The organism is Enterobacter sp. C4G1 (assembly GCF_052886895.1).
On the sequence record NZ_JBQVVV010000001.1, the window covers coordinates 1322115 to 2244860 of the forward strand.

The 922746-nt window shown below is 53.5% G+C and carries 851 protein-coding genes, 18 tRNA genes, 6 rRNA genes, 1 other RNA gene, 8 pseudogenes, 2 riboswitches and 2 other annotated features (1 of these 888 cut by a window edge); of the genes and pseudogenes, 505 read left to right on the forward strand and 379 right to left on the reverse strand.

Annotation, left to right across the window (positions count from 1 at the left end):
• Both dppD and dppF read left to right on the forward strand, forming a co-directional pair.
• Positions 1-196, forward strand: the final stretch of a protein-coding gene (dppD, locus tag ACT9TW_RS06335; protein WP_182063244.1) for a dipeptide ABC transporter ATP-binding protein. The gene continues 788 nt to the left of window position 1, outside the view; the window shows 196 of its 984 coding nt (coding positions 789-984); its start codon lies off the left edge, out of view; the stop codon is at positions 194-196.
• Positions 193-1206, forward strand: coding sequence for a dipeptide ABC transporter ATP-binding subunit DppF (gene dppF, locus ACT9TW_RS06340; protein WP_446491913.1), 1014 nt, complete (start codon positions 193-195; stop codon positions 1204-1206). Before dppD ends, dppF begins: the two co-directional genes overlap by 4 nt.
• Before the next feature lie 54 nt (positions 1207-1260).
• On the opposite strand, the gene coaA is transcribed toward dppF, so the two are convergent.
• Complete coding sequence (gene coaA / locus ACT9TW_RS06345) at positions 1261-2211, reverse strand: type I pantothenate kinase (RefSeq protein ID WP_220458428.1); 951 nt, start codon at positions 2209-2211, stop codon at positions 1261-1263.
• 319 nt (positions 2212-2530) lie between these two features.
• Between coaA and ACT9TW_RS06350 the strand changes: the two genes are divergently transcribed.
• The 13 genes and pseudogenes from ACT9TW_RS06350 to rpoC all read left to right on the forward strand — a co-directional run bounded on the left by ACT9TW_RS06350 (position 2531) and on the right by rpoC (position 16597).
• Positions 2531-2606, forward strand: a tRNA-Thr gene (locus ACT9TW_RS06350).
• An 8-nt stretch (positions 2607-2614) separates the two neighbouring features.
• A tRNA-Tyr gene (locus tag ACT9TW_RS06355) sits at positions 2615-2699 on the forward strand.
• 117 nt (positions 2700-2816) lie between these two features.
• Positions 2817-2891: transfer RNA gene (locus tag ACT9TW_RS06360), tRNA-Gly, on the forward strand.
• A gap of 6 nt (positions 2892-2897) precedes the next feature.
• Positions 2898-2973: transfer RNA gene (locus ACT9TW_RS06365), tRNA-Thr, on the forward strand.
• A 117-nt stretch (positions 2974-3090) separates the two neighbouring features.
• A complete protein-coding gene (tuf, locus tag ACT9TW_RS06370) occupies positions 3091-4275 on the forward strand; it encodes an elongation factor Tu (RefSeq protein WP_182062765.1) in 1185 nt (394 codons plus the stop codon).
• Positions 4276-4504: 229 nt separating this feature from the next.
• A complete protein-coding gene (gene secE / locus ACT9TW_RS06375; RefSeq protein ID WP_014068449.1) occupies positions 4505-4888 on the forward strand; it encodes a preprotein translocase subunit SecE in 384 nt (127 codons plus the stop codon).
• A 1-nt stretch (position 4889) separates the two neighbouring features.
• Complete coding sequence (gene nusG, locus ACT9TW_RS06380) at positions 4890-5435, forward strand: transcription termination/antitermination protein NusG (RefSeq protein WP_002438628.1); 546 nt, start codon at positions 4890-4892, stop codon at positions 5433-5435.
• Between the two features lie 156 nt (positions 5436-5591).
• Positions 5592-6020 (forward strand): 50S ribosomal protein L11, encoded by a 429-nt coding sequence (rplK, locus tag ACT9TW_RS06385; RefSeq protein ID WP_008503452.1) that lies wholly within the window; start codon positions 5592-5594, stop codon positions 6018-6020.
• Between the two features lie 3 nt (positions 6021-6023).
• The gene (gene rplA, locus ACT9TW_RS06390; RefSeq protein ID WP_446491914.1) at positions 6024-6728 is read left to right on the forward strand and encodes a 50S ribosomal protein L1; all 705 of its coding nucleotides are present in this window, start codon (positions 6024-6026) and stop codon (positions 6726-6728) included.
• Between the two features lie 291 nt (positions 6729-7019).
• On the forward strand, positions 7020-7517 hold the full coding sequence (gene rplJ, locus ACT9TW_RS06395; RefSeq protein ID WP_005132895.1) for a 50S ribosomal protein L10: 498 nt from the start codon (positions 7020-7022) through the stop codon (positions 7515-7517).
• Between the two features lie 66 nt (positions 7518-7583).
• Positions 7584-7949, forward strand: a complete 366-nt coding sequence (rplL, locus tag ACT9TW_RS06400; RefSeq protein ID WP_000028879.1) for a 50S ribosomal protein L7/L12 — start codon at positions 7584-7586, stop codon at positions 7947-7949.
• A gap of 320 nt (positions 7950-8269) precedes the next feature.
• Positions 8270-12298 carry a DNA-directed RNA polymerase subunit beta gene (gene rpoB, locus ACT9TW_RS06405; protein ID WP_182063249.1) on the forward strand — a complete coding sequence of 1343 codons (4029 nt, stop codon included), beginning with the start codon at positions 8270-8272 and terminating at the stop codon, positions 12296-12298.
• Between the two features lie 76 nt (positions 12299-12374).
• Positions 12375-16597, forward strand: a pseudogene (gene rpoC / locus ACT9TW_RS06410) (DNA-directed RNA polymerase subunit beta').
• A 114-nt stretch (positions 16598-16711) separates the two neighbouring features.
• Here rpoC and ACT9TW_RS06415 read toward each other — a convergent pair.
• From ACT9TW_RS06415 to rsd, 10 genes are all read right to left on the reverse strand, one after another.
• Positions 16712-17029 (reverse strand): PTS lactose/cellobiose transporter subunit IIA, encoded by a 318-nt coding sequence (locus ACT9TW_RS06415; protein WP_061706801.1) that lies wholly within the window; start codon positions 17027-17029, stop codon positions 16712-16714.
• 3 nt (positions 17030-17032) lie between these two features.
• Positions 17033-17338: a PTS sugar transporter subunit IIB gene (locus tag ACT9TW_RS06420; RefSeq protein WP_182063251.1), complete on the reverse strand. Its 306-nt coding sequence runs from the start codon at positions 17336-17338 to the stop codon at positions 17033-17035.
• Positions 17339-17518: 180 nt separating this feature from the next.
• The gene (locus ACT9TW_RS06425; RefSeq protein WP_446491915.1) at positions 17519-19060 is read right to left on the reverse strand and encodes a sensor domain-containing diguanylate cyclase; all 1542 of its coding nucleotides are present in this window, start codon (positions 19058-19060) and stop codon (positions 17519-17521) included.
• A 338-nt stretch (positions 19061-19398) separates the two neighbouring features.
• On the reverse strand, positions 19399-20532 hold the full coding sequence (gene thiH / locus ACT9TW_RS06430) for a 2-iminoacetate synthase ThiH (RefSeq protein ID WP_446491916.1): 1134 nt from the start codon (positions 20530-20532) through the stop codon (positions 19399-19401).
• Complete coding sequence (gene thiG, locus ACT9TW_RS06435) at positions 20532-21299, reverse strand: thiazole synthase (RefSeq protein WP_446491917.1); 768 nt, start codon at positions 21297-21299, stop codon at positions 20532-20534. The genes thiH and thiG overlap by 1 nt, the downstream gene beginning before the upstream one ends.
• 1 nt (position 21300) lies before the next feature.
• Positions 21301-21501: a sulfur carrier protein ThiS gene (gene thiS / locus ACT9TW_RS06440; RefSeq protein WP_182063255.1), complete on the reverse strand. Its 201-nt coding sequence runs from the start codon at positions 21499-21501 to the stop codon at positions 21301-21303.
• Positions 21485-22240: a HesA/MoeB/ThiF family protein gene (locus ACT9TW_RS06445; protein ID WP_446491918.1), complete on the reverse strand. Its 756-nt coding sequence runs from the start codon at positions 22238-22240 to the stop codon at positions 21485-21487. The genes thiS and ACT9TW_RS06445 overlap by 17 nt, the downstream gene beginning before the upstream one ends.
• Positions 22233-22868 (reverse strand): thiamine phosphate synthase, encoded by a 636-nt coding sequence (gene thiE / locus ACT9TW_RS06450; RefSeq protein WP_446491919.1) that lies wholly within the window; start codon positions 22866-22868, stop codon positions 22233-22235. Before thiE ends, ACT9TW_RS06445 begins: the two co-directional genes overlap by 8 nt.
• Positions 22868-24763, reverse strand: coding sequence for a phosphomethylpyrimidine synthase ThiC (thiC, locus tag ACT9TW_RS06455; RefSeq protein ID WP_446491920.1), 1896 nt, complete (start codon positions 24761-24763; stop codon positions 22868-22870). Before thiC ends, thiE begins: the two co-directional genes overlap by 1 nt.
• Before the next feature lie 78 nt (positions 24764-24841).
• Positions 24842-24955, reverse strand: a riboswitch (TPP riboswitch).
• Between the two features lie 54 nt (positions 24956-25009).
• Entirely contained in the window at positions 25010-25507 is a 498-nt protein-coding gene (gene rsd / locus ACT9TW_RS06460) for a sigma D regulator (RefSeq protein ID WP_182063259.1), read from the reverse strand.
• A gap of 95 nt (positions 25508-25602) precedes the next feature.
• Between rsd and nudC the strand changes: the two genes are divergently transcribed.
• From nudC to ACT9TW_RS06490, 6 genes are all read left to right on the forward strand, one after another.
• Positions 25603-26376 carry an NAD(+) diphosphatase gene (gene nudC, locus ACT9TW_RS06465; RefSeq protein ID WP_446491921.1) on the forward strand — a complete coding sequence of 258 codons (774 nt, stop codon included), beginning with the start codon at positions 25603-25605 and terminating at the stop codon, positions 26374-26376.
• Between the two features lie 40 nt (positions 26377-26416).
• Positions 26417-27481 carry a uroporphyrinogen decarboxylase gene (hemE, locus tag ACT9TW_RS06470; protein ID WP_446491922.1) on the forward strand — a complete coding sequence of 355 codons (1065 nt, stop codon included), beginning with the start codon at positions 26417-26419 and terminating at the stop codon, positions 27479-27481.
• A gap of 9 nt (positions 27482-27490) precedes the next feature.
• On the forward strand, positions 27491-28162 hold the full coding sequence (gene nfi / locus ACT9TW_RS06475; RefSeq protein WP_446491923.1) for a deoxyribonuclease V: 672 nt from the start codon (positions 27491-27493) through the stop codon (positions 28160-28162).
• A 41-nt stretch (positions 28163-28203) separates the two neighbouring features.
• Complete coding sequence (locus tag ACT9TW_RS06480) at positions 28204-28794, forward strand: YjaG family protein (RefSeq protein WP_014068465.1); 591 nt, start codon at positions 28204-28206, stop codon at positions 28792-28794.
• A gap of 186 nt (positions 28795-28980) precedes the next feature.
• Positions 28981-29253 carry a nucleoid-associated protein HU-alpha gene (hupA, locus tag ACT9TW_RS06485; protein ID WP_002445246.1) on the forward strand — a complete coding sequence of 91 codons (273 nt, stop codon included), beginning with the start codon at positions 28981-28983 and terminating at the stop codon, positions 29251-29253.
• An 11-nt stretch (positions 29254-29264) separates the two neighbouring features.
• The gene (locus ACT9TW_RS06490) at positions 29265-29957 is read left to right on the forward strand and encodes a DUF1481 domain-containing protein (protein ID WP_446492690.1); all 693 of its coding nucleotides are present in this window, start codon (positions 29265-29267) and stop codon (positions 29955-29957) included.
• Positions 29958-30002: 45 nt separating this feature from the next.
• Here ACT9TW_RS06490 and purD read toward each other — a convergent pair whose 3' ends face one another.
• Positions 30003-31295 (reverse strand): phosphoribosylamine--glycine ligase, encoded by a 1293-nt coding sequence (gene purD, locus ACT9TW_RS06495; protein ID WP_446491924.1) that lies wholly within the window; start codon positions 31293-31295, stop codon positions 30003-30005.
• A gap of 15 nt (positions 31296-31310) precedes the next feature.
• Complete coding sequence (gene purH / locus ACT9TW_RS06500) at positions 31311-32900, reverse strand: bifunctional phosphoribosylaminoimidazolecarboxamide formyltransferase/IMP cyclohydrolase (protein ID WP_182063265.1); 1590 nt, start codon at positions 32898-32900, stop codon at positions 31311-31313.
• Positions 32901-33462: 562 nt separating this feature from the next.
• Here purH and ACT9TW_RS06505 point away from each other — a divergent pair.
• The 8 genes from ACT9TW_RS06505 to aceK all read left to right on the forward strand — a co-directional run bounded on the left by ACT9TW_RS06505 (position 33463) and on the right by aceK (position 44642).
• Positions 33463-35002 (forward strand): 16S ribosomal RNA (locus ACT9TW_RS06505).
• Positions 35003-35088: 86 nt separating this feature from the next.
• A tRNA-Glu gene (locus tag ACT9TW_RS06510) sits at positions 35089-35164 on the forward strand.
• Positions 35165-35357: 193 nt separating this feature from the next.
• Positions 35358-38263, forward strand: a 23S ribosomal RNA gene (locus ACT9TW_RS06515).
• A gap of 71 nt (positions 38264-38334) precedes the next feature.
• Positions 38335-38450 (forward strand): 5S ribosomal RNA (rrf, locus tag ACT9TW_RS06520).
• Together the 16S, 23S and 5S rRNA genes with 1 tRNA gene alongside form the textbook arrangement of a ribosomal RNA operon.
• A gap of 263 nt (positions 38451-38713) precedes the next feature.
• Positions 38714-39643, forward strand: a complete 930-nt coding sequence (gene metA / locus ACT9TW_RS06525) for a homoserine O-acetyltransferase MetA (RefSeq protein WP_014068469.1) — start codon at positions 38714-38716, stop codon at positions 39641-39643.
• A gap of 270 nt (positions 39644-39913) precedes the next feature.
• Positions 39914-41515 (forward strand): malate synthase A, encoded by a 1602-nt coding sequence (gene aceB, locus ACT9TW_RS06530; protein WP_182063506.1) that lies wholly within the window; start codon positions 39914-39916, stop codon positions 41513-41515.
• Between the two features lie 31 nt (positions 41516-41546).
• Positions 41547-42851 carry an isocitrate lyase gene (aceA, locus tag ACT9TW_RS06535; protein WP_168714508.1) on the forward strand — a complete coding sequence of 435 codons (1305 nt, stop codon included), beginning with the start codon at positions 41547-41549 and terminating at the stop codon, positions 42849-42851.
• Between the two features lie 51 nt (positions 42852-42902).
• Positions 42903-44642, forward strand: a complete 1740-nt coding sequence (gene aceK, locus ACT9TW_RS06540; protein ID WP_446491925.1) for a bifunctional isocitrate dehydrogenase kinase/phosphatase — start codon at positions 42903-42905, stop codon at positions 44640-44642.
• Positions 44643-44710: 68 nt separating this feature from the next.
• Here aceK and iclR read toward each other — a convergent pair whose 3' ends face one another.
• Entirely contained in the window at positions 44711-45538 is an 828-nt protein-coding gene (gene iclR, locus ACT9TW_RS06545; RefSeq protein WP_182063269.1) for a glyoxylate bypass operon transcriptional repressor IclR, read from the reverse strand.
• A gap of 194 nt (positions 45539-45732) precedes the next feature.
• Here iclR and metH point away from each other — a divergent pair, with 194 nt between their 5' ends.
• From metH to rluF, 5 genes are all read left to right on the forward strand, one after another.
• Positions 45733-49416: a methionine synthase gene (gene metH, locus ACT9TW_RS06550; protein ID WP_446491926.1), complete on the forward strand. Its 3684-nt coding sequence runs from the start codon at positions 45733-45735 to the stop codon at positions 49414-49416.
• 176 nt (positions 49417-49592) lie between these two features.
• A complete protein-coding gene (locus tag ACT9TW_RS06555) occupies positions 49593-51224 on the forward strand; it encodes a Na/Pi cotransporter family protein (RefSeq protein WP_446491927.1) in 1632 nt (543 codons plus the stop codon).
• A 144-nt stretch (positions 51225-51368) separates the two neighbouring features.
• Positions 51369-51725, forward strand: coding sequence for a type II toxin-antitoxin system RelE/ParE family toxin (locus tag ACT9TW_RS06560; protein WP_182063272.1), 357 nt, complete (start codon positions 51369-51371; stop codon positions 51723-51725).
• Positions 51722-52060 (forward strand): helix-turn-helix domain-containing protein, encoded by a 339-nt coding sequence (locus ACT9TW_RS06565; protein ID WP_446491928.1) that lies wholly within the window; start codon positions 51722-51724, stop codon positions 52058-52060. The genes ACT9TW_RS06560 and ACT9TW_RS06565 overlap by 4 nt, the downstream gene beginning before the upstream one ends.
• Positions 52061-52111: 51 nt before the next feature.
• The gene (gene rluF / locus ACT9TW_RS06570; protein ID WP_436353914.1) at positions 52112-52984 is read left to right on the forward strand and encodes a 23S rRNA pseudouridine(2604) synthase RluF; all 873 of its coding nucleotides are present in this window, start codon (positions 52112-52114) and stop codon (positions 52982-52984) included.
• Here the strand turns inward: rluF and ACT9TW_RS06575 are convergent, their stop codons facing one another.
• From ACT9TW_RS06575 to lysC, 3 genes are all read right to left on the reverse strand, one after another.
• The gene (locus ACT9TW_RS06575; RefSeq protein ID WP_315687565.1) at positions 52985-53257 is read right to left on the reverse strand and encodes a DUF3811 domain-containing protein; all 273 of its coding nucleotides are present in this window, start codon (positions 53255-53257) and stop codon (positions 52985-52987) included.
• Between the two features lie 50 nt (positions 53258-53307).
• Complete coding sequence (gene panS, locus ACT9TW_RS06580) at positions 53308-54252, reverse strand: ketopantoate/pantoate/pantothenate transporter PanS (RefSeq protein ID WP_182063276.1); 945 nt, start codon at positions 54250-54252, stop codon at positions 53308-53310.
• 93 nt (positions 54253-54345) lie between these two features.
• Positions 54346-55695, reverse strand: a complete 1350-nt coding sequence (lysC, locus tag ACT9TW_RS06585) for a lysine-sensitive aspartokinase 3 (protein ID WP_182063277.1) — start codon at positions 55693-55695, stop codon at positions 54346-54348.
• A 374-nt stretch (positions 55696-56069) separates the two neighbouring features.
• Between lysC and pgi the strand changes: the two genes are divergently transcribed.
• The 6 genes from pgi to psiE all read left to right on the forward strand — a co-directional run bounded on the left by pgi (position 56070) and on the right by psiE (position 62450).
• Complete coding sequence (pgi, locus tag ACT9TW_RS06590) at positions 56070-57719, forward strand: glucose-6-phosphate isomerase (protein ID WP_446491929.1); 1650 nt, start codon at positions 56070-56072, stop codon at positions 57717-57719.
• A 366-nt stretch (positions 57720-58085) separates the two neighbouring features.
• Positions 58086-58328, forward strand: a complete 243-nt coding sequence (yjbE, locus tag ACT9TW_RS06595; RefSeq protein ID WP_446491930.1) for an exopolysaccharide production protein YjbE — start codon at positions 58086-58088, stop codon at positions 58326-58328.
• A gap of 63 nt (positions 58329-58391) precedes the next feature.
• Complete coding sequence (locus ACT9TW_RS06600) at positions 58392-59030, forward strand: YjbF family lipoprotein (RefSeq protein ID WP_446491931.1); 639 nt, start codon at positions 58392-58394, stop codon at positions 59028-59030.
• The gene (locus ACT9TW_RS06605; RefSeq protein ID WP_446491932.1) at positions 59027-59764 is read left to right on the forward strand and encodes a capsule biosynthesis GfcC D2 domain-containing protein; all 738 of its coding nucleotides are present in this window, start codon (positions 59027-59029) and stop codon (positions 59762-59764) included. The genes ACT9TW_RS06600 and ACT9TW_RS06605 overlap by 4 nt, the downstream gene beginning before the upstream one ends.
• Positions 59764-61860: a YjbH domain-containing protein gene (locus tag ACT9TW_RS06610; RefSeq protein ID WP_446491933.1), complete on the forward strand. Its 2097-nt coding sequence runs from the start codon at positions 59764-59766 to the stop codon at positions 61858-61860. Before ACT9TW_RS06605 ends, ACT9TW_RS06610 begins: the two co-directional genes overlap by 1 nt.
• 179 nt (positions 61861-62039) lie before the next feature.
• Positions 62040-62450 carry a phosphate-starvation-inducible protein PsiE gene (gene psiE / locus ACT9TW_RS06615; protein WP_000202963.1) on the forward strand — a complete coding sequence of 137 codons (411 nt, stop codon included), beginning with the start codon at positions 62040-62042 and terminating at the stop codon, positions 62448-62450.
• Between the two features lie 96 nt (positions 62451-62546).
• Here the strand turns inward: psiE and malG are convergent, their stop codons facing one another.
• From malG to malE, 3 genes are all read right to left on the reverse strand, one after another.
• Positions 62547-63437: a maltose ABC transporter permease MalG gene (malG, locus tag ACT9TW_RS06620; RefSeq protein ID WP_182063282.1), complete on the reverse strand. Its 891-nt coding sequence runs from the start codon at positions 63435-63437 to the stop codon at positions 62547-62549.
• Positions 63438-63451: 14 nt separating this feature from the next.
• A complete protein-coding gene (malF, locus tag ACT9TW_RS06625) occupies positions 63452-64993 on the reverse strand; it encodes a maltose ABC transporter permease MalF (protein WP_446491934.1) in 1542 nt (513 codons plus the stop codon).
• 121 nt (positions 64994-65114) lie between these two features.
• Positions 65115-66305 carry a maltose/maltodextrin ABC transporter substrate-binding protein MalE gene (gene malE / locus ACT9TW_RS06630; protein WP_182063284.1) on the reverse strand — a complete coding sequence of 397 codons (1191 nt, stop codon included), beginning with the start codon at positions 66303-66305 and terminating at the stop codon, positions 65115-65117.
• 371 nt (positions 66306-66676) lie between these two features.
• Between malE and malK the strand changes: the two genes are divergently transcribed.
• The 5 genes from malK (at position 66677) to ubiA (ending at position 71797) form a co-directional block, all read left to right on the forward strand.
• Positions 66677-67786, forward strand: a complete 1110-nt coding sequence (gene malK, locus ACT9TW_RS06635; RefSeq protein WP_446491935.1) for a maltose/maltodextrin ABC transporter ATP-binding protein MalK — start codon at positions 66677-66679, stop codon at positions 67784-67786.
• A gap of 71 nt (positions 67787-67857) precedes the next feature.
• The gene (locus ACT9TW_RS06640; RefSeq protein ID WP_182063286.1) at positions 67858-69171 is read left to right on the forward strand and encodes a maltoporin; all 1314 of its coding nucleotides are present in this window, start codon (positions 67858-67860) and stop codon (positions 69169-69171) included.
• Positions 69172-69285: 114 nt separating this feature from the next.
• Positions 69286-70239 carry a maltose operon protein MalM gene (malM, locus tag ACT9TW_RS06645; RefSeq protein WP_182063287.1) on the forward strand — a complete coding sequence of 318 codons (954 nt, stop codon included), beginning with the start codon at positions 69286-69288 and terminating at the stop codon, positions 70237-70239.
• Between the two features lie 178 nt (positions 70240-70417).
• Positions 70418-70915, forward strand: coding sequence for a chorismate lyase (gene ubiC, locus ACT9TW_RS06650; protein WP_182063288.1), 498 nt, complete (start codon positions 70418-70420; stop codon positions 70913-70915).
• 12 nt (positions 70916-70927) lie between these two features.
• Positions 70928-71797, forward strand: a complete 870-nt coding sequence (gene ubiA / locus ACT9TW_RS06655; RefSeq protein WP_446491936.1) for a 4-hydroxybenzoate octaprenyltransferase — start codon at positions 70928-70930, stop codon at positions 71795-71797.
• A 94-nt stretch (positions 71798-71891) separates the two neighbouring features.
• Here ubiA and plsB read toward each other — a convergent pair whose 3' ends face one another.
• Positions 71892-74312 (reverse strand): glycerol-3-phosphate 1-O-acyltransferase PlsB, encoded by a 2421-nt coding sequence (plsB, locus tag ACT9TW_RS06660; RefSeq protein ID WP_446491937.1) that lies wholly within the window; start codon positions 74310-74312, stop codon positions 71892-71894.
• 153 nt (positions 74313-74465) lie between these two features.
• Between plsB and ACT9TW_RS06665 the strand changes: the two genes are divergently transcribed.
• The 4 genes from ACT9TW_RS06665 (at position 74466) to ACT9TW_RS06680 (ending at position 77282) form a co-directional block, all read left to right on the forward strand.
• Entirely contained in the window at positions 74466-74834 is a 369-nt protein-coding gene (locus tag ACT9TW_RS06665) for a diacylglycerol kinase (RefSeq protein WP_014068500.1), read from the forward strand.
• A gap of 108 nt (positions 74835-74942) precedes the next feature.
• Positions 74943-75551 carry a transcriptional repressor LexA gene (lexA, locus tag ACT9TW_RS06670; RefSeq protein ID WP_446491938.1) on the forward strand — a complete coding sequence of 203 codons (609 nt, stop codon included), beginning with the start codon at positions 74943-74945 and terminating at the stop codon, positions 75549-75551.
• A gap of 63 nt (positions 75552-75614) precedes the next feature.
• Entirely contained in the window at positions 75615-76952 is a 1338-nt protein-coding gene (gene dinF / locus ACT9TW_RS06675; RefSeq protein ID WP_446491939.1) for an MATE family efflux transporter DinF, read from the forward strand.
• 120 nt (positions 76953-77072) lie between these two features.
• Positions 77073-77282 carry a CsbD family protein gene (locus tag ACT9TW_RS06680; protein WP_028017939.1) on the forward strand — a complete coding sequence of 70 codons (210 nt, stop codon included), beginning with the start codon at positions 77073-77075 and terminating at the stop codon, positions 77280-77282.
• 69 nt (positions 77283-77351) lie between these two features.
• Here ACT9TW_RS06680 and zur read toward each other — a convergent pair whose 3' ends face one another.
• On the reverse strand, positions 77352-77864 hold the full coding sequence (gene zur / locus ACT9TW_RS06685; protein WP_182063293.1) for a zinc uptake transcriptional repressor Zur: 513 nt from the start codon (positions 77862-77864) through the stop codon (positions 77352-77354).
• A gap of 116 nt (positions 77865-77980) precedes the next feature.
• On the opposite strand from zur, the gene ACT9TW_RS06690 reads away from it, so the two are divergent.
• The 4 genes from ACT9TW_RS06690 to pspG all read left to right on the forward strand — a co-directional run bounded on the left by ACT9TW_RS06690 (position 77981) and on the right by pspG (position 81346).
• On the forward strand, positions 77981-78469 hold the full coding sequence (locus ACT9TW_RS06690) for a cupin domain-containing protein (protein ID WP_446491940.1): 489 nt from the start codon (positions 77981-77983) through the stop codon (positions 78467-78469).
• Between the two features lie 170 nt (positions 78470-78639).
• The gene (gene traF / locus ACT9TW_RS06695) at positions 78640-79887 is read left to right on the forward strand and encodes a conjugal transfer protein TraF (protein ID WP_315687580.1); all 1248 of its coding nucleotides are present in this window, start codon (positions 78640-78642) and stop codon (positions 79885-79887) included.
• An 83-nt stretch (positions 79888-79970) separates the two neighbouring features.
• Positions 79971-80966 (forward strand): tRNA dihydrouridine(20/20a) synthase DusA, encoded by a 996-nt coding sequence (gene dusA / locus ACT9TW_RS06700; protein WP_182063295.1) that lies wholly within the window; start codon positions 79971-79973, stop codon positions 80964-80966.
• Between the two features lie 137 nt (positions 80967-81103).
• Positions 81104-81346: an envelope stress response protein PspG gene (gene pspG, locus ACT9TW_RS06705; protein WP_446491941.1), complete on the forward strand. Its 243-nt coding sequence runs from the start codon at positions 81104-81106 to the stop codon at positions 81344-81346.
• A 186-nt stretch (positions 81347-81532) separates the two neighbouring features.
• On the opposite strand, the gene ACT9TW_RS06710 is transcribed toward pspG, so the two are convergent.
• Positions 81533-82516, reverse strand: coding sequence for a quinone oxidoreductase (locus ACT9TW_RS06710; protein WP_182063297.1), 984 nt, complete (start codon positions 82514-82516; stop codon positions 81533-81535).
• 65 nt (positions 82517-82581) lie between these two features.
• Between ACT9TW_RS06710 and dnaB the strand changes: the two genes are divergently transcribed.
• Positions 82582-83994 carry a replicative DNA helicase gene (gene dnaB / locus ACT9TW_RS06715; protein WP_182063298.1) on the forward strand — a complete coding sequence of 471 codons (1413 nt, stop codon included), beginning with the start codon at positions 82582-82584 and terminating at the stop codon, positions 83992-83994.
• A 16-nt stretch (positions 83995-84010) separates the two neighbouring features.
• Complete coding sequence (gene alr / locus ACT9TW_RS06720) at positions 84011-85090, forward strand: alanine racemase (protein ID WP_446491942.1); 1080 nt, start codon at positions 84011-84013, stop codon at positions 85088-85090.
• A 59-nt stretch (positions 85091-85149) separates the two neighbouring features.
• On the opposite strand, the gene ACT9TW_RS06725 is transcribed toward alr, so the two are convergent.
• Complete coding sequence (locus ACT9TW_RS06725; protein WP_446491943.1) at positions 85150-86280, reverse strand: hypothetical protein; 1131 nt, start codon at positions 86278-86280, stop codon at positions 85150-85152.
• A gap of 318 nt (positions 86281-86598) precedes the next feature.
• On the opposite strand from ACT9TW_RS06725, the gene ACT9TW_RS06730 reads away from it, so the two are divergent.
• Positions 86599-87192 carry a LuxR C-terminal-related transcriptional regulator gene (locus tag ACT9TW_RS06730; protein WP_446491944.1) on the forward strand — a complete coding sequence of 198 codons (594 nt, stop codon included), beginning with the start codon at positions 86599-86601 and terminating at the stop codon, positions 87190-87192.
• Positions 87193-87275: 83 nt separating this feature from the next.
• On the opposite strand, the gene ACT9TW_RS06735 is transcribed toward ACT9TW_RS06730, so the two are convergent.
• The 6 genes from ACT9TW_RS06735 to ACT9TW_RS06760 all read right to left on the reverse strand — a co-directional run bounded on the left by ACT9TW_RS06735 (position 87276) and on the right by ACT9TW_RS06760 (position 90223).
• Entirely contained in the window at positions 87276-87566 is a 291-nt protein-coding gene (locus ACT9TW_RS06735) for a hypothetical protein (protein WP_315687584.1), read from the reverse strand.
• A 1-nt stretch (position 87567) separates the two neighbouring features.
• Positions 87568-87975, reverse strand: coding sequence for a hypothetical protein (locus tag ACT9TW_RS06740; RefSeq protein ID WP_446491945.1), 408 nt, complete (start codon positions 87973-87975; stop codon positions 87568-87570).
• 64 nt (positions 87976-88039) lie between these two features.
• The gene (locus ACT9TW_RS06745) at positions 88040-88522 is read right to left on the reverse strand and encodes a ribonuclease (RefSeq protein ID WP_446491946.1); all 483 of its coding nucleotides are present in this window, start codon (positions 88520-88522) and stop codon (positions 88040-88042) included.
• A 17-nt stretch (positions 88523-88539) separates the two neighbouring features.
• Entirely contained in the window at positions 88540-88989 is a 450-nt protein-coding gene (locus tag ACT9TW_RS06750; protein ID WP_446492691.1) for a lysozyme, read from the reverse strand.
• Entirely contained in the window at positions 88989-89591 is a 603-nt protein-coding gene (locus tag ACT9TW_RS06755) for a DUF2589 domain-containing protein (RefSeq protein WP_446491947.1), read from the reverse strand. The genes ACT9TW_RS06750 and ACT9TW_RS06755 overlap by 1 nt, the downstream gene beginning before the upstream one ends.
• Positions 89592-89665: 74 nt before the next feature.
• Positions 89666-90223: a DUF2589 domain-containing protein gene (locus tag ACT9TW_RS06760; RefSeq protein WP_182063305.1), complete on the reverse strand. Its 558-nt coding sequence runs from the start codon at positions 90221-90223 to the stop codon at positions 89666-89668.
• Positions 90224-90429: 206 nt separating this feature from the next.
• Between ACT9TW_RS06760 and tyrB the strand changes: the two genes are divergently transcribed.
• From tyrB to ACT9TW_RS06775, 3 genes are all read left to right on the forward strand, one after another.
• Positions 90430-91623: an aromatic amino acid transaminase gene (tyrB, locus tag ACT9TW_RS06765; protein WP_446491948.1), complete on the forward strand. Its 1194-nt coding sequence runs from the start codon at positions 90430-90432 to the stop codon at positions 91621-91623.
• Between the two features lie 260 nt (positions 91624-91883).
• On the forward strand, positions 91884-92597 hold the full coding sequence (gene aphA / locus ACT9TW_RS06770) for an acid phosphatase AphA (protein WP_166718272.1): 714 nt from the start codon (positions 91884-91886) through the stop codon (positions 92595-92597).
• Between the two features lie 116 nt (positions 92598-92713).
• A complete protein-coding gene (locus tag ACT9TW_RS06775) occupies positions 92714-93067 on the forward strand; it encodes an MmcQ/YjbR family DNA-binding protein (RefSeq protein ID WP_446491949.1) in 354 nt (117 codons plus the stop codon).
• A 3-nt stretch (positions 93068-93070) separates the two neighbouring features.
• Here the strand turns inward: ACT9TW_RS06775 and uvrA are convergent, their stop codons facing one another.
• Positions 93071-95893 (reverse strand): excinuclease ABC subunit UvrA, encoded by a 2823-nt coding sequence (gene uvrA / locus ACT9TW_RS06780; protein ID WP_182063308.1) that lies wholly within the window; start codon positions 95891-95893, stop codon positions 93071-93073.
• A gap of 251 nt (positions 95894-96144) precedes the next feature.
• Here uvrA and ssb1 point away from each other — a divergent pair, with 251 nt between their 5' ends.
• Positions 96145-96669 (forward strand): single-stranded DNA-binding protein SSB1, encoded by a 525-nt coding sequence (ssb1, locus tag ACT9TW_RS06785; RefSeq protein WP_014068526.1) that lies wholly within the window; start codon positions 96145-96147, stop codon positions 96667-96669.
• Positions 96670-96746: 77 nt separating this feature from the next.
• Here ssb1 and ACT9TW_RS06790 read toward each other — a convergent pair whose 3' ends face one another.
• The gene (locus ACT9TW_RS06790) at positions 96747-97028 is read right to left on the reverse strand and encodes a YjcB family protein (protein ID WP_014068527.1); all 282 of its coding nucleotides are present in this window, start codon (positions 97026-97028) and stop codon (positions 96747-96749) included.
• A 480-nt stretch (positions 97029-97508) separates the two neighbouring features.
• Here ACT9TW_RS06790 and ACT9TW_RS06795 point away from each other — a divergent pair, with 480 nt between their 5' ends.
• Both ACT9TW_RS06795 and ACT9TW_RS06800 read left to right on the forward strand, forming a co-directional pair.
• Entirely contained in the window at positions 97509-98912 is a 1404-nt protein-coding gene (locus tag ACT9TW_RS06795; RefSeq protein WP_446492692.1) for a diguanylate cyclase, read from the forward strand.
• A gap of 339 nt (positions 98913-99251) precedes the next feature.
• Positions 99252-100820: an EAL domain-containing protein gene (locus ACT9TW_RS06800; RefSeq protein WP_446492693.1), complete on the forward strand. Its 1569-nt coding sequence runs from the start codon at positions 99252-99254 to the stop codon at positions 100818-100820.
• A gap of 5 nt (positions 100821-100825) precedes the next feature.
• On the opposite strand, the gene soxS is transcribed toward ACT9TW_RS06800, so the two are convergent.
• Positions 100826-101152: a superoxide response transcriptional regulator SoxS gene (soxS, locus tag ACT9TW_RS06805; RefSeq protein WP_003860277.1), complete on the reverse strand. Its 327-nt coding sequence runs from the start codon at positions 101150-101152 to the stop codon at positions 100826-100828.
• 98 nt (positions 101153-101250) lie between these two features.
• On the opposite strand from soxS, the gene soxR reads away from it, so the two are divergent.
• The 5 genes from soxR (at position 101251) to ACT9TW_RS06830 (ending at position 107465) form a co-directional block, all read left to right on the forward strand.
• Entirely contained in the window at positions 101251-101709 is a 459-nt protein-coding gene (gene soxR, locus ACT9TW_RS06810) for a redox-sensitive transcriptional activator SoxR (RefSeq protein ID WP_014068530.1), read from the forward strand.
• 331 nt (positions 101710-102040) lie between these two features.
• Positions 102041-102712 (forward strand): glutathione S-transferase family protein, encoded by a 672-nt coding sequence (locus ACT9TW_RS06815; RefSeq protein WP_182063511.1) that lies wholly within the window; start codon positions 102041-102043, stop codon positions 102710-102712.
• 298 nt (positions 102713-103010) lie between these two features.
• A complete protein-coding gene (gene ghxP, locus ACT9TW_RS06820) occupies positions 103011-104360 on the forward strand; it encodes a guanine/hypoxanthine transporter GhxP (protein ID WP_446491950.1) in 1350 nt (449 codons plus the stop codon).
• 149 nt (positions 104361-104509) lie between these two features.
• The gene (locus tag ACT9TW_RS06825; protein ID WP_182063311.1) at positions 104510-106156 is read left to right on the forward strand and encodes a Na+/H+ antiporter; all 1647 of its coding nucleotides are present in this window, start codon (positions 104510-104512) and stop codon (positions 106154-106156) included.
• A 151-nt stretch (positions 106157-106307) separates the two neighbouring features.
• Entirely contained in the window at positions 106308-107465 is a 1158-nt protein-coding gene (locus ACT9TW_RS06830; protein WP_315685889.1) for a DDE-type integrase/transposase/recombinase, read from the forward strand.
• 69 nt (positions 107466-107534) lie between these two features.
• Here ACT9TW_RS06830 and ACT9TW_RS06835 read toward each other — a convergent pair whose 3' ends face one another.
• Entirely contained in the window at positions 107535-108422 is an 888-nt protein-coding gene (locus ACT9TW_RS06835; RefSeq protein WP_182063312.1) for a LysR family transcriptional regulator, read from the reverse strand.
• 102 nt (positions 108423-108524) lie between these two features.
• On the opposite strand from ACT9TW_RS06835, the gene ACT9TW_RS06840 reads away from it, so the two are divergent.
• A complete protein-coding gene (locus ACT9TW_RS06840; protein WP_446491951.1) occupies positions 108525-108935 on the forward strand; it encodes a CidA/LrgA family protein in 411 nt (136 codons plus the stop codon).
• Positions 108928-109617, forward strand: a complete 690-nt coding sequence (locus tag ACT9TW_RS06845; RefSeq protein ID WP_014830302.1) for an LrgB family protein — start codon at positions 108928-108930, stop codon at positions 109615-109617. Before ACT9TW_RS06840 ends, ACT9TW_RS06845 begins: the two co-directional genes overlap by 8 nt.
• Before the next feature lie 34 nt (positions 109618-109651).
• On the opposite strand, the gene actP is transcribed toward ACT9TW_RS06845, so the two are convergent.
• From actP to acs, 3 genes are all read right to left on the reverse strand, one after another.
• Positions 109652-111301, reverse strand: coding sequence for a cation/acetate symporter ActP (gene actP / locus ACT9TW_RS06850; protein ID WP_446491952.1), 1650 nt, complete (start codon positions 111299-111301; stop codon positions 109652-109654).
• On the reverse strand, positions 111298-111612 hold the full coding sequence (locus ACT9TW_RS06855; protein ID WP_182063315.1) for a DUF485 domain-containing protein: 315 nt from the start codon (positions 111610-111612) through the stop codon (positions 111298-111300). The genes actP and ACT9TW_RS06855 overlap by 4 nt, the downstream gene beginning before the upstream one ends.
• A gap of 141 nt (positions 111613-111753) precedes the next feature.
• Positions 111754-113712 carry an acetate--CoA ligase gene (acs, locus tag ACT9TW_RS06860; protein WP_182063316.1) on the reverse strand — a complete coding sequence of 653 codons (1959 nt, stop codon included), beginning with the start codon at positions 113710-113712 and terminating at the stop codon, positions 111754-111756.
• A 423-nt stretch (positions 113713-114135) separates the two neighbouring features.
• On the opposite strand from acs, the gene gltP reads away from it, so the two are divergent.
• Positions 114136-115449 (forward strand): glutamate/aspartate:proton symporter GltP, encoded by a 1314-nt coding sequence (gltP, locus tag ACT9TW_RS06865; RefSeq protein WP_446491953.1) that lies wholly within the window; start codon positions 114136-114138, stop codon positions 115447-115449.
• A 53-nt stretch (positions 115450-115502) separates the two neighbouring features.
• Here the strand turns inward: gltP and ACT9TW_RS06870 are convergent, their stop codons facing one another.
• The 3 genes from ACT9TW_RS06870 to fdhF all read right to left on the reverse strand — a co-directional run bounded on the left by ACT9TW_RS06870 (position 115503) and on the right by fdhF (position 118920).
• The gene (locus ACT9TW_RS06870) at positions 115503-116177 is read right to left on the reverse strand and encodes a tetratricopeptide repeat protein (RefSeq protein ID WP_446491954.1); all 675 of its coding nucleotides are present in this window, start codon (positions 116175-116177) and stop codon (positions 115503-115505) included.
• A 121-nt stretch (positions 116178-116298) separates the two neighbouring features.
• Positions 116299-116451, reverse strand: a complete 153-nt coding sequence (locus ACT9TW_RS06875; RefSeq protein ID WP_446491955.1) for a Hok/Gef family protein — start codon at positions 116449-116451, stop codon at positions 116299-116301.
• A 321-nt stretch (positions 116452-116772) separates the two neighbouring features.
• The gene (gene fdhF, locus ACT9TW_RS06880) at positions 116773-118920 is read right to left on the reverse strand and encodes a formate dehydrogenase subunit alpha (protein ID WP_446491956.1); all 2148 of its coding nucleotides are present in this window, start codon (positions 118918-118920) and stop codon (positions 116773-116775) included.
• A gap of 257 nt (positions 118921-119177) precedes the next feature.
• Here fdhF and ACT9TW_RS06885 point away from each other — a divergent pair, with 257 nt between their 5' ends.
• Positions 119178-119909, forward strand: a complete 732-nt coding sequence (locus tag ACT9TW_RS06885) for a response regulator (protein WP_182063321.1) — start codon at positions 119178-119180, stop codon at positions 119907-119909.
• Here ACT9TW_RS06885 and ACT9TW_RS06890 read toward each other — a convergent pair.
• The 6 genes from ACT9TW_RS06890 to ACT9TW_RS06915 form a co-directional block, all read right to left on the reverse strand.
• A complete protein-coding gene (locus ACT9TW_RS06890) occupies positions 119906-120910 on the reverse strand; it encodes a carbohydrate kinase family protein (protein ID WP_446491957.1) in 1005 nt (334 codons plus the stop codon). The two genes, ACT9TW_RS06885 and ACT9TW_RS06890, sit on opposite strands and share 4 nt — an antisense overlap.
• A complete protein-coding gene (locus ACT9TW_RS06895) occupies positions 120910-121770 on the reverse strand; it encodes a ketose 1,6-bisphosphate aldolase (protein ID WP_182063513.1) in 861 nt (286 codons plus the stop codon). The genes ACT9TW_RS06890 and ACT9TW_RS06895 overlap by 1 nt, the downstream gene beginning before the upstream one ends.
• 10 nt (positions 121771-121780) lie before the next feature.
• Positions 121781-122467, reverse strand: coding sequence for a D-lyxose/D-mannose isomerase (locus ACT9TW_RS06900; protein ID WP_259833976.1), 687 nt, complete (start codon positions 122465-122467; stop codon positions 121781-121783).
• 72 nt (positions 122468-122539) lie between these two features.
• Positions 122540-123481, reverse strand: coding sequence for an ABC transporter substrate-binding protein (locus ACT9TW_RS06905; protein WP_446491958.1), 942 nt, complete (start codon positions 123479-123481; stop codon positions 122540-122542).
• A gap of 30 nt (positions 123482-123511) precedes the next feature.
• Positions 123512-124507, reverse strand: a complete 996-nt coding sequence (locus ACT9TW_RS06910; protein WP_182063323.1) for an ABC transporter permease subunit — start codon at positions 124505-124507, stop codon at positions 123512-123514.
• A gap of 2 nt (positions 124508-124509) precedes the next feature.
• On the reverse strand, positions 124510-126024 hold the full coding sequence (locus tag ACT9TW_RS06915) for a sugar ABC transporter ATP-binding protein (protein WP_446491959.1): 1515 nt from the start codon (positions 126022-126024) through the stop codon (positions 124510-124512).
• A gap of 181 nt (positions 126025-126205) precedes the next feature.
• On the opposite strand from ACT9TW_RS06915, the gene ACT9TW_RS06920 reads away from it, so the two are divergent.
• Both ACT9TW_RS06920 and yjdP read left to right on the forward strand, forming a co-directional pair.
• Positions 126206-128485 (forward strand): ATP-binding protein, encoded by a 2280-nt coding sequence (locus tag ACT9TW_RS06920; RefSeq protein ID WP_446491960.1) that lies wholly within the window; start codon positions 126206-126208, stop codon positions 128483-128485.
• A gap of 83 nt (positions 128486-128568) precedes the next feature.
• Positions 128569-128901 (forward strand): DDRRRQL repeat protein YjdP, encoded by a 333-nt coding sequence (yjdP, locus tag ACT9TW_RS06925; RefSeq protein WP_446491961.1) that lies wholly within the window; start codon positions 128569-128571, stop codon positions 128899-128901.
• A gap of 52 nt (positions 128902-128953) precedes the next feature.
• Here yjdP and phnP read toward each other — a convergent pair whose 3' ends face one another.
• From phnP to ACT9TW_RS07005, 16 genes are all read right to left on the reverse strand, one after another.
• Entirely contained in the window at positions 128954-129712 is a 759-nt protein-coding gene (gene phnP, locus ACT9TW_RS06930; RefSeq protein ID WP_446491962.1) for a phosphonate metabolism protein PhnP, read from the reverse strand.
• A gap of 9 nt (positions 129713-129721) precedes the next feature.
• Positions 129722-130156 carry an aminoalkylphosphonate N-acetyltransferase gene (gene phnO, locus ACT9TW_RS06935; RefSeq protein WP_446491963.1) on the reverse strand — a complete coding sequence of 145 codons (435 nt, stop codon included), beginning with the start codon at positions 130154-130156 and terminating at the stop codon, positions 129722-129724.
• Positions 130149-130700: a ribose 1,5-bisphosphokinase gene (gene phnN, locus ACT9TW_RS06940; RefSeq protein WP_446492694.1), complete on the reverse strand. Its 552-nt coding sequence runs from the start codon at positions 130698-130700 to the stop codon at positions 130149-130151. The genes phnO and phnN overlap by 8 nt, the downstream gene beginning before the upstream one ends.
• Positions 130697-131833 carry an alpha-D-ribose 1-methylphosphonate 5-triphosphate diphosphatase gene (gene phnM / locus ACT9TW_RS06945; RefSeq protein ID WP_446491964.1) on the reverse strand — a complete coding sequence of 379 codons (1137 nt, stop codon included), beginning with the start codon at positions 131831-131833 and terminating at the stop codon, positions 130697-130699. Before phnM ends, phnN begins: the two co-directional genes overlap by 4 nt.
• The gene (phnL, locus tag ACT9TW_RS06950) at positions 131830-132510 is read right to left on the reverse strand and encodes a phosphonate C-P lyase system protein PhnL (RefSeq protein WP_446491965.1); all 681 of its coding nucleotides are present in this window, start codon (positions 132508-132510) and stop codon (positions 131830-131832) included. Before phnL ends, phnM begins: the two co-directional genes overlap by 4 nt.
• Positions 132511-132617: 107 nt before the next feature.
• A complete protein-coding gene (gene phnK / locus ACT9TW_RS06955) occupies positions 132618-133373 on the reverse strand; it encodes a phosphonate C-P lyase system protein PhnK (protein ID WP_446491966.1) in 756 nt (251 codons plus the stop codon).
• Positions 133370-134215 (reverse strand): alpha-D-ribose 1-methylphosphonate 5-phosphate C-P-lyase PhnJ, encoded by an 846-nt coding sequence (gene phnJ, locus ACT9TW_RS06960; RefSeq protein ID WP_182063331.1) that lies wholly within the window; start codon positions 134213-134215, stop codon positions 133370-133372. The genes phnK and phnJ overlap by 4 nt, the downstream gene beginning before the upstream one ends.
• Entirely contained in the window at positions 134208-135272 is a 1065-nt protein-coding gene (locus tag ACT9TW_RS06965; RefSeq protein ID WP_446491967.1) for a carbon-phosphorus lyase complex subunit PhnI, read from the reverse strand. The genes phnJ and ACT9TW_RS06965 overlap by 8 nt, the downstream gene beginning before the upstream one ends.
• A complete protein-coding gene (gene phnH, locus ACT9TW_RS06970) occupies positions 135272-135856 on the reverse strand; it encodes a phosphonate C-P lyase system protein PhnH (RefSeq protein ID WP_182063333.1) in 585 nt (194 codons plus the stop codon). Before phnH ends, ACT9TW_RS06965 begins: the two co-directional genes overlap by 1 nt.
• Positions 135853-136305, reverse strand: a complete 453-nt coding sequence (phnG, locus tag ACT9TW_RS06975) for a phosphonate C-P lyase system protein PhnG (RefSeq protein ID WP_446491968.1) — start codon at positions 136303-136305, stop codon at positions 135853-135855. Before phnG ends, phnH begins: the two co-directional genes overlap by 4 nt.
• Positions 136306-137031 (reverse strand): phosphonate metabolism transcriptional regulator PhnF, encoded by a 726-nt coding sequence (gene phnF / locus ACT9TW_RS06980; RefSeq protein WP_315687615.1) that lies wholly within the window; start codon positions 137029-137031, stop codon positions 136306-136308.
• Between the two features lie 20 nt (positions 137032-137051).
• On the reverse strand, positions 137052-137831 hold the full coding sequence (gene phnE, locus ACT9TW_RS06985) for a phosphonate ABC transporter, permease protein PhnE (protein ID WP_182063336.1): 780 nt from the start codon (positions 137829-137831) through the stop codon (positions 137052-137054).
• A 115-nt stretch (positions 137832-137946) separates the two neighbouring features.
• Positions 137947-138963: a phosphonate ABC transporter substrate-binding protein gene (gene phnD, locus ACT9TW_RS06990; RefSeq protein WP_446491969.1), complete on the reverse strand. Its 1017-nt coding sequence runs from the start codon at positions 138961-138963 to the stop codon at positions 137947-137949.
• A 24-nt stretch (positions 138964-138987) separates the two neighbouring features.
• Positions 138988-139776, reverse strand: coding sequence for a phosphonate ABC transporter ATP-binding protein (phnC, locus tag ACT9TW_RS06995; RefSeq protein ID WP_014068573.1), 789 nt, complete (start codon positions 139774-139776; stop codon positions 138988-138990).
• Between the two features lie 171 nt (positions 139777-139947).
• Positions 139948-140391, reverse strand: coding sequence for a VOC family metalloprotein YjdN (gene yjdN / locus ACT9TW_RS07000; protein WP_446491970.1), 444 nt, complete (start codon positions 140389-140391; stop codon positions 139948-139950).
• A 135-nt stretch (positions 140392-140526) separates the two neighbouring features.
• On the reverse strand, positions 140527-140862 hold the full coding sequence (locus tag ACT9TW_RS07005) for a zinc ribbon domain-containing protein YjdM (RefSeq protein WP_182063339.1): 336 nt from the start codon (positions 140860-140862) through the stop codon (positions 140527-140529).
• Positions 140863-141460: 598 nt separating this feature from the next.
• Between ACT9TW_RS07005 and crfC the strand changes: the two genes are divergently transcribed.
• Positions 141461-143815, forward strand: coding sequence for a clamp-binding protein CrfC (gene crfC, locus ACT9TW_RS07010; RefSeq protein ID WP_446491971.1), 2355 nt, complete (start codon positions 141461-141463; stop codon positions 143813-143815).
• On the forward strand, positions 143812-144687 hold the full coding sequence (locus ACT9TW_RS07015) for a diguanylate cyclase regulator RdcB family protein (RefSeq protein WP_446491972.1): 876 nt from the start codon (positions 143812-143814) through the stop codon (positions 144685-144687). The genes crfC and ACT9TW_RS07015 overlap by 4 nt, the downstream gene beginning before the upstream one ends.
• Before the next feature lie 55 nt (positions 144688-144742).
• Here ACT9TW_RS07015 and kdgT read toward each other — a convergent pair whose 3' ends face one another.
• Positions 144743-145735 (reverse strand): 2-keto-3-deoxygluconate transporter, encoded by a 993-nt coding sequence (gene kdgT / locus ACT9TW_RS07020; RefSeq protein ID WP_182063342.1) that lies wholly within the window; start codon positions 145733-145735, stop codon positions 144743-144745.
• Positions 145736-146384: 649 nt separating this feature from the next.
• Between kdgT and proP the strand changes: the two genes are divergently transcribed.
• Entirely contained in the window at positions 146385-147887 is a 1503-nt protein-coding gene (proP, locus tag ACT9TW_RS07025; RefSeq protein ID WP_182063343.1) for a glycine betaine/L-proline transporter ProP, read from the forward strand.
• A gap of 39 nt (positions 147888-147926) precedes the next feature.
• Here proP and ACT9TW_RS07030 read toward each other — a convergent pair whose 3' ends face one another.
• The 6 genes from ACT9TW_RS07030 to ACT9TW_RS07055 form a co-directional block, all read right to left on the reverse strand.
• Positions 147927-148880: a nickel/cobalt transporter gene (locus ACT9TW_RS07030; protein ID WP_446491973.1), complete on the reverse strand. Its 954-nt coding sequence runs from the start codon at positions 148878-148880 to the stop codon at positions 147927-147929.
• A gap of 284 nt (positions 148881-149164) precedes the next feature.
• Positions 149165-149818 carry a hypothetical protein gene (locus ACT9TW_RS07035; RefSeq protein ID WP_446491974.1) on the reverse strand — a complete coding sequence of 218 codons (654 nt, stop codon included), beginning with the start codon at positions 149816-149818 and terminating at the stop codon, positions 149165-149167.
• A 7-nt stretch (positions 149819-149825) separates the two neighbouring features.
• Positions 149826-150392, reverse strand: coding sequence for a recombinase family protein (locus ACT9TW_RS07040; RefSeq protein WP_033144446.1), 567 nt, complete (start codon positions 150390-150392; stop codon positions 149826-149828).
• A gap of 678 nt (positions 150393-151070) precedes the next feature.
• The gene (locus ACT9TW_RS07045; protein ID WP_446491975.1) at positions 151071-152003 is read right to left on the reverse strand and encodes a hypothetical protein; all 933 of its coding nucleotides are present in this window, start codon (positions 152001-152003) and stop codon (positions 151071-151073) included.
• Between the two features lie 44 nt (positions 152004-152047).
• Entirely contained in the window at positions 152048-153703 is a 1656-nt protein-coding gene (locus ACT9TW_RS07050; protein ID WP_033146625.1) for a DUF6538 domain-containing protein, read from the reverse strand.
• 129 nt (positions 153704-153832) lie between these two features.
• Positions 153833-153908 (reverse strand) — tRNA-Phe (locus ACT9TW_RS07055).
• Positions 153909-154077: 169 nt separating this feature from the next.
• Between ACT9TW_RS07055 and ACT9TW_RS07060 the strand changes: the two genes are divergently transcribed.
• Both ACT9TW_RS07060 and ACT9TW_RS07065 read left to right on the forward strand, forming a co-directional pair.
• Positions 154078-154923 (forward strand): AraC family transcriptional regulator, encoded by an 846-nt coding sequence (locus tag ACT9TW_RS07060; protein ID WP_395675441.1) that lies wholly within the window; start codon positions 154078-154080, stop codon positions 154921-154923.
• A 36-nt stretch (positions 154924-154959) separates the two neighbouring features.
• On the forward strand, positions 154960-155550 hold the full coding sequence (locus tag ACT9TW_RS07065; protein WP_182063347.1) for a LysE family translocator: 591 nt from the start codon (positions 154960-154962) through the stop codon (positions 155548-155550).
• On the opposite strand, the gene ACT9TW_RS07070 is transcribed toward ACT9TW_RS07065, so the two are convergent.
• The 5 genes from ACT9TW_RS07070 to aspA all read right to left on the reverse strand — a co-directional run bounded on the left by ACT9TW_RS07070 (position 155547) and on the right by aspA (position 161137).
• Positions 155547-156122, reverse strand: coding sequence for a transcriptional regulator (locus ACT9TW_RS07070; RefSeq protein WP_014068583.1), 576 nt, complete (start codon positions 156120-156122; stop codon positions 155547-155549). The two genes, ACT9TW_RS07065 and ACT9TW_RS07070, sit on opposite strands and share 4 nt — an antisense overlap.
• 49 nt (positions 156123-156171) lie before the next feature.
• Entirely contained in the window at positions 156172-157869 is a 1698-nt protein-coding gene (locus tag ACT9TW_RS07075) for a protein-disulfide reductase DsbD (RefSeq protein WP_446491976.1), read from the reverse strand.
• Entirely contained in the window at positions 157845-158168 is a 324-nt protein-coding gene (cutA, locus tag ACT9TW_RS07080) for a divalent cation tolerance protein CutA (RefSeq protein WP_014068585.1), read from the reverse strand. The genes ACT9TW_RS07075 and cutA overlap by 25 nt, the downstream gene beginning before the upstream one ends.
• A gap of 113 nt (positions 158169-158281) precedes the next feature.
• A complete protein-coding gene (locus ACT9TW_RS07085; RefSeq protein ID WP_446491977.1) occupies positions 158282-159583 on the reverse strand; it encodes an anaerobic C4-dicarboxylate transporter in 1302 nt (433 codons plus the stop codon).
• A gap of 117 nt (positions 159584-159700) precedes the next feature.
• Complete coding sequence (gene aspA, locus ACT9TW_RS07090) at positions 159701-161137, reverse strand: aspartate ammonia-lyase (protein WP_182063351.1); 1437 nt, start codon at positions 161135-161137, stop codon at positions 159701-159703.
• A 334-nt stretch (positions 161138-161471) separates the two neighbouring features.
• Here aspA and ACT9TW_RS07095 point away from each other — a divergent pair, with 334 nt between their 5' ends.
• The gene (locus ACT9TW_RS07095; RefSeq protein ID WP_182063352.1) at positions 161472-161936 is read left to right on the forward strand and encodes an FxsA family protein; all 465 of its coding nucleotides are present in this window, start codon (positions 161472-161474) and stop codon (positions 161934-161936) included.
• A gap of 37 nt (positions 161937-161973) precedes the next feature.
• On the opposite strand, the gene yjeH is transcribed toward ACT9TW_RS07095, so the two are convergent.
• Entirely contained in the window at positions 161974-163212 is a 1239-nt protein-coding gene (gene yjeH / locus ACT9TW_RS07100; protein ID WP_395675437.1) for an L-methionine/branched-chain amino acid transporter, read from the reverse strand.
• Positions 163213-163390: 178 nt separating this feature from the next.
• Between yjeH and ACT9TW_RS07105 the strand changes: the two genes are divergently transcribed.
• The 3 genes from ACT9TW_RS07105 to ACT9TW_RS07115 all read left to right on the forward strand — a co-directional run bounded on the left by ACT9TW_RS07105 (position 163391) and on the right by ACT9TW_RS07115 (position 165846).
• A complete protein-coding gene (locus tag ACT9TW_RS07105; RefSeq protein WP_003855929.1) occupies positions 163391-163684 on the forward strand; it encodes a co-chaperone GroES in 294 nt (97 codons plus the stop codon).
• Between the two features lie 30 nt (positions 163685-163714).
• The gene (groL, locus tag ACT9TW_RS07110) at positions 163715-165358 is read left to right on the forward strand and encodes a chaperonin GroEL (protein ID WP_446491978.1); all 1644 of its coding nucleotides are present in this window, start codon (positions 163715-163717) and stop codon (positions 165356-165358) included.
• Positions 165359-165492: 134 nt separating this feature from the next.
• A complete protein-coding gene (locus ACT9TW_RS07115; protein ID WP_182063355.1) occupies positions 165493-165846 on the forward strand; it encodes a DUF4156 domain-containing protein in 354 nt (117 codons plus the stop codon).
• 66 nt (positions 165847-165912) lie between these two features.
• Here the strand turns inward: ACT9TW_RS07115 and epmB are convergent, their stop codons facing one another.
• A complete protein-coding gene (gene epmB / locus ACT9TW_RS07120; protein ID WP_446491979.1) occupies positions 165913-166941 on the reverse strand; it encodes an EF-P beta-lysylation protein EpmB in 1029 nt (342 codons plus the stop codon).
• 40 nt (positions 166942-166981) lie between these two features.
• Between epmB and efp the strand changes: the two genes are divergently transcribed.
• The 3 genes from efp (at position 166982) to ecnB (ending at position 167995) form a co-directional block, all read left to right on the forward strand.
• Entirely contained in the window at positions 166982-167548 is a 567-nt protein-coding gene (gene efp / locus ACT9TW_RS07125) for an elongation factor P (RefSeq protein ID WP_182063357.1), read from the forward strand.
• A gap of 60 nt (positions 167549-167608) precedes the next feature.
• Complete coding sequence (locus ACT9TW_RS07130) at positions 167609-167740, forward strand: entericidin A/B family lipoprotein (protein WP_041161986.1); 132 nt, start codon at positions 167609-167611, stop codon at positions 167738-167740.
• 108 nt (positions 167741-167848) lie between these two features.
• Positions 167849-167995, forward strand: coding sequence for a lipoprotein toxin entericidin B (gene ecnB, locus ACT9TW_RS07135; RefSeq protein ID WP_014068593.1), 147 nt, complete (start codon positions 167849-167851; stop codon positions 167993-167995).
• 40 nt (positions 167996-168035) lie between these two features.
• Here ecnB and ACT9TW_RS07140 read toward each other — a convergent pair whose 3' ends face one another.
• Positions 168036-168635 (reverse strand): LuxR C-terminal-related transcriptional regulator, encoded by a 600-nt coding sequence (locus ACT9TW_RS07140; RefSeq protein ID WP_182063358.1) that lies wholly within the window; start codon positions 168633-168635, stop codon positions 168036-168038.
• 263 nt (positions 168636-168898) lie between these two features.
• Between ACT9TW_RS07140 and sugE the strand changes: the two genes are divergently transcribed.
• Positions 168899-169216 carry a quaternary ammonium compound efflux SMR transporter SugE gene (sugE, locus tag ACT9TW_RS07145; RefSeq protein WP_014068595.1) on the forward strand — a complete coding sequence of 106 codons (318 nt, stop codon included), beginning with the start codon at positions 168899-168901 and terminating at the stop codon, positions 169214-169216.
• Here the strand turns inward: sugE and ACT9TW_RS07150 are convergent.
• The 3 genes from ACT9TW_RS07150 to ampC form a co-directional block, all read right to left on the reverse strand.
• Positions 169213-169743, reverse strand: a complete 531-nt coding sequence (locus ACT9TW_RS07150; protein ID WP_446491980.1) for a lipocalin family protein — start codon at positions 169741-169743, stop codon at positions 169213-169215. The two genes, sugE and ACT9TW_RS07150, sit on opposite strands and share 4 nt — an antisense overlap.
• 142 nt (positions 169744-169885) lie before the next feature.
• Entirely contained in the window at positions 169886-171043 is a 1158-nt protein-coding gene (locus tag ACT9TW_RS07155) for a DDE-type integrase/transposase/recombinase (protein WP_315685889.1), read from the reverse strand.
• Between the two features lie 103 nt (positions 171044-171146).
• Entirely contained in the window at positions 171147-172289 is a 1143-nt protein-coding gene (gene ampC / locus ACT9TW_RS07160; RefSeq protein WP_446491981.1) for a CMY2/MIR/ACT/EC family class C beta-lactamase, read from the reverse strand.
• Between the two features lie 132 nt (positions 172290-172421).
• Here ampC and ampR point away from each other — a divergent pair, with 132 nt between their 5' ends.
• Complete coding sequence (ampR, locus tag ACT9TW_RS07165) at positions 172422-173297, forward strand: LysR family transcriptional regulator AmpR (protein ID WP_446492695.1); 876 nt, start codon at positions 172422-172424, stop codon at positions 173295-173297.
• Positions 173298-173970: 673 nt separating this feature from the next.
• Here the strand turns inward: ampR and frdD are convergent.
• The 4 genes from frdD to frdA are packed head-to-tail and all read right to left on the reverse strand — an operon-like array spanning position 173971 to position 177264.
• On the reverse strand, positions 173971-174330 hold the full coding sequence (frdD, locus tag ACT9TW_RS07170) for a fumarate reductase subunit FrdD (RefSeq protein WP_182063362.1): 360 nt from the start codon (positions 174328-174330) through the stop codon (positions 173971-173973).
• 10 nt (positions 174331-174340) lie between these two features.
• Positions 174341-174736 (reverse strand): fumarate reductase subunit FrdC, encoded by a 396-nt coding sequence (gene frdC, locus ACT9TW_RS07175; RefSeq protein ID WP_446492696.1) that lies wholly within the window; start codon positions 174734-174736, stop codon positions 174341-174343.
• A 10-nt stretch (positions 174737-174746) separates the two neighbouring features.
• Positions 174747-175481 carry a succinate dehydrogenase/fumarate reductase iron-sulfur subunit gene (locus ACT9TW_RS07180; RefSeq protein WP_182063364.1) on the reverse strand — a complete coding sequence of 245 codons (735 nt, stop codon included), beginning with the start codon at positions 175479-175481 and terminating at the stop codon, positions 174747-174749.
• On the reverse strand, positions 175474-177264 hold the full coding sequence (frdA, locus tag ACT9TW_RS07185; RefSeq protein WP_182063365.1) for a fumarate reductase (quinol) flavoprotein subunit: 1791 nt from the start codon (positions 177262-177264) through the stop codon (positions 175474-175476). The genes ACT9TW_RS07180 and frdA overlap by 8 nt, the downstream gene beginning before the upstream one ends.
• Positions 177265-177574: 310 nt before the next feature.
• Here frdA and epmA point away from each other — a divergent pair, with 310 nt between their 5' ends.
• A complete protein-coding gene (gene epmA / locus ACT9TW_RS07190) occupies positions 177575-178552 on the forward strand; it encodes an elongation factor P--(R)-beta-lysine ligase (protein WP_182063366.1) in 978 nt (325 codons plus the stop codon).
• 44 nt (positions 178553-178596) lie between these two features.
• On the opposite strand, the gene mscM is transcribed toward epmA, so the two are convergent.
• The 3 genes from mscM to rsgA form a co-directional block, all read right to left on the reverse strand.
• The gene (gene mscM / locus ACT9TW_RS07195) at positions 178597-181920 is read right to left on the reverse strand and encodes a miniconductance mechanosensitive channel MscM (protein ID WP_446491982.1); all 3324 of its coding nucleotides are present in this window, start codon (positions 181918-181920) and stop codon (positions 178597-178599) included.
• 19 nt (positions 181921-181939) lie between these two features.
• Positions 181940-182908, reverse strand: coding sequence for an archaetidylserine decarboxylase (gene asd / locus ACT9TW_RS07200; RefSeq protein WP_182063368.1), 969 nt, complete (start codon positions 182906-182908; stop codon positions 181940-181942).
• 97 nt (positions 182909-183005) lie between these two features.
• The gene (gene rsgA, locus ACT9TW_RS07205) at positions 183006-184058 is read right to left on the reverse strand and encodes a small ribosomal subunit biogenesis GTPase RsgA (RefSeq protein WP_182063369.1); all 1053 of its coding nucleotides are present in this window, start codon (positions 184056-184058) and stop codon (positions 183006-183008) included.
• 107 nt (positions 184059-184165) lie between these two features.
• Between rsgA and orn the strand changes: the two genes are divergently transcribed.
• The 4 genes from orn to ACT9TW_RS07225 all read left to right on the forward strand — a co-directional run bounded on the left by orn (position 184166) and on the right by ACT9TW_RS07225 (position 185226).
• Positions 184166-184711: an oligoribonuclease gene (gene orn / locus ACT9TW_RS07210; RefSeq protein ID WP_182063370.1), complete on the forward strand. Its 546-nt coding sequence runs from the start codon at positions 184166-184168 to the stop codon at positions 184709-184711.
• Positions 184712-184909: 198 nt separating this feature from the next.
• Positions 184910-184985, forward strand: a tRNA-Gly gene (locus ACT9TW_RS07215).
• Positions 184986-185029: 44 nt separating this feature from the next.
• A tRNA-Gly gene (locus ACT9TW_RS07220) sits at positions 185030-185105 on the forward strand.
• A gap of 45 nt (positions 185106-185150) precedes the next feature.
• A tRNA-Gly gene (locus ACT9TW_RS07225) sits at positions 185151-185226 on the forward strand.
• Between the two features lie 270 nt (positions 185227-185496).
• On the opposite strand, the gene queG is transcribed toward ACT9TW_RS07225, so the two are convergent.
• Positions 185497-186636 carry a tRNA epoxyqueuosine(34) reductase QueG gene (gene queG, locus ACT9TW_RS07230; RefSeq protein WP_446491983.1) on the reverse strand — a complete coding sequence of 380 codons (1140 nt, stop codon included), beginning with the start codon at positions 186634-186636 and terminating at the stop codon, positions 185497-185499.
• Here queG and nnr point away from each other — a divergent pair.
• The 14 genes from nnr (at position 186635) to rlmB (ending at position 202413) form a co-directional block, all read left to right on the forward strand.
• A complete protein-coding gene (gene nnr, locus ACT9TW_RS07235; RefSeq protein WP_446491984.1) occupies positions 186635-188158 on the forward strand; it encodes a bifunctional ADP-dependent NAD(P)H-hydrate dehydratase/NAD(P)H-hydrate epimerase in 1524 nt (507 codons plus the stop codon). The genes queG and nnr overlap by 2 nt on opposite strands.
• Complete coding sequence (gene tsaE, locus ACT9TW_RS07240; protein WP_014068611.1) at positions 188151-188612, forward strand: tRNA (adenosine(37)-N6)-threonylcarbamoyltransferase complex ATPase subunit type 1 TsaE; 462 nt, start codon at positions 188151-188153, stop codon at positions 188610-188612. Before nnr ends, tsaE begins: the two co-directional genes overlap by 8 nt.
• Before the next feature lie 16 nt (positions 188613-188628).
• Positions 188629-189963, forward strand: a complete 1335-nt coding sequence (gene amiB, locus ACT9TW_RS07245; protein WP_446491985.1) for an N-acetylmuramoyl-L-alanine amidase AmiB — start codon at positions 188629-188631, stop codon at positions 189961-189963.
• 9 nt (positions 189964-189972) lie between these two features.
• The gene (mutL, locus tag ACT9TW_RS07250; RefSeq protein ID WP_182063374.1) at positions 189973-191817 is read left to right on the forward strand and encodes a DNA mismatch repair endonuclease MutL; all 1845 of its coding nucleotides are present in this window, start codon (positions 189973-189975) and stop codon (positions 191815-191817) included.
• The gene (miaA, locus tag ACT9TW_RS07255; RefSeq protein ID WP_446491986.1) at positions 191810-192760 is read left to right on the forward strand and encodes a tRNA (adenosine(37)-N6)-dimethylallyltransferase MiaA; all 951 of its coding nucleotides are present in this window, start codon (positions 191810-191812) and stop codon (positions 192758-192760) included. Before mutL ends, miaA begins: the two co-directional genes overlap by 8 nt.
• A gap of 85 nt (positions 192761-192845) precedes the next feature.
• Positions 192846-193157: an RNA chaperone Hfq gene (gene hfq / locus ACT9TW_RS07260; RefSeq protein WP_003855990.1), complete on the forward strand. Its 312-nt coding sequence runs from the start codon at positions 192846-192848 to the stop codon at positions 193155-193157.
• A gap of 73 nt (positions 193158-193230) precedes the next feature.
• Positions 193231-194511 (forward strand): ribosome rescue GTPase HflX, encoded by a 1281-nt coding sequence (gene hflX / locus ACT9TW_RS07265; RefSeq protein WP_023310136.1) that lies wholly within the window; start codon positions 193231-193233, stop codon positions 194509-194511.
• Positions 194512-194567: 56 nt separating this feature from the next.
• Positions 194568-195833: an FtsH protease activity modulator HflK gene (hflK, locus tag ACT9TW_RS07270; RefSeq protein WP_014068617.1), complete on the forward strand. Its 1266-nt coding sequence runs from the start codon at positions 194568-194570 to the stop codon at positions 195831-195833.
• A gap of 2 nt (positions 195834-195835) precedes the next feature.
• Positions 195836-196840: a protease modulator HflC gene (gene hflC, locus ACT9TW_RS07275; protein WP_182063376.1), complete on the forward strand. Its 1005-nt coding sequence runs from the start codon at positions 195836-195838 to the stop codon at positions 196838-196840.
• A gap of 71 nt (positions 196841-196911) precedes the next feature.
• Positions 196912-197109 carry a DUF2065 domain-containing protein gene (locus ACT9TW_RS07280; RefSeq protein ID WP_003855996.1) on the forward strand — a complete coding sequence of 66 codons (198 nt, stop codon included), beginning with the start codon at positions 196912-196914 and terminating at the stop codon, positions 197107-197109.
• Between the two features lie 103 nt (positions 197110-197212).
• Positions 197213-198511, forward strand: a complete 1299-nt coding sequence (locus ACT9TW_RS07285; protein WP_182063377.1) for an adenylosuccinate synthase — start codon at positions 197213-197215, stop codon at positions 198509-198511.
• A gap of 193 nt (positions 198512-198704) precedes the next feature.
• The gene (gene nsrR / locus ACT9TW_RS07290) at positions 198705-199130 is read left to right on the forward strand and encodes a nitric oxide-sensing transcriptional repressor NsrR (RefSeq protein ID WP_182063378.1); all 426 of its coding nucleotides are present in this window, start codon (positions 198705-198707) and stop codon (positions 199128-199130) included.
• Between the two features lie 38 nt (positions 199131-199168).
• A complete protein-coding gene (gene rnr / locus ACT9TW_RS07295) occupies positions 199169-201610 on the forward strand; it encodes a ribonuclease R (protein ID WP_315687648.1) in 2442 nt (813 codons plus the stop codon).
• Positions 201611-201678: 68 nt separating this feature from the next.
• Positions 201679-202413: a 23S rRNA (guanosine(2251)-2'-O)-methyltransferase RlmB gene (rlmB, locus tag ACT9TW_RS07300; protein ID WP_010427468.1), complete on the forward strand. Its 735-nt coding sequence runs from the start codon at positions 201679-201681 to the stop codon at positions 202411-202413.
• 90 nt (positions 202414-202503) lie between these two features.
• Here the strand turns inward: rlmB and ACT9TW_RS07305 are convergent, their stop codons facing one another.
• Positions 202504-203793 carry an MFS transporter gene (locus ACT9TW_RS07305; protein ID WP_446491987.1) on the reverse strand — a complete coding sequence of 430 codons (1290 nt, stop codon included), beginning with the start codon at positions 203791-203793 and terminating at the stop codon, positions 202504-202506.
• Positions 203794-203985: 192 nt separating this feature from the next.
• Here ACT9TW_RS07305 and ACT9TW_RS07310 point away from each other — a divergent pair, with 192 nt between their 5' ends.
• Entirely contained in the window at positions 203986-205608 is a 1623-nt protein-coding gene (locus tag ACT9TW_RS07310; protein WP_182063381.1) for an isovaleryl-CoA dehydrogenase, read from the forward strand.
• Here the strand turns inward: ACT9TW_RS07310 and ACT9TW_RS07315 are convergent.
• From ACT9TW_RS07315 to bsmA, 3 genes are all read right to left on the reverse strand, one after another.
• Positions 205605-207536 (reverse strand): methyl-accepting chemotaxis protein, encoded by a 1932-nt coding sequence (locus ACT9TW_RS07315; protein ID WP_446491988.1) that lies wholly within the window; start codon positions 207534-207536, stop codon positions 205605-205607. The two genes, ACT9TW_RS07310 and ACT9TW_RS07315, sit on opposite strands and share 4 nt — an antisense overlap.
• 170 nt (positions 207537-207706) lie before the next feature.
• Positions 207707-207994: a DUF1471 family protease activator YjfN gene (gene yjfN / locus ACT9TW_RS07320; protein ID WP_014068625.1), complete on the reverse strand. Its 288-nt coding sequence runs from the start codon at positions 207992-207994 to the stop codon at positions 207707-207709.
• Between the two features lie 136 nt (positions 207995-208130).
• Positions 208131-208460 (reverse strand): biofilm peroxide resistance protein BsmA, encoded by a 330-nt coding sequence (gene bsmA / locus ACT9TW_RS07325; RefSeq protein WP_182063383.1) that lies wholly within the window; start codon positions 208458-208460, stop codon positions 208131-208133.
• A 137-nt stretch (positions 208461-208597) separates the two neighbouring features.
• Between bsmA and yjfP the strand changes: the two genes are divergently transcribed.
• The gene (gene yjfP, locus ACT9TW_RS07330) at positions 208598-209329 is read left to right on the forward strand and encodes an esterase (protein WP_446491989.1); all 732 of its coding nucleotides are present in this window, start codon (positions 208598-208600) and stop codon (positions 209327-209329) included.
• On the opposite strand, the gene ulaR is transcribed toward yjfP, so the two are convergent.
• Together ulaR and ulaG are read right to left on the reverse strand one after the other, a co-directional pair.
• The gene (gene ulaR / locus ACT9TW_RS07335) at positions 209326-210081 is read right to left on the reverse strand and encodes an HTH-type transcriptional regulator UlaR (RefSeq protein WP_182063385.1); all 756 of its coding nucleotides are present in this window, start codon (positions 210079-210081) and stop codon (positions 209326-209328) included. The genes yjfP and ulaR overlap by 4 nt on opposite strands.
• Before the next feature lie 111 nt (positions 210082-210192).
• A complete protein-coding gene (ulaG, locus tag ACT9TW_RS07340; RefSeq protein WP_182063386.1) occupies positions 210193-211257 on the reverse strand; it encodes an L-ascorbate 6-phosphate lactonase in 1065 nt (354 codons plus the stop codon).
• Positions 211258-211615: 358 nt separating this feature from the next.
• Here ulaG and ulaA point away from each other — a divergent pair, with 358 nt between their 5' ends.
• From ulaA to ACT9TW_RS07370, 6 genes are read left to right on the forward strand one after another with little or no spacing between them, the layout of a single operon-like run.
• Entirely contained in the window at positions 211616-213016 is a 1401-nt protein-coding gene (ulaA, locus tag ACT9TW_RS07345) for a PTS ascorbate transporter subunit IIC (RefSeq protein ID WP_182063387.1), read from the forward strand.
• Between the two features lie 12 nt (positions 213017-213028).
• On the forward strand, positions 213029-213334 hold the full coding sequence (gene ulaB, locus ACT9TW_RS07350) for a PTS ascorbate transporter subunit IIB (protein ID WP_182063388.1): 306 nt from the start codon (positions 213029-213031) through the stop codon (positions 213332-213334).
• A 9-nt stretch (positions 213335-213343) separates the two neighbouring features.
• Positions 213344-213811, forward strand: a complete 468-nt coding sequence (gene ulaC, locus ACT9TW_RS07355; RefSeq protein ID WP_436354191.1) for a PTS ascorbate transporter subunit IIA — start codon at positions 213344-213346, stop codon at positions 213809-213811.
• A gap of 12 nt (positions 213812-213823) precedes the next feature.
• Positions 213824-214474 carry a 3-keto-L-gulonate-6-phosphate decarboxylase UlaD gene (ulaD, locus tag ACT9TW_RS07360; protein WP_008502901.1) on the forward strand — a complete coding sequence of 217 codons (651 nt, stop codon included), beginning with the start codon at positions 213824-213826 and terminating at the stop codon, positions 214472-214474.
• Between the two features lie 9 nt (positions 214475-214483).
• On the forward strand, positions 214484-215350 hold the full coding sequence (locus tag ACT9TW_RS07365; RefSeq protein ID WP_446491990.1) for an L-ribulose-5-phosphate 3-epimerase: 867 nt from the start codon (positions 214484-214486) through the stop codon (positions 215348-215350).
• Positions 215337-216023 carry an L-ribulose-5-phosphate 4-epimerase gene (locus ACT9TW_RS07370; RefSeq protein WP_446491991.1) on the forward strand — a complete coding sequence of 229 codons (687 nt, stop codon included), beginning with the start codon at positions 215337-215339 and terminating at the stop codon, positions 216021-216023. Before ACT9TW_RS07365 ends, ACT9TW_RS07370 begins: the two co-directional genes overlap by 14 nt.
• 139 nt (positions 216024-216162) lie before the next feature.
• Here the strand turns inward: ACT9TW_RS07370 and yjfY are convergent, their stop codons facing one another.
• On the reverse strand, positions 216163-216438 hold the full coding sequence (gene yjfY / locus ACT9TW_RS07375; RefSeq protein ID WP_182063392.1) for a DUF1471 family protein YjfY: 276 nt from the start codon (positions 216436-216438) through the stop codon (positions 216163-216165).
• Positions 216439-216781: 343 nt separating this feature from the next.
• On the opposite strand from yjfY, the pseudogene rpsF reads away from it, so the two are divergent.
• The 5 genes and pseudogenes from rpsF to ACT9TW_RS07400 all read left to right on the forward strand — a co-directional run bounded on the left by rpsF (position 216782) and on the right by ACT9TW_RS07400 (position 219301).
• Positions 216782-217176 (forward strand): annotated as a pseudogene (rpsF, locus tag ACT9TW_RS07380) (30S ribosomal protein S6).
• A 6-nt stretch (positions 217177-217182) separates the two neighbouring features.
• Positions 217183-217497: a primosomal replication protein N gene (gene priB / locus ACT9TW_RS07385; RefSeq protein ID WP_014068638.1), complete on the forward strand. Its 315-nt coding sequence runs from the start codon at positions 217183-217185 to the stop codon at positions 217495-217497.
• A gap of 4 nt (positions 217498-217501) precedes the next feature.
• Positions 217502-217729: a 30S ribosomal protein S18 gene (rpsR, locus tag ACT9TW_RS07390; protein ID WP_000135199.1), complete on the forward strand. Its 228-nt coding sequence runs from the start codon at positions 217502-217504 to the stop codon at positions 217727-217729.
• 41 nt (positions 217730-217770) lie between these two features.
• Positions 217771-218220, forward strand: coding sequence for a 50S ribosomal protein L9 (gene rplI, locus ACT9TW_RS07395; protein ID WP_182063394.1), 450 nt, complete (start codon positions 217771-217773; stop codon positions 218218-218220).
• Positions 218221-218371: 151 nt separating this feature from the next.
• Positions 218372-219301, forward strand: a complete 930-nt coding sequence (locus tag ACT9TW_RS07400; RefSeq protein WP_182063395.1) for a DMT family transporter — start codon at positions 218372-218374, stop codon at positions 219299-219301.
• A 44-nt stretch (positions 219302-219345) separates the two neighbouring features.
• On the opposite strand, the gene ACT9TW_RS07405 is transcribed toward ACT9TW_RS07400, so the two are convergent.
• The gene (locus tag ACT9TW_RS07405; RefSeq protein WP_182063396.1) at positions 219346-219996 is read right to left on the reverse strand and encodes an OapA family protein; all 651 of its coding nucleotides are present in this window, start codon (positions 219994-219996) and stop codon (positions 219346-219348) included.
• A 233-nt stretch (positions 219997-220229) separates the two neighbouring features.
• Here ACT9TW_RS07405 and fklB point away from each other — a divergent pair, with 233 nt between their 5' ends.
• Together fklB and cycA are read left to right on the forward strand one after the other, a co-directional pair.
• Complete coding sequence (gene fklB, locus ACT9TW_RS07410) at positions 220230-220850, forward strand: FKBP-type peptidyl-prolyl cis-trans isomerase (protein ID WP_182063397.1); 621 nt, start codon at positions 220230-220232, stop codon at positions 220848-220850.
• Positions 220851-221162: 312 nt separating this feature from the next.
• On the forward strand, positions 221163-222572 hold the full coding sequence (gene cycA / locus ACT9TW_RS07415) for a D-serine/D-alanine/glycine transporter (RefSeq protein ID WP_182063398.1): 1410 nt from the start codon (positions 221163-221165) through the stop codon (positions 222570-222572).
• Between the two features lie 96 nt (positions 222573-222668).
• Here the strand turns inward: cycA and ytfE are convergent, their stop codons facing one another.
• Positions 222669-223331, reverse strand: a complete 663-nt coding sequence (gene ytfE / locus ACT9TW_RS07420; protein ID WP_446491992.1) for an iron-sulfur cluster repair protein YtfE — start codon at positions 223329-223331, stop codon at positions 222669-222671.
• A gap of 248 nt (positions 223332-223579) precedes the next feature.
• On the opposite strand from ytfE, the gene ACT9TW_RS07425 reads away from it, so the two are divergent.
• Complete coding sequence (locus tag ACT9TW_RS07425) at positions 223580-225229, forward strand: methyl-accepting chemotaxis protein (protein ID WP_446491993.1); 1650 nt, start codon at positions 223580-223582, stop codon at positions 225227-225229.
• Positions 225230-225275: 46 nt separating this feature from the next.
• On the opposite strand, the gene ACT9TW_RS07430 is transcribed toward ACT9TW_RS07425, so the two are convergent.
• The 3 genes from ACT9TW_RS07430 to ACT9TW_RS07440 all read right to left on the reverse strand — a co-directional run bounded on the left by ACT9TW_RS07430 (position 225276) and on the right by ACT9TW_RS07440 (position 228071).
• Positions 225276-226241, reverse strand: a complete 966-nt coding sequence (locus ACT9TW_RS07430) for a DMT family transporter (protein ID WP_182063516.1) — start codon at positions 226239-226241, stop codon at positions 225276-225278.
• Positions 226242-226316: 75 nt separating this feature from the next.
• A complete protein-coding gene (locus ACT9TW_RS07435; RefSeq protein WP_446491994.1) occupies positions 226317-227141 on the reverse strand; it encodes an AraC family ligand binding domain-containing protein in 825 nt (274 codons plus the stop codon).
• Positions 227142-227222: 81 nt separating this feature from the next.
• Entirely contained in the window at positions 227223-228071 is an 849-nt protein-coding gene (locus tag ACT9TW_RS07440) for an SDR family oxidoreductase (RefSeq protein ID WP_446491995.1), read from the reverse strand.
• 84 nt (positions 228072-228155) lie between these two features.
• Between ACT9TW_RS07440 and ACT9TW_RS07445 the strand changes: the two genes are divergently transcribed.
• Positions 228156-228539: a winged helix-turn-helix transcriptional regulator gene (locus ACT9TW_RS07445; protein WP_446491996.1), complete on the forward strand. Its 384-nt coding sequence runs from the start codon at positions 228156-228158 to the stop codon at positions 228537-228539.
• 62 nt (positions 228540-228601) lie between these two features.
• On the opposite strand, the gene ACT9TW_RS07450 is transcribed toward ACT9TW_RS07445, so the two are convergent.
• Positions 228602-230545 carry a bifunctional 2',3'-cyclic-nucleotide 2'-phosphodiesterase/3'-nucleotidase gene (locus ACT9TW_RS07450; protein WP_446491997.1) on the reverse strand — a complete coding sequence of 648 codons (1944 nt, stop codon included), beginning with the start codon at positions 230543-230545 and terminating at the stop codon, positions 228602-228604.
• A 190-nt stretch (positions 230546-230735) separates the two neighbouring features.
• Between ACT9TW_RS07450 and cysQ the strand changes: the two genes are divergently transcribed.
• A complete protein-coding gene (gene cysQ, locus ACT9TW_RS07455; RefSeq protein ID WP_182063405.1) occupies positions 230736-231476 on the forward strand; it encodes a 3'(2'),5'-bisphosphate nucleotidase CysQ in 741 nt (246 codons plus the stop codon).
• On the opposite strand, the gene ACT9TW_RS07460 is transcribed toward cysQ, so the two are convergent.
• Positions 231470-232027, reverse strand: coding sequence for a YtfJ family protein (locus ACT9TW_RS07460; protein WP_182063406.1), 558 nt, complete (start codon positions 232025-232027; stop codon positions 231470-231472). The genes cysQ and ACT9TW_RS07460 overlap by 7 nt on opposite strands.
• A gap of 324 nt (positions 232028-232351) precedes the next feature.
• On the opposite strand from ACT9TW_RS07460, the gene ACT9TW_RS07465 reads away from it, so the two are divergent.
• Positions 232352-232558 (forward strand): DUF1107 domain-containing protein, encoded by a 207-nt coding sequence (locus ACT9TW_RS07465; protein WP_182063407.1) that lies wholly within the window; start codon positions 232352-232354, stop codon positions 232556-232558.
• A gap of 77 nt (positions 232559-232635) precedes the next feature.
• Here the strand turns inward: ACT9TW_RS07465 and ACT9TW_RS07470 are convergent, their stop codons facing one another.
• The 3 genes from ACT9TW_RS07470 to ACT9TW_RS07480 all read right to left on the reverse strand — a co-directional run bounded on the left by ACT9TW_RS07470 (position 232636) and on the right by ACT9TW_RS07480 (position 236845).
• Entirely contained in the window at positions 232636-233643 is a 1008-nt protein-coding gene (locus tag ACT9TW_RS07470; RefSeq protein WP_446491998.1) for a hypothetical protein, read from the reverse strand.
• 196 nt (positions 233644-233839) lie between these two features.
• Complete coding sequence (locus tag ACT9TW_RS07475; protein WP_182063408.1) at positions 233840-235177, reverse strand: hemolysin family protein; 1338 nt, start codon at positions 235175-235177, stop codon at positions 233840-233842.
• Between the two features lie 559 nt (positions 235178-235736).
• A protein-coding gene (locus ACT9TW_RS07480) for an IS3 family transposase (protein ID WP_446491999.1) occupies positions 235737-236845 on the reverse strand; the annotation gives its coding sequence in 2 pieces (ribosomal slippage) (positions 235737-236584 and positions 236584-236845; 1110 coding nt in all).
• 453 nt (positions 236846-237298) lie between these two features.
• Between ACT9TW_RS07480 and ACT9TW_RS07485 the strand changes: the two genes are divergently transcribed.
• The 5 genes from ACT9TW_RS07485 to ACT9TW_RS07505 all read left to right on the forward strand — a co-directional run bounded on the left by ACT9TW_RS07485 (position 237299) and on the right by ACT9TW_RS07505 (position 241127).
• Complete coding sequence (locus ACT9TW_RS07485; RefSeq protein WP_446492000.1) at positions 237299-238078, forward strand: hypothetical protein; 780 nt, start codon at positions 237299-237301, stop codon at positions 238076-238078.
• 11 nt (positions 238079-238089) lie between these two features.
• Positions 238090-238446 (forward strand): hypothetical protein, encoded by a 357-nt coding sequence (locus ACT9TW_RS07490; RefSeq protein WP_446492001.1) that lies wholly within the window; start codon positions 238090-238092, stop codon positions 238444-238446.
• Positions 238447-238577: 131 nt separating this feature from the next.
• Positions 238578-239303, forward strand: a complete 726-nt coding sequence (locus ACT9TW_RS07495; protein WP_446492002.1) for an HNH endonuclease — start codon at positions 238578-238580, stop codon at positions 239301-239303.
• Between the two features lie 2 nt (positions 239304-239305).
• A complete protein-coding gene (locus ACT9TW_RS07500; RefSeq protein WP_446492003.1) occupies positions 239306-240097 on the forward strand; it encodes a DUF6998 domain-containing protein in 792 nt (263 codons plus the stop codon).
• Positions 240098-240560: 463 nt separating this feature from the next.
• Positions 240561-241127 (forward strand): recombinase family protein, encoded by a 567-nt coding sequence (locus tag ACT9TW_RS07505; RefSeq protein WP_446492004.1) that lies wholly within the window; start codon positions 240561-240563, stop codon positions 241125-241127.
• Between the two features lie 1358 nt (positions 241128-242485).
• Here the strand turns inward: ACT9TW_RS07505 and ACT9TW_RS07510 are convergent.
• The 6 genes from ACT9TW_RS07510 to ACT9TW_RS07535 all read right to left on the reverse strand — a co-directional run bounded on the left by ACT9TW_RS07510 (position 242486) and on the right by ACT9TW_RS07535 (position 249646).
• Positions 242486-243553, reverse strand: coding sequence for a 1,4-beta-xylanase (locus tag ACT9TW_RS07510; protein WP_446492005.1), 1068 nt, complete (start codon positions 243551-243553; stop codon positions 242486-242488).
• Positions 243554-243562: 9 nt separating this feature from the next.
• A complete protein-coding gene (locus ACT9TW_RS07515) occupies positions 243563-245110 on the reverse strand; it encodes an MFS transporter (RefSeq protein WP_315687675.1) in 1548 nt (515 codons plus the stop codon).
• An 81-nt stretch (positions 245111-245191) separates the two neighbouring features.
• On the reverse strand, positions 245192-246214 hold the full coding sequence (locus ACT9TW_RS07520) for a Gfo/Idh/MocA family protein (RefSeq protein ID WP_446492006.1): 1023 nt from the start codon (positions 246212-246214) through the stop codon (positions 245192-245194).
• Positions 246215-246226: 12 nt separating this feature from the next.
• On the reverse strand, positions 246227-247294 hold the full coding sequence (locus ACT9TW_RS07525; RefSeq protein WP_446492007.1) for a Gfo/Idh/MocA family protein: 1068 nt from the start codon (positions 247292-247294) through the stop codon (positions 246227-246229).
• A gap of 2 nt (positions 247295-247296) precedes the next feature.
• Positions 247297-248475: a Gfo/Idh/MocA family protein gene (locus ACT9TW_RS07530; protein WP_446492008.1), complete on the reverse strand. Its 1179-nt coding sequence runs from the start codon at positions 248473-248475 to the stop codon at positions 247297-247299.
• Positions 248476-248491: 16 nt separating this feature from the next.
• Positions 248492-249646 (reverse strand): Gfo/Idh/MocA family protein, encoded by a 1155-nt coding sequence (locus ACT9TW_RS07535; RefSeq protein ID WP_446492009.1) that lies wholly within the window; start codon positions 249644-249646, stop codon positions 248492-248494.
• 192 nt (positions 249647-249838) lie between these two features.
• On the opposite strand from ACT9TW_RS07535, the gene ACT9TW_RS07540 reads away from it, so the two are divergent.
• On the forward strand, positions 249839-250897 hold the full coding sequence (locus ACT9TW_RS07540; protein WP_315687678.1) for a LacI family DNA-binding transcriptional regulator: 1059 nt from the start codon (positions 249839-249841) through the stop codon (positions 250895-250897).
• Here ACT9TW_RS07540 and msrA read toward each other — a convergent pair whose 3' ends face one another.
• Positions 250898-251539, reverse strand: a complete 642-nt coding sequence (gene msrA, locus ACT9TW_RS07545) for a peptide-methionine (S)-S-oxide reductase MsrA (RefSeq protein WP_315687679.1) — start codon at positions 251537-251539, stop codon at positions 250898-250900.
• A gap of 224 nt (positions 251540-251763) precedes the next feature.
• Here msrA and tamA point away from each other — a divergent pair, with 224 nt between their 5' ends.
• The 5 genes from tamA (at position 251764) to ACT9TW_RS07570 (ending at position 258420) form a co-directional block, all read left to right on the forward strand.
• Positions 251764-253497, forward strand: a complete 1734-nt coding sequence (gene tamA / locus ACT9TW_RS07550) for an autotransporter assembly complex protein TamA (RefSeq protein WP_446492010.1) — start codon at positions 251764-251766, stop codon at positions 253495-253497.
• Positions 253494-257270, forward strand: a complete 3777-nt coding sequence (gene tamB / locus ACT9TW_RS07555; RefSeq protein WP_446492011.1) for an autotransporter assembly complex protein TamB — start codon at positions 253494-253496, stop codon at positions 257268-257270. The genes tamA and tamB overlap by 4 nt, the downstream gene beginning before the upstream one ends.
• A 2-nt stretch (positions 257271-257272) precedes the next feature.
• A complete protein-coding gene (locus ACT9TW_RS07560) occupies positions 257273-257617 on the forward strand; it encodes a gamma-glutamylcyclotransferase family protein (protein WP_119935791.1) in 345 nt (114 codons plus the stop codon).
• A 207-nt stretch (positions 257618-257824) separates the two neighbouring features.
• Positions 257825-258076, forward strand: coding sequence for an AbrB/MazE/SpoVT family DNA-binding domain-containing protein (locus ACT9TW_RS07565; RefSeq protein ID WP_182063419.1), 252 nt, complete (start codon positions 257825-257827; stop codon positions 258074-258076).
• Positions 258070-258420 (forward strand): type II toxin-antitoxin system ChpB family toxin, encoded by a 351-nt coding sequence (locus tag ACT9TW_RS07570; protein ID WP_446492012.1) that lies wholly within the window; start codon positions 258070-258072, stop codon positions 258418-258420. The genes ACT9TW_RS07565 and ACT9TW_RS07570 overlap by 7 nt, the downstream gene beginning before the upstream one ends.
• A gap of 61 nt (positions 258421-258481) precedes the next feature.
• Here ACT9TW_RS07570 and ppa read toward each other — a convergent pair whose 3' ends face one another.
• The gene (gene ppa, locus ACT9TW_RS07575; RefSeq protein ID WP_010427397.1) at positions 258482-259012 is read right to left on the reverse strand and encodes an inorganic diphosphatase; all 531 of its coding nucleotides are present in this window, start codon (positions 259010-259012) and stop codon (positions 258482-258484) included.
• Positions 259013-259321: 309 nt separating this feature from the next.
• Here ppa and ytfQ point away from each other — a divergent pair, with 309 nt between their 5' ends.
• The 5 genes from ytfQ (at position 259322) to ACT9TW_RS07600 (ending at position 265572) form a co-directional block, all read left to right on the forward strand.
• Positions 259322-260278, forward strand: a complete 957-nt coding sequence (gene ytfQ, locus ACT9TW_RS07580) for a galactofuranose ABC transporter substrate-binding protein YtfQ (protein ID WP_182063421.1) — start codon at positions 259322-259324, stop codon at positions 260276-260278.
• A gap of 102 nt (positions 260279-260380) precedes the next feature.
• Positions 260381-261883: a galactofuranose ABC transporter, ATP-binding protein YtfR gene (gene ytfR / locus ACT9TW_RS07585; RefSeq protein WP_259834176.1), complete on the forward strand. Its 1503-nt coding sequence runs from the start codon at positions 260381-260383 to the stop codon at positions 261881-261883.
• Positions 261884-261893: 10 nt separating this feature from the next.
• Entirely contained in the window at positions 261894-262919 is a 1026-nt protein-coding gene (ytfT, locus tag ACT9TW_RS07590) for a galactofuranose ABC transporter, ATP-binding protein YtfT (RefSeq protein WP_446492013.1), read from the forward strand.
• Positions 262906-263904, forward strand: a complete 999-nt coding sequence (yjfF, locus tag ACT9TW_RS07595; RefSeq protein WP_182063424.1) for a galactofuranose ABC transporter, permease protein YjfF — start codon at positions 262906-262908, stop codon at positions 263902-263904. The genes ytfT and yjfF overlap by 14 nt, the downstream gene beginning before the upstream one ends.
• 96 nt (positions 263905-264000) lie before the next feature.
• Entirely contained in the window at positions 264001-265572 is a 1572-nt protein-coding gene (locus ACT9TW_RS07600) for a methyl-accepting chemotaxis protein (protein ID WP_446492014.1), read from the forward strand.
• On the opposite strand, the gene ACT9TW_RS07605 is transcribed toward ACT9TW_RS07600, so the two are convergent.
• Positions 265544-265897 carry a helix-turn-helix domain-containing protein gene (locus ACT9TW_RS07605; RefSeq protein ID WP_446492015.1) on the reverse strand — a complete coding sequence of 118 codons (354 nt, stop codon included), beginning with the start codon at positions 265895-265897 and terminating at the stop codon, positions 265544-265546. The genes ACT9TW_RS07600 and ACT9TW_RS07605 overlap by 29 nt on opposite strands.
• Positions 265898-266047: 150 nt before the next feature.
• The gene (fbp, locus tag ACT9TW_RS07610; protein WP_182063427.1) at positions 266048-267046 is read right to left on the reverse strand and encodes a class 1 fructose-bisphosphatase; all 999 of its coding nucleotides are present in this window, start codon (positions 267044-267046) and stop codon (positions 266048-266050) included.
• Between the two features lie 198 nt (positions 267047-267244).
• Between fbp and mpl the strand changes: the two genes are divergently transcribed.
• The gene (mpl, locus tag ACT9TW_RS07615; RefSeq protein ID WP_446492016.1) at positions 267245-268618 is read left to right on the forward strand and encodes a UDP-N-acetylmuramate:L-alanyl-gamma-D-glutamyl-meso-diaminopimelate ligase; all 1374 of its coding nucleotides are present in this window, start codon (positions 267245-267247) and stop codon (positions 268616-268618) included.
• Positions 268619-268696: 78 nt separating this feature from the next.
• On the opposite strand, the gene yjgA is transcribed toward mpl, so the two are convergent.
• Positions 268697-269248 (reverse strand): ribosome biogenesis factor YjgA, encoded by a 552-nt coding sequence (gene yjgA, locus ACT9TW_RS07620; protein WP_023334300.1) that lies wholly within the window; start codon positions 269246-269248, stop codon positions 268697-268699.
• A 95-nt stretch (positions 269249-269343) separates the two neighbouring features.
• Between yjgA and pmbA the strand changes: the two genes are divergently transcribed.
• From pmbA to ACT9TW_RS07685, 13 genes are all read left to right on the forward strand, one after another.
• A complete protein-coding gene (pmbA, locus tag ACT9TW_RS07625; protein ID WP_182059376.1) occupies positions 269344-270696 on the forward strand; it encodes a metalloprotease PmbA in 1353 nt (450 codons plus the stop codon).
• A gap of 41 nt (positions 270697-270737) precedes the next feature.
• Complete coding sequence (gene cybC, locus ACT9TW_RS07630) at positions 270738-271124, forward strand: cytochrome b562 (protein WP_182059377.1); 387 nt, start codon at positions 270738-270740, stop codon at positions 271122-271124.
• A gap of 320 nt (positions 271125-271444) precedes the next feature.
• Entirely contained in the window at positions 271445-271783 is a 339-nt protein-coding gene (locus ACT9TW_RS07635) for a glycine dehydrogenase (protein WP_182059378.1), read from the forward strand.
• 10 nt (positions 271784-271793) lie between these two features.
• A complete protein-coding gene (locus ACT9TW_RS07640; protein ID WP_014068671.1) occupies positions 271794-272156 on the forward strand; it encodes an SFCGS family glycine-rich protein in 363 nt (120 codons plus the stop codon).
• A gap of 2 nt (positions 272157-272158) precedes the next feature.
• A complete protein-coding gene (locus tag ACT9TW_RS07645; RefSeq protein ID WP_205919462.1) occupies positions 272159-272458 on the forward strand; it encodes a DUF4312 family protein in 300 nt (99 codons plus the stop codon).
• 22 nt (positions 272459-272480) lie between these two features.
• Positions 272481-273257 (forward strand): DUF4311 domain-containing protein, encoded by a 777-nt coding sequence (locus ACT9TW_RS07650; protein WP_182059379.1) that lies wholly within the window; start codon positions 272481-272483, stop codon positions 273255-273257.
• 13 nt (positions 273258-273270) lie between these two features.
• Positions 273271-273912 carry a DUF4310 family protein gene (locus ACT9TW_RS07655; RefSeq protein WP_182273539.1) on the forward strand — a complete coding sequence of 214 codons (642 nt, stop codon included), beginning with the start codon at positions 273271-273273 and terminating at the stop codon, positions 273910-273912.
• A gap of 42 nt (positions 273913-273954) precedes the next feature.
• Complete coding sequence (locus tag ACT9TW_RS07660) at positions 273955-275088, forward strand: amidohydrolase/deacetylase family metallohydrolase (protein WP_446492017.1); 1134 nt, start codon at positions 273955-273957, stop codon at positions 275086-275088.
• On the forward strand, positions 275072-276190 hold the full coding sequence (locus ACT9TW_RS07665) for a DgaE family pyridoxal phosphate-dependent ammonia lyase (protein WP_446492018.1): 1119 nt from the start codon (positions 275072-275074) through the stop codon (positions 276188-276190). Before ACT9TW_RS07660 ends, ACT9TW_RS07665 begins: the two co-directional genes overlap by 17 nt.
• Complete coding sequence (gene dagF, locus ACT9TW_RS07670) at positions 276187-276927, forward strand: 2-dehydro-3-deoxy-phosphogluconate aldolase (protein WP_166717730.1); 741 nt, start codon at positions 276187-276189, stop codon at positions 276925-276927. The genes ACT9TW_RS07665 and dagF overlap by 4 nt, the downstream gene beginning before the upstream one ends.
• Before the next feature lie 92 nt (positions 276928-277019).
• Positions 277020-278162: a lactonase family protein gene (locus tag ACT9TW_RS07675; protein ID WP_446492019.1), complete on the forward strand. Its 1143-nt coding sequence runs from the start codon at positions 277020-277022 to the stop codon at positions 278160-278162.
• Between the two features lie 19 nt (positions 278163-278181).
• Positions 278182-280092 (forward strand): BglG family transcription antiterminator, encoded by a 1911-nt coding sequence (locus ACT9TW_RS07680; protein WP_446492020.1) that lies wholly within the window; start codon positions 278182-278184, stop codon positions 280090-280092.
• Between the two features lie 66 nt (positions 280093-280158).
• Positions 280159-280401: a type II toxin-antitoxin system RelB/DinJ family antitoxin gene (locus tag ACT9TW_RS07685; protein ID WP_203452261.1), complete on the forward strand. Its 243-nt coding sequence runs from the start codon at positions 280159-280161 to the stop codon at positions 280399-280401.
• Positions 280402-280433: 32 nt separating this feature from the next.
• Here ACT9TW_RS07685 and nrdG read toward each other — a convergent pair whose 3' ends face one another.
• From nrdG to treB, 4 genes are all read right to left on the reverse strand, one after another.
• A complete protein-coding gene (gene nrdG / locus ACT9TW_RS07690) occupies positions 280434-280898 on the reverse strand; it encodes an anaerobic ribonucleoside-triphosphate reductase-activating protein (RefSeq protein ID WP_446492021.1) in 465 nt (154 codons plus the stop codon).
• A gap of 135 nt (positions 280899-281033) precedes the next feature.
• Entirely contained in the window at positions 281034-283172 is a 2139-nt protein-coding gene (gene nrdD, locus ACT9TW_RS07695; RefSeq protein ID WP_446492022.1) for an anaerobic ribonucleoside-triphosphate reductase, read from the reverse strand.
• A gap of 374 nt (positions 283173-283546) precedes the next feature.
• Positions 283547-285205: an alpha,alpha-phosphotrehalase gene (gene treC / locus ACT9TW_RS07700; protein ID WP_446492023.1), complete on the reverse strand. Its 1659-nt coding sequence runs from the start codon at positions 285203-285205 to the stop codon at positions 283547-283549.
• 51 nt (positions 285206-285256) lie between these two features.
• The gene (gene treB / locus ACT9TW_RS07705) at positions 285257-286675 is read right to left on the reverse strand and encodes a PTS trehalose transporter subunit IIBC (protein ID WP_182063517.1); all 1419 of its coding nucleotides are present in this window, start codon (positions 286673-286675) and stop codon (positions 285257-285259) included.
• A gap of 349 nt (positions 286676-287024) precedes the next feature.
• Here treB and ACT9TW_RS07710 point away from each other — a divergent pair, with 349 nt between their 5' ends.
• On the forward strand, positions 287025-287717 hold the full coding sequence (locus ACT9TW_RS07710) for a hypothetical protein (protein WP_446492024.1): 693 nt from the start codon (positions 287025-287027) through the stop codon (positions 287715-287717).
• 228 nt (positions 287718-287945) lie between these two features.
• Positions 287946-288425 (forward strand): Hcp family type VI secretion system effector, encoded by a 480-nt coding sequence (locus ACT9TW_RS07715; RefSeq protein WP_446492025.1) that lies wholly within the window; start codon positions 287946-287948, stop codon positions 288423-288425.
• Between the two features lie 79 nt (positions 288426-288504).
• Here ACT9TW_RS07715 and treR read toward each other — a convergent pair whose 3' ends face one another.
• Complete coding sequence (treR, locus tag ACT9TW_RS07720) at positions 288505-289452, reverse strand: trehalose operon repressor TreR (RefSeq protein WP_446492026.1); 948 nt, start codon at positions 289450-289452, stop codon at positions 288505-288507.
• Positions 289453-289842: 390 nt separating this feature from the next.
• Here treR and mgtA point away from each other — a divergent pair, with 390 nt between their 5' ends.
• On the forward strand, positions 289843-292551 hold the full coding sequence (mgtA, locus tag ACT9TW_RS07725; protein WP_446492027.1) for a magnesium-translocating P-type ATPase: 2709 nt from the start codon (positions 289843-289845) through the stop codon (positions 292549-292551).
• 199 nt (positions 292552-292750) lie between these two features.
• Positions 292751-295135, forward strand: coding sequence for a beta-N-acetylhexosaminidase (locus ACT9TW_RS07730; protein WP_446492028.1), 2385 nt, complete (start codon positions 292751-292753; stop codon positions 295133-295135).
• 82 nt (positions 295136-295217) lie between these two features.
• Here the strand turns inward: ACT9TW_RS07730 and gbpA are convergent, their stop codons facing one another.
• The 5 genes from gbpA to ACT9TW_RS07755 form a co-directional block, all read right to left on the reverse strand.
• Positions 295218-296669, reverse strand: a complete 1452-nt coding sequence (gbpA, locus tag ACT9TW_RS07735; protein WP_446492029.1) for an N-acetylglucosamine-binding protein GbpA — start codon at positions 296667-296669, stop codon at positions 295218-295220.
• Between the two features lie 129 nt (positions 296670-296798).
• Entirely contained in the window at positions 296799-297185 is a 387-nt protein-coding gene (gene ridA / locus ACT9TW_RS07740; protein ID WP_014068687.1) for a 2-iminobutanoate/2-iminopropanoate deaminase, read from the reverse strand.
• 73 nt (positions 297186-297258) lie between these two features.
• Positions 297259-297720 (reverse strand): aspartate carbamoyltransferase regulatory subunit, encoded by a 462-nt coding sequence (pyrI, locus tag ACT9TW_RS07745; protein ID WP_221551556.1) that lies wholly within the window; start codon positions 297718-297720, stop codon positions 297259-297261.
• A 12-nt stretch (positions 297721-297732) separates the two neighbouring features.
• Complete coding sequence (pyrB, locus tag ACT9TW_RS07750) at positions 297733-298665, reverse strand: aspartate carbamoyltransferase (RefSeq protein WP_315687709.1); 933 nt, start codon at positions 298663-298665, stop codon at positions 297733-297735.
• Positions 298666-298699: 34 nt separating this feature from the next.
• Complete coding sequence (locus ACT9TW_RS07755; protein WP_022646880.1) at positions 298700-298804, reverse strand: pyrBI operon leader peptide; 105 nt, start codon at positions 298802-298804, stop codon at positions 298700-298702.
• Here ACT9TW_RS07755 and ACT9TW_RS07760 point away from each other — a divergent pair.
• Positions 298784-298901: pseudogene (locus ACT9TW_RS07760) on the forward strand (hypothetical protein). The gene ACT9TW_RS07755 and the pseudogene ACT9TW_RS07760 sit on opposite strands and share 21 nt — an antisense overlap.
• 3 nt (positions 298902-298904) lie before the next feature.
• On the opposite strand, the gene ACT9TW_RS07765 reads toward ACT9TW_RS07760, so the two are convergent.
• The 5 genes from ACT9TW_RS07765 to arcA (ACT9TW_RS07785) all read right to left on the reverse strand — a co-directional run bounded on the left by ACT9TW_RS07765 (position 298905) and on the right by arcA (ACT9TW_RS07785) (position 304181).
• Positions 298905-299384 carry an arginine repressor gene (locus tag ACT9TW_RS07765; RefSeq protein ID WP_014068690.1) on the reverse strand — a complete coding sequence of 160 codons (480 nt, stop codon included), beginning with the start codon at positions 299382-299384 and terminating at the stop codon, positions 298905-298907.
• Between the two features lie 75 nt (positions 299385-299459).
• Positions 299460-300863, reverse strand: a complete 1404-nt coding sequence (locus tag ACT9TW_RS07770; RefSeq protein WP_182059393.1) for a YfcC family protein — start codon at positions 300861-300863, stop codon at positions 299460-299462.
• 47 nt (positions 300864-300910) lie between these two features.
• Positions 300911-301915: an ornithine carbamoyltransferase gene (gene argF, locus ACT9TW_RS07775; protein WP_182059394.1), complete on the reverse strand. Its 1005-nt coding sequence runs from the start codon at positions 301913-301915 to the stop codon at positions 300911-300913.
• A 123-nt stretch (positions 301916-302038) separates the two neighbouring features.
• Positions 302039-302950 (reverse strand): carbamate kinase, encoded by a 912-nt coding sequence (locus ACT9TW_RS07780; protein ID WP_182059395.1) that lies wholly within the window; start codon positions 302948-302950, stop codon positions 302039-302041.
• A gap of 10 nt (positions 302951-302960) precedes the next feature.
• Positions 302961-304181, reverse strand: coding sequence for an arginine deiminase (arcA, locus tag ACT9TW_RS07785; protein ID WP_446492030.1), 1221 nt, complete (start codon positions 304179-304181; stop codon positions 302961-302963).
• 669 nt (positions 304182-304850) lie between these two features.
• On the opposite strand from arcA (ACT9TW_RS07785), the gene ACT9TW_RS07790 reads away from it, so the two are divergent.
• Positions 304851-305303, forward strand: coding sequence for a YhcH/YjgK/YiaL family protein (locus ACT9TW_RS07790; RefSeq protein WP_315687713.1), 453 nt, complete (start codon positions 304851-304853; stop codon positions 305301-305303).
• A gap of 182 nt (positions 305304-305485) precedes the next feature.
• On the opposite strand, the gene ACT9TW_RS07795 is transcribed toward ACT9TW_RS07790, so the two are convergent.
• The 4 genes from ACT9TW_RS07795 to argL all read right to left on the reverse strand — a co-directional run bounded on the left by ACT9TW_RS07795 (position 305486) and on the right by argL (position 307640).
• Positions 305486-305920: a DUF3828 domain-containing protein gene (locus tag ACT9TW_RS07795; protein WP_315687714.1), complete on the reverse strand. Its 435-nt coding sequence runs from the start codon at positions 305918-305920 to the stop codon at positions 305486-305488.
• Between the two features lies 1 nt (position 305921).
• Positions 305922-306284 carry a CHAP domain-containing protein gene (locus ACT9TW_RS07800; RefSeq protein ID WP_315687715.1) on the reverse strand — a complete coding sequence of 121 codons (363 nt, stop codon included), beginning with the start codon at positions 306282-306284 and terminating at the stop codon, positions 305922-305924.
• 286 nt (positions 306285-306570) lie between these two features.
• Complete coding sequence (argF, locus tag ACT9TW_RS07805) at positions 306571-307575, reverse strand: ornithine carbamoyltransferase (RefSeq protein WP_315687716.1); 1005 nt, start codon at positions 307573-307575, stop codon at positions 306571-306573.
• Positions 307545-307640 (reverse strand): putative translational regulatory protein ArgL, encoded by a 96-nt coding sequence (argL, locus tag ACT9TW_RS07810; RefSeq protein ID WP_446492031.1) that lies wholly within the window; start codon positions 307638-307640, stop codon positions 307545-307547. The genes argF (ACT9TW_RS07805) and argL overlap by 31 nt, the downstream gene beginning before the upstream one ends.
• Before the next feature lie 99 nt (positions 307641-307739).
• On the opposite strand from argL, the gene rraB reads away from it, so the two are divergent.
• The 4 genes from rraB to ACT9TW_RS07830 all read left to right on the forward strand — a co-directional run bounded on the left by rraB (position 307740) and on the right by ACT9TW_RS07830 (position 309915).
• The gene (gene rraB, locus ACT9TW_RS07815) at positions 307740-308162 is read left to right on the forward strand and encodes a ribonuclease E inhibitor RraB (RefSeq protein WP_182059399.1); all 423 of its coding nucleotides are present in this window, start codon (positions 307740-307742) and stop codon (positions 308160-308162) included.
• A 42-nt stretch (positions 308163-308204) separates the two neighbouring features.
• Entirely contained in the window at positions 308205-308963 is a 759-nt protein-coding gene (gene miaE / locus ACT9TW_RS07820; protein WP_446492032.1) for a tRNA isopentenyl-2-thiomethyl-A-37 hydroxylase MiaE, read from the forward strand.
• Positions 308964-308993: 30 nt separating this feature from the next.
• Positions 308994-309725: a topoisomerase II gene (locus tag ACT9TW_RS07825; RefSeq protein ID WP_446492033.1), complete on the forward strand. Its 732-nt coding sequence runs from the start codon at positions 308994-308996 to the stop codon at positions 309723-309725.
• Positions 309726-309830: 105 nt separating this feature from the next.
• Positions 309831-309915, forward strand: a tRNA-Leu gene (locus ACT9TW_RS07830).
• A 172-nt stretch (positions 309916-310087) separates the two neighbouring features.
• Here the strand turns inward: ACT9TW_RS07830 and ACT9TW_RS07835 are convergent.
• Together ACT9TW_RS07835 and ACT9TW_RS07840 are read right to left on the reverse strand one after the other, a co-directional pair.
• Positions 310088-310984: a hypothetical protein gene (locus tag ACT9TW_RS07835; RefSeq protein ID WP_446492034.1), complete on the reverse strand. Its 897-nt coding sequence runs from the start codon at positions 310982-310984 to the stop codon at positions 310088-310090.
• Positions 310974-311216 carry a helix-turn-helix domain-containing protein gene (locus ACT9TW_RS07840; protein ID WP_446492035.1) on the reverse strand — a complete coding sequence of 81 codons (243 nt, stop codon included), beginning with the start codon at positions 311214-311216 and terminating at the stop codon, positions 310974-310976. Before ACT9TW_RS07840 ends, ACT9TW_RS07835 begins: the two co-directional genes overlap by 11 nt.
• A 129-nt stretch (positions 311217-311345) precedes the next feature.
• On the opposite strand from ACT9TW_RS07840, the gene ACT9TW_RS07845 reads away from it, so the two are divergent.
• Entirely contained in the window at positions 311346-312596 is a 1251-nt protein-coding gene (locus tag ACT9TW_RS07845) for a DNA-methyltransferase (RefSeq protein WP_446492036.1), read from the forward strand.
• Positions 312597-313511: 915 nt separating this feature from the next.
• On the opposite strand, the gene ACT9TW_RS07850 is transcribed toward ACT9TW_RS07845, so the two are convergent.
• The gene (locus tag ACT9TW_RS07850) at positions 313512-314381 is read right to left on the reverse strand and encodes a phosphorothioated DNA-binding restriction endonuclease (protein ID WP_446492037.1); all 870 of its coding nucleotides are present in this window, start codon (positions 314379-314381) and stop codon (positions 313512-313514) included.
• A 312-nt stretch (positions 314382-314693) separates the two neighbouring features.
• Between ACT9TW_RS07850 and ACT9TW_RS07855 the strand changes: the two genes are divergently transcribed.
• From ACT9TW_RS07855 to ACT9TW_RS07870, 4 genes are all read left to right on the forward strand, one after another.
• Positions 314694-315161 carry a SymE family type I addiction module toxin gene (locus tag ACT9TW_RS07855; protein WP_446492038.1) on the forward strand — a complete coding sequence of 156 codons (468 nt, stop codon included), beginning with the start codon at positions 314694-314696 and terminating at the stop codon, positions 315159-315161.
• A gap of 215 nt (positions 315162-315376) precedes the next feature.
• A complete protein-coding gene (locus tag ACT9TW_RS07860; protein WP_446492039.1) occupies positions 315377-315835 on the forward strand; it encodes an STM2901 family protein in 459 nt (152 codons plus the stop codon).
• On the forward strand, positions 315829-316161 hold the full coding sequence (locus ACT9TW_RS07865) for a DUF1493 family protein (RefSeq protein WP_446492040.1): 333 nt from the start codon (positions 315829-315831) through the stop codon (positions 316159-316161). The genes ACT9TW_RS07860 and ACT9TW_RS07865 overlap by 7 nt, the downstream gene beginning before the upstream one ends.
• Positions 316162-316180: 19 nt before the next feature.
• Complete coding sequence (locus ACT9TW_RS07870) at positions 316181-316678, forward strand: Hcp family type VI secretion system effector (RefSeq protein WP_025912048.1); 498 nt, start codon at positions 316181-316183, stop codon at positions 316676-316678.
• A gap of 573 nt (positions 316679-317251) precedes the next feature.
• On the opposite strand, the gene trpS is transcribed toward ACT9TW_RS07870, so the two are convergent.
• The gene (gene trpS, locus ACT9TW_RS07875) at positions 317252-318253 is read right to left on the reverse strand and encodes a tryptophan--tRNA ligase (protein ID WP_446492041.1); all 1002 of its coding nucleotides are present in this window, start codon (positions 318251-318253) and stop codon (positions 317252-317254) included.
• A 199-nt stretch (positions 318254-318452) separates the two neighbouring features.
• Between trpS and fosA the strand changes: the two genes are divergently transcribed.
• Positions 318453-318875 (forward strand): FosA/FosA2 family fosfomycin resistance glutathione transferase, encoded by a 423-nt coding sequence (gene fosA / locus ACT9TW_RS07880; RefSeq protein ID WP_446492042.1) that lies wholly within the window; start codon positions 318453-318455, stop codon positions 318873-318875.
• Here the strand turns inward: fosA and ACT9TW_RS07885 are convergent.
• The 5 genes and pseudogenes from ACT9TW_RS07885 to ACT9TW_RS07905 all read right to left on the reverse strand — a co-directional run bounded on the left by ACT9TW_RS07885 (position 318872) and on the right by ACT9TW_RS07905 (position 321955).
• On the reverse strand, positions 318872-319681 hold the full coding sequence (locus ACT9TW_RS07885) for a GNAT family N-acetyltransferase (RefSeq protein ID WP_446492043.1): 810 nt from the start codon (positions 319679-319681) through the stop codon (positions 318872-318874). The two genes, fosA and ACT9TW_RS07885, sit on opposite strands and share 4 nt — an antisense overlap.
• Before the next feature lie 58 nt (positions 319682-319739).
• The gene (locus tag ACT9TW_RS07890; RefSeq protein ID WP_446492044.1) at positions 319740-320609 is read right to left on the reverse strand and encodes a hypothetical protein; all 870 of its coding nucleotides are present in this window, start codon (positions 320607-320609) and stop codon (positions 319740-319742) included.
• A 57-nt stretch (positions 320610-320666) separates the two neighbouring features.
• Positions 320667-321503: a hypothetical protein gene (locus ACT9TW_RS07895; RefSeq protein ID WP_446492045.1), complete on the reverse strand. Its 837-nt coding sequence runs from the start codon at positions 321501-321503 to the stop codon at positions 320667-320669.
• Between the two features lie 99 nt (positions 321504-321602).
• Positions 321603-321770, reverse strand: a pseudogene (locus tag ACT9TW_RS07900) (VOC family protein); the annotation flags it as partial.
• Between the two features lie 5 nt (positions 321771-321775).
• Entirely contained in the window at positions 321776-321955 is a 180-nt protein-coding gene (locus ACT9TW_RS07905; RefSeq protein WP_446492046.1) for a hypothetical protein, read from the reverse strand.
• 96 nt (positions 321956-322051) lie between these two features.
• Here ACT9TW_RS07905 and ACT9TW_RS07910 point away from each other — a divergent pair, with 96 nt between their 5' ends.
• Positions 322052-322822 (forward strand): DeoR/GlpR family DNA-binding transcription regulator, encoded by a 771-nt coding sequence (locus ACT9TW_RS07910; protein ID WP_446492047.1) that lies wholly within the window; start codon positions 322052-322054, stop codon positions 322820-322822.
• A gap of 63 nt (positions 322823-322885) precedes the next feature.
• Positions 322886-323491 carry an ATP-dependent Clp protease proteolytic subunit gene (locus ACT9TW_RS07915; protein WP_182059419.1) on the forward strand — a complete coding sequence of 202 codons (606 nt, stop codon included), beginning with the start codon at positions 322886-322888 and terminating at the stop codon, positions 323489-323491.
• 27 nt (positions 323492-323518) lie between these two features.
• On the opposite strand, the gene ACT9TW_RS07920 is transcribed toward ACT9TW_RS07915, so the two are convergent.
• The gene (locus tag ACT9TW_RS07920) at positions 323519-323815 is read right to left on the reverse strand and encodes an SH3 domain-containing protein (protein ID WP_446492048.1); all 297 of its coding nucleotides are present in this window, start codon (positions 323813-323815) and stop codon (positions 323519-323521) included.
• A gap of 203 nt (positions 323816-324018) precedes the next feature.
• Between ACT9TW_RS07920 and ACT9TW_RS07925 the strand changes: the two genes are divergently transcribed.
• Positions 324019-325140 (forward strand): ribosomal protein uL16 3-hydroxylase, encoded by a 1122-nt coding sequence (locus ACT9TW_RS07925; protein ID WP_315687746.1) that lies wholly within the window; start codon positions 324019-324021, stop codon positions 325138-325140.
• A 149-nt stretch (positions 325141-325289) separates the two neighbouring features.
• On the opposite strand, the gene ACT9TW_RS07930 is transcribed toward ACT9TW_RS07925, so the two are convergent.
• The gene (locus ACT9TW_RS07930; RefSeq protein ID WP_446492049.1) at positions 325290-326207 is read right to left on the reverse strand and encodes a LysR family transcriptional regulator; all 918 of its coding nucleotides are present in this window, start codon (positions 326205-326207) and stop codon (positions 325290-325292) included.
• Between the two features lie 246 nt (positions 326208-326453).
• On the opposite strand from ACT9TW_RS07930, the gene ACT9TW_RS07935 reads away from it, so the two are divergent.
• From ACT9TW_RS07935 to ACT9TW_RS07955, 5 genes are all read left to right on the forward strand, one after another.
• Positions 326454-327617, forward strand: a complete 1164-nt coding sequence (locus tag ACT9TW_RS07935; RefSeq protein WP_446492050.1) for an MFS transporter — start codon at positions 326454-326456, stop codon at positions 327615-327617.
• A gap of 236 nt (positions 327618-327853) precedes the next feature.
• Positions 327854-328402: a hypothetical protein gene (locus ACT9TW_RS07940; protein WP_446492051.1), complete on the forward strand. Its 549-nt coding sequence runs from the start codon at positions 327854-327856 to the stop codon at positions 328400-328402.
• A 121-nt stretch (positions 328403-328523) separates the two neighbouring features.
• On the forward strand, positions 328524-330920 hold the full coding sequence (locus tag ACT9TW_RS07945; RefSeq protein WP_446492052.1) for a hypothetical protein: 2397 nt from the start codon (positions 328524-328526) through the stop codon (positions 330918-330920).
• A gap of 68 nt (positions 330921-330988) precedes the next feature.
• The gene (locus ACT9TW_RS07950; protein WP_446492053.1) at positions 330989-331525 is read left to right on the forward strand and encodes a hypothetical protein; all 537 of its coding nucleotides are present in this window, start codon (positions 330989-330991) and stop codon (positions 331523-331525) included.
• Between the two features lies 1 nt (position 331526).
• Positions 331527-333011: a hypothetical protein gene (locus ACT9TW_RS07955; protein WP_446492054.1), complete on the forward strand. Its 1485-nt coding sequence runs from the start codon at positions 331527-331529 to the stop codon at positions 333009-333011.
• 257 nt (positions 333012-333268) lie between these two features.
• On the opposite strand, the gene ACT9TW_RS07960 is transcribed toward ACT9TW_RS07955, so the two are convergent.
• Positions 333269-334684, reverse strand: a complete 1416-nt coding sequence (locus ACT9TW_RS07960; protein WP_446492055.1) for an aminotransferase-like domain-containing protein — start codon at positions 334682-334684, stop codon at positions 333269-333271.
• Between the two features lie 176 nt (positions 334685-334860).
• On the opposite strand from ACT9TW_RS07960, the gene ACT9TW_RS07965 reads away from it, so the two are divergent.
• The gene (locus tag ACT9TW_RS07965) at positions 334861-335022 is read left to right on the forward strand and encodes a DUF1127 domain-containing protein (protein WP_315687757.1); all 162 of its coding nucleotides are present in this window, start codon (positions 334861-334863) and stop codon (positions 335020-335022) included.
• 40 nt (positions 335023-335062) lie between these two features.
• Here the strand turns inward: ACT9TW_RS07965 and pdxR (ACT9TW_RS07970) are convergent, their stop codons facing one another.
• Positions 335063-336451 (reverse strand): MocR-like pyridoxine biosynthesis transcription factor PdxR, encoded by a 1389-nt coding sequence (gene pdxR / locus ACT9TW_RS07970; RefSeq protein WP_446492056.1) that lies wholly within the window; start codon positions 336449-336451, stop codon positions 335063-335065.
• Positions 336452-336553: 102 nt separating this feature from the next.
• Between pdxR (ACT9TW_RS07970) and ACT9TW_RS07975 the strand changes: the two genes are divergently transcribed.
• Positions 336554-337033: a carboxymuconolactone decarboxylase family protein gene (locus ACT9TW_RS07975; protein WP_182059425.1), complete on the forward strand. Its 480-nt coding sequence runs from the start codon at positions 336554-336556 to the stop codon at positions 337031-337033.
• Here ACT9TW_RS07975 and ACT9TW_RS07980 read toward each other — a convergent pair.
• Positions 337020-337922, reverse strand: coding sequence for a LysR family transcriptional regulator (locus tag ACT9TW_RS07980; protein ID WP_446492057.1), 903 nt, complete (start codon positions 337920-337922; stop codon positions 337020-337022). The two genes, ACT9TW_RS07975 and ACT9TW_RS07980, sit on opposite strands and share 14 nt — an antisense overlap.
• A 99-nt stretch (positions 337923-338021) precedes the next feature.
• Between ACT9TW_RS07980 and ACT9TW_RS07985 the strand changes: the two genes are divergently transcribed.
• From ACT9TW_RS07985 to ACT9TW_RS08020, 8 genes are all read left to right on the forward strand, one after another.
• Positions 338022-339437, forward strand: coding sequence for an aldehyde dehydrogenase family protein (locus ACT9TW_RS07985; protein ID WP_446492058.1), 1416 nt, complete (start codon positions 338022-338024; stop codon positions 339435-339437).
• Between the two features lie 132 nt (positions 339438-339569).
• Complete coding sequence (locus tag ACT9TW_RS07990) at positions 339570-339893, forward strand: antibiotic biosynthesis monooxygenase family protein (RefSeq protein ID WP_446492059.1); 324 nt, start codon at positions 339570-339572, stop codon at positions 339891-339893.
• Positions 339886-340284 (forward strand): amino acid-binding protein, encoded by a 399-nt coding sequence (locus ACT9TW_RS07995; protein ID WP_446492060.1) that lies wholly within the window; start codon positions 339886-339888, stop codon positions 340282-340284. Before ACT9TW_RS07990 ends, ACT9TW_RS07995 begins: the two co-directional genes overlap by 8 nt.
• Positions 340256-340951, forward strand: a complete 696-nt coding sequence (locus ACT9TW_RS08000; RefSeq protein ID WP_446492061.1) for an ArsR/SmtB family transcription factor — start codon at positions 340256-340258, stop codon at positions 340949-340951. The genes ACT9TW_RS07995 and ACT9TW_RS08000 overlap by 29 nt, the downstream gene beginning before the upstream one ends.
• A gap of 425 nt (positions 340952-341376) precedes the next feature.
• A complete protein-coding gene (locus tag ACT9TW_RS08005) occupies positions 341377-341661 on the forward strand; it encodes a hypothetical protein (protein ID WP_446492062.1) in 285 nt (94 codons plus the stop codon).
• A 157-nt stretch (positions 341662-341818) separates the two neighbouring features.
• The gene (locus ACT9TW_RS08010; protein WP_446492063.1) at positions 341819-342511 is read left to right on the forward strand and encodes a hypothetical protein; all 693 of its coding nucleotides are present in this window, start codon (positions 341819-341821) and stop codon (positions 342509-342511) included.
• 7 nt (positions 342512-342518) lie between these two features.
• Positions 342519-344060 carry a PAAR domain-containing protein gene (locus ACT9TW_RS08015; protein ID WP_446492064.1) on the forward strand — a complete coding sequence of 514 codons (1542 nt, stop codon included), beginning with the start codon at positions 342519-342521 and terminating at the stop codon, positions 344058-344060.
• Positions 344041-344457, forward strand: a complete 417-nt coding sequence (locus ACT9TW_RS08020) for a hypothetical protein (RefSeq protein WP_446492065.1) — start codon at positions 344041-344043, stop codon at positions 344455-344457. The genes ACT9TW_RS08015 and ACT9TW_RS08020 overlap by 20 nt, the downstream gene beginning before the upstream one ends.
• A gap of 59 nt (positions 344458-344516) precedes the next feature.
• Here ACT9TW_RS08020 and pbp4b read toward each other — a convergent pair.
• Positions 344517-345256 (reverse strand): annotated as a pseudogene (gene pbp4b, locus ACT9TW_RS08025) (penicillin binding protein PBP4B); the annotation flags it as partial.
• 450 nt (positions 345257-345706) lie between these two features.
• Here pbp4b and ACT9TW_RS08030 point away from each other — a divergent pair.
• The 6 genes from ACT9TW_RS08030 (at position 345707) to bglB (ending at position 352374) form a co-directional block, all read left to right on the forward strand.
• Positions 345707-346174, forward strand: a complete 468-nt coding sequence (locus ACT9TW_RS08030) for a MarR family winged helix-turn-helix transcriptional regulator (RefSeq protein WP_182059434.1) — start codon at positions 345707-345709, stop codon at positions 346172-346174.
• Between the two features lie 2 nt (positions 346175-346176).
• Positions 346177-347241, forward strand: coding sequence for an HlyD family secretion protein (locus ACT9TW_RS08035; protein WP_446492066.1), 1065 nt, complete (start codon positions 346177-346179; stop codon positions 347239-347241).
• Positions 347231-348298: a DUF2955 domain-containing protein gene (locus tag ACT9TW_RS08040; RefSeq protein WP_446492067.1), complete on the forward strand. Its 1068-nt coding sequence runs from the start codon at positions 347231-347233 to the stop codon at positions 348296-348298. The genes ACT9TW_RS08035 and ACT9TW_RS08040 overlap by 11 nt, the downstream gene beginning before the upstream one ends.
• Before the next feature lie 69 nt (positions 348299-348367).
• Positions 348368-350041, forward strand: coding sequence for a hypothetical protein (locus ACT9TW_RS08045; protein WP_446492068.1), 1674 nt, complete (start codon positions 348368-348370; stop codon positions 350039-350041).
• Positions 350042-350278: 237 nt separating this feature from the next.
• The gene (locus tag ACT9TW_RS08050) at positions 350279-351289 is read left to right on the forward strand and encodes a hypothetical protein (RefSeq protein WP_446492069.1); all 1011 of its coding nucleotides are present in this window, start codon (positions 350279-350281) and stop codon (positions 351287-351289) included.
• Positions 351286-352374 (forward strand): beta-galactosidase BglB, encoded by a 1089-nt coding sequence (gene bglB, locus ACT9TW_RS08055; protein WP_446492070.1) that lies wholly within the window; start codon positions 351286-351288, stop codon positions 352372-352374. The genes ACT9TW_RS08050 and bglB overlap by 4 nt, the downstream gene beginning before the upstream one ends.
• A 10-nt stretch (positions 352375-352384) precedes the next feature.
• Here bglB and ACT9TW_RS08060 read toward each other — a convergent pair whose 3' ends face one another.
• A complete protein-coding gene (locus ACT9TW_RS08060) occupies positions 352385-353656 on the reverse strand; it encodes a DUF445 domain-containing protein (RefSeq protein ID WP_315687767.1) in 1272 nt (423 codons plus the stop codon).
• 171 nt (positions 353657-353827) lie between these two features.
• Between ACT9TW_RS08060 and ACT9TW_RS08065 the strand changes: the two genes are divergently transcribed.
• Together ACT9TW_RS08065 and ACT9TW_RS08070 are read left to right on the forward strand one after the other, a co-directional pair.
• Positions 353828-354115, forward strand: coding sequence for a BrnT family toxin (locus tag ACT9TW_RS08065; protein ID WP_166717774.1), 288 nt, complete (start codon positions 353828-353830; stop codon positions 354113-354115).
• The gene (locus ACT9TW_RS08070; RefSeq protein WP_166717775.1) at positions 354102-354404 is read left to right on the forward strand and encodes a BrnA antitoxin family protein; all 303 of its coding nucleotides are present in this window, start codon (positions 354102-354104) and stop codon (positions 354402-354404) included. The genes ACT9TW_RS08065 and ACT9TW_RS08070 overlap by 14 nt, the downstream gene beginning before the upstream one ends.
• A 35-nt stretch (positions 354405-354439) precedes the next feature.
• On the opposite strand, the gene ACT9TW_RS08075 is transcribed toward ACT9TW_RS08070, so the two are convergent.
• The 3 genes from ACT9TW_RS08075 to ACT9TW_RS08085 all read right to left on the reverse strand — a co-directional run bounded on the left by ACT9TW_RS08075 (position 354440) and on the right by ACT9TW_RS08085 (position 356595).
• Positions 354440-355078, reverse strand: coding sequence for a LysE family translocator (locus ACT9TW_RS08075; protein WP_446492071.1), 639 nt, complete (start codon positions 355076-355078; stop codon positions 354440-354442).
• A gap of 47 nt (positions 355079-355125) precedes the next feature.
• Positions 355126-355869, reverse strand: a complete 744-nt coding sequence (locus tag ACT9TW_RS08080) for a helix-turn-helix domain-containing protein (RefSeq protein WP_446492072.1) — start codon at positions 355867-355869, stop codon at positions 355126-355128.
• A gap of 180 nt (positions 355870-356049) precedes the next feature.
• Positions 356050-356595 (reverse strand): YfaZ family protein, encoded by a 546-nt coding sequence (locus tag ACT9TW_RS08085; RefSeq protein WP_259834332.1) that lies wholly within the window; start codon positions 356593-356595, stop codon positions 356050-356052.
• A 561-nt stretch (positions 356596-357156) separates the two neighbouring features.
• Here ACT9TW_RS08085 and ACT9TW_RS08090 point away from each other — a divergent pair.
• Positions 357157-357849, forward strand: coding sequence for a hypothetical protein (locus ACT9TW_RS08090; protein ID WP_446492073.1), 693 nt, complete (start codon positions 357157-357159; stop codon positions 357847-357849).
• Positions 357850-358083: 234 nt separating this feature from the next.
• Positions 358084-358563: an Hcp family type VI secretion system effector gene (locus ACT9TW_RS08095; RefSeq protein ID WP_446492074.1), complete on the forward strand. Its 480-nt coding sequence runs from the start codon at positions 358084-358086 to the stop codon at positions 358561-358563.
• Between the two features lie 41 nt (positions 358564-358604).
• Here the strand turns inward: ACT9TW_RS08095 and yjiA are convergent, their stop codons facing one another.
• The 14 genes from yjiA to hpaG form a co-directional block, all read right to left on the reverse strand.
• Positions 358605-359558 (reverse strand): GTPase, encoded by a 954-nt coding sequence (yjiA, locus tag ACT9TW_RS08100; RefSeq protein ID WP_446492075.1) that lies wholly within the window; start codon positions 359556-359558, stop codon positions 358605-358607.
• Between the two features lie 10 nt (positions 359559-359568).
• Entirely contained in the window at positions 359569-359772 is a 204-nt protein-coding gene (locus tag ACT9TW_RS08105; RefSeq protein ID WP_003856610.1) for a YbdD/YjiX family protein, read from the reverse strand.
• Positions 359773-359870: 98 nt separating this feature from the next.
• A complete protein-coding gene (locus tag ACT9TW_RS08110; RefSeq protein WP_395675829.1) occupies positions 359871-362024 on the reverse strand; it encodes a carbon starvation CstA family protein in 2154 nt (717 codons plus the stop codon).
• A gap of 207 nt (positions 362025-362231) precedes the next feature.
• Positions 362232-363131, reverse strand: a complete 900-nt coding sequence (locus tag ACT9TW_RS08115; protein ID WP_446492076.1) for a helix-turn-helix transcriptional regulator — start codon at positions 363129-363131, stop codon at positions 362232-362234.
• A 181-nt stretch (positions 363132-363312) separates the two neighbouring features.
• On the reverse strand, positions 363313-363825 hold the full coding sequence (locus ACT9TW_RS08120) for a 4-hydroxyphenylacetate 3-monooxygenase reductase subunit (RefSeq protein ID WP_446492077.1): 513 nt from the start codon (positions 363823-363825) through the stop codon (positions 363313-363315).
• A gap of 17 nt (positions 363826-363842) precedes the next feature.
• Positions 363843-365405: a 4-hydroxyphenylacetate 3-monooxygenase, oxygenase component gene (gene hpaB / locus ACT9TW_RS08125; RefSeq protein ID WP_446492078.1), complete on the reverse strand. Its 1563-nt coding sequence runs from the start codon at positions 365403-365405 to the stop codon at positions 363843-363845.
• A gap of 196 nt (positions 365406-365601) precedes the next feature.
• Positions 365602-366492 carry a 4-hydroxyphenylacetate catabolism regulatory protein HpaA gene (gene hpaA / locus ACT9TW_RS08130; protein WP_446492079.1) on the reverse strand — a complete coding sequence of 297 codons (891 nt, stop codon included), beginning with the start codon at positions 366490-366492 and terminating at the stop codon, positions 365602-365604.
• 9 nt (positions 366493-366501) lie between these two features.
• A complete protein-coding gene (hpaX, locus tag ACT9TW_RS08135) occupies positions 366502-367848 on the reverse strand; it encodes a 4-hydroxyphenylacetate permease (protein WP_446492080.1) in 1347 nt (448 codons plus the stop codon).
• A 21-nt stretch (positions 367849-367869) separates the two neighbouring features.
• Positions 367870-368667 carry a 4-hydroxy-2-oxoheptanedioate aldolase gene (hpaI, locus tag ACT9TW_RS08140; protein WP_446492081.1) on the reverse strand — a complete coding sequence of 266 codons (798 nt, stop codon included), beginning with the start codon at positions 368665-368667 and terminating at the stop codon, positions 367870-367872.
• A gap of 9 nt (positions 368668-368676) precedes the next feature.
• The gene (hpaH, locus tag ACT9TW_RS08145) at positions 368677-369480 is read right to left on the reverse strand and encodes a 2-oxo-hept-4-ene-1,7-dioate hydratase (RefSeq protein ID WP_108089514.1); all 804 of its coding nucleotides are present in this window, start codon (positions 369478-369480) and stop codon (positions 368677-368679) included.
• Positions 369481-369488: 8 nt separating this feature from the next.
• Positions 369489-369869 carry a 5-carboxymethyl-2-hydroxymuconate Delta-isomerase gene (locus tag ACT9TW_RS08150; RefSeq protein ID WP_446492082.1) on the reverse strand — a complete coding sequence of 127 codons (381 nt, stop codon included), beginning with the start codon at positions 369867-369869 and terminating at the stop codon, positions 369489-369491.
• Between the two features lie 9 nt (positions 369870-369878).
• On the reverse strand, positions 369879-370730 hold the full coding sequence (gene hpaD / locus ACT9TW_RS08155) for a 3,4-dihydroxyphenylacetate 2,3-dioxygenase (protein ID WP_446492083.1): 852 nt from the start codon (positions 370728-370730) through the stop codon (positions 369879-369881).
• 1 nt (position 370731) lies between these two features.
• A complete protein-coding gene (gene hpaE, locus ACT9TW_RS08160; RefSeq protein ID WP_182059454.1) occupies positions 370732-372198 on the reverse strand; it encodes a 5-carboxymethyl-2-hydroxymuconate semialdehyde dehydrogenase in 1467 nt (488 codons plus the stop codon).
• Entirely contained in the window at positions 372195-373472 is a 1278-nt protein-coding gene (hpaG, locus tag ACT9TW_RS08165) for a 4-hydroxyphenylacetate degradation bifunctional isomerase/decarboxylase (RefSeq protein WP_446492084.1), read from the reverse strand. Before hpaG ends, hpaE begins: the two co-directional genes overlap by 4 nt.
• A gap of 268 nt (positions 373473-373740) precedes the next feature.
• On the opposite strand from hpaG, the gene hpaR reads away from it, so the two are divergent.
• Positions 373741-374184, forward strand: coding sequence for a homoprotocatechuate degradation operon regulator HpaR (hpaR, locus tag ACT9TW_RS08170; protein WP_446492085.1), 444 nt, complete (start codon positions 373741-373743; stop codon positions 374182-374184).
• A 1-nt stretch (position 374185) separates the two neighbouring features.
• Here hpaR and ACT9TW_RS08175 read toward each other — a convergent pair whose 3' ends face one another.
• From ACT9TW_RS08175 to ACT9TW_RS08190, 4 genes are read right to left on the reverse strand one after another with little or no spacing between them, the layout of a single operon-like run.
• On the reverse strand, positions 374186-375442 hold the full coding sequence (locus tag ACT9TW_RS08175) for an FAD-dependent oxidoreductase (protein WP_446492086.1): 1257 nt from the start codon (positions 375440-375442) through the stop codon (positions 374186-374188).
• The gene (locus ACT9TW_RS08180) at positions 375429-375683 is read right to left on the reverse strand and encodes a (2Fe-2S)-binding protein (protein WP_446492087.1); all 255 of its coding nucleotides are present in this window, start codon (positions 375681-375683) and stop codon (positions 375429-375431) included. Before ACT9TW_RS08180 ends, ACT9TW_RS08175 begins: the two co-directional genes overlap by 14 nt.
• Positions 375680-376783, reverse strand: coding sequence for an NAD(P)/FAD-dependent oxidoreductase (locus ACT9TW_RS08185; protein WP_446492088.1), 1104 nt, complete (start codon positions 376781-376783; stop codon positions 375680-375682). Before ACT9TW_RS08185 ends, ACT9TW_RS08180 begins: the two co-directional genes overlap by 4 nt.
• Positions 376780-377721: a 4-hydroxyproline epimerase gene (locus tag ACT9TW_RS08190; protein ID WP_446492089.1), complete on the reverse strand. Its 942-nt coding sequence runs from the start codon at positions 377719-377721 to the stop codon at positions 376780-376782. The genes ACT9TW_RS08185 and ACT9TW_RS08190 overlap by 4 nt, the downstream gene beginning before the upstream one ends.
• A 308-nt stretch (positions 377722-378029) precedes the next feature.
• Here ACT9TW_RS08190 and ACT9TW_RS08195 point away from each other — a divergent pair, with 308 nt between their 5' ends.
• The 6 genes from ACT9TW_RS08195 (at position 378030) to tsr (ending at position 385943) form a co-directional block, all read left to right on the forward strand.
• Entirely contained in the window at positions 378030-378845 is an 816-nt protein-coding gene (locus ACT9TW_RS08195; RefSeq protein ID WP_446492090.1) for a helix-turn-helix domain-containing protein, read from the forward strand.
• Positions 378846-378983: 138 nt separating this feature from the next.
• Positions 378984-379904, forward strand: coding sequence for a dihydrodipicolinate synthase family protein (locus ACT9TW_RS08200; RefSeq protein ID WP_446492091.1), 921 nt, complete (start codon positions 378984-378986; stop codon positions 379902-379904).
• Positions 379905-379918: 14 nt separating this feature from the next.
• Positions 379919-381526, forward strand: coding sequence for an aldehyde dehydrogenase (NADP(+)) (locus tag ACT9TW_RS08205; RefSeq protein WP_446492092.1), 1608 nt, complete (start codon positions 379919-379921; stop codon positions 381524-381526).
• Between the two features lie 11 nt (positions 381527-381537).
• A complete protein-coding gene (locus tag ACT9TW_RS08210; RefSeq protein WP_446492093.1) occupies positions 381538-383139 on the forward strand; it encodes an APC family permease in 1602 nt (533 codons plus the stop codon).
• An 11-nt stretch (positions 383140-383150) separates the two neighbouring features.
• The gene (locus ACT9TW_RS08215; RefSeq protein ID WP_446492094.1) at positions 383151-384161 is read left to right on the forward strand and encodes an Ldh family oxidoreductase; all 1011 of its coding nucleotides are present in this window, start codon (positions 383151-383153) and stop codon (positions 384159-384161) included.
• Positions 384162-384278: 117 nt separating this feature from the next.
• Positions 384279-385943 carry a methyl-accepting chemotaxis protein gene (tsr, locus tag ACT9TW_RS08220; protein WP_446492095.1) on the forward strand — a complete coding sequence of 555 codons (1665 nt, stop codon included), beginning with the start codon at positions 384279-384281 and terminating at the stop codon, positions 385941-385943.
• Positions 385944-386009: 66 nt separating this feature from the next.
• Here the strand turns inward: tsr and ACT9TW_RS08225 are convergent, their stop codons facing one another.
• The 3 genes from ACT9TW_RS08225 to ACT9TW_RS08235 all read right to left on the reverse strand — a co-directional run bounded on the left by ACT9TW_RS08225 (position 386010) and on the right by ACT9TW_RS08235 (position 389043).
• Positions 386010-386519, reverse strand: a complete 510-nt coding sequence (locus ACT9TW_RS08225) for a GNAT family N-acetyltransferase (RefSeq protein ID WP_446492096.1) — start codon at positions 386517-386519, stop codon at positions 386010-386012.
• A 30-nt stretch (positions 386520-386549) separates the two neighbouring features.
• Positions 386550-387911, reverse strand: coding sequence for an MFS transporter (locus ACT9TW_RS08230; protein WP_315687799.1), 1362 nt, complete (start codon positions 387909-387911; stop codon positions 386550-386552).
• 217 nt (positions 387912-388128) lie between these two features.
• Entirely contained in the window at positions 388129-389043 is a 915-nt protein-coding gene (locus tag ACT9TW_RS08235) for a GntR family transcriptional regulator (RefSeq protein WP_446492097.1), read from the reverse strand.
• 140 nt (positions 389044-389183) lie between these two features.
• On the opposite strand from ACT9TW_RS08235, the gene ACT9TW_RS08240 reads away from it, so the two are divergent.
• The gene (locus ACT9TW_RS08240) at positions 389184-390206 is read left to right on the forward strand and encodes a zinc-binding alcohol dehydrogenase family protein (RefSeq protein ID WP_446492098.1); all 1023 of its coding nucleotides are present in this window, start codon (positions 389184-389186) and stop codon (positions 390204-390206) included.
• 63 nt (positions 390207-390269) lie between these two features.
• Here ACT9TW_RS08240 and ACT9TW_RS08245 read toward each other — a convergent pair whose 3' ends face one another.
• From ACT9TW_RS08245 to ACT9TW_RS08310, 14 genes and pseudogenes are all read right to left on the reverse strand, one after another.
• Complete coding sequence (locus tag ACT9TW_RS08245; RefSeq protein WP_446492099.1) at positions 390270-390743, reverse strand: hypothetical protein; 474 nt, start codon at positions 390741-390743, stop codon at positions 390270-390272.
• 2 nt (positions 390744-390745) lie between these two features.
• Positions 390746-391486 carry a winged helix-turn-helix domain-containing protein gene (locus tag ACT9TW_RS08250; RefSeq protein ID WP_446492100.1) on the reverse strand — a complete coding sequence of 247 codons (741 nt, stop codon included), beginning with the start codon at positions 391484-391486 and terminating at the stop codon, positions 390746-390748.
• Positions 391487-391617: 131 nt separating this feature from the next.
• Positions 391618-392016, reverse strand: a pseudogene (locus tag ACT9TW_RS08255) (spore coat protein U domain-containing protein).
• Between the two features lie 12 nt (positions 392017-392028).
• The gene (locus tag ACT9TW_RS08260; RefSeq protein ID WP_446492101.1) at positions 392029-392580 is read right to left on the reverse strand and encodes a helix-turn-helix transcriptional regulator; all 552 of its coding nucleotides are present in this window, start codon (positions 392578-392580) and stop codon (positions 392029-392031) included.
• On the reverse strand, positions 392581-393216 hold the full coding sequence (locus tag ACT9TW_RS08265) for an EAL domain-containing protein (protein ID WP_446492102.1): 636 nt from the start codon (positions 393214-393216) through the stop codon (positions 392581-392583).
• A 183-nt stretch (positions 393217-393399) separates the two neighbouring features.
• The gene (opgB, locus tag ACT9TW_RS08270) at positions 393400-395691 is read right to left on the reverse strand and encodes a phosphatidylglycerol--membrane-oligosaccharide glycerophosphotransferase (protein ID WP_446492103.1); all 2292 of its coding nucleotides are present in this window, start codon (positions 395689-395691) and stop codon (positions 393400-393402) included.
• 269 nt (positions 395692-395960) lie between these two features.
• Positions 395961-396443: a DUF2501 domain-containing protein gene (locus ACT9TW_RS08275; protein ID WP_182059475.1), complete on the reverse strand. Its 483-nt coding sequence runs from the start codon at positions 396441-396443 to the stop codon at positions 395961-395963.
• Positions 396444-396529: 86 nt separating this feature from the next.
• The gene (gene dnaC, locus ACT9TW_RS08280; protein WP_446492104.1) at positions 396530-397267 is read right to left on the reverse strand and encodes a DNA replication protein DnaC; all 738 of its coding nucleotides are present in this window, start codon (positions 397265-397267) and stop codon (positions 396530-396532) included.
• Positions 397264-397809, reverse strand: coding sequence for a primosomal protein DnaT (gene dnaT, locus ACT9TW_RS08285; protein WP_446492105.1), 546 nt, complete (start codon positions 397807-397809; stop codon positions 397264-397266). The genes dnaC and dnaT overlap by 4 nt, the downstream gene beginning before the upstream one ends.
• 123 nt (positions 397810-397932) lie before the next feature.
• Positions 397933-398361 (reverse strand): organic hydroperoxide resistance protein, encoded by a 429-nt coding sequence (locus ACT9TW_RS08290; protein ID WP_014068780.1) that lies wholly within the window; start codon positions 398359-398361, stop codon positions 397933-397935.
• An 84-nt stretch (positions 398362-398445) separates the two neighbouring features.
• A complete protein-coding gene (locus tag ACT9TW_RS08295) occupies positions 398446-398898 on the reverse strand; it encodes a MarR family winged helix-turn-helix transcriptional regulator (RefSeq protein WP_315687810.1) in 453 nt (150 codons plus the stop codon).
• Positions 398899-398939: 41 nt separating this feature from the next.
• Positions 398940-399578 (reverse strand): TetR family transcriptional regulator, encoded by a 639-nt coding sequence (locus ACT9TW_RS08300; RefSeq protein WP_182059478.1) that lies wholly within the window; start codon positions 399576-399578, stop codon positions 398940-398942.
• Positions 399579-399643: 65 nt separating this feature from the next.
• Positions 399644-400117: a threonine/serine exporter gene (locus ACT9TW_RS08305; RefSeq protein ID WP_182059479.1), complete on the reverse strand. Its 474-nt coding sequence runs from the start codon at positions 400115-400117 to the stop codon at positions 399644-399646.
• On the reverse strand, positions 400108-400884 hold the full coding sequence (locus ACT9TW_RS08310; RefSeq protein ID WP_446492106.1) for a threonine/serine ThrE exporter family protein: 777 nt from the start codon (positions 400882-400884) through the stop codon (positions 400108-400110). The genes ACT9TW_RS08305 and ACT9TW_RS08310 overlap by 10 nt, the downstream gene beginning before the upstream one ends.
• Positions 400885-401292: 408 nt before the next feature.
• Here ACT9TW_RS08310 and ACT9TW_RS08315 point away from each other — a divergent pair, with 408 nt between their 5' ends.
• Entirely contained in the window at positions 401293-402030 is a 738-nt protein-coding gene (locus ACT9TW_RS08315; protein WP_182059481.1) for a LuxR C-terminal-related transcriptional regulator, read from the forward strand.
• Positions 402027-402662, forward strand: coding sequence for a DNA-binding transcriptional activator BglJ (gene bglJ, locus ACT9TW_RS08320; protein ID WP_182063520.1), 636 nt, complete (start codon positions 402027-402029; stop codon positions 402660-402662). Before ACT9TW_RS08315 ends, bglJ begins: the two co-directional genes overlap by 4 nt.
• A gap of 37 nt (positions 402663-402699) precedes the next feature.
• Here bglJ and ACT9TW_RS08325 read toward each other — a convergent pair whose 3' ends face one another.
• On the reverse strand, positions 402700-403158 hold the full coding sequence (locus ACT9TW_RS08325) for a YbaK/EbsC family protein (RefSeq protein WP_182059482.1): 459 nt from the start codon (positions 403156-403158) through the stop codon (positions 402700-402702).
• A gap of 328 nt (positions 403159-403486) precedes the next feature.
• On the opposite strand from ACT9TW_RS08325, the gene ACT9TW_RS08330 reads away from it, so the two are divergent.
• Positions 403487-404833, forward strand: coding sequence for a PTS sugar transporter subunit IIC (locus ACT9TW_RS08330; RefSeq protein ID WP_182059483.1), 1347 nt, complete (start codon positions 403487-403489; stop codon positions 404831-404833).
• 111 nt (positions 404834-404944) lie between these two features.
• On the opposite strand, the gene fhuF is transcribed toward ACT9TW_RS08330, so the two are convergent.
• Both fhuF and ACT9TW_RS08340 read right to left on the reverse strand, forming a co-directional pair.
• Positions 404945-405733: a siderophore-iron reductase FhuF gene (gene fhuF / locus ACT9TW_RS08335; protein ID WP_446492107.1), complete on the reverse strand. Its 789-nt coding sequence runs from the start codon at positions 405731-405733 to the stop codon at positions 404945-404947.
• Positions 405734-405828: 95 nt separating this feature from the next.
• Positions 405829-406893, reverse strand: a complete 1065-nt coding sequence (locus tag ACT9TW_RS08340) for a GGDEF domain-containing protein (protein WP_446492108.1) — start codon at positions 406891-406893, stop codon at positions 405829-405831.
• 215 nt (positions 406894-407108) lie between these two features.
• Between ACT9TW_RS08340 and ACT9TW_RS08345 the strand changes: the two genes are divergently transcribed.
• The gene (locus tag ACT9TW_RS08345) at positions 407109-407378 is read left to right on the forward strand and encodes a DUF1435 domain-containing protein (RefSeq protein WP_446492109.1); all 270 of its coding nucleotides are present in this window, start codon (positions 407109-407111) and stop codon (positions 407376-407378) included.
• Between the two features lie 37 nt (positions 407379-407415).
• Here the strand turns inward: ACT9TW_RS08345 and ACT9TW_RS08350 are convergent.
• The 4 genes from ACT9TW_RS08350 to rsmC all read right to left on the reverse strand — a co-directional run bounded on the left by ACT9TW_RS08350 (position 407416) and on the right by rsmC (position 408933).
• A tRNA-Leu gene (locus ACT9TW_RS08350) sits at positions 407416-407500 on the reverse strand.
• Between the two features lie 34 nt (positions 407501-407534).
• Positions 407535-407619, reverse strand: a tRNA-Leu gene (locus ACT9TW_RS08355).
• A 28-nt stretch (positions 407620-407647) separates the two neighbouring features.
• Positions 407648-407732 (reverse strand) — tRNA-Leu (locus ACT9TW_RS08360).
• 172 nt (positions 407733-407904) lie between these two features.
• Positions 407905-408933, reverse strand: coding sequence for a 16S rRNA (guanine(1207)-N(2))-methyltransferase RsmC (gene rsmC / locus ACT9TW_RS08365; RefSeq protein ID WP_182059488.1), 1029 nt, complete (start codon positions 408931-408933; stop codon positions 407905-407907).
• Between the two features lie 102 nt (positions 408934-409035).
• Between rsmC and ACT9TW_RS08370 the strand changes: the two genes are divergently transcribed.
• From ACT9TW_RS08370 to ACT9TW_RS08405, 8 genes are all read left to right on the forward strand, one after another.
• Positions 409036-409449, forward strand: coding sequence for a DNA polymerase III subunit psi (locus ACT9TW_RS08370; protein WP_446492110.1), 414 nt, complete (start codon positions 409036-409038; stop codon positions 409447-409449).
• The gene (rimI, locus tag ACT9TW_RS08375; protein WP_014068794.1) at positions 409418-409861 is read left to right on the forward strand and encodes a ribosomal protein S18-alanine N-acetyltransferase; all 444 of its coding nucleotides are present in this window, start codon (positions 409418-409420) and stop codon (positions 409859-409861) included. Before ACT9TW_RS08370 ends, rimI begins: the two co-directional genes overlap by 32 nt.
• A gap of 19 nt (positions 409862-409880) precedes the next feature.
• Positions 409881-410558 carry a pyrimidine 5'-nucleotidase gene (gene yjjG / locus ACT9TW_RS08380; RefSeq protein WP_182059489.1) on the forward strand — a complete coding sequence of 226 codons (678 nt, stop codon included), beginning with the start codon at positions 409881-409883 and terminating at the stop codon, positions 410556-410558.
• 91 nt (positions 410559-410649) lie between these two features.
• On the forward strand, positions 410650-412239 hold the full coding sequence (gene prfC, locus ACT9TW_RS08385; RefSeq protein WP_182059490.1) for a peptide chain release factor 3: 1590 nt from the start codon (positions 410650-410652) through the stop codon (positions 412237-412239).
• A gap of 304 nt (positions 412240-412543) precedes the next feature.
• Positions 412544-413161, forward strand: a complete 618-nt coding sequence (gene osmY / locus ACT9TW_RS08390; RefSeq protein WP_446492111.1) for a molecular chaperone OsmY — start codon at positions 412544-412546, stop codon at positions 413159-413161.
• A gap of 120 nt (positions 413162-413281) precedes the next feature.
• Positions 413282-413443: a DUF1328 domain-containing protein gene (locus tag ACT9TW_RS08395; RefSeq protein WP_002887716.1), complete on the forward strand. Its 162-nt coding sequence runs from the start codon at positions 413282-413284 to the stop codon at positions 413441-413443.
• Positions 413444-413563: 120 nt separating this feature from the next.
• The gene (locus ACT9TW_RS08400) at positions 413564-414616 is read left to right on the forward strand and encodes a patatin-like phospholipase family protein (RefSeq protein WP_182059492.1); all 1053 of its coding nucleotides are present in this window, start codon (positions 413564-413566) and stop codon (positions 414614-414616) included.
• Complete coding sequence (locus ACT9TW_RS08405; RefSeq protein ID WP_446492112.1) at positions 414613-415395, forward strand: TatD family hydrolase; 783 nt, start codon at positions 414613-414615, stop codon at positions 415393-415395. Before ACT9TW_RS08400 ends, ACT9TW_RS08405 begins: the two co-directional genes overlap by 4 nt.
• Here the strand turns inward: ACT9TW_RS08405 and ACT9TW_RS08410 are convergent.
• Positions 415390-416250: a YjjW family glycine radical enzyme activase gene (locus ACT9TW_RS08410; protein ID WP_446492113.1), complete on the reverse strand. Its 861-nt coding sequence runs from the start codon at positions 416248-416250 to the stop codon at positions 415390-415392. The two genes, ACT9TW_RS08405 and ACT9TW_RS08410, sit on opposite strands and share 6 nt — an antisense overlap.
• A complete protein-coding gene (locus ACT9TW_RS08415; protein WP_446492114.1) occupies positions 416225-417772 on the reverse strand; it encodes a YjjI family glycine radical enzyme in 1548 nt (515 codons plus the stop codon). The genes ACT9TW_RS08410 and ACT9TW_RS08415 overlap by 26 nt, the downstream gene beginning before the upstream one ends.
• A gap of 263 nt (positions 417773-418035) precedes the next feature.
• On the opposite strand from ACT9TW_RS08415, the gene deoC reads away from it, so the two are divergent.
• From deoC to deoD, 4 genes are all read left to right on the forward strand, one after another.
• The gene (gene deoC, locus ACT9TW_RS08420) at positions 418036-418815 is read left to right on the forward strand and encodes a deoxyribose-phosphate aldolase (RefSeq protein WP_446492115.1); all 780 of its coding nucleotides are present in this window, start codon (positions 418036-418038) and stop codon (positions 418813-418815) included.
• A gap of 54 nt (positions 418816-418869) precedes the next feature.
• Positions 418870-420192 (forward strand): thymidine phosphorylase, encoded by a 1323-nt coding sequence (deoA, locus tag ACT9TW_RS08425; protein ID WP_446492116.1) that lies wholly within the window; start codon positions 418870-418872, stop codon positions 420190-420192.
• A 53-nt stretch (positions 420193-420245) separates the two neighbouring features.
• On the forward strand, positions 420246-421469 hold the full coding sequence (deoB, locus tag ACT9TW_RS08430) for a phosphopentomutase (RefSeq protein WP_446492117.1): 1224 nt from the start codon (positions 420246-420248) through the stop codon (positions 421467-421469).
• Between the two features lie 83 nt (positions 421470-421552).
• Entirely contained in the window at positions 421553-422275 is a 723-nt protein-coding gene (gene deoD, locus ACT9TW_RS08435) for a purine-nucleoside phosphorylase (protein WP_014068806.1), read from the forward strand.
• Between the two features lie 83 nt (positions 422276-422358).
• On the opposite strand, the gene lplA is transcribed toward deoD, so the two are convergent.
• Both lplA and ACT9TW_RS08445 read right to left on the reverse strand, forming a co-directional pair.
• Complete coding sequence (lplA, locus tag ACT9TW_RS08440; RefSeq protein ID WP_446492118.1) at positions 422359-423375, reverse strand: lipoate--protein ligase LplA; 1017 nt, start codon at positions 423373-423375, stop codon at positions 422359-422361.
• 39 nt (positions 423376-423414) lie between these two features.
• The gene (locus tag ACT9TW_RS08445) at positions 423415-424059 is read right to left on the reverse strand and encodes a YtjB family periplasmic protein (protein ID WP_182059500.1); all 645 of its coding nucleotides are present in this window, start codon (positions 424057-424059) and stop codon (positions 423415-423417) included.
• 117 nt (positions 424060-424176) lie between these two features.
• Here ACT9TW_RS08445 and serB point away from each other — a divergent pair, with 117 nt between their 5' ends.
• The 3 genes from serB (at position 424177) to nadR (ending at position 427935) form a co-directional block, all read left to right on the forward strand.
• Positions 424177-425145 (forward strand): phosphoserine phosphatase, encoded by a 969-nt coding sequence (gene serB, locus ACT9TW_RS08450; RefSeq protein ID WP_446492119.1) that lies wholly within the window; start codon positions 424177-424179, stop codon positions 425143-425145.
• A gap of 11 nt (positions 425146-425156) precedes the next feature.
• Entirely contained in the window at positions 425157-426542 is a 1386-nt protein-coding gene (gene radA, locus ACT9TW_RS08455; RefSeq protein ID WP_182059502.1) for a DNA repair protein RadA, read from the forward strand.
• A 160-nt stretch (positions 426543-426702) separates the two neighbouring features.
• Positions 426703-427935, forward strand: a complete 1233-nt coding sequence (gene nadR, locus ACT9TW_RS08460) for a multifunctional transcriptional regulator/nicotinamide-nucleotide adenylyltransferase/ribosylnicotinamide kinase NadR (RefSeq protein ID WP_182059503.1) — start codon at positions 426703-426705, stop codon at positions 427933-427935.
• Positions 427936-428017: 82 nt separating this feature from the next.
• Here the strand turns inward: nadR and ACT9TW_RS08465 are convergent, their stop codons facing one another.
• Positions 428018-429019: a zinc-binding alcohol dehydrogenase family protein gene (locus ACT9TW_RS08465; RefSeq protein ID WP_446492120.1), complete on the reverse strand. Its 1002-nt coding sequence runs from the start codon at positions 429017-429019 to the stop codon at positions 428018-428020.
• A gap of 108 nt (positions 429020-429127) precedes the next feature.
• On the opposite strand from ACT9TW_RS08465, the gene ACT9TW_RS08470 reads away from it, so the two are divergent.
• The gene (locus ACT9TW_RS08470) at positions 429128-430027 is read left to right on the forward strand and encodes a LysR family transcriptional regulator (protein WP_446492121.1); all 900 of its coding nucleotides are present in this window, start codon (positions 429128-429130) and stop codon (positions 430025-430027) included.
• A gap of 91 nt (positions 430028-430118) precedes the next feature.
• Here the strand turns inward: ACT9TW_RS08470 and ettA are convergent, their stop codons facing one another.
• Positions 430119-431786 carry an energy-dependent translational throttle protein EttA gene (gene ettA / locus ACT9TW_RS08475; protein WP_014068814.1) on the reverse strand — a complete coding sequence of 556 codons (1668 nt, stop codon included), beginning with the start codon at positions 431784-431786 and terminating at the stop codon, positions 430119-430121.
• A 227-nt stretch (positions 431787-432013) separates the two neighbouring features.
• Between ettA and sltY the strand changes: the two genes are divergently transcribed.
• Positions 432014-433951 carry a murein transglycosylase gene (sltY, locus tag ACT9TW_RS08480; protein ID WP_446492122.1) on the forward strand — a complete coding sequence of 646 codons (1938 nt, stop codon included), beginning with the start codon at positions 432014-432016 and terminating at the stop codon, positions 433949-433951.
• 55 nt (positions 433952-434006) lie between these two features.
• Positions 434007-434336 carry a trp operon repressor gene (trpR, locus tag ACT9TW_RS08485; protein ID WP_182059507.1) on the forward strand — a complete coding sequence of 110 codons (330 nt, stop codon included), beginning with the start codon at positions 434007-434009 and terminating at the stop codon, positions 434334-434336.
• A 25-nt stretch (positions 434337-434361) separates the two neighbouring features.
• Here the strand turns inward: trpR and yjjX are convergent, their stop codons facing one another.
• Positions 434362-434877, reverse strand: coding sequence for an inosine/xanthosine triphosphatase (yjjX, locus tag ACT9TW_RS08490; RefSeq protein ID WP_446492123.1), 516 nt, complete (start codon positions 434875-434877; stop codon positions 434362-434364).
• A 49-nt stretch (positions 434878-434926) separates the two neighbouring features.
• Here yjjX and gpmB point away from each other — a divergent pair, with 49 nt between their 5' ends.
• Complete coding sequence (gene gpmB / locus ACT9TW_RS08495) at positions 434927-435574, forward strand: 2,3-diphosphoglycerate-dependent phosphoglycerate mutase GpmB (RefSeq protein WP_446492124.1); 648 nt, start codon at positions 434927-434929, stop codon at positions 435572-435574.
• Here gpmB and robA read toward each other — a convergent pair.
• Positions 435571-436440, reverse strand: coding sequence for an MDR efflux pump AcrAB transcriptional activator RobA (robA, locus tag ACT9TW_RS08500; protein ID WP_182059510.1), 870 nt, complete (start codon positions 436438-436440; stop codon positions 435571-435573). The two genes, gpmB and robA, sit on opposite strands and share 4 nt — an antisense overlap.
• Before the next feature lie 211 nt (positions 436441-436651).
• On the opposite strand from robA, the gene creA reads away from it, so the two are divergent.
• From creA to creD, 4 genes are read left to right on the forward strand one after another with little or no spacing between them, the layout of a single operon-like run.
• Positions 436652-437122: a protein CreA gene (gene creA, locus ACT9TW_RS08505; protein ID WP_014068820.1), complete on the forward strand. Its 471-nt coding sequence runs from the start codon at positions 436652-436654 to the stop codon at positions 437120-437122.
• 14 nt (positions 437123-437136) lie between these two features.
• The gene (creB, locus tag ACT9TW_RS08510; RefSeq protein ID WP_446492125.1) at positions 437137-437826 is read left to right on the forward strand and encodes a two-component system response regulator CreB; all 690 of its coding nucleotides are present in this window, start codon (positions 437137-437139) and stop codon (positions 437824-437826) included.
• Positions 437826-439250, forward strand: a complete 1425-nt coding sequence (gene creC, locus ACT9TW_RS08515) for a two-component system sensor histidine kinase CreC (protein ID WP_446492126.1) — start codon at positions 437826-437828, stop codon at positions 439248-439250. The genes creB and creC overlap by 1 nt, the downstream gene beginning before the upstream one ends.
• Before the next feature lie 56 nt (positions 439251-439306).
• The gene (creD, locus tag ACT9TW_RS08520) at positions 439307-440659 is read left to right on the forward strand and encodes a cell envelope integrity protein CreD (protein ID WP_446492127.1); all 1353 of its coding nucleotides are present in this window, start codon (positions 439307-439309) and stop codon (positions 440657-440659) included.
• A 47-nt stretch (positions 440660-440706) separates the two neighbouring features.
• Here the strand turns inward: creD and arcA (ACT9TW_RS08525) are convergent, their stop codons facing one another.
• A complete protein-coding gene (gene arcA, locus ACT9TW_RS08525) occupies positions 440707-441423 on the reverse strand; it encodes a two-component system response regulator ArcA (protein ID WP_003856501.1) in 717 nt (238 codons plus the stop codon).
• A gap of 95 nt (positions 441424-441518) precedes the next feature.
• Here arcA (ACT9TW_RS08525) and yjjY point away from each other — a divergent pair, with 95 nt between their 5' ends.
• The 7 genes from yjjY (at position 441519) to ACT9TW_RS08560 (ending at position 448397) form a co-directional block, all read left to right on the forward strand.
• Positions 441519-441659 carry a YjjY family protein gene (yjjY, locus tag ACT9TW_RS08530; RefSeq protein ID WP_001541509.1) on the forward strand — a complete coding sequence of 47 codons (141 nt, stop codon included), beginning with the start codon at positions 441519-441521 and terminating at the stop codon, positions 441657-441659.
• Positions 441660-442058: 399 nt separating this feature from the next.
• Complete coding sequence (locus ACT9TW_RS08535; protein ID WP_436354258.1) at positions 442059-442745, forward strand: tRNA/rRNA methyltransferase; 687 nt, start codon at positions 442059-442061, stop codon at positions 442743-442745.
• Positions 442746-442956: 211 nt separating this feature from the next.
• Positions 442957-443025, forward strand: coding sequence for a thr operon leader peptide (gene thrL, locus ACT9TW_RS08540; protein WP_015572623.1), 69 nt, complete (start codon positions 442957-442959; stop codon positions 443023-443025).
• Positions 442964-443081, forward strand: a sequence feature (Thr leader region). Its footprint overlaps the gene before it by 62 nt.
• Positions 443082-443105: 24 nt before the next feature.
• A complete protein-coding gene (thrA, locus tag ACT9TW_RS08545; protein ID WP_446492128.1) occupies positions 443106-445568 on the forward strand; it encodes a bifunctional aspartate kinase/homoserine dehydrogenase I in 2463 nt (820 codons plus the stop codon).
• A 1-nt stretch (position 445569) separates the two neighbouring features.
• Complete coding sequence (gene thrB / locus ACT9TW_RS08550) at positions 445570-446499, forward strand: homoserine kinase (protein WP_182059516.1); 930 nt, start codon at positions 445570-445572, stop codon at positions 446497-446499.
• A 3-nt stretch (positions 446500-446502) separates the two neighbouring features.
• The gene (thrC, locus tag ACT9TW_RS08555; RefSeq protein ID WP_446492129.1) at positions 446503-447789 is read left to right on the forward strand and encodes a threonine synthase; all 1287 of its coding nucleotides are present in this window, start codon (positions 446503-446505) and stop codon (positions 447787-447789) included.
• A gap of 293 nt (positions 447790-448082) precedes the next feature.
• On the forward strand, positions 448083-448397 hold the full coding sequence (locus tag ACT9TW_RS08560; RefSeq protein WP_182059518.1) for a DUF2502 domain-containing protein: 315 nt from the start codon (positions 448083-448085) through the stop codon (positions 448395-448397).
• Positions 448398-448430: 33 nt separating this feature from the next.
• Here the strand turns inward: ACT9TW_RS08560 and yaaA are convergent, their stop codons facing one another.
• Complete coding sequence (gene yaaA, locus ACT9TW_RS08565; RefSeq protein ID WP_446492130.1) at positions 448431-449204, reverse strand: peroxide stress protein YaaA; 774 nt, start codon at positions 449202-449204, stop codon at positions 448431-448433.
• A 66-nt stretch (positions 449205-449270) separates the two neighbouring features.
• Positions 449271-450701 carry an alanine/glycine:cation symporter family protein gene (locus ACT9TW_RS08570; RefSeq protein WP_446492131.1) on the reverse strand — a complete coding sequence of 477 codons (1431 nt, stop codon included), beginning with the start codon at positions 450699-450701 and terminating at the stop codon, positions 449271-449273.
• Positions 450702-450964: 263 nt separating this feature from the next.
• Here ACT9TW_RS08570 and tal point away from each other — a divergent pair, with 263 nt between their 5' ends.
• The 3 genes from tal (at position 450965) to ACT9TW_RS08585 (ending at position 454028) form a co-directional block, all read left to right on the forward strand.
• Positions 450965-451918 (forward strand): transaldolase, encoded by a 954-nt coding sequence (tal, locus tag ACT9TW_RS08575; protein ID WP_182059521.1) that lies wholly within the window; start codon positions 450965-450967, stop codon positions 451916-451918.
• A 110-nt stretch (positions 451919-452028) separates the two neighbouring features.
• Positions 452029-452616 carry a molybdopterin adenylyltransferase gene (mog, locus tag ACT9TW_RS08580; protein ID WP_436354264.1) on the forward strand — a complete coding sequence of 196 codons (588 nt, stop codon included), beginning with the start codon at positions 452029-452031 and terminating at the stop codon, positions 452614-452616.
• A 122-nt stretch (positions 452617-452738) separates the two neighbouring features.
• On the forward strand, positions 452739-454028 hold the full coding sequence (locus tag ACT9TW_RS08585; protein WP_446492132.1) for an MFS transporter: 1290 nt from the start codon (positions 452739-452741) through the stop codon (positions 454026-454028).
• Here the strand turns inward: ACT9TW_RS08585 and ACT9TW_RS08590 are convergent.
• The 7 genes from ACT9TW_RS08590 to satP all read right to left on the reverse strand — a co-directional run bounded on the left by ACT9TW_RS08590 (position 454025) and on the right by satP (position 460983).
• Positions 454025-454756 (reverse strand): molybdate ABC transporter permease subunit, encoded by a 732-nt coding sequence (locus tag ACT9TW_RS08590; RefSeq protein ID WP_446492133.1) that lies wholly within the window; start codon positions 454754-454756, stop codon positions 454025-454027. The two genes, ACT9TW_RS08585 and ACT9TW_RS08590, sit on opposite strands and share 4 nt — an antisense overlap.
• 41 nt (positions 454757-454797) lie before the next feature.
• Positions 454798-455712 (reverse strand): extracellular solute-binding protein, encoded by a 915-nt coding sequence (locus ACT9TW_RS08595; RefSeq protein ID WP_446492697.1) that lies wholly within the window; start codon positions 455710-455712, stop codon positions 454798-454800.
• Positions 455713-455859: 147 nt separating this feature from the next.
• Positions 455860-456996: an ABC transporter substrate-binding protein gene (locus ACT9TW_RS08600; RefSeq protein WP_446492134.1), complete on the reverse strand. Its 1137-nt coding sequence runs from the start codon at positions 456994-456996 to the stop codon at positions 455860-455862.
• Between the two features lie 22 nt (positions 456997-457018).
• Positions 457019-457795 carry an ABC transporter ATP-binding protein gene (locus ACT9TW_RS08605; protein ID WP_446492135.1) on the reverse strand — a complete coding sequence of 259 codons (777 nt, stop codon included), beginning with the start codon at positions 457793-457795 and terminating at the stop codon, positions 457019-457021.
• The gene (locus ACT9TW_RS08610) at positions 457792-458865 is read right to left on the reverse strand and encodes a FecCD family ABC transporter permease (RefSeq protein ID WP_446492136.1); all 1074 of its coding nucleotides are present in this window, start codon (positions 458863-458865) and stop codon (positions 457792-457794) included. Before ACT9TW_RS08610 ends, ACT9TW_RS08605 begins: the two co-directional genes overlap by 4 nt.
• A gap of 182 nt (positions 458866-459047) precedes the next feature.
• The gene (locus ACT9TW_RS08615) at positions 459048-460307 is read right to left on the reverse strand and encodes a chloride channel protein (protein ID WP_446492137.1); all 1260 of its coding nucleotides are present in this window, start codon (positions 460305-460307) and stop codon (positions 459048-459050) included.
• Positions 460308-460416: 109 nt separating this feature from the next.
• Entirely contained in the window at positions 460417-460983 is a 567-nt protein-coding gene (gene satP / locus ACT9TW_RS08620; protein ID WP_166717845.1) for an acetate uptake transporter, read from the reverse strand.
• A gap of 296 nt (positions 460984-461279) precedes the next feature.
• Here satP and dnaK point away from each other — a divergent pair, with 296 nt between their 5' ends.
• The 4 genes from dnaK to nhaR all read left to right on the forward strand — a co-directional run bounded on the left by dnaK (position 461280) and on the right by nhaR (position 466732).
• The gene (gene dnaK / locus ACT9TW_RS08625) at positions 461280-463193 is read left to right on the forward strand and encodes a molecular chaperone DnaK (RefSeq protein ID WP_182059528.1); all 1914 of its coding nucleotides are present in this window, start codon (positions 461280-461282) and stop codon (positions 463191-463193) included.
• 85 nt (positions 463194-463278) lie between these two features.
• Entirely contained in the window at positions 463279-464424 is a 1146-nt protein-coding gene (dnaJ, locus tag ACT9TW_RS08630; RefSeq protein WP_014068842.1) for a molecular chaperone DnaJ, read from the forward strand.
• 174 nt (positions 464425-464598) lie between these two features.
• Positions 464599-465774: a Na+/H+ antiporter NhaA gene (gene nhaA / locus ACT9TW_RS08635; protein ID WP_446492138.1), complete on the forward strand. Its 1176-nt coding sequence runs from the start codon at positions 464599-464601 to the stop codon at positions 465772-465774.
• A gap of 58 nt (positions 465775-465832) precedes the next feature.
• Positions 465833-466732 carry a transcriptional activator NhaR gene (gene nhaR / locus ACT9TW_RS08640; RefSeq protein WP_446492139.1) on the forward strand — a complete coding sequence of 300 codons (900 nt, stop codon included), beginning with the start codon at positions 465833-465835 and terminating at the stop codon, positions 466730-466732.
• 57 nt (positions 466733-466789) lie between these two features.
• Here the strand turns inward: nhaR and rpsT are convergent, their stop codons facing one another.
• Positions 466790-467053 (reverse strand): 30S ribosomal protein S20, encoded by a 264-nt coding sequence (rpsT, locus tag ACT9TW_RS08645; protein ID WP_003856458.1) that lies wholly within the window; start codon positions 467051-467053, stop codon positions 466790-466792.
• A 101-nt stretch (positions 467054-467154) separates the two neighbouring features.
• On the opposite strand from rpsT, the pseudogene ACT9TW_RS08650 reads away from it, so the two are divergent.
• The 10 genes and pseudogenes from ACT9TW_RS08650 (at position 467155) to ACT9TW_RS08695 (ending at position 479420) form a co-directional block, all read left to right on the forward strand.
• A pseudogene (locus ACT9TW_RS08650) lies at positions 467155-467373 on the forward strand (DUF2575 domain-containing protein).
• A 7-nt stretch (positions 467374-467380) separates the two neighbouring features.
• Complete coding sequence (ribF, locus tag ACT9TW_RS08655) at positions 467381-468307, forward strand: bifunctional riboflavin kinase/FAD synthetase (protein WP_446492140.1); 927 nt, start codon at positions 467381-467383, stop codon at positions 468305-468307.
• 45 nt (positions 468308-468352) lie between these two features.
• The gene (ileS, locus tag ACT9TW_RS08660) at positions 468353-471169 is read left to right on the forward strand and encodes an isoleucine--tRNA ligase (RefSeq protein ID WP_446492141.1); all 2817 of its coding nucleotides are present in this window, start codon (positions 468353-468355) and stop codon (positions 471167-471169) included.
• Positions 471169-471669: a signal peptidase II gene (gene lspA, locus ACT9TW_RS08665; protein WP_446492142.1), complete on the forward strand. Its 501-nt coding sequence runs from the start codon at positions 471169-471171 to the stop codon at positions 471667-471669. Before ileS ends, lspA begins: the two co-directional genes overlap by 1 nt.
• A gap of 103 nt (positions 471670-471772) precedes the next feature.
• Positions 471773-472222: an FKBP-type peptidyl-prolyl cis-trans isomerase gene (gene fkpB / locus ACT9TW_RS08670; protein WP_014068848.1), complete on the forward strand. Its 450-nt coding sequence runs from the start codon at positions 471773-471775 to the stop codon at positions 472220-472222.
• 1 nt (position 472223) lies between these two features.
• Positions 472224-473174 (forward strand): 4-hydroxy-3-methylbut-2-enyl diphosphate reductase, encoded by a 951-nt coding sequence (ispH, locus tag ACT9TW_RS08675; RefSeq protein ID WP_182059534.1) that lies wholly within the window; start codon positions 472224-472226, stop codon positions 473172-473174.
• A gap of 205 nt (positions 473175-473379) precedes the next feature.
• The gene (dapB, locus tag ACT9TW_RS08680; protein ID WP_446492143.1) at positions 473380-474201 is read left to right on the forward strand and encodes a 4-hydroxy-tetrahydrodipicolinate reductase; all 822 of its coding nucleotides are present in this window, start codon (positions 473380-473382) and stop codon (positions 474199-474201) included.
• Between the two features lie 454 nt (positions 474202-474655).
• A complete protein-coding gene (gene carA, locus ACT9TW_RS08685) occupies positions 474656-475804 on the forward strand; it encodes a glutamine-hydrolyzing carbamoyl-phosphate synthase small subunit (protein WP_446492144.1) in 1149 nt (382 codons plus the stop codon).
• Positions 475805-475822: 18 nt separating this feature from the next.
• Positions 475823-479047 (forward strand): carbamoyl-phosphate synthase large subunit, encoded by a 3225-nt coding sequence (carB, locus tag ACT9TW_RS08690; protein ID WP_182059536.1) that lies wholly within the window; start codon positions 475823-475825, stop codon positions 479045-479047.
• A 139-nt stretch (positions 479048-479186) separates the two neighbouring features.
• Positions 479187-479420, forward strand: coding sequence for a YgdI/YgdR family lipoprotein (locus ACT9TW_RS08695; protein ID WP_182059537.1), 234 nt, complete (start codon positions 479187-479189; stop codon positions 479418-479420).
• 36 nt (positions 479421-479456) lie between these two features.
• Here ACT9TW_RS08695 and ACT9TW_RS08700 read toward each other — a convergent pair whose 3' ends face one another.
• From ACT9TW_RS08700 to idnO, 3 genes are read right to left on the reverse strand one after another with little or no spacing between them, the layout of a single operon-like run.
• On the reverse strand, positions 479457-479924 hold the full coding sequence (locus ACT9TW_RS08700) for a YhcH/YjgK/YiaL family protein (RefSeq protein ID WP_446492145.1): 468 nt from the start codon (positions 479922-479924) through the stop codon (positions 479457-479459).
• The gene (locus ACT9TW_RS08705; protein WP_446492146.1) at positions 479921-480451 is read right to left on the reverse strand and encodes a gluconokinase; all 531 of its coding nucleotides are present in this window, start codon (positions 480449-480451) and stop codon (positions 479921-479923) included. Before ACT9TW_RS08705 ends, ACT9TW_RS08700 begins: the two co-directional genes overlap by 4 nt.
• 13 nt (positions 480452-480464) lie before the next feature.
• Entirely contained in the window at positions 480465-481229 is a 765-nt protein-coding gene (idnO, locus tag ACT9TW_RS08710; protein WP_446492147.1) for a gluconate 5-dehydrogenase, read from the reverse strand.
• A gap of 244 nt (positions 481230-481473) precedes the next feature.
• Here idnO and ACT9TW_RS08715 point away from each other — a divergent pair, with 244 nt between their 5' ends.
• The 6 genes from ACT9TW_RS08715 to folA all read left to right on the forward strand — a co-directional run bounded on the left by ACT9TW_RS08715 (position 481474) and on the right by folA (position 488004).
• The gene (locus ACT9TW_RS08715; RefSeq protein ID WP_436354274.1) at positions 481474-482466 is read left to right on the forward strand and encodes a LacI family DNA-binding transcriptional regulator; all 993 of its coding nucleotides are present in this window, start codon (positions 481474-481476) and stop codon (positions 482464-482466) included.
• 133 nt (positions 482467-482599) lie between these two features.
• The gene (locus ACT9TW_RS08720) at positions 482600-483547 is read left to right on the forward strand and encodes a 2-hydroxyacid dehydrogenase (RefSeq protein ID WP_446492148.1); all 948 of its coding nucleotides are present in this window, start codon (positions 482600-482602) and stop codon (positions 483545-483547) included.
• 73 nt (positions 483548-483620) lie between these two features.
• Complete coding sequence (locus ACT9TW_RS08725) at positions 483621-484925, forward strand: MFS transporter (RefSeq protein WP_446492149.1); 1305 nt, start codon at positions 483621-483623, stop codon at positions 484923-484925.
• Between the two features lie 96 nt (positions 484926-485021).
• Complete coding sequence (kefF, locus tag ACT9TW_RS08730; protein WP_014068860.1) at positions 485022-485552, forward strand: glutathione-regulated potassium-efflux system oxidoreductase KefF; 531 nt, start codon at positions 485022-485024, stop codon at positions 485550-485552.
• A complete protein-coding gene (kefC, locus tag ACT9TW_RS08735) occupies positions 485545-487410 on the forward strand; it encodes a glutathione-regulated potassium-efflux system protein KefC (protein WP_446492150.1) in 1866 nt (621 codons plus the stop codon). Before kefF ends, kefC begins: the two co-directional genes overlap by 8 nt.
• 114 nt (positions 487411-487524) lie before the next feature.
• Entirely contained in the window at positions 487525-488004 is a 480-nt protein-coding gene (gene folA / locus ACT9TW_RS08740; RefSeq protein WP_008502023.1) for a type 3 dihydrofolate reductase, read from the forward strand.
• A gap of 37 nt (positions 488005-488041) precedes the next feature.
• Here folA and apaH read toward each other — a convergent pair whose 3' ends face one another.
• From apaH to lptD, 6 genes are read right to left on the reverse strand one after another with little or no spacing between them, the layout of a single operon-like run.
• Positions 488042-488890, reverse strand: a complete 849-nt coding sequence (apaH, locus tag ACT9TW_RS08745) for a bis(5'-nucleosyl)-tetraphosphatase (symmetrical) ApaH (RefSeq protein ID WP_446492151.1) — start codon at positions 488888-488890, stop codon at positions 488042-488044.
• A gap of 4 nt (positions 488891-488894) precedes the next feature.
• Positions 488895-489272: a Co2+/Mg2+ efflux protein ApaG gene (gene apaG / locus ACT9TW_RS08750; RefSeq protein ID WP_446492152.1), complete on the reverse strand. Its 378-nt coding sequence runs from the start codon at positions 489270-489272 to the stop codon at positions 488895-488897.
• 3 nt (positions 489273-489275) lie between these two features.
• On the reverse strand, positions 489276-490097 hold the full coding sequence (gene rsmA / locus ACT9TW_RS08755; RefSeq protein ID WP_166717860.1) for a 16S rRNA (adenine(1518)-N(6)/adenine(1519)-N(6))-dimethyltransferase RsmA: 822 nt from the start codon (positions 490095-490097) through the stop codon (positions 489276-489278).
• A complete protein-coding gene (pdxA, locus tag ACT9TW_RS08760) occupies positions 490094-491080 on the reverse strand; it encodes a 4-hydroxythreonine-4-phosphate dehydrogenase PdxA (RefSeq protein WP_446492153.1) in 987 nt (328 codons plus the stop codon). The genes rsmA and pdxA overlap by 4 nt, the downstream gene beginning before the upstream one ends.
• A complete protein-coding gene (surA, locus tag ACT9TW_RS08765) occupies positions 491080-492366 on the reverse strand; it encodes a peptidylprolyl isomerase SurA (RefSeq protein ID WP_446492154.1) in 1287 nt (428 codons plus the stop codon). Before surA ends, pdxA begins: the two co-directional genes overlap by 1 nt.
• A gap of 53 nt (positions 492367-492419) precedes the next feature.
• Positions 492420-494795 (reverse strand): LPS assembly protein LptD, encoded by a 2376-nt coding sequence (lptD, locus tag ACT9TW_RS08770; protein WP_446492155.1) that lies wholly within the window; start codon positions 494793-494795, stop codon positions 492420-492422.
• 239 nt (positions 494796-495034) lie between these two features.
• On the opposite strand from lptD, the gene djlA reads away from it, so the two are divergent.
• The gene (djlA, locus tag ACT9TW_RS08775) at positions 495035-495856 is read left to right on the forward strand and encodes a co-chaperone DjlA (RefSeq protein WP_182059551.1); all 822 of its coding nucleotides are present in this window, start codon (positions 495035-495037) and stop codon (positions 495854-495856) included.
• A gap of 30 nt (positions 495857-495886) precedes the next feature.
• Here djlA and rluA read toward each other — a convergent pair whose 3' ends face one another.
• The 6 genes from rluA to araB all read right to left on the reverse strand — a co-directional run bounded on the left by rluA (position 495887) and on the right by araB (position 505995).
• Entirely contained in the window at positions 495887-496546 is a 660-nt protein-coding gene (rluA, locus tag ACT9TW_RS08780) for a bifunctional tRNA pseudouridine(32) synthase/23S rRNA pseudouridine(746) synthase RluA (protein ID WP_446492156.1), read from the reverse strand.
• Between the two features lie 12 nt (positions 496547-496558).
• Complete coding sequence (gene rapA / locus ACT9TW_RS08785; RefSeq protein WP_315687903.1) at positions 496559-499465, reverse strand: RNA polymerase-associated protein RapA; 2907 nt, start codon at positions 499463-499465, stop codon at positions 496559-496561.
• A gap of 127 nt (positions 499466-499592) precedes the next feature.
• Positions 499593-501950 carry a DNA polymerase II gene (polB, locus tag ACT9TW_RS08790; protein ID WP_446492157.1) on the reverse strand — a complete coding sequence of 786 codons (2358 nt, stop codon included), beginning with the start codon at positions 501948-501950 and terminating at the stop codon, positions 499593-499595.
• Positions 501951-502024: 74 nt separating this feature from the next.
• Positions 502025-502720, reverse strand: a complete 696-nt coding sequence (gene araD / locus ACT9TW_RS08795; RefSeq protein WP_446492158.1) for an L-ribulose-5-phosphate 4-epimerase — start codon at positions 502718-502720, stop codon at positions 502025-502027.
• Between the two features lie 52 nt (positions 502721-502772).
• Positions 502773-504275 carry an L-arabinose isomerase gene (gene araA / locus ACT9TW_RS08800; RefSeq protein WP_446492159.1) on the reverse strand — a complete coding sequence of 501 codons (1503 nt, stop codon included), beginning with the start codon at positions 504273-504275 and terminating at the stop codon, positions 502773-502775.
• 10 nt (positions 504276-504285) lie between these two features.
• Positions 504286-505995, reverse strand: coding sequence for a ribulokinase (gene araB, locus ACT9TW_RS08805; RefSeq protein WP_446492160.1), 1710 nt, complete (start codon positions 505993-505995; stop codon positions 504286-504288).
• 335 nt (positions 505996-506330) lie between these two features.
• On the opposite strand from araB, the gene araC reads away from it, so the two are divergent.
• Both araC and ACT9TW_RS08815 read left to right on the forward strand, forming a co-directional pair.
• A complete protein-coding gene (gene araC / locus ACT9TW_RS08810; protein ID WP_446492161.1) occupies positions 506331-507176 on the forward strand; it encodes an arabinose operon transcriptional regulator AraC in 846 nt (281 codons plus the stop codon).
• A 128-nt stretch (positions 507177-507304) separates the two neighbouring features.
• The gene (locus ACT9TW_RS08815; RefSeq protein WP_446492162.1) at positions 507305-508072 is read left to right on the forward strand and encodes a DedA family protein; all 768 of its coding nucleotides are present in this window, start codon (positions 507305-507307) and stop codon (positions 508070-508072) included.
• 28 nt (positions 508073-508100) lie between these two features.
• Here the strand turns inward: ACT9TW_RS08815 and thiQ are convergent, their stop codons facing one another.
• The 4 genes from thiQ to sgrR form a co-directional block, all read right to left on the reverse strand.
• A complete protein-coding gene (gene thiQ, locus ACT9TW_RS08820; RefSeq protein WP_446492163.1) occupies positions 508101-508799 on the reverse strand; it encodes a thiamine ABC transporter ATP-binding protein ThiQ in 699 nt (232 codons plus the stop codon).
• Positions 508783-510393, reverse strand: a complete 1611-nt coding sequence (gene thiP / locus ACT9TW_RS08825) for a thiamine/thiamine pyrophosphate ABC transporter permease ThiP (RefSeq protein ID WP_446492164.1) — start codon at positions 510391-510393, stop codon at positions 508783-508785. The genes thiQ and thiP overlap by 17 nt, the downstream gene beginning before the upstream one ends.
• Positions 510369-511352, reverse strand: coding sequence for a thiamine ABC transporter substrate binding subunit (gene thiB / locus ACT9TW_RS08830; protein WP_446492165.1), 984 nt, complete (start codon positions 511350-511352; stop codon positions 510369-510371). The genes thiP and thiB overlap by 25 nt, the downstream gene beginning before the upstream one ends.
• Positions 511353-511383: 31 nt before the next feature.
• A riboswitch (TPP riboswitch) is annotated at positions 511384-511484 on the reverse strand.
• Positions 511485-511520: 36 nt separating this feature from the next.
• The gene (gene sgrR, locus ACT9TW_RS08835; protein WP_446492166.1) at positions 511521-513176 is read right to left on the reverse strand and encodes an HTH-type transcriptional regulator SgrR; all 1656 of its coding nucleotides are present in this window, start codon (positions 513174-513176) and stop codon (positions 511521-511523) included.
• A gap of 88 nt (positions 513177-513264) precedes the next feature.
• Here sgrR and sgrT point away from each other — a divergent pair, with 88 nt between their 5' ends.
• The 3 genes from sgrT to ACT9TW_RS08850 all read left to right on the forward strand — a co-directional run bounded on the left by sgrT (position 513265) and on the right by ACT9TW_RS08850 (position 515086).
• Positions 513265-513417: a glucose uptake inhibitor SgrT gene (gene sgrT, locus ACT9TW_RS08840; RefSeq protein WP_014068881.1), complete on the forward strand. Its 153-nt coding sequence runs from the start codon at positions 513265-513267 to the stop codon at positions 513415-513417.
• Between the two features lie 120 nt (positions 513418-513537).
• Positions 513538-514716 carry a sugar efflux transporter gene (locus tag ACT9TW_RS08845; RefSeq protein WP_446492167.1) on the forward strand — a complete coding sequence of 393 codons (1179 nt, stop codon included), beginning with the start codon at positions 513538-513540 and terminating at the stop codon, positions 514714-514716.
• 217 nt (positions 514717-514933) lie between these two features.
• On the forward strand, positions 514934-515086 hold the full coding sequence (locus ACT9TW_RS08850) for a Hok/Gef family protein (RefSeq protein ID WP_182059564.1): 153 nt from the start codon (positions 514934-514936) through the stop codon (positions 515084-515086).
• 91 nt (positions 515087-515177) lie between these two features.
• Here ACT9TW_RS08850 and leuD read toward each other — a convergent pair whose 3' ends face one another.
• The 5 genes from leuD to leuL all read right to left on the reverse strand — a co-directional run bounded on the left by leuD (position 515178) and on the right by leuL (position 520037).
• Positions 515178-515783: a 3-isopropylmalate dehydratase small subunit gene (gene leuD / locus ACT9TW_RS08855; protein ID WP_182059565.1), complete on the reverse strand. Its 606-nt coding sequence runs from the start codon at positions 515781-515783 to the stop codon at positions 515178-515180.
• A gap of 10 nt (positions 515784-515793) precedes the next feature.
• Positions 515794-517194 (reverse strand): 3-isopropylmalate dehydratase large subunit, encoded by a 1401-nt coding sequence (leuC, locus tag ACT9TW_RS08860; protein WP_182059566.1) that lies wholly within the window; start codon positions 517192-517194, stop codon positions 515794-515796.
• A gap of 2 nt (positions 517195-517196) precedes the next feature.
• On the reverse strand, positions 517197-518288 hold the full coding sequence (gene leuB, locus ACT9TW_RS08865) for a 3-isopropylmalate dehydrogenase (RefSeq protein WP_182059567.1): 1092 nt from the start codon (positions 518286-518288) through the stop codon (positions 517197-517199).
• Complete coding sequence (gene leuA, locus ACT9TW_RS08870) at positions 518288-519859, reverse strand: 2-isopropylmalate synthase (RefSeq protein WP_182059568.1); 1572 nt, start codon at positions 519857-519859, stop codon at positions 518288-518290. The genes leuB and leuA overlap by 1 nt, the downstream gene beginning before the upstream one ends.
• Positions 519860-519950: 91 nt before the next feature.
• Positions 519951-520037, reverse strand: a complete 87-nt coding sequence (leuL, locus tag ACT9TW_RS08875; protein ID WP_071530973.1) for a leu operon leader peptide — start codon at positions 520035-520037, stop codon at positions 519951-519953.
• Between the two features lie 671 nt (positions 520038-520708).
• Between leuL and leuO the strand changes: the two genes are divergently transcribed.
• The 23 genes from leuO (at position 520709) to mutT (ending at position 547844) form a co-directional block, all read left to right on the forward strand.
• Positions 520709-521611: a transcriptional regulator LeuO gene (gene leuO, locus ACT9TW_RS08880; protein ID WP_446492698.1), complete on the forward strand. Its 903-nt coding sequence runs from the start codon at positions 520709-520711 to the stop codon at positions 521609-521611.
• Between the two features lie 377 nt (positions 521612-521988).
• Positions 521989-523713 (forward strand): acetolactate synthase 3 large subunit, encoded by a 1725-nt coding sequence (gene ilvI, locus ACT9TW_RS08885; RefSeq protein WP_446492168.1) that lies wholly within the window; start codon positions 521989-521991, stop codon positions 523711-523713.
• 1 nt (position 523714) lies between these two features.
• Positions 523715-524206, forward strand: a complete 492-nt coding sequence (gene ilvN, locus ACT9TW_RS08890) for an acetolactate synthase small subunit (RefSeq protein WP_003856371.1) — start codon at positions 523715-523717, stop codon at positions 524204-524206.
• A gap of 179 nt (positions 524207-524385) precedes the next feature.
• Positions 524386-525390 carry a catabolite repressor/activator gene (gene cra, locus ACT9TW_RS08895; protein ID WP_182059570.1) on the forward strand — a complete coding sequence of 335 codons (1005 nt, stop codon included), beginning with the start codon at positions 524386-524388 and terminating at the stop codon, positions 525388-525390.
• Positions 525391-525991: 601 nt separating this feature from the next.
• Positions 525992-526450, forward strand: coding sequence for a division/cell wall cluster transcriptional repressor MraZ (gene mraZ, locus ACT9TW_RS08900; RefSeq protein WP_181622243.1), 459 nt, complete (start codon positions 525992-525994; stop codon positions 526448-526450).
• 2 nt (positions 526451-526452) lie between these two features.
• Positions 526453-527394: a 16S rRNA (cytosine(1402)-N(4))-methyltransferase RsmH gene (rsmH, locus tag ACT9TW_RS08905; protein ID WP_446492169.1), complete on the forward strand. Its 942-nt coding sequence runs from the start codon at positions 526453-526455 to the stop codon at positions 527392-527394.
• Positions 527391-527756 (forward strand): cell division protein FtsL, encoded by a 366-nt coding sequence (gene ftsL / locus ACT9TW_RS08910; RefSeq protein WP_182059573.1) that lies wholly within the window; start codon positions 527391-527393, stop codon positions 527754-527756. Before rsmH ends, ftsL begins: the two co-directional genes overlap by 4 nt.
• Positions 527757-527771: 15 nt before the next feature.
• Complete coding sequence (locus tag ACT9TW_RS08915; protein WP_182059574.1) at positions 527772-529538, forward strand: peptidoglycan glycosyltransferase FtsI; 1767 nt, start codon at positions 527772-527774, stop codon at positions 529536-529538.
• Positions 529525-531012: a UDP-N-acetylmuramoyl-L-alanyl-D-glutamate--2,6-diaminopimelate ligase gene (murE, locus tag ACT9TW_RS08920; protein ID WP_182059575.1), complete on the forward strand. Its 1488-nt coding sequence runs from the start codon at positions 529525-529527 to the stop codon at positions 531010-531012. Before ACT9TW_RS08915 ends, murE begins: the two co-directional genes overlap by 14 nt.
• A complete protein-coding gene (gene murF, locus ACT9TW_RS08925) occupies positions 531009-532367 on the forward strand; it encodes a UDP-N-acetylmuramoyl-tripeptide--D-alanyl-D-alanine ligase (RefSeq protein WP_446492170.1) in 1359 nt (452 codons plus the stop codon). The genes murE and murF overlap by 4 nt, the downstream gene beginning before the upstream one ends.
• A complete protein-coding gene (gene mraY / locus ACT9TW_RS08930; RefSeq protein ID WP_008501985.1) occupies positions 532361-533443 on the forward strand; it encodes a phospho-N-acetylmuramoyl-pentapeptide-transferase in 1083 nt (360 codons plus the stop codon). The genes murF and mraY overlap by 7 nt, the downstream gene beginning before the upstream one ends.
• Positions 533444-533445: 2 nt before the next feature.
• Positions 533446-534762, forward strand: a complete 1317-nt coding sequence (gene murD, locus ACT9TW_RS08935) for a UDP-N-acetylmuramoyl-L-alanine--D-glutamate ligase (protein WP_446492171.1) — start codon at positions 533446-533448, stop codon at positions 534760-534762.
• The gene (ftsW, locus tag ACT9TW_RS08940) at positions 534762-536006 is read left to right on the forward strand and encodes a cell division protein FtsW (protein ID WP_446492172.1); all 1245 of its coding nucleotides are present in this window, start codon (positions 534762-534764) and stop codon (positions 536004-536006) included. Before murD ends, ftsW begins: the two co-directional genes overlap by 1 nt.
• Positions 536003-537067: an undecaprenyldiphospho-muramoylpentapeptide beta-N-acetylglucosaminyltransferase gene (gene murG, locus ACT9TW_RS08945; RefSeq protein WP_446492173.1), complete on the forward strand. Its 1065-nt coding sequence runs from the start codon at positions 536003-536005 to the stop codon at positions 537065-537067. The genes ftsW and murG overlap by 4 nt, the downstream gene beginning before the upstream one ends.
• A gap of 59 nt (positions 537068-537126) precedes the next feature.
• Complete coding sequence (gene murC / locus ACT9TW_RS08950; RefSeq protein WP_315687915.1) at positions 537127-538602, forward strand: UDP-N-acetylmuramate--L-alanine ligase; 1476 nt, start codon at positions 537127-537129, stop codon at positions 538600-538602.
• Complete coding sequence (locus ACT9TW_RS08955) at positions 538595-539515, forward strand: D-alanine--D-alanine ligase (protein WP_446492174.1); 921 nt, start codon at positions 538595-538597, stop codon at positions 539513-539515. The genes murC and ACT9TW_RS08955 overlap by 8 nt, the downstream gene beginning before the upstream one ends.
• 1 nt (position 539516) lies before the next feature.
• Entirely contained in the window at positions 539517-540359 is an 843-nt protein-coding gene (gene ftsQ / locus ACT9TW_RS08960; protein WP_182059581.1) for a cell division protein FtsQ, read from the forward strand.
• A complete protein-coding gene (gene ftsA / locus ACT9TW_RS08965) occupies positions 540356-541612 on the forward strand; it encodes a cell division protein FtsA (protein ID WP_010426970.1) in 1257 nt (418 codons plus the stop codon). Before ftsQ ends, ftsA begins: the two co-directional genes overlap by 4 nt.
• A 63-nt stretch (positions 541613-541675) precedes the next feature.
• Positions 541676-542827 carry a cell division protein FtsZ gene (gene ftsZ / locus ACT9TW_RS08970; RefSeq protein WP_166717881.1) on the forward strand — a complete coding sequence of 384 codons (1152 nt, stop codon included), beginning with the start codon at positions 541676-541678 and terminating at the stop codon, positions 542825-542827.
• A 101-nt stretch (positions 542828-542928) separates the two neighbouring features.
• Positions 542929-543846 carry a UDP-3-O-acyl-N-acetylglucosamine deacetylase gene (gene lpxC / locus ACT9TW_RS08975; RefSeq protein WP_182059582.1) on the forward strand — a complete coding sequence of 306 codons (918 nt, stop codon included), beginning with the start codon at positions 542929-542931 and terminating at the stop codon, positions 543844-543846.
• A 277-nt stretch (positions 543847-544123) separates the two neighbouring features.
• On the forward strand, positions 544124-544627 hold the full coding sequence (secM, locus tag ACT9TW_RS08980; protein WP_446492175.1) for a secA translation cis-regulator SecM: 504 nt from the start codon (positions 544124-544126) through the stop codon (positions 544625-544627).
• A gap of 60 nt (positions 544628-544687) precedes the next feature.
• Positions 544688-547393, forward strand: coding sequence for a preprotein translocase subunit SecA (gene secA, locus ACT9TW_RS08985; protein WP_446492176.1), 2706 nt, complete (start codon positions 544688-544690; stop codon positions 547391-547393).
• A 58-nt stretch (positions 547394-547451) separates the two neighbouring features.
• Complete coding sequence (mutT, locus tag ACT9TW_RS08990; RefSeq protein ID WP_182059585.1) at positions 547452-547844, forward strand: 8-oxo-dGTP diphosphatase MutT; 393 nt, start codon at positions 547452-547454, stop codon at positions 547842-547844.
• 34 nt (positions 547845-547878) lie between these two features.
• Here mutT and yacG read toward each other — a convergent pair whose 3' ends face one another.
• The 3 genes from yacG to coaE are packed head-to-tail and all read right to left on the reverse strand — an operon-like array spanning position 547879 to position 549446.
• Complete coding sequence (yacG, locus tag ACT9TW_RS08995; protein ID WP_006810106.1) at positions 547879-548073, reverse strand: DNA gyrase inhibitor YacG; 195 nt, start codon at positions 548071-548073, stop codon at positions 547879-547881.
• A 9-nt stretch (positions 548074-548082) separates the two neighbouring features.
• The gene (zapD, locus tag ACT9TW_RS09000; RefSeq protein ID WP_182059586.1) at positions 548083-548826 is read right to left on the reverse strand and encodes a cell division protein ZapD; all 744 of its coding nucleotides are present in this window, start codon (positions 548824-548826) and stop codon (positions 548083-548085) included.
• Positions 548826-549446, reverse strand: coding sequence for a dephospho-CoA kinase (coaE, locus tag ACT9TW_RS09005; RefSeq protein ID WP_182059587.1), 621 nt, complete (start codon positions 549444-549446; stop codon positions 548826-548828). Before coaE ends, zapD begins: the two co-directional genes overlap by 1 nt.
• A 228-nt stretch (positions 549447-549674) precedes the next feature.
• On the opposite strand from coaE, the gene ACT9TW_RS09010 reads away from it, so the two are divergent.
• Complete coding sequence (locus tag ACT9TW_RS09010; RefSeq protein ID WP_446492177.1) at positions 549675-550718, forward strand: GMP reductase; 1044 nt, start codon at positions 549675-549677, stop codon at positions 550716-550718.
• Positions 550719-550751: 33 nt separating this feature from the next.
• Here the strand turns inward: ACT9TW_RS09010 and hofC are convergent, their stop codons facing one another.
• From hofC to nadC, 4 genes are all read right to left on the reverse strand, one after another.
• Positions 550752-551948, reverse strand: a complete 1197-nt coding sequence (gene hofC / locus ACT9TW_RS09015; RefSeq protein ID WP_446492178.1) for a protein transport protein HofC — start codon at positions 551946-551948, stop codon at positions 550752-550754.
• Complete coding sequence (gene gspE, locus ACT9TW_RS09020; protein ID WP_446492179.1) at positions 551938-553320, reverse strand: type II secretion system protein GspE; 1383 nt, start codon at positions 553318-553320, stop codon at positions 551938-551940. Before gspE ends, hofC begins: the two co-directional genes overlap by 11 nt.
• Positions 553321-553332: 12 nt before the next feature.
• Positions 553333-553770, reverse strand: a complete 438-nt coding sequence (gene ppdD / locus ACT9TW_RS09025; RefSeq protein ID WP_446492180.1) for a prepilin peptidase-dependent pilin — start codon at positions 553768-553770, stop codon at positions 553333-553335.
• Between the two features lie 176 nt (positions 553771-553946).
• Positions 553947-554840, reverse strand: a complete 894-nt coding sequence (gene nadC / locus ACT9TW_RS09030) for a carboxylating nicotinate-nucleotide diphosphorylase (RefSeq protein WP_446492181.1) — start codon at positions 554838-554840, stop codon at positions 553947-553949.
• 87 nt (positions 554841-554927) lie between these two features.
• On the opposite strand from nadC, the gene ampD reads away from it, so the two are divergent.
• A complete protein-coding gene (ampD, locus tag ACT9TW_RS09035; RefSeq protein WP_315687923.1) occupies positions 554928-555491 on the forward strand; it encodes a 1,6-anhydro-N-acetylmuramyl-L-alanine amidase AmpD in 564 nt (187 codons plus the stop codon).
• Entirely contained in the window at positions 555488-556342 is an 855-nt protein-coding gene (gene ampE / locus ACT9TW_RS09040; RefSeq protein ID WP_446492182.1) for a beta-lactamase regulator AmpE, read from the forward strand. The genes ampD and ampE overlap by 4 nt, the downstream gene beginning before the upstream one ends.
• A 21-nt stretch (positions 556343-556363) precedes the next feature.
• On the opposite strand, the gene ACT9TW_RS09045 is transcribed toward ampE, so the two are convergent.
• From ACT9TW_RS09045 to aroP, 3 genes are all read right to left on the reverse strand, one after another.
• The gene (locus tag ACT9TW_RS09045) at positions 556364-557314 is read right to left on the reverse strand and encodes a glycoside hydrolase family 43 protein (RefSeq protein WP_446492183.1); all 951 of its coding nucleotides are present in this window, start codon (positions 557312-557314) and stop codon (positions 556364-556366) included.
• Between the two features lie 123 nt (positions 557315-557437).
• Positions 557438-558847 (reverse strand): glycoside-pentoside-hexuronide (GPH):cation symporter, encoded by a 1410-nt coding sequence (locus ACT9TW_RS09050; protein WP_446492184.1) that lies wholly within the window; start codon positions 558845-558847, stop codon positions 557438-557440.
• Between the two features lie 167 nt (positions 558848-559014).
• Entirely contained in the window at positions 559015-560385 is a 1371-nt protein-coding gene (gene aroP / locus ACT9TW_RS09055) for an aromatic amino acid transporter AroP (protein WP_446492185.1), read from the reverse strand.
• 537 nt (positions 560386-560922) lie between these two features.
• On the opposite strand from aroP, the gene pdhR reads away from it, so the two are divergent.
• The 4 genes from pdhR to lpdA all read left to right on the forward strand — a co-directional run bounded on the left by pdhR (position 560923) and on the right by lpdA (position 567969).
• Complete coding sequence (gene pdhR, locus ACT9TW_RS09060; RefSeq protein ID WP_014068921.1) at positions 560923-561687, forward strand: pyruvate dehydrogenase complex transcriptional repressor PdhR; 765 nt, start codon at positions 560923-560925, stop codon at positions 561685-561687.
• Between the two features lie 123 nt (positions 561688-561810).
• Positions 561811-564474: a pyruvate dehydrogenase (acetyl-transferring), homodimeric type gene (aceE, locus tag ACT9TW_RS09065; protein WP_446492186.1), complete on the forward strand. Its 2664-nt coding sequence runs from the start codon at positions 561811-561813 to the stop codon at positions 564472-564474.
• A gap of 14 nt (positions 564475-564488) precedes the next feature.
• Positions 564489-566369 carry a pyruvate dehydrogenase complex dihydrolipoyllysine-residue acetyltransferase gene (gene aceF, locus ACT9TW_RS09070; RefSeq protein WP_446492187.1) on the forward strand — a complete coding sequence of 627 codons (1881 nt, stop codon included), beginning with the start codon at positions 564489-564491 and terminating at the stop codon, positions 566367-566369.
• A gap of 175 nt (positions 566370-566544) precedes the next feature.
• Positions 566545-567969: a dihydrolipoyl dehydrogenase gene (gene lpdA, locus ACT9TW_RS09075; RefSeq protein WP_014068924.1), complete on the forward strand. Its 1425-nt coding sequence runs from the start codon at positions 566545-566547 to the stop codon at positions 567967-567969.
• A 54-nt stretch (positions 567970-568023) separates the two neighbouring features.
• On the opposite strand, the gene ACT9TW_RS09080 is transcribed toward lpdA, so the two are convergent.
• The 3 genes from ACT9TW_RS09080 to ACT9TW_RS09090 all read right to left on the reverse strand — a co-directional run bounded on the left by ACT9TW_RS09080 (position 568024) and on the right by ACT9TW_RS09090 (position 570754).
• Positions 568024-568818 (reverse strand): DUF2950 family protein, encoded by a 795-nt coding sequence (locus tag ACT9TW_RS09080; protein ID WP_446492188.1) that lies wholly within the window; start codon positions 568816-568818, stop codon positions 568024-568026.
• A 10-nt stretch (positions 568819-568828) separates the two neighbouring features.
• The gene (locus ACT9TW_RS09085) at positions 568829-570415 is read right to left on the reverse strand and encodes a DUF3300 domain-containing protein (protein WP_446492189.1); all 1587 of its coding nucleotides are present in this window, start codon (positions 570413-570415) and stop codon (positions 568829-568831) included.
• A 207-nt stretch (positions 570416-570622) separates the two neighbouring features.
• Entirely contained in the window at positions 570623-570754 is a 132-nt protein-coding gene (locus ACT9TW_RS09090; protein ID WP_259349628.1) for a hypothetical protein, read from the reverse strand.
• Positions 570755-571331: 577 nt separating this feature from the next.
• Between ACT9TW_RS09090 and acnB the strand changes: the two genes are divergently transcribed.
• A complete protein-coding gene (gene acnB, locus ACT9TW_RS09095) occupies positions 571332-573929 on the forward strand; it encodes a bifunctional aconitate hydratase 2/2-methylisocitrate dehydratase (protein ID WP_315687929.1) in 2598 nt (865 codons plus the stop codon).
• A gap of 206 nt (positions 573930-574135) precedes the next feature.
• Positions 574136-574498: a protein YacL gene (gene yacL, locus ACT9TW_RS09100; protein WP_446492190.1), complete on the forward strand. Its 363-nt coding sequence runs from the start codon at positions 574136-574138 to the stop codon at positions 574496-574498.
• A 31-nt stretch (positions 574499-574529) separates the two neighbouring features.
• Here yacL and speD read toward each other — a convergent pair whose 3' ends face one another.
• From speD to ACT9TW_RS09115, 3 genes are all read right to left on the reverse strand, one after another.
• A complete protein-coding gene (gene speD, locus ACT9TW_RS09105) occupies positions 574530-575324 on the reverse strand; it encodes an adenosylmethionine decarboxylase (protein WP_446492191.1) in 795 nt (264 codons plus the stop codon).
• A complete protein-coding gene (speE, locus tag ACT9TW_RS09110; protein WP_446492192.1) occupies positions 575325-576194 on the reverse strand; it encodes a polyamine aminopropyltransferase in 870 nt (289 codons plus the stop codon).
• A 114-nt stretch (positions 576195-576308) separates the two neighbouring features.
• Positions 576309-576656, reverse strand: a complete 348-nt coding sequence (locus ACT9TW_RS09115) for a YacC family pilotin-like protein (RefSeq protein ID WP_014882582.1) — start codon at positions 576654-576656, stop codon at positions 576309-576311.
• Between the two features lie 145 nt (positions 576657-576801).
• Here ACT9TW_RS09115 and cueO point away from each other — a divergent pair, with 145 nt between their 5' ends.
• Positions 576802-578370 carry a multicopper oxidase CueO gene (gene cueO, locus ACT9TW_RS09120; protein WP_446492193.1) on the forward strand — a complete coding sequence of 523 codons (1569 nt, stop codon included), beginning with the start codon at positions 576802-576804 and terminating at the stop codon, positions 578368-578370.
• 126 nt (positions 578371-578496) lie between these two features.
• On the opposite strand, the gene ACT9TW_RS09125 is transcribed toward cueO, so the two are convergent.
• The gene (locus ACT9TW_RS09125) at positions 578497-580884 is read right to left on the reverse strand and encodes a glucose/quinate/shikimate family membrane-bound PQQ-dependent dehydrogenase (RefSeq protein WP_446492194.1); all 2388 of its coding nucleotides are present in this window, start codon (positions 580882-580884) and stop codon (positions 578497-578499) included.
• Positions 580885-581090: 206 nt separating this feature from the next.
• Here ACT9TW_RS09125 and hpt point away from each other — a divergent pair, with 206 nt between their 5' ends.
• Positions 581091-581627: a hypoxanthine phosphoribosyltransferase gene (gene hpt, locus ACT9TW_RS09130; protein ID WP_014068935.1), complete on the forward strand. Its 537-nt coding sequence runs from the start codon at positions 581091-581093 to the stop codon at positions 581625-581627.
• Positions 581628-581698: 71 nt separating this feature from the next.
• Here the strand turns inward: hpt and can are convergent, their stop codons facing one another.
• Positions 581699-582361 carry a carbonate dehydratase gene (gene can, locus ACT9TW_RS09135; protein WP_020882596.1) on the reverse strand — a complete coding sequence of 221 codons (663 nt, stop codon included), beginning with the start codon at positions 582359-582361 and terminating at the stop codon, positions 581699-581701.
• Positions 582362-582468: 107 nt separating this feature from the next.
• Here can and ACT9TW_RS09140 point away from each other — a divergent pair, with 107 nt between their 5' ends.
• From ACT9TW_RS09140 to ACT9TW_RS09155, 4 genes are all read left to right on the forward strand, one after another.
• The gene (locus tag ACT9TW_RS09140) at positions 582469-583395 is read left to right on the forward strand and encodes an ABC transporter ATP-binding protein (protein ID WP_014068937.1); all 927 of its coding nucleotides are present in this window, start codon (positions 582469-582471) and stop codon (positions 583393-583395) included.
• On the forward strand, positions 583392-584162 hold the full coding sequence (locus ACT9TW_RS09145) for an ABC transporter permease (RefSeq protein ID WP_182059609.1): 771 nt from the start codon (positions 583392-583394) through the stop codon (positions 584160-584162). The genes ACT9TW_RS09140 and ACT9TW_RS09145 overlap by 4 nt, the downstream gene beginning before the upstream one ends.
• Before the next feature lie 104 nt (positions 584163-584266).
• Positions 584267-584707: a PTS sugar transporter subunit IIA gene (locus tag ACT9TW_RS09150; protein ID WP_182059610.1), complete on the forward strand. Its 441-nt coding sequence runs from the start codon at positions 584267-584269 to the stop codon at positions 584705-584707.
• Positions 584708-584770: 63 nt separating this feature from the next.
• Positions 584771-586018 (forward strand): polysaccharide deacetylase family protein, encoded by a 1248-nt coding sequence (locus ACT9TW_RS09155; protein WP_446492195.1) that lies wholly within the window; start codon positions 584771-584773, stop codon positions 586016-586018.
• Positions 586019-586024: 6 nt separating this feature from the next.
• Here the strand turns inward: ACT9TW_RS09155 and panD are convergent, their stop codons facing one another.
• From panD to thpR, 9 genes are all read right to left on the reverse strand, one after another.
• Positions 586025-586405, reverse strand: a complete 381-nt coding sequence (gene panD, locus ACT9TW_RS09160; RefSeq protein WP_006810068.1) for an aspartate 1-decarboxylase — start codon at positions 586403-586405, stop codon at positions 586025-586027.
• A 116-nt stretch (positions 586406-586521) separates the two neighbouring features.
• Positions 586522-587373, reverse strand: coding sequence for a pantoate--beta-alanine ligase (panC, locus tag ACT9TW_RS09165; protein ID WP_446492196.1), 852 nt, complete (start codon positions 587371-587373; stop codon positions 586522-586524).
• Between the two features lie 11 nt (positions 587374-587384).
• Positions 587385-588176 (reverse strand): 3-methyl-2-oxobutanoate hydroxymethyltransferase, encoded by a 792-nt coding sequence (gene panB / locus ACT9TW_RS09170; RefSeq protein WP_446492197.1) that lies wholly within the window; start codon positions 588174-588176, stop codon positions 587385-587387.
• Between the two features lie 121 nt (positions 588177-588297).
• Complete coding sequence (folK, locus tag ACT9TW_RS09175) at positions 588298-588777, reverse strand: 2-amino-4-hydroxy-6-hydroxymethyldihydropteridine diphosphokinase (protein ID WP_446492198.1); 480 nt, start codon at positions 588775-588777, stop codon at positions 588298-588300.
• Entirely contained in the window at positions 588774-590171 is a 1398-nt protein-coding gene (gene pcnB / locus ACT9TW_RS09180) for a polynucleotide adenylyltransferase PcnB (RefSeq protein ID WP_182063523.1), read from the reverse strand. Before pcnB ends, folK begins: the two co-directional genes overlap by 4 nt.
• A 42-nt stretch (positions 590172-590213) precedes the next feature.
• On the reverse strand, positions 590214-591104 hold the full coding sequence (gluQRS, locus tag ACT9TW_RS09185; RefSeq protein ID WP_446492199.1) for a tRNA glutamyl-Q(34) synthetase GluQRS: 891 nt from the start codon (positions 591102-591104) through the stop codon (positions 590214-590216).
• A 57-nt stretch (positions 591105-591161) separates the two neighbouring features.
• The gene (dksA, locus tag ACT9TW_RS09190; protein ID WP_001155232.1) at positions 591162-591617 is read right to left on the reverse strand and encodes an RNA polymerase-binding protein DksA; all 456 of its coding nucleotides are present in this window, start codon (positions 591615-591617) and stop codon (positions 591162-591164) included.
• 177 nt (positions 591618-591794) lie between these two features.
• Positions 591795-592499, reverse strand: coding sequence for a DNA/RNA nuclease SfsA (sfsA, locus tag ACT9TW_RS09195; RefSeq protein ID WP_446492200.1), 705 nt, complete (start codon positions 592497-592499; stop codon positions 591795-591797).
• Positions 592489-593043 (reverse strand): RNA 2',3'-cyclic phosphodiesterase, encoded by a 555-nt coding sequence (gene thpR, locus ACT9TW_RS09200; protein WP_446492201.1) that lies wholly within the window; start codon positions 593041-593043, stop codon positions 592489-592491. Before thpR ends, sfsA begins: the two co-directional genes overlap by 11 nt.
• A gap of 73 nt (positions 593044-593116) precedes the next feature.
• Here thpR and hrpB point away from each other — a divergent pair, with 73 nt between their 5' ends.
• The 6 genes from hrpB (at position 593117) to fhuB (ending at position 604389) form a co-directional block, all read left to right on the forward strand.
• On the forward strand, positions 593117-595546 hold the full coding sequence (hrpB, locus tag ACT9TW_RS09205) for an ATP-dependent helicase HrpB (RefSeq protein WP_446492202.1): 2430 nt from the start codon (positions 593117-593119) through the stop codon (positions 595544-595546).
• Between the two features lie 149 nt (positions 595547-595695).
• On the forward strand, positions 595696-598227 hold the full coding sequence (gene mrcB / locus ACT9TW_RS09210; protein WP_446492203.1) for a bifunctional glycosyl transferase/transpeptidase: 2532 nt from the start codon (positions 595696-595698) through the stop codon (positions 598225-598227).
• Between the two features lie 237 nt (positions 598228-598464).
• The gene (gene fhuA, locus ACT9TW_RS09215; protein WP_446492204.1) at positions 598465-600675 is read left to right on the forward strand and encodes a ferrichrome porin FhuA; all 2211 of its coding nucleotides are present in this window, start codon (positions 598465-598467) and stop codon (positions 600673-600675) included.
• A gap of 50 nt (positions 600676-600725) precedes the next feature.
• Complete coding sequence (gene fhuC / locus ACT9TW_RS09220; RefSeq protein WP_446492205.1) at positions 600726-601523, forward strand: Fe3+-hydroxamate ABC transporter ATP-binding protein FhuC; 798 nt, start codon at positions 600726-600728, stop codon at positions 601521-601523.
• A complete protein-coding gene (gene fhuD / locus ACT9TW_RS09225) occupies positions 601523-602410 on the forward strand; it encodes a Fe(3+)-hydroxamate ABC transporter substrate-binding protein FhuD (protein WP_446492206.1) in 888 nt (295 codons plus the stop codon). The genes fhuC and fhuD overlap by 1 nt, the downstream gene beginning before the upstream one ends.
• Positions 602407-604389 (forward strand): Fe(3+)-hydroxamate ABC transporter permease FhuB, encoded by a 1983-nt coding sequence (gene fhuB, locus ACT9TW_RS09230; RefSeq protein WP_446492207.1) that lies wholly within the window; start codon positions 602407-602409, stop codon positions 604387-604389. Before fhuD ends, fhuB begins: the two co-directional genes overlap by 4 nt.
• A 49-nt stretch (positions 604390-604438) precedes the next feature.
• On the opposite strand, the gene hemL is transcribed toward fhuB, so the two are convergent.
• The gene (gene hemL / locus ACT9TW_RS09235) at positions 604439-605719 is read right to left on the reverse strand and encodes a glutamate-1-semialdehyde 2,1-aminomutase (RefSeq protein WP_259834749.1); all 1281 of its coding nucleotides are present in this window, start codon (positions 605717-605719) and stop codon (positions 604439-604441) included.
• Positions 605720-605896: 177 nt separating this feature from the next.
• Here hemL and clcA point away from each other — a divergent pair, with 177 nt between their 5' ends.
• Both clcA and erpA read left to right on the forward strand, forming a co-directional pair.
• On the forward strand, positions 605897-607297 hold the full coding sequence (clcA, locus tag ACT9TW_RS09240; RefSeq protein WP_446492208.1) for a H(+)/Cl(-) exchange transporter ClcA: 1401 nt from the start codon (positions 605897-605899) through the stop codon (positions 607295-607297).
• Positions 607298-607383: 86 nt separating this feature from the next.
• Positions 607384-607731 carry an iron-sulfur cluster insertion protein ErpA gene (gene erpA / locus ACT9TW_RS09245; RefSeq protein ID WP_014068960.1) on the forward strand — a complete coding sequence of 116 codons (348 nt, stop codon included), beginning with the start codon at positions 607384-607386 and terminating at the stop codon, positions 607729-607731.
• A gap of 37 nt (positions 607732-607768) precedes the next feature.
• Here the strand turns inward: erpA and ACT9TW_RS09250 are convergent, their stop codons facing one another.
• The 3 genes from ACT9TW_RS09250 to mtnN are packed head-to-tail and all read right to left on the reverse strand — an operon-like array spanning position 607769 to position 609920.
• Positions 607769-608392, reverse strand: coding sequence for a TRIC cation channel family protein (locus ACT9TW_RS09250; protein ID WP_446492209.1), 624 nt, complete (start codon positions 608390-608392; stop codon positions 607769-607771).
• 36 nt (positions 608393-608428) lie between these two features.
• A complete protein-coding gene (gene btuF, locus ACT9TW_RS09255; RefSeq protein WP_446492210.1) occupies positions 608429-609229 on the reverse strand; it encodes a vitamin B12 ABC transporter substrate-binding protein BtuF in 801 nt (266 codons plus the stop codon).
• Positions 609222-609920 (reverse strand): 5'-methylthioadenosine/S-adenosylhomocysteine nucleosidase, encoded by a 699-nt coding sequence (gene mtnN / locus ACT9TW_RS09260; protein ID WP_166717914.1) that lies wholly within the window; start codon positions 609918-609920, stop codon positions 609222-609224. The genes btuF and mtnN overlap by 8 nt, the downstream gene beginning before the upstream one ends.
• Positions 609921-610003: 83 nt before the next feature.
• On the opposite strand from mtnN, the gene dgt reads away from it, so the two are divergent.
• The 4 genes from dgt to ACT9TW_RS09280 all read left to right on the forward strand — a co-directional run bounded on the left by dgt (position 610004) and on the right by ACT9TW_RS09280 (position 615662).
• Positions 610004-611518 carry a dGTPase gene (dgt, locus tag ACT9TW_RS09265; RefSeq protein WP_446492211.1) on the forward strand — a complete coding sequence of 505 codons (1515 nt, stop codon included), beginning with the start codon at positions 610004-610006 and terminating at the stop codon, positions 611516-611518.
• Between the two features lie 131 nt (positions 611519-611649).
• The gene (gene degP, locus ACT9TW_RS09270) at positions 611650-613095 is read left to right on the forward strand and encodes a serine endoprotease DegP (protein ID WP_182059629.1); all 1446 of its coding nucleotides are present in this window, start codon (positions 611650-611652) and stop codon (positions 613093-613095) included.
• Positions 613096-613249: 154 nt separating this feature from the next.
• A complete protein-coding gene (gene cdaR / locus ACT9TW_RS09275; RefSeq protein ID WP_014068966.1) occupies positions 613250-614407 on the forward strand; it encodes a DNA-binding transcriptional regulator CdaR in 1158 nt (385 codons plus the stop codon).
• A 112-nt stretch (positions 614408-614519) separates the two neighbouring features.
• Positions 614520-615662: an IS481 family transposase gene (locus ACT9TW_RS09280; RefSeq protein WP_446492699.1), complete on the forward strand. Its 1143-nt coding sequence runs from the start codon at positions 614520-614522 to the stop codon at positions 615660-615662.
• Positions 615663-615756: 94 nt separating this feature from the next.
• On the opposite strand, the gene ACT9TW_RS09285 is transcribed toward ACT9TW_RS09280, so the two are convergent.
• The 4 genes from ACT9TW_RS09285 to map form a co-directional block, all read right to left on the reverse strand.
• A complete protein-coding gene (locus ACT9TW_RS09285; RefSeq protein ID WP_010426739.1) occupies positions 615757-616146 on the reverse strand; it encodes a DUF3461 family protein in 390 nt (129 codons plus the stop codon).
• Between the two features lie 111 nt (positions 616147-616257).
• A complete protein-coding gene (gene dapD / locus ACT9TW_RS09290; RefSeq protein WP_014068967.1) occupies positions 616258-617082 on the reverse strand; it encodes a 2,3,4,5-tetrahydropyridine-2,6-dicarboxylate N-succinyltransferase in 825 nt (274 codons plus the stop codon).
• A 32-nt stretch (positions 617083-617114) separates the two neighbouring features.
• Complete coding sequence (gene glnD, locus ACT9TW_RS09295) at positions 617115-619790, reverse strand: bifunctional uridylyltransferase/uridylyl-removing protein GlnD (protein ID WP_182059630.1); 2676 nt, start codon at positions 619788-619790, stop codon at positions 617115-617117.
• A 62-nt stretch (positions 619791-619852) separates the two neighbouring features.
• On the reverse strand, positions 619853-620647 hold the full coding sequence (map, locus tag ACT9TW_RS09300; RefSeq protein WP_182059631.1) for a type I methionyl aminopeptidase: 795 nt from the start codon (positions 620645-620647) through the stop codon (positions 619853-619855).
• Between the two features lie 321 nt (positions 620648-620968).
• On the opposite strand from map, the gene rpsB reads away from it, so the two are divergent.
• The 20 genes from rpsB to tilS all read left to right on the forward strand — a co-directional run bounded on the left by rpsB (position 620969) and on the right by tilS (position 644450).
• Positions 620969-621694: a 30S ribosomal protein S2 gene (gene rpsB / locus ACT9TW_RS09305; RefSeq protein ID WP_003856207.1), complete on the forward strand. Its 726-nt coding sequence runs from the start codon at positions 620969-620971 to the stop codon at positions 621692-621694.
• A gap of 117 nt (positions 621695-621811) precedes the next feature.
• Positions 621812-622663 carry a translation elongation factor Ts gene (gene tsf / locus ACT9TW_RS09310; protein WP_006173611.1) on the forward strand — a complete coding sequence of 284 codons (852 nt, stop codon included), beginning with the start codon at positions 621812-621814 and terminating at the stop codon, positions 622661-622663.
• Between the two features lie 149 nt (positions 622664-622812).
• Complete coding sequence (gene pyrH, locus ACT9TW_RS09315; RefSeq protein ID WP_006173609.1) at positions 622813-623538, forward strand: UMP kinase; 726 nt, start codon at positions 622813-622815, stop codon at positions 623536-623538.
• 168 nt (positions 623539-623706) lie between these two features.
• Positions 623707-624264 (forward strand): ribosome recycling factor, encoded by a 558-nt coding sequence (gene frr, locus ACT9TW_RS09320; protein ID WP_182059632.1) that lies wholly within the window; start codon positions 623707-623709, stop codon positions 624262-624264.
• 96 nt (positions 624265-624360) lie between these two features.
• On the forward strand, positions 624361-625560 hold the full coding sequence (gene ispC, locus ACT9TW_RS09325) for a 1-deoxy-D-xylulose-5-phosphate reductoisomerase (RefSeq protein ID WP_014068971.1): 1200 nt from the start codon (positions 624361-624363) through the stop codon (positions 625558-625560).
• Positions 625561-625746: 186 nt separating this feature from the next.
• A complete protein-coding gene (gene ispU / locus ACT9TW_RS09330) occupies positions 625747-626505 on the forward strand; it encodes a (2E,6E)-farnesyl-diphosphate-specific ditrans,polycis-undecaprenyl-diphosphate synthase (protein WP_182059634.1) in 759 nt (252 codons plus the stop codon).
• 12 nt (positions 626506-626517) lie between these two features.
• A complete protein-coding gene (cdsA, locus tag ACT9TW_RS09335; RefSeq protein WP_182059635.1) occupies positions 626518-627375 on the forward strand; it encodes a phosphatidate cytidylyltransferase in 858 nt (285 codons plus the stop codon).
• Positions 627376-627386: 11 nt separating this feature from the next.
• Complete coding sequence (rseP, locus tag ACT9TW_RS09340; protein WP_182059636.1) at positions 627387-628739, forward strand: sigma E protease regulator RseP; 1353 nt, start codon at positions 627387-627389, stop codon at positions 628737-628739.
• Between the two features lie 29 nt (positions 628740-628768).
• A complete protein-coding gene (gene bamA / locus ACT9TW_RS09345) occupies positions 628769-631186 on the forward strand; it encodes an outer membrane protein assembly factor BamA (protein ID WP_182059637.1) in 2418 nt (805 codons plus the stop codon).
• 121 nt (positions 631187-631307) lie between these two features.
• Positions 631308-631802, forward strand: a complete 495-nt coding sequence (gene skp, locus ACT9TW_RS09350; protein WP_182059638.1) for a molecular chaperone Skp — start codon at positions 631308-631310, stop codon at positions 631800-631802.
• Between the two features lie 3 nt (positions 631803-631805).
• Positions 631806-632831: a UDP-3-O-(3-hydroxymyristoyl)glucosamine N-acyltransferase gene (gene lpxD / locus ACT9TW_RS09355; RefSeq protein ID WP_315687946.1), complete on the forward strand. Its 1026-nt coding sequence runs from the start codon at positions 631806-631808 to the stop codon at positions 632829-632831.
• 104 nt (positions 632832-632935) lie between these two features.
• Positions 632936-633391 carry a 3-hydroxyacyl-ACP dehydratase FabZ gene (gene fabZ / locus ACT9TW_RS09360; RefSeq protein ID WP_007373234.1) on the forward strand — a complete coding sequence of 152 codons (456 nt, stop codon included), beginning with the start codon at positions 632936-632938 and terminating at the stop codon, positions 633389-633391.
• 3 nt (positions 633392-633394) lie between these two features.
• A complete protein-coding gene (lpxA, locus tag ACT9TW_RS09365; protein WP_182059642.1) occupies positions 633395-634183 on the forward strand; it encodes an acyl-ACP--UDP-N-acetylglucosamine O-acyltransferase in 789 nt (262 codons plus the stop codon).
• Positions 634183-635331, forward strand: a complete 1149-nt coding sequence (gene lpxB / locus ACT9TW_RS09370) for a lipid-A-disaccharide synthase (RefSeq protein ID WP_446492212.1) — start codon at positions 634183-634185, stop codon at positions 635329-635331. Before lpxA ends, lpxB begins: the two co-directional genes overlap by 1 nt.
• Positions 635328-635924, forward strand: a complete 597-nt coding sequence (rnhB, locus tag ACT9TW_RS09375; RefSeq protein WP_014068980.1) for a ribonuclease HII — start codon at positions 635328-635330, stop codon at positions 635922-635924. Before lpxB ends, rnhB begins: the two co-directional genes overlap by 4 nt.
• 38 nt (positions 635925-635962) lie before the next feature.
• Positions 635963-639445, forward strand: a complete 3483-nt coding sequence (gene dnaE, locus ACT9TW_RS09380; protein ID WP_446492213.1) for a DNA polymerase III subunit alpha — start codon at positions 635963-635965, stop codon at positions 639443-639445.
• Between the two features lie 12 nt (positions 639446-639457).
• The gene (accA, locus tag ACT9TW_RS09385; protein WP_182059649.1) at positions 639458-640417 is read left to right on the forward strand and encodes an acetyl-CoA carboxylase carboxyl transferase subunit alpha; all 960 of its coding nucleotides are present in this window, start codon (positions 639458-639460) and stop codon (positions 640415-640417) included.
• Positions 640418-640517: 100 nt separating this feature from the next.
• Positions 640518-642650, forward strand: coding sequence for a lysine decarboxylase LdcC (locus ACT9TW_RS09390; RefSeq protein WP_446492214.1), 2133 nt, complete (start codon positions 640518-640520; stop codon positions 642648-642650).
• A gap of 65 nt (positions 642651-642715) precedes the next feature.
• Positions 642716-643105, forward strand: a complete 390-nt coding sequence (locus tag ACT9TW_RS09395; protein ID WP_446492215.1) for a VOC family protein — start codon at positions 642716-642718, stop codon at positions 643103-643105.
• A 58-nt stretch (positions 643106-643163) separates the two neighbouring features.
• Positions 643164-644450, forward strand: a complete 1287-nt coding sequence (tilS, locus tag ACT9TW_RS09400) for a tRNA lysidine(34) synthetase TilS (RefSeq protein ID WP_446492216.1) — start codon at positions 643164-643166, stop codon at positions 644448-644450.
• Positions 644451-644479: 29 nt separating this feature from the next.
• On the opposite strand, the gene rof is transcribed toward tilS, so the two are convergent.
• Together rof and ACT9TW_RS09410 are read right to left on the reverse strand one after the other, a co-directional pair.
• On the reverse strand, positions 644480-644740 hold the full coding sequence (gene rof / locus ACT9TW_RS09405; protein WP_010426685.1) for a Rho-binding antiterminator: 261 nt from the start codon (positions 644738-644740) through the stop codon (positions 644480-644482).
• The gene (locus ACT9TW_RS09410) at positions 644727-644927 is read right to left on the reverse strand and encodes a YaeP family protein (protein ID WP_006173580.1); all 201 of its coding nucleotides are present in this window, start codon (positions 644925-644927) and stop codon (positions 644727-644729) included. The genes rof and ACT9TW_RS09410 overlap by 14 nt, the downstream gene beginning before the upstream one ends.
• Before the next feature lie 196 nt (positions 644928-645123).
• On the opposite strand from ACT9TW_RS09410, the gene ACT9TW_RS09415 reads away from it, so the two are divergent.
• The 3 genes from ACT9TW_RS09415 to nlpE are packed head-to-tail and all read left to right on the forward strand — an operon-like array spanning position 645124 to position 646822.
• Positions 645124-645669 (forward strand): YaeQ family protein, encoded by a 546-nt coding sequence (locus tag ACT9TW_RS09415; RefSeq protein ID WP_182059657.1) that lies wholly within the window; start codon positions 645124-645126, stop codon positions 645667-645669.
• A complete protein-coding gene (gene arfB / locus ACT9TW_RS09420; protein ID WP_182059659.1) occupies positions 645666-646088 on the forward strand; it encodes an alternative ribosome rescue aminoacyl-tRNA hydrolase ArfB in 423 nt (140 codons plus the stop codon). Before ACT9TW_RS09415 ends, arfB begins: the two co-directional genes overlap by 4 nt.
• Positions 646089-646123: 35 nt before the next feature.
• A complete protein-coding gene (nlpE, locus tag ACT9TW_RS09425) occupies positions 646124-646822 on the forward strand; it encodes an envelope stress response activation lipoprotein NlpE (RefSeq protein WP_182059662.1) in 699 nt (232 codons plus the stop codon).
• Between the two features lie 49 nt (positions 646823-646871).
• Here nlpE and proS read toward each other — a convergent pair whose 3' ends face one another.
• The 6 genes from proS to metN all read right to left on the reverse strand — a co-directional run bounded on the left by proS (position 646872) and on the right by metN (position 652451).
• Positions 646872-648590, reverse strand: coding sequence for a proline--tRNA ligase (proS, locus tag ACT9TW_RS09430; RefSeq protein ID WP_182059664.1), 1719 nt, complete (start codon positions 648588-648590; stop codon positions 646872-646874).
• 112 nt (positions 648591-648702) lie between these two features.
• The gene (gene tsaA / locus ACT9TW_RS09435; RefSeq protein WP_182059667.1) at positions 648703-649410 is read right to left on the reverse strand and encodes a tRNA (N6-threonylcarbamoyladenosine(37)-N6)-methyltransferase TrmO; all 708 of its coding nucleotides are present in this window, start codon (positions 649408-649410) and stop codon (positions 648703-648705) included.
• Positions 649407-649811 (reverse strand): Rcs stress response system protein RcsF, encoded by a 405-nt coding sequence (gene rcsF / locus ACT9TW_RS09440; RefSeq protein ID WP_014068991.1) that lies wholly within the window; start codon positions 649809-649811, stop codon positions 649407-649409. The genes tsaA and rcsF overlap by 4 nt, the downstream gene beginning before the upstream one ends.
• A 106-nt stretch (positions 649812-649917) precedes the next feature.
• Positions 649918-650733: a methionine ABC transporter substrate-binding lipoprotein MetQ gene (gene metQ, locus ACT9TW_RS09445; RefSeq protein ID WP_446492217.1), complete on the reverse strand. Its 816-nt coding sequence runs from the start codon at positions 650731-650733 to the stop codon at positions 649918-649920.
• A gap of 40 nt (positions 650734-650773) precedes the next feature.
• Positions 650774-651427, reverse strand: a complete 654-nt coding sequence (locus tag ACT9TW_RS09450) for a methionine ABC transporter permease MetI (protein WP_003856130.1) — start codon at positions 651425-651427, stop codon at positions 650774-650776.
• Positions 651420-652451 carry a methionine ABC transporter ATP-binding protein MetN gene (metN, locus tag ACT9TW_RS09455; protein ID WP_315687948.1) on the reverse strand — a complete coding sequence of 344 codons (1032 nt, stop codon included), beginning with the start codon at positions 652449-652451 and terminating at the stop codon, positions 651420-651422. Before metN ends, ACT9TW_RS09450 begins: the two co-directional genes overlap by 8 nt.
• Before the next feature lie 188 nt (positions 652452-652639).
• Between metN and gmhB the strand changes: the two genes are divergently transcribed.
• The 8 genes from gmhB to dkgB all read left to right on the forward strand — a co-directional run bounded on the left by gmhB (position 652640) and on the right by dkgB (position 659756).
• Positions 652640-653206 (forward strand): D-glycero-beta-D-manno-heptose 1,7-bisphosphate 7-phosphatase, encoded by a 567-nt coding sequence (gene gmhB, locus ACT9TW_RS09460; protein WP_182059675.1) that lies wholly within the window; start codon positions 652640-652642, stop codon positions 653204-653206.
• Positions 653207-653575: 369 nt separating this feature from the next.
• A 16S ribosomal RNA gene (locus ACT9TW_RS09465) occupies positions 653576-655115 on the forward strand.
• A 69-nt stretch (positions 655116-655184) separates the two neighbouring features.
• Positions 655185-655261 (forward strand) — tRNA-Ile (locus tag ACT9TW_RS09470).
• A gap of 48 nt (positions 655262-655309) precedes the next feature.
• Positions 655310-655385 (forward strand) — tRNA-Ala (locus ACT9TW_RS09475).
• A 180-nt stretch (positions 655386-655565) separates the two neighbouring features.
• Positions 655566-658471: ribosomal RNA gene (locus tag ACT9TW_RS09480) — 23S ribosomal RNA — on the forward strand.
• A gap of 71 nt (positions 658472-658542) precedes the next feature.
• Positions 658543-658658: ribosomal RNA gene (rrf, locus tag ACT9TW_RS09485) — 5S ribosomal RNA — on the forward strand.
• A 54-nt stretch (positions 658659-658712) separates the two neighbouring features.
• Positions 658713-658789 (forward strand) — tRNA-Asp (locus ACT9TW_RS09490).
• Positions 658790-658952: 163 nt separating this feature from the next.
• Positions 658953-659756 carry a 2,5-didehydrogluconate reductase DkgB gene (gene dkgB, locus ACT9TW_RS09495; RefSeq protein ID WP_182059677.1) on the forward strand — a complete coding sequence of 268 codons (804 nt, stop codon included), beginning with the start codon at positions 658953-658955 and terminating at the stop codon, positions 659754-659756.
• A gap of 29 nt (positions 659757-659785) precedes the next feature.
• Here dkgB and yafC read toward each other — a convergent pair whose 3' ends face one another.
• Positions 659786-660691 (reverse strand): DNA-binding transcriptional regulator YafC, encoded by a 906-nt coding sequence (gene yafC, locus ACT9TW_RS09500; RefSeq protein ID WP_182059678.1) that lies wholly within the window; start codon positions 660689-660691, stop codon positions 659786-659788.
• Between the two features lie 104 nt (positions 660692-660795).
• Here yafC and ACT9TW_RS09505 point away from each other — a divergent pair, with 104 nt between their 5' ends.
• From ACT9TW_RS09505 to ACT9TW_RS09515, 3 genes are all read left to right on the forward strand, one after another.
• Entirely contained in the window at positions 660796-661971 is a 1176-nt protein-coding gene (locus ACT9TW_RS09505; protein ID WP_446492218.1) for an MFS transporter, read from the forward strand.
• A gap of 136 nt (positions 661972-662107) precedes the next feature.
• The gene (locus ACT9TW_RS09510; RefSeq protein ID WP_014068998.1) at positions 662108-662908 is read left to right on the forward strand and encodes an endonuclease/exonuclease/phosphatase family protein; all 801 of its coding nucleotides are present in this window, start codon (positions 662108-662110) and stop codon (positions 662906-662908) included.
• A gap of 79 nt (positions 662909-662987) precedes the next feature.
• Positions 662988-663758, forward strand: coding sequence for a class I SAM-dependent methyltransferase (locus ACT9TW_RS09515; RefSeq protein ID WP_315687950.1), 771 nt, complete (start codon positions 662988-662990; stop codon positions 663756-663758).
• 53 nt (positions 663759-663811) lie between these two features.
• On the opposite strand, the gene mltD is transcribed toward ACT9TW_RS09515, so the two are convergent.
• Positions 663812-665176: a murein transglycosylase D gene (gene mltD, locus ACT9TW_RS09520; protein ID WP_182059682.1), complete on the reverse strand. Its 1365-nt coding sequence runs from the start codon at positions 665174-665176 to the stop codon at positions 663812-663814.
• 68 nt (positions 665177-665244) lie between these two features.
• Complete coding sequence (gene gloB / locus ACT9TW_RS09525; protein ID WP_315687951.1) at positions 665245-666003, reverse strand: hydroxyacylglutathione hydrolase; 759 nt, start codon at positions 666001-666003, stop codon at positions 665245-665247.
• Positions 666004-666035: 32 nt separating this feature from the next.
• Here gloB and ACT9TW_RS09530 point away from each other — a divergent pair, with 32 nt between their 5' ends.
• Positions 666036-666752: a class I SAM-dependent methyltransferase gene (locus ACT9TW_RS09530; RefSeq protein ID WP_182059686.1), complete on the forward strand. Its 717-nt coding sequence runs from the start codon at positions 666036-666038 to the stop codon at positions 666750-666752.
• Here the strand turns inward: ACT9TW_RS09530 and rnhA are convergent, their stop codons facing one another.
• Complete coding sequence (gene rnhA / locus ACT9TW_RS09535; RefSeq protein WP_446492219.1) at positions 666753-667220, reverse strand: ribonuclease HI; 468 nt, start codon at positions 667218-667220, stop codon at positions 666753-666755.
• A gap of 64 nt (positions 667221-667284) precedes the next feature.
• On the opposite strand from rnhA, the gene dnaQ reads away from it, so the two are divergent.
• The 9 genes from dnaQ to ACT9TW_RS09580 all read left to right on the forward strand — a co-directional run bounded on the left by dnaQ (position 667285) and on the right by ACT9TW_RS09580 (position 676384).
• On the forward strand, positions 667285-668016 hold the full coding sequence (gene dnaQ / locus ACT9TW_RS09540; RefSeq protein ID WP_446492220.1) for a DNA polymerase III subunit epsilon: 732 nt from the start codon (positions 667285-667287) through the stop codon (positions 668014-668016).
• 131 nt (positions 668017-668147) lie between these two features.
• Positions 668148-668224, forward strand: a tRNA-Asp gene (locus tag ACT9TW_RS09545).
• A gap of 383 nt (positions 668225-668607) precedes the next feature.
• Positions 668608-669327: a FadR/GntR family transcriptional regulator gene (locus ACT9TW_RS09550; RefSeq protein ID WP_166717170.1), complete on the forward strand. Its 720-nt coding sequence runs from the start codon at positions 668608-668610 to the stop codon at positions 669325-669327.
• Positions 669324-670337, forward strand: a complete 1014-nt coding sequence (locus tag ACT9TW_RS09555; RefSeq protein ID WP_446492221.1) for an ABC transporter ATP-binding protein — start codon at positions 669324-669326, stop codon at positions 670335-670337. Before ACT9TW_RS09550 ends, ACT9TW_RS09555 begins: the two co-directional genes overlap by 4 nt.
• Entirely contained in the window at positions 670334-671416 is a 1083-nt protein-coding gene (locus ACT9TW_RS09560; RefSeq protein ID WP_446492222.1) for an ABC transporter ATP-binding protein, read from the forward strand. Before ACT9TW_RS09555 ends, ACT9TW_RS09560 begins: the two co-directional genes overlap by 4 nt.
• A 2-nt stretch (positions 671417-671418) precedes the next feature.
• A complete protein-coding gene (locus ACT9TW_RS09565; protein ID WP_446492223.1) occupies positions 671419-672933 on the forward strand; it encodes an ABC transporter substrate-binding protein in 1515 nt (504 codons plus the stop codon).
• 19 nt (positions 672934-672952) lie between these two features.
• Positions 672953-673894: an ABC transporter permease gene (locus ACT9TW_RS09570; RefSeq protein WP_166717172.1), complete on the forward strand. Its 942-nt coding sequence runs from the start codon at positions 672953-672955 to the stop codon at positions 673892-673894.
• A 3-nt stretch (positions 673895-673897) separates the two neighbouring features.
• Entirely contained in the window at positions 673898-674773 is an 876-nt protein-coding gene (locus tag ACT9TW_RS09575) for an ABC transporter permease (RefSeq protein WP_014069009.1), read from the forward strand.
• A 9-nt stretch (positions 674774-674782) separates the two neighbouring features.
• Positions 674783-676384, forward strand: coding sequence for a gamma-glutamyltransferase family protein (locus ACT9TW_RS09580; protein ID WP_446492700.1), 1602 nt, complete (start codon positions 674783-674785; stop codon positions 676382-676384).
• A 50-nt stretch (positions 676385-676434) separates the two neighbouring features.
• Here the strand turns inward: ACT9TW_RS09580 and ACT9TW_RS09585 are convergent, their stop codons facing one another.
• Both ACT9TW_RS09585 and fadE read right to left on the reverse strand, forming a co-directional pair.
• Positions 676435-677205 carry an amidohydrolase gene (locus ACT9TW_RS09585; protein ID WP_446492224.1) on the reverse strand — a complete coding sequence of 257 codons (771 nt, stop codon included), beginning with the start codon at positions 677203-677205 and terminating at the stop codon, positions 676435-676437.
• 108 nt (positions 677206-677313) lie between these two features.
• Positions 677314-679758, reverse strand: coding sequence for an acyl-CoA dehydrogenase FadE (gene fadE / locus ACT9TW_RS09590; protein WP_446492225.1), 2445 nt, complete (start codon positions 679756-679758; stop codon positions 677314-677316).
• Positions 679759-679997: 239 nt separating this feature from the next.
• Here fadE and lpcA point away from each other — a divergent pair, with 239 nt between their 5' ends.
• Both lpcA and ACT9TW_RS09600 read left to right on the forward strand, forming a co-directional pair.
• Positions 679998-680576: a D-sedoheptulose 7-phosphate isomerase gene (gene lpcA / locus ACT9TW_RS09595; RefSeq protein ID WP_182059709.1), complete on the forward strand. Its 579-nt coding sequence runs from the start codon at positions 679998-680000 to the stop codon at positions 680574-680576.
• 46 nt (positions 680577-680622) lie between these two features.
• Positions 680623-681390, forward strand: a complete 768-nt coding sequence (locus ACT9TW_RS09600) for a class II glutamine amidotransferase (RefSeq protein WP_182059711.1) — start codon at positions 680623-680625, stop codon at positions 681388-681390.
• On the opposite strand, the gene dpaA is transcribed toward ACT9TW_RS09600, so the two are convergent.
• Positions 681361-682101, reverse strand: a complete 741-nt coding sequence (gene dpaA, locus ACT9TW_RS09605; RefSeq protein ID WP_446492226.1) for a peptidoglycan meso-diaminopimelic acid protein amidase — start codon at positions 682099-682101, stop codon at positions 681361-681363. The two genes, ACT9TW_RS09600 and dpaA, sit on opposite strands and share 30 nt — an antisense overlap.
• 299 nt (positions 682102-682400) lie before the next feature.
• On the opposite strand from dpaA, the gene ACT9TW_RS09610 reads away from it, so the two are divergent.
• The 8 genes from ACT9TW_RS09610 to dinB all read left to right on the forward strand — a co-directional run bounded on the left by ACT9TW_RS09610 (position 682401) and on the right by dinB (position 689612).
• Positions 682401-683744, forward strand: coding sequence for a Na(+)-translocating NADH-quinone reductase subunit A (locus ACT9TW_RS09610; RefSeq protein ID WP_446492227.1), 1344 nt, complete (start codon positions 682401-682403; stop codon positions 683742-683744).
• A gap of 3 nt (positions 683745-683747) precedes the next feature.
• Positions 683748-684986, forward strand: coding sequence for an NADH:ubiquinone reductase (Na(+)-transporting) subunit B (locus tag ACT9TW_RS09615; RefSeq protein WP_182059718.1), 1239 nt, complete (start codon positions 683748-683750; stop codon positions 684984-684986).
• Complete coding sequence (locus ACT9TW_RS09620) at positions 684979-685773, forward strand: Na(+)-translocating NADH-quinone reductase subunit C (protein ID WP_446492228.1); 795 nt, start codon at positions 684979-684981, stop codon at positions 685771-685773. Before ACT9TW_RS09615 ends, ACT9TW_RS09620 begins: the two co-directional genes overlap by 8 nt.
• The gene (locus tag ACT9TW_RS09625) at positions 685766-686404 is read left to right on the forward strand and encodes an NADH:ubiquinone reductase (Na(+)-transporting) subunit D (protein ID WP_182059722.1); all 639 of its coding nucleotides are present in this window, start codon (positions 685766-685768) and stop codon (positions 686402-686404) included. Before ACT9TW_RS09620 ends, ACT9TW_RS09625 begins: the two co-directional genes overlap by 8 nt.
• 6 nt (positions 686405-686410) lie before the next feature.
• On the forward strand, positions 686411-687007 hold the full coding sequence (nqrE, locus tag ACT9TW_RS09630; protein ID WP_182059724.1) for an NADH:ubiquinone reductase (Na(+)-transporting) subunit E: 597 nt from the start codon (positions 686411-686413) through the stop codon (positions 687005-687007).
• Positions 687008-687017: 10 nt separating this feature from the next.
• On the forward strand, positions 687018-688241 hold the full coding sequence (gene nqrF / locus ACT9TW_RS09635; RefSeq protein ID WP_446492229.1) for an NADH:ubiquinone reductase (Na(+)-transporting) subunit F: 1224 nt from the start codon (positions 687018-687020) through the stop codon (positions 688239-688241).
• Positions 688241-688444 carry a (Na+)-NQR maturation NqrM gene (nqrM, locus tag ACT9TW_RS09640; RefSeq protein WP_446492230.1) on the forward strand — a complete coding sequence of 68 codons (204 nt, stop codon included), beginning with the start codon at positions 688241-688243 and terminating at the stop codon, positions 688442-688444. Before nqrF ends, nqrM begins: the two co-directional genes overlap by 1 nt.
• 109 nt (positions 688445-688553) lie before the next feature.
• Positions 688554-689612, forward strand: a complete 1059-nt coding sequence (gene dinB, locus ACT9TW_RS09645; protein ID WP_182059736.1) for a DNA polymerase IV — start codon at positions 688554-688556, stop codon at positions 689610-689612.
• 78 nt (positions 689613-689690) lie between these two features.
• Here the strand turns inward: dinB and pepD are convergent, their stop codons facing one another.
• On the reverse strand, positions 689691-691148 hold the full coding sequence (gene pepD, locus ACT9TW_RS09650; RefSeq protein WP_446492231.1) for a cytosol nonspecific dipeptidase: 1458 nt from the start codon (positions 691146-691148) through the stop codon (positions 689691-689693).
• Positions 691149-691408: 260 nt separating this feature from the next.
• On the opposite strand from pepD, the gene gpt reads away from it, so the two are divergent.
• From gpt to crl, 3 genes are all read left to right on the forward strand, one after another.
• Positions 691409-691867 carry a xanthine phosphoribosyltransferase gene (gene gpt / locus ACT9TW_RS09655; RefSeq protein WP_010427903.1) on the forward strand — a complete coding sequence of 153 codons (459 nt, stop codon included), beginning with the start codon at positions 691409-691411 and terminating at the stop codon, positions 691865-691867.
• Positions 691868-691973: 106 nt separating this feature from the next.
• Positions 691974-693218, forward strand: coding sequence for an esterase FrsA (gene frsA, locus ACT9TW_RS09660; protein WP_446492232.1), 1245 nt, complete (start codon positions 691974-691976; stop codon positions 693216-693218).
• Positions 693219-693275: 57 nt separating this feature from the next.
• Positions 693276-693677, forward strand: coding sequence for a sigma factor-binding protein Crl (crl, locus tag ACT9TW_RS09665; protein ID WP_182059741.1), 402 nt, complete (start codon positions 693276-693278; stop codon positions 693675-693677).
• 82 nt (positions 693678-693759) lie between these two features.
• Here crl and phoE read toward each other — a convergent pair whose 3' ends face one another.
• Positions 693760-694812: a phosphoporin PhoE gene (phoE, locus tag ACT9TW_RS09670; protein WP_182059742.1), complete on the reverse strand. Its 1053-nt coding sequence runs from the start codon at positions 694810-694812 to the stop codon at positions 693760-693762.
• 303 nt (positions 694813-695115) lie between these two features.
• Between phoE and proB the strand changes: the two genes are divergently transcribed.
• From proB to ACT9TW_RS09760, 18 genes and pseudogenes are all read left to right on the forward strand, one after another.
• Positions 695116-696219 carry a glutamate 5-kinase gene (proB, locus tag ACT9TW_RS09675; protein WP_182059743.1) on the forward strand — a complete coding sequence of 368 codons (1104 nt, stop codon included), beginning with the start codon at positions 695116-695118 and terminating at the stop codon, positions 696217-696219.
• Between the two features lie 11 nt (positions 696220-696230).
• Positions 696231-697484 carry a glutamate-5-semialdehyde dehydrogenase gene (gene proA, locus ACT9TW_RS09680; protein ID WP_257272846.1) on the forward strand — a complete coding sequence of 418 codons (1254 nt, stop codon included), beginning with the start codon at positions 696231-696233 and terminating at the stop codon, positions 697482-697484.
• 111 nt (positions 697485-697595) lie between these two features.
• Positions 697596-697671: transfer RNA gene (locus ACT9TW_RS09685), tRNA-Thr, on the forward strand.
• 165 nt (positions 697672-697836) lie between these two features.
• On the forward strand, positions 697837-699051 hold the full coding sequence (locus tag ACT9TW_RS09690) for a tyrosine-type recombinase/integrase (RefSeq protein WP_446492233.1): 1215 nt from the start codon (positions 697837-697839) through the stop codon (positions 699049-699051).
• A 143-nt stretch (positions 699052-699194) separates the two neighbouring features.
• Complete coding sequence (locus ACT9TW_RS09695) at positions 699195-699512, forward strand: hypothetical protein (RefSeq protein WP_126288662.1); 318 nt, start codon at positions 699195-699197, stop codon at positions 699510-699512.
• Positions 699513-699529: 17 nt separating this feature from the next.
• A complete protein-coding gene (locus ACT9TW_RS09700) occupies positions 699530-699988 on the forward strand; it encodes a hypothetical protein (protein ID WP_446492234.1) in 459 nt (152 codons plus the stop codon).
• Positions 699989-700236: 248 nt separating this feature from the next.
• Positions 700237-700434, forward strand: coding sequence for a helix-turn-helix transcriptional regulator (locus ACT9TW_RS09705; protein ID WP_048241341.1), 198 nt, complete (start codon positions 700237-700239; stop codon positions 700432-700434).
• Complete coding sequence (locus ACT9TW_RS09710) at positions 700434-700868, forward strand: hypothetical protein (RefSeq protein ID WP_045620578.1); 435 nt, start codon at positions 700434-700436, stop codon at positions 700866-700868. Before ACT9TW_RS09705 ends, ACT9TW_RS09710 begins: the two co-directional genes overlap by 1 nt.
• Before the next feature lie 13 nt (positions 700869-700881).
• Positions 700882-701469 carry a BRO-N domain-containing protein gene (locus ACT9TW_RS09715; protein WP_446492235.1) on the forward strand — a complete coding sequence of 196 codons (588 nt, stop codon included), beginning with the start codon at positions 700882-700884 and terminating at the stop codon, positions 701467-701469.
• On the forward strand, positions 701430-702164 hold the full coding sequence (locus ACT9TW_RS09720; protein WP_446492236.1) for a host cell division inhibitor Icd-like protein: 735 nt from the start codon (positions 701430-701432) through the stop codon (positions 702162-702164). Before ACT9TW_RS09715 ends, ACT9TW_RS09720 begins: the two co-directional genes overlap by 40 nt.
• Positions 702161-702373, forward strand: a complete 213-nt coding sequence (locus tag ACT9TW_RS09725; RefSeq protein WP_446492237.1) for a hypothetical protein — start codon at positions 702161-702163, stop codon at positions 702371-702373. Before ACT9TW_RS09720 ends, ACT9TW_RS09725 begins: the two co-directional genes overlap by 4 nt.
• Positions 702370-702996: a hypothetical protein gene (locus tag ACT9TW_RS09730; protein ID WP_446492238.1), complete on the forward strand. Its 627-nt coding sequence runs from the start codon at positions 702370-702372 to the stop codon at positions 702994-702996. The genes ACT9TW_RS09725 and ACT9TW_RS09730 overlap by 4 nt, the downstream gene beginning before the upstream one ends.
• Positions 702997-703007: 11 nt before the next feature.
• Complete coding sequence (locus ACT9TW_RS09735; RefSeq protein ID WP_446492239.1) at positions 703008-703349, forward strand: hypothetical protein; 342 nt, start codon at positions 703008-703010, stop codon at positions 703347-703349.
• Entirely contained in the window at positions 703342-706080 is a 2739-nt protein-coding gene (locus ACT9TW_RS09740) for a DUF927 domain-containing protein (RefSeq protein WP_446492240.1), read from the forward strand. The genes ACT9TW_RS09735 and ACT9TW_RS09740 overlap by 8 nt, the downstream gene beginning before the upstream one ends.
• A gap of 327 nt (positions 706081-706407) precedes the next feature.
• A complete protein-coding gene (locus ACT9TW_RS09745; protein ID WP_087855318.1) occupies positions 706408-706731 on the forward strand; it encodes a hypothetical protein in 324 nt (107 codons plus the stop codon).
• A gap of 40 nt (positions 706732-706771) precedes the next feature.
• Positions 706772-706843: pseudogene (locus tag ACT9TW_RS09750) on the forward strand (single-stranded DNA-binding protein); the annotation flags it as partial.
• 798 nt (positions 706844-707641) lie between these two features.
• Positions 707642-708211, forward strand: a complete 570-nt coding sequence (locus ACT9TW_RS09755) for a hypothetical protein (protein WP_446492241.1) — start codon at positions 707642-707644, stop codon at positions 708209-708211.
• 375 nt (positions 708212-708586) lie between these two features.
• Entirely contained in the window at positions 708587-709597 is a 1011-nt protein-coding gene (locus ACT9TW_RS09760; protein WP_446492242.1) for an Abi family protein, read from the forward strand.
• A gap of 546 nt (positions 709598-710143) precedes the next feature.
• On the opposite strand, the gene manA is transcribed toward ACT9TW_RS09760, so the two are convergent.
• The 5 genes from manA to ACT9TW_RS09785 form a co-directional block, all read right to left on the reverse strand.
• Entirely contained in the window at positions 710144-711325 is a 1182-nt protein-coding gene (gene manA, locus ACT9TW_RS09765) for a mannose-6-phosphate isomerase, class I (protein ID WP_182059745.1), read from the reverse strand.
• A complete protein-coding gene (locus ACT9TW_RS09770; protein WP_182059746.1) occupies positions 711322-712731 on the reverse strand; it encodes a glycoside hydrolase family 1 protein in 1410 nt (469 codons plus the stop codon). The genes manA and ACT9TW_RS09770 overlap by 4 nt, the downstream gene beginning before the upstream one ends.
• A 51-nt stretch (positions 712732-712782) precedes the next feature.
• Positions 712783-714978 (reverse strand): CBM35 domain-containing protein, encoded by a 2196-nt coding sequence (locus ACT9TW_RS09775; RefSeq protein WP_446492243.1) that lies wholly within the window; start codon positions 714976-714978, stop codon positions 712783-712785.
• A gap of 12 nt (positions 714979-714990) precedes the next feature.
• A complete protein-coding gene (locus tag ACT9TW_RS09780) occupies positions 714991-716325 on the reverse strand; it encodes a carbohydrate porin (RefSeq protein WP_446492244.1) in 1335 nt (444 codons plus the stop codon).
• Between the two features lie 240 nt (positions 716326-716565).
• The gene (locus ACT9TW_RS09785) at positions 716566-717840 is read right to left on the reverse strand and encodes a PTS sugar transporter subunit IIC (protein ID WP_446492701.1); all 1275 of its coding nucleotides are present in this window, start codon (positions 717838-717840) and stop codon (positions 716566-716568) included.
• A 178-nt stretch (positions 717841-718018) separates the two neighbouring features.
• Between ACT9TW_RS09785 and ACT9TW_RS09790 the strand changes: the two genes are divergently transcribed.
• From ACT9TW_RS09790 to galE, 7 genes are all read left to right on the forward strand, one after another.
• Positions 718019-718333, forward strand: coding sequence for a PTS sugar transporter subunit IIB (locus ACT9TW_RS09790; protein ID WP_182059748.1), 315 nt, complete (start codon positions 718019-718021; stop codon positions 718331-718333).
• An 11-nt stretch (positions 718334-718344) separates the two neighbouring features.
• Positions 718345-719670: a PTS sugar transporter subunit IIC gene (locus tag ACT9TW_RS09795; RefSeq protein ID WP_446492245.1), complete on the forward strand. Its 1326-nt coding sequence runs from the start codon at positions 718345-718347 to the stop codon at positions 719668-719670.
• Positions 719671-719693: 23 nt separating this feature from the next.
• Positions 719694-719999 (forward strand): PTS lactose/cellobiose transporter subunit IIA, encoded by a 306-nt coding sequence (locus ACT9TW_RS09800; RefSeq protein WP_182059750.1) that lies wholly within the window; start codon positions 719694-719696, stop codon positions 719997-719999.
• Positions 720000-720054: 55 nt separating this feature from the next.
• Positions 720055-720978, forward strand: coding sequence for an ROK family protein (locus tag ACT9TW_RS09805; protein WP_182059751.1), 924 nt, complete (start codon positions 720055-720057; stop codon positions 720976-720978).
• 58 nt (positions 720979-721036) lie between these two features.
• Positions 721037-722002: a LacI family DNA-binding transcriptional regulator gene (locus tag ACT9TW_RS09810; RefSeq protein WP_182059752.1), complete on the forward strand. Its 966-nt coding sequence runs from the start codon at positions 721037-721039 to the stop codon at positions 722000-722002.
• A 252-nt stretch (positions 722003-722254) separates the two neighbouring features.
• A complete protein-coding gene (locus ACT9TW_RS09815; protein WP_182059753.1) occupies positions 722255-723190 on the forward strand; it encodes a glucosamine inositolphosphorylceramide transferase family protein in 936 nt (311 codons plus the stop codon).
• Positions 723191-723260: 70 nt separating this feature from the next.
• A complete protein-coding gene (gene galE / locus ACT9TW_RS09820) occupies positions 723261-724277 on the forward strand; it encodes a UDP-glucose 4-epimerase GalE (protein WP_182059754.1) in 1017 nt (338 codons plus the stop codon).
• A 74-nt stretch (positions 724278-724351) separates the two neighbouring features.
• Here the strand turns inward: galE and ACT9TW_RS09825 are convergent, their stop codons facing one another.
• The 7 genes from ACT9TW_RS09825 to ACT9TW_RS09855 form a co-directional block, all read right to left on the reverse strand.
• A complete protein-coding gene (locus ACT9TW_RS09825) occupies positions 724352-725623 on the reverse strand; it encodes a glycosyltransferase family 4 protein (protein ID WP_446492246.1) in 1272 nt (423 codons plus the stop codon).
• A gap of 715 nt (positions 725624-726338) precedes the next feature.
• Positions 726339-727781: a hypothetical protein gene (locus ACT9TW_RS09830; protein ID WP_446492247.1), complete on the reverse strand. Its 1443-nt coding sequence runs from the start codon at positions 727779-727781 to the stop codon at positions 726339-726341.
• Positions 727782-727789: 8 nt separating this feature from the next.
• Positions 727790-728635: a hypothetical protein gene (locus ACT9TW_RS09835; RefSeq protein WP_166717185.1), complete on the reverse strand. Its 846-nt coding sequence runs from the start codon at positions 728633-728635 to the stop codon at positions 727790-727792.
• A gap of 3 nt (positions 728636-728638) precedes the next feature.
• Positions 728639-729547, reverse strand: a complete 909-nt coding sequence (locus ACT9TW_RS09840) for a helix-turn-helix transcriptional regulator (RefSeq protein ID WP_182059758.1) — start codon at positions 729545-729547, stop codon at positions 728639-728641.
• A gap of 222 nt (positions 729548-729769) precedes the next feature.
• Positions 729770-730675 carry an alpha/beta hydrolase gene (locus ACT9TW_RS09845; protein ID WP_446492248.1) on the reverse strand — a complete coding sequence of 302 codons (906 nt, stop codon included), beginning with the start codon at positions 730673-730675 and terminating at the stop codon, positions 729770-729772.
• A 21-nt stretch (positions 730676-730696) separates the two neighbouring features.
• A complete protein-coding gene (locus ACT9TW_RS09850; RefSeq protein ID WP_446492249.1) occupies positions 730697-732481 on the reverse strand; it encodes a diguanylate cyclase in 1785 nt (594 codons plus the stop codon).
• A 121-nt stretch (positions 732482-732602) separates the two neighbouring features.
• Positions 732603-733712, reverse strand: coding sequence for an AI-2E family transporter (locus ACT9TW_RS09855; RefSeq protein ID WP_446492250.1), 1110 nt, complete (start codon positions 733710-733712; stop codon positions 732603-732605).
• 87 nt (positions 733713-733799) lie between these two features.
• Here ACT9TW_RS09855 and ACT9TW_RS09860 point away from each other — a divergent pair, with 87 nt between their 5' ends.
• Positions 733800-734864 (forward strand): quinone oxidoreductase family protein, encoded by a 1065-nt coding sequence (locus ACT9TW_RS09860; RefSeq protein WP_446492251.1) that lies wholly within the window; start codon positions 733800-733802, stop codon positions 734862-734864.
• A gap of 29 nt (positions 734865-734893) precedes the next feature.
• Here ACT9TW_RS09860 and ACT9TW_RS09865 read toward each other — a convergent pair whose 3' ends face one another.
• On the reverse strand, positions 734894-735757 hold the full coding sequence (locus tag ACT9TW_RS09865; RefSeq protein WP_446492252.1) for an arginase family protein: 864 nt from the start codon (positions 735755-735757) through the stop codon (positions 734894-734896).
• Positions 735758-735876: 119 nt separating this feature from the next.
• Between ACT9TW_RS09865 and ACT9TW_RS09870 the strand changes: the two genes are divergently transcribed.
• Together ACT9TW_RS09870 and ACT9TW_RS09875 are read left to right on the forward strand one after the other, a co-directional pair.
• Entirely contained in the window at positions 735877-736782 is a 906-nt protein-coding gene (locus tag ACT9TW_RS09870) for a LysR family transcriptional regulator (protein WP_259349630.1), read from the forward strand.
• Between the two features lie 130 nt (positions 736783-736912).
• Positions 736913-738076: a multidrug effflux MFS transporter gene (locus tag ACT9TW_RS09875; RefSeq protein ID WP_446492253.1), complete on the forward strand. Its 1164-nt coding sequence runs from the start codon at positions 736913-736915 to the stop codon at positions 738074-738076.
• Here the strand turns inward: ACT9TW_RS09875 and ACT9TW_RS09880 are convergent, their stop codons facing one another.
• Entirely contained in the window at positions 738077-739258 is a 1182-nt protein-coding gene (locus tag ACT9TW_RS09880; protein WP_446492254.1) for an amidohydrolase, read from the reverse strand.
• 11 nt (positions 739259-739269) lie between these two features.
• A complete protein-coding gene (locus tag ACT9TW_RS09885) occupies positions 739270-740457 on the reverse strand; it encodes an MFS transporter (RefSeq protein WP_446492255.1) in 1188 nt (395 codons plus the stop codon).
• Positions 740458-740584: 127 nt separating this feature from the next.
• Here ACT9TW_RS09885 and ACT9TW_RS09890 point away from each other — a divergent pair, with 127 nt between their 5' ends.
• From ACT9TW_RS09890 to tauD, 7 genes are all read left to right on the forward strand, one after another.
• Complete coding sequence (locus ACT9TW_RS09890) at positions 740585-741493, forward strand: LysR substrate-binding domain-containing protein (RefSeq protein ID WP_182059766.1); 909 nt, start codon at positions 740585-740587, stop codon at positions 741491-741493.
• A gap of 240 nt (positions 741494-741733) precedes the next feature.
• Complete coding sequence (gene mmuP, locus ACT9TW_RS09895) at positions 741734-743134, forward strand: S-methylmethionine permease (RefSeq protein WP_446492256.1); 1401 nt, start codon at positions 741734-741736, stop codon at positions 743132-743134.
• A complete protein-coding gene (mmuM, locus tag ACT9TW_RS09900) occupies positions 743121-744053 on the forward strand; it encodes a homocysteine S-methyltransferase (protein WP_182059768.1) in 933 nt (310 codons plus the stop codon). Before mmuP ends, mmuM begins: the two co-directional genes overlap by 14 nt.
• A gap of 175 nt (positions 744054-744228) precedes the next feature.
• Positions 744229-745191, forward strand: a complete 963-nt coding sequence (tauA, locus tag ACT9TW_RS09905; protein WP_182059769.1) for a taurine ABC transporter substrate-binding protein — start codon at positions 744229-744231, stop codon at positions 745189-745191.
• Between the two features lie 10 nt (positions 745192-745201).
• Complete coding sequence (gene tauB, locus ACT9TW_RS09910; protein WP_446492257.1) at positions 745202-745969, forward strand: taurine ABC transporter ATP-binding subunit; 768 nt, start codon at positions 745202-745204, stop codon at positions 745967-745969.
• The gene (gene tauC, locus ACT9TW_RS09915) at positions 745966-746793 is read left to right on the forward strand and encodes a taurine ABC transporter permease TauC (protein WP_446492258.1); all 828 of its coding nucleotides are present in this window, start codon (positions 745966-745968) and stop codon (positions 746791-746793) included. The genes tauB and tauC overlap by 4 nt, the downstream gene beginning before the upstream one ends.
• Positions 746790-747641, forward strand: coding sequence for a taurine dioxygenase (gene tauD / locus ACT9TW_RS09920; protein ID WP_446492259.1), 852 nt, complete (start codon positions 746790-746792; stop codon positions 747639-747641). The genes tauC and tauD overlap by 4 nt, the downstream gene beginning before the upstream one ends.
• A 69-nt stretch (positions 747642-747710) precedes the next feature.
• Here tauD and ACT9TW_RS09925 read toward each other — a convergent pair whose 3' ends face one another.
• Complete coding sequence (locus ACT9TW_RS09925; RefSeq protein ID WP_446492260.1) at positions 747711-749435, reverse strand: lysophospholipid acyltransferase family protein; 1725 nt, start codon at positions 749433-749435, stop codon at positions 747711-747713.
• A gap of 118 nt (positions 749436-749553) precedes the next feature.
• On the reverse strand, positions 749554-750528 hold the full coding sequence (gene hemB / locus ACT9TW_RS09930) for a porphobilinogen synthase (protein WP_182059774.1): 975 nt from the start codon (positions 750526-750528) through the stop codon (positions 749554-749556).
• A 551-nt stretch (positions 750529-751079) separates the two neighbouring features.
• Between hemB and ACT9TW_RS09935 the strand changes: the two genes are divergently transcribed.
• Both ACT9TW_RS09935 and ACT9TW_RS09940 read left to right on the forward strand, forming a co-directional pair.
• Positions 751080-753854, forward strand: coding sequence for an autotransporter outer membrane beta-barrel domain-containing protein (locus ACT9TW_RS09935; protein ID WP_446492261.1), 2775 nt, complete (start codon positions 751080-751082; stop codon positions 753852-753854).
• A 93-nt stretch (positions 753855-753947) separates the two neighbouring features.
• Positions 753948-754574 (forward strand): helix-turn-helix domain-containing protein, encoded by a 627-nt coding sequence (locus ACT9TW_RS09940; protein ID WP_182059776.1) that lies wholly within the window; start codon positions 753948-753950, stop codon positions 754572-754574.
• Positions 754575-754579: 5 nt separating this feature from the next.
• Here the strand turns inward: ACT9TW_RS09940 and ampH are convergent, their stop codons facing one another.
• The gene (gene ampH / locus ACT9TW_RS09945) at positions 754580-755737 is read right to left on the reverse strand and encodes a D-alanyl-D-alanine-carboxypeptidase/endopeptidase AmpH (protein WP_446492262.1); all 1158 of its coding nucleotides are present in this window, start codon (positions 755735-755737) and stop codon (positions 754580-754582) included.
• Positions 755738-755941: 204 nt separating this feature from the next.
• On the opposite strand from ampH, the gene ACT9TW_RS09950 reads away from it, so the two are divergent.
• From ACT9TW_RS09950 to ACT9TW_RS09960, 3 genes are all read left to right on the forward strand, one after another.
• Entirely contained in the window at positions 755942-756475 is a 534-nt protein-coding gene (locus tag ACT9TW_RS09950) for an isochorismatase family protein (protein WP_446492263.1), read from the forward strand.
• Between the two features lie 116 nt (positions 756476-756591).
• Entirely contained in the window at positions 756592-757812 is a 1221-nt protein-coding gene (sbmA, locus tag ACT9TW_RS09955; RefSeq protein ID WP_446492264.1) for a peptide antibiotic transporter SbmA, read from the forward strand.
• A gap of 14 nt (positions 757813-757826) precedes the next feature.
• The gene (locus ACT9TW_RS09960) at positions 757827-758924 is read left to right on the forward strand and encodes a DUF1615 domain-containing protein (protein WP_446492265.1); all 1098 of its coding nucleotides are present in this window, start codon (positions 757827-757829) and stop codon (positions 758922-758924) included.
• Here the strand turns inward: ACT9TW_RS09960 and ACT9TW_RS09965 are convergent.
• Entirely contained in the window at positions 758921-759226 is a 306-nt protein-coding gene (locus ACT9TW_RS09965) for a YaiY family protein (protein ID WP_182059781.1), read from the reverse strand. The genes ACT9TW_RS09960 and ACT9TW_RS09965 overlap by 4 nt on opposite strands.
• Positions 759227-759475: 249 nt before the next feature.
• Between ACT9TW_RS09965 and ACT9TW_RS09970 the strand changes: the two genes are divergently transcribed.
• Positions 759476-759712 carry a DUF2754 domain-containing protein gene (locus tag ACT9TW_RS09970; protein ID WP_259834929.1) on the forward strand — a complete coding sequence of 79 codons (237 nt, stop codon included), beginning with the start codon at positions 759476-759478 and terminating at the stop codon, positions 759710-759712.
• Here the strand turns inward: ACT9TW_RS09970 and ddlA are convergent.
• The gene (gene ddlA, locus ACT9TW_RS09975; protein ID WP_446492266.1) at positions 759709-760809 is read right to left on the reverse strand and encodes a D-alanine--D-alanine ligase; all 1101 of its coding nucleotides are present in this window, start codon (positions 760807-760809) and stop codon (positions 759709-759711) included. The two genes, ACT9TW_RS09970 and ddlA, sit on opposite strands and share 4 nt — an antisense overlap.
• Before the next feature lie 267 nt (positions 760810-761076).
• On the opposite strand from ddlA, the gene ACT9TW_RS09980 reads away from it, so the two are divergent.
• The 5 genes from ACT9TW_RS09980 (at position 761077) to adrA (ending at position 765933) form a co-directional block, all read left to right on the forward strand.
• Entirely contained in the window at positions 761077-762291 is a 1215-nt protein-coding gene (locus ACT9TW_RS09980; RefSeq protein ID WP_436354090.1) for a multidrug efflux MFS transporter, read from the forward strand.
• 247 nt (positions 762292-762538) lie between these two features.
• Positions 762539-762799 carry an anti-adapter protein IraP gene (iraP, locus tag ACT9TW_RS09985; protein WP_446492267.1) on the forward strand — a complete coding sequence of 87 codons (261 nt, stop codon included), beginning with the start codon at positions 762539-762541 and terminating at the stop codon, positions 762797-762799.
• Between the two features lie 99 nt (positions 762800-762898).
• Positions 762899-764314, forward strand: a complete 1416-nt coding sequence (phoA, locus tag ACT9TW_RS09990; RefSeq protein WP_446492268.1) for an alkaline phosphatase — start codon at positions 762899-762901, stop codon at positions 764312-764314.
• Positions 764315-764405: 91 nt separating this feature from the next.
• Complete coding sequence (gene psiF / locus ACT9TW_RS09995) at positions 764406-764726, forward strand: phosphate starvation-inducible protein PsiF (RefSeq protein WP_182059787.1); 321 nt, start codon at positions 764406-764408, stop codon at positions 764724-764726.
• A gap of 103 nt (positions 764727-764829) precedes the next feature.
• Entirely contained in the window at positions 764830-765933 is a 1104-nt protein-coding gene (adrA, locus tag ACT9TW_RS10000) for a diguanylate cyclase AdrA (protein WP_446492269.1), read from the forward strand.
• A gap of 16 nt (positions 765934-765949) precedes the next feature.
• Here adrA and proC read toward each other — a convergent pair whose 3' ends face one another.
• Positions 765950-766759: a pyrroline-5-carboxylate reductase gene (gene proC / locus ACT9TW_RS10005; protein WP_446492702.1), complete on the reverse strand. Its 810-nt coding sequence runs from the start codon at positions 766757-766759 to the stop codon at positions 765950-765952.
• A gap of 110 nt (positions 766760-766869) precedes the next feature.
• On the opposite strand from proC, the gene ACT9TW_RS10010 reads away from it, so the two are divergent.
• The 5 genes from ACT9TW_RS10010 (at position 766870) to ppnP (ending at position 769509) form a co-directional block, all read left to right on the forward strand.
• Positions 766870-767328, forward strand: a complete 459-nt coding sequence (locus ACT9TW_RS10010; protein ID WP_182059789.1) for a YaiI/YqxD family protein — start codon at positions 766870-766872, stop codon at positions 767326-767328.
• Between the two features lie 144 nt (positions 767329-767472).
• The gene (aroL, locus tag ACT9TW_RS10015; protein WP_182059790.1) at positions 767473-767997 is read left to right on the forward strand and encodes a shikimate kinase AroL; all 525 of its coding nucleotides are present in this window, start codon (positions 767473-767475) and stop codon (positions 767995-767997) included.
• Positions 767998-768043: 46 nt separating this feature from the next.
• Complete coding sequence (locus tag ACT9TW_RS10020) at positions 768044-768235, forward strand: YaiA family protein (protein ID WP_182059791.1); 192 nt, start codon at positions 768044-768046, stop codon at positions 768233-768235.
• Positions 768236-768472: 237 nt separating this feature from the next.
• A complete protein-coding gene (locus tag ACT9TW_RS10025) occupies positions 768473-769150 on the forward strand; it encodes an AroM family protein (RefSeq protein ID WP_446492270.1) in 678 nt (225 codons plus the stop codon).
• 71 nt (positions 769151-769221) lie between these two features.
• The gene (gene ppnP / locus ACT9TW_RS10030) at positions 769222-769509 is read left to right on the forward strand and encodes a pyrimidine/purine nucleoside phosphorylase (protein ID WP_006176849.1); all 288 of its coding nucleotides are present in this window, start codon (positions 769222-769224) and stop codon (positions 769507-769509) included.
• 49 nt (positions 769510-769558) lie between these two features.
• Here ppnP and rdgC read toward each other — a convergent pair whose 3' ends face one another.
• Positions 769559-770473, reverse strand: a complete 915-nt coding sequence (gene rdgC / locus ACT9TW_RS10035) for a recombination-associated protein RdgC (RefSeq protein WP_446492271.1) — start codon at positions 770471-770473, stop codon at positions 769559-769561.
• 123 nt (positions 770474-770596) lie between these two features.
• Here rdgC and mak point away from each other — a divergent pair, with 123 nt between their 5' ends.
• Positions 770597-771502, forward strand: a complete 906-nt coding sequence (mak, locus tag ACT9TW_RS10040) for a fructokinase (protein WP_182059794.1) — start codon at positions 770597-770599, stop codon at positions 771500-771502.
• Between the two features lie 102 nt (positions 771503-771604).
• On the opposite strand, the gene sbcC is transcribed toward mak, so the two are convergent.
• On the reverse strand, positions 771605-774736 hold the full coding sequence (gene sbcC, locus ACT9TW_RS10045) for an exonuclease subunit SbcC (protein WP_446492272.1): 3132 nt from the start codon (positions 774734-774736) through the stop codon (positions 771605-771607).
• Positions 774733-775938, reverse strand: a complete 1206-nt coding sequence (gene sbcD, locus ACT9TW_RS10050) for an exonuclease subunit SbcD (protein WP_446492273.1) — start codon at positions 775936-775938, stop codon at positions 774733-774735. The genes sbcC and sbcD overlap by 4 nt, the downstream gene beginning before the upstream one ends.
• Before the next feature lie 187 nt (positions 775939-776125).
• Between sbcD and phoB the strand changes: the two genes are divergently transcribed.
• From phoB to ACT9TW_RS10095, 9 genes are all read left to right on the forward strand, one after another.
• Positions 776126-776815: a phosphate response regulator transcription factor PhoB gene (gene phoB / locus ACT9TW_RS10055; protein ID WP_003859122.1), complete on the forward strand. Its 690-nt coding sequence runs from the start codon at positions 776126-776128 to the stop codon at positions 776813-776815.
• A 21-nt stretch (positions 776816-776836) separates the two neighbouring features.
• The gene (gene phoR / locus ACT9TW_RS10060) at positions 776837-778132 is read left to right on the forward strand and encodes a phosphate regulon sensor histidine kinase PhoR (protein ID WP_446492274.1); all 1296 of its coding nucleotides are present in this window, start codon (positions 776837-776839) and stop codon (positions 778130-778132) included.
• Between the two features lie 409 nt (positions 778133-778541).
• Positions 778542-779861, forward strand: coding sequence for a branched-chain amino acid transporter carrier protein BrnQ (gene brnQ / locus ACT9TW_RS10065; protein ID WP_182059799.1), 1320 nt, complete (start codon positions 778542-778544; stop codon positions 779859-779861).
• A gap of 81 nt (positions 779862-779942) precedes the next feature.
• Complete coding sequence (proY, locus tag ACT9TW_RS10070) at positions 779943-781316, forward strand: proline-specific permease ProY (RefSeq protein ID WP_446492275.1); 1374 nt, start codon at positions 779943-779945, stop codon at positions 781314-781316.
• Positions 781317-781485: 169 nt separating this feature from the next.
• The gene (locus ACT9TW_RS10075) at positions 781486-782628 is read left to right on the forward strand and encodes an IS481 family transposase (RefSeq protein WP_446492699.1); all 1143 of its coding nucleotides are present in this window, start codon (positions 781486-781488) and stop codon (positions 782626-782628) included.
• 568 nt (positions 782629-783196) lie between these two features.
• The gene (malZ, locus tag ACT9TW_RS10080) at positions 783197-785014 is read left to right on the forward strand and encodes a maltodextrin glucosidase (RefSeq protein ID WP_446492276.1); all 1818 of its coding nucleotides are present in this window, start codon (positions 783197-783199) and stop codon (positions 785012-785014) included.
• A gap of 201 nt (positions 785015-785215) precedes the next feature.
• Positions 785216-785857, forward strand: a complete 642-nt coding sequence (locus tag ACT9TW_RS10085; protein WP_014069092.1) for a hydrolase — start codon at positions 785216-785218, stop codon at positions 785855-785857.
• 48 nt (positions 785858-785905) lie between these two features.
• Positions 785906-786451, forward strand: coding sequence for an antibiotic biosynthesis monooxygenase (locus ACT9TW_RS10090; protein WP_182059804.1), 546 nt, complete (start codon positions 785906-785908; stop codon positions 786449-786451).
• Positions 786452-786472: 21 nt separating this feature from the next.
• The gene (locus tag ACT9TW_RS10095; protein ID WP_446492277.1) at positions 786473-788341 is read left to right on the forward strand and encodes an amidohydrolase; all 1869 of its coding nucleotides are present in this window, start codon (positions 786473-786475) and stop codon (positions 788339-788341) included.
• A gap of 47 nt (positions 788342-788388) precedes the next feature.
• Here the strand turns inward: ACT9TW_RS10095 and ACT9TW_RS10100 are convergent, their stop codons facing one another.
• Both ACT9TW_RS10100 and acpH read right to left on the reverse strand, forming a co-directional pair.
• Complete coding sequence (locus tag ACT9TW_RS10100; RefSeq protein WP_182059806.1) at positions 788389-788991, reverse strand: peroxiredoxin C; 603 nt, start codon at positions 788989-788991, stop codon at positions 788389-788391.
• Between the two features lie 127 nt (positions 788992-789118).
• Positions 789119-789700, reverse strand: coding sequence for an ACP phosphodiesterase (gene acpH, locus ACT9TW_RS10105; protein WP_315688007.1), 582 nt, complete (start codon positions 789698-789700; stop codon positions 789119-789121).
• A gap of 92 nt (positions 789701-789792) precedes the next feature.
• Between acpH and queA the strand changes: the two genes are divergently transcribed.
• The 7 genes from queA (at position 789793) to ACT9TW_RS10140 (ending at position 796461) form a co-directional block, all read left to right on the forward strand.
• A complete protein-coding gene (gene queA / locus ACT9TW_RS10110) occupies positions 789793-790863 on the forward strand; it encodes a tRNA preQ1(34) S-adenosylmethionine ribosyltransferase-isomerase QueA (protein WP_446492278.1) in 1071 nt (356 codons plus the stop codon).
• Between the two features lie 55 nt (positions 790864-790918).
• Positions 790919-792046 (forward strand): tRNA guanosine(34) transglycosylase Tgt, encoded by a 1128-nt coding sequence (gene tgt, locus ACT9TW_RS10115; RefSeq protein ID WP_182059809.1) that lies wholly within the window; start codon positions 790919-790921, stop codon positions 792044-792046.
• A 22-nt stretch (positions 792047-792068) separates the two neighbouring features.
• A complete protein-coding gene (gene yajC / locus ACT9TW_RS10120) occupies positions 792069-792401 on the forward strand; it encodes a preprotein translocase subunit YajC (RefSeq protein ID WP_042320789.1) in 333 nt (110 codons plus the stop codon).
• Between the two features lie 27 nt (positions 792402-792428).
• Positions 792429-794276 (forward strand): protein translocase subunit SecD, encoded by a 1848-nt coding sequence (gene secD / locus ACT9TW_RS10125; RefSeq protein WP_446492279.1) that lies wholly within the window; start codon positions 792429-792431, stop codon positions 794274-794276.
• A 10-nt stretch (positions 794277-794286) separates the two neighbouring features.
• Positions 794287-795258 (forward strand): protein translocase subunit SecF, encoded by a 972-nt coding sequence (gene secF / locus ACT9TW_RS10130; RefSeq protein ID WP_182059811.1) that lies wholly within the window; start codon positions 794287-794289, stop codon positions 795256-795258.
• A 142-nt stretch (positions 795259-795400) separates the two neighbouring features.
• Positions 795401-795766 (forward strand): VOC family protein, encoded by a 366-nt coding sequence (locus ACT9TW_RS10135; RefSeq protein ID WP_182059812.1) that lies wholly within the window; start codon positions 795401-795403, stop codon positions 795764-795766.
• Between the two features lie 14 nt (positions 795767-795780).
• A complete protein-coding gene (locus tag ACT9TW_RS10140; protein ID WP_182059813.1) occupies positions 795781-796461 on the forward strand; it encodes a helix-turn-helix transcriptional regulator in 681 nt (226 codons plus the stop codon).
• A gap of 119 nt (positions 796462-796580) precedes the next feature.
• Here ACT9TW_RS10140 and ACT9TW_RS10145 read toward each other — a convergent pair whose 3' ends face one another.
• Both ACT9TW_RS10145 and ACT9TW_RS10150 read right to left on the reverse strand, forming a co-directional pair.
• Complete coding sequence (locus ACT9TW_RS10145; protein ID WP_446492280.1) at positions 796581-797465, reverse strand: nucleoside-specific channel-forming protein Tsx; 885 nt, start codon at positions 797463-797465, stop codon at positions 796581-796583.
• 268 nt (positions 797466-797733) lie between these two features.
• On the reverse strand, positions 797734-798273 hold the full coding sequence (locus ACT9TW_RS10150; protein ID WP_014069104.1) for a DUF3251 domain-containing protein: 540 nt from the start codon (positions 798271-798273) through the stop codon (positions 797734-797736).
• Positions 798274-798425: 152 nt separating this feature from the next.
• On the opposite strand from ACT9TW_RS10150, the gene nrdR reads away from it, so the two are divergent.
• The 5 genes from nrdR to thiL all read left to right on the forward strand — a co-directional run bounded on the left by nrdR (position 798426) and on the right by thiL (position 802031).
• The gene (gene nrdR, locus ACT9TW_RS10155; RefSeq protein ID WP_014069105.1) at positions 798426-798875 is read left to right on the forward strand and encodes a transcriptional regulator NrdR; all 450 of its coding nucleotides are present in this window, start codon (positions 798426-798428) and stop codon (positions 798873-798875) included.
• A 4-nt stretch (positions 798876-798879) separates the two neighbouring features.
• The gene (ribD, locus tag ACT9TW_RS10160; RefSeq protein WP_446492281.1) at positions 798880-799983 is read left to right on the forward strand and encodes a bifunctional diaminohydroxyphosphoribosylaminopyrimidine deaminase/5-amino-6-(5-phosphoribosylamino)uracil reductase RibD; all 1104 of its coding nucleotides are present in this window, start codon (positions 798880-798882) and stop codon (positions 799981-799983) included.
• Positions 799984-800070: 87 nt separating this feature from the next.
• Complete coding sequence (ribH, locus tag ACT9TW_RS10165) at positions 800071-800541, forward strand: 6,7-dimethyl-8-ribityllumazine synthase (RefSeq protein WP_006176874.1); 471 nt, start codon at positions 800071-800073, stop codon at positions 800539-800541.
• 21 nt (positions 800542-800562) lie between these two features.
• Entirely contained in the window at positions 800563-800982 is a 420-nt protein-coding gene (gene nusB / locus ACT9TW_RS10170; protein ID WP_014069107.1) for a transcription antitermination factor NusB, read from the forward strand.
• A gap of 77 nt (positions 800983-801059) precedes the next feature.
• Complete coding sequence (thiL, locus tag ACT9TW_RS10175; RefSeq protein WP_446492282.1) at positions 801060-802031, forward strand: thiamine-phosphate kinase; 972 nt, start codon at positions 801060-801062, stop codon at positions 802029-802031.
• Between the two features lie 41 nt (positions 802032-802072).
• Here the strand turns inward: thiL and ACT9TW_RS10180 are convergent, their stop codons facing one another.
• From ACT9TW_RS10180 to xseB, 4 genes are all read right to left on the reverse strand, one after another.
• A complete protein-coding gene (locus tag ACT9TW_RS10180; protein WP_446492283.1) occupies positions 802073-803047 on the reverse strand; it encodes an aldo/keto reductase in 975 nt (324 codons plus the stop codon).
• 66 nt (positions 803048-803113) lie between these two features.
• Positions 803114-804976, reverse strand: coding sequence for a 1-deoxy-D-xylulose-5-phosphate synthase (gene dxs, locus ACT9TW_RS10185; protein ID WP_446492284.1), 1863 nt, complete (start codon positions 804974-804976; stop codon positions 803114-803116).
• 24 nt (positions 804977-805000) lie between these two features.
• Positions 805001-805900, reverse strand: coding sequence for a (2E,6E)-farnesyl diphosphate synthase (gene ispA / locus ACT9TW_RS10190; protein WP_446492285.1), 900 nt, complete (start codon positions 805898-805900; stop codon positions 805001-805003).
• Entirely contained in the window at positions 805901-806143 is a 243-nt protein-coding gene (gene xseB, locus ACT9TW_RS10195) for an exodeoxyribonuclease VII small subunit (protein ID WP_014069112.1), read from the reverse strand.
• A gap of 194 nt (positions 806144-806337) precedes the next feature.
• Between xseB and thiI the strand changes: the two genes are divergently transcribed.
• A complete protein-coding gene (gene thiI, locus ACT9TW_RS10200) occupies positions 806338-807786 on the forward strand; it encodes a tRNA uracil 4-sulfurtransferase ThiI (RefSeq protein ID WP_182059820.1) in 1449 nt (482 codons plus the stop codon).
• A 120-nt stretch (positions 807787-807906) separates the two neighbouring features.
• Here thiI and yajL read toward each other — a convergent pair whose 3' ends face one another.
• Together yajL and panE are read right to left on the reverse strand one after the other, a co-directional pair.
• A complete protein-coding gene (yajL, locus tag ACT9TW_RS10205) occupies positions 807907-808500 on the reverse strand; it encodes a protein deglycase YajL (protein ID WP_182059821.1) in 594 nt (197 codons plus the stop codon).
• Entirely contained in the window at positions 808463-809374 is a 912-nt protein-coding gene (gene panE / locus ACT9TW_RS10210) for a 2-dehydropantoate 2-reductase (RefSeq protein WP_182059822.1), read from the reverse strand. Before panE ends, yajL begins: the two co-directional genes overlap by 38 nt.
• Before the next feature lie 124 nt (positions 809375-809498).
• Between panE and ACT9TW_RS10215 the strand changes: the two genes are divergently transcribed.
• Positions 809499-809990: a YajQ family cyclic di-GMP-binding protein gene (locus tag ACT9TW_RS10215; protein WP_182059823.1), complete on the forward strand. Its 492-nt coding sequence runs from the start codon at positions 809499-809501 to the stop codon at positions 809988-809990.
• 49 nt (positions 809991-810039) lie between these two features.
• Here ACT9TW_RS10215 and ACT9TW_RS10220 read toward each other — a convergent pair whose 3' ends face one another.
• The 8 genes from ACT9TW_RS10220 to ACT9TW_RS10255 all read right to left on the reverse strand — a co-directional run bounded on the left by ACT9TW_RS10220 (position 810040) and on the right by ACT9TW_RS10255 (position 818915).
• Positions 810040-811401, reverse strand: a complete 1362-nt coding sequence (locus tag ACT9TW_RS10220) for an MFS transporter (RefSeq protein ID WP_446492286.1) — start codon at positions 811399-811401, stop codon at positions 810040-810042.
• Positions 811402-811550: 149 nt separating this feature from the next.
• A complete protein-coding gene (gene cyoE / locus ACT9TW_RS10225) occupies positions 811551-812438 on the reverse strand; it encodes a heme o synthase (protein ID WP_182059825.1) in 888 nt (295 codons plus the stop codon).
• 11 nt (positions 812439-812449) lie between these two features.
• A complete protein-coding gene (locus ACT9TW_RS10230; RefSeq protein ID WP_446492287.1) occupies positions 812450-812776 on the reverse strand; it encodes a cytochrome o ubiquinol oxidase subunit IV in 327 nt (108 codons plus the stop codon).
• Entirely contained in the window at positions 812776-813390 is a 615-nt protein-coding gene (locus ACT9TW_RS10235; protein ID WP_014069119.1) for a cytochrome o ubiquinol oxidase subunit III, read from the reverse strand. The genes ACT9TW_RS10230 and ACT9TW_RS10235 overlap by 1 nt, the downstream gene beginning before the upstream one ends.
• A complete protein-coding gene (gene cyoB, locus ACT9TW_RS10240; protein WP_182059827.1) occupies positions 813380-815371 on the reverse strand; it encodes a cytochrome o ubiquinol oxidase subunit I in 1992 nt (663 codons plus the stop codon). The genes ACT9TW_RS10235 and cyoB overlap by 11 nt, the downstream gene beginning before the upstream one ends.
• Positions 815372-815387: 16 nt before the next feature.
• Complete coding sequence (gene cyoA, locus ACT9TW_RS10245) at positions 815388-816335, reverse strand: cytochrome o ubiquinol oxidase subunit II (protein ID WP_182059828.1); 948 nt, start codon at positions 816333-816335, stop codon at positions 815388-815390.
• A 479-nt stretch (positions 816336-816814) separates the two neighbouring features.
• Positions 816815-818290 (reverse strand): muropeptide MFS transporter AmpG, encoded by a 1476-nt coding sequence (ampG, locus tag ACT9TW_RS10250; RefSeq protein ID WP_182059829.1) that lies wholly within the window; start codon positions 818288-818290, stop codon positions 816815-816817.
• Positions 818291-818336: 46 nt separating this feature from the next.
• The gene (locus ACT9TW_RS10255) at positions 818337-818915 is read right to left on the reverse strand and encodes a lipoprotein (protein ID WP_182059830.1); all 579 of its coding nucleotides are present in this window, start codon (positions 818913-818915) and stop codon (positions 818337-818339) included.
• A gap of 305 nt (positions 818916-819220) precedes the next feature.
• Here ACT9TW_RS10255 and bolA point away from each other — a divergent pair, with 305 nt between their 5' ends.
• The 11 genes from bolA (at position 819221) to ACT9TW_RS10310 (ending at position 830307) form a co-directional block, all read left to right on the forward strand.
• The gene (bolA, locus tag ACT9TW_RS10260) at positions 819221-819538 is read left to right on the forward strand and encodes a transcriptional regulator BolA (RefSeq protein WP_041162004.1); all 318 of its coding nucleotides are present in this window, start codon (positions 819221-819223) and stop codon (positions 819536-819538) included.
• Between the two features lie 332 nt (positions 819539-819870).
• The gene (tig, locus tag ACT9TW_RS10265; RefSeq protein ID WP_446492288.1) at positions 819871-821169 is read left to right on the forward strand and encodes a trigger factor; all 1299 of its coding nucleotides are present in this window, start codon (positions 819871-819873) and stop codon (positions 821167-821169) included.
• Between the two features lie 260 nt (positions 821170-821429).
• Positions 821430-822053: an ATP-dependent Clp endopeptidase proteolytic subunit ClpP gene (gene clpP, locus ACT9TW_RS10270; RefSeq protein WP_014069126.1), complete on the forward strand. Its 624-nt coding sequence runs from the start codon at positions 821430-821432 to the stop codon at positions 822051-822053.
• A gap of 127 nt (positions 822054-822180) precedes the next feature.
• Entirely contained in the window at positions 822181-823455 is a 1275-nt protein-coding gene (gene clpX, locus ACT9TW_RS10275; RefSeq protein ID WP_010428107.1) for an ATP-dependent protease ATP-binding subunit ClpX, read from the forward strand.
• Positions 823456-823638: 183 nt separating this feature from the next.
• Complete coding sequence (lon, locus tag ACT9TW_RS10280) at positions 823639-825993, forward strand: endopeptidase La (RefSeq protein WP_014069127.1); 2355 nt, start codon at positions 823639-823641, stop codon at positions 825991-825993.
• Positions 825994-826203: 210 nt separating this feature from the next.
• A complete protein-coding gene (gene hupB / locus ACT9TW_RS10285; RefSeq protein WP_002444653.1) occupies positions 826204-826476 on the forward strand; it encodes a nucleoid-associated protein HU-beta in 273 nt (90 codons plus the stop codon).
• A gap of 212 nt (positions 826477-826688) precedes the next feature.
• A complete protein-coding gene (gene ppiD, locus ACT9TW_RS10290; RefSeq protein WP_446492289.1) occupies positions 826689-828560 on the forward strand; it encodes a peptidylprolyl isomerase in 1872 nt (623 codons plus the stop codon).
• Positions 828561-828708: 148 nt separating this feature from the next.
• Positions 828709-829095: a helix-hairpin-helix domain-containing protein gene (locus tag ACT9TW_RS10295; RefSeq protein WP_182059834.1), complete on the forward strand. Its 387-nt coding sequence runs from the start codon at positions 828709-828711 to the stop codon at positions 829093-829095.
• Positions 829096-829194: 99 nt separating this feature from the next.
• Complete coding sequence (locus ACT9TW_RS10300) at positions 829195-829593, forward strand: YbgC/FadM family acyl-CoA thioesterase (RefSeq protein ID WP_014069130.1); 399 nt, start codon at positions 829195-829197, stop codon at positions 829591-829593.
• 47 nt (positions 829594-829640) lie between these two features.
• Positions 829641-829991: a type II toxin-antitoxin system RelE/ParE family toxin gene (locus tag ACT9TW_RS10305; RefSeq protein WP_446492290.1), complete on the forward strand. Its 351-nt coding sequence runs from the start codon at positions 829641-829643 to the stop codon at positions 829989-829991.
• Complete coding sequence (locus ACT9TW_RS10310; protein ID WP_446492291.1) at positions 829978-830307, forward strand: helix-turn-helix domain-containing transcriptional regulator; 330 nt, start codon at positions 829978-829980, stop codon at positions 830305-830307. Before ACT9TW_RS10305 ends, ACT9TW_RS10310 begins: the two co-directional genes overlap by 14 nt.
• Position 830308: 1 nt before the next feature.
• On the opposite strand, the gene queC is transcribed toward ACT9TW_RS10310, so the two are convergent.
• Both queC and ACT9TW_RS10320 read right to left on the reverse strand, forming a co-directional pair.
• Positions 830309-831004 (reverse strand): 7-cyano-7-deazaguanine synthase QueC, encoded by a 696-nt coding sequence (gene queC / locus ACT9TW_RS10315; RefSeq protein WP_182059836.1) that lies wholly within the window; start codon positions 831002-831004, stop codon positions 830309-830311.
• A gap of 66 nt (positions 831005-831070) precedes the next feature.
• Positions 831071-832771 (reverse strand): SgrR family transcriptional regulator, encoded by a 1701-nt coding sequence (locus ACT9TW_RS10320; RefSeq protein WP_446492292.1) that lies wholly within the window; start codon positions 832769-832771, stop codon positions 831071-831073.
• 102 nt (positions 832772-832873) lie between these two features.
• Between ACT9TW_RS10320 and cof the strand changes: the two genes are divergently transcribed.
• Positions 832874-833692 (forward strand): HMP-PP phosphatase, encoded by an 819-nt coding sequence (cof, locus tag ACT9TW_RS10325; protein WP_446492293.1) that lies wholly within the window; start codon positions 832874-832876, stop codon positions 833690-833692.
• Positions 833693-833732: 40 nt separating this feature from the next.
• Here cof and ACT9TW_RS10330 read toward each other — a convergent pair whose 3' ends face one another.
• A complete protein-coding gene (locus ACT9TW_RS10330) occupies positions 833733-834779 on the reverse strand; it encodes a PLP-dependent cysteine synthase family protein (protein ID WP_446492294.1) in 1047 nt (348 codons plus the stop codon).
• A gap of 115 nt (positions 834780-834894) precedes the next feature.
• Here ACT9TW_RS10330 and ACT9TW_RS10335 point away from each other — a divergent pair, with 115 nt between their 5' ends.
• The 5 genes from ACT9TW_RS10335 to amtB all read left to right on the forward strand — a co-directional run bounded on the left by ACT9TW_RS10335 (position 834895) and on the right by amtB (position 840834).
• Positions 834895-835353: an Lrp/AsnC family transcriptional regulator gene (locus ACT9TW_RS10335; RefSeq protein ID WP_446492295.1), complete on the forward strand. Its 459-nt coding sequence runs from the start codon at positions 834895-834897 to the stop codon at positions 835351-835353.
• A 51-nt stretch (positions 835354-835404) separates the two neighbouring features.
• Positions 835405-837177: a SmdA family multidrug ABC transporter permease/ATP-binding protein gene (locus tag ACT9TW_RS10340; RefSeq protein WP_446492296.1), complete on the forward strand. Its 1773-nt coding sequence runs from the start codon at positions 835405-835407 to the stop codon at positions 837175-837177.
• Positions 837170-838951 carry a SmdB family multidrug efflux ABC transporter permease/ATP-binding protein gene (locus ACT9TW_RS10345; protein WP_446492297.1) on the forward strand — a complete coding sequence of 594 codons (1782 nt, stop codon included), beginning with the start codon at positions 837170-837172 and terminating at the stop codon, positions 838949-838951. The genes ACT9TW_RS10340 and ACT9TW_RS10345 overlap by 8 nt, the downstream gene beginning before the upstream one ends.
• 222 nt (positions 838952-839173) lie before the next feature.
• Positions 839174-839512 (forward strand): P-II family nitrogen regulator, encoded by a 339-nt coding sequence (gene glnK, locus ACT9TW_RS10350; protein ID WP_008503304.1) that lies wholly within the window; start codon positions 839174-839176, stop codon positions 839510-839512.
• A gap of 35 nt (positions 839513-839547) precedes the next feature.
• Positions 839548-840834 (forward strand): ammonium transporter AmtB, encoded by a 1287-nt coding sequence (amtB, locus tag ACT9TW_RS10355; protein WP_182059843.1) that lies wholly within the window; start codon positions 839548-839550, stop codon positions 840832-840834.
• A 525-nt stretch (positions 840835-841359) separates the two neighbouring features.
• Here amtB and tesB read toward each other — a convergent pair.
• Positions 841360-842220, reverse strand: coding sequence for an acyl-CoA thioesterase II (tesB, locus tag ACT9TW_RS10360; protein ID WP_182059844.1), 861 nt, complete (start codon positions 842218-842220; stop codon positions 841360-841362).
• Positions 842221-842424: 204 nt separating this feature from the next.
• On the opposite strand from tesB, the gene ACT9TW_RS10365 reads away from it, so the two are divergent.
• Positions 842425-842952 carry a YbaY family lipoprotein gene (locus ACT9TW_RS10365; RefSeq protein WP_446492298.1) on the forward strand — a complete coding sequence of 176 codons (528 nt, stop codon included), beginning with the start codon at positions 842425-842427 and terminating at the stop codon, positions 842950-842952.
• Positions 842953-842990: 38 nt separating this feature from the next.
• Here ACT9TW_RS10365 and ACT9TW_RS10370 read toward each other — a convergent pair whose 3' ends face one another.
• Together ACT9TW_RS10370 and ACT9TW_RS10375 are read right to left on the reverse strand one after the other, a co-directional pair.
• Positions 842991-843326, reverse strand: coding sequence for an MGMT family protein (locus tag ACT9TW_RS10370; protein WP_446492299.1), 336 nt, complete (start codon positions 843324-843326; stop codon positions 842991-842993).
• A 72-nt stretch (positions 843327-843398) separates the two neighbouring features.
• Positions 843399-843806, reverse strand: a complete 408-nt coding sequence (locus ACT9TW_RS10375) for a dTDP-glucose pyrophosphorylase (protein WP_446492300.1) — start codon at positions 843804-843806, stop codon at positions 843399-843401.
• 233 nt (positions 843807-844039) lie between these two features.
• Between ACT9TW_RS10375 and ffs the strand changes: the two genes are divergently transcribed.
• From ffs to ACT9TW_RS10390, 3 genes are all read left to right on the forward strand, one after another.
• Positions 844040-844136, forward strand: an RNA gene (gene ffs / locus ACT9TW_RS10380) — signal recognition particle sRNA small type.
• 278 nt (positions 844137-844414) lie between these two features.
• Positions 844415-844666 carry a hypothetical protein gene (locus ACT9TW_RS10385; protein WP_014069143.1) on the forward strand — a complete coding sequence of 84 codons (252 nt, stop codon included), beginning with the start codon at positions 844415-844417 and terminating at the stop codon, positions 844664-844666.
• Positions 844663-844878 (forward strand): hypothetical protein, encoded by a 216-nt coding sequence (locus ACT9TW_RS10390; RefSeq protein WP_014069144.1) that lies wholly within the window; start codon positions 844663-844665, stop codon positions 844876-844878. The genes ACT9TW_RS10385 and ACT9TW_RS10390 overlap by 4 nt, the downstream gene beginning before the upstream one ends.
• 145 nt (positions 844879-845023) lie before the next feature.
• Here the strand turns inward: ACT9TW_RS10390 and yczR are convergent, their stop codons facing one another.
• Positions 845024-846448 (reverse strand): MocR-like transcription factor YczR, encoded by a 1425-nt coding sequence (yczR, locus tag ACT9TW_RS10395; RefSeq protein ID WP_446492301.1) that lies wholly within the window; start codon positions 846446-846448, stop codon positions 845024-845026.
• 86 nt (positions 846449-846534) lie between these two features.
• Here yczR and yczE point away from each other — a divergent pair, with 86 nt between their 5' ends.
• The 3 genes from yczE to ACT9TW_RS10410 all read left to right on the forward strand — a co-directional run bounded on the left by yczE (position 846535) and on the right by ACT9TW_RS10410 (position 851490).
• Positions 846535-847146, forward strand: a complete 612-nt coding sequence (yczE, locus tag ACT9TW_RS10400; RefSeq protein WP_446492302.1) for a membrane protein YczE — start codon at positions 846535-846537, stop codon at positions 847144-847146.
• Positions 847147-847223: 77 nt separating this feature from the next.
• Entirely contained in the window at positions 847224-848294 is a 1071-nt protein-coding gene (locus ACT9TW_RS10405) for a LacI family DNA-binding transcriptional regulator (protein WP_446492303.1), read from the forward strand.
• A gap of 103 nt (positions 848295-848397) precedes the next feature.
• Positions 848398-851490: a beta-galactosidase gene (locus ACT9TW_RS10410; RefSeq protein ID WP_446492304.1), complete on the forward strand. Its 3093-nt coding sequence runs from the start codon at positions 848398-848400 to the stop codon at positions 851488-851490.
• A 36-nt stretch (positions 851491-851526) separates the two neighbouring features.
• Here the strand turns inward: ACT9TW_RS10410 and ACT9TW_RS10415 are convergent, their stop codons facing one another.
• On the reverse strand, positions 851527-852369 hold the full coding sequence (locus ACT9TW_RS10415; protein WP_446492305.1) for a nickel/cobalt efflux protein RcnA: 843 nt from the start codon (positions 852367-852369) through the stop codon (positions 851527-851529).
• Positions 852370-852502: 133 nt separating this feature from the next.
• On the opposite strand from ACT9TW_RS10415, the gene ACT9TW_RS10420 reads away from it, so the two are divergent.
• The gene (locus tag ACT9TW_RS10420; protein ID WP_446492306.1) at positions 852503-852775 is read left to right on the forward strand and encodes a metal/formaldehyde-sensitive transcriptional repressor; all 273 of its coding nucleotides are present in this window, start codon (positions 852503-852505) and stop codon (positions 852773-852775) included.
• An 8-nt stretch (positions 852776-852783) separates the two neighbouring features.
• Here the strand turns inward: ACT9TW_RS10420 and ACT9TW_RS10425 are convergent, their stop codons facing one another.
• The gene (locus tag ACT9TW_RS10425; protein WP_446492307.1) at positions 852784-854343 is read right to left on the reverse strand and encodes an EAL domain-containing protein; all 1560 of its coding nucleotides are present in this window, start codon (positions 854341-854343) and stop codon (positions 852784-852786) included.
• Positions 854344-854578: 235 nt separating this feature from the next.
• On the opposite strand from ACT9TW_RS10425, the gene ACT9TW_RS10430 reads away from it, so the two are divergent.
• Positions 854579-854839, forward strand: a complete 261-nt coding sequence (locus tag ACT9TW_RS10430) for a type B 50S ribosomal protein L31 (protein ID WP_182059855.1) — start codon at positions 854579-854581, stop codon at positions 854837-854839.
• A 2-nt stretch (positions 854840-854841) separates the two neighbouring features.
• Complete coding sequence (gene ykgO, locus ACT9TW_RS10435; RefSeq protein ID WP_006818844.1) at positions 854842-854982, forward strand: type B 50S ribosomal protein L36; 141 nt, start codon at positions 854842-854844, stop codon at positions 854980-854982.
• On the opposite strand, the gene ACT9TW_RS10440 is transcribed toward ykgO, so the two are convergent.
• A complete protein-coding gene (locus ACT9TW_RS10440) occupies positions 854979-855689 on the reverse strand; it encodes a GNAT family N-acetyltransferase (protein ID WP_446492308.1) in 711 nt (236 codons plus the stop codon). The two genes, ykgO and ACT9TW_RS10440, sit on opposite strands and share 4 nt — an antisense overlap.
• 99 nt (positions 855690-855788) lie before the next feature.
• Here ACT9TW_RS10440 and pdxR (ACT9TW_RS10445) point away from each other — a divergent pair, with 99 nt between their 5' ends.
• A complete protein-coding gene (gene pdxR / locus ACT9TW_RS10445) occupies positions 855789-857249 on the forward strand; it encodes a MocR-like pyridoxine biosynthesis transcription factor PdxR (RefSeq protein ID WP_446492309.1) in 1461 nt (486 codons plus the stop codon).
• Here the strand turns inward: pdxR (ACT9TW_RS10445) and ACT9TW_RS10450 are convergent.
• The 6 genes from ACT9TW_RS10450 to acrA form a co-directional block, all read right to left on the reverse strand.
• Positions 857221-857688, reverse strand: a complete 468-nt coding sequence (locus ACT9TW_RS10450; protein ID WP_182059858.1) for a YlaC family protein — start codon at positions 857686-857688, stop codon at positions 857221-857223. The genes pdxR (ACT9TW_RS10445) and ACT9TW_RS10450 overlap by 29 nt on opposite strands.
• Positions 857689-857804: 116 nt before the next feature.
• Positions 857805-858356, reverse strand: coding sequence for a maltose O-acetyltransferase (gene maa, locus ACT9TW_RS10455; RefSeq protein WP_446492310.1), 552 nt, complete (start codon positions 858354-858356; stop codon positions 857805-857807).
• A gap of 212 nt (positions 858357-858568) precedes the next feature.
• Positions 858569-858787, reverse strand: a complete 219-nt coding sequence (locus ACT9TW_RS10460; protein WP_182059860.1) for an HHA domain-containing protein — start codon at positions 858785-858787, stop codon at positions 858569-858571.
• A 27-nt stretch (positions 858788-858814) separates the two neighbouring features.
• Positions 858815-859189: an Hha toxicity modulator TomB gene (gene tomB, locus ACT9TW_RS10465; protein WP_008499288.1), complete on the reverse strand. Its 375-nt coding sequence runs from the start codon at positions 859187-859189 to the stop codon at positions 858815-858817.
• A gap of 513 nt (positions 859190-859702) precedes the next feature.
• Positions 859703-862849, reverse strand: a complete 3147-nt coding sequence (gene acrB / locus ACT9TW_RS10470) for a multidrug efflux RND transporter permease subunit AcrB (protein WP_446492311.1) — start codon at positions 862847-862849, stop codon at positions 859703-859705.
• Positions 862850-862871: 22 nt separating this feature from the next.
• The gene (gene acrA, locus ACT9TW_RS10475; RefSeq protein WP_259835034.1) at positions 862872-864065 is read right to left on the reverse strand and encodes a multidrug efflux RND transporter periplasmic adaptor subunit AcrA; all 1194 of its coding nucleotides are present in this window, start codon (positions 864063-864065) and stop codon (positions 862872-862874) included.
• Positions 864066-864206: 141 nt separating this feature from the next.
• Between acrA and acrR the strand changes: the two genes are divergently transcribed.
• Positions 864207-864860, forward strand: coding sequence for a multidrug efflux transporter transcriptional repressor AcrR (gene acrR, locus ACT9TW_RS10480; protein ID WP_182059863.1), 654 nt, complete (start codon positions 864207-864209; stop codon positions 864858-864860).
• A gap of 114 nt (positions 864861-864974) precedes the next feature.
• Positions 864975-868322, forward strand: coding sequence for a mechanosensitive channel MscK (gene mscK, locus ACT9TW_RS10485; protein ID WP_446492703.1), 3348 nt, complete (start codon positions 864975-864977; stop codon positions 868320-868322).
• Positions 868323-868767: 445 nt separating this feature from the next.
• On the opposite strand, the gene rsmS is transcribed toward mscK, so the two are convergent.
• On the reverse strand, positions 868768-868944 hold the full coding sequence (gene rsmS, locus ACT9TW_RS10490) for a pleiotropic regulatory protein RsmS (RefSeq protein WP_446492312.1): 177 nt from the start codon (positions 868942-868944) through the stop codon (positions 868768-868770).
• A gap of 12 nt (positions 868945-868956) precedes the next feature.
• On the reverse strand, positions 868957-869484 hold the full coding sequence (gene priC, locus ACT9TW_RS10495) for a primosomal replication protein N'' (protein WP_446492313.1): 528 nt from the start codon (positions 869482-869484) through the stop codon (positions 868957-868959).
• A 50-nt stretch (positions 869485-869534) separates the two neighbouring features.
• On the opposite strand from priC, the gene ACT9TW_RS10500 reads away from it, so the two are divergent.
• The 9 genes from ACT9TW_RS10500 (at position 869535) to ACT9TW_RS10540 (ending at position 878938) form a co-directional block, all read left to right on the forward strand.
• Positions 869535-869912: a DUF454 family protein gene (locus ACT9TW_RS10500; RefSeq protein WP_014069164.1), complete on the forward strand. Its 378-nt coding sequence runs from the start codon at positions 869535-869537 to the stop codon at positions 869910-869912.
• Between the two features lie 153 nt (positions 869913-870065).
• Positions 870066-870617, forward strand: coding sequence for an adenine phosphoribosyltransferase (gene apt, locus ACT9TW_RS10505; protein ID WP_446492314.1), 552 nt, complete (start codon positions 870066-870068; stop codon positions 870615-870617).
• A gap of 88 nt (positions 870618-870705) precedes the next feature.
• The gene (gene dnaX, locus ACT9TW_RS10510; RefSeq protein WP_182059867.1) at positions 870706-872634 is read left to right on the forward strand and encodes a DNA polymerase III subunit gamma/tau; all 1929 of its coding nucleotides are present in this window, start codon (positions 870706-870708) and stop codon (positions 872632-872634) included.
• Positions 871964-872028: a sequence feature (DnaX frameshifting element), on the forward strand. (Overlaps the previous gene by 65 nt.)
• Before the next feature lie 54 nt (positions 872635-872688).
• Positions 872689-873021, forward strand: coding sequence for a YbaB/EbfC family nucleoid-associated protein (locus ACT9TW_RS10515; RefSeq protein ID WP_010428194.1), 333 nt, complete (start codon positions 872689-872691; stop codon positions 873019-873021).
• Positions 873021-873626, forward strand: coding sequence for a recombination mediator RecR (recR, locus tag ACT9TW_RS10520; protein ID WP_315688033.1), 606 nt, complete (start codon positions 873021-873023; stop codon positions 873624-873626). Before ACT9TW_RS10515 ends, recR begins: the two co-directional genes overlap by 1 nt.
• A gap of 110 nt (positions 873627-873736) precedes the next feature.
• Positions 873737-875611, forward strand: coding sequence for a molecular chaperone HtpG (gene htpG, locus ACT9TW_RS10525; protein WP_182059869.1), 1875 nt, complete (start codon positions 873737-873739; stop codon positions 875609-875611).
• Between the two features lie 228 nt (positions 875612-875839).
• Positions 875840-876484, forward strand: coding sequence for an adenylate kinase (gene adk / locus ACT9TW_RS10530; RefSeq protein WP_182059870.1), 645 nt, complete (start codon positions 875840-875842; stop codon positions 876482-876484).
• 124 nt (positions 876485-876608) lie between these two features.
• Positions 876609-877571: a ferrochelatase gene (gene hemH, locus ACT9TW_RS10535; RefSeq protein WP_446492315.1), complete on the forward strand. Its 963-nt coding sequence runs from the start codon at positions 876609-876611 to the stop codon at positions 877569-877571.
• Positions 877572-877633: 62 nt separating this feature from the next.
• Positions 877634-878938 (forward strand): inosine/guanosine kinase, encoded by a 1305-nt coding sequence (locus tag ACT9TW_RS10540; protein ID WP_446492316.1) that lies wholly within the window; start codon positions 877634-877636, stop codon positions 878936-878938.
• Positions 878939-878988: 50 nt separating this feature from the next.
• Here ACT9TW_RS10540 and ybaL read toward each other — a convergent pair whose 3' ends face one another.
• Positions 878989-880665 (reverse strand): YbaL family putative K(+) efflux transporter, encoded by a 1677-nt coding sequence (gene ybaL / locus ACT9TW_RS10545; RefSeq protein ID WP_446492317.1) that lies wholly within the window; start codon positions 880663-880665, stop codon positions 878989-878991.
• 232 nt (positions 880666-880897) lie between these two features.
• The gene (locus ACT9TW_RS10550; protein WP_446492318.1) at positions 880898-882118 is read right to left on the reverse strand and encodes an MFS transporter; all 1221 of its coding nucleotides are present in this window, start codon (positions 882116-882118) and stop codon (positions 880898-880900) included.
• Between the two features lie 169 nt (positions 882119-882287).
• On the opposite strand from ACT9TW_RS10550, the gene ushA reads away from it, so the two are divergent.
• Positions 882288-883940 (forward strand): bifunctional UDP-sugar hydrolase/5'-nucleotidase UshA, encoded by a 1653-nt coding sequence (gene ushA, locus ACT9TW_RS10555; protein WP_182059876.1) that lies wholly within the window; start codon positions 882288-882290, stop codon positions 883938-883940.
• A 93-nt stretch (positions 883941-884033) separates the two neighbouring features.
• Here the strand turns inward: ushA and ybaK are convergent, their stop codons facing one another.
• The 3 genes from ybaK to copA all read right to left on the reverse strand — a co-directional run bounded on the left by ybaK (position 884034) and on the right by copA (position 888056).
• The gene (gene ybaK / locus ACT9TW_RS10560; protein ID WP_446492319.1) at positions 884034-884513 is read right to left on the reverse strand and encodes a Cys-tRNA(Pro)/Cys-tRNA(Cys) deacylase YbaK; all 480 of its coding nucleotides are present in this window, start codon (positions 884511-884513) and stop codon (positions 884034-884036) included.
• Between the two features lie 199 nt (positions 884514-884712).
• Positions 884713-885507, reverse strand: a complete 795-nt coding sequence (locus ACT9TW_RS10565; RefSeq protein WP_446492320.1) for a TraB/GumN family protein — start codon at positions 885505-885507, stop codon at positions 884713-884715.
• A 50-nt stretch (positions 885508-885557) separates the two neighbouring features.
• Positions 885558-888056 carry a copper-exporting P-type ATPase CopA gene (gene copA / locus ACT9TW_RS10570; protein WP_446492321.1) on the reverse strand — a complete coding sequence of 833 codons (2499 nt, stop codon included), beginning with the start codon at positions 888054-888056 and terminating at the stop codon, positions 885558-885560.
• Positions 888057-888164: 108 nt separating this feature from the next.
• Here copA and cueR point away from each other — a divergent pair, with 108 nt between their 5' ends.
• Positions 888165-888575 (forward strand): Cu(I)-responsive transcriptional regulator, encoded by a 411-nt coding sequence (cueR, locus tag ACT9TW_RS10575; protein WP_182059880.1) that lies wholly within the window; start codon positions 888165-888167, stop codon positions 888573-888575.
• Here the strand turns inward: cueR and ACT9TW_RS10580 are convergent.
• The 5 genes from ACT9TW_RS10580 to ACT9TW_RS10600 form a co-directional block, all read right to left on the reverse strand.
• Positions 888572-889024 carry an NfeD family protein gene (locus tag ACT9TW_RS10580; RefSeq protein WP_182059881.1) on the reverse strand — a complete coding sequence of 151 codons (453 nt, stop codon included), beginning with the start codon at positions 889022-889024 and terminating at the stop codon, positions 888572-888574. The two genes, cueR and ACT9TW_RS10580, sit on opposite strands and share 4 nt — an antisense overlap.
• A complete protein-coding gene (locus tag ACT9TW_RS10585; RefSeq protein ID WP_182059882.1) occupies positions 889021-889935 on the reverse strand; it encodes an SPFH domain-containing protein in 915 nt (304 codons plus the stop codon). The genes ACT9TW_RS10580 and ACT9TW_RS10585 overlap by 4 nt, the downstream gene beginning before the upstream one ends.
• 152 nt (positions 889936-890087) lie before the next feature.
• Positions 890088-890942, reverse strand: a complete 855-nt coding sequence (locus ACT9TW_RS10590; RefSeq protein WP_182059883.1) for a hypothetical protein — start codon at positions 890940-890942, stop codon at positions 890088-890090.
• A 312-nt stretch (positions 890943-891254) separates the two neighbouring features.
• On the reverse strand, positions 891255-891620 hold the full coding sequence (locus tag ACT9TW_RS10595) for a hypothetical protein (protein ID WP_446492322.1): 366 nt from the start codon (positions 891618-891620) through the stop codon (positions 891255-891257).
• Positions 891621-891695: 75 nt separating this feature from the next.
• Positions 891696-893543, reverse strand: a complete 1848-nt coding sequence (locus ACT9TW_RS10600; protein WP_446492323.1) for a hypothetical protein — start codon at positions 893541-893543, stop codon at positions 891696-891698.
• Between the two features lie 421 nt (positions 893544-893964).
• Between ACT9TW_RS10600 and fetA the strand changes: the two genes are divergently transcribed.
• On the forward strand, positions 893965-894636 hold the full coding sequence (gene fetA, locus ACT9TW_RS10605) for an iron efflux ABC transporter ATP-binding subunit FetA (protein WP_182059886.1): 672 nt from the start codon (positions 893965-893967) through the stop codon (positions 894634-894636).
• On the forward strand, positions 894629-895411 hold the full coding sequence (fetB, locus tag ACT9TW_RS10610) for an iron efflux ABC transporter permease subunit FetB (RefSeq protein ID WP_315688042.1): 783 nt from the start codon (positions 894629-894631) through the stop codon (positions 895409-895411). The genes fetA and fetB overlap by 8 nt, the downstream gene beginning before the upstream one ends.
• Positions 895412-895461: 50 nt before the next feature.
• Here fetB and ACT9TW_RS10615 read toward each other — a convergent pair whose 3' ends face one another.
• Genes ACT9TW_RS10615 through tesA form a run of 3 tightly spaced genes read right to left on the reverse strand, consistent with a single transcriptional unit; the run spans position 895462 to position 897798 of the window.
• Positions 895462-896316, reverse strand: coding sequence for a co-chaperone YbbN (locus ACT9TW_RS10615; RefSeq protein WP_182059888.1), 855 nt, complete (start codon positions 896314-896316; stop codon positions 895462-895464).
• 59 nt (positions 896317-896375) lie between these two features.
• On the reverse strand, positions 896376-897185 hold the full coding sequence (locus ACT9TW_RS10620) for an SDR family oxidoreductase (protein ID WP_182059889.1): 810 nt from the start codon (positions 897183-897185) through the stop codon (positions 896376-896378).
• Positions 897166-897798 carry a multifunctional acyl-CoA thioesterase I/protease I/lysophospholipase L1 gene (gene tesA, locus ACT9TW_RS10625; RefSeq protein ID WP_446492324.1) on the reverse strand — a complete coding sequence of 211 codons (633 nt, stop codon included), beginning with the start codon at positions 897796-897798 and terminating at the stop codon, positions 897166-897168. Before tesA ends, ACT9TW_RS10620 begins: the two co-directional genes overlap by 20 nt.
• Between tesA and ybbA the strand changes: the two genes are divergently transcribed.
• From ybbA to ACT9TW_RS10640, 3 genes are all read left to right on the forward strand, one after another.
• Positions 897769-898455: a putative ABC transporter ATP-binding protein YbbA gene (gene ybbA / locus ACT9TW_RS10630; protein WP_014069187.1), complete on the forward strand. Its 687-nt coding sequence runs from the start codon at positions 897769-897771 to the stop codon at positions 898453-898455. The genes tesA and ybbA overlap by 30 nt on opposite strands.
• Positions 898452-900866 (forward strand): putative ABC transporter permease subunit YbbP, encoded by a 2415-nt coding sequence (ybbP, locus tag ACT9TW_RS10635; protein ID WP_446492325.1) that lies wholly within the window; start codon positions 898452-898454, stop codon positions 900864-900866. The genes ybbA and ybbP overlap by 4 nt, the downstream gene beginning before the upstream one ends.
• Positions 900867-901048: 182 nt before the next feature.
• Positions 901049-902194 (forward strand): porin, encoded by a 1146-nt coding sequence (locus ACT9TW_RS10640; RefSeq protein WP_182059893.1) that lies wholly within the window; start codon positions 901049-901051, stop codon positions 902192-902194.
• A 122-nt stretch (positions 902195-902316) separates the two neighbouring features.
• Here ACT9TW_RS10640 and mnmH read toward each other — a convergent pair whose 3' ends face one another.
• From mnmH to ppiB, 7 genes are all read right to left on the reverse strand, one after another.
• Positions 902317-903387, reverse strand: coding sequence for a tRNA 2-selenouridine(34) synthase MnmH (gene mnmH / locus ACT9TW_RS10645; RefSeq protein WP_446492326.1), 1071 nt, complete (start codon positions 903385-903387; stop codon positions 902317-902319).
• Positions 903388-903475: 88 nt separating this feature from the next.
• The gene (gene purK / locus ACT9TW_RS10650; protein WP_446492327.1) at positions 903476-904543 is read right to left on the reverse strand and encodes a 5-(carboxyamino)imidazole ribonucleotide synthase; all 1068 of its coding nucleotides are present in this window, start codon (positions 904541-904543) and stop codon (positions 903476-903478) included.
• Positions 904540-905049: a 5-(carboxyamino)imidazole ribonucleotide mutase gene (gene purE / locus ACT9TW_RS10655; RefSeq protein WP_182059896.1), complete on the reverse strand. Its 510-nt coding sequence runs from the start codon at positions 905047-905049 to the stop codon at positions 904540-904542. Before purE ends, purK begins: the two co-directional genes overlap by 4 nt.
• Before the next feature lie 174 nt (positions 905050-905223).
• Complete coding sequence (locus tag ACT9TW_RS10660; RefSeq protein WP_446492328.1) at positions 905224-905409, reverse strand: hypothetical protein; 186 nt, start codon at positions 905407-905409, stop codon at positions 905224-905226.
• Positions 905410-905479: 70 nt separating this feature from the next.
• Complete coding sequence (locus tag ACT9TW_RS10665) at positions 905480-905689, reverse strand: YdgH/BhsA/McbA-like domain containing protein (protein ID WP_014069194.1); 210 nt, start codon at positions 905687-905689, stop codon at positions 905480-905482.
• Positions 905690-905840: 151 nt separating this feature from the next.
• Positions 905841-906563: a UDP-2,3-diacylglucosamine diphosphatase gene (gene lpxH, locus ACT9TW_RS10670; RefSeq protein WP_446492329.1), complete on the reverse strand. Its 723-nt coding sequence runs from the start codon at positions 906561-906563 to the stop codon at positions 905841-905843.
• A gap of 3 nt (positions 906564-906566) precedes the next feature.
• Positions 906567-907061, reverse strand: a complete 495-nt coding sequence (ppiB, locus tag ACT9TW_RS10675) for a peptidylprolyl isomerase B (RefSeq protein WP_014069196.1) — start codon at positions 907059-907061, stop codon at positions 906567-906569.
• Positions 907062-907235: 174 nt separating this feature from the next.
• Here ppiB and cysS point away from each other — a divergent pair, with 174 nt between their 5' ends.
• Positions 907236-908621 carry a cysteine--tRNA ligase gene (gene cysS, locus ACT9TW_RS10680; protein ID WP_014069197.1) on the forward strand — a complete coding sequence of 462 codons (1386 nt, stop codon included), beginning with the start codon at positions 907236-907238 and terminating at the stop codon, positions 908619-908621.
• Positions 908622-908713: 92 nt separating this feature from the next.
• Here the strand turns inward: cysS and ACT9TW_RS10685 are convergent, their stop codons facing one another.
• The 5 genes from ACT9TW_RS10685 to folD all read right to left on the reverse strand — a co-directional run bounded on the left by ACT9TW_RS10685 (position 908714) and on the right by folD (position 913227).
• Positions 908714-909235 (reverse strand): metal-dependent hydrolase, encoded by a 522-nt coding sequence (locus ACT9TW_RS10685; protein WP_446492330.1) that lies wholly within the window; start codon positions 909233-909235, stop codon positions 908714-908716.
• A 73-nt stretch (positions 909236-909308) separates the two neighbouring features.
• Positions 909309-910325: a Mal regulon transcriptional regulator MalI gene (gene malI, locus ACT9TW_RS10690; protein WP_182059899.1), complete on the reverse strand. Its 1017-nt coding sequence runs from the start codon at positions 910323-910325 to the stop codon at positions 909309-909311.
• 86 nt (positions 910326-910411) lie between these two features.
• On the reverse strand, positions 910412-911911 hold the full coding sequence (locus ACT9TW_RS10695; protein WP_446492331.1) for a PTS transporter subunit EIIC: 1500 nt from the start codon (positions 911909-911911) through the stop codon (positions 910412-910414).
• A gap of 235 nt (positions 911912-912146) precedes the next feature.
• The gene (gene ybcJ, locus ACT9TW_RS10700) at positions 912147-912359 is read right to left on the reverse strand and encodes a ribosome-associated protein YbcJ (RefSeq protein WP_182059901.1); all 213 of its coding nucleotides are present in this window, start codon (positions 912357-912359) and stop codon (positions 912147-912149) included.
• 1 nt (position 912360) lies between these two features.
• Positions 912361-913227 (reverse strand): bifunctional methylenetetrahydrofolate dehydrogenase/methenyltetrahydrofolate cyclohydrolase FolD, encoded by an 867-nt coding sequence (gene folD / locus ACT9TW_RS10705; protein WP_182059902.1) that lies wholly within the window; start codon positions 913225-913227, stop codon positions 912361-912363.
• Between the two features lie 308 nt (positions 913228-913535).
• Between folD and fimA the strand changes: the two genes are divergently transcribed.
• The 6 genes from fimA (at position 913536) to sfmF (ending at position 919577) form a co-directional block, all read left to right on the forward strand.
• A complete protein-coding gene (gene fimA / locus ACT9TW_RS10710; RefSeq protein ID WP_446492332.1) occupies positions 913536-914099 on the forward strand; it encodes a type 1 fimbrial major subunit FimA in 564 nt (187 codons plus the stop codon).
• Positions 914100-914168: 69 nt separating this feature from the next.
• Positions 914169-914714, forward strand: coding sequence for a type 1 fimbrial protein subunit FimI (fimI, locus tag ACT9TW_RS10715; RefSeq protein ID WP_446492333.1), 546 nt, complete (start codon positions 914169-914171; stop codon positions 914712-914714).
• Between the two features lie 42 nt (positions 914715-914756).
• On the forward strand, positions 914757-915449 hold the full coding sequence (gene fimC / locus ACT9TW_RS10720; protein ID WP_446492334.1) for a type 1 fimbria chaperone FimC: 693 nt from the start codon (positions 914757-914759) through the stop codon (positions 915447-915449).
• Positions 915450-915463: 14 nt separating this feature from the next.
• On the forward strand, positions 915464-918031 hold the full coding sequence (locus tag ACT9TW_RS10725) for a fimbrial biogenesis usher protein (protein WP_446492335.1): 2568 nt from the start codon (positions 915464-915466) through the stop codon (positions 918029-918031).
• Between the two features lie 10 nt (positions 918032-918041).
• Complete coding sequence (gene fimH, locus ACT9TW_RS10730; RefSeq protein ID WP_446492336.1) at positions 918042-919049, forward strand: type 1 fimbria D-mannose specific adhesin FimH; 1008 nt, start codon at positions 918042-918044, stop codon at positions 919047-919049.
• 9 nt (positions 919050-919058) lie between these two features.
• Positions 919059-919577, forward strand: a complete 519-nt coding sequence (gene sfmF, locus ACT9TW_RS10735) for a fimbria assembly protein (RefSeq protein WP_446492337.1) — start codon at positions 919059-919061, stop codon at positions 919575-919577.
• Positions 919578-919628: 51 nt separating this feature from the next.
• Here sfmF and fimZ read toward each other — a convergent pair whose 3' ends face one another.
• The 3 genes from fimZ to ACT9TW_RS10750 all read right to left on the reverse strand — a co-directional run bounded on the left by fimZ (position 919629) and on the right by ACT9TW_RS10750 (position 922527).
• Entirely contained in the window at positions 919629-920261 is a 633-nt protein-coding gene (gene fimZ, locus ACT9TW_RS10740) for a fimbria biosynthesis transcriptional regulator FimZ (protein ID WP_182059909.1), read from the reverse strand.
• 808 nt (positions 920262-921069) lie between these two features.
• Positions 921070-921786 carry a helix-turn-helix transcriptional regulator gene (locus ACT9TW_RS10745; protein WP_446492338.1) on the reverse strand — a complete coding sequence of 239 codons (717 nt, stop codon included), beginning with the start codon at positions 921784-921786 and terminating at the stop codon, positions 921070-921072.
• A gap of 24 nt (positions 921787-921810) precedes the next feature.
• Complete coding sequence (locus ACT9TW_RS10750; RefSeq protein ID WP_446492339.1) at positions 921811-922527, reverse strand: EAL domain-containing protein; 717 nt, start codon at positions 922525-922527, stop codon at positions 921811-921813.
• Positions 922528-922746 lie beyond the last annotated feature (219 nt).

Here is a 922746-nt window from a genome sequence, read left to right on the forward strand (position 1 = left end):
CAAAGCGCGTCTGGCGTCATTGCCGGGTGTCGTTCCGGGTAAATATGACCGTCCGCAGGGCTGCTTGTTGAACCCACGTTGCCCGTATGCGACGGACAAATGCCGTGCAGAAGAGCCAGAACTGAACCGGCTTGCTGACGGTCGCCAGTCGAAATGCCATTACCCACTCGATGATGCCGGGAGGCCAACACTATGAGTACGCAACAGGCCGCCACGCAACAACTGCTGTTGCAGGCCATCGACCTGAAAAAACACTACCCGGTGAAGAAGGGGATGTTCGCGCCTGAGCGCCTGGTAAAAGCGCTTGATGGCGTATCGTTCACCCTGGAGCGTGGTAAAACGCTGGCGGTGGTGGGTGAGTCCGGCTGTGGGAAATCTACGCTGGGCCGTCTGCTGACGATGATCGAAACACCTACCGGCGGTGAGCTTTACTATCAGGGCCAGGATCTGCTCAAGCACGATCCGCAGGCGCAAAAGCTGCGTCGTCAAAAAATCCAGATTGTGTTCCAGAACCCCTACGGTTCACTGAACCCGCGTAAGAAAGTGGGGCAGATCCTGGAAGAGCCGCTGCAGATTAATACCAGCCTGAGCAAAGAACAGCGTCGTGAAAAAGCGCTGGCGATGATGGCGAAAGTCGGGCTTAAAACCGAGCACTATGACCGTTACCCGCATATGTTCTCTGGCGGTCAACGTCAGCGTATCGCTATCGCCCGTGGTCTGATGCTTGATCCGGATGTGGTGATTGCCGATGAACCTGTGTCGGCCCTTGACGTTTCCGTTCGTGCCCAGGTGCTTAACCTGATGATGGACTTGCAGCAGGAACTGGGGCTGTCGTACGTGTTTATTTCACACGACCTGTCCGTTGTTGAGCATATTGCGGATGAAGTGATGGTGATGTACCTGGGGCGGTGTGTCGAGAAGGGGACGAAAGATCAGATCTTTAATAATCCTCGTCATCCGTATACTCAGGCACTGTTGTCTGCCACACCGCGTCTGAACCCGGACGACCGCCGCGAGCGTATTAAGCTGACCGGTGAGCTGCCAAGCCCGCTGAACCCGCCTCCGGGATGTGCGTTCAATGCCCGTTGCCGCCGTCGCTTCGGCCCTTGCACCCAGTTGCAGCCGCAGCTGAAAGACTACGGTGGTCAACTGGTGGCGTGCTTTGCCGTCGACCAGGATGAAAACGGCGAAAAGCCGCACGCGTAATGCAAAAACAAAAAACCGGCGCTTATCGCCGGTTTTTTTATGTCTACTTAATGCTTATTTCCGCAGGCGGATTTGGTCGACCGCGTGCTTCTCGCTCTTGGTAAGGATAAGGCTCGCGCGCTCGCGGGTTGGCAGAATATTCTCTTTCAGGTTCACATAGTTGATCTCATTCCAAAGCCCCGTCGCCACATTAATGGCCTCTTCTTCAGAGAGTTGCGCGTAGTTATGGAAGTAGGAGTCAGGATCGGTGAATGCCCCTTCGCGGAATTTCAGGAATCGGTTGATATACCAGCTTTGCAGCAAATCTTCCGGCGCATCGACATAAATAGAGAAATCGACAAAGTCGGAGACAAACACGTGGTGGGGATCGTGCGGATAGTCCATGCCGCTTTGCAGCACGTTTAATCCTTCCAGAATCAGGATATCCGGCTGAACCACCGTTTTGTCGCCATCCGGGATGCGGTCATAAATCAGGTGCGAGTAAACCGGTGCGGTCACATTGGGTGCACCTGATTTCAGATCGGAGACGAATTTAACCAGTCGGTGCATATCATAAGAAAGAGGGAAGCCCTTCTTCTTCATCAGACCGCGTTCTTTTAACACTTCATTTGGGTGCAAAAAGCCGTCTGTGGTGATCAGCTCTACGCTGCGATGCTCCGGCCAGCGGCTCAGCAGTGCCTGCAATACGCGCGCGGTGGTACTTTTACCAACGGCAACACTACCCGCAATACTGATGATATAAGGAATACGCTGCCCATTCGTCCCAAGAAATTGCTCCAGTACTGCCTGGCGTCGTAAGTTGGAACTGATATAGAAGTTAAGCAAGCGAGATAATGGTAAATAGATTTCTGCCACCTCTTCCAGCGACAGGTCTTCATTTATCCCTTTTAACCGCGCTATCTCACCTTCCGTCAACGTCATAGGGACGGAATCGCGCAGGGCAGCCCACTGGCTGCGGTTAAAGTGAAGATAAGGCGTCATTAACGTTTGCTCTTTTTTGCTCATAAGCATGTTTCAGTGAACCAGCGACAAAACAGCCGGGTCGTGGTTCTTCACATAGTTAATTTTGGACAATGGGCAGGAGGTTAACACCAGATGACAGGAATAATAAGAAAAAATATAGGGAAGCGCTGCTTTACGCGGGAGCCATCACGGTACGCTATATACGGTGTAAATCATGTATTCATGCTGGATTTTTAACCGCGAGTGGGTGAATTTACAGCGTTTAGACCTTCTTTCGAATAAAATGTGAGCGAAAGAACGTTTTATGCAATTTTTTAGTTGCATGACTGCTCATGTCTCCATAGAATGCGCGCTACTTGATGCCGACTTAGCTCAGTAGGTAGAGCAACTGACTTGTAATCAGTAGGTCACCAGTTCGATTCCGGTAGTCGGCACCATCAAGTCCGGTGGGGTTCCCGAGCGGCCAAAGGGAGCAGACTGTAAATCTGCCGTCACAGACTTCGAAGGTTCGAATCCTTCCCCCACCACCACTTTCTGGCAGCGTAAATGCCGCCGGAGCTGGTTAGAAAAATTAATCAGCTCAAACATGAAAAGAGAGAAATCTCTTTTTTTGTTACAGAAAGAACTGGGTAGCCGAGTTTCAGGATGCGGGCATCGTATAATGGCTATTACCTCAGCCTTCCAAGCTGATGATGCGGGTTCGATTCCCGCTGCCCGCTCCAATACGTGCTGATATGGCTCAGTTGGTAGAGCGCACCCTTGGTAAGGGTGAGGTCCCCAGTTCGACTCTGGGTATCAGCACCACTTCACTTCTCCTCCCGTTTCTCTCTGTTTCAATTTAAATGTATTCAACAGTTCAGGCATTTCGCCTGGTTGATGTGGTGATATCACCGATTTATCCGTGTCTTAGAGGGACAATCGATGTCTAAAGAAAAGTTTGAACGTACAAAACCGCACGTTAACGTCGGTACTATCGGCCACGTTGACCATGGTAAAACAACGCTGACCGCTGCAATCACTACCGTTCTGGCAAAAACCTACGGTGGTTCTGCTCGTGCATTCGACCAGATCGATAACGCACCAGAAGAAAAAGCTCGTGGTATCACCATCAACACTTCCCACGTTGAATACGACACCCCGACTCGCCACTACGCACACGTAGACTGCCCAGGCCACGCCGACTATGTTAAAAACATGATCACCGGTGCTGCGCAGATGGACGGCGCGATCCTGGTAGTTGCTGCGACTGACGGCCCAATGCCTCAGACTCGTGAGCACATCCTGCTGGGTCGTCAGGTAGGCGTTCCTTTCATCATCGTGTTCCTGAACAAATGCGACATGGTTGATGACGAAGAGCTGCTGGAACTGGTAGAAATGGAAGTTCGTGAACTTCTGTCTCAGTACGATTTCCCAGGCGACGATACCCCAATCGTTCGTGGTTCAGCTCTGAAAGCGCTGGAAGGCGAAGCAGAGTGGGAAGCAAAAATCATCGAACTGGCTGGCTTCCTGGATTCTTACATCCCAGAACCAGAGCGTGCGATTGATAAGCCATTCCTGCTGCCAATCGAAGACGTATTCTCCATCTCCGGTCGTGGTACCGTTGTTACCGGTCGTGTAGAGCGCGGTATCGTTAAAGTTGGTGAAGAAGTTGAAATCGTTGGTATCAAAGAGACTGCGAAGTCTACCTGTACTGGCGTTGAAATGTTCCGCAAACTGCTGGACGAAGGCCGTGCTGGTGAGAACGTAGGTGTTCTGCTGCGTGGTATCAAACGTGAAGAAATCGAACGTGGTCAGGTACTGGCGAAGCCAGGCTCAATCAAGCCACACACCAAGTTCGAATCTGAAGTGTACATTCTGTCCAAAGACGAAGGCGGCCGTCATACTCCGTTCTTCAAAGGCTACCGTCCACAGTTCTACTTCCGTACAACTGACGTGACCGGTACCATCGAACTGCCAGAAGGCGTTGAGATGGTAATGCCAGGCGACAACATCAAGATGGTTGTGACTCTGATCCACCCAATCGCGATGGATGACGGTCTGCGTTTCGCAATCCGTGAAGGCGGCCGCACCGTTGGCGCGGGCGTTGTTGCTAAAGTTCTCGGCTAATCGCTGATAACATTTGACGCAATGCGCATGAAAAGGGCATCATTTGATGCCCTTTTTGCACGCTTTCACATCAGAACCTGGCTCATCAGTGATTATTTTTGTCATAATCATTGCTGAGACAGGCTCTGCAGAGAGCGTATAATCCCTAAAGGGATTAAGCGTTTCGATTTGGCTCGCCTCGCAATCGCGGGGTGTAATTATTTGTAGAATTCTTCTTACAGGTTGGTTTATGAGTGCGAATACCGAAGCTCAAGGGAGCGGGCGCGGCCTGGAAGCGATGAAGTGGGTCGCTGTTGCCGTGCTGCTGATTGTGGCAATCGTTGGCAACTATCTTTATCGTGACATGATGCTGCCGCTGCGTGCGCTGGCAGTGGTGATTCTGATTGCTGCAGCGGGCGGTGTCGCGCTGTTAACGACTAAAGGTAAAGCAACCGTTGCTTTCGCGCGCGAAGCACGTACCGAAGTCCGCAAGGTAATTTGGCCAACCCGCCAGGAAACATTGCATACCACGCTGATTGTGGCTGCAGTGACTGCGGTAATGTCACTGATCCTGTGGGGACTGGATGGTATTCTGGTTCGCCTGGTATCCTTTATCACTGGCCTGAGGTTCTAAGATGTCTGAAGCCCCTAAAAAGCGTTGGTACGTCGTTCAGGCGTTTTCCGGTTTTGAAGGCCGCGTAGCTACGTCGCTGCGTGAGCATATCAAATTACACAATATGGAAGAGTTGTTTGGCGAAGTAATGGTTCCGACCGAAGAAGTGGTCGAGATCCGTGGCGGCCAGCGTCGCAAAAGCGAACGTAAATTCTTCCCGGGTTACGTGCTGGTTCAGATGGTTATGAACGACGCGAGCTGGCACCTGGTGCGCAGCGTACCGCGCGTGATGGGCTTTATCGGCGGCACGTCTGACCGTCCGGCGCCAATCAGCGACAAAGAAGTTGATGCGATTATGAACCGCCTGCAACAGGTTGGTGATAAGCCGCGTCCTAAAACGCTGTTTGAACCGGGTGAGATGGTTCGTGTTAGCGACGGTCCGTTTGCTGACTTCAACGGTGTGGTTGAAGAAGTGGACTACGAGAAGTCCCGCCTGAAAGTTTCTGTTTCTATCTTCGGTCGTGCGACCCCAGTAGAACTGGACTTTGCCCAGGTAGAAAAAGCCTAAGCAGCGATCAAAAAAGCGGCGATTTAATCGTTGCATAGGGCGCGAGATTGGAATACAATTTCGCGCCTTTTGTTTTTATGGGCTAAGCCCGTAAAACGATTTTTACATCACGGGGAGCTTCTCTGAAGCGCTATCACCCAATTTGAGGATTTTAGAATGGCTAAGAAAGTACAAGCCTACGTCAAGCTGCAGGTTGCAGCTGGTATGGCGAACCCAAGTCCACCAGTTGGTCCAGCTCTGGGTCAGCAGGGTGTTAACATCATGGAATTCTGTAAAGCGTTCAACGCCAAAACCGAATCCCTGGAAAAAGGTCTGCCAATTCCAGTCGTAATCACTGTTTACGCTGACCGTTCTTTCACTTTCGTTACCAAAACCCCTCCAGCAGCAGTTCTGCTGAAGAAAGCGGCTGGTATCAAGTCTGGTTCCGGTAAACCGAACAAAGACAAAGTGGGTAAAATTTCCCGCGCTCAGCTGCAGGAAATCGCGCAGACCAAAGCTGCCGACATGACTGGTGCCGACATTGAAGCGATGACTCGCTCAATCGAAGGTACTGCACGTTCCATGGGCCTGGTAGTGGAGGACTAAGAAATGGCTAAACTGACCAAGCGCATGTCCGTGATCCGTGACAAAGTTGATGCGACCAAACAGTACGACATCAACGAAGCTATCGCTCTGCTGAAAGAACTGGCTACTGCTAAGTTCGTTGAAAGCGTTGATGTTGCTGTTAACCTGGGCATCGATGCTCGTAAATCTGATCAGAACGTTCGTGGTGCAACTGTACTGCCACACGGTACTGGCCGTTCCGTTCGCGTAGCCGTATTTGCTCAGGGTGCCAACGCAGAAGCTGCTAAAGCTGCTGGCGCTGAACTGGTAGGTATGGAAGATCTGGCTGACCAGATCAAGAAAGGCGAAATGAACTTTGACGTTGTTATTGCATCTCCAGATGCAATGCGCGTTGTTGGCCAGCTGGGCCAGGTTCTGGGTCCACGCGGCCTGATGCCAAACCCGAAAGTGGGTACTGTAACTCCTAACGTTGCTGAAGCGGTTAAGAACGCTAAAGCAGGTCAGGTTCGTTATCGTAACGACAAAAACGGCATCATCCACACCACCATCGGTAAAGTGGACTTTGACGCTGACAAACTGAAAGAAAACCTGGAATCTCTGCTGGTTGCGCTGAAAAAAGCTAAACCAACTCAGGCTAAAGGCGTGTACATCAAGAAAGTTAGCCTCTCCACCACCATGGGTGCAGGTGTTGCAGTTGATCAGGCTGGCCTGAGCGCTGCTGCAAACTAATGCCTTTACGTGGGCGGTGATTTTGTCTACAATCTTACCCCCACGTTTGCTAACGAAAGTTAGCGGCTAAAAGATTTGTTCGTTGGAGCCTGGCCTAATCCAGGCCTCCGTCGAAGACCGCAGGTGTTTCGCAAGAGACTTAATCCCCTGCGTAGACGGTGACAGAACGCTAAGATTATTTTTTGATACTCTGGCTTGTTTCTGCTCACCGTATTAAGACGCTCTTTCCGTTGGAATGAGTGAAGTGAGTTCCGGAACATGAGTTCCGGCAAACATCCAGGAGCAAAGCTAATGGCTTTAAATCTTCAAGACAAACAAGCGATTGTTGCTGAAGTCAGCGAAGTAGCCAAAGGCGCGCTGTCTGCAGTAGTTGCGGATTCCCGTGGCGTTACTGTAGACAAAATGACTGAACTGCGTAAAGCAGGTCGTGAAGCTGGCGTATACATGCGTGTTGTTCGTAACACCCTGCTGCGTCGCGTAGTTGAAGGTACTCAGTTCGAGTGCCTGAAAGACACGTTTGTTGGTCCGACCCTGATTGCATACTCTATGGAACACCCGGGCGCTGCTGCTCGTCTGTTCAAAGAGTTCGCGAAAGCGAATGCAAAATTTGAGGTCAAAGCTGCAGCCTTTGAAGGTGAGTTGATCACGGCATCGAACATCGATCGCCTGGCAACCCTGCCGACCTACGAAGAAGCAATTGCACGCCTGATGGCAACCATGAAAGAAGCTTCGGCTGGCAAACTGGTTCGCACTCTGGCTGCTGTTCGCGATGCGAAAGAAGCTGCTTAATAGCAGTTATCTTTATAAAGCATTTGCTTACGTATAAACTTATTCTGATTTTCAGGAACAATTTAAATGTCTATCACTAAAGATCAAATCATTGAAGCAGTTGCAGCTATGTCCGTAATGGACGTTGTAGAACTGATCTCTGCAATGGAAGAAAAATTCGGTGTTTCCGCTGCTGCTGCTGTAGCTGTAGCTGCTGGCCCGGTTGAAGCTGCTGAAGAAAAAACTGAATTCGACGTAATTCTGAAAGCTGCTGGCGCTAACAAAGTTGCTGTTATCAAAGCAGTACGTGGCGCAACTGGCCTGGGTCTGAAAGAAGCTAAAGACCTGGTAGAATCTGCTCCAGCTGCGCTGAAAGAAGGCGTGAGCAAAGACGACGCAGAAGCACTGAAAAAATCTCTGGAAGAAGCTGGCGCTGAAGTTGAAGTTAAATAAGCCAACTTTTCTGGTTGCAGCCTAAGTAATTAGGCTGATGGCTGGTGACTTTTTAGTCACCAGCCTTTTTGCGCTGTAAGGCATCAGTAGCATTTCACACTGTTTGACTGCTGATTGTCCTGACAATGCTTGTTTCTATCGACGCCTTAATATACTGCGACAGGGTGCTCGCTCTGTGTAAATCGCAACGAAATGGTTTAAGCGTGATAGCAACAGGTATTGCGGAAAGTATTCAATTTTCCGATCAACAAAATGGTGTTGCACAAACTGTCCCTTCGTCGGACAGATGGGTCGACTTGTCAGCGAGCTGAGGAACCCTAATGGTTTACTCCTATACCGAGAAAAAACGTATTCGTAAGGATTTTGGTAAACGTCCACAAGTTCTGGATATACCTTATCTCCTTTCTATCCAGCTTGACTCGTTCCAGAAGTTTATCGAGCAAGATCCTGAAGGGCAGTATGGTCTGGAAGCAGCTTTCCGTTCCGTATTCCCGATTAAAAGCTATAGCGGTAATTCTGAGCTGCAATACGTCAGCTACCGCCTTGGCGAACCGGTGTTTGACGTTCAGGAATGTCAAATTCGTGGCGTGACCTATTCCGCACCGCTGCGCGTAAAACTGCGTCTGGTGATCTACGAGCGCGAAGCGCCGGAAGGCACCGTTAAGGACATTAAAGAACAAGAAGTCTACATGGGTGAAATTCCACTCATGACAGACAACGGTACTTTCGTTATCAACGGTACTGAGCGTGTTATCGTTTCCCAGCTGCATCGTAGCCCGGGCGTCTTCTTCGACAGCGATAAAGGTAAAACACACTCTTCCGGTAAAGTACTGTATAACGCGCGCATCATTCCTTACCGTGGTTCCTGGCTGGACTTCGAGTTCGATCCAAAAGACAACCTGTTTGTCCGTATCGACCGTCGTCGTAAACTGCCAGCGACCATCATTTTGCGTGCGCTGCAATACACCACTGAACAGATCCTGGACCTGTTCTTCGAGAAAGTGATCTTTGAAATCCGCGACAACAAGCTGCAAATGGAGCTGGTGCCGGAACGTCTGCGTGGTGAGACCGCGTCGTTCGACATCGAAGCCGACGGCAAAGTGTATGTGGAAAAAGGTCGCCGTATCACTGCGCGCCATATCCGTCAGCTGGAAAAAGATGATATCAAACACATCGAAGTTCCGGTTGAATACATTGCTGGAAAAGTGGTCGCGAAAGATTACGTTGACGAGTCAACGGGTGAGCTGATCTGCGCAGCGAACATGGAGCTGAGCCTGGATCTGCTGGCTAAGCTGAGCCAGTCTGGCCACAAACGTATCGAAACGCTGTTCACCAACGATCTGGACCACGGCGCGTATATGTCTGAGACTATTCGCGTCGACCCAACCACCGATCGTCTGAGCGCGCTGGTAGAAATCTACCGTATGATGCGTCCTGGTGAGCCACCAACTCGCGAAGCGGCTGAAAGCCTGTTCGAGAACTTGTTCTTCTCCGAAGACCGCTATGACCTGTCTGCGGTTGGTCGTATGAAGTTCAACCGTTCTCTGCTGCGCGACGAAATCGAAGGTTCCGGTATCCTGAGCAAAGACGACATCATCGAAGTGATGAAGAAGCTCATCGATATCCGTAACGGCAAAGGCGAAGTGGACGATATCGACCACCTCGGCAACCGTCGTATCCGTTCCGTAGGCGAAATGGCGGAAAACCAGTTCCGTGTTGGCCTGGTACGTGTAGAGCGTGCGGTGAAAGAGCGTCTGTCTCTGGGCGATCTGGATACCCTGATGCCTCAGGATATGATCAACGCCAAACCGATTTCCGCAGCAGTGAAAGAGTTCTTCGGCTCCAGCCAGCTGTCTCAGTTTATGGACCAGAACAACCCGCTGTCTGAGATTACGCACAAACGTCGTATCTCTGCACTCGGCCCAGGCGGTCTGACCCGTGAGCGTGCAGGCTTTGAAGTTCGAGACGTACACCCGACTCACTACGGTCGCGTATGTCCAATCGAAACGCCTGAAGGTCCAAACATCGGTCTGATCAACTCCCTGTCCGTGTACGCACAGACTAACGAATACGGCTTCCTCGAGACTCCGTACCGTAAAGTGACTGACGGTGTTGTAACCGACGAAATTCACTACCTGTCTGCTATCGAAGAAGGCAACTACGTTATCGCTCAGGCGAACTCCAACCTGGATGACGAAGGTCACTTTGAAGAAGATCTGGTTACCTGCCGTAGCAAAGGCGAATCCAGCTTGTTCAGCCGCGACCAGGTTGACTACATGGACGTATCCACCCAGCAGGTGGTATCCGTCGGTGCGTCCCTGATCCCGTTCCTGGAACACGATGACGCCAACCGTGCATTGATGGGTGCGAACATGCAACGTCAGGCCGTTCCAACTCTGCGCGCTGATAAGCCGCTGGTTGGTACCGGTATGGAACGTGCTGTTGCCGTTGACTCCGGTGTTACTGCGGTTGCTAAACGTGGCGGTACTGTTCAGTACGTGGATGCTTCCCGTATCGTTATCAAAGTTAACGAAGACGAGATGTACCCAGGTGAAGCAGGTATCGACATCTATAACCTGACCAAGTACACCCGTTCTAACCAGAACACCTGTATCAACCAGATGCCATGTGTGTCTCTGGGTGAGCCAATTGAGCGCGGCGACGTGCTGGCTGACGGCCCGTCTACCGACCTCGGTGAACTGGCGCTCGGTCAGAACATGCGCGTAGCGTTCATGCCGTGGAACGGTTACAACTTCGAAGACTCCATCCTTGTCTCCGAGCGTGTTGTTCAGGAAGATCGTTTCACCACCATCCACATTCAGGAACTGGCATGTGTGTCCCGTGACACCAAGCTGGGGCCAGAAGAGATCACCGCTGACATCCCTAACGTGGGTGAAGCTGCGCTCTCCAAACTGGATGAATCCGGTATTGTTTACATCGGTGCGGAAGTGACCGGCGGCGATATTCTGGTTGGTAAGGTAACACCGAAAGGTGAAACCCAGCTGACGCCAGAAGAGAAACTGCTGCGTGCTATCTTCGGTGAGAAAGCGTCTGACGTTAAAGACTCTTCTCTGCGCGTACCAAACGGTGTTTCCGGTACTGTTATCGACGTTCAGGTCTTCACCCGTGATGGCGTAGAGAAAGACAAACGCGCGCTCGAAATCGAAGAAATGCAGCTCAAACAGGCTAAGAAAGACCTGTCTGAAGAACTGCAAATCCTCGAAGCGGGTCTGTTCAGCCGTATTTATGCGGTGCTGGTTGCCGGTGGTGTTGAAGCTGAGAAGCTCGACAAACTGCCTCGCGATCGCTGGCTGGAACTGGGCCTGACCGACGAAGAGAAACAAAATCAGCTGGAACAGCTGGCTGAGCAGTATGACGAACTGAAACACGAGTTCGAGAAAAAACTCGAAGCGAAACGCCGTAAAATCACTCAGGGCGACGATCTGGCACCAGGCGTGCTGAAGATTGTTAAGGTGTATCTGGCTGTTAAACGTCAGATCCAGCCTGGTGATAAGATGGCAGGTCGTCACGGTAACAAGGGTGTTATCTCCAAGATCAACCCGATCGAAGATATGCCACACGATGCTAACGGTACGCCGGTAGATATCGTACTGAACCCGCTGGGCGTACCATCTCGTATGAACATCGGTCAGATCCTCGAAACCCACCTGGGTATGGCTGCGAAAGGTATCGGCGAGAAAATCAACGCCATGCTGAAACAGCAGCAAGAAGTCGCGAAACTGCGCGAGTTCATCCAGCGTGCGTACGATCTGGGTACTGACGTTCGTCAGAAAGTCGACCTGAACACCTTCAGCGATGATGAAGTTCTGCGTCTGGCGGAAAACCTGCGTAAGGGTATGCCGATCGCAACGCCAGTATTCGACGGTGCAAAAGAGTCTGAAATCAAGGAACTGTTACAGCTGGGTGGCCTGCCGACTTCCGGTCAGATCACACTGTTCGACGGTCGTACCGGTGAGCAATTCGAACGCCAGGTTACCGTTGGCTACATGTACATGCTGAAACTGAACCACCTGGTTGATGACAAAATGCACGCGCGTTCTACCGGTTCTTACAGCCTGGTTACTCAGCAGCCGCTGGGTGGTAAGGCTCAGTTCGGTGGTCAGCGCTTCGGTGAGATGGAAGTGTGGGCGCTGGAAGCATATGGCGCAGCATACACCCTGCAAGAAATGCTTACCGTTAAGTCTGATGACGTGAACGGCCGTACGAAGATGTATAAAAACATCGTGGACGGCAACCATCAGATGGAACCAGGTATGCCGGAATCCTTCAACGTACTGTTGAAAGAGATCCGTTCTCTGGGTATCAACATCGAGCTGGAAGACGAGTAACTCTCGCTCAAACAGGTCACTGGTGCCGGGTTAACCCCCGGCACCAGATTGTGCTAACTCCGACGGGAGCAAATCCGTGAAAGACTTATTAAAGTTTCTGAAAGCGCAAACTAAAACCGAAGAGTTTGATGCGATCAAAATTGCTCTGGCCTCGCCAGACATGATCCGTTCATGGTCTTTTGGTGAAGTTAAAAAGCCAGAAACCATCAACTACCGTACGTTCAAACCTGAGCGTGACGGCCTTTTCTGTGCGCGTATTTTCGGGCCAGTAAAAGATTACGAGTGCCTGTGCGGTAAGTACAAGCGCCTGAAACACCGTGGTGTTATCTGTGAGAAGTGCGGCGTTGAAGTGACCCAGACTAAAGTGCGTCGTGAGCGCATGGGCCACATCGAGCTGGCGTCTCCGACTGCCCACATCTGGTTCCTGAAATCTCTGCCGTCCCGTATCGGTTTGCTGCTGGATATGCCGCTGCGTGATATCGAACGTGTTCTGTACTTCGAATCTTATGTTGTTATCGAAGGCGGTATGACGAATCTGGAACGTAACCAGATTCTGACCGAAGAACAGTATCTGGACGCGCTGGAAGAGTTCGGTGACGAATTCGATGCGAAGATGGGTGCGGAAGCTATCCAGGCCCTGCTGAAGAGCATGGATCTGGAGCAAGAGTGCGAGCAGCTGCGTGAAGAGCTGAACGAAACCAACTCCGAAACCAAGCGTAAAAAGCTGACCAAGCGTATTAAGCTGCTGGAAGCGTTCGTTCAGTCTGGTAACAAACCAGAGTGGATGATCCTGACCGTTCTGCCGGTTCTGCCGCCAGATCTGCGTCCGCTGGTTCCACTGGATGGTGGTCGTTTCGCAACGTCCGATCTGAACGATCTGTACCGTCGCGTCATCAACCGTAACAACCGTCTGAAGCGCCTGCTGGATCTGGCTGCGCCAGATATCATCGTACGCAACGAAAAACGTATGCTGCAGGAAGCGGTAGATGCCCTGCTGGATAACGGTCGTCGCGGTCGTGCGATCACTGGTTCTAACAAACGTCCTCTGAAATCTTTGGCCGATATGATCAAAGGTAAACAGGGTCGTTTCCGTCAGAACCTGCTCGGTAAGCGTGTTGACTACTCCGGTCGTTCTGTAATCACCGTAGGTCCATACCTGCGTCTGCATCAGTGCGGTCTGCCGAAGAAAATGGCACTGGAGCTGTTCAAACCGTTCATCTACGGCAAGCTGGAACTGCGTGGCCTGGCCACCACCATCAAAGCCGCTAAGAAAATGGTTGAGCGTGAAGAAGCTGTCGTTTGGGATATCCTGGACGAAGTTATCCGCGAACACCCGGTACTGCTGAACCGTGCACCAACACTGCACCGTCTGGGTATCCAGGCATTTGAGCCAGTACTGATCGAAGGTAAAGCTATCCAGCTGCACCCGCTGGTTTGTGCGGCCTATAACGCCGACTTCGATGGTGACCAGATGGCTGTTCACGTACCGCTGACGCTGGAAGCCCAGCTCGAAGCGCGTGCGCTGATGATGTCTACCAACAACATCCTGTCTCCAGCGAACGGTGAACCAATCATCGTTCCTTCTCAGGACGTTGTATTGGGTCTGTACTACATGACCCGTGACTGTGTTAACGCCAAAGGCGAAGGCATGGTGCTGACTGGCCCTAAAGAAGCTGAGCGTATTTACCGCGCTGGCCTGGCCTCTCTGCATGCGCGCGTTAAAGTGCGTATCACCGAATTTGAAAAAGATGAAAACGGCGAGTTCGTCGCGAAAACCAGCATTAAGGACACGACCGTTGGCCGTGCCATTCTGTGGATGATCGTGCCGAAAGGTCTGCCTTTCTCCATCGTCAACCAGGCGCTGGGCAAGAAAGCAATCTCCAAAATGCTGAACACCTGTTACCGCATTCTGGGCCTGAAGCCTACCGTTATCTTCGCTGACCAGACAATGTACACCGGCTTTGCTTATGCAGCGCGTTCAGGTGCATCTGTTGGTATTGATGACATGGTCATCCCAGAGAAGAAACACGAAATTATCTCTGAAGCGGAAGCTGAAGTTGCTGAGATCCAGGAGCAGTTCCAGTCTGGTCTGGTAACCGCGGGCGAACGCTATAACAAAGTTATCGATATCTGGGCTGCGGCGAACGATCGTGTATCCAAAGCGATGATGGATAACCTGCAAACCGAAACCGTTATTAACCGTGACGGTGTAGAAGAGCAGCAGGTTTCCTTCAACAGCATCTACATGATGGCCGACTCCGGTGCGCGTGGTTCTGCAGCACAGATTCGTCAGCTGGCAGGTATGCGTGGTCTGATGGCGAAGCCAGATGGCTCCATCATCGAAACGCCAATCACCGCGAACTTCCGTGAAGGTCTGAACGTACTCCAGTACTTCATCTCTACTCACGGTGCTCGTAAAGGTCTGGCGGATACCGCACTGAAAACCGCGAACTCCGGTTATCTGACGCGTCGTCTGGTTGACGTTGCGCAGGATCTGGTTGTTACCGAAGACGATTGTGGCACCCTCGAAGGTATCACCATGACCCCGGTTATCGAGGGTGGTGATGTTAAAGAGCCACTGCGCGATCGCGTTCTGGGTCGTGTAGCCGCGGAAGATATCCTGAAGCCGGGTACCGCAGACATTCTGGTTCCACGCAACACGCTGCTGCACGAGCACTGGTGTGATCTGCTGGAAGCCAACTCTGTTGACTCAGTGAAAGTGCGTTCCGTTGTATCCTGTGACACCGACTTTGGTGTTTGTGCGCACTGCTATGGTCGTGACCTGGCGCGTGGCCACATCATCAACAAAGGTGAAGCAATCGGCGTTATCGCGGCACAGTCAATCGGTGAGCCGGGTACACAGCTGACGATGCGTACGTTCCACATCGGTGGTGCGGCATCTCGTGCGGCTGCTGAATCCAGCATCCAGGTGAAAAACAAAGGTAGCATCAAGCTCAGCAACGCGAAGTCTGTTGTTAACTCCGCAGGCAAGCTGGTTGTGACCTCTCGTAACACCGAGCTGAAGCTGATCGACGAATTCGGTCGTACCAAAGAGAGCTATAAAGTGCCTTACGGTGCTGTTATGGCGAAAGGTGATGGCGAGCAGGTTGCTGGCGGCGAAACCGTAGCGAACTGGGATCCACATACCATGCCGGTTATCACCGAAGTAAGTGGTTTCATCCGCTTCACTGACATGATCGACGGCCAGACCATTACTCGTCAGACTGACGAGCTGACCGGTCTGTCTTCTCTGGTGGTTCTGGATTCTGCTGAACGTACTGCCGGTGGTAAAGATCTGCGTCCTGCACTGAAAATCGTTGATGCTCAGGGTAACGACGTTCTGATCCCAGGCACCGACATGCCTGCGCAGTACTTCCTGCCAGGTAAAGCGATCGTTCAGTTGGAAGATGGCATTCAGATCGGTGCGGGTGATGCTCTGGCGCGTATTCCTCAGGAATCCAGCGGTACCAAGGACATCACCGGTGGTCTGCCACGCGTTGCGGATCTGTTCGAAGCACGTCGTCCGAAAGAGCCTGCAATCCTGGCTGAAATCAGCGGTATCATTTCCTTCGGTAAAGAGACCAAGGGAAACGCCGTCTGGTTATCACTCCAGTAGATGGTAGCGAGCCGTACGAAGAGATGATTCCTAAGTGGCGTCAGCTCAACGTGTTCGAAGGTGAACGTGTAGAACGTGGTGACGTGGTTTCCGATGGTCCAGAAGCGCCGCACGACATTCTGCGTCTTCGTGGCGTACACGCGGTAACGCGTTACATCACCAACGAAGTACAGGACGTTTACCGTCTGCAAGGCGTTAAGATTAACGATAAGCACATCGAAGTTATCGTTCGTCAGATGCTGCGTAAAGCAACCATCGAAAACGCTGGCAGCTCCGACTTCCTGGAAGGCGAGCAGGTTGAATACTCTCGCGTTAAGATCGCTAACCGCGATCTGGAAGCGAACGGCAAAATCGGTGCGACCTTTGCACGTGATCTGCTGGGTATCACCAAAGCGTCTCTGGCAACCGAGTCCTTCATCTCCGCAGCATCGTTCCAGGAGACTACACGTGTCCTGACCGAAGCAGCTGTTGCGGGTAAACGTGATGAACTGCGCGGTCTGAAAGAGAACGTTATCGTGGGTCGTCTGATCCCGGCTGGTACCGGTTATGCGTACCATCAGGATCGTATGCGTCGTCGTGCAGCGGGCGAACTGCCAGCCGCACCGCAGGTCACTGCTGAAGATGCATCCGCGAGCCTGGCAGAACTGCTGAACGCAGGTCTGGGTGGTTCCGACAACGATTAATCGTTGATGCCCGGTGGTGAAAATTGCCGGGCATAGGATCGTAGGTCGGGTAAGCATAGCGCCACCCGACAATAAAAAACCCGCTTCGGCGGGTTTTTTTACATCTGCATGTTTTCAGTTTACCAACGGGATCCGTCGATAAAGCTCAATCATGTCGCCCGCCAGATCCTGGATAACCATCGCGTTCATCAGGTGATCCTGAGAATGAACAGTGATCAGGTTGACCGGAAGCTTCCCGGTGCCTTCATCAAGACCAATCAGCTGCGTCTGGATCGTGTGCGCATGTTTCACATATTCGCGCGACTCTTCCATCGCTTTTTCGGCTTCGGCAAAGTCACCTTTACGAGCCATCTGCAATGCAGTCAGGGCTGCACTGCGCGCTGCGCCCGCATTGACCAGTAATTCCATGATCGTTGTTTCTAAATCTTCCACAGGTCACTCCAGCAGTTTGAGGGCTTTTTCCAGTACGACATCGCCTTTCATCATGCCGTAATCCATCATGTCGATAACCGCGACCTTTTTACCCAGCGGGTCTGCCTGCGCCTGAAGTTTTGCCAGCTCGTATTTTACCTGTGGCCCCAGTAATACGATGTCGGCGGCAGCAATGTTGTCTTTAAACTCCGCAACCGGGACGGCTTTAATGGTTACTTCAACCCCTTTTTTCTGCGCGGCATCTTTCATTCGTTGAACCAGCATACTGGTCGACATTCCCGCTGCACAGCATAAAACGATGTTCTTCATAGTCAGCCTCGATGTACATGTGTTTATTGATAATTATCCCGTGCAGACCGCTTCAACAACCGCTTTACCGCGATTGTGTGTTTGGCATCACAAAGAAATCGGCAATTTTCTGAAACCGGTTACAATTTTACATCTGCAGGCAATATGCCCGTTGAAACGGGCACAGAGAAAGGAGAGGGGTTAGTTATCGGAGGTTTGCAAAATGCGATTTTTACCCTGCTGTTTGGCTTTATAAAGTGCACCATCTACGGTACCAATAAATTGCTCAAGCGGCTCGAAATGCCATTCGCCCAGCCCGGCGCTGAATGTCACGTGCAGATTCTCTTCACGCCATGCGCGCTTCTCCACCGCGATACGCCATGTATCCAGTAACTCGTGAGACAGCGCGAACAGCTCCGAGCGGAAGATAACCGCAAACTCCTCACCGCCGTAGCGATAAACAGAGACGTTATGTGGCTGCATAACCTGAAGCCCTTCACGCGCGACGTTGCGCAGAACGATATCGCCGCTCAAATGTCCCCAGGTGTCATTGATGGATTTGAAGTTATCAATGTCGACCAGCGCCAGGGCAAATGGCTGATGGTTATTGAGCAGCTCAGCAATGTCGTTGTCGAAAGCACGGCGGTTTTTACAGCCTGTCAGCGCATCGTGGGTCGCCTGGCGCACATAGGCAAGTTCCCGTTCTTTGTTTGACTGAATGGTATGGCTGAGCATCGCTTCAAGGCGAGGCGCCGTGCTGACATCCCCGGTTTTGATCGCGTTAATGATGTTCATCAGAACGGTGCGTGAGGCATGACGCAGGTATAAACCAAACAGGATGATAACGAGGCCTGCTAGCGCAAATCCCCAGACGACGATGGATGTCTCATGCTGGGTGATCCCGGTGAGTGTAGAATCAGCCACCCGGTAGATAACAAACCAGTCGGGGTTGGTAAACGAGTAGTAGTAAAACCAGGTTTTGCTTTCCGGGTCATAAAGATGGCCCTCACCGCTGGTCATTTTATCCATCAGCGCTTCGCTGACGTACGGCTTAAAAAGCGCCCCGGTATCAGGGTGCAGCACGACAGTACCATCCCGCTCCACGATAAAAAACTCGCCTTGTACGGGGGCGACCATCTGCCGCAGTGTAAATCCCATTGACGTCAGGTCGAGGTGAAATGCGAGCGTCCCTTTCAGGCGCCCCTCTGGCGAAATAACGGGTTTAAAGAGTGTGACCGTAGGATGTCCGGTGAAGTAATCCATATAAGGATGGGTATAGCGGCTGAAAGTACTGGCTTCTGCCTGGCCGATAAACCACGGGCGGGTGCGGGCATCAAATGTTTTGCTCTTGTCCGTGGGCAGAACTTCCGGGGCGCGCAGATAATGCCCTTGTGTGTCGGCCAGCGAGATGGAAGAGACGGTCGGCATCAGATTCTGAAGATGCATCAATACCTGCAATCCTTCACCTGGATTGGTGTTTATTGTTTGATTCAGCCTGTCGTTACGTGCGAAGAAGGTGGCTGCTCGTCCAAGAATATAGTCATTTTCATGCAGGATGGATTCGGTGTAGATCACCGCAAGGTTGTGGGTGAAGTTTCCGTTAATCTTATGATAATCATTAAGAAAATTACTGCGCTGGGACAGGGTGATAAACACAGCGACCAGAATAAAACTGAGCAGGATCCCCGTGAAACTGACCATAATCGGCCTGGTGAAAGATAGTTTTCTGCTATGAAGTGCCATGAGTTGTAAATCAGTCCAGATGATGTGAGGCGTGAGAGCAATGAGTATCCTCTGAGCATAGTCGCTACCCGGATGTTGGCGGTTAATTATACGCGTAAGGTTTCAATGCAAGATGATTTACCTTAAGAAACGATAATAAATTTCGTATTTATTTGATGAATTAAAATTTTGTTGTAGTGATCAAGAGAAGGCAGGGCGAATCGAGGAAGAAGCTATTCGCCCTGGTCAGCGTCCGTTGCTGACGAAGAGAGCATAAAAAAACCGGGTGATGACTGACAACCACCCGGTTATAACGCTACGAAGCTTCTCGGCAACTTTCTGCACCGTTGCACGGTGTTTCATCGTAATTGCGAAGCGCGCCCAAGCCAGCTGTCCCAGTCTTTCCATACCGGCTGTAACCCTTGTGCTGCAAGCGCATCTGCCACGGCTTCAGGGCGTCGGCCATCGTGGGGCGCAAACTGTTCCAGCTCGGGATGGTCATCGGCATAACCCCCTGGCTGGGTTTTGGAAAAGGCACTGACATTGTTGATAGCCAGCGGGATAACACGGTCGCGAAACGCCGGTGATTCGCGTGTGGAGAGTGACAGTTCCACCTCCGGCGCGAACAGGCGAAATGCACAGATGGTCTGAACAAGCTGGCGTTCATCCATCAGCGAAGCCGGTTCTATTCCCCCTGCGCACGGACGCAAACGTGGGAAAGAGATCGAGTAGCGGCTTTGCCAGTAGTGTTGCTGTAACCACAGCAGGTGCTCCGCCACCATATAGCAATCTACCCGCCAGCTATCAGAAAGCCCAATCAACGCACCCAGCCCGATTTTGTCGATCCCGGCACGTCCAAGCCTGTCTGGCGTCTCCAGCCTGAAGAAAAAATCCTGTTTTTTCCCTTTCAGGTGATGCTGCGCGTACATCGCCTCGTGATAGGTTTCCTGGTAGACCATTACGCCATCAAGCCCCAGGCCTTTAAGCTCGGCGTATTCGTCCTCAGAAAGGGGCTGAACTTCCATCTGTAACGATGAAAACTCGCGGCGAATGGCAGGAAGATGCTGGCGAAAATAGTCCATCCCGACTTTCCCCTGATGCTCTCCGGTTACCAGTAGCAGATGTTCGAATCCCATCTCGCGTATGGCGGCACACTCGCGGGCGATCTCCTGTTCATCCAGCGTTTTGCGTTTGATACGGTTGCTCATGGAAAAACCGCAGTAGGTGCAGTCATTGGCGCACAGGTTAGAGAGATAAAGCGGCACGTAAAAGCTGACCGTGTTGCCAAAACGCTGCCGGGTAAGACGCTGCGCGCGTTGGGCCATCGGCTCCAGATAAGCGCTGGCCGCAGGGGAGAGCAGGGCCATCAGATCCTCACGGGTCAGATGACGGGCATTTAACGCCCGCTCCACATCTGCTGACGTTTTACTGTTGATGCGCAGGCGAATATCGTCCCAGTTGAGCTGCTGCCAGCGGTCGGTAAAAGTGGTCATCAGAGCGCCTCCAGAAAGCCGGTCAGCGGGCTGGTGGCTCGCGCAAGAGGGCTACGTGACCCGGGGCCAGACTGACGTGCCAGCATGCCCGCTTCCACCGCCAGACGAAACGCGCGCGCCATCATCACGGGATCGTCTGCCACGGCAATTGCGGTGTTGACCAGTACGGCATCGGCCCCCATTTCCAGCGCCTGCGCGGCATGGCTCGGAACACCAATACCAGCATCAACTACTACTGGTACGGTTGCCTGTTCAATAATTATCTCCAGCATGGCGCGGGTTTCCAGCCCCTGATTGGAACCAATAGGCGCGCCCAGCGGCATCACGGCGGCACAGCCCACTTCTTCCAGCCGTTTGCACAGTACCGGATCGGCCCCGCAATAGGGCAGAACGGTAAAACCAAGCTGGACCAGTTTTTCGGCGGCTTTCAGGGTTTCGATTGGGTCGGGCAGCAGCCAGCGGGCATCAGGATGAATTTCAAGTTTCAGCCAGGGCGTCCCCAGCGCTTCTCGTGCCAACTGGGCGGCAAAAATCGCCTCTTCTGCGGTTTTTGCTCCGGAGGTGTTTGGCAGCAAGGTCACGCCAGCCGCCAGCAGTGGCCCGAGTATGGCATCGCTGTGATTGCGCAGATCAACGCGCTTCATAGCGAGCGTTACCAGCTGGCTACCACTTTCCTGAATGGCATCGACCATTAGCCGCGGTGACGCGAATTTTCCGGTTCCGGTAAAGAGATGTGAATCAAAGGTTTTGTCGGCAATACGTAACATATCAACCCCCTGCGATAACCTGAAACAGCAGGATGTTGTCGCCTTCGCGCACCTGCTGATGCTCCCACTGCTCACGCGGCAGGATCTGTTGATTAAGTGCCAGAGCTGTTCCCGGCTTCAGTTGGCGCAATTTGTCGAGCAGTATGGCGATGGTGAGCCCATCGTCGCACTTCAGCGGTTCGTCATTAAACAGAATGCGCATTCTGGCCTCCACACACTGGACATTGGCTTGCGCGGTGTAACGCCAGGTGTCGCCAGCCGCCAGAGCGGGCATCAAACAGCCGCAGCGTATTGCGATCCGTCGCCATATCGCTGAGTAACTTAATGGCCTCCAGTGCCTGCAATGCCCCCATTACACCCACCACAGGCCCAAGAATGCCCGCGGTGCGGCAGTTGCGTTCCGGCTCGGCATCGTCTGGCCACAGGCAGCGATAGCACCCCTGCGCCCAGGGCGGCGTGAGCACCATCATTTGCCCACCGAAACCGACCGCACTGGCGGTGATAAGCGGCGTGTTATGTGTTACGCAGGCGGCGTTGATGGCCTGGCGGGTTGCCATATTGTCGGTGCAATCCAGCACAACATCCGCAAGCGCCACTTCGCGTAGCAGGTCTTCACCCGCCAGACGCTCTTGCAGGGCGATAAGTTCGATATCAGGGTTGAGCTGGTTTAGCCGCTGCCGGGTGATACGCGCTTTGGGCTGGTTAATATCGTCGGTGGTAAAAAGGATCTGGCGTTGCAGGTTGCTGAGATGCACGTCGTCGTCGTCCGCCAGCACCAGCGTACCCACGCCCGCTCCAGCCAGATACAGCGCGGCGGGCGTCCCTAATCCTCCCAGCCCGACAACTAACACCCGGCTTTCAAGAAGTTTTTTCTGGCCGTCGATAGCGATATCTTCCAGCAGTATCTGCCGGCTGTAGCGCATAAAGTCGCGATCATTCATCACCTGCTCCTGCCAGCTGTAACAGTTGTTCGGTGGCGGACTGCCAGTCTGCGGCCTGGGTGATGGCGCTGACGACGGCAATACTGCCAACGCCCGTCTCCAGCACAGCCGGAGCCCGTTCAAGGCTAATGCCGCCGATAGCGACGGTGGGATAATCGGTCAGTCGCTGAATATGGACGGCCAACTGCCCAAGACCCTGGGGTGCTGAAGGCATCTGTTTGGTCTGTGTCGGGAAGACGTGGCCAAGTGCGATATACGAAGGGCGAGCGGCCAGTGCAATATCGATCTCCATGTCGTCATGGGTCGAGACGCCAAGACGCAGTCCCGCTTCACGAATGGCCCGGAGATCGGTTTTCTCCAGGTCTTCCTGACCCAGGTGCACGCCGTAAGCCTGGTGCTTAATGGCCAGTCGCCAGTAGTCGTTGATAAACAGGCGGGCGTCATAACGACGCCCCAGTTCAATGGCGGCGACCACATCGGCCTCCACCTCTTCATCACGTTTATCTTTGATACGCAGCTGGATGGTGCGAACGCCTGCCTCCAGCAGGCGCGCAATCCACTCAACGCTATCCACTACCGGGTAAAGCCCTAGCCGAAAGGGAACCGGTGGGAAATCAGGCTGATACATTACGCCTCCTCTTTTTTGAGGTAGATTTCGCCGCCTTTTGCGCGGAAGTTATCTGACATGTCCGCCATGCCCACTTCAATAGCCTGTGCCGCTGCGTAATCACGCACTTCCTGGGTGATTTTCATGGAGCAGAACTTTGGCCCGCACATGGAGCAGAAGTGCGCCACTTTACCGGATTCCTGTGGCAGGGTTTCGTCGTGGTAGGCGCGGGCGGTGAACGGGTCGAGCGCCAGGTTGAACTGATCTTCCCAGCGGAATTCGAAGCGTGCTTTCGACATCGCGTTATCACGGATTTGCGCGCCCGGATGGCCTTTCGCCAGATCCGCTGCGTGGGCGGCAATTTTGTAGGTGATCAGACCCTGTTTGACATCTTCTTTGTTCGGCAGACCGAGGTGCTCTTTCGGCGTTACGTAGCAGAGCATGGCGCAGCCGAACCAGCCGATCATCGCCGCGCCAATCCCGGAGGTGAAGTGGTCGTAGCCTGGCGCGATATCTGTGGTCAATGGCCCCAGAGTATAGAACGGCGCTTCGTGGCAGTGCTCCAGCTCTTCGGTCATGTTGCGGCGGATCATCTGCATAGGGACATGTCCCGGTCCTTCAATCATCACCTGCACGTCATACTCCCAGGCGATTTTGGTCAGTTCGCCCAGCGTATGCAGTTCGGCAAACTGCGCTTCGTCGTTGGCATCCTGAATCGAGCCTGGACGCAGGCCATCGCCCAGTGAGAGCGAAACGTCGTAGGCCGCGCAGATTTCGCAAATCTCGCGGAAGTGCTGGTACAGGAAGTTTTCCTGATGGTGCGACAGGCACCATTTGGCCATGATTGAGCCGCCGCGCGAGACAATCCCGGTCAGGCGTTTAGCGGTCATCGGCACATAACGCAGCAGCACACCGGCGTGGATGGTGAAATAGTCCACACCCTGTTCAGCCTGCTCCAGCAGCGTATCGCGGAAGGCTTCCCAGGTGAGGTTTTCGGCGATGCCGTTCACTTTTTCCAGCGCCTGATAAATGGGCACAGTACCAATCGGTACCGGGCTGTTACGCAGGATCCACTCGCGGGTTTCGTGGATGTAACGCCCGGTAGAGAGGTCCATCACCGTGTCTGCACCCCAGCGGGTAGACCAGACCAGTTTTTCCACCTCTTCTTCAATGGAGGAGGTCACCGCCGAGTTACCAATGTTGGCGTTGACCTTCACCAGGAAGTTACGCCCGATGATCATCGGCTCTGATTCTGGGTGGTTGATGTTCGCTGGGATAATGGCGCGCCCGGCGGCCACTTCGTCACGCACAAATTCCGGGGTGATATTTCCCGGCAGACGCGCGCCGAAACCTTCTCCTGGATGCTGGTGGCGCAGCACTTCACCGCGAATACGTTCACGTCCCATATTTTCGCGGATGGCGATGAACTCCATTTCCGGCGTGACGATACCCTGGCGCGCATAGTGTAGCTGGGTTACGCATTTGCCTGCTGAGGCGCGTTTCGGGGTCAGCAGGCCGGTGAAGCGCAGCTCGTCCAGACCGTCGTCGGCCAGGCGCTCTTTGGTATATGCGGAGCTTTGCTCGTTGAGTTCTTCGCTGTCATTACGGGCGTCAATCCACGGCTGGCGCAGCTTTGCCAGACCCTGCTGAACGTTGATCGCAATCTCAGGATCGCCATACGGGCCAGAGGTGTCATACACCGGGATCGCTTCGTTATCTTCAAACTGCGGATCCTCTTTGCTGCCGCCAATGAGCGTTGGGCTAAGCTGGATTTCACGCATCGGGACGCGGATATCCGCCTGAGAGCCGGTAATATAAATGCGGTTTGAGTTCGGGAAAGCGGTGCCTTCCAGGGTGTCGATGAAGTGTTGTGCTTGTGCGCGTTGTTCGCGACGGGTCAGTTTAGTGGTAGACATAGCTCATTCCAAAAGTGAAGGACATGGCTTGTCAGACGACGGATGAAGCAAGAGGAGATCGCCCAGGGGCGATACAACAGCAGTGTGACTCTTGTTCCCTTCGCAGGTATTAGCCTGATCAGGTTCCGCGGATCCCGAATTAACGGTCTCAGCCCGCGTTTTTGCAAACGCTGGGCACTCCGACAAGAAAAATCCCCCTCGTGAGAGGGGCGAATGTTTGTAAATTACTCGTTAACGATTAAGAACTCAAGCAGGCCGCGCGATGTTCTCTTCGTTACTGATGTTCAAATCGTTGTCCAGCGCGAGGGCGATCAGTTTATCTTCCAGCGTAAATCGCTCTTCCAGGGCTTCGCCAAGATCGGACAGCGCCTGCTGGAACTCAAGATAGTTATCGTGATCAATAGCGTTCTCAAGCGTGGAGTCGTAGTAGTCCATAATCTGCTGAGTGTTGGCTTCCAGCAGCGGATAGAGTTTGCTGGCCGCTAAATACGGCGTTGTCCCTTCCATTTCGCGGATAATACGTTCATAAATATTGAAATGGCCGTCGGACAAGTAGTCGACCAGGCTCTGACAAAAATCATCCAGCGCTTTTTCGTTCAGGCGCATGTAGGATTCTTTGCCAGGCTTAATACCGACCAGATTGTAATAAGCCACGAGCAGATGCTTGCGTACATGTAGCCAGCGATCCACCAGTTTGTTACTTCCTCCAACGCGCTCTGTCAGGCTTTCCAGCTGGTTTAACATGTTCGACTCCGCAAGGTTTAGAATTGAATCTGCTTACCCAAAATTTAACCACGATGCTAACAACATGTCAGTGAAGCGAAGGTAGTGCAATAGATATGGATCGTATTATTGAAAAATCAGATCTCGGTTGGTGGTTAGTCAGTCACGAACAAAAATTATGGTTGCCCGCAGGGGAAATACCCTATGGCGCGGCAGAAAAATTCGATCTTGTGGGCCAACCTGCGCTGAGGATCGGCGAGTGGCAGGGCGATCCTGTGTGGATGATCCAGCAGGCCCGCCGTCAGGATATGGGATCGGTTCGTCAGGTACTCGATCTTGATGTCGGGCTGTTCCAGCTGGCTGGCCGCGGTGTGCAGCTGGCGGAGTTTTACCGTTCGCATAAATACTGCGGCTATTGCGGCCATACCATGCATCCGAGCAAAACCGAATGGGCGATGCTGTGCAGCCATTGCCGGGAACGTTACTACCCGCAAATTGCGCCGTGCATCATTGTCGCTATCCGCCGGGAAGATTCGATCCTGCTGGCGCAACACACCCGCCATCGCAACGGCGTACATACCGTGTTAGCCGGATTCGTTGAAGTGGGTGAGACGCTGGAGCAGGCAGTAGCACGCGAAGTCATGGAAGAGAGCGGGATTACGGTGAAAAACCTGCGCTATGTCACCTCACAGCCGTGGCCGTTCCCGCAATCACTGATGACCGCGTTTATGGCCGAATACGACAGCGGCGAGATCGTTATCGACCAGAAAGAGCTGCTGGAGGCGAACTGGTATCGTTACGACGATTTACCGCTGTTACCGCCACCGGGCACCGTGGCGCGCCGGCTTATTGAAGATACCGTAGCAATGTGTCGGGCTGATGCTGAGTGACATGTTACACTGAGGCCATGACGCTTAAGGAACTGCAAAAATGACCGAACTGAAGAACGATCGTTATCTGCGTGCGCTGCTGCGCCAGCCCGTTGATGTCACTCCGGTGTGGATGATGCGCCAGGCTGGCCGCTATCTCCCGGAGTACAAAGCCACCCGTGCCCAGGCGGGGGATTTTATGTCGCTGTGCAAAAACGCGGAACTGGCTTGCGAAGTGACGCTCCAGCCGCTGCGACGTTATCCACTGGACGCGGCGATCCTCTTTTCGGACATTCTGACTATCCCTGATGCCATGGGTCTTGGCTTGTATTTCGAAACCGGCGAAGGCCCGCGTTTCACTTCCCCGATTAAGAGCAAAGCGGATGTCGATAAGCTGCCTGTTCCCGATCCTGAAGGTGAACTGGGCTACGTGATGAATGCGGTACGCACTATCCGCCGCGAGCTGAAAGGCGAAGTGCCGCTGATTGGCTTCTCCGGCAGCCCGTGGACGCTGGCGACTTACATGGTTGAAGGCGGCAGCAGCAAAGCCTTTACCGTGATCAAAAAGATGATGTATGCCGAGCCACTGGCGCTGCACGCGCTGCTCGACAAGCTGGCGAAGAGCGTCACGCTGTATCTGAATGCTCAAATTAAAGCGGGTGCGCAGTCAGTGATGATTTTCGATACCTGGGGTGGTGTGCTGACCGGGCGCGATTATCAGCAATTCTCGCTCTATTACATGCACAAAATTGTTGATGGTCTGCTGCGCGAAAATGAAGGCCGCCGCGTGCCGGTAACGCTGTTCACCAAAGGTGGCGGTCAGTGGCTCGAAGCGATGGCAGCAACAGGCTGTGACGCGCTTGGGCTGGACTGGACGACCGATATCGCCGATGCACGTCGCCGCGTGGGCGACAAAGTGGCGCTGCAAGGCAATATGGACCCATCCATGCTGTATGCACCGCCTGCACGTATCGAAGAAGAGGTCGCAACTATTCTGGCGGGCTTTGGTCAGGGTGAAGGCCACGTCTTTAACCTCGGTCACGGTATTCATCAGGATGTGCCGCCAGAGCACGCGGGTGCGTTTGTGGAGGCGGTACACCGGTTGTCTGCGCAGTACCACAAGTAAGGGATAGCTATGGATCTCGCGTCATTACGCGCTCATCAGTTGGAACTGGCATCATCGGTGATCCGCGAAGATCAACTCGATAAGAACCCGCCGCAGTATATTGGCGGTGCCGATGTGGGGTTTGAGCAGGGCGGGGAGGTGACGCGAGCCGCGATGGTGGTACTGAAGTACCCTTCGCTGGAGCTGGTGGAATACAAGGTAGCGCGTATCGCTACCACCATGCCTTACATTCCAGGTTTTCTCTCCTTTCGTGAATATCCCGCGCTGCTGGTCGCGTGGGAGCTCCTCTCGCAAAAACCTGACCTGTTGTTCGTTGACGGGCACGGTATTTCTCATCCGCGCCGGTTGGGTGTTGCCAGCCATTTTGGCCTGCTGGTGGATGTGCCAACGATAGGTGTCGCCAAAAAGCGCCTGTACGGTGCGTTTGAGCCTCTTTCTGCCGAAGCGGGCGCCCTCGGCCCCCTGATGGATAAAGGCGAGCAGCTGGCATGGGTCTGGCGCAGTAAAGCGCGCTGTAATCCGCTGTTTATCGCCACCGGGCACCGGGTCAGTATGGACAGTGCGCTAACGTGGGTGCAGCGTTGCACAAGAGGATATCGTTTACCGGAGCCAACACGCTGGGCGGATGCCGTTGCATCACAGCGACCGGCTTTTATTCGCTGGCAGGAAATTCAGCGATGATTCAGGTAAACTGCCGCTAATTTCCGATTCGAGACATCATCATGTTACAAAACCCGATTCATCTGCGCCTTGAGAAGCTGGAAAGCTGGCAGCACGTCACTTTTATGGCTTGCCTGTGCGAGCGCATGTATCCCAACTACGCCGCGTTCTGCAAGCAGACGGAATTTGGTGATGGCCATATCTATCGCCGTATTCTGGATCTCATCTGGGAAACGCTGACCGTCAAAGACGCGAAGGTGAACTTCGACTCTCAGCTTGAAAAGCTGGAAGAGGCCATTCCGGTAGCGGATGATTTCGACTTGTACGGTGTCTATCCGGCAATTGATGCCTGCGTGGCATTAAGTGAACTGATTCACTCCCGTCTGAGTGGCGAAACCCTGGAGCACGCCATTGAAGTCAGTAAGGCATCGATTACTACCGTTGCGATGCTGGAAATGACCCAGGAAGGTCGCGAAATGACCGATGAAGAACTGCGAGCGAACCCCGCAGTTGAGCAGGAATGGGATATTCAGTGGGAGATTTTCCGATTACTGGCAGAGTGCGAAGAACGCGATATTGAGCTGATCAAAGGGCTTCGTGCGGACTTACGTGAGGCCGCCGAGAGCAATATTGGTATAATTTTTAACCAATGAGTCAACAAAACGTGATTTAACGCCTGTTTTGTCACTCCTCGACTCTTCCCTTTCGCCCCCCGTCTGGTCTACATTTGGGGGGCGAAAAAAAGTGGCTATCGGTGCGTGTATGCAGGAGAGTGCTTTTTTGGCATTTTCGTCGCACTCGATGCTTAGCAAGCGATAAACACATTGAAAGGATAACTTATGAACAAGACTCAACTGATTGATGTAATTGCGGACAAGGCTGATCTGTCTAAAGTGCAGGCTAAAGCTGCTCTGGAATCTACCCTGGCTGCTATTACTGAGTCTCTGAAAGAAGGCGATGCTGTACAACTGGTTGGTTTCGGTACCTTCAAAGTGAACCACCGCGCTGAGCGTACTGGCCGCAACCCGCAGACCGGTAAAGAAATCAAAATCGCCGCAGCTAACGTGCCGGCATTTGTTTCTGGTAAAGCACTGAAAGACGCTGTTAAGTAAGACGCGTGGCAGTGAACAGTTTTAACGAAGGGGCGGTAACGCCCCTTTTGTCTGTCTGGCGTGGTGCACTCGCGCTGGCCGGCGTGCTGTTGCTGTCAGCCTGTAGCCATGACTCCTCTCTGCCACCGTTTACCGGCAGCGGCTACGCTGACAACCAGGGAGCAGTCAGGATATGGCGCAAAGATTCTGGCGGGGAAGTTCATCTTCTCTCTGCCTTCAGCCCGTGGCATAGCGGCGATACCTCAACCGCTGAGTACCGCTGGCAAGACGACACCCTGTCGCTTATCGAGCTGAATATCTACAGTAAGACTCCCGAACATGTCCGTGTGCGTTTCGACGACCATGGCGAGCTGAGTTTTATGCAGCGTGAAGTGAGTGGGCAAAAGCAGCAACTTTCCAGCGATCAAATCGCCCTCTATAAATACCGTGCTGAACAAATTCGTCAGACCAGCGATGCGCTGCGTCAGGGACGTGTCGTGCTGCGTCAGGGACGCTGGCATGTGGATGGTACGGTCACCACCTGCGAAGGGCAGACGGTGAAGCCTGAACTTGAAACCTGGGCCATACAACATATTCAACGTCGACAGCAAAAGTCGTCGGTTGAAGTGAGTGTATCCTGGCTGGAAGCACCGGAAGGATCTCAGCTGCTGCTGGTGGCGAACGAAGATTTCTGCACCTGGCAGCCGATGGAGAAGAGTTTCTGACGTAATTTCCCTCTCCCGGTGGGAGAGGGTTAGGGTGAGGGGGTATTACTCGCCCTGCTCACGTGCTATCGCGCGATAACCAATATCCCGGCGGCTGAAGCTACCGTTCCAGTGAATATCTGCCATCAACGCATACGCACGCTTTTGAGCCTCTGCGACGGTATTGCCAAGCGCAGTCGCGCACAGCACGCGGCCACCGTTGGTCAGCACGCGATCGTCATCAGACAGTTTCGTCCCCGCATGGAATACCTTACCGCCTTCAGTCTCTTCCAGCGGCAGACCGTGGATTTCGTCACCGGTGTTGTAGTTACCCGGATAACCGCCTGCAGCAATCACCACGCCCAGAGAAGCACGTTCGTCCCACTCGGAGTTTTTCTCGTCCAGCTTGCCTTCGCAGGCCGCCAGACACAGATCAACCAGATCGGATTTCATGCGCAGCATGATCGGCTGAGTTTCAGGATCGCCAAAGCGACAGTTGAACTCGATAACCTTCGGATTACCCTGCTTGTCGATCATCAGGCCCGCATAGAGGAAACCGGTGTAGGTGTTACCTTCGGCCGCCATGCCTTTTACGGTTGGCCAGATAATGCGATCCATCGTGCGCTGATGCACGTCATCAGTCACGACCGGAGCCGGGGAGTACGCGCCCATACCGCCAGTATTCGGGCCGGTATCCGCATCGCCAACACGTTTGTGATCCTGGCTGGTGGCCATTGGCAGTACGTGCTCGCCGTCGACCATCACGATAAAGCTCGCCTCTTCACCGTCGAGGAACTCCTCGATAACAATACGGTGGCCAGCGTCACCAAACGCGTTGCCTGCCAGCATATCCTGGACTGCAGCTTCTGCTTCTTCGAGGGTCATCGCCACGATAACACCTTTACCGGCAGCCAGGCCGTCGGCTTTAATAACAATCGGCGCGCCTTTTTCACGCAGATAAGCCAGGGCTGGCTCAACTTCCGTGAAGTTCTGGTATTCCGCAGTGGGAATATTGTGGCGAGCGAGGAAATCTTTGGTGAACGCTTTGGAGCCTTCGAGCTGCGCGGCGCCTTCGGTTGGACCGAAGATTTTCAGGCCCGCAGCGCGGAATGCATCAACCACGCCAATCACCAGCGGAGCTTCCGGGCCAACGATAGTCAGGTCGATCTTTTCGTTCTGGGCAAAGCTCAGCAGCGCCGGGATATCGGTTACGCCGATAGCCACGTTTTGCAGCGCAGGCTCCAGCGCCGTACCGGCGTTGCCTGGCGCGACAAAGACGGTTTTCACCAGCGGGGATTGTGTTGCTTTCCACGCCAGAGCGTGCTCGCGCCCGCCGTTACCAATCACTAATACTTTCATTGTCTGCTCCGTGGATTAATGGCGGAAGTGGCGCATGTCGGTGAAGATCATCGCAATGCCGTGTTCATCGGCTGCGGCAATCACTTCGTCGTCACGAATGGAACCGCCAGGCTGGATCACACAGGTGATACCTACAGCTGCGGCAGCATCGATACCGTCACGGAACGGGAAGAAGGCGTCAGACGCCATGGCGGAGCCTTTCACTTCCAGACCTTCGTCACCTGCTTTGATGCCGGCGATTTTGGCAGAATAAACGCGGCTCATCTGGCCTGCGCCTATTCCGATGGTCATGTTCTCTTTTGCATAAACAATGGCGTTGGATTTCACGAACTTCGCCACTTTCCAGCAGAACAGCGCATCACGCAGTTCCTGCTCGGTTGGCTGGCGCTTAGTTACAACGCGCAGATCACCCGCCGTGACCATACCCAGATCGCGATCCTGAACCAGCAGGCCGCCGTTCACGCGTTTGAAGTCCAGGCCTGATACGCGCTCAGCCCACTGACCGCAAACCAGCACGCGCACGTTCTGTTTTGCGGCGGTGATTTTCAGGGCTTCTTCCGTGGCAGATGGCGCGATGATCACTTCAACAAACTGACGGGAGATGATGGCCTGTGCGGTTTCAGCATCCAGTTCGCGGTTGAAAGCAATAATGCCGCCGAATGCAGAGGTCGGGTCAGTTTTATAAGCGCGATCGTAGGCATCCAGAATAGAGGTGCTTACCGCCACGCCGCATGGGTTTGCGTGCTTCACAATAACGCAGGCTGGCTCGCTGAACTCTTTCACACATTCCAGCGCGGCATCGGTGTCGGCAATGTTGTTATAAGAGAGCGCTTTGCCCTGAACCTGTTGTGCAGTCGCCACAGATGCTTCTTTTACTTCTTCTTCTATATAGAAGGCAGCCTGCTGGTGGCTGTTCTCACCGTAACGCATATCCTGCTTCTTAATGAAGTTCAGGTTCAGGGTACGTGGGAAGCGACCAGACGGCTCACGGCTTTCGCCATGATAAGCCGGCACCAGGCTACCGAAGTAGTTGGCGATCATGCTGTCGTAAGCGGCGGTGTGTTCGAAAGCTTTAATGGCGAGGTCGAAACGCGTATCCAGAGTCAGGGAGCCTTCGTTGGCATCCATCTCATTAATAATGGCAGCGTAGTCGTTGCTCTTAACCACGATGGCAACATCTTTATGGTTCTTGGCAGCGGAGCGCACCATGGTTGGGCCACCGATATCAATATTCTCTACTGCATCTTCCAGAGAGCAGCCTTCGCGGGCAACGGTCTGGGCAAATGGGTAGAGGTTAACAACAACCATGTCGATCGGCGCAATATCATGTTGTTCCATAATACCGTCATCCTGGCCGCGACGGCCAAGGATACCGCCATGCACTTTCGGGTGCAGAGTTTTCACGCGTCCATCCATCATTTCCGGGAAACCGGTGTAATCGGACACTTCGGTAACCGGCAAGCCTTTATCTGCTAACAGGCGAGCAGTTCCGCCAGTAGAAAGCAGCTCTACACCACGTGCAGAAAGTGCCTGAGCGAATTCGACGATACCGGCTTTATCAGAAACACTGAGCAGAGCGCGGCGGATTGGACGACGTTGTTGCATGGTAAATCCCCTGGATTTCACGATTACAGTGAGCGTTAGATGAATTTTCCACAAAAAAACTCAGCTAACACCCCTAACGGGACATCCTTGTCAGGCGCGAGCATTTTAACGAAAACGTTTGCGCAACGCTCGCGAATTTTCACTTTTTCGTAGTATTGTGGATAAGTCTGTGTGTAAAAAGGTATAAGGCGGGGTTTTGCTGTGGAATGCAGCAGTCAGTCATTTTTCTGCAATTTTTCTATTGCGGCCTGCGGAGAACTCCCTATAATGCGCCTCCATCGACACGGCGGATGTGAATCACTTCACAAACAACCCGGTCGGTTGAAGAGAAAAAATCCTGAAATAACGGGTTGACTCTGAAAGAGGAAAGCGTAATATACGCCACCTCGCAACGGTGAGCTGAAAGCCACGTTGCAACTGCTCTTTAACAATTTATCAGACAATCTGTGTGGGCACTCAAAGTGACATGGATTCTTAACGTCGCAAGACGATAAATGAATACCAAGTCTCTGAGTGAACATACGTAATTCATTACGAAGTTTAATTCACGAGCATCAAACTTAAATTGAAGAGTTTGATCATGGCTCAGATTGAACGCTGGCGGCAGGCCTAACACATGCAAGTCGAGCGGTAACACAGGGAGCTTGCTCCTGGGTGACGAGCGGCGGACGGGTGAGTAATGTCTGGGAAACTGCCTGATGGAGGGGGATAACTACTGGAAACGGTAGCTAATACCGCATAACGTCGCAAGACCAAAGAGGGGGACCTTCGGGCCTCTTGCCATCAGATGTGCCCAGATGGGATTAGCTAGTAGGTGGGGTAATGGCTCACCTAGGCGACGATCCCTAGCTGGTCTGAGAGGATGACCAGCCACACTGGAACTGAGACACGGTCCAGACTCCTACGGGAGGCAGCAGTGGGGAATATTGCACAATGGGCGCAAGCCTGATGCAGCCATGCCGCGTGTATGAAGAAGGCCTTCGGGTTGTAAAGTACTTTCAGCGAGGAGGAAGGCATTAAGGTTAATAACCTTGGTGATTGACGTTACTCGCAGAAGAAGCACCGGCTAACTCCGTGCCAGCAGCCGCGGTAATACGGAGGGTGCAAGCGTTAATCGGAATTACTGGGCGTAAAGCGCACGCAGGCGGTCTGTCAAGTCGGATGTGAAATCCCCGGGCTCAACCTGGGAACTGCATTCGAAACTGGCAGGCTAGAGTCTTGTAGAGGGGGGTAGAATTCCAGGTGTAGCGGTGAAATGCGTAGAGATCTGGAGGAATACCGGTGGCGAAGGCGGCCCCCTGGACAAAGACTGACGCTCAGGTGCGAAAGCGTGGGGAGCAAACAGGATTAGATACCCTGGTAGTCCACGCCGTAAACGATGTCGACTTGGAGGTTGTTCCCTTGAGGAGTGGCTTCCGGAGCTAACGCGTTAAGTCGACCGCCTGGGGAGTACGGCCGCAAGGTTAAAACTCAAATGAATTGACGGGGGCCCGCACAAGCGGTGGAGCATGTGGTTTAATTCGATGCAACGCGAAGAACCTTACCTACTCTTGACATCCAGAGAACTTAGCAGAGATGCTTTGGTGCCTTCGGGAACTCTGAGACAGGTGCTGCATGGCTGTCGTCAGCTCGTGTTGTGAAATGTTGGGTTAAGTCCCGCAACGAGCGCAACCCTTATCCTTTGTTGCCAGCGGTTCGGCCGGGAACTCAAAGGAGACTGCCAGTGATAAACTGGAGGAAGGTGGGGATGACGTCAAGTCATCATGGCCCTTACGAGTAGGGCTACACACGTGCTACAATGGCATATACAAAGAGAAGCGACCTCGCGAGAGCAAGCGGACCTCATAAAGTATGTCGTAGTCCGGATTGGAGTCTGCAACTCGACTCCATGAAGTCGGAATCGCTAGTAATCGTAGATCAGAATGCTACGGTGAATACGTTCCCGGGCCTTGTACACACCGCCCGTCACACCATGGGAGTGGGTTGCAAAAGAAGTAGGTAGCTTAACCTTCGGGAGGGCGCTTACCACTTTGTGATTCATGACTGGGGTGAAGTCGTAACAAGGTAACCGTAGGGGAACCTGCGGTTGGATCACCTCCTTACCTTAAAGAACCTGCCTTTGTAGTGCTCACACAGATTGTCTGATGAAAAGTAAATAGCAAGGCGTCTTGCCGAAGCAGACTTCAGTGTCCCCTTCGTCTAGAGGCCCAGGACACCGCCCTTTCACGGCGGTAACAGGGGTTCGAATCCCCTAGGGGACGCCACTTGCTGGTTTGTGAGTGAAAGTCGCCGACCCCCGTATCTCAAAACTGACTCAGTGAGTCATGTTTGAGATATTTGCTCTTTAAAAATCTGGATCAAGCTGAAAATTGAAACGACACACCTTAATGGTGTGTTCGAGTCTCTCAAATTTTCGCAATTTGATGATGAATCGAAAGAAACATCTTCGGGTTGTGAGGTTAAGCGACTAAGCGTACACGGTGGATGCCCTGGCAGTCAGAGGCGATGAAGGACGTGCTAATCTGCGATAAGCGCCGGCGAGGTGATATGAACCTTTGACCCGGCGATTTCCGAATGGGGAAACCCAGTGTGTTCCGACACACTATCGTTAAGTGAATACATAGCTTAACGAAGCGAACCGGGGGAACTGAAACATCTAAGTACCCCGAGGAAAAGAAATCAACCGAGATTCCCCCAGTAGCGGCGAGCGAACGGGGAGCAGCCCAGAGTCTGAATCAGCTTGTGTGTTAGTGGAACGGTCTGGAAAGTCCGGCGATACAGGGTGATAGCCCCGTACACGAAAGCACACAGGTTGTGAACTCGAAGAGTAGGGCGGGACACGTGGTATCCTGTCTGAATATGGGGGGACCATCCTCCAAGGCTAAATACTCCTGACTGACCGATAGTGAACCAGTACCGTGAGGGAAAGGCGAAAAGAACCCCGGCGAGGGGAGTGAAAAAGAACCTGAAACCGTGTACGTACAAGCAGTGGGAGCACCTTCGTGGTGTGACTGCGTACCTTTTGTATAATGGGTCAGCGACTTATATTCTGTAGCAAGGTTAACCGTATAGGGGAGCCGAAGGGAAACCGAGTCTTAACTGGGCGTTAAGTTGCAGGGTATAGACCCGAAACCCGGTGATCTAGCCATGGGCAGGTTGAAGGTTGGGTAACACTAACTGGAGGACCGAACCGACTAATGTTGAAAAATTAGCGGATGACTTGTGGCTGGGGGTGAAAGGCCAATCAAACCGGGAGATAGCTGGTTCTCCCCGAAAGCTATTTAGGTAGCGCCTCGTGAATTCATCTTCGGGGGTAGAGCACTGTTTCGGCTAGGGGGCCATCCCGGCTTACCAACCCGATGCAAACTACGAATACCGAAGAATGTTATCACGGGAGACACACGGCGGGTGCTAACGTCCGTCGTGAAGAGGGAAACAACCCAGACCGCCAGCTAAGGTCCCAAAGTCATGGTTAAGTGGGAAACGATGTGGGAAGGCACAGACAGCCAGGATGTTGGCTTAGAAGCAGCCATCATTTAAAGAAAGCGTAATAGCTCACTGGTCGAGTCGGCCTGCGCGGAAGATGTAACGGGGCTAAACCATGCACCGAAGCTGCGGCAGCGACGCTTATGCGTTGTTGGGTAGGGGAGCGTTCTGTAAGCCGTTGAAGGTGTCCTGTGAGGGGTGCTGGAGGTATCAGAAGTGCGAATGCTGACATAAGTAACGATAATGCGGGTGAAAAGCCCGCACGCCGGAAGACCAAGGGTTCCTGTCCAACGTTAATCGGGGCAGGGTGAGTCGACCCCTAAGGCGAGGCCGAAAGGCGTAGTCGATGGGAAACAGGTTAATATTCCTGTACTTGGTGTTACTGCGAAGGGGGGACGGAGAAGGCTATGTTAGCCGGGCGACGGTTGTCCCGGTTTAAGCATGTAGGCGGAGAGTTTAGGTAAATCCGGACTCTTTTTAACGCTGAGGTGTGATGACGAGGTACTACGGTACTGAAGTAACAAATGCCCTGCTTCCAGGAAAAGCCTCTAAGCATCAGGTAACATCAAATCGTACCCCAAACCGACACAGGTGGTCAGGTAGAGAATACCAAGGCGCTTGAGAGAACTCGGGTGAAGGAACTAGGCAAAATGGTGCCGTAACTTCGGGAGAAGGCACGCTGATGTGTAGGTGAAGCCCCTGCGGGTGGAGCTGAAATCAGTCGAAGATACCAGCTGGCTGCAACTGTTTATTAAAAACACAGCACTGTGCAAACACGAAAGTGGACGTATACGGTGTGACGCCTGCCCGGTGCCGGAAGGTTAATTGATGGGGTTAGCGGCAACGCGAAGCTCTTGATCGAAGCCCCGGTAAACGGCGGCCGTAACTATAACGGTCCTAAGGTAGCGAAATTCCTTGTCGGGTAAGTTCCGACCTGCACGAATGGCGTAATGATGGCCAGGCTGTCTCCACCCGAGACTCAGTGAAATTGAACTCGCTGTGAAGATGCAGTGTACCCGCGGCAAGACGGAAAGACCCCGTGAACCTTTACTATAGCTTGACACTGAACACTGGTCCTTGATGTGTAGGATAGGTGGGAGGCTTTGAAGCGTGGACGCCAGTCTGCGTGGAGCCGACCTTGAAATACCACCCTTTAATGGCTGGTGTTCTAACGTAGACCCGTAATCCGGGTTGCGGACAGTGTCTGGTGGGTAGTTTGACTGGGGCGGTCTCCTCCCAAAGAGTAACGGAGGAGCACGAAGGTTAGCTAATCCTGGTCGGACATCAGGAGGTTAGTGCAATGGCATAAGCTAGCTTGACTGCGAGAGTGACGGCTCGAGCAGGTGCGAAAGCAGGTCATAGTGATCCGGTGGTTCTGAATGGAAGGGCCATCGCTCAACGGATAAAAGGTACTCCGGGGATAACAGGCTGATACCGCCCAAGAGTTCATATCGACGGCGGTGTTTGGCACCTCGATGTCGGCTCATCACATCCTGGGGCTGAAGTAGGTCCCAAGGGTACGGCTGTTCGCCGTTTAAAGTGGTACGCGAGCTGGGTTTAGAACGTCGTGAGACAGTTCGGTCCCTATCTGCCGTGGGCGCTGGAGAATTGAGGGGGGCTGCTCCTAGTACGAGAGGACCGGAGTGGACGCATCACTGGTGTTCGGGTTGTCATGCCAATGGCATTGCCCGGTAGCTAAATGCGGAAAAGATAAGTGCTGAAAGCATCTAAGCACGAAACTTGCCCCGAGATGAGTTCTCCCTGACTCCCTGAGAGTCCTGAAGGAACGTTGAAGACTACGACGTTGATAGGTCGGGTGTGTAAGCGTAGCGATACGTTGAGCTAACCGATACTAATGAACCGTGAGGCTTAACCTTACAACGCCGAAGCTGTTTCGGCGGTTGAGAGACAGAATATTTTCAGCTTTGATACAGATTAACAGAATTTGCCTGGCGGCTTTAGCGCGGTGGTCCCACCTGACCCCATGCCGAACTCAGAAGTGAAACGCCGTAGCGCCGATGGTAGTGTGGGGTCTCCCCATGTGAGAGTAGGGAACTGCCAGGCATCAATTAGAAGAACCCCGTACCGAAAGGTGCGGGGTTTTTTGCTTTTGTGCGAAAAAAATGCCCGGTGGCGCTACGCTTACCGGAGCTGCAAAACCGTAGGCCGGGTAAGGCGAAGCCGCCACCCGGCAATGTCGACCGCACGATCCCTCCTTGAAACTTTCTCACCTTTCACTTGCAGGCTCGACATTCAGGCCATTTCTGCGTATCGTTAGCTATCTGGATGTCTAAACGTTTATACGTATGCTGTGAGGATATAAGGTTATGCCGATTCGGGTGCAGGACGAGCTACCAGCCGTCAATTTCTTACGTGAAGAAAATGTCTTCGTAATGACAGCTTCACGTGCAACAGGTCAGGAAATTCGCCCGCTGAAGGTGCTTATTCTCAATCTGATGCCGAAAAAGATCGAAACAGAGAATCAGTTCCTGCGTCTGCTGTCGAACTCGCCGCTTCAGGTGGATATCCAGCTGCTGCGTATCGATGCCCGTGAATCGCGCAACACCCCTTCTGAGCATCTGAACAACTTCTACTGTAACTTCGACGATATCCGCGACGAAAACTTCGATGGCTTGATCGTGACTGGCGCACCGCTGGGTCTGGTAGAGTTTAATGATGTTGCCTACTGGCCGCAGATCAAACAGGTGCTGGAGTGGGCAAAAGATCACGTCACCTCCACACTCTTTGTCTGTTGGGCGGTACAAGCCGCACTGAATATTCTGTATGGCATCCCCAAACAAACCCGCACTGAAAAGCTCTCTGGCGTATACGAACACCACATTCTTCATCCTCATGCGCTGCTGACGCGTGGTTTCGATGACTCCTTCCTCGCCCCGCATTCCCGCTATGCCGATTTCCCGGCGCAGCTGATCCGTGATTACACCGATCTCGAGATCCTGGCGGAAACGGAAGACGGAGATGCCTACCTGTTTGCCAGCAAAGACAAGCGTATCGCGTTTGTGACCGGGCATCCTGAGTACGATCCAAACACACTCGCGGCGGAGTTTTTCCGTGATGTTGAAGCCGGTTTGAGCCCGGAAGTTCCTTATAACTATTTCCCAAAAGACGACCCACAAAACAAACCACGGGCCACCTGGCGCAGCCATGGAAATCTGCTCTTCACCAACTGGCTCAACTATTACGTCTATCAAATCACGCCATACGATCTGCGCCACATGAATCCGACGCTGGAGTAATCCACTGCTCCGGACGATCCTAAAGCGTTTCAGCTATTCAGATCAGGCACCTTCGGGTGCCTTTTTTATTTCCGAAATGCCACTCAACATTGTAAAAAACTTTAACTCAATATTAATCAATAAGTTGCATTCAATTAATAATTAAAATGGAAATTGTTTTTGATTTTGGAAAAATTATAGATAATCTTAATTCTGCTGAGCGAAAACCACACAACGATCTTTCGCTCGCATTGGGGGAGTGTTTTTGGATCTTTGATGAGGAGCAGAATGATGACTCAACAGGCAACCACGGCCGACGAACTGGCCTTTAACCAGCCACATGGCGAACAAGAGCAGCAAATCTTAACGCCAGAGGCTGTCGAATTCCTGACCGAACTGGTGACCCGCTTTACGCCAAAGCGCAATAAGCTGCTGGCGGCACGCATCCATCAACAGCAGGAAATTGACGATGGCAAGTTGCCTGGATTTATTTCGGAAACCGCTTCCATTCGTCGTAGTGACTGGACAATCCGCGGTATTCCTGAAGACTTACAGGATCGTCGCGTCGAGATCACCGGCCCGGTGGAGCGCAAAATGGTGATCAACGCCATGAACGCCAACGTTAAAGTCTTTATGGCCGATTTTGAAGACTCTCTGGCTCCGGATTGGCGCAAAGTCATCGATGGGCAAATCAACCTGCGTGATGCCGTGAACGGCACCATCAGCTATACCAACGAAGCCGGGAAAATCTACCAGCTCAAGCCGAACCCGGCAGTGCTGATTTGCCGTGTACGTGGTCTGCATCTGCCTGAAAAGCATGTCACCTGGCGCGGTGAAGCCATTCCTGGCAGCCTGTTCGATTTTGCCCTCTATTTCTTCCACAACTACAAAAGCTTGCTGGCTAAAGGCAGCGGCCCGTACTTCTACCTGCCAAAAACCCAGTCCTGGCAAGAAGCGGCCTGGTGGAGTGAAGTCTTTAGCTATGCAGAAGATCGTTTCAACCTGTCGCGGGGCACCATTAAAGCCACGCTGTTAATTGAAACGCTGCCGGCGGTATTCCAGATGAATGAAATCCTGCACGCTCTGCGTGACCACATTGTTGGCCTGAACTGCGGACGCTGGGATTACATCTTTAGCTACATCAAAACCCTGAAAAATCACGCTGACCGCGTGCTGCCGGATCGTCAGGTTGTCACCATGGACAAACCATTCCTCAGCGCCTATTCGCGTCTGCTGATTAAGACCTGCCACAAGCGCGGTGCGTTTGCGATGGGCGGTATGGCGGCATTTATTCCAAGCAAAGACACCGAGCGAAACAACCAGGTGCTCAACAAGGTGAAAGCCGACAAAGAGCTGGAAGCACGTAACGGCCATGACGGCACGTGGATTGCGCACCCGGGCCTTGCCGATACGGCGATGGACGTATTCAACCGCGTACTGGGCGACAACAAAAACCAGCTGTTTGTCACGCGCGAAGAGGATGCGCCAACCGCAGAAGAGCAGCTGCTGGCACCGTGTACGGGCGAACGCACTGAAGAAGGAATGCGCGCCAATATTCGTGTTGCCGTGCAGTACATCGAAGCGTGGATCTCCGGTAACGGCTGCGTGCCAATCTACGGTCTGATGGAAGATGCCGCCACGGCGGAGATCTCCCGTACCTCTATCTGGCAGTGGATCCATCACCAAAAAACGCTCAGTAACGGTAAGCCGGTAACCAAATCCTTGTTCCGTCAGATGCTGGCCGAAGAGATGCTGGTTATCCAGGACGAACTGGGCGAGCACCGCTTCAGCAGCGGGCGTTTTGACGACGCTGCGCGCCTGATGGAGCAAATCACCACATCAGATGACTTAATCGACTTCCTCACCCTGCCAGGCTACCGCCTGCTTGCGTAATCCACCACATAACAATATGGAGCATCTGCACATGAAAACACGTACCCAACAGATCGAAGAATTACAAAAAGAGTGGACACAGCCGCGCTGGGAAGGCATTCGTCGCCCGTACAGTGCCGAGGAAGTGGTGAAATTACGTGGCTCGGTCAACCCGGAGTGCACGCTGGCGCAGCTGGGTGCGGCCAAAATGTGGCGTCTGCTGCATGGCGGCTCGAAAAAAGGCTACATCAACAGCCTGGGAGCGCTGACGGGTGGTCAGGCGCTGCAACAGGCGAAGGCGGGTATTGAGGCGGTTTACCTGTCGGGCTGGCAGGTGGCGGCGGACGCCAACCTCGCCTCCAGCATGTATCCGGATCAATCGCTCTATCCGGCAAACTCTGTGCCGTCGGTAGTGGATCGGATCAACAACACCTTCCGTCGTGCGGATCAGATCCAGTGGTCTGCGGGCATTGAGCCAAACGATCCGCGTTTTGTGGATTACTTCCTGCCGATTGTCGCCGATGCAGAAGCTGGTTTCGGTGGCGTGCTGAATGCGTTTGAGCTGATGAAATCAATGATTGAGGCCGGTGCAGCGGCCGTACACTTCGAAGATCAGCTGGCATCGGTGAAGAAGTGCGGACATATGGGCGGTAAGGTATTGGTTCCGACTCAGGAAGCGATTCAGAAACTGGTTGCAGCGCGTCTGGCTGCGGATGTTCTGGGTGTTCCGACGCTGGTGATTGCCCGTACCGATGCCGACGCGGCTGACCTGATCACCTCTGACTGCGACCCGTATGATAGCGAGTTTATTACCGGTGAGCGTACTAGCGAAGGCTTCTACCGCACTCATGCTGGCATTGAACAGGCTATCAGCCGCGGTCTGGCCTATGCCCCGTATGCAGACCTGGTGTGGTGTGAAACCTCGACACCGGATCTGGCGCTGGCAAAACGCTTTGCCGACGCTATTCATGCGAAATATCCGGGCAAACTGCTGGCCTATAACTGTTCGCCATCCTTCAACTGGCAGAAGAATCTGGACGACAAAACGATCGCCAGCTTCCAGCAGCAGCTGTCTGATATGGGCTACAAATATCAGTTCATCACCCTGGCGGGTATCCACAGCATGTGGTTCAACATGTTCGACCTGGCCCACGCTTATGCGCAGGGTGAGGGTATGAAGCACTATGTTGAGAAAGTACAACAGCCAGAGTTCGAGGCCGGTAAAGAAGGTTATACCTTCGTTTCTCACCAGCAGGAGGTGGGAACAGGCTACTTCGATAAAGTCACCACCATCATTCAGGGGGGTGCCTCCTCCGTGACGGCCTTAACGGGATCGACGGAAGAAGCACAGTTCTGATGTTTTCCCCCTCTCCCCGCTGGGGAGAGGGTTGGGGTGAGGGGGAATAAGATGTCGCGTGGCCTGGAATTATTGATTGCACAAACCATCCTGCAAGGCTTTGACGCGCAGTATGGTCGTTTTCTGGAAGTGACGTCCGGCGCACAGCAACGTTTTGAACACGCCGACTGGCACGCCGTTCAGCAGGCCATGAAGCAGCGTATTCACCTTTACGACCACCATGTGGGTCTGGTGGTGGAACAGCTGCGCTGTATTACCGATGGCAAAAACCCTGATGCCGCATTTTTGCTACGCGTTAAAGAGCACTACACCCATTTATTACCCGATTACCCGCGCTTCGAAATTGCGGAGAGCTTTTTTAACTCTGTCTATTGCCGGTTATTTGACCACCGCTCGTTATCTCCCGAGCGGTTATTTATTTTCAGCTCCCAGCCTGAGCGCCGTTTTCGCACCATCCCGCGGCCGCTGGCGAAAGACTTCTTTCCCGATAACGGCTGGGAATCTCTGCTAAACCGTGTGTTAACCGATTTACCGCTGCGCTTGCCCTGGCAGAACAAAACCAGAGACATCGGTTTTATCATCGCGCATCTCAGTGAGACGTTTGGTGAAGAGGTGCTTACTCACAGCCATCTGCACGTTGCGAATGAGCTTTTTTACCGTAATAAGGCTGCCTGGCTGGTCGGCAAACTGATTATACCCACCGCTACCGTGCCGTTCCTGCTGCCCATTCACCGCAGCGATGAGGGCGAGCTGTTTGTTGATACCTGCCTGACAACCAGCGCCGAGGCCAGCATTGTTTTTGGTTTTGCCCGTTCTTATTTCATGGTGTACGCCCCGCTACCTGCGGCTCTGGTGGAGTGGCTGCGTGAGATCCTGCCGGGGAAAACCACCGCCGAGCTGTATATGGCGATTGGCTGTCAGAAGCACGCCAAAACCGAAAGCTACCGGGAATATCTGCACTACATCTCAACGGCTGATGAGCAGTTTATCGAAGCTCCCGGCATTCGCGGGATGGTGATGCTGGTGTTCACCCTGCCAGGTTTCGATCGGGTGTTTAAGGTTATCAAAGACAAGTTCGCGCCACAGAAAGAGATGACCGCCGCCCATGTCCGGGCCTGCTATCAGCTGGTGAAAGAACACGACCGCGTCGGGCGTATGGCGGATACCCAGGAGTTCGAAAATTTTGTGCTGGATAAGCAGCAGATTGACCCGGTGCTAATGGCGCTTTTGCTCCAGGAAGCTCCGGCAAAGATAACCGACCTGGGCGATAAAATTGTCATCAGCCACCTCTACATAGAGCGCCGCATGGTGCCGCTGAATATCTGGCTGGAGCAGTCGGAAGGGCAAGGATTACGGGATGCCATTGAAGAGTACGGCAATGCTATCCGCCAGCTTGCCGCCGCCAATATCTTCCCGGGCGACATGTTGTTTAAAAACTTCGGCGTCACCCGTCACGGGCGTGTGGTGTTCTACGATTACGATGAAATTTGCTATATGACCGAAGTGAATTTCCGCGATATACCGCCCCCACGCTACCCGGAAGACGAAATGTCCAGCGAGCCGTGGTATAGCGTCTCGCCGGGGGATGTTTTCCCGGAGGAGTTTCGTCACTGGCTATGTGCCGACCCGCGCATCGGGCCGTTATTTGAAGAGATGCACGACGACCTGTTCCACGCCAGCTACTGGCGCGGGCTGCAAACGCGGATTAAAAACGGGCACGTGGAAGATGTGTACGCCTACCGGCGTAAGCAGCGGTTTAGCATCAGATTTTCTCCCTCTCCCGCAGGGTGAGGTCATCATGTTTTCTCCCTCTCCCTGTGGGAGAGGGCCGGGGTGAGGGCATCTGGCCGCACTCAATTCTAACGGATCCCGCCGTACGCCAGCGTCACCTCTTTTGCCGCCTTAATCACCAGCGCACCCAGCTCGGTTACCCGGTCATCGGTCATGCGGGAGATTGGCCCGGAGATGGAAATGGCTGCAAACGGCTCGCGGTGCTCGTCAAAAATACAGGCCGCGAGGCAGCGCAGACCCAGCGCATGTTCCTCATCATCGAACGAATAGCCGCGCTTGCGGGTCAATGCCAAATCTTCTTTCAGATGCACTGGCGAAACCAATGTGGCGTGGGTATAGGCGTGTAGCCCTTTACGATGCAGCAACCCCGTCACCTGTTCCTCGCTAAGCTGCGAGAGAAACGCTTTGCCCGCCCCGGAGGCGTGCATTGGCAGCTTGCCGCCAATGGGAGCAGACATACGCATCAGCTGTGTACATTGCACCTGGTCGATGATGATCGCCTGATGGTCACTCTGGTCCAGAACGGCCAGGTTCACTGTTTCACCGGAATCTTCCATCAGCTTGCGCAGAATAGGGTGCACAATGGCCAGCAGGTTGCGGCTTTGCAGGAAGCTACTGCCGACGATAAACGCATGTGCGCCCACCGCCCAGTGCCCCAGCTCGCCCACCTGACGCACAAAGCCCAGCTGTTGCATGGTGGTGAGCAGACGGTGAGTGGTGGAGTTCGGCAGTCCGGCCTGTTGAGCCAGCTCCGTCAGGGCCACGCTGCTGTGCGACTCGGCTATCCATTCCAGCAGCTTCAGACCGCGAGTCAGCGATTGAACCTGTCCTCCCTGTGGTGCAGCGGTGGTGGCAGCAGGTTTTCTGCCGCGTTTAGCGGGAACGGTCGCGACCATGACGATCTCCTTTTTCTGTATCGTGGAAATCATTTTCGTTTTATTTGCTGTTTTTGCAACCGTTATCCTGACTGATCGGATGAGTGATGGTGAACATGTCTCATGTTACCGCTGTGTGACTTTTCCACTCTGTCAGATTATGCCAGTATGGACTGCTGGCCTTTTGGCCTGGTTGAGCGTTGTCGGGAGCAAGTGTGAGCAGCAAAGTAGAGCAACTGCGTGCGCAGTTAAATGAACGAATTCTGGTGCTGGACGGCGGCATGGGCACCATGATCCAGGGCTATCGTCTGAGTGAAGACGATTTCCGCGGCGAGCGTTTTGCCGACTGGCCATGTGACCTGAAAGGGAACAACGACCTGCTGGTGTTAAGCAAGCCGCAAGTGATTGCGGATATCCACAATGCCTATTTCGAAGCAGGCGCGGATATCGTTGAAACCAACACCTTTAACTCGACAACTATCGCCATGGCGGATTACCAGATGGAATCCCTGTCGGCGGAAATCAACTATGAAGCCGCGAAGCTGGCGCGCGCTTGTGCAGACGAATGGACGGCCCGCACGCCGGATAAACCGCGCTACGTTGCCGGGGTACTTGGCCCGACAAACCGCACGGCGTCGATTTCACCTGACGTGAACGACCCGGCGTTTCGTAACATTAGCTTCGACCAGCTGGTGGCCGCGTACCGCGAATCCACAAAAGCGCTGGTGGAAGGCGGTTCCGATCTGATCCTGATTGAAACGGTATTCGATACCCTCAATGCCAAAGCCGCGATTTTCGCGGTGAAAGAGGAATTCGAAGCACTGGGCGTTGACCTGCCGATCATGATTTCCGGCACCATTACCGACGCCTCCGGCCGTACGTTATCCGGCCAGACAACTGAAGCCTTTTATAACTCGTTACGCCATGCCGAAGCGCTCTCCTTCGGGCTGAACTGCGCCCTGGGGCCAGACGAACTGCGCCAGTACGTGCAGGAGCTCTCGCGTATCGCGGAATGCTACGTCACCGCCCACCCGAATGCCGGTCTGCCAAATGCCTTTGGTGAATACGATCTGGATGCCGACACCATGGCGGCGCAAATCCGCGAGTGGGCTGAATCGGGCTTCCTGAATATCGTGGGTGGTTGTTGCGGTACGACGCCAGAGCATATTGCCGCAATGAGCAATGCGGTGGCCGGGCTGCCGCCGCGTAAATTACCTGAGCTTCCCGTTGCCTGCCGTCTTGCCGGCCTTGAGCCGTTAACCATCGGCGACGATAGCCTGTTTGTGAACGTCGGTGAACGTACTAACGTCACCGGCTCCGCGAAATTCAAACGCCTGATCAAAGAAGAGAAGTACAGCGAAGCGCTGGACGTTGCCCGCCAGCAGGTGGAAAGCGGCGCACAGATTATCGATATCAACATGGATGAGGGGATGCTTGACGCCGAAGCGGCGATGGTGCGTTTCCTCAACCTGATCGCCGGTGAGCCAGACATCGCCCGCGTGCCGATTATGATTGACTCCTCAAAGTGGGAGGTCATCGAAAAAGGGCTGAAATGCATTCAGGGTAAAGGCATCGTTAACTCCATCTCGATGAAAGAGGGGATCGATATCTTTATCCACCACGCGAAGCTGGTACGCCGTTATGGCGCAGCTGTGGTGGTCATGGCATTTGATGAAGTCGGTCAGGCCGACACCCGCGAGCGCAAGATTCAGATTTGCCGTCGCGCGTATAAAATTCTGACCGAAGAGGTAGGTTTCCCACCGGAAGACATTATCTTCGACCCGAACATCTTCGCGGTGGCAACCGGGATTGAAGAACATAACAACTACGCCCAGGACTTTATCGGCGCGTGTGAAGACATCAAACGCGAGCTGCCACATGCGCTTATTTCTGGCGGTGTGTCGAACGTGTCGTTCTCATTCCGTGGTAACGACCCGGTGCGTGAGGCTATCCACGCCGTATTCCTTTACTACGCTATCCGTAACGGAATGGATATGGGGATCGTGAACGCTGGGCAACTGGCGATTTACGACGACCTGCCGGCAGAGCTGCGTGATGCGGTGGAAGACGTTATCCTCAACCGTCGTGACGATGCCACCGAGCGAATGCTGGATCTGGCAGAAAAATACCGTGGCAGTAAATCGGATGAAGCCGTCAACGTTCAGCAGGCTGAGTGGCGCTCCTGGGATGTGAAAAAACGGCTGGAATATTCGCTGGTTAAAGGTATCACCGAGTTTATCGAACTGGATACCGAAGAAGCGCGTCTTCAGTCCGCACGTCCGATTGAAGTGATCGAAGGGCCGCTGATGGACGGCATGAACGTGGTCGGTGACCTGTTCGGCGAGGGCAAAATGTTCCTGCCACAGGTGGTGAAATCCGCCCGCGTGATGAAGCAGGCGGTGGCCTACCTCGAGCCGTATATTGAAGCCAGCAAAGAGAAAGGCTCCAGTAACGGGAAAATGGTTATCGCCACCGTGAAAGGCGATGTTCACGACATCGGCAAGAATATCGTCGGCGTGGTGTTGCAGTGTAATAACTACGAAATTATCGATCTTGGCGTGATGGTGCCTGCGGATAAAATCCTCAAAACCGCACGTGAAGTGAATGCTGACCTGATTGGCCTTTCCGGGCTGATCACCCCGTCACTGGACGAGATGGTCAACGTGGCGAAAGAGATGGAGCGTCAGGGCTTTACCATTCCGCTGCTGATTGGCGGTGCGACCACCTCTAAAGCGCATACCGCAGTGAAAATCGAGCAGAATTACAGTGGCCCGACGGTCTACGTGCAAAACGCCTCGCGTACCGTGGGGGTCGTCTCTGCGTTGCTTTCAGCCACGCAGCACGATGACTTTGTGGCACGCACCCGCAAAGAGTACGAAACCGTCCGTATTCAGCATGCGCGTAAAAAACCACGTACGCCGCCAGTTACGCTACAGGCCGCGCGCGATAACGATCTGGCGTTTGACTGGTCCAGCTATACGCCGCCGGTTGCGCACCGTCTGGGCGTGCAGGATGTGACTGCCAGCATTGAAACGCTGCGTAACTACATCGACTGGACACCGTTCTTTATGACCTGGTCGCTGGCGGGGAAATATCCGCGCATCCTCGAAGACGACGTGGTCGGTGAAGAAGCACAGCGCCTGTTCAAAGACGCGAACGAGATGCTCGACACGCTGAGTGCAGAGAAAACCCTTAACCCGCGCGGCGTTGTCGGGTTGTTCCCGGCAAACCGCGTGGGCGATGACATCGAAATTTATCGCGACGAAACCCGTACCCACGTACTGACGGTGAGCCATCACCTGCGCCAGCAAACCGAGAAAGTGGGTTTCGCGAACTACTGTCTGGCCGATTTCGTGGCACCGAAGCTTTCCGGGAAAGCCGATTACATCGGCGCATTTGCCGTAACCGGTGGTCTGGAAGAAGATGCGCTGGCAGATGCATTCGAAGCGCAGCACGATGATTACAACAAAATCATGGTCAAAGCGATTGCCGACCGCCTGGCGGAGGCCTTCGCCGAGTACCTGCACGAACGCGTGCGTAAGGTGCACTGGGGTTATGCGGCGAACGAAAACCTCAGTAATGAGGAGCTGATCCGCGAAAACTACCAGGGCATTCGCCCGGCACCGGGCTACCCGGCCTGCCCGGAACACACCGAGAAGGGCACCATCTGGGAGCTGCTGGATGTGGAAACACACACAGGCATGAAGCTGACCGAATCCTTCGCCATGTGGCCCGGGGCGTCGGTTTCTGGCTGGTACTTCAGTCACCCGGACAGCAAGTACTTTGCTGTGGCACAGCTTCAGCGCGATCAGATAGAAGATTATGCGCAGCGTAAAGGGATGAGCGTTCCAGAAGTGGAGCGCTGGCTGGCGCCGAATTTAGGCTACGACGCGGACTAAGGTCACTTTTCCTTACAACAAACAGGGCGCTCATTGGGCGCCCTGTCTCTTTCTTACGCTTAAACCCTTATACTTGAGAAAAGCTCAGGTTAATCGTAGGCCGGATAAGCGAAGCGCCATCCGGCTTGTATAACATGGGCTTAAGGAACCTATAACGATAAGGAGAACCCCCTTCTGTGCTGACTCTGTTACACCTGCTCTCCGCAGTGGCATTGCTGGTATGGGGCACGCATATTGTCCGTACCGGTGTGATGCGCGTATTCGGTGCGCGCCTACGAACCGTTCTCAGCAGCAGCGTTGAGAAGAAGCCGCTCGCCTTCTGTGCGGGCATCGGCGTGACGGCGCTGGTGCAAAGCAGTAACGCCACCACCATGCTTGTCACTTCGTTTGTGGCGCAGGATCTGGTGGCGCTAACGCCTGCGCTGGTGATTGTGCTGGGTGCCGATGTGGGGACCGCGCTGATGGCGCGTATCCTGACGTTCGATCTGTCGTGGTTGTCGCCGCTGCTGATTTTCATCGGCGTTATCTTCTTCCTGGGTCGTAAGCAGACCCGTGCCGGGCAGCTCGGGCGAGTGGGCATTGGCCTGGGGCTGATCCTGCTGGCACTGGAGCTGATTGTGCAGGCGGTGACACCCATTACTCAGGCCAACGGCGTGCAGGTGATTTTCGCCTCGTTGACGGGCGATATCATGCTGGATGCGCTGATCGGCGCCGTCTTTGCCATCGTCAGTTATTCAAGCCTGGCCGCCGTGCTGTTGACCGCTACGCTGGCGAGTGCCGGGGTTATCTCGTTCCCGGTGGCGCTGTGTCTGGTGATTGGCGCGAACCTCGGCTCTGGCCTGCTGGCGATGCTCAACAACAGCGCCGCCAATGCTGCTGCCCGTCGCGTTGCGCTCGGCAGCCTGTTGTTTAAGCTGGTGGGAAGCCTGATTATTCTGCCGTTTGTGCACCTGCTGGCTGGGATCATGCAAAAGCTGCCTTTGTCGGACGCCGAGCTGGTTATCTATTTCCATGTGTTCTACAACCTTGTCCGCTGCCTGGCGATGGTTCCCTTCGCCGCGCCAATGGCCCGTTTCTGCGAACGTCTTATCCGCGATGAACCTGAGCTGGACGCCCGGCTGAAACCGAAGCATCTGGACACCTCTGCACTGGACACGCCAGCTCTGGGCCTGGCCAATGCTGCCCGCGAGACGCTGCGCATGGGTGATGCGATGGAAACGATGCTGGAAGGGCTGCAAAAGGTCATGCACGGCGAGCCTCGGGAAGAAAAAGAGCTGCGCAGGCTGGCAGATGATATCAACGTGCTTTATACCGCCATCAAGCTCTATCTGGCGCGGATGCCGCAGGACGAGCTGGCGGAAGAGGAGTCGCGCAGGTGGGCGGAAATCATCGAAATGTCCCTCAACCTGGAGCAGGCCTCTGACATCGTCGAACGTATGGGCAGTGAAATAGCCGATAAATCTCTGGCTGCGCGCCGTGCGTTCTCGGTTGAAGGTCTGAAAGAGCTGGAAGCCCTGCACGAACAGCTGGTGAGTAATCTCAAGCTGGCGATGTTGGTCTTTTTCTCAAGCGATGTGCCAGGTGCACGCCGTTTACGCCGCAACAAACACCGTTTCCGTATTCTTAACCGCCGCTACTCTCATGCGCACGTTGAACGCCTGCATCAGCAAAACGTGCAAAGCATTGAAACCAGTTCCCTGCACCTGGGGCTGCTGGGCGATATGAAACGTCTTAACTCGTTATTCTGTTCCGTGGCCTACAGCGTGATGGAACAGCCGGATGAAGACGACGAACGGGACGAGTATTAATCTCTGAAAGCGCCTCGCAGTTTCCCGCTGTGGGGCGTGACTCAATCTCACTGAAAATTTAACGTTATCCCATTGGACATGTGCATACGCATGAAGGAATGTGTTATGCCTGTGTTTGTATAAAATTTTATACAGGGATGTGTTATGCTTTCAGAAAGGCCAGCGATGCGACCCATCGCATGGATAGGGAGTGCATTTGACGATTTACTCAGCTTTCCTGAGGTCATCCGCAAAGATGCAGGTTTTCAGTTACACCGCCTGCAAGCCGGGTTAGAGGCCGCTGACTGGAAACCGATGCCGGAAATCGGTAAAGGCGTTGCTGAAATACGGCTTAGAAGCCATACGGGCGCTTATCGAATTCTCTATTTGGCCCGTTTTGAAGATGCGGTATATGTGCTGCATTGCTTTATGAAGAAAACACAGCGGACTTCCGGACAGGATAAGCACATCGCTAAAGCCCGTTTGCAGGCAGTGATTGATGCGAGGAATAATCGAAAATGAGTAAAGGTGTTGATACTAAAATTCGCCATGTTACGGCGGCAGAAACCAACATTTTTTCCGAGCTGGGCTTTGAAGCGAGTGAAGCAAAACGGCTGCAAAAGGATGCTGAGAGAGAAGTTGAACAACTGCTGGCCATCAAGCGACAACTGATGCAGGAGATCTCCGCATGGATTGCTGATAATAAGCTCCGTCAGGCTGATGCTGCAGCCATGCTCAATGTCTCTCGTCCACGTGTTTCGGATGTGGTTAACCTCAAAACCAGCAAGTTCACGCTCGATACTCTGGTCATGATGCTAAGTAAACTTGGAAAACCTGTCTCAGTTACCATCGGCTAATCTTTTTACCAGCCCAAACCTAAGGTATATTTCGCCTCTACAGGAGAAACTATGCTGCCAACTCAATCAACCCGATTAAACAAATACATTAGCGAGAGCGGGATCTGCTCACGTCGCGAGGCTGACCGTTACATTGAACAGGGTAACGTGTTCCTCAACGGCAAACGCGCCACCATCGGCGACCAGGTGGTACCTGGCGATGTGGTCAAAGTGAATGGTCAGGTCATCGAACCCCGCGATGCCGAAGACCTGGTGTTTATCGCGTTGAATAAACCGGTTGGTATCGTCAGTACCACGGAAGATGGCGAGCGGGACAACATTGTTGATTTCGTTAACCACAGCAGCCGTGTCTTCCCGATTGGCCGACTGGATAAAGACTCTCAGGGGCTGATTTTTCTCACCAACCACGGCGACCTGGTAAACAAAATTCTGCGTGCCGGAAACGACCACGAAAAAGAGTACATCGTCACGGTGAATAAACCGGTCACTGACGAGTTTATCCGTGGAATGGGCGCTGGCGTGCCGATTCTGGGCACCGTTACCAAAAAGTGTAAGGTGAAGAAAGAAGCCCCGTTCGCGTTTCGCATTACGCTGGTACAGGGCTTAAACCGCCAGATCCGCCGGATGTGCGAGCACTTCGGTTATGACGTGACGAAGCTGGAACGCACCCGAATCATGAACGTCAGCCTGTCCGGTATTCCATTGGGCGAGTGGCGTGATTTAACCGGTGACGAGCTGATTGAGCTGTTCAAGCTGATTGAGGATTCATCTTCTGAAGCGAAACCAAAAGCGAAAGCCAAACCGAAAACCCAGGCGGTTAAACGCCCGGTGGTGAAAGCCCCGCAGGCAGAAGATAAAGGGCGAGGTAAACCGGCTAACGGAAAACGCTTTACCCAGCCTGGGCGCAAAAAGAAAGGGCGCTAATCAGCGCCGTCCCCGGGTAGAGGTGTTTGCCGACCAGGAAAAAGTCGTCTCTGCATCGGGTTTATAAGCCTGCTGTTTCTTCAACTTGCGGGCTTTTTTTGCCTCTGCTTCACGCTGTTCCATCAGCTTGTCGATGTACTCTTTTTTTACCTGATTGGTTTCGCCGTTAGTCAGTGTGCGGCCATGGGCGATACGGGCGCGGTCGAGAAGCGTCTTGAGTTCACGCTGCTCGGCTTCTGTCATATCTTGCTGGGTCAATCGTTGTGTCGCCATCGCTGAAGCCTCATGTGGAAGAGGCTTCAGTGTAAAACAAGTGGCGGAAATTAACCTTGTTTCACCACATCTTTTTTCGGTTGTTCTTCAATGGGTTTACCAGACCAGTAACCTGCCAGCAGGGAGCCTGAAAGGTTATGCCAGACGGAGAACAACGCGCCAGGCAGGGCGGCCAGCGGCGAGAAGTAGATTTTACCGAGTGCCGCGGCCAGGCCAGAGTTTTGCATTCCCACTTCAATCGCCAGCGTGCGGCAGGTAGATTCGTCAAAGCCGAACAGTTTGCCGCCCCAGTAGCCGCCCAGCAGGCCAATGGTGTTATGCAGTACCACAGCAATGATCACCACAAAGCCGACAGACGCAATGTGCGAGGCGGAGCCTGCTACCACGGCGCTGATGATTGCCAGAATACAGACCATCGAAAACGCCGGCAGACAGGGTTCGACCGCCTTCACCAGGCGCGGGAACAGATGGTGGATAACCAGCCCCAGTGCAATCGGGATCACCACAATTTGCAGAATGCTGAGCAACATCCCCATTACGTCTACCTGAATATGTGCATCGACATACAGGCGGGTTAACAGCGGTGTGGCAATCACGCCCACGAGAGTAGACGCGGACGAGATGGTCACGGAGAGCGCAACATCGCCTTTCGCCAGATAGATCATCACGTTGGATGCCGTACCGCTTGCCACGCTGCCCACCAGCACCATCCCGGCGGATAAATCTGGCGGCATCTTAAAGGCCATTGCCAGCAGCCAGGCCGCGAGCGGCATCACCAGATAGTGCAGGAAAATACCCGCCGCGACAGGTGCAGGGCGCGACAGCACGCGTTTAAAGTCGTCAATTTTCAGGTGCACGCCCATGCCGAACATAATCAGCATCAGCAGCGTGGTGACCCAGGGGCCGATGCCCGTGAAGCTGGTGGGGGTGTAATACGCGAGTACAGAGAGCAGCAGTGCCCATAACGGGAACAGCCGGGTGATGGCGGATAACATAGTTAATTCCTTGCAGTATTGTCGTGTTGTTTAGTTATGAAAAAGCCGGGTCTGTGCCCGGCTTATAGATATTGTTTATCGTGCTAACGAATTTTATTCAAACAAATTCTGATGAAGTTTTTGCACGACAAGCTCTGCCTGATCGGCCGGCACCAGGAAGCAAAGGTTGTAGCTGGATGCACCGTAGCAAATCATGCGGATGTTGAACGGGTCGAGCACGCCGAAGACCTCTTTACCCACGCCACAGGCGCGTGACAGCTTGTTACCGATGATGGCAACCAGCGCCAGGTTTTCTTCGACTTCCACACGGCACAGCTCCGACAGCTCAATCAACAGCGATTGCGTCAGCAAGGTATCGCCAGTAGAAGTTGAACCGGTGGTATCCAGCGTCAACGCGATGCTCACTTCGGAGGTGGTGATCAGATCCACGGAGATATTATGGCGTGCCAGAATGCTAAACACTTCCGCCAGGAAACCGCGGGAATGCAGCATATTGTGGCTATGGAGCGTCACCAGCGTCTGGCGGCGACGCAGGGCCAGCGCGCGGAACAGCGGTGGGTTTTCCGTTTTTTTACAGACCAGCGTACCACCCGCTTTCGGATCTTTACTGGAGCCGACGAACACCGGAATATCGCTGCGCACGGCTGGCAGCAGCGTTGCAGGGTGCAGCACTTTCGCGCCGAAGGTGGCCATTTCCGCCGCTTCTTCAAATGCGATCACATCAATTCGTTTCGCTGCGGAAACGACGCGCGGGTCGGTGGTGTAAATGCCCGGAACGTCAGTCCAGATATCCACACGGGTAGCGTGCAGTGCTTCACCCAGCAGTGCGGCGGTGTAGTCGCTGCCACCACGGCCAAGCGTTGTAGTACGGCCTTTCGCTTCGCTACCGATAAAGCCCTGGGTGATAACGATACCCTCTGCCAGACGTGGTGCCAGCTGCTGAGTAGTCAGCTCGGCCAGCGCTTCAACGTCCGGTTCGGCGCGGCCAAAGCGATCGCTGGTACGCATCACTTTACGCACGTCAAACCACTGCGCCTGAATGTTACGTTCGCGCATGATTTCCACAAACAGCAGAGTGGACATCAGTTCACCATGGCTGACCAGTTCGTCGGTCAGGGCGGTGGAGGTTGCCAGAGAGGCGGCTTCTGCCAGGGTGGTGATGTTTTCCAGCAGACGTTCCACTTCCTCGCGGATGACGTTCGGGTTCTGCAGGCGTTCAAGGATGTCGAACTGAATTTTGCGCAGTGCATCCAGCTTAACGAAACGTTCTGTCGCTTCCAGTCCTTCAGACAGAGAAACCAGCAGGTTCGTCACGCCAGCGGATGCAGAAAGCACCACCAGGCGGGCATTCGGATCGGCTAGCACCACATCGGCGCTGCGGTTCATGGCATCGTAATCAGCCACACTGGTGCCGCCAAACTTAGCGACCACAAAACTCGTCATAACAACCTCGTGTCAGGGAATGAATAAAGCGACCTTGGCACAAGAATGAAACGAAAACAGGTGCAGGCGCAAATACGGCCCTATAAATAAAATGTGGGGGAGGTCCTGTCAATGCTGGGATTATGCGGATTTTTCATGGGGGGGCACCCCTCAGTAACAGGACTTATAACAAGCCGCTATTTTATTCTGCAAATCAGGACGTTCTGAACGACATTCAACCCCCTCGGGGGCAGGTTTTAGCAGCTATACTTTTCGGGTCTTTTCACCTGCGTTTGATGCAGGCCAGGGCAATGGCATAAAAACCATCACAATTTTTATTTGCAGGCGCTACAATCGACCGCAGTCACAATTCTCAAATCAGAAGAGTATTGCTAATGAAAAACATCAACCCAACGCAGACCGCTGCCTGGCAGGCACTACAGAAACATTTTGATGAAATGAAAGACGTCACTATCGCGGATCTGTTCGCGAAAGATGCCGATCGTTTCAACAAGTTCTCCGCGACCTTCGACGACCTGATGCTGGTGGACTTCTCCAAAAACCGCATTACCGAAGAGACACTGGCAAAATTGCAGGATCTGGCGAAAGAAACCGCGCTCAGCGATGCCATTAAATCCATGTTCTCTGGTGAGAAGATCAACCGCACCGAAGACCGCGCTGTGCTGCACGTTGCACTGCGTAACCGTAGCAATACTCCAATCATCGTCGATGGCAAAGATGTGATGCCGGAAGTGAACGCGGTGCTGGAGAAGATGAAAGCCTTCTCTGAAGCGATCATCTCTGGTAGCTGGAAAGGCTACACCGGTAAAGCCATCACTGACGTGGTGAACATCGGTATCGGCGGTTCAGACCTCGGTCCATTCATGGTGACCGAAGCGCTGCGCCCGTACAAAAACCACCTCAACATGCACTTCGTTTCTAACGTTGATGGTACACACATCGCTGAAGTGCTGAAGAACGTGAACCCGGAAACCACCCTGTTCCTGGTGGCGTCTAAAACCTTCACCACGCAGGAAACCATGACCAACGCCCATAGCGCGCGTGACTGGTTCCTGGAAACCGCAGGTGACAACAAGCACGTTGCGAAACACTTCGCCGCGCTGTCTACCAACGGTAAAGCGGTTGGCGAGTTCGGTATCGACACGGCAAACATGTTCGAGTTCTGGGACTGGGTTGGTGGCCGTTACTCTCTGTGGTCTGCAATCGGTTTGTCCATCATCCTGTCTGTTGGCTTTGACAACTTCGTTGAGCTGCTTTCCGGCGCACATGCGATGGATAAACACTTCGCGTCCACCGCGCCTGAGAAAAACCTGCCAGTGCTGCTGGCGCTGATTGGTATCTGGTACAACAACTTCTTCGGCGCTGAAACCGAAGCCATCCTGCCATACGACCAGTACATGCACCGCTTTGCTGCCTACTTCCAGCAGGGCAACATGGAATCCAACGGTAAATACGTTGACCGTAACGGCAATGCCGTGGACTACCAGACTGGCCCAATCATCTGGGGCGAGCCAGGCACCAACGGCCAACATGCGTTCTACCAGTTGATCCACCAGGGCACCAAGATGGTACCGTGCGATTTCATCGCGCCTGCTATTACTCATAACCCGCTGTCGGATCACCATCCGAAACTGCTGTCTAACTTCTTCGCTCAGACTGAAGCGCTGGCGTTCGGCAAGTCCCGCGACGTGGTTGAACAGGAATACCGCGACCAGGGTAAAGATCCGGCGACCCTGGATCACGTTGTGCCGTTCAAAGTGTTCGAAGGCAACCGCCCAACCAACTCTATCCTGCTGCGCGAAATCACCCCGTTCAGCCTGGGTGCGCTGATTGCCCTGTATGAGCACAAAATCTTTACTCAGGGCGCGATCCTGAACATCTTCACCTTTGACCAGTGGGGCGTTGAGCTGGGCAAACAGTTGGCAAACCGCATTCTGCCTGAGCTGGGTGACGACAAAGCGATTAACAGCCACGACAGTTCTACAAATGGTTTGATTAACCGTTATAAAGCATGGCGTTCATAATTAATATGTCATGAAAAATGCCGGCGAAATGCCGGCATTTTTTTATCGGATAATTCCTGATGTCTGTTATTTAACTCAAATTCCCGTGATGAGTTTAATCTGAAAAAGGCCGTTGACCTGTTAATCACTGCGGTTTATTTTAGGAATATACGGAGAATGAAACTGGCTGGTTTCTATTATAACTTGCTGAATAAAGATGATTTTGTATTATTTTAATTATTCTTTTGCATCGCAAATATCCAATATTCTGAAAACTCCCTCTCTATTTACCTGCACGGCAATCCCTCTGCTTTAGTTGTGTATACTCGATTCCGCTCGAAATTCTTTTTGGGCACATCTCCATTCATTCAATGAAGGGAAATTGTTATGAAGAAAGTACTGTATGGCATTTTTGCCATATCTGCGCTTGCGGCGACATCTGTATATGCGGCTCCGGTTCAGGTCGGGGAAGCGGCAGGGTTGGCAGCGACGTCTGCGTCTGCGGGGAGTTCTACCGCAGCCAGCACCAGCACCGTAAGTTCAGCCGTGGGTGTCGCGCTGGCGGCAACCGGTGGCGGTGATGGCTCCAATACCGGAACCACGACCACCACGACGACCAGCACCCAGTAATACCGGGTGTTTTAATCATAACCACACTTCGGTGTGGTTATTTCGCCCCTTCGGAGAAGAGTCGTGAAGCGACCTGCAATCATCATGATTTGCCTGCTTTTACAGGCGTGTTCAGCCACCACTAAAGGGCTGGGAAACTCGCTGTGGGACAGCCTGTTTGGTACGCCTGGCGTGCATCTTACCGATGACGATATCCAGAACATGCCCTATGCCAGCCAGTACATGCAGTTAAACGATGGCCCGCAGCTGTTTGTGGTGCTCGCTTTCGATGAAAACGGGCAGCAGAAATGGGTGACGCAGGATCAGGCCACCATCGTGACGCAGCATGGTCGCATCGTAAAAACGCTGCTCGGCGGCGACAACCTGCTTGAGGTCAACAACCTTGCGGCCGACCCGCTCATCAAGCCGAATCAGGTAACCGACGGCGCAAGCTGGACGCGCACGATGGGCTGGACGGAACACAAACAGGTGCGCTACGCCACGGCACACTCTGTATTCCGCTGGGACGGTACGGACAGCGTAAGGGTCGGCAGTGATGAAACCCAGGTTCGCGTGCTGGATGAAGCGGTCACGACCGACCAGGCAAGCTGGCATAACCGCTACTGGGTGGATGAAGAAGGGCAGATACGCCAGTCACTACAGTATCTCGGCGCTAATTTCTTCCCGGTAAAAACCACTCTGATCAAGGTGGCGAAACCATGAAAATCCGCACTAGCATGGCGCTGATCCTGTGCCTTGCCGCGCCGCTGGCCTGGTCTGCGGGCACGGTGAAGGTTTACACGCCTGACAGCACACAACCCAAAACCTTAACCAATGCCGGGCATCTGCTTGATCTTGTCGGCCAGCCAAGGCTTGCAAACAGCTGGTGGCCCGGTGCTGTTATCAGCGAGCGTCAGGCAACGGTGCTGGCAGAACAAAAACAGCGCGCGTTGCTCGCAAGGCTTACCGGCCTTGCAGAACAGGAAGATGGCGATGACGCGGCGGCAATCAACAGCGTTCGCCAGCAGATGCAGACGCTGAAGATAACCGGCCGCCAGCAGATCAATCTCGACCCGGATGCGGTGAGAGTGGCAGAGAACGGCAACCCAACGCTCGAAGGGGAGTACACGCTCTGGCTCCCGGCTCAGCCTTCAACCATCACCGTGATGGGGCTTGTCAGCAGTCCGGGTAAAAAGCCTTTCACGCCAGGGCGCGATGTGGCGAGTTACCTTGATGAGCAGAGCGCGTTGAGCGGTGCGGATAACAGCTACGCCTGGGTGGTTTATCCCGACGGGCGCAGGCAAAAAGTCCCCGTGGCCTACTGGAACAAACGCCATATCGAACCCATGCCCGGCAGCGTGATTTTTGTCGGCTTTGCCGACCACTTCTGGACGAAGGCATATGACGGACTCAACGCCGATATCCTTCACACCCTGATGCAGCGGATACCGGATTAATGAAAAGAACTTATCTCTACAGCATGTTGGCGCTGTGCGTAAGCGCTGCCTGCCATGCAGAAACGTATCCGGCGCCTGTTGGTCCATCGCAATCGGACTTCGGCGGTGTCGGGTTAATGCAAACGCCCACGGCACGCATGGCGCGTGAAGGGGAACTGAGCCTTAACTATCGCGATAACGATCAGTACCGTTATTACTCTGCTTCTGTGCAGCTGTTTCCATGGCTTGAAACCACTCTGCGTTATACCGATGTGCGCACCAAAAAATACAGCAGCGTAGAGGCATTCTCCGGCGACCAGACCTACAAAGATAAAGCCTTCGACGTCAAACTGCGCTTGTGGGAAGAGAGCTACTGGATGCCGCAAGTGTCCGTGGGGGCGCGGGATATCGGTGGTACGGGCTTGTTTGATGCGGAGTATATTGTTGCCAGCAAAGCCTGGGGCCCGTTTGATTTCTCGCTGGGTATGGGCTGGGGGTATCTCGGCACCAGCGGTAACGTGAAAAACCCGTTCTGTTCCTACAGCGACAAATATTGTTATCGCGACAACAGCTACCAGAAAGCCGGCTCCATCAACGGCGACCAGATGTTCCATGGCCCGGCCTCACTGTTTGGCGGCGTAGAATACCAGACGCCGTGGCAGCCATTACGCCTCAAGCTGGAGTACGAAGGGAATAACTACAGCGACGATTTCGCCGGGAAGATTGAGCAGAAGAGCAAGTTTAACGTCGGCGCCATTTACCGCGTCACCGATTGGGCCGACGTTAACCTCAGCTATGAGCGCGGTAACACCGTGATGTTTGGTTTCACCCTGCGCACCAACTTCAATGATATGCGGCCGCATTACAACGACAACGCACGGCCTGCATATCGGCCGGAGCCGCAGGACGCCATTATTCAGCACTCCGTGGTGGCCAACCAGCTTACGCTGCTGAAATACAACGCGGGCCTGGCGGATCCGAAAATTCAGGTGAAAGGCGACACGCTTTACGTCACCGGCGAGCAGGTGAAATACCGTGACTCGCGTGAAGGGATCGAGCGCGCCAACCGGATAATCATGAACGATCTGCCGGACGGGATCCGCACGATCCGCGTCACGGAAAACCGCCTTAATTTACCGCAGGTGACCACGGAAACGGATGTGGCCAGCCTGAAACGCCATCTGGAAGGTGAACCGTTGGGCCATGAAACCGAGCTGGTGCAAAAACGCATTGAGCCCGTTGTGCCTGATACCACCGAGCAGGGCTGGTATATCGATAAATCGCGCTTTGATTTCCATATCGATCCGGTGCTGAACCAGTCCGTCGGCGGGCCGGAAAATTTCTACATGTATCAGCTGGGCGTAATGGCCACGGCGGATCTGTGGGTTACTGACCATCTGCTGACCACCGGTAGTCTGTTTGGCAACATCGCCAACAACTACGACAAATTCAACTACACCAACCCGCCAAACGACTCGAAGTTGCCGCGCGTGCGTACACGCGTGCGTGAGTACGTGCAGAATAATGCCTATGTGAATAACCTCCAGGCGAACTATTTCCAGTACTTCGGCAACGGTTTCTACGGCCAGGTGTACGGTGGCTATCTGGAAACTATGTACGGCGGCGCGGGGGCAGAGGTGCTTTACCGTCCTGTTGACAGCAACTGGGCGTTTGGAGTGGATGCCAACTACGTGAAACAGCGTGACTGGCGCAGTGCGCAGGACATGATGAAGTTCACCGATTACAGCGTCAAAACAGGCCATCTGACGGCCTACTGGACGCCATCGTTCGCACCGGATGTGCTGGTCAAAGCCAGCGTCGGGCAGTATCTGGCGGGGGATAAAGGCGGTACGCTGGATATCTCTAAACACTTCGACAGCGGTGTTGTGGTGGGCGGTTATGCCACTATCACCAACGTGTCACCGGATGAATACGGGGAAGGGGACTTCACCAAAGGGGTGTATGTATCGATTCCGCTGGATCTGTTCTCCACCGGTGCGACGCGCAGCCGCGCGGCAATCGGCTGGACGCCACTCACGCGTGACGGTGGCCAGCAACTTGGGCGTAAGTTCCAGCTGTACGACATGACCAGCGATAAGAACATTAACTTCCGCTGATGTTTGTTTGCCCGGTGGCGCTGCGCTTACCGGGCCTACGATAGTGTTTTTTGTAGGCCGGGCAAACGCAGTGCCGCCCGGCAAGAATGCTCATGCGGACAAAACATAAACAAAAAATATAGATCTCCGTCACATTTTTGCGTTATACAGGAACCTCGCCCTGGAGAATGAGGTGCTGTATGACATCCTTGACTCGTCCGCGCGTTGAGTTTATCTCAACAATCCTCCAGACCGTGCTGAATCTCGGTCTGCTGAGCCTTGGTCTGATACTGGTCGTCTTTCTGGGAAAAGAAACGGTGCATCTGGCGGATGTGCTGTTCGCCCCTGAACAAACCAGCAAATATGCGCTGGTAGAAGGACTGGTGGTCTACTTTCTCTACTTTGAATTTATCGCCCTGATTGTGAAGTATTTTCAGTCAGGCTTTCACTTCCCGCTACGCTATTTTGTCTACATTGGGATCACGGCGATAGTGCGGCTGATCATCGTCGATCATAAATCTCCCCTGGATGTGCTGATCTACTCGGCGGCGATCCTGCTTTTGGTTATCACCCTCTGGCTGTGCAACTCTAAACGGCTGAAACGAGAATAAAAAAAGGGCGCTCCGAAGAGCGCCTAACAACAGTCACAAGTTGGGTCAATACAATACGTCAAAGTTGAGGGTTGCAGTGGCATAACACAATGAAACTTAACCTTTTACACCGCCCGCCGTCAGGCCGTTAACCAGCCAGCGCTGCGCCAGCAGGAACACCACGGTAATCGGGATGGCAGAGAGTACAGCTGCCGCAGCAAAGTCGCCCCACAGGTAGTTTTGCGGGTTGAGGTATTGCTGCATCCCTACCGCCAGGGTGTAGCTGTTCACATCGCGCAGTAACAGAGACGCGACCGGTACTTCGGTGATAGCGGCGATAAACGACAGGATAAACACCACCGCCAGGATAGGCACCGACAGTGGCAGCAATACCAGACGGAACGCCTGCCATGGGGTTGCGCCATCCAGCGCCGCCGCTTCTTCCAGCGAGTTGTCGATGGTTTCGAAATACCCTTTGATGGTCCACACATGCAGTGCGATACCGCCAAGATAGGCGAAGATCACGCCGCCGTGCGTGTTCAGGCCGATAAACGGCACATACTGCCCAAGGCGGTCAAACAAGGCATACAAGGCGACCAGAGACAGTACCGCCGGGAACATCTGGAAAATCAACATCCCTTTCAGCAGTGTAGCTTTGCCCGGGAAGCGCATACGGGCGAAAGCATACGCACAGGTGGTTGAGAGCGTGACGATACCAATCGCGGTGATCCCGGCGATTTTTATCGAGTTCCACAGCCACAGCAGCACCGGGAACGGTGGCGGCGTGACGCGGCCATCCGCATGTTCCACGCTAAAGCCAAGCGCTAACTTCCAGTGTTCCCAGGAGATTTCATCCGGGATCAGGCTACCTGTCGCAAAGTTACCCGAGCGCAGGGAGATGGCGATGACCATCAGCAGCGGGAACATAATTGCCGCGATAAAAATCAGCAGGCCTAAATGCGTCGCGAAGAGGCGCAGCTTCTGAGATTTGGGTTGAACCATAGACATAGTCAGTGCCCTCCTTAGTCAAATTTCATTCGTGTAGCTTTCAGGTTCACAATCGCCAGAGCACCTACCAGCAGGAAGATCAGGGTGGCAATCGCCGCCGCCAGACCGAAGTCCTGACCCCCGCCGCCTTCGAAGGCGATACGGTAGGTGTAGCTCACGAGCAGGTCGGTATAGCCTGCAGGCGTTGTGGTGCCAAGACGGTCAGGGCCGCCGTTGGTCAACAGCTGAATCAGTACGAAGTTGTTAAAGTTAAATGCAAAGCTGGCAATCATCAGCGGCGTCAGCGGCTTAATAAGCAGTGGCAGCGTGATTTTAAAGAAGTTCTGGAACGGGCCAGCGCCATCCATTGCCGAGGCTTCGTACAGGTCGTCCGGGATAGCTTTCAGCAGGCCCATGCACAGGATCATCATGTACGGATAACCCAGCCAGGTGTTCACGATGATAATCATCGAACGGGCCGTCGTCGGGTCGCTGAACCAGGCCGGTTTGATACCGAACAGTGCGCTCAGCATCATGTTGATTTCACCAAAGCTCTGGTTAAACAGCCCTTTGAAAATCAGAATCGAGATAAACGATGGTACGGCATACGGCAGGATAAGCAGCACGCGGTATATCGCTTTGCCTTTCAGGGATTCCCACTGCACGAGACACGCCAGCACCATGCCCACGGCAACGGTCAGGATCACGGTCAGCACCGAGAAGACGACCGTCCAGACAAAGATGGCGAAGAAGGGTTTTTGAATGCCTTCATCGGTAAAGACGCGGGCAAAGTTGTCCCAGCCGATGGTCACGGTATAGCCCGGGCTGAGTTTGTCATCACCCCATTTGCCATCGGCAGTGATGGACTGATAGAAACCAATGTCGTTGTTCGGGCGATATTTCACGCCGCTCTGGCTGTTAGTCAGCGTGCCGTCATTGGCCAGTGTGTAAAGCGGCTGAGTGCCGGAGAACTGGCGCAGTGAGCTCATGGTCACTTTGCTTTCATCGGGCAGCATGGCAGTCAACTGGGTCAGTGCCAGGCGGTTCTGGGTAATGATTCGCAGGTTGGCGCGTTCACCTTCCGGCAGGGCTGCCTCTTTTAAGGCCAGCTTCTGTTCGCCGCCGAATTTGAACGTGTCGGAAACAAAGCTTTTACCGCTCTCTTCGTCAGTGAGTGCTAACTTCCACTCATCGCCCGCAGGATACAGGCCGAAGTTGAAGGTTTTACCCGCCTGGTATGAGCGGTCCATAAGCACCTGCGTTGCGCGTTCTTGCGCCAGCTGGTTGGTGCTGCTGTAGTTGGTGAAGGCGATAGCAATGGTACAAATCAGCGGGAACAGGACGAACAGCCCCATCCCGGCGACACCCGGATAAACGTAACGCCATGCATAGGCTTTACGATTAGCGAAAATATACAGGCCAGCAGAGCTTAAAATCAGCGTCACGATGGCGAACAGGTACTCCCCCTGTACGTACATTAAAACAATCAAGTAGCCCACCAGCAGGCATAACAGACCAATCACTGACCATTTCAGTGTGTCACTTTGCCACCAGTGTTTCTTTTTAATGACATCCATGGGGTTCTTCCTCTACAACGGTGAAAACTTATTGTCAGGTGGCGCTACGCTTACCTGACCTACGGATCGTGCCGTAGTCGTAGGGCGGGTAAGCGCAAGCGCCACCCGCCGTTTTTCTGACTTACTTGGTGATACGACCCTGAGCATCTTTCAGCGCAGCATCGACAGTCTGACGACCGCTTGCGGCGTTGATAACCGCAGTACGGGTGGCATACCAGAATGCGGCCATCTGTGGGATGTTCGGCATGATTTCGCCTTTCTGGGCGTTATCCATGGTCGCCGCGATACGTGGGTCTTTTGCTAAATGATCCTGGAAGGATTTCAGCGCAACAGCACCCAGCGGTTTGTCCTTGTTCACTTCATCCAGACCCTGATCGGTCAGCAGGTAGTTTTCCAGGAACTCTTTCGCCAGCTCTTTGTTCGGGCTGGCGGCGTTGATACCTGCGCTCAGCACGCCAACGAACGGTTTAGACGGCTTGCCTTTGAAGGTTGGCAGCAGCGTTACGCCGTAGTTGATTTTGCTCTTGTCGATGTTGGTCCAGGCCCACGGACCGTTGATGGTCATCGCGGTTTCGCCTTTGTTGAACGCAGCTTCCGCGATGGAGTAATCGGTATCGGCGTTCATGTGTTTGTTCTTGATAAGGTCAACCAGGAAGGTCAGACCTGCTTTCGCGCCAGCGCTGTCCACGCCCACGTCTTTCACGTCATACTTGCCGTTTGCAAATTTGAACGCGTAACCACCGTCGGCGGCAATCAGCGGCCAGGTGAAGTACGGTTCTTGCAGGTTGAACATCAGCGCAGATTTACCTTTCGCCTTCAGCGCTTTATCCAGAGCAGGGATCTCTTCCCAGGTTTTCGGTGGGTTTGGCACTAGGTCTTTGTTGTAGATCAGAGAGAGGGCTTCAACTGCGATTGGGTAGGCGATCAGCTTGCCGTTATAGCGAACGGCATCCCAGGTGAACGGGAACAGTTTGTCCTGGAACGCTTTGTCTGGCGTAACTTCAGCCAGCAGGCCAGATTGTGCGTAACCGCCGAAACGGTCATGCGCCCAGAAGATGATGTCCGGACCATCGCCCGTTGCAGCAACCTGTGGGAATTTCTCTTCCAGTTTATCCGGGTGTTCAATGGTGACTTTGATACCCGTGTCTTTCTCGAATTTTTTACCCACTTCGGCCAGGCCGTTATAGCCTTTATCGCCGTTAATCCAGATAACCAGCTTACCTTCTTCAATTTTGGCGAGAGCCGGTGCGGAAATCATCATTGCTGCCAGGGCGGACAATGCGAAAACGCGTGCGCCAGTCTTGATCTTCATATCTGCCATCCTTTTTTGGTGATGTGCTCGTGGATACACTGAGGTGGTTCAACGTGACTCAGTCTCCTTATTTGACATCCTCTTTCCATCCTCCTGAGCCCTACGCCCCACCCCCTGTTTGTGTGATCTCTGTTGCATAAATTTAAGTTATGAGTGCTGGCGCACATAAAAACACACTGAATTTTGCAGGCCGCTTCACGATTTTAGTATCAGCGCCCCAGACGCGGTCGCAGAGCCTGCTCTCTCATCCTCCCGTCTCCTCCCCCATAAAAAAGCCGGGGGTGGAGGATTCACGAAAGTTATGGATACCCCATAGTGAACTTATCTTGAATGTTTCTGTCGGTGACAGGTTGTAACGAAGGGAGAAGGGCATGGCGAGCGTACAGCTGCGTAATGTAACGAAAGCCTGGGGCGACGTAGTGGTGTCGAAAGACATCAATCTGGACATCACCGAAGGTGAGTTTGTGGTGTTTGTTGGCCCATCAGGCTGCGGTAAATCTACTCTGCTGCGTATGATTGCCGGTCTTGAAACGATCACCAGTGGCGATTTGTTCATTGGTGAAACCCGTATGAACGACATCCCGCCTGCCGAACGTGGTGTAGGCATGGTGTTCCAGTCTTATGCACTTTATCCGCACCTGTCCGTTGCCGAAAACATGTCATTTGGCCTGAAGCTGGCAGGGGCGAAAAAAGAGGTGATTAACCAGCGTGTGACTCAGGTCGCCGAAGTTTTACAGCTGGCGCACCTGCTGGAGCGTAAACCGAAAGCGCTCTCCGGTGGTCAGCGTCAGCGTGTGGCAATTGGCCGTACGCTGGTGGCAGAACCACGTGTGTTCCTGCTTGATGAACCTCTTTCTAACCTGGATGCCGCACTGCGCGTCCAGATGCGTATCGAAATCTCCCGTCTGCACAAGCGCCTTGGCCGCACCATGGTTTATGTCACCCACGATCAGGTCGAAGCGATGACCCTGGCCGACAAGATTGTGGTGCTGGACGCCGGTCGCGTGGCGCAGGTGGGCAAACCGCTGGAGCTTTATCACTACCCGGCAGACCGCTTTGTTGCGGGCTTTATTGGCTCGCCAAAGATGAACTTCCTGCCGGTCAAAGTGACAGCCACCGCGATTGAACAGGTACAGGTGGAGCTGCCAAACCGCCAGCAAGTCTGGCTGCCCGTTGACAGCGCCAACGTACAGGTAGGGGCGAATATGTCCCTCGGAATTCGCCCTGAACATTTACTGCCGAGCCACATCGCTGATGTGACGCTGGAAGGTGAAGTTCAGGTTGTAGAACAGCTTGGTCACGAAACACAGATTCATATCCAGATCCCCGCCATCCGTCAGAACCTGGTTTACCGCCAGAATGACGTGGTGTTGGTAGAAGAGGGTGCCACATTCGCTATCGGCTTGCCGCCAGAGCGTTGCCATCTGTTCCGTGAGGATGGCACTGCATGTCGTCGGCTGCACAAAGAGCCAGGCGTTTAAGCAATCCCAATAAAAGACACGAAACCATCAGGTGAAGTGTTCAAAGAAAAGCAATGATCTCAGGAGATAGAATGATGATTACTCTGCGCAAACAAGTCCCTCTGGCGATCGCCATTGCGGCAGGCATCCTGTCTGCCCAGGCAGGAGCCGTAGACTTTAAAGGTTATGCTCGTTCCGGCATTGGCTGGACCGGGAGTGGCGGTGAACAACAATGTTTCCAGGCAACAGGTGCTCAAAGTAAATACCGTCTTGGTAACGAATGTGAAACGTATGCCGAGTTAAAACTGGGCCAGGAAGTATGGAAAGAAGGCGATAAGAGCTTCTATTTCGATACTAACGTAGCGTATTCCGTTTCTCAGCAGAACGACTGGGAATCCACCAGCCCGGCTTTCCGTGAAGCTAACGTGCAGGGTAAAAACCTCATCGACGCACTGCCAGGTTCTACCATCTGGGCAGGTAAGCGTTTCTATCAACGTCATGACGTCCACATGATCGACTTCTACTACTGGGATATTTCTGGTCCTGGTGCGGGTATCGAAAACATCGATCTGGGCTTCGGTAAACTCTCTCTGGCAGCGACCCGTTCTTCTGAATCGGGCGGTTCTGCGACCTTCGCTGACCGTGATGCACTGGGTAACCGTATTTATGACAACCTGGTACCGAACGATGTCTTCGACGTCCGTTTAGCACAGATGCAGGTCAACGAAGGCGGTACGCTGGAGTTCGGTGTTGACTACGGTCATACCAACATTCCAGACGACTACTACCTGCAACCTGGCGCGTCTAAAGACGGCTGGATGTTCACCGCTGAACATACCCAAAGTATGCTGAAGGGCTTCAACAAGTTCGTTCTGCAATACGCAACTGACTCTATGACCTCCAACGGTAAAGGCCGTCCTGAAGGTGGTAGCATCAACAACAACGGTGACATGTGGCGCGTGCTGGACCACGGTGCGATCTCTCTGGGCGACTCCTGGGACCTGATGTACGTGGGCATGTACCAGGACATCAACCTGGATAACAACAACGGCACCAAATGGTGGACCGTCGGTGTTCGTCCTATGTACAAATGGACGCCAATCATGAGCACCTTGCTGGAAGTTGGCTACGACAACGTCAAATCTCAGAAAACTGACGATACCAACAGCCAGTACAAAATCACCCTGGCACAACAATGGCAGGCAGGCGACAGCATCTGGTCCCGTCCGGCTATCCGTGTCTTCGCAACCTACGCGAAGTGGGATGAGAAATGGGGCTACGCGAACAGCGACTCCGGTACTGGTTATGATTCTGGCGTAGCGTACAGCGACACTTCCGCGAAAACCTTCAGCCGTGGCGACTCTGATGAGTGGACCTTCGGTGCCCAGATGGAAATCTGGTGGTAATACGTAAGACCTGACGTAATGACCTAAAAAGAGGGGCGAAAGCCCCTCTATCCTTAGGGTGCTGCGCGCTATTGCCTGGCCACCGCAGTGCTCACGCTATCAGAGGTAATAACAATGAAAATGAAGAAAAGTCTCGTCGCGCTGTGCCTCTCTGCGGGGCTGCTGGCAAGTGTACCGGCTATCACCTTTGCAGATGTGAATTTCGTTCCTCAGAATACCAGTGCTGCGCCAGCAATTCCGGCGGCGGCGCTCCAGCAACTCGCCTGGACCCCGGTTGATCAATCTAAAGTCCAGTCAACGCAGCTCTCTGCGGGCGGCCAACAGCTGAATGTTCCCGGCATTACTGGCCCGGTTGCCGCCTTTAGCGTACCGGCAAATATCGGTGAACTGACGCTGACCCTGACCAGTGAAGTGAGCAATCAAACCAGCGTATTTGCGCCTAACGTGCTGATCCTTGATCAGAATATGACGCCATCTGCCTTCTTCCCAAGCGAGTACTTTGGCTACCAGGAACCTGGCGTGATGAGCGCTGATCGCCTGGAAGGGAAAATGCGCCTGACGCCTGCGCTGGGTCAGCAGAAGATCTATGTGCTGGTCTTCACCACCGAGAAAGACTTGCAGCAGACCACCAAGCTTATCGACCCGGCTAAAGCCTATGCCAAAGGCACAGGTAACTCGGTACCGGATATCCCGGACCCGTTGGCGCGCCATGTAACCGATGGCCTGCTGAAGCTGAAAGTTTCAACAAACAATGCATCCAGCGTCCTGGTTGGCCCACTGTTTGGCTCCTCCGGCACCGGCCCTGTGACCGTGGGTAACACCGCCGCACCTGTTTATGCTGCTCCAGCCGCAGCGGCAGCTGCACCGGTTGCCGCTGCATCTCAGGCTCCGGCAAAACCATCCGAACCGGTGCTCAACGATACCGAATCTTACTTTAACAACGCCATTAAGCAGGCTGTTAAGAAAGGCGATGTCGATAAAGCACTGAAGCTGCTTGATGAAGCTGAGCGTTTAGGTTCAACCACTGCCCGTTCCACCTTTATCAGCAGTGTAAAAGGCAAGGGGTAACCGTTTCCCCACAGTGCTGATTTGTTAGTTTTAGTGCGCCTGAGTGGGCGCACTTTTTTTTGTGTCGCCCGCGCTGTTGCGCTGTTGTTGCGATAGTGATCGCTAAATAACGTTTGGCCGCCCTCAATCCGTTTTTCTGCGATACAATGCCATTACGTTATGTATCGGAGAGTCTGGCATGTCACACCCTGCGCTAACGCAACTGCGTGCGCTGCGCTATTTCGACCAAATACCTGCGCTTGACCCGGAGCAGCTTGACTGGTTGCTGCTGGAAGATTCCATGACTAAACGTTTTGAGCAACAGGGCAAAACGGTCACCGTGACGCTGATTCAGGAAGGGTTTGTCACCCCTGAGGCGATTGCCAGTGAGTTGCCGCTGCTGCCAAAAGAAGAACGCTACTGGTTACGTGAGATTTTACTTTGTGCAGATGGCGAGCCGTGGCTTGCCGGGCGGACGGTTGTGCCTGAATCCACCTTGTCCGGGCCGGAATTAGCGCTGCAACAACTGGGGAAAACGCCGCTGGGGCGGTATCTTTTCACCTCCTCCGAACTTACCCGTGATTTTATTGAGATTGGCCGCGATGCCGATCTGTGGGGGCGCCGTTCCCGCCTTCGCCTGAGCGGTAAACCGTTAATGCTGACGGAGCTTTTTTTACCGGCATCGCCGTTGTACTGAGAGGAAGAAAAAATGGAGTGGAGTCTGAAGCAGAACAAGCTGCTGGCCTATCACCGCTTAATGCGTACTGATAAACCCATCGGCGCGTTGCTGCTGCTGTGGCCTACCCTGTGGGCGCTGTGGGTTGCGACCCCCGGTTTGCCGCCACTGTGGATCCTGGCGGTGTTTGTCGCTGGAGTCTGGCTGATGCGTGCGGCAGGCTGCGTGGTAAACGACTACGCGGACCGTAAATTCGACGGCCACGTGAAACGTACCGCCAACCGCCCGCTACCAAGCGGTCAGGTCACGGAAAAAGAAGCGCGCACGTTGTTTATCGTGCTGGTGGTGCTCTCCTTTTTACTGGTGTTAACCCTCAACACCATGACCATCCTGCTTTCTGTCGCGGCACTGGCGCTGGCCTGGGTGTATCCGTTTATGAAGCGCTATACCCATCTGCCGCAGGTGGTGTTGGGTGCTGCGTTTGGCTGGTCGATTCCGATGGCGTTTGCAGCGGTCAGCGAAACCGTACCGCTCAGCTGTTGGCTGATGTTCCTGGCTAATATCCTGTGGGCCGTGGCGTACGATACCCAGTATGCAATGGTCGACCGCGACGATGACCTGAAAATTGGGATCAAATCGACGGCGATCCTGTTTGGCCGCCAGGACAAGCTGATTATCGGGATTTTGCAGGTAGCGGTGCTGGCACTGATGGTGGCGATTGGACGCCTGAACGAGCTGAACTGGGAATTTTACTGGTCAGTGCTGATTGCCGGGATGCTGTTTGTGTATCAGCAAAAGCTGATTGCGAAGCGCGAGCGTGAAGCCTGCTTTAAAGCGTTTCTGAACAATAACTACGTGGGCCTGGTGCTGTTTTTAGGGCTGGCGATGAGTTATTTTGCCTGAAAAAAAGCCCGGTGGCGCTGACGCTTACCGGGCCTACATGTTGTGCTGGATCGTAGGCCGGGTAAGGCGAAGCCGCCACCCGGCTTTTTTTACATCATTCGTCCTGCGTCGCGCTCTCAATCGTTAAACGCACATCAGACGTAATCAGATCAGCCAGCATCTGGTAAACCTTCAGCGTCTCTTCTGGCTCGGCATCGCCGGTATCACTGATAAACCCTTCATCACGCAGCGTCAGCACTAAAGAGCTGAATACCGCCTTGTCGAAGAATTCTGGCGCGTTAATGCCGTGCAGTACCGACAGGCGCTGTGCCAGCGTGCGGCTCTCTTTCTCAAGCGTGCCGCGGTTGATGGATGGGTTAGCACTCAACAACCAGAACGTAATGGCATAGCGTTGCAGGGTTTCACGCGCGCCAGCCGCCAGCAGTTGCAGGGTGCGGGAGCGAGATGGGTTGATATGCAGCCCGTCATTATTGACGGTGATAAGCCCCTGACGACGCAGCTCTTCGGTCAATTTATCCAGCTCTGCCGCCAGCTCGATTTTACTCCAGCGCAGGAACAGCTCGGCTTTCAACATCGGATACAGCGCGTCGACATGACGCAGCAGGTCCTGACGAGAAATACGACGATGCTGGGTAATAATGGCGGCCATCAGCGAAGGCAGCATCAGCATATGCGCGATGTTGTTACGATAGTAAGTCATCAGCACCGCCTGCTCGCGCGGCAGAATGATGATGTCGCCAATCGTATCTTTCTCAACTTCGAACTTATTCATCTGCAAGGCATGATCGATAAGCTCGCTGGCGGTAGCGGCAGGCGCCGTCGAGTCCACTGAGTACGGAACATTACGCATAATGTCCAGATAGCAATCGAGCTGCTCGGTAAGCTGTTCACGGGTCAGTGAACGCTGACGCGATGCCAGCAGCGCAGTACAGCACAGGTTCATGGCGTTGGCCGCACCTGCGTTGTTAATACGCACCATCAGCTCAGCGGCAATGCCGTTCACCGTTGGCGTCAGCCAGGCAGGGCGTATCGCTTCGATAGGGTCGATAGACTCGCGCCATTCCGGGACATGGTGGTTAAGGTAGTTCATCAGCGGCATTGGCTCGCCGAAGTTCACGTAGCCCTGACCCAGATTACGCAGCTTGCTCAGACCACGCAGCATCTGTGGCAGGCTCTCTTTCTCTTTGGTCGCACCGCGCAGCTCTTTGGCGTACGTTCCCACTTCCATAACGTGCTCGTAGCCGATGTAAATCGGTACCAGCGTAATTGGGCGGGTACCGCCGCGCAACATGGCCTGGATAGTCATCGACAGCGTGCCGGTTTTCGGATCAAGCAGGCGGCCAGTACGGGAACGCCCGCCTTCTACGAAATACTCAACGGAATAACCGCGGCTGAACAGCTCGCCCAGATATTCGCGGAATACGGTGGAATAGAGCTTGTTACCTTTGAAGGTACGACGAATAAAGAAGGCACCAAGGCGGCGGAAAATCGGACCTGCTGGCCAGAAGTTCAGGTTAATACCGGCCGCGATGTGCGGTGGCACTAGGCCCTGATGATAAAGCACGTAGGAAAGCAGCAGGTAGTCCATGTGGCTGCGGTGGCAGGGCACATAGACAATTTCGTGGCCGTCATGTGCCAGCTGGCGCACGCGCTCGGCGTTGTGAACGTTGATCCCCTGATAGAGGCGGTTCCACGTAAAGCTCAGAATACGATCGGACAGGCGAATCATCTCGTAGGAGAAGTTCGCAGCGATCTCTTCCATCAATGCGATGGCGTTCTGCTGTGCTTTCTCATGCGAAATCTTCTTGCTGCGCGCTTCGTCTTCCACGGCGCGGGCAATGGCTTTAGACGCCAGCAATTTATTGAACAGGTCCTGACGCGCCGGGAGGCGCGGCCCTACGGCTGCAAGACGCTGGCGCGCAAAGTGCATACGTGCCACGCGAGCCAGTTTTTGCGCGATGATTTTATCCGTACCGTGTTCATCTGCCATGCGGCGCAGCGACACAGAAGGAGAGAAACGCACGAAGCTATCGCGACCAAGCCAGGACACCGCGAAGAATTTCTGGATACCGTTGAGCATCCGCAGCGGTGGGTTTTCTTCCCCTTTTTCGCGACCTGGGCGACGACCAAACATCACCGATACCGGCACCATCTGCACATCCAAATCAGGATTGCTGCGGTGTAGATCGAGGTAGTCGTGGAACAGCTTGATGGACTCTTCTTTTGGCGTGTAATAGGTAAACACACGCGGCCCGCCGTGAATGAACACGTAGCGCGGCAGCAGAGTACCGTCGATCTCCAGTGGTTCAAGCGGATCGGGTAAATCATGCGCCAGACACTGGGCGCGGAGCGTGAGCAAGTCTGCCTTCGAGTTGTAAGGCAAAACATACATTATAGGGCGAGAGGTATCGAGCCCTAATTCCAGCGCGGGTTCTGCTGGGATAGACTTGCTTTTTACCAGAACGGTTAATGGTAAATTAAGTAATTTGTAGTAAATTCGTGGCCAGCCAGACATAAACGATGTAAAGCCTCTGGTTAATAATGCAATTGCGGCGCAAGGATAACAGAAAGCGCGCAAAATTTCTGTTGTTACCCGTCATACTTCGGGCGGCAGTAAACGCACTGCGTCTATAGTTACTGACGCTATTTCTAATAAAAGGTTCTTTTAATGGCCAATAATACCACTGGGTTAACCCGAATCATCAAAGCTGCCGGCTATTCATGGAAAGGTTTCCGTGCCGCGTGGATCAATGAAGCCGCTTTTCGTCAGGAAGGCGTTGCCGCTATCGTGGCGGTAATCATTGCCTGTTTCCTCGATGTTGATGCCATAACGCGCGTTCTTCTTATTGGTTCTGTGCTTCTGGTGATGATAGTGGAAATTCTCAATAGCGCTATTGAGGCGGTAGTTGATCGTATTGGCTCTGATTTCCATGAGCTCTCTGGTCGTGCAAAAGATATGGGGTCTGCCGCCGTGTTGCTGGCGATTATTACTGCGGTGATCACCTGGGTCACGCTGCTTTGGTCGCATTTCCGATGAGCCTCGAGGAATAATTAAGTCCCTGGTTTTTTGTGCAGTTTTTGGTTCCAAAATCACCTTTGACTGTATATACTCACAGCATAACTGTATATACACCCAGGGGGCGGAATGAAAGCGTTAACGACCAGGCAGCAAGAGGTGTTTGATCTCATCCGGGATCATATCAGCCAGACGGGAATGCCACCTACGCGTGCGGAAATCGCGCAGCGCCTGGGTTTCCGTTCTCCAAATGCTGCCGAGGAACACCTTAAAGCTCTGGCGCGTAAAGGCGTAATTGAGATTGTTTCTGGTGCTTCACGCGGCATCCGTCTGCTGGTAGAAGAAGAGACGGGCATTCCGCTGGTTGGCCGTGTCGCGGCAGGTGAGCCTTTGCTCGCACAGCAGCATATTGAAGGTCACTATCAGGTCGATCCTGGCATGTTCAAACCGAGCGCGGATTTTCTGCTGCGCGTCAGCGGCATGTCCATGAAAGACATCGGTATTCTCGATGGCGATCTGCTGGCGGTTCATAAGACTCAGGATGTGCGCAACGGTCAGGTGGTGGTGGCGCGTATTGATGACGAAGTTACCGTTAAGCGCCTGAAAAAACAGGGCAATACTGTGCAACTGCTGCCGGAAAACAGCGAATTCTCCCCAATCGTGGTGGATCTTCGCGAACATAACTTCTCCATTGAAGGTCTGGCGGTTGGCGTCATCCGCAACGGAGAATGGCTGTAATCTCCCCCTGACAGGCTACGGAGCCTCCGTAGCCTGATTCATTTCCCACTCCCGGTATTTTTCATGTCACTGCTGACTGCTTCCGATAAGGCATTGTGGCGTCTTGCACTGCCGATGATTTTTTCCAATATCACCGTTCCGCTGTTGGGGCTGGTCGATACGGCGGTTATTGGTCATCTGGATTCACCGGTGTATCTGGGTGGCGTGGCGATTGGCGCAACGGCAACCAGCTTCCTCTTTATGCTGTTGCTTTTTTTACGCATGAGCACCACCGGGCTGACGGCACAGGCGTTTGGCGCAAAAGATCCCCTGCGTCTGGCACGTGCGCTGGTACAGCCGTTAATTCTGGCGCTGGGTGCGGGTGTACTTATCGTTCTGCTGCGTACACCACTGATTGAGCTGGCATTACACATTGTAGGTGGCAGTGAAGCGGTGTTGGAGCAGGCACGGCGTTTCCTTGATATTCGCTGGCTAAGCGCACCGGCATCTCTGGCGAATCTGGTTCTGCTGGGCTGGTTACTGGGCGTTCAGTATGCCCGCGCTCCCGTTATCCTGCTGGTTGTCGGGAACGTCCTGAACATAGTGCTCGACCTCTGGCTGGTTATGGGGTTGCACATGAATGTGCAGGGCGCGGCGCTGGCAACAGCTATTGCCGAGTACGGCACGCTGATTATCGGGCTGTGGATGGTCTGGCGTGTGCTGGTGATGCGGGGCATAACACCTGCGCTGCTAAAGGCCGCCTGGCGCGGCAATATCCGCAAGCTGCTGGCGCTTAACCGCGACATCATGCTGCGCTCGCTGTTATTGCAACTGTGCTTTGGTGCACTGACGGTCTTTGGCGCGCGGCTTGGCCCGGAAATCGTTGCTGTCAACGCGGTGCTGATGACGCTGCTGACCTTTACCGCCTATGCCCTCGATGGCTTTGCCTACGCGGTAGAAGCCCATTCCGGGCAAGCGTATGGCGCGCGCGAAAGCGGGCAATTACATGATGTCTGGCGTGCTGCATGTCGTCAGGCTGGGCTGGTGGCGCTGGCATTTGCACTCATCTACACCTGCTTTGGTGAGTATATTGTTGCGCTGCTCACGTCATTACCTGCACTGCGTGAGCTGGCAAGCCACTACATCATCTGGCAGGTGATCTTACCGGTTGTGGGCGTCTGGTGTTATTTACTCGACGGGATGTTCATTGGCGCAACGCGTGGCGCGGAAATGCGTAACAGCATGGCGGTCGCGGCGGGTGGGTTTGGTTTAACGCTGCTCACGGTGCCGTATCTGGGGAATCATGGGTTATGGCTGGCCCTCGCGGTCTTTCTTCTTCTGCGTGGCCTCTCGCTGGCGTTTATCTGGCGTCGTCACTGGAAAAATAATACCTGGCTTTCATCCCGTCACGATCTCTCATGATGGTAAAAGATTCTGAATAAATTCCTGAGTGCCAGATGCTCAACTAAAATTATTATCACGTCCAGCATGAAATGAAGGTTTCGGGCGGCCCTTTCACTCTTTAACGATGAGGACCTGATGATGAATAAAGACGAAATCAGCGGCAACTGGAAACAGTTCAAAGGTAAAGCGAAAGAGCAATGGGGTAAGCTGACAGATGACGATATGACGGTCATCGAAGGAAAGCGCGATCAGCTTGTCGGTAAAATTCAGGAACGCTATGGCTACGCCAAAGATCAGGCGGAGAAAGAAGTCGGCGACTGGGAAAAGCGTAACGACTATCGCTGGTAGACCGGTAATACCTGCAAGTACAAGGATGTACACCCTGAGGGCGGCCCTGAGCCGCCTTATCTTTTGCCGTTAGCGCGGTTTTTTCTTTACCAGAATGGAGTGGTCATGCTGGCACGCATCCTGATGGCTGCATGATTCGACCTCCACGCACGCAGAGCATAATCCGTGTGCTTCAATCACATTATGGCGCAGGGCGAAGCCCATTTTGGCTGCCAGCGTATGCATAATGTCTTCAACACCTTCCGCGCACTCTTCTTTCACCACGCCGCAGCGGTCGCAGATAAACATGGCCGAGGTGTGGGTAGGCTGATCAAATAAATGGCACAGCACATAGCTGTTTGTTGATTCGACCTTGTGCACAAAGCCCTGTTCCAGCAGGAAATCCAGCGCGCGATAGACGGTAGGCGGCTTGGCCTGCGGCTCGCTTGCGCGCAGCAGGTCGAGTAAATCATACGCACTGATGGCGCCCTGTTGCAGGCTCATCAGACGCAATACTTCAAGGCGCTGTGGGGTCAGGCGCACATTGCGTTGCGCACAGAGCTTTTCAGCTTGCGCCAGCAGCTCTTTTGTGGACTTATCCATTTAGCACCTCGGCTGTCTATGGGATGGAAAACCCTCACTTTATCATGTTCTGTTAAAAACACCGAGAGCCGCCAGGTGTGCTATACCTGACGCATTGCAATCCGGGGAAACACCTAATGAAAAGACCTGACTGTATTCGACACTGGCGCGATGTGGAAGGCGCAGATGATTCTACTTATCCCGACAGCACTGAGCGTTTTTCCATTGGCGCGCCGCTGGCCCGTAAACTTGGCCTGGGGCGGATTGGTGTCCATCACGAGCGCCTGCCGCCAGGGCGGCGTACGTCTTATCCCCATGCGGAAAGTGACGAAGAGGAGTTTATCTATGTACTGGAAGGCTACCCGGAAGCCTGGATAAATGGCTATCTGTGGAAGCTGGAGCCGGGTGATAGCGTGGGGTTTCCGGCCGGAACCGGGGTATGCCATACCTTTATCAACAATACGGATGAAGAGGTCCGGCTGCTGGTCGTTGGCGAGGCCAACAAAAAACACAATCGCATCTATTATCCGCTGAATCCGGTTTATGCCGCCACGCGGGAAGACCGGTGGGTAGACCATCCGCCGCAGTTTTTTGGCCCGCACGATGGAAAACCTGGGCGAAAATAATATCCTCTTCTATAAATATTGAGGGCCATCACAAAATACAACAGGCCCGATGGTGATTTAACTTAGGGAAATAGCGGGTCTTTTTGTACTTATTCACAGCAATAGTTCGTTCCTGTTTGGGTGATAACAGACAGGGGTTATTTCATAACAGACTATAAGACGAGCATACTGTGAAGAAACATTTTAAATTTTCGGTGGTTAGCATCGCTGTCTCCTTGTTTATGGCAAATCAGGCGGGAGCAGCCAATACCTGGACAGAAGCGCGTAGTGACGCGATGGGTGGCACGGGCGTAGCGGCAGGCAGCTATGGCAGCGGGGTGTTAATTAACCCGGCATTGCTGGCAAAGGCGAAACCTGACGATGACGTCACCCTTATTTTACCCTCCATTGGCGCGCAGATTTCTGATAAAGACAATCTGCGGGATAAGATTGATGACATCAGCGATGACGTGAACCGTTATCGCAGCACGCTGGATAGCATCAATCTTATCGACCTGTTAAATCCTCTTAGTCCTGCATCGCGGGAAGTTTCTTCTGCGGCAGGCGACCTGGCCGATCAGCTGGATTCACTGAAAGGAAAAACTGCCAGCGGTAAAGCGGGGGGTGGGATCGCTGTAAGCATTCCTAATGATGTGCTCTCGGTGGCATTTGTGGCAAAAGCCAACGCGCGTGCACGCGTGAGTTCTTACATCGATCAGGGCGATATCGACAAACTACGGGCAGTGGAAGCTGCACCATCTGCTGTGTTTGGCGTTGATCCGAACGATCTGAAATCGAAAGGTTTTGGCCGTGCGGCAATTGTTTCAGACTACGGCGTGGCGGTGGCGCGTCAGTTTGATATCAGCGGTGTGCCAGTGTCTGTGGGGATCACCCCGAAGCTGCAACAAACCTGGCTGTATAACTACACGGTGTCTATCTACAACTTCAACAGCGATGACATCAACAGCAGCCGTTACCGTAACGATGACACCGGGTTTAACGTCGATGCGGGTATTGCCGCTGACTTTGGTGATAACTGGACGGTCGGTCTGACCGGGCATAACCTCTTCTCGCGCGATATCGACACCAAAGAGGTGGACGGTGTGCGCGATACCTACCAGATAAGCCCAGTGGTTACCGCGGGCGCAGCATGGCATACCGATCTTCTGACCCTGACCGCGGATGGCGATCTGACGGAAACCAAAGGCTTTAAAAGCGAAGAGAACTCTCAGTATGTGGGCGTAGGTGCAGAAGTTACTCCGCTGAGCTGGCTGGCTGTTCGCGCCGGTTACCGGGCTGACGTCAAGAATAACGACAGCAACGTCTTTACGGCGGGTGTCGGGTTCGCGCCGCTGAACACGGTTCATGTCGACCTGATGGGCCTGTACGGTGAAGACGAAACCTGGGGGGCAGGAGCACAGTTGAGTCTGACATTCTAAAGTGCACCGGAGGCGCTGCGCCTCCGGCTTTTCTTTGTGCTATAGTAGCGCCCCTTTATCCACCAGATGCTTAAAACTTCGCCATGTCGTCAGAATCACAGACTGTTTTTCCTGCACACCGTTTCTCCATTGCGCCGATGCTCGACTGGACGGACAGACACTGCCGCTACTTCCTGCGTCAGCTCTCCCGCCACACGTTGCTGTACACCGAAATGGTGACAACCGGCGCGATCATTCACGGAAAGGGCGACTATCTGGCGTACAGCGAAGAAGAGCATCCGGTTGCGTTGCAGCTTGGCGGGAGCGATCCGGCAGCGCTGGCGCAGTGCGCGAAGCTTGCTGAGGAGCGGGGTTACGACGAGATTAACCTCAACGTCGGCTGCCCGTCCGATCGCGTGCAGAACGGCATGTTTGGCGCGTGCCTGATGGGCAATGCGCAGCTGGTCGCAGACTGCATCAAGGCGATGCGTGATGTGGTCTCCATACCGGTAACGGTCAAAACCCGTATCGGTATCGACGATCAGGACAGCTACGAATTCCTGTGTGAATTCATCAATACCGTTGCCGGAAAAGGCGAGTGCGAGATGTTTATCATCCATGCACGTAAAGCCTGGCTTTCAGGCCTCAGCCCGAAAGAGAACCGCGAAATCCCACCGCTGGACTACCCGCGCGTCTATCAGCTGAAGCGTGATTTCCCGCAGCTGACGATGTCGATTAACGGCGGAATTAAATCGCTGGAAGAAGCCAAAGTGCATCTTGACCATATGGATGGTGTGATGGTTGGCCGCGAGGCATACCAGAACCCGGGTATCCTGGCGACGGTTGACCGTGAAATCTTTGGCGTGGAAGGTGCTGATACTGACCCTGTCTCCGTGGTGCGAGCCATGTATCCGTACATTGAACGCGAGCTGAGCAATGGCACCTATCTTGGCCACATTACCCGCCACATGCTTGGCCTGTTCCAGGGGATCCCGGGGGCGCGTCAGTGGCGTCGTTACCTCAGCGAGAACGCGCATAAAGCCGGTGCAGACATCGAGGTGCTGGAGCACGCGCTGCGTCTGGTCGCCGATAAGCGATAAATTTCACTAAAAGATAGTTAATTTCACCACGCCCAGCACATTGTTGCGGGGCGTTTTGTTTTGATAACAATGAGTTAAGTTTGGCACGTTTCTTGTAATGCTCAATGCATCATTGGGGCATTACCTGGGAGAGAACCATGCTCGAACTACTTTTTGTGATTGGCTTTTTTGTCATGCTGCTGGTGACCGGCGTATCGTTGCTCGGCATCCTGGCGGCGATGGTGGTGGCTACGGTCGTCATGTTTATTGGTGGGTTATTTGCCCTGACGATCAAACTGTTACCGTGGTTACTGCTGGTAATTGCTGTTGTGTGGGTGATTCGGGCGAGTAGATCACCAAAAGTCCAAAATTATCAGCGCAATAACCGCTTTCGTTACTAAGGTATTGAGGGGTTCGTCACATACCTGCAACTTTTCCGGCAGCATTGCATAGAACGGAATAGGATTTAGTTATCTATTCTGTCACTATGACTGCCGCTAAAGAATTCATCGAGCTGTACCCTACATACAGCCGAACTAAAAAAAGAAAGGGCTTCCTGAAAAGGAAGCCCAATTTCTTTTCAGGGATCAGGGAATTAACAGACTCGACCCCTGCGTCACCCGACTCTCCAGCACCTCATGCGCGCGCTGCGCATCAGCCAGCGGATATTTCTGCGCATCTGCCACATCCACTTTAATCACCCCGCTGGCGATCAGTGAAAACAGCTCGTTGCTGGCTTCCTCCAGCTCTTCCCGGTTAGTGATGTAACCCTGAAGAGAAGGGCGCGTGACATACAGCGAGCCTTTTTGGTTCAGAATGCCCAGGTTAACACCGGTCACGGCACCTGACGAATTACCAAAGCTCACCATGAGGCCGCGGCGTTGCAGGCAGTCCAGCGAGGCTTCCCAGGTGTCTTTGCCCACCGAGTCATACACCACGCGCACTTTTTTGCCGTTGGTTATCTCTTTTAACCGCTCAACAATGCTCTCTTCACGGTAGTTAATCACCTGCCATGCGCCAGCCTTCAATGCGCGCTGTGCTTTTTGCGCATTGCCTACGGTACCGATAAGTTTCGCACCTAATGCTTTTGCCCACTGGCAGGCGATGAGGCCCACACCACCGGCGGCGGCATGGAACAGGAATTGTTCGTCGGGTTTGATCTCGTAGGTTTTGCGCAGCAGATAGTAAACGGTTAGCCCTTTCAGGAAAGAGGCCGCCGCTTGTTCAAACGAAATGGCGTTAGGTAAAAGGGCGGCTTTATCGGCCGGCACGTTGTGTACGGAGCTGTAGGCTCCCAGCGCCGATTGCGCATAAACCACGCGGTCACCTTCTTTAAGGTGCTTAACGGCGCTGCCCACTTTAATCACCACACCTGCCGCTTCGGTTCCCAGCCCGCTTGGCAGAGACGGTGGTGGATAGAGCCCACCGCGAATATAGGTGTCGATGTAATTAATGCCGATGGCTTTGTTTTCAACCTGAACGTCGTTTTCACCCGGTGCGGCGGGGGTAAACTCCACGGCGTTGAGTACCTCAGGGCCACCATGCTTGTGAAATTCAATACGCGTTGCCATGCTTCCTCCATAAGAAAATGTGGTAATCTTTCGACCCACTCTTTATCTCGGTAACTCCATTCACTATGGCAGGAAACAAACCCTTCAACAAACAGACTGAACCCCGTGAACGTGATTATCAGGTCGCCGGGTTAAAAGTCCCGCCGCACTCGATTGAAGCGGAACAGTCGGTGTTGGGCGGTTTAATGCTGGACAACGAACGCTGGGACGATGTCGCCGAGCGCGTCGTGTCCGACGACTTCTATACCCGTCCGCACCGCCATATTTTTACCGAAATGGCGCGCCTGCAAGAATCGGGCAGTCCGATTGACCTGATTACGCTCGCGGAATCGCTGGAGCGACAGGGGCAACTGGACAGCGTCGGCGGGTTTGCCTATCTGGCAGAGTTATCGAAAAACACGCCAAGTGCGGCGAACATCAGTGCCTACGCCGACATCGTGCGTGAACGTGCCGTTGTCCGCGAAATGATTTCGGTGGCCAATGAAATCGCCGAAGCAGGCTTTGACCCACAGGGGCGCAACAGCGAAGATCTGCTCGACCTGGCTGAATCACGCGTGTTTAAAATTGCCGAAAGCCGAGCGAATAAAGACGAAGGCCCCAAAAATATAGCCGATGTGCTCGACGCCACCGTCGCGCGTATCGAACAACTTTTCCAGCAACCGCACGACGGTGTAACCGGCGTCAATACCGGCTACGACGACCTCAACAAGAAAACCGCAGGCCTACAGCCGTCGGACTTGATTATCGTCGCTGCGCGTCCTTCGATGGGTAAAACGACATTTGCGATGAACCTCGTCGAAAATGCGGCGATGTTGCAGGATAAACCGGTTCTGATTTTCAGTCTTGAGATGCCATCAGAACAGATCATGATGCGTTCTCTGGCATCGCTGTCACGTGTGGATCAGACCCGAATTCGTACCGGTCAGCTTGATGACGAGGACTGGGCGCGTATCTCCGGCACCATGGGGATCTTGCTGGAAAAACGTAACATCTATATCGATGATTCCTCTGGCCTGACGCCAACGGAAGTGCGTTCCCGTGCGCGCCGTATTGCCCGCGAACACGGCGGCATCGGCCTTATCATGATCGACTACCTCCAGCTGATGCGCGTGCCGTCACTTTCGGACAACCGTACGCTGGAAATCGCAGAAATTTCCCGCTCACTCAAAGCGTTAGCTAAAGAACTACAGGTTCCTGTTGTGGCCCTGTCACAGCTTAACCGCTCCCTGGAACAACGTGCGGATAAACGCCCGGTCAACTCCGACCTGCGTGAATCTGGCTCCATTGAGCAGGATGCGGACTTAATCATGTTTATCTACCGTGATGAGGTTTATCACGAGAACAGCGACCTGAAAGGGATCGCGGAAATCATTATCGGTAAGCAACGTAACGGCCCAATCGGTACGGTACGTCTGACCTTTAACGGACAGTGGTCGCGTTTCGACAACTATGCCGGTCCTCAATATGATGATGAGTAATTTCTAAGGAATTCAAATGCAAGCGGCAACAGTTGTTATTAACCGCCGCGCTCTGCGACACAACCTGCAACGTCTGCGTGAACTGGCACCTGCCAGCAAGCTCGTTGCAGTCGTGAAAGCGAACGCTTACGGACACGGTCTTCTTGAGACCGCGCGAACGCTCCCCGATGCCGACGCTTTTGGCGTCGCCCGTCTTGAAGAAGCTCTGCGCCTGCGTGCAGGCGGAATTACCCAGCCCATTCTGCTGCTCGAAGGCTTCTTTGAAGCCACAGATCTCACCACGATTGCCGACCAGCATCTGCATACCGCGATCCATAACGAAGAGCAGCTTGCTGCACTGGAAACCGCTGAGCTCAGCGAGCCGGTGACCGTGTGGATGAAGCTCGACACCGGGATGCACCGTCTGGGTGTGCGCCCGGAGAAGGCTGATGCGTTTTACCAGCGCCTGTGTCAGTGCAAAAACGTGCGCCAGCCGGTCAATATTGTCAGCCATTTTGCCCGTGCCGATGAGCCAGAATGTGGCGCCACTGAGCAACAGCTCGATATCTTCAACACTTTCTGTGAAGGCAAACCGGGCATGCGCTCTATTGCCGCGTCCGGCGGCATTTTGCTCTGGCCGCAGTCCCATTTCGACTGGGCGCGTCCTGGCATCATTCTCTATGGCGTTTCGCCGCTGGACAACAAGCCCTGGGGGCCGGATTTTGGCTTCCAGCCAGTGATGTCGCTGGTGTCTAACTTGATTGCCGTGCGTGAGCACAAAGCGGGTGAGCCTGTGGGCTACGGGGGAACCTGGGTCAGCGAGCGCGATACGCGGCTTGGCGTGGTGGCGATGGGGTATGGCGATGGTTATCCACGTGCTGCGCCGTCTGGTACACCAGTGCTGGTCAATGGCCGCGAAGTGACGATTGTTGGCCGCGTGGCGATGGACATGATTTGCGTCGACCTGGGGCCGGAAGCCCAGGACAAAGCGGGTGACGATGTGGTGATGTGGGGCGAAGGATTACCCGTAGAACGCATTGCTGAAATAACGAAAGTGAGTGCTTACGAACTTATTACGCGCCTGACGTCAAGGGTGGCGATGAAGTACGTCGATTAAGTTAAGGCGTTCGCGTCCAACCGCCTCGGGTGCCGTTGGACGCGATCCCGCCACCAGACTTATTTCAACACGTTGTAGATGGCCTGGTTGGTTAAGTAATCCGATGCCAGCCCCGATACTGGGCTAAAGCGAGTACCCTGCACGGACGAGAACGGTTTTCCGGTACTGCCCAGAGAAACGTAACGCTCCCCCTGATCGTTCTCAGAAACCGTATATACCGTTTTTTGCATCTGTGCGAATTGCCCCGCATTACGCTGGTTTGCCTGATGCAGTTCCAGCAGCTGTAATCCGCTCAGATTCAGCGTTTTATCCAGGCTTACTCCCCATCTTTGCAGGCACACTTCAGCGAAATGCCGCACGATCGTTCCCGGTTCATGCAGCACTTTTTCGCCACTGTCGCCATTTGCGGAAGCATTGCCTACCAGCGTCGCATGTCGCCCTGACATCGGGTAAATATGCACCGCCGTCGCGTTGTCGGTATCCGGGACCACGCACGAGAAACCTTTCGAGCGCTCGTCTCTGGCGTAGAAGGCCACATACTCTTTGACATTGCGGCCAAGCGTGACCTTCTCCGTTTGGAAGTTCCCCATGCCCGGCACCGGATCGATGGCAAAAATGTTCACCGGAATAGTGGCCAAAAGCGGATCGGCCAACATTGCATTGGCGAGCATATGGCAGCTAATTCCCCCGCGGCTCCAGCCTACCAGGTTAACCTGAGTTGGCAGGATTTGCCCTTTGCGGAAGGTCTTGATGATCTGCTGCTGAAGCGCCTGCTGCGTCACTTTGCGATCACCATAGTCATATTTACGCCACCAGAAAGAGCCAGTCACTTCGACATCCTGGATGGGGACTCCCGCTTTTTTTAGCTGTTCATAATTCTCCTGGGTCAGCTTTTCGCGCTGCCAGTCAACGTGGCCTTTAATAATATTGATGGCATGTTGCACGTTTTCCTTCCAGCCACTGCCCACAAGCTGTCCGCGAAGTTGCGAATAATCGCCGCTTTTTACCCACAGCTCATCGCTTTGCAAATTGCCGCTTCCTGGCCCATCAAGAATGACCCATTCGGCAAACTCTTTGCCTTTGTTGTTCGCGGCCAGTGCGGAAATTAATTCGCCATTCCAGTAATTAGCATGAGAATCATCGAATTTATTAGATCCGGTACCACAAAAAAATACTGTTAATGTCGTCATAAATAACCTCGTTAAAATATTACTGTATAGGTGGATGACACAGTTGCCTTTTAATAATAAGTGTCAGGGTTATATTTAAAATATGCCGATAAGCCTGGGCTTTTTCTGATAGAAATGGTTTTTCGGGTTGTATTTTATTAAGGCTGTATTTTTCGTTAAGCGCTGCTTAACTTCTTGATCAGGGAATATGACATTCGCCTTATGCCGAATGCTGTTTTTACAGTTCGGGAATAGCACTCATACTCATTTTCGGAAAAGGTTGATTGAATAATTCAAGGAATGGAAATCACACGAGGTTACGCTGCGATGAATATATTGATGATCGATGAATTGCCGATCTACATTCACGGTATGAAGACTGAGCTGAAAAGAGTCATGCCGGAATGTACCGTTTTTGCTACAAACAGCTTTGAAGATGCACAGACTATTCTGGCGTCAATGCCGGTAAACATTATTTTGCTCGACGGTGAAATGAAATGCAGTGATTTCATCAATAGCCTGACGTCCAATTGGCCCACATTACCGATTGTGGTGATGTTAAGAAAAGCGACAGACAGGATATTTAATTTTTACATTCGACAAAATGTAAAAGGCATTTTCACCAAAGAGATTCCGGTAGAGAAAATCAGTCAGATATTAAGCATGGTTGCTTCCGGGGTGGTCTGCTTCCCCGAGCAGGCGGTGGTTCACCGGGAACAGCCCGTTAGCGCATTACCGATCCACTCTCTGAGCCGTCGGCAGCAGGAAGTTCTCAAACTTCTGGCCAACGGAGGAACAAATAAGCAAATCAGCAGACAACTCAACATCAGTGCGGGTACGGTCAAAGTGCACCTCGAGTCAATCTTTCATCGGCTTCAGGTAAACAACCGCACCCAGGCCGCAATGCTCTATTTTAAATATATTGCTAATTAGACAACACGCCGTAAATTTTTGCACTATGATTGTCATGTTAAATAAAAGCGCAACAAGTGGGCCTTGTTGCGCTTTTATCGTGTTTAGTGAGATTGCGATTTGAAATAATAGATAACAACAATTAAGGTTCCGAAATCTTGTAATAACCAAAAAGGGAAGCTGTCGCTCAAAATGTCAGCGCCTGTCAAAATGAATTTAACGTTTAAGCTGCTTTCGCCAAAAAAGCCAAACGCCAGTGCTGCCAAACCGACTTTACAGAGTGTCGGCAAAGCGTGTACGCGTCGGCTGTAGGCCGCAAATAATATCAATAGCGACGTCACCAGATCGACAACAATAATAAAAGGCAGAACCCATCCATTCATTATGTTAAGCATCTTATTCTCCATCAGGTTTGTTGTTATTTAAATCAGGCTGAGGGAGTGACTCATTTCTGACTTTGCTTTTGATGACGCTGGCAACATCAAAAATATCGCGCTGTTCATGACGGCGAAAGAAGTTAGCCAGCCAAACAATCAGTCCATTGCTCATGGCGCCCAATATGTACCCTAAACCCAGCGTAATATCGGCCTGGTTAAGATCTATTTTCAGCCAGCGGGCTGCTAACCCTCCTAACGCCACCGCGGCCCCCATACTGATACCACCAAAAATGATGCCCGCCATAAACCGGCTGTGCTGGTGCAACCGCTGTGGTTGCCAGAAAAAAGAGATACTTACACCGCCAAATAAACCTGAAAAAGCCAGTAATGCTTCACTGATAAGCGTAGGGAGATAGTTGTCAGACATGACGTTATCCTCAACAAAGATAAAACCCCGGTAAATGGGGTTTTATCACCGTGACAGGGGCGGATTATTGGCAAGGTTCCAGCTCAGCCAAATGCTGATACTTATCGGTTGTGATAAACCGCTGTTGCCCGGAAAGGCTGTAAATCAGGTGCTTAGGGCTGCGATAGCCCTTCTGGACGTCGATGTCTGCGCTGAGCCACTGTTGTTTTGCGGGCAAAGCCGGGTTTGCGTAGCTATCGCCGCCAATCCATTTTTTGTTGGTGGGTTTTACCCCCCAGAGTGTCTCCATTTCACTGCCGGACCAGCCAAGACGTTTTGCTTCGTGGGTCGTGATATAGCGATCGGGCAGGCGGCCAAAGTTCTTGATATTGCGCAGCGTGGTCGCAAGGTCAGTCACGTCGTTAACTGGCGCGACGCCTTGCTCAGATAAAAACGTATTGGTCTCTTTAATTTCATCTTCGCAGGTTTTCAGGGCGGCGCTGGCCTGCATCGCAGCAGAAAGGGTGACGGCCAGAACAGCGACGTTTATGAAAGTACATGTTTTCATCGTATTTTCCTGTTTAATTAACTGAGAAATAACTTCATTTCCGCCTCACGGCGTCGGGTAAGGCCAGTCAACACTTTGCCGCCCGCTTTGTTCCAGCTTTTGAACTGGAGCGCTGCGCCGTCGATATCCCCGGCGTTAAATTTCTTCAGCAGGGTCGATTTCTTTAAATTGCCGACGCCAAGGTTGAAGGCAAACGACACCAGTGCATCGAACTGGCTTTGGCTTGCGCTGTGGATCAGCAGCTTTTTAACGCCATCCTCTGTGCGCTTCAGGTCTTTGCGCAGCAGGGTTTTGGCTTCGCCAGTGGTGATTTTGATGAGTTTTTCCATCTCCTCTTTGAGGATCAAATGGCCGTAGCCGATGGTCCACAAACCTACGGCGTCGCGATAACGCTCCAGCTTCAGTCCTTCAAAATGGCAAATCAGCTCGACGCCTTTATCGCCGGTGCTATCAGGTTGTTTTTGCATCATGGAGTCTCCTCTGCTCTGGGACGGGGAATGACTTTGTTGGTGTATTCGTCGATCAAACGCATCACGCTTTCCGGCGGGGGTAATGCGGTAAATTGCATCTCCACATCGACGTGGCGGCTATCGCGCCCACCTTTGCTGTCGCTTGAGGGCGAAAGGCTGACGTGGAAGCGACCAAACTCGTTTTCACCCTCCTGCTGCGACGGGGTTTGCATCCCTTCGGTGCGGATCGTGAGGTTGACCTTCATTTTTTCCAGCATCAGCCCGCGCGGGGTGGAGAGCGCGACCAGCGGCAGGTCGAAATAGTGCTTTTCATCCAGCGCCAGCTGAACGGTGCGGGGGATCAGCGAGCCGTCGTCCGCCGGTTCAAAAAAAGGGTCCAGCGCCTTCATATACTGCTGGGCGATCATTTCATTGGCTGCCGTCGCCGCGTATTGCATTCCCCGGGTAATATCTTCAAGCGTGACGGGTACGCCCGGAATATCTGCGGGAGGCGGTGGATTATTTCCCTTTACCGGAGGCGGCGTTCCCTCAGCCTCTTTCTCCGTCTTATTCTCTGGCTCCTCATCCTTGTTGCCGCGTAGCCATGTTTTAAAAGACATAATTCACTCCTGAAGTGAGGCCGCCGACGGCAGCCTCATGCGTTAGGGAAAAGCAATACTCTGCTGGCGAGCCGTTACTGCGCCGCGACAGGCTTGGTTTTGGCGTTGGTGAGGTAATCAATAACGCGTTGCAGCGCTTCAGGCGGTTCCTGACGTTTGATCTGCGTGTGAATGGAATACTTGGCGCGGGTGTCGGTGGAGCGAGTTTGCTCCGATTTATGCGATACCTTGCCGGTCATTTTGGCTTTGAACACGCCCCAGCCGATGGACGCTTCAACGGAGGCTTCCGCTTCAGTGCTGCTGGAGCTGGCTTCGCTCTGGCTCACTTCCAGCTCGAAGTCGATGGTGCCGTCTTCAATGCAAATGATTGGGTGAGTGATGGCCGCCAGCAGCGGGATGCTCATTTTGCGGGTGACGCTGCCTTTGCTAACGCCTTGCTCGTCCACCACCGTTTCGTCGTAATCGAACTCAATGGCGACGGCTTTACCGTCTTTAATACAGACGGAAAGCAGGAAATCGGTATACGACTTGCTGGCCTGAACCTGCGCTTTGATCATTGCCTGCAGCGGGCCGCCGATCATATGTTCCAGCGGCAGGGCGTTAATGACTGAACCAATAAATTGTGAATCCATAATGTGAACTCCTTGAATCAGTGAATGCGCGGATGCGCAGGGTTCACATTACGGCAGGGCGAGAGCGTGAAATATTGGGCAAATGACACGGGGCGAGAGTGCAAAAAACCTATGCCGATCGCAGGATGCGGGGAAAGGGTGGTTTTACGGGAGGTTCCGGTTTATTGTTGAATTCCCTGCCTGATAATAATCTGGAGAACCATCGCGTGTTTCAGAAAGTTGACGCCTACGCCGGCGACCCCATTCTCTCCTTAATGGAGCGTTTCAAAGAAGATCCTCGCAGCGACAAAGTGAACCTGAGCATTGGTCTGTATTACAACGAGGATGCCATTATTCCTCAGTTGCAGGCTGTTGCAGAAGCCGAAGCGCGTCTTAATGCTGTACCACATGGCGCATCGCTTTATCTGCCGATGGAAGGGTTAAATGCCTACCGTAACACCATCGCGCCGCTGCTGTTTGGTGCCGATCATCCGGTGCTTGCGCAAAAACGCGTCGCCACCATCCAGACGCTGGGCGGCTCGGGTGCGCTGAAAGTCGGCGCAGACTTCCTGAAAAAATATTTCCCTGATTCCGGCGTGTGGGTCAGTGATCCTACGTGGGAAAACCACATTGCTATCTTCGAAGGTGCGGGTTTTAAGGTCGCGACTTATCCGTGGTTCGACAATGAAACCAACGGTGTGCGTGTAGAGTCACTGCTGGAAAAACTGAATACCCTGCCAGAGCGCAGTATTGTGCTGCTGCACCCTTGCTGTCATAACCCAACGGGCGCAGACCTCACCAATGCTCAATGGGATGCGGTGATTGAGGTACTGAAAGCGCGCAACCTGATCCCGTTCCTCGATATTGCCTATCAGGGTTTTGGCGCAGGTATGGATGAAGATGCCTACGCGATTCGCGCCGTTGCCAGCGCCGGATTACCTGCACTGGTCAGCAACTCGTTCTCGAAAATCTTCTCCCTGTATGGCGAGCGCGTAGGCGGCCTGTCTGTGATCTGTGAAGATGCTGAAGCCGCAGGGCGCGTGCTGGGTCAGCTGAAAGCGACCGTGCGTCGTATCTACTCCAGCCCACCAAACTTTGGTGCGCAGGTTGTGGCGACCGTTCTCGGTGACGAACAGCTGAAAGCGTCCTGGCTTGCCGAAGTGGAGGCCATGCGCAAACGTATTCTGACGATGCGTCAGGAACTGGTTAACGTGCTGAAAGAGGCCGTACCGGGACACAATTTTGACTATCTGCTTAAACAGCGCGGGATGTTCAGCTACACCGGTCTGAGTGCGGCACAGGTTGACCGTCTGCGTGATGAGTTCGGCGTTTACCTGATTGCCAGCGGCCGTATGTGCGTAGCCGGCCTGAATGCCAGTAACGTACAGCGCGTGGCACAGGCATTTTCTGCTGTAATGTAAGTACTCACTCACTGAGCTATGTAGGCCGGGTAAGGCGTAGCCGCCACCCGGCTTTTTTTGTACCCGTGTAAAAGATTGCCCGGTGGCGCGGCGCTTACCCGGCCTGCGTCTCTCATCCACGCTTTGTGATCTTCTTCTTTTTATTCAGATCCATAAGCAAAAACTCCTTTCATTCGACTCCCCCAGGGGTTATGGTCGGGTAGTTTTTTGACCATTCGCTCAAAATAAAACGATAACAAACTGAATATTCAGGGGAAAATATGCGCAAGATCACACTGGCGCTCAGCGCCGCCTGCTTATTGTTCTCGCTTAATAGTGCAGTCGTTGCGCGAGCTTCCGCGCCCACACCGGTTTACACCGGAACCACCGCCGCCATTCTTGCTGAGCAAGCACCGATCCACTGGGTTTCTGTGGCACAGATTGAAAACAGCCTGATGGGCCGCCCGCCGATGGCCGTGGGTTTTGATATCGACGACACCGTCTTGTTCTCAAGCCCGGGTTTCTGGCGCGGTAAAAAAATGTACTCACCGGACAGCGAAGCCTATCTGAAAAACCCGGAATTCTGGGAAAAAATGAATAATGGCTGGGATGAGTTCAGCATTCCGAAAGAAGTGGCTCGCTCACTGATTGCCATGCACGTTAAGCGTGGCGACAGCATTTTCTTTGTGACCGGACGCAGCCAGACCAAAACCGAAACGGTATCCAAAACCTTGCAGGACGATTTTCTGATCCCTGCCGCCAATATGAACCCGGTTATTTTTGCGGGTGATAAACCTGGCCAGAACACCAAAACGCAGTGGCTGGAGCAGAAAAATATCAAAGTGTTTTATGGTGATTCTGACAACGATATCACCGCTGCTCGTGATGTAGGTGCCAGAGGGATTAGGGTGTTACGCGCCTCTAATTCGACCTATCGACCACTGCCGATGGCGGGGAGTTTTGGCGAAGAGGTGATTGTGAATTCTGAATACTGAGGTATGCTGATTTTTTGAACAAATCAGGCCTGCCGGGTTTACCTTTTGTCGTCTTGCTGCACACTTAAAGAGGCAGGTACTCAGGTCGTGTTCAACCCATTTACAGGTGAGCAAAGATGACAATCTCGGAGATACTTCAATATTGCATGAATAAGCCCGGCGCAGAGCAAAGCGTCCACAGTGACTGGAAAGCCACGCAGATAAAGGTTGGCGATGTGCTGTTTGCCATGGTGAAAGAGGTTGAAGGTCGCCCGGCGGCATCGCTGAAAACCAGCCCGGAGCTGGCTGAACTGCTACGCGAGCAGCACCATGATGTCCGGCCAAGCAAGCATCTCAATAAAGCCCACTGGAGCACCGTCTATCTTGATGGCTCGCTGCCTGGCTCGCAAATTTACTATCTGGTGGATGCGTCTTATCAGCAGGCCGTTGAACTGTTGCCGGACACGACCCGACAACAGCTCTCCGTGTGACGATTACAGCAAAGGCTTGAGGAAACGTGCGGTGTGCGAAGCTTCGCACTCTGCAACGGTTTCTGGCGTACCGGACACGAGAATTTCACCGCCGCCGCTACCGCCTTCCGGGCCGAGATCCACAATCCAGTCTGCAGTTTTAATCACATCGAGATTGTGCTCAATCACCACAATGGTATTGCCCTGATCGCGCAACTGATGCAGTACGTCGAGCAACTGCTGGATATCCGCAAAGTGCAGGCCTGTGGTCGGTTCATCCAGAATGTACAGCGTCTGACCGGTGCCGCGCTTGGACAGTTCGCGCGCCAGCTTCACGCGCTGCGCTTCACCGCCGGAAAGCGTGGTCGCTGACTGCCCCAGACGGATATAGGTCAGCCCCACATCCATCAGCGTTTGCAGTTTACGCGCCAGCGCAGGAACGGCATCAAAGAACTCGCGCGCCTCTTCAATGGTCATATCCAGCACTTCGTGGATGGTCTTGCCTTTGTATTTAATCTCCAGCGTTTCGCGGTTATAGCGCTTACCTTTGCACTGGTCGCACGGCACGTAGATATCTGGAAGGAAGTGCATCTCTACCTTGATAACACCGTCGCCCTGACAGGCTTCACAACGACCGCCGCGTACGTTAAAGCTGAAACGTCCTGGCGTATACCCGCGCGAACGGGATTCCGGCACACCGGCGAAGAGTTCACGTACAGGCGTGAACACACCGGTATAGGTTGCCGGGTTGGAACGCGGCGTGCGGCCAATCGGGCTCTGATCGATATCGATAACCTTATCGAAATGCTCCAGCCCCTGAATATCGCGGTACGGTGCTGGTTCTGCGAGCGTTGCGCCATTAAGCTGGGTCTGCGCAATCGGGAACAGCGTATCGTTGATAAGCGTCGATTTACCGGAACCGGACACGCCGGTAATACAGGTGAACAGGCCGACTGGCAGCGTCAGGGTTACGTCTTTCAGGTTGTTGCCGCGCGCCCCAGTCAGCTTCAGTACTTTTTCCGGGTTCGCCGCCACGCGTTGTTTCGGTACCTCAATTTTGCGCTTGCCGCTCATGTACTGGCCGGTCAGCGATTCCGGCACCGCCATAATATCCTTGAGCGTCCCTTCCGCCACGACCTGGCCGCCGTGCACGCCTGCGCCCGGGCCGATGTCGATAACGTGGTCGGCGGCGCGAATGGCATCTTCATCGTGCTCGACCACAATCACCGTGTTGCCGAGGTTACGCAGGTGGATAAGCGTACCGAGCAGGCGTTCGTTATCGCGCTGATGCAGGCCGATAGACGGCTCATCCAGCACGTACATCACGCCCACTAAGCCCGCACCAATCTGGCTTGCCAGGCGGATACGCTGTGCTTCACCACCGGAGAGCGTTTCAGCCGATCGGGAAAGCGTCAGGTAGTTCAGACCCACGTTCACCAGGAATTTCAGGCGATCGCCAATCTCTTTCAGCACTTTTTCGGCAATTTTCGCGCGCTGTCCGGAAAGCTTCAGGTTAGTGAAAAAGTCCATCGCGTGGCCGATGCTCATATCTGAGATGGTCGGCAGCGCCGTGTTTTCGACAAACACATGACGCGCTTCGCGACGCAGGCGCGTGCCGTCGCAGGTGGCGCAGGAGCGGTTGCTGATAAACTTCGCCAGCTCTTCACGTACTGCGCTGGATTCCGTCTCTTTGTAGCGGCGCTCCATGTTGTGCAGCACGCCTTCAAACGGGTGACGGCGCACGGAGGTATCGCCACGATCGTTCATGTATTTGAATTCGATGTTCTCTTTACCGGAACCGTACAGCACCACTTTGTGTACCGTCGGGTTCAGGCTGCCCCATGGGGCTTCAACATCGAATTTATAGTGCTCTGCTAACGACTTGAGCATCTGGAAATAGTAGAAGTTACGCTTATCCCATCCGCGAATAGCGCCCCCAGCCAGCGACAGCTCCGGGTTCTGAATCACGCGGTCTGGATCGAAATACTGCTGAACGCCCAGCCCGTCGCATGTTGGACATGCACCCGCCGGGTTGTTGAACGAGAACAGGCGTGGTTCAAGCTCGCGCATACTGTAGCCGCAAATTGGGCAGGCAAAGTTAGCAGAGAAGAGCAGCTCTTCGGCTTTTGGGTCGTCCATGTCGGACACCACGGCGGTGCCGCCTGAGAGTTCGAGCGCCGTTTCAAACGATTCGGCCAGACGTGTTGCCAGATCCTCGCGCACTTTGAAGCGGTCAATCACCACTTCGATGGTGTGTTTCTTCTGTAATTCCAGCTTCGGTGGATCAGACAGGTCACACACTTCTCCGTCGATACGGGCGCGGATGTAGCCCTGGCTTGCCAGGTTTTCCAGCGTTTTGGTGTGCTCGCCTTTACGCTCTTTAATGATAGGGGCGAGCAGCATCAGGCGTTTACCTTCCGGCTGCGCCAGCACGTTATCGACCATCTGGCTCACGGTTTGCGCGGCCAGCGGTACATCGTGGTCCGGGCAGCGCGGCTCACCAACGCGTGCAAACAGCAGGCGCAGGTAGTCATGAATTTCGGTAATCGTACCCACCGTTGAACGCGGGTTATGTGAAGTCGATTTCTGCTCGATAGAGATAGCAGGTGACAACCCTTCAATGTGGTCAACGTCCGGCTTTTCCATTAACGACAGGAACTGCCGGGCATAGGCGGAGAGCGATTCAACGTAACGACGCTGTCCTTCGGCGTATAAAGTGTCGAAAGCCAGTGAGGATTTGCCAGACCCCGAAAGCCCGGTCACGACGATGAGTTTGTCGCGAGGGATAATGAGGTTGATATTCTTGAGATTGTGGGTGCGGGCGCCCCGAACTTCGATCTTATCCATTCACCTTTCCCGGTAGGAACACTGTTTGCCTGGTTTGTTTGAAGGACAACCGGCTGTCAGAAACGGCTAATTATGACACAAATTGACCTGTTTGAATATACAGTATTGGAATGCATTTTCTGATTCGCTGTGTAACAATGTTCAGTTCGCGAGAGAAGTCTGGAACATGCTACGCAACTATCAAAGTGGCGTATGGAAATGGTACACTCGCGCGTTTACACTATTAAGAAACGTATTCAGGAGACACGAACATGGCCAGCAGAGGCGTAAACAAGGTGATTCTCGTCGGTAATCTGGGCCAGGACCCGGAAGTACGCTATATGCCGAGTGGTGGCGCAGTTGCCAACATTACGCTTGCTACTTCCGAATCCTGGCGTGATAAAGCGACCGGCGAAATGAAAGAGCAGACCGAATGGCACCGTGTTGTGCTGTTCGGCAAACTGGCTGAAGTGGCGGGTGAGTACCTGCGTAAAGGTTCTCAGGTTTACATCGAAGGCCAGCTGCGTACCCGTAAATGGACCGATCAGTCCGGCGCTGAAAAATACACGACCGAAATCGTGGTAAACGTCGGCGGCACCATGCAGATGCTGGGTGGCCGTCAGGGCGGTGGCGCACCAGCAGGTGGCGGCCAGCAGCAGGGCGGTTGGGGTCAGCCTCAGCAGCCACAGGGCGGCAACCAGTTCAGCGGCGGTGCACAGTCTCGTCCACAGCAGCAGTCTGCTCCGGCGCCATCTAATGAACCGCCAATGGACTTCGACGACGATATCCCGTTCTGATTTCTGTCAGGCATAAAAAAACCTCGCAAATGCGAGGTTTTTTATTGTGCTCATCAGTACCTGCAGGAATGACTCTGTCAGGTAATCACCATCGGCCAGTCCGGCGGGGTGTGGCTCATTGCTTCAACCATGACGACTTTCACGTTTTCCCAGATGGTTGCGATATCCAGCAGGGTGATGCCAAGCAAGCCCGTTGCAAACCAACATGCCGCGCCCAGTCCCAGCACGGTGCTGATCACTGCAAGGCCAGCGTAGTCAGATTTACGAAATTGAATGTTCAGCGTGCTGGCTAAAAACATCAATACCGCACTGAACAACGGCCAGCGCAGGAGAACCATGCTGGTGGTAATGGTTGCCATAAACCTATCCTCGAAAAGCAGACGAACGACTGAAACAATGTTTTGAGTTACATGATATGTGTGAACTATATCACACTTGGTGTTTTATTCGCCAGTATCAGGAAGATGAAAAGAGGGGCAGGTATAGACACGAGATATGCTTTTGAACGTAAAGTGAAAATATATCTTTGCAGGCTAATGGTGGGCTTTCCTCACTCTTTGTAATGAATTCATTGGGATAGCGAAACCTCTGCAATATTTCAAAAGTTGTATAACGTTTACAGCATAAAACCTATAGATTATGCTTGAGTGGACAAATAAATGTACTCGTAGCTAATAATTCAGGTTTTTGAATTTTTTGGTTTTTTTCTGTTGCGTATCATTTTCATTACACACAGAGTGTTATTTAATTATTCTGAATTTTTATTCAGTAATTAACGGTTTTTTGAATCTGAATATATGTTGCGGTCGATCTATCATTTAATGACCTGCGAACAAATGATGAAAGAAAAACGACGCGATATTGTTAACGACAGTATGCAGGCGCTGCACGCACTGGCAAAGCTTATGCCACTGCTTAATTCTCAGTGCTCTTTATCGGAAATGCTGGACACCATTAACCGGGTTTTAGGTTCAACACTTGCCTGGGTCAGCGTTGATGACGATGATGGATTGCAACGGGTGGTGTGTGCAGGTGACGTCACCTGTCACTCTTTTGAAGTGATTGATTTTCTTGCCAGTACCTCGCTGCAACGCCATCACCGATCGTGGCGGGTGGTTTACTGGAAAGAGCATATCGGACGCGCGCTTTTTCCTCCTCAACACCCGGGCTACACGCAGTTGCAAAGCGGTGTTTTATGCAAACTCTCTTCACACGACTGGCACTGTAGCGGTTATTTCTTTTTAGCGTTTGATGAACGACTCAATTCTCTCCCTATCCTCAAAAATATCGTGGTGGTGCTGGTTGAGAAGCTAAAAGACTATTTTGAAGAGATTATTGCGCGAGAAAAGACAGCGCAAGAAATGCAGCGGGTTGTCACGCAGTATAAAACCTTGTTCGAGAGAGCTCCGGTGCTAATGAACTCCTTCGACAAACACAACCGTTGTGTGTTGTGGAATGCGGAATGCGAAAAAGTGTTTGGCTGGAGTATGGCAGAGGTCGCCGCACATTCCGATCCGTTGGTACTTTTCTATCCTGATCCTGAAGAGCGCCGACGGGTGCGGGAGTCTGTGCATGTTTCCCCCCTTAAAGACATGTATGAATGGCACCCCCTGCGCAGAGACGGGATGCAGCTGACTATTCTGTGGTCTAACATTCTGTTACCCGACAACTCGATTCTGAATATTGGTCTGGACATTACCGAGCGGAAAAAAGCAGAGCAGCAGCTGGCGGTTAAGGCAACTACTGACGATCTCACCGGCTGTTTTAACCGCTCAGCAATTTTGCAAAAGCTTAAATCGGCGCTGGCGGCGATTTCGCGACAGGATGCAGACAGCCACTTTTGTGTGCTGATGTTCGACCTGGATTATTTTAAGCAAATCAACGACGAGTGGGGACATTTGGTTGGCGATGCCGCACTGATCCATTTTTGCGACCGGCTACGGGAGTTAAGTCCGACAGGTTCTGCACTTGGGCGAGTGGGTGGCGAAGAATTTTTACTTTTGCTGGCGCGAACTGACGGCGATGCCGCAACACGACTCTCCAACCAGTTACGTCACATATTGAAGACAAAACCCCTGATGGTCGGCGACAGAAAACTGGAGCTCGCGTTTAGCGCGGGTGTTGTGGAGGTGGGGCAGGGTCAGCGTGATACCTCGACATTACTCACGCGAGCAGATAAAGCATTATATGATGCGAAGCGTGCAGGAAGAGGAAAAACAGTGCTGGCTTCTGATTATTTATAAATCGAATCAGGGATGGCTTACCACCAAATAGGATAAAATTTCATGCTCAACATGTTCTTTTTTCATGCTGCCAATAGTTTAGCTTAATCACCGATCCTCTGTTGTGTTATCTTAAAACCTCCCGCTCAGACTGGATAATTATTTTCCTTAATAGAAACGGAACGAATACTTTCAGTTTGGCTTACGGGAGAATATTATCGGCATAACGAAAATTAAGATTTTTAATACTAAAAGTCAGTTGCTAACTTCGCATGATTCATGCAACGTAATCACCTGTTTATCAAAGCATCCGGCCTTCATTACTACAGGCGTACAAAATGCAGGGATATAGGGCGGGAAATGAATCGTAGCGCACGGCGCAAGATGCTAAGGGTGGTAGGGATCATCATGGTAGTTCTGCTACCGGTGATGCTTGCGCTATGGTTTGCCCAGCTAAGAGCCGTAACAGAAACAAGTGCCCAATTACGAACATTTGCCGAGCTGGCGTTAGATAAAACAGAGCTTGTAATTCAGCAGGTTGACCTGGCGCGTGATGACGCTGAAAAATATCGGGGTAAATTGTGTACGCCTACACATCGTCAATATATGTTGAACGTTGTGCGTGGTCGCTTGTTCGTCGCTGATTTAATTTATGCCGAAGGTCAGAATTTTCTTTGCTCGACAGTTCTTACGCCTGAACAACCTTACTTAATATCCTCCGCCAATTACAAACGCAAACCTGATGTTGCTATCTATTATTATCGTGATACGCCATTTTTTACCGGTTATAAAATGACGTATATGCAGCGCGGGAATTATGTCGTCGTGGTTAATCCACTTTCTTACAGCGAGGTGATGTCGGCCGATCATTCGCTGGCGTGGGGAGTATATGACACCGTTACCAATGCATTTTTTTCAGTCAGTGCGCAGGCCAACGTTTCATTATTAAATTCGATGATTCGACATAAGGAATCGACATTTCAAAAAGATGAGCGTTTTTACACGATTGTAAATTCCGAAAAACGCCCTATTGCCGCCATCGTCTCGACATCGAATAAACGTTTTTATGAAACGCTCTATCACCAGGCAACCCTGACGCTGCCGCTGGGGATGATTTGCAGCGTTATTATACTGCTGGTGTGGTCACGTACGCATCGTGAGCTCAATTCACCTGGACGATTGTTGCACCGGGCGCTGAATAAGCGCCAGTTGTGCGTTCATTATCAACCCATCATTGATATTAAAAATAACCGCTGTGTGGGTGCGGAAGCCCTGCTGAGATGGCCTGGATTTAACGGTCAGATAGTGATGAGCCCTGCGGATTTTATTCCGCTGGCCGAAAAAGAAGGGATGATTGAACGCATTACCGATTATGTCGTTGAAGAGGTCTTCAGCGATCTGGGTAATTTCCTTGCCGCAAATCCCCATCTTTATATTTCGATTAACTTATCGGCTGCGGATTTCCACTCCTCGCGCCTGATCGCCCTGATCTCGGATAAGGCCCGCTTCCACTCGGTTCGTGCACAGCAGATCAAAATCGAAGTAACAGAACGTGGTTTTATCGATGTCCCTAAAACGACACCGGTTATCCAGGCGTTCCGCCAGGCGGGTTATGAAGTGGCTATCGATGACTTCGGTACAGGCTACTCGAACCTGCATAACCTCTATTCCCTGAACGTCGATATCCTCAAGATTGATAAATCTTTCGTCGACACGCTGACAACTAACAGCACCAGCCACCTGATTGCAGAGCACATTATCGAAATGGCGCAAAGCCTGCGCTTAAAAACCATCGCGGAAGGGGTGGAAACGGCAGAGCAGGTGAGTTGGCTGTTAAAGCGTGGCGTGCAATATTGTCAGGGATGGCACTTCGCGAAAGCGATGCCGCCGCAGGAATTTATGACCTGGCAGCAGCAACCTTTGCACTAAACGCATTAATTCAACTGATGGCGATAATCGCTCGGCGTGCGGTCGAACTCGCGACGGAACACGCGGGAAAAGGTCTGTTGCGACACATAACCCAGATCCATGGCGATATCAAAGATAGGCCGTTGCGTAGAGCGCAATGCCTGCGCTGCCAGCAGTAGCCTGCGCTGACGTATGTAATCGCCCAGCGTTTGATGCATGACTGTGCGGAACATTCTCTGTAAATACCATTTCGAATAGCCCGACTTCTTAGCGACCACATCAATGTTCAACGGTTGGTCGATATGTTCATCAATCCATTCAATAAGTGTCTGAATAATTTGCTGATGCGACATAAGGTTGCCCCTCTGTAGATACAACTATCTCTGTTGATTCGTCGTTTTCTCTGCGGGGGAGTATAATTCCTCAAGTTAACTTGAGGTAAAGAGGTTTTATGGAAAAGAGATTACCGCGCATCAAAGCGCTCTTAACCCCTGGAGAAGTGGCAAAACGAAGCGGTGTGGCGGTATCGGCGCTCCACTTCTATGAAAGCAAAGGGTTAATTAAAAGTATTCGTAATGGCGGGAACCAGCGTCGTTACACCCGCGATGTGCTCCGTTACGTGGCCATTATCAAAATTGCGCAACGAATCGGAATTCCCCTGGCCACCATCGGCGATGCGTTTGGCGTTCTGCCGGAAGGACACACACTGAGCGCAAAAGAGTGGAAGGAGCTTTCCTCCCAGTGGCGTGACGAACTGGACAGGCGCATTCATACCCTGGTGGCATTGCGCGATGAACTGGACGGCTGCATTGGCTGCGGATGTTTATCACGCAGTGATTGTCCGTTGCGTAACCCGGGAGACAAACTCGGCGAGCAGGGGACAGGGGCGCGCTTACTGGAAGAGGATTGAGGAGATGCGCAGCCGGTTTGCCGGGTAAGGCGTAGCCGTCGCCCGGCAAAAACACCGCACCCTATAAAGAACTAAAGCGCCACATAAAGGGCGCTTTAGTTTTTCCCGGTCTTTGTCTTTCACTCTATCCCGCTGGTTCACGGGAGGGTTTCCCCCGACATCAGCACCCCTCATGTCGAGCTAGTTGGGGAGGTTCCGGATTGTGCTGACACTTTAATTCTATGCAAGGAGCTGATTTTCGCCAGCGATTGAGTTCACTTTTTAGCCAAATTATTTTCGCGGTGTTATTCAATTTTCTATAGTTAAACAGTGTGAATCACAGGAGAACATGATGCTCACCGTACACCATCTTAATCAGTCGCGTTCGCAGCGTGTGATTTGGGCGCTGGAGGAACTCTCTCTGCCTTATCAGATAGTTCGCTATCAGCGTGAAAAAAACATGCTGGCACCTGCTGCGCTTCGGAAAGTGCATCCGCTGGGTAAATCCCCGGTGATTGAAGATAACGGACTGATTCTGGCAGAGTCGGGAGCCATTCTGGAATATCTCCAGGAAACCTATGACGCAGAATTTCAGTTTAAACCGCGGGATCCTGCGCATAAGGTGCAATACCGTTTCTGGCTGCACTACGCAGAAGGTTCTCTTATGCCGCTGCTGTTGATGAAGCTCGTTTTTGCAAGCCTTGGAAAACCGCCTATCCCGTTTGGCCTACGGGCCCTGGGTAAGGTACTGGGGCAAGGTGTACAAAAGGCCTGGCTCAATCGACAGCTGGAAACACACGCGCGCTATATCGAATCTTATCTTAGCGAAAATAGCTGGTTTGCCGGTGAGCACTTCAGCATGGCCGATATTCAGATGAGTTTTCCGATTTTTGCGCTGCTGGCGCGAGGTGGCGTTGAAAACCTGCCGCATATTCATGCCTGGAAGAAAAGGGTGGAAATGCGCCCGGGATGGCAGCGTACACTCGAACAAGGCGGGCCGTTCGATATTCCAGGTGAAGGCTGAAATGTTACTAAATTGCGCATAGACGATAACGTTTGCGCATCCTCTGGTTAATTCTTCAGCGTCATAAGGTAATTTTAGTGAAAAACGAGAAAGTTAAGTTGAAAAGGGCGGTGATTAGGCTAGATAATCGTTTGCCTTAATTTGACCACCCGTTTTGTAAGCGCGGAGCTAAACGTTTGCTTTTTTTGTGACGCCCCTATTCGTCACAAACGTAGCACAAGGATTTGACGTTTTGCTGGCAGTGGAGTCTCCACCACGTTTACGGACTTTCTATAAAAACTCTCAGGGGATGTTTTCTATGTCTACGCCATCTGCGCGTACTGGCGGTTCACTTGACGCCATGTTTAAAATTTCTGCACGCGGCAGCACCGTGCGCCAGGAAATCGTTGCCGGTCTGACAACGTTTCTGGCGATGGTTTATTCCGTCATCGTTGTGCCGGGGATGCTCGGTAAAGCGGGCTTCCCGCCTGCGGCTGTTTTTGTTGCCACCTGCCTCGTGGCCGGTGTGGGCTCCATCGTGATGGGCCTGTGGGCGAACCTGCCACTGGCCATCGGCTGTGCCATCTCTCTGACCGCATTTACCGCATTCAGCCTGGTTCTGGGTCAACACATCAGCGTACCTGTTGCGCTCGGCGCCGTGTTCCTGATGGGTGTCCTGTTTACGGTGATTTCCGCAACCGGCATTCGTAGCTGGATTTTGCGCAACCTGCCGCACGGTGTGGCACACGGTACGGGTATCGGTATCGGCCTGTTCCTGCTGCTGATCGCGGCTAACGGTGTTGGTCTGGTTATCAAAAACCCACTGGACGGCCTGCCGGTTGCCCTGGGTCACTTCGCCAGCTTCCCGGTTATCATGTCTCTGATTGGCCTTGCGGTGATTATCGGTCTGGAAAAACTGAAAGTCCCGGGCGGTATCCTGCTGACCATTATCGGTGTTTCCGTTGTTGGCCTGATTTTCGATCCGAGCGTTCATTTCTCCGGTATCTTCGCTATGCCATCCCTGAGCGATGACAAAGGCAACTCCCTGATTGGCAGCCTGGATATCGTTGGTGCGCTGAACCCGGTGATCCTGCCAAGTGTACTGGCGCTGGTGATGACAGCGGTGTTTGATGCCACCGGTACCATCCGTGCGGTAGCAGGCCAGGCGAATCTGCTGGACAAAGACGGCCAGATTATCGATGGCGGCAAAGCGCTGACCACCGACTCCCTGAGCAGCGTCTTCTCAGGCCTGGTGGGTGCCGCGCCGGCAGCTGTGTACATTGAGTCCGCAGCAGGCACGGCGGCAGGCGGTAAAACCGGCCTGACAGCCATCACTGTTGGTGTGCTGTTCCTGTTTATCCTGTTCCTCTCCCCACTTTCCTACCTGGTGCCTGCGTATGCAACGGCACCGGCGCTGATGTATGTCGGCCTGCTGATGCTGAGCAACGTGGCTAAAATCGACTTTGCTGATTTCGTCGATGCCATGTCAGGCCTGATTACGGCGGTGTTCATCGTGCTGACCTGTAACATCGTTACCGGCATCATGATCGGTTTCGCATCGCTGGTGATTGGCCGCCTGGTGTCCGGTGAGTGGCGTAAGCTGAACATCGGTACTGTGGTCATCGCCATTGCACTGGTCGCGTTCTACGCGGGTGGCTGGGCGATTTAAGTTGTCGATATATGCGAAAACGGGTGGCTTTGGCCGCCCGTTTTTATTTTCGGAACACACATCGTTGCCAATTGCGTTACTCTCTGGAAGATAGAATAGAGGCACGACGCCTTCCGTAGTACACAAGAATCATCGCAAACAGGGAACGCATGGAAATCTTTTTCACAATACTCATCATGACCCTTTTGGTCTCGCTATCCGGGGTGGTCACCCGCGTACTGCCCTTTCAGTTACCCCTGCCATTAATGCAAATTGCTATCGGTGCGCTGCTGGCATGGCCGACCTTTGGTTTACACGTCGAGTTCGACCCGGAGTTGTTCCTCGTGCTGTTTATCCCGCCGCTGCTGTTTGCTGATGGCTGGAAAACCCCGACGCGCGAATTCCTGGAGCACGGGCGAGAGATCTTCGGCCTGGCGCTGGCGCTGGTGGTGGTGACGGTGGTGGGGATAGGGTTCCTGATTTACTGGGCGGTGCCGGGTATCCCGCTGATTCCGGCCTTTGCGCTGGCGGCGGTGCTGTCGCCAACCGATGCCGTGGCGCTGTCCGGCATTGTAGGTGAAGGCCGTATTCCGAAGAAAATCATGGGCATTTTGCAGGGTGAGGCGCTGATGAACGACGCCTCCGGTCTGGTCGCCCTGAAATTTGCCGTGGCCGTTGCGATGGGCACGATGGTCTTTACCGTCGGCGGCGCGACCCTGGAGTTCTTTAAGGTGGCCATTGGCGGTATCCTGGCAGGCTTTGTGGTGAGCTGGCTGTATGGCCGTTCACTGGGCTTTCTCAGCCGCTGGGGCGGTGATGAACCTGCTACGCAGATTGTTCTGCTGTTCCTGCTGCCGTTCGCCTCCTATCTGATTGCTGAACATATTGGCGTGTCGGGCATCCTCGCGGCGGTTGCGGCAGGGATGACCATCACCCGCGCGGGCGTAATGCGCCGTGCGCCGCTGGCGATGCGTCTGCGTGCGAACAGTACCTGGGCGATGCTGGAGTTCGTGTTTAACGGCATGGTATTCCTGTTGTTAGGCCTGCAACTGCCGGGCATTCTGGAGTCTTCACTGGTGGCGGCAGAAGCCGATCCCAACGTCGAAACCTGGATGCTGTTCACTGATATCGTGCTTATCTACCTTGCGCTGATGCTGGTCCGTTTTGGCTGGCTATGGACGATGAAGAAATTCAGCGTGCGCTTCCTGACGAAAAAACCGATGGAGTTCGGGTCGTGGACCACGCGTGAGCTGCTGATTGCCTCATTCGCCGGGGTGCGCGGGGCGATAACCCTTGCTGGTGTGCTCTCCATTCCGCTGTTGTTGCCGACTGGCGATGTCTTCCCGGCCCGTTACGAGCTGGTGTTCCTGTCGGCGGGCGTGATCCTGTTCTCGCTGTTTGTCGGTGTGGTCATGCTACCTATCCTGCTCCAGCATATCGACACGGGGGATTCGACTCAGCAGCATAAAGAGGAGCGTATTGCCCGCGCAGCAACGGCAGAAGTGGCGATTGTCGCGATCCAGAAAATGGAAGAACGACTGGCATCAGATGCCGAAGAGAACATCGACAACCAGCTGCTGACGGAAGTGAGTTCACGCGTTATCGGGAACCTGCGCCGCCGTGCCGACGGACGAAATGATGTGGAAAGCTCGCTACAGGAAGAGAACCTGGAGCGCCGCTTCCGCCTGGCGGCGTTGCGTTCAGAGCGTGCCGAGCTGTATCACCTGCGCGCCACGCGTCAGATCAGTAATGAGACGCTGCAAAAACTGCTGCACGATCTGGATCTGCTGGAAGCGCTGTTGATAGAGAATCAGTAGCGCTGTTTTGCCGGGTGGCGGCTTCGCCTTACCCGGCCTACGGTTCGAACGTAGGCCCGGTAAGCGCAGGGTATGAACCGGAAACATGGGTAACACTTTAGACCGGATACATGGGTAACAGTTATAACTGGCATAGAAGAGGAGACTCGCTATGCCCTGGACTGAGACCCAACCTATGCAACGCCTTGATTTTATCCGTGCCTGCCATGCAGGTACGGCCTCCTTCTCCGCTCTTTGCCGTCTTTTTGGTATCAGCCGTAAAACCGGCTACAAATGGCTTGAACGTTTTGACCCTTCTGACCTGTCATCCCTCTCTGACCAGTCGCGCGCTCCGCATTCCCACTCCCGGACAGTTCCTGATGATATCGTCGGGCATCTGACTGCCCTGCGTCAGAAACACCCTGACTGGGGGCCGAAAAAACTGCGGATGTGGTTGCTCAATCACCATGTCGATTTTGCCGTACCTGCCGCCAGTACTATCGGCGATATCCTCAAGCGTGAAGGGCTGGTTCCGGATAAAAAGAGAAAACGCAGAACACCGGGTAATCGCCAGCCGCTGACCACCATCAGTGAGAACAATCAGGTCTGGAGTGCTGATTTTAAAGGCAAATTCAGGTTGCTGAGCGGGGAGTACTGCCATCCCTTCACTCTGACCGACAATCACAGCCGGTATCTGCTGTGCTGCCGGGGAACACACCGGGAGAGTGAGCCCTTTGTCAGAGCGTGCCTGACTGATGCATTCCTGGAATATGGTCTGCCGGAAGTGCTCAGAACCGATAACGGTCAACCTTTCGCGGGAACAGGCATAGCCGGATTAAGCCGTCTTGCAGTCTGGCTAATCAAGCTGGGCATCAGGCCGGAACGTATCAGAAAGGGACACCCGGAAGAGAATGGCCGCCATGAACGAATGCACCGCTCCCTGAAAAGTGCGGTGAAATATGGCAACACCTTCATGACGATGGAAGAACAACAGCGGTGGTTCAGTGACTACCGGGAAGAGTTTAACCACGAGAGGCCGCATGAAGCCCTGGCAGGTGCAACGCCCGGAACGGTGTGGCAACCCTCGGGCCGACACTGGGATGGCAGAGTGCCTGAATATGTTTATCCGACAGGGGGCATGGTCTACAGGGTGAAATCGAGGGGAACACTGTATATGGGAAAAAAGGGGACCGTGTTCCTGAGTGAAGCACTGACTGGTGAGTACATAATGCTGAAAGAACAAGATGATGGCCTGGAAGCCATCATCTTTAATGGAATAACACTTGCGTACTACGACAGTAAAACCCAGAGTGTGCTCCGGATAGACTAAAAGTGTTACCTATGTTCCCGGTCTGATCTGTCACCTATGTATCCGGTCATACAGCAGCGCCACCGGGCACTATTCAGACCGCACCCAAAACCCCTCACAACACTTCAGCCACGCCTGCGCGCTGTGCGACAAATAGACCCCTTCGCGCCAAATCATTCCTAGCTGCCAGTGCAAATCGCTCTCCAGCGGGATCCAGCGTAGGGTGTTTTTATCCAGCCGCTCGCAGATAGGCTGCGGCAAAATCGCAATCCCCACGCCTGCCTGAACCATTGCTGCCAGAAAGTCCCACTGACCGCTACGCACAGCAATACGCGGTTTCACATTGTGCTGGTTAAACAGCGCCATCAGCTGACGGCTTAGGGCAAAATCTTCGTTGTAAATAAGCAGCGGGTGCTCGCCCAACAGTTCGGGTTTTACCGAGTCTATCTTCAGCCAGTCGCCGGAGCGCGGCACCAGCACGCACAGTGGGTGGCTAAAGAGCGGCAGGGTTGCCAGCCCGCTCTCTTCTTCGACGGGAAGCGCGGTCATCGCCACGTCCAGTTCACCGTTGGTGACGGCCTGCTGCACGGTTAAACCGCCGAATTCGGAAATTTTCAGCTCCACGCCCGGGTAGCGCTGGCGGAACAGGCTGATCGGCCCGGCCATCATCATCCCCACCATGGGCGGGATGCCCAGACGCAGCAGCCCGCTCGTCAGATGGTTGATATCACCAAGCTCCGCTTCCAGTTGGCGAAACTCCGCCAGGATAGCCAGACCGCGCTCAAACACCACGCGCCCGGTATCGGTCAGCAGCAGCTTGCGGCCGTCGCGAATAAGCAGCGTACAATTCAGTTCATCTTCGAGGTTTTTCAGCATCTTGCTGATGGTAGGTTGGGTGACAAATAACTTCTCCGCTGCGCGGGTAAAACTTTGCTGACGAACCACTTCGACAAAATAGCGCAGCGTTCTTATGTCCATGATTATTCCTCGAAACTATACATTTGATGATTTTAATTCATTTCAGTCCATTACGTGTGGTCACTATACTGGCGCTTCATCTCATTTTTGAGGAAATCACCCATGGCCGTGGCGTTAAGTCGTGTTACGCCTGCCGTTGTGCAACGACTTCAGGTACCGGTTCAGGTACTGCTCTATGCCGCACTGTTTGTTTTCGCGGAATATCTTGTCGGCTGGCTGCATCTGCCGCTGCCTGCCAATCTGGTCGGTATGGTGCTGATGCTGACGCTCATTGTTTGCCGCGTTGTTCCCCTTAACTGGGTCCGCGCTGGCGCACGCTGGCTGCTGGCGGAAATGCTGCTGTTCTTTGTCCCGGCGGTGGTGGCGGTGGTGAACTACGCGCAACTGCTGATGGTTGACGGCTGGCGTATTTTTGCTGTTATCGCCCTGAGCACGTTGATGGTGCTGGGTGCGACGGCCTGGGTAGTGGATAAAGTCTATCGGTTTGAAATCAGCAGGCAGAAGCATGACTAACTTTCAGATAAGCGTGCTGTGCCTGATTGCCACCCTGGTTATCTACTTTGCCAACAAGCGTCTGTATCGGCGTTTTCACGCCCTGCCGCTGATGCCACTGGTGTTCACGCCGATCCTGCTGGTGCTCATGCTGGTGTTCGGGCACATCTCCTGGCAGAACTACATTGGTGAATCCCACTGGCTGCTGTGGCTGCTCGGCCCGGCGACTATCGCTTTTGCGGTGCCGGTGTACGACAACCTGGCGATCATCAAACGCCACTGGATGTCGCTGAGTGCGGGTGTGATTACCGCCACGGTGGTGGCAGTGTGCAGTTCGGTCTGGCTGGCGCGACTATTTACCCTGCCGGATGAAATTCAGCGCAGCCTGGCCGTGCGTTCGGTAACCACACCGTTTGCGCTGGCGGCGGCCAAACCGCTCGGTGGGCAGCCGGATCTGGTGGCGTTGTTTGTCGTCGTCACCGGGGTCTTCGGCATGGCGGTAGGCGATATGCTGTTTCTGCGCTTGTCTATCCGCGAAGGGATGGCAAAAGGGGCCGGGTTTGGCGCGGCTTCGCACGGTGCGGGAACGGCGCGTTCTTACGAACTCGGTCAGCAGGAGGGCGTGGTCGCAAGCCTGGTGATGATGCTTTCGGGCGTAGTGATGGTGCTGATTGCGCCGCTGGTGGCATGGGTGATGTTCTGACATCCCCGGCCAGATGGCCGGGGAAGAGAGCAGGTTAGTGCGCGCGGCCTTGTTCGACGCCCAGGCCGGTTTGGGAACGGATAAACTGGGCGCGGAATTTCTCTCGCTCCAGGTTGCCTTCCGGTGAATTATCGGTTGCGGAGAAGGCCCAGATACCGATAAACGCCACGGCGATAGAGAACAACGCCGGGTACTCATACGGGAAGATAGCTTTCTCGTGACCGAGGATCTGCACCCAAATCGTCGGGCCGAGGATCATCAGGATCACCGCCGTCAGCAGGCCCAGCCAGCCGCCAATCATCGCTCCACGGGTAGTCAGTTTTGACCAGTACATAGAGAGCAGGATAATTGGGAAGTTGCAGCTTGCCGCAATCGAGAAGGCCAGCCCCACCATAAAGGCAATGTTCTGTTTCTCGAACAGAATGCCCAGCAGGATAGCCACCACACCCAGCACCAGCACGGTGATTTTGGAGACTTTCAGTTCATCTCGCTCACTGGCCCCTCTACGGAACACGTTGGCATACAGGTCATGCGATACCGCCGAAGCACCTGCCAGCGTCAGCCCTGCAACTACCGCGAGGATGGTGGCAAAGGCCACGGCTGAGATAAAGCCGAGGAACAGGTTACCGCCTACCGCATCCGCCAGATGTACCGCTGCCATGTTGTTACCACCAATCAGCGCGCCCGCAGCATCTTTAAACGCCGGATTTGCCCCCACCAGCATGATGGCGCCAAAACCAATGATAAAGGTCAGAATGTAGAAGTAACCCATAAAACCGGTGGCATAGAAGACGCTCTTACGCGCTTCACGCGCATCTGACACGGTGAAGAAACGCATCAGGATATGCGGTAAACCCGCGGTACCGAACATCAGACCCAGACCGAGAGAGAGTGCCGATATCGGGTCTTTCACCAGCCCACCCGGGCTCATGATCGCTTCCCCTTTCGGGTGTACCGCCATCGCTTCTTTAAACAGGTTATTGAAGCTGAAACCGACGTGCTTCATGACCATAAAGGCCATAAAGCTTGCGCCGAACAGTAACAACACGGCTTTGATGATTTGTACCCAGGTGGTCGCGAGCATTCCGCCGAACAGCACATACATCACCATCAGCACGCCGACCAGCACCACCGCAACGTGGTAGTTCAGGCCGAACAACAGTTCGATAAGCTTGCCTGCACCCACCATCTGGGCAATCAGATACAGCGCTACAACCACAAGCGATCCGCAGGCAGAGAGGATACGAATCGGGCCTTGTTTCAGGCGATACGATGCCACATCAGCAAAGGTGAAACGTCCGAGGTTACGCAAGCGTTCGGCAATCAGGAACAGAATGATTGGCCAGCCCACGAGGAAGCCGAGGGAATAAATCAGGCCGTCATAACCAGAGGTGTAAACCAGCGCCGAGATCCCAAGGAACGATGCGGCAGACATAAAGTCCCCGGCAATCGCCAGCCCGTTCTGGAAGCCGGTAATGTTGCCGCCCGCGGTGTAGTAATCATTACGGGAGCGTACGCGTTTTGACGCCCAGTAAGTGATATAGAGCGTCAACAGCACGAAAATCAGGAACATGATGATCGCCTGCCAGTTGGTTGGCTGGCGTTGTACTTCGCCGGTAATGGCATCGGCTGCGTTTGCCGCAAAGGGAAGTGTGGCGGCAAGCGCTGTCAGGACTCGCTTCATGATGCTTTTACCTCACGCAGTACTGCTTTATTAAGACGATCAAACTCGCCGTTCGCGCGCCAGACGTACACGCCGGTCAGCACAAACGAAATCACAATCACGCCAATGCCAATAGGGATCCCGCGCGTGACGCTGGTACCCTCATGTAGCGGGGTGCCGAGCCAGTGGGGGGCAAAGGCGATAAGCAGAATAAAGCCGACGTAAATAATCAGCATGATGAGGGAAAGAAAGAAGGCAAACCGTTGCCGTTTATCGACGAGCTCCCTGTAGTGCGCACTATTCTCTATCTGCTGACAAATATCGTTATTCATCACAGAGTCTCCAGAGTTTTGTAGGGTAGGTGTTTGTAGTTATTCCCTCTCCCTTGAGGGAGAGGGTTAGGGTGAGGGGGTAAGGTGCGGTCTGATGCCCTCACCCCGGCCCTCTCCCACAGGGAGAGGGAGAAAACAGCATTACGATGGCATTGCGATGGCCTGCTTCTCTTCGAGCAGTTTTTCCACCACGCCTGGATCGGCGAGCGTTGAAGTATCACCGAGGTTACTGGTGTCACCTGCCGCGATTTTACGCAGAATACGGCGCATAATTTTGCCGGAGCGGGTTTTCGGCAGCGAGTCCGTCCAGTGCAGTACATCCGGTGTGGCAAGCGGGCCAATCTCTTTACGTACCCAGTTTCGCACCTCGGCATACAGCTCTGGCGACGGCTCTTCACCGTGGTTCAGCGTAACGTACGCGTAAATCGCCTGACCTTTAATGTTATGTGGGATACCCACCACGGCGGCTTCGGCAATCTTCGGATGTGACACCAGCGCAGATTCAATCTCCGCCGTACCCAGACGGTGGCCGGAAACGTTCAGCACATCGTCCACGCGTCCGGTTATCCAGTAGTAACCGTCTTCATCACGACGTGCGCCGTCGCCGCTGAAATACATGTTTTTAAAGGTGGAGAAATAGGTCTGCTCGAAGCGCTCGTGATCGCCGAACAAGGTACGTGCCTGACCAGGCCAGGAGTCGGTGATGACCAGGTTACCTTCGGTTGCTCCTTCAAGCGGATGACCTTCGTTATCCACCAGCGCAGGTTGTACGCCGAAGAATGGGTTGGTTGCCGAACCCGCTTTCAGCTGGGTCGCACCCGGCATCGGGGTGATCATGAAGCCGCCCGTTTCGGTCTGCCACCAGGTGTCCATCACCGGGCATTTCTCGTTACCGATTTTCTTCCAGTACCACTCCCAGGCTTCCGGGTTGATGGGCTCACCCACGGAACCGAGAATGCGCAGGGAAGAGCGGTCAGTGCCTTCGATGGCTTTGTCGCCTTCCGCCATCAGCGCGCGGATCGCCGTTGGCGCGGTATAGAGGATGTTGACCTTGTGTTTGTCGACCACCTGACACATACGCGCCGGGGTTGGCCAGTTCGGCACGCCTTCAAACATCAGGGTCGTGGCGCCGCAGGCCAGCGGGCCGTACAGCAGGTAGCTGTGCCCGGTGACCCAGCCTACATCAGCGGTACACCAGTAAATGTCACCCGGGTGGTAGTCGAACACATATTTGAAGGTGGTTGCTGCATAAACCAGATAGCCGCCAGTGGTATGCAGCACGCCTTTTGGTTTACCGGTAGAGCCAGAGGTATAAAGGATAAACAGCGGGTCTTCCGCGTTCATCTCTTCTGGCTGGTGCTGGTCGCTCGCGTTTTCAATCAGATCGCTCCACCACAGGTCGCGACCCTCTTTCCAGTCGATCTTACCGCCGGTACGCTTAAGCACCACAACGTTGCTGACGCTTTTCACGTTAGGGTTTTTCAGCGCTTCGTCGACGTTTTTCTTCAGCGGAATACTGCGACCGGCGCGCACGCCTTCATCGGCAGTGATCACCAGTTTAGAATTTGAATCGACAATGCGACCGGCAACCGCTTCTGGCGAGAAGCCGCCGAAGATCACGGAGTGAATGGCACCGATGCGCGCACATGCCAGCATGGCCACCGCCGCTTCCGGTACCATTGGCATATAAATAGCCACGACGTCGCCTTTTTTAATGCCCTGCTCCAGCAGCACGTTGGCAAAGCGGCACACGTCGCGGTGCAGCTCTTTATAGGTAATGTGTTTGCTCTGAGAGGCGTCGTCGCCTTCCCAGATGATAGCCGTTTCGTTCCCACGTTCGGCCAGGTGGCGATCCAGGCAGTTCGCCGCCAGGTTCAGCGTGCCATCTTCATACCATTTAATTGAGACGTTACCTGGCGCAAAGGAGGTGTTTTTCACCTTCTGATAAGGTTTGATCCAGTCAAGGATATGACCCTGTTCACCCCAGAAGAGATCAGGGCTGGAGACGGATTGCTGATACTTCTCGTGGTACTGCTCCGGGGTGATCAGGCATCGGTCCGCAATGTTTGCGGGAATGTCGTGTTTATGTATTTGGCTCATGGCTTTTTTTCTCCTTGTAAGATGTTAATAATATGTCTCAAAAACGTTAATTGTAGGGGCTTTACAAGCTTTGTTTATTATTTGGGCGGCAGATCACGCATTGTTTGAATAGTGTGAAAAATGAGCGAATGAAACTTTGAAGGGAAATAATTTAGTTGAAGGATTATTCACATTTGTGCAGAAAAAAGCGTTTTTATAACAAAAGGTTATTTATAGGAATTATTACAAATTAGCGTCATAGCCCTTTTTTGTAGTGAAAAGCCTCGTTCTTTAAGGCTTGCGCAGGATGCCGTACAAATGATACTCATACGCCGCGTTAAAAAATCCCATAAACCAACGCAACACAATTCATACCCTTTCAGTATGTCTCCATATTCATGCAGTTTTGGTGAACTGGATGCTTCATTGAGGAAGTCTGTTTCTATGAAAAACGTTAAAGTCAGCCTGGCCTGGCAAATCTTGCTAGCCCTTGTGCTGGGTATCCTGCTGGGTAGTTACCTCCATTATCATAGCGACAGCCGCGAGTGGCTGATTGCGAACCTGCTCTCTCCGGCAGGTGATATTTTTATTCATCTGATCAAGATGATTGTTGTACCTATTGTTATCTCTACGCTGGTAGTTGGCATTGCGGGCGTGGGCGATGCAAAACAGTTAGGCCGCATCGGCGCGAAAACCATCCTTTATTTCGAAGTGATCACGACGATAGCCATTATCCTGGGTATCACCATGGCGAATGTCTTCCAGCCGGGCTCCGGGATCGACATGTCGCAACTGGCGACCGTGGATATTTCGAAATACCAAAGTACGACCGCGGATGTGCAAAGCCATGCCCACGGGCTGATGGGGACTATCCTGTCGCTGGTGCCGACCAACATTGTGGCATCGATGGCGAAAGGTGAAATGCTGCCGATCATCTTCTTCTCTGTGCTGTTTGGGCTGGGGCTCTCTTCCCTGCCAGCGACGCACCGTGAACCGCTAGTGACGGTATTCCGCTCTATCTCTGAAACCATGTTCAAAGTCACCCACATGGTGATGCGCTATGCGCCGGTAGGGGTATTCGCTCTCATCGCCGTCACGGTAGCGAACTTCGGTTTTGCGTCACTGTGGCCGCTGGCGAAGCTGGTTATCCTGGTACACTTCGCGATCCTGTTCTTCGCGCTGGTGGTGCTCGGGATTGTGGCGCGTATCTGCGGGCTGAGTATCTGGATCCTGATCCGTATTCTGAAGGATGAGCTGATTCTGGCATACTCCACCGCCAGCTCTGAAAGCGTGCTGCCGCGTATTATCGAGAAGATGGAGGCTTACGGTGCGCCAGCTTCTATTACCAGCTTCGTGGTGCCGACCGGTTACTCCTTTAACCTGGATGGCTCAACGCTGTACCAGAGTATTGCCGCCATCTTTATTGCACAGCTGTACGGTATCGATCTCTCGCTGTGGCAGGAAATCGTACTGGTGCTGACCCTGATGGTGACCTCAAAAGGTATCGCAGGCGTGCCGGGTGTTTCATTTGTGGTGCTGCTGGCAACGCTGGGGAGCGTTGGTATTCCGCTGGAAGGCCTGGCGTTTATCGCCGGTGTTGACCGTATCCTCGACATGGCGCGTACGGCGCTGAATGTGGTGGGTAACGCGCTGGCGGTACTGGTTATTGCCAAGTGGGAACACAAATTCGACCGCAAAAAAGCGCTGGCGTATGAACGCGAGGTGCTGGGTCGTTTTGATAAGACGGCTGACCAGTAATGTAACGTATTCTTCCCTCTCCCCTTTGGGGAGAGGGTTAGGGTGAGGGGATTTTACTCCCCGCTCAACGCGTCAAACTCTTCACACCCCGTATCAAACCCTTCGGAACAACTCAGGTTTAACCAGTAAAGCGCCTTCTGTTTATTCGGTGTGATAAAGCCTTTTTCGCCCTGCTGGAACAGCATTCCCGCCCAGTATTCGGCATAACCGGTGCGCGACAATGATGAACTGCGTTTGAACCAGGAGGCCGCTTTTACATCGTCCTGAGCCACTTCAACGCCGTTGGCATAAATCAGCCCCAGCAGCAGTTGGGCGTCGACTGCGGAGTCGTTATCAATATCTTCGGTGGCTGTTTGCAGCAATTTGATGGCCTGTGGGTAATCGGTTTTGCCCGCCTGGGTGTTCACCAGCACGCGCGCCAGCATAATTGCACCGCGCTTACTGCCCGCAATGGTGGCCTGCTGGGCCAGCGCTTTGGCATGAGCGTAATCGCCCTGGGTAAACTGGATTTGGGACAGTAACGCCATCGCATCGATATCCCCGCCTTTTGCCGCTTTCTCTGCCCAGAACGTGGCCTGCTTGCTATCGCCAGAACTGAAGTAAGTATCGGCCAGATAATACTGGGCATGGGCATCACCGGCCTCGGCTTGCTCTTTGTATTGGCTGCCAATTTCATCTGCGTAAGCGAATGACGTAATAAGGAACAACAACAGAAAAAGTGGTTTCATGGATCGTTATCATCTGGGTACATGCCGCGCAGTATAATCGTGCGCACAAAATAAAAAAACGGGTGCATTAAGACCTCAGCATCCAACAAGCCGGGCGGAACAGATGTTCCGCCCGATGAGGTTAGCCTGCAAGGCAGGCTAATTTCGCCGCCACCTCCTGATGTTCACTCTTTATTGTCAGCTCGCACAACCTGCCGCGATTAATAAAGGTAAAAATCACTATGGTCGGGCAGATAATAAAGACAATGCCTAACACAGTTTTTAATGGCGTCATGCCTTTTACTCCTTGTGTAAAAAAGAATAAGAGGCTACTCTCAACCTGTTGGTTGTTGAGGGGTAGCCTCGGGTGAATGAAAATTTCCCGGGGCTTTCCACTTTCTGTCCCTCAACAATGCTCAAGACAGAAAGTCTTAAGCACCCGCCGCACATCTTATCTCTCTGAATCAAAATGCAAAGATGTAATTCTTTTTCGCGGAAATTACATTATTTCTGCGAAACGTATTCCGTAATGAATATTGATAAAATAAATATTTCTATTTGAAATAAAAAAGGGGTGAATAGATCACCCCTTTTATTCACCGATTAATTAACGGCTTCACCCCATTGCACTTTCACGCAGACGGGCTTTCAGCTTGTTATATTCATCGATGACATACTGTTCGGCAGCATGTTGATCGACAATCGGCTCTACGCGCACGGCGCAGTATTTATACTCCGGCGTTTTGGTTATCGGGCTTAAGTTTTCCGTCACCAGTTCGTTACAGGCACCGATCCACCACTGGTAGGTCATATAGACCGCCCCTTTGTTGGGTCGATCGCTGACCTGCGCGCGGGTGATGATGCGGCCTTTGCGTGAGTTCACCCACACCAGCGCTTCATCCTGAATGCCAAGACGTTCAGCGTCGGCGGTGTTGATCTGCGCATAGCCAGGTTCATCCGCCAGGGCGGCCAGAGCAGCACAGTTGCCGGTCATCGAACGACAGGAGTAGTGGCCCACTTCACGCACGGTGGAGAGCACCATCGGATACTCATCAGTGAGTTTATCGATTGGCGCCACCCAGTCGCAGGTGAAGAACTGTGCCAGCCCGTTCGGGGTATCGAATTTCTCCTGGAAGAGATACGACGTACCCTGATCGGCTTCTGACTCATCGCGGCATGGCCACTGGATATACCCCAGTTCACCCATTTTTTCATAGGTGGCCCCGTAGAAGTCCGGGCACAGATGACGCAACTCGTCCCAGATTTCCTGGGTGTTGTTGTAGTGCATCGGATATCCCATACGGGTGGCGATTTCGCTGATAATCTGCCAGTCGGTTTTCAGGTCCCACTTCGGCTCTACCGCTTTAAAGAAGCGCTGGAAGCCACGGTCTGCCGCCGTATAGACACCTTCATGCTCGCCCCACGACGTAGACGGTAAAATCACATCCGCCGCTGCCGCGGTTTTGGTCATAAAGATATCCTGGACAATCACCAGCTCCAGATCCTCAAATCCTTTACGTACCGCAGACAGCTCGGCATCGGTCTGGAGTGGATCTTCACCCATGATGTAGGCCGCATGTACTTCGCCATGCGCCGCGCGGTGCGGCAGCTCGCTGATGCGATAGCCAGTGTGCTCAGGCAAGCTTTCCACACCCCAGGCCTTCGCAAACTTGGCGCGGTTTTCCGGGAACTTCACGTACTGATATCCCGGATAGGTATCCGGCAGCGCGCCCATATCACACGCACCCTGCACGTTATTCTGGCCACGCACCGGGTTCACGCCGACATGCGGCTTGCCAAGGTTGCCGGTCAGCATGGCGAGGCTCGTCAGGGAGCGCACGGTTTCCACGCCCTGATAGAACTGGGTCACGCCCATTCCCCACAGAATGGCGGCGGTTTTTGCTGCCGCGTACATCCGTGCTGCCTGGCGGATCTCCTGCGCGCTGACGCCGGTTATCGCTTCGACCGACTCTGGCGTATAGCCTTCGACAATTTTACGATACTCTTCAAAGCCTTCCGTACGGGTGGCGACAAATGCCTTGTCGTACAGATTCTCCTCAATAATGACGTGGCCCATCGCATTCAACAGCGCGATATTCGAGCCGTTTTTCAGTGCGATGTGCATATCCGCAATGCGCGCAGTTTCAATTTTGCGCGGATCGCAGACGATGATTTTCGCCCCGTTGCGTTTCGCGTTAATCACGTGGTTCGCGACGATAGGGTGAGAATCCGCCGGGTTGTAGCCAAAAATAAACACCAGATCGGTGTTATCTATCTCGTTAATCGCATTACTCATTGCGCCGTTACCGACCGACTGGTGCAGACCTGCAACCGATGGGCCGTGTCAGACGCGAGCGCAGCAGTCGACGTTATTGGTACCAATAACGGCGCGCGCGAATTTTTGCATTACATAGTTGGTTTCATTACCGGTCCCGCGTGATGAGCCGGTAGTCTGAATCGCATCCGGGCCATACTTGGCTTTGATGGCGCTCAGGCGCGTGGCGACGTAATCCAGCGCTTCGCTCCAGGAGACGGATTCCAGCTTGCCACCGCGTTCGCGGCGGATCATCGGGGTTTTCAGGCGCGGGGTCAGGATCTGGGTATCGTTAATAAAATCCCAGCCGTAGTAGCCTTTCAGGCACAGCGTGCCCTGGTTGGTTTTCCCCTGTGCCGCCTCCGCCCGTACGATTTTACCGTTATCGACCACCAGGTGGATCTTGCAACCTGAGGCACAATAAGGGCAAACCGTGACGACTTTTTTCATCGCTTTTGCTCCAGTTAAACAGTTCTTTTGCACCTATTATGCAGCTTCTATGCCATGTTTTTATTGTGGGTATCCCCAGACTTTACGGCCTATTTCTGGACAAAACGCTGACGAAAAACAGGCAATCGTCAAAATTGACGTGTCGAAGTGGCGGGGGATGTGACCTGGATTGAAATTCCATCACGAAAAAATAGATTTGGCTGGAGCCGATTGCAGAATGGATCAGACTTAACTCTACACCTCTGATGGATGATGCGATGAAACCGGCGATTCTGGTGGTTGATGACGATACCGCAGTGTGCGAACTGCTACAGGACGTGCTTAACGAGCACGTCTTTACGGTGTTGGTTTGTCATAACGGCCAGGACGCCCTGAGCCTGGCGCAGCTTGAACCCAACATTGCGCTGGTATTGCTGGATATGATGTTGCCGGATATCAACGGCTTGCAGGTGTTATTGCAGCTACAGAAATTGCGCCCGGAGCTACCCGTCATCATGCTGACGGGGCTTGGCAGTGAATCCGATGTCGTGGTTGGCCTGGAGATGGGCGCTGACGATTACATCGGTAAGCCGTTTAATCCACGTGTGGTGGTTGCGCGCGTTAAAGCCGTGCTGCGCCGTACTGGCGTGTTGGCAACCGAAGCCGCCGCCCCGCGCGCGCCGGGGATTGCCTTTAATGGCTGGACGCTGGATACCACCCGTTGTGAGCTGAGCGATCCGCAGCGCAATACCGTGTCGTTAACGCAGGGTGAGTATGGTCTGCTGCTGGCGCTGACGCAAAACGCCCGCCGGGTACTGAGCCGCGAACAACTTCTTGAGCTTACCCACAGCGAAAGTGCCGAGGTGTTTGACCGCACTATCGATGTGTTGATTATGCGTCTGCGGCGCAAAATCGAGGCCAACCCGCACCAGCCTGCGCTGATTAAAACTATTCGCGGGCTGGGCTATGTCTTTGCCACCGATGTTTCTCACAACGAAAAAGCCGCTTAACGGTTCTCTTTAATAAACACCTGCAACTCTGTCAGCGTCTTTGCGCCATCAATGGCGTTGGCGGCCAGCAGGCTTGCCCGCGCGCAGGCGTGGGCCAGATAAATACTCTCAGCCAGCGGCAGTGATTCATGGCAGCCGTATAAAAAGCCCGCGCAAAACGCATCGCCTGCGCCCACGCTGCCAATAATCTCCTCTTGTTCCAGCATCCATGACGGGATCCAGCGACCCGCTTCACCCGGTACTTCTCCCCAGGCGCCTTCCGGGCAGTGGATCACCACGCGCTGCCTGACGCCAGCCGCCAGTAATTGCGCAGCCGCTTCGGCGATGTGGGCGATATTCGGGGCATCGTTGCTGTCGCGCATCTCCAGGCCACTAAACTCGCCGGCTTCCAGTTCGTTAATCACCAGATAGTCGAGATGGTGCAGGGCAGGGAGCACCAGCGGCTGATAGCGAGGGTCGCCCTTACGGGAGACGAGATCGAGCGAGGTTTCATATCCCTGGTCGCGCATCTGTGCCAGCAGGCGTGCGCTGCGCGTGCCAAATTCATCGTCCGGCATATCCAGGCTGTCGAGCAGCAGCAGATACCCCAGATGGAAGATTTTCATCGTGCCATCAAGCCGGTCGAAAGCGGGGAGATCCAACAGACGGTTTGCCCCTGGCGAGTGAAAGAAGGTGCGCTGCCCGCTGGGGTCGGTCATCACCTGCGACATCGAGGTGGGGGCAAAAGTGGTGCGTTGTACGCGCTGGCGGTTGACATGATACTGGTCGAGCATCGCCAGAATATAATCCCCGTCGCCATCTTCGCCAATCAACCCCACCGCCTGTAAAGGCAGGCCGACATGCATTTTCGCCAGCGTCAGTAGAACGTTCAGCGGCGCGCCGCCGGTTGAGCGCTCGCTGTGGGTGATTTCCGCCAGCCAGCCGCGCTCCGGCCATTGCACTATCTGGTGAACATGATCCACCAGCATATTACCTGCGGCGATGATCCCTTTGCGTTCCATTATGCCTGCCCCGCGCTGCCGAAGATGCGCATCTGTTCGGCCACCGTGTCGGTTATCGCCTCTTCAATGCCCAGCAGCAGCTCGGCAAACTCGTCATACAGCGGCTGACGGTGCGACATCCGGTGTTCCACCGACGCCAGTGCTGCCTGCGACATGCCGGTATAGAAATTGATTTTGTGGATCCCCAGTTCGATGGCGCGGCGGAAGTCGGCATCGCTAATGCCAGAGCCGCCGTGCAATACCAGCGGCAGACCGGTTTGCTGGCGAATGGCATCCAGACGGGGGAAATCGAGTTTGGGCTCGCCTTTGTATTTGCCGTGCGCATTGCCAATAGCCACCGCCAGCGCGTCGATGCCGGTCAAATCGACAAATTCGCGCGCCAGGTGCGGATCGGTAAAGAAGGCTTCATCCGCATGGCCATACAAAGCTCCGCCTTCATCGCCCCCCACGGCACCCAGCTCCGCTTCAACGGAGACCCCCACCGCATGACACATCTTCACCACTTCCCGGGTCTGGCGGATGTTTTCTTCGTAGCTCAGCGTGGAGCCATCGAACATCACCGAGCTGAATCCTAAGCGCAGCGCACGCACTACTGCCTCATAATGCAGCCCGTGATCGAGGTTAAGCACCACGGGGATATCGTGTCTGGCGGCCTCGAATTTGACCGCTTCAACAAGCGAATCCAAAGACACATATTTAAAATGCACTTCCGCGATGTTGATGATAAAAGGCGACCGCTCCTGTTTTGCTGCGGCAAACAGCGCGCGCAGGAAGTGGGAGTCGAGAACGTTAAACGCACCCAGCGCGTAATGGTGTTCCCTGGCGTGCTCAAGACCGTCGGCAAGAGAAATTAATGGCATCATTCACTCCTTAAATCCGAAACAGGTTGTATTCGTTGCACAGCACCAGCACTGCCGGTTCGTCTTCTTCGATATTGTTGTAGCGGGCGACTGGCTGTAAAAAGTGATTGTCGTGTTCATCGTCATTGACCGACGACACTTCGCCGACCAGCACATCACCAAAGCCGCGCTCGCCCCAGAAACTGTGGTACAGGCCGGGCGTCAGGCAGATGCTCTCCCCTGGTGCCAGGCGCAGCTGGCTGCCGGGTGCGTGGGTCTGAAGGCAGCCATCGATTGTCACGGTAACGTCGGTGTTTTCCGTTTCTTCATGCGCCCCGGCATTCCATAACTCAATAATCAGATTGCCACCGCCGCGATTAATGATGTCCTCGCGTTTACGCCAGTGAAAATGCATGGGAGTGACCTGGCCGTCGCGCACGTGCATGATTTTTTCGGCATAGCATTTTTCATACGGCACGCCGTTGGGGGAGCCGTTGCGCAGAGTAAACAGCGTTAACCCCTGAGCGGCAAAGTTGTTACCGCCAAACGCGGTGACGTCCCAGCCGAGCTTGAGGTCGAACACTTCACGCCATGCGCCCTGGTCGAGCTGTTGCCATTGCGTTGGCGGGAAGCTGGCAAAGGGTGGCAGGTGAACATCGTGCATGGAAAAGAACTGCCGCGTATGGCCGAGGATTTCGTTGATTTCGGAGCGTTTCATGAGGACTCCTTGAAAGCAGTTCCCTCTCCCGGTGGGAGAGGGTTAGGGTGAGGGCATCAGGCCGCACAACCGTTACTTAACCGTCCATCCCTTATACGTACCGACGTTCTTTTTATCGATCATCGTCACCGGGATCAGCACAGGCTCTTTCGGCGCAGCTTTGCCCTGTAGAATGTCATAGCCGATTTCTACCGCTTTTGCCGCCATCACCTGTGGATCTTGTGCCGGGGTCGCCACAAACAGGGAATTTTCCCGTTTCAGCGCCTCTTCACCATCCGGCGATCCGTCAACGCCGACGATAAAGAACTCACTGCGTTGCGCCTGTTTCGCCGCCAGATCGGCACCGATCGCCGTAGGATCGTTAATTGCGAACACGCCGTCGATCTTCGGATTGGCGGCCAGCAGGGAAGTCATTACCTCCAGCCCGCCTTCACGGCTGCCTTTGGCGTTCTGGTTATCCGACAGCACTTTGATATCCGGGTGGCGCTTAAACTCGGTCTGGCAGCCTTCCACACGGTTTTGTACCGCAGAAACCGGTGGTCCGTTGATGATAACCACATTGCCTTTGCCTTTGAGGCGATCGGTAATGTACTTACAGGCCATTTCCCCCGCCTGGGTGTTATCGGAGGTGATCGTTGCATCTGCCCCTTCCGCCGCCACGTCAACCGCCACCACGACGATCCCGGCATCTTTCGCGCGTTTTACCGCCGGGCCGATCCCTTTAGAATCCGCCGCGTTGAGGATGATCATGTCGACTTTTGCAGCGATAAAGTTATCAATCTGCGCCACCTGCTGACCCAGATCGTAACCGCTGGAAACCAGCGTCACTTTCACGTTATCACCTGCCAGTTTGCGCGCTTCCAGCTCGGCACCTTTGGTTATCTGCACGAAGAACGGGTTAGCCAGGTCACCCACCGTTACGCCGATGGATTTCAGGTCTTTTGCCTGCGCAAATGGAGCTGCGGCAAGCAGTGCGCCAGCACAGAGCGCGGTCACTAAGGGCTTCAATCTCATGCTGTATTCCTCACTCGTAGGGTTTTGTTGTTATGCACTTTGATGGTGTCGGGTACGGTATTTGTCGATCAGCACCGCAATGATGATCACCGCCCCTTTGATCACCAGTTGCCAGAAATAGGAGACGCCCATCAGCGTCATGCCGTTGTTAAGCGTCGCGATGATCAATGCACCCACCAGCGTGCCGGTGATCGTGCCGATCCCGCCGACAAAACTGGTGCCGCCGAGGATCACCGCGGCAATCGCGTCCAGCTCATAGCCCATGCCTAAGTTGCCGTTGGCGCTGTAGAGTCGCGATGCGCTCATCACCCCGCCTAAGCCCGAAAGCAGCCCGCTCATGCCATACACAAACAGCAGCACCATCCACACCTTGATACCGGTTAAGCGTGCCGCCTGCATGTTGCCGCCCACCGCGTAGATATGAACGCCCAGCGTGGTCCGGCGCAGGATGAACCAGCAAATCGCGATGACAGCCAGCGCGATCACCACCAGCCACGGCACGGGGCCGAGATAGTTATTGCCGATCCACTCAAAGCTGATGTTCGAGTTGATAACCGTTGTACCGTCTGCCAGCAGATAGGCTGCGCCGCGCAGGGCCGTGTAGGTTCCTAGAGTGACGATAAACGGCGGTAGCCCGGCAAAGGCCACCAGCGCACCGTTGAATAACCCAAGCACCATACCCAGCATCAGCGCCGCCGGAATCGACAGCATCGCGAACTCAGGGATAAGCGACACCACCATGGCCGCCACCGCCGTGGTGCCCAGAATCGACCCCACGGAGAGGTCAATCCCGCCGGTTAAAATGATGAAAGTCATCCCCGCCGCCAGCACAATGTTGATAGACGCCTGACGGGTAATGTTGAGCAGGTTACTTTCGGTGAAGAAGTTAGGCGCGATAACGCCAAATACCGCCACAATCAGAATTAATATCGGCAAAATACCGATCGTTTGCATCAGATCGCTCATCAGCATTTTTTTGGCGGAGGCGGATTTCGCCACCTGTTGCGGATTGGTTGAGTTGGTCATGATTACACCGCCTGATGATGAGAGTCGTTCACGCCGGTAGCCAGCGTCATAATATTTTCCTGGGTGATGTCGTGCCCGTGAAGCTCGCCTGCAATGCTGCCTTCGCGCATCACATAGACCCGGTCACTCATGCCCACCACTTCCGGCAGCTCGCTGGAGATCATCAAAATGGCCACCCCCTTGCGCGCCATCTGGTTCATGATGCGGTAGATTTCGCTTTTAGCGCCCACGTCCACGCCGCGCGTTGGCTCATCCAGAATCAGAATGCGTGGGCCAATCGCCACCCAGCGCGAGATCAGCAGCTTTTGCTGATTCCCGCCGGACAACCCTCCCGCCCGCACCTGGGAGTGGGGAACGCGAATATTGAGCAGGGCAATGGCGTCATCGGAGATGGACTGGGCTTTTTTACGATTCAACATGCCGAAGGTGGCGTCGCGTTCAAGCGTCGCCATGGTGATGTTCTCTTGCGCTGCCAGCTCCAGGAACAGCCCTTGCTCCTTGCGGTTTTCGGTCAGAAAACCGATGCCGTTTTCAATAGCGGCGCGCGGGGAGTGGATCACCACCGGTTCTCCGTCCACTTCTATCATCCCGCCTGTGGCTTTGCGTACGCCAAAAATCAGCTGTGCCAGCTCGGAACGCCCGGCACCCACCAACCCGGCCAGGCCGACAATTTCGCCGGAACGGACCTGCACGCTACAGGGCTGCACTTTTTTGCCGTCGGTCAGGTGGTGCACGTTAAGGCGCGGGCTGCCGAGCGGGATGTCGCGTTCTTTGTTGAACAGATCGCTTAACGGGCGGCCGACCATCATCCTGACCAGCTCAGAGGCGTTGAGTTTGTCGCGCGTCAGGCTGCCGACGTACTGCCCGTCACGCAGAACGCTGACGCGGTCAGAGAGTTCGTACACTTCCGCCATCCGGTGACTGATATAGATAATCGCCATCCCTTCATCACGCAGGCGCAAAATCAGCTCAAACAGACGATGGGTTTCGCGCGAGGAGAGGGCAGCGGTGGGTTCATCCATCACCAGAATGCGGCTTTTACGGTGCAGCGCGCGGGCGATCTCCACCTGCTGCTGTTCGGCGATGGTGAGTCTCATCACCAGGTCAGTCGCTTTAAAGTGCGCACCCAGGCGGTCAATGACGGCCTGAGCCTGGGCGGCCATCTCTTTACGCTGCACCAGCCCGCCGCGCGATAGCTCGCTGCCAAGGAAGATGTTTTCGGCAACGGTCAGGTTGGGAGCAAGCTGCATCTCCTGATAAATCAGGGTAATGCCTGCGGCCAGCGCATCTTTTGGGCCTTTGATATGGAACGGCTGGCCGTCGATCAGGATCTCGCCGCTGGTGGCGGTATAAGCCCCGGCGAGGATCTTCATCAGTGTGCTTTTACCGGCGCCGTTTTCACCCATTAACGCGTGGATCTCACCGGGGAAAACCGTCAAATCCACACCCTTGAGCGCGTGGAAATTGCCAAACGTCTTGGCAATATTGCGCATCTCTAATACCGGGGTTCTGCTCATGGCGGATCTCCTGCAAATGTCGATATCCGCACTTCATCACAGGTTCGTAAATGCAAAATGTCAGAAGCTGTTCATATTTGTCATAGTTATGAATAGCTAATCGCCGTCACATTTTTCTTTTCCCTCTCCCCGTGGGAGAGGGCCAGGGTGAGGGCATCAGACCGCAAAGGAGCCTAAACAGATGCCATCACGCCGTCCTCCGTTCTTCGCCAGTGCCCGCGGACGCCTGCTGATTTTTAATCTGCTGGTGGTGGCGGTGACGTTAATGGTCAGCGGGGTGGCGGTGCTTGGCTTCCGTCATGCCAGCCAGATCCAGGAGCAGGTGCAGCAGCAAACGCTGGATGACATGACCGGCAGCATGAACCTTGCGCGCGATACGGCGAATGTGGCCACGGCGGCGGTGCGGCTCTCTCAGGTGGTGGGGGCGCTGGAATACAAAGGGGAAGCTGACAGGCTGAAGCAAACGCAAATGGCGTTGCGTCATTCGCTGGAGCAACTTGCCGATGCGCCACTGGCCCAGCAGGAGCCAGCGCTGGTGGCGCGAATTATTCGCCGGAGTAATGAATTACAGCAGAGCGTGACGGGGATGCTGGAGCGTGGGCAGCGCCGACATCTTGAGCGTAACGCGCTGCTTAGCTCGCTCTACCAGAGCCAAAGTTATCTGCGCCATTTGCAGGACATTAACCGCCGCTTCGGCAGCAATGTGCCGGATGCGCAGCAGCTTACGGAAATGGACCGGCTTATCATCGCCGCCATCGACACGCCTTCGCCCCGCGCCACGGTTCAACAGCTGGATGCGGTGACGGCAACCTTGCCCCGCAGCGCCACGCAGTCGGTGGTGAACATGGTGCTGCCCGACTTTGACAACGAACTGCGCAAGCTCGCCCCGCTATCTAACCAGCTGGAAGAGAGCGATTTGTCTATCAGCTGGTATATGTTTCATATCAAGGCGCTGGTGGCTATTTTAAACAGCGACATCAATCAGTACGTTGAGCAGGTCGCGCAAGCCTCTACCCTGCGTACTGCCCAGAGCCATCAGGAGCTGCGCTCCATCAGCGTCTTTATCAGCGTGTTTGCCCTGCTGGCGCTGATTATCACCGGCTGCGCCTGCTGGTATATCTACCGCAATCTCGGGACTAACCTGACGGCGATTTCCAGAGCGATGTCGCGCCTTGCCCACGGGGAGCAGGATGTCTCGGTTCCCGCACTGCAACGGCGCGATGAGCTGGGTGAGCTGGCGCGCGCGTTTAACGTTTTTGCCCGCAACACCGCGTCGCTTGAGCACACTACCCGGCTGCTGAAACAAAAAACCTCGCAGATGGAGATAGACCGCATAGAGCGTCAGGGGCTGGAAGAGGCGCTGCTGCACAGCCAGAAGATGAAGGCTGTCGGGCAACTGACGGGCGGGCTGGCGCATGACTTTAACAACCTGCTGGCGGTGATTATCGGCAGCCTGGAATTAACCGACCCCGCCTCGCCGGATGCGCTGCGCATCAACCGGGCGCGCAAGGCGGCCGAGCGCGGGGCGTTGCTGACCCAGCGTCTGCTGGCGTTTTCCCGCAAACAGTCCCTGAATCCACACGCGGTAGAGATGAAACCGCTGCTGGAAAACCTCGGCGAACTGATGTGCCACTCGCTGCCCGCCACCATCACGCTGGACATCGAAGCGCAGTCCCCGGCCTGGCCGGCGTGGATTGACGTCAGCCAGCTGGAAAACGCCATTATCAACCTGGTGATGAACGCCCGTGATGCCATGGAAGGGCAAACTGGGGTGATTAAGGTCCGCACCTGGAACCAGCGGGTCACCCGCAGTGACGGGCGCAGGCAGGACATGGTGGCGCTGGAGGTGATTGATCATGGCAGCGGGATGTCGCAGGAGGTGAAATCCCAGGTCTTCGAGCCGTTTTTCACCACCAAACAGACCGGCAGCGGCAGCGGACTGGGGCTGTCGATGGTTTACGGATTTGTGCGCCAGTCCGGGGGGCGCGTGGAGATAGAAAGCGCGCCAGGGCAGGGAACCACGGTGCGGCTACAGCTTCCGCGTTCAACGCTTGCGCCCGTTCCCCGGGATGAAACGCTGGCTGCTACCACCGCAGCAGACAGCGATCGGCTGGTGCTGGTGCTGGAAGATGAGAGTGATGTTCGCCAGACCCTGTGCGAGCAACTTCACCAGCTAGGTTACCTGACGCTTGAAGCCGAAAGCGGCGAGCAGGCGCTGAAAATGCTGAATGCTTCGCCAGATATTGGATTGTTTATCAGTGACTTAATGTTACCGGGTGGCTTAAGTGGCGCAGAGGTGATTAACCAGGTGCGAACCCAGTTCCCGCAGCTACCGGTGTTGCTGATGAGCGGTCAGGATCTCCGTCCGGCGCATAACCCACAGCTGCCGGACGTGGCGTTATTACGCAAACCTTTTACCCGTGTACAGCTGGCGCAGGCGTTACGTAAGGTGACGGCATGAGCTACAAAATTTGAGATTCCTCCGCTACCTCATGTCCCGGCCGTTCAATACAGTAAAGCCAGCCCCCCTGCGAGACTGGCTTTATGAAACGTTACTCTACCGCTTTGTTATTGGGTTTGCTGTCCCTGACCAGCCAAATGGCACATGCCGATATCGTTGATGATGCCATTGGCAACATTCAGAAGGCGATTAATGACGCCTATAACCCCAGCAGCAGTAGCAGCGATCGCAGCAGTGATGACGACGATCGTTATGACACCAGTCGTTCCACGGACAGCCGTCAGTATGACGACCGTCGCAGGCAGCTCGAGGACCGACGTCGCCGTCTGGATGAACGTCAGCGCCAGCTTGATGATGACAGGCGTCGTCTGGAAGATGATGAGCGGCGGTTAGAGGAAGATTACGATCGCGGATAAGTGCGGTCTGTTGCCCTCACCTTAACCCTCTCCCACGGGAGAGGGAGAAAGCCTAATCCAGCACCAAAACCATTCCGTCATACCCCGCTTCAATCCCCTCCGGCAGCGGGTTATCCATCATCCACACGTCAAACTGGTGGCTGATATGCGTCAGTATCACCTGCGGGCAGCCAATGACCTCGTTCAGGGCAATCACTGCGTTTAAATCGCTGTGATTACGTGGCGTCTCTTCACGCGGCGCGTGGCTACAGTCGATGATGATGACCTGCGGCTGGTTGTTGAGCAGAAACTTCACCGTTTTATCCGGCAACCCGGCGGTATCCGACAGCCACGCCACGCGGCTGTGCGCGCTTTCCAGCAGATAGCCGAAGGTCAGTTTTGAGTGATTGAGCGGCAGCGGCGTAACCCGTAATCCCTGAAGCTCAAACACCACGAACGGTGCCACGGTGTGACTAAAATCGAGCAGTCCGGGGTGTTTGAAAAGATCGTCGCATCCTTCTTCATCCGGCGGGCCATACACCGGAATGGTGGCTCCCACCCCCCAGCGCAGCGGGAACAAGCCCTGGACGTGATCCATATGATAGTGAGTGAGTAAAAACTGCTGGAAGCTACCTGCCGGCCAGTTGTCCATCAGGTGCGGTATCCCCGCATCCAGCAGCGTTACCGCATCATTGAATTTGACCACCGCGCTACAGGGGCGGCGGCGGTGTTCATCCTGCAAACGCGCCCGGCGACAGGCCGCGCAGTCACAACCAAACACCGGCACCAGCTGTGCCCCACCTGTTCCCGTCAGCGTGATCGTCAGACTCATAACGCACCTCTACAGCGGTTTAGTGAACCGGAAATGGCTCTGGGTATACCCTTCACGAACGTAAAAGCGGTGCGCACTGGTGCGCTTCACGCTGGTGGACAACTCGGTTAACTCGGCACCCGCGTGGCGAGCATAATCTTCCGCCCACGCCAGCAGCTGGCTGCCTATCCCCAGGCTTCGCGCCTGTGGCATCACCACCAGCTCCTGGATCTCACCAATCCATCTGGCGTGGTGCAGATGAAACTGCATATGCAGCCCAATCATGCCGATAATTGTTCCGTCGAGCACTGCCAGCTGATAGTGCATATTGCGGTCCCGAAGATTGGCGAGAAACCCGGCGTGAAACGCCTGATGATCGAACTCGCTTTGTTTCAGCTCGCAAATCAGGCCATAAACGGCGGAAGCATCATCAGGCGTGGCAGGGCGAAGCTGGCAGTCAGGCATGTTGTTTTTCCTTTTGGCGGATAAGTGAGAGGAAATTATTCACTGACTGTAACAAACTTCCATCGTTGTTGAGGATATGACATTGCGAAGGGGTATACCGTGCCGCACGCTCCAGCCGCAGGTCTATCTCCCGCGCGTTTTCACGCCCACGGCTTTGCAGCCTGCTTCGCAGAATATCTGGCGATACCTGTAAGCATACCGGAAGCAGCGCGGATTCGTATCTGACGCGGGCCTGGGTCAGATGTGCGCGTGAACCGTTCACCAGCACGTCAAACCCCGCGTGAAGCCACAAATCTATCTCCACACCAACGCCATAGTAAAAGCCGTTAGCGTGCCAGCTCAGCGCCAGCAAATTCTGCCCGGCGCGGGTAAAAAACTCCTGCTCGCTCAGTGAGATATGATTCTCACTTCCGGCGTTTGCCGCGCGGGTAATGTAACGATGCGCGACCAGCAGTTGTGAATGCTCCCGCTGGCGTAACGCCGACAGCAGGCTGTCTTTACCGGAGCCCGAAGGCCCCATTAACCAGATTAATCTTCCCATCAGAACACCCGTTTTCCCTGACGCCATACATGGTCGATATGGATGTGCTCGCCCTTACGATGTGCCAGCACCAGATCCGCTCGTTTACCTTCACCAATCACACCACGATCCTGAAGGTGCAGCGCGTCGGCCGGGTTTTTCGTCACCAGACGGATCGCCTGCGGCAGGGTGAAGGTGTTGCTTTCGTCATCCGCCACCCGGAACGCCGCATCCAGCAGGCTGGCGGGGTAGTAATCAGAAGAGAGGATATCCAGCAGCCCGAGCGAAGCCAGTTTACTGGCGGCTACGTTGCCGGAGTGGGAGCCGCCGCGCACGATGTTTGGCGCGCCCATCAACACGTTCATGCCGTGCCTGCGCGAGGCCTCTGCGGCATCGAATGTGGTCGGGAATTCGGCGATCACGCTACCAAGCTGATGAGACTCAGCCACATGCTCATGCGTGGCGTCGTCGTGGCTGGCAAGCGCGATATTACGGTCACGGCACATGGCCGCGATGGAGAGGCGGTTAGGCTGCGACCAGCGGGCAGCCAGGGCGAGTTGCTCTTCCTCGTAGCGCGCCATCTCGTCATTAGTAAGGGAGTATTTTCCCTGGTAGTACTCGCGATATTTTTCGATATTGGCAAACTGGCGCTGCCCCGGCGAGTGATCCATCAGCGACACCAGGGTGACGGGCTCGCGCCCGACCAGCTTCTCAAACAGCGGCAGCGTGGTGTGATGCGGCAGCTCGCAGCGCAGATGCAGACGATGCTCGGCACGGTTGAGGCCGCGTTTTTGCGTCTCTTCTACGGCGTTGATCATCTTTTCCAGATTCTCAAGGCGATCGCCGCCGTCGCGCACGTCACCAATTGCCACCGCATCCAGTACGGTCGTGATCCCGCTGGCCACCATCAGCGCATCGTGGCTGCTCATCGCCGAATGGGCGGGCCAGTCGACCTTTGGCCGTGGGGTAAAGAATTTATCCAGATTATCGGTATGCAGTTCGATAAGCCCCGGCAGCAGCCAACCGCCTTCGCCGTCCATCGCTTCAGGCGCGCGGCTTTGGGTTTCGGCAAACGCGCGGATCACCCCGTCCTGGATCTCAATCGAGCCGCCAACCACTTCATTTTCCAGCACCAGCTTTACGTTATTAACGATCATGCGTGGGTCCCCATCGGGTGCAATCTGTCAGCCACGCGCGAACGCACGGTTTCGTCGTGGAAGATCCCCACGACCGCCGCGCCGCGTGCTTTGGCCTGTTCGATCAGTTCAACCACGGCTGTACAGTTTTTGCTGTCCAGCGAGGCGGTAGGTTCATCGAGCAGTAAAATCGGGTAATCGACGATAAACCCCCGCGCAATGTTCACGCGCTGCTGTTCACCACCAGAAAACGTGGAAGGGGCGAGATGCCACAGGCGTTCCGGCACGTTGAGGCGCGTCAGCAGGCCTGCGGCTTTGGCGGCGCAGGTTTCACGCGGCACGCCCAGATCCAGCAGCGGCTGCATCACCACGTCCAGCGCGGAGATCCTGGGGATCACCCGCAAAAACTGGCTCACCCAGCCGATCGTTGACCGGCGGACTTCCAGCACCTTGCGTGCCGGGGCCTGCACCAGATCCACCCACTCGTCATTGTGGCGGATGTGAATGTGGCCTTCGTCCGGAAGATAGTTGGCATAAAGCGAGCGCAGGAGGGTGGATTTACCGCTGCCGGAATGGCCATGCAGCACCACACATTCGCCCTTGCTGACCTCAAGCGAGGCATTTTGCAGCACCGGCAGGCGCACGCTGTTTTGCTGGTGGAGCACAAAAGTCTTACTGACATTTTCAACGTGGATCATTTTGGCCTCGTGGCGTTTTCTTGCCGGGTGGCGGCTTCGCCTTACCCGGCCTACAGGTGCGGTGTTCGTAGGCCGGGTAAGCGCAGCGCCACCCGGCAACAGCAACATCAGTTCTGCAAAACAGACGACACCAGCAGCTGAGTGTACGGATGGTGCGGATCGTCCAGCACGCGGTCGGTTAAACCACTTTCCACCACCTGGCCCTGCTTCATCACCAACAGGCGGTCGGCCAGCAGGCGCGCAACACCCAGATCGTGGGTGACAATCACCACGGCAAGGTTCAGCTCTACCACCAGGCCGCGCAACAGGTCGAGCAGGCGAGCCTGTACAGAAACGTCCAGCCCCCCGGTTGGCTCATCCATAAACACCAGCTTCGGGCGCGTGACCAGGTTGCGGGCGATTTGCAGACGTTGTTGCATCCCGCCGGAAAATGTCGTTGGCAGGTCGTCGATACGCGAGGCCGGGATTTCAACCTCTTCCAGCCAGTGTTGCGCAGTGGCGCGGATATGGCCGTAGTGGCGTGCACCGGTCGCCATCAGCCGCTCGCCAATATTTCCACCCGCCGATACCTGGCGGCGCAGGCCGTCCATCGGGTGTTGATGCACCACGCCCCATTCGGTGCGCAGCAGGCGACGGCGTTCGGCTTCGCTCATCCCGTACAGCGATTGGCCTTCATATAAAATGTCGCCATTTTGCGGCGTCAGGCGCGCAGAGATGGACTTCAGCAGAGTGGTTTTGCCCGAGCCGGACTCGCCGACAATCCCGAGCACTTCCCCCGGCCATAGCTCAAAGGAGACATCGCTGAAGCCTTTGCCAGGCGCATAAAGGTGGGTCAGATTGTTGACCGAAAGCAGCGGTTTCATTGGCCTTTCGCCTCGCTCTGTTGGCGGCAGAAATCGGTGTCGGAACAGACAAACATCCGTTTGCCGGTGTCATCCAGCACCACTTCATCCAGGTAGCTGTGTTTCGAGCCGCAGATGGCACATGGCTCATCCCATTCCTGCACCGTAAATGGGTGATCGTCGAAATCGAGGCTTTCCACACGGGTGTAAGGCGGCACAGCGTAAATACGCTTCTCGCGCCCTGCGCCGAACAGCTGGAGCGCAGGCATCATGTCCATTTTCGGGTTATCGAATTTTGGGATGGGCGACGGGTCCATCACGTAGCGCCCGTTGACCTTCACCGGGTAGGCGTAGGTGGTGGCAATATGGCCGAAGCGGGCGATATCTTCATACAGTTTCACCTGCATGATGCCGTACTCTTCCAGAGCGTGCATGGTGCGGGTTTCCGTTTCGCGCGGCTCGATAAAGCGCAGCGGCTCCGGGATAGGGACCTGGAAAATCAGGATCTGATCTTCAGTGAGCGGTGTTTCGGGAATGCGGTGGCGGGTCTGGATAAGCGTTGCGTCTTCCGTGCGCTCGGTGGTGTTTACGCCCGTTACGCGCTTAAAGAAGTTGCGAATCGACACGGCGTTGGTGGTGTCGTCCGCGCCCTGGTCGATGACTTTCAGCACGTCGGCTTCACCGATCACGCTGGCCGTGAGCTGAATCCCGCCAGTGCCCCAGCCATAGGGCATCGGCATTTCCCGGCCGCCGAACGGCACCTGATACCCCGGGATCGCCACGGCTTTTAAAATGGCGCGGCGGATCATGCGTTTGGTTTGCTCATCCAGATAAGCGAAGTTGTAGCCGTTTAAGTTAGCCATGTGATCGCTCCCGTTGCAGGCGTTTCAGCAGTTCCAGTTCGGCCTGGAAATCAACGTAGTGCGGCAGCTTGAGGTGCGAGACAAAGCCTGCTGCTTCCACGTTATCGGCATGAGCCAGCACAAACTCCTCGTCCTGTGCCGGGCCGGAGATATGTTCACCGTAGTCGGGTGCCTGCAACGCGCGGTCGACCAGCGCCATGGCCATTGCCTTGCGTTCGCTCATGCCATACGCCAGGCCGTAGCCGCGCGTGAAGTGCGGCTCTTCGTCTTCCGGCGCCACAAAACCGTTGACCATTTCACACTCGGTCATCAGCAGTTCGCCGACGTTAACCGCAAAACCCAGCTCTTCTGGCACAATTTCCACATCGATATAGCCGCTGCGGATCTCTGCGGCGAACGGGTGGTTACGCCCGTAACCGCGCTGCGTAGAGTAGGCGAGCGCCAGCAGATAACCTTCGTCGCCGCGCATCAGCTGTTGCAGGCGCGATGAGCGTGAGCAAGGGTAAACCGGGGGCGTGCGGGTGATGTCGTCCGGCGTGCTGCCGGTGTCTTCTTCGGCTTTTGCCAGCCCCTGATGCGCCAGCAGGCTAAACACGTGCGGGGAGGTATCTTGCTGCGGCTCGGCCGTACTCAGGGAGGGCGTTTCGCCGTTTGCCAGCAGCGTGAAATCCAGCAGACGGTGGGTGTAATCGTAGGTCGGGCCAAGCAGCTGGCCGCCGGGGATATCTTTGTACACCGCCGATATTCGGCGCTCTAAGCGCATCTCGGCTGAATTAATCGGCTCGCTTACCGCCAGTCTGGCAAGGGTGGTGCGGTAGGCGCGCAGCAGGAAGATGGCTTCGATGTTATCACCGCTGGCCTGCTTGAGTGCCAGCGCGGCCAGCTCGCGATCGGCAATGCCGCCTTCGGTCATCACCCGGTCGACGGCCAGATTCAGCTGTTGTTCTATCTGGGCAACGCTCAGCTCGGGAAGCTGCTCATCACCCCGTCGTCTGTGCTCCTGTAACGAATGGGCGGCGGCAATCGCCTTTTCGCCCCCTTTAACGGCGACGTACATCAGCACACCTCCACATGAGTGGTTCGCGGTATCGCCAGCAGGCGTTCGCCGCAGGTCAGGATCAGGTCGATACCCAGCGGGAACGGGTGCGGGCGCTCGGTGAGTTCATGGATGATGCATTCCGGCAGCTGTGGCGCGATCATGCGTTCGTCGGCGATCCCCGCCCCGGTGAGGCGTAACATGCGCCCGCCACTCAGGCTGGATACCTGCAAAATCAGCGTGGCGCTGGTTTCCGGGGCCACGGCGCTGCCTTCGCTCAGGGCGTTGAGCTGCTCGTGGCTTATCTGCTCATCCGCCACCGCAAATATCGCCTGATGTGGCTGCTCTACCAGCGGGGCATTGGTGTGAAAACGCAGGTTCTGGCAGGCGATGTCGTTCGACATCCGGCCAGAAAGCCACACCGGGGTGTCGTTATCGGCAAGGGTCAGTAGCACGCTGGTGGTAGCCAGGTTTAGTGGCAGCCAGCCTTGTGAAAGCTGATGCAGCGATACAATAACGCCCGGTTCGCTCATGGCTTTCAGCAGGCGACGAAAACTGTGTTGGGCATCCTGGACGGCCAGGGTAAAAGCGGGTTGAAGCGTCATGCGTTGTCTCCGCGAACGAGCGTAAAGAAGTCGACCCGGCTGGTGTTTACTTCGGCCTGACGCGCGGCAAGGCGTGCGGCGCGGCCAGCTTCCAGCGGGGCAATGAGGGTTTCCATTAATGACTGGAAATGAGGTTGTTCCTGCAACAGGGCGTCGATGACCGCGCAGCGCTCAGCGTGCGCTTTATCGCGCCCTATCACGTAGCTATAGCCAAGCGTGCCGCTGTTCAGGCGAATGACGGCGCGGGTGAGCGTGGCATCTCCGGCAAAGAAGCGCTCGCCGGTTCCGCCCATGCGCGCCTGGATCTGCACCAGGCCAATCTCCGGCGTACGGATGGCTTCGTAATCTGGCGTCAGGCTGAGCGCATTCATGCGGCCACGCAGCGCGGCAGGCTGGCTATGAGCGAGCACACGCATCCAGCGCTGGCGGGTGGAGGTATCAAAGTGCATTCAATGCTCCATTGTGAATTCAATCATGTCGGCGCGGGTCAGGCTGACGGAGTATTCCGTTGCGTTGATCTCACCGTCACGGTGGTTAAGGGTGCGCACGCAGAGCAGAGGAGCCATGTTGGGGATCTCCAGCACTTTGCTCTCTTTGGCCTGCGCGCGGCGGGCGCTGATACGGGTCTGGGTGCGTTTGAGCGCAATACCTGTGGCATCACGCATGAAGTCGTGCAGCGACCCGCTGGAAAAGTTTTGCAGTACCGGCCAGAGGCCCAGGTCTGCGAAGTAGTGGTCTATCTGGCAGACCGCCACACCGTTGACCCGGCGCAGCGTGCGCAGGTGCACCACGTTATCGCCCTCCTGAATGCCCAGCGCGTCAGCCACGTGGCTGGAGGCCGGACGCAGCACCGACAGCAGCTTCTCGCTGGTGGGGTGGCTACCCTGATCGAGCAGATTCTGGCTAAAGCGGGCCTGCGCGTTGAGCGGGTAGTCGAACGGGCGCATCAGCACCAGCACGCCCACGCCCTGACGACGCTGTACCCATCCGCGCTCGACCAGCTGATCGATGGCGCGGCGCAAGGTATGACGATTCACTTCATAACGGTCGGCAAGCTGTTGTTCGGCAGGCAGGTAGTCTCCGCAGCGGTAGTGCGTGCGCAGTTCCACTTCAAGCTTTGCCGCGATCTCTTGCCAGCGGGTAGGGTAACTGGTCGGATGTCTGGATAAGTGCATATAAATCAAAGCCTCGCTTCTCAGATGAAGTGCTTACGCAAACGTTGAGAGAGGAAATCCAGCAGGCTGACGGTGATGATGATAAGCACCATCAGGGCGCAGGTTTGCTGGAACTGGAAACCGCGAATGGCTTCCCATAGCGTCACACCAATGCCGCCTGCACCCACCATGCCGACCACGGTGGCGGAACGGACGTTGGACTCGAAGCGGTACAGGGAGTAGGAGATGAGCAGCGGCATCACCTGCGGCAGCACGCCGTACAGAATTTCTTCGATTTTATTGGCACCGGTCGCGCGGATGCCTTCAACCGGGCCGGGCTCAATGGCTTCAACCGCTTCCGAAAGCAGCTTGGAGAGCACGCCGGTGGTGTGAATGAACAGCGCCATTACCCCGGCAAACGGGCCAAGTCCCACGGCGACCACAAACAGCATCGCGAAGACCATTTCGTTGATGGCGCGGCAGGCGTCCATCAGGCGACGCATCGGCTGGTACACCCACCACGGCACGATGTTTTCGGCGCTCATCAGGCCAAACGGAATGGAGAGAATGACGGCAAGGGCGGTACCCCAGACGGCGATTTGCAGGGTGGTGGCCATCTCGCCGAGGTAATCCTGCCACTGGCTGAAGTCCGGCGGGAAGAAGTCGGCGGCGAAGGTTGCCATGTTGCCGGAGTCTTTAAAGAGCAGCAGCGGATCCATTTCCGCGCCCTTCCAGGAGATAACAAGCACCGCCAGCAGAATGGCCCAGCTAAATAGCGAGAACCAGCTGCGCTTTGGTGGCGGGACGGTGATGGTTTGCATGTGTTCTCCTTTATCTGTTCTCCCTCTCCCTGTGGGAGAGGGCCGGGGTGAGGGCATCAGCGTGCGCATTTCCCCCTCACCCTAACCCTCTCCCTCAAGGGAGAGGGGACTTGAGTTACTGAACCACTTTATTCACGCTGGTCATTGCGCTCAGCGCCGCAGTCAGGCGGTCGAGATCTTCAAGCTGTGCCTGAATCTCAGAGACTTTGCTGGTCTTCTCTTCATCCTTCAGACCTTTGTTGTCCTTCACGCCCTGCATCTGTTTAAACAGCGCCAGCTGGCGAATCGGCACCAGTTGCAGGTCGCTTGAGGCGCGGAACGGCGCCCAGCCCAGACGTTCCAGCACGGCTTTCTCTTCCGGCGTTTTGCCGTAGTTCATGAAGAAGTCGTACACCTTGTCCTTGGTGCTTTCGGAGAGGTTTTTGCGCCACACGATTGGGTCACCCGGGATCAACGGGGACTTCCAGATAACCTTCAGCTCTTTCAGCTTGTCCGGCGCGGAGGTCTTCAACTTGTCGAGGTTTTCGGTGTTGTTGGTGGCAACATCTACCTGCTTGTTCGCCACGGCCAGCGCGTTGGTTTCGTGGCTGGCGTTGACGGTGCGCTTAAAGTCACTGGCAGACGCATTGTTCTTGGCGAAGACGTAGTAGCCTGGGACCAGGAAGCCAGAGGTAGAGTTCGGGTCGCCGTTACCAAAGGTCAGATCTTTGCGTTTGGCGAGCATGTCGTTGAGGTTATTGATTGGGCTGTCTTTATTGACGATCAACACGCTCCAGTAACCCGGGGAGCCATCTGCCGCAACGGTCTGGGCAAAGACCTGGCCGTTCGCGCGATCGACCGCTTCCATCGCAGAGAGGTTGCCGTACCAGGCGATGTCCACTTTGTTAAAGCGCATTCCCTGGATGATGCCCGCGTAATCCGGAGCGAAGAAGGCGTTCACTTTGATCCCCAGTTTGGTTTCCATATCTTTCAGGAACGGTTCCCACTGAGGTTTGAGATTCTGCTGTGATTCCGTCGAAATAATGCCGAAGTTCAGTGCTTTTTCCTGCTCTTCCGCGTACGCAGGGCTTAACAGGGTGCTGATGCTGAACATGCTGGTGAAGGCCAGCGCGGCAACGGCTTTGTAGCTCATGTACTTTCCTCGGATCGGGTTGAGTTATGCAGCCTGCGCGTTCTCATCGACGCGATTAATGCTGCGGTAGAGATGGTCAAAACGGTCGTTATCAAACTGATGGCTTGCGCCATCGAAGAACACGTGCCCCTGACGCAGCGCGACAATGCGTTCGCAGTAGCGCAGGGCGTAATCCACCTGATGCAGCGTCACCACAACGGTGATGCCGTCGTTCTGGTTAATGTCGCGCAGGGTTTCCATCACGATGCGGGCAGATTCCGGGTCGAGCGAGGCAATCGGCTCATCGGCCAGGATTACTTTGGCTTTTTGCATCAGCGCACGGGCAATCGCCACGCGCTGCTGCTGGCCACCGGACAGGGTGGACACGCGCTGGTGAGCAAAATGGGCCATGCCGACGCGGGTCAGCGCCTGCAACGCTTGTTGTTTCTGTGAAGGGGAGAACCAACGCAGGCAGGTACGCCAGAACGGGGTGCTGCCGAGTGCGCCAATCAGAACGTTCTCCAGCACCGTCAGGCGATTCACCAGGTTGAACTGCTGGAAGATGTAGCCTGTTTGCGCGCGGCTTTTGCGGATATCACGCGCCAGACGGCCCGCGCGCTGCACGGTGTTACCCAATAGCTCAACGTGGCTTTCGGGCGTTTTATCGCAGGTGATAAGCCCGCTCAAATGACGCAGAAGGGTGGATTTACCTGAACCGGAGGGGCCCAGCAGTGCCACCATTTCGCCCTGCTGGACGGTCAGATCAACGGCATGAAGAGCCTTATTGTGATGAAAGGTCTTGCTCAGTTTCTCGACGCGGATGACAGTTTGCATGTGCACAGGCCTCAGAATAAATGTGGCCTCATGCTGGCGCATCAATGTGACATTTGGGTTAAGTCCTGGTTGCGGGAATTTGAAGAGTTGAGGGGAAAACGATGACAATCACGGCAGGCTCGCCAACAGCGCCCGGTGGCACTGTTGGCGGATGCGTTGCGCTTATCCGGCCTACGACGTTTGTTGCTGTTTAACGACGTTAATCATCCACGGCACACCGTATTTGTCGGTGACTTTACCGAAACCATGCGCCCAGAAGGTCTCCTGCCAGGCCATTTCAATGCTGCCGCCAGCGGCCAGATTATCGAACCAGCGTTTACCTTCCGCCACGTCCTGGGTGTCGAGGACCAGGGTAAACCCGGCGTACTGTGCTTTGGTGCCGGGCGGTAACCCATCGCTCATCATGATATCGCTGCCCGCGATGCGGACATTCGAGTGAGCAATAGCGGAATCCGGGAATTTCATACCTGACGGACAGCCTTCTTCACTGTTGTCATCTTTTGGCATTTCGCCGAAGGTGATTTTGTAGAGAACGTCTGCGCCGACGGCCTGCTGGTAGAAGGCGCTGGCCTCTGCACAGTTGCCGGCGAAAGAGATGTAGGGACTTAATGGCATAATTTTTACCTCAGGTAAAAGAAGCCCAATAAGTGTAGTTCTGTTTTTGTAGGCTGGATAAGCGCAGCGCATCCGGTAAAAGCGCCTGGCGGCGCTTCGTTTACCGGGCCTGCATGAGAGATAAAGGCAGGTAAATCAGTTCTTTTTCACGAATTCAGATTTCAGCTTCATTGGGCCAAAACCGTCAATTTTGCAGTCAATATTATGGTCGCCTTCAACCAGACGGATATTCTTCACTTTGGTGCCAATCTTCAGCATTGAAGAGCTGCCTTTCACTTTCAGATCTTTAACGACGGTAACACTGTCGCCATCGGCCAGCAGATTACCGTTAGCATCTTTAACGATCAGGGTATCGCTATCCGCAGAAGGTTCTGCATTGTTCCATTCATGGGCGCATTCCGGGCAGATGAACATGCCATTATCTTCGTAAGTGTATTCAGAATTGCATTTCGGGCAGTGTGGGAGTTGCATGTCGGTATCCTCAAAAAAATGCTTAACGGGCTGGAAAGTGCCAGCTAAATGACGGCATGGTGCCGAAAAAGGCGGCAAGTATAGCGCAAATCCACAATCTTGTCGGTGATATTACATAATAAAAAAAGTGCAAAATTTCTGTCGGGAATGACACTTCCTGTCAGTCAGATAAGCGATTCTTACAGCATTAAGACCGTGGAAAACGTTGATGTTAAATATATCGATTATTTTATTACATCAAATTGCTACGCCCCTTCATTTCGGATAAGGTTAAGCAGTAAGTTGTTATTTATCCATAGTCTCTACCGCCATGCAGCAAATGGCGGCGGTGAATTACCTCTCTTTTTAGGTGGGTAAATAATGATGATATATCCTGAAATTTCCTAAAAATGCGCTACGCTTTTTATCTTTTGGTTATCTGACCAAGGGGGGAGTTTTACACGCAATACAATGATAAGAATATAATTCTGATTATCATCAATCAGTTATATTTAAGTGACCATGTTTTCCACACGTGATCATATAAGCCAAAACAGCATAATTAAAACGAAGTGGCTTAATAAAAGTAATAAATTTGCGTTAAGGAAAGGCTTTTATCATGCACACACAGACCATTTTTGAATTAAGCCAGGAAGCGGAACGCTTGCTCCAGCTTGCTTTGCAGAATCTTGATACGTTGAAATCAATGCCAGTTGCGATGCTGGATAGTACGACTGCCGCTATATCTGGTGAAAATAACAACGTTTTACCTTTGCATTTCAGCGCGCGCGGCGTCGAAGCACAGCAAGCGATGCTGAATAATGAATTACGGAAAATAACCCGTCTTGAAATGGTATTGGCAATTGTTGGAACCATGAAAGCGGGTAAATCGACAACCATTAATGCAATTGTGGGCACGGAGGTCTTACCGAACCGCAATCGCCCAATGACAGCACTGCCCACGCTTATCCGCCATACCCCTGGTCAGAAAGAGCCTGTGCTGCATTTCTCACATGTTTCGCCTATTGATGCCTTGATCCAGCAGCTTCAGCAAAAGCTATGTAACACTGACCGCGGCAAACTAACGCGTCGTCTTGAAATTGATAAAGATATGAATGCGCTACTGGAGCGTATCGAAAAAGGCGAAGCATTTGAAAAACACCATCTTGGTGCACAACCTATATTTAATTGTTTGAAAAACCTGAACGATCTGGTGAGGTTATCCCAGGCGCTGGGTGTTGATTTCCCGTTTACAGAATATGTGTCCATTGAACATATTCCGGTAATTGAAGTGGAGTTTGTGCATCTTGCCGGAATGGATGCCCATCTTGGGCAATTGACCCTGCTGGACACCCCAGGGCCGAATGAGGCCGGGCAGCCGCATCTGCAAAAAATGCTCAGTGAGCAACTGGCGCGCGCATCGGCGGTGCTGGCGGTGATGGATTACACCCAGCTTAAATCGATTTCCGATCAGGAGGTGCGCCAGGCGATTTCAGCTGTTGGGAAATCGGTGCCACTGTACGCCCTGGTTAATAAGTTCGATCAGAAAGACCGCAATAGTGACGATGAAGAACAAGTCAGGGCAATGATTTCCGGCACACTGATGAAAGGGAATATTTCGCCGGGGCAGATTTACCCGGTTTCTTCAATGTGGGCCTACCTTGCAAACCGTGCGCGTTTTGAGATGACAGTAAACGGCTGCCTGCCTAATCATCAGGAGCAGCGTTGGGTGCAGGATTTTGCCGAAGCAGCGCTTGGGCGGCGCTGGCGTACGGCTGATTTGGACAATGTTGAACATCTTCGCCATGCGGCGGATCTGTTGTGGGAAGACTCGTTGTTTGAGCAGCCTATCCGTAAGCTGATTTATGCCGCTTATGCTAACGCTTCACTCTTTGCCCTGCGCTCGGCCTCACATAAGTTGCTGAACTATGCGCAAAACGCCAGGGAGTACCTCGAGTTTCGCTATCAGGGTTTGACGGTTGCTTTTGAGGCGCTTGAGCTTAACATTGCGCGCCTCGAAGAGGATATGGCGTTACTACAGACCCGCCAGAATGCGGTCAGCGATGAAGTGGAACATGAGGTGGCACAAGCGCTGAGTACCACAGATTACGTTATTGCCCAGCAAAAACTCTGGCTGCAATCGTCGATTGAACATGTCTTTAGTAACGGCAATATTCTTGATTTGGCAGGGATTGATTCGCGGGATTTGCGCCACAACGCCCTGGAAGGGCTGCAACAGTTAGTGCTGGAAGATGAAGGCCAGGCTCAGATTGTCCTGAGTAAGATCCGCTCTTCCTGTGAACTGATTATGCTGGATGCGCAGAGTAAAATCAGCCGGGAGCTGGCGCTGCGCTTTGATCAGCTGGAGGTCACGCTGGCGCGTTCGCTCAATGAGGCGATGCGCCCTATCGAAACACGCATTAAAGAACAGCTGAGCCACGCCGGGTTCCGCGCGCGGATCAGCTTCCCGGCGTTTCAGGCAAACCAGCTGAATTTCAATACCCGCGCACTGTTTAACGATGCGATCGCGATGGATGACCGCCCTGCGGGGCAGCCGTCAGGCGCGGGGAGCGTGCGTGAAACGGTTTCCCGCTGGCTGAACAATCCGGGTTGGGGCTGGGAAGATTACGTCGAGACACGCACGCGATATGTTATTGATGTTGGCCAGCTTCATGACAAGTTTAAGCAACATATTGATCAGTTTTGTGAACAAATCCGTAAAGCTTTGGCCGCGCAGGTCGATGTCTCTGTTACGGCGGGTATGGCAACCTTCTTTGCAGAATTTTCGTTATGTCTGACCGGGTTACAGGAAAGCTTGCGTGATAGCCTCGCAGTACGGCAGCAAAATGAGCATTCGACCCGAGCGCTCAGTCAGCTGTTGAAGCAAAGTATCACTACTGCGACGTGGATTCAGGAAGATACCCGACTGTTACGCGATGATATTCAAACTCTATTCGCGGCAGAGCAACCATGACAACACAACTACTGGACGGTCCCGGGCGGACGCTGGAGTGTATTCATCCTAAATTTATGGTCGATCTGGTTCAGGGGGTGGACGCTGTGCGTCATTCCCCTTTGGGGCCGCAACAGCTGCAATTTCGTGAGCGTTTGACTCAAGAGATCATGACGCACACCCGGCTGCGGCCCTGGGCAATGGCGGGAATGCTCAACGAAAATGCGGCATTGCGTCTGGGCCTGGCCGAGAAACTGGCGGGGATGCTCGACCCGGGACACCTGGCGTTGACGCGGATGACGGAAAAACTGACCGCACTGCGCCAGCAGGCTAACCCGCGCGCGCCGCAGTCGCCGGCGCTAATGCAGCAATACGACGAACTTTCATCCCATTTTCAGCAGCGCGCAAACTATAAAGAAAAAGCGTTAACACAACGTGGCCTGACGGTGCAGGCGGGCGAGCACAGCGAACAGATTTTTACCCGCTGGCGGGCCGGGCATTACGACGGCTGGTCACTCGCCGGTCGGTGCTACATCGTGCTGGAGGAGCTGCGCTGGGGGCCGTTTGGCGATGCATGTCGTCTGGCAAATGAAGATGTGGCGGAGATGCTCAAAGATAACCTGCGTAGCATGGCAGCGAATTATCTTGCGCAGGGAATCAATGCTTCCCCCGCGACCCGGCATTTTTATCATCAATGGCTGACGACGCCTGCTTCTCCGGGGCTGGTTGATCACAAAGATATGCTGGGCTGGCTTGGCGACTGGTGTCAGGCAGATAAACACCCGGTGAGCTGGTCGGTAACACAGAACTGGCAAACCGTCGCCTTAGGGATGCCGAGACTCTGTTCAGCGAAACGGCTGGTGGATGCCATGGTAGAAGAGATTTTTGGCTGAAGTTCTTGTTACGAACCCTCCCCACACAAGGAGAGGGCATCGTTAGCACGGCGTATTAGTGATGCAACTCTACCGCTTTTTGTTCCACTTTCTGAGCCGCTACACTCCCGAAGCGTTTGGCGTACAGCGCGGTGATGATCGGCACCAGAATGGCCGTCACAATCACGCTGGCTGCAACCAGCGCAGTCGCTGAGGCGGCAACAGGTTCGAAGGCCGGGTTAATCTGGGCAATAATGACCGGGTTTGCCACGGCGGCCCCCGCGGCTGACGAGGCGGCAACACCTGCGGTTCCGTTTCCTCCCCCAATCACACGGTCGGCAATAATCAGCGGGATCCCGGTGATGATGATAACCGCCACACCCAGCACAATACCCAGCAGGCCAGTATCAAGGATAACGTTCAGGTTAATGGTATTCCCGAGTGCAAAACCAAAGAACGGGATCAGCACCGGTGTCGCTTTGCTGAAGAAATCACGCAGATCGTGGTCCAGGTTACCCAGCGCAAACCCGATCAGGAAGGGCAGGACTGCGCCAACAAAGTGATGCGGTTCAAACGTTGCCAGACCCGCAGAGCCGAGGATCAGCATGGTCATGAGTGGGCCGGATTCCAGAGACATCAGGACGAAGGCGCCGGATTCTTCTTTTGTGCCGTACTGGTTCATCAGGCTGGCATATAACCCGCCGTTGGTCATATCCATCGCCGAGACAATAGCCAGAACGGATAATCCGGCAAAGAAACCGGTCTGTACGCCATTCTCAGGAATAAACAGGGCGCAGACCATTGCGACTACCCAGGCTACAGCGATTTTGGTGATAACCAGCGTCCCGGATTTACGCAATACCGTTCCTGTCGCGCGTAAATTAATAGAGGCACCAATACAAAAGAACCATACCGCCAGAATCGGGACTGTACCGGTGATCATCCCTTTTGTGAAACCGCCAAAATAAGCCCCGGTATTCGGTGCCAGAGTATTCAGGATCGCACCAAGCACTAGCGGGACCAGCATCATACCGCCAGGAATGCGTTCTATCGTGGCTTTAATTTTCATGTTTAACCCTCACATCTCACCCCGCGTGGTTGGCGAAAAAGGCGAAAAAAATAATTCAATTAATTCAACGAATTGATGGTTTGTGACAGCCGTTAATTCGTTATCCATGCAATAAATTTAAATAAGTGACTTCCGCTTAACGTTCGAATGAAACACTCGAAGTGTGGTGTTCGGATTTATGATGCGATCATCGGAATGATGATTCAATGAAAATAAAACAGTGTTTTAGTTATCTAAATCACATATTTCGTGTAAACATTCGCATTGCCGGTTGATAATTAAAAATTCTGTAAATTTGATGTGAAGAAATGTGGATTGTTTTTTTTAGGGGAAAAATAATAACGCCCGCAAGGATATTTATGGGGAGCCACTCTGAAAGAGTACGGAGGAGGGATAATTGACAAATCCTGAAGGCAGCTGACGGACAGGGCAAATATGTGTGAAGTTGATCACAAATATAAACGCTGGTAGGGTAAAGAAGTCATTAACTGCCCAGACAGGCGTCAACAGGTTCGGTTGTATAGGCGTAAAACGTCAATGTAAGTAAACCTGCTACGCTTGAAGAGGACATGCGCAAGAGGCGCTTACCTGGTCCACAGACCGCAGGAATTTCTGTGGTGCGGACAGGGCCAACTCTACGAGGATAGCAATGCTTAAAAGGAAAAAGGTAAAACCCATCACCCTTCGCGATGTCACCATTATTGATGACGCGAAACTGCGTAAAGCGATCACTGCCGCCTCGCTCGGTAATGCGATGGAATGGTTCGATTTCGGTGTCTACGGCTTTGTCGCCTATGCGTTAGGCAAAGTGTTCTTCCCGGGGGCCGACCCCAGCTTACAGATGATAGCCGCGCTGGGTACGTTCTCCGTTCCCTTCCTGATCCGCCCACTTGGCGGCCTGTTCTTCGGGATGCTCGGCGATAAATACGGGCGCCAGAAGATACTCGCTATCACCATTGTGATTATGTCGATCAGTACGTTCTGTATCGGCTTGATACCGTCTTACGCCTCCATCGGCATCTGGGCACCAGTGCTGCTGCTGCTCTGTAAGATGGCGCAGGGTTTCTCTGTGGGCGGTGAATACACCGGTGCGTCAATCTTCGTTGCGGAGTACTCCCCGGACAGAAAACGCGGTTTTATGGGAAGCTGGCTGGATTTCGGCTCGATTGCCGGTTTTGTGATGGGGGCGGGGGTTGTTGTTCTGATCTCTACCGTCGTGGGCGAAGATAACTTCCTGGACTGGGGCTGGCGTATTCCTTTCTTCCTGGCGCTGCCTCTGGGGATTATCGGTCTGTACCTGCGTCATGCTCTTGAAGAGACGCCAGCGTTCCAGCAGCACGTCGAAAAGCTGGAACAGGGCGATCGTGAAAGCCTTCAGGAAGGCCCGAAAGTCTCGTTCAAAGAGATTGCGACCAAACACTGGCGCAGCCTGCTGGTCTGTATCGGAATGGTGATTTCCACCAACGTTACTTACTACATGCTGCTGACCTACATGCCGAGTTACCTGTCGCATAACCTGCACTACTCGGAAGATCACGGTGTACTGATTATCATCGCCATCATGGTGGGGATGCTGTTTGTTCAGCCGATTATGGGGCTGATGAGCGACCGTTTTGGCCGTCGACCTTTTATCATTTTGGGCAGTATTGCGCTGTTCCTGCTGGCGATCCCGGCCTTTATCCTGATTAACAGCGATGTGCTGGGGCTGATTTTTGCCGGGCTGCTGATGCTGGCCGTGATCCTCAACTGTTTCATCGGGGTGATGGCCTCTACGTTGCCTGCTATGTTTCCGACGCATATTCGCTACAGTGCTTTGGCCGCTGCGTTTAACATTTCGGTGCTGATTGCCGGTCTGACGCCAACGCTTGCCGCTTCTCTGGTGGAAAGCACGCAGAACCTGATGATGCCCGCTTATTATCTGATGGTTATTGCGGTAATCGGCCTGATTACCGGCTTAACAATGAAAGAAACGGCGAATCTGCCGCTGAAAGGGGCTACGCCTGCGGCGTCTGACCTCCAGGAAGCGAAAGAGATCCTGCGCGAGCATCACGATAATATCGAGCAGAAGATTGAAGATATCGATGCCGAGATTGAGGCATTGCAGGCGAAGCGTTCGCGCCTGGTGGATCAGCATCCACGCATCAACGAGTAGGACAAAAAACCCGCCGATGGCGGGTTTCTCTTTATGGAGTTAGCATCCCGCTGCGATGTAATCGCCGTTGGCGCTGATGGGGATAACCGTCAGGAACAGAACCGTTGCAAACAGGATCAGTACAACCCCGCCGGTAATTTTAACCACCGGAACCAGCCAGCTCAGAGACGAACTCCCGCCAAAGTACGCGACCGTGCGCTCACGCGCATAACGCACCGCCAGTGACAGACCCATGATCGACAGTGCAGTGCCTAGCGCCATGGTCATTACCGCTGCAATTCCCCAGGTCACAATCCCCAGCGCATTAGAGAACATTAAAATCATAATGGCCCCGCTGCACGGGCGCGCGCCAATCGCCAGAATCACACCCAGGCGCGTTTTCCAGTCGCCCTGAGTCAGGTCTGCGCCTACACCGTGGTGGCCGCAGCCGCAATGTTCATCGTGCTGGTGCAGGGGCTTGAAGGCATTGATGGTCATTTTTCGCGGACGCAGGCTTTTCAGCGCCTGGTAAATGACAAAGGCGCCGAATGCGCCAATCAGCACCGCGCTGATTTTCTCCACATACCAGCGGCTGGTACTGAGATCGCCGGACGCCAGGTTAAACCCGACGGCGAGAATAAAGACAAACAGGATTGCGCTAACGCCCTGCATCAGGCTGCCGAGGAAGGGCACTATCCGTGCGGCAAGCTGGCTCTCTTTGTTGGTGCTGAGATAGGTAGTGACGATAAATTTGCCGTGCCCCGGACCAATCGCGTGCAGCACGCCGTAAAAAAACGCCCCTGTGAGCAGCCATAACCCACCGCTGTACTGGTGGTTATTGAGTTGCAGCAGATACATAACAAGGTAGCGATGCAGCGTGATTTGTGTGGCGAGACACCACTGAATAAAGGCATTCCAGTGGGAATGCAGGGTAAAACCTGCTATCAGGAGAGCCAGCAACATCAACCCTGCGGTCGGGATGCGCCAGTCGTAGCTAAGGCGTTGAGTGGTCATGAGTTGGCCTGCAACGGGAGTGGATTCTGCGGGAAGTATAGCAAGTCAGGCGTGGGCGATCTCTGATGGAAGGTATCTGGGGTAGCGATTGCCAGAATTCCAAAAGCAAAAACCCGCCTTTTGGGCGGGTTCTTTAAATAGTGGTGCCCGGACTCGGAATCGAACCAAGGATTCATTGACACGACAATGAAATCACCGAATAACAGTAAGTTACCTTTACGCTTCGATTCCGAATGTACCACTATTTTGTACCAGTTATCAATTGATTCGCTGCGGTAATTCAGTCAGTAATAGGACTCCCTAATATTCCTAAGGACTGAATACATCTCATTAAACTCATCATTGTAGGAACCCTCCTTATCGATAGGTAAGTAGCCTTGATAGAAGAGTTTTTCTACATGAGTAGCCGCAGATGCCCTGTCCCTCACTCGACTTGGGTCTTCGCCAGGAGGTGTCATACAAGCAGCAGAAAGATCTTTTTTGCGGAGGTTTTCTCTGAATTGCTGATTTATCGCAATGTATTGATTTAAGTTAAGATAATTATCCTCTTTCGCTTTCTCAAAGATCGCATCTACATCCGCAGGGGTGGCTGTATATCGCCCAAATTTCTCATAAAGCTTGTTCTCGTAGTAGTACAACTGCGGTAGTACGTTATGAGCTATTGTCATTGATTGTTCTGTAGTTCCTTGAACTATCCCCCAATACGTCATGTATGAACTCATCTTGTAGTAATTGAAATCAGGATGTTCACGGCGATAGAGATCAAGATAGGATCTACAGATTTCGGCTTTAGATTGAAGTGGAAGAGCATATTTCAAGTTTTGTTCCGTACCCTTCTTCAATTTTTCCAGTAATGCTATTTCATTTGCTGTTGGTTGATATACTGCCAGAGCAGGGAAGGCAGCAAGGCTGCACACCGCGAATAGCCATTTCATCATTTATTCCTTATTGTTTGTCTAAGAGGTCTGGACGCTCATCTCGGATAATTCGATAGATACTGGTGATACCGATTTTCAGCTGATGGGAAATCTCTGCTTTACTGGCACCATTTTCGACTAATTCTATGACTTCTTTAGCTTTGCTGCGAGCTGTTGGTTTACGGCCTTTATACTTGCCCTTGAGTTTTGCCAGTGCAATTCCCTCGGCCTGCCGCTCCAGCATCATTTCTCGCTCGAACGTGGCGATTGCACCAATCATGGTTAGCATTAGTTTTCCGGTCGGTGTTGCCGTATTGATGCCAATATTGAGGATATTTAACGCCACGCCTTTCCTCTGAAGGTATTCCGACACCTCCAGCAGATGGCGAGTATTGCGGGCGAGACGGTCCAGCTTTGTTACATGTACGGTGTCGCCTTCCCGGACCCACTCCAGCATTGCCTGAAGCTCTGGGCGGTCGTCTTTTGCTCCGCTGATTTTTTCCTGAAAAATTTTCTCACAGTCAGATAACGCTGCCAGTTGTGAATCAAGGTGTTGCCCAGATGTCGATACCCGGGCGTAGCCGATAGAAGCCATGTGAACTCCTTAGTCTGCCAATAGAACATGCTATTCTGCCAAAACGCAGAAACAACCCTGTGGCATAACCTGAGCGGGCATTCCTTCGTCATACTGGCGGAAATGTTTAGGGCATGGTTATTGGCAGGGGAACAATAAGTTAGGGTGAAGGGATTATGCCGTTTCTGCTGGTGGGAAACTTGATGATAATGCTTTCAGGATTGCAGCAAGAAAGGCAGCCAGTGCTGCCCGAGCGGCTTGCCATAGGATACGCTTCAGATTCATTCTACGGCCCTCCAGTATAGAGTGCAGGGCGAAATACAGAGTCTCTCATGAGGCTTCTGAGGACGTTTTACGGGGGTATGTTTCATTAAGGAACTCCTGTGTGGTTATAGACAACTTTCTTATACCTACGCAGGGAGATTTCATTGAGTTAAGGGCGATACCAGCTTTGATGATGGGTGGAAAGATTGCAGTTTTTTATGACATCTTTCAGTTCTTGATTTAGTTATTGCCTTAAGGAATATCTACCTATAATCTACCGAGGAGTAAGATGAATTTGAGTAGTAAATTTTAATAAAACTATAGAGTCCTATATAAGTGTGTGTTGGGGGCGGTTTCAAAGGTTACAACGTTTGAACAGCTCGAAAGCCCCGTCCTGTGAGGCTTTCTTTGTAACTTTTACTGTAATTTTTCTATCTAAATCCCGTATCCTCTGAGATGTGTCCGCTGGAAGTTGATATCACGCCGCTTTTCATAAGGAATACCAAGCCGTAGAAGCAATGTTCCCATTTCCCTGAGAGGCTGAGCAGGGCGTTTAAGCAGAAAAGCACATGCGTTCTGCCTTGCATCGTAGGCGTTTCGGGCTGAATCGCTATTTATTCGCATTCCCGGACCCGGACCACCAGTACAAGCTAATCGTAAACAGTGGACGTAGCCATCTTCCAGGCGGATAAGCTGGTTTAAGCGTCGGATACATTCTAACCAAATATCCTGTTCTTCATGCCTCACACGGATAAGCTTAGTTTCGGGATGATGTTTACGAAACCAGCAATCCCTCCGTTTATCGTGTTCCTTGTATCGCTTTAGCTTGTGGGCTGCTTCGTCAAATTCAACAATGCTGTGGCGTCTAACCGTCGAACCATCAGCGGCACTGAGCTTTTGTGTGATAAAGAAATCAACGCGATAGTTGCCGATTATCTTCTGCTTCTCGATTTCGTAGTAAGTCATAAAAGGTGAGCGCTTCTCTAGATAGCTCAGAGCATCACGTAACTGCTCACCAAACTGGCCTTCAAGTTTGCTCTCAAAAGCTGGAACAGAGAGCTTTAACTCGGCACGATGTTCTATCGCCTCAATTAGCGGCACATTTTCGCTGTTATGGATGCTGTAAGTAAGCAGGGCAAGGGCATCACCAGCGGAAAGCCAGCCGTTTTTGTCGGGAATTTCACCGTGGATTAACCCGGATGTGCAGCACGACAGTACATTTTCGGGAGCCTTAAGCAATTTGGCATGTGTCCGCTGTACCCATTGAGTAAATCTGGCTGCCTGAGGCGTCATTTTCCGCAAGAAAGCAACGGAAAGCTGGGGGGCCCCATCAACGATCCGCCAGTCTGAGTCAGGAATTCTTAACATTTTGATAATCTCCAGTAAGTTACTGTGCCTTATACCGCTGAAAATCAGTTTTCCAGTCGCTTTAGCTTCAGTCTGGGGATTTGTTCAATGGCACGACGCTGGGCCTCCACGGACTTCTCTCCGTAGCCGTGGCTGGCCTTCGCTCTGTCAGATGAGTTTTCGTTGTGCCCGAGGATGCTGTCCTGAATTTCTTCACGGATGTCCAGATCACGGAACAGGGTAACGAGAGAGTGGCGGAAGCTGTGGGTGGGCTTGATACCGTTCCTCGTCAGGCCGTGTTCACGAATGTAATTGCCCCACCAACGCCCATAGTTATAGGAATATGAGCCATTTACTTCCGATTTTTCGGCAAAGAGCTGGTAGGTGCAGGACTGAACGAAATCAAGGAAGCCCAGTTCGAGCAGGTGGCTGTGTATCGGGAACTGACGCGTATTACCCATCTTGATCGACTGGCCTTCACCCATCGTCAGCCTGAAGCAGGGGGTACCGTCCACTTCCACGATGTCACCTTTACGGAGCTGGGCGATTTCTTCAACGCGGGCACCACAGTAGTACAGGATTATCGGTATCCAGTACGCCATTGCCCCGTGCGGTGTATCTTCACCGTGGAAGACGGGCAGGGAGAAGATGCGGCGGATTTCATCGCGACTGTAAGAGCGGATGATTGCCGGGCCAGCGATGGCTTTGCGTTTCTTCAGTTTGCTGAGCGGGTTATCTGTGAGCTTGCCGTCTTCTACCGCGACGCGGAAGACCGACGATAACTCCTTCATGATATTCTCGACGCGGACTGGGCTGATTTTTTCACCTTCAGCTTCCACCTGTTTATGCAGGGGGAGCAATCGCACAGCCTTTGACGGGCGGGATGGCAGTTTTTCGAGCAGGTTACGGAAGTCAGCGAGATCAGTAACGGTGATGTCTTCGGCGGCCTTCAGACCGATAAACTCGATGAAGCGGTTTGCCGATGTCGTGTAGGCGATAATCCGTTTTTCCGCCCGCAGTGGCTCATGATGTTTGACGTGCTCTTTATAACGTTCAAAGAGGTCTGCGAAGGTGAGCGTCTTCGTTTTTTCAACGGGCAGTGAATCCAGCCCTCTGCTTTTGGCGTAGAGACGTGGACGGAGATTCAGTAGATAGACGTTGGTCAGATCGCTACGGCGTTCAGCAAGCCTCCAAGCCAGACGTTTCCTCCAGAGAGGGGTAAGGACTACGGGCGTGTATTCGAGCGCCTCATCCAGCTCTACGGCCATCAGTTTGCAGATGGATTCGTCACGTTCTGCCTGCCATGTTTCTGATTTGTACAGGGGCTTGCGTTCGCGGTCTTCCAGCCAGTCGTGAATGATGTCGTTTTCCGGCGAGTGGAACATTCCTGTTTTACCATTGAGAACATCTTCAACGACGTATCGCTCCCGGATTAGCTCGTCATTCTGCATGGTACTTGAAGCCCATACATCAGCGATCATCTCGATATCGGCATCAGTTAAGGACTCTTCCGCTTCAAGCTGCTTTTCTGCCAGCCTGAGCATCATGTCGATCTGAATGATTTTTGCGGGTGCACGTTCTCTGGCCTCCCTCACGTCTTTGGTATCAAGGGTGAACTTGATCTCACGTTTATTGAGGATGCCTTGCAGGTGTCTGGGGACGGCCTTACGGACGAGGTAAACGCCGAAACGGTTCTTTGTTGGTTGTATCATAATGCTCATTTTGTACCACCTTTTTGTACCACCGGGAAGCGGGGCCGGAGGAAAGTAAAAAGAGGTAACTACTGATAAACCAACAAGTTGTTGACTCAGAAAGCAAAAACCCCCGCCGAAGCGAGGGTTATAAATGAGTGGTGCCCGGACTCGGAATCGAACCAAGGACACGGGGATTTTCAATCCCCTGCTCTACCGACTGAGCTATCCGGGCAACGGGGCGCATTAAACCGCAATCACGCACACGCGTCAACACTATTTCGGGAAAAGCTGTTCAACTGCTTAACTTTGCGGCAATCTGTCGGTTTGCGCGGCGAAATTGCACAAATCTTCCAGACAGGTTTGGCGCAGTGTGACAATGCTGATGAGAAGAGGAGGGCAGTATGGCGAACGACTGGCTTGAGCTGCGTCAGCATTCAGACACGGGCATTGAAACGATTAAAGCGCACTTTGAAGGTCATGCGTTTGATCCGCACTGGCACGATAGCTACCTGGTTGGAATTACCCTTGCCGGTACTCAGCAGTTTCACTGCCGACGAGAGCGCCATCGTAGCCGTCCCGGCGATGCATTTTTACTGGAGCCAGGTGAGATCCACGACGGCGATGCGCCGGTAGAAGGCGGGTTTACCTATCTGACGTTTTATCTGGACGAACAGTGGCTGACGAACACGCTGCATGGGCTGTATGACACCGTACCTGGCAGCTATTCGCTGCACTTTGCTCAAACGCTGACGCGAGAGCCGCAGCTGGTGCGTTCGATTGGCGAGACGTTTACCGCGCTTCACAGCGATGAGATGAAAATTGTTCAACAGAGCACGATGGACGGTTTGCTGGCGCAAATTACCTCGCACTGCCACTGGCGTAAAAGATTGCCCTCGCAGCTACAGAGCGCGGCGGTGGCCCATCGTGCACGCGACTACCTGTACGCCCATATTGGCGATAACATCGGGCTGTCCGACCTTGCGCGTGAAACCGGGACGGACAGGTTTACCCTGACGCGCTGTTTTAAACGCGAATTTCACCTTGCCCCGCACGCCTGGCTTATCCAGCTGCGGCTGGCAAAAGCACGACAGTGTCTGGCGCGCGGAGAACAGCCAGTCGACGTTGCCGCGGCTCTGGGTTTCGCGGACCAAAGCCACCTGGGGCGCTGGTTCCAGCGGGCATACCGTATTTCGCCAGCCCATTACCGTCGGTTGTGCACAAACCTTCCAGACGTTTCCAGAAAATAGCGTCACATTCATGGCTCTTATAATAAGGAGCCACCTGTGAGTCTGATCCCCTTCCTGCTGTTTGCTTTTGTTGCCTCGATAACGCCGGGGCCAACCAATATTCTGGTGCTGACCAACAGCCAGCATTTTGGTGTGAAAAATACTGTGCCTGCCATTCTGGGCGGCTGTATTGCCGCGAGTGCCATTGTGTTGATTTCAGGGGCGGGCGCAGGGGAAGTGTTGCGTCAGTATCCGTTGATCCGTCAGGTAATGAGCTGGGCGGGTGTGCTGTGGTTAAGCTGGATGAGCTGGCAGTTGTTTAGCGCGCCCGCGGCGAATCTGTCGTCGAAAAGCCCTAACCGCTTTACCGCCCAGGCAGCGGCGCTGTTGCAGGTTGTTAACCCGAAAACCTGGATGATGGCGCTGGCGGTTGTCAGCCTGTTTTCCCCGGCAAGCGATAATGCACTGCGGGATATTGCTCTGATGGCGCTGTGGTTTTTGATTATCTCGATTGCGTGTCTGTTGTGCTGGGCATGGCTTGGCAAGGCGGTGAACAGAATTTTTCGCACCACCGTGGCGATGGTGCGTTTTCAGCGGCTGATGGCGGTGTGCCTGTTTGTTTCCGCCTGGGCCGGGATACTGGCTTAGGTTAACGCACCACCTGAGCGGCACTGCGCAAAACGCAGAATATCTTCTGCAAGACGGTGCGCTGTATCCACGTCGGCCTGGCTACGGTTCACCAGCATTCGGCTCAGACACCCTTCGAGTACCAGCTCCATCTGCCTGGCGACCATGGCAGGATCGTCCACTTCAAGCGTGGTGAGCAGCTCGTGGGTAAAGTCATGCGCCGCCCGTTTCTGCTGATTAGCCAGCTGGTGAATCGGATGCTCAGGGTCGGGGTAGAAGGTACAGGCCGCGATAAACAGGCAGCCAGGGTAACGGTTGTTGCTCACGCATTCGGTCAGTGCGGTATAGCGCGCCAGCAGTTTTTGCTCGGCCGTCAGCTCTTCATTTAGCATGAGTTGCCTGCGCCAGATGTCGACCTGCTGGCTCAGATAGCGCAGGGCGTCATAATGCAGCGCCTCTTTATCGGGCCAGAAACGCTTCAGTTCATCCAGAGGGTAATCGATACGGTCGGCTACCATCTCAAGCGTGGTGCTGGCTATCCCTTGAATCTCAAGCAATTGCAGGGCTTGTCCCAGTACGTCTTCGCGTTGCACGGTGTTCTCCTCCGTTTTTCCCAACGGTTTGTTCCGTCTAAAGTGTCGTTTACGGTTGGCGATCATGCAAATGCGCGCTAAATGCCGCGGCATCCATAAACCCGGTCACGCGTGCCGCGGGCTGCTCCTCGCCCTGTTTATTGAAAAACAGGATGGTGGGCAGGCCGAGCACGTTGAGCTGTTTCAGTAATGCCTTATCCTGCGCGTTGTTCGCCGTGACATTCGCCTGAAGCAGCACGGTCTCTTTCAGTGCGCTTTGCACCTGCGGATCGCTAAAGGTGTATTTCTCGAACTCTTTGCAGGCTACACACCAGTCGGCATACAGATCAAGCATAACGGGCCGGCCATTCGCCTGAGCCAGGGCCGTGTTCAGCTCGTCAACGTTCTTAATCTGCGTGAAGTTCAGGTGCGCCTGCGTTTGCGCGGCGGGCGCGCCAAACGCCCAGTCCTGCAATGGGCGTACGCTTATCAGTGCGGCGGCCAGCAACAGGATTTGCACCAGGCGCATCCACGGTTTTTTCGCGCCCAGGCTGGTAATAAATGCCCAGCCAAAGAACGCTACGCCCAGTATTGCCCACAGGCGTAAGCCCCAGATGTCACCGATGATGCGTTCCAGCAGGAACACCGGCAGCGCCAGGATCACGAACCCAAACGCTGTTTTCACGGTTTCCATCCACGGGCCGCTCTTCGGCAGCAGACGGTTGCCGAACACCGTCACCAGGATCAACGGTAAGCCCATGCCGAGTGCGTACAGGTAAAGCGTGCCGCCGCCCAGCCACATATTGCCGCTCTGTGCGATGTACAGCAGGATCGCGCTCAGCGGTGCCGTGGTGCACGGAGAACAAATCAGCCCGGCAATCGCCCCCATCGCAAACACGCCGCCTGCGGAGCCGCCCTGCTGACGGTTGCTCATCAGCGTTAAGCGGGTTTGCAGCGATGACGGCAGTTGCAGTGTAAACAGGCCAAACATCGACAGCGCCAGCAGGGTAAAGACAACCGCCAAGCCGATAAGCACATACGGATGTTGCAGCGCCGCCTGGAACTGGAGCCCGGCGGCGGCGACCACAAGGCCGAGCGCGGTGTAGGTGAGCGCCATCCCCTGCACGTAGATAAAGGCCAGCAGCAGCGCCCGGGCGGTGGACAGACGTTGTTTACCGCCCAGTACAATGCCGGAAATCAGCGGGTACATCGGCAGCACGCACGGTGTGAAGGCAATGCCGATGCCAATCAGCAAGGCCCAGAGTGCGGAGAACGGAAGCGCTGACCCCGGTTCACTCCCGACGCTCTTCCCGGAAGGTTGAGGGAGAGTGTCGGCGGCCATTTTAACTTCGCTCAGCGGCACGACTTTTGTTTCCGGCGGATAGCAGAAACCGGCGTCCGCACAGCCCTGATAAGTGACCGTCAGCGTGGTGCCTTTATCGGCCTGATTCACCGTCACCGGCACACTCAGGCGCTGGCGATAGATTTCACTTTTACCGTAGAACTCGTCTTCGTGCCACTCGCCTTTGGGTAACTGAAGCGGGCCAATGTTCGCCTGGGCAGGGGTAATGCTGACCTGCTTGCGATAGAGGTAATAACCGTCTTTAACCTGCCAGGTCAGATTCAGGTCATGCTGGTTTTGCTGGAAATCGAAGACGAACGCCTGATCGGCGGGAATAAAGTTAGAGCGGCCGGGTGCATCGAATAACCCGGCAAAAGCTGATGTGCTGCACAGCAGCAGGATCAGCGTAAGGAAGCGTTGAGCCATGAGAGATAATCGTTATCGCCGTGGACCACCGGGAGTACCAGCAGTTCCGGGGTTTGGTAAGGATGATGAGACTTGAGACAATCGAGGAGCGCCTGCTGATTCACCGTGTTGGTTTTCAGCAGCATTTGTACTTCGTACTCCTGTTCCAGTTTACCTTCCCAGTAATACAGGGAGGTGGCGCCGGGGAGGAGGGTGACGCAGGCTGCCAGTTTTTCTGCCAGCACTTTGGCGGCAAGATCCTGGGCAGAAGCTTCATCTGGAGCGGTACAAAGCACAACAACAGCGTCTGGTGTATTCACAGGTCGACCTCGTTATCGCGAAAAAAAACACTATACCATGCGAGGGCGCTGCTCATTAATGAATCGGGCCGCATAGCGACCCGATTTTAACTATTTTTACAACCATAATGGGTTTACAGCACGATGCCGCCGATGATAAAGCCGAGGATGACGCAAAGCGAAATCGCGACTACGCCCGGGATCAGGAACGCGTGGTTAAACACATATTTACCGATACGGGTGGAGCCGGTGTCGTCCATTTCAACCGCCGCCAGCAGGGTTGGGTAAGTCGGCAGTACGAACAGCGCAGACACCGCCGCAAAAGAGGCAATTGCCGTCAGCGGGGTTACGCCAAGCATCAGTGCCGCCGGCATCAGCGCTTTGGTAGTCGCCGCCTGGGAGTAAAGCAGCGTTGCAGCGAAGAACAGCACCACAGCCAGCAGCCACGGGTAGTTATGCAGCAGGTCACCGGCAACGGTCTGGATATCCGCGATATGCGCTTTCACGAAAGTATCACCAAGCCAGGCGACGCCCAGTACGCACACACAGGCGCTCATACCGGACTTAAAGGTGCTGGCGTTCAGCACTTCGCTAGTGTCGATTTTACAGGTGATGCTAATCAGTGCGGCGATGGTCAACATGAACACCACAATCGCTTCGTTACGTGGCAGAACTGGGTTTTGAATCAGCCCTACGGTATCGCTGATGGCGGTAGCGTAGAACATGACTGCCACAATGCCGATCAGGAACAGCAGCACAGAGCGTTTCGCGTGGGGTTTCAGCTCGAAGACCTGGCTGCCGCGCAGTTTCACTTCTCCTTTTGCCAGACGCTCCTGGTAGACCGGATCGTCTTTCAGGTCAGCACCGAGGAAGTTACACAGCACGGCGGTGATCATCACCGCAATCAGCGTGACCGGAATACAGATCCCCAGCAGTGTCAGGTAGCTCACGCCCATTGGCTCCAGGATGCCCGCAAAGAAGACCACGGCAGCGGAAATCGGTGAAGCGGTGATGGCAATCTGGGACGCCACCACGGCGATGGAGAGCGGACGAGACGGGCGAATGCCTTGCTCTTTCGCCACTTCAGTAATGACCGGCAGCGTGGAGAACGCCGTGTGGCCAGTCCCGGCGAGAATGGTCATAAACCATGTCACCAGTGGTGCAAGGAAGGTAATGTATTTTGGATGGCGGCGCAGCATACGCTCCGCCAGGCTCACCAGGTAGTCCATACCACCCGCCACCTGCATGGCAGCGATAGCGGCAATAACGGCCATGATGATTTCGATAACGTCAAAAGGGATTGCGCCGGGTTTGATCTGAAAGATAAGGGTAAGAACGAGCACCCCGAGACCACCGGCAAAACCGATGCCGATACCCCCGAGTCGTGCGCCCAAATAAATCGCCAACAAGACGATAACGAGTTCTGCTCCAAACATAAGTGCCTTCCTTGTTTATTAACAAGTTGATATTAAATTGTTGTGTAATTGGTAACGCTTAAAAAGAAAAAAGGCACGTCACAAGTGACGTGCCTTTCGCAAGCTTAGCCTGAACTGCTACTGTTCGCTTTCATCGGTATAACGTTTCGCTTTATACGCTGGGTGCATCAGGTTTTGCGCAGAGAAAATGTCGTCCAGCTCCGCTTCGGTCAACAGACCGCGCTCCAGCACAACTTCACGCACGCTCTTACCGGTTTCAGCACAAATCTTACCGACGATGTCGCCGTTATGGTGGCCGATGAACGGGTTGAGGTAGGTGACGATGCCGATGGAGTTATACACATAGCCTTCACACACTTCTTTATTCGCGGTGATACCGTTAATGCATTTTTCCAGCAGGTTGTAGCATGCGTTGGTCAGGATGTGGATGGATTCAAACATCGCTTGGCCAATCACCGGCTCCATCACGTTCAGCTGCAACTGACCCGCTTCAGAGGCCATGGTCACGGTGGTGTCGTTACCAATGACTTTGAAGCAGACCTGGTTCACCACTTCTGGCACCACCGGGTTGACTTTGGCTGGCATGATAGAGGAACCCGCCTGGAGTTCCGGCAGGTTGATTTCATTCAGGCCAGCGCGCGGGCCGGAAGAGAGCAGGCGCAGGTCGTTACAGATTTTGGACAGTTTCACTGCCAGACGTTTCAGCGCGCTGTGTACCATCACATATGCGCCGCAGTCGGAGGTGGCTTCAATCAGGTCTTCAGCCGGGACAACCGGCAGGTTAGATACTTCGGCCAGTTTCTGCACCGCCAGCTGCTGATAGCCGTCCGGGGTGTTCAGACGTGTACCGATGGCGGTTGCGCCCAGGTTCACTTCCAGCAGCAGTTCAGAGGTGCGCAGCAGGTTTTTGGTTTCTTCATTCAGCAGCACGTTAAACGCGTGGAATTCCTGACCGAGGGTCATTGGAACCGCGTCCTGCAACTGGGTACGCCCCATTTTCAGGATGTCCTGGAACTCAACGGCTTTACGCTGGAAGCCATCGCCCAACTGGTTGATAGCGTCGACCAGTTTCACCACGGAGGCATACACTGCGATGCGGAAACCGGTAGGGTAGGCATCGTTGGTGGACTGGCATTTATTCACGTGGTCGTTAGGGTTGAGGTACTGGTATTCACCTTTTTGATGACCCATCAGCTCCAGGGCGATGTTTGCCAGCACTTCGTTGGTATTCATGTTGACGGAGGTACCCGCGCCGCCCTGATAGACGTCAACCGGGAACTGATCCATGCATTTGCCGTTGTTCAGCACTTCATCGCACGCGGCGATAATCGCATTTGCAGCGCTTTTCGGAATGGTTTGCAGCTCTTTGTTTGCCAGCGCTGCGGCTTTCTTTACCATCACCATGCCACGCACAAACTCAGGGATGTCGCTGATTTTGCTGTTGCTGATGTAGAAGTTTTCAATCGCTCTCAGAGTGTGAACACCGTAGTAGGCATCCGCTGGAACTTCCCTGGTACCCAACAAATCTTCTTCGATACGAATGTTGTTTAACATGTGAACCTTCTTTTCAAGCTGCCGATGGATTGTACTAAACACACAGTATTTATGTGGTTTTGAATATTTTATGACCGACGATTATTCCCTCAATCGGCCACATGCTCGAGATCATATGCTGATAATAGCGAATTGCCGTAATCTGGATCACTTATTATCGACCCGATAACATGATAATTATTAATCTGTGAAATGAGTCACCGCTTTAATATTTCCAAAAAAAATATCCGTGCAAACTGATTGAATTTTGGCTAACCGCCTCCATCTGTTCTACACGCGAGTTGCGAACACATTCAGACAGAGGCCAGGCGCCTCTGCCACACAGGAGATGCCAGTGCGCTGGATACCGTTTATTGCTTTTTTTCTCTATGTTTACATTGAGATTTCGATTTTTATTCAGGTCGCCCATGTGCTTGGCGTCCTGCTGACGTTGATCCTGGTTATCTTCACGTCAGTAATTGGGATGTCGCTGGTGCGTAATCAGGGTTTCAAAAATTTCCTGTTAATGCAGCAGAAGATGGCCGCAGGTGAAAGCCCGGCCGCTGAGATGATCAAAAGCGTGTCGCTGATTATTGCGGGCTTGATGCTGATCCTGCCGGGTTTCTTTACCGACTTCCTGGGACTGTTGTTGCTGTTACCGCCGGTGCAAAAGCACCTGACCATGAAGTTAATGCCCCACCTGAGCTTCGGCCGAATGCCGGGCGGTGGTTTCAGTGCCGGACCTGGCAATACGTTTGATGGCGAATACCAGCGTAAAGACGAGCAGCACGACCGGTTAGATAATAAAGACGATCGTTGATTTCATGCCCGGTGGTTTAGCGCCACCGGGCGTTATTTTAGAGGGAACTTCGCGTCGGCAAAAACAGCCAAAGCCCCGCCAGCATCACAATGGCGTACAAACTCTTCCAGCCCACCATCGCCAGCAGCAGTAAACAGAGCACCCCACCGATGATGGCTAGTGCTTTAAAGCGGCCTTTCAGCAGCCGGCAACCCGCCAGCATACACAGCAGATAGATCATGATGAAAATGCCGTTGGCATAGACGATCAATGCATCAAGATTGATATTCAGCCAGTAAATACCCAGGGTACTCAGCACGCAGCAACCCAGTACCGTGTTCAGCGCATTCAGTGGAAGCTGGCGTTTTGACAGCTGCGCGAGGCGGCTTTCCGGCTTGTACAGCGCTTGCGACCACACCAGACGGGCGAAGCTCTGTATGTAAATATTGAGGCTAGCGAAGCAGGCGAGATAACCAATCACGCAGGCCACCCACAGGGCTTTGACGCCGAAAAGGGTCACCACAATGCCTGGCAGCGACGCCGCTGCGGCTTTATCTTCGCCAAAGGCATTAAAGTGCAGTACCAGCACGGTACAGGCCCAGTAGACCGTGCCTGCCAGCAGCAGGCCAATCATCAGCGCGCGCGGGAAATCGCGCTCGGGTTGTTTAAATTCCGATGCCAGATGCGCGAACGCCTCAAGACCCACAAAACACCAGAACATCACCGAAAGCGCTGCGAAAAGCTGTGAATGGTCGACATCGCTCACCGCCGGGAAGGGGATTTCCGCCACGGTGATGTTGCCTGCCCACCAGATAGCGGCAATCAGGGCGACAATAAGCACTGCGACCAGCGTTTGCAGATTGGCGCTGGAGCTGGCCCCACGCGAACCGACCCACCAGACAATCGCCAGCGTTCCCAGCTCGGCAAACAGCAGTTGTTCGTCATGCCAGCCAAACAGCGCCTGCCCGAAGCCCGTTGCGATATGCAGTGCGGCAGGTAGCCCAACAGGAATAACCGAAAGGAAAAGCCAGCCAGTCACGCGCTCCAGGCGCGGGCCAAAGGCCATACCGACAAAGTGAGCGACACCGCCTGCGCTGGGAAAGTGCCGCCCGAGTACAGCAAAGACAATCGCTACCGGAAAAACCAGCACAATCAATACCGGCCACGCCCACAGGCTGTTATTCCCGGCGACCAGCGCCGCGAGCGCGGGAACAGCGAAAACCCCCGTGCCTAACAAGGAAGTTGAGAGTAAGCCCACGCCCTGCGCGAGTCCCAACTCCTGTTTCAGTCCACTCATTTACATCGTCCTGCCACCATCCAAAGAGAGGCGATGGTAACACTTTCGCAAATTTTTTTTCGACTACCCCTTGAAGGGGTAAAAAGCTATCCCCATCTCTCAGGGCACTAGCCGGAAAACCTTGTACGGACCGGCGTCATCCATAACTGATAATGACTTTCTCAAAGGAGAGCTATCAATGAGTATTCGTCCGTTACATGATCGTGTGATCGTCAAACGTAAAGAAGTTGAAACCAAATCTGCTGGCGGCATCGTTCTGACCGGTTCCGCAGCGGCAAAATCAACGCGTGGCGAAATCATCGCTGTCGGTAAGGGCCGCATCCTGGAAAACGGAACTGTGCAGCCACTGGACGTTAAAGTTGGTGACATCGTAATTTTCAACGATGGCTACGGCGTGAAATCCGAGAAGATCGACAATGAAGAAGTGTTGATCATGTCCGAAAGCGACATTCTGGCAATTGTTGAAGCGTAATTACGCACGAGAATTTGAGGAACTAAGAACATGGCAGCTAAAGACGTAAAATTCGGTAATGACGCTCGTGTAAAAATGCTGCGCGGCGTGAACGTACTGGCAGATGCAGTTAAAGTGACCCTGGGCCCGAAAGGCCGTAACGTAGTGCTGGACAAATCCTTCGGCGCACCAACCATCACTAAAGATGGTGTTTCTGTAGCACGTGAAATCGAGCTGGAAGACAAGTTCGAAAACATGGGTGCGCAGATGGTGAAAGAAGTTGCCTCTAAAGCGAACGACGCAGCAGGCGACGGTACTACCACTGCAACCGTACTGGCACAGGCAATCATCGCAGAAGGCCTGAAAGCCGTTGCTGCGGGCATGAACCCAATGGATCTGAAACGTGGTATCGACAAAGCTGTCACTGCTGCCGTTGAAGAGCTGAAAGCGCTGTCCGTACCTTGCTCTGACTCTAAAGCCATTGCTCAGGTTGGTACTATCTCCGCTAACTCCGACGAAACCGTAGGTAAACTGATCGCTGAAGCGATGGATAAAGTCGGTAAAGAAGGCGTGATTACCGTTGAAGACGGTACCGGTCTGGAAGACGAACTGGACGTGGTTGAAGGTATGCAGTTCGACCGCGGTTACCTGTCCCCATACTTCATCAACAAACCAGAAACGGGTGCTGTTGAGCTGGAAAGCCCATTCATTCTGCTGGCTGACAAAAAAATCTCCAACATCCGCGAAATGCTGCCAGTTCTGGAAGCCGTTGCGAAAGCAGGCAAACCACTGGTTATCATCGCTGAAGATGTTGAAGGCGAAGCGCTGGCGACTCTGGTGGTTAACACCATGCGTGGCATCGTGAAAGTGGCTGCGGTTAAAGCACCTGGCTTCGGCGATCGTCGTAAAGCTATGTTGCAGGACATCGCAACCCTGACTGGCGGTACTGTTATCTCTGAAGAGATCGGTATGGAGCTGGAAAAAGCGACCCTGGAAGACCTGGGCCAGGCTAAACGCGTTGTGATCAACAAAGACACCACCACCATCATCGATGGCGTGGGCGACGAAGCTGCTATTCAGGGCCGCGTTGGTCAGATCCGTAAGCAAATTGAAGAAGCAACTTCCGATTACGACCGTGAAAAACTGCAGGAGCGCGTAGCGAAACTGGCAGGCGGCGTGGCAGTTATCAAAGTTGGTGCTGCAACTGAAGTTGAAATGAAAGAGAAAAAAGCACGCGTTGACGACGCTCTGCACGCGACCCGTGCAGCAGTTGAAGAAGGCGTGGTTGCGGGTGGTGGTGTTGCGCTGGTGCGCGTTGCCGCTAAACTGGTTAACCTGACTGCGCAGAACGAAGATCAGAACGTGGGTATCAAAGTTGCGCTGCGCGCAATGGAAGCCCCACTGCGTCAGATCGTGTCCAACGCCGGTGAAGAACCATCTGTTGTGGCAAACAACGTGAAAGCGGGCGAAGGTAACTACGGTTACAACGCAGCCACTGAAGAATACGGCAACATGATCGACTTCGGTATCCTCGACCCAACTAAAGTGACCCGTTCTGCATTGCAGTACGCGGCATCTGTTGCTGGCCTGATGATCACCACCGAGTGCATGGTGACCGATATGCCTAAAGGCGATGCACCTGATTTAGGTGCTGCTGGTATGGGCGGCATGGGCGGTATGGGCGGCATGATGTAATCGTGCGCTATACAGCTTAGATTGTGAAAAACCCCCGGGCAGAAATGCTCGGGGGTTTTTCTTTTGGTCATCTTTTTAGTATAAGGTTTAGACACGGACAACTACTGTCCAGCTTATTGAAAACGAGGAATAACATGCGCGTAAAAGTCTGTGCAGGGATCGTGGGAGCAGCATTGCTGCTGGCAGGTTGTAGTTCCAGCAATGAGCTGTCAGCAGCGGGCCAGGGTGTTCGCTTTGTGGAAGATAAGCCGGGTAGCGAGTGCCAGTTATTAGGTACGGCAAGCGGTGAGCAAAGCAACTGGATGTCGGGCCAGCACGGTGAAGAAGGCGGCTCTATGCGTGGTGCGGCGAATGCCCTGCGTAACCAGGCTGCGGCTATGGGCGGTAACGTGATTTATGGCGTGAGCAGCCCGTCGCAGGGGATGTTGTCGAGCTTTGTGCCGACAGCCAGCCAGATGAATGGCCAGGTTTATAAGTGCCCGAACTGAGTTAGCTTGCGGATAGCGCTACGCCCGGCCCCCGTAGGGCTGGTAAGCGTAGCGCCACCTGCCTTTTTACTTCTGCTTTAGCTGCAAATCCAGTGGCGTCTTGCTTGGTTCGCCGCCAATCTCACGCGCCAGCTTAGGTACCATATAGCCTGATACCAGTGTCAGCAATTCACGCATAATCGCTCTTGCTTCCTCATCTGACACCATGAAATGTGCAGCGCCCTGGACTTTATCCAGCACGTGAATGTAGTAAGGCATTACCCCTGCATCAAATAGCGCATTGCTCAGATTCGCCAGCGCGCGGGCATTATCGTTTACTCCACGCAGTAGCACGCTCTGGTTCAGCAACGTTACGCCAGCCTTGCGCAATCTCGCCATCGCCATACGAAAATCCTGATCTATTTCGTTGGCATGGTTAATGTGATTCACCAGCAGAATTTGCAGGGAAGAGCGCTCAAACCGGGCGGCCAGTTCGTCCGTAATGCGGGTCGGGATAACAATCGGCAAACGGCTATGGATCCGCAGACGTTTGATATGAGGAATACTCTCGAGCTGGGTTATCAGCCAGTCCAGCTCATGATCTTTTGCCATCAGCGGATCGCCACCGGAAAAGATAATCTCATCCAGCTCAGGATGCGCGGCAATGTAGTCCAGCGCGACCTGCCAGTTACGCTTGTTCCCTTGATTTTCGGCATACGGGAAGTGTCGGCGGAAGCAATAGCGACAATTTACGGCGCAGCCGCCTTTTACCAGCAGCAATGCGCGGTTCAAATACTTATGCAGTAAACCGGGCACAACGCTGTTCTGTTCCTCCAGTGGATCGGTGCTGAAGCCTGGCGCAGTCACAAACTCATCCTGAACAGTAAGCGTTTGTTTTAGCAGTGGATCGTCAGGGTTGCCTTTCTCCATGCGCGCCACAAATGCGCGAGGAACACGCAGGGGAAATAGGCGTTTGGCCTCACGGCCGGCGAGCAAGTTCTCATGGGTTTCCAGGTCTAAAAGACGCAGTAATTCATCAGGACTGGTGATTACATCGGCAAGTTGCGATAACCAATCTTCTCTGGACGGGGTGTTTAGGGTTACAATATGCGCCATTTTGTGGCTTAGCTACCAGTTAACAAATTTAGAGGGCCTTATGGCAACGTACTATAGCAACGATTTTCGTGCTGGTCTTAAAATCATGATGGACGGCGAACCGTATGCGGTTGAAGCCAGCGAATTCGTTAAACCAGGTAAAGGCCAGGCATTCGCGCGTGTTAAGCTGCGTCGCCTGCTGACCGGTACCCGTGTAGAAAAAACCTTCAAGTCTACTGACTCTGCTGAAGGTGCCGATGTTGTCGATATGAACCTGACTTACCTCTACAACGACGGTGAGTTCTATCACTTCATGAACAACTCTACTTTCGAACAGCTGTCTGCTGACGAGAAAGCAGTAGGTGACAGCGCTAAATGGCTGCTGGATCAGGCTGAGTGTATCGTGACCCTGTGGAACGGCCAGCCTATCTCTGTGACCCCACCAAACTTCGTAGAGCTGGAAATCGTTGAAACCGATCCAGGTCTGAAGGGTGACACCGCAGGTACTGGCGGCAAGCCAGCTAAACTGTCTACCGGTGCAGTGGTTAAAGTTCCACTGTTCGTACAGACTGGCGAAGTGATCAAAGTGGATACCCGCTCCGGCGAATACGTATCCCGCGTGAAGTAATTCATGTAAATGATTAATGGCGCAGCGCCCGCTGCGCCTGTTTTTTTGCAGGCAGGGATGATGAAACGTACCGTTAAAATTCTGCTTCTGTTGGCGCTGTCCGGCGCGTTCCTTTCCGGGTGTAATACCGCACGCGGTGTCGGCGAAGATATCAAAGATCTTGGCCATGTGATTTCTCACGCAGCCAGCTAATTTCGTCTAATTCTCCTAAAATCGCTTCCTGAACCGTCAAATGACGGGATTTTGTCTATCCTTAAGTTGCTATCAACACAATAACTTTGGCTATAAAAGGAAGATATTATGGTTAAGAAGACAATTGCAGCGATCTTTTCTGTCCTGGTACTTTCTTCAGTTTTAACCGCCTGTAATACCACGCGTGGCGTCGGTCAGGATATTTCTGAAGGTGGTAGCGCAATTTCTGGTGCAGCAACAAAAGCGCAGAACTAATGATATTAAGACGGTACGTCGTGTAGATCTCCTCGTACCGTCAATTCTCCACTTCTTGCAGGGATAAAAACGGCGAAAAACGTGTATCCATATGCAGTTTCATACGGATGTTGCGTTTGTAGGTATAAACCGTTTTCCCGTTGATGCTCAAATGGCTGGCAATCTTCTGATTGCTTGCGCCATCCATCCACAGTGTGAGCACTTTCTCTTCCTGGCGGGTTAATAGCGGTGCTGCGATTTGCGGTATTTCAATGCTGGCGCAGGATGTCAGCGCATCGTTAATCACCGTGGCCAGCTGTTCGAGCCCGGCATTTTTCAACAGACAGGACCAGACCGGGAACTGCTCCAGGTAATTTGCCATCTCTTGTTCTTCGCCCGACTGCAACAAAATAAAGGGCAGCGTTTCGCAGGATTTCAGTAAAGAAGAGAGCTGCTGGAAATGGTGAATATCCTGTTTGAAGCCGTGTAAATCAGCAATCACCAACGTTGGCTTCCACTGTAGGATGTGCTCCCGGGCCAGGAAAAGATTATTCAAACCGGTCACAACATAGTTGCCCGGGAACAGGCCAGAATGATTGAGCCATGCTTCAAACCCAGCGCGGGTGAAGTGACAACGGTCAATCAAAAGAATTTTGAACATATTTTTTTCGCAGTCGGCTAGTGGTTTGGCTTCCTGCCATCAGAAAGCACATCATCATAGAGAAGTCGGATGAGTGATAAATGCCTGAACTACGCGCCATACTGCGGCTATTTCTTGCCTTAACAACTTCAGCATAAATGGATTGAAAAAAAATCGGTCGTTAACCAAAATATGCCACCTAATCTCTGCCTTGCGGGACGACCCGTAAGCGCATCTGTTCATCGGGGACGGCCCCAACTTGCATTTAAGTTAAGGAGCCAGATATGTCCTGGATTATTCTTGTCATTGCCGGTTTGCTTGAGGTTGTTTGGGCAATCGGTCTGAAGTACACCCACGGCTTTACCCGTCTGATGCCCAGCCTGATTACCGTTACTGCGATGGTTGTCAGTATTGCGCTGCTGTCGTGGGCGATGCGCACGCTGCCGGTAGGCACGGCTTATGCCGTCTGGACGGGGATTGGCGCTGTCGGGGCGGCAATTACGGGGATTTTGCTGCTGGGTGAATCGGCGAGTCTGGCACGTATCGCCAGCCTCGCCTTGATTGTCGCCGGAATTATTGGTTTAAAACTCAGCGCACATTAATGGGGTTGTTCCACCCAGATTAATTTCGTCACATCAAACCCCTGCCGGGTCGCGACGTCCAGCATCTGCTGTTTCATTTCACTGGAGATGGTTGGTGTGCGGGAGAGTATCCAGAGGTAGTCGCGATCCGGCCCGCAGACCAGCGCATGACGGTATTCTCTGTCCAGGGCTATCACGTTATACCCGCCATAGAAGGGACCAAAGAAAGAGACTTTAAGCGCCGCCCGATTGGGGCTGCCGGTAAAGTAGGCTTGTCCAATCGCCTGTTGCCACATGCCGCGGTCAGGGTTATAGCCGCGATTAATCACCTGAATCCCGCCATCATCCATCGAGCTATAGTTCGCGGTGACTTTCTGCAAACCCCGCTCAAAACGGTGATCAAAACGGGCAATTTCATACCACGTTCCGAGGAATCGCTGTGCATCGAAATTGTTGACGACGGTGATACCCGCTGGTGGGGTCGGAGAGCTACAGGCAACCACTAAAAACGCGGCTGTCACTGCGGCGATAACAGGCAGAATGCGCATAGGTGTTTCCTTACCGGTTTTTTGTTAAGTGTAGATGAGGGCAAGGAAAATGTGGGTTTACCGCGATGTGTTTTGCCGGGTAGCGCTAATGTATGACCGGATACATAGGTGACAGATCAGACCGGGAACATAGGTAACACTTTTAGTCTATCCGGAGCACACTCTGGGTTTTACTGTCGTAGTACGCAAGTGTTATTCCATTAAAGATGATGGCTTCCAGGCCATCATCTTGTTCTTTCAGCATTATGTACTCACCAGTCAGTGCTTCACTCAGGAACACGGTCCCCTTTTTTCCCATATACAGTGTTCCCCTCGATTTCACCCTGTAGACCATGCCCCCTGTCGGATAAACATATTCAGGCACTCTGCCATCCCAGTGTCGGCCCGAGGGTTGCCACACCGTTCCGGGCGTTGCACCTGCCAGGGCTTCATGCGGCCTCTCGTGGTTAAACTCTTCCCGGTAGTCACTGAACCACCGCTGTTGTTCTTCCATCGTCATGAAGGTGTTGCCATATTTCACCGCACTTTTCAGGGAGCGGTGCATTCGTTCATGGCGGCCATTCTCTTCCGGGTGTCCCTTTCTGATACGTTCCGGCCTGATGCCCAGCTTGATTAGCCAGACTGCAAGACGGCTTAATCCGGCTATGCCTGTTCCCGCGAAAGGTTGACCGTTATCGGTTCTGAGCACTTCCGGCAGACCATATTCCAGGAATGCATCAGTCAGGCACGCTCTGACAAAGGGCTCACTCTCCCGGTGTGTTCCCCGGCAGCACAGCAGATACCGGCTGTGATTGTCGGTCAGAGTGAAGGGATGGCAGTACTCCCCGCTCAGCAACCTGAATTTGCCTTTAAAATCAGCACTCCAGACCTGATTGTTCTCACTGATGGTGGTCAGCGGCTGGCGATTACCCGGTGTTCTGCGTTTTCTCTTTTTATCCGGAACCAGCCCTTCACGCTTGAGGATATCGCCGATAGTACTGGCGGCAGGTACGGCAAAATCGACATGGTGATTGAGCAACCACATCCGCAGTTTTTTCGGCCCCCAGTCAGGGTGTTTCTGACGCAGGGCAGTCAGATGCCCGACGATATCATCAGGAACTGTCCGGGAGTGGGAATGCGGAGCGCGCGACTGGTCAGAGAGGGATGACAGGTCAGAAGGGTCAAAACGTTCAAGCCATTTGTAGCCGGTTTTACGGCTGATACCAAAAAGACGGCAAAGAGCGGAGAAGGAGGCCGTACCTGCATGGCAGGCACGGATAAAATCAAGGCGTTGCATAGGTTGGGTCTCAGTCCAGGGCATAGCGAGTCTCCTCTTCTATGCCAGTTATAACTGTTACCCATGTATCCGGTCTAAAGTGTTACCCATGTTTCCGGTTCATACCCTAACGCCACCCGGCACTGTTTTACTGTAGCGCGCTCAAAATACGGTACGCTGTCTCTACCCTTGCCGGATTCGGATAGCTTTTGTTCGCCAGCATCACGATGCCGAGCTGCTGTTCAGGAATAAACGCAACGTAACCGCCAAAACCACCGGTTGACCCCGTTTTATGCACCCATGAGGCTTTTACCGGTGGCGCAGGCGGAGTGACTTCTGCCGCAGGTAAGGGTGCCAGTGCAATCTTGTTATCACTGCCATCCACTACCGTTTTAGCGTCCACGGGCCAGTTCAGCATTTCCCAGCCCAGTCCCTGATACATTGAGCCAACCCGCCAGTAGCGAGACTGCGCAAGGGCAATACCTTGCTTAAGAGACGCGTCTGCGACGGTATCTGGTGCCATGTTGGCCATCACCCAGCGGGACATATCCTGGATATTCGTCTTCACGCCATAGGCTTGCGCATCCAGCATTCCAGGCGAAACATGAACCGGTTTGCCGTCACGATAGCCCCAGGCGTAATGTTTCTCTTCCGATTTCGGAACCGTAATCCAGGTATGTGCCAGCTTCAGCGGCTGAAACACACGCGTGGTCATGGCCTGCTCAAAACTCATACCGGAAGGTTTAACCGCCAGCGCGCCGAAAAGGCCAATACTGGCGTTCGCATAAAGGCGCGTTGTCCCGGGTTTCCACTGGGGCTGCCAGTGCTGGTAGAAATTCAGCAGCGAAGCGTTGTCAGTGACCTCATCCGGAACTTGTAAGGGCAGGCCACCGGCGGTGTAGGTTGCCAGATCCAGCAGACGGATCCCCTGCCACTGTTTGCCTGTCAGTTCAGGCCAGTATTGTGTTGCCGGGTCGCTCAGTGAAATTTCATGGCGGGCAACGGCATCGCCTCCCAGTACGCCGGTGAAGGTTTTACTGATGGAGCCCAGCTCGAATAACGTCTGTTGTGTGACGGGCACGCGAGCCGCGACATCGGCTTCCCCGAAGGTGAAATAGTGCGGTTTGCCCTGATAAATAACCGCTACCGCCATACCGGGGATGGCCTGCGCTTTCATCAGGGGAGTCACGGTGCGTTCAACCACATCAGCTAACTGTTTTTCTGACATCGTCCCGGCAAGGGCTGAACAGGAGGCGGTGAGCAGCAGAGCGCAGCAAAGTGATTTTTTCATGAGATATCTTCCGTAATAGCGAGTCAAGGGAATGTCCGGGCCCATCAGACGAGCGTAGTCTGTTGGATTTGACTGTGCATGACAAACGGTTAAATTTAGCAGGAGATGTTAATTTTTCTAACGGGCAAGACCATGACGCGCAGCTATATTCCCCTTAATTCGCTTCGTGCATTCGAAGCCGCCGCCAGGCACCTCAGCTTTACTCATGCGGCGATTGAGCTGAATGTCACCCATTCCGCCATTAGCCAGCAGGTGAAAGCACTGGAGCAGCACCTTAACTGCCAGCTGTTCGTGCGCGTCTCTCGTGGCCTGATGTTGACTACGGAAGGTGAGAATTTATTGCCGGTGCTGAACGACTCTTTTGATCGCATTGCCGGAATGCTGGACCGCTTTAGCCGTCATCGGGCGCAGGAAAAACTCAAAATTGGCGTTGTCGGGACCTTCGCTACCGGCTGTTTATTTCCGCTGCTTGAGGATTTTCGCCGCAGTTACCCGCATATTGACCTCCAGCTTTCCACGCATAACAACCGGGTCGATCCGGCCGCCGAAGGGCTGGATTACGCGATCCGCTACGGTGGAGGTGCATGGCATGGCACTGAGGCCATTTTTCTTTGCGCAGCGCCGCTGGCTCCTCTTTGCTCGCCGGAGTTCGCCGACAGGCTGCACGCGCCCGCTGATATTCTGAAATTTACCCTTCTGCGTTCCTATCGACGTGATGAATGGTCGGCATGGATGCAGGCCGCAGGCGAACCACCACCTTCACCGACACATCGGGTTATGGTGTTTGATTCATCCGTTACCATGCTGGAAGCCGCGCAGGCGGGCGTGGGGATTGCCATCGCACCGGTCGACATGTTTGCCCATCTGCTGAATAGCGAGCGTATCGTGCAGCCGTTTGCCACGCAGATCGATCTGGGCAGTTACTGGCTAACGCGATTGCAGTCACGGACTGAAACACCGGCAATGCACGAGTTTGCGCAGTGGCTGGTGGGGAAGATGCAGAAATAAAAAGGCCCGCCGGATGGCGGTAATGCCAGTCAGTTAAGCGATATTAAACCACTCTGCTATTTGAGTGGCATCGTTCCGTTCACTTAGGCTTTCCTGCTACCTGCATAATCCGCTGCGGTGAACGTGCTAAGGGGGCTGCCGCCGCCCCCTTAGCAATCCCGGCTCCCGGCAAAGAAACTCGCCGCTTCGCGGTACCCTCAGCTTATTCCTTCCGGCTTATCGGGGACGGGCGGAGGTAACGTCCCTGTAAATCCGCCCTCGCCGCGCATCCCTGCGCGTCGCCCCGGCCTTCAGGAAACGCTTCGGCGATTTTCAGCCGGACTCACGAACCTTCAACCTTCTCTGCGGCCTGAAAATGGCACGGATGTTGAGTCCCGCAGAAATCGGCGAACCGGAGAACGGATGACAAGGGCTGGACGCCATGGATGGCGGCCAGAGGCGAAATGAGACAGGATGTCGAGTCGAGCCGACCGCAGGCAGAGGGTCGTGAGGTGAGCGCAGTGCGAAGCACCGATTTCTTTGCGGGCCGCGGGGATTGATAAGGGGGCCGCGGCGGCCCCCTTATCCCGTTCACGTGTTCTGAACGAATTATTTTCTGCGAGTATTAAGGTGAACGGAACCCTGCACCGTGCTTAACTGACAAGCATTACCGCCGGATGGCGGGCCTTTTTATTCAGATGGTGACCACGGCAATCAGCGTGACCACGGTCAGAATGGTTGCCAGACCGTAGAAGACCCATTTGCCGCTCGGGACATGGATTTTCAGGTCATGCATCGCATGGTGAATACGATGCAGACCACACCACAGCGGCAGGACAATCATCAGGAAGATGAATACGCGGCCAATAAAGCTGCCCGCAAACGCCAGCACGCGATCGTAGCCAAGCGCATCGCCCGGGAACAGCCCCAGCGGCAGCATAATGCCAACCAGCAGGATGATAACCGGCGCGATGATGGCGCTCCACATGCCGCCTGCGCCAAACAGACCCCAGAAGACCGGCTCGTCTGAACGTTTTGGATTTGGATTGATCACAGTAGTCTCCTTACCGGAACAGTGCGACAAACAGAATGACCACAGTGACTATCGCCGTCACTGCCCACAGCCCTTTAATGACCGGCTCTGGCCCCATTTTCTCGCCTTTTACGATGATATTCGCCGCTTTTGGTGCCAGTTCAAACCAGGTTTTAGTATGAAGCAGCGCCGCTGCAAGCACGAGAAGGTTCAGGATCACCACAATCGGGTTTTGCAGGAAGCCCACAAAATTCGCCCAGGTTTCCGGGCCATGTTTGAGGGCAAACACTCCGTACATCAGTTCAATGCTAAACCAGACCGCCGGTACAGCCGTGCCTTCACGCAGCATATAGAAGCGATAAAACGGCAGATTTTTCCACCAGGTGGACGGCATTGGCCGCACGTAGGCTTTGCGTTTAGTCGTCATCATGCACTCCTTAGCGTGGTTTCAGGGTAGCGATAAGAAAGTCTTTCGAGCTTTCAACTTTACCCTGCTGAATGGCGGCGGCCGGATCGACATGCTTCGGACAGACTTCGGAGCAGTAACCGACAAAAGTACAGCTCCAGACGCCGTTCTGGCTGTTAAGTTGCGCCATACGTTCTTTTTTACCGTGGTCGCGGCTGTCTTCGTTATAGCGATGCGCCAGGGTAATGGCCGCCGGGCCGATGAACTCTTTATTCAGACCGAACTGCGGACAGGCGGCATAGCACAGGCCGCAGTTGATGCAGCCGGAGAACTGATGGTATTTCGCCATCTGCGCCGGGGTCTGGGTGTTTGGCCCCTGATCCGGTGTGCGCGGGTTGCCGATGATGTACGGCTTAATTGCTTCCAGGCTTTCGATAAAGTGGGTCATATCGACCACCAGATCGCGCTCGATCGGGAAGTTGCCCAGCGCTTCAACCTTGATACCTTTGGTGTATTCCCGCAGGAAGGTCTTACAGGCCAGCTTTGGCACCTTGTTGACCATCATGCCGCAGGAGCCGCAAATTGCCATACGGCAGGACCAGCGGTAGCTCAGGTCTGGTGCCAGGTTGTCTTTAATGTAGCCGAGCGCATCCAGCAGGGAGGTTTGCTCGTCGTAAGGCACTTCGTAGAAAGCGCTGTGCGGGGCGGAGTCCACTTCCGGGTTGTAGCGCACCACTTCAACTTTCAGTTTTTGCATCTCAGCCATTCGCCTTCTCCTTCTTCTCGGCGGCTTCTGCTTCTGCACCGTAAACGCGTTTCGCCGGCGGCAATGTGGTGATCTTCACGTCGCTGTAGTCCAGACGCGTGGTCCCATCCGCATCGCGCCAGGCGAGAGTGTGTTTCAGGAAGTTGACATCGTCACGTTCGGTGCAGCCTTCATCCAGACGCTGATGGGCGCCGCGTGACTCTTTACGGGCCAGCGCAGAGTGCGCCATACATTCGGCCACGTTCAGGCCGTGTCCCAGTTCAATGGTGTACAGCAGGTCGGTGTTGAACACGCTGGAGGTATCGGTGATACGCACACGCTTGAAGCGCTCCTGCAACTCCGCCAGCTTATCGACGGTTTTTTGCATCAGCTCTGGCGTACGGTAAATACCGCAGCCTTCTTCCATCGACAGGCCCATTTCATCGCGGATTTTCGACCAGTTTTCGTTACCTTCCTGGTTGACGAGGTCTTTCAGGCGTTTTTCAACGTCTGCAACCTGTGCATCCAGGGCGGCGCTGTTGGCTTCGCCCGCTGTGGCGGCACGCTCCATCGCGCGCTCGCCCGCCATGCGACCAAAGACGACCAGCTCTGCCAGTGAGTTCGATCCCAGACGGTTGGCGCCATGCAGGCCCACGGAGGAACACTCGCCCACGGCGAACAGGCCTTTGATACGGGTTTCACACTGCTGATCGGTTTCGATGCCGCCCATGGTGTAGTGCGCGGTTGGACGCACCGGAATCGGCTCTTTCACCGGATCGACGCCCACATAGGCTTTTGACAGTTCACAGATGAACGGCAGACGTTCCAGTAATTTCTTCTCGCCCAGGTGACGCAAGTCGAGGTAGACCACATCGCCGCGTGGGGTAGGGATGGTGTTGCCTTTACGCCACTCGTGCCAGAAAGCCTGGGACACTTTGTCGCGTGGGCCAAGCTCCATATATTTGTTCTTCGGCTCGCCGAGCGGGGTTTCCGGGCCCATGCCGTAATCCTGCAAATAGCGGTAGCCGTTTTTGTTGACCAGAATCCCGCCTTCACCACGGCAACCTTCCGTCATCAGAATGCCAGAACCCGGCAGGCCAGTCGGGTGATACTGGACAAACTCCATATCACGCAGTGGTACGCCGTGGCTGAGCGCCATACCCATCCCGTCGCCGGTGACGATCCCGCCGTTGGTGTTGTAGCGGTAAACACGGCCAGCGCCGCCGGTTGCCATCACCACGGCTTTCGCGCGGATTTGTACCAGTGTGCCTTCCATCATGTTCATCGCCACCAGACCGCGCGCTTCACCGTCATCCACGAGGATGTCGAGAACGAAATGTTCATCAAAGCGCTGAATTTGTGGGAACTGAAGGGAGGTCTGGAACAGGGTATGTAGCATGTGGAAGCCGGTTTTATCGGCGGCAAACCAGGTGCGTTCGATTTTCATCCCGCCGAAGCGGCGAACGTTCACGCTGCCATCCGGGCGGCGACTCCACGGGCATCCCCACTGTTCGAGCTGGGTCATTTCCGTTGGACAATGGTGCACGAAGTAGTCAACGACATCCTGTTCGCAAAGCCAGTCGCCCCCTGCAACCGTGTCGTGGAAATGGTATTCGAAGCTATCATGATCCTGCGCGACGGCGGCGGAACCCCCTTCAGCGGCAACCGTGTGGCTGCGCATAGGGTAGACTTTTGAAATCAGTGCGATTTTAGCGTTTGGATTAGCCTGAGCGGCTGCAATTGCAGCACGTAATCCAGCACCGCCAGCGCCTATAACGGCAAGATCGGCTTGAAAAGTTTGCACGACATTCCTCCAGGTTTTTGTTATTTCGCAATGCGATGAACTAAAGGTAGCTCACCTGCCCGGACGGGCTATCGCGAAAGCGTTTCCACTGCTCCTTTATGGGTAAAACAGTATAACCGCGTGGATGTGAGGGAAATTTGACGTGTTCGATTTTTTTGCTGTTATGTGCAGTGATTTATCATTGTGATTGATGAATTGCGTCACGAAATAATCGCCTTAAATGAAATCCGCTAATTTACTGCGCAAAATTTGTCTCTGTCTCCGCTAACGAGTAGACTTCGTGCCCTTGTGTGAAATCGGAGAAGAACTCATGAGCGAAACGGCCACCTGGCAGCCGAGCGCGTCCATCCCTAATTTGTTAAAACGCGCAGCAATTATGGCGGAGATCCGCCGTTTCTTTGCCGATCGCGGTGTACTTGAGGTGGAAACGCCGTGCATGAGTCAGGCAACGGTTACCGATATTCATTTGGTCCCGTTCGAAACCCGTTTTGTTGGTCCTGGCCATTCACAGGGCATGAATCTGTATCTGATGACCAGCCCGGAATACCACATGAAGCGCCTGCTGGCTGCGGGCTGTGGCCCGGTGTATCAGCTGTGCCGCAGCTTCCGCAATGAAGAGATGGGACGTCACCATAACCCGGAATTCACCATGCTGGAGTGGTATCGCCCGCATTATGATATGTACCGCCTGATGAATGAGGTGGACGATCTGCTGCAACAGGTACTGGATTGCGCGGAAGCCGAAACGCTCTCCTATCAACAGGCGTTCCAGCGCTATCTGGAAATTGATCCGCTGTCAGCCGACAAAACGCAGTTGCGTGAAGTGGCGGCTAAGCTTGATTTAAGCAACGTGGCGGATACTGAAGAAGACCGCGATACGCTGCTGCAACTGCTGTTCACCTTTGGCGTTGAGCCGCAGATTGGCAAAGACCGGCCTGCTTTTGTTTACCACTTCCCGGCAAGCCAGGCTTCTCTGGCGCAGATCAGCACCGAAGATCACCGCGTGGCGGAACGCTTTGAGGTTTACTACAAAGGCATTGAGCTGGCGAACGGGTTCCACGAACTGACCGATGCTCGCGAACAGCAGCAGCGCTTTGAGCAGGACAACCGCAAGCGTAATGCGCGTGGCCTGCCGCAGCAGCCGATTGATACCAATCTGCTGGAGGCCCTGAAAGCCGGTCTGCCAGATTGCTCCGGCGTGGCGCTGGGTGTTGACCGTCTGGTGATGCTGGCGCTGGGGGCCGAGCAGTTGGGTGATGTGATTGCCTTTACGGTTGATCGCGCCTGATAGTACTTCACGGTGTGCGGTCAACAGGCCGCACACCGCTTACACTACAAACTTCCCGCCGGGCGCTTACGCGCCGCTGATGTCACCGTTCTTGCCGTCTTACGACCATCCAGACTTTCCAGACGCATCTGGAATGGAGGGAACGGCATATCGATACCGTGTTCGCGGAAGCCTGCCAGAATCAGCTGGTGGATCTCATGGCGCAGCGGCATTCGATGCCCCATTTCAGCCGCATAAATTCGCAGCTCGAAAATCTGGATCCCCTGCTGTAAATCGACCAGGAAAACTTCCGGTGCCGGGTTGTCTATCACCAGCGAGCAGCGCTCTGCGGCGGTGTACAGGATCTGCGTCACCTCTTCGCTGTTTGCATCGGATGGCGCAGGCACAGTCAGCACCACACGCGTAACGGAGTCTGACAGCGACCAGTTGATAAACTGCTCGGTGATAAACGCCTTATTTGGCACGATGATCTCTTTACGATCCCAGTCGCTGATCGTTGTCGCACGGGTGTTGATCCTGGTGACGCTGCCGGTTAAATCGCGGATCGTCACCGTATCGCCAATGCGGATCGGTTTTTCAAACAGGATGATCAGGCCGGAAACAAAGTTGGCAAAAATCTCCTGCAAGCCAAAGCCCAGGCCAACGGTCAGTGCGGCAACCAGCCACTGTAGCTTCGACCACTCAATACCAATCATCGAGAAGCCAACCAGCCCACCAAACAGCATGATCAGATATTTGGTGATGGTGGTAATGGCATAGCCCGTACCTGGCGCTAAATCCAGGTGTTGCAGCAGCGCCAGCTCCAGCAGAGCAGGGAAGTTACGGATAAGCTGCGTGGTGATGATCAGCACCAGAATCGCAATCAGCACCGCGCCCAGGGTGATAGGTTCGAGGCTTTCGACGCCCTGCACCGTCGAGGTGACATCCCACAGCGAAATGTTTTCGAGGAAACCAAACGCAGAGTGGATCTCAGACCACAGGAAAATCACCGAGAGCAGGGCAATCAGCATCAGGATCGAGCGTACCAGTCGCAGGGACTGGGTACTGATAGCATCAAGATCCAGCTCAACATCATCCGCGTCGGTGTTTCCTTCCGTGCTGTTGGTATGGTGCGATTCCTCTTCACCCCGCGCACGCTGCGCGAGGATCTCCGCGCGGCGGTGCTTGGCACGATCGAACGCCAGCCTGCGGCGCTGGATAAGCATCCATCGGCGGATGACGTGGTAGACCACCAGGAGCAGGAACCAGATGGCGACCGACGTTTCCAGTCGCGCCAGCAGCGCCTGCGCCGTGGCCAGATACCCGACAGCAGCCGCCAGGATCGCCGCCAGCGGGGCGCTGAGCAGCAGGTTCCACAGCAGGCGGTTAAACATGTTTTCGCCGCTGCCGGTTTTGTCGAGATACAGCGGAATACCAGCACGCTTAAGGCTTAACGTCACCATCGCCAGCGCGCCACAAATCAACATGAAGCACAGGCGGCCCAGCGAGCCGGAGAATTCGCGGTCATTGAGATTATCGAACATGATAAGCGCCATGATCAGTGGCACGATAAGCCCGATGCTCATCAGGTAGTAACGCATGGCTCGCGCCACGCGATTACGTGGCCAGCCAAAGTGGGCAATGAACAGACCGTTCGGACGGGCGAATGTGGCGCAAATCATCACTACCCACAGCAGCGGAACAGTGGCGGTCACACCATCACCAATGGCCACCGCCAGCGGATAAGGCCAGGCTTCCCGCAGGCCGTAACCGAGCGTCATCCACAGCACAGGCAGCGGCGAGGCAACGAGAATCGACCAGAATACCGTGCGTAGCGTTAGCCAGAAGTGATCCTGCGTCACCTTACCGACGCGCGCGCTGGAGCGTTCCAGGAAGCGAGTGAAGTGCCTGCGCGAGTAAATACTGCAACCCACCAGAATCAATGCTCCCAGCAGCGGGAAGATAGTCTCTTTGCTGGTGAGCATCATCACGCTGGCCTGGCCCAGTTGGCTGAAGGTATCCATCGAGATGAGGCGGCGCAGATCCTGCACGATTTCAATCGGCCAGGAGAAGGTCATTGGGCGGACGTCAGAGGTCCAGAACAGGTAGCGGTGCGTTGCCTCGTTCACTTCTTTCAGCGCATCTTCAAGCTGGCTGTTAGAGACTTTCAGCTTGGTGAGTTCGAGGATAAGCGTATCGCCACCCTGAAGCAGTGAATTCAGCAGCTCGCGCTGGGTGCGCATTTGCGCGTCCAGAATTCGGTTTTGCTCACTGGTCAGCGGCTGCCCATCGGCCTGACGGATCTGGCGGATTTGCGGCTGTTTGTTAAGGAGATCTTCAAAATGCAGGCGCTGGACGCGCAGTTGCGCCATTTCAGTATCAAGCTGTTGTGGTTTTGGCATTTCCGGCAAGCGGGCAACCTGCGCACGTAGCGCTTCGCCCAGCAGGTTTGAGGAGCCGAGCCACTGGGATTGCTCGCGCAGGGTATTCAGCGCCTGGCGTACCTGCAAGGTTTGGTTAGTGGCCTGACGCTGTTGCGATGCCACCAGATCCATACGCTGTGCTTGCTGGTTCAGGGCGGCCGAAAGCTCGCGGTTGACCTTAAACTGATCGACAATCCCGACGGGCAGGTTATCGCTGTTTTCGGCAAGTAATTCAGTGCTTTCCAGCGCCCGTTCGGCTTCGCGCTGGCGCTGGCTGTTTAACTGGTTACGCAAGGCCTGTAACCAGGCATCCAGTTGCTGGCTCTGTTTTTGCGCCAGCTCAGAACGCATCCGCGACAGCTCCTGGCGGTTGTTGGCAGAAAGCTGCGCCAGCTCCAGCTCATCCACCAGGGCTTTGAGTCTGGCGGATTCAGCCTGAATCCCCAGATTCTGCGCCTGGTTTAGCGGGGTATTACCGGTCTGTGTCCCGACACGTCGCTCGACTTCACTGAGCTGGCGGCGGGCATCGGTTTGCTGTTGTGGGAGCTGGCTGAGCGAGTCGGCAATTTCACGTGCACGCTCCTGCTCCTGCTGAGCCATGCGACTCTTTTCCAGAAGCTGGCTGCTGACTTGCAGGATCTCCTGGTTAAGCGCGTCGGAGGTCATGCCATCGGGCACCACGCGTGGTTCATCGCGCAGATTATTAAGCTGCGAGCGCAGCGTTTGCGAAAGTTTGGGGAAGTTATCGATAACCTGCTGATATTGCTGAGCGCGCTCAAGGGAACCTTTGCGTTCCTCAAGCGCGTTCAGCGCGGCCTGGAGGGCTTCGACGGTTTCAGGCTGCGCGGGTTTTGCCGCTTTTGCCTGCTCCAGCTCCTGGGTTATCTGTTTGGCGTCGGGGGCTGTCGCTGCGTACGCCCCCATGCTGAGGCACCAGGCCATCAGTAGTACGATAATCGGGCGCACGTCAGCGGTCCTTCTGTTGTTAGCCTTCGTCTTTTTTGTCGTCAACCAGTGGGCTGGCGTCGTGCTCTGCTGTTACCTCTTCTTCTGCCAGCGGAGCAGGCTCTGCGTCCGGCGTGGCGAAGGTTTCAGTAGAAACGGCCAGCGGCTGACCCAGTTTCGTTACTGACAGGCTTTCCAGCTGCTCTGCCAGGTTAACTTTACCCGGTGCAAACAGGTTAATAACCGTAGAGCCCAGCTTGAAGCGGCCCATTTCCTGGCCTTTCAGCAGTGCCACGGAGCCTTCGGCTTCGCCCGCAGGCCATGTCCAGCGCTTGATAACACCTTCGCGTGGCGGGGTGATGGTGCCCGCCCATACGGTTTCAATGCTGCCTACAATGGTAGCACCCACCAGAATCTGCGCCATTGGGCCAAATTCAGTATCAAACAGGCAGATGACGCGTTCGTTACGGGCGAACAGGTTCGGGACGTTCTGCGCGGTCAGGTGGTTCACAGAGAACAGGTCACCTGGCACATAGATCATTTCACGCAGGATGCCGTTGCATGGCATATGCACGCGGTGATAGTCGCGCGGCGAAAGATAGGTGGTGGCGAATGACCCATTGCGGAACAGGTCAGCCATCAGGTAATTACCCGCCAGCAGCGCTTCCAGGCTGTAGTTGTGGCCTTTCGCCTGTAAAATTTTGTCGTCTTCGATTTTACCGAGCTGGCTGATGACGCCGTCAGCAGGCATGACCAGCACGTTAGGATCGGTGTTTACCGGGCGAACGTCTTCGCGCAAGGGACGGACGAAGAACTCGTTGAAAGTGCGGTAGCTGGCTGTGTCCGGCTTCTGCGCCTCTTTCATATCGACCTTGTAGTATTTCACGAACAGGTCGATGACCAGTTTGGTCAGCCAGCCAGCTCGTTTGCTCGCGCCCCAGCCCGCCAGGCGAGTGAGCCACAGTTTTGGCAGAATGTATTGAAGCGAAAGTTTAAATGAGTTTAACAAGGTAGCCTCCAGGCCATTGTTTTGTCGTTCCTGATCCGGCATTACGCTGCCGGAACCTGAAAAAAGGGGACGATTTTAGCGATGCTTAGCTTAGTTGTCAGTTATCAGAATCAGAAAAGTTTTTACGCGTTTTTACGTCTTCCATGCTCTCAAGAATGCGGTGATAGTTTTCAAAGCGGGTTTCCGCAATTTCACCGTTCTCTACCGCTTCGCGGATAGCGCAACCCGGATCGTTATCGTGTTTGCAGTCGCGATATTTGCAAGCGCCTAAATAATCATGGAATTCGACAAAACCGTTGAAGATTTGTTCCGGCTCGAGGTGCCAGAGGCCGAATTCACGCACGCCCGGGGAGTCGATCACGTCGCCGCCATGGGGGAAGTGATACAGCCGCGAGGCGGTGGTGGTGTGCTGGCCCAGACCCGAGACATTGGACACATCGTTAGTCAGGATCTCTTGCTGGAGGCCAAGCAGGTTATTCAGCAGGCTGGATTTACCCACGCCGGATTGACCTGCAAAGATGCTGATCCGATCGGTCAGCGCTTCTTCTAACGGTTTCAGCCCATCTTTGGTGTGGCTGGAGACCATCAGCACGCGATAACCAATCTTGCGGTAGATATCCATCTGCTCGTTAACAAAGGCCATGCCGTCGTCATCCAGCAGATCGATTTTGTTCAACACGATGATCGGTTCAACCTGAAGCGTTTCGCAAGCAACGAGGTAGCGGTCGATGATATTGAGCGAAAGCTCCGGCAAAATCGCCGAAACGATGACGATCTGGTCAATGTTGGCAGCAATCGGTTTTACGCCATCATAGAAATCAGGGCGGGTCAGTACCGACGTGCGTTCATGCACGGCTTCAACGATACCTTTCACCGTCACGCCTTCCGCGGCTTCTTTGCCTGGACGCCAGACCACGCGGTCACCGGTAACCAGTGAACGGATGGTGCGACGGATATTACAACGGTGGATATCCCCGCCGGCGGATTCGACATCGGCATGCATACCAAAACGGCTAATCACGACACCTTCTGTCGCTTCGCCAAACAGGTTGTCGTCGTAATCCGGCTTCTCCGAAGTGGTTTTAAGACGGCGCTGGTGATTGGCGTTGACGCGGCGCTGCTGCCCTTTGGAGAGTTTATTTTTACTCAATCGCACTGGCTCCTGGTCGCCCGTGATGGGCAAAACCTCTATGATACACTCTAATTAATACTAGTTAACCTGCTACTGCCGGTTATGCGAGAAGGGTGGAAAATAACATGAGCGCAGATGAAAACAACCTGATTTGGATTGATCTTGAAATGACAGGGCTGGATCCCGAGCGCGATCGCATTATTGAGATTGCCACGCTGGTCACCGATGCAAACCTCAATATTCTGGCCGAAGGGCCAACCATTGCCGTTCACCAGTCTGATGAACAACTTGCGCTGATGGATGACTGGAACGTGCGTACCCACACCGGCAGCGGGCTGGTGGAACGCGTGAAAGCCAGTACGCAGGGCGATCGTGAGGCGGAACTGGCGACAATTGAGTTTCTGAAACAGTGGGTTCCGGAAGGGAAATCGCCTATCTGCGGTAACAGCATTGGCCAGGATCGCCGTTTCCTGTTTAAGTACATGCCGGAACTGGAAGCTTACTTCCACTACCGTTACCTGGATGTCAGTACCCTGAAAGAGCTGGCGCGTCGCTGGAAACCTGAAATCCTGGACGGCTTTAAAAAACAGGGCACCCATCAGGCGATGGACGATATCCGTGAGTCTGTAGCGGAACTGGCTTACTACCGCGAGAATTTCATTAAGCTGTGATTTTTGAGGCCCGGCACCCTTGCGCTGCCGGGTTTTTGTCGCTAAATTGTGCAGCTTGCTGATTAATTAATCATTTGAACAAGATTTCGAAAAAATCGCGTTCAGGGGGGTTGCAGCTAAAAGGATTTCTCGTATAATGCGCCTCCCGTAACGACAGAGAATTACACGTTACGACAGCAACAAAAGCAGTACAGATTTGCGGGAATAGCTCAGTTGGTAGAGCACGACCTTGCCAAGGTCGGGGTCGCGAGTTCGAGTCTCGTTTCCCGCTCCAAAATTTGAAAGTATCGCAAGATACGCCAGCACCAGAACACCCAAGCGGGAATAGCTCAGTTGGTAGAGCACGACCTTGCCAAGGTCGGGGTCGCGAGTTCGAGTCTCGTTTCCCGCTCCAAAATTTGAAAGTATCGCAAGATACGCACAGCACCAGAACACCCAAGCGGGAATAGCTCAGTTGGTAGAGCACGACCTTGCCAAGGTCGGGGTCGCGAGTTCGAGTCTCGTTTCCCGCTCCAAATTCTTCTTCTTCTCTAAAAAATCCACAGCGGAATAGTTCGTTGGGGACGTTTTCTATTGCATCTGAAATACTACTATAAACAGAGTTATCCACAGATCCTGTCGTTTACCTCACTGGGGTAAAAACTTCGCAGGGTGAATAGTATCGTTTTAATGTGTTGAATTTTATTAAGAAAATTTGATTTCAAAATGTTAAAGAGATCACTTGACCTGTTTGCAAAGCCCGATGGCGCCTGAGTTCTTATTTTTATACACAGGCTGTGAATAGTTCAGGCGTCCCGTGTAAGCCCTTTTTCAATCACCCTCACCAGGCGCTGTTTTTGCGGTAACTGCACTTCGACCAGGCAGGCATTTCGCTTCTCGATTTGCTGCGCAATCGCCCACTCTATGTGCTCGTCGAGAAGTGGGTGCTCACCTCTACGACTTTCCAGTGCCTGAATGTTGGCTTCATCCCAGGGAGCATTGCCCAGGGCAACAGCCACATTTCGGAGCCAGCGTAAATGTCCGATACGGCGGATAGCTGAACCTTCAGTGACTTTCAGGAACCAGGACTCGGTCCAGGCGAACAGCTCAATAAGCGGCGGAGCGTGCAGTGCCTTGCGCGGGCTAAAGTCTTCTTCATCGGTAAGCTGTGAATAGCGGTTCCACGGGCAAATTAGCTGGCAGTCGTCGCAACCGTAAATCCGGTTGCCAATGAGCGGACGGAACTCTTCCGGGATGGCGCCTTCCAGCTCGATAGTGAGATAAGATATGCAGCGGCGAGCGTCAACGGTGTAGGGCTCAACGATAGCACCCGTCGGGCAGATGGTCATACAGGCCACACACCGCCCGCAACCTTCTTCCACCGGCCCGTCTACCGGCAGCGGCAAATCAATGAGTAGCTCGCCCAGAAAGAAGAATGACCCGGCATCACGGCTAAGGATAAGTGAGTGCTTACCTGTCCAGCCAAGCCCGGCTTTTTCGGCGATTGGACGCTCAAGAATAGGCGCAGAATCGACAAAGGGTCTAAAATTCAGCGAAACACAGTGTTGCTGAATAGTTTCCCCGAGTTTTTTTAAGCGGTTACGCAGAAGCTTATGGTAATCACGCCCCAGGGCGTAACGGCTGACGTAACCCAATGAGGGATTTTTTAGCGTGCGGGCAAACGCCGCGTTGGCCGGCAGATAGTTCATACGCACGCTAATGACACGTAACGTGCCCGGCAAAAGCTCGTGTGGACGCGCACGCATCATGCCATGACGCGCCATCCACTCCATCTCGCCGTGGTATTGTTTGTCCAGCCAGGCCTGAAGTTTAGGCTCGCTGGCGGAAAGGTCTGTATCCGTAATACCGACCTTCTGGAAGCCAAGCTCAGCGCCCCACTGTTTAATTTTTTGCGCTAACTGATTGAGATCGAGGGGCTGTGACATGACGGACCATACGGTGAAGAAAAACCCCGCAAGTATACCACATTCCATCTGGGATGCGGATGCCCTGCGCCGCGCTGAAAAAGAGGCGGCAGACAGTCTCGGCCTCACCCTTTATGAACTTATGCAACGCGCAGGCGAGGCGGCATTTACCGTTTCCCGCACCCTTTATCCTCAGTCGACACACTGGCTCATTTTATGCGGACACGGCAATAACGGCGGGGATGGCTATGTGGTTGCCCGGCTGGCCGTGGCAGCGGGCATTCGTGTGACATTACTGGCGCTGGAGAGCAATAAACCGCTGCCGGAAGAAGCCAGCGCGGCGCGTGAAGCCTGGCTGAACGCGGGTGGTGTTATTCATGCGTCTGATATCGTCTGGCCGGATGATATCGAGGTGATAATTGATGGTCTGCTGGGCACCGGGTTGCGCAGTGCGCCGCGCGAAGGTGCCGCGGCATTGATAGAGCAAGCTAATGCCCACTCTGCACCAGTGGTTGCGCTGGACATTCCATCCGGGTTAATCGCGCAAACCGGGGCTACACCCGGCGCGGTTATCAAAGCTTGCCACACGGTGACGTTTATCGCCCTCAAACCCGGTTTGCTGACCGGCAAAGCGCGTGATGTGGTGGGTGTATTGCACCATAAGGCGCTGGGGCTGGATAACTGGCTTGCCGGGCAGGAAACACATATCGCCCGCTTTGATGCCTCAAAACTTGCGCAGTGGTTGCCACCGCGACGCCCGACATCCCATAAGGGCGATCATGGCAGGTTGGTGATTATTGGCGGGGATTATGGAACCGCAGGTGCCATTCGCATGGCCGGTGAGGCCGCAGTGCGCAGTGGTGCGGGATTAGTGCGAGTACTTACTCGCATCGAAAATATCGCCCCCATTATAACCGCACGCCCGGAACTGATGGTGCATGAGCTTACGCCTCAGACACTGGAAGAGAGCCTGGAATGGGCGGATGTCGTGGTCATTGGCCCTGGGCTTGGACAGCAAACCTGGGGTAAGCAGGCGCTACAAAAAACCGAGAATTTTCGTAAACCGATGCTGTGGGATGCCGACGCGCTGAACCTTCTGGCAATCAATCCTGATAAGCGTCACAATCGCATCCTGACACCACACCCCGGTGAAGCCGCGCGATTACTCAATTGCAGCGTTGCAGAAATTGAAAACGATCGCTTACTTTCTGCACAGCGTCTGGTAAAACGTTACGGGGGTGTTGCCGTTTTAAAAGGGGCGGGAACCGTCGTGGCCTGTGACGATGCGCAGGGCATTATCGATGCCGGTAACGCGGGAATGGCGAGCGGCGGTATGGGCGATGTGCTCTCTGGCATCATAGGTGCGTTGCTCGGACAGAAACTTCCCCTATATGATGCAGCCTGTGCGGGCTGCGTGGCACACGGTGCAGCCGCAGACAAGCTTGCGGCGCAATATGGTACACGCGGAATGCTGGCCACCGATCTTTTTTGCACGCTAAGGCGTGTTGTTAACCCGGATGTGATTGACGTAGAAAATGACTAATCGAGCGATTCCTTTACCTGACGAACAGGCAACTTTAGATCTCGGCAAGCGTGTGGCGCAGGCCTGTCAGGGTGCAACCGTCATTTATCTGTATGGTGATTTAGGCGCGGGTAAAACAACCTTCAGCCGTGGCTTTTTACAGGCGTTAGGCCATAACGGAAATGTGAAAAGCCCAACGTATACGCTGGTCGAGCCTTATACGCTTGAAAACCTGATGGTGTATCACTTCGACTTATACCGTCTTGCGGACCCAGAGGAGCTGGAGTTTATGGGGATCCGCGATTACTTTGCCAACGATGCCATCTGCCTGGTGGAGTGGCCGCAACAAGGTGCGGGTGTGTTACCTGACCCGGATGTCGAAATTCACTTAGATTACCAGGCACAAGGGCGTGAGGCACGCATCAGTGCTGTTTCCTCATCAGGTAATTCCTTACTGGCTCGTTTAGCCGGTTGAGCTTAGGGATAACGGGATGATTAATCGCGTTAAAGGTTGGTTGTTGGCTGCAACGGTGCTGCTGTGCGCACACGCCGGGGCGGCCAGTCTCTCGGATATTCAGGTATCGAATGGTGAAAGCCAGGCTCGGATTACGTTCAGCTTTATGGGCGATCCTGAGTATGCGTTTTCCCAAATCGATAGTCACAGCGTGGCGCTGGATATCAAGCAAACGGGTGTGGTCCAGGGGTTGCCGCTGCAATTTAGCGGAAATAACCTGGTAAAACGTATTCGTTCTGGCACGCCAAAAGACGATCAGTCGTTACGGCTGGTGGTCGATTTGACCGAAAAGGGCAAAACACAGGCGGTGAAGCAGCAAAATGGCGCGACCTATACGGTGGTCTTTACCATCAATGCTGACGCGCCACCACCGCCACCACCACCGCCAGTGGTCGTAAAACGCGTGGAAGAACCGGTATATACGCCGCGGACATCCACGCCGGCGCGTAATCCGTTTAAAACTGACAATGACCGTATCACTAGCGTGACCAGCAGCAATACGGTGACACGCCCTGCGGCCAGCGCGCGTGCGGTGAGCGGCGATAAAGTGATTATCGCTATCGATGCCGGGCATGGCGGGCAAGACCCAGGCGCCATCGGGCCTGGCGGCACGCAGGAAAAAAATGTCACTATCGCGATTGCCCGTAAGTTACGTGCGTTGCTCAATGATGACCCGATGTTTAAAGGCGTGCTGACCCGTGACGGCGATTACTTTATCTCCGTGATGGGGCGTTCGGATGTGGCGCGTAAGCAGAATGCGAACTTCCTGGTGTCGATTCATGCGGACGCCGCGCCAAATCGTGATGCTACCGGGGCGTCTGTCTGGGTGCTTTCCAACCGTCGTGCTAACAGCGAAATGGCAGGCTGGCTGGAACAACATGAGAAGCAGTCCGAACTGTTAGGCGGCGCGGGAGATGTGCTGGCAAACAGCCAGTCTGATCCGTACCTCAGCCAGGCGGTCCTGGATTTACAATTCGGCCATTCGCAGCGCGTCGGGTATGATGTGGCGACTAACGTATTGAGCCAGTTGCAAAGTGTGGGTGTGTTGCATAAACGTCGCCCGGAACATGCAAGCCTGGGCGTGTTACGTTCGCCAGATATTCCATCCATCCTCGTCGAGACGGGTTTCATCAGCAATAACGGTGAAGAGCGCTTGCTGGGGAGCGATAGCTATCAGCAGCAGATCGCGGATGCTATTTATAATGGTCTGCGTAAGTACTTTGATGCGCATCCGTTGCAGTCCGCACCACAGGGTGGTGCAGGGCAGACGGCCAGTGCGGCTTTGCCAGGTGAGATGACCGCCACAAATTAAGGAGCATTCATGCCGATTCAGGTTCTACCGCCGCAGCTTGCGAACCAAATCGCCGCCGGTGAGGTGGTGGAACGACCTGCGTCGGTAGTGAAAGAGCTGGTGGAAAACAGCCTTGATGCGGGGGCAACCCGCATTGATATTGATATCGAGCGCGGCGGTGCAAAGCTTATCCGCATTCGTGACAACGGCTGTGGCATCAAAAAAGACGAGCTGGCGCTGGCGCTGGCGCGTCATGCCACCAGTAAAATTGCCTCGCTTGACGATCTGGAAGCCATTATTAGCCTCGGCTTTCGCGGCGAGGCGCTGGCCAGTATCAGCTCCGTTTCCCGTCTGACACTCACCTCCCGCACGGCCGAACAGCAAGAAGCCTGGCAAGCCTACGCCGAAGGGCGCGACATGGATGTGACGGTCAAGCCTGCTGCTCATCCTGTCGGGACCACGCTGGAAGTGTTAGATCTGTTCTACAACACGCCTGCCCGGCGCAAATTCATGCGCACCGAAAAGACCGAATTTGGCCATATTGACGAAATTATCCGTCGTATCGCGCTGGCACGATTTGACGTCACCATTAACCTCAGCCATAACGGCAAGGTGATGCGCCAGTACCGTGCCGTGGCGGAAGGGGGACAGAAAGAGCGCCGCCTGGGTGCCATTTGCGGGACGCCTTTTCTGGAGCAGGCGCTGGCGATCGAATGGCAGCATGGCGATCTGGCCCTGCACGGTTGGGTGGCTGATCCTAAGACATCCAGCGCGGCATTCGCGGAGATTCAGTATTGCTATGTGAATGGCCGTATGATGCGCGACCGCCTGATTAACCACGCCATTCGCCAGGCGTGTGAAGACAAACTCGGGGCCGATCAGCAGCCCGCGTTTGTGCTGTATCTGGAGATTGACCCGCATCAGGTCGACGTGAACGTGCATCCTGCCAAGCATGAAGTGCGTTTCCACCAGTCGCGTCTGGTACATGATTTTATCTACCAGGGCGTGCTGAGCGTGTTGCAGCAACAGGCCGAACCCGCGCTACCGCTGCAAAATGAAGAACCTGTACCGCGCTCTCTGCCGGAAAACCGTGTGGCCGCGGGGCGCAACCATTTTGCAGAACCTGCGGTTGCGCGTGAACCAGCGGCGCCGCGTTTCTCGTCAGCGGGGAACACTTCGCGCCCGACCGGCGCTAACTATCCAAACGCACAGCCCGGCTACCAAAAGCAGCAGGGGGCGTTGTACCGTAAATTGCTCGACACCCCAGCCGTGGAACGTAAAGAGCACATTGAGGTACCGGCGCCTTCACTGGAAGGGCATAGCCAGAGCTTTGGCCGGGTACTGACGATTATCACCCCGGATATGGCGTTGCTTGAGCGTGAGGGCAAGCTGGCGCTACTGGCGCTGCCGGTTGCTGAGCGTTGGCTTAAGCAAGCGCAACTGACGCCTGGGGCGAACGCAGCGTGCGCTCAACCACTGTTGATCCCGGTGCGTTTAAAGATATCCCCACAAGAGCTGGCGGTATTACAGCGTGCGACAGAGCAACTTGCAGAGATGGGCATTGAATTTGTGTTAGAAGCACAGCATGTGACAATTCGTGCAGTGCCTTTACCCTTACGCCAACAAAATTTACAAAACTTGATTCCTGAACTGATAGGCTACCTGGCGCAGCAAACAACGTTTGTTGCCGCCAATACCGCGCAGTGGATAGCCCGCCATCTGGCGAGTGAACACAATCCGTGGAGTATGGCGCAGGCGATTACCGTGCTGGCAGAGGTTGAGCGCCTTTGTCCGCAGCTAGTGAAAACGCCGCCGGGTGGTTTATTGCAACCTGTTGATTTAAAAACGGCGATGACCGCCCTGAAACATGATTGATGTAAGCAAGGCGAGCCTGCCTAAGGCACTATTTTTGATGGGGCCAACGGCCTCCGGCAAAACGGCATTAGCTATTGAGTTACGTAAAGTTTTGCCCGTAGAGTTGATTAGCGTTGATTCTGCCCTCATCTATCGAGGGATGGATATCGGCACGGCAAAGCCGAACGCAGATGAACTGCGCGCGGCACCGCACCGGTTACTGGATATTCTCGACCCGTCGCAGGCGTATTCCGCAGCAGATTTTCGCCGGGATGCGCTGGAGCAGATGGCCGAGATAACCGCTGCGGGACGAATCCCGCTGTTGGTTGGCGGGACTATGCTCTACTTTAAGGCGCTGCTGGAAGGGTTATCTCCTTTGCCATCAGCGGATCCTGAGGTAAGAGCGAAGATTGAGCAGCAGGCGGCAGAGCAAGGATGGGACGTTTTGCATAAGCAACTGGAGGAGATTGACCCGGTTGCCGCAGCACGGATTCATCCAAATGATCCGCAAAGGCTTTCCCGGGCACTGGAAGTTTTTTTCATTTCGGGTAAAACTTTAACGGAACTGACGCAAACGTCAGGAGAAGCTCTGCCGTATCAGGTGCATCAGTTCGCCATCGCCCCGGCGAGCCGTGAACTGCTCCATCAGCGAATTGAGCAGCGTTTTCATCAGATGTTAGCTTCAGATTTTGAAGCAGAAGTGCGGGCGCTCTTTGCCCGTGGAGATTTGCATACGGATATGCCTTCCATTCGTTGTGTGGGATACCGCCAGATGTGGTCGTATCTTGAAGGTGAGATTTCATACGATGAAATGGTTTATAGAGGTGTTTGCGCCACGAGGCAGTTAGCGAAGCGCCAGATAACCTGGTTACGCGGTTGGGAGGGTGTTCACTGGTTAGACAGTGAAAAACCACAACAAGCGCTAAACGAGGTGATTGAGGTTGTTGGTGATATCGCTCACTGAATGTGTACAATTGAGACGTATCGTGCGCAATTTTTCAGAATCGCAAGGTTCTAAGTACAAAACAAGCATATAAGGAAAAGATAGAATGGCTAAGGGGCAATCTTTACAAGATCCGTTCCTGAACGCATTGCGTCGGGAACGTGTTCCAGTTTCTATTTATTTGGTGAATGGTATTAAGCTGCAAGGTCAGATTGAGTCTTTCGATCAGTTCGTGATCCTGTTGAAAAACACGGTCAGTCAGATGGTCTACAAGCACGCTATCTCTACTGTTGTTCCGTCCCGTCCGGTCTCCCATCACAGCAATAACGCTGGCGGCGGCACAGGCAGTAACTACCATCATGGCAGCAACGCGCAGGGTTCTTCAACGCCTGCGCAGGACAGCGAAGAGACCGAGTAAGGTTTCTGCTGTTATCCACACGGGGAGCCAGCGATCCTGCGTTCCCCGCTGATCTTTTTAGAGGGTTATACGCTTGTTTGACCGTTATGATGCCGGTGAGCAGGCGGTGCTGGTACACATCTATTTTTCGCAAGACAAAGATATGGAAGACCTCCAGGAGTTTGAATCTCTGGTCTCTTCCGCCGGTGTCGAAGCAATGCAGGTGATTACCGGTAGCCGTAAAGCGCCGCACCCAAAGTATTTTGTTGGTGAAGGTAAAGCAGTTGAAATTGCGGATGCCGTAAAAGCAACCGGCGCCTCAGTCGTGTTGTTTGATCATGCGCTGTCTCCAGCCCAGGAACGCAACCTGGAAGCCCTTTGCGAATGCCGTGTTATCGATCGCACGGGTTTGATTTTAGATATTTTTGCTCAGCGTGCGCGTACCCACGAAGGTAAGTTGCAGGTTGAGCTGGCGCAGCTGCGCCATCTGGCAACGCGACTTGTGCGTGGCTGGACCCACCTTGAAAGACAAAAAGGCGGGATTGGTTTGCGCGGTCCGGGGGAAACCCAGCTCGAAACCGACCGCCGTCTGTTGCGTGGCCGTATTACCCAGATCCTCTCGCGGCTGGAAAGAGTTGAGAAGCAGCGTGAGCAGGGGCGTCGGGCGCGAACAAAAGCCGACATCCCGACGGTGTCGCTGGTGGGGTATACCAACGCCGGTAAATCCACCCTGTTTAACCAGATTACTGAGGCCCAGGTTTATGCCGCAGACCAACTGTTTGCGACCCTGGACCCTACGCTGCGCCGTATTGACGTGGCAGACGTAGGTGAAACAGTTCTGGCGGATACCGTTGGGTTTATCCGCCATCTGCCGCATGACCTGGTGGCGGCATTTAAGGCCACATTGCAGGAAACGCGACAGGCGACTCTGCTGTTGCACGTCATTGACGCAGCAGACGTTCGTGTGCAGGAAAATATTGATGCAGTTAACGTGGTGCTGGAAGAAATTGACGCCCACGAAATCCCAACGCTGTTGGTGATGAACAAGATCGATATGCTGGACGATTTTGAACCGCGTATTGATCGAGATGAAGAGAACAAACCGATTCGGGTCTGGCTTTCCGCTCAGACCGGTATTGGTGTGCCACTGCTTTTCCAGGCTTTGACAGAACGTCTTTCCGGTGAGGTAGCACAGCACACGCTGCGATTGCCGCCACAGGAAGGCAGGCTGCGCAGCCGGTTTTATCAGCTTCAGGCGATAGAAAAAGAGTGGATGGAGGATGACGGCAGCGTGGGGATGCAGGTGCGTATGCCGATCGTTGACTGGCGTCGCCTCTGTAAACAAGAACCTGCGCTGGTCGACTATATCGTCTGACCAGAAAGGGGATGCCTGAATAATTCGCCCTTGCATAACAAATATGGAGCATATACATGGCGTGGAATCAGCCCGGTAATAACGGACAAGACCGCGACCCGTGGGGAAGCAGCAATAATCAAGGCGGCAACTCTGGGGGAAATGGCAACAAAGGTGGTCGCGAGCAGGGGCCGCCGGATCTGGATGATATCTTCCGCAAACTAAGCAAGAAGCTTGGTGGTCTTGGCGGAGGTAAAGGTTCTGGCTCGGGTGGAAATGCTCCACAGGGGCCGCGCCCGCAAATGGGTGGCCGCATAGTGGGCATTGCTGCCGCTGCTGTGGTGATCATCTGGGCTGCCAGCGGATTCTACACCATTAAAGAAGCAGAACGCGGCGTAGTCACCCGTTTCGGTAAGTTCAGCCATCTGGTTGAACCGGGCCTGAACTGGAAGCCAACGTTCATTGACGACGTGACCGCGGTAAACGTGGAGTCCGTGCGTGAACTGGCTGCATCTGGCGTGATGCTGACGTCTGACGAAAACGTAGTGCGCGTTGAGATGAACGTGCAGTACCGCGTGACCGATCCTGAACGTTATCTGTTTAGCGTGACCAGTGCTGATGACAGCCTGCGTCAGGCCACTGACAGCGCGCTGCGTGGTGTTATCGGTAAATACACCATGGATCGCATCCTGACCGAAGGTCGTACCGTTATTCGTAGCGATACCCAGCGTGAGCTGGAAGAGACCATTCGCCCGTACAACATGGGTATCACCCTGCTGGACGTTAACTTCCAGGCTGCTCGTCCGCCGGAAGAGGTGAAAGCGGCGTTTGACGATGCAATTGCTGCACGTGAAAACGAACAGCAGTACATCCGTGAAGCGGAAGCCTACACCAACGAAGTTCAGCCGCGTGCTAACGGTCAGGCGCAGCGTATTCTTGAAGAAGCGCGTGCGTACAAGACTCAGACCATCCTGGAAGCTCAGGGTGAAGTGGCTCGTTTCGCGAAGATCCTGCCTGAATATAAAGCGGCTCCGGAAATTACCCGTGAACGTCTGTATATCGAGACCATGGAAAAAGTGCTGAGCCATACGCGTAAAGTGCTGGTTAACGACAGTAAAGGTGGAAACCTGATGGTTCTGCCGTTGGATCAGATGCTGAAAGGCGGTTCTGCGCCTGCGGCGAAGTCGTCAGACAACAGCGGTGCTAACAACCTGCTGCGTCTGCCGCCAGCCTCATCAGGCAGCTCCAGTGCGACCACGACGCCTTCTTCGAACGATGGTGACATCATGGACCAACGCCGTGCTAACGCGCAGCGTAACGACTACCAGCGTCAGGGGGAATAAGGATGCGTAAGTCAGTTATTGCGATCATCATCATCGTACTGGTCGTGCTTTATACCTCTATTTTCGTTGTGAAAGAGGGCGAACGTGGGATCACCCTGCGTTTTGGTAAAGTTCTGCGTGACAGCGAGAACAAACCTCTGGTTTATGCACCAGGCCTGCATTTTAAAATTCCAATGATTGAATCGGTGAAAACGCTCGACGCCCGTATCCAGACTATGGATAACCAGGCCGATCGTTTCGTGACCAAAGAGAAGAAAGACCTGATCGTTGATTCGTACATCAAATGGCGTATCAGTGATTTCAGCCGCTACTACCTGGCAACGGGCGGTGGTGACGTTTCTCAGGCAGAAGTGCTGCTGAAACGTAAGTTCTCTGACCGTCTGCGTTCTGAGATTGGCCGTCTGGATGTGAAAGACATCGTGACCGATTCCCGCGGTCGTCTGACGCTGGAAGTACGCGATGCGCTGAACTCCGGTTCTGCGGGTACAGAAGACGAAGTCTCTACCCCGGCCGCGGATGACGCGATTGCCAAAGCGGCTGAGCGCGTTCAGGCTGAAACCAATGGCAAAGTGCCGGTGATCAACCCGAACAGTATGGCTGCACTGGGTATCGAAGTGGTTGACGTGCGAATCAAGCAGATCAACCTGCCTGCGGAAGTGTCCGATGCGATCTACAACCGTATGCGCGCCGAGCGTGAAGCGGTAGCCCGTCGTCACCGTTCACAGGGTCAGGAAGAGGCTGAGAAGCTGCGTGCAGCCGCGGACTACGAAGTGACCAAGACGCTTGCTGAGTCTGAACGTCAGGGGCGTATCTTGCGAGGTGAAGGTGATGCCGAAGCGGCGAAACTGTTCGCTGATGCATTCAGCCAGGATCCAGACTTCTATGCCTTTATCCGTAGCTTGCGTGCTTACGAGAATAGCTTCCAGAGCAACCAGGATGTGATGGTGCTCAGCCCGGACAGCGATTTCTTCCGTTATATGAAGACGCCAGCTAACGCGACGCGATAAACTCAGGCTCGTTTGAGTTTTCAAACCACCGCTCTTAATGGAGCGGTGGTTTTCTTTTATAAGGAACCAAAATGAATTCAACGATCTGGCTGGCGCTGGCGCTTGTTTTAGTCCTGGAAGGGTTGGGCCCAATGCTTTATCCGCGTGCCTGGCGTCGTATGATCGCCACAATGAGCCAGCTTCCGGATAATATTTTGCGCCGATTTGGCGGTGGTCTTGTGGTTGCTGGCATCGTTATCTACTACATGTTGAGGAAAACGATTGGCTGATCAAAAAGTGGTCGGATTTGGCATCTTTGGGGGTCAAAAAGTGCTGTATATCTGAAAAAGCGATGGTAGAATCCATTTTTAAGCAAACGGTGATTTTGAAAAAATGGGTAACAACGTCGTCGTACTGGGCACCCAATGGGGTGACGAAGGTAAAGGGAAGATTGTTGATCTTCTGACTGAACGGGCTAAATATGTTGTACGCTACCAGGGCGGTCACAACGCAGGCCATACTCTCGTAATCAACGGTGAAAAAACCGTCCTCCATCTTATTCCATCAGGTATTCTTCGCGAAAACGTCACCAGCATCATCGGTAACGGCGTTGTGCTGTCTCCAGCTGCGCTGATGAAAGAGATGAAAGGTCTGGAAGACCGTGGTATCCCTGTTCGTGAGCGTCTGCTGCTCTCTGAAGCGTGCCCGCTGATCCTGGATTATCATGTGGCGCTGGACGTAGCGCGTGAAAAAGCGCGTGGCGCGAAAGCTATCGGCACTACTGGCCGTGGTATTGGGCCGGCTTACGAAGACAAAGTTGCACGTCGCGGTCTGCGCGTAGGCGACCTCTTCGACAAAGCAACCTTCGCTGACAAACTGAAAGAAGTGATGGAATATCACAACTTCCAGCTGGTGAACTTCTACAAAACTGACGCTGTTGACTACCAGAAAGTGCTGGATGACGTCATGGCGATTGCTGACATCCTGACCGGTATGGTTGTTGATGTGTCCGATCTGCTGGACCAGGCGCGCAAGCGTGGCGATTTCGTCATGTTCGAAGGTGCGCAGGGTACGCTGCTGGATATCGACCACGGTACCTATCCGTACGTAACCTCCTCTAACACCACTGCAGGTGGCGTGGCGACGGGTTCTGGCCTGGGTCCACGTTATGTGGATTACGTACTGGGCATCATCAAAGCATACTCCACTCGCGTGGGTGCAGGTCCATTCCCGACTGAGCTGTTTGATGATATCGGCGAGTTCCTGTGCAAGCAGGGTAACGAGTTTGGCGCCACTACTGGCCGTCGTCGTCGTACCGGCTGGCTGGATGCGGTTGCAGTGCGTCGCGCAGTACAGATCAACTCCCTGTCTGGCTTCTGCCTGACTAAGCTGGACGTTCTGGACGGCCTGAAAGAAGTGAAAATCTGTGTGGGCTACCGGATGCCAGATGGCCGCGAAGTGACTACCACTCCGCTGGCAGCTGACGACTGGGAAGGCATCGAGCCAATCTACGAAACCATGCCGGGCTGGTCTGAAACCACCTTCGGTGTGAAAGAGCGTAGTGGCCTGCCACAGGCAGCGCTGGATTACATCAAGCGTATTGAAGAACTGACCGAAGTGCCGATTGATATTATTTCTACCGGCCCGGATCGTACTGAAACGATGATTCTGCGCGACCCGTTCGACGCATAATCTTTGTTGCTGCTGGCCTGCGGGGAAACCCGTAGGTCAGATAAAGCGTAGCGCCATCCGGCTAACGCTCTTAGATCCCCGCTTTTTCGCCCCGTCTGTCAAATAAATTAGCCGCCAACTATCTGGCTGGTTTATCATCATTAATGAATATCTCTGCGGTTTGACCGCGTTTTCCCTTTTTCCTGAGGTTGATGTGCAGTTAACAAGTTTCACCGATTACGGCTTACGCGCGCTGATTTACATGGCGTCGTTACCCGATGGGAAAATGACCAGTATCTCTGAAGTGACAGAGGTCTACGGTGTGTCCCGTAATCATATGGTCAAAATAATCAATCAACTTAGTCGTGCCGGATATGTTGCTGCCGTCCGCGGGAAGAATGGCGGGATCCGCCTTGGGAAACCGGCGCAGAGTATCCGGGTTGGGGATGTGGTACGTGAACTGGAGCCATTGTCTCTGGTGAATTGCAGCAGCGAGTTCTGCCACATTACGCCCGCTTGCCGTCTGAAACAGGCACTTTCTAAGGCCGTGCAAAGTTTTCTCAAGGAACTGGATGACTACACGCTGGCCGATTTGGTTGAAGAGAATCAACCGCTTTATAAATTATTGCTGGTGGAATGAAGAAAATGTCCACCGGAGCTGACAACGGAGGAACCGATATGTCACATGATCCTTTCCAGGAACGCGAAGCCGAAAAATACGCGAATCCAATCCCAAGCCGCGAGTTCATCATTGAACACTTAACAAAACGCGAAAAACCCGCCAATCGTGAAGAACTTGCCGCTGAATTAAACATTGAAGGTGAAGAGCAAATTGAAGCCCTTCGCCGCCGCCTGCGCGCCATGGAGCGCGATGGGCAGTTGGTCTTTACCCGCCGCCAGTGCTACGCCCTGCCGGAACGCCTTGATCTACTGAAAGGGATCGTCATTGGTCACCGTGATGGCTACGGCTTCCTGCGCGTGGAAGGACGTAAAGATGACCTGTACCTGTCATCCGAACAGATGAAAATGTGTATTCATGGCGATCAAATCCTTGCTCAGCCGCTGGGTGCCGACCGTAAAGGCCGTCGCGAAGCGCGCGTTGTGCGCATTCTTGTGCCGAAGACCAGCCAGATTGTTGGCCGCTATTTTACCGATGCAGGCGTTGGTTTTGTGGTGCCGGATGATAGCCGCCTCAGTTTCGATATCCTGATCCCACCGGAAGAGGTAATGGGCGCGCGGATGGGCTTTGTGGTGGTGGTCGAACTGACCCAGCGCCCGACTCGTCGCACCAAAGCGGTCGGTAAAATTGTTGAAGTACTTGGCGATAACATGGGTACGGGCATGGCGGTCGATATGGCGCTGCGCACCCATGAAATCCCGTACGTTTGGCCAAAAGCCGTTGAAGAGCAGATTGTCGGCCTGAAAGAAGTTGTGCCGGAAGAGTCAAAAGCAGGCCGAGTGGACCTGCGCTCCCTGCCGCTGGTCACGATTGATGGCGAAGATGCGCGTGACTTCGATGATGCCGTGTACTGCGAGAAAAAACGCGGTGGCGGCTGGCGCTTGTGGGTGGCTATCGCCGACGTAAGCTATTACGTTCGCCCGCATACCCCGCTGGATAATGAAGCCCGCAGCCGTGGTACATCGGTTTACTTCCCGTCTCAGGTTGTTCCGATGCTGCCGGAAGTGCTGTCTAACGGTCTGTGCTCCCTGAACCCGCAGGTTGATCGTCTGTGTATGGTGTGTGAGATGACCATCTCCACCAAAGGCCGCTTAACGGGTTATAAGTTCTACGAAGCGGTGATGAGCTCTCATGCGCGTCTGACCTATACCAAGGTCTGGCATATGCTTCAGGGCGATCAGGATCTGCGTGAACAATACGCACCGCTGGTTAAACATATCGAAGAGCTGCACAACCTGTATAAAACACTGGATCAGGCGCGTGAAGAGCGCGGCGGGATCTCGTTCGAAAGCGAAGAGGCGAAGTTTATCTTCAACGCTGAACGCCGTATCGAGCGTATTGAGCAGACGCAGCGTAACGATGCGCACAAGCTGATTGAAGAGTGCATGATTCTGGCGAACATCTCTGCGGCGCGTTTCGTTGAAAAAGCCAAAGAGCCGGCACTGTTCCGTATCCACGATAAACCAAGCACCGAAGCGATTACCGCATTCCGTACTGTTCTGGCCGAGTTAGGTCTTGAACTGCCGGGCGGCAACAAACCGGAGCCGCGTGATTACGCTGAACTGCTGGAGTCCATCGGCGATCGCCCGGACCATGAAATGCTGCAAACCATGCTGCTGCGTTCCATGAAGCAGGCAATTTACGATCCAGAAAACCGGGGTCACTTTGGTCTGGCGTTGCAGTCTTATGCGCACTTTACGTCGCCTATCCGTCGTTACCCGGATCTCTCCTTGCACCGTGCGATTAAGTATCTGCTGGCGCAAGAGCAAGGACATAAGGGCAACACCACGGAAACGGGTGGTTATCACTACTCGATGGAAGAGATGTTGCAACTGGGTCAGCACTGCTCCATGACCGAACGCCGCGCTGATGAAGCCACGCGTGAAGTTTCAGACTGGCTGAAGTGCGACTTTATGCTGGATCAGGTCGGTAATGTCTTCAAGGGCGTGATTGCCAGCGTGACAGGCTTTGGTTTCTTTGTTCGTCTCGACGATCTGTTTATCGATGGTCTGGTGCATGTGTCCAGTCTGGATAACGACTACTACCGCTTTGACCAGGTCGGCCAGCGTCTGATTGGCGAGTCTGGTGGCCAGACTTATCGCCTGGGCGATCGCGTGGAAGTGAAAGTCGAAGCCGTTAACATGGACGAGCGTAAAATCGACTTCAGCCTGATTTCCAGCGAGCGTGGCCCACGTAATGTTGGCAAAACCGTGCGTGAGAAAGCAAAAAAAGGCGGAAACGGTAACCCGAACGGCAAGCGCCGTCAGGCCGGTAAAAAGGTAAACTTTGAGCCGGACAGCGCCTTCCGTGGCGAGAAGAAACAGAAGCCGAAGGCAGCGAAGAAAGAAGCTCGTTCAGCGAAAAAACCTTCCGCTAAGACCCAGAAAATTGCCGCCGCCGCCAAAGCGAAGCGCGCGGCGAAGAAAAAGCAGGCGGAGTAATTCCGCCCCTCACCCTGACCCTCTCCCCACGGGGAGAGGGAAAAGTATCGTCATAATGAGAACCATCAATGAGTGAAATGATTTACGGCATCCACGCGGTGCAAGCCCTGCTGGAGCGCGCGCCGGAGCGTTTTCAGGAAGTTTTTATTCTGAAAGGGCGTGAAGATAAACGTCTGATGCCGCTTATCCACGCGCTTGAAGCTCAGGGCGTGGTGATCCAGCTGGCGAACCGTCAGTTCCTGGATGAGAAAAGCGAAGGCGCGGTTCACCAGGGTATTATTGCGCGCGTGAAGCCGGGCCGTCAGTACCAGGAAAACGATCTGCCGGATCTGATTGCCGAACTGGATAACCCTTTCTTCCTGATCCTGGACGGCGTTACCGATCCGCACAACCTGGGCGCGTGTCTGCGTAGTGCTGATGCTGCCGGTGTGCACGCGGTTATCGTGCCAAAAGATCGCTCAGCACAGCTGAACGCCACGGCCAAGAAAGTGGCCTGCGGCGCGGCAGAGAACGTTCCGCTGATCCGTGTTACCAACCTGGCACGCACCATGCGTCTGCTTCAGGAAGAGAACATCTGGATCGTGGGTACCGCGGGTGAAGCCGACCATACTCTGTATCAGAGCAAAATGACCGGTCGTCTGGCACTGGTGATGGGTGCAGAAGGTGAAGGGATGCGTCGCCTGACGCGCGAACACTGTGATGAGCTGATCAGCATCCCGATGGCGGGCAGCGTATCGTCTCTGAACGTGTCTGTGGCAACAGGTATTTGCCTGTTTGAAGCGGTGCGTCAGCGCGGAGAATAAACAGCTAGGCCGTCCGGTGGACGGCCTATTGTGTTTTCTCCCTCTCCCGGTGGGAGAGGGCCGGGGTGAGGGCACCAGACGGTGACAATATTACTCCTCTAAAGACCGCAAATGGTCATCCTTCCTGAGCGTCATCAGTGCCACAATACTCACCACTGCCGTTGCCATGACGTAATACGCCGGAATATCCAGGTTACCTGTCTCTTTAATCAGCCCGGTGATAATCAAACCCGCGCAGCCAGAGAAAATTGCGTTCGACAGTGAATAGGCCAGCCCAAGCCCGGTATAACGCACACGGGTCGGGAACATCTCTGAGAGCATGGCAGGCCCTGGCCCTGCCAGCATTCCCACCAGGCCGCCCGCAACCAGCACCACTATTGCTTTTATTGCCAGCGTGCTGGACTCCGCCTGGAGGATTTTAAGCAGCGGCAAGGCGAGGATAAGAAGCAACCCGGTGGCAATGAGCATCACGGTACGTCGGCCGATCCGGTCGCTCAGGATCCCCGATGGAATGATGGTCAGCGCAAAGCCGATATTGGAAATCACCGCAATCAACAGTGCCTGATTAAACCCGGTATGCAGCGCCGATTGTAAATAGGTGGGCATAATCACCAGGTAGGTATATCCCGCCGCCGACCACACCATTACCCGGCCAATCCCCATCACGATGGCTTTCAGCGTCGCCGCCGTGTGAGCCTGAGCGACAACCGGCTTTTCTTGCTGCTGGACGAAGCTTGGCGTCTCTTCCATGCTGACGCGCAGCCAGAGGGCAACCACGCCCATTGGCAGGGCCAGGAAGAACGGAATGCGCCAGCCCCAGTCGTGTAGTGCTTCCGGGGTAAGCAGCGCAGAGAGGAGGGCGACAATACCCGCGCCCGCCAGCAGCCCCAGCGCCACGGTGAAAGATTGCCATGCGCCGTACAGGCCACGCTTGCCGCGTGGCGCAAACTCGGTCATTAGAGAGACAGCGCCACCGTATTCACCGCCGGCGAACAACCCCTGCAATATGCGAAGCAACGTAATCATCAGCGGTGCGGCAATCCCGATGCTCGCATACACCGGCACAATGCCAATCGCGGCGGTGGCGAGCGTCATCAGCACCAGGACAATAATCAGCGTGGGTTTGCGGCCAATCCGGTCACCCATCCGGCCAAACACAACCGCCCCCAGCGGGCGAAAGAAGAAGGCGATAGCAAACGAGGCGTAGGTGAGGATCAGGCTAGTCAGCCCCGCATCCCCTTCCAGTTGGAAGAAATTCTTCGCAATCACGGTCGCCAGAAAACCGTAGACCGCAAATTCATACCATTCGATGAAATTACCAATAGAGCCGGCAATTAACGCGCGCTTGTGCGCATCCGGCGCAAAGTGTGAAGGTTGCATAAGGAGCCTCACTGGAAAGGTAGGAATAAATTATTCAACAAATAATCGGTCATGAAATAGTTTATTCTTATGTTATGTGAGCTATTTCACGAATGATTTCAGTGGGATTGCCAGCCTGTGACCCCACTCCCATGCAGCGTTAGCCCAGGATGTCCATACTTACCTTCATTGCCACTGAAGGAGGGACACAACATGACCTGGCAAACGCACACGGTTTTTAATCAGCCTGCGCCGCTTTCCAACAGCAATCTTTTCCTCTCGGATTGCGCATTGCGTGAAGCGGTAAACCGCGAAGGGGCTGAGTGGGACATAGACCTCCTCGCTAGTATCGGCCAACAGTTGGGTACGGCGGAATCCCTGGAACTTGGCAGGCTGGCGAACGTCAATCCGCCGGAACTTCTGCGCTATGACGCCACGGGCGAACGGCTGGATGATGTGCGTTTTCACCCTGCCTGGCATTTACTGATGCAGGGGCTATGTGCCAACCGGGTTCATAACCTGGCGTGGGAAGAGGACGCGCGCAAAGGCTCGTTCGTTGCCAGGGCGGCACGCTTTATCCTCCATGCGCAGGTTGAAGCGGGCACGCTATGCCCCGTGACCATGACCTTCGCCGCCACGCCGTTGCTTCAGCAGGCACTGCCCAAAATTTTTCGTGACTGGCTCACGCCTTTGCACAGCGATCGCTATGACCCGCATCTCGCGCCCGGTGGACAAAAGCGTGGGGTGTTGATTGGTATGGGGATGACCGAAAAACAGGGCGGTTCGGATGTGCTCAGCAACACCACCAAAGCGGAAAAAAGCAGTGACGGGAGCTACCGGCTGGTGGGCCACAAATGGTTTTTCTCGGTGCCACAAAGTGACGCGCACCTGGTGCTGGCTCAGGCGAAAGGGGGACTATCCTGCTTTTTTGTTCCGCGCTTTTTACCTGACGGGCAGCGCAACGCCGTACGTCTGGAGCGGCTGAAAGATAAGCTGGGCAACCGTTCCAACGCCAGCTGCGAAGTAGAGTTTCTTGACGCCGCTGGCTGGCTTTTGGGTGAGGAGGGCGAAGGAATTCGACAAATCCTCAGAATGGGCGGTATGACGCGCCTCGACTGTGCGCTTGGCAGCCATGGCCTGATGCGTCGGGCGTTATCTGTGGCGCTATACCATGCCCATCAGCGACAGACATTTGGTAAGAATCTTATCGATCAGCCTTTAATGCGCGATGTACTGAGCCGGATGGCGCTGGTGCTTGAGGGGCAAACCGCGTTGCTTCTTCGCCTTGCACGTGCCTGGGATTTGCGGGAAGACGTACAGGAGGCCGCCTGGGCACGGCTTTTCACCCCAGCGGCAAAATATGGCGTGTGCAAAGCCGGTATCCCGTTTGTCGCAGAGGCGATGGAAGCGCTGGGCGGTATTGGCTATTGCGAAGAGAGTGAACTCCCACGCCTGTACCGGGAAATGCCGGTGAACAGCATCTGGGAAGGCTCGGGCAATATCATGTGCCTGGATGTTCTGCGCGTACTGACAAAGCAGCCCGGCATACTCGAGCTGCTCACCGATGATTTTGCTCAGGTAAAAGGGCAGGATCGGCATTTTGATCGTAGCTGGCGTCAGCTCCAGCAAAAACTGCGTAAACCTCAGGAGGCGCAGGGCAGGGAGATCACGCAACAGCTCTTTTGGCTGGGGGCCGGAAGTCAGATGTTGCGGCACGCATCGCCGCCGGTCGCGCAGGCGTGGTGCCGCATGATGCTCGATACCCGTGGCGGGTCACTTCTGAGCGAACAGGTACAAAATGACCTGCTGCTGCGCGCCACGGGCAGGGTAGGTTAATCTTTTAACTGGAACAGACTGACCAGTTGGGTGAGGTGTGAGCCTTTCTCACGCAGAGTTTGTGCGGTTTGCTCGCTGCGTGAAACGCGGTCGGCGTTGATATGCGAGGCCTCGCCAATGTGCGTCATGGCAAGGTTAACCTGACGTATCCCCGCCGATTGCTCGTGGGAAGCGTGGTTAATCTCCGTGACCAGCTGGCTGATGTTATCGATATGAACGATGATGGCATCCATCGCCAGACGCGTCTGTTCAGACAGCGCATGGCCTTCGCTCACTTTATTCAGCGTGTCGCCAATCAGCTGCTCAATCTCTTTCACCGCATTGGCGCTACGTGCCGCCAGGGCGCGAACTTCTTGCGCCACCACGGCGAAACCTTTGCCATGTTCCCCAGCGCGAGCCGCCTCAACAGCCGCATTGAGTGCCAGAATATTGGTCTGAAATGCAATTGACTCAATCACACGCGTGATGTCTTCGATACGTTTCGATGCGTCGCGAATATCATCCATGGTGGCTACCGCGTGGGTGACCGTCTTGCCGCCCTGATGCACGGCCTGTGAGGTTTCGCCCACCAGTTGCTGTGTTTGCTCCATGTTGGCGGCATTTTGCTGCACGGTAGCGGCCAGTTGCTCCATGCTGGCAGAAGTCTCTTCCACGCTGCTGGCCTGTTTGTTGATCTGCTCTGAGATCTCCCCGCTATCAGATGCCAGTGCGTTAGTACCCACGTGGATCTCGCCAGCGGCTTCACGAACCTGAAGGACGATTTTTTGTAATCCAGCGCCGATCCCGTTAATGGCGGTGATCAACTGGCCCACTTCATCACGACGGGTGACGGGCAGATTGGCGCGGAGGTCACCGGCGGCATATTGACGCGCCAGGTGGATAACGTCACGCAGAGGCCTCGTCAGCAACCTGCGAATGATAAGTACAAACAGACCCGCGAAGAGCGCGGATAGCACCACGCCCGCCACCAGGAAGCGGTCACGTAACGTGGTAACGCTTGCGAGAAGTACCGATTTATCCACTTCGCCCACAATAGTCCAGTTCCAGCCAGGCATCGGCGTCCAGGCCATTTTTAAGGTGCGACCATCATCGCTTTCGCGCTCCAGCGTGCCGGATTTATCGCTCATCAACTGCTGCTGGATTGCGTTGCTCCACTTAGGTAACTGGCCCTCTTCGCTGGAATGGAACAGGAATTGCCCGTGCGTTTTTCCGCTGCTGCGATCCAGAACAAAGAAATGGCCGCTCTCACCCAGACGGCGGTTGAGGATTTTCTCGCGCATCACGTTCCAGGAGTGGGTGATATCCACGCCGACGAACATGATGGCAATCACCTGGCCATCGCTGTTTTTAACGGGTTGATATTGGGTGATGTAACGTTTGCCAAACAACAATGCCAGGCCGCGATACACTTCCCCCTTGCTGACGGCGGCAAAGGCCGGGCTTGCCGTATCCAGTACGGTGCCAATGGCCCGATCGCCGTTCTCCTTGCGCAGTGAGGTGGCTACGCGGACAAAGTCGTTACCGCTGCGTACAAACAGGGTTGAGATAGCGCCTGTACGGCTCAGGAAGTCGTCAGAAAGGCTATTATTTTCATGAAGCTCTGTTTCGCCACCTTTCAACAGGGGGACGTTCATCCCATTGATTGTGCGACTCTGGCTGTTATCAATATTGAGGGGCTGAGGTAAAAAGGTGCTGAACAGCCGGGTATAGTTTTCGACCTCTTCGCTCAGGCTGGTGTTAAACATCTGAACCATATCAACCATGCCGGTGGACTGGTTGTGCAGGTCTTCGACTGCAAGGGCTTCAAGCTGCTGGCTGGTTTTATGGCTAAGCAGAAAAGTGAAAAACAGGAAAAGAATAGCGACACTCACGCCCGTAAGCAGCGATAGCTTAGTGCCCAGACCCGCACGGCGGAAAAAACTGATCATAAATTGCTCATTATTGAAAAGGTATGGCTCTTCAACGGCAGGGTAGAGATAACATTTATCTTCTTAATGTAACAAAATGTTATTTAATTGTTTTTGAATGGTTTATTAAATGATAAAAGATTTGCAAAAACGAAAAGCCACTAAAAATAAGTGGCTTTTATCTGGAGGTATTACACGTAGAGAATGGCCTGTACCCGCCACTGATCGACATGGTTATCTTCCTGCATCTGGATGATGCGATACCAGGAAGCACCCTGTTCATCTGCTTTTAATGCAACTACACGTTCAACGTCTTGCGGGCTCCCCGAAATGTTATTCACGGAGATCTGGCCAATTTCATTGAGGCCAGTAACACAATCAGCACTGGCGAATTCAGCTGACTGCGCAGTCGTGCTCACAAGGCCTGCTGAGAGCAACAGAGAGGTCAAAGCAAGAGTTCGTTTCATCGTCAGCTCCATTTCACATGTCTCCGGTATCCGCCGGGCAATCCTTCGCGAATAAACTCACTTCCATTGTTGCGGGCATGGAGTTTATTGTGGACAGGAAAATGTCTATGGACGAAAAGCAGTGTAAATGTCGTTCAAATGAAGCCCATTATTTACGGTACAAAATCGCCTGTGAGTACCACTGTCCCGTAATGATGGTTTCATCAACCATGATGATGACGTAATAATCTGCTTTTGCAGCGACGGCCTGTGCTTTTATTGCGGCTTGCGCATCATCCGGGGAGCCGCGAACAAGCGCGGAAACAGTACCCATTCGTTGTAATCCTTCCGTCTGATTACGACGAATTTCCTGCGGGTGATCGGCAACCGGGGGAGCGGGTTGTGGCGTGCCTTGCAGCGCGCTACAGCCACTGAGCAGTGACACCAGCAATAAAGCAGCTAACCTGCGCATAACCATATCTCGTTTCCTGATAGCCATAGTGTAGTTGTCTGTAAATTTAGTTTTGGGGGAATGTTCCCGAAGTGTTATCTGGGGCGTAAATTTCGAATGAAAATGTCGTGAAAGCGTAACCCAGTTCTCAACATTATGAATCATTCAATTGCAAAGGATCGACAATGATAGAACTTGAAACACAACGACTCGGTGACCACGAAATTCTACATGCTTTTCCGGCTGGGAAAGGTCAGCAACCGTTGCCCGTTGTGGTTTTTTATCATGGGTTTACTTCATCTAAGCTCGTTTACAGCTACTTTGCAGTCGCGCTGGCACAGGCGGGTTTTCGTGTGGTAATGGCGGATGCCCCCGATCACGGCGCACGTTATACGGGTGATGAACAGGCCCGTCTTGGGCAGTTCTGGCAAATCCTTCACGGCAGCCTTACCGAGTTCGCCGCGCTGCGCGATGCATTGCACCAGGCGGGGCTGGTGGCGGATAACCGCCTGGCGGTGGCAGGGGCATCAATGGGGGGAATGACGGCTCTTGGGATCATGACCCGTCATCCAGAGGTGAAATCTGTGGCCTGCCTGATGGGATCCGGATATTTCACTTCCCTCTCGCAGACGCTGTTTCCACCACGACAGCAGGATGATGTTGAGGCTGTGATGGCGCCACTGGCGAAATGGGAGGTAACCCATGCATTGCCACAACTGGCTAACAGGCCGTTATTCTTGTGGCACGGCGAAGCAGACGACATTGTGCCTGCCGTTGAAACCTTCCGCTTGCAGCAGGCACTCAACAGTGAAGCGCTGGACGGGAATTTAACCTGTCAGTGGGAAGCCGGTGTGCGGCACCGCATCACACCAGCCGCGCTGGATGCCACCGTCGCGTTTTTCCGTAAACACCTTTAAACGCGCAGGATTGTGACGCCCTGATCTTCCAGCTTCTGGAGGATCACGGGATCGGCATTTTTCCCGGTGATCACCATGTCTATCTGCTCTGCCCGGCTGAACAGCATTCCGGCGCGCTCACCTACTTTGCTGCTGTCGACCAGCACAACAAGCTTGCCCACCACGTTAAGCATGTTTTGTTCGGCCATCGCCGTCAGCATATCGGTTTTATACAGGCCTTCAGCGGTAAGGCCCTTGCCGCTGGTAAACATCCAGTGTCCGGCGTAGAGGCTGTTTTCGCTGTCCTGCGGGCTTAGCGTAATGGACTGGCTCTTGTTGTACTGACCGCCCATGATCACCACGCTCTCGTGCTCCTGGTCGATAAGATAGTTGGCCAGAGGCAGATAATTAGTAATGATCTGCACCGGTTTTCCACACATCTCCCGCCCCAGCAGAAACGCCGTCGAGCCACAGTTGATCACCACGCTCTCGCCGGGATTCACCAGCTGCGAAGCCGCTCTGGCGATGCGCACTTTTTCATCGTGGTTCAGCGCCTGATGGATGTTCATCGGCGTCCAGCGCGGGCGCTGCTGACTAATGGCTTCCGCACCGTTGCGGACTTTTTTCAGCTTGCCGTTTTCATCGAGCTTGTTGATATCGCGGCGTGCGGTGGCCGGAGAAATGCCCAGGCGTTCAATCACTTGTTCTACGGTGACAAAACCTGTCTGCGCCAATAGTTCCAGTAAAATTTGATGCCGTTGCGCTTCCGTCATGAGCTATTCCGATAAGAATTGATTTTAAAAGATAATATTTGAAATAGCCTGAAATTACTAAGCAAAATATAACATCGCCAGACACAGAGGTCTGGCGATGGGGCGCCACAATTACAGGAACGACTTAAACGGCAGGTCTGGCTCAATGGTGAAGCAATCATCAAAGCCACGCGGATAGTGGTATTCAAGATTGTCTTTATCCAGTGGCCAGGTGAACTTGCCACCGACCTGCCAGATGAACGGTTTGAAGCCGTATTTCAGCCGGTCTTTTTTCATCTCCCACAGTACGCGGATTTCCTGGGGATCGGCCTGGAAGTTTGACCAGATATCGTGGTGGAACGGGATCACCACTTTGGTGTTCAGCGCTTCCGCCATGCGTAGCATATCGGCGCTGGTCATTTTGTCGGTGATACCGCGCGGGTTTTCACCGTAGGAACCCAGCGCGACATCGATGTGGTGCTCGTTGCCGTGCTTCGCGTAGTAGTTGGAGTAGTGGGAGTCGCCGCTGTGATAGAGGGAACCGCCAGGGGTTTTAAACAGGTAGTTCACCGCGCGTTCGTCCATGCCATCCGGCAGCACACCCGCTGCTTTTTGATCGGCTGGCAGCGTAATTAACGCGGTACGATCAAAGGCATCCAGCGCATGAATTTCAACGTCTTTGATTTTTACCACATCGCCTGGTTTCATCACGATGCAGCGCTCTTTCGGCACACCCCAGCCCACCCATAAATCAACGCAGGTTTGCGGGCCAATGAACGGGACATCATCGGCACAGTTTTGCATCACCGCTGCCGCCACGTTGACGTCGATATGATCGTTGTGATCGTGGGTAGACAGAACCGCATCAATCTGACGAATAGCGAACGGATCGAGCACAAAAGGTGTGGTACGCAGGTTTGGCTGAAGCTTTTCTACCCCTGCCATACGCTGCATCTGATGGCCTTTTTTCATCAGCGGATTGCCGTGACTCTGTTTGCCTGTTCCGCACCAGAAATCCACGCAAATATTCGCACCACCCTCTGATTTCAGCCAGATCCCGGTACAGCCAAGCCACCACATCGCAAAGGTACCCGGTGCAACCTGCTCTTGCTCAATCTCTTCGTTCAGCCAACTGCCCCACTCCGGGAAGGTGCTCAGAATCCATGATTCGCGGGTGATGGTGTTCACTTTACTCATCGTTATGCTCCCTATTTAAATCAAATTTAATCACATTATGATTGGTTGTGATTTATGTTGTCACCATTAAATCAGCATTGCAATGCCATTTTTTCACTTTTACGCCGCTGGAAGGGGCGGGTAAGTTTTAAGGTGTTACGGTAAATAGAATGTCTTAAAGTGATTAATTGTATGAATTTTAATGATTATTTAATGATTTTAATATCGTAATGAAAATCAATATTAAGTATATGGAAATAATTTGCGTGATGGCTCACAAATAATCAGATTCAATCTTGTGGTGATTATTTGTGATTAATAGAGTGTTGGCACCAACCGCATGAGGGTGACCTCGTGCTCCAACTTTCTGGAGAGTGTTATGGAAATCCTCTACAGCGTCTTTACCGTTTTCTTTAACCAGGTAATGACCAATGCTCCGCTCTTGCTGGGGATCGTGACGTGTCTGGGCTATATCCTGTTACGCAAAAGCGTGAGCGTCATTATCAAAGGCACCATTAAAACCATTATCGGTTTTATGTTGTTACAGGCGGGGTCTGGCATTTTAACGGGCACTTTTAAGCCCGTGGTCGCCAAAATGTCGGAAGTGTATGGCATCAATGGCGCCATCTCTGACACTTACGCGTCAATGATGGCAACGATCGATCGTATGGGCGATGCGTATAGCTGGGTAGGGTACGCCGTCCTGCTCGCGCTGGCGCTGAACATTATCTACGTTCTGCTGCGGCGTATAACCGGTATCCGCACCATCATGCTGACCGGCCATATCATGTTCCAGCAGGCCGGGCTGATTGCCGTATCCCTTTATATCTTCGGTTATCCGATGTGGACAACGATCATCTGCACAGCGGTTCTGGTTTCGCTGTATTGGGGGATCACCTCCAATATGATGTACAAGCCAACGCAAGAAGTGACCGATGGGTGTGGTTTCTCAATTGGTCACCAGCAGCAGTTCGCGTCGTGGATTGCCTACAAAGTCGCGCCATTCCTGGGGAAAAAAGAAGAGAGCGTTGAAGACCTTAAGCTGCCTGGTTGGCTGAATATTTTCCATGACAACATCGTCTCTACCGCGATTGTGATGACCATTTTCTTCGGCGCGATCCTGCTCTCTTTCGGCATCGACGTCGTCCAGGCGATGGCGGGCAAAACGCACTGGACGGTCTACATCCTGCAAACCGGTTTCTCGTTCGCGGTGGCGATTTTCATCATCACCCAGGGCGTGCGTATGTTCGTGGCTGAACTATCAGAAGCCTTCAACGGTATCTCCCAACGCCTGATCCCTGGTGCTGTACTGGCGATTGACTGCGCCGCTATCTATAGCTTCGCGCCAAATGCCGTCGTCTGGGGCTTTATGTGGGGCACCATCGGTCAGCTGATTGCCGTCGGCATTCTGGTGGGCTGCGGTTCTTCTATTCTCATCATTCCTGGCTTTATCCCGATGTTCTTCTCCAACGCCACTATCGGCGTCTTTGCTAACCACTTTGGCGGCTGGCGCGCGGCGCTCAAGATTTGTCTGGTGATGGGCATGATCGAAATCTTCGGCTGCGTGTGGGCGGTCAAACTCACGGGGATGAGTGCCTGGATGGGCATGGCGGACTGGTCAATTCTGGCACCGCCGATGATGCAAGGCTTCGCCTCTGTCGGGCTGGTATTTATGGCCGTCATCATCCTGATCGCCCTTGCTTATATGTTCTTTGCTGGCCGTTCGCTACGGGCGGAAGAAGATGCGGAAAAACAAACAGCAGAAGTTTCTGCTCACTAAGGAGTTTCGATTATGACCGTACGTATCCTGGCTGTGTGTGGCAATGGGCAAGGTAGCTCCATGATCATGAAGATGAAAGTGGACCAGTTTTTAACCCAGTCAAACATCGACCACACGGTAAACAGCTGCGCGGTGGGGGAATACAAAAGTGAACTGAACGGCGCGGACATCATCATCGCCTCTACCCATATTGCCGGGGAGATTACTGTTTCAGGCAATAAACATGTGGTGGGTGTGCGCAATATGCTGTCTCCCGCAGATTTTGGTCCAAAGCTGCTGGAAGTGATCAACGCGCACTTTCCGCAAGACGTGAAGTAAGGACGCCACATGAAACTACGTGATTCGCTGGCAGACAATAACTCCATCCTTTTACAGGCAGAGGCCAGTACCTGGCAGGAAGCGGTAAAGCTGAGTGTGGATCTGCTGGTTAAGGCCGACGTTGTCGAGCCGCGGTATTACCAGGCCATTCTTGATGGCGTGGCGCAGCACGGCCCGTATTTCGTCATTGCACCAGGGCTGGCGATGCCGCACGGCCGCCCGGAAGAGGGCGTCAAAAAAACAGGTTTCGCGCTGGTGACATTAAAAGAGCCGCTGGTGTTCAACCATGAAGATAACGACCCGGTCGACATTCTGATCACCATGGCGGCCGTTGATGCCAACACCCATCAGGAAGTCGGCATCATGCAGATCGTCAATCTGTTTGATGATGAAGCCAATTTTGACCGTTTACGCGCCTGCCGCACCGCGCAGGACGTGCTGGATTTAATTGATAACGCCACTGCGGCGGCTGTTTAAGAGGGATTTGAAATGTCATTACCAATGTTGCAGGTTGCGCTGGATAACCAGACGTTGTCTCACGCTTATGAAACCACCCGCCTGATTGCGGAAGAGGTGGATATCATCGAAGTCGGCACTATTCTGTGCGTGGGTGAAGGCGTTCGCGCGGTTCGAGACCTGAAAGCACTCTATCCGCATAAAATCGTACTGGCGGACGCGAAAATCGCCGATGCGGGAAAAATCCTCTCCCGCATGTGTTTTGAAGCCAACGCAGACTGGGTCACCGTTATCTGCTGTGCGGATATCAACACCGCCAAAGGTGCGCTGGACGTCGCAAAAGAGTTTAACGGCGACGTGCAGATTGAACTGACCGGCTTCTGGACCTGGGAGCAGGCGCAGGAGTGGCGCGATGCGGGCATTCAGCAGGTGGTGTATCACCGCAGCCGTGATGCGCAGGCGGCGGGTGTGGCCTGGGGCGAAGCGGATATCAGTGCCATCAAGCGTCTGGCGGATATGGGCTTCAAAGTCACCGTGACCGGTGGCCTGGCGCTGGAAGATTTGCCGCTGTTTAAAGGCATTCCAATCCATGTCTTTATTGCCGGTCGTAGCATTCGCGATGCGGCCTCTCCGGTGGAAGCCGCACGTCAATTCAAGCGCTCAATTGCTCAGCTGTGGGGCTAAGGAGTGGGTATGTTGTCAAAACAGGTCCCGCTTGGCATTTATGAAAAGGCGCTCCCCGCGGGGGAGTGCTGGTCAGAACGGTTGCAGCTTGCAAAGCAGTTGGGATTCGATTTTGTCGAAATGTCAGTAGATGAAACAGACGTGCGTCTCTCCCGGCTGGACTGGAGCCGCGAGCAGCGTCTGGCGCTGGTGAATGCAGTGGCTGAAACCGGCGTGCGTGTACCCTCTATGTGCCTGAGCGCTCACCGTCGTTTTCCACTGGGAAGTGAAGACGATGCGGTGCGTGCTCAAGGCCTGGACATCATGCGTAAAGCTATTCAGTTTGCCCAGGATGTGGGGATCCGCGTTATCCAGCTCGCCGGATACGATGTCTATTATCAGCAAGCCAACGATGAAACGCGCCGCCGTTTCCGCGACGGGTTGAAAGAGAGCGTCGAAATGGCCAGCCGTGCGCAGGTGACGCTGGCGATGGAAATCATGGACTATCCGCTGATGAACTCCATCAGCAAGGCTCTGGGCTACGCACACTACCTGAATAACCCCTGGTTCCAGCTTTATCCCGATATCGGCAACTTGTCGGCGTGGGATAACGATGTACAGATGGAGTTGCAGGCGGGGATGGGGCATATCGTGGCGGTACATGTCAAAGATACACGTCCGGGTGTGTTCAAAAATGTTCCGTTCGGCACCGGGGGGGTGGATTTCGAACGGTGCTTCCAGACCCTCAAGCAGACTGGCTATTGCGGACCCTATCTGATTGAGATGTGGAGTGAAACATCGGACGATCCGGCTGGTGAAGTGGCAAAAGCCCGAGACTGGGTGCGCGAGCGTATGGTGCGGGCAGGATTACTGGAGGCCGGGCATGAAGCAGCTTAAACAGCAGGTCTTTGAAGCCAATATGGATCTCCCGCGTTATGGCCTGGTGACGTTCACCTGGGGTAACGTCAGCGCTATCGATCGTGAGCAGGGGCTTGTGGTGATTAAGCCAAGCGGTGTGGCGTATGACACCATGAAAGCTGACGATATGGTGGTCGTTGATCTCGAAGGGAATGTCGTCGAGGGCAGATGGCGACCGTCATCGGATACCGCTACCCATCTGGCGCTTTATCAGCGATATCCGTCGCTGGGTGGTATCGTGCATACCCACTCAACACATGCTACCGCCTGGGCACAAGCAGGGTTGGCCATTCCGGCGCTGGGCACCACCCATGCAGACTATTTCTTCGGCGATATTCCTTGCACGCGCGCGCTTACTCAGGCGGAAGTGGAAGGGCAGTATGAGCTCAGCACCGGGCAGGTGATCATTGAAACGCTCGGTGAGCGCGAACCATTGCATACGCCTGGCATTGTGGTCTATCAGCACGGCCCATTTGCCTGGGGAAAAGATGGCCATGATGCTGTTCATAACGCGGTTGTGATGGAAGAAGTGGCGCGAATGGCGTGGATTGCCCGCGGTATTAACCCACAGCTTCAGGCCGTTGATGATTATCTGATGAACAAGCACTACATGCGTAAGCATGGCCCGGATGCCTATTACGGGCAGAAGTAAACATGCGCTCTGGAATACCAAAATCGTTGTAACCGGTGGTATTTCAGAGCCATCTGCAAAAAAAAGCCCCCGGGCAGGGGGCAAGTCAAACTATGGCTATCTTGTCTTTGTTGGCTTTCCTGGTGCTAGCGTTAAAGCGTTATCGGTAAATATCTGCACTTGCGTGCATGTTGCCGTTGCTGCCGGGCTCACGCATCAGAATGACGTGATAGTATTTTGCGCCCTGGGCATCGGTTTCTTCATTAATTGCCTGATCTGCTTCACTTTCAGTGGCGAAATTATGATTGATGTAGATTACGCCTAAGCTTTGCACATCATCCATGTTTCTGGCCTGCCGGCCGTCTATCTTGATGGCTGCCATCGCGTTTGCACTAAGCAAAAGCGCAGCCAGTACGGCGATTGCGATTTTTTTCATGATATGCGCTCCACGACTGCGTGCTGTGTGACGGTTTAAACATCTCCTTCTGCCTTTGGATGAACTCTGATTAAAGTGTAATCGCTTCTCTGGAGGGGATTGGTGACCATTTCTGATGCTGTTGTTCAAAAAAACAACGCTTCCAGATGTGATTAATTTTAAATCATCCACTTAGTCTGACTTTGCGCTTTGTGCGAATTTTTTGCGCAATCAGCTTGAGTTTTTGGGAGCTCGCAAGTATTATGACGCGTCAATTTTTCAGCCGACCTTTAACACGTTCCTTGCCTCCCCGGGCCTCGGCTGACCCAGACAGGAGGCTGAATAATCCGTAAGGAGCAATTCGATGCGTCATTACGAAATCGTTTTTATGGTCCATCCTGACCAGAGCGAACAGGTTCCGGGTATGATCGAGCGTTACTCTGCTGCCATCACTGGTGCAGAAGGTCGATCCACCGTCTGGAAGACTGGGGCCGCCGTCAGCTGGCTTACCCGATCAACAAACTGCACAAAGCACACTACGTTCTGCTGAACGTTGAAGCTCCGCAGGAAGTGATCGATGAGCTGGAAACTACCTTCCGCTTCAACGATGCCGTTATCCGCAGCATGGTTATGCGTACCAAAAACGCAGTTACCGAAGCATCTCCGATGGTTAAAGCGAAAGACGAGCGCCGTGAGCGTCGCGATGATTTCGCAAACGAAACCGCAGATGATTCTGATGCTGGGGATTCTGAAGAGTAATTTCTGATGACCAACCGTCTGGTGTTGTCAGGCACTGTGTGCAGGACCCCCCTTCGAAAGGTCAGTCCATCAGGAATTCCGCATTGCCAGTTCGTGCTTGAGCATCGTTCTGTGCAAGAGGAAGCCGGGTTTCACCGGCAGGCGTGGTGCCAAATGCCCGTTATTATTAGCGGACACGAAAACCAGGCCATTACTCACAGTATAACGGTCGGTAGTGCAGTAATCGTTCAGGGGTTCATTTCTTGCCACAAGGCAAAGAACGGTCTGAGCAAAATGGTTCTGCATGCCGAGCAGATTGATTTGATAGATTCTGGAGACTAGCCATATGGCACGTTATTTCCGTCGTCGCAAGTTCTGCCGTTTCACCGCGGAAGGCGTTCAAGAGATCGACTATAAAGATATCGCAACGCTGAAAAACTACATCACCGAAAGCGGTAAGATTGTCCCAAGCCGTATCACCGGTACTCGTGCAAAATACCAGCGCCAGCTGGCTCGCGCAATCAAACGCGCTCGCTACCTGTCCCTGCTGCCGTACACTGATCGTCATCAGTAATCGGGCACGGTCCATTAATACGACTTTAAGAGGATAAGGTAATGCAAGTTATTCTGCTTGATAAAGTAGCAAACCTGGGCAGCCTGGGTGATCAGGTAAACGTTAAAGCGGGCTACGCTCGTAACTTCCTGGTTCCACAGGGTAAAGCTGTTCCAGCTACCAAGAAAAACGTAGAGTTTTTCGAAGCACGTCGCGCTGAACTGGAAGCCAAACTGGCTGACGTTCTGGCGGCTGCTAACGCTCGCGCTGAGTCAATCAACGCACTGGGCACCGTTACCATCGCTTCCAAATCTGGCGACGAAGGTAAACTGTTCGGTTCCATCGGTACCCGCGATATCGCTGATGCAGTAACTGCTGCTGGCGTTAAAGTGGCTAAGAGCGAAGTTCGTCTGCCGAACGGCGTTCTGCGTACCACTGGTGAGCACGAAGTTGACTTCCAGGTTCATAGCGAAGTGTTCGCTAAACTGGTTGTTAGCGTTGTAGCTGAGTAATTTTTTACTCTGCTCACGTTGAAGCGCCGGCCTTGTGCCGGCGTTTTGCGTTTTAGGCTTCCAGAAATCTTCTTTTCTTCTTGTATGGTAGTTATTCCTGTCGCATTCTCAGATAATAAAATGAAACGCAATTTTATCTTTGGGATTTGCTATGGACACCCCCTTATCCGTACCGATTTTCGCCCGTAAAAATGTCGCTTATGCCTGTGCCACCCTGTGCTGTTTGCTCTGGGGAAGCTCTTACCCGGCAATAAAAAGTGGTTATGAACTCTTTAGTATCGCGACTGATGATGTTCCGTCAAAAGTCGTCTTTGCCGGATACCGTTTTCTTTTCGCGGGGCTGATCCTGTTGCTGTTCGCACTGGCTCAGCGCAAGCCTATCGCCCGGCTGACAACAAAACAGTTCGGCCAGCTCACCCTCCTTGGGCTGACCCAGACATCGATTCAGTACACCTTCTTCTATATAGGGCTGGCCTACACGACTGGCGTCAACGGCTCGATCATGAATGCCACTGGCACTTTCTTTAGCGTGTTGCTGGCGCATTTCATCTATCACAACGACAAGCTCAGCTATAACAAGACATTGGGCTGTATTTTGGGGTTTGCCGGGGTCATGCTCGTGAACTTCCACAGTGGGTTAAGTGAATTCCGCTTTGTCTGGAATGGCGACGGCTTCGTGGTGCTGGCGGCCTTTATTCTCTCTGCCGCTACGCTATACGGGAAACGCATCTCCCAGACGGTCGATCCTACAGTAATGACGGGCTGGCAGCTTGCTATCGGTGGCGCGGTACTGGTGGCTGGCGGCTACGCAACGGGCGGTACGCTGGAAGTGCATAGCCTGAAGGCGTTAGCGGTGCTCGGCTATCTGACGTTGCTTTCCTCGGTGGCCTTCGCGCTGTGGAGCGTGTTATTGAAGGTGAACCGCGTCAGTATGATCGCACCGTTCAACTTTGTTGTGCCGGTGGCTGGGACGGTGCTTTCCGCGATTTTCCTTGGTGAGAATATCCTGGATATCAAATACGCGGTGGCGCTGGTGCTGGTTTGCTCAGGGATTTGGTGGGTGAATAAGCGCAGTGCCTGAGACGAACATGGCCGGGTGCGGTTTCGCCTTACCCGGCCTGTGAATTAACGTGCTCTGATAAAACTGCCATCGGGCTGGCGCGTAAACAGCACCTGCTGACCATTCCCGGTATCAATCGTTAACCCGGTCACGACCCCGCTGGCATTCTGGCGGATCTGCACCATCTGGCCATTCTGCAAATTGCTGAGCGGTTTACCCGCCCCTTCAACCTGTGCCATGGCATAGACATCTGTTGGCGGCAGGTTATGGTCACGGAACAGCTGTGCAAGCGTTTTACCCGGCTCTACACGATACGAACGCCATTGTTGCTCAATACCTGTCGGCTGCTGAGTCTGGGCTTGGGGTTGCTCAGGAGCAGATGCCTGATCCTGCGGTTGTTCGTCCTGTACTGGCTCTGGCTCAACGGGAGCAACCTGGCCCGGATCGTTAGAGGGGGTGACCAGCTGAGTCTGCATTGGCTGAGGATCGGGCTGCGGCCGCGCCTGAGACTGGATATCCAGCTGAGCATTGCGGGCGGCTGGCGCGGTATCGCTGTTATCGCCACCAGAAGGTAGCAGGAAGCCCAGAATGACCAGCAGCGCCCCAATGATGATGCCTTTGCGATGCAAAGACGGCAGCGGGTCCATGATGCGAAAATTATCTGGTGCTTGCCAGATTTTCGCCAGGGTAGGTTTCAGTTCAAATCGCCCGGGCATGGCTTTCCTCCTGCTCCGCGTCTTTTTTATCCTGTCCTGAGAAGTGTAGTTTGCTAACTGCCTGACGGGCGTAACAAAGTCGGCTTCCGTGACACATATTTAGGAAATATCCTGACGGGCTCTATTGTTTCTGTTTCCCCGCAATTTGTCATCTTAACTTAAGACAAAGTTTTACCCGATGGGGTGTGACTGTTATGCTGCCCGCTACTTTAAATGTGATGGAAGGAAAACCCATGACCACCCCGACTTTTGACACTATCGAAGCGCAGGCAAGCTACGGTATCGGCTTGCAGGTAGGACAGCAACTGAGCGAATCCGGCCTGGAAGGACTGTTACCGGAAGCGCTGGTGGCGGGTATCGCTGACGCGCTGGAAGGCAAACATCCTGCTGTTCCTGTAGATGTTGTGCACCGTGCGCTGCGCGAAATCCACGAACGTGCTGACGCCGTACGTCGCTCGCGTTTCGAAGAGATGGCAGCAGAAGGTGTTAAATTCCTGGAAGAGAACCGCGAGCGTGAAGGCGTGAACAGCACCGAATCTGGCCTCCAGTTCCGTGTGATCAACCAGGGCGATGGCGTAATCCCGGCTCGCACTGACCACGTCCGTGTGCATTACACCGGTAAGCTTATCGACGGTACTGTGTTTGACAGCTCTGTTGCCCGCGGCGAACCGGCTGAGTTCCCGGTAAATGGCGTAATCGCTGGCTGGATTGAAGCTCTGACCCTGATGCCAGTTGGTTCCAAATGGGAACTGACTATCCCGCAAAACCTGGCCTACGGCGAGCGTGGCGCTGGCGCGTCCATCCCACCATTCAGCACCCTGGTGTTTGAAGTCGAGCTGCTGGAAATCCTGTAATCGGCTTTGCTTATTTCCTCTCTCCGCCTGGGGAGAGGAAAATAGTGATAAAACCTATAGTTACGACGGAATCAACATTTTATCTTGCAAATGAAACTGTTGCGTGTATTTTTGTGAGCTGTTTCGCGCTGTATGAGTGATATGACACTCACTTTCAACATATTATTAACATAATATCCAATTCATAGTATTCATCCCGCCGATTCTTACCTAATATCGATTAGCCCTTACATAGGGAACGTCATTTTTTGACGTATTTAAAGGCCAGAAGAGCCTTAACAACACAGACAGGCATAAACAGGAAAATATCACATGGTAGATCAGGTCAAAGTCGTCGCTGAAGAAGAAGCGCCGTCTGAACAGTCGCTACGGCGCAATCTCACAAACCGTCATATTCAGCTTATTGCCATCGGGGGTGCCATCGGTACCGGGCTGTTTATGGGGTCGGGCAAAACCATCAGTCTTGCCGGGCCGTCGATCATCTTCGTTTATATGATCATCGGTTTTATGCTCTTTTTCGTGATGCGCGCAATGGGTGAATTGCTGCTCTCGAATCTCGAATACAAATCCTTTAGCGACTTCGCATCCGACCTGTTAGGGCCGTGGGCAGGTTATTTTACAGGCTGGACGTACTGGTTCTGCTGGGTTGTCACAGGGATGGCCGACGTAGTTGCCATTACTGCATACGCCCAGTTCTGGTTCCCCGGCCTTTCTGACTGGGTGGCATCGCTGGCGGTTATTGTCCTGCTGCTGAGCCTCAACCTGGCTACCGTGAAAATGTTCGGTGAAATGGAGTTCTGGTTTGCGATGATCAAAATCGTCGCCATCGTGGGACTGATTATTGTGGGGCTGGTCATGGTGCTCACGCACTTCCAGTCGCCAACGGGTGTTCAGGCTTCCTTTACCCACCTGTGGAATGACGGTGGCTGGTTCCCGAAAGGGCTGAGCGGGTTCTTTGCCGGCTTCCAGATTGCGGTGTTTGCGTTTGTGGGTATTGAGCTGGTGGGCACCACCGCCGCGGAAACTAAAGATCCGGAGAAATCCCTGCCACGCGCCATCAACTCCATTCCGGTGCGTATCATTATGTTCTACGTGTTTGCACTGGTCATCATCATGTCGGTCACGCCGTGGAGCTCTGTTGTGCCAACCAAGAGCCCATTCGTGGAGCTGTTTGTGCTGGTGGGGCTGCCGGCTGCGGCAAGCCTGATTAACTTCGTGGTGCTGACTTCTGCGGCTTCTTCGGCAAACAGCGGCGTGTTCTCTACCAGCCGTATGCTGTTTGGCCTGGCGCAGGAAGGCGTTGCGCCGAGCGCATTCGCGAAATTGTCTAAGCGTGCGGTACCGGCGAAAGGGCTGACCTTCTCCTGTATGTGTCTGCTGGGCGGTGTGGTTATGCTCTACATTAACCCAAGCGTGATTGGCGCGTTCACCATGATCACCACGGTGTCTGCGATCCTGTTCATGTTTGTCTGGACCATCATCCTGTGTTCATACCTGGTGTACCGCAAACAGCGTCCGCACCTGCATGAAAAATCGATCTACAAGATGCCGCTGGGCAAGGTGATGTGCTGGGTGTGCATGGCGTTCTTCGCGTTCGTTATCGTGCTGCTGACGCTGGAAGATGATACCCGTCAGGCGCTGATTGTTACGCCGCTGTGGTTCATCGCACTGGGGCTGGGCTGGTTGTTTATCGGTAAGAAACGAATGGCGGGTGTAAGGTAAAAGCAAAACGGCAACTTCGGTTGCCGTTTTTGGTTTTTGCACCCTCTCCCTGTGGGAGAGGGTTGGGGTGAGGGCATCAGGCCTCAGCGGCCTTTTTTATTCACCCGCTAATGCACGCGGGAACAGAACGTTATTTTCAAGACTGATGTGCTCCATCAGGTCGTCGATCATTTCGTTAATGCCGTTGTACATCGCTTTCCAGGTGGTACAGGCTTCTGGAGGCGGTGTGACGTTGTTGGTGGTGTGTTTGATCACTTCCAGCAGTTCGCCTGCATCGTCGTGCTCGCTTTCCATCACACTGATTGGCCCCATCGCCTGGCTGCCCATTCCCTGTTTAATCATCGGGAAGAGGATCTGCTCTTCTTTCATCATGTGGCTGGAAAGTTCTTCATGCAGCAGGGTCAGGTATTTCGCCAGGCCGCGCGGAACAGAAGGTTTGTCGGCATGAACACGTTCAACTTTGGTTGCCTGTAAAATCAGTTCAGGCAGCTGTTCACGGTGACGGTCGTGGTAACGCACGATAATGTGGTCGATGATCGCTGCAAGCTCAACCGTGCGCCAGTCTTTCTCGACAGGCTGCTCGGCCAGTTTTGCCAGCTCCGCTTCGATAACCTCTACATCCAGCTCTTTGCGCGAAGCCGCGCGCGCCAGCGTTTGCTTACCGCCGCAGCAGTAATCCATGTCGTATTTACGAAACAGCGCAGAAGCGCGGGGGATGGAGAGCGCTAGCTCGCCGAGTGGTTGGTCGCGGAAGGCCATAGCAGTTACCTCATCATCAATAATATAAGATGCATTTTAAATGCATCTTTAAAGCGATGCTATAACCCTTTAGTGGCACGCGAGAAAATGTGAGAAGGGTCACAAAAATTTCTTATGTTTTAAGCTTCTGAATGAATTAAAAAAATTCCAGACAAGGGGGTTTTGAAACTGAAGAAACATTAAACAACACGGCCCGCCTGCCGATAGTTACACGTCAGACAATATCCTGCATATAAAAAAGGCGACGAATGTTTAAACGTATAAAAGTGATTACCCTCCTGGTCTCGGTGCTGCTTGTGCTCGGCATTATGCAACTGATCTCCGCTGGCATTTTTATTAATGCGCTAAATAACGACAAAGATAACTTCACCGTCTCTCAGGTGGCGAGCCAAAACGTCGCGGAGTTCACCGATGCGTGGATCAGCCTCAACCAGGCGCGTGTCACCCTGAACCGCGGGATGTTGCGCCTGCAAAGCAGCGTGGCGACCCAGATTAACGGCGGTCAGTTGAATGAGCTGGTAGAGACGGCAAAAAATCTGCTGGCTGATGCACAGGCGCATTTCGATAAATACTACGCGCTGCCAAATACCCCGGGGCTGGGTGAAGAGTTACCAAAGCAGCTGGAAGAGCAGTACCGTATTTACTCTGCCACGTTGACGCAAATGAACGTACTGCTGGCGCAGGGCAATCTGGATGACATGTTCAAGCAGAATGCCGAGCAGAAGCAGAACGCGATGCAGAAAGTCTATCATGAGTGGCGTACTGTCCAGGCAAAGCTCACCAGCAAAGGGATCAAGGATAATGAAAGTGACTATAAGCGCATCCTGTGGGCGCTCTCGGTCATTATGCTGATCGTTGTGGGTGTGATTATCGCCAGCTGGATTGCAATGCGTCGTGTTCTGCTGTTGCCGTTGCAGGATGTCATCGGCCATATCCGTGCCATTGCCGCCGGTGATTTGACTCAGCCAGTCGAAGCCAGTGGTAAAAATGAGATGGCCCTGCTGGCGCACAACGTCCAGCAGATGCAAAAAGCGCTGGCCAATACGGTCGGTGTGGTGCGCCAGGGCGCAGATACCATCTACACCGGAGCCGGTGAAATTTCCGCGGGCAGCAATGATCTTTCTTCCCGTACCGAACAGCAGGCCGCTTCTCTGGAAGAAACCGCAGCCAGTATGGAACAGTTGACGGCGACCGTTAAGCAAAACGCCGACAATGCACGTCAGGCTTCTCGCCTGGCGCTGGATGCCTCTTCAACCGCAAAGAAAGGCGGCAGCGTAGTGGAAGGTGTGGTACGTACCATGGACGAAATCGCCACCAGCTCCAGCAAAATTGCTCAGATCACAAACGTTATCGACGGTATCGCTTTCCAGACCAACATCCTGGCGTTGAACGCGGCGGTTGAAGCGGCGCGTGCAGGTGAGCAGGGGCGTGGATTTGCGGTGGTTGCGGGTGAAGTCCGTACCCTGGCACAACGCAGCGCCCAGGCAGCGAAAGAGATCAAAGCGCTGATCGATGATTCCGGCGAACGTGTTAACGCAGGCTCTCAGCTGGTGAACGAAGCGGGTGCCACGATGGCGGAAATCGTTAATGCCGTGACCCGTGTAACGGACATTATGGGTGAGATCGCCTCTGCGTCTGACGAGCAGAGCCGTGGTATCGACCAGGTCGGTCAGGCTGTTGCAGAGATGGATCGCGTGACTCAGCAAAACGCCTCGCTGGTGGAAGAGTCTGCAGCGGCGGCGGCGGCGCTGGAAGATCAGGCTGCACGTCTGAACGAAGCGGTTGCGGTGTTTAAAATTGCGCACGGCCAGGCAGTGAAAGCGGCTCCTGTAAAAACCTATGTGCCAAAAGCGCAGCCAGTAGCGGCGGCGACGGAAGCTAACTGGGAAACCTTCTAAAACCACGCCTCGTAGGCCGGGTAAGCGTCAGCGCCACCCGGCAAAATCACATCTCTGAAGCCGGAACCACCATGGGTTTTTCCGGCTTTGCCCTCACCGCAATCACCACGCCAACCACCAGCAGTGCTATTCCACAGGCTGTCAGCAGCGGCGGCATGCTCTGGCGCATCAGGAAGGTGTAAAGCAGCCCGGCAAGGGTTTCAAAGACAATCAGCGGCCCTAAGATCACCGTTGGTAACTTCTGGCTGGCGATGTTCCAGCAAAGCGCGCCGACCCAGGAGCAGAGCACTGCGATAGCGACCATTAACCCGACAAACACCCACGGACGTGGCCCGAAGGGCAGGGCGAATTCAGGCTGTTGCACACCTAACCACGCGCAGGCTCCCACGTAGCCCACCAGCGAGAGGGGCAGCGTAACCAGCGCCTGCGCCGTGGCCCACATCATCGGATGTTTGTCCGGGTTCTCCCGCAGCCAGCGCGCGTTGCGCAGGGCATACCACGCCCAACACACCACGGAAATAAAGGCCAGCATGATGCCGGAACCGTAACGCAACAGGTCGACGTCATCCAGCCCGTGGCTCAGCTCGGCAACGTTCACACACACTAACCCGGCGGTGATGCAGACCAGTGCAGGCACCATTTTTGACCACGCCAGCTTGCCATCGCGATGGCTGTATAGCAGGTTGGCAAAAACCGGGATCACCACCGGCAGCGTGCCGATAATCATGGTGGAAACCGGCGCGCCCGTGCGCTGAATGGCACTGGCGAGACACACGTAATAGATGAGGTTCCCCATCATGGTTAATGCCAGCGCGGTTCCCCAGTCCTTGCGGCTAAGCTGGCGTAACCGCCCGCGACCGAACCAGGCCAGAGGAAGGGCAATCAGCCCAAGCGCCAGATAGCGTCCGGTGGACTGCAAAATTGCCGGGTATTCCGGCACGATCACCGGGCCTACAAAAATCAGCCCCCACATTAAACCTGCAAGCAGGGCATACAACACGCCGCTAATCATTTTTCCATCCACATTCATTCATTCTGTCATCAGTGTAGAAAGGGAAATTACCGCCGTATTGTATGAGATTGCGCTTTAGCGCTTAACGACCTGCTTCTGGTAGCGTACCGGCGTAATGCCGTAGCGACGGGTAAACGCGCGGGTTAAATGTGACTGATCGGTCAGGCCGGTAGCGGCTGCGACTTCAGCTGCAGGCATCCCGTGAGTCAGAAACGTTTTGGCGCGCCAGAGACGGATAGCCATCAGCATCTGATGCGGGGTGACGTGGAAATGGGCTTTGAACTGGCGCTGAAAATGGTACGGGCTTAGCGACACCACGTTCGCCAGCTCATCTAATGTGAGCGGGTGCATATAGTTGTCGTGCAGATATTCACGCACGCGCTCGAAGCGGTGTGCGCCTTCCTGAATTATGGGGGCGTGGCGGGCGAGCGGCTGGAATGTGTCAATCAGCTCCAGCAACATCCCTTTTTGCGCCAGCGGATCGTCCGTGTGCCACAGGCCGTATATCAGCTGGCCGATGTGCTGTGAGCGAAGGGGATCGTGGCGTGTCACATCGCTAAACCACCAGTGGCGAATGCCGGTTACCTCTTCGAGAAGCTGGGGTTCAAGATAGACCATCCGATAGCGCCAGCCATCGTCCGTGGCGGACTCGCCAGTGTGGATCTCGTCCGGGTTCATGGTGACAACAGATTGCGCAGGGGCAAGATACTGAGTCCCGCGATAGCGAAAGCGCTCGGCACCGGTTTCTATGGTGCCGATACCAAAGGCTTCGTGGGTGTGAGGCTCAAAGGCGTAGTCTGAAATATGTGCATGATACAGTTCGATGCCCGGAACCTGCGCCAGATGGCGAAAGCGCGCGCTGTCTCTCTCATCAGTGAACTGTTCTGGTACGCCTTGCACGGTGAACCTCCTCATGGGTCATCACTTCATTATCAGAGATGACCCGAGGGGATGCCACAAAAAATAACCAGTTTGTAACAATTACAGGATGTCTTTGACGCTCTCAGCCAGTGGCGTCGTTGGGCGGCCAATCAGCTTGCTCAGAGTATGGCTGTCGTCAAACAGCCCACCTTTAGACGCGCCGGTGTCGGAGTCGGCAAGCATATCGGCCAGCCCGGCAGGCAAACCAACGCCTTTCAGCGCGGCGGCAAAATCAGCTTCGCTCAGGTTCTGATACGCCACATTTTTACCGCTCTGTTTGCTCAGCTCCGCAGCCAGTTCGCTCAGCGTCCAGGCGTTGTCGCCCGCCAGTTCATACACCTTACCTGCGTGACCATCCTGGGAGATAACCGTTGCGGCGGCGGCGGCATAGTCTGCGCGGGTCGCGGAGGCAATTTTGCCCTCACCGGCGGCACCAATGAATACGCCGTGCTCCAGCGCAGGCGGCGCGCTCGCCAGATAGTTTTCGGTGTACCAGCCGTTGCGCAGCAGGGCGTAAGGTACGCCAGATTCTGCCAGCGCTTTCTCGGTGGCGACGTGCTCAACGTGCAGCCCCAGCGGGGATGTATCGGCGTGCAGCAGGCTGGTGTAAGCGATGAATTTCACACCCGCAGCTTTAGCGGCGTTAATGACGTTCTGATGCTGCGTGGCGCGTTGGCCCACTTCGCTGGAAGAGATCAACAGGAGTTTATCCACGCCGTTCAGCGCCGTGGTGAACGCCGCCTGGTCGGTATAATCCGCCTGACGCACAACAATACCTTGCTGGCTCAGTGCCCCGGCTTTTGCCGGATTACGCACAATGGCCACAATCTGACTGGCCGGAACAGTTTTCAACAGGTGTTCAATAACGAGTTGGCCAAGCTGGCCGGTAGCGCCGGTAATTGCGATCATGAGGGAACTCCTTCGTGTTTGTCTTGTGTTGTGGCACACTATCACCATCACTAACTTTTAGTAAGTACGCACAAAAAGGTAAGTATGAAAACGACGCCAACGCTCAGTGAACAATTACGAGACGGAAACCTGTTTGCCGAACAGTGCCCATCGCGTGAAGTGTTAAAGCATGTCACCAGCCGCTGGGGTGTACTGATCCTGGTGGCGTTACGTGATGGCACGCATCGCTTTAGCGATCTGCGCCGCAAAATGGGCGGTGTGAGCGAGAAGATGCTGGCCCAGTCGCTTCAGGCGCTAGAGCAGGACGGGTTTATCGATCGCGTTTCATATCCAGTCGTGCCGCCGCACGTAGAGTATAGTCTGACGCCGTTAGGGAAAGAGGTCAGCGAGAAAGTGGCCGCACTGGCGGACTGGATTGAAGTGAATACGCCGAAGGTGATGGCTAATCGGGACGATCGTGCGGCCTGATGCCCTCACCCTGGCCCTCTCCCTGTGGGAGAGGGAACAGATGCAGCGTTGCCGTTTGGCTTTTACTTGCTCAAATCTACCTGATAAACCGCAAACCCGATATCGTCTGTCCCGACCTTATTCATCGGGTACTGCGCCTTATCCTTAATGAATGTAGCCGCCTTATCAGATGGTGACGTTTCAATGCGGATATCCAGTTTCGTGTCACTGTGAACAGGTGCCAGACGCCAGTTGTTATCCACCGCCGGATGAATTTCACCCGCCTTTTTCGACTCTGCGCTGATCCAGGCCGCCAGCACGGAGCGATTCTCGTCTGGTGAGGCAAAGGCGATGTGGCTATCACCCGTTCCGGCAAACTTACCGCCGTAGGCCCGGTAGTTATTGGTCACGACCAGGAAGGTCGCACCCGGATCAAGTGGTTTGCCGTTGAAGGTCAGGTGTTTGATACGTTCTGCCTGCGGATTGATTGTCTGACACTCACCGTCATATTTTGCAGGCTGGGTAACATCAATCTGATAATCCACACCGTCGATCACGTCGAAATTATAGGTACGGAACCCGTCCCAGTTAATCAGCGACTGCGGTTTACTGCTGTTCGGATCGATCTGATTAAACTGCCCGGCAGAGCACTCAAGCCAGTCTTTCACCTCTTTTCCCGTTGCTTTTACTACCACCAGCGTGTTTGGGTAGAGATAGAGATCGGCGGCATTACGGAAGGTAAGCTGGCCCTTTTCAACTTCAACATAGCTTGCCGGATCATTCTTACGCCCGCCCACTTTGAACGGTGCAGCGGCAGAAAGCACCGGCAGTTTTGCCAGGTCCGGGTCGCCCTGAATAAAGTGTTCCGCGTAGGCTTTCTGCGCCATGTTGACGACCTGTACCGTCGGGTCATCCTGTACAAGTGCCAGGAAGCTGTACATGTTGTCGGCGGATTTACCGATCGGTTTGCTAACGAATTCGCGTGTAGCGTCATGGTCGTGCTTCAGCACGTCGACCAGCTTTTTATCTTCAGTGGCCAGTGATTTTTTGGCGGCGGCATCATAAATCGGGCGCGCTTCGGCTTTCGACTGGGTAACCTTCCAGCTGCCGCTGTCGTTATTCAGCACCAGATCCACCACCCCAAGATGATCGCCCCACATGCCAGGCATCACTGACGGCACGCCGTTCAGCGTCCCTTTTTCAACATCTGCACCTTTGATGCTGGCGAAATCTTTACCCGGGAAGACGGCATGAGCGTGGCCAAACAGAATGGCATCCACCCCCGGCACTTCACTCAGATAGTAAACCGAGTTTTCCGCCATCACCTGATATGGGTCGGCTGAAAGCCCCGAATGGGCGACCACCACCACCAGGTCTGCCCCTTTCTCACGCATCTCCGGCACATATTTGCGGGCGGTTTCGGTGATGTCGTTAACGGTGACTTTGCCGCTGAGGTTGGCTTTATCCCACGTCATTATCTGTGGCGGTACAAAGCCGATATAACCGATTTTCAGCGACTGCTTTTTACCGTCTTTATCGACGACCTCAGTCTCTTTAATCAGGTAAGGGGTAAATAAGGGTTTTTGGGTCTTAACGTCGATGATATTGGCGTTAACGTACGGGAACTTTGCGCCAGCCAGCGCATCGTGAAGGTACTTCAGGCCGTAGTTAAACTCGTGGTTGCCCAGGTTGCCAACGGTATAATCCAGGGTGTTCAACGCCTTATACACCGGATGGATCTCGCCTTTTTTCAGTCCCTTCGCGGCCATATAGTCGCCCAGTGGACTACCCTGAATAAGATCCCCGTTATCGACCAGCACGCTGTTTTTCACTTCACTGCGGGCAGCGTTGATCAAACTTGCCGTGCGTACCAGCCCGAATTTTTCCGTTGGCGTGTCTTTGTAGTAATCGAAGTCCATCATGTTGCTGTGCAGATCGGTGGTTTCCAGAATGCGGAGATCCACCGTTGCCGCCTGTACACTTGCTGCGATCAGCGTTGCCAGGAGCGTTGCGCTAAACTTAATCATCAGAGGAGTCCTTTTTTCGATCCAGGCCACAAAAGAATATGTATGTATATTTTGTTGCTTACAGAATTGTGAATCCTGCCAGAAAAAAGCATTTTGAAATCAGTATTGCCTCACAGATAGCGGAATTGTTCACATTACGATATAAATAAAACAACGAGTTAAGCCTACTGCGTTAACGAAGAGGTGGAGAATGTTAGATAAGATTTGTCAGCTCGCACGGGATGCGGGTGATGCCATTATGCAAGTGTATGATGGTGCAAAACCGATGGACGTTGTGAGTAAAGCGGATGATTCCCCGGTCACCGCGGCAGATATCGCGGCGCACGACGTGATCCTGAAAGGGTTACAGGCGCTGACGCCTGATATTCCCGTACTCTCAGAAGAAGCGCCGCAAGGCTGGGACGAACGCAAGCACTGGCAGCGCTACTGGCTGGTCGACCCACTGGATGGCACCAAAGAATTCATTAAGCGTAACGGTGAGTTCACCGTCAATATCGCGTTGATTGAAAAGGGGAAAGCGATACTTGGCGTAGTGTACGCGCCGGTCATGAAGGTGATGTACAGCGCTGCGGAAGGTAAAGCCTGGAAAGAAGAGTGCGGTGTGCGTAAGCAGATTCTGGTGCGCGATGCGCGTCCGCCGCTGGTGGTGATCAGCCGTTCGCACAGCGACAACGAACTGAAAGAGTACCTGCAACAGCTGGGCGAGCACCAGACAACGTCGATTGGCTCATCGCTAAAATTCTGCCTGGTGGCAGAGGGTCATGCGCAGCTTTATCCTCGTTTCGGGCCAACCAACGTCTGGGATACGGCCGCAGGACATGCCGTGGCCGTCGCAGCCGGCGCGCATGTTCATGACTGGCAGGGTAAGCCGCTTGACTACACCCCGCGCGAGTCGTTTTTAAACCCAGGCTTCCGGGTATCTATCTACTGAGCCAGCAGTTTGTGCAGCAGGGCAACCACCTGCTGCACCTCTTCCTGCGTCAGAGCGCCGTCTTTGGCCCACTGTACGCGGCCCTCTTTATCCAGCACCACAATCGCAGAACTCTCTTCTTCCAGCTGCCAGGCTTTACGCGTCACACCGTTACTGTCGACAATAAACTGCGACCACGGGTAGAGCTTTTTATTGCTCTCCAGGCTTGAACGCACGAACATCCCGGAGCCCGGGATGGCATCGTCGGTGTTAACAATAGTGGAAGTCTGGTAGCGGTCATGAGGGAATTTTGCGGCCTTGATCGCTTCTACCAGGGCGGCGTTTTTTTCTTTTGCAGATGTACGACCGGCAATATGTTGTACAACTCTCACTTTGCCCGCGAGCTGCGCGCTATTCCAGGGTTTGTAGCTAAACTTATCATTGTCGAGAATCAATTCTCCCCGGTCAGCAATACCGACTGGCGGCACACGTTGTCCGTTTTCAAAGTTGTGTGCGCAGGCCCACAGCGGCAGAAGCAGAAATGCTGCTGCCAGGATGTTACGTAGGGTCATGGTGTTTCCTTATTTTTAGCAGGTGATCCGACCACTTGGTCATACGCTTTTAAGCATAAGTGCGATCAAGAGGGTTTTCCCGCAATCCCAATGCCAGATTGCGGGCGAACGCACATATCCGCGAAAAAACGACGGCTTATACTGCCCTTAGTCACAGTTTGCAAAGAATATTCTGATTAATTGTAATCAAACGGTAAATAAACTTATGCACACTGGGTATCAACGGTAGTTCTGGTCTATAGTCATTGGGCAATAAATTTGCGCTCAGGACAGTCGGGCCGATTGTGGCACCGCAAGAGCGTATGATTCGCAGGAGATACAAGAATGAAAATTTTCCAACGCTACAACCCGCTTCAGGTGGCGAAGTACGTGAAGATCCTGTTCCGTGGACGGTTGTATATCAAGGATGTTGGCGCTTTCGAGTTCGATAAGGGCAAGATCCTTATCCCGAAAGTGAAGGATAAGCAGCACTGGTCTGTGATGTCCGAAGTCAACCGTCAGGTTATGCGTCTGCAAACTGAGATGGCTTAATCAACGTGCTATGCAGTAGTTAAAAAAACGGCTCCCGCGGGAGCCGTTGATGTTTGTGGCCGTAACAAACCCGCGTTTCATGATGTAGGGATTTTCTTTTCCAGCTCTTTACTGACTCTGTCCAGCACATCCGGAACGAAACGTTCTGAGAATCCGCTAGCGATGGATAACAGGATAAACTCAGCGAGATCTTTAAAAGTTGAAAACCGTAACCCGTAGAGAATCGACATGGCAGTTCCCTCCTGGTCCGGGGCGTTTGCCGTACACTGCGACAAATGGAAGCAGAGCTGGGGCAGGAACATGATATCGTGATCCCCGGATTTTACAGACAGTCCCTGAAGAGTGATGATTAATATGAGCAATACAAACGGGGAGAGGGTTCCCAGAACAATGGATAAAAAAATCCCCCATTTACCATTCGTCAGTTTAAGCAAAAGTTCTTCTCTGTTAATGCCATCCACACTTTTTTCAGCAATACCCTGAATTCGTCTCACAATGCTGATTACAGCGCCAAAATATCCGGCGCAAATCATCAAAATAATGAGTAGCGCCAAATCGATGATGAGATGTGTGACCGTTGAATTCATCGCTGACTGCGCAAGGATGGATAAGAGAAACGATAATCCAGAGATGACAAATATTATCAGAAGAAGCAATCCAAACAACAGCTTATATTGCGAAATGACTTTTTCTTTGTTTTCAAGGAAATGATAGTACTTGTGAAGCAATATTGAGATGTAAAACGTTTCTACCTTAAGATTAAAACCATTCTCGCCATTATTTTCATTTTTTGTGATATACATTTCTGCTTCTTTTGGTAAAACCTCTTTATAACGAGATGTTATTTGCGCGTAATATTTTATCAGGCAACTTTCAGGTGCGATCCCGATGAGCTCTTTTTCTACATAGCAGAGCTCCTCAAGCGTTTCGTCGTTATGTTGAAAACGCAGTTTTATATTTTTTACTTTATCCAGATATACGGAGTCGCCACTTTCCCGGGCATAAATTTCAACCGTTTGTAAGAGCTGGCCCACCTTAAATTTAAACTCATCGACAATCACATTTTTATGAGTGAAAAGCGCCATGATTATTTTCTCCAGAACGGCAAGTTCTGTGATTTTTGACATGGACGTGAGTGTGGTCACTACTCAATTATTCGTATTTTAATCATATGAAATATTAATGAATGGATATATCGTTTTGCATTCATGGTATTGCTGACTGGAGGGTAATAAATGTCGGTGAGAAAGCAAAGGGCAGCCAACCGCTGCCCTTTCTTATTTAAGCAGAAACCTGCTCCTCCGCGTCTGGCAGCTTCGGCACCAGCACGGTTGGTTTGTTGTCGATACGCGTCACCAGCAGCTGATCGATGCGGTAGTTATCAATATCCACCACTTCAAACTTATAGCCAGAGAACTTCACCGAGTCGGTACGTTTCGGGATTTTACGCAGCATAAACATCATAAAGCCGCCGATCGTCTCATAGTTGCCGGACTGCGGGAATTCGTCGATATCCAGCACGCGCATCACGTCTTCAATCGGCGTGCCGCCATCAATCAGCCATGAGTTCTCATCACGCTGAACAATTTGCTCTTCCATGCCCTGGCCAACCAGGTCGCCCATCAGCGTGGTCATCACGTCATTCAGTGTGATAATACCCACCACCAGCGCGTATTCGTTCATGATAACTGCGAAGTCTTCACCGGCGGTTTTGAAACTTTCCAGCGCTTCAGAGAGTGTCAGGGTGTCTGGCACAATCAGCGTGTTACGGATCTGTACGCCGCTGTTCAGCGCCAGGCTCTGATTCGCCAGCACGCGGTTCAGCAGGTCTTTGGAGTCCACATAACCGATGATGTGGTCGATATCTTCGTTACAGACCAGGAACTTAGAGTGCGGATGTTCCGCAACTTTGTTCTTCAGGCTCTGTTCGTCTTCGCGCAAATCGAACCAGATAACACTTTCACGGCCCGTCATTGACGACGGCACGGTACGGGATTCCAGTTCAAAAACGTTCTCGATTAACTCATGCTCTTGTTTACGCAGAACACCGGCCAGCGCGCCGGCTTCCACCACCGCATAAATATCGTCGGAGGTGATGTCATCTTTACGCACCATTGGCAGCTTAAAGACGCGGAAAATCATGTTCGCCAGGCCATTGAAGAACCACACCAGCGGGCGGAACACGAACAGGCAGAAGCGCATCGGGTTGATGATACGCAAAGCCACAGCTTCTGGCGCAATCATACCGATGCGTTTCGGGGTCAGGTCGGCGATCAGAATGAACAGACCTGTCACCAGCGAGAAAGAGAGAATAAAGCTCAGTTGCTCGGCAAGCTCTGCGGACATGTACTGAATAAAGAGGCTGTGGAACGCCGGAGAAAACGCCGCATCGCCCACGATACCGCCCAGAATGGCGACCGCGTTCAGGCCAATTTGCACCACGGTGAAAAACATTCCCGGGTTTTCCTGCATTTTCAGGATGCGTGCTGCGTTGATGTTGCCTTCGTCGGCAAGCAGCTTAAGTTTTATTTTTCGGGACGCAGCCAGCGAGATCTCAGAGATTGAGAAAAACGCACTGACGGCAATAAGACAAAGTATTACTAAAATACTGTTTAACATAGTTTATCCGGCTTCTCGCCAGATCCTCGGAAGGGAAGTTAGTCACGTTTGTGTGAAAACACTATTGAACACCAGCTCGTAGCGTTGAGCCGATTATTTCAGCGGGTAGTATAGCGTAAAGGAGTGTAAACCTGCCAGAGGTCACATTTTGACGCTTAAGTACCGCTTAGTGTTGAGCTTGGAAATTGATGGGAATTATTCTCATTTAAAGAGAGTTTTCATGCAATCTTTACCGGATCTTTATCCAATCTTTATACAGCAAAATGTTCGTTTTTTAGACAGGCAGCTTTCTCTGAACGCTCTTATATGTGGCAGTGTCGATTAGCTGGGAAACTTCTCCGGGTTAGTCTACGGACGCAGGACAAAACTGTTGCTCAGTACCATGCCATAAAGCTCACAGAAGCCTTTATAAGGCTCTCTCAATTAATGGGGGATACAAACTCACGATCGATTCGTGAAACTGACCCTGACCCCGAATATGCTCCAGTCATAATCAGGAATAACCGGCTTCTGACCCTGACCCCGAATATGCTCCAGTCATAATCAGGAATAACCGGCTTCATGTTGGTTGCATATTCTGGCAACCGGTAGATTTTTCTGCAAATTCGGACGGGGTCATCCATCCCAGAGCAGAATGGGGACGCTTCTGGTTATAGTGTATGCGCCAGGCCTCGATTTTGCACCGTGCATCCTCCAGGGACATGAACCAGTTTTCGTTCAGGCACTCCTGTCGCAGCCTGCCGTTGAACGACTCCACCGTGGCATTGTCCGTCGGTGTTCCCGGCCGTGAGAAGTCTATTCGGATCCCTCGCTCATACACCCATTTGTCCAGCATTTTCCCTGCAAATTCAGAGCCGTTATCGGTTTTCAGTAACTCTGGTAAGGGGCGTCTGAGCGCAATGGTGTTCAACATCTCTGCGACCTCCGTTGAGCGCAGATTCTGGCCTACGCAAATCCCCAGACATTCGCGCGTGTAGAGATCAATGACTGTCAGCAGACGTAACCGACGCCCGTCAAATAAGGCGTCAGAGACAAAATCCATGCCCCAGACATGATTCGGATACAACCCCTGAGGCTGCGGTTGTCGCCGCTGCGCCGATTTGTTCCGGCGTGGGCGTTTGAGACGCAGGGACAGACCCTGCTCGCTGTAGAGCCGGTAAATGCGTTTGTGATTATCCCGCCAGCCCTCCCGCCTGAGCATGACGTGAACTCTGCGGTAGCCATAATGGATCCGGGTTTCGGTGATTTCCCTGATTCGCAGGCGGAGTGCACTGTCGTCTGCCGCCACAGAGCGGTAGCGGAAAGAGCTGCGGCTGACCTGCAGTGCAAAACAGACCTGCCGCTCGCTGGCTCCGTAGCGTGCCTGCAGGTCCCGGCCCCATTCGCGCAGGCGCGCCAGCGTCAGTTCTTTTTTGCCAGCACATCCTGCAGCATGGCCTTGTCGAGGCTCAGATCGGCAACCAGCTTCTTCAGCCTGAGATTCTCTTCCTCAAGCTGCCGCATGTGCTTCAGCTCAGAGGGCGAAATGCCACCGTATTTCTTGCGCCACGTATAGAACGTGGCATCGGAAATACCCAGTTTGCGACAGACGTCCGGCACGGACGTCCCCAGTTCAGCCTGTTTCAGGGCAAAAACAATCTGTTCTTCGGTGAATCGTGACTTTTTCATCGGCACAACCTCCGCTCAGGGGAGTGGTCATCATGCCGGAATTCTGTTTCTGAATGGAGCAGGATTTTGGGTCAGGGTCAAGTACTCTCCGTATTGAAATCAGACACATAGCCTCTTTCATGTTCTACGAATCCCCCTGATCGTTTTTACCTATTGATTCGTATTGAATTAATAGATGTTGATAGATTAAAGCGATCAATTATTTTATTATTAATCGTTAATATCAATCAATATTGGATGTACGTGTTACTCTTGTGAGCTTGAAAACGGATGGTTTCAGTCCGTACTTTTGGCCTGAAAGAAGCTAACGGGAGTGATAAAGCAGTGAGAGTTGTACAACTGATAATTGGGGGATTTCTTTTTGAGAGAGATACCTAAAGGCAAACGAATTATTGCCGATTATATAAATGGAATGAACCATCTGACTTGGAAAATTTTTAAAGGACAATTACAGTGAATAAGTTTTTAAAAATAGGAATCTATGGCATTTGGGGAGTATTTTTATTCCTTGCGTCAATGGAGAAATTTGGTGATTTCTTCGCTGCTGGTAATGGTTTCTGGTCGGTCATCATGCTTTTCGTCGCAGGATTGTGCCAGCTATTGGCAAGTACTGCCGCGATTGGTTGGGCTGTTTTGGGTTCTGGTACGCTTAAAGCGAAGTACTTACCTTATAAATTCGTCAATAATTATACGGTTCCTGTACTGATCATCGGACTTGCTATCGCGGCAAGTGCAGCCCGTTCCTCAAGTGATGAAGCGAGAGCACATAAACTCGGGTTTAAGGACGGTAGAGAGTTTTCTCACGCCCGTGAAAATAACATTACCAATACTACCGATTACGCAAAGTACCAGGCAGAACAGAAATCTAAAGCTGAAGCAAAAGCCGCTCAGGATGCTGCTCTTGCAGCAGAGAGGGAACAAAAGGCAAAAGAGGAAGAAATTGAATGCATGCGTAGTGATAATCCCGAATGCTATATATCGAAACATGAACGAGGGGATTATATATGTGAAAAAGCTGTCGAAGATTCTGCAAAGTACGATTTTAAATGGACTAATGGGTTTACTGAACCAAAATTCTCAAACCTTAGCTGGTACGATAAAAACAGGAAATTAGTGACTCTTTATGGTCACAGGGCTCAGGCTCAAAACGGGTTTGGTGCGTTTAAAAATATTCAGTACTCCTGTACCTATAATGCTGATACTGGTGAAGTATTAAGTACTAACCTTCAATAATGAATATTAAAATGAAAAAATCTTCTATCGCAGTACTATTATTTTGTTGCTCTGGCGTGTCAGTTGCGGCTGTACCAGATGGAAAAATAGAGAAACCATTTACATTTAATAATAAAGTTGTTTGCTTAAAGGAAATTCAGGAACAAATGACGCCTTATCTAAAGTCATTTGAAGAAGAAAGCGGGGTTAAATACAAATACGTTGTTAAATCAGGTCTGTCCTACAAAGATACTGTAGGGCTACGGTTACAGATCAACCGTGTGGATTCGGGGTTGAATGACAGGGTTGCCGATCTTGATTACTACTGGCTACAGGAGCGGGGAAGTATGTGCCAGCCAGCGTATATGGTACTTGATCGTTCTCAGTGAATACGGTGTTAAACAAGGCCGTGAAAGCGGCCTTTCAGCACAAGAAATGCTCGCGGTATTACAGAAAAAGACTCATACTTCTCCAATAACATAAGATATTTTATATCAGCGATATGCACGAAGGATTAGATATGAACCGGAAGCAATTCATCCAGTCACTCGGGGCTACTTGCAATAACTGGACTTGGAGTTGGTCGTTTGTTAATCATGAAAAGAAAATGGTCATTTTTGGGTCATGGGATGTTGAGAGTGATCAAGAGAGGTCTGTTATTCTCCGGGAGCGTTGGGAGTACAACTCAAATAACAAAAGGCAACCGGGCTATACACAGGCATTGGAGCACATCCGCTTAGCTCATGAAGGCTATGAATTGTTCACCTTCAACATGGTTTTCTCTGAACATCCAGATAACCCTGAAGTAGCAGTAATCAAAGATTTTGAGCGAAAATTGAACAAACGTTATCTACGAAAAGAAGGGGAAATATGGTACGCAGATTTTATGCCCAATCCATTCCCTGATGAAATCCCTTCAGGAGAGTGTTTTGTTGAAGGTGCGAAAACGCAGGTAACAGTCAACTACTACGAGCGTGATCCCAAAGCTCGCCATGCTTGCATCCAGCATCACGGCACAACCTGTAAATGTTGTGGGTTTGACTTTGAGAAGGTCTATGGTGAACATGGTCGTGGGTTCATTCATGTGCACCACATAAAGCCCTTGCATACGATTGGTGAAAATTACGTTGTCGATCCAGTGACTGACATGATTCCCCTTTGCCCAAACTGCCACGCAATGATTCATCGTGGTAGTAAAACACTGAAAGTTGAAGAACTGAAAAAGAAAATGAGATTCTGGAGTTAGTAATGGATTTATCGCAATTGAGTTGCGTTGAGTTGATGCAGCTAAATCAACTGACACTTGACGAGCTGGAACGAAGAGATGTGATCAGAACTCGTAACAATCCTGTCAGTGAGTACACCGAATGGCTGGTTGCTGAGAAAATGCAGATGGAGTTAGCTCCTCCGAGCACTAAAGGGTACGATGCAACAACTTCAGAAGGTCGAAAAATACAGATTAAATCCAGGAAAAATAACCTCAGGAATAAATCATTAGTACTTGGAATTATCAGGAATTATGAACTTAATCAGTTCGATGAACTCATTGCCGTAATATACAATCATGATTTCTCAATTCGTTACGCTATTTCCATACCACATGAATTAGTGGAGGGATATGGATTTTATAATAGACATCAAAATGGCTATACTTTAAGAATAAGCAATTTATTACTAAAAGACCCACGCGTAACAGACCTCATTGAGTTTTTTGAACCAGACACAGAACGTTCAAGTAAAGAGAACACGGTAAAACTAGATTCAAACATTATCCGTGATGTACAAACAATAGGAATGCAGACTTTTATTGAATACTATCAATGTGTTGAAAGTGGAATGGACGCAACTAATCTTGTTACGAAAATGGTGGCTGAACATCCAGAATGGAAGGAAAGTACTGCAAGAACAAAGGCATCTTCAATGCGACGAGTATTCAAAAATGACAGTAACATTGAAGCACTTAAAATCATCTATGAATCAAATCACTCAGCAATTACTGATGAGATTAGGAGTAAACTGAGTACACTTTGGAGTGAATGAACAAAATTTAGCTTATATTTTGACATAACAAGTGAATAGAACTGGATTTCCATGACGGATTCGTAACGCACGTCAATCGCTTTTTCGTCCTCGCTAAAAGTACTGGCTTTTAGGTCGCAAAATAATTAAAAGCTAGGCCTCCCGATTTTTAGCAAAAAATCTAAAGGGATCGTTTACTCAGATAAAAGTACAGTCTGTTTTTTTCCGCCTGATTTAAAATCTCGTTCGTCTGATCAGGTTCAACCCCGCCGACAAAATTCCGCATACTCAGATCTCAGTACTGAACTTTTCACTAACCCGGTCTCGCCTAAAATTTGAACGATTGAAAATCTCTTTTGGGTAGTCCCTTGTGATACTCCGCTTTTGCGTATCGTTTCGTATCATTTAGACGTTGAATTGATTTTAATGATGCTGTGTCATTCAGTTAATTCAAATGATACTAATCAGCAGTGAGGGCAGGAAAATGATTTTTGGTTATGCGAGAGTCTCAACGAAGGATCAGAATCTTGAGCGTCAGTTGGCACTACTGGAACCTGTTTGTGACGAAATTGTTACAAAGAAAGAATCAGGTAAGTCCACCAGCGAAAGACCTGAATTGTTGAACCTGCTTTCACATCTCCGCGAAGGTGATACCCTCATTACTCATTCAATCGATCGCCTTGCACGTAATACCCGCGATTTGCTGGAAATGATCGATAACCTCGTTGAACTCGGGATCACAGTTCAATTCCTTGCTAACTCAATGAGTTTTGATAACTCCACACAATCCCGCCTGATCTTAAACATGACGGGGGCTGTTGCCGAGTTTGAGCGGGGTATGATTGCATCCCGTCGCAATGAGGGGATCGCTATAGCTAAAGAGGCTAAGAAGTACAAAGGCAAGCAAAAGAAAAAAGAATTACACAGCAAAATCATAGGGATGCTTCAAGCCGGGAAAAACACACCAGACGAGATCGCAAAGCTGTGTGATTACGGTAGGGCTACAGTGTTTCGCGTCAAGAAAGAAGTGTTTGCCAGTACTGAGAACTGATTTACTGGAAGGGAGTCAAGAAAGGGGAGTTACAATTTACTAATACTTGAATCCCCTCTACATCTCCGTTGTACTTTAATGAAGAGTCAACAACACTTTTTAACCATATGTACAACAAACGCAAACATATTCCGAAAGGGATTTTTATTAAATTTAAATGTATTAATGGTTTATCATTTAGAATTGTCTTCCTTACAGCTTAGAATCACTTTAAGTTTATTAAGATAAAATAACTTGATGAAAGTTAAATTGTTGTCAATCCATTTTATATATACTTTTCGTTCAGCACCCTCATCGACATAAATACTTTCTCCGTTTTCTCCAGTTCCATGGCGATAAAGTATAGTGTCATTTATCTGTAGGTACAGAGCAGTGCCAGTAGTACTGTTTACTATTTCCATTCTTTGATAATCATTAGGATCATAACACGTGAATGTACTGGCAAATACATGTGTGTTAAGTGTCAAAAATGTAATTATTATAATAAAAAACCTTCTCATCATTCTCCCTCTTATGTATTTTTCTAAATTAATTAGTGGCAGCCACCATATTCATCATAATCATTTTCACCACCAACATATACTTTAGGCCAGTGATGGTAGGTTACATGGGTAAAATCATTATTAACTTTCATTGTAACCATTCCATTTTTTTATCCTTTGCTGCGTATGATACGAATGAGAAATCCTCTATCGAATTCACATGTACTCTAGGCATCTTAATCCCTTCCCATATAATGTATGTTCCGTCCTGTGCCATTGTGATCTGGTGAGTGACATTATCAGTACTGGTACATACACCCAATGATTCCTTTGGTTTAGTTGTACATCCAGCCAACAGCACTACAATCAGAAGTATTATTTTTTTCATAATTCACATCCTTTTTTATGATTAATGGTCATCCACCAGTACAGAACCAATAATTATTTAAACTCTATTATCCCATTTATAATTCGATGATTCCGATAGGTTAACCATAGTTTGCTTGTTGTGTTTACATAATCTTGTCAGGAATGTGGTGTATTAAACACAAAAACTTGATCTTTACTGTAAGTTACCATAGGGTTTAAGTTTCTTAAAATACCATCAAACCTGCACCAACACTGACATTCTGCCCCCGAAAAGTGGCTTCAAAATGGCTGTTTAACATAGTTTATCCGGCTTCTCGCCAGATCCTCGGAAGGGAAGTTAGTCACGTTTGTGTGAAAACACTATTGAACACCAGCTCGTAGCGTTGAGCCGATTATTTCAGCGGGTAGTATAGCGTAAAGGAGTGTAAACCTGCCAGAGGTCACATTTTGAGTAGTTTTATGCAGGAAATGTCCGGGTAAACAGACCGCTTACCCGGTGTGAAAGGCTTACTCTTTGCTGAGCGTTTGCACCAGTGCCATCTCCTCCCGGTGATAAGCCCGCCCATCAGCCATTAGCACATCGTGAAACCACAGCCCGGAACTTTTCGTGTGATGCGGAAGGTCCGGCCACGGCAGCCAGGTCTGGGTTTTTCCCTGCACCAGTCCCCAGTGGTAGCAAGAAACATTCTGTTCTTTAAAAAGAGGGAGCGTATCGGCCATGTTGCTCCCGATATGGCGCGCCAGCCACTCGGTACAAAGCAGCGGGCGCTGGAAGGCCGCCAGCCGGGATAAAATTTGCCGCTGTTCCTGGGCATCCACATAGGCGTGAAAACTTGTTACATCCGACAAATGCAATGCGGCGACATCAACCGGGTGTGTGAAGGCTCCCCGGCAGTCACTGCGGTCGGGAACATGCCATGCGGCCACTGTCAGCGGCTGCTCGGGTGAGACTTCCCGTGCCCATGTAAATACGTTCACCATCAACGACAACGCATAAAACTCAAGCCGGGTGTCGTACGCCATCCCTTTTGGGGCCCCGACAAACACGCCGCTGTTACCCGGTTCGTTGTACAAATCCCATATCTGGATCCGCGGGTCGTGACGAAAATGGCCAACGATATCTTTCACATAAGCTTCAATTTGCGGCCAGCATTCAGGGCTGAGCACTTTCGCCCGACCCGGGCTTCCAGCGCCCTGGCTGTTATGTACGCCCGGTACGGGGGGCTTCTGCTGGCCGATAAACGGCTCATCGCCCGAAAACGCGCAGTCATCAAGCAGGGTGAGCATCACCGCCAGCCCATTGCTGCTGGCAATCGACAGGAAATGGTCGATACGGTTTATCAGGCCGTCTCGATCGTGTTCCCAGACCGTAAACGGCAGGTTGGTACGCAGGGCGTTGTAGCCATATTCTTGCGCCCATTTCAGCTCTTGCTGAAGGGTGGTGCTATCGAATGTCTCTTCCTGCCACATCTCCAGCCAGTTGACTGCCGTTCGGGGCAGGTAGTTAAATCCGCAGCCCCATTTCTGCTGCATCCACCAGCTTTGCGCGCGCTCGGGTGTCCATTGTTGATACATATGCGCTCCTTATTCAGCACCCGACAGGCTGACGTTAGCCCCGGAGTGCGGCGTTGCATTGCCGCCCCAGACCTGGTCGTACTCGTAGCCCGTCAGCTGCTTGATGACGATGCGGGTGCTTTCGTCACAGTCGCGATAGTCCCCACCCAGCTTGCGGCGGGCTATCTCTTTCAGCAGCAGTTTGTGTGTCTCGCGGGTGAGTTTGAATTTGTAAGTGGTAAAGAAACTCACCGCCAGCAGCGCCGCCGTGGCGAACACCATCAGGCCGATAATGGCATGAAGGGCGTTTTCAGGCTGCGCGCCACTGCCTTTCACAAAGCCAGATCCTTGCAGAACGAGGCCGATAATCATGATGGCAATCGCCACTGTGCTTTTACGGGTTAACACCATGACACCGGCAAAGATGCCTTCGCGGCGCTGCCGGGTGACGATTTCATCAATATCAGGAATAAAGCTGTAGATATTCCAGGGAATGTAATACAGGCCAGAGCGCGCCGCCCCAAGCAAAATGAAGACCGCAGAGAACAGCACCGCGGGAACCTGCGTCCGGGTGATATAGATGCTGAACAGGAAGGCGAGTACGCAGAAAATACAGCCGTAAGAGAGACGCAGCGCGGCAGACGGTGTGACATTTAAGCGATTTAACAACAGCATAAATCCGTAAGTGCCTGGCACCGAAGCAAAAGCGGCAAGACTCAGCCAGCCGGAAACGGCCGCAGCATCCTGGCTCAGACAATAGACAACGTAGTAGGTAAAGACCGAGCCGAAAACATCCATCGCCGTAAACGAGAAGATATAAATAATAATGTGTAAGCGGAAAGCCCGGATCCGAAATGAAGAGAACAGATCCAGCACCAGATATTTCAGATGATTGAGTATTCCGCCGCTGCGTTGATTCTCCAGTTTGAAATCCGATTCCTGATGAACATCTTTGGCTTCCCAGGTGCAACGCCAGGTAATAAAAACGGCGATGCAAAAGACACAAGAAAAAAGTAATCCGGTCAGGGTGTAGGTAAACGGATTATCTTTTCCGGTGAACTGCATAATGACACCAGGAACAGAGACCGCAAGAAATCCGCCCAGCTGGGAGCAAATCATGCGCACGCCCGACAGGCGGCTGCGCTCCTCATAACGGTTGGTCATCTCTGCCGCCAGCGTTTCCCACGGCACCAGTACCATCGCTGACAACAGCTCAATAGAGAGGTAAGTGCCCAGGTAATACCAGTAGCCCATATCAGTCAGCCACAGCAGGGCATACAGGAACATTAACGGTGAGCTGATTAATAAGAAGAAGCGGCGGCGTCCAAATTTACGCCCAAGCCAGGTATTGCCAAAGTTGTCGGTGATATACCCCATTATTGGGCTTAATAACGCATCAATAATACGCGCCACCGCAAAGATAGAACCGGCTTCCAGCACGGTTAGCCCGCAGTAGGTGGTGTAAAAAAATAAAAGCCAGGTGCCGATAATCGCAAATGCGCCACCGCCAAACAGGTCGGTTATGCCGTAGCCAAGCGCCACGCCATAACCAACTCTACGTTCAGTTGGTTTGACCATAATATTTTCTTCCAGGTGTAGGGTAGCTATTAACCCGTTTTCGGGTCGTTTTTTATTTACTGCTGGAATACAAATTACGTTCTAATTACTTATATCAATCCATTGCCGTATCTGAGATGAACGATAAATAGCCTCCACAAGGTTGAGTGATTTTCCGGCGGTGCGGATATCAATGTAATCCGCATTTTCCGGGTGATGAATGGCATGATAAAAGCGGCGGATAGCCTGCTGGTGGCCCACTCCCCAGTAACTTTTGCTGGAGCCATCCGGCGAGGCATCGTTCGCCAGCGCTATCCGTTCCCCCTGGCTTAGGCGCCAGAGCGTATTGTCGTTAAGCTGTAGCGTGCCGTGTTCGCAGTGGATCTCCAGCAGCAGCGGGGAATCAGTGGTATGGCAATTGCTGGCATAAAACAGGCCGCGAGCGCCATTGGCAAAATGTAGCGTCGCCATGGCGCTGTCTTCACCTTCCGTGACGTTGGCCAGTTCGCCTCTGTCTACGACTCCTTTCAGCCGCGTGACTCCGCCTCCGAACCACTGCATCAAATCGAGCGTATGGATCGCCTGATTGATCAGCAGGCTGCCCCCTTCTGTTGCCAGCCGGCCGCGCCACGGGCTTTCGGTGTAGTAACGCCCTGAACGCGACCAGGTGAGCACCGCTTTAATGCTGAGCATCCTGCCGAGCGAGCCTTCCGCCAGCGTCTCAATAATGGACTGGCTGGTGGGGTTTAGCCGGTTCTGGTAGCAGACGCCGAGCAACCCCGGCGCATGGTCAACTGCCTGTGTTATCTCGCGGATTTCTCTGCCGTTCACGGCGACCGGTTTTTCGCAGAACACATGTTTTCCGGCGGCAAGCGCCGCCAGAATCATCTCCTTATGTTCGAAGTGGGGCGTGCAGATGTGCACCACGTCGATGTGTTCATCCAGCAGCATTTCCCGGTGATCCTGATAAAAGCGGCACTGATAATCCTTTGCCAGTTTCAACCCTTTTACACTGTCAGTATCGACTAACGCCCGCAGCGTCACGTCGGGGATTTGGCGCAGCGCATTCACATGGCAACCGTGGATAGCGCCGCCGCCGATAATGGCCGAGTTCAGGACTTTCATCTGCGTCTCCCGTTATCCCGCCGCGTTAGCCAGCATTTGCGCCTTCACGCACAGCTCGGCCGCTTTAAAGGCGTGGGCCTGGCTCATGGCGTTTTCAGTGCGATGCAGGCAGTCGAGGATCAGCTCACCAAAGAACGGGAAGCCGACCAGGCCTGCCACCGGATAGCGGAACTCGCCCTCTTTATTGACGAGGTACACCACATCCTGCTCGCCGTGGGTTAAATCGACATACTTGCGGATCTCAATGTAGCCCTCGGTGCCCAGCAGCGTGAGGCGGCCATCACCCCAGGTGGAAAGCCCATCTGGCGTGAACCAGTCGCAGCGGAAGTAGCCACTGGCCCCGTTTTCCCCTTTGAGCATCGCGTCGCCGAAATCTTCAAACGCGGGATACTGCGGATGGCTGGTGTTACGTGCCTGGCTGGCGATCACGGTTGCATTGTGGTTTCCGGTGTAAAACAGGAATTGTTCAATCTGGTGGCTACCGATGTCACACAGAATTCCGCCGAAGTAACGACGATCGTAAAACCAGTCGGGTCTGCCTTGTCCTTCCCGGTGCGGGCCGGTGCCGAGCGTGTGGATAACGCGGCCAATCGCACCCTGTTGCACCAACTGCCCGGCAAACACCGCGCTTTCAACGTGCAGACGCTCGCTGTAGTAAACCGCGTATTTCTTGCCGGTCTTCCCGACCATTGCTTTGGCATCGGCCAGTTGTTCAAGGGTGGTGAGTGGCGCTTTGTCGGTGAAATAGTCCTTACCTGCGGCCATCGTTTTCAGCCCCAGCGCGCAGCGCTCAGAGGGGATGGCGGCACCTGCGACAAGATGCACTGTACTATCGGCAAGGATCACCTCCAGCGAGTCCGCGACCTGAACCTGCGGGTACTGCTGCACAAATTTATCCACTTTCGCTGGGTCCGGGTCGTAAACCCATTTCAGCGTTGCACCTGCTTCAATAAGCCCGTTGCACATCCCGTAAATATGGCCATGGTCGAGCGCGGCGGCGGCAAAGACGAATTCGCCATGCCGGACAACAGGTTGAGGTTTGCCAACCGGTGCGTAGTTCATTCCGTCATTCTTGTTCATGTTCAGATTCCTCGATCCAGATCTTTGCCCAGAGGGATCGCGCCTACTTCGTTGAAGTTGGCAACGCTTGCGGATTTTTCATAAAAACGGGGGGCGAGGGTGTTTGTCCCGCCAGTACGGTAAAACGGGTCATCCTGGTGAATGGGCAGTGACACCACTGCCCGGGTGATCGCGGATTTATAAATTGCGGTAATCAGCTCCAGCGAGCGCTTACCCTGCTGGCCATCGACGAGCGGGGCAGCACCTTTTTCGATGCTCTGGAGCAGGTCGTGGATCTGCCCGGTGTGCAGCGTCCACCTGAGCGGCGGAGTGTCCTGAAAAACGGCGTTGAGCTGTGCTTCGCGCTGCGTGTCAGGGGTATCCTGGGGGAAGCCGTTATCAGCACTCACGCTGGCTATGGCCTGCCAGGGTGCAGAGATGCGGGCTTTTTCCCCCTGGATGATGATTTTCTGATCCTCACCGTGATGCACTACCGAAGCGGTAAGCTGGGTAAGCGCGCCGTTGGGGTATTTGAAGATAGCGGCACTCAGGTCTTCCACTTCGGCGTTGTCATGTGCCACGTTGGTCATCATCGCCACCACGTCCGATGGGAAGCCGAGCATCCACTGAATAGCGTCGATGTGATGTACTGCGTGGTTGAGCGTACAGCCCCCGCCCTCTTTTTCCCATGTACCGCGCCACCACAGGTCGTAGTAGCAGTGTCCACGCCACCAGAAGGAGTCCACCTGCGCGTGGCAAATCTTACCCGCGAGGCCAGAATCAATCGCCGCCTTTAAGCGCCAGAAGGCATCGGTAAAACGGTTTTGCGCAATCACAGAGAGGGTTTTACCGCTCGCTTGCTGGGCGGCGATCATTGCATCGCACTCTTCAAGCGACGCAGCCATCGGCTTTTCGCACAGCACGTGGCAACCGGCATTGAGCGCATCAATACTGATTTGCGCATGAACGTAAGGTGGCGTACAGACATCGACGATATCGAGATGGGGCTCGCACGCCAGCATCTGCTCGTGGCTTTCGTACACGCGGGTATCCGTCAGGCCGTAGCGTGTTTTTTTCTCTTGTGCTTTTTCCGGGTAGATATCCACCAGCGCGACAATCCGGCAGCGCTGACCAAACTGCAAATAGCCCTGAATATGGTTATGCGAGATATTCCCTGTTCCCACGATGGCGACATTTAACATCGTTTTTTCTCCGGTGTTACCAGCTTCCTGATGCGTCCAGCGTTCGGCTGACGTTCTCTTTTTCTACCGAGGTGGTGATGCGCTGCTGAAGCAAACGCAGATACTGTTTTTCGTTCAGCGGCAGATCGACCCAGTCATCAGTCCAGGTGGAGAGGTGCATGGCGTTGGAGAGCGTCAGCCCGCGAATACCTTCAAGACCCGGGGCAATCAGCGGCTCGCCGCGCAGGACGGCCGCACAGAAGTTGGCGGTGATGACATGATGCTCGCTGCACTCAGGCGCAACCGGGAGTGTGACTTCCCAGCATTCAGGCTCACCAAAGCCGTTCTGCCAGCGGGCATTAAATGCGGTTTCTGATTCGCGCAGTCGCCAGTAGCGCAGTGTGCCGTCCTCAACCACCACTTTGCCGCGATCGCCGGTGATTTCCAGGCGGTTGGTGCCAGGCGTTTCCGCCACGGTGGTGATGAAGACGCCGGTCGCGCCATTGGCGTATTCCGCATAGGCGGTCACCTCATCTTCAACCTCGATGTCACGATGTTTGCCAAACTGGCAAAACGCCCGCAGGCGCACCGGCATTCCCGCCAGCCACTGCCAGAGGTCGAGCTGATGCGGGTCCTGATTGAGCAGGACGCCACCGCCTTCGCCTTTCCAGGTGGCGCGCCAGCCGCCAGAGTTGTAATAGCTCTGAGAGCGATACCAGTTGGTGATAATCCAGTTGGAGCGGCGGATCTCGCCCAGCTCGCCGCTGTCGATGAGATCTTTCACTTTCTGATAGAGCGGGTTGGGGCGCTGGTTATACATGATGCCGAACACCACCTCACACTCACGTGCGCAGTCGTTCATCTCCTGCACCTGCGCGGTATACACACCCGCCGGTTTCTCACACAATGTGTGGATGCCGTTACGCATGGCCAGGATGGACAGGCGAGGGTGATCGTAGTGCGGTGTCGCCACAATCACGGCGTCGATAAGGCCACTCTGGAGCATCTCTTGTGCGTCACTGAACAGTGGGACGCCATCACCCATCAGCTGGCGGATAGCAGGATGTTTTTCCGCCGCATTGTCGCAAACAGCCGTCAGACACGCGTCTTTAACGGTCCCGGCCAGTAAATAGCGCGCGTGAACCGTACCGATATTACCTATACCAATAATGCCAAAACGTACCTTCTCCATGTCGCACCTTAATTTCAGTCGAAAAGAGTGATGACCGGAAAATAGGAAAGGCGAACCGCGGCGACAACGTTATTTTGTGAGAATACTCGCAAGGTGTTTAAGTAAACCCCAACGCTTTTGAAATTTGGTTTTAAAATCAACAAGCTGTTTCTGCAAATATTTGCAAAAACTGATTGAGAGCGAGGTCACACTATGCCGGGCAGGTTAAAAATGGAGGAGATCGCGTCCCTGACAGGCTATTCCGTCAGCACGGTGTCCAGGGTCTTAAGCGGCAAATCCTATACCAGCGACAAGGCCCGGGATGCCATTGTACGGACCGCGCGGGAATTGGGTGTGCTTGAGTCCATGGCGAGTGGGCGGCTGCTGATTAATGGCATTGCGGTATTTGCGCCTGAAAGAACCTTTCAGGGACGTGGTGACATTTTTTATCTGGAAGTGACCAAAGGTATCGCAGAAGCCAGCGCCCCGCATAATGTGTGGATCACTTACAGTGGATTAGAAGAACAACATGCCGATGTAAAATTATTCCTCGAAAAAGCCAGCCATAAGAACATCAATGCGATCATTATTATCGGCACGGACGATGCCACCATATTTAAGCTTGCCAGCACCCTCAATAAGCCCTGTGTATTAATCAATTCAGTCGACAGGGATAACGTTCTCGATTCTGTTTCGCCCGATCATCGCGCCATTGGTTTTACCACGATGCGTTACCTCTTTGAGCAGGGGCATCGCCGGGTGCTTACGCTCACCTGCCTGCGGCGGGAGACGCTCTATGCGCGCCTGGATGGCATTAAAGAGGCGTACCGGCATTTTCATGTCGCTTTTGAGCCTCAGCGGGATTTGCTGGTGACGGAGTGGTTTACCGCTGATGAAGCCGAGCGTGCCCTTGATGAGTGGCTGTTAAGCCACGACAGGCAGCAGTGGCCCGAGGTTATTTTCCCTAACAGCACCAGCATGACGGAAGGGGTGTTCAGGGCGCTGCGACGACACGGGCTGCGTGTTCCTGAGGATATCTCCATCATCACCACCGATTTTGCCTGGAATTTAGCAAATCGACTGGAAAAACCGGTCACAGGGATCACCGTGCCCTGTCGCGATCTTGGCATTGAGGCAGTACATTTGCTGCAAACGCGGCTGAACAGACCGCAGGCACCGGTGTATAACCTGCTGTTGCAGGGGAAGGTGGTGGATTACGGCTCGGTAAGTAATGCAACGCGCCACGCGGCTCGCGTGGCGCTATACAAGTGATCAGGCCAGCTGTGGCGGCAGGCACACGCCGATGCCACCAATGCCGCAGTAGCCATACGGATTTTTATGCAGGTACTGCTGGTGATCGTCTTCGGCATAGTAGAACGGTTTTGCGGAAGCGATTTCCGTCGTGACCTGGCGGTCATCCCCGGCATCACGCATGGCACTCTGGAAGCGTTCCAGGCTGGCGTGCGCGGCGGTATCCTGCTCAGGGGTCAGCGGGTAGATGGCAGAACGGTACTGAGTGCCGTGGTCATTGCCCTGACGCATCCCCTGGGCCGGATCATGGTTTTCCCAGAACACCTGGAGCAGTTGCTCGTAGCTAATAACGGCCGGGTCATAGACCACACGAACCGCTTCGGCGTGTCCGGTTTCGCCTGAGCACACTTCGCGGTAGGTTGGGTTCGGTGTGTAACCGCCGGTATAACCGGCTGCGGTACTGTAAACACCAGGCAGTTGCCAGAACAAGCGTTCCACACCCCAGAAGCAGCCCATGGCGAACAGGGCGATTTCCATGCCTTCCGGGACGTGAGTCATTGAATGATCGTTTACGGCGTGTAAAGTCGCTACAGGCATTGGGGTGTTCCGTCCCGGTAATGCATCTGATTGAGAAACAAGATGCTTTTTGTCGAATAAACTCACGGTTGGGCCTCCCGGGCAGCGATGTTTCGGTTAAGGTTGTCATGAAGCGTTTAATTGAACACAATAAATACGCTGAATGAGTCTAGATTTAATCATAAGAAATATTTGGGTGTTTAACCCTTTTTCAACCCGAGAATTGGGTTTTGGGCTGTAAAGCCGTATGGAGCCGCGGAGCGGCACTTCATTTGCTTCCAGGGTGGAAACAAGGATATTCAGGAGAGAACGTGCCAAAGATCCGCCAGTTATGTTTGGTCAGTGTATTGCTGACAAGCGGAGTCGCCAGCGCGGCGAATGTCCGTTTGCAGGTTGAGGGGTTGTCCGGGGCGCTGGAAAAGAACGTGCGTGCACAGTTGTCTACGATTCAGGGAGACGAAGTGACGCCGGACCGGCGTTTTCGCGCACGTGTTGATGACGCGATCCGCGAAGGATTAAAAGCGCTCGGCTATTACGAGCCGACCATCGATTTCGATTTACGTCCGCCACCGGCCAAAGGCCGGCAGGTATTGATCGCCCGCGTATCGCCGGGCGAGCCGGTACTGATTGGCGGCACGGATGTGGTACTGCGCGGCGGAGCGCGTACCGACAGGGATTATCTGGATCTGCTCGGCACGCGTCCGAAAATCGGTACGGTGCTGGATCATAGCGATTACGACCATTTCAAAAAAGAACTCACCTCGGTTTCGCTGCGCAAGGGCTATTTCGACAGCCAGTTCAATAAAAGCCAGCTGGGGATCTCGCTGGAAAGACGCCAGGCTTTCTGGGATATCGACTTTGACAGCGGCGAACGCTACCGCTTCGGCGATGTGACCTTTGAAGGCTCGCAAATCCGCGAAGAGTATCTGCAAAACCTGATCCCGTTTAAGAAGGGTGATTACTATCAGTCGAGGGATCTGGCGGAGTTAAACCGTCGTCTGTCGGCGACCGGATGGTTTAACTCGGTTGTTGTCGCCCCTGAGTTTGATAAATCCCGCAAGACCAAGGTGTTGCCGCTGCATGGCGTTGTGTCGCCGCGCACCGAGAACACCATTGAGACGGGGTTAGGCTATTCGACGGACGTGGGCCCGCGCGTGAAAGCCACATGGAAAAAACCGTGGATGAACTCCTACGGCCACAGCCTGACGACCAGCGCCAGTATCTCTTCGCCAGAGCAACAGCTGGATTTCAGCTATAAAATGCCGCTGCTGAAAAACCCGCTGGAGCAGTACTACCTGGTGCAGGGCGGTTTTAAGCGAACCGACCTGAACGATACCGAATCAGATTCCACCACGCTTGCGCTGTCGCGCTTCTGGGATCTTTCGAGCGGCTGGCAGCGCGCCATTAACCTGCGCTGGAGCCTCGACCACTTTACCCAGGCGAATGTGACGAACACCACCATGCTGCTTTATCCCGGCGTGATGATAAGCCGTACCCGTTCCCGTGGTGGCCTGATGCCTGACTGGGGCGATTCCCAGCGTTACTCCATCGATTACTCCAATACGCTGTGGGGCTCTGACGTCGACTTCACAGTGGTTCAGGCGCAAAACGTCTGGATCCGCACCCTGTACGACAAACACCGCTTCGTGATGCGCGGTAATCTTGGCTGGATTGAAACCGGCGACTTCGACAAAGTCCCGCCCGACCTGCGTTTCTTCGCCGGTGGCGATCGCAGTATTCGTGGGTATAAGTACAAATCCATCGCGCCAAAAGATGACAGCGGCAAGCTGATTGGTGCGTCCAAGCTGGCGACGGGCTCGCTGGAATACCAGTACAACGTCAGCGGAAAATGGTGGGGTGCCATGTTTGTGGATAGCGGTGAAGCCGTGAGTGATATTCGCCGCAGCGATTTCAAAACCGGCGCGGGCGTGGGCGTGCGCTGGCAGTCTCCCGTTGGGCCTATCAAGCTCGATTTTGCCGTGCCTGTGGGTGACAAAGACGAACACGGTTTACAGTTTTACATCGGTCTGGGGCCTGAATTATGAGTTTATGGAAGAAGATAAGCCTCGGGGTGCTGATTTTTATCGTGCTGTTGCTCGGTACGGTTGCGTTCCTGGTGGGGACCACCACCGGCCTGCATCTGCTGTTTAACGCCGCTAACCGCTGGGTCCCGGGGCTGGAGATTGGCCAGGTGACGGGCGGCTGGCGCGATCTGCATCTGAAGAATATTCGCTATCAACAGCCCGGCGTCGCGGTTAACGCGGGCGAATTCCATCTGGCGGTCAAGCTCGGTTGTTTACGCGACAGCAAACTGTGCGTGAACGATCTGTCGCTAAAAGATGTGAACGTGGCGATAGATTCGAAAAAAATGCCGAAGTCTGCGCCTGTAGAAGAACAGGACACCGGCCCGCTTAATCTCTCCACGCCGTATCCCATTGCGCTCTACCGGGTGGCGCTGAATAACGTCAATATCAAAATCGACGACACCACCGTGTCGGTGATGGACTTCACTTCTGGCCTGCGCTGGCAGGAAAAAAATCTCACCCTGACGCCAACCTCACTGCAAGGGCTGCTGATTGCCCTGCCGAAAGTGGCAAAAGTGGCGCAGGAAGAGATAGTTGAACCGAAGATCCAGAACCCGCAGCCGGAAGAGAAACCGCTTGGTGAAACGCTGACCGCGCTCTTCGCAAAACCTGTGCTGCCGGAAATGACCGACGTGCACTTGCCGTTGAACCTCAATATTGAAGAGTTCAAAGGCGCACAGCTGCGTCTGACGGGTGACACCGACCTGACGGTCTACAACATGTTGCTTAAAGTCAGCAGTATCGACGGCACTATGAAGCTCGATACGATGGATATCGACACGAATCAGGGATCGGTAAATGCAAGCGGGAATGCGCTGCTGCGCGACAACTGGCCGGTGGATATCACGCTTAACAGCGCGCTGAACATTGATCCGCTCAAAGGCGAGAAGGTGAAGCTGAAAATAGGTGGGGCGCTACGCGAGAAACTGGAGTTTGGCGTTAACCTGTCTGGCCCGGTGGATATGGTTCTGCGCGGGCAAACACAGCTGGCAGAAGCGGGTTTACCGCTGAATCTGGAGATTGTCAGCCAGCAGCTTTACTGGCCGTTTACCGGCGAAAAACAGTTCCAGGCCGATGATCTGAAGCTCAAGCTCAGCGGCAAAATGACCGATTACACGCTGTCGTTCCGCACCGATGTGAAGGGGCAAGGTGTACCGCCAGCCGGCATTACGCTGGATGCAAAGGGTAACGAACGGCAGGTTAATCTCGACAAGCTGACCGTCGCGGCGCTGGAAGGGAAAACAGAGCTGACGGCGCTACTCGACTGGCAGCAGGCGATCAGCTGGCGCGGTGAACTCAAGCTGACGGGCATCAATACGGCCAAAGAAGTGCCGGACTGGCCGTCAAAACTGGATGGCTTAATCAAAACGCGTGGCAGCCTTTATGGCGGCAGCTGGCAGATGGACGTGCCGGAAATCAAACTCACCGGCAATGTGAAGCAAAACAAGGTTAACGTTGACGGTTCGGTGAAGGGCAACAGCTATCTGCAATGGGTGATCCCGGGGTTGCATGTGGCGCTGGGGCGTAATACGGCGGACATCAAAGGTGAACTTGGCGTTAAAGATCTCAATCTGGATGCCACCATCGATGCGCCGAATCTGGATAACGCCCTGCCGGGTCTTGGCGGTACGGCGAAAGGTCTTGTTAAGGTTCGCGGCACGGTGGATGCACCGCAGCTGCTGGCCGATATCACCGCGAACGCCCTGCGCTGGCAGGAACTAACCATTGCCCGGGTACGTGTGGAAGGGGATGTAAAATCCACCGACCAGATTGGCGGGAACCTGAACCTGCGCGTCGAGCGTATTACCCAGCCGGATGTGAACATCAATCTGGTGACGCTGGCCGCGAAAGGCAACGAGAAACAGCATGACCTCCAGCTGAACGTGCAGGGTGAGCCGGTTTCCGGGCAACTGCACCTGACGGGCAGTTTCGACCGCAAGGAAGAACGCTGGAAGGGAACGCTTGATAACACCCGTTTCAACACGCCGGTTGGCCCTCTGGCGTTGTCACGCTCCATCGCGCTGGATTACCGCAATACCGAACAAAAAATCAGTATTGGACCGCACTGCTGGATCAACCCGAATGCTGAACTCTGTGTGCCACAGACCATTGATGCAGGCGCGGAAGGGCGCGCGCAAATAAACCTTAACCGGTTTGATCTGGCGATGCTGAAACCCTTTATGCCCGACACCACCCAGGCGAGCGGTGTCTTTAGCGGCAAAGCGGATGTGGCGTGGGACACCACCAAAGAGGGGTTGCCGCAGGGAAGTGTGACCCTGTCCGGGCGCAACGTGAAGGTGACGCAGGAGGTGAATGATGCGCCGCTGCCGGTAGCATTCGACACCCTTAACCTGAGCGCCGATCTGCATAACAACCGTGCTGAGCTGGGGTGGCTTATCCGCCTGACCAACAACGGCCAGTTCGACGGGCAAGTGCAGATAACCGATCCGCAAGGGCGGCGTAATCTGGGCGGTAACGTCAATATCCGCAACTTCAACCTGGCAATGGCGAACGCTATTTTCTCGCGCGGTGAAAAAGCCACGGGGATGCTGAATGCCAATCTGCGGCTGGCGGGGACGGCGCAAAGCCCGCAACTGTTCGGGCAGATGCAGCTGAACGGTGTGGATATCGACGGTAACTTTATGCCGTTTGATATGCAGCCGAGCCAGATTGCGATGAACTTTAACGGCATGAGCTCCACGCTTGCCGGGGTGGTTCGCACTCAACAAGGGCAAATCAACCTGAGCGGTGATGCAGACTGGAGCCAGCTTGATAACTGGCGTGCACGCATTGCGGCAAAAGGCAGCAAAGTGCGCATTACTGTACCGCCGATGGTACGTCTGGATGTGTCGCCGGATGTAGTGTTTGAAGCCACGCCGAGCCTCTTTACTCTGGATGGCCGCGTGGACGTGCCGTGGGCGCGTATCGTGGTTCACGACGTGCCGGAAAGCGCGGTTGGGGTATCCAGTGATGAAGTGATGCTCGATAAAAATCTGAAACCGGTGGAACAGAAGAGCGCTGGCATCCCGATCAACAGTAATCTTATTGTTCACGTCGGGAACAACGTGCGCCTCGAAGCGTTTGGTCTGAAAGCGAGGCTGACGGGCGACCTGAAAGTGGCCCAGGATAAGCAAGGGCTTGGCCTGAACGGGCAAATCAACATTCCTGACGGGCGTTTCCATGCTTATGGCCAGGATCTGATTGTGCGTAAAGGTGAGCTGTTGTTCTCGGGGCCACCTGATCAGCCGCTTCTGAATATCGAAGCCATTCGTAACCCGGAAGCCACCGAAAACGACGTGATTGCTGGCGTGCGCGTAACGGGTACGGCCGATGAGCCAAAAGCGGAAATCTTCTCGGACCCGGCAATGTCGCAGCAAGAAGCGCTCTCTTATCTGCTGCGCGGGCAGGGCCTGGAAAGCGGCCAAAGCGATAGTGCAGCAATGACGTCAATGTTAGTGGGCCTGGGGGTTGCACAAAGTGGGCAGGTTGTGGGTAAAATCGGCGAGACGTTCGGCGTAAGCAATCTGGCACTGGACACCCAGGGCGTTGGTGACTCTTCGCAGGTGGTGGTCAGCGGCTATGTACTGCCGGGTCTACAGGTAAAATATGGTGTCGGGATCTTTGACTCACTCGCTACACTCACGTTACGCTATCGTCTGATGCCAAAGCTATATCTGGAAGCAGTGTCCGGCGTAGATCAGGCACTGGATTTGCTCTATCAGTTTGAGTTCTAGCAATGCGAATATTTGTCTACGGTAGTTTACGAACTAAGCAGGGCAACAGTCACTGGATGACGAACGCCCAGTTGATGGGTAATTACAATATTGAGAACTACCAGCTGTACAGCCTGGGCCACTATCCAGGCGCGGTTCCTGGTGAAGGAACGGTACAGGGTGAGGTTTATCGTATTGATAATGCCACGCTTGCCGAACTGGATGCCTTGCGCACCAGGGGCGGTGAGTACGCTCGCCAGTTGATCCAGACGCCATACGGGAGTGCATGGATGTATGTGTACCAGCGTTCGGTCGAAGGGTTAACGCGGATTGAAAGCGGTAACTGGTTAGACAGAGACCAGTACTGATAAACAACAACGCCACCGTAAGGTGGCGTTGTTTTTTGTGCAGTTGCTCGCAGTCTGGTATGCAATTTCTCCCTTCATGACTTTTTCCTTCGAGCCTTTTTCCTGATTTGTTCATCGTGCCCATATCCCGCTCGCATTTGCATGTGTCGAGGTGTACAACAACATCACACTGCATGAGTTATACTATGTATAACTCTGGAGGTGTCGATGCGTATAACCATTAAGAAATGGGGAAACAGTGCCGGTATGGTCATTCCTGGTGTGGTAATGAAAGAGCTCGGCCTGAAACCGGGTCAGAGTATGGAGGCTCATGTGACGAATAATCAGTTAGTGCTCACACCTGTGAGTAAACAGTATTCTCTTGAAGCGTTGCTGGCTCAGTGCGATATGTCTGCACCTGAAATCAGCGAGCAGGAGGTCTGGGGCTCATCTAAACCGGCGGGCGATGAAGTATGGTAAAGCGGCCTTGTTTTGAACGAGGCGACATTGTTCTGGTTGGTTTCGATCCTGCCAGCGGGCATGAACAAAAGGGCGCTGGCAGACCAGCCCTGGTGCTTTCCGTTAGCGTCTTTAACCAACTGGGTATGACGCTTGTTGCACCTGTGACACAGGGTGGGAATTTTGCCCGTTACGCCGGTTTTAGCGTGCCACTGTTGAGCGAAGAAGGGGATATTCAGGGTGTTATTCTGGTGAACCAGGTCCGTATGATGGATTTAGGCGCACGCCAGGCAACGCGAATTGGCGTGGCGTCGGATGAAACCGTTGAGGATGCGCTGCTCCGGCTACAGGCGGTCGTGAGTTAACCTCCGAGAGACAGGCACAAAAAAGCCCCGACATTGCGGGGCTTAGCATCAGCGATAAGAATTACTTCTTAGCAGCGCGTTCGAAAGAGGCGATGATTTCAGCTTTTGCCGCTTCTGCGTTGTCCCAGCCGTCAACTTTAACCCACTTGCCTTTTTCGAGGTCTTTGTAGTGCTCGAAGAAGTGAGTGATCTGCGCTTTCAGCAGTTCTGGCAGGTCGTTCACATCTTTAATGTGATCGTACTCTTTGCTCAGTTTGGTGTGCGGTACTGCAACCAGTTTCGCATCTTCACCAGATTCGTCGGTCATTTTCAGCACGCCAACTGGACGACAGCGGATGACTGAGCCTGGCTCCAGTGGGTATGGCGTTGGGACCAGCACGTCAACCGGGTCACCGTCCAGAGACAGGGTGTGGTTGATGTAACCGTAGTTGCATGGGTAGAACATTGCGGTAGACATGAAACGGTCAACGAACAGTGCGCCGCTCTCTTTGTCCACTTCGTATTTGATAGGATCTGCGTTAGCCGGGATTTCGATAACAACGTAGATGTCTTCTGGCAGTTCTTTACCCGCAGGGACGTTGAGTAAGCTCATGTCTGTATCCTTTAAAATGTATGGTAAACAAGTGGCGAGTATTATAGCCAACTGGCGCTGAATGTCTTCGCTTGTTTTCGCCATCTCCCGCCGTTGTTTGCCATTTTCAGACCTCTTCCATGACAGAAAAATCCATAAACTCAGCCGCATTTTTCATGACGAAATGAAAGCGATTACAAACTTGTGATTAACGTTTTATTCACTTTTCTGAAGTGTGATGTAACGCAATTCGTTACATATTTCATGGGCTATAGTCATTCCGCAGAACATCTTTTAACCAACAATAACTCACCCTACGAGGACGTTCATATGTGGAAGCGCTTACTCCTGGTCACAGCAGTTTCGGCAGCCATGTCGTCTATGGCGATGGCTGCACCCTTAACCGTAGGATTTTCGCAAGTCGGCTCTGAATCTGGCTGGCGTGCGGCAGAAACCAACGTTGCGAAAAGTGAGGCCCAGAAACGCGGTATCACGCTGAAAATCGCCGATGGTCAGCAAAAGCAAGAAAACCAGATCAAAGCCGTTCGTTCTTTTATTGCGCAGGGCGTTGACGCCATCTTCATTGCCCCTGTAGTTGCAACGGGTTGGGAGCCGGTTCTGAAAGAAGCGAAAGACGCGAATATTCCGGTCTTCCTGCTCGACCGTTCCATTGATGTAAAAGACAAATCTCTCTATATGACTACCGTTACCGCCAACAACATTCTTGAAGGTCAGCTGATCGGTGACTGGCTGGTTAAACAGGTAGATGGCAAGCCATGTAACGTGGTTGAACTGCAAGGCACAGTGGGTGCGAGCGTGGCAATCGACCGTAAGAAAGGTTTTGCTGAAGCCATCGCCAAAGCGCCAAACATCAAGATTATCCGTTCTCAGTCCGGCGACTTTACCCGCAGCAAGGGGAAAGAAGTTATGGAAAGCTTTATCAAGGCTGAAAACAACGGCAAGAACATCTGCATGGTTTACGCCCATAACGATGACATGGTGATCGGTGCCATCCAGGCCATTAAAGAAGCGGGCCTGAAACCGGGCAAAGATATCCTCACCGGCTCTATCGACGGCGTACCTGATATCTACAAAGCGATGATGGACGGCGAGGCCAACGCCAGTGTTGAGCTGACGCCAAACATGGCTGGCCCGGCGTTTGACGCGCTGGAGAAATTCAAGAAAGACGGCACCATGCCTGAGAAGCTGACCATCACCAAATCTACTCTCTACCTGCCTGACACCGCGAAAGAAGAGTTAGAGAAGAAGAAAAATATGGGCTACTGATCCAATGAAATTGCCGGGTGGCGCTGCGCTTGCCCGGCCTACGATACGCTCTTTTGTAGGCCGGGTAAGCGTAGCGTCATCCGGCTTGATGCAGGGGGAACCATGACCACTGAACAACACCAGGAAATCCTCCGCACAGAAGGATTAAGCAAATTCTTCCCCGGCGTAAAAGCGCTGGATAACGTCGACTTCAGCCTGCGTCGCGGCGAGATAATGGCGTTACTGGGGGAAAACGGCGCAGGAAAATCGACGCTGATCAAAGCCCTGACCGGTGTATACCATGCCGATCGCGGCACCATCTGGCTGGAAGGCAATGCCATTTCGCCAAAAAACACCGCTCATGCCCAACAGCTGGGGATCGGGACGGTCTATCAGGAAGTGAACCTGCTGCCGAATATGTCGGTGGCAGACAACCTGTTTATTGGTCGTGAGCCAAAACGCTTTGGTCTGTTGCGCCGCAAGGAGATGGAAGCGCGGGCGACAAAGCTGATGGAGTCTTACGGCTTCTCCCTCGATGTGCGTGAACCGCTGAACCGCTTTTCCGTGGCGATGCAGCAAATTGTGGCTATCTGTCGGGCAATTGATCTCTCGGCGAAAGTGTTGATCCTCGATGAACCCACCGCCAGTCTCGACACCCAGGAAGTTGAAATGCTCTTTACTCTGATGCGCCAGTTGCGCGATCAGGGGGTGAGCCTGATCTTCGTGACCCACTTCCTCGATCAGGTGTATGAGGTGAGCGATCGCATTACGGTGCTGCGCAACGGCAGTTTTGTTGGCTGCCGCGAAACCCGCGAGCTCCCGCAGATTGAGCTGGTCAAAATGATGCTCGGGCGCGAGCTGGACACGCACGCGCTACAGCGTGCCGGGCGCACGTTGCTGAGTGATAAGCCGGTCGCCGCTTTCAGTGATTTCGGCAAAAAAGGCACGATTTCGCCTTTCAATCTTGAGGTTCGCCCCGGTGAAATTGTCGGGCTGGCGGGGTTGTTAGGATCCGGGCGTACAGAAACCGCCGAAGTGATCTTCGGGATCAAACCGGCCGACAGCGGTACTGCGCTTATCAAAGGCAAACCACAGACGTTGCGATCGCCGCATCAGGCATCCTGCCTGGGCGTAGGGTTCTGCCCGGAAGACCGGAAAACGGACGGAATTATTGCTGCGGCATCGGTGCGGGAAAACATCATTCTGGCGTTGCAGGCGCAGCGTGGGTGGTTACGCCCGATCCCGCGTAAGGAACAGAATGCCATTGCCGAACGTTTTATCCGCCAGTTGGGTATCCGTACCCCGAGCGCGGAACAGCCCATTGAATTTCTTTCCGGGGGGAACCAGCAGAAGGTGCTGCTTTCGCGCTGGCTACTGACCAAACCCCAGTTCTTGATCCTCGATGAGCCGACACGCGGTATTGACGTGGGGGCGCACGCCGAAATTATCCGGCTTATCGAAACCCTCTGTGCAGACGGACTAGCGCTGTTGGTTATTTCATCTGAACTGGAGGAACTGGTGGGGTATGCCGATCGCGTCATCATCATGCGCGATCGCAAGCAGGTGGCAGAGATCCCGCTGGATAAACTGTCTGTTCCGGCGATCATGAATGCCATTGCGGCATAAGGAGTTAACCGTGATGCCTCGTTCTCTTTCGCAAACCGGGGAGTCGAAGCGCCGCTTCAACTGGCCAACTGGCACGCCGCAAATCATCGCGTTGTTGCTAGTGCTGGTGGTTGATAGCCTGGTCGCTCCGCACTTCTTCCAGATTATCGTTCAGGATGGCCGCCTGTTTGGCAGCCCGATTGATATTTTGAACCGCGCCGCACCGGTGGCGCTGCTGGCGATTGGTATGACGCTGGTCATTGCCACGGGTGGGATAGATCTTTCCGTCGGCGCGGTGATGGCGATTGCCGGTGCCACGGCCGCCTCCATGACCGTCGCCGGGCACAGCCTGCCCGTGGTGCTGCTTGCCGCCTTAGGCACTGGCGTCCTCGCCGGGCTGTGGAACGGCATTCTGGTGGCGATACTCAAAATCCAGCCATTTGTTGCCACCCTGATTTTAATGGTCGCCGGGCGTGGCGTGGCGCAGCTTATCACCTCCGGGCAGATAGTGACCTTCGATTCGCCGAGCCTGGCGTGGATCGGCAGCGGCAAGCTGCTGTTCTTCCCGACGCCGGTCATCATTGCGCTGGTGACATTAATCGTGTTCTGGCTTTTCACCCGTAAAACAGCGCTCGGTATGTTTATTGAAGCAGTGGGGATTAACATTCGCGCGGCGAGAAATGCCGGGGTGGACACCCGGCTGATGGTGATGTTGACCTATGTGCTGAGCGGCGTGTGTGCCGCCATTGCGGGGGTGATTGTCACAGCGGATATCCGTGGGGCAGATGCCAACAACGCCGGGCTGTGGCTGGAGCTGGATGCCATTCTGGCCGTGGTGATTGGTGGCGGCTCGCTGATGGGCGGGCGCTTTAACCTGCTGCTGTCGGTGATTGGTGCGCTTATTATTCAGGGGATGAATACCGGCATTTTGCTGTCGGGCTTCCAGCCGGAGCTGAATCAGGTGGTTAAAGCGGTGGTGGTGCTCTGTGTGCTCGTCGTTCAGTCACCGCGCTTTATCAGTCTCATTAAGGGGATCCGCGGTCATGATAAAACGTAATTTGCCATTAATGATCACGCTGGGCGTATTCGTGCTGGGCTACCTCTACTGTCTGACGCAGTTTCCTGGCTTCGCCTCTACGCGCGTGATTTGCAACATTCTGACGGATAACGCCTTTTTAGGCATTATCGCCGTGGGAATGACCTTTGTGATCCTCTCCGGCGGGATCGACCTCTCTGTGGGCTCAGTGATCGCCTTTACCGGGGTCTTCCTGGCGAAAGCGATCGGCTTCTGGGGCATTTCACCGCTGCTGGCCTTCCCGCTGGTGCTGGTGATGGGTTGTGCGTTTGGCGCCTTTATGGGGCTGCTTATCGACGCGCTGAAAATCCCGGCGTTTATCATTACCCTCGCGGGGATGTTTTTCCTGCGCGGCGTGAGTTATCTGGTTTCGGAAGAGTCGATTCCGATTAACCACCCGGTGTATGACACGCTCTCAAGCCTGGCGTGGAAAATCCCCGGCGGGGGGCGTCTGAGCGCGATGGGCTTGCTGATGCTCGGCGTGGTGGTGATAGGTATCTTCCTGGCCCACCGCACCCGGTTTGGGAATCAGGTGTACGCTATTGGCGGCAGCGCGACCTCGGCAAACCTGATGGGGATCTCGACCCGCAGCACCACAGTTCGCATTTATATGCTCTCTACCGGGCTTGCCACACTTGCGGGCATTGTGTTCTCGATTTATACCCAGGCGGGCTACGCGCTGGCGGGCGTCGGGGTGGAACTGGATGCGATCGCGTCGGTGGTGATTGGCGGCACGCTGCTTAGCGGGGGCGTCGGAACGGTGCTCGGCACGCTGTTTGGTGTGGCAATTCAGGGACTCATTCAGACGTATATTAACTTCGACGGCACACTCAGCTCCTGGTGGACGAAAATCGCCATCGGTATTCTGTTGTTCATCTTTATTGCGCTCCAGCGCGGCCTGACGGTGCTGTGGGAAAACCGCCAGAGCTCGCCTGTTACCCGAGTGAGTCCATCAGCAACAAAGTGATAACACACTGAATTTGCTTAAAGTCTAAACATTTTCCGGTAGCGGCCGATACTCTTTTTTTATGCCCAGAAATATCTCGCTACCGGAAATAACATCATGCTTAAAACGCTATCGATTCGTACCGGCTTGCTTTCGTTACTGGCCGTTATGACCCTTCTACTGCTGATTGTCAGCGGTATTGGCATTTATGCCCTCACACAGAGTTCGACATCTCTCCAGCGCATCAACCACCTTCAGGGTGAGCAGATGGTGCAGCTTAATTCTGGCTATACGCTGATTTTACGTGCGCGCAACGAAGCCGGTCAGGCCGTCCGCATGATGGAGATCGGGATGCTGGACGATGCGGCGAAATCGGTGAAAACCATTAACCAGGAAGTCGCCCAGGCGCAAAAAACGCTGAAAGGCGTGATTGACGGCGGCGTGGCGGATAAACAGGGGCAGCAGCTTCTGGATAAGGTCGCAGCCAGCCTTGACGCCTATAACCAGCAGGGGCTCACCCCGATGCTGAAAGCCCTGAACGAACAAAGCGCCGACAGCTATTATGATCTGCTGGAGAACAAGCTCATCCCGGTGGCGAAGCAGTTTGATAACGACATGCGGGCGTTCCAGGTATGGAGCGAAGCGCGCGGTAAGGCGGAAGTCAGCACTGTGCAGTCGAGCAAAAACCGGGTGCTGGTCCTGATTATCGTCGCGGCGCTGCTGACGGCGGGCATTATTGTGCTGGCATGGCTGGCACTGCGCCATATGCTGCTCAAGCCGCTCTCAGACTCTATTGCCCAGCTTGAAAACGTGGCATCGGGCGATTTAACGCACAACCTGAATGCATCCGCGAGCCAGGAATTTAACCGCCTTAACGCCGCCATTGAAGAGATGCGCCAGTCGCTGATGGGCTCGGTTCTGCGCGTGCGTGACGCCAGCTCGCAAATTGACACCGGCAGCCGCGAGTTAACGGCGGGTAACATGAACCTTGCCCAGCGCACCGAATCTACCGCAACGTCGCTTGAGCAGACGGCCGCCAGTATGGAAGAGATCACCGCCACGGTGAAACAAAACGCCGATAACGCCGAACAGGCGCATCAGATGGCGAAGTCGGTGTCTGATACCGCCGATCATGGCAGCGAAATGGTCTGCTATGTGATTGAGAAAATGCGCGATATCTCAGGCAGTTCAGCCCGAATTGCGGATATTCTGAGTGTGATCGATGGCATTGCGTTCCAGACCAATATCCTGGCGCTGAACGCTTCCGTTGAAGCGGCACGCGCTGGCGAACAGGGACGTGGCTTTGCGGTAGTGGCCGGTGAAGTACGCAACCTCGCCAGCCGCAGTGCTGACGCAGCAAAAGAGATCCGCACGCTTATCAGCGATTCGCAGACGCATGTGCACGAGGGAAGCGAACTGGCGCAGCAGGCAGGCGAAACCATGGATGAGATCGCAACAGAAGTGCTACGCATGACCAAACTGATGCGCGAGATTGCTAATGCCTCCCTGGAGCAGAGCCGTGGCATTGAGCAGGTTAATATCGCGGTGAATCAGATGGACGAAACCGCGCAGCAAAATGCGGCGCTGGTACAGCAATCATCCGCGGCGACGCGCTCGCTGGAAGAGCAGTCGCGCGAACTGATGGAAGCGATGTCATCATTCAAACTGACGACTCAGCCTGCGGCATAATAATATCCTGCCCTGGTGCATTCTGTGCCAGGGTTTTATTTGATACATTTATTGCAGCAATATTATCGTGAATATCAGCCATTAATATTTCCAGTGAGCTGGTTAAGGCTAATGCTTTTTCGGTGGGTTCCAGATATAAACCTTTACGGAAAAATAATGGCTCATTAAAGAGTTGATTAAAACGCTTCAATGCCAGGCTCACCGCCGGGCGAGACATATCAAGACGTATAGACGCTTTCGCCATGCTGCCACAACGAACAATTTCAATAAAAACAGGAATAAGATTTAAATCAATGCCGGTATTGGCACGAGAAAAGTTTTTCATCTTAATTATGCTCCAGGGAATATTTGTCAAACTGTTATGGAAATAATGCAGGAGCAGCGCTGAATATTAAAGCGTCATTTTTATATTCATTTATACGGTAAAATATATAAATGAGAAGGGGAGCCTGACTGGCTCCCCTGGAGAGAGGTGTTACGCGTCCGGGAATTCGCGGATGAAGCGTTCTACGTCTTCCACCATGTGGTTGTTGCCGACGAAGAACGAACGGCGCTGGTGCAGGCTTTCTGGCACGATATCCAGAATACGCTCTTTACCATCGCTCGCTTTGCCGCCGGCCTGTTCGGCCAGGAACGCCATTGGGTTGCATTCGTACAGCAGACGCAGCTTCCCGTCCGGGTGGCTGGCGGTGCTTGGGTAAAGATAAATGCCGCCTTTCAGCAGGTTGCGGTGGAAGTCCGCCACCAGTGAGCCGATATAACGAGAGGTATATGGGCGCTGGGTGTTCTGATCCTCTTCCTGGCAGAATTTGATGTACTTCTTCACGCCAGTCGGGAATCGGATGTAGTTGCCTTCGTTAATGGAGTAGGTGTTGCCTTTCTCCGGGAAGCGCATACGCTCCTGGCTCAGGCAGAACACACCCAGCGACGGATCGTAGGTGAAGGCGTGAACACCGCAGCCGGTGGTGTACACCAGCATGGTGGATGAACCGTAGACAACGTACCCCGCCGCAACCTGGTTGCTGCCCGGTTGCAGGAAGTCTTCTTCAGTCACCGGCGTGCCAACAGGCGTGACGCGGCGATAAATGGAGAAAATAGTGCCGACAGAAACGTTAACGTCGATGTTAGAGGAGCCGTCCAGCGGATCCATCAGTACAACGTATTTTGCGTGTTCACACCCTTCGAAAACGACAATTTCATCTTCTTCTTCAGAGGCGATACCCGCAACGATGTCGCGCGCGCGCAGTGCAGCTTTCAGTTTTTCATTCGCGAACAGGTCAAGTTTCTGCTGAACCTCGCCCTGCACGTTTTCGGCACCGCTGGCACCCAGGATATCGACCAGACCGGCCTTGTTGATATCACGGTGGATGATCTTAGCGCCAAGCTTTATCGCCGACAGCAAAGCAGTGAGTTCACCCGTAGCATGAGAAAACTCGTGCTGCTTTTCGACAATAAATTCACCTAACGTTTTCATAACACTTTCCCTGCATCTTATGTGAGTAGAGCGATTGTATGTTCACTAAAACGACTAAAGCCCAACAATCTTAACAAACATTCAAATATTAGCGCAGAGGTGAATCGCGCCAGCAGGATACGGATTTTCCTGAAATGCATTTCACAGCCGCTGACATGTGAGTAAAATGTGCTCCACATTGAAGAGGGATAGTGACGTATGCGCATTCATATATTGGGGATTTGTGGCACTTTCATGGGCGGGCTGGCAATGCTGGCACGCTCGCTGGGCCATGAAGTAACAGGTTCGGACGCCAATGTGTATCCGCCGATGAGCACGCTTCTGGAGAATCAGGGCATCGACCTCATTCAGGGTTACGATGCCAGCCAGCTAGACCCGCAGCCGGATCTGGTCATCATTGGCAATGCCATGACCCGTGGCAATCCGTGTGTTGAAGCGGTGCTGGAACGCAATATTCCATACATGTCTGGCCCGCAGTGGCTGCACGATTTCGTTCTGCGCGATCGCTGGGTTGTGGCCGTTGCCGGTACGCACGGTAAAACCACGACTGCCGGGATGGCGACCTGGATCCTCGAAGCCTGTGGTTACAAGCCAGGTTTTGTGATCGGCGGCGTGCCGGGCAACTTCGACGTCTCTGCGCGTCTGGGTGAAAGCCCGTTCTTTGTGATTGAGGCCGATGAGTACGACTGTGCGTTCTTCGATAAACGTTCCAAGTTCGTACACTACTGCCCGCGCACGCTGATCCTCAATAACCTTGAGTTCGATCACGCGGACATCTTTGACGATCTGAAAGCTATCCAGAAACAGTTCCACCATCTGGTGCGTATCGTCCCGGGCCAGGGTCGTATCATCCTGCCGGAAAACGACGTCAACCTGAAACAGACGATGGCGATGGGCTGCTGGAGCGAGCAGGAGCTGGTGGGCGAGCAAGGCCACTGGCAGGCGAAAAAACTCAATGCCGATGCCTCTGAGTGGGAAGTGTTGCTCGATGGCGAAAAAGTGGGTGAGGTGAAGTGGGGCCTGGTGGGCGAGCACAACATGCACAACGGTCTGATGGCGATTGCTGCGGCACGTCATGTGGGCGTTCTGCCTGTGGACGCGGCCAATGCGCTGGGTTCATTCGTGAATGCCCGTCGTCGCCTGGAGCTGCGCGGTGAAGCCCACGGCGTAACGGTGTATGACGACTTTGCACATCACCCAACCGCCATTCTGGCGACGCTTGCTGCCCTGCGCGGTAAAGTCGGCGGAACGGCACGTATCCTGGCTGTGCTGGAACCCCGTTCAAACACCATGAAGATGGGCGTCTGTAAAGACGATCTGGCGCCGTCTTTAGGACGTGCGGATGAAGTGTTCCTGCTGCAACCTCAGCATATTCCATGGCAGGTGGCGGAAGTTGCTGAAGCTTGCGTGCAGCCCGCACACTGGAGTGCAGATGTGGATACCCTGGCGGATATGGTGGTGAAAACCGCCCAGCCTGGCGATCACATTCTGGTAATGAGCAACGGCGGGTTTGGCGGCATCCATCAGAAACTGCTGGATGGTCTGGCGAAAAAGGCTGAAGCCGCAGTGTAAAAAAAAGCCCGGTGGCGCTAGCGCTTACCGGGCCTACTCTTCTGTATTTCCTCTCTCTCCGTTTTGGGGGGGAGGGGATTATTCTTCGTTCTCAGACAGCTCGCGCAGATACTGGAAAATCAGGCGCGCAGACTTCGGCGGCTTATTCCCTTCTTTCTCTTTCTTCGCATTGCGGATCAAAGAACGCAGTTGCTGGCGATCGGCGTCTGGCCACAGATTTAAGACTTCCGGTACCGCGTCATCGCCCTGTTCAATCAGGCGGTCGCGGATCTGCTCAAGCTTATGGAAAAACGCAACCTGCTGGTTATGGCGGTTCTTGAGCTTGTCCAGAGCCTGGCGAATCGGATCAACGTCGCGCTGACGCAACATTTTACCGATAAGCTGAAGCTGGCGGCGACGGCCTTCTTTTTTGATTTTCTGTGCCAGTTCAATGGCATCGCGCAGATCCTGGTCGAGCGGGATCTTATCCAGCGCGTTTTTACCCAGTTCTACCATTTCCGCGCCAAGCTGTTTTAACTCTTCGGCGTCGCGTTTAATTTCACTTTTACTGACCCAGATGATCTCATCATCTTCGTCTTCGATGTCATCACCGGGAACGTCGTCGAGCCAGTCTTCGGGCTGCTTAGTCATGTCAGGCTCCTTAAAAAAAGAGGCTAATGTTACCAGTTAAGACGCGCACTGAAAAACGGTTCTCTGATAGACTTCACTTAACTCTCTCTTACAGTATGGCATTTGCGATGAAAGTAACCTCACAAGTTGAAGCGCAGCGTAAGATTCTGGAAGAAGCAGTCTCCACAGCGCTGGCGCTGGCTTCAGGTAAATCAGATGGCGCCGAAGTGGCGGTAAGCAAAACCACCGGCATTAGCGTAAGTACTCGCTATGGCGAAGTGGAAAATGTTGAATTTAACAGCGATGGCGCACTGGGGATCACGGTTTATCACCAGAATCGCAAAGGTAGCGCGTCATCGACCGACCTCAGCCCGGATGCCATTGCCCGTACGGTGCAGGCCGCGCTGGACATTGCGCGTTATACCTCACCCGATCCTTATGCAGGCGTTGCTGATAAAGAGCTGCTGGCGTTCGACGCACCGGATCTGGACCTGTTCCACCCGGCGGAAGTCACCCCGGATGAGGCTATCGAACTGGCTGCACGTGCAGAACAGGCGTCTCTGCAAGCAGATAAACGCATCACTAATACCGAAGGCGGCAGCTTTAACAGCCACTACGGCATCAAAGTTTTCGGCAACAGCCACGGCATGTTGCAGGGCTATTGCTCAACCCGCCATTCGCTCTCAAGCTGCGTCATTGCCGAAGAGAACGGCGATATGGAGCGTGATTACGCCTACACCATTGGCCGCGCGCTCGGTGATTTACAGTCTCCTGAGTGGGTCGGTGCCGAGTGTGCGCAGCGTACTTTGTCGCGTCTGTCTCCGCGTAAACTCTCCACCATGAAAGCGCCGGTTATTTTTGCCAACGAAGTGGCTACCGGTCTGTTTGGTCACCTGGTGGGGGCAATTGCGGGCGGTTCGGTTTACCGTAAGTCCACGTTCCTGCTGGATTCACTCGGCAAACAGATCCTGCCGGAATGGCTGACCATTGAAGAGCATCCGCATCTGCTGAAAGGACTGGCCTCCACGCCGTTCGACAGCGAAGGTGTGCGCACTGAACGCCGCGATATCATCAAAGACGGTGTTCTGACCCAGTGGCTGCTGACCAACTACTCTGCGCGCAAGCTGGGGCTGAAAAGCACCGGTCACGCGGGCGGCATCCACAACTGGCGCATTGCTGGACAGGGCCTGAACTTTGAGCAGATGCTGAAAGAGATGGGTACAGGTCTGGTGGTCACCGAGCTGATGGGGCAGGGCGTGAGCGGCATCACCGGGGATTACTCTCGCGGTGCGGCAGGCTTCTGGGTTGAAAACGGTGAAATTCAGTATCCGGTGAGCGAAATTACCATCGCCGGCAACCTGAAGGATATGTGGCGCAATATTGTTACTGTCGGTAACGATATTGAAACACGTAGCAATATACAGTGTGGTTCAGTGCTACTGCCGGAAATGAAAATCGCCGGTCAGTAATACCCGTAAAGGCGTTTTAATAATAAAAAAGGAAGTGAGCAATGCGTAAACATCTGTTGGCGATCGTCGCGGCTTCAACGTTGGTTCTTGGCTCAACTGCGTTTGCTGCCGATCTTGAAGAAGATATGGGCATCCTCGGTACCAATCTGAAAGTGGTGCAGAAAACCGATAATGCGTCTGAAATGAAAGATGCATTAACCAAAATGCGTGAAGCGGCTCTGGATGCGCAGAAAGCGACGCCAGCGAAGCTGGAAAGCAAAGCGGCAGACAGCGCAGAAATGAAAGATTACCGCCACGGTTTTGATATCCTGGTCGGCCAGATTGACGGTGCGCTGAAACTGGCAAACGAAGGTAAAGTGAAAGAGGCGAAGGCGGCGGCTGAGCAGTTCGTGACGACCCGCAACACTTATCACAAAAAATACCGCTAACAGACTCAGCATCTGACGCAACAGCAAGGCGAGGGCGTACTGCTCTCGCTTTTTTTATGCATCGTAATAAGTAAACCCTATCTCTGTCACATTTCTGCGACTCCCCCACCCGTTGTTTTCATGTTCTGCCCTGCCGTTTTGTTGATTGGTTATGTGATGTTCCTCACGTAAAACCAGTGAATTGTCATCATTCAGCGCATTTTTGTGGCACAGATCACTGCCGCCGCCCGCCTTTCCACTTCGAAGTGGAAAACAACTCGCTACAAACAATTAACGGCCAACGTTAGTTTTATCTCAGAGACATTAACGGGGTAAGACGAGTGATTAACGGAGCGGTAATGAACGACGTTGGAGACCAGGCGGTACAAACAGAGCAGCTCGCGACCACCATGCTTGAGCAGGTTTATGCCCTGTTGGCCCGGCACAACATCATCCCCAATGCAGTACAGGAACAGATGCTGACTTCACACGTTCGCGCCATGGCGCACCGGTCTGTGACCGGCGAGCCGCTGCCGGAAGTCGAAGCGGAATTGTTCGACGAAATTTCACCCGATTCAATGCGACTTGCCCGCGAAGTGGTGGCGCAGTTTGGCAACCTTCCTGATGAAGAAGCCTGGCTGCTCTCCGTTCACTTTGAAGTCGCAAAAGACAACCTTTAAGGAGCAACACATGGAACAAATTACAGTCGTGATTGGCGATCGCCTGGGTAAAGGTCAGAAAGTAGCGGCCGGTATCGAAAAAGCAGGTGGACGCGCGGTGGTTGTGCCGGGTATGGCAGCGGATATGAAGCTGGGTGACGTGATGAAAGCGGAAAACGCCACCTTCGGTATCTCCTTCTGCGGCAGCGGTGGCGCGGGCGCAATTACCGCCCAAACCAAATATGGCTACAAAGCCAAATACGGTATGCGTTCAGTGGAAGAGGGCGTAACCGCCATCAATGAAGGCTGCAATGTACTCGGCTTTGGCTTTATGGATAAAGAAGAGCTGGGCGAGCGTCTGGTACAGGCGTGGCAGAAGAAGCACGGCGCGTAAGCATGAAAGAACAATTCACAACCACGGTGAGAGTGAAGGGAAAAGGCGACGCCAAAGCGCGCGCCTTTGCCGATGCACTCAACCACGTTCAGGCCGCGGTGATGAAAGCCTCACCGCATATCTTACTGCGTATTGAGCCACAGGATGTGCAGGTCGTTCAGGCGCAAGAAGTGGTGCGAAAAGAGGCATTTCTGTTCTTCTTTTTGCGCCGGGAAAGACGCACCTACAGCGTGGAGCTGGATGTGACTGTCAACGTGACCGCCATCAATCTCGACCAGGTGGATTTCGTCACGCAACGCTGATTATTCATAAAAGGGCAGACTGATGTTCTTAATTATATTAATAAAATCGCTCATTATTGGCGGCCTGGTTGGCGTCGGTGTGGGGGCCGGGGCTGCACGCATGTTTCATGCGCCTACCACTCAGGGTATGGGCGCGTTTCGTACGTTGGGGGAACTGAACTCCTGTGAAGGGGATCCGGCTTCTCACTTCTCCTTTGGGTTAGGCTTCTTCTTTAACGCCTGGGCCTCTTCCGTGGCCGCAGGTGCATTCACTCAGGACGTTGACCACCGCATTATCCCGAACTGGGGCGCGGCGGCGCTGATGATCAAGAACCGTAATGTCGGTGAAACACTCCACGACCCACGCAAAATGGCGATTGCCTGCGGCGTGATCGGCATGATCGTCGTGACCTTCCTTAACCTTACCGCCTCTTCCGTTCCGGCTGCGCTCCAGGTGACCGCCGTTAAGGTGCTGGTACCGGCAGCCAACCTGCTGGTGAACACCGTGATGCCGGTGATTTTCTGGCTGGCGGCTATCGACGCGGGCAAAAAATCTGGCTTCTGGGCTACCGTGTTTGGCGGCGCAGCGCAGCTGATTATGGGGAACGCCGTACCGGGTCTGGTGCTGGGTATCCTGATTGGTAAAGGCGTTGAAGAGAGCGGCTGGAACCACGTCACCAAAGTGATGATGGTCGCCATCGTGGCGCTGTTTGTCCTGAGCGGCTTCTTCCGCGGCTTCGACATGAAGATGATCGAATCCTTCCATCTGACCGTGCCGAACTGGCTCGACATGATCCACAACTCGCTCAGCGGTAAATAACAGGAGCCTCTACATGGAACAGAATAAAGGTTTTTGGTATGCCGACTGGTCGTTCCCGATCTTCGTTGGCCTGCTCTCTTCCGGCGTGTTCGCCGGGACGCACATGTACTACCTGTATGGCATTGGCGCGTTTAACGAAGTGGCCTTCGTGGCGATGCTGAAAGCGGGTATCGATACCGGCGTGTACGGCGCGGTGGCGGCGTTTGGCGCAAGCTTCCTGTTCGCGCGCATCATCGAAGGGTCTCTGGTCGGTATTCTCGATATCGGCGGTGCCATCCAGACCGGCGTGGGCCTTGGTGTGCCCGCGCTGCTGCTGGGGGCGGGCATTATGTTCCCGGTGACCAACTTCATTGCCGCGCTGATTACCGGCCTGGTGATTGGTCTGGCGATTGGTTACGTCATCATCCTGGCGCGTAAATTCACCATCAATCAGAGCAACTCCACCTACGGGGCTGACGTGATGATGGGCGCGGGTAACGCTTCCGGCCGCTTCCTCGGCCCGTTGATTATCCTCAGCGCCATGACCGCTTCGATCCCTATCGGTATCGGTTCACTGGCCGGTGCGCTGCTGTTCTACCTCTGGCAGAAGCCGATTACCGGTGGCGCTATCCTCGGTGCGATGATCTTAGGCTGGCTGTTCCCGGTCGCCCTTTAATACCTGCGGGCGCTCCGGCGCCCGTCTTATCAGGAGAACCCCATGTTTGATTTACTCCTGCGCCGTGCGCGCCTCACCGACGATACCCTGACCGATATCGCCATTCAGGACGGGAAAATCGCGGCGCTTGGCGAGATTGACGCCCCCGCCCGTAAAACGGTTGAGCTTAATGGTGAAGTGTTCGTCAGCGCAGGCTGGATTGACTCCCACGTTCACTGCTACCCGAATTCCCCGATTTACCACGACGAACCGGACAGCGTCGGCATCGCTACCGGCGTGACCTCCGTGGTGGATGCAGGCAGCACTGGCGCGGATGACGTGGACGATTTTTACGCCATCACCCGCAAAGCCTCAACTGAAGTCTTTGCCCTGCTGAATATCTCGCGCGTGGGGCTGATTGCCCAGAACGAATTGGCCAATATGGCCAATATTGACGCGGATGCCGTGAAGCAGGCCGTTAAACGCCACCCTGACTTTATCGTCGGCCTGAAAGCGCGCATGAGCAGCAGCGTGGTCGGCGAAAATGGCATTACGCCGCTGGAGCGTGCCAAAGCCATCCAGAAAGAGAACGGCGACCTGCCGTTGATGGTGCACATTGGCAACAACCCGCCAAATCTCGACGAAATTGCCGGGCTGCTGAGTTCCGGCGACATCATTACCCACTGCTACAACGGCAAACCGAACCGCATTCTGACCCCATCCGGCGAGCTGCGCGCGTCCATCACCAGCGCCCTGAAACGCGGCGTGCGTCTGGACGTGGGCCACGGCACGGCGAGCTTTAGCTTTGAGGTGGCGAAACGCGCCATCGCGATGGGCATTCTGCCGCACACCATCAGCTCGGATATTTACTGCCGCAACCGCATTAATGGCCCGGTCGGGTCGCTGGCGAGCGTGATGTCGAAATTCCTCGCCATCGGTATGTCGTTGCCGCAGGTGATTGAGTGCGTGACCGCAAATGCCGCTGACGGCCTGCGCCTGACGCGCAAAGGGCGCATCCAGCCTGGGCTCGACGCTGACCTGACGCTGTTCACCATTAAGCGCCAGCCAACGGTATTAACCGATGCCGAAAACGACAGCCTTCAGGCTGAACACATTCTGGTGCCGCTTGCCGCGATCCGCGCGGGCAAGGGCTACATGACCGAACAAGGGAGCACGGAACATGCCTTCGATTTATGAGAAGTACAATTTAAAACAGGTCATCAACACCTCTGGCCGCATGACGGCGCTGGGTGTTTCAACGCCACGCCCGGAAGTGGTGCAGGCGGCGATGGACGGGATGAACCAGTACTTCGAAATGAAAGATCTGGTGAACAAAACCGGTGAATACATTGCGGATCTGCTGGATGTGGAAGGGGCGACCGTTGTCTCTTGCGCTTCAGCGGGCATTGCCCAGTCCGTGGCGGCGGTGCTGGTGAAAGACAGCGACTGGCTGCTGGAAAACCTGCACGTCACCCCGATTGAGAACAACGAAATCGTGCTGCCGAAAGGCCACAACGTTAACTTTGGCGCGCCGGTCGGCACCATGGTGGCGCTGGGCGGCGGCAAGCTGGTGGAAGCGGGTTATGCCAACGAATGTTCTGCCGATCAGCTGGCGGCAGCCATCACTCCGCGCACGGCGGCGATCCTGTACATCAAGTCTCACCACTGCGTGCAGAAAAGTATGCTCAGCGTAGAGCAGGCGGCAGTGGTGGCGCGTAAACACGGCCTGCCGCTGATTGTGGATGCGGCAGCGGAAGAAGATCTGCACGTTTACTACCGTTCCGGCGCGGATCTGGTTATTTACAGCGGTGCGAAGGCGATCGAAGGGCCAACGAGCGGTCTGGTGATCGGCAAAACACAGTATGTTGAGTGGGTGAAACGACAGACGGCGGGTATTGGCCGTGCGATGAAGGTGGGTAAAGAGGGTATTCTTGGCCTGACCTGCGCCATCGAACACTACCTGACCGCGACCAAAGAGAGCGGTGCCGAGATGGTGGCCAAGATGACGCCGTTTATCGACGCGCTGAACACCCTTAACGGCGTCACCGCTCGCGTGGTCTGGGACAGCGCCGGTCGCGATATCGCGCGCGCTGAAATCAAGTTTGACGAAGCCACCACCGGCATGGGCACCGGCGAGCTGGTTAACCGCCTGAAGCAGGGCGAATATGCGATTTATTTCCGTGGCTACAAAGCCAACGAAGGGATTATCGAAGCGGACGTGCGCAGCGTGAACGCAGAGCAGCTAAACATTGTGTACCGCCGCATTGGCGAAGTATTAGGACAGGAGAAACACGCATGAAACTGACCCCCAACTTTTACCGTGACCGTGTCTGCCTGAACGTGCTGGCGGGTTCAAAAGCTAATGCCAGCGCCATTTACGAAGCGGCAGAAGGCCATGTGCTGGTGGGCGTGCTCTCCAAAAATTACCCGGACGTGGCAAGCGCGGTGGCCGATATGCGTGAATACGCGCAACTGATTGATAACGCGCTCTCTGTTGGCCTGGGCGCGGGCGATCCGAACCAGTCGGCGATGGTGAGTGAAATCTCCCGTCAGGTACAACCGCAGCACGTGAACCAGGTCTTTACCGGCGTGGCGACCAGCCGCGCGCTGCTGGGGCAAAATGAATCTGTGGTCAACGGTCTTGTATCGCCAACCGGCACTGTCGGCATGGTCAAAATCTCCACCGGCCCGCTGAGCAGCGCGGCACCGGACGGTATCGTGCCGGTAGAAACGGCGATTGCCCTGCTGAAAGATTTTGGCGGCAGCTCCATTAAGTATTTCCCGATGGGCGGCCTGAAGTGCCGTGATGAGTACAAAGCGGTAGCGGAAGCCTGCGCCCGCCACGACTTCTGGCTGGAGCCAACCGGCGGTATCGATCTGGAAAATTATGAGGAGATTTTGCAGATTGCGCTGGACGCGGGCGTGAGCAAAATCATCCCGCATATCTACAGCTCTATTATCGACAAAGCCAGCGGCGACACGCGCCCGGAAGATGTGCGTACGCTGCTTGAGATGACGAAAAAACTGGTTAAGTAATCCCAGCCCCTCCCCCAACGTTTTACTCCCTCTCCCTTTGGGAGAGGGCTGGGGTGAGGGGAAACACACCATACAAACCCGAAGGAGCCACCATGCACACCCGTAGCCTGCTTGTCGCTTCACTCTCAATGCTCACCACCGCCGCCATCGCCCAGCCGCAATACGCCTGGGTGGGAACCTACAACCCGAACGGCGAAGGGCTATACCGCTTTACCGTTGACCCGCAAACCGGGGCGCTCGCCAGCAAAACGCTGGTCAGCAAACTGCCCAATGCCGCACAGCTCACTGTTTCGCACGATGGCAAAACGCTTTATGTAGCAAGCGAAGTGGAGCAGGGCGTGGTGCAGGCATTACGCGTGGGTGATAACGGCGCGGTGAGTGAATTAAATCAGGTGGCTTCCGGTGGGGCTGGCCCGGTTTATCTCTCTTTAACGCCCAATGGCCGTCATCTGCTGGTGGCAAACTATGTGAGTGGCTCCATTGCCGTGTTGCCCGTGAAGGCGGACGGCAGCCTGGATGACGCATCGGACACCCATCAGGACCAGGGTGAGCCGGGTGCGGCAAAACCGGAAGCTGCTGCGGAAGGGAGTTTTGCGGTAAGCGATCATAATGGCCCACATGCGCACATGATCGCCGCCGATCCTCGCGGGAAGTATGTCTTTTCCACCGATCTGGGGCTGGATCGTATCTACCAGTACCGTTTTGACGATCAAAGCGGAAAACTGACGCCGAACGATCCGCCGTTTATCAGTGCCTCCTCAAAAGGTGCCGGGCCGCGCCACTTCGTCTTTACGCCAAAAGGTGATGCCCTGTGGCTGATTAACGAAGAGGCGTCTACGCTGACCCATTATGTCGTGAATGCAAATGGCACCCTGAAAGAGGGCAAAACGCTTTCGGCGTTGCCCGCAGGCTATAAAGGCACCAGTTTTGCTGCCGGGCTGGTGTTAAGCGCAGACGGTAAACAGCTGTATGTGGCTAACCGTTTGCATAACAGCATCGGGCACTTTACCGTAACAGCTGATGGCACGCTGACGCATCAGGACGATGTCTGGACGCGTGGTGATTACCCGCGCTCGCTGACGCTGGATAAACAAGGGCGCTGGCTATACGTCATGAACCAGCGCAGCGACAACATCACCCGATACCGCGTAGCGGAAGACGGCAAACTCAGCTTCGAACCGGACTATACGCCGGTTGGCAGCCCATCCCAGATGGTTATTTCACCTTCTCCCTGAGCCGTAAGAGGACAACGACGTGCGATTCCCGAACCAACGTTTAGCGCAACTTTTCGAACTGTTGCAAAACGAAACGCTGCCACAGGACGAGCTGGCGCAGCGGCTGTCGGTGTCCACGCGTACCGTCCGTGCTGATATCACAGCCCTGAATGCGCTGCTGGCGAGCCACGGCGCACAGTTTATTCTGAGCCGGGGTAATGGTTACCAGCTCAAAATAGACGATGCGGCGCGCTATCAGCAGCTACAGGATTCTCATCCGCGTGCGCTGCGTATTCCCCGTACGGGGCCGGAGCGGGTGCACTATCTGGTGGTGCGTTTTCTGACGTCGGCCTTTTCGCTCAAGCTTGAAGATCTGGCAGACGAGTGGTTTGTCAGCCGCGCCACACTGCAAAGCGACATGGTGGAAGTGCGCGAGTGGTTCCACCGCTACAACCTGACCCTGGAAACCCGCCCGCGCCATGGCATGAAGCTGTTTGGCAGCGAGATGGCGACCCGCGCCTGTCTGACCGACCTGCTCTGGGAGCTGGCACAGCAGGACAGCCTGAACCCGCTGGTCACCGAAGTGGCGCTGAATGCGGGCGTTCCTGAACAGATGGTCACGGTGCTGCATGATGTGCTAACCCGCCACCACATCCGCCTGACGGACGAAGGCGAACTGTTCCTGCGCCTGTACTGCGCGGTGTCGGTTCGCCGTATCAGTGAAGGCTATCCACTGCCTGAATTCCACGCGGAAGATGTGGAAGAGAACGTGCGTGAAGCAGCGAAAGACATCGCGGTGACCATTCAACAGCTGGCGGGTAAGGCGCTTGCCCCCTCGGAAGAGAGCTGGCTTTGCGTGCACATTGCCGCGCGCCAGATCCAGGAGATCGCCCCAAGTGCCATCAACGCCGACGATGATGAAGCGCTGGTCAATTACATCCTGCGCTACATCAACACCCACTATAACTACAACCTGCTCAGTGATGAGCAGCTGCACGCAGACTTACTCACGCACATTAAAACCATGATCACCCGCGTGCGGTATCAAATTATGATCCCCAATCCGCTGCTGGATAACATCAAACAGCACTACCCGATGGCCTGGGACATGACCCTGGCGGCGGTATCAAGCTGGGGCAAATACACGCCGTATGTGATCAGCGAAAACGAGATTGGCTTCCTGGTGCTGCATATCGGCGTGGGGCTTGAGCGCCACTACAACATTGGCTACCAGCGCCAGCCCCGTGTGCTGCTGGTGTGCGATGCGGGCAACGCGATGGTGAGAATGATTGAGGCGGTGCTCCAGCGTAAATATCCGCAGATTGAGGTGACGCGCACCCTCACACTGCGCGAGTACGAGCAGGCAGAAAGCCTCAGCGAAGATTTTGTTATCTCCACCGCCCGTATCAGCGAAAAGGCGAAACCGGTGGTGATGATCGCCCCGTTCCCGACTGACTACCAGCTGGAGCAAATCGGCAAGCTGGTGCTGGTGGACCGCACTCGCCCGTGGATGCTGGATAAATACTTCGACGCCGCTCATTTCCGCATTATCGATAAACCCATCGACCAGCAGACGCTGTTCCGTGAACTGTGTGAGCAGCTTGAAAGCGAAGGCTTTGTTGGCGCGGAGTTTCTCGATTCCGTTGTCGAGCGTGAGGCTATTGTCAGCACCATGCTCGGCGAAGGAATTGCGTTGCCGCACTCCCTGGGCCTGCTGGCGCAGAAAACCGTGGTCTATACGGTGCTGGCGCCGCACGGCATCCCGTGGGGCGATGAAACCGCGCATGTGATTTTCCTGCTCGCTATAAGCAAAAGCGAGTATGAAGAGGCAATGGCGATCTACGATATTTTTGTCACCTTCCTGCGCGAACGGGCAATGACGCGGCTTTGCGGCTGTAAGGATTTCGCCGGGTTTAAGGCGGTGGCGATGGAGAGTTTGAGCCGGTTTTGAGAAGCGTTATCCAGAATTCGGTGTAATGCTAAACTGCATTACACATCCCATTTTACCGGAGGCATAATGGCCACGCTTAACGTCCGTCTGGATGACAAACTCAAAAACGAGGCTTATGCCGTGCTGGAAAAACTCAATATCACTCCGACAGAAGCGGTGCGCTTGCTGTTTCAGTATGTCGCTGAAACGGGGCGGATGCCGGTGAAAACCGTCACGATCAGCGACAGTGAAGATGCATTGATTCAGACCGTCCGGGAGAGACTGGCCAGTCCGCAAAAGGGAATTAAGGTCAGTCTGGATGACTTATGAGCTATCGCGATGCTAACAAACGGCTTTAGCGATTACCGCAAGTGATGCACAACCTGGTTACTGCTGCCGCGCCAGATAAGCGCCGGGTCTTTTAAATCCTGCACGAATTTGCCATCGACCAGCACGTTAATCAGATCCACCACCTCCATTTGGGCGGTGTTCAGTTCATCCAGCTTATAGCCCGTCCATACCCAGATATCTTTTCCCGCGCACTCGCGGCGAATGCGTTTAACCAGCTTCAGGATCTCCGGTACGTTTTGCGGGTGCAGCGGATCGCCTCCCGACAGCGAAATGCCCTGGCGGTGAATGCGCGTGTCTTTCAGGTCGTTGATGATCCTGTCTTCCATCTCCTGGGTGAATGGCATCCCAGAATTTACACGCCAGGTGCTTTTGTTGTAGCAGCCCGGGCATTCGTGAACGCAACCTGAAACGAACAGGGTGCAGCGGGTACCGGGGCCGTTGACGATGTCGACGGGGTAGTACTGGTGATAGTTCATAACGTTAACCTGATGTCCTCACCCCGGCCCTCTCCCACAGGGAGAAAACCGGAGTCAGGCTCAACAATGTACTCGATCGGTTCCCTCTCCCTTGAGGGAGAGGGTTAGGGTGAGGGGGAAAATCCGGCGAAAAACTTAACCTAACTGCCCATTCCCTAAATGTTTCACGCGACGTTTCACCTCTTCCTGCTTACCGGCGTTAAACGGACGCGCATCCGGGCTGCCAAGATAACCGCACACGCGGCGGGTGACGGAAACGCGTGCCGCATCGTGGTTACCGCATTTCGGACAGGTGAAGCCTTTGCTGGTGCACTCAAACTCACCCGTGAAGCCGCACTCGTAGCACTCGTCGATTGGCGTGTTCGTGCCGTAATAGGGCACGTGCTGGTAGCTGTAATCCCACACGTCTTCCAGCGCTTTCAGATTGTGCTGGATGTTCGGGTACTCGCCATAACAGATGAAACCACCGCTGGCGATTGGCGGGTAAGCCGCTTCGAAGTCGATCTTGTCGTACGGGTTAACCTTTTTCTCAACGTCCAGGTGGAAGCTGTTGGTGTAGTAACCTTTGTCGGTTACCCCTTCCACAATGCCGAACTCCGCGGTGTCGAGGCGGCAGAAACGGTCGCACAGGTTTTCACTTGGTGTGCTGTACAGACTGAAACCGTAGCCCGTCTCATCTTTCCACTGGTCAACCGCATCGCGCAGACGCTGGACGATAGCGACGCCTTTCTCACGCAGGGCTTCGCTGTCGTACATATGCGTGTCGCCACACAGCGCGTTGATTGTCTCGTGAATGCCGATGTAACCCAGAGAAATAGACGCACGGCCGTTTTTGAAGATTTCTGATACGTCATCGTCCGCTTTCAGACGCACGCCGCAGGCCCCTTCCATATAGAGAATGGGCGCGACGCGGGCTTTCACCCCTTCCAGGCGCGCAATACGGGTCATCAGCGCTTTACGGGCCAGTTGCAGACGCTCATCCAGCAGTGTCCAGAAAGCGGCTTCATGGCCTTTGGCTTCCAGCGCGATACGCGGCAGGTTAAGGCTGATCACGCCCAGGTTGTTACGCCCGTCGTGGATCTGCTCGCCGTTTTCATCTTCATACACGCCGAGGAAGCTGCGGCAGCCCATTGGCGTTTTGAACGAACCCGTGACTTTCACCACCTGGTCATAGTTCAGGATGTCCGGGTACATACGCTTGCTCGCGCATTCCAGCGCCAGCTGTTTGATGTCGTAGTTCGGATCGCCAAACTTATGATTCAGACCGTCGCGGATAGCGAACACCAGTTTCGGGAACACGGCGGTTTTGCGGTTTTTGCCGAGGCCAGAAATACGGTTGCGCAGAATGGACTGCTGGATCAGGCGCGATTCCCAGCTGGTACCCAGGCCAAAGCCAAAGGTCACAAACGGGGTCTGGCCGTTTGCGGTATGCAGCGTATTCACTTCATATTCGAGCGACTGGAATGCGTCGTAGCACTCTTTTTCAGTGCGTGAATGCGCATAGCCGTCCGCGTCCGGGATCTGCCACTCTTCGGCGGTTTTACGGTGTTTGTTGAAGCTCGCCGTAACGAACGGGGCCAGCACTTCATCAATACGGTTAATGGTGGTGCCGCCGTAAATGTGGCTGGCAACCTGCGCGATAATCTGGGCGGTCACCGCCGTGGCAGTGGAGATCGATTTTGGCGGTTCAATCTCTGCGTTACCCATTTTAAAGCCGTGGGTCAGCATGCCTTTCAGATCGATCAACATACAGTTGAACATCGGGAAGAACGGCGAATAGTCGAGATCGTGGTAGTGGATCTCACCGCGTTCGTGCGCGGAAACCACATCGCGCGGCAGCAGGTGCTGGCGCGCATAGTGTTTGGCAACAATACCGGCCAGCAGATCGCGCTGGGTAGGAATGACTTTACTGTCTTTGTTGGCGTTTTCGTTGAGCAGCGCAGAGTTGGTTTGCTCCACCAGGCCGCGAATATCCTGGTTCAGTCGGCCACGTTTTTCGCGCTGGACGTCACGGTCGTGACGGTATTCGATGTAAGCGCGGGCCAGCTGCTTGTATGGGCCCGCCATCAGCTGGTTCTCAACAGCAGTCTGGATCTCGCTGATATCCACCTGGCTACGTTCGTTCATCTGGCTGCTAACGACTTCTGCGACGGTGGCGCAGTAATCTGCGTCATCGACTCCCGCTGCTTTAGCTGCACGCAGAATGGCTTCTTTGATGCGCTCTGATTTAAACGGCACTTTACAGCCATCACGTTTCATCACATGCGGTGTCATGATCACTCCATTTTAAAAACAGGTTATCCACAGAGGTGGAGAAGACTGCACCGGGCTGATGTATTGATAGCCCAGTCACTTCCCTCGTTCCCGACAGTTGTTATCCACAATTCCGGAGAGCTGAGTCGCCGTCTTGTTGTTGGAATAGTAGACGATAAATACAAGATGTTGGGTCGGCGTGCATTTTAAGTGCTACATATAGTGATTTGCATCAAACATGTTTGCGATTTATTTGATTCAGAACAAAGTAAAAAGACGAGAGTACAAATGACGGGCGCTACAGCGTTTGTAAATTGTGGCAGGAAAAATCTGATTAATAATTCAACAAAAACAGTAAGGTAAACCGGGCATATTGCTATGCCCGGCGATAAGAATTATGGCTGAAGCCACCAGACTGCTTCAAACGGACGCAGGGTCATGGCCTGCGGTGCGTTGGCTGCTTCTGCAAAATTGCTCATGACTACCTGCCATTCGCCGCTCTGTGCGTCTGGCTGCCATTGCTGGCATGCATTGCTGAGGTTTGCCGCCACGATCAGGGTTTGTCCCTGCCACTGACGACGGTAGCACCACAGGGCTGGGTGCTCAGGCAGCAGATCCTGATAATCCCCCCACGTCAGTACCGGCAGTGTTTTACGCAGCGCAATCAATGACTGATAGGTATAGAACACCGAATCCGGGTCGCTCAGTGCCGCGCTGGCGTTAATGCTCTGGTAGTTATCGCAGACCGCAATCCACGGTTCACCCGCCGTAAAACCGGCGTTTGGTGAGGCATCCCATTGCATTGGCGTCCGGCCATTATCACGGGATTTACTGGCGAGGATCTCCAGCAGCTCATCCGCTTCACGGCCCGCGGCGCGCAGCTCGGTGAACATATTCAGGCTTTCCACATCGCGATAATCCGTGATCTGGCGGAAGTGCGGGTTGGTCATGCCCAGCTCTTCACCCTGGTAGATATACGGCGTGCCCTGCATTCCATGCAGCACCATCGCCAGCATTTTCGCGGCAGGGACGCGATGCTCGCCCTCATCGCCAAAACGCGACGCGATGCGCGGTTGATCGTGGTTACACCAGAAGAGGGCGTTCCAGGCCACGTTGTGCATTCCCTGCTGCCAGTGGCTGAACAGGGTTTTCAGCGCCACGTAATCGGGCTGCGCTTTCGTCCATTTTTCACCGTCAGGGTAGTCCACTTTCAGGTGATGGAAGTTAAAGGTCATCGACAGTTCGCGCCCGTCCAGGGAGGCGTACTGCTGGCAGTTTTCTAACGAGGTGGAAGACATCTCGCCCACCGTCATCAGGTTGCGCGGGGCGAAGACGTCGCGGCTCATCTCCTGCAAATATTCATGAACGCGCGGCCCGTCGGTGTAAAAGCGGCGGCCATCGCCGTGCTCGTCATTCGGGAATGCCTGATCTTTGGAGATAAGGTTAATGACGTCGAGACGTAAACCGTCCACGCCGCGATCGGCCCAGAATTCGCATACTTTTTTCAGCTCGGTACGCACTGCCGGGTTTTCCCAGTTCAGATCCGCCTGTTCCGGGGCAAACAGGTGCAGATAGTACTGTTCGCTGCCCGCGTGCCAGCGCCAGGCATTACCGCCAAATTTAGAGCGCCAGTTATTCGGCAGCAGGCCATCCGGCGTGCCGTCGCGCCAGATATAGAACTGGCGATACGGGCTCTCTTTGTTCAATGATTCGCGAAACCACGCGTGCTGGGTCGAGGTGTGATTAAGCACCATATCAAGCACAATGCGGATGCCGCGGGAATGGGCCTGCGCGACCAGCTCGTCAAAGTCATCCAGCGTGCCGTATGCCGGGTCGATAGCGGTATAATTCGCCACGTCATAGCCGTTATCAATCTGCGGAGAGATATAGAACGGGGTCAGCCAGATGGCATCAATACCGAGATTTTTCAGGTAGTCGAGGCGCTGCGTTACGCCGCGTAAATCCCCGGTACCGCATCCGGTTGTGTCCTGAAAACTCTTTGGGTAAATCTGATAGATGACACCGTTTTGCCACCACTGAGGAAGGGTATTCATAGTTCGTTCCTGCAAATGCGAAGGGGCGCAATTGCGCCCCGAAAGATGAAGTTAAACAATCTGCAACGTGCCCTGGCGGTACTTACGTTGATAAACAAAGGTGGTCAGTGCCAGCGGGACAATAATCGCGATAGCCATGGCCAGCGCAAACACTTGCCAGAAGGCTGGCTGAATGGAGAGGATGCCCGGCAGGCCACCCACGCCAATCCCGTTTGCCATCACGCCGTTCAGGCCGCACACCAGGCCCGCCAGGCCAGAGCCAATCATGGCGCACAGCATTGGGAAGCGGTATTTCAGGTTGATCCCGTACATCGCCGGTTCGGTCACACCGAGGTAGGCAGAGATAGCCGCCGGAACGGAAATCTCACGTTCGTTATGCTTACGGCTGACGATGATTATGCCAGTAACCGCAGACGCCTGAGCAATGTTAGACAGTGCAATGATTGGCCAGACTGGCGTGCCGCCCATGCTCTGAATCATCTGCATATCAATGGCAAGCGTGGTCTGGTGCACACCGGTAATAACCAGCGGCGCATACAGGAAGCCAAACAGCGCAGCACCAATCGGCGCGAAGCTGCCGGTCATCAGATGGCGTACTGCAAAGGCCACACCGTCGCCGATCATGCGGCCAAACGGGCCGATAAAGGCGTGGGCAAGGAACACGGCGATAATCAGGGAACAGACCGGCACCACCACCAGATACAGGTAATCCGGGACGATACGTTTTAAGCGAGTCTCAATAAAGCCCAGCGCCAGACCTGCCAGTAACGCCGGGATAACCTGCGCCTGATAGCCCACTTTCGCGATAGTGAACAGACCGAAGTTCCAGACTTCCGGCACCTGCTGACCCAGTAAGTAAGCGTTCATTAACTGCGGAGACACCAGCGTGACGCCAAGGACAATCCCCAGGATTGGCGTGCCGCCCATCTTACGCACCGCCGACCAGCAAATCCCGACAGGCAGATAGAAGAAGATGGCTTCGCCAATCAGCCACAGGAAGTCATAAACGGTCTTCAGTGACGGGTAGATTTGCGCCAGGGTTTTGCCGTCGCTCATCGGTACATCGCCGATCACGTTACGGAAACCTAAGATCAAGCCCCCGCTGATCAGCGCCGGCAGCAGCGGGAAGAAGATCTCCGCAAAGTGCGAGATCAGCTGCTCGTGCCATTTCATATTTTGACGCGCGGCCTGCTTCGCCTGCTCTTTATCAGCAGATGAGTGGCCAGTGGTGGCCAGCAGAGCCTGATAGTAATCGCCCACTTCTGTGCCGATAACCACCTGGAACTGCCCGGCGTTGGTAAAGCAGCCTTTCACCATCGAAAGCTCTTCAATCGCTTTCGGATTGGCTTTGGCCGGATCGTTCAGCACAAAGCGCAGGCGGGTAATGCAATGGCTGACGGTTGCGATGTTATCGCGACCGCCAACCAGGACGATCAACTGGTCGATATCAGCTTGTTTGACTTTGCTCATCATGAAACCTCATGACAGATGGATAAGGGTGTAATGACCTGAAAGCAAGCCTACTCGTTAAGCGTTCCGGGGAAAATGGGAACGTTCCCGAAATCAGGCGAAGATCACAATAATCCGTTGCTCGGGGGTTATCTGGTTACCTTTCTTAATGCGCGAATGTGCCTGATAGGGGAGCGATACAAAAATCTCTGGAACTTTCGTGAGTGAAAAACTAAAAGTGGTATTAAAAATACCGGGTCATTGTCTTAAAAAGACAGTTACAGGTCTTAAATGCGATCCAGGTTGTAAATCAGGACTGGCATCGGGCATAAGCTCGCCATCAATTTCCTAAAATAAGCATGGGGCGATAATGTACGGAAATGAAGAGATAATCAGTTATTTACAGGCTAATAAAATACTTGCGCTTAAACTCGAACATGCTGTAACTGCCGTCGGCCAGCAGGTCAAAAATCAGGTAGATACAATAGGTAAAGGAGCGACTCGCTTGTTGTATTACACCTCATGTTTTACAGATGAATATAATGATATTTGTCAAAGGCTAAAGGCCGAAGATCTACGTTTCAGGGATGCCGTTTATAAGGTGATAAGCGATGTTGATGTGGTTTGTAACATGCTTGATATCTATTTCGAAGAAATTTTTAAATATAAAACATCAGGCCAGTTAGAGTATATCAAACAGCGTTTGATGGCCGTAAATGTTCATGTTGCAGCTGTTACTCTCACCGGTGCCGGATTTACGTTAGCTGTCGCCGCCTACGTTCGTCTTGGGTTAAATCTCAGCCTCGAATTAAGTGCTATTTCAGGTGTCTGGGCTTCCCGCGGTATTGCCCTTGTTGGCCTTTATGGCGTAGTGCAGAAAGCCGCGGATAGTGCTCACCGCCTACAAATTGAATTCCCTGCCTATTATTCTGCACTTTATGCTCAAGGGCTCGAAATGCTTTACTTTCTTATCGAGCCGGTATTTCAGAAGGCGGGTGCAATGAAGGCTCAATGGGCGTCAAATGATGATGTTGCGGATATTATTAGCAGGATGAACCAATAGCTATGATGAGTTACATCAAACGATTTTTACGGTGGCAGGGTCGAATACTCTTCTCGGTCTATGGACCGACTGCGTTAACAATCATATTTGCCCTGGTACAGGCCCATTTTTTTCCTGGCAGCCCTGTCTGGCCAATCGGTATTTTCTTCATTGTCGTAATGATTATTTTTGGTCGTTATGTAAAACACTGAGTCTCCCATTATTGATATCCATTAATAAGGAAATGATATGTCTACTCCCGCACATTTATGGCTTGAGGATGAGAACGGATCGCCGGTTGTAGGCAGTTGTATAATGCCTCTTCGCCTGGGTTCTATTGAGTTAAAATCGTTTTCCCACGGAGTAACCATTCCGGTTGATCCAAGCTGGGGAAAACTCACTGGGACTCGCGTTCACCGCCCAATCACTATAGTTAAAGAATTTGATCAGACAACCCCCCTTCTTTACCGTGCCGTATGCGAAGGGCGAACCATGAAGAAAGCAACAATTAAAATGTACCGTATTCTGGAGGCAGGTATTGAAGCCGAGTACTTCAATATTATTCTGGAAAATGTCAAATTCACAACAGTAGCGCCATACTTGTCACCCAACAGCATAAGCAGTACTCACCTCGAAACGCTTGAATTGCGTTATGAGGCGATCACATGGAAGTATACGGAAGGCAATATCCTATACCGTGATTCATGGAACGATCGCTGCTGTGCATAATATCGAAAGGAATAGCGCAGGAGATGTTGATACGCTCATTGATCTTTATTGCCATACGCTTATTTCTAACGGCTATCCGCTATGAAAGGTGGGCGGGAATAACGATCTGACGCGGTTCAGCACGGCCGTTGATCTGCTCGATCAACTGGCTCGCCGCCTGGCGTCCTGCTTCGGCGTAGCCGGGGTCGACGGTGACTATTTCGGGGTGCAAAAACTTCATCAGCGGCGTGCTGCCAACACTTGCGAGTTGCAGATTATCGATCCGTTGTTCTTGCAGATATTTGCTGGCACCCAGCGCCAGGGTATCGGTGGCGCACACCAGCGCAGTGGTTTGCGGCGTCAGGACGTCTGCCACTTTTTCGTAGCCCTGCTTCATGGCCAGACCCGGCAGGGCAGCCACGGCAGGAAGTGCGTATTTTTTGCAGAATGCCAGATAGGCTTCATGACGGCGTTTACCGGTGGTCACGTCCGCATGGGGCACGCCGAGGAAGCTGATATGGCGATGGCCTTGATCGTATAAGCGCTGCATCAACGTGTAGATAGCGCCTTCATCGTCATAACAGACAGAGGCAAAACCACTGGCATCGCGCGCCAGCAGCACCAGCGATGGCTGCCAGGGTTTAAGCATCTCTTCTTTAATGCCGGTAAAGCCAAACAGCACCACGCCATCGATGTTGCGGCGTTGCAGCATTCCCAGGTGCTCTTCCACCAGCTGTGGCGAAAACTGGCTTTCCATCATAATCGGGTCGTAACCCTGTTCGTAGAAGGCAGGCAGCATGGTCTGAACGGCCAGGTTTTCAGACAGGGAATCGAGGCGCGACACAATAATAGCGACCACTTTGTCACTTTGCCCGCGCATGGCGCGCGCGGAGCGGGAAGGGGAAAAACCGTGCTGATTCATGACCGCCTCGACGCGCTCGCGCGTGCGCTCGCTGACACCACTTTCGTTGTTCAGCACCCGCGACACGGTGGATTTCCCCACGCCGCTTAAACGCGCGATGTCTTTAATGGTAAGGCGGTTTTGCATCCTTTATTCCCTGTAACAGCGACGGCGGTCGTCAATTGAGCGTAATGGTATAGCGTGATTTTGCTATGGGCAAAGTCTGGTTTACGTACGGTTTACTTGCGCGGGGTTATAATACCGCCCGAATCGTCACAAACGGTACGGTTAATTCCTTATACTGCGCGGCGAAATTCTGATTTTACTTACCGGAGGTTACATGGATCCCGATCCCACGCCTCTCCTGAACGGGAGAGCGCTTTCTTTCCGGTAAGCCAGCCTTTTGCTGTCTCACCGGTGATGTGAGGCAGCAACGTCCCCAACGTTTCTGCTAATAATTAAAGTGCCGCCAGGTACGGATTTACCGTGTCTGCCAGCAAAACTGCGTTCGCCGCTGCGCGCGCAGGAGAGCTTATTATGCTGAAAAATATCACCCGGCAGCTGCTTGATCAGCTGAGCCGCCACCTGCCACGCCGTCTTATCCAGCGTGACCCGATGCCAAACGCCAAAAATCTGGCGGGCGCGGTTATTCCTTCTTCCCTGACCGAGCGCTGCCTGAACGTGGCGGCGATGGACGAAAACGAAGTCTGGCGCGCCTTTGGCGGGCACCCGGAAGGGCTGAATGCAATCGAAGTCGATAAAACCCGCGCCGAGCATGGCGACAACCAAATCCCGGCGCAAAAACCTTCGCCCTGGTGGGTGCACCTGTGGGTTTGCTACCGCAACCCGTTCAATCTGCTGCTGACGGTACTTGGTATTATCTCGTATGCCACCGAAGACCTGTTTGCCGCAGGCGTTATCGCCCTGATGGTGGGGATTTCCACGCTGCTGAACTTTATTCAGGAAGCCCGCTCCACCAAAGCGGCCGATGCCCTGAAAGCGATGGTCAGCAACACCGCCACCGTCTCGCGCGTGATTAATGAACTGGGTGAAAACGCCTGGCTTGAACTGTCTATCGATCAGCTGGTTCCGGGCGACCTGGTGAAGCTTGCGGCCGGCGATATGATCCCGGCTGATTTACGCATCATTCAGGCGCGCGATCTGTTTGTCGCTCAGGCGTCGTTGACCGGCGAATCACTGCCGGTGGAGAAAGTGGCGCGTACCCGCGATCCGCAGCAGATGAACCCGCTGGAATGCGACACCCTGTGCTTTATGGGCACCACGGTGGTCAGTGGAACCGCGCAGGCCATTGTGACCGCAACGGGCGGTAACACCTGGTTTGGCCAGCTTGCCGGGCGTGTAACAGAGCAGGAAAGCGAACCTAACGCCTTCCAGAAGGGGATTGGCCGCGTCAGTATGCTGCTGATCCGCTTTATGATGGTGATGACGCCGATTGTGTTGCTGATTAACGGCTATACCAAAGGCGACTGGTGGGAAGCGGCGCTGTTTGCGCTCTCTGTTGCCGTGGGCTTAACGCCAGAAATGCTGCCGATGATTGTCACCTCCACGCTGGCGCGCGGGGCGGTAAAACTCTCTAAGCAAAAAGTCATTGTTAAACACCTCGACGCTATCCAGAACTTTGGCGCGATGGACATCCTCTGCACCGATAAAACCGGGACGCTGACCCAGGATAAAATCGTGCTGGAGAACCATACCGATATCTCAGGCAAGACCAGCGAACGCGTGCTGCACAGCGCCTGGCTTAACAGCCACTACCAGACCGGGCTGAAAAACCTGCTCGACGTTGCGGTGCTGGAAGGCGTGGGTGAAGAGTCTGCCCGCGCGCTGTCTGGCCGCTGGCAGAAAGTGGATGAGATCCCGTTTGATTTTGAGCGCCGCCGTATGTCGGTGGTGGTGAGTGAACAGCAGGATGTGCATCAGCTGATCTGCAAAGGGGCGTTGCAGGAGATCCTTAATGTGTGCACCCAGGTACGGCACAACGGTGATATCGTCCCATTGGACGACATCATGCTGCGCCGTATCAAACGCGTGACCGACAACCTGAACCGTCAGGGGCTGCGCGTGGTGGCGGTGGCCAGCAAATTCCTGCCAGCGCGCGTTGGGGATTATCAGCGCATTGATGAATCAGACCTGATCCTTGAAGGCTACATCGCGTTTCTCGATCCGCCAAAAGAGACGACGGCTCCGGCGCTGAAAGCCCTGAAAGCGAGCGGTATCACCGTGAAAATCCTCACCGGCGACAGCGAGCTGGTGGCGGCAAAAGTGTGTCACGAAGTGGGGCTGGATGCCGGCGACGTGGTGGTGGGAAGCGAGATAGAACATCTTTCTGACGATGAGCTGGCCCGGCTTGCCCAGCGCACCACGCTGTTTGCCCGACTGACGCCGATGCACAAAGAGCGCATTGTTACGCTGCTGCGCCGCGAAGGGCATGTGGTGGGCTTTATGGGCGATGGCATCAACGATGCTCCGGCGCTGCGTGCGGCAGATATTGGTATTTCTGTTGACGGTGCCGTGGATATTGCCCGTGAAGCGGCGGATATCATTTTGCTGGAAAAAAGCCTGATGGTGCTGGAAGAGGGGGTTATCGAAGGCCGCCGTACCTTTGCCAACATGCTGAAGTACATCAAAATGACCGCCAGCTCGAACTTCGGTAACGTCTTCAGCGTGCTGGTGGCGAGTGCGTTTTTGCCGTTCCTGCCAATGCTGCCGCTGCACCTGCTGATCCAGAACCTGATGTACGATGTCTCTCAGGTGGCGATCCCGTTTGATAACGTGGACGATGAGCAGATCCAGAAGCCACAGCGCTGGAACCCGTCCGATCTTGGCCGCTTTATGCTGTTCTTTGGGCCGATCAGCTCCATTTTTGACATTCTGACCTTCTGCCTGATGTGGTTTGTGTTCCATGCCAACACGCCTGAACATCAGACCCTGTTCCAGTCTGGCTGGTTCGTGGTGGGCCTGCTGTCGCAAACGCTGATTGTGCATATGATCCGTACCCGACGTATTCCGTTTATTCAGAGCCGTGCCGCATGGCCGCTGATTGTGATGACGGGGATTGTGATGGTGCTGGGTATTGCGCTGCCGTTCTCTCCGCTGGCGAGTTACCTGCAATTGCAGGCGCTACCGCTGAGCTACTTCCCATGGCTGGTGGCGATCCTCGCGGGCTATATGGTGCTGACCCAGATGGTGAAAGGGTTCTATGCGCGCCGGTATGGGTGGCAGTAAAAAAATGCCCGGTGGCGCTGCGCTTACTGGGCCTACGATCCGAATGTAGGCCGGGTAAGGCGAAGCCGCCACCCGGCAACTGGCTTTCCTCCCAAATTCGACAACCTGTGATCTCTGTTGCGTCATTCGCTTGACGACAAATTGAGCGCATGTTAACAGAATGTTTTGCCTTTTTTGGCCCGTCAAATAAGGAACATTCATGTTACGGTACAGTCTCTTAACCGCCGGGCTTATGCTCGGCGCTTCTGCGTTTGCCGCTCCGGCAGGTGACCTTCCTCTGATGCCCTGGCCTGCAAAGGTTGAACGCCCGACAACTCAGGGCGCGCTGGTGCTTAGCGATAATATCTCTGTAAGCGTCAGCGGTGATGACCTGGGTGACGCGGTCAACCGCCTGCGCCAGCGCATTGCGCTGCAAACCGGCTGGACGCTGCGACCGCAGGCCGATAAGCCAGACAAACCCACCATCCGCATCGACATCGCTAAAAAAGTGAAGCCGCAACCGCTGCCCGACAGTGATGAGAGCTACACGCTTAAGGTTGACGCAAACGGCGTGAATATCTCGGCCAACACCCGCTTTGGCGCACTGCGCGGGATGGAAACGCTGCTCCAGCTTATCCAGAACGGACCAGAAAATACCGCGATACCCTGGGTCACCATTGAGGATGCGCCGCGTTTCCCGTGGCGTGGGTTACTGCTTGATTCCGCCCGCCACTTTATCCCGCTGAACGACATCAAACGCCAGATTGACGGGATGGCGGCGGCAAAACTGAACGTGCTGCACTGGCATCTGACCGACGATCAGGGCTGGCGCTTCACCTCGAAGCGCTATCCAAAGCTTACGCAGCTTGCCAGCGACGGGCAGTTTTACACCCCTGACCAGATGCGTGAGATCGTGCGTTACGCCACTGACCGTGGCATTCGCGTGGTCCCGGAAATCGACATGCCGGGTCATGCGTCGGCAATTGCTGTTGCCTACCCCGAGCTGATGAGTGCGCCAGGGCCTTATGAGATGGAACGCCACTGGGGGGTGCTGAAGCCGGTACTGGATCCGACCAAAAAGGCAACTTACAGCTTTGCAGAGGCAATGGTCAGCGAACTGGCGGCGATCTTCCCCGACCCGTATCTGCATATCGGTGGCGATGAGGTGGACGACACGCAGTGGAAAGAAAACGCCGCTATTCAGAAATTCATGCGTGATAACAAGCTGGCAGACAGCCATGCATTGCAGGCGTATTTCAACCGCAAGCTGGAAACGCTTCTTGAAAAACATCACCGGCAGATGGTGGGCTGGGACGAGATCTTCCATCCCGACCTGCCAAAAAGCATTCTGATCCAGTCCTGGCAAGGGCAGGATGCACTGGGGCAGGTGGCCGATAAGGGCTACAAAGGCATTCTCTCGACCGGTTTTTATCTCGACCAGCCACAGTCGACGGCCTATCACTACCGCAATGAGATCGTGCCGCAGGGCTTAAACAATGTGGATGTGATCGGCGATAACGACAGCCCACAGAGCTGGGTCTTCACCCTGCCGCGCCTGAAAGGCAAGCCAGTAGAAGGGAGCTTTACCCTGGTGAAAGGCGATTCCGGCTGGCGAGGATTTATCGATTTTGCCGGCAAGTCGCGCCGCGCGGTTCAGAACATCGAATGGCGTAGCGATGACCAGGTGACGTTTACCGTTGATACCTGGATGGGCGAAACGCGCCCGGTGGTGACGGTGGGTACGGATACGCTGAGTGGCTATTTCCTGCTGGGCAACGCCCGTTACCCGGTCAGCGGCAAGCTGCTGGATGAGGTGCCAAAAGGTATCGCTCCGGTCGTGCCAGATGCTGCCCAACAGGCCAATCTGCTGGGTGGCGAAGCCGCGCTGTGGGCCGAAAACGTGGTTGCACCTGTGCTGGATATTAAACTCTGGCCGCGCACCTTTGCCGTGGCGGAACGCTTGTGGTCGGCGCAGGATGTGAACGATACCGACAACATGTACACCCGTTTGCAGGCGATGGATAGCTGGTCGACGGTGTCGGTGGGGCTTCAGCAGCACAGCCAGCAGCAGGCGTACTTCACCCGCCTGGCGAACAATGGCGACAGCCTGCCGCTGCTGATCCTCGCGCAGGCAGTGGAACCGGCCCAGTATTACACCCGCCAGCACCTGAAGTTCCAGGCCGGGAATTATCATCAGTTTGAGCCGCTCAACCGTTTTGCTGATGCGCTTAGCGCTGAAAGCGCCACCGTGCGTCAGATGAATAAATGGGTCGACAGGCTGGTCAGCGATGCAGAAGACACGGAAAGTGCGGATGCGCTGCGCCACGTGTTTAACCGCTGGCAAAGCAATACCAGCGATGCGCTGGCGCTGAGCGGAAACAACTATCAGCTCAGGGCGATTAAACCGGTGATTCAGGAAGTGGACAAGCTGGCCTCGATTGGCCTGCGCTTAACCGATCTGGTGGCGCGTCAGGGGACGCTGGATGACAAAGAAATTGCGTCGATTCAGGCTGAGTTGGATAACGCGGCGAAAATTCAGGATGAGGTGGTGATTGCGGCGGTTTACCCGCTGGAGACGCTGCTCAGAGCCACGCGGAATCAGTAGTAAAGAACCCTCTCCCACAGGGAGAGGGAATTTATACACCCTCTCCCTGTGGGAGAGGGCCGGGGTGAGGGGATCAGACGACTCAGTGCTTAAGAACCCACGCCTCTTTCCAGTGTGAACCTACGCCAGGCTCATACTGATTCGCATACTGACTCCACTGCACGCAGTAGCCGCTGTACGGGAATGGCTTACACTCATAGGTCTTACCGTCTTTTGGCTGCAACACTACCGTGCCCGCTTTATAGGCGGTGATGTTCGCCGGGAAACTAAAGTCGTAATGGCCCGTATTTCCGGTTGCTGCATCCTCTTCCAGCATCAGGTTCAGGACATCCTGCGCAAACAGGGTGCCGTCCTGATTAGTTGCGTAGTATTTCAGCATGTGGTGGCCCGGCTCAACGTTGGTCAGGGTCATGGTAACGTCCTGATTCACGTTGTTCATCTCCTGCTTCAGATAGCCTTTCTCCGCGCCGTTATGATTCATCACATGGGCTTCAAAATCCACGTTACCGTGGGTGTTCAGATGGAAGGAGACCGTGGCATTACCCTGCTCGATTTTGCTGTACTGAAGGCCTGATACCGCAATGGTTTCATTAACCTGCGCTTTCTGTTCTTCGTAGGAAATCGCTACCGATTTTAACGTGCTCCCCTCTTTGACGAAGATGCTGTTGGCTCCATGGATCGGGCTGATTTCACCGGAGGCATCTTTTACCCCTACGCGAATCGCGCTCTGCGCGGTGTTAAGCTTCTGCGCCAGATCGTAAGACCACTGGTTCGCGTCACCCTGTTCGGCAGAGGCGATGGTCATCTCTGTGCGCATGGCGGTCACTTCACCGTGAGCGTCAAAGAAGCGAGCAATCACTTTGTCGCCAGCATTCAGGTTATTCCCCGTGATCTGGCCGCTCAGCGTGGTGCTCCATTCGGAAACTACAGCTGGTGTTTCGTCGGGTTTGACCGTACCGTCATTACCGAAATCAACGTCAATAGCCTGATAGAAACTGTTTGTTGTATCAGCAATTTCCCATACGCCATAAATAACCTGGTAACCGGTACGTTCAGGTACATTACAATTCATACTCTGACGTGCAGCCGGTGCCTGGTTATTACCGTTGATAGTACAGAATGGGGTTGATTCAAATTGATCGCGAGTCAGCGGCTTATTTGGATCCCAATTCTGTTTGGTCATATAATAACGCCAGTTGGTGGTTTTGTGCGGCGCGGTGTGATACCAGACAAACTCATGCGGGCCTGCGGTCATCGGCGTTTTAGTCCAGGCATTCAGGCTCTGTTTATCAAGCTGTGAGTAGTTGGCAATGCCAGCGCTGGCGAGCTGTCCGTCTGGCGGCAATGCGCCCGCAGGGAAGCCGGAGGTTTTTTCCACGCTCTGCGGTTCATATTGCACGGAGCCACAATCAATATTTTGACCGAGCTTACACATATAGGCGCGGCTGGCCGGGGATTCAATATAACCGTGAGCGAAAGCGGATGAGGCAATGGTCAGTGTCGCCACCGCCAACGCAATTTTTGAAGGTTTCATTTTTAGTCCATTAATAATAGATAGCATCTGATGTTATTAATGGGAGCAGGGGGATGTCATGCTGCGGCGAGAGGAAAAATATCCAAAAAAAATGGACGGCCGGAGCCGCCCATTTTTTATTGAAATAAATTAACGACGTACTGCAATCGCTTCTATTTCAATTTTCACGTCTTTCGGCAGACGCGCCACTTCAACGCAAGAGCGCGCCGGGAAGGTGGCATTGTGTTCGGTGAAGAATGCTTCGTAGGTCGCGTTTACGGTCGCGAAATCGTTCAGGTCTTTCACGAATACCGTGGTTTTCACGATATCGCCCACTTTCAGACCTGCGGATTCAACGATAGCCTGCACGTTTTCCAGTGACTGACGAGCCTGCGCGGCCACGTCTTCCGGCACGGCGCCGGTTTTTGGGTTAACCGGGATCTGGCCTGAGGTAATAATCATGCTACCCAGATCAACGCCCTGAACGTATGGGCCGATAGCCGCTGGTGCATTTTCCGTCGCGAGTACTTTGGTCATGATTTCTCCAGAATAACAGCTGATTTAAGAGTCCCGGCCATTATAACAGCCGGGATTTCATTACCAACCTCAATTAGTTGGCCAGCACCACATAATGAGAAAACTCTTTTTCGCAGTATTTGCATTTGAGTGCGATGTCATCAGCGCGTTTTTTCACTGCAAAACTGGAGGAAACCGGCTCAGCATGGCTGATGCAGTTACTGTTCGGGCAGACCAGCACGCTTTCGATACGATCCGGCAGGCTTGGGCGTGATTTACCCACTACGTCATAATCGTCGATACGGTTTACGGTGGCGTCCGGTGCGTACAGCGACAGCTGGTTTACCTGCTCGTCGGTCAGGAACGTATTCTCAATTTTGATCAGATCTTTGCGGCCCATTTCGCCAGACGGCAGGTTCAGACCGATGGTGATGCGCTGGTCGGTTTCGGTCAGTTTGAACAGGGTCAGCAGCTTAAAGCCCACCTGCGCAGGGATGTGGTCAATCACGGTGCCACGTTTGATGGCTTCAACCTGAAGTTTGTTATCGTGTGTCATTGTCATTTCCCCTTACAGAGCTAATTCGCGATTCAGAACCAGTGCCAGTAACGCCTGGCGAGCGAAGATGCCGTTCCCGGCCTGCTGGAAGTACCAGGCGTGTGGCGTCTTATCAACGTCTGTTGTGATCTCATCGATACGCGGCAGCGGATGCAGCACCTTCATGTTGTCGCGCGCGCCCTCGAGGTCGCTGGCGCGCAGCACAAACTGCGCCTTCACGTTGGCGTATTCGGAGGGATCCAGGCGCTCTTTCTGCACGCGGGTCATATACAGAATATCCACGCTGCTCATCACCTCTTCGATGCTGGCGTGCAGGCTCCACTGAATGCCTTTTTCGTCCAGCATATCGAGGATGTACTGCGGCATCGCCAGCGCGTCCGGGGCGATAAAGTAGAAGCGGTTACCGTTAAATTTCGCCAGCGCCTGGGTCAGGGAGTGGACGGTACGGCCATATTTCAGGTCACCGACCATGGCGATGTTCAGGTTTTCCAGGCTGCCCTGGGTTTCCTGAATGGTGAACAGATCCAGCAGCGTTTGCGTCGGGTGCTGGTTCGCGCCATCCCCGGCATTCAGTACCGGAATGCCACCGGAAAACTCGGTCGCCAGACGGGCGGCGCCTTCCTGCGGATGACGCATCACGATGGCGTCAACGTAGGTGCTGATAACTGAAATCGTGTCCGCCAGCGTTTCGCCTTTTTTACCCAGCGACGTGTTGCTGCTGTCTGAGAAGCCCACCACGCTTGCGCCCAGGCGGTGCATGGAGGTTTCAAAGGAGAGGCGCGTACGGGTAGAGGCTTCGAAGAAGCAGCTCGCAATGACTTTGTGTTTAAGCAGCTCCGGTTGCGGATTGGCCTTCAGTTTTGCCGCGGTTTCCAGAACCAGTTCCAGCTCTTCGCGGCTGAGGTCGTTTATGGAAATGATGTGTTTTTGATAAAGCGGATTCATGTTTATCTCCTGACGCCGGGCAAAAAAAAGCCCCTCAAATGAGGGGCTCTGGGAATAGGTTTAGCAACGGGAAGAAAAACGGCAGGCCAGCGTCTGATTTCAGACGCGGTAAGACGTTATGTCGTACACGCTTGACCATGCTTCCTCCCGGCAAATTGTCGGGCATTATACGCACCCCGATTTTCGGATCAAGCGATTTAATGCACACTTTACTCAATGCAAACGGTTCTTTGTGAATATTAATTCGTTCTGAGTAAATAATTAATTTGTTTGTGTACCAGGGCAGTGCGCTTTACCACGCGTGGCGCAACCCAGACAATACTGCTTCCGGCAACCACGCCTAAAATTTCCGGTAACTGGTGATAATCCAGAATACGCGCCACCGCGCGGCCATATCCGGCAACGGTGTGGATAAGGATAAATTCGCTATTATGCTCCACGCTGACCACCATTTCGGAAACCGTACGAGCGGCATCGGGCGCCGGGCGTAACTGGTGATTCAACGAATAAATCTTTAGCCCTTTGGCATTTCGAATTTTTATGACACCGAGCAACTTGAGCAGACGTGAAACGGTGGACTGACTGATGCTGTCGAACCCCCGCTCCTGTAAGTCGCGGCGAATTTCTTCCTGGGAGAGATAACTCTTTTCGGTAATCAGACGCTGACACACTGTCAGCTGTAGCTGTTCCTTTGGAGAGTAATCACCATATTCCGTCATAACTTAATCCCATGTAATTGGCTGAAACAAAACGCCCGGTGGCGTTACGCTTACCGGGCCTACAACGTCAAAAGATCACAACAACGCCCCGAGGCTCAACGCCACCATAATCACCACCGTCAGGATCGCCAGCAAAGGGGCAACCCACTTCAGGTAACGCACGTAGGGGACGCGGGCGATCGCCAGCCCGCCCATCACGACGGCAGAGGTCGGCGTGACCAGGTTAACGATGCCGGAAGCCGACTGATAAGCCGTCACCACCAGGTCGCGGTTGACGTTAGCGAAATCGGCAAGCGGTGCCATGATCGGCATCGTCAGAACGGCCAGGCCGGATGAAGAAGGCACAAGAAACGACAACACCACCTCCAGCCAGTACATCACGTTGATAAATGCGACGGTCGGCAAACCGCTCACCAGCCCTTCAGCGCTGTGCAAAATGGTGTGGGTAATCATGCCCTTATCCATTATCACTACGATACCGCGCGCAATACCGATAATCAGCGCGACACCCAGCAAATCCCGCGCGCCGTTGATAAAGGTTGAGGTAAGTTCTTCTTCGCTCATGCGGGCGATAAGCCCGACGATGATCGCGCTGGCGAGGAACACCGCGGAGATCTCCGCCATCCACCAGCCAAGCACCGCCACGCCGTAAATCATCACCGCGAAGGCGAGGGCGAAAATCACGAGGATGATTTTGCGCACCGGGGTAAATTCCAGCGACTGTTCGCCTTTGTTGCCGAGGAAATGGGCGAGGTTTTCTTCCTGCTTGTCTGCAACGATAGAGAGAGACGGATCCTTGCGCACTTTACGGGCGTAACGCATTACCCACGCCACGCAGATGACCCAGCCAATCACCAGTAGCGCCACGCGCAGGGCGATACCGTTGGTAAAGGGGATCCCGGCGGCGTTGGCGGCGATCACCGTGGCAAACGGGTTGATGGTGGAGCCGAGCGTGCCGATCCCGGCACCAAGCAGCACGGTAGACGCCGCCACCACCGGATCAAAACGGGCAGCCAGCATCACCGGCACCAGCAGCGTGTAGAACGGTAGAGACTCCTCGGCCATACCGTAAATGGTGCCGCCAGCGGCAAACAGCGCCATCAGGATCGGGATCATCCACTCTTCGCGACCCCGCAGGCGGGTGGTGACACGCTCGATCCCGGCATCAATGGCCCCGGTTTTGGTGACGATCCCCAGAAACCCCCCGATGATCAGAATGAACAATGCCACGTCGATCGCACCCGCCTGACCAGACTCGGGATCGTACAGCCCGGCGATAGGGGCCATAAGCACCGAAATAATGCCCTGCGGATGTGCGGCAACGTGGGCGTAAGTTCCGGCAATGGGCACTTCTTTGCCGAGGGCCGCGTTCATCGCCATCTGGTACTGACCGGCCGGAACAACCCAGCTCAGCGCGGCCACAACGGCAATCAGAAAGAAGAGAATGGTGTAAGCAGAGGGAAACCTGAATTTGCCCATGATGTTCTCCTGAAACCCGGCGCACCCCGTGGCACGCCGGGCGGTGATTAGTCGCCGAGTGTCGCCACCATGACCGCTTTAATGGTGTGCATCCGGTTTTCGGCTTCGTCGAAGACGATAGAGTTCGGTGATTCAAAGACCTCTTCCGTCACTTCCAGCCCTTTCAGGCCGTAGGCCATTTCGATTTCGCGACCCACTTTGGTGTGCTCGTTATGGAACGCAGGCAGGCAGTGCATGAACTTGACGTTCGGGTTGCCGGTGGCTTTCATCACCCTCGCGTTGATCTGATACGGCGTCATCAGGCTGACGCGCTCGGCCCAGGCTTCCTTCGGCTCGCCCATCGATACCCACACGTCGGTGTAGAGGAAATCGGTGCCGTGAACGCCTTCTTCTACGTCGTCAGTCAGGGTGATGCGTGCGCCCGTTTCTTTGGCGATGGCGCGGCACTGCTCAACCAGCCCGGCTTCTGGCCAGAAGGATTTCGGCGCCACAAGGCGGATATCCATGCCCATTTTGGCGGCGCCCACCATCAGTGAATTGCCCATGTTGTTGCGTGCATCGCCCAGGTAGGCAAAGCTCAGCTCCGGCAGGGTTTTGCCCGGCGCGTGCTCCAGCATGGTCATCAGGTCGGCAAGAATTTGGGTCGGGTGGAATTCATCGGTCAGGCCGTTCCAGACCGGCACGCCCGCGTACTCGCCAAGCTCCTCAACAATCGCCTGGCCGTAGCCGCGATACTCGATGCCGTCGTACATACGGCCCAGCACGCGGGCGGTGTCTTTCATCGACTCTTTATGGCCAATCTGCGAACCGCTTGGGCCGAGATAGGTCACCTGCGCGCCCTGGTCGAACGCGCCCACTTCAAAGGCGCAGCGCGTGCGGGTGGAGGTTTTTTCAAAAATCAGCGCGATGTTTTTGCCGACCAGGGTTTGCTTTTCGCGTCCGGCTTTTTTGGCGGCTTTCAGGTCAATGGCGAGGTCGATCAGGTACTGGATCTCTGCCGGGGTGTAGTCCAGCAGTTTGAGGAAATTGCGGTTTTTCAGGTTGATGGTCATGGGTAAATCCTTTTTAAATCGTTAGCTGTCTGATGCCCTCACCCCGGCCCTCTCCCACGGGGAGAGGGGGGCTTACATTCCCTCTCCCTCCGGGAGAGGGTTAGGGTGAGGGGAAACGGGTGCTCAATTACGAATCAACGTGCCTTTCTCGCCCGCCAGGATCTCCGCGCCATCGGCCAGTGCGCCGATCCCGGCAATGCCGTTGCAGGTTTCAACAAATTCGCGGCAGGCGGCCACTTTCGGCCCCATCGAGCCGGCGTCGAACTGCATCTCTCTGAGCAGTTCCGGCGTGACCTGTGCCAGCGGTCGCTGGGTGGGTTTGCCCCAGTCGAGATACACCGCATCGGCATCGGTCAGGATCAGCAGGGCATCGGCCTCTATCTGGCGTGCCAGCAGCGCAGCGGACAGATCTTTGTCGATAACCGCTTCAATGCCGTGGTAGCCGTTGGCGTTTTCCACCACCGGAACCCCGCCGCCACCGTTACAAATCACCAGGTGATCGCGCTGGATAAGCGCGGTAATGGCATCGCTTTCCACAATGCGTTTCGGCTGCGGGGAAGGCACCACGCGGCGGAAGTAGCGGCCATCGGCCTTAAACACCCAGCCTTTTTCCGCTGCCAGCGCGCTGGCTTGTTCTTCGCTGTAGACCGGGCCGATGTACTTGGTCGGGTGAGTAAATGCAGGGTCGGCAGCATCCACTTCCACCTGGGTGAGCAGCACGCTTACTTCACGCTGAGGCAGATTGTTTTTCAGCGCTTGCTGGAGCATGTAGCCGATCATCCCCTGGCTTTCGGCTCCGAGGATGTCGAGCGGGTAGGGGGTGACCTTGTCATACGCGCTGTTTTGCAGTGCCAGCAGCCCGACCTGCGGCCCGTTGCCGTGCACCAGCACTACGCGCCACTGCTCGGTAAGCCCGGCGATGGTGCGGGCCGCCAGCTCGATGTTCTGGCGCTGGATCTCCGCTTCCAGCGGTTCACCGCGTTTGAGCAACGCGTTACCGCCAAGCGCGACGACCAGAGTGGGTTTTCTTTCCATGATGGCTCCTTTAAATTCCGTCGCGTTCCAGCGGGCAGCTCATGCAGCGCGCGCCGCCACGGCCACGCCCCAGTTCGTCGCCAGGGATTGGCAACACGGTGATCCCGGCCTTGTCGTACTTCTCGTTGGTCCAGATGTTGCGCTCGTAGCCAATCACCACGCCCGGGCGGATGGTCAGCACGTTGTTGGCGTCGTTCCACTGTTCGCGTTCGGCTTCAAAGGCATCGCCACCGGTGGTGATCAGGCGCACGTGGTTAATGCCGAGCGCTTTTTCGATGGCGTGGAGCAGGTCGGTTTCCTGGGTGCGCAGCAGGCCGCCGCGTCCATCCGGCGTGAGCGTCCAGCACTGGGCGTCTTTGCGCACCACTTCCGGGTAGACGGAGAAGGTGTCGACATCGATGTGGGTCATCACCGTGTCGAGGTGCATACAGGAGCGGTGTTTTGGCAGCTCAACGGCGATCACGCGTTCGGCCTGGCGGTGTTTGAACAGACTGTTGGCAAGGAACTCCACGCCCTGCGGGGTGGTGCGTTCAGACATACCGATTAATACCGCGCCACGGCCAATCACTAATACATCGCCGCCCTCTAATGTTGCGTGGTCGTAATTAATATTGTCGTCACCGAAGTACTTAATAAAATCACCATCGGCAAAAGCAGGATGCCAGCGATATATAGCACGCAGGTTATTGGTTTCACGCTGGCGGGCGGGCTTGGCCATTGGGTTAATGGACACACCGTTATATATCCAGCAGGAGGTATCGCGGGTAAATAAATGGTTTGGCAGCGGCTTCATAATAAAATCATTTGCCGTGTGGGTATCGACAACCATATTTTTAATTGCCGCCGGAATTTCACCGTAGGTTAATCCGCCGCTTAACCGGCGTGCCAGCTCGCGGTGCGGCATATCGGCCAGCCAGCTGCGGACATCGCTCGCAAAGGTTGGCCCCAGGCGATAGTCAGAGATTTGGGTTTCCAGCAGCCAGGCTTTGGCGTCTGCAATATCAAGGGTTTGTGTCAGAAGGTCGGTTAACAGCAGGACTTCCACACCCTGCTCGCGCAGCGTGTTTGCGAATATGTCATGTTCTTCACCCGCACGTTCAACGGATAACACATCATCGAATAATAATTCCTGGCAATTCGAAGGGGTTAAGCGTTTTAAACTTAAATTAGGGCGATGCAGCATAACACTGCGCAATTGACCAATTTCAGAACCGACGTAATGCTTTTCCATAATTATTCCTTTAACTGTTTTTCAGAATAAAAAGGGCTGGGCCATGCAGTTATTTACATGGCGGATAAGCTCAATTGATTTCACGGCTCATACTAGGCGACTTGTTATTTCATTTTGTGATGTTGCTCACGCTGAATGGGGTATTTATGCGTTTGTTTTTATTTGCATGATGCGTATCAGATAATGACTAAATAAACATTATCCAGAGATGAATAACTACGCGATATTCTTCGGTCTTATTTGTATTTGTTATTAACTTGTAGAATTTAATGCTTTGAAATATCTGGTTATCACGTTGATTTCAAAGCATTAAATTTTCATGATGGAATGACTATGCAAAAACACGCATTAATTATTTTTGACTTAAGGAAAATCAATAAATATTTATTTGTTGATTCTGCAAATTATCAAAATGGTGAAATGTGAGGCAGGAGTGGTTTTTGTGATTAGGTTTTCGTAATCAACAGGTTGGGTTTATGCACGTAAAGCCCTTGTTCTGAGGTTATGCATAACGACTGCATATTTTCCTGTGGCCGGTTAACAGGCAATTAACAGATTTCCCGATAAACATGCGTTTACGCAAATCTCTTCTAAAAAGTGGTGGTATGGCAGTGGTAATTCTCGTATAAAAGATAAAATGAAACGATGTTTTATATTAAGGGTTAGATCATGATTGTTGGCAACATCCACCATTTACAGTCCTGGCTGCCGCAAGAACTGCGTCAGGCCATTGAACACATCAAAGCGCATGTCACCGATGCCACCCCGCTCGGCAAGCACGATATTAACGGTAACAACCTGTTTTACCTGGTATCTGAAGACATGACTCAGCCGTTTGCTGAGCGCCGCGCGGAGTATCACGCGCGCTATCTGGATATCCAGATAATCATGAAAGGCCAGGAAGGGATGACCTTCAGCACCCTGCCGCACGGCACGCCGGATACCGACTGGCTGGCGGATAAAGACATCGCGTTCCTGCCAGAAGGCGAGCAGGAGAAAACCGTGGTGTTAAGCGAAGGGGATTTTGTGGTGTTTTACCCGGGAGAAGTGCACAAGCCGCTGTGCGCAGTGGGCAAGCCTGCGCAGGTGCGCAAGGTCGTGGTGAAGATGCTGGTCAGCTGAACCTGTTTTGTGCCCTCTCCCGGTGGGAGAGGGCCGCATCGGTGCCTGATTTACCCGGTGGCGCTTCGCTTACCGGGCCTACTATAAATTTTGCGATGTATTGATATCGTTGCACAAAGTAGGCCGGGTAAGCGCAGCGCCACCCGGCAAGAAAGGCGGCGGCATTATTGGTCACGGGGGGATTAATTATTATCCCGTGCGGCTACAGACTGGATTTTCCAGATCCCATCTTCTTTAACCATGCAATCAATGACTGTGTGCTGAGTCTTTTTGCCAAACGTGATATTCACGTTTACACAGACCGGGTCTGAATCATACGAATCAATAACAACATTCTCAGCCCAGTCCTCGCCTATGTACTGCGACTTCAAAAAAAAATCAGCCTCATAAAACTCATCGTCGGCATAATGCGGATCATCTGCGTGACGTAATTTTTTCATCGTACTAGCCGTAACGAACTTATCAATTTCATTTCCCTGTTGGATGGGATAATGATCGTTGTTCACTTGTTTGATGTACCAGCGATTGAATTCAAGGGCGCGCTGCATCGGTATTTGAAAATCTTCGGCCCCCATTGCTGCTGCGCTGAACAACACAAGAAAGACGAGTTTTTTCATATTAGTAATGCCTGTATAAAGTTACTGCTGGCTGGAGTTGGCGATACGTCGGCCCCGGATACAGTGTTCTCTGTTTGAAATCTGAATACCAGGTTCCAGTCCCATCGTAAATACAGACATGACCATACTCATTTGGGCCGGGCAAGGCATTAATTACAGCGATATCCCCCTCTATAGGGGTACTATAAACTTTAGTAAACCCCGCTTTTTCAAGAGAACGCCAAAAATCCTTCGCGTTTGCCCCTTCGATTTTAAGGCCTCCGGCTCGAATAGCTGCAGCTATTGCGCGAGCACAATAGTGTCCAGTATGGGCTTGTGCGTGGCTGCGGGCATATGACACAGCTTCATGCTTATTCCATGACATAAATAATCCTTATTAATAGAACGTAGTAATAAGGAAATATTACGCCGATAACATACAATGCTTTGTAATTGATAATGACTGAATATTAATCATCATCTATCCAATAAATAATGGCTAATAAAATCATAAATAAATATTATGGCTGATATCTATCTGTGGAAGTGTTAGCAAAATGAATTTTCTTTGCCAGTTTACAAGCAGAGGGAAACTTTCTGCTCGTAAACTGGAAATGATTTTCGACTGAGAATAATTCAGCATCAATTACTATGAGAAAGCGGAGAGAGGATCACACCCCAAGTGTCGCCACCATCACCGCCTTAATGGTATGCATCCGGTTTTCTGCCTGGTCGAACACAATACTCGCCGCCGACTCAAACACCTCGTCCGTCACTTCCATCCCACCGTGCAGGTCGAACTCTTTCGCCATCTGCTTGCCGAGTGTGGTCTGGTCGTCATGGAATGCAGGCAGACAGTGCAGGAACTTCACGTCCGGGTTGCCGGTCAGCGCCATCATCTGGCTGTTCACCTGATAGCTGCGCAGCAGCGCAATACGCTCCGCCCACTTCTCTTTTGCCTCGCCCATCGACACCCACACGTCGGTATAGATGAAGTCAGCGCCTTTCACACCTGCCGCCACATCTTCCGTCAGGGTGATTTTCCCGCCATTCTTCGCGGCCAGCGCGCTGCACTCTGCCACCAGGCTCTCTTCCGGCCAGCAGGCTTTTGGCGCCACCAGGCGCAGATCCAGCCCGGTCAACGCGGCGGCTTCAAGCATGGAATTGCCCATGTTGTTACGCGCATCGCCCGCATACACCAGCGTCATCTCGTTAAACGCTTTGCCTGGCAGATGCTCCTGCATGGTCAGCAGGTCGGCTAACAGCTGAGTTGGGTGGAACTCGTTGGTCAGCCCGTTCCACACTGGCACGCCAGCATACTGCGCCAGGGTTTCAACCACTTCCTGACCGTGGCCACGGTACTGAATGCCATCGTACATGCGGCCCAGCACGCGCGCGGTATCTTTAATTGATTCTTTATGCCCAATCTGGCTGCCGCTCGGCCCTAAATACGTGACGCGCGCGCCCTGGTCAAATGCGGCAACTTCGAAAGAGCATCGTGTACGGGTTGAGTCTTTTTCGAAGATGAGCGCGATGTTTTTACCGGTAAGCTTCTGTACTTCCTTGCCATTTTTTTTATCAGCTTTGAGCTGTGCGGCAAGTGTCAGCAGAGAGGTGAATTGTGCAGGGGTAAAGTCGAGCAATTTCAGAAAGTGTTTCTTATACAGATCAGACATTTTATCCTCACATGGCGAATGCCACTTATTGAATTAAAATTCACTTTATATGTATGAATATTCATTTGCAACCCCGTTTCACAAATCTTTCTTACAAAGGTGGAGGCAAACACGTCCGTGTGTGAAAATAGAAGTATCTGCCGCACTTTAAAGAGGAATGAGCCATGGCAAACCCGGAACTACTGGAAGAGCAACGCGAAGAGACGCGTCTGATTATTGAGGAACTGCTGGAAGACGGCAGCGATCCGGACGCGCTGTACACCATCGAGCACCATTTCTCTGCCGACGATTTTGAAGCGCTGGAAAAGCTGGCGGTTGAAGCCTTCAAACTGGGTTACGAAGTGACCGAGCCAGAAGAGCTGGAAGTGGAAGAGGGCGACACCGTCATCTGCTGCGATATCCTGAGCGAAGGCGCGCTGAAAGCTGAGCTTATTGATGCGCAGGTAGAACAGCTGATGAACCTGGCCGAGAAGTTTGAAGTGGAATACGACGGCTGGGGAACCTACTTCGAAGATCCGAACGGTGAAGACGGCGACGAAGATGACGAAGATTTCATCGACGAAGACGACGATGGCGTGCGCCACTGATTGTATTTTGCGGCAGCTTCGGCTGCCGCTTCAGGAACCCTAATGGATTACCCGCAGATACTCGCCCCCGTACTCAACTTCCTCCAGTGCCCGACCCCGCAAGCATGGATTGATAAAGCCCGCGACCCGGCCAACCTGCCGCTGCTGCTGACCGACCATATGGTGTGTGAACTCAAAGCCGCACAGACTGCGCTCCTGCTGGTGCGTAAATATGTCGCCGATGAAAGCGGTGCCGACGCGCTGCTCGACTGGCTTAAACCCTACGAAGTCTTTACCTTCCGCGACGGCCCGGAGCCGGACTTCATCGCCCTGCACAAGCAGATTGGCAAAAGCGTGATGCCCAAAACCGACGACCCGTGGGGCCAGTTGCTTATCGACAGCATGGTGCTGCTGATAAAGGAAGAGCTGCACCACTTCTGGCAGGTGCGCGAGGCGATGCTGGCGCGCGATTTTCCGTACGTCAAAATCACCGCCAGCCGCTACGCCAAAGGGATGCTGAAAGAAGTGCGCACTCACGAACCGCTGACGCTTATCGACAAGCTGATTTGCGGGGCCTATATCGAAGCCCGTTCCTGCGAGCGCTTTGCCGCACTGGCGCCGTTCCTCGACGACGATTTGCAGAAGTTCTACCTGTCGCTGCTGCGCTCGGAAGCACGCCATTATCAGGACTATCTGACCCTTGCCCAGCAGGTGAGCGACAACGATATCTCACCCCGGGTAAAGCTTTTTGGTGAAATTGAAGCCACACTTATCTCGACACCGGACAACGAGTTCCGCTTCCATAGTGGCGTGCCGGTGTAAACCGACACTGCAAAAGGATGCGAGATCGAGATGAGAAAAACGTGGATACGTATTGTCGTGGTGGCCGTAGTGGCCGCCGCTGTGGCGTTCTGGGTCTATTTTGATAAGCAGCGCTTGCAGCAAGATCCGGAACAACAGCTTGATACCACCCTGAACGCCATGCCCGCATGGCAGGTGCTGAAAGAACAAGAGCCGGCGCTGCAAAAGCGCATCCGCGAGCAGATCCTCACCATGCAGAAGGCGGGTGAATCTGAACAGCACATCATCGATGTGATCCAACCGCAAATCCTCAACCTGCAAATGTCGCGCCTGCAATACGCCCCGGATGCCAACGTGGTGGAGTATATGAAGGCCAATATGGAGCAGACCGCCGCCATCCAGAAGGTGAGTGACGATGCCTGTTTCCGGTTCTTGTACCCCGGCGTGAAGGGCGGGGTGAACCCGATGCGGGTGCTCGATAAGCCGATGATGCAGCGCCGAATGCAGGCCGATGCAGACATGATGCGCGCCGCCTACGGGAAAAACCGCCACACCGTGACACCCGAGGAGCGCGCCGCCGCCGTAGCCGATGTGCGACCCATAATGAAGGAGCTTGCCGACAAATACGGCGAGGCCATCCAGCTGCTGCAAACTCCTGAGCAAGCGGTGGGCAAGGAGAAGCTTTCGTGCGATATGGTGCAGGATATGTGGGCGAAGGTGCTGAAGCTGCCAGAGCCGAAGGCGGCTGGCGTGATTCGACTGGCGGTTTCCGAGCTGGATTGACGAGTGTGCTGATTTTTTGGGCACTTAGCGTGGGTTTAGCGCGTCGCTGCTTGCATGGCGGCGCGCGACAGGTATAATCCACAACGTTTCCGCATCCCCTTCAGTGCCGAAGTGGCGAAATCGGTAGACGCAGTTGATTCAAAATCAACCGTAGAAATACGTGCCGGTTCGAGTCCGGCCTTCGGCACCATAAGATGCAAAAGAAAGTCGCTTAAGGGCGGCTTTTTTTGTATCTGGAATCCAGTATCCGCAAGGCTTTCCTCGCTTTTTCACACACCTAAGTCCACTTGGTTCAATCAACATCAACTTACTGATACGGGTACAATTGTGGTATATCGCGTTGAGCATCGTATGGATTATTTTTAAGGGAATTTAAATGGAGCCCTTAAAAATTCTAACCCATCTTTTTTAGTGAATATTTCAAAATTAGTTTCAAGATCTCTTCGAGATGTATTCTCTAATTCATAAAGTTCACCATTTGCTCCTAAAAATGGAGCTGTTTGTGAAAAATCATCAGGTGCAAAACCAATGCAAATTAGTGGCAATGATATTTGGGATATATAGGATCTATTTTTTAGCTCTTGAAATGAACCATTTCTATTTGATACGGGCCAAATTCTAGTAGCTGAGTTTCGCTTATCAATACTTGTAATGAAACAACCTCCATCAATATGACCATCGTGGAAAAGATTGTTTAATTTGTTGATGGCTCTAAAAGAACTGGCAACATTTCCTGTCTCAAATTCGATACCAATCTTATAGTTATAACTTACCTTTTCAATATCAAATAAATGTTCTATGTCAATAAGTTCTGGTATGCTGAAACATAATCTATCTACATACATCCCATAAAACATAGGGAATAATGTGTATATTACATTGTTGGGGAGTTTTTTGGACTCTATATATTTGAATGCTATTTCCAGTATTTTATTTTTATCTTTTATTCTATACGCAAATCCATTATATTCAACTTTTACTAGTCCATCTATTCTTTGTTGGTTGAAACTATTTTCACCTAAGCAATTAGGCAATAAACTTAAGTTATGCTGAAATTTACTGGAAATAAATGATGCAGAATTCATTACACAAGGCGTTATCCGATTGTTGCTCTGCTTTCTCATGAACGAGCTATCATTGATAATGAATTTATCATTAATGGTTTTTATTTCATTTAGAGAGTGAATCACATTCCTCTTTACAGTCTCTGATATAGTAGGGGGTAAAAAACCATCATCTAATTCAATTTCAGTTATCATTATCTACCTCTATATCTTTAAGAAACTCAGCTACATCCATATTTATTACTGATAAAATCTGGAGCAATTGATAGAGGGCTATGTGTTGTTTACCATTCTCTATTCGTGATAAAGTTGCTCTATCAATACCAGTAGCATTTTGGATATCATTTTGACTGAATCCCTTCTGTACTCTTGCCACAAGCAATCTACTACCAATCGTAGTTGCGAAATATTTTCTTTTTATTTCCATACACCTATCAGCCATGTAAGTGATTTTACGTAAGATAGTAACAGGCTATGGTTAGTTAGGGAGTGACAGATTCTCACGACTATGAGATGCTATGTCTAAGTGAATGCTATAATAGGGTGGTTATTTTAAATGAGCTATTCAGATCAGTTTCTTAAAGCTTTAGGTGTAGTCGATGTTTCGGCTAAGTCTTATAATGAAATTAGCAAGCGGACAAAAATACCGACTGACAGACTTAAGTATTATAATCAAAGAAATATTATGCCAAGCGGGAAGGATCTGAGCATCCTTTGCGAAGAATTTAATATATCACCTGTGTATTTTCAATTGACGATGGGTCATATGGATATGCATACATTGGAACTTATCCAAGAAAATGCTTCTATCATATATGAAAAAATACAATCGCCAAATATAACCTTTACTGATGAGAGTTCCCTTGAAAAGGATGTTGAACTGGTATTGCAAACCATAAATGGTAAACTTTATAATGGAGATTGTCTAAATGTTTCGAAAAATATTGATGCTGATTCTGTGGACATGATTTTTGCAGATCCTCCATTCAATTTAGATAAACTTTATCCATCAAAAATGAATGATAATTTAAAGGAAGAAGAATATATTAAATGGACTCATGACTGGTTGAATGAGTGTATCCGCATTTTAAAACCCGGTGGTTCATTGTTCCTATGGAATCTACCTGTGTGGAACAGTAAGATAGCTAATTTTTTACATGGCAGGCTTAATTTCAAACATTGGATAGCGGTCGATATGAAAAATAATATGCCTATCCAAGGTAGATTGTACCCTTCCCATTATTCTCTTCTTTATTTTATTAAAGGAGAAAAGGCGAATGTCTTTGAACCTGACAGATTAGCTGCACAGACTTGCCCAAAATGTTTTGGTGATCTGAAAGATTATGGTGGATACAAAAGTAAAATGAATCCACTTGGAATTAACCTCACTGATGTCTGGTATGATATTCCTCCTGTAAGACATAAAAAATATAAGAAAAGGAATGGTGCTAACGAATTAAGTATAAAAGTTTTAGATAGGGTGATTGAAATGGCGACAAAAGAAGGTGACCTGATTTTTGATCCATTTGGAGGCTCTGGAACAACTTATGTTATAGCAGAGATTAAAAATCGTAGATGGATTGGCTCTGAAATTGATGACTGTGAAATAATTAAGGATAGATTTAGCAATCTTTCTGAAGATAAAGAGCACTTAGTTGAAGTCCGTGGTAAACTTAATTCTCTGTTTCCTTCGACTATAAAAAGAGAAAGAGAAAAACGGGGGTTATGGACAGTAGAAAGTGTAAGAATGAAAGATGACGATAAGAAACAAGCTAATGAGCAGTTAGGTTTTCTTGAAAATAAATAACAATGATTTCTGAATGGTTTTTTAGTAGAGAGTAGCATATTTACTCTCTACTTTTTATTGCCAACTGAAAAGCAAGTCCTGTTGGCATGGTTATCAGCCGGTTTGTGCCGTATAGTCTTTGAATTTAAATCGTATAGGACGGGTAGGATACTTCTTTTACAGGTTTTTAATATGCTCCTATAGGGCGAAATCAATGTTGTCTTCCATGAAGGTGGATTTTAATAATTTTAGGGTCTATCTTTTTCATAACCTTCTCAGTTTCATTGATTTAAGAGAAAATAATAGTAAGGTTGTGCGATAAATAAATTCTGAGTTAGTTAGTGATTTGATATTTAAGGCTTCGGGTTGTTCACTTAAAAAATGAAATGCATAAACTAAATAAACTGCTAATACTGTCGTTCCAATCGTAGGGCCTATATCGCCCTGATCATGAGGTTCCAATGTGACATTGAACCTAAATATGAGCCATTCATATCCCCATGTAGAAAAACAACCATTATCATTGCAGATAAAAAATATAGCATGTTTTCTATGTTAGGAGCTTTTAATGCTGACTCCTTTTGGAAAAACTCACATGCTGATAAGCCAAAGAAAACTAAATAAAATATCCATTTTTATTACGCTATGTAAGATATTTATTTTTTATATTATAATAACTCAAAAAATATTTGTAATTGGCATTAAAATTATCTTGTTTTTTTAGAAGAGTGAAAATATATAAGGGTCCTTTTGTTTTTTGCTAAAAAACCATTACTAGTAATGTGTAAATTAAAATTTCATTCATCATGTTCGTCATCATTTTTTGTAGAGTTTGATTATCACAAATCAGGACTGATCGTATCAGTCCTGATTTGGTTAATTTACATGTTTTAAAATCATTGGGATAGTCGCGATACTTGAATCCGGCCTTCGCGCTCATCCTTTAAAAACCTCCGTCCGATGCCACTCCACATACCCCTCCCTAGGATAATTCCCTTTCACCATCGGCAGCGCAATCTGCTTTCCTGCAAAATCCCAGAATAACTGCCCAACAATCCCACTCCCATTCACCGCTTTGGACACCAGCACCCGCATACTCTCATCCAGCCCAATCGATCCCTTATCAAAAGCCTTATGGTGTATAGCACACAGCGCCAGCCCGTTCAGGATTTCGCACGGCCCGCCATATTGTTTCCATTTGATATGCGCAGCTTCGAGTGCAACGCTGGTGTTATCGTGTCGCATGTTGAATCCGCAGATCGCACATTCATAGTTATACGCACGCAGTACCTGCTGGCGGAAAAGTGGATCACGCACCTTGCGGATCTGCTGAATATCAAAACCCATCTCATCCGCGATCTCTTCCTGAATGCTTTCAGGAAAGTGCGTTTCAAGGATCTGTTGTGCGAGTGAGCCGATCAGTTTTGAGTTTTTACTTAGCAATGCATAGTTTTCTTCATTAAACCCACCTGCAACGCGATGTTTAGCAAGTTCTCCCGCAGGCGGTTGTCGGCTTCCTGATGTCGAACAGAACTCGTCATTTTCCAGTTCCCAGAACCCATCGCCTTTGAGGCGCCAAAACGGCATGTCAGGGCGATACTGGGCACGTTGCGGGCCAAACCGTTCCAGCAGGCTATGCAGCTGATCGCGCACTTCCGTACCATAGTCGAACAGGCGCGCATGTCCCTGCTGATAGTTCGCCAGCACATACAGGAGCAATAGAGGTTTATGTGGCGCGCGTTGTTCGCCTTTGCGCCAGATGGTGATGTCGGCAATTGCCTGTTCGAGAGTTTTGCTGGAAGCCATCGCGTTACGGAAAAAGGTAAATAATTGCGATGATGCTCGCAAAACCTAATCCGATCAACCTACTACTTTCCCACAATCAACAAAAACATGGCGTTACCGCACATACCTTTATTTCCTGAATCCTCCTCGCATTTCCAAAATTTACCCATCCCAAAACCGCTGTATTTATATTCAGCTCTGTATAATAGGCAGCAGTAATTACGCCAGTCGGCAAAGGAAGTATCAAAGGGAAATAAACGAAGGAATTCGCGATATGAAGGTGCAGCAACACCCCCATACCGCTAACCACAACCAACTAAGATGGAGTTGAAAATGGCTGCGACGAATTTTAAGCCAGAGTTTACTGTTTGCAAAACAGAATCAGACGCTTTTACCGGCGTGATTGAAAACCACGAGCTGGTACGCAAAAATAGCGCCCGCCGTCTTCACGGCAACCAGACCCGTACCGCGCCAGTCCATCCAAGGGCGGAGACGCCGCAAGCGAGCTCAGCCTGCTGCGAACTCTATTCACGGGTGGACAATAATTATCTTCCTCTGGAGGGGGAGTGGTTATCCCGGGCGGGTTTTATTAACGGGATGCCGGTCAAAATCCGGGTGATGAAAGACTGCATTGTGATTACACCACAACATACAAGAGAATTATGGGGATGCCTGGATGGTATGAGTGTGGTGAATATAAATAAACAGAAAATCGCTCAGTGGCTAAAGACGTTTCCGGGAATGTTAAATGATACAGGCGATGTGCCGATGATTAAGCGCAATAGAGGGCAGACAAGATAGCATCGTATTGAAACACCCTCGATCCTGTGTCGGGGGTATTTCTATTAATTGAAATTATAATGAAGCTATTGAGAGATTACTGTCTTGAATATGATTTCAATATTTTTATCTTAGTGCTTATGCAATAAAATATTTTTAGAAATATGTCGTAGCTCTCAAATTTATTATCAATCAACATTTATGATTCTTCTTGGTACAACTCAATGGAATGAACTATGGATACTACTGAAGAGTTAAATGGAACTTATTTTTATGCTGGCAGAACAAATCTTACCGCGGCAGGACTTTTCTTTATGATTTACTGCGAATCAATTGCCGATCATTTTGGTATTGACGACGTGGCTGGGATTGCTGCGTTATACAGCGGTGCTAATAATCAGAAGACCAGAAAGAAACCTGCGGGAGCGAAGGAAGGAACGTCCCGAGCCTCAAAAGCCATGAGGCGCTATTTCAAACAAGCAAAGTTCCCGTATGGCATCAAACTCCCGACATGGATTGGCGGCTACACACCATGGACCGTACGTTGTCGAATGGCTTCACAAATTAGCACTTTCATCGGCAGGACAATTCCATTAATCGGTATGGTGATATTAGTCGCTGATGTATCGTTGATCACTTATGCTGCTATACGTGATTATAATCGAATCGCGCGGGGCAGCGACAAACTATGGTAGAGGATATTGAACAGCGCATCTACGCCTTAGCCAGACGCTATAACGGCGTTTATCTGATGAATAACGAAGAGAAGCAAAAATTACTGAATGCTAAAACTGATTTGGATACAGACATGCAACTGGATGTCACCGAAGCAGAAGAACTGATGGAGGATTTTTTCAAAGAGTTCGACGTTGATAGAGGAAACTTTAACATCAACACCTATTACCCGGAAGAGCCGTTTTCATGGAATCCATTTAAGAAATCTCCGGTAATAATGGTTCCTGATTTCACCATCGGTATGCTGATCGAATCTGCAAAAGCGGGCAAATGGTTATACGATTAAATACGCAAGGAGCATTATAATGGCTGTACCTGTACATCTCTTTTTAACCAATGATGGCGGCACAATGATCTGTGGTTCCTGTGACGTTGCACACAGGGAAGGAAGTATTGAGCTAAGAGGATTACAACATAACCTCAGTCTGCCAACCGACTCGGCAACGGGCAAGGTCACCGGCACTCGCCAGCATTCTCCGTTTCAGTTTACCAAGGAACTGGATAGCTCTTCGCCCTATCTGTTCAAAGCGGCAGCAACGGGTCAGACCCTTAAAACGGCAGAGTTCAGGTTTTACCATATTAACTATTCCGGGCAAGAGGAGGAGTATTACCGAATCACGCTCGAGAACGTTAAGGTCATTTCTGTGAGTCCAGTAATGTACGACACCCGAGGCTGTCCGGGGACGGGGCATATGGAAGAAGTGGCGTTTAATTACGAGAAGATTACCCATTTGTACAAGGACGGTAACTTGTTAGCGCACGATGCGTGGAATGAACGCCCGACCTCTGGCTCTGCTGCATAACGTTATATTGAACTTGCCCGCCAGCGTTTCGTATGCGCGGGCAGGGAATATCATTCTTTATCCCTTTTCGTAAATGACGGCCGAAACAGCATAAAAATAACCCATGCAAACATTCCAATAATCTTCATAGTCCAGGGTTCTAACACATCCAGACACACAATTGCGCCAATAACTAATAACGGTCCTTCTACTAATTCAACTATCCCTCCTATAATATGTATCTTATGAGGAAGTACTCGATTGAGTAATACTGCAATAAGCTGTGCACTACCTAATATGATCATTATTGCAATTGTGCGATCCTCACAGTTATCAAAACTAATCAAAGAAATTAGGCATATATCCAGTACATAACCACAAAAGAATAGATTCAGCATGTAAATAATAAACTTGATCATAGCATTTGCCGAAACGGTGAAAAAATGAAGAGTCTATGAATATAACTCTCCTAACAGAATGACAAACAAGAATGGCTAATAATGAATTTAAGAATTTATTGTGCCTCGCTTATTTCCGTAATAATCGAGTTAGCGGCTTCATGCCAATCTCACGCATTCCACCGCACCATCTAACTTAACTAAACACCGGCACCCCCAGCCCAACCTTCACCTCCCGCAACGTCTCCTGCGTCACTCCCTGCGCCCGTTCCGTTCCGCGTTTCAGCATCGCCATTAGCTCCCCCTTGTCACGCATATACATCGCCCGCCGCTCGCGCATCGGGGCTATCAGCTCCTGCAGGCACGCTTCCAGTTCGTTCTTACACACCCGATCACCCAGCCCGCCGGCCTGATAGTGCACCTTCATCGCCGCCACCTTGTCTTTGTCCGGATGAAACGCGTCGAGGTAGGTAAACACCACATTCCCCTCAATCTGCCCCGGATCGTTCACTTTCAGGTGGTTTGGGTCGGTGTACATCGCGCTCACCGCTTGGTGGATGGTCTCTTCGCTGGCGGAAAGGTGCAGCGTGTTGCCGAGCGATTTCGACATCTTGGCGCTGCCGTCGATGCCGGGCAGGCGGCTGGTGTCGCTCAGCATCGCCTTGCAGTGGCGCAGCACCGGGGCGGGCAGCAGGCTGTTCATCTTGTGCACAATCTCGTTAGTCTGTTCAATCATCGGTAGCTGGTCGTCGCCAACGGGCACGCATTCAGCCTTAAACGCGGTGATGTCCGCCGCCTGGCTGATGGGGTAGGCCATAAACCCGACCGGCAGCGAGCGGGCAAACCCTTTCTGCGCGATCTCATTTTTCACCGTCGGGTTACGCTCCACGCGGGCAACGGTGACGATGTTCATATACAGCATCGTCAGTTCGGCAAGGGCGGGCAGGGCGGATTGCAGGCAGATAGTGGTCAGGTTCGGGTCGATGCCCGCGGCCAGATAATCGGCCAGCACTTCGGGGATGTTATCGCGGATCTTCTGCGGGTTGCTGCCGTTGTCGGTCAGCCCCTGCAAATCGGCAATCAACACAAACTGGTTGTGCGTCTGTTGCAGCGCCACGCGCTGGCGCAGTGAACCGACATAGTGACCAAGGTGCAGCGGGCCGGTTGGGCGATCGCCGGTAAGAATAGTGGTGCTCATAAAAACTCCTTAACGTATCAATGCCGAAAGGGGTCTTTAAAACACAATAGCCGCCTTTCGGCGGCTATCTGGAAATGGGTAAAACAACTCCGGGCCGCCTTTAAGAAGGCTGCCACCAACGGTTTACGGTGAGCACGGCGTGGTTTATGTTCATCCGGTTACCGTACCATGTCTCACACAAAAAACAACAGGGCACATCATGCTGCAATCGCTCAACCACCTGACCCTTGCGGTCAGCGACCTGCAAAAAAGTCTGACCTTCTGGCACGATGTACTGGGTTTAACGCTCCATGCCCGCTGGGATACCGGGGCGTATCTCACCTGCGGCGATCTGTGGCTCTGCCTCTCTTACGACGAGGCGCGCCGTGTCGTGCCGCCGCAGGAAAGTGACTATACCCATTACGCGTTTAGCGTCGCGGAACAGGATTTTGCACCGTTCTCGCACAAGCTTGAACAGGCGGGCGTCACCGTCTGGAAGCAGAATAAAAGCGAGGGGGCGTCGTTCTATTTTCTCGACCCGGACGGGCACAAGCTGGAGCTGCATGTGGGCAACCTCGCCGCGCGGCTGGCGGCGTGTCGGGAAAACCCCTACGCAGGAATGACGTTCTATCCGCAGGGTTAGCCCTGCGTCATCTCAAACTGGGTGATCGCCAGCGGCTGATACCCGGCCGAGGTAAACAGCGGGGCAAACCGCTCAGGTACGGCAACGGGCGTGCAGATACCAGGATACAGGGCGCTGAGATTTTGCAGCATCCGGCGTGCGTGGCCCTGACCACGTGAACCTGGCTCCACAAACAAGAACTGCAGCAGCGGTTTCGTGCCAGGCGTGGTAATGGCGGCCCAGGCTCCGGTGCCATCGCTGATTATTTCACAGGGGATCAGGGGCAATGAAAGCGGATCAAGCTGCCACGGCATGTGTTCACCGGGAGCGGACCACACCACCCGCAGCAGGTCATGAAGTGTGGCCTCGCGAAGCTCCCCGCTCATCGGCACATCTGCTGTTCCGCCTTTAAAGCCCCACAGGCCCTGAGAAACGCGAAAACCCAGCGCTTCATACAACGCGATCGCGGCGGTATTTTCGTGGATAACTTCCAGATAAAACGGGCTGATGCCTTTGGCTTTCAGCGCTGCGAACAGCGGCGTTAGCATCCCTCGCGCCAGCCCTTTGCCACGGTATTCCGGGAGGATAGCAAACGCACCCAGCCGGGCTGCACCCGCGCGGCGCGTGATAAGGGCGATGGCGACTGGCTCGTCGCCACGCAGCCAGACGCACGAGTCTTCATAACTTAACCCTTCAGAGCCAAAGCGCTGGGCAAAGGCTTCGGGCGTCAGCGAAAACGGAACGAAATAGTCCTGAAAGCAACGCTCCAGAATGTCGGTAAGAATGGCGGCACTAAAGTGAAGTGCGCTCACGGCGGTCAGTTCCATTACCATTGCCCTGTGTCGTGGGTAGACCATCAGTGTAGTGGAACACCCGCTTTCTTTCTCACTGAACTTCCAGCGTTTTTAGCTCATTAGTGATGGCGGTATTGCGTGATTTAAGCGATTCGCACATTTCCGTATCCGTCGTTTTTCTACCACTACAGTAAATGTTCATCTGCGCGTTGTTCAGCAACATACGGTTGTTGAGGGTGTTGATTTTGTTTTCGGTCGGGTTCTGTGTGCCATTCGCCAGCGCCAGGCGTAACCCTTCCATAAACGAGCAGCTGTTGTGGTAGGCCATAAAGTCGTTAAGGGCACGGCTAAGCGGGTAATCTTTCATTGTGTCGGTCTTTAAATGCTGGACGATGGCCACTGCTTTGGTGCCGCGGGTTTGCTGGATTTTGGTATCCACGGCGGTGACGATCATCTGTTTATAGACCACTTCATTGACCAGCGATCGTTCCGAGTTAGAGAACATCGCCAGCGCCGAGAAAATGGATTTGCTGACGGTTGGCGTCACCACGGTGGCAACGCCAGCGAACAGGCTGGTGAGTGTGCCGGTGGAGATATTAAACATCGCGTCATTGCCATAAATGCTCCGGCGATGGAGCAGACAAACCTGCTCCGAACCGGTCATCAGGATGTAAATGGCATCGTTGCGCTGGGCCTGGCATGTCTTTTCATGGTCGACAGCGGTCCCTGCATTGGCACAGGTTTTTGAGACAATGGGATCCCGATAACTGACGTCAGCGGTCTTTGTCGTGCCTTCCGGTGCCGCAGGCGGGCTGAGCAGGATCTGCATCAGCATGTCTGGCGTTGTCGTGATGGTGCTATCCACGTCAGGGCTGGAAAACCCCCGATACAGGGGGTTGTCCTGAGCGCAACCCACCAGAAGCAGGCTGGAGAAGAAAACTAACCCGATGTGCTTCATCATGATAGCCCCGGACTGACGTTAGAAAGCAGGAAGTTTCAGGCTACGGTTAAGGCTGCGTTAACCTCCGGCTACTGGCGGAGCAGGGGGTGCCGGTTGATTTGAACGAGGGGATTCACCGTGCGGCGCAGCTTTATAGGCAAGGTATCCCGCATGGCTAATGCCCAGCAGCCAGGACATGCCGTCGGAGACATTGGGTAATGCGTTAAGCCAGGTAGTCTTATTATCTGGCATTACCTGGGAAAAAAATTGCCAAAGCGACATGCCATACACCGCTAACAAAATAAAAGTGATAACGAACTGCTGTATTTTCCCCAGGTCAGCCGAACCGGCATTGGTATTCTCCTCGCCACGAAAAAGATCCAGCCAACTGGCCAGCTCAGCGCTAGAGAAAGAAAAGATTTTACCGGCAGGAATAATGTCTTCTACCGGTTTATTGATTGCCTGAGAAACCTGCTGTGCGGCCTGAGCGGTGACATTATTATCTGCTTTGGCATTTAAAATAGCAGGCGCAGCCGCAAGTGAGGCCAGCGATATCCCCATAATGGTGAGTAAAGGCGTATTCAGCGTTATTTCCAGAGGGGCAGTTACTTCCTTCTCGATCCTCAGCAATGCCGCGGTATATAACGCGGACAAAATCAGCATGGACCAGCAAAGCGCCTGCAGTTTAGACAGGCTCAGGCGGTTGCGGTAATCAATAAAAATCCCGTTGAGGCGGCCATTGATGGCATATCCAACGCTCATAGAAAAAATAATCATCATGACGAGCGTCAGGAGCCAGGCATACCGCGGGTGGGAAGAGTTAATGACAGGTGCAACAATAAATAAAATCAGGCTGCCGAGGATCCAAAATAACGTGCCAGAAGATGGTTTAGGCATACACCGTACCTTTTTCATAACAGGCGATGTTAATACCCTAATCGGAAGGCATTTTTCCGGCTGTAACAAGAAAGCATGAAAAAAATGGTTTTTTTCATGCTTAAGGTTGAAATGGTATTACGGACCCACCAGCTCAATTCGGTTGCCGTCCGGGTCTGCGATGACAACTTCGTAGAAGCCATCCCCCGTCATACGCGGCGGGCTCAGCAATGTCCCGCTTAATCGTGCCTGCTCTGCCATGCTATCGACCTTCGCTTTGTTACCCACATTCAACGCGACATGTGCAATTTTCATAGTAATCCTCGTTGTTTGTGTTGCGTGGCTGGCATGTCATCGGCAAGGTGGGCGGGCAACTCTTCGTGCAGCACCTTTTCCCGGCACCGTTCGCGATGAGCGACAGGCTCAAAACAGAAACCGTCGTAAGGTTTACTCGCCAGAACCTGATCCTGATGTCGATCGTTACTCTTCATCGTAAGGCTCCGCGCTGATCCGCCAGATTGACAGAGGGAGTGGCTATGCAACATTATGCGCATTGGTGCTCGATTTAGATTTTAAAAGGATTCTTCATGCTCGATTATGCTGCTTTTCCTGGGCAACGACAAGACCTGATCCGCCAGATCCTTCAGGAGAATGGCAGGGTGGTTTGCGCGGAGCTGGCCACCCGAATGAACGTGTCAGAGCACACAATTCGCCGTGATTTACATGAGCTTAGCAAAGAAGGCTTTTGTAAAAAGGTCTATGGCGGCGCGGTGCTTCAGCTCCCGGATGCCGGGAATTTTTTCACGCGCGAGCAAAAAGACAGTGCAAAAAAGGACGCAATCGCGCAGAAAGCGGCAACCCTGATCAAAGCGGGCGGCTGTATTTTTATTGATACGGGAACAACCAATCTGGCGCTGGCGAAGGCGCTGCCTGCTGATCTCAGTATTACTGTTGTCACCAACTCTCCGGCAATCGCGGCTGAGCTGCTGCGTCATCCGCTGTGCGAGGTGATCATGACTGGCGGGCAGATCCAGCGAGCGTCCGGCGGGGCGGTTGGAGCCACTGCGGCAAACCAGATCCAGGGGATTATCTTCGATCAGGCCTTTATCGGCGGCTGTGCGATGGATCCTGATATGGGGCTGACCGGCTTTGACTTTGCCGACTGCGAGTTCAAAAAAGCGGTGATCGCCCAGAGTAATCAAAGCATTGTGGTGCTCACCATCGACAAGCTGCCTGGCGTGGCGCGTTTTGTGGTGGCGAAGAGCCGCGATATCGATGTGCTGGTGGTGGAAGAGGGCATGGACAAAGACGTGCTCGATGCATTCACGGCTCAGGATGTTCGCATTGTGTGCGCCTGAGGACTTTGACATATAAAACAGGCTACACTCTGCTTTTGAGCGCTAAATGCTGAGGAAATAACAATGCACTACACCATGAAAGAAAGCGACAACAAAGATAAAGCGGAAGGGACACACGGCGCGGGCGCTTTACAGCAGAAGTTGCTGGATTCCCGTTCGATTGTTATCTCCGGCGAGATTGACCAGGCGCTGGCCGAGAAAGTGATCACTCAGTTGATCCTGCTGCAAAGCATCAGCAATGATCCTATTAAGCTGTACATCAACAGCCAGGGCGGCCACGTTGAAGCGGGCGATACCATCCACGACTTCATCAAGTTCATTCGCCCGGAAGTGCATGTGATCGGCACCGGCTGGGTCGCCAGCGCCGGGATCACCATCTTCCTGGCAGCGAAAAAAGAGCACCGTTATTCACTGCCAAATACCCGTTTCATGATCCATCAGCCGCTGGGCGGCGTGCGCGGTCAGGCGACGGATATTGAAATCGAAGCCCGCGAAATCATCCGGATGCTGGATCGCGTGAACAAGCTGATTGCTGACGCGACCGGCCAGCCGCTGGAAAAAGTGAAAAAAGATACCGACCGCAACTTCTGGATGTCCCCGGCAGAAGCGCTGGATTACGGCATTGTGGGTAAAATGATCACCCATTATGACGATCTGAAGCTCGATTAAGCCTCACTCTGCGCCCGGCAACGGGCGCTATCGCACTTCAAATACGACTGCCATCCAGTTCACCCTGTTGTTTTCCGGAAACGCCGGATAGGGATCGAGCCGCGTGCAGGCCCCCGCCCAGATAAACGTATTCTCTTCAATACGATACCAGTGCGTATTGCCTTCAACGGCATCGCCCACCACCGCCCCCAGAACCGTTACGCGGCTTCCCGCAGGCAGTTCATAGGCGACAGGCGAATACACGGATGGATTATCCCTGCGCGTATAGACCCCCGTAGTGGTCTTCACGTTGCCCGTTGCCGGGAATTCAATGAAATCGTTCATCTCAGGCCTCATTACACGCTCTCTTAAGGAAACGATATAAGTCGCTGTAAATCTGGCGCTAACGATAAAGCGTGAAACTGCCAGGCTATGTCATACGAAGGACTGAATGCGGCGACTTTTTACCCCCCTTTGACCCACGACAAGGCAGCCCGGCTTCGGCTTGCGCATAATCGCACCTGTTTACCTTTTCACTGGTGCTAACCATGGCGAATCAACTGAACCTGAACTGGCCGGAATTTCTTGAAAAATACTGGCAAAAACAACCCGTTGTGCTGAAAAATGCCTTCCCGAATTTTGTCGACCCGATTACGCCTGACGAGCTTGCAGGCCTGGCGATGGAGCCGGAAGTCGATAGCCGTCTGGTCACCCATTTCAACGGTAAATGGCAGGCCAGCAATGGCCCGTTTGAGCATTTCGATAATCTGGGCGAAACCGGCTGGTCACTGCTGGCGCAGGCGGTGAACCACTGGCATATGCCGGCGGCTGAGCTGGTGCGTCCGTTCCGCGTATTGCCGGACTGGCGTCTTGATGACCTGATGATCTCCTTCTCTGTACCGGGTGGTGGCGTTGGTCCGCATATCGATCAGTACGATGTGTTTATCATTCAGGGGATGGGTAGCCGCCGCTGGCGCGTGGGGGATAAGCTGCCAATGCGTCAGTTCTGCCCGCATCCGGCGCTGCTGCACGTTGATCCTTTTGAGCCGATCATCGACGAAGATCTGGCTCCGGGCGATATCCTCTACATTCCACCTGGATTCCCGCATGACGGATTCACTCATGAAACCGCGCTCAACTACTCCGTGGGCTTCCGTGGGCCAAATGGCCGCGATCTGATCAGCAGCTTTGCCGATTACGCCCTGGAAAACGATCTGGGCGGCGAGCATTACAGCGATCCGGATCTGACCTGCCGCGAACACCCAGGCCGCGTGGAACAGTACGAGCTTGATCGTATCCGCCAGATGATGATCGACATGATCAGCAAACCTGAAGATTTCACGAAATGGTTCGGCAGCTTTGTCTCTACGCCGCGCCACGAGCTGGATGTTGCCGCTGCGGAACCGCCATACACGCCAGAGGAGGTGCTTGATGCGCTTCAGGGCGGTGAAACCCTCACCCGCCTGAGCGGGCTGCGTGTGCTGAATATTGGTGGCAGCTTCTTCATCAACAGCGAACAGCTGGAAACGGTGGATGCAAAAGCCGCTGATGCGCTGTGCCGCTTCACCGAGTTTGGGCAGGCTGAACTCGGCGAAGCATTGCAAAATCCGGCGTTTGTGGAAGAGCTGACAGACCTGATTAACCAGGGTTACTGGTACTTCGAGGAGTAGCTGTATATCCACGGTGGGAAAAGTGCCCGTTGCGGATATTTAAAGAACCGGTCTCCTTCTTACAGAGGAGGAGGCCGTCCTGTGTTGTTGCATTAATTAAGTGTTTGAATCCACCTGGTGTGGGTTGTGTTGCGTGGTCAGGCAAAGAATCACGCATTCTCTTCGCTATCGAGAGAACTCACAATCAGGTCACGCAGCCATTTATGTGCAGGCTCACGGTGTAGATGGTCATGCCAGAGCATGTTCATTTCAAAGCCAGGAATATCTATCGGCGGTTCGAAATACTGTAAAAGCGGATTGTTACTGACGAGGCGTAACGGGAGCATTCCGACCAGGTCAGTGGCAGCAATGGCAGACAAGGCGAACATAAAATGTGGGACCGACAATACAACATTCCTGTTCAATTTTATCTCAGATAGCACTTTGTCAGTGCTTCCCCAAAAGCCGCCACCGTCAGGTGAAATTATGACGAAATCCAGTTCAAGAAACAGCCTGAGTGTTGGCGCTGAGTTTAACCATGGGTGACCAATTCGACTGACCAGCACGTAACGTTCGCTGAACAGTCTGCGATAGCGTAGCCCCTGTGGCGATTCTTCCTGAATATGAAAGAATAAATCGACTTTATCCTGCTTTCCTTCTGTTACCTGATTAATCTGAGAGTTAGCGTTTTCCAGTACAGCCAGACGGGTACCTGGAGCCTTGTGATGTAGGTTTTTTAATACTGGTAGTATTACCGTGGTTTCACTGTAATCCGCAGCGACCACCTGCCAGGTATGTTCGGATTCACCAGGAATGAAGGGGGCAGGAGAGGAAATAGCATTGTTGAGTAGTGCCAATGCATGACTGAGAGGAGCGCGTAATAATTCTGCACGGGCAGTAGGGCGCATACCTCGCGGCCCGGGTAAAAACAGAGGATCATCAAGGCTGTTTCTCAATTTTGCTAGCTGCACGCTGACCGCAGGTTGCGATAGATTCAGTTTTCTGGCTGCGCGCGTCACGTTCGGGTCTTTCAATAGAACATCTAGCGTCAGCAGAAGATTCAAATCAAGTTTCTTAAGATTATCCATCGTAATACCCGATATTGTAATAGTTAATTTCTACTCTAACTTACAATCCAATAATATTCATTAAACGTAAAGTCATAAGTAGGAGGAAGCGATTTTTTCTTTTATTGAAATTCCAATGGTTACATATCAGCTGATATAGCGCTAATTCTGTTATTGCTGAATGTTATTGTTTCATCATGACTGATAATCAAATTAAGATAAAACTATTTAGTTTGTGAATAATTATCCAATAAAGAGGGGATGGATATGCCTACAGGGCTTTTTGCCTTAGCGCTTGGCGCGTTCGGGATCGGTCTGACAGAGTTTGGTATTGTAGGTTTATTGCCACAAATAGCCACAGAACTTAATTTAACTGAACAAGTTGCCGGGTATTTAGTATCTGGTTATGCGATCAGCGTAGCAATTGGCGCCATTCTATTGACTGCCGTAATGATTCGTATGGAGCGCCGATTAACTCTGCTTTTGCTAAGTTGCTTATTTATTATCGGTAATCTGATTTCTGCTTTATCGATGAGTTATGAAACGCTACTATTCGGTCGGATCGTGGCCGCTCTTTGCCATGGTGCTTTTTTTAGCGTAGGTGCGGTGGTTGCTTCTGATATGGTCGCAGCTGATAAAAAAGGAGCAGCAATTTCGTTAATGTTTGCTGGATTGACAGTTTCCAATATTGTTGGGGTGCCGCTGGGAACCTTTGTTGGCCTGGAGTTAGGTTGGCGTATGACTTTCTGGGCGTTGTCTATCATTGGCGTGGTTACAATGGTGGGGATCAGAATGTTGATTCCGGTCATGCCTGCCAGAAGTGATACCAACCTTTGGCGCGAATTTGCTGTTTTTAACCGTCCGCAGGTTTGGATTTCAGCCTTTCTTAGCGTGCTTTCCTTCGGTGGCGTGATCGGCGGCTTTACTTATATCGCTTTCACTTTAACTCAGGTTTCCGGTTTCTCCGCGCAGACGGTACCATGGCTGCTAGTGCTATTTGGTGTGGGGACATTTATAGGCAATATTTATGGTGGCAAAGCAGCAGATAAATCATTGAACAAATCTCTAGGAACCATTTTGCTACTTCTTTGCGTAGTAATGGCCGCATTTGCTTTATTCGCGCGGAGTCAGAGTATGACAGTAATCCTTTTGTTAATGATGGGGGCCGTTGGGTTGGCCACTGCTCCGGGTCTGCAATTGCGCATGATGAAATATGCAAGTGATGCTCCAACTGTTGCTTCCGGTACCAATATCGCTGCATTTAATATGGGCAATGCTCTGGGTGCCTTTCTTGGTGGCATGGCTATTGATGAGGGTTACGGATTTGTCGCTCCATTGTGGGTTGGTACTGCGCTGAGTTTGATGGCATTGACCGTCGTTATCCTTAGTAGTTTTAATAGCGGACTGAAAACTGAAAAAATACACGGGTGAAATTCAACGGATATTCTCTGTATCCTTATTATAATGAAAGATAATTTACCGTTAGTATCAAAACTGGCAAGCGTGTGGTTTTGATACTTTTTTAGGATGGGTTTTTTGATAAGTTATTTTTAAGCGGGTTTGTTGGCTTGGGTTTTGTTTTTTTTGTTATTTTAATGCGTTTAATGTAAGAGAGAATAATATTTGTGATGTGACTGTGTGGGATGGGTAAATATGGAGATAAGGATATGACAAATACAGTTAATGTCGTCGGTTTTTTCCCGGGATTAGGTAGCCGGTCTTTTTATCAGAATGTTGGCGATGATTTATTAAAATCGGGGGATGATTTCATTGAGCAGATTTATCATGACTCTGCAGTAGCTATGGGGTACGGAGAACGACTAGAAAAAATGCTTATTACATCAGCTACGCTTCCCAAAGGAAAAATGGAACGGCAGGGGTTTATTGGCTCTAGTTTTCTCACCCACAATCTTGTTTTAGTGGCTCAATTTTGTAGTTTGATGCAGCAGTATAATCAATCTATTCATTTTGTCGCACACACCGGAGAGAGTTTTGGATTGATTAATGCTGCTGTTGCTAGCGGTGCGCTCAGTATTGGTGACGGTGTAAAGATTGCTAATTTCTTTACCCCTTATATTTTGTTAGCCTCAGAATGTGATGATTCTCATTTCAGTCAATCCATAAGTAATTATTACCCACATGAGTTAAAAGAACAAAAATTGATTAAGGAACCATATTACGTTGTTGCGCTAAGGGGGAGAGAAAAAACTAGCTGAGGCATATATAGCATTACAAAATGAATTTCTTTATACCGAAATAGAAAAGCATAAGGTTTACAGTCGCAGCCAAATCAATCTGTATGTGAAAGCGAGCATTAAATCATGCTTTGATATTTTTATGAAAAAATTTCCGTCAGTAGAAGTCATAAAACTCAAAGAACCGACAAAATTTATTACCCACTCGAAACAGTTAACCCCGTTAATTCAGGGACTGGAAAGATTTATTGTCGACCAACAGATAAAATTCCTCTATCCACATACTCCTCTTATTGCCAATCACTGTGAAAATTTGTTGACCCATAAAGATGATATACGCTCTGCTATCTTGGCTATTGTCGATCAGGTGATGCTTTCATCAACTACAGCCAGGATGGCGGATAAGTTCGACGCTGACGCCATCATCGAGTTCGGGGTAGGTAATAAATCGGTACAAATGCTGCGCGAAAATGAAATCCGAACTCCAGCATTCTCATTCCCTGGAGAAACGAATGAATCAATGTTTATCATGCGCGCATTTAAAGCATTAAACACTATCCGAGGCGATAGTGATGTTGCTCAAATATGCACAGGAATTGATCAGTGGATAGATCTTACACGTGAGAATGCTAAGCTTGCAGCCTCATTTTACCCTAAAATAACTGAGGCTATTCAGCGAGTAGCTCCACTTGAGTTGAACATTAGTGGAAATGTCGTAGTAAGTATAGATAGTATATACAAAAATACCTGGCTCTATAGAGAATTCTTGCAATCGGGTGAAAGAGTGATGATGGCTCGCCTGAGACGCAATATTCACGGAGATGAAACTGATAAGCACCAAAGTTATGCTGATCTAAAAATTATTACTAATGATGGTTTAATTCGTTATCAGAAAACTCCGTTTATAATTCATGAGGAAAAAACACTTTTTTATTTTTCTAACCTCGATGGATTTAGCAATGCTGATGTATTTATTACGTTGCAGGAAATGGAAAGTATCCCAGATTTTGATGCTATTTGTTCGCGCATCGAAGCGGAGCACTCTACTGGGGAGCCACTACGAAAAATTTTGCAACTACGTATTTTAGATGCGCTACCTGAAGTTCAGGCTATTCGACGTATTGTTATACAGTTGATTGCTTATGAAATGATGAAAACTTTTCGCCCTGGGCTTGTACAAGCCAGTAATATTTTTTTGACTGCTCATGATTTTATTGGATGGCTCGCTTGTTTAGTTATCTCTGGAGCTGTCTCATTAGACAATATTACACTGTTTTGTTGTGATTACTATACTACGTTAGGTAGAAAGAAATCACCGTGGGCAGTAGTGAAAAAATTCTCTTCCAGGATTATTAATGCGAAAGTCCCGATACTTTCTGTTAATGGACTTTCTTTGTTAGAACATCGAGATCTTGAAATTAATACTTATAAAATATTATTAGGTGATTATCCCGAGCTGCGGGTTCAGATTGCCCTTGATTGCCATGTTTCGATCATAACTTTAGATAGGCAACTTAGCTGGGATTCTCTGAATACGGCGCCATATCAATCATATATTATTCTAATTTCATCTATACGTGATATTTGGTCGCATAATCCTGATTCTATACTTGAGCAGCGAGAGATAGAGACACAAGCACATTTAACTGAGGAATATCTTCAAGTGTCCAGATATGCAGGTCGACGAAATCTGCTATGCGGAACTATTAACGCCTATATTGAGGCGGATGAAGTTCCCGTTTTGTTTTGTAATGGTGGGAGTGAATCGATGACTATGTTTATCCAGCGCTCGCCAGTTGAGCCGATCGTTGTGCGTAAAGTACTGAGTGAGGCGTTGACCGCGGCTAAATGGTCAAGCAATGGGAAAGGTGTAATGCTACCCCCCTTTGCCAAAGCTGCCCGACAGGTTGAATATCTCCGTGCTCTACCAGAGCGCGTCAAACCTTGGTTTCCACAAGTTTATAATGTCACTGAACGTGAGATTCTGACCCCAGTCAGTCAGATGAGAGTGGGGAAAGCTACCTGTAAAGAGGTGATCTATGAGATGAGTCTTGTTGAAGGGGAAGAAGTTAGCAAATTTATTTATCATAACAAGATTTCTCCACAAATTGTTGCCAGATTATACGAAATCATATTTATTTTTCTGCGTGATAACGTTCATCGCGAGAAGAGGGTTGTATCCGAAGGCAATACGTTGGAAATTTCCTACTTCAGAAAAATAGAAGACCGGCTTGAACTATGTCAGCAGACCGCCCCCGGAGTATTTTGTCCCGAATTATTGAGTAGTGAAAAAATTATTATCAACGGTACTGAATATCTTAATATTAAACAATTGCTGAACACTTTCCGTTCTCATCCTGAGTACTTACGTCAGTTGGAACCGCTCTACCACTCTCTGGTGATGGGTGATACAAATACTGAAAATATCAAGATTAACAATACAGCACCATTATTGGAGGTACAAAACCTAATTAATCAGAAGAGTAGTGAGGAAGAGATCGCGCTCAAGCACTGGAAGCGATTAACGCAGATCAAATAGAATTACGATTTCTAGATCCTCGAGCTATTGGCTACAAAACTGAAGGTGATGAGTGTCGGGATGATTATATGTATGACAACAAACCGTGGCATAACTCTCTTGGCCATTATGATGAACTTCATAACGAGTTGTTTACACTCGATATGAAGTTCAACGATGAAAAAACACCAGTTATTAATATTCATTTTACTGAAGGTAATGAATATCAGCAAACCTACCAGATCACTGATTGCGTTCAGAAAAATATTAACCCTTCTAATGACCAGTCAATCGTTGGAATGGAAAAGTATTTTTCTAAGGTAATGAATAATGTTTACGATAGTACCAACCCAGACTCCATATATATTAAGGAGGACCCATATTGGTTGGTGCGCTTTGTTTTCATAATGGGAACGCATTTCGCTGCGATGCCACCATTTCACTTCTCTTCTGAACTCGATGGTACTATTAAAGATAGTATATTCAATCAACGTAGGCCAGTTGCAATTTATTGCGAAGGAATTAAATGGTTAAATTGGTCGTTAGCTATTCTGCAAGGTACAACTAACCAATTTCTAGGCGTCAGCGTGCCATTTGTTGATGACGTCATAAAAGAGGTTTTATAATATGAAAGATTTTAGTACAGTGAAAATTGATAGTGATATCAAAATTGATTTGACTACCATGGATAATGAGAATCGGCTTATCACCACACCCTGGAGTAGAATAGTCAGAGGGTTAGGCTTGGGGCAATATCCTGTGGACTACAATGAAAGTGTTTCATCTTTAATTCAGGAGGCTTTCTGCTTCTTGAAGGCTAAAGGTAATTATAGTGATAACTATGTGAACTTTTCAGCTTTACTTTGTGATTTTATTAACCTTATCCTTAACCCTAAGAAAATAATTAGCGAGAAGGAAAGGCTTGTTTATATCGACAACATTATATCTTTGATTGAGCATGAATGTGATCCTTACCGGAGAATTATGCAATACAGTATAACAATTGACGCGCTTGCTAAACTGAATATTAATGTGTTCACTATTCTAGAGCACCGTGTTGATTTATCAGTAGTGTTGTTTGATGTTATTGGTGATATTAAATTGAATTGCATAAAGGATGAGGATAAAGGTAATCATGGTGATTACGAAAAGCTATCCGCTTATACATCAGTGTTTTTTGCACTTGCTATATGTGATAAAGCTAATTATGCAGTTACTCAGGAGTATAATCATATTATTGATGCATTAAACACGTTAGAGCATATTCCTTCTCCTTTTTATCGAGGACGAAGTGGCGGTATGTTGTTCAGTGCTATAAGTCTGCTGGGTTATGGCTGGATGCTGCAAGATAATGGTCGAAATTATCTGGCTGAGACTCTGGACTACCTTGATAAGGTAGACGTTATTGGAGTTAATCCCGTATTTCCGCAACACATGACTCCTGAGTTTATAATAATATATCCTTTGCTGACAATGTTAAACGCAATTGCTGTAACGGGAAGCCATAAATTGCTTCATTATAGAAATAATCGTATTAAGCAAGCCAGTTTATTGTTGAATGCACTTACCCCGATTGAGAGAACACATATGGGGCTATATTACATAATGGCGATGTATAATTTAGGGCTGCTTAATCATGAGAGAAATAATATTGACACATTATTGGACGATATAGTACATACAGCAAATGACATTGAACCATCTGAAAATTATTTTTTGCATGGTATATCTTGTTCTTATGTTATAGAAACCGCCAGTATTTTAGGTCGCCGGGATTTGATTTCAGACCAGGTGATAAAAAAACTTGTTAACAGTTTTTATTCTATGAATCGAACCCAGGAAGATGAAGTGAATAGACCATATCCATTCGCTTATGCACTCACTACACTTAGTGAGATAGGACATGTTGAGCGCTTATTTAAACCTTCATCGCATTATGATGGTCAGTCTGCAATTATGTGGGTAATTAACAACCTTCCTCTAAAGGAAGATGGTGTGAATGAACGGCTTTATATGTTAAGTCATGCATTGATAAATTTGATGTTGCGTATGCGGGGTGATTATTTCACAAAAAATAAAATTTATGCGAGTTTTTGTTTTCCAACTTCATGAGAGCTGAAAAAAATCATTTGCGCTATAGACTCTGATTTTTATATTTTAACTTATGAGAAAGAGGTGGTTTATTTGCTAGATTATATTGTAATTTTTGTTGGGGCGATATGGGATGATTTTTTTAATGTTTTAATCAGCTTAATAGTTGAGTGTTACGAAAAAAATATTCATTAAGGAGAAACTGTTATGTCATTTTTCAACATAATGTATTATCTCTTATCATAAGATATAAGGTAAGATTCCAATCTGGAAAAAATCTACTCCTCCATCGCAATATGGATAGCCTCGCCCATTTTTTTCAGCGCATCGCGGTTTTTATCGTTGGGTGGCAACGCCACGTTGATCCGCAGGCAGTTGCGATATTTCCCGGATGCGGAAAACAATGACCCGGCTGCGGCCTGGATTTTCAGGCGGCACAGCTGCTTACTCACGCAGACCATGTCCACTTTCTCCGGTAGCTCCACCCACAGTAAAAAACTTCCCTGCGGGCGCGTCACGCAAATCTCCGTCGGGAAAAACTGCCGCACCCAACAGGTGTAGGTTTCCATATTCTGCTGATAAATCTGGCGCATCCGCCGCACATGCCGATGGTAATGCCCGTCACGAATAAACGCCGCTACCGCCATCTGCGTGCCCGGCACGTTAAACCCCCCTGCGGCGTACTTCATGTGCATCACCCGGTCGTAATAGCGTCCCGGCACAATCCAGCCCACGCGCAGCCCCGGGGCCACGGTTTTGGTAAACGAGCTGCACAGCAACACGCGGCCATCTATATCTAACGAATGGATCGTTCGCGGACGCGGGTATTCTGCCGCCAGCTCGCCGTAAATATCATCCTCAACAATCACGATATCGTGGCGCTGAGCCAGCGCCAGCACCTGACGTTTACGCGCTTCCGGCATAATGAATCCAAGCGGATTATTGCAGTTGGGCACCAGGATCACCGCCTTGATTGGCCACTGCTCCAGTGCCAGTTCAAGGGCTTCAATGCTGATCCCCGTTTCAGGATCGGTCGGGATTTCAATGGCCTTGATGTCATACCCGCGCAGCATCTGCATGGTGCCGTGAAACGACGGGGACTCCACCGCCACGATATCTCCCGGTTTGCACACCGAGAGCAGCGCAATCGACAGTGCGCCGTGGCAGCCGTTGGTGATCACAATCTCGTTGGGGGCAACGGTTGAACCGCCGTCCAGCATCAGGCGGGCAATCTGCTCGCGCAGTTCAAACCGCCCGTCCAGCACGTCGTAGCTCAGCACATCGGTGGGGTTGTGCTGCACAATGCGGCTCATTTCCCGCCACAGCGGTTTCAGGCTCGGCTGGTTCAGGTCCGGCGAGCCGCCGCCAAAAGAGATCATCTCTTTGTCGGCACGCGCATCCAGCAACATCATCACTTCATCCCACTGGGTGACATCCACCGGGCGCTGCACCGGGCGCGTCATGGCCGGAACAGGCGGCTGAGCTTTGCGCTGAGAAACAAAATAGCCGGAGCGTGGCTGCGGGGTAATGAGATGAAGATTTTCGAGGATCTGATAAGCCTGCTGTATGGTGCTGATACTGACGCCGTGTTCCTGGCTCAGGGCGCGCACGGATGGCAAACGTTCGCCGCTGCGATATAGCCCTTGTTCAATGCGTTCGGCCAGAATATTGGCCAGATGTTGATAGCGCGTCATGCTGTATCCTCTATTTACACCATACAGATAATCAAACCAGTACAGATCGCCGCAAAAAACGACATGCAGATTCTGTTTTAGCGGATCTGTATGTTAAATAAAAGTTGTTTTTGAGTCTGTATTGCATACACCGATTTCCAGGATGATAACCCCACTGGCACAGTGAGGAGAGCATCATGGAATTTCACGAGAATCGTTCAAAACGTCCGTTTATTGCGTTTGTCTGGATCTGGAAAACGGTGAAGAACTGGTATCGCATCAACCGTACTCGCCGCATTTTGAGCGCCATGAGTGATGAACAGCTCAAGGACGTTGGGTTGTCGCGATTTGATGTGTAGATCGTAGGCCGGGTAAGGCGCAGCCGCCACCCGGCGATTTTCAGCGCAGCAGTTCAAGCGTCTGCCGTCTCGGCCCTTCCAGCAAATCCAGCGCTTCCTGATACGTCCGCACATTGTTATAGCCCATCACCAACCCGTAGCGTTTGCCCGACCCGCGATACCACTCGGAAAGCGCATTCACCTGAAGCTGGTGCTGTTGCCAGCAGCGTGCCACTTCACGGTCGCCGCTGCCTCTGGATAAAAACGCCACGATGTGCATCCCGCCGTCGTTCTGCTCGGTGAAAAACAGATCGCCGTACACCTCCTGCAAGGCGGCGATCATCCAGTCGCGGCGGGTCTGATACAGCGCACGCATCTTTTTGAGATGTCGGAAAAAATGCCCCTCATTCAGGAATGCGGTCAGGATTTTTTGCGTGAGCACCGGCTGGCCGCTGGTCACGATGTCGGCGCAGTCGGTAAACGCCGCCACGGTGCTGGCGGGCATCACCACGTAGCCCATACGCAACGACGGCATGATGGTTTTACTGAAGGTGCCCATAAAGATCACCCGGTCGTGCTGGTCGAGACTTTTCAGCGATGGCAACACCTTGCGGGTGTAGTGAAACTCACCGTCGTAATCATCTTCGATGATCCACGCCTCGTTCTGGCTTGCCCAGTCAAGAAGCTGCTGTTTACGCGGCAGGGAGAGAGTGACCGCCAGCGGGCTCTGGTGCGATGGCGTGACAATGGCAAAACGGGCATCGTGATGGTGGTGCAGCAGGTATCCGGTATCCATACCTGAACGATCGACCGGCACGGTGTGCAGGCGCGGGACGATGCGCTTGAGCAGTTGCTGCCCCATAAAATAGCCAGGGTCTTCAAACACCACTTTGTCGCTGCGGCTGGCAAGCGTATCGAGGATCAGGCGCAGGCTGCCGCTATAGCCACTGGTGATCAGCACCTGCTCGGCGGTGCAGGACAACCCGCGCGAGATATTCAGGTAACGGGCAATGGCCTGGCGCAGCGGATACCAGCCCAGGACCGGCGGGTTGAGCATCTCCTCCTGGCGCATGGAGCGGGTGGTCTGGCCTGCGAGCAGCAGCCATTTTTTGTACGGAAAGCTGTCGATCGCCGGAATGCCCGGGCGTAAAAATCCACTGCGTTCACGCTGGCTAATCAGTGATTCCGGGAGTGTGCCGGTGGCCTGTTCCGCAGGCGCGTTTTGCCCGGGCAACAGCAGATCGGGATTTACCCGCGTGCCACGCGCGCCCTGGCTGACCAGGTACCCTTCTCCAATGAGAATGGCATATGCCGTTTCAACCGTTTTGCGCGCCACTTTTAGCTCTTCGGCCAGCACGCGGATCGCGGGCACTTTGTCGCCGGGTTTTAGCACGCCGCGCGTAATGTTGTCGCGATAGCGGGTATAGATATCGTGATAACCCGGCTTCATGTCCTACCTCATTTTATGGTTTTTGTATCTTTTTACTATGTCATGAGCGGCGTAAATTTACCTCATCGCATTGCATATACCGCACACAAAAGAGGAAAGACTATGAGCACTCGCGTTAACCACCATAAAGTCACACCTGCACTCGCAAAAGCGCTGTCCGACCTGAGTATGGAAGTGGCGAAAACCTCCATCGACCCGGCGCTGAAACACCTGATTGATATTCGTGTTTCTCAGCTGAACGGCTGTACTTTCTGCCTGGACATGCACTCGAAAGAGGCCAAAATTGCCGGTGAGCGTGAGCTGCGCCTGTACCATCTGGCCGCATGGCGTGAATCACCGCTGTTCAGCGCCCGTGAAAAAGCCGCCCTGGCGTTTACCGAAGCGCTGACCCAGATTGGTGTTCACGGCGTGAGTGATGCCCTGTACCGCAGCGTGGCGGAGCACTTCTCCGATGTCGAAATTTCAGAGCTGAATTTTGCAATTGTGGCCATCAACGCCTGGAACCGTCTGGGGATCACGTCCCGCATGGCACCTGGCTCGCTGGATGTGGCGTATGGCCTGAATAAGGCTAACCTGGAATAATTCCGCGCTCGCGCACCAGGGCGACGAAAGCCCGCAGCCCGGGTGGGACATGGCGATGCCCGGGGTAGTAAAGGCGCAGTCCGGCAAAGGGCTGCGTCCAGTCTTCCAGCACGCTCACCAGTTCCCCGCTTTCCAGCTCTTGCCGGATATAGAGTTCCGGTAAAAAACCCACCCCCAGACCGGCCTTTACGGCGCTTATTGATGCAAACAGATCGGATGTGGAAAAGCGTGGCGGAACCGCCAGGGCATACTGCTCACCGCGGCGCTCCAGCTCCCAGCGGTACAGCCCGCCATGGGACATCCTCATGCCAATCCCCTGATGGCGCAGCAGATCGTCGGGCGTTTGCGGTATTCCGTAACGGGCAAAGTGGTCAGGCGTGGCGACGATCAACTGGCGGATATCTGGCGTGAGTGCCACCGCCACCATGTCCTGCGGCACCGATTCCGCCAGGCGGATCCCGGCGTCGTACCCTTCGGCCACGATGTCGATCATCCGTGCCTCGCTGACCGTTTCGACGCGCATTTTCGGGTAACGCTGCATATACGCAATCAGCAGATTGTCCAGAAACAGTGGGCCAATATTATTGGGAACGTTCAGACGCAGCGTACCGGCAGGGTCGTCGTTATCACTGTGGATCTCTTCGCTGGCCTGGCGGATCTCCTGAAGCGCAGGCCCCACGCGCGCCACAAACCGCTGCCCGGCATCGGTGAGTGCCACGCTACGGGTGGTGCGGTTAAACAGGCGTGTTTGCAGGCGGCTTTCCAGCCCGGCCACGGCATTGCTTACCGCCGTGGCCGACATGCCCAGCTCCTGAGCAGCAGCGCGAAAGCCTCCGCGGCGTACCACGGCCAGTACCACTTCCAGCTCTGTGAGTCCTGAACGATGCATAGATTGTCCTGATAATCGAAACAACCCTTGCAGCATAGCGTGGATTATCGAAACGGAAAAGGCGTGCCAGACTGTGTTCACACAGCCTGAGGAGGCCTTATGCGTCACATCGAACAGATCTTTATCAACGGTGAATTTGTCACCCCACACGGCACTGAGCGTTTTGATTTGTACAATCCGGCCACGGCACAGGTGATTGGCCAGGTGCGTCTGGCAGATGAAGTCGACGCTGAGCGTGCAATAGCAGCCGCCAAAGCGGCGTTCCCGGCGTGGGCAAACACCACCCGACAGGAACGTATCGCGGCGCTGAAGCGGATGCACGCGGCGGTTGTTGCCCGCCATGACGCGCTGCTGGAGGCCATTATCGAGGAGTACGGCGCGCCGTCGTCGCGTTCAGCGTGGATGGCCAGCTATCCGGCAGAGGTTATCGCCCAGGCTATCGACGCGCTGGAGTCATTTGCATTTACCCTCACGGCAGGTGCAGCCAGGGTGCAGATGACGCCGCTTGGTGTCGCCGGGCTGATCACTCCGTGGAACAGCGATGCAGGCTTTATCTGTGGCAAACTGGCGGCCGCACTGGCGGCGGGCTGCACCGCGGTTATCAAACCCAGCGAGATGAGCGCCCTGCAAACCCAGATTATCACTGAGGCACTGCGTGATGCCGGATTGCCGCCAGGGGTGTTTAACATTGTGACCGGGCGCGGTGACACGGTGGGCGAGACAATCAGCCGCCACCCGGATGTGGCGAAAATCTCCTTTACTGGTTCCACTCACACCGGAAAAGCCATTCTGCGTAATGCCGCGGAAAGTTTTAAGCGTGTGACGCTGGAGTTAGGTGGTAAATCGCCGACGATCATGCTGGATGATGTCGACTTAGCGCAGGCGGTGCCGCTGGTGGTTCAGGCGGGTTTTATGAACAGCGGGCAGGCCTGCGTGGCCGGAACCCGTATTCTAGTGCCGCAGTCGCGTAAAGCGGAGATGGAACAGGCTCTGGCGCAGGCTGTTGCGGCGGTGCGGTCTGGCGACCCGCGTGATAGCGCCACCGAGGTGGGGCCGATGGTCAGCGAAAAGCAGTGGCAGCGAGTTCAGGGATACATCCGCAAAGGGACCGAAGAGGGCGCGCGTCTGCTGGCGGGCGGTGAAGGACGTCCGGAGGGTACGCAGGATGGCTGGTTTGTCCGTCCAACGCTGTTTGCCGATGTGAATAATCAGATGGCGATTGCCCGCGAAGAGATCTTCGGCCCGGTGCTGTGCGTGATCCCCTATCGCGATGAAGCAGAGGCGATCGCCATTGCGAACGATACCGACTATGGCCTGAGCGCGCTGGTGCTGGGCAACGATGCCGGGCGTGCGCAGCGCGTGGCGCAGCAGATCCAGTCTGGCCGGGTGCTGGTCAACACGCTCACCCATGAGCCAAAAGCCCCGTTTGGTGGGTTTAAACATTCCGGCGTGGGCCGCGAGATGGGGACATGGGGGATCAGCGCGTTTATGGAGCCGAAATCGATCCTGAGCTAAACCTTCCGGTGGCGCTGTGCTTACCAGGCCTACAGGAGCCAGCGCCCTCCGGTAACAATACTTCGCCATCCACCGAAGCATCCCGTGCTTCTTCCCTGCATTCTCTCCTTAACATCACACGGAGAGACCATCATGATCGCAGTCCTTTTCGAAGCCAAAGCGGAGCCTGCACACCAGGCGCGCTACCTGCAACTCGCGGCTGAACTCAAACCCCTGCTGGCCGATATCGACGGATTTATCGATATCGAACGTTTCCAGAGCCTGACCACCGAGGGCAAAATCCTCTCCCTTTCCTGGTGGCGGGATGAAAAGGCCATCCGCAACTGGAAGCACAACGAGTTGCATCTGGCCGCACAGGCAGAGGGGCGGGCGTCTATTTTTGCCTTCTACCGCATTCGCGTGGCGCAGGTGGTGCGGGAATATTCCTCAGAAACCGGAGGACACGCAGATGTATGACATTCACGTGATTTTCGAGAATGCCCCCGGTGAACTGGCGCGGTTCGGTCAACTGCTCGGGCGTAATGGCGTGGGGCTGGAGGGCGGCGGGGTATTTGGCGTTGACGCACATTTTCTGGTGGAAGAGGGGGAAAAAGCCCGGCGCGTGTTGCTGGCTGCCGGGTTCAGGGTGCAGGCGGTAACAAAACCGCTAATCCGTAAGTTAAAACAGGAGCGCCCGGGGGAACTGGGCGAGATTGCCTCCGCGCTGGCAGTGCAGGGCGTGTCTATCCTTACCCAGTACAGTGACCACGCGAATCACCTCATTCTGCTGACGGATAATGATAAGCTGGCCGCAGAGATAACCGAACCCTGGGCTGCCTATGTTAAAGACCCAATTACCCCCCGATAACAGCGCTGCACTGGAGCAAGCCATTGCGGCCGTGGCGGCGGCAATGGCCGATCCGTCGAGGGTAAAAATGCTCTGTGCACTGATGGACGGGCGGGCGTGGACGGCCACCGAGCTGAGCACGGCGGCAGATATTGCCCCGTCGACCGCCAGCGGGCACCTCGCCCGGCTGGTGGAAGGAAGGCTGATTACCTGCTTGTCTCAGGGCAGGCATCGCTATTATCGCCTTGCCGGGCACGACGTGGCAGCGCTGGTCGAGCAGATGATGGGGCTTTCCTGGAGCCGCATTACGCCGCCGGAAACCACCGCGCCAAAAGCCATGCGCGAAGCCCGCACCTGTTACGACCATCTTGCCGGAACGGTGGCGGTACAGATCTATGATTTTATGCAGGCAGAAGGCTGGCTGGAGGCAGACGGTTCAGCGCTCACGCTGCATGGCCGGGAGCAGTTCCTGAAACTCGGCATTCTGTTAAGTGCTCATCCCCGTCGCAAGGCCTGCTGCGCCTGTCTGGACTGGAGCGAGCGGCGGTTTCATCTGGGCGGAGAAGCCGGCGCGGCACTACTTACGCATCTGGAAAGCAAAGGCTGGATCCAGCGGGTGGCGGGGTATCGGGAGGTGGTGGTGACGGCATCCGGGAAGGTTGCCGTCAGGAAGTATTTTAGTCACTAAACACTATTGCAGGCTGATGCCCTCACCCGGTGGGAGAGGAACATTATCTTTTAACACTTCTTGCAAATGAAAAATACATACTACCGCCGGATGCACATGCCTTAATTGAACTGGGTTTCTATACCTGCGGGTAGCGACCATTCGAGTTATGCCACTTACAAAAAAGCAGGTTTATCCCGGAACAAAATAAAATCGTTCTGGCTAAAGAATTCTCAAAAACAGGGATCGAAACAGTCATTTTTGTATGTGATAAAGCGGCAAGGATTCTTAACGAACAAGCTTCGCAATATCACTGAAAGTGATTTTTTTCTAATGTTAATTAGGAGGAGCAATTAAAGATATACAATAAGAAAATAAAAGGGAGTTCCATTATCAGTGCTGAAAGACCAACGGTTGGCCTTAACAGTGATTTATGGAAAAAGCATATGAATGATTTTGCCAGAGGACATTTTGAAAAGTCATTCACGATGAGGGATATACGCCGTACATTTAAAACGCTGGCGGGGATGCTACATTTTACTGAAAACGAACGTGACATCGTAAACCAGCACGTAAACAAAACAATCAGTAAAAAACACTATGATAAATATGATTATTTCATTGAAAAAAGAGAGGCGACATTAAAATGGGAGAAAGCTATTAGTTTATTACTTTCAGTTGACGGACTTAAAGGAATTGAAATAATAGTTGAGAACCAAAATACGCTCTAGATCATAAGTGCGATGATTATTAATTGAATATCAATTTACGGCCTGAATTTGTTAATGCAAATTCAGGTTTTTTTTAATGTTATTGTGATCTTGACCGCATTATTAAGTTATAAACATGGTGTGATGTTTAGCTCTTAAAAAAGGAGTTGAACTACGCATGTATTTTTACCAAGAAGATAAAACCGTCTGCCAGTATATATGTCGGCACGAATTATGGGTGCTGGGACGTGTTGTTGATTTGTATAATAGCAATACATATAAAGAAGAAAAGATGTTAGAGCCACTCTGGAGAAAATACCAGGAAGGAGTGGAGGGAATCATGGTGTTTTTATCGAGGATAGAAGCGGCAATATACAGCATTCATCTGAAGAAAAAATTCCGGGAAGAATGGGTGGTTTATTCTCTGAATCAATTAAATATTAAAGAAATGATGATACGTAATCAGAGCGTTAAAAAAAATGATGATTATAATTTATTACTTAGCGCAGGTTTTTGGTCAAATAAAGATAATAAACTAATGTATTCAGGTTATCATCTGGTACAGGTTATGATTCCGATAACCTATAATTCCAATGCAGTAGCGAGTGAAGAAGACCATGCAACATTAAGAATACCTTCTAGCGTTGTTGAAGTTTTTGAAAAATACTGGAAAGGAAGATTTTCAGATTTTAAAGAATATACCGGATTTCTTGCAGGCTCTGATAATGAAAATATTCAGGAACAAGCTTTGCTTGCATACAATAATTTAAACTTAACTGAATCTAACAATATAGGAGACTGTCAGTATATTACTACCTGGAAAAACAACTGGATTTTTAATAATCCAGAAGCATTAAGTTTGATTAAGTGAGGATATTATGGGTGCTGGATATTTTTTAGTGCGTGGAGATAAAACCACTTGTGGTGGCAGTATTATAGGAGGATGTGATAATCATACTATACATGGTCAGGCTACAGCACGAATGGGTGATAAGTATATTTGTGGTGCTGATAAAAAAGCATACCATATAGCAGGAGGTATTCCCAATTATTCTATACATGGCGTTCAGGCTGCCGGGACTGCACATAGCAGGGGAACGTGTGCCTGCGAATGCTATTTTATAAACTCTATTACTGATTGCATTTACGGATTTGAATCTGAAGCTATCAAAAAAACTGTGAAAACTACCCTGTCCACTTCACCGTTGCACTCGCAACCATTACCAGAATCATCACCAGCACTAAAGCCTGTAGCACCAACTGTGGAACCTGCTGAAGCGCCTACAGAGCCACAGAAAGAACGGGAACCTGTTGATGCTGGGTTCTGTGTGCTGCCCTATGGCGCGACTCCCGCATCATATGAACCGTATCTATTCACTACGCCGCCAGCCGGAACAAAAGAACTCTATTATCAACTGAATCCTGAAATGAAGAAAAAACCAGGTTCGATACTGATTGTAGTTGATCCTGATAAGCAGGAACCAGAACAGGTTGAGGCTTTACAACGAGCCAGAGATAGAATTGATGCAGCATTGGAACCACTGACGGTACAGGAGGCTAAATTACTGCATGATAACAGAGGGGCAGTGGGTGCATTTTCATATCAGCTTTTTGGAAGTCATTTAGGTAAGGCTGGCGATGCATTAGGTTTTATCAGTGAAATAGGAAGCAGCTATTATGAAGAAATTAATAAAATTTTGATTGATATTGAGAATTTATATAAAAACACTTATAACCGCAACGGCGGTGTTATTTCAGGTCAGGAGTTTTTTGGTCAACGTGCAAGACTATTCAAACAGCTTGATTTAGTTTTAACAAAATTCTCAAAATCTCAGCTCAACTTAGATGAATATCAAAGTATTAAAAGAGCATTAGGTTTATCTACGAGTTCTATTATGCAACGTTGGGATAGAACAGGAGTGAATAATATAGAAGGATATGCCGCATACATAGAAAAATCAGCTAAGGTTATGAACCTTATGAAAACTGTAGGATTTGTAGGTATAGGATTAGATTTTTCAGGCTATACTTCAAACGTCTATGAAGCTTGTGTAACTGGCAGAGAAAGTGAATGCAGGAAAGCAACAATCAATGAATATAGCAAATTTGGTTTGAAGCAAGGATCTGGTATTATTGCAGGTAAAATAGCAGGTACATTAGCAAGAAGCACTTGCATGTGGGCTTTTGGTTTAATCACAGCAGAAGTTGGAGCTATAGGAACTGGGCTATGTTTCGTAACAGGGGTTGGTACAGGTATATTGGCTGGAAAGCAAATTGAAGAAATAGGTGAAAATTTTGGAGAGAAATTAGGTAATTCCATTAATGATGGAATCGATTATTATAAAGACAAACCATTTACTTCACCTGATTCATTTAATGAAGACAAGAGTGCTTTAATATATGAAAAACTTTTTAATTGAAAATGCAAGCGTAATTCAATTAATATTTATTATTGTGTTTTTTTTGGGGTTTTTATTATTGCTTTTTGTATCGTATGTGTTTAATAAAGATGCTTATAAGGAGATAGTTATATTATATGAGCAAAAATTTGGTCGCTTGCCTTTAACTGCTAGTATGGCTAAACATGCTAGTTTAATAGCAACACCATCTAGTTACGGTGCAAAAATTGGTTTTATAATGGGAAGTCTTATATTTCCATATAATAGAGTTACAAATCATGATATGAGTATTGAGGCTTATCATTTTATACGAAAATTGCCTTCTAACTTGACTTTAGGATTCAGAATTGAAGCTGCGCTATGGGTTGTTTCTACATTAGCTTTTATTATTGCGCTTTGCTTGCAAAACTTTCTCTAGAGAAAAAGGGACTCTAAAGAGTCCCTTTTTTTATGGCGTTAATTTTATTTTAGCGCACCTTAAATCTGATCAACAATCCATCCATATGTTGCCGCTGGCAATAAACCGCTGGCAATAAACCGCTGGCAATAAACCGCTGGCAAACACATTAGGATTCACGGAAGGATTCGCCACTGGTGAATGCGGCCTGTTGCCAAGGATAACGATAGCCATATTGTTAGCCGGGTCGATGGCTGTTAGTGTACCTGTCCATCCGGTGTTGCCATACGTGAGAACTTGCGAGAACACTGAACGTAGGCGTCATGGAAGCATTACCATTGATACGCCAGCCAAGGCCAAACGTAGCGTCTTCTGGTGAGCTTTGAGTGAACTGCTCTACCGTAGCCCTGTCAAACAGTCTGACGTTGCCATAGGCCCCGTCATTAAGCATAACCTGCATCAGAACAGCCATATCGCTTGTGTCCGAGAACAATCCGGCATGTCCCGATACACCGCCCATCGAGTACCAGGCTTTTTCATCGTGAACCTAGCCCCATATCGTACTGGTACGGATGTTAGGGAAGCTGATCACACCATCGCGAGTGTTGCCGTTCAGTTCGGTAGCGGCGATTTGTTGCGGATTAAGTCTTTTCAGCAATGGATTAAACAGGGTATGTGTTAACCCCAGTGGTTTATAAATATTGTTCTCTACATATTTATCAAGCGGCATAGCTGCTACAGATTCAATGATGAAACCGAGGATCATGTAATCTACATCGCTATAGATATGTTTCGTTCCTGGTTGGTATTCATACAGTGTGAGATTTGCTACGGAGGCGGATTCTGGTTTGGTAAAGTGGCTGATGGCCGTTTTTGGGTAGAATTTGAAAAAACCAATGTCCTTGTCTGCCGGAATAAGTTACATACTTGCATACGGAAGAGTTGAAGCATCAAAGTCACATCTTTGATGCTGATTTTACTTTAGAGTGATGACTCATTAAATATGAGTGAATGAATATGCATCTGTACGAATGCATATGATTTGAAGCAGATACAGCCCCCGTAAAAGCACCCAATCAAAAATTTCAACCAGATATTATAAGCTAACTTTTTGTAATATAAGTCTTATTATCATCTTTTTTTATCCATTCCCTCTCCCGGTGGGAGAGGAAGAACGCCACTTTCGCAATTCTTGCTCTTTCACTTGCTGTTTCTTGATACTTACCCTGATAACTATTATCTTGCTCCTGTGAGATGAGAGGACTCCCCTATGAGTGAAGACGATCTGTTTAGCCGCCGGCCCATGGGCATGAGAATGGCAATGATCGTGCGTCAGTGGCGCGCGGTGATTGACGATGCCATCCTCGATACCGGGTTAACCCAGTCGAGCTGGACGGTGATGATGCAGCTTCAGCAACTGGGGGATAATGTCTCTGTCAGCGAGCTGGCGGAAGTGCAGGGCATTGAACTGCCGCCGCTGATGCGCACGCTCACACAGCTGGAAAAGCGGGGCTATCTGCTGCGCACCACATCGCCTTATGACAAGCGCATCCGGCTGTTGACGCTGACACCTGAGGGCAAGGCTATCCTGAAAACACTCACTCAGGTGATAGAAACCTTTCAGGCCCGCGTCTCACAAAACATCGCACCTGAACATATCGAGATTTTCAGCACTACTTTGAATCAAATCGCCTGCAATTTGCGGACAATCCGCGAAGAAGATAACAAGACTGAATAACCATGACTCCTGAACAGAAATTTGCCCGCTGGGTAAGGGTGAGTATTGCCTCTTTCCTGCTGATGTTTGTCTATTTTATCGTTGCGGATATCTGGATCCCGCTGACGCCAGACTCCACCGTAATGCGCGTGGTCACGCCCGTGTCGGCGCGTGTTTCCGGCTATGTGGCGGCGGTGCATGTGCACAACAACAGCCAGGTGAAGAAAGGCGATCTGCTGTTTGAACTTGATGACACGCCGTTTCGTAACAAGGTTGAAGCGGCGCAAATCGCTCTGGAGCAGGCGCGTCTGTCTAACGACCAGCTGGATGCCCAAATCAGCGCCGCGCAGGCCAGCCTGAAAACGGCAGAGCTGACCGCCCGCAACGATAAAGTGACGTTTGAGCGCTATCAGAAACTCAGCACCTTACAAAACGTCTCCCAGTCCGATCTGGATAAAGTGCGGACTACCTGGCAGAGCAGCGAGCAGTCCGTCAGCTCGTTGAATGCCAATATCCGCAACCTGCGTATTCAGCGCGGTGAGCGGGATGAGCACCGCAACGTTACGTTGCAAAAATACCGTAATGCGCTGGATGAAGCCGAGCTGAACCTTGGCTGGACGAAGGTATACGCCGAAGCGGACGGCACGGTAAGTAACCTCCAGCTCAGCCCGGGGTTTTATGCCTCGTCGGGCTCAGCTGCTCTGGCGCTGGTGAACAACCAAACCGATATCGTGGCGGATTTCCGGGAAAAGAGCCTGCGTCATACCCATCAGGGAACGGACGCTGCCGTGGTGTTCGATGCCTTCCCGGGGCAGGTGTTCCGCGCCCACGTAGTCAGCAGCGATGCGGGGATCTTGGCGGGGCAGGAAGCGGTAAACGGCGAACTCTCTGAACCAGAAACCTCTAACCGCTGGGTACGTGATGCCCAGAGGATGCGTATTCACGTGGCGCTGGATGAGACGCTGCCGAAGCATCTGCCCACCGGCGCGCGTGCCACCGTACAGCTCTATAATAGCGAAGGCACGTTTGCGCGCTTCTTCTCCGGGATGCAGATCCACCTGGTGAGCCTGCTTCACTATGTCTATTAATACTCTGGCGAGGGTCTTTACCCCGCACGGCAACATCGTCTACACGGCAAACGACTTTCGCCAGACACTGCGCATCGTCTTTGCCGGGATGGTTGCGCTCAGCATCTCAAGTTTTTACAACACCAGCTACGGCGTGTTTTTTGTGGTTTATCCCATCATGCTGTTGTCGCTGGTGCCGGTGTTTAACCGCCACGTCGCGAAGCAGTTTATCTTCAGTGCGTCGCTAAACTGCATCGAAATGGTAATTATCATCGGCTATTTGTCGCAATGGCCGCTGATCATGACTCTGGTGGTATTTGCCCTGTACGTGATGCGTTTTCGCTTTATGAGTAAAGGGCCGCTGTTCCTGTTCGGCTCGATGGGCGTGGTGTGCCAGAGCGTAATGCTCAATTTTATGAGCTACCCGACAACCAACTGGCATACGTTGATCTTTTCCAACATCGAAGCCAGCGTGATGGCAGTGTGTCTGAGTGCGCTGATGAACTATCTGCTGCCGGACGTTGAACCCCGCAGGCCGCCACCGCTGATTGAGAAAGACGATGCCCGCGTGCGTCACGAATCGCTGCTCTCCGGCACTGTGGCTACGCTTATCTTCGTGGTGTTTCAGATTAGCGACCTGAGTGACTCCCTTTCGGCGCTGATGGCCGGGATTTTGATCCTGTTCCCGATGCACTATCGCGGCTCGGTCATGAGCTCTATCTGGCGTGTGGCAGGCGTGGTGCTGGGGTGTCTCTATATCCTGGTGGTGCAGCTCATCCTTTACGATCACAGCAGCCACATGTTGCTGATGATGCCGCTTATCGGCCTCGGGCTGGCGTTTGGCGCGCGTTTGCATGTGATGGAGAAAGTGGGGGCCGGGGTGGGCTTTGCCAGTATCACCACCATCGGCATTATGTTCGGGCAGAACATGCACCCGGACAGCGACCTGGTGTTTAGCGACCTGTATCGCATCACCTCCGTGACCTTTTCGCTGGTCGCCACGCTGACGCTGGTTTTTCTGGTGCATTTGATACTTAACTGTTTTGCACCAACGCGATACGTGATCCGCAATACCTGACACACATATTTATTTCGTTCTGTGCTATCACTGTCGACCGGATAATCTGGCGACAAAAGGAACGGATGAATGTGGCAGACGCGAGCGCTTGAGCTAAATAATCAGGCTTACTGGAACTGGGAAAAGGCCTGCGAGCTGGTCGACTACGCCGTCGCACATGAGTTCAATACCGTGATTGTCGGGCAGGTCGACCTGTTCGACAAACTGGTTTCCCCCAAAGGTTACACCCCGCACCATTACAACGATCGTCTCTCAAGCCAGCAGCGCGCCCGCTGCGTGTATCTCAACCGCCTTGGGCTGCTGTGCCAGCAGAAAGGTCTGCGATTTTACCTTCAGGCGAAGGAGTTTAACTTCCCGACCGATCTGCTGCTGGCACACCCGCATTTGTTCGAGGCGGGCCAGGGCGTGCGCTTTGATGTCGATTTCTGGTGCGCTTATCTTTCTGAAAAAGTCTCCCTGATTTGCCAGCGCATTCCCTCGCTGAACGGCCTGCTGGTGGCAATCTCCAATACCGACGGGCTGTTGCCGATTTCACGCCCAAACTGGGAACTGTCGGCGCAGGATGATGAAAACCGTGCGAAACGCGACGATGAGCGCAGCTGTTCGCTCTACAGCCGCTGTTTCAATGCGCTATCCCGGGCGATGCAAAACGAGAATAAACATCTGGTGCTGCGCGTGTTCCCGGCCGGGAATCACGATCTCGGTAACGTGCTGGAGGCCATCCGTCCGCTGCCGGAAAGCGTGAGCGTGTCCATCAAGCTGACCCCGGAACGGTTCTGGCCGTCATTCCCCAATAACCCGGCACTGCTGGCAGTGCGCGAACGCGAAGTCTGGGCGGAAATCGATCTGGTGGGTGAAGAGGTTGGCTGGGGCATCTTCCCGTTCCCGCGTATTGACGAACTCCAGGGGCGGTTGCTTTGGTGTCGCAGTAACCCGGCTATCCGCGGCGCAGTATGCAAAACCAGCTGGGAAGGGGTCGATAACCACTGGATTATCGGCACCCTCAGCGAGTGCAACCTGGTGGCCTGTAGTCAGATGCTGATGAGTGACGGCGCTCACCAGACCCAGGCGCAGCTGCTGACGCACTGGCTGGACGAATGCTACGGATGGCGGCCAGACGAGCAGACTCTCGGTACTTTCCAGTCCTTACTTGAGCAGGCCGGTCAGGTGCTTTATCAGGCCATCTATGTGCGTGACCACGTTTTTCATCGCCACAGTCAGGTACCTGAAAGCTACGGCCAGGCGGTGTGGAGCCTGTTTGGGCAGCTAAACCGCAACCACTGGCTGCCCGGCTCTGAGCGCGATGTCTTCTTTAGCGCCAGCGATGTTGAGGCCTCTGCGGCCTCTCTTTCACGTATTGCGAAAGAGAAAGACGATGCGGGGGCGGCGTCTGCCGCTCTGCGTGAGGAGGCGCTGCGCTTTGCTGAAACCGCCGCGTTCCCGTGGTCGCTTAAACAGCGCTGGCTGGAAGAGTGGCAAGGGCTGGCGCTTTACTGCCACCTGTTTTTACACGCCCAGAAGGCTTTCTTCACCCTGCGCTTTGCCCGTGAGGTGGAGAACAGCTGGAGCATGAGAGAGATTTGCCAGATCAATATTCAGGAGCTGTATCGCTGTGCCTCGGAAATGGAAGATTACTGCGCGAAACACGCGGAAGCTTCCCCGGGGTTGCATGTGCTTTTCGATGCCTCCCGGGTGCGCGCCCTGGCCGACAGCCTTGGCGATGAGCTTAAAGGGCTGAAGTAGTTTGACGCGCGTCACATAAAAATCCCGACCGGATATTTTTGTGTGACGCTTATCGCATCACCCCTTTCCCTGCCCGCGAATAGCGTGACGCATGTCACTCGACATTCCTGACCTCTTCCCGCTTTGTGAGTGACCAGGCAGATCCCGACAATCTGCGCGAATGGCCTCTCGCGACACTTATCAAACTCGCTGATGATACCGGCGTAATGTATTGATTCTGCGTGATATGAGGAAGCTATGTCTCAGGGTGAAGGGTGGTTGGCTCAGGGTGATGCAATAACGCATTTTCGTGTCAGCATCGCCAGAGAAGAGCGTTTTGCTGAGTTTTATACGGGAGAAGGGGCTGACGGGCGTTTGCATGATGCCAGTGGGCAGCCTGGAGAGTCGTTTTGTCGGCAGATTTTCTGCCAGACCCACGCCCGGCGCGGTGTGGATCCCTCACAGGCAATGCCTCTCAATCACATCGCTGAAAGCGGCGACAGCGGTATTGTCTCTTTCTCTGGTTTTCGCGCCCTGCCTTTTCACGTGCAGTGCTGGCTGGGCGTCGATATTGTCGCGCCGCGTGATGGTGAATATGCCTTTCGGCTTGGCACCTGCGGCGGTGTGCGGGTGTGGCGTTCGCGCGAACAGCTTGCCTGTTTTACGCCGTTTACCCGCAATCAGATGCAGTACGTGCTCGTTCGGCTGGCGCTGCGTGAGGGCAAAAACAGCCTGCTTATCCATCTTGATGAGCTGTTTGAGCGTGACACCGATTTTTCGTTGCACATGGTCTATCTTGACGAGCCTGCGCTCGGCATCGTGCCGGTGACGGGAAACCCGCTGCCGGCAAACCCCGTACTGCCTGCGCCTGACGGCAATCGCCTGCTTGCACTGATAGCGCAACGCGAGTACGGCCCCGAAGCCGATGCGCTGCTGTATCGTCTGCTAAAACAGGTGAGCGCGCGGGAAGAAGGGTCGGTGTTTTCCCTGCTCACACTATTACAGCTGTGGGAAAACAAGCGGCAGGGGGATTTCCCGGAGCCGCTGTGGCGAAGGGTGAAATCAACCATTCTGGGTTATCGCTACTGGCATGATGAGCGCGGTTGCGATGCGATGGATTTCTGGGGTGAAGATGACGCCCCTGCGTTTCACACGGCCCAGATGCAGGCCGGGGCGCTTTTCCCTGACGAACGCTTTATTGCCTCTTCACGCTTTGGCCATCAACAGCAGCGGCTGGGTGAAATGCGCCTGAAAGGAGTCAACGCATGAATAAAGAACAGCTAATGAGCACCCTGGAGCGCGTGGTGCGTGGTTTTTGTCGCCTGAAAAATCTTGATGAAGTGGGCGTGAGTGACGGCTTTGCAATCCATTTTGAAGAGTGGGAGTGGGAAGTCGGCGTGGGGCTGTACGGTTTCTGGCGCTTTGCCGATTTCCAGAACGATGCCGCCCTGCAACAGTCGATCCTCGAATGGTATGAAACCCAAATCGGCAAAGGCCTGCCGGAGATGCAGATCAATACCACGGCACCGATGATCGCCCTGGCACTGGTGGCCGGGCATCATCAGCGCCAGGATCTGCTGGCAACGGTCAATGACTGGGCGGATGCCCTGCTGCGCGACCTGCCCAGGACCGAAGAGGGTGGTTTTCAGCATGTAGTGAAGGAACAACCCAACACCGGGCAGCTGTGGGACGACACGCTGTTTATGACCTGCCTGTTTCTCGGCGTGGCGGGTATTGTGCTCAAAAGACGCGATTTGATCGACGAAGCGGGATACCAGTTTTTGCTGCACACGCGATATCTCAGCGATCCGGTGACAGGGCTCTGGTATCACGGCTGGACGTTTGTGGATAAACACCACTTCGCGGGCGCGTTCTGGGCACGTGGCAACGCGTGGATAACCGTTGCCATCCCGGAATTTATTGCCCTGATGGACGAGCATCTCGATGCCAGCGTGCGCCGGTATTTGTCGCAGGTAGTGGCGCGGCAGGTACGGACGCTTTGCGCGTTGCAGGCAGATAACGGCATGTGGCACACGGTGCTGGACGATCCTCTCTCTCCGCAGGAATCCTCCGCGACTGCGGGGATCGCCTACGGGATGCTGCGCGCGGTGCGCATGGGGATCCTCGATGAGTCCGTTAGCGGTTCTGCCCTGCGGGCGTTTGAGGCGGTGATCGCGCGGATCGACGACGGCGGACTGGTGCTTGAAGCCTCACGCGGTACGATGCTCGGCTGGGATATTCAGTACTACTGCGATATCGCGATGACGCCGGTGCCTTACGCGCAGGCGCTCACGATGCTGCTGTTGCTGGAGATGGAGCAGGGCGGCTGGCTGGAAGAGAAAACCGGGGCGTAATGCCCCGCTTTTACAGATGCAGTACCGTCGGGATTTGCGAGAGCAAAAACAGAATCAAACCAATGGTCCCGCCTACCAGCGTGCCGTTGACGCGGATGAACTGCAAATCTTTGCCGATATTCAGCTCTATCTGACGTGACATATCTTCGGCGTCCCAACTTTTTACCGTGTCGCTGATGTGGCGGGTGAGAAACGCGGCAAAGTCCGGCGCAACACGGTGTGCCGCCTGTTCCAGATGCTCGTTAAGCGAAGCCTGCAGACTGGCATCCGCCATCAGCGTTTCGCCAAACCACAGCCCGGCGTTGGCGATGCGTTGCTTCACGCGTGAGTCTTCGCTTTGCATATCTGTCTTCAGCCACTGGCGCAGGTCGGCCCACATTTCCCCAAGATAACGGTTAAACGCCTCGTCATTTTTCAGGTAATGCTTGATGTTACCGGCTCTGGCAGCCATCTCCGGGTCGTTTTTCAGGTTGTCGATAAGCTTTAGCGTGGCCCTGTCGAACGCCTGGCGGATCTGGTGGGTACGATCGTGGCTGATATCGTCCAGCAGGGTATTCACCGCATTAGAGATCATCTCTGCGCTTTGCTCGCCGAGCCACTCGGTTGGCAACACCATCGCTTTGCGCGGGTGTTCCGTCTCAAGCCAGTGAACAACCTGTGTGGCGATAAATTCCCGTGAACTTTCACGCTGAATCAGCGTAATCAGTCGATTGATGATGGCGTCCAGCAGCACCTGATGGCGATTGTTTCTGGTCATGCTCTCGAGGATGACGGCGCTGGTTTCGGTGAAATCCACCTTATCGATAGCCTTATGTACGGCGCGCTTTAGCAGGCGCTGGATGCGTCCGTCGTCGGTGAGTTCGAGGAACCCGCTCATCACCTGAATCAGATGCTGCCCCACGCGCCGGGCGTTGTCGGGCTGGCTGAACCAGCCGCCAATCATTTTTGCCGGTTCATAGCGGCGGATCAGCGCCACCAGGGACTGCGTATCGAGAAATTTCTCCTGTACGAACAGGCCGAGATTGTCGCCGATCCGGTCTTTATTACGCGGGATAATCGCCGTATGGCGCGAGATAAACGGGACCGGTACGCGGCGAAACAGGGCGACCACCGCAAACCAGTCCGCCAGCGCGCCAACCATTGCCGCCTCGGCAATGGCCTTCACACCCCGCACCCAGAAGGTCTGAGGCAGGAAGAGCGTCGCGATAAATGCTGCGCCGGCAATCAGCAGCAGCGACAGCGCCAGCAGCTTGGCGCGCTTGAGTTCAGTCTGTTTTTCCATGGGGTAAGGATAGAGGGAAGCGGGGGGAAGATGCAAAGTGGGTGAAACATCATCTTATTTGCGATTCTGGAATACGGCTTCAGGAACGCGAGTGTACCGAGGGAAATTTCGTTTAATTTTCCATCGTTTTGTATATTCTTTTTTGTATATACAATCAGGGAAGGGTACACTATGCCTACGGAGTTTGAATGGAATAGCAGCAAGGCGAAAAGCAACCTGCAAAAGCACGGGATCCGTTTTGAAGAGGCGGTTTTGGTTTTTGACGATCCCTGCCATTTGTCTGTGCAGGAGCGTTATGAGAACGGCGAGTTTCGCTGGCAAACAATCGGACTTGTGCATGGCATCATTGTTATTCTGGTTGCGCACACGATCCGTTTTGAAAGCGGGAATGAAATCATTCGTATCATCAGCGCACGTAAGGCAGACCGTAAAGAAAGGAGCCGTTATGAGCATTGTTAAACATAAACGCGGTAGTGCTGCTGAAGTTAGCGTTCATCGCGAGGCCGAACTTCACGCGTTAGCGGAAAAACCCGACACGGAAATTGACTATAGCGATATTCCGGCAACGGATGGGGCGCTGTGGAACGACGCGGTGCGCGGCAAGTTCTATCGACCGTTAAAAACCCAGGCGTCTGTGCGTATCGATGCAGATGTTATGGAATGGCTTAAACGCCCGGGAAAAGGGTATCAGACGCGACTCAACGCTATTTTACGCGAGGCGATGCTGCGCGATCAGAACAAAAAATAGCGCTTAACGGGCAGCACCAATGGCTGCCCATTCGCTCAGAAGGTGCTTCCCAGTAATCTCCACAGCACCCACCCGCCAAATACCATCAGCACTCCACCTGCCGTACGCTCGATAATCCAGACTGAGTGGCTTAACCTCTTCTGCACGGCGGGCAGCCCGATCAGTGACACCACGGCTAAGTCCCACACCAGCACAACCATCACCATCCAGATGCCGCTCACCGATTGCTGTAGCAAAGTTACGTCCGGCCCCAGCAACGCCGTCATTAAGGCCAGGTAAAACAGGGCATTTTTCGGGTTCAGCAAGGCGGAGCCAAGCCCGAGTAGGATCTGTTTGCGCCATGTGGGGATGTGCGGGTTTGTTTCTGTTAGCGAAAGCGGCTGCGGTGTGCTGCGCACCAGTTGCGAACCGATCCACAGCAGATACAGCGCTCCGCAAAGCTCGATAAGCGTAAACAGCCACGTAAACTGGCGCAGCGCGCTCCAGCCGATAATCACCAGCAGGATGTACACCCCGTTGCCTGCAGCAATCCCTATGCACAGCCCGGCGCTGCCGCGCAGGCGGTAGCGTGCGGCGTAGCCTACCAACAGGAAAAAATCCGGCCCCGGGCTTAACAGGGCGACAAAATGTGCCAGCGCCAGGGCGAGAAATGCGGAGGGGAAGAACAGTTCCATAGTGACCTCATCATAAAAACAGAGGTCAGGTTACGGCTACCCAGAACCTATTTATTGTCTGATATTGATCGGCCCGTTGCGTACTGGCGAGGTGTGGCCGCCGTATAGCTCACGAAGGTTTTGTGGAAATGGCTCTGATCGGCAAAACCGCTCTGGTAGCCAACGTCCGCAATATCATCTCCGGCACGCAGCCTCGCTTTGGCGTACTCCACGCGTGAGATGTTGAGAAAACTGCCCGGCGTTAAGCCAGTATCTTGCTTAAAAGAGCGGATCAACGTCTCTTTACGCAAGGAAAATTGCTGCGCCAGTACGTCCAGCGAGGGCGGGGTGGCAAGGTCAGACAACAACGCCTGCTGGAGTAACTGGCTGGTGGGTCGCAGTACGTGTTTGTCTTCGTCGCGCTGGGGGAGAGCAGAAAGCAGCGCATTAAGCGCAGAGGGGGTCATGTTTTCAACAACTTCAAGATAATGCGCAAACAGTGATTCATCGCGGATAACCTGCTGCGCGAGAGGCAAATCGGTGTCGATATAGAGCATATGGTAGCTGCGCGGTTGATCTGCCACTGGGTTACAGCTGTGTGGTACGTATGCCGGGATCACCACGATGTCGCCAGCCTCCAGAAGGTACTCTTGCCCGTTACATACGCAGCGCGTCTTCCCTTCCACAATGGCACCGACAGAAAGCTGAACATGGCTGTGGCGTTTATATGCCTGCGTACTGTGCCATGTGCTGCGCAGCTCTACACCCGGTTGCCGGGAAAAGGTCTGGTGAATATGGCGCGGTGTTGTCATTGGTCTGTCCTGACTTCGTTTTATTTTTTATAGCACAGCTGAATGCAGAGTCGGAGATCAGGATGGCGAGAAAGCGATTTGTTTTATGTCACATTTAACATTAATCGTATCAATAATTGGCTGGCCGAGCGTTAATAAAAAAACCTGCCATCTGGCAGGTTTTTTTGAACTCAATAAGGCTTAGAAGCTCACGCCGCCGCCAACATAGGCACCGTCGATCAGGGTGTGGTTTGGACGACCGTCTTTGCCATCAACGCTCACGTGGCGGTAACCCACTTTCAGGGTCACGGGTTTGATTGGGGTCCAGCTTACGCCGCCGTTGGCTTCCACGTAGTTTTTCACGCTGTTGTTCAGGCCGTCTGGTGCCACATAGCCTTCACCAAACACGTTAATGCTGTCGGTCACGGCAACGCTCACGCCGCCACCGATTGGGAAGGCCACGCCGTTATCGCCTTTTTTCGGGCCAACGTAGAGAGCTTTCGCACCAGCGTTCAGCATCACCGGGCCAACTTCGAAATTGTAACCTGCGCCAACGCCACCGGTCGTGGTGCCGTCATCGGTATTTTTCAGCCAGCTACCTTCGGTGTATAAACCAGAGGTCGATTTGCCCATTTCAACATTCAGGTTAGTGAAGTTTTTACCCTGCTCAATACTCCCGCCCATTGCCAGTGCGGAACCCGACACAACAGTCAGAGCAGAAAGGATAAGAACGTTAAGCTTTTTCATGAGTGTTTCCTCGTCATCAAATTAATCTGAGGACACCTTAACAAGCGATGTTTATGACTGCAAATGTGATGTGGTTCGCAATTTTATGCTGATTTTGTTAATGGATTTATCTTTTAGTGTTGGTTAAAGGTTGGTTTACCGCCGCGTCAATACGTATTGTTTTGGAGTTTAGAAAAAGTTTAATTTTCTATCTAAACAGACGTTGAACAGGGAGGGGATATTGATTCGGCGTGGATTAATTACGTTTCTAATAATTTCCAAAAATGTTTCAAATGTCATCGTTGAAAACGTAAATTTACATTTCTATGCTTAAAATATACGCAACTGTACCAAACAAATGCATATTGATGGCATCAATGCATTTGACATCATTTCATTAAATGATTTTGGGCAAGGACATTTCCTGTGTTCTGCGTTTGTCATGTGTATGTTGATTAAGCTGGACTTTTATCTACGTAAACTCAGATCCCGATCTCAAAGAGTAGGCTTCCTCACCATTTACGCGAATTCAGAAAAGGACTTACACTTTTAACAGGACGTAATTCATGGCAAGGAACGAATATGTATTACAGGAATGATGTCATCAGTTATTTGCAGTCCAATAAAATTCTTGCAACGAAACTGGACCATGCCGTCGCGGGCGTAAGGGACGCAGTAGTTGACCAAATTGAAACAATCGGGGCAGGCGCAAAGCGAGCACTTTATTACACGTCATGTTTTACGGATGAATATCAGGATGTCTGTAAAAGACAAAAAACTGAAGATCAGAGGTTTTTATACGGCGTTGTTCATCTTTTGCAACATAGAGATGTTGTTTATGAAATGCTCAAAGTATATTTTGATGAAATATTTAAAAACAAAACATCGAGTCAATTGGAACATATCAAAAAGATGCTAATGGCAGTGAATATCCACATTGCTGCTAGCTCTCTTTCCAGAGTAGGCTTCACATTAGCGACGGCCTCTTCTGTTGCTGTGGGCATGGGACTTAAACTTGAACTTAGTGTCTTTACTGGTCGCGTGGCGGGTATAGCTTCAATGGGCGCCAGCTTATATGGTGTAGTGCAGAAGGCAGCAGATTCAGCCTATAGGCTCCGCTTCACTAATCCCTCTTACTATGCGGCATTATATATGCAGGAGTTAGAGATGATGTATTTCCTGATCGAACCCATATTTGAGCGTGCCGGTGCAATAAAAGCACAATGGGCTTCAGATGAAGATGTTGTAGACATTATTACAAGAATGATTAGGTAGGTGCAATGATATACATAAAGAGAATGTTACTTTGGCTAGTTCGTCAGTTATTTGTATCCTATGCACCACAAATATGCATGATGATTTTTGCAGTGTCATATATTCATTTTTTCAGAAATGGCCCTCTATGGCCTATTGGCCTGTTTGCAATATTCATAATTTATATATTTGCACGTTACGTGAAGTGGTGAAATTTAGTCATTAACCTTCTATATATCTTGATAAGGAAATTATATGTCTACCCCCGCACACCTCTGGCTCGAAGATGAAAATGGATCTCCCATCGTCGGCGGCTGTTTAATGCCTCTGCGTTTAGGTTCCATCGAATTGAAATCATTTGCCCACGGTGTAACTATTCCCGTTGATCCCAACTGGGGAAAACTCACCGGTACACGCGTTCACAGTCCTATTACCATCGTCAAAGAATTTGACCAGACTACCCCCATTCTTTATCGCGCGGTGTGTGAGGGGCGAACCTTAAAGAAAGCCATCATCAGGATGTACCGCATTCTTGATTCCGGTATCGAGGCTGAATATTTCAATATCATTCTTGAGAACGTAAAGCTCACGACGGTTTCACCGTACCTCTCTCCTAATGGCCTAAGCAGCACGCATCTGGAAACGCTTGAATTGCGTTATGAGTCGATAACCTGGAAGTATACGGAAGGAAATATTATCTATCGTGATACGTGGAATGATCGATGCACTGCCTGATTTCATAACCCTCTCCAGAGGGAGAGGGGGCAGAACGCCAACTACTTACGTAACCCCGCAAACGCCGCCCGGATCTCATCTTCCGGCAGCGCCAGGCCAATAAACACCATCACGCTCCGTGGTGCTTCATCACCCCAGGGTCTGTCCCAGTCGGCGCTGTACAGGCGCTGCACGCCCTGGAACAACAGGCGGTTTGGCTCGCCGTCTATCCACAACATCCCTTTGTAGCGCAGCAGCTTGTCGGCGAACGACAACAGCAGGTTTTCCATTACGCGGGACACGTCGCTGATATCCACCGGGTAATCCAGCTCGACCACAATCGACGACACATCGTTTTGCTTGTCGGCCATAAAGTGAAAGCGCGGCTTCGAGGTGACGTTCTCTTCCAGCATAAATCCGTTGGTGTTGAACAGCTGAGACAGGTCGATATCGCCAAAGGTCACGGTATAAACCGGTGCGCGTGAGTTAATGCGTGCCAGGCGTTCGCGCAGCTTTTCGCTGTAGCCCGCCACATCGGTTTTGGTCAGCAGGATGCGGTCGGCGTAGCCCACCTGGGACTGAGCGATAGTAAACTGGTTCATCTGTTCGTCGGCGTGTACCGCATCAACCAGCGCAATCACGCCGTCCAGCAGGTAGCGCTGGCAGAGGATTTCATGAGAGAAAAAGGTCTGAATAATCGGGCCGGGATCGGCCATGCCGGTGCATTCAATCACCAGGCGGTCGAAGTCGATCTCCCCGCGATCTCGGCTGTCGAGCAAATCGAGAAGAGCGTCTTCTAATTCATTAGAGCGGGTACAGCAGATGCAGCCGTTGGTCAGGGTTTTGATCTGCGTGGCGCGATCGCCAATCAGCTGGTCGTCTACCGAGACTTCGCCGAATTCGTTTTCGATAACGGCGATTTTGAAGCCGTGCTGTTCGTTCAGAATATGGCGCAGCAGGGTGGTTTTACCTGCGCCGAGAAAACCGGTCAGCAGGGTGACGGCAATCGGGGTCATGGTCTCTCCTTTAGCAGCAGCGTACGCCGCCTTCTCCACTTCCGCCGTAGCGTGCTTCCTGACGCTCGCGGAAGAATTCGGTGTAGGTCATGTACGGCTTATCCGGGTGATTGGTCTTCATATGCTCAACGTAGTTGTCATAGTCCGGGATGCCAATCAGCATTTTCGCCGCCTGACCAAGGTATTTTTTCGCTTCGCCTAAGTTACCAAACATTGTGGTTTCCAGATAGAAAAAGCCCGACGAGGGGGCCGCCGGGCGTTGTTTCCCCTCACCCCAACCCTCTCCCAAAGGGAGAGGGGGAGGATTGCGGATTAATGGTGTGAAGAAGTCTTCACGCCACCTTCAGGAACCGGTACATACGGGGTTTCTTTATCCGTACGACCACTCGCGTTACGCACATTCATCCAGGTTTTGATGCCGTAGAAGATGATGCTGTACACCACCACCAGGAACAGAATACTCAGGCCTGCGTTGGTGTAGTTATTCACCACGATATGGTTCATGTTGGCAATCTGCTGCGCGGTCAGATCCGCGCCGCCTGCGGCAATCTTCGCTTTGTACTGGTTAGCCATGAAGAAGAAGCCTTCCAGCTGCGGGTTGGCGCTGAACAGTTTCAGGCCAAGCGCCCAGGTGGTGCAGAGCAGCAGCCACAGCGCAGGTACCACGGTCACCCAGATGTATTTGGTGCGTTTCATTTTCACCAGTACAACGGTACCCAGCACCAGGGCAACAGCCGCCAGCATCTGGTTAGAGATACCGAACAGCGGCCACAGGCTCTTCACGCCGCCCAGCGGGTCGACAACGCCCTGATACAGCAGGTAACCCCACAGACCAACACAGCCCGCAGTACCCAGCACGCCTGCCACCAGAGAGTCGGTTTTCTTCAGGAACGGCACGAAGTTGCCGAGCAAGTCTTGCAGCATAAAGCGGCCAGCACGGGTGCCCGCATCCAGTGCAGTCAGGATGAACAGCGCTTCAAACAGAATACCGAAGTGGTACCAGAAGCCCATGTCCGCCCACGGCAGCACTTTGTGGAACACGTGGGCGATACCCACAGCCAGCGTCGGTGCGCCACCCGCACGGTTCAGAACTGACGGTTCGCCGATGTCCTTCGCCGTCTGCATGATCTGCTCAGGTGAAATCACAAAGCCCCAGGAGCTGACGGTTGCCGCAGCGTGTGCGCTCGCATCTTTCAGCTGCGCCATGATCAGCGCCGCGTTGTCACCGCCCATCTCGTGCAGGTTTGGCATGGTGATGCCCAGACCGGCTGGAGGGGTGTTCATCGCGAAGTACAGACCTGGCTCGATAATGGACGCTGCCACCAGAGCCATGATCGCCACGAAGGATTCCATCAACATGGCACCGTAGCCGATCAGACGCGCGTCTTTCTCGTTCGCCAGCAGCTTCGGTGTGGTACCGGAGGCAATCAGCGCGTGGAAGCCAGATACCGCGCCACAGGCGATGGTGATGAACAGGAACGGGAACAGTGCGCCTTTCCACAGTGGGCCAGTACCGTCGATGTACTGCGTCACTGCTGGCATTTTCAGATCCGGGTTAATCACCAGGATACCGATCGCCAGACCGACGATAACGCCGATTTTCAGGAAGGTCGCCAGGTAGTCACGCGGTGCCAGAATCAACCAGACCGGCAGCAGGGCAGAGATGAACGCGTAACCGATCAGCGCGAAGGTGATGGTGGTGTCCTTGAAGGTCAGCGCCGGGCCCCAGTACGGGTCGTGTGCAATCACGCCGCCGAAATAGATGGACGCCACCAACAGCACAATACCAATCACCGACACTTCGCCCACACGTCCTGGGCGCAGGAAGCGCATGTAGATACCCATGAACAGCGCAATCGGCACGGTAGAGCAGACGGTGAAGACACCCCACGGGCTTTCGGCCAGTGCTTTCACCACGATTAACGCCAGCACCGCAAGGATGATGATCATAATCAGGAAGCAGCCGAACAGGGCGATAGTCCCCGGCACGCGGCCCATCTCTTCTTTGACCATCTCACCCAGAGAGGCGCCGTTACGGCGAGAAGAGATAAACAGCACCATAAAGTCCTGCACCGCACCCGCCAACACCACGCCTGCGAGCAGCCACAGGGTACCTGGCAGGTAACCCATCTGTGCCGCCAGTACCGGGCCGACCAGCGGACCTGCACCCGCAATCGCGGCAAAGTGGTGGCCAAACAGCACGTAGCGGTTGGTTGGCACGTAGTTCAGGCCGTCATTGTTGATGACCGCCGGCGTGGAACGCGTCGGGTCAAGCTTCATGACCTTTTGCGCGATATAAAGACTGTAGTAGCGATAAGCCACAAGGTAGACGGAAACAGACGCGACCACGATCCACAGGGCGCTTACGTGTTCGCCCCGGCGTAATGCGACAACCGCCAGACAGAAAGCGCCGAGGATCCCGAGTAAGGCCCAGGGCACGTGCTTCAGTAGTTTTTTAGTATCCATAATAGACCTGGTTTTTTATGTAAAGAAAAAAGGGTCAGGGTTCGTTGTGTGGAGGTATTGATTAATGCTGGTGGGATCGTGCCAGATCGTTACACATGTAAAGGAAGGTAAATGGGCGAGTGGTTGTAAGTCGTGGGTAAGCGGTCAAAGATGCGGGCGAGTGGTTCAGACTCGCCGCAGGCGGTAAAAATTATGTGATTCAGATCACTACGTTAGCGTCTCTGGCTCCTGGGTCAGGTAGCCTTCCAGCGTATCCAGAAGCTTATCTTTCAGCCATTGCGGCTCCAGAACCTGAATGTCGGGCAGCCAGTAGAAAATCAGCGGCAGGATCTGATTTTCGTGTGCAGCCTGGCAACGAAGCGTTGTGCCGCTGTGTTGTTCGGCAATCAGCTCCTGCTCTGGCAGTAAATTCCGGCGTCTGAAGTAGTGTGAAATATTATTGTTTATGAATATTTTCACCTCGAAAGTATCTTCCGATACCCAGGGGCCTGGGCTTTTTTCCAGCAGCGCAAGGGTGCCTTCTTCAGGGATAAATGTGGTGCTCTGAATATCAAACCAGCTTATCTGGCTTAGTGAAAAGGATTTCAGCCGCCTATTTTCGGTGGCTTGTAAATACCATATATTCTTTTTGTTAATGAGTTTGTAGGGGTTAATTTGACGTGTTTTGCCTTTATAAACGATCTGGCAAACATTACAGTTTTTAATCGATTTCTCAATATTAGGTAAATGACGGCGAATATCCGTTTTCACGGTATGTTCTGCATTGTTGCCCAGAATGAGAATATGATTGTCATCCACGCGAGTTTCGAGCTGTTGCCAAAAGTCGGTATTTCGCTCAGGAAAAAAATTATCAGCATTCAGGAAGTTAGCAATGGTGTGGTGCAGCCCCTGCCCGGAGGGCGCTTGCGGGGAGTGGATCAGGCGATATTGCCCATTACCGGTGTGCTCAACAATGGGTGAAAGTGCATTCAAATCACGATACACGGTGCGCTCAGTAATTTTAAATTTTTCCATCAGTGCACTTCGGTTTACCACACCGTTTAAATGTAGCTCTACCAGAATATCGACCAGACGTTCAGCCGAGCGGCTCCGCGTCGCATTAGCCATAAGGTATTCCTGTTAATTTAATGGATCTACGCTGAATTATGCGGGCAGCACTGACACGGGATGTCAGTATTCAGGCGCAGTAAATTTCTCTTATGGTTATATAACGGCGTGATTTAGCGGAAACCTTAATATTTTTTGCGGGAAGCCGCGCTGGCCGGGGGATAGCCAGCGCGTAGAGGGGTCAGATGACAGCGTCCATCTCCATCATTACCGGGTGGAAACGGCGTTTAAAATAGATCAGGCCGTGGCCCTCCTGGCTCAGAATGATATTTTTGATTTCAACCAGATAGACCAGATGTGTACCGATGGTCTGCACCTGGCTTATCTCTCCTTCAAGGCTTGCCAGCGCACCTTTAAGCACCGGCTGTGCCAGCGGGCCTTTTTGCCAGCAGGAAAGGGTAAAACGCTCTTCCATCTCCATGCCGGTCATTCCGGCGAAGTGGCGAGCCATGATCTCCTGCTCGTGGTTAAGCACGTTAACGCACAGTCTGCCGTTGCCCTGAAAAACCGGATTCATGGCGCTGTTGGCGTTGATGCACACCATCAACGAGGGCGGTGTATCCGTCACCGAGCAGACCGCGGTAGCGGTAATGCCGCAGCGACCGGCATCACCTTCGGTGGTGACAATATTGACCGCGGCCGACAGGCTGGCCATTGCGTCGCGAAAACGCAGGCGTTGTTCATCTGATTGCATTGAAACCTCCCGCTGCGTTATTTCAGCAGCTTGTCCAGCATGTTGATATCGGTGTTGTTGTGCAGGTGCGGTACCGTCCAGCCGCGCTGGTCATACTCAGACATGCAGCGGTCGACCATCGCCATCATTTTGTCCATGTTGCCGGAGCTTTGTGCCTGACGCAGGCATTGCAGGCGAATTTCATCCTGGCTGCCGGAGTAGTTGATCTCATACAGCTCATGACGGCCGCCAAACTCGCTGCCGATGGCATCCCACATCAGTTTTAAAATCTTGATGCGTTCAACGTGATCCATACCGTTGGAGCCACGCACGTACTTCGCCAGATACTTGTCGATTTGTGGGTTGTTCAGGTCGCGGGCGCTGGAGGGCAGATAGATAAGCCCGCTGGTAACGTTACGCTCGATGATGTTTTTGATCTTCGCATAGGCCATTGGCGCCATGACGCGATAGGTTTGCAGCGCGGCATGATCCGGCAGATACGCGCCGTTCACCCACGGAGTCGCTTCTGAACACATGGAGTCGCTCAGCGCCCAGAACATATTACGCCAGGCCACTACTTCACCCAGGTCTGCCTGCACGCCGCGGAACTCCAGCGTCCCGGTGCACTCCAGCGATTTCTTCAGCAGAGCAGTGATAAAGTCGAGTTTCACCGCCAGACGCACGCAGGCTTGCAGCGGATACATACGGGCAAAACCGCCTTCCATGGTCCAGCGACGGCAACGGTCGAAATCGCGATAGATGAGCACGTTTTCCCACGGGATCAGCACATTGTCCATCACCAGAATGGCGTCGTTCTCGTCGAAACGGCTGGAGAGCGGGTAATCGTAAGGGGAGCCGGTGGCCCCGGCCACCATCTCGTAAGAAGCGCGCGAGATAAGCTTCACGCCTTCGGCATCCATCGGAGCGACGAACATCAGCGCGAAGTCCGGGTTTTCGCCCATCACCTGCGCGGAGCCAAAGCCGATCATGTTGTAGTGGGTCAGCGCCGAGTTGGTTGCCACCACTTTCGCACCGCTGACGATGATCCCGGCGTCGGTCTCTTTTTCCAGCTTGATGTAGACGTCTTTCACCTCGTCCGCCGGTTTGTGACGGTCGATCGGCGGGTTAACAATCGCATGGTTGAAGTACAGGCCTGTTTCCTGAATGCGGGTGTACCAGTTGCGGGCGTTCTGCTCGAACTGGCCGTAGAAGGCCGGGTTAGCACCGAGCGCGCAGCCGAACGCGGCTTTGTAGTCCGGCGTGCGGCCCATCCAGCCGTAGCTCAGGCGTGACCACTCGGCGATGGCATCGCGTTGCTGGCGCAGGTCGTCGGCGCTTTTCGCCACGCGGAAGAACTTATGGGTATAGCCGCCGCTGCCGGTGTCGGTGCCCCAGCAAAGGGTATCCTGCATGTCCGGTTTGTGCAGGGCGTCGTACATCTGCGCGATGGATGCCGCCGCATTACGAAACGCCGGATGGGTGGTGACGTCTTTGACGCGTTCGCCGTAGATATAAATCTCACGGCCGTCCTGGAGGCTTTTTAAATACTCTTCGCCGGTTAATGGACGTTTGGCATCAGCGCGGAAATCTTCAGGCTTCATAGGGACCTCGTATCGGAATAGGGGTTGTTAAATTTATGTTTTGTTTTTGTTGTTTAATTGAAGCGTGAGAGAGGGGCGACGTGAAGGGACGATTGGGACAACAACGGGTACTTTTCGGGTGGGTGTGGGTTTTGTGATCTGTGCTGCTTTTCGGCGGGTGGCGCTGCGCTTACCCGCCCTACGGAGCGTAGCCCCATTACGACACCGGTACTTTCTGCGCCCGGTACGTGCTGGGTGAGCATCCCACTAAGCGATTAAAAAATCGGGCGAAATAGGCCGGATCTTTAAACCCCAGCTGCCAGGCAATCTCGTTCACCGCGTTATCGGAAAAAAGCAGCAGCCGTTTGGCTTCGCGCAGTTGCCGGTCGAAGATCAGCCGTTTCGGCGGGCGGTTGGCGAAGCGGCGGCAGATATCGGTCAGGCGGGATTCGGTGAGATGCAGTTCGCAGGCGTAGTCCGGCACCGTCCAGTGCTGGTGGTAGTGGGTGTCGATCATCTGGTTAAAACGCTGGAACAGCTTCAGCTCGCCGCGCATCCCGCTGGCCGCGTGGTCGTCGAGCTTCGCGTTGCGCAGCAGCAGAGTGAACACCGCCTGGGCTAAAAGTACCAGCGTATGTTCGCGTCCGGGCAGTTGTTCCGTGGATTCGCGTTCGATCAGCCGCCAGTAGTGTTTTAGCGCCGCCAGCTCGTCCGGTTTGTCGGCCAGGGACAGGCAGATCCCCGGCAGGCCGAACGCTTCTCGCGTGCCGGGGTAGAGCACTTCAAGCAGGGGCCAGACCAGATCTTCGCGTACCGTCAGCACATGCCCGTCGCTGTCGGATTCAGTGATAAACGCGTGCGGCACCGACGGTGGCGTGAGCACAAACAGCGGTGCCTGCACCGAATAGCGATGATCGTCGAGCTGAAGCTCAATCTGCCCGGTATCCAGAAAGTGCATCTGAAAGAACTGGTCGTGGCGATGCGCCTGCATATCGCGGCCAAAAAAGGCCGCCATGCGGGCAAACGACTGATAGTGCACATCGTCGGTGCCCAGACTTTCGTCGTACTCTTTGCTGATATCGATATTCGCTATCGGGCTTTGGCACATAACCGCTCCTTAGTGGATCTTCTGCGCCGCCATGCCTGGCACATTTTCACGGCTTTCCCGCTGGGTCATCGGGATACGCGTCAGCACCAGCGCGCCCACCACCAGCAGCCCGGCCACAAACCACAGCCCTGAGCTAAAGCTGCCGGTTGTATCGCGCAAGATGCCGATTAACAGCGGGCTGACGGCCGAACCCACATTCCCGATGGCGTTGATCACCGCCAGCGCCACCGCGCGGGATTGTAGGCTAATAACCTGATCCGGTGTGGTCCAGAATATCGCCATAGCGGTAAAGGATCCGGTTGAGGCCATGATGATGCCAAGCAGCTGGATCAGGCTGTGCTCGGTCGCCGAGGCCAGCATCCATCCCGCCGCCGCGAACAGATACGGCAGGATGGTATGCTTTTTTCGCTCTTTCAGCCTGTCGGAGCGGCGGCTCCACCAGATCATCCCAAGGATGGTACAAAACTGCGGGATCGCCGCCAGCAGGCCAATCACGATATTGCTGCTGTGGCTGTTAAAGCTTTGCAGGATCTGCGGCGTCCAGATGTTGATCGCACTCAGTGTGTTGGTCAGGCAGAAATAGGCCAGCGTGTAGAGCAGTACCGCCGGGGTCAACACTTCACGCAGCGTCGAGCGCGGGGTGGTGGCGTTTGCAATCGCGTGCTCCTGCTCGCGGGCAATCATCGATTTCAGCGTCTGTTTTTCTTCATCATCAAGCCAGGTGGCCTGATCTGGCGTGTCGTTAAGGAAAAACCAGGTCACGACGCCGAGCACCACTGACGGCAGCCCTTCCAGCAGGAACAGCCACTGCCAGCCTTTCAGGTTCCACACCCCGTCCAGCGCCAGAATATACCCGGAGAGGATCGAGCCGAGCATCATGGTCACTGGCATGGCGATCATAAACAGCGCGTTAGCGCGGGCGCGGTGATACGCCGGGAACCACCAGGTGAGATAAACCAAAATCCCCGGCAGAAAACCGGCTTCGGCAATCCCCACCAGCATCCGCAGAACGTAGAGCGTCTGCGGGCTGGTGGCGAACATCGTACAGGTTGAGGCAACGCCCCACACCACCATGATCCCGGCGATCCAGCGCCGCGCGCCGATCTTCGCCAGCATGATGTTGCTCGGGATGCCGCATAGCACGTAGGTAACGTAAAACAGCGTTGCCGCCAGGCCAAACATGGTGGAGGTCAGGCCCAGATCTTTGCCCATCGTCAGCCCGGCAAAGCCAATGTTAATGCGGTCAAGAAACGAGAAGACAAACAGGATAAAGAGAAACACGATCAAACGACGGAACAGCTTGTTAATCACGCGATGTTCTACAGCTTTATTATCTTGCAGGGCAGAGGTCGTCATGGTGCGCTCCACATCGTCCGTTCAGTAGACGGATTTATTGTTATTGACTGATGTAACCGGTTTTTCGATAAAACGGGCTGCCAGCGCTTCGGCGCTACGGGCCAGCAGGGTGGTATCCACACCCACGGCGACAAACAGCGCACCGAGTTCGAGATAGCGTTTTGCCAGCGTTTCGTTAGCCATCAGGATACCGGGCGCTTTACCTGCGCTCAGGATCTGCCCGATGGCCTGTTCGATGGCGGCCTGCACATCCGGGTGCTGCGGATTACCGGCAAAGCCCATGTCGGCGCTGAGATCCGCCGGGCCAATAAACACCCCGTCGACCCCTTCCACATCCAGGATCTGCGGCAGGTTTTTCAGTGCCTCGCGGGTTTCTATCTGCACCAGCACGCACATGGCATCGTTCGCCTGCTGCAGGTAATCAGGAATACGGTTCCAGCGCGACGCGCGGGCCAGCGCACTGCCAACGCCGCGGATCCCCGCAGGGGGATAACGGGTGGCGCTCACCGCCAGACGGGCTTCGTCGGCATTTTGTACCATTGGCACCAGCAGGGTTTGCGCGCCCACATCCAGCAGCTGTTTGATCTGCACCGGATCGTTCCAGGACGGGCGCACCACCGGCTGGCTGGCGTAAGGCGCAATCGCCTGTAACTGTGTTAAGACGGTTTGCACGTTGTTTGGCGCGTGTTCGCCGTCGATCAGCAGCCAGTCGAAACCCGCGCCTGCCAGCAGCTCTGCGCTGTAGCTGCTGGTCAGCCCCAGCCACAGGCCGATTTGTGGCTTTCCGGCTTTCAGCGCGGTTTTAAATGCGTTTTGCATGGTGAACTCCTACACAAAGCGGCAGCTAATCGAGCCCATGTTGCCGTAGTCCACGTGGAAGGTGTCGCCCTTGCTGGCGGCCACCGGGCGGGTAAACGAACCGCCGAGGATGATTTGCCCCGGTTCAAGCTGCACGTCGTACGGCGCCAGTTTGTTTGCCAGCCACGCCACGCCGTTCGCCGGGTGGTTGAGTACGCCTGCGGCGACGCCGGTTTCTTCGATCACGCCGTTGCGATAGAGCAGGGCGGAGATCCAGCGCAGATCCAGCTCGTCGGGTTTAATCGGCCGTCCGCCGAGGATCACACCGGCGTTGGCGGCGTTATCGGAAATGGTGTCGAACACTTTGCGCGGGCGCTGGGTGTCGGGATCGATGTTGTGGCAGCGGGCGTCGATCAGCTCCAGCGCCGGGATCACATAGTCTGTGGCGTTGTAGACATCGAAGATCGTGCAGTTAGGGCCGCGCAGCGGTTTGGCCAGCACGAACGCCAGCTCCACTTCAATACGCGGGACGATAAACCGATCGACGGGAATGTCGCTGCCGTCGTGGAAGAACATGTCGTCCAGCAGCGCGCCGTAGTCCGGTTCGCTTATCTGCGAGCTGGCCTGCATGGCTTTGGAGGTGAGGCCGATTTTATGGCCTTTCAGCACGCGGCCTTCGGCGATTTTCAGGCTTACCCATTCGCGCTGTACGGCGTAGGCGTCGTCGATGGTGATCGTCGGGTAATCCAGCGAGATCTGGCGGATCTGCTCGCGAGATTGCTCCGCCTGGTGCAGACGATGTGCGATCAGGGTATGGGTGTGTTTATCGAGCATAAAAGACCTCAGCGAAACAGTGCGTGCACATTGTTTTGTTTGTAATTGAGCGTCGGGTGCAGTTCGTCGAGCTCAAACGACAGCGCCAGATAGCGGCTTTCCATCAGCTCTGCAAAATGCGTTTTGATAAGCCCAAACAGCATCTCTCCCACCGCCTCGCGGCTTTCCAGGCTGCGCCCGGTGCCTATTTTCAGCGTCATATGCACAAACGCGTAATCGTGCTTACCGTCGGCCATCTGCCAGGTATCCAGCCAGTGTGCGCGGCTACGGATACCGCCGAGCGGGAAAATGCCCGTGGCGGCGAGCGCCTCGTTCACTTTGGCAAACAGACCCGGTAGGTCGGCCTGCTCGCGGATATTGTCGGTACATTCAGCAATAAAATGCGGCATGGTGGCTCCTTACGCGGGCAGCGGGAAAACAGCGTTAACCTGGCCGGTGCCGGAGCTGGCGAACAGCTCGGTGAGAAACTCCACCTTGCCGTCGTATTTGTCCCATCCGAGCATCCCCAGCAGCATTACCGTGTCGTGCATATTGCCCTCGCCGTAGCAGTAGTCGGCGTACTCCGGCAACATGTCGCAAAACGCCTTGAACTGGCCTTCGCGCCACAGCTTTACCACGCGCTCGTCCATCTGGCGGTCGAACTCGCGGGTGTAGCTGTTCATCCCTTCTTCCGCACGCTGGTCGTCGATAAAACGGTGCGACAGGGAACCGCTGGCCAGCACGGCGACCGTGCCGTCGTATTGCGCAATCGCGCTGACGATAGCTTCACCGAGTCTGCGGCTGTCGGCGAAGTCGTGCACGGTGCAGAACGCCGAAATCGAGATCACTTTGAAGTGCTTGTCGCTGTTCATGTAGCGCATCGGCACCAGCGTGCCGTACTCCAGCTTCAGGCTCGGGATGTTATGCGCTTTGGCCCGCACGCCGAGCTTCACCGCTTCGTCGGCAATCAACTGGCCGAGTTCTGGATTGCCGTCGTAGTCATAGGTCATGTCACGGATAAAGTGTGGCAGCTCGTTGCTGGTGTAGATGCCAGAAAAATGATCCGCACAGTTAATGTGATACGCGCTGTTCACCAGCCAGTGGGTGTCGAAAACGATAATGGTATCGACGCCCAGCTCTCGGCAGCGCTTGCTGATCTCTTTGTGTCCGTCGATGGCCGACTGACGGCAGCCGTGGTTTTTCCCCGGCAGCTCAGAAAGATACATCGACGGGACGTGGGTGATTTTTGCCGCTAACGCTAACGTACCCATATCAGACCCCCCATTTTGGAATCGGATGGTTGCCCATAGAGATACAGACGTTTTTCATTTCGGCGAACACTTCAAAGCTGTACTCGCCACCTTCGCGCCCGGTGCCGGAGGCCTTCACGCCGCCAAACGGCTGGCGCAGGTCGCGCACGTTCTGGGTGTTCACAAACACCATGCCGGCTTCGATATTGCGTGCCAGACGCAGCACTTTGCTCACATCCTGGGTCCAGATATAGGATGCCAGACCGTACTCCACGTCGTTGGCCAGGCGAAGACCTTCCGCTTCGTCTTTAAACGGCAGCAGGCACGCCACCGGCCCGAAGATCTCTTCCTGGGCCACGCGCATCCGGTTGTTCACATCGGCCAGCACGGTCGGGCGCAGGAAGTTACCGCCTTTCAGGTGCGCAGGCAGGTCAGTGGGTTTGTCCGGCCCGCCTGCCAGCAGGGTGGCACCCTCTTCAATACCGAGGCGGATATAACCCGAGACTTTTTCCCAGTGTTGCTGGCTAATCAGCGCACCGACCTGCGTGTTCGGATCGGTTGGGTCGCCCACGCGCAGGCGGTTGGCGCGCTCGGCGAAACGTTTGACGAATTCCGGGTAGATGCTCTGCTGAATGAAAATGCGCGAGCCCGCGGTGCAACGCTCGCCGTTGATAGAGAAGATGGTGAACAGGGCGGCATCCAGCGCGCGCTCGATATCGGCATCTTCAAAAATCAGTACCGGTGATTTGCCGCCGAGCTCCATCGAGTACTTTTTCAGCCCGGCATTTTTCATGATGTTGCGACCAGTGGCGGTACCACCGGTGAATGACACGGCGCGCACGTCGTGGTGACGCACCAGCGCATCACCCGCTGTCGCGCCATAGCCCTGCACCACGTTCAGCACGCCCGCCGGAATACCGGCTTCCAGCGCCAGCTCGCCCAGACGGTCGGCAGTCAGCGGGGAAAGCTCAGACATCTTCAGTACCGCGGTATTGCCCAGCGCCAGACACGGCGCGACTTTCCAGGTGGCGGTCATAAACGGCACGTTCCACGGCGATACCAGCGCACACACGCCCACCGGCTGCACCAGGGTGTAGTTCAGCATCGTGTCATCGACCGGGTAGGTTTTGCCGTTCATCTGCTGGCACACTTCGGCGAAGAACTCGAAGTTGTGCGAGGCGCGCGGGATCAGCACGTTTTTGGTCTGGTGGATGGGCAGACCGGTGTCGGCGGTTTCCATCGCAGCGATCTCAGGCACGTTCTGGTCAATCAGATCGCCCAGGCGGCGCATCAGGCGCGCGCGCTCTTTCATCGGCAGGTTGGCCCATTTCGGGAACGCCTCTTTGGCGGCGGCAACGGCCTGATTTACCTCGGCTTCACCGCCGGAGGCCACTTCTGCCAGCACTTCGCCAGAGGCTGGATTAGTGGTGTGGAAGTAGTCACTTCCCGCCACGTTTTTGCCGTTGATCCAATGGTTTATCTTTTTCATTTTGTCGTCTCCTCACTGACAATTCGGTTCACCAGGCGGCCCACGCCTTCCACTTCCACCACCACTTCGTCGCCAGGCTCCACGTCGGAAAGCCCTTTCGGCGTGCCGGTGGCAATCATGTCCCCCGGTTGCAGGGTCATAAATTCGCTCAGGTACGCAATCAGGAACGGGATGCTGAAGATCAGGTCTGCCGTGGTGCCTTGCTGGCGTAATTCGCCGTTAACGAAGGTGCGCAGGGCCAGGTTGTGCGGGTCGGGAATGGCCGCTTTTGGCACGATGTTGGGGGAAATCGGCGTCAGCCCGTCACGGCTTTTCACCCGCAGATTCGGGCGATAGTAGTTTTCGAGGTAGTCGCGGATGGCGTAGTCGTTACAGACCGTATAGCCCGCGACATAGTCCATCGCGTCGGCTTCGCTCACCTTGTGCGCGGTTTTGCCGATGACCACCACCAGCTCCGCTTCGTAGTGCATGTATTCAACGTTGTCCGGGCGTACCGACGTCTGGTTATCACCGTTAAAGGTGTTCGGGGCTTTGATAAACACCAGCGGCTCGGTGGGTGGTTTGAAGTCCAGCTCGCTGGCGTGATCGGCGTAGTTCAGCCCCAGGGCAAACAGCGTGGGGTGTGAATGTGGGCCTTGCGCAGGGGCGATATCGCGTTCGTTGACGACCGGGTTTTCCAGTGCCGGGAAACCTTCGGCCAGAATGCGCACCCGATCGCCCGGACGCAGCGCCACGCGGGCCTGCGGTGTGCCGAGCAAAATGGCATCGCCAGGATTCAGGGTGGCAAATTCGCTCAGGGCGCTGAGCAGTTCGGCGGCGTTGCGCTGTAAATCTGCGGTGTTCCAGTGGTCTGCTTCGCGGCCATTGATTTCGGTAATGATGGTCAGGTTATCGACGTTATCAACCGCGACAAGCTCACCCAGAGGGCAGAAGCCGTCACGGCATTTGGCTTTGATAGCCGGGCGGTAGAAGCTCTCTTCCGGCAGGCTCACTTCGTTGGCGAGTGCGTATCCGGCGATGTACTCCGCCGCGTCTTCAGCCTGCACCTTGCGGGCGGTTTTCCCCACCACCAGCGCGACCGTGGCCCCGCTTAACACCGTTTCACCTTGCGGGAACGGGATGGGGTCGCCGGCACGGATAACGGTGTTGCCCGGTTTAATAAACCAGACGGCGGTTTTTGGCGGGGTGTTATAGGGGGCTTTTTCAAACGCTTCACGCCAGGTTTCACGCTGGCTTTGATGATTCAGCGCGACGGCAAAAACAGTACCTTTCATTGACTACTCCTCAGGCCGGAGGTCCGGATTGCGATTTCATTAATATGTTAATGATCTGGTTTTATGCTTTTGCTGTTTGTTTCGCAATCAGAAGTGAAAATTTTGTGATAGGAATAACAATAAATTTACATATATAATTAAAATAATATGTTTATCAGTGTTTTAATAGAAATTCGTTGTTTCTGTTAGACTTTTTGCCAGAAAACGTGTTGTTTATAAAAACAGCTTTTTTGAATTGTTTACTTGTTAATGATTTCCGGGAGTGGCTATGCATGACTCATTAACCATCGCGTTATTACAGGCGCGGGAAGCGGCGATGTCTTACTTCCGCCCGATTGTGAAGCGGCATAACCTGACCGAGCAGCAGTGGCGGATTGTGCGCGTGCTGGCTGAACATCCGTCGATGGATTTTCACGATCTGGCGTTTCGGACCTGCATTCTGCGCCCGAGCCTGACGGGCATTCTCACGCGCATGGAGCGCGACGGACTGGTGCTGCGCTTAAAGCCGGTGAACGACCAGCGCAAGCTGTACGTGTCGCTGACCAAAGAGGGCAACGCGCTTTATGAACACGCCCAGGCGCAGGTGGAAGAGGCTTATCAGCAGATTGAGGCGGAATACACGCTGGAGAAAATGCAGCAGCTGACGGCGCTGCTGGAAGAGTTTATCGCGCTCGGCAACCGCCATATCGCCGAACGCGGGGAAGACGAGTAACTCAACCCTCCGGCTTTGCCAGATGGATAAGCGTGTCGATACGCGCCGGGGAAAGCGGCTCGCGCGGCTGCGGCAGCGGCCAGCCGTACAGCCAGCGTGCGCTGGTGGCGCAGGTTTTCCCCTGACAGGCACCCATGCCACAGCGCGAGGCGAGCTTCGCCGCCTGCCAGCTTTCGGCATGTTGCACATCGCCACAGCGCACATCTTCGCAGCGACAGAGCAGAGTGTCGGCAGTGGCAACGTCTTTTAGCGATTCCGGTAAGGCGAAGGTGGCATGGAGCGCCCGGGCAAAACGCTGCCAGCGGGTACGGGCGGCGATAGCTTTTTCTGCCTTTCCGGGGTTATCCGCCGCGATATAGCCCGCAATTTCCCCTTCGGCCAGCGCCAGCTCGCTGCCGCCAAAGCCGGTGCATTCTCCCGCAGCATAGATATCCTCCACGCTGGTGCGTTGAGACGCATCGACCCGGATAGCCTGATTTTCGGTTGCGCAGCCGAAGATAAGACCCGGCTCGAGATTGGGCGCCAGTCCGTAGCCGATCGCCAGCCTGTCGCAGGCTATCTCCTGATTTTTCCCGCCGTGGCGTACGGTCACGGACTGGAGATGTGCCTCTCCCCGGGCATGGATGACCTGGCTTGCCGGGCGATAGTGAGCCGGAAAAAGCTCGCCGAGCTGGAGCAGTTTTTCCGGCCAGCGCCAGAGCCCAGCCGCGAACCGGGCCAGCGCGCTCACCGGCGCCTGTTCGATGATGGCAACAATATTCCCGCCTGCGCGTTTCACCGTACTGGCAACTGCCAGCAGCAGCGGCCCGCTTCCGGCGATGACCACCCGCTCGCCGTTGAGCGGCAGGCCGTGTTTAATCTGCGCCTGTAACCCACCGGCCCCCGTTACGCCGGGAAGCGTCCAGCCCGGAAACGGCAGGGAGAGTTCCCGCGCGCCGCAGCATAAAATCAGCCGCTGCCAGCGGATCGCGCCGCAGCTGTCTGCGGTTTCAAACACCACGGAATGCGGTTCAGGGCGGGCAATCAGCCGGGTGCCGTTAAGCAGCGTAATGGCTGGCTGTTCCGCCACCGCCTGACGCAGGCGTAAGGCGCGAGGAGGCAGCGAAACCTGCGGGCCATCGCGCCAGATTTGCCCGCCAGGACGCGGGTTGTCGTCCAGGACGATAACTGATTTTCCGCAGCGTGCGGCGGCCAGTGCCGCCGACAGCCCGGCTGGCCCTGAGCCGAGGACAAGGATCTCACAGTCAAACGTGCGCATGTTGGCTCCTTTCTATCACCATGTCGGGCAGGCATTCCGTCTGGCAGGCCAGTACCCGCCGTCCATTCACCGTAACGCGACATTCCTGGCAAACGCCCATGCCGCAGAAAGGGGCGCGCGGCTCACCGCTGACCGAACGGCGCGTCACGCCATCGCCCGTCAGTGCCAGCGCCGCCGCGACGCTGATGCCCGCAGGAACGTCACAGGGTTCACCTTCGATAATCAGGTTCAGGGTTGTCATGCGATTGCCTCCTGTTTGTGCAGCCGCGCAGGGAGCCAGGCATCCGGGCAAACGGCCGGACGTTCGCCGAGGATCTGTGCGCAGAGCAGTTCGGCGGTTGCGGGGGCGGTGGTGACGCCCAGCCCTTCGTGCCCCAGCGCCAGCCAGACTCCCGGGCGCGTGGGATGCGGGCCGATGAGCGGGTTACCGTCTGCCGATGCGGCCCGAAAACCGCTCCAGCAGCGGATGATATTCAGACTCTCCAGCGAGGGTAAAAAATGACGCGCGCGCGCCAGCATGGTTGCCAGAAGGGGCAGATCTATCTCGCGGTCGGTGTTGTCGAACTGGCGGGAAGAGCCAATCAGCAGTTGCCCGGTCGGGCGCGGCTGGATATTAAACGCCACCGACGTGCCACCCGAATGAGCGCTGGCACCGTACCCCAACTCGACCAGCTGATGGCTGAGCAACGGGCCGTAGCGATCGGTGATCGCCAGCTGGCCTTTTTTCGCCCGCAGCCAGTTTTCATCCAGCAGCCTGTTGGCACCCAGCCCGCAGGCAATGACGATGGTGCCCGCCCGCAGGCGTTTGCCGCTATGCAGGGTGACGTAAGGGGCATCGACTGCACGGGCGCGGTCACGAAGATGCGTGATATCAGCATCCTCAATAAACCAGCGGGTGACGTTCGGCGCGTAAACAATTCCGTCTCCGGGTACCCACAGCCCGCCGCTGAGCCGGGAGGTGAGCAGGGGTTCACGTGTGGCAAGCTGGTCGCGGGTCTGCATGTCGCTGGCAACCTGGTATTGCGCCATCCGCTGTTGCTTTTCCTCTGCCAGCTCAAGCTCCTGCGGCGTTTCCGCCAGCCACAGCGTGCCGCACCCGCGCCAGGCGCAGCTTTCCGGCATGTGGGGCGTCAGTTCCCGCCAGCGCGCCAGTGACCAGGCTGAGAGGGTCAGTTCGGCGGGATCGTCATCCATACACACCAGATGACCCATTCCTGCCGCCGTTGCACCCGCGTTGCCGTCGTCTACCAGCGTGACCCGCTGCCCGCGCTTTGCCAGTTGCCAGGCGCAGGCGGTGCCGATGATCCCGGCACCGATGACAATGACGTCACTTTCGGTCACAACGTGATCCCCCAGCGGAACGGATCGTCAGGATTGAGGATCAACCGGTTATCGCCGCAGACCCACGCCTCTCCGCGGATCGTCGGGATTACCTTGCTGCCCTGCGGCACGAAATGGGCGGTAAATTCGCTGCCGATAATGCTCGCCTGCCGCCAGCTTTCCCCGGGCCTGAGTTTGCCGTCCCCGGCCAGACAGGCCAGCTTGGCGCTGGTGCCGGTGCCGCAAGGAGAGCGATCCCAGGCTTTACCCGGGCAGAGCACAAAGCTGCGGCTGTCTGCCCGGTCATCTTCTGCGAAGAGTTCAATATGGTCGATAATGCCGTCATGTTCGCCACGAATGCCCGCACGTTCTAACCCTTCCCGGATTGCCCAGGCATACTCCGTTAACTGCGGGATCTGGTCCGGTATCACGGCGAACGGATGATCGTTGACGAGGAAGAACCAGTTCCCGCCCCAGGCGATATCGCCCGTTACCGTGCCGTGTGCGGTTTCAACCTGCACCTGTTTGCGCCAGCGATACGCCGGGACGTTTTCTACCGAAACGCTGCCGTCTTCGTGCAGCGTGGCGGTCACATCACCCACCGGGGTTTCAATCAGATGTTTACCCGGCTGAATGCGCCCAAGCCAGGCCAGCGAGGCGATAAGGCCGATCGTGCCGTGGCCGCACATGTTCAGAAAACCGCTGTTGTTGAAGAAGATCACCCCCGCCGTGGCCTTTGGTGAAACCGGCTCACAGAGCAGGGCGCCGACCAGAACGTCGTTGCCGCGTGGCTCAAGAATGATGGCTTTGCGCCAGTCGTCATAGTCGCGGGCGAAGCGATCCCGGCGTTCGGCCATGTTTCCTGTGCCCAGATCCGGAAAACCGTCGATGACCAGGCGGGTCGGTTCGCCGCCGGTGTGGGAGTCAATTACTCTCAGTTCGCTGTGCTGCGCTGTCATGGGATCTCCGGAAAGTTAACACCTTGTTGCTAAATGCTGGCGTAAGGCTGGCATTCCTGCTTGATCGCTTTCGCCATCAGAAATGACGAAATCAGCACAGTGACCGGTTTCATTCTTAAGTGAAATTCATATTTATTTCTTATTAATCATTCTGTTGATGGTGTGGTAAACCAAAAAAGGCAACAGCGCCAGTGGATGAAACAGGGTAAATCATAAACCTGTGGCAGGATCGCAAAACGCGGTAAGGGCGCTTGATGAGTTAACGAAAAGTTAATAAAGATCCAGCTCACTAATCGGGAGGAAGCGTTATGTCCTGTGTTATTGATGATGTGCTGGCACCGTCGCCGGCGCTGGAAGTGGCTGAACTGAGTCAGATTTGTGAAGGGCTGGCGCGCCAGCGTCCGGACAATATCCAGACGTTGCTTCATGCAATGGCGTTGATTGCGCCGCTGCTGAATGCCATTCCTAATGTGGTGTTTTTTGTCAAAGACGTGCAGGCGCGTTATCTGATGGTCAATATGACCCTGGCGCGTCGCTGTGGGTTTAAGACGGTGGTTTCTCTGCTGGGGAAAACCTCTGCCGATGTTTTCCCTTCCGCGCTGGGGCAGGGCTATACCGAGCAGGATATGCGGGTGTTGCGCGAAGGGGTGACGTTGCGCGACCAGCTGGAGATGCATCTCTATAACGGCCGCGAGCGCGGCTGGTGTTTGACCCAGAAGCTGGCGCTGCGGGATGCGCAGGGCAACGTGATCGGTATGGCGGGCATTTCGCACGACTTACAGGAAGCGCAGGCGCGTCATCCGGCGTGGCAGCGGCTGGCGATCGTCGACGATCATATCCGCAATCATTATCACCGGCCGATCGCGATGGAGGAGCTCACCGCGCTGAGCGGCATGTCGGTGGCGCAAATCGAACGCTACTGTAAGCGTATTTTTCACCTCACCCCGCGTCAGATGATCCACAAAATCCGGCTGGAAAAAGCGACCGAATTGCTGGCGGGCGATACGCCGATTACCGATATTGCCCTGCAATGTGGCTATACCGATCACAGCGCTTTTAGCCGCCAGTTCAAGGCCATGACCGGCTCCACACCGCGTGATTTTCGCGTCACGCTGGCCGGGTAAGAGAAACGCACTGTGCTAATTTCGTCATCAAAGGGGAGGAAAACCACCAAGCCGTCGGCCGCCTGAAACGTCAATCTGTCAGTGAATATTCACCATTCATTCACTTTGATTTAACAAATTGACGACAAGGAACCGAACATGAGCAAGAAAGCCATTCACTGGAGCGGTGTATTCCCGGCAGTCAGTACCCAGTTTCGTCACGACTACTCTGTCGATCTGGATGCCACCCATGCGGTGATGAAAAACCTGGTCAAGGATGGTGTTTCCGGCCTGGTGGTGTGCGGCAGCGTGGGCGAGAACACCTCTCTGACCACGCAGGAAAAGCTGCAAATTATCGAAGTAGCGAAAGACGCGGCGGGCGGTCAGATCCCGGTTATTGCCGGTGTCGCCGAATTTACCACCGCCTTTGCGCAGAAGATGGCGAAAGAGGCCGAGCGTGTGGGTGTGGACGGCATTATGGTGATGCCCGCACTGGTTTACTCTTCAAAACCGCATGAAACTGCGGCCCACTTCCGCAGCGTGGCAACCGCCACTGACCTGCCAATCATGGTCTACAACAACCCGCCAATCTACAAAAACGACGTGACGCCGGATATCCTGGCGACACTCACCGACTGCGACAACATCGTCTGCTTTAAAGACTCTTCCGGTGATACCAGCCGTTTTATCGACCTGCGTAATTCCGTTGGCGACCGCTTTGTGCTGTTCGCCGGGCTGGATGACGTGGTGGTTGAGAGCATCGCCGTGGGGGCGGAAGGCTGGATCTCCGGGATGTCGAACGCGTTCCCGCGCGAAGGGGAAACGCTATTCCGCCTGGCAAAACAGCAGCGCTATGAAGAAGCGATGGCGCTTTACCGCTGGTTTATGCCGCTGCTGCATCTGGATGCGCGCCCGGATCTGGTGCAGTGCATCAAACTCTGCGAGGAGCTGCTGGGCCGTGGTAGCGAGATTACCCGTCCGCCGCGCCTGGCGCTGGAAGGGGACACCCGTGCGGAAGTGGTAGCGATTGTCGAGAAGGCGCTGGCGACTCGCCCACAGCTGCCAGACGTCGGCCTTTAAGGAAAGGAGTGACGATGACTTTACCTCTCTCTGTAACAGGCCAGCAGTTTATCGCCGGACGCCGCGTGGCAAGCGGTGAAGCGACGCTGCCGGGCCTGCGTGCCGCTGACGGTGAACCCACCGGATACCGCTTTTACCCGGCCTCCCGCGAGGAGGCCGCCGCTGCGGCACTGGCGGCCGAACAGGCGTTCCCTGTTTATTCTCAGACCTCGCCTGAGGTACGCGCCCGCTTTTTCGATACCCTCGCCGACGAGCTGGATTTACTCGGCGAGGACTTTTTTACCATCGCGCACCAGGAGACGGCGCTGCCGCTGGCGCGCTTGCAGGGAGAGCGCGCCCGGACCAGTAATCAGCTACGCCTGTTCGCCGGCGTCCTGCGCCGCGGGGATGCCTTCGGCGTGCGTATCGATACCGCTCTGCCTGCGCGCCAGCCGCTGCCGCGCCCGGATCTGCGCCAGTACCTGACGGCGCTGGGCCCGGTGGCGGTCTTCGGTGCCAGCAATTTCCCGCTGGCGTTTTCCACCGCGGGGGGCGATACCGCCTCCGCGCTGGCGGCGGGCTGTCCGGTGGTGGTGAAAGCCCATCCGGGGCATATGGCGACGGCGGAGCTCACCGCCCAGGCCATTGTGCGTGCGGTGGAGAAAGCAGCACTGCCTGCGGGCGTATTTAACATGATTTTCGGCACCGACATTGGCGCGGAGCTGGTGCGTCATCCGGCGATCCAGGCGGTCGGGTTTACCGGCTCGCTGCGCGGGGGTAAGGCGCTCTGGCAGCTTGCGCAGCAGCGTCCGCAGCCGATCCCGGTCTTTGCGGAAATGTCGGCCATTAACCCACTGATTATTCTGCCGCAGGCGTTAGCCAGCCGGGCAGAGGGGCTGGCGAAGGCGCTGGTGGCCTCTTTTACTCTCGGCTGCGGCCAGTTTTGTACCAAGCCCGGGCTGATCCTCGTCTTGCGGGGTGAAGGTATGAGCCGCTTCACGCATACGCTGAAAGAGGAGGTGGATCAGGCTCCGGCGCAGACCATGCTCAATGCCCCGACGCTTGCCCATTATCAAGATGGCGTCAGCGCGTTTGAGGCACATCCCGACATGCAACGGCTGGCGGGCAACGATGAGGCGGTTCGCGGGCAGGCACAGGCGCGCCTGTATCAGGCCCCGGTCTCGCTGCTGCTGACGCAGGAACCTCTGTTGCAGCACGAGGTGTTTGGCCCGCTGGCGGTGCTGGTAGAGGTGGCCGACGAGGCTGAAATGCAGGCAGTTCTGCGCGCCATTCAGGGCCAACTGACCGCAACGGTTCACGCGGAATCTGACGACGGCCCGCTGGCACAACGCCTGCTGCCTGCCCTGAGCGAAAAAGCCGGACGCGTGCTGTTTAACGGTTACCCGACCGGCGTGGAAGTGTGCGATGCGATGGTGCATGGCGGCCCGTGGCCTGCCACCACCGATTCACGCGGGACCTCCGTTGGAAGTAAATCCATCGAACGTTTTTTGCGTCCGGTGTGCCTGCAAAATGTACCCGCCGCACTGCTGCCGCCTGCTGTCCAGGATGCTAACCCTCTGAACCTGCTGCGCCTGATTAACGGGCAGTGGACCCGGGAAGCCATTTCCCCCTCTGTTGACTGAAGGGCATGACCATGACGATTCACTCTACGCATCAAACATCGTCCCGCGTTGTTGAGTCAGGGAAATTTAAAAAGCAGCTGACGTTAACCGACCTGACGTTTATTGGTCTTGGGGCGATCTTCGGCTCCGGCTGGCTGTTTGCCGCAAGCCATGTGGCCTCTATTGCCGGACCCGCAGGGATCGCCTCGTGGGTTATCGGCGGGATTGCCGTACTGCTGCTGGGGATTGTCTATTGCGAACTGGGGGCGGCGCTGCCGCGCGCCGGGGGAATTATCCGCTATCCGGTGTTTTCCCACGGTGAGCTGATGGGGTATCTGCTGGGCTTTATTACGCTGATTGCGTTCTCAAGCCTGATCTCTATTGAGATTGTTGCCGCGCGCCAGTATGCGGCAGCCTGGTTCCCGATGCTGACGCAACCCGACTCAAGCGCGCCGACGCTGCTGGGCTGGGTGGTACAGTTTTTACTGCTCTGTTTCTTCTTCGGCCTGAACTACTACAGCGTCAAAACGTTCGCCCGCTCCAACAACATCATCAGTATTCTGAAGTTTCTGGTGCCGCTGGCGGTTGTCGTCACTCTGTTTACCTTTTTCAAGCCTGAAAATCTGCACGTGCAGGGAGTTGCACCGTTTGGTATGTCCGGCGTTGAGGCGGCGATCAGCGCCGGGGGGATTATTTTTGCCTACCTGGGGCTGACGCCGATTATCTCGGTGGCGAGCGAAGTGCAAAACCCACAGCGGACAATCCCGGTGGCGCTGATTTTATCGGTGGTGCTGTCGACGATTATCTACGTGCTGCTGCAACTGGCGTTTCTTGGCAGTATCCCAACAGAAATGCTTGGCAGCGGCTGGGCGGAAATCAGCAAACAGTTCTCGCTGCCGTACCGCGATATCGCCATTACGCTCGGTATGGGCTGGCTGGCATTTATGGTGGTGTGTGACGCGATTGTCTCCCCAAGCGGCACCGGCAATATCTATATGAACGCCACCCCGCGTGTGATTTATGGCTGGGCGAAAGCTGGGACCTTCTTTAAGGCGTTCACCCACATTGATAAAGAGTCGGGTATTCCGCGTCCGGCGCTGTGGCTGACCTTCGCCCTGTCTATCTTCTGGACGCTGCCGTTCCCGTCCTGGGAGCAGCTGATTAGCGTGGTGTCGGCCGCGCTGGTGCTGAGCTATGCCATTGCGCCGGTCACGGCGGCGGGGCTGCGCCGTAATGCGCCGGATCTGCCACGTCCGTTCCGCGTGCGTGCTTTCGGGATTATCGGCCCGGTGTCGTTTGTGATTTCAGCGCTGATTGTCTTCTGGTCTGGCTGGGGTACGCTGTCATGGTTGCTGGGATTACAGATTGTGATGTTTGTGGTCTACGTGCTGTGCAAATCAAAAGTGCCTGTCCACACCGTGAGTCTGGCGCAGCAGGTGAAATCATCCCTGTGGTTAATCGCCTTCTACGCGTTGATTATGCTTTTCTCCTGGCTTGGCAGTTTTGGCGGCACAGGGGTGATTGGTCATCCATGGGATACGGTGCTGGTGGCGGTGATGTCGCTGGGAATTTACTACTGGGGTGAGCGAACCTGCCTGCCACAGGCTAACTTTACCGGAGACGAAGAAGAGTAGAGGAGTCGGTCATGGAGATGGTAAACCTTTCATTAACAGAGGCTTATGCGCTGGCACATAAGGTGCTGCGCGGGAACGGATTCAGCGAGGCGCACGCCGCCGCGGTGGCGAAAAACGTCACCCACGGCGAGCGCGATGGCTGCGCTTCGCACGGTTTGTGGCGGTTGCTGGGCATTGTTGAAACGCTGCGCAAAGGGAAGGTATCGCCAGACGTGGAGCCGGTTATCACCGACACCGCGCCCGCCATTGTGAAAGCGGACGCTGGCGGGGCATTTTCCCTGCTGGCGTTCGAACGTGCGCTGCCGCTGCTGATGGAAAAGGCGCGGCACAGCGGGATTGCCGCGCTGGCAATAAACCGCTGCGTGCACTTTTCCGCCCTGTTTGCGGACGTCGAACCGCTGACGGAGGCAGGTCTGGTGGCGTTGGCGACCACCCCGAGCCATGCGTGGGTGGCTCCTGCGGGCGGCACGCAGCCGCTGTTTGGCACCAACCCGATTGCCTTTGGCTGGCCGCGCGGCGACAAACCGCCGTTTATTTTTGATATGGCCACCAGTGCGGCGGCGCGTGGTGAGATCCAGCTGCATCAGCGTGCGGGTAAGGCTGTGCCGGAAGGGTGGGGGATCGATGCCCAGGGCAACCCGACCACCGATGCTAAGGCTATTCTCGACGGCGCGATGCTGACCTTCGGCGGGCATAAAGGCTCGGCGCTGGCGGCGATGGTGGAACTGCTTGCCGGGCCGCTGATCGGCGATATGACCAGTACGGAATCGCTGGCGTGGGATAACGGGGCAGGCGGCCTGCCTTACGGCGGTGAGCTGATCCTGGCACTCGACCCGGCGCGTTTTCTGGGGGATGACGCCGCAACCCATCTGGCCCGTGCCGAAACGCTCTTTAGCGGAATGCAGCAGCAGGGTGCGCGATTGCCGGGAGAGCGTCGCTACCATTCCCGCGAGCGTGCAAATCGCGACGGCGTGGAGATAACCCATTCACTTTTCAGGGATATATCTGCGCTGCTGAAATAATCATCGGGTTCATCAACATAACAAGGGGGATTTTGTCCCTCTTGTTAGTACGTTTTTCGTAAAGTTTTCCTTTTCCAGGCCGAAAATTCTGTTATCTGACTGATGGAAAGAGAAAACATGTTAAACCGTATCAAGATTGTCACCAGTTTATTGCTGGTCTTAGCTATTTTTGGCCTCTTACAACTCACCTCCGGTGGTCTTTTCTTCAATGCCCTGAAGCATGACAAAGAGAACTTCACCGTCCTGCAAACTATTCGCCAGCAACAATCCACGCTGAACGGCAGCTGGGTGGCGTTGCTGCAAACCCGTAACACCCTGAACCGCGCGGGCATCCGCTACATGATGGATCAGAGCAATATCGGCAGCGGCGCGACCGTTTCTGATTTAATGCAGATTGCCTCTGCGTCTCTGAAACAGGCGGAAAAAAACTGGGCGGATTACGAAGCCCTGCCGCGCGACCCGCGTCAAAGCGATGCGGCGGCGATGGAAATCAAACGTAATTACGATATTTATCACGGTGCGCTGGCTGAGCTGATCCAGCTGCTGGGCGCAGGTAAAATCAACGCCTTCTTCGACCAACCGACCCAGAGCTTCCAGGACGGTTTTGAGAAGCAGTACGTAAACTACCTGCAACAGAACGACCAGCTGTACAAGACTGCCGTTGAGGACAGCAACAGCTCTTACACGCAGGCTATCTGGGTGCTGATTAGCGTGCTGATCGCCGTGCTGGTGGTGATTGTTGCCGTCTGGCTGGGTATCAAGCAGGCGCTGATCTCCCCACTGAACCGTCTGATCGACAGCATTCGCCATATCGCCAGCGGCGACCTGGTGAAGCGCATTGACGTGGAAGGCTCTAACGAGATGGGCGAGCTGGCTGATTCTCTGCGCCATATGCAGGGTGAGCTGGTGCGTACCGTGGGCGATGTGCGTAACGGCGCTAATGCCATTTACAGCGGCGCGAGCGAGATCTCAATGGGCAACAACGATCTCTCTTCCCGTACTGAGCAGCAGGCGGCTTCCCTGGAAGAAACGGCTGCCAGCATGGAACAGCTGACCGCAACCGTTAAGCAGAACGCCGAGAACGCCCGTCAGGCGAGCAACCTGGCGCTGAGCGCGTCTGAAACCGCGCAGAAAGGCGGTAAAGTGGTGGATAACGTGGTGCAAACCATGCGTGACATCGCGGGCAGTTCGCAGAAAATTGCTGACATCATCAGCGTGATCGACGGTATTGCGTTCCAGACCAACATCCTGGCACTGAACGCCGCAGTAGAAGCCGCGCGTGCGGGCGAACAGGGCCGTGGGTTTGCGGTTGTTGCGGGTGAAGTACGTAACCTGGCACAGCGTAGCGCCCAGGCCGCTCGTGAAATTAAGAGCCTGATTGAAGACTCTGTTGGCCGTGTGGAAGTGGGTTCTACCCTGGTAGAAAGCGCCGGTGAAACCATGGGCGAGATCGTTAATGCGGTCACTCGCGTCACCGACATCATGGGTGAAATTGCCTCTGCGTCTGACGAGCAGAGCCGTGGTATCGACCAGGTTGGCCTGGCGGTGGCAGAGATGGATCGCGTAACCCAGCAGAACGCCTCGCTGGTGGAAGAGTCTGCTGCGGCCGCTGCGGCGCTGGAAGAGCAGGCGAGCCGTCTGACTCAGGCTGTTGCGGTGTTCCGCATTCAGCAAGAGCAGATGAAAGCGCGCGAGTTCGGCTCGGCAAAAACCGTTGCGACCCCGGTGATGGCGCGTAAAGCCGCGACCGCCGATGCGGGCGATAACTGGGAAACGTTCTAACTCCGTGTTTTTTTGCCGGGTGGCGGCTGCGCCTTACCCGGCCTACGGTTCGGGGATTCGTTATAATTAACTAAGAGGCAGCCGCATCGCGCAGCGAGAGTCATACGCGAAACCGTGCGCGGCCTCTTCCTCTCTTTTCTGCCGCAGTTCAGGCGTTAACGCATCCACCCTTTCAAACCCCAGCTGTGCATAAAACGGGGCATTCCACGGCACGTCACGAAATGTCGTCAATGTCAGAGACGTCAGCCCCAGCGTGCGGGCATGTTCTCCTGCACAGGCAATGAGCTGCCGACCCACTCCCTTTCCCTGCCACGCCAGATGCACCGACAGTTCCACAATAAACAGCGACAAGGGATGTTCTTGTGCAAGGAGAAAGCCAACAGGCTGCTCGTCTGCCAGCGCCAGCAGGCTCAGGCCGCGTTCGGCAAAACCGAGATGCTGCTCAACGGAAATACCGTCACTGTCGGCAAGCCAGGCGAGTTCAGGGTAATCACGAAAACGCTGGCCCGCCGCGCGCTCGATGGCGGGCAGGCAGGCAACGTCATTCTTTGTGGTAGGGCGGAATGTCATTTTCATGGCGGCAAGTATAGCGGGATTTGCCAGCGCTTAACTTTTTCCCGGGTCGCTAATGGGCTGGCGCACAAGGAAGATGTAAGCAAGCGCACCGATGGCCGTGACGCATCCGCAGATGATCAGCGCAAGGCGGAATGAATGCGTGGTATCCACGATAAAACCGGTCACGACAGGGGCGAACGACGCGCAGATAAAACTCGCGAAGTTCTGAATACTTCCGACGGACGCCGTCATGCGCGACGCAACGGCAACGTGGATAAGGCCCCAGCAGGAAGTCCCGGCAAAGTGGATACAAAACAGCGCCATACCAATCAGCAGTACCGCTCCCATAGAGGTTGTGGCATTTGGCACGACAAAGGTAAAAGCAGCCGAACACAGCATTCCGGTGATGATACAGATTTTACGGCTCCTGACGGGGGCCATACCGCCTTTTACCAGCCAGTCGGTGACAAAACCGTTTATCAACATTCCGGCTGCGCCAAACAGGAACGGGATGGCTGCCATAATGCCGGTGCTTTTTAAATCCAGGTTATAGGCGGTTTGCAGGTAGCCCGGCAGCCAGGCCAGATACAGCCATGCGGTGTAGTTGATGCCGCTGAAGCCCAGCATCATCCCCCACATGGTGCGATTGCGAAACAGGCTGCGCCATTCGGCAAAACTCAGCGGATCGCGGCGGGTATTCACACTACCGGCATTAAGGTAAGCCTGCTCAACGCCAGTCAGATCGATTTGCTCACGGTTACGGTAGAGCATGTACCAGCCAATTGCGAGAAAGATGCCCAGCACACCGATGGTGATAAACATGCCACGCCAGCCCATCACCAGCATCATCGCCGCCAGGATAGGCGGGCTGATTGCCACGCCAATAGTGGATGCCGCATTGAACAGGCCCATCGGGCGACCACGCTCTTTGATGTTAAACCAGTCGTTGATCACCTTGACGCCGCACGGGTTCATCGGCGCTTCACCGATGCCCATCCCGATACGCACCAGCACAAACTGCGTAAAGCTGTGCACCATGCCGGAACAGGCCTGGAACAGCGACCAGAAGAACATCCCGAGGCCGAGCATAATCCGCGGGCCTTTGCGATCCAGCAGAGGGCCGCAGGGCAACTGGGCTATCCCATAGGCCAGCGAGAAAACGGATAGCAGCACGCCGATTTGTGTTGCGCTGAGCCCGAGTTCATCACGAATGGTTAAATTCGCCACCGACAGCGAACTGCGATCGAGATAATTTATGACCGCCGCAAAAAATAACAGGAACATGGCGGTTGTCTGAATGCGTTTTATTCTGCTACTGCGCTGAACCATTCCCTCTGGCGGGACGGGAATATCGCTTGGTGAGGCCGCATCAAACGACGACCGTGGATCCAGGGTAATATTGTTTTTTTCCACGCCGGACTCCTGAATGTTATATTTTTATTGTCCGGGCAATCTGTTGTTGCCCGAAATGGATTTTTAAAATCAGTAGTGAAATAACCCTCACCACCGCTCACGAAATGTTTTTAAATTCAGTCGACTGTTCGTGAGCATAGGTAATGGATATTTACCCGGCGTTTTAAATTTGATGAAACCGTGCGGTTGATAGACATTTGCTGTTTTTAATCTGTTCTTAATGCGCACTGGCACTGCTCTGGTTGATCGACCGAATCATCGATTGTTTGGCTGAATTCAAATGGTTACACAGCGCCAGGGTGGCATCGAGGTCGCTGCGGCAGATCAGGGCACTGAGAATGGTCATGTGCTCATCTATCGCGATGATGTTGCGCTGTTTGAGATCGCTTTCGTCCCACTGATAGTGGAAATGGAAGATCACCGAAATTATCTCAAGCGACTGATTGAAAAAGATATTACCGGCAGCGGAAAGCAACAGGGCGTGAAAGTCGCGGTCGAGCTGGGAAAACATGCGAAAACTGCTGCCGATGCTGTCGCGCAGCATCCGGTGGCGTTCCAGCAGGGTTTTGGCTTCGAGCCAGCGTGGGTCATCATCGGGCAAATTGAGAAAGTGCTGCAAGGCATGGGTTTCGAGCATTTCCCGCAGCTCAAACAGCTGTTCTGCATAGGCCTGATCAAACTGCTTCATGCTCCACTGACCGCGTTTTTCACTCTGGATGAGATTGTAACGTCCGAATTTTAAAAGATACTCTCTCACTACCACCGGGCTGACGCCTGCGGCTCTGGCCAGTTGTAACTCCGAGAATGTCTCGCCTGCCCGCAGCTGACGCTGATTGATCATGGTGAAAAAAGCTTGCTCAAACAGCCGGGTCTGTTCGCTGAGTGACTGGCTGGTGCAGGCAAAGCCATCGTCATGATCGGGTTTGCGGGTAATGACATAGTCGCTGCCCACCTGAGTCAGCACGCCGCATTCATGCAGATGGCTGAGGATGTGGCGCACCGTGGTGCGGCTGATGTTGTACATTTCTGCCAGCGCGCTCTGGGATGGCAACGGCGAGGGGATATGGCCGCGGGCCATATCGTCAATCACCTGGTTAATCACATTGTGGCGTAAATTTTGTGAACGACTCATGCTGGCCTCCGTTTTTTCGGTATTAAAACCCGATTTAAAACATTTTTATGAGTGGCTTTTCACAATTTATGTTTTCGGTTTCTCCTGCCATTTATTTTTCATCGATATCTGAGTCAACAGAAAAACGGGAGAGAAAAACCATGTCCACAATGAATGTGCTGATTTGTCATGAGCCAAAAAAATTAATCTGGAAAGAAAGAGAAATTCCAGCGCCCGGCAACGGCGAGGCATTAATTAAAATAAAAACAGTAGGCATTTGTGGCACGGATATACATGCCTGGGGCGGTAATCAACCTTTTTTCAGCTACCCTCGGGTGCTGGGTCATGAAATATGTGGTGAGGTTATTGCACTGGGTGGAAATATTAAAAAAATTAAACCCGGGCAGCAGGTTGCGGTTATTCCCTACGTTGCCTGTCAGCAGTGTCCGGCCTGCCTCAGCGGGCGTACCAACTGCTGCGAGAAGATTTCAGTGATTGGCGTCCACCAGGATGGCGGCTTCAGTGAGTACCTGTCTGTGCCGGTTGATAATTTACTGGTTGCGGAAGGTATTGATCCCCAGGCTGCGGCGCTGATTGAACCTTACGCCATCAGTGCTCATGCGGTGCGTCGGGCCGCTATTGCCGCAGGTGAGCAGGTTCTGGTGGTCGGTGCCGGGCCGATTGGCCTAGGCGCGGCGGCAATTGCCAAAGCCGATGGCGCCCAGGTGGTGGTGGCAGATACCAGCCCGGCAAGGCGGGAACATGTTATTGCCCGGCTGGGCGTGCCGGTTATTGACCCGTCCGCCGATGATTTTGATGCCGTGCTGCGTGCGCAGTTTGGCGGTTCGCTGGCGCAAAAAGTCATTGATGCCACGGGCAACGCTCGCGCGATGAATAATACCGTGAACCTGATCCGCCACGGTGGAAGCATTGTTTTTGTCGGCCTGTTTAAAGGCGACTTACAGTTTTCTGACCCTGAGTTCCACAAGAAAGAAACCACCATGATGGGCAGCCGTAACGCCACGCCGGAAGATTTTGCCAAAGTGGGGCGGCTGATGGCTGAAGGCAAACTGACCGCCGAGATGATGCTGACCCACCGTTATCCGTTTGCCACCCTTGCTGAACATTATGAGAACGATGTGATTAACAATCGCGAGCTTATAAAAGGGGTGATTACCTTCTAGTTGCCATGCAGCGCCCGGGGGTAGGTTGGGCGCTGTTTTTTTCTTTTTGCCGCTCTGCGCGGCTTAGTCTGCGCAGATCAGCAGTGGCGAGTAGAAGTTACTGATCACCATCGCATCTTCTGGCGTGCGCTCCAGCGTTATCAGCCGTTTCTTGCCCAGCGTTAAACCTGCAATGTACTTCTCAAAAATGCCCGCCGGCAGTTCGTCATGACCAAACTTGTCAATCTTCAGCATGGTGATTTCGTAGACCGAGTTTTGCATTTGCTGCCAGCTAAATGTTTCCTGGCGGGAAACCTGCCACTGATGCTGGTCATTGATGACGTCTCCGTTGAGGGTGAAATACCCGGTGCCGTCGGGATGAAAACGCAGGGTAACGCCGCCTTCAAAGCGGAACAGGCTGGTAACGCGCAGGTCGGAAAAGGTCAGATTCCCCTGGCAGACCAGGGAAAACGGAGGGGTGTGGCGATACCAGAGTAGCGCCACAACGGCCAGGATCAGGTTGAAGGCGATAATCAGCGCCATTTTTTTGCGCGTCATGGTTACCCCTCGTAAGAATAAAGCGTGCGGCAGGCGCTGGCTTTACCCTGCGTCAGGGAGCATTGGGAAAGTACTAACCGCCCTTCGTGACCATAGAAAAGCGTATTTTGGATGTGCAGGTAAAAGAGGGAGTTCTTCAGACAGGGAAGATTGCCATCGCGTTGGATCTGCTCTGCAAGCGTAATGGCTTTGCTCTGAAACACATCTGCCAGCGGGGAAAAGGTGTAGACCGGGCATTCCCCGATGTGAGTCAGCAGGTGCATTTTCGCGTGATCCTGATTTTGCTTTATCACGAATGACCAGATGCACAGCGCCAGTACGCAGAGCGTCAGCGCGCTGCAAAACAGCAGTTCGTATCGCCAGCGAAGCGGTGTTTTAACTGGCAGGCTCTGCGTTTCGGCACGGCGTAGCGGGGTGACCGGAATTTCCGCACTCAGCATAAAACCCATTTTGGGCACGGTGACGATAAACCCGGTATCGGGGACAAAGCTTGCCAGTATTTTGCGCAGAATGCTGATGTACTGGTTGAGCGAATTATTCGAGCCCTGAAGACCGCGTTCGTCCCAGACATCGCGCAAAAAACCTTCGCGCTCAATGACATTACCGTGGTGGGCAACCAGCAGTTTCATGATGGCGTTCGCCGTGCCGGTGAGCATCTGAGGCTCTTCTTCTGGCGCACCGATAAGAGAAAACGATCCGTCTTCGTCGTTATAGACGAGGACATCAGCAAGCAGGTATTTCATAGATAATGGCAAAACAGGCAGAGGGAACGGAATACAAACGGTGAGTGTTGAACGCACAGTTCATCAGGTCAGGTTGTTATTTTAACTGACTTGTTACCGATAACATTGATCCACGCTGGTTTTTGTTCAGATTAATAAGTGAGCGTTACCACCACGTCATCACTGAACTCCCCTGTGCCGGTCAGAGGTTGCGCGGGGACCACCCCGTAGCGCAGGCACTGTCCTGCGTTGTTACAGACCTGGCGCTGGTTGCCACTGGCGTGGGCGCCAGTGCTCAGTCCAGGCGAAAAGGCTGTTCCCGCCGGGCAGCGTGCCGTTGGTGCAGGTGACGTTGAGTTGCGTACTGGCCTGAATTTCAGCGGTTTCATCAGAACGGTGACGCGAAAAATTCAGGTCGCTGGCGTTAATGGTGCAGGATTTCACGACTTCGAGCGTGACGTGCATGGTCGCCGTTGCGGTGGTATCTGCAGACATCACCCTGGCCGAAGCAAAAGCGTGGCGCAGCAGAACAGTGCGGGGGCAAGTTTCATGGTCTTTATCCGTTAAAAATAGAGTGACTGCTGTTCCAGCAGGCAGATTTTGCGGTGAAACTCCGCCAGGGTGTGGCAGTGGAATTTCGTCATCGCATTACGCTTATGGGTGTAGATGGTTTTGGGTGATTTATTCAGCAGTTGCGCGATACGCACCAGGCTAATCCCTTTGCTGATCAGCGTGCAAACCCGCAGCTCAGAACGGGTCAGGGTGGCATTGGGCACGCTTGCGTTGGTGAAATTTTCAGTGCTTAAGCGCAGGATCAGCTGCGAAACGGACAGGTTGGTCGGCATCACTTTCACCCGATCAGAAGGCAAGTAGATTTGGATGTCATTGACGCGGGACGCTTCGGTAAAGACCAGACAGTGTTTATGGGGCGAACTTTTCATGGCCTGTTCGCGCATTCGCAGAATACTTTCCGGGCTTACGCCATTGCTCCAGAAAATATCTGGTCGGGGAGCCATCATTGTCGAAATGAGTGCTTTAAGGCCGAGCCACAGGAAATAGTTGTCGCTCAGAATGATGATTTGATAATCGGCGCGTGTGGTGTGAGACAGGTTCATTTACTTATTCCACAGGTAACCCTGGCCGTAATCCGCCGCGCTGGCGCGGGCAAGCGCGAAGTCGGCAAAGGTTTCAATGCCTTCAATCAGCACTTTGCTGGCCAGCGATTTACAGCGTTGCGTCAGGTGCAGGAAGTGTTCTGTTTCCGTCCTGCCGGACCAGAAATCCAATTTGTCGATTTTTACGCCGTAGAATAAAAACTGGCAGGTCAGCAGCTGCGGCAAAATGGCCTCAAAGACGTCGTCCGCCCACACCTCAACACCCCACTGCCGCAGGGATGCTATCCGCTGGCGCAGGGTGTGGGTGTCCTTCGGGTTGAGTTGCACAATCTGTTCAAGATCGGTCACTTCGATGGCCAGTTTTTCCGGGCGCGGAGTTTCCAGAATCAGGCGGGTGTAGAACTCCTCTTCCAGCAGCAGTTCGGAGGTGGCGTTCAGATAATATTTCCTCCGCGCGTTGCAACTCATGGCGTGGCGAAGCTGCGCAAAAAAATGCTGTTTACGCTGTGCAAAGGACATCGTTCTGAAGTAGTGCTCAAGATTGACGTGCGGTTTTGCCGTGGACAACATTTCCCAGGCAATGACATGTTCAGTATGTAATGTCCGGATGGATTCGAATTTGTAGCCAGTTAACATGATAGGGTTGCGTGAGTTCTCGTCGTGAATTGATGAGTTACGCAGTGTAGGGAGAGGGGGTCTTTCAGGATATTTATAAATAGATTTGCCTTATATAAAGAGCTTTAATCTAATTTATAAATATTTTATAGGATTTTGAATGGTCGTTTGTGCGCCCGACAGGATGCCGGGCGCGGAGTGTGATTAGCCTTCGTTGCTTACAATTTTAATTTCTACCATCCCGATTCCCAGCTTACGCGGCGAGTGGCCAAGGATATTGCCTTCGTTGGTGGACTGCGGGTCTGGCGGCGCAATCACCAGGGTATTGCTGCGCGACGGGTTGTCGAAATGCAGCGTGGTGGTGGTGACATCATTGCTGAGCGTCAGCGCCTGAACGGCATCACCTACCCGCACCGGGATCGGGTGATTGGCGTTAGGGCCAAATGCCTTCGCGGTGATCACCAGATCGAATTTTTCCGGTAGCGGATGGGCGTATTCGATTTTCACTTCATCACCCAGCTGGGCATTGGACCAGCGGCCCCAGGACTCAGGGCGCGAGATCCCGCTGAACTGCTTCACCTCTTCCGGCGCACCGGCCACGTTAAAGATAAAGCTGTCGGCTTTGTAACGAATATCGTTATCGACGATTTTCAGCATATCGACGTTGCGCTGGTAGCGGGTTGTGTCGATGACCGTATCTTTAAAGGCGGTTTTACCTTTCCACTGGGCTTTATCGACGTGCTGAACGATCTGTTCCCCGCCAAGCTGCCCCTGGGAGACGCACCAGTCGGTTGAGAGCGACAGCGGCTGCGACCAGAGCTGACCCATTTTGTAGCATTGATCTACCCAGACGAAGTTATCGCGCGGGGCGAAATCGGCCAGCTGGTAACGCAGTGGCGCTGAGTATTCACTTTCCGGCAGCGGCTCTACACGGTTATCCGACACGCGAAGCAGCAACGGCAGGCGGAAATGGCTGCCCGAGAAGGCAATCATGCCTTTCTGCTGATCGATGGTGAAGTCTTTCATCTCTTTCGGGAAGTTCCACAGGCGAATGATATCAGGCTTCCACGCGAGGATTTTTTCCTTCATGTTGAGGAACACTTCCGACAGCGACTGTCCTGACAGGGTGCTACGACCCAGACCAATAAAGTTATCACCGCCCAGGATATCCAGCACGGTGGCGCCGTTATCCATCGAGTTACGCTTGGTGGCAATTACATCCTGCTGCGGCTGGTCGCCACGCAGAATGAAGAACAGATTGCTGCGGTCCTGTTTGTTGAGCTCATCCCATGCGCTGTTTTTCATCGCCAGATGGTCAGAAGAGACAACAATCACCGTGTTTTTAAAATAGGGTGAGGCTTTAATTTTTTCGACCAGCGCGGCGATATGTTCCTGGCTGCACGTCACGGCGCTAAAGGACTTATTGTTTTTACCGTTGATATTGTAGCTTTTGCGCTGACAGGTGCGGGACACAAATCCGTCAGGATGGTGTGTGTCCACCGTCAGGGCGAACAGCGAGAAGCGCTGGCCTGAGCGGGACAGTTCTTCGAATTTCTTCCAGGTTTCATCCAGTACGGTGTCGTCGTAGAAGCCCCAGTCGTTACGATAGGCAGGGTCGGCTACCGTGGTTTTTAACTCTTCTGCGCCGTAAAGATGATCAAAACCGTGTGATTTCAGGAACACGTCTTTCCCGGCAAAGCGCAGGTTAGCTCCCTGCACAAAATAGTTTTCGTAGCCGGAGTTTTTCAGGATATCGCCAAGACAGATATTCTGCGGGAAGAAGCTCGACATGGACGCCGACGCGTTGCCTTCAAACGGGGCAAATAGCGGAATACCACACTGGGAAGCGACCATACCGGCGATGGTGTAATCGGTGCCGGGTAACTGCATGGTGTGGCTGAAATCAAGGCCTTCGTCTTTCAGCGGGCCAAGATCGGGAGTCAGGTTCGGGAACGCGTCATTATCAAAGTAGGTACGCTCCAGGCTTTCACCGTAGATGTAGACCAGATTGAGCTTCGGGCTGGCGATTTTCTTCGACGGCTCTTTGTAGTACGCAGCAAAATCAGGATCACCATCGCGCGACTGGGATTTGACCAGCTCGGTGATTTGGTGGAAGGCCGGGCTGGCATCCACTGAGGCCAGTGCCAGAAATAGCGCCAGCAGGCTGTAGCCAAAATGGTGGGGAAGATGCCGACGACGACGCAGTACCCAGGCGAGCGCGCTGAAAATAGCAACCAGCGATACCACGATGCCCAGGCCTGGAAGTATGTACTTACCAACACCTGCGCCGGTCAGGCTGTTCGTCAGAGTATAAAGCACCGCGTCATTAATGCCGTCGCCTGTAAAGTAATCGCTCGCATACAAGGTAATGTTGAGAACAATAAAAATGCCAAGCACCACCAGCGTGGCGATAAACCACCAGGTGTTGCGACCGGCTTTCCAGGCGTAAACGCCCACGGAGGCAAGAAAAAGGGTTAGGGACATTAACTCTGACAACAGCATATCCTCATGACGCCAGACGCTTAGCTGGCTAACTGGTTATTTTTTGGTATTACAATGTAATTGCGATGTCGCTTAGCTGCAATTTTAGTGTCACTAAAATGTGCTGTTGTTAGGATTTGGTTTAGAAAACCATTTTTTTGAAGGCGGTCGCATCCTGACTGGCGGACGCTGAGACTGTGGCAGGTGGTGAAAACGCTCATTTGACGCCGCGTTATAAGACTAACGTATTAAACGCGGCGTGTTGTGGCAGAAAATGGGGTCGATCAGGAGATGAAATTCATACCCTGCTTCAGCACCAGATCGCAGGCTTTGGTTTTCACTTCTTTCGCCAGCGAAGAGTTGCCGAGGGTGCTCAGGTTAAGCTGTTGGCCGTTTTGCGCATTCAGCAGGCCCTGAATACCGTCCATGTAGTTGGTATCTTGTTTCTGTTCTTGCGTATCCAGACCCAGTTTGCCAAGTACCTGGTTTTTAATGTTCTGGGTGTCGGTCATGGAAGCCAGCTTTTGCTTTGCACAATATTCCAGAATACCTGCCGCGTTGTTCATGGTGCCCGCGCTCAGGCTCTGAGTGCTGCTACCTAACAGGCTGGTGAGGGAAGAGGCGGACAGGCCACCCTGAGAGCTGCTGCTCTCTTTGGTCAGCTCGTTCGCGGCGCTGGAGAGTGAATCTTGCCATGATGCGGCCTGAGCAACGCCGGATACCATCAGCGCGCCTAATACTGTGCTGAGAAGAACGTGTTTTTTCATAATTGCTTACTCGAACAAAGCCCGTTTTGGGCCGAAAGTGGAGCCAGTATATACCTCTTGTCGCGCCGGTATTTCCTGGAAATTTCCTAATACTCTTTGCCGGTAACGCGGCTGCGATAACTATCCCAGTCAAAGATGACATACAGGCTGTTACCGAGCTTCATACGATCCATGACGCGTTCACCCAGCAGACGGGTCATTTCGTCGATATTGTGGTTAGTCAGCATTCCGGTTGGGCGTTTTGATGAGGAACGGCGGTCGACAATCTGGTTGATGATCACCTTTTCATAGCGGGATTCGGTCTGAACGCCAATCTCATCAATGACCAGTAAATCGACGTTACTCAGGTCGTTAAGCAGCTGTTCTTCGCTGGTTTCGCGATTGCTGAAGGTGTCTTTCATGGCGGACATGATATCGGCCACGGTGATAATCAGCACCGATTTACCGCGCAGCAGTAGCTCGTTACAGATGGCAGCGGCAAGATGATTTTTCCCGGTGCCGGGCTTACCGCTAAAAATAAAGCTGGCGATGTTACCGTCGAATTCGTCTACATACTGGCGTGCGGCGGCCAGGGCGCTCATCTGCCCCTGCGACTCCACTTTGTAGTTATCAAACGAGCAGTTCTGGTGCAGCGGGCGGATGCCGGAGCGGTTGAACGTGCGCTGCATTTTCATGGCCCGGTTTTCGCGGGCGAGGGCGGCGGCGCGGATCTCTCCTTGCTCTTTCTGCCATGCCAGCAGTTCTTCACCTGTCGTAAACGCGGGTTTGACGTTGGCAGGCATCATTTTTTGCAGACGTTTCATCAGGTCGCCGACGTTTTTCATTTAGCACCTCGGAATCCATTGGGGATCTGTTTGTCTGGTTCTGAAAAGGCGTTGATATCGCGCTTTGGCTGACCGCCGTTACTGGCGCGGTTCATCTGAATGCTGCGCGCAAGTTTTTGCTGCCACTGAACATGGTGGAACACTTTGCCTTCTGCCTGCCAGTAGGCGGTGAAAGCCGCCAGCTCTTCGGGGGTGACTGTTTGCGCGAGCGCAATCCCCCATAACGCGGCCTGACGCTGGAAGTCGGCGTCAGGTTGCCATCCGCCGTACATGGCAAATTTCCCCATCGGCACGGCGACCGGGGCGCTTCCTGGCTCTTCAAAGAACTGAGTATCCAGCGTCACATCGCTCACCGGGCGCGACAGGCGAGCTTCGAGATCCAACAACTGTGCCAGACGTTCAGGCGTGATCGCATAAAACGCCGGTGCGTTATCAGCGAATACCGCGAGCGTGCCGTTTTCGGCGTTGGTCAGTACACCACGGGGATCGTGCATAAATGCATCGATACCCGCAATGCTGGTGGTCAGGATTCTGGAAGACATAACACTTTCTCTACTGATTACTACGGGCGTGATATGGGCTTATGGTAGCACAGAGAGGAAGAGGGGATGGAGGGGGAAAGTATAGGTCACCCTCTCCCGGCAGGGAGAGGGAATCGGTCGGGATTACGCGATGATATTCAACGTCACGTCGATATTGCCGCGAGTGGCGTTAGAGTACGGGCAAACAATGTGTGCAGCATCGACCAGTTTTTTCGCTTCGGCTGCATCCATACCTTCAACGTGAATGTTGAGTTTCGCTTCGATACCAAAACCGGTTGGCAGCGGGCCAATACCTACTTCGCCTTCGATAAACGCGTCTTTCGGCAGGGAGAATTTATCGCGGGCAGCAACGAACTTCATCGCACCCAGGAAGCAGGCAGAATAGCCGGCTGCGAAAAGTTGTTCCGGGTTGGTGACTTCGCCACCCATGCCGCCCATCTCTTTTGGCACGCCCAGTTTTACATCCAGTACGCCGTCGGAGGAGGTTGCACGGCCATCGCGGCCTCCGGTTGCTTTTGCTTTGGCAGTGTAGACAACTTTTTCTAAAGACATGGCAGGTTCCTCATCTTGCATTTATATGTACTATTAAATAGCGTGCGATATATATGTGTAAATAAATACGCGTAAAGTATAGCCTTACGCGCGCTGTAGCTGTTGGCGGAAAAGTTCAAGCTGTTGCTTAAGCCCTGCCAGGGTGGCGGTATCACATTGCACCGCACAACCTACCGCCTGCGGAATACCCACAGCTTGCTGTTGCAGGCTGCTTCCCGCGTCGCTCAGGGTGACCACAACCTGACGCTCATCTTTACGGGAGCGATGGCGGTTGATTAGCCCGGCGCTTTCCAGACGTTTCAGCAAAGGCGTTAGTGTGGCTGAGTCAAGAAACAGACGCTCGCCAATCTCCGACACCGTAATGTCATCCTGCTCCCACAGCACCAGCATCACCAGGTATTGCGGGTAGGTCAGGTTAAGCGGTGCCAGTAGTTGCCGGTACAGCTTATTAAGCGCCAGGTTTGCCGAGTAGAGGGCAAAACAGAGCTGGTTATCCAGCAGCAGCGCGGGGGTGGCGTCGTTCATTTTCGCGTTCATGAGTTGAATATAGATAGTGTACGATATAATTGCAAGCTATTTTATGGGCAAGTATAGCGAAGCGCCACCTGAACCGCCATTTTACGATAGTGCTGGCGTTGCGCCTGCTCGTCTGCGCCATCTTCAAACAGCAGCGTAAAGGTGTAGCTGTTGGCAACGTAGTGGAAGCTAAAACTGCTGATAAGACGGTGAAGATCGCGCGCGTCGACTGTCTGATTGAACAGCTGCTTTTCTTTTCCCCGTTGCAGGATCCCGGCGAGAAGTTCCAGCGCGCTGCGGTTTACCTGACGCAGGTAGCTCGACTGCTGCATAAAGCGGCCGCGCTGCATGTTTTCCATGCAGATAATACGGATGTAGTCCGGGTGGTCGGCATGATAATCAAAGGTGGACTCAACCAGATGCACCAGCGCTTCAACAGGCGGCATTCCGGCCAGGCTCAGCTGTTTTTCACTGGCGCGGATTTGCGTATAAACGTGCTCCAGCGCCAGAAGATAGAGGTTTTCTTTGTTTTTGAAGTGGTACACCACCATGCGTTTTGTGGTGCCTGCCTTTTCCGCAATTTGCTCCATGCGGGCGCCGTTCAGCCCATACTCGGCAAAAAGCTCGATAGCGCTGTGAAAAATTTTATCCTTCAGGCTGCCTTCATTGTGGTCGGGGAATTCGCTGCCAGGGTTAGCCACTTCATTTCCTTATCGTCACCAAACGGAATGTTGGGATTATCACCACGGCAGCGCGAGAACACAAATCAAACGCGTGGGCGCTTGCGATACAGCCATAATCCGGGGATAGACAGCCCGATGGAGAGCGCGCCAACAATGGAAGAAGCTTTAAGGAAATTACTGAGCAGCAGGATCATTTGCGGCTCGCTATAGCCGAAGTGGCTGATTTTCACCGCCGAAATCATCGCCGTATAGGCTGAAATGCCGGGGAACATGGGAATAACTGCCGCCACGGTGAAGACCTTTGGATGCGCCAGATACCAGCGCGACCACTGAATGCCAATGCAGCCGACTAACATCGAGGCCATAAAGGTCGACCATTCGATGTTAAAGCCTGACGTCATCATGACCATACGCGAACCGTGGCCGATAGCACCCAGCAGTGCGCACCAGCGCAGCGCGCGGCGCGGCACGTTGAATACCATGGCAAAACCAACGGCAGGAATAGCTGCCAGAACCATGTCCTGGACCAGTGCTAACAGAAAATCAATCACGCCCATCCCCGTAACCCCCACAATGTCATTGCCATCACTACGCCGATACAGGTTGCCAGGGTCAGCAGACTGGCGATCGCCCATCGCGCGAGGCCGGTATTGATGTGCCCTTTAAACATATCGGCAACAGCGTTAATCAACGGGAATCCCGGAACCAGCAGCAATACACTGGCTGCCATCGCAATGGTGGGCGTGCTGGCGAACGTGGGCAGGCGCAGCAGCAAACCTGACACGGTTGTCGCGACAAAGGCCGTGATGCAGAAGTTAATTTGCGGGTGCAACTGCCGGTGTGTCAGAAGCTGTCTGACATACATGGCAATGCTGCTGGCGAAAAAGGTTATGACCGCACCATCCCAGCCGCCATTGTTGAGTTTACAAAAACAGGCGCAGGAGAGGCCAACCATCAGCACAACCACCCAACGAGGGTAACGTAACGGTTTGATTTGGTTGAATCGTTTTTCTATCTCGTTCAAATCCAGCAGCTTGTGCTCTGCGAGTATGACAATGTGCTGCACCTCGGTGACGACGTGCATATTAATGCCGCGATCGTGGTTTTTGCGGGTTGAGGTTAAGCATTGACCATTTTTAATGGTGGTCAGCACAATGGCGTTTGATGAGATGGAGCTTTCAACGCTGTCCATCCCTAACGCCAGCCCAAGACGAGTAGAGAGTTCTTCCACCAGGGCACTTTCCGCCCCGTGTTGTAATAGAAAAAGCCCACACTGAATACATAGCCGCGTTACGGCACGTTGCGTTGACTGATCTGCCTGCATGTTTACCCTGAAGAAAAGAAGGATTGCTTGCCTGATGGCCCGGAATGTTTACTTTTAGCACAAAGTGCGGGATCGCTTGCTCTGGGTCAGATCAAGATTTGTGCAAAGAGTTGCAGAGGTCATGCGCCGGGACGTTGGTGAATGATCATTCGTGGTTTGAATGTTTAATTCAGAAATATAAAAAATATATATTTAGTTTTGCTAATTTTATATTTTCAATATTATAACGGTTGTGTAATTAAAATTAATTTCTATTTGTGAGATATTAAACTTGTTTGGGGTAATTCTTATACCATCAAGCTTTATCTTAATTTTTGTCAGTAAAACTCGTCCTTCATTCAGGAATGAATCAACATTTATCTGAATGCATTTAACATTATTTAGTAAAAGAAAGGATTCGGAGGAGCTATGTTGCCATTGAATGGTAAACACGGAGTAGTAATCAGCAAGATACCCGTAATGCAGTCTGGTCTGGGCGGGGTAATGGCACGTCATTTTCCCGACTATGAACTGAACTATTGCTGCTCGTTACAAGAACTCACGTTGCTTCAGTTACGCAGGGCTGACGTTATTATTGCTGATATTTCTGGCGATTACAGAAACCCGCGCGGAACCCTTGAGCAATATTATGGGTTGTTAAATCAATACCGGGGGATTCACTGGATATTCCTGGTTTCTCGCCCTCTTTATGCAAGCGCGGTTGAGTTGCTCATGCGCCCTGAAACAACGTTATTGTCCGATATGGAACCGATAGATGGCGTGATTAGTGCGATTCGTGCCGGTAGAGAACGTGCCGAGCGAATAAGCCAGACGTTACTCACGCCGGATTCCCAGGAGTTCGGTGAAAAGAGTGAATCGCTTATCGCGCTAACTCACTCAGAACGTAAGGTGCTGCGCCTGCTGGGTAAAGGTTGGGGAATTAATCAAATTGCTACATTGCTCAAGAAGAGCAATAAAACGATCAGTGCTCAAAAAAACAGTGCCATGCGGCGGTTGTCATTGCGCAGTAATGCAGATATGTACGCATGGATCAGCAGTGTACAGGGAATGAGAGAGCTGAGTCTAATGTCAGCCTATGGGGAGTTTGAGGAATGGAAAAGACCACTGCAACAAGACATATCGCCCTCATCGAAAATTGCACAATGAGTGCGATTGGGCTGACGCATCTCTTCGCTATGCCACCGCTCAGTGATTATAAGCTGCATCTGTTTACACGTGCCGACAGTTTAAAAGTCGCATTATCCAGGACTTCCTTTTTCTCGGTGATCTATTCACTCTCAGATGCGCGCGAAGAACGCCGGAATTGTCTTTCCTGTATGCGCGAGCTTGCACTGAATCACAACGATATACAGCGAATTGTATTGGCATCTGGTGAGATGGAGGCGAAGCTGGTAAGCCACCTTTTTCCATCCCGTCTTCACGGCATTATCAACAAAGCGGTTCCGCTGATTGAGCTGCTGGATGAACTTTCGGCATTACTCAAAGAAACCGGGCGTGTGAATGACAATATGCTCAATCACTGGTACGTGAGCCATAACCGGATGTTGAGTCCGACTGAGCGGGCGATTTTGCGTTATATGTCTTTTGGGTACTCCATCCCAGAAATCGCGACCCAGCTTGAACGCAATATTAAAACGATTCGGGCGCATAAGTTTAATGCCATGGTGAAGCTGGGGGTAAATTCTGATGTAGGGTTGTTGGATGCAGCCGATCTTCTTACACATCTTCCCGCTGGGGAAGGTCGCCGAACCGCATTAACCATTCCGGCGTTCTCGTAATGTGTTATCCCGTGCCAGATGCGCTCTGGCGCGGCGATTAAATGCAAACATCTACCCATTTTGCCGAGGTAAGCTCAGCCATTCTTTCCGGTGAAATTCGCACTGCGCTGTGAATGGCTCCCGCAGCAGGTAGCACTTCCGGGTATTGTTTTAAAGAGATATCGCAATAGACCGAGAGGGGATTTTCCAGCCCAAATGGGCAGACGCCACCTACAGGATGGCCAGTGACGGTAACCACTTCATCACTGCTGAGCATCCGCGCTTTTGCGCCAAATGTGTCCTTCAGTTTTTTGTTATCCAGGCGCGCATCTCCTTTCGCAACAACCAGGATCACCTCGTTTTTCACTTTTAACGATAGCGTTTTGGCAATTTGCCCTGGTTCAACGTGATGAGCGGCAGCAGCCAGCGCAACGGTCGCAGTGCTTTGGCTAAGCTCAATGACTTCTATCTCGGGTGCGTTGTCGGCAAAAAACTGCTGTACAGACTGCAAACTCATTGTTTCCTCCTGACAAATATCCTGCGTAATCTGTCATAAGAAATTATGCTCTGTAAATATCTCTTAAGTAACAAATATCCCATATGGCTGATTTCTGGATCGCCTTCACATTCACGGAAACCGGTTACAGTAACCGGTTGCAGAGCGTGAATGAGAGATTAATACTGATTACGTAACGTCCCCTGTATCCAATAATAAGAGCAAATTATGAAACCATTCCGTTTGAGCTGTGCTGCTGGTAAACGACCCAGCAAGGTTGTGAAGCTGATGTATGGAACAACGTGTGGCGTGAATGCGCCCGATACGAACGTCTGACAGGAGATCTGCTATGTCTGCCAACCATGCTGCGTTTAATCTGATATTCCGTTTCGTTGAGAATTATGTCAGCCCAATTGCCGGGCGGATCTCCTCCCAGCGTCATGTGATGGCTATCCGTGACGGGTTTATCTCCGCCATGCCATTCATGATCGTGGGCTCATTCTTATTAGTGTTTGCTTACCCACCTTTCTCGCCGGATACCACCTGGGGCTTTGCCCGCGCCTGGCTGGATATGGCGAAGCAATTTGAAGGCCAGATCCTGACGCCGTTTGATATGACGATGGGCATTATGTCCATTTATATCTGTGCGGCCATTGCCTATAACCTGGGCAAACATTACGTTAAGTCGCATCAGCTTGATCCGTTCATGTGTGCCATGCTGTCACTGATGGCATTTCTGCTGGTTGCTGCGCCGAAAACCAAAGGCACGTTGCCGGTAGAAAGCCTGGGTGGAACGGGGATCTTTACCGCCATTCTGGTCGCTGTTTACTGCGTGGAATTGATGCGTTTCCTGAAAGCGCACAACATCGGTATCCGCCTGCCGGATCAGGTGCCGCCGATGATTAAAAACTCGTTCGATCTGCTGATCCCGGTCCTGGTGGTAGTGTTGACGCTTTATCCTCTGAGCCTGCTGATCCAGTCCCAGTTTGGGATGCTGATCCCACAGGCCATTATGTCTGTCTTTAAACCGCTGGTTTCTGCGGCGGACTCCTTACCGGCGATCCTGCTTGCCGTGTTGATTGGCCACCTGCTGTGGTTTGCGGGTATCCACGGGGCGGCGATTGTCTCAGGGATGCTGCAAATGTTCTGGCTGACCAACCTCGGAGCAAACCAGACTGCACTGGCAGCCAGCCAGCCGCTGCCACATATCTTTATGGAAGCGTTCTGGACATTCTTTATCGTTATCGGGGGGTCGGGTGCCACGATGGGGTTGGTTATCTGCTACCTGCGTAGCCGCTCCGCACACCTGCGTTCGATTGGTCGTCTGAGCGTGGTGCCAAGTTTCTTTAACATCAACGAACCCGTTATTTTCGGTACGCCAATTGTGATGAATCCGGTGTTCTTTATTCCTTTCCTGTTAGCACCGATGGTTAACGCCGTGCTGGCGTGGGCGGCAATGAAGCTGGACCTGATTGGACGTGTGATTTCAGTGGTCCCATGGACGGCGCCTGCACCTGTCGGCGCGGCCTGGGCACTTGGCTGGGACTTCCGTGCTGCGGTGCTGGTGATTCTGCTGGCGCTGGTTTCTGCCATCATTTACTTCCCGTTCTTCAAAGTGTACGAGAAGCAACTGCTGGAGCAGGAAGCAGAAGAAGCACAGCGTAATGCTGATGAGGACAACCAGCAGGTTGCCTAGGTAAAAGCAAAACGGCAATCTCGGTTGCCGTTTTTGATGTTTGTATCCTCACCCTGGTCGCACCGTAGTGTAGGCCGGGTAAGCGTTAGCGCCACCCGGCAAATCACACCATTACTTCAGCGTACAATCCCCACATTGCTGAACATCCGGCAAGCGATAGCGCTGACAGCAGGTACGGCGAACCAGAAGTCCGTCACGTGGCACAACGGTGCGGAACAGCGGGTTATCGCGCCCATCAGAAAGTTGTTTGGCAAAGAAACACGACTGGCGTAGGGCATCGACTTTCTCATCGCCGAGCAGCGGTTTCATCTCCGTCAAATACCAGTGAATTAAATAACCGGTATTACTCCAGATAAGCTTCCCGTTAATTTCACCCGTCTCTTCCAGTGCATCGATAACCGGGATCAACGCGCGAGTGACAAGGCTCTCCATTCGCTCCTGAGCAGAAAGATACCCCGCGTGCTTATCTTCATGGAAATCAATCCAGAAGCAGGCCGCTCTCCCGGTTTCGTGGAATTCTACGTGGAAGAATTCCGGGGAGAGATCCAGCATGACGTCCTGGGTTAACAGGGCCAGCATCGCAGGGGGAACCATCAACCCGATATACCACTGCGCCCAGAGGGAGAGCAGTGGTTTGTTTTCCCGCGCCATGGTGGGCTGGTTACGATAGATATGGTCTGAATAAGCGGCAAACAAGGATTGCCACTCTACCGGATTACGCCACTGAGCCAGCGTCATGGCGTGATGTGGATGCGGTTCATCCAGCTTAATGAAATCCAGCAGATGCGCGCGCGTTTCGGCGATTTTCTCCCGAATGGCATCCGCAAGCGTAACACTCCCCGTGGAGAGACTGGCTCGCCAGAGTATAGGTTCAACGGCTTGTGCGGTACGAGTGGCCATAGTTTTGGATGGAAATCTAAATGATAATGATTGCCAATCCTAACTATAGATAATACCAATCGCAAGACTTTTGTCCGGGATGTGCGACAGGGCGGTTAAGTCGTTTGCAGCTCTTCGCTGTAAAGGATGTTGTTGCGTCCCATATGCTTGGCTTCATATAGCGCTTTATCCGCTTTTCCCAGCGCCCCTTCGACGTCTTCACCTTCAAAAATGGCAATACCAATACTGATGGTGACATTGGTTGCCACGCTTTCATTGAACATATGCGGGATTTTTAAATCGTACACTTTCTGGCGGATCCGCTCAGCTGTCAGGCGAGCATTTTCAAGTGAGATGTTGGTCAGCAGCACCATAAACTCTTCGCCTCCAAAGCGCGCAACGATGTCGCGCGAGCGCACCGCATCACGGATCGCCGCAGAGACGCGGATCAGCGCCTGATCGCCCATCATATGACCGTAGTGGTCGTTGTAAGCCTTGAAGTGGTCGATATCCAGCAGCAGAACAAAATGTTCACCGTTTTCCACCGTTGGCAGGTTATCCAGCCTGGTTTGCAGGCCACGCCGGTTATACAGGCCGGTGAGCGGGTCTACCATGGTGAGATCGGTAAGGGTTTCTCGCTCTTCCAGTAAGCGGGTAAGCAACTCCTGGGCGAAATTGTCATTACGTCTTTGTAAAACGTGATGAATACCAATCGCCACCATCGGCAGGGCAAAGGAGTAGGCCATACGCAGCCAGCTGTCATGATTGCTTAACCACAGGCAGACGACAAAAGTTGGCAACGAGTGCAACGTAAATGCTTTGATATTACTGACAAATGCCAGCGAACCAATAAAAAGCACCGTTAATAACGCCATGACCAGATAGGTGGCTTGATCGTGCGTAAGCAACGAAAATTTAGCGGTGATTTGCCAGGCCCATAAAAGACCAAAGATCGCTGAAACAACAGGAATATTTATTTTTCGTTTTTTATTTTTCCAGTGCCAGCCGAGCAAACCGACGCTTAACGTAAAAATAGCGATCAAGGGGATGGATAACAGACGCACGGAATAGAGCGGGTTTGTTACCGAGAACAGTGCAGATGCAGCATTCAAAGATAAAAACAAACGTAAAGATAATTGATATTTCTTGTTGACCAAAGAACGCCAGGATTGTGATGTCATATTAGTGCGTTTATTAATATTATTTAATTAAAACAAACGAATAGGTGTTGGTTTGGAATTGTGAATGCAAAAATTTCGAATTGTAATTATCAGAAAACGGTAAAGACAGTTAACAGGTGAGCAATTTATCACCTTAGACATTTCCTGTCATTATGGGAAAGGTAAAGGTCGATGAATTCTTATTCCGTGTGCTGACAAATGATAATTGTTATCATATGATATTGGTTATCATTATTGGTGCGAGAGAGCTAACCATGTTGAGTAAAGCGCTGGGAAGTGCCTGGGGTGTATTGTTGCCTGGGGTGATCATTGGCGGTCTGGTGTTTGCCGATCTCTCTGTCGACATCTGGAAACTGATTATTGTGTCAGGGTTACTGATGACATCGGCGATGATCTGGCATAAGCAATTGCGGCACTTTGTGTTGTTGCCATCGTGCGTTGCACTGGTCAGCGGAATATTGGTGATACTGATGAGTTTGAAATAAAAAAAAGGAAGGAACATCAGAGGGATAATAAGATAATTGGTGCGAGGGGGGGACTCGAACCCCCACATCCTAAGGACACTAACACCTGAAGCTAGCGCGTCTACCAATTCCGCCACCTTCGCACAGTCATCTTACTTTTTTTTGATATCGCCTCGTTGGTGCGAGGGGGGGACTCGAACCCCCACATCCTAAGGACACTAACACCTGAAGCTAGCGCGTCTACCAATTCCGCCACCTTCGCCCAGTGCGAGCAATATCAACGTGATTTATGGTGCGAGGGGGGGACTCGAACCCCCACATCCTAAGGACACTAACACCTGAAGCTAGCGCGTCTACCAATTCCGCCACCTTCGCATACCATCGATACTGTAAAAGTATCGTAACCACGGAGGCGCATTCTAGATGTTTTCAGCTTTTCGTCAACAGAAAAGTGCGCGCTATACCTTGATTGATGTAAAAATGGTCGGAACAGAGACGTCTGTTTGCCGAAAGGCGCTGATGCTTATCCGGCAAACAGATTCGGGGATTACTTTTTGGCCTGACGCGTCATCACGGTGCGGTACACCTTAAAGCGTCCGGTCTGGGCAATCACTTCGTGGAAGCCAAAGGTTTCATCCAGCACTTTCGGGTACGCCAGGAAGGCGTTGGCGACGATACGCAGTTCACCGCCGCTGTTAAGGTGACGTACTGCACCGCGGATCAGGGTTTGCGCCGCTTCAAGGCTGGTTTCCATCCCGTCGTGGAACGGCGGGTTAGAGATAATCATGTCAAAGCGACCGGTCACGTCAGAGAAGACGTTGCTGGCGATCACTTCACCTTCAAAACCGTTTGCGGCAAGCGTTGCGCGGCTGGCTTCAACCGCTGGCGCGCTGACATCACATAAGGTTAGGCGTACTTTTGGTGAATGACTGGCAAGCACCGTTGCCAGCACGCCTGCGCCACAGCCCACATCGAGCACTTTGCCTTTGGTATGCGGTGTCAGGGTGGAGAGCAGCAGTTTGCTGCCTACGTCCAGATAGTCACGGCTGAAAACGCCCGGCAGGGTTTTGATGGTCAAATCGTCAAGCTGATATTCGCCCCAGAATTTATCTGCATCAAACGATGGCTGTTTTTCCAGGCGACCGTGGTACAGGCCACAGCGACGGGCGCTGTCGATTTTGTTCAGCGGCGCGTACTCTTCCAGCATCTGTTCGGCACTGCGCACGCCGCTACGGTTTTCACCCACCACGAAGATATCGCATCCCACCGGTAGCAGGGAGAGCAGGTTCATCAGCTGGAATTGCGCTTCAGGTTTGTTCTTCGGCCAGTAGTAAATCAGCGTGTCGCAATCGGCAACGTCGCTTTGCTCTGCCACCAGGCTAAAGCGCGCACGCTCGCCCATCTGGCGGCTCAGCACCTGCCAGTGGTGGTAATACTGGGTGTGGGCACGGCTTTCAGCACAGTCGAAACGCGCAGGCAGGTCATCCTGCATATCTCCGGCAAAAAGAATACGGCTTTCTTCGAAATCATCACTGTGACGCAGCAAGACTTCACTTGCCGGGGTAAATGCAGACATGAATTGTTCCTCAATAAACTCAGGCGGGGATTATAGTAGGTAGATGGCGCACTTTCGACACATTTGCTATATTTGCGCGCCTGAGAGACAGGAGCTTTCCCTATGACATCCCGACGAGACTGGCAGTTGCAGCAGCTGGGTATTACCCAGTGGGCCTTGCGTCGCCCGACGGCGTTGCAGGGTGAAATTGCCATTGCCATTCCTGCGCATGTTCGCCTGGTGATGGTGGCGGAGGCGCTGCCTGCCCTGAATGAAGCCCTTATTGGCGATGTCCTTCTTAGCCTGAAGCTCACGCCCGATCAGGTATTACAGTTGACGCCAGAACGGGTCGCGATGCTGCCTCCTGAAAGCCGCTGCAACAGCTGGCGGATGGGAGAGGTGAACGAACTCGCCCTTGAGGGAAGCCAGATAAGCTCTCCCGTGCTGGAAGAGCTAAAAGCAAACCCAAAAGCGCGCAGCGCGCTGTGGCAACAAATCTGCAAATATGAACACGATTTCTTCCCTCACGACGCCTGATCTGACGACAGCGTTCGCGATTGAAACACGCGCCCACGCGTTTCCGTGGAGCGAAAAAACATTCGCCAGCAATCAGGGCGACCGCTATCTGAACTACCGCCTGGATGTCGATGGCACGATGGCGGCATTCGCCATCACTCAGGTCGTGCTGGATGAAGCAACGCTGTTTAACATCGCGGTCGACCCGGCGTTTCAGCGCCGCGGCCTGGGAAGGGAGCTGCTGGAGTATTTAATTCGCGAGCTTGAAACCCGTGACGTTTTCACCCTGTGGCTGGAAGTTCGCGCATCAAATGTCGCCGCTATCGCACTCTACGAAAGCTTAGGCTTTAACGAGGCGACAATCCGCCGTAACTACTACCCCACCGCAGAGGGACGTGAAGACGCCATCATCATGGCTCTGCCGCTTGGATAACGAAAATAAGGTTGTAACGATGAAATGGGACTGGATTTTCTTTGATGCCGACGAAACGCTGTTTACGTTTGACTCGTTCGGTGGCCTACAGCGGATGTTTCTGGATTATAGCGTTACCTTCACCGCCGAAGATTTTCAGGACTATCAGGCGGTTAATAAACCGCTGTGGGTGGATTACCAGAACGGTACTATCACCGCGTTACAGCTGCAACATCAGCGTTTTGATGTGTGGGCAGAGCGCCTGAAGGTGAGTCCTGGCTCGCTGAATGATGCCTTCCTGAATGCGATGGCCGATATCTGTGCGCCGCTGCCGGGTGCGGTTTCTCTGCTGGACTCCCTGAAAGGTAAGGCGAAGCTGGGTATTATTACCAACGGATTTACCGCCTTACAGCAGATCCGTCTTGAACGTACCGGCCTGCGCGATCATTTCGATGCGCTGGTGATTTCCGAAGAAGTGGGCGTACCAAAACCCGATCCGCGTATTTTCGATTACGCGCTGGCGCAGGCAGGCAATCCTGAGCGCGAACGCGTGCTGATGGTAGGGGACACCGCCGAGTCGGATATTCTGGGTGGCATGAACTCGGGCTTGTCGACCGTCTGGCTGAATGCGCACGGTCGCGTGCAGCCTGAAGGTATCCAACCGACCTGGACCGTCTCGTCATTGAACGAACTGGAGCAACTCCTGTGTAAACAATGATTGCCTGCCCCCTATTGATGGGTAAAATAGCCGCAATTTTGTATTCCATGATGCGTGGTGTGCTGCCGCGCTTATAAAAGAAGATTTGATTATGACGTTGTCTCCTTATCTGCAAGAGGTGGCCAAGCGCCGCACTTTTGCCATTATCTCTCACCCGGATGCCGGTAAAACGACCATCACCGAAAAAGTGCTGCTGTTCGGACAGGCTATTCAGACTGCCGGTACGGTTAAAGGCCGTGGCTCCAGCCAGCATGCAAAATCTGACTGGATGGAGATGGAAAAGCAGCGTGGTATTTCGATTACCACCTCCGTGATGCAGTTCCCGTATCACGATTGCCTGGTGAACCTGCTGGACACCCCGGGCCACGAAGACTTCTCCGAAGATACCTACCGTACGCTGACGGCGGTTGACTGCTGTCTGATGGTTATCGATGCCGCAAAAGGTGTAGAAGACCGTACCCGTAAGCTGATGGAAGTTACCCGTCTGCGCGATACGCCGATCCTCACCTTTATGAACAAACTCGACCGTGACATCCGCGATCCGATGGAAGTGATGGATGAAGTGGAAAGTGAGCTGAAGATCGCCTGTGCACCAATTACCTGGCCAATCGGCTGCGGTAAGCTGTTTAAAGGTGTTTACCATCTCTATAAAGATGAGACTTACCTGTATCAGACCGGTAAGGGTCACACCATTCAGGAAGTGCGCGTTGTGAAAGGCCTGGACAACCCAGAGCTGGACGTAGCGGTAGGTGAAGAGCTGGCCGCGCAGTTGCGCGACGAGCTGGAGCTGGTGAAAGGCGCCTCCCACGAGTTCGATAAAGAGCTGTTCCTGGCAGGCGAAATTACCCCGGTCTTCTTCGGTACCGCGCTGGGTAACTTCGGTGTTGATCATATGCTCGACGGTCTGGTGGAGTGGGCGCCGCGTCCGATGCCGCGTAAAACCGACACCCGTGAAGTCGAAGCAAAAGAAGAGAAGTTCACCGGCTTCGTCTTTAAAATTCAGGCCAATATGGACCCAAAACACCGCGACCGCGTGGCCTTTATGCGTGTGGTGTCCGGTAAATATGAAAAGGGCATGAAGCTTCGCCAGGTGCGTATTGGTAAAGACGTGGTGATCTCCGACGCGCTGACCTTTATGGCGGGCGACCGTTCTCACGTTGAAGAAGCGTATCCGGGTGACATCATCGGCCTGCATAACCACGGCACGATCCAGATCGGTGATACCTTCACCCAGGGCGAGATGATGAAGTTCACCGGCATCCCGAACTTTGCGCCGGAGCTGTTCCGTCGTATTCGTCTGCGCGATCCGCTGAAGCAAAAGCAGCTGCTGAAAGGCCTGGTACAGCTTTCCGAAGAGGGTGCGGTACAGGTATTCCGCCCAATTGCGAACAACGATCTGATCGTTGGTGCGGTCGGTGTGTTGCAGTTTGACGTGGTAGTTGCGCGTCTTAAGAGCGAATACAACGTTGAAGCGATTTACGAATCCGTAAACGTGGCGACTGCGCGCTGGGTTGAGTGTTCTGACGTGAAGAAATTCGAAGAATTTAAGCGCAAGAATGAGATCCAGCTGGCGCTCGATGGCGGCGATAACCTGACGTACATCGCCCCAACCATGGTTAACCTGAACCTGACGCAGGAACGCTATCCTGACGTTCAGTTCCGCAAAACGCGCGAACACTAATCCCCTCTCAGAGCACGGTTTTCGCCGTGCTCTTCTTAATTCCCTGCCTTATTAGACCCTTGCGGAATGTTCTTAAATCATCCCGTTCGGTGTTGGTTTGCCTGTTTTTTGACCGATTCTGAATGCGGCACCGCGAGACTGTTCTATATTTAACTCAGTGTTTAACCTCGTCGGTGGGTGAATTGACTGTTTTATTACCTGAAAATGATTTCCCTTACTGACTGTTGGTTTATTCACAGCATTTACAACTAACGAAAAGGAACGTTAGCCGCTCAAATAGCGAGCAAACTACAGGAACACATCGATGAATATGACAAGACCTAAGATTTCAAAATCTCTGCTGGCCGTAGCCCTGGGGTGCATCGTGACAAGCGGTTCTGCTTTTGCAGAAAACACCACGATGGATAAAGCCCAGTCCGTGGCGACAAGCACGGGGGAAAAAATCGATAGCTCGATGAATAAAGTCGGTAACTTCATGGATGACAGCGCTATCACCGCTAAAGTGAAAACCGCGCTGGTGGACGATAAAAACATCAAGAGCACCGACATCTCCGTCAAAACAGAGGGCAGCGTTGTTACGCTGAGCGGCTTTGTGGAGAGCCAGACCCAGGCTGAACAGGCTGTTGCGGTTGCTAAGGGGGTAGAAGGTGTGACCTCCGTCAGCGACAAATTGCATGTCCGCGACAGTAAAAATGGCTCTATGCAGGGCTATGCCGGTGATGCTGCAACCACCAGCGAAATCAAAGCCAAGCTTCTGGCTGATGACGTCGTACCGTCACGAAAAGTGAAAGTAGAAACTACCGATGGTGTGGTTCAGTTGTCCGGTACCGTCGATTCTCAGGCGCAAATTGAACGCGCCGAAGCCATTGCGAAAGCGGTTGATGGCGTCAAAAGCGTCAAAAATGACCTGAAATCGAAGTAACACATCGCAATTCGTTCTTCTGACTGAGGCCGGAAGACGGAATAAGAATTACACCTGGAATCATCAGCTGTGAACGCTCGCGACTTGCGGTCGACATTAACTATGGTAAAGGAGAGTCTTATGTTTCGATGGGGCATTATTTTTCTGGTTATCGCGTTAATTGCCGCCGCGCTGGGCTTTGGTGGTCTGGCGGGTACAGCGGCAGGGGCAGCGAAAATTGTCTTCGTTGTCGGTATTATTCTGTTCCTGGTCAGCCTGTTTACCGGACGACGCCGTCCGTAGCGACACACACTCTGACAGCAACATCAAAGCCAGTCTCTCGACTGGCTTTTTCTGGTTTGAGCCTGGCGTAAGGTGTAGGTTACTGTGTATTCACAAAACAAATAACGCAGGAAAGCAGAGGTGGGGCAACGAATTCCCGTTACGCTCGGCAATATTACGCCGCTGGCGCTTAAGCCGTTTCGTCCGGGCCAGCTTGCACTGGTGTGCGAGGGCGGCGGGCAGCGCGGTATCTTCACGTCTGGCGTGCTGGATGAGTTTATGCGTGCACAATTCAACCCATTCGACCTATTTTTAGGCACCTCGGCGGGGGCGCAAAACCTCTCCGCCTATGTGTGTAACCAGCCGGGCTATGCTCGGAAAGTGATCATGCGTTACACCACCTCGCGGGATTTTTTTAACCCGGTGCGCTTTGTTCGCGGGGGGAATTTAATCGATCTCGACTGGTTGTTAGATTCCACCGCCAGCCAGATGCCGCTGGCGATGGACACGGCATCGCGGCTGTTCGATACCGGAAAAGAATTCTGGATGTGCGCCAGCCGGGGCGATGACTACACGCCGGGGTATTTTTCACCGCAGAAAGAGAACTGGCTCGATATCATTCGTGCCTCCAGCGCCATTCCGGGGTTCTATCGCACTGGCGCAATGCTTGACGGGGTGAGCTACCTTGACGGCGGTATCAGCGATGCGGTGCCGGTACAGGAAGCCGCGCGCAGAGGGGCAAAAACCATTGTGGTGATCCGCACTGTGCCTTCGCAAATGTACTACACCCCACAATGGTTCAAGCGCATGGAGCGCTGGCTGGGTGATAGCAGCCTGCAGCCGCTGGTGAATATCGCCCAGCGACATGAAGCGAGTTACGGCGCAATGCAGCGCTTTATCGAAAAACCGCCGGGTAAGTTGCGGATCTTTGAGATCTATCCGCCGAAACCCTTGCTGAGCATGGCGCTGGGCAGCCGTTTACCTGCACTGCGTGATGACTATAAAACGGGGCGGCTTTGCGGGCGCTACTTCCTGGCAACGGTAGGTAAACTGCTGGCCGAGCACCCGCCTTTCCATCGACATAAACGGATCATAACGCCGCCTGCCATTGTGGCCAATGACGCACTGGCGATGCCGCGAGTCGACATTGCGCAGGCGAATGATACAACATTTGATAATGAGGATTTGGCGTGACGTACCGCTTTGTCGACACCCATTGCCACTTTGATTTTCCGCCCTTTACCGGTAATGAAGAACAAAGCATTGATCGCGCCGCGCAGGCGGGCGTTCAGGCGATCATCGTGCCTGCCATTGAAGCCGCTCACTTCGACCGTGTGCAGGATCTCGCCCGGCGACATGATGCACTGTATGCCGCACTCGGCCTGCATCCGATCGTTATTGAGCGCCATCTGGACGAGCATATCGACAGGCTGGACGAAATATTACGCACGCCCGAGAAGAAGCGGGTGGCTATTGGTGAGATTGGCCTGGATCTCTATCGCGAGGATCCGCATTTTGAACGTCAGCAGACTCTCCTCGACGCGCAGCTCCGGCTGGCAAAGCAGCACGATCTGCCGGTGATCCTCCACTCGCGCCGCACTCACGACAAACTGGCTCTGCACCTGAAACGCATAAATTTACCCCGTACCGGCGTGGTGCACGGATTTTCCGGCAGTTTGCAGCAGGCTGAACGCTTTATCGGGCTGGGCTATCGCATTGGTGTTGGCGGGACGATTACCTACCCGCGAGCCAGCAAGACCCGGGATGTGATGGCACAGCTACCGCTGACGGCGTTATTGCTGGAAACCGACGCACCCGACATGCCGCTAAACGGTTTTCAGGGGCAACCTAATCGCCCGGAACAGGCGGCGCGCGTATTCGACACGCTATGTGAACTGCGCAGAGAGCCTGCGGATGTGATTGCGGATGCCTTGCTGAGCAACACCTGCTCGCTGTTTGGCATTGCGCTATAGATAGAGCGCCGGGCGGATCACGGCGATCTTCTCTTTTTCCAGCGCCAGTGCCAGTGGCTCAATATCGGCAGGCGTTGCGCTACGCCAGCTGGCCGCCTCACCGTAAACCCCTTGTGCATGAAACGCGTTGATCCTCACCGGGATATTGCCCAGCGAGCGAATAAACACGATTAGCGCTTTGATATGCTCCAGATAATCGCACTTCTCAGGGATAACCAGTAACCGCAGCTCGGTCAGCCGGTTATGCTGCGCCAGCAAGCGGATGCTCTGCTTTATCTGCGGGTTTTCACGTCCGGTCAGGTAGCGGTGATGTTCGTTTCCCCAGGCTTTGAGATCCAGCATGGCACCATCGAGAGCCGGCAATAACTTCTGCCAGCCGGTTTCCCCGAGCAGACCGTTACTGTCGACCAGACGGGTCAAATGATGAAGGGTTGGCTCTGTTTTCATCGCTGTGAACAGTGCCACCAGAAACGGCAGTTGCGTTGTGGCCTCACCGCCACTCACGGTGATGCCATCGATAAACGGCGCGACTTTGCGAATGTGCGCGAGGATATCGTTTACGCTAAAGCGTTGCGCCATCGGTGTGGCCTGCTGCTGGCAAAGGTGCAGGCAGGTGTCACACTGTTTGCAGTCGCTTTCCTGCCACCAGACCCGCCCGGCCTGAATATTCAGCGCGTCGTGCGGACAATGGGGAACGCAGTCGCCGCAGTCGTTGCAGCGGCCGATGGTCCACGGGTTGTGGCAGGATTTACAGCGCAGATTACAGCCCTGGAGGAACAGCGTCAGGCGGCTGCCTGGACCGTCCACGCAGGAGAAGGGGATAATCTGACTAACTAAAGCGCATCTGTTGTTCATGGCTTACCACCCGTGGCTGGCGATCCAGGATACGTGTATTGCGCGCGGCTTCTTCTCCAAGCCAGGTGGTTTGGGTGCGCGACCCTTCCTCGCGGTATTTTTGCAGGTCTGATAATCGCACCATGTATCCGGTCACGCGGACCAAATCGTTACCCGCCACGTTGGCCGTAAACTCGCGCATCCCGGCTTTAAAGGCCCCCAGACACAGCTGCACTACTGCCTGCGGATTACGTTTTACCGTCTCTTCCAGGGTCAGAATATCGCTGATACCTGAAGGGTAATGCTGGTGATGTGGAGCAACCGCGAGCAGATGGCTAATCGGATCGGGTTCATCGCCGTACGGCAGGCGTGCGCCTGGCGTTGTCCCGATGTCCGAGCTTATCCCGGACTGCGCGTGCAGCAGGGCATGGTGATTCCAGCCATGCTTCACCGGCGTGTTTTCGACAAAAGCGGCGAGCTGCGCGCTGATGCGATAACCCAGCGCGTTGGCCTGTTCATCTTTACCGTAACGCCCGTCCATCCCGGCTTTTTCACACAGGGTGTTAACCGCCTCAGCAAGGCCATACATGCCAAACATCGGTACAAAACGATCGGCATCTATCAGCCCCTCTTTCACCAGGAAGCTATTCTCAAAGAAGCCCGATTTTTCATACAGGAAGTCGCAGCGCGCGTTGATGATGGCGATTTGCTGCTGGCAGTAGTGCGGAAGCGTGCGGGTGAAGAAATCATCAGGCGAATCGCTCTGTTCAGCAATAGCTTTCAGGTTGAGGCGTACCAGCGTGCTACCACCACCCGCCAGCGGCAGAGAATTGTAACAACTGACCACACCATAACGGCCTTTTGTGAAAATTTTATCATTTATCGGGCCGTTAGAAATATGAGGTTTGCTGCACTCACAAATATTTTTCGCCACCTCAAGCAGCAAATCATCTGGTGTAATTTCGGGATCATAAATGAAGGTTAAATTCGGTGAGACCTGCTTCAGCTCTGCATCAGCCCGTAAAATTGCCCGCGTAACAGGTGTATCCGCCGGGCCGATGTTTGCGTGCATAAAAGCATCTGGCAGTGTCCTGTCGAGATAGCGCCAGAAACGTTTTATGCGGCTATCGATTTCTTCTTGTGTTAGAATTCTAACATACGGTTGCAGTAGCGCATCAAGCTGGCCCAGATACACGGGCATGGATGTGACTGATGGAACATGGTGGTAAAGGATGGTTAACAGTGAGAGAGCATCATCAAGGTCTTTCGCACCTTCCAGCTCCAGCCATGCTGAACCGTTAGCCAGGAATTTTGCGTAATCCGGCAGAACGTAACGGGGTTTGAAAGGCGCATGGCCTTCGAACATGTCGCAGATAAAACCCGCGTCCAGCGCCGCTCTGGCGGCCTGTGGTAACGCAGGATAGGGAAGGGCGTTTTCCGCCTCCAGCGCCAGAAAATGACGTTTTTGCTCAGGTGTGAGTACCGGGCTTGTCACAATGTGCTGGCAACGTTGTTGCAGGGCGTCAGGGCTGAAGTGGGACATATTCACTTCCTTTATTGTTCTGCGATTGATGAGCGGATTGTAGGAAGTCACCCCACGGAGGCTTTTGATCCGACAGGGGTAATCGCTGCTTTAGTCAGCAGTTTGAGCAAGAAAATTTGAAGTTGATCTCATTACAGCAATGCAAATTTGTACGAAGTTTTCATTAACTGTGATGAATGTCGAAGTGTGTATGCGAGTGGATGTTAGAATACTAACAGAGCCGCAAGGTGAAATTTTATACGGCGATGCCGTTGGAGAATGTTATGACCGATTTAACTGCAAGCAGCCTGCGTGCGTTGAAACTAATGGACCTGACCACCCTGAACGATGACGACACCAATGAGAAAGTCATCGCTCTGTGCCATCAGGCAAAAACGCCTGTCGGTAACACCGCAGCCATCTGTATCTACCCGCGCTTTATCCCAATTGCACGTAAGACTCTGAACGAGCAGGGCACCCCGGATGTGCGTATTGCAACCGTGACTAACTTCCCGCACGGCAACGACGATATCGGTATTGCGCTGGCAGAAACCCGCGCGGCGATTGCTTACGGCGCTGATGAAGTAGACGTGGTGTTCCCATACCGCGCGCTGATCGCGGGCAACGAACAGGTTGGTTTTGACCTGGTGAAAGCCTGTAAAGACGCCTGTGCGGCGGCAAACGTGCTGCTTAAAGTGATCATCGAAACCGGTGAGCTGAAAGAAGAGCGCCTTATCCGTAAAGCATCTGAGATCGCTATCAAAGCCGGTGCAGATTTCATCAAAACCTCTACCGGTAAAGTGCCGGTCAACGCGACCCCGGAAAGCGCGCGCATCATGATGGAAGTCATTCGCGATATGGGCGTGTCCAAAACCGTTGGTTTCAAACCTGCGGGCGGCGTGCGTACCGCGGAAGACGCGCAGCAGTTCCTGGCGATTGCAGACGAGCTGTTCGGCGCTGACTGGGCGGATTCCCGTCACTACCGCTTCGGCGCATCCAGCCTGCTGGCAAGCCTGCTCAAAGCGCTGGGTCACGGCGACGGTAAGAGCGCAAGCAGCTACTAATTTTTGAATGACCGGGTGGCGCATAGCGCTCCCGGCCTACTTCGGGAGGTTACCGTGTTTCTCGCACAAGAAATTATTCGTAAAAAACGTGATGGTCGCGCATTAAGCGACGAAGAGATCCGCTTCTTTATCAACGGCATTCGCGATAACACCGTCTCTGAAGGGCAAATTGCTGCTCTGGCGATGACCATCTTTTTCCACGATATGTCGATGCCTGAACGTGTCTCGTTGACCATGGCGATGCGAGATTCAGGGACCGTTCTGGACTGGAAAAGCCTCAACCTTAATGGCCCTATTGTCGACAAACACTCTACCGGCGGTGTGGGTGATGTTACCTCACTGATGCTTGGCCCAATGGTTGCGGCCTGCGGTGGTTATATTCCGATGATCTCCGGGCGTGGCCTGGGTCACACCGGCGGCACGCTGGATAAACTGGAAGCCATTCCGGGCTTCGACATCTTCCCGGATGACAATCGCTTCCGCGATATTATTAAAGACGTTGGTGTGGCAATTATCGGCCAGACCAGCTCTCTTGCACCGGCGGACAAGCGTTTCTACGCCACCCGCGACATTACCGCGACTGTTGACTCCATCCCGCTGATCACCGCTTCGATCCTCGCCAAAAAACTGGCGGAAGGCCTGGATGCGCTGGTGATGGACGTGAAAGTGGGCAGCGGCGCGTTTATGCCAACCTATGAGCTTTCCGCCCAGCTTGCTGAAGCGATCGTTGGCGTTTCCAACGGTGCTGGCGTGCGCACCACCGCGCTGCTGACGGACATGAATCAGGTGCTGGCATCCAGCGCAGGTAACGCCGTTGAAGTGCGCGAAGCTGTGCAGTTCCTGACGGGTGAATACCGTAACCCACGTCTGTTCGACGTCACCATGGCGCTGTGCGTTGAGATGCTTATCTCCGGCAAGCTTGCCAAAGATGATGCCGAAGCTCGGGCGAAATTGCAGGCTGTGCTGGATAACGGCAAAGCGGCAGAGATCTTCGGTCGTATGGTGGCCGCGCAGAAAGGCCCAACCGATTTCGTGGAAAACTACGCGAAATACCTGCCAACGGCGACGCTCAGCAAAGCGGTCTATGCCGATACCGAAGGCTTTATTTCCGCAATGGATACCCGTGAGCTCGGTATGGCGGTGGTGTCGATGGGTGGCGGTCGTCGTCAGGCATCTGACACGATTGATTACAGCGTTGGCTTTACCGACATGGTTCGTCTGGGCGACAGCGTCGACGGCCAACGTCCGCTGGCGGTTATCCACGCGAAAGACGAAGCCAGCTGGCAGGATGCGGCGAGAGCGGTGAAAGCGGCAATCACGCTTGATGATAAAGCACCAGAAAGCACACCGACTGTCTATCGCCGTATCACTGAATAACTGTATACTGATCTGATCGCTATTTTTTGAAGCACTAAGTACGGAGAACAATTATGAAACGTGCATTTATTATGGTGCTGGACTCATTCGGCATCGGCGCAACCGAAGATGCAGAACGTTTTGGTGACGTGGGTTCCGATACCATGGGTCACATCGCTGAAGCCTGCGCCAAAGGTGAAGCGGACAACGGTCGTAAAGGCCCTCTGACTCTGCCAAACCTGACCAGCCTCGGCCTGGTGAAAGCGCATGAAGGTTCCACCGGCAAAATCGCAGCCGGTATGGACGGTAACGCAGAAGTGGTGGGCGCATACGCCTGGGCGCACGAGCTCTCTTCCGGTAAAGATACCCCGTCTGGCCACTGGGAAATCGCCGGTGTTCCGGTTCTGTTCGAATGGGGCTATTTCTCCGATCACCAGAACAGCTTCCCGCAGGAACTGCTGGATAGACTGGTGAAGCGTGCAAACCTGCCGGGTTACCTCGGTAACTGCCACTCCTCCGGTACCGTTATTCTGGATGAGCTCGGTGAAGAGCATATGAAAACCGGCAAACCGATTTTCTATACCTCTGCTGACTCCGTGTTCCAGATTGCCTGCCACGAAGAGACCTACGGCCTGGATAAGCTGTACGAGCTGTGCGAAATCGCCCGTGAAGAGCTGACCGAAGGCGGCTACAACATTGGCCGTGTTATCGCGCGTCCGTTTATCGGCGACAAAGCGGGTAACTTCCAGCGTACCGGTAACCGTCATGACCTGGCTGTTGAGCCGCCAGCACCGACTGTGCTGCAAAAACTGGTTGAAGAGAAAGACGGCCACGTGGTTTCCGTGGGTAAAATCGCGGATATCTATGCCAACTGCGGTATCACCAAAAAAGTGAAAGCTACTGGTCTGGATGCGCTGTTCGATGCCACCATCAAAGAGATGAAAGAAGCAGGCGACAAGACTATTGTCTTCACCAACTTCGTGGACTTCGACTCCTCCTGGGGACACCGTCGCGATATCGCCGGTTATGCTGCCGGTCTGGAGCTGTTCGACCGCCGTCTGCCAGAGCTGATGGAGCTGGTGGGTGAAGATGACATTCTGATCCTGACCGCTGACCACGGCTGTGACCCAAGCTGGACCGGTACTGACCACACCCGTGAGCACATTCCGGTGCTGGTGTATGGTCCAAAAGTGAAACCTGGTTCTCTGGGCCACCGTGAAACCTTCGCGGATATTGGCCAGACAATTGCAAAATACTTTGGTACGTCCGACATGGAATATGGCAAAGCCATGTTCTGAGGCACATTGGGTGCGGCCTGATGCCCTCACCCCAACCCTCTCCCACAGGGAGAGGGAGAATTTAAAATGAAAAGGAACTGAAGATGGCAACTCCACACATTAACGCAGAAATGGGCGATTTCGCTGACGTTGTTCTGATGCCAGGCGACCCGCTGCGTGCGAAGCACATCGCTGAAACCTTCCTGGAAGATGTGCGTGAAGTGAACAACGTGCGTGGCATGTTGGGCTTCACCGGGACTTACAAAGGCCGCAAGATCTCTGTCATGGGACACGGTATGGGTATCCCATCCTGCTCGATCTACACCAAAGAGCTGATCACCGATTTCGGCGTGAAGAAAATCATTCGTGTAGGCTCCTGCGGCGCGGTTCGTATGGACGTGAAACTGCGTGATATCGTTATCGGCATGGGTGCATGCACCGATTCCAAAGTGAACCGTATGCGTTTCAAAGATCATGACTTTGCTGCGATTGCAGACTTCGGCATGGTACGTGACGCGGTTGACGCGGCAAAAGCGCTGGGCGTTGACGCTCGCGTGGGCAACATCTTCTCTGCTGATCTGTTCTATGCACCAGACGGCGGTGAAATGTTCGACGTGATGGAAAAATACGGCATCCTGGGCGTGGAAATGGAAGCGGCAGGTATCTACGGCGTAGCGGCTGAGTTTGGTGCAAAAGCGCTGACCATCTGCACCGTGTCTGACCACATCCGTACGCACGAGCAGACGACTGCTGCTGAGCGTCAGACCACCTTCAACGACATGATCAAAATCGCGCTGGAATCCGTTCTGCTGGGCGATAAAGAGTAAGACCTGTTGTGCCGGGTGGCGGCTTCGCCTGACCCGGCCTACTGTGTTGTAGGCCCGCTAAGCGTAGCGCCAGCGGGCTTTTTTTAGCGCACAGCCCGCGCAATCCACGCCGACAATTCACGTAGTTCTTTTTCCTGTTCCGGGAAATCCACCAACAACGCACCGCACTCCTGTTGAAGCACGTCCGGATGATAAAGACAGCCCTGCAAACGTGCCGCCAGCGCTTCTAACGGGGCCGGATTAAGGCTATCGGTAAAGACCTGTGTCCGGGTGATATGACCTTTATCAACGTCAAAATGCAGCTCTACGCCGCCCCAGGTAAAGCGCTCATCCAGCAGGTGAGAGAACGCCGGTGCCTGCCCAAAGTTCCACTCCCAACTGCTCTGGCGGGCGAAGGTTTCCGCGAAGTTCGGCAGATCGGGTGTCTTGTCGGGTGAAATCACTTCTGCTTCGACGCCTTCACCGTAATGGGCAAAGAACGCCTCGCGGATAGCCTCGCAAATCTGTTCGTGTGTGACGCCAGGCAGCAGCTCAACCAGATTCGCGACGCGGCCGCGTACGGAAGTGATGCCTTTAGCCTGGAGCTTTTTCTTGTCCGGGTTAAGGTAGTTGGCCAGACGGCTGAGATCGGCGTTGAGCAGCAGTGTGCCGTGATGGAAACCGCGATCTTTGGTTTCGCGATACGCCGAGCCGGAAACCTTGCGATCGCCTTCCTCTGTACTGACCACCAGATCATTGCGCCCGGACGCTTCAGCCTGAACGCCAAGCGCGTTCAGGGCATTGAGCACGATGGCCGTGGAGATGGTTTTATCGTACTCCGGTTTACCCGCCATAAAGGTAAAGCAGGTGTTGCCCAGATCGTGAAACACCGCGCCGCCCCCGCTGCTCCGGCGTGCCAGACGGACGTTATCCTCTTCCATACGCCGAGTGTTGCACTCTTTCCATGGGTTTTGCGCCCGGCCAATGACCACGGTATCGGCGTTACGCCACAGGAAGAGTACGCGTTGGGTGGCGGGCATCTGGCGGAAGATGCACTCTTCCACCGCGAGGTTAAACCAGGGATCGTAAGAGTCAGAGATAAGCAGGCGTAATGTCGTCATGGCAAAGTTCCTTTTCCGAATCATCCGCCCACTTTATCACTAATCTTTCTTCTCGCTCTCTTCGTCTTCAGGAATAGACTTGCTGGCGGTCAGCAGGAAGGGGGACTGCTGCCAGCGTGTGCGTTTTCCCTGCAACAGGGTACGCGCCAGCACCACGCCAATGGCCAGCGAAAGCAGCAACATCAGGCGCAGAATATTGGTGGTGTTATCCACCTGTTTGGCTTCGGTAGGCAGAGTGTGGGTGTCGAGCGTCAGGCGCAAATATCCCAGCGGACCATTTTTCCCCTGAATAGGTTCGACGATTTGCTGGTTGAAGTAGCCCCCGGCTTTTTTACCGTCCAGCGCCAGCCTGTCGCGCACGTCGACGTGCTCACCCGCACGGGCGATCAGGTCGCCCTGTTCGTCATAGACTCCGGCATCCAGAATACGGCTGTTCTCCGTAAGCTGGCGTAATACCTGGCTTATTCGCTTGTCATCCGGCGTTTCAGTACGCATAGATGGCGCAACGTTAAGGGTCACCTGACGCGCCAGGGTGCGGGCCAGTTCTTCAAGTTGCGGATTGCGTTGCCGTTGATGATTCTGGCTAAACCATGATGCCCCTTGCATCAGCGCCACCAGGAGCGCCAGACAGATAAGGACAATCACGGCACGATGAAGCCGGAATTTCAGTTTTGCGCGAGCCATATTCCACCTGCTGAAAATTTACGGCTTAATGTTGCCAGAAGTGATGGTTACAGGGTAGCCTCATGCGTTATTTTCCCTCTGGAACCTTCCGGCGCGAACGAAATTACAGGAGCTTCAATGCCGAACATTACCTGGTGCGACCTGCCAACGGATGTCTCTTTATGGCCAGGATTGCCGCTCTCTTTAAGTGGTGATGAGGTGATGCCTCTGGATTACCACGCCGGTCGTAGCGGCTGGCTGCTGTACGGACGCGGCCTTGATAAGCAGCGCCTGACGCAATATCAAACCAAACTGGGTGCCGCGATGGTGATCGTTGCAGCCTGGTGCGTGGAGGATTACCAGGTTATTCGCCTGGCCGGTTCCCTGACGCAGCGCGCCACGCGCCTGGCACACGATGCCGGGCTGGACGTGGCCCCGCTGGGCAAAATCCCGCATCTGAAAACGCCAGGTTTACTGGTCATGGATATGGACTCTACCGCCATCCAGATCGAGTGCATCGACGAAATAGCCAAACTGGCCGGCAGCGGTGAGATGGTGGCAGAAGTGACGGAACGCGCGATGCGTGGCGAGCTGGACTTTACCGCAAGCCTCAGACAACGCGTGGCAACCCTGAAAGGGGCCGATGCCAATATTCTACGTCAGGTGCGTGATGAGCTGCCGCTGATGCCTGGGCTGACGCAATTAGTGCTGAAGATGGAAACGCTGGGCTGGAAAGTGGCAATTGCTTCTGGTGGTTTCACTTTCTTCGCCGATTACCTGCGTGACAAGCTGCGCCTGACCACCGTGGTGGCGAACGAGCTGGAGATCATGGACGGTAAACTCACCGGTCAGGTGATTGGCGATATCGTGGACGCGCAGTACAAAGCCAATACGCTGAACCGCCTGGCAGAGAAATATGAAATTCCGGTCGTGCAGACCGTGGCGATTGGCGATGGCGCCAACGATCTGCCGATGATCAAAGCAGCGGGTCTTGGCATTGCTTACCATGCCAAGCCAAAAGTGAATGAAAAGACGGAAGTGACCATCCGTCATGCTGACCTGATGGGGGTGTTCTGCATTCTCTCTGGCAGCATTAATCAGAAATAACGAGGTAAACCGTGGCGAAAGCTCCAAAACGCGCATTTGTCTGTAATGAATGTGGCGCGGATTATCCGCGCTGGCAGGGGCAATGCAGTGCCTGTCATGCCTGGAACACCATTACCGAAGTGCGTGGTGTGGCGGCTTCGCCGAGCGTGGCCCGCAATGAGCGCCTGAGCGGCTATGCGGGGAATGCCGGTGTGGCGAAAGTCCAGAAGCTCTCGGACATCAGCCTGGAAGAGTTGCCACGTTTCTCTACCGGATTCAAAGAGTTCGACCGTGTGCTTGGCGGTGGGGTGGTGCCGGGTAGCGCCATTCTTATCGGCGGTAACCCGGGGGCCGGTAAATCGACGCTGCTGCTGCAAACCCTGTGCAAACTCGCCGAGCAGATGAAAACCCTGTATGTCACCGGGGAAGAGTCATTGCAGCAGGTGGCGATGCGTGCGCACCGTCTTGGTCTGCCGACCAGCAACCTGAACATGCTCTCGGAAACCAGCATCGAACAGATTTGCATGATTGCTGAAGAAGAGCAGCCGAAGCTGATGGTTATCGATTCCATCCAGGTGATGCACATGGCGGATATCCAGTCTTCGCCAGGCAGTGTGGCTCAGGTGCGCGAAACCGCAGCCTATCTGACACGCTTTGCCAAAACGCGCGGCGTGGCGATTGTGATGGTTGGCCACGTAACCAAAGATGGCTCGCTTGCCGGGCCGAAAGTGCTCGAACACTGTATCGACTGCTCGGTGATGCTCGACGGCGATGCGGACTCCCGTTTCCGTACGCTGCGCAGCCATAAAAACCGCTTTGGCGCGGTGAATGAGCTGGGCGTCTTTGCCATGACCGAACAGGGGCTGCGTGAAGTCAGTAATCCGTCAGCCATCTTCCTCAGCCGTGGTGATGAAGTCACCTCCGGCAGTTCGGTGATGGTGCTCTGGGAAGGTACGCGCCCGCTGCTGGTGGAAATCCAGGCGCTGGTGGATGTCTCGATGATGGGCAACCCGCGGCGTGTGGCGGTTGGCCTGGAGCAGAACCGGTTAGCTATCCTGCTGGCCGTGTTGCACCGTCACGGCGGCCTGCAAATGGCGGATCAGGACGTCTTTGTTAACGTGGTGGGCGGCGTTAAAGTCACCGAAACCAGTGCTGACCTCGCATTGCTGCTGGCGATGGTGTCCAGCCTGCGCGACAGGCCGCTACCGCAGGATCTGGTGGTCTTTGGCGAAGTAGGTCTTGCCGGGGAAATTCGCCCGGTGCCGAGCGGCCAGGAGCGTATTTCTGAGGCTGCCAAACACGGGTTCCGTAGGGCCATTGTGCCAGCGGCGAACGTGCCGAAAAAAATCCCTGAAGGGATGCAGGTTTTCGGCGTGAAGAAACTCGCAGATGCATTAAGTGTCTTTGACGACTTATAATTATACCCGTCATACTTCAAGTTGCATGTGCGTTGGCTGCGTTCGCTTACCCCGGTCACTTACCTTTAGTAAGCTCCGGGGATGCGCTTACTTGCCGCCTTCTTGCAACTCGAATTATTTAGGGTATGTGTATTCGATGTTGCAGGAGGCACCGTAATTAATGTCATCATTTGACTATCTCAAGACCGCAATTCGCCAGAAAGGCTGCACCTTGCAGCAGGTGGCGGATGCCAGCGGTATGACCAAAGGCTATCTGAGCCAACTGCTGAATGCCAAAATCAAAAGCCCCAGTGCGCAAAAGCTGGAAGCATTGCATCGCTTCCTGGGGCTAGAATTTCCGCGTATGCAAAAGAACATCGGTGTGGTTTTTGGCAAGTTTTACCCGCTGCATACCGGGCATATCTATCTGATCCAGCGCGCCTGTAGCCAGGTTGATGAGTTGCACATCATCATGGGCTACGACGAAAAACGTGACCGAGAATTGTTCGAAGACAGCGCCATGTCGCAACAGCCGACGGTGCCGGATCGCCTGCGCTGGCTGCTCCAGACCTTTAAGTATCAGAAAAATATTCGTATTCATGCGTTCAATGAAGAGGGCATGGAGCCGTATCCGCACGGCTGGGACGTGTGGAGCAATGGCGTGAAAGCCTTTATGGAAGAGAAGGGGATCGCGCCTAACTGGATCTACACCTCTGAAGAGCTAGATGCCCCGCAGTTCCGCGAGCATCTGGGTACGGAAACGGTGCTTATCGACCCAAAACGCACCTTTATGAGCATCAGCGGGGCGCAGATCCGTGAAAACCCGTTCCGCTACTGGGATTACATTCCGACTGAAGTGAAACCGTTCTTTGTGCGTACGGTAGCCATTCTGGGCGGTGAGTCGAGCGGTAAGTCGACGCTGGTCAACAAGCTGGCGAACATCTTTAACACCACCAGTGCCTGGGAGTACGGGCGTGATTATGTCTTCTCCCATCTGGGCGGCGATGAGATGGCGCTCCAGTATTCTGACTACGATAAGATTGCGCTTGGACACGCGCAGTACATTGATTTTGCAGTGAAGTACGCCAACAAGGTGGCGTTTATCGATACGGATTTCGTCACCACGCAGGCGTTCTGTAAAAAGTACGAAGGCCGCGAACACCCGTTCGTCCAGGTGCTGATTGACGAATACCGCTTCGACCTGGTGATCCTGCTGGAAAACAACACGCCGTGGGTTGCTGATGGGATGCGCAGCCTTGGCAGCTCAGTAGACAGAAAAGAGTTCCAGACCATGCTGGTGGATATGCTGCACGAGAACAACGTGGAGTTTGTGCATGTTGAAGAATCAGACTACGACAACCGCTTCCTGCGCTGTGTGGAGCTGGTGAAGGAAATGATGGGCGAGCAGGGGTAAAACACTTACCCCTCACCCTAACCCTCTCCCCGGACTGTACAACTGTACAGGGGAGAGGGCAGGGTGAGGGGGAACAACCCACTCAGTACTCAACCACGACTTTCCCCCGCATATGTCCGTCCAGCACTTTACGGTGTGCCTCACTGATGCTTTCCACGCTCAATCCGTGCAGTGTTTCACTGAGTGAGCTTTCCACCACGCCATTATCTACCAGCTTCGCCACCTCGTTTAAGATCTCGCCCTGGCGTGCCATATCTGCGGTCTGGTACATGCTGCGGGTGTACATAAACTCCCAGTGCAGTGCGGCGGATTTGGATTTAAGTTTGTTCTGATCCAGCGGATGTTCGTTCTCGACGATTGTACAAATATGCCCCTGAGGTGCGATCAGGTCGCTCACGGTATCCCAGTGGCCGTCGGTATCATTGAGGATGAAAATATAATCCACAAAGTTGAGTCCCTGTTTTGCCAGTTCGCCTTTCAGATCGCGGTAGTTCACTACCATGTCTGCACCGCGATCCCGACACCACTTAGCTGAATCTTCCCGCGAGGCGGTGGCGATCACTTTTACCTTGCTGTTGTGCTTCGCAAACGGGATCGCAAGCGATCCCACACCGCCCGCACCACCAATGATCAGCAGTGTTTTATCCTGCCCGGCATCCTGAATGTTCAGCCGCTCAAACAGCCCTTCCCACGCCGTCAGGGCGGTCAGTGGCAATGCAGCCGCAGCGGCCCAGCCCAGGCTTGCAGGCTTGCGCCCGACGATACGGGCATCAATCAGCTGATGCGTGGTGTTGCTACCCGGGCGGGTGATGTCACCTGCGTACCACACTTCATCGCCCGGTTTGAATCCGGTCACGCTTGCCCCAACGGCTTTAACGATGCCGCTGGCATCCCAGCCAAGAATTCGTGGGTCTTTCAGGCCATTTTTGGCAATACCTGCGTGAACTTTGGTATCGACCGGATTAATGGAAACGGCTTTCACCTCGACCAGCAGGTCGTGTTCACCGGGCTGTGGCATCGGTTGGGAAATTTCAATAAAAGCAGCAGGATTTTCTGGGTTAACGGCAATAGCTTTGACTGACATGGTGAGCTCCTCAATGGAATGCGTTTTGTTGAGGCTAGTCTATTAAGTGGTCAGTTGCGTGATAAGATGGACAATCGAGAACGAAGTGTTCGCACAGGATGAACAATCATGTTTAAGCAGCTTCAGGATATGGCGCTGTTCGCGCTGGTGGCAGAAATGAGCAGTTTTACTGCGGCAGCGCAAAAGGCCGGGCTGCCAAAATCCAGCGTGAGCCAGCGGATCAGCCAGCTTGAACAACAGGTGGGGATCAGGCTGCTGAACCGCACTACGCGTAAGCTCAACCTGACCTTTGCGGGCGAGCATTATCTGGTGCATTGTCGGGAGATGCTGGCGGCCAGCGAGCGTGCCGAGTACGCCATTCAGCGGCTGCGGGAAAACCCCAGCGGGCGACTGCGGATCACCTGTCCGGCAGGGATTGGCGCGACGCTGCTGGCGCATATGAATGCCGATTTTCAACTGCGCTACCCGGATGTCTCGCTGGATGTCTCTATCTCTGACGATGTACTGGACCTGGTGGCGTCCGGGTTCGACGTGGCGCTGCGTACCGGTAAGCCGCAGGATTCATCGCTGATTGGCCGCATGATTGGGCACTGCCCGCGTTATATGCTGGCCTCGCCGGGCTACCTGGCACAGAGGGAGCCGCTTAGCCATCCCCGTCAGTTGGTGGAACATCGCTGTATTACCCATAAGTCGTGGTCAGAATGGCTGTTACAAAGTGAGAGCGAGGATTACCGCTATCTGCCGGATAACGCCCATATGACGGATAACCTGGTGTACGCCCGCGAATGTGCCATCGCAGGCGCCGGCATTACGCTGCTGCCTGCTTTTCTGCTGGAAGATAAGGTGGAAAAGGGGGCGTTGGTCAACGTGCTGCCAGAGTGGAATGTCGAAGGGAATGACCTGTGGCTGGCCTATCCGAGCCGCAAGCTGAATTCGCCGGCACTGATGAGCTATATCGACTTTGCGATGCAGTTTGATGAGGTGAAGCGGTTTTACGTGGGGCGGTGAAACTGTGCGGCCTGATGCCCTCACCCTGACCCTCTCCCACGGGGAGAGGGAACAAACATAAAAAACGGCAACCGAGGTTGCCGTTTTGCTTTTATTTTGCAATACGCTTGTACTTAATACGCTTCGGCTCCAGCGCGTCTGCGCCCAGCGTGCGTTTCTTGTACTCTTCGTATTCGGTGAAGTTACCTTCAAAGAACTCCACTTTACCTTCATCCTGGTAATCCAGAATGTGGGTCGCAATACGGTCAAGGAACCAACGGTCGTGCGAGATAACCATGGCACAACCCGGGAACTCCAGCAGGGCGTTTTCCAGCGCGCGCAGGGTTTCGATGTCCAGGTCGTTGGTTGGTTCATCGAGCAGCAGAACGTTACCGCCAACCTGCAACAGTTTTGCCAGATGCAGACGACCACGTTCACCACCGGACAGCTCACCTACGCGTTTACCCTGGTCGGTGCCTTTGAAGTTAAAGCGGCCAACATAGGCGCGGCTTGGCATCTCGGTGTTGCCGATACGCATGATATCCAGACCGCCGGACACTTCTTCCCACACGGTTTTGCTGTTATCCATCGCGTCACGGAACTGGTCAACGGAGGCCAGCTTCACGGTATCACCCAGGGTGATAGAACCGCTGTCAGGCTGTTCCTGGCCCGACATCATGCGGAACAGGGTGGATTTACCCGCGCCGTTCGGACCGATGATGCCCACGATAGCGCCTTTCGGTACGGAGAATGTCAGGTCATCAATCAGCAGGCGGTCGCCGTAAGACTTACGCAGGTTGCTGACTTCAACCACTTTATCCCCCAGACGTGCTCCAGGTGGAATAAACAGTTCATTGGTTTCGTTACGTTTCTGGTATTCGGTGTTGTTCAGCTCTTCGAAGCGTGCCAGACGGGCTTTGCCCTTAGACTGACGGCCCTTTGCACCCTGACGAACCCACTCCAGCTCTTTCTCGATAGACTTGCGACGCGCTGCTTCAGCCGAAGCTTCCTGCGCCAGACGCTGATCTTTCTGCTCCAGCCAGGAGGAGTAGTTACCTTCCCACGGAATACCTTCACCACGGTCCAGCTCCAGGATCCAGCCTGCTACGTTATCGAGGAAGTAACGGTCGTGGGTAATCGCCACAACGGTGCCTTCGAAGTCGTGCAGGAAGCGTTCCAGCCATGCCACGGATTCTGCATCCAGGTGGTTGGTGGGTTCGTCGAGCAGCAGCATGTCTGGTTTTTCCAGCAGCAGGCGGCACAGCGCCACGCGGCGGCGTTCACCACCGGACAGGTTCGCGATTTTCGCATCCCAGTCTGGCAGACGCAGTGCATCCGCAGCACGTTCCAGCTGCACGTTCAGGTTGTGGCCGTCGTGCGCCTGGATAATCTCTTCAAACTTACCTTGCTGTGCGGCCAGCTTATCGAAATCTGCGTCCGGTTCGGCGTATTTAGCGTACACCTCGTCCAGACCTTTCAGTGCGTTAACCACTTCGGATACCGCTTCTTCAACGGATTCACGGACAGTATGTTCCGTGTTCAACTGAGGTTCCTGCGGCAGGTAGCCGATTTTGATGCCAGGCTGCGGACGGGCTTCACCTTCGATGTCTGTATCGATGCCGGCCATGATGCGCAGCAGGGTGGACTTACCGGCACCGTTGAGACCCAGAACACCGATTTTTGCGCCCGGGAAGAAGCTCAGCGAGATATTTTTAAGAATATGACGTTTCGGCGGGACAACTTTGCCGACACGATGCATGGTATAAACGAATTGAGCCACGTTGGACTTCGCCTCTTTTATCGTAATGAAAATAGGTTTCAGCTGCGAAGTGTAGCCTTTTTCCCGGTCTAATCACAGCCAGGAACGTCAGGAGTGTTAAAACGCGCAAGAAAGGTAAAAAAGTGTCCATGACGTGGCGCGTTGCCGGATGCCTGGTTAGCATAAGTTGATTAGACTTTGACGTGGCAAGACGCTGCAATTGACGAAAAAACAATGAGGAAGAGCTTGTGGAAAAAGCCAAACAGGTGGTCTGGCGTCTGCTGGCTGCCAGCGTATGCGTGATGGCGGTAAGCCAGGCGGTACATGCCGATTCACTGGATGAACAACGTAACCGCTACGCGCAAATCAAGCAGGCGTGGGACAACAAGCAGATGGATACTGTGCAGGCCCTGATGCCAACACTCAAAGATTATCCGCTGTATCCGTATCTGGAGTATCGCCAGATTACGGACGATCTCATGAATCAACCGACGGTTGCCGTGAATAACTTTATTCAGGCGAACCCAACATTGCCGCCGGCGCGCACCTTGCAGTCTCGTTTTGTGAACGAACTCGCGCGCCGTGAAGACTGGCGCGGGTTGTTAGCATTCAGCCCGGAAAAACCGAATACCACAGAAGCGCAGTGTAACTTCTACTACGCAAAATGGGCCACAGGGCAGCAGGATGAAGCCTGGGCAGGGGCAAAAGATCTGTGGCTGACCGGGAAAAACCAGCCTAATGCCTGTGATTCCCTCTTTGGCGCCTGGCGCGCATCCGGCAAACAAGATCCGCTGGCCTATCTTGAACGTATTCGTCTGGCGATGAAGGCCGGTAACACGCGTCTGGTCACGACGCTTGCCGGGCAAATGCCGTCGGACTACCAGACCATCTCTTCTGCGGTTATCGGTCTTGCGAACAATCCTGATTCGGTAATGACCTTTGCCCGTACCACCGGTGCTACCAATTTTACCCGCGAGATGGCGGAAGAGGCCTTTACCAGCGTGGCGCGTGACGATGTGGAAAACGCGCGGCTGATGATCCCACAGCTGGTGCAGGCGCAGCAGCTTAATGAAGAGCAAACCCAGGCGCTGCGCGATATCGTGGCGTGGCGATTGATGGGGACGGATGTCACTGACGATCAGGCGCGTTGGCGTGATGACGCGGTGATGCGCTCGAACTCAACCTCGCTGGTGGAGCGCCGCGTGCGGATGGCGTTGGGTAGCGGCGATCGCCGCGGGCTAAATACCTGGCTTGCCCGTCTGCCAATGGACGCAAAAGAGAAAGATGAATGGCGCTACTGGCAAGCTGACCTGCTGCTGGAGCGTGGGCGTGATGATGAAGCAAAAGAGATCCTCCATTCTCTGATGCAGCAGCGCGGCTTCTACCCGATGGCTGCGGCACAGCGTCTGGGCGAAGAGTACACCTTCCGTATCGACAAAGCGCCAGGTAATCCCAGTGCGACGCTGATTCAGGGGCCAGAAATGGCACGCGTACGTGAGCTGATGTACTGGAATATGGATAACACCGCGCGCAGCGAGTGGGCGAACCTGGTCACCAGCCGCACGACGGACGAGAAAGCGCAACTGGCCCGCTATGCCTTTGATAATCACTGGTGGGATCTGAGCGTGCAGGCGACGATCGCCGGTAAACTGTGGGATCATCTCGAAGAGCGTTTCCCGCTGGCTTATAAAGATCTGTTCGATCGCTATACCAGTGGCAAAGATATCCCGCAAAGCTACGCCATGGCGATTGCACGTCAGGAGAGCGCCTGGAACCCGAAAGTGCGCTCCCCGGTTGGGGCAAGCGGGCTGATGCAAATTATGCCGGGCACGGCCACGCACACCGTGAAGATGTTCAATATTCCGGGCTACAGCAATCCTGCACAACTGCTTGACCCGGATACCAACATCAATATCGGTACCAGCTATTTGCAGTATGTTTATCAGCAGTTTGGTAACAACCGTATCTTCTCTTCAGCGGCGTATAACGCCGGGCCTGGGCGTGTACGTACCTGGCTTGGTAACAGCGCTGGTCGTATTGATGCCGTGGCGTTTGTCGAGAGTATTCCGTTCTCTGAAACCCGCGGATATGTGAAGAACGTCCTGGCTTATGATGCCTACTATCGCTACTTCATGGGACAGAAAGATACCTTGATGAGCGACGCTGAGTGGCAGAGACGTTACTGATCGGCATGGGTTGTGTTATGCTGTACTCGTTAATGAGTACAACAGGCGGTATAACATGACCCAGCATTCCCCTTATTCATCGGCGATGGCCGAACAACGCAACCAGGAGTGGCTTCGTTTTGTGGAGTTGCTCCGTCAGTCTTATGTAGAGGATCTGCACTTACCGTTGTTACAGCTGATGCTGACGCCCGACGAGCGTGAAGCTCTGGGCACGCGCGTACGCATTATTGAAGAGTTACTGCGGGGCGAAATGAGCCAGCGCGAACTGAAAAACGAGCTGGGCGCAGGTATCGCGACGATCACTCGCGGCTCAAACAGCCTGAAGTCTGCGCCGGTTGAACTGCGTCAGTGGCTTGAAGCAGTATTGTTGAAAAACGCCGGATGATGGCTTCGCCATCCGGCCTACAAATTCAACGATATATCGCGTTATGAAACGGGCTTAACGCCAGGATCACTGCCTGATGGTACACGCTTGAACGCGTCAGGGTGCCAGCGGTAAAGACGCCAATTGCCCCTTCCTTACGACCAATCTCATCGATGCCGGTGTACTGTGACATCACCGGCCCGAGCGCTTCACCCGCGCGCACTTTTTCCAGAATAATGGCCGGTAATGGCAGCGTGGCCGAGCGCGCTTCGCCACTCAATTCCCGGTTTTCGATAACAACCCAGCTGAATGTTGCGCCTTCGTCGATGCCCGCTTCAATCGCGACCCAAAAGTCGGCCTCAGGGCAAGCTGCCTTTGCATTGGCAACACGATTTCGTGCGCCAGCGCGCGTTTCCTCGCTTCCAAACGGTTGTTCAGGTACACCACTCTCGACGGATACGGCGTCAATATGGCAGGATCCTTCGCCGAAGATCTCTTCAAATGCCCTTAGAATTGCCTGAATTTTGGCAGGATTAGTGGTAGCAGAGACAACATGGTGCATAATTAAGCTCGATTCAAAAAAACTCATCGCAGTATAACGGAAAAAAAGCATGTTACAGGTATACCTTGTTCGCCACGGTGAAACGCAGTGGAACGCCGAGCGACGTATTCAAGGCCAGTCAGACAGTCCTCTCACCGAAAAGGGTGTGCAACAAGCGTGGCAGGTAGCGGAACGCGCCAAAACGCTGGGCATTACTCACGTTATCGCAAGCGACTTAGGTCGCACACAACAGACCGCGCGTATTATCGCTGATGCCTGCGGCTGCGACGTTGCCCTCGAGCCGCGCCTGCGTGAGCTGAATATGGGCGTGCTGGAAAAGCGCCATATCGATTCTCTGAGTGAAAAAGAGGAAGGCTGGCGTCGTACGCTTGTTAACGGTACTGAAGACGGTCGAATTCCTGATGGTGAATCGATGCAGGAGCTGAGCGTGCGTATTCATGCCGCGCTGGCTGAGTGTCTGAAGCTCCCTGCCGGAAGCCGCCCGTTGCTGGTGAGCCACGGTATCGCGCTGGGCTGCCTGGTGAGTACGATTCTGGGCTTGCCTGCTTACGCAGAGCGCCGTTTGCGCCTGCGTAACTGCTCTATTTCCCGTATCGATTATCAGGAAAGTCAGTGGCTGGCGTCTGGCTGGATTGTGGAGATGGCAGGGGATATTTCGCATCTCGATGCCCCTGCGCTGGATGAATTACAGCGTTAATGCCTTATCGGGATTAAGAATTCCATCCGCAGATTGATTGGGCGTTCTTCCGGTTTCACATCACTTGCCGGGTAGTAACGCTCAATATCCTGACCTTTACGACGATTCAGATTCAGCATTGGCATACAGGTCCCGTATACGGTCAGGATAAATTCCTGAACGCCCGTCCCCAGACCTTCATACGTGAACATGACGTACTCGCCACCTTCCAGCACCACGGGTTTAGAGCCCTGGATGTAGCCATTGGCCATATCTGGTGTTAACGCTGTGGTGTAGAACACTTCCTGCTCGTCGTCTTTTTCCAGGCTTGGATGCGTTTCGTTCAGACCATACAGCAGTGGAGGAATGGCGGGCGCATGGCTCAGGAAATCGCGCCAGAACTGTACACGCATCTGGTGACGGAACTCGGAAATCTGCTCCAGCGAACAGGAGTAGCTTTGCGTTGTCCCAATCAGATGGGTTTCCGGTAGTGTAATGATTTCATATTTAGGCATGGCGAACTCGCCCAGACGCAGCGGCGGACGCATACCAAAAGAGCTCCAGTCAGGCGAGCGGCGATAGAGCGCTGGCGTCAACGAGAACTGCTTTTTAAAGGCGCGGGTGAAGGTTTGCTGTGAATCAAAGCGATATTGCAGTGCAATATCCAGAATCGGACGCGCGGTTAGACGCAGTGCGACAGCAGACTTTGACAGACGACGTGCGCGAATATAAGCACCGATAGCATGACCGGTGACATCCTTGAACATCCTTTGCAGATGCCACTTGGAATAGCCTGCTTTTGCCGCCACATTATCCAGTGACAAAGGCTGGTCCAGATGACCTTCCAGCCAGGTAAGCAGATCGCGAATAATTCCAGCCTGATCCATATACTATCCTCATCCTTAAAACAGCAGGTGCCTGATAACAGGTTAGCGGATAATAGCATTTTTTGATGTTTTAGCATTCAGTGTTTTTTTTGCTCATTAATGCTTTTTGCCGCACATTATGGGCGAATATATTCTAATCCTGTGATCTTGCTGCATTTTTATCTAACCTGTTGAATAATCGCTCAGCGTAATTTTAAAGAATGGTAACAATATGAAATACAAGACATTGATCTTAACCGCCGCCTTGCTGATGGTGGGCCGAGTCGCTCAGGCAGAACAGATTGGTTCTGTCGATACGGTGTTCAAAATGTTCGGTCCTGACCACAAAATCGTGGTTGAAGCCTTCGATGATCCTGACGTGAAAAACGTCACCTGCTATATCAGTCGGGCGAAAACGGGCGGTATCAAAGGTGGCCTGGGGCTGGCTGAAGATACTTCTGATGCGGCTATTTCGTGTCAGCAGGTTGGCCCGGTCGAGCTGAGTGATAAAATCAAAAACGGCAAAGCGCAGGGGGATGTGGTGTTCCAGAAACGCACGTCTCTGGTGTTCAAAAAGCTGCAAGTCGTGCGTTTTTATGATGCCAAACGCAACACGCTGGCGTACCTGGCATATTCCGACAAAGTGGTGGAAGGGTCGCCGAAAAATGCGCTGAGCGCAGTGCCGATTATGCCGTGGCACTAATTCAGGGATGAATCATGCAACAACCTGTAGTCTGGCTGGTTGAAGACGAAATCAGCATCGCCGATACGCTTATCTACATGCTCCAGCAGGAAGGATTTGCGGTGAAAGCGTTTGAGCGCGGTTTACCGGTGCTGGAAGAGGCGCGGCGGCAGGTTCCCGCGCTGGCTATTCTGGACGTCGGTCTGCCGGATATCAGCGGCTTTGAACTGTGTCGCCAGCTACTGGCGCTGCATCCGTCTCTGCCGGTGCTGTTTCTGACGGCACGCAGTGATGAAGTGGACAAACTGCTCGGCCTGGAAATGGGCGCGGATGACTACGTTGCTAAACCGTTCTCGCCGCGTGAAGTCTGCGCCCGGGTAAGGACTATCCTGCGACGGATGCAAAAATCCGCCGTGCCCTCTGAAATCGTCCGAATCGGGCAGTTCGAGCTGAACGAGCCTGCGGCCCAAATCACCTGGTGCGGAGAGCCTTTGCTGCTGACCCGCTATGAATTCCTGCTGCTCAAAACGCTGTTGCAGGCACCGGGACGCGTGTTTTCGCGCCAACAGCTCATGGATAAAGTCTGGGGTGATGACGGCGACAGTTTTGATCGTACCGTAGACACCCACATCAAAACCCTGCGTGCCAAGCTGCGGGCGGTGAATGACGTGCTTTCGCCCATCAGCACCCATCGCGGAATGGGCTACAGTCTGGGGCTTTATTGATGCGTATTGGAATGCGACTGCTGCTTGGGTATTTCCTGATCGTCGCCATCGCCGCATGGTTTGTGCTGTCGATCTTCGTCCAGGAAGTGAAGCCCGGCGTGCGCAGGGCAACGGAAGGCACGCTGATCGATACCGCGACGCTGCTGGCCGAAGTTGGGCGGGATGATTTGCTCTCGGGTGATGCGCAGCAGGGCAAACTGGCGCAGGCGTTTTCACAGCTGCATCAGCGGCCTTTTCGCGCCAACATTGGCGGCATTCACAAAGTCCGCAACGAATATCATGTCTACATGACCGACGCGCAGGGCAGGGTGGTGTTTGATTCCGCCGGTCTGGCCGTAGGGCAAGATTATTCCCGCTGGAACGACGTCTGGCTGACACTTCGTGGTGAATACGGTGCGCGCAGTACCCTGAGTCACCCAGACGACCCGGAGAGTACGGTGATGTACGTTGCCGCACCGGTCAGGGATCAGGGCAAAATTATCGGCGTGCTCTCGGTCGGGAAACCGAATATGGCAATGGCTCCCGTGATCCACCGTAGTGAACGGCGGATACTGTGGGCAGGTGGTGCGCTGCTCGGCATTGCGTTGCTGATTGGTCTGGCGGTGGCATGGTGGATTAACCGTTCGATCGGCACCTTGTCACGCTATGCTGACTCGGTGACCACCGATGCGCCGCTGCCGTTACCCAATCCGGGCAGCAGTGAACTGCGCAAGCTGGCGCAGGCGCTGGAAAATATGCGCATTCGTCTGGAGGGGAAAAACTACATTGAACACTATGTCCATGCGCTTACTCACGAGCTGAAAAGCCCGATTGCCGCCATTCGTGGGGCGGCAGAAATTCTCGCAGAGCAACCGCCGCCACAGGTGGCCGCGCGGTTTATTGACAATATCCTGGTGCAAAACGCGCATATGCAGTCGCTGGTTGAAAAGCTGCTCACGCAGGCGCGGCTTGAAAACCGGGTGGAGATTGTGCCGGTGAGTGTCAGTGTCGATACGCTGTTTATACGCCTGACTGACACGCGCACTGCACTGCTGGCGGCGAAAAATATTACGCTTATCTGTGACAACACTTCCCTCAGTGTCGCGGGCGATCCGGACCTGCTCGAACAGGCGTTGGGCAATTTACTGGATAACGCTATCGATTTTACACCACCGGGTGGCGTCATTAGTCTTATTGCGCGCGAAGCACAAAAGCAGGTGCAGCTCATCGTGACCGATAGCGGAAACGGGATCCCGGACTATGCGCTGGCGCGCGTTTTTGAACGCTTCTATTCACTGCCGCGTGACAACGGGCTGAAGAGTAGCGGGCTGGGGCTGGCATTTGTTCAGGAGGTGGCTCGTCTGCATCAGGGAGAGATAACGTTGCACAATCGGGAAGAGGGAGGCGCTATCGCAACGCTGACACTTCACCCTCACTTCACATAGCTTCAAACTGGCCCCACATAACCTCGTTACGCTCTCTTCATCACAAAGGAGACGTAATGATGAAATCCCCCCTGTTCTGGAAAGTAAGCACCCTGCTGGGGTGCATCCTGCTGCTGTTAGTTCCGCTGTTTATGGTCAGCAACCTGATTTCGGAGCGCGAGAGCTACCGCAATGACGTTGAAAATACCCTTCGCCAAAGCACCAGCGGACCACAAAAACTGGTTGGCCCGCTGATTGCCATTCCGGTAACGGAGGTTTTTTACAAGATAGAAGATGAGAAGCGGGTTGAATACAAGAAAAGTTATCAGCATTTCATTTTGCCGGAGTCCCTGCTTGTTGACGGCAATCAGCACGTTGAGTCCCGGAGCATTGGCATTTATGACGGGCAGATCTGGAATACGGATCTGAAAATCAAAGCGCAATTCTCAACAGAAAAAATGGCGCAGCTGAAAGGGGAAACCATGACTCTCGGACAGCCATTTATCGTGGTCGGGGTTGGCGATTCTCGCGGAATTGGTACGGTGAGTGTGTCAAAAATTAACGGTGAGACGCTGAACGTCGAGCCGGGTTCTGGCGCTTACGGGGCACTTTCCGGTATCCATATACCACTGACGGATAAAGCGCTGGAAGCGAAAACCTTTACGCTGGAGATGTCGCTGAATCTGGCAGGCACCGGCAGTTTTGCAGTGGTACCGGTAGGTCGTAACAGTGAATTGACGCTCAACAGCAACTGGCCGCATCCGGGATTTATGGGTGATTACCTGCCGGTTAAGCACAAGATTAGCGAAACGGGTTTCCAGGCGAACTGGCAGAGCAGTTGGTTTGCAAACAATATGGAGAGCTGGTTTAGCGGACAACCGTCACCAGAATGGCGCGACATTCCGGCCTTCAGCGTCACGGTTGCCACGCCTGCGGATCAATACCAATTGACCGACCGCGCCGTGAAGTACGCTATTTTACTGATTGTGCTGACGTTTATGGCCTTCTTTGTCTTCGAAACCTTAACCGGTCTGCGTCTGCATCCGATGCAGTACCTGCTGGTGGGGCTCTCACTGGTGCTGTTCTATCTGGTCCTGCTGGCGTTGACTGAGCATGTTGGGTTTGCCCCCGCATGGATTATTGCAAGCCTGGTTGGTGCGGCGATGAACGGGATGTATTTGCAGGCGGTACTGAAAAGCTGGCAGAGAAGTGGCATGTTTGTCCTGGCATTGCTGGGGCTGGATATGGTGATGTGGTTCCTGCTGCGTTCAGAGGACAGCGCGCTGCTGCTGGGGTCTGCGGTTCTAGCGCTCGCGCTGTTTGCAGTGATGTACCTGACGCGCCACTTCGACTGGTACTCGCTCTCTCAGCCTAAGCGTCCAAAGTCGCCCGTAGAGCCGGATGATGAAGAAATGCGAATCTGGAAATAAAAAAAACGGCGCGTTAAGCGCCGTTTTTTAATGCGTTATGTACAGGATCACTCCTGCAAGTCACCGCAGAAGCGATAGCCTTCGCCATGGATGGTGGCGATGATTTCCGGTGTATCTGGCGTTGATTCGAAGTGTTTACGAATACGACGGATAGTCACATCGACGGTACGGTCATGAGGCTTCAGCTCGCGACCAGTCATTTTCTTCAGCAGCTCAGCACGGGACTGGATCTTGCCTGGGTTTTCGCAGAAGTGCAGCATGGCGCGGAATTCACTGCGCGGCAGCTTGTACTGCTCACCGTTCGGGCTAATCAGTGAACGGCTGTTGATATCGAGTTCCCAGCCATTAAATTTGTAGCTGTCTACGCTACGACGCTCTTCACTGACCGTACCCAGGTTCATGGTGCGGGACAGCAGGTTGCGTGCACGAATGGTTAACTCGCGAGGATTAAACGGTTTGGTGATATAGTCATCCGCACCGATTTCCAGGCCAAGAATTTTATCAACTTCGTTGTCACGGCCTGTCAGGAACATCAACGCAACGTTCGCCTGTTCACGCAGTTCGCGCGCCAGAAGAAGGCCGTTTTTGCCCGGCAGGTTGATATCCATAATGACCAGATTGATATCATTTTCAGAAAGGATCTGATGCATCTCTGCGCCATCGGTCGCTTCAAAGACATCGTAGCCTTCTGCTTCGAAAATGCTCTTTAACGTGTTGCGTGTTACCAACTCGTCTTCAACGATAAGAATGTGCGGGGTCTGCATGTTTGCTACCTAAATTGCCAACTAAATCGAAACAGGAAGTACAAAAGTCCCTGACCTGCCTGATGCATGTCGCAAATTAACATGACCGGCCTAACGTGACTAAAGTACGTAATTGCGTTCTTGATGCACTTTCCATCAACGTCAACAACATCATTAGCTTGGTCGTGGGTACTTTCCCTTTGGACCCGACAGTGTCAAAAACGGCTGTCATCCTAACCATTTTAACAGCAACATAACAGGCTAAGTGACACCGGACACCCAATAAAACTACGCTTCGTTGACATATATCAAGTTCAATTGTAGCACGTTAACAGTTTGATGAAATCATCGTATCTGAATGCTAGCCTTTGTCACAATTTTTCAATAAACCAACTAGTTGCGGACATTGATTGATAAACAACACGAATCCAATCATTAAAGGGTATTCACACGACCATTATCATTACAAAACATAAGGATAAGAGGGTTCTGTTAACATTCTAACTGATTGTTCAGCCACAAAATAGTTTAGCGATTTTAATTTGTTAAGAAACGCTATTTCGGTGATTTGTGTTGCAAATTTGTAAATTCGTGCTGCGTAATATGTTGAAGTGCATCACATTTTTACCCGCTAACTGATTAAAAAGAGAGCATAAATGCATCTTTCGATTGTGCTGGTAGCTCCAGCAAGAGCAGAAAATATAGGCGCTGCGGCGCGTGCCATGAAGACCATGGGTTTTACCGATTTGCGTATCGTGGACAGCACGGCGCACCTGGAACCCGCAACGCGCTGGGTCGCACATGGTTCAGGCGATATCATCGATAATATAACAACTTACGACACGCTGGCGGATGCGCTGCACGATATTTCCTTTACCGTTGCGACCACCGCGCGCAGCCGGGCGAAGTTCCATTACTACGCGACACCTGCCGAACTGGTGCCATTACTGGCCGAAAAAAGCGAATGGCTGACGAAAGCGGCGCTGGTATTTGGCCGTGAAGATTCGGGTTTAACCAACGAAGAGCTGGAGCTGGCAGATGTCCTGACCGGTGTTCCTATGGTTGCCGATTATCCATCGTTGAATTTAGGGCAGGCGGTGATGGTCTACTGCTATCAATTAGCATCCTTAATGCAAACCACTCCTGCTCAGATAACGGGCACAGATGAAAATCAGCTGGTGGCGTTACGCGCCCGTTTGCAGAATTTGTTAACGGCGCTGGACGTGGCTGACGATCAAAAAATGGCTGACTGGTTGCATCAGCGCCTTGGGCGTCTTGAGCAGCGAGACACGGCAATGTTGCACCGATTACTGCACGACATTGAAAAAAAATTGACCGAGTAAAATACTGCCATAAGTTTTTAATATGGCGAAATTGACTAATGTCATGGGTTGTGTTTGGGTGATTCGGATGAAAATAAATCTGCAAGCAGCGGGAGATGAGAGTGTCCCGAATTGTGATCAAATTAAAAATTCATTGACTTAAGGTGCCCGATCCTTTAACCCTAAAAGAATACAGCACAGACAGATAATAATTACAGAGTACACAACATCCATGAAACGCATCAGCATCACTACTATTACCACAACCATCATCATTACCACAGGTAACGATGCGGGCTGACGCGTACAGGAAAAACAGAAAAAAGCCCGCACCTAAACAGTGCGGGCTTTTTTTTCGGCTAAAGATCATGAGGTAATTCCATGCGAGTGTTGAAGTTCGGCGGTACATCAGTGGCAAATGCAGAACGTTTTCTGCGTGTTGCCGATATCCTGGAAAGCAACGCCAGGCAGGGGCAGGTAGCAACCGTGCTCTCTGCCCCGGCGAAAATCACGAATCACCTGGTGGCGATGATTGAAAAAACCATCGGTGGCCAGGATGCACTCCCGAACATAAGTGACGCAGAGCGGATCTTCGCCGAGCTGCTTCAGGGGCTGGCAGATGCGCAGCCTGGCTTCCCGCTCGCGCAGCTGAAAGCCTTTGTCGAACATGAATTTGCCCAGATCAAACACGTCCTGCACGGTATCAGCCTGCTGGGTCAGTGCCCGGATGGCATCAATGCGGCGTTGATCTGCCGCGGTGAGAAGCTCTCCATCGCCATCATGGCGGGCCTGCTGGAAGCGCGCGGTCATAACGTCACCGTTATCGACCCGGTCGAAAAACTGCTGGCAGTAGGTCATTATCTCGAATCGACTGTTGATATTGCCGAATCTACCCGCCGTATTGCCGCGAGCAAAATTCCGTCTGACCACATGATCCTGATGGCCGGCTTCACCGCCGGGAACGAGAAGGGCGAGCTGGTGGTTCTGGGGCGTAACGGCTCGGACTACTCTGCTGCCGTGCTGGCAGCCTGTTTACGCGCCGACTGTTGCGAAATCTGGACTGACGTCGACGGCGTGTATACCTGCGACCCGCGCCAGGTCCCTGATGCCAGGTTGTTGAAATCGATGTCGTATCAGGAAGCCATGGAGCTGTCTTACTTCGGCGCTAAAGTGCTTCACCCACGTACCATCTCTCCGATTGCCCAGTTCCAGATCCCTTGCCTGATTAAAAATACCGGTAATCCGCAAGCGCCAGGCACACTGATTGGCGCCAGCAATGATGAAGACGGCCTGCCGGTGAAAGGCATTTCTAATCTGAATAACATGGCGATGTTTAGCGTGTCTGGCCCGGGCATGAAAGGCATGGTTGGCATGGCGGCCCGTGTGTTCGCGGCAATGTCCCGCAATGGCATTTCCGTTGTGCTGATCACCCAATCCTCTTCCGAGTACAGCATCAGCTTCTGCGTGCCTCAGGGCGACTGCCTGCGCGCTCGTCGTGCGCTGGAAGACGAATTCTATCTGGAGCTGAAAGAAGAGTTGCTGGAGCCGCTGTCCATTCAGGAGCGTCTGGCGATTATCTCCGTGGTGGGTGACGGGATGCGCACCCTGCGCGGTATTTCTGCCAAATTCTTTGCGGCGCTGGCGCGCGCTAATATCAACATTGTGGCGATTGCCCAGGGCTCGTCCGAGCGTTCCATCTCCGTGGTGGTTGATAATGATGATGCCACCACCGGCGTTCGCGTTGTCCACCAGATGCTGTTCAACACCGACCAGGTGATTGAGCTGTTCCTGATTGGCGTGGGCGGTGTTGGCGGTGCGCTGCTGGAGCAGGTAAAGCGTCAGCAGGCATGGCTAAAGAAGAAACATATTGATTTGCGCGTGTGTGGTATCGCGAACTCGAAAGCGCTGCTGACCAACGTCCACGGCCTGAATCTGGAAAACTGGCAGGGGGAGATGAGTGATGCGAAAGAGCCTTTCAACCTGGGGCGGCTTATCCGTCTGGTGAAAGAGTATCACCTGTTAAACCCGGTGATTGTTGACTGTACCTCTAACCAGGCCGTAGCGGATCAATACGCTGACTTCCTGCGAGAAGGGTTCCACGTGGTAACGCCGAACAAAAAGGCCAACACCTCGTCAATGAATTATTACCATCAGCTGCGTCTGGCGGCGAGCAAATCACGCCGCAAGTTCCTTTACGACACCAACGTTGGCGCAGGGCTGCCGGTTATCGAGAACCTGCAAAACCTGCTGAACGCCGGTGATGAACTGCAACGTTTCTCTGGCATTCTTTCTGGCTCGTTGTCGTTTATCTTCGGTAAGCTGGATGAAGGGATGAGCTTGTCTGAAGCGACGCGTGCGGCACGTGAGCTGGGCTACACCGAGCCGGATCCACGCGATGATCTTTCCGGGATGGATGTGGCGCGTAAGCTGCTGATCCTGGCGCGTGAAACCGGACGCGAGCTGGAACTTTCGGATATCGTGATTGAACCGGTGTTGCCGGCAGAGTTTGATGACAGCGGCGATGTCAGCACCTTTATGGCCCGTCTGCCGCAGCTTGATGACGCATTTGCTGCGCGTATTGCGAAAGCCCGTGATGAAGGTAAGGTATTGCGCTATGTTGGCAACATTGAAGATGACGGCGTTTGCCGCGTGAAGATTGCTGAAGTGGATGGCAACGATCCACTGTTCAAAGTCAAAAACGGCGAGAACGCCCTGGCGTTTTACAGCCACTATTATCAGCCATTACCGTTGGTGCTTCGCGGTTATGGCGCGGGGAACGATGTTACAGCTGCGGGCGTGTTTGCCGACCTGCTTCGTACCCTGTCATGGAAGTTAGGAGTTTAACATGGTGAAAGTTTATGCCCCGGCTTCCAGCGCCAATATGAGCGTCGGATTTGATGTGCTGGGTGCGGCGGTAACGCCGGTTGATGGCTCGCTGCTGGGCGATACGGTGACGGTTGAGACGGCTGACAGTTTTAGCCTGAATAACGTGGGCCGCTTTGCCAGCAAGCTTCCGGCCGACCCGCGCGAAAACATCGTTTATCAGTGCTGGGAAAGATTCTGTCAGGAGATCGGCAAAAACGTGCCGGTCGCCATGACGCTGGAAAAGAGTATGCCGATTGGCTCCGGGCTGGGCTCGAGCGCGTGCTCGGTGGTGGCAGCGCTGGTGGCCATGAATGAACACTGCGGCAAACCGCTGAACAATAACCGCCTGCTGGGGTTAATGGGCGAGCTGGAAGGGCGTATTTCCGGCAGCATCCATTATGATAACGTCGCGCCGTGTTTCCTTGGTGGAATGCAGCTGATGATTGAAGAAAATGGCATCATCAGTCAGCAGGTGCCAGGGTTTGATGAATGGCTGTGGGTACTGGCTTACCCGGGGATTAAAGTCTCGACCGCAGAAGCACGCGCGATCCTGCCGGCACAGTATCGTCGTCAGGACTGTATCGCTCACGGACGTCATCTGGCGGGCTTTATTCATGCCTGCTACACCCGTCAGCCACAGCTTGCGGCAAAATTGATGAAAGATGTGATCGCCGAACCGTATCGCACCAAACTGCTGCCTGGCTTTAACGAAGCGCGCCAGGCATCGCTGGATATCGGCGCGCAGGCGTGCGGTATTTCCGGCTCTGGCCCGACGCTGTTCGCATTATGCGATAACCCAGACACCGCGCAGCGCGTGGCGGACTGGCTCTCTAAACACTACCTGCAAAATCAGGAAGGCTTTGTTCATATTTGCCGTCTGGACACGGCTGGCGCACGAGTACTGGGATAAATAATGAAACTCTACAACCTTAAAGATCATAACGAGCAGGTCAGCTTCGCGCAGGCGGTAACGCAGGGGCTGGGCAAAAACCAGGGGCTGTTTTTCCCCCACGACCTGCCTGAATTTCCTTTGACTGATATCGATGAACTGCTGAAACAAGATTTTGTCACCCGCAGCGCCAAAATTCTGTCTGCGTTTATCGGCGACGAAATCCCACAAGAATTGCTGGAAGAGCGCGTGCGTGCGGCGTTCGCCTTCCCGGCACCGGTCAATCACGTTGAGCCTGACGTGGGCTGCCTTGAGCTGTTCCACGGCCCGACCCTGGCCTTTAAAGACTTCGGTGGCCGCTTTATGGCGCAGATGCTGACCCACATCAGCGGCGACAAACCGGTGACCATTCTGACCGCGACCTCTGGCGATACGGGCGCTGCCGTGGCCCATGCGTTTTATGGCCTGAAAAATGTCCGCGTCGTTATCCTGTATCCGAAGGGCAAAATCAGCCCGCTTCAGGAAAAACTGTTCTGTACCCTGGGCGGTAACATCGAAACGGTAGCGATTGACGGCGATTTTGATGCCTGTCAGGCGCTGGTTAAACAAGCATTCGATGATGAAGAGCTGAAAGTGGCGCTGGGTCTGAACTCGGCGAACTCCATCAACATCAGCCGCCTGCTGGCGCAGATTTGTTACTACTTCGAAGCCGTCGCGCAACTGCCGCAGGAAGCCCGTAACCAGCTGGTTATCTCTGTCCCAAGCGGTAACTTTGGTGACCTGACGGCTGGCCTGCTGGCGAAATCTCTGGGCCTGCCGGTGAAGCGTTTTATCGCTGCGACCAACGCGAACGACACCGTACCGCGCTTCCTGAAAGACGGGAAATGGGCACCAAACGCGACCCAGGCTACGCTTTCTAACGCCATGGACGTTAGCCAGCCAAACAACTGGCCGCGTGTTGAAGAGCTGTTCCGCCGTAAAGTGTGGCGTCTTGGCGATCTCGGCTATGCAGCGGTGACTGATGAAACCACCAAAGACACCATGCGTGAGCTGAAAGCGGTGGGGTATATCTCTGAGCCGCACGCTGCCATCGCTTACCGTGCGCTGCGCGACCAGCTGAACCCAGGCGAATATGGTCTGTTCCTGGGCACGGCGCATCCGGCGAAGTTTAAAGAGAGCGTGGAAGCGATTCTGGGTGAAACACTGCCGCTGCCAAAAGAGCTGGCAGATCGCGCCGACCTGCCGCTGCTGTCTCACGAGCTGCCGGCAGATTTTGCTGCGCTGCGTAAGTTGATGATGACCCGCGCATGATTGTGTTGCCCGGTGGCGGCTACGCCTTACCGGGCCTACAACGGCTCTGAACGTAGGCCGGGTAAGCGCAGCGCCACCCGGCAACAGCAGCACTGAACCGAGGCCGGGTGAACTAAGCCTCCACCCGGCTTTTTTATGGAGAAATTAAGGAGAAAATAAGCAGTAATAATGCAGGAATTCCCACTAAATGCGGTCGCTCAGAGATTAGGATTGCAGAGAATAACAACCCCGGTTCCCCTCACGTAATCTCCTTACATCGGCCCACGTTGGGCAAGAATAATAAGGAGTCACCTATGTCTAAACTGAAACCTGCACTCATCGCGCTTTCACTGATGCTGGTTGCTCCCATGGCAGTACAGGCAGCTGAAATCACACTCGTGCCTGCGGTAAAACTGCAAATTGGCGATCAGGATAACAACGGACAATACTGGGATGGCGGCCATTGGCGCGACCATGACTGGTGGAGAGCGCACTACGACTGGCGTGATAACCACTGGCGTCCGCATGATGAGCATCGCAGTCATGATGATCACCGCGACCGTCACGACGATCGTCATGACGACCGCCACGACGACCGCGGCCCAGGGCCAGAGTGGAAGCACCACTAATTAAAACCCCCGCCATCTGGCGGGGGTTTTGCTTCACTGCTCGTGGCGTTTAAACACTATCTCGCCTTTCCCCGACGCCTCTTCGTCAAAGAAATAACCTTCGCTGTTAAACCCGGTGAGTTGTTCAGGTTTTGTCAGGCGGTTTTGAATGATAAAGCGGCTCATCAACCCGCGCGCTTTCTTGGCGTAGAAGCTGATCACTTTAAACTTACCGTTTTTCTCATCCAGGAAGACAGGCTTGATGATTTGGGCATCCAGCTTTTTCGGTTTCACCGATTTGTAGTACTCATCGGAGGCCAGGTTGATAACGATGTTATCGCCCTGTGCGTGTAACGCCACATTCAGTTTGTCGGTAATGATATCGCCCCAGAAATGGTACAGGTCTTTACCTTTGGCATTTTCCAGGCGGATACCCATCTCCAGGCGATACGGCTGCATCAGATCCAGCGGGCGCAGTACGCCATACAGGCCAGAGAGCATACGCAGGTGCTGCTGGGCAAAATCGAAATCGGCTTCGCTAAACTCTTCCGCCTGTAAACCGGTATAGACATCACCTTTGAAGGCCAGAAGCGCCTGGCGCGCGTTTGTCGGGGTGAAATCCGGGTGCCATTCGTGAAAACGCGTGGCGTTCAGATCGGCGAGTTTGTCGCTGATGCTCATCAGCGTGGCAATTTGTGGCGCAGAGAGTTTACGCGCCTCATGAATCAGCTGTTGCGAATAGTCCAGCAGTTCGGGCTGGGTATAACGCTCGGTGGCAAGAGGGCTCTGGTAATCGAGCGTTTTTGCAGGTGAAATCAGAATCAGCATATCCAGTCCTTGCAGGAAATTTAGAGCGACTTTAGCAAAAAATCGCCCTGAATTGATCGATAGCTGTTATTGCCGGGGCAAATCATCCCAGCTGCCGGGGGCGATTTGCGCTTCAATTTCGGGATAGCGCGAGGCATCAAACACCGGCTGAATGCCAAGTTTGCGCTGGCGAAGGTAATCGCGGGCGATAAGGGTAACCACCGGAGAGAGCAGCAAAATAGCCGTCAGGTTAGTGATAGCCATCAGTGCCATAATGACATCGGCCAGTTGCCAGACCAGCGGCAGGCTGAGCAAAGAGCCCGCCATCACCATCAGCACCACACTGATACGCAGCAACCACAGGGTGCGCCGCGAGTCATGCCCGAGGAATATGAGGTTGTTCTCTGCATAGAGGTAATTGACGACTATCGAGCTGAAGGCGAACAGGATAACGATAACCGAGACAAAACCCGCTCCCCAGCTGCCAGATAGATTCACCAGCGCCTGCTGCACCAACTGAATGCCCGCCGTTCCGGGAGTGTGCGGCATTGGGCCTGCCAGCAGTACAATCATGGCGCTGGCAGAGCAAATAATGATGGTATCCGTGAGCACGCCAATCATCTGCACGATACCTTGCGCAGCGGGGTGAGGGGGCCAGGACGCGGCGGTTGCGGCGGCATTCGGCGTTGACCCCATACCGGCTTCGTTCGAGAACATCCCTCGCTGAAAGCCTGCCGTCAGTGCCTGGCTGATGGTATAGCCCAGAGCACCAGAGGCCGCTTCCCGCCAGCCGAAGGCACTCTGGAAAATAGTCGTAATCACTTTTGGCACCATGCTGATGTGCGTGGCCGTCACGAACAGGCTTGCCGCGACCCACAGAAGCGCCATTATCGGCACCAGCCATTGCATCAGACGCGCAACGCCCTTCAGGCCGGTGACGATGGCCAGCAAAATGAAAATCGCCAGTGTCGCGCCGGTTAGCCATTCCGGGCACTGGAAGGCGTAACGCAGCGCATGGGCCACAGAGTTGGCCTGCACGGTGTTGAAAATCAGCCCGTAGGCGATGAGTAAAAAGACAGAAAACAGCACGCCCATCCAGCGCATTCCCAGTCCACGGGCCATATACCACGCCGGGCCGCCACGAAACTGGCCGCTTTTGTCCTTTTCTTTGTAGAGTTGGGCGAGGGAGCATTCGGCAAAAGAGGTCGCCATTCCGATAATCGCCGTGACCCACATCCAGAACACCGCGCCGGGGCCACCTGCGCTAATCGCCAGCGCCACGCCCGCCAGGTTGCCGCTGCCAACCCGAGCCGCAAGGCTCGTACACAGCGCCTGGAACGACGTTAATCCCCCCGGTTGCGGGGTAATACTGTTTTTCAGACTTTTGCCAAATTTGCGAATATAGCGAAACTGGATAAAACCGCTGCGCAGAGTGAACCATATACCTGCTCCCAGAAGCAGATATATCATTATTGAACCCCAGAGGACTTCGTTGATAAATGACAGGAAATCAGGCATTAACGTCCCTCTTGTTGATGCCAATGTGAATATGTAAGCGCTACCACTGATTGACCATGCTGTTACTTAGCACGCTGTTAATATTCAGAGTTTATCATACTATGGCTAAGCGCACTGTCTGCGGTTGCGCTACCTTTCCACCGTGTTATCATCAGAGGCAGACCGGTTACATCCCCCTAACAAGTAAACCTGTCATTTTTCCGCTGCTGGCAAGCTGTCGGTAGTGTGAATTATCCAGGGCACGTTAAAAGAGAAACACTATCATGACGGATAAATTGACCTCCCTTCGTCAGTTCACTACTGTCGTAGCTGACACCGGAGATATCGCGGCAATGAAGTTGTACCAGCCGCAGGATGCCACAACCAACCCTTCTCTGATCCTTAACGCCGCGCAGATCCCTGAGTATCGCAAACTGATCGACGACGCTGTGACCTGGGCGAAAGGCCAGAGCAACGATCGCGCGCAGCAGGTTGTGGATGCAACTGACAAACTGGCTGTAAACATCGGTCTGGAAATTCTGAAACTGGTTCCGGGTCGTATCTCTACTGAAGTTGATGCGCGTCTGTCCTACGACACCGAAGCGTCAATCGCAAAAGCAAAACGCCTGATCAAAATGTACAACGATGCTGGCATCAGCAACGACCGTATCCTGATCAAACTGGCTTCAACCTGGCAGGGCATCCGCGCTGCTGAGCAGCTGGAAAAAGAAGGCATCAACTGTAACCTGACGCTGCTGTTCTCCTTCGCGCAGGCTCGTGCATGTGCTGAAGCGGGCGTGTACCTGATTTCTCCGTTCGTGGGCCGTATTCTGGACTGGTACAAAGCCAACACCGACAAGAAAGAGTACGCACCAGCTGAAGATCCAGGCGTGGTTTCCGTGACTGAAATCTACGAATACTACAAACAGCACGGCTATGAGACTGTTGTTATGGGCGCAAGCTTCCGTAACGTCGGTGAAATCATTGAGCTGGCTGGCTGTGACCGCCTGACTATCGCACCTGCGCTGCTGAAAGAGCTGGCAGAGAGCGAAGGCGCACTGGAACGTAAACTGTCCTACACCGGTGAAGTGAAAGCACGCCCAGAGCGCATCACTGAATCTGAGTTCCTGTGGCAGCACAACCAGGATCCAATGGCGGTAGACAAACTGGCGGACGGTATCCGTAAGTTTGCTGTTGACCAGGGTAAACTGGAAAAAATGATCGGCGACCTGCTGTAATCATTCTGCGTGGCCGGGCTCCCGGTCACGCTAATTCTTTCGTACGCTGTCTGAAATTCCCCTCTGCGTGTATCATTCCCTTTAATCAGTACTTTTTGAATGGAATGGCTATGAATACCTTACGCATCGGCTTAGTGTCGATTTCTGACCGCGCCTCCAGCGGTGTTTATCAGGACAAAGGCATCCCCGCTCTGGAAGAGTGGCTGGGCAGTGCGCTGACTACCCCGTTTGAAATCCAGACCCGTTTGATCCCTGACGAACAGGCGATCATTGAGCAGACGCTGTGCGAGCTGGTGGATGAGATGAGCTGCCACCTGGTTCTGACCACAGGCGGTACAGGCCCTGCGCGCCGTGACGTTACCCCGGATGCCACTCTGGCGATTGCCGACCGTGAAATGCCGGGCTTCGGTGAGCAAATGCGCCAGATAAGCCTGCACTTTGTGCCAACGGCGATCCTTTCGCGCCAGGTGGGGGTGATCCGCAAACAGGCGTTGATCCTGAATCTGCCGGGCCAGCCGAAGTCGATCAAAGAGACGCTGGAAGGGGTAAAAGCAGAAGATGGCAGCGTGGTCGTGCATGGGATCTTTGCAAGTGTACCGTATTGTATACAGCTACTGGATGGCCCTTATGTGGAAACGGATGCCAAAGTTGTAGCAGCATTTCGCCCTAAAAGCGCACGTCGCGAAACAATCTCCTGAAATTAACAAATATGTGACATTAGCTACAGCCAGGATAGCGTGCAGATTGATTTACGGTATAGTAATTTTTTCTTTACGATCGCCGTAAATATAAATCCACTACTCTGAATACATGGCGCGCTATGTCACATTACACCCGACCTCTGAATCGACAGGATTATAAAACGCTCACCCTTGCTGCACTTGGCGGGGCGCTGGAGTTTTATGATTTCATCATCTTTGTCTTCTTCGCTGCTGTGGTGGGGGAGCTGTTCTTCCCGGCAGATATTCCTGAATGGCTGCGCCAGGTGCAAACCTTTGGCATTTTTGCGGCCGGGTATCTTGCGCGCCCCCTGGGTGGCATTGTGATGGCACACTTTGGCGATCTGGTCGGACGTAAGAAGATGTTTACGCTCAGCATTCTGCTGATGGCCGTACCTACGCTTGCCATCGGCCTGCTGCCAACTTATGCCTCTATGGGCCTCGTTGCCCCTCTGCTGCTGTTGCTGATGCGTATTCTTCAGGGTGCCGCAATTGGCGGTGAAGTGCCTGGCGCGTGGGTGTTTGTGGCAGAGCATGTTCCGGCGCGTCGTATCGGTATTGCCTGCGGGACGTTAACCGCAGGGTTGACCGTAGGGATACTGCTGGGTTCGGTCGTCGCGACGATTATCAACACCAGCATGACGCAGCAGTCTGTTCACGACTGGGGCTGGCGTATTCCGTTCCTGCTGGGCGGGGCCTTTGGTCTGGTGGCGATGTATCTGCGCCGCTGGTTGCAGGAAACTCCTATCTTCCTCGAAATGCAGCAGCGTAAAACGCTGGCGCAGGAGCTGCCGGTGAAAGCGGTGGTGGTGCGTCATAAGAAAGCGGTTGTGGTGTCGATGCTGCTGACCTGGCTGCTGTCGGCGGGCATTGTGGTGGTGATTTTGATGTCTCCGGTCTGGCTGCAAAAACAGTACGGCTTTGCGCCTGCGGTAACGCTTCAGGCGAACAGTATCGCCACCATTATGCTCTGTTTCGGCTGTCTCGCTGCCGGGCTTGCGGTTGACCGTATGGGTGCCAGCCTGACCTTTATCGTTGGCAGCTTTCTGCTGGCCGCGTCAAGCTGGGCGTTCTACCATCTTGCGGGAAGCCATCCTGAGCAGCTGTTCCTGCTGTACGGCGTGGTGGGCTTATGTGTTGGGGTTGTGGGTGCGGTGCCCTATGTGATGGTGCGCGCCTTCCCACCGGAAGTGCGCTTCACCGGCATTTCATTCTCGTATAACGTTTCTTATGCCATCTTCGGCGGGTTGACACCCATTGCCGTGACGGTGCTGATGGGTGTCTCGCCGATGGCTCCCGCATGGTATGTGCTGGCGCTCTCGGTGATGGGGCTGGTGTTAGGTTTCTGGCTGCGTCAGAAACCGGTTGAAGCGCCGGTGCTTGCCCGCTAAACCTGCTTTCGCTCCCTTGCCGCCCGTTTGCCCAGCACAAAGCAGACCATCGGCAGGGGAAGCGTCACGATAAGCAGCATCCACAGAAGAGTATACACGGCGTCCACACCGTCATTTTGCAGGTTGGTGTAGAGCTTCACCGGTATTCCCTGCGGGAAGTACGCAAAAATCATCACGATGCCAAACTCGCCCACTGCACGTACCCAGGCAAGCGTGGTTGCCGACGCAAGGCCGGGCAGGGCCAGCGGTAACGTCAAATAGCGAAAGCGATTCCAGCCCGACGCCCCCAGCGTTTGCCCCGCTTCGAGAATATTTTTAGGCACCGTTGCAAATGCCGATCGCGCCACCACGATAAAGTAAGGCAATGCGCCGTAAACCTGCGCCAGCACAAACGCGGCGGGATTGTTTACCAGCGTGGCGCCAAGCAGCGACAGCCACCGGCCAAACACCCCGTAGGGCCCGAACGCCGATACCAGCAAAATCCCCATCGCCAGCGGCGGAGTGAGCAGCGGGATCATTACCAGCAGCTCGCCAATAATCCTCCTGCGCCCGGTGGCCTGTGACAGCCACCATGCCACCGGGATGCCAATAATGATGATTATCGCCAGCGCCAGAATGCCAAGCCCCATCGATACCACAATGGCATTGTCGTCCCGCCAGGCCAGCTGTAAATGCCGCCACGGCGTAACGCTCACAAGCGTAATGAAGGGAATGCTGAGCAACAGCATCGCGGGCAGCGAAAGCCAGCCCGCAACCCAGCCCGGACGTCTTAGCGGGCGTATACACTATCTCCTTTCGGTGCAGCGTAACCGAACGTTTTAAAGACTTTCTGGCCTTCTGCGCTCTGCATAAAGGTGACGAACTTCTGCCCCTGTTCCACACCGTTTGGCGCGTTTTTCAGCACCGCCGCGTAGAAGACCATTGGCTGGGTGTGCAGGAGTTGATCCTGGCCTTTACTGTCCTTAATGGTGAAGCTGACGGTGTCATACCACTGTTTTGCCATTGCCGGGTTGCTCAGGTTAATTTCGTCCGGCAGGGCGACATACGGTAGATGTGCAGAGCGGACTTCGCTTTCATAGCCTGCCGCTGCATCCACCTGGCCGCTTTCAAGACGCGCTAACAGACCACCTTCCTGATGGGTTTGCTCTGGGTTTTGCAGTGAGCCCAGGACCTTATCGGCGATGCCTGGCATGTTGTAGTACTTCTCGGCCAGCATCAGGGTGAAGACAATATTCTGGCCCTTCGGATCAACATACGGATCGGTGCGGCCAAAAGAGACATCTTTTTGCGCCAACAGATTCAGCCAGGAGCCATCTTTTTTCTGGCTGGCTTGTTCAAACTGCGCCGCGTGTTTGCCCTTAGGGCTGTAGGCAACCACCATGCTGGTGCTGGCGACCGGTACGGCATCGTCAATCAGCCCGGCGTCTTTGAGGATCTGCATTGGCCCTGGGGTGATAGAGACAAACACATCGGCCTCGATTTTGTGGCTTGCCAGCAGGCGTGCCATCCCGTAAGCGCCCTGGCCCTGGCCCTGGTATTCACCGTTGTCTGCTTTGGCGAAGGCCGGGCCTAAGCCCTGATCCATAACCTTGCCCATTGAGCCGGCGTAGGTCACGCGGATGTCTTTCGCCAGCGCCACGGACGAAATTTGCAGCAGCGCAACCGCTGCCAGGGCGTACTTCATTTTTCTATTAGCCATAAAATTATCTCGTTATATATTATTTTGCATAACGAGTGTCCTGGAAAGCGGCAGGGATGACAATGCCTGAAAGGGCGTTGTTGAGATTAGGTTGATGAAACGCAAAAAGCCGGGCGGATGCCCGGCTTTTTGTTAGTGCGAAGGGGTATAGCTCAGGACGATGTTGTCATCCGGGATGTGGGTGAAGCTTGTGATGATCGCATGGTAATCCGCCAGCGGGTCAACGTCCTTAAACAGCGTTGGATAGAAGATTTTGCTCAGCGTTTCAATCGCCACGATGTTGTACGGGTTGTTATAGAAGTGATGGTACAGCGCCCCGGTGTGGCCGGCAGCTACCGCCGGAATGCTGGCAACACCCTGGCGTGCCACTAAGGCATTAAACGCCGTTGCTACGTCGCCTGCCGGTACGTTATAGCCAAACGGGATAATCGCTGTGCCTTTACCCGGGCGTTTAGAGCCGGTCATCAGGTAGTAATTCGGGTTCAGGGAGATAATTTTTTCTACGGAGATATTACCTGTAGCCCCTGGCAGCAGCTGCGAGCCAATGTTCGTGCCACCTGCGGCTTCAACCAGGCCACCCCAGCCGTTACGCGCGTGGGTGAAGCAGCAGTCGTTATCCAGGCCACCAACACCGGCAATCGGCTCGATAAAGACCAGCGGCTTTTTGCTGACGTTCGCCAGACGCTGGTGGATCGTATCCAGACGCTGCTGATAGAAATCGATATACGCCTGCGCGCGGTCAGTCTGGCCCATGACCTTGCCCAGTAAGGCAATGCTCGGCAGGGTGTTCTGCACCGGATGCAGTTCATAGTCGACGAAGACCACCGGGATATGCAGCGCCTCAAGCTTCGCCAGAACGCCGGTCTGCACCAGCGACGGTTTAGCACGAAGCTGGGCGATCATCAGGTCAGGCTGACGGGAGATCACCGTTTCCAGATCCACGTTTCCCTGGTCGGAAAACTTCATGTCGAGGATCTTTTCTGCTTCCGGCCATTTACGCTTCAGCACGTTCCAGCTTTCGGTGTCCTGTTTTTTCGGCAGGTTGTTCCACGCCACCACTTTGGCGAACGGGTTGTCGCGCTCCAGTAGGGCAAGGGTGAAGATATCGCGGCCATCCTGCAAAATGATGCGCTGCGGCTCGTGCTCAATGGTCACTGAGCGGTTATCAAGATCCTTTACCTTCACCGGCCAGTTCTGCGCCTGGGCGAGCAGTGGCGAAAGCAAAAGTGCCAAACCGCCTGCGGCAGCGATAATTTTTTTTAGCGTCATGTTTTCCCCGTCTTCTTTTTTCTTATGGTGTTAATCCGTCGACCACTACATGCGGTAGCCCACGGGAACAGTATTCAACCCGGCCATCCACGCCATACACACGTGCCAGGCTGGCAGGCGTGACCACGTCGCCAGGCACGCCACTGGCAATCAGCTCGCCGCTTTTGAGCATCAGGGCGTATTCGGCGTGGCGCAACGCAATATTGATGTCGTGGATAACCACTACGGTGACGATATTGCGTTGCCGCGTTTCCCGGGCAACGATATCCATCACATGAAACTGGTAGTTAAGATCCAGCGCGCTTAAGGGTTCATCCAGCAACAGTAAATCCGGCTCGCGGATCAGCGACTGAGCCAGGCCTATCAGCTGTTTCTGTCCGCCGGAAAGCTGGTCAAGAAAGCTCATTGCCAGATGTGCGACACCCAGCTTGTCGAGAATGGAATAGGCTTCCTGCTCAACGTTATGGCCCGCGCTATTACCGCTTGCCCGTTTCGCCACAATCACCGATTCCAGGGCATGAAGATGCACGCCCTGAGGTAAAGACTGCGGTAGGTAAACCACCTTTTGCGCCCGCTTTGCCGATGGCAGCGTCATCAAATCTTCGCCGTTGAGCAGCAGTTTCCCCTGGGCGGGGTTTAAGTCTGCCAGTGCGCGCAGCAGCGTTGACTTTCCTGAGCCGTTTGGCCCCAGCAGGGCGGTGATTTTTCCGCGAGGCAGTAGCGGAGTCGTTAACCCCTCAATGATCTTTTTCTTGCGATAACCCGTGTGCAGGTCGAGTACGCGAAGGCCGTCGGTCATACGTTCCCTCGGTTACGGATAATGATGCTAAGGAAGAACGGCACGCCGACCAGTGAGGTCACAATGCCTACGGGGATGATGACGCCGGGAACGATGTTCTTGGAAAATACTGACGCCAGAGAGAGCACCAGCGCGCCAATCAGCATACTGCCGGGCAGGTAAAACCGGTGATCTTCACCAAACATCATGCGCGAGATATGCGGTGCAACCAGGCCGATAAAACCGACAGGCCCCACGAAGGCTACCGTTAAGGCAGAGATAATGCTGATGCGTAACAACGTTGCCATGCGCAACTTTTTCACGTTGATACCGAAGCTGACAGCGCGATCTTCACCCAGACGCAGGGCGGTAAGTTTCCAGGCATTTTTCAGCGACAACGGCACAATAATCACCAGCGCCACGCCGAGAATTGTGAGCTTATCCCAGGAGGCGCGGGCCAGGCTGCCCATCGTCCAGAAGACCAGCCCTTGCAGGGTATCTTCGCTGGCCACAAATTGCAGGATCGAAATCAGGGCGTTAAACGTAAACACCAGAGCGATGCCAAACAACACCACGCCGGAGGTTGCCACCCGCGTCCAGCGGCTGATGCCATCGAGAATAAAACAGGCAAGCAGCGCAAAGACAAAGGCATTGGCGGGAATAAACCACTTATCGGCAATACCCGGAATACCCAGACCCAGCACGATTGCCAGTGCGGCACCAAATGACGCGGCAGAAGAGACGCCAAGCGTAAACGGGCTGGCGAGCGGGTTATTCAGGATAGTTTGCATTTCCGCCCCCGCAAGCCCAAGCGCCATGCCCACCGCGATAGCCATCAGGGCAAACGGCAGACGAATGTCCCAGACGATGACGCGAGTGCCGGCATCGGCGGCGGCGGAATTGACCAGCGTGTGCCAGAGCGTAGAAACGGAGATGCCAGACGGCCCGATGGTGAAATCAAGGAGCAGTGAGCAAACAATGAGGGCGAACAGAACGCCTGCCAGCGCGAAGCGTCTGACGAGAATTTTACGGTAATGTAACGCGACAGTAGTTTCGCCAGACTGATTGCTGGCGGCAAGGCTGGAATTCATCAGATAACCTTATGCAACACAACAGAATCGTTTTATCCCTCTAACGTTCCTTTACGGGTGCTGCCTGATATCCAATATCCGGGATCTGCCAGGCAACACTAATCGCAATGATAATGCTTATCAATTAAATAAAGTGATTATTCGAATTCCGTTTAATAATCGTTTCTTTTGTGATTAAAAAATCAACTTTTTTGCCAGCGCTCAAGTTGCCTGCTGGTCATGTATGCTCCTGTTACACCGAGCGCGAGCGGGACTAAAAAACTATGATCCATCCGGGTAAACTCCATCATAAGCGTAATGGCCGTTACGGGCATTTGCATGGAGGCAGACAGGAACCCTGCCGCGCCGGTCAGCGCAAAACCGGCCATATCACTACCCGGAAACAGCCTGCCCAACACAATAAACAGCAGCGAACCGAGTAGGGCGCCAATCGTCAGGCCAGGCGTCAGTAACCCCCCTTCGGCACCGCCACGTAATACCGCCCAGATAACAAATATTTTGATGCACACAATCGCCAGCGCCAGCTGCAGCGTAACGCTGCCATCGAGGGTTAACTGTGTCGGGCCTTTTCCGTTGCCGGGCAACTGCGGGAACCAGATTGATAATGCGCCCAGTGCAGCAAAGGCGACCAGGCTGAAAACGGGCATTTGCCAGTTACTGCGCACTTTGCTGCGCGCCCGCTGTGTGAGGCGGCGGAAAAGAAAGGCCGCAGCCCCCATGACCGGGCCGGACAGTGCGCCCCAGAAAACCAGCGAGGTCGCGGCAAGTTCAGTGGTGAAGCGATACTGATGTTCATCGCCAAGCCCAAGGGTGGCAATCCAGGCCGCCAGGGCTGATGTGACTAATGCCGCGATCGCGGTGTCCCAGCTAAAGCTGACCAGCAGGACTTCAAGGGTAAATACGGCGCCCGCCAGCGGGACATTGTACACTGCTGCAAGCCCGGCTCCGGCACCGCAGGCAATCATCAGTTGAATATCGGTAGGGGTAAGTCGCAGATAACGTGCCACGCCGCCCGCAAAGAGTGACCCCACTTCGCGTGGCGCAACTTCACGTCCGAGCGGGGAGCCCATCGCCACGGTGATGATTTGCAGCAGGGCGTGAATTAAGGTGGTGATGCCAGGCATGGGTTTGCCGGAATCTTTTACCGCGGCACTGATGCTCACGCGTTTTTTACCATAGCGACCAAGCAACCACCACCCGCACCCGGCAACGATACCCGCGCTCAGAATCACAAAAAACCGGCGCCGGGCGCTGGCATCGGTCACGCCCTGTAAAAAGGTCTGTGGGCCAGTCAGGCTGTCGCGGCTGTAGCCGTAGGCCAGGTGTTGAATTTCGTGAAGCAGCAGAGCGAGCAGCATCCCGCCAAGACCTGCCAGGACTCCAGTAAGAAGAAGGGCAGCCCAGCGTTGCAGCCAGTAAGTTCGGGTTGGAAGGATTGTCATGATGCGTTGTCTTTATGAAAGGCGGTAAGCCCATCATTTCACAACGTACTTTAACGGAAAATCAATCGGAGCGGGGATTTCGTGCCCGCGAGCGGGCACGAAAGGGGGATCAGTGTTTTTCACCAATCGGCAGAACGGTACGACCAAACTGTTCGTTCAGTACTTCGCCCATTGCCAGGTAAATAGCGCTTGCGCCACACACCAGGCCAATCCAGCCAGCAACGTGAACGATGCCTTCGTTGTCCACCAGGTGACCAATCGCCAGCAGGGCGAACAGCACGGTCAGGCTCAGGAAGACGAACTGAAGTGCGCGGTTAGCCTTCAGGGTGCCGAAGAACATGAACAGGGTGAAGACGCCCCACAGGCCCAGATAGACGCCCAGGAAGTGTGCGTTAGCGGCATCTGCCAGGCCCATTTTAGGCATCAGCAGAATGGCGACCAGGGTCAGCCAGAAAGAACCGTAAGAGGTAAAGGCGGTTAAACCGAAGGTATTGCCTTTTTTATATTCCAGCAGGCCCGCGAAGATTTGTGCGATGCCGCCGTAGAAAATGCCCATCGCCAGGATAATGCCATCCATCGGGAACATCCCGATGTTGTGCAGGTTCAGCAGGATGGTGGTCATGCCAAAACCCATCAGGCCCAGCGGAGCCGGATTAGCCAACTTAGTGTTGCCCATAAGTCCTCAAAAAAATCATCATTAATATGGTGAAATGGTTAAACCCGCGTCAATTCTCCCTGACGGGGCGCGGCATCATAATGGGCGCAATCGATGCCGTCTATGATCTAATCAGGGTGAAATTAAAAATTTTTTTATCCTTCCCCCTTGATGGATGCCGTTGCGACCCCATCTTGTAAGCAACCGCAGTGTGTGGACCTGAAAAAAATCAAATCTGGGCAGTTGAAAAAGCACGTTCTGCCCTTATTACAGGTACACAACCACATGTTGACTGAATTTTTAGTGGAGACGTTTAGATGGGTAAAATTATTGGTATCGACCTGGGTACTACCAACTCTTGTGTAGCGATTATGGATGGCACTACTGCACGCGTGCTGGAGAACGCCGAGGGCGATCGCACCACGCCTTCTATTATTGCTTATACCCAGGATGGTGAAACTCTGGTTGGTCAGCCGGCTAAACGTCAGGCAGTGACAAACCCGCAAAACACCCTGTTTGCGATTAAACGCCTGATTGGCCGCCGCTTCCAGGACGAAGAAGTACAGCGTGATGAAGCCATCATGCCGTACAAAATCATCGGTGCTGACAACGGTGATGCATGGATTGATGTTAAAGGTCAGAAAATGGCACCACCGCAGATCTCTGCTGAAGTGCTGAAAAAAATGAAGAAAACCGCGGAAGATTACCTGGGTGAGCCGGTAACTGAAGCTGTTATCACCGTTCCTGCATACTTCAACGATGCTCAGCGTCAGGCAACCAAAGATGCTGGCCGTATCGCGGGTCTGGAAGTCAAACGTATCATCAACGAACCAACCGCAGCGGCACTGGCCTACGGTCTGGATAAAGAAGTTGGCAACCGTACTATCGCGGTTTACGACCTGGGTGGTGGTACCTTCGATATCTCTATTATCGAAATCGACGAAGTTGACGGCGAAAAAACCTTTGAAGTTCTGGCAACCAATGGTGATACCCACCTGGGTGGTGAAGACTTCGATAGCCGTATGATCAACTACCTCGTTGACGAGTTTAAGAAAGATCAGGGTATTGACCTGCGTAACGATCCGCTGGCAATGCAGCGCCTGAAAGAAGCCGCTGAGAAAGCGAAGATTGAACTCTCTTCCGCTCAGCAGACCGACGTAAACCTGCCGTACATCACTGCAGATGCGTCAGGTCCAAAACACATGAACATCAAAGTGACCCGTGCGAAACTGGAAAGCCTGGTAGAAGACCTGGTGAACCGTTCTATCGAGCCACTGAAAGTTGCACTGCAAGATGCTGGCCTGTCTGTGTCCGACATCCAGGACGTTATCCTGGTAGGTGGTCAGACGCGTATGCCAATGGTTCAGAAGAAAGTGGCTGAGTTCTTTGGTAAAGAGCCACGTAAAGACGTTAACCCGGACGAAGCTGTTGCTATCGGTGCAGCGGTTCAGGGCGGCGTGCTGACCGGTGAAGTTAAAGATGTACTGCTGCTGGACGTTACCCCGCTGTCTCTGGGTATCGAAACCATGGGCGGTGTGATGACTGCGCTCATCAACAAAAACACCACCATCCCAACGAAACACAGCCAGGTGTTCTCTACCGCTGAAGACAACCAGTCTGCGGTAACCATCCATGTGATTCAGGGTGAGCGTAAGCGTGCGTCTGATAACAAGTCTCTGGGTCAGTTCAATCTGGACGGTATCAGCCCGGCACCACGTGGAATGCCGCAGATCGAAGTTACCTTTGATATCGATGCCGACGGTATACTGCACGTGTCTGCAAAAGACAAAAACAGCGGTAAAGAGCAGAAGATCACCATCAAGGCATCTTCTGGCCTGAACGAAGCAGAAATCGAAAAAATGGTTCGCGATGCTGAAGCTAATGCTGAATCCGACCGTAAATTCGAAGAGCTGGTTCAGACCCGTAACCAGGGTGACCATCTGCTGCACAGCACCCGTAAGCAGGTTGAAGAAGCAGGCGATAAACTGCCAGCTGAAGACAAAACGGCTATCGAAGCTGCACTGAGTGCGCTGGAAACTTCTCTGAAAGGCGAAGACAAAGCGGACATCGAAGCGAAGATGCAAGAGCTGGCACAGGCTTCTCAGAAGCTGATGGAAATCGCACAGCAGCAGCACGCGCAACAGCAGGCGGGTAGCGATGCCTCTGCGAACAACGCGAAAGACGACGACGTTGTCGATGCTGAGTTCGAAGAAGTGAAAGACAAAAAATAATCGCCCTTTGAACGGGTAATTACTGGCACGGGCGAAGAGGTTTCCTCTCCGCCCGTGCACGCATGTTAGGGGCAGATAAATAAAGATGGCAAAGCAAGACTATTACGAGATTTTAGGCGTTTCCAAAACAGCGGAAGAGCGTGAAATCAAAAAGGCGTATAAGCGTCTGGCCATGAAATATCACCCGGATCGCAATCAGGGTGATAAAGAGGCTGAAGCCAAATTTAAAGAGATCAAAGAAGCCTACGAAATCCTGACCGATGCACAAAAACGTGCGGCCTACGATCAGTACGGTCACGCAGCCTTTGAGCAGGGCGGCATGGGCGGCGGTGGATTCGGTGGCGGCGGCTTTGGCGGCGGCGCTGATTTCAGCGATATCTTCGGCGACGTATTCGGCGACATCTTTGGCGGTGGCCGTGGTCGTCAACGCGCGGCCCGCGGTGCAGATCTGCGCTACAACATGGATCTGACGCTGGAAGAAGCCGTTCGCGGTGTGACCAAAGAGATCCGTATCCCGACGCTGGAAGAGTGTGACATTTGCCACGGCAGCGGCGCGAAGGCGGGAACTCAGCCACAGACCTGTCCAACCTGTCACGGCTCCGGCCAGGTACAGATGCGTCAGGGCTTCTTCGCGGTACAGCAGGCCTGTCCACACTGTCATGGTCGCGGTACGCTGATTAAAGATCCGTGCAACAAATGTCATGGCCACGGTCGCGTAGAGAAAACCAAAACCCTGTCCGTTAAAATCCCGGCCGGTGTTGATACAGGCGACCGTATTCGTCTGACCGGTGAAGGCGAAGCGGGCGAGCACGGTGCACCAGCTGGCGATCTGTACGTTCAGGTTCAGGTGAAACAGCACGCTATCTTTGAGCGTGAAGGGAACAACCTGTACTGTGAAGTGCCGATCAACTTTGCGATGGCAGCACTCGGTGGTGAAATCGAAGTGCCTACGCTGGATGGTCGTGTAAACCTGAAAGTGCCTGGTGAGACGCAGACCGGCAAACTGTTCCGGATGCGCGGTAAGGGCGTTAAATCGGTTCGCGGTGGTGCTCAGGGCGACCTGCTGTGCCGCGTGGTGGTAGAAACACCGGTCGGGCTGAACGACAAGCAGAAACAGTTGCTGAAAGAGTTGCAGGAAAGCTTTGGCGGCCCAACGGGCGAGAAAAACAGCCCACGCTCCAAAAGCTTCTTCGATGGCGTCAAAAAATTCTTCGATGATTTGACCCGCTGACACTCGACAGTAACACGACATTCTAAAAAGCCCGGAAGCGATTCCGGGCTTTTTCTATTTGTGGGTATATTTCGGAAAAAACGAACTAACACTCAACATTAATCTGTTTTTGCCGAGTTGTTAGGCTTGGTATTATGGTTTTATCGAGGTATTGTCGTAAAAGAGAGAACTTAAGTGAAATTACTACACCGTTTCTTTAGCAATGAGGCGTCTGGCGGCATCATTTTGATTATTGCCGCTCTGGCGGCCATGGTGTTGGCCAACCTGGGGGCAACACGCGAGCTCTATCATGCATTTCTGGAAACACCGGTCGAGTTACGGGTCGGCGTGCTGGAAATTAATAAAAACATGCTGCTGTGGATCAATGATGCGCTGATGGCGGTGTTTTTCCTGCTGGTAGGGTTAGAGGTTAAACGTGAGATGGTGCTCGGCTCGCTTGCCAGTCGTCAGCGCGCGGCGTTTCCGGTGATTGCCGCGCTTGGTGGCATGGTTGTTCCGGCGCTGCTCTTCCTGGCATTTACCTGGCAAGATCCGATGGCGCGCCACGGATGGGCTATTCCGGCCGCAACGGATATCGCCTTTGCGCTTGGGGTGCTGGCGCTGCTGGGTAGCCGCGTTCCCGTAGCACTGAAAATATTCCTGATGGCGCTGGCGATTATTGATGACCTGGGTGCCATCGTGATTATCGCGCTGTTCTACACCAGCGAACTGTCAATTCTGTCGCTGAGTGTGGCCGCAGGGGCCATTGCGGTACTGGCGTTGCTGAATATCTGCAACGTGCGCCGTATCGGCATCTATGTGCTGGTGGGGATAGTGCTCTGGACGGCGGTGCTAAAATCCGGCGTGCACGCCACACTGGCAGGGGTGATCGTCGGCTTCCTGGTGCCACTGAAGCCCCAGGATGGCAAATCACCGGCAAAACAGCTGGAGCATGTGCTTCACCCGTGGGTCGCCTTTATGATCCTGCCGCTGTTTGCCTTTGCTAACGCTGGCGTTTCTCTGGAAGGGGTCACGATGGATGGATTGACCTCTATGCTGCCACTCGGGGTAATTGCCGGGCTGTTTGTCGGTAAGCCACTGGGGATCAGCCTGTTCTGTTGGCTGGCACTGAAACTGAAGCTGGCATCATTGCCACAAGGTACGACATTTAAGCAGATCATGGCGGTGGGTGTGCTGTGCGGAATTGGCTTTACGATGTCTATCTTTATCTCGACGCTGGCCTTTGGCACACATGCGCCTGAGCTTATCATCTGGGCAAAACTGGGCATCCTGATTGGGTCATTACTGGCTGCGGTTATTGGTTATACCTTGTTGAAGGTGAAATTGCCCGGACAGGTTGTTCAGGCATAACAGGAAACCGGGAGAAGGGCAGCCTTCTCCCGATACACAATCAGGGAGAGAAGACGCGATGTCTCATATCAATTACAACCATCTTTACTATTTCTGGCACGTCTACAAAGAGGGCTCGGTGGTAGGCGCGGCAGAGGCGCTGTATCTGACGCCACAAACCATTACCGGACAGATTAAAGCACTGGAAGAGCGTTTACAGGGCAAGCTGTTTAAGCGTAAAGGTCGCGGTATCGAGCCAAGTGAACTGGGCGAGCTGGTTTTCCGCTACGCCGACAAGATGTTTACCTTAAGCCAGGAGATGCTGGATATCGTCAACTACCGCAAAGAGTCGAACTTGCTCTTTGATGTGGGAGTGGCGGATGCCCTGTCAAAACGGCTGGTGAGTGGTGTGCTGGATGCTGCGGTGGTAGAAGATGAACAGATCCACCTGCGCTGCTTTGAATCCACCCACGAAATGCTGCTGGAGCAGCTGAGCCAGCATAAGCTGGATATGATTATTTCGGACTGCCCGATTGATTCAACGCAGCAGGAAGGGTTGTTCTCGGTGAAGATTGGCGAGTGTGGTGTGAGCTTCTGGTGCATCAACCCACCGCCGGAAAAACCGTTCCCGGCCTGTCTGGAAGAGCGTCGTTTGCTGGTACCAGGCAGACGTTCCATGCTCGGACGTAAGCTGCAAAACTGGTTTAACTCCCAGGGGCTGAACGTGGAGATCCTCGGTGAGTTTGATGATGCCGCACTGATGAAAGCCTTTGGCGAAGCGCATAACGCTATCTTTGTTGCGCCAACGCTTTATGCGCACGATCTCTACTCGGATAACAAGATTACGGAGATTGGTCGAGTGGATAACGTGATGGAAGAGTATCACGCGATCTTTGCCGAAAGGATGATCCAGCATCCGGCGGTGCAGCGCATTTGTAATCGGGACTACTCGGCATTGTTCATGCCACCGGCAAACTGAAGACATAAAAAAACCCGCGTTAAGCGGGTTCTTTAAACAAGCAACAACAAGCGGCGATTAAGCCAGTTTGTTGATCTGCGCGGTCAGGTTTGCTTTATGACGCGCTGCTTTGTTTTTGTGGATCAGACCTTTAGCAGCCTGACGATCCACGATTGGTTGCATTTCGTTAAATGCGTTCTGCGCTGCAGCTTTGTCGCCAGCTTCGATAGCTGCGTATACTTTCTTGATGAAAGTACGCATCATAGAGCGACGGCTTGCGTTGTGCTTACGAGCCTTTTCAGACTGTACAGCACGTTTCTTAGCTGATTTGATATTAGCCAAGTCCAACTCCCAAATATGATCTATGTGGACAATTCAAAGGCCGAGGAATATGCCCTCTTTGCCTTCTTTTGTCAATGGATTTGTGCAAATAAGCGCCGTTTATGAGCGACGCTACGTTACGTAGTGATGGCGCAGGATTCTACCAGCTTGTCTGTCGTGAATACAGCTTTTCGGCACAAAAATCGCAGTTCGCGGGCAGATTTTTTCACTCCGAAAGGTCAGCATGATGAAATCATTACGGCTTTCTGTTTTGCGTGAACAATCGTCGGTTAACCTTAACCGCTGTACAAGGTATACTTTGGCGATTTTCACTGTTTTGAGCCAGTCATGAAGCTGATACGCGGCATACATAATCTCAGTAAAGCCCCGCACGGGTGCGTTCTGACCATTGGTAATTTCGACGGCGTGCATCGTGGGCATCAGGCGCTGTTACAAGGATTGCGTAAAGAGGGGGAGGCGCGTGGCCTGCCCGTTGTGGTCATGATTTTTGAGCCACAGCCGCTGGAGCTGTTTGCGGGCGAGAAGTCACCTGCGCGGCTTACCCGGCTACGCGAGAAATTGCGCTACCTTGCCGAGTGCGGTGTGGACTACGTGCTGTGTGTACGATTCGATCGTCGCTTTGCAGCGCTGACAGCACAAAATTTTGTCGGTGAGCTGTTAGTTAAGCGTCTTGGCGTACAGTTTCTCGCAGTAGGTGATGATTTCCGCTTTGGCGCTGGTCGTCAGGGCGATTTCTTGTTATTACAGAAGGCTGGCCTGGAGTACGGTTTTGACGTCACCAGCGCCATGACCTTCTGCGAGGGTGGCGTTCGGGTCAGCAGCACGGCGGTGCGCCAGGCACTTGCGGATGATGATCTGGACACGGCAGAAAACCTGCTTGGACACCCCTTCATCATTTCCGGGCGCGTGGTACATGGCGATGCCCTGGGCCGCACTATTGGTTTCCCGACGGCGAATATCCCGCTGCGTCGTCAGGTTTCCCCGGTAAAAGGGGTCTACGCGGTGGAAGTGGCCGGACTGGGCGAAAAGCCGTATTTCGGTGTGGCCAACATTGGCACGCGTCCAACGGTTGCCGGCGTGCGACAGCAGCTTGAAGTGCACCTGCTGGACGTTGTAATGGACCTCTACGGTCGCCATATAGATGTAATACTGCGTAAAAAAATACGCAATGAGCAGCGATTTGCTTCGCTGGACGAACTTAAGGCGCAAATAGCGCGAGATGAATTAACGGCCCGCGAGTTTTTTGGGCTTTGAACCCGGCTTAAATGCCTACGTGATAAATACGGAACCGAGAATCTGATGAGTGACTATAAATCAACCCTGAATTTGCCGGAAACAGGGTTCCCGATGCGCGGCGATCTCGCCAAGCGTGAACCGGGAATGCTGGCGCGTTGGACCGATGATGACCTGTACGGCATCATTCGTGCAGCCAAAAAAGGCAAAAAAACCTTCATTCTGCATGATGGCCCTCCATATGCGAATGGCAGCATTCATATTGGTCACTCTGTAAACAAGATTCTGAAAGACATTATCGTGAAGTCCAAAGGCCTCACGGGTTTTGACTCGCCTTACGTTCCGGGCTGGGATTGCCACGGTCTGCCAATCGAGCTGAAAGTGGAGCAGGAATTCGGTAAGCCGGGCGAGAAGTTCACCGCCGCAGAATTCCGCGCGAAATGCCGCGAATACGCTGCCACTCAGGTTGACGGCCAGCGTGCTGACTTCATCCGTCTGGGCGTGCTGGGCGACTGGTCGCACCCGTATCTGACCATGGACTTCAAAACCGAAGCCAACATCATCCGCGCGCTGGGCAAAATCATCGGCAACGGCCACCTGCACAAAGGCGCGAAGCCGGTGCACTGGTGCGTTGACTGCCGTTCTGCGCTGGCAGAAGCGGAAGTTGAGTATTACGACAAAACCTCTCCGTCTATCGACGTGGAGTTCCATGCCGTCGATCAGGAAGCGGTGAAAGCCAAATTTGGCGTGACTTCTGTAAACGGCCCAGTATCGCTGGTTATCTGGACTACCACCCCGTGGACCCTGCCAGCCAACCGTGCGATCTCCCTGTCTGGCGAGTTCGAATATGCGCTGGTGCAGGTTGAAGGTCAGGCGGTTATCCTGGCGAAAGATCTGGTTGAAAGCGTGCTGAAACGCGCGCACATCACCGACTACACCGTGCTGGGCACTGTGAAAGGCGACGCGCTGGAACTGATGCGCTTCAAACATCCGTTCCTCGACTTCGACGTTCCGGCTATCCTGGGCGACCATGTCACGCTGGAAGCGGGTACCGGTGCGGTGCATACCGCCGGTGGCCACGGCCCGGACGATTACAATATCAGCCTGAAATACGGTCTTGAAATCGCTAACCCGGTTGGCCCGGACGGCTCATACCTGCCTGGCACTTACCCGTCGCTGGACGGTATCAACGTCTTTAAAGCGAACGACATCATCGTCGATATGCTGCGTGACCGCGGCGCGTTGCTGCACGTTGAAAAAATGCAGCACAGCTACCCATGCTGCTGGCGTCACAAATCACCGATCATCTTCCGTGCGACCCCGCAGTGGTTCGTCAGCATGGATCAGAAAGGCCTGCGTGCGCAGTCCCTGCAAGAGATCAAAGGCGTGCAGTGGATCCCGGACTGGGGTCAGGCGCGTATCGAATCCATGGTGGCTAACCGTCCTGACTGGTGTATCTCCCGTCAGCGTACCTGGGGCGTGCCGATGTCTCTGTTCGTGCATAAAGAGACGCAAGAGCTGCACCCGAACACTCTGGAACTGATGGAAGAAGTGGCGAAGCGTGTTGAAGCTGACGGCATTCAGGCGTGGTGGGATCTCGACTCCCGCGACATCCTGGGCGCAGACGCTGACAACTACGAGAAAGTGCCAGATACCCTGGACGTGTGGTTCGACTCCGGTTCTACCCACTCTTCCGTCGTTGACGTGCGCCCGGAATTTACCGGTCACGCTGCCGACATGTATCTGGAAGGTTCTGACCAGCACCGTGGCTGGTTCATGTCATCTCTGATGATCTCCACCGCCATGAAAGGCAAAGCGCCATACCGTCAGGTACTGACCCACGGCTTCACCGTGGATGGTCAGGGACGCAAGATGTCCAAATCTATCGGTAACACCGTTTCTCCTCAGGATGTGATGAACAAACTGGGTGCGGACATTCTGCGTCTGTGGGTGGCATCTACCGATTACACCGGCGAAATGGCGGTGTCTGACGAGATCCTCAAACGCGCAGCCGACAGCTATCGTCGTATCCGTAACACCGCGCGCTTCCTGCTGGCGAACCTGAATGGTTTTGATCCAGTGAAAGACATGGTGAAACCGGAAGAGATGGTCGTTCTGGATCGCTGGGCGGTAGGCTGCGCGAAAGCGGCACAGGACGATATCCTGAAAGCCTATGAGTCTTACGACTTCCACGAAGTGGTGCAGCGCCTGATGCGTTTCTGCTCCATCGAAATGGGCTCGTTCTACCTCGACATCATCAAAGACCGTCAGTACACCGCGAAAGCAGACAGCGTGGCGCGTCGTAGCTGCCAGACTGCGCTGTATCACATCGCAGAAGCGCTGGTGCGCTGGATGGCGCCGATCATGTCCTTCACCGCAGATGAAATCTGGGGCTATCTGCCAGGCGACCGTGAGAAGTATGTCTTCACCGGCGAGTGGTACGAAGGTCTGTTCGATCTCTCCGCTACTGAAGCAATGAACGATGCCTTCTGGGACGAGCTGCTGAAAGTGCGTGGCGAAGTGAACAAGGTTATCGAGCAGGCGCGTGCTGACAAGAAAGTCGGTGGCTCTCTGGAAGCAGCAGTGACCCTGTACGCAGAACCTGAGCTGGCGGCGAAACTGACGGCGCTGGGCGATGAATTGCGATTTGTCCTGTTGACCTCGGGTGCGAAAGTTGCGGATTATGCCGACGCTTCTGCTGATGCCCAGCAGAGCGAACTGCTCAAAGGGCTGAAAGTCGCACTGAGCAAAGCCGAAGGTGATAAATGCCCGCGTTGCTGGCATTACACCACTGATGTCGGCCAGGTGGCGGAACACGCAGAGATCTGCGGACGCTGTGTAAGCAACGTCGCCGGTGACGGCGAGAAACGTAAGTTTGCCTGATGAGTAAATCTCTCTGTTCAACAGGACTGCGCTGGCTGTGGCTGGTTGTGGTAGTGCTGATTATTGATCTGGGCAGCAAGTTCCTGATCCTCCAGAACTTTGCTCTGGGGGATACGGTGTCGCTGTTCCCGTCCCTTAATCTGCATTACGCGCGTAACTACGGCGCGGCGTTTAGTTTCCTTGCTGACAGCGGTGGCTGGCAGCGCTGGTTCTTCGCGGGTATCGCTATCGGTATCTGCGTGATTCTGGCGGTGCTGATGTTCCGTTCGAAGGCAACGCAAAAACTGAATAACATCGCCTACGCGCTGATCATTGGTGGCGCGTTAGGTAACCTGTTTGATCGCCTGTGGCACGGCTTTGTGGTCGATATGATCGACTTCTACGTCGGCGACTGGCACTTCGCAACCTTTAACCTGGCCGATAGCGCAATTTGTATCGGTGCGGCGTTAATCGTGCTGGAAGGCTTCTTGCCAAACGCAGCCGCGAAGAAGCAGGCTTAAACCCCGCCGGGCGGCGCTTCGCTTGCACCGGCCTACGGTAATGTAGGCCCGGTAAGCGCAGCGCCACCGGGCAACAGGCACCAAAAACAAGCGAGCAATTTGCATGTCTAAATCCGTACAGAGCAACAGCGCAGTCCTCGTTCACTTCACGCTGAAACTGGATGATGGCTCCACGGCTGAATCCACCCGCAACAATGGTAAACCCGCCCTGTTCCGTCTGGGTGATACCACACTCTCCGAAGGTCTTGAACAACAGCTTCTGGGTCTGAAAGAGGGCGAGAAAAAGGCGTTTGCGCTGGAGCCGGATGCGGCGTTTGGTGTGCCAAGCCCGGACCTGATTCAGTATTTCTCGCGTCGTGAGTTCATGGATGCGGGTGAGCCTGAGATCGGGGCGATTATGCTCTTTACCGCTATGGATGGCAGCGAAATGCCTGGCGTGATCCGCGAAATTAACGGCGACTCCATCACCGTAGATTTCAACCATCCGCTTGCCGGGCGTACCGTCCATTTTGATATTGAAGTGCTGGAGATTGATCCGGCACTGGAGGCCTGAAATGCAGATCCTGTTGGCTAACCCGCGCGGCTTTTGCGCCGGTGTAGACCGCGCTATCAGCATTGTTGAAAACGCGCTGGAAATCTACGGCGCGCCAATTTATGTGCGTCATGAAGTGGTGCACAACCGTTACGTGGTGGATAGCCTGCGCGAGCGTGGCGCTATCTTTATTGAGCAGATCAGTGAGGTGCCGGACGGCGCGATCCTGATTTTCTCTGCGCATGGGGTGTCTCAGGCGGTACGTAACGAAGCGAAAAGCCGTGATTTAACCGTCTTCGATGCCACTTGTCCGTTAGTGACGAAAGTGCATATGGAAGTGGCACGCGCCAGCCGTCGCGGTGAAGAGTCGATCCTGATTGGCCATGCGGGCCATCCGGAAGTCGAAGGCACCATGGGGCAGTACAGCAACCCGGAAGGGGGCATGTACCTGGTCGAATCACCGGAAGATGTGTTTACCCTGGACGTGAAAAACGAAGCCCGTCTGTCGTTTATGACTCAGACTACGCTCTCTGTGGATGACACCTCTGATGTGATTGATGCGCTTCGTCAGCGTTTCCCGAAAATCGTTGGGCCGCGTAAAGATGATATCTGCTACGCCACCACTAACCGTCAGGAAGCCGTACGCGCCCTGGCTGAACAGGCTGATGTAGTGCTGGTTGTTGGCTCGAAGAACTCTTCTAACTCCAACCGTCTGGCTGAGCTTGCGCAGCGTATGGGGAAAGCGGCATTCCTGATTGATGATGCAACGGACATTCAGGAAGCGTGGGTTAAAAGCGCCGCCTGCGTCGGCGTCACTGCCGGGGCATCTGCACCGGATATTCTGGTTCAGAACGTGATTGCCCGCTTGCAGGAGCTGGGTGGTGGCGAAGCGATACCGCTGGAAGGACGCGAAGAGAACATCGTTTTCGAAGTCCCGAAAGAACTGCGTATCGATGCACGCGAAGTGGAATAATCCCTTTTCAGATAAAAGGCCAGCACCTCCTGTGCTGGCCTTTTTTTTTGCCAATCTTTTATCGTGATGACTTAATCATGTCTTTTACTGATATTTAAGTCGGTTTCACGTTAAATTCTAATTATCGGTGTTTTCAGTTGGCAGCCTTCACTCAGGCTGGTTAATCTGAAAACGGTTTACATCATTTTAACGTAAGAGAATAACTATGCATGATGCACAGATCCGTGTCGCTATTGCGGGCGCGGGTGGACGTATGGGTCGCCAGCTGATTCAGGCGGCACTACAGATGGATGGCGTGGCACTTGGCGCGGCGCTGGAGCGTGAAGGTTCATCGCTTCTGGGAACCGATGCCGGTGAGCTGGCAGGCGCAGGCAAGACGGGCGTTAGCGTACAGAGCAGCCTGGATGCCGTAAAAGATGACTTTGATGTGTTCATCGATTTCACGCGCCCGGAAGGGACGCTGAACCACCTGGCGTTTTGCCGCCAGCACGGTAAAGGCATGGTGATTGGTACCACCGGTTTTGATGATGCCGGTAAACAGGCCATCCAGGATGCGTCAAACGAGATTGCGATTGTCTTCGCCGCTAACTTCAGCGTGGGCGTAAACGTCATGCTGAAGCTGCTGGAGAAGGCCGCGAAAGTGATGGGTGACTACACCGACATTGAGATTGTCGAAGCTCACCACCGCCATAAAGTCGATGCGCCATCGGGCACGGCGCTGGCGATGGGCGAAGCGATTGCTCATGCACTGGATAAAGATTTGAAAGACTGCGCGGTGTATACCCGCGAAGGACACACCGGCGAACGTGTTCCGGGCACGATTGGTTTTGCAACCGTCCGTGCAGGCGACATCGTCGGCGAACATACAGCGATGTTCGCCGATATTGGCGAACGTGTGGAGATTACGCATAAAGCCTCCAGCCGTATGACCTTTGCAAATGGTGCCGTGCGTTCTGCTTTGTGGTTAAAAGGCAAGGATAATGGTCTTTTTGATATGAGAGATGTGCTCGATCTAAACAATTTGTAAGATTTATTACCCATCGTGATGTGGTTATTGCAGTCGTAAGGCATTGATTGCATAGGGCAATAATTTATTGCCCTTTTATTTTATCTGTCTTTCATTTTTTTACTATCAAAGTGCTGAAATATTGCAATCTTCATCTGATTTTGTGTTGCGGTAATGTAAGTTTTGACCATCTGGTCTACTTTTTATTGTGCCAGGACGCAGATTTCCATTAAACTTGCCACGCAAGCGTTTTCCGATGTGATTTACTTGATCTTTTTGTCGCTTAAAGCACATTCCCGCCACCAGGCCTGCAAAAGAATAAACAAAATATCCGTTTTAAGTTGACTTTTACCCTCTGAATACCCAGAATGCCGCCGTTTGCCAAAAATCCGCTGGCAACACATTTGCATTGCTTCATGACGTGGTTATGAATTAATATGCAAATAAAGTGAGTGAATATTCTCTGGAGGGTGTTTTGATTAAGTCAGCGCTATTGGTTCTGGAAGACGGAACCCAGTTTATCGGTCGGGCCATAGGGGCAACGGGTTCGGCGGTTGGGGAAGTCGTTTTCAATACTTCAATGACCGGTTATCAAGAAATCCTCACTGATCCTTCCTATTCTCGCCAAATCGTTACTCTTACTTATCCTCATATCGGCAATGTCGGCACCAATGCTGCTGACGAAGAATCCTCTCAGGTACATGCGCAAGGCCTGGTCATTCGTGACCTGCCGCTGATTGCCAGCAACTACCGCAATACTGAGGATCTCTCTTCTTACCTGAAACGCCATAACATCGTGGCGATTGCCGATATCGATACCCGTAAGTTAACGCGTCTGCTGCGCGAGAAGGGTGCACAGAACGGCTGCATCATCGCAGGTGATAACCTGGATGCGGCACTGGCGCTTGAAAAAGCGAAAGCCTTCCCGGGTCTGAACGGCATGGATCTGGCGAAAGAAGTGACCACCGCAGAAGCCTACAGCTGGACACAGGGTAGCTGGACGCTGGAAGGCGAATTGCCGGAAGCGAAACCAGAAAGCGAGCTGCCGTTCCACGTTGTTGCTTATGATTTCGGTGCCAAGCGCAATATCCTGCGCATGTTGGTTGACCGTGGCTGCCGCCTGACCGTGGTTCCGGCGAAAACCTCGGCTGAAGACGTGCTGAAGATGAACCCGGACGGCATTTTCCTCTCAAACGGCCCTGGTGATCCGGCGCCGTGCGATTACGCTATCGACGCGATTAAATCCTTCCTGGAAACCGATATCCCGGTCTTCGGCATCTGCCTCGGCCATCAGCTGCTGGCGCTGGCGAGCGGTGCGAACACCGTTAAGATGAAGTTCGGTCACCACGGTGGTAACCACCCGGTGAAAGATATCGACAACAATACCGTAATGATTACGGCGCAGAACCATGGCTTCGCGGTGGATGAGGCTTCCATGCCTGCCAGCCTTCGCGTAACGCACAAATCGCTGTTCGATGGCACCCTGCAAGGTATCCACCGTACCGATAAGCCTGCGTTTAGCTTCCAGGGTCACCCGGAAGCCAGCCCTGGCCCGCACGATGCTGCGCCGCTGTTCGATCACTTCATCGAACTTATTGAGCTTTACCGTAAGACCGCTAAATAATCAGGAGCCGAGAAGACAATGCCAAAACGTACAGACATAAAAAGCATCCTGATCCTTGGCGCTGGCCCGATCGTTATCGGCCAGGCCTGTGAATTTGACTACTCCGGTGCGCAGGCGTGTAAAGCGCTGCGTGAAGAGGGCTACCGCGTCATTCTGGTGAACTCTAACCCGGCAACCATCATGACCGACCCGGAAATGGCTGATGCAACTTACATAGAGCCGATTCACTGGGAAGTGGTTCGCAAAATCATCGAAAAAGAGCGCCCGGATGCGGTGCTGCCAACGATGGGCGGCCAGACTGCACTGAACTGTGCGCTGGAGCTTGAGCGTCAGGGCGTGCTGGCAGAGTTTGGTGTGACCATGATTGGTGCCACCGCCGATGCGATTGATAAAGCAGAAGACCGTCGTCGCTTCGACGTGGCGATGAAAAAAATCGGCCTCGACACCGCGCGTTCCGGTATTGCGCACAATATGGAAGAAGCGCTGGCTGTTGCGGCCGACGTAGGTTATCCGTGCATCATCCGTCCTTCCTTCACCATGGGCGGCACCGGCGGCGGTATCGCTTACAACCGTGAAGAGTTCGAAGAGATTTGCGAACGTGGTCTGGACCTCTCCCCAACCAAAGAGCTGCTGATTGATGAATCGCTGATTGGCTGGAAAGAGTACGAGATGGAAGTGGTGCGTGATAAAAACGACAACTGCATCATCGTCTGCTCCATCGAAAACTTCGATGCGATGGGTATTCACACCGGTGACTCTATCACCGTAGCGCCAGCCCAGACGCTGACCGACAAAGAGTACCAAATCATGCGTAACGCCTCGATGGCGGTACTGCGTGAAATCGGCGTTGAAACCGGTGGTTCTAACGTTCAGTTCTCGGTGAACCCGAAAACCGGCCGCCTGATTGTTATCGAAATGAACCCGCGTGTATCCCGTTCCTCAGCGCTGGCTTCAAAAGCAACCGGCTTCCCGATTGCCAAAATCGCCGCGAAACTGGCGGTGGGTTACACCCTCGACGAGCTGATGAACGACATCACCGGCGGCCGCACCCCTGCGTCCTTCGAACCGTCTATCGACTACGTTGTGACGAAAATCCCTCGCTTCAACTTCGAGAAATTTGCTGGCGCAAACGACCGTCTGACAACCCAGATGAAATCCGTGGGCGAAGTGATGGCAATTGGCCGCACCCAGCAGGAATCCATGCAGAAAGCGCTGCGTGGCCTGGAAGTGGGCGCGACCGGTTTTGACCCGAAAGTGAGCCTGGATGACCCAGAAGCGCTGACCAAAATTCGCCGCGAGCTGAAAGATGCAGGCGCAGAGCGTATCTGGTACATCGCCGATGCCTTCCGTGCTGGTCTGTCCGTAGATGGCGTGTTCAACCTGACCAACATCGACCGCTGGTTCCTGGTGCAGATTGAAGAGCTGGTTCGTCTGGAAGAGCAAGTGGCGGAGCTGGGCATCACTGGCCTTGACGCTGATTTCCTGCGCGTGCTGAAGCGTAAAGGCTTTGCCGATGCGCGTCTGGCAAAACTGGCGGGCGTACGCGAAGCGGAAATCCGCAAGCTGCGTGACCAGTACAACCTGCACCCGGTTTACAAACGTGTAGATACCTGTGCGGCAGAGTTTGCGACCGACACCGCGTACATGTACTCCACGTATGAAGATGAGTGCGAAGCGAACCCGTCTGTCGACCGCGACAAGATTATGGTACTGGGCGGCGGGCCAAACCGTATCGGCCAGGGCATCGAATTCGATTACTGCTGCGTACACGCCTCTCTGGCGCTGCGTGAAGACGGTTACGAAACCATCATGGTTAACTGTAACCCAGAAACCGTATCGACTGACTACGACACTTCTGACCGTCTGTACTTTGAGCCGGTAACGCTAGAAGACGTGCTGGAAATCGTACGTATCGAGAAGCCGAAAGGCGTCATCGTGCAGTACGGCGGCCAGACCCCGCTGAAACTGGCGCGTGCGCTGGAAGCAGCCGGTGTACCGGTTATCGGTACAAGCCCGGATGCGATTGACCGTGCCGAAGACCGTGAGCGTTTCCAGCAGGCGGTTGACCGTCTGAAGCTGAAACAACCGGCAAACGCCACCGTCACCGCGATTGAGATGGCCGTTGAGAAGGCAAAAGATATCGGTTATCCGCTGGTGGTGCGTCCTTCCTACGTGCTCGGTGGCCGCGCAATGGAAATCGTCTACGACGAAGCCGACCTGCGTCGCTACTTCCAGACTGCGGTAAGCGTCTCTAACGATGCGCCAGTGCTGCTCGACCGCTTCCTGGACGATGCTGTAGAAGTGGACGTGGACGCCATCTGCGACGGCGAAATGGTGCTGATTGGCGGCATCATGGAGCACATCGAACAGGCGGGCGTGCACTCCGGTGACTCTGCATGTTCTCTGCCAGCGTATACGCTGAGCCAGGAAATTCAGGACGTGATGCGCCAGCAGGTGCAGAAACTGGCCTTCGAGTTGCAGGTTCGTGGTCTGATGAACGTCCAGTTCGCTGTAAAAAACAACGAAGTGTACCTGATTGAAGTGAACCCGCGTGCGGCACGTACCGTACCGTTCGTCTCCAAAGCGACCGGCGTTCCGCTGGCGAAAGTGGCGGCGCGCGTGATGGCAGGCCAGACGCTGGCTCAGCAGGGCGTGACGAAAGAAATCATCCCACCGTACTACTCGGTGAAAGAAGTGGTACTGCCGTTCAACAAATTCCCGGGCGTTGACCCACTGTTAGGGCCAGAAATGCGCTCTACCGGGGAAGTGATGGGCGTGGGCCGCACCTTCGCAGAAGCGTTCGCGAAAGCGCAGCTGGGCAGTAGCTCTACGATGAGAAAATCAGGCCGTGCGCTGCTCTCTGTGCGCGAAGGTGATAAAGAGCGCGTGGTTGACCTGGCCGCCAAGCTGCTGAAACAGGGCTTCGAGCTGGATGCAACCCACGGCACGGCGATTGTGCTTGGTGAAGCGGGTATCAATCCACGTCTGGTGAACAAGGTGCATGAAGGTCGTCCGCACATTCAGGACCGTATCAAGAATGGCGAATACACCTACATCATCAACACCACGGCGGGCCGCCAGGCGATTGAAGACTCTAAGCTGATTCGCCGCAGCGCGCTGCAATACAAGGTGCACTACGACACCACCCTGAACGGCGGTTTCGCAACAGCTATGGCGCTGAACGCGGATGCGACCGAGAAGGTGATTTCGGTGCAGGAAATGCACGCGCAGATTAACAAGTAAGTAAAAATGCCCGGCGGCATTCCGCGGCCGGGCATTATCCCCACCTTCAGAACCTTCTGGTTTTCCATCCTCTTTCAGTCAGTTAGCCTAAAATGGTTAGGTCGATAACGAAATCCAACTGAATGCAGGGGAAAACACCATGCAAAATAAATTACTTATCACTTCTGTCTTTGCTGCTGCAGCGCTGTTCACCGTCGCGGGCTGTTCCTCTAATCAGGCATTAAAAACCACCGATGGCAAAACCATCGTCACTGACGGGAAACCGCAGGTCGATGAAGATACCGGTATGGTGTCTTACAAAAATGCTGAAACCGGTAAAACGGAGCAGATTAATCGTGACCAGGTGAAGTCGATGGATGAACTGGATAACTGATTGATGGCGCTGGCCCGTGAGGGCCAGCGTTGTGCTTTAGAGCAGGTCGTTATTGATTTTGACAACAATCTTGTGCAGCGGTGCGCCAGCATCAAGGGCACTCATCGGACGGTGTAATTCCCCAGGGAACAGGATAGCCAGCTCAAAAGGATGGAGATGGATCAGCGATTCACTGCTGATGTGTTCGCAAAAACCAAGGTCGTGAGCCGCATTAAACGGACCATCGGGTGTAATGGTCAGTCCCTTATTACCTGCGCCAATAATCTCTTCCCCCGTCAGGACGATATGAATATCAATGTACTGATGATGGTACTCCGGGCGTTGTTCGGCCAGCGGGCGCGTTTCGCCTTCGACGACGGTAAAAAAGATATTATCGCCATCAACGGTATATTTACCCGCAGGCAGGCTGAGCGGATCCTGAGCGATAACCGCCTGTAACGCGGTACGGATAACCGGCGGATAGAGTGCATTTTTAGCCGCTGTGGCTAAGGTATCGATAATCATGCCAGCATCTCCCTGGAGTGCGCTTGGTCGAGTAACGTTAAGGCGTTCGCCACGATCTGCGCCACCGTCGGGGCGATATCAATGGCGACAATATCGGTTTCGCTGCTGTCCGGGGCTTCCAGCGCGGCAAACTGGCTGCGCAGTAATGCTTCTGGCATAAAATGGCCTTTACGTTGCTGCATGCGGGCCAGAATGCAGTCGTAATCGCCCGTTAGCCAGAGGAAGCGAACTTTGTTGCTTCCTTTACGCAGCTGGTCGCGATAGCGCTTTTTTAGCGCGGAACAGACCAGCACGCCGGATTCATTCTTCTGCTCAAGGCTAAAAATGACGTCGGCGATACGCTCCAGCCACGGCTGACGATCGTTATCATCAAGCGGCTGACTGGCCGCCATTTTGACAATATTCTGCCGTGGGTGAAGGTCATCACCATCGATGAATTTAGCCCCCATCTGCTGCGCGATAGCGTGTCCTACCGTTGTTTTCCCGGTGCCAGATACGCCCATCAGGATGATGCATTGCCCTGTCATAGTGCCTCCGGATTCACACTGCCACCAACATGCCGCCATCCACGAACAACAGATGGCCGTTGACGAAGTTAGACGCGCTGGAAGAGAGAAAAACCGCTGCGCCAACCAGCTCCTGCGGATTGCCCCAGCGCGCCGCCGGAGTGCGTTTGCACAGCCAGTCAGTAAACGCTTTATCATCGACCAGCGTCTGCGTCATCGCCGTTTTGAAGTAGCCCGGCGCGATACCGTTAACCTGAATGTTATGGCGCGCCAGCTCAACGCACATACCGCGCGTCAGCATTTTGACCGCCCCTTTCGCGGCGGCATAAGGGGTGATGGTGTCACGGCCCAGCTCACTTTGCATGGAGCAGATGTTGACGATTTTACCCTGCTGGCGGGCGATCATCCGTTTAGCAACGGCCTGCGACACTAAAAATACCGCCGTCTGATTCACGGAAATAACGTCATTCCATTCCTGAACCGGGAATTCAGTAAAAGGATGGCGGCGTTGAATACCGGCGTTATTAAATAATACGTCGATGGCGCCTATTTCTTTTTCAATCTGGCTAATAGCATTTTCTACGCAGTCCGCATCCGTGACATTAAATACGGCAGGATATGCCGTCGCGCCTTCATCGCGTAATTTCATGACCGCATCGTTAGCCCGGGTTTCAGAAATATCATTAATGATAATTTCCGCGCCATATTGCGCCAGACCCTGAGCCATCACAAAGCCAATTCCCTGACCTGCGCCTGTAATTAAAATGCGTTTACCTTGTAAGCTGAAAAGATCTTTCATCTTGATATCCTGATTAACGGCTGAAAACGGAAAACGTTGTGGGTTCTATCTCACGGATTTTCGGCAGATGAAACTGTGATGAGGATCACTTCAAATCGTGTTACGAAAAGGGGTTACGTTAAACGTGAGGCGGGGCGGTAAATCCCGCGCCAGGAGAGGGTGATAGCGGCCTCACGTGATTCTCTTTTCCTGCGCTGGCAGGCATAATGGCCTGATGTGGTAGCGGTTATTGACGGGTTAACTGATGAAGGCACAACGTATTACGCTTAATGATATCGCTGAGCTGGCTGGCGTAACGAAGATGACCGTTAGCCGCTATTTACGCACGCCGGATAAAGTGAAACCCGAAACCGCCGAGCGTATTGCCAGCGTAATTGCGGAAATTGGTTACGAGCCTGATCCGGATAATCCTGCCATGAGCAGTACCGTGGTGCCGCGCATTGGCGTACTCATACCTTCTTTCCATAATCAAATATTTGCCGATCTGTTAGCCGGTATTGAGTCGGTTACGGCGGCGCACGGCTATCAAACGCTGGTGGTGAACTACGACTACGACCGCCAGCGTGAAGAAGAGCAGATTGCGGCAGTGCTGGCGTTTAATGTCAAAGGCCTGTTATTGACCGAGTCAGTGCATACCCTGCGGGCAGAAAAGTACCTCAACGCCGCGAAAATCCCTGTTGCGGAAGTGATGGGGTTGTCGGATAACCCCGGGCGCATTAACGTGGGTTTTGACAATTTCAAAGCGGGCCTGGATATGACCAACATGCTGCTGGCAAGCGGAAAGCGGCACATCGTCTATTTTGGATCGATGTCGGACGTCCGTGATGAGCAGCGTTACGCAGGGTATTGCCAGGCGATGGAAGCGGCAGGCCTGACGGTAGGGCGTATTGCGCCCAACAAGGTTTCGTCTGTCTCTATCGGGACGGGCATGATGACGCTGGCGCGCCAGATGTACGCCGATATGGACGGAATTCTGTGTACCAACGACGACCTCGCCGTTGGCGTGTTACAGGAGTGCCTGGCATCGGGTATTCGCGTCCCGCAGACGCTGGCGATCGCCGGTTTTCACGGGCTGGAGATTGGCCAGGTTGTCTCCCCGCGTCTGGCAAGCGTACTGACGCCGCGCGCTGAAATGGGCAAAGTCGCCACTGAAATCCTGATCAAGAAAATCAAAGGGCTACCGACTATTGAGAAGGTCGATCTGCACTACCGCCTGTCGATGGGCGAAACCATCTAATTTGTCTTACCGATCACGGAGCCTGTAACAGCGCTTTTTAACACGATTCAGCGTGACGAAGATCGCAAAAAACCCTACAAAAAACCCGTTTGATAGTGACCACTGTCGTTATGAACTTCAAACAGGTGATCCCATGAATACTCTTTCTCGCGCCGTCCTTCTGGTGGCTCCCGTTATTGATACCCTGCAAGCCCAGCTTGCCGCTGAGTTCCCGCTGTTTCGCCTGTATGAACAAGATGATCCCATCGCGTTTCTGCGTGAACAGGGGGAGAACATTGCCGCCGTGGTTACGCGGGGCGATGTGGGGGTGCAAAACAGCGTTCTGGAGCTGCTGCCGCACGTGGGGCTGGTGGCTATCTTTGGCGTGGGGACCGATGCGGTGGATCTGGACTATGTGCGCTCCCGCCAGATTGCCGTCTCGATAACGTCTGGCGTGTTAACCAATGATGTCGCCGATCTGGCAATGGGGCTGTTGCTCAGTGGCGCACGCCAGCTGTGTCAGGGCGATCGTTTTGTCCGGGAAGGGCGCTGGCTTAACGGTGGTCTGCCGCTGGCAACCCAGGTGAGTGGCAAGCGTATTGGCCTGCTGGGGATGGGGAATATCGGCCAGGCCATTGCCCGCCGTGCCGCGGGTTTTGATATGCAGGTGCTGTACCACGACCGTAAACCTGTCGAGGGGCTTGGGTATCAGTGGTGCGCGGACCTGCATACCCTGGCGCATCAGAGCGACTTCCTGGTGATTGCCGCATCCGGTGGCGAGGCTAACCGGGGGATCATCGATGCCTCGGTACTGAATGTGATGCCGACACACGCATGGTTGATCAACATCGCTCGTGGCTCGCTGGTGGATGAGCAGGCGCTGATTAAGGCGTTACAAAACGGTGTTATCGCCGGGGCTGCTCTGGATGTTTTTGAAGATGAGCCGCATGTTCCGGCTGAACTGATCGCACTAGAGAATGTAGTTTTGCAACCGCACGTCGCCAGTGCCACCCATGAAACCCGCCAAAAAATGAGTGACGTGGTATTTGCCAACGTGGCGGCTTATTTTGCGGGTACAAAATTACCTAACGCGATTAATTAATACTTCACGTTTTATCTCTGTACCTGGTTCTCATGTAATGACAACAATAACCTCTGCATAGAGAGTGCGAAATATGAACGATAACATTCCCAGCACCCGTTGGTTGCGTATTATTACGCCGGTATTAATTGCCTGCATTATTTCGTTTATGGATCGGGTTAATATTAGTTTCGCCCTGCCCGGAGGAATGGAAGCTGATTTAGGTATTACCAGCCAGATGGCGGGTGTTGCCAGCGGTATATTTTTTATTGGTTATCTATTCCTGCAAATACCGGGGGGACGGATTGCCGTAAATGGCAGCGGTAAGCGCTTTATTGCCTGGTCGCTGGTGGCATGGGCGATAGTGTCGGTCGCGACGGGTTTTGTCACCCATGAATATCAGCTGCTGGTACTGCGCTTTATTTTGGGTGTGTCTGAAGGTGGGATGCTGCCTGTAGTGCTGACGATGGTCAGTAACTGGTTCCCTGAGAAAGAGCTCGGGCGCGCCAATGCGTTTGTGATGATGTTTGCACCACTGGGCGGGATGCTGACCGCCCCCGTTTCGGGTGCCATCATTGCCGCACTCGACTGGCGCTGGCTGTTTATCATCGAAGGCCTGCTGTCGCTGGTAGTACTGGCAGTGTGGTGGTTTATGATTAGCGATCGCCCGGAAGAAGCGCGCTGGTTGCCGCAGGCTGAACGGGAGTATCTGGTGAAAACCCTCGCGGCGGAGCGGGCGGCAAAACTGGCCGAAGCACCTGTGAGCAAGGCTCCAGTGAAGGATGTCTTCCGTAACCCGGGTCTGATGAAGCTGGTTATTCTTAACTTCTTCTACCAGACCGGTGATTACGGTTATACCCTCTGGCTACCGACCATCCTTAAAGGGCTGACGGGCGGCAATATGGCGAGCGTGGGGTTCCTGGCGGTTCTGCCGTTCGTGGCAACGCTCGCCGGGATTTATGTGATTTCACTCTTCAGCGATCGCAGCGGAAAACGCCGCCTGTGGGTACGCTTCTCACTGTACTGTTTCGCTGCTGCGCTGATTGCGTCTGTAGTGCTGCGTGAGCATGTGGTAGCCGCCTATATCGCGCTGGTTATCTGCGGGTTCTTCCTGAAAGCGGCGACCAGCCCGTTCTGGTCCATGCCGGGGCGGATTGCCGCACCTGAAGTGGCCGGTAGCGCCCGTGGGGTCATCAACGGCCTGGGGAATCTCGGGGGATTCTGTGGTCCGTATCTGGTTGGGGTGATGATGTATCTATATGGTCAAAATGTTGCCGTGTGCGCGCTGGCAGGATCGCTGTTGATAGCCGGAACCATGACCTTCCTGCTGCCGAAAAAATGCGACCTTGCCACACAGGTGGCGGATGAAGCCGTCAACAAAGAGCCGCGCAGTGCCTGAGCGCTGGATACATAAATAACAGTTATCATTGTAACCGGTTCGATTAACTGTCTACACTCTTGCTGAAAGGCAATATGCGTAAAGACAGGCAAATAAATGATTCTGATAATTTATGCGCATCCTTATCCGCAGCACTCTCATGCGAATAAACGGATGCTTGAACAGGCAGGGACGCTCGACGGAGTGGAAATCCGCTCTCTTTATCAACTCTACCCCGACTTTAATATCGACATCGCCGCCGAACAGGCGGCGCTCTCTCGTGCTGATCTGATTATCTGGCAGCACCCGATGCAGTGGTACAGCACCCCTCCGCTACTTAAACTGTGGATCGACAAGGTCTTTTCTCACGGCTGGGCCTATGGTCACAACGGCAAGGCCTTGAAGGGTAAAAGCCTGATGTGGGCCGTGACCACCGGCGGCGGTGAAAGCCACTTTGATATCGGCTCCTTCCCGGGATTTGACGTGCTGGCCCAGCCTTTACAAGCAACCGCGCTCTATTGCGGGCTCAACTGGGTGCCTCCATTTGCGATGCACTGCACCTTTGTGTGTGACGATGAAACGTTACAGGCGCAGGCGCGTCACTATAAACAACGCTTAATTGAGTGGCAGGAGACGCACAATGGATAGTCATACGCTCATACAGGCGCTGATTTACCTTGGCGCGGCGGCACTGATTGTGCCGGTTGCGGTGCGTCTGGGGCTGGGTTCTGTGCTCGGCTATCTGATTGCCGGGTGTGTCATCGGGCCGTGGGGCCTGCGTCTGGTCACGGATGCCGAGGCGATTCTCCATTTCGCTGAGATTGGCGTTGTGCTGATGCTCTTTGTGATTGGCCTTGAGCTTGATCCCCAGCGGCTATGGAAGCTTCGCGCCTCGGTCTTTGGCGGCGGTGCGTTACAAATGGTGGCCTGCGGTGTGCTGTTGGGCGGCTTCTGCATTTTGCTGGGTATGGACTGGAAAGTAGCCGAGCTTATCGGCATGACGCTGGCGCTTTCTTCTACCGCCATTGCCATGCAGGCGATGAACGAACGTAACCTGACCGTCTCTCAGATGGGGCGCAGTGCGTTCTCGGTGCTGCTGTTCCAGGATATTGCCGCCATTCCGCTGGTTGCGATGATCCCGCTACTGGCGGCAAGCGGCTCTTCAACGACGCTCGGCGCCTTTGCGCTGTCGGCGTTAAAAGTGGTGGGTGCGCTGGCGCTGGTTATTTTGTTAGGACGTTATGTTACGCGTCCATTGCTGCGGTTTGTCGCCCGTTCAGGCCTGCGTGAAGTCTTCAGTGCCGTGGCGTTGTTCCTGGTATTTGGCTTCGGTTTACTGCTGGAAGAGGCCGGACTCTCGATGGCGATGGGGGCATTCCTGGCGGGTGTACTGCTGGCAAGCTCTGAATACCGTCATGCACTGGAAAGCGATATCGAGCCATTTAAAGGACTGTTACTGGGGCTCTTTTTCATCGGCGTGGGGATGTCTATCGACTTTGGCACGCTGGCCACGCACCCGCTGCGGATAATCCTTCTGCTGGTGGGCTTCCTGGTTATCAAAATGGGGATGCTGTGGCTGATTGCCCGCCCGCTGAAGGTGCCGAATAAACAGCGTCGCTGGTTTGCGGTGCTGCTGGGGCAGGGAAGTGAATTCGCCTTTGTGGTCTTTGGCACCGCGCAAATGGCAAATGTGCTCGACCCGGAGTGGGCGAAAGCGTTAACCCTTGCGGTGGCACTGTCGATGGCGGCGACGCCGGTTCTGCTGGTCGTGCTGACGCGTCTGGAAAAATCAGGCAGTGAGCAAGAGCGCGAAGCCGATGAAATAGATGAAGAACAACCGCGCGTTATCATCGCCGGATTCGGGCGTTTCGGGCAGATAACCGGTCGTTTGTTGCTTTCCAGTGGGGTGAAAATGGTGATCCTCGACCACGATCCTGACCACGTGGATACTCTGCGTAAATTCGACATGAAAGTCTTCTACGGCGATGCGACCCGTGTCGATCTGCTGGAGTCCGCAGGTGCGGCAAAGGCCGAAGTGCTGATTAACGCCATTGACGATCCGCAGGCCAGCATGGAGATGGTCGAGCTGGTTAAAGAACATTTCCCGAATTTGACGATCATCTCGCGTGCACGCGATGTGGATCATTATATCCAGCTGCGCCAGGCAGGGGTTGAAGCGCCGGAACGTGAAACATTCGAAGGGGCACTTAAATCTGGCCGAATGGCGCTGGAAAGCCTGGGACTGGGGGCGTATGAGGCCCGCGAGCGTGCAGACCTGTTCCGTCGTTTCAACACCGACATGGTGGAAGAGATGGTGGCAATGGCGGGCAGCACGGCATCCGAGCGGGCGGCGGTCTTTAAACGCACCAGTGCGATGCTGACGGAAATCATTAATGAAGACCGTAATCATCTGTCGCTGGTGCAGCGTCACGGCTGGCAAGGAACGGAAGAGGGTAAACATACCGGTAACCCGGAAGACGAACCTGAGAGTAAACCTTCAGCGTGAAGTGGTGTTGCCAGCAATATTAAAAAATTTCTGTTTCTTTACTCTGCCGCCAGTCGACGAAAGATTAAGCTTTCCGTATAGTGGCGGCAATTTTTTGCATCCGGGAAATTTTCAATGATCAGTCTGATTGCAGCGCTGGCGGTAGACCGCGTTATCGGTATGGAAAACGCCATGCCGTGGAACCTGCCTGCCGATCTCGCATGGTTTAAGCGTACTACGTTAAACAAGCCGGTAGTGATGGGCCGCCTGACCTGGGAGTCGATTGGTCGTCCATTACCTGGCCGTAAGAATATCGTTATCAGTAGCCAGCCGGGCACTGATGATCGTGTTGAATGGGTGAAATCCGTAGACGAGGCCATTGCAGCCTGCGGTAACGCCGAAGAGATCATGGTTATCGGTGGCGGTCGTGTGTACGAACAGTTCCTGCCAAAAGCGCAGAAGCTGTATCTGACGCATATTGATGCGGAAGTGGAAGGGGATACGCATTTCCCGGATTACGATCCTGACGAGTGGGAATCCGTGTTCAGCGAATTCCACGACGCTGATGCGCAGAACTCACACAGCTACTGCTTCGAAATTCTGGAACGTCGTTAAGTGTTTTTCCCTCTCCCACCGGGAGAGGGAATTATCCTCAGTAGGCGACGGCCTCGTCTTCCCCTAAGTCACGCTGTCGGTTAGATGGCTGCACAAAGTAAGCTTTATCTTCCCAGCGTAAACAGGTCAACACCCCGCCCCAGCAACATCCCGTATCCAGACCGTAGACGCCTTCAGGCGTGCCTTTACCCTCAAGTGAAGCCCAATGCCCGAACACCACGCTGTACTCGTTGGTTACCGGCCCAGGAATGGCAAACCAGGGTTTGAGCGGCGCAGGCGCACTCTCCGGTGTCTCTTTGGAGTACATATCCAGCTGCCCGTTCGGGAAGCAGAAGCGCATACGCGTGAAGGCATTAGTAATAAAACGCAAACGTGCCAGCCCGCTGAGATCTTCACTCCAGTGGTTCGGCATATCGCCGTACATGGCATCAAGGAAGAACGGATACGAGTCGCTTGCCAGCACTGCTTCAACGTCGCGCGCACAGGCTTTAGCCGTTTCGAGATCCCATTGCGGGGTTATCCCGGCGTGCGCCATGAGCAGTTTTTTGTCTTCATCGATTTGCAGCAGCGGCTGACGACGAAGCCAGTTGATCAGGTCATCGGCGTCTGGTGCCTCGAGCAGAGGGGAAATCCTGTCTTTCGGCTTATTACGGCTGATCCCGGCATATACCGCCAGAAGATGCAGGTCATGGTTGCCCAGCACCATCCGTACATTGTCGCCCAGAGATTTTACAAAGCGCAGAACGTCAAGGGAGCCAGGACCGCGTGCCACTAAGTCACCCGTTAGCCAGAGTGTGTCCTGACCAGGCGTAAAGTCGACCTGTTTTAACAATGCGATCAGTTCATCGTAGCAACCGTGAACGTCGCCAATCAGATATGTAGACATTGGATTAGTGAATGAGTGTTGTAACGGCAAGACGGAACACGGGAATAGCAATGCGGAAGGCATTACCGTCGGCGTCGACCATTTCGTAATGGCCTTCCATGGTACCCAGCGGTGTTTCAATAACCGCACCGCTGGTGTACTGATACTCTTCGCCAGGATCGATGTGCGGTTGTTCACCCACCACACCTTCGCCCTGGACTTCGATTTCGCGGCCATTGCCGTTCGTGATAAGCCAGTAGCGCCCAAGCAGTTGCACAGGCATCCGCCCCAGATTGCGAATGGTTACCGTGTAGGCAAAGACAAAACGCTCTTCATCCGGTGTGGACTGGGACTCGATGTAGACGCTTTGTACATGAACACAGACGCGGGGCGAATCAATCATGGCTTAACTCTCCTTCGGCGGGGCATTTTCGCTGATGTAATTAGCCAGCTTGCAATACTGCTCTACGGAGATGTTCTCCGCACGCATTGCCGGGTCGATCCCTAACTCAGCTAACACCTCAACGCTAAACGAGTTGCTCAGGCTGTTACGGATCGTTTTACGGCGCTGGTTAAAAGCTTCAGTGGTAATACGGCTCAGCACGCGCAACTCTTTGACCGGATACGGTTTCACTTTATGCGGGACAAGGCGTACAACTGCTGAATCCACTTTTGGCGGTGGCGTAAAGGCGGATGGCGGTACTTCGAGCACCGGGATCACGTTGCAGAAATATTGTGCCATTACGCTTAAACGACCATACGCTTTACTGTTCGGCCCTGCAACCAGACGATTAACAACCTCTTTTTGCAACATGAAGTGCATGTCGGCAATGGCATCAGTATAGCTAAACAGGTGGAACATCAACGGCGTAGAGATGTTGTACGGCAGGTTACCAAACACGCGCAGCGGCTGCCCCATTTTTTCTGACAGCTCGCCAAAGTTCATGGTCATGGCATCTTGCTGATAAATGGTCAGCTTTGGCCCCAGGAACGGGTGCGTTTGCAGACGTGCCGCCAGGTCGCGGTCAAGTTCGATAACGGTCAGTTCGTCAAGACGCTCGCCTACTGGTTCGGTCAGTGCGGCAAGGCCCGGGCCGATTTCGACCATAGCCTGGCCTTTCTGCGGATTAATGGCAGAAACGATACTTTCGATCACAAACTGATCGTTGAGAAAGTTTTGCCCGAAGCGTTTACGGGCTAAGTGGCCCTGATGGACTCGATTAGTCATTGAGTATTAACAATCATTTTGATGGCGAGATTAAGCGCCGTAATAAAACTGCCGACATCCGCTTTTCCCTGGCCTGCCAGATCCAGCGCAGTACCGTGGTCAACGGACGTTCGAATAAAGGGTAAACCGAGGGTGATATTCACGCCACGGCCAAAGCCCTGGTATTTTAGCACGGGCAAGCCCTGATCGTGGTACATCGCGAGCACGGCATCGGCATTATCCAGGTATTTTGGCTGGAAAAGGGTATCCGCAGGCAACGGCCCGCTAAGATTCATCCCTTTTGCACGCATTTCTTCGAGCACCGGAATGATAGTGTCTATCTCTTCCGTGCCCATATGCCCACCTTCTCCGGCATGTGGATTTAGCCCGCAAACCAGGACGTGTGGCTGTTTGATCCCAAATTTCGTTTGCAGGTCATGATGCAAAATCCCGATGATCTCGCGTAAGAGTTCAGGGGTAATGGCGTCAGGGATAGCCTTGATGGGCAGATGCGTTGTCACCAGCGCAACCCGCATCTCTTCGGTTGCCAGCATCATAACCACTTTTGAACTGTGCGAGCGTTCTTCGAAGAACTCGGTATGCCCGGTAAAAGGAATACCTGCTTCGTTGATAACACCCTTGTGCACGGGGCCGGTGATTAATGCGGCAAATTCACCCTTCATGCAGCCATCACAGGCACGTGCCAGCGTCTCGACAACATAGTGGCCGTTTTCAGTGCTGAGCTGGCCTGGGGTAACGGGTGTACGAAGGGGAACAGAAAGAAGGGTTAAGGTACCGGCTTGTTGCGGTGCTGGCTGTTGGCCTTCAACGTAGGGGAGCAGAGTTAAAGGCAGACCGAGCAATTTTGCCCGGTCTTGTAACAGTGTTGCATCAGCACAGACGACCAGTTCAACCGGCCAACTGCGTTGAGCCAGTTGGACGACGAGGTCGGGACCAATCCCGGCGGGTTCGCCGGGAGTGATAACAACACGATGTTGTTTCATTAGTTGCTCAGTATTTTCACGTAAGCGCTGGCGCGTTGTTCCTGCATCCAGGTTGCCGCTTCTTCAGAGAATTTGCGGTTAAACAGCATACGGTAAGCTTTGTCTTTCTGCGCTGCATCGGTTTTATCCACGTTGCGGGTATCCAGCAGTTCGATCAGGTGCCAGCCAAAGGATGAATGCACAGGGGTGCTCATCTGGCCTTTGCTGAGCTTCATCAGCGCATCGCGGAACGCAGGATCGTAGATATCCGCAGCCGCCCAGCCAAGATCGCCGCCCTGGTTAGCAGAGCCAGGATCCTGGGAGAATTCTTTCGCCGCGTTAGCAAACGAGGTTTTACCGCTCTTAATATCTGCTGCGATTTGTTCCAGTTTTGCGCGAGCCTGATCGTCAGTCATGATCGGTGACGGTTTCAGGAGAATATGGCGCGCGTGCACTTCCGTTACGGAAAGGCTCTGGCTCTGGCCACGCAGATCGTTAACTTTCAGAATGTGGAAACCCACACCTGAACGGATTGGACCGATGATATCGCCTTTCTTCGCCGTGCTCAGCGCCTGAGCAAAGATAGATGGCAGTTCCTGAATACGCCCCCAACCCATCTGGCCGCCTTTCAGCGCCTGCTGGTCGGCAGAATAAGTGATCGCCAGTTTACCGAAGTCACCGCCGTTACGTGCCTGTTCAACGATAGAACGCGCCTGGCTTTCCGCTTCAGCTGCCTGATCGGAAGTTGGGTTTTCCGGCAGTGGGATCAGGATGTGGCTCAGGTTCAACTCGGTGCTGGCATCGTTCTGATTGCCAACCTGCTTCGCCAGGGCATCCACTTCCTGAGGCAGGATGGTGACGCGGCGGCGAACTTCGTTGTTACGCACTTCCGAAATCAGCATCTCTTTGCGGATCTGGTTACGGTAAGTTGGGTAGTTAATGCCATCGTAGGCCAGACGACTACGCATCTGATCCATGGACATGTTGTTCTGCTTAGCAATGTTCGCAATCGCCTGATCGAGCTGCTCGTCAGTGATCTTCACGCCCATTTTCTGACCCATCTGTACGATAATCTGATCCATGATCAGACGTTCCAGGATCTGGTGGCGCAGCGTGGCGTCATCAGGAAGCTGCTGACCTGCTTCACCCGAGTTGAGCTTCACAGATTTCATTAAACCGTCAACGTCACTTTCAAGCACGACGCCGTTGTTCACCACAGCAGCGACTTTATCGACAACCTGGGGGGCTGCGAAGCTGGTATTCGCAACCATAGCGATACCGAGCAGCAGCGTTTTCCAGTTCTTCATACTTTTTCCATTTCAATTAACCGCATAGCGGATTACGTGGTAAATCAAGCACATTACAAAGAAGTACGGTACGGCAGAATGTTCGAGCGCAGCATCTGCTGTGTGCCCAGGCCATAGTTAGAGCTCAGGCCGCGCAACTCGATATTGAAGCCAAACACGTTATCGTATTCGCTTTGATTATTTTTGGTATCCCAACCGTTAAGTTTGCGTTCGTAACCGACACGCAGCGCGTAACAGCAGGAGTTGTATTGCAGCCCTAACATCTGGTCTGCTGCTTTATTCGCATTGGTATCGAAGTAGTACGCCCCGACAATAGACCAGCGGTCGGCGATAGGCCAGCTTGCGACTGCACCCACCTGCGAAATACCGTCTTTATACTGAGGTTTAGTCCAGGTCGTATCACTGCTGTTTTTCGGCAGTGTCGCCTGAATGTACTCAGGACTGGCATAACGATAGTTCAGCTGAATCAGTCGGTCTTCATCACGACGGTACTCGATAGTGGCAGTACTGTTGGCGATATTATCCAGACGGGTATCATACTGCACACCACCGCGCAGGCCCCAGCGGTCAGTCATACGCCAGTAAGTATCACCAGCCCAGACGACAGAACCTGTTTTGTCATTATTCTCCCACTGAATATTTTGCGCATCTCCTGTACGTGACTCGGTGAAATAGTAGATTTGACCAACAGAAACGTTAAAACGTTCAACTGCTGCGTCATCATATACACGCGTTGTCACACCCGTGGTGAGCTGGTTAGCCGAAGCGATACGGTCAAGACCACCATAGGTACGGTCACGGAACAGGCCGCTGTAGTCAGATTGCAGCAGCGAGGAGTCATAGTTGTTGATGTTACTTTGGTCACGATATGGCACGTACAGGTACTGCATGCGCGGCTCGAGAGTCTGGGTGTAACCCTCCGTCAGGTTCATATCGCGTTCGAAGATGAGCTTACCGTCCATCTTGAATTGCGGCAGCGTACGGTTTACTGACTCTTCAAGATGAGCGTCATTGCTCGTGTTGTAATCATCAATATTTTTCTGCTGATAGTGGGTCGCCATCAGCTTGGCTTCGGTGTTCAGGCTTGCCCAGTCGTTAGACCACGGAAGGCTGACTGTCGGCTCTAAGTGAACACGCGTGGCTTCCGGCATATTGGAACTGGTATTCACGAAATGCACAGCCTGGGCGTAAACGTGGGTATCGAAAGGCCCAACGTCGTTCTGGTACCAGTTAACGTCAAGCTGCGGCTCCGCGCCGTAGGTGCTGTTTGTCTGGTTCGAGAATACCTGGAACTGTTTGGTCGATACGGTGGCGTTGAAGTTCTCAATGGCATAACCCGCACTGAATTTCTGCGTTGCGTAGCCATCGGTACTTGAACCGTACTTGGAATCGAAGTCGTTGAAATAATAAGAGTCGCTGACCTTGGTATAATCAACGTTGAAACGCCAGACCTGATCCATCACCCCGGCATGACGCCAGTAGAACAACCAGCGGTGGCGATCGTCACCCGACGGGTTTTTGACACTGTCGTCTTTGTAGACATTATCCGACGGCAGGTAATCAAACTCCATCAGGCCTGTGCCTGCCTGGGTCAGATAACGGAATTCGTTCTGCCACTGAATGTTACCGCGCTTGTGGATATAGTGCGGAGTGATCGTGGCGTCCATGTTTGGCGCAATGTTCCAGTAATACGGCAGGTAGAACTCAAAGTAGTTCGTGGTGCTGTATTTGGCATTCGGGATCAGGAAGCCTGAACGGCGTTTGTCGCCAACCGGTAATTGCAGATATGGGCTATAGAAAACAGGAACCGGGCCGAGTTTGAAACGTGCGTTCCAGATCTCTGCAACCTGCTCTTCGCGGTCGTGGATAACTTCACTGCCCACAACGCTCCAGGTGTTTGAACCTGGCAGACACGAGGTAAATGTCCCGTTTTCCAGAATGGTGTAGCGGTTTTCACCGCGCTGTTTCATCAGGTCTGCGTCACCACGCCCCTGACGTCCTACCATCTGGTAGTCACCTTCCCAGACGTTAGTATCTTTGGTATTCAGGTTTGACCAGGCTTTCGGACCTTTCAGGATGACCTGATTGTCGTCGTAGTGCACATTACCCAGTGCATCCACCGTACGTACGGGCTCGGCCGCACCTTCTGGCTGCTTCTGATGCAATTGCACTTCATCTGCCTGCAAACGGCTGTTACCCTGGTTAATATCCACATTGCCCGTAAACGTGGCATTGTCGGGGTAAGTACCTTTTGAGCTGTCGGCAGTAATGGTTACCGGCAAGCTATTCGTATCGCCCTTCACCAGTGGGCGATTATAACTTGGGACGCCAAGCATACACTGCGAGGCGAGATCGGCGGCCAGCCCCTGGTGGCTATACAGGGCGGTGCCAATCATTGTGGCCAGGAGGGTGGGGATACGTTTTTTCATACGTTGTATTTATTGTTCCGTCATCAGTGGCTACGGCTTACAAACGCTCAGAGACTATCTTACTCATCAGCGCAGTACCAGCGTTAATCCTGCCCGTTTGCGCGCCAGAGTGTTAGGCTCGCTATCGAATGACGAGTATGATAATGCAAATTATAGGCGATGTCCCTCAATTGACCGTGGCTCGACCACTGTAATGATGGAGTTACGTCAAACCAGGAACATGACTATTCGGGGAGTATATGCAGTATTGGGGTAAAATAATCGGCGTTGCGTTCGCAATAATGATGGGCGCAGGGTTCTGGGGTATCGTTCTCGGCCTCATTATTGGCCATATGTTTGATAAGGCGCGCAGCCGCAAAATGGCCTGGTTTGCTAACCAGCGCGAGCGCCAGTCACTCTTTTTCTCCACCACGTTTGAGGTTATGGGTCACTTAACCAAATCAAAAGGGCGTGTGACGGAAGCGGATATCCAGATTGCCAGCGTGTTTATGGACCGCATGAGTCTGCACGGTGAGTCTCGCCTGGCGGCGCAAAACGCGTTTCGCGTCGGTAAGGCGGACAACTATCCGTTACGCGAAAAAATGCGTCAGTTCCGCAGTATCTGTTTCGGGCGTTTTGATTTAATTCGGATGTTTCTGGAGATCCAGATCCAGGCGGCGTTCGCTGACGGCTCCCTGCATCCTAATGAGCGTGATGTTCTTTATGTCATTGCGGAAGAGTTGGGGATTTCCCGCGTTCAGTTCGACCAGTTCCTGCGCATGATGCAGGGGGGTGCGCAGTTTGGCGGGGGGTATCAGCAGCAACAGTCCGCGGGTGGTGGTGGCTGGCAACAGGCGCAGCGCGGCCCAACGCTTGAAGATGCCTGCAACGTGCTAGGCGTGAAATCTACGGACGACGCGACGACCATTAAACGCGCGTATCGCAAGCTGATGAGTGAGCACCACCCGGATAAACTGGTCGCCAAAGGCCTGCCGCCAGAGATGATGGAGATGGCAAAGCAAAAAGCACAGGAAATCCAGAAGGCGTACGAGCTCATTAAAGAGCAGAAAGGATTTAAATAAAAAATGGCCCGACAGTGTCGGGCCATTTTTTTAGAAGTCTACCGGAGCTTTAAACGTCATGGCATTGCCGAAAACCGGATGGGTAATGGTCAGCGTCTGGGCATTGAGTTGCAGACGTGGAGCCATCGCCAGCGCTTCTGGCGGCGCGTAGAATCGGTCACCCAGAATCGGATGTCCCATGGCGAGCATATGCACGCGCAGCTGGTGAGAGCGCCCGGTAATCGGCTTTAACAAGACGCGCGCGGTATTATCCGGCGCGTACTCCAGCACTTCATACTCGGTTTGCGCGGCTTTGCCGGTTTCATAACACACTTTCTGTTTTGGCCGGTTCGGCCAGTCGCAAATCAGCGGTAAATCAACCAGTCCTTCTTCCTGCGCCGGGTGACCCCAGACGCGCGCCACGTACTGCTTTTTCGGCTCGCGCTCGCGGAACTGCCGTTTTAACTCGCGCTCCGCTTCCTTGTTAAGCGCCACCACAATCACGCCGCTGGTGGCCATGTCCAGACGATGTACGGACTCAGCCTGCGGATAATCACGCTGGATACGCGTCATTACGCTGTCTTTGTGCTCATCAAGACGGCCCGGCACGGACAACAAGCCGCTTGGCTTGTTGACCACCATGATGTGCTCATCCTGATACAGAATGACCAGCCAGGGCTCCGTTGGTGGATTGTAGGGCTCCATTACCATTTTGCGCTCCGTTTACTGATGCGTCACAACGATGAGACGCAGGGCATCCAGACGCCAGCTTGCCTGATCCAGGCTTTCCATGACCTGCTGGCGGTTGCTTTCAATCGCCGCAAGTTCATCGTCACGGATGTTTGGGTTCACCGCTTTCAGTGCTTCCAGACGGGAAAGTTCAGCAGACAGCTTTTCGTCAGCTTCGCTGCGCGCAGCATCAATCAGCGTTCTGGCCGCTTTCTCTATCTGGCTTTCACCCAGTTGCAGAATGCTATGCACGTCCTGTTGCACCGCATTAACCAGCTTGCTGCCGGTGTGGCGATTCACTGCACTCAACTGGCGGTTAAAGCTCTCGAACTCGACCTGTGCGGCCAGGTTGGTGCCATTTTTGTCCAGCAGCAGACGCACAGGCGTTGGTGGCAGGAAGCGGGTGAGCTGAAGCTGTTTTGGCGCCTGCGCTTCAACAACGTAGATAAGCTCTACCAGCAGCGTACCTACCGGCAGCGCCTTGTTTTTCAACAAGGAAATAGTGCTGCTGCCGGTATCGCCAGAGAGGATCAGATCCAGACCATTGCGGATAAGCGGGTGTTCCCAGGTAATGAACTGTGCATCTTCACGGGACAGGGCAACATCACGCTCAAAGGTGATGGTGCAGCCATCTTCCGGCAGACCCGGGAAATCAGGGACCAGCATGTGATCGGACGGCGTCAGGACGATCATGTTCTCACCGCGATCGTCCTGGTTGATCCCAACGATGTCGAACAGGTTCATGGAGAAGCTGATCAGGCTGGTGTCGTCATCCTGCTCTTCGATGCTCTCAGCGAGAGCCTGCGCTTTCTCGCCGCCGTTGGAGTGGATCTCCAGCAGACGGTCGCGGCCTTGTTCCAGCTGGGCTTTCAGGGCGTCATGTTTTTCACGGCAGGATTTGATCAGATCGTCAAAACCTTCCGTCACTTCTGGTGCGGCCAGATAACCGATCAAATCGGCATGAACCTGATCGTAAATGGTACGACCCGTCGGGCAGGTATGCTCGAAGGCATCCAGACCTTCGTGGAACCACTGCACCAGTACGGACTGCGCGGTTTTTTCCAGATAAGGGACGTGGATCTGAATATCGTGCGCCTGGCCGATACGATCCAGACGGCCAATACGCTGCTCCAGCAGATCCGGGTTGAACGGCAGATCGAACATCACCAGGCTGCTGGCAAACTGGAAGTTACGGCCTTCAGAACCGATTTCGGAACACAGCAGAACCTGCGCGCCGCTGTCCTCTTCGCCAAACCAGGCTGCCGCACGGTCACGCTCAACGATGGACATGCCTTCGTGGAATACCGCAGCCCGGATCCCTTCGCGCTCGCGCAGCACTTGCTCCAGCTGGAGCGCGGTTGCCGCTTTGGCGCAAATAACCAGAACCTTTTGCGAACGGTGTGCAGTCAGATACCCCATCAGCCACTCAACGCGCGGGTCGAAGTTCCACCATGTGCCGGTATCGCCTTCAAATTCCTGGTAGATCTGCTCTGGATAGAGCATGTCGCGTGCGCGCTCTTCCGCAGTTTTACGCGCGCCCATAATCCCGGACACTTTGATAGCCGTCTGGTACTGGGTTGGCAGCGGCAGCTTGATGGTATGCAGTTCGCGTTTCGGGAAGCCTTTCACACCGTTACGGGTGTTACGGAACAGCACGCGGCTGGTGCCGTGGCGGTCCATCAGCATGTCGATCAATTCCTGACGCGCCGACCCGGCATTGTCGCTGTCGCTATTCGCGGCCTGTAACAGTGGTTCGATATCCTGCTCGCCAATCAGGTCGCTCAGCGTGTTCAGCTCGTCGTTAGAAAGGTGTTTACCAGCCAGCAGCAACGCAACGGCATCGGCGACCGGGCGATAGTTTTTCTGTTCTTCAACGAACTGCTCGAAATCGTGGAAACGGTTTGGATCGAGCAGACGCAGACGGGCAAAGTGGCTTTCAAGGCCCAGCTGTTCCGGCGTTGCGGTCAGCAGCAGCACGCCAGGCACGCGCTCGGCGAGCTGTTCAATCGCCATATATTCACGGCTTGGTGCATCTTCGCTCCAGACCAGGTGGTGCGCTTCATCGACCACCATCAGATCCCATTCGGCATCACACAGGTGCTCAAGGCGTTGCTTGCTGCGGCGCACGAAGTCCAGCGAGCAAATCACCAGCTGCTCAGTTTCAAACGGGTTATCAGCATCATGCTGGGCTTCAGCATAGCGCTCGTCGTCGAACAGCGAGAAACGCAGGTTAAAGCGACGCAGCATCTCAACCAGCCACTGATGTTGCAGCGTTTCAGGAACGACGATCAGCACGCGCTCGGCTGCGCCAGAGAGCAGCTGTTGATGCAGGATCATCCCGGCTTCAATGGTTTTACCCAGACCGACCTCATCTGCCAGCAGTACGCGCGGCGCATGACGACGACCCACGTCATGGGCGATATTCAGCTGGTGCGGGATAAGACTGGTGCGCTGGCCACGCAGGCCGCTCCACGGCATCCGGTATTGTTCACTCTGGAACTTACGGGCGCGATAGCGCAGTGAAAAGCGATCCATGCGGTCGATTTGCCCGGCGAACAGGCGGTCTTGTGGCTTACTGAAGACCAGTTTGCTGTCGAGCAGCACTTCGCGCAGGATGACATTGGCTTCGTCAGTGTCCAGACGGGTGCCAATGTAGGCGAGCAGTCCATTCTCTTCTTTTACGTCTTCAACCTTCAGCTGCCAGCCATCGTGGCTGGTAACGGTGTCGCCCGGATTAAACATCACGCGGGTAACAGGGGAGTCATTGCGAGCGTACAGGCGGTTTTCACCAGTTGCAGGGAAGAGGAGGGTGACCATGCGCGGATCTATTGCAACCACGGTTCCCAATCCAAGTTCGCTTTCTGTATCGCTTATCCAGCGTTGACCAAGTGTAAAAGGCATATGTGTTCGGCTCTAATCTTTAATTGCAGGCAATAGTTCGACCACCGTCAAAAAGACAGTCATCGAAAAATGGGTCCGGGAATGGAAAGGGCGCTATGGTACTGGATGGCAGCGATTTCGTCACGCGTCAAAATAGGCCAAGTTGCCCTGTCACTAGTGTAGCAAAATCGTCGTCGATAAAGGGCAAAATTCCTTCCGCAACGGGTTGAAGCTGACGAGTCAGGTAATGGTCGTAGTCAAGAGGCGATTGCTGATAATCCACGGGTTCAGGGCCGCTGGTGGTCCAGACATATTTAATGGTTCCCCGATTTTGATATTGCTGAGCACGCCCGCGGCGGACGTTTTCTTCGTCGGCCAGACGCGCCGCACGAACATGTGGCGGCACGTTACGCTGATACTCCGCCAGCGGGCGGCGCAGGCGCTTGCGATACACCAACTGGTCATCCAGCTCGCCGGCCATCAGACGGGCTATCGTTTCTCGCACATAGTCCTGATAGGGCTCATTGCGAAACACCCGCAGATAGAGCGTTTGCTGGAACTGCTGCGCCAGTGGCGTCCAGTCGGTGCGTACTGTCTCCAGCCCTTTAAACACCATGCGCTGTTTTTCACCTTCCTGGATCAACCCCGCATAACGCTTCTTGCTGCCCTGGTCGGTACCGCGAATGGTCGGCATCAAAAAACGGCTGAAATGGGTTTCAAATTCCAGCTCTAGCGCGCTGGTTAACCGCTCTTTTTGCAAATGGGTTTGCCACCAGTCGTTTACGAAAGCGACCAGCGCGTTGCCAATCTGCAAGGCATCGTCCTCTGAGTGTGCCCCTTTTAACCACACGAAGGTGGAGTCAGTATCGCCATAGATGACGTCATACCCCCGGGATTCAATCAGCGCTTTGGTCTGACGCATAATTTCGTGCCCGCGCATGGTGATAGACGACGCCAGGCGGGGATCAAAGAAGCGGCAGGCGCTGGTGCCCAGTACGCCATAAAAAGCATTCATGATGATTTTTAACGCCTGGGAAAGGGGTTTGTTGCCATGGCGTTTGGCCTCGTCGCGCCCGTGCCAGATTTGCCCCACAATGTCCGGCAGACAGTGTTTCTCGCGTGAGAAATGCGCTCCGAGAAAGCCTTCGGTACTGTGCACTTCATCCGGTTGCGCCATGCCCTCGACCAGCCCCACAGGATCGATAAGAAACGTGCGGATAATGGACGGGTACAGGCTTTTATAGTCCAGCACCAGCACCGAGTCGTATAGTCCCGGTCGGGAATCCATCACATAGCCGCCAGGGCTTGCCTGTGGGGGGATCTCGCCGAGGTTTGGCGCAACATAGCCCGCCCGGTGCATCCGGGGAAAATAGAGGTGACCAAACGCCGCAACCGAACCGCCGTGCCGGTCGACGGCCAGACCGTTCACCGTGGCGCGCTCCAGCAGGAAAGGCATGATCTCCGTTTTGTGGAAAATCTGCGTGACCAGCTCACAATCTTTCAGGTTATAGGTGGCGAGCGCCGGTTTGTTTTCGTTAAAGCGCCGGTCAATCTCGTCCATCCTGTCCCACGGGTTATCGATGGATTTACCTTCACCGAGTAGCTCCTGCGCCACCGATTCCAGCGAGAAAGAGGAGAAATTCCAGAAGGCGGATTTCAGGGCTTCGATGCCGTCGATAATCAGGCGTCCGTTGGCCTGGGCGAAGAATACGCCGTTTTTAAAACCATGTTCGCGCCATTCGATTTCAGTGTTGCCACGCCCCAGCATCAGCGGAATTCGGTAGCGTTCGGCGTGTTTTTGCAACACCCGCAGGTCAAACTGCACCACGTTCCAGCCGATCAGCACATCGGGGTCGTGCTCGGCAAACCACTGATTCAGTTTTTCCAGCAGCTGAGGGCGGCTGTTAACGTACTCAAGCTGAAAATCCAGCGCGGATGCATCGCCATTTGGCGGCCCGAGCATATAGACAACCCGCTGCCCGCAGCCTTCAAGGCCGATGCAGTACAGTTCGCCATGACGAGTGGTTTCGATATCCAGCGACACCCATTTGAGCGGCGGGCGATAGTGCGGGTTGGGTTTCAGGCGGGCGTTTACCAGCCTGTCGCCTTGCAGGGCGCCATCGACCCAGACCGGCGCGGTAATAAAGCGTTCCATCAGAAAGCGTTCGGGCGGGCGAACGTCAGCTTCATATAGCGTAACACCGGCCTCGCGCAGCAATTTTTCATAGCGCATCAGCTGACGATGGGCGCGGCAATAAAGGCCGTAAACCGGCTGACGGTGGAAATCTTTGAGTTCAAGTGGGGTGAGACGCCAGCCGTTTTCGCCTCGCAGCAGTTGCCTGGCTTTTTCAACGTGGGGTTCGGGGATAAAGGCTACGGACTCTTGCGGTGGCAGCGTGACGTTCAGCGGGCCGTTATCCGTCGCCAGCCAGAACTCAACTTCCGTCCCCTGAGGTGTATCCCGCCAGTGTCGGGTCAGTAAAAAGCCTTCTTGCGCCTGCGCCACGCCGATATCCCATAAAACAAAACCAGGCGTGAGTATAGCCTGGTTGCGTGTTTTGTGCTGGGTATATATACAGTTTATTGGCCGTAATAGGCTTTCGCGCCGTGCTTACGCAGGTAATGTTTATCCAGCAGGGTTTTCTGCATATCCGGCAACTGCGGTGCCAGCTGGCGACAGAAGATCCCCATGTAGGCGACTTCTTCCAGAACGATAGCGTTATGTACCGCGTCTTCGGCGTTTTTGCCCCAGGCAAACGGGCCGTGGGAGTGCACTAGCACGCCGGGCATCTGTGCCGCATCGATTCCCTGTTTTTCGAAGGTTTCAACGATAACGTTGCCGGTTTCCCACTCATACTCACCATTAATTTCTGCATCGGTCATTAACCGGGTGCAGGGAATGGCACCGTAAAAGTAATCTGCGTGCGTTGTGCCGGTTGCCGGGATGGACTGACCCGCCTGTGCCCAGATAGTGGCGTGGCGCGAATGGGTGTGCACAATGCCGCCAATAGTCGGGAATGACTGGTACAACAGGCGGTGGGTTGGCGTGTCGGAAGAGGGCTTTTTCTTCCCTTCAACCACTTCACCGGTGGCAATACTGACCACCACCATATCCTCTGCCGTCATCACGCTGTAATCAACGCCGGAAGGTTTGATAACAAACACGCCTTTATCACGGTCAACGGCGCTGACGTTACCCCAGGTCAGGGTGACAAGATTATGTTTCGGCAGCGCCAGGTTGGCTTCAAGTACCTGACGTTTGAGTTCTTCTAACATGCAATCCTCCAGGAAAAGAGGCCTGCCCTGAGGCAGGCCAAAGGTTCCCCTGTTAACGTTTTGAACCGTAATACACTTCGTTCCAGCGCAGCGCGTCTTTGAAAGCTGGCAGGCGGGTGTCGTTATCGATAACGGTCAGTTCGATGTCGTGCAGTTCAGCGAACTGGCGCATGTCATTCAGATCCAGCGCATGGCTGAACACGGTATGGTGCGCACCACCGGCAACGATCCAGGCCTCTGACGCCGTTGGCAGATCCGGCTGTGCTTTCCACAGTGCGTTGGCGACCGGGAGTTTTGGCAGCGAGTGTGGTGTTTCGACGGCATCCACGCAGTTCACCAGCAGACGGAAACGATCGCCCAGGTCGATCAGGCTGGCGTTAATGGCCGGGCCGGTGCGGGTGTTGAAGATCAGGCGTGCTGGATCGGCTTTGCCACCGATGCCGAGGTGCTGAACGTCCAGGATCGGTTTCTCATCAACGGCGATTGAAGGACACACTTCCAGCATGTGAGAGCCGAGCACCAGATCGTTGCCGTTCTCGAAGTGGTAGGTGTAGTCCTCCATAAAGGAGGTGCCGCCCTGCAGACCGGTTGACATCACTTTCATGATGCGAAGCAGGGCGGCGGTTTTCCAGTCGCCTTCGCCAGCAAAGCCGTAGCCCTGCTGCATCAGGCGTTGTACAGCCAGACCTGGCAGTTGTTTCAGGCCGTGAAGATCTTCAAATGTGGTGGTGAAGGCATGGAAGCCGCCTTGTTCCAGGAAGCGTTTCATCCCCAGTTCAATGCGCGCTGCATCCAGCACGTTCTGGCGTTTGTCGCCGTGGATTTGCGCTGCCGCCGTCAGGCGATAGCTGCTTTCGTATTCATCAACCAGCGCGCTCACGTCGCCATCGCTGATTCCGTTGACAACCTGCACCAGGTCACCCACCGCCCAGGTATTCACCGAGAAGCCAAACTTGATCTGTGCGGCGACTTTATCACCATCAGTGACGGCCACTTCACGCATGTTGTCGCCAAAACGCACCACTTTCAGGTGACGGGTATCTTGTTTAGAGACTGCCTGGCGCATCCAGGAGCCGATACGTTTTTGCGCGTGCTGATCCTGCCAGTGACCGGTTACCACCGCGTGTTGCTGGCGCATACGCGCGCCAATGAAGCCGAACTCGCGGCCGCCGTGTGCGGTCTGGTTCAGGTTCATAAAGTCCATATCAATGCTGTCCCACGGCAGGGAAGCGTTGTACTGGGTATGGAACTGCAACAGTGGTTTGTTGAGGATAGCCAGGCCGTTGATCCACATTTTGGCTGGCGAGAAGGTATGCAGCCACACCACCATCCCGGCACATTTGTCGTCGTAGTTTGCATCGCGGCAGATGTTGGTAATTTCATCTGGCGTGGTGCCCAGTGGTTTCAGCACCAGTTTACAGGGCAGTTTGGCCTCTGCGTTCATCGCGTTAACCACGTGTTCTGCGTGTTTCGTTACCTGTTGCAGCGCTTCCGGCCCATAAAGATGCTGGCTGCCAATGACAAACCACACTTCATAATTATTAAAAATGGTCATTATCGTGTCCTTAATGTGTCAGGGTTGCCGTAGTGTCCGCGGTGTGTTTGGCCGGGGCGGCGACAGGGAGATAGTGGAGTTCGGCGCTTTTCGCCCATTGCTGGTAGCGCTGATAAAGTTGTTCAAAGCGTTGAGCCTGCTGGGTGCGCGGCTGAAGCGTGTTTTCGACGGCACTGGCCATATGCTGCTGGGCAGTCGGGATATCGGCGTGAACCCTTGCGGCCACGGCGGCGAAAATCGCAGCGCCGAGGGCACAGCACTGATCGGATGCCACAATTTGCAGCGGACGGTTTAAGACATCACAGCAGGCCTGCATGATCACCGGGTTTTTACGGGCAATACCGCCCAGCGCCATCACGTTGTTAACGTCGATACCTTGCTCGGTGAAACACTCCATAATGGCGCGCGCACCGAAAGCGGTTGCCGCAATCAGGCCGCCAAACAGAGCAGGGGCATCGGTTGCCAGGTTAAGGTCGGTAATCACCCCTTTCAGACGCTGGTTGGCAAACGGGGTACGGCGGCCGTTAAACCAGTCGAGCACCACCGGAAGGTGATCAAGGGACGGATTTTTCGCCCAGGCGTCGGTGAGTTGTGGCAGCAGTTGCTTTTTGCTTTCGGCAATCTGCGCTTTCAGTTCTGGGTGCGCGGCAGCCAGTTGATCCAGCGGCCAGCCGAGCACGCGACCAAACCAGGCGTAGATATCCCCAAATGCAGACTGACCGGCCTCCAGGCCGATGAAATCAGGCACTACGCTGCCGTCAACCTGGCCGCAGATGCCTTTCACTGCGCGCTCGCCAACGCTGGCTTTATCCGCCGTCAGGATGTCGCAGGTCGATGTACCGATAACTTTCACCAGCGTGTTCGGCTGCGCACCTGCGCCCACGGCGCCCATGTGGCAGTCAAATGCGCCGCCGGAAATCGCCACGTTTTGCGGCAGACCCAGGCGCTTCGCCCACTCTTCACAAAGGGTGCCCACCGGGATATCGGCGGTATAGGTGTCGGTAAACAACGGGTATTTCAGGTTCTGGTTGATGACCGGATCGAGTTCATCAAAGAACGCCGCTGGCGGCAGGCCACCCCAGCTTTCGTGCCACAGTGATTTATGCCCGGCGCTACAGCGGCCACGGCGAATATCCTGCGGACGTGTTGTGCCAGACAGAAGGGCAGGAACCCAATCACACAGCTCAATCCATGACACTGCAGCCTGTGCGACAGCACGGTCAGCACGCGTCACGTGCAAAATCTTCGCCCAGAACCATTCGCTCGAATAAATTCCGCCGATATAGCGCGAGTAGTCGGTTTTACCTGACTGATGGCACAGGCGGGTGATGGCTTCAGCTTCTTCGACGGCGGTATGGTCTTTCCACAGCACAAACATGGCGTTCGGGTTGTCGGCAAATTCAGGACGCAGCGCCAGTACGCGGCCTTCAGCATCCACCGGGGCTGGCGTTGAGCCAGTGCTGTCGACGCCAATACCGACAATTTGCGCGCGCTGAGCACCGCTCAGCTCGGCCAGCACGGTTTTGATCGCCGCTTCCATTGATTCGATGTAGTCACGTGGATGGTGACGGAACTGGTTGTTTGGCGCATCGCAGTAGCGCCCCTCTTGCCAGCGCGGGTACCACTCAACGCTGGTTGCTATTTCCTGGCCGGTCGTACAGTCCACTGCCAGTGCGCGAACCGAGTCGCTGCCAAAATCGAGGCCAATCGCAATTGCCATGGTGTTGCTCCATCAAAAAACAGGTATGAAAGAACATTAGAGATTGAGGGGGAAAATCGTCAGGCAGGATCCGCTAATCTTATGGACTAAATTGCTGTTGCGATTGAAAGTGTGACGCCGTGCAAATATTCAATGTGGACATTTCTGCCGCACTTATAGACACTTTTGTTACTGCTTATCCGCGCGTGCCGACGGAGAAATCAGGGGGGAAGCCGAAATTGGGCGGACGTAAAAGAAGCGTGATGCTTTTTGGATCTTTTCACGGGCCGTTTTTATACTGCTTTTATCGATATGGACAATTGGTTTCCTTAAAGACCGTTGGGAGTACTGAATCTATGGCCGAAACGCAAAGCGATCCCTTACTGCCGGGCTACTCGTTTAACGCCCATCTGGTAGCGGGACTGACCCCTATCGAGGCCGAGGGTTATCTCGATTTTTACGTTGACCGACCGCTGGGGATGAAAGGATTTATTTTGAACCTCACCGTGCGGGGGGAAGGGGTGATTAAAAATAACGATCAGCAGTTTGTCTGCCGCCCTGGCGATATGCTGTTATTCCCGCCGGGAGAGATTCACCACTACGGGCGTCACCCCGATGCGAAAGAGTGGTATCACCAGTGGGTTTACTTCCGCCCGCGCGCCTACTGGCAGGAGTGGCTCTCATGGCCTGCCATTTTTGCCCATACCGGTTTCTACCGACCGGATGATGTCCATCAGTCCTTATTCCGGGAACTGTTTGCGCAGATTATTGAAGCGGGGCAGGCAGGCGGGCGCTACGCCGAACACCTGGCCATTAACCTGCTGGAACAGGTGCTGTTACGACGCATGGAAGCGATTAATGAATCGCTTAACCCGCCACTTGATAATCGCGTGCGCGATGCCTGTCAGTACATCAGTGACCACCTTGCAGACAGCCAGTTTGATATTGCCAGCGTTGCTCAACACGTGTGCCTGTCGCCGTCCCGATTATCACATCTGTTCCGCCAGCAACTGGGGGTGAGCGTGCTGAGCTGGCGCGAGGATCAACGTATCAGTCAGGCTAAACTGTTGCTCAGTACAACCCGGATGCCTATTGCCACCGTAGGGCGCAATGTGGGCTTTGAAGATCAGCTCTATTTCTCGCGCGTCTTTAAAAAATGCACCGGGGCAAGCCCGAGTGAATTCCGTGCCGGATGTGAATGAAACGTAAAATAAGATAAACGTTCAGGTGAAGTTTGATGACTGCCAGTAAACTATTCAGACAATTGTTGTCTTGACGTGGTGAGGGGCTCTTTGCAGAATCCCTGCTTCGTTTTCTGACCGGAATAGTTATGCAGGCATTGCTGGAACATTTTATTACCCAGTCCGTTATGTATTCGCTCATCGCCGTTGCGCTGGTGGCGTTCCTGGAATCGCTGGCGCTTGTCGGGCTGATTTTACCTGGCACCGTGATGATGGCGGGGCTTGGCGCGCTAATCGGTAGCGGTGAGGTCAACTTCTGGCAGGCATGGCTGGCCGGGATTGTGGGGTGTTTGCTCGGGGACTGGATCTCTTTCTGGCTGGGCTGGCGCTTTAAGAAGCCGCTGCATCGCTGGTCATTCATGAAAAAGAATAAAGCGCTGCTGGATAAGACCGAGCACGCGCTGCATCAGCACAGTATGTTCACCATCCTGGTCGGGCGTTTTGTCGGGCCAACCCGTCCGATAGTGCCTATGGTGGCCGGGATGCTGGATCTGCCCGTGACCAAATTCGTGGTGCCGAATATTATCGGCTGCGTGTTCTGGCCACCGTTTTACTTCCTGCCGGGGATCCTGGCCGGCGCGGCGATTGATATTCCTGACGGCATGAATAGCGGTGAGTTTAAGTGGCTGCTGTTGGGCACGGCGGTGCTGTTGTGGCTGGCGGCATGGCTGTGCTGGCGGCTGTGGCGCAGCGCAAAAGCGAGTGTCGATCGCCTAACGCGTTATCTCCCACGCAATCGCCTTCTCTGGCTGGCACCCTTGACGCTGGGCGTTGCGGTTGTGGCGCTGGTTGCGCTTATCCGCCATCCGCTGATGCCGGTCTATGCGGAGATATTACTGAAAGTGGTGAGCCGCTAACTGCCTGGCGGCACTTCGTTTGCCCGGCCTACGGTTTTATTCCCAGTAGTTCAGAAGCGGTGACTTTTCCGTTTATCAGGGCTTCTGTTTCGCCATCCCACATAATACGTCCCTCCGCGATCACCACCGATCGCGGCGCAATGCGCGCGGCATCTTCGATGCTGTGAGAAACCATCAGCATGGTTAGCTGCTGGTGTTTGCAGACGTCCTGCACCAGGGTGAGCATCTCCTGACGCAGCGCCGGGTCGAGTGCCGAAAACGGTTCATCAAGCAGCAACACCGGCTGTTCGCGTACCAGACAGCGGGCCAGGGCGACGCGCTGGCGCTGGCCGCCAGACAGCTCACCCGGCAGTCTGTCGATAAACGCCGTTAACCCCATCTGCACGGCGATGGTGTCCAGTTTCTGCCGCTGTGCGGCGTTGAGTTTCAGCCCCGGGTTCATCCCCAGCGCGATGTTTTGCCACACCGTCAGATGGGTAAACAGGTTGTTTTCCTGAAACAGCATCGACACCGGGCGTCGTGCCGGCGGCGTGTAGGTATGATCCTGACCTTCAATGAGAATCGACCCGCTTGCCGGTTGCAGAAAACCGGCAACCAGATTAAGCAACGTGCTCTTTCCGGCTCCGCTTGGGCCAAGAACGGCAATCATCTCACCCTGACGCGCGGAAAGGGTGAAGCGCATTGGCAGATGCTGGTAAAGCCAGGTGACATCAATCAGTTTTAACATCTCGCCCCGGGAGTTTTTCGATAACGGTAAATAAGGCAAAGCACAGCAGCAGAAGTAACAGTGCCGTCACGGCGCCATCCTGACTGCGATATGAGCCAATTTGCTGATACAGCCAGAACGGTAGCGTGCGGAAATCATCATTACCAAATAACGCCACAACGCCAAAATCACCAATCGACAATACGCTGGCGAAGGCTAATGCCTGCGCCAGCGGACGCTTCAGTGCGCGGAGTTCTACAACCTTCAGACGCTGCCAGCCCTGCATTCCCAGCGACTGACACAACAAACTGTAGCGACTGTTGATATCGCGCATGGGGTTTTCCAGCACTTTGAGTGCGTAGGGAATAGCCATCAGCGCGTTGGTGAAAATGACAATGCCGTCTGCGCTTGCGGGCAGGCCAACGGTGGTGTTGAAGAGTAAAAAGAAACCTGTAGCCAGCACAATACCGGGCATCGCCAGAATCAGCATACCGGTCAGTTCCAGGGCTTGTCCGGTTTTACGGGCCTGGCGGGCATAAAGCTCGCGGCTACTCCAGAGCAACATCATGGTCAGGATAACGCACAGCAGCCCTGCCGCCAGCGCTATTCGTAATGAGGTAAAGGTCACCTGCCAGAGCACGGGCTGTCGTAATACGGACAGGATATTCAGGTTCAGGCCATCCACCACCACCGCCAGAAGCGGCGGCAGCAGAAGTAAGAGCGCCAGCGCAATGAGTGCGAAATCGGTGAGGCGGCTGTGCAGGCTATCCTGCGGGTCGCGCCAGCCTGAAATCTGATTCGCCCCAGGCGGGATGGCTTTGCTCAGACGCTGGCTCAGTAATACCAGCACCAGGCAGCAGAGCATCTGTACGATCGCCAGTAGCGCCGCGCGCCCCGGATCGTAGTCGTAGCTCAGGGCCTGATAGATAGCCAGCTCAATCGTTGTGGCCTGCGGGCCACCGCCAAGCGAGAGCACGGTTGCGAAGCTGGCAAAGCAGAGCATAAAGATCAGGGCGGCGACCGGTGGAATTTGCCGACGCAGCCAGGGCCATTCGACGAAACGGAAGAACGACCATCCGCGCATATCCAGCTGGGCAGCAAGTTGACGCTGTTCGCCGGGGATGTTCTCCAGCGCCTGTAAAAAGAGCCGCGTGGCCATCGGCATGTTGAAAAAAATGTGCGCCAGCAGAATGCCTTTCAATCCATAAGGGGAGAAGGTCCACTCCAGGCCAAGCAGGGTAAAGAGCGAGGCCAGCCAGCCCTGACGGCCATAGACGCTGAGAATACCGAAAACGGCAACCAGCACGGGCAGGATCAGCGTCATGGCGCACAGGCGCAACAATGCCTGTCTGCCAGGAAATCGTCTTCGGTAAAGTGCTCGCGCCAGAAAAATGGCAGGAATAACCGACAGCAGCGCCGAGAGAAACGCCTGCCAGAAAGAGAAACGAATGACGTGCCAGAGATAGCTATCGTGCCAGAGAGAGAGCAGATCGCTCTCTGGCGCGTTTAACCATAACGCAAGAAATGCCCCCAGACTTACCGCAACCATCAGGATGGCGGCGAGCAGTCCGGGGAGTAACCAGCCTGCAATTAACGGCTGACGGCGCTTTGCCATTCGCTTACCCATGCTGTGCGCTGTGCAGCAACCTGCTGCGGCGTAAACTCCAGTGAGGTTTGCGGTTTAGAAAGCTGATCAAAGCCTGCCGGCAGCGCAACGCTGGTGACCGGATACATCCAGTTGCCCGTCGGGATAGCATTCTGGAACGCAGGAGAAACCATAAATTTCAGGAACTTCTCTGCCAGCTCCGGCTGCTTGCTGGCGGCGGTACGTGCAGCCACTTCAACCTGCAAGTAGTGGCCTTCTGCAAAGTTTGCAGCCGCGTAGTTGTCTTTCTTCTCGGCAATAATGTGGTAAGCCGGAGAAGTGGTGTAGCTCAGCACCAGGTCGCTTTCCCCTTTCAGGAACAGACCATAGGCTTCACTCCAGCCCTTCGTGACAGTGACGGTTTTCGCAGCCAGCTTCTGCCAGGCTTCCGGCGCTTTATCGCCATAGACTTTTTGCATCCACAGCAGCAGGCCAAGACCCGGGGTACTGGTACGCGGGTCTTCGTAAATCACGCGCCATTTCTGATCGCTTTCAACCAGCTCTTTCAGGCTTTTGGGCGGGTTCTTCAGCTTGTTTTTGTCATAAACAAAGGCAAAGTAGCCGTAATCAAAGGGAACGAAGATGTCGTTTTTCCAGCCGCCAGGCACGCTGACGGCATCGGTTGACACGCCGCTTTTGGCAAACAGCTTAGTTTGTGTGGCAGCGTCCAGCAGGTTGTTATCAAGGCCAAGCACCACGTCGGCTTTGCTGTTTTTCCCTTCCATGCGCAGACGGTTAAGCAGCGAAACGCCATCTTCCAGCGCGACAAATTTCAGCTCGCAGTTACAGTCGGCTTCAAAGGCTTTTTTTACCACCGGGCCCGGGCCCCAGTCGGCCGAGAAAGAGTCGTAGGTGTAGACCGTCAGAACAGGCTTAGCAGCAGCAGGCAGTGCAATCAGCACCAGCAGAGGAAGAACTTTTTTTAACACTTTGCACCTCATAGTTGAGTGGCAAAGGATTTTGAGCGACAGCCTCAAATCCCTTCGCCGGCGTTATCCGGATCAGGTTCGACGGGTATTATCTCAGCGCACATCAGTGATGCAGCACCCCGTTGAGAACGGCGGTATTGTAATGATTTGGTGAATATTGCGAAAGTGTTATGGCTCAGGCGGCGCAAACCAGGCCGATTTAAAGTCAAACCAGCCCAGTGTGTTCATGCGTAAGCCGCGCATACTGCGTTGCCCCTGAATCATCAGCCAGTGGTGGATCAACGGCACAATGGCCTGCTGAGCCAGTAATTGCTGGCACCACGAAGCCAGATTCATCTCGCCTGCGCGCCACTGGGCGGCGTCTTGCTGCCAGTCCCGGTCGATACAGTGCTGGATCAATGGCACCTCGTACAGGTGTGAAAAGAGCGAGAAATCGAGCGGCAGGGTGAAGTTAGCACTGTTCAGCCAGATGTCACTCACCACATCGCCGCGGTGCCACTCGTCATAATCAACTTCCTGGATCTCCAGCGTCACCCCAACGGCTGCCAGCAGTTTCGCCATGATTCTGGCAATAAAGCGGTGCTCTACGTGTTCGCGGTAGAAGGTCAGGGTGATGGACTCTAGCCCAGCGGGTTTTTCGCATGGCACCGGACGCGCGTGATGCCAGCGTGGCAGCAGCCCATACGCCGGGAACCAGTAGGTCTGATACTGTTCTTCCGCGTGGTAAATCAGGTTAGATGGGGCGAGTACATGACTTATCCACTTACGGACCTCCTGATTTGCGCCGCGATGGGTGCGGCTGTCAAACAGCAGATAGTAGCAGCCCTCTTCAAGACGGCTTTCGACCGCTTTCTCACCTGTGGTGGGGCCTTCGAGCGTCAGGCCAACGCTCAGCTCTTCGCTGATATCCGGCAATACCCAGACGTTCACTTCGTCGATCAGCGCCCGGTAGCCAAAATAGTCATCAAAAGCGCGGATCTTAAGCTGATTATTATTATTGCGTGAAACGGCGTAAGGCCCGGTGCCAACCGGCTGGCTGGCAAAATTATTCAGGGAACTCCATTCGCCGGGCAAGATCATCGACGGCACATAGCCCAGAAGCCAGGGGAGCCATTTGTCTGGCTGCGACAGCTCAATATCCAGCGTCCAGGCGGTCGGCGAATGGATGTGGATGATGTGTGAGTAGAGCGGAAGCTTACGGGCGCGTTCCAGCGACGCGATGACATCGGCCATTTCCAGCTCACGTCCGTGGTGGAAATGAATACCGGGGCGTAAAAAAAATCGCCAGTGGAGAGTGGAAAGTTGCTGCCAGTGGTGAGCGATATCAGCTTCCAGTTCCCCGTTTTCCTCATTTATGCGCGTCAGGCCGCTGAAGATTTGTCGCGCCATATGGGTTTCTGAACGCCGTAACGCCGTGCCGGGTAACAGATTTTTCATTGGACGATAGTAGAGCACCCGCAGAATATGCCGCCCCTGGCGAAAGCTCCGCCCGAGATGTGACACCAGCATCTGACGTACGGCAGCCTTATCGCCCACCAGTTGCACCAGCTGATCGATCCGGTCCTGCTCCAGCAGGTCTTCTGCGCGCTGCTGTTGCAGCGCAAGGCCAGTGTAGAGGAAGCTCAGGCGTGAACGTTTGCCACGTCCGGCCTCTGCTTCCCAGTTCAGCCAGCCCTGTTGCTGCATGGTGTTGAGCAGGGTACGCATATGACGGCGAGAGCAGTTCAGTAGATCGGCCAGCTCATTTAGCGTGGTGTCCTGGGATTGCCCCTCGCAGCATTGCCAGAGGCGGATAAATTGTTGTTGCAGACGACCAGAAGGCATAAAAGGGGAACTCCTGACAAAAAATCAGCAATTTATTTATCCCTATATTAAGCCAATAATTCTTCCCGATGAAGCGAGGAGGTAAATTATGAAGAGGTCTACCGCACGTCAGTTTTATCAGCAGTACTTTTCAGCGACAAAGGGAGTGTCCTGGCTGGCCCGCCAGTGTGCAGAGCAACGGCTGAAAATTTTGGAAGAATTGATGCAGTGGGATGTTACAAAATCGACCTCTTCTCGCTAACTCGCCTCGATCATGTGTGACTGAGTATTGGTGCTAATCACCCGCCAGCAAAATGTTTTTGCTGGCTTTTTTCGTTTACTATTTCACCCAATTTCAAACTGCTTTCACAAGGATTTGCGTATGCTCTGGTTGATGACGATGGGGCGACGCCTGAATGGCGTGTATGCCGCATTTATGCTGGTGGCTTTTATGATGGGTGTGGCCGGGGCGCTCCAGGCGCCAACGCTGAGCCTGTTTCTCAGCCGCGAAGTCGGGGCGCAGCCATTCTGGGTTGGCCTGTTTTACACCGTCAACGCCATCGCCGGGATCATGGTCAGCCTGTGGCTTGCTAAGCGTTCCGACAGCCGGGGCGATCGCCGAAAATTGATTCTGTTTTGTTGCGCTATGGCCATCGGTAATGCCTTGCTGTTTGCCTTTAATCGTCACTATATGACGCTGCTCACCTGCGGCGTGCTGCTGGCGGCGCTGGCCAATACCGCCATGCCGCAGCTGTTTGCGCTGGCCCGTGAGTATGCGGACAGTTCTGCCCGCGAAGTGGTGATGTTCAGCTCGGTAATGCGTGCGCAGCTCTCTCTCGCGTGGGTTATTGGCCCGCCGCTGGCATTCATGCTGGCGCTGAGTTATGGCTTTACGGTCATGTTTTCGATTGCAGCAGGGATTTTTGCCATCAGCCTTGTACTGATTGCCTTTGCACTGCCTTCGGTTGCAAGGGTTGAGCAAACGCCAGACAAACTGGTTGCTCAGGTCAGCGGCTGGAAAGATAAAAATGTCCGGATGCTGTTTATCGCCTCCACGCTGATGTGGACCTGCAACACCATGTACATCATCGATATGCCTTTGTGGATCAGTAGTGAGCTGGGTTTACCGGACAAACTTGCGGGCATCCTGATGGGGACGGCCGCAGGGCTTGAGATCCCGGCGATGATTCTGGCGGGTTACTACGTTAAGCGCTTCGGAAAACGCCCGATGATGATTGTTGCCGTAGCGGCAGGGGTGTTGTTCTATCTGGGGCTTATCTTCTTTCATTCGCGCGAGGCGCTGCTGGCGTTGCAGTTGTTCAATGCCGTGTTCATCGGGATTGTTGCCGGGATAGGGATGCTCTGGTTCCAGGATTTAATGCCTGGGCGAGCGGGATCGGCGACCACGCTTTTCACTAACAGTATCTCGACAGGTGTCATTTTGGCAGGGGTGATCCAGGGGACGCTTTCGCAAAGCTACGGACATGCGTCCGTGTACTGGACGATCGCGGCAATTTCGGTGGTTACGCTGGTGCTGACCTGCCGGGTAAAAGATGTCTGATTCTGGAAGGCGGCTTAATGAAATGAAACGACTTTCTGACAGGTGCTAAGAAGGCGCATAGAGTGCGTGGCGGGTGCTTGAGGCTGTTTGCCTCAGGCTTTCGCAAGAGGCAAACAGTGGAGAGTCCCACATCAATAAAACTGATGGGGAGGCTAACTTCACAACCCACATTGCGAGGTTAGTCTCTTCATTGCCGAAAAGCAATAAGGAGGCTGGAATGCCAAAACGTACTCTGCTGTTAAGCTTATTTCTGATCTGTACGACGTTGTTGATCTTCACCTGGATGGTGCGCGATTCGCTATGTGAGCTGCATTTCAGACAGGAGAAAACAGAGCTGGCGGCAGTGTTGGCTTACGAAGCAAGGCGTTAGCGGTATTGGCGGGGATGCTTCCCCGCCTCTCCAGAGTGGTTGAGCCTCAACGCACCCTTATCAATGGCCCGCGCGCTGCGGGCCATTGCCTTTAACGCATAAACGCAGGCTGTTTTTTCTCGTAAGCGGAAATTGCGTCTTCATGCTGTAACGTCAGACCAATACTGTCCAGGCCGTTCAACATACAATGGCGACGGAATGTATCAATACTAAAGCTGTAGGTTTTATCACCAGCTTTAACCACTTCGGCTTCCAGATCCACTTCAAATGAAATGCCTGGGTTCGCCTGAACCAGGTTGAACAACTCATCAACCTGTTCATCGCTGAGCGTTACAGGCAGCAACTGGTTGTTAAAACTGTTGCCGTAGAAGATATCGGCAAAGCTCGGTGCGATAACGACCTTAAAGCCGTAGTCCGTAAGCGCCCAGGGGGCGTGTTCACGCGATGAACCGCAGCCAAAGTTTTCCCGGGCCAGAAGAATCGATGCACCCTTATATTCCGGGAAGTTCAGCACGAATTCCGGGTTAGGGACTTCGCCTTTATCGTCCAGAAAACGCCAGTCATTAAACAGGTGAGCGCCAAAACCAGTGCGAGTCACTTTCTGTAAAAACTGCTTAGGAATGATGGCGTCAGTATCGACGTTGGCCGCGTCCAGTGGGACAACCAGGCCCGTATGTTGGGTAAATTTCTCTGCCATGATTGTCTCCTTATTTCAGGCTGCGAATGTCGGCGAAATGGCCGGTAACTGCCGCAGCGGCGGCCATAGCCGGGCTGACCAGGTGGGTGCGCCCACCACGGCCCTGACGGCCTTCAAAGTTACGGTTACTGGTAGAAGCACAGCGCTCGCCTGGATTCAGACGGTCGTTGTTCATCGCCAGGCACATAGAGCAGCCCGGCAAGCGCCACTCAAAACCGGCTTCGATAAAGATTTTGTCCAGGCCTTCTGCTTCTGCCTGGGCTTTAACCGGGCCAGAACCAGGCACGACCAGCGCCTGAACGCCTGGCGCGACTTTACGGCCTTTGGCGATTTCAGCGGCTGCACGCAAGTCTTCAATACGGGAGTTGGTGCAAGAGCCAATAAACACTTTGTCGATTGCAACGTCTGTCAGAGGGACGCCGGGTTTCAACCCCATGTAGGCCAGTGCTTTTTCTGCACTGGCGCGCTCAACCGGGTCGGCGAACGATGCCGGGTCAGGAATAGTGTCATTGACGGAAATCACCTGGCCTGGGTTCGTCCCCCAGGTGACCTGCGGAGCAATGTCTTCTGCCTGGAGAGTGACAACCGTATCAAAGGTTGCGCCGTCGTCGGTGCTCAGGGTTTTCCAGTATTCAACGGCACTGGCAAAATCCTGATCTTTTGGTGCGTGCAAACGACCCTTCACATAGTTGAAGGTGGTTTCGTCTGGCGCGACCAGACCGGCTTTGGCACCCATCTCAATGGCCATATTGCACAGGGTCATACGGCCTTCCATGCTTAACGCCTGGATAGCGTCGCCGCAGAACTCGACAACGTGGCCCGTGCCGCCCGCGCTACCGGTTTTACCGATAATGGCCAGCACGATGTCTTTAGCGGTAATGCCTGGCGCGGCTTTACCCTTCACTTCAATCTTCATGGTTTTGGCACGGCCCTGTTTCAGGGTCTGCGTGGCCAGCACGTGTTCGACTTCAGACGTACCAATACCGAAGGCCAGTGCACCAAATGCGCCGTGTGTCGCGGTATGGGAGTCGCCACAGACAATGGTCATCCCCGGCAGGGTGATGCCCTGTTCCGGCCCCATAACGTGCACAATGCCCTGATACGGGTGATTCAGGTCATACAGCTCAACACCAAATTCGTTGCAGTTCTTAATCAGCTCCTGCATCTGGATACGCGCCATCTCACCCGACGCATTGATGTCTTTGGTCTGAGTGGAAACGTTGTGATCCATGGTAGCGAAGGTTTTACCTGGCTGGCGTACCGGGCGCTTGTGCGCGCGCAGGCCGTCAAAGGCCTGCGGAGAAGTCACTTCGTGCACCAGATGACGGTCGATGTACAACAGTGGTGTTTCGTTGGGTGCCTCATAAACCACGTGGGCATCAAACAACTTTTCGTATAACGTCTTCGCCATGATTACACCCCTTCAGCGACATAGCGGGCAATGATGTCGCCCATTTCATCGGTACTGACTGCCGCCGTGCCACGTGCTAAATCACCGGTACGGACGCCTTCTTCCAACGCACGGTTAATGGCGTTTTCAATTGCTGTTGCGGCATCGCCCGCATCCAGGCTGTAACGCAGCAGTAATGCCAGAGACAGGATCTGCGCAATAGGGTTGGCGATGTTTTTGCCTGCGATATCCGGTGCAGAGCCGCCAGCTGGTTCGTACAGACCAAAGCCTTCTTCATTGAGGCTTGCGGAAGGTAACATCCCCATAGAGCCGGTGATCATCGCGCACTCATCCGACAGGATGTCGCCGAACAGGTTGGAGCACAGCAGCACATCAAACTGGGAAGGATCTTTGATCAACTGCATAGTGGCGTTGTCGATGTACATGTGCGACAGCTCAACGTCCGGGTACTCTTTTGCGATTTCGCTGACGATTTCACGCCACAAAATAGAAGACTGCAACACGTTCGCTTTATCAATAGAGGTCACTTTATGACGGCGTTTGCGCGCAGACTCAAAAGCGATGTGGGCGATACGTTCAATTTCAAAACGGTGATACACCTCGGTATCAAAGGCTTTCTCATGCTGACCGCTGCCTTCACGGCCCTTCGGCTGACCAAAATAGATCCCACCGGTCAGTTCACGCACGCACAGAATATCGAAGCCATTAGCGGCGATGTCAGCACGCAGCGGGCAGAACTCTTCCAGCCCCTGATACAGCTTCGCCGGACGCAGGTTGCTGAACAGCTTAAAATGCTTACGCAGCGGCAGCAGTGCGCCACGCTCCGGTTGCTCTGCCGGTGGCAGGTGTTCCCATTTCGGGCCGCCAACGGAGCCGAACAGCACTGCATCTGCATTTTCGCAGCCTTCAACGGTTGCTTTTGGCAATGGCGTGCCGTGGTTATCGATAGCAATACCGCCTACATCGTAGTGGCTAGTGGAAATTTTCATCGCAAAACGCGAACGAACGGCTTCCAGTACTTTCAGCGCCTGTGCCATCACTTCCGGGCCAATTCCATCACCCGGTAACACAGCAATATGGTAATTCTTCGACATTACACGGTTTCCTTATTGTTCTCTTTATTCTGAGCTTTGCGTTGCAATTCTTTTTCGACTTCAGCGGCACGCCAGATGTTGTTCAGGACGTGAACCATTGCTTTTGCGGAGGATTCAACGATATCGGTCGCCAGACCTACGCCGTGGAAACGACGTCCGTTATAAGTGACAACGATATCCACCTGACCCAGTGCATTTTTACCCTGACCTTTGGCCGTCAGGTCATATTTAACCAACTCGACGTCATATTCAGTGACGCGATTGATAGCCTGGTAAATAGCATCAACCGGTCCGTTGCCGTTAGCGGCTTCGGCTTTGATTTCATCCCCGCAGGCCAGTTTGACGGAGGCCGTTGCAATGTCGCTGGAGCCGGACTGCACGCTGAAGTAATCCAGGCGGAAATGCTCTGGCTCTTCCTGCTGTTTGTTGATGAAAGCCAGAGCTTCCAGATCGTAATCGAAGACCTGGCCTTTTTTGTCTGCCAGCTTCAGGAATGCGTCGTACAGCTGGTCCATGTTGTAATCGTTGTCTTTGTAACCCATCTCTTCCATGCGGTGTTTCACTGCCGCACGGCCAGAGCGGGAAGTCAGGTTCAGCTGTACCTGGTTCAGACCGATGGATTCCGGGGTCATGATTTCGTAGTTTTCGCGGTTCTTGATGACCCCATCCTGGTGAATACCGGAGGAGTGTGCGAACGCGCCCGTGCCCACAATCGCTTTATTTGCCGGGATTGGCATGTTGCAAATCTGGCTGACGGTCTGGCTGGTGCGCCAGATTTCATTGTGATTAATGCGCGTGTTCACGTTCATAATGTCTTTGCGCACTTTAATCGCCATGATCACTTCTTCCAGTGAACAGTTACCCGCACGCTCGCCAATACCGTTCATCGCACCTTCTACCTGACGCGCACCGGCGTGGACGGCCGCAATGGCATTACCGACGGCCAGACCTAAATCGTCGTGTGTATGGACAGAGATAATCGCTTTATCAATGTTTGGCACGCGGTCATACAGGCCAGTGATGATATTGGAGAACTCAAACGGCATGGTGTAGCCGACGGTGTCGGGGATATTGATGGTTCTGGCACCGGCATTGATCGCCGCTTCAACCACACGCGCCAAATCTTCAATTGGCGTACGGCCAGCATCTTCACAGGAGAATTCCACATCGTCCGTATAGTTGCGTGCACGTTTAACCATGTACACGGCGCGTTCGATAACCTCGTCCAGCGTGCTGCGCAACTTGGTGGCAATGTGCATTGGCGAGGTGGCAATAAAGGTATGAATACGGAAGGCTTCCGCCACTTTCAGCGATTCGGCAGCTACATCGATATCTTTCTCAACGCAGCGCGCCAGGCCACACACACGGCTGTTTTTGATGGTGCGCGCGATGGTTTGTACAGATTCGAAATCACCCGGAGAAGAGACAGGGAAACCGACCTCCATGACGTCAACACCCATACGTTCGAGGGCCAGCGCAATCTGGAGTTTTTCTTTTACACTCAGGCTTGCCTGTAATGCCTGTTCACCGTCACGCAACGTTGTATCGAAAATAATGACTTGCTGGCTCATGGGTTAGGTCCTTGTCTGTCTTAGGGCGCCTTGCTACGAGCATAAAAAAACCCGCGCAGTGGCGCGGGTTTCTTGTATTACTGGTGACGATTCAACGCTGAATTTCGCCCGCCAGTCTACCGCGCACAGTGGATGCGTTTAGTAGTAGTAGACCGGTGAAACGAATGGTGCGAATCATGAATCGTGCTCCAGATAAAAGCGATATGCCTTTAGTGGTACTGGATACGACGATTCATGTCAACCCCTGACAGGTAAAAAGGGTAGTAATCCGGGCGTGAAAGAGAATATTTACTTTAGCTTATTGTGCTGGTTTTATCTTTTTTGACCAGGTTAATTGTCTTATTTTGGACCGAGTATTCACTTGACGAATGGTTTAATCATAATTCGTAGCAATTAAACATATAATTTGTTTTATCAAACCTTAAGCGTAAATTCTTTTTGTTTCATTGGGTTAAATAATTATTCAATGAGGATGTTTTACGCGATGATGATAGGTTGTTAATCATTTTTTAGTGGGGGTGATTAATAGTTTAATAATACTTAAGTCATCATTAACCAGAGAGGAGATTGTTTATTGGTATGGTTTATGGTTTCATCTCAATCCTAATGTTATTCGTATCAATTGAACTGATTTTTATCTCATCAGGATTGGGAACCCAATACAATCATTTGTGATGGCGAATTCTTTATTTATTCTGATTTTGAAATATTTCTCTTTCGCTGGTTCTATATGCATGGTAAATCATATTTTTCGATGTTCTTGCAACATTTTGATTAAGGGATATTAGCGTGACAGTGGAGTTAAAAGTGTCAAAAAATAATATTAAACAATCTCAAGTTCATGATGGGATGAAACCTCAGTTACGCACAGTAGATCTCAATCTGTTAACCGTATTTGATGCGGTGATGCAGGAGCAGAATATCACTCGGGCTGCTAGCTCTCTGGGTATGTCTCAGCCTGCGGTAAGTAATGCCGTTGCCAGACTTAAGGTAATGTTTAACGACGAACTTTTTGTTCGCTACGGCAGAGGGATCCAGCCCACTGCGCGAGCATATCAGCTGTTTGGCTCTATTCGCCAGGCACTCCAGTTAGTTCAGAATGAGTTGCCAGGTTCGGGGTTTGAACCCCTGAGCAGTGAGCGCGTTTTTAACCTGTGTGTCTGTAGCCCGTTAGATAATTATTTGACATCGGTGATATACAATAAGGTTGAAGAGATCGCACCCAATATTCATCTGGCATTTAAATCATCACTGAATCAAAACACCGAGCATCAGCTGCGTTATCAGGAAACTGAGTTTGTTCTGGGTTATGAAGAGTTTCGGCGTCCTGAATTTTCCTGTGTTCCTCTGTTTAAAGATGAAATGGTGTTAGTCGCATGTAAAAAACACCCGCGAATGAATTCACCACTACGTGAAGCCGATGTTTATAGTGAACAACACGCGGTTGTTTCCCTCGACAGATATGCCTCTTTTAGCCAGCCGTGGTATGACACCGTTGATAAGCAAGCATGTGTTGCCTATCAGGGAATGGCAATGGTAAGCGTTTTAAATATCGTCTCTCAGACACAGCTGGTTGCTATTGCGCCTCGCTGGTTAGCGGAAGAATTTGCAGAGCAGCTTGAACTTCAGATTCTGCCATTGCCGCTGAAACTAAATAGCCGGACTTGCTACCTTTCATGGCATGAAGCTGCTGGTCGGGATAAAGGTCATCAGTGGATGGAAGAGTTGCTTATCAGCGTTTGCCGCCGATAAGCTCATCGGGATAAATCATCATTTTGCATGTGATTTATCCCGATTTATTTTGTTTATATAGAGTTTTGTTCTGTTCGATTTTTTCATACATGCCGTTACGCTCTCAAAAATAGATGAATTCCTGATTCTGTTCATTTTTAAACGATGAATAAGCATTGTGTTCACTTATTCCAGATGAATTCACCATATCCTCTCGTAATGCCTGTTTTTTCTGCTTTAATCTCCATTTGAGGCTCTCGGTTTGGTAATTGCCTGCCTCATAGCGAGCGGTTAAGGTAAATGACACTCTGCAAAATATAAGATTGGGCTAGCCCAGTCAGAAGACGGCGCGGAAATGAATTCTGCGGTCTGTCTATAACAAAGCCTGGAGGCAAAGCATGGAGATGTTGTCTGGCGCGGAAATGGTTGTCCGATCGCTTATCGATCAGGGCGTGAAGCAAGTATTCGGCTATCCTGGGGGCGCTGTCCTCGATATTTATGATGCGCTGCATACGGTGGGTGGCATTGACCATGTGCTGGTACGTCATGAACAGGCCGCCGTGCACATGGCTGATGGACTGGCACGCGCAACCGGTGAAGTGGGCGTCGTGCTGGTGACGTCTGGCCCTGGGGCGACCAACGCCATCACCGGTATTGCCACCGCGTATATGGATTCTATCCCGCTGGTTATCCTCTCCGGGCAGGTTGCTACCTCGCTGATTGGTTATGATGCCTTTCAGGAGTGCGACATGGTGGGGATCTCCCGTCCTGTCGTTAAGCACAGTTTCCTGGTTAAACAGACTGAAGACATCCCCGGGGTGCTGAAAAAAGCGTTCTGGTTGGCATCCAGCGGGCGTCCAGGCCCGGTTGTTGTTGACCTGCCAAAAGATATCCTGAACCCGGCAAACAAGCTGCCTTATGTCTGGCCTGATTCCGTCAGTATGCGTTCCTACAATCCCACCACTCAGGGGCACAAAGGCCAGATTAAGCGTGCCTTACAGACGCTGCTTGCCGCGAAAAAGCCGGTTGTCTATGTGGGTGGCGGTGCGGTCAACTCTGCCTGTGAAGAGCAGCTCCGCGCGTTGATTGAAAAATTAAATCTCCCGGTGGCCTCTTCATTGATGGGGCTGGGGGCATTTCCTGCTACGCACCGTCAGGCGCTCGGCATGTTGGGTATGCATGGTACATATGAAGCCAACATGACAATGCATAATTCCGATGTCATCTTCGCCGTTGGCGTGCGATTTGACGACCGTACGACGAATAACCTGGCAAAATATTGCCCCAATGCGACCGTGCTGCACATCGACATTGACCCAACATCTATCTCTAAAACGGTTCCGGCAGATGTGCCGATTGTGGGTGATGCGCGTCAGGTTCTGGAACAAATGCTGGAACTGCTGGCACAAGAAACGGCTACGCAACCCCTGGATGACATCCGCGACTGGTGGCAGCAAATTGAACAGTGGCGTGCGCGTCAGTGCCTGAAGTACGACACAAGCAGTGAGAACATTAAGCCGCAGGCGGTTATCGAAACGATTTGGCGACTGACGAAAGGCGAGGCGTATGTCACCTCCGATGTCGGTCAACACCAGATGTTTGCTGCGCTTTATTACCCGTTCGACAAACCGCGTCACTGGATAAACTCAGGCGGTTTGGGGACGATGGGCTTTGGCCTGCCCGCCGCGCTGGGGGTGAAACTGGCGCTGCCAAATGAAACCGTCATTTGCGTGACGGGCGATGGCAGTATCCAGATGAACATTCAGGAGCTCTCCACCGCCCTGCAATATGAGCTTCCTGTCCTGGTGCTGAATCTTAATAATGGTTATCTCGGCATGGTGAAACAGTGGCAGGATATGATCTATTCCGGCCGTCACTCTCAGTCGTACATGACCTCGCTGCCAGACTTTGTTCGCCTGGCTGAGGCTTACGGCCATGTTGGAATGCGTGTGTCCGATCCGGTTGAGCTGGAAACGAAACTCGGCGAAGCGCTTGAGCACGTGAAAAACAACCGCCTTGTTTTTGTGGATGTCGTTGTGGACGGTGCAGAGCACGTTTACCCGATGCACATTCGCGGTGGCGGTATGGATGAAATGTGGTTAAGCAAAACGGAGAGAACCTGATATGCGCCGGATATTATCTGTATTATTGGAAAACGAGTCGGGCGCATTGTCTCGCGTCATTGGGCTGTTTGCGCAGCGCGGCTATAACATTGAAAGTCTCACCGTTGCGCCAACCGACGATCCAACGCTTTCACGCATGACTATCCAGACCGTTGGCGATGCCAAAGTCCTGGAGCAGATCGAAAAGCAGCTGCATAAGCTGGTTGATGTGCTGCGAGTGAGTGAGTTGGGGCAAGGGGCCTATGTTGAACGTGAAGTTATGCTGGTGAAAATTCAGGCTAGCGGTTACGGCCGCGAAGAGGTCAAACGCAATACAGACATTTTCCGTGGGCAAATTATTGATGTAACGCCTTCTATATATACGGTTCAGCTTGCAGGAACGAGCGATAAACTGGATGCTTTCCTGGCGTCCGTTCGCGATGTAGCAAAAATTGTTGAGGTAGCGCGCTCAGGCGTCGTGGGGCTTTCCCGCGGCGACAAAATCATGCGTTAGTTGTCAAAAAGGTTCGCCTCTTTCTGCCCGGTCACCAAAGCCGGGCTTTTTTTTGCGTAATCGACCGCCAACGCAGATAAAAGCGGTTGCCGCGAGGGCTATTCTGCGTTTAGATGTTAAAAGATTTAACCATAACCTTGACAGGGCCATGGACTCTTTTCTTTTTTTAAGGGGCAATTGTGAAACTGGATGAAATCGCCCGGCTCGCCGGCGTGTCACGAACTACGGCGAGCTATGTGATTAACGGTAAAGCAAAGCAGTACCGTGTCAGCGATAAGACCGTTGAAAAAGTTATGGCGGTGGTTCGTGAACATAACTACCATCCGAATGCTGTCGCAGCCGGCTTACGCGCCGGGCGCACCCGCTCCATTGGCCTGGTGATCCCAGACCTGGAAAACACCAGCTATACCCGTATCGCCAACTACCTTGAACGCCAGGCGCGTCAGCGTGGTTATCAGTTGCTGATCGCCTGCTCGGAAGATCAGCCAGATAACGAGATGCGTTGCATTGAACACCTGCTGCAACGGCAGGTAGATGCAATCATCGTCTCAACTTCTTTACCGCCAGAGCATCCGTTCTATCAGCGCTGGGCAAATGACCCGTTCCCCATTGTCGCGCTTGACCGTGCGCTTGACCGGGAACACTTCACCAGCGTGGTGGGTGCTGATCAGGATGATGCTGAAATGCTGGCTGCTGAGCTACGCACCTTTCCGGCTGACACTGTGCTGTACCTGGGTGCCTTACCTGAGCTTTCAGTGAGCTTCCTGCGTGAGCAGGGGTTCCGCACAGCCTGGAAAGATGACCCTCGCGAGGTGCATTACCTCTATGCCAACAGTTATGAGCGCGAAGCAGCAGCCCAGTTATTCGAAAAATGGCTCGAAACGCACCCGATGCCACAAGCGCTGTTCACCACCTCGTTTGCACTGTTGCAGGGTGTGATGGACGTGACCTTGCGTCGTGACGGAAAGCTGCCTTCTGATCTGGCCATTGCGACTTTTGGTGACAACGAGCTTCTCGACTTCCTTCAGTGTCCTGTTCTTGCTGTGGCTCAGCGCCACCGTGATGTGGCAGAGCGCGTACTTGAGATAGTCCTGGCAAGCCTTGATGAGCCACGTAAGCCGAAACCAGGTCTGTCCCGAATCAAACGTAATCTCTATCGTCGTGGAATTCTGAGTCGTCACTAATGAATTAGCCGGGCCGTGAAAACGGCCCCGTTTTTGACAAATTAATGAGAAGAATAATTCCCGGATAAAATTTAGGATAATTCCTTAGGAATCATAGCCTGCTATTTTTCTTAATTCATTTTGGCTTTTAAATTGCCTTTAAAAGAACATTTCCAGGCTTTTTAAATGCTGACTTTGTATTATTTTGTTACAAAGGTCATTCGGGCGATGAATTATCGGACGTTTTTCCAGCCTGCACACCAGCCCGTAAGCCTGCCTGCGCGCCCGCATGACACCTTGTTGAATCTGGCGCTGTTATCCCCTGAGAATATGTCTTAAAATGCTGCCCGCGTCGCAAACTGACACTTTATATTTCCCTGCGATGATATTGAGTGATTTTTAACGCTAGTGTGCATATTCGGTTTTTTTCTTACAAATATTCATAACGTTAATTTTGCCTCGCCAGTTGTTCAGTTATTAATCAGGTCGGGATATATCTGCAAATCGAGGGCTTTCGGGCCAATATAGCGATAGTCCTGGCTTGACAAGCTTTTCCCTCGCTCCGTAAACTCCTTTAGGTGGGAATTTGTGGGTTAAAGTGGTGAGGAGGGGTGAGGCTGGCATGTTCCGTGGAGCAACGTTAGTCAATCTCGACAGCAAAGGGCGTTTATCGGTTCCAACACGATACCGCGACCAGCTGATTGAGAACGCTTCAGGTCAAATGGTTTGCACCATTGACATCAACCACCCCTGCCTGCTGCTTTACCCCTTGCCTGAATGGGAAATTATTGAGCAAAAGCTGTCGCGACTGTCGAGCATGAACCCGCAGGAACGCCGCGTGCAGCGGCTGTTATTGGGACATGCCAGTGAGTGTCAGATGGATAACGCGGGGCGATTACTGATTGCGCCTGTGTTGCGGCAACATGCCGGTCTGACAAAAGAAGTGATGCTGGTCGGCCAGTTCAACAAGTTTGAACTGTGGGATGAAACGACCTGGTATCAACAGGTCAAGGAAGATATCGACGCTGAGCAATCTGATTCCGCAACATTGTCGGAACGATTGCAGGACTTGTCTCTATAAATATGATGGAAAATTATAAACATACAACGGTGTTGCTGGATGAGGCCGTTAATGGCCTGAACATTCGTCCGGACGGCATCTACATTGATGGCACTTTTGGTCGCGGTGGTCACTCGCGTTTGATCCTCTCCCAACTTGGAGCGGAAGGACGCCTGCTGGCAATCGATCGCGATCCACAGGCGATTGCCGTTGCGCAGACCATAGATGACCCGCGCTTTTCCATCGTGCATGGACCTTTCTCTGCGCTCGCTGATTACGTGGTCGAGCGCGGACTGACGGGCAAGATCGACGGAATTCTTCTCGATCTTGGCGTTTCATCACCTCAACTTGACGACGCAGAGCGTGGCTTCTCCTTTATGCGTGATGGCCCGCTGGACATGCGCATGGACCCGACTCGCGGTCAATCTGCAGCTGAATGGCTACAAACTGCTGACGAAGCGGATATCGCCTGGGTGATAAAAACCTTCGGCGAAGAGCGTTTTGGCAAGCGTATTGCGCGCGCCATTGTTGAGCGTAACCGTATTGAACCTATGACCCGCACCAAAGAGCTGGCTGAAGTCATCGCCGCAGCCACTCCGGTGAAGGACAAACACAAACATCCCGCGACCCGTACCTTCCAGGCGGTTCGTATCTGGGTAAACAGTGAACTGGAGGAAATAGAGCTGGCGCTAAAAAGCTCGCTCGACGTGCTGGCCCCGGGTGGGCGGTTATCCATCATCAGCTTCCATTCGCTGGAAGACCGCATTGTGAAGCGCTTTATGCGTGAGCAAAGCCGCGGTCCGCAAGTTCCTGCGGGCCTGCCGATGACGGAAGAGCAACTCAGGAAACTGGGTGGCCGTCAGTTGCGAGCATTAGGCAAGTTGATGCCGGGCGAAGAAGAGGTGGCAGAGAATCCACGTGCCCGTAGTTCAGTGCTGCGTGTTGCAGAAAGGACGAACGCATGATCAGCAGAGTGGCAGAGACCCTAAGCAAAGTTAAGGGATCGTTAGGAAGCAACGAGCGCCATGCCTTGCCTGGCGTGATCGGCGACGATCTTTTGCGGTTTGGGAAGCTGCCACTCTGCTTGTTCATTTGCATCATTGTGACGGCTGTAACGGTGGTTACAACGGCCCACCATACCCGTTTATTAACGGCGCAACGCGAGCAGATGGTACTGGAACGCGATGCGCTGGATATTGAATGGCGAAATCTGATCCTTGAAGAAAACGCGCTCGGCGATCACAGCCGGGTTGAACGGATCGCAACGGAAAAGCTGCAATTGCAGCATGTTGATCCTTCTCAGGAAAATATCGTAGTACAAAAATAAGGGAAAACGCGACGCATGAGAGTAGCGGCAAAAACGCAAAAACCAAAACGTCAGGAAGAGCAGGCCAACTTTATCAGTTGGCGTTTTGCGTTGCTGTGCGGCTGCATTTTACTGGCGCTGACTTTCCTGCTGGGGCGTGTAGCATGGCTACAAATCGTCGCGCCTGACATGCTGGTGCGCCAGGGGGATATGCGTTCCCTGCGCGTACAGGAAGTCTCGACTTCTCGCGGGATGATTACCGATCGCTCCGGCCGTCCGCTGGCGGTGAGCGTGCCGGTTAAGGCAATCTGGGCGGATCCTAAAGAGCTTCATGACGCGGGCGGAATCACGCTCGATAACCGGTGGAAAGCGCTTTCAGATGCGCTGAAAATGCCGCTGGACCAGCTAGCGTCACGTGTTAACGCAAACCCGAAAGGACGCTTTATCTATCTGGCGCGTCAGGTGAACCCTGATATGGCCGACTACATCAGAAAACTGAAGCTTCCGGGGATACATCTGCGTGAAGAATCACGTCGTTATTATCCTTCCGGCGAAGTAACCGCTCACCTCATCGGCTTCACCAACGTCGATAGCCAGGGGATCGAGGGCGTAGAAAAAAGCTTTGATAAATGGCTCACTGGTCAGCCAGGCGAGCGTATTGTGCGTAAAGACCGCTACGGCCGCGTTATTGAAGACATCTCTTCAACCGACAGCCAGGCGGCGCACAACCTTGCGCTGAGTATTGATGAGCGTTTGCAGGCGCTGGTTTATCGCGAACTGAATAACGCCGTGGCCTTTAACAAAGCAGAGTCAGGAAGCGCCGTGCTGGTGGATGTGAGCACGGGCGAAGTCCTGGCGATGGCGAATAGCCCGTCCTATAACCCGAACAACTTTACTGGCACCGCGAAAGATGCGATGCGTAACCGGGCTATCACTGACGTGTTCGAGCCAGGTTCAACAGTCAAACCCATGGTAGTGATGACTGCGCTCCAGCGCGGCATCGTGAATGAAAGTACGGTTCTGAATACGATCCCTTACCGAATTAACGGTCACGAAATCAAAGACGTGGCGCGTTACAGCGAATTGACCCTGACCGGGGTTTTGCAGAAGTCGAGTAACGTCGGTGTTTCAAAACTGGCGTTAGCGATGCCGTCCTCAGCGTTAGTAGAGACTTACTCACGTTTTGGGCTAGGAAAGGCGACCAATTTGGGGTTGGTCGGAGAACGCAGTGGCTTATATCCTCAAAAACAACGGTGGTCTGACATAGAGAGGGCCACCTTCTCTTTCGGCTACGGGCTAATGGTAACCCCGTTACAGTTAGCGCGAGTCTACGCAACGATTGGCAGCTATGGCGTTTATCGTCCGCTGTCGATTACCAAAGTTGATCCACCGGTTCCGGGTGAGCGTATCTTCCCGGAACCTATCGTTCGTACCGTTGTTCACATGATGGAAAGCGTGGCACTGCCTGGTGGCGGTGGCGTGAAGGCGGCGATCAAAGGCTATCGCATCGCCATTAAAACCGGTACGGCGAAAAAAGTCGGGCCAGACGGCCGTTATATCAACAAATACATTGCCTATACCGCAGGCGTAGCGCCTGCAAGCAATCCGCGTTTTGCGCTGGTGGTCGTCATTAACGATCCACAGGCGGGTAAATACTACGGCGGCGCCGTCTCCGCGCCTGTGTTCGGGGCTATCATGGGCGGCGTGTTACGTACCATGAACATTGAACCGGATGCGCTGGCGACGGGCGAAAAAAGTGAATTTGTAATTAATCAAGGCGAGGGTACAGGTGGCAGATCGTAATTTGCGCGACCTTCTCGCTCCGTGGGTGCCAAATGCACCGGAGCGAGCACTGCGGGAGATGGTACTGGACAGCCGTATGGCTGCTTCTGGCGATCTTTTTGTAGCGGTGGTCGGTCATCAGGCGGACGGGCGTCGATATATCCCGCAGGCGATTGCGCAAGGTGTAGCTGCCATTATTGCTGAGGCAAAAGATGAAGCAACCGACGGTGAAATCCGTGAAATGCATGGTGTGCCGGTCATCTATCTCAGCCAGTTAAGCGAACGCCTTTCCGCACTGGCAGGGCGTTTCTATCATGAACCTTCTGACCAGTTACGCCTGATTGGCGTGACCGGTACTAACGGTAAAACCACGACCACGCAGTTAATGGCGCAGTGGGCGCAACTGCTGGGTGAAACCGGTGCGGTGATGGGTACCGTGGGTAATGGCCTGCTGGGCAAAGTGAACCCAACGGAAAATACCACCGGTTCTGCAGTAGACGTGCAGCATGTGCTGGCGGGTCTGGCAGGGCAGGGTGCAACGTTTGCCGCAATGGAAGTCTCCTCACACGGGCTGGTACAGCACCGCGTGGCGGCACTGAAATTTGCCGCTTCCGTGTTTACCAATCTGAGCCGCGATCACCTCGACTATCACGGGGATATGGAGCATTACGAAGCGGCAAAATGGCTGCTTTACTCCACGCATCACTGTGGGCAGGCGATCATCAACGCCGATGACGAAGTGGGCCGCCGCTGGCTGGCTAAGCTGCCGGATGCGGTTGCGGTATCCATGGAAGATCATATCAACCCTAACTGTCACGGCCGCTGGCTGAAGGCGGTTGAGGTGAACTATCACGACAGCGGGGCCACCATTCGCTTTACCTCTTCATGGGGTGACGGTGAGATTGAAAGCCGCCTGATGGGGGCATTTAACGTCAGCAATTTGTTGCTGGCACTGGCAACGTTACTGGCGCTGGGCTATCCGCTGGCAGAGCTGGTGAACACTGCTGAACGTCTGCAACCGGTTTGCGGCCGCATGGAAGTGTTCAGTGCGCCAGGTAAACCGACCGTGGTCGTGGATTATGCTCATACGCCGGATGCGCTGGAAAAAGCGCTGGAAGCGGCCCGTCTGCACTGTGCCGGTAAACTCTGGTGCGTCTTTGGCTGTGGCGGCGATCGTGACAAAGGCAAACGCCCGCTGATGGGTGCCATTGCTGAACAGTTCGCGGATATTCCGGTTGTGACCGATGACAACCCGCGTACTGAAGAGCCGCGCGCCATCATCAATGACATTCTGGCCGGAATGCTGGACGCAGGTCGTGCACGTGTTGTTGAAGGTCGTGCCGAAGCGGTGACGAATACGATTATGCAGGCCCACGAGAACGACGTAGTCCTGCTGGCCGGTAAAGGCCATGAAGATTATCAGATTGTCGGGGCTCGTCGTCTGGATTATTCAGACCGTGTGACCGCAGCACGTCTACTGGGAGTGGTGGCATGATTAGCATAACGCTAAGCCAGGCCGCTCAGGTCTTACAAGGGACGCTGCATGGTCAGGATCTGACCATTAACGCCGTAACAACGGATACCCGCAAGGTAACTTCCGGCTGCCTGTTCGTCGCGCTGAAGGGCGAACGTTTTGACGCGCACGACTTTGCCGAACAGGCAAAAGAGAGTGGGGCAGGCGCGCTGCTGGTGAGCCGCAAACTGGATACCGATCTGCCGCAGATTGTGGTGGCTGATACGCGTCTGGCATTTGGCGAGCTGGCGGCATGGGTTCGTCAGCAGGTCCCGGCCCGCATCGTGGCGCTGACGGGATCATCTGGCAAAACGTCAGTAAAAGAGATGACGGCTGCCATCCTGAGCCAGTGCGGCAACACACTTTATACGGCAGGCAATCTAAATAATGACATTGGCGTGCCGATGACATTACTTCGCCTGACCAAAGAGCATGAATTTGCCGTTATCGAGTTAGGGGCAAACCACCAGGGGGAAATCGCCTGGACCGTGAGTTTGACTCGCCCGGAAGCGGCGCTGGTCAATAACCTGGCGGCTGCGCACCTGGAAGGCTTTGGCTCTCTGGAAGGTGTCGCGAAAGCGAAAGGCGAGATCTACACCGGTCTGCCGGCTGACGGCGTTGCCATTTTGAATGCCGACAACAATGACTGGCTGAACTGGCAAAGCATTATTGGTTCACGTAAAACCTGGCGCTTCTCACCGAATGCGGCCAACAGTGATTTTACCGCAACCAATATCCATGTGACCTCGCATGGAACGGAGTTCACACTCAATACTCCTACGGGCGGCATTGATGTGCTGCTGCCGCTGCCAGGTCGCCATAACATCGCTAATGCGCTTGCCGCTGCCGCGTTGTCTACGGCGGTGGGTGCGACTCACGAAGCGATTAAAACCGGGCTGGCGAATCTGAAAGCCGTGCCGGGGCGTCTGTTCCCTGTCCAGTTGGCTGAGAACAAACTGCTGCTGGACGACTCGTACAACGCGAACGTGGGTTCGATGACCGCAGCGGTCCAGGTGTTGTCAGAGATGCCGGGCTATCGCGTGCTGGTTGTTGGTGATATGGCTGAGCTGGGTGATGAAAGTGAAGCCTGCCACATTCAGGTGGGTGAAGCGGCGAAAGCGGCAGGCATTGACTGCGTGTTGAGCGCAGGAAAACTCAGCCAGGCGATTAGCCATGCCAGCGGCGTGGGCGAACATTTTGCCGATAAAACGCCGCTGATTGAACGTCTTAAATCGTTGATTGCAGAAAAACAAATTGTGACAGTGCTTGTGAAAGGTTCACGTAGTGCCGCCATGGAAGAGGTTGTGCACGCATTACAGGAGAACGGAACATGTTAGTTTGGCTGGCCGAACATTTGGTCAAATATTACTCAGGCTTTAACGTCTTTTCCTATCTGACGTTTCGCGCCATTGTCAGCCTGCTGACCGCGCTGTTCATCTCATTGTGGATGGGCCCGCGCATGATTGCCCGTTTACAAAAACTCTCTTTCGGCCAGGTCGTACGTAACGATGGTCCGGAGTCGCACTTTAGCAAGCGTGGCACCCCAACCATGGGCGGGATTATGATCCTGACCGCCATTGTGGTTTCGGTGTTGCTGTGGGCGTACCCGTCTAACCCGTATGTGTGGTGTGTTCTGACCGTGCTGGTAGGGTACGGGATCATCGGCTTTGTTGATGACTACCGCAAAGTGGTGCGTAAAGACACTAAAGGCCTGATCGCCCGCTGGAAGTACTTCTGGATGTCAGTGATTGCGCTGGGCGTAGCCTTTGCCCTGTACCTTGCAGGAAAAGACACGCCAGCCACTGAGCTGGTTGTTCCGTTCTTTAAAGACGTGATGCCGCAACTGGGCCTGTTCTACATCCTGCTGGCGTATTTCGTGATTGTTGGCACCGGTAACGCCGTTAACCTGACCGATGGCCTGGACGGCCTGGCCATTATGCCAACCGTCTTCGTGGCTGCCGGTTTCGCGCTGGTGGCGTGGGCGACCGGTAACATGAATTTTGCTAACTACCTGCACATTCCTTATCTGCGTCATGCGGGTGAGCTGGTGATCGTCTGTACGGCGATTGTCGGAGCGGGTCTGGGCTTCTTGTGGTTTAACACCTACCCGGCTCAGGTCTTTATGGGTGATGTCGGTTCTCTGGCGCTTGGCGGTGCTCTGGGCATTATTGCCGTGCTGCTGCGTCAGGAGTTCTTGCTGGTGATCATGGGCGGTGTTTTTGTGGTTGAAACCCTGTCGGTGATTTTGCAGGTCGGTTCGTTCAAGCTGCGTGGTCAACGCATCTTCCGTATGGCGCCGATCCACCACCACTATGAACTGAAAGGCTGGCCAGAGCCGCGCGTCATTGTGCGCTTCTGGATTATTTCGCTGATGCTGGTGCTGATTGGCCTGGCAACGCTGAAGGTACGTTAATCATGGCAGATTACCAGGGCAAAAAAGTCGTTATCATCGGGTTGGGCCTCACCGGCCTTTCCTGCGTGGACTTTTTCCTCGCACGCGGCGTAACGCCGCGCGTGATGGATACGCGTGTCTCTCCGCCGGGTCTGGACAAACTGCCGGAACAGGTTGAACGCCACCTTGGTGGTCTGAATGATGACTGGCTGCTGGCAGCCGATCTGATTGTTGCAAGCCCCGGTATGGCGCTGGCGCATCCGTCACTGAGCGCTGCAGCCGACGCGGGTGTTGAGATTGTTGGTGATATCGAACTGTTTTGCCGCGAGGCACAGGCTCCTGTTATTGCCATCACCGGCTCTAACGGTAAAAGCACCGTGACCACGCTGGTGGGCGAGATGGCGAAAGCGGCGGGCATGAACGTGGGCGTCGGCGGGAATATTGGCCTGCCTGCGCTGATGCTTCTGGATAAAGGCTGCGAGCTGTATGTTCTGGAACTTTCCAGCTTCCAGCTGGAAACCACCTCGAGCCTCCAGGCTGCTGCTGCGACCATCCTGAACGTGACCGAAGACCATATGGACCGCTATCCGTTTGGTCTGCAACAGTACCGCGCCGCTAAGTTACGCATTTATGAAAATGCCAAAGTGTGCGTCGTCAATGCTGATGATGCACTGACGATGCCGGTGCGGGGTGCAGATGAGCGCTGCATCAGTTTTGGTATCACCATGGGTGATTATCATCTGAACCGTCAGCTGGGCGAAACCTGGCTGCGCGTGAAAGGTGAGAAAGTGTTGAACGTGAAAGAGATGAAACTTTCCGGTCAGCACAACTACACCAATGCGCTGGCAGCACTGGCGCTGGCGGACGCCGTTGGTTTACCGCGCTCTTCCAGCCTGAAAGCGCTAACCACCTTCACTGGCCTGGCGCACCGTTTCCAGTTGGCGCTTGAGCATAATGGCGTGCGCTGGATTAACGACTCCAAAGCCACTAACGTTGGGAGCACAGAAGCTGCGTTGAACGGTTTGCACGTTGATGGCACGCTGCATCTGCTGCTTGGCGGAGACGGTAAATCGGCCGATTTCTCTTCGCTGAAGCGTTATCTTTCAGGTGATAGCATTCGCCTTTACTGCTTCGGCCGGGACGGTAGCGAACTGGCTGAACTGCGTCCGGACATTGCTGAACAGACCGAGACAATGGAACAGGCAATGCGTCTCATTGCTCCGCGCGTGAAACCGGGCGATATGGTGCTGCTTTCTCCGGCCTGTGCCAGCCTCGATCAGTTTAAGAATTTCGAACAGCGTGGTGATGTCTTTACCCGCCTGGCGAAGGAGTTAGGCTGATGCGTTTATCTCTCCCTCGCCTGAAAATGCCGCGCTTGCCAGGATTTGGGATCCTGGCGTGGCTGTTTGCGGCGCTTAAAGGCTGGGTGATGGGCTCTCGTCAGAAGGATAACGACAGCCTGATCATGTACGATCGCACGCTCTTCTGGTTAACCATGGGGCTGGCGGCGGTCGGTTTTATTATGGTGACGTCAGCATCAATGCCCGTGGGGCAGCGACTGGCGAACGATCCGTTCCTGTTTGCCAAGCGTGATGGCCTGTACATCATTCTGGCGTTCTGCCTGGCGCTGGTGACCTTACGTCTGCCGATGGAGTTCTGGCAACGCCACAGCACGGCAATGTTGATCGCCTCGATCATTATGCTGCTGATCGTACTGGTCGTGGGTAGCTCCGTAAACGGGGCATCGCGCTGGATTGCGTTTGGCCCGTTGCGTATTCAGCCTGCTGAATTTACTAAGCTTTCACTGTTCTGCTATCTGGCTAACTACCTGGTCCGTAAAGTGGATGAAGTACGTAATAACCTGCGCGGCTTCTTAAAACCAATGGGCGTTATCCTGGTTCTGGCGGTTTTACTGCTGGCACAGCCAGACCTCGGTACGGTGGTGGTACTGTTTGTCACCACGCTGGCGATGCTGTTCCTGGCAGGAGCGAAGCTGTGGCAGTTCATCGCCATCATCGGCATGGGGATTTCTGCGGTTGTCCTGCTGATCCTCGCCGAGCCTTATCGTATCCGCCGCGTAACCTCATTCTGGAACCCGTGGGAAGACCCGTTCGGCAGTGGTTATCAGCTGACCCAGTCGCTGATGGCGTTTGGCCGTGGTGAAGTTTGGGGTCAAGGCCTGGGTAATTCCGTTCAAAAGCTGGAGTATTTACCCGAAGCGCATACTGACTTCATCTTCTCCATTATTGCGGAAGAACTGGGTTATATCGGTGTGGTAGTCGCGCTTTTAATGGTATTCTTCGTCGCTTTCCGTGCCATGTCTATTGGCCGAAAAGCGCTGGAAATCGATCACCGCTTCTCAGGTTTCTTAGCCTGCTCAATTGGTATTTGGTTTAGCTTCCAGGCACTGGTAAACGTAGGGGCCGCAGCGGGTATGCTGCCGACCAAGGGCCTGACGTTGCCGTTAATCAGTTATGGTGGTTCCAGTCTGTTAATCATGTCGACGGCCATCATGTTTTTGTTACGCATAGATTATGAAACGCGTCTGGAAAAAGCCCAGGCGTTTACACGAGGTTCACGATGAATCAACCGAAGCGGTTAATGGTGATGGCAGGCGGTACCGGCGGACATGTGTTCCCGGGGCTTGCGGTTGCGCACCATTTAATGGATCAGGGCTGGCAGGTACGCTGGCTTGGAACCGCAGACCGCATGGAAGCCGACCTTGTGCCGAAGCACGGGATTGAGATCGACTTCATCCGCATTTCAGGATTGCGTGGCAAGGGCATTAAGGCTCAGCTTCTTGCGCCGGTGCGGATTTTTAACGCCTGGCGTCAGGCCCGCACCATTATGAAGCGCTTTAAGCCGGATGTGGTGCTGGGGATGGGCGGCTATGTCTCTGGTCCTGGTGGGCTGGCTGCGTGGTCGCTGGGTATCCCGGTTGTGTTGCATGAACAAAATGGGATTGCCGGGCTCACCAACAAATGGCTGGCAAAAATTGCCACCAAAGTGATGCAGGCATTTCCGGGCGCGTTTCCGAAAGCTGACGTAGTGGGTAACCCGGTGCGCGTCGATGTGCTGGCTCTGCCGCTGCCCGATGCGCGCCTGACTGGGCGTGAAGGCCCGGTACGTGTGCTGGTGGTGGGCGGCTCCCAGGGCGCGCGCATTCTTAACCAGACGATGCCGCAGGTTGCCGCAAAACTGGGTGATGCCGTTACTATCTGGCATCAGAGCGGAAAAGGCGCTCAGCAGGCCGTAGAGCAGGATTACGTTGGCGCAGGTCAGCCACAGCATAAAGTTACCGAATTTATCGATGACATGGCCGCAGCCTATGCCTGGGCTGATGTCGTTGTCTGCCGCTCTGGCGCGCTGACCGTGAGTGAAATCGCCGCTGCGGGTTTGCCAGCGCTGTTTGTGCCGTTCCAGCACAAAGACAGGCAGCAGTACTGGAATGCGTTACCGCTTGAGAAAGCCGGTGCCGCGAAAATTTTCGAGCAGCCACAATTTACCGCCGATGCGGTCGCCACCACCCTGGCGGGCTGGAACAGAGACGCATTGCTGGAGATGGCACAACGCGCACGTGCGACAGCTATCCCCGATGCGACGGAGCGGGTGGCAAATGAAGTGAGCCTGGCAGCTCAGGCTTAACCCTCGCAGCGCGTGTTGCGCTGCACGATTTTTTTGAAGTAGTCGATGGCGTTTAGAGAATGAATACACAACAACTGGCGAAACTGCGTTCAATCGTGCCCGAGATGCGTCGCGTCCGGCACATTCACTTCGTTGGCATCGGTGGTGCTGGCATGGGCGGTATTGCCGAAGTGTTAGCTAACGAAGGTTACCAGATCAGTGGTTCCGACCTGGCTCCAAACCCTGTTACGCAGCAGTTGGCGTCGCTTGGGGCGACTATCTATTTCAACCATCGCCCGGAAAACGTGCGCGATGCGAGCGTTGTTGTGGTGTCCAGCGCAATCTCCGCGGATAACCCGGAAATTGTTGCCGCGCATGAAGCGCGTATCCCGGTGATCCGCCGTGCGGAAATGCTGGCTGAGTTAATGCGCTTCCGCCACGGTATTGCGATTGCCGGGACACACGGTAAAACCACCACCACGGCGATGGTTTCCAGTATTTATGCTGAAGCGGGTCTTGATCCGACCTTCGTTAACGGTGGTCTGGTGAAAGCGGCCGGTGTACATGCGCGTCTGGGGCACAGCCGTTACCTGATTGCTGAAGCAGACGAAAGCGATGCATCGTTCCTGCACCTGCAGCCGATGGTGGCGATTGTCACCAACATCGAAGCTGACCACATGGATACCTACCAGGGCGACTTCGAAAATTTAAAACAGACTTTTATCAACTTCCTGCACAACCTGCCGTTCTATGGCCGTGCGGTGATGTGTGTTGACGATCCGGTTATTCGCGAGTTGCTGCCGCGTGTGGGTCGTCAAATTACCACGTATGGCTTCAGCGAAGACGCTGATGTTCGCGTGGAAGATTACAAGCAAATTGGTGCCCAGGGGCATTTCACTCTGGCGCGTCAGGATAAAGAGCTGCTGCATGTTACGCTCAATGCCCCAGGACGCCACAACGCCCTGAACGCGGCGGCAGCGGTAGCGGTAGCCACTGAAGAAGGCATTGATGACAACGCAATCCTGCGTGCGCTGGAGAGCTTCCAGGGTACCGGGCGCCGTTTCGACTTCCTGGGTGAATTCCCGCTGGAAGAGGTGAACGGTAAAACAGGCTCTGCAATGCTGGTGGACGATTACGGGCATCATCCGACGGAAGTGGACGCGACCATCAAAGCAGCACGTGCGGGCTGGCCGGATAAGAATCTGGTAATGATCTTCCAGCCGCACCGCTTCACGCGTACCCGCGATCTGTATGACGATTTCGCTAGCGTGCTGTCGCAGGTGGATACGCTGCTGATGCTGGATGTTTACTCCGCGGGCGAAACGCCTATCCCGGGTGCGGACAGCCGTTCATTGTGTCGCACTATTCGTGGTCGCGGAAAAGTTGACCCTATTCTGGTGTCTGATCCTGCCCAGGCTGCGGAGATTTTGGCTCCGGTTCTGACGGGTAATGATCTGATTCTGATTCAGGGCGCGGGAAATATCGGCAAAATCGCTCGTACCTTAGCCGAAATCAAACTGAAGCCGCAAACTCAGGAGGACGAGCGTCATGGCTGATAAGATTGCTGTCCTGTTTGGCGGCACTTCCGCCGAGCGCGAAGTCTCCCTGAATTCAGGCGCTGCCGTACTGGCGGGCCTGCGCGAGGGTGGCGTCAATGCCCATCCGGTCGATCCGAAAGAGACGGATGTGACGCAACTGAAAGCGATGGGCTTTGATAAAGTCTTTATCGCGTTGCATGGCCGTGGTGGCGAAGACGGCACCCTGCAAGGGCTTCTGGATTTAATCGGGATGCCGTATACCGGCAGCGGCGTGATGGCATCCGCGATTTCTATGGATAAACTGCGCAGCAAACTGCTGTGGCAGGGAGCTGGTCTTCCTGTGGCAGCATGGGTTGCGCTGACGCGTCGTGATTTTGAAATGGGCCTGTCAGACAGCGTTAATACCCGCATTGCCGAACTAGGGTTACCGGTTATTGTAAAGCCGAGCCGCGAAGGGTCGAGTGTCGGGATGTCGAAAGTCGACAAAGCGCAGGATTTATCTTCCGCTTTAGCGCTGGCATTTCAACATGATGAAGAAGTTCTGATAGAAAAATGGCTCAGCGGGCCGGAATTTACCGTTGCGATGCTTGGTGAAGAAATTTTACCGTCAATTCGTATCCAACCTGCTGGAACCTTCTATGATTATGAGGCGAAGTATCTCTCTGATGAGACGCAATATTTCTGCCCAAGTGGTCTTGAAGCTGAACGTGAAGCAGATTTACAGTCCCTGGTGCTTAAAGCCTGGAATGTTTTAGGCTGCCGGGGATGGGGACGCATTGATGTGATGCTCGACAGCGACGGGCAATTTTACTTGCTGGAAGCAAACACCTCCCCTGGCATGACCAGCCATAGCCTTGTGCCGATGGCCGCGCGTCAGGCGGGAATGAGTTTCTCGCAATTAGTCGTACGTATTCTGGACCAGGCGGGCTGATATGTCTCAGGCTGCATTGAACACGCGCAACCGCGATGACGAAGAAGAATATTCTTCTTCCCGGCGGAGTAATGGAACGCGTCTTGCAGGGATTATATTCCTGCTCGGTGTGCTGTGTACCGTGTTTATCAGCGGCTGGATGGTGCTGGGCTGGATGGAAGATGCGCAGCGTTTACCGCTGTCGAAACTGGCGGTAACGGGTGAGCGTCACTACACGCGTAACGACGATATTCGCCAGTCGATTCTGGCACTGGGCCCACCTGGGACCTTTATGACTCAGGACGTCAATATTATCCAGAGCCAGATTGAACGTCTGCCGTGGATAAAACAGGCGAGTGTAAGAAAGCAATGGCCTGATGAATTGAAGATTCATCTGGTTGAATATGTGCCCATTGCGCGTTGGAATGATCAGCACATGGTCGACGTAGATGGAAATTCCTTCAGCGTCCCAGGCGATCGTGTCAACAAGCAAAATTTACCGATGTTGTATGGCCCGGAAGGCAGTGAAAACGAAGTCTTGCAAGGTTTTCGCGATATGGGGCAGGTGCTGGCTAAGGACCGGTTTACGTTAAAAGATGCAGCAATGACGGCGCGCCGTTCATGGCAACTGACGTTAACGAACGGCATCAAGCTCAACCTTGGCCGCGGCGACACGATGAAACGTCTGGCGCGTTTTGTAGAACTTTACCCGGTTTTACAGCAGCAGGCACAGACTGACGGCAAACGGATAAGCTACGTTGATTTGCGCTATGACTCAGGCGCAGCAGTCGGTTGGGTACCGGCTCCGGTCGAGGAACCTAATCAGCAACAGAATCAGGCACAGGTACAGGCAGAACAACAATGATCAAGGCGACGGACAGAAAACTGGTAGTTGGACTGGAGATTGGCACCGCGAAGGTTGCCGCTTTAGTAGGGGAAGTTCTGCCCGACGGTATGGTCAATATCATTGGCGTGGGCAGCTGCCCGTCCCGTGGTATGGATAAAGGTGGGGTAAACGATCTTGAGTCGGTGGTGAAGTGCGTACAGCGCGCCATCGATCAGGCGGAATTGATGGCTGATTGCCAGATTTCATCTGTCTATCTGGCCCTCTCTGGTAAGCACATCAGCTGCCAGAACGAGATAGGTATGGTGCCTATCTCAGAAGAAGAAGTGACGCAGGAAGACGTTGAAAACGTCGTGCATACGGCGAAATCCGTCCGTGTTCGCGATGAACATCGCGTGCTGCACGTCATCCCGCAGGAATATGCGATTGACTACCAGGAAGGGATCAAGAATCCCGTCGGTCTTTCCGGCGTGCGAATGCAGGCAAAAGTGCACTTGATCACATGTCACAACGATATGGCGAAGAACATCGTTAAAGCCGTTGAACGTTGTGGCCTGAAAGTTGACCAACTTATTTTCGCCGGTCTGGCAGCAAGCTATTCCGTGCTGACCGAAGACGAACGTGAACTGGGCGTCTGTGTGGTCGATATTGGTGGTGGTACTATGGACATGGCCGTTTATACCGGCGGTGCGCTGCGCCACACCAAAGTGATCCCTTACGCAGGGAACGTTGTGACCAGCGATATTGCTTATGCCTTTGGTACGCCACCGAGCGATGCAGAGGCGATCAAAGTGCGCCATGGCTGTGCACTGGGATCCATCGTTGGCAAAGATGAGAGCGTTGAAGTGCCAAGCGTAGGTGGTCGTCCACCGCGTAGTCTGCAACGCCAGACGTTGGCAGAGGTCATTGAGCCGCGTTATACCGAGCTGCTCAACCTGGTCAACGAAGAGATTTTGCAGTTACAGGAACAGCTTCGCCAGCAGGGTGTTAAACATCATCTTGCAGCGGGGATTGTATTAACCGGCGGAGCAGCGCAAATTGAAGGTCTTGCGGCCTGCGCTCAGCGAGTGTTCCATACCCAGGTACGTATTGGCGCACCGCTGAATATCACCGGTTTAACGGATTACGCTCAGGAGCCGTACTATTCAACGGCTGTGGGCCTGCTGCACTACGGGAAAGAGTCCCATTTGAGTGGTGAAGCGGAAGTGGAAAAACGCGTATCAGTGGGGTCGTGGGTCAAACGACTCAACACCTGGTTGCGAAAAGAGTTTTAATTTTTTTAAGAGACCGGAGAGAATTAGCGGTCTCGGGCGACAGGCACAACGGAGAGAGAAATTATGTTTGAACCTATGGAACTGACCAACGACGCGGTGATTAAAGTCATCGGCGTCGGTGGTGGCGGCGGTAACGCTGTAGAGCATATGGTGCGTGAGCGTATCGAAGGCGTTGAATTTTTTGCGGTTAACACCGATGCACAGGCACTGCGTAAGACGGCTGTAGGCCAGACGATTCAGATCGGTGGTGGCATCACCAAAGGTCTGGGTGCGGGGGCTAACCCGGAAGTTGGTCGCAACGCGGCTGAAGAAGATCGTGAAGCACTGCGTGCTGCGCTTGACGGTGCAGACATGGTGTTTATCGCAGCAGGTATGGGCGGTGGTACTGGTACCGGCGCGGCGCCTGTTGTTGCCGAAGTGGCAAAAGATTTAGGTATCCTGACCGTTGCTGTCGTGACGAAGCCTTTTAATTTTGAAGGCAAGAAGCGTATGGCATTCGCGGAGCAGGGTATCACTGAACTGTCCAAACATGTGGACTCTCTGATCACTATCCCGAACGACAAGCTGTTGAAAGTTCTGGGTCGCGGCATCTCCCTGCTGGACGCTTTTGGCGCGGCAAACGACGTGCTGAAAGGCGCGGTTCAGGGTATCGCTGAACTGATTACCCGTCCTGGTCTGATGAACGTTGACTTTGCAGACGTTCGCACCGTGATGTCCGAAATGGGCTACGCGATGATGGGCTCTGGCGTGGCGAGTGGTGAAGACCGTGCGGAAGAAGCGGCTGAAATGGCTATCTCTTCTCCACTGCTGGAAGATATCGACCTGTCTGGTGCGCGCGGCGTGCTGGTCAACATTACCGCTGGCTTTGACCTGCGTCTGGATGAGTTCGAAACGGTGGGTAATACCATTCGTGCGTTCGCCTCTGACAACGCGACTGTGGTAATCGGTACTTCCCTTGACCCAGAAATGAACGATGAACTGCGCGTAACTGTTGTTGCCACCGGTATCGGTATGGACAAGCGTCCTGAGATTACCCTGGTAACCAACAAGCAGACTCAGCAGCCAGTGATGGACCGCTACCAGCAGCACGGTATGGCTCCACTGACTCAAGAGCAGAAACCGGCCGCGAAAGTGGTAAACGACACGACTCCGCAAACGGCGAAAGAACCAGATTATCTGGATATCCCAGCGTTCCTGCGTAAGCAAGCTGACTAGGAATTGGCTGGAATTTGGGGATTTTCGCTCTTTGTGCTAAACTGGCCCACCGTTAGTGATATACACTCTCGGTTGGATAGTTAATTTGGCGAGATTATACGATGATCAAACAAAGGACACTTAAACGTATCGTTCAGGCGACTGGCGTCGGTTTACATACCGGCAAAAAAGTCACACTGACGTTGCGCCCTGCGCCGGCCAATACCGGGGTCATCTATCGTCGCACCGACTTGAATCCACCGGTAGATTTTCCGGCTGATGCCAAATCTGTGCGTGATACTATGCTCTGTACTTGCCTGGTGAACGAGCATGACGTGCGGATTTCTACCGTAGAGCACCTGAATGCCGCCCTGGCTGGTCTGGGTATCGACAACATCATTGTTGAAGTCGATGCGCCAGAAATCCCGATCATGGATGGTAGTGCTGCTCCGTTCGTTTATTTGCTGCTGGATGCCGGCATCGAAGAACTGAACTGCGCGAAGAAATTTGTTCGCATCAAAGACACCGTTCGTGTCGAGGATGGCGACAAATGGGCTGAATTCAAGCCGTTCAATGGTTTCTCGCTGGACTTTACCATCGACTTTAACCATCCGGCGATTGATGCAAGCACTCAGCGTTATGCGATGAACTTCTCTGCTGATGCGTTTATGCGTCAGATCAGTCGTGCTCGCACATTTGGCTTCATGCGTGATATCGAATATTTGCAGTCCCGCGGCCTGTGCCTGGGCGGCAGCTTCGATTGTGCCATCGTTGTTGACGATTATCGCGTACTGAACGAAGACGGTCTGCGTTTTGAAGATGAATTCGTTCGTCACAAAATGCTGGATGCAATTGGCGACCTGTTCATGTGTGGTCACAACATCATTGGTGCGTTTACCGCGTTTAAATCCGGTCATGCACTGAACAACAAACTGTTGCAGGCAGTCCTGGCAAAACAGGAAGCTTGGGAATATGTGACCTTCAAAGACGACGCAGAACTGCCTCTGGCGTTCAAAGCACCAAGCATGGTTCTGGCGTAACGGTTCAAGCCGTTTCGTAAAAAATCGACTGGTTAACCTGGTACTCTCTCCGACCAGGGAGGCCAGTCGTTTTTATTTTTACCCTTCTTCATTTCGCCCCCAGCCCCTTAATCCTTTGCCATACGTTGAAAATCTGTGCGTTAGCTGCATTCTTGACCGTTTTTCCCCGCGGCAATACGTCATTCCTGCTGATGTGCTTTGGCTTTAGTGGTAATATCTGGGCGCTAAAAAGAATAACTGAACTCAGCCTGTACGGCTGGCTTATGTGGTGGAGCAAGTGAGCGGAATACTGACGCGCTGGCGACAATTTGGCAGACGCTACTTCTGGCCGCATCTCTTATTAGGGATGGTCGCGGCGAGTCTCGGCTTGCCTGCGCTCAGCAACAGTGCTGAAGCGGCGACTCCGACTAAGACCACCACCACAAAACATGATCTCTCCACGCGGGTTAATTTTACTAACCTCGCGTTGCTGGAAGCCAATCGCCGCCCAAATTTCTCGGTTGATTACTGGCATCAGCACGCCATTCGTACGGTTATCCGTCATCTTTCGTTTGCAATGGCACCACAGGCAATGCCTGTTGCAGAAGAAACACTGCCGGTTCAGGCCCAACATCTCGCACTGCTGAACACGCTCAATGCGCTGCTGACGCAAGACAGCCAGCCGCCAGTTATCGTTCGCCAGCAGGCAAAAAACCGTTTTGTTCCTCCCGCGACGTTTATCGTCTCAACATGGATTAGCCAGGTTCAGGGTATCCGTGCCGGGCCTCATCGCCTCAGCTAAATTAACGCTTTTTCAATACCTTAATTTATCTGCCCACGATGGGGCGTTTGAGAATTTATTATGCTAATCAAATTATTAACCAAAGTTTTCGGTAGCCGTAACGATCGTACCCTGCGCCGTATGCGCAAAGCTGTCACTGTAATCAATGGTATGGAACCAGCGATGGAAAAGCTCTCCGATGACGAGCTGAAAGCCAAAACCGGCGAATTCCGTGCGCGTCTGGAAAAGGGTGAATCCTTAGAAAGCCTGATCCCGGAAGCCTTTGCCGTCGTCCGTGAAGCAAGTAAGCGTGTGTTTGGCATGCGCCACTTCGACGTTCAGCTGCTGGGTGGTATGGTTCTGAACGAACGTTGCATCGCAGAAATGCGTACCGGTGAAGGTAAAACCCTGACCGCAACCTTGCCTGCTTACCTGAACGCGTTGTCAGGCAAAGGCGTTCACGTTGTTACCGTCAACGACTATCTGGCGCAGCGTGACGCCGAAAACAACCGTCCACTGTTTGAATTCCTCGGTATGACCGTGGGTATCAACATGTCCGGCCTGCCAGCACCGGCTAAGCGTGATGCGTATAACGCGGACATCACCTACGGTACCAACAACGAATACGGCTTTGACTACCTGCGCGACAACATGGCGTTCAGCCCTGAAGAGCGTGTACAGCGTAAACTGCACTATGCGCTGGTGGATGAGGTTGACTCCATTCTGATCGACGAAGCGCGTACCCCGCTTATCATCTCTGGTCCGGCCGAAGACAGCTCCGAGATGTACCGTAAAGTCGACAAAATCATTCCACACCTGCTGCGTCAGGAAAAAGAAGACTCCGATACTTTCCAGGGCGAAGGCCACTTCTCCGTGGATGAAAAAGCGCGTCAGGTTAACCTGACTGAACGCGGCCTGGTGAAAATTGAAGAGCTGCTGGTTGCTCAGGGCATCATGGACGAGGGCGAGTCACTGTACTCCCCGAGCAATATTATGCTGATGCACCACGTAACTGCGGCACTGCGCGCTCATGCGCTGTTTACCCGTGACGTGGATTACATCGTAAAAGACGGTGAAGTTATCATCGTTGACGAACATACCGGTCGTACCATGCAGGGACGTCGCTGGTCCGATGGTCTGCACCAGGCTGTTGAAGCCAAAGAAGGTGTGGATATTCAAAATGAAAACCAGACGCTGGCATCCATCACCTTCCAGAACTACTTCCGTCTGTACGAGAAGCTGGCAGGGATGACCGGTACCGCAGATACCGAAGCGTTTGAATTCAGCTCTATCTACAAACTGGATACTGTAGTCGTCCCAACCAACCGCCCAATGATCCGTAAGGATATGCCGGACCTGGTTTACATGACTGAAGCTGAAAAAATCCAGGCGATCATTGAAGATATTCGTGACCGTACCGCAGCCGGCCAACCGGTTCTGGTGGGTACCATTTCCATCGAAAAATCCGAAGTGGTATCCAATGAGCTGACCAAAGCGGGTATTAAACACAACGTACTGAACGCCAAGTTCCACGCCAAAGAAGCAGATATCGTTGCGCAGGCGGGTTACCCGGCGGCGGTGACCATCGCCACCAACATGGCGGGTCGTGGTACCGATATTATGCTCGGTGGTAGCTGGCAGGCAGAAGTTGCTGAGCTGGAAAACCCAACGCCAGAACAGATTGCTCAGATCAAGGCAGACTGGCAGGTGCGTCACGACGCGGTTCTGACTTCCGGTGGTTTACACATCATTGGTACCGAACGTCACGAATCTCGTCGTATCGATAACCAGCTGCGTGGTCGTGCGGGTCGTCAGGGTGATGCCGGTTCTTCCCGCTTCTACCTGTCTATGGAAGATGCGCTGATGCGTATCTTCGCCTCTGACCGTGTATCTGGCATGATGCGTAAACTGGGCATGAAACCAGGCGAAGCGATTGAACACCCGTGGGTCACTAAAGCGATTGCTAACGCTCAGCGCAAAGTTGAAAGCCGTAACTTTGATATTCGTAAGCAGTTGCTTGAATATGATGACGTGGCTAACGATCAGCGTCGTGCTATTTACACCCAGCGTAACGAACTGCTGGACGTGTCCGACGTGAGTGAAACCATCAACAGCATTCGTGAAGATGTGTTCAAAGCGACCATCGATGGCCACATTCCTCCACAGTCTCTGGAAGAAATGTGGGATATCGAAGGCTTGCAGGAACGTCTGAAAAACGACTTCGACCTTGAACTGCCAATCAAAGAGTGGCTGGACAAAGAGCCGGAACTGCATGAAGAAACCCTGCGCGAGCGTATCTTCGGAACCGCGCTGGATGTTTACAAGCGTAAAGAAGAAGTGGTTGGCGCTGAGATGATGCGTCACTTTGAGAAAGGCGTAATGCTGCAAACGCTGGACTCCCTGTGGAAAGAGCACCTGGCGGCGATGGATTATCTGCGCCAGGGTATCCACCTGCGTGGTTATGCGCAGAAGGATCCGAAACAGGAATACAAACGTGAATCCTTTGCCATGTTTGCTTCCATGCTGGAGTCACTGAAATATGAAGTGATTAGCACCCTGAGCAAGGTTCAGGTGCGGATGCCGGAAGAAGTAGAAGCGATGGAGCAGCAGCGTCGTGAAGAAGCTGAGCGCCTGGCGCAGATGCAACAGCTGAGCCACCAGACAGATGACAGCGAAGCGGCTGCGGCTATCGCGGCGCAAACTGGTGACCGTAAAGTCGGGCGTAACGATCCGTGCCCATGTGGTTCAGGTAAAAAATACAAGGCGTGCCACGGCCGCCTGAGCTAAGAACGTAACATAATCTAAAAGGCGCAGAAATCTGCGCCTTTTTTATGGAAGTCACACTATGAAAACACTGCAAATTGCCGTCGGGATCATTCGCAACCCACAAAACAAAATCTTCATTACCCAGCGGGCAGCAGATGCTCATATGGCGAATAAGTGGGAATTTCCGGGTGGAAAGATTGAGTCAGGTGAAACGCCGGAGCAGGCGCTGATTCGCGAGCTTCAGGAAGAGGTCGGGATCACCCCCGTTGGGGCAACGCTTTTCGATAAGCTTGAGTACCAGTTCCCTGACCGCCACATCACGTTGTGGTTCTGGCTTGTTGAAAACTGGGAAGGGGAACCCTGGGGAAAAGAGGGGCAGCCGGGTGACTGGGTGGCGCTTCAGGCAAGCGATGCCGATAAATTCCCACCGGCAAATGAGCCTGTGATCCTGAGATTAGTCGCACAACCGTAAGCCTGCTAAGCGAAGCGCCAGCAGGCTTTACAGATTACTGCTGGTTTTCGCTCCAGTCATCGCTGTCAGAGAGATCGCCTTCGCTTGGAATGCGTTTCTCTTCCGCAGCCCATTCGCCCAGGTCAATTAACTGGCAACGCTTACAGCAGAATGGGCGAAACGGACTCACTTCGCCCCAGACTACGGTTTTCCCACAGGTAGGGCAGCTTACGGTTGTTACGTCAGACATCAATACTCCTTAACAGCAGGCCAGCTCAAAATCGAGGCGTTCAGGCACGAGGCCATTTTCGCTGTCCAGAGGCATAAATCTAATCGCAAAACGGCTTTTATGGCCGGAGATTTGCGGGTAAAGCTGATCGCTCAGAGATAAGTTCAGGCGCAGCAGATCGGCATCATCACCGTTATCCTGATAAAAACCGTTCAGGCTGGTTTGCTTGCGGAAGGGCGCTGAATTGCGAACCAGGTCGAGAATGAGTGACAGCGTCTGGTTCATTGGCTCAAGGCTTGCCAGCCAGCTATTCACCTGCGCATCACGCTGGGTTTGCGGCATGTGCAACCACATATGGAGTGTCGGCAGGTCAAAGCTGCAGCAGCCGCCAGGAATGCTCAGGCGCTGACGAACCAGGCCGATAAGCCGGTCTTCACGCAAGAATTGCCCCACGCGAGGAGCGGCCATCAGCACACTGCTGCTGGTTTTCAGCTGCTGGCGAAGCGAGTCGATACGGCTTTGATCGACGCCCGGCACTTCAGTCCAGGCCTGTAATTTACGCTGCTGGCGCTCAAGCTCTTTTAATAACTCGGTGCGAACATCACCGCGTTCAATGACATCCAGTAGATCGCCAACATTGCGGAAAAAATGCAGCGCAGTGGCGTGATCGTTAACAGGCAGATGTTGTGAAAGCTGCTGAACTAAAAACTCGATACGCAGCCAGGTACGCATTTTTTCGTTAAGCGGGTGCTCAAAAAGGATATTAGTAGACATTATGGTTTTTCCTGTGCAACGGCCTGCGCGGCGAACGTCAGATACTGCGCGTGCAGACGGGCAACATCCGATGCAAGAGCATCTGGTGCGCCGTTATTATCAATAACATCATCCGCAACAGCAAGGCGCGCTTCACGCGTGACCTGAGCAGCAAGAATTTGTTCAGCATGTTCACGCGAGACATGGTCGCGCGTCATTGTTCGCTCGATCTGCGTTTCGGGGGAAACATCGATAACCAGAATCCGGTCGGCTTTTTTCTGAAGCTGATTTTCCACCAATAGGGGTACAACCCACAGTACGTAGGGTGAACGGGCTTCAGTAATCTGACGCTGAGTTTCCTGGTGGATAATGGGGTGGAGCAGAGCATTAAGCCAGGCTTTTTCCGAAGAATCAGAAAAAATGCACTCGCGAAGCTGACGACGATTGAGTGTGCCATCTGCATTGATGACTTCACGCCCGAAATGCGCTTCGATGGCCTTTAATGCGGGTGTATTGGGTTCTACCACCTGACGGGCAATAATATCGGCATCAATAATCGGGATGCCCAGACGAGAAAAAGCGTCTGCAACGGTGCTTTTGCCACTACCGATGCCGCCGGTTAACGCGACGATGTACCCCATTAAATCAAATCCTGGGAATTATTCATTATTAAAATCAGTTACTTAAAATTTAAACTTAGAGCAGCGAATGGTTAACTCTCTTTACCTGCTTTCTACCAGGTAAATTTATAGGATTGTAGCGTAAAAAAAGAGAATTTCGCAGTCTTGCGGAGCAGGTATTAGTGCGTATGATAGCGTCACTGGAGTTGTGCTTTTAACATATTTGCCTCTAACCCCAGGAATCCGCACATGCGTATCGAAGAAGATCTGAAGTTAGGTTTCAAAGACGTTCTCATCCGCCCTAAACGCTCTACACTGAAAAGTCGCTCAGACGTTGAACTCGAACGTCAATTCACCTTTAAACATTCCGGTCAGACCTGGTCTGGTGTGCCAATCATTGCGGCCAACATGGACACTGTGGGTACCTTCGCAATGGCAACGGCGCTGGCAAAATTCGATGTCCTCACCGCCGTGCATAAGCACTACAGCACTGAAGAGTGGAATGCCTTTGTGGCGTCAGCGTCTGACGATGTTGTTAAGCATGTCATGGTTTCTACCGGTACATCTGATGCGGATTTTGAAAAGACCAAACAGATCCTGGCGGCTAACCCGGCGCTGAATTTTGTTTGTATTGATGTCGCGAATGGTTATTCCGAGCACTTCGTGCAGTTCGTCAGCAAAGCGCGTGCGGCCTGGCCGACTAAAACCATTATCGCGGGTAACGTTGTGACCGGCGAAATGTGTGAAGAGCTGATCCTCTCCGGTGCGGATATCGTGAAAGTGGGTATTGGCCCGGGATCCGTGTGTACTACGCGTGTAAAAACCGGCGTGGGTTACCCGCAGCTTTCTGCGGTGATTGAGTGTGCCGATGCAGCCCACGGTCTTGGTGGCCAGATTATCAGCGACGGTGGTTGCACCATGCCGGGTGATGTGGCTAAAGCCTTTGGTGGCGGTGCCGATTTCGTGATGCTTGGCGGAATGCTGGCAGGTCACGAAGAGAGTGGCGGCACGGTGGTTGAAGAGAACGGCGAGAAATTTATGCTGTTCTACGGTATGAGCTCTGAATCCGCGATGACCCGTCATGTGGGTGGCGTGGCAAAATATCGTGCAGCAGAAGGTAAAACCGTGAAGCTGCCACTGCGCGGCCCTGTCGAAAATACGGCGCGCGATGTTCTCGGTGGCCTGCGCTCAGCCTGTACCTACGTTGGGGCTTCACGCCTGAAAGAGCTGACTAAACGCACCACGTTTATCCGCGTTCAGGAGCAGGAAAACCGCGTATTCAATAGCCTCTGATGGCTCTTGCTGGCGCATAACCTCGCGCCAGCACTAACCCGCACTCATCGCATCCCCCAGATGGAAAATCGGTAAGTACATCGCGACCACCAGCGTGCCGATTATGACTCCCGTCACAATCAACAGTATTGGCTCCAGCAGTGCCGCCAGGTTGTCTGCTTGCTGGAGCGTTTGCTCCGTGTGGTGATGTGCAAGATTCTCCAGCATGATATCAAGAGCCCCGGATACTTCCCCGGTACGTATCAACTGAATGCAGAGTGGTGTAAACACCGCAGCATGTTGAAATGCTGACCAGACGGGCGTTCCCTGTTCGATTTTCTCCCGCATCCCCTGAATAACATCCCGCCAGAATAGGTTATCAACGGTTTCTTCCGCACTTTCCAGACCTTGTAAAAAAGCAATACCTGCCTGCTGTGTGAGTGATAACACGGTAAATATCTGCCCCAGTTTTTGCCCCCTGGCCAGTGCGCCCATAATGGGTAAATACAGGACTATTCGCTGATTCACGCGCTGCCATCGCGGATACCGCCGAAGACGGTAAATAACGACGGGCGGAACGAGCACTAATACGGCCAGAATAATTGCCCATTCCTGAATGAACACTGCCAGTCCCATTACCATCTGCGTTAACAGCGGCAGAGGGGTATTAAATGTTCTGTAGATGGCCGCGAATTCTGGCAAGACCAGCGTGACCATCGCCAGTACAACGGCAACGGCCAGCGTCAGGATTATTACCGGGTAGCGCAGCGCTTTTTTCACCTTCGTATTAAGCAGCTGCTGCGATTTTTGTTGTTGTGCGAGCTGGCGGCAACACTCTTCCAGCTTGCCCGTGAGCTCGCCTGTTTTCACCATTGAAACGTAGAGCGGGCTGAATACCTCTGGCCATTTTTTTAACGCTGCAGACAAGGCACATCCCTCGCTAAGATCGTCAGCCAGACTTTGCAACAGCGCCTGCCACTGCGTGACAGGGTGTTGCTGCGCCAGCATCTCAAGACTGTGAGACAGCGTAAGACCTGCCTTGAGAAGCGTCGCGAGCTGCCGAAAAACGTCATAGCAGTGTTGAGACTGCCACCGACGACGCTGCGAACAGCGTATCAGCGTCAAAGGATGTAGCGCTTTTCGCATTAATGCCGTAAATGCGGCTTCACGATTGATGGCCCACATCACTCCGTTTTGTAACTCGCCCTCTTCTGTAAGCGCCCGCCAGCGCCAGAGCTGATTAGCCCCCATTGGACATTCCCAGCACGCGTACCAGCTCTTCCACGGTGGTTAGCCCTTGCTCGACCGCCATACAGCCATGTTCAAACAGGGTTGTCATCCCGGTCTGCCGGGCGCTTGCTTCGATAACCTCAATTGCGGCACCACTGGAAATGGCCTGGCGCAGGTCGTTGTCGATGGTCAGAACCTCAAACAGAGCAATGCGGCCATAAAAGCCGTGATAGCAACGATCGCACCCGGTTGGTCGCCACTGCGGTAGCTCTCGCGGCCAAAGTGTGAGAGGCAATACGGCTTTGGTCTGCCCCTCCTGTCGGCAATGGGGGCACAACCGGCGAACCAGTCGCTGTGCTATCACCAGAGAGAGTGCAGATGAGATCATCCAGCGAGCGACACCCATTTGCTGCAAGCGGATCAGCGTCTCTGTCGTCGAAATTGTATGAAGCGTGGAGAGCACCAGGTGCCCGGTCTGTGCGGCATTAATAGCAATTTCTGCCGTTTCACCATCACGAATTTCACCCACCATAATAATGTCGGGATCCTGGCGTAACAGGGCGCGTAATACGCTTTGAAAGGTGAGCCCGGATCGCGGGTTTATTTGGGTCTGATTGAGGCCTGCAAGCGGGATCTCGATAGGATCTTCGACGCTGCAAATGTTCACATCCGGCGTGTTACGCGCTTGCAGGGCGCTGTAGAGGGTGACGGTTTTACCGCTCCCCGTTGGCCCGGTAACCAGGATCAACCCCTGTGGCTGGCGGAGCATTTCGGTAAATTGAGCCTGCTGTTCTGCACTCATGCCCAGTTGTGCAATATCCAGAGCCTGTTGTTCCTGCTGTAGCAGGCGCAGAACGATTTTCTCGCCGCCGCTACAGGGCAGGGTGGCGATACGAAAAGAGACCGGTTCGTTTGCCAGTTCGACCGTAAACTGACCATCCTGGGGCAGACGCCGTTCCGCAATATCCAGGTTGCCCAGCACTTTTAGCCGCGCTGTGAGCGAGGTTGCCAACCCGGCGTTGAGGGTTGTGTGTGGGTTGAGTACGCCATCGATGCGCAGGCGAATGTGGCAGTCGTGTTCCGACGGCTCAATATGAATATCTGATGCCCTCTGACGCATGGCCTGCAACAGCGTGCGGTTGAGAATATCCACCGCGGAGTGGGCCGTTGATGCCACAGGCAGATGTGATTGCGATGCCAGCTGCCGGTGTTTTTCCATGCGTTCGCTCGTCCAGCATTCAATATCAATGCGCTTTTGCGTCGCGAAACGTAAGGCTTCCATCAGCTCTGCGGCAGGCGTACCCACCACTGCTATGTTGACCATAGTGGCATCGCTTGTGAGCAGCTGCGCATGGTAGCGCTGACAGAGCGCCATCAGTTGTTCCGTATTCATCAGCCGCTCCTGTTAATTGCTGTTGAAGCGGAAGACGTCTTCGCAGGCTTGCTTAAGCGCGCTGTCGTTCGCGATGCTGCATGTCCGTGTCCAGCCGGTCATACCGTTGCTGTTGTCCCAAACTGGCGTCATGCTGACGTCAAGGCCGTTCAGGCTTTCTTGTCCTGTGAGTGTAATCGTGCCTTTTGTCACGCTCATGCCGGAAACATAGCGAGAGGTAACGGGCGAGGGGATGCCATTACTTCCCCCATCGCAACTCTCTACGCCGCCGTGCTCCAGGGCGCAAAGCTCAACGGCGGTGCGGTACGGGATAAAGGTTTGCAGCATGTCGGTTAGCGCGGCTTTTCGAAGGTAGTTCTGGTAAGCGGGTACGCCGATCGCACTTAATATGGCAATAATGCCGATGACCACCATTAACTCAATCAGCGTGAATCCATGTTGTCTGTTCATATCTGCTCCTTAGAAAAAGTGGCGCTACTGTGGCAGCGAGGAGGAGCACAGACGAGTGGCAAAAAAGGAAGTGTGAAGGCGCTTTCAGCGAATTAATGCGGGGTTGCAGTGCGGGACAACAGAGTTGCGAGCGGCTTCGTATTTCCCCTCTCCGGGCAGAGAGGGGAAAGGCGGTATTACTTAAAGCGCATTGAGAGATCGAGTGCGCGGATGTGTTTAGTTAGTGCGCCAACGGAGATGAAATCGACACCCGTTTCAGCGAATTCGCGGATTGTTTCAAACGTCACGTTGCCGGATACCTCAAGCTGCGCCTTGCCGTCCGTGCGTTTTACCGCTTCGCGCATCTGGTCGGTTTCGAAGTTATCCAGCATGATGATATCTGCCCCGGCCTTGATGGCTTCATCCAGCTCTTCCAGGTTCTCCACTTCCACCTCAACCGGCACGTCCGGGTGTAACCAGAAGGCTTTTTCCACCGCCTGACGCACGGAGCCAGAAGCAATAATGTGGTTCTCTTTAATCAGGAAGGCGTCGGACAAACCCAGACGATGGTTCGAGCCACCGCCACATAACACCGCATATTTCAGGGCTGTGCGCAGGCCTGGCAGCGTTTTACGGGTATCCAGCAACTGGGTATGCGTGCCTGCCAGCAGGTCGGTGTAGCGGCGCACTTCGCTGGCTACGCCTGACAACGTCTGTACAAAATTCAGCGCGGTACGTTCACCGGTCAGCAACACACGGGAAGGGCCATCAAGCTCAAACAGCGGCTGGTTTGCGGTAATGACGTCGCCATCTTCAACATGCCAGGTGACCTGAACATCGTCACCCGCAAGCTGAGTAAAGACCTCTTCAACCCAGCGTTTTCCGCAAAATACGCCGTCTTCACGGGTAATGATGACGGCGTGCGAGTGTGTCTCTTTTGGCAATAATTGTGCGGTAATATCGTTGTCGGCATTGACGTCGCCGCCCAGGTCTTCTTTCAAAGAATGGGCAACGCTTGCCGGAATATCCATGTTAATACGTTCCAGAAGTGCGTCACGTCGGTGGTCGGGGTTGTAGCGGCGAGGCGGCATGATAAAACTCCAAAATGGTAACGAATCATAATATTGAAACATGCTACTCTGAACCGAGTAATAGCACCATACAGAAGGAGTTCCAGCATGTTGTTAGAGAACGGATGGCTGGTGGATGCGCGGCATGTGCCCTCGCCGCACCACGATTGCCGCCCGGAGGATGAACAGCCCTCACTGCTGGTGGTTCATAACATTAGTCTTCCGCCGGGTGAGTTTGGCGGTCCGTGGATCGATGCGTTATTCACGGGAACGATTGATCCCAATGTTCATCCCTTTTTTGCAGAAATTGCCCATTTGCGCGTATCGGCGCATTGTCTGATCCGTCGTGATGGGGAGATTGTCCAGTATGTTCCTTTTGATAAGCGCGCCTGGCACGCGGGGGTGTCGGTTTATCAGGGGCGCGAACGCTGCAATGATTTTTCAGTCGGGATCGAGCTGGAAGGTACTGATACCACGCCGTATACCGATGCGCAGTATCAGCAACTGGTTGCTGTGACGCAGACCCTTATCGGTTTGTATCCTGCGATAGTCGATAATATAACGGGGCACAGTGATATTGCTCCGGTAAGGAAAACTGACCCCGGCCCGGCATTCGACTGGTCGCGGTTTCACACCATGCTTACCGCATCGTCAGATAAGGAGATAACATGACGCTGTTTACCATGCTGTTGGTTATCGTTGCGGAACGTCTGTTCAAGCTCGGTGAACACTGGCAACTGGATCACCGGCTGGAAGTCCTCTTCCGTCGTATCAAACACTTTTCCCTGCTTCGCACGCTACTGATGACCGCAGGCGTGATGCTGATAACTTTCCTGCTGTTGCGCTCGCTGCACGGCCTCTTTTTCAATGTGCCGTTGCTGGTGGTGTGGATCCTGCTCGGCGTTTTGTGTATCGGCGCGGGTAAAGTCCGTTTGCATTATCACGCTTATCTGAAGGCAGCATCACGGGATGATGCCCATGCGCGAAGTGCAATGGCGAGCGAACTCACCATGATCCACGGCGTTCCGCCTGATTGTGACGAGCGTGATTTTCTTCGCGAGCTGCAAAATGCCCTGCTGTGGATTAACTTCCGCTTTTATCTGGCCCCGTTGTTCTGGTTTGTGGTGGGCGGCCCGTGGGGGCCAGTCTTGCTGATGGGTTATGCATTTTTACGCGCCTGGCAGACCTGGCTTGCCCGATACCTCACTCCGCATGAGCGACTGCAATCCGGGATAGATGCTATTTTGCATGTGCTGGACTGGATCCCAGTGCGGTTCGTGGGAGTGGTGTATGCGTTGATTGGCCACGGCGAAAAAGCGCTGCCAGCGTGGTTTGCCTCTCTGGGTGACCGCCATACTGCGCAGTACCAGGTGTTAACGCGTCTGGCGCAGTTCTCTCTGGCGCGTGAACCACACACTGACAAGATAGAGACGCCAAAAGCGGCTGTGTCGATGGCGAAGAAAACATCCTTTGTAGTCGTGGTGGTCGTGGCGCTGCTGACCATTTACGGCACGCTGGTGTAGCCCAGCACGCCGTCACTTCGGTTAAAGCGTATCAGCAGGCGGGATGCCAAAATCAGGCATCCCGTTTTTATCCCAGCGGACAAGCTTCAGGCGGGTATGGCGATTAGGATCGTAAAGCGGATCGCCTTCAATTTCGGTGTAGTTACGTGCGTGATACACCAGCACATCTTCTCCATCCGGCGTTTGCGTAAAGCTGTTGTGCCCCGGCCCATACTGGCGATTTTCGTAGCTGGTTGTGAATACCGGGCGCGGCGATTTCTGCCAGTTCGCCGGGTTTTGCGGATCGGCGTTCATATCAATCCACAATAGCCCCATGCAGTAGTTCTCGTCGGTTGCGCTGGCGGAGTAGCTGATAAATAGCCTGTCATTGTGCACCAGCACTGCCGGACCTTCGTTAACCCAAAATCCGCGGCACTCCCAGTCATATTCCGGCTTGCTGAGCATTACCGGCTGGCCTTTGAGCGTCCAGGGATTCTCCATTTCACACAGATAAAGGTTGGAGTTACCGGAGATATACGGGGCTTTTTGCGCCCACAGATACCAGCGTTTTCCCTGATGCACAAACGTGGTTGCATCCAGTGCAAAGGTGTCGAACTGGCTTTTAATCTGCCCCTTTTCTTGCCATTTTCCGGTAAGTGGATCCGGGTCGGCGCACTCCAGTGCGAACATGCGATGCTGGAACATCCCGAGCTTATCGAGCGCCTGGGTATGGGTGGCGGCAAAATAGATGTACCACTTGCCGTCAATGTGATGCAGCTCAGGTGCCCAGATAAGCTCACTCATAGGGCCGGTGTCGGGTTTACGCCAGACAACCACTTCATCGGCGCTGCGCAGTCCTTCCAGCGAGTCTGCGCGGCGGATCTCCAGTCTGTCGTACTGCGGCACAGAGGCAATGAAATAGTATTGCTCCTCGTGATACAAAATGTACGGGTCGGCCCGTTGTTCGATAAACGGATTTGGCCAGGTTTGCATTCAGCTTTCCTTATTTAGTCTCAGCGGCTTTGAGTTCCTGATATACCCTTCATACTTCAAGTTGCATGTGCGTTGGCTGCACTCGTTCACCCCAGTCACGTACTTATGTACGCTCCCGGGGATTCACTCACTTGCCGCCTTCCTGCAACTCGAATTATTTAGGGTATAGTCGTTCAGCTTGCGATAGTTAGTGCGGCGTTTTTCCAAATCCTCCTGGATCTGCTTCATGGTTTCACGGTCAACCTTCAGCAAACGCACCACGCCGGCGGTAATCAGATACCCGACGCCCGGAATCACCGTGAACAGCAGCACAATACCGTTGATGGCGTCTGCGCTTTGCGCTTTTGCCCCGGCGTTATAACCGTACCAGGAGAGCAGGAAACCGACCATTGCACCGGCAATCGCCAGCCCCAGTTTGAGGAAGAAGATATTGCCGGAGAAGCTGATCCCGGTGATGCGTTTACCGGTTTTCCACTCGCCGTAATCGTCCACATCGGCCATCAGTGACCAGTGCAGCGGGGAAGGGATCTGGTGCAGGATATTCAGCAGGAAGTAGAGCACCATGATGGTGGTTGTCGCTTTCGGGTCGAAGAAGTAAAACGCGCAGGAGAAAATCGCCAGCACGATATTGGTCCAGAAGAACACCTTTAGCTTACACCAGCGGTCAGTTAACACTTTCGCCAGCATACTGCCAAACATCATGCCGACCACACCCAGGCTGATAAATAGGGTGGCGAAGTGGGTACTTTGGCCCATCACCCAGGTCACGTAATACATGGTGGCGGCCATGCGGATAAAGCCCGGGCAGACGTTGCAGAGCGTGAGCAGCAGAATGCGTACCCACTGGTCGTTCTTCCACACGTCTTTAAGATCGTTCTTCAGCTCGTCATTGGTCTGTACCGCCGGGCGGATGCGCTCGCGTACGGTCGAGAAGCTGAACAGGAACATGCAGGTGCCAATCAGCGCCAGCACGGTCATGGCCATCTGGTAGCCTTTGGCTTTGTTATCCCCACCGAACCAGTCGGCCATCGGCAACAACGTGAGTGACAGCAGTAGCGTCGCGATACCGACCATCACAAAGCGATAAGACTGACAGGCAACGCGCTCTTTAGGATCGTTAGTAATCACGCCACCCAGCGAGCAGTAAGGAATATTGATGGCGGTGTAGGTCAGAGACAGCAGGAAATAAGTGACAAAAGCATAGATAACTTTGCTGTTATAGCTCCACTCTGGCGTGGTGAACATCAGGATACTGAACAGTGCATAGGGGAAAGCTATCCACAACAGCCATGGACGAAACCGACCATATTTACTGCGGGTTCGGTCAGCGATGGCCCCCATGATAGGGTCTGTTACGGCATCAATGACGCGAACGGACAGCAGCAATACGCCGACCAGTGCAGGTGCCAGGCCAAAAATATCCGTATAAAAATAGTTAACAAACAACATGATGGCGCCGAAGATGATATTACATCCCGCGTCTCCCATCCCATAGCCGATCTTTTCTTTTACTGACAGTTTGTTGTTATCCATTGACTGCTCTCCAGGTTTCGGTATGGAGAGAATTATTTGCTGGCAAAGGAATTTTTGCGTTGCAGTATAAGGTCGGTGATATGGATAAAATTGCTGTAGGCGGGAATTTGTGAGGAAGGTAACAACACTCTGCACACCCGAAAAGGCGTGCAGAGTGGAAGGGCTGATTAGTGTGCTTTCACTGCGTTGCCATTTTTCTGTTTAACCAGATAGCCCACGCCGAGGATCGCAACCCATACTGGGATCAGGTACACAGAAATTGCCATGCCTGGGGTTATCAACATGATAACCAGCACCGCCGCCATGAACAGCAGGCACACCCAGTTACCCAGTGGGTAAAGCAGGGCCGGGAAGCGAGTCGCCACACCTTGCTGTTGCTTGGCGCGACGGAACTTGATGTGCGCCAGGCTGATCATTGCCCAGTTGATAACCAGAGCTGAAACCACCAGTGCCATCAGCAGGCCGAAAGCCGATTCCGGGGCCAGGTAGTTAATCAGCACGCACAACGCCGTCACAACAGCCGAGACGATAATGGTGTTTACCGGCACGCCGCGCTTGTCGACGTTGAGCAGTGCTTTCGGGGCGTTACCCTGCTGAGCCAGACCAAACAGCATACGGCTGTTGCAATATACGCAGCTGTTGTAAACGGACAGCGCAGCGGTCAGCACCACGATATTCAGGGCGTTTGCCACGAAGGTATCGCCCAGCTCGTGGAAGATCAGTACAAACGGGCTGGTATCTGCGGTAACACGCGTCCACGGCAGCAGAGAGAGCAACACGGCCAGTGAGCCCACATAGAAGATCAGAATACGGTAGATAACCTGGTTAGTGGCTTTCGGGATGCTCTGCTCCGGGTTGTCGGCTTCAGCGGCGGTGATACCGACCAGCTCCAGCCCCCCGAAGGAGAACATGATGATCGCCATCATCATCACCAGCCCACTCATACCGTGCGGCAGGAATCCGCCCTGTTCCCACAGGTTACGTACCGTGGCCTGTGGGCCACCGTTACCGCTGAACAGCAGCCAGCCACCGAAGATGATCATGGCCACAACGGCGATAACTTTGATGATGGCAAACCAGAACTCCATCTCACCGAACACTTTCACGTTGGTCAGGTTGATGGCGTTAATGATGACGAAGAAGGCCGCAGCAGAGGCCCAGGTTGGGATCTCCGGGTACCAGAACTGAATGTACTTACCCACGGCGGTCAGCTCAGCCATGGCAACCAGAACGTACAGTACCCAGTAGTTCCAGCCGGAAGCGAAGCCTGCGAAGCTCCCCCAGTATTTATAAGCAAAGTGGCTGAATGAACCGGCTACAGGCTCTTCGACCACCATTTCACCTAACTGGCGCATGATCAGAAAGGCAATAAAACCCGCGATTGCGTAACCTAAAATAATGCCAGGGCCGGCAGACTGGATAACGGATGCGCTTCCCAGAAACAGGCCGGTACCGATAGCACCACCCAATGCGATGAGCTGAATGTGGCGGTTTTTAAGCCCGCGCTTTAGCTGATCGCCGTGCTGTTGAGCTTCCATTTGAAACCTCGTGTGTGGTTGTTATGTTCACGCTGTGCGTGTGTAATTATGAATATCCGTTTTCTGTATTTAATTCTTTACGGTTAATGAGACCGAAAAAAGCGGAGATGACTTCCGTAAGCGCCAGAATAGTGGTAAGTGCCCGTGAATGCACCTGCTTTATGAAGGGCTGATGACGAGTTGAATAAAAAGAAAGCATTTGTAAGTTGGCCTGTAAATCCTTCCTACCCCAACCTATAGAATAAAAATGCTCCGTAAGTGGGCGAATTTTCATTATTTGCGTTGTTGAATCGCTTCAGATTGCAAAACACCTCGTTTCATTAAGGTTAAAACTGCCTCTTTGTGGGTAACCAACTCATTTGTGCAAAGTTACATTTCTGAAACGTTATTTCTGTAAGGTTGTTAAAATGTGCAGGGTTTACTGATTTCAATCAAAACCAATATGGACAGAAGGTGAATACTTTGTTACTTTAGCGATACGAACTTGAAATTGGTAAGACCAATTGACTCCGGGCAAAAAGGCGTAAGACAGGGAATATGGCCTACAGCAAAATTCGCCAACCAAAACTATCCGATGTGATTGAGCAGCAGCTGGAGTTTTTAATCCTCGAAGGGACACTGCGCCCTGGTGAAAAACTCCCGCCTGAACGCGAGCTGGCAAAACAGTTCGACGTTTCCCGTCCCTCGCTGCGTGAGGCAATCCAACGCCTCGAAGCAAAGGGCTTGCTGCTTCGTCGCCAGGGCGGCGGAACCTTTGTGCAAAACAGCCTGTGGCAGAGCTTCAGCGATCCGCTGGTAGAACTTCTCTCTGACCACCCAGAATCCCAGTTTGACCTGCTTGAGACCCGTCACGCGCTTGAAGGTATTGCGGCCTATTACGCCGCCCTTCGCAGCACTGATGAAGATCGCGTGCGTATCCGCGAACTGCATCAGGCCATTGAACGGGCACAGCAGTCCGGCGACTTAGACGCCGAGTCCGATGCCGTCGTCCAGTATCAAATCGCCGTCACCGAGGCAGCACATAATGTGGTTTTACTGCACTTGCTTCGCTGCATGGAGCCGATGCTGGCCCAGAACGTTCGTCAGAATTTTGAATTGTTGTATGCCCGTCGGGAAATGCTTCCGCTGGTCAGCAACCATCGCACCCGAGTATTCGAGGCGATAATGGCCGGGGAACCGGAGCAGGCGCGCGAAGCGTCGCACCGACATCTGGCTTTCATTGAGGAAATCTTGCTGGACCGCAGCCGTGAACAATCGCGTCGCGAACGTTCATTACGCCGCATACAGCAACGAAAGGATTAAGCGCCAGGTTTTTTTAGAGCGCGGCAACTAAACGCAGAACCTGTCTTATTGTGTTTTCTGGCGAAAATACAATGGGACAGGTTCCAGACAAATCAACGTATTAGATAGATAAGGAATACCCCCATGTCAGAACGTCTCCAAAATGACGTGGATCCGATCGAAACTCGCGACTGGCTACAGGCGATCGAATCGGTCATCCGTGAAGAAGGTGTTGAGCGTGCTCAGTATCTGATTGATCAGCTGCTTTCTGGAGCCCGTAAAGGCGGTGTGAAAGTAGCTTCAGGTGCAGGGGCTAACAACTACGTAAACACGATTGCCGTCGAAGACGAACCGGAATACCCGGGCAATCTGGATCTGGAACGTCGTATCCGTTCTGCAATTCGCTGGAACGCCATCATGACCGTTCTGCGCGCATCCAAGAAAGACCTGGAACTGGGCGGCCACATGGCTTCCTTCCAGTCTTCTGCAACCGTTTACGAAGTGTGCTTCAACCACTTCTTCCGTGCAGCTAACGAGAAAGACGGCGGCGATCTGGTGTACTTCCAGGGCCACATCTCTCCGGGCATCTATGCACGTGCATTCCTGGAAGGTCGTCTGACTGAAGAGCAGATGAACAACTTCCGTCAGGAAGTTCACGGTAAAGGTCTGTCTTCTTACCCGCACCCTAAACTGATGCCAGAATTCTGGCAGTTCCCGACCGTTTCTATGGGTCTGGGTCCAATCGGTGCGATCTACCAGGCTAAATTCCTGAAATATCTGGAACACCGTGGCCTGAAAGATACTTCTGAGCAAACCGTATACGCCTTCCTGGGCGACGGTGAAATGGATGAGCCAGAATCTAAAGGTGCGATCACCATCGCAACCCGTGAGAAGCTGGACAACCTGTGCTTCATCATCAACTGTAACCTGCAACGTCTGGATGGTCCGGTAACCGGCAACGGCAAGATCATCAACGAACTGGAAGGCATCTTCAGCGGTGCTGGCTGGAACGTGATTAAAGTCATGTGGGGCGGTCGTTGGGATGAGCTGCTGCGTAAAGATACCAGCGGTAAACTGATCCAGCTGATGAACGAAACTGTTGACGGTGACTATCAGACCTTCAAATCCAAAGACGGTGCCTACGTTCGCGAGCACTTCTTCGGCAAATATCCTGAAACCGCAGCACTGGTTGCAGACTGGACTGATGAGCAGATCTGGGCCCTGAACCGTGGTGGTCACGATCCGAAGAAAGTCTACGCTGCACTGAAAAAAGCGCAGGACACCAAAGGTAAAGCGACTGTAATCCTGGCCCACACCATCAAAGGTTACGGCATGGGTGATACCGCAGAAGGTAAAAACATCGCTCACCAGGTGAAGAAAATGAACATGGACGGCGTGCGTTATATCCGCGACCGTTTCAACGTTCCAGTGACCGATGAGCAGGTAGAAAACCTGTCTTACATCACCTTCCCGGAAGGTTCTGAAGAGCACAAGTACCTGCACGAACGTCGTCAGGCGCTGAAAGGCTACCTGCCAGCTCGTCAGCCTAACTTCACCGAGAAACTGGAACTGCCAGCGCTGGAAGACTTCTCTCAGTTGCTGGAAGAGCAGAACAAAGAAATCTCTACCACTATCGCTTTCGTTCGTGCCCTGAACGTGATGCTGAAGAACAAGTCGATCAAAGATCGTCTGGTTCCAATCATCGCTGACGAAGCGCGTACTTTCGGTATGGAAGGTCTGTTCCGTCAGATCGGTATCTACAGCCCGAACGGCCAGCAGTACACTCCGCAGGACCGTGAGCAGGTTGCATACTACAAAGAAGACGAAAAAGGTCAGATCCTTCAGGAAGGTATCAACGAACTGGGTGCTGGCGCATCCTGGCTGGCTGCTGCGACCTCTTACAGCACCAACAACCTGCCAATGATCCCGTTCTATATTTACTACTCCATGTTCGGTTTCCAGCGTATCGGTGACCTGTGCTGGCAGGCAGGCGACCAACAGGCTCGCGGCTTCCTGGTAGGCGGTACTTCCGGTCGTACGACCCTGAACGGCGAAGGTTTGCAGCACGAAGATGGTCACAGCCACATTCAGTCTCTGACTATCCCTAACTGTATCTCTTACGACCCGTCTTACGCGTACGAAGTGGCTGTCATCATGCACGACGGTTTGACCCGTATGTACGGTGAAGCACAAGAGAACATTTACTACTACATCACCACGCTGAACGAAAACTACCACATGCCGGCAATGCCAGCAGGTGCCGAGGAAGGTATCCGTAAAGGTATCTATAAACTCGAAACTGTTGCAGGTAGCAAAGGCAAAGTTCAGCTGCTGGGCTCCGGTTCTATCCTGCGTCACGTACGTGAAGCGGCACAGATCCTGGCGAACGACTACGGTGTAGGTTCTGATGTGTACAGCGTAACTTCCTTCACTGAACTGGCGCGTGATGGCCAGGATTGTGAGCGCTGGAACATGCTGCACCCAATGGAAACTCCGCGCGTTCCGTACATCGCTCAGGTGATGAACGATGCACCAGCGGTAGCGTCTACTGACTATATGAAACTGTTCGCTGAGCAGGTTCGTACTTACGTACCAGCTGATGATTATCGCGTACTGGGTACTGACGGCTTTGGTCGTTCTGACAGCCGCGAAAACCTGCGTCATCACTTCGAAGTTGATGCTTCTTACGTGGTTGTAGCAGCACTGGGCGAACTGGCTAAACGTGGCGAAATCGATAAGAAAGTGGTTGCGGATGCAATTACCAAATTCAACATCGATGCAGAAAAAGTTAACCCGCGTCTGGCGTAAGAGGTAAAAGAATAATGGCTATCGAAATCAATGTACCGGACATCGGGGCTGATGAAGTTGAAATCACCGAGATCCTGGTCAAAGTAGGCGACAAAGTTGAAGTTGAACAGTCGCTGATCACCGTAGAAGGCGACAAAGCCTCTATGGAAGTCCCGTCTCCTCAGGCTGGCATCGTTAAAGAGATCAAAGTCTCTGTTGGCGATAAAACCGAGACTGGCAAACTGATCATGATTTTCGATTCCGCCGACGGTGCAGCAGCAGCTGCACCTGCGCAGGAAGAGAAGAAAGCTGCTCCGGCTGCTGCTCCAGCAGCTGCCGCGGCCGCGAAAGAAGTTAACGTGCCTGACATCGGCGGTGACGAAGTTGAAGTCACTGAAATCCTGGTGAAAGTGGGCGATACCGTTGCGGCTGAGCAGTCTCTGATCACCGTAGAAGGCGACAAAGCCTCTATGGAAGTTCCGGCTCCATTCGCGGGTACCGTTAAAGAGATCAAGATCAACACCGGTGACAAAGTGTCTACAGGTTCCCTGATCATGGTCTTCGAAGTGGCGGGTGCTGCACCTGCACAGGTAGCTGCTCCGGCAGCCGCGGCTCCAGCTGTTGCTGGCGGCGCGAAAGACGTTAACGTACCAGACATCGGCGGTGACGAAGTTGAAGTGACCGAAGTGATGGTGAAAGTGGGCGATAAAGTTGCCGCTGAACAGTCACTGATCACCGTTGAAGGCGACAAGGCTTCCATGGAAGTTCCTGCGCCATTCGCGGGTACCGTTAAAGAGATCAAAATCAGCACTGGCGACAAAGTGTCTACCGGCTCTCTGATCATGGTCTTCGAAGTTGAAGGCGCTGCGCCTGCTGCTGCTCCGGCGGCCGCGGCTGCTCCAGCACCTGCTGCTGCACCGACTCAGGCTGCTAAACCTGCTGCGGCACCAGCTGCAAAAGCAGAAGGCAAATCTGAGTTCGCTGAAAACGATGCTTACGTCCACGCGACTCCACTGATTCGTCGCCTGGCGCGCGAATTCGGTGTGAACCTGGCGAAAGTTAAAGGTACTGGCCGTAAAGGTCGTATCCTGCGCGAAGACGTGCAGACTTACGTGAAAGACGCGGTTAAACGCGCTGAAGCGGCTCCAGCTGCTGCCACCGGTGGCGGTATCCCGGGAATGCTGCCATGGCCGAAAGTGGACTTCAGCAAGTTTGGCGAAATCGAAGAAGTTGAACTGGGTCGTATCCAGAAAATCTCTGGTGCTAACCTGAGCCGTAACTGGGTAATGATCCCGCATGTTACGCACTTCGATAAAACCGATATCACCGATCTGGAAGCGTTCCGTAAACAGCAGAACGCCGAAGCTGAGAAACGTAAACTGGACGTGAAATTCACCCCAGTGGTCTTCATCATGAAAGCGGTTGCTGCGGCTCTGGAACAGATGCCACGCTTCAACAGCTCCCTGTCCGAAGATGGCCAGAAGCTGACGCTGAAGAAATACATCAACATCGGTGTTGCGGTTGATACGCCAAATGGTCTGGTTGTTCCGGTCTTCAAAGACGTGAACAAGAAGAGCATCACTGAGCTGTCCCGTGAACTGACCGTGATCTCCAAAAAAGCGCGTGATGGCAAGCTGACTGCTGGCGAAATGCAGGGCGGTTGCTTCACCATCTCCAGCATCGGTGGCCTGGGTACTACCCACTTCGCACCGATTGTTAACGCGCCGGAAGTGGCAATCCTTGGTGTGTCCAAGTCCGCGATGGAGCCTGTGTGGAATGGCAAAGAGTTCATGCCGCGTCTGATGATGCCAATCTCTCTGTCCTTCGACCACCGCGTGATCGACGGTGCTGATGGTGCGCGTTTCATTACCATCATCAATAACACCCTGAGCGACATTCGCCGCCTGGTGATGTAATCGAAAAGCCGGCCAATCGGCCGGCTTTTTTCTGATAACCTCATGGGGTTTGTGAGGTTATTGGCGAAAGCGAAAATTCGTGAGCCGTTTGTTGTTTCAAAATTGTTAACAATTTTGTAAACTGCGGGCGGATAGAACGACCCGGTGGACGACGGGTATAAATTAAGAGGTCATGATGAGCACAGAAATCAAAACTCAGGTCGTAGTACTTGGGGCAGGCCCGGCAGGTTACTCCGCAGCATTCCGCGCCGCGGATTTAGGTCTGGAAACCGTCATCGTAGAACGTTACAGCACCCTCGGTGGTGTTTGTCTGAACGTCGGCTGTATCCCTTCTAAAGCGCTGCTGCACGTAGCCAAAGTTATCGAAGAAGCCAAAGCTCTGGCTGAACACGGTATCGTCTTCGGCGAGCCGAAAACTGATATCGACAAAATTCGTACCTGGAAAGAGAAAGTTATCACTCAGCTTACCGGCGGTCTGGCGGGTATGGCCAAAGGCCGTAAAGTGAAAGTGGTAAACGGTCTGGGTAAATTCACCGGCGCGAACACCCTGGAAGTGGAAGGCGAAAACGGCAAAACCGTGATCAACTTCGACAACGCGATCATCGCGGCGGGCTCTCGTCCAATCGAACTGCCATTCATTCCACATGAAGATCCACGCGTGTGGGATTCCACCGATGCGCTGGAACTGAAAACCGTTCCAAAACGCCTGCTGGTTATGGGTGGCGGTATCATCGGTCTGGAAATGGGTACTGTGTACCATGCGCTGGGTTCAGATATTGACGTGGTTGAAATGTTCGACCAGGTTATCCCGGCTGCTGACAAAGACATCGTTAAAGTCTTCACCAAACGCATCAGCAAGAAATTCAACCTGATGCTGGAAACTAAAGTCACTGCCGTTGAAGCGAAAGAAGACGGTATTTACGTTTCCATGGAAGGCAAAAAAGCCCCTGCGGAACCACAGCGTTACGACGCCGTGCTGGTTGCTATTGGCCGTGTGCCGAACGGTAAAAACCTCGACGCGGGCAAAGCTGGCGTGGAAGTTGACGACCGTGGCTTCATCCGCGTTGACAAACAGCTGCGCACCAACGTGCCGCACATCTTTGCAATCGGCGATATCGTCGGTCAGCCAATGCTGGCACACAAAGGTGTTCACGAAGGTCACGTTGCCGCTGAAGTTATCGCCGGCATGAAACACTACTTCGATCCGAAAGTGATCCCATCTATCGCTTACACCGAGCCAGAAGTTGCCTGGGTTGGTCTGACTGAGAAAGAAGCGAAAGAGAAAGGCATCAGCTACGAAACCGCCACCTTCCCGTGGGCTGCTTCTGGCCGTGCTATCGCTTCCGACTGCGCAGACGGTATGACCAAACTGATCTTCGACAAAGAGACTCACCGTGTGATCGGTGGTGCGATTGTCGGCACCAACGGCGGCGAGCTGCTGGGTGAAATCGGTCTGGCTATCGAAATGGGTTGTGACGCTGAAGACATCGCGCTGACCATCCACGCTCACCCAACTCTGCATGAGTCTGTGGGCCTGGCGGCAGAAGTGTTCGAAGGTAGCATCACCGACCTGCCAAACGCGAAAGCGAAGAAGAAATAAGTTTCTTCAGACATAAAAAAGCGGCCTTCGGGCCGCTTTTTTTATGTCTGACATTTAAGGAGTCACAGCCTGCCAGGCCTTGTCTGGGTTATATGCGGCCAGAGCCTGGGCTTTTTGCTCTGAATCCTTACCCAGATCGCGCTGGTAAACGGTATCATCCTGATTGATCACAAAGCTCATCACTCCCGTTTGCCCGTAGCTGACAGGCCAGGCAACCATCGCAAAGCCGTTGTTTTTATCGGGCAATATACGGAAGCGATATCCGTGATAGCCGGCCCCAGGCTCTGACGGGCTGAATGCCGGGCCAAGCGGGCTGGGCGCTTCCCCGGGCGTAATGGGCCAGTACAGACCATCTTTTTTCCCTTTTGAGCTGACAATTTTCTGCGCGTACGTCTGGTTCATCTCGTAATAACTTTGCTGCGCGTCCACGTAAGCGTGGAGCGCTTCTATAGCGGCGAGTTCATTACGACCAATTTCACGTGTCAGGATCTCTTCGGAAGCTTCCTTGATATCAAATTGCCAGCCGTTTGCGGTCTTAATGACCGGTATCGGGAGCTGCCAGTCGCTATCGCCCACCACCAGATGTGCGACATCGCCGTTAGTTACTGTGTTATGCCGGACTTTCCAGTCGCGCAGGAAGCGGTCGACGGCATCAGGATCGACCCCTTCAGGCGGCAGGAAATCGCGCCAGTTTTCCCCGAGCAGTTCGCCCATTGCGGCTTCATTTTGCTCGCTGATTGCATTTACCAGTGCGTCTGTCGCCTTGTCCGGAGTGTCGAAGTGTTGTTGTGCTTGCGCGATGGCTGAAACCATGAGCAACACCACTCCGCTGAGTAATTTAATGTTCATGTCGGCTCCCTTAACGATGACGGACTTCACGGCGTTCAGACCGTGCGCCAGAGGCTTGTCGTTGCGGCTGATTGCGCGAGGCAACCTGACGGCTCTGCGCGCCACGCTGCTGCTGAGCTTGCCAGTTCCCGGAGCGGCTATCGTTTCCACTCAGGGCGTTGGCACGCGGCTGGCTTGTGCGTTGCTGAGTATTTCGTTGTTGCACATTGCGCTGCTGTGCCGTTTGCGAAACCCGTGGCTCCTGTCTTTGTGCCGTCGCTTTACGATTCTCTCTCTGCTGAGAGTTGGCCTTTTTCCCGGTCTGTGTCTTGTTGGTGTCGTAACCCCGATAGTTATTACGCTGAGAAATCTGCTTCAGTTGCTGATTCGACATCTGACGCTGAGCATCTTTTGTGCCGGTGCGCGCCGTTTGCGGGAAAGTTTTCCCGGTTGATTTTTCCATCTGCGCCATTGCAGCCTGGCGCTGGTTATCACGATTAACCGGTTTTTGCTGGGTTGCGCTCAGCCCCGTTGCTGCGTTGGTGGAGTGGAAGCGGTTATTAAGCTGGCTATTTGGGTACGGCACCCCTTCACGATAAGCCGGGTTATGCTGCCAGGTACGGTTAGCGTCAGTCAGACGCTGACCACTGATTTTATTGAAGTTATCAACGTTGATATTGATGTTGTTATCACCATTACGGTTGTAACCGCCATTATGGTCGTAATCGTGATCATGGTGATCCCAATCGTCGTCGTCCCAGTCAATGCTGCTGAAGATGGCGTAGGTGGTCGCCACGCCCAGGCTGAAGCCTAAACCGTTCACGAAACTGTTGCCAAACTGCTCGCCGGTGGTCGGTGGGAGATAGGTTGGCGGATAGGCGGTGTTTGGCCAGGTCCCGTAAACCGTATTGGGGTTATAGGTGGGGACATAAACCACCTGCGGATCGGCGGATTCAATCTTGATGACTGTTGGGCTTGTGGTGGTAGTCGTGGTTGTCGGCTCGGTGGTCACGGTTTTCGCCGGGGCAGGTTTTGTCTCGGTGGTAACCGTCTGCTGTGGTGTAGATTTTAATGCGCCCGTTTGCTGAGCCAGCAAACGCAGACGTTGTACGGAGTCCATCACGTCTTTTGGCTGCGCGAGAAAGGCATCGCCCAGACTTTGCACCCACGGCGGGTTTTCGCCCATCAGCGACATGAGCTGAGGAAACGCCACCAGCGATTTCACGCTGGGATCCCAGGGTTGGCTGGCCACGGCCTGAATGGCGGCATCACCCTGCATTTTAGGGTTGTCCTTCGACCATTGCGCAGCCTGGATAACGTTAGCCGGATAGGTGGATGCCATCAATATTTGCGACAACAGGGCATCAGGATAAAGCGCAATAGGCGCTACCCACTGATCGATTTGCGCGGCACTGTAGGTTGGCGGTGTGGCAGGCGCGGTTTGCTCTGTGGGTGCCGGTGTGGCAGCCGGGGCCGGTGTTACAGGTTGTTGAGCAACGGGAGCAGGAGTGACGGGGGTTTCTGTTGCGCGGCTTTTGACAAACATAACGCCAGAGGCGGCAAACAGCCCGGCACTGCATAAAAGGACAAGCAAGTGTGGCTTAAATGGCAACTTCATAAAGTGACTCCAACGAGACAAGCGCTGTGCCGTGAGGCGTTCCTGTTGCCGCGAGTATTATTCACCCGTGTCTTACAGTTTTGACTTTTCTTGGGAAACCACCCGGAGTGTCCGGATAAAGAGTGTGAGCATTTATTACACAATTATATCTGAAGGTTGAAAAGCCGCTGGGATATTCAGAAGGCCGCTCTTGCGAGCGGCCAGCAGCTAGTTGCCGAGGTTAACGACAAACAGCACCGTGATGTCAGATATGTTCCAGCCACCGTGCAGTGCAGTAAGCAGTAAACCGGTCACAACGATCAGCGCAGTGATTCGCATCTCCATTGCGTGCGTTCTCATAATGGCTACGCGGGTTCATTCTCCAGCGGGAAAGGCAGAACCAGGCAAGTTGGGGTTTTGCCACGTAGGTTACGGAACTGCTCCCGGACCCGGTGACTGGTTGCTACACCAGCGAAGCAGCCCGAGAAGAAGAGTAGTGGATTCAAAGGGGATGCAGAAGATGAGAAGTGAAGTTACATTTATTTTCATACGAAACAGGAAAGCGCTACGCAGTATTTCACCTTCGGCTTGCAAGGAAACGAACTCTGGGGCAAAATTTAATCCGTTGGGGTTTTGCCGCAAATCTGCCAGCCCGGTGTGCTACCACCGCAAGGCAACAAATTAACCGCTTTAAGGCGGTTTTTTTGTGCCCAAAATTCGAATCATCTCCCCGCTATACCATCCTTAACGATTCAGCAAATTTTTTAATGTTGCTTTTTTGTAAACGGATTAACACTGTGCAGAAATCCTGCTATGCTGCCCGACGCGGTATCGGGCATTTACCCTACAAACTGCTGTCTCACAGGAGCGTGAAGAGATTCGCCCACATACACGCTGTGTATGCCGCAATATGACAATGAGAGCGAGGAGAACCGTCGTGCTAGAAGAATACCGTAAGCACGTAGCAGAACGTGCCGCCGAGGGAATTGTACCCAAACCTTTAGATGCAACCCAAATGGCCGCGCTCGTCGAGCTGCTGAAGAATCCGCCCAAGGGCGAAGAAGAATTCCTGTTAGATCTGTTGATCAACCGCGTACCGCCTGGCGTAGATGAAGCTGCCTACGTAAAAGCCGGTTTCCTTGCTGCCATTGCCAAAGGCGAAGCAACCTCCCCACTGGTGACTCCTGAAAAAGCGATTGAACTGCTCGGCACCATGCAGGGTGGCTACAACATTCATCCGCTGATTGACGCGCTGGATAACGAAAAGCTGGCTCCAATTGCGGCCAAAGCGCTCTCTTCAACGCTGCTGATGTTCGATAACTTCTACGATGTGGAAGAAAAAGCCAAAGCGGGCAACAAATACGCGAAGCAGGTTATGCAGTCCTGGGCTGATGCCGAATGGTTCCTGAACCGTCCTGCACTGGCTGAAAAAATCACCGTGACCGTTTTCAAGGTGACCGGTGAAACTAACACCGATGACCTCTCCCCGGCTCCGGATGCGTGGTCCCGTCCTGATATCCCTCTGCACGCGCTGGCGATGCTGAAAAACGCCCGTGAAGGTATCGAGCCGGATCAGCCAGGCAGCGTTGGCCCGATCAAGCAGATCGAAGCCCTGCAGGAGAAAGGTTTCCCGCTGGCCTACGTGGGCGATGTTGTGGGTACCGGCTCTTCCCGTAAATCTGCAACCAACTCCGTGCTGTGGTTCATGGGCGATGATATCCCGCATGTGCCGAACAAACGCGGCGGCGGCCTGTGCCTGGGCGGCAAAATTGCACCAATCTTCTTCAACACCATGGAAGATGCTGGCGCACTGCCAATTGAAGTGGACGTGAACAACCTGAACATGGGCGACGTGATTGACGTTTACCCGTTCAAAGGTGAAGTGCGTCACCACGAAACCAACGAACTGCTGGCAAGCTTTGAGCTGAAAACCGACGTTCTGGTCGACGAAGTGCGTGCCGGTGGCCGTATTCCGCTGATCATCGGTCGTGGCCTGACCACCAAAGCGCGTGAAGCGCTGGGTCTGCCGCACTCAGACGTTTTCCGTCAGGCGAAAGATGTGGCGGAAAGTAACCGTGGTTACTCCCTGGCGCAGAAAATGGTTGGCCGCGCGTGCGGCGTAACTGGTATTCGCCCGGGTGCGTACTGCGAGCCGAAGATGACTTCTGTGGGCTCTCAGGATACCACTGGCCCAATGACCCGTGACGAACTGAAAGACCTGGCGTGCCTGGGCTTCTCTTCTGACCTGGTGATGCAGTCCTTCTGTCACACTGCGGCCTATCCGAAGCCGGTTGATGTGACCACACACCACACGCTGCCAGACTTCATCATGAACCGTGGCGGTGTGTCCCTGCGTCCGGGTGATGGCGTTATTCACTCCTGGCTGAACCGTATGCTGCTGCCAGATACCGTGGGTACCGGTGGCGACTCTCATACCCGTTTCCCGATTGGTATCTCCTTCCCGGCGGGCTCTGGTCTGGTGGCGTTTGCTGCTGCGACCGGCGTGATGCCGCTGGATATGCCAGAATCCGTTCTGGTGCGCTTCAAAGGCAAAATGCAGCCGGGTATCACCCTGCGTGACCTGGTTCACGCCATCCCGCTGTATGCCATCAAGCAGGGCCTGCTGACCGTTGAGAAGAAAGGTAAGAAAAACATCTTCTCTGGCCGCATCCTGGAAATTGAAGGTCTGCCGGATCTGAAAGTAGAGCAGGCGTTCGAACTGACCGATGCCTCCGCTGAGCGTTCCGCTGCGGGCTGTACCATCAAGCTGAACCAGGCGCCGATCGAAGAGTATCTGACCTCTAACATCGTGCTGCTGAAGTGGATGATCGCAGAAGGTTACGGCGATCGTCGTACGCTGGAACGTCGTGTTCAGGGGATGGAAAAATGGCTGGCGGATCCGCAGTTGCTGGAAGCCGATGCTGACGCAGAATATGCGGCAGTGATCGACATCGATCTGGCGGATATCAAAGAGCCAATCCTGTGTGCACCAAACGATCCAGACGATGCTCGTCTGCTCTCTGACGTTCAGGGCGATAAGATCGACGAAGTGTTCATCGGTTCCTGTATGACCAACATCGGTCACTTCCGTGCTGCCGGTAAGCTGCTGGATACCCATAAAGGCCAGCTGCCAACGCGTCTGTGGGTGGCTCCGCCAACCCGCATGGACGCCGCTCAGCTGACTGAAGAAGGTTACTACAGCGTGTTCGGTAAGAGCGGTGCGCGTATCGAAATCCCTGGCTGTTCCCTGTGTATGGGTAACCAGGCGCGCGTAGCAGACGGTGCGACGGTAGTCTCTACCTCTACCCGTAACTTCCCGAACCGTCTGGGTACTGGCGCTAACGTTTATCTGGCCTCTGCGGAGCTGGCGGCGGTTGCCGCGCTGATTGGCAAACTGCCAACGCCGGAAGAGTACCAGACTTATATTGCTCAGGTTGATAAGACGGCGGTGGATACCTATCGTTATCTGAACTTCGACCAGCTCTCTCAGTACACCGAGAAGGCTGACGGCGTTATCTTCCAGACGGCAGTATAAATGCTACCCTCTCCCGTGGGAGAGGGGCTGGGGGTGAGAGCACCAGACCGCACCTGACCCATTGCCCGGTGGCGCTACGCTAACCGGGCCTACAAAACCCATCGCAACTGCGGTGGGTTTTTATTTTCATTCCTCCCACCTCTTACGCTTTTTTTCTTCCTCGCTGCTGCGATAATTACCTTAATGGCTTTGCAGAGGAAAATACTATGGATTACGAATTTCTGCGCGACATCACCGGAGTGGTGAAAGTGCGTATGTCGATGGGCCACGAAGCCGTAGGACACTGGTTTAACGAAGAGGTGAAAGAGAATCTCGCGCTTCTTGATGAAGTTGAACAGGCAGCGAATACGGTGAAAGGCAGTGAGCGCTCCTGGCAACGTGCCGGGCACGAATACACGCTGTGGATGGACGGCGAAGAGGTTATGGTGCGTGCCAACCAGCTTGAATTCCCGGGTGACGAGATGGAAGAGGGGATGAGCTACTACGATGAAGAGAGTCTGTCGCTGTGCGGCGTCGAAGACTTCCTGAAGGTGGTGGCGGCGTACCGCGAGTTCATGAAACAGAAATAGCATACCGGAGCGTCCTTGCTCCTTGTGTCTCTTACATGGCCGGAATATTGCGGCCATAGTAGATTTCGCGCATCTCTTTCCAGAGAAGGTCAGTGATGGCCTTACGCTCTTCGTCGCTCAGGTCTTCCGGTTTGGTGTGGAACATGTAGTGCTTAAGGTCAAACTCCTTAAGCAACATCTTGGTATGGAAGATGTTTTCCTGGTATACATTCACGTCCACCATGTCATACAGCGCTTTCATGTCCTCGGACATAAAGTTCTGAATGGAATTGATCTCGTGGTCAATAAAGTGCTTCATGCCATTGATATCACGAGTAAAGCCGCGGACGCGATAGTCAATGGTTACGATATCGGATTCCAGCTGGTGGATTAAGTAGTTCAGCGCATTCAGCGGTGAAATCACACCGCAGGTCGATACTTCGATATCGGCGCGGAACGTACACAGCCCGCCTTCAGGATGGCTTTCCGGATAGGTGTGCACACAGATATGGCTTTTATCCAGGTGAGCCACCACCACTTCTGGCAGCGGACCGGGGTGCTCGGTTTTGTCGATAAGCTGCGGGTCGACTGGCTCTTCGCTGACCAGGATGGTCACGCTTGCACCCTGAGGGTCGTAATCCTGGCGCGCGATATTGAGGATATTCGCGCCAATAATCGAGCAGGTTTCTGACAGGATTTCAGTCAGACGATTGGCGTTGTAGAGTTCATCGATATAGGCGATATACCCATCGCGTTCTTCTGCTGTTTTGGCATAGCAGATATCGTAAATACAAAAACTCAGGCTTTTTGTCAGGTTGTTAAAGCCATGCAGTTTAAGCTTTTTCAATTAGTTCACCCCCTGAGAGCACAACGCGTCTTGCAAATACTGAGGCAAGGCAAACGCGGCGGTGTGGACAGCCGGATTGTAGTATCGGCAATGAAGACCGGCCTGGTGGAAACGGGCCTGAATGATTTCGGCGGAGAGATGGCGTAGCACCTCGTTATCCGTTGCCCAGGCAAAGGTCATGATCCCGCCGTAGTAAGTCGGAATAGCGGCCTGATAGAAACTGACATCGCCAAAATAGGTGCTTAACTTGCGGTGGCTGTCGATGGCTTCATCCTGTTGCAGGAAGCAGACGCCGTTCTGTGCCACGAAGATCCCACCGGGCTTAAGGCAACGTTTGCAACCTTCGTAAAAGGATGAGGTAAACAACGATGCGCCCGGGCCGATTGGGTCGGTGCAGTCAGAGATGATCACATCAAAGGTTTGTGTGGTCTGGTTAACAAAGTTGACCCCATCGTCAATCACCAGACTGAAGCGCGGGTCGTCATAGCTGCCGGCATTATGATTGGGTAAGTACTGGCGGCAGAAAGAGACAACGCCTGCGTCGATTTCCACCATGATGATGGATTCGACTGATTTATGGCGGGAGACTTCACGCAGCATGGCGCCATCACCCCCGCCGATAATCAAAACGTGTTTGGCCTGTCCGTGTGCCAGCAGCGGTACGTGGGTCATCATCTCGTGATAGATAAACTCGTCACGCTCGGTGGTTTGCACCACGCCGTCCAGCGCCATCACGCGCCCAAAAGCAGCGTTTTCGAAAATGATCAGATCCTGATGATCGGTTTTCTCATGATAAAGCACGTTATCAACGGCAAAGTACTGACCAAACTGATCATGCAGTGTTTCATGCCACAACGCGTTGTCGGCCATAAGCTGACGCCTCCTTTGTTAACATCCGTTTTCCCACGAAAAATGAGCGAAACATGATAGCTAACTATAACCGTGCTTGCACGGCTATAGGGTCAACAAGGAGCGTCGGGGAGGTTATTTTACGTAGGCGAGCAGGCTAAGGGAGTCGCGAGCCAGAGCTTTGCATTTCTTTGCTGTGGGAATGCCGATACCGCTTAAATCGCGGTAGCTGTCCTCACCGAGTGCCTTCATGTCAAAGCTGTCGTAGTTGCTGAGATCCCACTGGTTCTGCTGGGCAAAAAAGACCAGTGCGCGACGAATCTGCCCGTTGGGTAAATTCTGGTAACCACAATCATTTTTCAGGAATACAAAAACCGCCGTTAAATCGGCCATATCTTCTGCTTCATTTTCACTCAGCGCATAACTGTTTGCACACATAGCCATCAGGCTGCCGAACAAAATTGTCCTGAAAAACGTCTTCATTGCTTCTACCACTGCGTCACGGAAAATTAACGTTAGCATACTTGATGCCAGGGCGACGATCTTTATTATTGCCGCTTTGCTTGACCTTCCGGTAAGGGGAGGGTTTATGCTCAAAATATCGCCTGCTGGAAATAAGGAAATGAACATGCAACGTCGTGATTTTTTAAAATATTCCGTTGCGCTGGGGGTTGCCAGCGCATTACCGCTGTGGAGTCGCGCAGTTTTTGCGGCCGACAGACCCGCCTTACCCATCCCTGATCTGCTTACCGCGGATGCCCGCAGCCGCATCCAGCTTATTGTTCAGTCGGGTAAAACGACCTTTGGTGAGCATTCTGCGACAACCTGGGGGTATAACGGCAATCTGCTCGGCCCTGCTATTCAGTTACGCAGAGGAAAAGCCGTCACTGTGGACATCCACAATACGCTGGCGGAAGAGACAACGCTGCACTGGCACGGCCTGGAAGTCCCGGGTGAAGTGGACGGGGGTCCGCAGGGGGTGATTAAAGCGGGCGGTAAGCGCAGTGTCACCTTTACCCCTGACCAGCCTGCAGCGACCTGCTGGTTCCACCCGCATCAGCATGGCAAAACCGGACGGCAGGTTGCGATGGGGCTGGCAGGGCTGGTACTCATTGAAGATGATGAAAGCCGCCTGCTGCGCCTGCCAAAACAGTGGGGCATCGACGATGTGCCGGTGATTGTGCAGGACAAAAAGTTCACCTCAGACGGGCAGATTGATTACCAACTGGACGTGATGAGCGCAGCGGTGGGCTGGTTCGGCGATACGTTGCTGACCAACGGCGCGATTTACCCGCAGCACGCCGCGCCGAAGGGCTGGCTGCGTTTACGTCTGCTTAATGGATGTAACGCGCGTTCGCTGAATTTTGCCACCAGTGATAAACGCCCGCTGTATGTGGTGGCGAGCGATGGCGGCCTGTTGCCTGAGCCGGTTAAGGTCAACGAATTACCGATGCTGATGGGCGAGCGTTTTGAAGTGCTGGTGGATATCAGCGATGGCAAGGCGTTTGACCTTGTGACCCTGCCGGTGAGCCAGATGGGCATGGCCGTTGCGCCATTTGATCAGCCGCACCCGGTGCTGCGCATTCAGCCGCTTCAGGTCACGGCGTCGGGCATATTGCCGGATACTCTGGCGAAGGTGCCTGCGTTACCTGCACTTGAGGGGTTAACTCAGCGCAAACTCCAGCTCTCGATGGATCCGATGCTCGATATGATGGGGATGCAGGCCCTGATGACGAAATATGGCAATCAGGCGATGGCCGGGATGCAACATGGGCAGATGATGGGCCATATGAATATGGATCACGGCAGCATGGGCGGAATGGGGAAAATGAACCACGGGGGACAGGGTTTTGACTTCCATAACGCCAACATGATCAACGGCAAAGCGTTCGATATGAATACGCCGATGTTTGCTGCCACGAAAGGGCAGTTTGAACGTTGGGTGATTTCTGGTGAAGGTGACATGATGCTGCATCCGTTCCATATTCACGGCACGCAGTTCCGCATTCTTTCAGAGAATGGTAAAGCGCCAGAGGCACATCGTTCCGTCTGGAAAGACACGGTGCGGGTTGAAGGTGGTGTGAGCGAGGTGCTGGTGAAGTTCGCGCACGACGCGCCGAAGGAGTTCGCCTATATGGCGCATTGCCATCTGCTGGAGCATGAAGATACGGGGATGATGCTCGGTTTTACCGTATAAAAAAGCCGGGTGGCGACTGCGCCTTACCCGGCAATAAAGGTGCGGCCTGATGCCCTCACCCTGGCCCTCTCCCACAGGGAGAGGGAACAAATACTAAAAACGGCAACTTTCGTTGCCGTTTTGCTTTTATTTTGCGTCAGGCAAGGCATACGCGACAATATAGTCGCCCATCTTCGTGCCAAACGAACCATGACCACCCGCAGAGATGACTACGTACTGCTTGCCATTCGCTTCATAGGTCATCGGTGTTGCCTGTCCGCCTGCTGGCAGACGGCCTTGCCACAGTTTCTCACCGTTGGTCATGTTGTACGCGCGCAGATAGTTATCAGCGGTTGCCGCGATGAACAGTACGTTGCCAGCGGTGGATATTGGGCCACCCAGCATTGGCATCCCCATATTGAACGGCACAGGAACCGGCATCGGGAACGGCATACTGTCCTGAGGCGTACCAATACGTTTCTTCCACACGACGTGGTTGGTTTTCAGATCCAGCGCGGAGATATAACCCCATGCAGGCTGTTTACACGGCAGGCCGAACGGTGACAGGAACGGGTTCAGGGTTACGCCAAACGGCACGCCATACTGCGGCTGAATACCGGATTCGGTCCCGGTACCTTTCGCGTCTTTCGGCGGTTCGATTGGGTTACCCGGGCCGCGTGGGATCAGTTTAGAGACAAACGGCAGCGCCATCGGGTTGGCAATCGCTACCTGACGGTTCGGGTCAACGGAGATCCCGCCCCATTCGAACATCCCCAGGTTACCCGGGAAGACCAGCGTGCCCTGCTCAGAAGGTGGTGTGAAGATACCTTCGTAGCGCAGCTGATGGAACATCACGCGGCAGACCAGCTGGTCAAACATGGTGGCACCCCACATGTCTGCACCGCTCAGGTCTTTCTTCGGACGGAAGCTCAGGTCAGAGAACGGCTGCGTTTTACTGACGTAATCGCCTTTTGCTGCCCCCTGAGGAACCGGTTTTTCCGGTGCAGGAACAACCAGCTTACCGTTGCTGCGATCCAGTACGAAGATGTTACCCGTTTTCGCTGGTGCATAAATTACCGGAACGGTTTTGCCGTTAACGGTAATGTCGGCAAGCGTCGGCTGGGATGGCATGTCCATATCCCACAGATCGTGGTGAACGGTCTGGTAGCTCCATGCCAGTTTACCGGTGGTCGCGTTCAGCGCCACGATAGCGCTCGCGTAACGCTCCTGCTCTGGTGTGCGATAGCCGCCCCAGATATCCGGCGTGGTCACACCCATTGGCAGGTAGACCAGGTCCAGCTTCGCGTCATACGCTGCTGGTGCCCAGGAGTTCGGTGAGTTAAAGGTAAAGGTGTGTTCGTCCGATGGGATCGCGTTTGGATCTTTCGCGCCCGGATCGAAGGCCCACAGCAGTTTACCGGTGTTCACGTCAAAACCACGGATAACGCCAGAGGTTTCGCGGGTAGAGAAGTTATCCGTTACCGAACCGGCAATCACGATAGTTTTATCGGTGATGATCGGCGGCGAGGTCGGTTCATACAGACCCGGCGTGGTATCCGGCATGTTGGTTTGCAGATTCAGGACACCTTTGTTGGCAAAGGTCTCGCACAGCTTGCCCGTTTCGGCGTTAACTGCAAACAGTCGTCCATCGTTCACCGGCAGCATGATGCGGCGAGGGCAGTCAGCGACCACATCCGGGCTGGCATTATCGGCACGCGCTTCATGGTAAGAAACACCACGGCAGGTCACATGCTGGAATGAAGGGTTAGAGTTGAGCTGTGGATCGAAGTGCCATTTCTCTTTACCGGTAGCCGCATCAAGCGCGAACAGACGCTGGTGCGCGGTACACAGATAAAGCATGTTGCCAACTTTAATTGGCGTCACTTCGTTGGTCAGTTCACCTGGATCGTTAGGCATCTTCACATCGCCGGTACGGAAGACCCAGGCTTCTTTCAGGTCCTTCACGTTGTCGGCGTTGATCTGCTTCAGTGGAGAGTAACGCTGACCTTCCTGATTACGACCATACGCAGGCCAGTCGCTATCGGCAACCTGAGAGATAGCCGCGGCAGGCGTGGATTCCGTGTTCAGCGTGCCTTTGATCTCCTGTGGGTCATTGAAGCCAGCCCAGGTGAGGATGCCACCGCTGATAAGCAGGGCAATCACCAGTGCGGCGACGGCGCCACTGGAAGGAACAATCAGGCGACGCCAGACAAACGGCAGGATCAGCCAGATACCAAAGAACACGAGGATGTCACTGCGTGGCGTCAGTGCCCAGAAGTCGAAGCCGACTTCCCAGACGCCCCAGATCATGGTTGCGAGAAGTAATGCGGCATAAAGCCACAGTGCTGATTGTTTTCTACGCAACAGCAGGACGGTTACGGCAACCATAACCAGACCTGCAATCGGGTAGTACCAGGAACCGCCTAAAGCGACCAGCCAGACGCCACCGATTAACAGATACAGCGCGCAGAAGGCTGCGAACGCTGCTGTTAATGTCACCAGTAGACGCGACTGTTGAGTTTTTGTTTCAGCCATAGAAAAGTACTCGTCAGTTTTGTTAATTATTTGCTAGCAATTAATTATAGGTATTAACAAGTGTGATCGGAATCACAAAATTTGCTTTTTATAACTCATGCGCCAGGGCTATCCATTTGCTGTTATAATGGGTGGCTTGTGAATCGATGCCGGACGCAGATTCATCCGCATTGAGCGATTTTTATTAAAATCATATGGTTAGTAATATGAAACATACTGTTGAAGTGATGATCCCGGAAGCGGAGATCAAAGCGCGTATCGCCGAACTGGGCCGTCAAATCACCGAACATTACAAAGACAGCGGCAGCGAAATGGTGCTGGTTGGTTTGTTGCGTGGCTCTTTTATGTTCATGGCAGACTTGTGCCGTGAAGTGCAGGTGTCACATGAGGTCGATTTTATGACCGCCTCCAGCTACGGCAGCGGCATGTCCACAACCCGTGATGTGAAAATCCTTAAAGACCTGGATGAAGATATTCGTGGCAAAGATGTGTTGATCGTTGAGGACATCATCGACTCCGGCAACACGCTCTCTAAAGTGCGCGAGATCCTGAGCCTGCGCGAACCAAAATCCCTGGCGATCTGCACCCTGCTGGATAAACCAACCCGTCGTGAAGTGCAGGTGCCGGTTGAGTTTGTCGGTTTCTCTATCCCTGACGAATTCGTGGTGGGTTACGGTATCGACTACGCCCAGCGTTATCGCCATCTGCCGTATGTCGGGAAAGTTGTGCTGCTGGACGAGTAATGTTGATTGGGTGCGGGCTGATGCCCTCACCCCAGCCCTCTCCCACCGGGAGAGGGAGAAAACCTCAGGCTTTATTTATGGTTTACGTGCTTGAGTTTGAGGTTGGCAATGCCCGAGCGATAGCGCTGTTCCAGCGTTTCGCGGTTGGTAGCGGTCACTTCCAGATTACGCAGTAACCCGTCATGAATACCGTACGCCCAGCCGTGAATAGATACCTTCTGCCCGCGTTTCCAGGCAGATTGCATAATCGTGGAGTGGCCCAGGTTATAGACCTGCTCCATGACGTTTAGCTCACACAGGGTATCAAGCCGACGCTCTTGCGGCATTTCGCCTAGCAGTGAGCTATGTTTGAACCAGATATCGCGGATGTGCAGCAGCCAGTTATCGATTAAGCCCAGCTCAGTGTTTTCTATCGCAGCCTGGACGCCACCACATCCGTAGTGGCCGCAAATGATGATGTGCTCGACTTCCAGTACATCGACGGCATACTGAACAACCGAGAGACAGTTAAGATCCGTGTGAATGACCAGGTTGGCTACGTTGCGGTGAACGAATAATTCGCCCGGTTCGAGGCCGGTCAGACGCTCTGCCGGAACGCGGCTATCGGAACATCCAATCCATAGAAAGCGCGGGTTCTGCGCTTGCGCCAGTTTCCCGAAAAAACCGGGGTCCTCTTCCACCAGCATCTTTGACCATAGTGCATTGTTGCTGATGAGTGTATCTATGTCATTCATGGAGGTTAACGACCTGTAACCGAGTGATTGCGTTGCGCTACTATAGGGTAACCCGACTTTTAATGAAACCACACAACGTGTGTCAGAACTATAGGTAAGTCTAATTCATGGCGATTGCACTGGAGCTTGAACAGCTTAAAAAAACCTATCCGGGCGGCGTTCAGGCGCTGCGCGGAATAGATCTCAAAGTAGAGGCGGGTGATTTCTATGCGCTTCTGGGGCCAAATGGCGCAGGGAAATCCACCACCATCGGGATTATCAGTTCTCTGGTGAACAAGTCATCCGGCAGGGTGAGCGTGTTTGGTTACGACCTGCAAAAAGATGTCGTTAACGCCAAGCGCCAGCTCGGGCTGGTGCCGCAGGAGTTCAACTTTAACCCCTTCGAAACCGTACAACAGATCGTAGTGAACCAGGCGGGTTACTACGGCGTGGAGCGCAAAGACGCGCTTGAGCGTAGCGAAAAGTACCTCAAACAGCTCGATCTCTGGGAAAAACGCAACGAACGTGCGCGGATGTTATCCGGCGGGATGAAGCGCCGTCTGATGATTGCGCGTGCGCTGATGCATGAACCAAAACTGTTGATCCTCGATGAACCAACCGCCGGTGTGGACATCGAGCTTCGTCGCTCAATGTGGGGGTTCCTGAAAGATCTTAACGATAAAGGCACCACCATTATTCTGACGACCCACTATCTCGAAGAAGCTGAAATGCTCTGCCGCAATATCGGTATCATCCAGAACGGGGAGCTGGTGGAAAACACCTCGATGAAAGATCTGCTTTCTAAGCTGAAATCAGAAACCTTTATCCTCGACCTGGCACCGAAAAGCCCGCTGCCAAAGCTGGAAGGCTATCAATATCGTCTGGTCGATACCTCGACGCTGGAAGTGGAAGTGTTGAGAGAGCAGGGGATCAACAGCGTGTTCGCCCAGCTGAGTGCGCAAGGCGTGCAGGTATTAAGTATGCGTAACAAAGCCAACCGACTGGAAGAGCTGTTTGTCTCTCTGGTTCATGAGAAACAAGGAGACAAGGCATGACGCATCTTTACTGGGTCGCGCTGAAAAGCATCTGGGCGAAAGAGATTAATCGTTTTATGCGCATCTGGGTGCAAACCCTGGTGCCGCCGGTCATCACCATGACACTGTACTTCATCATTTTCGGTAACCTGATTGGTTCGCGAATTGGTGAAATGCACGGCTTCACCTATATGCAGTTTATCGTTCCTGGCCTGATCATGATGGCGGTGATTACCAACGCCTATGCCAACGTTGCGTCATCATTCTTTAGCGCCAAGTTCCAGCGCAACATTGAAGAACTGCTGGTCGCACCTGTGCCTACGCATGTGATCATTGCCGGTTACGTGGGGGGTGGCGTGGCGCGTGGTCTGTGCGTGGGTATCCTGGTCACGGCGATTTCGCTGTTCTTTGTCCCGTTCCAGGTGCATTCATGGCTGTTTGTGGCGCTAACATTGCTGCTGACGGCGATCCTGTTCTCGCTGGCCGGTCTGCTGAACGCCGTATTCGCCAAGACGTTCGACGACATCAGCCTGATCCCGACCTTCGTGCTGACGCCACTGACCTATCTGGGCGGGGTGTTCTACTCCCTGACGCTGCTGCCGCCGTTCTGGCAGGCGCTGTCGCACCTGAACCCGATCGTGTACATGATAAGCGGCTTCCGCTTTGGTTTCCTCGGCATTACCGACGTGCCGCTGTTTACTACCGTTGCGGTGCTGGTGGTGTTTATCCTCGCCTTCTACCTGCTGTGCTGGTATCTGATCCAACGTGGGCGCGGTCTGCGTAGCTAACCTTCGGCCCGGCGACAATCCGTTGCCGGGCGCTTTTCTTTGACAGTTATCACCGTAAGCTAACCTTCACTGGGCTAAACTACTCGCCTGCTAAGGAGGGAGTTATGCTGGGATGGGTCATCACCTGCCACGATGAACAGGCGCAGGATATGCTGGACAAGCTTGACGCTAAATTTGGTCCGCTGGCGCAATGTCGGGCGGTCAATTACTGGCGTGGCTTAAGCACCAATATGCTCAGCCGCATGATGTGCGACGCCCTGCATGAAACCGACACCGGCGACGGCGTTATCTTTCTTACCGATAAATCCGGCGCTGCCCCCTATCGTACGGCGGCATTGATGAGCCATAAGCACGATTGTTGCGAAGTGATTTCAGGAATTAGCCTGCCGTTGCTGGAACTAATGTACCCGCAGCGAGAAACACTCGGCAGCGCCGGGTTTCGCGAGGCTATCGTGGCGCAAGGTACGCCGGGCGTCAGCAGCTTGTGGCATCAGCAACAGAAAAATCCTCCTTTCGTCCTGCTTCACAACCTGTATAAGAATTAAACATTGGTATTGATGTCTCTTTTGCTACAATGACATCAGTTTTTTCGTATCGATAACGATCCAATGCTAACGCGTCTACTATTCCTGCTGTTGTTGTTCGTTTCCGGCATCAGTTCTGCCAGTTTATTAAGTCAGCAAAGACTGCCTGCACAATACATGCAAACCACCGAAGATGCGGCGATCTGGGGGCAGGTGGGTAATGACGTGGTCAACGTTGGCAACGTGCGTGCCGGGCAGATCCTGGCCGTGGTGCCTGCGGCGGCAGATTACTATGAGTTCCGCTTCGGTTTCGGCACGGGTTTTATCGACAAGGGGCATCTGGAGCCTGTGCAGGGCAAGAAGCGCGTTGAAGATGGCCTGGGCGATCTGAATAAACCGCTCAGTAATCAAAATCTGGTCACCTGGAAAGACACGCCGGTTTATAACGCCGCTGACAACAGCAGCGCTCCTTTCGGGACCTTAAGCGCCAATCTCCGCTACCCGATCCTGAACAAGCTTAAAGACCGTCTGAACCAAACCTGGTTTCAGATCCGCATTGGCAACCGCCTGGCGTGGGTAAGCAGTCTGGATGCGCAGGAAGATAACGGTATTCCGGTGATTACCTACCACCATATCCTGCGTGATGAGGAGAACACCCGTTTTCGTCATACCTCCACAACGACCAGCGTGCGTGCCTTTAGCAACCAGATGACCTGGCTGCGCGACCAGGGCTATACCACGCTGACCATGTATCAGCTCGAGGGGTACGTACGTAACAAAATAAACCTGCCTGCTAAGTCGGTGGTGATCACCTTTGATGACGGCCTGAAATCCGTTAGCCGCTATGCTTATCCCATTTTGAAAGAGTACGGGTTTAAGGCAACGGCGTTTATTATCTCATCCCGAATCAAACGCCATCCGCAGAAGTGGGCCCCCAAGTCTCTGCAGTTCATGAGCGTGTCAGAGCTGGAGCAGATCCAGGATGTATTTGATATTCAGTCTCATACCCATTTTTTACACCGCGTAGATGGCAACCATCAGCCGATTTTACTCAGCCGCAGCTACCACATTATTTTGTTCGATTTTAAACGCTCCCGGCGTGATTTGGCACAGTTCAACCCGCATGTGCTTTATCTTTCCTATCCGTTTGGCGGATACAACGATAACGCGGTGAAAGCGGCAAATGACGCCGGTTTTCATCTGGCGGTCACGACCGTGAAAGGAAAGGTAAAACCGGGAGATAATCCGTTCTTACTCAAGCGTCTGTACATCTTAAGAACGGATTCACTGGAGACAATGTCGCGGCTGATCAGCAATCAGCCGCAGGGGTAGCAGCTATCAGGCAACCTGAACCGGGATCGCTTTCGCGGTACGTTTCATGTCATTGTCGCCTTCGAAGTAGGCGACTTTTGGCTGCCAGCGGCGCGCTTCTTCGTCAGACATCATGACGAAGCTTGCGATAATCACGATATCACCCACGTCAGCGCAGTGCGCGGCAGCGCCGTTGACGGAGATGATTTTGGAACCGCGTTCAGCCGCGATGGCGTAAGTAGAGAAGCGTTTGCCGTTGTTCACGTTCCAGATATCAATAGCTTCGTTTTCAAGAATACCCGCCGCGTCGAGGAAATCCTGATCGATCGCGCAGGAGCCTTCATAGTGCAGGTCGGCCTGAGTGACTTTCACACGGTGAAGCTTACCTTGCAGCATTTTGCGAATCATTACGTCTACCTTTAATCATCATGCTTTACCCTCTCATATGCGAAGAGAGGGCAGGTGAGGGGATTTATTCCCAGCAAATACGCGCGCAGTATTGCCCGATTTTTAGTCGGTGTCTACTACGCCAGCTCAACCACTTTATTGTCGATAAGGCGCGCCTGACCCAACCACGCAGCCACCAGGAGAACCGCTCGTTTGCTGGACTCAGTCAGCTCCAGCAGGGTATCGGCGTCGCGGATCTGCACATCGTCAGAACGGAAACCTTTCTCGTTAAGCGCCTGTTCGGCAAGGGCGATAATCTCTTCTGCGGTCAGCTCTTTCGCCAGCAGTTGTTCCGCCATGGTATTCATGACCTTACTCACACCCGGCGCGATTTTACGCTGGTCTGCGGTTAAGTAACCGTTGCGGGAGCTCAGCGCCAGGCCATCTTTCGCGCGCACAATCGGCACGCCAACGATTTCAATGTCGTAACCCATATCCGCAACCATTTTGCGGATCAGTGCCAGTTGCTGGAAGTCTTTCTCACCAAAACAGGCAATATCTGGCTGTACCAGGTTGAAAAGCTTGCTGACGATGGTTGAGACGCCACGGAAATGACCCGGACGGCTTGCGCCTTCCAGCATGGTCGAAATCCCCGGGACATCGACGTAAGTCGCTTCTTCTGTACCCTGTGGGTACACATCGGCAGGTGCCGGAGAGAAAACGATGTCCGTATGGCGTTTCTTCAGTTTTTCGCAATCTTCTTGCAGGGTGCGCGGGTAGCGCGCCAGGTCGTCAGCGCGGTCAAACTGCATTGGGTTAACGAAAATACTGACCACCACGATGTCTGCACGGGCTCCCGCCTCATCGACCAGCTTCATGTGGCCGTCATGCAGGTTGCCCATGGTTGGGACCAGTGCGATACGTTTACCTTCCTGACGTGCTCTGCGGATATGCTGGCGCAGCAGCGGCAGGGTTTCAATGATTAGCACAACGAGACTCCTTAATGGAAACTGTGTTCTTCACCCGGATACACACCGGATTCAACGTCGGCAATATACTGCCTGACCGCCGCGCGCATGTCGCTCGCATCGGTCAGGAAATTTTTGGCAAATTTAGGGATATGTCCACCCGTAATGCCAAACGCGTCGTGCATGACCAGGATCTGACCATCGGTGACGTTGCCCGCGCCAATCCCGATAACCGGAATGGTGAGCGCCTCGGTGATGCGTTTTGCCAGCTCGACAGGAACGCACTCCAGCACCAATAACTGCGCACCGGCGGCTTCCAGCGCCACGGCATCATCAAACAGCGTCTGTGCGGCATCGCCACGGCCTTGTACTTTGTAGCCGCCAAAGATGTTCACCGACTGTGGCGTCAGGCCCAGGTGCCCGCACACGGGGACGGCGCGTTCGGTCAGCATTTTCACTGTGTCCACAAGCCAGGCACCGCCTTCAATCTTGACCATGTTGGCGCCAGCACGCATCACTGCCGCTGAATTTTCAAACGCCTGCTCAGGTGTGGCATAGGCCATAAACGGCAGGTCGGAAAGAAGCAGACATGCGGGTGCGCCACGACGCACAGCACGGGTGTGGTAAGCAATATCCTCTACCGTTACAGGCAGGGTGGAATCATGTCCCTGTACCGTCATCCCTAACGAGTCTCCGACCAACATGACGTTGATCCCTTCTTCGGCAAACAGTTTGGCGAAGCTGTAGTCATATGCGGTGATGGTGGCGAAGCGTCTCTTTTCCTGTTTGCATTTTTGCAGCAAGGAGATGGTGGTTGGTTTCATACGGTTTCCTGATAGCCAAAGCGAATCTTTGCGCATTCTATCAGTAACATTCGAGGGAACAATGATTTTAGGTAATCGATTAACCACAATTGTTTAGTGGTTAATCGATAAAAAAACGGGGTTACCAGCGGGAGGGTTTTTCCGCGTTAAGGCTTTCCAGAATGGCTTTCAGGGAAATGCCATCAGGGAAGGTCAGGTCTGGGGCAACTTCAAACAGCGGCCAGAGCATAAACCCGCGATTTTTCATATCGTAATGCGGAACTGTCAGACGTTCAGTGGTAATAACGTCATGGCCGAACAGCATGATATCGAGATCCAGTGTCCGCGGCCCCCAGCGTTCGGCTTTGCGCACGCGACCCTGCTGCAATTCGATACGCTGGGTGTTGTCCAGCAGCGTTTCGGCGGCAAGGGCGGTTTCCAGCACCACGGCGGCATTCAGGTAATCGGGTTGATCCTGCGGCCCCAGCGGTGGCGTGCGGTAGAAAGAGGATACCGCGATGATGCGGCTTTCAGGGATCTCGCCCAGCGCCTGAACGGCAGCATTCACCTGCTCCAGTGGAGACGCGAGATTGCTGCCGATAGCGATATACGCAAGGGTCATGCCGTGCCTTCGCGACGTGGCGCGCGCTTACGCGGGCGACGGTGGCGACGACGTGGTTCTGGCTCTTCATCCAGACTGGTCAGCATCCCTTTTTGCTCTGGTGGCGCAGAGACCTGGAATTCTCCCCACCACTGTGCCAGGCGTTGCAATTCCTGATTCTTCTCAACTTCAGCGCGCAGGGATAAAAGGTCGAACGCGGCGCGGAATTTAGGATGCTCCATCAGCTTCCAGGCACGTTTACCCTGACGACGTGACATACGCAACTGAAGCTGCCAGATATCACGCACCAGCGTGGTAATGCGTTTTGGAATGGCCAGCGTCCGGCAGCCTTCGTCCAGCACGTCATTTGCGGCCAGCGCAAATGCATCGTAATAGGCCAGACCGCTTTCCTGGGCAATTTTCTGCGCAGTTTCCAGTAACGGATACCAGAACATTGCAGCAAACAGGAACGCAGGGTTCACGCGCATATCATTGTGAATACGGGTGTCAGTATTCTTCAGCACCTGCGCAATGATGCGCTCCATCGAGCTGTCGCCGTTTTCCGTGAAGTAACGGGTAATGGTCGGGAACAGCGGCTGGAACAGGCTGTATTCGCGCAGCAGGTTGTAGGTTTCAAACCCGTAACCAGCTTGCAGCAGTTTCAGCGCTTCTTCAAACAGGCGTGCAGGCGGGACATCGTTAATCAGCGTTGCCAGGCGCGGGATGGGCTCACCGGTTTCCGGGCTGATACGCATATTCAGCTTGGCAGCAAAACGTACGGCACGCAGCATTCGCACCGGATCTTCGCGGTAGCGCGTTTCTGGTGTACCTATCAGGCGAATCAGACCTGCTTTCAGATCCTGCATTCCACCCACGTAATCACGGACAGTGAAATCCGCCACGCTGTAATAAAGGCTGTTAATGGTGAAATCGCGACGCTGGGCATCTTCTTCAATAGAGCCAAAGATGTTGTCGCGCAGCAGCATCCCGTTCTGGCCGCGCTGAGACGTGGTTCGGTCTGCGGGGTTGCCTTCGTGGTGGCCACGGAAGGTGGCAACTTCAATAATTTCAGGCCCAAACATAACGTGAGCAAGACGGAAGCGGCGGCCAACCAGCCGGCAGTTGCGGAATAATTTACGCACCTGCTCTGGCGTGGCACTGGTCGTCACGTCAAAATCTTTTGGTTTTTTGCCCAGCAGTAAATCGCGAACCCCACCGCCAACGAGATAGGCCTCGTAGCCTGCTTTATTCAAACGATAGAGCACCTTGAGGGCATTTTCACTGATATCTTTGCGAGAAATATTGTGCTGCTCACGCGGAATAACCGACATATGGGTTTGTGCAATAGCCTCTTCAGCCATGCTCTCTTCCCGGCTTAGCACCTTACGGCAAAAATTAGCGACTCGGGTAAAAATAGTACACCTCGTAGTGTGTTTTGTTATGAAAAAAGCGGCTAATCATAGCTCAGCATAACGCATTTGAGAATGCTGGATTTTTGGCACTGTTTCGAGTGTCCAGTTAGCAACGGCTAATTTCAGCAATTCATCAATACTCAGGTCCTGCCATTCGCTTGTTATATTCTGGTTGAGAAATCGCAGCGCGTCGATCAAAACGGGCCGTGGATCGCCATCTGGCAGAGCAGGGGCGTGGTTTTGCTTCGACAGCTTATTTCCCTGCGCATTCAGCGCCAGCGGCAAATGAATATATTTCGGGGCAGCCCAGCCAAATTGCTGATACAGCGATATTTGCCGCACCGTTGGCTCAATTAAATCAGCACCACGCACTATTTCCGTCACGCCCTGAAAATGGTCGTCCACGACAACGGCTAAATTATAAGCAAATAAACCATCGCGACGGTGGATGATGAAATCCTCGCGCGCCAGGCGCTCATCAGCCTGAATGTCGCCCGATAATTGATCGTGGAAACGGGTCACAGGGAAATGCTGGACCAGGCGGACGGCTGCGTTTTCCGGGCCATGACCGAGCGTACGGCAATGGCCGTCATAGACGCCCCCCACGCTCTGAATACGCGCACGGGTACAGGTGCAATAGTACGAAAGCCCTTGCTCATAGAGCCACGCCAGACGTTCGCGATAAGCGTCGTGCCGCTTTGACTGCCAGAGAGCCTCACCGTCCCAGTGAAGGCCGTAATGTTCCAGCTGACGCAGGATAGTTTCTGCCGCACCGGGAACTTCACGCGGAGGATCAATATCTTCGATGCGTACACGCCAGATACCCTGGTTTGCACGAGCTTGCAGGTAGCTGCCAAGGGCGGCTATTAAAGAGCCGAAGTGTAATTCACCGGAAGGAGATGGCGCAAAGCGCCCAATATAGTGTGATTCAGACATATCAACAGTAACAAGGCGGGAGAGACTCCCGCCTTTACAGTGAATACAGGGCTGGGATTAACCGGCCATCTGTTTTTCGCGGATTTCAGCCAGCGTTTTACAGTCGATGCACAGATCGGCGGTTGGACGCGCTTCCAGACGGCGAATACCAATTTCAACACCGCAGGATTCGCAGTATCCGAAATCTTCGTCCTCGACCTTTTTCAACGTTTTCTCGATCTTTTTGATCAGTTTGCGTTCGCGGTCACGGTTACGCAGTTCGAGGCTGAACTCTTCTTCCTGAGCGGCACGGTCTACCGGGTCCGGGAAGTTTGCAGCTTCATCCTGCATATGTGTAACGGTGCGATCGACTTCATCCCTGAGTTGATTACGCCATGCTTCAAGAATACGCTTGAAGTGCGACAGCTGGGCTTCGTTCATATACTCTTCGCCCGGTTTCTCTTGATACGGCTCCACCCCAGCGATGGCGAGAATACTCAGGGACGATGTTTTACGGTTTTGCCCTTCTTGCATGTTGCTTCTCCTTAACACGCACTATCGATCCCCGTTTTGGGGGAAAAATCAGGTCGCTATAAATAGCAGATGCTATTCCGAATGGCAATTATCTATACGTAACACTTGACAAGCCTGTGAGGAAAAGCGTATTTGCGCACGCGACCAGAACACATAATAATCAATCGACTACTCCCTTTATAAGACCACGGGGAGAGAGGATCTCAGAGTCATATTATCGGCAGAAAGTTCCGCTTTATAAGCGAAAACCTCCACCCCCTGCTTTTGTGCCTCATTCAACAATTGCGCGTACTTGGGATCGATATGGCGGGCAGGAGAAAATTGTTCAATTGCCGAGTGCAATACTGCAAACAGCAATACGGCGCGCTTGCCCGCCGCCGCTACACTCATCAACTCCCGCAGATGCTTTTGTCCACGTAGCGTTACTGCATCCGGGAAGTAGCCGTTTTCTTGTTCCGCTAACGTCACTGATTTTACTTCAATATAGCACTCAGGCCGATCTTCCGCCTGTAACATAAAGTCAATTCTGCTGCCTTCTTCGCCATATTTCACTTCGCTTTTGTGAACGCTGTAACCCACTAGTTCAGGAATATTTCCTTCGATCAGGGCTTCCTTAACTAATTGGTTCGCTCGCAATGTGTTGACACAAATAAATGCCCCTTGTTGCGTCTGCGTCATCTCCCAGGTATGGGGATATTTGCGTTTAGTATTTTCTGATGTCGAATACCAGATAGTGTCACCCGGGGTTGCGCAACCGGTCATGGCACCGGTATTGGGGCAGTGCAGCGTCAGCTGTTCTCCTTCAGGCGTCACAACGTCCGCGAGAAAGCGTTTGTAGCGTTGAATGAGCGTGGCGTGTTGAAGCGCGGGGCTAAACTTCATCGGAATTCCTTACGGTGTCGCCCAGCGTCCAGCGCTGTACAGGCGTGTATCGGGTGCGTCCTTTTGCAAAGACAGATTCATAAAGCGCGAACGTATCCACCGGAAAAGACCAGTGGAAACCCGGCGGCGGAATGGCCACTGCATGGCTGGCGTCGCGCAGCAGGGTAATATGGGGATGAAAAGGCTGCGGGCTTTGATAGCAACCGCTGCGCGCGGCCTGTGCCCGTAGCATGTTGGCCAGCTGCAACAAACCGCGCGGCGGCTGGCGAGTCCCGAGCCATACCACCCGGGAGCGCAGCCACTGGCCAGCATCATCCAGGTGCAGTGTAAACCCGGGCTGGCTAATACGTCCTGCCATCGACGCTAAGGCGCGCTGCTTTTCAGCGCTTACATCGCCCAGAAAGGCCAGCGTCAGGTGCAGGTTTGCCGCGACAACAGGTCGGCCTGCTTCCTGCGGGAAATGGCTTGCACGCCAGCGAACAATCTGGCGTTGAATAGTGGGGGGCAGTTCAATGGCGAAAAACAGTCGTTTCGACTCAGACATACAGGGGACTCGGTAATGATATGTGGCGATGCTACAATGTACGCCGACTAATGTTAACCCTCTGGAGCTGTTAGTGTCCTCATTGCCAGTCGCCGTCGTAATTCCTGAGCTGCTTGCTGCTTTACAACATGCCCCGCAGGTGTTGCTTAACGCGCCCACGGGGGCGGGGAAATCAACCTGGCTACCGCTACAGATCCTCAAAGACGCAAATCTGCACGGGAAAATCATCCTGCTGGAGCCGCGAAGACTGGCTGCGCGCAATGTGGCACAACGTCTGGCAGAGCTGCTGAACGAGAAACCGGGTGAAACGGTAGGCTATCGAATGCGTGCCGAAACCTGCGTTGGCCCGGCCACGCGGCTGGAAGTGGTCACCGAGGGGATCCTCACCCGGATGCTGCAAAACGATCCTGAACTCACCGGCATCAGTCTGGTCATTCTGGATGAATTCCATGAACGTAGCCTACAGGCCGATTTGGCCCTGGCGCTGCTGCTGGACGTGCAGCAGGGGCTGCGTGACGATCTCAAACTGCTGATTATGTCGGCCACGCTGGATAACGAGCGATTACAGCAAGCCTTACCTGATGCGCCGGTTATCGTCTCCGCGGGGCGTGCTTTCCCGGTTGAACGTCGATATCAGCCGCTGACCACGCATCAGCGCTTTGATGAAGTTGTCGCGATTGCTACCGCAGAGCTACTGCGACAGGAGTCGGGCTCGCTGCTGCTGTTTTTACCCGGCGTGGGGGAAATCCAGCGCGTGCAGGAACAACTGGCAACCCGCGTGGGGAGCGATGTGGTGCTCTGCCCGCTGTACGGGGCGTTGTCGTTAAATGAACAGCGTAAGGCCATTCTTCCGGCCCCTGCCGGGCAGCGTAAAGTGGTGCTGGCAACCAATATTGCCGAAACCAGTTTAACCATTGAAGGCATTCGCCTGGTGGTGGATTGCGCCCAGGAGCGCGTCGCCAGTTTTGATCCGCGTACCGGGCTGACAAAGCTGCTCACGCAGCGGATAAGCCAGGCCTCGATGATCCAACGCGCAGGCCGCGCAGGGCGACTGGAGCCCGGGATCTGTGTGCATCTCACCAGCGCAGAGCAGGCCGAGCGCGCGGTGCAGCAAAGTACCCCTGAAATTTTACAAAGCGATCTTTCCGGCCTGGTCATGGATCTGTTGCAGTGGGGCTGCCCGGATCCGGCTCAGTTGACCTGGCTGAACCCGCCACCTGCGGTGAACCTGGCGGCTGCCCGTACCTTGCTGACCCGGCTGGGGGCGCTGGATGGCAGCCGCTTAACCACGCTGGGGCAGAAAATGGCCGCGTTGGGCAATGATCCTCGTCTGGCTGCCATGCTGGTGGCGGCAAAGGATGATGATGACATTGCCACGGCGGCAAAGCTGGCGGCGATTCTGGAGGAGCCACCGCGCGGCGGAAATAGCGACCTGGCGATGGCGTTTTCACGCAATCAGCCAAACTGGCAGCAGCGGGCGCAGCAGCTTTGCCGGCGGCTCAACAGCCGTGGCGGAACACCGGACAGCAGTCGTATTGCCAGCGCGCTGGCGCAGGCGTTCCCGGACAGAGTCGCCCGGCGTCGTGGTCTGGACGGGCGTTACCAGCTGGCAAACGGCATGGGAGCGATGCTGGACAGCGATGATGCCCTCACCCGGCACGAATGGCTTATTGCCCCCCTATTATTGCAGGGCAGCCAGTCCCCGGATGCGCGGATCCTACAGGCCATTGCGGTCGATATTGATGCCCTGACGCGGGCGTGTCCGCAGTTGCTTCAGCAATCCGATACGGTTGAATGGGATGATGTGCAGGGGACGCTGAAGGCGTTTCGTCGCAGCCAGATAGGCAAGCTCACCCTCGGCACAAAACCGCTGGCCAAACCGTCCGAAGACGAACTGCATCAGGCAATGCTTAACGGCATTCGGGAAAAGGGGCTGAGCGTGCTGAACTGGACGCCAGAGGCTGAGCAGTATCGCATTCGCCTGCACTGTGCGGCGCAGTGGCTGCCGGAAGATGACTGGCCCGCTGTTGATGATGAGACGCTTCTGGCTTCTCTGGAGCGCTGGCTACTGCCGCAAATGAGCGGTGTACACTCGCTGAAGGCACTAAAAGCTCTGGATGTTAAGGACGCGTTACAGAATTTACTGGACTGGTCATTACGTCAACGTCTGGATAGTGAACTGCCTGGGCATTACACTGTGCCGACCGGAAGCCGGATTGCCATTCGTTATCACGAGGATAATCCCCCTGCGCTGGCTGTCAGGATGCAGGAGATGTTTGGCGAGGCGAACACACCGTCCATTGCAAAAGGGCGTGTGTCACTGGTGCTGGAGCTGTTGTCTCCTGCGCACCGACCTTTGCAGATAACCCGCGACCTGAGCGCGTTCTGGGCGGGGAGTTACCGTGAAGTGCAAAAAGAGATGAAGGGGCGTTACCCCAAACACGTATGGCCGGATGACCCGGCGAATACGGCGCCGACAAGGCGGACAAAGAAATATTCGTGAAAGGGGATGATGAGTGCGGCCTGATGCCCTCACCCCAGCCCTCTCCCACTGGGAGAGGGAGAAAACAATTTTGAGAGATTTCTTCTTTCACGGTGATGTGGAAGAAAAGAGAATCTGGCCTTTGCGCCTGAATGTTGCGGAGAAAAAGCATGGCGGGGAATGACCGCGAGCCAATAGGACGTAAAGGGAAACCTGCGCGCCCGGCGAAAGAAAAGGTGAGCCGTCGTCGTAAAGATGAAGATTACGATGATGACTATGAAGACGATTATGAGGATGAAGATCCGATGCCGCGTAAAGGAAAAGGCAAAGGGCGTAAGCCTCGTGGAAAACGCGGCTGGTTCTGGCTGTTGGTGAAGCTGTTCATTGTTTTTGTTGTTCTGATGGCTATCTACGGCGTGTATCTGGATCAGAAGATCCGTAGCCGTATCGACGGTAAAGTCTGGCAGTTGCCTGCGGCAGTATATGGTCGCATGGTGAACCTTGAGCCAGATATGTCGATCAGCAAGAACGAGATGGTAAAACTGCTTGAAGCCACACAGTATCGCCAGGTGTCGAAGATGACCCGTCCTGGCGAATTTACCGTGCAGGCGAAAAGCATCGAAATGATCCGCCGTCCGTTCGATTTCCCGGACAGTAAAGAAGGCCAGGTGCGCGCGCGTCTGACCTTTGATGGCGATCGTCTGGACACCATCGAGAACATGGATAGCAACCGCCAGTTCGGTTTCTTCCGACTCGATCCGCGTCTTATCACCATGCTCTCTTCTGCGAATGGCGAACAGCGCCTGTTCGTGGCACGTAACGGCTTCCCGGATCTGCTGGTGGATACCCTGCTGGCAACCGAAGACCGTCACTTCTACGAGCATGACGGTATCAGCCTTTACTCCATCGGTCGTGCGGTGCTGGCCAACCTGACAGCCGGACGTACGGTGCAGGGGGCGAGTACTTTGACCCAGCAGCTGGTGAAGAACCTGTTCCTCTCCAGCGAGCGCTCCTACTGGCGTAAAGCCAACGAAGCGTACATGGCTGTGTTGATGGATGCGCGCTACAGCAAGGATCGTATTCTTGAGCTGTATATGAACGAGGTGTACCTCGGTCAGAGCGGTGATAACGAAATCCGCGGCTTCCCGCTGGCGAGCCTGTATTACTTTGGCCGCCCGGTTGAAGAGCTGAGCCTCGACCAGCAGGCACTGCTGGTGGGCATGGTTAAAGGTGCGTCCATCTATAACCCGTGGCGTAATCCGAAGCTGGCGCTGGAGCGTCGTAACCTGGTGCTGCGTCTGCTGCAACAACAGCAGGTTATCGATCAGGAGCTGTACGACATGCTGAGCGCTCGCCCTCTGGGTGTGCAGCCGCGCGGTGGTGTTATCTCTCCTCAACCTGCCTTTATGCAGCTGGTTCGCCAGGAATTGCAGAGCAAGCTCGGCGATAAAGTGAAAGATCTTTCCGGCGTGAAGATCTTTACCACCTTCGATTCAGTGGCTCAGGATGCGGCGGAGAAAGCAGCAGTTGACGGCATTCCGGCGCTGAAAAAACAGCGCAAGCTGAGTGACCTTGAAACTGCAATGGTGGTGGTTGACCGTAACACCGGCGAAGTTCGCGCGATGGTGGGCGGGGCAGAGCCGCAGTTTGCGGGCTATAACCGTGCAATGCAGGCGCGTCGTTCGATTGGTTCTCTGGCAAAACCGGCGACCTATCTCACCGCGCTCAGCCAGCCAAATCAGTACCGTCTGAACACCTGGATTGCCGATGCGCCAATCTCCCTGCGCCAGCCTAATGGCCAGGTGTGGTCGCCGCAGAACGATGACAAACAGTTCAGTGGCCAGGTTATGCTGGTGGATGCCCTGACGCGTTCCATGAACGTGCCAACGGTGAACCTGGGTATGGCGCTGGGCCTGCCGGCAATTACGGATACCTGGCAGAAGCTTGGTGTGCCTAAAGAGCAGCTGAACCCGGTTCCGGCGATGATCCTCGGTGCGCTGAACCTGACGCCAATCGAAGTGGCGCAGGCGTTCCAGACCATCGCCAGTGGCGGTAACCGGGCGCAACTTTCCGCCCTGCGTTCAGTCATTGCTGAAGATGGTTCCGTGCTGTATCAGAGCTTCCCGCAGGCGGAGCGCGTGGTTCCGGCGCAGGCAGCCTACATGACACTCTGGACCATGCAGCAGGTTGTACAGCGTGGTACGGGGCGTCAGTTGGGTGCTAAGTACCCTGGCCTGCATCTTGCGGGTAAAACCGGGACCACCAACAACAACGTCGATACCTGGTTTGCCGGTATTGATGGCCGTGAAGTGGTGATCACCTGGGTAGGGCGCGATAACAACCAGCCAACCAAGCTGTACGGCGCGAGCGGGGCAATGTCGATTTACCAGCGTTATCTGGCAAATCAGTCCCCGGTACCGCTGAATCTGGTTGCACCGGAAGATGTCGTTGATATGGGTGTGGATGATTCCGGTAACTTTGTTTGTGGCGGCGGGATGCGTTCATTGCCTGTCTGGACAACGAACCCGGATTCACTGTGCCAGCAGAGCCAGCCTCAGCAGCCTGGTAATCCATTTGATTCGAATTCTCAGCAGCAGCAACCGCAGCAGCAGCAGCAACAACAGCCGCCGCAGCAGCAGAATGAGAAGAAAGACAGCGACGGTGTCGCAGGCTGGATCAAAGACATGTTCGGCAGTAACTAACGCCTTCAATACCCCCTTCCACGGAAGGGGGTATTTTTTTCACCTGTATCCTTCATTTTGTTAACCCCAGTTTTAACTCTGATTAACCCTTCGTTTTCTCTTGATTAATTCTTAAACCCTTAATTCTTGTAGGGCCGCATACTGCTTGCTATACCGCCAGCGTTTCACCTATTATGCTGCGGTCATAATAATAATTCTCGTTTACGTTATCATTCACTTTTACATCAGAGATTCAACATGGCGCTTTCCAATACTGCTCAGCCAATCAACACGTCGCTGCGTAAAATCGCAGTTGTCGTAGCCACAGCGGTTGCCGGCATGTCTGCTTATGCGCAGGCCGCCGATACCCCGAAAAAGGAAGATACCATCACTGTGACCGCCGCTCCGGCTGCGCAGGAAAGTGCATGGGGTCCAGCTCCAACGATTGCGGCAAAACGTACCGCAACGGCGACCAAAACCGATACACCTATTGAGAAAACCCCGCAGTCTATTTCCGTGGTGACACGTGAAGAGATGGACATGAAACAGCCGGGTACGGTGAAGCAGGCACTGGCCTATACGCCAAGCGTTTTTGCGACTCGCGGTTCATCTACCACTTATGACGTGGTTTCTATCCGTGGTTTCACCACTTCCAGCACCGTCAATACCAACCAATATCTGGATGGGATGAAACTACAGGGCGATAACTATTCTGAAGCGTCCATGGATCCGTATTTCCTGGAACGCGTTGAACTGCTGCGTGGCCCGACCTCCGTGCTGTACGGCAAAAGCCACCCGGGTGGCGTGGTGAGCATGGTCAGTAAGCGACCAACAACCGAGCCACTGAAAGAAATCCAGTTCAAAATGGGCACCGATAACCTGTGGCAAACCGGGTTCGATTTCAGCGATGCCATTGATGACTACGGCGTGTGGTCCTACCGCCTGACCGGCCTGGGACGCAGTGAAAATGCGCAGCAGGAGATGGTGAAATCCACCCGCTATGCCATTGCGCCTTCCTTCAGCTGGCGCCCGGATGATAAAACAGACTTCACTTTCCTGAGCAACTTCCAGAGCGATCCGGATGCGGGTTATTACGGCTGGTTGCCGCGGGAAGGTACCGTTGTGCCTTACTATGATGCCAACGGCAAAGCGCACAAGCTGCCGACCGATTTTAACGAAGGCGAGGAAGACAACAAAATCTCCCGTCGTCAGAAAATGGTGGGCTACAGCTTCTCGCATCAGTTTGACGACACCTTTACCGTGCGTCAAAACCTGCGTTACACCAAAATCAACACGCTTTATCGTTCTGTCTACGGCAGCGGCTATATTGCACCAGCGCAAATCAGCCGCGCATACGTCCGTTCCGATGAAGATCTTAACTCCTTCACCGTTGATACTCAGCTTCAGTCCAAATTTGCGACCGGCGCCGTTGATCATACCCTGTTAACCGGTGTCGATTACCTTCGTATGCGTAATGACATTGATGCTGACTATGGCACAGCTGACCCGATCAGCATGACCAAGCCTGCGTATGGCAACCCAAATGTTGACGTGTACTACCTGTACAAAGTGCTTAACCGTCAGGAACAAACTGGCCTGTATGCTCAGGACCAGGCTGAATGGGATAAGTGGGTGCTGACCATGGGTGGCCGCTACGACTTCGCTAAAACCTCTGCGCTGACCCGTACCACCGGAACCACCGCAGAAATTAACGATCAGGCATTTACCTGGCGTGGCGGTATTAACTACCTGTTCGACAACGGTATCACGCCGTACTTCAGCTACAGCGAATCCTTCGAGCCGATTTCAGGAACCACGCAGGGCGGTAAACCGTTCGATCCGGCGCGCGGCAAGCAGTACGAAGTGGGTGTGAAATATGTACCGAAAGATCTTCCGGTTGTCGTGACGGCGGCGGTGTACCAGCTGACCAAAAACAACAACCTGACTGCCGACCCGGCGAACCCGACCAGCGGCTTTAGCGTGCAGGGCGGTGAAATTCGTTCACGTGGTTTCGAACTTGAAGCTAAGGCAGCCGTCAATGCCAACATCGATGTCACGGCGTCTTATAGCTACACCGATGCTGAATATACCCACGATACCTGGTATGAAGGCCGTCGTCCGGCGGAAGTACCACGTAACATGGCCTCCCTGTGGGCGGATTATACCTTCCACGAGACGGCACTGAGCGGCCTGACCGTTGGTGCGGGTACCCGTTACATTGGTAACACGGTATCCTACTATTCAGCCGCATCTTCAAAAGCTTACCAGTCATTTAATGTCGCAGGCTATGCCCTGGCGGATGCAACGGTGAAATACGATCTGGCGCGCTTTGGCCTGCCTGGCTCTTCCGTTGGCGTCAACGTGAATAACATCTTTGACCGTGAGTATGTCTCCAGCTGCTATAGCGAGTACGCTTGCTACTGGGGCGCAGGACGTCAGGTTGTGGCTACCGCGACCTTCCGCTTCTAATCTCTCTATGGGCACGGTTTACCGTGCCCTGTTTATTTAAGTTGGCTGACATGCAGGATATTAAGACGCAATCCGACACCACCTTTACGCTCAATAATCTCTCCTTTCGCGTACCCGGGCGCACCTTGCTGCATCCGCTCTCTCTGACGTTCCCCGCAGGTAAAGTCACTGGGCTCATTGGTCACAATGGTTCCGGTAAATCAACGTTACTCAAGATGCTCGGACGCCATCAGCCTCCTTCAGAGGGTGACATTCTGCTGGACGGACAACCGCTTGATAGCTGGAACAGCAAAGCCTTTGCCCGCAAGGTGGCCTATCTGCCGCAGCAGTTGCCGCAGGCGGAAGGGATGACGGTGCGTGAACTGGTGGCGATTGGGCGTTATCCGTGGCACGGCGCGCTCGGGCGTTTTGGCATGGCCGACAGAGAGAAAGTCGAAGAGGCCATCTCACTGGTCGGGTTAAAACCGCTGGCGCACCGCCTGGTGGACAGCCTTTCCGGTGGTGAACGTCAGCGCGCGTGGATTGCGATGCTGGTCGCCCAGGACAGCCGCTGCCTGCTGCTTGATGAACCGACCTCTGCGCTGGATATTGCCCACCAGGTCGACGTGCTGGCGCTGGTGCATCGCTTAAGCCAGCAGCGTGGTCTGACGGTGATTGCCGTATTGCACGATATCAACATGGCGGCACGTTACTGTGACTATCTTGTCGCCCTGCGTGGTGGCGAGATGATCGCCCAGGGCACGCCATCTGAACTGATGCGCAGCGAAACGTTAGAGCACATTTACGGTATTCCAATGGGTATTTTGCCTCACCCTGCCGGGGCTGCACCGGTGAGCTTCGTGTACTGATGCTGGATCCAATGATTAGTCGCCGTCGCTTACTGACGGCGATAGCGCTCTCACCGCTGCTGTTAAAAATGAACACGGCGCGGGCTGCCGCTATCGACCCCCATCGTATTGTGGCACTGGAATGGCTGCCGGTTGAGCTGATGCTGGCGCTGGGTGTTACGCCGTATGGCGTTGCCGATATCCCCAACTACAACCTGTGGGTGAACGAACCAAAACTGCCTGCGTCGGTTATTGATATTGGCCTGCGAACGGAGCCAAACCTCGAGTTGCTCACGCAGATGAAACCCTCTTTCCTGTTCTGGTCTGCGGGTTATGGCCCGTCGGAAGCGACAATGGCGCGCATTGCACCCGGGCGTGGTTTTTCCTTCAGCGATGGTAAAAAGCCGCTGACGATGGCGAGAAATTCCGTCAACGAGATGGCGCACTTCCTGAACCGCGAGGCGGCAGCGAAACAGCATCTCGACGAATTCGACGCCCTGAACGACAGCCTGAAACCGCGGTTTGCTCGCCGCGGTGAACGCCCGCTTCTGATGGTAACCCTGCTGGATGCCCGTCATATGCTGGTGTTTGGGCAAAACTGCCTGTTCCAGGAAGTGCTTGATAGCTTTGGTATTCGCAACGCCTGGGACGGGGAAATGACCTTCTGGGGCAGTACGACCGTTGGGATCGACCGCCTGGCGGCGTTTCGCGATGTGGATGTGCTGTGCTTTGATCACGGCAACGAACGAGAAATGCAAAAACTGATGTCTACCCCGCTCTGGCAGGCCATGCCGTTTGTACGCGAGCAGCGATTCCAGCGGGTTCCGGCAGTGTGGTTCTACGGTGCAACGCTTTCGGCCATGCATTTTGCCCGTGTACTGGATGGCGCGCTGGGGGGCAAAGCATGAGTTCGCGTATCGCGCGTTTTCCGGCGCTATTGCTGACGGTCATTTTCCTTGTCGCGCTGGCATTAACCGCCTTCAACCTGTCAACGGCACTCCCGCGAGGGCAGTGGGGCGCTGCGCTGACTGCGCCAGACATCGACAATATTCAGCAAATGCTCTTCCACTACAGCCTGTTGTCGCGTCTGGCCATTTCGCTGTTGGTGGGGGCAGGGCTGGGGCTGGTGGGCGTCTTATTCCAGCAGGTCTTGCGTAACCCACTGGCAGAGCCAACCACGCTTGGCGTGGCGACTGGTGCCCAGCTTGGGATCACCATTACGACACTGTGGGCGTTGCCCGGTGCGTTAACCTCGCAGTTTGCAGCACTGGCAGGTGCATGTGTGGTGGGTGCGCTGGTCTTTGGCGTGGCCTGGGGGAAACGTCTTTCACCGGTTACGTTGATCCTGGCCGGGCTGGTGGTCAGCCTTTACTGTGGGGCGATTAATCAGATGCTGGTACTGTTCCATCACGACCAGCTGCAAAGCATGTTCTTGTGGAGTACCGGCACCCTTACCCAGACTGACTGGAGCGTTGTTGAGCGCCTGTGGCCGCAGCTGATTGGTGGTGTGCTGCTGACTCTGCTGCTGCTGCGTCCGTTAACGCTGATGGGACTGGATGACGGCGTGGCGCGCAACCTGGGCCTGGCGTTATCGCTGGCGCGTCTGGCGGCACTGACGCTGGCGATTGTGCTCAGCGCGTTGCTGGTCAATGCGGTAGGGATTATCGGTTTTATCGGGCTATTTGCGCCGCTGCTGGCGAAAATGCTCGGCGCGCGGCGTCTGCTGGCGCGTCTGATGCTGGCTCCGCTGATTGGTGCGCTGATCCTCTGGCTTTCCGATCAGATTATTCTCTGGCTGGCGCGCGTCTGGATGGAAGTGTCCACCGGTTCGGTGACGGCGCTTATCGGCGCGCCGCTGTTGCTGTGGCTGCTGCCGCGTCTGCGCAGCATCAGCGCCCCGGCAATGGATGCGGGCGATAAAGTGTATGCTGAGCGTCAGTCGGTGCTGTGGTTTAGCCTGGTGGGCCTGGCCGTACTGCTGCTGGCTTCCTTTGCGGCGCTCTCTTTGGGGCGCGATGCAACCGGTTGGCACTGGGCTACCGGTGATTTGCTCAATGAATTGCTGCAATGGCGCTGGCCGCGTATCTTCGCGGCGCTTATCGCGGGGGTGATGCTGGCTGTCGCGGGGTGCATTATCCAGCGTCTGACGGGTAACCCGATGGCAAGCCCGGAAGTGCTGGGTATTAGCTCAGGCGCGGCGTTTGGCGTGGTGTTGATGCTGTTCCTGGTGCCGGGGAATGCCTTCGGCTGGTTAATGCCTGCGGGGAGTATTGGCGCGGCGGCCACGCTGCTGGTCATTCTGGTCGCTTCCGGGCGTGGAGGATTTTCTCCTCACCGCATGTTGCTTGCCGGGATGGCGCTCAGCACCGCGTTTACGATGCTGCTGATGATGCTACAGGCGAGCGGCGATCCGCGTATGGCGCAGATCCTGACCTGGATTTCCGGTTCAACCTATAGCGCTACTGGCAGCCAGGTGGTTCACACCGGTCTGGTCATGATTGTGCTGCTGGCAATTGTACCGCTGTGTCGCCGCTGGATGACCATTCTGCCACTGGGCGGTGAAGCCGCCCGTGCGGTGGGGATGGCGCTGACGCCTGCGCGCGTGGCTCTGCTGCTGCTGGCAGCATGTCTGACGGCAACGGCCACCATGACCATTGGTCCATTGAGTTTCGTGGGATTAATGGCGCCGCATATCGCCAGAATGATGGGGTTTCGCAGGACAATGCCGCATATTGTGATGTCTGCTCTCACTGGTGGGGTGATGCTGGTCTTTGCGGACTGGTGCGGCAGGATGGTGCTGTTTCCGTATCAGATCCCGGCAGGACTGCTTTCCACCTTTATCGGTGCGCCGTACTTTATTTATCTGCTGAGAAAGCAGAGTCGGTAGGATGTGTTTCACCCTCTCCCTGTGGGAGAGGGTATCAGGCGGCACATAATTACAACTTCGCAAACACCTTACGCGCTGCGTCGATGGTGTTGTTGATATCTTCTTTGCTGTGCGCCACAGACATAAAGCCCGCTTCAAAGGCAGACGGCGCCAGATACACACCTTCTTCCAGCATCAGGTGGAAGAAACGCTTAAAGCGTTCAACATCGCACTTCACCACGTCCTGATAAGAGGTCACGGTTTTTGCATCGGTGAAGAAGATCCCGAACATCCCGCCCACGTGGTTCACTACCAATGGAATACCTGTCTCTTCTGCGGCGTTCAGCAGGCCGTTTGCCAGCTGCGTGGTCAGGTCGGTCAAGGTTTTGTGGATACCCGGTTGCGCCACTTCGTTTAGACAGGCGAAGCCCGCGGCCATCGCGATAGGGTTACCAGAGAGCGTACCCGCCTGGTAAACCGGCCCGGTTGGCGCCAGCGCTTCCATCACGTCCTTACGACCACCAAACGCGCCGACCGGCATCCCGCCGCCGATGATTTTGCCAAGGCAGGTCAGGTCTGGTTCAACGTCGTAATAAGACTGGGCACCCGCCAGTGCTACGCGGAAACCGGTCATCACTTCATCGATGATCAGCAGCGCGCCGAATTCGTCGCACAGTGCGCGCAGGCCAGGCAGGAACTCAGGCTGAGGTGGGATGCAGTTCATGTTGCCTGCAACCGGTTCAACGATGATGCAGGCAATCTCTTGCGGATATTGCTCGAAAGCTGCGCGAACGGAGCTAAGATCGTTATAGGTGCAGGTCAGGGTGTGTTTGGCGAAGTCGGCAGGTACGCCCGGGGAGTTCGGCTGGCCCAGCGTCAGGGCGCCAGAACCGGCTTTCACCAGCAGACAGTCTGCATGACCGTGGTAGCAGCCTTCAAATTTGATAATTTTGTCGCGGCCGGTAAAACCACGCGCCAGGCGGATAGCGCTCATGGTGGCTTCCGTACCGGAGTTCACCATACGCACCATATCCATGGTCGGCACCAGTTCGGTCACCAGCTCCGCCATTTTGACTTCCATCTCGGTTGGCGCGCCGAAGCTCAGGCCGCGCTGAGCCGCTTCAATGACCGCATTGCGGATAGACGGATGGTTGTGCCCCAGCACCATCGGGCCCCAGGAGCCAACGTAATCAATATAGGCTTTGCCATCGACATCATACAGATACGCGCCGTCAGCACGTTCGATAAACAGCGGCGTGCCGCCTACACCGGTAAAAGCGCGCACAGGCGAGTTCACACCCCCCGGGATAAGCTCGCGGGCTGCACTGTAGAGGTTTTCAGACTTGCTCATTGCGTCATTCCTGGTTCGTAGAAATAAGTTAAGGCGGCTATTCTAAGTGATTCCCGGAAGGTTATGAAATTTTTGCCCCATTAATGCATAAACAATTGTTAAGGATTTTTCAGGGGACGCGGAAGCTGTGTCTGGTAAAATCCGTGCGGCGATTTGTATGATTAAAAAGAACAGGCAATGAAAGCAGACATCCCCTCATTTGAAGAACAACAGTTTGCGCGCGCACGGCACCGCATCAGCATCAGGCGGCTGCTCAATCGCGACAAAACACCGCTGGCTATTTTGCTGGCCGCCGCCGTGGTGGGTACGCTTGCCGGGCTGGCTGGCGTGGCCTTTGAGAAAGCGGTGAATGCCGTGCTCAACTGGCGCATCGGCACGGTGGCAGGGTATGCGGATAACGGATGGTTGGTCTGGGTGTCGGCGTTTGGTTTGTCTGCCCTTTTTGCCATGGCAGGCTATTTTCTGGTACGTAAATTTGCACCAGAGGCCGGTGGTTCGGGTATTCCTGAGATTGAAGGGGCGCTTGAAGAGCTGCGCCCGGTGCGCTGGTGGCGGGTGATCCCGGTTAAATTTATCGGCGGTATGGGCACCCTGGGGGCAGGAATGGTGCTCGGACGAGAGGGGCCAACGGTACAGCTCGGCGGGAACATCGGGCGCATGGTGGGTGACATGTTCCGGATGCGCAGCGCCGAAGCGCGCCATACGTTGCTGGCAACCGGGGCTGCGGCCGGGCTTTCTGCGGCGTTCAATGCGCCGTTGGCGGGGATCCTGTTTATTATTGAAGAGATGCGCGCCCAGTTTCGCTATAACCTGATCTCAATTAAAGCGGTGTTTACTGGCGTCATTATGTCGAGCATTGTCTTTCGCATTTTTAACGGTGAAGGTGCGGTGATTGAGGTGGGTAAACTCACCAATGCGCCGGTGAATACCCTGTGGCTCTATCTGGTGCTCGGCATGGTTTTTGGTGTTGTCGGACCTCTGTTTAACACCCTTATCTTACGTGCTCAGGATATGTTCCAGCGCATTCACGGCGGGAATACCACCAAATGGGTTCTGGTGGGCGGTCTGCTCGGCGGGATGTGCGGCATCATCGGCGTGATTGAACCGAACGCCGCTGGCGGTGGTTTTGGCCTTATCCCTATTGCGGCGGCGGGTAATTTCAGCGTTGGACTGCTGCTATTTATGTTTATCTCACGCGTGATCACTACGGTTCTTTGCTTCTCCTCCGGTGCGCCTGGAGGCATTTTTGCGCCAATGCTGGCGCTCGGCACCTTGCTTGGGACAGCTTTTGGCACAGCCGCTGCCGCGGGATTCCCGGAGTATCACCTTGATGCGGGAACATTCGCGGTTGCCGGAATGGGGGCGTTGCTGGCCGCTTCCCTGCGCGCGCCGTTGACCGGGATCGTGCTGGTCCTGGAAATGACAGACAATTACCAGCTCATTTTGCCAATGATCATTACCTGTCTCGGGGCGACACTATTAGCCCAATTCCTGGGTGGAAAACCGCTATACTCCACCATTCTTGCTCGTACCCTGGCAAAACAAGAGGCAGAACAGGCCTCGACGCAGAATACTTGAATGAATTACCAGGGTATTAGATAATGAAAAAAAGAATTGGGTGATTTTTGCCCAATCGCAGTAAGCAGTATTCATGGGAGCATAAGATGAGTGATGACGTAGTCGCTGTGCCGCTGGAATTTACCGAAGCCGCAGCCAACAAAGTGAAAACCCTGATTGCCGACGAAGACAATCCGGATCTGAAACTGCGTGTATATATTACCGGTGGCGGCTGTAGCGGCTTCCAGTATGGTTTTACCTTTGACGACCAGGTTAACGATGGTGATATGACTATCGAGAAACAGGGCGTTGCGCTGGTGGTTGACCCGATGAGCCTGCAATATCTGGTGGGCGGTGCGGTTGATTACAGCGAAGGTCTGGAAGGTTCGCGCTTTGTGGTCACCAACCCGAACGCGACAAGCACCTGTGGGTGTGGTTCTTCTTTCAGTATCTAACACGAAAAACGGTAACCCCTGGGTTACCGTTTTGCTTTTACCTTCCGTTATCATCCAGCGCAAATGTTGGCAATTTAAGGTGCCAGCGTATCGCCGCTAAACGTATCCCCAGCGTCACCACCATCCCCAGCATGGCTGAGATTTCCAGCGGTAAAGCAAAGGTGTAGTAGGCCGTGGCGTGCACAATTCCGCCAGCAATGCAGGCTGTTGCGTAGATTTCTGTTCGCAGGATCATCGGGACTTCACGTGCCAGAATGTCGCGGATGATCCCGCCACCGACGCCCGTTAAAACGCCCATGCAGATAGCGACCATTGGCCCCGTGCCCGCATTGAAGGCTTTATTGACGCCAATCCCGACAAACACCGCAAGACCTACGGCATCCAGTACCGGCAGTATCCATTTAGGCAGCCTGCGCGGCTGGCGCACCAGCGCAATCGTGAGCAGGCAAGTGACCATCGCCACCACCAGATCGGTAGGGTCTTTTACCCAAAACACCGGGCCATTAGCCAGTGCCATATCGCGGATTGTTCCTCCACCGACAGCCGTCACCACGCCCAATACCAGCACCCCAAACGGATCCATGCGTAATTTCCCGGCCAGCAGAACGCCGGAGATAGCAAAAACGGCTGTGCCAAGAATATCCAGCCAATACACGAGCATCGTTAAATCCTCGAAATGATCAGGTCTACATCTACGTTAATGACTCTGTGCCAGTGCGGCGCAGAGCTGTTTTGCGGCGAGGATAATACGCGGGCTGGCGCGTTCAAACCAGTCACTGTTTAGTGGTATCACCGGTATTTTTAACTGGCCCTGCCAGAATTGTTCAACTTTAGGAATTTCGCTTGCACTCCCGACCACCACAATCGCCTGCGGCTGTCGCGCCAGAACCTGTTCCCGGCTGACCTGCGGCCAGGGCACCCGGCTCGCAGCAAAAATATTTTCACCGCCACAGACCTCCAGCACCTGATTCTGGATAGAACCTTGCCCGGTGGTAAACAGCGGCTGGCTACCAAATTGCAGGAAGACGCGTTTTTTCGTGGTTGTATCGTATTTCGCTTTTAATGCAGCATAGTCGCGAAGCATATTTTGAGCGGCAAGCTCAGCTTTTTGCGGCGCAGGGCTGAAAGGTGCCAGGTTGCGCAGCGCCTGAGCAACTTGCTCAATGCTGACCGCATCAATCCACATCACCTTAATTCCCAGCGAGCTCAGCTGGTTGACTTGCCGCTCTGCATTACCCCCGCGCCAGGCTAATACCACGTCTGGCTTAAGCGCCACAATGCGTTCAAGGTTCATACCTTGCCATGTCGAGACTTGCTCGATGCCTGCGGCCTGTGGGGGATAATCCGAAAAACTGCTTACGCCAACGGGCGTGATCCCGGCCGCAAAGGCCAGTTCAGTATTGGCGGGGGAGAGCGTAATCACACGCGGCGCAGCGTAAAGCCATGCCGGTGCGAGCAGAAGCAGGGCGCCCAGCGCCCTAAGGGTGTTCTTACCCACGTGCCAGTTTCTGCACCAGGGTTTCTACCATCACGGTAGATTGTTTTGCCGCAACGGCCAGGAACTCATCAAAGCTCAGGTGAGACTGCTGATCGGCAACGTCGGAGATGGCACGAACCACCACGAACGGTACGCTGAAGTTATGGCAAACGTGCGCAATGGCAGTGGCTTCCATCTCAACGGCAACCGCCTGAGGGAAGTTGTGACGAATTTTCGCCAGGCCCACGGAACCGTTGATGAACGCATCACCGCTGACAATCAGACCGCGCACGGCGTTGAGGTTCAGTTCGGCAATGCAGCTTTCTGCTGCAGCAACCAGTTTGTCATCCGCTTTAAAACCTGCCGGGCAACCCGGAAGCTGGCCATATTCGTAACCAAACGCGGTAACGTCGGCATCGTGGTAACGCGCTTCATCGGAGACCACGATATCACCCACTTTCAGCGTTGGTGCCAGGCCACCCGCAGAACCGGTGTTAATGATGACATCTGGCTTGCAGCGTTCCAGCAACAGTGTCGCGCCAAGCGCAGCAGCAACTTTACCGATGCCTGATTTCAGCAGAGCAACCTCAACACCATTCAGCTGGCCGGTATAGATCTCACAACCACCAAGAGAGAGGGTCTGACGGTTCTCAATTTTGTCACGCAGCAGCGTAACTTCTTCTTCCATTGCACCAATAATGCCGATTTTCATAGATTTACTCGCGATGTGCCTTGTTAAGATGCATAGTCTATCATGGGCTTTAGTGGAAGCGCATTTCTCACGCGGGGGAGCACATGGCGCAGATCGATTTTCGCACCAAGATTAACTGGCATCGCCGTTTCCGTTCTCCGCAAGGAGACAAGAGTGAACACGAGATCCTGCGCATTTTTGAAAGCGATCGTGGGCGTATCATTAACTCGCCCGCGATACGTCGCCTACAACAAAAAACCCAGGTGTTCCCGCTCGAACGTAACGCGGCAGTGCGCACCCGGCTGACGCACTCGATGGAAGTGCAGCAGGTGGGGCGCTACATTGCCAAAGAGATTTTAAGCCGTCTCAAAGAGCAGAGATTGCTGGAAACGTATGGCCTTGATGAGTTGACTGGCCCGTTTGAAAGCATCGTTGAGATGGCCTGCCTGATGCACGATATCGGGAACCCGCCCTTCGGCCATTTCGGTGAGGCCGCCATTAATGACTGGTTCAAACAGCGGCTTTTCCCCTCGGATGCCATCAGCCAGCCGCTAAGCGATGACCGCTGTGTTGTCCGTGATCTGCGCTTGCGGGAAGGCGAAGAAACGCTTAACGAACTGCGACGTAAGGTTCGCCAGGATCTGTGCCATTTTGAAGGGAACGCGCAGGGCATCCGGCTGGTGCATACCCTGATGCGCATGAACCTGACCTGGGCGCAGGTAGGGTGCATCCTTAAATATACGCGCCCGGCGTGGTGGATGGGTGACCCCCCGGCCTCACACAGTTATTTGATGAAAAAGCCGGGCTATTATTTATCCGAAGAAGTTTATATTGAACGGCTGCGTAAAGAACTTTTACTGACGCCGAATGGCCGCTTCCCCTTAACCTGGATAATGGAAGCCGCAGACGATATTTCCTATTGTGTTGCCGACCTTGAAGACGCCGTTGAGAAAAGAATATTCAGCGTTGAGGAACTTTATCAGCATCTTCATGAAGCCTGGGGAAAACATGAAAAAGGTTCTTTGTTTGCTCAGGTTGTCGAAAATGCATGGGAAAAATCACGCTCAAATTCACTGAGTCGCAGCACAGAAGACCAATTCTTTATGTATTTGCGGGTCAACACGCTAAATAAGTTGGTTCCCTACGCGGCCTCACGCTTTATTGATAATCTGCCGTTGATTTTTAGCGGGGAATTCAATCATGCGCTGCTGGAGGACGATAGCGATTTCAGTCAACTTCTTGAACTGTATAAGAATGTTGCCATGCGCCATGTGTTCAGCCATCCCGATGTTGAACAGCTCGAGTTACAGGGATATCGGGTGATAAGCGGTTTGCTGGAAATTTATCGGCCGTTGCTGCAATTATCGGTCGACGAATTTAGCGAGCTGGTGGAAAAAGAACGCGTGCGTCGTTTACCGATTGAATCCCGCTTGTACCATAAACTTTCGACCCGGCATCGTCTTGCTTACGTCGAAGCGGTTAGCAAGATAGACCGCCATTCTGTTCAGTGGCCAGTGCTGGAATATTATTATCGCTGCCGCCTTATTCAGGACTATATCAGCGGGATGACGGATTTGTATGCCTGGGATGAATACCGCAAGCTGATGGCGGTTGAATAATTTCGGAGTTTTGTAAAGACGGCCAATAAATTTTTACTTTTTCCATAAACTTCATCCCGGAACTAAGCGGTATAAAACGAATCTGAGTTACACAGCAATTTTGCGTTATCTGTAAATCGAGATTGAGAAACATGAAAAAAACCACATTAGCAATGAGTGCACTGGCTCTGAGTTTAGGTTTAGCGCTGTCTCCTCTGTCTGCTTTTGCAGCCGAGACCGCGTCTTCGGCAGCAACCGCGCAGCAGATGCCAAGCCTGGCACCGATGCTCGAAAAAGTGATGCCATCGGTGGTGAGTATTAACGTTGAGGGCAGCACGACCGTCAACACGCCGCGGATGCCGCGTAACTTCCAGCAGTTCTTTGGCGATAACTCGCCGTTCTGCCAGGACGGTTCGCCATTCCAGAGCTCCCCGTTCTGTCAGGGCGGTGGCGCGGGCGATGACAGCCAGGGCGGTAACGGTGGCGCCCAGCAACAGAAATTTATGGCGCTTGGATCGGGTGTCATCATTGACGCAGCAAAAGGCTATGTCGTCACCAACAACCACGTTGTTGATAACGCCAGTAGCATCAAAGTTCAGTTGAGCGATGGGCGTAAGTTTGATGCGAAAGTCGTGGGTAAAGATCCGCGTTCTGATATCGCGCTGATCCAGATTCAGGATCCGAAAAACCTGACGGCGATTAAAATTGCCGACTCCGATGCACTGCGCGTTGGTGATTACACCGTGGCTATCGGTAACCCATTCGGTCTGGGTGAAACCGTGACCTCGGGTATTGTCTCAGCGCTCGGTCGTAGCGGCCTGAATGCGGAAAACTACGAGAACTTTATCCAGACGGATGCGGCGATTAACCGCGGTAACTCCGGTGGCGCGCTGGTTAACCTCAACGGTGAACTGATTGGTATCAACACCGCGATTCTGGCACCAGACGGCGGTAACATCGGTATCGGCTTTGCTATCCCGAGTAACATGGTGAAAAACCTGACCGCGCAGATGGTGCAGTATGGTCAGGTGAAACGCGGTGAACTGGGTATCCTCGGGACTGAGCTGAACTCTGAGCTGGCAAAAGCGATGAAAGTTGATGCCCAGCGCGGCGCATTCGTAAGCCAGGTGATGCCGAACTCGTCCGCTGCGAAAGCGGGTATCAAGGCGGGTGATGTCATTACCTCCCTGAACGGAAAACCTATCAGTAGCTTCGCCGCACTGCGTGCAGAAGTGGGTTCAATGCCGGTGGGCAGCAAAATTACCCTCGGCCTGCTGCGTGATGGCAAACCTGTAAACGTAAGCCTTGAGTTGCAGCAGAGCAGCCAGAACCAGGTTGACTCCAGCACCATTTTCAGCGGCATTGAAGGCGCTGAAATGAGCAACAAGGGCGAGGATAAAGGTGTGGTGGTGAACAACGTGAAAGCGAATTCACCGGCTGCCCGTATCGGCCTGAAAAAAGGCGATGTGATCATGGGTGCGAACCAGCAACCCGTGAAAAACATCGCTGAATTGCGCAAAATTCTCGACAGCAAACCTTCAGTGCTGGCGTTGAATATTCAGCGTGGCGACTCCTCACTTTATCTGCTGATGCAGTAATCCCCCTAAGCCCCTGCTCGTTGCTGAGCAGGGGTTTTCTCGTTTCTGTGACCCTTTCCACAAGTCCATACTTATTCCTCTGACTTTGTGCATTCGCACAATGCGGCAGTGATTGAACTCCCCTATGCTTGAGCTCTGCTCACAGGAGGGTTACATGGCTGGCTGGCATCTTGATACCAAAATGGCGCAGGATATCGTGGCGCGCACCATGCGCATCATTGATACCAATATCAACGTAATGGATGCCCGTGGGCGCATTATCGGCAGTGGCGATCGTGAACGCATTGGGGAATTGCACGAAGGTGCGCTGCTGGTGCTCTCTCAGGGGCGCGTGGTGGATATCGACGATGCGGTGGCGAAACACCTCCATGGCGTTCGCCAGGGCATTAACTTACCGCTGCGACTTGAAGGCGAAATTGTCGGGGTGATTGGCCTGACCGGGGAACCGGAATCGCTGCGTAAATATGGCGAACTGGTCTGCATGACGGCAGAAATGATGCTTGAGCAGTCGCGCCTCATGCACCTGCTGGCGCAGGACAGTCGGTTGCGCGAAGAGCTGGTCATGAATCTTATTCAGGCGGAGGAGCACACCCCTGCACTCAGCGAGTGGGCGCAGCGTCTGGGCATCGATCTTAATCAGCCGCGCGTAGTGGCGGTGATTGAGGTGGACAGCGGCCAGCTTGGCGTGGACAGCGCCATGGCGGAGCTACAGCAGTTGCAAAATGCGCTGGCAACACCAGAGCGCAACAACCTGGTGGCGATTGTTTCCCTGACCGAGATGGTCGTGCTTAAACCGGCGCTCAATCAGTTTGGCCGCTGGGATGCAGAAGATCACCGTCGCCGGGTGGATCAGCTTATCGCCCGGATGAAAGAGAACGGCCAGCTTCGTTTTCGCGTGGCGCTGGGGAACTACTTTACCGGGCCGGGCAGCATTGCCCGTTCGTGGCGAACCGCACGCACTACTATGATGGTGGGCAAGCAACGGATGCCCGAGAGCCGTAGCTACTTCTATCAGGATCTGATGCTGCCAGTCTTGCTCGACAGCCTGCGCGGCGGCTGGCAGGCCAATGAACTGGCGCGCCCGTTAGTGCGACTGAAAGCAATGGATAACAACGGCTTGCTGCGCCGTACATTGCAGGCATGGTTTCGCCATAACGTGCAGCCACTGGCAACATCGAAAGCGCTGTTTATCCATCGTAATACGCTGGAATACCGGCTTAACCGGATCTCGGAACTGACGGGGCTGGATCTGGGGAATTTTGACGACAGGCTGCTGCTGTATGTGGCGTTACAGTTAGATGAGCAGAGATGAGGGTTTCACCCTCTCCCTGTGGGTGTACAGTCCGGGGACATAGTGAACGCTTGTTCGGGGACATGGTAGACACTTACAACTAAGGCATAAGAACCCGTTTATGGAGTCGCTTATGCCCTGGGATGCGAGAGATACCATGTCATTACGTACCGAGTTTATATTGTTCGCCTCGCAGGACGGGGCGAACATCCGTTCCCTTTGCCGTCATTTCGGCATTTCACCTGCCACCGGCTACAAGTGGCTTCACCGCTGGGCGGAGGAAGGTGCTGCCGGTCTTCAGGACCGTCCCCGCATACCTCATCACTCTCCGAACCGCTCATCAGACGATATTGCTGACCTGCTGCGTATGGCGCATGAACGCCATGAACGCTGGGGCGCGCGCAAGATTAAGCGCTGGCTCGAAGACCAGGGGCACGTCATGCCTGCCTTCAGCACCGTCCATAACCTGATGGCCCGTCACGGCCTGCTGCCGGGCACAGCACCGGGTATTCTTGCCACGGGCCGCTTCGAACATGCTGCACCCAACCGGCTCTGGCAGATGGATTTTAAGGGGCACTTCCCCTTTGGCGGGGGCCGCTGTCATCCGCTCACCCTGCTGGACGACCACTCCCGTTTCTCCCTGTGTCTGACACACTGTTCCGATGAACGGCGTGAGACCGTACAGCAGCAACTGGTCAGCGTGTTTGAACGCTACGGCCTGCCGGAGCGGATGACAATGGACAACGGCTCGCCGTGGGGTGACACCACTGGCACCTGGACGGCGCTGGAGCTGTGGCTGATGCGCCTGGGTATCCGGGTGGGTCACTCACGGCCTTATCATCCGCAGACACAGGGCAAGCTGGAGCGTTTTCACCGCAGCCTGAAGGCGGAAGTACTGCAGGGTAAGTGGTTCGCAGACAGCGGTGAAGTGCAGCGCGCCTTCGACCACTGGCGCACCGTCTATAACCTGGAACGGCCACACGAGGCCCTGGATATGATGGTGCCGGGGTCGCGGTATCAGCCGTCTGCGCGGCAGTACAGCGGCACCATGGCGCCACCGGAATACGATGAAGGGGTAATGGTCAGGAAGGTGGATAGCAGCGGGAAGCTGAGCGTCAAAGGTATCTGTCTGAGAGCAGGTAAGGCCTTCAGGGGGGAAAGCGTCGGGATGAAAGAGACACGGGAAGAAGGGTATTACGAGGTGTGGTGGTACAGTACAAAAGTGGGGGTGATCGACCTGAAGAAAAAGTCGATCACCATGGGTAAAGGATGTTAAAAAGTGTTCACCATGTCCCCGAACACCTGTCTACCATGTCCCCGGACTGTACAGTGGGAGAGGGCCGGGGTGAGGGCATCAGGCCGCACCCAACTTATTTATTGCGAGTTAATTTCTCAAGATCCGCTTCAATTTCGCTGATCTTGTTGGTAACAACGCTTTCCAGATGACGCAGGTCATCAAGGATCTTACGTTTGAGATCGACTTCGGTGCGATCGCGCTGGCAGATCTGATCGAGTTCATCGATCACATAGCGCAGGTTCGGGCTAATTTCCTGAACCTCTTTGTATCCCTGACCGATGCCATCGGCAACGACGGTCTTACGCTGGCGTGGGTATTTAAACTTCACGCTCTTGGCGAAAAACTCTCCTTTGTCCTTGTGAAAATAGATTTTCAAAATATCGTTATTGGCTTCCTGACGGAGGCTGTAACGATCAATTTCATCAGGATTGGTAATGCCCAGACTTTTCAGATTATCGTACATAGCGGTACCCTTGATCTCAACATAACCTTTGAATAATTAACGAAAAAATCTATTTTCGCCACCCTCAGATACAAAAAAAGCGGGGTTGCCCCCGCTTTTTGTTATACCCGATTAATCGATGGTGCGCAGCAGTTCGTTGATACCCACTTTGCCGCGCGTTTTCGCATCGACTTTCTTCACTATAACCGCGCAGTAGAGGCTGTATTTGCCATCTTTTGACGGCAGGTTACCGGAAACAACTACGGAGCCCGCAGGGACGCGTCCGTAATGCACTTCGCCGGTTTCACGGTCATAAATGCGGGTGCTCTGGCCGATGTAAACGCCCATGGAGATAACAGAGCCTTCTTCCACGATCACGCCTTCAACCACTTCAGAGCGTGCGCCGATGAAGCAGTTGTCTTCGATGATGGTTGGGTTCGCCTGGAGAGGCTCCAGAACGCCACCGATGCCCACGCCGCCGGACAGGTGGACGTTTTTACCGATCTGCGCGCAAGAACCCACTGTTGCCCAGGTATCCACCATAGTGCCTTCGTCAACGTAAGCACCGATGTTCACGTAGGATGGCATCAGCACGGTGTTGCGTGCGATGAATGCGCCCTGACGAACTGCCGCTGGTGGAACCACGCGGAAACCTTCTTTCTGGAAGCGCGCTTCGTCGTAGTCAGCGAATTTCATCGGGACTTTATCGAAGTAGCGGCTTTCTGCTCCGTCGATAACCTGGTTATCGTTGATACGGAAAGAGAGCAGCACGGCTTTTTTCAGCCACTGATGAGTTACCCACTGACCGTTGATCTTTTCTGCTACACGCAGTGCACCGGAATCCAGCAGGGAAATCACCTGGTTAACGGCTTCACGGGTAACGGTATCCACATTTGCCGGGGTAATCTCGGCGCGACGCTCAAAAGCGGACTCAATAACGTTCTGTAACTGCTGCATTGTTTACTCTTTCCATTTCACTAAAAAACACGTCACCCTTTATCGTTTGGATTGAGGGCTGCTGTCAACCGTTGTTGCACTTCAAGTTGCAGGTCATTATTAAGGGCACGCCGGTCGGCGGTCGCGATTATAAATAAATCTTCTACTCGCTCGCCAATGGTTGTAATTCTGGCCCCGTGAAGCGAAATTCCCAGATCGGCAAAAACCTGGCCCACGCGGGCGAGTAGCCCTGGCTGGTCGAGCGCGATCAGCTCCAGGAACGATTTACGATCGGTATGGGTCGGCAGGAAATTGACCTCGGTATCGACGGTAAAGTGCCGTAATTTCGCGGGCTGACGTCGCGGCTGCGGCGGCTGCCAGCTGTGCTGGGTAATCGCCTGCTCCAGGCCAAAGCGTATCCCTTCGTGCCTGTCCGGCGACAACGGGCTGCCATCCGGCTCCAGCACAATAAAGGTGTCCATCGCCATGCCGTCGCGGGTGGTAAAAATCTGCGCGTCGTGAACGCTCAGGTTTCGCCTGTCTAGCTCGGCGCAGACGGCGGCAAACAGATAGGCTCGGTCCGGGCTCCAGATAAAGATCTCCGTACCGCCGCGCGTGGCCTGCGGGCTAAGCAGGATCATCGGCTTCGACAAGTCGTGCTTTAGCAGATGCCGTGCGTGCCACGCCAACTGGTTTGGGCTGTGGCGGACAAAGTAGTTGGCACGACAGCGCGCCCATATCTGATGCAACGCCTCTTCATCAATGTTATCCATCCGCAGCAACGCCAGCGCCTGTAGCTGGTGATGGCGCACCCGCTCGCGCATATCCGGGGTATTTTGCATTCCGCGGCGCAGCTGTTTCTCGGTGGCGAAGTAGAGTTCGCGCAGCAGGCTTTGCTTCCAGCTGTTCCACAGCGTTTCGTTGGTGGCACAGATATCTGCCACCGTCAGGCAGACCAGATAGCGCAGGCGGTTTTCCGTCTGCACCTCTTCGGCGAACTGCTTAATCACTTCAGGATCCTGGATATCACGGCGCTGGGCGGTGACCGACATCAGCAGGTGGTGGCGTACCAGCCAGGCCACAAGCTGCGTTTCTCGTGAATTGAGTCCATGCAGTTCGGCAAATTTCAGGACATCCTGCGCCCCGAGTACCGAGTGGTCGCCACCACGGCCTTTAGCAATGTCGTGGAACAGGGCGGCAATCAGGATAAGTTCCGGGTGCGACAGGCGTGGCCACAGCTCAACGCACAGTGGATGACGAGAACGGGTCTCTTCCTGAGCAAAGCTTTCCAGCTTGAGCATGACGCGTATCGTGTGTTCATCCACCGTGTAGGCATGGAAAAGATCGAACTGCATCTGGCCGACGATATGTGACCACTGGGGCATGTAGGCCCACAATACACTGTGACGGTGCATTGGCAGCAGGCCACGGCTCACTGCACCCGGATGACGGAGCATACTGAGGAACAGTGAACGCGCTTCCGGGATATAGCACAGGGGCTGTGTCAGATGACGACGGGCATGGCGCAGATGACGCAGGGTTGTGGAGTAGATCCCGGTGATCGCGCTGTTACGAACCATGGTGTAGAACATGCGCAGGATCGCTTCTGGCTCACGAATGAACAGCGTTTCGTCGCGCAGATCGATAAGTGTGCCGCGCAGCTGGAATTCGTCATCAATCGGGCGCGGTTTTTCGTCTGCCGTCAGCGCCAGGATCGCCTCATCGAACAGCTGCAACAGCATCTGGTTCAGCTCGGTGACGCGGCGAGTCACACGGAAGAAATCCTTCATCATATGCTCGACCGGCTCGTTGCCTTCGCCGCTGTAGTTCAGACGCTGGGCAACGCTGAGCTGGCGATCAAACAGCAGGCGGTTGTCATAGCGATTCAGTTCCAGATGCAGGGCAAAGCGGATACGCCAGAGCAAGTGCAGACATTCATTCAGTTCATTACGTTCGGCTTCGGTCAAAAAGCCGAACCCTACCATTTCATCCAGTGAGGTCGCGCCGAAATGGCGCCGGGCCACCCACTGCAACGTGTGTATGTCGCGCAGGCCGCCAGGGCTGCTTTTAATATCGGGCTCGAGGTTATAGCTGGTGCCGTGGTAGCGCTGATGGCGCTGGTTTTGCTCTTCGACCTTCGCGGCAAAGAACTTTTCAGATGGCCAGAAGCCGTCGCTGAAAATGTGTTTCTGTAGTTCCAGGAATAGCGCAACATCGCCAATCAACAGGCGGGTTTCAATCAGATTAGTGGCAACGGTAAGGTCAGATAACCCTTCGAGCAGGCACTCTTCAAGTGTGCGCACGCTATGACCGACTTCCAGCTTCACATCCCAGAGCAGCGTCAACAGCTCGCCAATTTTTTGCGCCTGGTCGTCCGGCAGCTTCTTGCGGCTTAAGATCAGCAGGTCGATATCGGAAAGCGGATGAAGTTCACCCCGACCATAGCCCCCGACGGCAACCAGTGCGACATCGCTAATCTGCCCGAAACCGTAATCGATCCATAAACGTTGCAGCAGCTGGTCGATAAATTCGGTTCGCGCTTCTATCAACTGTTCGGCAGAGATACCCGCGTCGAAAGCACTGCCCAGCCAGCGCTGGAAGACATCCATATGCGCTTTGATGTCGGCACAGGTCAGCTCACGCTGCGGCCAGACGCCGGGGTTATCGGGCTGATCGGGGAGGGTGGGAAGTGCTGTGTTAGCATACTGTTCGGGTAAAAGATTACTCATCGCGCGCCACCCATAAGAAAAAGCTATCACCATTAAAAAAGCCGGCATTTGCCGGCTTTTTATCATTCGTTGTGCGTCAGTATCGCCGGGATGGTGTCATCCTTGCGCAACGTCATAATTTCGCAGCCGTTGTCTGTCACCACAATAGTATGCTCGTACTGCGCAGACAAGCTTCTGTCTTTGGTTTTCACCGTCCAGCCATCTTTCATGGTACGGATGCGGTAGTCGCCAGAGTTGACCATCGGTTCAATGGTGAAGGTCATCCCTTTTTGCAGCACCACGCCACCGTCATCGGCATCATAGTGCAGAACCTGCGGTTCTTCGTGGAAGACGCGGCCAATGCCGTGACCGCAATATTCGCGAACCACAGAGAAGCCTTCGGCTTCAACGAATTTCTGAATAGCCGCGCCAATGGTGCGCAGACGGATGCCCGGCTTAACCATTTTCAGCGCCAGGTAGAGGCTTTCCTGCGTTACTTTGCACAGGCGCTCACCCAGAATAGTTGGTTTGCCGACGATGAACATCTTTGATGTGTCACCGTGATACTCGTCTTTAATAACGGTGACGTCGATGTTGACGATGTCGCCATCTTTTAGCAGCTTTTCGTCATCCGGAATACCGTGGCAAACCACTTCATTAATAGAGATGCAGACGGATTTCGGGAAACCGTGATAGCCGAGGCAGGCGGAGACTGCCTGCTGCTCGTTAACGATATAGTCATTACAAATGCGATCCAGCTCGCCGGTGCTGACGCCCGGTTTCACGAACGGCTCGATCATTTCAAGCACTTCAGCGGCCAGACGACCGGCGACGCGCATCTTTTCAATTTCTTCAGGTGTCTTAATAGAGATAGCCATGTAATCTGTCCATCGGTGTCGATTTTTTCGACAATACTAGTTCAAGTGTCGTCAATGGTATCAGTCAGGCGCACCCCGTGCCAAATTGAGAATCATTAACAGCACACTCAGCCAACAACTGTTGGTGTCTGGCCGTGTTTTGTGGTATAAAGCGCGCCGGACTTCCGATCCATTTCAGATACACAGGCTGGACGGAAGCGACAAATCTCACTTTGTGTAATAACACACACGTATCGGCACATGTTCCGGGGTGCCCTTTGGGGTCGGTAACATGGGATACGTGGAGGCATAACCCCAACTTTTAATATAGAGGTTTTAAACATGGCAACTGTTTCCATGCGCGACATGCTCAAGGCTGGTGTTCACTTTGGTCACCAGACCCGTTACTGGAACCCGAAAATGAAGCCTTTCATCTTCGGCGCACGTAACAAAGTTCACATCATCAACCTTGAGAAAACTGTACCAATGTTCAACGAAGCCCTGGCTGAGCTGAACAAGATCTCTTCCCGTAAAGGTAAGATTCTGTTCGTTGGTACTAAGCGCGCTGCAAGCGAAGCTGTGAAAGATGCTGCTAACAGCTGCGATCAGTTCTTCGTGAACCATCGCTGGTTGGGCGGCATGCTGACCAACTGGAAAACCGTTCGTCAGTCAATCAAACGCCTGAAAGATCTGGAAACCCAGTCTCAGGACGGTACTTTCGACAAGCTGACTAAGAAAGAAGCGCTGATGCGTACTCGTGAACTGGACAAGCTGGAAAACAGCCTGGGCGGTATCAAAGATATGGGCGGCCTGCCAGACGCGCTGTTCGTAATCGATGCAGACCACGAGCACATCGCAATCAAAGAAGCTAACAACCTGGGTATCCCAGTATTCGCTATCGTTGATACCAACTCCGATCCGGACGGTGTTGACTTCGTTATCCCGGGTAACGACGATGCAATCCGTGCTGTTAGCCTGTACCTGAGCGCTGTAGCTGCTACCGTTCGTGAAGGCCGTTCGCAGGATCTGGCTTCTCAGGCGGAAGAAAGCTTCGTAGAAGCTGAATAATAAGGTTTCACCCCTTATTAGTACCGTGTATGAATAGGGGCCAATTATCGGCCCCTTTTTTCAATTTATACTGTTTGGCTTCTGGCCGGGCAGTTCACATCTCCCGAGGATTTAAGAATGGCTGAAATTACCGCATCCCTGGTAAAAGAGCTGCGCGAGCGTACTGGCGCAGGCATGATGGATTGCAAAAAAGCGCTGACTGAAGCGAACGGCGACATCGAGCTGGCAATCGAAAACATGCGTAAATCCGGTGCGATCAAAGCAGCTAAAAAAGCAGGCAACGTTGCTGCTGACGGCGTGATCATCACTAAGATCGACGGCACCTACGGCATCATTCTGGAAGTTAACTGCCAGACTGACTTCGTTGCTAAAGATGGCGGTTTCCAGGCATTTGCGAACAAAGTACTGGACGCAGCTGTTGCTGGTAAAATCACAGACGTTGAAGTTCTGAAAGCACAGTTCGAAGAAGAACGTGTTGCTCTGGTTGCTAAGATCGGTGAGAACATCAACATTCGTCGCGTTTCTTCTCTGGAAGGTGACGTTCTGGGTTCATACCAGCACGGTGCTCGCATCGGTGTTCTGGTTGCTGCTAAAGGCGCTGACGAAGAGCTGGTTAAACAGCTGGCAATGCACATCGCTGCAAGCAAGCCAGAATTCGTTAAACCAGAAGACGTGTCTGCTGAAGTGGTAGAAAAAGAATACCAGGTTCAGCTGGATATCGCGATGCAGTCTGGTAAGCCAAAAGAAATCGCAGAGAAAATGGTTGAAGGCCGCATGAAGAAATTCACCGGCGAAGTTTCTCTGACTGGCCAGCCTTTCGTAATGGATCCAAGCAAGTCTGTTGCTCAGCTGCTGAAAGAGCACAACGCTGACGTAACTGGCTTCATCCGCTTCGAAGTGGGCGAAGGCATCGAGAAAGTTGAGACTGACTTCGCAGCAGAAGTTGCTGCAATGTCCAAGCAGTCTTAATGATTGAAAAGGAGCCGCCTGAGGGCGGCTTCTTTTTGTCACCCGTCATACAAAATCAGACAGGTTACTGTATCCCTGCGCTGGTTTGCGACATAACATGTCGCCAGAATTAACCCCATCTTAATCGTTGACAGTCTCAGGAAAGAAACATGGCTACCAATGCAAAACCCGTGTACAAACGCATTCTGCTTAAGCTGAGTGGCGAAGCGCTGCAGGGAACGGAAGGCTTCGGTATTGACGCAAGCATCCTTGACCGCATGGCGCAGGAAATCAAAGAGCTGGTTGAACTGGGCATCCAGGTCGGTGTGGTCATTGGTGGTGGTAATCTTTTCCGTGGCGCTGGTCTGGCGAAAGCAGGTATGAACCGCGTTGTGGGCGACCACATGGGGATGCTGGCAACCGTGATGAATGGCCTGGCAATGCGTGATGCGCTGCATCGTGCCTACGTGAATGCCCGCCTGATGTCCGCTATTCCCCTGAATGGCGTGTGCGATAATTACAGCTGGGCGGAAGCGATTAGCCTGCTGCGTAACAACCGCGTGGTGATCCTCTCTGCCGGTACGGGTAACCCGTTCTTTACTACCGATTCCGCAGCCTGCCTGCGCGGTATCGAAATCGAAGCCGACGTGGTGCTGAAAGCGACCAAAGTCGATGGCGTGTTTACTGCCGATCCGGCAAAAGATCCGTCTGCTACCATGTACGATCAGCTGAGCTACAGCGAAGTACTGGATAAAGAGCTGAAAGTAATGGATCTTGCCGCCTTCACGCTGGCTCGCGACCATAAACTGCCAATTCGTGTCTTCAATATGAACAAGCCTGGCGCGCTGCGTCGCGTGGTAATGGGCGAAAAAGAAGGCACTTTGATCACGGAATAATTTCCGTTGGCGATAAATACAGGTAAGATTCCGCTTTAATTTGTAGTGGTATCTTACCTGGGCGCGCCTTTGGCGTTGTCATGAATTAAACGCGACTATACTTAGCACACCTGTAGCAGCTGTGCTGGCGGATAGTCTGCCTGAGACAAGTTTTCAAGGATTCGTAACGTGATTAACGACATCAGAAAAGATGCTGAAGTACGCATGGACAAATGCGTAGAAGCGTTCAAAAACCAAATCAGCAAAATTCGTACTGGCCGCGCTTCCCCAAGCCTGCTGGATGGCATCGTGGTGGAATACTACGGCACGCCAACCCCACTGCGTCAGCTGGCTAACGTCACTGTTGAAGACACCCGTACGCTGAAAATAAACGTATTCGACCGTTCTATGGGCCCGGCAGTAGAAAAAGCGATTATGGCTTCCGATCTGGGTCTGAACCCAAGCTCTGCGGGCACTGATATCCGTGTTCCACTGCCTCCACTGACGGAAGAGCGTCGTAAAGACCTGATCAAAGTTGTTCGTGGCGAAGCTGAGCAGGGTCGTGTTTCCGTGCGTAACGTGCGTCGCGACGCGAACGATAAAGTTAAAGCATTGCTGAAAGACAAAGAAATCAGTGAAGATGACGATCGTCGTTCCCAGGACGACGTACAGAAACTGACTGACGCAGCCATCAAGAAAATTGATGCGGCGCTGGCAGATAAAGAAGCGGAACTGATGCAGTTCTGATTTCTGTCGTACACTGACAAACGCCGTTCAGAGAGCCTAAGTGGCTTGCTGGCGGCGTTTTGCTTTTATCTGGTCTAACATTTTTCCGGGCATCTCATGAAGCATTTAACTCTCCTCGGCTCAACCGGCTCTATTGGTTGCAGCACTCTCGACGTTGTTCGCCATAATCCTGACATCTACACCGTGACTGCCCTCGTGGCCGGAAAGAACGTGCAGCGTATGGTTGAGCAGTGTCTGGAGTTTGCGCCTCGCTATGCGGTAATGGATGACGAGGGCAGTGCTCGCCAGGTGAAAGCCTTGCTGGAAGAGAAGGGCAGTCGTACCGAAGTGTTGAGCGGGCAGCAGGCGGCTTGCGAAATGGCTGCGCTGGATGAAGTTGATCAGGTGATGGCGGCAATCGTCGGCGCGGCAGGGCTTCTGCCGACGCTTGCCGCTATTGATGCCGGTAAAACGGTATTGCTGGCAAATAAAGAGTCATTGGTGACCTGCGGGCGTCTGTTCATGGATGCTGTAAAACAGCGCGGAGCGCGTCTTTTGCCGGTAGACAGCGAGCACAACGCGATTTTTCAGAGTTTACCTCAACCTTTTCAACAGAACCTGGGGTACGCTGACCTGGAGCAAAATGGCGTTGTGTCTATTCTGCTTACCGGGTCTGGTGGCCCGTTCCGGGAAACACCACTGTCTGAACTGCGCGCAATGACGCCGGATCAGGCGTGTCGTCATCCGAACTGGTCGATGGGGCGTAAGATCTCCGTTGATTCTGCCACCATGATGAACAAAGGTCTGGAATACATTGAAGCTCGCTGGCTGTTTAACGCATCGGCGAAACAGATGGAAGTGCTGATCCACCCGCAATCGGTGATTCACTCGATGGTGCGTTATCAGGATGGGAGCGTACTGGCACAGTTGGGCGAGCCGGATATGCGTACACCTATCGCGCACTCAATGGCGTGGCCAAATCGTGTGAAATCGGGCGTAAAACCCCTCGATTTTTGCAAGTTAAGCTCACTGACCTTCAGCGAGCCCGACTATGACCGCTACCCGTGTCTGAAACTTGCCATGAATGCGTTTGACCAGGGGCAAGCGGCGACGACAGCACTCAATGCAGCCAATGAAATTACCGTTGAGGCATTTCTGAATCAGCAAATCCGCTTTACCGATATCGCGGCACTGAATTTGTCGGTGCTTGAGATGATGGATTTGCGTGAACCACAGAGTGTGGAAGAGGTACTGGCGGTGGATGAACAGGCTCGTATTATTGCGCGTAAACAGGTGACACATCTCGCAAGCTGGTGATAAAGCAACCACTAGTGGTCGTGCTATTTGTTAGCGTAGGGCTTCAGTGATATAGTCTGCGCCACCTGATCGCAGGAATTTGACTTTATGTGGTCAGGTAAGCCGTGGTTTGACACGGCTTTTTTATGTATAGGCTTCAGTATTCCTGAGTACCGTTAAATCCTTTTCAGGGACTAAAAACGCGTTATGTTGTCTGCGAATCAACCAATAAGCGAAAACTTGCCAGCTCATGGCTGCCGTCATGTAGCAATCATCATGGATGGCAATGGCCGCTGGGCGAAAAGACAAGGGAAGATAAGAGCCTTTGGGCATAAAGCCGGGGCGAAATCTGTTCGCCGCGCCGTTTCTTTTGCCGCCAATAACGGCATTGATGCGTTAACGCTCTATGCTTTTAGCAGTGAAAACTGGAATCGACCTGCGCAGGAAGTTAGTGCGTTGATGGAATTGTTTGTGTGGGCGCTCGACAGCGAAGTAAAAAGCCTGCATCGCCACAACGTCCGCCTGCGTATTATTGGCGAAACCAGTCGTTTTAACTCACGTTTGCAGGAACGAATTCGTAAAGCAGAAGCGTTGACTGAAAATAATACCGGTCTGACGCTCAATATCGCGGCGAATTACGGCGGACGCTGGGATATTATCCAGGGTGTTCGGCATTTGGCCGAACAGGTTCAGGAAGGGCTGTTGAGACCCGACCAAATTGATGAAGAGGCGCTGGGTCAGCAAATTTGCATGAATGAACTGGCTCCCGTGGATTTGGTAATTAGGACAGGGGGGGAGCATCGCATAAGTAACTTTTTGCTTTGGCAAATAGCCTATGCCGAACTTTACTTTACGGATGTTCTCTGGCCCGATTTTGATGAACAAGACTTTGAAGGTGCGCTGCATGCCTTTGCCAATCGAGAGCGTCGTTTCGGTGGCACCGAGCCTGGTGGCGACAACGCCTGATGGGGGTAGCTTTTGCTGAAGTATCGCCTGATTTCCGCTTTTGTATTAATACCCATTGTCATTGCGGCGCTGTTTTTACTGCCCCCAGTGGGATTCGCGATTGTTACGCTGGTGGTGTGTATGCTCGCAGCGTGGGAATGGGGACAGTTTAGCGGCTTTACTTCGCGCACTCAGCGGGTATGGCTGGCGGTGATCTGTGGCTTTATTCTGGCCCTGATGCTGTTTACGTTGCCTGAATATCATCATGATATTCATCAACCGCTTGTTGCTGGCGCGCTTTGGGTGTCGCTGGGCTGGTGGGTCGCCGCGCTGTTACTGGTGCTTTTTTATCCAGAATCCGCGGCGCTATGGCGTAACTCTAAAGTTTTACGCCTTATTTTTGGCCTGCTCACAATTGTTCCTTTTTTCTGGGGTATGCTCGCGCTGCGCGCATGGCACTATGACGACAACCACTACAGCGGCGCGCTATGGCTGCTCTACGTGATGATTCTCGTCTGGGGGGCTGACTCAGGTGCTTATATGTTTGGTAAACTGTTTGGCAAACATAAACTCGCACCGAAAGTCTCTCCGGGGAAAACCTGGCAAGGATTCATCGGCGGCTTGTTTACGGCAGCGATTATCTCCTGGGGCTACGGCGTCTGGGCGAATCTTGAGGTTGCACCGTCAACCTTGCTGGTATGCTCTATTTTCGCTGCGCTGGCCTCTGTTTTGGGTGATTTAACCGAAAGCATGTTTAAGCGCGAAGCAGGGATCAAAGATAGTGGTCACCTTATCCCAGGACATGGCGGTATACTGGATCGCATTGACAGCCTGACAGCGGCTGTTCCAGTGTTTGCTTGCCTGCTTTTACTGGTATTTGGGACGATTTAACGGAAGGTTTTATGCTGAGCATTCTCTGGAATCTGGCGGCGTTCATTGTTGCACTGGGTGTACTGATTACCGTGCATGAATTTGGCCATTTCTGGGTTGCTCGTCGTTGCGGTGTGCGGGTCGAGCGATTTTCCATTGGTTTTGGTAAATCGCTCTGGAAGCGCACCGACAAGCAAGGCACCGAGTTTGTCCTCGCACTTATTCCCTTGGGCGGTTATGTCAAAATGCTCGACGAACGTGTCGAGCCTGTCGCCCCTGAACTTCGACACAGCGCGTTTAACAACAAAACGGTTGGACAACGCGCCGCCATCATTGCTGCCGGGCCGGTAGCCAATTTCATCTTTGCTATTTTCGCCTACTGGCTGGTGTTTATCATCGGAGTCCCTGGCGTTCGTCCGGTTGTGGGTGAAATTGCTGCCGACTCTATCGCGGCGAGTGCGCAAATTACACCAGGGATGGAACTTAAAGCGATTGATGGCATCGAAACCCCTGATTGGGATGCCGTGCGACTGCAACTGGTAGCCAAAATCGGTGATGCGCAGACCACCGTCAGCGTGTCGCCATTTGGTTCTGACCAGCGGCAGGACAAAGTGCTGGATTTACGTCACTGGAGTTTTGAGCCTGACAAAGAGGACCCGGTCTCTGCACTGGGGATTCGACCGCGCGGCGCGCAGATCGAACCGGTATTAGCCGAAGTACAGGCGAATTCGGCTGCGAGCAAAGCGGGTTTGCAAGCGGGCGACAGGATCGTTAAAGTCGATGGTCAGCCATTAACACAGTGGATGACCTTTGTTAATCTGGTGCGCGATAATCCAGGCACTTCACTCGCACTGGAAGTAGAAAGGCAGGGGAGTCCTCTTTCACTGACGCTTATCCCGGATACCAAATCGGGCGGCAAAAAGGCAGAAGGGTTTGCAGGCGTTGTGCCGAAAGTCATCCCACTGCCAGATGAGTACAAGACAATACGCCAGTATGGGCCGTTCAGCGCCATCCTTGAAGCCACGGATAAAACATGGCAACTGATGAAGCTAACGGTCAACATGTTGGGGAAATTGATAACCGGTGATGTGAAACTGAACAACCTCAGTGGGCCAATATCTATTGCTCAGGGGGCTGGGATGTCAGCGGAATTCGGGGTGATTTACTATCTCATGTTCCTCGCGCTCATTAGCGTGAACCTTGGGATAATCAACCTGTTCCCGCTTCCCGTATTAGACGGGGGTCATCTGCTGTTTTTAGCGATTGAAAAGCTAAAAGGCGGACCGGTATCCGAGCGAGTTCAAGACTTTAGTTATCGCATTGGCTCGATTTTGCTGGTGCTGTTAATGGGGCTTGCACTTTTCAATGATTTCTCTCGGTTGTAAGAGAGTGTTAGGAAGAACGCATAATAACGATGGCGATGAAAAAGTTGCTCATAGCGTCGCTGCTGTTTAGCAGCGCCACCGTATACGGTGCTGACGGGTTCGTAGTGAAAGATATTCATTTCGAAGGCCTCCAGCGTGTCGCCGTTGGTGCGGCCCTCCTCAGTATGCCTGTACGCCCCGGCGATACGGTTAATGATGATGATATCAGTAACACCATCCGTGCTCTGTTTGCCACTGGCAACTTTGAGGACGTTCGCGTTCTGCGCGATGGTGATACGCTGCTGGTTCAGGTAAAAGAACGCCCAACGATCGCCAGTATCACTTTCTCCGGTAACAAATCGGTTAAAGATGACATGCTCAAGCAAAACCTTGAAGCATCTGGTGTCCGTGTTGGTGAATCTCTGGACCGCACCACCCTTTCCGATATTGAGAAAGGCCTGGAAGATTTCTACTACAGCGTCGGTAAATACAGTGCCAGCGTGAAAGCGGTCGTGACTCCGCTGCCACGTAACCGTGTAGACCTGAAGCTGGTATTCCAGGAAGGTGTTTCTGCGAAGATCCAACAGATCAACATCGTAGGGAACCATGCTTTCAGTACCGACGAACTGATCTCAACCTTCCAGCTGCGCGACGAAGTGCCGTGGTGGAACGTTGTTGGCGATCGTAAATACCAGAAACAGAAACTGGCGGGTGACCTTGAAACCCTGCGCAGCTACTACCTGGATCGCGGTTATGCCCGTTTCAACATTGACTCTACTCAGGTCAGTCTGACTCCGGACAAGAAAGGTATCTACATTACGATTAACATCACTGAAGGCGAGCAGTACAAGCTTTCTGGTGTTGAAGTGAGTGGGAACCTGGCGGGGCACTCTGCTGAGATTGAGTCTCTGACTAAAATTCAGCCGGGCGAGCTGTATAGCGGTGCTAAAGTGACCAAAATGGAAGACAGCATTAAGAAGCTGCTCGGCCGTTATGGTTATGCGTACCCGCGTGTACAAACTCAGCCTGAAATCAACGACACGGATAAGACCGTTAAACTGCGCGTAAATGTGGATGCGGGTAACCGTTTCTACGTGCGTAAGATCCGTTTCGAAGGCAACGATACCTCCAAAGATTCCGTACTGCGCCGCGAAATGCGTCAGATGGAAGGTGCATGGCTGGGTAGCGACCTGGTAGACCAGGGTAAAGAGCGTCTGAACCGTCTGGGTTACTTTGAAACGGTTGATACCGATACTCAACGCGTACCGGGCAGCCCTGATCAGGTTGATGTTGTCTATAAAGTCAAAGAACGTAACACCGGTAGCTTTAACTTCGGTGTGGGTTACGGTACTGAAAGCGGCGTGAGCTTCCAGGTAGGTGTCCAGCAGGATAACTGGCTGGGTACAGGTTACTCCGTTGGTATCAACGGCACCAAAAACGACTACCAGACCTATTCTGAATTCTCTGTTACTAACCCATACTTCACCGTTGACGGTGTAAGCCTGGGTGGTCGTATCTTCTATAACGACTTTAAAGCAGATAATGCAGACCTGTCCTCCTATACCAACAAGAGTTACGGTGTAGATGGTACGCTCGGCTTCCCGATCAACGAATACAACACCCTGCGTACAGGTTTAGGCTACGTGCATAACGACCTGTCTAACATGCAGCCGCAGGTGGCAATGTGGCGTTATCTGGACTCCATCGGGCAGTCAACCAGCAAGACCGGTGACAACAACGGTTTTGCGGCAGATGACTTCACCTTTAACTATGGCTGGACATATAACCGTCTTGACCGTGGTTACTTCCCGACGGAAGGTTCTCGCGTCAACCTGAACGGTAAAGTTACCGTGCCGGGTTCCGATAACGAGTTCTACAAAGTAACGCTGGATACCGCGTCTTACTTCCCAATCGATGATGACCATAAGTGGGTTATTCTGGGTCGTACCCGTTGGGGTTATGGCGATGGTTTAGGTGGCAAAGAACTGCCATTCTATGAAAACTTCTATGCGGGTGGTTCCAGCACCGTACGTGGCTTCCAGTCCAACAACATTGGTCCGAAAGCGGTCTATTACGGTGGGAACAAATCGGATAACTGTAATAAATCCTCGTCAACGGAAGTCTGTAGCTCCAATGATGCGGTGGGCGGTAACGCTATGGCGGTTGCCAGCCTGGAGTTCATTACTCCAACGCCGTTTATCAGTGACAAGTATGCAAACTCCGTACGTACATCCGTATTCTGGGATGCGGGTACAGTGTGGGATACTAACTGGGAAAATACCGCTCAGATGCGTGCAGAAGGCATTCCGGACTACAGCGATCCGAGCAATATTCGCATGTCTGCGGGTATCGCATTACAATGGATGTCACCGCTGGGGCCGTTGGTCTTCTCATACGCCCAGCCGTTTAAGAAATATGATGGAGATAAGTCGGAACAGTTCCAGTTTAACATTGGTAAAACCTGGTAATAATCCGCAGCAATGGAATGCACTGGCAGTGTAGCGCTGACAACCGGCGATCGGTAAACGGTCGCCTTGCCACGCAAAGAACGGTACCTTGAGGTACCAATGGGATGGTAAGGAGTTTATTGTGAAAAAGTGGTTATTAGCTGCAGGTCTCGGTTTAGCGATGGTAACTTCTGCTCAGGCAGCAGACAAAGTTGCAATCGTCAATATGGGTAGCTTGTTCCAGCAGGTTGCGCAGAAAACAGGCGTTTCCGCAACTCTGGAAAACGAGTTCAAAGGCCGTGCAAGCGAACTGCAAGGTATGGAAAACGATCTTCAGTCCAAGATGCAGCGTTTGCAGCGTGATGGTTCTACCATGAAAGCAGCCGATCGCAGCAAAATGGAAAAAGACGTAATGGCTCAGCGCCAGACTTTCTCCCAGAAAGCACAAGCTTTCGAGCAGGATCGTCAGCGTCGTTCTAACGAAGAACGCGGCAAACTGGTGACTCGCATTCAGACCGCTGTTAAAGCCGTTGCTGCCGATCAGGGTATCGATCTGGTTGTGGATGCGAATGCCGTTGCTTACAACAGCAACGATGTTAAAGACATCACCGCTGATGTTCTGAAACAGGTTAAATAAGTAATGCCTTCTATTCGACTGGCTGATTTAGCTCAGCAGTTGGATGCAGAATTACACGGTGATGGCGATCTCGTCATCACCGCTGTTGCGTCCATGCAATCTGCTAAAACTGGCAACATTACCTTCATGGTAAGCCCTAAGTACCGTGAACATCTGGCTCAATGCCAGGCGTCTGCCGTTGTTCTGACGCAGGACGATCTTCCGTTTGCCACAGGCGCTGCGCTGGTAGTGAAAAATCCCTACCTGACGTATGCACGCATGGCTCAAATTCTTGATACCACGCCGCAGCCGGCACAGAACATTGCTGCCAGTGCAGCAATTGATTCAACGGCGCAGCTGGGTAACAACGTTTCAATTGGCGCAAACGCCGTTATCGAATCCGGGGTTGTGCTCGGCGATAACGTGGTGATTGGCCCGGGTTGTTTCGTTGGGAAAAATACGAAAATTGGTGCGGGTTCCCGTTTATGGGCCAATGTGTCCGTTTACCACGAAGTCGAGATCGGCGAAAATTGCCTCGTTCAGTCCAGTACCGTGATCGGTTCTGACGGATTCGGTTATGCCAACGATCGTGGTAACTGGGTTAAGATCCCGCAGCTTGGTCGCGTGATTATCGGCGATCGTGTTGAGATCGGTGCCTGTACCACCATTGACCGTGGCGCGCTTGACGACACCATTATTGGTAACGGTGTTATCATCGATAACCAGTGTCAGATTGCACATAACGTTGTGATTGGCGACAATACTGCCGTTGCTGGTGGCGTCATCATGGCGGGCAGCCTTAAAATTGGTCGCTACTGTATGATTGGTGGTGCCAGCGTGATTAACGGGCATATGGAAATATGCGACAAAGTCACGGTGACCGGAATGGGCATGGTGATGCGTCCTATCACTGAGCCAGGCGTCTATTCCTCTGGTATCCCGCTACAGCCTAATAAGGTGTGGCGCAAAACCGCAGCTCTGGTGATGAATATTGATGATATGAGCAAGCGACTCAAGGCTCTTGAGCGCAAGATCGATCAACAAGACTAAGCGTTCATCCAATAAACGCTAAATTTCCCGGCCTGTCGGCTTTCTTATAAACCGGCAGGCCGTGTTATTATTGCTATTCAGTACATTTTGACAGGAAGAGTATTTTGACTACTGACACTCATACTCTGCATATTGAAGAGATTTTAGAACTTCTGCCGCACCGCTACCCGTTCTTGCTGGTAGACCGTGTGCTGGATTTTGAAGAAGGTCGTTTTCTGCGCGCAGTGAAAAATGTCTCCGTTAATGAGCCATTCTTCCAGGGGCACTTCCCTGGTAAACCTATCTTCCCGGGTGTGTTGATCCTGGAAGCGATGGCACAGGCTACTGGTATTCTGGCGTTTAAAAGCGTTGGTAAGCTGGAGCCTGGTGAGCTGTATTACTTCGCGGGTATCGATGAAGCACGCTTTAAGCGTCCAGTCGTGCCTGGTGATCAGATGATCATGGAAGTCACTTTTGAAAAAACACGCCGCGGCCTGACTCGCTTCAAAGGTGTAGCTCTGGTTGACGGTAAAGTTGTTTGCGAAGCGACAATGATGTGCGCGCGTAGCCGGGAGGCCTGATACGTGATTGATAAATCCGCCTTTATTCATCCTACCGCTATTGTGGAAGTCGGTGCCATTATTGGTGCTAACGCTCACATTGGCCCGTTTTGTATTGTTGGACCCCATGTCGAAATTGGTGAGGGTACAGTACTGAAATCTCATGTTGTGGTGAATGGTCATACGACTATTGGCTGCAATAACGAGATCTATCAGTTCGCCTCCATCGGCGAAGTTAACCAGGATCTGAAATATGCTGGTGAATCGACCCGTCTGGAAATCGGCGATCGTAACCGTATTCGCGAAAGCGTCACCATTCATCGTGGAACAGTACAGGGTGGTGGATTGACGAAGGTGGGCAGCGACAACCTGTTTATGGTTAATGCACACATCGCGCATGACTGTACTGTGGGTGACCGCTGTATTCTTGCCAACAATGCAACGCTGGCAGGACACGTATCGGTTGATGATTTCGCAATTATTGGCGGCATGACCGCAGTTCATCAGTTCTGCATCATTGGTGCACACGTGATGGTCGGCGGTTGCTCCGGCGTGGCGCAAGACGTCCCGCCGTATGTAATTGCGCAGGGCAACCATGCAACGCCGTTTGGCGTTAACATCGAAGGCCTCAAGCGTCGTGGTTTCAGCCGCGAAGCCATTACAGCCATCCGTAACGCGTACAAACTGCTGTACCGTAGCGGTAAAACGCTGGAAGAGGCGAAGCCGGAAATTGCCGAGCTGGCGAATAAGTACCCTGAAGTGAACGAGTTCATGGAATTCTTTGAGCGTTCAACGCGTGGTCTGATTCGTTAATGATCGACAGTCGTCCGCTTACGATAGCCCTGGTCGCCGGAGAAACCTCCGGCGATATTCTTGGTGCAGGTCTTATCCGCGCACTCAAGGCGCGTGTACCCAATGCTCGCTTTGTTGGCGTAGCAGGCCCGCTGATGCAGGCTGAAGGCTGTGAAGCCTGGTATGAAATGGAAGAACTGGCGGTGATGGGCATTGTTGAAGTGCTCGGTCGTTTACGCCGTCTTCTGCATATTCGTGCCGATCTCACCCGCCGTTTTACCGACCTCAAACCTGATGTGTTTGTCGGTATCGATGCGCCTGATTTCAACATTACCCTTGAAGGGAACCTGAAAAAACAGGGCATCAAAACCATTCACTATGTCAGTCCGTCCGTCTGGGCGTGGCGACAGAAACGTGTTTTCAAAATTGGTAGATCCACCAATCTGGTGCTGGCTTTTCTGCCTTTCGAAAAAGCGTTTTATGACAAATTTAATGTCCCGTGTCGTTTTATCGGTCATACCATGGCGGATGCTATGCCGCTTGAGCCAGATAAAAATGCGGCGCGCGACGTTCTGGGCATTGCGCATGATGTGCACTGTCTGGCGTTATTGCCAGGAAGCCGGGGCGCTGAAGTGGAAATGCTCAGTGCCGATTTCCTGAAAACGGCGCAGATTCTTCGCCAGACATACCCCGACCTTGAAGTGGTTGTGCCACTGGTTAATGCTAAGCGCCGTGAACAGTTTGAGCGCATTAAAGCCGACGTTGCGCCCGATCTCCGTGTTCACATGCTGGACGGGAAGGGGCGTGAAGCGATGGTCGCCAGCGATGCCGCACTGCTGGCATCTGGCACGGCTGCGCTGGAGTGTATGCTGGCGAAATGCCCGATGGTGGTGGGCTATCGCATGAAGCCATTCACCTTCTGGCTGGCAAAACGTCTGGTGAAAACCGACTACGTTTCATTACCAAACCTGCTTGCCGGGCGCGAGCTGGTGAAAGAGCTATTGCAGGATGAGTGCCAGCCACAGGCGTTGGCCGATGCGCTATTGCCGCTTCTTGCAGACGGTAAAACCAGCCACCAGATGCATGATACATTCCGGGAATTGCATCAGAAGATCCGCTGTAATGCCGATGAGCAAGCGGCTGACGCGGTGCTGGAGCTAGCAGAATGATGGAATTTATTTACCCGCACACGCATCTCGTTGCCGGTGTGGATGAAGTCGGACGCGGTCCGTTGGTTGGCGCAGTGGTCACCGCAGCGGTGATCCTCGATCCTGCGCGTCCGATTATTGGCCTGAACGACTCAAAAAAACTGTCTGAAAAGCGCCGATTGGCGTTGTTTGACGAGATTAAAGAACATGCGCTGGCCTGGAGTCTGGGGCGCGCAGAGCCGCATGAAATCGATGAACTGAACATCCTGCACGCCACCATGCTGGCGATGCAGCGTGCGGTGGCAGGCCTGAAAATTGCTCCCGAATACGTTTTGATCGACGGTAACCGCTGCCCAGCATTGCCTGTGCCATCCATGGCGGTCGTCAAAGGTGATAGCCGGGTAGCAGAAATCAGTGCGGCATCTATCATTGCCAAAGTGACACGCGATGCCGAAATGGCCGCGCTGGACCTCACTTATCCCCAGTATGGTTTTGCCCAGCACAAGGGATATCCAACCGCTTTCCATCTGGAAAAGCTGGCTGAACATGGCGCAACTGAACATCATCGGCGCAGTTTTGGCCCGGTGAAACGTGCGCTGGGACTGGTGTCCTGAATCAAGACGCAAGCAATTAAGTAACGCGGAATCTGAAGATGGCTGAACCACGTTTCGTACACCTGCGGGTGCATAGCGACTACTCCATGATCGATGGGCTGGCAAAGACCGGGCCGCTGGTGAAAAAGGCGGCCGCTCTGGGTATGCCTGCGCTGGCGATCACCGATTTTACCAACCTGTGTGGCCTGGTGAAGTTCTACGGAACGGCGCATGGCGCAGGGCTAAAACCTATCGTCGGGGCGGATTTTCATGTGCAGAGCGAACTGCTTGGCGATGAAATGACACAGATAACCGTGCTGGCTATGAACAACACGGGTTATCAGAACCTCACTTTGCTTATCTCAAAAGCGTATCAGCGCGGTTATGGCGCGTTGGGGCCATGGATTGACCGCGACTGGCTGGCTGAGCTGAACGAAGGTTTGCTGCTGATTTCAGGCGGCCGCATGGGTGATGTTGGACAGAGCCTTCTGCGTGGCAATACTGCACTGGTTGATCAGTGCGTTGCATTCTATGAAGAGTATTTCCCGGATCGCTACTATCTGGAGCTGATCCGTACCGGGCGTGCGGACGAAGAGAACTATCTTCATGCGGCGGTTGCACTTGCCGAAGAGCGTGGTTTGCCCGTTGTGGCCACTAACGATGTGCGTTTTCTTGAGCCGGGTGACTTTGACGCCCACGAAATTCGCGTCGCTATCCACGATGGTTTTACCCTCGACGACCCAAAACGTCCGCGTAACTACTCGTCGCAGCAGTACATGCGCGACGAAGACGAGATGTGCGAGCTCTTCTCTGATATCCCGGAAGCGCTGGAAAACAGCGTGGAGATTGCCAAACGCTGTAATGTTACCGTGCGTCTGGGTGAATATTTCCTGCCGCAGTTCCCGACAGGCGACATGACCACGGAAGATTTCCTGGTTGTGAAATCGAAAGAAGGCCTGGAAGAGCGTCTGGAATTCCTGTTCCCGGATGAAGCCGTCCGCAAAGAGAAACGTCCGTCTTATGATGAGCGTCTGGATATTGAACTCCAGGTGATCAACCAGATGGGCTTCCCGGGTTACTTCCTGATCGTTATGGAGTTTATCCAGTGGTCGAAAGATAACGGCGTGCCGGTAGGTCCGGGACGTGGTTCCGGTGCGGGCTCACTGGTTGCTTACGCGCTCAAAATTACCGACCTCGATCCGCTGGAATTTGACCTGCTGTTCGAACGTTTCCTTAACCCGGAACGTGTCTCCATGCCTGACTTCGACGTTGACTTCTGTATGGAGAAACGCGACCAGGTTATCGAACACGTGGCGGACATGTATGGCCGTGATGCGGTATCGCAGATTATTACCTTCGGTACCATGGCGGCGAAAGCGGTTATCCGCGACGTGGGCCGTGTACTGGGCCATCCGTATGGCTTCGTTGATCGTATCTCGAAACTGGTCCCGCCCGATCCGGGCATGACGCTGGCGAAAGCGTTTGAAGCCGAACCGCAGCTGCCGGAAATCTACGAAGCTGACGAAGAGGTCAAAGCGCTGATCGATATGGCGCGCAAGCTGGAGGGCGTCACGCGTAACGCCGGTAAACATGCAGGTGGTGTGGTTATCGCGCCCACCAAAATTACCGACTTTGCACCGCTCTATTGTGACGAAGCGGGCCAGCACCCGGTTACCCAGTTTGACAAAAACGACGTGGAATACGCGGGGCTGGTGAAGTTCGACTTCCTCGGCCTGCGTACGTTGACGATCATCGACTGGGCGCTGAAGATGATCAACCCGCGCCGCGAAAAGCAAGGTCTTGAGCCAATAGACATTGCCGCCATCCCACTGGATGACAAGAAAAGTTTCGATATGCTGCAGCGCTCGGAAACCACGGCGGTTTTCCAGCTTGAATCCCGCGGTATGAAAGACCTGATCAAGCGTCTGCAACCTGACTGCTTTGAAGATATGATCGCACTGGTAGCCCTGTTCCGTCCGGGCCCACTGCAATCAGGGATGGTAGATAACTTTATCGACCGTAAGCACGGGCGCGAAGAGATTTCCTATCCTGACGTGCAGTGGCAGCACGAGTGTCTGAAGCCGGTACTGGAGCCGACGTATGGCATTATCCTGTATCAGGAACAGGTTATGCAGATTGCCCAGGAGCTTTCCGGCTACACCCTTGGCGGCGCAGATATGCTGCGTCGTGCGATGGGTAAGAAAAAGCCGGAGGAGATGGCCAAGCAGCGCGGCACCTTTGAAGAAGGGGCAAAAAGCCGCGGTGTTGACGGTGAACTGGCGATGAAAATCTTCGACCTGGTGGAAAAATTCGCCGGGTACGGATTTAACAAATCTCACTCTGCCGCCTATGCTTTGGTTTCGTACCAGACGCTGTGGCTGAAAGCGCACTATCCGGCTGAATTTATGGCGGCGGTAATGACTGCCGATATGGACAACACCGAGAAGGTGGTTGGCCTGGTAGACGAATGCTGGCGCATGGGGCTTAAGATCCTGCCGCCGGATATCAACTCTGGTCTGTACCATTTCCACGTTAACGAACACGGGGAAATTGTATACGGGATCGGCGCGATCAAAGGTGTGGGTGAAGGCCCGATTGAGGCGATCATCGAAGCGCGTAACAACGGCGGTTATTTCCGTGAGTTGTTCGATCTTTGCGCCCGTACCGACACCAAAAAACTGAACCGCCGCGTGCTTGAAAAACTGATCATGTCTGGCGCGTTCGACAGACTCGGGCCGCACCGCGCGGCGCTGATGAACTCGCTCGGCGATGCGCTGAAAGCAGCCGATCAGCACGCAAAAGCGGAAGCCATTGGCCAGGCAGATATGTTTGGCGTACTGGCAGAAGAGCCAGAGCAGGTTGAGCAGTCGTATTCCAACTGCCAGCCGTGGCCAGAACAGGTCGTACTGGATGGGGAGCGTGAAACCTTAGGTTTGTACCTGACGGGTCACCCAATCAACCAGTACATCAAAGAAATTGAGCGCTATGTCGGAGGCAACAGGCTAAAAGACATGCATCCGACAGATCGTGGTAAAATCACCACGGCTGCGGGGCTCGTGATTGCTGCAAGGGTTATGGTCACCAAGCGCGGCAATCGAATCGGCATCTGTACGCTGGATGACCGTTCCGGGCGTCTGGAGGTGATGTTGTTCACCGACGCGCTGGATAAATACCAGCATTTGCTGGAAAAAGACCGCATACTTATCGTCAGCGGACAGGTCAGCTTTGATGACTTCAGCGGGGGGCTTAAAATGACCGCCCGCGAAGTGATGGACATTGACGAAGCCCGGGAAAAATATGCTCGCGGGCTTGCTATCTCGCTGACGGACAGGCAAATTGATGACCAGCTTTTAAACCGACTCCGTCAGTCTCTGGAACCCCACCGCTCGGGGACCATTCCAGTACATCTCTACTATCAGAGGGCGGATGCACGTGCGCGGTTGCGCTTTGGTGCAACGTGGCGTGTCTCTCCGAGCGATCGTTTACTTAACGATCTCCGTGGCCTCATTGGTTCGGAGCAGGTGGAACTGGAGTTTGACTAATACAGGAATACTATGAGTCTGAATTTCCTTGATTTCGAACAGCCGATTGCAGAGCTGGAAGCGAAAATCGATTCTCTGACCGCGGTTAGCCGTCAGGATGAAAAACTGGATATTAACATCGACGAAGAAGTGCATCGTCTGCGCGAAAAAAGCGTAGAACTGACGCGCAAAATCTTTGCCGATCTCGGCGCATGGCAGATTGCCCAGCTGGCGCGTCACCCACAGCGTCCGTACACCCTGGATTATGTCCGCCTGGCGTTTGATGAGTTTGACGAACTGGCAGGCGATCGCGCTTATGCCGACGACAAAGCTATCGTTGGTGGAATCGCCCGTCTGGACGGACGCCCGGTGATGATCATTGGTCATCAGAAAGGTCGTGAAACCAAAGAAAAAATTCGCCGTAACTTCGGGATGCCTGCACCAGAAGGCTACCGTAAAGCCCTGCGTCTGATGGAGATGGCTGAGCGTTTTAACATGCCAATCATCACCTTCATCGACACCCCGGGTGCTTACCCTGGCGTGGGCGCTGAAGAGCGCGGTCAGTCTGAAGCCATTGCACGCAACCTGCGTGAAATGTCTCGTCTGAGCGTTCCGGTCATCTGTACCGTTATCGGTGAAGGTGGTTCCGGCGGCGCGCTGGCAATTGGCGTGGGCGATAAAGTGAATATGCTGCAATACAGCACCTATTCTGTTATCTCCCCGGAAGGCTGTGCATCTATTCTGTGGAAGAGTGCGGACAAAGCGCCTCTGGCTGCCGAAGCGATGGGCATCATTGCTCCGCGTCTGAAAGAGCTGAAGCTTATCGACTCCGTTATCCCAGAGCCTCTGGGTGGCGCGCACCGTAAGCCGGAAGTGATGGCTGCTTCCCTGAAAGCACAGCTGCTGGCAGACCTGGCAGACCTCGATGTGCTCAGCAAAGAAGACCTGCTGAACCGCCGTTATCAGCGTCTGATGACCTACGGTTACGCATAATCTTCACAATTATCTGAAAAGCCGCACAATGTTGCGGCTTTTTTTATACCTGCGGTTTACCCTGGCTATGCTTAGCTAATGTTTTTCAAGGAGGTAAACCATGAACATTATTGCCATCATGGGGCCACATGGCGTCTTTTATAAAGACGAGCCCATCAAGGAGCTGGAGCAGACACTACAGTCTCGCGGATACCAGCTTATCTGGCCGCATAACAGCGCAGATCTGCTGAAGTTCATTGAGCACAACCCGCGTATCTGCGGTGTTATCTTTGACTGGGATGAGTACGACCTGGAGTTGTGCAGCGAAATTAACAAGCTTAACGAATATCTTCCGCTGTATGCCTTTATCAATACCCATTCCACGATGGACGTCAGCGCACATGATATGCGTATGGCTTTGTGGTTCTTTGAGTATTCACTCGGCGTTGCGGAAGATATTGCGACCCGCATTCAGCAATACACCCGTGAGTACCTCGACAACATTACGCCGCCGTTCACCCGGGCGCTGTTCACATATGTGAAAGAAGGTAAATACACATTCTGTACGCCAGGCCACATGGCGGGAACGGCGTATCAGAAAAGCCCGGTAGGCTGTCTGTTCTATGATTTCTTTGGTGGAAATACCCTTAAGGCGGATGTGTCGATTTCGGTCACTGAACTGGGATCTCTGCTTGACCACACTGGCCCGCATCTTGAGGCCGAAGAGTATATTGCGCGCACTTTTGGGGCTGAACAGAGCTACATGGTGACCAACGGCACCTCGACGTCGAATAAAATCGTCGGTATGTATGCCGCACCCGCCGGAAGTACGCTGCTGATTGACCGTAACTGCCATAAATCCCTGGCCCATTTATTGATGATGAGCGATGTCGTCCCGCTCTGGCTATCGCCCACGCGTAATGCGCTCGGTATTTTGGGTGGGATCCCGCGCCGTGAATTTAGTCATACGGCCATTGAAAACAAGGTGGCCTCAGTTTCCGGTGCAAGCTGGCCCGTTCACGCAGTGATAACCAACTCGACTTACGACGGCCTGCTGTACAACACCAACTGGATCAAGCAAACGCTGGATGTTCCCTCGATACACTTTGATTCCGCCTGGGTGCCTTACACCAACTTCCACCCGATCTATGCGGGAAAAAGCGGAATGAGCGGTGAGCGTGTGCCGGGGAAAGTGTTCTTCGAAACGCAGTCGACCCACAAAATGTTGGCTGCGTTTTCTCAGGCTTCGCTTATCCACATCAAGGGCGAGTATGACGAAGAGACATTCAACGAAGCCTTTATGATGCACACCACCACGTCGCCAAGCTATCCACTGGTGGCCTCTATTGAAACGGCGGCGGCAATGCTGCGTGGCAATCCGGGCAAGCGTTTGATCAATCGTTCGGTGGAACGGGCGCTACATTTCCGCAAAGAAGTTCAGCGTCTGAAAGAGGAGGCCGACGGCTGGTTCTTTGACATCTGGCAGCCGGAGGAGATTGAGGAGGCAGAGTGCTGGCCGGTTTCCCCTGGCGAAAACTGGCACGGATTCCGCGATGCGGATGCTGACCACATGTTCCTCGACCCGGTAAAAGTGACGATCCTGACCCCGGGTATGGATGAACAAGGCAATATGAGCGATGAAGGGATCCCCGCTGCGCTGGTGGCGAAATTCCTTGATGAGCGCGGAGTGGTGGTAGAGAAAACCGGGCCGTATAACCTGCTATTCCTGTTCAGTATAGGGATCGATAAAACCCGCGCGATGGGGCTACTGCGGGGGCTGATGGAGTTTAAACGCGCTTACGATCTGAACCTGCGGGTCAAAAACATGCTGCCGGATCTCTACGCGGAAGATCCTGATTTCTACCGCAATATGCGTATTCAGGATCTGGCCCAGGGGATCCACAAACTGATCCGCCAGCACGATCTGCCGCGTCTGATGTTGCAGGCTTTTGACGTTCTGCCGGAAATGAAGCTGACGCCGCATAAAGCCTGGCAGCGTCAGGTTAAAGGCGAGGTGCAAACCGTCGAACTGGAAAACCTGGTCGGGCGAGTATCGGCCAATATGATCCTGCCTTATCCGCCGGGTGTTCCACTTCTGATGCCGGGTGAGATGATTACCGAAGAGAGCCGGGCGGTACTCGATTTTCTGCTGATGCTGTGTTCTGTAGGCCGGCACTATCCGGGCTTTGAAACGGACATCCACGGTGCGAAACGTGATGAACAGGGCGTTTACTGGGTCAGAGTCCTAAAATAAGTGGGACTACTTGCGTGGTCCGGGTTTTCGGTTGTAACGTTCTGGCTTCATAAAAAGGAGAAGCTATGCTGGGTTTAAAACAGGTTCATCATATAGCGATCATTGCGACCGATTACGAGAAAAGTAAGTCTTTTTACTGCGATATTCTGGGCTTTACGCTGTTGAGCGAAGCCTATCGCGAGGAGCGTGACTCCTGGAAAGGTGATCTTGCGTTAAATGGGCAGTATGTGATTGAGCTGTTTTCTTTTCCTTTCCCGCCAGAACGCCCCTCGCGCCCAGAGGCCTGTGGTCTTCGGCATCTCGCCTTTAGCGTAGGTGATATCGATAATGCGGTGAAGCACCTTGAAACCCACGGTGTGAAATGCGAGGCGATTCGCATCGATCCTTTTACGGATAAGCGATTTACCTTCTTCAACGACCCGGATGGTCTGCCGCTGGAGCTTTACCAGCAGTAATATCCGTCATGTGTGATAATGCCCGTCTTGTTCGGGCATTTTTTTGCGCAAACCTTTTATGACCTTACCTGCAATCGCTCATGCTGTTTCACCGTACCGCCAGCTGCTGGTGGGGTTTAGCGGTGGGCTGGATTCAACCGTTCTGCTTCATCGCCTTAAATGCTGGCGCGATCAAGAGCCTGACGTCCAGATCAGGGCGATACATATTCATCATGGGTTGAGCCCCCATGCGGATGCCTGGGTGGCGCATTGCGAGGCGCTGTGCGCTGCATGGGCGATTCCGCTGAGCGTGGAGCGGGTGATACTCAAGGATGAAGGGCTGGGCATCGAGGCGCAGGCGCGTAAAGCCCGTTACGCTGCTTTTGCCAGTGCAATTCAACCGGGTGAAGTGCTGGTAACAGCGCAGCATCTGGACGATCAATGCGAAACCTTTTTGCTCGCGCTTAAGCGTGGAAGTGGCCCGGCGGGATTGTCCGCCATGCCTGAGCAGGCGGATTTTGCTGACACCGTGTTAATTCGCCCATTACTGGGTGAGACGCGAGCCTCGCTGGAATCCTGGGCCCGGAAGAATGACCTGCGCTGGATTGAAGATGAAAGCAATCAGGACGACAGCTATGACCGTAACTTCCTGCGTCTTCGTGTTTTGCCGCAGCTGACTGAGCGTTGGGGGCATTTTGCCGAAGCCACGGCACGTAGCGCCATGCTGTGCGCTGAACAGGAAAGTCTGCTGGACGAGTTGCTGAGTGAAGAGTTGGCTGAGCTGATCTCTGCTGATGGCGCGCTGTCTATCGCACCGATGGAAACACTGAGTGCGGTACGCCGTGCAGCCCTGCTGAGACGCTGGCTGGCATCGCATAACGCCCCAATGCCATCGCGGGCAATGCTGAACCGTCTCTGGGACGAGGTTGCTCAGGCGCGTGACGATGCCACACCTTGTCTGCATCTGAATGGGTTTGAGGTAAGACGCTATAAAGGGCAGCTCTGGTGGATTAAATCAACCCCTTCACTGTCTGATGTGGTGCTCGACTGGCCACGTTCTGGCGAAGTGCTGGTGTTGCCCTATGGCGCGGGAAAAGTTTCCCTGGCGAATGTGGGCCATGTGCGTCTACCGAAAGACGATGAACCTGTTACCGTACGCTTTAAAGCCCGTGGGATGCTGCATATTGTTGGGAGAAACGGCGGGCGTAAGCTGAAAAAGATATGGCAGGAGTGCAATGTTCCACCCTGGCACCGTGATGCCACGCCTTTGCTTTTCTACGGTGAAACGCTGATTGCGGCTGCGGGTGTCTTTATTACCGAAGAGGGCTGGGCAGAAGAGGGGGTGTGTTTTGAATGGCACGCGTAACGGGCAGCCAGGCTGCCCGTTAAGGGTAATCAGGACTCGCTCACCACGACAGTGCCGATTTCCGGGTGGCTGAAGCTGGCAATTTTGTCCAGGCGAAGCTCACGCGTTGCTCCGGCATCTTCAACTATCAGATATTCCACATTTTTTCGTGAAACCAGGTCGCTGGCTTTCGCCTTCAATACTTCGCCATCTTTTAGCTCCAGCGTCAGTATTAAATGATGCTGGCAGGCGAGTTCGAGGTTGTCATAGTCATCACAATTGATGGGTTGATAAGTATCATTCATCGACATAATCGCTCACCAGTAAATTCGCCGCAGCATATGCTGCTTTTTCCCTGACCGATTCTGAAAGGCTCTCATCAGAGGCCACTTCATTAAGCACTTTCAATACACAGCCCAACGCGTCCGGGATGTATCCCAGATCCCCGCTGGCGATTTCCGCATACCTTTTGCGAATTAACTCACAATAATTATTCACATCCCCTCCCGCCAGCGCACTGACTTACTGTGAGATATCATTAAGCCTACGAAGATAAACTCGGTTTAGCAAGGTGACTATACCATACTCATTCAAGCAATATCAGCGCCTTGATAGTGATGCATTCATCACCTGGTAACAGCCTTTTCGCGCTATTTTCGCTACAATGTGCGCCTGATTCGAAAGGAGTTCTCTCATGGCGCTGAAAGCGACAATTTATAAAGCTGTGGTCAATGTGGCGGATCTTGACCGCAACCAGTTTCTCGATGCGTCATTGACGCTGGCGCGTCACCCTTCTGAAACTCAGGAACGCATGATGCTGCGCCTGCTGGCATGGATTAAGTATGCCGATGAGCGTCTGCAATTTACGCGTGGCTTGAGCGCGGAGGACGAGCCAGAAGCCTGGCTGCGCAACGATCACCTGGGTATCGATTTGTGGATTGAACTCGGCCTGCCGGATGAGCGTCGTGTGAAAAAGGCCTGTACCCAGTCCGCTGAAGTGGCGTTGTTCGCGTATAATCAGCGAGCTGCGGAGATCTGGTGGCAGCAAAGCAAGAATAAGTGCGGACAGTTTAAAAATCTCACTGTCTGGTATCTGGATGATGAGCAACTGGCCCAACTGAGCGAGTTTGCCAGCCGTACGATGGTATTGCAGGCGACGATTCAGGACGGCGCAATCTGGCTTTCTGATTCTCAGAATAATCTGGAAATTCATCTCGCGGCGTGGCAACCCTCCGCATGATTGTCTTATCCCGGAATGTCAGTATTCCTGATAACGAGCTGGAGATCACTGCGATCCGTGCTCAGGGTGCCGGTGGGCAACATGTCAATAAGGCTTCAACGGCCATCCATTTGCGCTTTGACATCCGGGCCTCCAGCCTGCCAGAGTATTATAAAGAAAGTCTGCTTGCCGCCAGCCATCATCTGATTACCAGCGATGGCGTGATTGTGATTAAAGCGCAGGAGTACCGCAGCCAGGAGTTAAACCGGGAAGCGGCGATCTCCAGGCTGGTAGCAGTCATTAAAGAGTTAACCGCAGTACAGAAAAGCCGCCGGGCTACGCGACCAACCCGCGCATCAAAAGAGCGCCGGTTGTCGTCGAAGGCGCAAAAATCCACAGTGAAGGCACTACGCGGTAAAGTTCGTCGCCCCACAGAGTGACGAAAAGGAACATTATTTTTCATAAGGATGTCATTGTGAAAAAAGCACTATTGTCAGCATTGGCAGTGAGTACGCTCTTTGCACTTTTCGGGTGTAACAACCGTGCGGAAACGCAGGCATTACAGCCAACGCAGTCTGAAGAATTAAAACCGATGCAGCAGAGCTGGCGCGGTGTACTGCCGTGCGCTGATTGTGAAGGTATCGAAACCTCGCTATTCCTGGAAAAAGACGGTACCTGGGTCATGAACCAGCACTATCAGGGCGCGAAAGGTCCTTCTTCCTTCGCCACCTATGGCACATGGGCACGTACCGCTGAGAAACTGGTCCTGACGGATACGACAGGCGAGAAAACCTGGTTCCGCCCTAAAGGTGAAGGGATGGAGATGCTCGATCGTGAAGGCAATCCGATTGAGTCGCAGTTCAACTACACGCTGGCCCCTGTAAAAGCGGCACTCCCGGCCACGCCGATGGCGATGCGGGGGATGTATTTCTACATGGCTGATGCGGCGATATTTACCGACTGTGCGACAGGTAAGAAAGTCAGCGTGGCGAACAATGCCCAGCTGGAGCGTGATTTTGCAGTAGCGCGTGGCAATGACAGTAAACCGGTATTACTGACGGTTGATGGTCATTTTACGATGGAGCCAAACCCGGATAGCGGGGAGATGGTGAAAACGCTGGTGGCGGATAAAGACGCGAAATTCCTGGCGGGCAAAAATTGCAGCAGCAAATAAGCTGAGTTAATCCATTAAAAAACCCCGCATGTGCGGGGTTTTTTGTTTCTTAACCTTTGATGGCTTTTACCAGGTAATCAAGGATTTCACCGGTCTTGATCATCTGCTTCTCGCCGTTGCGACGGTATTTGTATTCAATATCATCGCTGTCGAGGTTACGGTCGCCGATAACCACAGTATGTGGAATACCGATCAGCTCCATGTCAGCAAACATCACGCCAGGACGCTCTTTACGGTCGTCCATCAGCACTTCAATACCCTGCGCGCGCAGCTCGCCGTACAGTTTTTCGGCCAGCTCCTGCACACGGTAAGACTTGTGCATGTTCATTGGCAGAATCGCTACCTGGAATGGTGCGATGTTATCTGGCCAGACGATGCCACGCTCGTCGTAGTTCTGCTCAATCGCCGCCGCGACCACACGCGTCACCCCGATACCGTAGCAACCCATGGTCAGAACCTGGTTACGACCATCTTCACCCTGAACGGCTGCATTCATCGCGCGGGAGTATTTATCACCCAGCTGGAAGATGTGGCCCACTTCGATGCCACGTTTGATCATCAGAGTACCCTGACCATCCGGGCTTGGGTCACCGGCAACCACATTACGAATATCTGCCACTTCTGGCGTCGCAACATCGCGATCCCAGTTGATGCCGAAGTAGTGCTTACCATCGATGTTTGCGCCAGCGGAGAAGTCGCTCATTGCCGCAACTGTACGGTCAACAACCACCGGGATTGGCATATTCACTGGACCCAGGGAACCTGGGCCTGCGTTTACAACCGCGCGGATTTCCGCTTCTGTTGCGAAAGTCAGCGGGCTGGCAACCTGCGACAGTTTCTCGGCTTTTACTTCGTTCAGTTCGTGATCGCCGCGAACCAGCAGGGCGACCAGCGGGCTCTTGCTGCCTTCAACCGCTTTCACCAGCAGGGTTTTAACCGTTTTCTCGATCGGCAGATTGAATTGTTCCACCAGTTCGGCAATGGTTTTCGCGTTTGGCGTATCAACCAGTTTCATCTCTTCAGTAGCTGCGGCGCGTGGTGCTTTTGGTGCCAGGGCTTCAGCAAACTCGATGTTAGCGGCGTAATCAGAGGAGTCAGAGAAGATAACATCGTCTTCACCGCTCTGAGCCAGTACCTGGAATTCATGCGATGCGCTACCACCGATAGAGCCGGTGTCAGCCTGTACCGCACGGAAATCCAGACCCATGCGGGAGAAGATTTTGCTGTACGCTTCGTACATCTTGTCGTAAGTCTCTTGCAGAGATTCCTGAGACGTGTGGAAAGAGTACGCATCTTTCATCAGGAATTCGCGGGAGCGCATTACGCCAAAGCGCGGGCGCACTTCGTCACGGAATTTGGTCTGGATCTGGAAAAAATTCAGCGGCAGCTGTTTATAAGAGCTCAGCTCATTACGGATAAGATCGGTAATGACTTCTTCATGCGTTGGGCCGAGGACAAACGGACGATCGCCGCGATCGGCAATACGCAGCAGTTCAGGACCGTACTGTTCCCAGCGACCGCTCTCCTGCCACAGCTCAGAGGGCTGAACTACCGGCATTAACACCTCGATAGCACCGGCGTTGTTCATCTCTTCACGCACGATGTTTTCGACTTTTTTCAGGACGCGCACGCCGGTCGGCAGCCAGGTGTATAACCCGGAGGCCAGCTTGCGGATCATCCCGGCGCGCAGCATCAGCTGGTGGCTGATCACCTCGGCGTCGGCAGGTGTCTCCTTCAGAGTGGAGAGCAGATATTGGCTAGTACGCATGTTGTTACGGTTCCGTTTCGACGAGTAGGACAGACTGAATGCTCAACCTGACACAAAAAAAGTGGTTTAGTTTACCAGTGTGGCAAAGATGCCAAAAGAGAGGAAAATAAAATTACCTGGGTTCCAGGGCAAAGACTTCAAATCCCGCCTCAGTCACGCGCCAGCGAACGTTAAAATCCAGCAGCCACACGGCATAGGTTTTCCCGGTTTCCTCTCCCTTACGGTAAGCCGGACGTGGATCCTGAGCCAGAACGTCAACGATAAAATCGCGCAGGCGAGGATAGCGCTTTTCCAGCAGCGTTATCTGGGCGGTTAACTCTGGTGTGAAGTGAACGGGCATATCTGCCTGCGGTGCTTCCTGGGCATAGCTTGCGCGCGCATCCGGCAGGGCTTCAGCAAAGGGCAGGTAAGGCTTGATGTCTATAACTGGGGTGCCATCCACAAGATCAAGGCTTCCTAATTCCAGTATGACCTGATCTTTCTGCGTCCGAATGCCTTTCAGCTCGACCAGAGACATGCCAATGGGGTTCGGGCGGAAGGTGGAGCGGGTCGCGAACACGCCCATTCTGGCATTTCCACCCAGACGCGGAGGGCGAACGGTTGGACGCCAGCCACCTTCCATCGTCTGGTGAAAGACAAATACAACCCATAAGTGGCTGAATGCCTCGAGCCCGCGTACCGCATCGGCCTGATTATAAGGCGCGATGAAGTGAAGTTCGCCACCGCGGCTTTTGACCAGACCAGGCTGGCGCGGCACGGCGAACTTCTCTTTATAAGGTGAGCGGATAATGCCTATCTGCTCGAACTGAAATGAACTCATTTCGCCGAAATGGTAAGCGCAGTACCAAGACAAACCGCCTGACGGTAGCAGCCTGGTGTACCGCTGGTCACTTCACAGCTGTGCAGCAGTACCGCGTTGGCTTTCATTTTTGCGGCGTTAATCTGCAGGCGTTTACGAGCAGTTGGGATGTTTGGTGGAGAGTCTTGATTAGTTGCCTGGCAGGATTCACCGCTCACATCGCCCAGTTCACGGAAAGGCTTGCCCACGAGATCGTCGGCTTTAGTAATAATGCGCACCGGCGCAGGACGTGGCGCTTTCGGTTTTGCTGGCTCTGCCTTTGGCGGGGTTGCAGTGCTTTGAACAGGCTCAACAGGAGATCTGCTTAGCATAGAACAGCCGCTCAGCATCAGTGCTAAAAGACAGATCGGTAAAGCACGCATAATAGTTCCTCAATGGATAATCAAATCGTCAGATATTGAATCAGTTGCCTGCATAAATGACAAGACGGGCTTTCGCCCGTCCTGATGATATTACACTGATGTGAGATTACCAGCCTTTAACAGCGCCGCCGTTAAACACCTTGTTGGCTTCCTGGTAAACTTCGTCAGACTGATAAGCCTGAACGAATTTCTTCACGTTTTCCGCGTCTTTGTTGTCTTCGCGAGTCACGATCAGGTTTACGTATGGAGAGTCTTTATCTTCAACGAAGATACCGTCTTTTGCCGGCGTCAGGCCAATCTGGCTTGCGTAGGTGGTGTTGATGACAGCCAGGGCAATCTGTGCGTCGTCCAGAGAACGTGGCAGTTGCGGCGCTTCCAGCTCAACAATTTTCAGATTTTTCGGGTTCTCAGTCACGTCCAGAACGGTCGGCAGCAGGCCAACACCGTCTTTCAGTTTGATCAGGCCCACTTTCTGCAACAGCAGCAGGGAACGACCGAGGTTAGTCGGGTCGTTAGGCACCGCGACCTGGGAGCCTGGCTGCAGTTCGTCCAGGGTTTTAATTTTCTTGGAGTAACCGGCAATTGGGTAAACGAAAGTGTTACCTGCCGCAACCAGCTTGTAACCACGGTCTTTGATCTGCTGATCCAGGTATGGTTTATGCTGGAAGGCGTTAGCGTCGATATCACCTTTGCTCAGCGCTTCGTTCGGCAGAACGTAGTCGTTGAAGGTAACCAGCTCAACGTCCAGACCGTATTTTTCTTTAGCCACTTTCTGAGCGACTTCAGCAACCTGCTGCTCTGCACCCACAATCACGCCCACTTTAATATGGTTTGGATCTTTTTCGTCCTGACCGCAACCCACCAGTGCCAGAGAGCCAATCAGCGCGCCTACCGCTGCAAGGGTCTTTAATTTAAACGCCATGTTATATCCTTAACTCGTCGAGTTTGTGTTGTGTGTAACGTTATTTGTGAGTAACAGCCCGGACGATGCGATCGCCAGAGAATTGGATTAAGTAAACCAGAACAACCAGCAATACCAGAACAGTATTCATTACGGTAGCGTTATAGCCAATATAACCGTACTGATAGCCAATCTGCCCCAAACCACCGGCGCCGACAGCACCGCCCATCGCGGAATAACCGACCAGCGTAATGAGGGTGATCGTTGCGGCGTTCACCAGACCCGGCAGCGCTTCAGGCAGCAAGACTTTGCGAACGATCTGCATCGGGGTCGCACCCATGGCGCGTGATGCTTCAATCAAACCTGTCGGGATCTCCAGCAATGCGTTCTCAACCATACGGGCGATAAACGGTGCAGCACCGACGGTCAATGGGACGATTGCGGCCTGCAAGCCGATGGAGGTTCCCACGATCACACGGGTGAAAGGAATCATCCATACCAGAAGAATAATGAACGGAATGGAACGGAAGATGTTCACCAGAGCAGAAAGAGTACGATAGAGCTTCGCGTTTTCAATAATTTGACCCGGGCGAGTTACATACAGCAGTACGCCGACCGGCAGACCAATGACGAAACCAAAAAAGCCCGATACAAAGGTCATTGCCAGCGTTTCCCAAACGCCGCGAACCAGCAGCCACATCATCGGTTCAGACATAACCCAATACCTCTACTTTTACATGGTGTTCTTGCAGCCAGGCGATTGCGCCTTGCGTTTCTTCTTGTGTGCCGTGCATTTCCGTCAGCATGATGCCGAACTTCACGCCGCCGGCGTAATCCATCTGCGCGCTAATAATGTTGTTGTTCACGTTAAAGCGACGCGCGGTTTCGGAAAGCAGTGGCGCATCCACGGACTGACCGGTGAACTCCATACGCAACATTGGCACGCTGTCGGCAGCTGGCTCTGCTTTTAAACGCGCCAGATAATCTTCTGGAATATCCAGATGCAGCGTGGATTGAATAAACTGTTGCGCGAGCGGCGTTTTCGGATGTGAGAACACTTCACTTACGGTGTCTTGCTCAATCAGTTCACCATTGCTGATCACGGCTACGCAGTCACAGATGCGTTTAACCACGTCCATCTCATGAGTAATAAGAAGGATGGTCAGGCCCAGACGACGGTTAATGTCTTTCAGCAGTTCCAGAATAGAACGTGTGGTTGCCGGGTCTAATGCGCTGGTGGCTTCATCGCACAGCAGCACTTTAGGATTACTGGCCAGCGCACGGGCGATTGCCACACGCTGTTTTTGGCCACCGGACAGGTTTGCCGGATAGCTGTCGTGTTTATCTGCCAGACCAACCAGGTCCAGCAGTTCGGTGACGCGACGCTTAACTTCTTCTTTAGGCGTGTTGTCCAGCTCCAGCGGCAAAGCGACGTTGCCGAACACGGTGCGGGATGCCAGCAGGTTGAAGTGCTGGAAGATCATGCCAATCTGGCGACGCGCTTTTGTTAATTCTTTCTCTGAGAGTGCGGTAAGTTCTTGTCCGCCAACTTCTACGCTGCCCTGGCTTGGGCGCTCAAGCAGGTTAACACAACGGATCAGCGTACTTTTACCCGCACCCGATGCGCCAATGACGCCATAAATTTGACCAGCAGGAACATGCAGGCTGACGTTGTTCAGCGCCTGAATGGTTCGGTTCCCCTGCTGGAACACTTTGGTGATATTGGAAAGTTTAATCATTAGATTATTTTTATCGTATGTAAGTTAGCCGTGGCATTTTATTCTGCCGGATACGGGTGATGACCGTAAACAAAATGGATGTTAAGGCATCCAGACGTCTAAATCAATCCAACTCTGTGCGATGAGCACTTTATTGCGCTGTGATTCATGAGATACTAACCGGACACGCCTTTTTCAGGAGCAAACCGGTGGCAAAATCAGTACCCGCAATTTTTCTCGATCGTGATGGCACCATTAATGTGGATCACGGTTATGTCCATGAGATTGACGCGTTCGAGTTTATCGAAGGCGTAATAGATGCAATGCGCCAGTTAAAAGAGATGGGCTATGCGCTGGTGGTTGTCACCAACCAGTCTGGTATTGCTCGCGGTAAATTCACCGAGGCGCAGTTTGAAACGCTAACGGAATGGATGGACTGGTCGTTAGCCGATCGTGGTGTCGATCTCGACGGTATCTATTATTGCCCGCACCACCCACAGGGAACAGTAGAAGAGTATCGTCAGACCTGCGACTGTCGTAAGCCGCATCCGGGTATGTTTATCTCTGCGCAGGAATTTCTGCACATTGATATGGCTGCTTCTTATATGGTGGGCGATAAACTGGAAGATATGCAGGCCGCAACCGCAGCCGGCGTAGGCACCAAAATATTAGTTCGCACCGGCAAGCCAGTGACGCCAGAAGCAGAGAATGCAGCGGATTGGGTGATTAATAGCCTGGCAGAGCTGCCAAAAGAGATTAAAAAGCACCAAAAATAGGCGTTTTGGCTAAAAGGTGAGCGGTTGAAATAAAATTGTATTTTTCCGCTTGTCATTCCTCGGAAGCTCCCTATAATGCGCCTCCATCGACACGGCGGATGTGAATCACTTCACAAACAACCCGGTCGGTTGAAGAGAAAAAATCCTGAAATAACGGGTTGACTCTGAAAGAGGAAAGCGTAATATACGCCACCTCGCAACGGTGAGCTGAAAGCCACGTTGCACTGCTCTTTAACAATTTATCAGACAATCTGTGTGGGCACTCAAAGTGACATGGATTCTTAACGTCGCAAGACGAAAAATGAATACCAAGTCTCTGAGTGAACATACGTAATTCATTACGAAGTTTAATTCACGAGCATCAAACTTAAATTGAAGAGTTTGATCATGGCTCAGATTGAACGCTGGCGGCAGGCCTAACACATGCAAGTCGAGCGGTAACACAGGGAGCTTGCTCCTGGGTGACGAGCGGCGGACGGGTGAGTAATGTCTGGGAAACTGCCTGATGGAGGGGGATAACTACTGGAAACGGTAGCTAATACCGCATAACGTCGCAAGACCAAAGAGGGGGACCTTCGGGCCTCTTGCCATCAGATGTGCCCAGATGGGATTAGCTAGTAGGTGGGGTAACGGCTCACCTAGGCGACGATCCCTAGCTGGTCTGAGAGGATGACCAGCCACACTGGAACTGAGACACGGTCCAGACTCCTACGGGAGGCAGCAGTGGGGAATATTGCACAATGGGCGCAAGCCTGATGCAGCCATGCCGCGTGTATGAAGAAGGCCTTCGGGTTGTAAAGTACTTTCAGCGAGGAGGAAGGCATTAAGGTTAATAACCTTGGTGATTGACGTTACTCGCAGAAGAAGCACCGGCTAACTCCGTGCCAGCAGCCGCGGTAATACGGAGGGTGCAAGCGTTAATCGGAATTACTGGGCGTAAAGCGCACGCAGGCGGTCTGTCAAGTCGGATGTGAAATCCCCGGGCTCAACCTGGGAACTGCATTCGAAACTGGCAGGCTAGAGTCTTGTAGAGGGGGGTAGAATTCCAGGTGTAGCGGTGAAATGCGTAGAGATCTGGAGGAATACCGGTGGCGAAGGCGGCCCCCTGGACAAAGACTGACGCTCAGGTGCGAAAGCGTGGGGAGCAAACAGGATTAGATACCCTGGTAGTCCACGCCGTAAACGATGTCGACTTGGAGGTTGTTCCCTTGAGGAGTGGCTTCCGGAGCTAACGCGTTAAGTCGACCGCCTGGGGAGTACGGCCGCAAGGTTAAAACTCAAATGAATTGACGGGGGCCCGCACAAGCGGTGGAGCATGTGGTTTAATTCGATGCAACGCGAAGAACCTTACCTACTCTTGACATCCAGAGAACTTTCCAGAGATGGATTGGTGCCTTCGGGAACTCTGAGACAGGTGCTGCATGGCTGTCGTCAGCTCGTGTTGTGAAATGTTGGGTTAAGTCCCGCAACGAGCGCAACCCTTATCCTTTGTTGCCAGCGGTTCGGCCGGGAACTCAAAGGAGACTGCCAGTGATAAACTGGAGGAAGGTGGGGATGACGTCAAGTCATCATGGCCCTTACGAGTAGGGCTACACACGTGCTACAATGGCATATACAAAGAGAAGCGACCTCGCGAGAGCAAGCGGACCTCATAAAGTATGTCGTAGTCCGGATTGGAGTCTGCAACTCGACTCCATGAAGTCGGAATCGCTAGTAATCGTAGATCAGAATGCTACGGTGAATACGTTCCCGGGCCTTGTACACACCGCCCGTCACACCATGGGAGTGGGTTGCAAAAGAAGTAGGTAGCTTAACCTTCGGGAGGGCGCTTACCACTTTGTGATTCATGACTGGGGTGAAGTCGTAACAAGGTAACCGTAGGGGAACCTGCGGTTGGATCACCTCCTTACCTTAAAGAACCTGCCTTTGTAGTGCTCACACAGATTGTCTGATGAAAAATAGCAGTAAAAATCTCTGCAGGCTTGTAGCTCAGGTGGTTAGAGCGCACCCCTGATAAGGGTGAGGTCGGTGGTTCAAGTCCACTCAGGCCTACCAAAATCCTTATGTTAAAGGATGAGCGGTACAGAGATTAGTGTATACGATGGGGTTATAGCTCAGCTGGGAGAGCGCCTGCCTTGCACGCAGGAGGTCTGCGGTTCGATCCCGCATAGCTCCACCATCTTTACTGCGAAAACAAGAAAACTTCAGAGTGTACCTGAAAAGGTTCACTGCGAAGTTTTGCTCTTTAAAAATCTGGATCAAGCTGAAAATTGAAACGACACACCTTAACGGGTGTGTTCGAGTCTCTCAAATTTTCGCAATTTGATGATGAATCGAAAGAAACATCTTCGGGTTGTGAGGTTAAGCGACTAAGCGTACACGGTGGATGCCCTGGCAGTCAGAGGCGATGAAGGACGTGCTAATCTGCGATAAGCGCCGGCGAGGTGATATGAACCTTTGACCCGGCGATTTCCGAATGGGGAAACCCAGTGTGTTCCGACACACTATCGTTAAGTGAATACATAGCTTAACGAAGCGAACCGGGGGAACTGAAACATCTAAGTACCCCGAGGAAAAGAAATCAACCGAGATTCCCCCAGTAGCGGCGAGCGAACGGGGAGCAGCCCAGAGTCTGAATCAGCTTGTGTGTTAGTGGAACGGTCTGGAAAGTCCGGCGATACAGGGTGATAGCCCCGTACACGAAAGCACACAGGTTGTGAACTCGAAGAGTAGGGCGGGACACGTGGTATCCTGTCTGAATATGGGGGGACCATCCTCCAAGGCTAAATACTCCTGACTGACCGATAGTGAACCAGTACCGTGAGGGAAAGGCGAAAAGAACCCCGGCGAGGGGAGTGAAAAAGAACCTGAAACCGTGTACGTACAAGCAGTGGGAGCACCTTCGTGGTGTGACTGCGTACCTTTTGTATAATGGGTCAGCGACTTATATTCTGTAGCAAGGTTAACCGTATAGGGGAGCCGAAGGGAAACCGAGTCTTAACTGGGCGTTAAGTTGCAGGGTATAGACCCGAAACCCGGTGATCTAGCCATGGGCAGGTTGAAGGTTGGGTAACACTAACTGGAGGACCGAACCGACTAATGTTGAAAAATTAGCGGATGACTTGTGGCTGGGGGTGAAAGGCCAATCAAACCGGGAGATAGCTGGTTCTCCCCGAAAGCTATTTAGGTAGCGCCTCGTGAATTCATCTTCGGGGGTAGAGCACTGTTTCGGCTAGGGGGCCATCCCGGCTTACCAACCCGATGCAAACTACGAATACCGAAGAATGTTATCACGGGAGACACACGGCGGGTGCTAACGTCCGTCGTGAAGAGGGAAACAACCCAGACCGCCAGCTAAGGTCCCAAAGTCATGGTTAAGTGGGAAACGATGTGGGAAGGCACAGACAGCCAGGATGTTGGCTTAGAAGCAGCCATCATTTAAAGAAAGCGTAATAGCTCACTGGTCGAGTCGGCCTGCGCGGAAGATGTAACGGGGCTAAACCATGCACCGAAGCTGCGGCAGCGACGCTTATGCGTTGTTGGGTAGGGGAGCGTTCTGTAAGCCGTTGAAGGTGTCCTGTGAGGGGTGCTGGAGGTATCAGAAGTGCGAATGCTGACATAAGTAACGATAATGCGGGTGAAAAGCCCGCACGCCGGAAGACCAAGGGTTCCTGTCCAACGTTAATCGGGGCAGGGTGAGTCGACCCCTAAGGCGAGGCCGAAAGGCGTAGTCGATGGGAAACAGGTTAATATTCCTGTACTTGGTGTTACTGCGAAGGGGGGACGGAGAAGGCTATGTTAGCCGGGCGACGGTTGTCCCGGTTTAAGCATGTAGGCGGAGAGTTTAGGTAAATCCGGACTCTTTTTAACGCTGAGGTGTGATGACGAGGTACTACGGTACTGAAGTAACAAATGCCCTGCTTCCAGGAAAAGCCTCTAAGCATCAGGTAACATCAAATCGTACCCCAAACCGACACAGGTGGTCAGGTAGAGAATACCAAGGCGCTTGAGAGAACTCGGGTGAAGGAACTAGGCAAAATGGTGCCGTAACTTCGGGAGAAGGCACGCTGATGTGTAGGTGAAGCCCCTGCGGGTGGAGCTGAAATCAGTCGAAGATACCAGCTGGCTGCAACTGTTTATTAAAAACACAGCACTGTGCAAACACGAAAGTGGACGTATACGGTGTGACGCCTGCCCGGTGCCGGAAGGTTAATTGATGGGGTTAGCGGCAACGCGAAGCTCTTGATCGAAGCCCCGGTAAACGGCGGCCGTAACTATAACGGTCCTAAGGTAGCGAAATTCCTTGTCGGGTAAGTTCCGACCTGCACGAATGGCGTAATGATGGCCAGGCTGTCTCCACCCGAGACTCAGTGAAATTGAACTCGCTGTGAAGATGCAGTGTACCCGCGGCAAGACGGAAAGACCCCGTGAACCTTTACTATAGCTTGACACTGAACACTGGTCCTTGATGTGTAGGATAGGTGGGAGGCTTTGAAGCGTGGACGCCAGTCTGCGTGGAGCCGACCTTGAAATACCACCCTTTAATGGCTGGTGTTCTAACGTAGACCCGTAATCCGGGTTGCGGACAGTGTCTGGTGGGTAGTTTGACTGGGGCGGTCTCCTCCCAAAGAGTAACGGAGGAGCACGAAGGTTAGCTAATCCTGGTCGGACATCAGGAGGTTAGTGCAATGGCATAAGCTAGCTTGACTGCGAGAGTGACGGCTCGAGCAGGTGCGAAAGCAGGTCATAGTGATCCGGTGGTTCTGAATGGAAGGGCCATCGCTCAACGGATAAAAGGTACTCCGGGGATAACAGGCTGATACCGCCCAAGAGTTCATATCGACGGCGGTGTTTGGCACCTCGATGTCGGCTCATCACATCCTGGGGCTGAAGTAGGTCCCAAGGGTACGGCTGTTCGCCGTTTAAAGTGGTACGCGAGCTGGGTTTAGAACGTCGTGAGACAGTTCGGTCCCTATCTGCCGTGGGCGCTGGAGAATTGAGGGGGGCTGCTCCTAGTACGAGAGGACCGGAGTGGACGCATCACTGGTGTTCGGGTTGTCATGCCAATGGCATTGCCCGGTAGCTAAATGCGGAAAAGATAAGTGCTGAAAGCATCTAAGCACGAAACTTGCCCCGAGATGAGTTCTCCCTGACTCCCTGAGAGTCCTGAAGGAACGTTGAAGACTACGACGTTGATAGGTCGGGTGTGTAAGCGTAGCGATACGTTGAGCTAACCGATACTAATGAACCGTGAGGCTTAACCTTACAACGCCGAAGCTGTTTCGGCGGTTGAGAGACAGAATATTTTCAGCTTTGATACAGATTAACAGAATTTGCCTGGCGGCTTTAGCGCGGTGGTCCCACCTGACCCCATGCCGAACTCAGAAGTGAAACGCCGTAGCGCCGATGGTAGTGTGGGGTCTCCCCATGTGAGAGTAGGGAACTGCCAGGCATCAAATTAAGTAGTAAGCCGGTGCATTAATCCGGTGGTTACAAAGTCTTCGGTGGAGCGGTAGTTCAGTCGGTTAGAATACCTGCCTGTCACGCAGGGGGTCGCGGGTTCGAGTCCCGTCCGTTCCGCCACTTATTGAAAGCCCTGAGTATTTACTCAGGGCTTTTTTCTTATCTGCCGTATAATTATTGCTAAATTAGCAAAAATCCTCTGCGTTTTACGCTCTTTTTCTGAATAACAGCAGCAGCGATAATCTTCCTCAGTTAACGAACATTATGATTAACGAGGAATTACATGACTATCCCTGCATTTGGTCTGGGCACTTTCCGCCTGAAAGACGATGTTGTTATCGCATCTGTAAAAACTGCTCTTGAACTTGGCTATCGTACTGTTGATACGGCGCAGATTTATGAAAATGAAGCTGCCGTTGGCCAGGCGATTGAAGAGAGTGGTGTAGCCCGTAATGAACTTTTCATCACCACTAAAATCTGGATTGAGAACCTCAGCAAAGAAAAGCTGATCCCAAGCCTGAAAGAGAGTCTGAAGAAACTGCGTACCGACTACGTAGATCTGACGCTGATCCACTGGCCGTCACCGAACGATTCGGTTTCCGTGGAAGAGTTCATGCAGGCGCTGCTTGAAGCAAAAGAGCAGGGCTTAACCCGTGAAATTGGTATCTCTAACTTCACTATCCCGTTGATGGAAAAAGCCATTGCGGCTGTTGGTGCAGAGAATATTGCAACCAACCAGGTTGAACTGTCCCCTTATCTGCAAAACCGTAAAGTGGTTGACTGGGCAAAACAGCACGGTATCCATATCACCTCTTACATGACGCTGGCTTACGGTAACGCACTGAAAGATGAAGTGATTATTCGCATTGCACAGAAACACAATGCCACGGCTGCACAGGTGATTCTGGCCTGGGCAATGGGTGAAGGTTATGCCGTTATCCCATCTTCAACCAAACGTGAAAACCTGGCGAGCAACCTGTTAGCACTGGATCTCCAGCTGGATGATGAAGACAAAAAAGCGATCGCTGCTCTGGATTGCAACGATCGCCTGGTAAGCCCGGAAGGTTTAGCACCAGACTGGGATTAATATTGACCCAACCTCTGTGCCCTAAACCCTCACACAGCTCCTTCGGGAGCTGTTTTTGCATGTTCGCTCAGGAAGTCGATAAATGCGCGGATGCGCGTACTCACCGCTCTGTCACTGTAATACACTGCACTAAAAGGCATCTCTACCGGCAGGCGTTTATCAGCCATTAACTCTACAAGCTCCCCACGGGCAATCTCTTTATTGATCATGTAATCGGATAAACAGGCAATCCCGTTTCCTTCAAGACAAAGTTGCTTCAGTGTTTCCCCACTGTTTGACGATAAGCCGCAATCTATCTCATGAAGCTGTCCGTCACTACAGGCGACAGGCCAGGTATTTAGCGATACGGGCTCTGTAAAACCCAGGCACAGATGCTGTTTCAAATCCTCGACCGTTTCAGGCTGACCAAACTGCGCAAGGTATTCCGGCGATGCAATAATTTTTCGGTAGCTCCTGAACAAAGGGCGGGCCCGCAAGCTGGAATCGGTAAGTGTGCCAACGCGAATCGCAACATCTACCTTTCGCTCTATCAGATTAATGAATGTCTCAGATGACACCAGCGACAATGTCATTTCCGGGTAGCGTTCACGGAAAGGTTTAATGAGTGGCATCAGGTAATGAAGGACCACAGGTGTTGCCGCATCAATACGCAGCAGCCCGCGAGGCGTGCTGCGCGACTCCATGATTTCTGTCTCTGCTGCAGCCATTTCCTGCAAGACGGACTGCACGCGGCGGAAATAGCGCTCGCCTTCTTCTGTCAGACTTAACTGCCTTGTGGTCCGGTTGAGCAGGCTGACACCGAGCTTCATCTCCAGCTTTTTCACCGAGCGGCTAATGGCGGAATTTGCCTGTCCGAGTTGCTCCGCAGCACGGCTAAAACTGCCGCTTTCTACCACGGCGACAAATATCGCCAGCTCTTCTGATGTCGCCTTCATTATTGCACCACCTGCAAAATTCTATTGAGATTTTGACCATTTTTGTTATTTAAGCACTGGCGCATACTTCTTGTCATCTTAATCCTGATGATACGGAGTATTTTATGCCACTGGCGCTACTTGCCCTGACGATCAGTGCCTTCGCAATTGGCACGACCGAATTTGTTATCGTGGGTCTGGTTCCTACGATTGCGAACCAACTTGCCATCTCTCTGCCTTCTGCCGGGCTGCTGGTTTCTATCTACGCATTAGGTGTGGCCGTTGGTGCCCCTGTGCTTACGGCGTTGACCGGACGTTTTCCGCGCAAGCAGTTATTGATGGCGCTGATGGTTCTGTTCACCGCCGGGAATATTCTGGCCTGGCAAGCACCTGACTACACCACGCTGGTCATTGCCCGCTTGCTGACGGGCCTTGCCCATGGTGTTTTTTTCTCGATTGGCTCAACCATTGCAACCAGCCTGGTGCCAAAAGAGAAAGCGGCATCTGCCATTGCGATTATGTTTGGCGGGTTAACTGTCGCGCTGGTCACCGGCGTGCCTCTGGGGACGTTTATCGGCCAACATTTTGGCTGGCGCGAAACATTCCTGGCCGTCTCAGTACTGGGAGTGATAGCCCTGGTGGCCAGTCTGCTTCTCGTCCCTTCAAATATCCCTGGCCGTGCGAGTGCCAGCCTGAGCGATCAACTTAAAGTACTGACCCATCCTCGCCTTCTGATCATCTATGCGATCACGGCTTTGGGGTATGGCGGTGTCTTTACCGCTTTTACATTCCTTGCACCGATGATGCAGGATCTGGCGGGCTTCTCACCGAGCGCAGTTAGTTGGATCTTGTTGGGTTATGGCGTGTCGGTGGCAATAGGCAATATCTGGGGTGGCAAGCTTGCCGATAAACACGGTGCAGTACCGGCCCTGAAATTTATTTTCGCTGCGCTGGTTGTACTGCTGCTGATCTTCCAGTTCACCGCTTCTGTGCAATATGCGGCGCTGGCCACGGTACTGGTGATGGGGATCTTTGCATTTGGTAACGTGCCGGGTCTTCAGGTCTATGTCGTTCAGAAGGCAGAGCTTTATACACCCAATGCCGTCGATGTTGCATCTGGTCTGAACATTGCTGCATTCAATATTGGTATCGCACTCGGTTCCATTATCGGTGGGCAGACTGTTGAGCACTTTGGCCTGAATCAGACACCGTGGATTGGCGCAGCGATCGTGCTTATCGCATTCCTGCTGATTGGCCTGAGCGGTCGCCTTGATAAACCTGCCCGGGTGGCTCTTGGCTAAATAACAGTAAGTGCTTGCTTACAAAACTCGGAAAGGTTTCTCAGTAATTGCGTTGAAACTGTGACCTAAAATCCCTATAACATTAGAACCAGTCCGTTTTCCGGGCTGGTTCATGTTATAGAGGTCATTTCCGAAAGTGCGAAAAAATACCTATGCCATGCGTTATGTTGCCGGATTACCCGCGGAGAGAATACTGCCTCCGGGATCGTTCGCGAGCATCAGCCAGGCATTACCCGCCGGTACGCCATTAAGCAGCGATGAAAAAATTCGTGTGCTGGTGTGGAATATCTTTAAGCAACAGCGTGCTGAGTGGTTATCCGTCCTCAAAAATTTTGGTAAGGACGCTCATCTCGTTCTCCTGCAAGAAGCGCAAACGACGCCTGAGCTGGTAAGGTTTGCGACCACTAACTATCTCGCGGCCGATCAGGTGCCTGCGTTTGTGCTGCCGCAGCACCCTTCTGGTGTCATGACGCTTTCAGCGGCGCATCCTGTTTATTGTTGTCCCCTTCGTGAGCGAGAACCCATTCTGCGGCTGGCAAAATCGGCGCTGGTTACCGTCTACCCGTTACCGGATAGCCGTTTGCTGATGGTCGTAAATATTCACGCTGTTAATTTCAGCCTGGGCGTCGATGTCTACAGTAAGCAGTTACTTCCGATTGGCGATCAGATTGCCCATCACAGCGGGCCTATCATTATGGCAGGGGATTTTAATGCCTGGAGCCGCCCACGGATGAACGCCTTGTATCGCTTTGCGCGCGAGATGTCGCTGCGCGAAGTTCGTTTTAACGATGACCAGCGTAAGAAAGCCTTTGGTCGTCCTCTCGATTTTGTCTTTTATCGCGGTTTGAGCGTTCACGATGCCTCTGTGCTGGTGACACGCGCATCCGATCACAATCCTCTACTAGTTGAATTCAGTCCCGGCAAACCTGATAAATAATGGTGTGTCAGGTCTGCCGTGGGGCAGACCTATGTGCAGGTGCTGCCCTTTATTTTTTTATCAACCAAAGGACAGTAAGATGACAACACACTCCCATCATGACAACGTAGAAAAACAGTTTGGCTCCCAGGCAAGTGCTTATCTGAGCAGCGCCGTCCATGCGTCTGGTCGAGATCTGACTCGCCTCAGCGAGCGGCTGGCGGCATTCCCGCAGGCGCACGTGCTGGATTTGGGTTGTGGGGCAGGGCACGCTAGTTTTGCCGCTGCGCAGCAGGTCGCTCAGGTAACAGCATACGATTTGTCCAGCCAGATGCTCGACGTTGTAACGGAGGCCGCCAAAGCTAAAGGGCTGAAAAACCTCGTTACCCGTCAGGGGTACGCGGAATCATTACCGTTTGCCGATGATACTTTTGAGATTGTCATCAGTCGTTACTCCGCGCACCACTGGCACGATGTCGGGCAAGCATTGCGGGAAGTTAAACGTGTGCTGAAGCCGGGTGGGATTTTTATCATCATGGATATCATGTCGCCTGGCCATCCGGTACGGGATGTCTGGTTGCAGACGGTTGAAGCACTGCGCGACACATCGCATGTTCGCAATTATTCCAGTGGGGAGTGGTTGCAGATGACCGCAGAGGCTGGGTTGATTTCACGCTCATTGATAACAGACCGATTGCCGCTTGAATTCAGCTCCTGGATTGCGCGGATGCGGACGCCAGAAGCATTAAGCCAGGCTATTCGTCTTTATCAGGATAGCGCGTCTGCGGACGTGAAGGCGTACTTTGAGCTGCAGGAGGATGGATCGTTTACCAGCGATACCATTATGGCTGAAGTACAAAAAGCGGGATAAATAAAAAAAGGCACCGGGGGAATCGGTGCCTTTTTTATGTTCAGACTGTCTGATCACGAGTCTGGCGTTGCGCTATTTTTCACAAACAGCGTCAACTGATCGCCAGGTTGCAGATTGTCAGTATCGTTATTCCAGCGCATAACATCCTGGATGTTCACGCCGTGACGTTTTGCAATACTGGACAGCGAATCACCCTTACGCACGCGATAAGTAATGCTATCGCTGTTGTTGGCAAGACGCTGCGCACTGCTACCTGCGCCAACCGTCAGATTCTGACCCACTTTCAGACCAGAGCTACGCAGATTGTTCCACTGCTGTAGGTCTTTTGCGCTCACGCCAAGACGTGAAGCAATACCTGAAAGCGTATCACCTGAACGAACCTTATAGCTGCGGCTGCTTACTGATGAAGTATCTGCAACAAGCGTAGACTGAACCGCTGCAATCTCACCAGAAGCTAAAGACTCGCGTAACTGCTCCGCGTGTTTTTGCGGAACCATCACATACTGAGGGCCACTGGCACCCAGCGTTGAGCCTTTAACGCCTGCATTAAAGGTTTTCAGTTTACTTACCGACATACCCGTCATATCGGCAACCTGTTGAATATCAACCGGGCTGCTGAGGCGAACACGCGCCAGTGCACGACTTTCGTCTGGTGTTGGCAGTTGTACACCGTAACGCTTGCTATTCTTGAGAATATCGCTCAATGCCAGCATTTTCGGTACGTAAACCTTGGTTTCCTGTGGCAGTGAGAGCGACCAGAAGTCGGTGGATTTTCCACGCGCTTTATTCGCTTTCATTGCCTTCAGTACACGACCTTCACCACTGTTGTACGCTGCGACTGTTAACAACCAGTCACCGTCGAACATCTTGTTCAGACGTTGCATCATGTCGAGAGCGGCAGTCGTGGAAGCGACTACATCACGACGCGCATCGTAGCTGCGGGTCTGTTTTAAACCATAATTGCGCCCTGTGCTCGGTATGATCTGCCAAATGCCTGCGGCATTGGCGCCAGACGTCGCGTGTGGGTCAAAAGCGCTCTCCACTATGGGTAGGAGTACCAGCTCCATCGGCATGTTACGTTTCTTAACTTGCCCGGCTATCCAGTACATATACGGCTCTGCCCGTAAAGTTACATCGTGGAGATAGCTCTTATTTCTCAAATACTTCTGTTTCTGTTCGCGAATCCGGGTGTTTTCCGGAATTCCCATCTTTAGCTCGTCGCCAATAGAGGCCCACAAGTCCTGATCCTGCGCGAATGATGTCCCATCGTCCATCCATCGCGCCTGACTTGTAAACTTCCCTGCTTCCCCTTGACCAGCTGCAGAAAGGCTCTGTGCGTGCTGTTGTACGTTGCTGCCGTTTTGCGACTGGCAACCTACAAGCAGGACAGAGGCGAGTAATATCGCTTTTGCCTTCATGTGTGTGTCAATAGTTGCTTAAAAGACGAGCGATGATAACGGCGAAATTTTCAAAAGGCAACCCAGAATTATCGGAAGTTATCTTTCTTGGACCTTAACCATGCAAAACAATCTTCTGGTTGTTGCAAATTTGTTTCTTGGTTAATTTTATTAATTAAATCAATATCATGTGTTCTTAAAAATAAATTTATTTCACGCTCATTTTTCAGAATTACGGGGAGTGTTTTTTGGTTTTTTGCACGTAACTCCTTCACTTTCTGGTAATAATCCTGAATAGCGCGATCGTCGGGTAAGATGCTTACAGCAAACTTCATATTCCCTAATGTATATTCATGTGCGCAACAAATGAGCGTGTCGTCCGGGAGCGCGGCAATCTTCTGTAAAGATTGATACATCTGCGCTGGCGTACCTTCAAACAACCTTCCGCAGCCGCCTGAAAAGAGTGTGTCGCCGCAAAATAGATAAGGTTTGCTGTAGAAACAAATATGTCCTGAAGTGTGACCCGGTGTGGCAAAAACGGAAAAATCCCACCCGAGAATGAGGACTTTTTCGCCTTCTTTGACTACATGAGTGGTTCCCTTATCTTGTGTTTCTGCCGGTCCGTATACCACAAGATGCGGAAATTTTGCCCGCAATGCAGGGACACCGCCAACGTGATCGTTATGATGATGCGTCAGGAGAATAGCTTCCGGTTGCCAGCCGTTTTCGGCAATTGCAGTTAAAATCGGCGCGGATTCTCCGGGATCGACAATGACGCAACGACGATCGTCGTCAACTAAAACCCAGATGTAATTGTCCTGGAAGGCTGGAATACTGATAAGATTCATTAATTACCTCTTTTAACGTGGCGGGCGTTTTGATGAAACCGGCAAGGATACCTCAGACTGTCGCAGCACCGGAACGTTGGGCGGAATTGCCCTGGGGTGAATACTATCGCGAGGCGTTAGAACAACAGCTTAAACCCTGGCTTGCGAAAATGTATGGTTTTCACCTGCTTAAAATTGGCAATCTCAGTGCAGAAATCAACACTGAAAGTTGTGCTATCTCACATCAGGTTAACGTCTCTCTTGGGGGATCGCCCGTTCAGGTTAAAGCCGATCCGTTGCATTTGCCTTTTGCGGAAAAATCCGTCGATGCTTGTCTGCTGGCACATACCTTGCCCTGGTGCAGTGATCCGCATCGTTTGCTGCGTGAAGCCGACCGGGTGCTGATCGATGACGGCTGGCTGATCCTCAGCGGCTTCAATCCACTGAGTCTGATGGGGCTACGTAAACTGGTGCCAGTGCTGCGCCGCACGCCACCTTATAACAGCCGAATGTTTACGCTGATGCGCCAGCTGGACTGGCTTTCACTGCTGAACTTTGAAGTCCTCTGCTACGGTGGTTTTCAGGTGTTACCCTGGTCCCGACAAGGCGGAGTGTTACTGAGCACACATCTGCCGGCGCTGGGCTGTATGCAGTTTATCGTGGCGCGTAAGCGGACGATTCCCCTCACGCTTAACCCGATGAAACAAAGTAAATCGAAAACCCAGATCCGTCAGACCGTTGGCGCAACGCGGCAGTATCGCAAACCCTGATCAGGATTCAGGCTGATACCCGACATCTTCCTGAGTTGGGTTTGACGCGGCTGTACGAGCCAGCTCGTCACAGCGTTCGTTTTCCGGGTGTCCGGCATGGCCTTTTACCCATTCCCATTTGATTTCATGCTGCCCTAACGCGGCGTCCAGGCGCTTCCAGAGATCGACATTTTTGACCGGTTTTTTATCTGCCGTTTTCCAGCCGCGTTTTTTCCAGTTGAAGATCCACTGGGTAATGCCCTGGCGCACGTACTGGCTGTCGGTGCTCAGTACCACATCGCAGTGCTCTTTTAACGCTTCCAGCGCCACGATGGCCGCCATCAGCTCCATGCGGTTGTTGGTGGTCAGGCGATAGCCTTCACTAAAGGTTTTTTCATGCTGACGATAGCGCATAATGGCGCCGTAACCGCCAGGTCCTGGGTTACCGAGACAAGATCCATCGGTGAAAATTTCTACCTGTTTACGCATCTCTGGTAGACTTCCTGTATTTGAAACGTTCAGTTAAACGATAAGTCTGACATAAATGACCGACATGAGCACTGCAATTACTCGCCAGATTGTTCTCGATACCGAAACCACCGGTATGAACCAAATCGGCGCACACTACGAAGGGCACAAGATTATTGAGATCGGTGCTGTAGAGGTAGTGAACCGTCGCCTTACGGGGAACAACTTCCACGTTTATCTCAAGCCGGACCGGCTGGTGGACCCGGAAGCGTTCGGCGTTCACGGTATTGCCGATGAGTTCTTGCTGGATAAGCCGACCTTTGCAGATGTTGCAGACGAATTTCTGGAATACATCAGAGGCGCAGAGCTGGTCATTCACAACGCATCGTTCGATATCGGCTTTATGGACTATGAGTTCAGCAAGCTCAATCGCGATATTCCGAAGACCAATACCTTCTGTAAGGTGACCGATAGCCTGGCGCTGGCAAGGAAGATGTTTCCCGGCAAGCGAAACAGCCTTGATGCACTCTGTTCACGTTACGAGATAGACAACACCAAGCGTACGCTCCACGGCGCATTGCTCGATGCCCAGATCCTGGCGGATGTCTATCTGACCATGACCGGTGGGCAGACGTCGATGGCATTCAGTATGGAAAATGAAGGCCAACAAACTCTGGGTGAATCGGGTATTCAGCGGGTTGTGCGTCAGGCGAGTCGTTTACGCGTGGTTTTAGCCAGTGATGAAGAGTTGCTTAACCACGAATCCCGTCTCGATTTAGTGCAGAAGAAAGGCGGAAGTTGCATGTGGCGTGCATAAACAGTGCCTGAATGCCTGTAAAATCACCGTCTGGGCGATTTTTGCAGCAAACGATTCAAAACTTAAGAAAAAGCGTTGACGAGCTCAGAGGCAATCCGTAATATCCGCTTCGTTCCCCAAACGGGAACAGTGGAGCGGTAGTTCAGTCGGTTAGAATACCTGCCTGTCACGCAGGGGGTCGCGGGTTCGAGTCCCGTCCGTTCCGCCACTATTCAGAAGGCCTGAATCAGAAATGATTCAGGCCTTCGTCGTTTCTATCCCGCAAAAAGCTTATCTAATACCTTTTGTTAATTAACAAATATTCAATATGAGTGGTGCAATTAATTAACAATCGCATGGTTATAGTGCATTGTTTGCACTGGATTTGTGCAATTACTGTGCTTTACTCATTCGCAGTCATTTCCATCTGTAACAATTTTGTAAAAATAAATCGCTTTAAATCATTCAGTTAACCTGCATTTTCCAGAAAGTTCCTGAACCAATGGTTTATTGGTTCATTATTTGCTTAATCATTAGGACGGTAAGTTATCGATCATATCCATAACTTATTGTTAATAAAAATAAAGAAATGATGACAGCGAGCGAACCAATATGGAAAAACCGTCACGGTTTCTGGCAAATTCCAGTACCGCACTCGAGCAATTGCGCGGGCTTATTAACCAGCATGAGTCAACACCAGGCATTCCATTGCCCACTGAACGTGAGCTTTCGGAAACACTCGGCGTAGGGCGACGTGAAGTGCGCCGTGCGCTGGACGTGCTGGAAGAAGAAGGGCGGATCTGGCGTAAACAGGGCAAAGGCACGTTTATTGGCCCGGCAGCTCCTGTAGAGCCTTTGGCGCTTCAGGGGCTGGTACAACAGACCAATTTGCTGGAAGTGATGGAAGCTCGTCTGCAACTTGAACCCGGCCTGGCCCGTCTTGCGGCGCTGCGTGCCACCAGGGAAAACCTCGCGCTGATGCAGCGTATGCTGGAACGCATTAATAAGGTCAGCCCGGATGACCGCGATCTTAATGAACTGTGGGATAGCGCATTCCATCGCGCAATAGCAGAAGCTGCAGGTAACCGCCTGATGCTGGGGTTATTCGATGCAATTGATGCCGTCAGGCGCGAACCCGGCTGGCAACATCTGCGCGAATTAGCCCGCACCCCTGAACGCGTTGATAACTACAACGACCATCATCACAAAATCATGTCAGCGATTATCCATCGCCAGCCTAACGAAGCCGCTGCCGCGATGCGCGAACACCTGCTCAGCCTGCAAACGGCCCTGATTCAGGCAATTCACCTTGAGGACGATTTCACGCTATGACAACGATCCCGTTTAAGGAAGCATCTCCTGTTCTGCGGCTGCAAAACCTCAACGTTAAATTTGCGGGGTCGCCCGTCAGCGTACTTGATGGCATCTCGTTGACCGTAAAAGCGGGTGAAACGCTGGCGCTGGTAGGGGAATCCGGGTGTGGGAAAAGTATCACCTCGTTGGCGCTGATGGGGTTATTACCCGCCAGCGCACAAATCGTCAGCGGCGAGATGCAGTTTCGTCGCCATGATCTGCGAAAGCTCTCCCCGCGCGAATATGCCGATCTCCGTGGCCGCGAGCTGGCGATGATTTTTCAGGAACCCATGACCTCGCTGAACCCCGCTTTTACCCTGGGTGACCAGCTGAGCGAAGCGGTTATGCGCCATCAGAAAATGACGCGTGCGCAAGCAATGGACGCAGCGCTGAGCATTCTGGAAAAGGTTCAGATCCCGGCGGCAGAGATGCGCCTTAAGGCTTATCCGCACCAGCTTTCTGGCGGGATGCGTCAGCGTGTGATGATTGCGATGGCGCTGATTAATCACCCGCGTTTACTGATTGCCGACGAACCGACCACCGCGCTGGATGTGACCATTCAGGCGCAAATCCTTGCATTGCTCAACACATTAAAAGAAGAAACGGGCACGGCGGTGCTGATGATCACTCACGATTTGGGCGTGGTAGCGGAAGTGGCGCAGCAGGTGGCGGTGATGTACGCCGGACAAGTGGTGGAGCAGGGGAGCGTAGAGGCGATTTTTGCTGACCCGCAGCACCCGTACACCATCGGACTGATGGGATCTATTCCCTCGCTTGGGGCGCGTAAAGGCCAGCTTTCTACCATTCCGGGTGCCGTGCCGCTACCCGAATCCATGCCGAAAGGCTGCCGTTTTGCCACCCGTTGTCCTTTTGCGCAGACCCGTTGTCACGATGAAAAACCACAACTTAACACGTTGGGTGCAGGGCATCAGGTGGCCTGTTTCCGCGTACCGCTGGAACAACATATTGCACTGGGAGAGACTGCATGACGACGCCAATTCTTGAAGCCCGTGACCTCAGCAAGCTGTTCCCCGGCCCTAAAAAACTGTTTACTCCGGCGCGTTTTGTCACCGCCGTTGATCGTGTTTCCCTTTCCGTTATGCCGGGGGAAACACTGGCCATCGTGGGCGAATCCGGCTCCGGGAAATCCACGCTGGGCCGTTTGCTGCTGCGTCTGCTGGCCGCTAGCGAAGGGCGCGTATTTTATCAGGGCGAGGAGATAACGCACGCGTCTGGCGCGCGCCTTAATCAGCTCCGGCGCGAACTGCAAATTATTTTCCAGGATCCTTTTGCCTCACTGAACCCACGTATGACGGTCGAGCAGATCGTGGGCGAACCGTTGTGGCTGCATCAGAACATGAAAAAAGCAGACCGCCAGTACCGCGTTGCCGAGTTGCTTAAAACCGTTGGGCTACCGGCGGCCTGGGCCGGGCGTTATCCGCATGAATTTTCCGGCGGCCAGCGTCAGCGAATTGGCATTGCGCGAGCGCTGGCATCAGGGCCGAAACTGCTGCTGGGGGATGAGCCCGTCTCCGCGCTGGATGTCTCCGTACAGGCCCAGGTGGTCAACCTGCTGGAAAGTCTTAAGCACCAGTTGGGGCTGACGATGGTGATTGTCGCTCATGGTCTGGCGGTGATCCGTCATATGAGCGACCGCGTGGCGGTGATGTATCTCGGGCAAATTGTGGAGCTTGCCACCGTCGATGAAATCTTTGACGCGCCGCTGCACCCCTATACCCAGGCGCTGATTGCCTCTGCCCCGCAAATGCAGCCGGGCGCCCAGCGCGATACGCCGCTGTTACAAGGGGATTTGCCGAACCCGTCAAACCCGCCTTCCGGGTGTCGTTTCCATACCCGTTGCCCGTATGTCACCGATGAATGCCGCCAGGTTGAGCCGATTAACCAGGTGCTTGAAGGCGGGCGTCAGGTTGCCTGTCATCGCTGGCAGGACATTAATCGCGATCGCAGTGTTATTCAGATAGCACCGCCATCCGCAGCATTTCTGCGCCGCCGTGCGCTGTTTGAACACGCGGCATCTCACTCCTCCCTTCCTTCAAGGAACTCATGATAATGACAATGCGTAATTCTCTTTTGACCGTACTGGGAAGTGTAATGTTGCTTGGCGCGGCGCTGCCCGCGCATTCAGAAAGTGTGCTGCGAATTGGTCTGGGGGCAGACCCGGACATGCTCGACCCGCATCTGGCGCGCACCTACTATGGCCGTTTTGTTTTCGCCTCATTGTGCGACAGGCTGGTGGACGTTGACGAGCACCTGAAAGTGGTGCCGGGCCTGGCGAAGGACTGGTCCTGGAGTGACGACGGCAAAACCCTGACCATGAATCTGCGTGAAGGGGTGACCTTCCACGATGGTGAAAAATTCGATGCCGCTGCGGCGAAATACAACCTCGAGCGCGCCCTGACCTTAAAAGGCTCCCTGCGTAAAAGCGAGATCTCTTCTGTTGAGTCGGTTGACGTTACCGGCCCAATGCAAATCGCCCTGCATCTGAAAACCCCTGATGCCGCGCTGTTAATGCAGCTCACTGACCGTGCCGGCGCGATGATGGCGCCAGAAGCGGCGAAAAAACCTGATTTTGCGGCTCACCCGGTCTGTTCCGGCCCGTATAAGTTCGAGAGCCGCGTGTCGCAGGACCGCATCGTGTTGACGCGTTTTGATAACTACTGGAATAAAGACGCTTACCACTTCGACAAGATAATTTATCTGCCGATCCCGGATGCCTCTGTACGCCTGGCCAACCTGCGTGCGGGCGATCTTGATCTGACCGAAGGAATTGCAGCAAGCGATGTGAAAACCGTGGAGGCCGACAGCAAGCTGGCGCTGGCGAAGGTCACCGGCCTGGGTTATCAGGGCATTACTTTTAACATTAATAACGGCAAAGTCCCGGCCAACGATCCGTTCAAGGATGCCCGCGTGCGCGAGGCGTTCTCACAGGCTATCGACCGTGATGCCATCAATCAGGTGGTGTTTGAAGGGCTGTACACGCCTGCAAACCAGGCGTTTTCACCGGTTAGCCCATATCACGTCAACCTGCCGGTGCCACCGCGCGACGTCGACAAAGCGAAAGCGCTGCTGAAAGAAGCGGGCGTAACAACCCCCCTGACCGTAAACCTGCTGGTGCCAAACAACCCAACCTCTCAGCAGGTAGGGCAGGTGCTTCAGGCGATGGTGGCGGAGGCTGGCTTTAACCTCAATCTGCAAATGACCGAGTTCGCCACGCTGCTCGATCGCCAGCAAAGCGGTGATTATCAGCTGAGCTTCTCTGGCTGGTCTGGTCGCCCCGATCCGGATGGCAGCATCTTTGGCTTCATTAACAGCAAAGGCACCTTAAACGACGGCCGTTACAGCAATGCGCAGGTGGATGAATGGTTGACTCAGGCGCGTCTGAATACCGATCAGGCCGCACGCCAGCCGCTGTACGACAAAGTGGTGAAGCAACTGCAAACCGACATGCCTATCGCTTACCTCTACTTTGAGCCGCGTATTTTTGGCCTGAACAAAAGCGTGCAGGGCTTTAAACCTTACCCGGACGGCATTGTGCGTCTTGCCGGTCTGACGCTGGCGAAATAATAAGCCCCGAGGAGAAACCATGCTTGAACTGATTTGCAAACGTCTGCTGCTGGCCATCCCGACTCTGCTCCTGGTGAGCATGATGGTGTTCGGGCTGCAAAAGCTGCTGCCTGGCGACCCGCTGATCGCGATGGCCGGGGAGGAGCGCGATCCGGCGGTGATTGCGCAGCTGCGCGCTGAATTAAACCTCGATGCGCCGATTCCTGTGCAGTACTTCCACTGGCTGACGCGCGCGCTACAGGGCGATCTTGGTGTCTCCTTACGTACTCACGAACCGGTCACGCAGCTGATTGCCAGCAAACTGCCGGTGACGCTGGAGCTGTCGCTGCTGGCGATGATTATTGCGCTGGTGTTCGGCATCGGGATGGGGATCCTGGCGGCGGTCAATAAAAACAGCTGGGTGGATCATGGCGCGAACTTTGTGGCGATCTCGGGGATCTCGATACCGCACTTCTGGCTTGGGATCCTGCTGATCCTGGTGTTTTCAGTCAATCTGCAATGGCTGCCTGCCTCCGGGTTTGTGCCGTTCAGTGAAGATCCGCTCCAGAACCTGCGCACGCTGCTGTTGCCGGCATCGGTTCTGGGGACGGGGCTGGCGGCCACGCTGATGCGCCATACCCGAGCGTCGATGATTGCCGTGCTGAAAGCGGATTACATCCGTACCGCCCGGGCAAAAGGGTTGCTGCCAAAAGCGGTGATTTTAAAGCACGCATTTCGCAATGCGCTGGTCCCGGTTATCACCCTCACCACGCTGCTGTTTGGCGAGCTGCTGGGCGGCGCGGTGCTGACCGAGCAGGTCTTCACCATTCCGGGCTTTGGCAAGATGATCGTCGATTCTGTCTTTAACCGTGACTATGCCGTGGTGCAGGGCGTGGTGCTGATCGTGGCGATTGGTTTCCTGCTGCTGAACCTGCTGGCTGACGTGCTGTATGTCCTTATCAACCCGAAAATGCGAGGTTAAATGATGGCGGAACTGACGACTCAAACCGTTGCGCCTGCACTTCCGCGCGCGCAGAACCGGGTACTGAAAAAATTCCTCGCCAACAAAAGTGCGGTGATTGGCGCGGTGATTGTGGGCTTCTTCGTTTTGCTGGCGCTGCTCGCGCCCTGGATAGCCCCATTTGACCCGGTCAAAGCTAACTTTCTGGCGGTGCGTAAAGCCCCTTCGGCCATGTACTGGTTTGGCACTGACGAACTGGGGCGCGATATTCTGTCGCGCATTGTCTGGGGGGCGCGAACCTCACTGATGGCCGGATGTATGTCGGTAGTGATTGCCGTTGTCATCGGCGTGCCGCTGGGGCTGGTGGCGGGCTACTTCCAGAAAATGTGGGATGGCGTGATCTCGCGCTTTATTGAAGCACTGCTGGCCTGCCCATTCCTGATTATGGCGATCGCGCTGGGGGCGTTTTTAGGACCAAGCCTGACCAACGCCATGATCGCCATCGGTCTTTCCGCGATGCCTATCTTCGCTCGTCTGACGCGTGGCCAGGTGATTGCCATTCGCAATGAAGAGTACATCGACGGTGCGCGGGCGATTGGCCTGCCGGATCGCTGGATCATTGTGAAATACGTCCTGCCTAACGTGATGTCACCGATTCTGGTGCAGGCCACGCTGGCGATAGCCTCGGCGATTATCGCAGAAGCCAGTCTCTCATTTTTAGGGCTCGGCCAGCAGCCGCCGAATCCGTCCTGGGGCTCCATGCTTAATACCGCGAAGGGGTTCCTTGAGCAGGCCCCGTGGATGTCTGTTTTCCCCGGTATCGCGATTTTCCTTGCGGTACAGGGCTTTAATTTACTCGGTGACGGGCTGCGCGATGCGCTCGATCCGCGCCACGACTAAGGAGTCATGATGACCAAAGCGCTTGATTTTACTTCCGGTTACGATTCACGACGCCCCCCGATGATGGGCCACAACGCCGTGGCAACTTCGCAGCCGCTGGCGGCGCAGGCGGGGATGCGGATGCTGCAACTGGGCGGTAACGCCGTTGATGCCGCGATTGCCACTGCGATGGCGCTGACGGTGGTCGAACCCACCGGGAATGGTATTGGCAGCGATGCGTTTGCCATCGTCTGGGACGGGGAAAAACTTCACGGTCTTAATGCATCTGGTCGCTCACCTGCCAGCTGGCACGCGGATATGTTTGCCGGTAAAACGGCAGTGCCGGAAATTGGCTGGGAGGCCGTGACCGTTCCGGGCGCGGTATCGGGTTGGGTCGCACTGGCGGAACGTTTTGGCACATTGCCGCTCACAACGCTGGCTCAGCCCGCAATTGAGTATGCGCGTAACGGTTTCCCGGTGTCGCCGCTGATTGGTCATCTGTGGCAGCGCGGCTACAACAAGCTGAAAGACCAGCCGGGCTTTAGTGCGTGTTTCGCCCCGGAAGGACGTGCTCCGCGTATTGGCGAAATCTTCCGTAACCCGGCGCAAGCAAACTCGCTGGAGCTGATTGCCAAAACCAACGGTGAAGCGTTTTATCGTGGTGAGCTGGCGCAGAAAATTGCCGCCTTCGCCAAAGAACATGGCGCACATCTTTCGGCCGAGGATCTGGCAAACCATCGCGTAGACTGGGTTGAGCTGTTGTCGCGCGATTTTGCGGGCGGCTCGGTGCAGGAGTTGCCGCCAAACGGGCAGGGGATCGCCACGCTGATTGCGCTCGGCATCCTGGAGCAGTGCGGTATCGAAAAACATCACCCGGATTCCGTGCAGGCGCTGCACTTGTCCATTGAAGCAATGAAACTGGCGCTGGCCGATCTCGACCGCTACGTGGCGGATGAAGAGCATATGGAGTTTGCCGCCAAAGAGTTATTGAGCGATGCCTACCTGAAATCGCGCGCTGCGCTGATTGACCAGGATAAAGCCTCTGACTTTACCTACGGTTCCCCAACCCAAAGCGGGACGGTTTATCTCACCGCAGCGGATTCCAGCGGCATGATGATCTCCTTTATTCAGTCAAACTTTATGGGCTTTGGCTCCGGCGTGGTGGTTCCCGATACCGGGATCAGCCTGCAAAACCGTGGCTGCGGTTTTGTGCTGGATCCAAATCACCCGAACGCGCTGGCAGGCAACAAACGCCCGTTCCACACCATCATTCCGGGCTTTGCGATGGACGGGAACGGCAAGCCGCTAATGTCATTCGGCGTGATGGGCGGGCCAATGCAGGCGCAGGGGCACATGCAAATGGCGCTGCGTATTATGCTGCACGGGCAAAACCCGCAGGCGGCAATCGACGCGCCGCGCTGGCGCGTGGTACAGGGCAGAGAGGTTATTGTTGAGTCGACGTTTGACCGCAATACCATTGCGGCGCTGCGCGAGCGCGGGCATCAGATTGTTGTGGAAGACCCACTTCAGGATTACAACTTTGGTGGCGCGCAGGTGATTTACCGTCTGCCGGAAGGGCACTACGTAGCCGCGACGGAAAGCCGCAAAGACGGGCAGGCGTTGGTCAGCTAATGATTTTCCACCCTCTCCCTTTGGGAGAGGGCTGGGGTGAGGGGAAGCATTCACCCAATGCTAAACGGATCCGCATCCTGCCACGCCGGAAACTTCTCCCGATACTCTTTCAGCGCCGTCATCGAAATCTCAGCATCAATACGCGTTGCCTGATGCGGCTCGGCGGTGGCAATAATCTCACCCTGTGGATTAATGACCCGGCTGTCGCCCCGGTAGTGATGCCCGTTGCCGTCGGTGCCCACACGGTTACAGCCAACGACATAAGCCTGATTTTCAATCGCGCGCGCCACCAGCAGCGACTGCCAGTGCAGGGAGCGCGGTGCAGGCCAGTTGGCAACATACAGCGCCACGTCATAATCATTACGGTTACGCGACCAGACCGGGAAACGCAGGTCGTAGCAAACCAGCGGCAGAATGCGCCAGCCGCGCCACTCAAACACCACGCGCTCATTACCCGCTTCGTAGTGATGATGTTCATCCGCCATGCGGAACAGGTGACGTTTATCGTAAAAATGCACGTTGCCTTCCGGCTCGACCAGCAGGAAGCGGTTCACCGGCCCGCGATCGGTTTGCAGTGCGGCACTGCCGGCAATCAGGGCGTTGGTTTGTTGCGCTTTGGCGTGCATCCAGGCAACCACGTCGTCTTGTGGCATTGACTGTTTTGCCGCTTCCATCGCGAAGCCGGTGGTGAACATCTCTGGCAGGACAATGACATCGCGCCCGGTAATACCTTCCAGTTGACGATCAAAGTGACGCAGGTTGGCAGGGCCATCCATCCACACTAAAGGTTGCTGCAAAATCGAAATCTTCAGACCAGGCACAATTCAGACTCCTCAAACGACTGCTTTTTGACACTGTAGCACGACACCACGAGAAAATGTGGCAATAAAAAACCCCGCACGCGGCGGGGTTTGTCAGCACGAAACGGGTTATGCCGCCTCAGGTTTACGGTGCTTCTCCGGCATCTTTACGGGCTGTGTCGCCAGCTCTTCCGGTTCGAAATCATCCACGTTGATACTGCGCAGACGGCTTTCTTCCGCTTTCACCAGAATTGCCGCTTCATCTTTATCGATGATACCGCCCGCCAGCGCTTGTTTAGCCAGTTCATCCAGACGGGTAAACGGCAGGTTTTTGCCCAGCTGTTTACAGATTTTCTGGTGAATCGGATCGGCGGCCATCACATCCAGCAGCGCCTCTTCCAGCAGACCCACCGGGTTATGCTCGGTTGGCGCCAGGTACTGACCACGGCCGATACGGGAGCGGGTTGCGCTCGGTACTTGCAGGATCTTCGCCACCTTATGATCCAGCTTGTCAGATGGTGCCAGGTGATGACGTCCGGTCGGGAAGATCACCACGCGCAGGGCTCCAGCCACAAAGCGGTTCGGGAAGTTTGCCAGCAAATCGTCGATAGCCTGCTCAGCCTGATGCATAGCATCCTGTACACCCCAGTGCACCAGCGGCAGATCCGCTTCCTGACGGCCTTCGTCGTCATAACGTTTCAGCACCGCGGAGGCCAGGAATACCTGACTCAGCACATCACCCAGACGAGCAGAGATACGTTCACGACGCTTCAGGCTACCGCCCAGTACCGCCATGGAAACGTCAGACAGCAGAGCCAGGTTGGCACTCAGACGGTTCAGCTGTTGGTAATAGCGCTTAGTTGCATCACCGGTTGGTGTCGAGCTGGTGCGACCGTTGGTCAGACCCAGCCAGAAACTGCGCATTTTGTTGCTGCCCACGTGACCGATATGTTTGAACAGCAGCTTATCGAAGGCATCAACATCGTTATTCTGAGCGGCGGCCATCTCTTCCAGCACGTACGGATGGCAGCGAATAGCACCCTGGCCGAAGATCATCATGCTGCGGGTCAGGATATTCGCCCCTTCAACGGTGATCGCGATTGGCGCACCCTGATAACCACGGGCGAGGAAGTTGCCTTCGCCGAGCATAATGCCTTTACCACCCGCGATATCCATTGCATCGATGATCGACTGCTGGGCACGGTGGGTACAGTGGTACTTCACAATTGCAGACAGCACGGCCGGTTTTTCGCCCAGCATAATGCCGTAGGTAATTAACGATGCTGCGGCATCCATTACGTAGGCATTACCCGCGATGCGCGCCAGCGGCTCTTCGATACCTTCCATTTTGCCGATGGAAATTTTGAACTGGCGGCGGATATGCGCGTAAGCACCAATCCCCATCGCCACAGACTTCAGACCACCGGTTGAGTTCGACGGCAGCGTAATGCCGCGACCCACCGACAGACATTCCACCAGCATACGCCAGCCCTGACCGGCCATTTTCGGGCCGCCGATGATGTAATCAATCGGTACAAAGATATCCTGACCGCGGGTCGGGCCGTTCTGGAACGGCACGTTCAGCGGGAAGTGACGACGACCGATTTCAACGCCTGGAGTAGAGGTTGGGATCAGCGCACAGGTAATGCCCAGATCTTCTTCACCACCCAGCAGTTTTTCCGGGTCGGAAAGTTTAAAGGCCAGGCCCAGCACGGTGGCGATAGGTGCCAGCGTGATGTAGCGCTTGTTCCAGGTCAGGCGCATCCCGAGCACCTGCTCACCCTGCCATTCACCCATGCAAACCACACCGGTATCCGGGATAGCGCCTGCATCTGAACCCGCTTCAGGGCTGGTCAGCGCGAAGCATGGAATTTCAAGGCCACGAGCCAGACGCGGCAGGTAGTGATCTTTCTGTTCTTCGGTACCGTAATGTTGCAGCAGCTCGCCCGGGCCTAAAGAGTTCGGTACGCCGACGGTGATCGCCAGGATACCGGAAACGCCAGACAGTTTTTGCAGTACGCGAGCCTGAGCGTAGGCAGAGAATTCCAGGCCACCGTACTCTTTCTTGATGATCATGGCGAAGAAGCGATGCTCTTTCAGATACGCCCACAGTTCTGGCGGCAGGTCGGCCATTTCGTGAGTAATCGCAAAATCGTTCGCCATGCGGCACGCTTCTTCCACCGGACCGTCGATGAAGGCCTGTTCTTCAGCGGTCAGTCGTGGCTGCGGATAGTTATGCAGCTTTTTCCAGTCCGGGTTGCCCTGGAACAGGTCGCCTTCCCACCAGGTGGTGCCCGCATCAATCGCCTCTTTCTCAGTACGCGACATCGGCGGCATCACTTTACGAAAGCCCTTGAACACCGGTGCGGAGATCATCGACTTACGCATAGGCGTAAAGTTAAACGGCAACAGGATGATTGCCAGAGGAACCAAAAGCCAGATATTCCAGAGACCTGCGACGCCAAACGCAGCCGTCCAGGCCAGTAAAATCAGGCTGCTCAGGAATAAACTTACACGGTGATAGAACAGCACACCGAGCAGAACAACAGTTGCGATAATGCTCAAAATCATCATAAAGAAAAGCTCCCTTGCTTGTAGGAGGTCTGACCACTTGTGATGATATGGTTGTAGTGGATGTTATTTCTTTTAGCAATACGTTCACAAAATAATTACAACCTGGTTCACATTGTTCATGTTTTGGCAGGCACGAAAAATCAAAACGCCGGACGAATCGCAAGGCTTTAGCTTCTCGCTTTTATCGCTATCCGGTACACTCCACTGTGTTATTTCATCAATACTGAAGGATTATCCTCATGTACCAGGATCTTATTCGTAACGAACTGAACGAAGCGGCGGAAACGCTGGCCAACTTTCTGAAAGATGATGCCAATATTCACGCTATTCAGCGCGCGGCGGTCCTGCTGGCCGACAGCTTCAAAGCCGGTGGTAAAGTGCTCTCCTGCGGTAATGGTGGCTCTCACTGCGACGCAATGCACTTCGCGGAAGAGCTGACCGGACGTTATCGTGAAAACCGCCCAGGGTATCCGGCGATTGCGATTTCTGACGTTAGCCACATTTCCTGCGTGAGTAACGATTTTGGTTACGACTATGTCTTCTCGCGTTACGTCGAAGCGGTAGGCCGTGAAGGTGATGTTCTGCTGGGCATTTCCACTTCCGGTAACTCTGGTAACGTGATCAAAGCGATTGCTGCTGCGCGTGAAAAAGGCATGAAAGTCATCACCCTGACCGGTAAAGATGGCGGTAAGATGGCGGGTACTGCGGATATCGAAATCCGTGTTCCGCACTTCGGTTATGCCGATCGCATTCAGGAAATTCACATCAAAGTGATTCATATCCTGATTCAGTTGATCGAAAAAGAAATGATCAAGTAAGACTTCGCTGGGGGCATGAATGCCCCCGCTGTTGTGGAGGTGATGTATGTGCGAACTGCTCGGGATGAGCGCCAATGTGCCAACCGATATCTGCTTTAGTTTCACCGGGCTGGTTCAGCGCGGTGGGGGAACCGGGCCGCATAAAGACGGCTGGGGCATTACCTTCTACGAAGGCAAAGGCTGTCGCACGTTCAAAGATCCGCAACCCAGCTTTAATTCACCAATTGCCAAACTGGTGCAGGACTATCCGATAAAGTCTTGCTCGGTTATCGCGCATATCCGCCAGGCGAATCGCGGTGAAGTGGCGCTGGAAAATACCCATCCCTTCACCCGTGAACTGTGGGGCCGTAACTGGACTTACGCGCACAACGGGCAGCTTTCTGGCTATAAATCGCTGGAAACCGGTAACTTCCGCCCGGTAGGGGAAACCGACAGTGAAAAAGCCTTCTGCTGGCTGCTGCACAAGCTGACGGAGCGCTACCCGCGTACCCCAGGCAACATGACTGCTGTGTTTAAATACATCGCGACGCTGGCCTCTGAACTACGTGAAAAAGGCGTGTTCAATATGCTGCTCTCTGACGGGCGCTACGTGATGGCGTTCTGCTCGACGAATCTGTTCTGGATCACCCGCCGCGCACCGTTTGGCGTTGCGACGCTACTCGATCAGGATGTGGAGATAGACTTTCAGAAGGAGACCACACCGAACGATGTGGTCACTGTCATTGCCACGCAACCGCTGACGGGCAACGAAACCTGGCAAAAGATTATGCCAGGCGAGTGGGTACTATTTTGCCTCGGGGACCGAGTAGTTTGATGCCAGTTGTGGCTGGACGACTTCGTGGCTCAGAGGTTTACTGACCACATAGCGGCCATCCACAACCGAAATGACAGGCGGCTTATGCGTCTGCTCGAAGTAGTCAAAGCCTGGTTTCAGCTGTTTCCAGAAATCCGAGTAGTAGGAGTACTGGTGACGCTTCATGTTGGCATCGGTCATGCGGAACGGATAAATGCTTATCTGTACGCTTGACTGACCGAAGACTAACGCGCCGGTGACAAACTGGAAAATCTCATCAATGCTGGTATCGGTCATCGCATAACAGCCGATAGACACGCAGGCACCGTGGATCATCAGGTATTTACCTTCGTAACCGTGAGCACGGTCATAGGCATTCGGGAAGCCGATATTAATGGCTTTATAGAAGCGGCTGTCAGGTTTTAACTGGCTACGCTGAACGTTATAAAACCCTTCCGGGCTTTTAAAATCGCCCTGACGCTGTTTTGGCCCCAGACCACCGGAGTAATTACAAATCTTGTAACTGTCGAGCAGCTGGTATGTCTCACCCATTTTCACAAACAGGTCGAGTGTGCGTTCTTCCTTGAAGATTTGAATATAAACCGGTGATCCCATTAACTGCTGTTTATATTCTTTGCTGATCGGCGTGGTGGAGCTGTTGCTGCTGAGCAGCCCGGCAAATGACACGCACGGAATCAGAAGCATCGCAATGAACAATGCGATTTTACGCATACTACTAGTTCCTTGATAAAACTAAGACCAAATTGCCAGGACGGCAAAAGATACCCGAAATCAGATTATTCTGGTTAGGAGCGCTCACATTAGCACCGCTGTAGTTTTTCGCAAGCGTGAACGAGCGAGTTTACAAAATAGTTTTACCTTATAACCCATCCTGCCCGCGCTGGCGTTAGGAACTTTGCGTAATAGCTCGCATTTTGGCGCGCGCTTCGGCAGTTCCGCTGCCCCTGAAAGGGTGAAAATGGTACACTTCAGCCCCTCTGGATTGTTGTTCATGGATACTTGCTAACCACATGTTTAGAATCAGAAAAGGACTTGATCTCCCGATCGCTGGCGTGCCAGAACAGCACGTATCACAAGCCCCTAATATTCACCATGTCGCCGTGTTGGGCGCAGATTATGTCGGAATGCGCCCCTCGATGCTGGTGCAGGAAGGGGAACGGGTCATCAAAGGACAGGCGCTCTTCGAAGATAAAAAAAATCCGGGCGTGAAGTTCACTGCACCTGCCAGTGGCACCGTTGTGGCAATCAACCGTGGCGAACGCCGCGTATTGCAGTCGGTTGTTATCCGTATTGAAGGTAACGAACAGCGCGAGTTTGCACGTTTTGACGTCGCCGATTTCCCCACCCTGAAGCGCGAAGTTGTGCAGACGCAACTGCTGGAATCCGGCCTGTGGACTGCATTTCGCACGCGGCCGTTCAGCAAATCCCCGGTGCCCGGCTCAGTACCGGCCGCCATCTTCGTCACGGCTATTGATACCAACCCGCTCAGCGCAGACCCGCAGCCTCTTATCTTTGCACAGCGTAAAGCGTTTGATGCCGGGCTTGCCCTGCTGACACGGCTGACGGCCGGGAAAGTCCACATCTGCCAGGGCAGTGGCGGCAAGCTTGGTGGCCATCCGCAAGGTCAGGTTACCTTTAATGAATTTGCTGGCCCGCATCCGGCAGGCCTTGCCGGAACGCACATTCATTTTCTTGAACCCGTCAGCCTGACGAAGCAGGTCTGGCATCTTAATTATCAGGATGTGATTGCTATCGGTAAGCTCTTTACTGAGGGCGAATTGTGTTCTGAACGGGTGATCGCCATCGGTGGGCCGCAGGCTGTGAACCCGCGTCTGGTGCGCACGTTGCTGGGGGCGGATATCTCTGAACTGATGTCGGGTGAAACAAAAGAGGGTGAAAACCGTCTGATCTCCGGTTCGGTGCTCAGCGGCAGGCAGGCTGCTGGTGCGCAGGCATATCTGGGGCGTTTTCACTTACAGGTCAGCATTGTGCAGGAAGGGCGCGAGAAAGAACTGTTTGGCTGGGTGCTACCCGGTGCGGATAAATTCTCTGTTACCCGCACCACGCTTGGACACTTCCTGCGCCACAAGCTTTTTAACTTCTCAACCAGCACTCACGGCGGTGAGCGCGCAATGGTGCCAATTGGCAACTACGAGCGTGTGATGCCGCTCGATATCCTGCCAACCCTGTTGCTACGCGATCTGCTGGCCGGTGACAGCGATGGCGCGCAGGCGCTCGGCTGCCTGGAGCTGGATGAAGAAGACCTGGCGCTTTGCACCTATGTTTGCCCAGGGAAATACGAATACGGACCCGTATTGCGCGAGGTGTTAACCCGCATTGAGCAGGAAGGATAACTGATGGGCTTAAAACACCTCTTCGAAAAAATGGAGCCGCACTTCTTACAGGGCGGCAAACTGGAAAAGTACTACCCGCTGTTTGAAGCAACCGCGACCGTTTTCTACACGCCAGGGCTAGTCACGAAAGGCGCCACGCACGTTCGTGATGCCATTGATCTTAAAAGGATGATGATCCTGGTCTGGCTCGCCGTTTTTCCAGCCATGTTCTGGGGCATGTACAACGTCGGCCTGCAAACCATCCCGGCGCTGCACCATCTGTATGATGCGCCGCAGTTGGCACAGATAATTCAGTCAGACTGGCATTATCGTCTGGCTCAACTGCTTGGCGTGAGCTTTGCCGCTGATGCCAGCTGGATAAGCATGATGACGCTGGGGGCGGTTTTCTTCCTGCCGATTTACCTCACGGTCTTTATCGTTGGCGGGTTCTGGGAAGTCCTGTTCGCCATTATTCGCAAACATGAAATCAACGAAGGTTTCTTTGTCACCTCTATTCTGTTTGCCCTGATTGTGCCGCCAACCTTACCTCTGTGGCAGGCTGCGCTTGGCATCAGCTTCGGGGTGGTGATTGCAAAAGAGATCTTCGGCGGAACCGGGCGAAACTTCCTCAACCCGGCACTGGCAGGGCGTGCATTCCTGTTTTTTGCCTATCCGGCTCAAATCTCTGGCGACCTGGTCTGGACGGCGGCAGATGGCTTTTCCGGCGCGACCCCGCTTTCGCAGTGGGCGGCTCACGGCGGTGAAACGCTGGTGAATAACGCCACGGGGCAACCCGTCACCTGGTTTGATGCCTTTATCGGCAATCTCCCCGGGTCGATTGGTGAAGTCTCTACGCTGATGATTTTGCTTGGCGGGGCCATCATTCTGTTCGGGCGAGTGGCCTCCTGGCGCATTGTCGCGGGTGTGATGCTGGGTATGGTGCTCACCGCCACGCTGTTTAATGTTATCGGCTCTGCCACCAACCCCATGTTCTCTATGCCCTGGTACTGGCATCTGGTTCTGGGGGGCTTTGCTTTTGGCATGATGTTTATGGCAACTGACCCTGTTTCGGCCTCATTCACCGACAAAGGGAAATGGTGCTACGGCGCGCTTATCGGCGTGATGTGTGTATTGATTCGCGTGGTCAACCCGGCGTATCCGGAAGGGATGATGTTGGCCATTTTGTTTGCCAACTTGTTTGCGCCGCTATTCGATTATCTGGTGGTACGCGCCAACATTAAGCGGAGGAAGGCGCGTGGCTGATATCAAAAATAACGACAGCACCGGCAAAACGCTGCTGGTGGTGCTGGTGCTCTGCCTGGTGTGTTCCATTGTGGTGGCGGGCTCTGCCGTGGGTTTAAAACCTCTTCAGCAGGAGCAGCGCGCACTGGACAAACAGCGCAACATTCTGGCGGTTGCCGGGCTTATGCAGGACGGGATGAGCGCGGATGATGTGGCAAAAATCTTTGCCGAACGCATTTCGTCCCGGCTGGTGGATCTCAAAACAGGTGAGCTGCTGGACCGCGACCCAGCGAAATATAATCAGGCTCAGGCACTGAAAGATCCGCAGATGAGCATTGTGCTGGAAGCATCTCAAGATCCGGCCGGCATTAAGCGACGCAGCAATCTTGCGGAGATCTATCTGGTACGCGACGAGAAAAAACGCGTGCAGGAGATGGTGCTGCCGATCTACGGCAACGGCCTGTGGTCAATGATGTATGCCTTTGTTGCGTTAGATACAGACGGTCGCACGGTGAAAGGCATTACCTACTATGACCAGGGTGAAACGCCGGGGCTCGGCGGTGAAATCGAGAACCCTAACTGGCGGGCGCAGTTTATCGGTAAAAAAGTGCTCGACGATGACGGATTACCCGCGCTGAGAGTGATGAAAGGGGCGGCGCGTCCAGGTGATGAGTTCGCTGTGGACGGGCTTTCCGGGGCAACACTCACGTCCAACGGCGTGCAGCACAGTTTTGACTTCTGGATGGGGGAGCTGGGTTTTGGCCCCTTCCTGAAAAATGTACGTGAAGGAGCGCTGAACAATGGCTGATGCGGGTGAATTGAAAGAAGTTAAAAAGGTACTCGTTGGCCCGCTTTTAGCCAATAACCCGATTACGTTGCAGGTGCTTGGCGTCTGTTCTGCACTGGCGGTGACTACCAAGCTGGAAACTGCGCTGGTGATGACCGTCGCGGTGACGCTGGTGACTGCATTTTCCAGCATGTTTATCTCCATGATCCGCCACCACATTCCGAACAGCGTGAGGATCATCGTGCAGATGGCGATTATCGCGTCACTGGTGATCGTCGTCGATCAGCTGTTGCGCGCTTTTGCCTATGAAACCTCAAAACAGCTCTCGGTATTTGTTGGTTTGATCATCACCAACTGTATTGTGATGGGGCGCGCAGAAGCCTACGCCATGAAGATGCCGCCGCTGGCGAGCTTTATGGACGGTATCGGCAACGGCCTGGGATATGGGGTCATTCTCCTGACGGTGGGTTTCCTGCGTGAGTTAATCGGCAGCGGTAAGCTGTTCGGTATCACTGTGCTGGACACGGTGCAACATGGCGGCTGGTATCTGCCTAACGGGCTGTTCCTGCTGGCCCCAAGTGCATTTTTCATTATCGGTTTGCTGATCTGGCTGATTCGTACCCTGAAACCAGAACAGCAGGAAAAGGAGTAACCGACAATGTCTCATTACCTGAGTTTGTTTGTGCGCGCGGTGTTTGTTGAAAACATGGCGCTCGCGTTTTTCCTGGGCATGTGTACGTTCCTCGCAGTGTCCAAAAAGGTATCAACGGCATTTGGTCTGGGTGTGGCGGTCACCGTGGTGCTCGGATTATCTGTACCGATTAATAATCTGGTGTACAACTTTGTCCTGCGTGATGGCGCGCTGGTTGAGGGAGTCGATCTGAGTTTCCTTAACTTCATCACCTTTATCGGTGTGATTGCGGCGCTGGTACAAATACTTGAGATGATCCTCGATAAATATTTCCCGTCGCTTTATAACGCGCTGGGGATCTTCCTGCCGCTGATCGCGGTGAACTGCGCCATCTTCGGCGGCGTGTCGTTTATGGTCCAGCGTGATTACAACTTCAGTGAATCCATCGTTTACGGCTTTGGCTCCGGTATTGGCTGGATGCTGGCGATTGTCACTATGGCGGGGATCCGGGAAAAAATGAAATATGCCAACGTGCCCGCAGGGTTGCGAGGCTTAGGGATCACCTTTATCACCACCGGGCTAATGGCGCTGGGCTTTATGTCCTTCTCCGGCGTGCAGCTCTGAGGGCTTAGATATGGAAATTATTCTTGGCGTGGCGATGTTCACGCTCATTGTACTGGTACTGTCTGGGCTGATACTGGCTGCGCGTTCTAAGCTTGTGAACGCCGGGGACGTCATTATTGATATTAATGGTGAGCCGCAGAACCAGATCCGCACTCCGGCGGGCGACAAACTGCTTAACACGCTTTCGGGTAACGGGATATTTGTCTCCTCGGCCTGTGGCGGCGGGGGTTCCTGTGGGCAATGTCGTGTGACGGTGAAAGAGGGCGGTGGCGACATTTTGCCAACTGAACTGGCGCACATCACGAAACGTGAGGCGAAAGACGGTTGCCGCCTGGCCTGCCAGGTTGCGGTGCGCCAGAACATGAAAATTGAGCTGCCGGAAGAGATCTTCGGCATCAAAAAATGGGAGTGCGAGGTTATCTCTAACGATAACAAAGCCACTTTTATTAAAGAGCTGAAACTGTGCGTGCCTGATGGGGAAGATGTGCCCTTCCGCGCAGGCGGATATATCCAGATTGAGTGCCCGGAGCACACCGTTGCTTACGCCGATTTTGACGTGCCGGACGAATACCGCGCCGACTGGGATAAATTTAATCTCTTCCGCTTTGCGTCAGAGGTCAATGAGCCAACGTTACGTGCCTACTCTATGGCTAACTACCCGGAAGAGAAGGGCATCATTATGCTTAACGTGCGTATCGCCACGCCACCACCGGCTGTGCCGGATGCACCACCGGGCGTGATGTCGTCTTATATCTGGTCACTGAAAGCAGGTGATAAAGTCACGATCTCGGGCCCGTTTGGCGAATTCTTCGCTAAAGAGACGGATGCTGAAATGGTGTTTATCGGCGGCGGAGCAGGGATGGCGCCGATGCGTTCGCATATTTTCGACCAGCTTAAACGGCTCGGCAGTCAACGAAAAATAAGCTTCTGGTACGGGGCCCGCTCGCTGCGCGAAATGTTCTATGACGATGAATTCGAACAACTGGCGCGTGAAAATCCTAACTTTACCTTCCATGTGGCGCTGTCTGACCCGCAGCCGGAAGATAACTGGACAGGTTATACGGGCTTCATCCACAACGTTCTCTATGAGCACTACCTGAAGCAGCACGCAGCACCGGAAGATTGTGAATTCTACATGTGTGGCCCGCCAATGATGAATGCGGCCGTCATTAAGATGCTCAAAGATCTGGGTGTGGAAGATGAGAACATCATGCTGGATGACTTTGGAGGCTGATGATGTTGACGTTTCTGGCAACCTTTTTGGTCTTTTTGCTGGTGGTATTCGGCATGTCGTTAGGCTGGATCATCAGGCGTAAAAGCATACAGGGCAGTTGCGGCGGTATCTCTTCTTTGGGGATGGAAAAAGTCTGCGATTGCCCGGAGCCGTGCGACGCGCGGAAAAAAAGAATGGCCCGCGAACAGCAACGCATTATTTAAGGTTTTGTAGGCCGGGTATGGCGAAGTCGCCACCCGGCGTTTTCCACATCCACTTCTCAATCCTCATAAATTTACTGTATACTTATCCAGTGATAAGTGAGGGCTTACTATGCGCAAAATAATCCATGTGGATATGGACTGTTTTTTTGCCGCAGTGGAGATGCGTGACAACCCGGCGCTGCGGGATATCCCTATCGCCATTGGCGGTAGCCGCGTCCAGCGTGGAGTGATCAGCACTGCCAATTACCCAGCGCGCAAATTTGGCGTGCGCAGCGCCATGCCGACGGCGATGGCGTTGAAACTCTGCCCGCACCTCACCCTTCTGCCGGGCCGGTTTGAAGCCTACAAAGAAGCCTCCGTTCATATCCGGGACATTTTCTCCCGTTACACGTCGCTGATTGAACCGCTTTCGCTTGATGAGGCCTATCTGGATGTCACTGACAGCGTCCATTGCCACGGCTCTGCCACGCTGATGGCACAGGAGATCCGCCAGACTATTGCCCGTGAGCTGAACCTAACAGCATCGGCAGGCGTTGCGCCGGTGAAGTTCCTTGCAAAAATCGCTTCAGATTTGAATAAACCGAATGGCCAGTACGTCATCACCCCGGATGACGTTCCGGCTTTTTTAAAAACGTTACCGCTTGGAAAAATACCCGGTGTCGGGAAAGTCTCAGCCGCGAAGCTTGAAAGTATGGGGCTGCGTACCTGCGAAGATGTGCAGCGCAGCGATCTCGTGATGCTGCTCAAGCGTTTCGGGAAGTTTGGCCGTGTTCTGTGGGAGCGCAGCCAGGGCATTGACGAGCGGAGCGTGAATAACGAGCGGCTGCGTAAATCCGTTGGCGTAGAGCGTACGCTGATTGAAGATATTCATGACTGGGCTGAATGCGAGGCCATTATTACCGGGCAACTTTACCCGGAGCTGGAAAGACGCCTTGCCAGGGTGAAACCAGACCTTCTGATTGCCCGCCAGGGGATCAAACTCAAGTTCAATGATTTTCAGCAAACCACCCAGGAGCACGTCTGGCCGCGCCTGAATAAAGACGATCTTATCGCGACGGCAAAAAAGGCCTGGGAAGAACGACGGGGTGGAAGAGGGGTTCGGCTGGTGGGATTACACGTCACGCTGCTGGATCCGCAGCTTGAGCGACAGCTGGTATTGGGATTGTAAAAAAGCCCGGTGGCGCTACCGCTTACCGGGCCTGTGTTTTTCACCCTCTCCCTGCGGGAGAGGGCTGGGGTGGGGGTTTTACTTCGCAGGAATCGCTTTCAGCAGTTCAGTCAGCAGGGTCCAGTAGTGGCCCACGCTTTCGATATGAACCTGCTCATCCGGGGAGTGTGGCCCGGTGATGGTTGGCCCGATGGACACCATATCCATATCCGGATACGGCTTTTTGAACAGGCCACATTCCAGACCCGCGTGGATCACCTGAATGTTCGGGGTGCTGTTGAACAGACGCTGGTAAGTTTCACGCACCAGAGCCATTACCGGTGAGCTTGCATCCGGCTGCCAGCCTGGGTAGCTACCTTTAGCGGACGTTGACGCGCCAGCCAGTTTGCCCAGAGATTCCAGCATACTGACAACGTACTCTTTACCGCTGTCGATAAGTGAACGGATCAGGCAGATGATTTCTGCGCTGTCGTCGCTCATGGTCACGACGCCAACGTTCAGAGAAGTTTCCACAACGCCTTTTGCGACGTCAGAGTTGCGAATAACACCGTTTGGCGAGGCATTTAGCAACTGGATAAAGTTGTCGCGAGACTGTGCAGTCAGAGCGGCTTTATCTGTCGATACCGATTCCAGAACCACAGTCAGGTTTTTTTCTTTTGCAGACAGTTCATTTTTCAGGATATCCAGATAAACGCTGGAGAGTTTTTTCAGCTCGTTTGCTTTTGCCGCTGGCACTGCAACAGTGGTAAATGCTTCACGCGGGATTGCGTTACGCAGCGTACCGCCGTTGAAATCAACCAGACGCAGGTCCAGTTCAGCCGCGTGGCCTGCCAGGAAGCGCGCCAGCAGTTTGTTGGCGTTACCCAGGCCTAAGTGAATATCGCCACCAGAGTGACCCCCTTTCAGGCCTTTCAGCGTCAGCTTGAAGGTCTGGAAACCAGCAGGGATCGCTTCACGGGACAGTGGCAGCGTAGTGATGAAATCGATCCCGCCTGCGCAACCCATGTAGATCTCGCCTTCTTCTTCTGAGTCGGTGTTGATCAGGATATCCGCTTGCAGCCAGTTTGCTTGCAGGCCGAAAGCCCCGTCCATACCGGCTTCTTCGGTCATGGTCAGCAGTACTTCCAGTGGGCCGTGCTCAACGCTGTTGTCTGCCAGTACCGCCAGGGCTGATGCCATGCCAATACCGTTATCCGCGCCAAGCGTGGTGCCGCGCGCTTTTACCCAGTCGCCGTCGATATACGGCTGAATAGGATCTTTAGTGAAATCGTGAACGGTATCGTTGTTTTTCTGTGGAACCATGTCCAGGTGCGCTTGCAGTACAACCGGTTTACGGTTTTCCATGCCTGCGGTTGCGGCTTTGCGGATCAGAATGTTGCCAACCTGATCGCGCTCAGTGTGCAGACCTTTTTCCTTCGCCCAGCCAATAATATGTTCGGCAAGCTGTTCTTCATGATAGGACGGGTGCGGAATGGAACAGATTTTGGCAAAAATATCCCACAGCGGCTGTGGAGATAATTGAGACAGTTCAGACACGATAAGTCTCCTTGTCGATGCTCTGCAAACATTGATGCAGGTCACAGGGTTAGCAGGTTAATAGTTACCACAAGTCTGGCTTGCGAGATGCAACTGAGAATACCACTTTCTCTGGTTGCTGGTAGCATAAAGCATGTAAAAACTCGGGCTCAGGGCGCTAAACACTGGTTTTTAGCGCGTCAGATCTCTATAATCTCGCGCAACCTATTTCCCCCTTGAACACTTTTTAAGCCGTATACAAACAGGCTGGGACACTTCACATGAGCGAAAAATACGTCGTCACCTGGGACATGTTGCAGATTCACGCACGCAAACTGGCTGCGCGTCTGATGCCTTCCGAGCAGTGGAAAGGCATTATTGCCGTTAGCCGTGGTGGTCTGGTACCGGGCGCATTGCTGGCACGTGAGCTGGGTATTCGTCATGTCGATACCGTATGTATCTCCAGCTATGATCACGACAACCAGCGTGAACTGACTGTGCTGAAACGCGCCGAAGGCGACGGTGAAGGCTTCATCGTTATTGACGATCTGGTCGATACCGGCGGTACTGCGGTTGCGATCCGCGAAATGTACCCTAAAGCACACTTCGTCACTATCTTCGCGAAACCTGCTGGCCGTCCGCTGGTTGACGATTACGTGATTGACATCCCTCAGGATACCTGGATTGAGCAACCGTGGGATATGGGCGTGGTCTTCGTTCCACCTATCTCTGGTCGTTAATACCTGCGCGAAATTATTTTAACGCCCGGTGATACCGGGCGTTGTTTTTTTTAGCTTGTGGCGAGTTACAATAGTCTCTATACGATGTATTCACGGAGGCAATGCAATGACGCAGGCAAATCTTAGCGAAACGCTATTCAAACCCCGCTTTAAACACCCTGAAACGTCGACGCTGGTGCGCCGTTTTAACCAGGGGACTATGCCGTCAGTACAGTCTGCGTTAGACGGCAAAAATGTGCCTCACTGGTATCGCATGATTAACCGCCTGATGTGGATCTGGCGCGGAATCGATCCCCGTGAAATCCTCGACGTGCAGGCGCGTATCGTGATGAGTGACGCCGAACGTACTGACAGCGAACTCTATGATACCGTGGTCGGTTATCGTGGCGGAAACTGGATTTACGAATGGGCCAAACAGGCGATGCTCTGGCAACAGAAGGCCAGCCAGGAAGAGGATGCCACTCTGAGCGGCCAGCACTGGCTCCATGCTGCTAATCTCTACAGCATTGCTGCTTATCCTCATCTGAAAGGCGACGAACTGGCCGAACAAGCGCAGGCGCTGGCAAACCGTGCTTATGAAGAAGCGGCCCAGCGTTTGCCAGGCCGGATGCGTGAACTGGAGTTCACTATCCCGGGAGGCGCCCCCGTGACCGGATTCCTGCATATGCCTGATGGCGAAGGTCCGTTCCCGGTCATATTAATGTGTGGTGGTCTGGATTCTCTTCAGACTGACAACTACAGCCTTTTTGAGCGCTACTTTGCACCAAAAGGGATCGCGATGTTAACGCTCGATATGCCGTCTATTGGCTTTTCCTCTAAATGGAAACTGACCCAGGATTCGAGCCTGTTGCACCAGCACGCGTTAAAGGCGCTGGAAAATATCCCGTGGGTTGACCACACCAGAGTAGCCGCTTTTGGTTTCCGCTTTGGCGCGAACGTCGCGGTGCGTCTGGCTTATCTTGAATCTTCTCGTCTTAAAGCTGTTGCCTGTCTTGGCCCGGTTGTTCATGCGCTTTTAAGTGAGCCTGCTCGCCAGGGAAGCGTACCGGAAATGTATCTGGACGTACTGGCAAGCCGACTTGGTATGCATGATGCATCTGATGATGCACTGCGTGTTGAACTGAATCGTTACTCATTAAAAATGCAGGGCTTGTTGGGACGACGTTGTCCGACGCCGATGCTGTCCGGTTACTGGAAAAACGATCCGTTCAGCCCGGAAGAAGAGTCGCGCTTAATCACTTCGTCATCTGCGGATGGCAAGCTGCTTGAGGTACCGTTCAGCCCGGTGTATCAGAATTTTGACAAAGCGCTAAAAGAGATTACGCGCTGGATCACGCAGAGATTGTGTTAAGAGATTGCTAAATTTTGATGGTTTGGTAAAACAGTGGCTTCACAAAAGGAGATCGCAATGACGTTACCGAGTGGACACCCGAAAAGTAGACTGATTAAGAAGTTCATGGCTCTTGGCCCGTATATTCGAGAAGAGCAGTGTGAAGAGAATCGCTTTTTTTTCGATTGCCTGGCTGTATGCGTCAATGTGAAGCCTGCACCCGAAAAACGTGAGTTCTGGGGCTGGTGGATGGAAATGGAAGCTGAGGAAAAACGTTTCACTTACAGCTATCAGTTTGGTCTGTTTAATAAAGACGGTAACTGGCAAGCTGCGCCAATCAAAGATCAGGAAGTGATCGATCGCCTGGAATACACCCTGAAAGAGTACCTCGGTAAAGCAAGGGCGTTGCTGGCGACGCTGGATCTGAAGCTTGAACCCGCGGATGACTTTTCCAGCGAAGCGGTAAAATTGACAGCGTAACCGTTCTTCTCCCTCTTCCTGCGGGGTGAGGTGAGGGCAATAAAAAAACCGGCTATAAGCCGGTTTTTTTATATCTACATTATTAGAACTGGTAAGTCATACCCAGTGCAACGATGTCGTCGTTGCTCAGACCCAGTTTGTTATTGTCATCGAGTTGGTTGATTTTATAATCAACAAACGCTGACATATTTTTGTTGAAATAATAGGTCGCGCCCAAATCGATATATTTCACGAGATCTTCGTCGCCGATACCTTCGATATCTTTGCCTTTAGACTGTACATAGCCCAGGGACGGACGCAGACCAAAATCAAACTGGTATTGCGCAACCACTTCGAAGTTCTGCGCTTTATTCGCAAAACCACCGGAAATTGGAGTCATGTTGCGGGTTTCGGAGTACATGGTTGCCAGGTAAATATTGTTCGCGTCATATTTCAGTCCGGTTGCCCAGGCTTCCGCTTTGTCACCCTGGCCACGAGCCAGCAGGTTCTGGTCATTGGTACGGTCAGAGTTGGTGTACGCGCCGCTGATGGCGAAGTCGCTGCCACCGAAGTCATACGTCACAGAAGTACCGAAACCGTCGCCGTTCTGCTTTTTGGCGTCACGGTTTTCGTTTTTGCCCTGGTATTGCAGGGTCACATCCAGGCCATCAACCGCACCGAAGAAGTCGGTGTTGCGGTAGGTTGCCAGGCCGCTGGAACGCTTGGTCATGAAGTTATCAGTCTGAGCAGAAGAGTCGCCGCCGAATTCAGGGAACATATCGGTCCAGGCTTCAACGTCGTACAGTGCGCCCAGGTTACGACCGTAGTCGAAGGAACCGAAGTTTTTCAGTTTCAGACCAGCAAATGCCAGACGGGTTTTCTGTGAAGAATCGCTCTCTGCTTTGTTACCCGAAAACTCAGCTTCCCAACGACCGTAACCGGTCAGCTGATCGTTAATCTGAGTTTCACCTTTGAAGCCGAAACGTACGTAAGTCTGGTCACCATCTTTAGAGGCATCATCACTGATATAGTGCATGGCTTTGACTTTGCCGTACACGTCCAGTTTATTGCCATCTTTATTATAAACTTCGGCTGCGTGTACAGATGCGGAAGCCACAACGCCCATTACCACTAATGCCAGAATACTCTTTTTCATTTTCAATCCTGAGTTTTATAAACGCGCTAAAATTCGCTGAGCAATGAACGCCTGTTCTTGCCCCGTGAAAAACAGAAAGGGTTTTAACGTTCTGGAATTAAAGTTTTATGACAATTTGAGAATTAATTTAAAAAATTGTGATTTATTATTTCAGTAATAAAAATGTCAAAATCTGCCGCTACGCTTGCTGATCCCGCGCAACAAAGTGTTCCGCATTGTGCGAAGGCAGTTGGCAACGGGGCTGAGTCCTGCTACAACGTTCGTTTGACATCATTTTCCCTTATCGTTGAACGGCAGAGAATCATGAGTGACAGCCAGACGCTGGTGGTAAAACTCGGTACCAGTGTTTTAACAGGCGGATCGCGCCGCCTAAATCGCGCCCACATTGTTGAGCTTGTACGTCAGTGCGCTCAGTTACATGCCGCAGGGCATCGAATTGTGATTGTGACCTCCGGGGCAATTGCTGCCGGGCGTGAACACCTGGGCTACCCCGAACTCCCCGCGACGATAGCATCCAAGCAGTTGCTGGCCGCCGTGGGGCAAAGCCGACTCATTCAACTCTGGGAACAACTGTTCTCTATTTATGGTATTCACGTCGGCCAGATGTTGCTGACGCGTGCGGATATGGAAGACAGAGAACGCTTCCTGAACGCCCGCGATACGTTGCGTGCGTTACTCGACAACAATATCGTTCCCGTCATTAACGAAAACGACGCCGTCGCGACCGCTGAAATTAAAGTGGGCGATAACGACAACCTTTCTGCGCTGGCCGCCATTCTGGCTGGGGCGGATAAATTGCTGCTGCTGACCGATCAGCAAGGGCTGTTTACCGCCGACCCGCGCAACAATCCAGACGCTGAGCTGATAACCGATGTTCACGGTATTGATGATGCGCTGCGTGCCATCGCCGGGGATAGCGTGTCTGGCCTTGGTACCGGTGGTATGGGGACTAAACTGCAAGCGGCGGACGTCGCATGTCGTGCGGGCATCGACACCGTTATCGCGGCCGGCAGCCGTCCTGGCGTGATTGGCGATGTGATGGAAGGCCTCTCCGTAGGGACGCGCTTCCACGCGCAGGAATCGCCACTGGAAAACCGCAAGCGCTGGATTTTTGGCGCGCCTCCGGCAGGTGAAATTACCGTGGATGAAGGGGCGACCTCCGCAATTCTGGAAAGAGGGAGTTCATTACTTCCAAAAGGAATTAAAAGCGTGACAGGTAACTTCTCCCGTGGTGAAGTGATTCGTATCCGCAACCTTGCAGGTCGCGACATCGCGCACGGTGTCAGTCGCTATAACAGCGATGCGCTGCGCCGTATCGCCGGGCACCATTCCCAGCAGATCGATGCGATCCTGGGCTATGAATATGGCCCGGTTGCCGTGCATCGCGATGACATGATTATTCGTTAAGGAGCCTGAACATGCTGGAACAAATGGGCGCAGCCGCCAAAGCCGCCTCTTACAAACTGGCGCTCCTTTCCAGCCGCGAGAAAAACCGCGTGCTGGAAAAAATCGCTGATTATCTGGAATCGCAGTCTGCTGACATTCTGCGTGCCAACGAACAAGATTTAGCTGAAGCCCGTGAAAACGGCCTGAGCGAAGCTATGCTTGACCGCCTGGCGCTGACGCCGGCACGCCTGAAAGGCATCGCTGACGATGTACGTCAGGTGTGCAATCTGGCTGACCCGGTAGGGCAGGTGATTGATGGCGGGCTGCTCGACAGCGGTTTACGCCTTGAGCGTCGCCGCGTGCCGCTCGGCGTTATCGGGGTTATCTATGAAGCGCGTCCGAACGTGACCGTTGATGTGGCTTCTCTGTGCCTGAAAACCGGCAATGCGGCCATCCTGCGTGGCGGAAAAGAGACCTGGCGCACCAACGCGGCAACGGTAAAAGTCATCCAGCAGGCGCTGGAAGAGTGCGGTTTACCCGCAGGCGCTGTTCAGGCCATCGAAAGCCCGGATCGCGCGCTGGTGAATGAAATGCTGCGTATGGACAAATACATCGACATGCTGATCCCTCGCGGTGGCGCGGGCCTGCACAAACTGTGCCGTGAGCAGTCGACGATCCCGGTTATCACCGGCGGTATCGGTGTGTGTCATATCGTTGTGGATGACAGCGCCGAAATTGAACCGGCGCTGAAAATCATCGTGAATGCGAAAACGCAGCGTCCAAGCACCTGCAACACGGTCGAAACGCTGCTGGTTCATCAGGGGATCGCGGATGCCTTCCTGCCTGCACTAAGCAAGCAGATGGCTGAAAGTGGCGTAACGCTGCACGCCGAAGCTAACGCTCTGGCGTTGCTGAAAGAGGGCCCCGCGACGGTGGTTCCGGTAAAAGCAGAGCAGTATGACGATGAGTTCCTGTCGCTGGATCTGAACGTGAAGGTGGTGGCCGATCTTGATGACGCCATTGCGCATATCCGTGAACACGGTACGCAGCACTCTGACGCGATCCTGACCCGCACGCTGCGCAATGCCGATCGTTTTGTGAACGAAGTGGATTCATCTGCGGTATACGTGAATGCTTCAACCCGTTTCACCGATGGCGGCCAGTTCGGCCTGGGGGCAGAAGTTGCCGTCAGTACCCAGAAGCTGCACGCGCGCGGCCCGATGGGGCTCGAAGCGCTGACCACCTACAAGTGGATCGGTTTCGGTGATGATACGATTCGTGCGTAAATAAGCATGGGTGGTGCAAAAATAGCCGTTTGATTCGCAAGGCCATTGACGCACCACCCTGTTAGATCTACTCTTTTGCCCCGTGGTTACGCTCGTAACCGGCCTCTCAGGGCCGATATAGCTCAGTTGGTAGAGCAGCGCATTCGTAATGCGAAGGTCGTAGGTTCGACTCCTATTATCGGCACCATTCAAACATCTTCTAACGTCTACTCAAGCCTACTAAAACCCCGTATACTCTAGTTACACAGCCCTCTTTAGTATTTTGCTGTCTACTGGCATATCCCAAAATCTATACATGATTGGGGGTACATTCGGGGGTATATACTGTTTGGTCTTATGGAGATACCCCCAAATGAAGCTCAACGCCCGCCAGGTCGATACTGCCAAGCCCAAGGATAAACCCTATAAACTTGCTGACGGTGGTGGGCTTTATCTTCTCGTTAATCCCAATGGCGCAAAATACTGGAGACTCAAGTATCGGGTGGCCGGGAAAGAGAAGCTTCTCGCTCTAGGTGTGTATCCAGACGTTACCCTGGCCGACGCGCGTTCTAAACGTGATGAGGCAAAAAGGGGTATCGCTGGGGGTATCGATCCTAACGAAGCAAAGCGGGAAGAAAAGGCCACACGCGAAGCTCAGGTAAACAACACATTCCATGACATCGCTACAGAGTGGCATTCGAGTAAGTTAAAGAAGTGGTCTCCCGGATATGCCTCCGACATTATGGAAGCATTCAAAAAAGACGTGTTCCCCTACATTGGTAAAAAGCCAATTGCAGAGATTAAGCCGCTTGAACTGCTGAATGTGCTTCGTCGAATGGAGGGGAGAGGGGCTACGGAAAAAGCCAAAAAAGTGCGGCAGCGTTGCGGTGAGGTTTTCCGTTATGCCATCGTTACTGGCAGGGCTGAATATAACCCCGCTCCAGATCTCACTAGTGCCATGCAGGGGCATGAATCCAACCACTATCCTTTCCTGAATACGCCAGAGCTTCCCGCATTTTTTGAGGCGCTATCACGCTACTCAGGTAGTGAGCTGGTGGTATTGGCTGCGCGTTTGCTCATCATTACCGGCCTCAGAACGGGAGAATTGCGCGGGGCAACCTGGCAAGAAATCGATGATCAGGTCGCAGTATGGGAAATCCCCGCTGAACGCATGAAGATGCGCCGTCCACATATAGTCCCTTTATCCCAGCAGGCGCTATCCATCATTGCGCGCATTCGTGCAATCACTGGTAAATATCCTCTTATGTTTCCGGGGCGTAACGATCCATGGAAGACTATGAGTGAGGCCAGCATTAACCAAGTGTTTAAGCGGATTGGATATACCGGTAAGGTAACAGGCCATGGTTTCCGCCACACCATGAGCACCATTCTCCACGAACAGGGCTATAACACCGCCTGGATTGAGGCTCAACTCGCCCACGTCGATAAAAACTCTATTCGCGGTACGTACAACCACGCTCAGTATCTGGATGGCCGCCGGGAAATGCTTCAATGGTATGCCGACTATATGGACGTGTTGGAGCATGGTGAAAACGTGGTTCACGGGCATTTTGGTCAATCCTTATGACTGGATGAATAGACAGTAATAGTAGATGTGGGTAGACTTCTGTAGACGAACAAAGAATAGGCTATGTCTAGGCTGATCTCCGAAAACCCGTACACCTCTGCGGGCTGGCATAGCCGCTATATTAGGGGCGTGAGGTGACGTTTATGCTTGATATTGCTGAGGTTCTCAAGGCTCGTAAGAGTGAGTTCATTAGTTTAAGGGAATTGATAACGAGGATCAGGTTACAGCAGCCACATGTCAGTGAAAGTGATATAGCTAACTTTCTCTACATTGAAAATGCTAACAGAAATCTACCTGAATGGGTTAAACAGGGCATCGCATCTACTATAGAGCCTACTGATGGTGGGTATGAAGATACTCAGCTTGAAACGCTTCTCAAGGTAATTCATGAAGAGAAATTCATGCCGGAAGTCACACCACCACCCGAACCACCAATGGATTTCGACGACATTCCTTTCTAAGTGAGGAGATAAATTGTATGGCTGGATGGGGACAACCGGTAAAAGATCATTGGTCTGCACCACATTTTGACTCTTACGGCTTTAGGCGCTCTGAGTTAAAACAATTTGCAGATAAGCTTGGATTAGATCTCTCAATTCCTCTTGAGGACGTTAAGCCGACACAACTGAGCGATGTTGAGAGTAAGCCACTTAGTGAAGCAGACGTTGAAATCCTGAAAATGGAAATTGACACACTTAAAAAACAAGTTAGAAAATTAGAAAGTGAACGACCTATTTTAATCAATAAGTTCCGGGAAGATGACCCTCTCTACCTTGCGATTAAAATTCGTAATCAAGAATGGAAAAACTATGACCCCGATAACGACAGGCAAACCAGAGGAAACCAAACGGCAATCGTGAAAGAATTGGAGGATAAGGGTTTCTCTAATGTCCAAGCGAAATCAATTGAAATGGTGGCTTGCCCTATTAAGCGTTGAGTACTTATAACCCTTAGGGCTGACCTACACCGAGCTTACCCTAAGGGTAAAAATTAATTTTTATGTGTACCCTGAGGGTTAATACCGAACTAACCCTCAGGGTAAAATCACAAATAGGTTTGCCAAATACCCTAAGCCCTCAGGGGTTCTTTCCAACCAAAAGCCCTCATGCCTGAGGGTTTGATTTTTCTACGTTTTTTCGTGCCATTATTTACCTCGTAAACCGCAATGGACGTTACGAGGTAAATATGTCTCAGTCATTAATTAGATTTGCCGAGGTACAAAAGCGCACTGGCTATAGTAAGGCGTGGTTATACCGTCTTATGAGCGAGAAACGTTTTCCCGCAGCAATTAAAATTGGTTCCCGATCCATCGCTTTTATTGAAAGTGAAATTGATGAGTGGATTAATCAGCGCATCGCTGAGTCACGTGGCGAGGTGGCGTAATGAAAAAGAAAAACCGCCCAGTACAGCAGGCGGCTAACTCAGATATTCGCACTTCTGATATTACGCCGACCACCAGCCCGGTACAAGTACCTAAGCGTACCCCAAAGAAACACCGCGCCCGCGTCTATATGCTGCGCACTGGCGTAGAGGGATGGACAGAAAATGACATCCTGCGCTACTGCCGTCTTTCATCCGGGCGTAATTATGCGTCTGAACTGGAGCGCCAGCTTGATATTCAACTAGAGCGTATCGACGAGAAAAACCCGGATGGTATCGGCGCACACCTGCGCTACCGCTTTTCCTGCCGTGGCGACGTTCTCAAGGTGATCCAACTTGTGAACCATAATGCCGCCATTAATGAACATCACGGGCTATCTCAGCAGGATATTACCGACATTCTGAACCTCTACCCGGACGCGTTTAACGCCGCATAACGGAGCCGAAAATATGACTATCGAAAAAAGCCGATTCAATTCGGAGGCCGCCCCACAATCCTGCGTTACCCAGAAAATTATTCCTCATGCAGTCGAGGGAGATATTTCCGTTATTCGGTTTGAGGGCATCAAAGTTCGCATCGTCAATATGGACGGCGATCCGTGGTTTATTGCCAAAGACGTTTGTGAGGCACTAGAAATAGCCGATCACAAAGTCGCATTACGGCGATTAGATGCCGATGAAAAGGGGGAGTGTTTAACACCCACCCCCGGTGGATGGCAGGTTATGCGTACCGTCTGCGAATCGGGCTTTTACAAATTGATCGCCCGCAGCCGGAAGGCCAGCACCGCCGGAACGTTCGCACATCGTTTCACTAACTGGGTATTTCGCGAGGTTATCCCGTCTATTCGTAAAACTGGCTCCTATGGTGTGCCGTTCGCCTTCCTGAACGACCACAGCAAACGCAAAGCAGCTTACGACAAGAAGGCCAGCAAGCGCGGTAAAGACCTGCAAGCCTGCAAAGGTGAGAAATCCCGCCTAATCGCCGAAGAAGCTGAGTTATGGCGCAAATATCAGCCTCAATTGCCGGAGGTTCACTAATGCCCGCCGTCCAGAAAAGAGCCTTTCCCCTGGCAGGCCTGATGTATGCCTTGCGCGGGATCGCGCATACGCATGAGGGTAAAGCTGGCATAACAGTGCCAGCTTATGCCAGCTCCTCATTTTCTCGTCGCGGTGACGAGGAGAGTTTCGAGACCAGTACGCGCACGCGTGAAGGTGAGTTTCTGGAGTCCATAAAAAAGGGCTTGCCGACTATCGCCAACCCGGTTTATCGTTATAGCGCACCAGCAAAATCTGGTGCCGGGCGTGGAAACCCGTTGAACATAAAGGCGACACAGACGCCAATAGCGTCTTTTTTTGTGTCGTGCCATAGCGCACACCAATTCAGCGGCAATGCCCGCAATTTATCTATGGTGGCGTTGGCGGGGCTGCCGAAAGGCAGGCCGGTTTCCTTTGTGTCCGGTATTTCCACCCCCGTTAACGTCACCACCCCTTTAGAGCGTGGAAACTCAGGTGGTGACTCCTCATACACAAAGGAGGCTGCCATCATGGCTACTACCCCTACCCAAAATCCGCAATTCATCTGGCTAATCGCAGCCGTTCGCCGCGATATGCCGACAATTACCGCCAAAATCCATCACATTGCTGCTGAAACTGAGCGCGAAGCCCGCCGCGCTCTGGCGCGGGATCACGTCTGTTTCTTTGCAGGCCGCATCCGTCTGGAGGTGGCAGCATGAGCAAAGTATCCCTGGCCGATTCAACCTGCCGTATCCAACAGGCGCAGGGAGTCCTGTCTCTCTGGCTTGAAGCGACAAATAAAAACGATAGCGGCACGGCTAACTTAATTGGCGCAATCATTTCCCTTCTGGATGGTATCCCCGAATTGATGGATTCAGCAGAGGATGAATTGGCTGGCATGGACTTAAAAGCGCGGGATAAAGCATGAGCAACGTACTGACCTTTAAATCGGGAAATCCCGACTTATTCCACGCCGAAGCCACACCGCACGGCGTCAATATCATGACCCGCAATGATGCCGGAATGTATGAGCATGTTTGCCTTGTTCCCTATTCAGACGCGGTAACTCATCTCGATAGCGGCAGGTATGACGAAATCCCCGATGAAGGATTTACCCTGCATTTTGCAGTGGCTGACGGCGGAGCGCGTGGCTGGTTCGACTTCACCGCGCAGCATAATGTCACTATGTGGCGCTGGCTGATCGCTGCGACGTTCGTTTCTGAGATGAAGCGCGAGAACGGCACCATCTCCGTCACTGAACCTGACGGCACATCATCGCAGGTAGCGATTTACTCCAATGGTAATGCGGGCATGGTGATTTACCCGTTTGCTGAACGGCTGGCGATGGCAAACAACATCGAGGGCGCACTGATTGAGCGCTACGGCGCTGAACAGGGGGCGAAGAACGCCATTGTGTTCTATCAGGCCATGCTGGATACGCAGTTCGGTGAGCTGACCCCGTTCGGACGTGAAACGCTGGCAGAGCTACACGATCACTTCATTGCTGATCTGGATGAAAACGGCTGGCCTGAAATGCCAGCGGCGCACTGAGAGGGGGCGACATGATTACCAAAAACTTCCGGCTGAATGCGCTGGCGAACCAGTACGCGGCAGCACTTTACAACCACATCACGGCTATCAATGGTGGCAATTACTTCATGGTTGACGCGGCAGGCCAGCAAATCCGTGTGGAACTGGTGGGCGGCGTCAGTGGCACGCGCCAGCTTATTGATGGTTACGCGCTCGAAGCACTCAAAGAGACATACCCTCAGTGGGAAAGCATCGGGATCACCATGCTGGAGAAATGCGTTAATGCTGGTGGCCTGACTGATACTGGGCGCGAGATATGGCAAAGCATGGTTAATGATATGGGTGCGACTGTGGCTGGGGGCAATCATGCGTAATATCGACCTTATCCGCGAAGTCACCCACGCCGCTGCCGGACAATGGCCTTTTGTACTGGCTGGCGTGCATATCAACGTTCCTGATTCGCCAAGAAAACATACCGCCTGCCCCGCGTGCGGCGGCACGGATCGCTTCCGGTTCGACGACAACGGTCGCGGTAGCTTTATCTGTAACCAATGCGGCGCGGGCGATGGCTTAGACCTGATTAAGAAAGTGAACAACTGCGACACCACGGAGGCGGCACAGCTTGCCGCTGATGTGCTGGGTATTGATTATCGGGCAGCGCAAACCGACCCAGCGGCAGCGAGCCAGAGAAGGGAGCAACTGGAAGCAGACCGCCAGCAACAGGCAGCAGAGGACGCAGAGCAGCGACGGGCTACGTTTGCCCGTCTGTATGCCGGAATGCGCAAGAACGTCACGCAGGGCGAATCTGATTACCTGACGAATAAGGGGCTAACTGGCTTAACATTCCCCATTCTGCCCGATGGTTCGTTATTGCTGGAGCTGGTGGACGAATCCGGCGCAGTGGCAGCAGCACAGACCATTACACCGCAGGGAGATAAGCGACTTCTGACAGGTTCAGCGAAGCGCGGGGCGTATCACGCCGTAAACGCACCAGAACAGCCGCAGAGCGTGATGATTGCTGAGGGGCTGGCAACTGCCCTATCGGTTCACCTGATGCGTCCTGACGCACTGACAGTGGCAGCAATCGACGCTGGCAACCTGATGCCCGTCGCCGAAGTCATGCGCCGGATATATCCAGATGCGCAGATTGTCATTGCCGCAGATAACGACCACCACGAGGGACAGGCCAACACAGGCAAAGAAGCCGCGGAGAAAGCCGCCTTATCCGTGGCTGGCTGGGTGGCGCTGCCGCCGACAGACCATAAAGCCGACTGGGATGACTACCGCCAGCAAAACGGACTGGAAGCTGCTACAGCCGCATTTAGTGATTCGATGTGCCAGATTCAGGGGGATGCCGTGAAACCACAATTACAGGCCATTGAGGGCGGTAAAACAGGCCAGCCAGAGAAAGACCCGCTAAAACCCCGCATTGAGAGCCGCAAAGATGGCGTTTACTGGATCACACCTAAAGTGGACAAGGAAAGCGGCGAGATTATCAACAATGAAAGCTGGCTGGCCTCACCGATGGACGTTATCGGCACCGGGCGGGACGACAAGGATCAGTATCTGATATTGCGCTGGCTGGCCTTTGGCGCAGGCATACCGACAACAGCGGCTATCCCCCTGGCTGATATCGGGGAGCGCGAAGGCTGGCGCACCCTGAAAGCGGGCGGGGTTAATGTCACCACGAAAAGCAGCTTACGGGCGATTCTGGCCGACTGGCTACAGCGTAGCGGCTCCCGTGAATTGTGGCGTGTTGCTCACGCTACTGGCTGGCAGTGCGGGGCATACATCATGCCGGACGGGGAGATAATCGGCGCACCTGCGCAACCCGTTTTATTCAGTGGCCGCAGTTCTGCCGCTGCCGGGTACACCGTGGCGGGAACCTCAGAGAGCTGGCGTAACAGTGTTGCGCGGCTGGCATACGGTAACTACGCGATGATGGCAGGCATTGCCGCCGCACTGGCAGCCCCGTTAATCGGGCTGGCGGGTGCTGATGGGTTCGGGATTCACTTCTATGAACAGTCGAGCGCGGGTAAGACCACCACAGCGAACGTCGCCAGCAGTCTGTACGGCAACCCGGACTTATTGCGCCTGACGTGGTACGGCACGGCGCTGGGGCTGGCAAACGAAGCCGCAGCACACAATGACGGGCTGATGCCCCTGGATGAGGTCGGACAGGGAGCAGACCCGGTAAGCGTGTCACAGTCTGCCTATGCGCTGTTTAACGGCGTGGGGAAATTGCAGGGGACGAAGGAAGGCGGCAACCGGGATTTAAAACGCTGGCGCACCGTGGCGATCAGTACCGGGGAAATGGACCTGGAAACCTTCATTGCCACCGCCGGACGCAAGACCAAAGCCGGGCAACTGGTGCGCCTGCTGAATATCCCGCTGAGTAAGGCGGTACGCTTCCATGACCACCAGAACGGCAAACAGCACGCCGACGCGCTAAAAGACGCTTACCAGCACAATCACGGCGCTGCCGGGCGGGAGTGGATCAAGTGGCTGGCAGACCACCAACAGCAGGCAATTGATACTGTTCGTGAGTGTGAAGCCCGCTGGCGCAGTCTTATTCCTGCCGACTATGGCGAGCAGGTTCACCGCGTGGCCGCACGTTTTGCCATTCTGGAGGCAGCGTTACTGCTGGGCGGCGTTGTCACCGGATGGGATGCTCAGACGTGCCGTGATGCCATTCAACACAGCTACAATGCATGGTTGCGTGAGTTCGGAACGGGGAACAAAGAGCACCAGCAGATCATTGAGCAGACGGAGGCGTTTCTTAATGCGTATGGGTTCAGCCGTTTCGCGCCGTTCCCCTACAGCTCTGCCGACATGCCCGTTAAGGATCTGGCGGGGTATCGTCAGAAGGGGAACCACGACAGTGACCCTGTAATCTTCTACACCTTTCGCGGCGCATTCGAAAAGGAGATCGCGCAGAACTTTAACCCGACACAGTTCGCCGAAGTTCTGAAAAATGCCGGGATGCTGAAACCGCCAGCCAGCGGACGTGGTTATCAGCGTAAATCACCGCGTATCGACGGGCGACAGATTAACGTTTATGTCCTGACCTTCCGACCTGAGGATTACGACGAGCCAGAGGAATAGCATTTCTCACATGTGTAAAAATGGTGTTGGTTCAGTCAGTTCAGTTGGTTCAATATGTAAATATTTTTGTTTTATAAGGGCTTTTATTTTCATTTTGAACCAACGCTGAACCAACAAATGCCCGTTTTGAACCAACATGTTTTGATAAGGGCATTCACTCTGGCAGGCAGTGAACCAACAGAAAGCTCCGCTGAACCAACACCAAATCACCAATGTTGGTTCAGCAAAAACCAGTGCTGGTGCGGGCTGGCGGGCAGTGAACCAACTGAACCAACTGAACCAACAATATTTCTGTTATGTATACCAAATTGACGACCAGGGGATGTAATGAACGAAAATGTACAGAAATTAGTAGAAAACACGCTTAAAGACATACTGTTAGGAAATACGGCATTAACTTTTCTTTTTGCTGTTCCGCTGGCTTACATCGTCAGGAATGGTCTGGATATAGGCATATGGCTCCTCACGTTGTTTATAGCTCCGGCACTATGTGGTGTTGGAACTTGGATCGTGAGCCGCATTCAGCATCATGCCAGAGATTTCTTTCATTCCAGTTGGGCAAGGCGAGGTTATGTTGCATATGTTCTGGTATCTGCTGAGCTTTTGGTTATTTATTCAATTACTCAAATAATTAGAACGCTTATTAAGTAAAAAACACCGAGACCGAGATGTTTTAGCAAGAGGGCTAAACGTGACAGCACAGATTTCTGCATACGGGCGGCTTGTGGCAGATCCCCAGACCTACACCACAACGAACGGTAACGCCTTCCGGTTCAATGGTGGTAAGAGACAATGGCAGGCCACCAGCGGGAGGTGATGATTCGCAGTAAAGTTCGCACCAAAACGGCTGTAAATTTTGGACTGTTCTTGACGGATTTTAAACCCTCGTAGCGCTAAACCCGCGCCAGTCGCGGGCTTTACGTCTGATCATGATTTAGGTTGTCCAGAATATTCTGGTTTGCGCCATTGGTTCGCAGTACGCAGTCAGGTACGCAGCAAAACGGCGCATTCAACGAGCGTACCACCTGACGAATTCTAACTACGGCATTGCAAACAGAAATTGCGCACTGCGAATTCGCAGTAAGTTACGCCGGGCGAATTGCGTATTCGCAAAATAGCGGAGAGGCCTGGTATTGCTGGCTTTGGTGTTATCCATTCGCAGTTGGTAGCGCCACGGAGGTGATAAGTTTTGATAAGGATTCCTAAGATTTACTAAGTTTTAATTGCGCGATACGAAACCGATTCGCAGTTGCGTACCAGCCTGTAAGGCGCATCATCGCTGGGTTTCTACAGCCGTACGCAGTACACAAAGTGGAAAATCCTCCAAATACGAAACCCAAATATTGCTCAGTAAATTGCGAATTGCGCAGCTCACAAAAAATCTGCGCAAAACGAAACGGATATCAATGCGCAAATCATCCTCAAAACCGCGCAGTTACTGGCTTTATTGATGCGAAGCTGCAAAATTGGTGCGCAATTTACAGTAAAATATGCATATTATTTCGTATTCATTTTTGCGCATTCGCAGTTTGATGCGCAGTAATTCGCAGGAGGCCAGCCAGTGAGAGACAGAACGCGTAGCTATACAACGGACTTACCCCGCATTGGTCTGAAATTCCTCGCTCACATCCGCAGCAACTTGGTGGACGCAGTACCCGGTACACAGCTTTCCTGCCAGACAGAGTGCGGAACCCTGTATATCTTCCGACAGGCAGACGGCTACGCTATGATAATCAACGGTGTTACACGGACAATCAGAACCACGACCACACAGGCTGGCTACGGCGTTCGGCAATGGTACGTTTGCCCCCATTGCGTGAAACGGGTAGCGAAGCTGTATATCGGTTCGAAGGATATAGGCTGCCGGGAATGCTGGAAACTCCACTACAAAAGCCAAAGCGGGGATAAGTTAGATCGGATGCGTATGAGCATACGCCGCCAGCGGTTCGCCATTTGGGGAGACGGTGAGCAGTTTCGTAACCTGTTTAACCACCCGAACACTTTTCCTAAGCCAAAGGGTATGCGATGGGAGACGTTCGAGCGGAAGTTAGGCAGGCTTATAATGTACGAAGCTGCATACTGGCGGGCGTTCAGTCCGGTTGTAGATAAGATCACCGAGCGCGTGCGGTAGTAATTCGCCGAACTGCTAATACAATGACCGGGAACCACCCGCTAGGGTGAGGCATATTGCTGCGGATCGCATGGTTTGGCCTGTTTAGGGGCGCGAACTGAACGTTTACTCGCTTGTGGTTGATTTTATCAATAGGTATAAACAATCACCCCAGCAGGTTGTGTTTTATAAAATAAAAACAACATTATGTGGTGTGATGTTACTCTGAATGCTGCCGTTTTGTAGCCGAACAACTATAGTACACTATTGACAATTTTCCGTTTGAAGATACATTTAACCTAACACACCCGCTAGGCCTCTCAACGATGCCCAAATTGGCGGGTTTTTTTTGTCTTGAATTTGAGGGTTGGGATGGGAGCCTTTAGTAAGCCCGCTATGTCTCCGCAAGAACATCTGGAGCAGTGGAAAGCTCGTGGATTGAATGTTCCTGATGAGGACCGGGCAGTAAGGTACCTATCGTTCATCAGCTATTATCGCCTGTCAGCTTACGCTATTCCATTTTGTATTCCAGGTGATGAAAAGCATACATTTAAACCAAATAGCAGTTTCGATGATATCCTGACGCTTTATGTGTTTGATAGGGAGTTACGTCTTTTAATTATGGATGCGATCGAACGTGTCGAGGTGGCTGTCCGGGCTAACCTATGTAATCACATGGCGGTCACGTACGGGAACAATCCATTCTGGTACTTGGATGAAGCACATTTCAAAAGAGAGTATAGTCACAAGCGGCTTTTATCTGATTTGGAAAAGCAGCTAGATGACGAGCGAAAGCGATATGAAAATGATGTGAGGCATCTGGAAAAAAGGAAAGGTCTGTCAGAAGAGCAGAAGAAATCCATAATGGATAATCTTCAAAAGGAAACCTTTCTGAGGCATTACATTTGTAAATACGACAGTCCACGGCTTCCTCCATGCTGGATGGTGGTTGAAATGCTAACGTGGGGGAGCTTGTCGCACCTTTATGCAGGCTTGAGCCGCGTATCAGACCAGAAGGCCATAGCGACAAGCTTGGGCTGTAATGCTGAATTGCTCGTGTCGTGGTTGAAGTCATTCAATACAATTAGAAATCACTGTGCCCACCATAGTCGGCTTTGGAACAGAGAGTTTGGGCTTAGCATTAAAATTCCAAACTCTGATAGAGTCCGCTGGTTAAAGAACACACCCCAACTTTCCGATCGGCAGATTCGATATGAGAAAAGGCTCTATCCTATACTGGCTGCGTTACAATGCTTACTGTATACGATTAGCCCTTCATCAACATGGGCTCTGAGGTTGAAAGATTTACTGTCGAGATTTTCTCAAGTATCCCTAGCCCATATGGGAATTCCATCTAATTGGATGGAAGATGAATTTTGGGCTGAAGCGCTAACAAACCGTAGCTGATTCAGCTAAACATTAGCTAGTATGGCTAACTTTTTATTTTATATGCCATTGATCACTTTTGTCATATGGTGCCCCCCGATTATGGACTTCTGGTGACTTGTTAAATTTTCAATTAGTGGGGCCATTAATCGAGAACGAAAAAAGAACGGTTAGTCATAGCGAAAAGCAATGTGGGGGTATTTTTGGGGGTATGTGTGAAGATCGAAAAAATAAAAACCATTTTAAATCATAGTGATTGATGTTTAGGTGTTGTTCCTATTATCGCACCATCCTCACGTCTCCCAGGTACTATAGTTTCCTGAGCGGAGATTCTGACCGTACACGCACTAAGTGACAGTTTCTTTAGCTTATAATTTATATTTATTGGGGATTGCTCCTAACCATTCTGAAACTTGCTTACAGTTGAATACTTCACCATAAATAGAAAAAATATGAGGCTGAGGTCCTTATCACCACAACGTGTCGCTATATATTTTAAATCATGTCGACCGCTAAGTATTATTAAGCAAACAGAAGAAAGAGGGCGAGGCCCTCTTTGATTTCACATTAACATGAAACGCGACATACTTTTCCTGTCGTTGATAACCACCATTTCCTGGTGGAGGCCGGAATAAACACCGACTGTCCGGTGAGAAGTTCAATGCTTTCGCCAGCGACATGGCTCAGTGTTGCAGAGCCTTCAATCACCAATATTATCTCGGCGCTGGCCGTCATTATCAGTTGATTATCCACCGCAGTGAAAATACTGAAGCGGAAATCCTCAACCGGAATCGGATAGCATGATTCCGCAACGTGCTGCTCCGGTTTCATAAGCAGCGAAGTGGTCGCTGTTGGGGTGAAGTTGGTGCAATGGATCAGTTCGTTCAGATTGATCTTCTTCGATGTAAGACCCGCGCGTAGCACATTGTCCGAGCTGGCCATCACCTCAATCGCAGTACCGTGAATATAAGCATGTAGCGTCCCCGGATAAAGAAACATTGCTTCACCAGGTTGCAGTGTAATGCAGTTTAAAAACAGGGGGGCCAGCACTCCGGTATCATCTGGGTAATCTTGTTGTAGCCGCCTGAAAATCGTCCCCATCTCCTTACCATAGAGTGCATCACCCCGCGTAATGACTTGCGAGATGGCCTGTTTTTTGGTGACAGGGTCGAGCTGCATCATCGCGATGAAAAACGTGCTTAACGCGTCGCCATCTTCTGTTGCCAGCAAAACGGCCGCGAGGGAATTCAGTTCAGAAATATCCAGAGCACTCAGATTCTTTGAGATCGTTTTCGTATCACGAAAGCCGTTCATCGCCACAAACGGCGTAATGGCGAAGACCAGCTCCGGTTTGTGGTTCGCATCGTTATAGTCTGGTGTTGCGTCATCGTTCGCCTGCTGCCTGCGCTCATACCCACTTTCAGCATCGGCCTTAGTGGGGTGAACCTGAATGGACAGTGCGCTTTCTGCGGCCAGGATTTTGAGCAAAAAAGGCAAACCTTTAAAGCGCGCATATGTTGCCTCACCAAGCATCTCCGCGGGTGCTGAGGCCAGCATGTCAGTCAACGCTACCCGTCCCTGCGAGCTATTCACATATGAAACCCCTGCCGGATGAACCCCCATCCATAATTCGGCTTGCGGCTGATCGTCCGGGTTAAGAATATTGAAACGCTTATTAAGCTCGTGCCGGCTTCCCCAGGGGTAGTTCTTTACTGTATTGGTAAGGGGATAAAAACAGGTCTGACTCATGATGGATTTTCCCCACTGGTGAAGTGATTATTTAACGCCAGCTCCCTGAACCAAAGGGCATTACGCTTAATAATGCGTTCCCCCGTTTCCAGATCCAGACGATAAAATCCGTAGCGACGTTTAAACGCATTAATCCATGACCAGTTATCGATAAACGTCCACTGGTGAACACCAAAACAGTTTGCTCCATCATTAATGGCCAGGTGGAGTTGCTCCAGATGTTCCTTCATTAATTCGATGCGGAAACTGTCATCAATTACACCATCGGCCTGAACCGGGCCTTCCGATTCCAAATCCATCGCGATACCAATCTCGGCGAGGTACCATTTAATATTGCCGTAATTGTCACGAATATTACGGGCGATATCATAGATAGCGACGGGAAGGATTTCATTATTATCGCGGTAAGGATTAAAACGACCATTCGGGTCAATATAGTTTTCGAAGTAATACTCTGGTGAGAAGTAATCGAGAGTATAAGCCGACTCGCGCGCCTGGACGCGTCGCGGTACGTAGTAATTCACGCCGAGGAAATCAATTCTTGAATCAGTAATCAGGCGAACGTCTTCCGGGGAAGCGTCCGGCAGGCAATGATGAAATGCCAGAAGTTCGCAAAGTTCTTTGGGGAATTGATGTTTAACAAGCGGATCAAGGAAGCTGCGGTTAAACAGCAGGTCGGCATACCAGGCTGCTTTTTTATCTTCTGCTGAATCACTGCGCGTGTAGGTTGGTGTCAGATTGATCACCACGCCAATTTCGCCATTTACCGTTAATTCACGAAACACCTGGACCGCTTTGGCGTGGGCCAGCATGATGTTAAAGGCTACCTGCGCCGCCAGCTTACCGTCTTTTTTGCACGGGTAGTGGAAGTCATACAAATAACCCCCCTCTACCGGAACAATCGGTTCGTTGAAGGTGATCCAGTATTTCACTTTGTGGCCGAACAATGTAAAAGCAGTGCGTGCGAAGCGGGCATACAGCTCTGAGACATGCGCCGATTCAAAACCGCCATACTTTTTCTGTAAAACTTCTGGCATATCAAAGTGGTAAAGATTGATCATCGGCTCGATACCGTTGGCGATCATTTCGTCGAGATAGTCGTTATAAAAACGAATGGCATCCGCATTCGGCTCGCCAGTTTCAAAATCTTCAATCAGGCGTGACCACTGAATTGAGGTCCTGAACGAGTTAAACCCTGTCTGCTTCATCAGGGCGACATCTTCTTTAAACTTTGTATAGGTCTCGCAAACGCGTTGCGGGCCGGTTTGTTGATAAAAACGCTGTGGTTGTTCGGAAAACCAGCTGTCCCAGATGGAACAGTGTGGTTTACTTGTGGTGCCCTCTGTTTGTGGACCAGATGCTGCTGCACCCCATAAAAAACCGTCTGGGAATGTATACCGGGTCATAACGCCTCCGTTAATAAAAAAAACCGCGCCCAATGGACGCGGTCAAAATCACTACTCTGCATTTACTTCGATGGATTTGATAAACATGTAGCCCCAGTCACCCGCAAAGCGGCCAAAGTGAATATCATTTTTACCGGCTTTTAGTGTCACCGGGATCATCACCTGATGGTCTTTTGCGTCAGTCTGAGGGAACTCGATAGCCAGTGGTGTACCGTCGTTCACCACGAAAGAGTTCTTTTTACCGCCCCATTTAGCGTTAAAGGTGACGCGCAAGATATACTTCCCATCCCACGGCGCGTTCACCTGCCAGCTCACCTTATCTCCTTCGTTGGCAAAAGGGCCCAGGAAACCATCATCACCAATGGCGAGTACGTTTTCCTTACTCTTCACTGCGTGCAACTTCCCTTTGTGTACATCCAGCACACCTCCGGCAAAGTTGCAGTAATCCGCAGGTATTTGACCCTCTGCCTTTTTAACCGTGACGTTGACCGTTTTGCTGTTTTTCAGCAGGCCATCGTCCGCGGTAAAGGTCAGGGCATATTCGCCAGGCGCCGAGAACCATGCGCGTGTTTGTGCTTTCGTGGCGTCACAGAAATGCACATTTGCATCATCACTGTTAGCCCAGCTAACCTTTACCTCGCGGCTCGGCAGGTTGTCGTCCGTCCAGTTTGCCTGCAACAACACACCTTTATCCTGAGAGGTTGCCAACGCATTCCCCAGGGCGACGGTAGGTGCCTGGTTCTGTTGCGTGTGTTTCACGCCGATCACGTTAGAGGGCTCAGAGGCTCCACTTTCGTTTTTGGCAATCACGCGGTAATAGTAAGTCGTACCCAGCTGCAAACTGCGGTAATCATCGTGGAACAGATTCATTGTTGCCGGGTTCCACTCATTCATCCCATCGGAGATATTCTCCCCGACACGGGTCCATGGGCCGTTCTTCGCGATGGCACGTTCAACGTCATAGCTGCGTCCAACGGCAGCCCCCATCCAGTTGATGGCAAAAGGAGAGTCAGTCGCTCGCAGGATTGGGGCATCAGGGATCGGTAACGGCGGGGTCTGGCTCAGGCCAGACATCTGTGCAGATGCCTTTCTCACCAGATCCACGACTTCCTTTTCCTGGTTGGCTTTCCCATCGACCGGGAAACCTGGCAAGTGGTAACTGTAGTGACCGGTATACTCTTTGTGCCAATAGAATCCGCCATCATGGCGATGGCCACGGAAACCCCAGATGAAGCCTCCCACAGCTTGAGCACCGTTTACGTCGGTGTGGACAATCGACTGCATGATGTCATTAAGCTGCGTGTGGTCGAGCAGGCCAAATTCCCCAACCAGATAGGCTTTCTTGCCACCAATCGCGGTCAGGTCTTTACGCACCTGATCGGGATGATTGTTATCGGCGTTGGTATAGTAGTGGTTACTGACGATATCAACGTTAGGATCGGTTAACGCAAAATCGTTAATCTTCTTGTAGGTCCCATCAACTATCAGCTGATTTGGTGCCCATTTACGGATCCATGCCGCCGTCTCTTTCAAAAACGCAGCATTGGTGTCCTCCAGTTCGTTACCTGTTTCCCAGGCCATGATCGCCTTCTCATCAGAGTAAGCGCGTCCCGTCACGGTATTCGTACGGGTGATGACCTGGCGGATAACATCCAGGTAGGCTTTATAGGTTTTGCTGTCGGTACGGTAAAAATCTTCCGGTTTTTCATTGTAGAAGGCCGCAAGTTGCTCGCGCCCACCCCACCACCACCAGTGATCAATAAACGGTAAAATCAGGCGTAACCCTTGCTTGTCCGCTTCGGCGATCATGTTGTCATAAACCTTCATCGCTTTTTCGTTAAGCTGGGGCATCCCACCGGGTGTTTGTGGGGCCAGGATGTGCGTTTCGCGTTCGCAGGCAGCATCGTTTTCCTGTTGTACGGAGAGCACATAAACACGCTGCGCTTTCGCCCCTGTTGCCACCATGGCTTTGATCCAGTTTGCCTGTTCCTCGGGGGTTGGCCATTTGAAATATTGCCCCCAGCCTCGGGGATCGGCTTTACATACACCACGGGCATCATCTTCGATGCGATGCATCTCTGGCGCGTGTATACCTGCGAAACGGAATGTCGTCTTCCCGTCCATCAACTGCGCGCCATCACGCGTAATGAAGTGCTCAAAATGTGATTGTTCAGCCGCCATCGCCCCCGCGCAACCCAGCGCGGACAGCAGGGAAGCCAGAAGAATTTTTCGGATAGGTTGAATCATTTTGCTCTCTCCTTAGAACCACACTTCAGCCTGAACGCCGAAATTGACTGTGTCTGTTTCACCGCTGCGGCTATAACCACCCGCAGAAATAGTGTTGGTATCCCAGTTATAGTTACCGTCGAGCGCATCTGAGACGCCTTTATCCCACTTCGCGTAAGTCGCGAAGAAGCGAAGTTGCGGACGATTCCAGTAGCCCGAATCAAAGGTCAGCGTCGGTGCAATGGTCACTTTGGTCAGGCCACCTTTTCCTTTCCCGTTGACGCCTTTGTAGTTTTCATCGTCGAGGTACTCATAACCAAGTTCATACTGCATCGCGAAGTTTTTGGTAATTTGATGGTACGGGCGAATACCGGCAACCCAACTGGTGCGTCCCCAGCCATCGGCATCGCTGGTCCACCAACGGTAGTTTTTGTCTTTCTGGTAGTATGCAAACGTCGATACATCGACATTTCCCAGAGAAGCCATGCTGTCGAGGATCACACGCCAGGATTGGGTATCATCCAGGTTTGCCCAGCCCCAGCCGTTTTTGCCCAGCGAATCACCTGCTGCCAGACCCCGGCCATACTGCATGACCAGTTTGGAATAGCCGCCTGTCAGGCCCCAGAAACCGTCAAAGTTGTAGACCCCTGTAACGCCATAGCCTTTTTCGGCAGAGGTTGGGTGGTTCTCATTGCGGTTCATGTGGTGACCAATCAGCTCCAGATCAAAGCCTGTGCCACCAATTTTCTTCAGCCACAAGTTGAGTGAATAATCATCCGGGTAACCCTGCTCCCCTTTATCCACCGGATACGCTTTTGTTTCATCGGTGGGTGAGAAAGCGTAAACGCCGGCATCAAAGCGAGCGAAGCCAAGATCAAGATTGTCAAATCCACCGCCGGTACCGTTGTACTGAATGTATTCCCAGTCGAACTGGTGGCTGGAGGTGTTCGAGCTGCTGTATCGTTTGCCGCCCCAGAAAGTGACATCCGGCGCAAAATCCAGATTGCTTAACTCCACATACCCTTCACGGAACTGTACTTCTTTGCCGTCATCGTCCTGGCAGTTCCAGTCGGAGGTGCATTTGCTCTGGTGGGTAATGTTGGCCTGAATTTTGGCAACCGGGCCGGAGTCTGATTTCAGTGTCACCTGCGGGATCAACTCGATCTTGGTATCTTCTTCGTTACCAAGACGCCATTTGCCGTCCGGCATTAACCCAACGGAGTCTGCACGGTTACCATCGGAGTTAGCCAAAATGCCTGAACGCATATAGCCGTGCAGTTTGAAGTCGTACTGTTCTGCTTGTGCGATCCCGCACGCAGCGGCATTGATGAGAAGGGCCAGAGGTATTAATCGGTTCAACCTGTTCATAGATTTCCTTTTTCTTTTTCTGAGTGAAAGAGCGTCTTATGGCGCGATCGGAAATCTACGGATCAAAAAAGGAAAAGTACATCCAATTACGGAAAGCGCTTTCCATAATTGCAGGTTTAAATCACATAATCAAAAATAATGGAAAGTAAAACGTGATGGGGATCACTCTTAATTCTGCAGGAAAATAAAAAGCCAGCGGTTTACACGCGCTGGCTGGAAATAAAATGGGCAAACGGAGGATTATTTGCTTTCTGACTCCACAAGTTGCCGTTCATAGACGTTGAAAAACGGACGGTAAATCATCCATGCATTGAAGAAAGCAAACAAGCACATAAACAGGTTTTTCCAACTGCCGTTTGCTGACCAGGCTGCGCCGAGCGGCGCAGGCATCGACCAGGGTAGCATAGCCACCGCGCGGTCAAGCACGCCGAGGTGAGTGAGATACCATGCGATACATGCATTGATCACCGGGACAAAAATAAATGGAATTAAAAACAGAGGGTTGAGAATAATCGGGAAGCCGAAAAGTACCGGTTCATTGATATTAAACAGCGATGGAATCAACCCAATCTTGCTGACGCTTTTTAGCTGTCGAGAACGGCTACGCAGGGCCATAACGATCAGGGGCAGCGTCGAACCAATCCCGCCGATTAGCAGGTAAAAATCCCAAAATCCCTGAAGATAGATATGGGGTAGTGGCGTTATGTTGTTTGCTAAAGTCTGTTGATTTTCAAATAGATAGGTCATCCAGAAAGGATTCATGATACCGGTGACAATCAGCGCACCGTGAATTCCGATAAACCACAGTAAATTGCAAATAACAATCGTAATAATCAGTGCGGTTAGCGTATCAGAGGCGATGATTAGCGGCCGAAAAGCTTCACTGATCATATCCGGCAAAATCATGCCGGTGTTTTGCTTTAGTATCGCGTTGAGCAGAGTGATTGAAAGCATGATGGCGAGCAGAGGCATCAGAAGCTGGAAGCCATTGCGTGTCATCACTGGCACCTCTTCCGGCAAACGAATACACCAGCCACGTCGGTAAAAGAGTCGCATCACTTCAATGCTGTAGAAGCTTGATATTAAAGCGCTAAATATCCCAATCCCACCAAGGAAAATATTGCTGGTATCCGTTTCTTTAAAACCGATAAACACCAGGAAAGCCAGGCATCCCGTCAGACCGCAGAGTCGTTCCGGCAGGTGATACTGTTTGCCCAGACTGGCACTGGCACCGAAAGCGATAATCAATGCCACAAGTCCAATGGTCAGTTCAAACGTTGGCAATAACATCGGCCGAATGGCCTGATAAGCCGCGCCATACCAGGCATCAGCGTTCACAGCAAACGGCGGAAAAATCAGGGGAACCATCAGACTACCCACTATCACAAACGGCATGGCCAGCGCAAAGCTGTCCCGCATCGCTGTGATGTGCTGGCTGCGGGTGAGTAGGTTAGCAAATGGCGTAACGCGTTGCTCAATCAGTGTCACAGCAACATTCATAAACTGAATGTTCATGGCAGGGCCTATAGAGGACAGGAAAGTTTCGGGATCATCGCTCACATCCCAACAAAGTAAAAGCCTGCATCTAGTGATCGCGCTCACATTTAATGTATCCATGTACGGAAAGCGCTTTCCGTTTTGAATCCGTAAAGATTATAGTCCGCTCAACGTTGTTACCCAGTCTGGAGTTTTTATGAAGAAAATTATGCTTTGCTGTTCCGCCGGAATGTCTACCAGCCTTCTGGTCAAAAAGATGCTGGAAGAGGCGGATAAGCGCGGTCTGGCCGTTGATATTAAAGCCTTTGGCGTCGCGGAGTTTGAACAGCAGGTGGGGAATTACCAGGTGGTGCTGTTGGGGCCACAGGTGAAGTACATGCAAAAAGATCTTCAGAACAAAGCCAACCCTTATGGGATCAAGGTCGAGCCCATCAACATGATGGATTACGGCATGCAGAAGGGAGGGGCAGTACTGGATTATGCCCTGTCCCTGATTGAAAATAATAACTAAAGGACATCAACATGAGCGCTCTGTACTCTAAATTAATCAGCGTGATAGAGAGCAAAATCACGCCTATGGCTGGTGCAGTCGGCCAGCAAAAGTATGTCACGTCTATTCGTGATGGGTTTATTCTTGCTCTGCCGTTTATGATTGTCGGCTCGTTTATGCTGGTGTTTATTTTCCCACCCTTCTCACCTGATACCAACTGGGGCTTCGCCCGCGCCTGGTTGCAGTTTTCATTAGATCATCGTGAAAACCTGATGCTGCCGTTTAACTTCAGCATGGGGATCATGACAATTTTCATCTCGGTGGGTGTGGCTGCAAGCCTGGCGCGTCACCACGGGCTGGACCCGTTGACCTCGGGAATGCTGTCCCTCATGGGCTTTTTACTGGTCGCTGCGCCCTTAAAAGATGGCATGGTATCGACAGCTTATTTTTCAGGGCAGGGCATTTTCACTGCACTGCTGGTATCGATTTATACGACCGAACTGTATGCCTTCCTGCGTCGCAATAATATTACCATCCGCCTGCCACCCGAAGTGCCGACCGGTGTCGCACGTTCCTTTGAGATTTTAATTCCGGTGCTGGCGGTGGTCCTGACATTGCACCCGCTTAATCTGTTTATAGAAGCACAACTTGGGATGATTATCCCCGAAGCAATTATGTCGCTGGTCAAACCGCTGGTTGCGGCGTCCGATACATTGCCTGCCATTCTGCTTTCCGTTCTGGTGTGCCAGATATTATGGTTTGCAGGCATCCATGGTGCGCTGATAGTCACAGGCATCATGAATCCATTCTGGATGGCAAACCTCTCCGTGAACCAGGCCGCGATGGCCGCAGGAACAGCGATTCCACACATCTATGTTCAGGGATTCTGGGATCACTATCTGCTGATTGGTGGTGTTGGCTCCACTCTGCCTCTGGCACTTTTACTTATGCGCAGCAAAGCCGTGCATCTGCGCACCATCGGCCGCATGGGGGTTGTTCCCGGCCTGTTTAATATCAACGAACCGATTTTGTTCGGTGCGCCTGTGATTATGAACCCGCTGTTCTTCATCCCATTCGTACTGGTCCCTATGGTCAATGCAACGCTTGCCTGGTTTGCTCTGGACTTTGGCCTGGTGGCGCGCGTGGTCTCAATGACACCGTGGACAACTCCAGCTCCCATTGGCGCATCGTGGGCAGCCAACTGGGCATTTAGTCCCGTCGTGATGTGTCTTATCTGCATGGTAACGGCGGTGGTTATGTATTATCCATTCCTTAAAGCATATGAAAAACAGTTGCTTACAAAGGAGTCTGAGGAAAAATCAGAAACCGGGCGTGTTGGCCAATCTGAAACTGCATAAATCATTAAGAGTCAGAGGATGTTATGGAATTAGAAGAACAAATCATGGGCATCATCATCAATGCCGGACAGTCTCGTAGTCTGTGTTTCGAAGCGCTACACAGTGCTAAAGCCGGAGACTTTGCGGATGCCGATGAAAAGATGAAGCAGGCACAGCACTTCGCGCGTGAAGCGCACCTGGTGCAAACCCAGCTTATAGAGGCTGATGAGGGCGAAGGCAAAACCAAAATGACGCTGGTGATGGTACATGCCCAGGATCACCTGATGACCTCCATCCTCGCCAAAGAACTGGTGACTGAGCTTATTGATATCTACAGAACCCGTCATTGAGTGTTGTGTGACTTAAGAGAGGCATTGCCTCTCTTCTTTTTTCCGGAGAAGCACTATGTTTCATCTTGGTCTGGATATTGGTGGTACAAAAATGGAGGCCGTCCTGCTTGATGCTAACGGTACCATTGTGTTGCGCGATCGCCGTCCAACGTATAAAGCCAGTTATCAGGGATTTCTCAATAACCTGACGGAGTTAATCAACGATATTCGTGCCGCGACGCAGCGCGACTTTACCGTTGGCCTGGGTTTACCGGGAGCGCTCGATCCGCTGAGCGAATTAATCAAAAACTGTAACTGCCTGGTGCTCAACGGCGAAAATTTAAAACGCGACCTGGCGGAACGGCTTAATCAACCTGTTTTTATGGCCAATGATGCTGATTGTTTTACCTTATCTGAGGCCGTCGATGGTGCAGGAAAAGGATACTGTACGGTGTTTGGCGTCATTGTCGGCACGGGGTGTGGCGGCGGGGTTGTCGTGAACGGACAACTCCTGAATGGACCCAATGCTATTGCCGGTGAATGGGGGCACAATCCTCTTCCCGGCTGGCGCGCAGAGCAGGATGGCCCAGTGGAATCCTGCTACTGCCAGCAAGAAAACTGCATAGAAAGCTTTATTTCAGGAACCGGCTTCAGTCGTCGTTACAACGCCCGTAAGGGGACCGCATTGAGTACTGAGGCCATAATGGTTGCGGCACAAGATGGTGAGCCCTGCGCGGTGGCGCATTATCATCACTTTATTGATGCGTTTGCCCGTAGTATTGCTGGTGTAATCAACACACTCGACCCTCATGTCATCGTACTTGGTGGTGGGTTATCGAACGTGGACAGCATATACCGGGATCTTCCCGAAGCCGTTGGAAAGTACATTTTTTCGACGAGTTGTCGAACTGCCATCGTTAAAGCCAAATTTGGCGATGCCAGCGGAGTTCGCGGTGCGGCGTGGTTGCCTCTTCGGGCCACAGGTAACTCATCCAGCTGACTAATTCCTGCCCGTATTTATGTTACTATAGGGAGAAAATAGCTATACAGACGACACCATGACAACCATTGACGACGTTTCAAAATTAGCCAATGTTTCCCGGGCTACCGTTTCCCGTGTGTTGACCGGGACACGTGGCGTTCGTGAAGAAAGCCGCGAGGCAGTTTTACGGGCGGTAGAAGAACTCAACTACCGTCCCAGTTTTGCTGCGCAAAATCTGGCGAGCAATACGTCAAATCAGGTCGGTATGGTACTTCCCGCACATGAAGCCGATTTTAGCGCAACCCTGTTGCCGCGGTTGTCGATTGCAGTTAAATCACTCAATAAGTCTCTTATCATTCAATATGTTAACGATGCGTCTGAGCAAAAGGCTGCCATTGAAAGTCTTCAGCATCAATGTGTAGCTGTCGTAACCCTGGGCAAATGCGGCAGTGAAGTTGCCAGCAATGTGATCTCGTTTGATGACTTTTCCACAACAGGCAGCGTTAACCAGGGCTACAACTATGCGTTTGCCACAGAAAGTGCCTGTCGATACATGCTGGGAAAAGGGCATCGTAATATTGCTCTGCTGATGGAAACTGAAGATGATGTTGCCAGCAAGCAGATGCTGGAGGGGTATCGTAGCGTTTTACAGAATTACTCTCTGCCGTTTAATCGCCAGTTACTCGTGATGGCGAACAACAATATTGAGCAGGCACTGCTTACGTTGATTAATAGCTTTACGAAGTACACGGCAATCATTGCCAAACGTGACAGATATGCCGCTGAAGCAATGCGTTTGCTACGTGATTTTAATATTGCCATACCTCAGGAAGTATCACTTGTGAGTCTTGAGGATTCACCGATGGCATCCTTGCTTTATCCACCGTTGACCTGTATTGCCTACCCCGTAGAGCAGTTGCTTGAAGAGTGCGTTAAACGTATTAAATCGCTCATTGATGGACATTCTGTTTTTGCACCAGAAGGGCGCACGTTAACCGGCCGGCTCGTAGTCAGGTCGTCGGTATCAGATGTGGTGACTTGAGGGAATGACTCCCTGTCACCCCCTCCTCACTGATGAGCACATTACAATGTCAGGGCTAGTCTTCGCACATCGCCACCGGGCTGATTAAGGTCAACGATCGCGGTGGTATGGTCTAATCGCTTGTATCTTACATCCCGACATCCATTTTTACTATTGGACAAAAAATGAACTAACGGCTACGTTTTAAACTGGCTGTTAATGTTGGCGTATAAGAACCACCTATTGCTAAACGGATAAAAGGTGCAGGCGCGAATGCGAGCTAAAACAAAACGATTGATTAAATCCCTTTTTTTCCATGAAACCTGGGATATTTTGATTGCCAAAAATAACCGTTCCCACGCATTCCCTGCTAATACTCTGGACATTCTAGGTCATACCCAGACTAAACAGCTTAAAAGGAAATATACGTTTCAGGCCGATCCTTTCATTATAGAAAAAGACGATAAAGTTTACGTTTTTTATGAAGCAATGAACTTTCGGGATTCGCAGGGAACATTACGCTGCCGGATACTGAATGCCGAACTGGATGAGCTTGAAGATGTAAAACTTGAAGGTTTCGATAACATTAAGTGCCATTTATCATTTCCTTTTTTATATCAGAGTGATGATAAGCTTTTTATGATCCCTGAATCATCAGAAAGAAAAGACGTTATTTTATTCGAGTCCACGGATTTCCCTGTGCGCTGGCGTCAGGTCAAAGTCCTAATCTCTGATATCGCCTTAACGGATAACATTCTTTTTGAATTGAATGGGGTTTTGTATCTGGCATCCACCACGATGAATGATGAGCTGGTTATCCATACAGCCAATGATATTATGGGACCGTGGCAGAAAATAACCCCAGAGCTACACATTTCTAATCCGTATCATCGTGGGGCAGGCGCACCTTGCAGGGTAAATGGTAAAACGTACTTCTTTACTCAGGAGTGCACGCCGGAAAGCTATGGTAAGTCCATTTATATAAAAGAGTTAATTACTCTTGATGCTACCCGCTTTGTTGAAGAACTCATTGAGCAGATACATTCTGGCATCAATCAAAGCGATGGCGTTCATACGTTGAACTTCACGGATAACTATATTGTTTATGATAGTAAGGTTAATAAATTCAGTCTGTTTTCGGCGCTAAAAAAAGTGAATTATAAATTGATGGTTAAATACAGAAAAAACGCGCTTGCAGGGGGGCATTAATTACAATCTGTTAATGACAGTAGCATTGGTAAATCAATAGTTGTTTACACCAAATATATTTGGAGATTGTATGGCAATTCTTGTTACTGGTGGAGCTGGCTACATTGGTTCACATACCGTTTTAACTCTCCTGGAGAGAGGTGATGACGTCGTTGTTATCGATAACCTCTCGAATTCTTCACAAAAATCGCTGGACCGGGTCGCAGAGCTTACCGGGAAAAAGCCTGTGGTTTACATTGATAACATACTGAACAGAGATGTTCTGAAAACCATATTCTCCAGCCATAACATCACCGATGTTATTCATTTTGCTGGATTAAAATCGGTTGCCGAGTCAATCAAAGAACCACTTGCCTATTATGAAAATAATGTCACGGGTACCCAGATTTTACTCAATGAAATGTTAGCGTCCGGGGTGAAGCACTTTATCTTCAGTTCCTCCGCTACGGTGTACGGTAACCCGGAAAAAATTCCGTTAAGCGAGCAATCCCGGACAGGCGGCTGCACCAATCCGTACGGCACGTCAAAATTGATGGTTGAAAAGATTCTGGCGGATTTCTCACGCGCACAGCCGCAGCTCCGCATCACCTGTTTGCGTTATTTTAACCCTGTTGGCGCGCATCCATCAGGCAGAATTGGCGAAGATCCTGGTGGTATTCCTAACAACCTGGTCCCTTATATTTCCCAGGTGGCGATTGGGAAGCTGGGGAGCGTGTCGGTGTACGGCAATGACTATCCAACCCCCGACGGTACAGGCGTGCGTGATTACATTCATGTGATGGATCTGGCAACCGGCCATTTAGCGGCGCTGGATTCCGTGGATAAAGGTGCGGCATATAAGATCATTAATCTCGGTACCGGTATCGGTTATTCCGTTATTAATCTTATTGAAGCCTTTGAAAAAGCGTCACAAAAGAAGATCAGCTATAAGATTGTCGGAAGAAGGCCTGGGGATATTGCTGAGTGTTGGTCTGACCCGTCTCTGGCACGTAAAGAGCTGGGTTGGGTGGCGACCCACAATCTTGATGAGATGATGCGTGATACGTGGAACTGGCAAAAAAATAATCCTGATGGCTATAAAGTGTAATGCTTAGCAGCAAGGAGTCTGGTTTTCAGGTTCCTTGCTGCTACTGTCTGCCGCAACGCCCACCACAGGTCTGCTCATGCCAGTGGTCTTTCAGAGTTGTTCGCGAGTACCAGTCTGCCAGGTCTAAAATCAGGCTGCGGACTGCTCAGAAGTTCTGTATACAACGTCATTAAGGAATCCATGTGCTTGTTCAGTGAGTACACCTCACTCAAACGCGTGCGTCCCTGTAAGCCCATAATCCGCGCTTTCTCCTGGCAATCAGCCAGCGTATCCATCGCATTCGCCAGATCTTGCGCATTGCTAGGTTCAAATAAGATCCCTTCAATTCCGTCGCGAATTTGCTCCGGGATCCCGCCGATACGCGACCCAATCACCGGCTTACCCAAAGACATCGCTTCTAGCACCGCCATCGAGCAGTTTTCATTGCATTCCGATGGGAGGATAACTGCCCGGGCCCGCTGGATAAGCGAATTGAGCGCATCACCTTGTTGGACATACCCTAAAAACTCAGCCTCCGGGTACTGGGCAACCAGTTCGTCATACAACGGGCCATTGCCCACGATTTTCAGCGGGGTCTTATTCTTCATTTTCTGATGCGCTGCCAGCAGTGTTGCCACGCCTTTTTCATGACTCAGGCGCCCAAAGTACAGCATATAGCCGTCATCGTTCACCTCTTCAACGGGATGGCTGTCATCCACGCCATTCACGATCACATCAATACGCGAATGAGGCAACGTACGCAGTAACACGTCGCGTAAGAAGGCGCTTGGAGAAACAATCACATCCAGAGCCTGGTAATTTTGGGCAATATATTGCCATGTCGCCTCTAACGAGAGCAGTAAGCTCTTTGAGGCCGAACCACCCTGGCATTTATACTTAAAAGCGTTGAATACTGACCCGGTGATACAGGCATCACACACCTTCCCTTCGCGCAGCATGGAGTACGCAGGGCACACAATCTTATAGTCGTGCGCGGTCAGGACCGTCTTGCAGCCAAAATTGCGCGCCACTTTGATAAGCGACGGTGTCATCTGGTGATAAATGTTGTGGAAGTGGACGATGTCCGGGCGCTCTTTTTCCAGAAGCGCCTGCATTTTTTTACAGGCCCGGCTGTTGTGAATAAAATTCACCGCCGTTTTGAGCCCCCCGATCAGATTACCCTCCTGATGGTAATCGACATTGTTGATGAAATAATCCGCATAATCAGAGCGGATATTTTTTTCATGCTGCATGGAAAAATCAATCACCTGGACACCAGCCTGTTTCAGCATGGTGCGCTCCTGAAAATAAACGGTTTCCGCGCCGCCTTTGATAAAAAAGAACTTATTCACTAATAAAATTTTCATTGCGCTTGCCTTGATTGTTCGTAAACAATTTTATTGTTTTGTGGACTCAGCGGATCGTGTACAGGATATATCACCCTTTTAACACGTCGCCCCAGAAAGTACAGCTAAGTCATACGCTCTGTAAGCTGTACGACAACGACCGATTCTGAATTATTTCAACCACATAAATACAAGTAATGGCAAAAGTGCGATATCGAAAATCTCAATGTAAAGTTATATTATCAATGAACATTCACGATAAATGGTTCGAAAAAAATCCATTTGATTTCTATATATTCATTGAACAGGTATACAACATCGATGTAATCATCAGTATCCGTCTGTTCAAACGGCTATGCTTCCAGTGTATAAATAATAATCAACATACCAATAACAGCAGGCTTACACAACAGTATACGCAAAGAAGCGGGATCTTTTTTGTAATGATGCAATGTAAAAATATATCTAATTTGGTAGGGGTGAGGGTTCATAATGAAAATGTATTAGTGCCTAACCTGCTTATCATACTTTTTTTGCCCCTTAATTAAGACTGTCTGCATATAAGCCTACTGTTATAAAAAATATCTACGTTTGAAAATAACACTTTCAGGTGATTGACAATTTATGGCGATAAAGATGACTGCGTACCTTTAATTTATAGATAAAACAGCCCCATTCATTGCAAATGGAGCTGCTTTAATTTTTAGTATTCTGATTTAACACCTTTATCCCGGCATCACGCCGTCATAAACGCATCCAGATCATCCACATTTTTAATGATTTTATCGTCTTCAACGCCATGTGCCTGTGCAAGCGTGATGCTTGCTTCCAGCAACTGACGGTTATTTTCGACATTAAAGGCAGCCGCCGTCAGTTCACCCAGGGCGGCAAATTCGGACAAGATACGGTTGAGCACCTGTAGTTCCAGAGCATTTAACCGGCGGGCAAACTCATCCATGCGAGCCTGCAACACCTGACGCGTTTTACCGTCCAGGCTTTTGGCCACGGTGACCATAAACTTCCCGGAAATCGAACCAATGAGCGCCCCCAGTACCGGCACGGGGATCAACGCCTGTCCCGCGACGGTCATGGCGCCGACGATGGCCGACTCCGCGCAGACGATAAGCCCAAGGTCGGTGAACTCATTAAGATCGATCTCCCCGCGCTGATAAGAGAGAGCAAGGCTTGCCACACCTTTGGTCGCGGTGACCAGCGCGCTGGCAAAGGGCGCTCCCATCGACGCGTAGTTGGTCAGGGTATAGATAGCCCCAGCGGATACGCCACCGACAGCTGCACCTTTCAACGAATCCAGCCCAACGTCCTGCCAGTCCTGGGCATCAAAGTCGCCACTGAAGATATTTTTGCCGTCTCGGTATTTGCGGTATATCCCGGTACCTAGCGCAAAGGCGCCACCCACCGCGGCCCCCATCGCCGTTGCGCGCATTCCTTCGGCCAGCGAAGGCTGATGATCATCGATGATCTCAGCGCGTTTCGTGTCGTTCTGTCTGGCAAGCTCCTGATCGTGCTTGTCGAGCGTCTCGTCGATTTTACCCAGCTGCACATCCTTGTAGTCAGAGACCCCCGGACGCACGACGTCGGCAAAAGGACGTTGCGTTTGCCTTTCAATTTCAGCGACTTTTGCTTTAATGGCCTCAATTGTGCTCGATTTAAGTCCTTCAACGGGTTTGCCGTCGAGAACGTCCTGAATCTCCTGCCAGGTATCTTTCGGAATATGGTAGAACGCCCCATCCTTGCCGAAATTGGGGTAGGCTTCCATGTGCTTCAGGACATGCACCAGGTTATTGTTGGTGCCGTTAATGAATTTGGACTGAACGTCCAGGCCATCAATCAGATAATCTTGCGATGCGGTGCGGCCCACTCCCTCAAACGTGGCGCGAAAGGTCGAGGCATCCTGTAGTCTCTCTTCAATAGCCTGCTCAGAATTGCGCACGGCCACCTCAACCTGCTCGGCGATTTCGCCATGTTTGGTGCTCATGCTGCCGAGAATATTGCCCGGCGAGGCGACAAAATCACGCACCTTCTGCATCTGTTCACGAGCCAGCTCAAACGCAATATCCTGCTGAGAGAGCGTTAAAATCTCATCGTCAATACGCGCCTGGTTGAGGGCATTTACCGCACTGCCGATGAGCTGATCGCCCACCGGAGTATGACTTTTCATCCCGTCCATCACTGGATTTTCTTGTTGATCAGTTTTGACAAGGCATTGATATGGTTAATCAATGCACCCAGCTGCTCTCTCTGATTCGCATTAAACTGGCTGAAATCGCGCGGGGCAGTTTTTTCCAGTACATCCACGATGCCTTCAGTGCCCTGATAATGTTCAGAGGTCAGCGTTTTCAGCTCTTCAGCGCTGCGTTCCACGATGCGCAGTTTTGAGGTTTGCGAACGCACTTCGCGCTCTTCGGTCTGAGCCTGGTCGATGATTTTGCCGTTTTTCCGGCGAGCCAGTAAGGTACCGCCCGCGATACCCACCGCACCGATCCCCCAGCCGACCGGCCCTGCGAGCGCCAGCAGCGCACTTCCCGCGGACATCCCGCCACCGCCTGCTGCCAGCGCACCGCCACCCAGCCAGGCCAGGGCGGCATTGGTTGCCGCAGCGCCGCTCAGGGTGGCGATGGCCGTGCCGGTAGAGGCCGTGCCGAAGGTGGTAGCAATCGCAAGTGCCGCAGTAGGGGCAAACGCCGCTACGCCAGCACCCACGGCAACACCCGCTGCGGCGGTGCCTTTACCCACGTGGGAGGCGCGATACTCTTCTTCCAGCTTTTCGACCACATCGTCGAACTCAGCGATTTCCGCTTTCAGCTCGCTCCAGGATTTATCGAACTCTTTTGGCGTGTTCGCCAGACGGTTGATGAAGTGCTCGCCACGCGCAATGAGGTCTTTGCTGCACTTCTGGCGCAGTAAAAACAGGTCGGTGATGGCAGTCTGGGTATCCGTTGCCTGTGATTCATAACGCGTTCTGGCTCGGGAAAGGCTTTCTAATGCTTCTTTTTTTTCTGTTCCGCGTAACATGATTTATTCCTGCTCTGTGTGGTCTAATTGTGTCCCGTTACCCTGTGATCCCATTTCCGCCATCTGCTGAGTCAGCTTCTGGATAAAATGGTGTTGCAGGCTAACCGGAGAAATAATGGTGAGATTCGGGAACCAGTATCGAAGTAACGGAAATAGCTGGTTTTCATGCGCCATCTCGGTCTGCACAATCACATCGCCGTTCGGCTCTTGTCGTAGGATTTTTTGCGCGGGCAGCACGCTACGGCGCTGGAAGTAATAACTGACTTCTGCCGCAATTTTGATGTGCACCGTCTGCTTATCCAGGGAAAACCACACGTCATCTTCTTCGGCGAAATATTTCGCGATGTGCGGCTCTGGGGTGAAATGCTCAGATCGCAGATTCAGCCAGCGGATTTTACTGAGCTGATATCCCTTCACGTTGCCGTTCTCGACCGCACCGAGATACCACACGCCTTTGATATTAATCAGCTGATAAGGGGCAACGGTGCGCAGCGTATTTTTATAGTGGAATTCGCAAATGCTGTTCTGGCGAATAGCTTTATCAAACAGACTGAAGTTATTTTCCAGTGCACGTTTAGCGTCGGGATCGCCGGGCAGAGTACGGATGCTGAGTGAGGTTAAATCAGGCTTGAGAATGAGCTTATTGGCAGGAATTAGCTCCTCCATGCCCAGCAGGCTGATAAGGTTCTGCAACTCTTTGAGGGTCTGGGGCCTGGCATACGCGGGGGACAGTCTGTAAATACCGTTACCATCATGAATGATTCGGTCGCCCAGGCGATTAAGGTCACGATACAGCGTACGCTCGCTGATATTGAATTCATCCAGCAATTTCTGGCGTGAGACATAACCGTACTGATATAGCGTCGAAATAATGACGGTTATCCGTTGAACCATGACCTCGTGTCCGCTCATGCGTGCTCCCCTGACAATTTTTCCTTAAGGTTACAGTCGCTTCCTGACAGGTCATGTCAGAAAGAACCTGGCGGAGTTAATTGCCGCCTGGAGATCAGGTATCGGCAACGCGGATGTATTTCTTAAGGAAAATTATCGAGAGTGGTCAATATGTTGCTTTTAATGCCCCTGATAATGGCAAGCTCAATATTTCGCTGAGAAAGCGAGAGAAAAGAGCGTTTTTTACGCAGGCTTCGTATTCAACCAGCGCGCATACTCACCCGGCCACGCAACCGTTTCTGTTCCCTGTCGGCCCATGCCAAAGCCATGCCCGCCCGTTGGGTAGCGATGCAGCTCTGCCGGGATATGGTTTGCGACACAGGCGTCATACATGATCAGTGAGTTGTGCGGATCGGAAAGTGGGTCGTCTTTCGCCTGCACAATAAAACAGGGCGGCGTATCGGGTGAGACAAAGTTCTGTACCGACCACGCAGCTTCTTCTGCGGCGCTGGCGTGTGGCCCAACCAGAATTTTGTGGGTTGAAGTATGGGTGTACGGTTTTTCGAGCGTAATAACCGGGTAAATTAGCGCGGCACGATCGGGCCTGGCCGTTTGCTCATCAATCTCGTCCCGGGCGGTATAAGTGCGAAAGTCTGGCCGCGTAGCCACCATACCCATCAGATGCCCGCCTGCGGAGAACCCGAGCACGCTGACCTGTTTCTCCCGCTGGCGGATAATGCGCAGCGCCCGCTGGGCATCCTGTAAGGCCACCCGATCCCCGTCGTGCCAACCCTCAGCGGGCAGGCGATAGGTGAGGATATACGCCGTATAGCCACGAGCGACCAGCCAGTGCGCGGCGGGCAGGGCTTCTTTACCGGTCTGGATTTGTTTATAGCCGCCGCCTGCGGCAATCAGCACGCCATGCCCGTTGGGCGCGGGTGGCGCCAGTACGCTAAGGCTCGGTACCGCAATGTGTCGTATTGCGCCAGAAGGCGATGCAATCTGCTGCCCTGTAGGCCCGCCGCCGCCCGGCGGTGTGCCGTTCCAGAGTGGGATTTCCGTAAATTGTTGTGGTGCGATAGCGGCAAAAGCCCGGTGGGGGAGGGCAACGGCGGCCGCTAATCCCATCAAAAAGTGGCGACGGTTCATGCAGGGTTCTCCTGAAGACGCTCAGCCCGTCTCCAGCATCCCAAAACTGACAATGCGGGCACGGCCAAGCTCTTTCGCGCGGTACAGCGCCACGTCTGCTGCACGCAGCAGGCTGTCGCTTTGGGCATGTTGCGGATAACTGGCGATGCCGATAGAGACATCCACCGGGCCAATTTCAGAAAGCCCGTAACGCAGCGACAGCTCATGCACGGAATTGAAAATGTCCGTTGCGCAGGCCTGGGCCACTTCTTCATTCGCCCCGGACAAGATCGCCAGAAACTCTTCCCCGCCATAGCGGAAGGCCATCCCACCGTCATGCACGGCGCGTTGAACAATTGAAGCCACGCTTTTTATCACCTGATCTCCCGCCTCATGGCCAAAGCGGTCATTAATGCTCTTGAAGTGGTCAATATCGATCATCAGACAACTTACCGGCTCGTGGTTGCGCATGGCCTGCGCCACCTGCGTGCGCAGCGTGTCTTCCAGATGATGACGGTTGCGTAAGCCCGTGAGGGGGTCGAACAACGCTTTTTCAAGCAGCGCATCGCGCAGTCGCTGGTTTGCCAGCGCCAGCCCAAGCGCTTCAGCCATCAGCTCAAGATACGCCCGGGAAGGGGCGGTTTCCGGGGTGATGTTCTGGAAAGAGAGTAAGCCAATGGCCTCGCCCTGGGCGATAAGCGGCACGCACAGCGTGTTATTCAGGCTGGACTCCGGCAAATGATAGCAGGAGATATCCGGCTCGCCGTTTACCGGCGGGTGACTCTGGCCGCGACGCACGGCCCAGCATTCATCCGGGTGGAACGGCGTATTTTTGCCCTCAGGTGACAGCCATTCGGCCACGCAGCGCATCTGCCATGGATCGCGATCGAGGATGTATAACCGCCCGGCGATGCCCGGCGCAATATTGGGCGCGAACAACTCCGCGACGTTAATCACATCGGCGAAATTTTCACAGCCTTGTAGCCGCTGCGTCATGCGCGCCAGCAGTTCACGGATGGCCCAGTCAGCATCACGCTCTTTTTCCAGCCGTTGTCGGGCCAGGCCGTTTTCACGGAATATGCGAATGGCCTGCGCCATATCGCCAATCTCATCAATCTGGTTAAAGTTGGGCGTTTCGACGGCGTAATCCTGAGACGCCAGGCGATGCACCACATCGCTCAGACGCACAACCGGGCGCAGCACGCGGCGCTTTAAGATGAACCCGAGCACAAACAAAAACAGCAGGGCGGTGGTGCCTACCATGATTTCAGACAGCGTGCGCAGGGTTTTGGATGTTTTGGTGGCATCCTCGACGGCGGTGCGGGCACGTTTGTCCAGCAGCAAGCGGAAATGGTCAATCTGGTTTTGAACGCGATCCAGCTCCTGCTCATATTGCCCGCCGTACAACAGCGCAACGGCCTGCGGGGTTTCATCGCGCGCCACGCTGGCTATCGCTGATTGCTGCTCGTCCTGTAGTTCATCAATTATCTTTAACCCTTCATGCAATATCGCCAGCTCCTCCCCTGTCGCCCCATTGTCTTTCAGCCGGGACAGCCGGGTATCGATGGACTGTAACGACCCCTCTTTCTGGCGATACTCACTGAGTATTTGCGGCTCTTTTTTGACGACATACAGCCGGGCTAAGTCGGATAACGCCCAGGCATCGGTTTCAACATCTTCAGTGAGTTGATCAAAAACCTGTCGTTGCAGGACGGCCTGACGCTCGACAGTGTCTGCGTTTGAAGCCATCAGCATGACGATGCCAGAGGCGATGGTCAGGCATACCGTTGCACCGTATGCCCAGTTAGTGATCGTGGCAATTCTCACCGGTTAGATCCTTTTACGACTTAAGTGGGATAGCATCTTTAAAAATTATAGAAAACGGCTGATTTCTCGCGAAAAAAAAGACGGCGCAAAGCCGTCTGGTGTGATCGTTATCGTCAATACACTATAAATCTGGAGGGCTTTTCCCTTCTTCAATAAAGTCAGGATCCAGCTCCTCGGCGTTACCTTCATGGTCGCGGCCGGAGAAGAGATTCCAGCAGGCGAGAAACAGGGCGGCAATCAGTGGGCCAATGACAAAACCGTTGATGCCGTAAAGCTCCATACCGCCAAGTGTCGAGATAAGGATCAAATAGTCCGGCATTTTGGTGTCTTTGCCGACCAGCAACGGGCGCAGAATGTTATCCACCAGCCCGACGATAATCACGAAGAAACCGACAATAAACAGCCCCTGCCACAGCTGGTGGGTGGCAAACAGGAAGATAGCGGCGGGCACCCAGACAATGGCCGATCCCACTGCAGGCACAAGGGAAAGGAATGCCATCAGCGCGCCCCACAGCACGCTGCCATCGATACCCACAACTGCGAACGCAATGCCGCCAAGCAGCCCCTGAACCACCGCCACAACCGCTGTGCCTTTCACCGTGGCGCGCGACACGCCGACGAATTTGGCGAACAGATGTTGTTTGGCAAAATCCGTCAGTGGCAGGGAATCCAGGATCTGCCGTACCAGATACGGCCCGTCTTTGAGCAGGAAAAACAGCAGATACAACATAATGCCGAAGCTGATAGCAAAGCCGAATGTACCTTTGCCGATCAGGAATGCGCTCCCCGCCAGATACTGCCCGCCCTGCAATGCCACATCAGAGAGTTTTTTCTGAATTTGCGCTGTGTTATCCAGATTATGATCGGCGAGAAAGCCGCTGGCCCAGCCCGGCAGGTGGGCAAACAGGCTGGCAACCACTTCCGGGAACTGCGTGTTGTTTTGCTGAAGCTTGGTGTACACCACGTTCAGCTCAATGGCGAGCGACGAGAGGATCACCATCAGTGGAATAAAGACGATCAGGCAAATCAGGCCAATGGTCAGCAGCGACGCCAGCCCGTTACGATCGCCCAGCGCGGCGCGCAGCTTGTTTTTTACCGGGTTAAAGATGATGGTCAGGATCGCGGCCCAGAGGATCGCAGAAAAGTAAGGCGACAACACATCGAAGAAGGCCCAGGTGACAAGGGCGAGAATGAAAAGAAAGAAACCTTTGGTCAGTCCGTTAAATCGCATCAGTTGATCCTGTAACTAAGAAACAGTGTCGACTATAGAACCGTTTACGGGATTTACCAATGCCGTCTGTCTGGATTGTCCATCAATATGGATAGTCATGACATCCCGGCGTTCTTCTCAGCCCTGATTTTCAGCGGCATGATTTGCGCACTGAAGAGTGAAGACGTGGAGAATATGATGAAAGCAATTGTCACCCGGGTATTCGGCCTGCCCCCTGAGATGGGAATCGAAGAACGTGAAAAACCGGCGGTAAAACCCGGCCATAGCGTCGTGAAAATGCGCGCCGCCACCATCAACCAACTTTCAAATTTCATTCGCCAGGAGGGCATCGGCGGCACAAAAGCGCCCCTGATATTGGGTAACGAGGGGGCCGGGACAATTGAAGAGAGTGCCCTTTTCGCGCCCGGCACCAAAGTGGGGATCTACGGCGGCAATACGCTGGGGATTGTGCAGGATGGGTTGTTCAGCGAGTGGGTGTTAGTGGAGGACCGGCGGCTGTTTGCCGTACCGGATGTTCTGGATTTTGATGAGGCAGCCACCCTGAGCGTCAACTACCTGACCGCGTTCCGGGCGATGACAAAATCGGTGCAGGTTGAAAAAGGTCAGTATGTGCTGATTTCCGGGGCTACGGGGTCGGTGGGTCATGCGCTGGTACAGATTGCGCTGGCGCGTGGCGCCGTTCCCATTGTTCTGGTTTCTACCCAGGCAAAAGCTGAATCAGCCCATAAGGCGGGAGCAGAGAAAGTTATCATCGTTGGGGAAAACCAGGATCTGGCGGCAGAAGTGCACCAGATGACGAACGGGAAAGGGGCCGATTATGCCTTTGATCCGGTTGGCGGTGCGTTAACCGGTAAGCTTCTTCAGAGTGTGCGTGCAGGCGGTAGCGTGGTATCGCTTGGTTTTACCGCCGGTAAGTCGCTGGCCGTCGATGCTTTCGACATTATTGCCGGAGAAAAAACGCTGGTGGGCTATGCCCTGCACGCAGAAAAAGATGATGACATTTACGCTGCATTGCAGGACATGATGGTCCTGGTGAAAGAGGGTAAACTGAAACCCGTTATCGACACCCGCGTGGCGATGGCTGATTTTGAATGCGGTTATCAGCGTTTAACCTCCCGCCAGGCCATCGGGTCGATTGTGGTTCAACTCTGACATAAAAGCGGCGATGACCCGCCGCTTTTTTACGCCTTCCGAAGCAGCGGTAACGTTGCCAGCAGGTTTTTCAGGTTGATGGCATCCCAGGGTAAATGTTCCGCAATCCCTAAACCGACCACGTCAGCAGCACTGTCTGCCTGCGCAATTACCGCAGCCGCTTCGGCAAGCGTGAGTTTGCCTTTGGCTACGCCATCCCATTTCTCCGGCGCGTCGTCCGGGCGTGCAAACATCACTGCGCGGAACTGATGAAAATCAAGGACATCAAGATCAAAGTGGATAGCCAGGTGTGTGATCTTCTCTTTGGCGATCCAGTCGGCAATGTCCTGGCTGCCTGCGCGGATGGCTTCGGGCGAGACGGTCCGGATCCCTCTGGTGCGAATAAAATCGGCTTCACAGGCATTCGGTGAATGAAGACCGGCAATCATCACCCGGCAGGCCGGAACCGGACGCGGGACGCGGCGAGTGAGGTCGCTGTCGCCGTTACCCATCAACGCGCCGAGAACATGCGCATGGGCATTCGCGTATTGCGCGGGGGTCATCACATCCGGGTGGGTATCTATCCACAAAATACCCAACCCATCACCATAGCGCTCGCTGAGCCAGGCGAAAGGCTCAAGGTCGATTAGGCAATCGCCCCCGAGAACGGTAATGCGCTCTGGCTGGTGTTTTCGAATGATGGCAGAGGCATTGTCCAGATCCTGCATCAGTTTGCTGCGCCCAAGAATGCCTTCTTCAATACCCGGCTGTTCATCCAGCGGTGTCACGGGAACATGTTCAACAGGGGAGGCGGTTTCGGGTGCCAGCCATGCTAGCATCTGTGCGCCAAAATGGTATTCACGAAGGTTGCCACCCAGCCAGAGCGGGAAGATCAGTCGTAGGTCGTTGCTCATGGTATCTCCTTATTTTTTCCGTGCGCGAGAAGCGTGGAATAACGGATCAGAATAAAGCAACGTCATGTCGTAACAAGACGCAAAACCTGACATCATTGTTCACAGTTATGGATAATTGGATGATGAAAATGAATCAGCTTCTGGCAATGCGCGCGTTTGTTAGGGTGGTAGACACGGATTCGTTCAGCCGGGCAGCCGATCAGCTCGGGATGCCCCGTTCGACGGTGAGCAAACTGGTCACCGATCTTGAGCGCCACCTGGGGACCACGTTGCTGCACCGGACAACCCGCTCGCTTGCCGTCACCCCGGAAGGAAAAGAGTACTATCAATATGCCGTGCGGCTGATTGCAGATCTGGATCTGGCCGACACCCTCGTTCGCCGTAATAAGGCCAGTCCCGGGGGAATGCTCCGCATTGATGTTCCTGCCGTGTTTGCGGAGTCTTTACTGATCCCCGCGCTTCCAGATTTCCATCGTCAGTTTCCTGATGTTGCCATCTCGCTAGGGGTGAACGACCGGACTATCAATCTGGTGAGCGAAGCTGTTGACTGCGTTATTCGCATCGGTGAGCTGCTCGATATGTCGATGGTTGGGCGCAAGCTATTTGATATGGAATATGTCACCTGTGCGACGCCGGTTTATCTTGCCGCCAACGGCATTCCGCATACGCCCCAGGATTTAAGCGTGGGGCATGAGCTGGTGGGGTACTTTTCAGCCGGAAGCGGTCGCGCTGAAGGGTTGACGTTTATCAAAGGTGAACATCGCTATTTTTACGATCGCTGCGCGTTTTCTGCCAATGGGGGCAGTGGGATCATTGCCATGATGCGCGCCGGGCTTGGGATCGGGCAGCCGCTGAAATGCTATGTCGAAGATGATTTAAAAGAGGGGCGTTTGGTGGCGGTCCTTCAGGAGTGGCAACGCCCGGCGTTACCGGTGCATGTGCTCTATCCGCCAAATCGTCATCAGAATGCGCGGTTGCAGGTGTTTATTGACTGGCTGATTGCACGGTTTCGTAAACCGGCTTAAGGGCCAGCAATACCTGAGCGTGACAAACAAATTATGAATACCACTCATAACCACATCCCGTTTACCCCTGATTATTCAACACTTCATTGCGATTATTATTATCACTCAACGCAATAATACCCGGAATGCTATGACCTCCCCCAAAACCACAGGTTTACCCTTTGTGCTGATCCTGAGCGCCTTAATGGCGTTCACCTCGCTTTCCACCGACATCTATCTGCCCGCCATGCCGGTGATGACGGCCGATCTTCATGGCAATGCCGAACTGACCATCACCGGGTTCTTGATCGGTTTTGCCATCGCTCAGTTAATCTGGGGCCCAATCAGCGACCACCTGGGTCGCCGCATTCCGCTGTTTATCGGCATGGCGCTGTTCGTGATTGGCTCTGCGGGTTGCGCGCTGGCGACCGACATAACCCATATCGTTTTCTGGCGTGTGTTTCAGGCGTTAGGTGCCTGCACCGGGCCGATGCTGGCGCGAGCAATGATCCGCGACCTGTTCAGCCGTACCCGCGCGGCGCAAATGCTGTCGACGCTGGTGATTATCATGGCCATCGCCCCGATTGCCGGGCCGCTGATTGGTGGGCAGATGATCAAATTCACTACCTGGCACAGCATCTTCTGGTTGTTAGCGGTGATTGGCGTGCTGATGTTTGCTTCGTTATGGTGGCTGCCAGAAACCCTGGCGGAAGAGAAACGCGTTAAGGCATCGGTGAAAGGCGCGTTCAAAAACTATGTCGCGCTGCTGCGTAACCGTAAATTTATGCAGTTCACCCTCAGCCTGACCAGCTACTACGTGGCGGCCTACGCCTTTATTACCGGTTCGCCGTTTGTCTATATCCGCTTCTTTGGCGTTGCTCCGCAATATTACGGCTGGCTGTTTGCCGTTAACATCGTGGGCGTGATGGGCATGAGTTTTGTGAACCGCAGGCTGGTGAATCACTATTCGCTTGAGATACTGCTGAAATATGCCTCAAGCGTCGCGGCGCTTGCCGCCGTGGCGATGGCTGCCTGCGTCTGGTTCCATGTGGGTGGCATTGCGCTGATTGTGGTGCTGATTTTTATCTTCTTCTCGATGAACGGCATCATCGCTGCCAGCTCCACAGCCGCCGCACTGGATGCTGTGCCAGGCAATGCGGGGTCGGCGTCGGCGCTGATTGGCTCCCTGCAATACGGCAGCGGCATTGTTTCGTCTTTGCTGCTGGCGACACTGAGCGATGGCACGCCGTGGACAATGGCGTGGATCATCGCGTTGTTTGCCGCTATCGCCATGCTGTTGGCGCAGAAAAAATAGTCAGATATCCTCAAACAGCGAGCTGACAAGCGCAATATGCGCCTTCACACCCACTGCCAGTGCGGCCTCATCAATACGGAAGTGCGGGTTGTGTACGTTCCACACCGCGCCTTTCTCCTGATTACCGCAGCCGATAAACAGGAACGAGCCGGGGATTTTCTCCTGATAAGAGGAGAAGTCCTCGCTGCCAAACAGGGCGAGGTCGGCAAGTTGCAGGGTATCGCCGCCAAAGTGTTCGGCAATCGCCGCTCTGGCGATGGCATTGGTGTCGGCATGATTGTTGCCAACGGCATAACCTTGCTGCCAGCGGATCTCAGCGCGTGCGCCGTGGGCACTTACCACGCCGTCAATAATGCGCTGCATCAGCTGCGGTACCTGCTCGCGCACCTGCTGGTTATGGGTACGCACGGTTCCCGCCAGACGGGCGCTGTCCGGGATAACGTTATAGCTATCACCCGCCTGGAAGGTGGCAATGGTCAGCACCGGGGCGTTGATGGGGTCGAGATTACGCGCCACCACGTTTTGCAGGGCGCTGACCACTTCAGCACCGATAACCACCGGATCAATACAAAACTGTGGCATCGAGCCGTGTCCGCCCTTGCCATAAATGGTGATATCGAAGTTGTCGCTGGAGGCGACATACACCCCTTCTTTCAGCGTGATTTTGCCGGTCGGGCTGGTCGGGAAGACGTGCAGGCCAAAGATCTTCTCCACATCGTCGACGACGCCTTTTTCTACCAGCTCACGCGCGCCGCCCGGCGGCACTTCTTCGGCTGGCTGGAAGATAAACTTGATGCTGCCGTGCAGCTGGCTGCGCAGATGGCAAAGGACCTTCGCTGCACCCATAAGCATCGCAGTGTGCGCATCGTGGCCGCAGGCGTGCATCACGCCAGGTCTGGTTGAGCTGAACGTCTCGCCGCTCTCTTCCAGCAACGGCAGGGCGTCGATATCTGCACGCAGCGCCCACATTGGGCCGGATTTATCACCGTGCAGGACGGCAATGACGCTGTTCTCTACCGGGCGGCTCAGCTCCAGCTCCGGCAGGGCTGCCAGCTCGCGGGCGATATAATCAGCCGTCGGTTTCTCCTGAAAAGAGAGGTCCGGGTTGGCATGAATATGTCTGCGCCAGCGGATCACATCTTCATTGACGTCGCGGATAAGGTTTTCAATCGTACTTTTCATCACAGTCTCCTTCAGTCAGTCACGGGTTGCGAAGTGGCGGTTTTTTTGATTAACGGCGTGATCGCCACGCCAGCGCACACCATCGCCAGTGACAGGAAAATAAATGCGCTTTCATAGCTGTGGCTTTGCCCGACCAGATAGCCAATCACCACCGGGGAAACGAAACCGCCCAGCGTGCCGCCGGTATTAATAAGGCCAATCGCCGAGCCCATGGTGCTTTCCGGCAGGCGCTTCATCGGCAGCGTAAACGCAGTCACAAAGGTCGCCATCAGGAAGATCTCCCCCACAAACAGCAGGGCGCTGGCGGATAGCGCGGTCGAGGTATGGAAAATCCCGAGAATGGCGGCGGCGCTGATCAGCGCGCAGACCAAAATTACCTGCGGCTCGCGGTTGTGGAAATACTTGCCTACCAGCCAGCCGGTACAGAGCGAAGAGAGCCAAATCCCCGCGCCGCCAGCGGCCACAATGTAGCCCGATACCTCAAGCGGCATCCCCATGCTCTGCACGAAGAATTTTGGCAGCCAGGCCATCAGGCCATAGCTTGGAATGTTGACGCAAAACACCGAGATAAATAGCAGCAGTACCGTGGGGTTACGCCACAATGCGGCGCTGCGTTCCTGCGATTGCGGCCGTGGCTCGGGCTTGTGATACGGCACGCGCAGGGCGATCAGCAAGGCGATGGCGCAGGCAACGATCCCTAACGAAACAAAGGAGACATGCCAGCCTAAGTGTTCCAGCGCTGAGACAGCCACAATCGGCCCGACTGTCATCGCCAGCCCCGCGGAAGAGAGCAGCACCGACTGGGCAAAGGTGCGTTTTTCCAGCGTGAAGTTGCTGACTACCGCTTTGGCGCATGAGCAGGGGTAGCCGGAGTGCCCCACGCCCGAGAGAAAGCGGAACACCAGCAGCAGACCAAAACTCATCCCCAGCGCGCCAAAGCACAGGGCGAAGATCCCCAGTGCGCACAGGGACATGATCAGCATGGGTTTGTAGCCGATTCTGTCATTCAGCCAGCCTGCGGGCACCTGAAACAGCGAATAGGCAAGAAAGAAGATCCCGGTAATGTACCCAAGCTGGGCGGTGCTCAGCCCGAACTCTTTTTCGATGGGCAGCAGGGCAAACCCCATCACGGTTTTATCGATGTACACCACGACATAGCCGATAAAGAGTAAAAAAATCATCTGTGACTGGCTTTTCATTATGTTTTCCGCCTGGCGTCAGAGTGCGATGAGAGAGGTTGTGTGCCCTCTGAATCTAGGGGTTTACCGAAAAGGCGGGAAGATATAATTTTTCTATAGGTGATGCTTTTTTGTTATAGGGTGAGTGATGAGATATTTGCCAAAAATTGGCCATCTTCAGGCCTTTCGTCAGGTCGCGCGTAGCGGCAGTATTCGTTCGGCGTCGCGTGAACTGGGCGTTTCGCAGCCCGGTTTGAGCCGTACCTTGCGTGAGCTTGAGCAAACTTTAGGCACACAACTTTTATTACGCAGTAAAGAGGGCATTGCCCTGACAGAAGCGGGGATCGCCTTTTCGCAACGGGCGGAGTGGGTGCTTGAAGAGCTAAAACGCGCCGCCGAAGAGGTGGAACAGATTAACCACTATACCCATGGTCGGTTAACGGTGGGGTTTTCATCATTGATTGCCCTGACTGTGTTTCCCGATGTGGCCGATGCCTTTAAACAGACCTTGCCGCAGGTGCTGCTGACGGCCAAAGAGGGGCAGCTCTCTTCGCTGCTGCCGGGCGTGCGTAACGGCGAAATCGATATCGCCATTGGCTCTGTTGATCCCATGGCGCCGCCGGAAGGGGTGATGATCGAGCCGCTGTTCACCTCGCCGTTTTGTATTATTGCCCGCAAAGGACACCCGCTGGCGAACGCCGACAATCTTCTGGCGCTACGGCAGGCCAAATGGCTGCTGCCCGAGTCCTCAATGGGTTATTACCAGCAACTGCAAAATGAACTGAGCCATTTTTACCGCCAGGTAGAGGTCACTCCGCTACGTACGGATTCCGTGATCACCGGGCTGAATATGGTGCTCAACGCTGATTACCTGACCGTGGTCGCCAGGGCAATGTGCCAGCCGTTGCAGCTTGACGACAGGCTGGTGGCGCTGCCGATAACCCAGCTGCCCTCGGCCCAGTATTGCGCGGTGTGGTCGCAAAAATCGGCGATGACCACCAATGCTCGCCAGTTTTTGGTTCGCCTGCGCGAGGCCTGTCGACGGTTTAGCTGGTAGCCAGCAGATCCCACTTTCGACTGACCGAGGATTTCACTCTCCCGCGCCATGCTCTAAGTATCTGCTTGCGGAGGTGCTTATGGCCTGGCGACCCATTCTCTATGTGATCCTGACAACTCATCCCCGTCTTAGCGCGCGGCGTGCCCGGCTGCGCCTGGTCCACGGCTAGCTTTTTGTTAACAATCGCGGTATAACACACCTTCTTTGGATGTTTAGATGTCCATACGTATAGAAGGTAATATGCAAACACAACAAGAAAATGGGCAGCTTAAGCGCACCATGAAAACACGCCACCTGATTATGCTTTCGCTGGGTGGCGTGATTGGCACAGGGTTATTTTTCAATACCGGATACATTATTTCGACAACCGGGGCTGCAGGAACGCTGCTGGCGTACCTGATTGGCGCGCTGGTGGTCTGGCTGGTGATGCAGTGTCTGGGCGAACTCTCCGTCGCGATGCCAGAAACCGGCGCGTTTCACGTTTACGCTGCCCGCTATCTCGGCCCGGCCACCGGCTACACCGTGGCGTGGCTTTACTGGCTTACCTGGACGGTGGCGCTCGGTTCGAGCTTTACCGCCGCCGGATTCTGTATGCAGTACTGGTTCCCGCAGGTGCCCGTCTGGGCGTGGTGCGTGGTGTTCTGCGCGGTGATTTTTGGTCTGAACGTTATCTCCACGCGCTTCTTCGCCGAGGGGGAATTCTGGTTCTCGTTGATCAAAGTGATCACCATCATCGCCTTTATTATTCTTGGCGGCGCGGCGATCTTTGGTTTTATCCCGATGCAGGACGGTTCACCTGCGCCGGGCTTAACGAATATCACGGCTGAAGGCTGGTTCCCGCACGGCGGTCTGCCGATCCTGATGACCATGGTGGCGGTGAACTTTGCGTTCTCCGGCACCGAGCTTATCGGCATTGCGGCCGGAGAGACGGAAAACCCGCACATGGTGATCCCGGTGGCGATCCGCACCACCATCGCCCGCCTGATTATCTTCTTTATCGGCACCGTGTTTGTGCTGGCGGCGCTTATCCCGATGCAGCAGGCAGGTGTGGAAAAGAGCCCGTTTGTGCTGGTGTTTGAAAAGGTCGGCATTCCTTATGCCGCAGACATTTTTAACTTTGTGATTTTGACGGCGATCCTCTCTGCGGCCAACTCCGGGCTGTATGCCTCGGGCCGGATGCTGTGGTCGCTCTCGAACGAGAAAACGCTGCCGCGCTGCTTTGCCCGCGTTAATAAAAACGGCGTACCGCTGACGGCGCTCTCCGTATCCATGCTTGGCGGCGTGCTGGCGCTGTTCTCAAGCGTGGTGGCGCCAGACACCGTGTTTGTGGCGCTGTCGGCAATTTCCGGCTTTGCGGTAGTGGCAGTGTGGATAAGCATTTGTGCATCGCACTTTGTTTTCCGCCGTCGCCATGTGCAGTCCGGCCAGCCGCTGTCTGCGTTGCAGTATCGCGCGCCGTGGTATCCGCTGGTGCCGGTGCTCGGGTTTGTGTTGTGCGTGGTGGCTTGCGTAGGCCTGGCGTTTGACCCAAGCCAGAGAATTGCTCTTTACTGCGGGATACCTTTTGTGGCGCTGTGTTATGGTGCGTACTACCTGACCCGACATCTGACAACGCAGGAGCCTGAACATGTCGCAGAATAATCCGCTGAGCGCCATCCTTGAAACACAACCCTTTGTCGTTCTCGACGGGGCGATGGCAACGGAGCTGGAAGCGCGCGGTTGTAACCTTGCCGATAGCCTGTGGTCGGCCAAAGTGCTGGTAGAAAACCCGGAACTTATCCGTGAAGTGCACCTCGACTATTTCCGCGCCGGGGCGCAGGTGGCGATTACCGCCAGTTACCAGGCAACACCCGCAGGTTTTGCGGCACGTGGCCTGGATGACGCGCAATCCCGCACGCTGATCGGTAAAAGCGTGGAGCTGGCGCGTAAGGCGCGCGAAGCATACCTGGCTGAAAACCCGCACGCGGGTACGCTGCTGGTGGCAGGCTCCGTAGGGCCATACGGAGCGTATCTGGCCGATGGCTCCGAATACCGTGGTGACTATGTGCGTAGCGCAGAAGAGTTTACCGCGTTCCACCGTCCACGCGTTGAAGCGCTGCTGGATGCCGGGGCCGATCTGCTGGCCTGTGAAACGCTACCCTCTTTTGCCGAAAGCAAAGCCCTTGCCGCGCTGCTGAGCGAGTATCCGCGCGCCCGCGCGTGGTTCTCGTTTACCCTGCGTGACAGCGAGCATTTAAGCGATGGCACACCGCTGCGTGAAGTGATTGCAGAGCTGGCGCACTACCCGCAGATTGTGGCGCTGGGCATTAACTGCATCGCGCTGGAGAACACCACGGCGGCGCTGCGCTATCTGCAAAGCCTGACCTCGCTGCCGCTGGTGGTTTATCCCAATTCTGGTGAGCACTATGATGCGGTGACGAAAACCTGGCACCACCATGGTGAAGCTTGCGAAACACTGGCAGGCTATTTACCGCAGTGGCTGGCGGCAGGCGCAAAATTAATTGGTGGATGCTGTCGCACTACGCCGAAAGATATTGCTGAGCTGACGGCTCAGCGCTGAGGCCTTCGCCGGGTGGCGGCTGTGCTTACCCGGCAAAAAAGCACCGCACAAAATTCACTTTTCTTTCCCGCTTTTTATCTAAAAACGAATCGCTATTAACGATTCTTTTTTATTCCTTTATCAAAATTCGCCTGCCGGAAATACTGCCCCCATAACGACAAGGGGAGCAGACAGTATGGCAATTTCATCGCGTATTACTTTACTCGGCGCACTGGCGCTGTGGGCATTTCAGGCGCAGGCGGTGGATGTCACCGTCGCGTATCAAACCTCTGCGGAACCAGCAAAAGTTGCGCAGGCGGATAACACCTTCGCTAAAGAGAGCGGCGCGAAAGTGGACTGGCGCAAATTCGACAGCGGGGCGGCCATTGTGCGTGCGCTGGCCTCTGGCGATGTGCAGATTGGCAACCTCGGCTCAAGCCCGCTGGCGGTAGCGGCCAGCCAGCAGGTGCCCATTGAAGTCTTCCTGCTGGCGTCTCAGCTGGGTAACTCTGAAGCACTGGTGGTGAAGAAAAACATCACTAAGCCAGAAGATCTGATTGGCAAGCGCATTGCCGTGCCGTTTATTTCTACCACTCATTACAGCCTGCTCGCCGCCCTGAAACACTGGGGGATTAAGCCGGGCCAGGTGCAAATCATTAACCTGCAACCCCCGGCGATTATTGCGGCCTGGCAGCGTGGCGATATTGATGGCGCATACGTCTGGGCACCTGCAGTGAACGAGCTGGAAAAAGAGGGCACCGTACTGACCGACTCCGAAAAAGTGGGCCAGTGGGGCGCACCGACACTCGACGTGTGGGTCGTGCGTAAAGACTTCGCGGAAAAACATCCTGATGTAGTGAAAGCTTTCGCGAAAAGCGCCATCGACGCGCAGCAACCCTATATCAGCAACCCCGATGAATGGCTCAAACAACCCGCTAACCTGGAAAAACTCTCGCGTCTGAGCGGCGTACCGGAAGCAGACGTACCGGGGCTGGTGAAAGGGAATACCTACCTCACGCCCGCACAGCAGGTTCAGCAACTGACGGGGCCGGTGAACAAAGCGATTGTGGACACCGCAACTTTCCTCAAAGAGCAGGGCAAAGTGCCTGCGGTGGCGGCGGACTATAGCCAGTACGTGACCGACCGCTTCGTGAAATAAGGAGGCAGCCATGCTGAATATTACAAACCTGCACGCCAGCTATGGCGGAAAACCGGCCCTGGAAGATATCAACCTGAAGCTGGACAGCGGTGAGCTGCTGGTGGTGCTGGGGCCATCCGGCTGCGGCAAAACCACGCTGCTGAACCTGATTGCCGGGTTTGTCCCTTATCAGCACGGCTCTATTCAACTGGAAGGAAAACGGGTAGACGGCCCCGGCGCTGAGCGCGGGGTGGTCTTTCAGAATGAAGGGCTTCTGCCGTGGCGTAATGTGCAGGAAAACGTCGCGTTTGGCCTGCAACTGGCGGGCGTAGGGCGCGAACAGCGGCTGAATATCGCTCGGCAGATGCTGAAAAAAGTGGGGCTGGAAGGGGCGGAAAAACGCTTTATCTGGCAGCTTTCAGGCGGCCAGCGTCAGCGGGTTGGGATTGCCCGGGCGCTGGCAGCTAATCCGCAGCTGTTATTGCTGGATGAGCCGTTCGGCGCGCTGGATGCCTTTACCCGCGAGCAGATGCAAACCCTGCTGCTGCGCCTGTGGCACGAAACCGGTAAGCAGGTGCTGCTTATCACCCATGACATCGAAGAAGCGGTGTTTATGGCGACCGAACTGGTGCTGTTATCGCCAGGGCCGGGGCGCGTGCTGGAGCGCCTGCCGCTCGATTTCGCCCGTCGCTATGTGGCGGGGGAACCGGTGCGGAGCATTAAGTCCGACCCGCTGTTTATCGAACAACGCGAATACGTGCTGAGCCGCGTATTTGAACAACGGGAGGCGTTCTCATGAGCATTGTCTTCAGTGAAAAAACACGCCGTCCCCGCCTGAGTTTACGCTGGCCATTCTCGCGACAGGTCACGCTGAGCGTCAGTACGCTGCTGGTGTTACTGGCGGTGTGGTGGGCGGTTGCTGCCCAGCAGTGGATTAGCCCGCTGTTTCTGCCGCCGCCGGGACTGGTGCTGGCAAAACTGCTAACCATTGCCGGGCCGCAGGGGTTTATGGATGCCACGCTGTGGCAGCATCTGGCGGCGAGCCTGGCCCGTATTCTGGTGGCGCTGCTGGCGGCGGTGATTATCGGGATACCGGTGGGGATCGCGATGGGGCTGAGCCCCACGGTGCGCGGCATTCTTGACCCGCTAATTGAGCTTTATCGTCCAGTGCCGCCGCTGGCCTATCTGCCGCTGATGGTTATCTGGTTTGGCATCGGTGAAACGTCAAAAATCCTGCTGATTTATCTGGCGATTTTCGCACCTGTGGCGATGTCCGCGCTGGCGGGTGTAAAGAGTGCCCAGCAGGTGCGCATTCGTGCCGCGCAGTCTCTTGGTGCCAGCCGTACGCAGGTGCTGTTGTTCGTGATTTTACCCGGCGCACTGCCGGAGATTTTAACCGGGCTGAGGATCGGGCTTGGGGTGGGCTGGTCAACGCTGGTGGCGGCGGAACTGATTGCCGCAACCCGTGGCCTGGGTTTTATGGTGCAGTCGGCGGGCGAGTTTCTGGCGACTGACGTGGTGCTGGCAGGGATTGCGGTGATCGCCGTGATTGCCTTCGGATTAGAACTGGGGCTGCGTGCGCTACAGCGCCGCCTGACACCCTGGCATGGAGAAATACAATGAGTGAACGTCTGACCATTACCCCGCTGGGGCCGTATATCGGTGCGCAGGTGTCGGGCCTGGATGTGACCCGCCCGCTGAGCGATAACCAGTTTGAACAGCTGTACCACGCGGTGCTGCGTCATCAGGTGGTGTTCCTGCGTGAGCAGGCGATCACGGCGCACCAGCAGCGTGCGCTGGCACTGCGCTTCGGCGACCTGCATATCCATCCGGTCTATCCTCATGCCGAAGGTGTTGAGGAAATTATTGTTCTGGATACCCACAACGATAACCCGCCGGATAATGACAACTGGCATACGGATGTGACCTTTATTGAAACCCCGCCAGCCGGGGCGATCCTGGCGGCGAAGCTTTTGCCGGAGACGGGCGGCGATACGCTGTGGACAAGCGGAATAGCGGCGTTTGAGGCGCTATCAGCACCGTTCCGGGCGCTGCTGAGCGGGCTGCGGGCAGAGCATGACTTTAAAAAATCGTTCCAGGAGTACAAATACCGTAAAAGCGAAGAGGAGCATCAGCGCTGGCTGGAGGCCGTCGCGAAGCATCCACCGCTGTTGCACCCGGTGGTGCGCACGCATCCGGTGACGGGAAAACAAGCGTTGTTCGTGAATGAAGGCTTTACCACGCGGATTGTGGATGTCACAGAAAAAGAGAGCGAAGCGCTGTTACGCTTCCTGTTCGCCCATATCACCAAACCAGAGTTTCAGGTGCGCTGGCGCTGGCAGGAGAATGACCTCGCCATCTGGGATAACCGCGTCACACAGCATTACGCCAATGCGGATTACCTGCCGCAGCGCCGGATCATGCAGCGTGCGACAATTTTAGGGGATAAGCCGTTTTATCGTGCGGTTTGAGCCCCTCACCCTAACCCTCTCCCCAAAGGGGCGAGGGGACTGGTCGGTGCGTTTTTCACACTTTCCCTCTCATGGAGAGGGCAGGGGTGAGGGTATTAAATGCGCCTCAATATACCGCTGATAGCGATTCGCCTTGAGACAGGTTAAGTCCACCAGCACCAGTCCATCGATGCAGTTGTTGAATGCCGGATCGCTGCCAAAATCGATAAACTGCACCCCACCAGGCTGGCACAGCTCAGAATACTGTTTGTAGAGCGGTGGAATACCACAACCCAGATTTCCGAGCAGAGATTTCAGCTTCGTCAGGTCATCCACATAATCGACGCCGCCAAACTGGGCCAGCACGTCCGGCAGCGATGCCGGATAAGGCCGACGTGAGGCTGCTAACGGATGGCTTGCCGGGAACCACAGGCGGTAAAACGCTACCAGCAGATCCCGTGCCGCAGGCGGTAATCCACCGGAAATGGAAACCGGGCCAAACAGATAGCGATAGTGCGGATAACGCGCCAGATAGGCGCCAATCCCTGACCACAGATAATCCAGCCCACGGCGTCCCCAGTAGCGAGGCTGAATAAAGCTGCGCCCCAGTTCAATACCGTGTTCCAGCACATCCTGCATTTTGTCGTCGTAGTGGAAAAGGCTATAGCTGTACAGCCCGTCCAGACCACGCCTGTCGACCTGCATTGCCGTTGGCATAAAGCGATATGCGCCGACAATTTCCAGATCCTCGTCATCCCACAGGATCAGGTGCAAATAGTCGTCGTCGTAGCTGTCGGTGTCACGGCGTTTGCCGCTGCCTTCCCCCACGGCGCGAAACGCAATTTCGCGCAGACGCCCCAGTTCACGCAGAAGTGGGGCATCTTCCTGCGCGTTGCGTTGCCACAGATAGATAGTTTTACCGTCGCTGGTTTTCCCCAGACACTCGGCCTGCGCCAGCTCGCGTTTTAACGTAGCCCGGTCTTCCGGGCGCGCAATGGCGCACTGGGTTTTGAATACGCCAGGCAGTCCCTTGCCAAGACGCATCACGTGCTGACGGCACTGTTCGGCCATCTCACGTGGTGAAAGTGTGGTGCTAAACCAGTTATCCCAGCTAATTTGTTGGCCTACTTTAATCGGCAGCTGGCTGTGACGGCGACGGAACATCTGCTGCATTAACAGCAGCATGGAGAGCGTCGGCGAGACCAGCGTGCTGGCGTAAAAGAGCAGGCTGTTATGCGCCTGAATATGCACCGGCAGCAGCGGCGCGCGCAGTTTGCTGGCCAGCTTGATAAAGCCAGAGTGCCATTTTTTATCGCGAATACCTTTGCGCGTCGGGCGGGATACTTCACCTGCCGGGAAGAAAATCAGTACCCCGGCGTTTTGCAGATGTTGTTCCATCTGCACCAGAGATGTTTTCGCCGTCTTGCCACCCATGTTGTCCACCGGAATAAACAGCGAGCTGAGCGGCTCCAGGTGCGTCAGCATCCGGTTGGTTACCACTTTCACATCGCGGCGCACGCGGGAAACGGCATACATCAGTGCCAGCCCGTCAAGGGTGCCGGTAGGGTGGTTAGCGATAATGACCAGGGGGCCATGTTCGGGGATTTGTTCGAGATCGCGGGCGGAAACGGTGCAGAGAATATCGAGATGCTCCAGGACTTGCTCCACCATGTCCAGCCCTTTCAGGTGGCGGTGGTTTGCTGCAAACTGCTGGAATTCTTCTTCGTAGAACAGTCTTTTTAACAGACTTTTTTGCCAGGGTGCGGGCCTCGCCTGAGGCCAAAGGTCATCGAGAACGCTGTCGAGACTAAACATGGTAACTCCTCCTGCCGTCTTGCCCAGACAGTAGAAGGGGGAGATGTCGTTTGTATTGCAGTTTGGTGAAGTTATTGCACCAGACGCCTCTCTCCCTGGGGGAGAGAGGCCATGCGGATTAACGCAGAATTTTCTTCTCGGCCAGATCCAGTGCGAAATAGCTGAAGATCAGATCCGCGCCCGCGCGTTTGATAGCGCCCAGGCTTTCGAGGATCACTTTCTCTTCATCAATCGCACCCGCCTGCGCGGCGAATTTGATCATCGCGTATTCACCGCTCACCTGGTATGCACCCAGCGGCAGTTCGGTACGTTCGCGGATGTCGCGCAGGATATCCAGATACGCGCCAGCCGGTTTCACCATCAGGCAATCTGCACCCTGGGCTTCATCGAGCAGGGATTCGCGGATCGCTTCGCGGCGGTTTAGTGGGTTCATCTGGTAGGTTTTACGATCGCCTTTCAGCGCCGTGCCAGCGGCTTCACGGAACGGGCCGTAGAAAGAGGAGGCGAATTTAGTGGAATAGGACATGATAGCCGTGTCGGTGAAACCGGCGGCATCCAGCGCCTGACGGATCGCCTGGACCTGGCCATCCATCGCCGCAGAAGGGGCGATGAAATCGGCACCGGCAGCAGCGGCAACAACGGCCTGCTTGCCCAGGTTCATCAGGGTAGCGTCGTTATCCACACCGTGATCGCACAGCACACCGCAATGGCCGTGAGAGGTGTATTCGCAGAAGCAGGTGTCAGACATGACGATCATTTCAGGCACGGTCTCTTTGCAGATGCGCGACATGCGCGCGACCAGGCCGTCTTCTTTCCACGCATCGCTGCCGGTGGCATCGGTATGATGGGAAATGCCAAAGGTCATAACCGAGCGGATACCCGCATTCGCAATGCGTTCGATCTCACGTGCCAGATGCTTTTCCGGGATGCGCATGACGCCCGGCATAGCATCGATGGCTTTGTAATCATCGATCTCTTCTTCAACAAAAATCGGCAACACCAGATCGTTTAAGGTCAGTGTTGTCTCTTCAAACATAGCGCGCAGTGCCGGTGACTTGCGCAGGCGACGGGGACGAGCAATTAAATCGGTCATGATATGCCTGACGTTGAGGAACAATGAGGCACAGTGTACCCGAAATGAAGCCTGTCTGTTTTACTAAAGTGGTCGTTTAGGCAATGACAGGCAGACGCTGTTATTTAATATTTGAACAGGCACGTAAATCAATGCGAAATAATACATATTATAAATAGTGGATATTCTTACTTTTAATTGATGTTGATTATTCATCGCAGGCTGAACAGGTTTTGTATGAATAAGTTTACCTTCTTTTTTTGTTCTTTATTTTGGATGTGTTCTTAATGGTATTTACCTGACTTTTAGATTGTCATCTAAATATAACCACAGATGATCATTTAATAATCTGGCCTTCCTTTTTGATTTTATCGTCGCGTTTTAATGCATTGTTTTTATTGTGTTTTTAATTTTAATATTTAATTACCCATGCTAATTGTCTGTATTCGGACTTAATGGAAAGACTCATTGAACCTTTTTCCTTTGAGACGGCATAATCCTTTTCGCAATATATCATTGTAATGGTTATTTGACGGACAAACTTGCTTACGTCCCTGAGGAGGGATGACTCAATGCAAACATGGAAAAAGAAACTGGTTGTATCTCAAATTGCATTAGCCTGTACACTGGCTATCGCTTCTCAGGTAAATGCTAAAGATATCTCGGGGACAACCTATAATACTTTTGGTTACGACAGTACGGTTACGTCACCCTGGTATTATGGCTATGCCGACTGGGACTATTCAGACACGTCGAGCGACGACGATATCTACCCGGTCATCAACAAGTCCACGGTGAATGGCGTTATCTCGACCTATTATCTTGATGACGGTGCGAATGGCCGCGCGAATTCCCTGTCCATCACCAACAGCACAATCAATGGCATGATCACCTCCGGGTGTATGACAACGACATGTGCAGACGGGGTAGATACTGACGGGACAACCCACGCGCAGTACGATCGTTTTAGCCTGACGGTCGATAACTCGACCATTAACGACATTTATGAGCATTACGCTTATAACGTGACGGATGGTGATACCAGCACCACGCAGTATCTGGACACCTATGGTCTGGGTAACGCGATTACGCTGGATGTGGAATCCGATATTGTTATTCAGAATAACTCACGCATCGCGGGCATTACCCTGACGCAAGGGGAGCAGGAGCTGGATAATACGCCGTATGACAGTGTTGAGGGTGTTGCGAACAGCAGTAACGTCTTTACCAATACTCTGGTCGTGAAAGACTCCGTGCTGACCTCTGGCGCATACAGCGATCTGGGCACCTCTGGTTTCTACGGCCAGACGGCGAAGCCGAGTGATTACGCTGAAACTAACGCGACCTCCGCTGATGATGCCGCCCTGATTGTCGCAGCCAGCGCAGCGGATAATGCGATGCAAACCACCGCTACGTTCGACAACTCCACCATCACGGGCGACATTCTTTTCTCCAGCACCTTCGATAACAACTTCTATGTGAACGGCGATCCTGCCACCGATACCACGGATGATGGGGTATACAACCCTACTACCAACGGTTGGGATGGCACCGACAAGCTGGATGTGACGCTGAATAATGGCAGCAAATGGGTCGGCGCAGCTCAGTCCAGCGTTGAGGCCATTGGTGAATCGCAGATGTACGGTCTGGGTTACAGCAGCGTGGACTGGACCGCCCTGACGGCGAACAGCATCTGGCCAACCTCAACCTTCGACAGCACCGGCCACGTGGCGGGCGAGGCGGTGTATCAGAGCGGTCTGTTTAATGTGACTCTGAACGGCGGATCCGAATGGGATACCCGTAAGACATCTAATATCGATACCCTGACCGTGAACAGCGGCTCGCAGGTGAATGTTGAAGATTCGGGTCTGCTGGCAGATAGCATTACTCTGACCGGCGCGTCTTCCCTGAATATCGGAGACAGTGGTGGTGTTGCGACCGACAGCCTCTATCTGGACAGCGGTAGCCTTGCAACGTTGACGGAAGAAACCGCCGGGCTGTACGCCAATACCATCACCGTGGATAACGGTGCTGAGCTGGCGCTTGGCCTGGGCCAGGTTGACACCCACAACATGGTGTTGACCGACGGCGGTGTGCTGAATGTCGCCAGCCGCGACTACGTGCTGAACAGCGATCTGAACAACGCCCGCTATATCACCAACGATCGTCATGCGACGGATTACGACTACGGTGTGGTTGCGCTTAATGCCGATGGCCACCTGGCCGTGAACGGTGAAATTGCCGGCAACTACAGGGTGCGCATTGATAATGCCACCGGCGCAGGCTCTGTTGCTGATTATAAAAATAATGAAGTTATTCGCGTTTACGATAATAACGCCAACACCAAAGCCACCTTTACTGCGGCAAACAAAGCGGATTTAGGTGCGTATACCTATAAAGCGCTGCAACAAGGCGATACCGTCGTTCTGCACCAGCAGGAGCTGACCGACTACGCGAATATGGCGCTGAGCATCCCTTCTGCAAATGCCAACATCTGGAACCTCCAGCAGGATACGCTGAGCACACGTATCACCAACAGCCGCCATGGTCTGACGGATAACGGTGGTGCCTGGGTGAGCTTCTTCGGTGGGAATCTTGATGGTGACAACGGGATCATCAGCTACGACCAGGACGCCAGCGGCATTATGGTCGGTGTGGATACACACATCGACGGCAATGACGCGAAATGGCTGATCGGTGGTGCTGCGGGCTTCGCAAAAGGCGATCTGAGCGATCGTAGCGGTCAGGTTGATCAGGACAGCCAGACAGCAATGGTTTACTCCTCTGCGAAGTTTGCCAGCGATGTCTTTATTGATGCTTCTCTGAGCTACTCACGTTTCAATAACGATCTCTCCGCCACCATGAGCAACGGTCAGTATGTGGATGGTAACACCACTACAGATGCCTGGGGCTTCGGCATGAAACTGGGTTACGACTGGAAGGTTAACGAGTCTGGCTATGTGACACCATACGCGGCGATGTCCGGGCTGTTCCAGTCTGGCGACAACTACCAACTGAGCAACGATATGAAGGTGGGCGATCAATCCTACGATAGCCTGCGTTACGAAGTGGGTGTTGATACCGGCTATACCTTCAGCTACGGCTCCGATCAGGCGCTGACCCCGTACTTCAAACTGGCATACGTGTATGACGACGCTGACAACAGCGCCGATGTTAACGGTGACAGCATTGATAACGGTGTGAAAGGCTCTGCGGTGCGTGTAGGTCTGGGGACACAGTTCAGCTTCACCAAAAACTTCAGTGCTTATTCAGATGCAACCTACCTGGGCGGCGGCGACGTCGAGCAGAACTGGGGTGCCAATGTGGGCGTGAAGTACACCTGGTAATATGTTTTGTCCGGGGAGGTTCGCCTCCCCGTATTGTTAATCACGAAAAGACAGCGATAGAGCGCCATCAGGCAAGGACGACTTGAGGTTGGCATGGACCATTACGCAAAACCACTTCCCGAATTTACCCGGCTTGAAAAATGCCTGGCCCCTTACAGCACGCCTTTTCATCTTTCCGGTGAACAAACCCTTTTTGGCGACTGTTACGACGATGACCACTACACCCTGTTTCTGCAAAGCGGCACGTTAACCATTAACCGCCAGCAGGACGATCTGCTGGTCGAGATTATTACCGCGCCGTTTATCCTGGGCCTGAATGCCGGCATGGCAGGCTGCGGGTCACAATATACGCTGATTGCACAAACACCGTGCTCCGGCTTCTATCTTCCGGCTGATGCCACTCGCAGCTATATACAGCAAGCGCATCTGTGGCGCGATGCCTTCTGCTGGCTTTCGTGGAACCACAAAATGATGGAATCCCGTGACGGGCAACTGGTGGGGAATAACTCCTACAGCCAGATCCGCTCGACGCTGCTGGTAATGGCGGGTTGGGACGAAACGCTGCGCTCGCGGGTCGGCGTCATGAACTACATTCAGCGACGCACACGCATCTCGCGTTCGGTCGTCGCGGAGGTACTGGCCGCGTTACGGCAGGGGAATTACATCAATATGAGCCGGGGCAAACTGGTCAGTATCAACCGTTTGCCCGCGGAATATTAGTCACTTTACGAAGCCGGAACGACCTTCTCTTTATTGGCGCTCAGCTCGGCAACTAAATTATTAATACCGTCACTCATATTGACGAAACGGGTATTCGGCGAGCGGGTCACAACCACAAATGCGCCCACGTTTGCCTGCGGGATCATCGCCATATAGGTGATAAAGCCACCGCCACCACCGGTTTTCTGAATGATCCCCGGGCGACCATTTTTCGGTGCCAGATAGACCCAGCCCATACCGAGTGCATCCGCTTTGCCCGGCACGTCCATGCCAATCACACGGTGCAGCTGATTACGCTGGTAAATCAGCGTTTGCATTCGATCGGCCTGGTTGCTGCGAGCGTAGAAATCAGAAGAGAGGAATTGTTGCATCCAGCGCATCATGTCGCCCGGCGTGGAGTAAACGCCGCCACTGCCGATAGCTGCCAGGGTGTTATTACACGGACTCGCCCCTTTTTCCGCCACCATCAGGCGCCCACACTGGTCGGGGGAAGGGGTAAAGGTGGTGTCTTTCATGCCCAGCGGACGCGTGATTTGTTCTTCAAACAGCTGCGGATACGGCTTGCCGGATGCCGTTGATAACGCATCGGCAAGCAGATCAAACGCCAGGTTGGAATAGGAAGCCTGCGAACCCGGCTCGGATTTCAGCGTCGCCGTGTTCAGGTAGCTCCAGCGTTGTTCCCGCGTTGGCCAGACGAAGACCGCACGGTGTGCCGCGCCGCCGGGTTGTTCACGCGGCAGGGCACTGGTGTGAGTCGCCAGATTCACCAGCGTGATCGGAGCACCCTGATAGGTGGGAACATGTGCGCCTGGCGGGGCATATTTACTGAGCGGATCGTTGAGTTTAACCACGCCCTGATCGAGCATTTTCACCAGCATTTCGCTGGTCATTAACTTGGTTAATGAGGCGATACGGATAACCGAATCCAGCTGCGGGTGGATATTATTTCCTGGACGCGTTTCCCCAAAGCTACGGAACACACGCTGGTTACCGTCGATAACCACCAGCGCCATACCGGTTGCACCGCTGCCGTAATAGATAAGGTTAGCGTAGCGGTCGGCAATATCTGAGGCAAAAGCAGGGGCTGTCAGCGGCTGGGCTGCCTGGGCGGTAGACAGGCTCACCGCACACAGCGCGGCGAAAGATAACAGACAACGTTTCAACGAAATGCATCCATGAAGTGAATGAAGAAATTAATGCGTATTTATACTACTAATCGGCGCGGTGCAATGGGTCGAATTGCATAACGATAGCGAGAAAAACGTAACCGCGGGTAAATAAGAACAATTTCCTGGATCGCAGTCTCCCATTTTGTGACATCGGGCTTATGATAGTCGTTTATCTCACTCAATCTTTCGGAGAGGGCTATGTCTGAGAAGCGTGTGGTTATGGTTGTCGATATGCAGCAAGGCGTGTTTGAAACGCCGCGTCATCAGCGCGAACAGTGTGTTTCCCGCATCAATCAGCTCACGAAGGCTGCCGACACGGTCATTTTTATTCAACATACCGAGGCCGGCGGGCTTGAAGAGGGGAGTGAAGGGTTTGCGCTGCTGCCTGAAGTAGAACAGCCTGCGGGGGCATTTTATGTCACCAAGACCGCCTGTGATTCATTCTATAACACCGGGCTGGAAGCACTGCTGCGTGAGCAGGATATTCAAGCGTTTGTCATTTGCGGCTGTGCCACCGATTACTGTGTCGATGCCACCATCAAAAATGGCGTGAGCCGTGGCTATCACATTACGGTAGCGGAAGATGCCCATACCACCGCAGACCGCCCGGCGGCGCAGGCGCAAATCCTGATTAACCACCATAACGATGTCTGGCGTAACTTTATTGCCCCCCTGAACCCACCGAAGGTGAAATTCACCGAAACAATTCTCGAAAACTGGGAAGCGAACTAATAATAATCCATCGGGTCTGACCTTTTTGCCCGGGCCAGCGCGCTGGCCCGTAGCAGCGTTTTCGTTTGGTGATATGTTGAACACAGCAACAGCCATAACAACAAGAAGGAAGCATTATGTTTAAGTCTTTTTTCCCAAAGCCGGGGACTTTTTTCCTGTCGGCATTTATTTGGGCACTGATCGCTGTCATTTTCTGGCAGGCGGGCGGCGGCACGTGGTTAACACGCATCGTGGGTGCAACGGGCGAGGTGCCCATTAGCGCGGCTCGCTTCTGGTCGCTGAGCTATCTGCTGTTTTACGCTTACTATGCCGTGTGCGTTGGCCTGTTTGCGCTGTTCTGGTTTGTCTACTCTCCGCATCGCTGGCAAAACTGGTCGATTCTGGGGACCTCGCTCATCATCTTCGTCACCTGGTTCCTGGTGGAAGTGGGTGTGGCGGTAAACGCCTGGTACGCACCATTCTACGATCTGATCCAGACCGCGCTGAGCGCGCCGCATAAGGTGACGATTAACCAGTTCTACCATGAGGTCGGGATCTTCCTCGGCATTGCACTGATTGCGGTTGTGATTGGGGTGATGAACAACTTCTTTGTCAGCCACTACGTTTTCCGCTGGCGTACCGCGATGAACGAACACTATATGGCGCACTGGCAACATCTGCGTCATATCGAAGGTGCTGCACAGCGTGTGCAGGAAGACACCATGCGTTTTGCCTCCACGCTTGAAGATATGGGCGTGAGTTTTATCAATGCCATTATGACGCTGATTGCCTTCCTGCCGGTGCTTGTCACCCTTTCGGCGCATGTTCCCGATCTGCCGATTGTCGGGCATCTGCCATATGGCCTGGTGATCGCTGCGATTGTCTGGTCGCTGATGGGGACGGGCTTGCTGGCGGTGGTTGGGATCAAACTGCCCGGGCTTGAGTTTAAAAACCAGCGCGTGGAAGCGGCCTACCGTAAAGAGCTGGTCTATGGCGAAGATGATGTGAACCGCGCCTCGCCACCGACCGTACGCGAGCTGTTTGGCGCGGTGCGCCGTAACTATTTCCGCCTCTATTTCCATTACATGTATTTCAACATTGCCCGTATTCTGTATTTGCAGGTCGATAACGTTTTCGGTTTGTTCCTGCTATTCCCGTCTATTGTTGCGGGTACGATTACGCTCGGTCTGATGACGCAAATCACCAACGTCTTTGGTCAGGTTCGTGGTTCGTTCCAGTATCTGATCAGCTCCTGGACCACGCTGGTTGAACTGATGTCTATCTACAAGCGTTTACGCAGCTTCGAGCGTGAGCTTGACGATCGTGATCTTCAGGAAGTGACCAATACATTTAGCTAATACAGGGAGTTGCTATGCCATTTGCCGTACCACGCGCGTTACCGTTGTCCTTGCTGGCCGCCTTCGTTCTGGCGGGCTGCGCCGAAAAAGGGGCCGCCCCGCTTAAAGAGGGTGAAAAACCACTGGATGTGGCAAGCGTCGTGCGGCAAAAAATGCCCGCCAGCGTGAAGGATCGCAATGCGTGGGCGGATGCATTAGCCAAAACCTTTGAAAGCCAGAAGATTGCCCCCACCGAGGAGAATATCTGCTCGGTGCTGGCCGTCGCTCAGCAGGAGTCGATGTACCAGTCCGACCCGGCGGTGCCAGGGCTGAACAAGATTGCCTGGAAAGAGATAGACCGCCGCGCTGAGTCAATGCATATCCCGGTATTCCTGGTGCATACCGCACTCAAAATCACCTCGCCAAATGGCAAAAGCTACAGCGAACGGCTGGACACGGTGAAAACCGAGAAACAGCTGAGCGCCATTTTTGATGATTTCATCAGTATGGTGCCGATGGGGCAGAAGCTGTTTGGCTCGCTTAACCCGGTCCATACCGGCGGGCCGATGCAGGTCAGCATCGCGTTTGCAGAAAAACACACCGATGGCTATCCGTGGAAAATCGAAGGCACGGTGCGCCAGGAAGTGTTCTCCCTGCGGGGGGGACTCTGGTTTGGCACTTATCATCTGCTGAACTATCCGGCCAACTACAGCGAGCCGCTGTACCGCTTTGCTGACTTTAACGCAGGCTGGTACGCCAGCCGCAATGCTGCATTCCAGAGCGCTGTGAGCCGCGCCAGCGGAGTGAAACTGGCGCTGGATGGCGATCTCATTGCTTATGGCAGCAGCGAAGCGGGCACCACTGAGCTGGCTGTGCGTAAATTGTCTGCGAAACTGGGGATGAGCAACAGCGAGATCCGCCGTCAGCTGGAGAAAGGAGACAGTCTGGCGTTTGAGAAAACGGATCTGTATCAGCAGGTATTTAAGCTCGCAGAGCAGAAGAGCGGCAAGGCGCTACCAAAAGCCATTCTGCCGGGGATCCAGCTTGAGAGCCCGAAGATTACGCGTAGTCTCACTACCGCCTGGTTTGCAAAACGCGTGGATGAACGTCGGGCTCGCTGTATGGCGCTTTAACGATGGTGGCGACGCCAGCGCAGCACAAGGGCCACGACGCCCAGGATCATGCAGCCTGCGAGGAAGGGAATTAACCCGAAGACCGTGCCGACACCGAAGCCTATTTCTACCTGAGGGCGGCCCGTATCCTGAACCTGCATCAGGTGTTCATAGACGCCTGGCGCATGGACCAGCATATTAAGAAGCTGTGAGCCTGCCCAGAAGCAGAACAGCACAAACAGGGCATAGGCGATATTGCCTGCCGTAGAGGTTTTTGGTTGTTTGCCGCCAAAAATCGGTTTCGACAATGTAAAATCAGCCATAAAGACCTCCCGTAATATCACTCTGCTCAAAAATGCGTCGTACAGGTGGAGTCTGACAGGTCATAGCATTTGTCAATATCAGAATCGTGGTAATTTGCCCTAAGGAATTCTCCTGGATTGTCGATTTCTGCATCGGATCACAGTTTTATGACTTAAGTGAAATTGCGACACGTTTAAGAATTCCCGCATCCCGCCACAGACCTGGTCGCGAAACTGTGAGAGGATGTCTTTTTTTCTGCCGGAGTCCCCATGAAGCTCACTTCCAAACTACGCCGTGACTGGCATTATTACGCCTTTGCTATCGGCCTTATTTTCATTCTCAACGGGGTTGTGGGGCTGCTGGGATTTGACGCAAAAGGCTGGCAAACCTATGCCGTCGGCATGGTGACGTGGGTGATCAGTTTCTGGCTGGCGGGATTAATTATCCGCCGTCGGCCTGAAGAGGCGACAGCGGATACAACGGATACGGCAAATAAAGTCGATTAGCCGTTTACGGAGCTTTTGAGGGCGCTGTCGGCAGCGTGACGCTCCAGCGCCAGTTCGATCAGGCGGGTGATCAACTCTGGGTAGCTGATACCGCTCGCCTGCCACAGTTTTGGATACATGCTGATATTGGTAAAGCCCGGCAGCGTGTTGATCTCGTTAATCACCACTTCGTTTTCTGGCGTCAGGAACACGTCGACACGTGCCATGCCGGCACAGCCCAGTGCCTGATACGCTTCAACGGCGATCGCGCGGATCTTGTCGTTAATGGCTGGATCGATAGCCGCTGGCACCACTACCTGCGCGCCTTTGTCATCGATGTACTTGGTGTCGTAAGAGTAGAAATCGCTGTTTAACACCACTTCGCCACAGGTGCTCGCCTGCGGGAAATCGTTGCCCAGTACCGCACATTCAATTTCGCGGCCTTTGATGCCCTGCTCAACCACCACTTTATGATCGAACCCGAAAGCCAGGCGAACGGCTTCATTGAACTGCGCTTCGCTGTTCACTTTGCTGACCCCAACAGAGGAGCCCTGATTGGCAGGCTTAACGAACAACGGCAGGCCCAGTTGGGCGCTGATGCTGGCGAAGCTGTGTTTGTCGCGGTTGGCGCGGGTGAGGGTGATAAATGGCGCAATGTTCAGCCCGGCATCGCGCAACAGGCGTTTCGTAACGTCTTTATCCATGCAGGCGGCGGAGCCCAGCACATCAGAGCCGACAAACGGCAGGTTTGCCATACGCAGCATCCCCTGCAAGGAACCATCTTCACCCAGGGTGCCGTGAACAATCGGGAAAATAACCTCGATTTGCGCCAGTGCCTGCGCATTACCTGCGTCGATAAACTGCCCCTGAACTTTGCCCGGGATAGTGGCAACGCTGATTTCAGATGGATTAAGCGCGATATGTGCCGGATCGTCAGAATTTAACAGATATTGGCCGGCATCATTGACATGCCACTGACCCTGTTTATCAATGCCCAGCAGTACAACCTCGAAGCGGTTTTTATCAATCGCATCGACAATATTCTTTGCCGATTGCAACGACACCTCGTGTTCTGCTGATTTTCCCCCAAAGACAATACCCACCCGCTGCTTAGCCATTTCACTCTCTTCCAGTCTGACGAAAAGCCTATAACATACCACGATGCCCTGCGGGTTTCCCGGCCTTCTGCCATAATGTTTGGGTGTGGTTTTTAAAGCATAAATCACCACCTGCTAACGGATAATTTGTGACATATTTCACAAATATGATGACTGGGAAGATAAAACACCAAAGTCATCCATGTCCGCATCTCTGGCGCTACGTGAATGCACGTAACTTGCTAATCTGTAGGCGAATTCGCCTAAAAAATGAAGATTGCGCCTGTTATGGAATCCTGGAAAGTTAACCTTATATCGGTCTGGTTTGGCTGTTTTTTTACCGGACTTGCCATTAGCCAGATTTTACCGTTCTTACCACTGTACGTTTCGCAGCTGGGTGTTTCATCCCATGAAGCGCTTTCGATGTGGTCGGGTCTGGTGTTCAGCGTCACGTTTCTGGTTTCTGCCATTGTCTCGCCTATGTGGGGCAGTCTGGCAGACAGAAAAGGGCGCAAGCTGATGCTGCTGCGCGCATCGCTTGGGATGGCGGTGGCAATACTGCTCCAGGCTTTTGCCACAAACGTCTGGCAGCTGTTTGTACTGCGCGCCCTGATGGGACTGACATCCGGGTATATTCCTAATGCCATGGCGCTGGTGGCATCGCAAGTGCCACGTGAGCGTAGCGGCTGGGCGCTTAGCACCCTTTCAACAGCCCAGATAAGCGGCGTGATTGGCGGCCCGCTGATGGGGGGCTTCCTGGCCGACAACGTGGGATTGCGGGCTGTATTCTTTATTACGGCAGCACTTCTGGTGATAAGCTTCCTGGTCACCCTGTTTTTGATCAAAGAGGGTGGGCGACCGGTTGTAAGCAAGTCAGAACGCCTGAGCGGGAAAGCCGTGTTTGCCACGTTACCCTATCCGGGCCTGATGATTAGCCTCTTCGTCACTACGATGGTGATTCAGCTTTGTAATGGCTCGGTCGGCCCGATCCTCGCGCTGTTTATTAAATCGATGGAGCCAGACAGCAACAACATTGCGTTTCTCAGCGGGATGATTGCCGCTGTACCGGGCGTCTCGGCGCTGATGTCTGCACCGCGTTTGGGGAAATTGGGTGACCGGATTGGTACGGCGCGCATATTAATGGGCACGCTGATTTTTGCCGTTGTGCTGTTCTTTGCCATGTCATTTGTCACGTCGCCGCTACAGCTCGGGGTATTACGCTTCCTGCTGGGCTTTGCCGATGGTGCCATGTTGCCTGCGGTGCAAACGCTGCTGGTGAAATATTCCAGCGATCAGGTTACGGGACGTATCTTTGGATATAACCAGTCGTTTATGTATTTGGGGAATGTCGCAGGCCCGCTGATGGGGGCATCTGTTTCGGCAATGGCAGGGTTCCGTTGGGTATTTGCCGCCACGGCCGTGGTTATCCTGGTGAATATCATCCAGCTGGCTTTTGCGCTTCGTCGTCGTCAGCAAATAGCGCAGGCAAAATCGTCGCGCTAATACGCCACGATATACATTATATATTCTTATGGTGGTCGCATTTTTATATAACGAAATGCGACCTGCCTTTGCGTGATATTCCCGCTTCGCCTTGATGGGTTTTAATAATAGAAAAACGTTTCGCTGATAAGTTATGTCATTTATTTTGGCTATAAAATCAATTTTGCATAAGATAATACTCAACACCGCTTTGCATTATTGGTTCGGAATGTTAAGTTCAGAAAAAATGACATAAGGAAATAGCACAGTGAAAAATCTCATTGCTGAGTTGCTGGTCAAGCTTGCACAAAAGGAAGAGGAGTCCAAAGAATTGGTCGCTCAGGTTGAAGCGCTGGAAATTGTGGTCACTGCGCTGCTAAGGCAGATGGCGAAAAACGATCAGCAAACCTTGATTAACAGCGTTGAAGTGGCGCTGGAGAGCGCCCGACCAGACTCACTGGTTCCGGTAGAGGATGCGCAATTGCTTCAGCAATACGTAAAGAAGCTATTAAGGCATCCACGCAGTTAAACCGTCATCAAACCTGACGGCGTGTCATAGAAATGTCATGCAGGATGCCTATAGTCGCTCTGTTTTATTTTTTATGTATTTGTACATGGAGAAAATAAATTGAAACAGAGCGCACTTTTCATTGCATTAATACCCCTGTTATTTACCCCTGTTATTCATGCTGAAACCACAAGTACCAGCGTACTGGATAATCGCGCCGCTCAGGGTGATATCACCCAGCCTGGTGGCGCTCGTCGTCTGTCAGAAGACCAGACCGCTGCCATTCGTGCTTCACTGAATGAGAAGCCGGCCAAAAATATTATTCTGCTGATTGGCGACGGTATGGGTGATTCTGAAATTACCGCTGCGCGAAATTATGCCGAAGGCGCGGGTGGCTCCTTTAAGGGTATTGATGCATTACCCTTGACCGGGCAATACACCCATTACGCACTGAATAAAAAAACCGGTAAACCGGATTACGTCACAGACTCAGCCGCCTCGGCAACGGCATGGTCAACCGGCGTGAAAACCTACAATGGCGCACTGGGTGTGGACATCCACGAAAAAGATCATCAAACCATTCTGGAAATGGCGAAAGCGGCGGGGCTGGCAACCGGTAACGTCTCTACCGCTGAACTCCAGGATGCCACCCCGGCAGCGCTGGTGTCGCATGTTACCTCGCGTAAATGCTACGGCCCGTCTGTGACCAGCGAAAAATGCCCGACCAACGCGCTGGAAAAAGGGGGGAAAGGTTCGATTACCGAACAGCTTCTGAACGCCCGTGCGGATGTGACGCTGGGTGGTGGCGCAAAAACCTTTGCTGAAACGGCAACCGCTGGCGACTGGCAGGGAAAAACGCTGCGCGAACAAGCGCAAGCGCGTGGCTACCAGCTGGTAAGCGATACTGCCTCTCTGGCGGCGATCACCCAGGCGAATCAGGATAAACCGCTGCTGGGTCTGTTCTCTGATGGCAACATGCCGTTGCGTTGGGAAGGCCCGAAAGCCTCTTACCACGGCAACATCGACAAACCTGCGGTGACCTGTACGCCGAATCCTAAACGTGACGACAGCATCCCGACGCTTGCAGCCATGACGGATAAAGCCATTTCCCTGCTGAGTAAAAGTGAAAAAGGCTTCTTCTTGCAGGTCGAAGGCGCGTCAATCGATAAGCAAGATCATGCGGCGAATCCGTGTGGTCAGATTGGTGAAACGGTTGACCTGGACGAAGCGGTACAGAAGGCGCTGGAATTTGCGAAGAAAGACGGAAATACCCTGGTGGTGGTGACTGCTGACCATGCGCACTCCAGCCAGATCATCCCGCCAGAAACCAAAGCACCAGGCCTGACCCAGGCGCTGACTACCAAAGACGGCGCGGTGATGGTGATGAGCTATGGCAACTCTGAAGAAGAGTCGATGGAACATACTGGCACGCAGCTGCGTATTGCTGCCTACGGTCCACATGCGGCAAACGTGGTAGGGCTGACGGATCAAACCGATCTGTTCTACACCATGAAAGCGGCACTTGGTCTGAAGTAACAGACACACCCGGCAGAAATCGCCTCTGCCGGGTGGTTTTTTCCCCACCACGAACCAGACTTAGAGTGAATGTTCACAAAAGGATGGTGCAATGAAAATAACATTTCTGGTTACCCTGCTCTCTGGCGTGTTTCTGATGGCTTCAGCAAACGCGGCAGAAAAAACCTTAACCCCTCAACAGCAGCGCATGACGACCTGTAACCAACAGGCCACGGCGCAGACCCTCAAAGGAGATGCGCGTAAGACGTATATGAGCGATTGCCTCAAAAATGGTGCATCAAAGCCAGAGGAAAAAAGTCTGACGCCACAGCAGCAGAAAATGCGCGAGTGCAACGTCCAGGCGACCGAGCAATCGCTTAAGGGCGACGATCGTAATAAATTCATGAGCGGTTGTCTGAAGAAAAAAGCCTAGTTCTAACGGGTGAGTTGTCGTGACGGCTCACCCGAAAATTCATACTTTCCCCGAAGTACCCCTCTCTATAATTTGGGAAAATGTTTCAGAATATTCCCAAAAAATGATGAATGACGAAAATTTTTACAATAGCGAAAGCATTCGGGAAGAGTGGCATCATAACCTTTCTCAGGATGACCCCCACCGTTCCGGCACCCAGTTTGCCCGGCGGGTAAGACTGGCGCGTATGGTTGGTCTGGGGGCGATGTTTTTCCCCATATCGGGCGTTCTGGTAACGCATTCTCTTCCCGGCGGCTGGTGGCTACTGCTGGTTGGCTGGGCGTTTCTCTGGCCGCATCTTGCCTGGCAGCTGGCCTGCCGTTCCCCTGACCCGTTCAACCGTGAAATGTATAACCTGAAGGTCGATGCCATCATCGCAGGGATATGGATTGGGCTGATGGGGGTGAACGCACTGCCCACGGCGGCGCTGGTCATGATGATAGGCATGAATATGATGGGCTCTGGTGGCTGCCGTTTGTTCCTTGCTGGCGTGGCAATGACCGTGTTGACGGCGCTTGCCACACTGCAACTCACCGGCCTTGTTATCACCTTTTCCCCTCAGCCGCTGGAGTGGTGGCTGACGCTCCCCATTTTGGTGCTTTACCCCATGCTTTTTGCCTGGGTAAGCCATCGCACGGCAATCCGACTTGCCGAACATAAGAGACGACTGGAGCTGATGAGTACCCGTGATGGCATGACCGGCGTGTTTAACCGTCGCTACTGGGAAACGCTGCTGCGTAACGAATACGAAAATTGCCGTCGAAGCCAGCGCACCGCGACAATACTGCTCATCGATATCGATCACTTTAAGAACATTAATGACACCTGGGGGCATGATGTGGGTGATGAGGCGATTATCGCTATCACGCGTCAGCTGCAACTGACGCTGCGTGCAGGTGATTACATTGGGCGTTTTGGCGGTGATGAGTTTGCGGTGATTATGTCGGGTACGACGTCTGAGAGCGCCATTGCGGCCATGTCCCGGGTGCATGAGCGTCTGACCAAATTATCATTACGGGGCGCACCTGCCGAGCGGCTGCGAATTAGCGTCGGGGTCGCACCCTGGGGACCGCAGTTTGGGCACTATCGTGAATGGCTGAAAGCGGCAGATGTCGCTTTGTATAAAGCGAAAAATGCCGGACGCGGTCGCACCGAAGTGGCGGCCTGACGCCCGACAAGTTATATCAGGACTTACTGAGTTTTTCTGATTTTTCCATGCATTTTGCCATCGCTTCGATGACGGCAGCACGGAACCCGCGCTCTTCGAGCACACGCACAGCTTCAATCGTTGTGCCGCCAGGCGAGCACACCATATCTTTCAGTTCACCCGGATGTTTCCCTGTTTCGAGTACCATTTTGGCTGAGCCCATGACTGCCTGAGCGGCAAATTTGTAAGCCTGCGCGCGCGGCATCCCGCCCAGCACGGCTGCATCTGCCATTGCTTCGATAAACATAAAGACATACGCAGGCGCAGAACCACTTACCCCCACAACCGGGTGGATCATCGACTCGGCAATCACTTCTGCTTCACCGAAGCAGCGGAAAATATTCAGCACATCAGCGGTATCTTCCGTGGTGACCAGGGCGTTCGGGGTGACAGATGTCATACCGGCGTTAACCAGCGATGGGGTGTTCGGCATGGCACGGACAATTTTGCGGTCGTGCCCCAGGGCACGAGCCAGCTGGTCCAGAGTGACGCCCGCGGCAATCGACACCACCAGGGTATCTTTATTCAGGCTGGAGGTAATCTCGCTCAGGACTTTGATCATGATGTTCGGCTTAACGGCGCCAAAGACGATATCAGCCACCTGGGCGACTTCCTGCGCGCTTTCAGCGGCATTGATGCCGTACTCATCACGCAGGGCGGCGACTTTATCCGGTGATGGGGTATAGACCCAGATCTGCCCTGGCAACACCTGACCGCTGGCGATCAGACCGCCCAGGATCGCTTTGCCCATGTTGCCGCAGCCGATAAAACCGATTTTCTTCTCCATCATGCCTCTCCGTTCTTATGCGTTGTTGTTTATGATCGATAGCGTTGCGTTATAGCTTAACAACGAAAAGCAGGGGACAATAGTCGGCAATGTCATTATGAGGAGACAATATGGCGATTTGGGTTGATGCGGACGCCTGTCCGAATGTGATCAAAGAGATCTTATTCCGTGCCGCCGATCGCGTGCAGATGTCGTTAACGCTGGTGGCAAACCAGAATATTCGTGTGCCGCCATCCCGGTTCATTCGCGCCATGCGCGTGCCTGCCGGGTTTGATGTGGCTGATAATGAGATCGTGCGTCTGTGCAGCGCTGGCGACCTGGTGATCACCGCCGATATCCCGCTGGCTGCTGAAGTGCTGGAAAAAGGCGCAGCGGCGCTCAATCCGCGTGGTGAGCGCTACTCGCCGGCAACCATTCGGGAAAAGCTGACGATGCGCGATTTTATGGATACCCTGCGAGCCAGTGGCGTGCAGACCGGCGGACCGGACAGTTTGTCCCAGCGCGACCGTCAGCAGTTTGCTGCTGAGCTGGATAAATGGTTACTGGAAGTGAAGCGCCGCTCTGCGTAATGATAACCATTGTCAATTTGTGGTACAGTGTGGCATCCACAGGGTTGTCATCACGTACCGCTTTGCAGTAAAGTTAACGCAACATCCGCTGCAATCATTTCTTTACAGCCTTCAGCCATCCGGCATCAAGGGGAACACCTTTTTATGACCCAACCCATCTTTTTAGTTGGCCCCCGTGGCTGTGGGAAATCCACCGTTGGTCTTGAGCTGTCGCGCGTATGCCACAGTCAGTTTGTCGATACCGACCACTGGTTACAGACTCATGCTGGACGAAGTATCGCAGAGATCGTTGAGCAGGAAGGCTGGGCCAGCTTCCGCGCGCGCGAAACCGCGACCCTTGAAGCCGTGACGGCACCTTCGACGGTCATTGCAACGGGAGGCGGCATTATCCTGGCGGAATGTAATCGTCAGTTTATGCGCGAAAAAGGGATCGTGATTTATCTTTGCGCACCGGTTTCTACCCTGGTCGGGCGTCTGGAGGCGTTCCCGGAAGAGGGGCAGCGTCCTACCCTGACCGGCAAACCGATAAGCGAAGAGGTGAGTGAAGTGCTGGCGGAACGCGACGCGTTATACCGCGAGGCGGCACATCATGTTGTCGATGCCTCTTTATCTCCTGAGCAAGTTGTCCATTCTATCGTGACAGCGCTGCGTCTGGCGTGCGCCAGTTAGCGGGCGACTATACTTATAGTTCACTCCCCTGACTTACGGATGAACTATGCCAAACCGACCTCCTTATCCTCGTCTCGCACGCATTGTTATCGTCGAAAAAGGTCATCCGGGGCATACCGTGACCTGGTTTCAACTGCGTGCCGATTATCCCTATGCAGATTCGTTAATCAGTGAACACGAGACGGAGCAAGAAGCGCTGGATGCAAAGCAGCGCTACGAAGATCCCGAAAAATCCTGAATAAATTCTCAAACCGCGCATTACCGTGCCCGAATCACACTTTTCACTCAATGGAAATGTTAAGCAGAGGTTAAAGTTAAGTTATTACAGACGGATTCAGATAGGCCAGTAGATCTTTACATTTCAGCGTAAGGATCTGCTGCTACGCTTGGTGCTGTTTTGTTGAAAAAATGAGCTGTGCAGCGAAGTGAGTCTGTACCTGTGTGGCAGTTGCGGCAGTAATGGAAGGCGAACAAAATGAAGGCGACGTTGGCGATCCTCACCATTGGTGTGGTGCCTGTAAGCGAAGTATTACCGCTCTTAACTGAGCATGTCTCTGAACAACAAATCACCCATCTTAGCCTGTTGGGTAAGATGAGTCGGGAAGAGGTCATGGAAGACTACGCTGTTGAAGAAGGAGAGGATCTCCTGCCGACGTTATTAAGTGACGGTAAACTGGCGAATGTGTCACGTCAGAAAATTGAGCGCTCACTTCAAGGGGTCATTGAGGTGCTCGATAATCAGGGTTATGACGTTATTTTACTGATGAGTACGGCCCCGATAAAGGGGCTTGTCGCGCGTAACGCCATATTGCTGGAACCGATGCGGATTATTCCGCCGCTGGTGGCCTCGATTGTTGACGGTCATCAGGTGGGGGTGATTGTCCCTATTGAGGAGCTGCTGGAAAACCAGGAGGCGAAATGGAGCGCGCTTGCGCAAACGCCTTTGTATGCTCTGGCAAACCCCATTACGGATAGCGAGGCAAAACTGATTGCATCCGGGCAGGCGTTGCTCGACGAAGGGGCGGATGTGCTGATCCTGGACTGTCTCGGTTTTCATCAGCATCACCGGGATCTTTTGCAAAAAGCGCTTGATGTACCGGTTCTGTTATCCAACGTTCTGATGGCGCGTCTGGCATCAGAGCTTCTGGCGTAATGATTTTGCGTGACAGGCTATGAGCATGGCCCCTATAGTGGATTTTTATCGATAAATATAAGGGCCAGTTCATGCTTCAGAGTAACGAATACTTTTCCGGTAAAGTGAAATCCATTGGTTTTACCAGCAGCAGCACTGGCCGCGCCAGTGTGGGCGTAATGGCTGAAGGGGAATACACCTTTGGCACGGCTGAAGCCGAAGAGATGACAGTGGTCAGCGGCGCGCTGAATGTATTACTGCCAGGTGAAACCGAGTGGAAAGTGTTTGCCGCAGGACAAGTATTCAACGTCCCTGGCCACAGCGAGTTCCATTTGCAGGTTGCTGAGCCTACGTCTTATCTGTGTCGCTACCTGAAATAAAAAAAAGCCGGGTGGCGCTACCGCTTACCCGGCCTGTGTTTTTGGCCTGTTACCTCTGCGCTTCTCCGCCGAGGCCTTCCACCAGACTCTGAATTAACGCTGCCAGTTCACCGGTCATCAGGATAAAGTCAGCATCAAAACGCTGAGCGTAATCTTCCCGGTCGATATCTTCGTTCTGGTCACGCAGTTCATCGCAGAATTTCAGACGTTTCACAGAGCCGTCATCGCACATGACAAACTGAATGCGCTGCTGCCAGTCAAGCGCCAGCTTGGTCACCAGTTTACCCGCTTCGATGTGGACCGCGATTTCATCGCATACCAGATCCTGTTTTTTCGCGCGGATCACGCCGCCATCTTCGAGGATCGCTTTTAATTCTGCTTCATCAAGCAGCTGGAACCCCTGAGGCGCCGCGCCGCTGCGCACCCATTCGGTCAGCGTCAGCTCGATAGGGTTTTCCATGGTCAGAGGAACCACTGGCAGGGAGCCCAGGCTCTTACGCAGCAGGGCCAGCGTATCTTCCGCTTTTTTGGCGCTGGCGCAGTCAACCATGATCAACCCGTTTACGGTGTCGATCCACATCATCGTCTGGCTAAAACGGCTAAAAGCGCGCGGTAGCAGAGAGTGCAGCACTTCGTCTTTCAGTGAATCTTTTTCGGTTTTTTTCAGCTTGCGGTCCTGTTCGGCTTCCAGCTTGAAGATCTTCGCTTCGAGTGCCTGCTTCACCACCGGTGAGGGCAGGATCTTCTCTTCTTTACGGGCGCAGACAATGATTTGACCCGTGCTGCTGGCGTGGGTCAGCGCATCACTTTGTGAACCCATCGGAGGAACCCAACCGGTTTTTGCCATATCCTGGCTACCGCAAGGGGTGAAGGTGTAAGCGGCTAACTGTTTTTCCATCTCTTCAGCACGCAGCGAAACGTCGCGGCTAAGACGGTAAACCATCAAATTTTTGAACCACAGCATGATAATTTCCACGGCCTTGTCGTTAAATCAGCGGGCATGATAACGAATTGTCGCAGTGCTTGCATTGCTAATCGGGTAACCGGCTTCTACTCTGTTGATAATCAAAATAATGAGGAGTGTCTTGTGCGTATTGGGATTGATTTGGGCGGCACCAAAACCGAAGTCATCGCGCTGAGCGAACAGGGGGAGCAACTGTTCCGCCACCGTCTGCCTACGCCACGTGATGATTATCACCAGACCATTGAGACGATCGCGCGTCTGGTCGAGATGGCAGAGCAGGCGACAGGGCAAACCGGTACCGTGGGAATGGGCATTCCTGGCTCGATTTCGCCGTACACCGGCGTGGTGAAAAATGCTAACTCCACCTGGCTCAACGGCCAGCCTTTTGATAAAGACTTGAGCGCGCGCCTGAGCCGCGAAGTGCGTCTGGCGAATGATGCCAACTGTCTGGCAGTTTCGGAGGCCATCGATGGGGCTGCCGCAGGTGCCCAGACGGTGTTTGCGGTGATTATCGGAACAGGGTGTGGCGCAGGGGTAGCCTTTAATGGCCGTTCCCACATTGGCGGCAACGGCACGGCAGGCGAATGGGGGCATAACCCTCTGCCATGGATGGACGAAGACGAGCTGAAATATCGTGCTGAAGTGCCGTGCTATTGTGGCAAACAAGGGTGTATAGAGACGTTTATCTCCGGCACCGGTTTTGCGAAGGACTATCATCGCCTCAGTGGGCAGCCGCTGAAGGGCAACGAGATCATGCGCCTGGTTGAGGAGCACGATCCTGTGGCGGAACTAGCCCTGAGCCGCTACGAAATGCGGCTGGCGAAGTCGCTGGCGCATGTTGTGAATATTCTCGACCCCGATGTGATTGTCCTGGGGGGAGGGATGAGCAATGTTGATCGTCTGTACGCCACGGTACCAGGTCTGGTGAAACAGTGGGTGTTCGGCGGCGAGTGTGAAACCCCGATCCGCAAAGCGGTGCACGGGGATTCCAGCGGTGTGCGCGGTGCTGCGTGGTTGTGGCCAGAATAAAGGCAAAACAGCAACGTGTGTTGCTGTTTTTAATGTTTGTTCCCTCTCCCCGTGGGAGAGGGCCAGGGTGAGGGCACCAGACCGCACAGAATTACCCCACCATCACTCCACCGCAAACACCTTATCCAGCCTGCTATACCCAAGCCCGTTAATCTTTTTCACCTTAATCTGCACCGGAATTCGTTCTTTCATCGCCTCAACGTGGCTAATCACACCGATGGTTTTTCCGGTCGCGTTCAGCGCATCCAGCGCATCCAGCGCGGTATCCAGCGTTTCACTATCCAGCGTGCCAAACCCTTCATCCAGGAACAGAGAGTCAATGCGCGTTTTATGACTGACCAGGTCAGAAAGCGCCAGCGCCAGCGCCAGGCTGACGAGGAAACTCTCACCACCCGAAAGGGTGCGGGTGTCACGCACCGCGTCAGCCTGCCAGGTATCAACCACTTCCAGCTCCAGCGCGTCGCTCGCTTTACGCTGGAGCAAATAGCGGCCGTGCAGGCGGTTAAGCTGCTGGTTGGCAAGCCAGACCAGATTATCCAGCGTCAGCCCTTGGGCGAATTTACGGAACCTGTCGCCGGTGCTGGAACCTATCAGCGCGTTGAGATAACCCCAGTCTTCGGCAAGGCGCGCGGCCTCATCGATTTGCTGCATCAATGCCTGCTGATGCAGACGGTTATCGCTGTCCTGCTTAAGCTGCTGGCGGATTTCACCCTGGTGAGTGGTATTCTCGCGCAGCCTCTGCGCCAGCTGTTGCAGTTGCGCCTGCAAGCCAGGGACATCGCAGTCTGCCCCTTCCGGGCGCAGTTGCAGGTGTCCTTGCAGCTGCTGATTCGCTTGCCCAAAGAGTGCTGTTGCCTGCTGATTCTGGTTTTCCAGCGTCTGTTTCAGTTGTTCAAGGCGAAGATGCGTGTCGTTATCCAGAAGTGCGGCCAGGAATGCCTCCTGGTCGGCAAAAGTACTTGCTGCCAGTGCGGCCGCAAACTGAGCCTGCAACTGCTGCATACGCTCACTTTCCAGTCCTTCCTGCTGCTGGAGAGTCGCAAGCTGGCTTTGCAGCGAGACACACTCATTGTGAATGTCGCGCCAGTTATCCGGGATAATGGCTTCGGCCTCTGCGGTATCCGTCTCCGGCAGCGTATCGAGCAGTGGCGTCAGGGCGTTAATACGCTCCTGTATAGCGCTGTGCCGGGTTTGATTCTCCTGCCAGCGCGATAATTCGTTTTCGCGCTCGGTCAGCCAGACGGCTTCAGCACCCTCTTCAGGTGCGGTCAGCGACAGCGCGCTCAGCATATTTTCCAGCGTCTGACGGGTTGCGGCCCACTGTTGCTGATACTGTCGCTGCTGCTCTTCCTGCTCGTTGAGCTGGTTTTGCAGCGTCAGGCGCTGGCTCAGCTGATAAAGCTGGCGCTCATAGTGTTCCTGCTCGTTCATCCACGGGGTGATATCATCCTGAATATTCAGATGAATATTCAGCGTGCCGCACACCTCTTGCCATTCGTTAGTAAGTGATTGCTCTTCCTGGGATAAGGTTTGCACCTCAGCGGATTCGCGCTGGATCTGTTGGGTCAGGGCGTTAACCTGCCCCAGAACCAACAAACCTTCCTCTTTCAGCGCCGCGACCTCTTTTGCCAGCTCGTCGCGGCGACGCTGGTTGGCACTGAGTTCCAGCGCCTGATATTCCGTTACCGCCGGATGCGTTGTTGAACCGCACAGCGGGCAAGGGTGCCCGGCCTGTAACTGGGCGCGTTCGGCTTCCAGACTTTTGATTTTCTCTTCTTGTCTGCAAAGCTGTTCGACATCCAGATAGTGCTGGTTTTTTTCTTTGTATTGCTGCCTGCGCAGCGCAAGGGTGTCGTTGAGTCTCGCCTGGTCAGCCTGGGCTTTTTGCACGCTTTCGCCATATTGTGCCAGACGTTTTTGCAGTGGTTGATAGCGCGCGTGGAGTGTTGTCAGGCGCTGGCGTGCGGTGCGCGACTGGGCTTGCTGCTCCATCGCCACCGCAACCTCTTCGGTCGTCAGCGTCAGGCTGCTCACCGGCAAACCGGCCAGTTTTTGACGCAGTTCCGCAAGGCGGGCGGTGAGTGCAACAAGCTGATGTTTATCACGACTCAACTGGGTGAAATGGGCACGCCATCCGGCAATTTCCTGGCCCCACTGGCGAAAACGCTCGTTCCCGGCAAGCCACTGGGCGAGCGTTGTCAGGTCAGTTTGCAGTTGTTCGCGAGTGCGTAACGCGCCGTTGCGCACTCGCGCCCGCTGTGCGTTTCTTGCCTGTAAGCGAGTATTTACTTCAACAATTTGCTGCTGTGTCTGCGCAAGGCGAGTGGTCTGCTCGCGCTGGCTCTCCCAGAGCGGACGCAGCGCGGCGGCAGGCTGCGCCAGCTGAAGTTTTGCCAGCTCTGGCCCGGCATCAGCCAGTGCCTGCTGCGCCTGCTGCTGCAACGCCGTGGCGTGTTGTTGTTCGCGCAGCAACTCGTCATGACGCGTAAGCCACTGAAAGGTTTGCTGTTGACTCTGCTGTTGCGCCAGCAGGGCTTTCTCTTCGTCAGTAAGTACCTGCAAACTTTGCTGCAACTGCTGTTGCTGCTCTTCACTCAACAGCACCACGCCAGCAGCCTGGGCCTCGCACATCTCCAGGGCGCTGCGGGCCGCTTTGTGTTGTTCATATACTCGCGCTGAAATCTGGCCGTAGATCTCGGTGCCGGTGAGTTCTTCGAGTAGCTCGGCGCGATCGCCGGGTTTCGCATTAAGAAAGGCAGCAAATTGCCCCTGAGAGAGCAGCATCGAGCGGGTAAAACGATCGTAATCCAGGCCCGTCAGGGCAGCGGTTTGTTCAAGCTTGTCCGTCACTTTATCGGCAAGGATTTTACCGTCTTCACAGCGCGCCAGCTCCACGCGCGGGGCCTGTAAGTTGCCGTCTGGCTGGTTACGCGCCCGGTTCTGGCTCCAGAACGCGCGGTAAGCCGTGCCTTTTACTTCGAACTCTACTTCCGCCAGACACTCGGCGGTATCGCGCGTCATCAGGTCATTTTGCGCCTGAGAGACTTTTTGCAGGCGCGGCGTTTCGTGGTACAGCGCAAGGCAAATGGCATCCAGCAGCGTGGTTTTACCCGCTCCGGTGGCACCGGTTATAGCAAACAGCCCGTTGCTGGCAAAAGGCTCAGCGGTAAAATCGATTTTCCACTCACCCTTGAGTGAGTTGAGGTTTTTCAGACGCAGGCTCAGGATTTTCATGCGTTCTCTTCCTCGTCATTCAGTGAGTGCAGCGTATGGGCGAACAGCTCGTTCAGCCGGGCGCGTTTTGCATCGTCCATTTCTTCCTGGGCCAACCGGCGTTCAAAAACCTCTTCGACCTTCAGCTCGCTGAGCGTTTCGCGCTGAGCGCTCAACAGAATTTTCTCGCGCTGTTCGCGGCTACGGCGCACCAGCAGCACCTCGACGGGCAAATCTTCCGTTAAGGCCTGAATTTTACGCTGCATATCATGCAGATATTCATCGGTGGTGATTTCGATATCCAGCCAGACCGGTGGTTCTTGCGCCGCGCCGCGCCACTGCTCAAGCTGAGTGGTGATGGCCGCCAGGTCGCCTTTGAGTACCGCGAGCGGTTGGGTGACCGGAACCTCCAGCGTATCGACGACGCTAAGTTTGCCAGCGGTAAACGTCACCAGATGCACGGATTTGGCTTTGCCCGTCTCGTCAAAACTCAGGGAAATCGGGGAGCCGCAATAGCGAATATGTTCGCTGCCGCCAATCATCTGCGCGCGGTGAATATGCCCCAGAGCGATGTAATCCGCAGGCGGGAAGTTTTGCGCCGGGAAAGCATCGAGTGTGCCGATATAAATGTCACGTACAGCGTCACTTTTACTGGCGCCAACGGTGGTCAGATGCCCGGTGGCAATCACGGGAATCGCCTGTTTACCGCGAAGGGCGCAGGCTGCTTCATACTGCTGGTGGTAGTAGTCGGTTATGCTCTGCAACAGGTGCTGCTGCTTTTCACCGCCGGAAAGCCCGGCCTGGCTCTGAACGATATCTCTCGGACGTAAAAAAGGCACCGGACACAGTACCGCACCCGGCGTCCCGTCGCGTTTTTTCAGGATCTGCGGTGCGTGCCTGGCGCTGGCGACGACCGTCGTGTTGAGGAACGCGAGAATATCGCGGGATTCATTCAGCGTTGCCACGGAGTCGTGGTTACCCGCAACAATCACCAAATGACAGCCGGTTTGCTGTAAGTTAACGACAAAACGGTTATACAGTTCGCGTGCATAGCTTGGCGGTTGCCCGGTATCAAAAATATCCCCGGCAACGATGATGGCATCAACCTGATGCGACTGAGCAGTTTCCAGCAGCCAGTTCAGGAAGGCTTCATGTTCTGCGGCGCGGCTTTTGCTGTAAAAATTTTGACCCAGATGCCAGTCCGAGGTGTGAAGTATGCGCATAACGGTTCCGTGGCAAAAAAATGAGGATAGGATTATAAACTTTCAGAGAACGGAAAATAACCGCTGTAATAAAACAACAGTTTGCCATTTATAGTGGTAATGTTTTTCATAAATCTGTCATAAATCTGACGCATAATGACGCCGCATTACAAACTTGTAACTTAAATAAGATAAGACAGGGCAAAGTATGGCGAGACGTATTCTGGTCGTAGAAGATGAAGCTCCGATCCGTGAAATGGTGTGCTTCGTGCTCGAACAAAATGGCTTTCAGCCGGTAGAAGCTGAAGATTATGACAGCGCGGTGAATCAACTTAACGAACCCTGGCCTGATTTGATTTTGCTTGACTGGATGCTGCCTGGCGGCTCGGGATTGCAGTTCATCAAACACATTAAACGTGAAGCGATGACCCGCGATATTCCGGTTGTCATGCTCACGGCGCGCGGTGAAGAAGAAGATCGTGTGCGCGGTCTGGAAACAGGCGCTGACGATTACATCACTAAACCATTCTCTCCTAAAGAACTGGTCGCCCGTATTAAAGCGGTGATGCGCCGTATTTCGCCGATGGCGGTGGAAGAGGTGATTGAGATGCAGGGCTTAAGTCTTGATCCAACGTCACACCGGGTGATGACCGGCGAAAACCCACTCGATATGGGGCCGACCGAATTCAAGTTGTTGCATTTCTTTATGACCCACCCTGAGCGTGTCTATAGCCGTGAGCAGTTGCTGAATAACGTCTGGGGGACTAACGTCTATGTCGAAGACCGGACGGTTGATGTCCATATTCGCCGCTTGCGTAAAGCGCTGGAACTGAGCGGCCACGATCGTATGGTGCAGACGGTCCGCGGCACGGGTTATCGTTTTTCGACCCGTTTCTGAACAATGACAGGAGTGTGACGCGTGCTGGAACGTCTGTCATGGAAAAGGCTCGTTTTTGAACTCATTCTTTGTTGTATCCCGGCCCTCATTCTGGGGGCATCTGTGGGACACTTGCCGTGGTTTTTACTGGCAGCGGTCACCGGGCTGCTGATCTGGCATTTCTGGAATTTACTGCGCCTTTCCTGGTGGCTGTGGGTTGACCGCAGTATGACGCCTCCGCCGGGAAGCGGAAGCTGGGAGCCGTTACTCTACGGCCTGCACCAGATGCAGATGCGTAATAAAAAGCGCCGTCGTGAGCTGGGTAGCCTGATCAAACGTTTTCGCAGTGGCGCGGAGTCTCTGCCGGATGCGGTGATTCTGACCACCGAAGAAGGGACTATCTTCTGGTGTAATGGCCTGGCGCAACAGCTGCTTGGCCTGCGCTGGCCGGATGATAATGGCCAGAATATCCTTAACCTTCTGCGTTACCCCGAATTTACGCTGTATCTGAAAAAACGCGACTTTACCCGCCCGCATAATCTGAAACTGAACAATGGTCGTCACCTTGAGATCCGAGTGATGCCTTACAGCGACCAGCAGTGGTTAATGGTTGCGCGTGACGTAACGCAGATGCACCAGTTGGAAGGGGCGCGACGTAATTTCTTTGCTAACGTCAGCCACGAGCTGCGCACGCCGTTAACGGTGCTGCAGGGCTATCTGGAGATGATGCAGGAGCAAACGCTGGAAGGGGCGCCACGCGAAAAAGCGCTGCATACCATGCGTGAGCAAACGCACCGGATGGAAGGGCTGGTGAAACAGCTTCTGACGTTATCGAAAATAGAGGCCGCCCCGACGCTTGCGTTGAATGACACTATCGACGTGCCGATGATGCTGCGCGTTGTAGAACGCGAAGCGCAGACCTTGAGCCATAAAAAACATCTACTGACCTTTGAGGTTGATAATGGCCTGAAAGTACTGGGCAGCGAGGATGAGCTGCGTAGCGCCATTTCTAACCTGGTCTATAACGCGGTAAATCACACGCCAGAAGGGACGCATATTGTGGTGCGCTGGCAACATACCCCGACAGGTGCGGAGTTTAGCGTTGAGGACAACGGGCCGGGGATTTCGCCGGAACACCTGCCTCGCCTGACTGAACGCTTCTATCGTGTGGATAAAGCACGCTCGCGACAGACCGGAGGAAGCGGTCTGGGGCTGGCGATTGTGAAACATGCGGTCAATCACCATGAAAGCCGTCTCGATATTCAGAGCACGCTGGGGAAAGGAACCCGTTTCAGTTTCGTTATCCCGGAACGATTAATTGCCAAAAAAATTGCCTGACAACAGGCGTGTCATTTTTCCTTTCCACGGGCCAGCCATTGCTGGCCCGTTTGCTTTGCGGTCAAGTAAAGCCTGAGTGAATTTTATACGCCTGATGCTTTTTTGTTCGCATGATTAGCCATGGGTTTTTCTTATAAATAGCGTATTGTGCTGGTCTGTTTTTTCATGATGGCATATTGTTCTGGTTTTACGATCCCACCTTGCCTTTAAACGTTATAAGCGTTTAAATTGCCCCCCAGATACTGTCAGACCGACTGTATTTGCGTGGTAAATCGAAAAACTATTCTTCTCCACGCCAGGACGGGAGAATATCCCGCTGAAATTGAGCAAATTTTCCGCTGTATTGTCCCGTCAGGGATGGCGAAAATCTCAACGTTTTCAACACCACATCCACAGGCAGTAAGGTTTTATGACCCATCACTTAAAATCGCGTGACATCATCGCGCTGGGCTTTATGACATTTGCGCTGTTCGTTGGCGCAGGCAACATCATTTTCCCTCCAATGGTCGGCTTACAGGCGGGTGAACACGTCTGGACTGCTGCGTTTGGTTTCCTGATTACTGCCGTGGGTCTACCGGTACTGACCATCGTTGCGCTGGCGAAAGTCGGCGGCGGCGTTGATAGCCTCAGCACACCGATCGGTAAAGTGGCTGGCGTTCTGCTGGCGACGGTCTGCTATCTGGCTGTTGGCCCACTGTTTGCGACCCCGCGTACGGCAACGGTCTCTTTTGAAGTGGGGATTGCTCCGCTGACCGGCGACGGTGCGATGCCGCTGTTTATCTACAGCCTGGTGTACTTCGCGATTGTCATTCTGGTTTCTCTTTATCCGGGCAAGCTGCTGGATACCGTGGGGAACTTCCTGGCGCCAATGAAAATTGTGGCGCTGATCGTGCTGGCCGTTGCGGCTATCATCTGGCCGGCTGGCCCTATCAGCGATGCGATGGATGCCTATAAAAATGCGGCGTTCTCCAACGGTTTTGTGAACGGTTATCTGACCATGGATACGCTGGGCGCGATGGTGTTTGGTATCGTTATTGTGAACGCGGCGCGTTCCCGTGGTGTGACCGAAGCGCGTCTGCTGACCCGCTATACCATCTGGGCTGGCCTGATGGCCGGTGTGGGCCTGACGCTGCTGTATCTGGCGCTGTTCCGCCTGGGTTCAGATAGCGCTATGCTGGTTGAACAGAACGCGAACGGTGCGGCTATCCTTCATGCTTACGTGCAGCACACCTTCGGTGGTGCGGGCAGCATGTTGCTTGCGGTGCTGATTTTCCTGGCGTGTCTGGTGACGGCCGTTGGCCTGACCTGCGCGTGCGCTGAGTTCTTTGCTCAGTATCTGCCGCTCTCTTACCGCTCGCTGGTGTTTATTCTGGGCATTTTCTCAATGGCGGTATCGAATCTGGGGCTGAGCCACCTGATTCAAGTTTCCATTCCGGTGCTGACGGCCATTTATCCGCCGTGCATTGTGCTGGTGGTGTTGAGCTTTACTCGCCCGTGGTGGAATAATTCATCCCGAATTATTGCGCCGGCCATGTTTATCAGCCTTCTTTTTGGTATCCTTGACGGAATCAAAGCATCAGCATTCAGTGAAATGCTGCCAGCCTGGACACAGCGTCTGCCGCTGTCCGAACAAGGTCTGGCATGGCTGATGCCTACCGTTGTAGCGCTGGTTCTGGCCGTTATCTGGGACCGTGCAGCAGGGCGTCAGGTTACATCTAACGCGCATTAATCAACGGCAACAAACTGTTTAACCACGGGGCTTAAGGCCCCGTGGTTTTTTGTTTTTTTCGTGTTGAATGGCAAGATTTAAATGGAAAGCACTAACAAACTCAAACGTGGACTGAGCACCCGCCACATCCGCTTTATGGCGCTGGGTTCAGCTATCGGTACGGGTCTTTTTTATGGCTCGGCAGATGCCATCAAAATGGCCGGTCCAAGCGTTCTGTTGGCCTACATCATTGGTGGTGTGGCGGCGTATATCATCATGCGTGCGCTGGGCGAAATGTCCGTGCATAACCCTTCTGCAAGTTCCTTTTCTCGTTACGCGCAAGATAACTTAGGCCCGCTGGCAGGCTACATCACCGGCTGGACATACTGTTTTGAGATCCTGATAGTGGCGATTGCCGATGTCACTGCCTTCGGCATTTACATGGGGGTCTGGTTCCCGGCTGTACCGCACTGGATTTGGGTACTAAGCGTGGTGTTGATCATCTGCGCCATTAACCTGATGAGCGTGAAGGTGTTTGGTGAGCTGGAGTTCTGGTTCTCCTTCTTTAAAGTTGCCACCATTATCATCATGATTGCGGCCGGTTTTGGCATCATCATCTGGGGTATTGGTAATGGCGGTCAGCCAACCGGTATTCATAACCTGTGGAGCAACGGCGGCTTCTTTAGCAACGGCTGGCTCGGCATGGTGATGTCTTTGCAAATGGTGATGTTTGCGTACGGCGGTATTGAGATTATCGGCATCACCGCAGGTGAAGCGAAAGACCCGGAGAAATCCATCCCGCGTGCCATCAATTCCGTGCCGATGCGTATTCTGGTGTTCTACGTGGGTACGCTGTTTGTCATCATGTCTATTTACCCGTGGAACCAGGTGGGCACCGATGGTAGCCCGTTTGTTCTGACCTTCCAGCACCTGGGGATCACGTTTGCGGCCAGTATTCTGAACTTCGTGGTGCTGACGGCCTCGCTTTCTGCCATTAACAGCGATGTGTTTGGCGTGGGGCGTATGCTGCACGGGATGGCAGAGCAGGGCAGTGCACCAAAAGTCTTTGCGAAAACCTCTCGTCGCGGTATTCCGTGGGTGACGGTGATGGTCATGACCATTGCGCTGCTGTTTGCGGTATACCTCAACTACATCATGCCTGAGAACATTTTCCTGGTGATTGCATCGCTGGCGACCTTTGCGACCGTGTGGGTGTGGATTATGATCCTGCTGTCACAGATTGCGTTCCGTCGCCGTCTGCCGCCGGAAGAGGTGGAAGCACTAAAATTCAAAGTGCCGGGTGGTGTGGTTACTACCGTAGTTGGGCTGGTTTTCCTGGTCTTTATTATCGGACTGATTGGCTATCACCCGGATACCCGTATTTCCTTGTATGTGGGCTTTGCGTGGATTGTTCTGCTGCTGGCAGGCTGGATGTTTAAATGCCGCCGCGACCGCCAGCTGGCGCAAGCGCAGTAATCCTTTTTCACCCTCTCCCAAAAGGCTGAGGGTTCCCCAGAAAAAATACGGACACGTACGGCTCCCTCTCCTTTTTGGGGTGTACAGTCCGGGGACATAGTGAACGCTTGTTCGGGGACATGGTAGACACTTACAACTAAGGCATAAGAACCCGTTTATGGAGTCGCTTATGCCCTGGGATGCGAGAGATACCATGTCATTACGTACCGAGTTTATATTGTTCGCCTCGCAGGACGGGGCGAACATCCGTTCCCTTTGCCGTCATTTCGGCATTTCACCTGCCACCGGCTACAAGTGGCTTCACCGCTGGGCGGAGGAAGGTGCTGCCGGTCTTCAGGACCGTCCCCGCATACCTCATCACTCTCCGAACCGCTCATCAGACGATATTGCTGACCTGCTGCGTATGGCGCATGAACGCCATGAACGCTGGGGCGCGCGCAAGATTAAGCGCTGGCTCGAAGACCAGGGGCACGTCATGCCTGCCTTCAGCACCGTCCATAACCTGATGGCCCGTCACGGCCTGCTGCCGGGCACAGCACCGGGTATTCTTGCCACGGGCCGCTTCGAACATGCTGCACCCAACCGGCTCTGGCAGATGGATTTTAAGGGGCACTTCCCCTTTGGCGGGGGCCGCTGTCATCCGCTCACCCTGCTGGACGACCACTCCCGTTTCTCCCTGTGTCTGACACACTGTTCCGATGAACGGCGTGAGACCGTACAGCAGCAACTGGTCAGCGTGTTTGAACGCTACGGCCTGCCGGAGCGGATGACAATGGACAACGGCTCGCCGTGGGGTGACACCACTGGCACCTGGACGGCGCTGGAGCTGTGGCTGATGCGCCTGGGTATCCGGGTGGGTCACTCACGGCCTTATCATCCGCAGACACAGGGCAAGCTGGAGCGTTTTCACCGCAGCCTGAAGGCGGAAGTACTGCAGGGTAAGTGGTTCGCAGACAGCGGTGAAGTGCAGCGCGCCTTCGACCACTGGCGCACCGTCTATAACCTGGAACGGCCACACGAGGCCCTGGATATGATGGTGCCGGGGTCGCGGTATCAGCCGTCTGCGCGGCAGTACAGCGGCACCATGGCGCCACCGGAATACGATGAAGGGGTAATGGTCAGGAAGGTGGATAGCAGCGGGAAGCTGAGCGTCAAAGGTATCTGTCTGAGAGCAGGTAAGGCCTTCAGGGGGGAAAGCGTCGGGATGAAAGAGACACGGGAAGAAGGGTATTACGAGGTGTGGTGGTACAGTACAAAAGTGGGGGTGATCGACCTGAAGAAAAAGTCGATCACCATGGGTAAAGGATGTTAAAAAGTGTTCACCATGTCCCCGAACACCTGTCTACCATGTCCCCGGACTGTACAGGGGAGAGGGTTGGGGTGAGGGGGAACATACGGCTAAGGTGGTCATTCCGTTCACTTTACGTTCCTTGCCACTCTGTCACCACAATACCCGTGAACGTGCCAGGGTAGCTCACCGCCGCTACCCTGGCGACCCGGGCTCCCGGCAAGAAAATCGCCGCTTCGCGGTGCCTTCGGCTTATTCCTTTCGGCTTTCGGGTCGGGCGCGATGCAGCGTCCATGCAAGTCGCGCCCTCTCGGCGCATCCATGCGCCTCGCCCCGGCCTACAGGAAATGCCTCAGCGATTTTCAGCCGGACCATGGAATCGCTGTAAGCCTTTTATTTCAATGGCGTAATGTCATCGCTGAGTAAAGATAAAATGACTGGGGAACCCTCAGCCCAAAAGGAGAGGGTGAAGGCATCAGGCTGCACTGATGCCTCCTCCCCCGTCCTCCTCCCCCAATAAACTGCATCATGATGAGCTAACCTTAACTACCCTGTGGCAAGGTGACGTCAATTTCATCAAAGGGGATTCGTGATGTTGAACGCCTGGCACCTTCCGGTTGCCCCATTTGTTAAGCAAAACAAAGACAACCTTGTGATTACGCTCTGGCTGGCGGGGGAAAATCAGCCCGACCGCGTGATGCTACGCGCTGAAGTGGATAACGAAGAAACCGCATTGACCATGCACAAGCAACGCAGCCAGCCGCAACCCGGCGTGACGGCATGGCGCGCGAACATCGATCTCAACAGCGGGCAGCCGCGACGTCGCTACAGCTTTAAGCTGCTGTGGAATAACCGTCAGCTGTGGTTTACCCCGCAAGGCTTTAGCCGTTTTCCACCTGCGCGGCTGGAGCAATTCGCCGTCGATTACCCGGACCATGGCCCGCAGTGGGTCAACGATCAGGTCTTTTATCAAATCTTCCCTGACCGCTTTGCCCGCAGCCAGAAGCGCACGCCGCAGCAGGATAAGGTCTATTACCACCACGCCACAGGTCACGACATTATCTTTAAAGAGTGGGATGAGCCGCTTACAGCGCAGGCAGGGGGATCGACATTTTACGGTGGTGATCTGGACGGGATCAGCGAAAAGCTCCCGTATCTGAAAAAACTGGGCGTCACGGCGCTGTACCTTAACCCGGTCTTTAAAGCGCCAAGCGTTCACAAATACGATACCGAAGATTATCGCCACGTTGATGAGCAGTTTGGCGGTGATGCCGCGCTGCTGCGTCTGCGGGAAAACACGAAAAAAGAAGGAATGCGCCTGATTCTGGACGGCGTGTTCAACCACAGTGGGGATTCCCACGCCTGGTTTGATCGTCACAATCAGTCCATGGGCGGTGCGTGTCATAACCCGGATTCACCCCAGCGTGACTGGTACAGCTTTAGTGATGAAGGACGGGCTTTGGACTGGTTGGGCTATGCCAGCCTGCCTAAGCTCGATTTTCAGTCGCCAGTGCTTGTGAACGAGATCTACGGTGGTGATGACAGCATTGTGCGCCACTGGTTAAAGGCTCCGTGGAACATGGACGGCTGGCGTCTGGACGTGGTGCATATGCTGGGTGAAGCGGGTGGGGCACGTAACAATATTGAGCACGTTGCCGGGATCACCCGTTCAGCAAAAGTCGCCCAGCCGGAGGCGTTTGTCTTTGGTGAGCATTTTGGTGATGCGCGTCAGTGGCTTCATGCCGATGCCGAAGACGCGGCGATGAACTATCGCGGCTTTACTTTCCCGCTGTGGGGATTCCTTGCCAATACCGATATTTCTTACGATCCGCAACTTATCGACGCCGAAACCTGCATGGCGTGGATGGACAACTACCGCGCCAGTCTGTCTCACCAGCAGCAGCTGCGGATGTTCAACCAGCTGGATAGCCACGACACAGCACGTTTCAAGTCGCTGCTGGGCAAAGACGTGGCGCGTCTGCCGCTGGCGGTGACCTGGCTCTTCACCTGGCCTGGGATCCCGTGTATTTACTACGGTGATGAAGTGGGACTGGACGGCAACAACGATCCGTTCTGTCGCAAAACCTTCCCGTGGGATCCGGCAAAACAGGACGCGTCGCTGTTCAGCCTGTATCAGCGTATGGCGAAACTGCGTAAACAGAACCAGGCTTTACGCTACGGCGGCTGCCAGGTGGTCTACGCGCATGATAACGTCGTGGTGTTTGCCCGGGTCTATAACCAGCAGCGCGTGCTGGTGGCCATTAACCGGGGTGAAGCCTGTGAAGTGGTGCTGGATGATTCCCCACTGCTCAGGGTGAAGGCATGGCAACTGAAAGAGGGTAAAGGCGACCTGCAAGAAGGGGTTTTGTCTCTGCCTGCGATTTCAGCCTGCATTTGGTTTGGTAATTAATCCCCTTTTGCAACCGGTGTATTACGCCGGTTGCAGAATATTCCCCAAAGTCGTTCTGTTAAATTAAACAGAGCGGACAAATTTCTTTAATATCGTCTAAATCAATTCTCGCTATACTCAAATTGCTTTATCAGACAGGGCCCTTTCTCATTTAGCACACAAAATCGTTTGCTTTTAACTAATTGATTAAAAGGTACTTTTATGTCTATTCGTGAACTGATTGACCCGTCCAATTCCGCACTGATTTTTATCGATCACCAGCCGCAGATGTCCTTTGGCGTGGCAAATATTGACCGTCAGTTATTGAAAAATAATACGGTTGCTCTGGCGAAAGCAGGCAAAATTTTTGATGTACCGGTTATCTATACGTCTGTAGAAACAAAGAGCTTCAGCGGTTATATCTGGCCTGAATTGCTGGCCGTCCATCCTGATGTAAAACCCATTGAACGTACCTCGATGAACTCCTGGGAAGATGACGCGTTTGTTGCGGCAGTTAAAGCCACAGGCCGCAAAAAACTCATCATTTCTGCCCTGTGGACAGAAGTGTGCCTGACCTTCCCGGCGCTGATGGCGCTGGATGAAGGCTTCGAAGTGTATGTAGTAACAGATACCTCCGGCGGGACCTCTGTTGATGCACACGAACGTGCTATCGACCGTATGGTGCAGGCAGGCGCAGTGCCTGTGACCTGGCAGCAGGTGTTGCTTGAGTACCAGCGCGACTGGTCACGTAAAGGCACTTATGACGCGGTGATGGATCTGGTGCGTGAGCATAGCGGGGCTTACGGCATGGGCGTTGATTATGCCTATACCCTCGTTCACGGTGCGCCAGAGCGCAAAGCGTAATCCTTTCAGGGCGGGGTTCTCCCGCCCATCAATGACCAGGGAACTTTTATGGCGCAAACATCACATGTGACGCTGGTGATCACCCATACGTTACTGCCTGGGCAAGCCGGGCGATACGAACAGTGGCTTGGCAAAATCATGCCCATCGCGGCTGAATTTCCCGGACATCTGGGGGCTAACGTCATCCGCCCGTCCGAAGGACAGAGCCTGTGGACGGTGATTATCCGCTTCGACACCATTGAGCACCTTTATGCCTGGACGCAGTCCGATACCCGTAATGTGCTGGTGAAAGAGATTGAGCCACTGCTGGCGGAAGGCGATAAAACGGAAGTGCGCACCGAGGCGGCATTCTGGTTCACTCCGCCAGAGACAAATGTGCGTAAGCCAAAGCAGTGGAAACAGTTTCTCATCACCCTGCTGGTTATCTTCCCCAGTACCAATGTGGTGCCGCTGGTGACTGGCGCGCTGCTTCCTGGCCTGAAAGGCACTTTACTGCTGCATTTGATTAACGATGCCTGTGTGGTCGCGCTGGTGGTCTGGCTGTGGATGCCCATCGTGACCCGTCTGTTTGCCGGATGGCTGAAAAAAGCCTGATCCGGTTCAAAGGAGTACGTTATGTCTCAAACTGCCACACTGATCTTAACGAAAGGTAAGATCCACACCCTTGATCGCGAAAATCCGCTGACGGAAGCGGTGGCTATCGCTAACGGCAAGATCCTCGCGACCGGGAATCACGATCGCATCATGAGTTATGCAACCCAGGGCACGCAAATTGTTGATTTGCAGGGAAGCACAGTGATCCCCGGTCTTAATGACTCCCACCTGCACCTGATTCGCGGCGGGCTGAACTACAACCTCGAATTACGCTGGGAAGGTGTCCCTTCCCTGGCAGACGCGTTACGGATGCTAAAAGATCAGGCCGACCGTACGCCATCTCCCCAGTGGGTCCGCGTTGTGGGCGGCTGGAGTGAATTCCAGTTTGCCGAACGCCGGATGCCCACCATCGAAGAGCTTAACGAGGCCGCTCCGGATACCCCGGTGTTTGTACTGCATCTCTACGATCGCGCGCTGCTCAACCGCGCTGCGCTCAAAGCCGTTGGCTATACCAAAGAGACACCAAACCCGCCGGGTGGGGAAATTGTGCGTGATAACAACGGCAATCCGACCGGGCTGCTGATCGCTAAACCGAATGCGATGATCCTCTACGCGACGCTGGCAAAAGGACCAAAGCTGCCGCTTGAACTGCAGGTGAACTCTACGCGTCAGTTTATGCGCGAGCTGAACCGCCTGGGGCTGACCAGTGCTATCGACGCAGGCGGCGGTTTCCAGAACTACCCTGAGGATTACGAGATAATTGAGCAACTGCACGCCAAAGAGCAGATGACGGTGCGTATTGCCTATAACCTCTTTACTCAGCGTCCAAAGCAAGAACTGGAAGACTTTGAACGCTGGACCGATATGCTCAAGCCAGGGCAGGGGACGGATTTCTACCGTGCTAACGGTGCAGGCGAGATGCTGGTTTTCTCGGCGGCGGATTTTGAAGACTTTCTCCAGCCGCGCCCGGATCTGCCTCAGGGTATGGAAGACGAACTGGAGCGCGTGGTGCGTCATCTGGTGGAAAACCGCTGGCCGTTCCGTCTGCACGCGACCTATGACGAATCCATCAGCCGGATGTTGGATGTGTTTGAGAAGGTAAACCGCGAGATCCCGTTCAACGGGCTGCACTGGTTCTTTGACCACGCTGAAACCATTACCGAGCGTAATATCGAACGCGTTAAAGCACTGGGCGGCGGGATTGCGGTGCAGCACCGTATGGCCTTCCAGGGGGAATACTTTGTTGATCGTTATGGTAAAGAGGCGGTGAAACATACGCCGCCGGTGGCGAAGATGCTGGAGCTGGGCGTACCGGTAGGGTTAGGGACGGACGCGACCCGTGTGGCGAGCTATAACCCGTGGACGGCGCTTTACTGGCTAGTGTCCGGGCGTACCGTGGGCGGGCTGGCGATGTATGACGACAACAACCGCCTGCCGCGCGATGTTGCGTTGGAACTGTGGACCGCAGGCAGCGCGTGGTTTTCCAGCGAGCAAGGTAAGAAGGGCCGTCTGGTTGAAGGTCAGCTTGCCGATCTGGTGGTGCTTTCGAAAGACTATTTCAGCGTGCAGGAAGAAGAGATTAAAGGCATCGAGTCGGTGCTGACCGTGGTGGATGGCAAGGTGGTGTACGCAGCCGGGCACTTTAGCCCGCTGTCACCACCGCCAATCCCGGTCGTGCCGGAATGGTCACCGGTGGTTAAGGTGCCTGGACATTATCGCTCAGCTCCGCCTGCTGCCAGCAAGGTGGGCGCGGTGGTGCAGATGCACCAGTGTATCGGGAGCTGTGGTGTGCATGGGCACGCGCACGACATAGCCCGTCAGTCAGATATTCCGGTGTCGGACGATCAGGCGTTCTGGGGCGTGCTGGGCTGTTCCTGCTTCGCGTTCTGAATAAAAAAAGGCCCGCATAAGCGGGCCTTTTTCGTAAACCGTGCCAATTACAGGCTGGATACGTTCTCTGCCAGGTACTTAGCAACACCTTCTGGAGATGCAGCCATACCTTCTTTCCCTTTTTCCCACTGAGCCGGGCACACTTCGCCGTGCTCTTCGTGGAATTGCAGCGCGTCAACCATACGCAGCATTTCGTCGATGTTACGACCCAGTGGCAGATCGTTCACCACCTGGTGACGAACGATGCCGTTCGCATCGATCAGGAAGGAGCCACGCAGTGCAACGCCAGCGTCCGGATGTTCGATACCGTAAGCCTGCTGGATTTCGCGTTTGATGTCCGCAACCATTGCGTATTTCACCGCACCGATGCCGCCGTTGTCGACAGGGGTGTTACGCCATGCGTTGTGTACAAATTCAGAGTCGAAGGAGACGCCAACAACTTCTACGCCACGCTTCTGGAATTCTTCGTAACGTTTGTCGAACGCGATCAGCTCAGACGGGCAAACGAAAGTGAAGTCCATTGGCCAGAAGAACAGAACGGTCGCTTTACCGTTGGTGTGCTGTTTGAAGTTGAAGTTTTCAACGATTTCACCGTTGCCCAGAACTGCTGCAGCTGTAAAATCCGGAGCCGGACGAGTTACCAGAACCATATGATTCTCCTGTAGATACTAAGGTTATTTGGAACGCAACGCGGGCCAGTATAGAGAGTGTCCGCTAATAAGACAAAGAGGTGGTGACAATCGTTCCACAAGCTTTCGCCTATCAATCATTCTTTAATTAAAGTTGCTTACTTTTGGCTTGAGCCATCATGCGCGGGTAAAACTGCCAGAAACGCGTTTCCAGCGCATCGTAATGCTCGTCCAGGTCATGCCAGGAGTCACGCAGCGCATCCAGGCGCGGGCGACGGCTCGCCATACCGTTCAATACATTCTGGATAAAGTCCATCTCGCGATAGCGCTCAAGCCAGCGTTCAGACCACAGGTAGTTATTCAGGTTCACAAAGCGCGGCGGTGAGTCGGGCAAAATGATCGACACCTGCTGATGGGCATAGCGCACAAACTCCGGTAATGGCATCTCTGGCGAGAGTTGCGCCCAGTGGCGCGACAGAAAATGGTCCCACATCACATCCAGCGTAATTGGCGCAACGCGGCGCGTTTCGGGGCGGAACCACGTTTTGGCTTCCGTCACTTCGGGCAGATTATCCGTCAGCACGTCGATACGGCGGTGCATAAAAATCCCATCGACTATCTCAGGGGAATAGTTCTCGGCAGGGTTACCGCGGACAAAATCGGCCAGCAAATTGCCGGAAAGAGAGCTGTCAGCAAGATGAGCGAGATGCAGGTGAGCGAGAAAATTCATGCGTTTTATTTGTCCGGTAGCGGCTAGTTGTTGCAGCAAAAGAGTGTGAGCACTAGACTATGCCGCCTGTTTTTAAGTCACGAGTATACGTCATGCGCGTCGCCGATTTTTCCTTTGAACTACCTGAATCCCTGATTGCTCACTATCCAATGCCTGAGCGCAGCAGCTGTCGCTTGCTGTCACTGGACGGGCCAACGGGCGCGCTGACGCACGGTACTTTCACCGATTTGCTCGACAAGCTCAACCCTGGCGACCTGCTGGTCTTTAACAATACCCGCGTGATCCCGGCGCGTCTGTTTGGCCGTAAAGCCAGTGGCGGCAAGATTGAAGTGCTGGTCGAACGTATGCTCGATGATAAACGTATTCTGGCACATATTCGCGCCTCTAAAGCGCCGAAGCCGGGTGCGGAACTGCTGCTGGGTGACGATGAGAGCATTAAAGCGACCATGACCGCGCGTCACGATGCGCTGTTTGAAGTGGAGTTTAATGACGAACGCACGGTGCTCGACATCCTGAACACCATCGGCCACATGCCGCTGCCGCCGTATATTGAGCGCCCGGACGAAGAGGCAGACCGCGAGCTTTACCAGACCGTCTACAGCCAGAAACCTGGCGCGGTAGCCGCACCGACGGCTGGCCTGCACTTTGACGACCCATTGCTTGAAAAACTGCGCGCAAAAGGCGTTGAGATGGCGTTCGTGACGCTGCACGTGGGCGCGGGGACTTTCCAGCCGGTACGTGTCGACAGTATCGAAGACCACATCATGCACTCCGAATATGCTGAAGTGCCGCAGGATGTTGTTGAGGCAGTGCTGGCGGCGAAAACCCGCGGCAGCCGCGTGATTGCTGTCGGTACAACCTCCGTACGCTCGCTGGAGAGCGCCGCGCAGGCTGCCAAAAATGACCTGATTGAGCCGTTCTTTGGCGATACGCAAATCTTTATTTACCCGGGCTACCAGTACAACGTGATTGATGCTCTGGTGACCAACTTCCATCTCCCTGAATCAACGTTGATTATGCTGGTTTCCGCCTTTGCGGGGTATCAGAATACGATGAACGCATACAAGTCTGCGGTAGAACAAAAATATCGCTTTTTTAGCTACGGGGACGCGATGTTTATCACGTACAATCCGCAGGCTTTGAATGAGCGTGTCGGGGAATAAGTCCGCGGCACCAGAATAATGTGTCGGACTGTTTTTCTGGCACAGAGGAATAAAAATGAAATTTGAACTCGATACCACCGATGGCCGTGCGCGTCGCGGTCGCCTGGTGTTTGATCGCGGCGTGGTGGAAACCCCCGCGTTTATGCCTGTGGGCACCTACGGCACCGTAAAAGGGATGACGCCGGAAGAAGTTGAAGCCACTGGCGCACAGATTATTCTCGGCAATACCTTCCACCTGTGGCTGCGTCCTGGTCAGGAGATCATGAAGCTGCACGGCGACCTGCATGACTTCATGCAGTGGAAAGGACCAATCCTCACCGATTCCGGCGGTTTCCAGGTCTTCAGCCTGGGTGATATCCGCAAAATAACTGAGCAGGGCGTTCACTTCCGTAACCCAATCAACGGCGATCCGATTTTCCTCGATCCTGAAAAATCGATGGAGATTCAGTACGATCTCGGTTCCGACATCGTGATGATCTTCGACGAATGTACGCCATATCCGGCGGACTGGGATTACGCGAAACGTTCCATGGAGATGTCTCTGCGTTGGGCGCAGCGTAGCCGCGACCGTTTTGACTCTCTCGAGAACAAAAACGCGCTGTTCGGCATTATCCAGGGCAGTGTTTACGAAGATTTACGCGATATCTCTGTTAAAGGTCTGGTAGAGATAGGTTTTGATGGCTACGCTGTCGGCGGTTTGGCTGTAGGTGAGCCGAAGGAAGACATGCATCGCATTCTTGAACATGTCTGCCCGCAAATACCAGCAGATAAACCACGTTACCTGATGGGTGTGGGTAAACCAGAAGATCTGGTTGAAGGTGTGCGCCGCGGCATTGATATGTTCGACTGCGTAATGCCAACCCGTAACGCGCGTAACGGTCATCTGTTTGTTACCGATGGCGTGGTGAAAATCCGTAACGCGAAGCATAAGAGTGACACCAGCCCGCTCGATTCTGAGTGCGATTGCTATACCTGTCGCAATTATTCCCGCGCGTATTTGCATCATCTCGATCGTTGCAATGAGATTTTGGGCGCGCGTCTCAATACCATTCATAATCTTCGTTATTATCAGCGCTTAATGGCTGGTTTACGTAAGGCTATTGAAGAGGGTAAATTAGAGAGCTTCGTGACCGATTTCTACCAACGTCAGGGTCGGGATGTTCCACCTTTGAACGTTGATTAATTTTAATAATGAGGGAATTTGAATGAGCTTTTTTATTTCTGATGCGGTAGCAGCAACTGGCGCGCCTTCTCAGGGCAGCCCAATGTCTCTGATTCTGATGCTGGTTGTGTTCGGTCTGATCTTCTATTTCATGATCCTGCGTCCACAGCAGAAGCGCACCAAAGAGCACAAAAACCTGATGAACTCTATCGCGAAAGGCGATGAAGTGCTGACCAACGGTGGCCTGGTGGGTCGCGTGACCAAAGTAGCTGAAAGCGGCTACATTGCTATCGCCCTGAACGACACCACTGAAGTGGTTATCAAACGTGACTTCGTAGCTGCCGTTCTGCCGAAAGGCACCATGAAGGCGCTGTAATCCCAACTTTTCCCAAAGGGAACTGCCGTGTTAAACCGTTATCCTTTGTGGAAGTACATCATGCTGGTCGTCGTGATTCTCGTCGGCCTGCTGTACGCGCTTCCCAACCTGTATGGTGAGGATCCGGCCGTTCAAATCACTGGCGCGCGCGGTGTCGCCGCCAGTGAGCAAACGCTGATCCAGGTCCAGAAAACGTTACAAGAAGAAAAAATTACCGCTAAGTCTGTGGCACTGGAAGAGGGCGCTATTCTTGCTCGCTTCGACACCACCGACACGCAGCTCCGCGCTCGTGAAGCGCTGATGGGCGTGCTGGGTGATAAATATGTCGTGGCGCTTAACCTTGCTCCTGCAACTCCGCGTTGGCTGGCTGCGCTTAATGCAGAGCCAATGAAGCTCGGTCTTGACCTGCGTGGTGGTGTTCACTTCCTGATGGAAGTGGATATGGACACCGCACTGGGCAAATTGCAGGAACAGAATATCGATAGCCTGCGCAGCGATCTGCGTGATAAAGGCATCGCGTACACCACCGTGCGTAAAGAAGATAACTACGGCATGAGCATCACGTTCCGCGACAGCGCGGCACGCGACCAGGCTGTAACTTACCTGTCTCAACGTCACCGTGACCTGGTTATTACCTCTCAGGGCAGCAACCAGCTGCGTGCCGTGATGACGGATGCGCGTCTGAGCGAAGCGCGTGAATACGCGGTTCAGCAGAACATCAACATTCTGCGTAACCGTGTAAACCAACTGGGTGTGGCTGAACCACTGGTACAGCGTCAGGGTGCTGACCGTATTGTGGTTGAACTGCCGGGTATCCAGGATACTGCGCGAGCGAAAGAGATTCTGGGTGCGACTGCAACGCTTGAGTTCCGTCTGGTTAACTCTAACGTCGATCAGTCCGCTGCTGCTGCGGGCCGTATTCCGGGCGACTCTGAAGTGAAACAGACACGTGAAGGCCAGCCAGTTGTGCTGTACAAACGCGTGATCCTGACCGGTGACCATATCACCGACTCCACTTCAAGCCAGGATGAATACAACCAGCCGCAGGTTAACATCTCGCTGGATAGCGCAGGTGGTAACATCATGTCTAACTTCACCAAGGACAATATCGGTAAACCGATGGCGACCTTGTTCGTGGAGTACAAAGACAGCGGTAAGAAAGATGCGAATGGCCGTGCAGTGCTGGTGAAAGAGGAAGAGGTGATTAACATCGCCAATATCCAGTCTCGTCTGGGTAACAGCTTCCGTATCACCGGTATTAACAACCCGAATGAAGCCCGCCAGCTGTCACTGCTGCTGCGTGCCGGTGCGCTGATTGCGCCAATTCAGATTGTTGAAGAACGTACCATTGGTCCAACCCTGGGTATGCAGAACATCAAACAGGGTCTGGAAGCGTGTCTGGCGGGTCTTGTTGTTTCAATCCTGTTCATGATCTTCTTCTATAAGAAGTTTGGTCTGATTGCGACAAGCGCGCTGCTGGCGAACCTGGTGATGATCATCGGCATTATGTCCCTGCTGCCGGGGGCGACGCTGACCATGCCGGGGATTGCGGGTATCGTTCTGACCCTTGCGGTGGCGGTCGACGCCAACGTACTGATCAACGAACGTATCAAAGAAGAGTTGAGCAACGGTCGCTCTGTGCAGCAGGCGATTGAAGAAGGCTATAAAGGTGCTTTCAGCTCCATCTTCGATGCGAACGTAACAACACTGATTAAGGTTCTTATCCTGTACGCAGTGGGTACTGGCGCAATCAAAGGCTTTGCAATTACAACCGGTATCGGTGTTGCAACGTCGATGTTTACCGCTATTGTCGGCACCCGTGCCATCGTGAACCTGCTGTACGGCGGCAAGCGCGTCAAAAAGCTGTCTATCTGAGGAGTGCGTTGTGGCACAGGAATATACTGTTGAACAATTGAACCACGGCCGTAAAGTCTGGGACTTTATGCGCTGGGACTACTGGGCCTTCGGCATTTCAGGTTTTTTGCTGATTGTCTCCATCGCCATTATGGGCGTGAAAGGCTTTAACTGGGGGCTCGATTTTACCGGCGGTACGGTAATTGAAATCTCTCTGGAAAAACCGGTCGATATGGACCAGATGCGCCTGTCACTGCAGAAGGCGGGCTTTGAAGAGCCGTTGCTGCAGAATTTCGGTAGCAGCCGCGACATCATGGTACGTATGCCTCCGGTACACGACGCCAACGGCAGCCAGGAGCTGGGTAGCAAGGTCGTTAATGTAATTAACGAATCGACCAGCCAGAATGCGGCGGTGAAGCGTATTGAGTTCGTTGGCCCGAGCGTAGGTGCAGACCTGGCGCAGACCGGTGCGATGGCGCTGATGGTGGCGCTGATCTCCATCCTGATCTACGTTGGCTTCCGCTTCGAGTGGCGCCTGGCGGCAGGCGTGGTTATCGCGCTGGCGCACGACGTGGTGATCACCATGGGCGTACTGTCGCTGTTCCACATTGAGATTGACCTGACTATCGTGGCATCCCTGATGTCCGTTATCGGTTACTCACTGAACGACAGTATCGTGGTATCTGACCGTATTCGTGAAAACTTCCGTAAGATCCGTCGCGGTACGCCGTACGAAATCTTTAACGTGTCGTTGACCCAGACGCTGCACCGTACGTTGATCACATCCGGTACAACCTTGATGGTTATCCTGATGCTGTATCTCTTCGGTGGCCCGGTGCTGGAAGGCTTCTCACTGACCATGCTGATTGGTGTGACTATCGGTACTGCTTCGTCTATTTACGTTGCATCCGCTCTGGCACTGAAACTCGGCATGAGACGTGAGCACCTGCTCCAGCAGAAAGTCGAAAAAGAAGGGGCGGACCAACCGTCAATTCTGCCGTAAGACATTGTCTTATGCATAAAAAAATCCCGGTCTGTTGGCCGGGATTTTTTTTTATCTGCTGCTGACAAACCCTCCTGACAGTATGCTGTCAGGAGGGCTGTCATACACTCTTTCTGAACCCAAACAACAGGCAGGAGGAAGTATGAAAAGTGTCATTAACTGGTTTGAAATTCCCGTCGCGGATATGGATCGCGCCATCAAATTCTACGAGCCGGTAATGCAGGTCGCGCTGCGTCGCGAAAAAATGGATTGTGCAGAGCTGGCGGTGTTCCCGCATGACGATCCGGCGACCGGTGGCGCGCTGGCTAAATTTGATGGCATTACACCCTCACAGCAGGGCGCTATTATTTATCTGCATACTGACAATCTGGCCGCCACGCTCGACAGAATCGCGTCTGCGGGCGGAGAATGTGTGTTTGGCCCGCTGGAGCTGCCACGTGGTATCGGCACCATTGCCCTGTTTACCGACAGCGAAGGTAACCGGGTTGGCCTTCATCAACCCGCCTGAGAGCTAAAGAGACTATGACCCGACGCGCTGACCGTTTATTTCAGATTGTGCAGATCCTGCGGGGCAGGCGTCTGACGACGGCAGCGCATCTGGCAGAGCGACTCGGGGTTTCTGAGAGAACCGTTTATCGCGATATCCGCGACCTTTCCCTTTCTGGAGTGCCGGTGGAAGGTGAGGCGGGGAGTGGTTATCGTCTGATGTCCGGTTTCGACTTACCCCCGCTGATGCTGACAAACAAAGAGTCTGAAGCATTGATGGTGGCGATCCGTCTGCTGAAAACCTGGGGCGGGGAATCACTGTCGCGTGAGCTGGAATCGGCCCAGGAAAAGGTGCTGGCGATCCTGCCGGAAGAGAGTCGTCGCAAGGCAGAGCAGACACGCATTTATGCGCCGGATATTGCCCTGCAAAACCACTCCCGCAATCACTTCGATGTGATTCATCAGGCGATATCTGCCCAGCGGGTTCTGGCACTGCATTATCGGGATGAAGCCGGGCAGCTCTCAAAGCGAGAGGTTCAGCCGCTGGGGCTGTTCTTCTGGGGAGAACGCTGGCTGCTGGCAGCCTGGTGTGAAAGGCGCGATGACTACCGCTGCTTCCGACTCGACAGGTGTTTGAATATTGCATCGACGGAGAGACGCTTTAGCGAGAGTGCAGACAGGTCTCTGGCGGATTTTCTCAGGAAGGTGAAGCAGTAAAAAGCCGGGTGGCGAGGTAAAAGCAAAACGGCAACATACGTTGCCGTTTTTTGCGTTTGCACCCTCTCCCGTGTGAGAGGGAAGGGGTGAGGGCATCAGCCCGCACAATCCCGCAGTGATTAGAAGTTGTAACCTACTACCAGGTAACCACCCCAACCGGTAGAACGAACGCTGAAGTCGCCGTCGCCGAAGTTCAGGCTGGCGTCGTCGTTCCACTGACCACCGTTGTGCCAGTAACGCGCAACAACAGAGTAGTGCCAGTGATCGTAGTTCAGCGCCAGGATGTGGCTGGAAGCGATGGAGTTGTTGGTACGCGCTTTCTTACCGTTCAGATCACGGAAGTCGTTGTCGCCCAGGTCTGAACCCCAGTCAAAGTTGGTGAAGCCGATGTAGCTCAGGTTGCCGCCCCACAGCTGGGTAATTGGCACAAAGTATTTCACTTTGAAACGGTAGCCATCCCACTCGTTCTCGTTCGCTGCACCGTAGTTCTGCCACTGGTATTTCGCGTAGACGTTCATGGACAGGCTCATCGGCAGGCCAGTGTCGATGTCCGTACCCAGACCCATATACCAGGTGCTCTGACGACCGGACTTGTTGCGGCCCATGTCGTAGATGTAGTTGTTTGCGAAGTACCACTCTTTGAATGGACCGAACGCCAGGCTGGTGCCGGTCAGCTTATCGATGGAGAAGCGTGGTTCAATTTCCATGAACAGCGGCGAGCCGTGGTTCCAGATACCTTTTGCATCGGTATTACCACCAAAGAAGACCGGCGCATCCATATAGCCGTAGAAATCAAACCAGTCTTTCTTGGCAAATGCTTCGTACTCCAGGTAGGTATCGTTACGGATCTGTGGTCCGAAACGGGTGTGGTAGCTGCCTACCACGTTTACGCTCTGATGCCACCAGTCGGAAACGTATTCTGGTTTATCGTTTTCTGCTGCGTTAGCAGTGAAAGAAGAGGAAAGTGCCAGCGCTGCGCCGGCTGCAAGTAATGTTTTTTTCATAATCATGCCACTGATTGAAATTCCCTTCCGGGAGTGAAAAATGCGCGATTTGCGTTTCAAAATATTTCGTGTTTCTGCGGAGCCTATTATAGGAATCCTTGCTCACAAAAATATGTGTTGTTTCACATATCTCTCACGTGCGTAATCGATTGCGTTCACGTTTGCGTACTTTAAACGGCCGGGATTGTAACGGCAAACATTTATGTTGCCAATCCATACGAAATGTAAATGTTAGCGGAGTGACATTGCACTCCGCTGAAAAGGGGGGTTATTGCGCGGCGGGCTGGATATCGTGAATGCGGATAAAACCTAACTGATCCGGGGTAAGACCACTCAGCTGGAGCGGAATATCAACATCGCTCGGAGCCAGTGTACTGGCGGGAGCCGTGAAGAGTTGGTTCTTCACGTTCACTTCCTGGTAGCTCTCGGTGGTGCCCTGAATCTGACCCCACTCTACGGTGCCGCTAAATGCAGGCAGCGGATCGTTGGACTCACCGTGAATGCGCAATGTTACTCGAGTACCATCTGCATTGGCCGCCACATTGACCATCGACATTTTCAGCGTGCCAATCTGGCTATTGAGCCGGGCAGGGGTATTTGCCCCTGGCAGCAGATATACGCCGCTGGTGGATTTCACATTCAGCGCGTTTTGCTGAGTGATCTTCACCGTCTCCTTATTCAGCTTATCCATGGCTGAATTGAGCGTGCTCACGCTTTGTTTCATTTCGTGAACTTCAGTTTGCTGTGCACAGGCACTCAGTGTGAAGAGACTTCCCACCAGGAAAATTCTTATGTAACGTCTTGTCATTGCGTTAATTTCCTTGAAGTAACGGATTACCGTAATGGTAGCCAGCATCTTACCGCCAGGTATAGATCCTTTGTCTCAAAAAGCTCTTCCTTTGTTGTCAGCCCAGATCAGGGTAAAATAGAGGGAAGTTAACCGGATAGTCAGGACACCGTATGCATTGCCCATTCTGCTCCGCTGTGGATACCAAAGTAATCGACTCTCGTCTTGTGGGCGAAGGCTCGTCTGTACGCCGTCGTCGGCAATGTCTGGTGTGTAATGAACGTTTCACCACTTTCGAAGTGGCTGAACTTGTGATGCCGCGCGTGGTGAAAAGCAACGACGTGCGTGAGCCATTCAACGAAGAAAAACTGCGCAGCGGGATGCTAAAAGCACTGGAAAAACGGCCAGTCAGCGCAGATGACGTTGAAACAGCGTTAAATCATATTAAATCCTATCTTCGTGGTTTAGGGGAGCGCGAGGTGCCGAGTAAAATGATCGGCAACCTGGTGATGGAGCAGCTTAAAAAGCTCGATAAAGTCGCGTACATCCGCTTCGCCTCTGTGTACCGCAGTTTCGAAGATATCAAAGAGTTCGGCGAAGAGATCGCCCGCCTACAGGATTAAGCTCATGCAGGATGAGATTTACATGGCGCGAGCGCTGAAACTGGCGCAGCGCGGGCGTTTTACCACCCATCCCAACCCGAATGTCGGCTGTGTCATTGTGAAAGATGGCGAGATTGTCGGTGAGGGTTTCCATTATCGCGCCGGTGAGCCTCATGCTGAAGTTCATGCCCTGCGTATGGCGGGTGAAAAGGCGCGTGGCGCGACAGCGTACGTGACCCTTGAGCCTTGCAGCCACCACGGGCGTACCCCACCGTGCTGCGAAGCCCTGATTGCAGCAGGCGTTTCGCGGGTGGTCGCAGCGATGCAGGATCCCAATCCGCAGGTTGCCGGGCGCGGCCTTTACCGGCTGCAACAAGAAGGTATCGACGTCAGCCATGGTCTGATGATGAACGATGCCGAGGCCATTAATAAGGGTTTCCTTAAGCGTATGCGCACGGGGTTCCCGTTTATCCAGCTGAAGCTGGGCGCTTCGCTTGATGGTCGTACGGCGATGGCTAACGGTGAAAGCCAGTGGATAACGTCACCGCAAGCAAGGCGCGATGTGCAACGTCTGCGCGCGCAAAGCCATGCTATCCTCACCAGCAGTGAAACCGTTTTGGCTGACAACCCGGCGATGACTGTTCGCTGGGATGAACTGAATGCCGATACTCAGGCGCTTTATCCGCAGGAAAATTTGCGTCAGCCGCTGCGTATTGTGATTGATAGCCAGAATCGCGTGACGCCGGAGCACCGCATCGTCCAGCAGCCAGGCGAAACCTGGTTTACCCGGACCAAAGCAGACGATCGCAGCTGGCCGGAAGGTGTTCGTAGCATTATGGTGCCGGAGCACAACGGGCATCTCGATTTAGTGGTGCTGATGATGCTGCTTGGCAAACAACAGGTGAACAGCATCTGGGTGGAAGCGGGGCCAACGCTTGCCGGTGCGCTGTTCCAGGCAGGGCTTGTGGATGAACTGATAGTCTACGTTGCCCCTAAACTGCTAGGAAACGCTGCACGCGGGTTGTTTGTGTTGCCAGGCCTTGAAAAACTGGCCGATGCCCCACAACTCAAATTCAGCGAGATTCGTCCGGTTGGCCCGGATGTCTGCCTCCATTTAACGACAGCGTAATTGCTCCTGAAATAGGGAAGCAGTGCGCAAAGTATTATGATAAAATCCGCCCCCCTGCGGGGCCAAATGAACCCGTAAAGGAAGAGTATGAACATTATTGAAGCTGCTGTAGCTACCCCGGACGCTCGCGTCGCCATCACCATTGCGCGTTTCAACAACTTCATCAACGACAGCCTGCTGGAAGGTGCGATTGACGCCCTGAAACGTATCGGCCAGGTTAAAGATGACAACATTACCGTTGTTTGGGTTCCAGGTGCTTACGAACTGCCACTGGCAGCAGGCGCGCTGGCAAAAACCGGTAAGTACGACGCGGTGATTGCACTGGGTACTGTTATTCGTGGCGGCACTGCGCACTTCGAATACGTTGCGGGTGGTGCAAGCAATGGTCTGGCACACGTTGCGCAGGATGCTGAAATTCCTGTCGCGTTTGGCGTGCTGACCACTGAAAGTATTGAACAAGCCATCGAACGCGCTGGCACCAAAGCCGGTAATAAAGGTGCAGAAGCTGCACTGACCGCGCTTGAGATGATCAATGTATTGAAAGCCATCAAGGCCTGATTTTTTTGTAAGGGGAATTCCGTGAAACCTGCTGCTCGTCGCCGCGCCCGTGAATGTGCCGTCCAGGCACTTTACTCCTGGCAGTTGTCCCAGAACGACATCGCTGATGTTGAATACCAGTTCCTGTCAGAGCAAGACGTGAAAGACGTTGATGTTCTGTACTTCCGTGAACTGCTGTCGGGAGTGGCGACTAATAGCGCGTATCTCGATGGTCTGATGAAGCCATACCTGTCTCGTCTGCTCGACGAGCTGGGTCAGGTTGAAAAAGCAGTGTTGCGTATTGCGCTGTTTGAGCTGTCAAAACGTGATGATGTGCCGTACAAAGTGGCCATCAACGAAGCGATCGAACTGGCGAAAACCTTCGGTGCTGAAGACAGCCACAAATTTGTAAACGGCGTGCTGGATAAAGCCGCACCTGCGATCCGTCCCCACAAAAAGTGATCCGCAAACCGGAGTTTCGCATTGCCTTGCCGGCAGTGCGGCTCCGGTTTTTTCTTTTATCTGCTGAGGCATAACGCATGGCATGTGGCGAATTTTCCCTTATTGCCCGTTATTTCGACCGAGTCAGAACCTCTCGTCTTGATGTTGAAACTGGAATCGGCGACGACTGCGCACTTCTCAATATTCCCGAAAAACAGACGCTGGCGATCAGCACCGACACCTTAGTGTGCGGACGTCATTTCTTACCTGATATCGATCCTGCTGACCTGGCGTATAAAGCGCTGGCGGTGAACGTGAGCGATCTGGCGGCAATGGGCGCCGATCCTGCGTGGCTAACGCTGGCATTAACCCTGCCGAATGTTGATGAAGCCTGGCTCGAAACGTTCAGCGATGCGCTGTTTGAACAACTCAATTACTACGATATGCAGCTGATTGGCGGTGATACCACCGGCGGACCGCTGTCGATGACGCTGGCTATCCACGGCTATGTGCCTGTTGGGCGCGCACTTAAGCGCTCGGGAGCAAAACCGGGTGACTGGATCTACGTAACCGGTACGCCGGGCGATAGCGCCGCAGGGCTGGCTATTCTTCAGGAACGTTTAACGGTTGACGATGCCGATGACGCTGCCTATCTGATGAAACGCCATCTGCGGCCAACGCCGCGAATTCTTCACGGCCAGGCCCTGCGCGAGCGCGCCAGCTCGGCTATCGATCTCTCTGACGGGCTGATCTCCGATCTGGGTCATATCCTGAAGGCCAGCGGTACAGGGGCGCGTGTTGATCTGGATCTGTTCCCGCTTTCCGCGCAAATCCGTCGCCATGTCGAACCCGAGCAGGCCTTGCGCTGGGCGCTGTCCGGTGGTGAAGATTATGAGCTGTGCTTTACCGTTCCGGAACTGAATCGCGGTACGCTGGATGTGGCGCTGGGTCACCTGGGTGTGCCGTATACCTGTATCGGGCAGATCCTTCCTGAAAGTGAAGGGATGCAGTTTGTCCGCGAAGGTGCGCCGGTCACGCTCGACTGGAAAGGATACGATCACTTCGCGTAAGTTTTTTGCCGGGCAAGGCGAAGCCGCCACCCGGCGTTTATTTATTTAAATCCCACCACAGGATGCGGCTCGTACGGCGTTTCCAGCTCGGCAATCTGCTCCGGCGTCAGGGTTATATCTACGGCATTGAGCAACTCGTCCAGTTGCTCTTCACGCGATGTGCCAATGATCGGTGCTGCAACTCCACGTTTGCTCAGTAACCACGCCAGCGCGACCTGCGCTCGCGTCGCTCCGGTATCGTCGGCTATTCCCGCCAGGCGTTCGGCAATCAGGGCATCACTGGCCTCAGTGGCGTCATACAAAGTTTTACCAAATGCATCCGACACCGAACGGGCTGTGGTTTCGCCCCACGGGCGGGTTAAACGTCCGCGAGCCAGCGGGCTCCACGGAATAACTGCCACCCCCTCCTGATAACAGAGCGGCAACATTTCACGTTCTTCTTCACGATAGATCAGATTGTAGTGATCCTGCATGGTGACAAAGCGCGCCCAGCCGTGCTGTGCCTGAAGGTTTAACGCGGCCGCAAACTGGGCTGCATGCATGGAAGAGGCGCCGATGTAACGTGCTTTACCGGCTTTGACCACATCATTAAGCGCTTCCAGCGTCACTTCGGCAGGCGTGTTGTAATCCCAGCGGTGGATTTGCAGAAGATCGACATAATCCATATTCAGGCGTCTGAGGCTGTCGTCAATGGAACGCAGGATCTGCCCGCGTGAAAGCCCTTCTGGTAAATCGCCGGTCTTATGGAAGACTTTTGTCGCCACCACCACTTCATCGCGGCGTGCAAAGTCACGCAGGGCGCGCCCGACTATCTCTTCGCTGCTGCCGTCTGAGTAGCTGTTGGCGGTGTCAAAGAAGTTAATGCCGCCGTCGATGGCGTGTTTGATGATAAGACGACTGCTCTCTTCCGGCAGTGTCCAGGCGTGATTTCCCCGGTCAGGTTCGCCAAATGTCATGCAGCCGAGACAAAGTCGGGAAACCTTAAGGTCTGTTTTTCCTAATGTATTGTATCGCATGGTTCCACTCCTGCTGATTGCGTAAAGCGTTACCTTTAAGCATAGCAGGAGCGGAAAGGGGAGGGCTTAGGCCAGCCAGATGCGGATTTTAGCTTCAATACCTTCGGCATCAAGGCCGATGGTTGCACGGGCTTCGTCTTGCGTCCCTTGCGGGATAAAGTGGTCTGGCAAACCGAGGTTCAGAACCGGCACGGCCTTACGGTTTGCCATCAGCACCTCGTTCACGCCGCTACCTGCACCGCCCATAATGGCGTTCTCTTCGAGCGTCACCAGCACGTCATGGCCTTCAGCCATGCTCAGGATCAGGGATTCATCAAGCGGCTTAACGAAGCGCATATCCACCAGCGTGGCATTCAGCGTTTCGGCCACTTTTGCCGCTTCCGGCATCAGCGTGCCGAAGTTCAGGATCGCCACTTTCTCACCGCGACGCTTCACCAGGCCTTTACCGATCGCCAGTTTTTCCAGCGGCTGAAGTGCAACGCCCAGGGCATTGCCGCGCGGGTAGCGAACCGCGCTCGGACCGTCCTGGTAGTGGTAACCGGTAAACAGCATCTGGCGACATTCGTTTTCGTCGCTTGGGGTCATGATAACCATGTCCGGGATGCAGCGCAGGAAGGAGAGGTCAAATGCCCCCTGATGCGTCTGCCCGTCGGCACCCACGATCCCTGCACGGTCGATAGCGAACAGCACCGGCAGTTTCTGGATGGCGACGTCATGGATCACCTGGTCATAGGCGCGTTGCAGGAAGGTGGAGTAAATCGCGACAACCGGTTTGTAGCCGCCGATCGCCAGCCCTGCCGCGAACGTCACCGCGTGTTGTTCCGCAATGGCGACGTCGAAATACTGGTCAGGGTATTTTTTCGAGAACTCCACCATGCCAGAACCTTCGCGCATGGCCGGGGTGATGGCCATTAGCTTGTTATCTTTGGCCGCCGTTTCGCACAGCCAGTCACCGAAGATTTTTGAATAGCTCGGCATCCCGCCGCTGCTTTTTGGCAGACAGCCGCTGGTTGGGTCGAATTTCGGTACCGCGTGGAAGGTAATCGGGTCTTTTTCCGCAGGTTCGTAACCACGCCCTTTCTTGGTCATGATGTGCAGGAACTGCGGGCCTTTCAGGTCGCGCATGTTCTTGAGCGTGGACACCAGCCCCAGAACGTCGTGGCCGTCGACCGGGCCGATATAGTTAAAGCCCAGTTCTTCAAACAGCGTGCCAGGCACAACCATACCTTTGATATGTTCTTCGGTACGCTTGAGCAGCTCTTTAATTGGCGGAACGCCAGAGAAGACTTTTTTACCGCCTTCGCGAAGCGTGGAGTAGAGCTTGCCAGAGAGCAATTGTGCCAGGTGGTTATTCAGCGCGCCAACGTTCTCCGAGATAGACATCTCGTTGTCGTTGAGAATAACCAGCATGTCCGGCTTGATATCGCCCGCATGGTTCATGGCTTCAAACGCCATACCGGCGGTGATCGCCCCGTCACCAATCACGCAGACAGTGCGGCGCTGCTTGTTCTCTTTTTCGGCAGCGACAGCGATACCGATACCCGCAGAAATGGAGGTAGAAGAGTGGCCGACGCTTAATACATCGAATTCACTCTCACCGCGCCACGGGAACGGATGCAAGCCGCCTTTCTGGCGAATAGTGCCAATCTTATCGCGACGGCCAGTCAGAATTTTGTGCGGATATGCCTGGTGACCCACGTCCCAGATTAACTGATCAAACGGCGTGTTATAGACGTAATGCAGCGCCACGGTCAGTTCAACCGTGCCAAGCCCGGAGGCGAAATGGCCGCTGGAGCGGCTAACGCTGTCGAGCAGGTAGCGACGCAGTTCGTCGCACAATTTCGGCAGGCTCTCTTTCGGCAACAGGCGCAACTCCTGGGTGGAGTCAACTAACGCCAGTGTCGGGTATTTGGCAATATCAAAACTCATCAAAGGCTCATCGAGATATACAGTTTATTTATCACGCTGGATTATATAGTCCGCTAGCGCTTCCAGTGCCGAGGTATCCAGTGATTGCGCGGCCAGTTGATTCAGTGACTGGCGGGCATCATCAATCAGGTCCCGGGCTTTACGTTGGGCTTGCTCAAGGCCCAGAAGGGCGGGATAGGTGCTTTTGCCAAGCTGCTGATCGGCACCCTGACGTTTACCCAATGTTGCAGTATCGCCCACCACATCCAGAATGTCATCCTGAACCTGGAACGCCAGACCGATACTTTCTGCGTATCTGTCCAGAATCGGCAGGGCTTTGCGTCCCTGTTCACCCGCACTCAGCGCACCCAGACGAACGGCTGCGCGAATTAAGGCACCCGTTTTGTGACGGTGAATACGCTCAAGCTGTTCCAGATTAACCTGACGTCCTTCGGCCTCAAGATCCAGCGCTTGCCCGCCGCACATCCCTGCAACGCCACTGGCCATTGCCAGCTCGGAAACCATTGCCAGGCGATCGCGGTCGGCCACTTCGGCCATTGGTGCATCGCTTAAAATCGAAAACGCCAGCGTTTGCAGGGCATCACCCGCCAGAATGGCATTCGCTTCGCCAAACTTGATGTGGCAGGTTGGTTGACCACGACGCAAATCGTCGTTGTCCATGGCCGGCAAATCGTCATGGATCAGCGAGTAAGCATGGATGCATTCAACGGCAGCAGCCGGTGCATCCAGGGTGTTTTCACTGATGCCAAACATCTTTCCGGTGGCGTAGACCAGGAACGGGCGCAGGCGCTTTCCACCCAAGAGTGCGCCATAGTGCATGGCCTCAACCAGTGGAGTGTTCTGAAAAGGCTGCGGCTCAATAAAACGGCGCAACGCATCGTTGGCACGCACAACGCACGCCTGAAGCTGTGTGGAAAAATCCATTTACTCGGCGTCCGGTGTGAAAGGTGTCGTCGCGGCGTCTTCGGCTTCGGAGAGCAGGATCTGCACGCGTTGTTCAGCCTGCTGTAATTTAATCTGCCCCTGGCGTGCAAGCTGCACCCCACGTTCAAATTCGTTGAGTGCGTCTTCCAGCGGCAGATCGCCACTCTCAAGACGGGTTACAATTTGCTCCAGTTCACTCAGCGCAGTTTCGAAACTGGCCGGTGCGTCATTTTTCTTCGGCATAGTGAATGTCTGACTCTCATATTTTCTGCCCTGTCATGGTAACGGACTCGGGCGGATAAGCAAATAACGCGCAATGTGCACAGGAGCCGCGTGATAGTGGTATACTTGCGCGCCTGGATACAGCCTTCGGTATAGGGGCTGTTGTACTTTTCCATTACAAGCCTTAATAAGCTTGCCTAAGAAACATTGCCGCCATGAAGTTTATCATTAAATTGTTCCCTGAAATCACTATCAAAAGCCAATCTGTGCGTTTGCGCTTTATTAAAATTTTGACCGGGAACATCCGTAACGTTCTGAAGCATTATGACGAAACGCTGGCCGTTGTTCGTCACTGGGATCACGTTGAAGTTCGCGCCAAAGACGAAAACAAGCGTCTTGATATCCGCGACGCGCTGACCCGTATTCCGGGGATCCACCATATTCTTGAAGTGGAAGATGTCCCGTTTACCGACATGCACGACATCTTCGAAAAAGCGCTGGTGCAGTATCGCGACCAGATCGAAGGTAAAACCTTCTGTGTCCGCGTGAAGCGCCGTGGCAAACACGAATTTAGCTCTATTGAAGTGGAACGTTACGTGGGCGGCGGTCTGAACCAGCACGTTGAGACTGCGCGCGTACGCCTGACTAACCCGGACGTGACCGTTAACCTGGAGATCGAAAACGATCGCCTGTTGTTGGTGAAAGGTCGTTATGAAGGTATCGGTGGTTTCCCGATCGGGACGCAGGAAGATGTGTTGTCCCTGATTTCCGGCGGTTTTGACTCCGGTGTTTCCAGCTACATGCTGATGCGTCGTGGCTGTCGCGTTCACTACTGCTTCTTTAACCTGGGCGGCGCGGCGCATGAGATCGGTGTCCGTCAGGTGGCGCATTACCTGTGGAACCGCTTCGGCAGCTCGCACCGCGTGCGTTTTGTGGCGATCAACTTTGAGCCAGTGGTTGGCGAAATCCTCGAAAAAGTGGACGACGGCCAGATGGGCGTGGTGCTGAAACGTATGATGGTGCGTGCAGCGTCAAAAGTGGCGGAGCGTTACGGTGTGCAGGCGCTGGTAACCGGTGAAGCGCTGGGCCAGGTGTCCAGCCAGACGCTGACCAACCTGCGTCTTATCGACAATGTGTCTGATACCCTGATCCTGCGTCCGCTTATCTCTCATGATAAAGAACACATCATCGACCTGGCGCGCGAAATCGGCACCGAAGATTTTGCCCGCACCATGCCGGAATATTGTGGCGTTATCTCAAAAAGCCCAACCGTTAAGGCGGTGAAAGCGAAGATTGAAGCGGAAGAAGAGAACTTCGATTTCGCTATTCTGGAGAAGGTGGTGGCGGAAGCGTCCAACATCGATATCCGTGAGATTGCACAGCAGACCGAACAGGACGTGGTTGAAGTTGAAACCGTCAGCGGTTTTGGCGCTAACGATGTGATCCTGGATATCCGTTCCATCGACGAACAGGATGCTAAACCGTTGAACGTCGAAGGCGTTGAGGTGATGCCGCTGCCGTTCTACAAGCTGAGCACGAAATTTGGCGACCTCGACAAGGGCAAAACGTACCTGCTGTGGTGCGAGCGTGGCGTGATGAGCCGCTTGCAGGCGCTGTATCTGCGCGAGCAGGGCTTTGCTAATGTGAAGGTGTATCGTCCGTAGCATTTTGTCGGGGAGTGCGGCCTGATGCCCTCACCCCGGCCCTCTCCCGGTGGGAGAGGGAGAAAAGATGAGCACGTGTAGGCCGGGTAAGGCGTAGCCGCCACCCGGCTTTTTTACGCTCTAAGCTTCGTAGTAATTATAAATTCCCGCCGGCATGACCAGCGACGATGCGACCTCGTATGCCTTTTCACGCCCGACCAGCAGGTCGATAATCTTCAGCGCAAAATCAATCGCGGTTCCCGGCCCCTGGCTGGTGAGCAGATTGACGCGCGGATCCCAGACCACGCGTTTATCGACCCACTGGTCTTCCGGGATACGGTCTTTCAGCGTCGGGAAACCGGTCATATTGCCTATCGGGAAAATATCGTGCGGAACCAGCACCGTTCCGGCCGCGGCGCAAATTGTGGCGACGATACGGCCAGAGAGGTGAAACTGCCTGACCGTTTCGACGAGCAGTGGGCTGTCGCGAAAACACTCTGCGCCCTTCAGGCCGCCGGGCAGAACGATAATGTCATAATCACCATCAGCCACCTGTACCAGCGGGGCATCTGCGAGGATTTTCACCCCACGTGAGCAGGTGATAGCCAGGTTACCGTCGCTGGCAACGCTCGCGGTGGTGACATTAATACCGCCCCGCACCATCAGGTCGATGGTGGTGACGGCTTCCATTTCTTCGCTACCAGGGGCGAGGCATACCAGTGCCGACGCGCTCATACTCACTCTCCTTACGTTTAACCAGGTCATACAGGCGGGCGTTTTCCGGTACGGCAATACCGTGCGCACGGGCGCGTTTTAACAGATAGCCGGTGATGTAGTCTATCTCGGTGTGGCGCAACGCCCGAACGTCCTGCAACATCGAAGAGATATTTTCTGCCGTACTATCAATAACCTGCTCGACATAATAGCGTAAATCGTCTGCCGAGGTGTGTAAGCCTTCACGTTCGATAACAGAGGCAACTTCAGCACACAGGGTTGTGACCTCTTGCAGATGGTTTTTTAGCTCGCCGTTAGGGCAATCCCACAGCGCCGTGAGCGGGTTGATGACGCAATTAACCGCCAGTTTGCGCCACAGTTGAGGACGAATGTTGTTGTGCCAGGCGACGTCTGGCAGCACCTTTTGCAGAACGTCAGCCAGATAACTGTAGTCACCATCCTGTTCGCGAGCCGGGCCAATATGGGTGACGCCGCTGGCGACATGCACAATGATATTGCCATCACGCCGTGCGGCATGGGTGGTTGTCGCCATCAGCAGCGGCTGCGGGATGCTTTTCAGCTCATCAATGGTTCCCATGCCGTTATGCAGCAGCAGGATGGGCGATGTCGGGGGCAGTTGAGCCGCGAGGGTTTTCACCGCATCCGATACCTGCCACGCTTTGAGCGTGACCAGCAACAGGTCGCTTTGCGCAAGGAAATCAGGATCGTTTGCAGTGAGTGATTCGTTAAAGATGCTTCCGTCTTCATCTATCAGGTTTACACTACAGTAGGGCTGGGGCACACGCAGCCAACCTTGTACCTCGTGTCCGTGTTTGCATAGTGCCGTCAGCCATAGTTGACCAAGGGCTCCGCATCCAAGCACTGTAATTTTCATTGTTCCTCCTCACCTGCAACTGCGCCAGGTGTTACGGCCTAAGTATAGCGCCGTCAGCTAAGCTTCTCGTTATGCCTCGTTGCGGGTATTATGCAACGCAACAAAAATGAAGGGAGAAGAAAAGATGCCATCTTTCGATATTGTTTCCGAAGTTGATATCCAGGAAGTTCGTAACGGCGTAGATAATGCAAGCCGTGAAGTTGAGTCACGTTTTGATTTTCGTGGCGTAGAGGCGACTTTTGAGCTGAACGATGCAAATAAGACTATCAAGGTTCTGAGCGAGTCTGATTTCCAGGTCAATCAGCTGCTTGATATTCTGCGTGCCAAATTGCTGAAACGCGGCATTGAAGGCGCGTCTCTTGATGTGCCAGAAGAGTTCGTGCATAGCGGTAAAACCTGGTTTGTTGAAGCCAAACTGAAGCAGGGCATTGAGAGCGCGGTGCAGAAAAAACTCGTTAAGCTCATTAAAGACAGCAAGCTGAAAGTACAGGCGCAAATTCAGGGTGAAGAGATCCGTGTTACCGGGAAATCCCGTGACGATCTGCAATCCGTTATGGCGCTGGTTCGCGGCGGCGATCTGGGACAACCGTTCCAGTTTAAAAACTTCCGCGATTAAGACAAAAATGCCCGGTTGAATGGACTGCACCCCACAACCGGGCATTTTTTCAGGCTTTCAGCGCCTGCTCTACTTCAAAGCGGTTGGTCACTTTGCTGTCAATTTTGACATACGCACTGCGTTCATCCGGCACAATCATCACTTCGTTCACGCCGTCTGTAGCTTCCAGGCGCTGCTTCAGCGCATCACTAATTTCAACGTCAGCCGGGATTTCTACGCGCAGGCTACTGACATAGCGCGGTTCTTTCATGGTACTGGCGACCAGCAGCCAGATCATTGCCAGTAGCGCGCCTGCCAGGAATACGGTTTGCGAATCAAACAGGCCATCCACCCAGCCGCCGAGCGAGCCACCGATAGCGACGCCGATAAACTGGCTGGTGGAGTAAATGCCCATTGCCGTGCCTTTATATCCCGCTGGTGATTCTTTGCTGATAAGCGAGGGCAGAAGGGCTTCCATCAGGTTAAATGCCAGGAAGAAGAGCTGAACGCCCGCCACCAGTTCCCAGAAGTGCGGGCCGGAACCCCACAGCACGATCTCCGCAATCAGCAGTAGTGCAACGCAGGCGAGAAACACGCGTTTCATCTTGCGCTTCACTTCGGCGTAGATGATAAATGGCACGACGGAGACGAACGAAATCAGCATGGTCACCAGATAAATTTTCCAGTGCTCAGGCGCCGGGAAACCCGCTGCCGCCAGCTGGCCCGGAAGGGCAACGAAGGTCGACATCAGCAGAATGTGCAGGCACATAATGCCAAAATTCAGCTTCAGCAGGCGCGGCTCGACAATGACTTTGCTAAAGCAGCCTTTGACCATGCCGGACTCACGGTTCAGCACGTGGTTTTTGCTGTCCGGCACGACCCACAGCGTTAACGCAATACCGATGGTCGCCAGAATGGCAATCATCCAGAACAGCGCATGAAGACCGAGTTTATGCGTAATGATCGGGCCGAGTACCATCGCAATCGCAAAGGTCACGCCAAAGCTCACGCCAATAAACGCCATGGCTTTGGTGCGATTTTGTTCGCGTGTTAAATCCGACAGCAGCGCCATTACGGCCGCAGCAATCGCCCCGGAACCTTGCAACGCGCGGCCAAGAATAATGCCCCAGATAGAGTGGGAGAGGGCGGCTATTACGCTGCCGAGCACAAAGACCAGCAGCCCGCCGACAATCAGCGGCTTACGGCCTACGCGGTCAGAAAGCAGGCCAAAGGGGATCTGGAATACCGCCTGCGCTAAACCATAGATACCAATCGCCAGACCAATCAGCGCTTCGCTGGCGCCTTGCAATGCCATACCGTACGTGGTCAGAACAGGCAGGACCATAAACATGCCAAGCATCCGTAGCGAGAAAACAGTCCCTAAACCCCAGGTCGCGCGCAATTCGCCTGGCGTCATTTTATTATCGTTCATTACCACCTCAGTTCAAAAGCAGGCCATAGTGTAGTGCGGGGAAGGGGCGGGGTAAATAAAGGGTTATTTAACAAATATTACATGCGGTATTAATAGATTCAGTGAATAAAAAAGGGTGCCGAAGCACCCCTTTATTCACCTGTTATGACTTACCAGACGTAAGTCAGCAGGTTGTGCGAATCTGGGACCATAAAGTCTACAGACATCATTACGGACAACGAGGTGATAGCAACGATTGAGAACACAAACAGTTTGCGTGCCCAGACTTTGTCATCTTCCACTTTGTAACCACGCAGGGCCATACCGAGCCACCAGACGCTTACTGCGGCTGCCACCACCAGATATTTGTATCCAGCGTAACCGCCCAGAGAGAGCATCAGTGTCGCCACTGCAAAGGCAATGATGTACAACGTGATATGGTTTTTAGCAACCGAGATACCTTTCACGACCGGCAATACCGGGATGTTCGCTGCCTGATAATCCTTGAAGCGGAAAATCGCAATGGCGTAGGAGTGCGGCATCTGCCACAGGCTAAAGATAGCCAGCAGGATAAGCGCACCGCTGTCGAACTCGTTCGTGACGGCACAGTAGCCAATCACCGGCGGCGCAGCGCCGGAGAGAGAACCAATCAGCGTACCGTAGACGGAGTGACGTTTCATATACAGGCTGTAAACGCCCACATAAACCACGAACCCCATCACCCCCAGCCAGCAGGCCAGAGGATTAGCACCAAACCACAGCAGCATAAAGCCAGCAATACCCAGCAAGGTGGCGTACACCAGCGAGACGGAAGGGGCTATCAGGCCTTTAACCAGCACCCGATTTTTAGTCCTTTCCATCTTCTTGTCGATATCCATGTCGATGTAGTTGTTAAATACACAACCGGACGCAACAACCAGTGACACACCGACCAGCGTGGAAATAAAGAGGGTGTAATCAATGCTGCCTTTAGAGGCCAGCAGGAACCCTCCGATCACGGAGATCAGGTTGCCAAAGATGATGCCTGGTTTCGTTACTTGCAGGTATTGCTTAAACATACTCGCCGCTCTTAGTGAACCATCATGTTGTAGTTGAGGTTCCACATAATCCAGATGGAACCGACTACCAGGATAGCGATGATAATCACGGTAAAGACAAAGGCAGTCATATTCCAGCCTTCATCGGACTTGGTGTTCATGTGCAGGAAGCAAACCAGATGCACCAGAATCTGCACCACTGCAGTGACCAGGACAATGCCCAGAATCGCCGCGTGAGAAGCAGTACCGCTCATCACCATCCAGAACGGGATAACCGTCAGGATGATCGACAGGATAAACCCTGTCATGTAGGTTTTTACGCTACCGTGGGAAGCGCCATGATCAGTTGAATGACTCATTACATCGCCCCCATCAGATAAACAACAGAGAACACACAGATCCACACAACGTCCAGGAAGTGCCAGAACAGGCTCAGGCACATGATACGCGTACGGTTAGTGCTGGTCAGGCCGCGACGGGATACCTGGAACATCAGTACCGCCATCCAGATCAGACCAGAGGTAACGTGCAGACCGTGAGTACCTACCAGCGCGAAGAACGCAGACAGGAAGCCACTACGATCCGGGCCCATACCTTCAGCAATCAGGTGATGGAATTCATAGAGTTCCATCCCGATAAATCCAGCACCAAACAACCAGGTCAACGCCAGCCAGGAGACAACCTGGCTCTTGTTGTTTTTGTACATGGCGATAGCCGCCATGCCGTAGGTGATGGAGCTGAATAACAGCAGTGCGGTTTCTACCAGAACGAACGGCAGTTCAAAAATGTCCTTACCGGTCGGGCCGCCAGCAGTGCCGTTCACCAGAACGGCATACGTCGCGAACAGACAGCAGAACAGAATGCAGTCGCTCATCAGGTAGATCCAGAAACCGAATACTTTCGTCGGCCCTGTATCGTGGTGCGCATGGTCATGCGCGTGGGCAGTTGAGTGTGCCAAAGTATCAGTTGCCATTTTTCAGCCCCGCTTTAGAAATCTCATCGAAATGCTGGTTTTCCAGTTTTTCGACTTCACGGACTGGTACGTAGTAGTCCACGTCCTCGTCAAAGCTCTTCACAATCCAGCTGATCACGATGCCGCCAAAGCCAACAATCGCCAACCACCAGATGTGCCAGATCATTGCGAAACCAAATACCGTTGCGAAGGCGGCAATAACAATGCCCGCGCCGCTGTTTTTCGGCATGTGGATCTCTTCGTAATGAGCAGGTTGCTTGTACGCTTCACCTTTTTCTTTCATTTCCCAGAATGCGTCGCGTTCATGGATCTGCGGCACAATGGCGAAGTTATAGAACGGAGGTGGAGAAGAGGTCGCCCACTCCAGCGTACGGCCGCCCCATGGGTCACCGGTCAGGTCACGGTTCTGTTCGCGGTCGCGAATAGACACGTAGTACTGAATCAGCTGGCATGCGATACCGCAGGCAATCAGCACCGCGCCACATGCTGCAACAACCAGCATTGGGTGGAACTGTGGATCAATCTGCTGGCTCAGACGACGGGTCATACCCATGAAGCCCAGCACATACAGCGGCATAAACGCAACGAAGAAGCCGATGATCCAGAACCAGAACGCGCGAATACCCCATTTTTCGTTCAGCGTGAAGCCGAACGCTTTTGGCCACCAGTAAGTTACGCCAGCGAAGCATCCGAAGACCACACCACCGATAATAACGTTATGGAAGTGCGCAATCAGGAACAGACTGTTGTGCAGAACGAAGTCAGCACCCGGTACAGCCAGCAGTACGCCGGTCATACCACCCACGGAGAAGGTCACGATGAAGCCGATGGTCCACAGCATTGCTGAGTGGAACACGATGCGACCCTGATACATGGTGAACAGCCAGTTGAAGATCTTAACCCCGGTAGGGATTGCGATAATCATGGTGGTAATACCGAAGAAGGCGTTTACGTTCGCGCCCGCACCCATGGTGAAGAAGTGGTGCAGCCAAACGATGAACGACAGAACGGTAATACACACAGTTGCCCACACCAGAGAGGTGTAACCAAACAGGCGCTTACGCGAGAAGGTTGCTGCGATTTCGGAGAACACACCGAACACAGGCAGAACCAGGATGTACACTTCCGGGTGACCCCAGGCCCAAATCAGGTTGATGTACATCATCATGTTGCCACCCATATCATTCGTGAAGAAATGGGTGCCCAGGTAGCGGTCCAGGGTCAGCAGCGCGATGGTAACAGTCAGAATCGGGAATGAAGCAATAATCAGGATGTTGGCGCACAGAGATGCCCAGGTAAACACTGGCATCTTGAACATGGTCATGCCAGGGGCACGCATCTTGATAATGGTCACGAAGAAGTTAATACCGGTCAGGGTTGTACCGATACCGGAGAGCTGAAGCGCCCAAATCCAGTAGTCGACACCTACGCCAGGACTGTATTCAATTCCTGAAAGCGGCGGGTACGCCAGCCAGCCGGTCTGTGCGAATTCGCCCACACCCAGTGACAGGTTAACCAGGATTACACCGACAACCGTGAACCAGAAGCTCAGGTTGTTCAGGAACGGGAACGCAACGTCGCGCGCGCCGATTTGCAGCGGCACAACCACGTTCATCAGACCGATAACCAGCGGCATCGCCACGAAGAAGATCATGATAACGCCGTGAGCGGTAAAGATCTGATCGTAGTGGTGCGGCGGCAGGAAGCCCGCTTCGCCCGCAGAGGCAAGCACCTGCTGGCTACGCATCATGATAGCATCCGCAAAGCCACGAATTAACATGACGATACCGACGACGCAGTACATGATACCGAGTTTTTTGTGGTCAACCGAAGTCAGCCACTCGTTCCACAGGTAGCTCCACTTACCGAAGTAAGTGATTAAGGCCAGTAAGGCCGCACCACCGATGATAATTGCAGCCACCGTAACCACGATAATGGGTTCATGGTAGGGCACTGCATCCAGTGTCAATTTTCCGAACATTTTCTTCCTCGGCCCCTTAGTGAGCGGTTTCCGCGTGGCTCATGTCCATGCCTTCCATACCTTCGTGCGCGCTATGCTCGCCTTCAGGCTGGGACATATTCATGCTCTTGCCGTGGTCCATAAATTTGCCAACAACATCTTTGAACAAATCTGGTTTCACGTTAGAGAAGTACTCCACCTTGTTGTATTCGCTAGGTGCAGCCACTTTGTCGAACGCCGCCATGTCAGACATGGTGTTCTGGGACTGTTTCGCTTTTTCAACCCACTGGTCGAATGCGGCACGGTCCGGCGTCGCGATAGCTTTGAACTTCATACCTGAGAAGCCCGGGCCGCTATAGCTGGCGGAGATACCATCGTAGGTGCCTGCTTCATTCGCGATCAGGTGCAGGTTAGTCTGCATCCCAGCCATCGCGTAAATCTGGCTACCCAGACGCGGGATGAAGAAGGAGTTCATCACGGAGTTGGAGGTCACTTTGAACTGAACCGGAGTGTTCGCCGGGAAGGCGATTTCATTCACGGTAGCAATGCCCTGTTCCGGATAGATGAAGAACCATTTCCAGTCCATGGAGACGACTTCGATGGTAATCGGTTTTTCATCGTGAACCAGCGGTTTGCTTGGCTCAAGCGCGTGAGTGGTTTTCCATGTCAGCACGGCAAGGAACAGGATGATCAGAATAGGCACAGTCCAGACCACAGCTTCCACTTTATTGGAGTGTGACCAGTTAGGGCTATACTTCGCATCTTTATTGCTCGCACGATACTTCCAGGCGAAACCAACAGCCATCAAAACGGCAGGAATAACCACAATCATCATCAGGCCAAATGCCGTCAGAATCAATGAACGTTGTTCCAGTCCAATCTGTCCTTTGGGGTCAAGTAGTGCAGAATCGCAGCCACTGAGTAATACAGTGCCTGCAAATAATGACAACCATCCCAAACTTTTATTGTATTTCCTGAGTCTCATTTAACGACCTCAATTCCACGGGAGTCTGGTGGCGTTTAAAGTGTGGGGGCATTTTACGGGAAGGTTACATTACTGTAAACATCATTAGACCTGTGTCAGGAAGGTGTTACCGGGTTCTGCCGCACATGTCACAAGTGTTGCAAATTATGTCGATTTTTAAGGTGAAAGCCGCGTGGTACGGGCGTTATAACGAAAGGACCCCCAAGCATACCCTAAAAGGGGCAATTGGTATAACCATTATCAAAAATATACAAAAAATTAACAATTAATTATCAATAAAAAGACAACTAAAAAACGAAAATTCAATCTTTCAAATGCTGAATCGTTTAATGAAAAATAGCTCACTGGAATGGGCTCCAATAATTTCCAAATTCTATCCCGCACAAAACAACAAATATTTTTTTTACCGACTGGCGGTTATTTCACCGTTATAATTTCGCTTAGTGATTACAACGAGAAATAACCTTTCGTTTTTTACTTCAGGTTGTGGGCATTTTACGTAATGCCAGGAAATCGAGCGCACAGCCAGTCAGGATCCCGGCGATAGCCAGCAGGGCTCCAGCGTTGAGCAGAAGGGCTTCGAAGGGAAGCGTAAGAGGGGTTGTTGCATTAACAATTAACACCACGAGCCATAATGCGAGCGCCAGGCAACCCACCATCAGCAGGCGTAAAGCAAATCGATAGGCGTGTTGATATTCGGTACGCGGCATAAAATGTTCGGTTTTCTGCGTATATTCCAGCGTCTGACGACAAACCAGTAACAATAAGATCCCCGGAACCGCAGCGACAACCGAGAAAAGATAGAACGTCGGCCAGCCGTGTGCTTCAACAAACCAGCCAGCTATCGGGCCTACATATACACGCCCTACGGCAGAAAGCGCCGAGAGCAGGGCAAACTGGGTGGCAGAAAACGACTTGTTGCACAAGGTCATCAGCAGCGCGACAAATGCCGCGGTCCCCATGCCACCGCACAGGTTTTCAAAGAAAACGGCGGTGGCCATGCTGATCATGTGCTTGTCGGTAATTGAAAGCATCCAGTAACCGGCGTTTGAAATGCCCTGCAAAATACCGAAGATTAACAGCGCCCGGAACAGCGTCAGTCGCTGCATCAACACACCGCCGTACAGTGCGCCGACGATGGTGGCAAAAAGCCCCAGCGTTTTGTTGACCACGCCGACTTCACCCGCATCAAACCCGACGCCACGGATCAGGAAGGTGGTCGTCAGGCTCATGGCGAATGCATCGCCAAGCTTATAAAGGACGATCAGCAGCAGGATTAGCCAGGCATTATTGCGGCCAAAGAAGTCACGCAGGGGTTCGGCCACCGCCTGTTCCAGGGAACGAGGAACAGGGATCACATCACTCGGTTCGGGTGCGAAAAGGGTGGCGATAATGCACGGGATAAGCAGGGCGGCCATCAGCCAGTACATGCCCTGCCAGCCAAGGTAACGGTCGGCAAGCCACAGCGCCAGCCCGCCGGAAACCAACATGCCCAGACGATAGCCCAGCACGCTGATAGCCGCGCCAGCACCGCGTTCCTCTGCGGGCAGAACGTCCGTTTTCCAGGCATCAAACACGATGTCCTGAGAGGCCGAACAGAATGCAATCACCACGGCCAGTGCTGCCATCCAGCGCAACTGGGTAGCTGGCTCAAGGAACCCCATGGCGGCGATCGCCAGCAGCAGCAGAACCTGGGTCATCACCAGCCAACCGCGACGACGCCCCAGGAACGGTGGGGTGTAGCGATCCATAACCGGCGACCACAAGAATTTGAAGACGTACGCCTGCCCAACCAGAGAGAAGAAACCGATGGTTTTAAGATCGATGTTTTCTACGGTCATCCAGGCCTGAAGCGTGCCTGAGGTGAGCGCGAGCGGTAAACCGGAGGCGAAGCCAAGGATCAGCAGAATGGCTGATTTCGGTTGCTGGAAAATGCGTAAGTAGCGACTGGACATGAGCAGATAGCGCTGACCCGGCGAAACGCCGGGTCAGGAAGCAGGATTAACGAGCGTTCTGCTTGATAAAGTCGTGGATGCTGGTGTCCTGAGCCATGTCGGAGATGGTGTCGGTCAGCACGCTGTTAACAGCGTCAGCAATATTTTTGTTGGAAGCCTGGAAAGCACCTTCAACGGAGTAGCTGGCGCGGTAGTTTTTGTTCATCTTATTGCCGTTCTTCGCGGTAGCGATGATGGCGATATCCGCTTTGGTGGCGATATTGTAACGCACGTTACCCTGGGAAACGTCTGCGTAAAGGTTGTTCACGATGATCTGCAAATCAACAGCACCGCTTGGGCCAATCATATAACCGCGTGCGGTCATTTGTTTCTCGAGCACTTCCTGCAACAGGAAGCGCAGGTCGCGGGAGGCGGTCAGCGTTACCTGCTGGTTGTCGCGCGTCACTTTTGCCAGTGCCTGATCCTGACGCTGGTCTGCACCGTTAATGCTGACGGTCACGCCCATCAGGCTAGGATCCTGCTGAGGCAGGGTGATTTTTGGTGAGACATCAATCGTTGTTGGCGGGGTAGCGCAGCCTGCCAGCATAAAAAGTGCTACCAACGGAAAGAAGAGTTTTTTTAACATTTTCGGGTTCTCAACGAATCGTAAGCATATAGAGAGAAAAATTGCCGCCATCATAACATCGCCAACGGCCAGGGGAAGTGGTCAACGCATGTAAATTCATCGTCTTGTCTGAAAACTGACCAGCTTAGCGTTTTTCTCCGCCCGTGAATGACAAAACGTATGAGCCTCACAGTGAACTTCATCCGTTTGGCTGAGAAAATCAGACGAAAGCTAAATATTTGTTGTGTTGTTGTAATGGAAACGGTAAAAGCGGCTAACATTTAAAGGGATGGGTGACATCTTAGCGTTGTCGGAGGAGTGATTTCATGATGATACGTGAGCAAATAGAAGACAAATTAAGGGCAGCGTTCAACCCCGTTTTCCTCGAAGTCGTCGATGAAAGCTATCGTCACAACGTACCGGCAGGGTCTGAAAGTCATTTTAAAGTGGTGTTGGTAAGTGACCGCTTCGCTGGAGAGCGTTTTCTTAATAGACACCGTATGATCTACGGCACGTTAACCGAAGAACTTTCGGCAACGGTTCATGCACTGGCGCTTCATACATACACCATCAAAGAATGGGAAGGCTTGCAGGATACGGTTTTTGCATCGCCGCCTTGTCGTGGCGCAGGCACCATCGCCTGAAAAATCGTATTTGCAACCGCTGGAGTTTTTCCAGTATGTTGCTAGCAGATTACGTCAAAACGGCCTCCGGGCCGTTTTGTTTTGTCTGAGTTTTGAGCGTATGGTGCGTTTTTAAGGCTAAAAATAGCCTTAAAGTGTGAAAAAAGCCGCAGCAACATACCCTAACCGTTCTCGACTCACCTAAGTGATGCCGCTATAATGCCGCGTCTTAATGAATGTCTTCGGGATGATTCTGGCGACAGGGAATGTGAATCTGCTAAATAGAGAGCATCCCGGTATTGCGAGACAGATTCAGAGTTGACCGAGCACTGTGATTTTTTTGAGGTAACAAGATGCAAGTTTCAGTTGAAACCACTCAAGGCCTTGGCCGCCGTGTAACGATTACTATCGCTGCTGACAGCATCGAAACTGCTGTGAAAAGCGAGCTGGTCAACGTATCAAAAAAAGTACGTATTGACGGCTTCCGTAAGGGTAAAGTACCGATGAATGTTGTTGCTCAGCGTTATGGCGCCTCTGTGCGTCAGGATGTGCTGGGTGACCTGATGAGCCGCAACTTTATCGATGCGATCATCAAAGAAAAAATCAATCCAGCTGGCGCGCCGAACTATGTTCCAGGCGAATACAAACTGGGCGAAGACTTCACCTACTCTGTAGAGTTCGAAGTGTACCCAGAAGTTGAGCTGAAAGGTCTGGAATCTATCGAAGTTGAAAAACCGATCGTTTCCGTGACTGACGAAGACGTAGACGGAATGCTGGACACCCTGCGCAAGCAGCAGGCGAACTGGAAAGATAAAGAAGGCGCTGTTGACGCGGAAGACCGTGTAACCATCGACTTCACCGGTTCTGTAGACGGCGAAGAGTTCGAAGGCGGTAAAGCGTCTGACTTCGTACTGGCAATGGGCCAGGGTCGTATGATCCCAGGCTTCGAAGACGGTATCAAAGGTCGCAAAGCTGGCGAAGAGTTCACTATCGACGTGACCTTCCCGGAAGAATACCACGCTGAAAACCTGAAAGGTAAAGCAGCGAAGTTCGTCATCAACCTGAAGAAAGTTGAAGAGCGCGAACTGCCAGAACTGACTGAAGAATTCATCAAACGTTTCGGCGTTGAAGATGGTTCTGTAGCCGGTCTGCGTGCTGAAGTACGTAAAAACATGGAACGCGAGCTGAACGGCGCTGTGCGTAACCGTGTGAAATCTCAGGCAATCGAAGGCCTGGTGAAAGCGAACGAAATCGACGTTCCAGCTGCACTGATTGACAACGAAATCGACGTTCTGCGCCGTCAGGCTGCTCAGCGTTTCGGTGGCAACCAGCAACAAGCGATGGAACTGCCGCGCGAACTGTTCGAAGAGCAAGCTAAACGCCGTGTTGTTGTTGGCCTGCTGCTGGGCGAAGTGATTCGTACCCACGAACTGAAAGCTGACGAAGAGCGTGTGAAAGGCCTGATCGAAGAGATGGCTTCTGCATACGAAGATCCGTCAGAAGTTGTTGAGTTCTACGGTAACAACAAAGAACTGATGGACAACATGCGCAATGTAGCGCTGGAAGAGCAGGCTGTTGAAGCGGTACTGGCGAAAGCTAAAGTGTCCGAAAAAGCGACCTCTTTCAACGAACTGATGAACCAGCAGGCGTAATTTCGTCTCAACGGTTTAAAGTTTGAACAAAAAACCCGTTGCCTTCCGGCGACGGGTTTTTTTTATCGCACCAATAGCCCAGGAAGAGTGCTAAAACGCCCTTTCAGTGTTAGCGTAACAACAAAAGGTTGTTATGCTTGAAATAGGGCGATGCGAACCCCATAAGTATGTAATCACGATGAATGAGACTGGCTGATAATCCGTCCATAAGGTTACAATCAGTACAGCAGGTGTTTTCAATTTTGATCCAGGAGACGGAAATGTCATACAGTGGCGAACGAGATAACTTTGCACCCCATATGGCTCTGGTGCCAATGGTTATTGAACAGACCTCACGTGGTGAGCGTTCTTTTGATATCTATTCCCGTCTGCTCAAGGAACGCGTTATCTTTCTGACCGGCCAGGTGGAAGACCACATGGCTAACCTGATCGTGGCGCAGATGCTGTTTCTGGAAGCGGAAAACCCGGAAAAAGACATTTACCTGTATATTAACTCACCTGGTGGCGTGATCACGGCGGGTATGTCTATCTACGACACCATGCAATTCATCAAGCCGGATGTGAGCACCATCTGTATGGGACAGGCGGCATCCATGGGCGCCTTCCTGTTAACCGCAGGTGCGAAAGGTAAGCGTTTCTGCCTGCCAAACTCCCGCGTGATGATTCACCAGCCGCTGGGCGGATATCAGGGCCAGGCGACGGATATCGAAATCCACGCACGCGAAATTCTGAAAGTAAAAGCGCGCATGAATGAACTTATGGCGCAGCATACGGGTCAATCCCTTGAGCAGATCGAGCGCGATACCGAGCGCGATCGCTTCCTCTCTGCACCAGAGGCAGTTGAGTACGGCTTAGTCGACTCCGTATTGACCCATCGTAATTGATGCCCGCGACGCGAGTGTGCCGCTATACTAAGGTAGGGCGGCACGCTGCTTGAATGCAGCTTGCGTCTGAGAATGGCATTTGCGTCGTCATGTGCGGCACAAAGAACTTAAAAAGAGGTTTGGACTCATGACAGATAAACGCAAAGATGGTTCGGGCAAACTGCTGTACTGCTCTTTTTGCGGCAAAAGCCAGCATGAAGTGCGTAAACTGATTGCCGGGCCGTCCGTGTATATCTGCGACGAATGTGTCGACTTATGTAATGACATCATTCGCGAAGAGATTAAAGAAGTAGCACCTCACCGTGAGCGTAGCGCGTTGCCAACCCCGCATGAGATTCGTCATCACCTTGACGACTATGTCATCGGTCAGGAACAAGCTAAAAAAGTGCTGGCGGTGGCGGTTTATAACCACTACAAACGCCTGCGTAACGGCGATACCAGCAATGGCGTAGAACTGGGTAAAAGTAACATTCTGCTGATCGGCCCTACCGGGTCCGGTAAAACGCTGCTGGCTGAAACGCTGGCACGCCTGCTGGATGTTCCATTCACGATGGCGGATGCCACCACGCTGACCGAAGCAGGTTACGTGGGTGAAGATGTTGAAAACATCATCCAGAAATTGTTGCAGAAGTGCGATTACGATGTGCAGAAAGCGCAGCGTGGGATCGTTTATATCGATGAGATCGATAAGATCTCCCGTAAGTCCGACAACCCATCCATTACGCGTGACGTGTCGGGCGAAGGCGTGCAGCAGGCGCTGCTGAAGCTTATCGAAGGTACCGTTGCTGCTGTTCCACCGCAGGGTGGTCGTAAACATCCGCAGCAGGAATTCCTGCAAGTGGATACCTCCAAGATCCTGTTTATCTGTGGTGGTGCGTTTGCGGGTCTGGACAAAGTTATCTCACACCGTGTTGAAACCGGCTCCGGCATTGGTTTTGGCGCGACGGTGAAGTCGACGTCTGAAAAACCGAACGAAGGCGAACTGCTGTCGCAGGTAGAACCGGAAGATCTGATCAAATTTGGTCTGATCCCTGAGTTCATCGGCCGTCTGCCGGTTGTCGCAACGCTGAACGAACTGAGCGAAGACGCTCTGATTCAGATCCTGAAAGAACCGAAAAATGCACTGACTAAACAGTATCAGGCGTTGTTCAATCTGGAAGGCGTTGAGCTGGAGTTCCGTGACGAAGCGCTGGATGCCATTGCCAAGAAAGCAATGGTGCGTAAAACCGGTGCTCGTGGTCTGCGTTCCATCGTTGAAGCTGCGCTGCTCGATACCATGTACGATCTGCCATCGATGGAAGATGTCGAAAAAGTGGTTATTGATGAGTCAGTCATTGGTGGTCAAACGAAGCCGCTGCTGATTTACGGTAAGCCTGAAGCACAGCAGGCATCTGGCGAATAATTCACCAAAACATACAAGCAGTTATTAAAAAAGGGGGGATTTTATCCCCCCTTTACTTTTTCCGTATTCATGGCGTTGAATGTGTGGGAAACATCCCCATATACTGCTTACATGTTAATGGTTGTGTGAAGCACAGTTACACAACCTGATTACCTGGCGGACACTAAACTAAGAGAGAGCTCTATGAATCCTGAGCGTTCTGAACGCATTGAAATCCCCGTATTGCCGTTGCGCGATGTGGTGGTTTATCCGCACATGGTCATACCCTTATTTGTAGGGCGGGAAAAATCTATCCGTTGCCTTGAAGCCGCCATGGATCATGATAAAAAAATCATGTTGGTTGCGCAGAAAGAAGCTTCAACGGATGAGCCGGGTGTAAACGATCTTTTCACCGTCGGGACCGTGGCCTCTATTTTACAAATGCTGAAACTGCCAGACGGCACCGTCAAAGTGCTGGTCGAAGGTTTGCAGCGTGCGCGTATTACCACTCTGTCTGACAATGGCGAACACTTCTCTGCAAAAGCAGAGTACCTCGATTCGCCGCAGCTTGATGAACGTGAGCAGGAAGTGCTGGTGCGCACGGCCATTAGCCAGTTCGAAGGCTATATCAAGCTGAACAAGAAAATCCCACCAGAAGTGCTGACGTCGCTGAACAGCATTGACGATCCTGCACGTCTGGCGGATACCATCGCTGCTCACATGCCGCTGAAGCTGGCAGACAAACAGTCTGTGCTGGAGATGTCCGACGTGAATGAACGTCTGGAATATCTGATGGCGATGATGGAATCCGAAATCGATCTGCTCCAGGTTGAGAAACGCATTCGCAACCGTGTGAAAAAGCAGATGGAGAAATCCCAGCGTGAGTACTATCTGAACGAGCAAATGAAGGCGATTCAGAAAGAACTCGGCGAAATGGACGACGCACCGGACGAAAACGAAGCGCTGAAGCGTAAGATCGACGCGGCAAAAATGCCGAAAGAGGCGAAAGAAAAAGCCGAAGCAGAACTGCAAAAGCTGAAAATGATGTCTCCAATGTCGGCTGAAGCGACCGTTGTTCGCGGTTACATTGAGTGGATGGTTCAGGTTCCATGGAATGCCCGCAGCAAGGTCAAAAAAGACCTGCGCCAGGCTCAGGAAATCCTTGATACCGACCACTACGGCCTTGAGCGCGTTAAAGACCGTATCCTTGAGTACCTCGCGGTACAGAGCCGTGTGAATAAGCTTAAGGGCCCAATCCTGTGTCTGGTAGGGCCTCCAGGGGTTGGTAAAACCTCTCTGGGACAGTCTATTGCCAAAGCAACCGGACGTAAGTACATCCGTATGGCGCTTGGCGGCGTGCGTGATGAAGCTGAAATCCGCGGTCACCGTCGTACTTACATCGGTTCAATGCCGGGCAAACTGATTCAGAAGATGGCGAAAGTGGGCGTTAAAAACCCGCTGTTCCTGCTCGATGAAATCGACAAAATGTCGTCTGACATGCGTGGCGATCCGGCGTCAGCACTGCTTGAAGTGTTGGATCCAGAGCAGAACGTGGCGTTCAGCGATCACTATCTGGAAGTTGACTACGATCTGAGCGATGTGATGTTCGTAGCGACCTCTAACTCCATGAACATTCCGGCTCCATTGCTGGATCGTATGGAAGTGATCCGTCTGTCGGGTTACACCGAAGACGAAAAACTGAACATCGCCAAACGCCACCTGCTGTCTAAGCAGATTGAGCGTAACGCACTGAAAGATAGCGAGATCACGGTTGACGACAGTGCCATTATTAGCATTATTCGTTATTACACGCGTGAAGCGGGTGTCCGTAGTCTTGAGCGTGAAATCTCTAAACTGTGCCGTAAAGCGGTTAAACAGCTGCTGCTGGATAAAACCCTCAAGCACATCGAGATTAACGGCGACAATCTGCACGAGTATCTGGGCGTTCAGCGTTTCGACTACGGTCGTGCGGACAGCGAGAACCGTGTAGGCCAGGTTACCGGTCTGGCATGGACGGAAGTGGGTGGCGATCTGCTGACCATCGAAACCGCCTGTGTTCCGGGTAAAGGTAAGCTGACATACACCGGTTCCCTGGGTGAAGTGATGCAGGAGTCCATTCAGGCTGCGCTGACTGTGGTGCGCGCGCGCGCGGAAAAACTGGGTATCAACCCGGATTTCTACGAAAAACGCGATATCCACGTCCACGTACCTGAAGGTGCAACACCGAAAGATGGCCCAAGTGCGGGGATTGCCATGTGTACGGCATTGGTTTCTTGTCTGACAGGGAACCCGGTTCGTGCCGATGTGGCGATGACGGGCGAAATTACGCTGCGTGGTCAGGTTCTGCCAATTGGTGGTCTGAAAGAAAAACTTCTGGCTGCACACCGTGGTGGGATCAAAACTGTATTAATTCCGCATGAAAATAAGCGCGACCTGGAAGAGATTCCGGACAACGTTATTGCCGATTTGGACATCCATCCGGTGAAGCGTATTGAGGAAGTTCTGACTCTCGCATTGCAGAATGAACCCTCAGGAATGCAGGTTGTAACTGCAAAATAGTGACCTCGCGCAAAGAGCGTCAATAAAAACAAGGCTGGTAAGTCATTTCGGACTTGCCAGCCTTTTTTTGTATAGCTAATTTAGATTGCTGATTGGGCTAGCCATCAACAACGGGTGTTGTAAGGTCATGGCAGGCCTGATATAACTGCTGCGCGGTCGCGCTGTGAAGGATTCAGGTGCGATATAAATTATAAAGAGAGGAAGAGAACAGTGAATAAATCTCAACTGATTGACAAAATTGCTGCGGGTGCTGATATTTCTAAAGCTGCAGCTGGACGTGCGTTAGATGCTTTAATTGCTTCTGTTACTGAATCTCTGCAAGCTGGGGACGATGTTGCACTGGTAGGTTTCGGTACTTTCGCGGTTAAAGAGCGTGCTGCCCGTACTGGCCGTAACCCTCAGACCGGTAAAGAGATCACCATTGCTGCTGCTAAAGTGCCGGGCTTCCGTGCCGGTAAAGCGCTGAAAGACGCAGTAAACTGATTGCTTTCTCGTTTCAGGGAAGCTGAAAAGTACAAGGGCGCATCATTTGATGTGCCTTTTTTGTTTGTCCAGACCTGATTTGTTCGAGTTTATGCGAGTTGTGGGCTGACAATTGCCCCGGTTTCTTGTCACAATACGACTTTACGCGCGACGGTCAGGATTTTCCGTCAGCGTCAGGTAACCAGTCACCTACAGCGGAGTGTTGTTACACCATGATGGACAGCTTACGCACGGCTGCTAACAGTCTCGTGCTCAAGATTATTTTCGGTATCATTATCGTGTCGTTCATTTTGACCGGCGTGAGCAGTTACCTTATCGGCGCTGGCGCCAACTATGCCGCAAAAGTGAATGGCCAGGAAATCAGCCGTGGGCAGTTCGAGAACGCTTTCGCGGGTGAACGTAACCGTATGCAGCAACAGCTGGGCGATCAGTTCTCAGAGCTGGCAGCAAATGAAGGTTACATGAAAACCCTGCGTCAGCAGACGTTGAACCGCCTGATTGACGAAGCGCTGCTTGACCAGTACGCCAGGAACCTGGGTCTGGGAATCAGCGACGAGCAGGTTAAAAAAGCCATTATCTCTACTCAGGCATTCCAGTCTAACGGTAAATTCGATAACGCTCGCTACAACAGCATCGTCAATCAGATGGGTATGTCTGCCGACCAGTACGCGCAGGCGCTGCGTAATCAGCTGACGACCCAGCAACTGATCAATGCCGTGGTTGGCACCGATTTTATGCTCAAAGGTGAAACTGACGAGCTGGCTGCTCTGGTGTCTCAGCAGCGTGTTGTCCGTGAAGCAACAATTGATGTTGCTGCCCTGGCTGCGAAACAGCAGGTGAGCGATGACGAAATTAACGCCTACTACGAGCAGAACAAGAACACTTTCGTTGCGCCAGAACAATTCCGTGTAAGCTACATCAAACTGGATGCTGCTGCGTTGCAGGAAACGGCCTCTGACGCGGACATTCAGTCTTACTACGATCAGCATCAGGATCAGTTCACTCAGCCTCAACGTAACCGCTACAGTGTGATTCAGACCAAAACTGAAGCTGATGCTAAAGCCGTGCTGGATGAGTTGAACAAAGGCGCTGATTTCGCGACGGTAGCCAAAGCAAAATCCACTGACATTATCTCTGCAAAAAATGGCGGTGATATGGGCTGGCTGGAAGATGCCACTACCCCGGATGAACTGAAAAATGCAGGCCTGAAAGATAAAGGTCAGCTGTCTGGCGTTATCAAATCTTCCGTTGGCTTCCTGGTTGCACGTCTGGACGATATCGAAGCGGCAAAAACCAAGCCGCTGACTGACGTTCGTGACGATATCGCCTCGAAGGTGAAGCAGGAAAAAGCACTGGATGCCTTCTATGCGTTGCAGCAGAAAGTGAGTGACGCTGCCAGCAATGACAACGAATCACTGGCGGGTGCAGAGCAGGCCGCAGGTGCAAAAGCGGTTGAGACGGGCTGGTTTGGCCGCGACAACCTGCCGGAAGAGCTGAACTTTAAACCGGTTTCTGATGCCATCTTCAACGGTGGTCTGGTGGGCGAGAATGGCACACCGGGTAGCAACTCTGACATCATTACCGTGGACGGCGACCGAGCATTCGTTCTGCGTGTGGCCGAGCATAAAGCAGAGGCGGTAAAACCGCTTGCAGAAGTGAAAGATCAGGTTGTCGCACAGGTTAAACACAACAAAGCGGAACAGCAGGCGAAACTGGATGCTGAGAAGATCCTGGTTGACCTGAAAGCAGGTAAAGATGATGCGCTGAAAGCGGCGGGTCTGAGCTTCGGTGATGCGAAAACGCTGAGCCGCACGGGGCAGGATCCTGTCAGCCAGGCTGCGTTTGGTCTTAGCCTGCCTGCGAAAGATAAGCCAAGCTTTGGCACAACCTCCGACATGCAGGGTAACATTGTTCTGCTGGCGCTGGATGAAGTGAAAGCAGGTACCATGCCAGAAGCGCAGAAGAAAGCGATGGTTCAGGGCATTACGCAAAACAATGCACAGATCGCGTTCGAAGCAATGATGAGCAACCTGCGTAAAGAAGCCAAAATCAAGCTGGGTGACATCATTACTCAGCAGCAATAATTACGTATCTGCTCGCAGATTTTCGTAACGTACTGCAATATCCAAAGGCCGCTTTCGCGGCCTTTTCCATTTCTGCAATCTGCTGTTTGTACCTGTTTTACGGCGCGGCTATCGTGATGTGGCTGTCAACAAACAAGGAGATAACAGCATGAAACGTGGAATCAAAGCTCTCATCATTACTCTGGCGCTTGCCAGCGGCGGGATTGTACAAGTGGCGAATGCTGCTACGGCAGTCGATAAAACACCGGCTGTACAGGCTAAAGCCGAGTCATCGGTAAATGGGCAAGGGGCTATGCCATCAAAAGCAATGCCTGGCGCGAAAAGCGCGGATGATGATGGTACGCGAGTCAGTATCAATTCGGCTTCTGCTGAAGATCTCGCCCGCGCGATGAATGGTGTCGGGTTGAAAAAAGCGCAGGCCATTGTCAGCTACCGTGAAGAGTATGGCCCATTTAAAACCATCGACGATCTTAAGCAAGTTCCGGGCATGGGCAGTTCACTGGTTGAGCGCAATCTCTCACACCTGACGTTGTAATCACGCAATAACTTGCACGGCGGCAAAAATTTGCCAGGATAAAGAGGTCATACCAGTTATGACCTCTAATCCTATAACAACAGTAAAGGCTATTGCGCTATGCAGACAAAAATCAAAGTACGCGGGTATCACCTCGATGTGTACCAGCATGTGAATAACGCCCGCTATCTCGAATTTCTTGAAGAGGCTCGCTGGGACGGGCTGGAAAACAGCGAAAGCTTTCAGTGGCTGACCGCGCACAACATCGCATTCGTGGTCGTCAACATCAATATCAACTACCGTCGTCCGGCCGTGCTGGGAGATGTCCTTACCGTCACCAGCCAGGTACAGCAGCTAAACGGAAAAAGTGGTGTGTTAAGCCAGGTGGTAACCCTGGATCCTGAAGGGCAGGTGGTTGCCGATGCGCTGATCACCTTTGTCTGTATTGATCTTAAAACTCAGAAAGCGCTGCCGCTGGAAGGGGAGTTGCGTGAAAAGCTGGAGTTGATGATCGTGTAGATTTTTGTCTTTTATAAAAGACAAAAGATTTTGTCAGGGATAGAATAATGGACAGGGACTACGTCGTTGTACGTTACCAGACCCGTGACGGGAAAATTCCGTTTGAGGAATGGGTAGCGAAAATGCAGAAGAAGGATCCGGAGTTAGCGTTTCGGATCCTTCTGCGAATTGACCGGGCGGAAAAAGGCAATTTCGGGGATTATCGTTATCTGAGAAGCGGCGTCTGGGAAATGAAAATGGATTTTGGTCCCGGTTATCGAGTCTATTTTGCTGTTGAACATCGGGAGGTCCTGTTGTTGCTGATGGGCGGTGACAAAAAGGGCCAATCATCGGATATAAAACTGGCAATAGACTATTGGAAAGATTATCAAAAGGATAAACCGGATGAACAAAAGTGAACGAAACTATCCTGCTTCCGTCAGCCATGATGAGGCCGTCGTTAAGATGCTTCGCGAAAATCCTTCTTACGCTCAGCTATACCTTCAGGTTGCTTTGGAGGAGATTTATGAAGACCAGGGGATCCCGGCATATTTAATTGCGTTAAGGCGTGTCATTGAAGCCCAGGGTGGCATCGGTGAAATCTCTGCAAAAGCGGGACTTTCTCGTCAACAGCTTTACCGAACCCTGTCAGGCAATGGCAACCCAACGCTGACAACGCTGGTGAAAGTCACCCGTGCTGCCGGCGTAAAACTGTTCGACAGCACGGCGAAGTAACTTATTTCAGCCCGGTCTTTTTCTGCAATGCGGCCATCACGCCAGCTTTATCAGCCAGATAGTGGTTCAGCCCATTCGCGCGCAGATTACAGGCCGCGCACTGGCCGCAACCGTCGCCCTTAATGCCGTTGTAGCAGGTGAGGGTTTCGCTGCGGACCATATCCAGCTTGCCCCAGTAGTCGGCCAGCGCCCAGGTCTCTGCTTTATCGAGCCACATCAGCGGTGTTTCGAAGCGGATATCTTTTGCCATCCCCAGATTTACCGCGTGATTAAGTGCTTTAACAAATTCATCGCGGCAATCCGGATAGCCGGAGAAGTCGGTTTCACAGACGCCGGTGATCACGGCTTCGGCCTTCACCTGCCAGGCGTAAATCGCCGTCAGGGTCAGGAACAGGATATTACGCCCTGGCACGAAGGTATTCGGAATACCGCTGGCATCAGGTTCATAGTCAGGCACAGGAATACTGTCGCGGGTTAGGCTACTGACGGCCAGTTCATTTAGAAGCGTAACATCCAGTACCTTGTGCGCACGCGCGCCCAGTTTCAGCGCCAGTTCGCGGGCAACGTCGATTTCAGCGCGATGACGCTGACCATAATCGAAAGTCACACAGTGAACTTCATCATACTGATGAAGAGCCTGAACCAGGCAGGTAGTTGAATCTTGTCCTCCGCTGAACACGACGACGGCACGTTTCATAAATTATCTCGACAGTGACGGTAAAAGCGTAATGTTACCGCCTGACCTCGACGGCGACCAGCTTCTTCACAATTTAGGTGCCGGCAGCCAGGCCTGCGTAAAATCAAACCAGCCGCGGGCATTCAGTTGTATGCCGTTGACTCCCGGAGGGGCGCTGATTTGATACTGGTAGTTGAACAGGGGAGTCAGTACTGCACTCTCCATTAATCCGGTGAATAAAGTCTTAAGACCGACATGCCGGGCTTGCTCATCGGCCTGACTCTGAACGGCATCCAGTATGGCATGTAGATGGGTAAACTGAGGGGCACTCAGCAGATGCGGCCAGAGTGCATCACAGCGTAGCCACTGCTCAAGCGTGTATTCCGGCGCTTCGCCGATCAACCTGTCACCCATCATGATGTCCGCATCGGCAAGACTCAGACAGCCATCCCACGTTTTCGCGTCGTGGAATATCAACGTAAGCTCACAACCTTGCTGCGCAAGGTACTGTTTTAACTGGCTCGCCATGGTGTGGAGCTCTACGGGCAGATGGTAAATCAGGGTCAGCGTTTTCGGCAGTTGAACATCCCCGAGCTCTGGCCACTGCGGGATACTCCATCCGGGAAGCATTTCCTGCGTTGGGGTAATCAGCCCCTCGTTAAGCGGCAGCGTATGCAGGAGTTCAGTGAGGTGGATAATATTGATCAGCCGTCTTGCCTGCATTTCGCTTAATCGTGGGCTCTGTTTCAGGGTGAGATAACAAAAGCCCAGGCTGGTGCTGTTACTCACCAGACGCAGGCTGGCCAGTTCGTCGGGTTCGCCAATGGCAATTTGCACGGGATGACGGCAGCTTGTACCCAGCCCATAGTCAAAGAGTTGCGGCGTTATCCAGAACTCAATCGCTTTTAACAGGGGATGGCTCAGGTGATACTGCTCGTGGCTCTCCAGACGAACCAGATCGGGATCGTACAGGGTCAGACGGAAAGGCCCGCTGCCCGTCATGGCCTGCTCAGGATGCGCCAGGCGGCTGCAATATGTCGCCAGCCGGTGCGCAAGCCAGTAATCCGGCTGATGTAAAATAAAGGTCAAACACTGGGGATGCGTCACGTCGATGCGCGAGACACTCTGGAACAGTTTACGCAGGGCCGGTAAGGCCAACAGTGCAGTCAGACTTTGTTGTAGCTGCACCGTTTCGACTTTATCGCCGTTGTGCCAGTGCAGCGTGGAACGGATGTAAAAATGCCAGCGCAGCCCATCGGCCGATACCTCCCAGTGGTGAGCAAGATCGCCTGTGGGTTCACTGCTGGTGCCGTTAAAACGCGTCAGCCCGGAGAACACTTGCCCCGCCAGATGCTGCTCTGCACGGCCCGCTAAAAAGCCAGGGAGAAGCGGATCCAGCGAGCGGTAATAGGGGATCCGTAGCGTTGGCGTGTCATTTTGCCAAAGCCCGCCCAGAAAAGGGTGAAGCAGAGCGCGCAAATCTTCCGGTGCAAGCTGCGCCAGTTCCAGCGCGTTATGCTGATGTCCGCCCTTCAGAGCCTCTTCCATCATCTCATTACGCAGCGATTCCGGCGTGACATGAAACGTGAGAGAGCCGCGTTTACCCCGCCCTGACTGGGCGTGCCAGCTTAACCAGCCGGCCTCCTGTGCCTGGCGCAGGAGTGTGCGCACATGCCTCTCACTGCAAAAACAGCGGCTGGCAAGCTCTGTTACGGTGACCTTCTGCGGCGCACCTGCCGAAGGTTGCCACAGGCGTTGATATTGGTTGAGGCGATTAAGCTGGCGCATGATAAACCCGGAACAATAATTTCCATCTATTCACTATTACTTCCGTATATCTCAGGTAATACTGATGCACAAGTTAACCGCATCACATTTTCGGGAGTAATCATGGCCAGGCTCGCTGCATTTGATATGGACGGCACGCTGTTAATGCCGGATCACCGTTTAGGCGATAAAACCCTGAACACCCTGAAGCGCCTGCATGAGCATGATATTACCCTGACCTTTGCGACAGGTCGCCATGTGCTGGAAATGCGCCATTTGCTAGGAGCCTTTTCGCTCGATGCGTTTCTGATAACCGGTAACGGGACGCGAATTCACTCCGTTGAAGGGGATGTATTGCATCGTCAGGATCTCAGTCCGGAAGTGGCGGATATTGTGCTGCACAGCACCTGGGATACTCAGGCCAGCGTGCATGTCTTTAACGACGAAGGATGGTTTACCGGGCGAGAAATACCGGAAATGCTGCACGCACATGTCTATAGCGGATTTAAATATCAGTTAATCGATCTGCGCCGTATTCCCGCTCACACGGTGACGAAAATCTGTTTCTGCGGCGATCATGACGATCTGTGCCGTCTGCGCATTCAGCTTAATGAGGCGCTAGGCGAACGTGCGCATTTGACGTTCTCGGCGGTAGATTGCCTGGAAGTGCTGCCAGTGGGCTGCAATAAAGGCTCGGCGCTGGCGGTGCTGAGCGGCCATCTGGGTTTCACGATGCAGGATTGTATAGCGTTTGGCGACGCCATGAACGACCGCGAGATGCTGGGTAGCGTCGGTCGCGGTCTGATTATGGGGAATGCGATGGCGCAGCTTAAAGCAGAGCTACCTCATCTGCCCGTTATTGGACACTGCCGTAACGAAGCCGTGTCCCACTTTTTGACTCATTGGCTGGACAAAAACAACCTCCCATATTCCCCCGAATAGTGAGACCCTTCCAGCAAGCCAGACTTCGGTCTGGCTTTTTTTATTTCAGCAGTTGCGTGATTTGCGCTTTCCAGGGTTCGATATCATCAATATTCGCCTGCACCCACTCTGCGTTGTAATAGGTATCAAGATAACGCTCGCCGCTGTCGCACAGCAGCGTAACGATAGAGCCGGTGCGACCCTCTTCGCGCATCCGCGCGGCTAACTGCAACGCGCCCCACATGTTTGTGCCCGTTGAGGCACCCACCTTGCGGCCAAGCTGAGCTTCCAGCCAGTGTGCTGTCGCAACGCTTGCTGCATCAGGTACGCGCAGCATTTCATCCACAACATCAGGAATAAACGATGGCTCAACGCGCGGGCGACCAATGCCTTCAATTTTGCTCCCCACCGGGCTACGCAGGGCAACATCGCGGGTTTGCCAGTAGTCGAGGAACACGGAGTTCTGCGGGTCAACCACCATCAGTTGTGTGTCGTAACCCTGGCAACGAATGTAACGACCAATGGTGGCCGACGTCCCGCCCGTGCCTGCGCTCATCACAACGTATGCGGGAACGGGATGAGGTTCGTGCGTCATCTGGCGGAAGATGCTGTCCGCGATGTTGTTATTCCCGCGCCAGTCCGTCGCCCGCTCGGCAAAGGTGAACTGATCCATATAATGACCATTTAACTCGCGAGCCAGCATTTCAGAGGCGGCGTAAATTTCGCAGGCGCTTTCGACAAAGTGGCAGCGCCCGCCGTAAAACTCAATCTGCTCGATTTTGCGTTTGGCCGTGCAGTAGGGCATCACAGCGATAAACGGCAGGCCTAACAGCCGGGCAAAATAGGCTTCGGATACCGCGGTGGAGCCGGACGACGATTCAATGATCGTGGTGCCTTCTTTAATCCAGCCGTTACACAAACCGTATAAGAATAGCGAGCGGGCCAGGCGATGTTTCAGGCTACCGGTAGGATGGGTGCTTTCATCTTTCAGGTAGAGCTGAATGCCCGCAAATCCTGGCAGAGAGAGGCGGATTAAATGGGTATCTGCCGAGCGCTGATAGTCGGCATTGATTTCGCTGATGGCATGTTTAACCCAGGTGCTATTCATCGTGTGTATCCGTTTGTCATTTTGTGCCCAGCATAGCGAAAAGCACAGAAAAAATTGTTGCTATCTGACCTTTAAAATAGAATGAAGGGAGAAAAATTTTCTCTGCGAGGTGGGTATGCTAGATAAAATTGACCGCAAGCTTCTTTCATTGTTGCAAACCGACTGCACCCTCTCTTTGCAGGCGCTGGCAGATGCCGTTAATCTGACCACCACACCGTGCTGGAAGCGCCTCAAAAAGCTGGAAGATGACGGCATTTTGCTCGGGCGTGTTGCACTTTTAGACCCCGAAAAATTGGGGCTTGGACTGACCGCATTTGTCCTGATAAAAACGCAGCATCACAGTAGCGAATGGTATTGCCGCTTTGTCACTCAGGTCGCTGAAATGCCAGAGGTTCTTGGATTCTGGCGTATGGCAGGGGAATATGATTATCTGATGCGCGTCCAGGTGGCCGATATGAAGCGATATGATGATTTTTACAAGCGACTGGTCAACAGTGTACCGGGCTTATCGGACGTCACATCGAGCTTCGCGATGGAACAAATAAAACACACCACAGCATTACCCATTGAATAAATTGAATAACTTCCCGGCCAGGCCGGAAAAATACCTTCAGGAAAATACCGCGTGCGATTATTTGCCCAACTAAGCTGGTACTTTCGTCGGGAGTGGCAACGCTATCTCGGCGCAGTCTGCCTGCTTATTATCATTGCCATTCTGCAACTTATCCCGCCAAAGGTGGTGGGATATGTGGTGGATGGCGTCACCGAACAGCATTACACCACCGCACGGGTGTTGATGTGGATTGGCACGCTGGTGCTGACTGCGGTGATTGTCTACCTGCTGCGCTACGTCTGGCGTGTCTTGTTATTCGGGGCGTCTTATCAGCTTGCCGTTGAGCTGCGCGAAGACTTTTACCGCCAACTGAGCCGCCAGCATCCCGAGTTTTACCTGCGTCACCGCACTGGTGATTTAATTGCCCGTGCTACCAACGACGTTGACCGCGTGGTGTTTGCCGCCGGGGAAGGGGTGTTAACGCTGGTGGACTCGCTGGTGATGGGGTGCGCGGTGCTGATTGTGATGTCGACCCAAATCAGCTGGCAACTGACGCTGCTGGCCCTGCTGCCAATGCCGCTGATGGCGCTGGCGATCAATCGCTACGGCGAAAAACTACATGAACGTTTCAAACTGGCGCAGGCGGCGTTTTCGTCACTCAACGACCGCACTCAGGAGAGCATGACCAGTATCCGCATGATCAAAGCCTTTGGTCTGGAGGACAGACAATCTGCGTTGTTTGCTGCCGATGCGGCGGATACCGGGGCGAAAAACATGCGGGTGGCGCGGATTGATGCGCGTTTTGACCCGACGATTTATATCGCTATCGGTATGGCGAACCTGCTGGCTATCGGCGGCGGTAGCTGGATGGTGGTACACGACATGATGACGCTTGGCCAGTTAACCAGTTTCGCGATGTATCTGGGGCTGATGATTTGGCCAATGCTGGCGCTGGCCTGGATGTTTAATATTGTTGAGCGCGGCAGTGCTGCCTACAGCCGTATTCGCGCCATGCTGGCCGAAGCGCCAGTGGTTAACGACGGCAGTGAAACGGTACCGGAAGGACGTGGGGTAATGAAAGCGGATATCGGTTCGTTTGTTTACCCGCAAACGGAACATCCGGTGCTTGAAAACGTCAATTTCACGCTGCAATCGGGCCAGATGCTGGGTATTTGCGGCCCGACGGGTTCCGGTAAAAGCACTCTGCTTTCGCTTATCCAGCGTCACTTTGATGTTACTCAGGGCGATATTCGCTTTCACAATATCCCGCTGACACGCTTGCTGCTGGACGACTGGCGCAGCCGTCTGGCGGTGGTCAGCCAGACGCCGTTTTTATTCTCAGACACCGTCGCGAATAACATTGCTCTTGGCCACCCAACGGCGACGCAGGCAGAGATTGAACATGTCGCGCGTCTTGCCAGCGTTCATGACGATATTTTGCGTCTGCCGCAGGGCTATGACACCGAGGTGGGCGAACGTGGTGTGATGCTTTCTGGTGGGCAAAAACAGCGTATTTCGATTGCCCGCGCGCTGCTGCTGAACGCCGAAATCCTGATCCTGGATGACGCGCTTTCTGCGGTGGATGGCCGCACTGAATATCAGATCCTGCACAACCTGCGCCAGTGGGGCGAAGGGCGTACGGTGATTATCAGTGCGCACCGCTTGTCGGCATTGACCGAAGCCAGTGAAATTCTGGTGATGCAGCACGGGCACATTGCCCAGCGTGGGCAACATGACCAGCTTACAGAACAACCCGGCTGGTATCGCGATATGTACCGTTATCAGCAGCTTGAAGCGGCGCTCGATGATGCTCCAGAGCAGGATGAGGAGACCGCCAATGCGTAAGCTGGGAACGATGTGGCCGACCTTAAAACGTCTGCTTTCCTATGGCTCTGTGTGGCGAAAACCGCTGTCGATTGCCGTGCTTCTGCTCTGGATTGCGGCGATTGCTGAGGTGAGTGGTCCGCTGCTGATTAGCTATTTCATCGACAATATGGTGGCGAAACGCTATCTGCCGCTGGGGCTGGTGGCGGGGTTAGGTATTGCCTACGTAGGGTTACAGCTGACGGCCGCCGGGCTGCACTATGCGCAGTCGTTGCTGTTTAACCGGGCAGCCGTTGGCGTCGTGCAGCAGCTGCGCACGGATGTAATGGATGCGGCGCTGCGCCAGCCGCTGAGTGAATTTGATACTCAGCCTGTCGGGCAAGTTATCTCGCGTGTGACCAACGATACGGAGGTTATCAGGGATCTGTATGTCACCGTTGTGGCAACGGTATTACGCAGTGCGGCGTTGATTGGTGCGATGCTGGTGGCGATGTTTAGCCTTGACTGGCGCATGGCGCTGGTGGCGATCACCATCTTCCCGGCAGTCCTGATTGTGATGGTTATCTATCAACGTTACAGCACGCCGATTGTTCGCCGCGTGCGCGCTTATCTGGCCGATATCAACGATGGCTTTAACGAAGTGATCAACGGTATGAGCGTCATCCAGCAGTTCCGCCAGCAGGCACGATTTGGCGAGCGAATGGGGGAAGCCAGTCGTTCACATTACATGGCGAGAATGCAGACGCTTCGCCTGGATGGCTTCCTGTTGCGTCCGTTGCTGAGTCTTTTCTCTACGCTGGTGCTTTGCGGCTTACTGATGCTGTTTGGTCTGACGTCGGGCGGCACCATTGAAGTGGGCGTATTGTATGCCTTTATTAGTTATCTTGGGCGTCTGAATGAACCGCTGATTGAGCTCACCACTCAGCAATCCATGCTGCAACAGGCCGTGGTTGCGGGAGAGCGCGTCTTTGAGCTAATGGACAGGCCACGTCAGACCTACGGTGATGATGACCGTAGCCTGCAAAGCGGTGCTATTACCTTTGATAATGTCTCGTTTGCTTATCGTGATGACCGGCTTGTCCTCCAGGACGTTAGCCTTGATGTCCCGTCGCGTGGCTTTGTGGCGCTGGTGGGGCACACCGGTAGCGGTAAGAGTACGCTCGCCAGCTTGCTGATGGGGTATTACCCGCTCACGAAAGGGGAGATCCGCCTGGACGGGCGTCCACTGTCTTCCCTGAGCCACAATGTCCTGCGTAAAGGGGTGGCAATGGTGCAGCAAGACCCGGTGGTGCTGGCGGATACTTTCTATGCCAACGTCACGCTGGGCAGGCCTTATACGCATGAACAGGTGTGGGCGGTGCTGGAAACCGTGCAGCTGGTAGAGCTGGCACGCGGTCTGCCCGAGGGTATCGACACCCGGCTGGGCGAGCAGGGAAATAATCTCTCGGTTGGGCAAAAACAGCTGCTGGCGCTGGCGCGGGTGCTTATTGAAACGCCGCAGGTGCTTATTCTGGATGAAGCAACCGCTAGTATCGACTCCGGTACTGAGCAGGCTATCCAGCATGCGCTGGCGGCCGTGCGCGATCATACAACGCTTGTCGTCATCGCTCACCGCCTGTCAACGATTGTTGATGCCGATACTATTCTGGTGCTGCATCGCGGCCAGGCCGTCGAGCGCGGTACGCATCGTCAGCTGTTAGAGGCGAAAGGGCGTTACTGGCAGATGTACCAGTTGCAACTGGCGGGAGAAGAGCTGGCTGCCAGCGCGCGCGAAGAGGAATCACTCAGCGCCTGATGCACCAAAATCAGGCAACGCGCTAACACTCTCAACTGTTGGTGCAAAACTGAAACGCATCATGCACTGTTATGGTGCGTTTTTTTTCGCCACTTCATCACCGAATGCCTTGCCGCGCTCATTGCACCGCTTTTTCCCCCTTTTTTCAATTCTGGCACACCCCTTGCAATATCTCCTGCGTGTTAGCAGCGGCCATTACCGAATTCTGACTGGAGGGGATTTATGAAGCTGGTTACAGTTGTAATCAAACCATTCAAACTTGAAGACGTTCGTGAAGCATTGTCTTCCATGGGTATTCAGGGACTGACTGTCACCGAAGTGAAAGGCTTTGGTCGTCAGAAAGGTCATGCCGAGCTTTATCGTGGGGCGGAATACAGCGTTAACTTCCTGCCTAAAGTGAAGATTGATGTCGCAATTGCTGACGATCAGCTTGATGAAGTGATTGATGTCATTAGCAAAGCGGCCTACACCGGCAAGATTGGCGACGGCAAAATTTTCGTTGCCGAGTTGCAGCGCGTGATTCGTATCCGTACGGGCGAATCCGACGAAGCGGCATTGTAAGTAACTCCTGGCACACAGTGATAGGGATCGAGAAAATGAAGATAGCAACAATCAAAACGGGTCTGGGTTCGCTGGCACTGCTGCCAGGCCTGGCACTGGCTGCCCCTGCGGTGGCAGACAAAGCCGATAATGCCTTTATGATGATCTGCACCGCGCTGGTGCTGTTCATGACTATCCCAGGCATTGCGCTGTTCTACGGCGGCCTGATCCGCGGTAAAAACGTCCTCTCCATGCTGACGCAGGTTGCTGTGACGTTCGCACTGGTGTGTGTGCTGTGGGTGGTCTACGGTTACTCGCTGGCCTTCGGCGAAGGCAACGCCTTCTTCGGCAACCTCAACTGGGTGATGCTGAAAAATATCGAACTGACTGCGCTGATGGGTAGTTTCTATCAGTACATCCATGTTGCTTTCCAGGGCTCGTTCGCCTGTATCACCGTAGGCCTGATTGTTGGTGCGCTGGCTGAGCGTATTCGCTTCTCTGCGGTACTGATTTTCGTGGTTGTCTGGCTGACGCTCTCCTACGTGCCGATTGCGCATATGGTATGGGGCGGTGGTCTGCTGGCGACTCATGGTGCGCTGGACTTCGCGGGCGGTACTGTTGTGCACATTAACGCCGCTGTTGCAGGTCTTGTCGGTGCATACCTGATTGGCAAACGTGTGGGCTTTGGCAAAGAAGCCTTCAAGCCACACAACCTGCCAATGGTGTTTACCGGTACGGCTATCCTCTATTTTGGCTGGTTCGGTTTCAACGCCGGTTCAGCAAGTGCTGCGAACGAAATCGCTGCGCTGGCCTTCGTGAATACCGTTATTGCCACGGCGGGCGCTATCCTCTCCTGGGTATTTGGTGAGTGGGCCGTTCGCGGTAAACCTTCTCTGCTGGGTGCATGTTCTGGTGCGATCGCCGGTCTGGTTGGTATCACCCCTGCGTGTGGTTATGTGGGTGTAGGTGGTGCGCTGCTTATTGGTCTGGTTGCTGGTCTGGCTGGCCTGTGGGGTGTGACTGCGCTGAAACGTGTTCTGCGCGTTGATGACCCTTGCGATGTGTTCGGTGTGCACGGCGTGTGCGGCATCATCGGTTGTATCATGACCGGTATCTTCGCGGCGAAATCTCTGGGTGGAGTGGGTTACGCAGAAGGCGTCACCATGGTTCACCAGGTGCTGGTACAGCTGGAAAGTATTGCCATCACCGTTGTCTGGTCTGCCGTTGTGGCTTTTATCGGTTACAAACTGGCTGACATGACCGTCGGTCTGCGTGTACCAGAAGAGCAGGAACGCGAAGGTCTGGACGTCAACAGCCATGGCGAGAATGCGTATAACGCCTGATAAACAGCAAAACGGCAACCTCAGGTTGCCGTTTTTAATGTTTGTACCCTCTCCCGGTGGGCTGAGGGTTCCCCAGTAATTTTTGTCTTTAATTCAGCGATGATATTACGCCATTGAATTAAGGGACTTACAGCGGTGTCATGGTCCGGCTGAAAATCGCCGAAGCGTTTACGGAAGGCCGGGGCGACGCGCATGGATGCGCGGCGAGGGCGGCTTTACAGGGACGTTTCCTCCGCCCGTCCCCGATTAGCCTGGAGCAAACGCTGAGGGCATCGCGAAGCGACGATTTTCTTGCCGGGAGCCCGGGTTGCCAGGGTAGCGGCGGTGAGCTACCCTGGCACGTTCACCGGTATTGTGGTGACAGAGTAGCAAGGAACGTAAAGTGAACGGAATGACCACCTGAGCCGTATGTTCCCCCTCACCCCAGCCCTCTCCCCAAAAAGGAGAGGGAGCCGTCCGTGCTCGTATTTTTGTGGGGATTCCTCAACCCGGTGGGAGAGGGTGAGGGCATCAGGCCGCACAAAATTACCCCCGATTACGCATTACCCCTTCCTGCACCGTTGATGCCACCAGAACACCATCCTGAGTATAAAACTCGCCGCGTACAAACCCGCGAGCGCTGGACGCCGACGTACTTTCCACGCTATAGAGCAACCAGTCATTCATATCGAACGGGCGGTGGAACCACATAGAGTGGTCAATTGTCGCAACCTGCATCCCTTTTTCCAGGAACCCAACGCCGTGTGGTTGCAGGGCAACCGGCAGGAAGTTGAAGTCGGAAGCGTAACCCAGCAGATACTGATGGACGCGGAAATCCTCCGGCACGGTGCCGTTGGCGCGGATCCACACCTGACGTTTTGGTGCAGCTACGTGGCCTTTCATCGGGTTATGGAACTCGACGGGGCGAATCTCCAGTGGCTTATCGCACAGGAATTTCTCTTTCACCTGCGGTGGTAGCAGGTGCGCCAGCGCACGCGCGATATCGGTTTCAGATTTAAGCTCTTCCGGCGATGGGGATGGCGGCATCACTTTTTGATGCTCATAACCCGGTTCAGGCGCCTGGAAAGAGGCTGTCATGTAAAAGATAGGTTTGCCATTCTGAATGGCAGCCACGCGACGGGCACTAAAACTGTTGCCGTCACGCAACACTTCAACGTCATAAACAATCGGTTTGGCGCTGTCGCCAGGGCGTAAGAAATAGCTGTGAAAAGAGTGCACCAGACGGTCTGCCGGGACGGTCTCTTTAGCGGCATATAACGCCTGTCCAACGACTTGTCCGCCGAAGACCTGGCGTAAGCCCAAATCTTCGCTCTGTCCACGAAAGAGTCCTTCCTCAATTTTTTCCAGGTTCAGTAATGTCAGCAGATTGTTCAGTGCTTGACTCATAGTTGTCCTCAATAAAACGCCGTGGCGAAAGATAAGCAGAGTATAACGCAGATTTGAAAGTGGTCCGATGGGTAGAATAATCTGAATATCGGCCTGAAATCAGGCATTAATCAGTGATTTGTGCCACACTTGTTACGTTATATAAATGTTAACGACATCGGGTGGGATCGATCCCGCTGGTGCATTGATGATAAGGAGACTTCAATGAAACTCGTGCACATAGTAAGTGGTTTAGCGATAGCGGTGGCACTGACTGCCTGCGCAGGTAAGCACGCCAGTACCCAGGCGCCAGCGCCGGATCCAAATACTGTTGACACGCTTTCGCAGCAGACTACTCAGCAGCCTAACGTTTCTGGTACGGTATGGATCCGTCAGAAAGTGGCTTTACCGCCAGATGCTGTGTTAACGGTCACCCTTTCGGATGCCTCCCTGGCTGATGCGCCTGCCAAAGTGCTGTCGCAAAGAGCGGTGCGTACCATCGGTAAACAGGCTCCGTTCAGCTTCGTGTTGCCATACAACCCGGCTGACATCCAGCCTAATGCGCGGATATTGCTGAGTGCAGCAGTCACCGTTAACGGTAAGCTGATGTTTATCACTGATACGGTTCAGGAAGTGATTAACCACGGTGGGACAAAAGCCGATCTGAATCTGGTTGCGGTGCAGCAGACCGAAGTTCCTGTTTCAGCACAGCCACCTGTTGCGGCTGAACCACCTGCTTCAATCCAGCAGTAATGACCTATGCCCTCTTCCCGGTGAAGAGGGCAGTTGTTTTAGTACACCCAGCGATATATCTGTAAATCGATTTTCCCGCCCCCCGACACCTGTACTCCTTCAGCGAGCAATGCCTGTCGCTGGCGCTGTAAATCCGGGCCCGTTAGTGAGATTGTCCCGTGACGATTAACCACCCGATGCCAGGGCAGAGTGCTGCCTTCCGGTAAACGTTTTAATACGCCGCCTACCTGACGTGCTGCGCGGGGTGAGCCTGCCAGCCGGGCGACATCGCCATAAGTCGTTACATAGCCTTCGGGAATTGAGGCGACAATCTGCCAGACCCTGACAGGGAATGAGTCAGGTAACGGTTCGGGAATCGAATCGAAAGCGTCCATTGTGTTTACCAGACAAGAAAAACCACAGAATAAGCGACCCCTGGCAGATTGTGAAGGCGCAATGACCGTTGCTCAGGAGGGCTGCTGGACGGTGAATTCCAGTGCCAGGCCGATCACTTTTGTACTGCTGGCAGCGGGCTGTTCACGCATTGCCACCAGACTTTCCAGAAACTTCAGTTTTCTTGCCTGGGTATTGATGATGAGTTTGGCACGCAGGTCGGGCAGGGCCTGTGAACAGATTGGATAAATCACCCGTCCGGAAACGGCGACAGGAATTCTGCGCAGATTGACGCAACGCACCACGCCGACAGTGGAATAGAGCACGGCAACAGGCGTGACAAAAAGCATCGGCTGTTCACTGATGGTCACGAAATCCAGCAGCAATTCAGGACGCAGGTAATTCAGCCCTTTGTGGTGAAGGGTTACGCCATCAATGGCGGGCATAACGAGCGTCAGTGTCTGGGGTAATGTGTTAATCATGAATGTGCCCTGCACGAATGAAACGCATTCGAACAGTGTGGCATGGGTGAGTGAATTTACTGCGAAGAGACTCGCAATCTGTACTTATCAGGCTGTCCAGGCCGTTATCAGGTCTTAAGTTATGCCTCGGTTGTGCAATAAACCGTCATCCGAATGCCAGCAGCTTGCAATTGCCGGACAGCACAGGGATAATGCGCCAGCGCGTTGGTTAACAACGCTCTCAATGGGGGCTCTGTTGGTTCTCCCGCAACGCTACTCTGTTCACCAGGTCAGGTCCGGAAGGAAGCAGCCAGGGCAGACGACGTGTGTGCCGGGATGTAGCTGGCAGGGCCCCCACCCATTTGTGCTCTCCCCAGATTTTACCGAACCTCTTTCGATCCCCAATTTTTGTGCTTAGTGATTTATTCCACAGGAATAAAAGACATTTAATTCAATATGTAATATATCATTCATCCAACTGAAATATTATTGTCATAAACATGTAATAATAGACTGTCATTTTATATTCGGGTGACTTTTTTCTGTCATAAGTAAAAAATATAAATCTGGATTACATTGTTAACTTCGTGTATTAAATAAAGGACTTATTCCGAAGGGATGTAACAATCATGGCTACTGCGGTATTAAACGTTAAGATTGATGAAGCGCTAAAAGAAAGACTTCGCCACTACGCAGAAGTGAATAATGAAAATTTAAGCGTGACCACAGAGAAACTGCTACAGCTGGCATTTGAAGCGGTAGAAGAGGTGGGAGTATCGGAAGAGGATATTGATAATCAGCATACGGAAGAAGAGAGTGTAACTCCTTTTACTCCTAAAGAAATCAAGGCTCTACGTAAACTTCTGAAGAAGAGAAAATGAAACAACAACTGTCAACTGCCAATGACTACAAAGAGGCCTGTGATTTGTTGCGTTCAGGCTATGTGAAGCATGTACGTCTTGGCTGGAATGTAGGTAGTGATGAGTTCTTTCGAATTGCGTCTGACTGGTGTGATACCGGCGCAAAAATAAAGAAAGAAGGAGAAAACTTCGTTATTTCTCTTAAGGGTTTCCCTATTCCTCCTCAGCACTAAGTACCATTCTGTGAAAACTGCTGACTGCATTCATTTCAGTCAGCAGTTTTTATTCTTAATTTCTCAGCGAAATTATCTGTGATAATAATCACGGGTTATTATGTAACCAGCGTAAATTTCAACCCCAGATTTAATCCTCATCACATTAAACAATGCTCCTTTTTATGGCAGGGGCCGCGGTTTTATTCAATGCCGTCCACAGCGGTTTGATTCTCATCAGCGCACTCTCAAGCTCTGCCGGGTCAAGCGTAAAGGGCATTCGTAAATAGCGGTCAAACGCCCCCGACAGGCCAAAGCGTGTTCCGGTACCCAGATTGATCCCCAGTGTTTCTGCCCGTGCGGCAAGCTGTGTTGCCTGCATTCCTGGTAGCTCCACCCAGTAAGAAAGCCCGCCTTCCGCGTCGTGGAAAGTCCATTCCGGGAAATGCTCGCGCAGCAATTCACTGCACCGCTTGCGGCGTTCGGCCAGCATTTGCCGCCGGGCCGGCAAAAACGTGTCGCTGTTTTCGATAAGCCACAGGGTTGCCAGTTGTTCCAGCACCGGTGAACCTAAATCCAGGGTATCGCGTGTCTGGGCGAGAGTGGCAATGGTCCGCGAAGACGCGCGGATCCAGCCCAGACGCAGGCCCCCCCAAAAACTTTTTCCTGCCGAGCCCAGGGTGATCACCGTTGCCTCTGGGTTAAATGAGGCCAGCGGCGGAGGCGGTGGAGAATCAAACCAGAGATCCACCATGGTTTCATCAACCACCAGCGTGGTGCGGGTCTGTGCGGCAATGTCAGTTATCGCTTTGCGGGTCGGGATGTCCATACAGCGCCCTGTCGGGTTATGGAAGTCCGGCATCAGGTAAGCCAGCCGTGGCGCGGTTTGTGCAAGCGTTGCGGCAAAACCGTCGGTATCCCAGCCCGTTTGTGGCAGGGAGACGCCTACCGGCCGACAAAGTGCCCCCTGGATAGCGGCGATGGCCAGCGGGTAGGTTGGATGATCAACCACGACGCGGTCGCCGGGGCCTGTCATCATGCGTAACACCAGCGCAAAGGCACTGACCGCACCGTTGACGACCATTACTTCGTCAGCACGGGTCGCCAGCCCGCGTGCGGTATAGCGTGCGGCAATGGCTTCCCGCAGGGCCAGCAATCCGGACTGATCGTAACCCGTTAGCGAGAGATACTGCGTAATGGCAGATAGCGCGTACGTATAGGCCTGGTGAATTTCCGGCCCGGCGTTGAGTGCCGCAGTGGAAAGATCCAGTGCTACGCTTGCCGCTGAAAGGGTGGGTACAGCCCGGGAATCAGGCAGGATCACCCGTGATCCACTGCCATGACGGCTCTCCAGATAGCCTTCGTCCCGCAGGCGGGCTAATGCGCTGCTGATGGTTGTACGGCTGACGTCCAGCGCAGAGGCCAGTTCACGCTCGCCCGGTAACCGGGTGTTGAGCGCCAGTCGACCATCAAGAATGAGCAGGCGTAAGGCATCTGCCAGCTGTCGCCAGAGCGGTGTACGGGATGTAGTTTGCTGCCAGTGGCCTAACAAGCGTACCAGTGACTGACTACCAAAACGACGAGATGACATATGCAGTCCACTATTTGAAAACTGGACATTAATCATAAGACCATTTTCGCCGAAGATGAAAGTCTGGTTCTTCAGAGAAGATAAAAATGTTACGTCGTCTGGTACAACTTTATGTCGGATTAGGGCTGTATGGCCTTTCAACCGCAATGTTTATTCGTTCTGATCTGGGTGTCGATCCGTGGGACGTTTTTCATCTTGGGGTGGCAATACAGTTGGGTATGAGCATTGGCACGGTGATTATTTTAATCGGCGCTGCGGTGCTGCTGCTATGGGTTCCGCTGCGCCAGTGGCCTGGGCTTGGCACGATAAGTAACGTCATTTGTATTGGTCTGGCTGCCGATGCGACAATGGCGCTGATCCCTGAGCTGACCTCACTGCCCCTGCGTATTGCTCTGCTGGTGGCGGGCATTGTGGTTAATGCGATAGCGACAGGGATGTATATTGGTGCCGGTTTTGGGCCAGGCCCACGCGATGGCCTGATGACAGGCATTCATGCCCGATTGGGTTGGTCTATCCGCAGTGTGCGTACGTCTATCGAGGTAGCGGTGTTGCTGATTGGCATTATGCTTGGCGGGTCGTTCGGTGTCGGTACGGTGCTGTATGCATTAACCATTGGCCCGCTGATCCAGATCTGCTTGCCCTGGTTTCGTCAGAAGCCGCAAGTGCAAAAGATACCTCAGCCTGAGCAAGTTGTTTGATTATGCGAAGCGCTCACAAGTATTAACGGCGTGGCTGTGCCAGAATAGCGGCATCTCTTGTCGCGATGTCAGAATGCATGAAAGCTATCACTCTCTATGACGTAGCCCTCCTCGCAGGGGTTTCTTATCAGACCGTTTCCCGCGTGATTAATGATGCGGAGCATGTCTCCGCCCGCACGCGGGAAAAGGTGCAGCAAGCCATGGCGGAACTGAACTATGTTCCCAACCGTGGCGCGCAACAGCTGGCGGGTAAACGCACCCGGACGCTGGGTTTGATTACGACCGATCTGGCACTTCACGCCCCTTCGCAAATTGCTTCTGCGGTAAAAACCCGCGCGGTGGAGAAGGGGGCGAGTGTGCTGATTTCTATGGTGGAACACCCACAACGCTGCCAGGCAGCAGTTCAGGAACTTCTGGCACAACGTGTTGAAGGGCTGCTGGTGAACGTGCCGCTGGAAGATGCTGAAGCCGAACAGCTAAAGGCACTGGCATCACCCGTGCCGGTGCTGTTTTTGGATGTTTCACCCTCAGCGCAGGTCAATAGCCTGGTCTTTGATGCGGCCCAGGGATCACAATTGGGGGCTGAACATCTTATCTCGTTGGGCCATCAGCGGGTTGCCCTGCTGAATGGGCCTGAGAGCTCTGTCTCTGCCAGAGCCCGCCGGGCCGGGTGGCTGGCTTCTCTGGCACAAGCCGGGCTTGAACCTGTCGGCGTAGTTTTCGGTGACTGGAGCGCCGCTTCCGGTTACGAAAAGGGGCATCAGCTTTTATCGGGCCCGGAGCTGCCGGAGGCTATTCTGGTGGCGAACGATCAGATGGCGTTAGGGGTTATGCGCGCCTGCGCGGAAAAAGGGATTGCTGTGCCCGGGCAGATCTCCGTTGTGGGTTTTGATGACACAACCGATAGCGCCTGGTTTTCTCCGCCACTGACCACGGTTCGTCAGGCATTTCGTGAGGCGGGCGAGCGCAGCGTTGAGTGGCTGCTGACCGCGTCTTCCAAAAACGAATGCTGGCAAGCACAACTTCCGGTGACCCTTATTACCCGTCACTCCAGCGCCCGCCGTACGTCACAGCAGGCGGATCGTGAAGAACTGGCCCGGCAGCTGAAAACACTGGCGCTCTTAGCTGAGCAATTAGCACGCGGATAAGACTTTTGTGATCTGACTCGCTTCGCCGCGATCGGACGCTTTACCGCAGGGTTTTGCCAGGGCATGTTGACATGAATTGTGAGCGCTTCGCATAGAGGGTAATATGTCAAACACATCGCCGCTGACACTCAGCGCACTTCTGGCTCGTCGGGACTGGGAAAATCCTGGTGTTACACAGTGGCACCGGCTGGCGGCCCATGCGCCGTTTCACAGCTGGCGTGATGAACAACACGCCAGAGATGACCGGCAACCCCTGAATAAGCGTTCTCTTAACGGGGAGTGGCGCTTCAACTTTTATGCCTTTCCAGAGCGTGTCCCGCAAGGATGGGTAGAAGAAGATTGCGACGACTCTGTTCCGATGCCTGTGCCGTCAAACTGGCAGATGCAGGGTTTCGATACCCCAATCTATACCAATGTCACTTATCCTTTTGCCGTTAACCCACCCTTTGTCCCGCAAGAAAACCCTACCGGTTGTTACTCGCTCACATTTGAGGTGGACGATGCATGGCTGCTGAGCGGGCAAACCCGCATTATTTTTGATGGGGTGAATTCAGCTTTTCATCTGTGGTGTAACGGCCACTGGATTGGCTATTCCCAGGACAGCCGTCTGCCCGCTGAATTTGATCTCTCGGCAGTGCTTCGCCCGGGCCTGAACCGCGTGGCAGTAATGGTGCTGCGCTGGTGCGACGGGAGCTATCTTGAAGATCAGGATATGTGGCGGATGAGCGGCATCTTCCGCGATGTGTCGTTGCTGCATAAACCGGAAACGCAGATTGCGGATTACCACGTTGTCACCGAATTAAATACCGAATTAGACCGGGCGCTGCTCAGGGTGGACGTTGCATTGGCGGGGAGCCAATACGCTGAGTGTGAGGTGGCGCTTACCCTGTGGCGAAACGATGAGCCGTGCGCCAGGGCAACCCAGCGTCCTGGCTCTGAGATTGTGGATGAGCGCGGTAACTGGGCCGAGCGCTTAACGGTGTCTATACCTGTTGTGGCGCCTGAATTATGGAGCGCCGAAATTCCGGCGCTGTATCGCCTGACGATTTCGCTGAGGGATGTGCAGGGGCGGGTCATCGAGTGCGAGGCCTGTGACGTGGGTTTCCGTCGTGTAGAGATAAGCAACGGCCTGCTTAAACTCAATGGCAAACCGCTATTGATCCGCGGCGCTAACCGTCATGAACATCACCCTGAAAACGGGCAGGTGATGGATGAAGCCACTATGCACCGCGACATCGAGTTGCTGAAGCAGCACAATTTTAACGCGGTGCGCTGTTCGCATTATCCCAACCATCCGCTGTGGTACACGCTTTGCGATCGCTACGGCCTGTACGTGGTAGATGAAGCCAACATTGAAACGCACGGCATGGTGCCGATGAGTCGTCTGGCTGACGATCCGCGCTGGTTGCCCGCCATGAGCGAACGCGTAACCCGTATGGTGCTGCGCGACCGTAATCATCCGTCAATTATCATCTGGTCACTCGGGAATGAATCTGGCCACGGTGCTAATCACGATGCGCTCTACCGCTGGCTGAAAACCACCGACCCGACTCGTCCGGTGCAATACGAAGGTGGTGGTGCAAATACCGCCGCAACCGACATTGTGTGCCCGATGTATGCGCGTGTTGATAAGGATCAGCCGTTCCCGGCCGTACCAAAATGGTCAATCAAGAAATGGATCGGGATGCCGGATGAAACGCGTCCGCTGATCTTGTGTGAATACGCTCATGCGATGGGCAACAGTTTCGGTGGCTTTGCAAAATACTGGCAGGCGTTTCGCAGCCATCCGCGTTTGCAGGGCGGGTTCGTCTGGGACTGGGTTGACCAGGCGCTGACGAAGAAAGACGAAAACGGCAATACGTTCTGGGCGTATGGCGGTGATTTTGGTGATAAACCGAATGACCGGCAGTTTTGCCTTAACGGACTGGTGTTCCCTGACCGCACGCCACACCCTGCACTGTATGAAGCCCAGCGCGCGCAGCAATTCTTCACCTTTAGCCTGGTCAGTACCTCGCCACTGGTGATTGAGATTAAAAGTGACTACCTGTTCCGCACCACCGATAACGAACAGCTGAAATGGACGATTACCCGGGGTGAAAATGTACTGGGAGCGGGCGGCATCACCCTGAACATGGCTCCGCAGGGGACACAGCGCGTAGAGATCGCCCTACCGGAGCTACAGGCTGCGCCGGGCGATGTCTGGTTAAATGTAGAGGTGTTCCAAACCCAAAGCACACCGTGGTCATCGGCACATCATCGCTGCGCCTGGGAGCAGTGGTCACTTCCCGCACCATTGTATGTGGCACCAGCCCCGCAGCCGGGTGTGACGCCGTTATTAACGGTGAAAGAGACGGTGCTGGACATTACCCATCAGCAGCAGCGCTGGCACTTTGACCGTGTTTCAGGGGATCTGGCGCAGTGGTGGAATGAAGGGGCTGAAACCCTGCTCTCCCCGCTAAAGGATAACTTTACCCGCGCACCGCTGGATAATGATATTGGCGTGAGTGAGGCAACCCGCATTGATCCTAATGCCTGGGTCGAACGCTGGAAAGCGGCGGGCATGTATGATTTGTCTGCCCGGTTATTGCAGTGTGACGGTGAACAGCATAGCGGCGATGTTGTTGTCAGCACCCTTCATGCCTGGGAACACCAGGGGAAAACGCTGTTCCTCAGCCGGAAAACCTGGCGGGTTGATAGCAACGGGGTATTGCACGGTGACGTGCTGGTGCAGGTTGCATCAGATATTCCTGAGCCTGCGCGTATCGGGCTGGATTGTCAGCTTGCCCAAACGCCAGAAATCGTTAGCTGGCAGGGGCTTGGGCCGCACGAAAACTACCCGGACCGAAAACTGGCGGCGCAACAGGGGCGCTGGGAATTACCGCTTGATGCCCTGCAAACTCCTTACATTTTCCCGACGGAGAATGGCCTGCGTTGCGATACCCGCGCGCTTGAATTTGGCGCTCATCAGTTCACCGGAGATTTCCACTTCTCCCTGAGCCGATACAGCCAGCGCCAGCTGCGTGATACCACACATCAGCATCTGCTGAGGGAAGAGCCGGGTTGCTGGTTAAATCTGGATGCCTTCCACATGGGCGTGGGGGGCGATGATTCGTGGAGTCCGAGCGTGTCGCCAGAATTTATCCTGCAAAACCGCCAGCTGCGCTACTCCTTTAGCTGGCAGCAAAAGACCCAGTAACACAAAAGATGCGGCCACGGTTTGTGGCCGCATGGCTCAGGCGAGGATCCCGGTTAACCCGTGGATGCTCATATACATTCCCACCACTGTTATCAGTGCCGCTGAGATCCACGGCGCTTTGCGTGAAAATTCACTGAATCCCGGCCAGCGTTTGGTGGCATGTTTAAGGCTCAGGGCGGCAATTGCACCTGAGGCAACCAGCGTTAACGCCAGACCAATACTGAAACTAAACACTAGCGTGGCGCCCAGCGCAAAATGCTTCAGTTGCAGGCAGATCAGCAGCACCGTAATGGAGGCCGGGCAGGGGATGAGTCCGCCAGTCAACCCGAACATGGCGATTTGCCCTGTCGTGACAGTCTGCCCATTAAAGCGGCGGTTTATGTCCTGGGCATGGGCGCGCTGGTGGGCGTCTTGCCACTCCTCATCAACCAGTTGATGTGTATGATCGTGGTGATCATGATGGTGGTCATGGTCATGGTCATGGTCATGGTCATGGTGGTGATCGTGATGATGATGTTCGTGGTGGTGATCGTGTGGCTGGCTCTCTTTCCAGGTTCGCCATGCCATCCATAACGCGATCATAATAATCATCACGCCTGAAATCAGCTGGAACCAGGGTTCAGAGGTATTTGCATCCCAGCCTCGGCCAAACCATAAGCCTGCCATCGCAATGATCCAGACTACCGCTGTATGGGAAAACGTTGCCGCCAGTCCCAGCAGGATCGCCTGTTTTAGCGTACCGCGGATCGCCACAATAAACGCGGCCATCATCGTTTTTGAGTGCCCTGGTTCCAGGCCATGCAGCGCACCCAGCAAAATTGCGCTCGGCACAAAAAGCCACGCGTTGCCTTGTTGCAGGAGTGAAGTGAAATCGTTCATTAAGAATACCGGGGAAGAAAAAGTGCTCTGATACTACTCCCCCCCAGTAGGTTAATACTACCCCCCAGTAGAAAAATACTCAGGGGGAGTAGAGCGTGTTATGCTTCAGTGGCAAAAAATGAGGGAGAGTAAGATGTCGCATACGGTTCGCCACAAGAAGATGTTATTGACCCGCCTGAAGAAAATTCAGGGGCAAAGTACCGCGCTGGAAAAAATGCTCAACAGCGATCATGAGTGTGCTGAGGTGCTTCAGCAGCTGGCGGCGATCCGTGGTGCGGTGAACGGCATGATGATGCAGGTGATCGAAGGGCACTTAACCGATCATGTGGTGAAAGAGCCCGAGGAAGATCAGCGCGAGGCCGATCTTGGCGTAGTTTTGCAGGTGATGAAATCCTATCTCAAATAGTGTGTTTCTCACGATTTCGCGAGGTTGTTTTCAGCCCAGAGAATAAATTCCTGTTTAGGGAGTGCCTTACTGTAAAACCACCCCTGCCCGAACTGAACGCCGTGGCTGCGCAGCCACGTGAGCTGCCCCTGCGTTTCAATACCTTCCGCCACCATCGCCAGATCAAGAGATTTCGCCATTTCAATGATGTGCGGCGTCACGTTTTTGTATTCCAGCGCATCGACGAAGGATTTATCAATTTTGAGCGTATCGACATCCAGATCCTGAAGATAGCTGAGACTGGAATAGCCGGTCCCAAAATCGTCAATGTAGATCGCGTGCCCGGCGCGACGGAATGCCGCAATGGCCGGCGCGCTGATTTTCGGATCGGCAAAGCCGCGCTCGGTCAGTTCAAGAGCAATTTGCTGCGGGTGAACCTGCCAGTGGTTTAGCAGTTGGCTTAACAGTGGCGGCAGTTTACCGGACGTTAAATCGGCGGGGGCAAGGTTTACTGAGATATGCAGATCGGAATGCTGCTGTAACCAGCTTCCCATATCCTCGAAGACTTTCTCGAAAACCAGCTGGGTTAATTGCGAAATAAGCCCGGTTTGTTCGGCCAGCGGTACAAAAATATCGGGTGAAAGGTGGGTTCCGTCCGGCTGTGGCCAGCGAGTCAGCGCCTCGGCGCCAACCAGTTTTCCACTGCCTAATGCGATTATCGGCTGATAGTGAACGACAAACTCACGGCTGTTAATGGCATCAAGCAGGCGATTCCTCGGCGACTGTATCCGGCGCAAAATACGCAGCACAAAAAGCGCTGCGATAAGGCTCACCAGAATGCCAAAAGGAAGCCAGAACAGAAGCTGCTGATGCCAGCTTTCATCGAGTGGTTTTAGCGTGGCCCAGGCGACAATGGTAAAGCCCAGATCGGGGACCGGCTTCGTGATATACATCGCGCCTTTATATTGCAAATGCGTCACGCCCCGGTTTTCCAGAAGTTCACGGACATGGGGATCAAGCGTGCTGCTGCTGGCAAAAACACTGTTTCTGGCATGGCCTATGAGTGCGGCATCAACAGGGAGTGCGCCAAAAGGAATCACATCGACCAGCGAGGCGGGATCGACCATAACCAGATAATGCCCGTGTCCCAGCGCGGCCATGTAGCGATTAAATCCGAGGTCGTTTTGCCGGGTCAACCATGCGTTATAGCCATCAGCAGTGATTCGCATCGGCGGCGGGAACGAAGAGGCGTTACTGGCTTGTTCAAGGGAAGAGCATAGCGGTTTCAGGTTTTCGAGATACATCACTTCCTGAATGTAGCGCGCAGAAAATGCCACCCGACGCATTTCCCGCATTTGTAGCGGACTACAGGGAACACCTTCGAAATTCTCTAACTCCTTCAGCACGTCCTTGGCCTGCTGAACAACTCTTTCTGTGCGGACCAGCACGCGTGATGAATAGCTGTCCAGCGCGTCGATAAATTCATGTTCCGCCTGGCGGTGGGCCAGCCAGACGCTGAGACAAATGGGAACGAGCACGGAAAAGATCAGAATACCGGTCACCAGGCTGACCAAATGTCGGGTTCTCATGCTGCTGTTTCCTTTCTCAGATGCCCGCTTCCGGGGCACAGAGTCTACTCGCCAGAGGATAAATATTTTATCGCGAAATGATATAGTTATAGCACGTGATGGGGTGGGATTTCAGTCCAGTGAAGGTGAATCAGAAAAAAACACTGCCAGGATGAAGCATTGCGGGGGGGGTTGTTTTTGCAGCATGACTCAGATAGTATTTTGTTATGTTATAACAAAACATAAGGGGGCTATGATGAAACCAGATATCCACCCAGCCTATCGCACCGTTGTTTTCCATGACACCAGTGCCAATGAATATTTTAAAGTCGGTTCAACTATCAAAACCGATCGCGAAATCGAACTCGATGGTGAAACATTCCCGTATATCACCATCGAGGTATCGTCAAAATCGCATCCGTACTACACCGGTAAGCAGAAGTCATTCTCAACCGAAGGCAGTGCGGCACGTTTCCGCCAGCGCTTTGGTGGCTTTCTTAGCGCTAAACGAGGCTAATCATGCAGGTACTTAACTCACTACGCAGTGCAAAACAGCGCCATCCCGATTGTCAGATAGTCAAACGCAAAGGGCGCCTGTACGTCATTTGTAAGTCCAACCCGCGTTTTAAAGCGGTGCAGGGACGTAAGAAAAAGCGTTAAAAACGTGTTTCGCGCCAACTTTCCAGGGATCTTATCTGCTTGCCATCGGCCGTAAAATTGTCGGTGGCAAGCCAGTTCTGAAAGGCGCAGTCCAGGGCCTGCCACTCTTTATCAATGATGGAAAACCAGTCGGTATCACGGTTATGGCCTTTCACTACCAGCGCCTGACGAAAACGACCTTCATACTGGAACCCCAGACGCAGCGCGGCACGACGTGAAGGTTCGTTCAGGCTATTGCATTTCCACTCGTAACGGCGGTATCCCAGCTCGTCAAACACGTAACGCATCAGCAGGTATTGCGCTTCTGTGGACAACGGCGTGCGGCTCATAAGCGGTGAAAAATGCACATGCCCGACTTCCACCACACCATTCTTAGGATCAATGCGCATCAGGGCCAGAGTGCCCACCGACGACTGCGTTTGATTGTCGATAACGGCGAAATGAATAGGGTCGGATAACGCACATACGCTGGCAATCCACTGAGAATATTCAGCAACCGTTGCATCGGGTTCACGTAATAACCAGGTCCAGCTGCGGGTGTCTTCAGCCTGCTGATAGGCAGCAAACAGCGCCGAGGCGTGCTCCACACGTAGCGGCTCAAGGCGGCAGTAACGGCCATTAAGTTCCACCCTGGCCGGATGCTGACGTGGCTGCCAGTCGACAAGTTCTTCCCCGATGGGTTGCCCAAACTGATTGAATGTATTCATGTTAATTTCCGTGGCGGTGTAAAGACATTCAGGTTAGGGAATAACTGGTTCCTTAAAAAGAACCACCAGGATATGTTTTGTTGGTACCACGGAGGAAAAATGAATATACCCGGCGATGAATTCTATACCCTGATTCTGGATACGCTGAAAAAGCGTGGGGCAGAAACGCTGCAACGTGCCCTCTATCTTGCTTTGCGGGAGGCTATTTTGCACGGACGGCTGCAGGCGGAATCGCGATTGCCAGGCTCTCGTGTCATTGCGCGGCAGCTCGGACTTTCACGCAACACGGTGAATGCCGCGCTGGAGCAGCTCACGCTTGAAGGCTATTTGTTGCGAAACCGGCAGGGTACGCGGGTAGCGCTGCTGGCAAAGCGTAATATTGCCCATCCATCACCCGAGCCTGCTGTCACGCTCGCAAAACGCGTTTCATTATTGCCTGCGCCTACGCCACGGGGAACGCCGGTTCCGGCCTTTACCCCGGGCACACCCGCGATTAACTATTTTCCACTGCCGTTATGGCGGCGTTTATACGACAGGGTATTGCGGGAAGAGGGCAGTGCCCTGTTGGGCTATGGCGATCCCGCAGGGGAGATGTCCTTGCGCGAGGCCATTGCCCGGCACCTTGCGTTATCGCGCGGGATCACCTGTGATGCCAGCCAGATTGTCATAACCGAAGGCGCGCTCGAAGGCGTTAATCTTTGTACGTTGCTTCTGAGCGAACCCGGGGATATCGCCTGGATTGAAGATCCCGGTTATGCAGGGGCAAAAAGTGCGTTCGCCAAAACGGGGCTCACGGTGGTCGGGATGCCCGTTGATGATGAAGGTATGTGCTGGGAGCAGCAGCAGTCAGACGCACCTTCACTCATTTTTACCTCACCCTCACACCAGTTTCCTTATGGTAGTGTGCTCAGCGCCCGTCGGCGTCTGGCGCTGCTGGAGCTGGCTCAGGCGCAAAAAGCGTGGATTGTGGAAGATGACTATGACAGCGAATTTCGCTACTGCGGTGAACCGGTTCCGGCTATGTCAGGAATGATAAAGCACGCGCCGGTGGTCTATCTGGGAACCTTCAGCAAAACACTTTTTCCCTCGCTTCGAATTGGTTTTATGGTGTTACCACCTGCGCTGGCGAAGGCGGCGCAGCCGGCAATCGGCGCATTATTGCGTGGCGGGCATCGCGCAGAACAGCGCACCCTGGCGTTGTTTATTGAAGAGGGGCATTATGCGCGGCACCTTGCGGCAATGCGTCGACTTTATCGCAAGCGATACAGACAGTTACGTGAGGTACTAAGCACGGAGCTTCATGTTGAACACCGCGTGCTGGCCGGTGAAGGCGGAATGCATCTGACGGTGGCTATTGACGGGATTGATGATAAAGCCATTGTGCAGCAGGCCAGAGCTTTTCAGCTGGCACCTGCTGCATTAAGCGGCTACTACCTTGATACCCATCAGGGACAAACCGGCCTGGTATTAGGGTACGGCAATACTTCGGCTTCTCAGTTCACATCCGGTATCCGGCGTTTACAAAACCTCATTACGCTGCAACAGGGCGGGATAGCGTAAAGACATCGTAGAACGAAAGCTCACCTTTGGTGGAGATCATTTTTTGCAGTTTCTCTTTTTCCCCGGCGTTTACGTCGGGGGAGTGGAGAATGCTGTCGATGAGCTCAGAGGGCACAAAGCGGGTGTTGTACCATTCGCCGTTATAGCAGACGCGAAAATCGAGAACGTCGATATCTTCGTAACGATAACGAGGATTAACGTCGAAGAAGAAGAACGCGTTAAACACCACAAACAACACAACCAAAAGCCAGACCGAATCCACCAGGGTTTCGGAACGCAGCATCACAATCAGCGTGGCAAGCCAGGCGGCGTACATCGCAACAAACAGACCCGGGTGTTTACGAATAAAGCTAATGCTAAAGCGCGGGCGATTGTCACGCTTTTCGCGAATGTTCAGGTCGTCGATGGTGGCGGTGAGCAGGCGCTGTATCTCTGTCATTTTTTGCCTTCATGAATTTTGAAAATACAGGGGATCTGCCTATTTTAGTGGAGCGGATAGGGTGAAAAAAGTAACAGTTATGCGGGGAAAGATCATAACAGTTACCCGACACACGCTTACAGCATTTTGATGATTTTGGCGGGATTACCACCGACGACCGCGTTGGCGGGGACATCTTTCGTGACAACGGCCCCAGAGGCCACCACCACATTATCACCAATCGTCACGCCGGGGTTTATCACCGCACGCCCGCCGATCCAGACGTTATTACCGATGGTCACCGGTTTACCGTATTCAACACCGCTGTTGCGCTCGATGGCATCTAGTGGATGTGTTGCCGTATAGATGTGAACGCCCGGCGCGAGCATACAGTTATCACCAATATGGATTGGGCAGACGTCGAGCATCACGCAATCAAAGTTAGCGTAAAACGCCGCGCCGAGGTAGATATTGTAGCCGTAATCACAGCGGAAACTTGGTTCAATATAGGCCCCTTCGCTTTGTCCCAACAACTCAGCCAGGATGGACTGGCGTTCGGCTTTGCCGTCTGGTGACGTGTGGTTATAACTATGAACTAGCTGGCGGGCACGCAAGCGATCGGCCCGTAATGTATCGTCACCGGGACGGTAGTGTTCACCTGCAATCATCTTTTGCTTTTCTTCACTCATGGGAGCCTCACTGGAAAAATCGATCACCTACAGGGTAATGATCATAAATCAGAATGGGAACGTTCCCGAAAAGGGAGTGTGATTACAGTCACAACATTATTGCGGATGAGCACATTTGTTAAGGGGGCCTGTCCGGCTCACAGGGTTAGTAATGCGAAAGGTGAATTCAGCTTAGAAAGTGGTGTTCAGTCTCAACGGTCAACATTTAGTGATTAACGGACAAACTTCCATACAGAAGAAGGGATTTTGTCATACAACTTATTCATGGTGAGTTCTGCAAGACGGTGGTCAGCCGCTGAATAAAATACAGCCAGTTCATTATCAGGAAGCTCGTATTTATTTTTTTCAATAACACGTTCGAGCGTGTCTATTGACTGACAACGTCGCAAACGCAGCAAATAATCGATTTTGGTTAATGGTTTATCAGACATAAATTCACCTTAGTCATTGTAATAATTTTAACAGGATAGGCTAACAGGGTTAGCTCTGCTCACGTTGACGAAGCAGCGGAATAAGCGGTTTCCCGATTTACGCCATTTTTGCAAATCCTGCGCGTTAATGCCGTAGCTGCTGAACAACATAAAGGTGTCATCCAGGTATTCGTCAATTTGCTCAATCAGTTTATTATCTTCATTGTACTTAATTTTATAATTAAGTGCGAAGGTCGCTATATGCTCTATCAACTCATTTAGCTGTAAATTGATGGCAGACGTTGGATCATTCACCCAGCCGTGGTTACTTTCATCAAGATTGGCAAGGCAGTCATGGTACAAGGATTCGCAGAGAAATTTCAACTGCGCGATATCATGCCTTTTTGGCGAGTACTCGTCCATAGCGCATCCCCTTCTGAGTGATTTCTTACTCACCGAACATCATTGTCGGGATGGATACAACATACTTAGCCGCAACGTGCTGTGTTCCTGATAACTCTAACTATAAGCCACTCCTTTCAAGATTTCACCGCGCTATTACGAAAAATTACAATTAAAAATCAGGTTTTCGAGCCTGCACGCAATAGCAAGGTTTATGTGTGGCGTTTTTAACTTTACCAGTGCTTGTTTTTTACCACATCCTTATGATTCATCGGGTTAGCATTTACCTTCAAATGAAGTCCAGATTCAGACTTTTTGCACTTTAGTGTACTGTACTAGGATTATTCCTAATAATCTACGAGGCGAAATGAAATTAAAAAAACCATAAGTTCGTCGATTAAGTTAACGGTTAAATATGATATGTCTTATTAAGATGACAGAAAATAAATAATCCGACAATAAGCGTAATTTATGATTTTTAGTGTGAAATGAAAAAGGCCGCTAATGCGGCCTTTTTATCGGTTGAAACCGGTATCAGTGATGTTCTACCGAGTGACTATGTTCAACATCTTCATTCTTACGGCTGAAGCGGCGACGAACCACCACGAAGAACACCGGTACGAAGAAGATAGCGAGAACGGTCGCGGTGACCATACCGCCCATTACACCGGTACCTACTGCGTTCTGCGCACCGGAGCCAGCACCAGAGCTGATAACCAGCGGCATAACGCCGAGGATAAACGCCAGAGACGTCATCAGGATTGGGCGCAGACGCATACGAACCGCGTCAAGCGTCGCCTCAATCAGGCCTTTGCCTTCTTTCTCCATCAGATCTTTGGCGAATTCCACGATAAGAATCGCGTTCTTCGCCGACAAGCCAATGGTTGTCAGCAGGCCCACCTGGAAGTAAACGTCGTTTGTCAGACCACGGAACGTTGCGGCAAGCAGTGCGCCGATAACCCCCAGTGGAACAACCAACATAACGGAGAACGGAATCGACCAGCTCTCATACAGCGCTGCCAGACACAAGAACACGACAATCAGTGAAATTGCGTACAGGGCAGGGGCCTGGTTACCGGACAGACGTTCCTGATAGGACATCCCCGTCCAGTCATAACCAATACCCGAAGGCAGCTTGCTGGCCAGTTGCTCCATCATTGCCATCGCTTCACCGGTACTCTTGCCTTCAGCTGCCTGACCGAGGATTTCCATCGATGGCAGACCGTTGTAACGCTCCAGACGTGGTGAACCGTATTCCCAGTGTGACGTAGAGAAGGCGGCGAAGGGTACCATCTGGCCGTTAGTGCCACGTACGTACCAGTTATTGATATCGTTCGGCAACATACGGTATTGCGCTTCAGACATGACGTACACTTTCTTCACACGACCACGGTCGATGAAGTCGTTGACGTAGCTTCCGCCCCAGGCAGCACCCAGCGTGGTATTGATGTCACTAATGGAAACACCCAATGCCTGCGCTTTCTCCTGATCGATATCGACCTTGAACTGCGGTGTATCTTCCAGACCGTTAGGACGCACACCGACCAGCAGATCAGGATGTTTAGCAATTTCACCAAACAGCTGGTTACGTGCCTGCGTCAGTTTTTCATGACCCAGACCACCCTGGTCAATCAACTGGAAGTCAAAGCCGGTAGCCGTACCCAGTTCAACAATCGCCGGCAGGTTAAAGGCGAAGACCATCGCATCTTTAATCTGCGAGAATGTCCCCATTGCACGACCAGTGATGGCTTCAACCTTGTTCTCCTTGCCCGGACGTTCTGACCAGTCTTTCAGAGAAACGAAGGCGATACCGGTGTTCTGACCACGACCCGCAAAGCCAAAGCCGTTAACCGCAAACACGGACTCAACGTTGTCTTTCTCTTTGGTGAGGTAGTAATCGGTCACTTCATCCAGCACTTTCTGGGTACGCTCTTGCGATGCACCCGCCGGAAGCTGCGCCATTGTCAGGAACACGCCCTGGTCTTCATCTGGCAGGAACGAGCTTGGCAGACGAACAAACAGATAAGCCATGCCCACCACGATGATGATATACAGCACCAGATAACGACCGGTACTGCGCAGAATGTTACCTACGCTGTCGGTGTAGTGGTGCGTGCTCTTATCAAACATGCGGTTAAACCAGCCGAAGAACCCTTTATGCTCGCCATGACCGCCTTTCTGAACGGGCTTCAGCATGGTGGCACAGAGGGCTGGCGTCAGAATCAACGCCACCAGTACTGACAGCGCCATCGCAGAAACGATGGTGATGGAGAACTGACGGTAGATAGCACCGGTGGAGCCACCGAAGAAGGCCATCGGGATAAATACTGCAGACAGCACCATCGCGATACCAACCAACGCGCCCTGGATTTGTCCCATTGATTTACGGGTTGCTTCCTTCGGCGGCAGACCTTCCTCCGCCATTACACGCTCGACGTTCTCTACCACGACAATGGCATCATCCACCAGCAAGCCGATGGCTAGCACCATCCCGAACATCGTTAGGGTGTTTATCGAGTAGCCAAATATCGACAGGATCGCAAAGGTCCCGAGCAAGACAACCGGCACGGCGATGGTTGGGATCAGCGTTGCGCGGAAGTTTTGCAGGAACAGGTACATTACCAGGAAGACCAGGATGATCGCCTCGACCAGCGTTTTAACCACTTCGTGAATCGAGATTTTTACGAACGGCGTGGTGTCGTACGGGTAAACGATCTTCAGACCTGACGGGAAGTACGGCTCCATCTTCTTAAGTTCTGCACGGATAGCTGTCGCTGTGTCCAGGGCGTTTGCACCGGTAGCCAGTTTAATACCCAGACCAGAAGCCGGTTTACCGTTAAACTTCGCCACGATGTCGTAGTTTTCGCCACCCAGTTCGACTTTCGCTACGTCACGCAGGCGAACCTGTGAACCATCCTGATTCACTTTCAGCAGAATTTTGCTGAATTCTTCCGCTGAGGTCAGTCGCGTTTGCGCGATGATAGATGCGTTAAGTTGCTGGCCTTTCACCGGTGGCGTACCACCTAACTGACCGGCTGCAACCTGGGCGTTCTGCGCTTTAATGGCGCTGATAACGTCTACAGGCGTTAACTGGAAGTTATTCAGTTTATTCGGGTCCATCCAGATACGCATTGCGTACTGAGAACCGAACAGCTGAACGTCACCCACACCAGAAGTACGGCTGATAGCATCCTTCATGTTGGCGCCCACGTAGTCGGAGATATCCTCCTGGGTCATGGTGCCGTTGGTGTTGATAACGCCGACAACCATCAGGAAGCTACTGGACGATTTCTCGACGCTCACGCCCTGCTGTTGTACTTCCTGTGGCAGCAGCGGCATAGCCAGCTGCAATTTGTTCTGTACCTGAACCTGCGCGATATCAGCATCAGTACCTGACTGGAAGGTCAGGGTGATCTGAACCGTACCGGTTGAGTCACTGTTTGAGGACATGTACATCAGGTTATCGATACCGTTCATATTCTGTTCGATAACCTGAGTAACGGTGTCCTGCACCGTTTTTGCATCAGCCCCAGGGTAGGTTGCGGTGATCGAAACGGCTGGTGGCGCAATCGTTGGATATTGCGCGACCGGCAGCTTCAGGATCGCCAGACCCCCTGCAAGCATGATGATAATGGCAATCACCCACGCAAATATGGGGCGATCGATAAAGAAATTAGGCATGTCTTAACGGCTCCTGTTTAAGTTAAGACTTGGTTTGTTCTGACTGACCGTCGGCTGCGGCTTTTTGTTGAGTGTCAGAAGCGACTTCCTGTGCTTTTACCTGTGCGCCAGGACGTACTTTTTGCAAACCAGTGACAATCACGCGATCGCCATCTTTCAGACCTTCCGTCACCAGCCATTTGTCGCCAATCGCCTGCGTTGCAGTGATATTGCGCGTTTCGACTTTGTCATCTGCACCCACAACCAGCGCGCTCGCATCGCCACGCGGCGTACGGGTCACACCCTGCTGAGGAACCAGAATTGCGGTTGGGTTAGTCCCTTCTTCCAGACGTGCGCGAACGAACATACCCGGTAAAAGGGTGTGGTCAGGGTTCGGGAAAATGGCACGCAGGGTGATGGAACCGGTGGTCTGATCAACGGTTACGTCGGAAAACTCAAGTGTACCCGCCTGTGGGAATTTAACGCCATCACTGGTGACCAGCTCTACTTTCGCCTTACCGTTTTCCTGCTTCAGCGTGCCGTTTGCCAGCTCTTGTTTAAGACGCAGGAAATCGTTACTGGATTGGGTAACGTCAACGTAGATAGGGTCAAGCTGCTGCACGGTGGCCAGCGCAGTGGTTTGCCCGTTCTGGACCAGCGCACCTTCCGTAACGGAAGACTTACCAATACGACCGCTAATAGGGGAGGTCACTTTGGTATAAGCCAGGTTGATACGTGCAGTTTCAACGGCAGCTTTAGCCGCGACGACGGCTGCATTGGTCTGTTGTGCATCGGCCAGGGCCGTATCGTAATCCTGTTGACTAATGTACTGAGTACCAAGCAATTTTTTGTAACGATTCAGCGTCAGCTGCGAAATTTTCGCTGCGGCTTCGGCTTTCGCCAGATCGCCTTTCGCGCTTTCGTAAGCGGCCTGATAGGTTGCCGGATCAATCTGATACAGAGAAACACCTGCTTCAACGTCACCACCTTCGGTGAAGTTACGTTTCAGGATGATACCGCTCACCTGAGGACGAACTTCGGCAACGCGGTAAGCGTTGGTACGACCGGGCAATTCTGTTGTTATCTGGAGAGGTTCGGACTTGAGCGTCACCACACCCACTTCTGGTGTCTGATGAGCGCCTTGTTGAGCCTGTTTCTCGTCACATCCTGTTAGCGCTAAGCTGCCTGAGAGCATCAGAACGACCGCCAGAGGCGTTAACCCTCTGTTTTTGTTCATATGTAAACCTCGAGTGTCCGATTTCAAATTGATCAAGGGTCCTAAGTCTAAAAACCCATTGCTGCGTTTATATTATCGTCATGCTATGGTACATACATTCATAAATGTATGTAAATCTGACTCCTGTAAATTCACTGACGCATGGCACGAAAAACCAAACAACAAGCGCTGGAAACTCGTCAACACATACTTGATGTGGCTATGCGTTTGTTCTCTCAGCAAGGTGTGTCTTCAACCTCACTGGCTCAGATTGCTCAGGCCGCTGGGGTGACGCGGGGAGCGATTTACTGGCATTTTAAAGACAAGTCAGATCTGTTTAGTGAAATCTGGGAGCTTTCAGAATCCAGCATTAGTGATCTAGAGACTGAGTATCGGGCAAAATTCCCCGACGATCCACTCTCAGTATTGAGAGAAATTTTAGTATATATCCTTGAAGCAACAGTCGTTGAAGAACGCCGCCGGTTAATGATGGAAATTATCTTCCACAAGTGCGAATTCGTTGGCGAAATGGCGGTTGTCCAGCAGGCGCAACGAAGTCTGAGTCTGGAAAGCTATGACCGTATAGAATATACGCTAAATCAATGTATTCAGGCAAAAATGTTACCTGCCAATTTGCTGACCCGCCGGGCAGCTATCCTGATGCGCGCCTACATTTCGGGCCTGATGGAAAACTGGCTTTTCTCTCCCCAGTCATTTGATTTGAAAAAAGAAGCGCGCGATTACGTCGTGATTTTCCTGGAGATGTGCCAGCTTAGCCCAACGCTTCGCGGTGAAACAACGTCCCTGCCGGCTTAAGCCATTCCAGGAATTCTCTCAGAGGTTACGGTTCGCGCTATTCTGCAAAACGCGGGCGTGATATCCTGCACGCCGGACTATTTTCGGTCATTCTCACACATCACACTCATGACTATGCTGCATTACAATCGCTCGCAACACTCTGTTTTTGCATTTATTTTTGTCATGCTGTTTTTCTTTGCGGCAACACCTGCTTCCTATGCTCGCGCAGATAACACCAATGACATTCCCACGCGCGCAGATGTTCAGTCGCAGCTCGATACCCTGAACAAGCAAAAAGATCTGTCGCCGCAAGACAAACTCGTCCAGCAGGATTTAACCGAAACGCTGGAAACGCTTGATAAAATTGAGCGCGTAAAAGCAGAAACAACCCAGCTTCGTCAGAAGGTTGCCCAGGCGCCGGACAATATGCGCAAGGCTACTGAGGCGTTGAATGCATTAAGCGACGTCGACAACGATGATGAAACCCGCAAAACGCTCTCGACGCTGTCGCTGCGTCAGCTTGAGTCTCGCGTAGCGGAGCTGCTGGACGACCTGCAAACCGGTCAGTCCGACCTGGCAACCTACAATAGCCAACTGGTGTCGCTGCAAACCCAGCCAGAGCGCGTGCAAAACGCGATGTATTCGGCATCTCAACAGCTACAGCAAATCCGTAACCGCCTGAATGGGACTACCGTTGGGGAAGGGGCTTTACGTCCCACGCAGCAGACGCTGCTGCTGTGCCAGCAGTCGCTTCTAAACGCGCAAATCGAACAGCAACGTAAGAGCCTGGAAGGCAATACCGTCTTGCAGGATACGCTGCAAAAACAACGCGATTACGTCACCGCAAACATAAACCGTCTTGAGCACCAGCTCCAGCTGTTGCAGGAGGCGGTAAACAGCAAGCGCCTGACGCTCACGGAAAAAACAGCGCAGGAGGCTGTTTCGCCAGACGAGACGGCCCGTATTCAGGCCAACCCACTGGTTAAACAGGAGCTGGACGTTAACCATCAGCTCAGCCAGCGCCTGATTCAGGCGACCGAAAGCGGTAACTCGCTGGTTCAGCAGAACATTAAAGTGAAAAACTGGCTGGATCGCGCGCTCCAGGCGGAACGTAATATTAAAGAACAGATTGCCGTACTAAAAGGCAGCCTGTTGTTATCACGCATTTTGTACCAGCAACAGCAGACGCTACCGTCCGCGGATGAGCTGGAAGACATGACCAACCGCATTGCCGATTTGCGTCTGGAGCAATTTGACGTAAACCAGCAGCGCGACACGCTTTTCCAGAGCGACACCTTTGTTGCCAAAGTGGAAGAGGGCCACTCCAGTGAAGTGAACCCTGAGGTTCACGACGCGTTGTTGCAGGTGGTGGATATGCGCCGCGAGCTGCTCGATCAGCTTAACAAGCAGCTTGGCAACCAGCTGATGATGGCAATTAACCTGCAAATCAATCAGCAGCAGTTAGTGAGTGTCTCTAAAAATCTTCAGGAAATCCTGACTCAGCAAATTTTCTGGGTAAACAGCAACAAGCCGATGGACTGGGACTGGATTAAATCCTTCCCTGAAACGCTGAAGGCGCAGATTAAGAGCATGAAAATCACCGTGAACTGGGAGAAAGCCTGGCCTGCGGTGATGATTGCTTTCCTGGCCGGTTTGCCGTTACTGCTGATCGCGGGGCTGATTCGCTGGCGTCTTGGCTGGCTGAAGCAATACCAGGCGAAGCTTGCTCAGGAAGTGGGGCAACTGCGCAACGACAGTCAGCTCCACACGCCAAAAGCGATCCTGATTGACCTGATCCGCGCCCTGCCGGTCTGCCTGCTGATCCTGGCGGCCGGGCTAATTCTCCTTACCATGCAGCTCAATATCAGCGATTTGCTGTGGGCCTTCAGTAAAAAACTGGCACTGTTCTGGCTGGTGTTTGGTGTGTGCTGGAAAGTGCTGGAAAAAGACGGCGTTGCTGTGCGCCACTTCAATATGCCTGAGAAACTGACCAGCCACTGGCGTCGTCAGATTGTGCGTATCAGCCTTGCGCTTTTACCGCTGCACTTCTGGTCGGTGGTTTCTGAGCTTTCTCCACTGCATCTGATGGATGATGTACTGGGTCAGTTGGTGATTCTGCTGAACCTGCTGCTGATTGCCGTTCTGATGTGGCCGATGTGCCGTGACAGCTGGCGCGATAAAGAGTCCCACAATATTCGTCTGGTCACCGTGACGGTACTGGCGATTATTCCGCTGGCGCTGATGGTGTTGACCGCAACGGGCTATTTCTATACCACGCTGCGCCTTTCCGGGCGCTGGATTGAAACCGTCTATCTGGTGATCGTCTGGAACCTGCTGTACCAGACAGTACTGCGTGGTCTGAGCGTGGCGGCTCGCCGTATTGCCTATCGTCGTGCGATCGCGCGTCGTCAGCATCAGGTGAAAGAGGGGGCTGAAGGCGCGGAACCACAGGAAGAGCCAACCATCGCCCTGGAGCAAGTCAACCAGCAGACGCTGCGTATTACCATGCTGGTCATGGTGTCGCTGTTCGGGGTGATGTTCTGGGCTATCTGGTCTGATTTAATCACTGTATTTGCGTATCTCGACAGCATCACCCTCTGGCAGTACAACGGTACTGAAGCCGGGGCCACGGTGATGAAAAGCGTCACAATGGGCAGCCTGCTCTTTGCGCTGGTATCGTCGATGGTCGCCTGGGCACTGATCCGAAACCTACCGGGGCTGCTCGAAGTACTGGTGCTGTCGCGCCTTAAGCTGCGTCAGGGGGCATCGTATGCCATTACCACAATCCTGAACTACGTGATCATTATTGTCGGCGCGATGACGGTTTTTGGCTCGCTTGGTGTTTCGTGGGACAAACTGCAATGGCTGGCCGCGGCGCTCTCGGTTGGTCTGGGCTTTGGCTTGCAGGAGATCTTCGGTAACTTCGTTTCTGGCCTGATTATCCTGTTCGAACGCCCGGTGCGCATTGGCGACACCGTGACTATCGGGACCTTCTCCGGGACGGTCAGTAAGATCCGAATTCGCGCCACTACGATAACAGACTTCGATCGTAAAGAGGTGATCATCCCGAACAAAGCTTTCGTGACCGAGCGCCTGATCAACTGGTCACTCTCCGATACGGTCACCCGCGTGGTGATCCGTCTGGGCGTGGCGTATGGATCGGATCTGGATAAAGTGAGAGAGGTTCTGCTGATGGCGGCATCTGAACACCCGAAAGTGATGCACGATCCGGCACCGTCGGTATTCTTCACCACCTTTGGCCCGAGCACGCTGGATCACGAACTGCGTTTATACGTGCGTGAACTGCGCGATCGCAGCTACACCGTGGATGAGCTGAACCGCTCTATCGATCGTCTGTGCCGTGAAAACGACATTAATATCGCCTTCAACCAGCTTGAGGTTCACCTGCGTAATGAAAAAGGTGACGAGCATACGGAAGTGAAGCGCGAGATTAAGGGTGACGATCCTACTCCGGCTTAATCTATTCTCCCTCTCCCTGTGGGTTGAGGAATCCCCACAAAAATACGAGCACGGACGGCTCCCTCTCCTTTTTGGGGAGAGGGCTGGGGTGAGGGGGAACATACGGCTCAGGTGGTCATTCCGTTCACTTTACGTTCCTTGCTACTCTGTCACCACAATACCGGTGAACGTGCCAGGGTAGCTCACCGCCGCTACCCTGGCAACCCGGGCTCCCGGCAAGAAAATCGTCGCTTCGCGATGCCCTCAGCGTTTGCTCCAGGCTAACCGGGGACGGGCGGATGAAACGTCCCTGTAAAGCCGCCCTCGCCGCGCATCCATGCGCGTCGCCCCGGCCTTCCGTAAACGCTTCGGCGATTTTCAGCCGGACCATGACACCGCTGTAAGTCTCTTAATTCAATGGCGTAATATCATCGCTGAATTAAAGACAAAAATTACTGGGGATCCCTCAGCCCGGCGGGAGAGGGTCAGGGTGAGGGCTACAGGCCTTCACCTTTCCCTCAAAATCTCTGCGCACAAGCTCCAGCGCCTTTAGCACCGTTTCCACCGGGATCGCGTGATTCTCCAGCAGCATAATCAAATCGACGGCCAGTTTGACCTCATCGGGGGCATTTTCCAGTGACATTCGCGGATCCTTTTAACGGGTCAGGCGTTCGATTACGCGTTCAATTTCCTCTAATGCCTGCCGGCAGCGGACAATGCGGCCTTCCAGGGCGGTTATTTCTCGCATCAATAATTGCTGCTCTTCCAGCGTTTCGCTGTTGTTCAGGCGTACTTCACGCTCGCGCTTCATCTCAAACAGGCGGCGCTCAAATTCCTGGTTCTCCAGCCGTTTGCGCTGCCACTTGCTAAGACCCGGCGACGGGCTATCCCACGCTCGCAACGGCCAGGCGATAATTTCACGGTGCAGGGCGGTTATCTGTTCGGTGAGATGTTCAGCCAGCCACGCCACTTGCTCCTGCTGCTCGCTCTCTACCGCATGACGCAATTCGTCAAGATTGGTCTGCACTTCGGCAAGATAATCCTGAATTAACGTACTGCGGGTGCGGAAAAGCTGCCGGTCAAAGCGCGGTTTTAGCGTAGCGTGTCCCATTAGCGGTGTGGCTTGCGCGCGCAGGGCAATGAGCTGATTTTGCAGCGTCTCCAGAAGCAAGGCTGTTTTCAATGCGCTCTCCAGTGGTAAAGTAGCCGTTCAGTTTGATAACGATTCGCATTATGAAGCGTACTATTCTAATCATCATTGGCTGGCTCGCGGTAGTACTTGGCACACTGGGCGTCGTTTTACCGCTCCTGCCAACCACGCCTTTTATTCTGCTGGCGGCCTGGTGCTTCGCCCGCTCTTCGCCACGCTTTCACCACTGGCTGCTGTATCGCTCATGGTTTGGGGGGTATCTGCGCCACTGGCAGAAACATCGTGCGATGCCGCCTGGTGCAAAGCCACGGGCGATTGCCGTTATTCTGTTAACCTTTGCCATCTCATTATGGCTGGTGAAAATGATGTGGGTGCGGATCCTGTTGCTGGTGATCCTGACTTGCCTGCTCATCTTTATGTGGCGGATCCCGGTGGTTGATGAAAAGCAACAAAAGCACTGATGCCTTATAATGTCTGTTGCAATTATCTGGCGTAGCCAGTAAATTCGACCGTTTTCGAGCACAGGTACGCCTGGTTAAAGGTTAAACAATTGTTACCTTTACCAACCTCCTACGCGCACTGTGAGTAACACTGTTTTATTTAGGCACAAACCGATGACCGCAACTGCACAGCAGCTTGAATATCTGAAAAACAGCATCAAAAGCATCCAGGATTACCCAAAGCCTGGCATTCTTTTCCGTGATGTCACCAGCTTGCTGGAAGACCCGAAAGCGTACGCGCTCAGCATTGAACTGCTGGTTGAGCGTTATAAGAACGCCGGGATCACCAAAGTAGTAGGTACTGAAGCCCGTGGCTTCCTGTTTGGCGCACCGGTTGCGCTGGCGATGGGTGTTGGCTTTGTGCCGGTGCGTAAACCGCGCAAACTGCCACGCGAAACCATTGCAGAAAGCTATGAGCTGGAATACGGCACCGATCAGCTGGAAATCCACGTTGATGCGATCGAACCTGGCGACAAAGTGCTGGTGGTGGACGATCTGCTGGCGACTGGCGGCACGATTGAAGCGACAGCGAAATTGATCCGCCGTCTGGGTGGTGAAGTGACTGATGCCGCATTCATCATTAACCTGTTCGATCTGGGCGGCGAGCAGCGCCTGGAAAAACAAGGTATTACCAGCTACAGCCTGGTGCCATTCCCGGGTCACTGATCCCGATAGTCACAACCTCGCTCAATGGGTGAGGTTGTGATAGCATTCCCCTCCATAAATTCACCTTCCAGCGTTGCAGAGCCTGCCCATGAGTTATCAGGTGTTAGCCCGTAAATGGCGACCACAAACCTTTGCTGACGTTGTCGGTCAGGAACATGTGCTGACGGCCCTGGCGAACGGCTTGTCGCTAGGTCGCATCCATCACGCCTATCTATTCTCCGGCACCCGTGGCGTCGGTAAAACCTCTATTGCCCGTTTGCTGGCAAAAGGTCTGAACTGCGAAACCGGGATCACCGCGACACCCTGTGGCGTGTGTGATAACTGCCGCGAAATCGAGCAAGGCCGTTTTGTCGATCTGATTGAGATTGATGCCGCCTCGCGCACCAAAGTCGAAGATACCCGCGACCTGCTGGATAACGTCCAGTACGCACCGGCGCGCGGGCGCTTTAAGGTCTACCTGATCGATGAAGTGCACATGTTGTCGCGCCACAGCTTCAACGCTCTGCTGAAAACGCTGGAAGAGCCGCCTGCGCATGTGAAATTCCTGCTGGCGACCACCGATCCGCAAAAGCTGCCGGTGACGATTTTGTCACGCTGCCTGCAATTCCATCTTAAGGCGCTGGACGTTGAACAGATCCGCGCTCAGCTTGAGCACATTCTCGATGAAGAGAAGATTGTCCATGAGCCTCGTGCCCTGCAACTGCTGGCGCGCGCGGCAGACGGCAGCCTTCGCGACGCATTAAGCCTTACCGATCAGGCCATCGCCAGCGGTGATGGTAAACTCTCGACCGATGCAGTCAGCACCATGCTCGGTACGCTGGACGATGACCAGGCGCTGTCGCTGATTGAAGCGATGATCGCTGCCAACGGCGAGCGTGTGATGTCGCTGGTCAACGCGGCGGCTGCGCGCGGCGTTGAGTGGGAAGGGCTGCTGGTTGAAATGCTCAGCCTGCTGCACCGCGTGGCGATGCTGCAACTCTCTCCATCGGCCATTGGCGCTGATATGGCGGCGATAGAGCAGCGGATGCGTGAACTTGCTCGCACCGTGCCGCCAACCGATGTGCAGTTGTACTACCAGACACTGCTGATCGGCCGCAAAGAGTTGCCTTTTGCACCCGACCGCCGTATGGGCGTTGAGATGACCCTGCTGCGCGCGCTGGCGTTCCACCCGCGGATGCCGCTGCCGGAGCCGGAAGTCCCGCAACAGTCCTTTGCCCCGGTCGCACCCACGGCAGTAATGTCACCACAGCAGGTGCCACCGCAACCGACACCGCCGCCACAGCAAAATGTGCCGCTGTCGGATGCCACCAGTTCGGTGCTTGCCGCACGAAGCCAGTTGCAACGTGCGCAGGGAGCAACCAAACCAAAAAAGAGTGAACCGGCAGCGCCAGGCAGAGCGCGGCCGGTAAATAACGCCGCGCTTGAACGACTGGCTTCGGTAACGGAGCGCGTGCAGTCGCGCCCTGCACCGTCCGCGCTTGAGCAAAAAGCCCCGGTGAAGGAAGAGGCTTATCGCTGGAAAGCGACCACGATTATCGAAACGGTAAAAGAAGAGGTCGCGACCCCGAAGGCGCTGAAAAAGGCGCTGGAACATGAAAAAACGCCGGAGCTGGCGGCGAAACTGGCCGAAGAATCTATTGAGCGCGATGCCTGGGCGGCAGAAGTCAGTAAATTACAGCTGCCGAAGCTAGTGGAGCAGGTGGCGCTTAATGCCTGGAAAGAGCAGGACGGTAATCAGGTTCGCCTGCATCTGCGTTCAGGGCAGCGGCATCTGAATTCCTCGGGTGCGCAAAAAGTGCTGGCTGAGGCGCTCGCCACATTACAGGGTTCGCCGGTTGAATTGACTATCATTGAAGATGATAATCCGGCGGTGCGAACGCCACTTGAGTGGCGACAGGCTATTTATGAAGAAAAGCTCGCGCAGGCGCGTGAGTCGATTATTGCGGATAACAACATCCAGACCCTGCGTCGGTTCTTCGACGCCGATCTGGATGAAGAAAGTATTCGCCCCATTTGATCGTGAGTCTGACTTACGGTTGTAATCATTAAACGTGAAAGAAGAGAGAAGCCTATGTTTGGTGGTAAAGGCGGTCTGGGTGGTCTGATGAAGCAGGCTCAGCAGATGCAGGAAAAAATGCAGAAGATGCAGGAAGAGATCGCTCAGCTGGAAGTCACGGGCGAATCTGGCGCGGGTCTGGTTAAAGTTACCATCAACGGTGCGCACAACTGCCGCCGCGTTGAAATCGACCCAAGCCTGCTCGAAGACGACAAAGATATGCTGGAAGATCTGGTTGCTGCGGCGTTCAACGATGCTGCTCGCCGTATCGACGAAACTCAGAAAGAGAAAATGGCCTCTGTATCCAGCGGTATGCAACTGCCGCCGGGCTTCAAGATGCCATTCTGATGCAAACCAGTCCGCTGCTCACGCAGTTAATGGAAGCACTGCGCTGCCTGCCGGGCGTTGGCCCAAAGTCGGCGCAGCGCATGGCGTTCACGCTCTTACAGCGCGACCGCAGCGGCGGGATGCGCCTGGCGCAGGCTTTGACCCGCGCCATGTCAGAAATTGGTCATTGTGCGGATTGCCGTACGTTTACCGAGCAGGACGTCTGTAACATCTGTTCGAACCCGCGTCGTCAGGAAAACGGTCAGATTTGCGTGGTGGAGAGTCCGGCGGACATCTACGCTATCGAACAAACCGGGCAGTTTTCTGGGCGCTATTTCGTGCTGATGGGGCATCTCTCTCCGCTGGATGGTATTGGCCCGGATGATATCGGTCTTGACCGCCTTGAACAGCGTCTTAAGTCCGAAACGATCAACGAGGTGATCCTCGCCACCAACCCAACGGTGGAAGGGGAGGCAACGGCCAACTACATCGCCGAGCTGTGCGCAGAGGCAGGCGTTGACGCCAGCCGTATCGCCCACGGCGTACCGGTTGGTGGCGAGCTGGAAATGGTCGACGGCACCACGCTGTCGCACTCTCTGGCCGGGCGTCACAAGATTACTTTCTGAACAAACGGAGGCTGCGTTCGTGGCCTCCGCTTGAAAACTCTCTCCTTTATCCCCATCTCTCACTCAACGTTTTAAAACCCCATTAAATGGCATTGTTGAGGTCGACTTAGATGAAAGGACAAGAAACCCGTGGTTTCCAGTCAGAAGTAAAACAGCTTCTGCATCTGATGATCCATTCCCTTTATTCCAATAAAGAAATCTTCCTGCGTGAGCTGATTTCCAACGCCTCCGATGCGGCGGATAAGCTGCGTTTCCGCGCGCTGTCTAACCCGGATCTGTATGAAGGCGACGGCGATCTTCGTGTGCGTGTCTCTTTTAATCAAGAGAACCGCACGCTGACCATCGCCGATAACGGCATTGGTATGACCCGTGATGAAGTCATTGACCATCTCGGCACCATCGCTAAATCAGGCACCAAAGCGTTCCTGCAATCCATGGGCTCAGACCAGGCTAAAGACAGCCAGCTGATTGGTCAGTTTGGTGTGGGCTTCTACTCTGCATTTATCGTGGCGGACAAAGTGACCGTTCGCACCCGTGCTGCGGGTGAGAGCGCTGAAAACGGCGTGTTCTGGGAATCCCAGGGTGAAGGCGAATACACCGTTGCGGATATCACCAAAGCGGATCGCGGGACTGAGATCACCCTGCACCTGCGTGAAGGCGAAGACGATTTCCTGAACGACTGGCGCGTACGTTCGATCATCAGCAAGTATTCCGACCATATCGCGCTGCCGGTTGAGATCGAAAAACAGGAAGAGAACGACGGCGAAACCGTAGTTTCCTGGGAGAAGATCAACAAGGCGCAGGCACTGTGGACGCGCAACAAGTCTGAAATCAAAGACGAAGAGTACAACGAATTCTACAAACACATTGCCCACGACTTCACTGACCCGCTGACCTGGAGCCACAACCGTGTGGAAGGTAAGCAGGAGTACACCAGCCTGCTGTATATCCCGGCGCAGGCTCCGTGGGACATGTGGAACCGCGATCACAAGCACGGCCTGAAGCTGTACGTCCAGCGCGTGTTTATCATGGATGAAGCCGAGCAGTTCATGCCGAACTACCTGCGCTTTACGCGCGGGCTTATCGACTCTAACGATCTGCCGCTGAACGTCTCCCGTGAAATCTTGCAGGACAGCACCGTCACCCGTAACCTGCGTAACGCGCTGACCAAACGTACATTGCAGATGCTGGAAAAACTGGCGAAAGACGATGCTGAAAAATACCAGACCTTCTGGAAACAGTTCGGCCTGGTGCTGAAAGAAGGCCCGGCGGAAGATTCCGGTAATATCGAAGCCATTGCTAAACTGCTGCGCTTTGCCTCCACGCATACTGATTCTTCAGCACAGACTGTGTCGCTGGAAGAGTACGTATCACGCATGAAGGAAGGGCAGGAAAAGATTTACTACATCACTGCCGACAGCTATGCGGCAGCGAAGAGCAGCCCGCACCTGGAACTGCTGCGTAAGAAAGGCATCGAAGTACTGCTGCTTTCCGACCGCATCGACGAATGGATGATGAACTACCTCACCGAGTTCGCCGGCAAAACCTTCCAGTCCGTTGCCAAAGCCGATGAATCCATCGACAAGCTGGCAGATGAAGTGGATGAAACCGCGAAAGAAGCTGAAAAAGCGCTGGAGCCGTTCGTTGAGCGCGTGAAAACTCTGCTGGGCGACCGTGTGAAAGAGGTGCGTTTCACGCATCGTCTGACCGACACTCCGGCGATTGTCACCACCGATGCCGACGAAATGGGCACCCAGATGGCAAAACTGTTCGCTGCAGCGGGCCAGGCTATGCCTGAAGTGAAATATATCTTCGAGCTGAACCCGGATCACCCGCTGGTAAAACGCGCGGCAGATACTCAGGACGAAAGCCTGTTTGCCGAGTGGGTTGAACTGCTGCTGGACCAGTCTCTGCTGGCCGAACGCGGCACGCTGGAAGATCCTAACCTCTTCATTAAACGTGTGAATGCGCTGCTGCTGGCGTAACTGACCACCTACCCCTCACCCTGCCCTCTCCCCATAAGGGAGAGGGTGTTCAAGTACCCTCTCCCTTATGGGGAGAGGGTTAGGGTGAGGGGGAATCAATCGCACTAACCCAAATATTCTCCCCCATTAACCGTTTCAGCCGTCCCGCCTTCCTTGAGCCACGTCCGTTCTGGTGGTATTGTTTAGCGCTTTTGAAAAATTGAACCAACTTTTGAGGGGATTTTCGCAATGCGTATTATTCTGCTTGGCGCTCCGGGCGCGGGTAAAGGAACTCAGGCTCAGTTCATCATGGAGAAATACGGTATTCCGCAAATCTCCACCGGTGACATGCTGCGCGCCGCTGTTAAATCTGGCTCCGAGCTGGGTAAACAAGCGAAAGACATCATGGACGCAGGCAAACTGGTTACTGACGAACTGGTTATTGCTCTGGTGAAAGAGCGCATTGCTCAGGAAGACTGCCGTAACGGTTTCCTGCTGGACGGCTTCCCACGCACCATCCCGCAAGCTGACGCCATGAAAGAAGCGGGCATCAACGTAGACTACGTGCTGGAATTCGACGTGCCGGACGAGCTGATCGTTGACCGTATCATTGGCCGTCGCGTACACGCTGCTTCTGGCCGTGTTTACCACATCAAATTCAACCCGCCTAAGGTTGAAGGTAAAGACGACGTGACCGGCGAAGAGCTGACCACCCGTAAAGACGATCAGGAAGAGACCGTGCGTAAGCGCCTGGTGGAATACCATCAGATGACCGCGCCACTGATCGGCTACTACTCTAAAGAAGCGCAGGCGGGTAACACCAAATACGCGAAAGTAGACGGCACCCAGGCCGTTGCTGACGTTCGTGCAGAGCTGGAAAAAATCCTCGGCTAATCGCACCTCTCTCACCCGGATCCCCGGGTGAGAAAAATTCTCATTTTATCTATCACAGCAATGGGTTTCGTTTAAACGCATTTCCGCTACAATTGACAACCATTCAAATGGTTAAGAGGCGTGAATGAGTCAGGCGAAAACCGGCATCCTGCTTGCCAATCTGGGCACTCCAGAAGCACCCACTCCAGAAGCGGTAAAACGTTACCTGCGGCAATTTCTGAGCGACACTCGCGTTGTGGATACCCCGAGACTGCTGTGGTGGCCGCTATTGCGCGGAGCCATTCTGCCGATTCGTTCCCCGCGTGTGGCAAAACTCTACCAGTCCGTCTGGATGGAGGAAGGCTCGCCGCTGATGGTCTACAGTCGTCGCCAGGAGAAAGCCCTTGCGGCCCGTTTGCCGGATATGCCGGTGGCACTGGGGATGAGCTACGGCAAACCTTCGCTTGCCAGCGCGGTTGATGAACTGCTTTCACAGGGCGTTGATCATATCGTGGTGCTGGCGCTTTACCCGCAATATTCTTGCTCGACGGTTGCCGCGGTATGGGATGAACTGGCGCGTATTCTGGCCACTCGCCGCCGTATTCCGGGTATCACATTCATTCGCGATTACGCTGATAACGCACTCTATATTAAAGCGCTGGCAAGCAGTGCCCGGGCATCGTTTGCAAAACACGGTGAGCCGGACGTGCTGCTGCTTTCCTATCACGGTATTCCTCAGCGTTATGCCGACGAAGGTGATGATTATCCTCAGCGCTGCCGCGATACCACGCGAGAGCTGGTTTCAGCGCTCGGATTGCCACCCGAGAAAGTGATGATGACCTTCCAGTCGCGTTTTGGGCGCGAGCCGTGGCTCACGCCGTATACCGATGAAACGCTTAAAATGCTGGGCGAGAAGGGCGTGAAGCACGTTCAGGTGATGTCGCCGGGCTTCTCGGCAGACTGCCTGGAAACGCTGGAGGAGATAGCGGTGCAAAACCGGGAATTTTTCCTTGAAGCGGGCGGATCGAAATACGAATACATTCCTGCACTTAACGACGATTCAGAGCATATCGATATGATGGTGTCGCTGGTGGCAAATAGCCGCTGATCGCGCTTGAGGCCGGGTTTGTGCTACCATTCCCGGCCCATATTCTTTGCATAGCTCATACCATGAAATTTCCCGGTAAACGTAAATCCAAACATTACTTCCCCGTCAATGCCCGCGATCCGCTGCTGCAACAAATTCAGCCGGTAAATGAAACCAGCGCTGCATGGGTGGTCGGTATCGATCAGACTCTGGTGGATATTGAAGCGAAAGTGGATGACGCGTTTGTCGAACGTTACGGTTTGAGTGCCGGGCATTCACTGGTGATTGAAGATGATGTGGCCGAAGCGCTGTATCAGGAGCTGGTGCGTGAAAACCTGATCACCCATCAGTTTGCCGGTGGCACTATCGGTAACACCATGCACAACTATTCCGTGCTGGCCGATGACCGCTCCGTATTGCTGGGCGTGATGTGCAGCAATATCGAGATTGGCGGCTATGCCTATCGCTACCTGTGCAACACTTCCAGTCGTACGGATCTGAACTATCTCCAGGGCGTCGACGGGCCAATCGGTCGCTGCTTTACGCTTATCAGCGATTCCGGTGAGCGTACCTTTGCCATCAGCCCGGGCCACATGAACAAACTGCGCGCCGACAGCATCCCGGAAGAGGTGATTGCAGGTGCATCTGCGCTGGTGCTGACCTCCTATCTGGTTCGCTGCAAGCCGGGTGAGCCAATGCCGGAAGCCACCATGAAAGCGATCGAGTACGCGAAGAAATACAACGTGCCGGTGGTTCTGACACTTGGCACCAAATTCGTGATTGCCGACAATCCTGAGTGGTGGCAGGCGTTCCTGAAAGAGCACGTTTCGATTCTGGCGATGAACGAAGAAGAAGCAGAAGCGTTAACGGGCGAGAGCGACCCGCTGCTGGCGTCGGATAAAGCGCTGGACTGGGTGGATCTGGTGCTCTGTACCGCTGGGCCGGTTGGGTTATATATGGCGGGCTTCACCGAAGAAGAGAGCAAACGCAAAACTCAGCATCCGCTGCTGCCGGGTGCCATTGCCGAATTCAACCAGTACGAATTTAGCCGCGCTATGCGTCATAAAGATTGCCAGAACCCGCAGCGTATTTACTCACACATCGCGCCGTATATGGGCGGGCCTGAGAAGATAATGAATACCAACGGCGCGGGCGATGGGGCTCTGGCCGCGCTGCTGCACGACATTACTGCCAACGCGTACCACAAAACCAATGTCCCGAACTCCAGCAAGCACAAGTTCAGCTGGCTGACCTATTCCTCGCTGGCGCAGGTGTGTAAGTACGCGAACCGCGTGAGCTATCAGGTACTGAACCAGCACTCTCCGCGCTTAACGCGTGGCCTGCCGGAACGGGAAGATAGCCTCGAAGAGGCGTACTGGGACAGGTAAAAGTGTTTGTTCCCTCTCCCTGTGGGAGAGGGCATCAGGCCGCACAAAACTTACCCCGTCACCGCCTCTTCAACCGGCGGCTTCTCCAGCAGCGTCAGCATCGTATTCGCAATCTCACGTTCACCCATCACCACCTGATTAGCACCACGCTCGGTAATGTATTCCACTTCATCGTCATAATGGGCGCGGGCGATAATCTCAATATGTGGGCACTTCTCGCGGGCGGACGCCACAATCTCACCGGCTTCGTAGCCGTTCGGAATGGTCAGCAGTAGCCAGCGGGCGCAGTCCAGATGCGCAAGATTCATAATCTCTTCATTGGCCGCATTGCCCAGCACTGCACGAATACCGCGCTCGCGCAGCTCATCAACGCGGGTTCGCGAGGTTTCAATCACCACCAGTGGCACACCTTGCGCCATCAGCTTCTCACCCAACAGGCTGCCCACGCGGCCAAAGCCGACCAGTAGCGCATGGTTGCAGATATCCACCGGGATCTGCTTCTCTTCTTCGATAGCCTCTTCCAGCGTCTGCTCTTCGAGCGTTTCGGTTTTATCGAGGTATTTTTCCAGCAGCGCGAACAACACTGGGTTCAGCATGATGGAGAGAATAGCCCCTGCCAGCACCAGGTTCTGCCCGGCTTGTGGCAGCAGATTCAGCGCCATCCCCAGCCCGGCGAGGATAAAAGCAAACTCACCAATCTGCGCCAGGCTGGCGGCGATGGTCAGCGCCGTACGCGGCGAGTGGCCAAACATGCGCACCAGGAAGAAAGCGACAACCGACTTACCAAAGATGATGATCGCCAGCGTGCCCAGTACTGCCAGCGGTTGCTGGAGCAGGATCATCGGGTCGAACAACATCCCGACGGAGACGAAGAACAGTACGGCGAATGCATCGCGCAGCGGCAGGGTGTCGTGCGCGGCACGGTGGCTCAGTTCGGATTCGTTCAGCACCATCCCGGCGAAAAACGCGCCCAGCGCAAAGGAGACATCAAACAGCTCCACGGCGCCAAAGGCGATACCCAGCGCCAGGGCGAGCACTGAAAGGGTAAACAGCTCGCGGGAACCGGTCGCGGCGCTGCGGGACATGATCCACGGCACCAGGCGGCGGCCCACCAGCATCATAATGGCAATAAACGCCACAACTTTACCGATGGTGATACTCATATCCAGCGCCAGAGACGCAAAGCCGACGTTATCTTTTTCCATCATCCCGGCAACGGCTGGCAGCAGAACCAGCGTCAGTACCATCACCAAGTCTTCAACAATCAGCCAGCCTATCGCGATTTGCCCGCGCTGGCTGTCTATTAACTGTCTCTCTTCAAGCGCGCGCAGCAACACCACGGTACTGGCGGTAGAAAGACACAGCCCAAACACGATGCCGGTCATCAGTGACCAGCCAAGTAAGGTCGAAAGCGCCATTCCCAGCAGTGTCGCCACCCCTATCTGGGCGATCGCTCCTGGTATGGCGATAGACTTTACCGCCATCAAATCCTTCAGTGAGAAATGCAAACCGACACCGAACATCAGCAAGATCACGCCCAATTCCGCCAGTTCTGGAGCCAGTTTGGTATCCGCCACAAAGCCCGGTGTAAACGGACCCGCCAGTACACCCGCTAACAAATAGCCCACAAGAGGAGAAATACGCAGTTTATTGGCAATCATGCCGAGGATAAAAGCGAGCACAAGGCCACCAACAATGGTGGTGATTAGCGGTGTGGCGTGATGCATTCCGTCTCCTTTCGTGGTGGGGTGTTCCATTTTTGGCGAAAAACCAAAAAACCGAGTTACAGTTTATGACAATTTTTACCGACATGTTTATGAATAATTGTTGAAGTTTGAATAAAACAGCAATAAGCGTGAAAAAAAGCAGATTTTGACAAATTCAACGGAGAGAAGAGGAGGAAAGCCTTATAGCATCAGGGAGTTTGGCCGCCAAAGTAAAACTTTGACGGCCGGTAAATTACGCTTTGTGACGGTTGTCAGGCAGGAATATGGTCAACATCCCCAAAAGTGGCAGGAAAGCACAGATTTTATAAACCAGGAAGATACTGGTGTGATCGGCAACCATCCCTAACACCGCGGCACCCAGGCCACCCATACCGAAGGCGAAACCAAAAAACAGCCCGGAAACCATACCGATACGCCCCGGAAGAAGCTCCTGAGCGTAGACCAGGATGGCGGAAAATGCCGATGCCAGAATAAAACCAATGATGACGGTCAAAATGCCCGTCCATTCAAGGCTTGCGTAGGGCAAAATAAGCGTAAAGGGAGCTACACCGAGGATAGAGCCCCAAATGACATATTTACGCCCAATTTTATCGCCAACAGGCCCGCCAATTACCGTGCCTGCTGCTACCGCAAACAGGAACGCAAACAGGTGGAATTGCGCGTTTTGTACCGATAATCCGAACTTTTGCATCAAATAAAAGGTGTAATAGCTGCTGATGCTAGCCATATAGAAGTATTTCGAGAAAATCAGCACCAGAAGCACGCAAACTGCCAGAATAACCTTGTTGCGAGGCAGGGGATTGGTAACCTTTACTTTAGGTTTGCCTTTGTTCACCCGGTGCTGAGCGGCGTACCAGCGGCTGATCTGCGCCAGCACGATAATCGCCAGCAGGGCGGCCAGGACAAACCATGCAACGTTGCCTTTGCCGTAAGGGGCAATGATCACCGCTGCCAGCAGTGGGCCGAGCGAGCTGCCAAAGTTACCGCCAACCTGGAACAGAGACTGCGCCAGCCCGTGACGCCCGCCAGAGGCCATGCGCGCCACGCGGGAAGATTCTGGATGGAATACGGACGAACCCGTGCCGACGAGCGCTGCGGCTATCAGCACCGCTTCAAAGCTGCCCGCCATCGCCAGCAATACCAGCCCGCTTAAGGTAAAGCACATGCCAACCGGCAATGACCACGGCATCGGATATTTATCCGTCCAGTAGCCCACCACCGGCTGCAGCAGCGACGAGGCCAGTTGGAAGGTCAGGGTGATCATCCCGATCTGTACGAAGGTTAATGAAAACTCAGACTGCAATAACGGGTAGATCGCCAGAATCAGAGACTGGATCATATCGTTGAGCAGATGAGAAAGACTGATTGCGCCTAAAACTTTAAAGGAAGTGCGCGATTGTGGCGGCGACGCCGGAGAGCCCGTGATGGGCTGGGTTGATTCACTGATTGCCATAGAGATGAATACCACGTCGTTTGTTATTAGAAATGCAGGGTGTAATTATTATCCAACTAACATACCCGTCTGCGACATTTGAAGAAAGTCGCAATTCTGAAAACTTATTTGTCTATTCTTGTTACTCATTGTAATTTTTGCGTTTGTCTATGGGTCAGGGAGAGAAGAGATGAAGTTAATGAAGCGTGGCGTGGCGCTGGCGCTGATCGCCGCATGGGGGCTGACAAGCCTGCCTGCACAGGCGTATGAAAAAGACAAAACCTACAAAATCACCATTCTGCATACCAACGATCACCACGGCCATTTCTGGCGTAGCGAATACGGTGAATATGGCCTTTCCGCCCAAAAAACGCTGGTGGATGGTATTCGCAAAGAGGTAGCTGCAGCAGGGGGCAGTGTGTTGCTGCTTTCGGGCGGGGATATTAATACCGGTGTACCGGAATCTGATTTACAGGATGCAGAGCCCGATTTCCGTGGCATGAATTTAATTGGTTACGATGCGATGGCCGTGGGTAACCATGAGTTTGATAATCCGCTGACCGTTCTGCGCCAGCAGGAAAAATGGGCCAAATTCCCGTTCCTCTCTGCCAATATTTATCAGAAAAGCACCGGCGAACGCCTGTTTAAACCCTGGGCGCTGTTTAAGCGTCAGGATCTGAAAATTGCCGTTATTGGTTTAACCACCGACGACACGGCGAAAATCGGCAACCCGGAATACTTCACCGATATCGAGTTCCGTAAGCCGGCAGACGAAGCAAAGCTGGTGATTCAGGAACTCCAGCAGAATGAAAAGCCGGACGTGATTATCGCCACCACGCATATGGGGCACTACGATAATGGCGAGCATGGCTCCAATGCGCCGGGTGATGTCGAGATGGCGCGCAGCCTGCCTGCGGGCTCTCTGGCAATGATTGTGGGTGGTCACTCACAAGATCCGGTATGCATGGCGTCTGAGAATAAAAAGCAGGTGGATTACGTGCCGGGCACGCCGTGCGCGCCAGACCGTCAGAACGGTATCTGGATTGTTCAGGCTCACGAGTGGGGTAAATACGTCGGTCGTGCGGACTTTGAGTTCCGCAATGGCGAGATGAAACTGGTGCACTACCAGCTGATCCCGGTCAACCTGAAGAAGAAAGTCTCTTACCCGGACGGGAAAAGTGAGCGCGTACTTTACACCCCAGAAATTGCTGAAAACCAGCAGATGCTCTCTGTGCTGACGCCGTTCCAGAATAAAGGCAAAGCGCAATTGGATGTGAAGATAGGCACGCTTAATGGCCGCCTGGAAGGTGACCGCAGCAAAGTCCGTTTCGTGCAGACCAATATGGGGCATCTGGTGCTGGCAGCGCAAATGGCGCGTACCAGCGCAGACTTCGGCGTGATGAGCGGCGGCGGTATTCGTGACTCCATTGAGGGCGGGAATATCACCTATAAAGATGTGCTGAAGGTTCAGCCGTTTGGCAATGTGGTGGTGTATGCCGACATGAGCGGTAAAGAGGTTATCGACTATCTGACCGCCGTGGCGCAGATGAAGCCCGATTCGGGGGCGTATCCGCAGTTTGCCAACGTCAGTTTTGTGGCGAAAGACGGTAAGCTCAATGACCTCAAAATCAAAGGCGAGCCGGTTGACCCTGCTAAAACGTACCGCATGGCAACACTGAGCTTTAACGCTACGGGCGGGGATGGCTATCCGCATATCGATAACAAACCGGGCTATGTGAATACCGGCTTTATTGATGCGGAAGTGCTTAAGCAGTTTATTCAGCAGAATTCGCCGATAGATGTGAATGCGTATGAGCCGAAAGGCGAGGTGAGCTGGCAGTAGTGCGGCTGTGTTGCCCGGTGGCGCTGCGCTTACCGGGCCTACGGGTGCAACATGTAGGCCGGGTAAGGCGTAGCCGCCACCCGGCTTTTTCTTTTAATCCCTACGCGCAATATCCGCAAATTTCGCGTCCAGCATTTTTGCCAGATCGCCTGCCGCCAGTTCAATATCCAGCCCGCGCTTGCCGCCTGAAATATAGATGGTGTTGAATTCCTGTGAAGGAGCATCAATCAGCGTTGGTAGACGTTTTTTCTGCCCCAACGGGCTGATCCCGCCCACCAGATAACCGGTGGTGCGTTGCGCAACCATCGGATCCGCCATATCGACCTTTTTCGCGCCCAGCGCTTTGGCGACTTTTTTCAGATCCAGCTGCCCCGCCACAGGCGTTACCGCCACCGCAAGGTGTTTCATATCGCCATTCACCGCAACCAGCAGCGTTTTGTAAACCTGATCGGCATTCAGCCCCAGCTTACGCACCACTTCATCGCCAAAGTTAGTTTCATTCGGATCGTGATCGTAAGTGTGGATCCTGAAAGAGATTTTGTTTTTTTCGAGTAATTTAACGGCGGGAGTCATAGCTATCCTTCTTACGACAGACATTTCATGCCTAGAGCATACGCCTGACGTTTGTCTAAAAAATAGCACCATCTTGCGCAATAGTATTGGCAGTGATGGTCACTTTGAGCGACAATCGGCTCAACCGAAGGTCGCCTTCGGCATAATAAAAACGATGAAATTCCTCTTTGACGGGCCAATAGAAATATTGGCCATTTTTTTATTTAAGCAGTGACGGCAAATTCCCTTCTCCGTACAAATGTAACGCACCCACGGCAACCACATAATGCCCGGCTGGTAGCGCATTCAGCGTGCGTTTCCACGCCCGGTTACGCTCGTTCATCAGGACATCATACAACGACTGGCTGAACGTGGCGGGTAATTCTGGTTTGTCGTTTGCGGGCGGCGTTTCGAGCCACCAGCTCACCATCACCTGGAGCAACCGCGCGTTGGTATGCCAGTGGGTCAGGGTATCATCCAGCAATAGTAAGCCATCATCAGGAAGCTGGCGTAACAGCTCAACCTGGCTTTGTGCACCTTCCAGCTCGATGATCGGCAGATTTCGTGCCCGGGCGGCGTGAAGGAGTTGATAATCAATACCGTACTCTCCCCGCAATCCCAGACGTTGCGCCTGTGTCGCCTGAAGCACCATGGCAATCTGCCACAGGGGCTGAGTTCCCAGCATCGACATTGATATGCCCAGCTCATCAGCCACGCGCGTCAGTTCGGCAAGCTGGGTGTCATCCAGGCGTTCGCTGAGCGGAGGCGGGATATCCAGATCGGCAAAAGGAGATTCACTGCCGGAGATATCCGCTTCGACAACCAGGGCATCCGCATTACGCAGCAGTTTGAGCAGGGGAGGCGGGAGAGGTGACATCCCGGAGGTTCCCATATGGATGCTGCCAACCAGGTGCAGATGTTGTCCGCCAGAAAGTGAGATATCCATGCCCGGCCAGGCATAACGGCGAGGGAACAGGGCGCGAAACGATGTTTTTATACGATTAAACAGACTCATACGCGCTCCATGAACGGAAAGGTTCATGCTAGCGCGTAGGAGCCGAAGGTTCAATCTTTCGGTTTAAAGCGCAACAGCCGGTTTGCGTTACTGACCACGGTTATGGACGACAGCGCCATTGCTGCGCCTGCGACTACCGGGTTGAGCAGCGTGCCGGTCAGTGGCCACAAAATCCCGGCGGCAATCGGAATGCCGAAACTGTTGTAGATAAATGCCCCTAACAGGTTCTGCTTCATATTGCGCAACGTGGCTTTTGAAATGGCCAGCGCATCCGCAACGCCCATCAGACTGTGGCGCATCAGGGTGATTGCTGCCGTTTCAATGGCGACATCGCTGCCACCGCCCATCGCGATCCCCACATCGGCCTGAGCCAGTGCAGGTGCATCGTTGATCCCGTCCCCGACCATAGCCACCTGGCGTCCCTGGTTTTGCAGTGTCTTGATGGCATCGGCTTTACCCTCTGGCAGTACCCCGGCAATCACCTCATCAATACCGGCTTCGCGGGCAATGGCATTTGCCGTTGTCGGGTTATCCCCGGTCAGCATCACCAGGCGGTAGCCCGCACGGTGCAGACGTTTCAGGGCATCCACGCTGTCCTGGCGCAGCGGATCGCGAACGGCAATCAGGGCCGCCACTTTGCCGTCTACAGCCAGCAGTACCGGTGTCGCGCCCTGAGATGCCTGCGCTTGTAGTTCACTGTCCAGCGCCGACGTATCGATACCTTTTTCATTCAGCAGCGCCTGGTTACCCAGCAGCAGTGCGTGTCCTTCTGCTTCACCGCTGACGCCCAGCCCACGTAGAGTGCGGAAGTTGCTTACCTGCGGCAGGGATGCGTCCGCTGCTTTATCGAGAATGGCGCGGGCCAGAGGATGGCTGGAGCCTTGCTCCAGCGCGGCCGCCAGGCGCAGTGCATCGGCTTCTGCGATGCCAGCGGTGTTCACCGCGACCACCTGCGGTTTGCCTTCCGTAAGCGTACCGGTTTTATCAAATACCAGCGTATCGAGCGTGCTGGCGCGTTGCAGGGCGTCGGCGTCACGGACCAGTACGCCAAACTCGGCGGCACGACCCACGCCAGAGATAATCGACATCGGCGTCGCCAGGCCAAGTGCGCAAGGACAGGCGATGATTAATACCGTGGTGGCAATCACCAGGGTGTAGACAATTTGCGGCGCCGGGCCGAAGAAATACCAGATAGCGGCGCTCAGCAGGGCAATACAGACCACCACGGGCACAAAAATGGCGGAAATTTTATCAGCAAGCTGGCCAATCTCCGGCTTACTGCTCTGAGCCTGACGCACCATGCGGATAATACGCGACAGCGTGGTGTGGCTACCTGTGCGGCTTGCACGAAACAGTACGCTACCGTCCTGCACCACCGTACCGGCGTGCACGGCATCTCCCTGGGATTTTTGCTGTGGGATAGGTTCCCCGGTCAGCATGGCTTCATCAAGCCAGGCATCACCCTGAGTGATCTCGCCGTCAACAGGAACACGGTCACCGGTGGTCAGGCGCAGCGTCATACCCGGCTGAACCTCGGCCAGCGGGACATTTTTCTCGCCGTCGTCTGTGACGACGCGAGCGGTTGGCGGCGTTAAATCAAGGAGTCTTTCCAGCGCTTTAGAGGAACGCTGGCGTGCGCGGGCTTCGAGCATATGGCCTACGTTAATCAGGCCGATAATCATCGCACTCGCTTCGTAATAAAGATGGCGCGCTTCCATCGGGAACCACTGTGGCCAGACGTTGACGCTCATCGAATAGAGCCAGGCCGCGCCCGTGCCGAGTGCGACAAGCGTATCCATCGTTGCGGTGCGATTTTTCAGGCTCTTCCAGGCGCTCGAATAGAAGTGACCCCCGGCGAAAATCATGACGCCGAGTGTAATCACACCAATTACCAGCCACAGCGTGCGGTTGTCGTCAGTGACCATCATGTTGTCACCGATCATGCCCCACACCATTACCGGAATACCGACCAGCAGCGCGACAATCGCCTGCCAGCGGAAGCGTTTCATGGTGGCTACCGCCGTTTCCTGCTGGCGTTCGCGGCGTTTGGCATCATCTTCGATGGCCTCTGCGCCGTAGCCTGCTTTTTCGACGGCCTGCACTAAATCTGCGGCGGAGGCACTGCCCATAATCAGCGCAGTACGCTCCGCAAGGTTAACCCGTGCCTGTGCGACGCCCGGTACGGCCTGCAATGCATTTTGTACCCGGGAAACGCAGCTGGCGCAGCTCATGCCGTTGATCAGCAGCTGTTGGCTGTCGTCAATATCATCAGCTACCGGAAGCTCAGGAATGGCCGCTGTCAGTGCTTCCGACGGGAGTGATGACTCTGCCAGCGGTTTAGCCTTTGGGTGGCTTAACTCCGCTCCGTAACCGGCTTGTTTGATAGTGTCGATCAGCGCATCGGCGCTGGCGCTACCGGTGACGGCAGCATGATCGATAGTCACGTCCGCGCTTTCAACATCAGGACGCTGTTCCAGGCTTTCTTTAACGCGTTTGACACAGTGGCCGCAGGAGAGGCCGTCCAGAGTCAGATCAATGGTGTGAGACATAACAAAACTCCCGTATAATTATCTGGTCAGTTATTGACCTTCATAATGCTTTTCGCTAACTGTCATGAAGGTTAAACCTTCCATCAAGGGGAAGGTCAAGGGGGAAATGTGAATATCAGTGATGTTGCGAAAAAAACCGGATTGACCAGCAAAGCAATTCGTTTTTATGAAGAGAAAGGGCTGGTAACACCGCCACTGCGCAGCGAAAACGGCTACCGCAGTTATACGCAACGGCATCTTGATGAGCTGACGTTACTGCGTCAGGCAAGGCAGGTAGGCTTTAACCTGGAAGAGTGCGGCGAACTGGTAAATCTGTTCAACGATCCGAAACGCCACAGTGCAGATGTCAAAAAACGTACCCTGGAGAAGGTCGCTGAAATTGAGCGCCATATCATTGAACTACAGGCCATGCGCGAACAACTGCTGGGGCTGGCGGCGTCTTGTCCGGGGGACGACAGCGCCGAGTGTCCGATTATTGATAATCTTACCGGCTGCTGTCATCGCAAGGCCAATGCCTAACAAGCTTTTACGCGCAGGGTAATACCTTCCACCGCAATGACCTCAACCCGCGTTCCGGCGCTGAGGTCATCATCTGCCACCACTGGCCACGAGCTATCACCCACGCGCATGTGTCCGCGGCCATTCACCAGCGTGGTGTCCAGCGTAAATCGCTTGCCGACAATCTGCTGTCCACGCTGATTAAGATGGGCGTCCACAGGTTCCTGCGCTTTCACCCGCGTGCTCAGCCAGCGCCACCACAGCCAGGCCGCAACCAGCGTCAGCACAGCAAACAGCGCGCCCTGCCACGCCCAGTCCAGCGGAAGCAGCCAGACCAGCAGTCCGGTGATCACGGCAGCGACACCGCTCCAGAGCAGGTAACCGTTGCCGCCAAGCATCTCGGCTGCCAGCAATAAGCCACCGAGACTTAGCCAGAAGGCATGAGGATGTGCAACGATGAGCTCAATCATTTCTTACGCTCGTTTCCGCTATCCTTAATGAGTTCGGTAATCCCGGCAATAGATCCCATCAGGCTGCTGGCATCCAGCGGCATCATCACCACTTTGCTGTTATTCGCAGAGCCAATCTCTTTCAGCGCATCGGTATATTTTTGCGCCACGAAGTAGTTAACGGCCTGGATATCGCCGGCAGCAATGGCTTCGGACACCATCTGGGTTGCGCGGGCTTCCGCCTCTGCGGAACGTTCACGCGCCTCAGCCTGGAGGAACGCAGACTGGCGATCGCCTTCCGCTTTCAGGATCTGCGACTGTTTTTCCCCTTCAGCTTTCAGGATTTCTGCCTGGCGTATGCCTTCGGCCTCGAGGATATAGGCACGCTTGGTACGCTCGGCCTTCATCTGAGCATTCATCGATGCGATAAGTTCCGCCGGTGGGCGCACGTCACGGATCTCAATACGGGTGACTTTAATCCCCCACGGATTGGTCGCCTCATCCACAATGTGCAGCAGGCGCGTATTAATGCTGTCACGCTGGGAGAGCATTTCGTCCAGCTCCATCGAACCAAGCACGGTACGGATGTTAGTCATTGTCAGATTAACAATCGCCAGTTCGAGATTGCTGACTTCATACGCTGCTTTAGGCGCATCAATCACCTGAATAAAACAGACGGCATCAATGGTGACGTTGGCGTTGTCTTTGGAGATAATTTCCTGAGAGGGGATATCCAGCACTTGTTCCATCATGTTGATCTTGCGACCGATTCGGTCCATGAAAGGCACAATAAGGCTCAAGCCAGGCTGCAATGTATTGGTATAGCGGCCAAAGCGTTCAACGGTCCACTGATACCCCTGCGGGACAATTTTGACACCCGCACCAACGATAACCAGTGCGACGAAAATAAGGACAGGAACAACGATGAGCATAAAACCTCCTGTTTTGAATGCTGTGACGAGAAAAATTGTGTGTTTGTTGTTCGTAAGTATATCGGCTATCGGCCAGAAATTCGCCCCTGTAAAGAGGTGGGAAGCGCATCAGAGGTAATAAAAAGCCCTGCCAGATGGGCAGGGCAAAGGGATCAAGCACCCGGATGGGTATATGAAAAGTCTGCGATAAACTGCTCGCCCGCGTCGGCGATAGCTTTGGATAAGCCCTGATAGTAATTTTCCAGCCCAATGGCTTCAATTTGCTGGATTTGCTCGCGAATAGGGGCACAGAAGAGAACCGCGTTACCGGCTTCAACACGTTTGTTATTCGGAGGGAGATCGTCTGCGATCGCTTTAAACCACGTTCGGATCCCCTGCTTTAAGCTGTGCGGGGCCTTGGTCAGGTTTTCGATACCGGTCAGCACTTGCAGAGTAGGAAACTCGTCGGCAAATACGGCTGTTTTCATGCGACTAAAGAACTGGCAGAAAAGCTCAAATGAACCCAAATCTGTCACACGAGGCTTAGTGGTTTTACCGTTTTTGTTACCAGGCTTGCTAGCTTCTGACGTGGTCGCCGGGACCGCGTTGACCTTGTGCAGATCCAGACCAAACAGCAGATTACAGTGCGCACGGCGCTCTTTCAGCGGGTAAGACATCAGTACATCGATAAACTGGGTTGCCTTTACATCCGCAAGATCGTGGTTAATGAGCCACTGTGAACGCGCGAATTCAGCAGGGGAGACAAACCAGTCCGGTACTTCGTCGTAACGTTTTGATTTTCCCTTTCCGTCAAACTCAATAAAGTGCGCACCATCATCAAAGGCGAATTTGCAGTTTCTGAAGCTGCCAATCGTGGTGTTAACGATGAGCGCCTTTTTGACGAAATCGACAACTTCTGCACCGATGACAAAACTTGTGAGTTCCGAAGAATTGATGACTTCCATTAATGTTTCTACAGTAGGAACACCAGGCTTCAAAGAAGAAAACTCATAAAAGATATGTGTCATGCTGCATACTTCCTATAGTTATAAGGGTGCCAATTTGTACACGAAAAAGTGTAACACCACTCGATGCCTGAGGCTATTAGCTCTGCGTGCGGGAACTATGGCGAGATCACAAATGGAAGATATACGTTACTTTTTAATGTCAACATGTCAAACAGGATTGACATGTTGAAGACTACTTTTTTTAAGAATTGTGTCCTTTTCTCTTCTCAGTAGATGAATACATTAAATACACTTAACTAAGACTGTTATCAGATACAAAAAAGCCGCCTTAGCGGCGGCTTGATTGCAGTACGTTTATGAGTGGGACGCGTGTTATTTCAGGTAACCAATAAATCCTTCGCCTTGCTTTAGCAGCGCAACCTTGCCGCTCTTATAAACAACAATATTATACATACCCTGGCTATAACTTTTTGCTGAAGCGTTGTTTTCATCCAGTGCGGCGGGTTTACCGTCAACGGTTACCCAATCACCTGATATTACTACGGTTATCCCATAACCTTTCACCGTTCTTTTCTTCGCTGACTGTGCTTTTTGCAGCGCGGGCAGAACGGAATACTGCCCCTGTGTATTTTGCACCATCGGTGGGACTGCCATCATCCCCTTGGGCTGATTACGCTGCGCGAACCCGCTCAGGCTCACTACGGCAAATGCCAGCGCGGTAAGCATCTTCAATTTCATCCTGACACCTTAATTAATAAGAGAAAGTTAACAGGTCGTTTTTATGACGACCTGAACATGACATGGTGAGTGAAATCAGAAATCGCCAGAAATACCGGCACCTGCCATCCAGCCGCTGTCGAATGACGTTGACGCCTGCATGTTTACAGCGACATGGCTGGTTAGCCCTTTCTGAATACCGCCGGCCAGTGCTGCTCCGTCACCGTTAGCGGTACCGGTGGAAAGTGCCCATGCGTTGTCGGAGTGATAGTGCAGGCTGGACATGGCCGCCGCGTTGTTCAGACCGCGTTTCAGTTCATCACGGGTGTCCTCAATATCTTTCGCGTTACGATCGATTTTCTGACTGTTTTGAGAAATTGCGTCCGAGTTGCTGCTCACTTTGCTACGCGTGGCCTGATCAACGTAGTACGTGTTTACATGCTGAACCGTTGTTACGGTGTTTGTGCCACTTGTCGGGGTAACCGGGGCTTTGGTGGATGGCTTCAGGCTGGTTGCCGGAATGACGGTCCCATTTGTTGTCGGGGTAATGACCGGTGGCGCAATCAGGGCAGCCTGTTTTTTAGCAATATCCTGGCGGTAAAGCGTTGGGTTCACGGTCGGCACAGTCTGTGTCGTCGTGGTCGGGTTTACCACTGGTGGTGCAATCAGGGCAGCCTGCTTTTTGGCGATATTCTGGCGGTAAAGCGTTGGGTTAACACTCGGCACAGTTTGCGTCGTCGTTGTGGTTGTCGTCGGGTTCACAACCGGCGGCGCGATCAGGGCAGCCTGCTTGTTGGCGATAATCTGACGATAAAGTGTCGGGTTAACACTTGGCACAGACTGTGCGATCGGCGTTGGTACCTTCATTGGCTGCGGGGTCAGCTGGGTCGGCAACACCGGGATTTTCTGCGGTACGGACTGTGCAATCGGCGTTGGCACCTTCATTGGCTGCGGGGTCAGCTGGGTCGGCAACACCGGGATTTTCTGCGGTACGGACTGTGCAATCGGCGTTGGCACCTTCATTGGCTGCGGGGTCAGCTGGGTCGGCAGCACTGGGGTTTTCTGCGGCACGGACTGTGCGATCGGCGTTGGCACTTTCATTGGCTGCGGGGTCAGCTGAGTTGGCAGCACCGGGGTTTTCTGCGGTACGGACTGCGCGATCGGCGTCGGCACCTTCATTGGCTGCGGGGTCAGCTGGGTCGGCAACACCGGGATTTTCTGCGGCACGGACTGTGCGATCGGCGTTGGCACTTTCATTGGCTGCGGGGTCAGCTGAGTTGGCAGCACCGGGGTTTTCTGCGGTACGGACTGCGCGATCGGCGTCGGCACCTTCATCGGCTGCGGGGTCAGCTGGGTCGGCAGCACCGGGATTTTCTGCGGTACGGACTGTGCGATCGGCGTTGGCACCTTCATTGGCTGCGGGGTCAGCTGGGTCGGCAGCACTGGGGTTTTCTGCGGCACAGACTGTGCGATCGGCGTTGGCACTTTCATTGGCTGCGGGGTCAGCTGAGTTGGCAGCACCGGGGTTTTCTGCGGTACGGACTGCGCGATCGGGGTTGGCACGTTCATTGGCTTAGGTGTTGGCTGGGCGGGGATCTTTTGTGGTGCCAGTGTGCGAAGCGCGCGGTTCGCTGCATCCACCTGAAGCCTGCCTAATCGGGCATCCTGACGTGTCTGATCGACCTGCTTGAGCGCTGCATCATGAGCTTGTATCGCTTTTTTGGCTTCGATCGAATTCTGACCGTACGTAAGAATCGTATTGCCCATCGCAATATTGGCAATGTGCTCTTTATACATTGCCGTGCTATACGATTTATCCGCAAGATGGGAGAATTGTTGCGCACCCTTAAGGTTTGCAGCTGCTTGTTCAGGGGTTATTGCATATGTTGCAGGCACAATGCACAGAGCAACAACAGAGGCCAACAATTTAACGGTGGTTTTCATCTTTAATTTCCTGACGGTAATACTGGGGGGTTAATTCAAATCAGCAAAGTCTTTTATGACTTATTAAAATGATTTTCTTTGTCTTAAATTAGTCTTTGTGTTGTTGTTGTGTCTTTGTTGTGTCTTTTGTTTGACTGATTTTAGAGTGTGTAAAAGTGTGTATTTTTGATTTAAATCATTAATCAGTGTTTAATAAGTCAGTATTTAATCATTTTTAAATCTGTATGTAGTCTGTGGCTTTCAGATGAAATATGTGTTTTTTTTGATCGAAAATTGTTTGAACCTGCTTTTTTAGGGGATTTACAGCGAGGAAAGGAACACAAGGGCATTTCTCGGAAGGATTGTTTTGTGTGAGCAGATAAAACGAATGTATACATTAAGTCTTTTGTAAGTCTTAATGTATACAATCACTGGAAACAATATGAACGACAAAAACGTGATTTTGCATATCAAGGATGTTGGGTATCGTGCCGGAGAGAACACCATTCTTCAGCATGTCGATTTTTGCCTTTCTCCTGGTGAATTCAAACTGATAACCGGCCCGTCAGGCTGTGGAAAAAGTACACTGCTGAAGATTATTGCGTCCTTACTCAGCCCTACCGAGGGGACGATTCTGTTTGAAGGGAAGGATATCGCTTCACTGTCGCCCGAAAGCTATCGGCAGCAGGTGTCATACAGCGTGCAAACACCTACTCTGTTTGGCGATACGGTTTACGACAACCTGATCTTTCCGTGGCAGATCCGTGGGAAATCACCTGAACCCGAAAAACTGATTGCCGACCTCGCCCGCTTCGGATTGCCGCAAGAGACACTGACAAAATCGATAACGTCGCTTTCTGGTGGGGAAAGGCAGCGCGTATCCCTGATCCGTAATTTGCAGTTTTTACCGAAGGTACTGCTGCTGGATGAGATAACCAGCGCTCTCGACGAGAGCAATAAGCGCAATGTTAACGACATCATCCATCGGTATACCCGCGAGCAGAACATCGCTGTGCTGTGGGTAACGCACGATGCAAACGAAATTACCCATGCGGATGATGTCATCAGGCTGCAGCCGCAGGGCCGGAAAATGCAGGAGGCAAACCGTGGGTGAGCATAATATAACCAACGGATCGCTGGCGCTCTCTCTGGTACTGGTGCTGGTGGCGATTGTCGTCAGTTACCGTGAAAAACTGGGGCTGGAAAAAGACATTCTGATTGGTATCTGTCGCGCCGTTTCGCAACTTATCGCTGTTGGATTTGTGCTGAAGTACATTTTCAACGTCAACAACGCGGTGCTGACGCTGCTGATGGTGCTCTTTATCTGTTTCAACGCGGCGTGGAATGCGCAGAAGCGTAGTAAATACATCGATAAGGCATTTGTTTCGTCGTTTATCGCCATTACTACCGGGACGGCGTTAACGCTCGCGGTTCTGGTGTTTTCAGGATCTATCGCGTTTTCACCGATGCAGGTTATCCCCATTTCCGGGATGATCGCCGGTAATGCGATGGTGGCCGTGGGGCTGTGCTACAACAACCTTGGGCAGCGCTTTAGCAGCGAACAGCAGCAGTTACAGGAAAAGCTAAGCCTGGGTGCGACACCAAAAGTGGCCTCGGCACGGCTAATCCGCGAGAGTATTCGTTCATCGCTGATCCCAACGGTTGATTCTGCGAAAACGGTCGGACTGGTGAGCTTGCCCGGCATGATGTCAGGGCTGATTTTTGCCGGGATCGACCCGGTAAAAGCGATTAAATATCAGATTATGGTGACGTTCATGCTGCTGTCTACCGCGAGCCTGTCGACCATTATTGCCTGCTATCTGACGTATCGTAAATTTTACAATTCACGCCATCAGCTGGTGGTCACGCAGTTGAAAAAGAAGGAGTAAACCGTCTTTTGTAGGCCCGGTAAGGCGAAGCCGCCACCGGGCACTCTGCATCAGTACAACAGCGCGTACAGCTGGCGGCGATACTTCGATGCCAGCGCATCACCCGTACCCAGCGCGGCAAGGATCTCCTGGAACATCTTACGCGCCTGGCCATCCGCGGCGGCCAGATCTTTTTGCAGATGGCTGAACAGCAGTTCCAGCGCCTCTTCGTTACGGCCCACCTGATGCAGCTGCAACGCCAGCTGGCTTGCCAGCGCAGCATCGGCCGGGTTGCTGGCAACCTGCTGCTGGAGCTGCTGAATTTCAGGGGTGTCCGCCGCCTGTTTCAGCAGTTCAATCTGTGCGACCAGACCCTGATAGCGCGTATCCTGATCCTGAAGCGGGACCGTTTTCAGCACCGCTTCCGCATCTTCTGAGCGGTGCAGGGCAATCTGTGTTTCTGCCAGCAGCAGGCCAATCTGGCTATTCTGATTCGACAGCTGCCACGCGTCTTTCAACAGTGGCAGGGCTTCGTCGTATTTACCTTCCTGCATCAGTGCGACGGCTTCCTGAGCTTTCAGCTCTTCTTCACGCGGCAGCACTTTATCCAGCAGCGCACGAATAACTTCTTCAGGCTGCGGCCCCTGGAAACCATCGACAGGCTGGCCGTTCTGGAACAGATAGACCGTAGGGATTGAGCGCAGGCCAAACTGAGAAGCCACCATCGGCTCGGCGTCGCAATCCAGCTTCGCCAGAATAAACTGACCATTGTATTGCGCGGTCAGGCTTTCCAGTACCGGCGTCAGTTGCAGACAGTGTTGGCTGCGTTCAGACCAGAAGTAGAACAGCACCGGTTTGGTCATCGACTGTTCGAGTGTCTGATGCAGGTTAGCTTCAGTAATGTTTACGATATTCTGTGCGGACATACGTCATTCTCTGTTTATCAGTTTGTTCTTACATGGGGGGCAAGCAGCGTTGCTTCAACTCAACCGTGTAAAATTTTGTCCATCATCCGGCCAGGAAGCAGGCGTTTTAACCAGCCAACGGCATGGGTGACAAGCGTCACCGGATAGCGCATTTTGGGACGATCGCTTTCGAAAGCATGGCGCACTTTGGCGACAACCGCTTCCGGGCCCAGCGTAAAACGTGCGGCAATACCGGGATTTTCGACCGGTTTATCTGACTGCGTCTGGTTCACGTTGTCGGTAAAGCGGGTACGAATCGGGCCGGGTTCAATCAGGCTCACCTTAATCCCGCTGTGACGCAACTCCATGCGCAAGGCATCAGACCAGGCTTCCAGCGCATATTTACTGGCGGCGTACGCGCCGCGCCCGGGGGTCGAAATCAGCCCCATCACGGAGGATGTCATCACGATACGCCCTTCGCCGTGTGGCAACATGGCGGGCAGCAGGCGCATAGTGAGCTGATGCACCCCGAAGAAGTTAGCGGAAAACTGCTGCTCCAGCTGTTCGCGTGAGATGGTGTGCAGCGGGCCGTAAACACCGTATCCCGCATTGTTGAAAAGGCCGAACAGGCGGTTGTTGGTAAGGGTAATGACTTCATCGGCCGCGCGTTCAACGCTTTCCGGTGAATCCAGATCCAGCAATATGCCGGTAAAACCCATCCCGTTCATGCGCTCGACATCTTCGGGTTTACGGCAGGCGGCCAGAACCCAAAATCCCTGACGTTTTAATTCGAGAGCACTTTCAAGACCAATTCCGCTGGAACATCCTGTTATTAAGACCGATTTTTGCATAACTTTACCTGTCAGGATCTCAGCTGTGTGACGAGTCATGTTTAACTAAAGGAGCCAGCCGTGTTGCCATCCAGTCGGCAATAAACGGTTGAGCATCGCGATTGGGGTGGATACCGTCGTCTTGCATCCATTGGGGTTTTAGATAGACCTCTTCCATGAAAAATGGCAGCAGCGGAATATCAAACTCTTTGGCAAGCTTCGGGTAGATCGCGCTAAAGGCTTCATTATACCGACGACCGTAGTTGGCGGGCAGACGAATTTGCATGAGCAATGGTTTTGCATTCGCGGCCTTAATGTCCTGCAAAATGGTGCGCAGCGTTTGTTCCGTTTGCTGTGGCTGGAAGCCGCGCAATCCGTCATTACCGCCAAGCTCCACCAGCACCCAACGTGGCTGATGTTGTTTGAGAAGGGCAGGCAGACGCGCCAGCCCCTGTTGTGAAGTATCGCCGCTGATGCTGCCATTAATAACCGGCGTTTTTGCCTGCCATTTGTCATTAAGCAGTGCAGGCCACGCTGCGTTAGCGGCCATGCGATAGCCGGCGCTCAGGCTGTCACCCAGTACCAGTAACGTATCTGCCGCTGCCGCGCGGAAGGTCATCAGAATCAAAAACAGGAAGGGCAAATGCCAGCGGAAAACATTGTTGAAGTTCATCGTCTTAAGAAGTCCGTCGGTCAGGGTGAACACGAGTTGTCCATCCTCACCGGAGTTGAACTTGTTGTCAAACGCGCCGAAACCCTGGCGCTGATCGGTGAGTCTGGCTCCGGGAAATCGACGCTACTGGCCATTTTAGCCGGGCTGGACGACGGCAGCAGTGGCGAGGTTAACCTGGTTGGCCAGCCGCTGCACGCGCTTGATGAAGAAGCCCGCGCCGCACTGCGTGCCAGACATGTCGGCTTTGTCTTTCAGTCCTTCATGCTCATTCCAACCCTGAATGCGCTGGAAAACGTGGAGCTTCCTGGTCTGTTACGCGGTGAAAATACCCGTGAGAGCCGTGACCATGCCAAAGCGTTACTGGAACAGCTGGGTCTTGGCAAACGTCTTGATCATCTCCCGGCGCAGTTATCCGGCGGCGAGCAGCAGCGCGTGGCGCTGGCACGGGCATTTAATGGCCGCCCGGAAGTGCTCTTTGCCGACGAACCTACCGGTAACCTCGACCGCCAGACCGGGGATAAAATTGCCGATCTGCTGTTTTCGCTCAATCGCGAACACGGCACAACGCTGATTCTGGTCACCCACGATCCGCAGCTTGCCGCCCGTTGCGACCGCCGGTTGCGGCTGGTCAACGGTGAACTTCAGGAGGAAGCATGATATCCCGCTGGTTCTGGCGCGAATGGCGCTCGCCATCGCTGCTGATTGTCTGGCTGGCCTTAAGCCTGGCGGTGGCCTGCGTGCTGGCGCTTGGCAGCGTCAGCGATCGCATGGAGAAAGGCTTAAGCCAGCAAAGTCGCGAATTTATGGCCGGCGATCGGGCATTGCAAAGCTCGCGAGACGTGCCGCCTGCCTGGATTGAAGAAGCCCGCAAGCTGGGGCTGAAAGTGAGCGAGCAGCTCAGCTTCCAGACCATGACGTTTGCGGGTGACACGCCGCAGCTGGCGAGCGTCAAAGCCGTTGATGATATTTATCCGATGTACGGTGAGCTGCAAACCAATCCGGCAGGGTTAAAACCTGCGCCCGGCACGGTGTTGTTAGCCCCGCGGCTGATGGCGTTGCTGAACCTGAAAACAGGCGACAGCATCGATGTCGGCGATGCCACCCTGAAAATTGCCGGGGAAGTAGTGCAGGAGCCTGATTCGGGATTTAACCCGTTCCAGCTTGCCCCACGGCTATTAATGAACACCGCCGATGTGGCAAAAACCAACGCCGTACAGCCGGGGAGCCGCGTCACCTGGCGCTACAAGTTTGGCGGCACGCCCGCCCAGCTGGATGCATACGAAAAATGGCTCTTGCCGCAGTTAAAACCGGAACACCGCTGGTACGGGCTTGAGCAGGACGAAGGGGCGCTTGGGAAATCGCTTGAGCGCTCGCAGCAGTTCCTGTTGCTCTCTGCGCTGCTCACACTGCTGCTGGCCGTGGCGGCAGTGGCGGTGGCGATGGGGCACTACTGTCGCAGTCGCTATGACCTGGTCGCCATTCTCAAAACCCTTGGGGCGGGCAGGGCGCAACTGCGTAAGCTGATTGTCGGCCAGTGGTTGATGGTGCTGGCGCTGTCGGCGGTCACTGGTGGCGTGATGGGGGTACTGTTCGAAAACGTGCTGATGGTGCTGCTAAAACCGGTGCTGCCTGCTGCCCTTCCACCCGCAAGCTTCTGGCCGTGGCTCTGGGCCGTGGGCGCGATGGTGGTGATTTCCTTGCTGGTGGGGCTGCGCCCGTACCGGCTGCTGCTGGCTACACAGCCACTGCGAGTGCTGCGGCGTGATATGGTGGCTAACGTTTGGCCGCTGAAATATTACCTGCCTGCGATTGTGGTGGTAGTGGTGGGGTTGCTTGCCTGGCTAATGGGGGGCAGTACCTTGCTCTGGGCCGTGCTGGCGGGGGCCGTGGTACTGGCGTTGTTGTGCGGCGTGCTGGGCTGGATGCTGCTTAACGTACTGAAAGGGTTGACGATAAAATCGCTCCCCGTTCGCCTGGCGGTAAACCGTCTGCTGCGTCAGCCGTGGTCAACGCTGAGCCAGCTCTCCGCATTTTCGCTGTCGTTTATGCTGCTGGCATTGTTGCTGGTACTGCGCGGTGATCTGCTGGACAGGTGGCAACGGCAGCTTCCACCCGAAAGCCCGAACTATTTCCTGATCAACATCGCGCCTGAACAGGTCACAACGCTGAAGGCGTTCCTCTCAGAGCATAAGATCGTTCCTGAATCCTTCTACCCGATTGTTCGCGCACGCCTGACGCAAATCAATGGAAAGGTGACGGAGGGTAATCAGGATGAGGCGCTTAACCGTGAACTGAACCTGACGTGGCAGGATAAACGCCCGGATCATAACCCGATCACCGCCGGAACCTGGCCACCGAAAACCGGGGAAGTGTCGATGGAAGAAGGGCTGGCGAAACGCCTGAACATTGGGCTGGGAGATAAGGTCACCTTTACCGGTGACACGCAGGATTTCAGCGCTACGGTGACCAGCCTGCGCAAGGTCGACTGGGAAAGCCTGCGACCGAATTTCTTCTTTATCTTCCCTGCGGGCGCACTGGACGGGCAACCGCAGAGCTGGCTTACCAGTTTCCGCTGGGAGAACGGCAACGGTATGTTGACCCAACTGAACCGCGAGTTCCCGACCGTGAGCCTGCTGGATATTGGCGCGATCCTGAAACAAGTGGGACAAGTGCTGGAGCAGGTGAGCCGCGCCCTTGAAGTTATGGTGGTGCTGGTGACTATCTGCGGTGTGCTGCTGTTGCTGGCTCAGGTGCAGGTCGGGATGCGTCAGCGCCATCAGGAGCTGGTGGTGTACCGTACGCTGGGTGCCGGGAAACGTCTGCTGCGCACTACCCTGTGGTGTGAGTTTGCCCTGCTGGGGCTGGTGGCTGGTCTGGTGGCGGCCATTGGTGCTGAAACGGCGCTGGCGGTACTCCAGACCAGGGTCTTTGACTTCCCGTGGGAGCCGGACTGGCGATTGTGGTTCACGCTGCCTGTTTGCGGTGCGGTGCTGTTGTCACTGTGCGGCGGCTGGCTTGGCACTCGGTTGTTAAAGGGCAAAGCGCTATTCCGCCAGTTCGTTAGTTAGTTCAGTGTTGTGATGATTACGTACCGGTTTATATACCGGTACGTAATCACTTAGTAGCACAAATCGATAATACCCATTATTTTAGTAGCACAAATCATTAAAAACCCGCCCACACAGCCATATATTTTCCAGTTAATATTCACCTGCTAAATATTTAGCAGCGTGTCTATCAAGGAAAAATAATGACTATAAAAAAAACAGCGCTGGCGGCAACGATCGGCGCGGCAGTGGCATTGACGTCTTTCGCAACTCAGGCGGAAATCACTGTTCTTAAACAAGATCCACAGGCGGGCGATCCGCTGAGCCGTCTTAATTTCACCGTTGGCGGCAGTATCCGTCCTCAGTTCAACATGATGACTGGCGACGGCGACAAAGGTTCCTACAAACGTAATGGCTTCGACGGCGGCACTCGTTTCCGTTTCGCAGCAGATTACTATCTGTTTGATGACATCAGCTGGGTAAGCTACTACGAGCTGGGTGTGAACATTCCTGCGCTGTTCGACTGGGACAACCACTACAAAGAAGGTTCCAACAACACCTCTCGCCGGATGCTGTACACCGGCCTGAAGAGCAACACCTGGGGTACGCTGACCTTCGGTCAACAGAACAGCGTTTACTATGATGTGGTTGGCGCGAAAACCGATATCTGGGACTACGACATGATCGGCCAGGCACCAGGAAACGGTATTAACGGTGACTATGACGGTTCTTATCGTTCACGCAAGATGCTGAAATATAAGAAAACTGTAGGTGATGCTGATATCTATGCATCCTACCTGTTCGAAGATAATGAATACCTGCCAGGCAACGGCCTGCGTTACAAACGTAAAGGCGGCGGTTCACTGGGTCTGGATTATCACCTGACCAAAGAGCTGACCTGGGGTACGGCGTGGAACTACACCCGCGCGGATATGCGTAATCCGGAAAATGGCGACAGCGAAACGTACAACCAGAACATCCTGGGTACGGCGCTGAGCTGGAAACCTGACAACTGGACCTTCTCCGCTGGCGGCGGCTGGTACCAGAACTTCCTGACCACCAAAAAAGTGTCTACTGATAACTACTTTGCTGGCGATGCATGGGGTATCGAGTACTTCGCAGGTTACACATTCCCAATCAATCAGTATGCGGTTAAAACTATCCAGCCTTACTTCATGGGTGACCGTATTGAGTACGTGAATGGCCGTAACTACCAGCGCATCGACAACGGCGTGGGTATCAGCTTCCAGCTGGATTACGGTTTCCGTGTTGACTACGAACACGTGTTTACCTCCAGCACCGACGATCTGGGCGATATGAACCTGGTGCGTCTGCGTTACGACTTCTAAGTTTGAGTCATGGGGTGCGGTCTGATGCCCTCACCCTGGCCCTCTCCCACAGGGAGAGGGAATAAAAACCAAAAACGGCAACCTGGGTTGCCGTTTTGCTTTCACCTTGCCACCCGGCTTATTCAGCGATTAAGCCAGTCTGCTACCTCAGCGAACGTCCCGCGATACACAATCTTCTCTGCTTTTTTCTCCAGCTGATAGCCGTACATCGGGTCGTAATAATCATTCAGCAGCGGCGCAAGCCAGCTAAAGTGCGCTTCGGTGCTGCCGGAACGCTGCTGTTCCAGAAGTGCGCTATCTAATAACGCGGTAAATTCAGCAAAGCGCTGTAGCCCCAGGCGCCGGCGAATGGCGAACAGACCGTGGTGCAGATACTCGCTGTACTCCTTCCAGCCAGCCTCTTCACCATAAGCGGCGGAAAAATCGGCCCACATATGGTCGAAATACTCTTCGCGCAGGCGTTCAAGGCGAATGTCGAACGGGTCGTCCACTACCACAATTGAAGACTGCACCATGCGATCGCGCAGGCACTCCGGCAGGTGGTTGGAGCCAATCATGCGGCCTTCGTCTTCCAGCACCCAGCGTGCGGCATCTTTTTTTAACAGCTCAACCGCCAGCTGGTTTTCGAAACTCGCCTGCGAAAGCTGCGGCTGGAGCGTGCGGCCAAACGACGAACCACGATGATGCGCCAGCCCTTCCAGATCAACCCCCTGCGCGTGCTGCTTCACCAGCAGGGTTTTACCGCTGCCGGTACAGCCGCCAATCAGCACCATCGGTTTTTGCACCTGCTCGACGGTGGCCAGAATGGCTGTCTGACGCAGCACCTTATAGCCGCCCTTGACCAGCGGATAATCAACGCCGGCCTCTTTCAGCCAGGCCTGGGCGATATGCGAACGCTGCCCGCCACGCGCGCAGCAGAAATAGCCGTTGGGGTTTGCCAGACTTGCTTCGCGCCAGGCATGAATGCGCGCCTCGCGCGTGTCGCCCATCACCAGACTATGGCCGAGTGCCAGCGCGGCTTCAGGCCCCAGGCGTTTATAGCAGGTGCCGACGGCAGCGCGTTCGTCGTCGTTCATTAAGGGCAGGTTGATTGCGGCGGGCATCGCGCCCTGTGCGAATTCGATCGGCGCGCGAACGTCGATTAAAGGGGTATCAGACGCGAGGATCGCGCGATAGTCCGTTCCATCGTTCATGGTGATTCCAGAAGAGAACTAAGCAGTAATGATGGGCGGGAATTGTACGCCGGGGAAAGAGGAGGTCAACTCCCCGGCGGAGGGAGAACTATTTAAGCTTCGACTGTGCCCAGACAATACCGCTGGCGTACTCTGGCGGCAGCAGCGGAATAATGGCCTCAAGCGTCGCGCTCAGACGACCTTCATCAGTGTCGTTCAGATTAAGGTGACCCACCTTACGTCCAGGACGCACTTCTTTGTCGTACCAGTGCAGATGCACCAGCGGCAGCTTAAGCCAGTCGTAGTTCAGATCGGTACCGATCAGGTTGACCATCACTGATGGGCTGTTCACCACCGGTTGCGGCAGTGGCAGGTCAGTAATGGCGCGCAGGTGCAGCTCAAACTGGCTGATGGATGCACCGTTTTGCGTCCAGTGTCCGCTATTGTGCACGCGCGGAGCCAGTTCGTTAATTAGCAGCCCGGCTGGGGTGACAAAGCACTCCATCGCCATCACGCCCACATAACCCAGCTCATGCATGATGGCCGAGAGCATATCTTCTGCCTGCGCCTGCTGTGCGGCATTTGCCTGCGGGAAGACGACGCTGGTGCGCAGAATGCCATCCTGATGCAGGTTGTGCGTCAGCGGATAAAACACGGTGCTGCCATCGTGCGCACGGGCGCCGACCAGCGAGACTTCGCCGCTAAAGTTGATGCCCTGCTCAACAATGCACTCACCGTAGCAATCGTCCGGCAGTTCGGCGGTTTCACTGGCGCGTAAGCGCCACTGCCCGCGACCGTCGTAACCGCCCACGCGACGCTTCACAATCGCCAGTTCGCCGAGCATGGCAAACACGTCGTTCCATTCGCTTTTATCGGACAGCAATTGCCACGGCGCGGTCGGCAGACCAAGTTTGTCGAACAGCTGTTTTTGGGTCAGACGGTCGGCAATGATCGGGAACACGTCACGGTTAACAAAAGCGTTATGACGCGCCAGCTCACGGGTCAGGGCTGTTTCCGGCCAGCGTTCGATCTCAGCGGTGATTACGCTCTGATGAAAAGGCACGGCTTCCGGTTCGGCATCCAGCCCGACGGGCCAGACGGAAATCCCCAGCGGTTCACCGGCCTGGCGCAGCATTCGGCCTAGCTGACCGTTGCCGAGAACGCAAACCTGTTTCATGCCGCACCCCGCGGATCCGGGTTATCCAGCACCTCGTCAGTTTGGGCTTTACGCCAGTCAGCCAGACGCTGATGTAACGCTTTATCGTGAGTCGCCAGAATCTGTGCGGCCAGCAGCGCGGCATTTGCCGCACCGGCTTTGCCAATCGCCAGCGTACCCACCGGAATACCGCGTGGCATCTGAACAATTGAGTAAAGGCTGTCAACGCCGCTTAATGCAGCGCTTTGTACCGGAACACCTAATACAGGAACCAGCGTTTTTGCGGCAATCATGCCTGGCAGATGTGCTGCGCCGCCCGCACCGGCAATGATCACCTCGTAACCGTTCTCTTCAGCGCTTTCGGCAAAGCTGAACAGTTTATCGGGGGTACGGTGTGCGGAAACCACTTCAACATGGTGCGGAACATTCAGGATTTCGAAGATTTCGGCGGTGAACTGCATGGTAGCCCAGTCGCTTTTGGACCCCATCACGATGGCGACACGCGCCGGATTATTGCGGGAAGACATGCGTCTTAAAACTCCTGTGGTGCGAAACACACTGCTTTCGAGGGCACAGAGAATAGCATGTAATACGGGCAAGGAAAACGGTTGCGCGGCTAAAACTTGAGCCGTTGTGGCCACCCGCGCATAACAAAACAGACCGCATCTGGCGGTCTGTTTAGCGAAAATCTCTGGCGATTTTTACAGGAGATTTCCTGCTGTCAGGTTTTCTTTATCGAATGCATGGCCGACATCAATATGATTTTCCATGCTGGTGTCGATATTCGAACCTGCTTCCGGGGTGGAGAAGCGATGCTCCGCCGCCATCGCGCCAGTGGACAGGACAGTGGCCAGCAGCAGGGTGCTCACGATGCTGATTGTTTTCATTCTCTGTTCCTTACTCATCGTATTGTCGCTGTCGCTTGTCTGTTTACTGGCGGCACGGCAATCAGGGGTCTTATTTAGTCAGTTCTGCAGTCATGTGAACACGGTTGTTGAACTGTGCGCTGGTGATTTTGTATGACGCCCCCTGTTCAGCAGCCTGTGCGGCAATTTTGGCTTCTGCACGGTCAATGGTAGAGGCGGTAGCACTGACGCTCTGAGCGAAAGAACCGAAAGAGATCAGAGAAAGAGCGGCAACTGCAACGAAAGTTTTGATGGATTTCATGGTCGTATTCCTTAAGTGTTTTGTCTGTAGTAGGGCGTGTTGCCCTGATGTGATAAATAATAGACCGACCATGGATTGATTAAAATCGAAACAATTTGCCGATATCATTCAAAAAAACTGAATGCATTTGATCATTTAGTGCGGTGGGGTATCAGAAAGGAAATGCGATCAGTTCCACGCCTTCGGGCGTGACTTTTACCATTGAGCCTTCGCTGTGCCAGGCACCCAACACGACGCGATGAGCGGGTTCGCTGTTGGCGGTAAGCGAATGGACGTCCGGGCGATGGGTATGACCGTGGATCAGCCATTGCACGCGGTGTTTTTCCATCACATCGATAACCGCCTGTGGGTTAACGTCCATGATGGTCATTGATTTGCTGCTGTTGGCGGCTTTACTGCCTGCGCGCATTTTCGCGGCGATGCGATTGCGGATAAACAGCGGCAGAGCCAGGAACAACGTTTGGATCCACGGGGTGTGGACTTTGGCGCGAAACGCCTGGTAGCCGGTATCGTCGGTGCAGAGCGTATCGCCGTGCATGATTAACACCTTGCGGCCATACAGGTCGAGTACCTGTTCTTCCGGCAGTAAGATCATGCCGCTTTCACCGGCGTAACGTTTGCCGAGCAGGAAATCACGATTGCCGTGGATGAAGTAGCAGGGGACCCCGGAATCAACCAGCGCCTTAATGGCGGCGGCAATATCGTGGTGCAGCGGGTTGGGATCGTCGTCGCCAATCCAGGCTTCAAACAGGTCGCCCAGAATGTAAAGCGCATCGGCGTTTTTGGCTTCACCGCGTAAAAAACGCAGAAAACCGGCGGTGATCGCCGGTTCTTCTGTTTGCAGATGTAAATCTGCAATAAAGAGTGTCGCCACGAATTACTCGCTGACGGTCACGCTTGTAATCACAACGTCTTCTTTAGGAACGTCCTGGTGCATACCGCTGCGGCCAGTAGAAACGCCTTTGATCTTGTCAACAACGTCCATACCTTCAACCACTTCTGCGAATACGCAGTAGCCCCAACCTTGCAAGCTTTCGCCAGAGAAGTTCAGGAAGTCGTTGTCAGCCACGTTGATGAAGAACTGCGCGGTTGCTGAGTGTGGAGCCTGTGTACGGGCCATTGCCAGCGTACCACGGGTGTTTTTCAGACCGTTGTTTGCTTCGTTTTTAATAGCTTCTTTAGTTTCTTTCTGGTTCATGCCAGGTTCGAAACCGCCGCCCTGGATCATAAAACCGTTGATCACACGGTGGAAGATGGTGTTGTTGTAGAAACCTTCGCGGCAGTAGTCCAGGAAGTTTTTAACTGTTTCAGGCGCTTTGTCATCAAAAGTCTTGATTACGATATCGCCATGATTAGTGTGGAAAGTAACCATTTTTGCATCCTGTTCCGTTATTGTGGTGCGTCAACCCATATTCGGGTCACATATAGGGGCTTGTTATAGCATAACCACAGGATGCGATCACCTTGCATTGTGTGCTGCTTCGGGTTTGAATTACGGGTAGAATACCCGGTTTTCGTCCACACACGTGTTTACATGGAATCTTCGATGTTAAAAATCTTTAATACAATGACGCGCCAAAAAGAGGAATTTAAACCTATCCATGCCGGGGAAGTCGGCATGTACGTGTGTGGTATTACGGTTTACGATCTCTGTCACATCGGCCATGGCCGCACCTTTGTTGCTTTTGACGTGGTTTCTCGTTACCTGCGTTTCCTGGGCTACAACCTGAAGTATGTGCGTAACATCACCGACATCGACGACAAAATCATTAAACGCGCTAATGAAAATGGCGAGAGCTTTGTCGCGCTGGTGGATCGCATGATCGTTGAAATGCATAAAGACTTTGATGCATTAAATATTCAGCGCCCGGACAGCGAGCCGCGTGCGACCCACCATATTCATGAAATTATCGACATCACTGAGAAGCTGATCGAACGTGGTCACGCCTATGTGGCGGATAACGGCGACGTGATGTTCTCTGTGCCAACCGATCCGGCTTACGGCAAATTGTCCCGTCAGGATCTGGATCAGTTGCAGGCCGGGGCGCGCGTTGACGTCGTTGACGTGAAGCGTAACCCGATGGACTTCGTTCTGTGGAAGATGTCCAAAGAGGGTGAACCAAGCTGGCCATCTCCTTGGGGTGAAGGCCGTCCGGGCTGGCACATCGAGTGTTCTGCGATGAACTGCAAACAGCTGGGCAACCATTTCGATATCCACGGCGGTGGTTCTGACCTGATGTTCCCGCACCACGAAAACGAAATTGCGCAGTCTACCTGTGCGCACGGCGGCGAGTACGTTAACTACTGGATGCACTCCGGGATGGTGATGGTTGACCGCGAGAAGATGTCGAAATCGCTCGGCAACTTCTTCACCGTGCGTGACGTGCTGAAATATTACGATGCAGAAACCGTGCGCTACTTCCTGATGTCCGGTCACTATCGTAGCCAGCTGAACTACAGCGAAGAGAACCTGAAACAGGCCCGCTCTGCGCTGGAGCGCCTGTATACAGCACTGCGCGGTACCGACAAATCGGTGGCAGCAGCCGGTGGTGAAGCCTTCGAAGCGCGCTTCGTTGAGGTGATGAACGACGACTTCAACACCCCGGAAGCCTACTCCGTGCTGTTCGATATGGCGCGTGAAGTGAACCGCCTGAAATCCGAAGATATGGCCGCGGCCAATGCGCTGGCGTCCCATCTGCGTAAGCTCTCTTCGGTACTTGGCCTGCTGGAGCAGGAGCCTGACGTGTTCCTGCAAAGCGGTGCGCAGGCGGACGACGGCGAAGTGGCAGAGATTGAAGCCTTGATCAAAGCTCGTCTGGAAGCGCGTCAGGCAAAAGACTGGGCAGCGGCAGATGCGGCGCGTAACCGTCTGACCGAGATGGGTATCATTCTGGAAGATGGCGCGCAGGGCACGACCTGGCGTCGTAAGTAGTTTTGGTGCGCGCTGATGCCCTCACCCCAACCCTCTCCCACAGGGAGAGGGCGTAAAAACTAAAAACGGCAACTCTGGTTGCCGTTTTGCTTTTACCTTCGTTTCCACCACAACAACCCCGTCAGCACCGCCCCCGGCAGCCATACCCACAGCAGTTCTGAGATAATCACCTGGTGCCCATAAGGTGTGGTGTAGCGCGACAATGCAAACGGCGCGACCCTAATTACCTGCCACGGTGCAAAGAAACGTTCATCCGACCACGGCCACAACCAGCCGACACCTTTACCTCCGGTGGTAATCGAATCCAGCAGAGTGTGCGACAGCAGCGACACGGTTAAAAACAGCCAGCAGCGCGTCAGGCTGGCTGTGAACCACCTTTTCCCGATCAGCACGCTGAATATCGGCACCACAAAAGCAAACAGCAGTGAATGGGTAAAGCCGCGGTGGCCGAAAATATTGCCATAGGCGACGCCGAACTTGAACGCAAGAACGTCGGCGTCGGGCAGCATGGCGAGAATAATACCGGCAAACAGAAGGCGAGGAGGGATGACTTTGCTTCCCAGGCCTAAGCCCAGGCAAAGGGGTACAGCTGCGTGCGTGATAACGGTAGGCATTGCAATTATCCATGGCAAATCATGGAAATATAGCAGCGAATTAACGGAAAGAGACCTGCCCTGAATTCTGATTTTACGCCGATTCCCTCGCAATAAGCTGCCCGGAAAGGGTGATCCGCTGGGTTTGCAGTTCCGGCTCTTTGAGCTTGCGGATAATCAACCCGGCGGCCTGACGCCCGGTTTCCTCGCTGGCTGACGACACGTAGGTGAACGACGGCGAGGTGAGATTGACGTGCAGCATATCTTCAAAACCCACCAGTGCGACCTGCTGGGTTAAAAACACATCTTTCCCGACGGTGCGGCCAACATGATGAATGCCTGAAATCGAGCCGATCATAGCGTCTGGCGAGTGGCAGAGCAGGGCGGTAATAGTGTTGTTCTTCTCAAGAAGCTGGCGGGTTACAAAACTTGCCGCCTGGGTGTCGTCGCTACAGGCGGGAGTGGACTCCTCACGATTCACCAGGCCGTACTGGGCCATTGCGCTGCGAAATCCCAGCAAACGCTGTTCCCGGATAAGGCAACCTTCACGTCCGCCAATATAGGCAATATTGCGATGCCCACGCTCGATAAGATAGCGTGTGGCGAGGTTCGCCGCCTGGCGGTTATCGCGCATCACCAGATTGCAGGGCTCATTCAACAGCGACTGGGACACCACAACCAGCGGTAACGCGCAATCACGGATCTGAGGGGGTAATGTCGACGTGCGGGTATCCGACGCCAGATAAATAACACCTGCAACGCCCTGTTGTTTAAACGAAAGCAGGCTGCGCTCCAGATGTTCATGATCGTTGAGCGGCTGGCCAAGAAAAACCATGTATCCTTGTTTTTCCAGCTCCTGAACAATGCTCGCCATCACTTTGATGGAAAAACTGTCGCTAAAATCGCGCAGGATCAGGCCAATAAGGTTGGAGGTGTTAGCGCGAAGATTGGCCGCGGCCGTGTTGTGCACATAGCCAAGCGTATTGATGGCAGCATGGACTTTCTCAATGGTGGCTTCTGAGATTTTCCCTTTCTGGCGCAATACCAGTGAGACGGTCGAAACCGAGACACCCGCCTGTTTTGCGACATCAATGATGCTGACTTTCTTCAAAACCGCTCCCTGAAATTTACCAATTATCAGCCAGATACAACAATGCGTCTCCCAGACTACAGGAGACGCGTCGTGCAGGCATCTTATTATTTGCCGATCATCGTGGACATGCTCTGGGCGATAAACTGTGCTCTGGCACCGAAAATCACCTGAATACCGTTGTCGCCCACGAAGACGACACCGCGTGCCCCCAGTCCGTTAAGACCGTCTTTATCCACGTCATCACTTTTTGACACTTCCAGACGCAGGCGGGTAATGCAGGAACCGACGGAGTCGATGTTATGCGCCCCGCCCAGCAGGCTGATGATCTCGGTTGCCAGTTCGGAATCAGATTTATCATCGGCGTTGGCGGTCACTTCGGTACGGCCCGGTGTTTTCACGTCGAAACGACGGATAACAAAGCGGAACGTGAAGTAGTAAATCAGCGCCATTGGAATGCCAATGATGATGGCGTTCAGGAAGTTGGTCTTATAGCCGTTAAACGATGGCAGGATCCCAAACGACAGGTAATCGATAAAGCCGGCAGAGAAAGATTTGGCGATATGTGCATGTAACAGGTACATCGTCATATAGGCCAGGCCCGCCATGATGGCGTTAAAGACGTACAGAATCGGGGCGACGAAAATAAAGGTGAATTCAACCGGCTCGGTGATCCCTGTCAGGAAGCAGGTGAGCGCCGCAGAGAACAGAATACCGGCAGCAATCTTTTTATTTTTGGTGTGAGCTTCGTGATACATCGCCAGACATGCCGCAGGCAGTGCAAACAGCATCAGCGGGAACTCACCCTGCATGAACTTACCGGCGTTCTGGTAGGTATCGCTGCTGAAGGATTTTACCCCTTCTTCCAGCATCTTGAACCAGATGGTCTGGTCGCCGTGGATAACCTGGCCCGCCTGGTTGGTGTAATCTCCGAACGAGTACCAGAAAGACGGATACCAGATGTGGTGCAGGCCGAGTGGGATCAGCGCGCGTTCAACCAGGCCGAAGATAAAGGTCGAGGCCGCCTGATTATCGCCGTTAACAACAACAGAAAGCGCATCAATACCGGACTGAATATGTTGCCAGATATACGGCAGCAGCAGGCCGAGTAAAAACGACAGGAATGCCGTCGCAATCGCCACAAAGCGTTTACCGGAGAAGAAACCGAGGAACTCCGGCAACTGCATGGTATGGAAACGGTTGTAGCACCACGCGGCGAGAATACCGCAGATAAGCCCACCGAATACGCCCATTTGCAGCGTCGGAATGCCCACGACCATGGCGTATTTTCCGCCCTGGGAGGCCATTTCCGGCGTGATACTCAGTACCGTGCTGATGGTGATGTTGGTGACAAACACCGATACCGCCGCAGACAGCGCCGCAATACCAGATTCCGACGCCAGACCGACGGCGGAGCCAATGGCAAACAGCATCGGCAGGTTATCAAAAATAACGCCGCCTGCGTTCATCATCAGCGGCAGGTGGAATTTATCCCCGAAGGCCAACAACAGACCTGCGGCAGGAAGCAGTGAAATTGGCAGCATTAATGCGCGACCAATCATCGATAACTTTGACAGCGATTTAACAAACCCTGATATCAGACTCATGCTGATCTTCCCCCGAGTAGCGCCTATTTTGGCGCTGTTATTGTAAGTAGAACGTTTTAGTAGAACGTTCTACTTATCGTGAGGAAAGGATGAAAATCGTGCAACTTAAATTTCACATTTCGACAGATGAAATAGTGATTCTTTGAAGTTGATCGATAATTAACCGTGATGTGTTTGGGGGATTTTTTATCCCCTCTCCCGGTGGGAGAGGGTTAGGGTGAGGGCATCAGATGGCTCAGGCCGTAACGGTAACGCTCTGACCTTCAAAGCTCACGGTCTGACCCGCGACAATCTTGCAGCGCTTGCGGGTTTCCACCGCGCCGTCCACTTTTACTTGCCCGTCGGCAATAGAGATTTTTGCCTGTGCGCCACTTTCGCTCCAGCCTTCCAGCTTCAGCAGATCGCATAGCTCAACGTGCGGGTGTTTACCTAATGAAAATGTGGCCATTTTACGCTTCCTCTACGTCGTGATACTCAACGCACGCCTGCAATGTATTCTGAATCAATGTGGCAACAGTCATCGGGCCGACGCCGCCCGGCACCGGAGTAATGTAAGACGCGCGTGCGGCGGCATCTTCGTAAACCACATCACCTACCACTTTGCCGCTTTCAAGACGGTTAATGCCCACGTCCACGACAATTGCGCCTTCTTTAATCCACTCGCCTGGAATAAAGCCTGGCTTACCGACTGCCACGATCAGCAGGTCAGCGTTCTCAACGTGATGACGCAGGTTTTTGGTGAAGCGGTGAGTAACCGTGGTAGTGCAACCCGCCAGCAGCAATTCCATGCTCATCGGGCGGCCAACGATGTTTGATGCGCCAATCACCACGGCATTCAGGCCGTAAGTGTCGATGTTGTAACGCTCAAGCAGCGTAACGATACCGCGAGGCGTACACGGACGCAGACGCGGCGCACGCTGGCACAGGCGGCCGACGTTATACGGATGGAAACCGTCGACGTCTTTGTCTGGTGCGATACGCTCCAGTACTTTCACGTTGTCGATGCCGGCAGGCAGCGGCAGTTGAACCAGAATACCGTCAATTTCTTTATCGGCGTTCAGGGTGTCAATTAGCTCAAGCAGTTCCGCTTCGCTGGTGGTTTCCGGCAGATCGTAAGAGCGGGAGAGGAAGCCTACTTCTTCACACGCTTTGCGTTTGCTGCCGACATAAATCTGCGATGCCGGGTTGCTGCCAACCAGCACAACAGCCAGCCCAGGGGCGCGAAGTCCGGCCGCTTTACGCGCCTTCACTTTTTCCGCAACCTCAGAGCGCACCTGCTGCGCAATCGTTTTACCGTCAATAATCTTTGCTGCCATCAGAGAGAAGATTCCGTCTGTAACGTTTGAAAGGGGGATTGCCTATATTTTGTCAGAAGCGAGCGCTGCTGTCAGTCACCCTTTGCGAGATTTCCTTCACTGGCCTCAAAGCCCTGATTAACGCATGGTCAATTTCTTAGGGCGGATTAGGATGTGACCTGGTTAAATCGCAGCGTTTTGACATATTTTTAAATACATTCATCAGCTACTTTGTTCCCTCTGAAATAATCATTCAATTTAACCAATTGATTGTTTTTTTATTCCCGATATTCGCGGGAAGGGTATTTTACATATTTAAAGGAATAGCTATGAAACTCAGCAGTATTGCATCTACCGTTATTGCTACACTGGCGCTGGTTACCGGTGCCGCTCATGCAGAAGATACCACAACACCTGTTTCCGTTAATGGCGGTACAGTTCATTTTAAAGGTGAATTAGTGAATGCGGCCTGTTCAGTGAATACTGACTCTTCCGAACAGACAGTTAATCTTGGCCAATATCGCACGGCGAAATTCACTAAAATTGGTGACACCACCTCAAATATTCCTTTCAACATCGTTCTGAATGATTGCGATCCGCTGGTGGCGAAAACCGCAGCCGTTGCGTTCACTGGGCCACTGGATGCCACAGACAAAACCCTGCTGGCAGTGACCTCCGGTAACAACGACAACTCTGCCAAAGGCGTTGGTATCGAGATCCTCGACAGCAAATCCACCACTCTGACGCCAGATGGGGCGACCTTCTCTGCGGCGCAGAGCCTGATTGAAGGGACTAACACCCTGAGCTTCACCGCACGCTACAAAGCCACCGCAGCCGTCACCGAGCCGGGTCAGGCAAATGCGGATGCAACGTTCGTGATGAAATACGAATAAGTCTGTTTAACAGGGAGGTTCACGGCCTCACGGATGAGGCCCGTCATACGCTAAAGCCGGGAACGAAGGATGACTTGGACTGGGATACTGTTGCTGCTGGCCTGTTCTGTTGCGCCATCAGTGACGGCACATACCGTGGTAGTGGATGGCGGACGCGTTCACCTCAACGGTGAGCTGGTAAATGGTGGCTGCGCCGTTGCGCCCGACAGCCAGAATATGCGCATCGACATGGGGCAATACCGTACTAATGCGTTTTCCGGTGTGGGGAGTTTTTCAACGGTGAACATTCCTTTCACCGTGCGGCTGCTGGACTGTCGCGTGGATGTCTCGCGCGTGGTGGCCATTCAGTTTCAGGGGGTAACGCCCGCTGAAGATCCGCAGGTATTTCTGGCAACTTCCCGGCCTGGAGAGACGCCCGTCAGCAGTGGTGTAGGGTTGGCACTTTTTGACGAACAACAGCGCCAGATTATCCCTAATGAAACGACCGTCAGTCGCTTAGCGATAGATGCTCGCGAGCTGGCTTTTCATTTCAGCGCCCGTTATCGGGCAATTTCCGAACACCTTGTACCAGGCCGTATTCAGTCGGATGTCTGGTTCACGTTGATTTATCCCTGACGCACCTGCACCTGCGAACAAATAACGAAAGGTATTGTTGTGATGAACACCCTATTTAAACCAGGACTGATTATTTCACTTATTTTGCTGCTGGTGTCGACATCTGCAAATGCCTCCGGTGGTATCGCTCTGGGGGCCACGCGCGTTATTTATCCGGCAGAGGCGAAACAAACGTCACTTGCAATAACCAACAGTAATAAACAAGAGCGGTATTTAATTAACGCGTGGATTGAAAATGCCAGCGGACAAAAAGAGAAAACGTTCGCCGTTACGCCGCCGCTGTTTGTCAGCGAGCCAGACAGCGAAAACACGCTGCGGATTATTTACGCCGGCCCGGCGTTGCCCGCTGACCGCGAATCGCTGTTTTATATGAACGTGAAGGCTATCCCGTCGGTGAATAAATCCCATCTGGAGGGCAATAACGTCCTGCAATTGGCCATCTTATCGCGCATCAAGTTGTTTGTGCGGCCTAAAAATCTGGCGATGCCGCCGGAAGAGGCGCTTTCGCAACTCCGCTTTGAGCGTATCGGCAATCAGCTCAGGGTGAGTAATGCTTCGCCGTATTACATCACGCTGGTCAATTTAACCCTCGGCGGGCAGAGTCTGGAAAATCTGATGATTACCCCGAAAAACGCGGCACAGCAAGCACTTCCTGCGGCGGCTGGGGGTGTCCTTTCCTGGCAGAGCGTAAATGATTACGGCGCCATTACGCCGGCGCGTAGCGTTAAGCTGTGAGCAGAGTCAGGGCGATGAAGACTTATCAATGGCGTGTCTGTCCGGTGGCTCTGGCGCTGATGACCGTACTCTGGCCGCAAACCGGCTTTAGCGAAAGTTACTTTAATCCGGCGTTTTTGTCTGATGACAGCGCGAGCGTGGCGGATTTGTCGCGTTTTGAGAAAGGGCATCAGCAGGCTCCTGGCGTCTATCGTGTGGATATCTGGCGAAACGACGAATTTATCGGCACTCAGGATGTGCGCTTTGAGAAAGCAACCGGGAGCACACCGCCGGTGGCGGGCGGGCTTTCGGCTTGTGTCACGCGCGCCATGCTTGACCGGTTTGGCGTCAATATTGCCGCCTTCCCGGAACTGGCTGATGTGCAGGGTGATGCCTGCGCGCCGCTCGCCACCGCGCTTCCCGGCAGCGAAGTCGTTTTTAACTTTGCCTCTTTGCGTCTTAACGTCAGCCTGCCGCAGGTGGCGATGCAGAACAGCGTGCGCGGCTACATTCCCCCTGAACAGTGGGATGACGGGATCCCAGCCGCGCTGCTCAATTACAGTTTTACCGGTAACCGGGGCAGCGACGACGACAGCTATTATCTGAATCTGCAAAGCGGGCTGAACTACGGTGCCTGGCGTCTGCGCAACAACGGCGCGTGGCGTTATTCGCAAAACAACGGTGAACGACACAGCAACTGGGAAAATATTGGTACCTGGGCGCAGCGCAGCATTATTCCCCTCAAAAGCGAGCTGGTACTGGGTGACAGCAATACCGGTAACGACGTGTTTGATAGCATCGGTTTTCGCGGTGGGCGGCTCTACTCTTCTGACAGCATGTACCCGGACAGCCTTCAGGGCTACGCGCCAACCGTGCGCGGTATTGCCCGTACGCCTGCGAAAGTGGTCATTCGCCAGAACGGGTATGTGATTTACCAGAGTTATGTCCAGCCCGGCGCTTTTGCGATAAGCGATCTGAACCCCACTTCATCCAGCGGTGACCTGGAGGTCACGGTAGAAGAAAAAGACGGTAGCCAGCAGCGCTACACGGTGCCGTATTCCACCGTACCGCAGCTTCAGCGTGAAGGTCGCTGGAAGTATGACCTGGTGGCGGGAGACTACCGCAGCGGAAACAGTGAACAGGATACGCCGTTCTTTACCCAGGGGACGTTAATTACCGGTCTTGCCGACGGCTACACGCTCTACGGCGGCACGCAGCTGGCATCACGTTACACGGCGCTGGCCATCGGTGCCGGGAAAAACCTTGGTAACTGGGGGGCGATATCGCTCGATCTGACACACGCCCGCAGCCAGCTTGCCGATGACAGCCGTCACGAAGGGCAGTCGCTGCGCTTCCTCTACGCCAAATCCCTGAACGGATTTGGCACCAACTTTCAGTTGCTCGGCTATCGCTACTCCACAAAAGGGTTTTACACCCTGGATGATGTGGCCTGGCGCTCGATGGAAGGCTATCAATACGGTGAAAGCCAGGATGACGACGGCGTACCGGATGTGCAGAGCTATCACAATCTGACGTGGAATAAAAAAGGGCGCTTCCAGCTCAATATCTCTCAGTCGCTGGGGGATTACGGGTCGCTGTATGTCTCCGGCAGCCAGCAAAGTTACTGGGGAACCAGCGAATCAAACGTCTGGTATCAGCTTGGCTACGCGGGTGGCATTCAGGGCGTCAGCTATTCCGTCTCCTGGTCGTGGAATAAAGCGGTGGGGATCGACGGTACAGACCGGATCGCCTCGTTTAACGTCTCCGTTCCTTTCAGCCTGTTCACTCGCCACGGTTATCGACGCGATAACGCCATTGACCGGGCTTATGCCACAGCATCAGCCAGCCGGAACAATGACGGTGAAAGCAGCTGGCAAACCGGGATCAGCGGCACGTTACTTGAAGACCGTAACCTGAACTACAGCGTGACCCAGGGGCATACCAGCAATAACGGTGCCAGCGGAAGTGCCAGCGCCAACTGGCAAGCAACCTACGGCACGCTGGGGGTGGGCTATAACTACGCGCGCGATCAGCACGATCTCAACTGGCAGGTTTCTGGCGGCATCGTGGGCCACGAAAATGGCGTGACCTTCAGCCAGCCACTGGGGGATACCAACGTCCTGATCAAAGCCCCGGGAGCATCCGGAGTGAGCGTAGAAAACCAGACCGGGGTGAAAACCGACTGGCGAGGCTACGCGGTAATGCCGTATGCCACGGTCTATCGTTACAACCGTGTGGCGCTGGATACCAACACCATGAGCAACAATACCGATATCGAAAACAACGTGAGCAGCGTGGTGCCGACAAGAGGCGCGCTGGTGCGTGCCAGCTTTGATGCCCGGATCGGCGTTCGCGCGTTACTGACCGTCAGACGCGGCGATCAACCTGTGCCGTTTGGTGCCGTAGTGCGTGAAACCCAAAGTGGAGTCACCAGCATGGTGGGGGATGACGGACAGATTTACCTCAGCGGATTACCGCTGGAAGGGGAGCTGTTGATCCAGTGGGGCGACGGAATGCAATCCCGGTGCCGCGCGCACTACCGCTTACCCGCAGATAGCCAGAACCAGGCCATTACCATGGCGGGGGCGAGCTGTGATCGATAACAGGAACTCAATGATGAAATTTTCCCACACGCTATTGGGCGCGGTACTGCTGTGCGGCGCGCTGCCTGCGTGGGCAACGGTGTGTCAGAATGCGGACGGCGTCGCGAAGGACATCTCCTACGATCTCTCAAACGTCTTTGACAGCTCCAACAACAAGCCAGGGCAGATTGTCACCCTGGCGCAAAAATCCGGGCTGGTCGGGGTGAGCGCTATCTGCCCGAAGGGGACTTCCGGTAAATCGACCATGCGTAGCTACGTCACGGACTTGCCCATCACCACCGAGATAGACAGCTACAAGTATGTGAAGCTGAACGACTATCTGGATGGCGCGATGCAGATCCACGATGATTACGCCGGGACGTTTTATCCACCAGCGAAATATATTCAGATGGGTCAGCACCCTAACGTGCCGAACAACAAAGCGTTTCCGGTGACGGATTCTAAGCTGGTCTTTCGCCTCAGGGTGACGCGTCGGTTTATCAATATGGTGGTGATCCCGCAGCAGACCATGTTCAGGGTCTATGTCACCACCACGTCGGCCGACCCGCTCAGCACGCCGGTTTACACGATCAGCTACAGTGGCACGATCCAGGTGCCGCAAAGCTGCGAAATTAATGCCGGAAAGGTGGTGGAATTTGATTTTGGCGAAATCGGTGCATCGCTGTTTAGCCAGGCAGGAGCCGGAAATCGCCCGGACAAGGTTTCGCCACAGACAAAAACAATTGCCATCAAATGCACCAATGTGGAAGCCAATGCTTATCTGTCCATGCGTATCGAAGCTGAGCAAACCTCTGGCAACGCGCTGGTTTCCGATAACCCCGATTTGGGGTTTGTGGTTGCTACAGAAAGTGGCACCCCGCTGACGCCCAACAACCTGACCAGCAAAATTCCGTTCCGTCTGGATGACAGCGCTCAGGCGCAGGTGGGGATCAGAGCCTGGCCGGTCAGTATTACGGGCAATAAACCTGCCGAAGGGCGTTTTACCTCTCGCGGGTATTTGCGCGTGGATTATGAATAAGGAGGCGCAATGCGACGCTGGAGTAAAGCACTGCTGCTGGTAACGCTGGTTCACGCAAACGCCCATGCAGCCACGGCACTGGGGGAAATCAACATTGAGCTGTATGGCAATATTGTGGATTTCACCTGTGTCGCGGAAGGCAGCGATAGCGACAAAATCGTTAAGCTGGGCACCTGGCCGACAAAACAACTCAGCACCACCGGCAGCCGGACGCAGCCGGTACCCTTTACGCTGAAACTGACCGGATGCCCGCCCGGCGCGGCATCGATTACCTTTTCAGGAAAAGAGGACGGGAGTGATAGTGGTTTACTGGCTCTGAATGATTCAAGCCAAGCCAGCAATGTTGCGGTGGAAATCCGCGATCGGGATAAAACACGTCTGGCATTGCAGCAGGCCAGTCAGACGGTGGCGGTAGATGCCCAGGGAAATGCACAGCTGTCGTTTTATGCCAATTATATTGCCACGGCCGATAACCCCCAGCCAGGCAGAGCAGATGCCGATGCGACCTTCATGATTAATTATAATTGAGACTGACCGCACTCCCTGAAACTCGCATAAGTTGCAGGGAGTGAATTCAGGTTAAAGCAATTCGTGGGCCTTCGCGTAATCAATTAATTCAACAATACTTTGTACGCCTAGCTTAGAATAAATATTGGATTTGTGAGCGCTTATTGTTTTGTTGCTGAGCAAGAGTTGCTCGGCGATTTCTTTATTCGATAACCCATTTGCCAGATACCTCAGTACCGTCACTTCCCGGTTTGATAACGGCATGTCTATATCCATTCCTTTGTGTGCTCCCAGATGATTTATAAAGTTTAATGTTTCGGATGGGAAAAATGAATATCCCGTCAGTAACATTTCAACCGCATTATAGATCTCACCTAAATCTTTCCGCTTACTGACAAAACCATTTGCTCCGGCGCGAATGGCGCGCCCGGCGTAAAACGCCTCTGATTTTGAGGAGAGGAAAAGAACTTTTATGTCCTTGTTTAAGTTTTTGATTCTTTTGAGTAATGCGAATCCATCAGTCCCGGGTAGTTCGATGTCCAGGATCACCAGATCAATCGCATGGTTGCGTATACAATCAAGAACTTCATGGCTGTCACCTGACTTGAGCTTAACCACGATATTTTTATTTTTCTGTAGCAGGACTTCTATCGACATTCTGACAATAGGGTGTTCGTCCATAATGATAACGGATGCCGGTTTCATTTTTTATGCCTCAGATTGTTAAAAGCGTTGTGCCGAGTTTTGCTAAAACTCTCGGAAAGCCGGAAGGATAATTATACAGATCCTTATACGGTGGTAATTCCCTGGAAGAGCGAAAGCATCCTTGTTAACGTAGTGACAAATTCATTGCCTCAGCGCGGATTGTTAAATTGGCTGGTGGTGGCAAAAGGTGTTTTCTTATTCATATTTGAAACACGTCTTATTATACCGTTTAAGCTTTCTCCGAAAAGCCTGTAAATTATATTTTCCGTGTTGTGATGTATTATCTTCTGGAAGCTAATGGCTATTAATTTAAATTTAGGTGAAATCACCTTATATTTCCTGTACAGCAATGCAACATCTTTATGTAATAACAAAAAATGACATATTTCTCTATATGTTGATCGGTTGTTAAAAAATAAATCCAACACACAGCGCCATTTTTTCTGGTGTCAGTGAAGCGATCCCCTATGCAAGCCGTAGTGTCGTCAACAACAAGCTCCGACTCTCTTCAGGAAAATATTGTGACTGAACAGCAGGATATGCTGTCCTTTCGGCTGCCAGATTGATGCCTTTCTCTCTAATCTGCTTGTTTTTACATCATTATCATCTTATTAACGGAATCACTATTATTTTAACGCTTGGTTGAAAGAACTGCCGGTTCAGGTTTTTGTGGTGTTTCGCGTTGTTGAAGTGGATAAATTAGGAATAGTTGTAATTTCGACAGTTATGTTAAAAAAACACGCTATATTGACAATTATCTTAAGTGATTTCCTAAAGGTCTTTAGGAATTAATGGGTTAGTGGATAAGTTAAAACGTGAACTCAGACAGGTTATTGAGCAGGTGCAGGAGTTCCTGACGATGATTTAAACCGAGTTTCTTCAGGATGCAGTTCAGACGATAAATGACCCGGCTGTAAGGCCGATGTTGTAAGTCGGCTATTTCCCGCAGTGATAGACCCTGGGACAAATACTGAAGTACGGGCCATTCATTGCGGCAGAACCACTCTTTTTTCATGCTCACCGGCACTGTGGCGTCCAGCAGAGATTGTTGCATGGCCTTCGCGGTGAGCTGCCGCTCCAGGACGTGAAACGGCCCGGCGGCCCGACAAAAAAGCCGGGTGTCGTAATCATCCGCCCTGATCAGTAAATGAGGTATCAGAAAAGGGGAGTAGAGGCTCTGCCTTCTTAGCCTGTCCAGCATGTCGATAAGGGTAATGGCCCGGCTTTCGATATCCACAAGCAGCCTGGCGGATGGCCAGTGGCCGAGCGAGCTGAACGCCTCTTCCAGCGTTTCGCAATCACAGCAGTTACTGAGCGGGGTGTTTCCGTTCAGAATACCGGTACGAAGGAAGTTATCCTGGGTGACCAGAATAATAAAAGGCGCGTGTGTCTTTTGATTCCGGTTAATTGACTGGCTCAAAAACTCAAGACGGTCGAAAAAGGGGGGAGGATAGGGCGAGTGTGTAAATCCCGGTGAATCACTTCCTGTCCGACGCCGTCTGTAGCGGCGTACTGTCATTCGCATAGCTTCCCTCCTGGCGATGACGGGCTAGTCCTCCGGCCAATACCAGCAAGGCCAGTGATAACCCTGGCCTAATCCTGCTCCTGCCTGTAACGCATACGCACGATCCTGGTCGTTTTCGATACCTTCGATAAGCACGTGTCCGGCAATTTGCGAACAAAGGCTAACCAGCCTGGATAACGCAGGTGTGGCACGTAATCGCCAGAACGCGACTTTATCTATTTTGATGCCGCATAATGGTAACCGACAGGATAAAAACGGCTGGATAACGGTTTCATCAACATCGTCCAGCCAGATGCGGTGACCCTGCCTGCTTAACAGCTGCAAGCGGTGGGTAACAGACTCACGCTGCCCGGAAGAGAGGCTGAAGAAAGACGCCGGCTCGACAATCTCAATATTGAGTGGTGAGCTTTTCAGCTGCATCAGCTGGTGAAACGCTTTGCCTACCGTTAATACGGTTATCGGCAGATTGATAAAAAGGTTATTGCAGTTGAGGGCGTTTTTTAACGTGCAGAGCTGTGCTTCAAGCAACATAAGCGACTGAACCGCCGACTGGCGCTGAAAAAAACGTTCGCTTTGCTGGTGGGGAGATAACACGCTGAGCACTTCCGCACCCACGGTATGCGAAGTAGAGAGGGCAACTATCGGTTCAAGTTTGATCCCGGTGATATCGCGAGAGATGTGCTGTAAGCGGGGGGATTGCACTGCCACGCCGTCTTCCTGTTGTCTGCCAGTCTTCGCCATAGAGTGAAGGAGCCTGGCGCCAGAAAACAGCGGGCGTTACTTAAATGCAGCTAAGCCTTTTCGCAGCGGGAAGCGCGAGGTCAGAATGGGGGTAAATGTTGAAAAAACAGACGTATTTACAATCGGGTAGCGCATATCGGCACAGAAGACCGACAATCATACCAAAAGGCATTGACTCACCTGCCATTGACCGTATAATTCCACGCGTTTCACCACTGC

Excerpts from the sequence above, each read along its gene's own strand:
- ACT9TW_RS07155 (WP_315685889.1), bottom strand. The coding sequence starts at position 171,043 with ATGCCCTGGACTGAGACCCAACCTATGCAACGCCTTGATTTTATCCGT.
- fhuC (WP_446492205.1), top strand. The coding sequence starts at position 600,726 with ATGCAGGATATTAAGACGCAATCCGACACCACCTTTACGCTCAATAAT.
- folA (WP_008502023.1), top strand. The coding sequence starts at position 487,525 with ATGATCAGTCTGATTGCAGCGCTGGCGGTAGACCGCGTTATCGGTATG.
- tsaA (WP_182059667.1), bottom strand. The coding sequence starts at position 649,410 with ATGAGTTCATTTCAGTTCGAGCAGATAGGCATTATCCGCTCACCTTAT.
- yacG (WP_006810106.1), bottom strand. The coding sequence starts at position 548,073 with ATGTCTGACGTAACAACCGTAAGCTGCCCTACCTGTGGGAAAACCGTA.
- ACT9TW_RS06755 (WP_446491947.1), bottom strand. The coding sequence starts at position 89,591 with ATGTCTTTTAAAACATGGCTACGCGGCAACAAGGATGAGGAGCCAGAG.
- ACT9TW_RS09010 (WP_446492177.1), top strand. The coding sequence starts at position 549,675 with ATGCGTATCGAAGAAGATCTGAAGTTAGGTTTCAAAGACGTTCTCATC.
- ACT9TW_RS07005 (WP_182063339.1), bottom strand. The coding sequence starts at position 140,862 with ATGCAACTCCCACACTGCCCGAAATGCAATTCTGAATACACTTACGAA.
- ACT9TW_RS06730 (WP_446491944.1), top strand. The coding sequence starts at position 86,599 with ATGATCGATGAATTGCCGATCTACATTCACGGTATGAAGACTGAGCTG.
- pdxR (WP_446492056.1), bottom strand. The coding sequence starts at position 336,451 with ATGAAGCCGGGTTATCACGATATCTATACCCGCTATCGCGACAACATT.
- ACT9TW_RS07515 (WP_315687675.1), bottom strand. The coding sequence starts at position 245,110 with ATGGTCAAACCAACTGAACGTAGAGTTGGTTATGGCGTGGCGCTTGGC.
- ACT9TW_RS10305 (WP_446492290.1), top strand. The coding sequence starts at position 829,641 with ATGGACAGGGACTACGTCGTTGTACGTTACCAGACCCGTGACGGGAAA.
- ACT9TW_RS07665 (WP_446492018.1), top strand. The coding sequence starts at position 275,072 with ATGCCTTCGATTTATGAGAAGTACAATTTAAAACAGGTCATCAACACC.
- ACT9TW_RS08235 (WP_446492097.1), bottom strand. The coding sequence starts at position 389,043 with ATGAGTCGTTCACAAAATTTACGCCACAATGTGATTAACCAGGTGATT.
- sfmF (WP_446492337.1), top strand. The coding sequence starts at position 919,059 with ATGCGACGCTGGAGTAAAGCACTGCTGCTGGTAACGCTGGTTCACGCA.
- ACT9TW_RS06725 (WP_446491943.1), bottom strand. The coding sequence starts at position 86,280 with ATGACGACATTAACAGTATTTTTTTGTGGTACCGGATCTAATAAATTC.
- ACT9TW_RS07040 (WP_033144446.1), bottom strand. The coding sequence starts at position 150,392 with ATGGCTTCTATCGGCTACGCCCGGGTATCGACATCTGGGCAACACCTT.
- thiP (WP_446492164.1), bottom strand. The coding sequence starts at position 510,393 with ATGGCAAAGCGCCGTCAGCCGTTAATTGCAGGCTGGTTACTCCCCGGA.
- hpaD (WP_446492083.1), bottom strand. The coding sequence starts at position 370,730 with ATGGGTACGTTAGCGTTAGCGGCAAAAATCACCCACGTCCCGTCGATG.
- ACT9TW_RS07975 (WP_182059425.1), top strand. The coding sequence starts at position 336,554 with ATGAGCACTCGCGTTAACCACCATAAAGTCACACCTGCACTCGCAAAA.
- ACT9TW_RS09775 (WP_446492243.1), bottom strand. The coding sequence starts at position 714,978 with ATGATTCAACCTATCCGAAAAATTCTTCTGGCTTCCCTGCTGTCCGCG.
- ushA (WP_182059876.1), top strand. The coding sequence starts at position 882,288 with ATGAAGTTAATGAAGCGTGGCGTGGCGCTGGCGCTGATCGCCGCATGG.
- ACT9TW_RS06830 (WP_315685889.1), top strand. The coding sequence starts at position 106,308 with ATGCCCTGGACTGAGACCCAACCTATGCAACGCCTTGATTTTATCCGT.
- ACT9TW_RS09935 (WP_446492261.1), top strand. The coding sequence starts at position 751,080 with ATGCAAACATGGAAAAAGAAACTGGTTGTATCTCAAATTGCATTAGCC.
- ACT9TW_RS09515 (WP_315687950.1), top strand. The coding sequence starts at position 662,988 with ATGACAACACACTCCCATCATGACAACGTAGAAAAACAGTTTGGCTCC.
- ACT9TW_RS07640 (WP_014068671.1), top strand. The coding sequence starts at position 271,794 with ATGGAACAAATTACAGTCGTGATTGGCGATCGCCTGGGTAAAGGTCAG.
- ACT9TW_RS06745 (WP_446491946.1), bottom strand. The coding sequence starts at position 88,522 with ATGAAAACATGTACTTTCATAAACGTCGCTGTTCTGGCCGTCACCCTT.
- ACT9TW_RS09600 (WP_182059711.1), top strand. The coding sequence starts at position 680,623 with ATGTGCGAACTGCTCGGGATGAGCGCCAATGTGCCAACCGATATCTGC.
- lspA (WP_446492142.1), top strand. The coding sequence starts at position 471,169 with ATGAGTAAATCTCTCTGTTCAACAGGACTGCGCTGGCTGTGGCTGGTT.
- ACT9TW_RS09045 (WP_446492183.1), bottom strand. The coding sequence starts at position 557,314 with ATGCAAACCTGGCCAAATCCGTTTATCGAACAACGGGCCGACCCGTAC.
- coaE (WP_182059587.1), bottom strand. The coding sequence starts at position 549,446 with ATGGGGTACATCGTCGCGTTAACCGGCGGCATCGGTAGTGGCAAAAGC.
- ACT9TW_RS10145 (WP_446492280.1), bottom strand. The coding sequence starts at position 797,465 with ATGAAAAAAACATTACTTGCAGCCGGCGCAGCGCTGGCACTTTCCTCT.
- leuL (WP_071530973.1), bottom strand. The coding sequence starts at position 520,037 with ATGATTCGCACCATTCGTTTCACCGGTCTACTACTACTAAACGCATCC.
- xseB (WP_014069112.1), bottom strand. The coding sequence starts at position 806,143 with ATGCCGAAGAAAAATGACGCACCGGCCAGTTTCGAAACTGCGCTGAGT.
- ACT9TW_RS07965 (WP_315687757.1), top strand. The coding sequence starts at position 334,861 with ATGGAATTTCACGAGAATCGTTCAAAACGTCCGTTTATTGCGTTTGTC.
- hpaA (WP_446492079.1), bottom strand. The coding sequence starts at position 366,492 with ATGTGCCAAAGCCCGATAGCGAATATCGATATCAGCAAAGAGTACGAC.
- ACT9TW_RS10375 (WP_446492300.1), bottom strand. The coding sequence starts at position 843,806 with ATGATTAACACATTACCCCAGACACTGACGCTCGTTATGCCCGCCATT.
- ACT9TW_RS09610 (WP_446492227.1), top strand. The coding sequence starts at position 682,401 with ATGTTTAGAATCAGAAAAGGACTTGATCTCCCGATCGCTGGCGTGCCA.
- creB (WP_446492125.1), top strand. The coding sequence starts at position 437,137 with ATGCAACAACCTGTAGTCTGGCTGGTTGAAGACGAAATCAGCATCGCC.
- rnhA (WP_446492219.1), bottom strand. The coding sequence starts at position 667,220 with ATGCGTAAACAGGTAGAAATTTTCACCGATGGATCTTGTCTCGGTAAC.
- glnD (WP_182059630.1), bottom strand. The coding sequence starts at position 619,790 with ATGAGTAATCTTTTACCCGAACAGTATGCTAACACAGCACTTCCCACC.
- ACT9TW_RS10415 (WP_446492305.1), bottom strand. The coding sequence starts at position 852,369 with ATGAACGATTTCACTTCACTCCTGCAACAAGGCAACGCGTGGCTTTTT.
- ACT9TW_RS08260 (WP_446492101.1), bottom strand. The coding sequence starts at position 392,580 with ATGAACCTGTCTCACACCACACGCGCCGATTATCAAATCATCATTCTG.
- ACT9TW_RS06795 (WP_446492692.1), top strand. The coding sequence starts at position 97,509 with ATGAAAGAAAAACGACGCGATATTGTTAACGACAGTATGCAGGCGCTG.
- ACT9TW_RS08700 (WP_446492145.1), bottom strand. The coding sequence starts at position 479,924 with ATGATTATCGATACCTTAGCCACAGCGGCTAAAAATGCACTCTATCCG.
- ACT9TW_RS10665 (WP_014069194.1), bottom strand. The coding sequence starts at position 905,689 with ATGAAATCCATCAAAACTTTCGTTGCAGTTGCCGCTCTTTCTCTGATC.
- nrdR (WP_014069105.1), top strand. The coding sequence starts at position 798,426 with ATGCATTGCCCATTCTGCTCCGCTGTGGATACCAAAGTAATCGACTCT.
- proY (WP_446492275.1), top strand. The coding sequence starts at position 779,943 with ATGGAAAGCACTAACAAACTCAAACGTGGACTGAGCACCCGCCACATC.
- ACT9TW_RS06420 (WP_182063251.1), bottom strand. The coding sequence starts at position 17,338 with ATGAAGAACATCGTTTTATGCTGTGCAGCGGGAATGTCGACCAGTATG.
- phnG (WP_446491968.1), bottom strand. The coding sequence starts at position 136,305 with ATGCACTTTGATACCTCCACCCGCCAGCGCTGGATGCGTGTGCTCGCT.
- ACT9TW_RS07015 (WP_446491972.1), top strand. The coding sequence starts at position 143,812 with ATGACAACACAACTACTGGACGGTCCCGGGCGGACGCTGGAGTGTATT.
- aroL (WP_182059790.1), top strand. The coding sequence starts at position 767,473 with ATGACCCAACCCATCTTTTTAGTTGGCCCCCGTGGCTGTGGGAAATCC.
- ACT9TW_RS08210 (WP_446492093.1), top strand. The coding sequence starts at position 381,538 with ATGACGATTCACTCTACGCATCAAACATCGTCCCGCGTTGTTGAGTCA.
- ACT9TW_RS07105 (WP_003855929.1), top strand. The coding sequence starts at position 163,391 with ATGAGTATTCGTCCGTTACATGATCGTGTGATCGTCAAACGTAAAGAA.
- hpaX (WP_446492080.1), bottom strand. The coding sequence starts at position 367,848 with ATGACGACCTCTGCCCTGCAAGATAATAAAGCTGTAGAACATCGCGTG.
- ACT9TW_RS08275 (WP_182059475.1), bottom strand. The coding sequence starts at position 396,443 with ATGAAAAAACACGTTCTTCTCAGCACAGTATTAGGCGCGCTGATGGTA.
- yajC (WP_042320789.1), top strand. The coding sequence starts at position 792,069 with ATGAGCTTTTTTATTTCTGATGCGGTAGCAGCAACTGGCGCGCCTTCT.
- fimI (WP_446492333.1), top strand. The coding sequence starts at position 914,169 with ATGACTTGGACTGGGATACTGTTGCTGCTGGCCTGTTCTGTTGCGCCA.
- hpaG (WP_446492084.1), bottom strand. The coding sequence starts at position 373,472 with ATGAAAGGTACTGTTTTTGCCGTCGCGCTGAATCATCAAAGCCAGCGT.
- ACT9TW_RS08345 (WP_446492109.1), top strand. The coding sequence starts at position 407,109 with ATGATATTGGTTATCATTATTGGTGCGAGAGAGCTAACCATGTTGAGT.
- ACT9TW_RS06775 (WP_446491949.1), top strand. The coding sequence starts at position 92,714 with ATGACAATCTCGGAGATACTTCAATATTGCATGAATAAGCCCGGCGCA.
- acrB (WP_446492311.1), bottom strand. The coding sequence starts at position 862,849 with ATGCCTAATTTCTTTATCGATCGCCCCATATTTGCGTGGGTGATTGCC.
- ACT9TW_RS09705 (WP_048241341.1), top strand. The coding sequence starts at position 700,237 with ATGTCTCAGTCATTAATTAGATTTGCCGAGGTACAAAAGCGCACTGGC.
- thiI (WP_182059820.1), top strand. The coding sequence starts at position 806,338 with ATGAAGTTTATCATTAAATTGTTCCCTGAAATCACTATCAAAAGCCAA.
- ftsA (WP_010426970.1), top strand. The coding sequence starts at position 540,356 with ATGATCAAGGCGACGGACAGAAAACTGGTAGTTGGACTGGAGATTGGC.
- dnaT (WP_446492105.1), bottom strand. The coding sequence starts at position 397,809 with ATGTCTTCCAGAATCCTGACCACCAGCATTGCGGGTATCGATGCATTT.
- ACT9TW_RS07790 (WP_315687713.1), top strand. The coding sequence starts at position 304,851 with ATGATTGTTGGCAACATCCACCATTTACAGTCCTGGCTGCCGCAAGAA.
- ACT9TW_RS10090 (WP_182059804.1), top strand. The coding sequence starts at position 785,906 with ATGGCGCAAACATCACATGTGACGCTGGTGATCACCCATACGTTACTG.
- sfsA (WP_446492200.1), bottom strand. The coding sequence starts at position 592,499 with ATGAAGTTTAGCCCCGCGCTTCAACACGCCACGCTCATTCAACGCTAC.
- acrA (WP_259835034.1), bottom strand. The coding sequence starts at position 864,065 with ATGAACAAAAACAGAGGGTTAACGCCTCTGGCGGTCGTTCTGATGCTC.
- phnF (WP_315687615.1), bottom strand. The coding sequence starts at position 137,031 with ATGCACTTATCCAGACATCCGACCAGTTACCCTACCCGCTGGCAAGAG.
- ACT9TW_RS07140 (WP_182063358.1), bottom strand. The coding sequence starts at position 168,635 with ATGTTCAAAATTCTTTTGATTGACCGTTGTCACTTCACCCGCGCTGGG.
- ACT9TW_RS09885 (WP_446492255.1), bottom strand. The coding sequence starts at position 740,457 with ATGAAAAGCCAGTCACAGATGATTTTTTTACTCTTTATCGGCTATGTC.
- epmA (WP_182063366.1), top strand. The coding sequence starts at position 177,575 with ATGAGCGAAACGGCCACCTGGCAGCCGAGCGCGTCCATCCCTAATTTG.
- hfq (WP_003855990.1), top strand. The coding sequence starts at position 192,846 with ATGGCTAAGGGGCAATCTTTACAAGATCCGTTCCTGAACGCATTGCGT.
- ACT9TW_RS09865 (WP_446492252.1), bottom strand. The coding sequence starts at position 735,757 with ATGAGCAACGACCTACGACTGATCTTCCCGCTCTGGCTGGGTGGCAAC.
- ACT9TW_RS09760 (WP_446492242.1), top strand. The coding sequence starts at position 708,587 with ATGTCTCCGCAAGAACATCTGGAGCAGTGGAAAGCTCGTGGATTGAAT.
- cueO (WP_446492193.1), top strand. The coding sequence starts at position 576,802 with ATGCAACGTCGTGATTTTTTAAAATATTCCGTTGCGCTGGGGGTTGCC.
- ACT9TW_RS08570 (WP_446492131.1), bottom strand. The coding sequence starts at position 450,701 with ATGCCTGATTTCCTGTCATTTATCAACGAAGTCCTCTGGGGTTCAATA.
- ACT9TW_RS06425 (WP_446491915.1), bottom strand. The coding sequence starts at position 19,060 with ATGGCACTTCATAGCAGAAAACTATCTTTCACCAGGCCGATTATGGTC.
- creD (WP_446492127.1), top strand. The coding sequence starts at position 439,307 with ATGATGAAATCCCCCCTGTTCTGGAAAGTAAGCACCCTGCTGGGGTGC.
- leuD (WP_182059565.1), bottom strand. The coding sequence starts at position 515,783 with ATGGCAGAGAAATTTACCCAACATACGGGCCTGGTTGTCCCACTGGAC.
- folK (WP_446492198.1), bottom strand. The coding sequence starts at position 588,777 with ATGACCCTTGCGTATATCGCTATCGGCAGCAATCTCGCGTCTCCACTG.
- dppF (WP_446491913.1), top strand. The coding sequence starts at position 193 with ATGAGTACGCAACAGGCCGCCACGCAACAACTGCTGTTGCAGGCCATC.
- rapA (WP_315687903.1), bottom strand. The coding sequence starts at position 499,465 with ATGCCTTTTACACTTGGTCAACGCTGGATAAGCGATACAGAAAGCGAA.
- ACT9TW_RS10255 (WP_182059830.1), bottom strand. The coding sequence starts at position 818,915 with ATGTTAAAAAAACTCTTCTTTCCGTTGGTAGCACTTTTTATGCTGGCA.
- ACT9TW_RS08705 (WP_446492146.1), bottom strand. The coding sequence starts at position 480,451 with ATGACAGGGCAATGCATCATCCTGATGGGCGTATCTGGCACCGGGAAA.
- ubiC (WP_182063288.1), top strand. The coding sequence starts at position 70,418 with ATGTCACACCCTGCGCTAACGCAACTGCGTGCGCTGCGCTATTTCGAC.
- ACT9TW_RS06610 (WP_446491933.1), top strand. The coding sequence starts at position 59,764 with ATGAAAAGAACTTATCTCTACAGCATGTTGGCGCTGTGCGTAAGCGCT.
- ACT9TW_RS07845 (WP_446492036.1), top strand. The coding sequence starts at position 311,346 with ATGAGCTATTCAGATCAGTTTCTTAAAGCTTTAGGTGTAGTCGATGTT.
- malK (WP_446491935.1), top strand. The coding sequence starts at position 66,677 with ATGGCGAGCGTACAGCTGCGTAATGTAACGAAAGCCTGGGGCGACGTA.
- mtnN (WP_166717914.1), bottom strand. The coding sequence starts at position 609,920 with ATGAAAATCGGCATTATTGGTGCAATGGAAGAAGAAGTTACGCTGCTG.
- ACT9TW_RS07115 (WP_182063355.1), top strand. The coding sequence starts at position 165,493 with ATGCGCGTAAAAGTCTGTGCAGGGATCGTGGGAGCAGCATTGCTGCTG.
- yjjX (WP_446492123.1), bottom strand. The coding sequence starts at position 434,877 with ATGCACCATGTTGTCTCTGCTACCACTAATCCTGCCAAAATTCAGGCA.
- rsmH (WP_446492169.1), top strand. The coding sequence starts at position 526,453 with ATGATGGAAAATTATAAACATACAACGGTGTTGCTGGATGAGGCCGTT.
- ACT9TW_RS09735 (WP_446492239.1), top strand. The coding sequence starts at position 703,008 with ATGATTACCAAAAACTTCCGGCTGAATGCGCTGGCGAACCAGTACGCG.
- dnaK (WP_182059528.1), top strand. The coding sequence starts at position 461,280 with ATGGGTAAAATTATTGGTATCGACCTGGGTACTACCAACTCTTGTGTA.
- argF (WP_315687716.1), bottom strand. The coding sequence starts at position 307,575 with ATGTCTGATCTGTATAAGAAACACTTTCTGAAATTGCTCGACTTTACC.
- accA (WP_182059649.1), top strand. The coding sequence starts at position 639,458 with ATGAGTCTGAATTTCCTTGATTTCGAACAGCCGATTGCAGAGCTGGAA.
- dusA (WP_182063295.1), top strand. The coding sequence starts at position 79,971 with ATGTCGTCAGAATCACAGACTGTTTTTCCTGCACACCGTTTCTCCATT.
- ACT9TW_RS07835 (WP_446492034.1), bottom strand. The coding sequence starts at position 310,984 with ATGATAACTGAAATTGAATTAGATGATGGTTTTTTACCCCCTACTATA.
- ACT9TW_RS10095 (WP_446492277.1), top strand. The coding sequence starts at position 786,473 with ATGTCTCAAACTGCCACACTGATCTTAACGAAAGGTAAGATCCACACC.
- pdxR (WP_446492309.1), top strand. The coding sequence starts at position 855,789 with ATGAATATACCCGGCGATGAATTCTATACCCTGATTCTGGATACGCTG.
- ACT9TW_RS10695 (WP_446492331.1), bottom strand. The coding sequence starts at position 911,911 with ATGAGTCTGATATCAGGGTTTGTTAAATCGCTGTCAAAGTTATCGATG.
- mraZ (WP_181622243.1), top strand. The coding sequence starts at position 525,992 with ATGTTCCGTGGAGCAACGTTAGTCAATCTCGACAGCAAAGGGCGTTTA.
- fhuF (WP_446492107.1), bottom strand. The coding sequence starts at position 405,733 with ATGGCCACTCGTACCGCACAAGCCGTTGAACCTATACTCTGGCGAGCC.
- tauD (WP_446492259.1), top strand. The coding sequence starts at position 746,790 with ATGAGTGAACGTCTGACCATTACCCCGCTGGGGCCGTATATCGGTGCG.
- mrcB (WP_446492203.1), top strand. The coding sequence starts at position 595,696 with ATGGCGGGGAATGACCGCGAGCCAATAGGACGTAAAGGGAAACCTGCG.
- ACT9TW_RS07150 (WP_446491980.1), bottom strand. The coding sequence starts at position 169,743 with ATGCGCATTCTGCCTGTTATCGCCGCAGTGACAGCCGCGTTTTTAGTG.
- ACT9TW_RS10140 (WP_182059813.1), top strand. The coding sequence starts at position 795,781 with ATGACCCGACGCGCTGACCGTTTATTTCAGATTGTGCAGATCCTGCGG.
- ACT9TW_RS08590 (WP_446492133.1), bottom strand. The coding sequence starts at position 454,756 with ATGCTGTTGCTCAGCATTCCCTTCATTACGCTTGTGAGCGTTACGCCG.
- ACT9TW_RS08105 (WP_003856610.1), bottom strand. The coding sequence starts at position 359,772 with ATGTTTGGTAACTTAGGCGAAGCGAAAAAATACCTTGGTCAGGCGGCG.
- tamB (WP_446492011.1), top strand. The coding sequence starts at position 253,494 with ATGAGTTTATGGAAGAAGATAAGCCTCGGGGTGCTGATTTTTATCGTG.
- ACT9TW_RS06870 (WP_446491954.1), bottom strand. The coding sequence starts at position 116,177 with ATGAAACCACTTTTTCTGTTGTTGTTCCTTATTACGTCATTCGCTTAC.
- ACT9TW_RS08815 (WP_446492162.1), top strand. The coding sequence starts at position 507,305 with ATGCAGGCATTGCTGGAACATTTTATTACCCAGTCCGTTATGTATTCG.
- ACT9TW_RS08020 (WP_446492065.1), top strand. The coding sequence starts at position 344,041 with ATGAAAAACTTTTTAATTGAAAATGCAAGCGTAATTCAATTAATATTT.
- dnaX (WP_182059867.1), top strand. The coding sequence starts at position 870,706 with ATGAGTTATCAGGTGTTAGCCCGTAAATGGCGACCACAAACCTTTGCT.
- ACT9TW_RS08915 (WP_182059574.1), top strand. The coding sequence starts at position 527,772 with ATGAGAGTAGCGGCAAAAACGCAAAAACCAAAACGTCAGGAAGAGCAG.
- ACT9TW_RS08310 (WP_446492106.1), bottom strand. The coding sequence starts at position 400,884 with ATGCAGGCAGATCAGTCAACGCAACGTGCCGTAACGCGGCTATGTATT.
- serB (WP_446492119.1), top strand. The coding sequence starts at position 424,177 with ATGCCGAACATTACCTGGTGCGACCTGCCAACGGATGTCTCTTTATGG.
- ACT9TW_RS07405 (WP_182063396.1), bottom strand. The coding sequence starts at position 219,996 with ATGCCCGGGCGATTTGAACTGAAACCTACCCTGGCGAAAATCTGGCAA.
- ACT9TW_RS08245 (WP_446492099.1), bottom strand. The coding sequence starts at position 390,743 with ATGACGCGCAAAAAAATGGCGCTGATTATCGCCTTCAACCTGATCCTG.
- ACT9TW_RS07565 (WP_182063419.1), top strand. The coding sequence starts at position 257,825 with ATGCGTATAACCATTAAGAAATGGGGAAACAGTGCCGGTATGGTCATT.
- ACT9TW_RS09845 (WP_446492248.1), bottom strand. The coding sequence starts at position 730,675 with ATGAACCGTCGCCACTTTTTGATGGGATTAGCGGCCGCCGTTGCCCTC.
- ACT9TW_RS06690 (WP_446491940.1), top strand. The coding sequence starts at position 77,981 with ATGAAAAGACCTGACTGTATTCGACACTGGCGCGATGTGGAAGGCGCA.
- purH (WP_182063265.1), bottom strand. The coding sequence starts at position 32,900 with ATGCAACAACGTCGTCCAATCCGCCGCGCTCTGCTCAGTGTTTCTGAT.
- robA (WP_182059510.1), bottom strand. The coding sequence starts at position 436,440 with ATGGATCAGGCTGGAATTATTCGCGATCTGCTTACCTGGCTGGAAGGT.
- ACT9TW_RS10430 (WP_182059855.1), top strand. The coding sequence starts at position 854,579 with ATGAAACCAGATATCCACCCAGCCTATCGCACCGTTGTTTTCCATGAC.
- ACT9TW_RS10150 (WP_014069104.1), bottom strand. The coding sequence starts at position 798,273 with ATGACAAGACGTTACATAAGAATTTTCCTGGTGGGAAGTCTCTTCACA.
- orn (WP_182063370.1), top strand. The coding sequence starts at position 184,166 with ATGAGCGCAGATGAAAACAACCTGATTTGGATTGATCTTGAAATGACA.
- arcA (WP_003856501.1), bottom strand. The coding sequence starts at position 441,423 with ATGCAGACCCCGCACATTCTTATCGTTGAAGACGAGTTGGTAACACGC.
- ispU (WP_182059634.1), top strand. The coding sequence starts at position 625,747 with ATGTTGTCTGCGAATCAACCAATAAGCGAAAACTTGCCAGCTCATGGC.
- ACT9TW_RS09250 (WP_446492209.1), bottom strand. The coding sequence starts at position 608,392 with ATGCTCGTGTATTGGCTGGATATTCTTGGCACAGCCGTTTTTGCTATC.
- hflC (WP_182063376.1), top strand. The coding sequence starts at position 195,836 with ATGCGTAAGTCAGTTATTGCGATCATCATCATCGTACTGGTCGTGCTT.
- ACT9TW_RS08290 (WP_014068780.1), bottom strand. The coding sequence starts at position 398,361 with ATGTCTTTAGAAAAAGTTGTCTACACTGCCAAAGCAAAAGCAACCGGA.
- fetA (WP_182059886.1), top strand. The coding sequence starts at position 893,965 with ATGAACGACAAAAACGTGATTTTGCATATCAAGGATGTTGGGTATCGT.
- ACT9TW_RS06680 (WP_028017939.1), top strand. The coding sequence starts at position 77,073 with ATGAATAAAGACGAAATCAGCGGCAACTGGAAACAGTTCAAAGGTAAA.
- hflK (WP_014068617.1), top strand. The coding sequence starts at position 194,568 with ATGGCGTGGAATCAGCCCGGTAATAACGGACAAGACCGCGACCCGTGG.
- rsmS (WP_446492312.1), bottom strand. The coding sequence starts at position 868,944 with ATGTCACTGGAAAATGCCCCCGATGAGGTCAAACTGGCCGTCGATTTG.
- ACT9TW_RS09050 (WP_446492184.1), bottom strand. The coding sequence starts at position 558,847 with ATGGATAACAACAAACTGTCAGTAAAAGAAAAGATCGGCTATGGGATG.
- nrdD (WP_446492022.1), bottom strand. The coding sequence starts at position 283,172 with ATGACACCGCATGTGATGAAACGTGATGGCTGTAAAGTGCCGTTTAAA.
- ACT9TW_RS09830 (WP_446492247.1), bottom strand. The coding sequence starts at position 727,781 with ATGAAAAGTCATACTCCGGTGGGCGATCAGCTCATCGGCAGTGCGGTA.
- tsr (WP_446492095.1), top strand. The coding sequence starts at position 384,279 with ATGTTAAACCGTATCAAGATTGTCACCAGTTTATTGCTGGTCTTAGCT.
- crfC (WP_446491971.1), top strand. The coding sequence starts at position 141,461 with ATGCACACACAGACCATTTTTGAATTAAGCCAGGAAGCGGAACGCTTG.
- ACT9TW_RS09795 (WP_446492245.1), top strand. The coding sequence starts at position 718,345 with ATGAGCGCTCTGTACTCTAAATTAATCAGCGTGATAGAGAGCAAAATC.
- fklB (WP_182063397.1), top strand. The coding sequence starts at position 220,230 with ATGACCACCCCGACTTTTGACACTATCGAAGCGCAGGCAAGCTACGGT.
- phoB (WP_003859122.1), top strand. The coding sequence starts at position 776,126 with ATGGCGAGACGTATTCTGGTCGTAGAAGATGAAGCTCCGATCCGTGAA.
- nudC (WP_446491921.1), top strand. The coding sequence starts at position 25,603 with ATGGATCGTATTATTGAAAAATCAGATCTCGGTTGGTGGTTAGTCAGT.
- ACT9TW_RS06825 (WP_182063311.1), top strand. The coding sequence starts at position 104,510 with ATGGAAATCTTTTTCACAATACTCATCATGACCCTTTTGGTCTCGCTA.
- ACT9TW_RS07500 (WP_446492003.1), top strand. The coding sequence starts at position 239,306 with ATGGATTTATCGCAATTGAGTTGCGTTGAGTTGATGCAGCTAAATCAA.
- ACT9TW_RS09835 (WP_166717185.1), bottom strand. The coding sequence starts at position 728,635 with ATGTTACGCGGAACAGAAAAAAAAGAAGCATTAGAAAGCCTTTCCCGA.
- ACT9TW_RS08595 (WP_446492697.1), bottom strand. The coding sequence starts at position 455,712 with ATGAAGTACGCCCTGGCAGCGGTTGCGCTGCTGCAAATTTCGTCCGTG.
- ACT9TW_RS10100 (WP_182059806.1), bottom strand. The coding sequence starts at position 788,991 with ATGGTTCTGGTAACTCGTCCGGCTCCGGATTTTACAGCTGCAGCAGTT.
- gbpA (WP_446492029.1), bottom strand. The coding sequence starts at position 296,669 with ATGAAACCTTCAAAAATTGCGTTGGCGGTGGCGACACTGACCATTGCC.
- ACT9TW_RS07950 (WP_446492053.1), top strand. The coding sequence starts at position 330,989 with ATGTATGACAACAAACCGTGGCATAACTCTCTTGGCCATTATGATGAA.
- ampG (WP_182059829.1), bottom strand. The coding sequence starts at position 818,290 with ATGTCCAGTCGCTACTTACGCATTTTCCAGCAACCGAAATCAGCCATT.
- deoB (WP_446492117.1), top strand. The coding sequence starts at position 420,246 with ATGAAACGTGCATTTATTATGGTGCTGGACTCATTCGGCATCGGCGCA.
- ACT9TW_RS08070 (WP_166717775.1), top strand. The coding sequence starts at position 354,102 with ATGAGCATTGTTAAACATAAACGCGGTAGTGCTGCTGAAGTTAGCGTT.
- erpA (WP_014068960.1), top strand. The coding sequence starts at position 607,384 with ATGAGTGATGACGTAGTCGCTGTGCCGCTGGAATTTACCGAAGCCGCA.
- ytfE (WP_446491992.1), bottom strand. The coding sequence starts at position 223,331 with ATGGCCTTCCGCGACCAACCACTCGGCGAGCTAGCGCTCTCCATCCCC.
- ACT9TW_RS07980 (WP_446492057.1), bottom strand. The coding sequence starts at position 337,922 with ATGCATCGTTCAGGACTCACAGAGCTGGAAGTGGTACTGGCCGTGGTA.
- ACT9TW_RS08015 (WP_446492064.1), top strand. The coding sequence starts at position 342,519 with ATGGGTGCTGGATATTTTTTAGTGCGTGGAGATAAAACCACTTGTGGT.
- phnP (WP_446491962.1), bottom strand. The coding sequence starts at position 129,712 with ATGAGTCTGACGATCACGCTGACGGGAACAGGTGGGGCACAGCTGGTG.
- ACT9TW_RS08295 (WP_315687810.1), bottom strand. The coding sequence starts at position 398,898 with ATGAACGCGAAAATGAACGACGCCACCCCCGCGCTGCTGCTGGATAAC.
- ACT9TW_RS09155 (WP_446492195.1), top strand. The coding sequence starts at position 584,771 with ATGCTAACGCGTCTACTATTCCTGCTGTTGTTGTTCGTTTCCGGCATC.
- yajL (WP_182059821.1), bottom strand. The coding sequence starts at position 808,500 with ATGAGCGCGTCGGCACTGGTATGCCTCGCCCCTGGTAGCGAAGAAATG.
- hpaH (WP_108089514.1), bottom strand. The coding sequence starts at position 369,480 with ATGCTCGATAAACACACCCATACCCTGATCGCACATCGTCTGCACCAG.
- ACT9TW_RS10020 (WP_182059791.1), top strand. The coding sequence starts at position 768,044 with ATGCCAAACCGACCTCCTTATCCTCGTCTCGCACGCATTGTTATCGTC.
- ACT9TW_RS09870 (WP_259349630.1), top strand. The coding sequence starts at position 735,877 with ATGATGAAAATGAATCAGCTTCTGGCAATGCGCGCGTTTGTTAGGGTG.
- rluA (WP_446492156.1), bottom strand. The coding sequence starts at position 496,546 with ATGGTAATGGAGCCCTACAATCCACCAACGGAGCCCTGGCTGGTCATT.
- psiF (WP_182059787.1), top strand. The coding sequence starts at position 764,406 with ATGAAAATAACATTTCTGGTTACCCTGCTCTCTGGCGTGTTTCTGATG.
- ACT9TW_RS10685 (WP_446492330.1), bottom strand. The coding sequence starts at position 909,235 with ATGCCTACCGTTATCACGCACGCAGCTGTACCCCTTTGCCTGGGCTTA.
- thrA (WP_446492128.1), top strand. The coding sequence starts at position 443,106 with ATGCGAGTGTTGAAGTTCGGCGGTACATCAGTGGCAAATGCAGAACGT.
- tomB (WP_008499288.1), bottom strand. The coding sequence starts at position 859,189 with ATGGACGAGTACTCGCCAAAAAGGCATGATATCGCGCAGTTGAAATTT.
- ACT9TW_RS08030 (WP_182059434.1), top strand. The coding sequence starts at position 345,707 with ATGAGTGAAGACGATCTGTTTAGCCGCCGGCCCATGGGCATGAGAATG.
- cyoA (WP_182059828.1), bottom strand. The coding sequence starts at position 816,335 with ATGAGACTCAGGAAATACAATAAAAGTTTGGGATGGTTGTCATTATTT.
- ACT9TW_RS10345 (WP_446492297.1), top strand. The coding sequence starts at position 837,170 with ATGCGTAAGCTGGGAACGATGTGGCCGACCTTAAAACGTCTGCTTTCC.
- bglB (WP_446492070.1), top strand. The coding sequence starts at position 351,286 with ATGAATAAAGAACAGCTAATGAGCACCCTGGAGCGCGTGGTGCGTGGT.
- amtB (WP_182059843.1), top strand. The coding sequence starts at position 839,548 with ATGAAGATAGCAACAATCAAAACGGGTCTGGGTTCGCTGGCACTGCTG.
- pdxA (WP_446492153.1), bottom strand. The coding sequence starts at position 491,080 with ATGAAACAACATCGTGTTGTTATCACTCCCGGCGAACCCGCCGGGATT.
- ACT9TW_RS07570 (WP_446492012.1), top strand. The coding sequence starts at position 258,070 with ATGGTAAAGCGGCCTTGTTTTGAACGAGGCGACATTGTTCTGGTTGGT.
- ACT9TW_RS06875 (WP_446491955.1), bottom strand. The coding sequence starts at position 116,451 with ATGACGCCATTAAAAACTGTGTTAGGCATTGTCTTTATTATCTGCCCG.
- fosA (WP_446492042.1), top strand. The coding sequence starts at position 318,453 with ATGCTGCAATCGCTCAACCACCTGACCCTTGCGGTCAGCGACCTGCAA.
- fhuB (WP_446492207.1), top strand. The coding sequence starts at position 602,407 with ATGAGTTCGCGTATCGCGCGTTTTCCGGCGCTATTGCTGACGGTCATT.
- ACT9TW_RS08315 (WP_182059481.1), top strand. The coding sequence starts at position 401,293 with ATGTTGCCATTGAATGGTAAACACGGAGTAGTAATCAGCAAGATACCC.
- efp (WP_182063357.1), top strand. The coding sequence starts at position 166,982 with ATGGCAACGTACTATAGCAACGATTTTCGTGCTGGTCTTAAAATCATG.
- ACT9TW_RS06965 (WP_446491967.1), bottom strand. The coding sequence starts at position 135,272 with ATGTACGTCGCCGTTAAAGGGGGCGAAAAGGCGATTGCCGCCGCCCAT.
- ACT9TW_RS07990 (WP_446492059.1), top strand. The coding sequence starts at position 339,570 with ATGATCGCAGTCCTTTTCGAAGCCAAAGCGGAGCCTGCACACCAGGCG.
- ACT9TW_RS08305 (WP_182059479.1), bottom strand. The coding sequence starts at position 400,117 with ATGGGCGTGATTGATTTTCTGTTAGCACTGGTCCAGGACATGGTTCTG.
- ACT9TW_RS09125 (WP_446492194.1), bottom strand. The coding sequence starts at position 580,884 with ATGGCTGAAACAAAAACTCAACAGTCGCGTCTACTGGTGACATTAACA.
- ulaR (WP_182063385.1), bottom strand. The coding sequence starts at position 210,081 with ATGACGGAAGCGCAACGGCATCAAATTTTACTGGAACTATTGGCGCAG.
- glnK (WP_008503304.1), top strand. The coding sequence starts at position 839,174 with ATGAAGCTGGTTACAGTTGTAATCAAACCATTCAAACTTGAAGACGTT.
- dnaC (WP_446492104.1), bottom strand. The coding sequence starts at position 397,267 with ATGAAAAACGTCGGCGACCTGATGAAACGTCTGCAAAAAATGATGCCT.
- soxR (WP_014068530.1), top strand. The coding sequence starts at position 101,251 with ATGGAAAAGAGATTACCGCGCATCAAAGCGCTCTTAACCCCTGGAGAA.
- ACT9TW_RS09840 (WP_182059758.1), bottom strand. The coding sequence starts at position 729,547 with ATGAGCGGACACGAGGTCATGGTTCAACGGATAACCGTCATTATTTCG.
- tauC (WP_446492258.1), top strand. The coding sequence starts at position 745,966 with ATGAGCATTGTCTTCAGTGAAAAAACACGCCGTCCCCGCCTGAGTTTA.
- ACT9TW_RS06890 (WP_446491957.1), bottom strand. The coding sequence starts at position 120,910 with ATGGAACGCAAAGGGATCATCGCCGCAGGTAATATGCTGGTGGATCAT.
- leuB (WP_182059567.1), bottom strand. The coding sequence starts at position 518,288 with ATGTCGAAGAATTACCATATTGCTGTGTTACCGGGTGATGGAATTGGC.
- ACT9TW_RS07280 (WP_003855996.1), top strand. The coding sequence starts at position 196,912 with ATGAATTCAACGATCTGGCTGGCGCTGGCGCTTGTTTTAGTCCTGGAA.
- yjbE (WP_446491930.1), top strand. The coding sequence starts at position 58,086 with ATGAAGAAAGTACTGTATGGCATTTTTGCCATATCTGCGCTTGCGGCG.
- treC (WP_446492023.1), bottom strand. The coding sequence starts at position 285,205 with ATGAATACCCTTCCTCAGTGGTGGCAAAACGGTGTCATCTATCAGATT.
- panD (WP_006810068.1), bottom strand. The coding sequence starts at position 586,405 with ATGATTCGCAAAATGCTGCAAGGTAAGCTTCACCGTGTGAAAGTCACT.
- prfC (WP_182059490.1), top strand. The coding sequence starts at position 410,650 with ATGACGTTGTCTCCTTATCTGCAAGAGGTGGCCAAGCGCCGCACTTTT.
- ACT9TW_RS10515 (WP_010428194.1), top strand. The coding sequence starts at position 872,689 with ATGTTTGGTGGTAAAGGCGGTCTGGGTGGTCTGATGAAGCAGGCTCAG.
- ACT9TW_RS07675 (WP_446492019.1), top strand. The coding sequence starts at position 277,020 with ATGCACACCCGTAGCCTGCTTGTCGCTTCACTCTCAATGCTCACCACC.
- pgi (WP_446491929.1), top strand. The coding sequence starts at position 56,070 with ATGAAAAACATCAACCCAACGCAGACCGCTGCCTGGCAGGCACTACAG.
- fimA (WP_446492332.1), top strand. The coding sequence starts at position 913,536 with ATGAAACTCAGCAGTATTGCATCTACCGTTATTGCTACACTGGCGCTG.
- ulaB (WP_182063388.1), top strand. The coding sequence starts at position 213,029 with ATGACCGTACGTATCCTGGCTGTGTGTGGCAATGGGCAAGGTAGCTCC.
- folD (WP_182059902.1), bottom strand. The coding sequence starts at position 913,227 with ATGGCAGCAAAGATTATTGACGGTAAAACGATTGCGCAGCAGGTGCGC.
- rnr (WP_315687648.1), top strand. The coding sequence starts at position 199,169 with ATGTCACATGATCCTTTCCAGGAACGCGAAGCCGAAAAATACGCGAAT.
- lpdA (WP_014068924.1), top strand. The coding sequence starts at position 566,545 with ATGAGCACAGAAATCAAAACTCAGGTCGTAGTACTTGGGGCAGGCCCG.
- ACT9TW_RS10420 (WP_446492306.1), top strand. The coding sequence starts at position 852,503 with ATGTCGCATACGGTTCGCCACAAGAAGATGTTATTGACCCGCCTGAAG.
- ACT9TW_RS09450 (WP_003856130.1), bottom strand. The coding sequence starts at position 651,427 with ATGTCTGAACCGATGATGTGGCTGCTGGTTCGCGGCGTTTGGGAAACG.
- ACT9TW_RS07945 (WP_446492052.1), top strand. The coding sequence starts at position 328,524 with ATGAAAAAATTTCCGTCAGTAGAAGTCATAAAACTCAAAGAACCGACA.
- rraB (WP_182059399.1), top strand. The coding sequence starts at position 307,740 with ATGGCAAACCCGGAACTACTGGAAGAGCAACGCGAAGAGACGCGTCTG.
- ACT9TW_RS07445 (WP_446491996.1), top strand. The coding sequence starts at position 228,156 with ATGAAAACGACGCCAACGCTCAGTGAACAATTACGAGACGGAAACCTG.
- argL (WP_446492031.1), bottom strand. The coding sequence starts at position 307,640 with ATGAATATTCATACATATAAAGTGAATTTTAATTCAATAAGTGGCATT.
- rpsR (WP_000135199.1), top strand. The coding sequence starts at position 217,502 with ATGGCACGTTATTTCCGTCGTCGCAAGTTCTGCCGTTTCACCGCGGAA.
- ACT9TW_RS07600 (WP_446492014.1), top strand. The coding sequence starts at position 264,001 with ATGCTTAAAACGCTATCGATTCGTACCGGCTTGCTTTCGTTACTGGCC.
- miaA (WP_446491986.1), top strand. The coding sequence starts at position 191,810 with ATGATTGATGTAAGCAAGGCGAGCCTGCCTAAGGCACTATTTTTGATG.
- rplI (WP_182063394.1), top strand. The coding sequence starts at position 217,771 with ATGCAAGTTATTCTGCTTGATAAAGTAGCAAACCTGGGCAGCCTGGGT.
- panB (WP_446492197.1), bottom strand. The coding sequence starts at position 588,176 with ATGAAACCAACCACCATCTCCTTGCTGCAAAAATGCAAACAGGAAAAG.
- ACT9TW_RS08560 (WP_182059518.1), top strand. The coding sequence starts at position 448,083 with ATGTCTAAACTGAAACCTGCACTCATCGCGCTTTCACTGATGCTGGTT.
- cycA (WP_182063398.1), top strand. The coding sequence starts at position 221,163 with ATGGTAGATCAGGTCAAAGTCGTCGCTGAAGAAGAAGCGCCGTCTGAA.
- ACT9TW_RS08605 (WP_446492135.1), bottom strand. The coding sequence starts at position 457,795 with ATGACCGACGGCCTTCGCGTACTCGACCTGCACACGGGTTATCGCAAG.
- mmuM (WP_182059768.1), top strand. The coding sequence starts at position 743,121 with ATGTCGCAGAATAATCCGCTGAGCGCCATCCTTGAAACACAACCCTTT.
- ppiB (WP_014069196.1), bottom strand. The coding sequence starts at position 907,061 with ATGGTTACTTTCCACACTAATCATGGCGATATCGTAATCAAGACTTTT.
- adk (WP_182059870.1), top strand. The coding sequence starts at position 875,840 with ATGCGTATTATTCTGCTTGGCGCTCCGGGCGCGGGTAAAGGAACTCAG.
- ACT9TW_RS07060 (WP_395675441.1), top strand. The coding sequence starts at position 154,078 with ATGGCGAACGACTGGCTTGAGCTGCGTCAGCATTCAGACACGGGCATT.
- ACT9TW_RS09690 (WP_446492233.1), top strand. The coding sequence starts at position 697,837 with ATGAAGCTCAACGCCCGCCAGGTCGATACTGCCAAGCCCAAGGATAAA.
- ACT9TW_RS07540 (WP_315687678.1), top strand. The coding sequence starts at position 249,839 with ATGCCGGGCAGGTTAAAAATGGAGGAGATCGCGTCCCTGACAGGCTAT.
- thiE (WP_446491919.1), bottom strand. The coding sequence starts at position 22,868 with ATGTATCAGCCTGATTTCCCACCGGTTCCCTTTCGGCTAGGGCTTTAC.
- ACT9TW_RS07715 (WP_446492025.1), top strand. The coding sequence starts at position 287,946 with ATGTCTACTCCCGCACATTTATGGCTTGAGGATGAGAACGGATCGCCG.
- ACT9TW_RS08200 (WP_446492091.1), top strand. The coding sequence starts at position 378,984 with ATGAGCAAGAAAGCCATTCACTGGAGCGGTGTATTCCCGGCAGTCAGT.
- aceB (WP_182063506.1), top strand. The coding sequence starts at position 39,914 with ATGACTCAACAGGCAACCACGGCCGACGAACTGGCCTTTAACCAGCCA.
- ACT9TW_RS10025 (WP_446492270.1), top strand. The coding sequence starts at position 768,473 with ATGAAGGCGACGTTGGCGATCCTCACCATTGGTGTGGTGCCTGTAAGC.
- fkpB (WP_014068848.1), top strand. The coding sequence starts at position 471,773 with ATGTCTAAATCCGTACAGAGCAACAGCGCAGTCCTCGTTCACTTCACG.
- ACT9TW_RS07560 (WP_119935791.1), top strand. The coding sequence starts at position 257,273 with ATGCGAATATTTGTCTACGGTAGTTTACGAACTAAGCAGGGCAACAGT.
- ACT9TW_RS08695 (WP_182059537.1), top strand. The coding sequence starts at position 479,187 with ATGCAAAATAAATTACTTATCACTTCTGTCTTTGCTGCTGCAGCGCTG.
- deoD (WP_014068806.1), top strand. The coding sequence starts at position 421,553 with ATGGCAACTCCACACATTAACGCAGAAATGGGCGATTTCGCTGACGTT.
- groL (WP_446491978.1), top strand. The coding sequence starts at position 163,715 with ATGGCAGCTAAAGACGTAAAATTCGGTAATGACGCTCGTGTAAAAATG.
- ACT9TW_RS08395 (WP_002887716.1), top strand. The coding sequence starts at position 413,282 with ATGTTTCGATGGGGCATTATTTTTCTGGTTATCGCGTTAATTGCCGCC.
- carB (WP_182059536.1), top strand. The coding sequence starts at position 475,823 with ATGCCAAAACGTACAGACATAAAAAGCATCCTGATCCTTGGCGCTGGC.
- ACT9TW_RS10215 (WP_182059823.1), top strand. The coding sequence starts at position 809,499 with ATGCCATCTTTCGATATTGTTTCCGAAGTTGATATCCAGGAAGTTCGT.
- fadE (WP_446492225.1), bottom strand. The coding sequence starts at position 679,758 with ATGATGATTTTGAGCATTATCGCAACTGTTGTTCTGCTCGGTGTGCTG.
- idnO (WP_446492147.1), bottom strand. The coding sequence starts at position 481,229 with ATGAAAGATCTTTTCAGCTTACAAGGTAAACGCATTTTAATTACAGGC.
- pyrI (WP_221551556.1), bottom strand. The coding sequence starts at position 297,720 with ATGACACACGATAACAAACTTCAGGTTGAAGCCATCAAACGTGGCACC.
- map (WP_182059631.1), bottom strand. The coding sequence starts at position 620,647 with ATGGCTATCTCTATTAAGACACCTGAAGAAATTGAAAAGATGCGCGTC.
- mmuP (WP_446492256.1), top strand. The coding sequence starts at position 741,734 with ATGCAAACACAACAAGAAAATGGGCAGCTTAAGCGCACCATGAAAACA.
- thpR (WP_446492201.1), bottom strand. The coding sequence starts at position 593,043 with ATGTCTGAGTCGAAACGACTGTTTTTCGCCATTGAACTGCCCCCCACT.
- ribH (WP_006176874.1), top strand. The coding sequence starts at position 800,071 with ATGAACATTATTGAAGCTGCTGTAGCTACCCCGGACGCTCGCGTCGCC.
- malE (WP_182063284.1), bottom strand. The coding sequence starts at position 66,305 with ATGAAGATCAAGACTGGCGCACGCGTTTTCGCATTGTCCGCCCTGGCA.
- hpaR (WP_446492085.1), top strand. The coding sequence starts at position 373,741 with ATGCATGACTCATTAACCATCGCGTTATTACAGGCGCGGGAAGCGGCG.
- ACT9TW_RS09505 (WP_446492218.1), top strand. The coding sequence starts at position 660,796 with ATGCCACTGGCGCTACTTGCCCTGACGATCAGTGCCTTCGCAATTGGC.
- queC (WP_182059836.1), bottom strand. The coding sequence starts at position 831,004 with ATGAAACGTGCCGTCGTCGTGTTCAGCGGAGGACAAGATTCAACTACC.
- sugE (WP_014068595.1), top strand. The coding sequence starts at position 168,899 with ATGTCCTGGATTATTCTTGTCATTGCCGGTTTGCTTGAGGTTGTTTGG.
- thiQ (WP_446492163.1), bottom strand. The coding sequence starts at position 508,799 with ATGTTAAAACTGATTGATGTCACCTGGCTTTACCAGCATCTGCCAATG.
- trpR (WP_182059507.1), top strand. The coding sequence starts at position 434,007 with ATGACCCAGCATTCCCCTTATTCATCGGCGATGGCCGAACAACGCAAC.
- rsmA (WP_166717860.1), bottom strand. The coding sequence starts at position 490,097 with ATGACTAATCGAGTCCATCAGGGCCACTTAGCCCGTAAACGCTTCGGG.
- yafC (WP_182059678.1), bottom strand. The coding sequence starts at position 660,691 with ATGAAGGCGACATCAGAAGAGCTGGCGATATTTGTCGCCGTGGTAGAA.
- ampR (WP_446492695.1), top strand. The coding sequence starts at position 172,422 with ATGACGCGCAGCTATATTCCCCTTAATTCGCTTCGTGCATTCGAAGCC.
- fimC (WP_446492334.1), top strand. The coding sequence starts at position 914,757 with ATGAACACCCTATTTAAACCAGGACTGATTATTTCACTTATTTTGCTG.
- ACT9TW_RS08615 (WP_446492137.1), bottom strand. The coding sequence starts at position 460,307 with ATGACAATCCTTCCAACCCGAACTTACTGGCTGCAACGCTGGGCTGCC.
- ACT9TW_RS06760 (WP_182063305.1), bottom strand. The coding sequence starts at position 90,223 with ATGGATTCACAATTTATTGGTTCAGTCATTAACGCCCTGCCGCTGGAA.
- ACT9TW_RS09140 (WP_014068937.1), top strand. The coding sequence starts at position 582,469 with ATGGCGATTGCACTGGAGCTTGAACAGCTTAAAAAAACCTATCCGGGC.
- zapD (WP_182059586.1), bottom strand. The coding sequence starts at position 548,826 with ATGTCTACTAATATCCTTTTTGAGCACCCGCTTAACGAAAAAATGCGT.
- ubiA (WP_446491936.1), top strand. The coding sequence starts at position 70,928 with ATGGAGTGGAGTCTGAAGCAGAACAAGCTGCTGGCCTATCACCGCTTA.
- ACT9TW_RS10640 (WP_182059893.1), top strand. The coding sequence starts at position 901,049 with ATGACTATAAAAAAAACAGCGCTGGCGGCAACGATCGGCGCGGCAGTG.
- ACT9TW_RS08115 (WP_446492076.1), bottom strand. The coding sequence starts at position 363,131 with ATGGCTAATGCGACGCGGAGCCGCTCGGCTGAACGTCTGGTCGATATT.
- ACT9TW_RS07035 (WP_446491974.1), bottom strand. The coding sequence starts at position 149,818 with ATGATGAAATGGCTATTCGCGGTGTGCAGCCTTGCTGCCTTCCCTGCT.
- apaG (WP_446492152.1), bottom strand. The coding sequence starts at position 489,272 with ATGATTGATTCGCCCCGCGTCTGTGTTCATGTACAAAGCGTCTACATC.
- ACT9TW_RS10725 (WP_446492335.1), top strand. The coding sequence starts at position 915,464 with ATGAAGACTTATCAATGGCGTGTCTGTCCGGTGGCTCTGGCGCTGATG.
- ACT9TW_RS07930 (WP_446492049.1), bottom strand. The coding sequence starts at position 326,207 with ATGGATAATCTTAAGAAACTTGATTTGAATCTTCTGCTGACGCTAGAT.
- thiS (WP_182063255.1), bottom strand. The coding sequence starts at position 21,501 with ATGCGCATTCTGTTTAATGACGAACCGCTGAAGTGCGACGATGGGCTC.
- creA (WP_014068820.1), top strand. The coding sequence starts at position 436,652 with ATGAAATACAAGACATTGATCTTAACCGCCGCCTTGCTGATGGTGGGC.
- secE (WP_014068449.1), top strand. The coding sequence starts at position 4,505 with ATGAGTGCGAATACCGAAGCTCAAGGGAGCGGGCGCGGCCTGGAAGCG.
- phnK (WP_446491966.1), bottom strand. The coding sequence starts at position 133,373 with ATGAAACCGCTGCTTTCGGTCAACAATCTGACCCACCTTTATGCGCCT.
- lexA (WP_446491938.1), top strand. The coding sequence starts at position 74,943 with ATGAAAGCGTTAACGACCAGGCAGCAAGAGGTGTTTGATCTCATCCGG.
- bolA (WP_041162004.1), top strand. The coding sequence starts at position 819,221 with ATGATGATACGTGAGCAAATAGAAGACAAATTAAGGGCAGCGTTCAAC.
- hemB (WP_182059774.1), bottom strand. The coding sequence starts at position 750,528 with ATGACCGATTTAATTGCTCGTCCCCGTCGCCTGCGCAAGTCACCGGCA.
- ACT9TW_RS07940 (WP_446492051.1), top strand. The coding sequence starts at position 327,854 with ATGACAAATACAGTTAATGTCGTCGGTTTTTTCCCGGGATTAGGTAGC.
- tsaE (WP_014068611.1), top strand. The coding sequence starts at position 188,151 with ATGACTAATCGAGCGATTCCTTTACCTGACGAACAGGCAACTTTAGAT.
- ACT9TW_RS09695 (WP_126288662.1), top strand. The coding sequence starts at position 699,195 with ATGCTTGATATTGCTGAGGTTCTCAAGGCTCGTAAGAGTGAGTTCATT.
- ACT9TW_RS08415 (WP_446492114.1), bottom strand. The coding sequence starts at position 417,772 with ATGTCCCACTTCAGCCCTGACGCCCTGCAACAACGTTGCCAGCACATT.
- ACT9TW_RS07085 (WP_446491977.1), bottom strand. The coding sequence starts at position 159,583 with ATGTTTGGAGCAGAACTCGTTATCGTCTTGTTGGCGATTTATTTGGGC.
- ACT9TW_RS09575 (WP_014069009.1), top strand. The coding sequence starts at position 673,898 with ATGGCGGAACTGACGACTCAAACCGTTGCGCCTGCACTTCCGCGCGCG.
- nqrF (WP_446492229.1), top strand. The coding sequence starts at position 687,018 with ATGGAAATTATTCTTGGCGTGGCGATGTTCACGCTCATTGTACTGGTA.
- rpsB (WP_003856207.1), top strand. The coding sequence starts at position 620,969 with ATGGCAACTGTTTCCATGCGCGACATGCTCAAGGCTGGTGTTCACTTT.
- frsA (WP_446492232.1), top strand. The coding sequence starts at position 691,974 with ATGACGCAGGCAAATCTTAGCGAAACGCTATTCAAACCCCGCTTTAAA.
- ACT9TW_RS07925 (WP_315687746.1), top strand. The coding sequence starts at position 324,019 with ATGGCGAATCAACTGAACCTGAACTGGCCGGAATTTCTTGAAAAATAC.
- deoC (WP_446492115.1), top strand. The coding sequence starts at position 418,036 with ATGACCGATTTAACTGCAAGCAGCCTGCGTGCGTTGAAACTAATGGAC.
- ACT9TW_RS09145 (WP_182059609.1), top strand. The coding sequence starts at position 583,392 with ATGACGCATCTTTACTGGGTCGCGCTGAAAAGCATCTGGGCGAAAGAG.
- ACT9TW_RS08000 (WP_446492061.1), top strand. The coding sequence starts at position 340,256 with ATGTTAAAGACCCAATTACCCCCCGATAACAGCGCTGCACTGGAGCAA.
- araA (WP_446492159.1), bottom strand. The coding sequence starts at position 504,275 with ATGACCATTTTTAATAATTATGAAGTGTGGTTTGTCATTGGCAGCCAG.
- araC (WP_446492161.1), top strand. The coding sequence starts at position 506,331 with ATGGCCGAAACGCAAAGCGATCCCTTACTGCCGGGCTACTCGTTTAAC.
- ybaL (WP_446492317.1), bottom strand. The coding sequence starts at position 880,665 with ATGCATCACGCCACACCGCTAATCACCACCATTGTTGGTGGCCTTGTG.
- ACT9TW_RS09625 (WP_182059722.1), top strand. The coding sequence starts at position 685,766 with ATGGCTGATGCGGGTGAATTGAAAGAAGTTAAAAAGGTACTCGTTGGC.
- dkgB (WP_182059677.1), top strand. The coding sequence starts at position 658,953 with ATGACTATCCCTGCATTTGGTCTGGGCACTTTCCGCCTGAAAGACGAT.
- ribD (WP_446492281.1), top strand. The coding sequence starts at position 798,880 with ATGCAGGATGAGATTTACATGGCGCGAGCGCTGAAACTGGCGCAGCGC.
- ACT9TW_RS08095 (WP_446492074.1), top strand. The coding sequence starts at position 358,084 with ATGTCTACCCCCGCACACCTCTGGCTCGAAGATGAAAATGGATCTCCC.
- aceF (WP_446492187.1), top strand. The coding sequence starts at position 564,489 with ATGGCTATCGAAATCAATGTACCGGACATCGGGGCTGATGAAGTTGAA.
- ACT9TW_RS09150 (WP_182059610.1), top strand. The coding sequence starts at position 584,267 with ATGCTGGGATGGGTCATCACCTGCCACGATGAACAGGCGCAGGATATG.
- ACT9TW_RS08850 (WP_182059564.1), top strand. The coding sequence starts at position 514,934 with ATGCCAAAACGTACTCTGCTGTTAAGCTTATTTCTGATCTGTACGACG.
- ybaK (WP_446492319.1), bottom strand. The coding sequence starts at position 884,513 with ATGACTCCCGCCGTTAAATTACTCGAAAAAAACAAAATCTCTTTCAGG.
- ACT9TW_RS08175 (WP_446492086.1), bottom strand. The coding sequence starts at position 375,442 with ATGCGCACGTTTGACTGTGAGATCCTTGTCCTCGGCTCAGGGCCAGCC.
- dnaQ (WP_446492220.1), top strand. The coding sequence starts at position 667,285 with ATGAGCACTGCAATTACTCGCCAGATTGTTCTCGATACCGAAACCACC.
- ecnB (WP_014068593.1), top strand. The coding sequence starts at position 167,849 with ATGGTTAAGAAGACAATTGCAGCGATCTTTTCTGTCCTGGTACTTTCT.
- ACT9TW_RS08040 (WP_446492067.1), top strand. The coding sequence starts at position 347,231 with ATGTCTATTAATACTCTGGCGAGGGTCTTTACCCCGCACGGCAACATC.
- ilvN (WP_003856371.1), top strand. The coding sequence starts at position 523,715 with ATGCGCCGGATATTATCTGTATTATTGGAAAACGAGTCGGGCGCATTG.
- aphA (WP_166718272.1), top strand. The coding sequence starts at position 91,884 with ATGCGCAAGATCACACTGGCGCTCAGCGCCGCCTGCTTATTGTTCTCG.
- ACT9TW_RS09925 (WP_446492260.1), bottom strand. The coding sequence starts at position 749,435 with ATGTTTAGTCTCGACAGCGTTCTCGATGACCTTTGGCCTCAGGCGAGG.
- ACT9TW_RS10220 (WP_446492286.1), bottom strand. The coding sequence starts at position 811,401 with ATGAACGATAATAAAATGACGCCAGGCGAATTGCGCGCGACCTGGGGT.
- ftsW (WP_446492172.1), top strand. The coding sequence starts at position 534,762 with ATGCGTTTATCTCTCCCTCGCCTGAAAATGCCGCGCTTGCCAGGATTT.
- degP (WP_182059629.1), top strand. The coding sequence starts at position 611,650 with ATGAAAAAAACCACATTAGCAATGAGTGCACTGGCTCTGAGTTTAGGT.
- ribF (WP_446492140.1), top strand. The coding sequence starts at position 467,381 with ATGAAGCTGATACGCGGCATACATAATCTCAGTAAAGCCCCGCACGGG.
- ACT9TW_RS07935 (WP_446492050.1), top strand. The coding sequence starts at position 326,454 with ATGCCTACAGGGCTTTTTGCCTTAGCGCTTGGCGCGTTCGGGATCGGT.
- ampE (WP_446492182.1), top strand. The coding sequence starts at position 555,488 with ATGACGCTGTTTACCATGCTGTTGGTTATCGTTGCGGAACGTCTGTTC.
- dnaE (WP_446492213.1), top strand. The coding sequence starts at position 635,963 with ATGGCTGAACCACGTTTCGTACACCTGCGGGTGCATAGCGACTACTCC.
- ACT9TW_RS08110 (WP_395675829.1), bottom strand. The coding sequence starts at position 362,024 with ATGGATACTAAAAAACTACTGAAGCACGTGCCCTGGGCCTTACTCGGG.
- ACT9TW_RS10615 (WP_182059888.1), bottom strand. The coding sequence starts at position 896,316 with ATGTCCGCACAGAATATCGTAAACATTACTGAAGCTAACCTGCATCAG.
- ACT9TW_RS09875 (WP_446492253.1), top strand. The coding sequence starts at position 736,913 with ATGACCTCCCCCAAAACCACAGGTTTACCCTTTGTGCTGATCCTGAGC.
- ACT9TW_RS09115 (WP_014882582.1), bottom strand. The coding sequence starts at position 576,656 with ATGAAGACGTTTTTCAGGACAATTTTGTTCGGCAGCCTGATGGCTATG.
- ACT9TW_RS09580 (WP_446492700.1), top strand. The coding sequence starts at position 674,783 with ATGACCAAAGCGCTTGATTTTACTTCCGGTTACGATTCACGACGCCCC.
- ACT9TW_RS06915 (WP_446491959.1), bottom strand. The coding sequence starts at position 126,024 with ATGAGCAGAACCCCGGTATTAGAGATGCGCAATATTGCCAAGACGTTT.
- ACT9TW_RS07510 (WP_446492005.1), bottom strand. The coding sequence starts at position 243,553 with ATGTATCAACAATGGACACCCGAGCGCGCGCAAAGCTGGTGGATGCAG.
- ykgO (WP_006818844.1), top strand. The coding sequence starts at position 854,842 with ATGCAGGTACTTAACTCACTACGCAGTGCAAAACAGCGCCATCCCGAT.
- ACT9TW_RS07755 (WP_022646880.1), bottom strand. The coding sequence starts at position 298,804 with ATGGTCAAGCGTGTACGACATAACGTCTTACCGCGTCTGAAATCAGAC.
- ACT9TW_RS10180 (WP_446492283.1), bottom strand. The coding sequence starts at position 803,047 with ATGCGATACAATACATTAGGAAAAACAGACCTTAAGGTTTCCCGACTT.
- murD (WP_446492171.1), top strand. The coding sequence starts at position 533,446 with ATGGCAGATTACCAGGGCAAAAAAGTCGTTATCATCGGGTTGGGCCTC.
- bglJ (WP_182063520.1), top strand. The coding sequence starts at position 402,027 with ATGAGTGCGATTGGGCTGACGCATCTCTTCGCTATGCCACCGCTCAGT.
- sbcD (WP_446492273.1), bottom strand. The coding sequence starts at position 775,938 with ATGCGCATACTTCACACCTCGGACTGGCATCTGGGTCAAAATTTTTAC.
- hpaE (WP_182059454.1), bottom strand. The coding sequence starts at position 372,198 with ATGAAAAAGATAAACCATTGGATCAACGGCAAAAACGTGGCGGGAAGT.
- yjfP (WP_446491989.1), top strand. The coding sequence starts at position 208,598 with ATGATAGAACTTGAAACACAACGACTCGGTGACCACGAAATTCTACAT.
- tesB (WP_182059844.1), bottom strand. The coding sequence starts at position 842,220 with ATGAGTCAAGCACTGAACAATCTGCTGACATTACTGAACCTGGAAAAA.
- ulaG (WP_182063386.1), bottom strand. The coding sequence starts at position 211,257 with ATGAGTAAAGTGAACACCATCACCCGCGAATCATGGATTCTGAGCACC.
- sbmA (WP_446492264.1), top strand. The coding sequence starts at position 756,592 with ATGTTTAAGTCTTTTTTCCCAAAGCCGGGGACTTTTTTCCTGTCGGCA.
- gloB (WP_315687951.1), bottom strand. The coding sequence starts at position 666,003 with ATGAATCTTATCAGTATTCCAGCCTTCCAGGACAATTACATCTGGGTT.
- ACT9TW_RS08325 (WP_182059482.1), bottom strand. The coding sequence starts at position 403,158 with ATGAGTTTGCAGTCTGTACAGCAGTTTTTTGCCGACAACGCACCCGAG.
- ssb1 (WP_014068526.1), top strand. The coding sequence starts at position 96,145 with ATGGCCAGCAGAGGCGTAAACAAGGTGATTCTCGTCGGTAATCTGGGC.
- nqrE (WP_182059724.1), top strand. The coding sequence starts at position 686,411 with ATGTCTCATTACCTGAGTTTGTTTGTGCGCGCGGTGTTTGTTGAAAAC.
- ACT9TW_RS08085 (WP_259834332.1), bottom strand. The coding sequence starts at position 356,595 with ATGAAAAAGCTTAACGTTCTTATCCTTTCTGCTCTGACTGTTGTGTCG.
- ACT9TW_RS08445 (WP_182059500.1), bottom strand. The coding sequence starts at position 424,059 with ATGGCTCGCGCAAAACTGAAATTCCGGCTTCATCGTGCCGTGATTGTC.
- ACT9TW_RS07365 (WP_446491990.1), top strand. The coding sequence starts at position 214,484 with ATGTTGTCAAAACAGGTCCCGCTTGGCATTTATGAAAAGGCGCTCCCC.
- ACT9TW_RS09950 (WP_446492263.1), top strand. The coding sequence starts at position 755,942 with ATGTCTGAGAAGCGTGTGGTTATGGTTGTCGATATGCAGCAAGGCGTG.
- tig (WP_446492288.1), top strand. The coding sequence starts at position 819,871 with ATGCAAGTTTCAGTTGAAACCACTCAAGGCCTTGGCCGCCGTGTAACG.
- gltP (WP_446491953.1), top strand. The coding sequence starts at position 114,136 with ATGAAAAACGTTAAAGTCAGCCTGGCCTGGCAAATCTTGCTAGCCCTT.
- queA (WP_446492278.1), top strand. The coding sequence starts at position 789,793 with ATGCGCGTCGCCGATTTTTCCTTTGAACTACCTGAATCCCTGATTGCT.
- arfB (WP_182059659.1), top strand. The coding sequence starts at position 645,666 with ATGATTGTCTTATCCCGGAATGTCAGTATTCCTGATAACGAGCTGGAG.
- ACT9TW_RS07030 (WP_446491973.1), bottom strand. The coding sequence starts at position 148,880 with ATGACCACTCAACGCCTTAGCTACGACTGGCGCATCCCGACCGCAGGG.
- dksA (WP_001155232.1), bottom strand. The coding sequence starts at position 591,617 with ATGCAAGAAGGGCAAAACCGTAAAACATCGTCCCTGAGTATTCTCGCC.
- ACT9TW_RS06800 (WP_446492693.1), top strand. The coding sequence starts at position 99,252 with ATGAATCGTAGCGCACGGCGCAAGATGCTAAGGGTGGTAGGGATCATC.
- ACT9TW_RS06910 (WP_182063323.1), bottom strand. The coding sequence starts at position 124,507 with ATGACCAACTCAACCAATCCGCAACAGGTGGCGAAATCCGCCTCCGCC.
- ACT9TW_RS08600 (WP_446492134.1), bottom strand. The coding sequence starts at position 456,996 with ATGACGCTAAAAAAAATTATCGCTGCCGCAGGCGGTTTGGCACTTTTG.
- ACT9TW_RS07050 (WP_033146625.1), bottom strand. The coding sequence starts at position 153,703 with ATGAGCATTATGATACAACCAACAAAGAACCGTTTCGGCGTTTACCTC.
- aroP (WP_446492185.1), bottom strand. The coding sequence starts at position 560,385 with ATGGAAGCTCAACAGCACGGCGATCAGCTAAAGCGCGGGCTTAAAAAC.
- proA (WP_257272846.1), top strand. The coding sequence starts at position 696,231 with ATGCTGGAACAAATGGGCGCAGCCGCCAAAGCCGCCTCTTACAAACTG.
- ACT9TW_RS07915 (WP_182059419.1), top strand. The coding sequence starts at position 322,886 with ATGCACTACACCATGAAAGAAAGCGACAACAAAGATAAAGCGGAAGGG.
- yjgA (WP_023334300.1), bottom strand. The coding sequence starts at position 269,248 with ATGACTAAGCAGCCCGAAGACTGGCTCGACGACGTTCCCGGTGATGAC.
- bamA (WP_182059637.1), top strand. The coding sequence starts at position 628,769 with ATGGCGATGAAAAAGTTGCTCATAGCGTCGCTGCTGTTTAGCAGCGCC.
- ACT9TW_RS07995 (WP_446492060.1), top strand. The coding sequence starts at position 339,886 with ATGTATGACATTCACGTGATTTTCGAGAATGCCCCCGGTGAACTGGCG.
- ACT9TW_RS07905 (WP_446492046.1), bottom strand. The coding sequence starts at position 321,955 with ATGAAGAGTAACGATCGACATCAGGATCAGGTTCTGGCGAGTAAACCT.
- phnM (WP_446491964.1), bottom strand. The coding sequence starts at position 131,833 with ATGATCGTTAATAACGTAAAGCTGGTGCTGGAAAATGAAGTGGTTGGC.
- hemE (WP_446491922.1), top strand. The coding sequence starts at position 26,417 with ATGACCGAACTGAAGAACGATCGTTATCTGCGTGCGCTGCTGCGCCAG.
- yacL (WP_446492190.1), top strand. The coding sequence starts at position 574,136 with ATGGATTACGAATTTCTGCGCGACATCACCGGAGTGGTGAAAGTGCGT.
- ACT9TW_RS08465 (WP_446492120.1), bottom strand. The coding sequence starts at position 429,019 with ATGTCAGTCAAAGCTATTGCCGTTAACCCAGAAAATCCTGCTGCTTTT.
- clpP (WP_014069126.1), top strand. The coding sequence starts at position 821,430 with ATGTCATACAGTGGCGAACGAGATAACTTTGCACCCCATATGGCTCTG.
- ispC (WP_014068971.1), top strand. The coding sequence starts at position 624,361 with ATGAAGCATTTAACTCTCCTCGGCTCAACCGGCTCTATTGGTTGCAGC.
- creC (WP_446492126.1), top strand. The coding sequence starts at position 437,826 with ATGCGTATTGGAATGCGACTGCTGCTTGGGTATTTCCTGATCGTCGCC.
- ACT9TW_RS09810 (WP_182059752.1), top strand. The coding sequence starts at position 721,037 with ATGACAACCATTGACGACGTTTCAAAATTAGCCAATGTTTCCCGGGCT.
- ACT9TW_RS07370 (WP_446491991.1), top strand. The coding sequence starts at position 215,337 with ATGAAGCAGCTTAAACAGCAGGTCTTTGAAGCCAATATGGATCTCCCG.
- nqrM (WP_446492230.1), top strand. The coding sequence starts at position 688,241 with ATGATGTTGACGTTTCTGGCAACCTTTTTGGTCTTTTTGCTGGTGGTA.
- ACT9TW_RS10330 (WP_446492294.1), bottom strand. The coding sequence starts at position 834,779 with ATGAATAGCACCTGGGTTAAACATGCCATCAGCGAAATCAATGCCGAC.
- ACT9TW_RS09285 (WP_010426739.1), bottom strand. The coding sequence starts at position 616,146 with ATGTACGATAATCTGAAAAGTCTGGGCATTACCAATCCTGATGAAATT.
- ACT9TW_RS09970 (WP_259834929.1), top strand. The coding sequence starts at position 759,476 with ATGAAGCTCACTTCCAAACTACGCCGTGACTGGCATTATTACGCCTTT.
- metA (WP_014068469.1), top strand. The coding sequence starts at position 38,714 with ATGCCGATTCGGGTGCAGGACGAGCTACCAGCCGTCAATTTCTTACGT.
- rplK (WP_008503452.1), top strand. The coding sequence starts at position 5,592 with ATGGCTAAGAAAGTACAAGCCTACGTCAAGCTGCAGGTTGCAGCTGGT.
- ACT9TW_RS09815 (WP_182059753.1), top strand. The coding sequence starts at position 722,255 with ATGCGAGCTAAAACAAAACGATTGATTAAATCCCTTTTTTTCCATGAA.
- proB (WP_182059743.1), top strand. The coding sequence starts at position 695,116 with ATGAGTGACAGCCAGACGCTGGTGGTAAAACTCGGTACCAGTGTTTTA.
- acpH (WP_315688007.1), bottom strand. The coding sequence starts at position 789,700 with ATGAATTTTCTCGCTCACCTGCATCTCGCTCATCTTGCTGACAGCTCT.
- malG (WP_182063282.1), bottom strand. The coding sequence starts at position 63,437 with ATGTCTATGGTTCAACCCAAATCTCAGAAGCTGCGCCTCTTCGCGACG.
- ytfQ (WP_182063421.1), top strand. The coding sequence starts at position 259,322 with ATGTGGAAGCGCTTACTCCTGGTCACAGCAGTTTCGGCAGCCATGTCG.
- ACT9TW_RS07765 (WP_014068690.1), bottom strand. The coding sequence starts at position 299,384 with ATGACGGAATATGGTGATTACTCTCCAAAGGAACAGCTACAGCTGACA.
- lplA (WP_446492118.1), bottom strand. The coding sequence starts at position 423,375 with ATGACGACATTACGCCTGCTTATCTCTGACTCTTACGATCCCTGGTTT.
- ACT9TW_RS09570 (WP_166717172.1), top strand. The coding sequence starts at position 672,953 with ATGCTTGAACTGATTTGCAAACGTCTGCTGCTGGCCATCCCGACTCTG.
- recR (WP_315688033.1), top strand. The coding sequence starts at position 873,021 with ATGCAAACCAGTCCGCTGCTCACGCAGTTAATGGAAGCACTGCGCTGC.
- ACT9TW_RS06895 (WP_182063513.1), bottom strand. The coding sequence starts at position 121,770 with ATGCCATTAATTTCTCTTGCCGACGGTCTTGAGCACGCCAGGGAACAC.
- purE (WP_182059896.1), bottom strand. The coding sequence starts at position 905,049 with ATGTCTTCCCGCAATAATCCGGCGCGTGTCGCCATCGTGATGGGGTCC.
- ACT9TW_RS09745 (WP_087855318.1), top strand. The coding sequence starts at position 706,408 with ATGAACGAAAATGTACAGAAATTAGTAGAAAACACGCTTAAAGACATA.
- ACT9TW_RS10390 (WP_014069144.1), top strand. The coding sequence starts at position 844,663 with ATGAAACAACAACTGTCAACTGCCAATGACTACAAAGAGGCCTGTGAT.
- ACT9TW_RS06735 (WP_315687584.1), bottom strand. The coding sequence starts at position 87,566 with ATGCTTAACATAATGAATGGATGGGTTCTGCCTTTTATTATTGTTGTC.
- sbcC (WP_446492272.1), bottom strand. The coding sequence starts at position 774,736 with ATGAAAATCCTGAGCCTGCGTCTGAAAAACCTCAACTCACTCAAGGGT.
- ACT9TW_RS08065 (WP_166717774.1), top strand. The coding sequence starts at position 353,828 with ATGCCTACGGAGTTTGAATGGAATAGCAGCAAGGCGAAAAGCAACCTG.
- plsB (WP_446491937.1), bottom strand. The coding sequence starts at position 74,312 with ATGTCTGGCTGGCCACGAATTTACTACAAATTACTTAATTTACCATTA.
- ACT9TW_RS08195 (WP_446492090.1), top strand. The coding sequence starts at position 378,030 with ATGTCCTGTGTTATTGATGATGTGCTGGCACCGTCGCCGGCGCTGGAA.
- ACT9TW_RS08340 (WP_446492108.1), bottom strand. The coding sequence starts at position 406,893 with ATGACATCACAATCCTGGCGTTCTTTGGTCAACAAGAAATATCAATTA.
- pyrB (WP_315687709.1), bottom strand. The coding sequence starts at position 298,665 with ATGAATCCGCTTTATCAAAAACACATCATTTCCATAAACGACCTCAGC.
- manA (WP_182059745.1), bottom strand. The coding sequence starts at position 711,325 with ATGAGTCAGACCTGTTTTTATCCCCTTACCAATACAGTAAAGAACTAC.
- thrC (WP_446492129.1), top strand. The coding sequence starts at position 446,503 with ATGAAACTCTACAACCTTAAAGATCATAACGAGCAGGTCAGCTTCGCG.
- zur (WP_182063293.1), bottom strand. The coding sequence starts at position 77,864 with ATGGATAAGTCCACAAAAGAGCTGCTGGCGCAAGCTGAAAAGCTCTGT.
- ACT9TW_RS09560 (WP_446492222.1), top strand. The coding sequence starts at position 670,334 with ATGACGACGCCAATTCTTGAAGCCCGTGACCTCAGCAAGCTGTTCCCC.
- coaA (WP_220458428.1), bottom strand. The coding sequence starts at position 2,211 with ATGAGCAAAAAAGAGCAAACGTTAATGACGCCTTATCTTCACTTTAAC.
- frdC (WP_446492696.1), bottom strand. The coding sequence starts at position 174,736 with ATGACGACTAAACGCAAAGCCTACGTGCGGCCAATGCCGTCCACCTGG.
- ACT9TW_RS09965 (WP_182059781.1), bottom strand. The coding sequence starts at position 759,226 with ATGGCTGATTTTACATTGTCGAAACCGATTTTTGGCGGCAAACAACCA.
- trpS (WP_446492041.1), bottom strand. The coding sequence starts at position 318,253 with ATGAGCACCACTATTCTTACCGGCGATCGCCCAACCGGCCCGCTGCAC.
- murG (WP_446492173.1), top strand. The coding sequence starts at position 536,003 with ATGAATCAACCGAAGCGGTTAATGGTGATGGCAGGCGGTACCGGCGGA.
- osmY (WP_446492111.1), top strand. The coding sequence starts at position 412,544 with ATGAATATGACAAGACCTAAGATTTCAAAATCTCTGCTGGCCGTAGCC.
- ACT9TW_RS09085 (WP_446492189.1), bottom strand. The coding sequence starts at position 570,415 with ATGAAGTTGCCATTTAAGCCACACTTGCTTGTCCTTTTATGCAGTGCC.
- secA (WP_446492176.1), top strand. The coding sequence starts at position 544,688 with ATGCTAATCAAATTATTAACCAAAGTTTTCGGTAGCCGTAACGATCGT.
- can (WP_020882596.1), bottom strand. The coding sequence starts at position 582,361 with ATGAATGACATAGATACACTCATCAGCAACAATGCACTATGGTCAAAG.
- ACT9TW_RS07850 (WP_446492037.1), bottom strand. The coding sequence starts at position 314,381 with ATGGCTTCCAGCAAAACTCTCGAACAGGCAATTGCCGACATCACCATC.
- nadR (WP_182059503.1), top strand. The coding sequence starts at position 426,703 with ATGTCATCATTTGACTATCTCAAGACCGCAATTCGCCAGAAAGGCTGC.
- ulaA (WP_182063387.1), top strand. The coding sequence starts at position 211,616 with ATGGAAATCCTCTACAGCGTCTTTACCGTTTTCTTTAACCAGGTAATG.
- miaE (WP_446492032.1), top strand. The coding sequence starts at position 308,205 with ATGGATTACCCGCAGATACTCGCCCCCGTACTCAACTTCCTCCAGTGC.
- proS (WP_182059664.1), bottom strand. The coding sequence starts at position 648,590 with ATGCGTACTAGCCAATATCTGCTCTCCACTCTGAAGGAGACACCTGCC.
- ACT9TW_RS07460 (WP_182063406.1), bottom strand. The coding sequence starts at position 232,027 with ATGACCCTACGTAACATCCTGGCAGCAGCATTTCTGCTTCTGCCGCTG.
- ACT9TW_RS09980 (WP_436354090.1), top strand. The coding sequence starts at position 761,077 with ATGGAATCCTGGAAAGTTAACCTTATATCGGTCTGGTTTGGCTGTTTT.
- mutT (WP_182059585.1), top strand. The coding sequence starts at position 547,452 with ATGAAAACACTGCAAATTGCCGTCGGGATCATTCGCAACCCACAAAAC.
- ACT9TW_RS09785 (WP_446492701.1), bottom strand. The coding sequence starts at position 717,840 with ATGAACATTCAGTTTATGAATGTTGCTGTGACACTGATTGAGCAACGC.
- clcA (WP_446492208.1), top strand. The coding sequence starts at position 605,897 with ATGAAAGCAGACATCCCCTCATTTGAAGAACAACAGTTTGCGCGCGCA.
- ACT9TW_RS06740 (WP_446491945.1), bottom strand. The coding sequence starts at position 87,975 with ATGTCTGACAACTATCTCCCTACGCTTATCAGTGAAGCATTACTGGCT.
- nnr (WP_446491984.1), top strand. The coding sequence starts at position 186,635 with ATGACGGACCATACGGTGAAGAAAAACCCCGCAAGTATACCACATTCC.
- ACT9TW_RS08845 (WP_446492167.1), top strand. The coding sequence starts at position 513,538 with ATGCTCTGGTTGATGACGATGGGGCGACGCCTGAATGGCGTGTATGCC.
- thiH (WP_446491916.1), bottom strand. The coding sequence starts at position 20,532 with ATGACCACTTTTACCGACCGCTGGCAGCAGCTCAACTGGGACGATATT.
- ACT9TW_RS10300 (WP_014069130.1), top strand. The coding sequence starts at position 829,195 with ATGCAGACAAAAATCAAAGTACGCGGGTATCACCTCGATGTGTACCAG.
- ACT9TW_RS06905 (WP_446491958.1), bottom strand. The coding sequence starts at position 123,481 with ATGAGATTGAAGCCCTTAGTGACCGCGCTCTGTGCTGGCGCACTGCTT.
- kdgT (WP_182063342.1), bottom strand. The coding sequence starts at position 145,735 with ATGAAAATTAAAGCCACGATAGAACGCATTCCTGGCGGTATGATGCTG.
- ACT9TW_RS06855 (WP_182063315.1), bottom strand. The coding sequence starts at position 111,612 with ATGAATAACGATATTTGTCAGCAGATAGAGAATAGTGCGCACTACAGG.
- leuO (WP_446492698.1), top strand. The coding sequence starts at position 520,709 with ATGAAACCTCAGTTACGCACAGTAGATCTCAATCTGTTAACCGTATTT.
- ACT9TW_RS07430 (WP_182063516.1), bottom strand. The coding sequence starts at position 226,241 with ATGATTAGCGGCGTGTTGTATGCCCTGCTTGCAGGTTTAATGTGGGGG.
- ddlA (WP_446492266.1), bottom strand. The coding sequence starts at position 760,809 with ATGGCTAAGCAGCGGGTGGGTATTGTCTTTGGGGGAAAATCAGCAGAA.
- pyrH (WP_006173609.1), top strand. The coding sequence starts at position 622,813 with ATGGCTACCAATGCAAAACCCGTGTACAAACGCATTCTGCTTAAGCTG.
- ileS (WP_446492141.1), top strand. The coding sequence starts at position 468,353 with ATGAGTGACTATAAATCAACCCTGAATTTGCCGGAAACAGGGTTCCCG.
- ACT9TW_RS06480 (WP_014068465.1), top strand. The coding sequence starts at position 28,204 with ATGTTACAAAACCCGATTCATCTGCGCCTTGAGAAGCTGGAAAGCTGG.
- ridA (WP_014068687.1), bottom strand. The coding sequence starts at position 297,185 with ATGACCAAAGTACTCGCGACGGAAAATGCACCAGCGGCTATCGGCCCA.
- ACT9TW_RS06575 (WP_315687565.1), bottom strand. The coding sequence starts at position 53,257 with ATGGCGACACAACGATTGACCCAGCAAGATATGACAGAAGCCGAGCAG.
- ACT9TW_RS09860 (WP_446492251.1), top strand. The coding sequence starts at position 733,800 with ATGGATAGTCATGACATCCCGGCGTTCTTCTCAGCCCTGATTTTCAGC.
- speE (WP_446492192.1), bottom strand. The coding sequence starts at position 576,194 with ATGGCCGACAACGCGTTGTGGCATGAAACACTGCATGATCAGTTTGGT.
- ytfR (WP_259834176.1), top strand. The coding sequence starts at position 260,381 with ATGACCACTGAACAACACCAGGAAATCCTCCGCACAGAAGGATTAAGC.
- proP (WP_182063343.1), top strand. The coding sequence starts at position 146,385 with ATGCTTAAAAGGAAAAAGGTAAAACCCATCACCCTTCGCGATGTCACC.
- murC (WP_315687915.1), top strand. The coding sequence starts at position 537,127 with ATGAATACACAACAACTGGCGAAACTGCGTTCAATCGTGCCCGAGATG.
- rsd (WP_182063259.1), bottom strand. The coding sequence starts at position 25,507 with ATGTTAAACCAGCTGGAAAGCCTGACAGAGCGCGTTGGAGGAAGTAAC.
- dnaJ (WP_014068842.1), top strand. The coding sequence starts at position 463,279 with ATGGCAAAGCAAGACTATTACGAGATTTTAGGCGTTTCCAAAACAGCG.
- ACT9TW_RS07440 (WP_446491995.1), bottom strand. The coding sequence starts at position 228,071 with ATGATCGCAATTACCGGCGCTACCGGCCAGCTTGGCCAACTCGTTATT.
- ACT9TW_RS07605 (WP_446492015.1), bottom strand. The coding sequence starts at position 265,897 with ATGAAAAACTTTTCTCGTGCCAATACCGGCATTGATTTAAATCTTATT.
- yjfY (WP_182063392.1), bottom strand. The coding sequence starts at position 216,438 with ATGAAAAAAATCGCAATCGCCGTACTGGCTGCGCTTTTGCTTAGTGCA.
- ACT9TW_RS09715 (WP_446492235.1), top strand. The coding sequence starts at position 700,882 with ATGACTATCGAAAAAAGCCGATTCAATTCGGAGGCCGCCCCACAATCC.
- ACT9TW_RS10385 (WP_014069143.1), top strand. The coding sequence starts at position 844,415 with ATGGCTACTGCGGTATTAAACGTTAAGATTGATGAAGCGCTAAAAGAA.
- ACT9TW_RS08205 (WP_446492092.1), top strand. The coding sequence starts at position 379,919 with ATGACTTTACCTCTCTCTGTAACAGGCCAGCAGTTTATCGCCGGACGC.
- treR (WP_446492026.1), bottom strand. The coding sequence starts at position 289,452 with ATGCAAAACCGCCTTACCATTAAAGACATCGCGCGTTTAAGCGGCGTG.
- yjfN (WP_014068625.1), bottom strand. The coding sequence starts at position 207,994 with ATGGAGCTGACGATGAAACGAACTCTTGCTTTGACCTCTCTGTTGCTC.
- surA (WP_446492154.1), bottom strand. The coding sequence starts at position 492,366 with ATGAAGAACTGGAAAACGCTGCTGCTCGGTATCGCTATGGTTGCGAAT.
- ACT9TW_RS09565 (WP_446492223.1), top strand. The coding sequence starts at position 671,419 with ATGACAATGCGTAATTCTCTTTTGACCGTACTGGGAAGTGTAATGTTG.
- murF (WP_446492170.1), top strand. The coding sequence starts at position 531,009 with ATGATTAGCATAACGCTAAGCCAGGCCGCTCAGGTCTTACAAGGGACG.
- rplL (WP_000028879.1), top strand. The coding sequence starts at position 7,584 with ATGTCTATCACTAAAGATCAAATCATTGAAGCAGTTGCAGCTATGTCC.
- ACT9TW_RS08725 (WP_446492149.1), top strand. The coding sequence starts at position 483,621 with ATGAACGATAACATTCCCAGCACCCGTTGGTTGCGTATTATTACGCCG.
- ACT9TW_RS07865 (WP_446492040.1), top strand. The coding sequence starts at position 315,829 with ATGGTAGAGGATATTGAACAGCGCATCTACGCCTTAGCCAGACGCTAT.
- ftsL (WP_182059573.1), top strand. The coding sequence starts at position 527,391 with ATGATCAGCAGAGTGGCAGAGACCCTAAGCAAAGTTAAGGGATCGTTA.
- dapD (WP_014068967.1), bottom strand. The coding sequence starts at position 617,082 with ATGCAGCAGTTACAGAACGTTATTGAGTCCGCTTTTGAGCGTCGCGCC.
- leuC (WP_182059566.1), bottom strand. The coding sequence starts at position 517,194 with ATGGCGAAGACGTTATACGAAAAGTTGTTTGATGCCCACGTGGTTTAT.
- ACT9TW_RS08005 (WP_446492062.1), top strand. The coding sequence starts at position 341,377 with ATGAATGATTTTGCCAGAGGACATTTTGAAAAGTCATTCACGATGAGG.
- ACT9TW_RS06900 (WP_259833976.1), bottom strand. The coding sequence starts at position 122,467 with ATGAAACGCTCCGAAATCAACGAAATCCTCGGCCATACGCGGCAGTTC.
- ACT9TW_RS10320 (WP_446492292.1), bottom strand. The coding sequence starts at position 832,771 with ATGCGCCAGCTTAATCGCCTCAACCAATATCAACGCCTGTGGCAACCT.
- cdaR (WP_014068966.1), top strand. The coding sequence starts at position 613,250 with ATGGCTGGCTGGCATCTTGATACCAAAATGGCGCAGGATATCGTGGCG.
- satP (WP_166717845.1), bottom strand. The coding sequence starts at position 460,983 with ATGGGCAACACTAAGTTGGCTAATCCGGCTCCGCTGGGCCTGATGGGT.
- ACT9TW_RS07885 (WP_446492043.1), bottom strand. The coding sequence starts at position 319,681 with ATGGAACTGACCGCCGTGAGCGCACTTCACTTTAGTGCCGCCATTCTT.
- psiE (WP_000202963.1), top strand. The coding sequence starts at position 62,040 with ATGACATCCTTGACTCGTCCGCGCGTTGAGTTTATCTCAACAATCCTC.
- ACT9TW_RS06640 (WP_182063286.1), top strand. The coding sequence starts at position 67,858 with ATGATGATTACTCTGCGCAAACAAGTCCCTCTGGCGATCGCCATTGCG.
- purD (WP_446491924.1), bottom strand. The coding sequence starts at position 31,295 with ATGAAAGTATTAGTGATTGGTAACGGCGGGCGCGAGCACGCTCTGGCG.
- ACT9TW_RS07525 (WP_446492007.1), bottom strand. The coding sequence starts at position 247,294 with ATGAACAAGAATGACGGAATGAACTACGCACCGGTTGGCAAACCTCAA.
- brnQ (WP_182059799.1), top strand. The coding sequence starts at position 778,542 with ATGACCCATCACTTAAAATCGCGTGACATCATCGCGCTGGGCTTTATG.
- ACT9TW_RS08035 (WP_446492066.1), top strand. The coding sequence starts at position 346,177 with ATGACTCCTGAACAGAAATTTGCCCGCTGGGTAAGGGTGAGTATTGCC.
- ppiD (WP_446492289.1), top strand. The coding sequence starts at position 826,689 with ATGATGGACAGCTTACGCACGGCTGCTAACAGTCTCGTGCTCAAGATT.
- ACT9TW_RS07910 (WP_446492047.1), top strand. The coding sequence starts at position 322,052 with ATGCTCGATTATGCTGCTTTTCCTGGGCAACGACAAGACCTGATCCGC.
- ACT9TW_RS10565 (WP_446492320.1), bottom strand. The coding sequence starts at position 885,507 with ATGAGTCTGTTTAATCGTATAAAAACATCGTTTCGCGCCCTGTTCCCT.
- ACT9TW_RS08720 (WP_446492148.1), top strand. The coding sequence starts at position 482,600 with ATGAATACTCTTTCTCGCGCCGTCCTTCTGGTGGCTCCCGTTATTGAT.
- malZ (WP_446492276.1), top strand. The coding sequence starts at position 783,197 with ATGTTGAACGCCTGGCACCTTCCGGTTGCCCCATTTGTTAAGCAAAAC.
- rplA (WP_446491914.1), top strand. The coding sequence starts at position 6,024 with ATGGCTAAACTGACCAAGCGCATGTCCGTGATCCGTGACAAAGTTGAT.
- ppa (WP_010427397.1), bottom strand. The coding sequence starts at position 259,012 with ATGAGCTTACTCAACGTCCCTGCGGGTAAAGAACTGCCAGAAGACATC.
- dpaA (WP_446492226.1), bottom strand. The coding sequence starts at position 682,101 with ATGCGTAAAATCGCATTGTTCATTGCGATGCTTCTGATTCCGTGCGTG.
- ftsQ (WP_182059581.1), top strand. The coding sequence starts at position 539,517 with ATGTCTCAGGCTGCATTGAACACGCGCAACCGCGATGACGAAGAAGAA.
- ACT9TW_RS07305 (WP_446491987.1), bottom strand. The coding sequence starts at position 203,793 with ATGCAACCTTCACACTTTGCGCCGGATGCGCACAAGCGCGCGTTAATT.
- ACT9TW_RS08240 (WP_446492098.1), top strand. The coding sequence starts at position 389,184 with ATGTCCACAATGAATGTGCTGATTTGTCATGAGCCAAAAAAATTAATC.
- ACT9TW_RS07315 (WP_446491988.1), bottom strand. The coding sequence starts at position 207,536 with ATGATCAGTTTTTTCCGCCGTGCGGGTCTGGGCACTAAGCTATCGCTG.
- tauB (WP_446492257.1), top strand. The coding sequence starts at position 745,202 with ATGCTGAATATTACAAACCTGCACGCCAGCTATGGCGGAAAACCGGCC.
- hupA (WP_002445246.1), top strand. The coding sequence starts at position 28,981 with ATGAACAAGACTCAACTGATTGATGTAATTGCGGACAAGGCTGATCTG.
- ACT9TW_RS06560 (WP_182063272.1), top strand. The coding sequence starts at position 51,369 with ATGCTTTCAGAAAGGCCAGCGATGCGACCCATCGCATGGATAGGGAGT.
- lptD (WP_446492155.1), bottom strand. The coding sequence starts at position 494,795 with ATGAAAAAACGTATCCCCACCCTCCTGGCCACAATGATTGGCACCGCC.
- ACT9TW_RS08610 (WP_446492136.1), bottom strand. The coding sequence starts at position 458,865 with ATGAATTCCAGCCTTGCCGCCAGCAATCAGTCTGGCGAAACTACTGTC.
- ACT9TW_RS08060 (WP_315687767.1), bottom strand. The coding sequence starts at position 353,656 with ATGGAAAAACAGACTGAACTCAAGCGCGCCAAGCTGCTGGCGCTGTCG.
- ACT9TW_RS08370 (WP_446492110.1), top strand. The coding sequence starts at position 409,036 with ATGACATCCCGACGAGACTGGCAGTTGCAGCAGCTGGGTATTACCCAG.
- ACT9TW_RS09780 (WP_446492244.1), bottom strand. The coding sequence starts at position 716,325 with ATGAACAGGTTGAACCGATTAATACCTCTGGCCCTTCTCATCAATGCC.
- actP (WP_446491952.1), bottom strand. The coding sequence starts at position 111,301 with ATGAAGCGAGTCCTGACAGCGCTTGCCGCCACACTTCCCTTTGCGGCA.
- araD (WP_446492158.1), bottom strand. The coding sequence starts at position 502,720 with ATGTTAGAAGAACTCAAACGTCAGGTACTTGAAGCCAACCTGGCGCTG.
- ACT9TW_RS09615 (WP_182059718.1), top strand. The coding sequence starts at position 683,748 with ATGGGCTTAAAACACCTCTTCGAAAAAATGGAGCCGCACTTCTTACAG.
- ACT9TW_RS09555 (WP_446492221.1), top strand. The coding sequence starts at position 669,324 with ATGACAACGATCCCGTTTAAGGAAGCATCTCCTGTTCTGCGGCTGCAA.
- ACT9TW_RS08180 (WP_446492087.1), bottom strand. The coding sequence starts at position 375,683 with ATGACAACCCTGAACCTGATTATCGAAGGTGAACCCTGTGACGTTCCT.
- rnhB (WP_014068980.1), top strand. The coding sequence starts at position 635,328 with ATGATGGAATTTATTTACCCGCACACGCATCTCGTTGCCGGTGTGGAT.
- ampD (WP_315687923.1), top strand. The coding sequence starts at position 554,928 with ATGTTGTTAGAGAACGGATGGCTGGTGGATGCGCGGCATGTGCCCTCG.
- ACT9TW_RS10440 (WP_446492308.1), bottom strand. The coding sequence starts at position 855,689 with ATGAATACATTCAATCAGTTTGGGCAACCCATCGGGGAAGAACTTGTC.
- thrB (WP_182059516.1), top strand. The coding sequence starts at position 445,570 with ATGGTGAAAGTTTATGCCCCGGCTTCCAGCGCCAATATGAGCGTCGGA.
- malM (WP_182063287.1), top strand. The coding sequence starts at position 69,286 with ATGAAAATGAAGAAAAGTCTCGTCGCGCTGTGCCTCTCTGCGGGGCTG.
- sgrR (WP_446492166.1), bottom strand. The coding sequence starts at position 513,176 with ATGCCTTCTGGTCGTCTGCAACAACAATTTATCCGCCTCTGGCAATGC.
- metQ (WP_446492217.1), bottom strand. The coding sequence starts at position 650,733 with ATGGCGTTTAAATTAAAGACCCTTGCAGCGGTAGGCGCGCTGATTGGC.
- ybbP (WP_446492325.1), top strand. The coding sequence starts at position 898,452 with ATGATATCCCGCTGGTTCTGGCGCGAATGGCGCTCGCCATCGCTGCTG.
- ftsZ (WP_166717881.1), top strand. The coding sequence starts at position 541,676 with ATGTTTGAACCTATGGAACTGACCAACGACGCGGTGATTAAAGTCATC.
- rimI (WP_014068794.1), top strand. The coding sequence starts at position 409,418 with ATGAACACGATTTCTTCCCTCACGACGCCTGATCTGACGACAGCGTTC.
- apt (WP_446492314.1), top strand. The coding sequence starts at position 870,066 with ATGACCGCAACTGCACAGCAGCTTGAATATCTGAAAAACAGCATCAAA.
- ACT9TW_RS07470 (WP_446491998.1), bottom strand. The coding sequence starts at position 233,643 with ATGGCGCTTTTCACTCATAAAAATGTGATTGTCGATGAGTTTAAATTT.
- yjjG (WP_182059489.1), top strand. The coding sequence starts at position 409,881 with ATGAAATGGGACTGGATTTTCTTTGATGCCGACGAAACGCTGTTTACG.
- cof (WP_446492293.1), top strand. The coding sequence starts at position 832,874 with ATGGCCAGGCTCGCTGCATTTGATATGGACGGCACGCTGTTAATGCCG.
- aceE (WP_446492186.1), top strand. The coding sequence starts at position 561,811 with ATGTCAGAACGTCTCCAAAATGACGTGGATCCGATCGAAACTCGCGAC.
- ACT9TW_RS08225 (WP_446492096.1), bottom strand. The coding sequence starts at position 386,519 with ATGAAAATGACATTCCGCCCTACCACAAAGAATGACGTTGCCTGCCTG.
- ACT9TW_RS10085 (WP_014069092.1), top strand. The coding sequence starts at position 785,216 with ATGTCTATTCGTGAACTGATTGACCCGTCCAATTCCGCACTGATTTTT.
- fhuD (WP_446492206.1), top strand. The coding sequence starts at position 601,523 with ATGCTGGATCCAATGATTAGTCGCCGTCGCTTACTGACGGCGATAGCG.
- leuA (WP_182059568.1), bottom strand. The coding sequence starts at position 519,859 with ATGAGCCAGCAAGTCATTATTTTCGATACAACGTTGCGTGACGGTGAA.
- nadC (WP_446492181.1), bottom strand. The coding sequence starts at position 554,840 with ATGCCGCCTCGCCGCTACAACCCCGACCACCGACGTGACGCACTTCTG.
- lpxB (WP_446492212.1), top strand. The coding sequence starts at position 634,183 with ATGATCGACAGTCGTCCGCTTACGATAGCCCTGGTCGCCGGAGAAACC.
- ACT9TW_RS10580 (WP_182059881.1), bottom strand. The coding sequence starts at position 889,024 with ATGATTGAGCTCATCGTTGCACATCCTCATGCCTTCTGGCTAAGTCTC.
- ACT9TW_RS09880 (WP_446492254.1), bottom strand. The coding sequence starts at position 739,258 with ATGAAAAGTACGATTGAAAACCTTATCCGCGACGTCAATGAAGATGTG.
- ACT9TW_RS09710 (WP_045620578.1), top strand. The coding sequence starts at position 700,434 with ATGAAAAAGAAAAACCGCCCAGTACAGCAGGCGGCTAACTCAGATATT.
- kefC (WP_446492150.1), top strand. The coding sequence starts at position 485,545 with ATGGATAGTCATACGCTCATACAGGCGCTGATTTACCTTGGCGCGGCG.
- aceK (WP_446491925.1), top strand. The coding sequence starts at position 42,903 with ATGTCGCGTGGCCTGGAATTATTGATTGCACAAACCATCCTGCAAGGC.
- ACT9TW_RS08715 (WP_436354274.1), top strand. The coding sequence starts at position 481,474 with ATGAAGGCACAACGTATTACGCTTAATGATATCGCTGAGCTGGCTGGC.
- copA (WP_446492321.1), bottom strand. The coding sequence starts at position 888,056 with ATGTCTCACACCATTGATCTGACTCTGGACGGCCTCTCCTGCGGCCAC.
- htpG (WP_182059869.1), top strand. The coding sequence starts at position 873,737 with ATGAAAGGACAAGAAACCCGTGGTTTCCAGTCAGAAGTAAAACAGCTT.
- phnE (WP_182063336.1), bottom strand. The coding sequence starts at position 137,831 with ATGCAAACCATCACCGTCCCGCCACCAAAGCGCAGCTGGTTCTCGCTA.
- fimH (WP_446492336.1), top strand. The coding sequence starts at position 918,042 with ATGATGAAATTTTCCCACACGCTATTGGGCGCGGTACTGCTGTGCGGC.
- malF (WP_446491934.1), bottom strand. The coding sequence starts at position 64,993 with ATGGATGTCATTAAAAAGAAACACTGGTGGCAAAGTGACACACTGAAA.
- ACT9TW_RS07535 (WP_446492009.1), bottom strand. The coding sequence starts at position 249,646 with ATGGAGAAGGTACGTTTTGGCATTATTGGTATAGGTAATATCGGTACG.
- rlmB (WP_010427468.1), top strand. The coding sequence starts at position 201,679 with ATGAGTGAAATGATTTACGGCATCCACGCGGTGCAAGCCCTGCTGGAG.
- ACT9TW_RS06920 (WP_446491960.1), top strand. The coding sequence starts at position 126,206 with ATGCCATCACGCCGTCCTCCGTTCTTCGCCAGTGCCCGCGGACGCCTG.
- ACT9TW_RS10540 (WP_446492316.1), top strand. The coding sequence starts at position 877,634 with ATGAAATTTCCCGGTAAACGTAAATCCAAACATTACTTCCCCGTCAAT.
- dapB (WP_446492143.1), top strand. The coding sequence starts at position 473,380 with ATGCATGATGCACAGATCCGTGTCGCTATTGCGGGCGCGGGTGGACGT.
- ACT9TW_RS09855 (WP_446492250.1), bottom strand. The coding sequence starts at position 733,712 with ATGCGATTTAACGGACTGACCAAAGGTTTCTTTCTTTTCATTCTCGCC.
- galE (WP_182059754.1), top strand. The coding sequence starts at position 723,261 with ATGGCAATTCTTGTTACTGGTGGAGCTGGCTACATTGGTTCACATACC.
- cyoE (WP_182059825.1), bottom strand. The coding sequence starts at position 812,438 with ATGTTTAAGCAATACCTGCAAGTAACGAAACCAGGCATCATCTTTGGC.
- rplJ (WP_005132895.1), top strand. The coding sequence starts at position 7,020 with ATGGCTTTAAATCTTCAAGACAAACAAGCGATTGTTGCTGAAGTCAGC.
- hpt (WP_014068935.1), top strand. The coding sequence starts at position 581,091 with ATGAAACATACTGTTGAAGTGATGATCCCGGAAGCGGAGATCAAAGCG.
- ACT9TW_RS10295 (WP_182059834.1), top strand. The coding sequence starts at position 828,709 with ATGAAACGTGGAATCAAAGCTCTCATCATTACTCTGGCGCTTGCCAGC.
- ACT9TW_RS07685 (WP_203452261.1), top strand. The coding sequence starts at position 280,159 with ATGGCCACGCTTAACGTCCGTCTGGATGACAAACTCAAAAACGAGGCT.
- ACT9TW_RS10660 (WP_446492328.1), bottom strand. The coding sequence starts at position 905,409 with ATGAAAACAATCAGCATCGTGAGCACCCTGCTGCTGGCCACTGTCCTG.
- adrA (WP_446492269.1), top strand. The coding sequence starts at position 764,830 with ATGATGAATGACGAAAATTTTTACAATAGCGAAAGCATTCGGGAAGAG.
- lon (WP_014069127.1), top strand. The coding sequence starts at position 823,639 with ATGAATCCTGAGCGTTCTGAACGCATTGAAATCCCCGTATTGCCGTTG.
- fhuA (WP_446492204.1), top strand. The coding sequence starts at position 598,465 with ATGGCGCTTTCCAATACTGCTCAGCCAATCAACACGTCGCTGCGTAAA.
- yaaA (WP_446492130.1), bottom strand. The coding sequence starts at position 449,204 with ATGCTGATTCTGATTTCACCTGCAAAAACGCTCGATTACCAGAGCCCT.
- ACT9TW_RS07505 (WP_446492004.1), top strand. The coding sequence starts at position 240,561 with ATGATTTTTGGTTATGCGAGAGTCTCAACGAAGGATCAGAATCTTGAG.
- cysQ (WP_182063405.1), top strand. The coding sequence starts at position 230,736 with ATGTTAGATAAGATTTGTCAGCTCGCACGGGATGCGGGTGATGCCATT.
- tauA (WP_182059769.1), top strand. The coding sequence starts at position 744,229 with ATGGCAATTTCATCGCGTATTACTTTACTCGGCGCACTGGCGCTGTGG.
- priB (WP_014068638.1), top strand. The coding sequence starts at position 217,183 with ATGACCAACCGTCTGGTGTTGTCAGGCACTGTGTGCAGGACCCCCCTT.
- hpaI (WP_446492081.1), bottom strand. The coding sequence starts at position 368,667 with ATGCAAAACGCATTTAAAACCGCGCTGAAAGCCGGAAAGCCACAAATC.
- ACT9TW_RS07650 (WP_182059379.1), top strand. The coding sequence starts at position 272,481 with ATGTTCTTAATTATATTAATAAAATCGCTCATTATTGGCGGCCTGGTT.
- ACT9TW_RS07310 (WP_182063381.1), top strand. The coding sequence starts at position 203,986 with ATGACCTGGCAAACGCACACGGTTTTTAATCAGCCTGCGCCGCTTTCC.
- mpl (WP_446492016.1), top strand. The coding sequence starts at position 267,245 with ATGCGCATTCATATATTGGGGATTTGTGGCACTTTCATGGGCGGGCTG.
- mog (WP_436354264.1), top strand. The coding sequence starts at position 452,029 with ATGAATACCTTACGCATCGGCTTAGTGTCGATTTCTGACCGCGCCTCC.
- mraY (WP_008501985.1), top strand. The coding sequence starts at position 532,361 with ATGTTAGTTTGGCTGGCCGAACATTTGGTCAAATATTACTCAGGCTTT.
- ghxP (WP_446491950.1), top strand. The coding sequence starts at position 103,011 with ATGTCTACGCCATCTGCGCGTACTGGCGGTTCACTTGACGCCATGTTT.
- maa (WP_446492310.1), bottom strand. The coding sequence starts at position 858,356 with ATGAGTGAAGAAAAGCAAAAGATGATTGCAGGTGAACACTACCGTCCC.
- ACT9TW_RS07645 (WP_205919462.1), top strand. The coding sequence starts at position 272,159 with ATGAAAGAACAATTCACAACCACGGTGAGAGTGAAGGGAAAAGGCGAC.
- ACT9TW_RS09770 (WP_182059746.1), bottom strand. The coding sequence starts at position 712,731 with ATGACCCGGTATACATTCCCAGACGGTTTTTTATGGGGTGCAGCAGCA.
- dxs (WP_446492284.1), bottom strand. The coding sequence starts at position 804,976 with ATGAGTTTTGATATTGCCAAATACCCGACACTGGCGTTAGTTGACTCC.
- mscK (WP_446492703.1), top strand. The coding sequence starts at position 864,975 with ATGCTGCATTACAATCGCTCGCAACACTCTGTTTTTGCATTTATTTTT.
- ACT9TW_RS09720 (WP_446492236.1), top strand. The coding sequence starts at position 701,430 with ATGGCGCAAATATCAGCCTCAATTGCCGGAGGTTCACTAATGCCCGCC.
- ACT9TW_RS06840 (WP_446491951.1), top strand. The coding sequence starts at position 108,525 with ATGGCCGTGGCGTTAAGTCGTGTTACGCCTGCCGTTGTGCAACGACTT.
- sgrT (WP_014068881.1), top strand. The coding sequence starts at position 513,265 with ATGAAGAGGTCTACCGCACGTCAGTTTTATCAGCAGTACTTTTCAGCG.
- dnaB (WP_182063298.1), top strand. The coding sequence starts at position 82,582 with ATGGCAGGAAACAAACCCTTCAACAAACAGACTGAACCCCGTGAACGT.
- ACT9TW_RS07130 (WP_041161986.1), top strand. The coding sequence starts at position 167,609 with ATGAAACGTACCGTTAAAATTCTGCTTCTGTTGGCGCTGTCCGGCGCG.
- ACT9TW_RS08120 (WP_446492077.1), bottom strand. The coding sequence starts at position 363,825 with ATGCAATCAGATGAACAACGCCTGCGTTTTCGCGACGCAATGGCCAGC.
- rof (WP_010426685.1), bottom strand. The coding sequence starts at position 644,740 with ATGTCGATGAATGATACTTATCAACCCATCAATTGTGATGACTATGAC.
- cybC (WP_182059377.1), top strand. The coding sequence starts at position 270,738 with ATGCGTAAACATCTGTTGGCGATCGTCGCGGCTTCAACGTTGGTTCTT.
- ACT9TW_RS08265 (WP_446492102.1), bottom strand. The coding sequence starts at position 393,216 with ATGTTAACTGGCTACAAATTCGAATCCATCCGGACATTACATACTGAA.
- pspG (WP_446491941.1), top strand. The coding sequence starts at position 81,104 with ATGCTCGAACTACTTTTTGTGATTGGCTTTTTTGTCATGCTGCTGGTG.
- ilvI (WP_446492168.1), top strand. The coding sequence starts at position 521,989 with ATGGAGATGTTGTCTGGCGCGGAAATGGTTGTCCGATCGCTTATCGAT.
- uvrA (WP_182063308.1), bottom strand. The coding sequence starts at position 95,893 with ATGGATAAGATCGAAGTTCGGGGCGCCCGCACCCACAATCTCAAGAAT.
- ACT9TW_RS06445 (WP_446491918.1), bottom strand. The coding sequence starts at position 22,240 with ATGAATGATCGCGACTTTATGCGCTACAGCCGGCAGATACTGCTGGAA.
- ACT9TW_RS08080 (WP_446492072.1), bottom strand. The coding sequence starts at position 355,869 with ATGACAACACCGCGCCATATTCACCAGACCTTTTCCCGGCAACCGGGT.
- hpaB (WP_446492078.1), bottom strand. The coding sequence starts at position 365,405 with ATGAAGCCTGAAGATTTCCGCGCTGATGCCAAACGTCCATTAACCGGC.
- ACT9TW_RS10745 (WP_446492338.1), bottom strand. The coding sequence starts at position 921,786 with ATGCGAATGACAGTACGCCGCTACAGACGGCGTCGGACAGGAAGTGAT.
- ACT9TW_RS07400 (WP_182063395.1), top strand. The coding sequence starts at position 218,372 with ATGGACACCCCCTTATCCGTACCGATTTTCGCCCGTAAAAATGTCGCT.
- tesA (WP_446492324.1), bottom strand. The coding sequence starts at position 897,798 with ATGAACTTCAACAATGTTTTCCGCTGGCATTTGCCCTTCCTGTTTTTG.
- ACT9TW_RS10750 (WP_446492339.1), bottom strand. The coding sequence starts at position 922,527 with ATGGCGAAGACTGGCAGACAACAGGAAGACGGCGTGGCAGTGCAATCC.
- nusG (WP_002438628.1), top strand. The coding sequence starts at position 4,890 with ATGTCTGAAGCCCCTAAAAAGCGTTGGTACGTCGTTCAGGCGTTTTCC.
- ACT9TW_RS07450 (WP_446491997.1), bottom strand. The coding sequence starts at position 230,545 with ATGATTAAGTTTAGCGCAACGCTCCTGGCAACGCTGATCGCAGCAAGT.
- ppdD (WP_446492180.1), bottom strand. The coding sequence starts at position 553,770 with ATGAACAGACAACATGGATTCACGCTGATTGAGTTAATGGTGGTCATC.
- ACT9TW_RS08075 (WP_446492071.1), bottom strand. The coding sequence starts at position 355,078 with ATGGAACTGTTCTTCCCCTCCGCATTTCTCGCCCTGGCGCTGGCACAT.
- ACT9TW_RS09740 (WP_446492240.1), top strand. The coding sequence starts at position 703,342 with ATGCGTAATATCGACCTTATCCGCGAAGTCACCCACGCCGCTGCCGGA.
- panE (WP_182059822.1), bottom strand. The coding sequence starts at position 809,374 with ATGAAAATTACAGTGCTTGGATGCGGAGCCCTTGGTCAACTATGGCTG.
- ACT9TW_RS08535 (WP_436354258.1), top strand. The coding sequence starts at position 442,059 with ATGCATCTTTCGATTGTGCTGGTAGCTCCAGCAAGAGCAGAAAATATA.
- ACT9TW_RS07870 (WP_025912048.1), top strand. The coding sequence starts at position 316,181 with ATGGCTGTACCTGTACATCTCTTTTTAACCAATGATGGCGGCACAATG.
- ACT9TW_RS07825 (WP_446492033.1), top strand. The coding sequence starts at position 308,994 with ATGAGAAAAACGTGGATACGTATTGTCGTGGTGGCCGTAGTGGCCGCC.
- ACT9TW_RS08190 (WP_446492089.1), bottom strand. The coding sequence starts at position 377,721 with ATGACAGCGCAGCACAGCGAACTGAGAGTAATTGACTCCCACACCGGC.
- ACT9TW_RS08250 (WP_446492100.1), bottom strand. The coding sequence starts at position 391,486 with ATGAAATACCTGCTTGCTGATGTCCTCGTCTATAACGACGAAGACGGA.
- ACT9TW_RS06815 (WP_182063511.1), top strand. The coding sequence starts at position 102,041 with ATGCTCACCGTACACCATCTTAATCAGTCGCGTTCGCAGCGTGTGATT.
- ybbA (WP_014069187.1), top strand. The coding sequence starts at position 897,769 with ATGCCAGCGGAAAACATTGTTGAAGTTCATCGTCTTAAGAAGTCCGTC.
- ACT9TW_RS08585 (WP_446492132.1), top strand. The coding sequence starts at position 452,739 with ATGTCACATTACACCCGACCTCTGAATCGACAGGATTATAAAACGCTC.
- mltD (WP_182059682.1), bottom strand. The coding sequence starts at position 665,176 with ATGAAGGCAAAAGCGATATTACTCGCCTCTGTCCTGCTTGTAGGTTGC.
- thiG (WP_446491917.1), bottom strand. The coding sequence starts at position 21,299 with ATGTTACGTATTGCCGACAAAACCTTTGATTCACATCTCTTTACCGGA.
- ACT9TW_RS07960 (WP_446492055.1), bottom strand. The coding sequence starts at position 334,684 with ATGACGCGCTATCAACATCTGGCCAATATTCTGGCCGAACGCATTGAA.
- ACT9TW_RS09390 (WP_446492214.1), top strand. The coding sequence starts at position 640,518 with ATGAACATTATTGCCATCATGGGGCCACATGGCGTCTTTTATAAAGAC.
- ACT9TW_RS10410 (WP_446492304.1), top strand. The coding sequence starts at position 848,398 with ATGTCAAACACATCGCCGCTGACACTCAGCGCACTTCTGGCTCGTCGG.
- gluQRS (WP_446492199.1), bottom strand. The coding sequence starts at position 591,104 with ATGTCTGAATCACACTATATTGGGCGCTTTGCGCCATCTCCTTCCGGT.
- clpX (WP_010428107.1), top strand. The coding sequence starts at position 822,181 with ATGACAGATAAACGCAAAGATGGTTCGGGCAAACTGCTGTACTGCTCT.
- ACT9TW_RS10500 (WP_014069164.1), top strand. The coding sequence starts at position 869,535 with ATGAAGCGTACTATTCTAATCATCATTGGCTGGCTCGCGGTAGTACTT.
- pmbA (WP_182059376.1), top strand. The coding sequence starts at position 269,344 with ATGGCATTTGCGATGAAAGTAACCTCACAAGTTGAAGCGCAGCGTAAG.
- ACT9TW_RS07660 (WP_446492017.1), top strand. The coding sequence starts at position 273,955 with ATGTTTGATTTACTCCTGCGCCGTGCGCGCCTCACCGACGATACCCTG.
- ACT9TW_RS07475 (WP_182063408.1), bottom strand. The coding sequence starts at position 235,177 with ATGTTAAACAGTATTTTAGTAATACTTTGTCTTATTGCCGTCAGTGCG.
- ACT9TW_RS10590 (WP_182059883.1), bottom strand. The coding sequence starts at position 890,942 with ATGACACATATCTTTTATGAGTTTTCTTCTTTGAAGCCTGGTGTTCCT.
- arcA (WP_446492030.1), bottom strand. The coding sequence starts at position 304,181 with ATGGAAAAGCATTACGTCGGTTCTGAAATTGGTCAATTGCGCAGTGTT.
- tilS (WP_446492216.1), top strand. The coding sequence starts at position 643,164 with ATGACCTTACCTGCAATCGCTCATGCTGTTTCACCGTACCGCCAGCTG.
- cysS (WP_014069197.1), top strand. The coding sequence starts at position 907,236 with ATGTTAAAAATCTTTAATACAATGACGCGCCAAAAAGAGGAATTTAAA.
- rsmC (WP_182059488.1), bottom strand. The coding sequence starts at position 408,933 with ATGTCTGCATTTACCCCGGCAAGTGAAGTCTTGCTGCGTCACAGTGAT.
- ACT9TW_RS08150 (WP_446492082.1), bottom strand. The coding sequence starts at position 369,869 with ATGCCGCATTTTATTGCTGAATGTACCGACAATATCCGCGAGCAGGCC.
- nhaR (WP_446492139.1), top strand. The coding sequence starts at position 465,833 with ATGTCTCATATCAATTACAACCATCTTTACTATTTCTGGCACGTCTAC.
- thiC (WP_446491920.1), bottom strand. The coding sequence starts at position 24,763 with ATGTCTACCACTAAACTGACCCGTCGCGAACAACGCGCACAAGCACAA.
- yjfF (WP_182063424.1), top strand. The coding sequence starts at position 262,906 with ATGATAAAACGTAATTTGCCATTAATGATCACGCTGGGCGTATTCGTG.
- cyoB (WP_182059827.1), bottom strand. The coding sequence starts at position 815,371 with ATGTTCGGAAAATTGACACTGGATGCAGTGCCCTACCATGAACCCATT.
- rluF (WP_436353914.1), top strand. The coding sequence starts at position 52,112 with ATGCTGCCAACTCAATCAACCCGATTAAACAAATACATTAGCGAGAGC.
- dinF (WP_446491939.1), top strand. The coding sequence starts at position 75,615 with ATGTCACTGCTGACTGCTTCCGATAAGGCATTGTGGCGTCTTGCACTG.
- ACT9TW_RS07860 (WP_446492039.1), top strand. The coding sequence starts at position 315,377 with ATGGATACTACTGAAGAGTTAAATGGAACTTATTTTTATGCTGGCAGA.
- kefF (WP_014068860.1), top strand. The coding sequence starts at position 485,022 with ATGATTCTGATAATTTATGCGCATCCTTATCCGCAGCACTCTCATGCG.
- ACT9TW_RS06605 (WP_446491932.1), top strand. The coding sequence starts at position 59,027 with ATGAAAATCCGCACTAGCATGGCGCTGATCCTGTGCCTTGCCGCGCCG.
- alr (WP_446491942.1), top strand. The coding sequence starts at position 84,011 with ATGCAAGCGGCAACAGTTGTTATTAACCGCCGCGCTCTGCGACACAAC.
- tgt (WP_182059809.1), top strand. The coding sequence starts at position 790,919 with ATGAAATTTGAACTCGATACCACCGATGGCCGTGCGCGTCGCGGTCGC.
- gpmB (WP_446492124.1), top strand. The coding sequence starts at position 434,927 with ATGTTACAGGTATACCTTGTTCGCCACGGTGAAACGCAGTGGAACGCC.
- ACT9TW_RS07285 (WP_182063377.1), top strand. The coding sequence starts at position 197,213 with ATGGGTAACAACGTCGTCGTACTGGGCACCCAATGGGGTGACGAAGGT.
- ACT9TW_RS07895 (WP_446492045.1), bottom strand. The coding sequence starts at position 321,503 with ATGAAAAAGGTACGGTGTATGCCTAAACCATCTTCTGGCACGTTATTT.
- ACT9TW_RS10620 (WP_182059889.1), bottom strand. The coding sequence starts at position 897,185 with ATGACTCGTCACACAGCTGAGATCCTGACAGGTAAAGTTATGCAAAAA.
- ACT9TW_RS06565 (WP_446491928.1), top strand. The coding sequence starts at position 51,722 with ATGAGTAAAGGTGTTGATACTAAAATTCGCCATGTTACGGCGGCAGAA.
- ACT9TW_RS07890 (WP_446492044.1), bottom strand. The coding sequence starts at position 320,609 with ATGATGAAGCACATCGGGTTAGTTTTCTTCTCCAGCCTGCTTCTGGTG.
- ACT9TW_RS09090 (WP_259349628.1), bottom strand. The coding sequence starts at position 570,754 with ATGAGAACGCACGCAATGGAGATGCGAATCACTGCGCTGATCGTTGTG.
- bsmA (WP_182063383.1), bottom strand. The coding sequence starts at position 208,460 with ATGGCTATCAGGAAACGAGATATGGTTATGCGCAGGTTAGCTGCTTTA.
- ACT9TW_RS07855 (WP_446492038.1), top strand. The coding sequence starts at position 314,694 with ATGGCTGCGACGAATTTTAAGCCAGAGTTTACTGTTTGCAAAACAGAA.
- ACT9TW_RS07045 (WP_446491975.1), bottom strand. The coding sequence starts at position 152,003 with ATGTTAAGAATTCCTGACTCAGACTGGCGGATCGTTGATGGGGCCCCC.
- ACT9TW_RS09280 (WP_446492699.1), top strand. The coding sequence starts at position 614,520 with ATGCCCTGGGATGCGAGAGATACCATGTCATTACGTACCGAGTTTATA.
- ACT9TW_RS10425 (WP_446492307.1), bottom strand. The coding sequence starts at position 854,343 with ATGAGAACCCGACATTTGGTCAGCCTGGTGACCGGTATTCTGATCTTT.
- lysC (WP_182063277.1), bottom strand. The coding sequence starts at position 55,695 with ATGACGAGTTTTGTGGTCGCTAAGTTTGGCGGCACCAGTGTGGCTGAT.
- ACT9TW_RS07465 (WP_182063407.1), top strand. The coding sequence starts at position 232,352 with ATGAAAATTTTCCAACGCTACAACCCGCTTCAGGTGGCGAAGTACGTG.
- ACT9TW_RS07780 (WP_182059395.1), bottom strand. The coding sequence starts at position 302,950 with ATGGAAAGAAAACCCACTCTGGTCGTCGCGCTTGGCGGTAACGCGTTG.
- proC (WP_446492702.1), bottom strand. The coding sequence starts at position 766,759 with ATGGAGAAGAAAATCGGTTTTATCGGCTGCGGCAACATGGGCAAAGCG.
- mgtA (WP_446492027.1), top strand. The coding sequence starts at position 289,843 with ATGCTGAAAAATATCACCCGGCAGCTGCTTGATCAGCTGAGCCGCCAC.
- hemL (WP_259834749.1), bottom strand. The coding sequence starts at position 605,719 with ATGAGCAAGTCTGAAAACCTCTACAGTGCAGCCCGCGAGCTTATCCCG.
- tuf (WP_182062765.1), top strand. The coding sequence starts at position 3,091 with ATGTCTAAAGAAAAGTTTGAACGTACAAAACCGCACGTTAACGTCGGT.
- ACT9TW_RS10550 (WP_446492318.1), bottom strand. The coding sequence starts at position 882,118 with ATGGCAATCAGTGAATCAACCCAGCCCATCACGGGCTCTCCGGCGTCG.
- ACT9TW_RS07730 (WP_446492028.1), top strand. The coding sequence starts at position 292,751 with ATGTTACGGTACAGTCTCTTAACCGCCGGGCTTATGCTCGGCGCTTCT.
- ulaD (WP_008502901.1), top strand. The coding sequence starts at position 213,824 with ATGTCATTACCAATGTTGCAGGTTGCGCTGGATAACCAGACGTTGTCT.
- phnC (WP_014068573.1), bottom strand. The coding sequence starts at position 139,776 with ATGCAAACTGTCATCCGCGTCGAGAAACTGAGCAAGACCTTTCATCAC.
- pdhR (WP_014068921.1), top strand. The coding sequence starts at position 560,923 with ATGGCCTACAGCAAAATTCGCCAACCAAAACTATCCGATGTGATTGAG.
- ACT9TW_RS08955 (WP_446492174.1), top strand. The coding sequence starts at position 538,595 with ATGGCTGATAAGATTGCTGTCCTGTTTGGCGGCACTTCCGCCGAGCGC.
- ACT9TW_RS07840 (WP_446492035.1), bottom strand. The coding sequence starts at position 311,216 with ATGGAAATAAAAAGAAAATATTTCGCAACTACGATTGGTAGTAGATTG.
- ACT9TW_RS09415 (WP_182059657.1), top strand. The coding sequence starts at position 645,124 with ATGGCGCTGAAAGCGACAATTTATAAAGCTGTGGTCAATGTGGCGGAT.
- phnO (WP_446491963.1), bottom strand. The coding sequence starts at position 130,156 with ATGCCTGACTGCCAGCTTCGCCCTGCCACGCCTGATGATGCTTCCGCC.
- ACT9TW_RS10230 (WP_446492287.1), bottom strand. The coding sequence starts at position 812,776 with ATGAGTCATTCAACTGATCATGGCGCTTCCCACGGTAGCGTAAAAACC.
- apaH (WP_446492151.1), bottom strand. The coding sequence starts at position 488,890 with ATGTCTACATATCTGATTGGCGACGTTCACGGTTGCTACGATGAACTG.
- phnH (WP_182063333.1), bottom strand. The coding sequence starts at position 135,856 with ATGACGCTTCAACCCGCTTTTACCCTGGCCGTCCAGGATGCCCAACAC.
- ispA (WP_446492285.1), bottom strand. The coding sequence starts at position 805,900 with ATGGATTTTTCCACACAGCTTCAGGCGTGCGTTGTGCGTGCCAACGAT.
- thiL (WP_446492282.1), top strand. The coding sequence starts at position 801,060 with ATGGCATGTGGCGAATTTTCCCTTATTGCCCGTTATTTCGACCGAGTC.
- gpt (WP_010427903.1), top strand. The coding sequence starts at position 691,409 with ATGAGCGAAAAATACGTCGTCACCTGGGACATGTTGCAGATTCACGCA.
- ACT9TW_RS07920 (WP_446492048.1), bottom strand. The coding sequence starts at position 323,815 with ATGAACGATTTCATTGAATTCCCGGCAACGGGCAACGTGAAGACCACT.
- hemH (WP_446492315.1), top strand. The coding sequence starts at position 876,609 with ATGAGTCAGGCGAAAACCGGCATCCTGCTTGCCAATCTGGGCACTCCA.
- nrdG (WP_446492021.1), bottom strand. The coding sequence starts at position 280,898 with ATGAACTATCACCAGTACTACCCCGTCGACATCGTCAACGGCCCCGGT.
- ACT9TW_RS10370 (WP_446492299.1), bottom strand. The coding sequence starts at position 843,326 with ATGGACGCTTTCGATTCGATTCCCGAACCGTTACCTGACTCATTCCCT.
- tal (WP_182059521.1), top strand. The coding sequence starts at position 450,965 with ATGACGGATAAATTGACCTCCCTTCGTCAGTTCACTACTGTCGTAGCT.
- ACT9TW_RS10460 (WP_182059860.1), bottom strand. The coding sequence starts at position 858,787 with ATGTCTGATAAACCATTAACCAAAATCGATTATTTGCTGCGTTTGCGA.
- ACT9TW_RS08330 (WP_182059483.1), top strand. The coding sequence starts at position 403,487 with ATGTCTGCCAACCATGCTGCGTTTAATCTGATATTCCGTTTCGTTGAG.
- yczR (WP_446492301.1), bottom strand. The coding sequence starts at position 846,448 with ATGTCATCTCGTCGTTTTGGTAGTCAGTCACTGGTACGCTTGTTAGGC.
- nfi (WP_446491923.1), top strand. The coding sequence starts at position 27,491 with ATGGATCTCGCGTCATTACGCGCTCATCAGTTGGAACTGGCATCATCG.
- ACT9TW_RS08010 (WP_446492063.1), top strand. The coding sequence starts at position 341,819 with ATGTATTTTTACCAAGAAGATAAAACCGTCTGCCAGTATATATGTCGG.
- ACT9TW_RS08090 (WP_446492073.1), top strand. The coding sequence starts at position 357,157 with ATGTATTACAGGAATGATGTCATCAGTTATTTGCAGTCCAATAAAATT.
- phoE (WP_182059742.1), bottom strand. The coding sequence starts at position 694,812 with ATGAAAAAGAGTATTCTGGCATTAGTGGTAATGGGCGTTGTGGCTTCC.
- ACT9TW_RS09825 (WP_446492246.1), bottom strand. The coding sequence starts at position 725,623 with ATGAAAATTTTATTAGTGAATAAGTTCTTTTTTATCAAAGGCGGCGCG.
- ACT9TW_RS10450 (WP_182059858.1), bottom strand. The coding sequence starts at position 857,688 with ATGACAGAGATACAGCGCCTGCTCACCGCCACCATCGACGACCTGAAC.
- ACT9TW_RS09890 (WP_182059766.1), top strand. The coding sequence starts at position 740,585 with ATGAGATATTTGCCAAAAATTGGCCATCTTCAGGCCTTTCGTCAGGTC.
- djlA (WP_182059551.1), top strand. The coding sequence starts at position 495,035 with ATGCAGTATTGGGGTAAAATAATCGGCGTTGCGTTCGCAATAATGATG.
- amiB (WP_446491985.1), top strand. The coding sequence starts at position 188,629 with ATGATTAATCGCGTTAAAGGTTGGTTGTTGGCTGCAACGGTGCTGCTG.
- ACT9TW_RS08470 (WP_446492121.1), top strand. The coding sequence starts at position 429,128 with ATGTTTAAGCAGCTTCAGGATATGGCGCTGTTCGCGCTGGTGGCAGAA.
- ACT9TW_RS07770 (WP_182059393.1), bottom strand. The coding sequence starts at position 300,863 with ATGGGCAAATTCAGGTTTCCCTCTGCTTACACCATTCTCTTCTTTCTG.
- ACT9TW_RS09725 (WP_446492237.1), top strand. The coding sequence starts at position 702,161 with ATGAGCAAAGTATCCCTGGCCGATTCAACCTGCCGTATCCAACAGGCG.
- lpxC (WP_182059582.1), top strand. The coding sequence starts at position 542,929 with ATGATCAAACAAAGGACACTTAAACGTATCGTTCAGGCGACTGGCGTC.
- queG (WP_446491983.1), bottom strand. The coding sequence starts at position 186,636 with ATGTCACAGCCCCTCGATCTCAATCAGTTAGCGCAAAAAATTAAACAG.
- dgt (WP_446492211.1), top strand. The coding sequence starts at position 610,004 with ATGGCGCAGATCGATTTTCGCACCAAGATTAACTGGCATCGCCGTTTC.
- ACT9TW_RS07075 (WP_446491976.1), bottom strand. The coding sequence starts at position 157,869 with ATGGCTCAACGCTTCCTTACGCTGATCCTGCTGCTGTGCAGCACATCA.
- ACT9TW_RS10365 (WP_446492298.1), top strand. The coding sequence starts at position 842,425 with ATGAAACTCGTGCACATAGTAAGTGGTTTAGCGATAGCGGTGGCACTG.
- ACT9TW_RS07180 (WP_182063364.1), bottom strand. The coding sequence starts at position 175,481 with ATGGCTGAGATGCAAAAACTGAAAGTTGAAGTGGTGCGCTACAACCCG.
- ACT9TW_RS07530 (WP_446492008.1), bottom strand. The coding sequence starts at position 248,475 with ATGTTAAATGTCGCCATCGTGGGAACAGGGAATATCTCGCATAACCAT.
- ACT9TW_RS08045 (WP_446492068.1), top strand. The coding sequence starts at position 348,368 with ATGTGGCAGACGCGAGCGCTTGAGCTAAATAATCAGGCTTACTGGAAC.
- phnJ (WP_182063331.1), bottom strand. The coding sequence starts at position 134,215 with ATGGCTAACTTAAACGGCTACAACTTCGCTTATCTGGATGAGCAAACC.
- mutL (WP_182063374.1), top strand. The coding sequence starts at position 189,973 with ATGCCGATTCAGGTTCTACCGCCGCAGCTTGCGAACCAAATCGCCGCC.
- dinB (WP_182059736.1), top strand. The coding sequence starts at position 688,554 with ATGCGCAAAATAATCCATGTGGATATGGACTGTTTTTTTGCCGCAGTG.
- ACT9TW_RS10135 (WP_182059812.1), top strand. The coding sequence starts at position 795,401 with ATGAAAAGTGTCATTAACTGGTTTGAAATTCCCGTCGCGGATATGGAT.
- ACT9TW_RS09960 (WP_446492265.1), top strand. The coding sequence starts at position 757,827 with ATGCCATTTGCCGTACCACGCGCGTTACCGTTGTCCTTGCTGGCCGCC.
- ppnP (WP_006176849.1), top strand. The coding sequence starts at position 769,222 with ATGCTTCAGAGTAACGAATACTTTTCCGGTAAAGTGAAATCCATTGGT.
- dagF (WP_166717730.1), top strand. The coding sequence starts at position 276,187 with ATGAAACTGACCCCCAACTTTTACCGTGACCGTGTCTGCCTGAACGTG.
- ACT9TW_RS06790 (WP_014068527.1), bottom strand. The coding sequence starts at position 97,028 with ATGGCAACCATTACCACCAGCATGGTTCTCCTGCGCTGGCCGTTGTTC.
- ACT9TW_RS10235 (WP_014069119.1), bottom strand. The coding sequence starts at position 813,390 with ATGGCAACTGATACTTTGGCACACTCAACTGCCCACGCGCATGACCAT.
- ulaC (WP_436354191.1), top strand. The coding sequence starts at position 213,344 with ATGAAACTACGTGATTCGCTGGCAGACAATAACTCCATCCTTTTACAG.
- ACT9TW_RS07985 (WP_446492058.1), top strand. The coding sequence starts at position 338,022 with ATGCGTCACATCGAACAGATCTTTATCAACGGTGAATTTGTCACCCCA.
- araB (WP_446492160.1), bottom strand. The coding sequence starts at position 505,995 with ATGGCAATTGCGATTGGCCTCGATTTTGGCAGCGACTCGGTTCGCGCA.
- ACT9TW_RS10405 (WP_446492303.1), top strand. The coding sequence starts at position 847,224 with ATGAAAGCTATCACTCTCTATGACGTAGCCCTCCTCGCAGGGGTTTCT.
- ACT9TW_RS06885 (WP_182063321.1), top strand. The coding sequence starts at position 119,178 with ATGAAACCGGCGATTCTGGTGGTTGATGACGATACCGCAGTGTGCGAA.
- ACT9TW_RS10600 (WP_446492323.1), bottom strand. The coding sequence starts at position 893,543 with ATGAAAACCACCGTTAAATTGTTGGCCTCTGTTGTTGCTCTGTGCATT.
- fbp (WP_182063427.1), bottom strand. The coding sequence starts at position 267,046 with ATGAAAACGTTAGGTGAATTTATTGTCGAAAAGCAGCACGAGTTTTCT.
- ACT9TW_RS09550 (WP_166717170.1), top strand. The coding sequence starts at position 668,608 with ATGGAAAAACCGTCACGGTTTCTGGCAAATTCCAGTACCGCACTCGAG.
- acs (WP_182063316.1), bottom strand. The coding sequence starts at position 113,712 with ATGAGCCAAATACATAAACACGACATTCCCGCAAACATTGCGGACCGA.
- ispH (WP_182059534.1), top strand. The coding sequence starts at position 472,224 with ATGCAGATCCTGTTGGCTAACCCGCGCGGCTTTTGCGCCGGTGTAGAC.
- yjdN (WP_446491970.1), bottom strand. The coding sequence starts at position 140,391 with ATGCCATTAAGTCCCTACATCTCTTTCGCCGGCAACTGTGCAGAGGCC.
- ACT9TW_RS08050 (WP_446492069.1), top strand. The coding sequence starts at position 350,279 with ATGTCTCAGGGTGAAGGGTGGTTGGCTCAGGGTGATGCAATAACGCAT.
- iclR (WP_182063269.1), bottom strand. The coding sequence starts at position 45,538 with ATGGTCGCGACCGTTCCCGCTAAACGCGGCAGAAAACCTGCTGCCACC.
- ACT9TW_RS09800 (WP_182059750.1), top strand. The coding sequence starts at position 719,694 with ATGGAATTAGAAGAACAAATCATGGGCATCATCATCAATGCCGGACAG.
- yczE (WP_446492302.1), top strand. The coding sequence starts at position 846,535 with ATGTTACGTCGTCTGGTACAACTTTATGTCGGATTAGGGCTGTATGGC.
- epmB (WP_446491979.1), bottom strand. The coding sequence starts at position 166,941 with ATGGCGCATATTGTAACCCTAAACACCCCGTCCAGAGAAGATTGGTTA.
- ACT9TW_RS09790 (WP_182059748.1), top strand. The coding sequence starts at position 718,019 with ATGAAGAAAATTATGCTTTGCTGTTCCGCCGGAATGTCTACCAGCCTT.
- hofC (WP_446492178.1), bottom strand. The coding sequence starts at position 551,948 with ATGGGGGCTAATCAGCTCTGGCGCTGGCGGGCGCTTACAGAAGAGGGC.
- ACT9TW_RS08410 (WP_446492113.1), bottom strand. The coding sequence starts at position 416,250 with ATGAACAACAGATGCGCTTTAGTTAGTCAGATTATCCCCTTCTCCTGC.
- phnD (WP_446491969.1), bottom strand. The coding sequence starts at position 138,963 with ATGAGCTACAAAGCCGTTGCCGCGCTGGCCTTCACCAGCATGTTCAGC.
- ACT9TW_RS06845 (WP_014830302.1), top strand. The coding sequence starts at position 108,928 with ATGACTAACTTTCAGATAAGCGTGCTGTGCCTGATTGCCACCCTGGTT.
- ACT9TW_RS07800 (WP_315687715.1), bottom strand. The coding sequence starts at position 306,284 with ATGTCATGGAATAAGCATGAAGCTGTGTCATATGCCCGCAGCCACGCA.
- ACT9TW_RS07795 (WP_315687714.1), bottom strand. The coding sequence starts at position 305,920 with ATGAAAAAACTCGTCTTTCTTGTGTTGTTCAGCGCAGCAGCAATGGGG.
- rcsF (WP_014068991.1), bottom strand. The coding sequence starts at position 649,811 with ATGCGTGCTTTACCGATCTGTCTTTTAGCACTGATGCTGAGCGGCTGT.
- fimZ (WP_182059909.1), bottom strand. The coding sequence starts at position 920,261 with ATGAAACCGGCATCCGTTATCATTATGGACGAACACCCTATTGTCAGA.
- ACT9TW_RS07520 (WP_446492006.1), bottom strand. The coding sequence starts at position 246,214 with ATGAAAGTCCTGAACTCGGCCATTATCGGCGGCGGCGCTATCCACGGT.
- rdgC (WP_446492271.1), bottom strand. The coding sequence starts at position 770,473 with ATGCTGTGGTTCAAAAATTTGATGGTTTACCGTCTTAGCCGCGACGTT.
- gspE (WP_446492179.1), bottom strand. The coding sequence starts at position 553,320 with ATGAATACGGAACAACTGATGGCGCTCTGTCAGCGCTACCATGCGCAG.
- rpoB (WP_182063249.1), top strand. The coding sequence starts at position 8,270 with ATGGTTTACTCCTATACCGAGAAAAAACGTATTCGTAAGGATTTTGGT.
- panS (WP_182063276.1), bottom strand. The coding sequence starts at position 54,252 with ATGTTATCCGCCATCACCCGGCTGTTCCCGTTATGGGCACTGCTGCTC.
- ACT9TW_RS07425 (WP_446491993.1), top strand. The coding sequence starts at position 223,580 with ATGTTTAAACGTATAAAAGTGATTACCCTCCTGGTCTCGGTGCTGCTT.
- ACT9TW_RS09530 (WP_182059686.1), top strand. The coding sequence starts at position 666,036 with ATGAAACCGGCAAGGATACCTCAGACTGTCGCAGCACCGGAACGTTGG.
- purK (WP_446492327.1), bottom strand. The coding sequence starts at position 904,543 with ATGAAACAGGTTTGCGTTCTCGGCAACGGTCAGCTAGGCCGAATGCTG.
- ACT9TW_RS10075 (WP_446492699.1), top strand. The coding sequence starts at position 781,486 with ATGCCCTGGGATGCGAGAGATACCATGTCATTACGTACCGAGTTTATA.
- ACT9TW_RS07710 (WP_446492024.1), top strand. The coding sequence starts at position 287,025 with ATGTACGGAAATGAAGAGATAATCAGTTATTTACAGGCTAATAAAATA.
- ACT9TW_RS10010 (WP_182059789.1), top strand. The coding sequence starts at position 766,870 with ATGGCGATTTGGGTTGATGCGGACGCCTGTCCGAATGTGATCAAAGAG.
- ACT9TW_RS06750 (WP_446492691.1), bottom strand. The coding sequence starts at position 88,989 with ATGCAAAAACAACCTGATAGCACCGGCGATAAAGGCGTCGAGCTGATT.
- tsf (WP_006173611.1), top strand. The coding sequence starts at position 621,812 with ATGGCTGAAATTACCGCATCCCTGGTAAAAGAGCTGCGCGAGCGTACT.
- ACT9TW_RS09730 (WP_446492238.1), top strand. The coding sequence starts at position 702,370 with ATGAGCAACGTACTGACCTTTAAATCGGGAAATCCCGACTTATTCCAC.
- ampC (WP_446491981.1), bottom strand. The coding sequence starts at position 172,289 with ATGAAAAAATCACTTTGCTGCGCTCTGCTGCTCACCGCCTCCTGTTCA.
- aceA (WP_168714508.1), top strand. The coding sequence starts at position 41,547 with ATGAAAACACGTACCCAACAGATCGAAGAATTACAAAAAGAGTGGACA.
- ACT9TW_RS10585 (WP_182059882.1), bottom strand. The coding sequence starts at position 889,935 with ATGCTCATCGTTGTTCCTGTCCTTATTTTCGTCGCACTGGTTATCGTT.
- ACT9TW_RS09700 (WP_446492234.1), top strand. The coding sequence starts at position 699,530 with ATGGCTGGATGGGGACAACCGGTAAAAGATCATTGGTCTGCACCACAT.
- ACT9TW_RS09080 (WP_446492188.1), bottom strand. The coding sequence starts at position 568,818 with ATGAACATTAAATTACTCAGCGGAGTGGTGTTGCTCATGGTTTCAGCC.
- ACT9TW_RS10335 (WP_446492295.1), top strand. The coding sequence starts at position 834,895 with ATGCTAGATAAAATTGACCGCAAGCTTCTTTCATTGTTGCAAACCGAC.
- argF (WP_182059394.1), bottom strand. The coding sequence starts at position 301,915 with ATGACCATCAACCTGAAAAACCGCAATTTCCTCAAACTGCTGGACTAC.
- metN (WP_315687948.1), bottom strand. The coding sequence starts at position 652,451 with ATGATTAAACTTTCCAATATCACCAAAGTGTTCCAGCAGGGGAACCGA.
- aspA (WP_182063351.1), bottom strand. The coding sequence starts at position 161,137 with ATGTTAAACAACATTCGTATCGAAGAAGATTTGTTGGGTACCAGGGAA.
- ACT9TW_RS10595 (WP_446492322.1), bottom strand. The coding sequence starts at position 891,620 with ATGAAATTGAAGATGCTTACCGCGCTGGCATTTGCCGTAGTGAGCCTG.
- ACT9TW_RS08215 (WP_446492094.1), top strand. The coding sequence starts at position 383,151 with ATGGAGATGGTAAACCTTTCATTAACAGAGGCTTATGCGCTGGCACAT.
- ACT9TW_RS09395 (WP_446492215.1), top strand. The coding sequence starts at position 642,716 with ATGCTGGGTTTAAAACAGGTTCATCATATAGCGATCATTGCGACCGAT.
- yjdP (WP_446491961.1), top strand. The coding sequence starts at position 128,569 with ATGAAACGTTACTCTACCGCTTTGTTATTGGGTTTGCTGTCCCTGACC.
- ACT9TW_RS06710 (WP_182063297.1), bottom strand. The coding sequence starts at position 82,516 with ATGGCAACGCGTATTGAATTTCACAAGCATGGTGGCCCTGAGGTACTC.
- ACT9TW_RS07655 (WP_182273539.1), top strand. The coding sequence starts at position 273,271 with ATGGAACAGAATAAAGGTTTTTGGTATGCCGACTGGTCGTTCCCGATC.
- ACT9TW_RS06665 (WP_014068500.1), top strand. The coding sequence starts at position 74,466 with ATGGCCAATAATACCACTGGGTTAACCCGAATCATCAAAGCTGCCGGC.
- lpxD (WP_315687946.1), top strand. The coding sequence starts at position 631,806 with ATGCCTTCTATTCGACTGGCTGATTTAGCTCAGCAGTTGGATGCAGAA.
- acrR (WP_182059863.1), top strand. The coding sequence starts at position 864,207 with ATGGCACGAAAAACCAAACAACAAGCGCTGGAAACTCGTCAACACATA.
- yjiA (WP_446492075.1), bottom strand. The coding sequence starts at position 359,558 with ATGACCCCGATTGCCGTCACCCTGCTGACCGGTTTTCTCGGCGCAGGT.
- ACT9TW_RS06835 (WP_182063312.1), bottom strand. The coding sequence starts at position 108,422 with ATGGACATAAGAACGCTGCGCTATTTTGTCGAAGTGGTTCGTCAGCAA.
- yjeH (WP_395675437.1), bottom strand. The coding sequence starts at position 163,212 with ATGAGTGGACTGAAACAGGAGTTGGGACTCGCGCAGGGCGTGGGCTTA.
- ACT9TW_RS07495 (WP_446492002.1), top strand. The coding sequence starts at position 238,578 with ATGAACCGGAAGCAATTCATCCAGTCACTCGGGGCTACTTGCAATAAC.
- ACT9TW_RS07490 (WP_446492001.1), top strand. The coding sequence starts at position 238,090 with ATGAAAAAATCTTCTATCGCAGTACTATTATTTTGTTGCTCTGGCGTG.
- phnL (WP_446491965.1), bottom strand. The coding sequence starts at position 132,510 with ATGATCCACGTTGAAAATGTCAGTAAGACTTTTGTGCTCCACCAGCAA.
- treB (WP_182063517.1), bottom strand. The coding sequence starts at position 286,675 with ATGAGCAAAGTCAAACAAGCTGATATCGACCAGTTGATCGTCCTGGTT.
- ybcJ (WP_182059901.1), bottom strand. The coding sequence starts at position 912,359 with ATGGCCACATTTTCATTAGGTAAACACCCGCACGTTGAGCTATGCGAT.
- ACT9TW_RS10310 (WP_446492291.1), top strand. The coding sequence starts at position 829,978 with ATGAACAAAAGTGAACGAAACTATCCTGCTTCCGTCAGCCATGATGAG.
- ACT9TW_RS09940 (WP_182059776.1), top strand. The coding sequence starts at position 753,948 with ATGGACCATTACGCAAAACCACTTCCCGAATTTACCCGGCTTGAAAAA.
- ACT9TW_RS07955 (WP_446492054.1), top strand. The coding sequence starts at position 331,527 with ATGAAAGATTTTAGTACAGTGAAAATTGATAGTGATATCAAAATTGAT.
- soxS (WP_003860277.1), bottom strand. The coding sequence starts at position 101,152 with ATGTCGCATCAGCAAATTATTCAGACACTTATTGAATGGATTGATGAA.
- mnmH (WP_446492326.1), bottom strand. The coding sequence starts at position 903,387 with ATGAACGATGGAACGGACTATCGCGCGATCCTCGCGTCTGATACCCCT.
- lpcA (WP_182059709.1), top strand. The coding sequence starts at position 679,998 with ATGTACCAGGATCTTATTCGTAACGAACTGAACGAAGCGGCGGAAACG.
- crl (WP_182059741.1), top strand. The coding sequence starts at position 693,276 with ATGACGTTACCGAGTGGACACCCGAAAAGTAGACTGATTAAGAAGTTC.
- rseP (WP_182059636.1), top strand. The coding sequence starts at position 627,387 with ATGCTGAGCATTCTCTGGAATCTGGCGGCGTTCATTGTTGCACTGGGT.
- ACT9TW_RS09805 (WP_182059751.1), top strand. The coding sequence starts at position 720,055 with ATGTTTCATCTTGGTCTGGATATTGGTGGTACAAAAATGGAGGCCGTC.